This is a genomic window from Rhabdothermus arcticus, assembly GCF_055382915.1.
In genome coordinates this window covers 329,587-1,206,454 of record NZ_AP043808.1, presented here as the reverse complement: position 1 = coordinate 1,206,454, position 876,868 = coordinate 329,587, and the positions used below count along the sequence as shown (strand labels likewise).

Below are 876,868 nucleotides of genomic sequence, written 5' to 3'. Positions count from 1 at the left end.
CTTCGTGGCCGGGCACCGGGGCCTGGTGGGCTCGGCCATCCTGCGCAAACTCCAGGTTGAGGGCTTCACCAACCTGGTCACCCGCACCCGGGCCGAGCTGGACCTCAGGGACCAGGCAGCGGTGAACCGCTTTTTCGAGAAGGAACGTCCCGAGTACGTCTTCCTTGCGGCGGCCAAGGTGGGGGGCATCCTGGCGAACAGCACCTACCCAGCGGACTTCATTCGCGACAACCTACAGATCCAGACCAACGTCATCGACGCGGCGTACCGGAGCGGGGTCAAGAAGCTTCTTTTCCTGGGCTCGTCGTGCATCTACCCCAAGCTCGCCCCCCAGCCCATGAAGGAGGAGTATCTTCTTACGGGCCCCTTGGAGCCGACCAACGAGTGGTACGCGGTGGCGAAGATCGCCGGAATCAAGATGGCCCAGGCTTACCGCCGCCAATACGGCTTTAACGCTATCAGCTTGATGCCCACGAACCTCTATGGCCCTGGCGATAACTTCGATTTGGAAACCTCACACGTGATCCCCGCGCTCATACGCAAGTTTCACGAGGCTAAAGTCCAGGGGAAGTCCCACGTAGTGGTCTGGGGCACGGGCGAGCCCCGCCGGGAGTTTTTGCATGTGGACGACCTCGCTGACGCCGCACTTTTCTTGATGCAAAACTACGACGGTGAGGAGATCATCAACGTAGGCGTGGGCGAGGACGTGAGCATTCGCGAGCTGGCGGAGTTAATCCAGGACGTGGTGGGCTACGCGGGCGAGATCATTTTTGACACGACGAAGCCCGACGGCACGCCCCGAAAACTCCTCGACGTTTCGCACCTGCACGCCCTGGGCTGGCGAGCCAGGATTCCGCTGCGGGAGGGACTTGAGCGAACTTACCAGTGGTATCTGAAGCACAATGGGGAGGTTGTTCGAAAGTAGTTAAATAACGCCTGCTTCCCGGAGCAAGCTGCTTTACGATGGTTTGGACATGCCCGTAAATTCGAGAACAAAAAGCCGCATCAAGTTGTTGACAGTTTCAACCCGTCCTGGGTTCATTACTCTGTCGCTTTTGCTTTCGGATCTATTAACGATGTTAGCTTCAGGGGCGCTTGCAGTGGGTCTCCGATACCTGCTGGACAGGGGGGTGGATCCTTCTCTTTACGCCTCGCTTTGGCCGGTGGTCGGGCTCTTTGTTTTGGCGTACGCCTTGATAGGCCTGTATCCGGGTGTGGGCCTGGCACCGGCCGAGGAGCTCAGGCGGTTGACGTTGGCCACCACGCTGGTTTACCTCGTGCTTGGTGCGGCATCCTTCTTGTTCAGGGAGGAGGCTACCTATTCTCGCTTAGTTTTTTTCACGGCATGGGCGCTTTCAGTGGCGCTGGTGCCTCTTGGCCGTGCCTTTGTTCGCCATCTTTTTGCGCATCGAAAATGGTGGGGCTACCCGGTGGTGGTGCTCGGGGCAGGAAAAACCGGGCGCATGGTGGTACAGGCACTCAAGCGACAGCCGGGATTGGGTTTAAAGCCGGTAGCCGTGCTTGATGACGATCCCCAAAAGCACGGGGCCTTAGAGGGTGTGCCCGTGGTGGGAGGCGTGGAGCTTGCTCCGGTGCTGGCCAAGGAGCTCGGCGTGCGCCACGCCATCGTGGCCATGCCGGGGGTTCCGCGTGGCCGATTGCTTGAGGTGATCGAGCAATATGGTCGGGTCGTTCCTCACCTTGTTTTAATCCCCGACCTCTTTGGGTTTTCGAGCCTCTGGGTTGCGGCGAAGGACCTGGGTGGAGTGCTCGGGCTTGAGGTGCGCCAGAGGCTGCTGTTGCCAGGCCCGCGCTTAGTTAAGCGGATGATTGATGTTGTGGTCTCGTTTGTTGTGGGTGTTGCGGTGTTACCGTTGCTTGCTTTTATCGCATTGCTTATTAAGCTAGACTCCCCTGGACCTGTTCTCTTTGTGCAGAAGCGACCAGGGTTGGGAGGGCGGCTTTTCAACATTTACAAGTTCCGCACAATGTATATTGACGCGGAGAAGCGATTTGAGGCACTTCCTGAAAATCTCAAGCGAGAATTCGAGCTGCACGGGAAGATCAAGCACGATCCTCGCGTAACACGTGTTGGGTACTGGCTCCGGAAGCTGAGCCTAGATGAACTCCCGCAGCTGTGGAATGTGCTGCGTGGGGAGATGAGTTTGGTGGGACCGAGAGCCTACCTTCTGAATCAGTTGCCTCAAATGGAGGGGTACGAAGGAATCATTTTCAAAGTACCTCCTGGCGTGACTGGTCTTTGGCAGGTTAGTGGTCGGAGTGAGGTTACTTTCAGGGAACGCTTGGATATGGATGCCTACTACGTCCGCAACTGGTCTGTTTGGCTTGACCTTTACATTCTTGCTCGCACGGCCTGGGTGGTGCTCTTCGGAAAAGGCGCGTATTGATGCCGAAGATCATAACTGGTGGTTAAAAGCGTATTTTTCTTTAAGCTAGGCTTTCTAGGCCCTTTTCCTCCTTGAGCCGCTTGAGGAGGGCCTTGATCTCCTGGATGCGGCTCTTCTTGGCCACCAGGGTGATGTTTCCGTCGCGCACGATGACCACGTCTTCCAGGCCGAGGGTCACCACCACCTCGTCCTTACTGGTGGCGTAGATGATGGCCCCGTTGGTGTCGAGGCCCACGTGCTTGGCGAGCTCCACGTTCTGCCCCTCGGCGCCGAGGAGGCGTTCGAGCGCGGTCCAGTCCCCGAGGTCGTCCCAGGTGAAGGGGGCGGGGACGACGTAGGCCTTGTTCGTTTTCTCCATCACCGCGTAGTCAAGGCTGATCTTCGGCAGCTTGGGAAAGGCCTGGAGGGCTTCCTCCTCTAAAGGCTCGAGCACCTCCGGGGCGTGCGTCTTCAGCTCTTTGAGCATCACCCCCGCCCGAACGACGAAGATGCCGCTGTTCCACGAGTAGCCCCCGTCTTTCAGGTAGGCTTCGGCCGTAGCTCGGTTGGGTTTTTCAGCAAAGCGCGCTACCCGGTACACCGGAAGATCGTCCACTTCCCCGACCTTGTCCCCTTGCTGAATGTAGCCGTAGCCGGTGGCGGGATGGGTGGGGCGGATACCGAAGGTGAGGATTGCCTCGTGCGCGGCGGCGAAACGGGCGGCGGCCTCGACGCTTCGCCGCAAGGCTTCGGGCGGAGCGATGTGGTGGTCGGCAGGGAAGACGCCTAGGACCGCGTCCTTTCCGTGTGCGGCGGCGACGCGCAGGGTGGCCCAGGCCACGGCCGGGGCGGTGTCCTTGGGCTCGGGTTCCAGAATGAGGTTTTCCGCGGGCAGCTCGGCGAGTTCTTCCAGAATCTTGCCCGCGAGGGGGCGCGAGGTGGAGACGTAGAGCGTTTCCCAACCCCCGGCCAGGGGAACGAGGCGCTCGGCGGTGGCCCGGATCAGGCTCTTGCCCCCCGGGAGGAGGCGCAGAAACTGCTTGGGCCGGTCCTTCCTGGAGAGCGGCCAGAACCGCTCGCCCTTTCCGCCTGCCAGGATGAGGGGGACGAACTTCGGCATGGCACCACTTTAGCGCATCGACTGCTCTGTCGTGGGATTTTCCATCCGGCCCACGTCTTTTGTTTGTGGGGTTAAAAACCCTTGGAAGGCCGTCATCATTCCTTTATCTTGTGCTCTATGGAGACCTTAGCCGAGGATGAGCTTTCGCTGCGTGACCTGGTGGCAATTTTGAGGCGCCGGGCGTTGTATCTATGGCTCTTGCCTTTAACGTTCGTTTTGGTTGCAGGAATTTATGCGTTTTTGATTGCGAAGCCTGTTTATTCGTCGACAGCCACGCTAAGCGTGGCCCCGGTTCAGGTGCAAGCCCGGCTTGAAAGCAAGATTCAAGTGCAGCAGGCGACCCCGATCACCTTCGGGGGGTTGAAGGCACTGGCCCTCTCGGACGCTACCCTGAAACCAGTATGGGAAAAGCTTAAACAGGGGAAGCGCTTGCCCGACACGTGGGATGCGCCGGACCCGGTCGAAGGAGTGGGACGCATGCGCAAAGCCTTTTCGATTAGGGACGTTTCTCAAAGGCAGTCCCCCTTGGGCAACCAGATCCCACCGATCATCGCAGAGCTCTCTGTGCGCGCGGAGCGTCCAGAGCTCGCCGCCCTCGCCGCCAATCTTTGGGTGGAGGAGGTAAAGCGTCGCGTGAACGCCATCCCCATCGAGAGGTTGAAGGCAAGCTTGAAGGCGCTCGAAGAGCAGATCGCGCCCGCAGAACAGGCCTACCGGGAGGCGGAAGGGCACTGGCAAGCCTTTACTCGACAAACCACCTTGTCCCAGGATCAAGCAGAGCTCGCATCCAAGACCAAGGAGGCCATCGCGCTTGACGCGGAGCTTGCGAACATCGAGCGCGAGCTGGACGCCGTGCGCGGCTCGATCGCCGCCGCGGAGCAGGCATTTCGAGCGCAGCGGGACATCGTCCCGCTCGATCTGCCTTCCGACCAAGTAGCCATGGTTAACCGGAGCCTCTCTGAGGCCCGTCAAGCATTGAAGGCCCAGCTCGAACGTGCTGAAAAGGCCTACCTGGAGGCTTCGAAAGCCCTGGAGGCGTTTCAGCGGAAAAACAGAATCGAGCTTTGGCGCTCGGAGCTGGCGGAGTACCAAAAAGTTTATGCAAAGAGTCAGGCCAGGTTGCTGGCCATTGACGCGGAGCTTGGGAAAAAGCAATCGCTTTTAAAAGAGGCCACCTCCCGCCTTTCGCTTTACCGAACGGAGCTTAAGAGCGCGTCTCCTGGCGATGTGGTTGCAGGATTAAAGGTGAAGGATGCTCAAGCGGTGCTCGACCGCCTCCTTAAATGGGCCGAGGAGCGGTTGAGGAACGCGGAGGAGGCCTGGTCGGCCTTTCAAAAGCAGAGCAAGCTCGAGGCCATGAAAAAGGAACTTGGGGCCTACTTGAATCGTCTAGCGGAGATTCAGGCGGTCTTGGAGCGCGCTACCACTGACCGGGCGGTCAAAGAAGCCAAGTTGGCGCGCCTTGAAGCAGCGCTAGGCGAGGAACCCCGGCTGCTTGCCTTGGAACGGGAAATCACCGCCGATCCCGCGGTAACCGCGCTCATCGAAAAGGGGCGGGCGATTGAAGCCTTGGTGGGTTTAAAACTAAAAAACCAAACGCTAAACCCCACCTACACCCAGCTTCTTTCCAAGACCCTGACCTTGAAGAGCGAGCTTTCGGCCTTAGATCGCCGGGTTAAGGAAATGCGCGCGGAGGCTGGAAAGCTGTCTCCCAAGGTTTCCAGTTTGCAGGCTGAGGTCGCGAGTGAGGAGGCCCAGAAGGTGCGTCTTGAGGCCGCGCTTTCTACAGCACGCGATGTTTACCGAACGACCTACGCTCTCGCGGAACGGTTGCGGGGCCTGAGCGATCGGCCAGAAGCAAGGCTGCGGGAGACCAATCCTGACGTGTTGAAGTCCCGGGAGCAAGTGTTTCAACTCCAGGCGGAGATCGCTGCCTTAGAGGCAGAAAGCAGGGCCTTGAAGCAAAACCTGGGCACCCTTGATAAAAGAATTGAAGCCTTAAAAAATCAACTGGCGACCGCTGAACAAGAAAAGGACCGCCTGACGCTGGACTTTGAAACCAAGCGGGCGGTCTATCAATCGTTGCGCCAGCGCCTGGACCAGCTCGCCAACCTCGAGACCCGTGAGATCGTGTTCGATAACCCCAATCCCGCGTATCAAACGCTGAAGCAAGCGCTTATCGACTTGAGAACGAAAGAGGGGAGCCTCCAAGCGCGTTACGCCGCGATCCAAGGTCAAAAGCAAGTGGTGGAGGCTCGGGTCAACGAGCTAAAAGAGCGAGTCGCCCGGGCTCAGGTCGAAAAGAACGCCGTTGATCAAGCCCTTTCGTTGGCAAAGGAGGCCTATCTAGCCTTGGTGAAAAAACGGACGGATCTGCAAATTCAAATCGCAAGCAACCAAAAGGCCTGGGCTTCGGTGCTGGCCCCTGCTTTTCCGGTTTACGAAGAAGTCTCCCCAAAGCGCGGCTTGTTGATCGCGCTGGCGCTCTTCTTAGGGCTGATGGTGGGGGTGTTCGCCGCGTTTTTGGCTGAGGCGCTTTCGCCCGCGGCTAAGGAGGTCGAAGCAAGTCAGCCCACGGCCGGTTCAATGTAACCCTTAACACGTTGTTCACTGGAGTCCCATACCCTCGTGCCGGTGAAGGAATGGCTTTTAGCACGAGAGGAGGGCTCCAGTGAACATCCACAAGAACGCGCGGCTTACCTACTAGGGAAAGCGCATCTTTGTGTTTCGCATGATCCACGAGGGCCTGCCGGTCAGGGAAGCGGCCAAGGCCTGGGGCATTAGCCCGAAAACCGCCTGCAAGTGGCTAAAACGGTATTGCGAGGAAGGCGAGGCAGTCCTTTCAAGCGCAGCAAAACCGAGGAGACATCCGAGGGGAACGTCGGAGCAGTTGTAGCAATGGGTTATTGATCTCCGCTAGCGGGCGTAGGCCCTACCACGTCATTGCCTGAAAGCTCGGACTTTCCAGGAGCACGGTGGAGCGCATATTCGAAACCCGGGGCCCAAGCGGATTTCCATCTTGGAGCCGAACCCCCGCCCCGGCGTTCTGCGGTGGAGGCCTCAGGGATTTTATGGCGCCTGGGCTTGCACGCTTTAAGAGGCCCGGTCACCGGGTGACCCAGGACGGGAAGGGCCGGAACCACTCGTCCGGCCCAAAGTGCGTCTACGCCGCGGTGGACGGTCACAGCCAGAAAGCCTACGGAGGGACGCAGGGCAACGAGCGGAAAGGGCATGCCGTCACCTCTCTACGCTTAGCGCTGCGCTACGACCGGCGGATGAGCATCCGGGTGCGGGTGGTGCCGGTTTCCGGCACCACCCGCACAGTAGCCAGGGTAACCAGGTCCCGTCTCACCCCTGAGGCTTGGTATGAACAGCGCGATGAGACAGCACACCTGGTGCTTTTTTCGTTAAAGTAGGCGGCATGGAGCATCCTTGCGAGGATGAGATCTCGATGCGTGACCTTTACCTCATGCTGAAAAAGCGTTGGCAGCTGGTGCTGGGTTTGCCGCTGTTGCTCGCGGTGGTCGTCTTTGCGATCAGCGTGGTGTTTCCCAAGACATATACGAGCGTCGCGGTGTTTGCGGTGGAGGCGGCTGTTCCTTCTAAGGACGCGGACGGGAGCGCGAATGTTGTTTTGAAGGTCAAGCCCGCTGCGCTGGTGGAGGGGTTGAAGGCACACCTTGCGACCGCCGCGTTCGCGCGGAGGTTAGGGGAAAAGGGCGAGGTGAGCTGGGCGAAGGTGCGGTTCGATGAGAAGAAGGGTTTCCTCAGCCTGGTGGCTCGGGGCCATCTTCCTAAAGAGGCCGTGGCCCGCGCCCGACGTCTGGCGCAGACGGCGGAGGAAGACTTCGCCAGCGCGGCGCTCGAGGCCCTGCGTCGCAGGCTGCAGTCCGAGCGTGCGGAACTCAAAAGCACCCTTCCCGCGCTGATTGCCCAGCGGAAGGATCTTGAAAAGCGCCTGACCGCGCTTCCGAGTGAACCCGCCGGTGCGCTGGGGCAGGGGGCGCTTCGTCAGGCCGACGTCGATCCACTGGTGGCGGAAAGCCCCGACCCCGCCCGGGCGTATCTGCGCCTGGAGCTCGCCAAGCTCGAGGCCCAGATCGCGGAAAAGCAGGCCCGGCTCTCGCAGATCGAAACGCTCCTCGCCGACGACGCGAGCCTACGTCAACTCGCCGAGGGCGCGGTGCCGCTGCGCCTCGTCGCCGCACCCGCGACCCCGCTCAAGCCGGTGGGGCCAAGGGTGCTCTTGAACACCGCGCTGGCGCTGGTGCTGGGGCTGTTCATTGGGGTGTTTTGGGTCTTCCTGCAGGCGGCGCTCGAGCCCCCACCCGCCACCCCCGAGGTTGCCGAGGCGCGCGAGGCCGTGCCAAGCTCCTAGTGTGAAGGCGCGCGTCTTCCTCCTCGCTGGATCCGTCCTCCTCTTGTTGCTTGCGCTCTACGCCGGCCTGGTGCGCCTGGGGCTCGCTTGGCCTGGCGGGGCGCTGGCCCTTCGGCACGGCCCGCTAATGGCCGCGGCCTTCTTCGGGGCGCTGATCGCCCTGGAGCGCGCGGTGGGACTGGGCGAGGCCTGGACCTACCTGGCCCCCGGGCTGATGCTCGCCGGGGGCGCGTTGCTCCCTGTCCTTCCCGGGGCCGGGGCCTGGCTGCTCCTGATCGGGGCCTTCGTCTACGTCCTCGTCGCCGTGCACATCTACCGCCTGCAGCCCGCGGACTTCACCCTGGCGATGGGCCTGGGGGCGGGGTTGCTGCTTTTGGGCGACCTGGCCTGGGTGGCCGGGCGGATGGCCTGGGCGGCGCTTTTATGGGCCGGGTTCTTGGTGTTAATCGTCGCCGGGGAGCGGCTCGAGCTCTCCCGCTTCGTCCCCAAGCCGAGGGCGGCCTCCCAGCAGTTCTTAGCCGCTGAGGGGGGCTTGCTGCTCGGGCTTTTGGGCTATCCCCTCGCCGACGCCCTCTTTTCACGCCTCGTGAGTCTCGGGTTTTTGGCGTTGGCGCTCTGGCTCTTGCGCTACGACGTGGCCTGGGTCAACCTGCGCCGCGAGGGCGTTCACCGCTTCATGGGGCTCGCCCTCCTGACCGGCTACGCCTGGCTTTTGGTCGGCGGGGGGTTGCTTGTCGTCTTCGGCCTGCCCCCCGCAGGGTTCGTCTACGACGCGATCCTGCACGCGGTCTTCGTGGGCTTCGTCTTCGCCATGGTCTTCGGCCACGCCCCGGTGATCTTCCCCGCGGTGCTCCGGCTGCCGCTACGCTTCGATCCCCTGGCCTACGGCCCGCTTTGGCTCTTGCACCTGAGCCTCTTGGTCCGGCTGCTCGGGGACCTCGCCGCGCTCCCCGGCTTTCGCCTCTGGGGCGGGGTGGGAAACGCCGTTGCGATCCTGCTCTACTTCCTGGTCACCGCCCGGGTCAGCCTTCGCGGGCTTCGTTCGCCGAACCCGTCTCGGGGATGAGGGCGAGGACCTCCTCCGGTGTGAAGGTGTAGACCTCCCCGCACCAGCGGCAGACCACCTCAGCGCCCCCTTCCCGGGCCATCTCCTCGAGCTCTTCGGGTTTGAAAAAGCGCAGCGCGTCGCGGGCCTTCTCCCGGCTGCAGCGGCAGGCGAACTGCACCGGGAGCGCGTCCGGCAGGCCCACCGCCTCCCCTTCGAGCCGTTCGAAGCCAAGCCCCTCGAGCACCCGGCGCACCGCGCCCTCGAGCCCTTCCTTCAGGAGCAGCTCGGAAAACCCAGGGACCTGCTTCAGGTTGGCCTCGAGCCGATCGAGGACCTTTTCCTCGGTCCCGGGGAGGACCTGGACCACCATCCCCCCGGCGGCCTCGACGTGGCCGTCCGGGGCGACGCGCACCCCGAGGAGGACCGCGGAGGGGATCTGCTCGGAGGTCATCAGGTAGTAGGCGAGGTCCTCGGCGATCTCCCCGGAGACCAGGGGAACGCTGGAATCGTAGACCTCGCCGTTCGGAAGGCTGCGCATCACCCGGAGCTCTCCCTTACCGATCAGGCCGCCGACGTCGAGCTTACCCCGCGCGTTCGGGGGCAGGTCGGCTTCGGGGCGGTCGACGTAGCCCCGCACCCGGCCGTCCACCCCGGCCTCGGCGACGAGGTGGCCCAGGGGACCCTCGCCCTCGATCTTCAGGGTCACCCGCTCGCGGGGCGTCTTCGAGAGCAGGTAGGCGAGCAGCACCGCGCCGGTCAGCGCCCGCCCCAGCGCCGCGGTCGCGGTGGGGGAGAGGCCGTGGCGGCGGCGGGCTTCCTCGACGACGTCGGTGGTGTCGGCGGCGAGCACCCTAAGCTGGCCGCCGGCGGCGAGGCCCCGGATCAGGCGGCCCACCCTAGACCTCCGCTCCCCGGGCGGCGCCGAACTTCTCCCTTAGCGCCCGCGCCGCGGGCGGGGGGACGAAGCGGCTGACGTCGCCCCCGTAGCGGGCGATCTCCTTGACCATCGTCGAGGAAACGAAGGACCAGCGGGTGGCGGCGAGGATGAAGAGCGTCTCCACCTCGGGGTTGAGCTGGCGATTGAGGTGGGCCATCTGCAGCTCGTACTCGTAGTCGGAGACTGCGCGCAGGCCCTTGACGATGATCCGCGCGCCCTTCTTGCGCATGTACTCGGCGAGGAGGCCGCTGAAGGCCTCGACCTCGACGTTCGGCAGGTGGGCGGTCGAGGCCCGGATGATCTTCAGCCGCTCCTCGATGGTGAAGAGGTAGCGGTCTTTTTTCGCCGGGTTTTCCAGCACCGCCACCGTGACCCGGTCAAAGAGCCGGCTGGCGCGCTCGGCGACGTCGAGGTGGCCGTTGGTGAAGGGGTCGAAGCTGCCTGGGTAGACGGCGTGCATCTCATGCCTCCGCGGGGACCAGGGTGAGGGCGTTCTTGCCGTAGACGCGGCGTTCGCCGAAGGGCAGGGCGAGCTCCTTGGGGTGCTGCAGGATCATCAGCCCTCCGGGGACGACGATCCCGGCTTCCAGGAGGCGTTCGAAGGCCTCGACGACGTCGATCGGGTAGGGCGGGGCCATGAAGGCGACGTCGTAGCGCTCACCCTGCCGCTTGGCTCCTTCGAGGAAGCGCTCGACCGAGGTGGGCACGACCCGCGCCGGGAGCCGGGTCTTGAGGAGGTTTTGACGCAAGAGGCGCACCGCTTCCCGGTCGCGCTCGACCAAGGTGGCCTCCCAGCCCTCGCTTGCGGCCTCGAGCCCCACCGCGCCGCTGCCCGCGTAGAGGTCCAAAAACCGTCCCGGCCGGGGGTAGCGGCTTCTCAGGTGGTCGAAGAGCGCCTTCCTGAGCCGGACCGGGCTCGGCCGCGCCGAGGCCGGCACTGCAAGCGGCACCCCCTTCGCCCTGCCCCCGAGGATACGCGGCCGTCCCATCGCTCCCTAGCCTACCAGAAAGTGAAAAAGGCCCCGGAGGGCCTTTTTGGTCGGGGAGAGAGGATTCGAACCTCCGACCCCCTCGTCCCGAACGAGGTGCGCTACCAGGCTGCGCTACTCCCCGACGCAGCAACCCTAAGTTTAGCCCGGCACCCTGGGGCTGTCAATTTGCCCTAGGCTGGGGGCATGGACGCACCGCTTTGGCTCTCGCCGCGCCTGGTGCCCCGGATCTGGGGCGGGCGCGCCCTCGCCGAGCGCTTTGGGGCTTCCTCCCCGGAGCCAATCGGGGAGGCTTGGCTGGTCTACGACGACAACCTCGTCGAGCGCGGCCCCTTCGCCGGTCGGCCGCTTAAGGAGGTGATCGCTGAGCTGGGGCCGGGGTTTTTGGGCGCGCGGGGGGCGGTCCAGTTTCCCCACTTCCCCCTCCTCGTCAAGCTGATCGAGGCTCAAAGCTGGCTCAGCGTGCAGGTGCACCCGGACGACGCCTACGCCAAACGCCACGAGGCCGCGACCGGCTATACCGGCAAGAGCGAGGCCTGGGTGGTCCTTTCCGCCGAGCCGGGGGCCGAGATCGTCTACGGGGTCAAGGAGGCGGTGGACCCGCAGACCTTCGCCGAGGCCGCGCGCTCGGGGGCGGTGCTCGAGCTCTTGAACGTCGTTCCGGTGGCGCCGGGAGAGGTGATCTACGTCCCCGCCGGGGTGATCCACGCCCTGGGCCCGGGGGTGGTGGTGCTCGAGGTCCAGCAGCGCTCGGACCTCACCTACCGCATCTACGACTACGGCCGCGGCCGCCCGTTGCACCTCAAAAAGGCGCTCGAGGTGGCCCGGCTCGTCCCCACCCCGCCGAAGAGGGCCCGCCTGGCCCCGGGGGTCTTTTTGGAAACCCCCCACTTCACCCTGGCCCAGGTCGAGGCCTTTGCCGAAGCCCCCGCAGAAAGCGCGGCGGCGCTCGCGCCCCTCGCGGCCGGCATGCCTGGCGGGGTGCTCGGGGCCGGGCGGCGCGCCGAGCTGGACGCAGGCCCCTGGGTCCTGGCCTGGGTTTAAAGCCTGGCCGCCCGGCGGGCCAGGACCAGGGCCAGGCCCACGACCCCGAGCAAGCCCCCCATTGCCCCGCCGAACCCCAGGGCCAGAAAAGGCGGGTAGACCAGGCCCGCCAGCGCGCCCCCGAGGTAGTAGGCGGCGACGTAGGTCCCGCTCACCCCGGCCCCGAGGCGCCCGGCGAGCGTCGCCGCCACCGCCTGGGCGGCGAAGACGCCAAAGAGCATCAGGGCGAACCCAAGGCCCACCGCGGCCACCGGCCCGAGCATCAGGAGGACCCCTAGCCCCGCGGCCAGGAGCCCCGCCGAGAGCGCCCAGCGCTCGCCCTTGCGCTCGGCGGCGAGTCCCCCCAGGGTGGAACCGGCGATCCCCGTCGCGTAGGCGGCGAAAAAGAGGCCGATCGCCCCCTCGCCGAACCCCAGGGCCTTGAGCCGGTAGGGGAGGAGGTTCGCGGCGAAGAGGTTGGTGAGGAGCAGGCTCCCCCCCAGGGCGTAGAGGGGGAGGGCGGAGCGCGCGTAGCGGGGCGGAGAGAGCCGCACCCGGCTGCGGTCGCCGAAAAAGGCCGGGGCCAGCATCAAAGCCGGCAGGCTGAGGGCCAAAAGGGCGGTGCCGACGCCAAAGCGCTCGGCGATCAGGCCCGCGAGCACCCGCCCCAGCGTTCCCCCGACGGCGTTGCCCGCGACCATCAGCCCGCCGTAGGCGCGGTGCCGGCCGGGGAAGAGCTGGGGCAAGAGGGCGAACCCGATCCCTGGCACCGCGGCCAGCGCCGCCCCCTGGAAAAAGCGCAAGAGCGCCCAGAGCCAGAGCGCGGGGGCGAGGGCCCCCAGGACGCCAAAGAGCCCGACCCCGAACATCCCCGCCCCCAGGATCCAGCCCGCGGGGAGGCGGAGCCTGGGGTAGAGCGGGGAGAAGAGGACCAGAGCGAAAAGGGGCAGGGCCATCCCCACCCCCGCGGCGCCGGCCGGGGCCGCAAACCGGGCCTCGAGCGCGGGCAAAAGCGGCTGTGGGGCATAGAGCGCGGAAAAGAGCGCGACCCCGGAGAGGAGCAAGGCCAGGCGCATGTCCCCAGTCTGTCACCCGGGGTTTGGGGAGACCGACGGTGCGACGTGGCCGAGCTGGTGCGGCTTTTGGAGGTTTTCCCTGCCGTCGTCGAGGCCGTCCTCACCACCCAGGTGGAGATGGAGGCGCGCTAGCCCCCTTGACAGCCCTTTACTCGTTTGGTATCTTAGCTTTTGCGCCACTGAGGTGGCGGGGGACCATGAAAAGCGGGCCAAGCGAGTAGCGCGAAGTGTCTTGGGCTTTTTACACGTGGAGTGTGGAAGGTCAAGGTAGTAAGGGCGCACGGTGGATGCCTCGGCACCCGAGCCGATGAAGGACGTGGCTACCTGCGAAAAGCCAGGGGGAGCCGGTAGCGGGCGTTGATCCCTGGATGTCCGAATGGGGGAACCCGGCCGGTGGGGACACCGGTCACCGCTGTGTATGCAGCGGGGGGAACCTGGGGAACTGAAACATCTAAGTACCCAGAGGAGAGGAAAGAGAGATCGACTCCCTGAGTAGCGGCGAGCGAAAGGGGAAGAGCCTAAACCGGGGTGCTTGCACCCCGGGGTTGGTGGGGCGTGTCCTGGGCGAAGCCCGGGGAGTGAGCAATCCCTGGTCTAGCCGAATCCTGCTGGGAAGGGGAGCCAGAGAAGGTGAAAGCCCTGTAGGCGAAAGGCCAGGGACTCTCTGGGGCACGACCCCGAGTACCCTGTGGTTCGTGGAGCCATGGGGGAATCTGGGCGGACCACCGCCCAAGGCTAAGTACTCCGGGTGACCGATAGCGAACCAGTACCGTGAGGGAAAGGTGAAAAGAACCCCGGGAGGGGAGTGAAAGAGAACCTGAAACCGTGCGCTTACAAGCAATCACGGCCCCACGCCTGCGCGCGAGCGCGGGGAGGGGTTGTGGTGTGCCTATTGAAGCATGAGCCGGCGACTTGCGGTCACTGGCGAGGTTAAGCCGGGAGGCGAAGCCGAAGGGAAACCGAGTCCGAAGAGGGCGTAGAGTCAGTGGTCGCAGACCCGAAACCAGGCGAGCTAGCCCTGGCCAGGCTGAAGCTGGGGTGACACCCAGTGGAGGGCCGAACCGGTAGGGGATGAAAACCCTTCGGATGAGCTGGGGTTAGGAGTGAAAAGCTAACCGAGCCTGGAGATAGCTGGTTCTCCCCGAAATGACTTTAGGGTCAGCCTCAAGCGGCAACTCAGGCCTGTAAAGCACTGCTAGGGCTAGGGGGCCCACCAGCCTACCAAACCCTGGCAAACTCAGAAGGGTCTGAGTGGAGGCTTGGGAGTGAGGGCACGAGCGATAACGTCCGTGTCCGAGCGCGGGAACAACCGAGACCGCCAGCTAAGGTCCCGAAGCTAGGCTAAGTGGGAAAGGATGTGGGGCTGCTGAGACAGCCAGGATGTTGGCTTAGAAGCAGCCATCATTTAAAGAGTGCGTAATAGCTCACTGGTCGAGTGGCCCCGCGCCGAAAATGAACGGGGCTTAAGCCTAGCACCGAAGCTGCGGGTGCGACGGGAAGCCGTTGCGCGGTAGGGGAGCGTTCCCGAGGCCAATGAAGGCAGACCGCGAGGGCTGCTGGAGGCAAGGGAAGTGCGAATGCCGGCATGAGTAACGATAAGTGGGGTGAGAATCCCCACCGCCGAAAGCCCAAGGGTTCCTACGCAACGGTCGTCGGCGTAGGGTTAGGCGGGACCTAAGGCGTAGCCGAGAGGCGAAGCCGAAAGGGCAGCCGGTTAATATTCCGGCCCCACTCCACTGGAGCGATGGGGGGACGCCCTAGGCTAGGCGGAGCGGAGCTATGGCTAAGCCCGTTGGCCAGCGGGGGGTGCAGGGTAGGCAAATCCGCCCTGCGGGAGCCCGCCGCTGGTCGGGAAGCCCCGAGAGGGGTGACAAGCCGCTGAAGCCAGGGGGCCGAGAAAAGCCTCTAAGCGATGAAGGTGGAGTGCCCGTACCGCAAACCGACACAGGTGGGCGGGTGTAAGAGCACCAAGGCGCGCGGGAGAACCCTCGCCAAGGAACTCTGCAAAATGGCCCCGTAACTTCGGGAGAAGGGGTGCTCTCCGGGGTGATGAGCCCTGGGGAGCCGCAGTGAACAGGTCCTGGCGACTGTTTACCAAAAACACAGCTCTCTGCGAACACGTAAGTGGACGTATAGGGAGCGACGCTTGCCCGGTGCCGGAAGGTCAAGGGGAGGGGTGCGAGCCCCGAACCGAAGCCCCGGTGAACGGCGGCCGTAACTATAACGGTCCTAAGGTAGCGAAATTCCTTGTCGGGTAAGTTCCGACCTGCACGAAAAGCGTAACGACCGGGACGCTGTCTCGGCGAGGGACCCGGTGAAATTGAACTGGCCGTGAAGATGCGGCCTACCCGTGGCAGGACGAAAAGACCCCGTGGAGCTTTACTGCAGCCTGGCGTTGGTCTTTGGGCACGCCTGTGTAGGATAGGTGGGAGGCTAGGAACCACCCTCGCCAGGGGGTGGGGAGCCGCCGGTGAAATACCACCCTGGCGTGTTCGGAGATCTAACCCCTTTTAGGGGGACAGCGCTTGGTGGGCAGTTTGACTGGGGCGGTCGCCTCCTAAAGCGTAACGGAGGCGCCCAAAGGTTCCCTCAGGCGGGACGGAAATCCGCCGGAGAGCGCAAGGGTAGAAGGGAGCCTAACAGCGAGGCCTACAAGCCGAGCTGGGACGAAAGTCGGGCCTAGTGAACCGGTGGTTCTGTGTGGAAGGGCCATCGATCAACGGATAAAAGTTACCCCGGGGATAACAGGCTGATCGCCCCCGAGCGTCCACAGCGGCGGGGCGGATTGGCACCTCGATGTCGGCTCGTCACATCCTGGGGCTGAAGAAGGTCCCAAGGGTTGGGCTGTTCGCCCATTAAAGTGGCACGCGAGCTGGGTTCAGAACGTCGTGAGACAGTTCGGTCTCTATCCGCCACGGGCGCAGGAGTCTTGAGGGGGTCTGCTCCTAGTACGAGAGGACCGGAGTGGACGCACCACTGGTGTCCCTGCTGTCCCACCCGGGGCATAAGCAGGGTAGCCATGTGCGGGAGGGATAACCGCTGAAAGCATCTAAGCGGGAAGCCTGCCCCGAGATGAGGACTCCCACAGGGCAACCTGGTAAGGACCCCGGAAGAGAACCGGGTAGATAGGCCGGGGGTGGAAGCCCCGCGAGGGGTGAAGCCGACCGGTCCTAATCGTCCGAGGCCTTGACCTTGAGGAGAGATTGCGAGGCGCTTTGTGCGCGCTTGGCCCGCTGAGGTTCCCTGCCACCGGGGTGGTGGCGCGGGAAGCATGAAAGCGAAAAACATGAGATTCCCCCCGTGCCCATAGCGGCGTGGAACCACCCGATCCCATCCCGAACTCGGAAGTGAAACGCGCCAGCGCCGATGGTACTAGGCGGGCAGCCGCCTGGGAGCGTAGGTCGGTGCGGGGGGATTTTCCTTAAAACACCAACGCCGCGCATCGCGCGGCGTTTTTTTCGTTTAGTCGCGGTAGAGGATGCGGCCGCAGGAGGGACAGCGCACCACCTGGCGCCCCTGGTAGACCTTCTGGGCCACGTGGGTGGGGAGCTGCACCCGGCAGGCCTCGCAACGGAAGGTCTCCTTGACCTTGATCATGCGCGCGATCCCCACCCCGCGGCGGGCCCGGCGCACGACCTGGTACTCGCGGAGCACCGCGGCCGGGACCTGCTTGGCCCGGGCCTCGCGCTCGGCGAGCTTCGCTTCGTAGGTCGCTTTGAGGGCGGCGACGCGCTCGGCGTTCTCCGCCTCCAGGGCCTCGAGCTTGGGCTTGAGCTCGGCGAGCTCGGTCTCCAGGGCCTTGATCTCCGCCTCGAGCCGCTCGATCTCCTCGACCAGGGGAAGGGTGAGCTCGGTCAGCTCGTCGATCCGGGTGGCCAGCTGCTGGATGCGGTTTTCGTACTGGGTGGCCTCGCGGCTCGAGGTCGCGCTCATCTGTTCCTCCTGGGCCTTGCGCTTTTTCGCGGTGAGGTCCTTGAGCTCCAGATCGTTTTGCTCGTACTCCCGCTGCACCCGGTGCAGGCGCTGCTTGAGGTCCATCAGCGCCTCGATGCGGGCGTCCCAGCGGGCTTTGAGCTCGGAGAGCTCGGGCGGCACGCGGTCGATCTCTTCCTTGAGGTGGTCGAGTTCGAGGTCCTTTTCCTGAAGCTGGGCGAGTTCTTTTAAGGCGGCCGCGACGTCCACGCCCTTTATCCTAACCTACGTGAGCCTGCTGAACGATCGAGCGATCCGCGAACTGGCCCGGGCCGGGATGATCGAGCCCTTCGAGGAGCGCCTGGTGCGCGAGGGGGTAATCAGCTACGGGCTGTCCTCGTTTGGCTACGACCTGCGGGCGGCCCCGGAGTGGAAGGTCTTCACCGACGTCTTCGGGGCCGTCGTCGATCCCAAGCGGTTCGACGATCGGGCCTTCGTTTCCATCGAGGCCGACGCGGTCCTCATCCCCCCGAACTCGTTCGCCCTGACCCGGTCGGTCGAGTACCTGCGCATGCCCGAGGACGTCCTCGGGGTGGCGCTGGGGAAGTCGACCTACGCCCGCTGCGGGATCGTGGTCAACGTCACCCCCCTCGAGCCCGGCTGGGAGGGGCACGTGACCCTGGAGATCTCCAACACCACCCCGCTCCCGGCCAAGGTCTACGCCAACGAGGGGATCGTGCAGATCCTCTTTTTTAAGGGCGAGCGCCCGGAGACGACCTACAAGGACCGCCAGGGCAAGTACCAGGGGCAGCGGGGGATCACCCTGCCCAGGCTATAGTGGGCCCATGCGCGTGGCCCTGATCGCTTTGTTCGCCCTGGCCCTAGGAGGAAGCATGAAGCAGCTGCCCTACCTCAGCGAGAAGCCGATCCGCCGCTTCGAGAAACCGGAGGTGGTCACCGACCCCAAGGCCTGCGACTACTTCGCGGAGCTCGAGACCTCCAAGGGGAAGGTGATGATCGACCTCCTGGAAGAGTCCGCCCCGATCACCGTCAACTCCTTCGTCTTCTTGGCCTTGAACCGCTTCTTCGACGGGGTGCGCTGGCACCGGGTGGTGCCCGGCTTCGTCGCCCAAAGCGGCGACCCCACCGGCACCGGGACCGGCGAGGCGGGGTATTCGTTCGGCCTGGAGATCGACGAGAAGCTGGCCTACGACGCCCCGGGATGGGTGGGGATGGCCCGCACCCAGGACCCCAACTCGAACTCCTCGCAATTCTTCATCACCCTCGCCCCGGCGCCGCACCTCACCGGGAAGTACACGATCTTCGGCAAGGTGGTCGAGGGGATGGACGTGGTGCAGCGGCTCACCACCGAGGACACGATCAAGACCGTCCGAATCTACTGCAAGGAAAAGCCGTAGCCGGCTAGCGGCCGGCCTCCTCCCAGGCGCGCAGGTAGAGCGCGGCCAGCCGCCGCGCCGCGCGGTTGATCTGCACCCGGGCGGTGAGGCCGAAGGGGCTTTCCCAAAGGGTCTGGTAGTAGCGCCGGTCGAACGCCGAGTAGAGCCGCTTGACCCGCCAGAGCGCCTCGTTCAGGAAAGGGACCAGCGGGTGGTCCTCGCGGATCACGGCGAAGGCCAGGTGAAGGGCGTCGTCCCTGGCCGGAGCGGCGGTCTTCGGCCAAAAGTCGCGGGCCTCGTCCCAGTAGGCCTCGATGATCGTGGACTCGAAGAGGGCGTGGATGCCGCCGTTGAGCCAGGACTGGCCATCGAAGTCGGTGGTGGTGTGGAAGGGCTGGTGGGCGTCCCCGAGGTAGTGGGAGAGGTCGCCGGCGGCCTTGATGAAGGCCGCCTCGTCGTCCTCGCGGAGGGCTCGGACCAGGGCCTGGTAGCTCTCCTCGATGGCCCAGGGAAGGATCCCTCCCTGTTCCAGGGTGGCCTCGCCAAAGCGCGAGCGTGCCTCTTCGATCGACATTGGGAAGTGGGGGAAGGGCCAGGGCTCGTAGCGCTCGGCCTCCCAGTAGTGGCGAAAGGCCTCGCCGGGGGTGTGGCTCTTTCGCCGATCGGGGTCGTTGGCCGCGAGCTCAAGGGCCTTGAGGTGGGCGGCGAAGTAGGCCCTGGCGGGGCCCGGGGGGAGGTTTCGGATCGCGTAGGCGGTGATCAGCTCGTGGCCCTTGGGGCCCCAGGCGAGGGCCAGGCCGAGGAGGAGCAAGAGCGATGCGGCGCGTTTCACGAGAGGCATTCTACGCCGGGTGGATGCGGACCCAGGCCTCGTTGAAGCTTGAGCCCTGGCCGAGGTCGGTCGGTCGGTCCGGGGTGAGCAGGTTGTTGGGCTGGTGATCGGGGGTGGAGAGGGCGTCCCAGACCCCCTCCATCACCAGCACCCCAGGGGCGGTGCGGCGGCTGACGCGCACCCGCCGCCGCAGCTGGCCCTGGTCGTTCTCCAGGATCGCGTAGGCCCCGTCCCGAAGGCCCTCGCGGGCGGCGTCCTGGGGGTGGACGAGCACCCAGGGTTCGCCTCCCTCGGCGGCGCGCAAGGCCTCGACGCGGTTGAAGGAGGTGTTGAGGAGGTGGTGCGCGGGCGGGGTCATCAGCCGGTAGGGCCAGCGCGCAGGTGGGGTGAAGGTCCGGGGGTTGGGGGCGAAGAGCTGGATCGGCCGGCCGTCGGGCCGGCCCTCGGCGTAGGGGAGGAAGGGCGCCGGCAGGCGCAGCTTGAGGTGGCCCTGGGCCTTGAGGGCCTCGAAGGTGATCCCGTGGAAGAAGGGGTGATCGGTGTCCAAGAGCTCCTTGGCCCAGCGCTCGGCGTCGAAGTAGAGCGTCGGGGCCTCGAGGTCCAGCCGGCGCGCGAGCTCGGCGAAGACCCAGGTGTTTGGCCGGGCCTCGCCCGGGGGCGGGGCCACCGGTTCGGACCAGCTCAGGTGGTAGTGGCCGTAGGCGGTGTAGAGGTCGGGGTGCTCGAGGGGGTGGGTCGCGGGCAGGAGGAAGTCCGCGTAGCGCGCGGTGTCGGTGAGCTGGTTCTCCAGGACGATGGTGGTCAGGTCCTCGCGGGCCAGGCCCTCGCGGACCAGGCCGGCGCGGGGCACCGCGGCGGCGGGGTTGGCGTTGAAGACGAAGAGCATCCTGATTGGCGGGTCCTTGGCCTCGGTCAGGGCGCGCCCGAGCTGGATCTGGTTGACGTGGCGGGCGTAGGGGTTTGGGCGGAAATACCCCTTTGGCCGGTGGCCGCGCCAGAAGTGAAGCCCCTCCAGCCGCCGCTTGTTGAGCTGAAAGCCGCCGCTCGTCGAGAGCAGGGCCCCCCCGCCCCGGTGGCGCCAGCTGCCGAGGACCACCGGGAGCATCAGCACCGCCGCCAGGGCGTGGCCGCCGCCGGCGTGCCGGGTCATCCCGTAGCCCACCCGGAAGAGCTGGGGCGCCCCTTCGGCAAGGGCCTCGGCGAAGGCCTGAAGCTGGCCTTCGGGGACGCCGGTCACCGCCGCGGCCTGCGCCGGGGACCAGGCCCGGGCGGCCTCGAAGAGCGCCTCGTGGCCCTCAGTGTGGGCCTCGAGGTAGGCCCAGTCCACCGCGCCGAGCTCCAAGAAGCGGGCGATCAACGCCAGGGCCAAGGCCGCGTCGGTCCCCGGGCGCACCCGCAGGAAGGCGTCGGCAAAGCGCGTCGTTTTGTTCTCGTAGACGTCGACCGCGAAGACCTTTGCCCCCCGCCGGCGGGCAGCCTTCAAGAAGGGGACCAGGTGGGTGTTGGTGGACAGGACGTTGGCCCCCCAGAGGACGATCGTCTTGGCGTGGGGCAGGTCCTCGGGGTCGACCCCGAGCTTGGCGGGGCCGTAGACCGCGGCCCAGGCCGCCTCCCCGGCGGCGGAGCAGATCGTCTCGTCGAGCTCGGTGGCCCCGATCGCGCGAAAGAACCCCAGCGGCGCGCGGCCCTCGACCAGGCCCATCGTCCCGGCGTAGTTGTAGCGGAGGACCGCCTCGCCCCCGAAGGCGTCGAGGGTTCGGCGCAGCCGCCCGGCGATCTCGTCGAGGGCCGCCTCCCAGGTGACGCGCTCGAACCGTCCCTCGCCCTTGGCCCCGACCCGGCGCATCGGATGGCGGGGGCGGTCGGGGTGGGCAAGGCGCTCGGGGTAGCGGGTGGTCTTGGCGCAGGCGAAGCCCCGGGTCGTGGGGTGGTGGGGATCCCCGCCGACCCGGACCAGGCGCCCCTCGACCACCTCGGCCACCAGCCGGCAGGCGTCGGGGCAGTCCTGGGGGCAGCTGAAGGCCTTTCGCATGGCCCCAGTTTAGGCCCTCGGTAGAATGGCGGACGTGATCCGCGTCCTCTTCGCGCTCGCGGTGCTGGGCCTGGCGCTGGCCGCGGAGGGGGTCCGGCTCCGGCCGGAGGAGGCGGTCCAGGGCCGGCCGTTTTGGGTCTACCTCGACGCTTCGCTGCCCTTCGTCACCTACCTTGGAAGGCGGGCCCCGGTGATCGCCGGCCGGGCGCTGGTCCCGGTGCCCCTCGACGCGCCGGTGGGGCGCTGGCGGCTCTGGTTGGCGGACGGGCGCCACCTGACGCTGCCCTTGCGCCCCGGGCGTTACGGCGCGCGGCGCATCGCGTTGCCCCAAAAGGCGGCCTTTTTGGCCCCCAAGGTGCAGGCGGCGGCGAAGGCGGCGCTCGAGGCGGCCTGCGCGCAGAGGGGTGGCCGGCTTTTGGGTCCCTGGCGCTGGCCGCTTTCGGCGCCGGTGAGCGCGCCTTTCGGGGAGCATCGGGACTACGGGCGCCGCGAGGGGGTCCACACCGGGGTGGACCTCGCGGCGCCCGCGGGCACCCCGGTGGGGGCCGCGGCGCCGGGCATGGTGACCTTGGCCGGGCCACTCGGCCCCTGGGGAAACGCGGTCGTCCTCTCCCACGGCCGGGGGGTCTGCAGCCTGTACGGCCACCTCCGGCGGATCGCGGTGCGGCCCGGGGCGGTGCTTGGGACCGGCGACCGCGTCGGCTGGGTGGGCTCGACCGGCTACAGCAGCGGCCCCCACCTGCACTTCGAGGTCCGCGTTTTGGGCGTGCCTCAGGCGCCGGACTTCTTCTTGGGGGCGCGATGAAAGCCCTCTTGGTGGCCCTGCCTCTGCCGATCGGGCCGCTCTCCTACCTTCCCCCCTTCGGCGAGGGGGTGCGGCTTGGGGCCCGGGTCGTCGTGCCCTTTCGCCGCGGGCTGCGGGTCGGGCTGGTCGTCGGGGAGGAGGAGGCCCGGCGCGCCCACGCCCTCAAGGGGGCGATCGGCTACCTCGATGGGCAGCCGTTCCTCACCCCCGAAGGGGTGGCCCGGCTCTGGCGCGCCGCCGAGTTCCTCTTCGCCCCGCTGGGCCTGGTCGTCGCGGACTTTTTGCCCTTCATCGAAGGGCCCTTCGTGCATCAGGTGCGCCTGGTGCCGGGGGCGCGGGTGCCCGAGGGCTGGGAGGGGGCGCCCTCGGCGTGGCGGGACGCCAAACGCGTGCCGGCGGCGCTGCTCTCGGACCTCAGGGCCGGCGGGGTGCTGGAGGAGCGCGTCGTCGAGGCGACGCCCCAAAAGCGCGTCCTGCGTCCGGTGCGTCCGCCCGAGCCGGGCCTCAGCCCTCAGGCCCAGGCCGCCCTCACCACCCTGCTGGCCCTCGGCGAGGTCGAGAGCCAGGCCGAGCTGGCGCGCAAGGCGGGGGTGGGAGCGAGCGCGGTGCGCACCCTGATCCGGAAGGGCTACGTCGAGGTCACCGAGCGGCCCGCGCCTCCCGTGCCGCCGCCGCTGGAGGCGCGCCCCCTTGCCCCCCGGGTGCCCCCCTTCGCGCCGGATCGGATCAACGGCGGGCGGTTTCACGAGCGGCTCGCGGTCTTGAAGGGGATGATGCAGGAGGGGCCGCACCTGGTGCTCTTTCCCGAGGGGACGCTCCTCGAGCGGGCCGCGGCCTACCTTCCCGAAGCGGTGCGCTTTTTCGGAGGGTTTTCCCCGGAGCTCAGGCGGGCGCTCTGGCGGCCTTGGAACAAGAGCGTCCTGGGGAGCTTCCAGGCCCTCTTTTTCCCCGAGGCCTTCCACCGGGTGGTGGTCGTCGAGGAGGCCAGCGACGCCCACAAGCTGGCCTCGGGGAGCCGGGCCTTCTTGCCAGCCCTGGCCGAGGCCCTCTTCGACCGGGTCACCTACCTCTCCGCCGCGCCCACCGCGCGGGCGTGCTACGTCGCGAAGCATCCCCTGACGCTGCGGCCGGTCCCGGTCCGCGGCCGGGTGCGCCCGCACCCGAAGCGGGTCGGGTTTTCCGGGGAGGCCCTGGCGCTGATCCGTCAGGCGCTCGAGAACGGCCGCCAGGTCCTGGTGATGGCCGCGCGCAAGGGCTACGCGGCGCGGCTGGTCTGCCAGGCCTGCGGCTACGAGCCGGACTGCCCGAACTGCGCGCTGCCCTTGCGCTACCACAAGGACGGCAAGGGGGGGCGGCTGGTCTGCCATCAGTGCGGCCACGTCGCCCCCGCGCCGGCGCGCTGCCCGAACTGCGGGAGCGAGCTCTTGCTGGCCCGGGGTCCGGGGCTCGACTGGATCGCCGAGGACCTCGAGCGCCGCTTCTTTGAGGTGCCGGTGGGCAGGCTCTTTTCCGGAGGGGCCTTTGGCCTCGAGGCCCTGCGCGAAGGGACCCCGGGGATCCTGGTGGCCACGACCCGGGTGCTGCGCCACAACCCCCTGACCAACCTGGCCCTGATCTACTTCCCTTGGGTCGAGGGCTTCCTTCCGGCCTCGGACTTCCGCGCCGCCGAGGGGCTCTTTGCCCTCCTCTGGCAGCTGGCGGAGCTCGATCCGAGCAAGAACCCCTTCTTCTACCTCGAGGCCTACCACCCCGAGCATCCCGCGCTCCAGGGGTTCTTGGCACGGGACCTCGAGGGCTTTCCCAACGCCGAGCTGGCGCTCCGTCAGGCGCTCGGCTACCCGCCGGTGGTGCGCATGCTCAAGGTCGAGGTCAGCCACCCCTTGGAAGGGGTCGCCGCCGAGGCTGCGCACCGGCTCGCGGAGCAGCTTTCGCCGATCGCCGAGGCCGGCGAGCTGCTCGGTCCGGCCCCGGCGCCGGTCCCCCGGGTTCGGGGGCGCTACGTCTGGCACCTGCTCCTCAAGGGCAGGGACGAGGCGCGGCTGAAGGCCCTGGTCCAGGCCTTCGGCGACGCCCGCCCCGCGCGGATGCGCCTGGACCCGGACCCGATCGGCTTTTGGGGGCTTTTGGAATGATCGAGGCGTTCTGGCTCGGATGCTCGCTGGGGCTCGGCGCGGGGCTCAGCCCCGGACCGATGCTCGCCCTGGTGCTCAGGGAGAGCCTGACCCACGGGCCCTGGGCGGGGGCGCGGGCGGCGATGGCGCCGCTGATCTCCGATGGCCCCATCGTGCTCTTGGCCTGGCTCTTTGCCCGCCACCTGGACCCCGCGGCGTTTCGCTGGCAGGGGCGCTTTGCGTCTTTTTGGCTCGTCTACCTCGGTGCCCGGGGGCTCGCCTCCCCACCCGACGCGCCTAGGCGTCCCCCCAGCGGGTTGAAGGACGCGGTGGTCACCAACCTCCTCAACCCCCACGTCTACCTCTTCTGGCTCGTCGTCGGGGTGCCCGTCCTGGGGCGGCTGGGGGCGGCCGCGCCGGCCTTCCTCTTGGGGTTTTACCTGAGCCTGGTCGGGGCCAAGGTGGCGGTGGCCTTCGGGGCCGGCCGTTTCGCCAGCGCGCGATGGACCCGGCTCGCCGACCTCTTGCTGCTCCTGGCCGGGGCCTGGCTCTTCATTCGCTCGTGGCCTTGAGCTCTTCCCAGGGGAAGTCGTCGAGGGCGTAGAAGCGGTCCGCCTGCTGTGCCAGGCGGTAGGAGGAGAGGGCATGGAAGGTGGTGTTCTCGATCTGCATCCCCATGTCCTGGATCACCCGCACCACCTCGACGAAGTCGCCGTCGCCGGAGACCAGAATCCCCACGTCGTAGGCCCGGGCGTAGGCCAGCTTGAGCATGTCCACCGCCATCTGGATGTCCACGCCCTTCTCGACGAAGCCCTCGCCGCGGCGCTCCAGCCGGCCCAGGCGAACGGAGACGTAGGGGACCCGCTTGAGGTAGTTGAGAAAGCTCTGATGCGGCTTCGCCGCCGGGTCCTCCGGAGGCAGGGGGGCGTTGTAATAGTAGGCGCGCAAGAGCCTTCGCCCGGCGACCAGCATCTCAATGAACCGCACGAAGTTCAGGCGGTAGTCCGGTGCGACCTCGCTGACGAGGCCTTTATAAAGATTGGAACCGTCGATGAATATCGCGACCTTTTCCATCATACCCCCGCGCCTGCGGGCCCTTTCTGCCCTTCAGCCTATACCCTCTCATCAAGGCTTAGCAAGGGGTCATCAGCGTCGGGCCTGAATCACGTAGGGCGCGATCTCGGTGCCCGGGAAGTAATGGCCGAGCAGCTCGCGCCAGGTGTAGCCCCGCTCGGCAAGCCCCCGGGCCCCCCACTGGGAGAGGCCCACCCCGTGGCCGGCGCCGCGGCCGACGAACGTCGTCCCCCCCTCGACCCAGGCCAGGGTGGAGGGGAGGCCCAGGGCGCGCAAGAAGCGGGTGGCCTCGGGTCCTTCGAAGCGGGCAAGGAGGCTTGCCCCGGTCACGCTGAGGGCGGCGATCCGCCCGGAGGGGCTTCGTTGAAGGACGGCGAAGCGAAACGGGCCGGGATCCTGGGTCTTGAGCGCACGGGCGATGGCCTCGGGGCTCGGGGTCAGGCGCCAGGGCTGCTTTTTGGTGTAGGGATCGGGGCGGCTGACGAGGTAGGGGAAGGCCCGTCCCCAGACCTCGAGGGCAGCCGCGGTCTGCCCGCCGGAGTCGGCGTGATAGAGGGCCTTCGCGGGCCGCCCCTGGTAGGCCAGGAGGCGCCCTTTGGTGGCCTCGATCGCGGCCTCGTAGCGGGGGTTGACCGCCACCAGCCCGAGGTAGACCTGGCAGTTGGCGTCGGCGCAGAGGTCGTAGTCCGGGTCCTGGTTGAGGTGGGCCAGGGCATAGGTGCGCGCGAGGACCGCCTGGGCCTTGAGCGCCTCAAGAGGAAAGCTCGCGGGCATCTCTCCGGGCAGGACGCCGCGGAGGTAGGCCTCGAGGTCCACCACGTTGATCAGCCAGAGCTGCTGATCGCGCACGAGGACCCGTAAGAACCCCGGGTAGCGGCGGCCCAGGACGCGAAACGCCCCCTGCTGGGGCACCAGGGAGAGGGGGGTGGGCTGGCGCCGGCCGTCGAGGTAGAGGGCGCCGTCTTCGTAGGTCAGGCGGTAGGTCGCTTCGTGGTTCAGGGCGCCGAGCTGGCCGTAGGGGCCAAAGACGCGGTGCGGGCCCTCCAGGGTGACCGTAAAGGCCGGGCCGGTCGCGAGCTTGACCCGCACCTCGGGCCCGGCCAGAGCCAGGGTGAGGAGGAAGAGGAGGCCAACGCCCCACCTCATCGCCCCAGTCTCCGCTTCAGCTCGTTGGGCTTTTGCACCACGATGCGCCGGTAGCCGAGCTCGAGCACCTCCTCCAGGGCCAGCGCCCCGAGCAGACGGGTCACGGTCTCCCGGCTGCTGCCCACGATGCGGGCCAGGTCGTTGTGGGAAAGACGCACCTCGAGCCCGGCCGGGCCTTCCTCCATCAGCGCGTAGAGGAGCGCGTAGAGCCGCTGGGGGACGTCCTCGTAGCGCAGGGCCCGCAGCCGGGCCTGACTGCGGGAAAGCCGCTGGGCGAGCGCCTGGGCCCACCACGCCGCGGTCTTTGGATCCTCGGCTAGGGCTTGGCGCACGGCCCGGGCCGGGGCCACCCGGTAGCGCGCCGGGGTCAGGGCCTCGGCGTAGAGGCCATAGGCGGGGACGTGGCGGCGGAACTTCTTCAGCGCCAGCTCGCCGAACGGGTGGCCGGGTTCGACGATGTCCAGGGTGTGCTCGCGGTCGGCGTCGTCGAGGGCGAAGAGGCGGACCCAGCCCTCATCGAGCCAGAAGACCCGGTCCGCGGGCTCGCTGGCGCGGAAGATCAACCGCCCCCGGCGGGCCCGTTTGGCCTCGAAGAGGTCCCACGCCTCGCCCGGTGCCATCGCTCCTATTATGCGCGGGCGCCCACCCGCCAGGGGGCGTCGCTGACCGGGGCCAGGCCTGCCTTTTGCATTCGGGAAAAGAGCGCCTCGACCGCGCGCACCCCCTCGTCCCCCAAGCCCAGGGAGAAGTCGTTGACGTAGGTCTCAATGTGGGCCTGGATGACCGCGTCCTCGAGCTCTTGGGCGTGGGCCTTGATGTAGGGCCAGGCCGCCTCCGGGTGGGCCCTGGCGTAGGCCAGGCTGGCCCGTACCGCGTCGTCGAGGGTCCTGGCCCGGGCCGGATCGAGGTCCCTGCGAACCGCGATCAGGCCCAGGGGCAGGGGCAGGCCGGTCGTCTCCTCCCACCACGTGCCGAGGTCCAAGAGCCGGGTCAGCCCGTGGCGGGGATAGACGAAGCGGGACTCGTGGATGATCAGCCCGAGGTCCACCTCACCGCGGGCCACCGCGGGCATGATCTCGCTGTAGACCATGGGAACCGGGGTGAAGGACCGCTCCCCCATGAAGAGGCGGAAGAGCGTGAAGGCGGTGGTCTCCTCCCCGGGGTGGGCGACCCGGGCACCGGCGAAGGGGCGCGGCTTCTTGGCCACCACCAGCGGCCCCACCCCCCGGCCCAGGGCGCCCCCGCTCTCCAGCGCCAGGTAGCGGTCGCGGACGCGAGCGAAGGCCGCGTAGCTGAGCTTGGTCGCCGGCAGGCGGCCGGCCTTGGCCCAGGCGTTGAGGGTCTCGATGTCGGCGAGGACCGGCTGGACGGGCTCGGGGTAGGGGACCTTCCCGTGCACCAGGGCGTAGAAGATGAAGGTGTCGTTGGGGCAGGGGGAGAAGCCGAGCTGCATGCCCCCACTCTACCGGGCGGTGCCGTGGAGGAAGAGCTCGGCGATCGGCCGGGCGTCCTCGGCCCCGGTGGTCTCCGGCTCGAAGAAGTCGCGCACGGTGACCGAGAAGAGCAGGTTCAAAAAGTACTCGGCGAGCGCCTCGGGCGCGCCGGCCTTGGCCTGGCCCCGGGTCTGGCCGTGGGCGATGGCCCGGGCCACGGCCTTCACCAGGGCGCGCTTTTTCTCCCGCAGCCGCTCGTCGCGCAGCAGGCCGGGCAGGCCGGTGGCGGTGTAGAGGGCGCGGAAAAAGCCCCGGTTCTCCTTTTGGAAGGCCACCCCGGCCTCGGCTAGGGCCTCGATCGTCGTCGCGTAGTCCCCGAGGGGGACGGCCTCGAGCCGGGCCTTCAAGGCCTCGATCTTCTGCTCGATCAGCGCCTTGAGGATCGCCTCCTTGTCCTTGAAGTAGTTGTAGAGGGCGACCCGGGAGAGGAGGGCGGCCTCGGCGATCTCCTCCATCGTTGCCTTGGGGTAGCCTTTGGCCTCGAAGACCCGCATCGCGGCCTCGAGGATCTCCTCCTCGCGGCGCTGGCGGCGGGCGGCTTGGCGGGCCGTCGTCATCGGCTCCATTATAGCGAACTTTTGTCAACGCGATAAGTTTATTGACAAAGTGTAAACCCTGCTCTAGGGTAGGGCTTGGTATGGAACCGCTGAGCCGCTACGCCACGCGCCACCCCTGGCAGGTGATCCTGGTCTTCTTGGCGCTCACCCTGGGGCTGGGCGCGGGGATGCGTCACCTGGCCTTCGACAACTCGCCGGAGTCCTTCGTGCCCCCGGACCTTCCGGCGAAGCGCCTGCTGGACGAGGTACGCGAGACCTTCGGCGGGGGCGACGTGGCCTTCGCCGCGCTCGAGGGCGAGGTCTGGACCGTTCCCCACCTGAAGGCTTTGCGCGCGTTGAACGACGCCCTCAGCGAAATCGAGGGGGTCAACCGGGTCACCAGCCTGGCCAACGCCAAGCGCATGGAGGAGGTGGCCGGGGATCTGGTGATCGAGGACCTCCTCCCCGAGGACCTGACCCCCGAGGTGATTCCCGAGATTCGCGCCTACGTCGACGCCCATCCCCTTTACGGGGGGCGGCTGGTGAGCCGCGACGGGCGCTACGCGGCGGTGATCCTCGAGGTCGACCCCAAGAGCGACATGCGCGCCCTGAACCGGGCGATCCTCAAGACCCTCAAGGCCCACTGGGACGGCCCGGTCTACCTCGCCGGCACCCCGGCGCTCTCCGGCTACATCCTGGACACCCTGCAGCGGGACCTGCCCCGGCAGATGCTGCTCGCGGCGTTGATCATCGGTCTCGTTCTCTATTTCAACTTCAAAAGCGGGCGCGGGGTCTTCCTCCCGCTGTTGACCGTGAGCGTGGCCTTGATCTGGGCGCTGGGGCTCGGTGGCTGGTTGGGGTTCAAGCTGGGCACGATTAGCTCGATCCTCCCGGTGGTCGTGCTGGCGGTGGGGAGCTCGTTCACCCTGCACATCCTGAACCGCTTCTATCACGAGCTGGCCCACGGCGAGGCCCGTCAGAAGGCGATCGCCTTGGCGGTGCGGGAAACCGGCCTCGGGGTGCTGGTCAGCGCGCTCGCCGCGGGCGCGGGGCTCGCCGCGCTCTACACCTCGAGCATCCCCCAGATCAAGTTCTTCGGCGTGCTGGCGGCGTTCGGGGTGTTCGTCGCCTTCCTCGCGGCGACGCTCTTGGCCCCGGCGGTGCTGGCGCTCTTGCGAAACCCCCGGCGGGTGATGGATCCCGAGCGCCCGGATCCGATCAGCCGGGCGATGCTGGCCCTGGCCGCCTTCGTCAAGGCGCGGCGGCGGGAGGTGTTGCTCGTCGCGCTGGCCTTCTTCCTCTTGATGGTCTTCTTCGCCACCCGGGTTCAGGTCGAGACCAGCTTCATCGCCTACTTCCCAAAGGACGCCCCGCCCCGGGTGGCGACCGAGCTGATCGACCGCGTCTTCGGCGGTACCGACACGCTCAACGTGGTGGTGCGGGGCAACCTCAAGGACCCCGAGCTGATACGGGCGATCTACGCCTTCGAGGAAGCCGCGAAGGGGCTTCCCGAGGTCGGTAGCGCGATCTCGATCGCGGACATCCTGCGCGAGCTGCACAAGGCCCTGACCGGGACCTACGGGTTCCCCGACACCGAGGAGGGGATCGCCCAGGAGCTCTTGCTCTACCAGTTCTCCGGCGATCCCGAGGACCTCGCTCAGTTCATCACCGAGGACGCCAGCGCCGCCCAGATCCAGATCCAGGTCAAGAGCCTCCCCTCGACCCGGATGAAGGCCCTTACCGACCGCCTCACCGCGATGGCCAAGGAGACGATCGGCCCCCACGCGGAGGCGGTCGCGTTCACCGGGACCACGGTGCTGATGCTCGAGGTCATGCGCCTCATCCTCCACGACCAGTACGTCTCTTTGATCCTGGCCCTGATCCTGGTGGCCTTCTTCAACGCCCTGTTGCTGCGCTCGCTGCGGGTGGGGGGGATCAGCGTGCTGCCCCTCGGCCTGACGATTGCCGGCCAGTTCGGCCTGATGGGGGCGCTGGGCCTGCCCCTGGACACCGCAACCGCGCTGATCGCGGCGATCGCGATTGGCGTCGGCGACTACTCGGTGCACATCATCGTGCGCTACCTCGAGGAGCTGCGCAAGGGCGAGGCCCCGGAGGCCGCGGCCACCACCAGCCTCTTCGTCTCCGGGCGGGCGGTCTTCTTCACCGCGCTGGCGATCGGCGGCGGCTTCATGGCGCTCTTGTTGTCGGGCTTCGCCCCGATCCAGACCTTCGCCAAGCTCATGGGGTTTACGGTGAGCGCCACCGCGCTCTTTGCGCTCACCGTGCTGCCTGCGGCGCTCTTGCTCTGGGTGCGTCGCTACGGAAAGGAGGTTGGTCATGGGTAAGCAAGGTTGGTTGGGCATCGTGACGGTACTGGCGCTGGGCTTGGCCCTGGCGATCAGCGGCGACGAGGTGATGCGTCGGGTCGAGGCTCATCCCACGCCGAAGACCCTGCACGGCGTGATGGAGATGCGGCTCATCAACAAGTCGGGCAAGGTCCTGACCCGGAAGCTCGAGCTCTGGCAGAAGAAGGCCGGCGAGGAGGAGAAGATGCTGATCAAGTTCCTGGCCCCTGCGGACGTCAAGGGGACCGCCTTCCTCGTCGTTCGCAAGGGAGACCGGGAGGAGATGAAGCTCTACCTCCCCGCCCTCAAGCGCGTCCGCCGCATCTCCGCGAGCCAGAAGAAGGGCGCCTTCATGGGCTCGGACTTCACCTACGAGGACATCAGCAAGCTCGGGGCGCTCAAGACCGAGGATTACAAGAACACCCTCCTCGGCGAGGACACCCTGGACGGCAAGCCGGTCTACGTCGTCGAGGCGGTGCCCAAGCCGGGGGTGGACACGATCTACGACAAGCTCGTGATCTGGGTCTGGAAGGAGAAGTTCCACCCCTTGAAGGTGGTCTTCTATCAGCGTCAGAAGAAGCTCAAGGAGATGACCCTCTCCGACTATCAGGCCTTCGCCGGCGGCAAGTACGAGCTGCCCACCCGGCTCTTGATGGTCAACCTCAAGACCCGGCACAAGACCGAGCTCTTGCAGACCGGGCTCGAGGTCGACGTCGAGATCCCCGACACGGTCTTCACCGAGCGCTTCATGAAACGCTAGGGAGGTGACGATGAAACGCTTTGGAAGCTGGTTGCTGGTGTTGGTCCTGGGCCTCGGCCTGGCCCAGGAGCTCGCCTGGTCGGGCAAGCTGGAGAGCGGGTTCGGGCTGCGGGCGTCGGACCTCGGCCTGGACGCGGTCCACACCCGCTTCACCCTGAAGGGCCGCTACGCCCTGGACGACGCCGAGTTCAACGCGGCCCTCATCGCGGAGCCCCAGGGGGTGCGCCTGGGGGAGGCCAGCGCCACCCTCTACCTCGACGCTTTGGACCTGACGTTCGGGCGGATCGTGGTGGCCACCGGCCGCACCGACCTCTTCTCCCCGCTCGACGCCTTCAACCCCAAGGACCTCAGCGATCCCCTGGCCGATCCCGAAGCCCTGAAACAGCCGGTCTTCGGGCTCGCGCTCAGCGCCTACCCGGACGACGTCACCACCGTCACCGCGCTCTTTGCGCCGGTCTTCGTCCCCTCGACCCCTCCGTCCGGGGCCTGGGCACGGGCCACGACGCCGCCCCCGGGGGTGATCGAGCTCGCCCAGACGCAGCCCGAGCCGCGGCTTGAGAACGCGGTCGTCGGCCTGCGCGCGACGACCAGCCTGGACGTCTTGGAGGGGCTGGACCTGGGCGTTAGCGCGATCTACACCTTCGCGCCCTTCCCCCTCCCGGATCGGCTCGTCTACCTCGCGGACCGGGACGACGATGCCAACCCCCAAAACGGGCCCTACCGGTTGGTCCTCGCCCACCCCCGCGAGCTGGTCGTCGGCGGGGACTTCGCCCTGGTCTTCTCCATTCCCGACCTGGCCGAAGGGCTGATCCTGCGCGGCGAGGGGGCCTACCTGGCCCTGCCCGGGCCGGACCCGGCGGATCCCCTGACCGCGGTGCGCCCCGGGGCCTCCGCGGAAGGGGTGCTCGAGCTCGAGTACACCTTCCCCGACGGCCCCACCGCCACCCTGCTCTATGACCTGCGCGGGAAGAATGCCTGGACCCATCGCCTGGGCGGCCTTCTGCGCCACGAGCTCGACGAGCGCACCACCTTCGAGGGGGCGGCGCTCTTGAACCTCAGCGACGGCTCGGGCCTGATCCGCCCTGCCCTGCGCTACACCTTCGCCGACGGCGTCGAGGGCTGGGCCCAGGTCGCCTACTTCTTTGGCGATCCGGACAGCGAGTTCGGGGCCTGGCGGGAGAACAGCCAGCTACGGCTGGGGCTGGACGTTAGCTTCTGAGCCTCCAAGGTCCCCCTGCCGCGGCGCGCGTCGCGGCAGGGGGTCGTTCATGGCAGCCATAATCATTTTGAAAACACATAAAAACCGAGCGGTATTGACGGGATTATGCCCCGGACCTAGAATCGAAGGCGAGATGCGGCGTCTAAGCGAACTCCACGTCGGCGAGGAAGGAGCGGTGGCCCGGCTCGCCAGCCCGGGCCGCACCCTGCGGCGGCTCTTCGCGCTGGGGATCCGCCCCGGGGCTCGGGTGCGCCTGCTCCGGCGGGCGCCGCTCGGCGATCCCCTGGAGATTCAGGTGGGGGAGAGCTTCATCGCCTTGAGGCGCCGCGAGGCCGAGCAGGTGCTGATCGACCGCTGATGGGCTGCCCGCGCTGCGACACCGCCACCGTCTTGAAGATGCCGCCAAAGGAGCGGCTCGTTCGCGTCGCGCTGCTCGGTAACCCGAACACCGGGAAGACCAGCCTGATCAACGCCCTGGCGGGGAGCGCGCTCCAGGTCGGCAACTGGCCGGGGACGACGGTGGAGCGGCTCGAGGCCCAGCGCTTTTACCGCGGGCGAGAGCTGGTCTTCGTCGACCTTCCCGGCGCCTACAGCCTCCTGGCCACCACCCCGGAGGAGCGGATCACCCGGGACGAGCTCCTCGGTCGTCCCCCCGACGTCCTCCTGGTGGTGCTGGACGCGGGGAACCTCGAGCGCAGCCTGCCCCTGGCGCTCGAGGCCAGCGAGCTGGGGCTGCCGATGGTGGTGGCGCTGAACCTCCTCGACGAAGCCGAGGAGAAGGGCTACCGCCTGGACCCGGAGCGGCTTGCCGCCGCCTTGGGGGTGCCGGTCGTGCCCACCGTGGCCAGCCGCGGCGAGGGCCGGGAGGCGCTCTTGGACGCCCTCCTCGCCCCCCGCACCCCGGCCCCCGCGGTGCGCTACCCGCCGGCGCTGGAGCGGGCGATCCTCGAGGTCGCGCGCCACATCACCCACCCCGCGGCGCGCTGGATCGCGACCGCGCTCCTCGCCGGCGAGGACCTCGCCGGCTTCGAGGCCGCCAGGGCCGAGGCCGAGCGGCAGAGGAAGGCGCTTGAGGCGATCGGGCTGGACCCCTTCCTGGAGATCAGCGGGGCCCGCTTCGCCCGTGCCCGGGAGCTTTTCCAGGAGGCCCTGCTCGGACACAACCCCCGCCCCACGTTGACCGAGAAGCTCGACCGCTTCGTGCTCCACCCCCTTCTCGGGCCGGTCCTCTTCCTCTTCGGGATGCTCCTCGTCTTCCGCTTCACCTTCCTCCTCTCCGCGCCCTGGGTGGACTTCATCGGCACGGTGCAGGAGGTGCTCTCGGGCTGGATCCGGGCCCTGCCCTTGCCCGGCGTGGTCCACTCCTTCCTCGCCGACGCCCTGGTCGCCGGGGTGGGGACGGTCCTGGCCTTCACCCCGGTCCTCTTCTTCCTCTACCTGGCGATGGGCTTCATGGAGGCCAGCGGCTTTTTGGCCCGCTCGGCCTTCATTGCCGACCGCCTGATGGCCACGGCGGGCCTCCCCGGCCGGGCCTTCATCCCCATGGTGTTGGGCTTTGGCTGCAACGTGCCGGCGATCTACGCCACCCGTACCCTGGAGTCCTTCGCCGACCGCCTGCGCACCGGGCTTGCGATCCCCTTCATGGCCTGCAGCGCCCGGCTGCCGGTCTTCACCCTCTTCGCCGCGGTCTTCTTCCCCAAGAACGCGGCGATGGTGGTCTTCGGCCTCTACCTTCTGGGCCTCGTCGTCGGGGTGTTCACCGCCTGGTTGCTGGGGCGGCTGACCCGGGCCGAGGCCTCGAGCGGGGCGATGGAGCTCCCGCCCTACCGCTGGCCGCCCCTCAGGGTGCTCTGGCTGCAGGCCAAGGTGCGCACCCTGAGCTTCGTCCAGGGCGCGGGGGGGCCGATCTTGATCGCGGTGGTCTTCATCTGGATGCTCTTGCACCTGCCTCCGGGCCCGATCGAGGGAAGCCTCTACGCCCGGGTGGCCCAGGCGCTCGCGCCGCTCTTTGCCCCCCTGGGCTTCGTCGACTGGCGCGTCGTCGGGGCGCTGATCCCCGGCTTCATCGCCAAGGAGGTGGTGGTGGGGGCGCTCGGGGTGAGCTTCATCGGCGCCGAGCCGGCCAGCGCGCTGGGTCTCTTGGAAGGCTCGCGGCAGCTCCTCTTCGCCTTCTGGGGTGCGCTGGTGCAGACCTTCTCCGGTCTGGTGGCGCTCTTTGGCGCCCCTCAGCTGGTGCCCGCGAGCGAGGCCCCGACCGCGCTGCAAGGAGCGCTCGGCCGCGCGCTCGACCCCGCGGGGGCCCTCGGCTACCTGGTCTTCGTCTTGCTCTACACCCCCTGCGTGGCCACGTTGGCGGCGATCCGCCAGGAGTTCGGCCGGCGTTGGGCGGCGATCAGCGTGGCCTACCAGCTCACCGTCGCCTACGTGCTGGCCTGGCTCGCCCACCAGGTCTTCAAGGGATGACCCGAACGCTCCTCGCCCTCCTCAGGACCCCGCGGACCCTCGACGCGCTGGCACGCGAGCTCGGGGTCGCGCCGGAGACGGTGGCCTTGATGCTGCGCCAGCTCGAGGCCCGGGGCTACGTCGGCCGGGCCTACGACGAAAGCCCGACCTGCGGCACCGCCTGCGGCCGTTGCAGCTTGAAGCGCCTCTGCCCGGTGGCCGGGGAGGCCGCGCCTCCCCTCGAGGCCTGGCGGCTGACGCAACGGGGTGAGGCGGCGCTTAGACTGGGCGCGTGAAGCGGCTTTACTGGGAGGACCCCTACGCGACCGAGTTCGAGGCCGAGGTCGTGGACGTCTTCGAGAAGGACGGCGCGGTCTGGGTCGCGCTGGACGCGACCCTCTTCTACCCCACCGCCGGCGGCCAGCCCCACGACACCGGGACCCTGAACGGGGTCCGGGTGCTCGAGGTCATCGAGGAGGAAAAGCACACCGGGCGCATCCTTCACCGCCTCGAGCGCCCCCTTTCCCGCGGCGCCCGGGTGCGGGGCAAGATCGACTGGCCCCGGCGCTACCGGCACATGCAGCGCCACACCGCCCAGCACATCCTCTCCCAGGCCTTTTTGCGGGCGGGGCGCTGGAACACGGTCTCGGTGAGCCTCAAGGGGCCGACCTTCACCATCGACTTCGACCTGCCCCCGGACGAGGGGGTGATCCGCGAGGCCGAGGCGCTGGCCAACTGGGCGGTCTACGCCAACCTGCCGATCCGGGCCAGCTTCGTCGAGGAGGCCCGGGTCCCCCTGCTGCCGCTCCGGCGCATGCCCAAGGCGCGGGGGACGATCCGGGTGGTGGAGATCGAGGCCTGGGACCTGGCGCCTTGCGGCGGCACCCACCTGCGCAGCACCGCCGAGGCGGGGCCGATCAAGGTCCTGGGGTTCGAGCGCTGGAAGAAGGGGACCACCCGGGTCTACGCCGTGGCCGGCTGGGAGGCGCTCGAGGACTACGCGAAAAAGCACGCCGCCCTGAGCGAGCTGGCGGCGCGGTTCTCCTCCCGGCCGCTCGAGGTCCCGTCCCGGGTGGACAAGCTCGAGGCCGAGCGCTTCGAGGCCCGGGGGGAGGCCGAGCGGCTGCGCCGCCTGCTCGCCGACCGCCTCACCGAGGGGGTGCGGGCCCCGGCGGTCCTCGAGGTCCCCGTCGAGGTCCTCGACGAGGCCGCGCGGCGCCTGTCTGAGCGCGGGGTGCGGCCGGCGTTGCTCTTCGCTCCCACGCCCCCGAACGCCCGCTTCGTCTACCTCGGCGACGCCGCCGGGTTCGCCGAGCTCCAGGCGCTCGGGGCCCGGGGCGGGGGGAAGGGCGGGCGCTACCAGGGGGTGCTCCCGCTCGCGGCCCTGGACGCGGCGCGGGCCCGGGTTTCGGGCTAGAATGCCGGACATGGAGCGGGCCTTAAAAGACCGGGCGGTGGAGCTGCGCCCCGGGGATCGCCTGCGCGATCCCCAGTCCGGGCGCTACTACCTGGTGTACGGCGTTCGGGTCTACGACGATTACGACAACGGCATGCTGGACACCTACTACGACCTCGTCGACGAGTCGGGGAAGCGGGTCGTCCTGCAGGCGCTCGCGGTCTCCAAGTGGGAGCGGGTCTAGGCCTCTTCGCGCTTCGGCAGCAGGCCTTGGGCCTGGAAGAGGTTGATCCCGGAGGCGGCGAGGTCCACGAGCTTTTGCATCGTCGCCTCCTCCTCGATCTGCTCGTTTAGAAACCACTCGATCAGGGGCAGGGCGCGGAAGTCGCGGCCCTCGAGGGCCAGCGCCATCATCCGCTCGAACTGGGCGGTCACCGCACGCTCGGCGGCGAGGGCACCCTCCACCGCGGCCAGGGCGCTCTCGAAGTCGGGCCGTTGGGCGCGGACCTCGGGGATGCCGGGGGTGTGGCCGTTGTCCAGCAAGAACCGCAGGAGCTTCATCGCGTGGCCGTGCTCCTCCTCGGCCTGGGCGAAGAAGAAGCCGGCCCAGCCGTCCAGCGACTGCCCCTCGAAGTAGACCGCGATCGCCAGGTAGTGGTTGTGGGCGCTGAGCTCGTGACCGATCTGGGCCTCGAGGGCCTCGGCAAGCTTTTCGCTAAGCATGCCCCATGCTACCCGAAACTATGCTGGCCGTGTGCGTGGGTCGACCAGCGGAGAAGCCGCGAGACGTCTGGCCCCAACCCTTTGCTGGAAGCCCCGCCGGAGCCTTTGTTCAAAGTTTCTTTGCGTTGGTTCCAAAACCTCCTCGTCTACGTCCCGCCCCCGGCGCTTTTCTCCTGGGCCCTATCGAGGGGTTTGCCCGGCCGCCGCTCGAGGCCGGGGCGATCCCGGCCATCCTGCTCTTGAACCCCGCGCTCGGGGTGTGCCGACAAGACCGGCACCCTGACCGAGGGGCGGATGACCGTCGCGCGGCTCGTGGCCCCTTCCCCGGAGGTCGAAACGCGGGCGCTCTTGGCGCAGGCCGAGGCCTACGCCGAAGCGGGCCACCGGGTCCTGGCCTGGGGTGAGTGGGAGACGGGGCCTTGCTTTCTCGGCTTTGTGCTCCTCGACGACGACTTCGCCACCATCGTCGCCGCGAAGAGGGCCGCAACATCTTCGAGAACATCCAGAAGTTTTCGCGCTTCCCCTTTTTCACCAACCTGGCCGAGGTCCTCTGCGTCAGCTTGGCGGTGCGCTTCGGGCTCCCCAGGGCCGATGGGGGGATCCGGTCACCGCTCGGCGCGGTTCAGAGCCTCTGGCTCGACCTGGTCACCGACGGCCCCCGGCCCTCGCGCTGGGGCTCTTCTTTGGCCTCGATCCGGTCCGGGGCAGCGAGGCCGCCCGCACGCTCACCTTCCACTGCCTCGCGGTGACGCAGCCCTTTTGGGTCTACGCTGTCCGCCCGGTGCCGTGTCCGAACCCCTTCCTGCACCTCGCGGCGGTGCCCGGGGCTTCCAGGCCGGGCTCTCGGGCGCGGCGGGCTGGGGGCTGGTCTCCGGCCTGGCCCTGCTCGTCTGGGCGCTGGTCGAGGGGGGCACGCGCTGGCTTCGCGGTCGGGCCTTTACAGGGCGGGATTTCCTGTGCTAACGTGGGAGGGTATGCCCACGGGGCAGATCGCCGCGAAAACCAACGCCGCAACGCGGTAGGCCGAAGGCGGGACGACCCGCTTTCTTTTTCGCGGCGCAAGGAGGAAACAGGCGGATGGAAGACCAAAAGACCCAGCTGCCGGCCGAAACGGCCGGAACCGAAACTCCCCAAAAGCCCGAGGCGAGCGAGGCCCCCAAGATGGACATGGAGGCGGCGCTGGCCGAGGCCGAGGGGCGGATGGCAAAGGAGATCCGGAAGGGGCAGATCGTCAAGGGGCGCGTCGTCTTCGTGGGGAACGAGGGCGTGGCCGTTGACGTCGGCACCAAGGTCGAGGGGATCATCCCCTTCGCGCAGCTCACCAACGAGCCGCTGAGCGAGGAGGAGCTCAAGACCCTCCTCAAGCCCGGTGACGAGGTCGAGGTGTACGTGCTGCGCGTGGACCCCGACGAGGGCCAGATCATCCTCTCGAAGAAGCGCGCCGAGGCGGACAAGGCCTGGAAGAAGATCGCCGAGCGCTTCGAGAAGGGCGAGCCCCTCGAGGTCGTCCCCACCGAGCGCGTCAAGGGTGGCCTGGTCGCCTACATCGAGGGCCAGCGGGCGTTCCTCCCGGCGTCCCAGGTGGATCTGAAGAAGAACGTCGACCTCGACGCCTTCGTCGGCCAGCCCATCCAGGCCAAGATCATCGAGCTCAACCGCAAGAAGGGCCGGATCATCCTTTCCCGCCGCGTACTCCTGGAGGAAGAGGAGAAGGAGAAGCGGCGGCGCGTGCTGGAGTCCTTGGAGCCCGGCCAGGAGGTCGAGGGCAAGGTGGTCGAGGTCACCGACTTCGGCGCCTTCGTCAACCTCGGGCCGGTGGACGGGCTGGTCCACCGCACCGAGCTCTCCTGGGGCCGGTTCAACCATCCCCGTGAGGTCGTCCAGGTCGGCGATCAGGTCAAGGCCAAGGTGGTCTCGGTGGACGTCGACCGGGAGCGGGTCAACCTCTCGATCAAGGCCGCGACCCCGAACCCCTGGGAGGTCGTCAGCGAGAAGTACCAGGTCGGCGACAAGGTCCGGGGCAAGGTCGTGGGCCTCACGCCCTTCGGCGCGTTCGTCGAGATCGAGCCGGGGCTCGAGGGCCTGATCCACATCACCGAGATGAGCTGGACCAAGCGCCCCAAGCACCCCTCAGAGGTGGTCAAGGAGGGCGAGGAGGTCGAGGCGCAGGTCCTGAAGATCGATCCCGAGGCGCGCCGGCTCTCCCTGGGGCTGCGTCAGCTTTTGCCCGACCCCTGGAAGGCGCTTCCCGAGAAGTACCCGCCGGGCACGGTGATCAAGGGCAAGGTCACCGGGATCACCCCCTTTGGCGTCTTCGTCGAGATCGAGCCCGGGATCGAGGGCCTGATCCACATCAGCGAGCTCGACCACCAGCGGGTGGAGAACCCCGCGGTGCTCTTCAAGGAGGGCGACGAGGTGGAGGCGGTGATCCTCCAGATCGACCCCGCGGAGCAGCGCATCTCGCTCTCGCGGAAGCGTCTCCTCGAGCCCCCGGTCCCCACCGAGGAGCGGCGTTCCCACGCCCGGCCCAAGGGCCGCCCCAAGGCCAAGGGCAAGGGGAAGGGCCCCCGCGACCGCCGGCCGCGTCCCGCGGAGGTGGGGGTGGCCGCGGCCTACCAGCAGTACGACGCCTCGGTGGCCAGCCCCTCCACCGCCTCGGTCAAGCTCGGCGACCTCTACGGCGATCTCCTGAAGGAGCTGGGCCTGGAGGAGTCGGCGGAGGCCGAGGGCTAAGCTGTGACGAAGCAACGAGGCCGCCCGCGGGCGGCCTTTTTTAATCCCCGAAGAGGTTCTCGAAGGCCTCGCGGGCGCCCCTGGGGGTGGCCCTGCGGTAGAGGTCGCCCTTTTGCTCCAGCGCTCCCTCGGCGACCAGGGCGGCGAGGGCGTCCTCGAGCTCCCGCCGCGAGAGCGCCTCGCCCTCCTCGTCGAGCCAGCGCTGGATCTCCTTCTTCGTCGCCCAGCCCAGCCGTTCCACCGCCATGCGCACCCACCCCTTGGTGTCCATGGGTAGATTGTAGGCTGAAGACGTGGATTGCCGGGTGGGCACCTCCGGGTACTTCTACCGCAGCTGGCGGGGCCGGTTCTATCCCGCGGACCTCGCGCCCTCGGCGTTCTTCGATTACTACCAGCAGCACTTCGACACCGTCGAGCTCAACGCGACCTTCTACCGCTTCCCCACCCCGGCGCGGGCCCGGCGCTGGGCGAGGGCCGCGCGCGCGGGCTTTCTTTTCGCGGTCAAGGCCCATCGGGAGATCACCCATCGGCGGCCGTTCGCCGACCCCTCGCGGCTGGGCGCGTTCTACGAGGCGATCGCGCCCCTCGGCGAGAAGCTCGGGCCGGTCCTCTTCCAGCTGCCCCCGCGCTTCGACCATTCCCCCGAGCGCCTGGAGCGGCTCCTTTTCGCGCTCGACCCGGCCTTTCAAAACGCGATCGAGTTCCGCCACCCCTCCTGGTGGCGCGAGGAGGTCTACGAGGCGCTGCGCGAAAAGGGGGTGGCCTTCGTCTCGGTCAGCGCCCCCGGGCTTCCGGAGACGGTGGTGGTGACCGCGTTCTACTACCTGCGCTTTCACGGCCGGACCCGCTGGTACCGGGACGCCTACGGCAGGGAGGCCCTCGCCGGCTGGGCGGCCCGGGTCCGGGGCGACCTGCCCCGCTACGCCTACTTCAACAACACCGACGAGGGCCACGCCCCGTTCGACGCGCTGACCTTTAGGGAGCTGGTATGCCGGTGAGGGAGCATTCCGCGGGCGGCGTCGTCGTGGACGACGGCAAGGTGCTCTTGATCCGCACCGAGAACCTCAAGGGGGAGCCGGTCTGGGCCTTCCCCAAGGGGCTGGTCGAGGAGAAGGAAAGCCCCAAGGAGGCGGCCTTGCGCGAGGTCCTGGAGGAGACCGGGTACGAGGCGGAGGTGCTCGCGCCCTTGGGGCAGACCACCTACTGGTTCGTTCGCGACGGGAAGCGGGTCAAAAAGACCGTGGACTGGTTCTTGATGCGGCCGGTGAGGAAGGTCAAGGCCCCCGACTGGGAGGTGCTCGAGGCCCGCTGGGTCCCCTTCGAGGAGGCGATGCGCCTTTTGACCTATAAGAGCGACCGCGACCTCCTGGCGCGCGCGCTGGAGCGGCTCGGCCATGGCTAGCGCGGTCTTCTGTGAAGCCCCGGTGGTCCTTTCGCCCACCGGCAAAGGGCTGCTCTCCGGCCGGACTGTGGTGGTCAAGGACAACCTGGCGATCGCCGGGCGGCCCACCACCGCGGGCTCCCGGGTGCTCGCCGCGCGCCCCCCGGCCCGGCGGCACGCCGAGGTGGTGCGCCGGCTCCTGGCCGCCGGGGCGAGGATCCTGGCCCGGGCCAACATGACCGAGCTCGCCTACTCGGGGATCGGCCAGAACCCCCACTACGGCACCCCGGAAAACCCTGCCTTCCCGGACCGGGTGCCCGGGGGGTCGTCGTCGGGTTCCGCGGCGGCCCTCGCCGGGGGCCTCGCCGAGCTCGCCGTGGGCACCGACACCGGGGGCTCGGTACGCATCCCCGCCGCGTTTCAGGGGCTCTACGCGCTCAAGCCCACCAACGGCAGCCTGCCCACCGAGGGCCTGGTCTACCTCTCGCCCACGCTGGACACCGTGGGGCCGATGGCCACGCGCCTTTCCGGGCTGCTCGCGCTCTACCGTGTGATGGCCGGACGGATGCTTGCCGTGCCCCGGCCCCGCCGTCCGCTGCGGCTCTTCCTTCCCCTGGGGGTGCTCTGGGAAGGGCTCGAGGACGAGGTCGCCGAGGCCGCCCGGGCCGCGGTGGATCGCCTCGAAGCTGCCGGCCACCGGGTGGAGGCCGGCGCGCCCACGATCTTTGCCGAGATTCTTGATCTCTACCGCGCCCACGGCCCCCTGGCGGCGCACGAGGCCTACCGGCTCTGGCGCGACCTGGCCGAGGCCGAGGGCGCGCGCATGGATCCCCGGGTGGCGACGCGAATCCTCGAGGCCGGCCGCTACCGCGAGGCGGACTACCCAACGGTCTTCGCCGCCTACCGCACCTGGCCCGGGCGGTTCTGGCGCGAGCTCGGCGGGTACGATGCCCTGGTGTTCCCCACCGTCCGCGTCCTGCCCCCGCCGCGCGCGGTGCTTTCGGACGACGCGGCCTTCTTCGCGGCCAACGCCCGGGTGCTGCGGAACACGATGCTCTTCAACTTCCTGCAAGGGCCGGTGCTCCAGCGCCCCCTCGCGCCCGGGATCGGGCTCTCCCTGGCCGGGCCTCCGGGTTCGGAGGCCCGGCTCTTTGGGGTGGCGGAGGCGATCGAGGCCGCGCTGGGGCGCCAAGGGGTAGGTTAGGGGCATGCGCAAGCTCACGCGCCGGCTTTCTCCGGGAGAGACCCTCGGGAAGAAGGAACTGATCGCGATCGGCGTCGGGGGGATGATCGGGGGCGGGATCTTCTCGGTCCTGGGGCTCACCGTGACCCTCGCCGGCCACGCCGCCCCGCTTTCCTTTTTGGTGGGCATGGCGGTGGCGCTCGCGGCGGGGTACTTCTTCGTCAAGCTGGCGCTCTACTTCCGCGACGACGGTGGGGTCTTCACCTTCGTGCGCGGGGCCTGGCCGGAGCACCCCGAGCTCTCGGGACTGGTCGGCTGGCTGATGATCGCGATGTACGTGGGGACGCTCGCGCTCTACGCCTACACCTTCGCCGCCTACGGCGCCGACCTCCTGGGGGAGCCCGAGCACCCCGACCTGCGCGTCTTCCTGGCGCTCTCGGTGCTCGGGGTCTTCTTGCTGATCAACCTCGAGGGCGTCCGCGCCAGCGGCACCACCGAGGATCTCCTCGTCTACAGCAAGCTTTTGATCCTGGGGCTCTTCGGCGGGATCGGCCTCTTTCGCGCCGACTACGGGCGCTTTCAGCCGCTCTTCGACCACGGCCCGCTCGCGGTCTTCCTCGGGGCGGCGGTGATCTTCGTCGCCTATGAGGGGTTCGAGCTGGTGACCAACGCCGTCGAGGAGACCCGGGACCCCGAGCGGGACCTCCCGGTCGGGGTGTACGGCGCGATCCTCCTGACCGGAACCGTCTACACCCTGCTCGCGGTGGTCGCGGTGGGAGCGCTCGACGAAGCGCTCATCCGCCAGGCCAGCGACTACGCCCTGGCCGCGGTCGCCGAGCCCGTCCTGGGGCGGGCCGGACGCCTGTTGATCGCCCTCTCCGCGCTCCTTGCCACGAGCTCGGCGATCAACTCCACGCTTTTTGGGGCCAGCCGGATGATGGCCGAGATGGGGGAGGAGGGCTCCCTGCCTCGCCTCTTCGCCCGGCGCGACGCCAGGGGCATTCCCTGGGTGGGGCTCTTGGCGCTGGCGATCGCCGCCGGGGCCTTCGCCACCCTGAGCCGCCTTGCCCTGATCGCCGAGTTCTCCAGCCTGACCTTCCTTGGGGTGGTCCTGGCGGTGGTCCTGGCGGGGTGGCGCCTTAAGGAAAAGATCGGGGCCCAACGCGCCGTCGCGGCGCTCATCCTGGTCCTGGTGGGGCTGGTGGTGGCGAGCCTGCTCGGCTACCTGGCCCGGGAGAACCCGGGCGAGCTTTTGGCCCTGGGGCTCGTTTACGCGGCGCTCGCGGCCGGGGCATTGGCCTACGCCCGGCGCCACCTAGAGCGGGGGTAGGGAGAAGGCGACCTCGTGCAGCCCCTGCATGGGGTCGCCGAGGGCCTCGAGGCGCTGGGGCACGCGTTTGACGTCGAACGCTTTTGGGTCAACGTCGCCGCGCTCGACCTCCTCCCAGAAAAGCGGCGTGCTCACCGGGGCCCCGGGCTTGGCCCGGACGGTGTAGGGGGCGGCGGTGTTGCGGCCGTAGCCGTTTTGCGCGTAGTCGATCTGGACCCGGTCCCCGGCGTGGCTCTTGCCCCGGGGAACGCCGATCAAGGTGGTGGCGGCCTCCAGGCGCTGGGCGAAGGCCTTGGCCCAGGCGCGCACCTCGTCGTGGGTGCGCTCGGGCTTGAGGGGCACGAAGAGGTGCAGCCCCGCGCCTCCGGAGGTCTTGGGAAAGGCCCTCAAACCGAGTTCGGCGAGGGCGTCGCGCACCAGCAGGGCGGCCTCGAGCACCGCGGTAAACCCCACCTCCCCGGGGTCCAGGTCGAAGATCAGCAGGTCCGCAAGGCGCAGGTTCGGCCAGCGCGCCGCCCAGACGTGGAACTCGATCGCCGCCTGGTTGGCCAGCCAGAGCAGCTCCGCCGGGTGGTCGACGAGGATCAGCGGGACCCGGCCGCTCTTGGTCTTGGGGTTGTGGTAGACCCGGGGAAACCAGTCCGGGGCGTGGTCCGGGAGCTTCCTGCGGTAGTAGCAGGCCCCGAGCAGGCCGTCCGGGCACATGTAGAGGGTGAGCGGCCGTTCTTTGAGGTGGTTGAGCATCGTCGGGGCCACCCGCCGGTAGTAGGCGAGCAGATCCCCTTTCGTCAGCCCGGCTTCGGGGAAGAACGGTTTGTCGAGGTGCTTGACCTCGACGGTACGGCCCGCCACCTCCCAGATTTCCCGGCGTTCCATGCCGCCATCCTACCCGGGGTTGGGTAAGGTAAGGCGTGCGCGAGGCCTTCTCACAGGTCTGGCAAAACCCCTACGTGCGGGCGGGGAGCGGCCTTCTTGTGCTGGCCGGGGGCCTTTGGTTCTTCGTCGAAACCTGGGCCGTGTGGCGCGTGGCCCTGGCCGCCGCGGTCCTCGCCGCGGTGGTCTTCCCGGTGCGGGCTTGGCTCGAGCGCCGCGGCCTGCCCCGCCCGCTGGCCTTCGGCCTGGTCGTCCTCGGGCTGCTGGCCCTCGGGGCCCTCTTCTGGCTGGGGCTGATCGGCGTCCTGGCCCAGCTCGGGGGGTTCGTCGCCGCGCTGCCGGACCTCTTCGCCAGCCTCTTTTCGCGCCTCAAGGGGCTCTGGGCGGGCCTCTTGCAGGGGGTCCCGGACTGGGCCAGGGGGCTCCTCGCGGCCACCCCGGAGGGGGTGGCGAGGGCCCTGCAAAACGCTCTGGGCGAGGGCCTCGCGCGGCTCAACGCCTGGGTCGCGCACGGGTTCTGGCCCGCGCTCACCGGGCTGGTGGGCGGGGTGCTGGAGCTCGTCGTGGGCATCTTCCTGGCCCTCTACTTCCTTTGGGATGGCGACCGCATGCTCAAGAGCCTCTACCGGCTCGCGCCCTCCGGCTGGCGGCCCTTGCTTTTGGACCTCGGAGAAAAGCTCGATCGCGCGGTGATCGGCTATTTTCGCGGTCAGCTGATGGTCGCCGGCACGATGGGGCTCTTCGTGGCCGGCGGCCTGACCCTGCTGGGCCTGCCCATGCCGCTGGCGACCGGGTTCTTGGTGATGGTCTTCGAGCTCATCCCCTTTTTGGGGATCGCCCTGGGCATGGCGGTCACCGCGCTGGCCGCGGCGCCGCTGGGCTGGGTCGGGATCCTCAAGGCCCTCGGGGTCTTCGTGGTCGCCGGGGAGTTCGAGGGGCACGTCCTGGCCCCGTTGATCCTGGGACGGGCCACCGAGCTCCACCCGGTGACGGTGATGCTGGCCTTGATGTTGGGGGCGGAGCTCGGCGGCCTCTGGGGGGCGATCGCGGTGGTGCCCCTGGTGGCCTTTTTAAAGGCGGTGCTGCTCGAGCACCTCGAAGCTCAGGCGTAGCAGTCCGGGCCCGGGGGGAAGATCGCGTCGATGGCCTCGAGGGTCTCGGGATCGAGCTTTAGCTTGGCCGCTTCGAGGTTCTCCCGCATCTGCTCCGGGCGGGTGGCGCCGGTGATCGCCGAGGTCACCTCGTTCCGGCGGAGCACCCAGGCCAGCGCGAGCTGGGCCCGGGTGACGCCGAGGCGGTCGGCGATCGCCTTGAGCCGCTTGACCCGCTCGCGGTTCTCCTCGGTCAGAAGCCGTTCGCGCAGGGGCTCGTACTCGGTGAGCCGGGCGCCCTCGGGCAGGCCCTCGTCGTACTTACCGGTGAGCAGGCCCATCCCCAGCGGGCTCCAGACCACCACCCCCATGCCGAACCGGGTGGTCTCCAGGAAGATCTCCTTCTCCACCCGGTCGCGGTAGACCAGCGAGTACTGGGGTTGCTCGACCGCGGGCGGGTGCAGCCCGTTGGCCCGGGCGAAGGTCACCGCCTCCGCGATCCGCGCCGGGGGCCACTCCGAGGTCCCCCAGTAGAGGATCTTGCCCTCGTCCACCAGCTGGCTGAAGGTCCCGACGATCTCCTCCATCGGGACCTCGGGGTCGTAGCGGTGGGCGAAGTAGACGTCCAGGTAGTCGGTCTGCAGGCGCTTGAGGCTTTTGTCGATGGACTCGCGGATGTGCTTGCGCGACAGGCCGCGGTCGTTGACGTCCTCGCTCATGGGCCAGAAGACCTTGGAGGTCATCACCAGGGTGTGGCGCGGGTAGTCCTTGAGGATCCGGCCCATGATTTCCTCGGCGACCCCCCGGGCGTAGACGTCGGCGTTGTCGTAGAAGTTGACCCCGCCGTCGTAGGCGAGCTTGACGATCTCGCGAATGGTCGCTTCGTCCTTGACCTGGTTGCCGTAGGTCACCCAGGCGCCGAGCCCGATGACCGAGAGCTTGGGTCCCCACTGACCGAGTTTGCGGTATTCCATTGCAGCCCTCCGCCTCCAGTGTACCTGACCACTGGGTCAGGGAAGGCGGAGGGCGTCGCTGAGGTCCACGCCCTCGGGCTTGAGGCGCTCCAGGTAGCGGAGCAGGGCGTCGAGCTCGGCCTCGCTGAGGTCGGGGAAGGCGGGCATCCCGACGCCGGGCTTCATCGCCGGGGCGTTTTGGATCCAGGTCCGCAGGTACTCCGGGGCGTTGGGCCAGGTTCCGGAGCCGAAGGTGGTGCGCAGGGCGAAGAGGCTGAGGTCCGGGCCAACCTCGCCCCGGGCCGCCGTCCCCGCCACCCGGTGGCAGGCCGCGCAGCGCTTGAGGAAGACCGGCGGGGGCGCGGGGGGCGTGTAGGCGTTGATCGCCCGCATGAGCGCGGCGTAGTCCTCTTGTGCGAGGGCCAGGATGCGAAAGCGGGCCTTGTCCCAGGAGGGACCGACGTACTCCGCCTCGCCGCCGGCGTAGACCCCAGGGCGCCTGGCGGTGAAGGTGGTGCGCGTGGTCTGGCCCGGGATCGCGTCGATCTTGATGCCGAGGCCATCCACCCGAAGGGTGTGGAAGACGTCGCGGCTGGTGGCGAGAAGGGCCACCGGGACCCCCACCGGAACCCAGGCCTCGCCGGCGGTCAACAGCCCTCCGGGGTAACGCACCCCCCACCAGTAGCGCTGGGCGGTGACCTCGAGCTCGAGCGCCGCCTTGGGGGTTGGGCGCAGGTTGAAAAGCGCCATCCCCGCCATCAGCGCCACCACCCCGGCGACGGCCACCGGGAAGACCACCCAGAGCAGCTCCTTGCTGCCCCGCCGCTTCCCCTCGCGCCAGCCCCAGACGCCGGCGGCGAGGAAGCCCAGGAGGAAGAGCAGGGTAAAGGTCAGAAGGCGGCCCGTGTTCGCGGAGCCGCCGTCGGTGCCGTAGTTCGTCGCCTCGTGGGCCAGGGCCAAAGAGGCCAGGGCGAGCGTCGTCAGGGCGCGCTTCATGCGAAGAGGGTCTTGTCCAGCGTGAGCAGCAGGAAGACCGCGGCCAGGTAGGTGAGGGAGTAGAGGTAGAGCGACTTGGCCACGGGCCGGGCTTCCGGGGCCAGCGCCAGGCGGTAGGCGCGGGCCAGGAGGATGACGTTCAAGAGCGCGGTGCCCAGGGCGTAGGCCAGCCCGGCCTCGCCCAGGGTCAGGGGCACGAAGGTGATGAGCGCGGTGAGGATCGCGTAGAGCGCGATCTGCAGGGCGGTGATTCGCGGCCCGTAGACCACCGGGAGCATCGGCACCCCGACCTTGGCGTACTCGTCCTTGATCATCAGGGCCAGCGCCCAAAAGTGCACCGGGGTCCAGAAGAAGATGATCAAGAACAGCGTCCAGGCCAGCGGGGAGAGCTCGCCGGTGGCCGCCGCCCAGCCGACCAGCGGGGGGAAGGCGCCGGCCGCGCCGCCGATCACGATGTTGTGCCATGTGCGGCGCTTGAGCCAGAGCGTGTAGACGAAGACGTAGAAGACCAGCCCCGCCAGGGCCAGCACCGCGGCGAGGAGGTTGGCCCAGGCGGTGAGGATGACGAAGGAGGCGGTGGCCAGGGCCATCGCGAAGACGAGCGCGCGCCGCGAGGAGATGCGCGCGGTCACCGTGGGACGCTTGGCGGTGCGCGGCATCTGGGCGTCGATGTCGCGGTCAATGACCATGTTGATGGCGTTGGCCGCACCGGCGGCGAAGTAGCCGCCAAGGAGCACCGCCAGGAAGGGCCCCCACCCCGGCCAGCCCCGGGCAGCGGCGAAGAGCGCGGTGATCGCGGTGAAGAGCAGCAGGCTGATCACCCGGGGCTTGGTCAGCGCCACGTAGTCCATGAAGGTGGCGTTGCCCTTGCCCAGGTGGGGGCTCTCGCTGCCCTCGGCGGCGTCCTCGACGCGGGGGACGTCGGTGGAGAAGGCGGCCAGGGTGAGCAGGACCAGCGCGATCCAGACCCCGTCGGCGAGGGCCAGGTGCACCATCTGCATCCCCACCGGCGCCAGCAAGAAGAGGTTGATGAAGCCCGCGACGAGCTGCGTCGCGAAGAGGGCGACGAGCAACGTCGCGAAGCGCCGCACCCGGGGGTGGGGCCGCAGGAAACTGACCAGCCCCGCCACCAAGAGCAGGTAGATGCCGGTGGAGATCGCGATCAGGGGGTGGAAGATGCGCAGCTTGAGGAGGAAGTGGGCGGTGGGGGAGAAGTCCTGCTGGATGCCCTCGACCAGGCTCGAGGCCTTGAAGAGGGTGTCCCCAAGGGCGGTGATCGCTCCGCTCGCGCCGAGCAGGGCCATCGCGAAGAGGCCGAGGTAGAGGGCGTAGCCCACCGGCCCCTGGTGCCTGAGGCGGATCGGCGGCCCCCCGGAGGCCCAGTAGGCGTTCAGGGTGAGCCCGCCGAGCAGGAGGAAGGTGATCAAGAGGTGGGTCGCCATCACCACCGCCCGGGCGACCGAAGCGTTGTAGGCGACGAGCTGGAAGATGACCAGCCCGGCCCCGGCGAGGACCTCGAGGCCCATCACCCCGAGCGCGATCGCCGCGCCCAGGCGCACCCGGTGGCCGGGGGGATAGAGCCGGAAGGCCCAGATGAAGAGCCCCACCACCAGGAGCAGGTCGAGGCCGCTGGTGAGGCGGTGGCTGAACTCGATCCAGGTCTTGAGGCTGTCGGTGGGCGGGATCAGCGCCCCTTGGCAGGTCGGCCAGTGGCGGCCGCAGCCGTCGCCGGAGAAGGTGGCGCGCACGTAGGCGCCCCAGAGAATCACCGCGACGGTGTAAAAGAGCGTGCCCCAGGCCATGCGGGCATACGCCCGCGCCGCGCGCGGGTTGGGGATACGATCGGGGGACATACCGCCCATCAGTATAAAACCTAAGACGAAACTTTAGGACCGGCGTCCCGCACCGCGGGGTCCACCGCGTCCCGGTAGCGGGCGAAGTTCTCCAGGAACATCCGCGCCAGCTTTCGGGCGGCCTCGTCGTAGCCAGCGGGATCGGGCCAGGTGCCGCGGGGGTCGAGGAGCGCCTCGGGGACCCCTGGGACCCGGGTCGGCACCTTGAAGCCGAAGATCGGGTCCTCGCGGTAGGGCACGTCCTCCAGCGCGCCCTGGAGCGCGGCGTTGATCATCGCCCGGGTGTAGGGCAGGGGGATGCGCTCCCCGACCCCGTAGGGCCCGCCGGTCCAGCCTGTGTTGACCAGCCAGACCGCGGGGCGGTGACGGCGGATCCGCTCCCCCAGGAGCGTTGCGTAGACCGTGGGGGAAAGCGGCAAGAAGGGCTCGCCAAAGCAGGCCGAGAAGGTGGCGACCGGCTCGGTGATGCCGCGCTCGGTCCCGGCGACCTTGGCGGTGTAGCCGGAGAGGAAGTAGAACATCGCCTCCTCCGGGGTCAGCCGGGCCAGGGGCGGCAGCACCCCGAACGCGTCCGCGGAGAGGAAGAAGATGTGCCTGGGATGGCCGCCCCGGCCCGAGGGCTCGCGGTTTTGCACGTGGGCCAGGGGGTAGGCGCTGCGGGTGTTCTCGGTCTTGGAGTCGTCGTTCCACTCCACCCGGCGCGTCTCCGGGTTGAGGACGACGTTCTCGAGGATCGTCTCGAACTGGTTGGTGGCCTCCCAGATGATCGGTTCCTTGTCCCGCGAGAGGCGGATGACCTTGGCATAGCTCCCGCCCTCGAAGTTGAAGACCCCTTCGTCGCCCCAGCCGTGCTCGTCGTCGCCGATCAGCCGGCGCTTGGGGTCGGCGGAGAGGGTGGTCTTCCCGGTGCCGGAGAGGCCAAAAAAGAGCGCGGTGTCCCCGGCCTCGCCGACGTTCGCCGAGCAGTGCATGCTGAGGACGCCCTTCTTGGGCAGGAGGTAGTTGAGGGCGGAGAAGATCGCCTTCTTGATCTCCCCGGCGTAGGCGGTGCCCCCGATCAGCACCTCGCGCCGCTTGAAGCTGAGGATGACGAAGACCTCGCTGCGGGTGCCGTCGCGCTCGGGGACGGCCTTGAAGCTGGGGGCGTGGAGGACGGTGAAGCCGGGCACGAAGGGCTCGATCACGTCCTCGCTGTAGAACATCCGCGGCAGGATGAAGAGGTTGCGGGCGAAGAGCGCGTGCCAGGGGCTCTCGGTGATCACGCGGATGCCGTAGTGGTGGTTGGGGTCGTGTCCGGCGTAGAGGTGCTGGACGTAGAGGTCGTCCTGGCCCAGGTGCTCGAGCACCCGGCCGCGGAGGGCTTCGTAGGTCTGGGGGTCGAAGGGGCGGTTGACCTCGCCCCACCAGATCTCCTCGGAATAGGGGGGTTCCTCGACGATGAACTTGTCCTTGGGGCTGCGGCCGGTGTAGGGCGTGGTGTCCACGACCAGCGGCCCCCTGTGGGCGAGCACGCCGAGGCCCTTGGCCAGGGTCTCCTCGATCAGGACCGGGGTCACCGCGTCCACCAGGACGCGCTTTTGGGGTTGGATGCCGAGCGCGGTGAGCTCCTCCATGTCGGTGAGTTTACTCCCCTTCCCAGGTCAGCACCGCGGGAGGGGCCTCGAAGCCAATCGCGCGGTGGCTCTTGTCGCAAAAGGGCTTGCGCTTCGAGGCCCCGCAGCGGCAGAGCGCCAGGTTGGCCTTCTCCAGGACCACCGGGTGGCCGTTCAGGTAGACCACCTGGCCCTTTTTGGCCTCGATGATCAGGGGTCCGTTGGCGCGGAAGACGAGCTTCATGCCTCCTCCAGCAGATGGGCGTAGCCCTCGCGCCCCATCAGGGCGTAGGTGTAGGCCTTGGCCAGCTCCACCCCGGGCTGGTCGAAGGCGTTGACCCCGTAGAGCTCGCCGAGGATCGCGGTCTGCCACATCAGGGTCTGCAAAAGCTCGCCGAGGGCGGCCTCGGAGATTTCGGGAAGGATCATCGCGTACTGCGGGCGCCGGGCCTCGGTGAGCGCCCGCCGGGTGCCCTCGGCCTCGGCTTGCAAGAGGCCCCCGAGGGGCTTGCCGAAGAGGTAGGCGGCGGCCTCGAGCGCGGGATCCTCGGGCATCGTCAGGTCCGGCCCCAGCTCCTCGGCCAGGAGGAAGACGAAGGCCTTGTCGTTGGGCCCTTCGCGGAAGAGCTGCAAGAGGCTGTGCTGGTCGGTGGCCCCAACCGCCTTGAGCGGGGTGGGGCCGACGTGGACCCTGGCGCCCTTCTTGTCGTAGGCCTTGCCCAGGGACTCGGCGTGCAACTGGCTGAACCAGTCGGCAACGAGGGCCAGCCGGGTGCCGTAGGGCATGAAGACGTGGATCGGCTTTTGCCGGTAGCGGTCCAGGAGGTAGAGCACGAGCGCGCTCTTGCGCGCATTCTCCAGGCGGTGCCCGGCGTTGCGCGCGCCCATCAAAAGCTGCATCACGTCGACCCCGGCCAGGGCCAGGGGCAAGAGGCCCACCGCGGAGAAGACGCTAAAGCGCCCCCCGACCGCGGGCGGCACGTCGAAGGCGACCAGGCCCTCGGCGCGGGCGTGGGCCCGCAGCGGCCCCTTCTCGGGATCGGTGACGACGGCGACGTGCTCGCGCCAATCCTCCCCCAGCGCCGAGGTCAGCCAGCGGCGGAAGATCAGGTAGGCGGCGAGGGTCTCTGCGGTGGCCCCGGACTTGCTGATCGCCAGCACCAGCGTGGTCTTGGGGTTCAGCCTCGAGAGGAGGGCGCGGACGGGGGCGGGGTCGACGTTGTCCACGAAGTGGAGCGGGGCCTCGGGGGCGAGGGCCTGCCAGAGCGCCTTGGCCCCCAGCGCCGAGCCGCCGATGCCCAGCACCACGACGTCCCTGGCCCAGGCCACCCGCTCGCGGTAGCGGAGGATGTTCCGGGCGGTCTCGGTGTCCTCGGGGAGGGTGATCCAGCCGAGCATCGCCTCGGGGTTGCGGGCACGGGTCTTGAGGCTTTGCTCGGCGCGGTCGAGCACGCCCTGCCAGGCGCCGAGCTCGCGCTCGAGCTCGAGGCCGTTCTCCGGCCCGATGCGGCTTGAGTCCAAGGGTGTGAGATCGAGCCTCAGCATGCCTTCACTTTACGCGCTCCCAGCGCTAAAATGGCCTCGCCTGCCGGGATGGCGGAACCGGTAGACGCAACGGACTTAAAATCCGTTGGGGGTTCGCCCCCGTGCGGGTTCGAGTCCCGCTCCCGGCACCAGCCCCCGGGGATCTGAGGTCCCTGGGTTTTTTGCGCCCGTGTATCCGGACTCAGCGACGTATCATCCGGTGAAGAACGTTTTTAACGGAGGGGGCGCGTGGACTCTCAGGAAGAGATAACGCTCGAAGAGCTTTGGCGGCTCCTGCGCGGGGTGCTTCCCTGGGCCTTTTTGATTGCCGGTGTAGTGGCGACGCTTGCGTATCTCCTCGATATCCAAAGGCCGCCAGTTTACGAGGCCAGCGCCCGGGTCGTGGTCCTCGAGAGTGCCGCGCCGGGAGCGCTGTCCAGTGCGCGGTACCAGGTCCCTCCCTTGGACCCCGAGGCCTACCGAATGGTGGCCCTAAATCAGATCGTACGGGCGGTGGTCGGGGAGCAACCTACACGCGTGCGGGTGACCAAGGGCCGGCGCTCTTCCGTCCTCGAGCTCGCGGTGCGCTCAGAGGACCCCGTGCAGGCCGCCGACCTGGCCAACGCCTGGGCCAAGGCCGTGATCGCCTGGGAGCAGACGCGTGCAAAGGGGGACTTTGAGCGAGAGGAGGCTGCGCTAGAGGCGCGGATGCAGGTGATCGACCGCGAGCTTATGCGCGCTCAGCAGAGTGGGGATCAGGCGCGTCAAGCTGCGCTAGAGCGATTAAAGGCGGACTTGATCCGGGACTTGGATATGGTGCGTGCGCTCATGATCGCGACTCCGGGGAACCTTCAGCTGCTTGAAGCTGCGGTCCCCCCTGAGCATCCGGTGGCGCCTCGTCCGGCCCTTACTGCCGCGCTTTCAGGCGCCCTGACCTTTTTCCTGGTGGTGACGCTCGCCCTTGGGCGTCAAGCGCTGGATCCCAGGCTGCGGGACGCTGAGGAGGCCATGCGCTTGACCGGATGGCCGATCTTGGGAGGGTTTCCCGCGGTCTTTTCGGGCACGGGACGGGATCTCCCCAAGGAGGCGGCCAACTACCTCCGCACCTATGTGGATCGGGAATTGATTGGGGTCCACCCTAAGGTCTTGGTGGTGACCAGTGCCGAGGCGGGCGCCGGCAAGTCGAGCGTCGCCCTGGCTTTGGCCCGCGCCTATGCCCGGTTGCAGCGGCGAACGCTCTTGATCGATGCGGACCTGCGTAAGCCGGTGCTTGACGAGGAGCTTGGGGCCTCCTCGGAAGGCGGTCTCTTGAGCGTGTTGCAGAATCCGGTTCAGGAAATTACGACGAAAGCTGTTTCGCCGTTCCTCGATTTTCTCCCCGCCGGCGGGAGCAGCGACAATGCCTCCGAGCTTTTTGCCGAACACTGGAAGGACGTTCTCGCCCGGCTCATCAACGCGAACGTCTACCAGGTCGTGGTAATTGACAGCGCACCGATTCTTCCGGTCTCGGACACCCTGGTGCTGGTGCCCCACGCTTCGGGGACGCTCCTGGTTGCGGCGGAGGGAAAGACGCACAAGCGTCATTTGCAGGCCGTCAGAGAGCTTCTAACCCGGGTCGGCGCGAAGGTTTTGGGCCTGGTGCTGACGCATGTGCGCCAGTCAGTTTGGTTGGGAAGCGGTTATGGGGGTTACGGCGGTTACGGGTACCAGGCGCGTTCTTCTGAGCGGGAAAAAGAGCATGCCTAACGGAGGTACCCTGGAGCGATTCGTGCCCGCGTGGTAAAATCCCTCGGATGGACCGAATCGTCATCAAGGGCGCGAGGGAGCACAACCTCAAGGACGTCGACCTCGAGCTCCCGCGCGGCAAGTTCGTGGTGATCACGGGCGTTTCCGGCTCGGGCAAGAGCACGCTGGCCTTCGACACCATCTACGCTGAGGGCCAGCGTCGCTACGTCGAGAGCCTCTCCTCCTACGCCCGCCAGTTCCTGGGGGTGATGGACAAGCCCGACGTCGAGCACATCGAGGGGCTCTCCCCGGCGATCTCCATCGACCAGAAGACGACCTCCCACAACCCCCGCTCGACGGTGGGCACGGTCACCGAGATCCACGACTACCTGCGACTGCTCTTCGCCCGCGCCGGCACCGCGCACTGCCCGGTCTGCGGGCGCAAGATCGAGCGCACCTCGGCGAGCGAGATCACCGACCGCCTGATGGCCTATCCCGAGGGCACCCGGGCGATCTTGATGGCGCCTTTGGTGCGGGGGCGCAAGGGGGAGTACCAGGGCCTCTTCAAGCAGCTGATGAAGGAGGGCTACGTCCGGGTGCGGGTGGACGGGGTGATCCACCGCCTGGAGGAGGCCTTGGATCTGCGCCTTGAGCGCTACGAGAAGCACGACATCGACCTGGTCATCGACCGGGTGGTCCTGAAGCCCGAGGAGCGCCCGCGCATCGCGGAGTCGGTGGAGCTCGCGCTCCTCCGCGGGGACGGGCTTTTGCGCGTCCTCTTTCCGGACAGCGGCGAGGAGGTGCTCTTTTCCGAAAAGTTCGCCTGCCCCGAGCACGGGGCGGTGCTCGAGGAGCTCGAGCCCCGGATCTTTTCCTTCAATTCTCCCTACGGGGCCTGTAGCGCCTGCTCCGGGCTCGGCTACAAGATGGAGTTCGACCCCAACCTGGTGGTGAATCCGGAAAAATCCCTGGCCGAAGGAGCGATCATCCCCTGGTCCCGGGGGCGGGACACCGGGCGGGGCTTTCACTGGGACAAGCTCCGGGCCCTCGCCGAACACCTGGGGTTCGACCTCTACACTCCCTTCAAGCAGCTCGACGCCGCCCAGCAGCGGGCGGTCCTCTACGGGCTCGACGCCCCCTTCGAGGTCGTCTTTCACCGCGGGGGGCGGGAGACCGGGCGGATCACGGTGCGCTTTGAGGGGGTGATCCCCTGGCTGCAAAAGAAGTACGAGGAAACCGACTCCGAGGGCGTCCGCGAGATGCTCGAGGGCTACATGAGCCTCAAGGCCTGTCCGGTCTGCCAGGGCACCCGCTACAAGCCGGAGGTCCTCGCGGTCACCGTCGACGGCAAGAACATCGCCGAGGTCAGCGGCATGAGCGTGCGCGAGGCGCTGGCCTTCTTCGAGGGGCTGGAGACCCGCCTGGAGGGCTTCGCGCGCCAGGTGGCGGCGCCGATCGTCCGGGAGATCCGCGCCCGCCTGGGCTTTCTGGCCGACGTGGGGCTCGACTACCTCTCCCTGGACCGGGCCGCGAACACCCTCTCCGGCGGCGAGGCCCAGCGCATCCGCCTCGCGACCCAGGTGGGCTCGGGGCTGACCGGGGTGCTCTACGTCCTCGACGAGCCCTCGATCGGCCTGCACCCCCGGGACAACCAGCGGCTGATCGCCACCTTGAAGCGGCTCAGGGACCTGGGCAACACGTTGATCGTCGTCGAGCACGACGAGGAGACGATCCGTTCCGCGGACTGGGTCGTGGACATGGGGCCCGGCGCCGGGGTGCACGGGGGCGAGGTCGTCGCCGAGGGCACGCCGGAGGCGGTCGCGGCGCACCCCAAGAGCCTGACCGGGGCCTACCTCCGCGGGGAGAAACGCATCGAGGTGCCCCCGACCCGGCGCAAGGGCAGCGGCAAGAAGCTGATCGTGCGCGGGGCGCGCGAGCACAACCTGAAGGACATCGACGTCGAGATCCCGCTGGGGATGTTCGTGGCCATCACCGGCCCCTCGGGTTCGGGGAAGAGCACCCTGGTCCACGACATCCTCTACGCCCACCTGGCCCGCGAGCTGATGCGCGCCAAGACCGTTCCCGGCGATCACGACGGGATCGAGGGAATCCACCACCTGGACAAGGTGATCGAGATCGACCAGAGCCCGATCGGGCGCACCCCCCGCTCCAACCCCGCGACCTACACCGGGGTCTTCGACGAGATCCGCGCGATCTTCGCCAAGACGCCGGAGGCGAGGAAGCGCGGCTACACCCCGGGGCGCTTTTCCTTCAACGTCAAGGGGGGGCGTTGCGAGGCCTGCCGGGGGGACGGGACGGTCAAGATCGAGATGCTCTTTTTGCCCGACATCTACGTCCCCTGCGAGGTCTGTAAAGGCCGGCGCTACAACAAGGAGACCCTCGAGGTCAAGCTCCGCGGCAAGAACATCGCCGACGTGCTGGACATGACCGTGGAGGAAGCGCTCGCGTTCTTCAAGAGCGTGCCCGCGATCACCCGCAAGCTCAAGCTGATGGTCGACGTCGGCCTCGGCTACATGAAGCTCGGCCAGCCCTCGCCGACCCTCTCCGGGGGCGAGGCCCAGCGCATCAAGCTGGCCACCGAGCTGGGCCGCAAGGCCACCGGCAAGACCCTCTACATCCTCGACGAGCCCACCACCGGGCTGCACTTCGACGACGTGAAGAAGCTCCTCGACGTCCTGCACCGCCTGGTCGAGTCGGGGAACACGGTGGTGGTCATCGAGCACAACCTGGACGTGGTCAAGACCGCGGACTGGGTGATCGACCTCGGTCCCGAGGGTGGTGCCCGCGGTGGCCGGGTGGTCGCCGCGGGCACCCCGGAGGCGGTGGCCATGCACCCCGATAGCCCCACCGGGGCCTTCTTGCGTCGCATCCCGGAGATCGCCGCCCGCTCCCAGGTGGCCGCGGACTGACGTTAAAGCACGCGTAGACGAGGGCGATCAAGGCCTCCAGTTTGGATGGCCCCCGTCCTCCGGCTCGCCCCGGGGCATGGGCGCGTGATGCCGTCCTCGTCCCGGTGGGCCCGTTTGCGTTCGGGATCTGGGCCACGTCGGGCGCGGAGATCGGGCCCATGCTGTTGCCGTGGCGCATCGAACACCCGGAGGCGGGCGCTTGGGCAGAGCCTTTCCAAGGTTGTCTGCCAGAAGATTGCTGGCGAAGGGCGTTGTGGGGCGCGGGCACCCCGGGCGGCGAACCGGATGGGCCGCCTGATCGGGGCCTTTGGATGCGTGTGGCCGACGTCCTCAAAACGTTTAGAATTCCCCCGTGACGCCCTTGGCGAAGGCAACGCGGGTGGTGATCAAAGTTGGCTCGGCGGTCCTCGCCGAGGCGGGCGTGCTGGCAAGCGACCGCTTTCAGGCAATCGCCCGCGGGGTCCAAGCGCTCCAGGAGGCCGGGGCTCAGGTGGTGCTGGTCTCCTCCGGGGCGATCGCCGCCGGGCGCGCTCTCCTGGCCCGGGAGCGGCCCCGTTCCCTTCCCGAGCTGCAGGCGCTCGCTGCCTTGGGCCAGCCGGAGCTGATGCGGCTCTGGAAGGCAGCGTTTGCCCCGAACCCGGTGGCCCAGGTGCTCCTCGACGCCGGCGACCTCGCCGACCGAAAGCGCGTTTTGAACGCCAAGAACACCCTGGAGACCCTGCTCTCCTGGGGCGTGGTCCCGGTGGTGAACGAAAACGACACGGTGATGACCGAGGAGATTCAGTTCGGGGACAACGATCAGCTCGCGGTGCTGATCGCCGGGGTGATCGAGGCCGATTGGGTACTCGTGCTTTCCGACGTCGAGGCCCTCTACACCCGGGACCCGCGGGAGGATCCTTCAGCCACCCCGGTGCGCGAGCTAAGGGGGGTGACCCCGGAGGTCCTGGCGATGGCCGGTGACCGGCCGGGGCGGGCCGGCCGCGGGGGAATGCGCTCCAAGCTCTTCGCCGCCAAGCGGGCGCTGGACGCGGGGATCGCCTTTTGGCTGCTGCCCGGACATGACCCCGAGGCGATTCCCAAGGCCCTGGCCGGGGCGCCGATCGGGACCCGGTTTCTCCCCAGCGGGCGGCGCTATGCGGGGAAAAAGCGCTGGCTGGCGCAGCTGCCCTTGATTCAGGGGGAGCTGGTCGTGGACATGGGGGCGGCCCGGGCCCTTCGCGAGCAGGGGGCAAGCCTCTTGCCGGTCGGGGTGCGCGAGGTTCGGGGCAACTTCCCCGCCGGGGCGCCGGTGCGGGTGGTCGACGAGGCCGGCCGGCTTCTGGGCTACGGGCTGGCCGAGCTGGGTTCGGAGACGATCGCCCGCGTGCGCGGGCTGCATAGCGGCGAGATCCAGCGGCTGTTGGGGAAGGGCGTCCCCGAGGTCGTGGTGCACCGGGACCGTTTCGCGCTCGCCGCCGAGTGAGCGTGGGTCTGGTAGCCTGGGGCGCATGAGCGTTCGCCCCTTAGCGGAACGGGCCAAGGCTGCGGCCCGGCGGATGGCCTACGCCGAGCCGCGGGCCAAGAAGCAGGCCCTTTTGGTGGCCGCGGAGCTTTTGGATAACGAGCGTGCCGAGTTGCTCGAGGCCAATCGGGCGGACCTCGAGGCCGCCCGGGAGATGGGTCTTTCCGGGGCCCGCTTTGACCGCTTGCGGCTCGACGATCGCACGATCGACACCCTGATCGCGGGCCTGCGCCAGCTCGCCGAGGCACCCGAGGTCGTCGGCGAGGTGCGCGAGCTGCGCACCCTGGAAAACGGCTTGCAGGTAGGCCGGATGCGGGTGCCCCTGGGGCTCATCGGTTTTATCTACGAGTCCCGGCCCGGGGCCACGGTCGAGGCCAGCGGGCTGATCATCAAGTCCGGCAACGCCATCTTGCTGCGCGGAGGCAAGGAGGCGCTGCGCTCCAACCAGGCCCTGGTGGCCCGGCTGCGCCGGGCGCTGCTCGCCGCCGATCTGCCCGAGGACGCGGTGAGCCTGGTCCCCACCACCGATCGCGCCGCGGTGCTCGAGATGCTCTCCCTGGCTGGGGTGATCGACGTGATGATTCCCCGCGGCGGGGACGCGCTGATCCGGCTGGTCACCGAGCACGCCCGGATGCCGGTGCTCTTCCACGCCAAGGGGGTGAACCACCTCTACTTCGACGCCGGGGCCGAGGTCGAGATGGGCGTGCGGCTGGTGCTCAACGGCAAGGTGCAGCGGCCGGGGGTGTGCAACGCGTTGGAGACCCTCCTGGTGCACGCGGACGAGGCCGAGCGCTTCCTGCCCCGGGTGGCCGAGGCCCTCACCGCCGCCGGGGTCGAGCTGCGCGGCGATGACGCTGCCCGGGCCATCGTCCCCGGGATGCGCCCGGCGACCGAGGAGGACTGGGCCGCCGAGTACCTGGATCTGATCCTCGCGGTGCGGGTGGTCCCGGACATGGACGCCGCCCTGGCCCACATCGCCCGCTACGGCAGCCACCACACCGAGGTCATCGTGACCCGGGACTACGCCCGTGCCCGCCGCTTCCTCCGGGAGGTGGACGCGAGCCTGGTCCTGGTCAACGCCAGTCCCCGCTTCAACGACGGGTTCCAGCTCGGCCTCGGCGCGGAGATCGGCATCAGCACCACCAAGCTCCACGCCTACGGCCCGATGGGGGTGCGCGAGCTGACCACCGAGAAGTGGGTGGCCCTGGGCTCGGGTCAGGTCAGAGAATAGGCAGCTGGTAGAGGGCCTCGACCTTCACGTCTTCCTTCGGCTCCCCCTGCTGGAAGACCGCCAGCCGCGCTACCACCAGGCCGCCGGCCTTGACCACCAGCTTCTCCAGGGCCTTCATCGTGCCCCCGGTGCTGACCACGTCGCTGACCAGCGCGACCTTCTTGTTCAAAAGCCGCTCCGCCCAGCGCCGGTCGAGCCAGAGGGTCTCGCTCGAGCCCAGGGTGAGCGAGGCCACCTCCTGGATCAGGGGGTCGTCCATGTAGGCCCGACGCCGCTTGCGGGCGACGACGTAGCCGACCTCGCTCTCCTCGGCCAGGGTGTGCACCAGGGGGACCGGCGAGCACTCGGTGCTCACCAGGTACTCGGTCTCCTCGGGGAGCTTGGGCTTGAGCAGCCTCGCCGCCTCTCGGGTGAGCTCCACGTCGCCGAGGAACTCGATCAGGGGGATACGCATCCCCGGCAGGGTCTCGACCAGCGGGACGTGGCGGGTGATCTGCCCTACGGTGATCGGATAGGTCTCCAATGTGGTCATCCTGACCTCCTCGTCTATTCTTCCGGTTTGAAAAGGGGCAGGTGCCCCAGCGCGATCACGTCGTCGCGCGGGGTGCCCTCGGTGAAGACCGCGAGCACGCCGACCACCTCGCCCCCCACGCTCTCGATGAGCTCCTTGAGGCCCTTCAGGGTGCTCCCCGTGGAGACCACGTCGTCGACGATCACCACCTTCTTGCCGCGGATGCGGGCCACGTCGGCGCCGTCCAGGACCAGGAGCTGGGGCTTGCCGGTGGTGATCGAGACCACCTCCCGGGCCACCGGGTTGATCATGTAGGGCTTGGCGGTTTTGCGGGCGACGACGTAGGGAATGCCGCTCCTGACTGAGAGCGCGTGGGCCAGGGGGACCGCCTTGACCTCGGGGGTGACCAGCACCTCGGTGCCTTCGGGAAGGCGTTTGGCCAGCTCACGGGCCGCGGCCTCGGTGAGCTCGGTGTCCCCGAGCAGGTTCAAAAGGGCCACCGCGACCCCCTCGCCGACCTTGACGATGGGGAGCTCGCGCCGAACGCCGCCGATCTCAACGGGATAGGTCCTCACGACCCATAGCATAGCGCGGGGAAAACCTATAATGGGGACATGCTCAAGGCGACCGTAGAAAATCTGGGCGTCGACCCTAACACCGGGGGCGTGGTGGTGCTGCTCCGCGCCGAGAACGGCAAGCTGCTGCCGATCTGGATTGGCGCGCTGGAGGGGCAGAACATCGCCATCGCCCTCTCCGGGGAGAAGCCGCCCCGGCCGTTGACCCCGGACTTGCTCCTGAGCGTCCTCGAGGTCCTCGGGGGCAAGCTCGAGCGGGTGGAGATCACCGAGCTCAAGGACAACACCTTCTTCGCCCGGCTGATCATCAACGCCCGGGGCATGGAGTACGAGATCGACGCCCGGCCCTCGGACGCGATCGCGCTGGCGCTGCGTGCCGGGGCCCCGATCCTGGTCGACGAGCGGCTCTTGGAGGAGCACGCCGTCGAGGAGGCCCAGATCGAGTCCCAAAAAGGGGTGGCCGAGGCGTGAGGCTCGCTCCGGAGACCCTGGCCGAGCTCTGCGACAAGCTCAACCAGGACCCGGCCTTTTCCAAGGCCGCTGGAAACCTGGCGGCGCGCTTCGTCTTCGAGGTGGGCGAGGCCCGCTACCTCCTCGCGCTGGAGGGAGGCCGATGCACCGAGGCCCGGCCCGCGGGTGCCGACGAGCCCGCGGACTTCGTGATCGCCGTGGAACCCGACGCCTTGAGCGCCGGTCTGGACCCGGTGCAGGCCTTCGCCCGCGGCCAGCTCAAGCTGAAAAAGGGCAGCCTCTTTGCGTTGATGCCCTACGCCAAGGTGGCCAAGGCGATCTTTTCCAAGCTCACCTAGCGCCAGCCGCCGAGCACGTGCACGTGCACGTGGAAGATCTCCTGACCGCCCTTTTCCCCAACGTTGACGATGACCCGGTAGCCCTCGAGCCCCAGCACCCGGGTGGCGACCCGGTTGACGGTGCGAAAGAGGGCCCCCAGCGCCTTTTCCCCCCGTTCGTCGTCGGGGTAGTCGGAGAGCCGGTCGACGTGCTCCTTGGGGACCACCAGGACGTGGACCGGGGCCTTGGGGTGGATGTCGTGAAAGGCGATGAAGGCCTCGTCCTCGTAGACCTTCTTGGCCGGGAGCTTTCCGGCGATGATCTGACAAAAGACGCAGTCCGGCTTCATGTGCCCTAGCCTAGCAACTCCTCGAGGGGGCGTTGGGCATTGGCCCGGAGCCCTAATCGAGCGGATCGAGCGGGTGGAGGCCGACCTGCGGGAGGGCTGGGCGAAAAACCAGGGGCGCTTCTGGCATATCGCCTTACGGCCTAAGGCCCCCCAAAGTCTCCCGGGAGTCCCAGGCGGGTGTGCAATTTCGCTTGACTTCTACCTCCTCCCATGACTTAAGAGTGCTTATTGGAGGGCCTTGCGTCGCCTTCGGTCCTCTCGGGAGGTGATGGGTATGAAGCAAGGGCCTTGCGGTTTTTCCTGGTCTTCGGGCTCCTCCTCATGGGGGTGACCCCCGTCCTGGCCGCGGGGAAGCAGGTCAAAGCGGCCACCCGCACGCAGCAGGATGAGGTTGTACAGGTGGTGGTGCCGGAGGGGATGGCACTCAGTGATCCGACGCTCGATGAAACGAGTGGACAGGGTTTGGGGTCGGCTCTCCTCGGTGGGTTGGGGGAGGGCTTCATAGATGCCGTGAAGGCTGGAGGGGCTACGTATTTGGTTACTGGAGATAAGAAATTGGGACTAAAGGCTGCAGTCGCTGCATTTGTCGTGGGGTTTTTCGTTAGCGCAGTGAAAGGACTGATAGCTCCCGCACCGTAGCCTGCTTAGAGGCGGGTGAGTTGTAGTTTCCGTGCCCACCATTTTTTTCAATGAGAGCGGACTTAGTTGGGAGGTGGATCTCTTCTATGTTGAACCAGCTCATGAAGCCGCCAGCCTACTGGGTTTTAAAAGACGCATTCTTGTCACTCATTGTTCTGTGGGCGACTCACTCGCTTTATAAAGGAGATCTGCCTAAGGTTCTCCTGATCGCAGCCGTAACTTTCCTGGCATTTGTGGCAATTGACGTGCTTTGGGCTTGGGCTAAAAAGCTTTTTTAGAGCGGTCCTCAGGGCTTTTCATATAGGCCTGGTTAATGTGCCTTCCCAAGCAATCCTACTTGATATGTAAGCCACTCTCTTCTTGCCTTCAGGAGATGAGGGGTATGAAGAAGGGACTTGCGGTTCTCCTGGTCTTCGGGCTCCTCCTCATGGGGGTGACCCCCGTCCTGGCCGCGGGAGCGCGGGTCAAGGCGGCGCCGCCTGTGCAGCAGGGTGGGGTCGGGCAGGTAGTGATGCCAGAGGGGGAAGGATTGGGAGAGGGTGAATTGGCTGAAGTGCAAGGAGAAGCGGCCCCCTTGGCTTATGTTGGGTACGTTTTAGTTCGTGGTCTTATTGGGGCAGTAGGAGGTGCGGCTGCCGGAGCCGTTAAGAGCCCCGTTGAAACGGGGCATGCTAACTTAAGAGATGTGGCAATAGGTGCGGGAGTAGGTTTCATTGCTGGAATCACGGGTGGAGCTGGGTCTTTGGTTTCGAAACCGTAATAAGCGGCGGTGTCATCTATGCAAGACTGAAACCCACTGCCTACTAGGTCTTTATTCGGTCTTGCATAGATGGCACCACACTTGCATCTGAGTGAGGGGAGGGTCGATGGTTCAATTAAGGAGACCGCTGTTCGAAGCATTGATTTTCACGGCCGTTTATGCGCTCATCTCTGTGATTCTAGATTTTCTAGACGGGGTAAGGCATCATTTCGCTGCTTATGCCATTTCAGCGATTGTGGCTTTTGCTATTTACTCGATAATAATTGTTTCGATTTATGTAAAAAGGGAATTAAACAAGAAATGAGGTCTCTCTCGAATGCGGCCATGGACGTTTTAATCACGTTCTTTTTGGTTGTGGCGGTGACGGAATGGTCGCGGCGTGCCGGATTATGGGATGAAACATCCCAAGACTAGGAGTTGGAGATCGGTGCGTTGAGTTCTCGGACCGTTGTTTTCGCGCTAGCCTTGGTCGCGTTCGGTGTGTTTGCGGAGGGAGCTCCCTACCACCTCCTCCGCTACACCCACGTGGTGGGCCAGACGGACTGGTACACCTGCGGGGCGGCGGGGCGACGCTGCTGACCTACTACTACGACGATCCCGCGACGGAGGGCGAGATTCTCGAGATCGCGGTAAGGGAAACCAAGAAATCGGGCAAGGATCCTTTGAAGGGCCTCACCGCCCTTTCGTTGAAGCGCGCATTGGAGCGGCGCGGCTACGCGGTGAAGGCCTACCGGGTGAACCTGGCGCGGCTCGCCGAGCTCAAGGAAGCGAAGGCGCTCCAGGCCAAAGAACTCGCCTGGGCCCGGGCGGAGCTTTCCCGCCTGGCTGCCCTCCGGGCGCGGTTGCCTTAGCGAGAAAGGTGCGTGGTGCGTTGTGTGTGGTGCGTGGTGTTTGAAGCGGCCCATCGCCCCGGCGGGGCCCTGAGCCCGGGCCGGTTTTTGCGGGTTTTATGCGCCCGCGTTTCCGCCTCGGTTGCGCGGGTTTTATGCGGATCTCCCCGGGCAGGCCTGTACCTTCATGCACTGGCCTCGATACGATTTCGAGGCCAGGCACCGGCGAGCGTCCGGTGATGCTGGCGTAGCGCACGAGCGGATCCAGGTCCACCCCTTCAGGGGGCGGACCTCGACCACGTCCGGGATCATCGCCTCCATGCTCCTCCAGGGGCGGGATGGGCTTTAGGGGTTCGCCCCGACGGGCCCGCTCCTGGTGATTCACGCTCTACGAGTTCCTTTTGGTGTAAACGCGCCCACGCCGCGATCAGGTCCATGGCTTGAGGAGGCGTTGGGCCTCGGCCCGGGGCTTGGGCGGCAGGATGAGGTGAAAACGGCGCTTGAGATCGAGCCCGGCGACCTCGACCCAGGGCCCGTCCCAGGCGCAGCGGGGCAGGAAGGCCGGCCCCCAGCCGGCGGCGACCGCCGCACGCAGCGCAAAGAGCCCCTCCACCACTGCCGCGGGCTGCACCCGCACCCCGGCGGCGTGGAGTGCCGCCTCGACCAGAGTACGTGTGCCGGAGCCCGGCTCGCGAACGAGCAGCGGCAGACCGGTGAGCGCCTGCGGCGGCAGCGTGCCGCGACCGGCGAGGGGATGGCCGGGGGGCAGCGCCAGCACCAGGCGATCCTCGGCGAGCACGTGGCTTTCGTAGCCCGGTGGGGGTGGGGTGGGCGCCTCGATCACCGCCGCGTCGGCCCGGCCGGCGGTGAGGTCCTCGAGGACCGCCTCGCTGTTCTTCACCCTCAGCTCCAGGGCCAGGCCCTTGGCCAGGGCCGGGGCCAGGCGACGCGGGAGGTCGCAGGCGGCAGCGGTCTGGCTGGCCGCGATTACCAGTGGCGCGGGGTTGGGGAAGGCGGAGAACAGCCGCGCCGCTTCCTCGGCCAGGGGTAGGAGGCCTTGCCCCAGTGGGGTGAGCGCGAGCGTTCGGCCCCGACGCACGAAGAGCGGGCCGCCCGCGCGTGCGGCCAGGCGCTTGAGCCGCTGGCTGACGGCGGGCTGGCTGACCCCCAGCCGCTTGGCGGCTTCGCTCAGGCTGCCGGTGGCGGCGAGGGCGGCGAGGGCCTCGAGCTCGGCGAGGCGAGGCCGTTCCATAAGCTTAGTTTATAGTTTATCGAGAGTCTTTTATTTGACCTTATAGGCTTGGGTCGCTAGCCTGGGGCCATGCCGTTCTCACCGGATCGCCGCCCGGCCACCTTGAGCGGGGTGCTCTTCGTGGCGCTCTTCGCCGTGGCCGCGTTTCAGATCGCTTCCTGGCCGTTCATCCAGGCGTTGCGGCTGAGCCCTTTGGTCATCGGGATCGTGCTCGGCATGGCCTACGCCAACACCCTGAGGCAGCAGCTCCCCGAGGCTTGGGTGCCCGGGGTGGTCTTCTCGGCGAAGACCCTTTTGCGGTTGGGGGTCGCGCTCTACGGTTTTCGCCTGACCCTGCAGCAGCTCGCCGAGGTCGGACCGGTGGGGCTTCTCTTTTCCCTGTTGATGCTGAGCAGCACCTTCGTGATCGGGGCCTTCGTCGGTCAGCGGATCTTGAAGCTGGACCGCGACACCGCTTGGCTCACCGCGGTGGGCAGCGCGGTCTGCGGAGCCGCCGCGGTGCTGGCCACCGAGCCGGTCCTCAAGGCCAAGCCCCATAAGAGCGCGGTCGCGGTGGGGACGGTGGTGCTCTTCGGCACCCTGGCGATGTTCGTCTACCCGGTGCTCGAGCGCGGCGGCTGGCTGGGGCTGGACCCCGCGGCCTACGGCCTCTACGTGGGGGGGACGGTCCACGAGGTGGCCCACGTCGTGGCCGCGGGTTCGGCGGTCCCCGGAGCGGCGAAGATCGCGGTGGTGGTGAAGATGACCCGGGTGTTGTTGCTGGCGCCGCTTTTGCTCGTCCTCGGCTACCTCGCCGCCCGCGGCGAGGGGCGGACCAAGACTCAGGTGCCGGGGTTCGCGCTCGGGTTCTTGGCGGTCATCGGGTTGAACTCTTTGGGCCTTATCCCCGCCGATTGGGTGGCGCAGATCAACCGCTTCGACACCTTCCTCCTGACCATGGCGATGACCGCCCTGGGGATGGAGACCTCGGTGGAAAAGCTCAAGGTGGCGGGAACCAAGCCGCTCCTCCAGGCCTTGGCGATGGCGATCTGGCTGGCCGGTGGGGGGCTCGTCCTGGTCCGCCTGCTGGCCCCTGGCCTCTAGGCGGCTTCCCCGTAGAGGACGTAGCCGCGCGCGGCCCGCACGGTGAAGCGCACCTCGTCCCCAGGGGCGGCCTCGCCGAGCACCTGGGCCTCGTAGTAATCGGGGGTGTGGCCGAAGAGCCGGCCCCCCTCCCCGCGCTCCACCAACAGGGTGGTCGCCCGGCCCAGCTTGGGCTGGATGCGGGCCTCGGCGAGGGCGTGGGCCAGCTCGATCAGCCGGTGGGTGCGGGCCTTTTTGACCGGGGGCGCGACCTGCGGCAGCCGGGCCGCGCGGGTCCCGGGGCGCGGGGTGTAGGTGAAGACGTGGACTCGGGCCGGCTTGAGCGCTTCGAGGACCGCCACCGTCGCCTGGAAGTCCTCCTCGGTCTCGGTGGGCAGGCCGGCGATCACGTCGGTGGTGAGGGCGAAGTCGGGGATCGCCTCGTAGGCCAGGTGCACGATGCGGCGGTACTCCTCCAGGCTGTAGCGGCGGTTCATCAGCGCCAGCAGGCGCTCGGAGCCGGTCTGCAGGGAGAGGTGCAGGTGCGGCCGGGCCCGGGGCGCGTGGCGGGCGAGGACCCGGATCAGGCGCTCATCGGTGTCCTCGGGCTCGATCGAGGAGAGCCGCACCCGGGCCCCTAGCGCCAGCAGGTCCTCGACCAGCCCCGCCAGGCCTTGCGGGTGGCCGTCGTAGGAGCCCAGGCGCACCCCGGTGAGAACGATCTCCTTCACCCCTCGCGAAAGCAGCGCCTCGGCCTCCTTGAGCGCGTCCGCGGCGGGGCGGGAGCGCTCCCGGCCGCGCAGCTTGGGGATGATGCAGTAGGCGCAGCCGGCGTTGCAGCCGTCCTGGACCTTCAAGAACGCGCGCACGCCGCTGGTGAGCAGGGTCCGGTCGGGGTGGCCCCAAAAGGCGTTGACCGGGGTGGTGATCGGGTCCAGGTCGCGGCCGAGCTGGCTCAGGATGAGCTGGGGCAGGGCCCCTTTTTGTTCGTTCTTGACCACCAGGTCCGCGCCGAGCTCCCGCGCCAGGTCCTCGGTGCGGCTGACAAAGCAGCCGGTGACCACCAAGAGCGCGTGGGGATGGGCCCGGCGGGCACGGCGGATCTCCGCCCGGGCCTTGGCCTCGGCGGTGGTGGTGACCGCGCAGGTGTTGAGGAAGACCAGCTCGGCGTCCTCCTCGACCACTTCGGGGGCGAGGGGACCGAGGGCCCCGAGCAGGGCCTCGGTCTCCGCCTGGTTGACCTTGCAGCCGAGGGTCTTGACCGCGACGCGCATCCGGGACATTCTGCCACGCTCGGCGCGGTTTCGCCTAGGGTTTTGCTTACCATGGTGGCATGGTGCGTCTTTCCGACGTCTATGCGGCCGCCGTGCGTTTGGCTCCCTACCTCCGGCGCACGCCGGTGCTCACCTCCCGCCAGCTGGACCGGGCCTTCGGCCGGTCGCTTTTTTTTAAGGCCGAGGCGCTGCAAAAGACCGGCAGCTTCAAGGCCCGGGGGGCGCTCAACAAGGCGCTCTTGCTCGAGGCCCCGCGGGGGCTGGTCGCGGCCTCGTCGGGCAACCACGCCCAAGGGGTGGCCTTCGCCGCCCAGATCCTCGGGGTGCCGGCGGCGATCGTCGTCCCCGAGGACACGGTGGCGGTCAAGAAGGACGCGATCCGGGCCTACGGAGCCGAGCTGATCGACGCCGGGGTGACCGTCGAGAACCGCGAGGCGGTGGCCCGGTCCCTGGCCGAGGCGCGCGGCTGGGCCTTCATCCACCCCTTCGACGACTGGGACGTGATCGCCGGGCAGGGGACGGTGGGCCTGGAACTGACGCAGCAGGTCCTGGGGCCGGAGGCGGTGCTGGTCCCGGTCGGGGGCGGGGGGCTGATCGCCGGGGTGGCGACCGCGGTCAAGGCCCACGCGCCCGGAACCCGGGTGATCGGGGTCGAGCCCGAAGCGGGCGCGGACGCCAAGGCCAGCCTGGCCGCGGGGCGGATCGTGCGCCTCGCCGCGCCCCCCGAGACCGTCGCCGACGGGGTGCGCACGATGGCGGTGGGGGCGCGGCCGTTCGAGGTGATGCGCGCGCGGGTGGACGCGATCCTCGAGGTCCCCGAGGCGGCGATCCTGGAGGCCCAGCGCCTGGTGCTCTCGCGCCTCAAGCTGGTCGCCGAACCCACCGGGGCGCTGCCGCTGGCGGCGGTCCTGACGCACCGCGAGGCGCTGCCCGAGCGGCTGGCCCTGGTGGTTTCCGGGGGAAACTGGCTGCCGGTATGATGGGGCCGATGCGCTGGAAACTCGTGGGCCTCCTTGCCCTCTTGCTCGCCGCCTGCGCGCCGACCGCGACCGGACCCGCGCCCACGGCCGAGGCGCGGGTCGAGGGGCCGGTGGCCTTCTACCCCCATCGCACCGGGCTGACCTGGCGCTATCTGAAGGCTGGGGACCCCCTCGACGCCCCCCCTTACCGCGTCGAGGTCGAGGGATCGGCGGCGTTCTTGGGGCGCTCGAGCCTGGCCTTTCGCTTTTCGGGCCGCGGCCAGGAGCGGGTCTACTACCGCGAGGTCTCGGACACCCTCGGGCAGCGGCTCTTTGGCTATGAGGAGAAGATCACCCTCAGCCGGGTGAGCTTCGACCCACCCTTCGTCGAGTTCCCGCCCGCCGCGCTCCTCGCCCCGGGGGCCCGCTGGGGGGGGAAGACCCGTGTCAAGAGCGCCTTCACCCTTCCCGAGGGGGAGGTGCGGCAGACCGAACTGGTGCTGGATTACGGCTTCGAGGTCGTGGCCAGGCGCCAGGTCGAGGTGCCGGCGGGGCGTTTCGAGGCCTTCGTGATCCGCTTTCGCGCCAAGAGCGGTAAAGATGTGGTTGAGTCCGAGCTCTGGTTCGTGCCCCACGTCGGCGAGGTGCGCACCCGCGAGGGGCTCTTGCTGGTGGGGAAGAACTTTTAAAGGGGAACCATGCTGGAGAAGATTCAAGGTCCAGAGGACGTCAAGCGCTTGAGCGAAGCCGAGCTTTTGGCCTTGGTCGAGGAGCTGCGCAGCGAGATCATTCGCGTGGTCAGCCAGACCGGCGGCCACCTGGCGAGCAGCCTGGGGGCGGTCGAGCTGATCGTCGCCCTGCACCGGGTCTTTGACTCGCCCAAAGACCGCATCCTCTTCGACGTCGGCCATCAGGCCTACGCCCACAAGCTCCTCACCGGGCGCCGGGATCGCTTCCACACCCTGCGCCAGGCGGGGGGAATCGCCGGGTTCACCAAGGTCAGCGAGTCGCCCCACGACGCGATCACCGTCGGCCACGCCTCGACCAGCTTGGCCAACGCGCTGGGGATGGCGCTGGCTAGAGACGTGCGCGGCGAGGACCACAAGATCGTCGCGGTGATCGGCGACGGCGCCCTCACCGGGGGGATGGCGCTGGCCGCGCTGAACAAGATCGGCGAGCTGCAAAAGGACCTGCTGGTGATCCTCAACGACAACGAGATGTCGATCAGCCCCAACGTCGGCGCCCTCAACCGCTACTTCCGCAGCCTGCAGGTGCAAAGCTGGTTCCAGGACGCCGAGGAGAAGGGCAAGCGGGTGCTCGAGCGCATCTCTCCCCGGCTCTACGAGTTCGCGGACCGGGCCAAGGAGGCGACCAAGCTCTTCTTCACCCCGGAGAACCCCTTCCACGCCTGGCACATCCGCTACATCGGCCCGGTGGATGGCCACGACCTCAAGGGCCTGATCTACCTCCTCGACCACCTTAAGGACCTCAAGGGTCCCACCCTGTTGCACGTGGTGACCAAGAAGGGCTACGGCTACAAGCTCGCCGAGCAGGACCCGGTGCGCTGGCACGGGGTCGGCCCCTTCCCCCTGGACCCCGACGCCCAGCCCAAGAAGGGCAAGGGCTACAGCTGGTCGCTGGCCTTCGGCGACGCCCTGATCGAGCTCGCCGAGAACGACCCCCGGATCTTCGCGATCACCCCGGCGATGCGCGAGGGCTCCGGCCTCACCGAGTACGCCGAGCGGTTTCCCGAGCGCTACATCGACGTGGGGATCGCCGAGGACGTGGCGGTGACCACCGGCGCGGGGTTGGCCCTGGCCGGGATGCGGCCGGTGGTCGCGATCTACTCGACCTTCCTGCAGCGCGCGGTGGACCAGGTGATCCACGACGTCGCCCTGGAGAACCTCGACGTGGTCTTCGCCATCGACCGCGCCGGGGTGGTGGGGGCGGATGGCCCCACCCACCACGGGGTCTTCGACCTGGCGATCCTGCGCGCGGTCCCCAACGTCTCGATCCTGGCCCCGAAGGACGCGCTCGAGCTCAGGGGCATGCTCAAGGCCGCGCTCGCCCGCAAAGGACCGGTGGCGATCCGCTACCCCCGGGGCGCGACCCAGCCGGCGCCCCGGGGGGCCTGGCCGGAGCTTGCCTGGGGCCGCTGGGAGGTGCTCAAGGAGGGGAGTGAGGTGGCGATCCTGACCTTCGGCGCCACCCTGCCCTACGCGCTCGCCGCCGCCGGGGAGGACCCGCGGGTGATGGTGGTCAACGCCCGCTTCCTCAAGCCCCTCGACGAGGCCCTGCTCAAGGACCTGGTGGCCCGGGGGATGCGGCTTTTGACCGTCGAGGACCACCAGCTCGCCGGGGGGTTCGGCGCGGCGGTGCTGGAGGCCCTCGAGCGCCTGGGCCTGAGCGCCGAGGTGCGCCGCCTCGGCTATCCCGACCGCTTCATGCCCCAGGGGCCCCAGCCCCACCTCCACCGCCTCGCGGGGATCGACGCCGAGGGCATCAAAGCCGCCCTCGCCGAGATGGGCGTCGGCGCGGCGGTGCCGCGCGCGGACTAGCCGAAGACCGCCCTTAGGTTCTCCGAAAACGGGGGGCGGATCACGCCCTTCTCGGTGATGATCGCGGTGATCAGCTCGGCCGGGGTGACGTCAAAGGCCGGGTTGTACACCGGGCTGCCCTCGGGCACGACCCGCGCGGTTCCGCAGTAGGCGACCTCGTCGGGGCTGCGTTCCTCGATGGGGATCGCCGCGCCGTCGGGGGTGGCGAGGTCCAGCGTGCTGCTCGGCGCGGCGACGTAGAAGGGGATCCCGTGGTATTTGGCGGCGATCGCCAGGTTGTAGGTGCCGATCTTGTTCGCGGTGTCCCCGTTGGCCGCGATGCGGTCCGCTCCGACCACCACCAGGTCGATGCCGAAGGTCTTCATCACGTGGCCCGAGGCCCCGTCGACGATCACCGTGTGGGGGATGCCGAGCCGGTTCAACTCCCAGGCGGAAAGCCGCGCCCCCTGGAGCCGGGGCCGGGTCTCGTCGAGGAAGACGTGCAGCGACTTCCCGGCCTCGAAGGCCACCCGGATCACCCCCAGGGCGGTGCCGTAGTCCACGGTGGCCAGGGCCCCGGTGTTGCAGTGGTGGAGGATCTTGGCCCCGTCGGGGATGAGCGGCAGGGCGTGGCGGCCGATCGCCAGGTTGGCCTGGACGTCCTCCTCGGCGATCGCGTGGGCCTCCTCGAGAAGGCGCTCGGCGAGGGCCTCAGGGGGGAGGTCGGCCTTCTCCCAGAGGGCGCGCATCCGGTCCAGGGCCCAAAAGAGGTTGACCGCGGTGGGGCGCGACGCCCTGAGCGCGCGGTCGGCGGCCTCGAGGTCCTCTCCACCGCGCGCGGCGAGGGCGATCCCGTAGGCCGCGGCGGCGCCGATCGCGGGGGCTCCGCGCACGACCATCTCGCGGATCGCCTCGGCGACCTCCTCCGCGCGCGTCAGGCGCAGGTAGACCTCGCGTTCGGGAAGCTGGCGCTGGTCCAGCAAGATGAGCGCGCCGTCCTCGTAGGTTAGCGAGCGAAACCCACCCATCGCCTACCTCGCGGTCTCCACGGCGCGGGTCTCGCGCACCACGGTGACCTGGACCTCGCCGGGGTACTGCATGTCGCGCTCGATGCGCTTGGCGATCTCCCGGGCCAGGAGGGCGGCCTTGGTGTCGTCGACCTTCTTGGGTTCGACGATGACCCGCACCTCGCGCCCGGCCTGGACCGCGAAGGCCTGGTTCACGCCGGGGAAGCTGGTGGCGATTTTCTCCAGGGCCTCGAGCCGCTTGAGGTAGTCCTCGAGCGACTCCCGGCGCGCCCCGGGCCGGGCGGCGCTCACCGCGTCAGCGGCGGCGACCAGGACCGCGTAGGGAGTCTTGGCGTTCTCCGGGTCGTGGTGATGGGCGATGGCGTCGATCACCGCCTCCCCCTCGCCGAAGCGCTTGGCGAGCTGGATGCCGATCTCCACGTGGGACCCCTCGACCTCGCGGTCCACGCTCTTACCGATGTCGTGCAAGAGCCCGGCGCGTCGCGCGGTGGCCGGGTCGTAGCCCAGCTCGGCGGCCAGGATCCCGGCGATGTGCGCGACCTGGATCGAGTGGGCGAGGACGTTCTGGCCGTAGGAGGTGCGAAAGTGCATCCGGCCCAAGAGCTGCACCAGGCCGGGCTTCAGGCCCAGGACGCCGGCCTCGAGCGCCGCCTCCTCGCCGCGCTCGAAGAGGAAGTGCTTCATCTCCTCCTTGGCCTTCTCCACCGCTTCCTCGATCTTGGTGGGGTTGATGCGCCCGTCGGCGATCAGCATCTCCAGCGCCTTCTTGGCGATCTCCCGGCGCAGGGCGTTGAAGGAGGAGAGGATCACCGCCTCCGGGGTGTCGTCGATGATCAGGTCCACTCCGGTGAGCTGTTCGAAGGCGCGGATGTTCCGTCCCTCGCGACCGATGATCCGCCCCTTCATCGCGTCGCTGGGGATGGGGACGACGCTCACCGCGAGCTGGCTGGCGACCTCCGAGGCCTGGCGCTGGATCGCCTGGGCGAGGATCTCCGCGGCCTTCTTCTTGGCCTCCAGCCGGGCCTTTTCCGCCGCCGCCTTGACCCGGATCGCCCGTTCCTCCTCGAGCTCCGCCTCCAGCTGCTCGAAGAGCCGCCGCGCGGCCTCCTCGCGGGTCAGGCCGGCGACCTCCTCGAGCTTGAGGGCGATCATCCGCTCCTTTTCCTTGAGCGCTTCCTCAGCGGCCTTGAGCTCGGCCTCGCGGGCGTTGAGCTTGGCCTCGAGCTCATCGAGGCGGGCGGCGCGGGCGTCGAGCTGTTCGCCGCGACGGCTCAGCCGTTCGTCGAGCTTCTTCAGCTCCTCGCGCTCGCGCCGGATCTCCTCCCAGGCGGCCTCGATGCGTGCGGCCTCCTTCTCCAGGACCTCGCGCTCGCGCTTGAGCTCGGCCCGTTCGCGCTCGAGCTCTTCCAGGATGCGTTTTTGGGTGCGCTCGATCTCCTCGAGGAGGCGCTCGCGCTCGCGCTCCAGCTCCCGGGCCATGCGCGCCTCCTCGCGGGCGCGCTCCTCCTCCCAGCGCTGGCGGGCCTCCTCGATCCGGGCCTCGGCCTCCGAAAGGCGGGAGCGGGCCTCGGCTTCGGCCCGCTCCCGGATCTCCTTGGCCTCGGCCCGCGCGGCCTCGATCGCGGCGCGGGCCTCGCGGAGCGCGGTCTCCTTCTCCGCCTCCGCTTGGGTGCCCTTCGTGCGCAACAGGTAGACGGCGAGGCCGAAGGCAGCGAAGAACAGAAAAAGGAGCAGGATGAGTTCGCTCAGGGTCAGGTTCATCGCCGCCTCCCCTAGGCCTCGGCGCCGGGCTCGATCGCGCCGATCGAGATCAGGACCTTGCGGCGGATCTCCTCGGCGAGCTCGGGGGCCCCGCGCAGGTACTCGGCGGCCTTCTCCTTGCCCTGACCGAGCCGCAGGTCACCGTAGGAGAGCCAGGAGCCGGCCTTGTCGATCACCCCCTGGTCGATCGCCACCGTCACCAGGTCGTTCATCGGGTCGATGCCGCGGCCGTAGTAGAGCTCGAGCTCGACCTCCTTGAACGGCGGCGCCAGCTTGTTCTTGGTCACCTTGACCTTGACCCGGTTGCCGATCGGGGTGTCCTTCTTCTTGATCGGCTGCCCGATGCGGCGCACGTCGAGCCGCACCGAGGCGTAGAACTTCAGCGCCCGGCCCCCGGGGGTGATCTCGGGGTTGCCGTACATCACGCCGACCTTCTCCCGCAGCTGGTTGATGAAGATCGCTGCGGTGTTGGACTTGGCCAGGACCGCGGTGAGCTTCCTGAGGGCCTGGCTCATCAGCCGGGCCTGGAGCCCCACGTGGGCGTCGCCCATCTCCCCCTCGATCTCCGCCGAGGGCACCAGCGCGGCCACCGAGTCGACGACGATCACGTCGAGCGCCCCGGAGCGCACCAGGAGCTCGGCGATCTCCAGCGCCTGCTCCCCGGTGTCCGGCTGGCTGATGAGCAGGTCGTCGACGTTCACCCCCAGCGCGGCGGCGTAGTTGGGGTCGAGGGCGTGCTCGGCGTCGATGAAGGCCGCGACCCCGCCCCCTTTCTGGGCCTGGGCGATGACCTGGAGGGCCAGGGTCGTCTTCCCCCCGGACTCCGGGCCGTAGATCTCGGTGACCCGTCCCCGGGGGATGCCCCCGATGCCCAGCGCCACGTCCAGGGCCAGGCTGCCGGTGGGAATCACGTCCACCCGCTGCTGCGGGGCCTGGCCCAGGCGCATGATCGCGCCGGTGCCGAACTTCTTCTCGATCGTCTTGAGGGTGCTCTCAAGCACCTTGGATTTTTCCTGCAGTTCCTTGTCGCTCATCTCGCACTCCTTTGAGGGGAAACGTTTCAATCACGGCATAGCGCGGCCCGGTCCGGGTGAGCTCTGAGCGGACGAGGTGAAAGGCCTCAACCGGGAAGCGTTCGTTGAAGACCACCGGGGGGACCCGGGGGGCCGGGCCCTTTTTCCGCGCCAGGGTGACGTGGGCCTTGAAGGGCTTGCCGTCGTCGAACTCGGGCAGCGCCAGGCGGAGCTTCTCGGCGAGGTCGAAGAACCCTTCGCCCTCGGCCCTGGCGAACCAGACCCGCGGCGCGCCGACGGCCGGGAAGTAGCCGGTGCCCTTGATCAGAGCCTCGAAGGGAGCCACCTCCTGGGCGATGTCCCGTGCCACGCCCTGAAGGCGCCCCAGCTCCGAAGGGTCGACCTCGCCGAGAAAGAGCAGGGTGACGTGCATCTGGTCGGGGCGGGTCGGCTTCCACCGGCCTTTGAGCTGGGTTTGCGCCTCGGCGAGGCGCCGGGCGATCTCCTTGGGGACGAAGGACGCGAAGAACAGCCTCATGGGTGGCTCCAGAAGTAGGCCAGGGCGGCGAAGGCCGCGCGCAGGCGGATCTTTTCCCGTCCCTGGTCAGGGAAGCGGTAGCCCCGGGCCTCGGCGTTCTCGGCGGTGGCCAGCCCCACGTAGACCACCCCGGGAGGGTGGCCCTCCAGGGGATCGGGCCCGGCGACGCCGGTCACCGCGAGGCCAACGTCGCTTTCAAAGCGTGCCCTGGCGGCCTCGGCCATCGCCGCAGCGGTGGCGGCGCTGACCGCCCCGTGCGCCTTCAGCACCGATTCCGACACGCCAAAGCGCACCTTGGCCTCACCGCTATACGATACCACACCGCCGGGAAAGACCTTTGAAACGCCAGGCACATCGGTGAGCAGGGCCGAGAGCAGTCCGCCGGTGACCGACTCCATCACCGCCAGCGTCTTCCCCTCGGCGAGCAGCCTGCGCACGACCAGCCCGGGGAGGGTGTCCTCGTCCTCCCCCCAGAGCTTGCCCTTGAGCCGTTTGCGGACCTCTTTCGCGATCTCTGGCGCGCCTTTGACCATGACGTGCACCCCATCCGCGTGGGCGTAGGTGGTGACCTCCGCCCCTTCGTGAACGCCGAGCAGGTCGCCGAGCAGGCCGGCGATCTCGGATTCGCCGACGCCGAAGGTCTTGTAGGTTTTCTGGAAGACCGGGCGGCTGGTGAGGCCCAGCACGCGCTTGACCTCCTCCCAGATCGGCCGCCACTCCTCCGGGGGGCCGGGAAGCGCCACCACCGTCTTGCCCCCGCCCTGCCAGAGAAAGCCGGGGGCGGTGCCCCGGGGGTTTTCCAGCCAGCGGGCGCCGGCGGGTTTTTGGGCCTGCTTGCGGTTGATCTCCGGTATCGGCCGACCGAAGGCCTGGAAGAACCCGGCGATCCTCGCGTAGGCTTGGGGGTCGAACTCGAGGGGCACCCCGAGGGCCTCGGCGACCGCCTCCCGGGTCAGGTCGTCGGGGGTGGGGCCCATGCCGCCGGTGACGACGACCAGCTCGTGATGGGCCAGGGCGTGGCGGAGCTCGCGTACCAGAGGCGCCAGACGGTCGGCGACGCGAAAGGTGACCTCGACCTCGGCGCCGTGCTCGATCAGGTCCGCGGCGAGGCGGGCGGTGTTGGTGTCCAGCGTGCGTCCGGTGATGAGCTCGCTACCGGTGGCGAAAACCGTGGCCTTCACCCCTCCAACTTAACCCCCTAGACTGGGGCTTGGAGGCTAGGATGCAGGTAGAGCTGAACATTCCCTTCTTCGAGGAGCTGCTCGCCGCGGTAGGGCCCAGCGGGTTCGAGGCCGAGGCCGCCAAGGTCTGGCGCAAGGCCGCCGAGGAGTTCGCCGACGAGGTTTGGAGCGACGCGGTCGGCAACACCTACGCGCGCATCAACCCCGGAAAGCCCGGGGGGTTGATGCTCGACGGGCACATCGACGAGATCGGGCTGATCGTCACCCACATCGACGAAAAGGGGTTCGTCTACGTCGACAGCCTGGGCGGCTGGGACCCCCAGGTCCTGATCGGCCAGCGGGTGCGCTTTCTGGGCAAGAAGGGGCACGTCCTGGGGGTGGTCGGACGCAAGCCGATTCACCTTTTGAAGGAGGAGGAGCGGCAAAAGGTCAGCCCCTTGAGCGAGCTCTGGGTGGATCTCGGGACCGATTCCAGGGAGGCGACCGAGGCCTACCTCGAGGTCGGCTCGGTCGGGGTCCTCGACCAGCCCCTGCGCTACCTGCACGGGCGGCGGCTGGTCTCCAAGGCGGTGGACAACCGCATCGGCGCCTTCGTGGCCCTCGAGGCCCTGCGCCACATGCGCGACTGGGGGGCCCAGGCCGAGGTCACCGCGGTGGCCAGCGTGCAGGAAGAGGTGAGCTACGCCGGGGCCCGCGTCGCGGCCTTCGCGGTCAAGCCCAGGCAGGCCATCGTCGTCGACGTCACCCACTGCACCCGGGTCCCCGGCACCGAGAAGAAGGTCGCCGGCCAGGCCGAGCTGGGCAAGGGGCCGGACCTCTCGGTGGGCCCCTTCGTGCACCCGGCGCTGTTTTTGGCCCTGCGCCGCATCGCCGAGGAGGCGGGCATCCCCTACACGGTCAGCGCCGAGGGCGACTACACCCGCACCAATGCCGACGCGATCGCCTTCGCCCGCGGGGGGGTGCCGACGGCGATCGTCGGGGTGCCCAACCGCTACATGCACTCCCCCTCGGAGATGATCGACCTGGCCGACGTCGAGCACGCGGTGGGCCTGATCGCCCGCTACGGGCTAAGGCTCGAGGAGATCACCTCGCGATGACCCTCGACGAGGTGCAGGCCGAGGTCCACGCCTGGATCGGCGGCACCAAGACCGGCTACTTCCCGCCCCTCTTGCAGCTCGCCCGCCTGGTCGAGGAGGTGGGCGAGCTGGCCCGGGTGCTGGCCCACCGCGAGGGCAAGACGCCCAAGCCGGGCGAGGCCGAGGGCGACCTCGAGGCCGAGGTCGGCGACGTGCTCTTCGTGTTGGCCTCGCTCGCGAACCGCGAAGGCATCCGCCTCGAGGCTGCCTTTCAAAAGGCCATGGCCAAGTACCGCGCGCGCGACCGCGAACGCTGGGGGTAGCTTCAGCCTTTCTGGCGCCGGCGCTGGATTCGGGCCAGAAGGCCCACCCAGGCGTTGAGGGGAAGCGCCCTCAGGAGGCGGAGCGGCCAGGCCAGCCGCTGGGGGAAGGCGATCTCGAAGCGGTGGCCTTCGAGCCCACGGACGACCCGCGCTGCGGCCGCGTCGGGCTCGAGGATGAAGGGCATGGGGACGTCGTTTCCGGCGACCAGCGGGGTGCGGATGAACCCCGGGTTGATCAGCCGGAGGTCGATCCCCTCTCGGGCTAAGAGCAGCCGTAGGGGCACCGCGAAGTGGATCAGGGCGGCCTTGCTCGTCGCGTAGCCGGTGCCCTCGGGGAGGGGCAGGTAGCCGGCCAACGAGCCCACCAGGGCGATCGTTCCCCCGCCTGCCTCGCGCATCCTCGGGCGCAGGGCCTCGATCCCGTGGACCGCGCCCAGGGTGTTCAGGCGCAGGTTGGCCAGGAGGGCGTCCGCGAGCCCGCCCTCGGGCTTGGGGCTGCCCCCGGCGTTGAGGATCGCGAGGTCCACCCCACCGAGGGCCTCCCAGACCCGGGCCGTCGCGGCCTCGACCGCGTCCCGGTCGGTGACGTCGAGGGGTACCGGCAGGGCCCCGATGGCCTCGGCGGCGGCGTTGAGCCGGGCCTCGTTGCGCGCGCTGATCGCGACCTTCGTCCCGGCCGCGCGGTAGCGCCGCGCCAGGGCCAGCCCCAGCCCGCTCGAGCCCCCGGTGATCCAAACCTTCTGGTAGCGGGTGTTCATCCGTCCAGCACCTCGAACCCCAGCGCCTCGGCGCGTTCGACGAAGTAGGCGATGTTCTCGCTCTTGGTCTCGCCCCCCAGGCTCTTGCGCTCAAACGCGCCTTCGGCGGCGAGGATCATCGTCTCCGCCAGGCAGGCGGGAACCAGGTCAGGGCCCCCGAAGTGCAGGTCCAGCGTCGACCTGGCCTCGCCGGGAAGGCGCACCACCCCGCCGGGGATGACCCGCACCCCGGGGACCCGCTTCACCTCGGGGTGGACGTCGGGGGGCACCCCCTCGTCGTAGATCCAGGCCCCCGGCTTGACGTGCTCGGGGAGGATCACCGGCTCCGGCTGGCTGGTGGCGGTGAAGATCAGGTCCGCGGCCTTGATCGGCGCGTAGTCGGTGGTGGCCTCGACCGCGGTGTCGTGGCCCTTTCGCGCCAGGTTCTTGCGCAGGCTTTCGGCCACCTTCCGGGTGCGCTCGGGGTCCCGCCCCACGAGGATCAGCCGCCCCACCAGGGGAGCGATCTGCCGGGCGATGCCGAAGGCCACCACGCCGGTGGCCCCGACGACCGCCGCGGTCGCCTCCTTCAGGGTGCGGCCCTCCTTTTGGAAGCGCTCGAGGATCCGAGGGATCGCCGCGCGCACCGTTCCCGCGGTCAGCGCCCCGCCGTTGGTGACCTCGATCGTGGGGACCGCCTCCTGGACCTTGAGCCCCTTGTCGCCGACCACGCTCCAGTAGGCCCCGAGGCCGATCACGCTGGCCCCCAGTTCCTCCGCCAGGCGCGCCCCCTGGATGGCCTTTTTCGTCGCCAGCTCGGGCTGGCCCACGATCTGGTGGGGCAAGAGCGGCGCGGAGATCAGGTAGCAGCGGATCTCCCGGCCATCCGCGGTCTTCACCCCGCGGATCTCGCCCACCTTCATGGGGCGAAACCGCTCCGCGAGCCGCTCGACCCAGGCCTGGGGCAGGAGCCCCAGGCGCACCAGGGGCCTCAGCCAGCGAAACCGCGGCGACTGCCAGAAGTCCTCGATCGTCAGGGGATGGATCATGAAGGCGCAGACCGCGGTCTTCTCGTCCGGGAGGGGGAGGGGCTTGCCGAGCTTGGGCTCGGTGCCCTCGAGGATCCGGCCGAGGTTTTCCTTGTAGCGCCAGAGCGCGAGCAAAAAGAGCAGCCAGGCCAGGGCCTTGGTCCAGGGGTCGTAGGGCCCCTCAAGGAGCAGGATCGCCAGCGCGAGGGGCATCGAGAGCGCCGCGATCGAGGCGTAGCCGGTGGCCGCGTAGAGCGCAAGCCCCACGACCAGGGCCAAAAAGGTCGGCACGTAGCCCAGGCCAGCCACCGAGAGCCCGGCGAGCAGGCCGACGAGGACCCCCGCCCCGCGGGCGCGCAGGGGCGGCCTTCCCCCGGAGAAGGGGAGGGGGTAGAGGTGGCCGAGGTAGGCCAGGACCGCGGCCAGCATCGGCCAGGGGAGGCCGAAGCCTTTGAGCAGGTAGACCGCCAGGTAGCCTTTTAAAAGGTCGGCGAGGAAGGCCAAAACGAGCGGCCCCGCGCCGATGCGCTTCAACGCGGTCTCCAGCCCCAGGTTGTAGGCCGACGCACGGCGCACCTCGACCCCGGTCATCTGGGCGACGATCCACTGTCCAACCGGCAGCGCGCCGATCAGGTAGCTCAAGCTCAGGAGGAGAACGAGCAGCGCCTCCACGATCGCTTACCTTACCAGGAAGCCCAGGCCCGCCAGGACCCCGGTGGCGGCGAGGGTGACCAGCACCCCGGCGGCGATCACCCCGAGCGCGATCGCCGGCATCGCGTAGCGCTTTTTGATCCCCAGCACGACCGCCAGCAGGCTGCCGGACCAGGCCCCGGTGCCGGGAAGGGGGAGGGCGACGAAGAGAAAGAGGCCGAGCGCGCCAAAGCGCTGGACCGACGCCTCGCCGCGCAGGCGGACCCTGGCCTCGAGGCGGCGAAGCAGGGGGCCGATGCGCGGCCAGCGCTCTAGGTCGTCGAAAAGCCAGTTCCAAAGCCAAAGAAGGGGCCCGATCACCAGGAGGTTCCCGGCCACCGCCGCGAGGAAGGCCTCGAGCGGGCCGAGGCCCAGGGCCAGCCCCAGTGGGATCGCCCCCCTGAGCTCCACCACCGGGGCCATGCTCATCAAGAAGACGTAGACCAGGGGCATACGAGAAAAAGAATAAGGGGGCCCCGCCCCCTTGGATGGCTGCGCCCGCTTTAGGCGCGGGCCTTCTTCGCGGTCTCGACCAGGGCCTTGAAGGCCTCGGGCTCGCGCACCGCGAGGTCGGCGAGGACCTTGCGGTTCAGGGTCACCCCGGCGAGCTTCAGCCCGTGCATGAACTCTGAGTAGCGCATCCCGTTCTGCCGCGCCGCGGCGTTGATGCGGACGATCCAGAGCTTACGGTAGTCGCGCTTTTTCTTCTTGCGGTCGGCATAGGAATGCTCGGCGGCGTTGAGCAGGGTTTCCTTGGCCCGGCGGAAGGAGATCGAGCGCAGGCCCCAAAAGCCCTTGGCGCGCTTCAGGAGGCGCTTATGCCGCCGGCGGCGGACGACTCCGGTCTTGGCTCGCGGCATCCCTTACCTCCGCTTCCAGTCGTAGGGCATGAGGATGCGGAACTTCACCGCGTCGCCCTCGAAGAGCACGAACTTGCGCCGCTTTTCGCGCACCTTCTTGCCGGACATCTTGTGGTTGAGGTGGCGCTTGCCCGGTTTCATCGCCACCACCTTGCCACGACCGGTGATCTTCACCCGGTCCTTGGCGCCCTTATGGGTCTTCATCTTCGGCATGCTTCACCTCCGCCGGCCGGGCGCCCCGATCGGGGCCTTTTGGGCCCGGCGCAGCACCCGCCAGTCTAGCACAGGGCGGAGGGAATGCCTAGGACTCGGCGGCGCGAGCCTTGGCGCGCTTTTCCTGGGGGATGGGGGCCAGCACCATGTTCATATCGCGCCCGGCGAGCTGGGGCGGCATCTCCACGGTGGCGATCTCCTTGAGGTCCTCCGCGACCCGATCCAGGATCTTCTTTCCGAGCTCGGGATGGGCCATCTCGCGGCCGCGGAACATGATCGTCACCTTAACCTTGTGGCCGTCCTCGAGAAACCGCCGGACGTGCTTGAGCTTGGTCTGATAGTCGTGTTCGCTAACCTTGACGCGAAACTTGATCGCCTTGATCTCCTGGCGCTTTTGCTTCTTGCGGCGCTCCTTCTCCTGCTGCTGCTGCTCGTAGCGCCACTTGCCGTAGTCGAGGATCTTGGCGACCGGGGGCTTGGCGGCGGGGCTGACCAACACCAGGTCCAGTCCCTTTTCCCGCGCGATGCGCAGCGCCTCCCGGGTATCGACGACGCCCAGCTGTTGACCGCTCTCGTCAACGAGCCGGACCTGCCTGACGCGGATCTCCTCGTTGATTCTATGCTCCCTGATTCAGCATCACCTCCCCTGAGCGGTTTCAAGCGCTCAGAACTGCACATCAAGTCTACAACGGGGCGCTGGAACCGGGACAAGGTGTACTAGGCTGGGACGGTGTTGAACCTGGTCTTGATCGCGCCCGAGATCCCGCAGAACACGGGCAACGTCGCGCGCACCGCGGTGGCGCTGAACGCCCGCCTGCACCTGGTGCGCCCGTTTGGCTTTCGCTGGGGCGATCCCAGGATGCGCCGCGCCGGCCTCGACTACTGGAAGCACCTCGACTACCGGCTCCACGACAGCCTCGACGCCTTTCTCTTGGCCCTTCCAGAGGACGCGCGGGTCCACGCGTTCAGCGCGCGCGCGAAAACCAGCCTCTACCGGGCTCGCTTCGCTCCCGGCGACTGGCTGCTTTTCGGCTCGGAGACCCGGGGGCTGCCCCCCGAGGTGCTCGCCCGCTTTCCCGGGCTCAGGATCCCCACGCCGGGGCCGGTGCGCTCGCTGAACCTCGCGGTCGCGGTGGGGGTGGCGGCCTTCGAGGCCCACCGGCAGCTCGGGGGTTAGGATGCGGGTATGCTCAAACAAGCCTTGGCGTTTGGGGTGGGGTTCGTGATGGCTTTGGCGGCGGCCACGCCGGCGCCGGCGTCCTTGGCGCCGGTTCCCGATTTTAACGCCAGGGGCGCGGTCCCCGTGCCCGACACCGCGCTGGCCTACCGGCTCGACCTCCCCGGTCGATGGCGGCTCAGCCTCTGGCGTTACCTCGATGGCAAGCAGGTGGGCCACGCCGTGGCCAAGGGAACGGGTGCGGCGGTCGTGGTCACCGGCTACGCGACGAAGCGCGACTGCCCGGTCCTGCTGATCGGGGCGGTGTTTCATGCGCTGGGCGCGACCAGCGGCGGGGCTTGCGCAGCTGCCGGGACGGAGACCGATCTGCGCATGGTGCCGGTGCTGCCCCAAACGCTGGATCCGGGCGTGCGCTACCCCGTGGCCTGGCTTTCGTTTAGGGACGGCCAGGGCCAGTTTCACCAGGCTTGGTGGCTGCTTTTGTGGCAAGGAAGGTGAGCGCTTCCCTTAGGACCTCGACCCCCTTTTCGAACTCGGAGATGAGGACGTGCTCGAAGGGGGTGTGGTCGAGGGCCGAGTCGCCGGGTCCGTAGGCCACCATCGGCACCGGCCAGTGGGGGGCCAGGACGTTCATGTCCGAGGTGCCGGTCTTGTACTTGAAGATGGGCTTCCCCCCTTGCTTGCGGATGCCCACCCGAAAGGCACGGCTCAAGGGGGTGTCCTTGGGGCCCTTGTAGGCCGGCTCCTTGCCCCAGAAGTGGAACTCCAGGGTCGGGGGGGCGATGGCCATGAGCTTCAGGATCGCTTCGTCGGGGGAGAGCCGGGGGGGGAGGCGGAGGTCAAAAAAGAGCTCCGCGACCTGCCGCATCTCCGGGGCCTCGACCCGGAAGTCGCGCAGCGAGTACTGCACCTGGTCGAAGGGCCCCTGGCCGATGTTGTAGGCCTCGGCCCAGGTCTTCATGGCCACGAAGTAGCTGATCAGCTCCTCGGCGGCGTTGGGTTCGTGGTGCGCGGAGTGGAAGTGGTCCTTTTCCCGGCGCACCCGGACCAGGATGCGGCCCTTGTAGCCGAGGGTGATCCCTTCCCATCCGGAGGGCTCGCCGATGACCACGAAGTGGGGTTTGAGCTGTTTGGCCACGTAGCGCGCCCCCTTGGAGGAGGGAGCCTCTTCCTCGGTGGCCCCGACGAGGTGGATGCGGACCTTGGGCTTGAGCGCCTCGGGCAAGCGGCCCACGGCCAGGGTGAAGGCCGCGAAGGGTCCCTTGGCGTCCACCGCGCCCCGTCCGAAGAGCTTTTCCCCTTCGATGCGCACCGGCACCTCGCCGGGAACGGTGTCGATGTGGCCGACCAGGGCGATCTCCAGCGGTCCCTCGCCCCAGACGCCGCGGGCGTTGTCCGCTTCGTCGACCCAGGCCTCCATGCCCATGGCCTTCATCCCCCTCGCGAAGTGCTGGGCGACGAGCCGCTCGGCGCCGGAGGGGGAGGGGATCGCGAGGGCCTCCTTGAGATAGCGGATCGGTTCGGTGCGGGGGTCGTAGGCAAGGGGCGGAAGGCTCATCGGGCTCCTTTCGGGAACTTGGGCGTGGGGCGTAGGCGGTGGGGCAAACCGCTTGGCCTACTGCTCACCGAGCACCTCCTCCACTGCCTGCGCGGCGTTGAGGAGCGCTTCCTCGGTGACCACCGCCGGGGGCAGAAAGCGCATCACCGTGGGCCCGGCCTGGATGGTGAGGATCCGGTGGCGCTCCGCGAGCCGCTTGAGGTAGGGGGCGGCCTTCTCCTTGAGCTCGATTCCCACCATCAGCCCCAGGCTCCGCACCTCGCGGATCTTGGGGCTCTTGATCGCCCGGAGGGCCTCGGCGAAGACCTTCCCCAGCCGCTCGGCCCGCTCCCAGAGGCGCTCTTCGAGCACCGCGCGGATCGCCGCGGTGCCCGCGGCCATCGCCAGCGGGTTGCCGCCGAAGGTCGAGCCGTGGCCGCCTTTGGGCATCTTGTCGGCGACCGCGTCGGTGGTCACCATCGCCCCCAAGGGGAAGCCCCCGCCGAGGGGCTTGGCCAGGGTGAGGAGGTCGGGGACCACCCCGAAGTGCTCGAAGGCGTACATCCGCCCGGTGCGGCCGAGGCCGGTCTGGATCTCGTCGAGGATCAAGAGGGCGCCGTTTCGCTCGGTGACCTCACGGGCAGCCTTCAGGAACTCGGGGGTGGCCGGGCGCACGCCACCCTCGCCCTGGACGGGCTCGAGGATCAGCGCCGCGGTCGCTTCGTCCACCGCCTGCTCGAGGGCCTCGACGTCGTTGTAGGGGATGAAGGTCACCGGCTCCACCAGGGGGGCGAAGGGCTCGCGGTACTTCTTTTCCCAGGTGATCGAGAGCGACCCGAAGGTGCGCCCGTGGAACGAGCGCATCGCGGCCACGAACTTCTTCCGCCCCGTCGCGGCGCGGGCGAACTTGAGCGCGGCCTCGACCGCCTCGGTGCCCGAGTTGGTGGGAAAGACGCGGGTCAGCGAGGGGGGCAGGGTCTGGGTGAGGGTCTGGTAGAACTCGGCGCGACGGTCGGAGGCGAAGACCTGGGGCAGGATCGCAAGGCGCTCGACCTGGGCCTTCACCGCCGCCACCACCTTGGGATGGCCGTGGCCCAAAAATCCCACCCCGATCCCGTTGATCAGGTCCAGGTAGCGGTTGCCCTCGGTGTCCCAGACGTACGCCCCCTCACCCCGGGTGATGACGAAGTTCGACTTGGCGTAGACCCCGGAGTCGTGGCGCGTTTCGATGGCAAGCCAGTCCATGGCCCAATGCTACTCAATCGCCGTCCCCTGGCCGGCGAGCGCGCGGCGGATCGGCGCCTCGACACGGGCGTCGGCGAAGATCACCCGACGGACCCCGGCGCGCACCGCTTCGGCGGCGCCGAGCACCTTCTTCTTCATCCGTCCCTGGGCGAAGGTCATATAGGCCTCGACCTCGGCGGCGGGGATCCTGGGGATCAGGCTCCCCTCGTCCGGATAGTGCTTAAGGAGCCCCGGGACGTTGGAGAGGTAGACCAGCGCCTCGGCCCCAAAGGCCTCGGCGACCCTCGCGGCGGCGACGTCGCCGTCGGTGTTGATCGCCTCGCCCTCGTGGCTCGCCGCCGGGGGGGTGAGCACCGGCAGGTAGCCGTGTTCCAGGAGTAGCGAGAGCAGTTCCTTGTTCACCCGCTCCACGGTGCCCGAGTAGTCGCCGCGGTGGAGCTTGACCTTGCCGTTTTCCACGTACTTGATGGCCTTCTTGCGCTTGCCCTCGAAGATCCGGCCGTCGAGGCCAGAGAGGCCCACCGCGTTCACGCCCCGTTTCTGGAAGAGCTCGACCAGGTACTTGTTCATCTTGCCGGCGTAGACCATGTTGAAGATCTCGAGGGTCTTTCGGTCGGTGAGCCGCGAGGTCATCCCCCCGGGGTGGGTCAGGAACTTCGGCGGGTGGCCCAGGGCCTCGGCGACCTTGTTGGTCTCCGCGCTCGCGCCGTGGACCAGGATCAGCCTTCGGCCTTCCTTCCAGAGCCCGGCGGCGTCCTCGACCACCGCCGCGTAGTCGATCCCCTCGGCCCCGCCCACCTTGACGACGATCAAGCCTTCGTTCACGCCCCGTATTTTCTTGCATTCGCGGGTAAAACGCTAGCGCGCGGCGGCGATGAGCGCGCGCACTCCGGCATGGAGCTGACGGATCGCCTGGACCTCGGTGATCCCCAGCCGGCGTTTGTTGGAGACGTCGTAGACCCCGCCCTCGGCCTCGGTGTGCTCGCCGTGGGTGCCGCGCACCTGGAGCTCGTGGGCCTCGGCGATCGCCCGGACTCGGGACGGGGGAAGGCCGGGGAGGTGGATGTGGACGCTCGCCCGCAGCGCGGTGCCCAGGTTCGTGGGGCAGCTCGTGAGGTAGCCAAGACGCGGGTCGAAAGCGAAGGTAAGGCGTGCCTCAAGCGCGGCGAGGGCCCGCACCAGGCGGGTAAAGGTCTGCTTGAAGTTCGCCCCCTTGTCCATGCTGATGACGCGCAGCTGGTCCTCCTCGTTGATCCAGACGAGAAAGGTCCTGGCCGCGTTGAGGTAGACGCCGCGGGCGTCCGGCCAGTCGTGGTTGAAGCCCCCTGCTTCAAGGAAGCGGTCGCCGGGACCGAAGAGGAGGTGCGCTCGCTGCAGCCGTTCGCGCGTCTTGGCGTCCAGGCTGGCGAGGGGATGGTAGCGCCCGGAGCACTCGCCCTCGAGCTCGGAGAGGGCCCGCACGATCAATCGTTCCGCCATGCGCCGCTCGCGCCGATCGATGACCGGACCGAAGGGGAAACAACAGAGGTTTCGCGCCACGCGCATCCGGGTGGAGCGGACGAAGCGGCCTTCGGGGTCGGGGTCCTCGAGGTCGAGGTGCGCGGGGTCGAGGTCGGAGACGTGCCGGTCGTCGGGGCCGAGGCCGTGGTAGGTCGCGATGATCGGATCGAAGAGCGGGGCGAAGACCCAGTAGCTCTCCTCGTCCCCGGCGTAGACCCCGATCGCCGAGTCGGGGTGCGTGACCCCCGAGGCGATCACGTCTTCCAGCCGCACCCCGAAGGAGGTTGCCCGGTCCTTGAGGGCGGCGTAGACCTCAGGGGTGAGGAAGCGGGCGAGGAGGGAGTTGCCGGGGAGGGGGATCACGGGTGCAGGCCCGGCCACGCAAGCCCGGTCTTCTCGTCCCAGCCCATGCGGAGGTTGAGCGCCTGGATCGCGTGGCCGGCGGTCCCCTTGACCAGGTTGTCGATGGCGCTGATCACCACCAGGCGGCCGGTGTCGGGCTCGAGCTCGAACCCCACGTCGGCGTAGTTGGTGCCCTCGACGATCTTGGGGTCCGGGTAGCGGAAGAGGCCCCGTTTTTGCTTGACGATGCGCACGAAGGGGGCGTCCCGGTAGACCTCGCGGTAGGCGGAAAAGACGTCGCGCTCGGAGAGGCCGTCTTGCAAAAAGAGCTGGGCGGTCATCAGGACGCCCCGGATCCGGTCGGTGGCGATCGCGGTCATGTGGACCGCGACCTCGCCGGGTAGGTGCTCGACGACTTCCGCGGCGTGGCGGTGGCCGGTGGCCTTGTAGACCCGGTACGAGCCGGCGCGCTCGGGGTGGTGGCTCGCGGGGCTGGGTTCGGAGCCGCCCTCGGAGGTGCCCACCAGCACGGTGACGAAGACCGGCCCGGGTTTGACGATTCCGGTCTTGTAGAGCGGGTAGAGGGCGATCAGGGTGGCGGTGGCGTTGCAGCCGGCCCCGGCGAGGCGGTCTTTCGCCAGGATCTCCTCCCGGTTGACCTCGGGGTTGGCGTAGGCGAAGGTCTCGAGCAGGTCGGGCCGGGGGTGGGGCCGGCCGTAGTACTTCTCGTAAAGGTCAAGGCGTTTCAGGCGAAAGTCGGCGGAGAGGTCGATGATGAAGGGGGCGTCTTTCGCGTAGGTCTCCAGCGCCTCGGCGGCGAGGCCGTGGGGCAGGGCGAGGACGACGAGGTCGGCGTCCTCGATGTGTTCGGGGCTGGTGAACTTGAGCGAGGTCAGGCCCCGGAGGTTGGGGTGGACGAAGGGCACGGGGACCCCGGCGTGCTTGCGCGAGGTGACCTGGACGACCTCGAGGCCCGGGTGCAGCAGGGCGAGCCGCAAGAACTCCCCTCCGGCATAGCCCGAACCCCCGACGATGACGGTGCGAAGGCGCTTCATGCTTTATAGGCTACTGGTTACTTGTACCGTAAGAGAAGGTTGGGGATCGTTCGATCCTCGAAGTCAAATGGTAGGGGAGCTGCTCATGATCTGCACGCTTTGCAGCTCCTTTTCGCGTGCTTTGTTCACAAAAGTTACGGTAGCGAACGAAGGCAGTCCGCTCAGGGCATGAGCGAAGATCGCTCAAGGCGTGAGCGAATTTCAATCGGGGAGCTCGCCGCGAAACAGCGGGGCCTCTTCGGCCTGGAGCTCGGCCTCGGTTTCGACGCGCCCGTCGTGGCGCAGGTGGCGGACTTCCTCGGGGGTCACGCCCTTTTCGAGGAGGGCACGGGTGATGAGGAAGCGGCGGTGGCAGCGGCGGGGGTCCTCCTCGGCGCAAAAGAGCGCGAGGGTCCGGCCGGAGGCACGGAGCCCGAGGAGGTGCGCGATGCCCTGCCAAAACCGGGGGTCCTGCCACTTGCCGGCGAGGTCGAGCCGCCCTTTCTGACCGCGAAGGCGGCCACCGAGCCGGTCGCCCATCCAGAGGTAGCCGATGCCCGCCTCCTTGAGGGCCCGGATCAGGGTGCCCTGGTTGGCGTCCGGGTTGATACGCGAGAAGGGGACGGCGCGAACGTCCACCAGCACGTCCACGCCGTGCGCCTTGAGGTGCTCGACCAGCGCCTTGGCGTTCAGGCGGCCGTGGCCGAGGGTGTAGATGGGGCTATTCGACGCGCTTCCAGGCATAGGCGAGGATCTTCTTGGGGATGTCCACGCCGGTGGTGGTCACCGAGTTCTTGAACTCCATCGTGTGGTTGACCTCGTTGACCAAGAGCCCGCGTTCGGACTCGAAGAGGTCGATGGCCAGCACGCCGCCGCCGAGGGCGCGGGCGGCGGTGGTGCTGATCTCGGCGATGGCGTCGGTCACCGGACAGTTCTCGGCCTCCCCGCCGCGGGCGGTGTTGGTGATCCAGTGGGCGCTCTTGCGGTAGATCGCGGCGATCGCTTCGTCGCCGACCACGAAGACGCGGATGTCGCGTCCGGGTTTTTCCACGTATTCCTGGAGGTAGAAGAGCTGGTGCTGGAAGCCCATGAAGGCCTTGTGCTCGAGGAGGGCCTCCAGCGCGTCGCGGTCGTTGACCTTGGAGACCATGCGCCCCCAGGAGCCGACGACCGGCTTGAGGACCACCGGATAGCCCCAGTCCTCGGCGATGGCCAGCGCGGCTTCGGGGGAGACCGCGAGCGCGGTCCTCGGCTGGGGGACCCCGGCCTTTGTGAGCAGGGTGCTGGTGGCCCACTTGTCGCCGGCGGCCTCGATGACCGAGGCGGCGTTGATCACGGTGCGGCCCAGGGCTTCGAGGTAGCGCGCGGCGGCCAGCCCACGGGACTGGCTCACCGAACGCTCGAGCGCCACGCTGACGTCCAGAAGGTCGCCGGGCGGGACCTCGAGGTCCAGCCTCAGCTGCGGGAGGTAGACCTTCTTCCAGGGCCTGCCCAGCGCCTCGGCGGCCTCGAAGAGCATGCGCTCATCGGTGCGGATGCGGTCGTAAAGGATGGCAAGCATGGCTTTTGGAGGTAGGGGATGGGAGGTGGGAGGTGGGTGATCGGGTGGGCCTACACCCTACCCCCTACCCCCCACGTTCTCTACTCCCCCCAGTCCTCCGCTTCCTCGGGGGCGGGTTCCACGGTGAGCGGGTCCAGGCTTACCACCTCGAGCTCCGCGCCGCAGGCGTCGCAGATCACCAGCTCGCCGAGCTCGGGGTCTTCCAGTTCGATCGTCGCACCGCACTCAGGGCATTCGATGGTTACCTTCATTCCCATTCCTCCTCCTGTGCTTCCGTCGCGTCGATGGTAAAGGTGTGGCCGCAGTCCGGGCAGATGGCCACCTCCTCGTCGTAGGTCCGAAACACCAGGCCGCAGCGGGGGCACTCCACGCTCCGGCCCTCGCCCGCCTCGACCAGCATGAGCTCGAGGGGCTTCAGGCTGAGCACCTCGACCACCGCGTGGCAGGCCTCGCACTCGAGCAGCTGGCCTTCCGCCAGGTCCTCGGTCTCGATCTCCGCCTGGCACACCGGGCATTCGATGATGGTGGGCTCCACGCCGCCTCCTTTGACCCTACTTTACCCGGGAAAGCGGCCGTGCTTTTTGAAGTAGGCGAACATCGAGCCCTCCCGCAGGGCCTCGAGCAGGAACGCGGGCGGGGGCGTGAGGTGAAAGGTGGCATCCCCTCGCCGGAGCATCCCTTTTTCCAAGTCCAGCTGCACCAGGTCCTGATCGTTGAGCTCGTCGACCACCTCCTTTGCTTCGAACGGCACGATGCCCAGGTTCACCAGGTTGCGGAAGAAGATGCGCGCGTAGGACTTCGCGATCACCGCCTTGATCCCGAGCTTTTTGAGCGCCTCCGGGGCGTATTCCCGGGAGGAGCCGAGGCCCGCGTTCTTACCGAAGACCAGGATGTCCCCGGGCCGGACCTCGCGGGCGAACTCGGGCCTTAGGTGGGCGAAGGCGTAGGTGTGAAAGCGGTCCTCGCCGACCATGAAGGGGGCGTACTTACCGGGAAGGATGTCGTCGGTGTTGATGTCGTCGCCGAACTTCCAGACCCTGGACGTCGTCATGCGTCCACCTCCAGCTCGTCTTCGCCCGGGATGCGGCCCAGCACCGCGGCCAGCCCGGCGGTGCGCGGGCTCGCCAGGTAGATTTCCGACGAGGGGGCGCCCATCCGGCCCCGGAAGTTGCGGTTCGCGGTCGAGACCACCCGCTCGCCCTCGGCGGCGACCCCCAGGTGCCGGCCCATGCAGGGGCCGCAGCCGGGCGTGCCGAGGACCGCCCCGGCTTCGATCAGCGTCTCCACGATGCCTTCCTTGATCGCCTCCTTGAGGACCTGGTCCGAGGCCGGGACCACCAGCAGTCGCACCCCGGGGGCGACGCGGCGGCCCTTGAGCACCCGGGCCAGCTCGCGCAGGTCCTCGAGGCGGCCGTTGGTGCAGGTGCCGACGAAGACGTAGTCGATCTCGGTGCCGGCGTACTCCGCGACCGGGTGGACGTTGTCCACGTAGAAGGGCGCGGCCAGCCGGGGCCTGAGCGTGCTCAGGTCGAGCTCGAGGGTCTTCGCGTAGCGGGCGTCGGGGTCTGGGTAGAGCCAGTCCGGGATCTCGTAGAGGTCGAGGATCTCGCCGGAGGGGACGACGAGGCCGGCCTTGGCCCCGGCCTCCATCATCAGGTTGGCCAGCGTCATCCGCTCGCCACGGCCGAAGGCGGTCTCGGCGCCGTCCTCGAGGTGGAGCTCGACCGCCATGTAGGTGGCCCCGTCGGCGCCGAGGCGGCCGACGATCTCGAGCGCCGCGTCCTTGGCCGAGACCCCGGGTGGGGGCGTGCCCTTGAGGACGACCTTGACCGACTCGGGCACCCGCATCCAGGTCTTGCCGCTGGCGATCGCCAAGGCGATGTCGGTGGCCCCCATGCCGGTGCCGAAGGCGCCGATCGCGCCGTAGGTGGTGGAGTGGGAGTCGGAGCCCACGATCAGGGCGCCGGGCTGGGCGATCCCCTCCTCGATCAGCACCTGGTGGCAGATGCCACGGCCGATCTCAAAGAAGTTGACCCCGGTCCTCCTGGCCCATTCGCGGCCGCGCTTTTGCGCGTTGGCCACGTTGACGTTGGCCGGCGGGGCGACGTGGTCGAAGACCAGCGAGACCCGCTTGGGGTCGAAGGGCTCGGCGCCGAGCTCTTCGAGCCGGTCGATCACCGTGGGCACGATGGAGTCGATCGTCATCGCGTGGTCCACCTCGACGACGACCAGCTCGCCGGGGGTCACCGGGCGTCCAGCCTTTCTCGAGAGGATCTTTTCCGCTAGCGTCATCGCCAACCTCCGCGAGGTGCCGGGCGTTTTGCCCGTAAGGTGCATCGTACGCGGTGCGTCGTGCGTGGTGGGGCGTGGGGGCCGTGCACCTCGTACATCAAACCACCTGCCGTCATCACGCCATCACCCACTCCCGGAGGATCTGGTCGAGGACCTCGAGCGTCAGCTCGCCGCGGTCCGCCAGCGCCTTGATGTGGTGGGTCAGGCGGTAAAGCTCCTCTTCGCCGAAGTGCAGCCCGAGCTCCTCTGCCCGCTTCTTGATCGCCGCGCGGCCGGTGAGCTTGGAGGCTACGATCAGCTTGCGCTGGACCCCGAAGGCCTCCGGGGGGTAGGCCTCGTAGGCCTCGGGGTTGATGTAGATCGCCTTGAGGTGCATCCCCGCCTTGTGGCTGAAGGCGGTCTCGCCGGTGATGTAGTTGTTGAAGGGGATTTCGATCCCGGTCATGCGGGCGATCATGCGGTCGAGCTCGGGGATGAGCTCAAGGCGGTACTTCTGCCGCACGTACTCGGGGTCGAGGGTGTACATCCGGGCGATGAAGCCCCCCAAAGGGGTGATCCCGTTGCGCTCGCCGATCCCGAGGATCGAGGTGTCGACGTGGGTGGCCCCACCCTCGATGGCCTCGAAGGCGTTGGCGATCGCGCAGCCGGTGTCGTTGTGACCGTGGAACTCGATGTCCACGTCGGGGCCGATCGCGCGCCGCACCTCGCGCACCAGGGCGTAGACCTGGCGGGGGGTGGCGATGCCCACGGTGTCCGCGAGCCCCACCCGGTCCACGTAAGGGGCGACCGCGGTGTAGACCGCCAGGAGGTCGTGCTCGTCGGAGCGAAAGGTGTCCTCGGCGGAAAAGCGCACCTCGACCTCGGGGGCTTCCTCGCGGATGAACTGGATGACCTCCCGGGCCTCCTCGATGATCCGGGGGATGTCCCGGCCGTGGGCGGCCCGCAGGTACTTGGAGGTGCCAAAGAGCAGGTCGATGCCCTGGACGCCGGTCTCGATGGCCACCTTGGCGGCGTCGAGCTTGGTCTGGATGTGGGTCACCACCTTGGCCTTGAGGCCGAGCCCTGCGATGGCCTCGGCGTCTTTCCGGGACTGCGGCGAGGCCATGGGGGTGGTGACCTCGATGTACTCCACCCCGAACGCGTCCAGGGCTTTGGCGATCTCGACCTTGTCGGTGGTGGAGAAGTTCGCCCGTTCAAACTGCTCGCCCTCGCGCAGGGTGGAGTCGATGATGTTCCACCGATGCCGCGTCCAGCTGGGTTCCGTCTTCGCTCGCATGGTGCACCTCCAAAAAAAACCGGCCCGCGAAACACCGGGCCGGAGGGGAAGCCTGACAAGCGGCTAGCTTGCCCCCCCGGCGCCGGGTTTTTTCGCGAACCGCGTCATCCTGATCGCAAGTTTATGCGACCCACATGTAGCAGGTCAAGCCCTTTGTGGTCTTTTTTGCCAAGGTGCCCGTGGCGCTGAGGCGCAGCCGACAGAGCAGGCCGTTAGGAGCGGTTTTGATTGGCTACCACCCTCCGCCGCCGCCCCCGCCCACGCCGCCGCCGGAGAAGCCCCCGCCGGTGCCGCCGCTGCGTTGGGTGGCCAGCGCGGCTTGAACGGAGCGGCTGAGCTGGGTGCCGACCAGGGAGGGCAGCCGCATCAGGGTGGCCGGATCCCGCAGGGCGCCGGAGCGCCCGGCCGGGGCGTACCAGGAAAAGCTCCTTTGCACCTCGGCGTCGTCCGCGCGCTTGAGGGCCTGGACCAGGCGGCGGCCAAAGGGGCCCTCGACGTCCAGGGCCACCGCGTAGGGGAGGAGCGCGGCCAGGTGCTGGGGGGTGTCCTCGGGGGCGTGGATGCGCTCGAGCTCGGCCGCCTCGGTGATCTCCAGGTAGCGGGCGAGGCCCAGGAGGTGGTTGCGCAAGCGCACCCCTTCCTTGGTGTAGGCGGGGAGCAGGACGCCGAAGAGGGGCAGGAGCAACAGCGTGCCCGCCGCGCTCGCGGCGAGCGGCCATTCAGCCAGGGCCAAAAGCACGACGAGGACCGCGAGCGGGGGGAGGATGAGGAGCACAAAAGCCCCTCCCATGCGCAGGAGCTCCTTCACCGGCCCCACCCCGGGGATGCGCAGGTAGCGCTCCCTGGCGAGGATGGCCTGCCGTAACAGCGCCCGGCCTAAGAAGGCGTAAAGCCCCACGCCGACGGCGCCAAAGACCGCGAGGGCAAAGTCCGGCTCGGCCAAGAAGGCCAGCGCGGCGAAGAAGAGCGCCGCCGCCAGCACCCCGAGCAGCCAGGGGAGGCTGTTTTCGCGCAGGTACCGGGACGTGGCCAGGGAAAGCCCCCCTTCGAGCGCCGCCTGGGCGCGGCGAATCGCCTCGGCCTCGCGCTTTTTGAGCCTGAGCTTGGCGGGCAGGGCCCGGTAGAAGGCGCGGAGTTCGCCGGGAAGCAGGTCGGCGGTTCCCCGCGGGGTTTTGCGCAGCGTGGGGACGTGGCCGGGCTCGAGCGCGAGGAAACCGCGGCTGGCCAGATCGAGCACCGCGGCGGCGAAGGTCTTGGCGTCGGCTTGGGCGCGGACGACGCGCCGGGCCAGCGGCGCGCTGACCCCCTCGGGCGGGTTAAAGCGGGGGATCAGGGGCGGGCCCTTGGGATCCCGGCCGAGCCGCTCCCAGACCCAGGCGTAGTAGGCGAGGAGCACGAGGAAGAACAAAAGCGCGAGGCGCGCCTCGGGGCCGAGCACCGAGGGCGCGGGGAAGGCCGCTGCGGGGAATCGGGCCAGCAACGTCAGCCCCTCGCCCGGAGCCAGGCCTTCGGCCGAGACCAGGAGGCCTTCCGGCGTGCGCCGGAGGGGAAGCGTCTTCTGGCTCAGGAAGGGGCCGACGTAGGCCCGGGCCTCGATCAGCGGCACGGCCCCGGGCCAGGTCAGGCGGGCTTCGGCGCGGTCGATGGGAAAGGCCCAGTCGTTGCCGGTGACGTTCCAAAGGAGCGTCCCTTTGGCGTCGACCACGCCGATCAGCTGGTAGCCGAGGCGGTAGGTGTAGATGCCGGGGGGCAGGCGCACGTCGGGATCGCCGAGGTAGACGCGAACGCGGCCGAAACGCCGTTCCACCCGGGCCCGCACCGGTTGGCCGTTGAGCGTGGCCGACCGCAGGCGAAAGCCGCTCGTCGCCCCCAGGTGCAGGCCGGGACGACGCAGGACCAGGTCGCGGTAGATGCCGTGGCGAATGCGCACGCCCTCGGCACGAACGGTGATCGTTTCCTCGGCCACCATGCGGTTGTTCGAGGTCAAGCTGAGCTCGGCGGCGAAGCGGAGCACCCGTTCCTCGGCCTGGGCCAGGCCCAGGAGAAGGGGCAAGACGAGCCACCACCTACGCATCGAAGGCCACCCTTGGCGCGAGGCGCTCCTTGGCGGTGGGCACCTCGAAGTACTTGGCGGGCCGGAAGCCGAAGGCCCGGGCGATTAGGTGGGTGGGGAAGGCCTCAATCAAGGTGTTGTAGACCCGCACCGCGCCGTTGTAGTAGCGCCGCGCCAGGGCCAGGGCGTCCTCGACCTCCATCAGCGCCTCCTGCAGCTGGCGGAAGTTGGCGCTGGCCTTGAGCTCGGGGTAGGCCTCGGCGGTCAGGATGAGCTGCACCAGGGCCTCGGTCGCCTCGGCCTCGGCCTCGGGGTCGAACCCGCTGCGCAGGCGGGCGACCCGCTCGAAGAGGTCCCGCTCGTGGCCGGCGTAGGCGCGGGTGGCGGCGGCGAGCTGGGGGATCAGGTCGTGGCGGCGCTTGAGCTCGGCCTCGACCCCCGCCCAGGCCTCCTTCACCGCGTTCCTCGCGGCCACCAGGCGGTTGTACCCGATCCAGACGGCCACCAAAGCGGCCAGGACCAGGCCCCAGAGGAGGGCAAGGGCTGGGTTCATCCCCTTATGCTATAGGACCGATGCAGGCCTGGCCCTTTGAAGTCGAACCGCGTCCGGGTTGGGTTCCGGTCGCCGAACAGCCGCTCGTCGTTCTGGTGGGTTTGACCGGGGTGGGGAAGACCACGCTGGCCCGCGCGCTGGGCCTTCCCACCCTGCCCAACCGCCGCGCGCTGACCGACCGCTTCATCCTCAAGGCCCCGGTCGAGGACCGCGCCGAGCGCTTTCGCCGGGTGGCGGAATGGAAACGGCGCCACCCCGGGGGGGTGGCCGAGGTGCTGGCCCGGGGCTTTGCGCCCCCGGCGCCGCGACTGCTCTTCGACGGGCTGCGCGGGGCGGCGGAGCTCTCCTACGCCCTTGGCCACCTTCCCCAAGCTCGCTTCATCGTGCTCGAGGCCCCGAACGAGGTCCGCCTCTTTCGCCTTTTGACCCGCGGCGACGCCTTCGACCGGGCACGGGCCGACGAGGCCCTGCTGGCCCTGGCCGAGGGGGTGGTGGATCGTGCGGCGCTCGAGCGCGCGCTTATGATCGCGCCCTTGGAGGCGGTGCGGCGGGCGCTGAAGATCGTCGCCGAGGAGGCCAAGAACTACGACCCCGACGCTCCCCGGCGGGTGCTTGAAGCCAGCGCTCGGGCCCGCTTTCTCGATGCCACCGCGCCCTTGGAGACGCTGGTCGCCGAGGCCCGGGCCTTCCTGGAGGGAGCGTGAGGGTCACTGAGCTCTGGCTTCACGTCTTCGAGCTGCCGCTGAGGGGCGTGCTCGCCTGGGGCCGGTCCAGCCGGCTTTCGTCCCTGCGCCACGGCCTGGTCGAGGTGGTACTCGAAGACGGTACCCGAGGCTACGGGGAGGTGGCGATCCGGCCCACGATCTACGGGGAGACCGAGGCCAGCGTGGCCGGCGCACTGGCCTACCTCGCCCCCCGGATCGAGGGCCGGGTGCTCGCCCCGCCCTGGGACGACCTCTGGGACGCGCTGCCCTTCAACCACGCGGCCAAGGGGGGGCTGGACCTGGCGCTCTTTTCCGCCTGGGCCAAGGCGGCGAAGGGGGGGCTCAAGCAGGCCCTGCCGCCGGCCAGGCAGCGGGTCGAGGTCAGCTACATCCTCGGCCTCGGCGACGAGGAGGCGGTGCTCGAGGACGCCGCCTTCGCCCACGCCGCAGGGGTGCGGGTCTTCAAGGTCAAGGTGGGGCGGGACCTGGCGGCGGACACCCGGCGGATCGAGCGCCTTCGCGCGCGTTTTCCCGACGTCAAGCTCTACGCCGACGCCAACGAGACCCTGCCTCCCGAGGCCGCCGCGCGCTACCTTGCCGCCTGGCGCACGCTCGGGCTTTTGTACGTGGAGGAGCCGGTCCCGATCGAGGAGGTCGGGGTCCGGCAACAGCTCAAGGCCGCGGGCATCCTGCCGCTGATCGCCGACGACTCGGCCTTCACCTTGCGGGCGCTGCGCCGCGAGCTCATCCTGGACACCTTCGACGTTCTGAACGTCAAGCCCGCCCGCAGCGGGGTGACCCAGAGCCTGGCGATGCTCGCCGCGGCCCGGGCCGCGGGCAAGGGGGCGATGGTGGGCAGCCAGGCCTTCTCCAGCTATGGGGCCTTCCAGGCGGCCTTGATCGCGTTTCAGGAGGGGGTGGACGCGCCGAGCGAGCTGGCCTTCCACCTCAAGGCCAAAGGAGGCTTCTTCCCGTTTCCCGAGCTCAAGGCGGGCTACCTCGAGTGGGCGGCCCTCCCCGACGAGGACGCCTTCGACCGCCAGGCCTTCCAGGCCTACGTCTCGCGCAGCACGCGGATCTTGTAGTTGCCCTTGGCGGTCTGGCCGAGGATCTCGATCAGGGTGACCCGGCCGAGGGTCCTGGCCTCGAGGACGTCGCCGGGGCCGACCGGGTCCTTGGCCTTGGCCGGGCGTCCGTTGAGGAGCACGTTGTTCGCCTTGATCCCCTTTTGGAAGTAGCTGCGGGACACGCCAAGGCCCTTGGCGCCGACGGTGTCCACCCTCAGCGCGGGGACCACCAGGGTGAGTTCGCGTTTCATCCTCGCATGCTACGATCCCTGGCGTGGCCTGGCTCATCGCTTTGGTTCCGATCGTCCCCCCGATCTACCTCCTCGGGTTCTGGGGGCTCAGGTTCTTCCAAGCCCTGCCCCTCTGGGCGCGCCGGGCGCTCGTGGCCTTCGCCCTCAGCCAGGCGCTGGCCGCGCTCTTGACCGAGCGGCCGTTGCTCTCGCTGGTCCTCGCGCTCTTGCGGGCGGCCTTCATCGCCGCCCTGGTGGCCCTCGGCTTTCGCCTGGAAAAACCCCGCTGGCTCGGGTACCTGCTCTACGGCTACCTCGTCGTCTACCTGGTCGCGCTCCTGGTGAGCGGGCTCGAGCTCGGCCCCCGCCTCCTTTCCGGAGCGAGGCTCGTGCACCCCTACTACACCACGGTCTCCCTGGGGCTTTCCGGGGCGCTCGGCCTCTTGCTGGCCGTCGGCGCGCCGGGCCTGCCCCGCTGGCTGCGCGGGGTGGGCGGCGGCCTGGCCTTCGTCGTCTTGCTGCTCGCGGGGAGCCGGGGGGCGCTCTTGGCCCTCGTGGTGGGGGCGGCGGTCGGGGTCTACCTCGGTGGCCGGGCCTACCTCCGGGCGATCGCCGCCGCCGCGGGAGGGCTGGCCCTGGCCCTCTTGGTCCTGGTCGGTGGGGGGAAGGTCCACGCCCTGACCCGGCTTTTGAACCCCACCCAGCTCACGGGCCGGGACAAGATCTGGGAGGGAGCGATCGCGGCGATCGCCGCCCACCCCCTGGGCGGGTCCGGGGCCTACCAGCTCGGCCCCTACCTGACCTCCCTCTACCGCGGTGGGTGCCACCTCTGGGTGGGGGCCGAGCGGCTCGGGCTGCGCTGCCCGGACTGGCTCACCCCCTTCTACGGGGCCTGGCTGATTGCCCACAACCTGGTGCTACACGCCTTCGCGGAGACCGGGCTGATCGGGGGGGTGGGCTGGCTCTTCCTCTATGCGTTTGTCGCCTGGGCCGCCTGGCGGGCTAGAGAGCCGCTCTTGGCGGCGATCGTCTTCGGCTTTCTGGCCATGGGGCTGGTCGACAACCCCACCCTGGTGCCCAGCCTGGGCCTGGCCGAGGTCTTCTGGGTCGCGGTGGGGATGGCTATTCGCCGTAGCGTCGAAGGAACGCCTCGCGGCTGAGGTAGACGAGCCGGGGCGCGACGGGCTTTGCGGGCCGGCCGCCGTAGGCGCGGCGCAGCAGGTGCATCCAAATGCCGAGCCGGCGGGCGGCCAGGGGCGGCAGGGAAGCCTGCTCGAAGCCCAGCGGGCCGAGCAGCTCGTGGAAGAGGGTGATCGCGAAGACCACCCGCGCCGCCCTGAGGTCCTCCCGGGTGGCGAGGACCCGGGCGACGTCGTGGAGCGAGGCTTGGGCGTGGCGCAGCGCGGCCAGGGGGCCGGCTTCGCCGGCGCGGCGCAGGCGGCGCGAGTCCAGGTGCAGCTCGACGCCCGGCGTCCCCCTGGGGTAGGGGCCGGCGTCGAAGGGCAGGGGCGCGAGGCCGAGGCGCAGCACCGAGTGGGCGCCGAACACCACCGGCTCCACCCGGTAGAGCCGGGAAAAGGCGGCCTCGATCGGGGCGACGAGGGCCGGGGTCCACTCGGAAGGCGTGCCGTAGACCAAGCGCAGCTCCGAGAGGGGTTTGGGTTTGAACCCCCGGGCCCTGAGCTCGGGGAGGAGGCGGGCCAGGGCCTCCGGGCTCTTCTCCCCGCCCGGTCCGGCGTCGTGCATCACCACGATGTCCCCGGGGGTGAGGCGGAAAAGGACCTTTTCGGCGATCGCCCCGGGGGCCCTGTTGGGCACCCAGTCGCCGGCCTCGAGGGTCCACTGCACCGGGACGAGGCCCCGCCGTCGTGCTGCGAGAAAGAGGGGCTCGGTCCAGCCCCCGTGGGGCGGGCGGAAGTAGCGGGGCCGGTGACCGAAGGCGGCCTCGAACGCGCGCAAACCGGCGTCGAGGTCGGCCGCCGAGGCCCAGGGGCTCCGCAGCCAGGCGTGGCGGTGGCGGTGGCCGTGGAGCGCGACCTCGTGCCCGGCGGCGGCCACCTCACGGGCGAGCTCCGGGTGGGCCGCGATCCGGGCGCCGAGCATGAAGAAGGTGCCCTTGACGCGGTGACGTTCGAGGGCCTCGAGGACCCGGGGGGTGGTCCTGGGGTCCGGGCCGTCGTCGAAGGTCAAAGCGACCTCGCCCCGCCCGCCGCGGGCACGCACCACGATGCCGAGGCCGAGGCGCTGGTGCAACGTCCAGGGGACCAGGAAGTGGCCGGCGCCGAGGGCGAGGGCGGCCTCGACCCAGGGGCTCACGCCCCCACCTCCCCTCGGATGCGCGCCGCGATCCTCTCCGCGGCCCCTGGCCGGGCCAGGGCCCGGGCCCTAGCCTCGAAGGCCGCTTTGAGGGGCGCGTCCTTGAGCAGGCGGGCCAGGGTGGGGGCCAGCTCGCTGCGCCGCCTCACCCAGATCCCCGCTCCCTTGGCCTCGATCCAGGCGGCGTTCTCCTCCTCGTGGCCGGGGATCGGCTCGAAGATGACCAGCGCCCGCCCCACGGTCAGGGCTTCGGCGAGGGTCATCCCCCCGGCCTTGCCCACGACCAGGTCGGCGGCCCCGAGGTAGCGGGGAAAGGCCGCCCCCACCGGGCACGTCCTGAGCTCGACCGGGCCGTGACGGGTGATGCCCTTCTCGCTCTCTTTGGAAAAGGCCACCGCGACCAGCGGGAGGTCGAGGGCCTCGAGGGCCTCGAGCACCGCCCGGGTGGCGCGGTAGGCCCCGGCGGCCCCGGTGTTCAAGAGCACCAGCGGCCGCCCGTCGAGCCCTAGCTCGGCCTTCAGCGTCGCGCGATCCGGCAGGTCGCGAAACGCGCGGCGCACCGGGAGGCCGGAAAAGACGACGCGCTCCTCGGGCAGGCCGAAGCCCACCAGCGCCGCCCGCGCCTCCTCGGTGGGGGCGAAGATCAGGTCCGCCTCGGGCCTCGCCCAGTGGCGGTGGGCCTTGAAGTCGGTCATCACCAGGACGTTCTTGACCCCGTGGCCGTGGAGGCGGCGCGCCCCGTCCACCAGCGCCGCGGCCAGGGGATAGGTGCTGATCGCCACGTCGGGGGCCAGGGCCTCGAGGTCCCTGGCCAGGGCCCGGGCGCCGACCCGGGAGAACTGGGCGGTGATCACCCGGGGCTCGGGCCGGGCGTTGGACCAGCGGTAGTACCAGCGGTAGAACGCGGGCCAGTAGCGGAGGGAAAACCAGTAGCTCTGCACGATCGGCCAGCGCTCGTAGACCGGGATGTAGGCGAGGTAGTCGCGCACCGTCCGCGCCCCCCCCAGCGCCTCGTGGATCGCGTCGGCCGCCGCCTGGTGGCCGCCGCCCAGCGAGGCCGCGAGGTAGAGCGCGCGCACGCTCACTCCCTAAGCCCCCAGGCGCCGAGGGCGAGGAAGACCAGGTCCGCGCTCCAGGCGGCGAGGGCCGGGGGGAGGAGGCCCACCCCGCCGAGCGAGCGGAAGAGCAAGAAGACCAGGTAAAAGCCGATCGCGACCACCACCGAGAGCCCAAGCGAGAGCCCCGGGGTGCGGGCGTAGCGCACCGCCAGGGGAAGGCTGAGCAGGATCAGGACCAGGTTGGCGAAGGGCAGCGCCAGTTTGGCGTGGAAGATCAGCGCCGCCTCGGTGCGCTCCCGCGGGGGCAGCGTCGGGTCCTGGGCCCGCGCCCAGGCCCGGCTCAGGCTGTAGGTGTCGGCGGCGAGGGGGTCGGCGTAGCGGGCGATGGCCTCGCCGCGCTCGAGGCCGGTCTTGAGCGTCAGGGTGGCGTTTTCGTTTTGCGGCAGAAGGGCGCCCAAAAAGACCTTCTTCACCGCGCTTGCCAGCTCGTCGGGGCCCGCCCGTTGGAGCTTCGGGATCGCGCCGTAGTCGACGCGGTAGAGGGCGTAGCCCTTGAGCTCGATGCGGTTGCCGTGGTAGCTGCCTTCCCTGGCGAAGATGATCGTCGCCCGCTGGCCCTCCCATTTCTGCAGGCGGATCTGGGTCATCCGGTCGCGGGCGTAGTCGTAGCCTCCGAAGTAGAGCTCGAGCCCCCCGCCCAGCGGAATGTTTTGCCCTTTTAGGCGCACCAGGCCGCGCCCTTTGGTGTGCATCTCCTCCCACCAGAGCACGCGCACCTTCTCGTTCGTCTTCGGGGCCACGTACTCGTTGAGGTAGAGCGAGACCCCGGCCAGGAGCGCCCCGATCGTGATCACCGGGAGCGCCAGCCGCCGCAAGGGGATGCCCCCGGCGGCCACCGCGATCGTCGCCCCTTCCGCGGCCAGACGGCCAAAGGGCACGATGACCGCGGTGACCGCGGCCATCGGCATGACCTGGACCAGGACCCCGGGCACGTGATAGCCGAGCCATTTCAAGATCAGGCTCACCGGCACCCCGCCGAGCCAGGGGCTGCCCACGTAGAAGAAGCCGAAGAGGAAGACCGCGGTGTAGAACGCCGCCGCGGCCACGAGCACCGGGAGGACTTCCTTTAGGACGTAGCGGTCGAGGATCTTAAGCATCTTTGACGACGAAGGTCACGACGGCCTTGGCGGCGATCGCCTCCCCCACCCGGGCCTCGACCCGGGCCTTGGCGAGGCCCCGGCGAAAAAAGAGCAGCTCCCCCTCGATGCGCAAGACGTCGCCGGGGACCACCGGGCGCAGGAAGCGGGCCTCGTCCACCCCGGCCAAAAAGGGCAGCTTGCCCTCGTTGAGCTCGACGTGGTAGCGGAGCGAGGCCACCGCCGCCTGGGCCATCGCCTCGATGATCAGCACCCCGGGCATCACCGGCGTTTCCGGGAAGTGGCCCTGGAAGTGGGGCTCGTTGTAGGTCACGTTCTTCTGCACCACGAAGCGGGTCTCGTCGGCTTCGAGGATGCGATCGACGAGCAAGAACGGGTAGCGGTGCGGCAGCAGCTTGTGGAGCTCCACGCCTTACCTCCTGAGCACGTTGTCCGAGCTGACCAGGGTGTCGTGGAGGACGTCGAGCATCTCCAGGGCCTTTCCGGTGCCCACGGCGACCGCGTCCATCGCGTTCTCGGCGACGACCACCGGGACCTGGGTGGCCTCCTCGAGCATCGCGTCGAGGTTCTTCAAGAGCGCGCCACCGCCGGTCAGCAGGATGCCGCGGTCGATGATGTCCGAGACCAGCTCCGGGGGGGTCTGCTCCAGGGTCTTCTTGACCCCCAGCACCACCTTCTCCAGCGGCTCGGAGAGGGCGTCGACCACGTCCGAGGTGCGGATCTCCACGGTCTTGGGGAGGCCGGAGACCAGGTCGCGCCCGCGCACCTCGGCGATCAGCTCGTCCTCGTCACCGGTGAGCTTGGCGGCGCCGATCTTGATCTTGATTTCTTCAGCGGTGCGCTCCCCGATCAGGAGCTTGTGGCGGTCGCGCACGAAGCGCACGATCGCCTCGTCGAACTCGTTTCCGGCGATGCGCAGGGACTCGGAGACGACGATCCCACCGAGGGAGATGACCGCGATGTCGGTCGAGCCGCCGCCGATGTCCACCACCATGCTGCCGGTGGGCTCGGCGATCTCGATGCCGGCACCGATCGCCGCCGCCAGCGGCTCCTCGATCAGGAAGGCCCGCTTGGCCCCGGCCTCGACGATCGCCTGCACCACCGCGCGGCGCTCGACCTCGGTGACCCCGGAGGGCACCCCGACCATCACCTGGGGCTTGAAGAAGCGCGACATCGGCGAGAGCACCTTCTTCAAAAAGCGGGTCAGCATGCGCTCGGTCAGCGTGTAGTCGGCAATGACGCCGTCCTTCATCGGGCGCACCGCCACGATGTTGCCGGGCGTCCGCCCCAGCATGCGATAGGCCTCCGCGCCGACCGCCTTGACGCTCTTGGTGTCGCGCACCATGGCGATCACGCTGGGTTCCCGGAGCACGATGCCCCGCCCGCGGATGTAGATCAGCACCGACGCGGTGCCCAGGTCAATCCCGATGTCCTCGCCCCTCAACATGTCGCTTCATTCTACCCGTGCATAATGAAGCCCGTGTGGGCCATTCTCGGTTTCGTTCTGGGGCTCGTCGTGGGCTCGTTCTTGAACGTCGTCATCCACCGCCTTCCCCGGGGGGTATCGATCGTCTACCCGCCCTCGCACTGCCCGGCCTGCGGACACCGACTGGGGCCCTTGGAGCTGATCCCGGTCCTGAGCTGGCTCGTTCAAAGGGGGCGCTGTCGCCATTGCGGGGCCCCGATCTCCCCGCGGTACCCGCTGGTCGAGCTTCTGACCGGGGCGCTGTTTGCCCTCGCCGGGGTGCACCTTGAGTCCCCGCCCGCGCTCCTCTTCGCCTGGGCCTTTTTGGCCCTCCTGGTGGCCCTGGCCTTCATCGACATCGACACCTACACCCTCCCCGACGGCCTGACCTACGGCGGGCTCTTCCTCGGGCTTTTGGCCGGGGCGCTGAAGCTCTTTGTGCCTTTTGAGGAAGCGCTCAAAGGGGCGCTCCTCGCCGCCGGGCTGCTCTCCCTGATCGGGGGCTACGCCAACCTCGTCTTGCGCCGCGGCCGCGACGGCCGGCCTAGCTGGCCGATCGGCATGCACGAGGTCTACCTCGCGGCCTGGGTGGGAGCGATGTTGGGGGCGGTCCCGGGGGCCGGCCTCGCGCTTTTGCTGGCGCTTTACAACCGCCTCTCGCGGCAAAACCTGCACCTTCCCGAGCCGATCTCGCTCTTGCTCTTTCCCCTGATCCTCTTCTTGAAGGGGGTCTGGGGGCTCGAGGCCGGCCTCCTCGCCGCCGGCGCGGTGGCCCTGCTCGGGGGGCTCTACTGGGCCTTCCAGCCCGCGTCCGAGGAGGACGAGGACGACGAGCCGGTGGCGCTGGGGTTTGGCGACGTCAAGCTGCTGGCGATGATCGCCGCCTGGACCGGGTTTTGGCCGGCGATGGTGGGGCTGTTTTTGGCCGTGGTCGCGGGGGCACTGGTGGGGCTCTTGGCCCGGCGGCGCAAGCTGCCCTTCGGCCCCTACCTGGCCCTTGGCGGGGTGGTGGCGTTCTTCTACGGGGAGACGCTGTTGAGGCTCTATTTGGCCTCCCTCGGGTGGTAGGTTTTAGGCGTGGAGAAACTGCTTCAGGTCATGCGCCGCCTGCGCGCCCCGGACGGCTGCCCCTGGGATCGCAAGCAGACCCACGAGAGCCTCGTCCCCTACCTTCTGGAGGAGGCCGCGGAGGCCGCGGACGCGATCCTCTCCGGGGACTGCGAGCGGATGAAGGAAGAGCTCGGGGACGTGCTCTTGCAGGTGGCCTTTCACTCGGTGATCGGCGAGGAGACGGGCGCCTTTAGCTACCCCGAGATCGAGCAGGGGATCGTCGACAAGCTCATCCGCCGCCACCCCCACGTCTTCGGCGAGGTCGAGGTCAAGGACGCCGAGGAGGTGCTGAGGAACTGGGAAGCGCTCAAGGCCGCCGAGGGTAAGAAGAAGACCCCCTGTGACGAGGTGCCCGCGGCCCTCGGCGCGCTCAGCCGCGCGGTCAAGGTCGAGGAAAAGCTGGGCTACCCCGAGGGCAGCCCCGAGCGCGTCAAGGCCGCGCTCGAGGCCGACGACCTCCCCCGGCTCTTGCTCGAGGTCGTGGCCTACTTCCGCGCCCGCGGCGTGGACCCCGAGGCTACTTTGCGAAAGGCCCTGGAGCAGCTTTGTTCGAACCCCTCCCCGAGCGGCTAGTCCCCCCGTCGGGGCTGCGCCCCGCGGCGGTCTTGGTGCCCATCCTGGGCGGCTCCGCGCCCGGCCAGGGGACGTTGCTCTTCACCGTGCGCTCCGACCGGCTGGCCCACCACCCGGGCCAGATCAGCTTCCCCGGAGGGGCGATCGAGGCCGGGGAGTCCCCGGTCGAGGCCGCGCTCAGGGAGGCCCAGGAGGAGGTGGCCCTGGACCCCGCCCGGGTCGAGGTCCTGGGAGCGCTGAGGCCGGTGGCCTCGCCGGCGGGGTTCTGGGTGCTCCCGGTCGTGGGCCGGGTGCGAGCGGCCGGGGCGCTGGTTCCCAACCCGGCGGAGGTCGCCGAGCTGCTCTTCGTCCCCATCCCCGAGCTCTTGGCCGCCCCCGCCCACACCGAGTGGCGCCGGGGGCGGCGGGTCTGGCATTACCCCTGGCGTGGCCGGGACATCTGGGGGGTGACCGGGAACATCGTGCACGAGCTTTTGTCGCGGCTCGGGCCGGGCCGCCCCTAACCTGAACGCGCCGCGTCTATGCTGAAGGGGGAGGTGAGAAGGTGAAGGTTGCGATCCTGATCGAGAACCTGTTCGACGAGCGAGAGTTCCTCTACCCCTACTACCGCGTCCGCGAGGCCGGGTTCACCCCGCTGGTGGTGGCCCCAAAGCCCGGGCTTTACAGCGCCAAGTCCGGGTTCGGCTGGCGCGCCGAGGCCGCCGCCGAAGCGGTGGACCCCGCCGAGCTCAAGGGGCTTTTGATCCCGGGCGGCTACGCCCCGGACCGGCTCCGCCGCCACGCCGCGGTGCTGGAGCTGGTGCGCGCGGTCGATGCGGCGAATAAGCCCCTGGGGGCGATCTGCCACGCCGGCTGGGTGCTGATCAGCGCCGGGGTGGCCCGGGGCCGGCGGCTCACCGGCTACGCCTCGATCAAGGACGACCTGGTCAACGCCGGGGCGACCTACCTCGACGAGGCGCCGGTGATCGACGGAAACCTGATCACCGCCCGAGGCCCCGACGACCTGCCGGCCTGGATGCAGGCCTACGTTCTAGCCCTCATGCAGTCCGGCTAGGCCGAGCCGCTCGGGGTTGAGCGGGATCGCCCAGGCCGCCTCGCCGGCCTCCAGGTGGCGGTGTGGCGGCACGACGACCAGGGCGTCGCCGAAGGCCATCGAGCGGATCACCCCCGAGGACTGGTTGCCCACGCTCCTGGCCAAGAAGCCCGCGTCGGGGTCGTAGGCAAGGACCGCGCGGCGGAAGGCGACCTTCTCCCCGGCGCCCTTGAAGAAGTCCTGGGTGCGGACGCGGATCCGCCGGTAGGGGGCATCGTTTCGTCCCAGCATCGCAAAGAGCATCGGCCGCCCGTAGAGGAAGAAGACCACCATCGCGCTCACCGGGTTTCCCGGCAGGCCGAAGACCAGGGTGTCCCCGAGCCGGGCGAAGACCGGGGGGCCGCCAGGGCGCTGCTTGATCTTCCAGAAGTAGATTTCGCCCTCCTTCTCCAAAAGCTTGCGCACCAGGTCGTACTCGCCCATGCTCACGCCGCCCGAGGTCAGGATCAGGTCCAGCGGTCCCGCCGCGTTGAGCTTGGCCTTCAAGGCGGCCTCGGTGTCCTCGACGCGGCCCAGGTAGACCGGTTCGCCCCCGGCTTCCTCGACCAGCGCCCCCACCGCGTAGCTGTTGGCGTTGTAGACCCCGCCCGGTGGCAGGGGCTCGCCGGGCTCAACCACCTCGTCGCCGGTGGAGAGGATGCCCACCCGCGGGCGGCGCACCACCGTGACCTCAGCGTGGCCCATTGCCGCCGCCAGCCCGATCCGCCCCGGGGTGAGGACGTCCCCCCGCCTTAAGAGCACCTCGCCGCGGGAGAAGTCGTCGCCCTTCGGCCGGATGTCCTTGGCCGAGGCCGGCTTGTAGACCAAGACCGCGTCCCCCTCAGACCGGGTGTCCTCGACCGCGATGACCGCGTCCGCCCCCTCCGGGAGCGGGGCCCCGGTGTAGATCGCTACCGCTTCGCCGGGGCCGACGCGGCCGGGAAACGGGCGGCCCGCCGGGGACTCGCCGATGCGAACCAGCTGCACCGGGCGCTCCGGCGTGGCCGATCGGGTGTCCTCGGCGCGCACCGCGTAGCCGTCGACGGCGGTGTTGTCCACGTCCGGGTGGTCGCAAAGGGCGGCGAGGTCCTCGGCGAGCACCCGGCCACGGGCTCGGGTCAGGGGCAGGCGCTCGGTCGTTTCGATCGGGCGGGCCCGGGACGTGACCTCGTGTAGAGCTTCCTCGACGCTGATGCCTACGCGCATGGGTTCAGTCTAGCCGATCGCCTTGAAGGCTTTCGACGAAAGAAAGCTTATAATGGGATGTGAAGGAGGTGGCATGATGAAGGATCGTTTGGACCTGGTCGAGAGCCGGGCCCACGCGTTGATCGGGGCCATGCCCGCGTCCCTCGAGGTGCTGGCCGACGAGGTGGCGTTCATCGCCACCGCGTGTAAGGAGGACGCGCTCCTCTCCGGTCCCCTGGGGCGAATGCGCGTCGAGCGGGTGCGGCCCGAAGAGGGCGAGCCCTTTCACCTGATCGAGCTGCACCTGGCCTGGGGCTTGGTCGCGGAGTTTTTGGGGGTGCCCGCGGACGAGCGCTTCCTCGTTGAGGAGGCCTACGCCCCCTTCGCGCATCGGGTCTACACCCTGCGCGGCGATGAGCACCCCTTCCCGGTGGGCTGGCGGCGGCTTTTGAAGAACCATCGCGAGGCGATCGCACGCATCCCCCACTACGGCGGGGAAGACGCCGCGGAGCGCTTTGAGCGGGCGATCGAGATGGTCGAGGTCATCGCCCGTGGACCGGTGGTCCTGGACGTGGTCCTTCCCTTGAATCAGGTCCACGACGCCCTGGCCCGCTACTTCACCCGGGCGTAGAGCAGGCCGTCGCCGACCTCGTCGAGGTTGGGGAAGAAGAAGTAGCGGGCCAGGCGGCCTTCGCGGGTGAATCCGGCCCTTTCCAGGACCCGGTGGGAGGCGCGGTTCTTCACGTGGGCGGTCGCGCTGACCCGGGGAAGGCCGGAAGCGAAAAGGGCTTCGGTGAGCCCCGAAACCGCGCGGGTCATCAGGCCCCTTCCCTGGGCCCGGGGGCGCAGGGCATCGCCGAGCTCCGCCTCCTGCCGGTAGCGGACCAGCCCCAGGCTTCCCGCGGCCGTGCCTGCCCGTTCCAGGACGTAAGTGATCGGGTGGCAGGGCCCAAGGGCGTTGTGGATCGCCACCCAGTTCGCGATCCAGCGGGTCAGGACGGCTTCGCTTTCTCCAATGTCGCGGTGGGGTCTGAACCCCAAGAACCACGTCACCTCCGGGTCCGAAGCCCAGGAAAAGAGCGCCGACGCATCCGCCATTCGGGGCTGTCGGAGACAGAGGCCGGGCCCGAGTTCAATCCGCGCTGGTGGTCTCAAGGGGGATCACCCGTCTGAGCCAGAGGTTGACCGCGGCGAACGCCGCGAGCCCCCCGAGGCCGGTCAAGCCGACGAGAAGGGGGTTGGCGTCGTGAAAGACGACCAGGGTCAGTCCGCCGACCGCGTTCAGGCCGCCGTGAAAGAGGCTCGGGGGGATGAGGCTTTGGCCCCTCAGCCGTAGCCAGAGCAGGGTGGGGGTGGCGAGCACGGTGAAGGCCACCATCATCGGCACGCCGAGGTAGGGGGCGTTGGGGTAGTTGTGCCCCATGAGGATCAGGGGCGCGTGCCAGACCCCCCAGACCAGGCCGATGTAGAGCGAGGCCGGCCAGAAGCCCCATGCTTCGACCAGCGAGAACAAATACCCCCGCCAAAAGAGCTCCTCGCCCAGGGCAAAGACCAGGTTGATCGTGGCCGCGGCGAAGAGGACCTGGGTGGCCAGGAGCAGGACCAGGGTCGCCGCGGGGAGCTCCCTGGCCTCCGGGGGCAGCGCCGCGCGCAGGGCGCGGAGGCCCACGTAGTCCCCAAGGGGCAGGGAGAAGACCACCGCGAGGGCGGCGATGCCCAGGGGCAGCACCCAGCCGTAGAGCCAGTAGGCGTTGGGCCGGCCGAAGACGGCAAGGGATCGGCCCTCCCTGCGGGCTAGGTAGAGGGCGACGAGGCCCGGGGTCCACATGTAGGCCAGGCTGAAGAAGAGGAAGTCCCGCACCGTCTTTGGGGTGGGTGAGACGTTGGGGTGGCGGCCCCCCGAGAGGACGTAGGCCAGGGCCAGCGCCCAGGAGAGCACGATCACCAAGAGCACCGCCCGGTCTTCCCGCGTCATGCCCCACTTTAACTCGCCGTTTTTTCATCTGGCCGCGACTTATCCTGGAGGGGATGCGAAGGGCCTGGCTCCTCCTGGTGTTCCTGCTCGCCGCCTGCGGCAGCGACCAGGGCCTCCCCGGCGAGCCCTTGCGGCTGGCCACCGACGCGCTGCCCCGGGCCTATCTCGGCGAGCCCTACCGCTATGCGCTTCCGGTCGCGGGGGGGCTTCGCCCCTACGAGGTGACGCTCACCTCTGGCGCCCTTCCCAAGGGTCTGCGCTTCGTCGCCGGCCGCATCGAGGGGCGGCCGGAGGTCAAGGGGCGCTATCAGCTCACCGTGAGCGTCAAGGATGCCGGGCTTTCCGCGGTGAGCCGCACCCTGACCCTCGAGGTCACCGATCCCCCGCCGCCGCGGCTGACCCTGGTGCGGCCGAAAAGCCGGGTCGAGGCCCCCTTCATCCTCGTCGGGCGCGTCGAGCGGCGCCCGGTGCTGGGCTTCGCCGCGCGTCTTCGCCTCAAGAAGCTGAAACCGGATCTGGCCACCCTGAAGCTCCCCAAGGGGGCGCGCTACGTGGTCCGCTTCCTCGAGGACGAAGGGGCGCTGGACCTCGACGTGGTCTTCAAGGCGCCCCTGAAGGATCGGGAGGCGTTTCGCCTCTACCTGACGCCGGAGGCCCCGCTGACCCCGTCGATCGCCGTTCGGGCTTACTTCGTCGATCCCAAGGGCCAGCCCTACCCCGGCCAGCAGGCCTTGAAGCGGGCGGGGAAGGGGCGCTACACCTTTAAGGACCTCCTCGCCCTGGCCCGGGCCTGGGGGCAAAAGAAGGCCAAGGACGCGCCCCTAGCCTGGGACCTCGACGGCGACGGGGTGGTGGGGGAGGGCGACCTCGCGCGTTTGCGCGCGGCCTACGGCTGGCGGCTCGGGTTCAAAACGCCGGCTCCCCCCGGTAAAGGGTCAACACCCCCTCGCTGAGCGCGTCCTTGCCGTAGGCCTCGGCCTCGATCACCTGGGGCGGGCAGCTCTCCAGGCAGGCGTTGCAGCCGGTGCAGCGCTCGAGCTCGAGCTTGAGCAGCACCTCTTCCGCGTCGTGCTCCCGACGGATCGCCGAGGTGGGGCAGACGTTCTCGCAGACCGGGCAAAGGGTGCAGCCCTCGTTGACCTGAATCCCCGGCCAGCGCACCTCGGGGGCGCGCATCGCGGCGAGCTTGCGCAGCTTGAGCTCGGCCGGGAGGTCGTCCTCTTCCTCGGGCAACAGTTCCTGGGGCGGCTCGGGGAGTGCCTCGGCGGCGACGCGCTTGGCCGCGCTGAGCCAGGCGCTGAAGATCTCCCGGCGGGCAAGGGGCGTGCCGGGCAGCGCTTCCTGGGTGAGCCGGACCTCGATCGCGGGGTAGTAGCGCCGCGCGGTCTCGACCATCCGCTCGACCTCCGCGGGGACCGTGGGCCCGCCGATCGGGCAGGTCGCGCACGCCCCGTGGGCCAGGGTCAGCGGTCCCAGGCGGCTCGCCGCCTCCGCCAGCAGGCCGGGGGTGAGCTGGCCGAGGCAGCGCACTTCCTCGCCGTGGCCCTCGGCGCGGCTGCATTTCAGCTGGCCACGGCCCTTGGTCAGGGCCTCCTGGATCGGACCCAAGGGGTGCTCCAGGGCGGTCCCCGGACAGACCGCGACGCAGAGCCCGCACCCGGTGCAGTCCGCGGGCTCGATCGTCACCGTGTAGTCGTCCAGGGTGATCGCGTCGTGGGGACAGACGTCGGCGCAGGCCGAGCAGCCGCCGACGGTGTAGCGCTCGAGCAGGCAGCGTTCGGCGCTGAAGCTCGGGGTGGGATCGCTGAGCTTGAGGAAGACCTCGAGGAAGTTGTCAAGAAGCCCCATGCGCCCTCTAGCTTAGCGCAGTCCCCCGTCGCGTTGACAAAAGTAAGTGCTTACTTATATAATGGGGTTGAAAGGAGGTGGGCCATGAAGCGGACGCTGGAATGGATCAACGCGATCCTCGGGGCTTGGCTCTTCATCTCCCCGTGGGTGCTGGGGTTTACCGCCCACAGCGCGGCCGCTTGGAGCGCCTGGATCATCGGTGGCCTGGTCCTGATCCTGGCCCTTTGGGACCTCTCCGATCAGGCCATGTGGGAGGACTGGGTCAACCTGGCGCTTGCGGTCGTCGGGTTCTTTGCCCCCTGGCTCTTTGGCTTCGCTGGGGTAAGCGCCGCGGCCTGGAACTTCTGGATCGTCTCCTTGTTCATCGCCATCGTCGCGCTCTGGGCGGCCTACACGCCGAGCGAAGCCAAGCCCTCGGCGTGATCGGGTTCGCTTGTGGCGCGGGGGGCGATGGCTCCCCGCGCCAACGTTTTGAGGAGGTGTGAGGGTGGCACGCCAGCGCGGGGAGGTGCGCCGGAAGCAGATCCTCGAGGCCACGCTCGAGATCCTCGAAGCCGACGGCTTTTCTGGCCTGCGAACGGAGAAGATCGCCCGCAAGGTGGGCCTTTCCCCGGGCGGGATCTTTCGCCATTACCCCAGCAAAGAAGCGATCCTGAACGCGCTGGTGGAGGAGCTTGCCGGCCGCCTCCAGGCGGCGATGCCCGAACCCGGGGTCGAGGCGGCGCCGCTGGAATGGATCCGGGCTTTCGTCGAGGCGCGGGTGGCGCTCTTGCGGCGGGACCCGGGGGTGAGGCTGCTCTTTTTTCCGGAGTTTCGAAAGGCCCTCCCCGATGCCGCGAAACAAACGTTGCGCGCAGCGTTCTCCGGCACCTGGGTGGCGCTGGTCGAGGCCGTGCGCGCCGGTCAGGCTCGGGGCGAGGTGCGTGGCGACCTGGATCCGGGCGAGATTGCCGCGGCGATCGCCGCCCTGGTCCAGGCCGGGGGCAACGCCCTCCTCGATGCGGTGGCCCCGGTCGGCAACGGGGAATGGGTCTGGCGCACGATTCGCGACCTGATCGAGGTCCGGGATCAGCCGAGGAGGTCTTGAATCGCGGCGTAGAAGCGCTCGAACCCGGCAAAATCCAGCTGCTGCCGGTTGTCGGAAAGCGCCACCAGGGGGTTGGGGTGGACCTCGACGTGGACCCCGTCGACACCCGCGGCGAGGGCCGCCCGGGCCAACGGGCTCAGGAGGTCGGTGCGGCCGGCGGCATGGGTGACGTCGACGATCACCGGGAGGTGGGTCTCCTGCTTGGCCAGCACCGCTCCCGAGAGGTCCAGGGTGTTGCGGGTCCACTTCTCGAAGGTGCGAATGCCCCGCTCGGCGAGGATCACCTGGTCGTTGCCCTGAGCCAGGATGTACTCGGCGGCGTAGAACCATTCCTCGATCGTGGCGCTCATTCCCCGCTTCAAGAGGACCGGCTTCTTGGCCCGCCCGACCTCCTTGAGGAGGGCGAAGTTTTGCATGTTGCGGGCGCCGATCTGCAGGATGTCGGCGTATTCGGCCACGAGCTCGACGTCGCGGGTGTCCATGACCTCGGTGATGAAGGCCATCCCGTGGCGGTGCGCGGCCTTATGGCCGATCTCCAGCCCGGCCCGCCCCAAGCCCTGGAAGGCGTAGGGGCTGGTGCGCGGTTTGAAGGCCCCGCCGCGCAGGACCTTGACCCCCCTTTTCGCCAAGAAGGCCGCGGTTGCCTCCATCTGGGCCTCGGACTCGATCGAGCAGGGGCCGGCGATGAGAAGGGGCTTTTCCCCGAACCGCGCCGGTCCGGCAACGACCACCGTGGGCTCGGGGTGCGTCTTCTTCGAGTAGAGGAAGGTCTTTTGGTCCTCGGCCTCCTCGAGGGTCAGGCTGGCCTTGAAGATCTCCTTGAAGAGGTGCTTGATGGTCTCGGCGGGGAAGGGGCCGGGGTTGGCGCGGGTGAGGGCGTCGAGCATCTCCGCCTCGCGCACCGGGTCGTAGTGGGCAAGGCCGAGCTCGGTCTGCAGGCGACCGATCTCCCGGGCGATGCGGCCGCGTTCGGAGAGGAGCTCGAGGAGCTCGCGGTTGATCCGGTCGATCTCGGCCCTGAGTTCCTTGATCCTAGCCCTCATGGCGGGCCTCCGAAGCCTGGTGCGCGCGCTCGCCGACGCGGGCGACGATCACCGCGATCCAGTAGAGCAAGAGCAGGGGCACGCTGACCAGGGTGAGGTTGATGACGTCCACCGTCGGGGTGATGAGCGCCGCCAGCGCGACCACCGCGACCACCGCGATGCGCCAGTTCTGGGCCAAAAAGCGCGAGGACAAGAGCCCCAGCCGGGCCAGGAAGTAGGCCAGCACCGGCATCTCGAAGAGCAGCCCCATCACCGTCATGTAGGTGAGGATCTGGCCGATGTAGCGGCCGATCGAGATCTGGGGGGTGACGACCGTGCCCAAGAAACCGAGCAAGAAGGGCACCGCGAAGGGCAAAAGGACGTAGTAGGCGAAGGCCACGCCGACGGCGAAGGAGAACCCGGCGATGAGGATGAAGGGGCCGGCCAGCCGGCGCTCGTGCGGGTAGAGGCCGGGCGCGATGAAGGCCCAGAGCTGGTAGACGATGAAGGGCAGGGCGATGACCAGGCCCCCGAAGGCGGCCACGCGCAGCGCGGTGATGAAGGGCTCGGTGATGTCCAGAACGATCAGGTTGACCTGGATGCCGTTCTGCTCCGAGGCCCGATCCAGCGGCACCTTGAGCCAGGCCAATAGGGGCACGCGGTAGGTGTAGGCCACCATCGCCCCCAACAGCCAAAAGCCCAGGGCCTTGAGGATCCGCCCCCGGAGCTCTTCCAGGTGCTCGACGAGGGGGGCCTCTTTCAGGCCCCCCGGGCGTGAGGGTTCGGCCACTTAGGTCAGCCCTCCTGGGGCTTCTTCTCGTCGGGCTTGGCCGGTTCGGCGGGGGTGTCCGCCATCGCCGACTCCAGCTCCTCCTTGATCTCCGAAGCGCCCTTTTTGAACTCGCGGATCGACTGGCCTAGGCTGCGCCCCAGTTCGGGGAGCTTTTTCGGCCCAAAGAGCAAGAGGGCGATCACCAGGATCACCAGGATTTCCGGCATACCTAAGCTCATTCCTCTACCTCCTGTCCCTTAGCATAGCGCGCTTTCTTTCGAGATTTCCGCTGTGCCCAGCCCTCGAGGTTCTTCTGCCGGGCGCGGGCAATGCCCAGCGCTCCCTCGGGCACGTCGCGGTGGATCGCGCTGCCGCCGGCGACGAAGGCCTGACGGCCGATCCGCACCGGGGCGATGAGGACCGAGTTGGAGCCGATGAAGGCGCCCTCGTCGATCGTCGTGCGGTGCTTTTTCTCCCCGTCGTAGTTGGCGGTGATGACCCCGGCGCCGACGTTGGTGTTGGCCCCGACCTCGGCGTCCCCCAGGTAGGCCAGGTGGCCGGCCTTGACCCCCGGCCCGAGGCGGCTGTTCTTGACCTCGACGAAGTTGCCGACGAAGGCTCCCTGCCCGAGCTCGGCCCCCGGGCGCAGCCGGGCGAAGGGGCCGGCGACGGCCCCGGGCGCGAGCCGCGCACCCTCGAGGACCGAGTGGGGCCGGACCTCGGCGCCCGCCTCCACCTCGCTGTCGGCCACCACGCTGTAGGCGCCGATGCGCGCGCCCTGACCCACCCGGGTGCGGCCCTTGAGCATCACCCCGGGCTCGAGCACCACGTCCGGCGCCAGCTCGACCGTGGGCTCGAGGTAGATCGTCTCCGGGAGGTGCATGCGCACCCCGTCCTCCATCCAGCGCCGGCGCAGCCGCCGGAGCAGCACCTCCTCGACCTCGGCGAGCTGGGCCCGGGTGTTGACCCCAAGGAGCGCGGACGGGTCCGCGGCGACGAGGGTGCGCACCGGGAGCCCGGCTTCGAGGTAGCGCGCGACGAGGTCCGGGAGGTAGTACTCCCCAGCCCGGTTTTGGTTGTCGATGCCCTCGAGCAGCGCCCAGACGTGCCGGTCGAAGGCGTAGACGCCGCTGTTGACCTCGGTGATCGCCCGCTCCTCGGGGGTCGCGTCCTTCTCCTCGACGATGCGCGCCACCCCTCCGGCGGCGTCCCGCACCACGCGGCCGTAGCCGTGGGGGGCATCCAGGCGCAGGGTGAGGAGGACCATTCCCTGGCCCTGGTCGGCGAGGGCCCCGGCGAGGTCCCGGAGCGTGGCGGCGTCGAGGAGGGGGGTGTCGCCGCTGGTGACCACCACTGCTCCGGGGAAGGCCTCGAGGGCCGGCCGCGCCGCCCGCAGCGCGTCGGCGGTACCGAGGGGTTGGACCTGGTGGGCGAAGCGCACCGGGTAGCCCGCGAGGGCCGCCTTGACCGCCTCTGCCTGGTGCCCGACGACCACCACGACGTGCTCCGCTCCGCTCTCGAGGGCGGCTTCCACCGCGTAGGCCAGCATCGGCTTGCCGAGCAGGGGATGCAGGACCTTGGGCAGGGACGACTTCATGCGCGTGCCCTTGCCCGCCGCGAGGATCACCACCGCGTGCTTCATGGCCGCGCCTCCAGCTTACGCCGCATGACCCAGGCGATCAGCATCAGGGGGATCGAGACCAGCTGGGTGGCGGTGAAGAGGCCGATGCCCAGCTCGTCGTTGACGTAGACCCGCCACCAAAGGGGGTTGAGGCGAAAGGGCTCCTCGATGAGCGAGCGCAGCAGGCTGTACCAGAAGACGAAGCTCCAAAACACCCAGCCCGGCGGTTTTTTCAGCTTCAACCAGCGCCAGACCAGGACGAGGAGCACGGCGCCGATCAACGCGCCGTAGATCTGGGTGAGGTGGACCGGGCCCCGGACCACCTCCCCGGCGCAGTAGCCGTAGGCGAGCTCGCCGGTGGTGGTGCAGATGCCGGGGAAGGCCTTGGCCCAGTCCGGCCAGGTGAAGCCGATGGGCAGCTGGGTCAGGCGGCCCACGGTGTCCGTGCCGTTCATCAGGTTGCCGATGCGGCCGGCGATGATCCCCAGCGCCACCCCGGGCGTCGCCGCGTCCAGGTAGTCGTAGAGGGGGGCGCCGTAGCGCCGGGCGAAGTAGTAGAACGCCGCGACCCCGCCGAGCAAGGCCCCGTGGAAGGAGAGCCCCCCTTCCCAGATCTTGACGGCGCGCAGCGGGTCCGGGGCGAACTCGCCCCAGCTGGTGAGGACGTAGACCAGCCGCGCCCCCACGACCCCAAAGACGACCGCCCAGAAGGCGGCTTGGGAGAAGCGCTCGGGGTCGTGCCCCCGCTTGGTGATGAGGCGCTCGGCGATCGCGTACCCGGCGAAGATGGCGAGCGTCAGGAGCAGGCCGTACCAGCGGATGGTCAGGGGGCCGATCTGGATGAAGATGGGGTCCATGGCGCTTCCTACGGTAACCGGTCTTCGTGAGAAGGCAGCAAAAAGGCCCCCGGCTTCCCGACGGCGCCCGACCCTGACCGCTTAGGGCTGCTCCCTTCCGGGCCTGACCCGGTTCACGGCGGGTCGCCGCGTCGGACCGGAGGCAACCTCCAGTCTAGCAAACCCGGACACGTTTGCCTAGACTTCGGGTGTGCCGGTCTTGGAGGCCCGTGGTTTAGGCAAACGCTACGGTCGTCGCTGGGTGCTCGAACAGGTGGGGTTTTCCCTTAAGGCCGGGGAGGTCTACGCGCTGGCCGGACCCAACGGCTCGGGGAAGACCACCCTGATTCGCTTGGTGACCGGCCTCGCCTTTCCCAGCGCGGGGGAGGTCACGCTGCTCGGGGCCAACGTGCACGAGGCGGGCTGGCGGGCGCGGGCCCATCTGGGCGCGGTGGTCGAGGCCCCGGCGGCCTTCTACCCGCACATGACGGGACGGCAGAACCTCGAGCGCCTGGCCTGGATGAGCGGGATGAAGCGCGCCGCGGCGCGCATCCGCGAGGTGTTGATGCGGTTGGAGGTGATGGCCGTCGCCGATCAAAAGGTCGCCGCCTACTCGCTCGGTCAGCGCCAGCGGTTGGGGCTGGCCGCGGCGATCCTGGCCCGCCCCAAGCTCCTGGTCCTCGACGAGCCGACGAGCGGGTTGGACCCCGACGGCATTCAGAAGGTGCACGCCCTCCTCGCCGAGGAGGCCGAGCGGGGCACGGCGGTCTTGCTCTCCACCCACCACCTGAGGGAGGCGAGCCGCCTCGTCGACCGGGTGGGGATCCTCTCCGGCGGCCGGCTGGTCGACGAGGTCGCGCTGGCCCAAGCCCGCAACCGCCACCGCCTCAGGGTCTCCGAACCCGAGCGCGCGGCGGCCTTGCTCAAGACCCTCGAAGGGGTCAAGGCGGCCTTCCTGCGCGGTGAGTGGGTGGTCCTCGAGGGGCCGGTCGAGGCGGCGATCGCGGCCCTGGTGCGGGAGGGGTTTTCGGTCTTTGAGGCGGTCGAAGATCGTTTCGACCTCGACGAGTACTACCGGGAGCGGGTGCACGGTGCTTAGGTTTTACCTTTGGGAGTTGCAAAAGCTCTTCTACCTGAGGCCGGTGCAGATCGGCCTGCTCACGGCGTTCTTGCTGCCCATCCTCTGGTCGCTGGCCCCGGGGCTCAAGCAGGTCTACAACCTGGTCCTGGTCTCCGGCTGGCAGGTCCCGGCGCTGGCCCTGCTCGCCGGGATGGAGTTCCTCTTCCCCTTCCTGGTGGCGATGGCCGCGGCCGAGGTCCTCGGCAGCGAGGTCGCGATGGGGACCCTCAAGCCCCTGCTCCTGCGGCCGATCTCGCGCACCCGATTGATCCTGGTCAAGCTCGCGGCGGCCCTCACCTTCCCCTTCTTGCTGCTGGCCACGAGCCTGGTGGCCGGGCTGCTGGCCGGGCTGCCCCACGGGTTCTCCGGCTTTTTCGGGGGCACCGGTCTTACCGAGAGCGGCTTCGCGGGCACCGGTTTCCTCGCCGCCGGGGCGGCGTTGTACGAGGTCGTCCGGGCCTACGCGCTGGCCGCCTTCACCCTGCTCCCCATCGCCGCGCTCGCGGTCTTCTTCGCGGTGGTCTTCCTCTCCACCACCGCGAGCGCCCTGGCCACCTTGGCCAGCGTCCTCTTGATGCGCATGCTGGTGGTCTTTCCCGCGGTGGTGCCGCTCTTGCTGACCACCTACCTCTCCCTCTACCGCCAGCCGGAGCGGGCGGGGATGGGCCTCGTGTTGCTCCTGATCTATACCTTCGGATTCGGCCTTTTGGCGGTGCTCTTGTTCGAAAGGAAGGACGTCTAGGATGGGAAAGCTGACCCACTTCGAAAACGGGCGTCCCCGGATGGTGGACGTCTCGGAGAAGGACAAGACCGTGCGCGTGGCCCGTGCCGAGGCCTTCGTGCACCTGCCCGAGGAGGCCGCGAACGCGCTCGCCGAGGGCGGGGTGGGGAAAGGGGATCCCCTCGTCGTCGCCCAGATCGCCGGCATCATGGCCGCTAAGCGTACCAGCGACCTGATCCCGCTCTGCCATCCCCTGCCCATCAGCAAGGTGCAGGTCGAGCTGACCTTCGACCGCGAGGCGCGCCAGGTCAGGATCGAGGCCGAGGTCAAGACCAAGGCCGAGACCGGGGTGGAGATGGAAGCCCTGACCGCCGCGAGCGTCGCCGCGTTGACCGTCTACGACATGCTTAAGGCCGCGGCCAAGGGGATCGAGATCGGCCCGGTGCGGCTTCGTTACAAGTCCGGGGGCAAGTCCGGAACCTGGGTGCGCGAGGACGACGCCTAGCGGCGTCCGAGGGCGACCCCGGCGAGGATCAGCCCGCCGCCGAGCGGCGCCCGCGCGGAAAGCGGCCCCCCGAACAGGAAAACGGCGAAGGGCGCCTCCGCGATGGGCTCGCGCATCGCTGCCGGGGTGGCCACCCGGGGCGGGACCTGGCGCACTCCGTGCAGGAAGCGGCCGAAGGGCAGGGCGGTGCCGAACATCACAAAAACAGCACCCCTCCCAGTCCGCCGAACCGAGCGCCGCCACCTCGCCCTGGCGAAGGTGGAGCAGCGGCAGGGTGAGGAGCGTCCTCAAGAAGGCCAACGAGCGCAGGGGGATCAGCACCCGGGCGGGATCTCGGCCATGAACCGGCCCGCCAGCGCGCCACCCAGGCCCCCATCCAGGGGCTTCACTTTCACAGCGACCGCCCTAGAATGGGGCGCATGGAGCTTCGCGGGATCCTCTTCGACTGGGGCGGCGTCTTTACCCGGGGGACGTTCGACGGCCGGGTGGTCAAAAACCTCGCCCGCCGCTTCCAGCTGCCCGAGGAAGCGGTCGCCAGGGCCTATTTCGACGAGGTCGAGCAGCTCGAGCTCGGGCGCTGGCCCCTCAGCCGGTTTTGGGATTACCTGCAGGCGGCCTTGGGCATCGCGGCTCCCTACTCCGCGTTCGAGCAGCTCTTCTTGGGCAGCGTCGCCCCCTATCCGGAGATGTACGAGCTCCTCTCCGCGCTGCCCCAGGAGCTGGTGGTCGGGCTCCTTTCCAACAATTACCCGGTGATCTCCCGCTACCTTCGCGCGGGGGAGGGGTTCGACCGCTTCGACGCCCTGGTCTTTTCCAACGAGGAGGGGGTCAAGAAGCCTTCCCCCGAGGCGTATGTGCTGGCGCTCGAGCGCATGAACCTGGCCCCGAGCGAGGTCCTCTTCGTCGACGACAACCCCGCCAACATCGAGGCCGCCGCGCGGCTGGGCCTGAGGACGCACCGGTTTTCCGATCACGAGGGGTTGCGGGCGGACCTGAGGGCCCAGGGCGTGCCGCTCGCCTCCGGGGCGCGGCGCCCTTGAGGCTGGTCCGCCTCCTCCAGGGGTACCTCTGGGCCCCCCGCGAGCTCGGTTTCGACCCCCAGGTCCTGCCGCCCACCCTCGGGGACCGCGCGGACGTCTTCCTGGCCCTGGACCGCATCGACCCTCCCTTCGCCTTCTTCGACGACGGCACCCCGAGCGCGACCCAGGACGTCTACCAGCTCACGGTGCTGGTCAAGACCGACGCCGAACCCGCCAGCCTGCACGGGCTCGCGCGCTGGGCGCAGGGGGTCTTGGAACCCCTCCTTTCGGCCCTCCCTGAAGGGGTGGGCTGGTTGATCTTCGAGGACCTCCGCGAAGTCTAGGGCATTTAGCCCATGGTGGTATGCCGTAACCTTAGGTCGTAGGTGCGTTTTGGGAGGTCGTTATGGCGAAGAAAGTGGTGGTGGTAGGTGGCGGCACCGGTGGCCTGGTGGCCGCGCGGATGCTCAAGACGGAGGCCTCGCGGATGGGCCAGTCCCTCGACGTTACCCTGGTCACCGCCAGCGAGCGGCACTACATGCCCCCGCTCTGGTCCGAGGTGGCGCTGGGGACGGCGTCCATCGACGAGACCTGGGCGCCGATCAAGAACGCCGAGCGCGTCTATGGCTTTGAGGTGCTCGTCGACCCGGTCAAGCGGCTGGACCTCAAGGGAAAAACGGTCGAGACCGAGGGCGGGAAGACCCTTGCCTACGACTTCTTGGTAATCGCGCTGGGTACCGCCTACGGCTGGTCCGACTACCCGGGCCTCGACACCTACGGGGTGCACAACTACAGCCCTGAGGGCGCTTTGGAGATGCGGCAGGCGCTTTACGCCTTCAAGGGCAAGCGGATCCTCTTCCTGGTGCCCGAGCTGCCCTTCCGCTGCGGCATCTACCCGCTGGAGATGGCGCTCAACCTGCGGGCCTACTACGAAGTGCGCGGTCAGCACCCGGAGATCACCATCCTCTATCCCCAGAACGCGGTGAAGATGGCGCTGGGGGAGGGGCTCGAGGGCTTCTTCCTGCGGCGGTTCAAGCGCCACAACGTGCGCTTTGAGGCGGGCTTCGAGAAGCTGATTGAGGTCACCGAGGACAAGGTGATCACCAAGAACGGCGAGTACCCCTACGACCTCTTGATCAAAGCGCCTCCCTCGCGGCTCCCCAAGGTGCTCGCGGAGAGCGGCTTGGCCCACCCCGCCGACCCGCGTTTCTCGGTGGTCACCGGCCCAAGGTTCCAGCACCCCGAGCACCCCGAGGTCTATCTGATCGGCGAGCACGCGATGCCCCCGGTCGGGCTGCTCACCGCCGGCGTGCCGGTGCACAACGCCGCCGTGGTGGCCGCGGGGAGCATTTTGCACGACGCCTTTGGCGGCTACATGATCCCCTCCTACGCCCCGACGCTTTGTTTTGGCCACAGCTTCGAGTCAGGCTTCATGGGGAACTGCGAGTACTGGTGGATGCCCGAGGAGGGCAAGTGGGGCCATGCCTGCTACACCGTCGCCACCGGTCCCATGGTGCGCATGATGAAGGACTCGTTCTACCGCGGCTGGCTGGACGCGCTCAGGTAAGGAGGCGAGGATGTCGGAACTGAACATCACCGAAGAGGACGTGCGGGTGATCGAAGAGCTCTTGAAGCTGGCCCGCAACTTAAAGGCCGGGGGCTACCTCACCCTGATCAACGAGCTGACCACCAACGGCGACATGCTCTTGGAGCACATCGCCTCGGAGCGGGCGATCATCCGCAGCCTGGGGCTCGCCGAGGCGGTCACCGATCCCATCAAGAACATGCCGCCGCAGCAGATCCCGCCCATCCGCAAGCACCTGACCTACCTGATGGGCGCGGTCTTCGAGGCCCTGGCCAAGACCGATCCCAAGGCCGCGCCCCAAGTGGGGATGTTCGGGATGCTGCGCGCCCTCAACGACCCCGACGTGCAAAAGGGCCTGGGCTTCTTGCTGACCCTGGCCAAGAACCTCGGCCAGGCGATGAAGGAATACGAGCCGAGGTAGGCGCGCTCGCCACCGATCAAGGGGGGCCGCGGCCCCCCTTTCGTTTGGGACATCCCTCCCCCTACCCTTGATGTATACCTACGCATAGGTAAGCAGAGGGGAGGATAACGATGGCGGTTAAGGTTTTGATCCTGGGCGGTGGCTCTGGCGGTTTGGTGGCGGCGAACAAGGTGAAAAAGCTCCTGGGCCGGGAGGTCGAGGTCACCCTGGTCGACCGCTCCGAGTACCACTACTTCCTGCCCGCGCTGCCCTGGGTGGCGCTGGGGATGCGGGAGCTCGAGGAGATTCGCCGGCCGCTCAATCGCTTGGAAAAAAAGGGCGTGCGCTACCTTCAGGCCGAGGTTCAGGGCATCGATCCCGACGCCAAGGAGGTCACCACCAGCCAGGGAGTGTTGGACTACGACTACCTGATCGTCTCCCTGGGGGCGGAGCCGATGCCGAGCGCGGCCCCGGACGCGGTGGCCCCCTGGTCCCCGGAGGGGGCCTTGGCCCTGCGCGAGCGGATGAAGGCCTTTGAGGGCGGCAGGGTGGTCGTTGGGGTAAGCTCCCCGTACTACCCCTGCCCGCCGGCGCCCTACGAGGTGGCCGGCATGGTCGAGTTCGCCCTCAAGGTCAAGGGACTCCGGGAGCAATCGACGATCGAGGTCTTCCACCCCAATCCGGCGCCGCTGGCCCCGATGGGTCCGGTGATCTCCGGCACGGTGCTGAGGATCTTCGAGGAGAAGGGGGTCCGCTTCCACGGGGAGTTCGAGCTCGCCGAGGCGGGCAACGGCAAGGTCAAGGCCAAGGACGGCCGCGAGCTGGCCTATGACCTGCTCATCCTGGTGCCACCCTTTGCGCCCAACAAGGTGGTGCGCGCGTCCAAGCTGGCCGGCCCGCAGGGCTTTCCCACCGTCGACCGGCAGACCTTCCGCCACACCGCCTACCCCGAGGTCTTCGTCATCGGCGACGTGGTGACCCCCGCCTTGATGCTGCCCCCGGCCGGGGTCGTGGCCCACTTCCAGGCCGAGTACGTGGCCGGGGTGATCGTCTCCGACCTCAAGGGGGCCTACATCGGCCAGCCCTTCGACCCGGTGGCGATGTGCATCATGGACTTTGGGGACAACGCGCTCTTGCCCCAGTGCAGCTTCGAGGCGGTGCTCGCGGGTACCGGCATGCCGTCCTGCGGGGTGATGGCCACCGGACGCTGGGTGCGGATCACCAAGATGCTCTTCGAGAGCTACTGGTTCGCGACCCTGCTGGGATGAGGAGGGACCATGGCCACGGTTGAAGAACGCCTGGAACGGATTGAAAAGGTCCTCGAGGGCTCGGGGCTGGCCCTGCTCGGGGAGATGGAGGTCGGCCCCACGCTCTCCGAGAACCTGGGGCTCTTGATGGAGCCCAAGAACCTGCGCCTGCTCTCGGTGCTCTCTCGCTTCATCGAGGAAGCGGATGCGCTGGAAAAGCTTGCTGAATCCTTGAAGAAGCTCGACGAGAGCGGGGCGTTGGAGCTCGTGGGCTCGGCCTCGGAGGCCCTCGCCGAGAACCTCGGCATGCTCGCCGATCCCAAGCTGTTGCGCCTGCTCTCGCACGGGGCCAACGTCCTCGACCTGCTGTCTCGGATCGAGCCCAACGCCGTGGGGATGATGGCTGAGCTGATGACCGAGTCCTTCAGCGAGGTCTTCCCCAAGGAAAAGCTCCACAACCCGCCGAGGGTGGGGCTGGCCGGCCTCTTGCGGGCGCTCTCCGATCCGGAGATTCAAAAGGGGCTGGGGATCGTCCTCGAGCTGCTTCGGGTCGTGGCCCGGACCTTCGATAAGGCCAAGGCCAAGGAAGACGAGCTGATGGCGATGATGCAAAAGATGATGAAAAAGTGAGGGCCCCTTGACGAAGGGGGCGGGCCAGAACCCGCCCCCTTTTTAGGAGGGCATGAGGATGTAGGTCTTGCCGAGCAGGTACATCGCGCTGATGGACAGGGTGACGATCACGATCAGCGCGATCAAGAACCCGACGATGGTGAAGTCGATGTTTTCGCCTTCGGCGGTGAGGACGCGGGGGCTATAGACGAAGTAAAAGAGCAGTGCGCCGATCACGACGCCCAGGGTGAAGAGGCTGAGTAGCAAAATCCAGTTCATCGCTCCCTCCTAAAAGCCAGCATACCTAATCGGGAAAGCGCTCGCGCAAGGCCCGGAGGACCTCATCCAGCCGTACCAGGTCGCTCTTGTAAGGCAGGCTGCCGGCCTCCAGCGCTGCGCTTCCCAGCGCGGGCCCCTGGGCCTCGCTGGCTTCAAAGAGCGGTGGGCTCTTCCAGGGCGCGTATTCCCGGACCTCCTCGTAGGCCAGGCCGGTCGGGGCCGTTCTCCGGACCCGGATCGCGGGCCGGGGGTCGGAGAGGGGCACCATCACGGCCCCTTCTTCGGTCTCCACCCACTTGGCGCCTGGAGAGGCCTGGGCCAGTCCCGGGGTCGCGTCGACGAGCACCGTGGCCCGGGGGGCAAAGCGGCGAACCAGCTCGCGCAAGGGGGTGGCGTCGCCCCCCGACGCGTCCAGGCCGAGGATCACCCGGCCGGGAAAGGGCTGGCTGAGGATGGCGCGTAGCGCCCCGGCCCCGAGCGTCCAGGGAGCCCAGACCATGAGGGTGGGGCCGCCGGGGCCGCCCTCGACGATGCTGTAAAGCGTCCCGTAGGGGTCGATGCCGCTGGGAAAGTGGCGGGAGAGGACCTCGAGCTCTTCTTCCAGGGCCCAGAGCGGCGGCGTCATGTCCTTAGCTTAGGGCAGCCGCGGGCGGATGAGGATCTCCCTAAGCTCGAACCCGCCCCCCTGGCCCTGCAGCTGGGATGCGGTGGGCAGCTGATAAGGGTCCGCCGCGGCCGGGTCAACCTGGTAGCCGAGGTCCGCGAGGCTTTTGACCGTTACTATGCTCAACGGCATGGGGCCGTTTTCGGCGATGCCGGTCATCAGCTCGCTGTCGAAGACGGCCTCCTTCCAATGCCCACAGTCGGTGCCGCCTCCGCTGGCGGAGGTGTTGTAGCTGTCCTCTACGGGTACCGCGCCCGATCCACCGAGGGCCTGCCAGGCGGCGACGCCTTCGGCGCCAACGTAGGTGACCGGGCTCGCGTCCAGGCAGTCTTTGGTCGTGTCGTAGTTCAAGAGGTGAAAAAAGCTCGTGTCCCAGAGGGTCCCGATTCCCAGGACGTGCCCCATCTCGTGGAGGATGACGTCCTTTAGGGTGCCGTTTTGCTTCATCCTGTCGAGGTCCCCGGCGTCAAACTGCATGAGCCCCAAATAAGGCAGGAAGGCGTCCGTGCGCAGGTAGCAGGGCCCGGCCATCCCCAGCACCCCGCCCGCGCCGTCGATGTCCGCCACGCTTACGAAGATCGCCAGATCGTCGATCTCCAGGGTGCGGTCCTGGTCGTTGCCGCAGACGCCAGCACGTACCGTGGCCTGGACGTTCGGGAGATCGCCGATGATGACTTCCTGCCAGCGAGCGGCCGCGGCTTCGAAGGCCTGCTTCACGTCCGCGTCGCTGGGGGCATCGATGTAGATCAACTGGATTTTGAATGACGCAGATGGTGCGGGGTCCACCCTGACCGTGGCGCGCCTGCTCACTGCGTGCCCCTGCCCATCGTCGACGGTGAAGGTCGCGGTGAAGGTCCCGGCGCTTCGGTAGGTATGCTTCACCGTACCGTTGCACTGGCTTGAGGGGGCGGAGCCGTCCCCAAACTCCAGGGCGCAGCGGAGGGGATCCCCGTCGGGGTCGCTGGCGTCGACGCGGAAGGACACGGTGAGGGGGGCGGGGCCGGTCGCCGGAGCGGCGTTGAGGGTGGCGTTAGGCGGCCGGTTGATGAGGGTGCAGCCGGTCAGGACGAAAAGGAGGGCGACCAGGGCGGCGCGGGCCATGCCACCACCATAGCCTCCCCGCGCTCAAGGCGGATGAAGACCCGGGACCTGGCCACGTTGCGCAGGGTCCGGGTCGTTCCTCTGGGGATGCAGGCATGCTCCAGTCTCCACGCGGTGCCGGAGAGGCTCACGCCCTCAAGGTCGGAAAGCGGCACCAGGCTGATGCGGCTCTTCGGGGTGAGGTCCAGGGCGAGGCCCGGGGGGCGCAGGGGCCAGGCCCAGGCCCGGCCGTCGGTGAGCACGACGCGGACCCCGTGCTTTGCGAGCTCGAGGGCCATCAGCTGATGGGCGAGGGCGTGATCCGCCTCGCCGCCGAGCGCCCCCGCGAGCAGGAGCGTGGTCGCGCCCGCCTTACGCGCGGCCTCGACGGCGAGGGCGCCGTCGGTGGCGTCCTTGGCCTTGGGGTGGGCCTCCTTGGAAACGCCCTTAAGCGCGCGCTGCAGCCACGGTGGCGAGGAGTCGAAGTCGCCGATCCAGAGGTCCGGCAACCGGCCCAGCGCCAAGGCGTGCAGCGCCCCGCCATCGGCGGCGACGCAGAGCTCCGCTGCCTTTGCCCAGCGTCTGAGCGCCTCGTTGGGCCAAAGGGGGCCGCCGAGGAGAACCACCGCCTTCATGGCCGAAGCTCCCAGGCCTTTTTCAGGTCCAGTGAAAGCCGGACGGCCGCTCCGGGCGCGGGCGGGGGGTCGAGGGGGCCTTCCCAGTAGAGGCGGACCCCGCGGTAGCGCAGCCAGAGCGCGGTGCGGGGGCCGAGGAAGAGCGCCTCCTCCACCTTCGCGGCCTCCCCCTTCCCTAGGCTGAGGGCGGCGGGGGGGAGGAGCCAGTGCCCCGGCGGGAGGCCGAGGCGGGCTGCCGCTTCGGGGTCGAGGAGGTTTTTGTGCCCCAGAAAGCGGGCCGTCCAGGCGTCGTGGGGGTGGCGGTAGAGCTCGATCGGGGGTGCCTGTTGCACGATTCGCCCTAGGCGCATTACCGCGACCCGCTCGGCCAGGGCGAAGGCCTCGGTCTGGTCGTGGGTGACGTAGAGGGCGGTGGGGCGTTCCTCCTTGAGGATCGCCTTGAGCCGCCAGAGCAGCTGTTCGCGAAGCCTCAGGTCCAACGCCCCGAGGGGCTCGTCGAGCAAGAGGACCCTGGGCCTCGGCGCCAGGGCCCGGGCCAGCGCGACCCGCTGCTGCTCGCCCCCGGAGAGTTCGCTGGGGCGCTTCTTGGCGTGGGGGGCGAGCTCGGTGAGCTCGAGCAAGGCCGCGACCCGCTCGCGGATCGCCGCCTTGGGCCAGCGGGCCTCGACCAGGCCGAAGGCGATGTTCTCGTAGACGCTGAGGTGGGGGAAGAGCGCGTAATCCTGAAAGAGCATCCCCACCCCGCGGCGCTCGGGGGGGAGGCGGGTGACGTCCTGGCCGTTGATCAAAATGCGCCCGCCTTCGACGGGTAAAAGCCCGGCGATGGCCTTGAGCACGCTGGTCTTACCCGAGCCCGAGGGGCCGATCAGGGCCAGGGTCTGGCCAGTCTCGACCGCGAGGCTCGCCCTGAGGGTGAAGCCCGGGTAGCTCAGGCGAAGGTCCTCGACGACGAGCACCTAGGCCACCTCCGCCCGCGAGCCAAAGAGGAAAAAGAGGGTCCCGGAGACCCCCATCAGCAGCACCGAGAGCGCCAGGGCCTCGCCGTAGTTGTAGAGCCCGGGCTTGCCCAGTCGCTCGTAGATGGCGATCGTCAGGGTGGCCCATTCCGGGCGGACCAGCAAGAGCGTCGCGCCAAACTCCCCGATCGCGCTGGCCAGGGCCAGGGCCGCGCCGGCGAGGAGGGCCGGGCGCACCAGCGGCAGCTCGACGCGCACCAGCCGCCGCCAGGGGCCGGCGCCGAGGGTGGCCGCGGCCTCCAGCCAGCTGGGCCGCAGCGCCCTTAGGGCGGGGATCACCGCGCGGGCGAAGAGGGGAAACCCCATCGTGGCGTAGGCCAGCACCAGCAAAAAGGCCTCCGCGCGCCAGAACGGATAGGCGAGGAGGTAGCCCACCCCCAGGCTGACCGGGCTGATGAACAGCGGCACCATCCCCGCGAGGTCCAGTCCCCGAACCCCGCGGTGGACGCCGAGCGCGTAGACGAGGCCCACCGGGGCCGCCAGGGCCAGCGCCGAAAAGGCGAAGCGCAGCGTGTTACGGATCGCTAAAAAGGCGTCGGGGACGAAGTAGCTCGGCTCCCCGGCGAAGACCCGTTGATAAAAGGTAAGGCCGACCCCGTCGGGGGTCTTCAGACTGGCCAGGACGAGCGCAAGGAGCGGCGAGAGGAACAGCAACAACGTGCCCCAGGCGACCAGGCTCAGGAAAAACCGGGCCCGCGCCGGCCCCGCCGGGCGGGGGCGGCGGTCCATTGGGGTGCGCCGGGCCGCGGCGCGCAGGTAGAAAACGGTCACCGCCGCAAGGACCAGGGCCTGCCAGAGCACCAGGGCGCTGGCTGCGGGGAAGTCGAGCTGGTAGGCCAAAAGCCGGTAGATCTCCACCTCTAAAGTGGCGTAGCGCTGCCCCCCTAAGATCAGCGGCAGGCCCAGGCTGGAGAAGGTGTAGATGAAGGTGAGGCCGGCCGCGGTCCAGAGGCCGGGGGCGAGCACGGGCAGCGTGACCCTGAAGAAGGCCCGTATCGGCGAGGCGCCGAGGGTTCGGGCGGCGGCCTCCAGGGTCTCCCCGCCGGCGAGCAGGCCCTCGAGCACCCGCGCGGCGAGCCCGAGGTTGTAAAAGACCACGGCCCAAAAGAGGAGCAGCGCCTGCCCCATGAGGTTGACCCCCAAAAGCCCCCGGGGGCCGACCAGGGCCAAAAAGCCCACCGCCACGACCAGGGTGGGCATCACGAAGGGCACGGTCAGAAGCGCCAAGAAGAGGCGCCGCCCGAAGAAGTCCCGGCGCAGCAGGTAGGCGAGCGGCAACCCCAGCAACAGGACCAGCGCGCTCGAGCCCAGCGCCCAGCCGAGGCTCCAGAGAAAGCGCCCCCAGAGGTAGCCGTCGGCGAAGACCGCGAGACCCTCGGGGGAGAGCCCCCGGGCGAGGACCCGAAGCAGGGGATAGAGCGCCCCGAGGGCCAGAAAGACGAGCAGGGCGAGGAGGTAGAAGGGGCCCTCGAGGCGCCGCAACCTAGCGCACGTCCTTCCCCTTGATCACCACGTCGGTCCAGGTGCGGATCCAGCGCTCGCGGTTTTGGGCGATCCGTTCGGGATCGAGCTTCGCCGGATTCAAGGGGATCTCGGCGAACTTGAAGACCTCGGGCAGGGCGGCGTCGCGGCGGGCGGGGAAGACCCACATGTTGAGCGGAATGTCCTCCTGCACCGGCTTGGAGAGCAGCCAGTCGATGAACCGCTCGGCCGCCTTGCGGTGCTTGGTGCCCTTCAGGATCCCCACGAACTCCACCTGGAAGAAGGCGCTCTTGGGAAAGAGCAGGTTGCCGGTGGGCGGGGCGCTGAGCTTGCCCTCGGAGAAGTAGACCTCGGCTGCGGGGCTGGTGGTGTAGCTGACCACGATCGGCCGGTCGCCGCCGTAGCGGGTGAAGTCGGCGAAGTAGGCCTCGCTCCAGCCCTTGGCCACCTTGACCCCCCCGTCCCTGAGCCGGGCCCAGAAGTCCCAGGCCCCGTCCTCGCCGAAGGCGGCGATCGTGCTCAAGAGGAACGCGAGCCCGGGGGAGCTGGTCGCCGGGTGTTCGACCACCAAGCGCCGGGCGAACTCGGGCTTGGCGAGCTCGGCGAAGCGTTGGGGCAGGGGGTGGGTCTTGAAGTAGGCCTTGTCGTAGTTCAGGGCGACGTAGCCGTAGTCCACCGGGATCGCGTGGAAGGTGGGATCGAGCAGGGTCTCGCTCTTGAGGTTGCGAATCTCCCGGGAGACGTAGGGTTCGAAGATCCCCGCTTCGAGCGCCTTCGAGAGGAAGGTGTTGTCCACCCCGAAGAGGACGTCGGCGATCGGAGCGTCCTTGGTGAGGATCGCCTTGTTCAGCGTCTCCCCGGCGTCGCCCCCTTCAATGAAGCGGAGCGTGATCCCGGTCTCCTTTTCGAAGGCCTGGATCAGCGGCTTGGAGAGCGCGAAGCTCGAGTGCGTCAGCACCCGCAGCTCTTCCGCCTGTGCCAGGGAGAACGAGAGCGCCAAGAGGCCGATGAGGATGTTTTTCCACATAAAAACCCCTCCTTTCGTCAACCGGAGGGGGAAGGCTCGTCACCTTCCCTACGCCGGCATGACCCGGATCAGGTTCCAAGGGTAGGTGCGGCGCACCTTCTCAGCCCCAAAGGGGCACCCCCGGTGACGCCCCCATTATGCCACGGCCGGCCGCTTCGGGTTAGCGGTAGAGCTCCCGGGCGATGACCAGCTTTTGGATCTCGCTCGTGCCCTCGTAGATCTCGGTGACCTTGGCGTCGCGGTAGTAGCGCTCGACCCGGTAGTCCTTGTGGTAGCCGTTGGCGCCCAGGATCTGGATCGCCTCGCGGGTGGCGTCGACGGCCAGGGTCGAGGCGAAGAGCTTGGCCATCGAGGCCTCCTGGGTGAAGCGCTCGCCTTGGTCCTTCTTACGCGCCGCCCCCCAGACGAGCAACCGGGCGGCGGCGAGCCGGGTGGCGAGCTCGGCGAGCTTGAACGAGACCCCCTCGAAGGCGCGCAGCTTCTTGCCGAACTGCTCGCGGGTGTCTGCGTAGTCGCGGGCAATGTCGAACGCCGCCTGCGCGATGCCCAGGGACTGGGCGGCAATCCCCACGCGCCCGGAATCAAGCCCGGCGAGGGCGTGGGAGAGGCCCTTGTGCACCTGGCCGAGGACCTGATCGTCGGGCACGAAGACCTGGTCGAGGCGCACTTCGGCGGTGTGGGCGGCGTGCAGGCCCATCTTGGCCTCTGGGGGCCCGAAGGAGAGGCCGGGGGTGTCCTTTTCGACGAGGAAGGCGGTGATCTCGGTGCGCCCCGTTCCGGTGCGGGCCATCACCACGTAGAGCTGGGCCTGGCCCGCGGAGGTGATCCAGGCCTTGGTGCCGGAGAGCACCCAGCCCCCCTCGACGCGCTCGGCCCGGGTCTTCAGGCTGGCCGGGTCCGAGCCCGCCTGGGGCTCGGTGAGGGCGAAGGCCCCGATCCACTCGCCGCGCGCCAAGGGCACCAAGAAACGCTCCTTTTGGGCGTCGGTGCCGAACTTCGTCAGCATGTACTGGGGCAGCCCGGCGGTCACCGAGACGATGACCGCCACCGAGGGGTCGGCGTAGGCGATGGCCTCGAGGGCCAGGGCGAAGGAGACGGTGTCCATGCCCGCGCCGCCCCACTCGGCGGGGGTGGTCATGCCGAGCAGGCCCAGCTCGGCGAGCTGTTTGAGCTGGGGCCAGGGGAAGTCGCCGCGTTCGTCGTATTCCGGCGCTAGTGGCCAGAGCACCTCCTTGGCGAAGGCCCGAACCGTTTGCTGGACGAGGCGTTGGTCCTCGGTGAGGGGCAGCATCAAGGGCAGCCTAACATGTTTGCGGCTGCCGGCGATAAAGCGTCAGGAAAGCGCTGCGAGCTCCTCCTGGATGGCCCGTTCCAGGGCCTCGAGCGCCTGCCGGTTCTCCGGCGCGAAGCCGATCAGCGTTCCGATCTCGGCGGCGAGCTGGCGGAACCTGGCCTCGTCCATCTCGCCAAGCGCCCGGTAGGCCGCCTGGATCTTTTCCAGGACGTCGCGCAGGAGCCGTTCGACCTCCTTGAGCTTTTGCTCGATCAAGGCCAGCGCCTCGTCGCGCGTGACCTCCACCGCGAGCCGGCCGGTCTTGGCGAAGACCCGCCGGTCCTCGGGCAGGGACTCGAGCAGCGCCTTTTCCTTTAAGAGCGCGCGAATGCCAAGTTCCATCCCGTCCTCCAAAAAGCCCGGGGGGCCAGCGGCCCCCCGGCGTCTTTAGGCCTTCTTCGCGTCCTCTTGAACCTTGGCCAGGAGCTCTTCGGCGCGGACGTAGAGGGCGGCGATCGCCTCCTCGAGCACCCGGCGCTGCTCCCGCAGGGCGTTGACCTGCTTTTTCAGGTACTCGATCGCCTCGTCGTAGGGCAGCTCCACCGAGAGGTTGCCGCCGATGTCGATCACCACCTCTTCGACGTCCTCGACCTTGGCCTCCACCTGGACGATCGAGCCCACCGGGATCAAGAGCGCCTTGCCCTTCCCCAGCTCGCGGATCGTGGCCAGCGTCCCTTGGGTGGTGGTGAGCTCGGTGATCGACTGGTTGATCACCGCGACCTCGGCCCGGAGGGCCTCGATCTGGGTGATCAGGCTACGGAGCTGGTCCTGCACCTGCTGGAGGTCCTGCTTGGTCTCGTTCGCCATACAATCACCCCCTCAACACATATTATTGTATCACACTAAGAAAATCTTTTCAAGAAGACGTCGAGAGTGTGGCGCTCGAGGGCCTCGGGGTCCACGAACATCGCCCGCCCCCTTCCCGCGGCGACCAGCTGGCGCACGAAGGCCTTGAGCTCCGGCTGGTCGGCGAGCATGAAGACGAAGAGCCGGGCGCCCAGCCGCCGGAGTGCGCCCGCCTCGCGCAGGGTCGCGGCGACGATCTCGGGGTCCAACCCCCAGGCGTTCTTGTAGAGCGTGCCGTCGGGGAGGGTGATCGCCGAGGGCTTGCCGTCGGTGATTAGGAGCACCCGTCTGTCTTCCTGGGGGGCGCGTTTGAGAAAGCGCGCGGCCAGGCGCAGGCCCGCGGCGGTGTTGGTGTGCCAGGGGCCGACCCGCACCAGGGGGAGGAGGTCGAGGGGAACGGCTTCCGCGGTGTCGTGAAAGCAGAAGACCCCCAGCCGGTCCCCCGGAAAGCGGGTGCGGATCAGCTCTGCCAGGGCCAGCGCGGTGCGCTTGGCGGGGGTGAAGCGGTCCTTGTCGTAGAGGATCATCGAGTGCGAGCAGTCGAGCAGCAAGGCGGTGGCGCTGGCCCGGCCGGCCTCGCCGAGGTGCACGTGCAGGTGGGCCTCGGCGAGTTCGGAGAGCGGGCGGGGCAGGAGCGCTTTTAGGGTGGCCCCGGCCTCGAGGGCCAGCGGCTCCCCCGGCTGCCAGCGGCGCACCGTGTCGGCCCCCTCCGGGCCCGGGGCCAGGGCCTCGGTGGTGTGGCGCCCGGGGAGCCGCCCCCGGAGGGGCTTGAGAAAGCGGTCCAGGTAGCGGGCCCCGAGGTGGCGCAGGGCCCGGGGGCCGAGCCGGAGCTCGCCTTTGGCCTGGCCCTTTTTCCCGGCGAGGTGGAAGTAGCCTCCGTCGAGGAGGGCCTGCCAGACGGTCTCGGTCAGGGTCGGGTCGAAGCCGTGCTCGGCGAGGGCCTTCTCGATCAAGTCGCGGACCTCGTCCGCGCGCTTGGGTCCGGGCTCGGGGTGGTAGCGGCGGTGGCGGTCCTTGAACCCGGCGTCGAGGAGGTCGGCCTCGATCCAGTCGAGGACCTCGTGCAGCGCGGGGAGGAAGGGGCGCTTTTGGTAGCTAAGGCGCACGCCTCAGGCCGTCCTCCTTACGGGTCAAGAACCCTTCCCCGACCAGGGCCTCGAGCAGGCCCTCGGCGAGCACCCAGGCGGCCGCCTCGTCGTCGCTGCGTCGGCGCGCTTCCTCCAAGAGGTCGGGGACCGAGGCCAGCGCGGCCTCGACCGCGCTTTGTGGCCCCTCGGGGATGCTGACCCGGCCGCCGGCCTCGAAGAAGCTTCGCACCCCGCCGAGGCCCTCGGTGCCCAGCTCGGCGAGGAAGGCCTTGGCGATCAAGTCCTGGGCCACGGCCTCGGCGCCTGCTTCTTCACCTTCGAAGGAGAGCTCGATCTTGCCGGTGATCGCGAACCTGGCCCGGTGGAGGTCGATGGGGCGGAGGAGGGGCGGGTCCTTGTAGACCAGATGGCGCCTCAGGGCGTTGCCCGCGGCACCCTCGAGCAAGGCGATGGAGAGCCTTTGGCTCACCCCCGAGCTGGGGTCGATGCGGGGGTCCTCGCGGGCGACGAAGGCCACCCGCTCGCTGGCCCGGAGCATGAAGGGAAGGGCGCGGACCTCGGGGGGGAACCGGGCCTCTTGCAGGGTGATCCTGAGCGCGGCCTCGAGGTCTCGTGGGTCGTGGGTGCGGATCTCGGCCTCGATCCGGTCCTTGAGCGGGGTCACGATCCGGCCCCGGGCGGTGTAGTCCTCGGGGTTGGCGGTGAAGACCAGCCAGACGTCGAGGGGGAGGCGGAGGGGAAAGCCGCGGATCTGCACCTCGCCTTCCTGCAGGATGCCAAAGAGGGCCACCTGCACCTTGGGGGCCAGGTCGGGCAGCTCCTGCACCGCGAAGATGCCCCGGTTCGCCCGCGGCAGGAGTCCGTACTGGATGGCCTCGAGGTCCAACAGCTCGCGTCCGCGCCGGGCGGCCTTGATCGGGTCCAGGTCACCGATCAGGTCGGCGACGCTGACGTCGGGCGTGGCGAGCTTTTCCACGTAGCGCGCTTCGCGCGGCACCCAGACGATCGGGGCGTCGTCGCCGGCCTCGAGGACGAGCCGCTTGCCCTCTGGGGAGACAGGGTTCAAGGGATTGTCCCTTAAAGGGGTCGGAAGGGCCGGGATCTCCGGGTCCAGAAGCTGGGTCAAGAGCCGGGTCAGCCGGGTCTTGGCCTGGCCGCGGGTGCCCAAAAAGATCAGGTCGTGCCCGGCCAAAATGGCGGCGGTCAGCGCCGGGATGACCGTTTCCTCGTAGCCGTGAATTCCGGGGAAGAGCGTCTCGCCCTTGGAGAGGGCCGCGATTAGGTTGGCCCGGGCTTCTTCCTTGACCGTGCGCTTAAGGCGCTCCAGAGGATAGCTGGCCTTGAGCGCTCCGAGGGTGCGCGCCTTCACGCACCCACTCTAACCGGCGACCCGCCACGCTTTCGCCACGCCTTCGCCGCTAGCCTCCGGGCGGAAGGAGGAAAGGGTGAAACGAACATGGCTGGGCCTCTTGGTGTTGTTGGGTTTGCTCGCCGCCTGCGCGAGCAGCGGCGCACCCCCGCCCGCGTCCTGCCAGCCTGCGGCGTTCGATTCAGGCTGTCACTTCGATCGAGGCGCGACGTTCGGGTTCATTGCCAGCGCGGATCTGCGGGCTGGCTAGGAGGGAGAAACCATGAAGGGATTTGTGGAACGGACCAAGTATTTCGTTTTGGGGGCGGCGTTGGCCACGATGGGACTTTGGGGGCTGGCGGTGACCCTGCCGCACACCTTTAGTTCCGGGCAAGAGATCAAGTCGAGCGAGATGAACGCCAACTTCCAGGCGCTCAAGGAAGCGGTGGACGCGCTCGAGGCCAAGCTCCAGGCGGTGGGCGCAGGCCAGCTGGCCCTGCCCACGAAGGCGGGGAAGCTGGGCTATGCCTGGATTCAGGCCAGCGGAACTTTGGGTAGCCCCTATACCTTTAACTCCTCCGGTGGGACGATTACCGCCACGCGTATCGCCACCGGCGTGTACCAGGTGACCTTTGAGGGTCTTGGCGGAGAGTTAGGCGGTCATGTACAGGTTAGCGCATATGTCGGATTCGGCGACTTGCGCAGCTGCCACGTAGTGTCATGGGATGACGGCAGCGCGGATGTAACGATCAATGTGCGGTGCTACGACGCTTCGGGCACGCTTGCCGACGGTTACTTCACCGTGCTCTACCTGCGTTAGGCGGCGAGTTTGCGCGTGGGAGGGGCCACCCTCCCGCGCGTTTAGGCTTCCGGGCGTTCCGGCCATTCCTGGAAGAGGTGGGCCAGGAGCGCCCGCAGGTCCTTGAAGTAGCGGGCGGGCCCGTTTAGCGGCCGGAGCTCGATCCGCAGCCGTCCCTCCTTGGTGCGCTGCACCTTGAGGGTGTAGGTTCGGCTTTGCGGCTTCACGACCCCAGGCTAGCCCGATGGTCGTGGCCAAACCGTGGCGAGCTAGAGGTGGGCCCGAAAGAAGTCCCGGTAGGGGCCGCCGAGGGCCAAGCCTTCGGCGGCCAGGGCCCGCGCCCGCGCGTCTTCGCTGCGGCTTTTGAAAAAGCGCACCGCCGCGGCCAGGACGAAGCTTTGGATGATGTGGTGCTCGGTTTTCCGGGCCAGGGCCAGGGCTTCCTCGAATTGTCTCCGGGCCTCGTCGTCGCGGCCTTCCTCGGCGGCGATCTCGGCCATGACCCTGAGGGCGTTGGCCTCCCCCACCCGGTCCCCCTCGCTTCGGAAAGCCCCAAGCGCTATCTGGTTGTTGGTTTTGGCCGTGTCGAGCTCGCCCAGCCGCAGCAGGGAGATCGCCAGCGTGTTCCTGACCCAGCCGCGCATCGGCCAGTCGTCGGCGGGGTAGGCGGCAAGGGTGTCGCGGCAGGCGGCGACCGCCGCCTCGTGGCGGCCGAGTCCCTGGAGCGCCACCGCCCGGATGTAGCAGGCGTGGGCCTTGGCCTCGGGGTCGAGATCCCCCGACGCCAGCAGGGTCTCGGCCCGCTCGAGGGCCTCGGTGAGGTTCCAGCGGCGAAACGCCAGGTCTGCGCGTCCGAGCGCGGCGCGGGTCATAAGCCAGCCGAGGCCGTGCTCCCGGGCGATCTTTTCGGCCCGGGCGATCAACGCTTTGGCCCCCGCCCAGTCCCCCAGGGCCAGGTGGAGCCGGTAGCGGGGGACGAAGCTCTCCATCTCCAGTTCAAGGCGCACCGCCTCGGGCGCGACCTCAAGTGCCCTTTGGTAGAGCGCGAAAGCGGCTTCATAAGCGAAGGCCAGCTCCGCTTTGACGGCGGCGCGCATCCACCACCTGGCGGCCTTTTCCGCCTCGCCGGAGGCCAGGTGGTGTTCGGCCACCCGGGCCTCCGGTGCCCGGCCCTCGAGGGCCCTGGCCAGGACGCGGTGCCAATGGGCGGAGACCTCCGGGGGGATCCCCTCGAGGATCGCCTCCACCACCAGGTCGTGGGCCGGGCGCCCCCGCCGAAAGAGGCCGAGCCGCTCCAGCCGGTCGCCTGCCTCGGCCACCGCCAGGGGGCGCGCGTCCAAGAGCTCGACCGCGAGCGCCAGCCGGTGGTCCTCCCCGGCCACCGCGGCCAGCTCGGCGAGCCGCCGGGCCAGGGGGTCGGCGCTCTTAAGCCGGCCCTGAATGAAGGCGAACGCCCTTTCGGGAAGGCGATCCGGCAACCCGCCCTGGGTTTTGAGCTGCAGCAGGAAGAAGGGGTTCCCTCCAGTGTAGTCGGTCAGGCGGTGGGCGGTGTCGCGGTCGACCTCCAGGAGCTGGGCCACGGCCCCGGGGTCGAGGGGGCCGAGGGCCACCTCGACCGCCGCCGAGCGCTCGATTTGCTCGCGCATCCAGGCCGCGAGCGGGGGGCTTAGGGTCCCGGTGCGGTAGGCGAGGATCAGCGGCTGCTCGGGGAGCTGGCCCCAGAGGCCCAGCAGGGTGTGGCGGGTGGCGCCGTCGACGAACTGCAGGTCGTCCACCCCGATCACCCAGTCGTTTGTCAGGAAGGGGGCGATGAGTTCGGCCAAGGCTTGCAGGAAGCGAACCGGGCTGCGCGTGTTCGGGGGTTCGCCGAGCTCGGGGAGCAGGCGTGCGAGCTCTTTGATCGCCCACGTGGGGGGCGAGGCGCCGAGCGCCAGCAGCTCCCGGAGGCCCCGGACCAGGGTGGCGTAGGGCACCGTCTGGTCGCCCGGCCGTCCCCGGAGCATGAGCGGGCGCTTGCCGGTGGTGGCCACGAACTCCCGGACGAGCCGGGTCTTTCCGATGCCGGGCTCGCCGCTGACGAAGATCAGGCGCCCGGCGGCGTAGGCAGCTTGGATCGCGGCGAGCTCGCGGCGCCGTCCCACGAACCTCTGACGCCGCGGCGGCGTTTGCGGTGTTCCGGTGGTGATCCACTCGGCGAGCGCCCGGGTTTCGGGTTCGGGGGGAAGGCTGAGCTCGCGATCGAGGAAGTTCGCGTAGTCGCGGTAGACCTTTAAGGCCTCCTGACGCCGGCCTTGTTCCCAAAGCCGTTGCATCAGCGCCCGGCAGGCCGCCTCGTTGAGCGGGTCTTCTTGAAGCAGCGCCTTGTAGAGGGCGCTGGCGCGGGCAGGATCAGCGGTGGTTTCGGCCAGGTGGCTGAGGGCCAAGACCTTTTGCTCGCGAACCCGCTCGCGGCACGCGAGCAGCCACGCCTCGCTTTCCGGTGTCAAGCCGCGTTCGACGCCCTCGAGAAAGGTCCCGCGGTGGTGGTCGAGGGCCGCGGCGAACGCGCCTTTCTCGATCGCCGCTTCAAAGGCCAGGGCGTCCACCCAGACCGCGCTCAGCGAAAGCAGGTCCCCGTCCCGGAGCACCAAGCCCGGTGCGGCCCGGCTCAGACGGTAGAGCTCGGCCCGGAGGTTGGCGCGGGCGCTCGGGCTCTCCCAGAGCAGCGCCGCGAGCCGGCTGCGCGGGGTGGGCCCTTCAAGGGCGAGGTAGGCGATCAGCAGCCAGGTCTTCTGCGAGCGCGGCGATACCGGCCGCCCGCCCCAAACCAAACTGGGCCGGCCCAGGAGGTGGACCCGGTCCCGCTCCATGTGCGTCCCTTCAGTCTAACGCAAGGCGAAGCGGGGGTTGGGCCCACCTCGATGGGCTAACCTTCGGGAAACCCTTCGAGCAGCTTTTGCAGCTCCTCCTTGTGGGCGGTCTCGTCCTCGATGAGTTCGCTGAGCTTGGAGGCCAGCCCCAGATCTCCGACGGCCTCCGCCTGGCGCAGCCGCTCGGCGTAGCGCGCCAGGGTTGCCTCCTCTGCGGCCAGCGCGGCCTCGAGCATCGCCCTGGCGGTGTGCGCGTCGGGAACCTCGGCGGGTTGGGTGGTGGGGACGCCACCGAGGGCTGTGATCTTGTCCGCGAGGAACCGGGCGTGGGCGAGCTCTTCTTGGGCTTCCTCCAAGAACAGCTCCTTCAACATCAGGCGGTACGGACCGGTGATCCGGGCGGCGAACGTGGTGTAGGCGATGACCGCTTGATACTCGTGGGCCAGGTCTTCGTTGAGGCCTTGAATCAGGGTGTTCAGCATCTCCATCTCCTCCGTAAATAATCATAACGGATATGGGAATGATACGTCAAGCGGGAGTTCCCGTAGGGTTGATGTAAGAGATTTGATATCATGAGTGTGAACGTTTTTGTAAAAACTCCTTTTGCGGAGGTGCACGATGGGAAGGATCTACGGACGCGTCGACGGGCCTGAGGACATCCGCCGGATCAACTGCATCATTCGCGACGAGATGCTCGAGGTCCAGGACGAGGCCCAGCTGACCGACTTAAAAAAGCGCTCCGACTACCTTTGCACCCTGACCTACTCACCGTTTTGGAAAAAGCGCTTCGGCCCCTTGGTGACCGCGCTTCGCGAGGCGGCGTGCGAGGAGAACCGGGTCAGCGTACGGCTTGCCAACCTCGTGGCCCGCTACCACGGATGGGACAAGAGCTACGACCCCTGGGGCGAGGAGGACGCGAGCATCGAGGCGAGGCTCAAGGAACTTCCCCAAGAGGTGATCCAGGAGACCGCCGAGACCGCGGTCAGCCTCAAACTCAACCCTGAGATCCTCGACGAGCTGCGCCGCGCTTTCTGTGACATCCGCAAAGCGATGGTCCTGGCCCGGGACGAGGACGAGCTGCGGCGGCTCAAGCGCGCCAGCGACCTCCTCGTGGCCTCCACCAAACTGAGCGACTTTCGTGAACGGTTCGACGAACTCCTCGAGGCCATCGACGCCCTGGTCGAGCGGGAGCAGGCGCGGGTGGTCAGGCTCGCCAACCTGATCGCCGCGGTGCAGGGCTGGCCGGTGGCCTTCGAGGTCTGGACCGTGGACGAGGTCCCGGTCGAGGAAACGCTCGAAGCCTACGTGGCGCGGCTGATGGAGGAGGAGGAGAAGGCCGATCGCTACATTCCCTCGGAGGCCAGGTACAAGGCCGGACAGACGCTCTGGATCGTCTACACGCACACCGGCCGCGGTGGCCGGCGCTACGCCAAGCGGGTGTACGTCCCCGGCTACGCCAAGGACTTTAGGCTCGAGGGCCCCGGGGAGTTCACCACCCGGTTCGGTAAGCGGGTCTGGGGGGTCAAGCTGGTCTACAAGTCGCGCCTGGCGCCGACCGTGATCCGGGTGCGGGGGCGCACCGTGCACCTGCCGGAGCGCTGGGTGACCCGCGAGAAGGTCATTCCCTTGCCCAAGGAGGCCACGGACATCACCCTCGCCTTCGAACGTCCTCCCGAGGCCTACGACGTGGCCTAGGCGGTCATGGGCCGGCTCTGGACCTTGGACGCCCTGACCGGGCGGCGCGCGGTCTTCGAGGACCGCTGGGACGCCGGAAGGGTCCTCGCCGAGCTGCTCGCCCCCCACTACGCCGGCGCCCGGGACGCGGTCGTCCTGGCCATCTCAGCGGGGGGCGTCCCCGTGGGGATGGCCGTCGCCCGGGCGCTGGGGCTTCCCTTCGACCTGATCTTCGTGCGCAAGGTGCACTTCCCCGACAACCCGGAGGCGGGGTTCGGGGCGATTTCCGAGCACGGTGCGCTCGAGCTCAATCCCGATGACCTTCCCCTCCTCGACGCAACTGAGGTCAGCGCCCAGATCGTTCGGGAAAAGGCCGCTTTGGCCGAGCGCATCCGCCGCTTGCGCGCCCTTTGGCCGGCCCGTGACCTCAAGGGGCGGGTGGCGATCCTGGTGGACGACGGCCTGGCCTCCGGCTACACCATGCGCGTGGCGATCGAGGAGGCCTGGCGGCGCGGTGCTGAGCGGGTCGTGGTGGCGGTGCCCACGGCCTCCACCGCCGCGGTACAACGGGTGTTGCCCCTGGCCGACGCGGTCTACGTGGCCAACCTGCGCCACGGGCCGGCCTTCGCGGTCGCCGATGCCTACCGCAACTGGCGGGACCTCAGCCTGGACGAGGTCGCCGCGCTACTGTTTGCGTTTAAAGATGCCCATCAGCAAAAGGAGGAAGACCCCGACGACGATGCTGGCGTCGGCGAGGTTGAAGACCGGCCATAGCCCCGGGCCGATGTCCAGGTAGTCGATGACGTAGCCCCGGCCGATGCGGTCGATGCTGTTGCCCAGCGCGCCGGCGGCGATCAGGCTGAGCCCGAGCGTGGGCCAGGGAGGGAGCGGCCGGCGGCAGCGCAGCGCGAGGTAGACGAGGAGGACCAGCCCCACCCCCAGGCTGATCCAGCCGAGGAGGGCCTGCTGCCCCTGAAAGAGGCCGAAGGCGGCGCCGGTGTTCTTGACGTAGGTCAGGTAGAGCCCGGGCAGGAAGGGGTCCGGGACCGGGTCCAGGCTGCGCTCGGCCCAGAGCTTTAAAATCTGATCCGCTACGATCAGCATCGGGATCCAGAACACCGGCACGCCCAGAGTCTAGCACGCTGTCGAAGGTTCCTGTATACTGGCGACTTGAGCCGCGTCCCGAGGACGCGAGAGGGAGGACCCTATGTCGAGGATTTGCGAAGTCAGCGGAAAGCGCCCCGTGGTGGCCAACCGAATCGTGCGCCGCGGTAAGGCCAAGCGCGAGGGCGGCGTGGGGAAGAAGACCACCGGGATCAGCAAGCGGCGCCAGTACCCCAACCTGCGCAAGCTGCGCCTCGAGCTCGGGGGCAAGACGATCGTGATCAAGGTGGCGATGAGCCACGTGGACAAGGTCTACGAGGCAATGGGCCGGCTGCAGGGCGTGAACCTCGACGGCCTCAGCGAGGACCAGATCAAGCGCCGCCTTTTGAGCCTGATTCGCTAGCTGGGAAGAATGCCGGCGCCGGGGACATGCCCCCGGCGCTTTGGCATTCTAGGAGGCGGGCTCCGCCTTGGGGGGTTCGGGGATGAAGTGCAGCTTGGGGGCAGGGGTAAAGCGGACCTCCCCGGAGACGAGCTGCTTCTTCTTCGCCCAGCGGTAGGCCTGGTCCCAGGTCTTGCAAAACGCGCAGACCGCCCCGGTCGTGGGGTAGCCGCATCGCTCGCAGGTCTGGAGTTCGGGGGCGTCGTCCTTGAGCCCGGCCTGGAGGACGGGCTGGATCTTTTTCAAATAGCCCTCCAGGAAGGCCTGCTTGGTGCCCGGGCTCATCGTCTCGATCCGGTTCAGGGCCTCCTTGTAGACCAGGCTCTTGGCGCCGACCGCGAAGGGGCATTCCTCGTGCTGGTAGGGGAGCCTTCGCAGCAGGGTGTAGGCCAGGATCTCGCGCTCGGTCAGGAGGTAGAGCGGCTTGACGCGCTTGGCCAGCTTCTCCCCGGCGGGGAGCACCGGCCCCTGGCGGACCAGCGCGTCGGTCTGCCAGTGCAGGGCGTTACCGAGGAGGACGCTGGCCTCGTCGTCGAGGTTGTGCCCGGTAGCGACCGCGTCGAAGCCCTCCTCGACGGCCACGCGGTTCATCACGTAGCGCTTGGAGAGGCCGCAGACCGAGCAGCTCTTGCGACGGGTGAGGTCCGCGAGCTCGGGGATGGTGAGCCGGTAGGCCTCCTTGAGGTCGACGACGACGAGCGGCAGCCCGCGCTCGCTGGCGTAGTTGCGGGTGGCCTCGAGCGCGCGCTCGGAGTAGCCGCCGATGCCGAGCTGGATGTGCAGCCCGGTGGTGGCGTAGCCCAGGCGGTGCAGCACCTCCCAGAGCGCGATCGAGTCCTTGCCGCCGGAGACCGCGACCAGGACCCGGTCGTCGGGGCTGAGCATCCGGTGGCGCTTGATCGCCCGGGCGACCTGGTGCTCGAACCACGCCAAGTAGTGCTCGGGACAGAACGCCTGCCCCTGGCGGCGTACCTCGACCGCGGCCTTCTTTCCGCAGACCTTGCAGGTCACGCCCGGCCTCCCGAGACCGCGCTGATGACCTCGACGGTGTCCTCGTCGCGCACCTCGTCGTCGGGGGTAAGGAGCTCCTCGCCGCGGACCACGATGACCCCTTCGGGAACGATGTCCAGGGCCTCGAGCAGCTCCCGGACCCGAAGCGGTCCGGTCAGCGTCCGTTCCTCGCGCTCCGGCGTTCGCAGGATGACCTTCATCCCGCCCACCCTAGCACAGGGACCCTTAAGGCGCCCTGCACCAGGACTCAAAAACGGTAGCTCAGGCTAAAGGAGAGAGGGCTGAACGCGCTCCAGTCCGGTTCGCTGCTGAGCCAGGGGGAGACCACGAAGAGGGAGGCCTCGATGCCAAAAGTCAGCCGCTCGGGAGCGATGGGAACCGGGAGGTTGACGCCGAGTGCGAATCCCGGGAGCACGCCCAAGGCCGCTGGACGGTACGGTTCGTCCTGGACCTTTTCCACCACCCAATAGGCGCGCGCCCGGGGACCCGCGTAGGCCGAGCCGTATTCGACCGGCACCGGCCAAAGCCAGCTCGCGTCGAGCGCTACCCCGAAGGCGTCGTGATTCACAGCTTCATAACTGCCGCTGCGGCTTTCCCAAGTCAGGTAGCGATAGTACGCGGCCTCAGCGCGTACCGCGTAGGGAGCTTGGAGCCAAGCTCCGCGAAGTTTAGCTCCGCTGGCCGAGCCTCCGATACCAACCAGTTCCGCCTGCCAGGGGGACTGCTTCAGGCCGAGCGCCAGTCCGTCGGGTCCGGCCAGGACAAAGAGGCCATCGGCACTGGGTTCCGCCGCACGCGGGGTGGCTTCATAAGGCCCTGCCTGATAGCTGCCGTCCGTCAAAGGCGGGGGGCCCAGGGTCCCTGGGGCGCACGCTGTGAGAAGAAGGCTCAAGAGGAACACTGTTCGGGACAGCTTCATAGCTTCATGATGCAACACCCGAAAGGGGCTTTTGACAAAATCCCGCCCCCCGATTAGACTGATCGTTGCGGTGTGGGGCCGTGGCGCAGCTGGGAGCGCGCCTCAATGGCATTGAGGAGGTCGTGGGTTCAAGTCCCACCGGCTCCACCAAGAACCCCCGGGGGAACCCCGGGGGTGGCTTTTTTTGAGTGCGCGCTAGGCCTCGTCGCAGGGCGCCCGTTCCGCGAGCTCGTACTCGCCCTTGTTGTCCATCTCGGTGACCAGATCCTTGGGCTTTTTCCCGGTGAGCTCGGCGGCCTTGCGGCCAAGGGCGTTGAGCGCTTCGCGGTGGAACCCGGTGAAGGCCACCTCGACCGCGCCGTTCACGAGCAGGTAGGTTACCGGGACGAAGCGATGGCCGAAGGCCTTGAGGGCGGCGCAGCCATCCTCGACGACCGGCCAATCCTCGAGGTAGTCCTGGATGTAGATCGCGGTCTCCTCCGGGGTCGCGGTGGAGAGGAACCAGACCGGGACGTCCGGGGACAGGCTCTTCATGCGCCGCAGGTAGCCAACGACGTGGCGGCTGCCGAGCACCACGGGATGGAAGAAGGTGAGGACCAACGGGCCGGGGTGCTCGGCGGGGTTCAGCGTTTCGCCGTTGCGGGCCTTGAGCTCGATCGCCGGGACCTTGGTGTGCTTTTGCAAAACGTCCATGGTCTCACCTCAGCCGCGCCCGGTAGGCGCCGAACGCGGTCATGCCCGCGTTGATCAGATCGTCGGGGGCGAAGGGGTCGTCCTCGAGAGCGACCTCGAGGTCCCCGGCCCCGACGCTGCGGGCCAGCGCCGCGGCCTGCTCGAGGAGCAAGAGGGCCTCCTTGCTGCTCGCTCCGGGGGCCAAAAGGACGCGATCCACCCGGGCCACGGGCAGGTCGTCGAAGACCCCCTGGCGCACCCAGATCGAGAGGGCGCCGAGGATGCGGCCCGCGTCCTCGAGCACCAGGAGTGCGTTGCCCTCGCCGGAGAGGAAGTAGAGCAGGTTGCGCGCAAGCTGGGCGGCCTCCTCTTCGGTGAGCCCGCGGCCCAGCACCGACTCGAGCAGGGCGCGTAGCGCCGGGGCGTCCTTGGGGAGGGCTTCGCGGACCTGCACGGGGCGGATTATACCCCCGGCGAACGCCCTGGCGGATAGACTCGTAAGGATGCGGCTGGTCTTTTTGAGCGGGCTTTCCGGCGCGGGCAAGACCACCGCCCGGTTCGCCCTGGAGGATGCCGGTTATCACGTCGTCGAGAACCTCCCGCCGCCGCTATGGGAGGGCTTGGTCGGCGCCCTGGACGAGGGTAAGGTGACCAGGGCCGCGGTCTTTTTCGACGTGCGCGTCGCCCCTTGGTTGCCGGTGGCCCAGGCGCGTCTTTCCGCGCTCAGGGAACGGGGGCACGGCCCCTTGGTCTTCTTGGAGGCGCGGCCCGAGGTGCTTTTGGCCCGCTACAACCTCACCCGGCGCAGCCACCCCCTGGGGACCGGCCGGCTCCTCGATGAACTGAAAAAGGAGCGTGTTCTCCTCGCGTCCTTCCGCGAGGCTGCGGATTTCGTGATCGACACCTCGGGGCTCACACCGAAAACGCTCGGCGCGCGCCTGCTCTCGCTGCTCGGGGAGGCCCCAGACTTTGTGCTGCGGCTGATGTCGTTCGGCTTCAAGTGGGGGTTGCCCCAGGACGCGGACCTGATCCTGGACGCGCGGGGGTTCCCCAACCCCTACTACGCGCCGGCGCTCAAGGCCCGCTCGGGCCTCGATCCGGAGGTCGCGGCCCATGTCTTCGACCCCGCTCACGCCGACCGCTACGCGGCGATGCGCGCGCTGGTGGGCCTTTCCGCCGAGGCCGCTGCGGCCGAGGGGCGCAAGGGCTACACCGTCGCCGTCGGCTGCACTGGGGGCTACCACCGCAGCGTGGCGATCGTCGAGCGCCTGGCAGAGGAGTTGGCGACGCGGTTCAAGACGGAGACGATGCACCGTGACCTGGAAAAGTCCTAGCCTCTACTGGCTGCGCCCGGGCATGCGGGTCAAGCGCTACCTGGCGCTGGCCGCCCTCGGGCTCGTGCTCTTCGTTCTGGGCCTGGGGGCGGCCTTCGGCGGGGCCCCGTTCTTCACGCTGGCGCGCTGGCTCGACGCCCAGGGGATGGCGCCCCGGATCGTCGGCGGACTGCTCGCCTTCTTGGGCGCGGCGATCACGGTATGGGGCGTGCGGGCGATGAACCGCAGCGTGCTGGCCACCCTCACCGATCCCGATCGGGTTCCCGAGCTGGTCTACCGGCGTCGCGTCCTGGCCGCCGGGCCAAGGGTGACGGTGCTCGGGGGCGGGACTGGGCTGGGGCGACTCTTGACCGGGCTCAAGCGCATGACCGGCCGGGCCACTGCGGTCGTCGCGGCCACCGACGACGGGGGTTCGACCGGACGGTTGCGCAGGGACTTTCCGGTCCCCGCGGTGGGGGACCTCGTGGACTGCCTTGCGGCTCTTTCGGAGGCCGAGCGCATGCCCGAGCTGATGCGGCACCGCTTCCAGCGCGGCGAGGGGCTCAAGGGGCACACCTTCGGCAACCTCTTCCTGGTCACCTTGAACGAGATCACCGGAGGCTTCGACGAAGCGATGCGCGAGGCGAACCGGATCCTGGCCCTCGAGGGCCAGGTCTGGCCCAGCACCCACGCCCCGGCGTTGCTCGTCGCCGAGAAGGCCGATGGGGCGGTGGTGCGCGGGGAGAGCCGGATGCGGGAAGTTCCGGGACCGGTGGCCCGGGTCTGGCTCGAGCCCGCCGAGGTGCCGGTGATGCCCGAGGCGGAGCGGGCGATCCTCGACGCGGAGCTTTTGGTCCTCGGCCCGGGCAGCCTCTTTAGCAGCGTGATCGCCGCCACCCTGCCGCCCAGGGTGCGGGACGCCCTGGCCCGCACCCCGGCTACGCTGGTCGCGGTGGTGAACCTGATGACCGAGCCCGGCGAGACCGACGGGTTCGACGCGTTCCAGCACGTCGAGGCGCTGTACCGCCACCTCGGTCGCTGGCCGGAGGTGGTGGTGGTGCACACCGCGCCGATTCCCGAGGCGGTGCGCGCTCGCTACGCCGCCGAGGGGCGGCACCCCGTGGCCTACGACCCGCGGCCCTTTTTGGCCCGGGGCATCCGGGTGATCGAGGGGGATTTTCGGGCAGCCGGGCCCCTGGCTCAGCACGACCCTGAGCGCTTGGCCGCGGCGTTGTTAGGATGGCTGGGATGAGGTGGCTCTTCCTGGTCTGGCTGGGGCTGCTCGGCGCGCAGGCGGCGACCTACACCGATCCCGCTCAGGACGTGCCCCCGCCGGGGTACGCCTGGCCTCGGGCCGCGGTCTACCAGCAGGCGGGCTGGGCGGACCTCACCGGCTTCTCGATCGCGCGCCGCGCTTCGGGCCTGGAGCTCGGGTTTCGTCTCGACCGCACCCCGAACCCGGGGAAGGCCCCGCTCGGCTTTTCCCTGGCGCTGCTCGCGGCCTACCTGGACACCGAGGACGGGGGCACGACCGTGCTGCCCGGTGCCGGGCTCAAGGTGGACGCGCCCCACGCGGTGGACCGGGCGGTCCTGGTCAGCGGCTGGGGGGCGACCTGGATCGACCTGGAGCGCGGGACCAAGCAGACCCTCCCGGCACGGCGCGAGGGGGACTGGGTGTGGGTCCTTGTACCCCTTTCCCGCGTTCGCGCGGTCTTTCCCGTGGTGGGGGTCTACGACCCCTTCGCCCCGCTGGGGTTTCGCGAGGTCGCTCCGGACGGGGGCATCTGGCGGCTCAAGGGGCCGCCGGATGCCCCCCGGGCGGTGGACGTGTTGGGCCCGTTTTCTCCGGTGCTTTCCCCGGCAGGTGGCGGGGTGGACCTTAAGGCCCGCCTGCCCGCGGTGTTCGCGGTGCTCTCCGGGGTCCTCGTCGCCTGGGGGGTCGTGGGCTTGCGGCGATGACCCGGCTGCTCACGGTCTGCTCCCTGCTCTTCGCCTTGGCCTGGGCGGCGATCCCGCCCCAGGCCCTGGGGCTTCGCCTGGACCGGGTCGAGGGGGCCTGGGTCTACACCGGTCCCCAGGGACGCGCCGAGTACGTCCCCGGGGTCGGCTGGGCCCCGCCCCTGGCCGCCAACCTGCCCCCGCCCGAGCCGGGGGGTGCGCTGCCCTACGCGGTGCTCGAAGCGCTCGGATGGGTGCGGGTGCCGCCGGCCCGGCTGCGGCTGGCGGAGTATCCGGAAAAGGTGCGGGTGGTGCTCGACCTTCCGGGGCCCGCGTCCCTGCCCGAGCGGGCGCTCGGTGAGGCGCCGTTTCGGGTGCGCGTGCCCTACATCGTGGACAACCCCGTTTCGCGCAGCGATCTGCGCTTTAACTACGACCCCGAGGGAACGACGCTCACCTACTTCCCCCCGACGGGGCGGCTGGGGTTCTTGCACGCCTTTTCTCTGGACGCCCCGCCGCGCTACGTCCTCGACCTCTACCGCCGCGCGCCCCCCGAAGTGACCCCGCTTCGCCCCGGGTTTCGGCTGCGCACCCGCTACGTCTTCGTTCCCTACCCCCTGCGCCTCACCGTGCTCGAGGCCGACCCCGGCGCCTACCGCTTGAAGACCGTGGGGCGGCCGGGGGTGCGCGCGTCCCTGGTCGAGATGGCCCCGCTTGCGCTCGGCCTGCTCAACGGCGGCTACTTCGACCCCAAGACCGCGACCCCGATCGGACTCTGGGTGAAGGACGGGGTCACCCTGAGCCTGCCCTACGGCCGTCGCGCCCTGATGTGGGAGACGCCCCCGCCCTTCGCCGCCCGGCCCCGCTTCAAGGCCCAGGTCGTGGTCGCGGGCCGTCGCTATCCGGTGGGGTTGAACGCCACCCCGGCGCGCGTCACCGCGCACACCGTCGCCGAACGGGTGGGGCGGCCGGGGGAGACGGTGCTCTTGATCAAGGAGGGCCGGCTCTGGCGGCGCCTGCCCGCGCCGGCGACGCGACCGGCGGGGAGCTGGGCGCTTTCCTTTCCCAAGGGGATGGCGCCCTTTGCCCACCTTCCCCTGGGCACCGCGGTGCGGCTTTCGGTGATGCTCACCCCGCCGGTCTCCGAGGGGCTCGAGGCCGGTCCCCTGCTCGTGGCGCGCGGCCGGCTGGCCTACGATCCCCAAAGCGACGCCTTCGACCCCGGGGCGATCCAGCTCAGGAAGGTGACCTACCAGGCCGCGGTGGCCTGGACCCGGGAAGGGGGGCTTTGGTTCTTGGTCAGCGAGAAGACCACCGCCAGGCGCCTGGCCCAGGGGCTTGCCGCCCTGGGTGAGGTCTGGGGGGCGCTGCGCATGGACTCCGGGGGCTCGGCCCAGCTCTGGGTCGAGGGACGGCTCGTCTACCCCGCGCGGGCCCGCCGGGTGGTGAACGGCCTCGCGCTCTATCCCCGCTAGGCGTGGCCACCCCGGACGAGGGCCTCTTGAAACCAGTCCGGTGGTCCCTCGGGCCAGCGGCGCGCCGCGAAGGCCTCTGCGAAGGCCCGGTAGGTTCCGCTGAGGATCGCGTTCCTCGCCTGCTCGGTGAGGCGGTGCAGGTAGCGCAGGTTGTGCAGGGAGAGCAGGATCGGCCCGAGCATCTCCCCGGCGCGCACCAGGTGGGTCAGGTAGCCGCGGCTGTAGGTGCGGCAGGTCAGGCAGTCGCAGCCCTCCTCGATGGGCCCGGTCTCCTCGCGGTGGCGGGCGGCGTTGAGGTTGAGCCGCCCCTCGGGGACCAGGGCGTAGCCGAAGCGGCCGGTGCGGGTGGGGTAGACGCAGTCGAAGAGGTCCACCCCGAGCCCGATCGCCGCCACCAGGTCCTCGGGATGGCCGACGCCCATCAGGTAGCGGGGGCGGTCTTCGGGCAGCAGGTCGGTGGAGAGGTCGACGATAGGGATCATCGCGTCCTTGGGCTCGCCCACCGCGAGGCCGCCGATCGCGTAGCCGGGAAGGTCGAAGCGGCGCGTCTCCAGCGTGGAGCGCCGCCGGAGGTCGGGGTCCACCCCGCCCTGGGTGATGCCGAAGAGGGCCTGGTCGGGGCGCGTCTTGGCCTTGAGGGAGCGTTCCAGCCAGCGCAGGGTGCGCTCCAGCGAGGCCTCGAGGTATGCCCGGGACGCGGGGTAGGGCGGGCACTCGTCGAAGGCCATGATGAAGTCCGCGCCCAGCTTCTCCTGCACCCCGATGCTGAGCTCGGGGGTGAGCAGGACCTCCCGCCCGTCGAGGTGGCTTTTGAACCGCACCCCTTCCTCGCCGATCACCCGGCGGTGGCCCAGGCTCATCACCTGGTACCCGCCGGAGTCGGTGAGCCAGGGCCCCTTCCAGGCGGCGAACCCGTGCAGCCCGCCGAAGCGCGCGACGAGGTCCGCGCCGGGGCGGAGCATCAGGTGGTAGGTGTTGGCCAGCAAGACCTGGCTTTGGATCTCGGAAAGCTCGCGGACGTCGAGGCCCTTGACCGTGCCCTGGGTGCCCACCGGCATGAAGAGCGGGGTCTTGATGCGGCCGTGGGGGGTCTCGATCGTGCCCGCGCGGGCCTTTTGGTCGGTGGCCTCGAGGGTAAAGGCGAACACGGAGGCCAGCATATAATCGCCGCGTGCGCCTGATCGTGGATGTCGGCAACACCTCGATCACCCTGGGCCTGTTCGAGGGGACGCGGCGGCTGGCCCGCTACCGCCTGGCCACCGAGCGCAGGCGGATGGCCGCCGAGTACCGGGTGTTCCTTCGCGGCCTCTTCGAGGAGGACGGCCTGCCCCCGCCTGCCGAGGTGGCGATCGCCAGCGTCGTGCCCCCGGTCGAGCACGAGATCGCCGCGGCGGTCAGGGCCCTTTGGCGGAGCGAGGTGCAGTTGCTCACCCCCGAGAACGCGGGCCTCAAGATCGAGGTCGCGCGTCCCGAGGGGGTCGGGGCGGACCGGCTGGCCAACGCCATCGCGGTGCTCGCCGAGCCCGGAATCGAGCGGGCGATCGTCGTGGACTTCGGCACCGCCACGACCTTCGACGTCGTCGCCGCGCCCGATCGCTACCTGGGTGGAGCGATCGCGCCGGGCCCGGAGACCGCGGCCGAGGCCCTCACCGCGCGGGCCGCGAAGCTCCCCCGCTTCGACCTCGTTCCCCCGCCGCGGGGCCCGGTGGGCAAGACCACCGAGGAGGCCCTCCAGTCGGGCCTGGTCTTGGGCTACGCCTCGCTCGTCGAGGGGATGGTGCGGCGCATCCAGGACGAGGTCGGACCGGCGCGGGTCTTTGCCACCGGCGGCTTCGCCGAGACGCTCAAGGCGCTGGTGCCGGTCTTCGACGTCGTTGACCCGGACCTGACGCTGAAGGGGCTGCTGTATTGGCGCTCGGGCAGTAGGGGTTGAGCACGCAGTCCGCGCAGCGGGGGTTGCGCGCGGTGCAGACGTAGCGCCCGTGCAGCACCAGGGCGTGGTGCAGGTAGATCCATTCGCGCTTGGGGAAGAGGGCCTCGAGGTCCCTCGCGATCGCCCGCGGGGTCTTGGCCTCGCTCAAACAGAGGCGGCGGGCGACGCGGGCGACGTGGGTGTCGACCGCGATCCCGGGGACGCCGAACGCCGCCCCGGCGACGACCGTCGCGGTCTTCCAGCCCACGCCGGGAAGGCGCATCAGGGCCTTGGGGTCCTTCGGGACCTCGCCGCCGTATTCCTCGACCAGCCGGCGGGCCAGGGCGACCAGGTGTTTGGCCTTGGTGCGGTAGAGGCCCAGGGTGCGGATGACCTCGGCCACCTCCTCGGGATCCGCCTGGGCCAGGGCCTCGGGGGTGGGCCAGCGGGCAAAGAGCGCCGGGGTCACGCGGTTCACCCCCTTGTCCGTGGACTGGGCCGAGAGCACCGTGGCCACCAGGAGCTGAAAGGGGGTCTCGTGCCGAAGCTCGGTCCGGGCCTCTGGGTAGGCGGCCTTGAGCGCGGCGAGGATCGCCCGGGCCCGGGCCTTCTTGGCCCGTTTGGACTCCTTGGGGCAGCTAGTAGGCGCGCGCGAAGACGATCCGCCGGCCATAGGCGGCCTCCTTGCCGCAACGCACGCAGCGCCCCTCGCCGGTCTCCTTGAGCTCGGGCTGGTCCTGGAGCACGTCGAAGGCCGGGAACTCGAGGGGGATTACCCGGGCCGTGGCCTTGGTCTCCTCCTGGATGGCCTTCTCGCAGGCCGCGTCACCGCAGTGGTAGGCCAGGGCGAAGCCGGTCGCCACCGCGGCCTTGAAGGCCGCGTAGTCATCCGCGATCGCGGTGTGCGCCTGGCGGAACCGCTGGGCCCGTGCAAACAGGGCGTCCTGGAAGTCCGCAAGGCGCTTTGGCATCTCCGCGGCGAGGGTCTTGAGGTCCAGCGTCTCCTTGCCCCCGAGCCGGCTGGCCAGGACCGCGGTGCCGGCCGCGACGTCGCGGGGGCCGAGCTCGACCCGGAAGGGGACGCCCTTGAGCTCCCAGTCGTTGAACTTGAAGCCCGGGGTGTACTGGTCGCGCTCGTCGGTGTGCACGCGCACGCCCAGGCCGCGGAGCTCGGCCTCGAGCGCCCGCGCGGCGTCCAGCACGGCGGCCCGGGACTCGGCCTTGTAGATGGGCACGATCACCACCTGGATGGGGGCGAGCTTGGGGGGCAGGACCAGGCCGCGGTCGTCGCCGTGGGTCATGATGATCCCCCCGATGATCCGCCAGGAAAGCCCCCAGGAGGTGGTCCAGACGTGCTTTTCCTCGCCGTCCCTGTCCTGGAAGGTGATGTCGAAGGCACGGGCGAAGTTCTGCCCGAGGAAGTGCGAGGTCCCCGCCTGGAGCGCCCGCCCGTCCTTCATCATCGCCTCCATCGTGGTGGTGTAGACCGCCCCCGCGAACTTCTCGCGGTCGGTCTTCTTCCCGGGGATGACCGGAAGCGCGGCCTCGTTGCGGGCGAAGTTCACGTAGACCCCGAGCATTCGCGCGGTCTCCGCCTCGGCCTCTTCGCGGGTGGCGTGGGCGGTGTGCCCTTCCTGCCAGAGGAACTCGCTGGTGCGCAAAAAGGGCCGGGTGCGCAGCTCCCAGCGCACCACGTTGTTCCACTGGTTGAGGAGCTGGGGCAGGTCGCGCCAGGAGCGGATCCAGCGCGACCACATGTAGCCGATGATCGTCTCCGAGGTGGGGCGTACCGCGAGCGGTTCCTCGAGCTCCTCGCCCCCGGCGTGGGTGACCACCGCCAGCTCGGGGCTGAACCCCTCGACGTGCTCGGCCTCCTTTTGCAGAAAGCTCATGGGGATGAAGAGCGGGAAGTACGCGTTTTGATGGCCGGTCTCCTTGAACGCCTCGTCCAGGCTGCGCTGGATGTTCTCCCAGAGCGCGTAGCCGTAGGGCCGCACCACGATCGTGCCGCGGACCGGCGCGTAGTCCGCGAGCTCGGCCATCTGGATGACGTCGAGGTACCACGCGGAGAAGTCCTGGGATTGGGGGGTCGGGCCCTTGACCTTCGCCATGAGGCTTATCCTAACGAGTTTGCCGCCGCAGCCACAGGTAGCCCAGGGTGGTCAGCAGCGCCAGCCCCAGGCTCAGCGCGAAGACCGCACGGTCCCCCTGCTGGGCGATCAGCCAGCCCGCGACCGGAGGGCCGATTAGCCCGCCGGCGTCCCAGCTCGCGGTGAAGAGGCTGAACGCCGAGCCCCGCCGCTCTGGCGGGGTGGCCTTGGTCACCGCGACGATGTTCGCCGGCAGGTAGGTACCTGCACCGAGACCCATCAGCGTGCCGCTGACGAACGCCGGCCAGGGGAGGGGCCAGTGCCAGAGCAGGGCGAACCCCAGCGTGGCCAGGAAGAACCCGAAGCCGGCCACCCGGCCGGGCTCCACCCGGTCGACCAGGATCCCCGAGGGCAGGCGGGCCAGGACCGAGACCAGCGCGTAGTAGCCGAAGAAGGCCCCGACCAGGCTCGCGGAGTAGCCCTGGTGCACCAGGAAGATGGGGTAGAAGGCCTGCAGCGCGGCGAAGGCCGCGGCGAAGCCGGCGTTGGCCCAGGTCGCGGCGAGGACCGGGCGCAGCGCGAGCGCGTCCAGGAACCCCTCCCACCAGCGGCGGACGACCGGGTGCTTGAGGGTCTCGGGAAGCTTCGAAAGGGGAAGGGCCCAGGGAAGCTGGAGCAAGAAGACCAGGGCGAAGACCAGTCCCGGGCCGCCGAGGTCTAAAAGCGCGCCCCCCAGCGCGCTTCCCAGCATCACCCCCAGCCCCAGCAGCAGGTTGCGGGTGCCCATGATCCGGCCCAGCGCGTCGCGGGGGGCCAGGTCCGAGGTCAACGCCAGCGTGCTGGGGGCAAAGAGCGCCATCCCCGCTCCCTGGAGAAAGCGGCCGAGGAGCACCAGGGGCAGGGGGCCGAGGTAGAAGAGCCCGGCGGCGGCGCTCAAAACGAGGCCCAGGAGGGTGGGGACCTTGCGGCTTTTGGCATCCGCCATCCAGCCTCCCCAGGGGCGCAGCAGGAGCCCGGCCAGGGGCATCAGCGCGACCGCCCAGCCGATCCAGTTCGGGGCCAGGCCGAGGGCCTTGAGGTAGACCGGGAGGACGGGAACGGTGAGGCCGTAGGCCAAAAAGAAGAAGAGCGTCGCCAGGTGCAAAAGGAGGATCGCGCCCACGGGGGCAGTCTACCCCCGGACTGACCCAGCGGTCAGTCGGTAAGCTAAGGGGGCCTATGTATCAGACGATCGTTCTTGCCTACGATGGCTCCGAGCACGCGCAGAAGGCGGCGACGCTGGCCGGGGAGGAGGCCCGCGCGCACCAGGCCAAGGTGGTCGTGGTCTACGCCTACGACCCGGTGCCCGACTGGCTCGGCGAGCCCCTCTTCGAGGAGGCGCTGGCCCGCAGGGTGGCCTTCGCCAGTGAAAAGATCGCCGAGGCCAAGGCCCGGCTCGGGGAGGTGCCCAAGGGGATCGAGGAGGAGGTGCTCGAGGGCCCCGCCGCGAGCGCGATCCTGAACGTGATCAAGGTCCACCGGGCGGACCTGGTGGTGATGGGGACCCGCGGCCTCGGGGGGCTTGCGGGCACCCTGCTCGGCAGCCAGAGCCAGAAGGTCGTGGCCCTTAGCCCCTGTCCGGTCCTTTTGGTGAAGTAGCCCGTTTGGACAGGCCGAGCCAGGTCTTTTTCACCACCAGCTCGGAGCCGTCTTTGAACCGGAGCCAGACCTCGAGCGGGGGGCGGATCGCGAAGTCCTCGACCTGCTCGGCATAGAGGCCCTTTTGCCACTTGGTAAAGCCGTCCGATCGAAGGTGCAAAAGCCCTTCGGAAAAGAGCAGCTGGGCCTCGGTTTTGGGCTTGTTGAGCCGCATCCCGCGGAGCGCTCCTCGGATCACCTGGGCCTGGTTCATCGGAGCTTCAAGAACGTGGTGGTCTTGGCCGGCTTGCCGTAGGTGAAGCGGCCGAAGTAGAGCAGGGCCTCGACGCGGTCCGGGGTGGGGGCGCCGTGGGCGTTGAACGCCTCCGGGGCCTCCCAGACGGCCTTGACCTCGCCGACGAAGAGGTCGTGGTCGCCGGTCTTCAGCCGGTCCACCTGGGCCAGCTCGTAGGCAGCGTAGGCACCCTTTAAGAGCGGGACCTCGAGCGCCGTTCCCCAAAAGACCTCGAGGCCAAACGCCTCGACCTTGTTGACCTCGGCCCCGCTGGTGCTCCCCAGCTGGGCGACGAGCTCGGCATGGTCGAAGGGGAAAAAGGAGACGCTAAAGGGCTGCCCGGCCTCCAGCAGGCGGTAGGTGTGCCGCTTGGGGCTGACCGAGACGCCAAAGAGCGGGGGGTCGAAGGAGAGGCCGGTGTTCCAGACCGCGGGCATGAAGTTGGCCCCGTGCTTCTCGTCCTTGGCCCCGATCACCGCGACCGTGCCGGGGTAGTAGTGGTAAAAGCGCTTGAGCTTGTCCTTAACGATGAACGCCTTCACGGTGCCTCCTCCGGAACCAGGTCCTCGACCCGGGCCACGACCAGGCCGCCGCCCGGGGTCTTGATCTCCACCTCGCGCTTCAGGGGGAAGTGCTTGGCCACCTTGCCGCAGACCCCGTCCTTGGTGCAGACCCGGGCGTTCTTCTTGGGCATCCCCGCGAGCAGCTCCTTGTAGATGGGGTGCTCGTAGGCCAGGCAGCAGAGCAGGCGCCCGCAGGGGCCGCTGATCTTCTCCGGGGAGAGGGGCAGCTGCTGGTCGCGGGCCATGCGGATCGTGGAGGGGCCGAAGCTCTGCAGCCAGGTCGAGCAGCAGGTCTCGAGCCCACAGGCCCCAAGCGCTCCGAGCATCGCCACCTCGTCCCGGGGGCCGAGGTGGATGGCCTCGACCCGGGCCTCGGCGATCCGCGCCAGCTCGGCCATTGCCTTGCCGAAGCTCACCCGCTTTTCCGCGTTGTAGTAGAAGAACGCCACCTTCCCGTCGAGGGTGTAGGCCAAGCGGAGGGGCTTGGCCTGAGGAAAGCGCTTTTTCAAAAGCGCCTTCACCGCCCAGAACGCGGCCTCGGCCTTTTTCGTCAGGGCCTCGTGCCGGGAGAGGTCGGCCTCGTCGGCGAGGCGGAGGAGCTCGACCTCGGCGCGGCCGGGGCGGGGGGTGCCGCGCACCCGGGCCAGTCGGGGCCCCTTCTTGGTCGCCACCACCACCCGGGCGTCGATCGGCGGGGCCTCGGTGAAGGCCGCCAGGTGGTGTTTGGGCCCTTCCTCGTCAAAGCGCACCGGCACGCAGTTCTGCATGGATCCTCCTCAGTCCTTGGTGCCACCAGGCGGCGAGCAGCTCGGGGTTGACGTAGGCCGCCCGCGCCGCCTTCAGTTTAAAAAGCAGCTCGAGCACCCGCAGCTCGGCCATCGGCCCCCAGGCCCGGACCGCGCGCAGCAGGAAGGGCGAAGGGTCCAGCCCCTCGTCCATCATGTCCAAGAGCGCCCGGGCCGCGGCAAGGCCCGCTTCGCCGCCGAGGTCGTCGATCAGCCGCTGGCTCTGGCGGGCGAGGTCGCGCACCGGCTCGGGGTGCTCCATCGCCCAGATCAACCGCCCCGGGGCGCCCTGGGCGAAGGTGAGGAACTCGGGGTCGTCGCTCAGCCCCCGCAGCGCGTGATCGGGGAGGGGGGAGAGCGCAAGGTCCAGGGTGCGCGAGCGCAGCGTGGGCAGGATCGCCTCCCGGCTCCGGGCGATCAGCACCAGATGGGCGTGGCCCGGAGGCTCCTCGAGGGTCTTGAGCAGGGCGTTGGCGGCGGCTTCGGTGAGGTGTTCGGCGCCGTCGATCACCGCCACCCGTCGGCGAAACCGGGGCCGGGCCTCGATCCAGTGGAGCAGGCTCGGCTCGCCGGCCTCCCGGGGCACGATCTGATCGACGTGGATCTTGGGGTCCTTGGCCTTCTCACCGCCCTTGGTCTCCAGGCGGGGGGCGATCTCCAGATAATCCGGGTGGGGATCCCTGCGGCAGCTGGCACACGCGCCGCACGGCGGAAACCCCCGCTCGCAGTTCAGCCCCAGCGCGAACCAGCGGGCCAGGGGGCGGCGGCCCACCCCCTCGGGTCCGGTCAGGAGCAGGCTCTGGGGCCGCGTCTTGGCCAGGACCTCGCGCGCGCGCTCGTGGCCGAGCAGCTTCACCGTCCCACCTTCAGGCGCTCGTAGAGGAAGAGCGGAAAGCCTGCCTCCAAGAGGCGCTTTTTGACCGCTTCCAGGTCGAAGGGCACGCGGTAGGCCTCGACCACCCGGGCCTCGTCGTCCCAGATCGCGTAGGCCGCGAGGGGCACCCCGTCGCGGGGCTGGCCCACCGAGCCAGGGTTGAGGATGGCCCGTGCCTTTGGCCCCACGGTGACGCGGTTGGCACGGTCCTTAAAGGCCTGGTAGCGGATCCAGGGGCCGTTCGGCCCCTGGATCGCCATGAAGATCCCCGCCAGATGGGTGTGGCCGATCAGGACCCAGGGGGCCTCCGTGCACGCGAGCGCCCGCCGCGCCGGCTCCAGGTCGTCGATGTACTCGAAGGGGTCGCAGGGGCTTCCGTGGACCTGGTGAACGTTGGTCTCGACCCGTTCCCAGGGCCAGCTGGCGAGAAAGGCCAGGTTCTCCTCGGAGAGGTGCGCGGCCTGCCAGCGCAGGATTTCGGCGATGTAGCTGCTCGCCGCGAGCGTTTCCGGGTGCAGCAGCCAGTGGTCGTGGTTGCCGATCACCGCTTGGGCGTTGAGCTTCCGCAGGGCGGTAAGGGTACCCTCGCCGTCCGGGTAGTAGCCGACCGCGTCCCCCAAAAAGCGCACCCGATCGAAGCCACGGCTGAGCGCGTCCTCGAGGACCGCGCGGAACGCAGGCAGGTTGCCGTGGATGTCGGAGAGCAGGAGGGTGCGCACCCAAACAGCCTATCAAACCCAGCCCAGCAGCTTGAGCGCAGGGATCACCAAAAGGGCCCCCACCAGCCGGGCGAAGGCCTCGCCGGAGAGGCGCCGCGAGAGCCGGTCCCCGAGCCAGAGCCCGGCGAGCGTCCCGGGAAGGGCGCTGAGGGCGATCTTGATCTCCGAGGGGCCCAAAAGCCCGGTGGCCAGGTAGGTCAGCGTCCAAGCCAGGGTGCCGAGGACGAAGACCGCGGTGAAGAGCGCCCGTGCGGCGTCCTTCGGGTAGCGGAGCGGCACGTAGATCAAAAAGGGGAGCGCGCCGGCCCCGACCATTCCCACCAGGAAGCCTCCGGAAAACCCCACCAGGGCCAGGCGCGCCACTTCCAGCGCGTCCAGCCTGGGCGCGGCCTTGGGCGGGCGGGGGCGGAAGAAGATCCAGGCGGAGAACGCGAGCAGCACCGCGCCGAGGACCATCTTCAGCGTGGTCTCGGGCAGCAGCAGCAGCACCCGGGTGCCGAGGACCAGCCCGAGCGCGTAGGGTAAGGCGGCGGCGAGGTCGCGCTTTGGACGCAGGTGGCGGGCGACCAGGCCGAGCATCGGCAGGTTGGCGAGAAAGAGCAAGAAGGCGACCGCCGGGACGACCTGCTTGAGGGGAAGGACCAGCGACCAGAGGGGCACCAAAAAGAGCGCCGGGCCGAACCCGGCGACGCCCTTGACCAAGAAGGCGACGAAGGCCACGAGGTTGAGCCAGAGCGTCACGCCCCCCAAGCTACGCGCTTCACCCCCCGACCTTCAACGCGCCCTAGGATGGGGCCATGGTCGAGATCCCCCTCGCACGCCTCGTGTACCCCTTGGGGCTGGCCGCTTTGGCCGGTGGGCTCTACGTGGTCTGGACCGGCGAACGCCGTACCCCATGGGTGGCCCTGGCGCGCATGCTGGCCCAGCTCCTCCTCGTCGGCTACCTGCTCGCTTACCTCTTTCAGACCGAGCATCCCGGGGTGGTCTTCGCGGTGTTGGGGGTGATGGCCAGCGCCGCCGGCTGGATCGGCTTGAGGACCGCGCTCAAGGCGCGGCGGCGGCTGTTTCCGGCGGCCCTGTCGGCGATCCTGCTGGGGGCGGGGAGCGCCCTTTTGGTCGCGGTGCTGCTGGTCTTGCGGCCGAGCCCCTGGTATCAGCCTGAGGTCTGGATCCCGCTCGGGGGGATGGCCTTTTCCAACGCGATGAACGCGATCAGCCTGGCCGCCGAGCGGTTTTTCACGGAGGTCGGGCAGGGCGCGGCCTTGCCCGAGGCCCGGGCCGCGGCCTACAAGGCCGCGCTGATCCCCGCGACCAACGCGCTCTTCGCGGTGGGTCTGGTCTCGATCCCGGGGCTGATGACCGGCCAGATCCTGGCCGGGGTGAGCCCCTTGATCGCGGTGCGCTACCAGATCCTGGTGATGCTCATGGTCTACGCCGCCGCGGGGCTGAGCGCGGCGGCGTTTCTCGCCGCGACCGCGCGGCTCAGATCTCCAGGTCCGTCCGCCAGCGTTCCCAGGCGCTGACCTCGTCCAGGGCCTTCAGGGCCTCGGGGTCGAGCGCGAGCTCGGCCGCGGGGAGGAGCGCCTCGAGCTGCTCCGGGGTGTTGGCCCCGACGATGGGGGCGGCCACGCTGGGCCGGGAGAGCAGCCAGGCCAGGGCGACGACCGCGGGGGTGGTGGCGTGGGCCTCGGCGACGCGGGTCAGGGTCTCCAGGATCTGCCAGTTCTTCTCGGTGAAAAAGCGCCGTTTGATGGCCTCGGCGCGAACCGAGTCCGGAAGCGGCCCCTTTTTGGTGTACTTGCCGCTCAAGAACCCGCCCGCCAGGGGCGAGTAGGGGAGGACGCCGAGGCGGTAGGTCTCGGCCACCCGGCCGAGCTCCCGCTCGAAGTGGCCGCGCACCGGGTCCGCCAGGTTGTAGTGGGGCTGCAGCGCGCTCGGGGCCACGAGGCCCCGGCGGTCCGCCGCCCAGAGCGCCTGCATCGTGCGCCAGGCGGAGAAGTTGGAAAGCCCGATGTAGCGCACGAGGCCTTCTTTCACCAGCTCGGTGAAGGCCTCGAGGGTCTCCTCGATGGGGATCTCGGGGTCCACCCAGTGGGCCCAGTAGATGTCGATGTAATCGGTCTCCAGCCGCTTGAGGCTGGCCTCGACGGCGCGGCGGATCCAAGCCCGGGAGAGGCCCTCGCGCTGGTAGGGGCTTGCTCGCCCCTCACGCCCGCCTTCGCCCATCGGACCGCGCACCTTGGTGCTGATCAACACCCGCTCCCTGAGCCCGGGGCGGGACCTGAGCCAGCGCCCGACGATGCGCTCGGAGACGCCCCCGGGGTTGCCCGGCACCCAGTTCGAGTAGATGTCCGCGGTGTCGATCAGGTTGCCCCCGGCCTCGACGAAGCGATCGAGGACCTGATGGCTCGTGGCCTCGTCGGCGGTCCAGCCGAACTGCATCGTCCCCAGCGCCAGGGGGTAGGTGTAGAGCCCGCTCGCGCCGATCTGCCTATACACCGGTGGCCTCCAAGAGGGCTTCGAGGGTCTCGACCTGACGCCGCACCACCCGGAAGCCGGCCGCCCAGAAGCCGGGGTCGGCGACGTCGAAGCCCTCGGCCTCGAGCAGCGCCACCGGGTTCTCTGAGCTGCCGGCGGCCAGGATGCGTTTGAGGCGGGGCACGAAGGCCTTTCCCTCTTCGCGGTAGCGCTCGTAGAGCGCGAGGACCAGAAGCTGGCCGAAGGCGTAGGCGTAGACGTAGAAGGGATAGTTGTAAAAGTGCGGCACCATCAGCCACTCGTAGCGGAAGGCCTCGGGCAGCTCGACGGCGTCGCCGAACTGGGCGGTGAGGGTTTCGAAGTAGGCCTGGTGGGCGGCCTCCAGCGGCTCGCCGGCGCCTAGGGCGTCGTGGGCGGCAATCTCGAAGCGGGCGAAGTAGGCCTGGCGCTGGATCGTCGCGTACTGGTCGTCGAGCTGCTCGAAGAGGATCTGGGCCTTGAGCCGGGGGTCGGTCTCGCGCTCCAGGAGCAGGTCGACGAGGAGCATCTCGCCGAAGGTCGAGGCGGTCTCCGCGAGCGGCAGGGGGGCGTGGAAGGTGAAGACCGGATGGGCCTCGGCGAGCATCGCGTGGATCGCGTGCCCGAGCTCGTGGGCCAGGGTGGCGACGTCGCGGGCCTTGCCCTGGAAGTTTAAGAGGAGGTAGGGGGTGACCTTGGGCGCGGGCCCGTAGGAGAAGGCCCCGGCGCGCTTGCCCTCGCGGGGATAGACGTCGATGTGCCGCTCGGCGACGACCCGGCGCATCAGCTCGGAAAATGCCGGGTCGAACCGGGAAAAGGCCTCCTCGACCAAGGCCAGCGCCTCGGCGAAGTCAAAGGCCCTGTCTTCCTCGATGACCGGGGCGAAGAGGTCGTAGCGGCTCAGCCGTTCGAGCCCCATCGCCTTGGCCTTGAGCCGGAAGTAGTCCTGGAAGACCTGCCGGTGGGCGTGGCTGGCCTCGAGCAGGGCGTCGACGACGTCGTCGGGGAGGTGGTTGATCTTGTTGCGGGCCTGGATGGGGCGGGCAAACCCCCGGAGCTTGACGTACTCGTTCCCCCAGTCCTGCACCACCAAGCGGTAGAGCTCGCCGAGGACCAGCGCCTCATCCTCGAAGCGACCGAGCGCGGCCTGGTAGGCGGCCCGCCGCACCTCGGGGCGGGGGTCCTGGGTGTACTTGGAGAGCTCGCTGCGGCGGATCGCGACCGGCCGGCCCTCGACCTCGAAGCGGATCTCGTAGCGATCGGTGAGGGTCCCGTAGACCCGGGGCATGGCCTTGGCGGCGACGTTCTTCAACGCGATCGCCTTCTCCGCCTCTTCGGAGAGGGTGTGGGGGCGCCAGGCGCGCATCGTCTCCAGCCAGTGGCGGTAGCGGGGGCCGGCGGCGGCAAGCAGCGGCGCGGCCGCGTCGTCGGGGAGGTGCTTCCACCAGATCTCGAAGAAGAGGGTCTTGGTGGAGAGCTCGCTCAGGCGCGCGCGCACCCGGGCGAAGCGGGCCTGGGCGGCCTCGTCCAGGCTGTTTTCGTAAAAGCGCAGCGCGGCGTAGGCCATCACCCGGTGCGAGAGGTCGGTGAAGGCCTCGAGGGCCTGAAGGAGCTCGACGAAGGCCTCGGGGGTGATCCCTTCCAGGCGGTCGCGCCAGGAAGCGATGGCCTCGGCCATCTCCGCGAGGCGCTCGAGGGCGGCCTCGAACTCGGCTTCGTTGGCGAACAGGGCGGAAAAGTCCCAGCGATCTGACCCGTCAGTCATGCCATCCAATATACGCCAAGGAGTATAAAGGGGCCATGAGCGAGCGACTCGTCGTCATCGGAGGGGTGGCCGCGGGCATGAGCGCGGCGGCCAAGGCCAAGCGCACCAACCCGGACCTGGAGGTCGTGGCCTTCGAAAAGACCCACTACGTCTCCTACGGGGCCTGTGGCCTGCCCTACTTCGTCGCCGGCGAGGTGGAACGCGTGGAGCGGCTGGTGGCCCGCACCCCGGAGCAGTTCAAAAAGCAGGGGATCACCGCGCTCCCCCGCCATGAGGTCCTCGAGATCGACTACGACGACCGCGAGGTCACGGTGCGCGCCCTCGACGAGGGGCGCACCTTCAAGCAACCCTTCGACCATCTGGTCATCGCCACCGGGGCCCGGCCGGTGCGTCCCCCGATCCCCGGCCACGACCTCCCCGGGGTCTTCACCCTGCGCGTCCCCGAGGACGGCCTGGCGATCGTCGACTGGCTCCCCAAGGCCCGGCGGGCGGTGATCGTCGGCGCCGGGTACGTGGGGCTAGAGATGGCCGAGGCCTTCCGCGCCCGGGGGCTTGCGGTGGCGGTGATCGAGGCCAAGGACCGGGTCCTGCCCCAGGTGGACCCGGAGGTCAGCGCCCTGATCCAAGAGGCCCTCGAGCGCCATGGGGTGGAGGTCCACACCGGCGCCAAGGTCGAGCGCATCCTGGGCGGCGAGCGGGTCGAGGAGGTGGAGACCGACCAGGGCCGGCTGCCCGCGGACCTGGTCCTGCTCTCGGTGGGGATCCGCCCTAACGTGGAGCTCGCCCAAAGCATCGGGGTCGCCCTCGGGCCCACCGGCGCGATCCAGGTCGACGCCCAGCTAAGGACCAACCTGGAGGGGGTCTACGCCGCCGGCGACGTCGCCGAGAGCCGCCACCTGGTCACCGGCGAGCCCTACTGGCTCCCCCTCGGTGACGTGGCCAACAAGCACGGCCGCACCGCGGGGGCGGTGATCGGCGGGGAGGCGGCGGCCTTCGAGGGCGTCGTGGGCAGCGCGATCACCAAGATCTTCGACCTCGCGGTGGCCTTCACCGGGCTCACCGAGACCGCGGCCCGGGAGAAGGGCTTCGATGCGCGTTCGGTGATGATCAAGAGCCGCGATCGCGCCCACTACATGCCCGGCGGCCACCCCCTCCACGTCAAGCTGGTCTACGAGGGCCGCTCGGGGCGGCTCCTGGGCGCTCAGATCGTCGGCCACGGCCACGACGCGCTGCGCGTCGACGTGGTGGCCGCGCTCTTGCACCAAAGGGGCACGGTGGAGGACCTCCGGCGGCTGGACCTGGCCTACGCCCCGCCCTTCAGCCCGGTCTGGGATCCGCTCTTGGTGGCCGCGAACCAGGCGAGGTGAGGGCCCTCAGGCGGCCTCCGCCTTGGGCTGGCTGAAAAAGGCCACCAGCGCGACCACCTCGCCGGCCAGGACCACCAGGTAGCCGACGAGGACGATCCCCGCCACCGCACCCCAGAAGACGAGCTCTCCGGCGAGGCCAAAGAGCGGGCGCTGGCTGACCTCGGCTAGCGCCTTGAAGCTCCGCCGGATGAACCAGGCGGAGAGCACGCTGATCAACCAAAAGAGGAAAAACCCAAAGAGCAGCGCGCCGACGGCGATCGCCCCGGTCTGCTCCTGGTTCTCCGCGAGCGCGCCGATCAGCGCGAAGCCTCCGGTGATCAAGAGCACCAGGAAGCCGCCCACCCAGAAGATCAGGCGGCCCACGAGCTGGTCGGTGAAGATCTCCCGGTGCCCGGTGGCCTGGGCGAGCTGGTAGAGCCCGATCAAGAAGACGATGATCCCCACCAGGGAAAACACTCCGAGCGCGGGGACGGCCGCGCTCAGCAGGCTGCTGATGATGTAGATGGCAAACCCCCAGGCAGCGAGACTCCAACCATCGGCGTTCATGGCCGCAGTCTACCTGAAGGGGTCTTCAGCCAGCGTTCAGCCAGGCCACGGGCGGTCCGGCCTACCCTGGCCTCGGAGGTGAGAAGGATGAAACGTTGGCTGATCGGTATCGGGCTTTTGGGCGCGCTTTTGATCGCGGGTTGCGGGAACCTCAACGCCCCGCTCGCGGTCGAGGACGAGACGTTGATCGCGGAGGAGCTGGGCCTGGACGCGGCGGTGCTCGAGGAGATGCCCCCCGCGTCGCTGACCGCGAGCGCGGAGGTGGACCCCCTGAGCGCCTGGCCGGGACCCGCCCGCCGGCTCGTGCACTGGTTCTTTGAGCAGCATGGCGACCGCCTGCCCGCCGACTTCCCGAACTGCGTCGAGGTCAACCTCGGTGAGGATCAGGACGGGGACGGGGTGGTCGTTGGCTTCAGCGCGACCTTCGACTGCACGCGCACCACGCCCTCCGGCAACACCTTCACCTTTCGCGGAACGCTGAGCTTCGACGACGCGGACGACAACGATCCGACCAACACCGGCTTCACGGTCGACTTCGACCGGTTCGAGGCGGGCTTTCGCGGGGCCGGCCGCTCGGGCACCGAGGTCGAGTTCCAGCGCACCTTCGACGGGACGATCGAGGTGCAGCCGACCTACAGCGACGCGCAGCTGACCCAGCTGGAGCTTCGAAAGGACCTCGACCTCACCTTCACCAAGCGCCGTGGCGAGGCTTCGGTGACCCGGAGCACGCACATCAACCGCCAGAGCACCTACACCCCCGACGACCCCGCCGAACCCTACGCCGCGGGATCGCTCGAGGTCTCCGGACGGCTCGACCACCAGGGGGTAGCGCGCGCGGTCTCGCTGGTGCTCGAGACCCTCGCGCCCTTGCACTACGACCTCAGCTGCGAGGTCGCGCCGCGGTTCGACGCGGGCAGCTTCAAGGTCGAGCGCTACGTCGACGGGGTGCTGGACCAGGTCAAGACCTGGACCTTCGACGGCTGCGGCCACTCCACCATCGAGGTGGAACACCCCTAGCCGAACTCCCTGGGGATGGGGGCGGCGGTGGCCGCCCTCACCCCTTTTCGCACGCGGCCACCGCCCGCGCCAGCGACGGAAGGTAGCCTTTGCCAAAAAAGTGCACGTGAACCAGCAGGTAGTAGGCCTGGTAGCAGGGAAGGTCGGTCCAGAGCGCCGCCGGCACCGGGTAGACCGCCTCGTAGGCCTTCCAAAAGGCCGGGGGAAAGCCCCCAAAGAGCCGCATCATCGCCAGGTCCAGGCCGCGCTCCCCGTAGAGGAAGGCGGGGTCGATCAGCGCGGGACCCTTTTGGCTCATCAGCACGTTGCCCGACCACAGGTCGCCGTGGAGCGGCGCCGGGCCTTCCTCGACGAAGCTCCGCGCCGCGACCGCCGCTTGGAGACGGGGCCAGAGCCCCGCGGCCAGGGGGGTGGCCTCGGCGAGCCGGGAAAGCCGCCAGAGGTAGTGGCGCTTCCAGTTAGCGTCGGTTCGGGTGCCAAAGGCGAAGGGGCCGATGAAGGCGGGCCGGTCCCAGCCGTAGGCGGGCCCCCGCTGGCGGTGGAGCCGGGCCAGGTGGCGCCCGAGCCCCTCCCAGTCCGCGGGGCCCGGGGGGAGGTATTCGAGCACCAGCCCCTCCTCCCCGGCCCAGACCACCTCGGGCACCAGGACGCCGTGGGCCGCGAGGGCCTTGAGCCCGGCGGCCTCGGCGGCGAACATCCCGGGCACCGGGGGCGTCCGCGTCTTGAGCACGTAGGGCCCGGCGCGGTCGACGCGGCTCAGGTCCCCGCCGGCCAGGGGCGTGGGGGGTGGGGCCTTAAGCCCCGCCTTCGCCAGCAGGGTGCTGGGGTCCATGGGTCAGGCGATCGAGCCAGCGGCCGACCAGGTCCTCGAGCTCGAGGTAGGTCTGTTCGCAGGCCCAAAGGTCCCCCTGCCAGGGGTCGCTGATCTCGCCCTTGCCCCAGGGCTCGGTGATCAGCCGCACCTTGTCGCGATCCCGACCGGCGAGGCGCAACAGGTCCCGCTCCACCTCGCGGTCCGCAGCCAGGATGAGGTCGAAGCGCGCGAAGTCCTCCGGGGTGACCTGGCGGGCGACGTGGTCGAAGTAGGCGCCGTGCTTTTTCAAGACCTCGGCGGCCCGGGGGTCCATGCCCTCGCCCACGTGCCAGGGGCCGGTGGCCGCGGAGTCCACCTCGAAGCGCGCGGCCAGCCCGCGTTCCGCGACGAGCTTGCGGAAGATGCCCTCGGCGATCGGGCTGCGGCAGATGTTCCCGAGGCAGACGAAGAGCACGCGGGTCGTCTCCATGGGCTTCATTCTAGTCGCCGAAGGCCCTTTCGTAGGCGGCCCAAAGGGCCTCGCCCGCCAGCGCCAGAAAGCGCTCGTAGCGGCGCAAGAAGGCCTTCCCTTGAGGGGTGAGCCGGGTGTGTCCGCCCTGCTTGCCCCCGCTTTGGCTCTCGACCAAGGCCAAACCCATCGCCGCCTCGACCGCGCGCAGCCGGTCCCAGGCGGCGCGGTAGGAAAACCCCGCGGCCTTGGCCGCGGCCTTGAGGCTTTCGCTGGCCTCGAGGGCCTTGAGCAGGCGGTAGGTGCGCGGCCCCATCAGGTAGGCGCCGCCGTCGGTCTCCAGCCAGAACTTTCCCCGCGGGCGCACGCCCATATTCTCGCATAATGGAGCCATGGACATCCTTCCCGTGCTCAAGGAGATCAGCAAGCCCACCCCCAGCAAGATCCTGCTCGTGGTGCTCGACGGCGTGGGCGGGCTGCCGCGGCAGCCCGGCGGCCTGACCGAGCTGGCGGCGGCCCACACCCCGAACCTCGACGCCCTGGCGCGACAGAGCGCGCTCGGCCTCTACACCCCGGTCTATCCTGGTCTGAGCCCTGGATCCGGGCCCGGGCACCTGGCGATCTTTGGCTACGATCCCTTCATGTACACCGTTGGTCGGGGCGTCCTCTCCGCGCTGGGCCTGGACATCCCCCTCGGGCCCGACGACGTCGCGGTGCGCGGCAACCTGGCCACCCTGGACGCCGAGGGCCGGGTGGTGGACCGCCGGGCGGGCCGCCCCTCGACTGAGGAGAACCGGCGGATCCTGGAGAAGCTACGGGAAAGGATCCAGACCATCGACGGGGTGCGGATCGAGCTCTACACCGAGAGCGAGCACCGCTTCGTGGTGGTGTTGCGGGGGCCGGGCCTCTCCGACCAGGTCGCGGACACCGACCCCCAGACGACCGGCGTGCCGCCTTTGGACCCCAAGCCCCTGGCCAAGGATCCCGAGGCGCTGCGCACCGCGGAGGTGCTGCGCAAGTTCGTCGCCCTGGCCCGCGAGGTCCTCAAGGACGAGCCCCGGATCAACGGGGTGCTCCTGCGCGGGGCGTCGAAGCGGCCGAGCTTCCCCGGCCTCCCCGAGGTGGCCAAGGTGCGCCCGGCGGCGATCGCCAGCTACCCGATGTACCGCGGGGTGGCGGAGCTGGTGGGCATGGAGGCGCTGGCGCTGGAGGAAGGCGAGGAGGATCCCGACCGCCCCCGGGCCAAGCTCGCCGCCCTCAAGGCCCACTGGTCGGCCTACGACTTCTTCTACCTGCACTTCAAAAAGACCGATTCCACCGGCGAGGACGGCGACTTCGACGGCAAGGTGGCGCGGATCGAGCGCTTCGACGCCCTCCTCCCCGAGCTCTTGGCTTTGAAGCCCGATGTCCTCCTGATCACCGGGGACCACAGCACCCCCGCGGTCCACAAGGCCCATAGCTGGCACCCGGTTCCGGTCCTCCTCCACGCGCCCGACCTGCGCAACGACCGGGCGATGCGCTTCACCGAGGACGAGGCCGCCTGGGGTTCGCTGGGGCACCTGAGGGGCAACGCGCTCTTGCCCTTGATGCTGGCCCACGCGGGCAAGCTGCAAAAGTACGGCGCCTAGGGAGCGCGGGCCTCGGTCTTGGGCCCCACCAGATAGATGTCCCCCCAGGGCTTGTAGCGGCTCAAGAAGGTCTCCTTGAGGGTGCGGCCGTCGGCGTAGCGCACTTCCCGGCGCACGTAGAGCTTGGCGCCCGGGGCCGCCCAGTCCACCTGGCGCCGGGCCCCGGGGGGCAGGTCGGGGTCGGGGAGCTCCCTCGGGGGAAGGGGCGGTGAGGTCTCGAGCACTACCGGTCCCTCCCAGCGCACGCTGCGGTCCTTGGTGCCAAAGAGGCGCACGATCAGCCTGTCCCCCCGCACGTAGGTGCGCAAAAGGAGGTCCCCCGGGGTGTCGTTCTTGAACTTCAGGTCCACCCAGGGGGCGTAGACCGTGGCGTCCAAGCCGCTCGGTTGGTAGTAGCGCAGCTGGTAGGAGTGGTTGTGGCGCTCGAGGATCGGCAACCCAGCGAAGAAGGCGGCCCGAAAGACGGTGGTCGAGACCTGGCAGACCCCGCCCCCGACACCCCGCTCCGTCCGGTCCCCGAGGATGACGTAGCCTTCCAGGTAGCCTGCTTCCTCGCTGATCGGGCCCAGGGCCTCGTTGAAGGAGAAGACCGCCCCCTTGGGGATGATCCTTCCGTCGAGCCGGGCGGCGGCCAGGCGGAGGTTGTGCACCCGGGCGGCGGAGGAGCCGGCGAAGCGGCTCTCCCCCTCGGCGACGAGGGTGCGGATGCCCCGCGCGTAAAGCGCGTGCACGCCGCGTTCTGGCTCGACGTAGCGCACCGGCAGGTAGAACCGGCGCTTTCCGTAGGCCAGGGCCCGGTGATAGGCCCGGCGCACGGCCTCCCAGTCGAAGGCGTAGCCGACCTTCTCCACCGCGTACCAGCCGCGGCTGGGGTCGTAGACGAAGCGGGCGTCCTTGGCTTGGCGCCTCAGGCGGGCGATCAGCTGACGCAGCGCGGCCTCGTCGCGGATGGAGTAGGCGCGGGTGCCCACGTAGGTCTTGAGCGCCCCGGCCTCGATCAGGTGCTCCTGAGCCACGAAGAGCGCCTCGGTTTCAGCCAGGGCGAGGCCCGCCAGCGCGAGCCAAAAGACCCCCAAGAGCCACCGCACAGCCCCATCCTACCCTCGCCGGCGGCGAAGGACGGTGCGTTTGGCCCGCCGTCCGCCGAACCCGTCGAGCCAGAGGTGGGCCCACTGGGCGACGAGGTAGCCGAGGGAACCCCCTGCGATCTCTCCGGGATGGGCGGCGACGAAGCGTGCAAGGTCGACGCCGCGGACGAGACCGAAGACCGCGGCCAGGACGTAGAGGTAGGCCAGGCGGCTGAAAGGTCCGAAAAGCCAGCTGTGGGAGCGGCCGCGATGTTTGAAGAGGAGGCCATAGGGCCACCAGATCCAGCCCAGCGGCCCCCAGCGGGCCAGGGGGCGCACGCGCACCCGTTCGGCCAGGTCCAGGTCCGGGGTGATCCAGAACGTTCCCGCGACGAAGCCCGCGAGGTAGGCCAGCGCGGGCCCCTCGCCGAACCGGTTCGCGGCCTCGGGGAAGAGGCCGGCTTGCAAGAAGAGCAGGCTGAGGTTGGCCAGTTCGTGGGTCTTGCCCGAAGGCATGGGAAAAGCTTAGAGCTTTACGCGGGCTTTACCAACCGCCCTCAGCTTGGAAGTGGAGGTGAGCGGCATGATGTGGGGTTGTCCCTGGTGCGGTGGATGGTTCGGCTACGGGATGGGCGGCTGGCTCTTCCCGCTGCTCTGGTTCTTGCTCATCGTATGGCTGGTTTGGGCGCTGGTGCGCGTCTTGAACCGGACCTTTTCCGAGGAAGGAGAGAAGAAGGCGGGGGACCGGGCGCTCGAGATCCTCAAAGAGCGGTATGCTCGGGGAGAGATCGACCGGGAGACCTACGAGCAGATGAAACGCGATCTCGGAGGCTGATGGCGCGCGTCCTCGTCGTCGACGACGATCCCGCGATCCGGGAGATCCTCTCGGCCTACCTCAAGCGGGAGGGGCACCGGGTCGCGGAGGCCGCGACCGGGGCCGAGGCGCTGGCCCTGGCCCCGGAGCAGGACCTGGTCATTTTGGACTTGATGCTCCCCGAGGTGGACGGCTGGACGGTCGCCCAGCGCCTCCGGGAGGCCGGGGTGACGGTCCCCATCCTCATGCTCACCGCGCGCGGCGAGGAGGAGGAGCGGGTCAAAGGGTTCGAGCTCGGGGCCGACGACTACGTGGTCAAGCCCTTCTCCCCGCGCGAGGTGATGGCCCGGGTGCGGGCGCTCTTGCGTCGCGCCGGCCGGGCCGACCGCCTGGTGTACGGGCCCCTCGAGATCCTCCCGGAGCGCCGCGAGGTCTTCCTCGAAGGGCGGCCGGTGGCGCTCTCCAAGCTCGAGTTCGACCTCCTCCTGGTCCTGGCCCAGCACCCGGGGATGGTCTTTAGCCGCGAGCGCCTCTTGGACCGGGTCTGGGGCGGGGATTTCTTTGGCATCGACCGCGTCGTTGACGTGCACGTCGCAGGCCTTCGCAAGAAGCTCGGCGACGACCCCGAACACCCCCGCTTCATCGAGACCGTGCGCGGGGTCGGCTACCGCTTCGTGGGGGACCGCGCTTGAGGCTCTTTTGGAAGCTCTTTTTGAGCTACCTCTTGGTGGTCTTCTTCGCCGAGGTCGCGGTGGTGGTCCTGGTGGACCTCTTCGCCCCGCGCTTTTTTCAAGGGCACGTCGCGCGCATGGTGCGCATGGTGACGATGATGGGCGGGGGGGCGATGGCCGAGTTCCTGCGCGCGGACCTCGAGCGCAGCCTCAAGAGCACCCTCAACCTGGCCTTCTTGACCTCGCTGCCCTTGGCCTTCGCGATGGCCGCGAGCGTCGCTTACTTCGTCAGTCGCCGCCTGACCCGGACCGCGGAGATGCTCGCCGAGGCCAGCCGCCGGGTCGCTGCCGGCGATTACCGGGTCCGCCTTCCCGCGGTGGGCGGGGACGAGCTCGCGGAGCTCGCCGTGCACTTCAACCGGCTGACCGAGGCCCTGGAGCGGATCGAGGAGACCCGCGCGGAGCTGATCGGGAACGTCGCCCACGAGCTGCGCACGCCCCTGGCCGCCCTTCAAGGCTACGCCGAGGCGATCGCCGACGGGGTGATGCCGCCCCGGGAGGCGGCCGAGCGGATCGGTCGCGAGGTGCGCGCGATGGCCCGGCTGGTCGAGGACCTCACCCAGGTCTCCCGGGTCGAGGCCGGGGCGCTTTCGCTTTCGTTGGGGGTCTATGAGCTCGCCCCCCTCCTCAAGCAGGCCCTGGCCCGCTTCGAGGAGGCGGCGCGGGAAAAGGGGCTGACGCTGTTGCTCGAGCTTCCCGAAGGCGATCCCGTGCTCGTCCGGGCGGACCGGGAGCGGCTGCACCAGGTCCTGGCCAACCTGCTCTCCAACGCGGTGAAGTTCACCCCCCCGGGAGGGCGCATCCGCGTGCGCGTCGAACAACGCCCCGACGGCGTGTGCATCGCGGTCGAGGACAGCGGCCCCGGCATCCCCCCGGCCCTGCGCGAACGGGTCTTCGAGCGGTTCTACCGCGGCGATCAGGCCCGCCGCCGCACCGGGGGCAGCGGGGTGGGGCTGACGATCGCAAAGCGCCTGGTCGAGGCCATGGACGGCCGCATCTGGGTCGAGGACAGCCCCCTTTCCGGGGCTCGCTTTTGCGTTCTCTTGCCGGATTACACGAGCTTAACAGAACCCGCCTAGCCTCGGGGCATGGCAAACCTGACCCGACGTGCATTCCTCAGTACGAGCGGTATCGGTGTTTTGGCGAGCATAAGCGGTTGCTCGAGTGCGCAGGAAAAACCTGGAACGGCCCTCTTACCTCCTGTCCTCAAAAGCCAAGAGGGCCTGCTCCAAGTCCGCCTCGTCGCGAGCGAGGCCACGGTGCCGCTGGCAGGGGGTAGGGCACGGCTTTTCGCCTACGGCGGGCGGGTGCCCGGCCCGCGGCTGGAGCTCCGCCCCGGCGACACCCTGCAGCTGCGCCTGCAAAACGACCTCGGCGAGCCCACGAACCTGCACTTTCACGGCCTGCACGTCAGCCCCAGCGGCAACGCGGACAACGTCTTTTTGGAGCTACCTCCGGGGGAAGCGTTGGATTATGCCTTTACCCTTCCCAAGGACCACCCCGCGGGCACCTTCTGGTACCACCCCCACCGGCACGGCCTGGTGGGCAAGCAGGTCTTCCTGGGCCTCGCCGGACCCTTGGTGGTGCGCGGTGACCTCGACGAGGTGCCCGAGGTGGCCGCGGCCGACGAGGCCTTCCTGGTGCTCAAGGACTTCGCTCTGCGCCGGGGCCAGGTGCCCCCGCCGACGCGGATGGACCTGGTCCGCGGGCGCGAGGGGGGGCTGCGCACGGTCAACGGCAAAGCCATGGAGCGGGTCTTTCTCAAGAAGGGCGGGCTTTTGCGGCTGCGTTTTTTGAACGCCTCGGCGAGCCGCTTCTACCAGCTCTCGCTGGAGGACCACCCGATGTACCTGATCGCCACCGATGGCGGCGGGCTCGCCGAACCGGTGCCGCTCGAGCGCTTGCTGCTCGCCCCTGGTGAGCGCGCCGAGGTCCTGGTGCGGGGGGAGCGCGAACCCGGCCGCTACCGGCTGATCGACCACGGCTATGACCGTGGCGGTCCGGGGGGCGGCCCGTTCCTCGCGCCCGCCGTCCTCGCCGAGGTCGTCTACCGTGACGTGGCCAAGCCCGCCCTGCCCCTGCCGTCGCGGTTGGTCCCGGTCCAACCCCTGGGCCGTCCTAAGCGGGTGAGGCGTTTCTTCCTTGGCCACGCGATGCGCCCCGGCCGGGGGATGGTCTTCGTCATCAACGGTCGAACCTTCGACCCCCGGCGGGTCGACGTGCAGGCCCGGCTGGGGGACGTGGAGGACTGGGAGGTGGCCAACCTGGGGGTGATGGACCATCCCTTTCACCTGCACACCAACCCCTTCCAGATCGTTGCCGTCGATGGCCGGCCGGCCCCCTACCTGGCCTGGAAGGACGTGGTCAACCTCAGGCCCAACCAGCGCGTGCGCTTTCGCGTGCGCTACCGGGACTTCACGGGCAAGGCGGTCTTTCACTGCCACATCCTGGACCACGAGGACCTGGGGATGATGGGCGTGATCGCCTGGGAGGGGGGATCCCGTGCCTAAGCCCAATCCCAAGTATTGGGGGACGAACAAGACCGCCAACAGGCGCTGGATCTGGTGGGGCCTGACCGCGGGGCTGATCGCGCTCGCCGTTTTGGGCTACGTCCGTCTGGGCCCCCAGGCCCCGGCGGACGACTTCGACGCGCTGGTGGCTAGGGGCCAGGCCCGGCTCCCGGAGACCGCGGAACCGCTCCTCGATCGCCGCGACCACCTGCCGCTGGGACGAGAGATCAACTACCCGACCCCGACCCCGACCTCGGGTCCGCATAGCCCCCGCGACGTGGAGGCGGGGTTTTACACCTACCTGCCTTCCCGGGCCCTGCTCGTCCATAACCTCGAGCACGGCGACATCGTGATCTACTACGACCAACCCGGTCCGCAGGTGCTGGCCCGGCTAAAACGCTGGGCGGCGCGGTTTGACGCGCCCTTCCAGGGGATCGTCGTCGTGCCCTTGAAGGGGCTTGGCGAGCGGGTGGTGCTCACGGCTTGGGGGCAGCGGCTTGAGCTTGCCCCCTTCGACCCCGAATTGGCCGCGGCCTTCATCGATCGCTACCGGGGCCGCGGCCCCGAGCGCAAGGTGAGGTGAGCCGATGTCTGAGAAAAAGGATCACGGACACGAAAAGGGAAACGCGCACGCGGAGCATGGCGAAGGCCACGTTCATCCGCACGGTCATGGGGACGGGCACCACGCCCACGGCGGGTCCCCTCACCCTCATACGGGCGGGGCGTCTAAGGGTGCGCACGGCGGCCATTCCGGTCACGCCCACGCGGGCGGGCACGGAGGGCACGACAAGCACGCCGGTCACGACCCCCGGGACTTCCTCCGCCGGTTTTGGGTCAGCGTCGTCCTGACGCTCCCCGTGCTCTACTTTTCCCCCCAGATCCAGGCCTGGCTCGGGTTTCAGGCGTTCGAGGCCCCCTGGACCCGCTGGGTGGGGGCGGTCTTTGGGACCGCGCTGTACTTCTACGGAGGCTGGCCGTTCTTGGTGGGCGCGCTGCGCGAGCTCCGCCAGCGGCGGCCGGGCATGATGAGCCTGATCGCGCTCGCGATCAGCGTCGCCTACGCCTACAGCCTGGCGGTGACCTTTGGTTTTCCAGGGCGTCCCTTCTACTGGGAGCTCGCCACCCTGATCGACGTCATGTTGCTCGGCCACTGGTTGGAGATGACCAGCGTGCAACAGGCTGGCCGTGCGCTCGCCGCGCTGGTCGAGATGATGCCCCAGACCGCGCATCGCCTGGAGCACGGCGAGGTCGTCGACGTGCCGGTCAGCACGCTCCGCGAGGGGGATCTGATCCTGGTGCTTCCGGGGGAACAGGTGCCGGCCGACGGGGTGGTGGTCGAGGGCATGAGCAGCGTCAACGAGGCCTTCTTGACCGGGGAGTCGAAGCCGGTGACGAAGCGTGTGGGGGACGAGGTGTTCGCCGGCTCGATCAACCACGAGGGGGTCCTCAAGGTGCGGGTGACGCGCGCTGGCGAGGCCACCACCCTTTCCCAGATCGTGCGGTTGGTGGAGGAGGCACAGAAGGCGAGAAGCCGCTTCCAGGCCCTGGCCGATCGCGCCGCGGGCTGGCTCTTTTACGTCGCGGTGGTTGCGGGCAGCGGGGCCTTCTTGGTCTGGAACGCGTTGGGCCAACCCTTCGACTTCGCGCTGGGCGTTGCCGTGACCACGCTGGTCATCGCCTGCCCCCACGCGCTGGGGCTGGCCATCCCCCTGGTCATCGCCAACGCCACCGGGATGGCGGCCAGGCACGGCATCCTGGTGCGCAATCGGGAGGCCTTCGAGCGGGCCTGGAACGTGCGGGTCGTGGCCTTCGACAAGACCGGTACCCTGAGCGAGGGCCGGTTTGAGGTCGTGCGGGTGGTGGGGTCGGGCCTGGCCGAGGACGACCTCTTGCGCCTGGCCGCGGCGCTCGAGGCCACCAGCGCCCACCCCCTGGCGGAGGCGATCGTCGAGGCCGCCCGCGAGCGGGGGCTCGCCCTTCCAGAGGTCAAGAACGCCAAGGCCGTTCCGGGCCAGGGCGTCGTCGGCGAGATCGGGGATCGGCGGATCCACGTGGGCCGCCCCGAGTGGCTGGCCGCGTTCGGCCTTAGCCTGGAGGGACTGCGTGCCGCCTTGGACGAGGCCGCGGCGCGAGGCGAAAGCCCGATCGTGGTCTTCGAAGAAGGGCGGGTGCTGGGGCTGATCACCCTCTCGGACCGGATCCGTCCCCAGGCCCGGGAAGCCGTGGCGCAGCTCAGGGCGATGGGGGTCGAGCCGGTCATGGTGACCGGGGACGCCGAAGCGGTGGCCAAGACGGTGGCCGAGGCCCTCGGCATCCGGCGCGTGTACGCCCGGGTGCTCCCCGATCAGAAGGCCAAGATCGTGGCCGAGCTAAAGCGCGAGCAAGCGGGAAGGGGGCGCGTGGCCTTCGTCGGGGACGGGATCAACGATGCCCCGGCCCTGGTCGAGGCGGATCTCGGCATCGCCATCGGCGCCGGGGCCCACGTGGCGATCGAGTCGGCGGATCTGGTGCTCGTGGAGAACGACCCGCTCGACGTCGTCCGGGCCTTGAGGCTGGCGCGGGCCACCTACGCCAAGATGGTGCAAAACCTCTTTTGGGCGACCGGCTACAACGCCCTGGCGATCCCGCTCGCCGCGGGGGTCGCTTACCCCTTGGGTATCGTCCTCAGCCCCGCCGTTGGCGCCCTGTTGATGAGCCTTTCCACGATCATCGTCGCGGTCAACGCGGTCTCGCTGCGCCGGGTTCGCTTGGCCTGATCCCCGCACCCCCGGGGGGTTTTACAGGAGCTTAACGCGGGGATGCTTTCCTAAGGTTGGAGGTGCCGACATGGTGCACAAAAAGGTGTTCAAAGGCAAGATGGCCGAGGTTGAGGAAGCGGTGCTGAGCGCATTTCAGGCAGAGGGCTTCGGGCTCTTGAGCCGGATCGCGTTCCACGAGGTCCTGAAGGAAAAGCGCGGAATCGAGATGCCCCCTTACGTCCGTTTGGGGCTATGCAACCCCGAGCTCGCGGAGCGGGCCCTGTCGCTAACCCCGGTGGCCGGGGTCGTTCTCCCGTGCGCGGTCATCCTGCGGGAGACGCCGGCGGGGGTCGAGGTGCGTTATCTGGATCCCGAGGACGCGTTCGAAGCGCTCGGCGAGCCTTACGATGCCGCGCTCGTCGAGGAGGTCAAAGCGCGCATCGAGGACGCGCTTTCGCGGGTGGAGGTGAAGGCATGATGGGCTTTGGCGGACTTTGGATGATCGTCCTGTTGCTGCTTCCGTTGTTCGGGATCTACCTCCTGCTGGAGGGTGGTCGCAAGGGCGGCACCGGGAAGGCCTCCGAACCGCGGAGCGCGGTCGAGGCCGCGCGGGAGCGCTACGCTCGGGGTGAGATCGATCGCGAAACCTATCAGCGCTTGATCCGGGATTTGGAGGGTTAGGATGGGCTGCCACGGAAGCAAACGCATCCGCCGTCACCGGCATAGCGAACGCGAGGCGCAGGTCGCCGCGCCCGAGGATCCGGTGGACCTGAAGTACGCCAGGGGAGAGCTGGACCGCGAGGCGTACCTCGCCGCGAAGGGTAAGCTTGCCGAGCCCCCGTCGGAGGCTCCGGGCGTGGCCAGCGAGGGCGCGGTCCTGGAGCGGGAGGCGATCAACCTCAAGAACCGGCTGTCCGCGCTCAGGGAGGCCAGGGGGCGGATCGTCGCGCGCCTTGCGTCGCTGGAGGAAGAGGCCGACCGGGCGTTGAGCGAGGAAGGCCTGGAAGCGAAGGAATGGTTCGAGGAAAAGCTTGCGCTCGAGCGCAGCTTGAAGGAGACCGAAGCAGCGATTGCCCAAGCAGAGCGCGCTCTGGCCAGGATCGAAGCCGCGCTGGCGGCGCTTGCCGTGGAGCGGGTGGAGGCCCGGCTGAGCGGGCGCGTGAAGGAGGCGCCATGAGTCTCGTGGATCGTATCGGACGGTTGTTGCGGGCGAACCTCAACGACCTCCTCGCCCGCGTCGAGGATCCGGAAAAGATCCTCAACCAGGCCCTTTTGGACATGAAGGCTGCCTATCGGGAGGCGCGCCGGCAGGTGGCCGAGGCGCTCGCCGAGGAAACCAGGCTGGTCCGCGAAGCCCAGGCGTACGAAGCCATGGCGGAGCGCTGGCGGGAAAAGGCCCGTCAGGCCTTGGACGCGGGTGAGGAAGCACTGGCCAAGTCGGCCCTACGCAAGGCGTTGCGCGCGGAGGCCCTGGCCAAGGAGCTGCGGCAACAGCTTGGAGCGACGCAAGAGGTCTTGCGGCGTCTGCGCGGGCAGCTCGACGCCCTGCGCGCGAAGATCGACGAGGCCGAGGGGCGGAAAAAGCTGCTGTTGGCCAAAAAGCAGACCTATGAGGCGGCGGAGGCCGTGCGGCGCATGCACGCGCGTTTCGACGCGCACCCCGCCGTCGAAGCCTTTGATGCGATGGCGCAGAACATCGAAGCGATGGGAGACCGCTACGAGGCGTTGTCGGAGCTCGACGAGGTCGAGGCGCTGGACGCGATCGAGGAAGAGGCTCGGTTGGAAGCGGCGCTTGCGGCCCTGAAGCAGGAGGCAGAGGCATGAAGCGGGGCGTGCTCGGGTTGTTGGTCGTGGGGGTGGCCTTGCTCCTTGGGTTCTTGGTCCTTTCTGCCAAGAACCAGGCCGCGCCGGCGGTGCTCCCCACGGATTCGGGGACGATCGACGTGGCGCGTTTGAACGCGCTCTTGAAGCAAGGGGACAAATCCTTCGTGCTCATCAACGTGCACGTCCCCTACGCAGGCGAGATTCCGGGAACCGATCTGTTCATCCCCTTCGATCGGGTGAGCGCCTACCTCGACCGCTTGCCCAAGGACAAGACCACCCCCCTCGTGGTCTACTGCCGTTCGGGTGCGATGAGCCGGATCGCGGTGGCGACGCTTAGGGAGCTCGGCTTCACCCGGGTGTACGACGTGCCTGGAGGAATGAACGCCTGGCAGGCCGCGGGGTACCCGCTGCTTCGCCGCCCTTAGGCGGGTACGGATGATGAGGGCCCCCCGGTATGGGGGGCCTTTATACGTGCTTTACGTTCCTCGCCGAGGATGATCTTGGAGGTGGTAAGGATGCAGAAGAAGGCAGTTTGGTTGGTTTCCGCGGTACTGGCGTTGGGGCTCTTGGTCGTGTTGGGGCAGGGCATGATGGGCGGTGCCGGATACGGGTATCCCGGAGCTGGGTATGGCTACGACGGCATGATGGGTGGCCCCGGCATGGGGGGGATGGGTGGTCCCGGCATGTCGGGGATGATGGGCGTCTACCCCGCGAGCGCGAAGCCGATTCCCGAAGAGGTCGCCCGTCAGCGCCTGGCTGACTTTGCCGCCCGGATCGCACCGGGGGCCAAGGTGAAGGACGTCATGGCCTTTAGCCAGAACTACTACGCCCAGGTCGTTGATCAGAACGGCAACGGTCTGGCCGAGGTCTTGGTGGATCGCTACAGTGGCGTGGTCACCCCCGAGCCCGGCCCCAACATGATGTGGCGTGGCGCGAGCCGCTACTTTGGGGGCCAGCCGCGCTACGACCAGCAGTCGGCCAAGGCGCTGGCGCTCAAGTTCCTCGCCGACTACTTGCCGGGAAGCCAGATCTACGAGGCTCAGGCCTTCGACGGCTACTACACCTTCGACTTCGGACGGGGGAAGATCGAGGGCATGCTCTCGGTCAACGCCTACTCCGGCGAGGTCTGGGTGCACACCTGGCACGGGATCTTTCTGGGCGGGGGCGAGTAGCCCGTCTAGGGGAGAAAAGGAAGCGGGGCGGCCCTTGGCCGCCCCGCCGCTTGGTGGAGCCGAGGGGATTTGAACCCCTGACCTCCTGAGTGCGATTCAGGCGCGCTCCCAACTGCGCCACGGCCCCAACCGCCCACCATGCTAAATCCTCTTTCACCGTTTGTCCAGTAGGGTGGGGGTGTGCGCTGGCATCTGTGGCTGGTCGCGGCGATCCTCCTCGTGTTGGGGCTGGGCCTTTGGTCGCGCCGCGCCATCCCGGAGCTGGCCTGGCCCGCGCCTTACGGTGAGCTGCTCCGGGCGCTGGATGAGGAAGACGTCGAGGTCCTGGCCCGGATCGCCAAGGGCGAGGACTACGCGGCGGCCCTGGCCGCCTGGCGCCTTTCGGAGGCGCCCCGACTCAGCCGCTCCGATCGCCGCCGGTATCTGGAACGCTGGCGGCGCCTGACCCATGACGCGGACCCCGCGCGCCTGGCCCGCCGGCTGGAGGCGCTCGGGGCCTGGGACGAGGCCGCCCGCGTCTGGCGACGCCTTTGGCCCCGGGAGGCGGCGAAGGCCGCGATGAAGCGGCTTGCACCCAAGAGTCCGGTGGCCCGACGCGTCCTCCTCGACGCCGGGGAGGCGAACGTCGTGCTTTTCTACCTCGAGGATCCCCTCTTGAAGGCCCGGGCCTGGATCCAGCTCGGCAAGCCAAGGCGGGCCCTGGCCCTGCTCAAGGGCCGGAACGACGCCCCCGCCGAGCGGCTTCGGGCCGAGATTGAGCGGCGGATCGGGCGGCCCAAGGCCGCGCTCGCGCGCTACCTGCGGCTCGGGGACGCCTGGAACGCGGGCGAGCTGTACCTGCGTTTGGGAGATGTGCAGGCCGCGATCGCGGCCTTCCTGAAGGCCGGGCCCCGGGGACGCTTTCGCGCCGCCGGGCTCTTGGAGCCCAGCGACCCTGAACGGGCCGTCGCGCTCTACCTTGAGGTGGCCCGGCAGGCAAGCCGCCTCTCCGATGACGCGGCGCTCAGGGCCTGGGTGCTCGCCGGCCGGATGGGGGACCGGGCCGAGCAACAGGCGGCCTGGGCGCGGCTCTCCGGAGGGCTCGGTCTGCTTGCGGGCAAGCCCCTTCCCCCACTCACCCTGCCCCCCCTGCCAGGGCCTCCCGAAGGGCTCGGCCTGGTGCGCCGGCTCCTCGCTTTGGGCAAGCCAGACTGGGCCCTCGGTGAGGCCCGGGTGCGCTTCTTCGCCGCGAAGGGGGAGGCTCGGCGGGCCTGGGGCTGGGTGCTCTTTGCCCTGGGCGACCCGCACACCGCGGCCCAGGCCGGGGGGCGGTTGGCTTGGGCCACGCCCTACGCGGGGGCCGTTCTGGACGCCGCCCGGGCCTACGGCCTGGACCCCGCCCTGCTCTTTGCGCTGATGCGCGTCGAGTCTGCCTTCGACGCCCAGGCGGTAAGCCCCACCGGGGCCAGTGGGCTCTTCCAGTTCACCCCCGCGACCTGGCAGGAGGTGGCCCGCCGGCTGGGGGAAGGGGCCGCGGATCCCTTCGACCCCGCGGCCAGCGCCCGCTTTGCCGCTGACTACCTGCGCACCCTGATCGATGCCTTCGACGGAGACCTCAGGCTGGCGATCATCGCCTACAACGGCGGACCCGGCTACGTGCGCCGGGTGCTTCGCCGCCACCCGGATTTTTGGGACTTCTTACGCTTTCAGCCCCGGGACGAACCAAGGGAATACCTGGCCAAGGTCTGGGCTGCCTACGCGGTCTACCGCGCCCTGGGCGAGGCCGCCTTCACGCGGCCGGCCTTTCTAGGAGACTTTCCATCGCCGCGATGATCTCGCCGCCGCCCAGGAGCTCGTCGCCGTCGTAGAAGACTGCGGACTGTCCGGGGGTGACCGCGAAGACCGGCTCGAAAAAGCGCACGACGAGCGCGTCGCCCTGGGCCTCCAGGCGGGCGGGAACGGGGCGGGCGCGGTAGCGCACCTGGACCGTGACCCGCTCCGGCCAGCGAGGGGCGATGCGGTTCGTTTTGCCTACCCGCATCGCCCACCAGGTCGCGGCCTCCCGCGGGCCGACGTAGACCACGTTGGCCTCGGGGTCCACGCGGACCACGTAGCGCACCCGGTGGCTCTGGAACAGGCCGAGGCCGCGCTTCTGGCCGACCGTGTACAGGACCGCGCCCTGATGTTCGCCGACGACCTCCCCGCTGGTCACGTCGACGACCGGGCCCGGCCGGGGCGCCAGGTGGCGGGTGAGGAAGCCCTTGGGGTCGTTCTCCACGAAGCAGAGGTTCTGGCTCTCCGGGGTCCTGGCCACGGCCAGGTCGGCGGCCTCCGCGATCGCCCGCACCTCCGGTTTGGTCAGCGGCCCTAGGGGGAAGAGGGTTCTCGCCAGGACCTCTCGGGGCACCTGCCAGAGGAAGTAGCTCTGATCCTTTCGCGCGTCCCGGCCGCGGAAGAACCGGTCCCCCTCGCGCCTCAAGTAGTGCCCGGTGGCGATGAAGGCCGCCCCGATGCGATCCGCGAGCGCGAGCAGCCTCCCGAGCTTGACGAAGGGATTGCAGGCGACGCAGGGGTTTGGGGTCTTCCCCGCGGCGTGCCCGGCGAGGTAGGGGGCAATCACCGCGTTCTTGAAGTCGGCCTCGGCCTCGAGGACGACGAAGGGGATGCCAAGCCGCCGGGCGACCTCGGCGGCACGGGCCTGGGCCGCGGTGTTGCAGCAGGAGTTCTCGGCCTCGCCGGCCTCGAGCTTGAGCATCACCCCGAGCACCTCGTGGCCGGCCTCCTTGAGCCGCAACGCAGCCACCGCCGAGTCCACCCCGCCGGAGAGCCCGAGGACGACCTTCGCCGCCATCCTCCGCCTTGGACTACGCGACCATCGCCCGGGGTGCGGTCTCGCCGACCGCGGCCTCGGTGCTCTTGATCGCGACCTCGATCATGGCGTCGTCGGGCTCGTCGACGGTCAGGCCCTGGAACCAGAACCCGAAGGCGCGAAGCGCCCTGGAGATGGGATCCTCGTGACGGGCGGAGAAGTAGAGCAGCTCGAAGGCCACCCCGGCAACCAGCGGCAAGAGCAGGACCCGCCCGAGAAGCCGCCACCAGAGGATCTCCGCGTGGGGCAGGAAGGAATAGACGAGGATCGAGGCCAGGATCACGAAGGCGATGAAGGTGGTGCCGCAACGGGGATGGAACCGGGGCTGGGCGCGGACGTTGGCCACGGTCAGGGGGAGCCCCTTTTCGAAGGCGTGGATCGCCTTGTGCTCGGCGCCGTGGTACATGAAGAAGCGACGCGTCTCGGCAAACCGGCGCAGGAAGCTGAGGTAGCCGATCAAGAGGCCGGCCTTGAGGAGCCCGGCCACCCCGTTGTAGAGGACGGGGTTGGCCTTGGCGTCGGTAAAAAATCCGGAGATGAAGGCTGGAAGCACGATAAAAAACAGGATGGCGACCGCCGTCGAGGTGGCCAGGGTGGTGTAGAGGGCGGCCTTGGAGATCGGTGCCTCGTCCCCCTCGACCAGCTGCGCGCTGCGCATCAGCGCCTGATAGGAGACGGAAAGGGCATCCAAGAGGGCCAGGACCCCACGAATCAAGGGCCATTTGGCCCAGGGCTTGGTCTTCCAAGCGGCGCGCTCCTCGTGCCGCTCGACGTGGATCTCGCCGCTGGGCAGGCGAACCGCCAGCGCCCAGGCGCCGGGGGCCTTCATCATCACGCCTTCGAGGGCTGCGCTGCCACCGATCTGAGGAACCTTCACGCCCTCCATTCTCGCAGGCCGGCTTGCGTTTGTCGAGCCCGGCGGCTTAGCCTAGACACGTTATGAAGATTGAGATTCGCGCAGCAAGACGTCCGATCACCGAACTTAAGGCGCAAATCCAGGCGGTGGGGGTGGTCTCGGGCCAGCTCACGGAGGCCGCCGCGATGCTCGATCAGCGGCTGGATGGCGCGCTCGGCCGCTACCTCAAGCGCACCAAGTTTCGCGGCGAAGAAGGAGAGGTTCGCTACCTCGAGCTCCCCGAGGCCCCGGTGCTGCTCGTGGGCCTGGGTTCGAAGCGGCACCTCGACGCCGACCGGGTTCGCCGCCTCGGCGGCGTGGTGGCCAAAGAGGTGAAAAAGCTGGGGTTTCGCGAGGCCGCGGTGGAAACCTTCTTTTCCGAAAAGCTCGGTAAGGAGGCGGCCAGCTACGCCCTGGCCGAGGGGCTATACCTCGGCAGCTACGACTTTTCCCGCTACAAGAGCGGGGCCAAGCCGCGCAAGGTGCGGTTCTGGATCGCCCGCGGGCGGGGCCGGGCGGTGGAGGCCGCGGTGCGCATGGCGGAGGCGACCCACTACGCCCGTGACCTGGTCAACGAGCCCCCCAACGCCCTGACCCCGGAGGCGATGGCCCAGGCCGCCCGCGAGCTGGCCGAGGCCTACGGCCTCGAGCTCGAGGTCTTCGGCCCCGAAGAGATGGAGGCCCTGGGCATGGGCGCGATCCTTGCGGTGGGGCGCGGCTCGGCCAACCCCCCGCGCTTCATCCACCTGGTCTACCGGCCCGAGGAGAAGCCCCGGGCCAAGGTCGCCCTGGTGGGGAAGGGGATTTGCTTCGACACCGGCGGCTACTCCCTCAAGCCCCAGGACGCGATGCGCGGCATGAAGGCCGACATGGCCGGCGCGGCGGCGGTGCTGGGCGCGATGCGCGCGGTCGCCGAGGCCCGGCCCGGGCTCGAGGTCCACGCCTTCGTCGCCGCGGCGGAGAATAAGATCAGCGGCCAGGCCTACGTCGTCGACGAGGTCGTGCGCACGATGAGCGGCAAGACCGTCGAGGTCAAGAACACCGACGCCGAGGGGCGGCTGGTCCTCGCCGACGCGCTCTGGTACGCCGGCCGCGAGGCCCCCGACGCGGTGATCAGCGTCGCCACCCTCACCGGCGCCGCGCGGGTCGCCCTCGGCGAGCGTATTGCCGCCCTCTACGCCACCGAGGACCGGCTGGGCACGGCGCTGCGCGCGGCCGGCGCCGCCGAAGGGGAGACCCTCTGGCCGATGCCCCTGGAGAAGGCCTACCGCAAGAAGCTGGAGAGCCAGGTCGCGGACATCGCCAACGTCGGGGACCGGCTCGGGGGCTCGATCCAGGCGGCGCTCTTCCTCGCCGAGTTCGTGCGCGACCCCTTCGCCCACCTGGACATCGCCGGGCCGGCGTTTCTGGAAAGGCCCTGGGAGCTCGGGCCGGCCGGGGCGACCGGCTTCGCGGTGCGCAGCCTTGCGCGCTATTTGATCGATTACTAAGGCAAAAACCTCGCGTTGCGCCGGGAAGTTCCTGGCGCAACGCGTATGATGGGGGCGTGGGGGTACGCGTCGTCCTCGTCGGGCCGCAGCAGGCCGGGAACATCGGCATGGTGGCCCGGGCGATGAAGAACTTCGGGTTGGATGCCCTCTACCTCGTCGCGCCCGAGACCCCGCTCACCGAGGAGGCCTACAAGTTCGCGGTGGGGGCGCGCGACGTGCTCGAGCGCGCGCGCACGGTGGCGGACCTGGACGCCGCCCTCGAGGGCGTGCACTGGGTGGCGGCGACCACCGCCCGGGCCCGGGAGGAGTACCCCGGCGAGCCCACCGCCCCCCGGGCGGTGGCCCCCTTCCTCCGCGCCGCGGCCGAGGCCGGGCAGGAGGTGGCCCTGGTCTTCGGCCGCGAGCGCTCCGGCCTGACCAACGCCGAGCTCGACCGCGCCCAGTTCGTGGTGCGCATCCCCACCTCGACCTTCAAGAGCCTGAACCTGGCCCAGGCGGTGTTGCTGATGGCCTACGAGCTCTTCGTCACCGAGGCCGGGGCCGGCCCTCCCCCCACCCCCGCGGCCGCGACCCAGCGCGAGGCCTTCTTCCAGGACCTGGCGCGCCATTTGCTGGAGATCGGCTACACCGACGAACGCCGGCTCCCCCACGTGATGCGCGCGTTTCGCCGGGTGATCCACCGGGCCGCCCCCAGCGAGGGAGAGCTCTCCTTGCTCTGGGGCCTGATCCGGCAGGGCCGCTGGGCGATGCGACGGGGCGCGTATGAGGAGACCTAGCCCCAACTTCGAGGAGCTCGCCCGCCGGGTGCGGCTGGCCAAGCGCTACCTGCCCCCGTTGCTGGCGCTCTTCGTGGTTCTCTTCGAGCTCGGTTTGCGACCCCTGCGGGTGGGGGAGTTCGCCTTCTGGCTGGCGCTCGGGTTCTACGCCTTGCTCGGCCCGATCGCGGTCTACCTGGTCCTCGACTGGATCGCCGACGAGCTCAGCGAGCGGGCCGCGGTCGAGCGCGACCTGCTCATCGCCTACGAGCGGCTGGCCATCCTGCGCAACGTCGTGCACAGCGCGATCGAGGCGGAGAACCTCGATGAGGCCATGCGGGCGCTGGTCGAGGCCCTGCGCCAGGGGCTCAAGGGGGAGGCCGCGATCCAGGTCGGGGAGTACCGCTACGCCAGCGCCGGTTTTCCCTCGGGGGGCTGCTCCCAGGCCGGGGTGGTCAGCGTGCGGCTGCCCCGAACCGGGGGGCGGCTGTGCTTTCTCGGCGAGGCCGATCCCGAGTTCCTGCGGGTGGTGGCCGGGGAGGTGGACGCGATCCTGGAGGCCGCCGAGCACCGCACCCGGGACCTCCTCACCCTGGTCCAGGTCGACGAGGCCCTGCGCGCCGAGGCCAACCTCGAGCGCCTGCTCGATCGCCTCCTGAACAAGATCGTGACCTGGGCCGACGCCGACGGCGGCGTGGTCTTTTTGCTCGACGAGGGCGGGGCCCTGCGGCTTTGGGCGAGCCGCGGCGAGCGCCCCCGTCCGGAGCTCTTCGTGCCCCAGGGGGCCTGGCGGGAGGCGCTGAAAAAGCCGGTCTTCATCGCTCCAGGTCGGCTTGCGGTGCCCCTCGGCGACAGCGACCCGGTGGGGGTGCTGGTGGTCTCCGGCGAGCACGAGCGGCTGCGTCAGCGCCTGCCCTTCTTGAAGCTCTTGGCCTCGCAGGTGACGCTGGCGGTGCGCAACGCCCAGGCCTACCTGCGGGCGGAGGCCCTCGCGATCCACGAGGAGCGCACCCGGATCGCCCGGGAGATCCACGACGGCCTGGCCCAGGCGCTGGCCTTCATGGCCCTCAAGCTGGACCTGGCGCTGCGGCTCTGGGAGCGGGATCCGAAGCGCGCGAGGGAGGAGATCCAAAAGGTGCAGGCCACGCTTCGGGCGCAGATCCGCGAGGTGCGCCGCTCGATCTTCGCGCTCCGGCCGGTGGACCTCGAGCGCTATGGCTTCGTCGAGTCCCTGCGGCGTTACGCCGACGCCTTCGCCGAACAGGCCGGGTTCCGCCTGAGCTTCGAGGTCGAGGGCGCGCCCAGCTTGAGCCAGGCCAGCGAGCTCGCGCTCTTTCGGGTGCTGCAGGAAGCCCTGAACAACGTGGCCAAGCACGCCAGGGCGGCGCGGGTTCGGGTGCGCCTCTCGGCCACGGAAAGCGGTGGGGCCCGGCTCGATGTCGCCGACGACGGGGTGGGCTTCGACCCCACCCGGGTGGGAGCGGGCCACTTCGGCCTGACCCAGATGCAAGAGCGCATCGTGGCCCGTGGGGGCCGGCTCTTCATCGAAAGCGCCCCGGGAAAGGGGACGCGCGTGCGGGCCGAGGTGCCGCGGTGAGGTGGAGCGGGGCGGTCCTCGCCGGGGGGCGCTCGCGTCGCTTTGGCAAGGACAAGGCCCGGTTCGTCTGGCGCGGCAAGCCGCTCATGCAGCACGTCCTCGACAGCCTGAGGGAGGCCGACGAGCGCTTCATCGTCGCCAACCGCCCTTATCCGGAGTTCGGCCTGCCGGTCCACCCCGACCTCGTCCCCGGCGGCGACAGCCTCTCCGGCCTGCACGCGGCCCTGGTTCACGCCCGCCACCCGGTCATCGCGGTCGCGGCCTGCGATCTGCCAAACCTCACCCCGGCCTACTGGAACCGGCTGCTCGCGGACCTGGGGACCGCGCTGGGGGTCGTCGTGCGGGGGCCCGACGGCTTTTTGGAGCCGCTCGCCGCGGTCTACACCAAGGCGCTCTTGCCGGAGGTCGAGCGCCGTCTCGAGGCCGGCGACTACCGCGTAGGGGGGCTGGCCGAGCTTCCCGGGGTGCGGGTCCTGCCCTGGTCTCGGCTGGGCGGGGCGTTTGACGCGGCGCTCTTTTTGAACTTCAACGCCCCGCCTCACCAGGGGTAGGGGGTGGCGAACCGCGCCAGTGTCGCCTTTTTCCCCAAAGCCCGGAGCCTTTCGGCCAGGGCCTTTTGCGCCTGGGGCTCGCCGTGCACCAGGAGGATCTCGGTCTCGTGCTTGAGCCAGTCCAAGAGCTCGTCCTGCCCGGCGTGGCCGGAAAAGCCCCCGAGCGCGTGTACCTCGGCGCGGACCGGGATCTCGTGGCCGTGGATCGTCACCGTCTTGGCCCCCTCGATCAGCCGGTGGCCGAGCCCGCCCCGGGGCTGGTAGCCGACGAAGAGCAGCGCCGAACGGGGATCACCGAGGTGGTGGCGCAGGTGGTGCAGGATGCGGCCGCCGGTGAGCATGCCGCTGCCGGCGATGATCGTCGCTGGCCCGGCGAGGTCGTTGAGCGCCTTGGAGGCCTCGACGTCGGGGGTGAAGCGCAGCTTCTCGGGGCGGAAGGGGTCGATGCCCTCACGGTAGAGCGCCTGGACCTTTTGGGAGAAGGCCTCCTTCACCTTTTCATAGACCTCGGTGATGCGCGTCGCCAGCGGGGAGTCGACGAAGACCGGGGCCACCGGGATGCGGCCGTTGGCCTCGAACTCGCGCAGGTAGAAGAGGATCTCCTGGGTGCGTTCCATGGCAAAGGAGGGGATCAGCACCTTGCCGCCGCGAGCGAGCGTTTTCCCCACGACCTCGGCGAACTCCTTGAGGGTCGCGGGAAAGGGGCGGTGGGGGCGGTCGCCGTAGGTGGACTCGCTGACCACCAGCGTCGCCGTCGGGGGGTCGTCGGGGTCCGGGAGGACCTCCTTTTGCCGGTTGCCGAGGTCGCCGGAGAAGACCAGGCGGTGGTCACCGGCCTCGACGACGATGAAGGCCGAGCCGGGAAGGTGGCCGGCGTTTTGCAGGGTGACGGTGAAGGGCCCGAAGCGCTGGGGCAGGTCGTAGGGGATGAGGGTGAGCCGCCGGAAGACCTCCTTCATGTCCTCAAGCTCCCAGAGCGGCTCGGCCTGGGGCAGACCCTTTCGCCTCAGGCGCTTGTTCTCTTCCTTCAGCAGCTTGTGGGCGTCCTCGAGGATCGGGCGCATCAACAGCGCGGTGGGCCGGGTGGCGTAGACGCGGCCCTTGAACCCCTGGCGCATCAGTCGGGGCAGGCGGCCGATGTGGTCGAGGTGGGCGTGGGTGACGACGACCGCGTCGACCTTGGTGGGGTCGAAGCCGAAGGGGGTGTAGTTCTTGGCCTCCACCTCTCCCTGGTACGCGCCGCAGTCCAGGAGCAGGCGGTAGCCGCGAAAGGCCACCATGTGGCAGGTCCCGGTCACGGTGAGCGTGGCGCCGAAGGGGAGAAAGACGGGTGCTTTGGGCATGCTTCTTTATATGACGTTTTTCTGACCCGGGGCGCCTAAGCTAAGAGGGGCATGGCGCGGGTTTTGCTGGTGGAGGACGAGCCCGCGGTGCGGTTCGCGCTGCGTACTGGGCTCAAAAAGGCCGGGTTCGAGGTCCTCGAGGCCACGACCGCCGCCGAGGCCTGGGACCTCTGGCCGGAGGCCGACGTCGTGGTGCTCGACTGGATGCTCCCCGACGCGTCCGGACTGCGCTGGCTGGAGCAGCTGCGCGCAACGCCGGGGGGAAGCCGGCTCGGGGTCTTGATGCTCACCGCCAAGGGGACCGAGGCCGACCGGGTGGCCGGGTTGATGGGCGGGGCCGACGACTACATGCCCAAGCCCTACTCCCTCGCCGAGCTCGTCGCCCGGCTGCATGCTCTCTTGCGCCGCACCGGCCGCGCCGGGCGGCTTTTGCTCGGGGACTTGGAGATCGACCTCGAGGCCCGCAGCGTGCGCCTCGGCGGTCGGGAGCTGACCCTGACCCGGCGGGAGTTCGACCTGCTGGCGACCCTGGCCGCGGCGCCGGGGAAGGTCTTTTCCCGCGAAGCGCTGCTCGATCGCGTCTGGGGGGAGGACTACCTGGGCACCCCGCGCACCGTGGACCAGCACGTCGCCCAGCTACGCGAGAAGCTCGGGCCGGCGTGGATCGAGACCGTGCGCGGCCAGGGCTACCGCTTTCTGGAGGTCGAGCCGGGGTGATCGAGGCGGCGTTCGAGGGGATCGTGCGCTTCGAGGAGGGCCGGGTTTTGGACCTCAACCCCGCCGCGGCCAGGCTCCTTGGCGTTGAGCCGGAAAAGGTCCGGGGCCGGCCGTTGATCCACGCCCTGCGCGACCGCCGGCTCCTGCGCCTGGCCGAGGTCGGGGGCGAGGCCGACCTCGAGGTTCGCGGGCGGCGCCTTAAGGCCCGCGCGGTCCCGGGGACGCTCTTTTTGCTCGAGGTCCCCGAGGACCCGCGCCTTGAGCTCGATCAGCTGCGCCACGAGCTGCGCACCCCGGTGACCGCGATCCGCGGCCTGCTCGAGGTCTTCGACGACCTCGAGGGGGCCGAGCGGGACGAGGTCCTGGCCCTGATCAAGAGCGAGGTCGAGCGGCTCGTGCGGCTCGTCACCAGCGGTGAGCACGCCAGCCTGCTGCCGCCGTATCCCCTCGCCGAACTCCGGCCGCGACTGGTTCGCCTCGTTCCCCAGGCTCAGACGATGGCCTGGGAGGATCGCCGCGTTCGCCTGCGGGTGGACCGGGACGCGATCTTTCAGATCCTCTTGAACCTGACCGAGAACGCCTTCACCCATGGCCGGCCGCCGGTGCGGCTGGTGGCACGCGTGGAGGAGGGGGGCGTGCTCCACCTCGAGGTCCAGGACCAAGGACCGCCGCTGGCCGAGTTCGAACCCCTCTTCCTGCCCGGTGCCCGGGGTGCGGCTGCGGCCCAGCGGCGGGGGTCGGGGCTCGGGCTCGCCATCGTGCGGCGCATCGCGCGGCGCCTTGGGGGCGAGGCCTACGGACGGGCCCTCGAGCACGGCAACGCGTTCGGCGTTCGCTTGCCCGAGGCCGCCTGGCTTCCGGGATAAGGTGGGGAAGGGAGCGGTTATGCGCGAAGCGTTGGAACAAGAAATCCAAAGGATCACCGCGCGGTTTTTGGAGATGGTCGCCGCGGTCCGGGAGATGGCCGCCGAGGCCACCGAGGCCCTGGTCAAGGGGGACGCGGAGCTCGCCGAGCGGGTGATCAAGAAGGACCGCGAGGTCGATGAGCTGGAGCTGGCGATCGAGGACGAGGTGATCACGGCGATCGCTCGCCACCAGCCGGTGGCCAGCGACCTGCGCTTTTTCGTCACCATCCTGAAGGCGATCACCGACCTCGAGCGGGCCGGGGACTACGCCGCCCACGTCGCCGAGGATGCGCTGGTCCTGGCCCAGGAGCCACCGCTCAAGAAGTACGTCCTCTTGCCCCAGGTGGGCCAGCGGCTCTTGGAGATGCTCGACGAGGTGGCCAAGGCGGTCGCGGAGCGGGACCTCGAGGCCGCGCGCCGGGTGCTCAAGCTCGACGAGGACGTCGACGACATGTACGAGCAGCTCACCCGGGAGCTCTTGACCTACATGCTGGAGGACCCCCGCACCCTTTCCAAGGCCCTGACCCTGCTTCGGGTGGCCCGCAGCTACGAGCGGTTGGGGGACCACCTGGAGAACATCGCCGAGCGGGTCTTCTACTGGCTGACCGGCCGGCTCGTCTCCTGACGTTCGCCTGACACAGCCCGGCTAGGCTCGAAGCGGAGGTGATGGCATGCGCAAGTATCTGATCGTTGCGGTTCTAAGCCTGTTCGCCCTGGCCTTCGCCCGGCCGATCACCCTGACCGGCGCGGGGGCGACCTTCCCCTACCCCCTCTACGCAAAGTACTTTTCCGAGTACGAGAAGCTGACCGGGGTGCGGGTCAACTACCAGTCCATCGGCTCCGGCGGCGGCGTCCGGCAGCTCTTCGAGCAGACCGTACACTTCGGGGCCTCCGACGCGCCCCTCTCCGACGCCAAGATCGCGGAGTTCAAAAAGCGCTTCGGCACCGACCCGGTGCACGTCCCCACGGCGCTGGGCGCGGTGGCGGTGATCTACAACCTGCCCGGCGTCGAGGCCGAGCTGAAGCTGAACGGCCCCGTGCTGGCGGAGATCTTCCTCGGCCAGATCAAGACCTGGAACGACCCCAAGCTCAAGGCGCTCAACCCCGGCGTCGCCCTGCCGGCGCTTCCGATCACCGTCGTGCACCGCTCGGACGGTTCGGGGACCACCTACATCTTCACCGAGTACCTGACCAAGGTCTCCCCGGCCTGGAAGGAGAAGGTGGGCTTTGGTAAGAGCGTGGCCTGGCCGGTGGGCCTCGGGGGCAAGGGCAACGAAGGCGTCGCCGGCCTGGTGCGGCAGGTGCCCGGCTCGATCGGCTACGCCGAGCTGATCTACGCCTTGCAGAACAAGATCGCCTTCGCGGCCATCCAAAACCGCGCCGGCAAGTTCATCCGTCCCTCGCTAGCGAGCGTGAAGGCCGCCGCGGTCCTCAAGGACTTCCCGGAGGACGCTCGGGTCTCCCTCACCGACACCCCGGCCCCGGACGGCTACCCGATCTCGAGCATGACCTGGATCCTCGTCTACCGCGAGATGGCCAAGAACAAGGCGTTCAAGTCGAAGGACGAGGCCCAGGCGCTGGCCAAGCTGCTCTGGTGGGTCACCCACGACGGGCAGAAGTACAACGAGCCGCTGCACTACGCCGCCCTGCCCGAGGTCGCGGTGCGGGTCACCGAAAAAAACCTCAAGTCCCTGACCTACGAGGGCGCGCCGCTCTTGCGCTAAACTCGTAAGCGGCCGGGCGGAGGCGTCGGCCTCCGCCCCCTGCCTTGGGAGCGTGATGCCCGACTGGCTCTATCAGCGAATCGGTGACCGGCTGTTCGCCCTGGTCGTGGTGCTCTTGGCCCTGGGCGTGGTGGGGGCGGCGCTGTTGATCGCCTGGGAGCTCTACCGCGGCGGCGCGCTGGCCCTTGAGACCTTCGGCTTTTGGACCTTCGTGCGGGGGACGAGCTGGGACGCGGTCCGGGGGCAGTTTGGGGCCTGGCCGGCGATCCTCGGCACCCTGATCACCAGCGCGTTGGCCCTGGCGCTGGCCTTCTTCCCCGCGCTGGCGGCGGCGGTCTTCGTCTCCGAGCTGGCCCCGCGCTGGCTCAAGGGGCCGGTGGCCTACCTCGTGGACCTGCTCGCCGCGCTGCCCAGCGTCGTCTACGGGCTCTGGGGGCTCTTCGTCCTGGTGCCTTCGGTGCGTGCTGGCCTCGAGGCCCCGCTCTACCTCTGGGCGGCGACCCATGCCCCCCAGCTGCTGCCCCTGCTCGGGCCGCCGAGCGGCATCGGGCTCTTTTCGGCGGTGCTGGTCCTGGCCTTGATGATCGTGCCCTACGCCAGCGCCCTCGCCCGGGACGCGCTCAGCCTGGTGCCCACCGAGCAGCGGGAGGCGATGTTCGCGCTCGGGGCCACCCGCTGGGAGGTGATCCGGCTCGCGGTCATCCCCTACGCCCGCGCGGGGATCTTTTCCGGCGTGGTGCTGGCCCTGGCCCGGGCGCTGGGGGAGACGATGGCGGTGACGATGCTCATCGGCAACAGCGTGCAGCTCCCCTACACCCTCTTCGGCCCCGCGGCGACGATGGCCAGCCTGATCGCCAACGAGTTCACCGAGGCTTCCGACGACCTCCATCTCTCGGCGCTGATCGCGGTGGGCTTTTTGCTCTTCTTGATCTCGCTGGCGACCAACCTCACCGCGACCTGGGTGCTGAACCGGATGAACCGGATGGGAGGGCGGCGGTGAACCTCACCCGCCGCAGGCTCCGCGACCGGGCGATGTTTGCCCTGGTCTTTTTGGGCACGCTGCTGGTTTTGGTGCCGCTCTTTTTCATCCTCTACTACGTCTTCGTCCAGGGCATCGGGGCGCTGAACCTGGCCTTCTTCACCCAGGGGCCGAAGCCCCCGGGCGAGGTGGGCGGGGGCATGTTGCCGGCGATCGTGGGGACCTTCATCGTCGACCTGATCGCCCTGGCCCTGGCCGCGATCTTTGGGTTGGCCGGCGGGGTCCTGCTCGCCGAGTACCCCGAGCACCCCCTGAACCCGCCGCTCCGGCTGGTCGCGGACGTCATGGCCGGGCTGCCGGCGATCTTGATGGGGCTCGTGGCCTTCGTCCTGGTGGTGCGCCCCCTCGGACACTTCTCGGGCCTCTCGGGCTCGGTGGCGCTGGCTTTGTTGATGATTCCCATCGTGGTGCGCTCCACCGAAGGGGTGTTGAAGCTGATCCCCTGGGAGCTGCGGGAGGCCGGGCTGGCGCTGGGGCTGCCGCGCTGGCGGGTGATCCTCAGCCTGGTCGCCCCGGCCGCGCGGGGCGGGCTGCTCACCGGGCTGATGCTGGCCCTGGCGCGGGGCGCCGGGGAGGCCGCGCCGTTGCTCTTCACCGCTTTCGGCAACCCTTACCTGACCTTCAACCCCCTCGAGCCCATGGACACCCTACCGCTCAAGATCTTCGTCTACGCGATCAGCCCCTACGACACCTGGCACCAGCAGGCCTGGGGGGCCTCGCTCCTGCTGGCCTTTTTGATCATGCTGACGAGTTTCTTGGCCCGACGCCTGACCGGAGGTGCCCGGTGAGCCAGCCCGTGCGCATGGAGACCAAGGACTTAAGCGTTTACTACGGGGAAAAACCCGGCGTGGAACGGGTCAGCCTGCCCGTCTACGACAAGCAAATCACCGCCCTGATCGGCCCCTCGGGGTGTGGCAAGACCACCTTTTTGCGGGCCCTGAACCGCATGCACGACCTCAACCCGCTGGTGCGGGTCGAGGGGGAGGTCCTCCTCGACGGGAAGAACATCTACGCCCCGGACGTGGACCCGATCGTCGTGCGCCGGCGGGTGGGCATGGTCTTCCAGCGCCCCACCCCGTTTCCCACGATGAGCATCTTCGACAACGTGGTCGCGGGGTTGAAGCTCGTCGGGGTGCGGGACAAAAAGCGCCTGGCGCGGGTGGCCGAGGAGGCGCTGCGTGCGGCGGCGCTCTGGGACGAGGTCAAGGATCGCCTGCGCGCCCCCGCGGCGGGGCTCTCCGGAGGGCAGCAGCAGCGCCTTTCGATCGCCAGGGCGCTGGCCGTGGAGCCCGAGGTGCTCTTGATGGACGAGCCAACCAGCGCGTTGGATCCGGTCTCCACCCAGTCCATCGAGGACCTGCTGACCCAGCTCAAGGCGCGGGTGACGATCGTCATCGTCACCCACAACATGCAGCAGGCGGCGCGGGTCTCCGACTACACGGCGTTCTTCCTCGACGGCCGGCTCATCGAGTTCGACCGCACGGAAAAGCTCTTCACCAACCCCCGGGATTCCCGCACCGAGGCCTACATCACCGGCCGCTTCGGCTAGCTGGTATGCTTCTTGGCGTGGATGGACGGCGCGCTTGAGGGCATTCGTCTGCCGCGCTGGGAGGCTGCGCTCATCGCCTGGCTCAAAGGGGTCCCTTTCCCGGGGGCCGCGTTTCGCCTTGCGCTTTTTGGTCCCGCGGGGACCAAGGTCATCGGCGATCCCGATCTCGCGGGGGAGGCGTATCCGCTCGTGCTCGAGGGCGAGCCCTTCGGGTCGCTGACCTTCTCCAGGCCGCTTTCCGGGCCCGAGCGCGCGGTGTTGGCGGATGAGCTCGAGGCGCTCGCCCAGCGTTTCCTGGTTCAAGAACACCGCTTGCTCTCCAACCTGCTCGCCGCCCTGGGGGAGGCGGACTCCCCCAAGGCGTTGGCGCAGGCGTTTTCCAAGGCGCTTCGCGACTACTTGGGGGTGGACAACGTCGGGGTCTGGGTCTGGCGCCGGGGACGCTTTTACTTCCTCGCCCAGGAGGGCCGGATCAGCGAGGCCGAGGCACGCTGGGAACGTGAAGGCCTCTCCCACGGTCGGGGTTTGATCTGGCGCGTCTACGAAAGCGCCCGGCCCCTCTACGTCGAGGCCTATGCCCGGGCCCCTGGCGCGCTCGGCGGCGAGCAGGCCCGGGGTTCGCTGGCCGCGCTGCCCATCGGGCGGGAGCGGCGGCCAAGGTACATCCTCGCGGCCCGCACCCGGGACCGCCGTACCTGGACGCGCACCGACGCCCGCGCCCTGGAAAGGACGGCGCGGGCGCTTTCCAGCGAGTTCGCCCGGCTGGACCTGGCGAGCCGGCTGAGCACGTTGCTCGAGCTCGAGCGCCTGCTTCCCGGCGGGGACCCCGATCGTTTCTTCGCCCGGCTCATGGACGCGGCGGTGGACCTCGTCCCGGGCGCCGAGGCCGGCAGCTTGCTGGTCCGCGACGGGCGGGTGTTCCGCTTCCGGGCGGCGGTGGGGTTCGACCTCGAGGCCCTCTCCGAGCATGCCTTCAGCGAGGCGGACATGGCCAACTGGGGTGGACCGGCCTGGCGGGAGGGGCAGGCGCGCATCCTCAGGCGCGACATTCCCAAGCGGGCCATGGCCACCGCCGCCGAGCCCTTCGAGGCCGCCTCCCGGGTCCACGAGCTGCGCGCGAACCTGCTGGTGCCGATCGTCAAGGACGGCGAGGTCCTGGCGGCCCTGAACCTCGACAGCTTCACCGACACGGGGGCCTTCGACGCGCGTTCGATCCGCATCGCCGAGGGCTTCGCGCTGCAGGCCGCGGCGATGCTCCACGAGGCGGCGATGCACCGGGCGCTCCACTTTTCCGCGCACCACGATCCCCTGACCGGGCTCTTGAACCGGCGGGGCTTTGCCTTGGCGTTCGAGGCCCAGCGCAAGGCGGGTGGGTCCTTCGCGCTCTTGCTCTTCGACCTCGTGGGGTTCAAGACGATCAACGACCGCTACGGCCACCCCGCTGGCGACCGGGCGTTGATCGCCGTGGCCCGCAGGCTGCGCCAGGGGGTGCGGGAGGGGGAGCCGGTCGGCCGCTGGGGGGGCGACGAGTTCGCGGTCTTGGTCCGGGTCGAGGGCAGGGAGGGGGCGCGGCGGGCCCTTTCCCGGCTGCGACGGGGGATCCGCGAAGCCCGGGTCGAGGACCTCCCTCTCCGGGCCCGGGGTGGGTTCGCCCTCTACCCCGACGAGGGCCAGGACCTCGATGCGCTGGTACGGTTGGCCGACGCCCGGCTCTATGAAGAGCGATTTTAAAGTGGTAAGTTAAAACCGGAGATCAAGCCCATGCCGCAGCGCACGGAAGCCCGCACCGTGTTCATCGCCGCCTGGGCCGTGGGCGGTCTGGCCGCGGCGGTCGCGGTGCTGGGGGCCTTCTCGGGTTGGCCCCTTTGGGAGCTCTTCGCGCTGATCGCCGTCGGCACCCTCGCGGTGGGCTACGACTGGCTCTACGCGGCGCTCGTGTCCTTGGGGTTCTTGCTGCTCGACCATCGCGAGGACGGGTTTGGCGAGGTGTTTTGGTTTTTGGCGCTCGCGTTTTTCCTCGCGATCGTCGCGGGGCAGTCCCTGCGCTGGCTCTTGCGCCGGCGGCTGCGGCGGGAGCGGCGCCTGCGCCAGCATCTGGCGCTCTTTTTGGAAGCCCTGGCGAGCGGGGAGGGCACGACCCCGGAAGGGGTGCTCGCGGAGGTCGCCGCCGCGATCCGGACCCATGCCCGCCGTGAGGCGACGGTCTTCGGTTGGGAGGCGGCTTGCCTGCCCGAGGGCTGCCCTGCCGAGGCCGAGGCCCTTCTCAAGCAGGGTCGGGTCGTGCTCCTTGCCGATCGCCTTTACCTTCCCCTCTTCATTCAGGACGATCCCTACGCCATCCTCGCCGTTGGGCCCTTCGAGGCCTTGGGGGAAGAGGAGGTGCGGGTCTGGCAGCGCTTTGCGGAGCTCCTCTCGGAACGCCTGACGCTGGTCTACGAGCGGGGCATCGCGCAGGTCCTGATCGCCCTGGGGCGGGACCTGGTGCAACCGGGCGAGCGGGAGGCGGCCTTCCGCGCCGCGCTTGCGCGGGTCGTTGCCGCCTTCGGGGCCAGGTCCGCGAGCCTGTTGTACGAGCACCGGGGGCGTTACCGGCCGTTGGTCACCGCCGGCCAGCTCGACGAGGCCGAGCAACGGCGCTTGGACGGGGAGGGGCTGGCCTTCGGGGAGGGCTTGATCTGGCGCGTGTACCGGGGAAAGCGTCCGCTCTACGTCGAGGACCTCGCCGAGGCCCGGGGAGCGGTCTTTTCCAAGGGGGCCCTGGCGCTCTTGCCGCTTTGGGGGCGGCGCCGGGCGCGCGCGGTGCTGGCGATCCGCCGCGCGCAGGCCGGGCCCTGGCGGCGCCGGGAGCGCAACGTGCTCGGCTTGTTTCAGGGGATCTTCTCCCCGGCGATCGGGCGCTGGTTCATCGAGCGCCGGCTCGAGGCCCTTTTGGCGCTGCAAAAGCGCCTCTCCGAGGAGGACGAGGACGCGCTCTTTCAGGCGCTCTTGGAGACCGCGGTGGACCTGGTCCCCGGTGCCGAGGGGGGCAGCCTCTTGGTGCGCGAGGGGGAAGCCTTCGTCTACCGGGCCGCGGTGGGCTACGACCTCGAGGGGCTCAAGGCGATTCAGCACACGCCGACGTCGATGCGGGACTGGTGCGGTCCGGGCTTTGACGACGGCCAGGCCCGGATCCTCTCCCGCGAGGAGCGCTCGATCGCCGAAGTAAGCCACCGCCACTCGGACCCGGAAACGATCGACCGCGCGGGCCGGGTGCTGGAGATCGCGGCCAACCTTTGCGTGCCGATTCGCTACAAGGGGCGGGTCCTCGCGGTCTTGAACCTCGACGCCTTCAGCGAGCCCTGGGCCTTCGACGAGGAGTCGCTGGAGGTCGCCGGGGCCTTCGCCGTCGAGGTGGCCTCGCTGTTGCACGAGATCGAGCTCAGGCACCAGCTCGAGCGCGCGGCCCTCACCGACCCCCTCACCGGGCTGCCCAACCGCCGCGCCTTCGAACACTACTTTCGCGAGCTCTTCGCCTACGCCAGGCGTCACGGCCGGCCGCTGGCGCTGGTGGTCATGGACCTGCGCCGCTTCAAGGAGGTCAACGACACCCTGGGCCATGACTTCGGCGACCTCGCGCTGCGCCGGGTGGTCGAGGCCCTGGAGGCGACCCGGCGCAACGGGGACCTCTTTTTCCGCTGGGGTGGGGACGAGTTCGCCCTCCTCTTGCCCGACACCGATTGCCAAGGGGCGCGCGCGGCGGTGCTGCGCTACGCGGAGCGGGTGCGCGGGGTCTGCCTCGAGGGGATCTGCCTCGACGCCAACTTTGGCGTCGCCTGCTTCCCGGACGACGCCAAGACCATGGAGGACCTGATGCGCATCGCCGACGCCCGCATGTACCAGGCCAAGGCGCTCGGGGTGCCCCTGGTTGGCGCGTCTAAATGAACCCCCAGGGCCCCTCGTCCCTTTGGAACCGCAGGTCGTGGAAGGCCTTGACCACCTCCTCGGGCGCGTCCTTGCCGATGCGGGCCATGAGCACGTTCTCGGCGTGGGCGAAGATGTCCGGATCGTCGGTGGCGAAGGGCAAGAACCCCACCGAGCGGTAGAGGTTTTCCAGGAGCTCGCGGTAGGCGAAGGGGGAGAGCCCGGTGCGCTCGAGGTCGTAGTGCCAGTAGTAGAGCGTGGCCACGACCACCTTGTCCTCGAAGCGGCCGGTGGCGAAGCTCGTCTCCAAGAGGCGCTTGGCCAGCCCCTGGCCGCGGTAACTGGGGGCCACCTCGACGGCCCCGAGCTCGTAGATGCCCCCGGTCTCGTCCTGCCCCCAGCGCTCGAAGGCGTCGGGCCGGTGGAACGCGGCGTAGCCGACGATCGTGTCTCCGTCCACCGCCAGGCTCACGCAGCCGTCGGGGCTCTTGGCGATTTCGATCAGGGCCTCTTGCTGCCGTTTTGGAGGCCGGAAGACGTTGAGTTCGGGGTGCATCCGCCGGCGCGCGATCGCCTCCGCCGGCGCGCAAGGGATCAGGCTTACCCGCCCCCGCGCATGCAGGCCAGGCGAATCCGTTGCCACCACCGCGGCGCCTCCTCTCCCTCGACCTCGACCCCGATCCGGGCCACGGCCCAGGCCCCGACCTGCGTGGGGGCTTCCTCCCAAAAGCGCACCCGTGCTCCCTCGAGCCGCCACCAGCCGTCGGGATCCGGCGTGCCGCCCCATTTTTTGAGGTAGCGCGCGAACTGCTCGGGGCTCACCCCGCCAAAGACCATGCGCTCGCCCCCGGCGACCGGGGGGAAGAGGTCGAGGACGTCGGCGTCCTCGAGGGGGGTGTCGAGGCCTTGGAGGTAGCGGATGTCCCGGCCGTTGACGAAGATCGAGTAGCCGTCCTTCGGGGCGTCGCCTTCGAGGAGCTCCTCCCTCAGCTCGGGCCAGCGCGCAAAGAGCGCTTCGAGGACCTCGCGGACCGTCTTTCCGGGAAGCTGGACGTGCTTTTCTCCGGTGAGGTCGCGCAGGGTGGCGTACAGGTTGACCTGTGGCATCCTTTATCATCATGGCATGATTCCGCGGGATGAGGAGACCTTTCGTTGGATCGACGCCGAGGCGCGCCGCCAGGCCGAGGGGCTGGAGCTGATCGCGAGCGAGAACTTCGTCTCCGCCGGGGTGCGCGAGGCGGTGGGCAGCGTCCTGACCAACAAATATGCCGAGGGCTACCCCGGTCGCCGGTACTACGGGGGCTGCCAGTTCATCGACGAGATCGAGACGCTGGCGATCGAACGCGCCAAGAGGCTCTTCGACGCCGCGTGGGTTAACGTGCAGCCCCACTCCGGCTCCCAGGCCAACATGGCCGTGTACCTCGCCCTCCTCAAGCCCGGGGACACGATCCTGGGGATGGACCTGGCCGCGGGGGGGCACCTCACCCACGGCGCCCGGGTGAACTTCTCCGGAAAGCTCTTTCAGGTCGTCTCCTACGGGGTGGACCCGGAGACCGAGCGCATCGACTACGAGGCGGTGCGTCGGCTGGCGCTCGAGCACCGCCCGCGGATGATCGTCGCCGGGGCCAGCGCCTACCCCCGGGTGATCGACTTCGCCCGCTTCCGGGCCATCGCCGACGAGGTCGGGGCCTACCTGATGGTGGACATGGCGCACATCGCCGGGCTGGTGGCCACCGGGCTGCACCCCAGCCCCGTGCCCCACGCCCACGCGGTGACCAGCACCACCCACAAGACCCTGCGCGGACCCCGCGGCGGGTTGATCCTGGGCAACGACGAGGCGATCGGCAAGAAGATCGACAAGATGATCTTCCCCGGCATCCAAGGCGGGCCCCTGGAGCACGTCATCGCGGGCAAGGCGGTGGCCTTCTTCGAGGCCCTCACCCCGGACTTTGCGGCCTACAGCCGCACCGTGGTGGAGAACGCCAAGACCCTCGCGACCGAGCTCTCCGAGCGCGGCTACCGCATCGTCTCCGGGGGGACGGACACCCACCTCTTCCTGGTCGACCTCAGGCCCAAGGGCCTGACCGGGAAGGAGGCCGAGGCCCGGCTCGACGCGGTGGGCATCACGGTGAACAAGAACGCGATCCCCTTCGATCCCGCTCCGCCCCGGGTGACCAGCGGGATTCGCATCGGCACCCCGGCGATCACCACCCGCGGCTTCACGCCTGACGAGATGCCGCTGGTCGCCGAGCTCATCGACACCGCCCTCACCCAGGGCCCGAGCGAGGCCCTGCGCGAGCGGGTCAGGACGCTCGCCCTGGCCCACCCGATGCCCTAGGGAAGGACGTAGAGGTAGGTGCTCGCGGCGTCGTGGACGATGCGCTGGTCGATGCGCAAGAAGGCCTGCGCGGGGCGGTGCGACCCGCCGACGATGGCGAGCCGCACCCCGCCCCGGGCGGAGGCGTAGTAGGCGTAGACGCGGTGCAGCCCGGTCGGCTCGTCGGCGCGGTAGACCCGCCCCGGCGGGGGCAGGGTCTGCCAGCCGGCGGGGAGCCAGAGGTCCTCTTCCAGCGCGTAGCGGCGGCCGTCGGGGTCCTCGACCACCAGGGTGAGGTAGCCGGGCCGCTTGAGCCAGAGGAAAAAGCGCACCTCCTCCCCGACCCGGTAGGCGCCTCCGGGGCCGCGGTCGGGCGCGAAGTCGCGAAGGATCTCCCCCGAGGCGTAGCGCCAGGCGAGGTTCACCTCGCTCCCCGCGGGTTCGATCACCACCCGGCAGGCCGAGAGGACGAACAGGCCCAAAAGGAGCAGGCCGAGCCTTAGGGCGTTCATCCTCCTATTCTAGTCTTTTGAGGAAGGTTCGGCGGTGCAAGGGGCTGGGGCCGAGGGCCTGGAGGGCCCGGCGGTGGGCGGGGGTGGCGTAGCCCTTGTGGGCGTCGAAGCCGTAGCCGGAAAAGCGCGGTGCCAGGTGGACCATCACCCGGTCGCGGGCGACCTTGGCGAGGATCGAGGCGGCGGCGACCGAGGGGCTTTTCTCCTCGGCGCGCTCGGGGTGCAGGAAGGGGACCGGGCCCACCTCCAGCGAGAAGTAGTCGGCGATCACCGCGTCCGGGACCAGCCCCAGCCTGGCGAGCGCTCGGTAGGCGGCGAGCCGCGTGGCCTCGTTGATCCCCAGAAGGTCCACCTCGCGGTTCGTCGCCCAGCCGACGGCAGCGGCGCGGGCAACCTGGCGCACCTTGGCCGCAGCGGCCTCCCGCGCGGTGGGGGAGAGGGTCTTGGAGTCGACGAAGTCCCAGCGCCCCGGGGGCAGGATCACCGCGCCCACCGCGACCGGCCCTGCGAGGGCCCCGCGCCCGACCTCGTCCAGCCCGACGACGGCCTCCAGGCCGTCGTCCCAAAAGCGACCCTCAAGCCCGCGGCGTCGCGCCATAGGCCTTGATGCGCGCGACCACCGCGTCGGGGTCGTCGAGCAGCTCGAGGAGCGCCTCATCGCCCGGGCTGATCGCCCCCTCGCGGAGGAGCGTGCCCTCGATCCAGGCCTTGAGCGGCCCCCAGTAGGCCCGGTCCATGGCGACGATCGGGAAGCGGTGGACCTTCTCGGTCTGGATCAGCACCAGCACCTCGGTGAGCTCGTCGAGGGTGCCGTAGCCTCCAGGCAGGACCACGAACCCCACCGCGTAGCGGACGAACATCACCTTGCGCACGAAGAAGTAGCGAAAGGTCAGGGCGTGGGTCTGGTAGGGGTTGGGCTTTTGCTCGTGGGGCAGTTGGATGTTCAGCCCCACCGAGATCCCCCCGGCTTCATAGGCCCCCCGGTTCACCGCCTCCATCACCCCAGGGCCCCCGCCGGTGACCACCCCGAACCCGGCCTTGGCGAGCGCTTGCCCGAGCGCGTAGCCGGCTTCATAGGCCGGGTGGCCGGGGCCAAAGCGCGCCGACCCAAAGACCGAGACCAGGGGGGTTTTTGCGGCCAGCGCGGAGAGCACCTCGAACCCGTCGACGAACTCGGCGAGGATTCGAAAGAGCCGCCAGGCGTCCTCGTGGTGCAGTTGGTCGATGATGAACTTCTCGTTCATGGGCTGGACTCCCATTCCTGGTAGAGGTGGTCGCCGACGTGGAGACGAAAGGTCGCGCGCTCGCCTTGGATCGGCACCTGGCCCTCGAGCTTCCAGCCCTTTTGGGTTGGTCCTTCGTAGAGCACGCGGGTGCCCGCCGCGTCGGTCACCGTGAGACGGATGTGCTGGCCCTCGAGCTCCGGGGGGAGGCTGAGCTTGAGGGGGAGGCTTTTCGTGGCCTGATCGGCCTGAGGCAACAGGTCTTGCAGCGGGGGTTCGCCGCTTGCGGGAAGCGAGGCCGGGGCTTCCGGGGGCAGCGCAATCTCCGGGCGCTTGGCCCGAGAGACCACGACCGGGGTGCCGACCTCGACCAGGGCCCCAGCCCGGGGGGCCTGGGCGATCAGCTGGCCTTCGGGCAGGGGTGCGGGGACCGTCGCTTCGCGGCTGGCCTTCAGCCCGGCCAGGGCGAGGAGGCGCTGGGCCTCCTCGGCGCTCAGGCCCTCAAGGTCCGGGACCAAGGTCTCCTCCGGGGCCGGACCGGCGGAGGCCACCAGGTTCACCGGGGTTCCCGCGGGCCGCTCGCTTCCCGGGGGAGGGGAGGACGCGAGGACGGTGTCCTCGGGGCGATCGGCGTGGCTCCTGAGCACCCGTCCGAGCTGGAACCCGGCGGCCTCGAGCGCGGCCTTCGCGGCCGCCAGGTTCTTGCCCAGCACCGGGGGCACGGGCTTGACCTCGGGGGCGTTAACGATCACCCGCACCTGGCGCCCGGGCTTGAGCCGGGTGCCGGGCGGGGGCAGGGTCTCGAGCACCGCTCCCGCCGGGGCTTCGGGATCGCTCTTCTCCTCGAAGACGACCCAAAGCCCCTTGCCCTTGAGCGCGGCCAGGGCGGCCTTCGCCGGCTGACCGCGCAGGTCCGGCAGCACGAAGCTCGGGGGGTTGAAGTAGCGTTCCAGGCCCAGCGCCCAGAACCCGCCGCCAGTCAGGAGCAGCAAGAGGACGTAGGCCAGGCCGAGGTAGCGCCGCCCGGACGCCCGTGGCGCCCGGACGCGGGGGGCGTCCTCGGGCTTGGGGGGGAGGTCGAGGACCGTCGCCCGCCCGTCGAGGGCCCCCAAGGCCGCGTGCTTGAGCGAGTAGCCGAGGGGCGAAAGCGCGGTTTCCAGCGTTCCCAGCCGCCGCCGCTGCCAGCGACTCAGGGGGGCGGCGGGGACCTCGGGCCAGTAGACGAAGTGCCGCCCCGGGCGTTTGCTGATCTCCAGCCCCGGGGGCAGGGCCTCGAGCTTTTCCAGCTTCTTCAAGGCATTGCGGTAGCGGTAAAAGGCGTTGCGGCTCTCGGGGTCGTGGACCTCGAACCAGTAGACCTTGCCCGGGCCCGCCGGGCCCTGGACCCGGTAGACCTCCACCGGCCCTTCCTTGGCCTGGGTCTCGAGGATGGTGTAGCCGTCGCCCAGCTCGGGCACAGGGCGATTATACGCGTGCTAGCATGAGATCGATGCCGGTCTACGACGCGCTGGTCGTCGGCGGCGGCCCTGCCGGGCTCTCCGCCGCGTTCTTCCTGGCCCAGGCGGGGCTGAAGGTCGCCCTCTTGGACGCCGGGACCAGCCCCTTGAGGCGGGCGGTCGCGGTCCTGGACTTCCCCGGGCGGCCGGACGCCCCCAGCGGTGAGGCCCTCCTCGCCGACCTGCGGCGCCAGGGCGAGGCGGCGGGGGTGGCGTTTCTTGCTGGTTATGGCGAGGACGTCGCTGATCGCGGGGGCGTCTTCCTGGTCCGCACCGATCGCGGCGGGGCGCTGGAAGCGGAGCGGCTTTTGCTCGCCACCGGAACCGACCCGCGCCTGGGAGCGCTCTTGGGCCTCGAGCCCGCGGGCGCGACCCTGGAGACCGATCCCTTTGGCCGGACCCGCTACCCCAACGTCTACGCCGCCGGACGGCTGCGCCTCCCCGCGCCCAGCTACGCCGCGGTCAGCGCCGGCGACGGGGTCTGGGTGGCGGCGACCCTGGTCTCCGACCTTAGGGGCGAGGTCTACGCCCGTCACGTGCAGGAAGAAGGGGGGCCTTAGCCCCCCTTCTTGGTCAACCTAGGCTTAGGGCTGGTCTAGCTCGGTGACCGAGAGGGTGTAGTTGCCGGTGGTTGCGTTCTGAGGGTTGCCGCCGTCCCAGCTCGCCACCACCAGATAGTAGATGCCGTTGCCGGCGGGGGTGAACTCGAGCCGGGATTCCCGACCGGTGTAATCGTCGTTGAACGCCTTTAGGTCGCCTTGGTCGTCGAAGATCGCGATCATCGTGTCCGGTTGGCCCGAGGACAGGGTTTCGGTGTCAGCGACGATGGGGACGTTGGCGGAGAGTTGGAGCGCGAAGATATCCACGTCGTTTCCGGGATCGATGGAGGCGGCGAGCGCGGTACCGACCGCCATCGGCTGAGCCTGGGAGAAATCGGGATTGCTGATCGTTTGCCCGCTGACGTCGGCGCTGCCGTTGGGTTCGGTTTCCTGACCGGTCATCACCGCGATGTCCAGAGCGTAGGCGTTGAACGGGCTATTGCCGCCACGTTCGTCGCTGACCTCAAGGTAGTAGGTGCCATCGCTCGGAGGCGTGAAGATCAAGAGCGCGTCGTCGGTGAAGTCCTGGTTGCCGCTGTTGGCGTCGAGTAAGGTGCCGTTCTCGTCGTAAATGGCAAGGTAGAGGTCAGCGGTTCCGGTGCGGGTTTCGGTGTTGAAGTAGTAAGTCGTGCCCGCGCTGAGGGTGAGGCGGTAGTAGTCGGCGTCATTCCCGCCTTGCGCGTAGAGGATGCCGTTGTAGGTTTTGCCCACCGCGGCCGGAGTGGCCGAGGTCAGCTCATCGTTGGGTTCGTACGGGTCCTCGGGGAGCGTCACATCGAGAGGGACGGTGATCTGGTTGAGGCCTGGCTGCAGGTCGAGATCGAAGCTGGTCGTGTCAGGGCTCACGCCGGATTCGGGATAGGGCCCGCTCACATAGACCCGGTACCGGCCAGGATCCATGTTTAAGAAATAAGCCTTACCCATGCTGCTAAAGAGGCCCGTACCGGTGGTTTGGGTGAAGCTCAGTTCGGGGCCGCGGTCCCCATCGAGCCGCTCAAGGGTGACGCCGACCATGGGCAGGCCGACGCCCGTGTTTTGGTCGGTGACCGTGAAGACGACCTGGGCGCCGGGAAGGGGCGCGGTTGCTTCGCCGTTTTTGATGGCCAGGGCGGCGTCCACGGCCTTGGCGGCGTCGACGATGCCCCAACCGAGATCTTCGTCATAGCCGTCGCTCTGCACGTCCTGGGCGGTTTGACTGAGCAAGGCCCGAACTTGTCGGGCGTCCAGGCTGCCCCGGCCTCCAGCGGCCTCCATAACGAGCGCGGCGACGCCCGCGGTCGCGGGGCTTGCGAAGGACGTTCCGCTCACAAACGCGTAGTCCGCCGCGTTCGCTGGGCAGCTTGCCCCTGTGGGGTCGGCCTTAAGACAGGCTCGGGTGGTCGGGGTCCAGATGTTCTCACCCGGTGCAGCCACGGTCAGATGCCGCCCGCGGTTCGAAAAAGCCGTCCGCTGACCGGTGGGTTCGGTCGCGGCGACGGTGATCAAGCCAGGAAGCCAGGCAGGATCGGCAAATCCCGTCGTGGGGGTGTTTCCTGCGGAGGTCACCAAGACGATGCCGTACATCATCATCAAGTCCATTGTGTCCTTGGTGACTTGATCGTAGGCGATGCTTCCCCAGGACATGTTGACGATGTCCACGTAAGGACCCCCATCCGCCGGTGGTGTGCCCGTTTGGCAGCCTGCGGGGACGTCGTAGCCTAGGCCCTCCGGACCAAGCACTGCGAACTGCGCGGCGTTGATGATGCCCACTGTGGTCAGGTCACCGGTATCGGGATCGTCGATCGAGAGCGGAACGATCTGGGCTCCGTAAGCGACGCCCCGTCCACCGATGCCGTTGTCGGCGACCGCCGCCGCGGTGCCCGCGACCTCGGTGCCGTGCTCGCCGACCCCGTTGTAGGGAGTGTCCGGGCAGATCAGTTCGGCGGTGGTGCCGTAGAACCCAGGGAAGGCGACGTTGGCCTTGAGGTCGGGGTGGTTGAAGTCCATGAAGGTGTCGTGGATGCCGATACGGATCCCCCGCCCGGTGATCCCCTTGGCCCAGGCATCGGGGGTGTGCAGCTGCCGATGCATCCACTGCTTGGCGAGGTCGGGATCGCCGAGCGCTTGAGCCAGCGCGGTGGCTTCTGCCAGCCGTTCTTCGCGCGGCGTTGCCGGGTAAAGCTTGTTCGCTTGGGCGTAGCGGACTCCTGGGATGCGGGCCGCGATGGCCTTGGCCTTTTCCAGGGGCAGGTGCTTTGGATAGCTTAACAAGCCGATCTTAAGCAGCGAAAAGTCGTGCTCGACGGTGCCACCAAGGGCCTTGGCCACGCGCTCAAGAACCGCTGGGTCGCGGTAGGCGACGAGTAACTGACCGGGGTAATAGCGCACGCCCTCGACCCCGGGGAGAGGCTTCGTGGTTTCGGGGGTGGAACGCGCCGGGGCGCTGATCCGGCCGCATCCGCTGATGAGAAGCGTGAAGAGAATGGCGAAAACGATCCATTTGCGCATCACTTAGGCTCCTCCTTACTGGGGTCCGGCGCCGTCGCCGGTGACGAAGGTGTTCACCGGGCCGTCTTTCACGGCAAACGGGACGCCGAAGGCACGCGCCACCAGATTGAAGAAGTCGGCGGCGACGCTCACCGCGACGATGTTGCCCGCGTCATCGCGCTTGAAGGTCATCGCAATCGGCTGCCAGTCGTAGGCGTGATAGGGGAAGAGAGGCATCGAGGCTAAGCCGTAACCACTTTCGGTCTCGACCAGGCCGTGGGGGATGCCCCCAAGCCCGAAGGGATCCACCGCACCGTCCTCGCCGGGGAGGAAAAGGACCGGAGAGAGGAAGGCGGTGTTGAAGTTGTCGGTTTGCTCGCGATCCAACACGAGGACGGCGATCGCGTTCACATCGCTGCTGTTTTGCACGCTGAGGGCATAGATCGGTTCCAGGCTCACGCCGGTTTCGTGATCCGCGGGGCTGATTGCTTCGACATGGAAGGGCTTGAGCAGGGTGGCTTCGGTGGTGGCCGCCTCACTCTTGTTTTCGCCCTTCACCGCGACGACCTGGTAGGAAAGCGGCACTTCCGGCTCGAGGCCAGGGCTCGCGTCGCGAAAGAGGTAGCCGTGCTCGGTCTGCAGGACCTCTTTGGGGACGCGGGCGATGAGCTGATAATCCGCTTCATCCTCGCGTTTGCGCCAGATCTCGAACTGGTCCGGTTCCGGCGCGCCGTCGGGGTACTGGAAGCTGAGCTCCACCCAACCCACGGCCTGCGACAGGCGGGGGTCGGCGAGGGGGGCTGGCCGCTTCGCGTAACGTTCGGCGAGCGCCTTGAAGTTGCCCTGTTTAAAGAGGGCCACCACCTCGCGCATGGAGTGCCGGCCAAGCGTGCCGAATACGCTGACGTCGCCGAAGGTCACCGCGAAAGCGGAGAGCTCCTGTGGGGACGCTGGCGTTTCTTCGCTGGTGGCCTCGACGTGAACGTATCGGACGACTTCGGTCCGGTTGCGGTTCATGTCGTAGGCGACGATGTAAATGGGCACGAAGCCGGTAAGCCCGTTGAGCGCGATCTTCATTTCCCGGTGCGTGCCATCGAAGTCGAAGTAGCGAGCGTGCTGCACCGTACCGTTCAGGTAGCCCGAGCTTCCGCCAGGGGCACCCGCGCCCACGTCGAGGAAGTAAAAACCGTTCTTGTCCGGCGCTGCCACTTGGCCCTGAATGGTAAAGCGGGCTTCGCCGTCCTTGGCGTAAGCCTCGGAGACCACCAGGGTTGGGGGGGTGGTTGGCAGGTCGGGGTCGAAGGCCGGGCGCAGAATGGTGCTGTAGTACGTGGTTTCCTTAGGGCGCACCAGGAGACCGGTCACTTTTGCCCCGGCGCGTCCTGTCTTGTGAAAGGTCAGGGTCTGAATACCGGCTGGCACCTTGATCCGGTAGTGGCCGTGGTCGTCGGTGGCGACGGTGGCTCCGCTCTCTGGGTTTTTAACCTCAACCCCAGGCACGGGCTCCCCGCCCTTTTTGTCCACCACGTAGCCCTCGACCCATCCCTGGCCGCGAGGGACGAGCTCGCCACACCCCGCTAGCAGCAAGGCGGCGAGCAGGAAGAAAGCTCCGAGGCCAATACGAAGTCGCTTCATATCCTCCCAACTCCTTTCCCATAGCACGATCGCTTGGCGTGCGTCTCTCACGCTAGCTTAATTTTTGGATGGGGTCAACTGATTTTGGCCGAGATTTTTCGTTATCATGCCTAAGAGCATGGACTCGGCCGCGGGCCGGTTGGCCTTTGCCTACGATCGCACGCACTACCATCCCCCGGAGGTGTCGGGGCGGATCGCGAGCGCCATCACCCTTCCCGTGGAGCGGCGCTTTTCCGACCCGCACTTCCTCGAGATCGGGGTGGGTACCGGCCGCATCGGGGTGCCGGTCCTGGCACGGGGGTATCGCTTCACCGCGCTGGACCACGACCCGGCGATGCTCGAGGTCTTCCGCTACAAGATCGCCGGCGTGGGGCGCAAGGTGCGCGTCGTTGAGGCCGACGCCGCAGCGCTGCCCTTTGAAAAGGACAGCTTTCACGCGGTGATCAGCGTGCAGCTCTGGCACCACCTCGCGGACTGGCGCCGAGCGCTCCTCGAGGTCATCCGGGTCCTGGTCCCCGGAGGGTTTCTCTTCGAGGGCTGGGAGGTGGCCGAGGGAGAGAGCGAGGACTGCCGCATCCAGACCCAGTGGGCCGCGTTCCTGGCGGAGGAGGGCTATACGCTCGAGCGCGGCATGCAGCAGCGGGTGCTTGAGCGCGTCGAGGAGGCGCTACGGCAGCTGGGTTTGAATCCCGAGACCCGGCTGGTCGCCGAGTGGGTGGAGGAGCGCACCCCCCGGCAGAGCTTCGAGGCCTTGGCCGAGCGCACCTATTGCTTCGCCCGGGCGGTCCCCGAGGAGGTCTTTTCCCCCACGATCGAACGCCTCGCGGCCTGGCTGGTCGAGACCTACGAGGACCTCGACGCGCCCAAGCCGATCCGCTGGCGGTTTTACCTGAGGAAGACCGAGCTATGATCGAGATCGTCGTTAACACCCCCAGCCGAGAGGCCTTGGTCAACGTCACCGCCGAGATCGAGGCGGCGCTTGGTTCCCTCGGGCTTCGGGAGGGGCTTTTGCATGTCTATTCCCCCCACACCACCGCCGGGGTGCTGGTGCAGGAAGGGGCCGACCCGATGGTGGCCCACGACCTGCTCATGCGCCTGGCCGAGCTCGCGCCGAGGGACCACCCCGGCTACCGCCACCTCGAGGGCAACGCCGACGCCCACATCAAGACCGCCCTGGTGGGGAACGCGCTGGTGTTGCCGGTGCGAGGCGGCCGCCTGGCGCTCGGCACCTGGCAGCAGGTCTTCTTGGCCGAGTTCGACGGCCCCCGCCGCCGCCGCCTTTGGCTCAGCTCAGTACCTGGGCGATGAGCGCGCCGAAAAGCCCGGCCAGGGCGTTGGTCATGTCGTTGGTAAACCCCTGCACGCGCTCTTCCAGCGTCAAGCCGATTAGCGTGTCGGCGAACGCTCCGGCCACCCCGCCGAGGAAGACCGCGCAAAGGCTCGCCCCAAACAGCGGCGCGGCCAGGCTCACCGCGAAGGCGCTAACCAGCAGGGCCAGGCTGCCCCGCAGGCTGAGTGCGGCGTTGGTGCCGCTTTCGACCCGGCCCTGGTCCGGGCGCCAGGCCCAGGGGGCCCGCTGACCGACCTCCCCGGCCAGGGTGTCGGCGGCCGCGCTCGCCAGCGCTCCCAAGAACGCGTTCGGGGAGATCACAAGCCCGATCGCCGCGGGAAGCCCGTTGGCCAAGACCTGCCCCAGGCGGCGGCGGGTGGGCCGGCCGAGCAGGTTGCTGGCGGCAACGAAGGCCGCGAGCAGGGCCGCGGGGGCCAGCCCCCCTCGTGCCAGCACCCACGTGCCGAGGAGGGCAGTGGCCAGCGCGGCCGGTGCGTCGAGCCAGCCCAGCCGCCAAAAGAGGGCGGCGACGGCGAGCGCGACAAGGAGGTTCATTCGAAGAGCGGCGCCCCTTTGGTTTCGACCCCCACCAGGTAGGCGAAGAGGCCGGCAAGGAAGAGGAGGAGCGCGTGCAGGCTGAGCACCCCGCTAAAGCCCAGCGCCCCGAGGAGCAGCCCGGTAACCCAGGGAGCCAACATTCCCCCGACGCGCCCCACCGCCGCCGCCAGCCCGGCGCCGCTCGAGCGCAGCGCGGTGGGGAAGAGCTCCGGGGTGTAGGCGTAGATCGCCCCCCAGGCACCGAGGTTGAAAAACGACAGCAACGACCCGTAGGCCAGCACCTCGAAGACGCTCCCCGCGTGGGCCAAAAGCCAGGCGAAGAGGGCGGAGGCGGCGAGGTAGCCGACGAGGACCGGCCGCCGTCCTAGCCGGTCGACGAGGTAGGCCGCGGAGAGGTAGCCGGGGATCTGCCAGAGGGTCATGAAGAGGACGTAGCCCAAGGAGCGCACCAGGGTGAAGCCCTCCGCGTGCAAGAGCGAGGGGAGCCAGATGAAGGCCCCGTAGTAGCCGGCGTTGAGCGCGAACCAGGCCAGGGCGATGAGGGCCGTCCGGCGCAAGAGCGGTGGGCGGAAGAGTTCGAAGTAGCGGCGGGGCCTGGGGGCACCGGGGGGCGGGGCCGCTTCGCCGATCTCGGTGCCCTCGGCGAGCCAGTCGAGCGCGGCCTCGGCCTCGGCCTTCCGTCCCCGGGCCCAAAGCCAGCGCGGTGACTCGGGAAGGCGCCGCCGCAGATAAAGGGCATAAAGCGCGGGCAGCGCCCCCAGCGCAAAGGCCAGCCGCCAGCCCCAGCGGGGCACGAAGAGGAAGCCGACCAGGGCGGCGAAGAGCCAGCCGACCGCCCAAAACGACTCCAGCCAGACGATGAACCGCCCGCGGTAACGGTGGGAGACGCTCTCCGAAAGCAGCGTCGAGGCCACCGGGAGCTCGGCCCCAAGGCCCAGGCCGGTGAGCAGCCGAAAGGCTAAAAGGGCCCCGTAGTTCGGGGCCAGCGCGGTGAGCAGGCTCCCCAGGCCGAACGCGGCGAGGCTCACGCGGATCACCGCAGCGCGGCCGTAGAGGTCGGCGAGCCGCCCGCCGAAGAGCGCACCGAGCAGCATGCCAAACAGCCCGGCGCTGGCGAGCAGTCCCGCCGCCCCGGGGTCCAGCGCGAACTCGGTCTTGATCGCTGGCAGGGTGAAGGCGATCAACCCCACGTCCATCGCATCGAAGGCCCAGCCCAGGCCGAGCATTAAGAGCAGCAGGCGGTGCCGCGGGCCGGGTTGAAGGCGTTCGAGACGTTCGGTCAGCGCCATAGCTCTTCCGTTATAGAGGGCGCGCTGGACGCAAGCAAGGGCTCCCGCATCGGCCAGTCGCGGTACCCGGCGGCGACGAAGTAGAGGCCCTCGGGCGCGGCGGTGGGGCCAGCCTCCTCGCGGCGCCCGTGTCGCAGGAGCTGGGCGATGTCCTCGGGCTCGCGCTGGCCCAGCGCGACCTCGATGAGCGTGCCCACCATCACCCGCACCTGGCCGCGCACGAAGCCCGAGCCGACGAGCTCGATCCAGGTCTCCTGGCCTCGCAGGCGTAATTCGGCGTGGAAGATGCGCCGCCGGGTGGGGCGGGTCTCCTGGTTGGCGAAGGCGCGGAAGTCGTGCTCGCCGACGAACTGGGCGAGGCCTGCTCGGAGCGCCCCAAGGTCCGGGGTGTGTGGCAGCCAGAGCGCGTAGCGCCGCAAGAGCGCGCTGGGGGTGGCTCGCCAGAGGATGCGGTAGCGGTAGGCCCGCCAGCGGGCGCTCCTTCGCGCGTCGAAGCTCCTGGAGCGGACCTTCGCCCAGAGGACGCGGACCTCGGGGGGCAGCAGGCGGTTGAGCGCCCGGGGGATGCGGTCTTCGGGAATCCGGTCCTCGGTGTCGTAGTGGACGCTCATCTCCAAGGCGTGCACCCCGGTATCCGTGCGCCCGGCGGCGACGACGCGCGGCCGGGCGCCGGGAATCTCGCTGAGCGCGGCCTCGAGCACCCCTTGCACGGTGCGCTCGCCCTGACCCTGACGCTGGAAGCCGGAAAAGGCCGAGCCGTCGTATTCCAGCCCGAGGTGGATGCGTCGCATGCGTTGATCCTACAGAACGAAAATGGCTTTCAATCCCATAGAAAACCAATAAACTTACTTTGCTTACTCAGGATTTGGCTAGGCTGAGGCCGGAGGTGGGTATGCGACGGATATGGATGGTGGTGTTCCTCTTCGGGATGGCTGCTCTGGCCAGCGCGGAAAGCCTGGTGGTCTACTCGGGTCGGGCCAAGGTCCTGGTCGAGCCCCTGGTCAAGGCCTTCGAGGCCCAGACCGGGGTGAACGTCAAGGTGCGCTACGGGACCGACGCCCAGCTGCTGCTTCTCTTGCAAGAGGAGGGCTCACGCAGCCCGGCCGCGGTCTTCTGGGCCAACAGCCCCGGCGCCCTGGTCCAGGCCGCAGCCCGGGGGTATTTGCGTCCCCTGCCCGAGACGCTGCGTTCCCGCCCGGCGCGCTTCGTCCCCGAGGACGGGACCTGGGTGCCCCTGAGCCTGCGCCTTCGCGTGCTGGCCTACCGCGAGGGCGCGGTGGACCCCAAGGTGCTGCCCAAACGGGTGCTCGACCTGCCGAAGCTCGAGGGCTTCGACGGGCGGATCGGTTGGACACCGCGTTATTCCAGCTTCGTGGACTTCGTCAGCGCGTTGCGCAAGCTTTACGGGGACGCGGTCGCCAAGCAATGGCTCGTGGCGATGAAGGCGCGCGCGCCGAAGGCCTACGCCTCGAACTCGGCGATGCTCTTGGACCTCGCCCAGGGGGCGATCGACCTCGCCTTGACCAACCACTACTACGTGCTGCGGCTCAAGTACGGGGGCGCCGAAGGGGAGTATGAAGCGCACGAAGAGGACGAGGCGGAGGAGGAGGGAAGCGCGAACGGGGTCCCGGTGGCGATCCACCACTTCGCGCCCGGCGACGTGGGGAACCTGGCCCTGGTGACCGGGGGCGGGGTGCTGAAGACCGCCAAGCGCCCGGAGACCGCCGAGGCCTTCCTGGCCTTCTTGCTCTCCGACGCCGCTCAGGCCAAGCTCGCCGCGACCGTGCACGAGTACCCGGTGGTGCGGGGGGTGCCCGTTCCCGCCTACATGGGCCGGCTCGACGAGGTTCTGGCGCTTTCCCCCAAGCTCGACTACCGGGCGCTTTTGGACCTTCAGGGCACGCTCTCCCTCTTGCGGGAGGTGGGGCTCTACTAGATGCGCTCCTGGCTGGGCCGGGGCCTTTTGGCCGTGGGGTACGCCTACCTCACGGCCCTCGCCCTGCCCGTCCTCTACCTCGCCTGGCGGGGGCTGTTCGGCGGGGGGATGGGCTGGGACTGGGCGCGCTATCTCGGGCTCTTCGCGAACACCCTAGGCCTGGCCCTCGCGGTCGCGGTGAGCGCCTTCGTCCTGGCCCTGCCCTTGGTGGTCCTGCGGCTGGCGGCGGACGTGCCCTTCCGGCGGGCCCTCGACCTCCTTGCGGTGCTGCCGCTCGCGGTGCCCGCCTACGTCCTGGCCTTCGCCTGGATCGCCGCCGGAGGCGCGGGGGGGATCGCCGCCAGCATGCTCGGGGTCGCGCTTCCCCGGCCGGAGGGGTTTTGGGGCGCCTGGGCGGTGCTTTCCCTCTACACCTTTCCCTACTTCTACCTGGGGATGAAGCAAGCCCTGGAGGCGGTCGATGCCCGGCTCTACGAGGCCGCGCGCAGCCTGGGCGAACCCCCGCTTTGGGCCTTTTACCGGGGGGTGTGGCCGCTCTTGCTTCCCGGCCTCGCCCTCAGCGCGCTGGTCGTCGTCCTCCACGTCGTCGCCGACTTCGGGGTGGTGGCGTTGATGCGCTACCCCACGTTCAGCTACGCGGTCTACCTGGCCTACGAGACCGCCTTCGACCGGGTCGAGGCGGCGCGGCTGGCGCTCTGGCTGGTCGGGCTGGCCTTCGTTCTGGTAGCCTTCGAGGGGCGGATCCGACGCGTCCGTGCGCCTTCCCGGACCCCCGCGCCCTGGCGGGTGCGTCTTGGGGCGTGGCGGGGCGTTGCCCTGGTCTACCTGCTGGGCCTGGTCGCGGTGGCCCTCATCCTCCCTGGATGGGTCCTTCTCACCTGGGCGTTCAAGGGGGGCTGGCCGGGGGGGGCGCTCTGGGCGGCGGTGCTGCGCACTCTGGGTGCGGGGCTGCCCGCCGCGGTGCTCGGGGCCGGGGTGGCCCTCGCGGTGGCCTACGTCGCCGATCGCTCCCGCCGCCACGCCTTCTTGCTGCGCCTGCCCTTTTTGGGCTACGCCCTGCCCCCGCTGGCGCTGGCGTTGAGCCTGGTCTTTTTCGCCCTGGGCGTGGTGCCGCTGCTCTACCAGACCCTTGGGCTCTTGTTCTTGGGCTACACCTTGCACTTTTCCGCCGAGGGTCTGGGGCCGGTGCGGGCGGCCCTCCTGCGGGCAGGGCGGGGGCTTGAGGAAGCGGCCCGCACCCTGGGCGAGGGGCCCTTGGCCGTGGCCCGGCGGGTGGTCTGGCCGCTGGTGCGCTCCGGCGTCCTTTCCGGCGGGCTCCTCATCTTCCTGGGGGCGATCAAGGAGCTGCCGATGACCCTGATCCTGGCCCCGATCGGCTACGACACGCTGGCCCTCGAGATCTGGGGCCGCATTCAAGAAGGGCTTTTTGCCGAGGCCGCCCCCTACGCCCTGGCCCTGGTGGCGCTGGGCGGCGTGGTCGCGGGCGTCTTCGGTAGGATGGGGAGGGAAGCGTGAGCCTCTTACGCACCGAGGACCTGGTCAAGAAAAAGGACGGGGAGAGGGTGCTCGAGGGCATCAGCCTCGACCTCGCGCCGGGAGAGCTGCTCGCGGTGGTCGGCCCTTCGGGGAGCGGCAAGACGACGCTGCTACGGCTGATCGCGGGGCTCGAGGCCCCGGACCGCGGCGAGGTCTACCTCAAGGACCGGCGCATCACCCACCTTCCCCCCGAGGCGCGAAACATCGGGGTGGTCTTTCAGGATTACGCCCTCTTTCCCCACCTCAACGTCGCTGAGAACGTCGCCTTCGCCCGCAAGGGGCGGGACCCCGAACGGGTGCGCGCGCTCCTCTCCAAGCTGGGGTTGACCGCGTTCGCCCAGCGTCGGGTCCACGAGCTTTCCGGGGGGCAGCAGCAGCGGGTGGCGCTGGCGCGGGCGCTCTTGCCGGGGCCGGAGGTGGTCCTCTTGGACGAGCCCTTCTCCAGCCTGGACGCAGGGTTGCGCGAGCGCACCCGGAGCGAGGTGCAGGGCCTCCTGAAGGAGGCGGGCACCGCCGCGATCCTGGTCACCCACGACCAGGAGGAGGCCCTCTCGATCGCCGATCGCATCGCGGTGCTGAACGCCGGTCGCATTGAGCAGGTGGGCCGTCCCGAGGAGGTCTATCTGCGCCCCAAGACCTCCTTCGTGGCCCGCTTCTTGGGGCACACCAACCTGATCGCCGGGGAGGCTGCGGGGTCCTTCGCCAAGACCCCGCTGGGTCAGGTGCCGCTGAGCTCGCCGGCGCGGGGGCCGGTGTTGCTCTCCATTCGCCCCGAACACATCCGCCTTTTGTCTCCGAGCGCTCAGCGGGGGGTGCCGGGGCGGGTCCTGGCCCGGCACTTCAAGGGGCATGACTTGACCTTCGAGGTCGCCGCCGGGGGCGAGCGCGTCCGGGTGCAGTGCGACTACCGCGCTCCGTGGCGCCCCGGGGACGCGGTGCGGCTGGAGGTGGTCGAGCCGGCCGCGGTGCTGGGCGAAGGTCGCTATCCTGTGCTAAACTATTAGTGGTTAAGCTCCCGCTGGGGGGTGGGTCCAGGCCCACCCCCTTTTAGGTGAAGCCATGGAAGACTTGAAGAAGATCGCCGAAGACACGCTCGCGCCCCTGGGCTTCGAGGTCCTCGAGGCCCGGCTGGTCGGCGCGGGGAAGAACCGCGCCTTCCGGGTGCGCATCGAGCGCCAGGACGAGCAGCCGATCACCGTCGCCGACCTGGAGCAGGCGAGCCGGGTGCTCTCGCTGGAGCTGGACCGGCTGGACCCCATCCCCGGGCGCTACCGGCTCGAGGTCGAGTCCCCGGGCCCCGACCGGCCCCTTTTGACCCGGCGCCACTTCGAGCGCTTCTTGGGGCTGAAGGCACGGGTGCGCACCCCGAGCGGCCGCTTCACCGGTCGGATTCGGAAGGTCGACGCGGACCGCGTTACCTTCGAGCTTCCCGGAGGGGAGGCGCGGGAGCTGGAGCTGGGCCAGTTCGAGGCCCAGCTGGCCGAGTGGCCGGACGAACCGAGGTAAGAGGAGGTAAGGCATGAACAAGGAGTTCGTACACGCACTGGAAGACGTGGCCCTGCAGCGCGGGGTCAGCGTCGACGAGCTGATCACCGCCTTTGAGGAGGCGCTGGAGCGCGCCTACCTGCGGCAGCGGGGCTACCGGCCGAAGGAGGTCGAGGAGGGCCAGGGCCCGCTGGTCGAGGCCCACCTCGATCCCCGCACCGGACAGATCGAGGTCCTGGAGATCAAGAAGGTCGTCGAGAAGGTCGAGAATCCGGAACGGGAGATCGCCCTCGAGGAGGCCAGGAAGTACGACCCCGACGTCCAGCTGGGGGAGGAGATGGAGTTCCCCGTGGACCCCGAGGCCTTCTCCCGCATCGCCGTCCTGACCGCCAAGAACGTTCTCACCCAGCGCATCAAGGAGGCCGAGCGCAGCCGGGTCTACGAGGAGTTCAAGGACAAGCAGGGCGAGGTCCTCACCGGGCAGGTCTCGCGCGTCGACAACCGGCGCAACGTCTACGTGGACCTCGGCCGCGGCGAGGCGCTGATGCCGCCCCGGGAGCAGATCCCGAGCGAGCGCTACCACTCCGGCCAGCGCATCAAGGTCTACCTCAAGGAGGTCAAGAAGAGCGCCCGTGGCCCCTCGCTGATCGTCTCCCGCGCGGCGCCGGAGCTGCTCGCCTACCTGATGCGCCAGGAGGTGCCGGAGATCGCCGAGGGCACGGTGGAGATCAAGGCCATCGCCCGCGAGCCCGGCCAGCGCAGCAAGGTCGCGGTGATGAGCCACAACCCCAACGTCGATCCCATCGGCGCTTGTATCGGGCACAAGGGCCAGCGCATCCAGGCGGTGAGCGCCGAGCTCGGCCGCGAGCGGGTGGACGTCGTGCCCTGGAGTCCGGACCCCAAGGAGTTCATCCGTAACGCCCTCTCGCCGGCCACCGTGGGCCGGATCGAGCTCGACCCCGAGGCCAAGCGGGCCAAGGTCTGGGTGGGCAAGGACCAGCACTCGGTGGCGATCGGGCGCAGCGGTCAGAACGTGCGCCTGGCCTCGAAGCTCACCGGCTACGAGATCGACTTCGTGCAGGCCGAGGGGCTCGAGGACCTCGACGCGGCCCTGGCCAAGGCGGCCGAGAGCGAGGAAGCGACGCGGGTCAGCGAGGCCGCCAAGGCTAAGTTCGAGAGCCTCTTCGTCGACGCTTCGGACGAGGAGTAAGCGGTGAAACGGGGGCACGTCCCGATTCGCATGTGCGTCGCCTGCCGCAAGCGGCGGCCCAAGGGCGAGCTCTTGCGGATCGTCGTGACCCCCGAAGGCATCGTGTTGGACGAAAGCGGCAAGCTTCCCGGCCGCGGGGCCTACGTCTGTCCGGACGATCCCGCGTGCTGGGAGGAAAAGCGGCTACGCCGGGCCTTCGGGGCCCGGGCCAGGGCGCTCTCGGAGCTGCTTTGGCAACGATTGGGAGGTAGGCATGGCGAAGGTACGGATTTACCAGCTCGCTAGGGAGCTGGGGATGGACTCCAAGGACCTGCTTTCGGTCCTGGACGAGATGGGCGTCGAGTACAAATCCCACGCCTCGACGCTCGACGAGGAGACCGCGGACGCGGTCCGCGAGCTGATCTACGAGCAGCAGGAAGAGGCCCGCAAGCGGGCCGAGGAGGCCCGCCGCAAGGCCCTGCCCAAGCGCCCCCCGGTGGTGGTGGTGATGGGGCACGTGGACCACGGCAAGACCACCCTGCTCGACTACCTGCGCAAGTCCCGGGTCGCCGCCCGGGAGGCCGGGGGCATCACCCAGCACATCGGTGCGTTTGAGGTCGAGACCCCCCAGGGCAAGGTGGTCTTCATCGACACCCCGGGCCACGAGGCCTTCACCACGATCCGCGAGCGCGGGTCCCGGGTCGCCGACCTGGCGGTGATCGTGATCGCCGCCGACGACGGCATCATGCCCCAGACCCGGGAGGCGATCGCCCACGCCAAGGCCGCGGGGCTGCCGATGATCTTCGCGATCAACAAGATCGACCTGCCCAACGCCAACGTCGAGCGGGTGATGCAGCAGCTCATGCAGGAGGGCTTCGTCCCCGAGGCCTATGGCGGCGACGCGATCGTGGTGCCGATCAGCGCCAAGACCGGCCAGGGGGTGGACGAGCTCTTGGAGATGCTCTTGTTGCTCGCCGAGATGGAGGACCTGAGGGCCGACCCCAACGCCGAGCCGCGGGGGGTGGTGCTCGAGTCCAAGATGGACAAGAAGGTCGGCCCCCTGGCGACGGTGCTGGTGCAGGAGGGCACCTTCAGGGTCGGGGACTACGTCCTCGCGGACGACGTCTGGGGCAAGATCCGGGCGATGATCGACTCCTCGGGCCAGCAGGTCAAGGAGGCCGGTCCGGGCAAGCCGGTGCAGGTCCTGGGCTTTCGCGAGGTCCCGGCCGCGGGGACCCGGGTCGTCTGGGTGCCCGACGAGCAGGCGGCCAAGGAGATCGCCGAGGAGCGCAAGGAGGAAAAGCGCGAGGCCGAGCTCAAGGCCCAGCGTGAGTCCCGGGCGCGCACCATGGCCGACCTCCTGCGGCAGATGCAGGACAAGGAGCAAAAGGAGATCAACCTCATCTTGCGCGCGGACACCCAGGGCTCGCTGGAGGCGATCAAGGGCATCCTCGCCCGGGAGTCCAACGACGAGGTCAAGATCAACCTCCTGCACGCCGACCTCGGCGCGCCCACCGAGGGGGACGTCCTCCTGGCCTCGACCACCGAGGGGGCGGCGATCTTCTCCTTCGGGGTCAACCCCCCGGGTTCCTTGAAGAAGCAGGCCGAGCGAAAGGGCGTGGTGCTCAAGACCTTCAAGGTCATCTACGACCTCATCGACGAGGTGAGAAAGCTCGTCGAGATGCAGCTCGAGCCCGAGTACAAGGAGGAGGTGCTGGGCCACGCCGAGGTGCGCGCGGTCTTCAAGCTCCCCAAGGGCGGCAAGGTCGCCGGCTGCTACGTGACCGACGGCAAGATCGTGCGCAACGCCGAGGTGCGGGTGCTGCGCCGGGGCGAGGAGCTCTGGCGGGGGCGGATCGAGTCCCTCAAGCGCTTCAAGGAGGACGTGCGCGAGGTGCCGGCGGGCTACGAGTGCGGCATCAAGCTCGCGGGCTTCGACGACTTCGAGGTCGGGGACGTGCTCGAGGCCGTCCAAGTGGTCGAGGTCGCCCGCGCCTGAGGGCGGGTAGAATAGGCCACCGGATGCGGCGGGGCAGGGACAGCCTGAGGGCCGGTGCGCTCATCCTGGGCGCGCTGGCCCTCTTCTTGCTGCTCCTGCCCGCGCCGCCCTTCGTCCCCCTGGACCCCGGTCCCGGCTGGAGCGTCGGGGGGCCGGGGATGGTCGCGAAGGCCAAGCCGGGTGCCGGAGCCCTGCTCGCGTTTTGCTCGGGGCGCGGGACCGGTCGCGCGGTGCGCGGCAAGGACGCGCCGGGCCGCCGCCTTATGGCGCGTTCCGGCCACGGCCCCGGCCGGAGGGCCTACCTCTGGTACCGGCGGCTCGTCCTCGAGGGCGGCTAGGCGGCCCCGTGCTGTGCACGCCGGCCCTCGACCCTAGGTCCACGCATCGCAAGGAGGTGTTATGACTTCGAAGTACACCGGATGGTTTTTGCTCGGCGTCTTTCTCCTCGCCCTGGTCGCTATCTGGAAGCCCTGGGCGGGGCCCGACGAGCCCCGCTTCCGGCTCGGGCTCGACCTGCAAGGGGGCTTGCGCATCGTCCTCAAGACCGATGTCGACAACCCCACCAAGGAGGAGCTCGAGCAGGTCCGCACCGTCTTGGAAAACCGCATCAACGCCCTGGGCGTCGCCGAACCCCTGATCCAGATCCAGGGCAAGAACCGCATCGTCATCGAGCTTCCCGGCCTGACTCCCAAGGACCAGGAACGGGCGCTTAAGCTGATCGGTCAGCGCGCGGTCTTGGAGTTTCGCATCGTCAAGGAGGGGGCCTCGGGGCTGACCGTCTCCGAGATCAACCAGATGCTCCGGGAAAACCCCCGCTTGAAGCGCGAGGAGCTGGAAAAGCAGCTGATCCGCCCCGAGGACCTGGGTCCGGTCCTGCTCACCGGCGCCGATCTCAAGACCGCGCGGGTGGTCTTCGACCAGTTCGGCCGGCCCCAGGTGGCGATGGAGTTTAGCCCCGAGGGGTCGAAGAAGTTCGCCGAGATCACCCGCAAGAACATCGGCAAGCGGTTGGCGATCGTCCTCGACAACCGCGTCTACTCCGCGCCGGTGATCCGCAGCGCGATCACCGGCGGCCAGGCGGTGATCGAGGGCCTCTCCTCGGTCGAGGAGGCCACCGAGATCGCCCTGGTCTTGCGCTCGGGCTCGCTCCCGGTAGGGGTCGAGGTCGAGGAGGTGCGGGCGATCGGCCCCACCCTGGGTAAGGATGCGATCCAGGCCGGGATCACCGCCTCGCTGATCGGCGCCGCTTTGATCTTCGTCGCCCTCTACCTCTACTACGGCTTTTGGTTCGGCAGCGTCGCCGCGATCGGGCTGCTCTACATCGCGGTGCTGGTGCTGGGCATGCTGGCCGGGCTGGGGGCCACGCTGACCCTGCCCGGGATCGCCGGCTTCATCCTCACCCTGGGCGCGGCGGTGGACGGCAACGTCCTCTCCTTCGAGCGCATCAAGGAGGAACTTAAGCTTGGCAAGAAGCTGCGCCAGGCGATCAAGGACGGCTTCGTCCACTCCACGGTGACCATCCTCGACGCCAACATCTCCACCCTGCTCGCCGCCGCCGCGCTCTACAACTACGCCACCGGCCCGGTGCGCGGGTTCGCGGTGATGCTCGCGATCGGGATCGTCGCCGCGGTCTTCTCCAACCTGATCTTCAGCCGCTACCTGCTCGAGCGCATCGCCCAGCGCCGGGAGGTGCTCCCGCCCTACTACGTCTGGGGCACCAAGATCCCCTTCCTCAAGGAGGGGCGGGTCCTGACCCCGATCACCCTGACCTTGGCGCTCTTGATGGCCGGCGTGGTCTTCGTCAAGGGCTTCAACTACGGGATCGACTTCACCGGGGGCACCGCCTACCTGATCCGCGCTCCCTTGAAGACCACCGTCCTCGACGTGCGCAAGGCCCTGGACGCGGCGGGGCTCCCCGGGGTCAGCGGCAAGAAGGCGGTGATCACCGAGGTCCAGGCCCCGGCCGCGGACCACAAGGAGTTCTCGATCAAGGTCCCGCTCCTGGACCAGGAGAGCCGGGTGGCGCTCGCCCATCACCTGGAGGCGACGCTGGACGCCGAGGTGCTGCGCTCGGACACCGTGGGGCCGGCGATCGGCGCCGAGCTCAGGCGCAACACGATCCTCGCGGTGCTCGTGGGCCTGGGGCTGATCCTCGCCTACATGGCTTTCCGCTTCGACTGGGTCTTCGGCGTCGCCAGCGTGATCGCGGTGGCCCACGACGTGGCGATCACCGCCGGGGTCTTCAGCCTCTTGAACCTCGAGTTCACCATCCCCATCGTCGCCGCGCTCTTGACGATCATCGGCTACTCGATCAACGACTCGATCATCATCTCCGACCGCATCCGCGAGAACCAGCGCACCCTGCGCGGGATCCGCTACCGCGACCTCGTCGACCTCTCGATCAACCAGACCCTCTCGCGCACGGTGATGACCTCGCTCACCACGATGCTCCCCCTCCTGGCGCTGCTCTTTTTGGGCGGCTCGGTGCTGCGGGACTTCTCCATCGCGCTGGTGGTGGGGATCGTGGTCGGGACCTTCTCCTCGATCTACGTCGTGGGCTCGCTGGTCGCCTGGTGGAAGGAGCGCACCCAGGCCCAGCTGAAGAGGAAGGCCCGCGCCTAGGCGCCGTATACTTGGGGCATGATGCCCCTTTTCGGGTGGCTCTTCACCCTCTTCGTGCTGATCGCGCTGGTGTTCGCCGCGGGCTTCGGGATCGCCTATCCCGAGGCCCGCTTTGCGCTCTTCGGCCTCAACCTGCCGCTTTGGGGCTGGCTGCTCCTGGCCTTTGCCTGGGGCTTGGTCGCGGGGATCCTCTGGTTCTTCTACGCTGAGGCCAAGTGGCGGCTGCGCTGGCGGGAGGAGCGAAAGAAGTCCCAATCCACTCCCGAGGCGACGCCGGAGGCCTCGGTTCCGGTCATCCCTGACCGCGAGATGTAGATGACCCCGGTCTGGAAGGCGCGGCCTTGGCCCGATCCCGAGGCGCTGGCGCGGCTCGCCGAGGCGGTCCAGGTCCCGCCCCTGGTGGCCGCCGCGCTCTGGGCGCGGGGGTTTCGGGACCCCGAGGCGTTGAACCCGCCGCTCCGGCTCTGGCCCTTCCCGGGCCTGAGGCGGGCCGCGGAGGCGGTGGTGCGGGCGATCGAAGGAGGAAAGCGCATCCGTGTCCACGGCGACTACGACGCCGACGGCATCACCGGCACCGCGGTGCTGGTCAAGGGGCTCTCCGCGCTCGGGGCGCGGGTGCACCCCTACATCCCGAAGCGCGACGAGGGCTACGGGGTCTCCCCGGACAAGCTCGCCGAGCACGCCGCGGCCGCGGAGCTCTTCATCACCGTGGACTGCGGGATCACCAACCACGCGGAGCTCAAGACCCTGGTCGAGGATGGGCTCGAGGTCGTGGTCACCGATCACCACACCCCCGGCGAGGCCCCGCCCCCGGGGATCGTCGTGCACCCGGCCTTCGATCCCCGGCTCGAGGGCCAGCCCCAGCCGACCGGCGCGGGGATGGCCTTCTTCTTGCTCTGGCAGGTTCACGCCCTCCTCGGCCTCGAGGCGCCGCTAGCCTATGCCGACCTCGCCGCGGTGGGCACGATCGCCGACGTCGCCCCGCTCTTGGGCCTCAACCGCGCCTTGGTCCAGGCCGGGCTAGCGCGCATCCGCGACTCCGCCCACCTCGGCCTGAGGCTGCTCGCCGAGCGCCACCTCAGCCAGGGGACGGCGATCGAGGTGGCCTTCCGCATCGCCCCCCGAATCAACGCCGCGGGGCGGCTCGGCGAGCCCGAGACCGCGCTCCGGCTGCTGCTCACCGATGACCTCTTCGAGGCCACCGAGCTCGTCGAGCGCCTCGATTGGCTGAACCGCGAGCGCCAGCGGATCGAGGAGGCGATGCTCGCGCGCGTCGCCTCCCGCTTGAACTCCGAGGACCCGGCCCATGTCATCCACGACCCCGAGGGGCACCCCGGGGTGATGGGGATCGTGGCCAGCCGCATCGTGGAGGCCACCTACAAGCCGGTCTTCATCGCGGTCAACGGTAAGGGCTCGGTGCGCAGCGTCCCCGGGGTGAGCGCGGTGGAGGCCCTGCGCGCGGCGGCGCCCTACCTCGAGGGGTTCGGGGGACACCGCCAGGCCGCGGGCTTCAGCCTGGACATGGCCAAGTTCGAGGCGTTTAAGGCCGCGATCCACGCCCACGTTCGCGCCCAGCGCGTGCCCCCGCCCGAGCTCTGGCTCGACGGGCCGCTCTTCAAGGAGGAGCTCGCCGAGGTCTACCGCGCCCTGGCCCTGCTCGAGCCCCTGGGCGAGGGCAACCCCGAGCCGCTCTTCTACTGGAAGGGCCGGCCCGAGGGTCTGCGCCCCCTCTCCGGGGGCAAGCACGTCAAGTTCCTGGTGCGCGGGGTCCCGGTGGTCAAGTGGCGGGACGACGGCGAGGGCCTCTCCGGGGAGGTCGAGCTCGCGGTGCGGGTCACGCTCAACACCTACAACGGTGCCCGTAGCCTGGAGCTGGTGGCCGAGGCCTACCGGCGCCCGGGGCGGGTTCAAGGGACCGGCGAGGCCTGGGCGGAGAACGTGCCGTTGAAACGCGCGCTCGCCCTGGTCGAGGCGGGGAGGCCCGCCTACGCCCGCGGCGAGGGAGCGGCCTGGCTTCGCGCCCGGGGCTTCACGCTCGCCCCGCCGGAGGCCGCCGAGGTCTGGCTGGCCCTGCCCGAGCGGCCCATCAAGCGCCCGGGGGTCAAGGTGGCCCTCGGTCCGGCGGCGCTCAAGGCCCTTTTAGAAGAGGCCGCGGCCTCACCGGTGCGGCGGGCCTACGCCCGCCGCCTGGCCTGGGCCTACCGGGTCGGCGACGCCGCGCTCTTTAGCGAGGCCCTGGCCGGCTACCTGGCGACGCTCGGTTAGCCCACCCGGCGCAGGTTCTCCCGGATGCGTTCGATCTGCGCCCGGGCCTCCTCCAGGCGCTTTTGCTCGAAGGCCACGACGTGCTCCGGGGCGCGCGCCAAAAAGCCCGGGCTGGCGAGCTTTTTCTCCGCGCTTTCGGCCTTCTTCTCGAGCGCCTTGAGGCGCTTTTCCTGGCGCTGCTTCCAGGCCGCGAGGTCCACCAGCCCCTCCGGGACCAGATAGACCGTGACCTCCGGGGTGACCCAGGCCAGCGAGCGCTCGGGCGCCCCGGGCTGGGGAATGGCCCGGGCCAGGAAGGCAAAGACCTCTGCCTCCTCGAAGACCACCTCGCTGCCCGGGCCCTCGAGGTAGACCTCGACCTCCCGGGCGGGGTCCAGCCCCAGCTCGGCGCGCAGGCTACGCACCGCGCTCACCGCGTCCTTGAGGATGCCAAAGGCCCGAAGCGCCGCAGCGTCGACCTCGCCGGGCTCGGGCCAGGCTTCCAGCGCCAGCTCCCGGTCCTCGCCGACCAGGTGGACGTAGAGCTCGCTGGTCAAGAAGGGCATGAAGGGGTGCAGGAGCTTGAGCAGGGTGGCCAACCCGGCCTCCAGGGTCGCCAGCGTGGCCCGGTTTCCGGCCTTGAGGGCGGGCTTCGCGGCCTCGACGTACCAGTCGGCGAACTCGCTCCAGGCCAGCTGGTAGACCTCGCGGGCGGCCTGGGCCAGGTCGAACCGCTCCATCAGCTCGGTGATCCGCGCGACCCCTTCGGAGAGCACCGAGCGGATCCAGCGATCGGCGAGGGTGGGCTGGTCGGTGGTCTCGGAAAAGCCCTCCCGCGCCAGGAGGAAGAAGCGGGTGAGGTTCCAGAGCTTGTTCGCGAAGTGCCGCCCCATCTCGATCCAGCGCCGGTCGAAGCGGATGTCTTGACCCCCGGTCGCCAGGTGCACCAGGCCAAAGCGCAGCGCGTCTGCCCCGTAGGCCTCGACGAGCTCCAGGGGGTCGACGACGTTGCCCTTGGACTTGGACATCTTCTGCCCCTTCTCGTCGAGGACCAGGCCGTGCAGGATGACGTTCTCGAAGGGCCGCGCCCCTTTGAAGTGGTAGCCGGAGACCTCCATCCGGCTTACCCACAAGAAGAGGATGTCGTAGCCGGTGACCAGCGCCTGGGTGGGGTAGAAGGCCTTCAGGTCCTCGGTCTCCTCGGGCCAGCCGAAGACCGAGAGGGGCCAGAGCGCCGAGGAGAACCAGGTGTCGAAGACGTCCGGGTCGCGCCTAAGCTCGGTGGCGCCGCAGACCGCGCAGGCCTTGGGGTCCTCGTCGAAGCGCTCGAGCGGGGGCACGGTGACGTGCCCCTTCTCGCAGTACCAGGCGGGGATCTGGTGGCCCCACCAGAGCTGGCGGGAGATGTTCCAGTCCTTCAGCTGCTTCAGCCAGTCGATGTTCACCCGGCGCCAGCGCTCGGGGAAGAACCGGATCTCGTTGGCCTCCAGGCGGGGGATGACCTCCTCCGCCAGGGGCTTCATCCTGAGCCACCACTGGGGAAAGAGCGCGTACTCGATCGGGGTCCCGCAGCGGTCGCAGGTGGGCTGGGCGACCTCGTAGGGCTCCTCGGCGACCAGGTGCCCGGCCTCGCGCAGCGCCTCGACGACCCTTTTCCGGGCCTCGAAGCGGTCCAGCCCGCGGAAGGGCTCGGGGACCCGCTCCCCGCTCAGGCGCCCTTTGAGGTCGATGACGCTGGGGGCGGGCAGGCCGTGGCGCTGGCCGATCTCCCAGTCGGTGGGGTCGTGGGCGGGGGTGATCTTCAGCGCGCCGGTGCCGAACTCGGGGTCCACCGCGGGGTCGGCGATGATCGGGATCCAGACCTCGGTCAGCGGGATCCAGGCCTTCTTGCCCACCAGCTCGGCGTAGCGCGGATCCTCGGGGTGAACCGCGATGGCCACGTCGGCGAAGATCGTCTCCGGGCGCACGGTGGCGATCTCGATCCGCCCTCCGTCCTCCAGGGGGTAGGCGATCCTGTAGAGCCGGCCCGGGGTCGGGGTGTAGTTGACCTCGAGGTCCGAGAGCGTCGTCTCGCAGCGGGGGCACCAGTTCAAGAGCCGCTCGCCGCGGTAGGCCAGCCCCTCGTGGTAGTAGCGGACGAAGGCGTAGCGCACCGCCCGGGAGCGCGCCTCGTCCATGGTGAAGGCCTCCCGGGTCCAGTCGGCGCTGGCCCCGAGGCGCTTGAGCTGACGGATGATCTGCCCCCCCGAGGCCTCCTTCCAGGCCCAGACCCGCTCTAAAAACGCCTCCCGCCCCAGGTCGTGGCGGGTCGTGCCCTCCTGCAGCAAGAGCCGCTCCACGACTACCTGGGTGGCGATCCCCGCGTGGTCCGTGCCCGGGACCCAGAGGGCCTCATAGCCGCGCATCCGCTTGTAGCGGATGAGCGCGTCCTGGATCGCGTTGTCCAGGGCGTGGCCCATGTGCAGCACGCCGGTGACGTTGGGCGGGGGCATGACAATGACGAAGGGCCGTTTTTCGCCCCGCAAGACCTTCTTGGGGTCGGCGCGAAAGGGCGCCTTGGCCCAGCGTTCCGCCCACTTCGGTTCGACCTTCTTGGGATCGTAAGCTTTGTCCAGCATCGCGTCGGCTCCTTTGGGGCCCGAAACGGGGCCAATGTAAGCCCTATCCTAGCGGTTTGCGCGGCGCCTGGGCTAGGGTGGGGTGGTTTTATGAAGCGTCCCTTAGGACGGACCAAATCCCGCCTCCTCGAGGCCCTCGAAGCCGGTGCCCAGACCGCGGGTGAGCTTGCCGAGCGCCTGGGGCTCTCCCCGGTCGCGGTGCACCGTCACCTCAACGACCTCAAGGCCGAGGGGCTCGTCGCCTACGAGCTCAAAAAGCGGGGCCGGGGGCGGCCCGCGCGCTTTTGGCGCGCCCGGCGGGACGGGTTTTGCCGCGAGGTCCTGGCCAAGGTCCGCGCCCGGCTGGGATCCGAGGGGCTCGAGGCCCTCTTGTTTGACTGGCACCTGGAGCGGCTCCCCCAAAAGGGGCTCGACCTCCAAGCCCTCGTTCGCTGGCTCGAGGCCGAGGGCTACGCCCCCCGGGTTGAAGCGGCCAACGGCCAAACGGTCCTGGTCCAGACCCGCTGCCCCCGCCTCGAGCTGGCCCAGGGGCACGCCGAGCTCTGCCGCGCCGAGGCCCGGGCCTACGCCGAGCGGCTCGGCCGGCCGGTCCGGCTGGAGGCGACGCTGGCCGCCGGGGATCCGGCCTGTCGCTTTTGCCTGGAGGAGTGATGGCGGCCCGCCTGCTCCGGGTCCACGTTGGCGCCGAGCGCCTTGAGAGCCTGCTTTCGGCCCTGGAGGAGGAGGGGCTCAGCCCCAGGTACCTGGGGGAAAAGGCGCTGGGGTTCGAGGTCGAGGTGCTGGTCCCGGGGGACCGCGTCGACCGGGTGCTCTTCAAGGTGCGCGAGATCGCCACCGGCGACGACCTCGCGGTGCTTTTGGCGCCGCTTTGGACCTGGCCGGAGGTGGCCGAGGGCGAGGCCCGCACCGGGATGGAGGAGCTCGAGGCCACCCTGGCTGATGGGGCCCGCATCTCGTCGCGCTACCTGCTCTTGCTCGTCGGCTCCGCGGTGCTCGCCTACTTCGGCCTGTACCGCGACGACGCCGCGCTGCTCATCGCCAGCATGGTCACCGCCCCGCTCTTGATGCCCGCGGCGGCCCTCGCCTGGGCCGGGCTCAGGCGCGACGCGCGGCTCTTGCTCGGTGCCCTCCAGGCGCTCGTCGTGGGCGTCGGCGTCGGGCTCGGCCTGGGCTGGCTGCTGGGGCTGGGGTTCCCTCTGGTCCCCCAAGCGCTGCTCCTTTCCCGCACCCATCCCAATCTGGGGGACCTGGCCCTGGCCTTGGTCTCCGGGGGGATCGGCGCGGCGGCGCTGTTGGGCGGGCTCTCCACCAGTCTGGTGGGGGTGATGGTGGCGCTCGCGCTTTTGCCCCCGCTGGTGGGGGCGGGGGCGCTCTTCGCCCTGGGGATGGCCCGGGAGGCCTTCGGCGCGCTCTTGCTCTTTGGCGCCAACCTGGCCTCGATGATGCTCGCCTACAGCCTGGGCTTTACCCTGGCCTTTCGCTGGCAGATGGCGAAGGTGGCCCCGGCGTTCCTGGCCTGGCTCTTGGTCTTCTGGCTGCTCTGGCTCAGTAGGCCTTGATCGCCACCCCCGCGGCTTCGAGCGCCTCGCGCACCGCGCGGGCGATCTCCACCGCCTCGGGGTTGTCCCCGTGCACGCAGAGGGTCTCGGCTTCGACCCGGACCCGGCCGCCGTCGAGGGCCTCGACCTCGCCCTCGAGCACCATCCTCACCGCCCGCTCGGCGGCCTTCTTGGGATCCCGGATCAGCGCCCCCGCGAGGCGCCTCGGGGCGAGCCGGCCGTCTTGGAGGTAGGCCCGATCGGGAAAGGCCTCGCGCACGTAGCGCGCCCCCACGGCCTTGGCCGCCTCCTCCATCAGCGTGCCCCCGAGGAGGACCAAGGGCAGGTTCGGGTCGTAGTCCTTCACCGCCCGGGCCACCGCCTCGGCCAGGTCGCGGTCTTTGAGCATGCGCAGGTAGAGCGCGCCGTGGGGCTTGACGTGGTGCAGCTCCATGCCTTCGACGCGCAGGAAGGCGCTGAGGGCCCCGATCTGGTAGAGGACGTCGGTGTAGGCCTCCTCCGGGCGCACCGCCAGGTCGCGCCGACCGAAGCCCACCAGGTCGGGAAAGCCCGGGTGGGCGCCGACCGCGACCCCGTGGGCCTTGGCCAGCTGCACCGAACGCCGCATCACCCGGGGATCCCCGGCGTGGAAGCCGGTCGCCAGGTTGACCGAGGAGAGGAGGGGGAAGAGGGCTTCGTCCTGACCCATCCGCCAGGGTCCGAAGGACTCCCCGGCGTCCGCGTTGAGGTCGATCGTCTTCTTCATGGGTCTATGTTAAGGCCGGGCCCAGCGGCCCGGCCTTAACATCGCGAAACCCGCTTACTTCAGGTTTTGGCGGTAGGCGTGCACGTCCTTCGCGGAGAGTCCCTTCTTGCGAAGCTCCGCGACCTCCTCCGGGGTGAGGTGCTCGAAGCCCTCGGGGATCAGCTTTTCGTTCCCGAAGTTGGTGCGGATGTAGCGCACCACCGCGGCGATCTCGGCGTCCGAAAGGTAGCCGAAAGAGGGCATCAGGCCGTTGAACTTGGCGCCGTTGACCTCGATCTCGCCCTCCAGGCCGAAGAGCACGACCAGCGCGGGGTAGGCGCGGTCCTTGAACAGGTAGGGGTTTTCGCTCAGCGGGGGGAAGGCCCCGGGCACCCCCTTGCCGTCCTTGCCGTGGCAGGCCACGCAGGCCTTCTGGTAGACGTCCACCCCCTTGACGTCCGTGGAGACCATCTCCTCGGCCGCTTCGGGGGGCGGGGGCGGGTTGGGGCCCATGTAGGTGGAAAAGTAGTCGAGGAGGATCTGGAACTCCTCGGGGGTGAGCTCGAGCCCGGCCTCCATCATCGACTCGATGAGGTCCTTCCAGGCCTCGCGATCAAGGCCGGCGGAGTCCAGGACGTACCCCAGGTCGTGGCACTGCTGGCACTTGGTGAAGGCCAGGTCGCGTCCCGGCCCGGGCGGAAGCTGGTCGAGCTGGGCCAGGGCCGGGAGGCCCAGAACCAGCGCGGTAAGGACGATGTGCCGCCAGAACTTCATTCAGGAACCTCCCACTGGTATGCGGTATGACGCGGGGTCGAAGAACATGCCCCGGAGCATCCGGGGCATGCCCTCTCGCCGATCAGGAAACTTTGACCTTAATGCGGTCGACGCCGTTCCACTCGTAGCCCGAGGGGTTCCAGTGGATGCCGCCGTTCAGGGGCTGGGCGCGACCCAGCTTGTCCACCGCGCGCACCCAGATTTCGCGCTCGCCGGGGCGCAGGGCGACGTAGGTCTCAAAGTAGGTCCAGCCGAAGAGCGACTTGCCCGGCTTGAGCTTGGCGACGCTCCAGGTCTTGCCCATGTCGGTGGAGACCTCGACCTGGTCGATCGGGACCACGCCGTCGTTCCAGGCGACGCCGGTGACCTTCACCGTGCCGGCCTTGACGGTTTCCCCGTCGAGGGGCGCGAAGATCACGCTCTTGACCTTCTGGTGCCAGTTGGGGCGGGAGTTCTCGAAGGTGTAGTCGCTCTTGGAGAACTTGCCCGGCTCGACCGGGTAGATGGGGACCCGGTAGCGCGGGATCTGGTTGTAGTTGTAGGTCTCGTGCGCCTCAAAGCGCAAGGACCCGATCCACTTGACGTTCATCGTGCCGTAGTAGCCGGGCACGATCAGCCGCACCGGCCCCCCGTGGACCGCGGGAATCGGCTCCCCGTTCATCTCGATGGCCAGGATCGCGTTGTCGCGCACGTAGGGGTCGGTCCAGGGGAGGCTGTGCTCGAAGTCCGGCTTGGAGCCCGAGGGTTCGTCGCGCCCGTTGGCGGTGAGGAACTTCGCCGCAGGCTCGTAGGGCTCCACCTTGAAGTGCTCGAGCACGTCCTTGAGCTTGGGCCCCTTCCAGACGGTCTGGCCCATGCCGCCGTGCTTCCACTGGGTCCCGCCGGTCTTCTTCGCGTACTTGGCATAGAAGCTGCGCCCGTTGCCCGAGCACTGGAGGACCATCGTGACCTCGTGCTGGGGGAAGTTCTTCAGCTCCGAGGCGTCGAACTTCGCGGGCCGGTGCACCAGGCCGATGATCTCGATCGGCCAGCCTTTAAGCGGGATCGGCTCGATGGTCTTGCCGCCAGCGAGGACCTGGTTGTTGCGGATATAGAGGATCTCTTTCGGCGTGATCTCGTACTCGCGCAGGAGCTCGAGGGGCGTCTCCATGACACCGGTCGAGGTGTTGTGCACGATCAGGCGGGGATCCTTGCCTTTGACCACCTGATCCGCGCTGGGTTTGGCCTGGGCGTTCGCCCGAAGCACGCCGGGGAACGCGCCGAGCGCCACCGCGGCGGCCCCGGTGCGTTTGATGAACTCCCTACGGTCCATGCCTTGGTTTTTTTCCTTCATACCGATGCACCTCCCCACAAAGGGTCGGGACATTTATACCACGAAGCCTTCTGAGGGGCAAGGCGGGGTATTTGTACAATCCTGGACATGGCAGCGCACGTGGCCCGGTTGCTCGTCGCCGCCCCGGACCGGCCCGGGATCGTGGCCGCGGTCTCGGGCTTCCTCTACCGACACGGGGCGAACATCCTGGACCTGCAACAGCATTCGACGGACCCCGAGGGCGGGCGGTTTTTTATGCGCCTGGCGTTCGACGCCTCGCGGCTCGACCTGAGCCCCGATGCGCTGAGGGCGGCCTTCGCCGAGGAGGTCGCGGCGCCGTTTTCCATGGACTGGCGGATCACCTACGCCGATCAGGTGAAGAAGACCGCGATCCTGGTCTCGAAGGCCGACCACGCCCTGCTCGAGCTCCTCTGGCGCTGGCGCCGCAAGGAGCTGCCCACCGAGATCACGATGGTCATCGGCAACCACCCTCACCTCGCCCCTTATGCGCGGGAGTTCGGCGTGCCCTTTTATCACGTGCCGGTCGGGGCGGGGGGGATGCCCGAGGCCGAGCGGCGCATGCTCGAGCTTCTGGAAGGGAGGGCTGACCTGGTGATCCTGGCCCGCTACATGCGCATCCTCTCCGCGGCGTTCATCGCCCACTACCCGAACCGGATCATCAACATCCACCACTCCTTCCTGCCGGCCTTCGCCGGGGCCCGGCCCTACCACCAGGCCTACGACCGAGGGGTGAAGATCATCGGGGCCACCGCCCACTACGTCACACCCGAGCTCGACGCCGGACCGATCATCGAGCAGGACGTCACCCGGGTCAGCCACCGCGACACGGTGCGGGATTTGATCGAGAAGGGGCGGGACCTCGAGCGCCAGGTCTTGGCCCGCGCGGTGAAGTGGCACCTCGAGGACCGGGTCCTGGTCTACGGGAACAAGACCGTGGTCTTCGCCTAGGTGACGTAGGGCAACCGTTCGGCGAGCACCACCGCGAGGGCCAAGGAGAGGAACTTGACCTCCTCGGGGTCGGCGCGGCTGGTGAGGACGAGCGGCGCCCGGGCCCCCATGATGATCCCCGCCCCGCGCACCCGCGCGAAGTAGATCAGGCTCTTGTAAAAGACGTTGCCGACGTCGATGTTGTCGACGATGAGCACGTCCGCCCGGCCGGCGACGGGGCTCTTGATCCCCTTGATCCGGGCGGCTTCCTCGCTGACCGCGTTGTCCAGGGCCAGCGGACCGTCGACGATTGCCCCCTTGATCTGGCCGCGGTCCGCCATCTTGGCGATGATCGCGTCCTCGACCGAGGTCTCCATCTCCGGGTTGACCACCTCGACCGCGGCCAAGAGCGCCACCTTGGGGGTCTTGACGCCGAGCGCGTGGGCCAGGGTCACCGCGTTCTCCACGATCTGGATCTTCTCCTTCAGCCCAGGGTTGATGTTCATCGCCCCGTCGGACATGAAAAAGAGCCGGTCGTAGCCCTGGGCCTCGAAGACCAGGACGTGGGAGAGGAGCCTTCCGGCGCGCAGCCCCCAGTCCCGGTTGAGCGCGGCGCGAAGGAAGTCCGCGGACTGGACCAGGCCCTTCATCAAGACGTCGGCCTCACCGGAGGAGACCGCCTTGGTGGCGAGCTCGGCGGCCTCGATGGGGTCGCGGGCAGGGCGGATCTCGAGGCTCGTGGGCCGGATCCCCAGCTCGTCGGCGATGCGCCGGATGCGCTCCGGGTTGCCGAAGAGGATGGGGTGCACCAGTCCCTCGACGCGGGCCTCGTTGACCGCCTCGATCACGTGGGCCTCGTTGGCCGCGGCCACCGCGACCTTCTTTGGCCCCTTGACCTGGGCGATCAGCCGCGCCAGGTCGAGGAGCTGGTTCATCGTGCGTACGGGCTCGATCTCGCCGAACTCAATCGCCATAGCGGCGCACCTCCTCGCGGCCGTCCAGGGCGCGGCAGGCCCCCTCGGCGAGGGCCTCGGTCTCGAACTGGCCGGGAAAGCGCAGGAGCGGGGCCAGGTGTCGGGTCCGGGCCTCGACGCGGTCCACCACGTGGGCGAAGCGGGCCGCGGCGCCGGTCACGAAGAAGGCGTCGGGGCGCGCGTAGACGCTGAGGGCGGCGAGGTGCTTGGCCACCTGGAGGGCGTAGGCTTCGACCACCACCCGGACCTCCGGTTCCCCGAGCCGGGCCTCGATCGCCTTGAGGTTGTCGGTCCCGAGCAGGCCCAAGAACCCCGAGCGCCGGCTGAGGACGTGGCGGGCGGCGTCGAGCCCGCGCTCGCGCACCAGCTTGAGCACCCCGTGGATCGGCGTGGTCCCGGCCCGGTTGGCGCTAAAGGGCCCCTCGCCCAATAGGGCGTCGGTGGTGTCCGCCATGCGCCCCTTCAAAAAGAGCGCGACGCTCGTTCCCCCGCCCAGGTGGGCGCCGACGAGGACCGCGTCCTCGAGCTTCTTGCCCAGCTGCTTGGCGGCGAGCCGGGCGACGTAGCGCAGGTTGAGCGCGTGCACCCGGCTCTGGCGGCGCACTCCGGGAACGCCGGAGACCTTGGCCTCGGGGAGCATCTCGTCGATCGTCGGGGGGTCGACGACGAAGGCCGGCACCCCGAAGGTCCGGCTCAACGCCAGGGCCATCGCCGCCCCCAGGTTGGCCGGGTGATAGCCGTAGGGCGCCTTGAGGCCGAGCGCGGAAAGGCGCTCGTCGACCGCGTAGACCCCGGCGGCAAGGGGGCCAAAAAGGCCACCGCGGGCGGCGATCGCGTCGAACGGGGCCAGCGCCTCGGCCCGCGCCCGGACCCAGGGGAGGCGGGCCGAGAGGTCCGCCTCCGGCGTCTCGCCGATCCCCGCGGGGGCCTCGTCCGCCTCGAGGACCCGCACCCCTTCGGGGGTGCACTCGGCGAGGGCCAGCTTGGTGCTCGTGGAGCCGGGATTGATGACGAAGACGCGCACGCACCTAGCTTACCCCAGCGCCTTTCTCACCCGCCCCTGAGGGCGCCCGTCTAGACTGGGCACATGAAACGCGCGTTGGTACTGCTCTTGCTGTTTTGGGTAGGCACGTTCGTCTTCGCCGCGTATCACGAACAAGAAGGGCTGTTGGAAAACGAGAAGAACACGGTGGAGATCGTCCAGACCCGCGGCCCCGGAGTGGTCTACGTGAGCGTGCGCACCCACCCCCGGGTGGTGCGGCCCAACCTGCCCCCCGGGTTCGAGGACTTCGCGCCGTTCTTCCAGCCCTTCATCGAACCGCCCCGGGAGGGGACCGGCTCCGGTTTCGTGATCGACGAGGCCGGCCACGTCCTCACCAACTACCACGTGGTCAAGGGCGCGGACGAGATCGAGATCCGCTTCAAGGGGGATCCCAAGGCCTACCCGGCGAAGCTGGTAGGCGCGGTGCCACCGATGGACATCGCCCTTTTGAAGGTCGACGCGCCCAAGGAGAAGCTCGTGCCCCTGCCCCTCGGCGATTCGGACAAGGTCCTGGTGGGCCAAAAGGCGATCGCCATCGGCAATCCTTTTGGCCTCGAGTTCAGCGTCACCGAGGGGATCGTCTCCGCGATCCGCAGGAACCCCGGGGTCGAGTCCGGGTTGATCCCCTACCTGATCCAGACCGACGCCGCGATCAACCCTGGCAACTCCGGGGGGCCGCTGATCGACTCCCGGGGTGAGGTGATCGGCATCAACGCCGCGATCCTCACCCCCAGCGGGCAGGTGGGCGCGCCGCAGTTCGCGGGGATCGGCTTCGCCATTCCGATCAACCTGGCCAAGACGTACCTGGCGGAGATGAAATCGGGCAAGACGATTACCGCTGAAGAGATCATCAAGCGGCGTCCCCGCCTTGGGGTCTCGGTGCTGCCGGCCCAGGCGTATCCGGAGAAGATCCGCAAGCGCTACCGGATCCCCGACTGCGGCCTGGTGATTCAGAAGGTGGAGAAGGGAAGTCCCGCGGCCAAAGCCGGGTTGAAGGGGGCGGAGAAGTTCATCTACCTCTACACCCCCGCCGGGGACGTGGTCGAGCTCGGCGTGGGGGGCGACGTGATCGTCGGCGCCGACGGGGTCAAGGTCTGCTCGATCGAGGACTTGCGGGCGGTGCTCTTTGCCAAGAAGCCGGGTGAGGTGGTGCGGCTCAAGATCCGGCGCGGTGACAAGGTGTTGACCGTACCGGTGCGGCTGGCCATCGTCAGGTAGTGCCGCGGGACTGGGAGCGCCACTACCAGGCGGACGCCGGACCTAGCGAGCCCGCGTTCGTGGTGCGCCACTACGCCGCGTGGCTGCCCCCCGGGCCGGTCCTCGACCTGGCCGGGGGGGCGGGTCGGAACGCGTTCTTCCTGGTGCAACGGGGGCACCCGGTGGTGCTCTTGGAAAAGAGCCGGGCCGCGCTCGAGCGGGTGCGCCGGGCCGCCCGCGGGCTCGAGCTCTACGCCCTGCCGGCGGACCTCGAGGACCCCAGCGAACCCCTTCCCCCCGGGGCGTTCGCCGGGGCGGTGATCAGCTACTTCGTCCACCGACCCCTGCTCTACCGGCTGCCGCCCCACCTCGTGCCCGGGGGCCTGCTTTTGATCGAGGGCTTCGACCGCTACGAGGCCTTCCGCCGGGGGCGCCCCAACAGCCCCCACTACTGGGAGCCCTTCGAGCTGGCTCAACCGGTCGCGGGCTTCGAGCTCGTGGCCTTCGGGCAGGGCGCGCGGGGCATGGCCCACCGGACCTTCGCCGTCTGGCGCCGGATATAGTGCCGGTATGCGGGTCGCGATCGAGCTCACCGCCCCGGTGGCCCGGCTTTGGGGCTGGGCGGCGCTGCCCTTGGGGCTGGAGGTGGCCTACCTCCCCCCGGACGGGGACCTGCCCGACGCCGAGCGGCTTTTGCGGGCCGCCCCCGAGGCCTTCGCCGGGGACCCCCGGGCCTATCCCGGCCACCGGGCGGTCCAGGCCGCTGCGGACCGGCTGGTGCGCAAGCGGCTCTTGCGGGCCCTGGGGATCCCCACGCCCCCCTTCGGCCGGGTGCGGAACGCGGGAGAGCTCGAGGCCCTGGGGCTGGTGCACGGCTGGCCGGCCTGGCTCTACCCGCAGCGGGGCGCGGGGCGCCGTTGGCTCGAGGGCCCGGAGCCGCTGCCCGAGGGAACCTACGTCTACGAGCGGGCGCGCTCCTTCGAGCGCACCCTGCTGGGCTTTGCCACCTACGCCAAGGGGCGGCTGACCCGCTGGCCGCTCGCCGAGGCGGCGGGGGCGGCCTGGATGGCGCCCGCCGAGGTGGACCCCGGGCTGATCGCCTGGCTCGACGACGCCCTCACCCGGGTCTTCTTGGCCCTCGGCCACGAGGGGGTGCTGGGGTTCGAGCTCGGGCTGGACGGGGCGAGCCCCTACCTGATCGACGTCCTCCCTTATCCCGATGCTCGGGCCTGGCTCTTTCCCGAGCTCTTCGAGGCCCATTTGCGCGCGGCCCTGGGCTGGCCCCTTCCGGCGCCGGTGCCCTTCGGGGGTCGGGCGCTCTTGATGAACCTCGACCCGGACCGTGCCCGTCGTCATCCCCGGGTACGGCCCTTCGTCCTGGACCGGGCCTACGCGCGGCTGGAGGCCGAGGACCGGTCCGTGCTCGAGGCCGAGTTGGAGGCGCTTCAGGGAGCATGAACCTCGTCGAACCGTTCCAAAGGGCGCTCGAGGACCTCCTCCCCGCGGGCTACGCCGATCCCAAGGCCTGGGCCGCGCTGGGCGGCAAGGTCCTGGCGTTCGCGCTCTTTGCCGCCGTGCTCTACGGCTTCCGCCTGGGGCTGGCCCGGCTCTCCGACCTGGTCTTCAACCGCTTCGGCCCGCGGGTGCGGCGGCACGTCGCCTGGTTCTGGAACCTCGTCTACTGGACCCTGCTCGCTGCCGGGGCGATGAGCGTTTTTGGCCTGGGGCGGCCGGAGGCGGCGCTCTCGGTGGGGGCCAAACTGGTCTTCGCCTACCTGGTCTGGGTCGCCGTCGAGTACGGCATCGAGGCCTACCTCGAGCGCCGCGGGCTGGACCCCAACCTGGTCGTGCTGACCCGCTACCTTTCCCTCGCGCTGCTCCTCGCCTGGACCGCCTACATGGTTGCGGGGCGGGAGATCGCCCCTCTGATCGGGGCCCTGGGGATCGCCGGCCTGGCGGTCAGCTTGGCAGCCCAGGACACGTTTTCCAACTTCATCGCCGGGGTGGTGCTCCTGCTCGACCGGCCGTTTCGCATCGGGGACTGGGTGCGGATCGGGGGCAAGCTGGGCCGGATCGAGAGCATCACCCTGCGCACCACCCGCATCCGCACCCTGGACAACGAGCAGATCGCGATCCCCAACGCCAAGGTGGCCGGGGAGGAGATCCAAAACCTCTCCGCCGGAGGGCCGCTGCGCATCCACGTGCCGGTGGGCGTCGCCTACCGCCACCGCGCCGAGGAGGTGCGGCCGGTCCTGGAGCGGGTGGTCCGCGGGCATCCGGCGGTGCTCGCGCACCCCGCGCCCGAGGTCTGGCTCGTCGGCCTCGGCGACTCGAGCCTGGCGTTCGAGCTCATCGCCTGGATTCCCGAGCCCCAGATCCAGCGCCTGCCCAAGATCGTCGCCGAGCTGACCGAGGCCGCGAAGGCCGCGCTCGACGAGGCGGGGATCGAGATCCCCTTCCCCCAGCGCACCCTGTGGTTCGCCGAGCCCTTGCGCGTCGTTCAGGAGAGCGCGTCCCAGAGCGACGAGACCACCCGGTGAGCGAGGTCCAGGCCGCGCTCGGTGGGCCTGAGGCGCGACCCCAAGACCTCGACCAGGCCGGCCGCCTCAAGGGGGCGGGCGGCGGCGAGGAGCCGGCCCTCGAGGTCCAGCCCGGTGCGGGCGTCGAGCGCCGCCAGGTCCACCCCCTCGCGAAGGCGCATCCCCATCATCAGCGCTTCCCTGACGTGCTCGAGGGGCGGGATGGTCTCCTCCCGCGCGGCCTCCCCGGCGAGCCAGCGAACGAGGGGGGGCGCGGTGCGCCGGATCGCGTAGGCGCCGCCTTTCCGGGCGGGAAGGTGGGCGCTCGCGGCGGGACCGAGGGCGGCCCAAAACCCCATCCGCCAGTAGACCAGGTTGTGCCGGGCGGCCTCGCCGGGGCGGGCGAAGTTCGCGACCTCATAGCGGGTGAACCCGGCCCCGGTCAAAATCTCTCGGGCCAGCGCGAAGGCCTCGGCCTCGCGGTCGGGGTCCTCCTCCAGGCCCATGAGCGCGAAGGGGGTGCCCTTCTCCACCAAGAGGGTGTAGGCGGAGACGTGCCCGACCCCGAGCCGGACCGCCTCCTTGAGGTCGTGGGCCGGGTCCTGGCCGGGCAGGCCTAGAATCAGGTCGATCGAAACCCGAAACCCGGCCTCGAGCGCAAGCTCCACCGCGCGGTAGGCGCCCTTCTTGCGGTGGGCCCGGCCCAGCGTCGAAAGCACCGGGTCCTGAAAGCTCTGCACCCCGATCGAGAGCCGGTTCACCCCTAGGTCGCGGAGCAGGGCGAGGCGGGCCCGGTTGAGGGTGCCGGGGTTGGCCTCGAGCGTCACCTCCGCGCTCGGGGCCAGGGGAAGCCCTAGGTTAAGGAGGCGCACGAGCTCTCGATCGCGCAGGTAGCTCGGGGTGCCGCCGCCGAAGTAGAGGGTCTCCAAGGGGGCGAGGTCCGCGCCGAGGGCCTCGGCCTCCAAGGCGAGCCGGTCGAGGTAGGCCTCGACCGCTCCCTTGGTGCGGCGCACCACGTGGAAGTCGCAGTAGGGGCAGATCGTCGGGCAAAAGGGGACGTGGACGTAGAGCGAGGCAACGCGTGCCAAGGCTTCGTTAGTCTAAGGCCGTGCGCGTCGCCCTGACCCGCCCCGAGGAAAAGGACCGACGGCTCGCGGCCCTGCTCAGGCGGCTCGGCCTGACCCCGGTGGCCATCCCGGTGGTCGCCTACCGCCCGCTTCCCGAGGGCGAAGCGGCGTTTTCCAGGGCCCTCGCCGGGCCTTGGGACTGGTTGGTCCTCACCAGCCCGGAGGCGGCGCGGCAGGCCTTGCGGGTGGCCCGGACCCTGCCCTTCCCGGTCGCCGCCCTCGGCGAGGGCACCGCCCGGGTCCTGGCCGAGGCCGGCGTTGAGGCGGCGTTCCTCCCTCCCCGGGCCGAGGGGAAGGCGCTCGCCGAGACCCTCCCGCTCACCCCGGGAGCGCGCGTCCTCTGGCCCACCTCGGCGCTGGCCGGGTCCGAGTTCGAACGCGCCCTGGCCGCGCGGGGGGCGCGCGTGTTTCGGGTGAACCTCTACACCCTCGGCGCCCAAACGCCGAGCCTCGAGGCCAGACGGGCCGCCGAGACGGTCTTCGCGGTGATGCTCGGCTCGCCCTCGGCGGCCAGGGCCTGGGTTGCGGCCGGGCTGCCGCCAAAGCCCGCGGCCGCGATCGGGGCGCGGACCGCGGCCGCGGCCCGGTCTTTGGGCTTCGACCCGGTGCGCCATCCCGAGCACCCCGGGCTGAAGGGCTGGGTGCGGGCCCTCACCGAGCTTTGTCCCCCCGACGTTGGGTAAACTTGAAAGGATGCGGGCGCCGCCGATCCACCTCGTCGGGCTATCGCACAAGACCGCCCCCGTGGGGGTGCGGGAGTGCGTCGCGGTCAGCGGCGTGCGACTGGCCGCGCTCCTTATGGACTTAAAGCGCGAGGCCGAGGAGGTGGCGCTGGTCTCCACCTGCAACCGCTCCGAGCTCTACCTGGTCGCGCCCCGGCGCGACCCGCTGACGATCTACCAGGACCACCTGGGGCGGTTCCCCGAGCACCTCATCCAAAAGCGGGGAGAGGCCGCGCTCTCGCACCTCTTCTCGGTGGCCTCGGGGCTCGAGAGCCTGGTCGTGGGCGAGGCCCAGATCCTGGGCCAGGTGCGCCAGGCGCTCTTCGCTGCGCGCAAGGCGGGGACGACCGGGCCGCTGCTCGAGCAGGCCTTTCAGCGGGCGGTCTGGGTCGGCAAGCGAGCTCGGGCGGAGACCGGGATCGGGGCCGGGGCGGTGAGCGTCGCCTACGCCGCGGTGGACCTGGCGCGGGCGGTCTTCGGCGAGCTCGAGGGCCGCAGCGCGGTGGTGATCGGGGCGGGGGAGATGGCCGAGCTCGTCCTCACCCACTTCCGCGCCCTGGGGGTGCGCCGGGTGCTGGTGCTCAACCGCACCCTGAGCAGGGCCCAGGCGCTGGCGGACCGCTTCGGCGGCGAGGCCCGGCCCCTTTCCGACCTGCCCCGGGCGTTGCGGGAGGCCGATCTGGTCGTGGCTTCGGCCGCCGCCGAGCGGCCGCTCTTGGGCCTCGAGGACGTGCGCGCCGCGCTCCGCGGCCGCGCCCGGCCGCTCTTCATCATCGACATCGCCTTGCCGCGCAACGTCGCCCCGGAGGTGGGGCGGCTGGACCTGGCCTACCTCTACGACCTCGACGCGCTCGAGGAGGTGGTGGCGAAGAACCTTGCCGCCCGGTTGGCCGAGCGCCCCCGGGTCGAGGCCCTGATCGCCGACGGGGTGGCGGACTACCTGGAGTGGTACGCGGGACACCTGGCGCGGGAGCGGATCCAGCGCGTAGAGACCCGGATCGAGGCCCTCTTCCGCGCGGAGCTCGCCGCTGCCCTGCGCGACCGCCCGGAGGACGATGCCCGGGCGATCGAGCGGCGGCTTTGGCGGGTGGTGGCCAAGGCCAAGCACGCCCTGATCCAGCTGGCCAAGGACGAGGCGATCGGCGATCGGGTGCTCGGGCTCCTCCCCGAGCCATGAGCCTTCTCTTCGCCTTCATCGGGGTGATCCTCCTGGCGTTGGCGATCGCCGGGGGGCTGCGCCGCGCCGGCTGGGCCTCGCTCTTCTTCCTTCTGGCCTTTCTCGCCCACGTCTACGAGACCCGGGCGCCATTTTCCAGCCCCTTTCAGGTGGGGGTGCTGGTGGCGGCCTTCCTGAACGGCTTCGGCCGCTACTACGGCCGCCGTCCGCGGCTTTGGGAGTGGGTGCGGGCGATGGACGCCGCGGCGCTCTTCGTGGTCCTCTTCTCCCTCCACTACTATGACCGCGCAAGCCCCGAGGTGGTCGGGCCGGTGGTCTGGTTCCACGCAGCGGTCTTCTTAATCGCCTACGTGCTCCTGACGCTGGCCTTCCTCGCTGCCTGGCTCGCTCACCTGCAGCACCTGCGCTTAAAGCGCGTCCCCTGGCGGGCGATCCAGGCGCCGCCCCTTCTGACCCTGGCGAGGCTCGAGGCCCCCTACTTCAAGGCCGGCTACGTCTTCTTTACCCTGGGCCTCTTTTCCGGCATGGCCTGGGCCTTTCGCGTCTGGGGCCAGCCCCTGGCCTGGGACGTCAAGGAGATCACCACCCTCGTGGCCTGGGCGCTCTTTACCCTGCGCCTCCTCTTGCCCCCCACGCTGCGCCCGGGGGTGCGGCTCTTGGTGTTGACCCTGGCCTACGCGGCGATGATGGTCGCCTTCTTCGCGGCGCCGCTCTTTGGGGGCCGGCATCCGGTTTAGGGGGCGTGTTCTGGGGGCTCGGCCCGTTTCAGGGCGACGTTGAAGGTCGTGCCCTTGCCCGGCTCGCTCTCCACCCAGACCTCGCCCCCGGAGGCCTCGACGATCGCCTTGACGATAGCGAGCCCCAGCCCGGAGCCGCCGCGGGCGCGGTCCCGGGCCTTGTCCACGCGGTAAAAGCGCTCGAAGAGGTGGGGGAGGTGCTCCTTGGGGATGCCCGGGCCGTCGTCGACGACCTGGAGGATCACCCGCTCGCCGGGCTCGCGCACGCGCAGGCGGATCGTTTTGGCCCCGGCCTTGATCGCGTTGGAGACCAGGTTGGCGAGCACCTGGTGCAACCGGTCGCGGTCGGAAACGACCCAGACCGCTTCCGGAGCGTCGATCTCGATCTCGCCGGCGAAGGTGGGGCCGAACTCGACCGCGACCTCCTCGAGCAGGGAGCGCAGCTCGACGGGCCCCGGGGAAAAGCGCCAGGCGGCCTCGCTCTCGGCGAGCTCCAAGAGGTCGTTGATCAGCTTCTTCATGCGCTCCCCCTCGCGCGCGATGACCTCCAGGCTCTCGAGCTGCTGCGGGCTCGGCTGGGTGCGCCGCCTCAAAAACCCCACGTGCCCGAGGATCGCGGTGATCGGCGTGCGCAGCTCGTGGGAGGCGTCGGCGAGGAAGCGGCGCTGGCTCTTGAAGGCCGTCTCCAGGCGGTCCAGCATGCGGTTCAGGGCCCGGGCGAGCGCCGCGACCTCGTCCGCCCCCTCCGGTTCCGGCAGGGGGTGGAACGCGCGCGCCGAGATCTCCTCAGCCTGGCGCGCGATCGCCTCCAGGGGAGCCAGGGTGCGCTGCATCAGGAGGTGGGCGAGGAGGCCCGCGGCGATCAAGACCAGAAGGGCCACCAGAACGTAGATGCGTACCAGCTGGGTCAGGGTGGTCTCGATGGGCGCGGTGGACTTCCCCACCAAAACCAGAACCGGGATGCGCTGGATGGGCAGGCTGGCCCGGGCCTCGAGCAGCGCCGCCCGCACCAAGAGCCGGAGCGGGGGCTGGCCCGGGCGCTCGAGCTGCACCTCGGCCCAGATCAGCTTCTCGCGTAAAAGCCGCGCGTAGTCGGCGTCGCTCAGGGTGAGGCGGAGGCCTCCGAGGGCCGGGCTCGCGACCAGGGGCACGGCCTCCTTGAGGGCCTGGACCGAGAGCCGGGTTTCGGTGACCAGGTCCACCTCGGCGTAGACGTCCGGGGGCAGGGCCAGGTCCAAGAGGGTCTTGCCCCCGCGGTTGACCAGCCGCACCACCTGCCCCAGGGTCTCGTCGAGCTCCGTGCGCAGCCCCTCGTAGAGGTAGCGGGCCAACAGCGAATAGACCGCGACGCCGATGACCAGAAGGCTCGCGGTCAGCAGGCCCAGGGTGAGGAGGGTGATCCGGGTGCGAAGGGTCATGAGCGCTACGTGGTACGCGGTGCGTCGTGCGTGGTTTTACCACGTACCACGTCCTGCGCACCTCGCACTAGTCTTCCCTCAGAACGTACCCCACCCCGCGCACGGTGTGGATGAGCCGGCGTTCGCCCCCGGCCTCGAGCTTTTTCCGCAGGTAGCCGATGTAGACGTCGACGACGTTGGAGCCGCCCTGGTAGCCGGGCCAGACCTTCTCCTCGATCTCGAAGCGGGAGAAGACCCGGCCGGGGTTGGAGGCCAGGAGCTCGAGGAGCTCGAACTCCTTGTTGGAGAGATCGATCCGCCGCCCCCCGCGGAAGACCTCGCGGCCCTCGAGGTTCAGGATCAGGTCCGCGACCCGGATCTCGCCGGTGATCGCCGGGGTCACCCGCCGCAGGTGGGCCCGCACCCGGGCCAGGAGCTCCTCGATCGAGAAGGGCTTGACCAGGTAGTCGTCGGCCCCGGCGTCCAGCCCCTCGACCTTGTCCTCGACCCGGTCCTTGGCGGTGAGGATGATGATCGGCACGTTGGAGGTCTTGCGGATCGCCCGGGCCACCTCCAGGCCGTCCTTGGCGGGCAGCATCAGGTCCAGGATGACCAGATCCGGCTTCTTCTCCCGAAAGAGCGAGAGCCCGGTTACCCCGTCGTAGGCCGTGAGGGTGCGGTAGCCCTCGGCCTGGAGCTCGAGTTCGATGAAGCGCGCGATGTCCTTTTCGTCTTCCACGATGAGTACCAGCGGGGCATCCATGCCCTAATGGTACCACATGAGAATGAAAGTTTCTCATGATAAAGTATGAGGCACCGGGGTCAGCGGGGGCCGGCCGGAGAGGACGCGAAGGACGTTCTCCACCGCGATTTCGCCCATGCGCACCCGGGTCCTTTCCCCCGCGGAGCCGATGTGCGGGGTAAGGACGACGTTGTCGCGCTCGAGCAGGGGGTGGTCCGGGGGCAGGGGTTCGGGATCGGTGACGTCGAGTCCGGCGGCGAAGAGGGGGCCGTCCTTGAGCGCCTGGACCAGGGCCGGGGTGTCCACGATCGCCCCCCGCGCGGTGTTGACCAGGACGCTCCCCGGCTTCATCCGGGCCAGCCGCCGGGCGTCGAGGAGGCGGTGGGTCTCGGCGGTGAGGGGGAGGTGCAGGCTGACGAAGTCGGCGCGCGCGAGCCCCGCGTCGAGCTCGACGCGGCGCGCGTCCAGCGCCTCGGCCTCGGGCTTGGGCCGGCGGCTGGTGTAGAGGAGCTCGAGACCAAACCCCTTCGCCCGCCGGGCCAGGCGCTGGCCGATCTGGCCGAAGCCCACGACGAAGAGGGTAGCCCCGGAGAGCTCCTTGCCCAGCAGGTGGCCGGGGTTCCAGCAGCGCCAGCGCCCCTCTCTGACCTCGTCCATCCCCTCGCCGAGGCGACGCGCGGCGGCGAGCAAGAGCGCCATCGCCAGATCCGCGGTGGCGTCGGCGAGGACCCCCGGGGTGTGGGTGACCACGATCCCCCGGGCCCGGGCCGCGGCGAGGTCGATGTTGTCCACCCCCACCGCGTACTGGGCGATGACCTTGAGGTTGCGCCCGGCGGCGTCCATCAGCTCGGCGTCCACCCGGTCGTCGACCAGGGTGATCAGCGCGTCCTTGCCGCGCACCTTTTGCAGCAACACTTCCCGGGGCGGGGCGCACCGCCCCGTCCAGGCCTCGACCTGGTGCCCGGCCTCGGTCAGGCGATCGAGCACCCCGCCGGGCAGGACGCGGGTCGCGTAGACCTCCCCCATGCCCCTAGCTTAGGGCCTCCTCGAGGACCGCCTTGGGCCCCCGCGCTTCGAGGGCCTTCAGGCAGTCCAGGATCAGCTGCCCCTGGGCGGCGAGCTCCTCGTAGAGGGTGTTTGGCCGGCGTCGCGGCGGGCCGAGCCGGGCCAGCGCCTCGGCCCAGCGGCGCACCCGGTCCAGCCGGGGATCGCCCCAAAGGCCAGCGAGCCAAAGGCAGTGGGCGAGGCGTTCGTTCTCCAGCCAGCGCGCTCGGCGACGCCCGAGCTTCAAGGCCAGGGCGTGGCCGTACTCGTGGCCGGCGATGAGGTCGAACCCCTCCTCGAGGGCGATCGGCGGGCGGACCCCGGCCTGGCGGAACCCCTCGAGGATGCGGAAGTAGAGCCGCTCGGGAAGCCTGGCGGGGAGGTAGACCTCGCCCCGCCGGGCCGCGGGAAACCCGTAGGGGAGCCTCAGGCGCGCGTGCCAGTCGCCTTCGTCGAGGACGAAGACCTGAACGCGGGGCGGATCGAGCCCCAGCGCGGCCAGCCCCTCGGCGATCCGCGCCAGGTAGGCCTGGAGGTCGCGGGCCTTGAGGGCCGCGCCGCGGCTGGCGTAGACCGGGACCCGGGGGTGGGGGAGGTAGCTAAGGGGCATCTCAGATGACGTCCTCGAGCCCGAGCGCGCGCACCCGGGCGCGGACCTCCGCCTTCAGCCCCCGGTGCTCCGGCCGTTCCAGGGTGGGGTCCGCGTCCAGGACGCGTTTGGCGAGGGTCCTTGCGGCTTCGATGAGCTCGGTGTCCTTGGCCAGCTCGCCGAGCTTGAGCTCGGGCAGGCCGGACTGGCGGGTGCCCCGGAGCTCGCCGGGCCCCCTGAGCTTCAAGTCCATCTCCGCGACGTAGAACCCGTCGCTCGAGGCCTCGAGCACCTTGAGCCGGCGCAGCGTTGCCCTGGAGGCCTCGCCAGCGATGAAGATCGCGTAGCCCGGGTGCGCCCCGCGCCCCACCCGGCCCCGCAGCTGGTGCAGCTGGGCCAGGCCGAAGCGCTCGGCGTTCTCCACGATGATCAGGGTGGCGTTGGGCACGTCCACCCCCACCTCGATCACCGTCGTCGAGACCAGGACGTCGAAGGCGTGGGCGCGAAAGGCGGCCATCACCGCGTCCTTCTCCTTGGCCCCCATGCGTCCGTGCAGGAGCGCGACCCGGGCCTCGGGAAGCAGCCGCTCGACCTCGGTCTTGAGGGCGGTCGCGGCCTTGACCTCGGCCAGCCGCTCGGCCTCCGAGGCCTCGATCATCGGGGCCACAACGAAGACCTGGCGCCCCTCCTGAAGCTGCTTCTTGGCGAACGCGTAGGCCTGAAGCCGGTTCTTCTGGCTGAGGACCCGGGTGCGCACCGGGGTGCGTCCCGGGGGGAGCGCGTCGAGGCGGCTGACCTCGAGGTCCCCATAGAGCGTCAGCGCCAGCGAGCGGGGGATCGGGGTGGCGCTCATCACCAGCACGTCCGGCCGGCCCTGGATCAGCGCCCGTCGCTGCGCGACGCCGAAGCGGTGCTCCTCGTCGATCACCACCAGGCCCAGGCGCTTGAAGGCCACGTCCTCCTGGATCAGCGCGTGGGTGCCGACCACCACGTCCACCTCGCCGGCGCGAACCCGGGCCTTGGCCGCGGCCTTCTCCCGCTCGCTCATCGACCCCACCAGGAGCTCAAGCCGCACCCCCAGCGGGCTCAGGTAGCGGGTCAGGTTCTGAAAGTGCTGCTTGGCCAGCACCTCGGTGGGGGCCATCAGCGCCCCCTGGGCCTCGTTCTTGGCCGCGACGAAGAGGGCCAGCGCGGCGACCACCGTCTTCCCCGAGCCGACGTCGCCCAGGAGCAGCCGCCGCATCTGCCGCTCGGACCGCATGTCTGAAAAGATCTCCCTCGCGACCCGCTTTTGCGCCTCGGTGAGGTCGAAGGGGAGCTGCTCCAGGAAAGCCTCGACCCAGGCCCGCTCCACGCGGAAGGTCTGGCCCTTGAGGGCGCTCTGGCCCGAGCGCAGCATCACCCGGAGCTCGAGGAAGAAGTACTCGTCGAACTTGAGCCGGGCCCGGGCGGCCTCGAGGTTGGCCTCGTCCTCGGGGAAGTGAAAGGAGGCAAGCGCTTCGTCCAGGGGCATGAGCGCCTGCTCCGCGCGGTAGGCCTCGGGCAGGGGGTCGGGAATCGGCCGGGCCAGGCTGAGCCCCTGCCAGACCTTTCGCCTGAGCCAGGCCTGGCTGATGCCCTCCTTCGCCGGGTAGACGGGGACGATGCGGCCGGAGGAGAGGGACTCGCCCTCCTCGGGCTCGAACTCCTCGACCAACAGGCTCTTTTGCCGGCCGCGGAGCTGCACCCGGCCGGTGGCCAGGATGACCTCGCCGGTCCTGAGCTGGCGCATCACCCAGGGCTGGTTGAACCAGACCGCGGTCAGGCCGTAGCCATAGGGGTCCAAAAGCCGGGCCTGGACCAGCTTCATCCCCTTTTTGGGCGTGCGCACCAGGGTCTTTTCCACCACCTTCCCGCGCACCGTGACCTTGGCCCCGGGTTGCAAGAGGCGGAACGCGGGCAGGGCCCGCCGGTCCTCGTGGCGATGGGGGAGGTGGTAGACGAGGTCGCGCAGCGTCCTCAAGCCCAGCTCCCCAAGCCGCCGTGCCGCGGCCTTGCCGAGGGGGGTTTCGGCGAGGGGCATCTCCAGGGAGAGGCCGGCTTCCTCGGAAGGGGCGTCCTCGAGCGCTGGCGCCTCGGCCTCGACGCCGAGCAGCCGGAGCGCCTCGACGAGCCGCCTGCAGCGCTCCGCGCGCTCTGCCCTCGCGTAGCCCGAAAGCAGGCGCAGGATTTCGGGCCGGTCCCTAGCCAGCCGGGCCACCAACTGCTCCAACCCCCCGGCGACCACCCGGTCACGGCAGCCGTCGTTGAGTTCGCGGAGGAGGGGGCGGGCCAAGAGGCGGCCAAGATTCATAAGGCTGAGCTTACTAAAAGCGACAGCTAATGAAAGATGAGGCCGTGCACGGCCTCATCTTCTGCATTTGTGTCAGAGGTGTTATTAACTAGGGATTGCTGCTAGAGCCGCCAGAGCCACCGGTGCTGCCAGAGCCACCGGTGCTGCCAGAGCCACCGGTGCTGCTACCGTAGCTAAATTTGCCGGTGGAGCTATCCCAAGTGATGCTGGTTTCGGAGGCGCCTTGCAGCGTTGCTTCAACGGTGTAGTTGGATCCGTCGCCTTTGCTTTTGACTGTGCACGATTTGACGGCAACTGGTTGGTTTTCCACAAAGGTCGTGCAATTGACACCAGCTGCTGTAATTGAAGTGGGAAGCGAGCCAGTTGGATCACGCTGCGCTTCGACTTCAGTGGCGACATTGCGCACGTAAGCTTGCGCCGCCGTCGTGTTTGCCCGCTTCCGCGCGCTGAGCAGGTTCGGAATCAACACCGCGGCCAAGATGGCGATGATCGCGATGACGATCAAGAGCTCGATCAGCGTAAAGCCTTTGGTCCTGTTCTTCCTCATAGCTACTCCTCCTTCTGGGCTCCGATCAAACATCGGTTACGCGGAGCCCCGGTTAGTGCTGACCCTCATCGGGTCGGTTCGAGTTTAGCCGGAGGTCGTCCCGCGGGGCTTCCCCCAAATGGGGGGTTGCCACCAGGGAATGTTGTGAGGTCGCTCACCATGAGGTTTCGCGACGCGATCGAGCACCGCGCGGAGGCGCTGACCGCGATGGCCCCGGGCCCCGTGTCAGAATGCCCGGCGTGGGCTACCTCTACATCCTGCTCGCGGCCGCGTCCTGGGCGTTGATCGGGCCGGTCGCCAAGTACGCCTTCGCCGCCGGGGTGCGCCCGGCTGAGGTGGCGTTCTACCGCGCCGCGCTCGGGGGGCTGTTCTTCTTCCTGCACGCGGTCATGCGGCGACGCCTGGCGCTGGACCGAGCCGGGGTGGGCCTCGCCGCGGGGTTTGGCGTGGTGGGGGTGGCCGGGTTCTACCTCAGCTACCAGCTCGCGGTGGGCTACGGGGGGGCGGCGCTGGCCTCGGTCTTGCTCTACACCGCCCCGGCCTGGGTGGCGCTGTTCGGGGCCCTCTTTTTGAAGGAGCCGATGACCCGGGCCAAGGTCCTCGCGGTCGTCGTCACCGTGATCGGCGTGGCCCTTCTGGCGGCGGGGGGCGGGCCCCTTTCCGGGGACCTGCGGGGAATCGCCTTTGGCCTGCTCTCCGGGTTTGGCTACGCGCTTTACTACCTCTTTGGCAAGCTCTACTTCGAGCGCTACCCGCCGGAGGCGATCTACGCCCTGGCGCTGCCCGCGGGGGCGCTCGTCCTCGCGCCGGCCGTCCGGGGCCTTCCCCCGCCGGCGGCGTGGGCACCGCTTGTCGTCATCGGTCTGGTCTCGACCTACCTGGCCTACACCTTCTACACGCTGGGGCTCTTGCGCCTCGAGGCCACCCGGGCCAGCGTGGTCGCGACGCTGGAGCCGGTCCTGGCCGCGGTCTTCGCCTACTGGTGGTGGGGGGAGCGGTTCTCGACGCTCGGCTACCTGGGGGCGGGGCTGGTGCTCCTCGCGGTGTACCTGGTCATACGGCGATGAAGTCCCGCCAGGCCTCGGGAAGCTCCTTGGCCTCGAGGACCAGCGCCTCGTAGTAGCGCGGCGCCCGGGGGCGGGCGATCAGCCGCATCCCCGCTTCTTCCGGGGTGCGGCTGCCCTTTTTCAGGTTGCAGGCCTTGCAGGCGGTGACCAGGTTCTCCCAGCTGCTCTTGCCCCCGCGGCTTTTGGGCAGCACGTGGTCCAGGGTCAGCTCGCCCCCGCGTTGCCCGCAGTACTGGCAGGTGTAGCGGTCGCGCCGGAAGACGTTTCGCCGGGAAAGGGCGAGCCGCCCGGGTGGGCGGCGGATCATGCGTTTGAGGCGGACGATGCTCGGCACCGGATAGGGCCGGTTGGGGGTCCGTAGGACCTCGTTCGAGGCCACCACCACCTCCGCCCGGCCGGACTGCACCAGGATGACGCCGCGCTTGATCGAGGTCAGGCCCAGGGGCTCGTAGCCCGCGTTCAGCACCAGGATCCGGGGCGCGTCGAGGTTCACCGCGCTCCACTATACCGAACCCCGGTTTTTCTAGGGTAGGATTTTGGGCAATATGGCGCTGATCGTGCAAAAGTTCGGGGGGACCAGCGTCGGCGACCTGGACAAGATCAAGAAGGTCGCCCTTCGGGTGGCCCACTACCGGGAGGCGGGCCACGACCTGGTGGTGGTGGTGAGCGCGATGGGGAAGACCACCGACGAGCTCATCAATCTGGCTCGGCGGGTGAACCGTCGCCCCAGTCCCCGCGAGCTCGACCTCCTGACCACCATCGGGGAGCAGAAGTCGGCAGCGCTCTTGGCGCTCCAGCTCGAGGCCCTGGGGGTGCCCGCGCGGGCCTTCGTGCAGCACCAGATCGGCATCATTACCGACGGCCGCTACACCAACGCGCGGATCCTCGAGGTGCGGCCCGAACGCATCCAGCGGGCGCTCCGCGAGGGGAGGGTGGCGGTGGTCGGGGGCTTCATGGGTACCACCCCGGAGGGGGAGGTGACGACGCTCGGCCGCGGCGGCTCGGACACCACCGCGGTGGCCCTGGCGGCGGCCCTCGGGGCCAAGGAGGCGGAGATCTTCACCGACACTGAAGGGGTCTACACCACCGACCCGCACCTGATCCCCGAGGCGCAAAAGCTCCCCTTCATCGGCTACGACCAGATGCTCGAGATGGCCGCGCTGGGGGCCAAGGTCCTCCACCCCCGCGCGGTCTGGTACGCCAAGCGCTACGGGGTGCGCTTGCACGTGCGCTCGAGCTTTTCCTACAACCCCGGAACGATCGTGGCGGAGGAGACGACGATGCAGCTGGCAAGACCGGTGACCGGTGTGGCGTTGGATTTGGAGCAGGCGGAGATTGGCTTGATCGGCATCCCCGATCGCCCCGGGGTCGCGGCCAAGGTCTTCGAGGCCCTGGGTCAGGCGGGGATCGCGGTGGACATGATCATCCAGGGCGTGCCAGGGCACGAGGAGAGCCGCACCCAGATGGCCTTCACCGTGCCCAAGGACTACGCCGAGGACGCGCTCGGCGCGCTCGCGCCGGTGCTCGAGGCGCTCGGCGGCGAGGCGGTCTTGAACCCCGAGATCGCCAAGGTCTCGATCGTCGGCGTGGCCCTCGCCAGCACCCCGGGGATCCCCGCCCGGATGTTCGAGGCGGTCTCCCGGGTGGGGGCGAACATTCACATGATCGCCACCAGCGAGGTGCGCATCAGCGTGGTCATCGACGCCGAGCACGCCGAGGCGGCGCTCAAGAGCGTGCACCAGGCGTTCGAGCTCGACAAGCCCCTGGAGGAGACCCGTGAATAAGGTGCGCTTCACCTGGGACGACATCCTCGAGCACACCCGCACCCTGGTGAAGCAGCTCGAGGGCCAGACCTTCGACGCCCTGTTGGCCATCACCCGCGGGGGGATGATCCCCGGGGCCCTTCTCAGCGAGGCGCTGCACATCCGCAACGTGATGAGCGCGGCGGTGATGCTCTACGACGACACCGAGCGCACCCGGGAAGAGCCCCACTTCCTGCAGTTCCCGGTCGACGCCCTGATCCTCGACAAGCGGGTGCTGGTGGTCGACGACGTCTGGGACTCCGGGCGCACCGCGGTGGCGGTGCGGCGGCGGGTGGAGGAGGCCGGGGGCGTCCCTACCCTCGCGGTGCTGCACTACAAGCCCAAGCACTCCGCCTACCCTGACGACCGCCCCGATTACTACGCGCTGGAGACCGACGCCTGGATCGTCTACCCCTGGGATCCCGAGAGCTGGCTCGACTAGGGCGGGTGCTATACTTGCCCAAGTGTACGGCGTTCTGGCCTGGCCTCCCGAAGACCTCAGCGCCTTCATGGAGGCGCTGCAGGAAACCTACGGGGTCAAAGGCTACGGGCCGCCCCACCTGAACCTGCGCCAGCCCTTCAAGTGGCGCTGGAGCGAGGAGGCCTTGCGCCGCGGCGTCGAGGGGATCCTCCGCGGCCATCAGCCGTTTCGGGTGCGCCTTGGGGACTGGCGGGTGTTCGAGAACAAGGGCGCGGTCTACCTCCGCGCCTACGGGGGAAGCGCCTTCGAGCGTCTCTACAAGGCGCTCGAGCCCTTGGCCCCGCCGGAGGCTGAGATCGAGGGGCCGGCTTACATCCCCCACCTCACCCTGGCGCTTGGGCTCGACCCGGAGGCCGCCTACGACCTGGCCCGAAGGCTCCCCCCGCCGCCCCGCAAGTCGTTCTTGCTCAAGGAGGTCGCCCTGGTCAAGGACGAGGACGGCGGCCAGCTCGTGGAGATCGCCCGCTTGCCCCTCGGGCTGGAAACAAGGACGCGGGCGCACGCCGCGCCCGCGTCCTCGTCCTAGCCTTCGATCAGGCGGTCTTGAAGCGCAGGTACCAGCGCTTGAACTCGGCGTACTCGTCCTTCTTGGCCTCGTCCTTCTTGACCTCCTCGATCGTCGCCGGGGGTGGGACGATCGCCGGCTCACCGGGCCGCCAGTTCGCCGGGGTGGCGAGGCCGGTCTTGTCGGTGAACTGCAGGGCGTCGATAAAGCGCAGGATCTCGTCGATGTTGCGGCCGGTGGAGAGCGGGTAGTAGAGGACGCCGCGCACGATCTGGTCGGGGTCGATGATGAAGACCGCCCGCACCGCCGCGGTCTCGGACTGGGCGGGGTGGATCATCCCGTACTTGGTGGCGACCTTCATGTCCAAGTCGGCGATGACCGGGAAGTCGATCGTCACCCCGCTCATCTCCTCGAGGTCCTTCACCCAGGCCAGGTGGCTGTAGATCGAGTCGATCGAGAGGCCGATGAGCTGCACGTTGCGCGCTTCGAACTCCTTTTGCGCCCGGGCGAAGGCCATGAACTCGGTGGAGCAGACCGGGGTGAAGTCCGCGGGGTGGGAGAAGAGCACCACCCACTTGCCCTTGAAGTCCGAGAGCTTGACGATGCCCTTGGTGGTCTTGGCCTCGAACTGAGGCGCGGGATCGCCGATCTTGGGCAGGCTGGGTTGAGCTTGGGTCTCGATGGTTTCCATAATCATTACACCTCCAGGGGGTATTCTATGACCGCGCCCGCCGGATGTCAAGGCGTACCATGCGAAGGGTGCGGGGCTATCAAGATCCGGTCATCGCCGAAGGGGCATCGCGGCTCTTCGAACGGGCCCGGGCGGCGGCGCGCTCGGGCCAGCGGGTGCGCTGGATCACCCTGCCCTCGCTGCGCGACGACGCCCTGGTGCGCCTGGCCGCCGATGGGGCGCGGCTCGGCGTCGACGCGCTGCACTTTCAGGCCCTCTACCTCGAGGCCCTCGCGGCCAAGGACCCCCCGAGCGGGCTGATCGGGACCGGGGAGCGGGTAGCGCGGGTCGCCGAGCTCTTGTACCAGCGCGACTGGCTCCTCGCTCCGGGAATGGCCCGGCTTTACGCGCGGGCGATCGCCGAGCTCAAGCGGTTTGCGCTCTCCCCGGAAGCCCTCCCCGGCGACGACCGCGAGGTCCGCCGCCTGGCCGAGGTCTACGCCGCCTACGAGGCGGAAAAGGGGGACGGTCTGGACCCCGACGACGTCGCCTGGCTCGCGGTGCGCCGGGCCGAGGCCGGCGCGCTGCCCGTCGAGGGCGATGCGTTCTTCGTGGCCGGCTTCTTCGAGCTGGCCCCGCGGGAGCTCCGGTTTTTGCGGGCGCTGGATGGAACGAAGGAAGTGCACCTGGTCCTTCCCGAGGACCCCGGGGTGGGCCTTGTGCCGCTCACCCCGAGGCCCAACCGGCGTCGGCTCTTGCGCGCCGAGAACCCGGTGCACGAGCTGCGCTACGTCCTCGGCGAGGTCAAGGCGGACCTCCTCGCCGGGGGACGCGACCCTTCGGAGGTGGCGATCGTCGCTCCCGAGGGGAAGCTCGCTGAGCTCGAGCTCCTCGCCCGGGAATACCAGATACCCCTAACCAACGAGGCCTACCGCAGCCTGGCCGAGACCGAGGACGGTGGCCGCTTGGTGGCCAAGCTGGCCTTCGCCGAGCACCCCACGGGGGAGGGGCTTTTCCTCTTTCCCGGCTTCGAGGCCCTGGCCGGGGAAGCGCTCACCCTCGGGGTGGCGGGCTGGGAGGCCCTCGCCCGGCTCGCCGAGCAACGCGGCGAGACGGCCGCGCTGGCTTCCTTGCGCGCGCGCCTGACCCCGGACGCGGACCCCCTGGCCTGGGCGGAGGCCCTGATCGAGGAGGACCCCGAGCTCAAGGAGAGCCCTTTCAAGTCGCTCTTTTTGGAGCGCGCACAGGAGGCCCTCACCGCAAGTGGGGGCCGGGCCTTTCCCGCCTGGTGGAAGGGGTTTTTGGAGAGCGTGCGGTCGCGGCGCCGGGAGCGCGCCGGGGTGGCCCTCCTCACCCCCGACGCCGCGCTCGGCCGCCGCTACAAGAAGGCCTACCTGGTCTACGCGGTCGCCGGCCACTGGCGCGTGGGGGAGCGGGAGGACTACTTCTTTCCCGAGGAGGTGCGGCGCGCCTGGCCTGTGCTTTTTCGGGAAGACGGGGTCCTGCCCCGCCGGCTGCGCGGACGCGACCGGCGCTTTTGGGAAGGGGTCCTGGCGATCGCCGACGAGGTGGTGATCAGCTATCCGGACACCGAGGGCGGGCAGCCCTTGAGGCCCGAGACGGGCCTCGTGCGGGACCTTTCCCCCGTGCCCATGCCCCGTCCGCGGCCGGCCTCGCCGCTGCGTTTTTCCCCGCGTCGGCCGCGAGGGGAGCGCTTCCCCGCCCTTCCCGCGCCGCGGCACCTCGCCGAGGTCGAGCGCTGGGACCGCGCGGGGCGCTGCGGCTTCAAGGCCTGGGTCGCGCACCAGCGGTTGTTCGAGGGGCTGGATCCACCCTGGGCCGAGCCGGGCTGGGAGGAGGCCTGGCGGTCGCTGGTCCGGGCCCAGCGTGAGGGGACGCCGCCGCCCGACGAAGCGTTGGCGGCCTTCGCGATGACCAAGGAAGAGTGGGCAAGCATGCAGTTTTGGCGACGCGTCCCCCACCCCGAGCTCGCGGTCCCTTTGGTGGTCGAAGGGCTGATGCCAACGAAGGGGGCGGTCCGGGTCTACCTCTTCGACGGCGAGATCCCGAAGGGCCAGGAGAAGGCCCGGGAAAGGGCCAGGCGGGGGGTGAACGCGATCCTCGCCGCGGCGGCCCTCGCCGAGCGCTACCGGGCCGAGGTCTGGGTCTGGGGGCTGGGGGGGCGGCCGGTGCTGGCCTACACGATGGACATGCGCAGCCGCGCGATCCGCACCCTGGTGGAGCATCGCCTGGAGCGGGCCAAGGCCTTGCTCAAGGCCTGGGACGCGGCCGAGGCCCGGCCGGTGCCCGGGTGGCACTGCCGGCGCTGCGCGTTCGGGGACCTTTGCCGGAGGGCCTGAGATGGACGTGCTCCTTGCCTCGGCGGGAACCGGTAAGACCTATGCCCTGGTGGCGCGCTACCTCGAGGCCCTCAAGGCCGCGCCCCCCTACCGTATCGCCGCGGTGACCTTCACCCGGGCCGCGGCGGCCGAGCTCGAGGCCCGCCTGATCGCCCGCTTGTTCGAGGTGGCCGAGGACGCGGCGCACCCGCTCGCGCCCCGTGCCCGGGCGTACGCCGAGATGATCCCCGCCGCCCCGATCGGCACGATCCACGCCTTTTTCGCCGCGTTGCTCCGCCAGCACGCCCCCTTCGTCCACCTGGACCCCGAGTTCTTGCGGATCGAGGCCGAGGAGGCGGGGCTGCTCTTCGACGAGGAGGTCCGCAGCCTGCTCTTCGAAGAGGAGGGGGCGCCGGACGGGGCGCTGCTTGCGGACCTGATCGCGCTCTTCGAGCGCCGGTCCCTGGCCGAGCGGCTCGTCCCCGAGGGGCCGCAGGCGGCGGTCCGGGGAAAGCGCTTCGAGCGGGCGCTGGCCCGCTATCAGGCGCGGCTTGCGGGCCAGCTGCTGGGGCCGACCGAGCTCGAGCACCTGGCTTTGCGCCTGCTGGGGCGGGCGCAAAACGACGCGGCGCTGGCCGCGCGCATCCAAAGCCGCCTCTTTGCCGTCTTCGTCGACGAGTATCAGGACACGAGCCCCTTGCAGGGCGAGGTCTTTTCCCGTCTCGAGGCCCTTGGGGTGCGGCTCGTCGTCGTCGGGGACCCCAAGCAGTCGATCTACGCCTTTCGCAACGCCGACGTCGAGGTCTTCCGCCGCGCTTTGAGACGGGCGCGGCGGACCGAGACGCTCTCCGTCAGCTACCGCCACGCCAAGCGGCTGGTCGCCTTCTTGAACCGGCTCACCGGGGCGTTCGCGGAACAGGAATGGGGCTTTTCCAAGGCCGAGGCCCCGCCGGTCTCGCCCCGCCCGGGGGCTCCCGAGGGGCGAGTCTGGCTCTACCGCGTGGTGGGGGAGGCGCCGATCGCCGAGCTCAGGGCCAAGGAGGCCGCGGGGGTGGCCGACTGGGTCTGGCGGGAGGCGATGGCCCGGGGAGAAGGGGCTCCGGCCTGGGACCAGGTCGCGGTCCTGGTGCGCAGCCGCACCGCCTACGAGGCGCTCCGCGGGGCGCTCGAGGCCCGCGGCGTCCCCCACGTCTTCGTCGGGGCCCGGGGGTTTTTTCAGCTGCGCGAGGTGCGCGACCTGGTGCAGGCCGCCCGCGCCGCCCTCAACCCCGGGGACCGGCTGGCGCTCGGCGCCTTCTTAAGGGGCCCGTTCGGCGGGCTGGACCTGGTGGCGATGGGCCGGGTCCTTGCGGCCGAAGACCCCCTTCAGGCGCTCACCGGGTTTCCCGAGGTCAAGGACCGGCTCGATCGGATCCGCGCGCTCAGCCAGCAGGAACAGCCCGAACGCTTTTTCGAGCGGCTCGCGCGGGCGCCCCTCCTCGACGGGCAGAGCTACCTCGAGACCCTCCCGCCCCAGGCCCGGGCCAACGTGGACCGGCTCCTCTTGCTGCTCGCCAACAAGCGGGTCGCGCGGCTGGAGCTCTTGCTCCGCGAGCTCGAGGAGCTGAGAGCGCTGGACGCCGAGGCCGAGGTCGCGGAGGGGGGCCTCGACGCGGTGCGCGTCTACACCTTCCACGGTGCCAAGGGGCTGGAGTGGCCGGCGGTCGCGGTCTTCGACTTGGCCCGGGGCAGTCCGCCGCGCAAGGACCGGGTCTACGTCGAGCCGGAGCGTGGCCTCTTCGCTTTTCCCGGCGACCCCGCCTTTTTGCGCTTCGAGGCGGCCTGGAAACAGCGCGAGGAGGAGGAGGCCTTTCGCCTCCTCTACGTCGCCTGTTCCCGCCCCCGGGAGGCGCTCTTGATCAGCTACGCGGTGCCCCTCAGGAAGGGACGGCCGGCGCCCCAGGGCCTGGCCCGCTGGCTGGAGGCGATCGGGCTGGACCGCTGGGACGAGGTTGAGGCCTTCGTCCCCCAGCCCCCTCCGTCCGCCCCGGCGCAAAGGGCGCCTGCCGACCCGCCCGCGGACCCCCGGCTCAGCGCGCCGATTCCCCAAAGTCCCTGGCCGCGGGTGACCTCGCCCAGCGCGATTAAGGCCGAGCGCCTCAAGGGCCCGGTTCACGGGGAGGACGCGATCCACGCCGAGCCCGATCCTCTGGGCCGAACCCTGGCCCGGATCGCCGGCACCCTCTTCCACTACGCGGTGGCCGCGAACTGGGGCCCCGAGCGGCTGGATTGGCTCTTGGCCCAGGAGGCCGCCCAGGGCCTGGACCCCAAGAGCCGGGCGCGGCTCGCCGAGGAGCTCGTCACCCTGCTGGAGGGCTACCGGGCCCTCCTCGGGACGCAGCTGCCCGCGCTCGAGGCCCGGGACGAGGACCACGCCGAACGTCCCTTCGTCCTGCCCTACCGGGGGACGGTGATCGAGGGGGTGATCGACCGGCTCTACCGGGTGGGGTCCGTGTGGTACCTCGAGGACTACAAGACCGACCGCCCGGGTCCCGACCTCCGCGCCCAGGCCGAGGCTGCGGGCTACGACTTCCAGCTCGCGGTCTACGTCGAGGCGGTGCGGCGCACCCTAGGCGTCCGGCCCCAGGCCCGGCTCGTCTTCGTCCGCGCCAAAGAGCTCGTCGCGTATACGCCAGAGGCGCTCCAGGCCGCCCTCGACCGCCTCGACCTGCTCGAGGGCTAGCTCGCGGGCCTGCCAGCCCTCGACCTCCTTGCCCATCCGCACCAGCACCTCGGCGAGCAAAAAGCGCAGCACCGGGTCCTCGCCGAGGGCCAGGGCCTGGCGTAAGCGCTGCGCCGCCGCGGGCTCCTCGCCGCGGGCCAGGTGGGCCTTGACCTCGGCTAGGAGGCGTGCTCGTCCCAAGGCTCGACGACGACCTCGAGCGTGATCTCCGCGTTGAGGTTGGCGGAGACCGAGCAGAACTTCTCGTGGCTCAGCTCCGCCGCGTGGCGCAGAGCCTTTTCCGTGACCCCGGGCCCGGCGCCGATGTGGCGCACCAGGATCTTGGTGTAGCGCTTGGGGTGCTTGTCCGCCCGCTCTCCGACGACCTCGACGCGGTAGCGGGCCAGCGGGGTGCGCTTTTTCTTCATGATGCTGACCACGTCGTAGGCGGTGCAGGAGCCCAGCGAGGCCAGGAGCAGCTCCATCGGCCGCAGGCCCAGCGGCGGGTTCTCCCCGTCGATGACGATCCGGGTGGCCTGTTCGTTTTCGGCGAAAAAGCGGAACCCGCAGATGTGCTGGACGACGATCGTCTTCTTCATAAAGCCCCTTTATAGCAAAAAGTGGACCAGGCCGCCGTCCACCACCCAGGTCTGGCCGGTCACGTAGCTCGCCGCCGGGGAGAGAAGGAAGACCGCGACCCGGGCGACCTCCTCGGGTTCGGCGAGGCGGCCCATGGGGATCTGGGCGGCGACCCGCTGGTAGACGGCCTCGACCGGGATCCCCTCGCGCTCGGCCTGCTCGGCGAAGAGGCTGGCGACCCGCTCGGTCGCGGTGTAGCCGGGGGCGATCGCGTTGACCGCGATGCCCTGTTGGGCGACCTCCAGGCTGAGCGACTTCAGGTATCCGGTTAGCCCCGCGCGCACCGCGTTGGAGAGGGCGAGGGTGGGGATCGGTTCCTTGACCGCGACCGAGGTGATGTAGACCACCCGGCCAAAGCCGCGTTCCCGCATCCCCGGCAGCAGGCCCTGGGTGAGCTCGACGAGCGGGGTGAAGAGGGCTTTGAAGGCCTCCTCGTAGGCCGCGGGCGGAAAGGCCGTGGCGCTCCCCGGCGGCGGCCCTCCGGTGTTGCCCAAAAAGAGGCTCACCTCGCCGAAGGCCTGGGCGGCCTCGAGCAGGCGCGCGCGTGCCTCCGCCTGGTTGAGGTCCACCGCCAGGTGGTCGGCTTCGCCGCCAGCTTCGCGAATCTCCCCGACCAGCTCGCGCAAGGCGGTGTCGCTGCGCGCGGCGACGAAGACCCGGGCGCCCTCCGCGGCCAGGAGGCGGGCGACGGCCCGGCCGATGCCCTTCGAGGCCCCGGTGACCAGCGCGGTCTTGCCCTTGATGCCGAGGTCCATGGGGCCCACTATAATCGATCCATGCAGATCCAGGACCTGGCGCGGCTGGTGCGCTTTTCCAAGGAGAAGATGCAAAAGATCGAGGTCTTCCCCTCGCCCTACATGCGGGTGGACCTCTACACCCTGCTCCCCGGCCAGGCGCAGCGGCTTCACGTCCACGAGAACGCGGACAAGGTCTACCTGGTGCTCGAGGGCGAGGTCGTTTTGGTCGTCGACGACGAGGAAGCCCTCCTCGCCGACGGGTCCGCGGGCTACGCCCCGGCGGGGAGCCGCCACGGGGTCCGCAACGACGCCGGTGAGCCCGCGGTCCTCTTCGTGGTCATGGCCCCGAAAGGGGGGTGACGAACCAGGTCAGGGCCGGGCCCCCGTCCCTGGCGTAGGTAAAACCCAGCCGCTTGAAGAACGCGAAGGCCCCGGGGTTCTTTCCGTAGACCACCGCGTAGAGCTTGCGGTAGCGGGGCGCGAGGTCCTGCATCAGGTCGCGCACCGCCCGGCTGCCCAGCCCCAGGCCGCGGTAGGCCTCGGCGATCAGCACCAGGCTCAGCGCGGCGGCGTCCGGCTCCGGCTGGCCCAGCTTGTAGTCGAGGTAGCCGACCGGCAGGTCCCCGGCGTAGAGCAGCTCGTTGCGCCGCTCTGGGTCCCCTGCGGCGGCGATCAGCTCGCGGCGCACGTCCTCGAGGCCGGGGACCTCGGCGCCGATCGCCGTGAAGTAGCCCGGGCTCTGCTCGTAGAGCGCCCGCAGGAGGGGAGCGTCGAGCGGACCGATCGGGCGGCGCAAGAGGGCGGGGAAGGTTTTCGTGCCCATCGCCCCCATGCTAGCCCCTTGACAAGATGAGAAGGGGGCCAAGGCCCCCTTCGCTGGTTGGCGTCGGTGCTTACTGCGCGGGCTCGACGACGGTGACGTTGACGGCCTGCGGGCCCTTGCCGGCGCGGCCTTCCTCGACCTCGAACTCGACGACGTCGCCCTCGTTCAGGCTACGAAAGCCCTCGGCGTTGATCGCGGTGTAGTGGACGAAGACGTCGCCCTCACCCTCGCGCTCGATGAACCCGTAGCCTTTTTCCGCGTTGAACCACTTAACTCGACCTCTAGGCATTGCAACTTCCTTTCTTACCAAGCCCTCACGGGCCCGCCGGGTACGGGGGATTGGGTTTGCGCATGGCACCCCCGGCTGTCCCGGACGCCTCAGCCTAGCACGTTTCCCCCACGGTGTCTAGGCGCGCCGCTTGAAGACCCGCTTGACCTTGTCCCAAAAGCCCTCGAGCCCCGCGGGCTCGCCCATCGCCTCGGCGTAGGCCAGGAGGGCCTCCCGGGCCTTGGGGGGGAGCGTCTTCGGGACCTCGAGCTCGGTGACCACGATCAGGCTGCCCCGGGGGCCGCCGCCGGGATCGGGAAGGCCCGCCTCCTCGAGCTCGAAGACCGCCCCGGCCTCGGTTCCGGGAGGGATCTCCAAGGGGACCGGGCCCTCCAGGCTGGGGACCTCGACCCGCGTCCCGAGCGCGGCCTGGGCCAGGCCGAGCTTCAGGCGGTAGACCAGGTTCTTCCCATCGCGCACCAGGGTGGGATGGGGCTTGACCCGCACCCGCAGGTAGAGGTCCCCGGCGCCGCCGGGCTTGACGTTCCCCGCGCCGGGGATGCGCAGCCTCTGGTGCTCGTCGAGCCCCGGAGGGAGCTTGACGGTCAGGGTCTCCTCGACCTCGACCTGTCCCCGGCCTTCGCAGGCGGGGCAGCGTTCGGTCAGGATCCGCCCCTGGCCCTTGCAATGGGGGCAGGCGCTCTCCTGGACGAAGGTGCCGAGGAAGGTGCGCTGGTACTGGCGCACCCGCCCCGCGCCCTGGCAGGTGGGGCAGGTCGTGCTGCGGCCGCCGCTGCCCTGGCAGGTGGGGCAGGGGACGAGCCGGGTGTAGCGGACCTCGACCTCGCCGCCGCGGGCAATGGTCTCCAGGTCGACCTCGACGGTGACCTCGAGGTCCTCCCCGCGGCGGCCGGCGCGGCCCCCAAAGCGCACCCCGAAGAGCTCCTCGAAGAGGTCGAAGAGGTCCTCGGGGTAGACGTTCCGGTAGGCCTCGGCGCCGGGCACGAAGCCCCGCCGGTCGTACTCGGCGCGCTTTTTGGGGTCCGAGAGCACGGCGTAGGCCTCGTTGATCGCCTTGAAGCGCTCCTCGGCCTCGGGGTCGCCAGGGTGCTTGTCCGGGTGGTATCGCTTCGCGAGCTCCCGGTAGGCGCGCTTGATCTCCTCCTGGGAGGCGGTCTTCTCGACGCCGAGGACGGCGTAGTAGTCCTTCATGCTAAGGGCACAGTATAGAGGAAGCGCGGCCGCTAGAATGGGGATCGTGCGCCCCCTTCCCGAGCGCGTCCGCCCCCAGCGCCTGGACGAGGTCGTCGGCCAGGCGGAGCTCGTTTCGCGCATCCAGCGCCAGCTTGCCACGGGCCAGCTCCCCTCGATGATCCTCTGGGGCCCGCCGGGGACCGGGAAGACGACCCTGGCGAGGATCCTCGCCGAGGCGGCGGGGCTGCCCTTCGTGGCGCTCTCGGCGGTGGAGGCCGGGGTCAAGGAGATCAAGCAGGTCGCCGCGGCCGCCGAGGCGGGCCCGGTGCTGCTCTTTTTCGACGAAATCCACCGTCTGAACAAGGCCCAGCAGGACTACCTTTTGCCCCTGGTGGAGTCGGGGCAGGTGGTGCTCGTCGGGGCGACGACGGAGAACCCCAGCTTCTCGATCATCCCCGCGCTGCGCTCGCGAGCCCGGGTCGAGGTCTTGCGGCCGCTGGAGAAGGAGGCCCTCCTCGAGGTCCTGCGCCGTGCGCTGGCCCACCCCGAGGGGCTTCAGGGCACCGAGGTCGCGCCCGAGGCCCTGGAGGCGATCGCCGAGGCCGCGGCCGGAGACGCGCGGCGGGCGCTCTTGGTCCTGGAGGCCGCGGCGGCGCTGGCCTCTGGCGTGGTGGACCTCGAGGCGGTGCGCGCGGCGCTGGGGCGCGAGGCCCTGGCCTTCGACCGCGGGGGCGAGGCCTTTTATGACCTGATCAGCGCCCTGCACAAGAGCATCCGCGGCGCCCACGTGGACGCCGCCCTCTACTACCTGGCGCGGATGCTCGAGGGCGGGGCGGACCCGCGCTACCTGGCCCGCCGGCTGGTGCGCATCGCCAGTGAGGACGTGGGGCTCGCCGACCCCCTGGCGCTCCGGGTGGCCCTCGCCGCCAAGGAGGCCTACGACTTCCTGGGCAGTCCGGAAGGGGAGCTCGCGCTCGCCGAGGCCGCGATCTACCTGGCGCTGGCGCCCAAGTCGAACGCGGTCGAGGCGGCCTTCCTGCGGGCCAGGAAGGCCGCCCGCGAACACCCCGCGGCCCCGGTGCCGCTGCACCTCAGGAACGCCCCCACCGCCCTCATGAAGCGGCTCGGCTACGGCGCGGGCTACGCCTACTACCACGAGGACAAGGAGGGGAGCTTCGCCCAGGCCTACCTCCCCGAAGCCCTCGAGGACGCGCGCTTTTACGCCCCCGGCGAGGAGGGCTGGGAGAAACGGGCCAAGGCGCGGCTGGAAGACCTTCGCCGCCGTTTTCGCATGGCCAGGAAGCGGGTCCGTTCCTCCTAGCTTTTGAGCGCCTTGGCCCAGTCGAGCAGCGCTTCGAGCGGCCGGGTGTTCAGGACCTGATCGGGGCCGATCCAGGCCCGCTGGGCGGTGCCCACCGCGAGCTCCATGAAGCGCAGGTGGTCCTTGTGGTGGGCGTCGGTGGAGAGGGTGAACAAAAGCCCCAGCTCGCGGGCCCGCCGCGCCAGGACGTCGGGCAGGTCCAGCCGGTCGTAGTAGCCGTCGATCTCCACCGCCTTCCCCAGCGCCTTCATGCGGGTAAAGATCTTCTCCCAGTCGGCCTTGACCCCCTCGCGCTTGCCGATCAGCCGCGCGGTGGGGTGGGCCAGCACGTGCACGTAGGGGTGCTCGATGGCCTTGAGGATGCGCTTGGTCATCGCCGCTTCGTCCATCGAGAAGCGGGAGTGGATGGAGACCAGGACGAGCTCGAGCTCCTTCAACACCTCGTCCGGGTAGTCCAGGCTGCCGTCGGCGAGGATGTCCACCTCGGCCCCGGCGATCAGGTAGGGCCGGCCCCCGGTCTTCTCGTTGACCTCGCGGATCTCCCGCAACCGCTCGGGCATCTTCTCCGGAGGCACCCCCCCGGCGACCCGGACCGCGGGGGAGTGGTCGGTGACCGCGAGGTAGGCGTACCCCCGTTCGGCGGCGTAGCGGGCGAGCTCCTCCAGGGTGTGCTTGCCGTCCGACCACTTGGAGTGCACCTGGAGGTCCCCCTTGATCTCCTCCAGGGTGATTAGCCGGGGCAGGGCGTGCCGTTGTGCGAGCTCGATCTCCCCGAGGTCCTCGCGCATCGGCGGGGGGATCCAGTCCATGCCCAGCGCGGCGTAGACCTCCTCCTCGGTGGCTCCGGCGATGCGCTCCTCGCCGCGCCAGACGCCGTACTCGTTGAGCTTGAGCCCCATCTGTTGGGCTATCTTCCGGAGGTGGATGTCGTGGGCCTTGCTTCCGGTGAAGTACTGCAGCCCCGCCCCCCAGGACTCCGGGGGGACGATCTTCAGGTCCACCTGCACCCCGCCGCGGATGAAGACCGTGGCCCGGTTCGCCCCCAGCGCGTAGACCTCCTCAACCGGGGCGAGCTGGGTGAAGGCCTTCGCCACCTTGCTCCCCTCGCGGGTCGCGGCGAGGAAGTCGAGGTCCCCGACGGTCTCCTTGTACCGCCGCGCGGAGCCGGCGATCTCGGCGTTCTCCACCTCGGGCAGGGCCTTGAGGAGGTTCAAGAGCTCCCTGGCGGGGTAGAGGACCGCCCCCAAGAGGTGGCGCTTCGAGGCGGCCTCGACCAGGTTGAGGTTCTTGAGGATGCGCTGGCGCTTGCGCTCCCCCCAGCCGGGGAGCTCGAGGACCTCCCCGGACTCGAGCACCGCTCTGAGCTTTTCCAGCGAGTCCACCCCGAAGGTGTCGTAGAGGACCTTCGCGGTCTTGGGCCCGACCCCGGGGACGCGCATGACCTCGAGGACCCCTTGGGGGACCTTGGCCTTCAACTCCTCGTGCTTTTTGACCTTACCGGTCTCGAGGTACTCGAGGATCTTCATCGCCAGGTCGTGGCCGATCCCGGGGATCGCCTCCAGCGCCTCGGGGCCCTTTTTGGCCAGCTCCTCGATGGGGTCCTCGAGGTCGTAGAGCACCCGGGCCGCCTGGCGGTAGGCGCGAACGCGAAAGGGGTTGTCGCCGAGGAACTCGAGCATGTCGGCGATGTCCTCGAAGATCTCGGCGATCGCTTGGTTTTTCATACGGCTCATCTTAAGATGATGAGGGCCCAGCCCCCAACCTGGGACATATGTCCTAAGCAAGAGTTGTCAAACTTTGTTCAGACGTGCGGAGGGAGCTATGGAGAAAAACGACGAAAAGCCGACGGTAGCCTTGACCACGGTCGCGGTGGTGACGATCACCATCCTGGTGATGTGGTTTGGGGTCTTCTTCGTCTTCCTTTCCAGGGGGTAGCGCATGAACGAAAAGATGATCAAGGCCTACGAGCGCGGTTGGGTGATGTTCGCGCTCTTCATGATCCTGGTTTTTTTGGTGTTCATCGGCTATACCCTTTCCGGGTTCGCGTTCTACATCCCCACCTCGGCGGAGCGCATCGACCCCACCAAGGTGATGGCCGGAGGGTTTCCCGCGCCCCACGTCGAGCAGGTGGGCCCGGGGAAGTACCAGGCCTACGTGATCGCCCGGGCGTTCTCCTTCACCCCGGGGGAGATGCACTTCAAGGTGGGGGATGAGGTGACCTTCTTCGTCACCAGCCCCGACGTACAGCACGGCTTTTACGTCCACGGCACGGACATCAACGTCCAGGTCATCCCCGGCGAGGTGGCCAAGGTCAAGACCAAGTTCAAGCGACCCGGTGAGTACCTGGTGATCTGCAGCGAGTACTGCGGCATCGGGCACCAGAACATGATCGGCAAGATCGTGGTGGAGGAGTAAGCATGGCGACGCGCGTGCAGCAAGACGCCTACGCGGATTTCCCGGTCAAGAAGGTTTCCCTGTACTTCGTCGTCCTCTCCTTCCTGGCGCTGACGATCGGGACCCTGTTCGGCCCCTTCCAGGCCCTCAACTACGGCGACATCAACCTCTACCCCTGGCTGGAAAAGCTCTTGCCCTTCGTCAAGTCCTACTACCAGGGCCTGACCCTGCACGGGGTCTTGAACGCCATCGTCTTCACCCAGCTCTTCGCCCAGGGGGCGCTCTTGTACCTGCAGTCGAAGGAGATGAACCTCCTGCCCCGAATGGGGGTGGCCTGGTTTAGCTGGTGGTTGGCCCTGGTGGGGCTGGTCCTGGCCGCGATTCCCCTTTTGGCCAACGACGCCACCGTCCTCTACACCTTCTACCCGCCGCTCAAGGGGCACCCCCTCTTCTACATCGGTGCGGCGCTGATCGTCGTCTCCTCCTACGTCACGATCTACCTCGCGGTGGATCTCTGGCTGCGCTGGAAGAAGCAAAACCCCGGCAAGCCCACCCCCCTCGTCAGCTACATGAGCCTGATCACCTGGATGATGTGGGGCGTCGCCGGGCTGGGCCTGGTGATCGAGGCCCTCTTCATCCTCATTCCCTGGTCCCTGGGCTGGGCGAAGGGCGCGGACCCACTGGTCGCGCGCACCCTCTTCTGGTGGACCGGCCACCCCATCGTCTACTTCTGGCTCCTTCCGGCCTACGTGGTCTGGTACGGCATCCTGCCCAAGAAGGCGGGGGGCAAGCTGATCTCCGATCCCCTGGCGCGGCTGGTCTTCTTGATGTTCTTGGTCTTCTCCACGCCGGTCGGCTTCCACCACCAGTTCGCCGACCCGGGCATCAGCCCCGCCTGGAAGATGGTGCACACCGTCCTCACCATGATGGTCGCGGTGCCCAGCCTGATCACCGCCTTTACCATCGCCGCCAGCCTGGAGCACGCGGGGCTGATGCGCGGCGGACGCGGCTTTTGGGGCAAGATCGCCAAGCTGCCCTGGGCGGATCCCTCGGTCGCGGCCTTCATTCTCGGGGCGATCTCCTTCATCGTCGGCGGCGCCGGGGGGATCGTGAACGCCAGCTTCACCCTGGACTACGTCGTCCACAACACCACCTGGATCCCCGGCCACTTCCATCTCCCGGTGGCCACCGCGGTGACCCTGACCCACATGGGGCTGGCCTTCATGCTCCTGCCCCACCTCACCGGGAAGCCGCTGGTCAACCCTAAGGCGGCGTTGATCGGGGTCTACCTCTGGTTTACCGGGATGATGGTGATGGCCGTGGGGCTGCACGCGATGGGGCTCCAGGGGGTGCCGCGGCGGGCCTGGATCTCCAACATGGCCCCGAACCTCAAGGGCACCTACGCGGAGAGCGCGCCCTTCATGGCGTTGAACGCGGTGGCCGGGGTGATCCTCTTCGTGGCCGCGGTGCTGATCCTCTACGTGATCTACGCGACCCTGCTGCAGGGCCGGCGGCTGCCCGCCGGGGAGCGGCCGGAGCTTGAGTTCACCGAGGTCATCTCCGGGCCCCAGGGCCGGCGCAGCGTGATGGTGATGGACCGCCTCTTCTTCTGGTGGGGCTTGGCCCTGGTCCTGGTGTTGATCGTCTACCTGCCGACCCTGGTCCAGCTGGTCGGGCAGTACGTCCCGGCGCCCGGCTGGCGCCTCTGGTAGCCCGCGGGGCGATCAAGGGGGCGGGGCTTTCCGCCCCCTTTTCTTGACCTTTCCGGGAACCGTGGGTAGGATGGGCGCTGAGGGGGAGAGGGCGGCCTGCGCTCTCCTTGCTGACGGAGGAAACGATGCCCATCACCGCAGAAGAAAAGAAGAAGATCATCGAGACGTTCGCGCGCTTTCCCGGGGACACCGGCTCGACCGAGGTCCAGGTCGCGCTCTTGACCGCGCGGATCAACCGCCTTTCCGACCACCTCAAGACCCACAAGCACGACTTCCACTCCCACCGCGGGCTCTTGAAGATGGTGGGGCAGCGCAAGCGCCTGCTGCGCTACCTCGAGCGCAAGGACAAGGAACGCTACCGCGCGCTCATTGAGAAGTTGGGCCTGAGAAAGTAAACTGGGATGCAGAAAAACCTGGGGGCGGGACCGGGGAGCCGGTCCCGCTTTGCCGTAGATAAGGAGTGAACGAGATGCCCATTAGCAGTCCAAACACCCCTAGACCCCGCGTCTTCGAGACCGAGATCGGCGGCCGCCGGCTCACCCTGGAGACCGGGAAGTACGCGCGCCAGGCCTCGGGTTCGGTGCTGGTGCGCTACGGCGACACCGTGGTCCTGGCCACCGCCGAGGCCAGCAAGACCCCGATCGAGGCTAGCTTCCTTCCCCTGACCGTGGAGTTCGAGGAGCGCCACTACGCGGTGGGGAAGATTCCAGGCTCGTTCATGCGCCGCGAGGGCCGGCCCGGCGAGAAGGCGATCCTCTCGGCGCGGATGACCGACCGGCCGATCCGCCCCCTCTTCCCCAAGGGGTTCCGGCACGAGGTGCAGGTCATCCTGACCGTTCTCTCGGCGGATCAGAAGAACCCCCCGGACGTCCTCGGCCCCCTGGCCGCGAGCGCCGCGCTGACCATCTCCGACATCCCCTGGGAGGGGCCGATCGCCTCGGTCCGGGTGGGCCGGATCGATGGCCGGTTGGTCCTCAACCCCACGCTCCAGGAGCTGGAGCAAAGCGACCTCGACCTGGTGGTCGCGGGGAGCAAGGAGGCGATCATCATGGTCGAGGCCGGGGCCAAGGAGGTACCCGAGGCCCTGCTGGTTGAGGCGCTGGCCTTCGCCCACCGCGAGATGCAGCCGCTGATCGAGCTCCAGGAGAGGATGCGCGCCGAGGTGGGCAAGCCGAAGTTCGCGTGGACCCCGCCTGAAAGCCTTTCCGAGGAGGCGATCGAGGCGCTCTGGGCCCGGGTCCGAGAGAAAGGGCTCGACCAGGTGCTCACGGTGGCCTCGAAGCAGGAGCGCAGTGAGGCGCTCGAGCGCTTCGCCGAGGCCCTCGTCGCGGAGTTCGTCCCCGAGGAGGCCGAGAACGCCGAAGCGCTGCGCCAGCGCTATCTCGAAGCCTTCGACGAGGTGGTGAAGAAGGAGCTTCGGCGCCTGATCCTAGAGGAGGGGCGCCGCGCCGACGGCCGCGGCCCGGACGAGATCCGGCCGATCTGGATCGAGGTCGACGTCCTCCCCCGGGCCCACGGCTCGGCGGTCTTCACCCGCGGCGAGACCCAGGTGCTGGGCACCGTCACCCTAGGGACCGGTCGCGACGAGCAGATCATCGACGACCTGGGGATCGACGAGAGCGAGCACTTCCTGGTGCACTACAACTTCCCGCCCTACTCGACCGGCGAGGTCAAGCGCCTACGCGGCGTCTCCCGCCGCGAGGTAGGCCACGGTAACCTGGCCAAGCGCGCCCTCCGGCCGGTGCTGCCCAGCGAGGAGGAATTCCCCTACACGATCCGCATCGTCGGCGACGTGCTCGAGTCCAACGGCTCCTCCTCGATGGCCACGACCTGCGCCGGGTGCCTGGCCCTGATGGACGCCGGGGTGCCGATCAAGAAGACCGTCGCCGGGATCGCCATGGGCCTGGTCAAGGAGGGTGACCGCCACGTGGTCCTCACCGACATCCTGGGCCTCGAGGACGCGCTCGGGGACATGGACTTCAAGGTCACCGGCACCCGGGACGGGGTCACCGCGCTGCAGATGGACATCAAGGTCCAGGGCCTCTCCTCGGAGATCCTGACCGAGGCCCTGGAGCAGGCCCGGCGCGCGCGGCTCTTCATCATCGACCAGATGGAGGCGGTGATGCCGCGGCCGCGCCCGGAGCCCAAGCCCTTCGCCCCGCGCATCCTCTCGCTGCGCGTGCCGGTGGACAAGATCGGCGCGATCATCGGCCCCGGCGGCAAGCACATCCGCCAGCTGGAGGAGCTCGGGGTCCAGATCGACATCGAGCCCGACGGCACGGTGCGCATCTACTCCGCGGACGCGAAGGCCGCCGAGGAGGCCAAGCGGCGCATCGAGGAGATGACCCGCGAGGCCAAGGTCGGGGAGGAGTTCGAGGGGGTGGTGACCCGCATCGTCCCCTTTGGGGCGTTCGTCGCCCTCTTCCCCGGCGCCGAGGGGCTCTTGCACATCAGCCAGCTCGCTGAGGGTCGGGTGGAGAAGGTCGAGGACGTGCTCAAGGTCGGGGACAAGGTGCGGGTCAAGGTCGCCGAGATCGACGCCCAGGGGCGGATCAACCTGATTCGGCCGGAGCTCGAGGGCAAGGTCCCCCCGCCCCGTAGGGGCGGCCCCCGCCGCGGCGGTCCGAGGAGGCGCGACTAATGTCCGAAGGGACCCCGCGCCGCCCCCGCCGCCGCTCCCGCCGCAGCAAGCCCAGCCCCCAGGCCGGGGCCGGCTACGTGGAGATCGTCCCCCTCGGGGGCATGGGGGAGATCGGCAAGAACATCACCGCCTTCCGCTACGAGGACGAGATCCTGGTCGTCGACGGGGGGCTGGCCTTCCCCACCGAGGAGATGCCCGGGGTGGACCTGCTCATCCCGCGCATCGACTACCTGATCCAGCACAAGGAGAAGATCAAGGGCTGGATCCTGACCCACGGCCACGAGGACCACATCGGCGGCCTGCCCTTCCTCTTCCCTCAGCTCCCTAAGGTGCCGGTCTACGGGGCCAAGCTCACGCTGGGCCTTTTGCGGGGCAAGCTCGAGGAGTTTGGCCTTAACCCCGGGGCCTTCGACCTGAACCTGGTCAACCCCGACGACCGGGTGCGCGTGGGTCGCTTTTTCACCGTCGACCTCTACCGCATGACCCACTCGATCCCCGACAACTCCGGCCTGGTCATTCATACCCCGATCGGGCGCATCGTGCACACCGGGGACTTCAAGCTCGACCCCACCCCGATCGACGGCAAGACCAGCCACCTGGCGACGGTCGCCGAGGCCGGAAAGGAGGGGGTCTTGCTGTTGATCGCGGACTCGACCAACGCCGAGCGCCCGGGGCTCACCCCCAGCGAGCGCGAGGTCGCGGAGGCCCTGGACCTGGTCATCGGCAACGCCAAGGGGCGGGTCTTCGTCACCACCTTCGCCTCCCACACCCACCGGGTGCAGTCGGTGATCCGCATCGCCGAGAAGTACGGGCGTAAGGTCGCGGTCGAGGGGCGAAGCATGGTGAAGTTCGCCCGCATCGCCCAGGAGCTCGGCTACCTCGAGCTCAAGGACCGGCTCTACACCCTGGACGAGCTCAACGACCTCCCCGACGAAGAGGTGCTGATCCTGGCCACCGGCAGCCAGGGCCAGCCGATGGCGGTCCTCTCCCGCCTGGCCTTCGACCGCCACAGCAAGCTCAGCGTCAAGCCGGGGGACACGGTGATCCTCTCCTCGAGCCCGATCCCGGGCAACGAGTCCGCGGTCAACCGGGTGATCAACCGCCTCTACGAGATCGGGGCCTTCGTCTTCTACCCGCCGGCCTACCGGGTGCACACCTCGGGCCACGCCTCCCGGGAGGAGCTCAAGCTCATCCTGAACCTCACCCGGCCCAAGTTCTTCATCCCCTGGCACGGCGAGGTGCGCCACCAGACCAACTTCGCCTGGCTGGCGGAGTCCATGCCCCAGCCGCCGCAGAAGATCTTCATCCCCCAGAACGGCGACGTCTTGCACCTCTTTCCGGATGATCTGAAGAAGGTCGGCGAGGTCCCCGCCGGGGCCTACTACGTCGACGGCCTGGGGGTCGGGGACATCACCGACGAGATCCTGGAGGAGCGCCACCGCATGGCCGCGGACGGGGTGGTGGTGATCACCGCCGTGGCCTCCCCGGATCCGGTCGTCGAGGTGGTGAGCATGGGCTTCGTCAAGGCGGGGCAGAAGCTCCTCGGCGAGATCCGCCGCATGGCCGAGGAGGCGGTGCTCCAGGGGGTCAAGAAGAAAAAGCGCCTGGAGGCGATCCGGGACGAGATCTACTACCCGGTGAAGAAGTTCATCAAGAAGGCCACAGGCCGGGACCCGGTCCTCATCCCCATCGTCATCGAGGGGTAGGGGCGCCGCCGTAAACTGGGGCGGTGGCCGCGCTCGTCCCGCTTTTTTCCGTCACCCTTCCGGTCTTCATCATCGCCGCCCTCGGCTACCTCGCGCTGCGCCGCTTTCCGATGGACGTGGGCGGCTACGTCCGCATCGTCCTCTACTTCTTCGTCCCCTTTTTGGTCTTCGACCAGGTGCGGCGGGTGGCCCCCGGGGGGCGGCTTTTCGCCTTCGCGCTGGCCTTCGTCGTCACCTACGCCGGGCTGTGGCTCCTGGGGCACGCCCTCTCGCGGCTGGCCCGCCTAAGCCCGGCGCGGCGGAAGACGCTTTTGGGGGCGTTGCTCTTTCCCAACACCGGGAACATGGGGCTTTCGCTCGCGCTCTTCGCCTTTGGCGAGCCGGGGCTCGAGCGCGCGGTGATCTACTTCCTCCTGGCGACCCTGGCCCTCTTCGGCCTGGGGCCGGCCCTCTACCGCGGGGTCGGAGTGGGGCACGGGGTGCGCATGACCCTGAGGCTGCCCTTTTTCTGGGCGCTCTTGGCGGCGATCGCGGTGAGCGGTCTGAGGCTGACCCTGCCGGCGGTGCTCGAGCGGCCGGTGGCGCTGATGGGGAGCGCGGCGATCCCCATGCTCCTCTTTGGCCTGGGGATGCAGATCGCGCGCACCCCGATCGCCTTGGGCCGCTTCGAGCTTCTCCTGAGCGGGCTGCGCCTGGTGCTGGCGCCGCTCTTCGGCTATGGCGTGGCGCGGCTTGTGGGGCTGGAGGGGCTGGACCTCAAGGTCTTCACCCTGCTCTCCGGGATGCCCGCGGCGGTCAACACCTACATGCTGGCGGCGGAGTTCGGCGGGGACGCCAAGGCCGCTGCGCGGGCGGTGGCCCTCTCCACGGTGCTCTCCTTTTTCACGATCCCGGCGGTGCTGGCGGCGTTGGGGGGGTGAGCTCGCCGAGGGCCAGGGTGGCCGCGTAGATCAAGCGGTCCTCAAAGCGGACCTCGAGGCGGTAGAGGCCCGGGCCCTCGCGGGGCAGGCTGAGGGTGAGCCGCTCCGGCGCGCGCTCGACGAAGACCGAGCGGGCCCAGACCACGCCTTCGTCGCGGAACCAGACGAGCTCCAGGTAGCCGGGCCGGGGGAGGGCCTCGACGGACAGGGTGAGCCGCACCGCGTCCGAGGTGGGCTCGAGCCGGGCGCTGACCAGCGCCCCGGGGGTCGGGGTGGCGGCTTCGGGGATCAGCGGCCAGAAGGTGTAGCGGCAGCCCCCGAGGAGGAGCAGGAGCAAGAGGAGCGCGCGGGGCATGCCCTAAGCTACCGCACCAGCCCCGCGTTCACGAGGGCCAGGAGGGCGAGCGGCGCGGTCTCCGCCCGGAGCACCCGCGGCCCCAGGCTGACCGGGATGAAGCCCCGCGCCCTGAGCGCCTCGACCTCGGCCTCGGTGAACCCCCCTTCGGGGCCGGTGGCCAGCGCCAGCGGCCGGTCCGGGTCGAACGCGCCGGGGACCGGCTGACCGGCCAGGGGATGGGCGACGAGGCCCTGCGCGACCTTGGGGATCGCCGCCAGGGGGATCGGGGGGTGCACCTCGGGGACGCGGCCGCGGCCGGACTGCTTGGCGGCCTCGACCGCGACCCTTCGCAGGCGCTCGAGCTTTTGCGGTTTCAAGGCTTTGGGAATGCTGCGCTCGGTGACGACGGGGACGAAGGCAGTGGCCCCGAGCTCGGTGCCCGCGCGCACCACGTCGGCGAGCTTGTCCCCCTTCAAGAGCGCGACGTAGAGCACCACCGGGACCGGGGGCTCGGTCGTTTGCCGCGAGCGCTCGAGCACCCGGAGCTCGACCCGGTCCCGTCCGGTGGCGGTGATCTCGGCCAGGGCCTCCTCGCCCCGGCCGTCGAAGAGGCGCACCCGGTCCCCGGGCGAAAGCCGGAGCACCCGCAAGAGGTGGCGCGCCTCTGGGCCCTCGAGCACCACCCGCTCGTCCAGGTCGGGGGCGAAGGCGCGGGGGAGCCTCATCCCTCGGCGATGACCAGCGCCCACTCGCCCTCGTGCCGCCACGCGCCGGGTGCCAGCCCGTGTTCGGAGAGGGCACGCTCGACCTTGTTGGCGCGCTCCTTGAGGATGCCGGTGAGGATGAGCTTCCCGCCCGGGGTCAGATGCTCGCGGTAGGCCGGGGCGAGCGCCTCGTGCAGTTCGGCGTAGAGGTTGGCGACGATCACCTCAAAGCGCGCCCCGGTCGCGTCCAGGCTGCCCTTTTCGACCCGGACCCTCACCCGGTTTTCCCGGGCGTTGGCGCGGGCCGCGGCCACCGCGACCGGATCGATGTCCAGGGCCAGCACCTCGGCCCCGAGCTTGGCCGCGGCGATCGCCAGGATCCCCGAGCCGGTCCCCAGATCCAGCAGGCGGGTGCCCGGTCCCACGGTCTCGGCGAGGGCGGCGAGGGCCATCCGGGTGGTCTCGTGGTGGCCGGTGCCGAAGGCCATCCCGGGCTCGATCACCAGGTCGAGCCTGTCCTGGGCCTCGGGGTGCCAGGGGGCGCGCACCCAAAAGGGGCCGGCGGCCACCGGCGTGAGGTCGCGGCGCCAGGCCTCGAGCCAGTCCTGATCGGGGACCGCTTCCCAGCGGCCCTCGAGGGGGAGGGGACGGCGTTCCGGGAAGTAGGCGAGGACCTCGCCCTCGCGTTCTTCCAGCCCCCGTGCCCCGGCCTCAAAGAGCAGGGGCAGGACCGGGTCCAGGCGCTCGAAGTCCCCTTCGAGGTGAAAGACCCACATCCCCTTCAGCCTACAGCGGCGGAAAGGTCTCGGAAAGCGCCTTGGCCAGGGGGAGCTTGTCCTTGAGCGCGTTCTCGAACGCCGAGCGGGCTTTTTCCCAAAACCAATAGAGGTCGTGGAGGTAGGTCATCGGGATCCAAAAGGCCAGCCGCCGCCAGAGCCCCTCGGGGTCCGGGTAGCGGCGCACCAGGGCGCGGAGCCGGTCAAGGGCGACCTCCGGGCCGAGCAGGTCCAGGCTGCCGGTCTTGAAGATCGCCAGGTCCCGGGCCGGGTCCTCGCCCCGAGCCCGGGCCCAGTCGACGACGAAGGTGCGCCCGTCGGCGGCGATCAGGACGTTCCCTGCCCAGAGGTCGGTGTGGCAAAAGGCCCGGCGCACCCCTTCGAGGTGCCCCAGCCGGTGCCTGAGGCGCTCGGCGAGCTCGGGGACGTCGGGCAAAACGCCAAGGGCGTCGCGAAAGCGCACGAGGCGCGCCTCGATCTCCGCCAGGTCCAGCGTTCCGGGCTCGGGGAGGCGGTGCAGCCAGAGGAGGAAGCGCCCCAGGCTGGCCAGGGCCCGGCCGTCGGCGCGCTCCGGGGCAAAGGGCGCGCCGGGAAAGCGGCGCAGGATGAGGACGCCGTGGCCGGTGGAGAGGGCCTCGACGCCGAGGACCCACTCCCCGAGCCCGGCGCGGGCCAGGTTCCGGGCCTCGCGAAAGGCAAGCGCGCGCTCTTTGGGCTTGTAGACCTTGTAGACCCGGCCGTTGTCGGCGAAGACGCGGGCCTCGAGGCCCTGGCCGAGGGGTTCGAGAGGGCCGTAGCGATCGACGAGCTCGGCCCATGCGGTGGCCACCCCGGGGCCTCTCATGGGCTAAGGGTAGCATGGGGCGATGAGCGCGGTGCCCGATGCCCTGGTCCTCTACCCGGCCGCGACGCACGTCGCGCGTGGGGGCCGGGCGGCGAGCTTCGACCTCGAGGGCCGCTGGATGACCTACCTGGAGGACGGCGTGCTCTATAAGCGCGCGCTCGATGGCACGGTGCACTGGCGGCGGCGCGAGGGCGGGCGGCGCAAGCGTGGCCGGCTCGACGAGGACGCGGCCCGCAGGCTGCACGGCCGGTTGCACACGTTGGCCCTTGCCGCCTGGCCCGAGGCCCAAGGGGAGGCCCGAGCGCGGCTTCAGCGCGTGCTTGCCTGGACCCCGGAGCGGCTGGTCGGGGAACGCGCGCGGTTTCACCGGGTCTACAAGCCGATCAGCATCCTTCCCCCGGACCGCTACCTTTCGGTGGTGCTTCAGGCGACCGAGGGCTGCACCTACAACCGCTGCACGTTTTGCAGCTTCTACCAGGACCGCCCTTTTACCGCCAAGGACCGCGCGGCCTTCGCTGCCCACGCCGAGGCGGTCCGGGCCTTTCTCGGGGCGGGGGCGCGGCTCAGAAAGGACGTCTTCCTCGCCGACGGCAACGCCCTCGCGCTCAGCGAGGCCCGCCTGCTCGGGCTCCTGGAGGTCGTTCGGGAGGTGTTCCCCGGGCGGCCGGTCTATGGCTTCATCGACCTCTACACCGGCGAGCACAAGCCCCTCGTGTCCTGGCAGCGGCTCGCCGAAGCGGGGCTCGCAGGCGTCTACATCGGCATGGAGACCGGGCACGACCCCTTGCTGGCCTGGCTGAACAAGCCCGGGGGACGGGACGCGCTCGTGGATTTCGTCAGCCTGCTCAAGGCCGCGGGGCGCTTCGTGGGGCTGATCGTGATGGTCGGGGCGGGCGGCGAGCGCTTTCGGGCGGCCCACTTCGCGGACACCCTGAACGCGCTTCGGGCGATGCCCCTGGAGCGGCGGGACGTGGTCTTCCTCTCGCCCTTCGTCGAGGGGCCGGGCTCGGTCTACCAGGCGCGGCGTCTGGCCGAGGGGATCCGTCCCCTTAGCGAGGCGGAGATCGAAGCTGAGCTTTTACGCTTTGCGCGGGCGGTGCGGGGGCTTGGGCTGCGCGCGGTGCGCTACGACATCCGCGAGTTCATCTACTAGATCAGGCCCAGCCGTCGGGCGATCTCCAGCGCCTCCACGCGGCTGTGCGCGCCGAGCTTGAGGTAGAGCTTTTTCACGTAGTCGCGCACCGTCTCCGGGCTCAGGTTGAGCTCGTGGGCGATCTCCTTCGCCGAGCGCCCGCGGGCGAGGCGGCGCAGCACTTCCAGCTCGCGCTCGGTGAGGTCCGGAAGGGTGGGCGGCTTGAAACGCGGCCGGCGGCCCTCCTTGAGGTCGAAGAGGGTGCGCGCGACCTCGAGCGACGAGGCCTCCTTGGAGAGGTAGGCGTTGGCCCCGGCCTTATGGGCCTCGACCTGGAGGGCGGGTTCGGAGAAGGTGGTGAGCATGATGACGAAGCCCGTATACCCCCGGCGCCGCAGCTCCCGGGTGGCCTCGATCCCATCCATCTCGGGCATCTTGATGTCCATCAACACCGCATCGGGCCGGTGCGCGAGGGTCTTTTCCACCGCTTCCAGGCCGTTCTCCGCTTCCAGGATGTGCTGAAAGCCCTCGCGCTCGAGCATCGCCTTGAGGCCGAGGCGAAAGAGGGGATGATCGTCCGCGATCAAAAGCTTCATGGTCACCAGATCGTCTCCAGGGTCTCCAAGACCGACTGCGGGTTGTAGTCGACCTCGATCTTGACGCAGGCGCCTCCGAGGGGGCTGCGGCAGCTTTGCAGCCGGCCGTGGTGAATCTCCGCCACCCGCTGCACGATGAAGAGGCCGAGCCCAGCGCTGCCCGCGCGCAGTCCCCGCAAGGCTTGGCTTAAAAAGGGCTGGGTCAGCTTCTCCAGAGGTCCGGGCAGGCCCGGGCCATCGTCGGCGACCTCGATGACCCCGCTCCTCACCCGCACCAGGACCCGCCGTTTGGCGTGTCGGATGGCGTTCTCGACGAGGTTTTCCACCGCCCGCTCGATCATGTCCGGGTCCGCGACCGCGGTGCCTTCGCCTTGCACGCGGATGCTCACGCCCCGGTTGAGGGCCCGGGGCTGCATCCGGTCCTTGATCTTTTCCGCGAGCTCCCGCAGGTTGACCTGCTCGGGGCGGGGACGCAGGCTCTCGATGCGGCTCGCGGCCAGCAGGTTCTCCACCAGTCGGTGGGCCCGGCCGAGCTCCTCGGCGAGTTGGCGTTGCAGCCGGATGCGGTTCTCCGCGCCGATGTCCGAGGCCTCGCTCAGGTACTCCAGCGCCCGGGTGCCCGCGATCAGCGGCGTCTTCAGGTCGTGGGCCAGGGTGGCGACGAGGAGTTCCCGCTCCTCGGCGGACTGCCTGAGGTGCGCGAGCAGGTCTTCGAAGCCCTGGCGCAGGGCCAGCAGCTCCCGGGGTGGGCGCTCTTGCATCGGGGGCAGGTAGAGGTCGCCGATCGAGCGGCGGCTGATCTTCAAATAGCGCACGCCCCGCTCGAGCTCTTCGAGCGGGGCGAGCAGCCGTCGGGCCAGCCAGACGCCCCCGAGGATCGAGGCCACCAGCGCCACCAGCGTCGGGACCAGGATGCGCCAGCCCATCGCCCCCTGAACCTCGGGGACCAGCGTCCAGACCGTGACCAGGACCGCGAGGACCGGAAGGGCGGAGAGCGCCCCGATGGTGAGGACGAGCTGGGTGCGAAGCGAGGGAGCGTTACCCGCTGAGGGCGGGTTCGAATTCCTGGGCATGGCTGATGGCCTTTTCGGTCTCCACGTCGAAGGCGTGCAGGCGATCGCGGTTGACCAGGAGGTCGACCTTCTCCTCGACCTTGACCGGGACGTGGCCCTCGAGGCGGGCGGTGATCAACACCCCGTCCACGTCCACGTGGATCTCGGTGTCCGCGCCCAGCGGCTCGACGATCTCGACGACGCCGGTCAGCCGGTTCTCGTCCTCGGGAAGGGAGCTGTACCCTTTGAGCTCGATGTGCTCGGGGCGCACGCCGAGCCAGACCCGCTTGCCGACGTAGCCCTGGTCCTTGAGTTCCTTGGCCATCTTGTCGTTGGCCCGGATGTGCACCCCCTCGCGGCGGAAGTAGATCCGACCCCCTTCGTCCACGACGTCGACCTCGATGAAGTTCATCGCCGGGCTGCCGATAAAGCCGGCGACGAACTTGTTGACCGGGAAGTCGTAGAGCTCGAGCGGCGGAGCGACCTGCTGGATCTTGCCGTCCCTCATGACCACGATGCGCTGCCCCATCGTCATGGCCTCGATCTGGTCGTGGGTGACGTAGATCGTGGTCACCCCCAGGCGGCGGTGCAGCTTGCTGATCTCGGCGCGCATCTCCACCCGCAGCTTGGCGTCGAGGTTGGAGAGCGGCTCGTCCATCAGGAAGACCTGGGGTTCGCGAACGATCGCCCGCCCCAGCGCCACGCGCTGGCGCTGGCCGCCGGAGAGCTCGCGGGGCTTGCGCTTGAGGAGGTGCTCGATCTTGAGGATCCGGGCCGCCTCCTTGACCCGGCGGTCGATCTCGTCACGGGGGACCCGCCGCAGCCGGAGGCCGAAGGCCATGTTGTCGTAGACGTTCATGTGCGGGTAGAGGGCGTAGTTTTGAAAGACCATGGCGATGTCCCGGTCCTTCGGAGGAACGTCGTTGACCAGACGGTCGCCGATGTAGATGTTGCCCTCGCTGACCTCCTCGAGGCCCGCGATCATGCGCAGCGTCGTCGTCTTACCGCAACCGGAGGGGCCGACGAAGACCACGAACTCCCCGTCCTTGGTCTCGAGGTTGAAGTCCTTGACCGCCACCACCTTGCCAAAGCGTTTCCACACGTGTTCCAGCTTGACCTTTGCCATAACCACCTCCGCCTCCCGCGCTCTGAGGCCGAACGCCCCATCGGGGAGCCAAACAGGGGACCCTGCGGGTCCCCCTCAATCTAACACGGGCCGAGCGCCGCCTAGATTCGCACCGTCACCCGCGCGCCCTTGTCGAAGAGGTGGATTGAGTCGATGAAGCGCACCACCCGGGTCGCATGGCCCATTGCCAGGGAGTGGGTGCGGGCGCCCCCGCCGAAGTAGCGGATGCCCCTTAGAATGTCGCCGTCGGTGATCCCGGTGGCGGCGAAGACGATCTCCTTTCCCGGGGCCAGGTCCTCGGTGGTGTAGATCTTTTCCGCCGAGGCCCCCATCGACTCCAGCCGCGCCCGCTCTTCCTCGTCTTCGGGGTAGAAGCGGGCTTGGATCTCCCCGCCCAGGGTCTTCAGCGCCGCCGCCGCGAGCACCCCCTCCGGGGCGCCGCCGATGCCCATCACCGCGTGCACCCCGGTGCCGCGCATGGCCGCGGCCAGGGCCGCGATCACGTCGCCGTCGCCGATCAGCTTGACCCGCGCCCCGGCGGCTCGGATCTCGGCGATCAGCTGTTCGTGCCGGGGCCGGTCGAGCACCACCACGACGAGGTCCTCGACGTCGCGGTTGAGGGCCATGGCGATGGCCTTGAGGTTGGCCTCGACCGGCCAGTCGAGGCCAACCTTGCCCGCCGCGGGAGGCGGCACCACGAGCTTTTCCATGTACATGTCAGGGGCGTGGAAGAGGCCGCCCTTCTCGCTGATCGCGATCACCGTCACCGCGTTGGGCAGGCCCTTGGCGGTGATGTTGGTGCCCTCGACGGGGTCCACGGCGATGTCCACCTCCGGCCCGCCGCGCCCCAGCACCTCGCCGATGTAGAGCATCGGCGCCTCGTCCATCTCGCCCTCGCCGATCACCACCGTGCCCCGGATGGGGAGCTCGTTGAGCACCTTGCGCATGGCCTCGGTGGCGACCTCGTCGACCTTGTGCTTGTCCCCTTTGCCGGTCCAGCGGCCGGCGGCGAGGGCGGCCTGCTCGGTGACCCGAACCACTTCCAACGCAAGTTCGCGTTCGATGGCGCCGTTCATGCCCCTAGCCTAACGCGAAGGGCTGCGCGGCCGCGGTGCTCGCGCTAGAACCCGCCGAGCAGGAGAAAGAGCCCCACCAGACCAGCGACGGCCACGGCCTTTGCGGTCGGGCTCTTGGTCCGGGTGTAGGCCAGGTAGAGGCCGTAAAGCCAGAGCGCGGTCTTCAACAGGATCATGCTGCCTCCTAAAGCTCGCTCTCCGCGTAGATGCGCGCAGAAAGCCAAAGGGCCAGCAGGTAGATGAGTACCCCGGCGGCCAGGGGCCAGGCCGGCCACACCGCCGGCGGTGGGGTAAAGGTGAGGCCGGGGAACTCACCGGTGAGCCACTTGAAGTGGCCCAGCGCGACCCGCGGTCCCCAATGCCAAAGGACCGACCCGTCGAGCCGAGCAAGGACCCAGCCTATGCCGGAGGGGATACCGAGGATCACCACCGCGGCCATGAGCCCGCCAACCCGGCCGAGCCGGTAGGCGATGTGGGTGGCGGCTATCAGCTGCGCCAGCCCGAGCGCAGGAAGGCCCAGGGCAAGGAAGAGGTAGGTCCCAAGGTGCACTAGCTCCCCGGGGGCCTGGGGGTAAAACCGGCCCGCGCCCCACGCGGCCAGGAGCACCAGGCCAGCGAAGAGGAAAAGACCCAGCGCCAGGAACTCGATTGCCTGGGCCAGGGTAAGCCGCAAGGGGCCGGCGGGGAGCAGGAGGAGCAGGCCGGTCTCGCCGCGGCCGGCGGCCCGGACCTCGCGGCGGTAGAGGATGAAGAGCAGGGCGAGCCCGCCCCAGAGGGCCCCCTGGGAGAGACCCGCGAGGTAGAGAAGGGCGGTGAGCCGGTCGAGGTTAAACCCGCTATAAGCGGCCAGGAGGAGCGCCACCAGGATGAAAAGCGCGATCCCCCGGTCGCGGTGGAGCTTCCAGGCCAAGAGCCCCCTCATGCCAGTACCTCCTTGAAGGTTTCGACCACGCTTTTGCCTTCCTTGCGCAGGTCCTCGACGCCGGCGTCGAGGACGACCCGACCTTCCTTCAAAAAAACCGCCCGGTCGAAGAGTCCCTCGGCCTCGCCGACCTCGTGGGTGGAAAGGACCACCGCCGCGTCTTCCCGCCATTCGTGGACCAGCGCCTTCAGGATCCGGTCGCGGCTGATGAGGTCGATGCCGGCCAGGGGTTCGTCGAGAAGGTAGAGGGAAGCCCGTTGGGCGAGGGCCAGGGCCAGGTTGGCCCGGGCGCGCTGCCCCTTGCTCATCTGGCCGAAGGGCCGATCGGGGACCTCGAGGAACCGCACCAGCTCCTCGAAGCGTTCGCGGTCGAAGTTGGGGTTGGCCCCGGCCAGCAGCCGGGCGACCGTTTTGGGGCGGGCACGGTCGGGCCAGGGATTTAGTTCCGGCAAATAGACCGCCTTGCCCCGAACCCTCCGCGGAGGCTGGCCAAGGAGGCGCACCTCACCGCGATCGGGGAGGAGGAGTCCTGCGATCAACTTGAGGAGGGTGGTCTTCCCGGCGCCGTTGAGTCCGAGGAGACCCACCACCTGCCCGGGTTCGACTTCGAGGCTGATCCCTGATAGGGCAAAGGTTTTCAAATAACGCTTGGCCACGTCCTTCACTTCAAGAAGCATCGCTCACCTCCCTAAGGGCCTCGATTGCTTTCTCGAGGTTTAATCCCAGTGCCCTGACCTCGACGAGGTAGCGTCGGGCAGCCTTTCGAAGGAGTGCCGACCGGAGGGCGGCGACGTTCAGGTCGGTCCGGACGAAGGTGCCCCGTCCTCTATGGGTTTCGGTGATCCCCCGCGCTTCCAGGAGCTCGTAGGCCCGGATCACGGTGTTGGGGTTCACCCTGAGTTGCTCCGCCAGTGTCCGCGCCGAGGGGAGTTTTTGCCCGGGGCGGAGATCCCCGCGGGCCAGGGCGGCCTCCACGTTGTCGGCGATTTGCTCGAAGATTGGCCCGGATTCGGGGTCCACGCGCCAGCGCAATCTTTACCTCCTTAGTGCACTATAGCACTAATACACAAGGGCACGCAAGCCCAGAGGGGGTGGCGGTGCGTGCCCTTAGCCGAATAGGAGCGCGAGCAGGGCCACGACGGCCACGTAGGGGGCAAAGAGGCGGAACTTCCCCGCCTTCAAGACGCCAAAGAGCAGGAGCATCGCGGCGTAGCCGCTGGCAAAGGCGGCCGCCACCATCGCCAGGATCGGGGCGGGCGCGACCCCTTTGGGGAGGCCTTCCTTTAAGCCGAGGAGCAGCACCCCGAGGCTCGCCGCCGCGTACATCAGGAAGGAGAGCTTGGCCGCGAACTCGGGCGCCAGGCCGAGCCGCAAGAACGCGCTGATCGTGGTGCCGGAGCGGGACACCCCGGGCCAGATCGCGATCGCCTGCGCCAGCCCGCCGAAAAGGGCGTCGCCAAACCCGACCCGCTCGGGCCGGTCCTTGGGGCCGCCGGGGGGCGTGGTCCAGAGCACCCAGGCGGTGAAGAGGAGGCCCAGGGCGACGTAGAAGGGGCGGTTGACGGCCTCGAAGACGTCCTTGACCAAAAGCCCCACCAGCGCGGCGGGCAGCGAGGCGACGATGACCAGCCAAGCCAGCCGCCAGCCGGAGGAGGCCCGGGCACGGGGCTGGAACAGCCCCCTAAAAAAGCCGGTGAGGGCCTCCGCGATCTCCCGCCGCATCACCAGCAAGGCGGCGAGGAAGGTCCCGGTGTTGGAGGCGATGTCCACCCAGAGGGGGAGGCGCTGGCCGCCAAAGAGGAAGCGGTCGACGAGGACCAGGTGGCCGGAGCTCGAGACCGGCAAGAACTCGGTCAAGCCCTGCACCAAGCCAAGGACGACGGCGTGGAGAACGTCCATGCCGCCCATCCTACTCGGCATAGGTCGCCGTTGCCCGGTTCCTGGCAGCCAGGGTGTTCAGGCGGTGGCCTGGAGGGCCCGCTCGTCCATGAAAACGGGGGCCGGAAACCGGCCCCCGGACGGCGCCAACGGGGGTTAGCGCTTCGAGTACTGCGGTGCGCGACGGGCCTTGTGCTTGCCGTACTTCTTGCGCTCGACCACGCGGGCGTCGCGGGTGAGCAGCCCGGCGGGCTTGAGCTTTTTGCGGAACTCGGGGTTGTACTTCTCGAGCGCGCGGGCGATGCCCAGCTTGATCGCGTCGATCTGGCCGGTGGTGCCGCCGCCCTTGACGGTGATCACGGCGTCGAACTTGCCCACCATGTCCACCACGCGCAGCGGCTCCAGGGCGCTGACTGCCTTGATGACGCCCCGGAAGTAGTCCTGAAAGGACTTGCCGTTGACCACGATCTTCCCCTCGCCGGGGCGTAGGAAGACGCGGGCCACCGATTCTTTGCGTCGGCCGGTGCCGTAGTACTGCTCCATTACCTCACCTCCAGCTCGAGGGGTTCAGGGTTCTGCGCCGCGTGGGGATGGTTCGGGCCGGCGTAGACCTTGAGCCGTTTGAAGAGCTTGCGACCCAGGCGGTTCTTGGGAAGCATACCGCGGACCGCGTGCTCCAGCACCCGCTCCGGGTGACGCTTGAGCATCTCACCCGCGGGAATCCGCTTCAGCCCGCCCTGGTAGCCGGAGTAGCGGGTGTAGATCTTGTCCTCGAGCTTCTTCCCGGTCAGCTTCACCTGATCCGCGTTGATCACCACCACGTAGTCGCCGACCGGCATGTTGGGGGTGTATTCGGGCTTGTGCTTGCCGCGAAGGATGTGCGCGATCTGGGCCGCGAGCCGACCCAGGGTCTTGCCCTTCGCGTCGATGAGGTACCATTTGTGTTCTACGTCCTTGGGCACGAAGGTCTTCACGAGGCGCCCTCCCTTGTTCGCGTTCTCCTCGTCCGGGGTGAACGGGTGGGGGAAAGCCCCGTCCGAGGTGCCAGCGAGAAGTATAGCATAGAAAGGAAGGAGGGCCAAGATGGACGTACCGAGCGATCTTCCTGGATGGACGGTGGAGGAAGGACGCCTGACCAAGACCTTCGCCTTCGAGACCTACGCCGACGGGGCCGCGTTCGCGATGCGGGTGGCCCTGGACGCCGAGCGCCACGACCACCACCCGGACGAGCTGGCGATCCTCTGGAAGCGGGTGCGGGTGGCCTACGTGACCCACGCCGCGGGGGGGATCACCGACAAGGACCTGGCCGCCGCTCGCCGCGTCGAGGCTTATTATCATCACCGATAGCTAAGTTTGCATTTATCTGTTTTGGAAACTTTAGCCTTATATGCTAAAATACATCCTCGGAGGTGGTCGATGATGGCCAAGTTGACGTTGGCGGAGCAGTATACCCTGCGGGCCTTGACCGGGCGCGTGGTCGGGCAGGCGCTGGCCCAGGCGGCGCCGGACGCCTCGCTCGGCGTGGTGACCAACAAGAGCTTCATCTGCGCGGCGCTCACCGGGGCGCTCGAGGCCGCAGAGCTCGCCGAGAAGGGCGGCCTGATGGAGGTCAAGACCGGTCTTGCCACAACCCCGGACGAGGTCAAGGCCGCGATCGAGGCGGTCAAGGATGCGGACACCGTCTTTTTGGCCTTTGGCGGCGAGGTCGGCCCGGAGGTCAACAAGCCGCTGACCGAGGCCGCTTTGCTCGCGCTCAAGGAGGCCGGCTACCTGGGCGAGATCTTCTTCCACGTGCGCATCTGGGCGCCGGGCTTCGTCAAGGAGGTCATCGAAAAGCACCCCGAGCTGAAGGACTACCTCGAGGAGCTGCCCATGAGCACCTTTACCTTTGACCTGGACAAGGGGGTCTTCATCCTCCACGACATCTACCTCGAGGACGGCGAGCTGAAGACCGAGCCGGTGCGGGTGCTGCCGTTGACCCACGAGCACCTCGAGCTCCTCAGGCGCAGCCTCTAACGCCTGACCGCTACGCCCTCGCGGCCATCGGCCGCGGGCGTTTTTCTTGTATATTTGTGCAGATGAAGATCGTACTCGCCTACTCCGGGGGGCTGGACACCAGCGTCATCCTCAAATGGCTCAAGGAAACCTACGGCGCCGAGGTGATCGCCTTTACCGCGGACATCGGTCAGGGGGAGGAGGTCGAGGCGGCGCGCAAGAAGGCGCTCGAGACCGGGGCCGAGAAGGCCTTCGCGCTCGATCTGCAGGAGGAGTTCGTGCGCGACTTCGTCTTCCCCATGATGCGCGCCGCGCCCCTTTACGAGGGCTACTACCTACTCGGCACCGCGATCGCTCGGCCGCTCATCGCCAAGTACATGGTCAAGCTCGCCGAGGAGGAGGGGGCCGAGGCGGTGGCCCACGGCGCCACCGGCAAGGGCAACGACCAGGTGCGCTTCGAGCTCACCGCCTACGCCCTGAACCCGGACATCCGGGTGATCGCACCCTGGCGGGAGTGGGACCTGAAGGGGCGTCCCGACCTGATCGCCTACGCCGAGGCCCGGGGCATCCCGGTGCCGGTGACCAAGGAAAAGCCCTACTCGGTGGACGCGAACCTCCTGCACACCTCCTACGAGGGGGGGATCCTCGAGGACCCCTGGGCCGAGCCCCCCGCGGAGATGTTCCAGCGCACCGTCGATCCCACCCAAGCCCCCGACGCGCCGGAATACGTCGAGATCACCTTTGAACGGGGCGACCCGGTGGCGGTGAACGGCGAGGCCCTCTCCCCGGCGGCGCTGCTCGCCCGGCTCAACGAGATCGCCGGCCGCCACGGGGTGGGGCGGGTGGACATGGTGGAGAACCGCTACGTGGGGATGAAGTCCCGGGGGGTCTACGAGACGCCGGGGGGGACGCTGCTCTACCACGCGCGGCGGGCGGTCGAGTCCCTCACCCTGGACCGGGAGGCGCTTCACCTGCGCGACCAGCTCGCCCCGAAGTACGCCGAGCTCGTCTACTACGGCTACTGGTTCGCCCCCGAGCGCGAGCGGCTGCAGGCCCTCTTCGACGCGGTGGCCGCCGACGTCAGCGGCACCGCGCGCTTGAAACTTTATAAGGGAAACGTGTATATCGCGGGGCGCAAGAGCCCGGTCTCGCTCTACGACCAGCGATTGGTCTCCTTCGACGAGGCCGGCGACTACGACCAAAAGGACGCCGAGGGCTTCATCAAGATCAACGCCCTGCGGCTCAAGGTGGCCTCGAGGGTGAAACGCCGTGGCGGAGAATAAAAAACCCTGGGGCGGGCGGTTTACCGAGGAGACCGACGCCCTGGCCCAGCGCTTCAACGCCTCGCTCTCCTTCGATCGGCGGCTCTGGCGGGAAGACCTCGAGGGCTCCCGGGCCCACGTGCGGATGCTCGAGGCCGTCGGCCTGCTCACCCCTGAGGAGGCCAAGGCGATCCTCGAGGGCCTGGACCAGATCGAGGCCGAGATCCGCGAGGGGCGCTTTCCCTGGCGCGAGGCCCTGGAGGACGTGCACATGAACATCGAGGCCCGCCTGGTCGAGCTGGTCGGCGAGGTGGGCAAGAAGGTGCACACCGCCCGCAGCCGCAACGACCAGGTGGCGACCGACCTGCGGCTTTGGACCAAGCGCGCCCTGACCGAGGTCGAGGCCGCGATCCGCGAGCTGCAAAAGGCGCTCCTCGAGGCTGCCGAGGCCCACCTCGCGGCGGGGACGATCCTGCCCGGCTACACCCACCTGCAGCGGGCCCAGCCGATCCTGCTCGCGCACTGGTTTTTGGCCTACTTCTGGATGCTCGAGCGCGACCTGGGGCGGGTGCGGGACGCCCGAGGTCGCCTCGACGCCTCGCCGCTGGGGGCCGCGGCCCTGGCGGGGACCTCGTTCCCCATCGACCGCTTCATGACCGCGAAGGCCCTGGGGTTTGCCCGTCCCATGCCCAACTCCCTGGACGCGGTGGCCAGCCGGGACTTCGTCCTCGAGGCCCTCTCGGCGCTGGCCATCCTGGCCACCACCCTCTCCCGGCTCGCCGAGGAGCTGATCCTCTACTCGAGCTTCGAGTTCGGCTTCGTCGAGCTGCCCGACGCCTTCGCCACCGGGAGCTCGATCATGCCCCAGAAGAAGAACCCGGACATCCCCGAGCTCATTCGCGCCAAGGCGGGGCGGGTGCTCGGGAATCTGGTCGCGCTCTTTTCCGTGGTCAAGGGGCTCCCCCTGGCCTACAACAAGGACCTTCAGGAGGATAAGGAGCCGCTCTTCGACGCGGTGGACCAGGTGCTGCCCGCGCTTAAGCTGCTGGCGCGGATGATCCCGGAGCTCCGCTGGCGTCCCGAGGTGATGGCCCGGGCGGCGAAGGGGGGGTTCGCCCTGGCCACCGACCTCGCCGACTACCTGGCCAAGAAGGGCGTGCCCTTTCGCGAAGCGCACCGGGTCGTGGGCGGGCTGGTGCGCCGGCTGGCGGAGGCGGGCCGGGAGCTCGAGGCCCTCACTCTGGAGGAGCTCAAGGCCGCGCACCCGGCGTTCGAGGCCGACGCGCTGGCGCTCTTGGACCTCGAGGGGGCGGTCAGGAGCCGCGCCGTCTACGGCGGCACCGCACCGGAGGCGGTGAAGGCTCAGCTTGAGGAGGCGAAGCGGACGTGGACCAGCGGATGAAGCTGGAGCTCAAGCCGGTGCGGCTGCCCCCGGCCAGGAAGGGGGCGCCCTACACCCTGCGCAAGGCCCGCGTCTTCGACGTGCCGCAGATCCACGACCTGATCCGCTACTGGGCCCGGGAGTCCTTCATGCTGGTGCGTTCCAAGAGCCAGCTCTATGAGTTCCTCCGTGACTTCCACGTGCTCGAGGAGGAAGGCGGGGTCCTGGTGGGGATCGTGGCCTTGCACATCGTCTGGGAGGACCTGGCGGAGATCCGCTCCCTGGCAGTGCACCCCGAGCGCCAGGGGGAGGGCCTGGGACGGGTCTTGGTCGGTGCGGCGGAGGCCGAGGCCCGGGCGCTCGGCCTGCCCAAGGTCTTCGCCTTTACGATTCAAGAGGGGTTCTTCCTCAAGCTCGGCTACCGGGTCGAGGCCCCGGAGGCCTTTCCCCGCAAGGTCTGGTTCGAGTGCGTGGACTGCCCCTTTCAGGACCACTGCCCGGAGGTTCCGGTGATCAAGGAGCTGACGCATGCTGGATAGAGAGCGCGCGGTGCTGGTGCTCGAGGACGGCGAGGCCTACCCTGGCTTCGCCTTCGGCTACCGGGGGAAGACCCTCGGCGAGGTGGTCTTCAACACCTCGATGACCGGCTATCAGGAGATCATGACCGACCCCAGCTACCACGGTCAGATCGTGGTCATGACCTACCCGCACATTGGCAACTACGGGGTCAACGTCTACGACATGCAGTCCAACCGTCCCTGGGTCAAGGGGTTCGTGGCCCGGGAGTTCAGCCGCGTGGCCTCCGGGCCCCGGGCCCAGGAGACGCTCGCCGAGTTCATGGAGGCGCACCGGGTGGTGGCGATCGAGGGGATCGATACCCGCAAGCTGGTGCGCAAGATCCGCGAGGGCGGGGTGCTAAAGGGGGTCATCGCCCACGCCAGCGCCCTGGGGAAGGCGCCGGGGGAGGGGTTTTCCAAGGACGAGCTCGAGCTGTTGGCGCGCGAGGCGCGGGCGTGGCCGGACATCGACGGGCGCGACATGACCCCGGAGGTCACCACCCCGGTGCCCTACGCCTTTCCCACCCTTCGTGTGGGGGGCAAGCGGGTGGTGGTGATGGACTTTGGCATCAAGCACGCGATCGTCGAGCAGCTGGGAGCGCTGGGGTTGGAGGTGATCGTGGTGCCGGGCAAGACCACCGCCGGGCAGATCATGGCCCTCGAGCCCGACGGCCTCTTGGTCTCCAACGGCCCGGGCGACCCGTTCGGCCCCACCTACGCCCACGAAACCCTGCGCGAGCTCATCGGGCAGCTTCCGATCTTCGGGATCTGCCTCGGCCACCAGCTCCTGGCCATTGCCGCCGGGGGCCGTACCTACAAGATGAAGTTCGGCCACCGAGGGGCGAACCAGCCGGTGAAGAACCTGCTCGACGGCGCGATCGAGATCACCAGTCAGAACCACGGCTACGCGGTGGACCTCAACTCGCTCCAGGGCTTCATCGCCACCCACGTCAACCTAAACGACGCCACCCTTGAGGGCATGGCCCACGAGCACTACCCGGTCTTCTCGGTGCAGTACCACCCGGAGGCGAGCCCCGGTCCCCACGACTCCCGCTACCTCTTCAAGCGTTTTCTCGAAGAGGTCCAGGCGTTCGATCGAAAAGGACAAGCTCAAGGCAAGGCGTTCCCGGATCGCTTCGGGGTGTAGGTCCTTAAGGTCCCTTTAAGCCACCTCTTCTGAATCTGCAACCCCCCAAATGGGGGGTTGCATCCGGGCATTGTTTTCGTATTCTGTTTGTCGCTTCGGGGTGCGATGAACCCTGTTCGGAAGGATGGGCGCCAGCCGGGCAGGGGGAAGCAAGTGGCGCAACCGACCCGAACGCACAACTTGTAAATCGGGCCTCGGCCCGTTCGGCAGCGAGGGCGGCGATTCGCGTGCTTTCTCGGTTCCTCGCGCTGCGTTGGGAGTGACATTATGGGAGATTTGGGGTCGGTTGCGTCAAGAAGCGTTCAGCGTTTGTTTCAAACGAAGTGGGTTTCCCTTGCCGCGTTCTTTTTAATGCTTATCACGGCGTTCGCCAGTGCGACGAACCTGAGCTTCGTGAAGAACGGCGGCTCGTCGTGCTCCGGCTACACCAGCAGTTTGGTTGGCGACACCTGCACCTACTACAACGTCGCTCCTGGGATCGACGTCGAGGTCGAGCTCGTGGCGTTGAGCGGGGCCAACGAAGTTCAGGTAACCAACTTTGACGACGAGGAGAACGGCATCGGCGTAAATTCCGCCTTTCAGCCCCGCGTAGAGAAACTTTCAAGCGGCACGGGCTGGGTCTACGCGGAGTTCGAGTTTCGCTTTTATAAATCGGGGACGCGTGAGCCGGTGGCCATCGATTTTCCCGCGACCGCGGTCGACGTGGACGGGAAAAGGTATAATCTTAAGGAAGGCGTGGGTTTCCTCGGCATCGAGGGGTATTCCTTCAATGATCCCACGAACCTGGAGGCCACCGCCCTTGACGCGGAGCGCCTGTGGTATCGCTTCGCGTCGAAGACGTCTTTAACCTTGCCCAACATCGACTACACTTCATCCAATGCCCCCAGGCACATGGTGAGGGTGGATTTCCGCAAGACCCACAAGTTCCGTTACCGCGCCTACGTATACAACGCCGGGGCGAGCTCTGCGCGAATGTTCTCGCTTTACTTTCAGGACACCTATAACGGCTATTCGTTTCCTCAATGGGATACGGAAGTCCATACGCAAGTGGGCCGGTTGGTCTCCGGTCGCGTGTTAGAGGACCAAGCAGGCGACGGCGATGTCGCGGGTGACCCCGGCGTGGACGGCGCCACCGTGGACCTCTATAAGGGCAGCGGCACGAAGCTCGCGTCCACCACCTCCGCGAGCTACAACGGCGAGGCGGGCTGGTACGCCTTTCCCGTTCCGCTAAGCAGCACCCGGTACGTCGTGGTGGACTCGAAGACCGTTTCTCCGAACGCGGGCTTTAACGGGGGATCCGGCCAGGACGAGATTTGGGCCGAGCAGACCTACGGGGCTGGCGGAAACTGGGGCGGGACGCTCTGCGACACCGACGCCGACCCAAGCACCCAAGCCCAGCCGCTCACTTCCAGCGGGGCTTGTTTCGGTGGCCGAAGAGGCAACGTCTCCGACGATGCCTCGAGCTTTAATACCGCGGAACACGTGGCTGAAGTTAGCGTAAGCTCTTTGGACGTCTCGAACGTCGACTTCGGCTTCTCCTTCAACGTCGTCACCAACACCAACGATCGTGACGATGACCCTGCAAGCAATCGCACCGCCCAAGGCTCCCTGCGCCAGTTCATCCAAAACGCCAACGCGATTTCCGGCGCCAACATGATGCGCTTCGTGCCTGCGGTTCCCTTGAACAGCACGTCTTGGTGGACGGTGACGCTTCAAGATTCGAACCCGCTTCCCACCATTACCGATGATGGCACCACGCTGGATGGGACGGCCTATAGCTACCAAGACGGCGCGACGGTGCGCGACCCGAACGGCGGTTACGTGTCAGCGCCTGAACCGGTCGGCGTTTCCAGCACGACGCTGTCGTCGTATGCAAAGCCCGAGCTTGAAATCGATGTCAACGACACCGGAGACGGGTTTCGGGTGAACGCAAGCAGCACCACCCTGGAAAATCTGGCGCTTTACAACAGCCAAGCCCAAAGCGACGTGGCCCTCGTTCATGTCCTTTCGGGGACGGGCAACCTGGTGCAGGAGAGCTTCGTTGGCCCGCGGGCGGATGGCAGCGATCCTTTAGGGAACGATCGCGCGCGGGCAGGCGTCACGGTGGATTCGGATGCCGAGGCCAATGCCGTCCATAACTACATCGCCCATCTCTACAACACCGGCGTCGAAATGCATGGGTTCGGGGTGAGCGAGAAGAACTTCATCGAGCATATCGGCATGGGAGCACCTTGTGGTGACGGCATTTCGTTCGAGGGGACGCGTTCTCGGCGCGACCCCAGCAAGGTTGTAGCCAGGTACAACTACATACAAGACATCTCCGCCTACGGTGTGGAGTCCTGGGGTGCGCCCGGGGCCTACACCATTGAGGAAAACACCATCATCAATACCGGCGTGGGCGACGGCAATAGAAACTTTTGCGGTGGGAACAGTGATATCAACACCACCGAGCGCGGGGGCATCCGGATCTTCGGGTCGGGCAGCTTAGTGAAGAAGAACATCGTTCACGATGTGCCCGGACACGCGGTCGTGGTGGTGGCGGTTGACGGCAGTACGCCCTCTAAAGGGAACACCATCACCCAAAACAGCTTCTACCGCAACGGCGGCCTCTCCATCGACCTCGACCAGTCCCATTCTGATGGGACTGGAGGGAGCGTTAACCCCAACGGCGACGGGGTCACCCCCAACGACGGGCAGATTTCAGGCAACGAGCAAAACGAGGGGATGGACTACCCCGTCTTTACCGCCGCCGTCGTTTCAGGCGGCACCTTGCACGTCGAGGGGTATGTGGGCACACCCACGCAAAAGGTGACTGGAACTCACACCATCGAGGTTTACAAAGGCCACGACTATGGCAATAACGGCGGGGAAGTCGTCGCCGGCGACGGGCTTTCAAAGCCGCACGGCGAAGGTCGCTGGTACATCGGAAGCTGCACGACCAATAACGACGGCACCTTTGCTTGCGACCTCTCGTTGCCCTCCGGCATTTCGCTTGCAAGCGGAGACCCGATCACTGGAACCGCCACCAATAGCAGCGGAAGCACTTCTGAGTTTGGCGTTAATTTCACCTACCAGCCCGAGGCCGACCTAGCGATCAGCAAGACGGTCAGCCCCACCACGGCCGGCCCCGGCGACACCGTGACCTTCACCGTCACGGTGGAAAACCGCGGCCCCGACGACGCCACCGGCGTCGAGGTCAGCGACTCGCTGCCGAGCGGCTACACCTACCAGAGCAGCAGCGCCACCCAGGGCAGCTACGGCAGCGGCGTGTGGACGGTGGGCAACCTGGCGAACGGGGCCAGCGCCACCCTGACGCTCACCGCCACCGTCAACGCCAGCGGCGGCTACACCAACACCGCCACCGTGAGCGGCAACGAGACCGACCCGGACAGCAGCAACGACAGCGCCAGCGCCGGGATCACCTACCAGCCCGAGGCCGACCTAGCGATCAGCAAGACGGTCAGCCCCACCACGGCCGGCCCCGGCGACACCGTGACCTTCACCGTCACGGTGGAAAACCGCGGCCCCGACGACGCCACCGGCGTCGAGGTCAGCGACTCGCTGCCGAGCGGCTACACCTACCAGAGCAGCAGCGCCACCCAGGGCAGCTACGGCAGCGGCGTGTGGACGGTGGGCAACCTGGCGAACGGGGCCAGCGCCACCCTGACGCTCACCGCCACCGTCAACGCCAGCGGCGGCTACACCAACACCGCCACCGTGAGCGGCAACGAGACCGACCCGGACAGCAGCAACGACAGCGCCAGCGCCGGGATCACCTACCAGCCCGAGGCCGACCTAGCGATCAGCAAGACGGTCAGCCCCACCACGGCCGGCCCCGGCGACACCGTGACCTTCACCGTCACGGTGGAAAACCGCGGCCCCGACGACGCCACCGGCGTCGAGGTCAGCGACTCGCTGCCGAGCGGCTACACCTACCAGAGCAGCAGCGCCACCCAGGGCAGCTACGGCAGCGGCGTGTGGACGGTGGGCAACCTGGCGAACGGGGCCAGCGCCACCCTGACGCTCACCGCCACCGTCAACGCCAGCGGCGGCTACACCAACACCGCCACCGTGAGCGGCAACGAGACCGACCCGGACAGCAGCAACGACAGCGCCAGCGCCGGGATCACCTACCAGCCCGAGGCCGACCTAGCGATCAGCAAGACGGTCAGCCCCACCACGGCCGGCCCCGGCGACACCGTGACCTTCACCGTCACGGTGGAAAACCGCGGCCCCGACGACGCCACCGGCGTCGAGGTCAGCGACTCGCTGCCGAGCGGCTACACCTACCAGAGCAGCAGCGCCACCCAGGGCAGCTACGGCAGCGGCGTGTGGACGGTGGGCAACCTGGCGAACGGGGCCAGCGCCACCCTGACGCTCACCGCCACCGTCAACGCCAGCGGCGGCTACACCAACACCGCCACCGTGAGCGGCAACGAGACCGACCCGGACAGCAGCAACGACAGCGCCAGCGCCGGGATCACCTACCAGCCCGAGGCCGACCTAGCGATCAGCAAGACGGTCAGCCCCACCACGGCCGGCCCCGGCGACACCGTGACCTTCACCGTCACGGTGGAAAACCGCGGCCCCGACGACGCCACCGGCGTCGAGGTCAGCGACTCGCTGCCGAGCGGCTACACCTACCAGAGCAGCAGCGCCACCCAGGGCAGCTACGGCAGCGGCGTGTGGACGGTGGGCAACCTGGCGAACGGGGCCAGCGCCACCCTGACGCTCACCGCCACCGTCAACGCCAGCGGCGGCTACACCAACACCGCCACCGTGAGCGGCAACGAGACCGACCCGGACAGCAGCAACGACAGCGCCAGCGCCGGGATCACCTACCAGCCCGAGGCCGACCTAGCGATCAGCAAGACGGTCAGCCCCACCACGGCCGGCCCCGGCGACACCGTGACCTTCACCGTCACGGTGGAAAACCGCGGCCCCGACGACGCCACCGGCGTCGAGGTCAGCGACTCGCTGCCGAGCGGCTACACCTACCAGAGCAGCAGCGCCACCCAGGGCAGCTACGGCAGCGGCGTGTGGACGGTGGGCAACCTGGCGAACGGGGCCAGCGCCACCCTGACGCTCACCGCCACCGTCAACGCCAGCGGCGGCTACACCAACACCGCCACCGTGAGCGGCAACGAGACCGACCCGGACAGCAGCAACGACAGCGCCAGCGCCGGGATCACCTACCAGCCCGAGGCCGACCTAGCGATCAGCAAGACGGTCAGCCCCACCACGGCCGGCCCCGGCGACACCGTGACCTTCACCGTCACGGTGGAAAACCGCGGCCCCGACGACGCCACCGGCGTCGAGGTCAGCGACTCGCTGCCGAGCGGCTACACCTACCAGAGCAGCAGCGCCACCCAGGGCAGCTACGGCAGCGGCGTGTGGACGGTGGGCAACCTGGCGAACGGGGCCAGCGCCACCCTGACGCTCACCGCCACCGTCAACGCCAGCGGCGGCTACACCAACACCGCCACCGTGAGCGGCAACGAGACCGACCCGGACAGCAGCAACGACAGCGCCAGCGCCGGGATCACCTACCAGCCCGAGGCCGACCTAGCGATCAGCAAGACGGTCAGCCCCACCACGGCCGGCCCCGGCGACACCGTGACCTTCACCGTCACGGTGGAAAACCGCGGCCCCGACGACGCCACCGGCGTCGAGGTCAGCGACTCGCTGCCGAGCGGCTACACCTACCAGAGCAGCAGCGCCACCCAGGGCAGCTACGGCAGCGGCGTGTGGACGGTGGGCAACCTGGCGAACGGGGCCAGCGCCACCCTGACGCTCACCGCCACCGTCAACGCCAGCGGCGGCTACACCAACACCGCCACCGTGAGCGGCAACGAGACCGACCCGGACAGCAGCAACGACAGCGCCAGCGCCGGGATCACCTACCAGCCCGAGGCCGACCTAGCGATCAGCAAGACGGTCAGCCCCACCACGGCCGGCCCCGGCGACACCGTGACCTTCACCGTCACGGTGGAAAACCGCGGCCCCGACGACGCCACCGGCGTCGAGGTCAGCGACTCGCTGCCGAGCGGCTACACCTACCAGAGCAGCAGCGCCACCCAGGGCAGCTACGGCAGCGGCGTGTGGACGGTGGGCAACCTGGCGAACGGGGCCAGCGCCACCCTGACGCTCACCGCCACCGTCAACGCCAGCGGCGGCTACACCAACACCGCCACCGTGAGCGGCAACGAGACCGACCCGGACAGCAGCAACGACAGCGCCAGCGCCGGGATCACCTACCAGCCCGAGGCCGACCTAGCGATCAGCAAGACGGTCAGCCCCACCACGGCCGGCCCCGGCGACACCGTGACCTTCACCGTCACGGTGGAAAACCGCGGCCCCGACGACGCCACCGGCGTCGAGGTCAGCGACTCGCTGCCGAGCGGCTACACCTACCAGAGCAGCAGCGCCACCCAGGGCAGCTACGGCAGCGGCGTGTGGACGGTGGGCAACCTGGCGAACGGGGCCAGCGCCACCCTGACGCTCACCGCCACCGTCAACGCCAGCGGCGGCTACACCAACACCGCCACCGTGAGCGGCAACGAGACCGACCCGGACAGCAGCAACGACAGCGCCAGCGCCGGGATCACCTACCAGCCCGAGGCCGACCTAGCGATCAGCAAGACGGTCAGCCCCACCACGGCCGGCCCCGGCGACACCGTGACCTTCACCGTCACGGTGGAAAACCGCGGCCCCGACGACGCCACCGGCGTCGAGGTCAGCGACTCGCTGCCGAGCGGCTACACCTACCAGAGCAGCAGCGCCACCCAGGGCAGCTACGGCAGCGGCGTGTGGACGGTGGGCAACCTGGCGAACGGGGCCAGCGCCACCCTGACGCTCACCGCCACCGTCAACGCCAGCGGCGGCTACACCAACACCGCCACCGTGAGCGGCAACGAGACCGACCCGGACAGCAGCAACGACAGCGCCAGCGCCGGGATCGAGGTGGTCTATCCGTTGTTCTTGAAAAAACATGTGGACCGACCGACGGCGCGAATCGGGGAGGTGCTCACCTATACCCTCGAGGTCACCAACCCCTATCCGGTTGATGTGGTCTTCGACCTTCAAGACCACCCCGATCCTTCGCTCCGCTACCTGCCGGGTTCGGCGGAACCGGTGACCCCCGAGGTCGTGGACGGGGCCCTGGTCTGGCGGGGGTTGACCGCGCCTGCGAACGGCTCGCTCAAGCTGACCTACCGCATGCGCGTTTTGGCCCGTGTCGCCGGTGCCGCGTCGCCTCCGGTCGAACTGCGCAATACCGCGGCCCTCTTCGCCGCTGGAAAAGCCCAGGCGCTGGCCCAGGCCATGGCCAAGGTGCGCATCGTGGACGCCCCCTTCCTGGGCCGTCGCGCGACCCTGCTGGGCCGGGTCTACCTCGACCAGAACCAAAACGGCCGCTTCGATTCCGAGGACCTGCCGCTCCCCGGCGCGCGCGTCGTGCTCGCCGACGGGCGCCAGGTGCGCACCGACGTCGAGGGCCGCTACGCCTTCCGGGACCTTCCCGCCGGCGTCTGGTTGGTGGCCGTGGATCCGAGGAGCGTACCTGGAAGTTTCGCCCCCCATCCTGAAGCCACTGGCCAGCCCGGCACCCACCGCGTCGAGGCCATCGGCCTTACGGTCAGCGACTTTCCCCTGATTCCACCGAAGGGCCGGGTCTCGGTTTCGCGGACGACGCGGGTGCGCCTTGGGCCGCTCACTGTCGAGAAGAAGCTTCTACGGCTTGGAAACGGCCGCTACCGCGTGGTGCTCTATCTGCACGCGGCCGAGCCCATCTCCGGTGTGGTGCTGCGGGATCCCTTGCCCGACGGCGGCGCCAAGGTTTGGAAGTGGGATGCCTTTGTGGGTGAGCGAACGCTGACCTACGACGTGACGGGGAGGCCCGTCCTCACCGATCCCGAACTCGAGTGGAGGTACCGCTAATGCGGAGTCTGATGGTCGCCCTGATGATTTTCGCGGGATTCGTTCTGGGGCAGGCGGGCAACAGCCAGGCCAGCTTCAAGACCGGCATCCCGCTCATCGTTCCCGGTAGCGAACTGGGCTGGCAGGAGGCCACGCTCAAGCTGGTGCTCAAGGTCGAGACCGCGGGCGAGATGTGGCTTCAGCTCTTCTCCCCGGGCTTCGACCCCAACGATTACCGCTCACCCAAGGAGCTTGGCGACGAGCGTTACGACGGGGGCAAGGGCAAGCTTCTCGCGGTGTACGAGGTGTGGCAGGGGGATCGTTTGATCGTCCGCCGCAGCTACGGCGTCGAGCCCCATCGCTGGGCCACCCTCTATCGGGGCCGGTTGCTCCCCGGTGAGTACCTGGTGACCGCCAAGTTTTTCGGCAACGGCAAGAACGCCGTCGTCTTCCACCTCAAGGCGTTGAGCGGCAAGGGGCGGTTGTGGCTGGCGCCCGGAGCCATGCAGACCTACAACGTGGTGCGCGGAGGGTGGCAGACCCCCTTCCGGCTCAAGGTCGAGCGTCCCTCCCAGGGCTTGCGCGTTGGGATCTACGACGGAGACGGCCCCAAGGAGCTCGACCTGCGCGTGCGGTCCCCCGAGGGGGTCTTGCGGCCGCCGGTTCCGGGCAACCTCGAGTGGACCTACATACCTACCGAGAAGGTCGGGGAGTACGCGTTCCGCTTTCGCATCCCGGACACCGCTACGCAGCACACCAACACCATCGGCTTCAAGCTTTTGCTCGGGCCCATCAAAGTCGAGATCGTGGACACCGAAGGGCGGCCGGTGGCCGGGGCCCGTTACCGGATCGAGGGGGCCTACGCGCGGCGGGTGGTGCTCGAGCCCCCGCCGGGGTGGACGCTGGCGCGGACTGAGCAGAGCGGGGGCGAGGTCGTGGCTCCGGGCGTGGTGGCCTTCGGCATGGGCCAGGGGTGGGTGCGCTACGTCCTGCGCCGGGTCGTGCCACAGGCGGAGCTGACCCTGAAGGCGGAGGCGGTCTGCGGTTCCTGGCGTGCCCCCTATCCTCTCACCGTGCGCGTGGACGGCGACCTGGTGCCCCTTCCCAAAACCGGTGCGCGCACCCTTCGGCTCCCCGCCGGGGCCCACCTCCTCACCCCGGTGACCCCCGAAGGCGCGCGGGTCGAGGGGCCCGGGCGGGTGGTCCTCAAGCCCGGGGAGAAGCGCACCGTGACCTGGTCCGTCAGGCCGATCGTTGACCTGAACCTGCGCCTTTCCGCCGCGCGGGTTCGCGCGGGGGAGGCCTTCAAGGCGGCCCTCGAGGCCAGGACGGCGTTTGGCGGTGAGGTCCCGGTCACGCTCAAACTGGTGTTGCCCGAGGGGATCGAGGCCAAGGCCGCGACCGTGGTTGCGGGCACGCTGAGCAAGGCTAGGCCCCTCGTGTTCGAGACCACCCTGGTGGCCACGCGTCCGGGAACCGCTACGCTGGTCGCTCGGCTCTCCCCCTGCGGGAACGAGGCCAAGGCCCGGCTAGACGTGGTTGGCCAGCCCCGTTTTGTTCTGAGAAAGGTGGCCCTCACCCCGAAGGTTGAGGCTGGTGGGACCGCGGCGTTCGCGATCGAGATCGAGAACACCGGCGACGCCGAAGGACGCGCGCGGCTTTTGGACCCCGCGCCCCAGGGGTGGACGGGGCCCTCAGTGGACGAGACCTTGGTCCTGAAACCCGGGGAGCGGGTGCGCCGGGTGCTCGAGGGCCAGGTGGGGCTCGTGCCCCGTGTGGTGAACCGGGCAGAGCTCGTCGTCGATGGCCGCGGGGTCGCCGAGGCCGAGGCCGAGGTGCGGGTGATCCCCCCGCGCCTCCGGCTCACGCGCCGCCTGGACAAGTCGGAGGTCCTGCCCGGGGAACGGCTCGAGGTCTGCCTGACCGTCAACAACCCCGCCCGTGTTCCCGTCGAGTACACCCTCGAGGACACCCCTCCGGACTGGGTGGTGCCCGAGGCCCCGCCCCGCTTTTCGGGCCGCCTGGGCGCCGGCGAAACCGCGCGCCACTGCTACCGGGCAACGGTTCGCTACGGGCCGCCGGCGGTGGGCCGCTTCTCCGCGGTGCTCCGGGGTCCCGGAACGCCGGTGACCGCGGTGGAGGCCATCGAGCGGCGCCTCCTTGGCTTGCGCAAGGTTGCCGACCCGACCGAGGTGCGCCTGGGGCAGGCGGTGCGCTTCGTCGTCGAGGTGGAAAACCCCCTCTCCCGCCCGGTCCGGGTGGTGCTCAAGGAAGCCCCCGACGAGGGCCTGGGCTTGGAGGCGGGGGAGCGGCGCCTGCGGCTTGAATCGAGCGCGCGTGAGCGCCTCGTCCTCGAGGCCAAGCCCACCCGCGTGGGGCGGTTGAAAAACCGGGTCACCGTCCAGCTGAACGGCGAGCCAGCGGCCCCCCCCGCCGAGGCCGCGGTCGAGGTGCACCCCTTGCTCTTGCCCGAGCGCGAGTCCACGATCGAGCTGACCTTCGACGTCGAGGGGCGGGGCGAGGCCCTGTTGCTGCGCCACCGTCCCCCCGCCAAGGCCCGGTACCTGCTCGGCTCGAGCCGGCTGGACGGCCGGCCCCTGCCCGATCCTCGGGTGGACGACGCGGGCCGCTTCTACTGGAAGCTGCCCTTTGCAAAGCACGGCCGCCTGAGCTACCGCGTGGTGCACCGGGGCCCGCTCGGTGTCCTGGCGTCCCCCGAGCTGGCGCTGGTCCTGGGGAAAGAGACGATCCCGATCCAGGGGCGGGTGACGCTGGCCGACGATCAGGCCGCGCGGCCCTACCCCAGGGAACGCGCGGGCCGGCTCATCCAGGCGCCGAAGCCGGGAGCCCGGCTTGGGTCCGTGGCCCGGGTGCGGCTTGCGGCTTCGCCGGAGGTCCCCATTGAGGTGAGGGTCAACGGCCGCCCGGTGCGTCCGCTAAAGACCGAGGTCGTCGAAGGGGGCGTGGTGCTCGAGGTCCCGCTGGAGGTCGGCGAAAACCTGCTCGAGGTCCGGGCCGGCAAGGCCATTGCGCGGGAGGTCGTCTATCGGCCGGGGCCGCCGCGCGAGGTGGCCCTGGTGCCCGAGCGCGCGGTCGCCGACGGGCGCACGCCGCTTTCCTTCGTCCTGGAGTTCCGCGACGCGCACGGCCTGCCCAGCGGTTCGGGCATGGCCACGGTCGTGGCCAGCCCCGAGCCCCTCCTTCCCGATGCCGCTCCCACGCTGAGCGGGTACCAGGTGCGGGTGGAGGATGGCCGGGCCCGGCTCGAGCTCAGGCCCCTGGCGGTGCCCGGGGAAGTCCGGGTGGAGGTCGAGGGCCTCGGGCTCACGGCCCGCGCCCGCCACTTCGTCCAGGGGAGCAGGCAGCGCTTTTACCTGGCCCAGGGCAGCGTTACCCTGCGCTACCACGCCGGCGACGTCGAGCTCGGGGGGCTCGCCCGCGGCTACATCGAGGCCCCGCTGGCCGGCGGCCGCCTGCAGGCGGCGGTGGATCAGGCGTTCGGCCAGGGCGCGCGCCATCCCGGCCTGGATCGCCCCGAAACCCCCACCGGCCGTTTCCCCCTCACCGGCGCCGGGGAGGAGGCCCGGCTGCCGCTGGCCTCCGAGGACGGCGTGGCCTTTCGCTACGACCGGGCGGAGTTTGGCCTGGCCTACGGCCGGGGGACGCGCGCGATGGGGCTTTTGGCGTTGCCCGACGCCAGCGCGTTGGCCGCGAGCTACCGCGGGCCCGTCGAGGTCTACGCCTTCGGCGCGCTGGTGGCCAAGGCGACCAAGGTCGTGCGCCTCACCCCCGACGGCACCCGCGTCTATGTCCTGGGCCAGGCGGTGAAGCCCGGAAGCGAGACGGTTTGGATCGAGCGCGGTGGGATCCGTACCCGGCTCGTGCCCCTCAGGGACTACGTCCTCGACGCGGTGAGCGGAACGCTCTACCTGGCCTATCCCCTCTGGCCCACCGACCTCGCGCTGCGGCCGCAAGCCTTGGTCGTCGCCTTCAGCCCCGAGGAGGCGCCGCGGGACACCCTCACCTTCGGCGTGGGGGCGGCGCTGGAACGGGGAGGGCTCCGCATCGAGGCCGCAAGCGGCAGCCTGGACGGCGGCGCGACCTACCGCTTTGGCCTCCGGGCCGACTACCGGACCCGGGGCCTCTCGACCACCCTCGGCCTGACCTGGGCGGAAGGGGTGCTCCGGGCGAGCCTCGAAGGGGAAGGGCACGCCGGGGTCCTTGAGCTTTCGGGCCGGCTCGACTACGAAGGGGGACGGCTCGCCGGTCGGGGGCGGGTGGCCACCGCGCTCGGCGCCCACCAGCGTCTGGCTCTCGAGCACACCGCCCGCCCCGAGGCCAACGAGACCGCGCTGTTCTACGAGCAGGAGCTGGCCGAGAACCTCTTCGCCGGCGTGGGCCTCGGCTACCGCTGGGAGCGTGGGGCGGCCTCGGTGCTGGGGCGGCTCGGCTACCAGGACGCGCGCACCGACGCCCGCCTCACCCACAGCCAGCCCTTCGCCGGCCCCGCGGAAACCCGTTTCGGCCTGCGGTACGCGATCGACGCCAACCTCACCTTTGGCGGCGACCTCGCCTACACCTGGGGCCAGGGGCTGGACGGGGTCCTGGGCCTGACGCAGCAGCTCGGCGCGGCCAACCTGGCGCTCGAGTACCGGCTCCCCGGGGCCAGCGGCGAGGGCAACCGGGCCCGGTTCGGGGTCCGTGCCCCCTGGCCGCTCGACGCCCACTGGTCGCTCGACGTCTCGGCCGGGGTGGAGCGCAGCCTCGCGAACGACGAGACCCAGCTCGGCGCCGGGGTCGAGGCCCGCTACAAAAAGGACGGCTTCACCGCGAGCTTCGGCGTCGAGGGCGCCACCGGCGATACGGGTGAAAAGGTCACCCTGCGGGCCGGGGCCGCGGGGCAGCTCGACCGCCGTCAGGTGATCAGCGTCGACGCCAACTACGCCTTCCCCCTGGAGGCCGGTCGCTTCACCCTGGCCTACGCCTATCGGGGCGAGGCCGTCCAGCTCCTCACCTACCACCGGCTGGAGACCGCGGACGGCGGTGGGCTCACCGGCGAGCTCGCGAGCACCTGGCACCCCAGCCTCAGCTTCCAGCTGCGTCCGAGCCTGGCCTACCGGATGCGCTTTGCCGACGCCGGGGCCAACCTCTACCAGGGAGGGCTGGGGGCCAACTACTACCTCACCCGGGCGCTGGGTCTCGGCGCCGGGGTCTACTACCTCTACCAGCCTGCGGAGGACACCGGGCACCTGGCCTTCTCGCTCGAGGGCAGCCTCCGGCTCTTGGATCCGGTCTGGTTCAACCTCGGCTACACCTTCGGCGGCTTTGCAGGGCTCACGCCGGAGGCCCGGCCCGGGGTCTATCTGCGGCTTGACTTGGCGACCGGAGGCGCCCCTTAGGGGCGCCTCCTGAGGGGAGCTCGTCGGCTAACCGACGAGCTCTTCGTCTTTGAAGAAGAGGGCGATCTCGCGGGCCGCGTCCTCCGCCGAGGCCGAGCCGTGGATGACGTTCTCGTCGATCGTGAGGGCGAAGTCGCCGCGGATGGTGCCGGGCAGGGCGTCCTTGGGATCGGTCGCCCCCATCATCTTGCGCAGTTCCTTGATCACGCCGTCGCCCTCGAGGACCATCGCCACCACCGGGCCCGAGGTGATGTACTCGACGAGCGGTTTGAAGAAGGGTTTCTCCCGGTGCTCCGCGTAGTGCTCCTCGGCGAGGTCGAAGGAGACCCGGCAGAGCTTCATCGCCACCAGCTTGAGGCCCTTCTTCTCGAAGCGGGCGAGGATCTCGCCCACCAGGCCGCGGCGCACGCCGTCCGGTTTGATCATGCAAAAGGTGCGTTCCATAGCGGCCCCATTCTACGCCTAGCGTAGGCGGGCCAGGCGGGTGCTGGTGCAGCGGGCGTCGGCGCAGAGGAGGACGAAGACCCGCCCGGTCGCGTCGCGAACGTACTGGGCGGCGTAGGCTCCCTGCGGCAAGGGCCAGAAGGTTTCACGGGCGTAAGGGGTGTCCCGTCGCGCGAAGGAGAGGCGACCTTCCTTGGCCCAGGCCGGCGCGTGCTGGAACGCGAGGAGGCTCGGTCCCGGGTCAAGGTGGATGGCCATTGCCGCAGCTGCGCCATTGGGGTCGCCGCCGCTCGCCTCGTCCCAGGCGATCGCCTCTCCGTACTCCTTGCGCACGTAGGCGTGGTGCGCGTCGAACCCCAGGTACGCGGCCTTGAGGTAGGCGTCGCTGGCGTCGAACGCGGTCAGGCCGTAGACGTAGGCCCGGCACCCCTGCCTGCATCCTTCATCGTTCGTGACGTAGGCGAAGCGTCCGCCCGGGAACCAGTCGCCGGTGCCGGTTTCGTCGCTCGCCGTGCAGAACGCGTCCCAATCGGGCCGGGTTATCCAGTCCTGTTGGAGGCGGGTGCCGTCGAAGCGGAAGCGAGCCACGCCCAGGCAGCCCAGGCGGCCGAGGGTCGCATCGTAGACGGTGCGGTAGGCGATCGCCGCGTAGATCGCGCCGTCTTCGGGGATGAGGGCGGGGATCGAGGAGTTGTTGTGTTCGCACCAGGTCACGGTCTCCTGGACGTCCGAGCCATTGGTGATGTACGCCGCAAGCGGCGCGAGCTCGCCTCGCTGGAAGACGAAGAGGCCGTAGCGGAAGCGCTTTTTGCCGTCGCACTCGCCCCCGCTCACGGTGGTGGGGATCGCCATTCCAAGGTAAAGGTGCGCTTCGTCGGCGGCGAGGGCGGTGGGGATGCCCTGGCCCAGGGTGTGGGCCTTAGGCCCGGCCCCATCGGGGCTGAAGACGAGCACGTTCTGGGTGCTCTTCAGCCCCACGTAGAGGCTGCCGTCGGGCGCGACGGCCAGCGCCCAGGGCTTTGGGCTGTAGGCCCCGGCGGTGTCTTCGAAGGACCAGAGCAGGCTTCCGTCGTCGGCCGCGTAGCACGCCACGCCAAGGGCGCCCTGGGCTTGACCCACCGTGCAGACCCGATCCTTGCCGGCCGCGATCAATCGATCGACGGTGGCCTCGGGGGCCTCGAGCTGCCAAAGGGGAGCGTAGCGGCGGATGGTGTAGGCCTTTGAAGTGGCCAGCGCCCGGCCGTCCTTGAAAAGCCGACCCTGAACCAGGCTGCTGGCCCGATCCAGGCCTCGAGGCCAGTCCAAGCCGGCCTCGACGGCCCGGTTGCGAAAGACGCCGGCGACCTTCCAGGGCCCCCATTCCCCTCCCGGCGGCCGGTAGCGGAGCTCGAGCCTCGTCCCATCGGGAACGGGGGCGGTCAAACGAAACCGCGGTTGCCCTTTGGAGGCCGCGGTCAAGAGCGGCTGCCAGTCCACCTCCGGCGACGTCGTCGGAGGCGTGGACGTGTTGCAGGCGCCGAGCAGCAAGGCCAGCACGACCAGCAGATGCCAGGTTCGCATCAGGCCACCTCCCACCCCGACCCTAGGAGGGGCCCCCTTAAGCCAACCTTAAACCGCGTGCGGTCGCGCTAGGGCAGCTCCCAGCCCTCGCGGCGGCGCCGGGCCCGGTCCAGGCGGAAGGTGGCGTTGAGCAGGCCGAGGTGGGAAAAGCCCTGGGGGTAGTTGCCGAGGAGCTCGAAGGTCTCCGGGTGCACCTCCTCGGAGAAGAGCCTGAGGGGGTTGGCGTAGCGGAGGAGGGCCTCCAGGGCCGCCCGGGCCTCCTTGAGCTGGTCGGCCAGGGTGAGCGCGTCGACGAGCCAGAACGAAACCAAAAGGAACGCCCCTTCGGGGTCAGAAAGCCCGTCCGCGCCGCGGTAGCGGTAGAGGAGGGGGTAGGGTCCGGCGGCCAGCCTCTCGACGATCTTCTTCCGGGTGGCGACGAAACGGGGGTCGGTCGCGGGCAGAAAGCCGATCTCCGGCATCACCAGCAGGCTGGCGTCGAGCGTGTCGCTGCCGTAGAACTGCACGAACGCCCCGACGGCCTCGTTCCAGCCGTGGTTGAGGACGTCGGCGTGGATCTCCGCGGCCTCCTGAGCCCAGACTGCGACCGGGGCGTCCACCTTGAGCTTGGTGGCGAGCTGGGTGGCGCGGTCCAAGGCCACCCAGGCCCAGACCTTGGAGTAGGTGAAGGGCTTGGGGTCGGTGCGCACCTCCCAGATGCCGTAGTCCGGTTCCCGCCAGCGACGCCGCACCACCTCGACCAGCTCCGCCAGCTTTTCCCATTCGGTGATCGTGAGCACGCCGCCGTGGCGGTCGTAGCGCAGCGCGGCGTCGAGCAGGCTGCCGTAGATGTCGAGCTGGAACTGCCGGGCGGCGGCGTTGCCGATGCGCACCGGGCGGGCGTCGCGGTAGCCGCGCAGGGGCAGCTCCCGCTCGGGGATCTCCCGCTCGCCGCGAATCCCATACAGCACCTGGAGCTCGCCGCCGCCCTCGAGGACCTGCTGCAGGAGCCAGTCGAAGTAGGCGGTGCCCTCCTGCACGTAGCCGGCCTCGAAGAACGCGCGTAGGACGAAGGCCGAATCCCGCACCCAGGTGTAGCGGTAGTCCCAGTTCCGGCTGCCCCCCGGCCACTCCGGAAGGCTGGTGGTGGGGGCGGCGACGATCGCCCCGGTGGGTTCGTAGATGAGCAGCTTCAGGGTGAGCAGGCTGCGCTCCACCCATTCCCGGTAACGGCCCTGGTAGCGGAGCTTGTCGATCCAGCTGCGCCAGAACTCCCGGGTCAGCCAGAGCTGGCGCGGGGGCTGGTAGGAGTTGACCGGGTGCACGGCGCGGGCCCCCCAGTCGGCGACGAACCAGAGCTCGTCCCCGGCCTCGAGCTCGAACCGCCCCACCGCCCGGGTGCCCTCGACCTGCAGGGGCGCGCGGGTGCTAAGGGCGATCGAACCCCCCCGGGGGTTCACCGCCAGGACCCCGTAGCTCGAGGGCTCCATCACCGGGGCGTAGAGGCCGTAGCCGAAGCGGGGCTCGAAGAGAACCTGCATCGGCACCCTTCCAGAGACCCCTTCGACGACGCGGTGGATCTCCGCGGTGGGGACCTTGCGTCCGGGGACGTAGGGCATGAAGTCGCGGACCCGGACCAACCCGGAGCGGGTCTTGAACTCGGTGACCAGGACGTTGGTCCCCCGCTCGTAGTACTGGCGGGCCTCGAACGCCCCCCGGGGCTGGATCGCGAAACGGCCCGCGGCGGGGTCGAGCAGCGCGGCGAAGACCGCTTCCGAGTCAAAGTCGGGGAGGCAGGCCCAGTCGATCGCCCCGTCGGCCCCGGCGAGGATCGCGGTGCGGTTGTCGCCGATCAGGCCGTAGGCCTCAAGGGGCTTGAAGTCCGGCGGTTTCTTGGGGTTGAAGCGAAACGGGTAGCGTTCGCCGTTCATTCGAGCCTCCAGCGATCGGCCACCCGGACCTGATGGCGGGCGAACCAGCCCTGGTTGACCTCGAGCGCTTGCCGGTAGGCCACCCCGGGGTAGTAGGTCGGGCAGGGGTCGGCCTCGCAAGGGGTCATGTCCAGGATGCGTAGGATCACCCCGTTGCGGTCGGCGAAGGCGATCGAGAGGGGGATCTTGGTGTCCTTCATCCAAAACGCCGCGCCGGTGGTCTCGGGAAAGAGGAAGAGCATCCCCCGGTCCTCGGGGAGCGAGGTGCGGCCCATCAGCCCCCGCCGCCAGGCCTCCGGGGTGTCGGCGATCTCGACCTTCAGGGAGACCGGTCCGGCTTGCCCCTCCACGACGAGGGTCCTGAGCGGCGGCCGCCGCGTTTCCGGCCGGACCCTCCCCAACCAGAGCGCGTTCCCGATCACCGCCAGGGCGATCAGGACGCCAAAGAACAGCCAGCCTAGCCGGCCCATCGCCGCTCCACCGCGCGGACCACCCGCTCGAACACCACCGCCTCGGGGGCGGTGGCGTCGAGGACGACGAAGCGCTGGGGTTCGGCCTCGGCGAGGGTCAGGTAGCCCTCGCGCACCTTGCGATGGAAGGCCAGGGCCTCGGACTCCAGACGGTCCGGGGCCCCCTGCTTGCGCCTCAAGCCCAGCTCCGGGGGCAGGTCGAGCAGGAAGGTGAGGTCGGGGCGGAGCCCCTTCGTGGCCCCCTCGAAGACCGCGCGCATCCAGGGAAGCGGCAGGCCACGGCCGAACCCCTGGTAGGCGTAGGAGGAGTCCTGGTAGCGGTCGGCGATCACCACCCGTCCTTCGAGGAGGGCGGGGCGGATCCGCGTGCGCACGTGTTCCGCCCGGTCCGCCGCATAGAGCAGGTACTCGGCCTCCGCGGTCATGTGCTCGGCGAGCACGAGGTCGCGCAGCCGCTCGCCGAGCGCGGTGCCGCCGGGCTCGCGGGTGAGGAGCGGGTCCACCCCCCGGGCCTCGAACCAGCGCGCCAGGCGCTCGGCCTGGGTGCTCTTCCCGGCCCCTTCGGGGCCCTCGAAGCTGATGAAAAACCCTTTCATAACCCCGTCGGGTGGTCCAAGAAGACGAAGGGGAGGCCGAAGGTGCGCAGGAGCTTCTCCGCCAGGGCCTTGACGCCGAAGACCTCGGTGTCGTAGTGGCCAGCGTAGATCACGTTGAGGCCGTACTCGAAGGCGTCGTGGAAGGCGGCGTGCTTGGGCTCGCCGGTGATCAAGAGGTCGAGCCCCTCGGCCTTGGCCTCGGGGATCAGGTCCGCGCCGGAGCCGGAGACGATCCCTACCCTACGCACCAGGTCGGGCCCGCCTTGGTGGACCAAGGACTGCATGCCGGTGATCTGGCCGAGCTGGTCGGCGACGTCGTGCAGGCGCGTGGCCTGGGGGAAGACCCCCTTCATTCCGATCTTCTGGCCCTTGTAGGTGCCAAAGGGGGTCAGCGCCTCGAGCCCCAGCAGGTTGCCGAGCACCGCGTTGTTGCCCACCTCGGGGTGGGCGTCGAGCGGCAGGTGCGCGGCGTAGAGGTTGATCCCGTTGTCAAAGAGCAGGCCGAGCCTCCGGCGCAAAGGGCCGGTCACCGGCTTCACCTGTCCCCAGAAGAGGCCGTGGTGGACGATGAGGAAGTCCACGCCCGCCTCGGCGGCGTCGAGGAAGGTCTTGACCGAGGCGTCGACCGCCGCGCCCACCCGGCCGACCTCGGGTGCGCCTTCGACCTGCAGGCCGTTGAGGCTGGGGTCGGGGAAGGCCTCGACGTTCAAGTAGCTGTTCAGCCAGCCAACGAGCTCGTCTCGGTTCATCTCGGCTCCCTTCGATCGCTGGAAAGGGGCGTTTGGCAAGCGCGGGGCATGGGGAAAGTCTACCGCCGGATCTGGCGGATGGCCACGGCAAAGAGCAGGACCGCGAGCGCGAGCAGGCCGAGCTCGGCAAGCAGCGCCAGGAACGCGGGGTCCCCGGGGGCGGCCTTGGCCGCCCCCTCGGCGGTGATCACCAGCATGCGGCGCACGCTGGCGATGATTCCGATCACCAGGAAGGGCTCGGCCTCGATCTTGCCCTCGCGGGCGAAGCGCACCACGGTGTAGATCACCTCGGCCAGCATCAGCGCCAGCAGGACCCGGTCCAGGAGGTGCACGATCGCCGCCGGGTAATCGCCGCTGAGCACGCTGACCAGCCCTTCCCAGGCGGCAAAGCCCAGGATCAGGGCGGCGGCGGCGGCGAGGATCAGCCCCGCGGTGAGGTAGATCGCGGCCTCGAGCTGCTCCAGGGTGGTGTAGAGTCGCCCGCGCATGCCCTTAATCTACGCTGAAGGCGCGGCGGACCTCGGCCACCTCGTCCCAGGGAAGGGTTTCCCGGTCCCGCTCGAGGGTGTGCTCGTGCCCCTTCCCGGCGAAGAGGACGGTGTCCCCGGGCCGCGCCAGGCGTGCCGCGAGGCGGATCGCTTCCCGCCGGTCGGGCTCGATCCAAACCTCGGCGCGCCCCTCCCGGGCCCCGGCGGCGAGCTCGGCGAGGATCGCCTCCAGGGGCTCGCTGCGGTGGTCCTCCTCGGTGAGGATCACCGCGTCGGCGTGCCTGGCCGCGACCCGGCCGAGGGGGCGCCGCTTCATCGGGTCGCGCTCGCCGGCGGCGCCGAAGACCGCGATCAGCCGGCCCTGAGTCGTCGGGCGCAGGGCCTCTAGCGCCTTTTCGAGCGCCTCTGGGGTGTGGGCGAAGTCCACCACCGCGCGCACCGGGCCGGGGACGACGACCTGCATCCGTCCGGGCACCCCGGGGAAGGCCGCGAGCGCCTCGACGGCGGCGGCGAGGTCCAGCCCCAGGGCCTGGATCGCGGCCAGCGCGGCCAGGGCGTTTTCAACGTTGAAGCGGCCGATCATCGGCAGCCGGACCGGGTAGGCCGCGGTGCCGGCCACCAGGGTGAAGGTCAGGCCTTCCGGCCCCTCGACGATCTCCTTCGCCGAGAGCGTGCCCCCGGGACCGTAGAGGCGGTGGGGGCGGTCGGTGAGCCGGCGGGCGTAGGGGCAGCGGGCGTTCAAGACCGCAAGGCGAGCGCGGCGCACCAGCGTGGCCTTGGCGTCGAAGTAGCCCTCGAGGTCTCCGTGAAAGTCCAGGTGCTCGGGGGCCAGGTGGGTCCAGACCGCGAGGTCGTAGTCCACCTCGTCCACCCGGTGCTGGGCCAGGGCGTGGGAGCTGGTCTCGATCACCACCCGGGCGAGCCCTGATCGTTTCATCTCGGCGAGGACCGCCTGGAGCTCGGGGGCCTCGGGGGTGGTGAAGTGCCCCTCGGGCACGCGCCAGGTCTCCCCGAAGGCGTAGCCCACCGAGCCGACGAGGCCGCTGGGCCCGGCCAAGGCGTTGAGCAGGTGGTGGATGAGGTGGCTGGTCGTGGTCTTACCGTCGGTGCCGGTCACCCCGATCACGGTCATGGCCCGGCTGGGCCAGCCGTGGAAGGCGGCGGCAAGCCGGGCCAGGGCGGCGCGGGCGTTGGCCACCCGGGCATAGGGCACGGGGAGCGCCTCCTCGGCCTCGCCGACGACCGCCACCGCGCCCCGCGCCAGGGCGTCGGGCACGAAGCGGTGGCCGTCGGTCTTCTGACCGGGGAGGGCGAAGAAGATCATCCCCGGCCGCACCCGCCGCGAGTCGTGGGTGAGGCCGGTGACGGGTAGGGGCGGCGCCGGGGCGCCGAGCAGGGCGAAGAGGGCGTCGAGCCGCTTCACTTGGGTCTGCGCACGCTGAGGGTGACCTCGACCTCGAGCCGCCGGCCGTTGCGCCAGATCAGCAGCCGGGCCTTGTCTCCGGGACGGTGGCGGGCGATGGCCTGGATGACCTCGAAGCGGTTCTTCACCGGCTTGCCGTCCACCGCCAGAATCACGTCGCCGAGGCTCAACAGCTTGCCGAGCTGATCGCGCTCGGCCCCGCGCAGCCCGGCCTGTTCCGCCGGCGAGCCGGGCTCGACCCGGTCGATCATCGTCCCTTCCTGGCTGACCAGCCCGACCGCGCGCAGCAAGACCGGGTCCAGCTCGGAGAGATCGACGAGCTTGACCCCCAGCCAGCCTCGTTGGGGGTAGCCGTAGGTCTCGAGGTCCTGGATGCTCTGGCGCGCGAGGTCGGCGGGGATCGCCATGCCCACCCCGCTCGCGGCGCTGGGGCCGCCGAGCACCGCGTCGACGATGCCCAGGACCCGGCCCTGCAGGTCGATCAGCGGGCCGCCGGAGCTGCCGGGGTGGACCTCGGCGTCGGTGTAGACGACCTGATAGATCTCCACCCCGATCTCCCCGCCGAGCCCGGCGGCGTCCTCGAAGGGGCCGACGCCGGCGACGATGCCCTGGGAGACCAGGTTCAGGCGGCCGTAGGGGCTGGAGATCAAGAGCGCGGTCTGGCCCACGACCGGGGCCTCCGGGCTAAAGTTGAGGATCGCCGGGGCGCTGGCCTCGACCTCGAGCAGCGCGAGGTCCAGGCCCTTGTCGACGGCGAAGACCCAGGCCGGGTGGTTGGAGCCGTCGGCGAAGGTCACGGTGATCTTCTCCAGTCCCTCGATGACGTGGAAGTTGGTGACCAGGCGGTGGGCGGCGTAGAAGAACCCCGAACCCCAGACCGGTTCGCTCTCGGCGTAGCTGGCCTGGCCTTGGACGCGCACCACCGCGGGCCGGGCAGCCTCCACCGCCTTGATCCGCGCGACCTCGGCAGGATCGGTGACCGCCGCCAGGGCCAGGCCAAAACCCAGGACCAGCGCCAAGAGAGGCTTCATCTCGCTCAAGTATAACGGCGCGATCGGGTGGCTTTTACATCACCTCCGGGGCCGGCACCCCGAGGAGCCAGAGGCCCTGGCGGAGGGTTTCCTTGACCACCCAGACCAGCCTGAGCCGGAGCTCGCGCAGCCCTTCGGGGGCGGCGAGCACCGGGGTCGCCGGTTGCCCCTTTTCCTTGGCGTTGTAGTAGGCGTTCCAGGCCGCGGCGAGGTCGAGGAGGAAGTTGGCGAGCAGGTGCGGGCTCGTCTCCGCGGCGCTCTTTTGGACCGCCTCGGGAAACCCCAGGAGGGCCTTGGCGAGCGCGGCCTCGTATGGGGTCGCGGCGGCGAACGCCGCCTCGGGGACCGGGGCCATGGGGTCCAGGCCCTTTGCCTTTGCCTTCCTCAAGATCGAGGCGGCGCGGGCGTGGGCGTACTGCAGGTAGGGGCCGGCGTCCCCCTCGAAGGAGAGCGCCTGCTCCCAGCGGAAGTCGATCTGGCGGCGGGGTTCGGCCTTCACCATGGCAAAGCGGATCGCCCCGATCCCCACCTGCTCGGCGGCGAGCTCGGGGTCCGGGTGGTCGGGGTTCTTCTCGGCGACCACCGCCCGGGCCCGGGCCACCGCTTCCTGGATGAGCGCGTCGACGCTGACGACGTGCCCCTTTCGCCCGGAGAGGGGGCGGCCCTCCAAGAGGACCGTCTCGTAGGCCAGGTGGTGGTGGGCGGCGGCGAGGTCGTCACGGCCGAGGGCGCGGAGCGCGGCCTTGAGCACCTCCTGGGGATAGCTCTGGCGCACGTCGATGACGTTGATCGTGATCGCCGCCTGGCCGAAGGGCATCGCCTCGCCGTCGGGGGCGCTGGTGTAGAGCGGCCGTCCCGAGGGCTGGTCGGTGTAGTGGCGGAACCTGAGCCCCTCCAAGAGCCCCATCTTCCAGAACTGGAGGGCGATGTCCTTGGCGGTGTAGGTCGCGGTGCCGTCGGAGCGGACCAGGACTAGGTAGGGATCCTCGAGCCCGGGGATGAAGGCCGAGGTGTCGAAGACGAGGGCCCCCCGGTACTTGCCCTCGGTGGGCTCGAAGACGTAGGGCGTCTTCTTGAGGAGGGCCAGCGCCTGCTCCAAGAGGCCCTCGCGCACCAGGTCCGACTCCCAGATCAAGACGTCGTACTCCGCCCCCAGCCGCCACATCGTGAGCAGCTGGGCGTTCAGGATCGCCTCCACCTCGCGCCGCAGCCGGCCGGCCTCGAGGGCCTGGATCACCGCCCGGATCTCGGGCTCGAGGGCCGCCCGGGTGGCCTCGTCGGCGAGCTCCTGGTGCAGGCGCACGTAGAGGCGTCCGGCGAAGTGGTCGTACTTCTCCCCCGCCTCGGGCTGGGCCTGGTAGCGGCGGATCGCGTAGAGGCTCTCCGCGGCCTGGCGCCCGGTGTCGTCGATGTAGTTCTCGACCTCGACCGGATGACCCGCGTAGTCCAGCACCCGGGCGATCGCGTCCCCCAGGGCGACGTTGCGCAGGTGGCCGATGTGCAGCTCCTTGTTGGGATTCACCGAGGTGTGCTCGACGGCGACCTTGGGGCCTTGCTTGGGGAAGGGCTCGGGGGGCGTGCTCGCGGCCTTGGCCAGAAAGCCCGGCGCCAGGGCGAAGTTCAAGAAGCCCCCCACCGCGTGGACCGCCACGACCCCTTCGATGGGGGGGAGGGCGGCCTTGAGCCGTTCGGCGATCTTCGGGGGCGGCTCCCTCAGGACGCGGGCCAGCTGAAAGGGAAGCGGGGTGCCGTAGTCGCCGGGTTTGTCCTTGGGGGCGAGCTCCAGGGGGATCGGGCCGTCGTAGGGGATCTCGAGCGTTTGGAGCGCGGTCTTGAGCGCTTCGCGGAGGCGTGCCTTGACGTCCAGCATCGAGGCCCCATCCTACCCCGAGGTCGCGGTTTCTTCTTCAAGGGCGGCCTTCAAGGCCGCCGCCGCGCGGCGGTTGAAGCCGGGGAGGCGGGCCAGCGCCTCCACCGGGGCGGCCCGGACCTCCTCCAGGCTGGAGAAGGCCTCCAAGAGGGCCTTTTTGCGTTTTGGCCCGATGCCCGGAAGCCCGTCGAAGACGCTCTTTAAGGCGCGCTTTTTGCGCCGTTCGCGGCCAAAGCGCAGCGCCACCCGGTGGGCCTCGTCGCGGATGTGGATCAAGAGGCGGAGCCCGGGGTCGTCGAGGGGCAGGGCGAGCCGCCGTCCCGAGGGCAGGACCAGGGTCTCCTGGCGCTTTTCCAGCCCGACCAGGGGGAGCGCCAGGCCCGCGGCGCGGAGCCCAGCCTCGGCGGCGCGCAGCTGGCCCAGCCCGCCGTCGATCAGGAGCAGGTCCGGCGGGGGGCGTTCGGCGAGCTTTCCGGAAAAGCGCCGCCGCACCGCCTCCTCCATCGCGGCGTAGTCGTCGGGGTGGCCCTTGACCGTGCGAATGATCAGCCGGCGGTAGTCGGCCTTCTTGGGGCGCCCGCCTTCAAAGACGACGATCGAGGCCACGGTGTCCTCGCCGAAGAGGGTGCTGATGTCGAAGCCCTCGATGCGATAGGGGCGGGCGTCGAGACCGAGGTGGGCCTTGAGGCTCTTGAGGGCCGGGTGGTCGCCCTTGTTCTCCAGGTGGGAGAGCTCCGCCTTCAGCGCCTCGGCGGCGTTCTTGGCGGCGAGCTCAAGGAGGCGCCGCTTTTCCCCGCGGCGGGGCACCTTGAGCGCGACCTTGCGTCCGGCCCGCCGCCCAAGCGCCGCTTCCAGCGTGGTCTGTTCCGGGATGGGAAAGGGGAGGAGCACCGCCCTCGGCAGGGGGTGGGCTTCGAGGTAGTAGTCGCGCAAGAAGGCATAGAGCAGGGCCTCGTTCTCCACCTCGCCGACGTCCTCGACGAAGCGGGCCACGCGGCCGAGGACCCGGCCCTTGCGCACCTGGAAGAGCTGCACGCTGGCGTACCCCCCGCTACGGGCCAGGCCGACGAAGTCCAGGTCCGCGTGCGCCTTGAGCACCGCCTGCTGCTCGGTGGCGAAGAACGCCTTGAGGGCCTGGATCGTGTCCCTGAGCGCGGCGGCGCGCTCGAAGAGCAGGGCCCGCGCGGCCTCCCGCATCTCGGCCTCGAGCTCGGCGAGGACCGCGTCCACCTCGCCGTCGAGGACCCGGGTCACCCGCTGGACCTCGCGGGCGTAGGCCTCGGGGTCGGCGAGCCCGGCGCAGGGCGCCAGGCAGCGCCCCATCGCGTGGTTCAGGCAGGGACGGCGCCGGGGCTTCATCGGGCTGCCGGAGTTCTTTCGCAGCCGAAAGTGGCGGTCGACGAAGGCCTGGATGCGGCGCACCGCCCCGGCGTTGGGAAAGGGACCCCAGTAGCGGGCCCCGTCCTCCTTGACCTGGCGCACCAGCTTGAGCATCGGGAAGGGTTCGCGGGTGAGCTTCAAAAAGGGGTAGTGCTTGTCGTCCTTCAAAAGGACGTTGAACGGCGGGCGGTGGGCCTTGATCAGGTTGGCCTCGAGCAGGAGGGCCTCGACCTCGTCGCGGGCGACGATGAACTCCAGGGCATCGGCGGCCTCGCGGATCTCCGCGGCCTTGCCCTCCCCGGGGAAGTAGCTGCGCACCCGCGCCCGCAGGTTCTTGGCCTTGCCGACGTAGAGGACCCCCTCCCCGCGCTTGAAGAGGTAGACGCCGGGGGACTCGGGAAGCGGGGGCAGGGCGCGGGCCTCCACGGTCGTTTGTCACTTTAGCCTGGCGTAAGATGGGCGTATGAGCGACGCCGCACTTTACGAGGCCTGGGCCGAGCTGCTCGAGTGGATGCGGACCTATGCCCGGGAGAAGGGGGTCCGCTTCATCGTCGAGGCCAACTTTCCCGCGGCGATCTACCGCCTGACCAAGCCCTACCCCTGGCCGACGCGGATCATGAGCGCCTCGCTGGCCTATCCGGAGAACGAGGAGCGCTTCTTCTTCGCCTACGTCAGCGAGCCCCACGCCGAGGACCGGCACGTGGGCATCCGCCCGATGAAGGCGCTCAAGCACCTCCACCTGCACCTGGGGCCGGAGGGGCTCGAGCTCGAGGGCCGGCCGTTCACCCAGCTGCGCTTCGAGCGGCTGGCCGAGACCGCGCGCAAGGCCCTCGCCCCGGCCTAGTCCTCCCGCACCAGGCTCATCGCCGTCAGGATCAATAGGAACGCGGTGAGGGCCATCAGCGGGATGGTGATGAAGCCGAAGTAGTTGACGTATTGCAGGTTGCAGGGGATCGGCGTGGCCTTGCAGGCCGTCGGCTGGAAGCCCGGGAGCTTTTGCTCCAGGTAGTGCAGGGTGCTGATCACCGCACCAACCCCGGCCAGGGTGAGGACGTAGGGGCGGATCCGGGCCTCGGCGCGGTAGACCGCAAGGCCCAGGATCAGCACCAGCGGGTACATCATGATCCGCTGGTACCAGCAGAGCTCGCAGGGGATGAAGCCCCGCACCTGCGAGAAGTAGAGGCTGCCCGCGGTGGCCACGATCGCGACCACCCAGGCGAAGGTCAACAGGAGGAGGTTTTGGGTCTCCCGTTTCACGCGGCCTCCCCCAAAAGGGCCTCGGCGTAGGCTCCGGCGTCGAAGGGCTGCAGGTCCTCCGGCCCTTCGCCGACCCCGATGAACTTGATCGGCACCCCGAGGGTGCGCACGATCGGAATGAGGATCCCGCCCTTGGCGGTGCCGTCGAGCTTGGTGACCACGACCCCGGTCAGGCCCACCGCCTCGTGGAAGGCCCGGGCCTGGTTCAGGCCGTTTTGGCCCACGGTGGCGTCGAGGACCAGCCAGACCTCCCCGGGCTCTCCGGGATCGGCCTTGCCGATCGCCCGTTTGACCTTCTTCAGCTCCTCCATCAGGTTCTTCTTGGTGTGCAGCCGACCGGCGGTGTCCACGAAGAGGAGGTCGTACCCCCGGGCCTTGCGCGCCTGGGCGGCGTCGAAGGCCAGCGCTGCGGGATCCGCGCCGGGCGGCGCGCTGATCACCGGGATGCCGAGCCGCTCCCCCCAGACCTCGAGCTGGGTGCCGCCGGCGGCGCGGAAGGTGTCCCCGGCGGCGAAGAGGACCTTTTTCCCCGCCGCCTGGTAGTACTGGCCGAGCTTGGCGATCGTGGTGGTCTTGCCGACCCCATTCACCCCGACCATCAGGACGACGTGGCCCTTGGGCTCGACGAGCTTTTTCCGCGCGTCGGGCTTGAAGCCGAGCTTGCGCAGCTTGCGCCGGCGCTCGTCGGGCTCGAGCTGGAGCATGATCGCCTGCTTGGTGGCCTCCTTGAGGTCCCGGGCGTTCTTGGCCCGGACCTCCTCGATGATCTCCTTGGCGGCCTCCACGCCGACGTCGGCGGCGATCAAGGCGAACTCCAGCTCTTCCAGGACCTCTTCCGGGTCGCCGCCCCAGGGCACGGCCTGGGTTAGGGCGTCCTTGGTCTTCTTGAGCCCCTGCTTGAGTCGGTTGAACCAGGACATCGGCTACGATTCTACGCGCGCGAGCGCCCGGTCAATGCGCCTTAGCACGGTTTCCTTGCCCAAGACCTCGAGCATCTCGTACATTCCCGGGGTGGCCAGGCGGCCGCTGATCGCCGCGCGCAGGGGCTGCATCACCTTGCGCAGCTTGAGCCCGCGCTCCTCGGCGAACCCTTTGAGCGCGGCCTCGGTCGTGGCCTGATCGAAGTCCGGCAGGCTGGCCAGGACCTCCCGGAGCGCCCGCAGGATCTCCGCCCCCTTCTCGATCTCCTTGAGCGCCTTCTCCTCGTAGTCGAAGTCGTCGGTAAAGAAGTAGCGGGCCTTCTCCACGAACTCCTGAAGGGTCTCAAACCGCGGGCGCATCAGCTCCAGGACCCGCTTTAAATAGGCTTCGGACTTCCAGTCCAACCCCGCGGCGCGCAGGAAGGGCTTGACCCGCTCGGCGAGCGCCTCCAGGCTCAGCACCTCGCGGATGTACTTGCCGTTCATCCAGATTAGCTTCTCGTAGTCGAAGACCGGCGCGCCGACGTGGACCCGTTTCCAGTCAAAGGCCTCGATCATCTCCTCGAGGCTGAAGATCTCCCGTCCGTCGGGCATGGAAAAGCCCATCAGCGCGAGGTAGTTCAAAAGCGCTTCGGGCAGGATGCCCTGGGACCGGAACGCCTCGACGCTGGTGTGGCCGGTCCTTTTCGAGAGCTTGGCCCCGCCCGGGGCGCGCAGCAGGGGCATGTGGTAGAACTTGGGCAGCGGCCAGCCGAAGGCCCGATAGAGCAGCACGTGGATTGGGGTGGAGACCAGCCACTCCTCCCCGCGGATGACGTCGGTGACCCCCATCAGGTGGTCGTCGACGACGTTGGCCAGGTGGTAGGTGGGGTAGCCGTCGGACTTCAAGAGCACCGCGTCGGGGATCTCCTGGTTGTCGTAGACCACGGTCCCCCGAAGCTCGTCCTTGACCTCGGTGGTCCCCGGCCGGGGCACCTTGAGGCGGATTACGTGGGGCTCGCCCGCGGCCGCCCGGGCCTCGGCCTCCTCCGGTGGGATGTTCCGGGCGCGGCCGTCGTAGCCGCCCTTCTCCTTGCGGATTCGTTCGAGCTCCTCGGGGGTTTCGAAGGCCCGGTAGGCCCAGCCCAGCTGGATCAGCTTCTCCGCCTGCGCGCGGTAGATCGGGAGCCGCTCGGACTGCCGGTAGGGGGCGTGGGGCCCGCCCTTGTCCGGTCCCTCGTCGTAGTCCAGCCCGAGCCAGCGCAGCATCTCCAGGATGCGCGCCTCGGCCCCGGGGACGTAGCGGGCGCGGTCGGTGTCCTCGATGCGGACGATGAAGCGCCCCCGGTGTTTCCGCGCCCAGACGTAGTTGAAGAGCGCGATGTAGGCGGTGCCCACGTGGGGGTCGCCGGTGGGGGAGGGGGCGATGCGGGTCGTGACCATGGGGCTCATTCTAGCCGGAAGGTGGCCTGGCCCTTGAGCTCGCCGTTGAAGAGGACGTACACCGTCCAGGTTCCCGGATGGGCGCGAACCTTCTCGGGGGTGAGGTGGAGGTAGGCGTAGGTGCGGATCGCGCGCCCGATCCAGGCCGGCCGGACCTCGAGGGGGTAGGCGATCCGGACCAGGGATCCCTTGGGGGGTAAGAGGTAGAGCTCCACCGGAAGACGCCCCACGTCCGCGGCCGCAAAGCGCCAGGTGAGGACGAAGACGATCGCCGGGTCGTCGGCGGTGAAGACCCGGCGGGGGTCCTCGATGCGGTAGGTCTCGAGCCGGGCGGGGTCGAAGGCGGGGCCGGGGACGCCGAGCTCAAGCCCCGCGAGCCGGGCTCCGAGGGCGAGGGGAAGGGTCCAAAGGAGCAGGACCAGCATCCAGCGCCGTTGCATGCCTTAGGTCTGGTGCTCCTGGGGGCGGTGCCGCCGGGCCAGCTCCGCGGCCAGGTCGTCCGGGGTGAGGCCCAGCTCGGCGAGGGTCAGGAGCAGGTGAAAGTAGAGGTCGGCGGCCTCCCAGCGAAGCTCGTCCCGGTCCCGGTTCTTGGCTGCGAGGATGACCTCGCCGGCCTCCTCCGCGATCTTCTTGAGCAGGCGGTCCAGCCCGGCCCGGTGCAGCCTGGTCACGTAGGACCCCTCGGGGAGGGTCTTTAGCCGCGCTTGGAGGGTGGCGAACACCTCCTCGGTGACCGCGCCGAGGGTGGGTCGGGCTTCGCGGTGGGCCTTGATGGGGTTGTGGAAGCAGGTACGCTTCCCGGTGTGACAGGCGGGGCCGTGGGGGATCGCCTTGTAGAGCACCGCGTCGCCGTCGCAGTCGAGGATGACCTCGACGACCTCCTGGACGTTGCCGCTTTCTTCCCCCTTCTTCCAGAGGCGTTGCCGGGAGCGGGAGAAGAAGTGCGCGAAGCCGGTCTCGAGGGTCTTTTCGATCGCCTCGCGGTTGGCCCAGGCCAGGGTGAGGACCTCACCGGTCTGGGCGTTCTGCAGGATCACCGGGACCAGGCCGCGCTCGTCGAAGCGGATCCGATCGAGGTTCATGCGGCCTCCTCGGCGGGGCGGATGGGGAGGCCCGCCTCCGCCAGGTAGCGTTTGAGCTCGGGGATCGGGATCTCGCCGAAGTGGAAGACGCTGGCCGCGAGCGCGGCGTCTGCCTGACCGGTGGTGAAGGCCTCGGCGAAATGCTCGGGGCGGCCCGCGCCCCCGGAGGCGATCACCGGGATGCCCACTGCCTCGGCTACTGCCCGGGTGAGCTCGAGGTCGTAGCCCGCCTTGGTCCCGTCGCGGTCCATTGAGGTCAGAAGGATCTCCCCGGCCCCGAGCCGCTCGCCCTCGCGGGCCCAGGCCACCGCGTCCAGCCCGGTGGGCTCGCGCCCCCCCTTGACGTAGACCTCCCAGCCCCCGTCCTCGCGGCGCTTGGCGTCGATCGCCAGCACCACCGCTTGGGCGCCGAAGTGCTCGGAGAGCTCAGTGATCAGCGCCGGGCGGCGCACCGCCGCCGAGTTCACGCTCACCTTGTCGGCGCCGGCGAGGAGCAGGGCGCGGGCGTCCTCCAGGCTGCGCACCCCGCCGCCCACGGTGAAGGGAATGAAGACCGAGGCCGCCACCCGTTCGACGATCTCCAGCATGATCGCTCGGGCCTCGAAGGTAGCGGTGATGTCCAAGAAGACCAGCTCGTCGGCGCCGGCGGCGTCGTAGGCGCGGGCGGCCTCGACCGGGTCCCCGGCGTCCCTGAGGTCGACGAAGTTCACCCCTTTGACCACGCGTCCAGCGTGGACGTCGAGGCAGGGGATGATGCGTCTTGCCAGCACGGCCGAGATTCTACCGCACCAAGAGTGAGAGGACCTCGACGTGGTGGGTGTAAGGAAAGAAGTCGTAGGGCCGAACGAAGGCCGGCCGGTAGCCCCCGCGCCGGACCAGCTCGCCGAGGTCGCGGGCCCAGGTCGCCGGGTCGCAGGCGACGTAGAGCAGCTTTTTCGGCCCGTGTTCGATCAAGTGCTCGCGCAGATCGGGGCTCAGCCCGGCCCGCGGGGGGTCGAGGGCCACCAGGTCCGCAGGCAGCCGCTTTGCGAGGGCGCGCGCGTCCTCCCGGAAAAAGCGCAGGTTTTCCACCCCTTGCTTGCGCGCGTTTTTCTGCCCCAGCTGCACCGCCCGGGCGTGGATCTCGATCGCCTCCACCTCCTGGTAGCGCCTGGCCAGGTGCAGTCCCAAGACACCCACCCCGGCGAAGACCTCGACCGCCCGTTTCCCCTCGCCGGCCAGTTCGGCGGCCTCCCGAAAGAGGGCTCCGGCGGCGAGGGGGTTGACCTGGGAGAAGGTCACCGGGTCCACCGGGGCAAGAACCCCGCCGAAGTCCTCCATTAAGAGCTTTTTCCCCGCCAGATGCGCGGTGCGGCCGCGAAAGCGCCCCCTGGGGTCGGCCTCCGCCCACCAGACCCCGGCGATTCCCTCGGCCACCATGCGCTCGGCCATCTTGGCGAGGCCACGGCGGGTGGGGCTGATCAGGGCCACCAGGGCCGTGCCTTCCTTGAAGCTGCCCTTGATCGCCACCTCCTGGACGTCGATCAGCGGCCAGGTGGCCAGCTGGCGGCGGGTGGCCTCGACGCAGGGGGCGACGAGCGGGTCGGCCTCGATGGGGACCGGGGTCTGGCTTTTCGGGTGGCGGTAGCCGAGGCCGCCGGTGGGCAACCGCAGGTACTGGGCCGCGGTGCGGTAGCCGAGGGCCTTGGGCGAGGGGCGGATGGGGGCCACCTCGGCCTCGACCCGCCCGATGCGGGCGAGGGCTTCCTCGACGAAGCCCTGCTTGACCTCGAGCTGGGCCGGGTAGCGCAGGGGGAGGTCGGCGGTCGGGGGCAGGGGCAGGGTCTCCCGCTCCGGCGAGGGTTCGAGCACCCGCACCACCGTCCCTTCGAGGTGATGCTTTCTTCGCGTCACCTCGGCCTCGACCCGTTCCCCGGGAAGGCCGCCCCGGACCAGGGCCACCCCTTCCTCGGTGCGGGCCAGCCCCAGGCCGCCGATCACCAGTTTTTCGATTCGCAACGTCACGCGCACAGCTATGTATAATTCTGCTCGAGGTGACGCGTATGAGGAAATATTTAACCATTGGTCTTGCGTTCCTGCTTCTGGCTTCTCTTGGGTTCGCGGCGAAGTTCCGCACCTTCGCCGAGATCAAGCAGTCGGGCAAGGTGGTCATCGGCACTGAAGGGGAGTTCCCGCCCTTCAACTACTTTGACGAGAAGAACCAGCTGGTCGGCTTCGACATCGACATCGGCAACGCCTTGGCTGAGAAGCTCGGCCTTGTGCCAGAGTGGAAGGCCCAGCCCTTCGACACCCTGCTGATCGCGCTGAACCAGGGCCGCTTCGACTTCGTCATCGCCTCTCACACGATCACCCCGGAGCGGGCCAAGGCGGTGGACTTCTCCAAGCCCTACTACTGCACGGGCAACGTGATCGTCTCCCGTCCCGGCGGTCCCAAGACCCCCGAGGAGCTCAAGGGCAAGGTGGTCGCGGTGCAGGTAGGCACCACCTACTACGACTGGGTGGTCGAGAACGTCCCCGGGGTGAAGGCGATCAAGACCTTCCCGACCAACCCGGCGGCGCTCGAGGCCCTGCTCTCCGGGCGCGTCGACGCCTGGGTCACCGACCAGTTCACCGCCCTGGAGGCGATCCAAAAGCGTGGCGTCAAGCTGCAGGTCTCCGACCTGCTGAACAAGGAGGAGATCGGGATCGCCGTGGCCAAGGGCAACAAGGGCTTGCTGACGGCCCTCAACAACGCCCTCGACGCGATCCTCGAGGACGGCACCTACGCGAAGATCTCCAAGAAGTGGTTCGGTAAGGACATCCGCTGCAAGTAATGCGTTGACCGGCGGGCCGGAAGGGGCCCGCCGGCCCCTTTTCTTTGGAGCCCACCTTGCGACTTCGCACCCTTGGACTCGCGCTCTTGGTCCTGGCCCTCGGCGTGCTCGGCTGGTTCGGGTTCTTCGAGCTGCTCTCGCGAGCTCTTGCAGTCTACCTGCGGGCGCTGGACTTCACCCCCGCCAAGGTGGCCTTCTACGCCGACTCTTTGCGCCGGGGCGCCGAGGTCACCCTCAAGCTCACCGTGATCAGCGCCAGCGCCGGGCTGGTCCTGGGGCTGATCGCGGGCATCTCCAAGCTCTCCCAAAACCCGCTCTTCCGCCTCCCCGCGGCCTTTTACATCTGGCTGGTGCGGGGCACGCCGCTCTTGGTGCAGATTCTCTTTGCCTACAACGGCCTGCCCTACCTGCTCGCGCCGCTCTGGGGGCGTCTCGAGGCCCTCGGCGCGCCGCCCTTGCAGGAGGTCCTCACCGACTACTGGGCGGCCTTCATCGCGCTCTCCTTCAACGTCGGGGCCTACAACGCCGAGGTCATCCGCGCTGGCATCCTGGCCATTCCCCGTGGGCAGTGGGAGGCGGCGCAGTCGCTCGGCCTCTCCCAGGCCCAGGTCATGCGCCACGTCGTCGTTCCCCAGGCGGTGCGGATCGTCGTCCCCCCGCTGGTGAACAACGTCGTGGCCCTCTTGAAGGACTCCTCCTTGGCCTACACGATCGGGCTCTTCGAGCTGGTCATGGCCGGGCAGCGCATCATCTCCGCGACCTTCCGCCCGGTGCCGATCTACCTCGCGGTCGCCGGGGTTTACCTTTTGCTCACCACCCTCCTCACCTTCTTCACCGACTGGATCGAGCGCCGCCTGCGGGCCCGGGGCTAACCTCCCTTTTGCACCGCGTAGACTAAGGCCAAAAGGAGGGAAGATGCCGGCAGATCCTTTGTTTCGTGTCTTCGAGGTGCTGGGGGTGGTGGTGATAATCGCGGTCCTCGCCTGGGGGAGCTACATCATCTACGACGACTGGCGCGAGAAGAAGGCGGAGGCGGGCCGTGCCCAGGATTGACGCGTTCGCCGACCTTCCCATCGAGGAGGCGCTCCGCCGCCTCGGGACCGACCCCGAACGGGGGCTTTCGCAACGGGAGGCCGAGGCCCGGCTCAAGACCTACGGTCCCAACGAGATCCCGGAAAAGGAAGAGCCCCTTTGGCATCGCATCCTGCGCCGGTTCTGGGGGCCCATTCCCTGGATGATCGAGGCCGCCGCGTTGCTCTCGGCGATGGTCCAGAAGTGGGAGGACTTCGCGATCATCCTCATCATGCTCTTCGTCAACGCCGGGGTCGACTTCTGGCAGGAGAGCCGCGCCCTCTCCGCCCTCGCGGTCTTGAAGGAAAAGCTTGCCAAGAAGGCGATCGTCCTGCGCGACGGCACCTGGCAAGAGGTCGAGGCCCGGGCGCTGGTCCCCGGGGACATCATCAAGCTCAAGATCGGGGACATCGTCCCCGCCGACGCCAAGCTGATCGGGGGCGGGGACTTCCTCCTCGTCGACCAGTCGGCGCTCACCGGCGAGAGCCTGCCGGTGACCAAGCGCCCCGGGGACGTCGTCTACTCCAACTCCATCGTCAAGCAGGGGGAGATGCTGGCCCTGGTGGTGGCCACTGGTTTGGAGACCTACTTCGGGCGCACGGTGCGGCTGGTGGCGCGGGCCGAGCACGAGGAGCGCAGTCACTTTCAGGAGCTCGTCATCCGCGTCGGCAACTTCCTCATCGGGCTGGCGATCCTGGTGGTGTCGGTGATGGTCATCGTCGAGCTGGGGCGGGGGCGGCCCTGGGAGGAGATCCTTCGCTTCGCCCTGGTGCTCACCGTGGCCTCGATCCCGGTCGCCCTGCCGGCGGTGCTGACGGTGACGATGGCCGTGGGAGCGCTCAGTCTGGCCCGGCGGCAGGTCATCGTCAGCCGCCTGGCCTCGATCGAGGAGCTCGCCGGCATCGACGTCCTGGCCTCGGACAAGACCGGCACCCTGACCCAGAACCGGATGACCGTCGCCGACCCTTATGTGGTCGCGGGGTTTACCCCCGAGGACCTGATGTTCTACGCCGCCCTGGCCTCGAAGGAGGAGAACAAAGACCCCATCGAGGCGCCGATCTTCGCGTGGCTCAAGGAAAAGGGCCTCTACGAGCGGCTTTCGCGCTACCGGCAGCTGCGCTTCGTTCCCTTCGACCCGGTGAAAAAGCGCACCGAGGCCCTGGTCGAGGGGGAGGGACGGCGGTTTTGGGTGACCAAGGGCGCGCCCCAGGTCGTCCTCGAGCTCTCCAGCCTGGAGGACGCGGCCCGTGCCGAGGCTCAAAAGCAGGTCGAGGCCTTCGCCGAGAACGGGTTTCGCACCCTGGGGGTGGCCTACCGGCCGGAGGACGCCGAGGCCTACACCTTCGTCGGCCTGATCCCGCTCTTCGACCCGCCTCGCCCGGACTCCAAGGCGGCGATCGAGGAGGCCCGGCGCTACGGCGTCGAGGTCAAGATGGTCACCGGCGACAACCTGGCGATCGCGCGCTACATCGCCCGCCTGCTGGGGATCGGCGAACGCATCCTCTCCGCCCGCGAGCTGAAAGGGGAGACCTACGAGGAGTACGCGATCCTCGCCGAGGTGATCGCAAAGGCGATCTTCGAGGTGGAGGGCGTCTCCGAGGAGGAGGCCCGGGCCAAGGCCAGGACCATCGCCGAGCTGGTCAGGAAGGAGCTGGAGAACAAAAAGCTCCCCCGTGGCTTCGTCAAGCGCCACGAGTCGGAGATCATCCGCCTCATCGAGGAGGCCAATGGCTTCGCCGAGGTCTTCCCCGAGGACAAGTACTTCATCGTCGACAAGTTGCAAAAGGCCGGGCACTACGTGGGCATGACCGGGGACGGGGTCAACGACGCCCCGGCGCTGCGCAAGGCGGACGCGGGCATCGCCGTCTCCGGGGCCACCGACGCCGCCCGGGCGGCGGCCGCGCTGGTCCTCTTGGCCCCGGGGTTGCGGGTGATCGTGCGGGCGATCGAGATCGCCCGCCAGATCTTCGGCCGGATGGAGGCCTACACCGTCTACCGCATCGCGGAGACGATCCGGGTGATCTTTTTCATGGCCTTTTCCATCCTCTTGCTCGGGTTCTACCCGGTCACCGCGTTGATGATTATCCTTCTGGCCCTGCTCAACGACATCCCCATCCTGGCGATCGCCTACGACCGGGCCAAGATCAGCCCCAAGCCGGTGCGCTGGGACATGTACGAGATCCTGGTCATGGCCAGCGTGCTGGGGTTTGCCGGGGTCGCTTCCTCCTTCACCCTTTTCTTCCTCCTCGACGAGTACTGGCGGCTGCCCCACGACCTGATCCAGTCGATCATCTTCACCAAGCTGGTCGTCGCCGGTCACGGGACGATCTACAACACCCGGGTCAAGGACTGGTTTTTTAAACGCCCGCTGCCCTCCGCGATCCTCTACCTGGCGACCTTCGGGACCCGCTTTCTGGGGACGGTGATCGCGGTCTACGGGTTCGGGCTCATGACCCCCGTCGGCTGGGGCTGGGGGCTCTTCATCTGGGGGTACGCGGCGGCCTGGTTCCTCTTCAACGACGCGATGAAGATGTGGGTGCTGCAGATGTACTGGAAAAAGCGCTTCCTCTTTGCCCCCGGGCACTTCACGTTGCTCAAGCGCCTGGCGCGGGGCGAGGAGGGGCGGCCTTAGACCCCTTGCAACCTTCCTCCTGGGTTGCTAGCCTGGGGCCACCTCGGAGGGAGGTTTTAAATATGCGCAACCTATTCGGACTGTTGGCGATCCTGGTCTTGGCCCTGGGTACCCTGGGCATGGCGGAGAAGTCGCGCATGGACGTGGTCAAGGCGCGCGGCAAGCTGATCTGCGGGGTCAACGGCAAGGCCCCCGGCTTCGGCTACGTCGACGAGAAGACCGGGCAGTACGTGGGCTTCGACGTCGATTTTTGCCGCGCGGTGGCCGCCGCGCTCTTCGATGACCCCGGCAAGGTCGAGTACGTTCCCCTGACCGCGAAGGCGCGCTTCAACGCGATCCAGACCGGCGAGGTGGACGTGGTCTTTCGCAACACCACGATCACCACCAGCCGCGACGGAGCGGTCGGGGTGGACTTCCTCCCGGTCAACTTCTACGACGGTCAGGGGGTGATGGTGCAAAAGGACCTGGGGGTGACCTCGGTCTACGAGCTCGAGGGCGCCACCGTCTGCACCAACCAGGGGACGACAACCGAGAAGAACTGGACGGACTTCGTCCGCGCCCAGGGCTGGAAGGGCAACAAGCTCTTGACCTTCGAGTCCTTCGACAAGGTCTTCAACGCCTTCCTCTCCGGCCGCTGCGACGCGGTGACCACCGACAAGTCCGGCCTGGTGGGCTGGAAGGCCAAGGCCCCGGACCCCGAGGCGCTGGTGATCCTCCCCGAGACGCTCTCCAAGGAACCCCTCGCCGGGTTCACCTTCCAAAACGACTCCCGCTGGCGCGACGCGTTGACCTGGATCGTCTACGCCACGATCCAGGCGGAGGAGTTCGGCATCGGCCAGAAGAACCTCGACGCCGCCTTGAAGAGTGATAAGCCCGCGTTCAAGCGCTTCCTCGGCGTCGAGGGGACCCTGGGCGAGGGGCTTGGCCTGAGCAACGACTTCGTCGCCCGGGTGATTCGCCACGTGGGGAACTACGGCGAGATCTACGACCGCCACCTCGGGCCCAACTCGCCCTTCTACATCCCCCGCAAGGGCAGCCTCAACGACCTCTACACCCGCGGCGGGTTGATGTACTCGCCCCCCTTCCGCTAAGTTGCGTGATGCCTTGTGTGCCGCGGCGGCCCCATTAGGGGCCGCCTTCTAGAGGACAAAGATGCAGCGCGTTCCCTTTTACAAAGACATCCGCGTGCTCGGGGTGCTGTTGCAACTCGGGGTGAGCCTCGCCGTCCTTGGGGCCCTCTTCTTCCTCGGCTACACCGCCTACCAGGGGATGGTGGCCCGGGGCATCCCCTTTACCTTTTCCTTCCTCGGGCAGGAGGCCGGCTTCACCATCTCCGAGGGGAAGACGCTGGCGTTCGAGGGCCATCGCCTGGTCCTCCGTCCCTTCATGCCCTCCGACGCCTACTGGCAGGCCTTCTTCACCGGCGTCTACAACACCCTCCGGGTTTCGATCGCGGGCATCGTCCTGACCACGCTGCTCGGGGTCTTGGTCGGGGTGGGTCGGCTCTCCTCGAACTGGCTGGTCAACCGTCTCTCCTTCGCCTTCGTCGAGCTGGTGCGCAACACCCCACTCCTGGTGCAGATGTTCTTCTGGTACTTCGGGGCGATGTTGAAGCTGCCCCCGGTGCGTCAGGCGAGCGAGGTCTTCGGCCTGGTGATTAGCCAGCGCGGGCTCTTCGTGCCCTGGCCGGTCCCCGGCCCCGGCTGGGCAGCCTTCGCCCCCTTCTTTTGGGCCGCGCTCTTCGTCATCCTCCTCGGGCTCTTTTGGGGCCGGGGGCGGCGTTGGCTGCTGGGCCTCGGAGCCCTCGCGCTGGTCGTCGGCTTCCTGGTGGCCGGGGAGCCTCTGGTCCTCTCGGTGCCGGAAAAGCGCGGGTTCCGCGTGGTCGGCGGGGCCCAGCTCAGCCCGGAGTACTCCGCGGTGTTGCTCTCGCTCGTCGTCTACACCGCCTCCTACATCGCCGAGATCGTGCGCGGGGCGATCCTCTCCCTGCCCCGGGGGCAGTGGGAGGCGGCACGCTCCTTGGGCCTGAGCTACGGCCAGACCCTGCGCCTGGTCATCCTGCCCCAGGCGATGCGCATCATCGTCCCTCCGCTGGGCAACCAGTACCTCAACCTCACCAAGAACTCTTCGCTGGCGATTGCGGTGGGCTACCCGGACCTCTTCAACGTCTACGGCACCATCGCCAACCAGTCCGGGCGCAGTTTGGAGGGCATCCTCATCGTGATGGGCGTCTACCTCACGCTCAGCCTGACGATCAGCGCCCTGGTCAACGCCTACAACCGCCGGGTGGCGCTTAAGGGGGCGGCGCGATGATCTGGAGCTGGATCAAGGACAACCTCTTCAACGGCCCCTGGAACACCCTGCTGACCCTGGTCACCGGCTACCTGCTGGTGGTGGTAGGCCGCGCGGTCCTCGTTTGGGCGTTCACCGAGGCGCGCTGGGACGTGATCCCCAACAACTTCCGCCTCCTTATGGTCGGTCCCTACCCACCGGAGGCGATCTGGCGAGTCTGGGTCGCGCTCGCGGTCTTCCTCTTCGTGGTGGGGTTCACCGCCGGGGCGCTGGCCCGCGTGGGGCGGGGGTTCTGGCTCGGCGCGCCGGTCGCTGCGGGCCTCGTTTGGCTCCTGGCCTGGCCGGTCCTACTGCCGGCGAGCCGCGCCGGGCTCTTCGCCGCGCTCGCCGCGGGGCTTTTGGGCCTGGCCCTGGCCGCGCGCCTTCCAAGGCGGCGCTCGGCCCGGCTCGCGGTCCTGGTCTGGTTCGTCGGGCTCCTGGTCTCCCTCGAGGTCCTGGCTGGGGTGCCGACGAACCGCTGGGGCGGTCTCTTGCTCACCGTCGTGGCCACCCTCTTCGCGGTGGCGCTGGCCTTTCCCCTGGGGCTCGCGCTGGCGCTCGGGCGGACCAGCAAGATGCCGGTGATCAGCTTCCTCTCCACCCTCTACATCGAGCTCGTGCGCGGGGTGCCCCTGGTCACCGTCCTCTTTCTGGCCTGGATCATGGTCCCGCTCTTCGTCCCCGAGAACTTCCGTGTGCCCCAGCTGGTGCGGGGGATCGCGGGGTTCGTCCTCTTTGCCGCGGCCTACCTCGCCGAGTACGTCCGCGGCGGGCTGCAGGGCGTGCCCAAAGGGCAGTGGGAGGCGGCCTGGGCGCTCGGCCTCTCGGGGCTGCACACGGTGGTCTTCGTCATCCTGCCGCAGGCGATCCGGGCGGTGATCCCGGCGTTGATCGGGCAGGCGATCGCGATCTTCAAGGACACCTCGCTCTTCATCATCATCGGGATCCTGGACCTGCTCTCGATGGCCCAGGCGGTGCTTTCGAACCCCAAGTACCTGGGGCTCGAGCGCGAGGTGTACCTCTTCTTGATGCTCGTCTACTTCCTGGGGGCGGCGACGCTCTCCTACCTGTCCCGCCGGCTGGAGCGGGCGATGGGTCTGGGAAGCCGGTAGACTGGAGGTGTCGATGGAACCCATCATTCGCATGGAAAAGGTCAACAAGTGGTTTGGCGACCTGCACGTCTTGAAGGACGTGGACCTCGAGGTCGCCCCCGGGGAGGTGCTGGTGGTGATCGGCCCCTCGGGTTCGGGGAAGAGCACGCTGATCCGCACCATCAACCGGCTGGAGCCGATTCAAAAGGGGCGCATCGTCGTCGACGGGGTGGAGCTCAACGAGGACGTGCGCAACATCGAGGCGATCCGCCGCGAGGTGGGGATGGTCTTCCAGCAGTTCAACCTCTTCCCCCACATGACGATTTTGGAAAACGTCATCCTGGCCCCCACCAAGGTGCGCAAGCAGCCCCGGGAGGCCGCGGTGAAGAAGGCGATGGAGCTCCTGCAGCGGGTGGGGATCGCGGACCAGGCCCACAAGTACCCGGCCCAGCTCTCCGGCGGCCAGCAGCAGCGCGCCGCGATCGTCCGCGCCCTGGCGATGGAGCCCAAGATCATGCTCTTCGACGAGCCCACCAGCGCGCTCGACCCGGAGATGGTGGGGGAGGTCCTGGACGTGATGCGCGAGCTGGCCCGCTCGGGAATGACGATGATCGTGGTCACCCACGAGATGGGCTTCGCCCGGGACGTCGCCGACCGGGTGATCTTCATGGACGAGGGGCGGATCGTCGAGGAGGGGACCCCAGAGGCGATCTTCTCCCACCCCCAGCACGCGCGGACCAAGAACTTCCTGGCGCGGATCCTGCACCACTAGCATGCGGCCCGACCAGCGCGAGGCGGCCAAGCTCGTCTTCCTCGAGCTGCTCTTGATGCTGGTCTTCTTCCCGCCGGTCTACCTGCTGCCCTGGGGTCGGCTCGGGGAGGCCGCCCGGCTTGGGGCGTTCGTCGTGGGCCTGATCGCGCTTTTCGTCCTTGGGGCGGCGTTGCTTCAGGCCCGGCGGGGGGTCGAGACCCTCGAGGACTGGCGCGCCCTGGCCCTGCGCTTTGGCGTGGCCAGCGGTCTCTTCTTTTGGTTCGCCGGGCTCATGCAGCGTACCGGCGCCGGGGGCGGTGCGTTCCCCTGGCTCCTTGCGGTCCTCAGCCTGATGGCGTTCTTGGCGATGCCCCCGCCTCCGCAGGACGGGCGGCGTAGATCAACCAAAGCCCGAGACCGATGAGCAGGAGGGGGAGGAGGGCCTTGGCCAGGGCGAAGCCGATGACCAAGAGCACCAGGGGAAGCCCGAGGACCAGGGCCAGGGTGAGGGCCCCGAGGAGGACCGGCAGCAAGACCGCGAGCGCGATCAAGACGGCAAAGAGCGGCCCGATGAAGGGGACCAGCAGCAACAGGCCCAGGGCCAGGAGCAACCAGCCGAGTGTGCGCACCTTTTTATTCTACCCTCAGGTCTCCGTGCTAGCGTGAAGGGGATGAGCGCCGAGGCCCAGACCGCCCCCCTGCCCGCGCGGATGCGCGCGATCGGACTCAAAAAGCGCTACGGCCGCCGCGAGGTGGTGCGCGGGGTGACCCTCGAGCTTGCGCGCGGGGAGATCGTCGCGCTGTTCGGTCCGAACGGGGCGGGGAAGACCACGACCTTTTACATGATCGTGGGCTTCGTCAAGCCCAACACGGGCCGGATCGAGCTCAAGGGCCAGAACGTCACCCGCCTGCCGATGTACCGCCGGGCGCGCATGGGCCTTGGCTACCTGCCCCAGGAACCCTCGGCCTTTCGGCGCATGACCGCCCTTGAGAACCTCTTGGCGATTCTCGAGTACCGCCCCCTCTCCCGTAAGGCACGGCTCGACCTGGCCCGGAGCCTCCTCGATGAGTTCGGGATCCTGCACCTGGCGGACAAGTACGCCTACACCCTCTCCGGCGGCGAGCGGCGCCGGCTGGAGATCGCCCGGGCCCTGACCACCGAACCCGACTTCATCCTCCTCGACGAGCCATTCACCGGCGTCGATCCCAAGAGCGTGCGGGAGATCCAAAAGCTCATCGAGGAGCTGCGGGCCCGCCGCGGGGTGGGTATCTTCATCACCGACCACGCGGTGCGGGAGACCCTGGCGCTCACCGACCGGGTGTACCTGATGTACGACGGGGCGGTGGTCTTTTCCGGGGAGCCCGAGGCCTTTGCCCGGGACACCGGGGCCCGGCGCTACTACCTCGGGGAAGAGTTCGAGCTTTAGCATGAGCCTCTGGGCTGCGGTCCTCTTCCTGATGTTGCTCGGGGCGCTGATCGCCTACGCCGGCGACGTCGTGGGGCGGAAGGTGGGCCGGCGGCATCTGCGCATCCTGGGGCTCAGGCCGCGCACCACCGGGCTGCTGGTCGCGGTGCTCAGCGGAATGCTGATCGCGGTCTTGGTCTTCGCCGCGCTGATGCTTTTGGTGCAGGACGCTCGGGAGACGATCCTCGAGGCTCAGACCGTGCGTCAGGAGCGCAACGCGCTGCTCAAGGAACGGGCCGGGCTCTTGAAGGAGCAGGAGCGCTTGCGGCAGGCGGTGGCGAACCTCAAGGCCCAGGCGGCGCGGGCCTTCGCCCGGGAGGAGACGCTCAGGAACCGCGAGCGGGCGCTCAGAAAGGAGCTGGAACGCGCCGAGCGTCGGCTCTCCGAGCGCGAGGCCCGACTTGGCGAGCTCAACGCCGCGCTCGAGGTCAAGGAGGGGATGCTTCGCGAAAAGGAGGCCGAGCTTTCCCGGCTGCAGGAGGAGGCGCGCCGGGCCCAGGAGGAGCTGTCCACCCTCAAAGCGACGCTCGAGCAGCTCAAGGCCGAGGTGGTCAGCCTCAAGGCGGCGCGCAAGGAGGCCGAGGCCCGGGCCGAGGCGGCGCTCAGCACCCTGAGCGCGTTGAAGGCCGAGCAGTCGCGGCTCTCCGCCGAGGTCTACCGCCTCGAGGACGAGGCCCAAAAGCTTGAGGGCGACGTCGCCGAGCTCGCCGCGCTCAAGGCCGAGATCGAGCAACGAAATCAGGCCCTGCAAGAGGAAAACCGTCGCCTTTCGCAGGCGCTCGACGAGGCCCGCCTGGCGGCGGCGCGCCTGCGCGGCCAGCTGGGGGAGCTCTCGAAGAAAAACAAGGCCCTGGTCTCGGGGTTGAACGCCTCCCTTCGCGGTCAGGTGCTCGCGGTGGTGGAGACGTCGGGGGACGAGCCGATCTCGGTCACGATGCAGCGGGCGCTGGCCGCGGCCAAAGCGCGGGCCGCTGGCTTTGGTTTTGCCCGCCTCGTCCCCCGCCCCGCGGCGACCTCCGGGTGGCAGGGGGCGGGGCTTTTGTTCGTGCGTGCCGTAGGGGTGCGCGAGGATGGGGCGCTCGAGGTCGAGCTCGGCTTCGTCCCCAAAAAGCGCCTGTTTCCGGCGGGGGCGCTGATCGCTGCTGCGGAGCTGCCGCAAAGCCCCTCCGAGGCCCTCGCCGCTTTGCGCCGGCTGCGGCGTCAGGCCGAGGAGCGCCTGCGCGCCCTCGGGGTGCCCGACTTCATCCTGGAGCGGGATCGCCTTCCCGACACGGCGCTCTCGCGTCTGGCCGAGCGCCTAGAACGCGAGAAGACGACCGAGGTGTCGATCGTCGCCGCGGCCCCGATCGACACCACCGGGCCGATCCGCCTCAGGCTGGTGCCCAAAGCCCCCTAGCCCTGCACGAAGGCGAAGAGGGCCTCGAGGTAGCGCGCAAGGCCCTGCACCGTCTCCCGGGGGTCGTCGAGCTCCAAGCTATGGTCGGCGCCCTCCAGAACGAGAAGCGACCGGCCCGGTCCGGCGAGCGCTTTGGCTTGCTCGATCGGGCTTAAGGGGTCTTGGTCGCCGACCACCACCAGACCCTGGCGTTCGTGTTCGAGCGCCGCGCGCACCCGCGCGTCCAGGAGGAGGGGGGTCAGCCAGACCCGCGCCGCATCCCGGCGGAGCCGGTCCAGGCTGGCGGCGAGGATCAGGGTGCCGACCGACTTGCCGACCAAGAGCAGCCGGCCTCCCCGCGCTTCGGCCTGGGCCAGGCTGACCTCGGCCACCCGCTCCAGGTAGGGGCCGCGCGCCTCGGGGGGCAGTGCGTCGAGGCGGTAGGGGACCTCGAGCAGATCGTAGCTGAGGAAGCGCGCGGCCTTGGCGGTGAAGTAGAGGAAGGGGCGCTCAAGGCCGTAGCGCAGCCCGGGGTAGAGGGCGCAGACCCCTTTCCCCCCTCCCTCGGTCCAGCGCAGCGGAACCTCGTCGTGGGACATGCAGCCTCCAAAAAAGCGGGCCGGGAAGCCCCGGCCCCGTGGGTTACTCGAGGAAGTCCCGCAGCTTGCGGGTCCGCGACTCGTGGTACTTCAGCTTGCGCAGGGCCTTGTTCTCGATCTGGCGAATGCGCTCTCGGGTCACCCCGAAGTAGGCCCCGACCTCCTCCAGGGTGTGCTCGCGGCCGTCGATCAGCCCCTTGCGCAGCTTGAGCACCATCGCCTCGCGCTCCGAGAGCTTGGAGAGGGCCTTCTCCAGCTCCTCCGAGAGCATCGTCTGGGCCGCGGTGTCCACCGGGCTCGGCAGGTGCTCGTCGGGGATGAAGTCCCCGTAGAAGGAGTCCTTCTCGTCGCCGATCGGCGTCTCCAGGCTGACCGGTTCCTGGGCGATCTTGAAGGTCTCCTCGACCTTCTTCGCGTCCCAGCCCGGCCCCATCGCCTCCGCGATCTCCTCGTAGGTGGGCTCGCGCCCCAGCTCCTGCTGGAGCTGCCGCGCGGTGCGGGTGAGCTTGTTGATCGTCTCCACCATGTGCACCGGGATGCGGATCGTGCGCGCCTGGTCGGCGATCGCCCGGTTGATCGCCTGGCGGATCCACCAGGTCGCGTAGGTGGAGAACTTGAAGCGGCGGCGGTACTCGAACTTCTCGACCGCGCGGATCAAGCCCTGGTTGCCCTCCTGGATGAGGTCCAAAAAGGAGAGGCCGCGGCCGGTGTACTTCTTGGCGATCGAAACCACCAGGCGAAGGTTGGCCTCGATCAGGTGCTGGCGGGCCAGCTCGCCATCACGGGCGATGTGCAGGTAGCGCTTCTTCTCCTTGGGCAGGCTCCGGAGCTTCTGGTCGACCTCCCGGATCAGCGCCTCGTCGACCTTCTTGTCCACGCCGGGGATGTGCGGCACCCGTCCGCCGTGCCGGACCTGGGCCCGGATGACCTCGCGGATCGTGTCCACATCGATGCCCGTGGCTTCCGCGAGCTTTTCCATGGCCTTCTCGCCCTCTTCGACGCGGCGGGCCAGGTCGACCTCCTCCTCGAGGGTGAGGAGCGGCACCTGGCCGATCTCGTGCAGGTACTGCCGCACCGGGTCGGAGGTCGAGACCCGGGTGGTGAGTTCTTCTTCCTCCTCTTCCCCCTCGTCCTCTTCGACCGCGTCCTCCTCGGCGAGCAAGGGGTCGTCCGCTTCGTCGTCGGCGACGATGTCCACGCCCTCGGCGTCGAGGTAGTCCAGCACCTCTTCGTAGGACTCCTCGAAGGCCTCCTCCCCGAGCTCCGCGAGGGCGTCCTCCATCGCGGAGCGGACCTCCTCTTCGGAGAGGGAGCCCGCCTTCTTGCCCTTCTTCAAGAGCTTTTGCACCGCTTGGTTTTCCAGGACGCTGGGTTCTTTGGTCGCGGTCTTTTTCTTCATGGTCCTCCTCTGGCTAGCGCGTCGCGGACAGCACCTTGAAGCGGTCCACGGCCAAGGTCTCGAAGCGGCCAAAGCGCGCTTCGAGCAAAGGCTCGTACTTTAGAAAGGGGTTGGCCACCAGGTATAACCTTCCGCCGTCTTCAAGGTGTCGGTAGGCCGCCTCCACGAACGCCCTGCCCACGTCCAGAACGACGCTCCCCCCAAGGTGAAAGGGGGGATTCGTAACCACGATATCAAATCTTTCCCCGTCCTGCAAGGCTTCGTCGACGTCGGAATGGAACAGCGCGACCTCCAGGCCGGCGGCCTCGGCGGAGCGCCGGGCGGCGCGGACGGCGGCGAGGTCGTCCTCGAGCCCCACCACCCTGGCTCCCTCGGCGGCCAGCGGCAGGGCCAGCGCGCCGTAGCCGGCGCCCAGGTCAAGGACCCGCTGCCCCGGCCGGATTTGCGGCAGGGTGCGCAGCAGCAGCGCGCTCGCGGGGTCCACGTGGCCCTCCGAAAAGACCCCGGGGAGGGTGTAAAAGCTATAGCGGCGCCCGCGAAGCTCGGCCTCAAAGCGCTGCCATAGAGGAGGAAGCTCGGCGGCGTGCTCCTTTTCCAGCACCGCGACGCGAAGCCCGCCTTCGCGCTGCACCACCTTGCCAAAGCCCACCAGGGCCTTGGCCCGCTTGAAGTAGCGCTCGAACCCCTTGTGCTTATCGCCCGCGATCCAAAGCCGCCCCCCGGGCCTGAGGGCCCGTCCGGCGGCGATCAGCGCCGCCTCAGTGTAGCGGCTGCCCCGCTCTGCGGGCAGGACCAGCAGCGCGGTGTCGTAGCGCGCCGCCTCGGCCTCCCAGGGCAGGCCCGCCCGGGCGGCAAAGCCCCAGGCCTCGGCGTTGGCCTGGAGCGCGCGAAAGGCCGCGCGGCTGGGCTCGATCGCCTCCACCTCCAGCCCCCGGGCGCGGGCGGTGACCGCGAGGAGGCCGATCCCCGGGTTCAGGTCCAGGGTGCGGCCCTCGGGGGCCATCGTCCGGGCCAAGAGCGCATAGCGGGGGTCGGGAAAGCCGCGCGCGCCGGCCTTGACGAAGATCCGCCCGGTTTCAAAAGGAAGGGGCCGCAGCCCGTGGTAGTCCGCCAGGGTGCCCTCGGTCACGCCCTTTATCGTAGGGCTTTATTTTGCTAAAGTGTAGATTTGTGATCGTCCTTGGCATCGAGACCTCCTGCGACGACACCGGGGTGGGCCTGGTGGAGGACGGGCGGGTGTTGGTCAACCTCGTCGCCTCCCAGGTCGGCCTGCACGCCCGCTTCGGTGGGGTGGTGCCGGAGCTGGCTTCTCGCGAGCACACCCGGGTGATCGATCGCCTGGTGGAGCGGGCCCTTGGCGAGGCCGGGCTGGGGGTGGAGACGATCGACGTCGTCGCCGCGACCCGCGGGCCCGGGTTGGTGGGGCCGCTCTTGGTGGGGCTTTCCTACGCCAAGGGGCTGGCGCTGGCGCTCGATCGACCCTTTTATGGCATCCATCACCTCGAGGCCCACCTCGCTGCCGCCGAGGGCGAGGGGCTCGTCCCGCCCTACCTCGCGCTGCTGGCTTCCGGCGGGCACACCCACCTCTTCGACGTGCCCGCCGAGGGGGTCTACCGGTTGCTCGGCGCGACCCGGGACGACGCCGCCGGGGAGGCCTTCGACAAGGCGGCGCGGCGCCTTGGGCTGGGCTACCCTGGCGGCCCGGCGATCGCCGCGCTGGCCGAGCGGGGCGACCCCGGCCGGGTCGCGCTGCCCCTGCCGCTTAAAGGGCAAAAGGGCTACGACTTCAGCTTTTCCGGGCTGAAGACCGCATTCGGGCGCCTCTTGGATCAGGGCCACCGGCCCGAGGACCTCGCCGCCGCGTTCCAGGCGGTGGTCGTCGAGAGCCTGGTCGCCACCCTCGAGCGCGCCGCCAAGGACCTCGGCCGCACCCGGGTGGTGGTCGCGGGCGGGGTCGCGGCGAACCGGGCGCTTAGGGCACGCCTTGAGGCCAGCGGCCTTGAGGCCCACTTCCCGCCCTTCGAGCTGGCCACCGACAACGGCGCGATGGTGGCCCTCGCCGCCTGGCGAAAGCGGGTGCGGGGCCTGGCGCCCAGCCCCCTGGACCTCGAGGCCCGCCCCTACCTGCCGCTGGCCGAGACTTCTCACGTGCCGGGCGTAGAATAACGGGGACTTATGCTGGGAATCCTCAGGAAAATCTTCGACAACAACGAGCGCGAGGTGCAGCGCTACTACAAGACCGTGGTCGAGCCGACCAACGCCCTCGAGCCCGAGGTGGCAAAGATCGAGGACCTCGCGGCCGAGTACGAAAAGCTCAAGCGCGCGCACCTTGAGGGCGGCGAATCGCTGGAGGCGCTCATGCCCCGGGTCTTCGCCCTCACCCGGGAGTCCGCCAAGCGCTTCCTTGGAATGCGCCACTACGACGTGCAGCTGATCGGCGGCGCGGTCCTCCACGAGGGCCGGATCGCCGAGATGAAGACCGGCGAGGGGAAGACCCTGGTGGCCACCCTAGCGGTGGCCCTGAACGCCCTGACCGGGAAGGGCGTGCACCTGGTGACGGTCAACGACTACCTGGCCCGGCGCGACGCGGAGTGGATGGGGCCGGTCTACAAGGGGCTGGGCCTCGAGGTCGCGGCGATCCAGCACGACACCCCGCCCCCCGAACGGCGGAAGGCCTACCTCGCGGACGTCACCTACGTCACCAACTCCGAGCTCGGCTTCGACTACCTGCGCGACAACATGGCGCTCAGTCCGGACCAGCTGGTGCTGCGCCACGACCATCCCCTGCACTACGCGATCGTCGACGAGGTGGACTCGATCCTGATCGACGAGGCGCGCACCCCGCTGATCATCTCCGGCCCCGCGGAGAAGGCCACCGACCTCTACTACAAGCTCGCCGAGATCGCCAAGAAGCTCGAGCGCGGCGAGCAGCCGGAGCCCCACGAGAAGGACAAGGAGCCCACCGGCGACTACACGATCGACGAAAAGCAGCGGCACGTCCAGCTCACCGAGCGGGGGATCGAGCGAGCGGAGAAGCTCCTCGGCATCCAGGGCCTGTTTAGCCCGGAGAACATGGAGATCGCCCACATGCTGATCCAGGCGATCCGGGCCAAGGAGCTCTACCACCGCGACCAGGACTACATCGTCAAGGACGGCCAGGTGATCATCGTCGACGAGTTCACCGGCCGCCTGATGCCCGGCCGCCGCTTCGGCGAGGGGCTGCACCAGGCGATCGAGGCCAAGGAAGGGGTGAAGATCGAGCGCGAGAACCAGACCCTGGCCACGATCACCTACCAGAACTTCTTCCGCCTCTACGACAAGACCGCGGGGATGACCGGCACCGCGAAGACCGAGGAGAAGGAGTTCCAAGAGATCTACAACATGGACGTGATCGTCGTCCCCACCAACAAGCCGGTCATCCGCGTCGATTACCCGGACCAGGTCTACCGCACCGAGCGCGGGAAGTTCCTCGCGGTGGTCGAGGAGATCGCGGAGAAGTACGAGCTGGGCCAGCCGGTGTTGGTGGGCACGATCTCGATCGAGAAGTCCGAGCGGCTCTCGGCGATGCTCAAGGAGCCGCGGCACTACCTGCCGCGCCTGGAGCAGCGCGTCGAGGCGCTAAAGAAGGAGCTGAAGAAGAAGTCCGGTGAGGACTGGGACCGGCTGAAAAAGCTGCTCGCGCGTCCGGGCAACCTGCGGGAGAAGGACCTGGCGGCCTTCGATCCCCTCTTCGTCGAGCAAAAGGGCAACCTGGCCAACGCCTGGGCGGACCTCAAGACCGCGGTGCACACGCTGGAGGTGATCCGCAAAGGGATTCCCCACCAGGTGCTGAACGCCAAGTACCACGAGCGGGAGGCGGAGATCGTCGCCCAGGCGGGCCGCTCCAAGACGGTGACGATCGCCACCAACATGGCCGGCCGGGGGACCGACATCAAGCTCGGCGGCAACCCCGAGTACCTGGCCGCGGACCTCTTGGAAAAGCACGGCTTCGACCGCTACGAGTGGAAGGTCGAGCTCTTCATCAAGAAGCTCTTGATGGGCAAGGAGGACGAGGCCCGGGCTTTGGCCGAAGAGCTCGGTGTCGAGGAAGGCTTGATCGCGCAGATCCGCGAGATCAAGAAGCAGACCGAGGCCGACGAGGCCCTGGTCAAGGAGCTCGGCGGGCTGCACATCATCGGGACCGAACGCCACGAGTCCCGGCGCATCGACAACCAGCTGCGCGGCCGCTCCGGGCGGCAAGGGGACCCCGGGTCCAGCCGTTTTTACGTCTCCTTCGACGACGAGCTCTTGCGACTCTTCGCCTCCGACCGGGTCATCGCCATGCTCGACCGGATGGGGTTCGACGACTCCGAGCCCATCGAGCACAAGATGGTGACCAACGCCATCGAGCGCGCCCAGCGGCGCGTGGAGGACCGCAACTTCGCGATCCGCAAGCAGCTCTTGCAGTTCGACGACGTGATGGCCCGCCAGCGCGAGGTGATCTACGCCCAGCGCCGCAAGGTGCTTTTGGGCAAGGACGACGAGGTGCGGGAGGCGGCGCTGGCGATGGTCGAGGACACGATCGCCGGGGTCGCGGAGAACTTCCTCAACCCCCAGATCCACCCCGAGGAATGGGACCTGGCGGGGCTCAAGGCGGCGCTCGTCGACTACGTCCCGGCCTTCGAGACCTTCGACTTCGAAGCGCTACGCGAGCTGACGCCGGAAAAGGCCCAGGAGGCGGTCCTCGACTTCGCCCGCAAGGCCTACGAGGCCCGCGAGGCCGAGCTCGGGCCCGAGGTCATGCGCGCGGTCGAGCGCTTCGTCATCCTCTCGATCGTGGACTCGGCCTGGAAGGAGCACCTGCACAACCTCGACGTGCTGCGCCAGGGCATTGGGCTGCGCTCGTACGCTCAAAAGGACCCCTTCCAGGAGTACAAGTTCGAGGCGACGAGGCTCTTCAACGAGATGATCGGCTTCATCAAGTCCGAGGCCACCAAGTTCCTCTTCCGCCTCAAGGTCGAGGCCGAGCCGCCGAAGCCCGACGTCTACGTCCCCGTGCCCAAGCCCAAGAAGGCCCAGGCCCAGCCCGCGGGCGCGCAAAAGGCCAAGCCGAAGCCGGTCAAGAAGGAGAAAAAGCTCGGCCCCAACGACCCCTGCTGGTGCGGGAGCGGGAAGAAGTACAAGCATTGTCACGGGAAGATCGCCTGAGCGCGTGGCCACGCGCCACGGGCCATAAGCCTTTGATAAGCTCTTTCCGTGGACCTCGAGCGCCTGGTCGCCGACGCCGAGACCTGCGTCCGTTGCGGGCTCTGCACCTCGGTCTGCCCGACCTATAACCTCTTTCACGAGGAGATCCAGGGCCCCAGGGGGCGCGTCTTGCTTTATGCCGACTACGCCAAGGGCCTGGTGCCGGAAACCGAGAAGGCCCTGGTGCTGGAGGCGGCCTACGACTGCCTGGACTGCCGCGCCTGCCAGACGGTCTGCCCGAGCGGGGTCAAGCCCGGCGAGGCCGCCCTCGACGCTCGCGTCGCCTTGCAGGGCGGCCGTCCCAAGGACGCGCTGACCGCGCTGGCTTTGCGCGTTTTTTACCTGCCCTGGCTCATCGACCTCGCGAACCTGGCCCTGGTCGTCTACCAGCGCAGCGGCTTGCAGCGCCTGGTGCGGGGAACGCGCATTTTGGATCGGCTGGGGCTCAAGGCCCTGGCCTTCGCCGAGCGCCTCCTCCCCGAGCGGCCCATCCGCCCCGCGCTACGCCTCTTCGGGCCCCGGGTGCTCCGGCCCGAAGGGGCGCCAAGGGGGCGGGTGGCCTTCTTCCTCGGCTGCGTGATGAACCTGGTCTTCTCCGAGGCCTCCGAGGCCACGGTGCGGGTCATGCAGGCCGCGGGCTACGAGGTGGTCATCCCCCGCGAGACCACCTGCTGCGGCGCCCCGCACATCGAGGAGGGCGACCTGCGGGGGTTCGAGGCCTTGGCCAAGAAGAACCTCGACCACTACGCCGACCTCGAGGCCGATTACATCGTCACCGACTGCGCCGCCTGCGCCGCCGAGCTGAAAAAGTACGCCCGACACTTCAAGGACGACCCGGTCTACGGCGAGAAGGCCGCCAGGGTCTCGCGCCGGGTCCTGCTCTTTTCCGAGTTCCTGGACCGGGCGGGGCTGCCCGACTCGGTGCGCTTTCCCTTTCCCACCACCCACCAGCACGCCTGCCACGCCTGCCACGCGCAAGGGGTCAAGGAGGAGCCGGAGCGGGTCCTGAGCTTCGTCGCCGACTACCGGCCGATGCCGGGCAACACCGACTGCTGCGGCTCGGCCGGGGTCTACAACCTGACCCACACCGAGAACGCGATGCGCATTTTGGAAACCAAGATGCAGGGCGTCGCCGAGACCGACGCCGAGGTGCTCACCGTGGAGAACCCGGGCTGCCTTTTGCAGCTCGACCTGGGGGCCCGCACCTACGGTCCCAAGGTCGAGGTCCGCCACCTCTCCGAGGTGGTCTGGGCGGCGATGCGCGAGCGGGCGCAAAAGGCGCAAGACGCCTAGGCATCGACGAGCTGAGAGCGGACCCGGTTCGCGAGCCCATGCGCGAAGCGCGTCGTCGGGCCGAGCTTTTTGCGGGTCGCGAGCGAAGGCGGGCCGTCGACGATCAAAGGGGCCTGCTCTAGCGCACCAGCGGCACCAGGCGCTGGGGGTAGTCGGTGAAGATCCCCGCCGCGCCGGCTTCGAGGAGCCGCTGGGCGAAGGCGGGATCGTTCACCGTCCAGGGGCGGATCCGTTTGCCCCTGGCGGCGAGGCGTTCGACGACCTCGGGCGGGGTGAGCTCGGCGCGGGGGTTGAGCTCGTCGAAGTCCTCCGCCACCCCCCAGTCGATCGGGCGGTGGCGGTCGTCGCCGAGCACCGCCTGCACGCGAAACTCCGGGCGCAGGGCGCGGGCTTTGCGCATCAGGTCCAGGTCGAAGGAGCTGAGCACCACCGTCTTGGACGCCAGGCCGAGCCGGTCGATGACCTCGAAGACCGCTTCCAAGAGGGGAAAGGCCTGCATCGGCGGGGGTTGGTGCTTGAGCTCGAGGTTGACCCGCCAGCCGAGCGCCTGGGTTAGCTTGAGCGCCTCCTCCAGGGTGGGGACCTTGGCCTCTTGGATCGCCCGGGCTTCTCCAGGGCCCAGGGCCTTGGCCTCGCCAAAGGGGTCGTCGGCCAAGAACCAGCTCCCGGCGTCGAGCGCCTTGAGCTCATCCAGGGTGAATTCGGTGAGGGTCCAGGGGGCACGGTCGGGAAAGCGGGTTTCGGCGTCGGTGGTGCGGCGCAGCGAGGCGTCGTGCATCAGGATGGGCACGCCGTCGCGGCTGACCCCGATGTCGGTTTCCCAAAGGTCGGCGCCGAGGGCGTGGGCCTTTTGGGCCGCGATCAAGGTGTTCTCCGGGGCCAGGCTGCGGGCCCCGCGGTGGGCGATGATCTCAGGCTTCATGGGCGAGGGAAACGATCTCGCGGTAGATCGGCTCGGGGACCGGCATCACCGAGAGCCGGTTGCCGCGGCGAAGGAGGTGGAGGTCTTCGGGAGAAAAGCGCTCGCGCAGTTCAGCGAGGGTGACCATGCGCGGGAAGGTCTCGAGGTGCTCGAGCTCCACCGTGATCCAGCGAGGGCGCTCCAGGCTGGCCTTGGGATCGTAGTAGGGGGAGGCGGGGTCGAACTGCGTGGGATCGACGACCCGGGCGCGGTGGACGCGGGCCCGGCCCACGACCCCCGGGGGCTTGACGTTGGAGTGGTAAAAGAGCACCTCGTCGCCCTCTTCCATCTGCCTCAGGAAGTTTCGGGCCTGATAGTTGCGAACCCCGTCCCAGACGGCGACCCGCTCCTGCTCCAGGTCGGCGATCGCGTAGGTGCTGGGCTCGGACTTCACCAGCCAGTAGCGCATGCGTCTAGACTAAAGGAAGATGGCAAACCTGCGCCGCCTGCAAACGTCCCTGGGTCCGGACAAGGTGCGGCTCGACCTCGCCGACCGGGTGCTGCATCGCTACGACGCGATCACCGAGGGCGCGATTCCCCTCGCCGTGGTCTACGCCGAGGGGGTGGACGACGTGGTCCAGACCCTGCGCTTTGCCCGGGAGGAGGGGATCGCGGTCTTTCCCCGGGGCGGGGCCAGCGGGCTCTCCGGCGGGGCGGTGCCCACCGAGGAGGGGATCGTGCTGGCGCTGAACCGCATGACCCGGTTGACGGTTGACCTCGAACGCCGCAGGGCCTGGGCCGAGCCTGGGGTGGTGACCGCCTGGGTCTCCGAGCGCGCCCGGCCCTTCGGGCTCTACTATCCTCCGGACCCCGCGAGCCAGAAGATGAGCACGATCGGCGGAAACCTCGCGGAGAACGCCGGGGGCCCGCAGTGCTTCAAGAAGGGCGTCACCGGCGATTACGTGCTCGAGCTCGAGCTGGTCACCCCGGACGGCGAGCGCCACCGGCTGACCCGCGAGGCCTACGACCTGGCCGGGTTTTTCATCGGCAGCGAGGGTACCCTCGGGGTGGTCACCGGGGCCTGGCTGCGGCTCGAGCCCCTGCCCACCTATACCCGCACCCTGGCGGCGTCCTTTGCCCGCATCGAGGACGCCGCCGCCGCGGCCTTCGAAGCGATCCGGAGGGGCGCGGTCCCGGCGAAGCTCGAGTTCATGGATCAAGGCTGCATCCGCGCCGTCGAGGCGGCCTTCGGGTATGGCCTGGACACAGAGGCCGGCGCGCTGCTCCTGGTGGACACCGACGGCGACGAGCTCGAGGAGGTGGAGGCCGAGATGGCCGCGGTGGAGGCGGCGTTCGCCGCCCATGGCGCGCGCCTGCACCGGGCCCGGGACGCCGCCGAGGCCGAGCGGCTCTGGCAGGCCCGGCGGGCGGTGAGCCCGGCGCTCGGACGCATCAAGCCCTTCAAGCTCAACGAGGACATCGCGGTGCCCCGTTCCCGCCTGGTCGAGGTGGTGCACGAGATCCAGGCCCTGGGGGAGGCCTTCGGGTTTCCGCTGGTGCAGTTCGGGCACATCGGCGACGGGAACCTGCACCCGAACATCCTCTACGGTCCCGGGGACGACGTGGAGAAGGTCCATGCCCTGGCCCACGAGATCGCCCGGGTGGCGATCCGCGCCGGCGGCGTGATCACCGGGGAGCACGGCGTGGGGCTGATGAAGCGGGCCTTCCTCGCCGAGGCGGTGGACGCGGCGACCCTCGAGGCTTTCCGCGCCGTCAAGCGGGCGTTCGACCCCGAGGGCTACCTCAATCCGGGAAAGGTCTTGCCCTAATAGTCTCGGTAGCTGAGCGGTACAGGGATGACCTTTTGAACGCCGAAGAACCGCGCGGTGGGGAAGTTGGGGGGAATCAGCTTGCTGTCGGCGAACCTGGTGTCGTAGTCGTAGGTTTCGATGTACCCGCTGGTGAGCTGACCGTTCCAGCCGATCGTGCCGCGCAGCTTGTCGCTGCTCTGGATCAGGCCGCCAAAGAGCCGCATCTTGCCTTGGGGTCCCCGACCTCTGTAGTTTTCGACCGCGAGCCCTTTTCCAGAGGCACCCGAGAGGTAGGAGCCCCAGAGGTAGATGTTGTCCGGGGCGCCCTCGAGGATGGTGATGTCCTGGCTTTGGGACATGACCCCCAGCACCGTCTTGAGCGGCTTCCCGCTGAGGTTGCAGCGGGGGTGCTGGTTAAGGTAGCTGCTGTTTGCGAGCTGGGTCGGGTCGCACTCGTAGGTGAGGTCGCCGGTGATGCCGATCGCGCCGGTCGCGGTGATGTTGAGCTGGGTCTCCAGGCTAAGCGCGGGGGGAATGGCGTCGGGTGGGGGATGGTCGGGACAGTCGTCGGCGCTACCCGGGTAATCGGATCCGCAAGGGAGGGGCCCGGTTCGGGGTGGGCCGGAAAGGGATTCGATCTCGCCGTTGACGAAGATCTGCCCGGTCGGCCCGCCGCTCCCGATCGGCGCATGTCCGTTGGGCACGCCGCTTAGGGTTTCGTCGGAGAGGGTTTTCCAGCTCCCAGACTTCTTCATTTGATGCAGCACGCGGGTCGTGTTCGCGGTGTAGTCGACGGTGATCGTCCAGCGGTGGAGGCGGCCGTTCTTTCGTTGTTCGATGCGGTAGACCTGCTTTCCGTCACCGCTGGCTTTAAGTGTAAGACGCTTCACGTTGCCCTGGATGTAGATCCCGCCGCTGACCTGGCCGCCGTCGTTGATCACGTAGACGCCCTTGGGCACGCTGCATCCCGGGCGTTGGCCCAGCGCCTGGCAGCGTTCTCGCTGGGTGGCGGGATCGGGGACGCCGTCCCCGTCGGCATCCTGCGCCGGATCGAGGCCGAGCGCCGCCCGTTCCTGGGACACCGCGCTGGACGGCAGGGCGATCTCGGGGGCCTTGCGCACGAAGCCTTTCTTAAAGATGGGCACGGTGCACGGTGGGCGCGAGTCGCCCTGGATCCATTGGAGGTTGGGACCGCTGCAACCGTCGCCGCTAAAGTGCCAGTACCAGGCGCCGTCGTCGGCGGTGCTGGCCACGTCGTTGAAGACCGGCCGTCCCCAGAAACCCCAGTCGTGGTTCGCGTGGACCGGTCCGTCGAAGACCGTACCGGTTGAGAAAAAGCCGTTCTTCCCACCGGCGTCGTCGACCAAAAAGAGCCACTGGGAGAGCGAGGGACGTCCGAGCTGAATGGAGAGGTATCCGGTTTCCCGGACCCGGCGCCGCGCGCTGTCGATCACGCCGGTGGCGATGACCTCATAGTCCGCGACGTAGGTTTGCGCGGTGTCCGAAAGGGTGGCGCCGCGAAAATCGTGAACGCGGTAGGTGAGCTCGACCTGGGCATCGGCGATGCCGTATTCCGGGGGGAGCGCTCCAAAACTGGCGTTTAATAGGGTTTCGAGGTTGGCTTGGAACGTCGCCCAGTCCCTCTTGGGGATTACCCAGTCGGTGGAGGGGTCGTTGGCGTTCGAGAGGAAGGCGGTCGAGTAGGGCAGGATCAGGCTGCTGAACGCCGGCTGAGCGAAGTCGCTGAGCACGGCTTCGGCATAGGTGGCGCCGGCTTCGGCCGCTGCCAGCGCTTTGAGGTGCTGAACGCTGGCGCGGGTTTGGCGCAGGTCGCCCACGGTTGCTAGGCTCAGCGCCAAGATGACCGCAATCAAGACCATCATCACGCTCAGCGCGATGATCAATGCAAACCCGCTCTTATTCCGCATGGCTACCTCCTGAAGTGGATGACTTGGGTGAGCGTGTAGCGGGTGTTGGGGTTACGCCGCTCACCGGTAATCGAAATGCGCACCGCGCGCAGGATGGAACCCACGTAGGTCTTCCCTGGTGTCATGGGGACGGTGCTGTACCCGCTCCCGGGCAACGCATCCAACGCCGCTTCCAGGGTGGGGTAGAAGGCCAGCTTCGAGGCGGGGTCCTGGGGATCGAGGGGGACGCCGTACGCGACCTTGAACCCGGTGATGTCGAAGGCCACGAGCTGGCTCAACTCCGGCGATGCGGGAGCGTCCCTCAGGCCCGGGATGCGGAACAGGGCGGTTCGCCCGGGCGTCGTGGGGTCGTCGTCGAGGTAGTAGGTGAAGACTTGTGCGCCCAAGACGTAGGCGTTCGGGGACCAGGTGCCGCTGATCTTGTCCCAGCGGTGTTGGATCTTATCGGAGTTGGGGGGCGGTTGGTGGGGGCCGCTGCAGGGCTTCGTGTGGTCGCGTAGAAGCTGCCGTTGCGTGATGCGTAAGAGCTGCGCCGAGTTCCCGTTCACCAGCAGGGCGAGCGCGCCGACATCGAGTGGACGCGCGTCGCAAACCCGGGTCTCTGCGGCGTTCGTGAACGAGTTTCCCGGCGGCTCGGGGACCCGGGTGTGGAATCCGGTGAGGGTGACGGCCGCGATCTGGTAGTGGTTGCTGCAGGGGAGCGATTTCCCCGTGTAGCTGGGGGGGTTGACGTCTGGAGAACGCACTTGGTGGTCGCACTGTGCTTCGGGAAGGTTCCAAACGTGCAGGAAAGCGCTCGAGCGCAGATCCTCGGCGACGACCTTCATGGCCGCGCGCACGTTCTGCTGGATGGAGATCTTCGCGTCTTCGCTGCGCTTGGTGCGTAGCGTCGAGGTAAGCACTTGGAGGACAAGCAGGCTAAGAATGCCCAAGAGCCCCATGGCCACGAGGAGCTCAATGAGGGTGAGCCCTCTACTGCTTGATGAGGGTTTGAACCGTGAAATGGCCTTCACCTCCCGCCGGTTTGCGGTAATAGGTTTCAATGGCGACGTTCCAGAGGACGGGATCCTCGCTCACCTGCTTGGTGAGCACCGAAAACTTAAAGCCCGACCACTCGCTGTTCAAGGAAGCGGGGTTGGGATCGCCCGCCGCGACGAAGGTGGGGTCCGAAGCGTAATCGTAGCCGTAAGGGTAGGTCTTGCCACCGGTGAACTGCTGGAAGTCCAAGCTTTTGGATTGGAACCGGTCGATCCAGGAGTGCGTGGCGGTGATGGCGCGTTCGCGAACGCGTCCCTCGGCGTTCAGTCGGATGCTGGAGATAAGGCTCGTCACCACCACCCCGCCGACGATCCCCAGGATGACCAGGGCCACCAGCACCTCGATGAGCGTGAAGCCGCGTCGCCTTCTCATCGCACCACCCGTATGGCGCCCACCAGGGAGGGCACGACCGTCCTCCGCAAGGTGCCGTCGCTCAGCTTGATCTGGCCCGGGGTGCCGCCGCCAAAGTGCGCGAAGCCCCGGGTATCGAAGGCCACGCAGTCGCCGGGCGCAAGGTTTTCAAAGCGCACCGGACGGGGAAGCTGGCGGTTGCGTACCGGGTCGAAGCCTTCGCTGACGTTGCAAAACGCCCCGAGAACGCTTGGGTCGTCTTCGTCTTCAGCGTAGCGTTCGAGGACGAACCCGGTCGCGGTGACGCGCCATCGGCAGATCCGGCTCTCGCCCAGGCTTAAGCTTCGGCACGCCTGGAGCTCTTGAGCGACGAGCTGGGCCGCTTGATCCATGCGCATCTGGGCACGAAGCCGGCTCAGGTTGGGGGCCGCGATGGCCAGCAGGATGGCCAAAACCGCAATCACCGCCAATAGCTCGATCAATGTGAAGCCAATACGTGACTTGATCATCGACTCATTATGATGCCTGCGCCAAGCGCACGACACCCCCCATTTGGGGGGTGTCGGGGTGGAGCGCCTTACTTATTGAGGATGTGGATGGCGGCCTTTTCGACGTTGGCCGCGGCTTCCATCAGCGACTCGGAGAGGGTGGGATGGGGGTGGACGGTGAGCTCGAGGTCCGTGGTCAACGCCCCCATCTCCAGGGCCAGGGTGGCCTCGGCGATCAGTTCCCCGGCCTGGGGGCCGACCGCGTGCACCCCGAGCACCACCCCGTACTCGGCCTCCGCCACCACCTTGACCATGCCCTCGGCCTCCTGCAAGGTGAGCGCCCGGCCGTTCGCGGTGAAGGGAAAGCGCCCGACCTTGACCGCAAGCCCCTTGGCCTTGGCTTCCTCCTCGGTCATGCCCACCGAGGCGAACTCGGGAAAGGTGTAGACCACGCTGGGGACGAACTGGTCGAAGGCGCTGGGCTGGCCGGCGGCGACCTCGGCGGCCACCACCCCTTCCTTCATTGCCTTGTGGGCCAAGAGTGGGCCGCCCCTGAGGTCGCCGATGCTGTAGAGTCCCGGGACCTTGGTGAGCATGTGGCGGTCCGAGGGCAAAAAGCCCTTCGCGTCCGGGGTCAGGCCGACGGCCTCCAGCCCCAGCCCTTCGCTGTTCGGCCGGCGTCCCACCGCGACCAGGACCTTGTCCACGTCGAGGGTCTTCTCCGCCCCCGACTTGCGCTCCCGGTAGCGCACCCGCAGGGCGCCGTCGTGTTCCTCGTAGCCCAGGGCCTCGGCCTGGGTGATCAGCTTGATCCCCTGCTTTTTCAGCGCACGGGCGAGGAGCCCGACGACCTCGGGGTCCTGGCCGGGCAGGATCTGGTCCATGTACTCGAGGACCGTCACTTCCTTAGCGCCCAGGGCGCGGTAGATCGCCGCGAACTCCAGCCCGATCGCGCCGCCGCCGATCGCCAAGAAGCGCTCCGGGATCCCCGCCTCCACGCGCAGCGCGCCGGTGGAGGAGAGGATCCGTTCTTCGTCGAAGGCAAAGCCCGGAAGCGGGGCGGGACGGCTGCCGGTGGCGAGGATGACGCGCTTGGCGCGCACCCGCTCCCCGTCAACGTCAACCTCCCGGGGGCCGACGAGCCGCGCCGTGCCCCGTTTGAGGTCGACCCCGTTGCCCTTGAAGAGGAAGGCCACGCCGCTGGTGAGCTTCTTCACCACCTGGTCCCGCCAGCCGGCGAGCCTTTCCAGCTCGAGCGCCTTCTTCTCCAGCACCAGGCCGAACTCGGCGGCCTTCTCGCTGGCCTTCAGGGTGTGGGCGACGTGGAGCAGGGCCTTGGTGGGGATGCAGCCGACGTTGAGGCAGACCCCTCCGATCTCGGCCTTCTCCACCGCGAGCACCTTGAGCCCCAGCTGGGCGGCACGGATCGCCGCGTGGTAGCCGCCGGGGCCGGTGCCGACGACCACGACGTCGTACTCGGCCTCGCTCATCGGGCCTCCAAGAGCCAGAGCTCGGGGGCTTCGAGGTACTTGATGACCTCCTTCAAGAAGCGCGCTGCCTCCGCGCCGTCCACCAGGCGGTGGTCGAAGGAGAGCGAGAGGTACATCATTTTGCGCACCGTAATCGCCCCCTCCCGCACCACCGGCCGGTCCTGGATCGCGTGCACGCCGAGGATCGCGGCGTCGGGCACGTTGATGATCGGGAAGCTAAAGACCCCGCCGATCGAGCCGATGTTGGTGATCGAGAAGGTCGAGCCGGTCACGTCCTCGGGGGCGAGCTTGCCCGCGCGGGCCTTCTCCGCGAGGGCGTTGGCCTCGGCGGCGAGCTCGAGCAGCGACTTCCGGTCCACGTCCTTGATCACCGGCACGACCAGGCCCTGGTCGGTGGCCACCGCCATGCCCAGGTTGTAGTAGCGCTTGAGGACGATCTCGCCACGGGCCTCGTCGAGGCTACTGTTGAGCTGGGGGAACCGCTTGAGCCCCTGAACCACGGCCTTGAAGATGAAGGGCAGGTAGGAGAGCTTCACGCCGCGGGCCTCGGCTTCGGGCTTGAGCTGGGCGCGGACGCGGACCAGCTCGGTGAGGTCGGCCTCGTCCACGTGCAGGGTGCGCACCGTGTAGAGGTGGCTGGCCACCATCTGCTGGGCGATGACCCGGCGCATGCCGCGAAGCGGGACCCGTTCCTCCCGGTCCTCGTAGCCCTTCGGGGTCTTGTAGGTCGGGGGCGGGGGAAAGGCGCTGGGCGCGGCGGGGGCCGCGGCGGGCTGGGGCGCGGCCTCGGCGAAGCGACGCACGTCCTCGACCCGCACCCGGCCAGCGGGCCCCGAGCCCGGCACCTGGGCGATGTCGATGCCCAGCTCCCGGGCCAGTTTGCGCGCCGCGGGCACCGCCAGAACCCGGCCAAACTTGTTGGTCCCGGCGACCGCCGGGCCGGAGGGCGCGGGGGCCGGCTTGGTGGCGGTGGCGGCGAAGGGGTTCTTGACCTTGGCCTCGGAGGTGTCCGGCTTGAAGAGGACGCGTTCGTCTTCCTCCGCCTCCTCGCTTTGCGCCGCCGTAGGCGCGGTCCCCGCGGCCACCTCGCCGGCCTCGTCGGGCTCGGCGATCAGCGCGATCGGGGTGTGGATCGGGACCACGTCGCCTTCCTGTACCAGCTTCTTGACCAGCACCCCCTCGTAGGGCGAGGGCAGCTCGACGGTCACCTTGTCGGTCATGACCTCGACGATCGGCTGGTCCTTTTTGACGTAGTCCCCCTCCTCGACGAGCCACTTCAAGATCTCGCCCTCGACGATGGACTCGGCGAGCTCGGGGAGCAGCACTTCCTTGGGCATTGGGCCTCCTAGTAATCGAGCGCCTTCTTGGCGAAGTTGAGAATGCGGGTCACGGTGGGCATGTATTCCCGGTCGGGAACGTAGGGGTAGGGCGTGTCGAAGCCGGTCACCCGGTAGACCGGGCTCATGAGCTGGTCCAGCAGTTCCTCCATCACCGTGGCCGCGACCTCGCTGGCGAAGCTCGCGGTGCGCGGTGCCTCGGCGATGACCAGGGCCCGCCCGGTCTTGGCGACGGAGTTGAGCACCGCCTCCTTATCCCAGGGGACGAGGCTGCGCAGGTCCAGGACCTCGGCCGAAACCCCGACCTTCTCTAGCTCCTCGGCGGCCTTGAGGGCCTCGACGGTGGGCCCGCCGTAAGCGATCAGGGTGATGTCGTTGCCCTCTTTCCGCAGCCGGGCCTGACCCAGGGGAATGGTGTAGGGGGCGTCGTCGACCTCCTCCTTGATCGCTCGGTAGAGCCTCTTGGGCTCCATGAAGATCACCGGGTCGTCGTCCTGGATCGCGCTCTTGAGGAGCCCGTAGGTGTCGCTCGGGGTGCTCGGCACCACCACCTTGAGCCCGGCGGTGTGGGCGAAGTAGGCCTCGGGGGACTGGGAATGGTGGTGGCCGCCCTTGACCCCGCCGCCGGAGGGCATGCGCACCACCATCGGCGCGGAGAACTGCCCCCCGGAGCGGTAGTGCAGCTTCGCCGCCTGGCTCACCAGCTGGTCGAAACCGGGGAAGACGTAGTCGGCAAACTGGATCTCGGCGACCGGCCGCAGGCCGTGGGCGGCCATGCCCACGGCGGCGCCGATGATCGCCGCTTCGGAGAGGGGGGTGTCGATCACCCGGTCCGGTCCGTACTTCTGGTAGAGCCCTTCGGTGGCGAGGAAGACCCCGCCCCGCTTGCCCACGTCCTCGCCGAGCACGACGACGCGCTCGTCCGCGGCCATCTCTTCGTCAAGGGCGCGCTTGACCGCTTGCACGATGTTCAGCGTGGCCATCTTGCCTCCTCAAAGCTCGGCGAGCAGGATCTGCCGCTGCTCCTCGAGGAGCCAGTAGGGGGTGTGGTAGACGTCGTCGAACATCCACTCCGGGGGCACCGGACCGGCGGCCTCGGCCTCTGCCTCGGCGGCCTTCAGGGCCTCGAGGAGCTCCTCGCGCAGGGCCTCGCCCTCCGCCTGGGTCCAGAGCCCCTGCTTTTCCAGGAAGCGCTCAAAGCGCAGGATGGGGTCCTTTTGCCGCCAGAACTCGACCTCCTCGCGGCTGCGGTAGACCCGGTCGTCGTCGGCCGAGGAGTGGGGTCCGTAGCGGTAGACCAGCAGCTCGACGAGCGAGGGGCCGAGGCCGGCGCGCGCCCGCTCCACCGCTTCCTTGGTGACGTAGTAGCTGGCGAGGACGTCCATGCCGTCGACGTGGTAGCCGGGCATGCCGTAGGCGTGGGCCTTGTCGGCGATTCGCGGGGACCCGGACTGCTTTTCCAAGGGTACGCTGATCGCGTAGCGGTTGTTCTCCGCGGCGAAGACGATCGGCGCGCCCTGGGCCCCGGCGAAGTTGAGCGCGGCGTGCCAGTCGCCCTCGCTGGTGGCCCCGTCCCCGAAGGTGGTCAGCGCCACCTGGCCGGTCCCCTGGACCTTCATGCTGATCGCCGCGCCCACCGCCGGGGGCACGTGGGAGGCGATCGGGGAGGCCACGGTGTAGACGTTGAGCTCCTTCAGCCCGGGGTGTTCGGGCATCTGCCGGCCCTTGTTGGGGTCCAGCCGGGTGGCCATCATCTGGGCGTAGAGCTTTTCGAGCGGGTAGCCCAGGCTGAGCAGCAGGGTCTTGTCGCGGTAGTAGGGGAAGACCCAGTCGAACCCCGGCTTCAAGGCCTTGGCCATCCCCGCCTGGGCCGCCTCGTGTCCCGAGGAGGGGGCGACGAAGCTGGTCTTGCCCTGGCGCAGGATGATCTGATAGCGCTCGTCCATCAAACGCCCGGTGAGCATGTTGCGGTAGAGGGTCTTCAGCTCCTCGGGGCTGAGGTCGAGCTCGAAGTCGGCGACCCAGCGGCCTTCGTCGTCGATCAGACGGATCGGCTCTTCGGTGAAGGGCGAAAACCTCCAGGTGTCCTTAATCATCGCGTTCCCCTTTCTGCCCTCGGCGGGGTGGCCGCCTTCGGGCGGCCCTGGGGTGGGTGGACCCGCAGGGCGGTCCCGGCCGGAGGATGGCCCCGGACGGGCGAAAAAAAGCCACGGCCCCGGGCCGTGGCCAGGGTTGCGGCGCGAAGAATCAACGGTAAGCAAGTTTGCATGGCCGCCCCTTAACGCCGTTATTATACAACCCCCGGGGACGGCGACGAATGAAAGTGGATGTTTTCACGATCGGCAAGCCCCGCCTCGCCTACGCCCGGTTAGGGGCGGAAGAATACGCGAAGCGGCTGGGTAAATATGCACGCGTGCGGCTCGTGCCCTTGAAGGACGCCCGCGCGCTTTCGCGTGAGCTCGCCGCTTTTTCCGGCTTCAAGGTGGTGCTCGACGAGCGCGGGGAGCTGCTTTCCACCCCGGCCCTGGCCCAGCGCTACCAGGACTGGAAGCGGCGCCACAAGCGGGTGGGGTTCTTCATCGGGCCGGCGGAGGGGCATGCCCCTGAGGTGCGCGACGCGGCGGACTGGGTCTGGGCCCTGACGCCGCTGACGCTGCAGCACGAGCTGGCGCTGGTAGTCCTGCTCGAGCAGCTCTACCGCGTGGAAACCCTGATCGCCGGGCATCCCTATCACCGCGCCTAGGTTAGGCTGAGTCTTCGTGGATGCGTTTGGCGAACGCCCCGTGCCGTTGGACGCCGCCCGGGTCGCGGTGCTGCCGGTGCCCTACGACCTCTCCCTCTCCTGGCTGACCGGCGCGCGCAAAGGGCCGGCGGCGATCCTTGCCGCCAGTCAGGAGCTCGAGGCCTTCGACCTCGAGCTCGGCCTGACCCCCCTGGACGCTGGCATCTACACCGCCCCCGAGGTGCCGATCGTCGCCGGCGACGCAGCGGCGTCCCACCGCGAGATCGAAGCCGCGGCGGCGGCCCTGCTCGAAACAGGGAAGTTCCTCGTTGCGCTTGGGGGAGACCACTCGATCACCCTGCCCCTGGTTTTGGCCCACCGCGCCCGTTTTGGCACGTTCGGGGTCTTGCACATCGACGCCCACGACGACCTCTATCCCGCCTGGCAGGGCTCGGAGCGCTCCCACGCCTCGGTGATGCGGCGGGTCGCGGAGCTCGGCCATCCCCTGGTCCAGGTCGGGCAGCGCGCCTACGCCCGGGCGTCGTTGGCCTATGCCCGGGAACACGGGGTTCGGATCTTTCCCGATCACCGCCTGCGCCGCGAGGGGCTGCCCCTCGACGAGATCCTTTCCGCGTTGCCGGAGCGGGTTTACGTCAGCTTCGACTTCGACGCCTTGAACCCCGCGGAGATGCCCGCGGTGGGGACGCCGCTCCCCGGGGGCCTGAGCTATGCCCAGGCGGTGGCGCTCTTGGAGGCGGTCTTTGCCGAGAGGACCGTGATCGGGGTGGACTTCGTCGAGCTCTCCCCGATTCCCGGCCTCTTTTTCCCCGAGATGACCGCGGCCAGCCTGGTCTACCGCGCGATCGGCTTAAAGGCCCGGGCCATGGGGTGGTAGACTTCCCCTCCTGGGAGGAAACGTGAGCTGGACGACACCCCAAAAAGCGATCCTTTTGACCGCCAGCGCGGAGGGCGGCACCCCGCTCAATGCCTTTGACAACGCGCTCCTAAAGGCAGGCATCGGCAACGTGAACCTGGTCCGGCTTTCCAGCGTGATCCCCGCGCATCTGGCGTGGCTCGAGCGCCTCCCCGAGGGCATCCCCGTGGGGATGCTCCTGCCCACGGTCTACGCCGCGGCAACCGCCGAGGAGCCCGGGGAGACGGTGGCCGCGGCGCTCGGCATCGGCCTGCGCCCCGACGGCGCCGGGGGGCTGATCTATGAGTACGCCGGTCACGGCGACGAGGCCTACGCCGAGCGAATGGTGCGGTCGATGGTCGAGGAGGGGTTCGGCGAGCGCGGTTGGACGCTCGAACGCTACTTCTCCGGGGTGGTCGCGGTGCGTGCCGAGGCCCGGCCGGTCGCCGCGCTCAGCGCGGTGGTGATGTTTCCCTATTAGGAGGCGAGCGTGGCGTTCATCGAGTGGTACCCGCGGGGCTACGGGGTCGCGTTCAAGGTCAAGGGCCGGATCTTCTCCGAAAAAAGCCCCTACCAGACGATCGAGGTCTACGAGACCGAGGGGTTCGGGCGGATGCTGGTCATCGACGGCGCGGTGCAGCTCGTCGAGGAGGGCGAGGGCTCCTACCACGAGCCCCTGGTGCACCCCGCGATGCTCGCCCATCCCGCGCCCCGCCGGGTCGCGGTGATCGGGGGTGGGGACGGCGGGGCCCTGCGGGAGGTGCTGCGTCACCCCGAGGTGGCGCGGGCGACGATGGTGGAGATCGACCCGGTGGTCCTCGAGGTCGCGGTGCGCCATCTCGACGTGGGTCGGGGGGTGCTCGAGCGGGTGCTTTCCGGCGACGAGCCGCGGGCCGAGCTGCGGGTGGAGAGCGGGGTCGACTACCTGGGGCGGCATGACGCCGCCTTCGATGTGATCGTCGTCGATTCCACCGATCCCGTGGGCCCGGCCGCAGGCCTCTTTTCCGAGGCCTTCTACCGAGACGCCTACCGCGCCCTTCGCCCCGGGGGCTTCTACGTGACCCAGGCGGGGAGCGTCTACCTCTTCACCGACGAGCTCAAGGCGGCCCACCGGGCGATGCGCGCGGTCTTCGACCGGGTCTGGGCCTACAGCTTCCCGGTGATCGGGTACGCCTCGCCCTGGGCGTTTTTGGTCGGGGCCAAGGGCGAGGCGGACCTGACGCGGGTGGACCTTCTGCGGGCGCGAAGGCTCGCGCTCGCCTACTACGATCCCGAGCGGCACGAAACCCTCTTTCAGCTTCCCCGGTACGTGCGCGCCGGGCTTCAATAAGGAGGCGCCCCGGCCGCGCGGCCGGGGCGCCTCGTTGGGCCGGGTTTAGAAGTCCATCTCCGGCGCCGCGGGCGCGGGGGCCTGCTCCTTCTTCTCCGGCTTCTCGGCAACCACGGCCTCGGTGGTGAGGACCAGGGCGCCGATCGAAGCCGCGTTCTGCAGCGCGCTGCGGCTGACCTTGGCGGGGTCGATGATCCCGGCCTCGATCATGTCCACGTACTCGCCGGTGGCGGCGTTGAACCCGAAGCGCTCGTTGGCCGTCTCGGAAAGGACGCGGTTGACCACCACCGAGCCCTCGTAGCCGGCGTTCTCGGCGATCTGACGGGCGGGCTCCTCCAGGGCCCGGCGGACGATCTTGGCGCCGGTCGCCTCATCGCCCTCGAGCCCCTCGATCACCTTGTCCACCGCGGTGATCGCCCGCAGGAAGGTGGTGCCGCCGCCGGGGACGACGCCCTCCTCGACCGCCGCGCGGGTCGCGTTCAGGGCGTCCTCGAAGCGGTGCTTCTTCTCCTTGAGCTCGGTCTCGGTGGCGGCGCCGACGCGGATCACCGCGACCCCACCGGCGAGCTTGGCCAGGCGCTCCTGGAGCTTCTCCTTGGCGTACTCGCTGTCGGTGGTCTCGAGCTCCTTCTTGATCTGGGCGATGCGGGCCTCGATGTCTTCCTTCTTGCCCTTACCGCCGACGATCGTGGTCTCGTCCTTGGTGATGCGCACCCGCTCGGCCTGGCCCAGCATGGAGAGGGTGACGTTCTCCAGCTTGATGCCCAGCTCCTCGCTGATCACCTGGCCGCCGGTCACCGCGGCGATGTCCTTGAGCATCTCCTTGCGCCGGTCACCGAAGCCGGGCGCCTTCACCGCGGCGACGTTGAGGGTGCCGCGCAGCTTGTTGACCACCAGGGTGGCCAGCGCCTCGCCCTCGACGTCCTCGGCGATGATCAGCAACGGACGGCCGGTCTGGGCCACCTGCTCGAGCACCGGCAGGAGCTCGCGGACGTTGGAGATCTTCTTCTCGACGATCAGGATGTAGGGGTTCTCGAGGACCGTCTCCATGCTCTCGGGGTTGGTGACGAAGTAGGGCGAGATGTACCCCCGGTCAAACTGGTAGCCCTCGACGAACTCCAGCTCGGTCTCGAGCCCCTTGGACTCCTCGACGGTGATGATCCCCTCTTTGCCGACCTTCTCCATCGCGTCGGCGATCAGCTTGCCGATCTCGGGGTCGTTCGCGGAGATCGTCGCGACCTCCTCGATCGCCTTGCGGTCCTCGACGGGGATCGAGAGCTGGTGGATCTTCTCCACCGCGGCGTCCACGGCCTTCTCGATGCCGCGCTTCAGCGCCAGCGGGTTCGCGCCCGCGGCGACGTTCTTCAGCCCCTCGCGGACGATCGCCTGGCCGAGCACGGTCGCGGTGGTGGTGCCGTCACCGGCGATGTCGTTGGTCTTGGAGGCCACCTCCTTCAGGAGCTGCGCGCCGATGTTCTCCAGGTGGTCCTCCAGCTCGACCTCCTTGGCGACGGTCACGCCGTCCTTGGTGATCGTCGGGGCGCCGAACTTCTTCTCCAACACCACGTTGCGGCCACGGGGACCAAGGGTCACCTTCACCGCGTTGGCCACCGCGTTCACGCCGCGCTCCAGGGCCCGGCGGGCCTGCTCATCGAAGACCAGGATCTTCGCCATGCGCCATCACCTCCCTTTCTTACTTCTCGAGAACGGCCAGAAGGTCGCGCTCGGAGAGGACGATGTACTCCTCGCCCCCAAGCTCGATCTCCGTGCCGCCGTACTTGGCGAACACCACGACGTCGCCGACCTTGACCTCAAGCGGTACGCGCTCGCCGTTCTCCAGGAGCTTGCCGGAGCCAACGGCGACGACCTCGCCCTTTTGGGGCTTCTCCTTGGCCGTGTCCGGCAGCACGATGCCGCTCGGGAGCTGCTCCTCTTCCTCAACCGGCTTGACCACGACCCGGTCGCCCAGGGGTTTGATCTTGACCTTCACCTCGGTTGCCATTGCCTCCACCTCCTTTTGACACTCTAAAGCTTAGAGTGTCAACGCCTACGGCCTCATTATGGCAAGGGGGCGCGAACTTGTCAACGCCCCCCTCAGGTCTTCGCTTTTCTTGAAATCAATGTTCGTTCCGGCGCTGACGCAGCGCCTCGTAGAGCAAGAGCGCGGCGGTCACCGAGGCGTTGAGGCTGTCCGCCTCGCCGCGCATGGGGACCTTGACCCGGGCATCGCTGGCCTCGTGCCACCCTGCGGGCAGGCCGGTGGCCTCGGCCCCGACGACGAAGGCGGTGGGGCCGAGGTAGGCCTCGTCCCAGTAGGTGGCGCCGGCGTCGGGGCTCGCGGCGACGATCCGGGCCCCTCGCGCGCGCAAGAAGGTCAGGGCCCCGTCGCGGTCGCGCACGAGGAAGGGCACGGTGAAGACGGTCCCGGTGCTGGCCCGGATCACGTTGGGGTTGTAGGGCGAGGTCCTGGGCTCGGCCAGGATCACCCCGGCCCCGGTGGCGTCGGCGCTGCGAAAGGCGGCGCCGATGTTCCCCGGCTTCTCCAGCCCCGCCAGGACCAAGAAGAGGTCGCGGCTGACCAGGGCGGCCGGGTCTTCGGGGCGGGGTCGGGCCTCGAGGAGGAGCCCGCCGGGGTGCTCGCGGTAGGCGATCTTGGCCAGGACCTCGGGGGTGGTCTCGATCCGGGGGAGGTCCGGGTGGGCCTCGAGGATCGCCGCTTCGGCGGAGGAGAGGCGCTCGGGGACGACCCAGAACGCTCGCGGCTCGGTCCCCTTCAAGGCCCGGGCGATCTCTCGGGCGCCCTCGACGACGATGGCGTCGGTTTCCCGGCGGCCCTTGGCGGTCTTGAGCCGGGCCAGGGCCTTGACCCGGGGGTTTTGCCGGGAGGTGATGCGCATCTAGGGCTTGAGCGCCTCGAGAACCGGGGCCAGCGCGGGGTTCTCCTTGGCGTAGTCGTAGGGGGTCTTGCCGTAGGCATCCTTGGCCGTCTTATCGGCTCCCTTCTTCAGGAGGAGGCGCACCACCTCGGGGTTCTTCTGGTTCAAAGCGGCGGTGTGCAGGGGGGTGCGGTCCTCGAGGTCCCGGGCGTTGACCTCGGCCCCGCGGTCGATCAGCACCTCGGCGACCGCAGGGTTTTCGTTGAAGGCGGCGGCGTAGTGCAGCGGCGTGAAGCGCAGGAGGTCGGGCTTGTTGACCTCGGCGCCGAGCGCGATCAGGGTCTGGACGACCGCCGGATCCGGGCTCAGGGCCGCGGCGTAGTGCAGCGGGGCCCGGCCGAAGCGGTCGGTCTGGTTGACCAGCTCGGGCACCGCGCCCTTGGTGTTTTCCGAGAGGTCGGCGAAGAGGGCTTGGACCTCCTTGGGGCTGGCCTTTTTCCAAAAGAGCGGGTCGAAGGGGTTGATCAGGGCGTCCTTGGCCTGGGCCAAGCCGATGAGCAGGGTCAGCGCGAGAAGCAGGCGTTTCATGGGGCCATCTTACGCAGCGTGGATGAGAAGCCCGGGGCCTTAGTGGGAGGGCTCCATCTCGGCGAAGCGCTTGAGGGTTTCGATGACCCGCGCGTGCACTGCCTCGGCGTCCAGCCCGAAGGCCAGCTGGATCGCCTCGTCGGCGTGGGTGACGAAGGCGAGCTCGAGCGCCCCGGCCTTAAGCCCGGCCTCGGTCGCCTCGTCGAGGACCAGATGGGGGCGGTTGGCTTGGGGCAGCACCGCGGTGACCCGGGGCACCCCCAGCGTCCGGGCGGCGTAGAAGAGGCCCTCGACCTTCTCGCTCACCCCGCCGACGGGCAGCACCCGGCCGTGCTGGTCCAGGCTGCCGCTCAAGGCCAGGTCCTGGCGCACCGCCAGGCCGCTGAGTGCCGAGAGGAGCGCGATGAGCTCGACCAGACCGGCGGAGTCCCCGTCGATCTCCTCGCGGGTCTCCTCGAAGACCAGGGTGAGCGTCGCCGAAAGCGGGCCGGCCTCGCGGTAGCGCTGGCGCAGGTAGCCGGCCAGGGTGAGGACTGCCTTGGAAAAGAGGGGGCCTGCGAGCTGGCTTTCGCGCTCGATCGAGATCACCCCGTCCCGCCCCGGCGCGGCCCCGGCGGTGACCCGCACCGGGCGCCCGTAGGCCGGCCCCTCGCCTTCGATGACCAGGAGGCCGATCGCCTCGCCCACCCGTTGGCCGGTGAGGGTGAGCGTCCAGAGGCCCTCCTCGAGCTCTTCCAAAAACCGCGTGCGCGGCTGGGCTTGGGCTTGTTGCCAGCCCCGCCAGGCGGCTTCGAAGTCCTCGGTCTGGGCCAGGGGGCGAAGGCGCTCGATGCCGGTGGAGAGACGCTCGGCGTGCCCCGCCTGGCGCGCGAGCAGCCAGAGGAGGCGCGAACGTTTGGGCTCCGGGGGCGGGGTCTCTTCCCCCAGGAGGTAGGGCCAAAGCCAGGCCTCGGCCTCGGGGGTGCGGGCGAGGTCCAGGGGGGCGACGAGTTGCAAGAACGGCGGCGGGGCGGATCCGATCCAGACCACCAGCGCGTGGACCGGGAGCTCGGGGAAGGCTGGCGCGGGCAGGTTCCGGGGCGGGATGGGCCGGTAGCGCCGGGCCTTGAGGACGGGGATCAGGGCTTCGAGCAGGGCGGGGTCGCCGTCCTCGATGACGAGCACCCCGTGGCCGGCCTGGATCAGCGCGCCGGGGTGGTAGTCCGCGGGGGTGATCCAGGGCCCGCCCGGGCCCGGGCGGGGGGTGAAGTGGCCGAAGACCGCCTCCCGGCTCGGCGCCTTCAGGCCCCAGACCCGGGGCGTCCCTAAAGGCCGCAGGGGAAGGGCTCCGGGCGGGGGGGACTGGGCCTCGAGCGCGCTCAAGGCACCTTCCTCCCCGACCAGGAAGAGTCCGGGGGCGGGGGCCTTTAAGTAGGGCGCGAAGAACGCCCCCAGCCGGGGGAGCGCGCCCCAGCCCTCGGGGGCGCTGATCGCGACCGGGGTGCGGGTCAAGCGCGCGTAGTGCAGGGCGTCCTTAAGGTCGTCATGGCCAAAGAGCGGGTCGCGCACGCCTCCTACCTTACGATGGAGGCATGCAACGCAGGCTCGATGTCCTCGCGATGGTCCTGGCCGGGGGGAAGGGAAGCCGGCTCTACCCCCTCACCGCCAAGCGCTCCAAGCCCGCGGTCCCCTTTGGGGCCAAGTACCGCATCATCGACTTCGTGCTCAACAACCTGCTCAACTCCGGGGTCTACTCGATCTACGTCCTGATCCAGTACAAGGCCCAGTCGCTGACCGAGCACATCCAGCGCTATTGGCGGTTGGGCTCGTTCTTGGACGATCACTTCATCGTCCTGGTCCCGGCGCAGATGTACCTCTACGAGGAGCTCGGTCCGGTCTGGTACCGCGGCACCGCGGACGCGATCTACCAGAACCTGCACCTGGTGGAGAACCACGGGCCCCGGGACGTCTTCGTCTTTGGAGGGGACCACATCTACAAGATGGACGTGCGCCAGATGCTCGCCTTTCACCGGGAGCGGGCCGCGGACCTCACGATCTCCGCCTACCCGGTGCCGGTCTCCGAGGCCAGCCGGTTCGGGGTGCTCGAGGTCGCCCCCGACGGCCGCGTGGTGGGCTTTGAGGAAAAACCCAAGCGCCCCAAACCCCTTCCCGACGACCCCACCCGGGCGCTGGTCTCGATGGGCAACTACATCTTCCGCACCGAGGCCCTGACCACGCTGGTGCGCGAGGACGCCGAACGGGAGGCCTCCTCCCACGACTTCGGCAAGGACGTGATCCCCACCGCGCTCAAGGAGGGTTACCGGGTCTTCGCCTACGACTTCACCGAAAACCGTATCCCCGGCGAGGCGGAGAACACCTACTGGCGGGACGTCGGCACCCTCGACGCCTACTACGAGGCCAGCATGGACCTGGTCGCGGAGACCCCCTCCTTTGACCTCTTCAACCCCGAGTGGCCGCTGCGGACCGCGAACCTCTTCTCGCCGCCGGCCAAGTTCGTGCGCGAGGAGGCTGGCCGGGTGGGCCAGGCAATCAACTCGCTGATCGCCGGCGGGGTGGTGGTCTCCGGGGCGACCGTGCGCCAGTCGCTGCTCTTTCGCCGGGTGCGGGTCAACTCCTGGGCGCTCGTCGAAAAAAGCGTCCTCTTCGACGACGTGGTCGTGGGCCGGCACGCCCGGATCAAGAACGCGATCATCGACAAGGAAGTGGTGATCCCCGAGGGCACCACGATCGGCTACGACCTGGACGCGGATCGCGCGCGCGGCTTCGCGGTCACCCCGAATGGGGTGGTCGTGGTCCCCAAGGGCTACGTCTTCGAGGCATGACCCCGAGGGCGCTCTTCGTCTACGGCACGCTGAAGTCCGGTGAGCCCTACGCGGAATACGCGGAGCGGGCCGGGCTCTTGCGCCGGGTTCCGGGCCGGGTCGAGGGGCTCGTCCTCTACCACCTGCCCCAGGGCTACCCGGCGGCGGTGCCGGGGGAGGGGGCAGTGCGCGGAGAGGTCCTCTTCTTTCGCGACCTCGAGGCCGCGCTCCGGGCGCTCGATGCCTTCGAGGGCCCGCCCTACCGGCGGGTGCCGGTGCTCGCCGAGACCCCCGAGGGCCAGCTCCCGGCCTGGGCCTACGTCTATCCCGGCCGCGAGCGGGTCCTCGCCGAAGGGGGGTGGCCGGTCGGTGGCGAGGTCTGGACCGCCGCGCTTTTCCGAGGGGCTTAAACCCCGCCGCGCCTCGGAGTGGTTCTCCGACCGGGTGCTGCGGCCGATCGCCCACCACCTGGTGCTTTGGCTCGAGCCCACCCCGGTGCGCCCCGAGCATCTGGTGTTCGTTCAAGGGGCGATCGGCCTTTTGGCGGCCTGGCTGATCGCCGTTCATCAGGGCGCGCTGGCCGCGCCGCTCTTGCTCTTGAAGGCGCTCCTCGACAACGCCGACGGCCAGCTCGCCCGCATCCGGAACCAGACCACCCAGCTCGGGCGCTACCTGGACACCGAGGTGGACTTCTTCGTCAACGTGGTGCTCTTTTGGGCCCTGGGACGGGCCACGGGGGCCCCCGGTCTGGCGCTTGGCGCCTTCGCCGCGCTCACCCTGATCCTCTCCGCGGACTACGTCCTCAACAGCCCCAAGGGCCTGCCCCGGGCGCGGGGAGGCGAGCCCTACGCGAGCGCCCTCGAGGCCTTCTACCGCCTGGTCTTCGCCCCCCAGGACCGTCTCCTTACGCGCCTGCTCGCCGGGGCGCCCGCGGGCCTTTCCCGGCTCCTGGCCAACCTGGGCCTCTCGACCCAGCACGCCCTGCTCGCGCTCTTCCTCGTCCTGGGCCGCCCCGAGGCCTACCTCATCCTCGTCCTTTTCGTTTTTTGCGCCCTGGTTCTCGGGTATCTTTTGGGGGTATGCCTTACCCGATTCCGACCGTCGCCGCCCTCGTCCGGGCCCCCACCGGCCGGGTCCTGATCGTGCGCACCCCCAAGTGGCGGGGGCGTTGGGGGGTCCCCGGCGGCAAGATCGAGTACGGGGAGACGATGGAAGCCGCCCTGCGGCGGGAGTTCGAGGAGGAGGTGGGGCTCACCCCGAGGCGTCCGGAGCTGGCCTTGGTGATGGAGATGGTCGAGGATCCTGCCTTTCATAAGCCCGCCCACTTCCTCCTGCTCAACTACTTCGCCGAGGTGGACCGGGAGGCGGTGCGACCCAACGCGGAGATCGTCGAGTGGGCCTGGGTCCGGCCCCGGGCGGCGCTGGGCTTCCCCCTCAACCGCTACACCGAGCGCCTGGTGGCGCGCTACCTGGAGGTTAGGGGTGGCTAGGCGGGCGCTGGTCACCGGGGCGGCCAAGGGGATCGGCCGGGCGATCGCCCTGGCCCTCGCCCGGGAGGGGCTCGACGTCGCGGTGCACTATCGCCAGAGCCAGGCCGAGGCCGAGGCCCTGGTGGCGGAGCTCGCGGCGATGGGCCGGCGCGCGGTCGCGGTCCAGGGCGACGTCACCGACCCGGACGCGGTCGAGGCCATCGCGCGACGCGCGCGGGAAGGCCTCGGGGGGCTTGAGGTGCTGGTGCACAACGTCGGGGACTACTTGTACCAGCCCCTGGAGGCGGTGTCCCCTGAGGCCTGGCGGGCGATCTTGGACTCCAACCTCAACGCCGCGTTCTATCTCCTTAAGGCCGTCTGGGACGACTTGGTCGCCGCGGGACCGCGGGGCCGCGCGGTCTTCCTGGGCTACGCGGGCGCCGGGCAGCTGCTCGCCAAGCCCCACATCACCCCCTACTTCATCGCCAAGACCGGGGTGGTGCTCCTGGCCAAGGCGGCGGCGAAGCGCCTTGCCCCCCACGGTGCGACGGTCAACGTCGTCGCCCCCGGGGTGGCGGAGAACTCGGTCTCCAAGCCGCTCGCGGAGATCCCCATGGGGCGGCTTGCGCGGCTTGAGGAGGTGGCCCGGGCGGTGGCCTTCTTCGTCGACGAGGCGAGCGGCTATCTGACCGGGCAGGTGCTCGAGGTCGCTGGCGGCTGGAACCTTTAAGGAGGCAAGGATGAAGGAGAAGAAGGTGGTGGAGCTCGAGGACACCGGGTTGGCCTTCGAGACCGACCTGGACCTGGAGGCGATGGCGCCCTTGGTGCGCCGGTGGCTCGAGCTGGTCGGGGAGGATCCTGAGCGCGAAGGGCTCCTCGATACCCCGGCGCGGGTGGCCCGGGCCTGGGCCTTCCTCACCCGGGGCTACCGGCAAACTCTAAGGGAGGTCGTCAACGACGCCCTCTTCGACGCCGAGGGGTCGGAGATGGTGGTGGTCAAGGGGATCGAGTACTACTCGATGTGCGAGCACCACTTGCTCCCCTTCTTCGGCCAGGTGCACATCGGCTACATCCCGGACAAGAAGGTGCTGGGGCTTTCGAAGTTCGCCCGCATCGTCGAGATGTACGCCCGGCGGTTGCAGATACAAGAACGGCTGGCCACCGAGATTGCGGAGGCGATCGAGACCATCCTGGCTCCCAAGGGGGTGGGGGTGGTCGTCGAGGGCGTGCACCTTTGCATGATGATGCGCGGGGTGGAGAAGCAGCACTCGGCGGCGATGGCCAGCGCGATGCGGGGGAGCTTCAAGGACGACGCCCGGACACGCGAGGAGTTCTTGCATCTCTTAGGGCGTCCGGGCTGAGGGCGAGGACGGTCTTCCCCGTCCCCGGGGCGTAGCAGGCGAGGGTGAGCTTGAAGACGCCGGCCTCGGCACGGGTCATCAGGCGAAACGGGGTGCCCTCGGGGATCCGCAGCCAGAGCTCGCCGTAGGGCAGAAGGGGGCCGCTCGGAGCCTCGACCTCGGCGAAGGCCAAGCGCGTATCGCCGAGCTCGAGGCCGAGCGGCAAGGCGTCGCCGGTGACGCCGATCTCGAGGGGGTTTTCCGCGCGATGCTGGCTGTGGATGTGCCAGATCAGGGGCTCGTCCTCGGCCTCGAAGGCAAACCCCGAAGGGGCATCGAGGTGATCGCGCACCAGGTAGAGCCGGTCCGCCTCCAGGTGGGTCCCGGGTCCGAAGGGGGTGGGGACGGGGAGGAGGCGCCGCTTGCCCAGCCCGAGCGCGGTCCGGGGGCTGGGGGGTGGTGGCGTCGCCTGGCGGGCGTGGTCCAAGAGCGCCTCGGCCCAGGGGTCGAGGCGCAGGTTTGGCCAGCGGGGGGCCTGGTGGCTTTTTTGCGCGTGGTAGACCGCGCCCAGGGGTTGGGCCTCGGCGAGGTGCAAAGCGAGCTTTTGGTGGCGGCGGTGGCGGAGGCTCTCGTCCGCGGCGTGGGTCAGGATGCGCCGCGCCACCGGATCGCGAAAGCGCCAGCCCCGGGGGGTGTGGACGAGCCAGCGGCGGGTGAGCAGCTCCTCGATCTCGTCGCCGAGCCAGGCCTCGATCGCCGCTTCGGGCATGGGCCCGGGGTGGAGGGCCAGGATCTCCAGCGCCCGGCGCGCGGTCTGGTTGAGCCGGCGGGCCTCGAGCGCGTAGAGGGTGCGCAGCCGGATCGGGTGGTCGAGGCCGCTTTTGAGTGCTTCCGCGAGGTGCTGGCGGCGCCCGCCGCTGGCCAGCCAGAGCCGGGCCGCGTCATCGAAGCCGAGCTTGGCCTCGAGGGTCGGGAAGGGCGTTGGCGGCACCCGCTCGTAGCGGGTCGCTTCCGGGGAGAACGCGGCGCGCAGGCGCAAGAGAGCCGCGGGGTCCTCGCCAAAGGCCGAGCGTACGAAGACGAAGCAGCGCCCCTCGCGGCTTTCCGGGACGTCCGCGATCCGGGTGAGCGGGGTCCGGGCCGCCTGGGCGCGTTCGGCGATGTGGCCATCGACGTCGTCCCCGGGGTAGGCCTCGAGGATCAGGAGCCGGAACGCTGGGGCGTCCTCGTTCTTCTCCAGCCCCCTTTTCGCGCGGAGCCAGCCGTCCCAGGCCTCCGAGAGGCCCTCCAGATTGGCGAGGGCCTCCGGCGAGCGCCGGCGCACGCGAAGCCCCCTTGGAAGCGCGATGACCGCGTCTCCCCGCGCCCAGTCAGGGGTCTCGAGGGCGCGCCGGATCGCGCCCAGCTCGACGCGGAGGTTTTGCAGACCGCTGCGGGGGCGCCAGAGCAGGGCGGCGAGCGTCTCCCGGGGGGTGGGGCCCTCGAGCGCCAGGTAGGCGAGCACCGCGAGGGCCTTGCGCCGAAGCGCGATGCCCCGTGGTCCGCGGAGGAGGCGAACCTCGGGTCCGATTTCAAGTTGGAATATGCCCATGGATGGTCCTTTCTTGGGGAAGGGCGCGAAATGCGAGCGTAAACGACGCGTAAATCCAGCGTGAACGTCAACCGCGGGTCCATCCAGTCTACCCCAAAACCCGAGCAAACCGCATGGGGTTCGCGAATCGCGCGTGAAGCCGCGGTTTATGTGGGGCCGCTTAGAGTGCTTCTTGGAAAGGAGGTGAAGGCATGAATCGACGTGGCATCTGGGTGGCGATCTTGCTCTTGGTGGGCACGCTCGTCGTGTACGCCGCCCAGATGCAGACACAGGTCAGCGCGCGCATCGAGGTGCGCATTCCTGATCAGGCGGCGGCGCTCTACTTGGAACGGCCCGGGACCCTGAGCGAAGGCAAGATGAGCCCAGCGCTGGCTACGCGCAACGCGCCGCGACCCCCGCCCTATTGCGACGACCCAGCAGCCCCGGAGCGCTGCCTGCGTCCTCAAGACGCGCGCATCGTCTTCGACCTGCGCTGCGCCACCACCGGCGCTTTGCCCGCGCACTGCCAGGCGCTTTACCCCGAAACCGGCGGCCGGTTGCTCGACGATCGGGGGCGACCCTATCCGCCGCTCCTGGCCGATGAGCTGGGCCGGATCATCCCCGGATCCAAGCGCTTTCCGCAGTTCTTCACCCACCCTTCAATGCGGCTTCACGTCTTCTCGCAGGCCAGCCACTGGCAGCTCTCGGTGCGCCTCGACGCACCCCTCGTCGATGCCGCCAGCAACGCCACCCTGGGCCCGGAGCACTTCGCGGTGCACGCGATCATTACCGGGGACGGCAACGCCTATCCCTCGAGCCCGGCGTGGATGTGCCTTGGCTACGCAGCGGACTGGGAAGCAAACGTGGTCTGCCCGGCGCCTGCGGGGGCGGATGGTGGGGTGCTGCTGGAGGACGTCGACGGGTTTGCCGGTGGCTGGCTTTCGATCACCCTGGGCGTCAAGCTCCGGCTGGATGGTTCGGAAACCCCGGGCAGTTACGAGGGGACGCTGACCTACGTCTACACAGAGATCTAAGCGCACGATTGGCCCAAGACCCCATAGCCCCTTCACATTTGCAGGAAGAAATGGATGGAACGCATGAAAGGCAAACTGATTACCCTAGCATTGGTCGGCGCGATGGGTTTCGCGCTGGCGCAGAGTGGCGGCGAAGACTGGACGGTTGGCGACGGTCAGGGCGTGAGCGTTTCTGAGGAGATCACCGTCGAGATCCCCGTGCGCTACGCGCTGCACCTTACCGAGGACAGCTGGATGATCGACCTCGCGGCCGATCCCTTCCCGGCGGCGAGCGCCGATTGGTCGCAAGACAGCGGGCAGATGCCCGAAGAAGCCTGCTACTTGGTGCCCAAGGACGTCAAGACCCTTGACGACCTTCGCGACTACCTCGGAAACGGCGGCGTGCTGAAGCCGGCCTACAGCTACCCGGCGATCCACGACTACAACGGGGACGGCCGGATCTCGAACGACGAGAAGGGCACCGTCCTCTGCCTCAACACCAAGATCCTCCAGAAGTTCTCCAACAACCCCGATGGCTGGCAGCTGAGCGTCGAGGTGACGAGCTCGCAAACCGAAGGCTTCGGCGTGTTCGGCCTGGGCGACGTGGTGCTCCCGAGCGGCCCCGCCGACGGCTTCACCACCACCACCCTGCCCTACGGTCCGGACGTCGTGGCCCAGGGCAACGGGACCACCGGTGGCTGGCTGGATGACCTGATCGTCGAGGGCTTCTGGTTCGACGGCACCGAGGCCGCGGGGACCTACGACATCACCGTGACCTTCACCCTCTCAAGCCTCTAAGGAGCAACCGCATGAAACGATGGCTCATTGCACTCACCGCGCTGGCGCTCGGCCTCTCTCTGGCCGCGGCGCCCGCGGGGTCCAGCGAGGTCTGGACCTCGGGCGACGATGCCCAGAGCGTGAGTGAAAGCATTCAGCTCAACATTCCCGTCCGCGTGGCCCTGCACATCACCGAAACTGCCTGGAACCTGGACCTGAACGATGTGCCCAGCGCGGATCAGGGCGGCGAGGGCTGCTACCTGGTGCCCAAGGACTTCGGGGACTACAACGACGACGGCGAGGTCAACGCCAAGGATGCGTTCGACGCCTACATGGACGGCGAGTTGCGCCCGGCCCACAACTACCCGGCGATCTACGACTACAACGGGGACGGCCAGATCTCGAACGACGAGAAGGGCACGCTTTTCTGCGTGAACAAGAAGATCGTCCAGAAGTTCTGCAACAACTGGTCGACCGGCACCGGCAAGGGCTGCGAGTTCGACCTCAAGGTCAACATCACCAGCCCCTACCCCTGGGACTCGGCGACCCATAGCTTCGGGCGGATGTTCTTCAACGACGAGGCCGAGCTTCCCGACGACGGCAGCGTGGAGGACTACACGCCCTTCGTCGAGCTCACCGCAGGCGACAACCTCGAGGGCCAGGCCATCGAGATCATCCGCATCCGCGGGGCCCGCTTCCCGGGCTGGCTTGACGACTACATCACCGAGGGGTTCTGGTTCGACGGCACGGAGCTCCCCGGCACCTACGTCTTCACCGTCACCTTCCGTATCGACCCCATCTGAGTCGCACGGTTGGGCCCGCGTCTCGCGGGCCCACCTTATGAAACGAATTCATATTTCCTATCAAGAAAAGGAGCAAGGTGAAGCATGGAACGCATCAAACGCACGATAACGTTGGCGGTTCTGGGATGGGTGTTCGTCGTCGGCCTGGCCCTGGCGCAGACCGGGGTCGGGGTAAGCCCCCCGCGGGTCGAGATCGAGGCCAACCCGGGGGACGTGATTCAGCGGGTCGTCGCGGTGGACCACCCGGGGGACCGCGGGGTGCTCGAGGTCACCGCGGGGTTCAACGACTTCCTCCTCGATCCTAGCGGCAACGCGATCTACCTCCCGCCCGCGTCCCATCCCCGTTCCCTCTTGGGCTGGATCAGCGTGGGACCGATGCAGTTTTCCCTGGTGCCCAAGGAGACCCGCGAGGTGGCCTACACGATCCGGGTTCCCGACGACGCCGCTCCTGGCAGCTACTGGGGCATCGTCTTCTTCGACTCCGGACCCGCGGGGCAGGGGCCGGAGTCCAGCGGGGTGGGGGTGCGCTTTCGCGTCCGCGTGGGCCACGTGATCTACGTGCACGTCGGCAAGCTAACGCGCTCCGGCGAGATCCTCGGTTTCCGCTATCTGCCTGCGGCCGGAAAGCAGGGGGCGCAGATCCGCATCAACTTTCAAAACACCGGCAACACCGCGCTGCGCCTCAATGGCCGGGTCGAGGTGCGCGATCAAGACGGAGGGCTGGTCTCGGTCGGCAAGGTCCAGGACGTCGCCAGCCTGCCGGGGCTGACCCACGAGGTGGGGGCGGCGCTTCCCGGCGACTTGCCCCGGGGGACCTACGTGCTGCTTGCGGTCTTGGACTATGGGCAGGCGGACCTGATCGCCGGCGAGGGGAGGCTCGAGCTGCCATGATGCGCGCGATCTGGATCGCCCTGACCCTGGGGCTGGGCCTCGGCCTTGCCCAGGTCCCGATCGGGGTCGACCTGCCCGAGGGCAGCGCGATGACCCTGAGCACCGAGGCCATCGTCTTCGACCTGGCCAAGGCCGGCTTCCCCCCGCCGGGGTTTCCCGCCTACTACCCCCCGACCGACCCCGGAGGCCCGCTTACCTTGCGGCTTTTTTCCAACGTCGAGGGGGGATGGTTCTTGAGCGCCTCGCTGGATCCGTTGAGTGGCGAAGCCGGGTTCTTAATGCCCGAGCAGTTCGAGGTGCGGCTGGACGGCGGGGCCTGGGTGCCGCTCGGGCCCGAGGTGCTCCTTTTGAGCGGCCAGGGGGTCAGCGAGGGGTATGAGGCGCACGCGTTGGAGCTTCGGCTCAAGCTGACCGGCCGCGAGCCCCCGGGCCGCTATCAGGGTCGGTTGCTCTTGACCCTGGCGAGGCCCTAGCCGTGCGCTGGGCCTTCGGGATCCTGCTGCTTTTCGGGAGCGCCTTGGCCGAGATCGGCCTGCCCCCGGCGTTGGAGGTGGATTCCGGAGGCTTCCTCTCGGTCCCGGTTCGCGTGGACGAGGGTGTGGAGGCCCTTCGCGTGGACCTGCCCGAGGGGTTTCGCTTGCTTTCCCAGCTCGAACCCAAAGGGGGGCGGGTGCTGGCCAACTTCCTGGTCAGCCCGGACCAGGCCGCGGGCAGCTATACCCTGCGCTTTACCGCCTTGGCGGGGGGGCGTCCCCTGGAGCAGGCGGCGCTCGCCGTGCGCGTTCGGCCCCGGGTAGCGCTAGGCCTCCTCGTGCCGCCGGGGGAGACCGTGGTCGACGGGCAGGAGGTCGTCTACCGGATCCGGGTGCAGAACAAGGGGAACAGCCTGGACCGGGTCCGGCTCGAGGTCTCCAGCGTGCTCGAGGCTCAGCTCGATCCGACCTCGCTGGTCCTGGCCCCGGGGGAGATCGGGGAGGCGACCTTGCGCTTGAAGGCCACCGGCTACCGCTCGGACACCGCTACGATCCGCGCCTACTCCGGCATCCAGCCGGCGTACATGACCCACGCCCTGATCCGCACCAGGATCCTGCCCTTCGCCGGGGCGGACCGGCTCAAGGGGCCCTCCTTCGCCTACAAGGTGGACCTTCGCGCGCGCTACACGCCCGAAGAGGCCTTCGATTGGTCGCTGGGGCTCGGGCTCGGGGGCGGGCTTTCGGACTTCGTCAGAGGCGGCGCGGGCCTGGGGGTGAAGGACGGGGTGAGCGGACAGGTCAGCCTCTTTGGGGAGAACTGGAGCGCCGGCTATCGCTACGGTGGAACCTGGCACCGCCTGGAGGGCGAGCTCGGGCCAGTCTCCGCCTACGCTAGCGTGGGGCGGGACCTGGACTGGGCCCGGACGACGGCCGGGGTGGCCTACGACGCCGACCTCGGCACCTTCAGCGTGGCCTACCGGCCCAACCTGGTGCGCTTGCGGCTCAGCCGGGCGTTCGCGCTGGCCCAGGGCTTTACCCTGACCCCCGCCCTGGGGCTCGAGGGCAGCTGGCTCGGTGAGGGGGTGCTCCGTCCGGTGGCCGGCCTGGGCCTGGCCTACGAGCCCGCCGACTGGACGGCCAAGGCGAACCTGCGCGTGGCCCCCGGCGGCGCCAGCCTGGGCCTGGTCAGCGCCAGCCGCCGCCAGCGGCCCTTGGGCTACAAGGTCGAAGGGCAGCTGGCGAACGACCGGGTGGTGGCCAAGGCCAGCTTCCATCAGCAGGTCGACGGCGAGTGGGGGCTCTATCAACGGGTCGGCTACGAGGCCGGCTTTAGCGCCTTCGCTGGGGTGCGCTACCTGCCGATTCCCCTCCCGCTGAGCCTGGGGGCGGAAGCGGGCTGGGCCGAGGGTTGGCGGGGAAGCGTCTTTTCGGCCTACAAGCCCGGCGCGTTCCGCGCCTTCGCGCGGGTGGGGCTGGCGGCGGCCCAGTTTCCCGACTGGAGCCTGGGCGTGGGGTTGGAGGACCGGGGAACCCAGCTCAGTGGGACAGTGAGCGGTCAGCGGTCTTTGGCCTCGGTGCGCCTTGGGCTGCGCGTGCGCGACGGCGACGCCGAGCTCAAGACCAGCGCCGAGTACGGCTTTGCAAGCGGCCTTTGGCGCAGCGAGGGGGTGTTCGCCTACGCCTTCCAGAACCTGGCCGCGCTTTCCTTCAACGCCGCGTACGACGCGGGCTGGCGGTTTGGGGTCGGGGGGCGGCTGACCCTGCGTGGCGGCTTTACCACCCCGGAGCCGGTGATCGCGGCGTTCGGGGGCCGGGCCACCGGGCGACTGCAGGGCACGGTCTTTCACGACGAGAACCGCAACGGCCGGTGGGACGCCGGCGAAAAGGGCGTGCCCGGGGTCGAGGTGGTGCTCGGCGGGGTGCGGGCCAAGACCGACGTCGCCGGGCGGTTCGACCTCGAGGCCTACCCCGGAACCTACCGCGTGCGCGTCAGCGGCGCCGACGCCAGCCTGGCGTTGCTGCTGGAGGAGAAGGTTCGACTGCTTCAGGGCCAGCGGACGCCCCTCGACCTTCCCTTGGAGACCGTGGTCGGGGTGGCCGGTCAGGCCTTTTACGACGACAACGCCAACGGCACCTGGGACGAGGGGGAAGATCCGATCATCTACGGCAAGGTGCAGGTCAGCGGCCCGAGCACCGCGGTGGTCTGGACCGACGGCCGGGGGAACTTCCAAGCCGGCGGCCTCAGGCCCGGGGACTACGCGTTGCACCTGGTCGAGGAGAGCCTCAAGCAGTACCACCGGGCCGGGGCCGCGGTGCGGGTGGCGTTGCGCCCGGGTCCCCTGACGCGCATTCGTCTGGTCGCGGTCCCGGTGGTGCGCAACCTGCGCCAGAGCCTTGCGGCCGGAGACTTGACCCTGCGGGCGACGCTGGCCCTGCGCCAGGCGCCGCCCGGGGCCGAGGTCCCCATCGAGGCCGAGGTTGGGGGGGCGCCCGAGCGCGTCGAGATCGTTCTCGCAGATCGGCGCTTGCCGATGACCGAGACCGCGCCCGGGCGCTGGCTGGGCTACGTCGAGGTCCCCGAGGCCGCGAAAGCGGTCTTGAACGTCGTCGTCGAGGCCCGCCGGGGGGCGTCCAAAAAGGCCCAGCCCCTGCTCCTCGTCGTCCGCCCCGGTCCCCTGGCCCGGCTGACGCTGCAGCCGGCGTTCGTGAGCGTTGGGGAGACCATTCGGGTCGAGGCCGCCTTCCTGCGCCGGGTCGAGGGTGCGGTGCTCCGGGTGGGCGACGCGAGCTACACGTTGGACCCGACCGGCCCCTTCACCTTCGTCGGGCGGTTCGCCGGCGCGGCGGTGCCGGGGCAGTACACGGTCGAGCTCTGGGCTGAGGGCCAACGCTGGGCCAAGGGGCGCTACACGGTCGAGACCGAGACCGCGAAGGCACCCTAGAACGTCTCGTCGATGGCCCGGATCCGCTCCGCCCAGGGGGGCGTGGTGAGGGCTGCCCGGACCGCCGCGTCCTCGATCAGCGCCAGCCCGTAGCGCTCGTGGTGCTGGCGGAGCTGCACCGCTCCCAAAAGACCCGAGCGCCGCGGCCAGGGGGGAAGGCGGGGCAAAAGGGGCTCGGCGAGGGCGACGAGGATGCGCTCGAGGGCCCGGTAGGGGCGATCGAGCTTCCCCAGGTCGTGGAGCAGCGCGGCCCGCACCGCCGCCGCTGGCGCGTCGGGATAGCGCCGCTTGAGCGCTTTGGCGACCAAGATCGCGTGCTCCCGGTCCCGGGGGTCGAGCCTGAAGAACCACGCCGCCTCGGCCTCGCTCAGCCAGGCCCGGGCCCAGGCGTCGTCCGGTCGGGCGACGCCCACCAGGGCCTTGAGGCCGCGGAGGAGGCGTCTAGGTCGCAGCAAGCGCTTTGGCCCTCGCCAGGATCGCGTCGAACATCTCCGGGGTGAGCCGCCCGGTCTGGGTGTTTTGGCGCGAGACGTGGTAGCTGTCGAGGAGCACGCCGCCCCCGGGCAAGGCGTGCTCGGCGCCGTGGGCGAAGGGGTAGGCGCGCTTTTTGAGGCCAAAGTGGTCAACCAGGGCCTCGTGGGCGATGCGCCCCAGCGCCAGGTAGACGCGCAGGTTGGGCAGGAGGGCGAGCTCCTGCTGGGTCCAGTCGGCGCAGGCCCGGATCTCCTCCCGGGTGGGCCGGTTCTTGGGCGGCACGCAGCGGACCGCGGCGGTGATGTAGACGTCCTTCAAGATCAGCCCGTCCTCCCGGTGTTGGCTTTGGGGCTGGTTGGCGAGCCCGGCGCGGTAAAGGGCGGCGTAGAGGAAATCGCCCGAGGCGTCGCCGGTGAACATCCGGCCGGTGCGGTTGGAGCCGTGGGCCCCGGGGGCCAGGCCGAAGATCAGGATCCGGGCCTTGGGGTCGCCGAAGCCAGGGACCGGCTTCGCCCAGTAGTCCCAGTCCCGGTAGGCGCGGCGCTTGGTCCGGCCCACCGACGTCCGCCAGTCCACCAGCCGGGGGCAGCGGCGGCAGGCGGTGAGGGCTTCGTAGAGGGCCTCGAGCGACGTCAAAGCCATCGCACCTCGCCGGTCTCAGTATGCGAGCGGGCCGCGAGCACCGTGGGACCGTTCCCCGGGGCGTCGTCGAGCGCTTTTGGAGTGATCCGGGCATCGGCATCGGTGCAGGTCAGCGCCGCCATCCGCGGGGCGTGCCTTTGGGGCAGCTCGGGGGCGGTGGAGAGGAAGCGCGCGTTCCCCGCCGACAGCCGCTCGCGCACCTCTAGAGGGGGATGTTGCCGTGCTTTTTCCAAGGCCGTTGCTCCGCTTTCTCCCACAGGGCCTTGAGGTGCCGGATCAGCTGCCCTCGGGTGACCTCAGGGTTGATGACGTCGTCGATGTAGCCGCGGGCCGCGGCGACGTAGGGGTTGTCGAAGGCCGCCTTGTACTCGGCGATCTTCTTCTGGCGCATCTCCTCGGGGTTCTTCGCGGTCTGGATCTCCCGGCGGTAGATGATGTTCGCCGCGCCCTCCGCCCCCATCACCGCGACCGCCGCGGTGGGCCAGGCGAGCACCACGTCGGCCCCCATGTCCTTGGAGTTCATCGCCAGGTAGGCCCCGCCGTAGGCCTTGCGCACGATCAGGGTGATCTTGGGGACGGTGGCCTCGGCGTAGGCGTAGAGCATCTTGGCCCCGTGGCGGATGATGCCCCCGTGCTCCTGGGCCACGCCCGGGAGGAAGCCGGTGACGTCGACCAGGGTGAGGATGGGAACGTTGAAGGCGTCGAGGGTGCGGATGAAGCGCGCGGCCTTGTCCGCGGCGTGGATGTCGAGCGCCCCGGCCATGAAGCGGGGGTTGTTGGCCACCACCCCCACCGGCATCCCCCCGAGCCGGGCAAAGCCGACGATGATGTTCTTGGCCCAGCCGGAGTGGATCTCGAGGAACGCGTGGTCGTCGGCCAGGGTGCGGATGACCTCGTGCATGTTGTAGGGACGCCTGGGATCCGGAGAGACCAGGTCCAAGAGCTCCGGTGCGGTGCGGTCCTCGGGGTCGTCGGTGGGCTTGAGCGGCGGGCGCTCGCGGTTGTTCTGCGGCAGGTAGGAAAGGAGCTCCTTGATCAGGTCCAAGACTGCTTTGTCCCCGTCGGCCTCGAGGTGCGCGACCCCGGAGACCTTGGCGTGGACGTCGGCGCCGCCGAGCGCCTCAAAGGTTACCTCCTCGCGGGTGACCGACTTGATGACCTCGGGGCCGGTGATGAACATGTAGGAGGTTCCCCGGCTCATCAGCACGAAGTCGGTCATCGCCGGGCTGTAGACCGCGCCCCCGGCGCAGGGGCCGAGGATCGCCGAGATCTGGGGCACGACCCCGGAGTAGACCGCGTTGCGGTAGAAGACCTCGCCGTAGCCGGAGAGGCTGTCCACGCCCTCCTGGATGCGGGCCCCGGCGGAGTCGTTGAGGCCGATGATCGGGGCCCCGGTCTTGGCCGCGAGGTCCATGATCTGGGCGATCTTGCGGCCGTGCATCTTCCCCAGCGAGCCCCCGAGCACGGTGAAGTCCTGGCTGAAGACGAAGACCTTGCGCCCGTGGATCGTGCCGTGGCCGGTCACCACGCCCTCTCCCGGGGCTTCGATGCCCCGCATCAGGGGAGTTTCCAGGGGCTCGACGAAGGTCCCCAGCTCGACGAAGCTGCCCGGGTCCAGGAGGTACGCGATCCGCTCCCGCGCGGTGAGCTTGCCCTTTTCGTGTTGCTTTTCGATGCGCGCTGGCCCGCCGCCGAGCCGCACCTTCTTGCGGCGCTCTTCCATCTCGGCGATCAGCTCTTCGATCACAAGACGGCTGGGATCGGCCATGCCCAAAGCATACCGCCCCCCGGCCGCGGCCAGGGGGCGGGGAACGCGGCCGGAACGGGTCCCGACCGCGTTCGCGGCGCTAGTCCTTGAGCTTCTTGACCGCCTCGATCATCGCCGGGAGGACCTGGTGCACGTCGCCGATGATGCCGTAGTCGGTCTCCTTGAAGATCGGGGCGTCGGGGTCCTTGTTGACTGCGACGACCACCTTGGACTTGTTCATCCCCGCTTGGTGCTGGACCGCGCCGGACACCCCGAGGGCGATGTAGAGCGCGGGCTGCACGGTCTTTCCGGTCTGCCCGACCTGCTCGGCGTAGGGCCGCCAGCCAGCGTCGACCACCGCGCGGGTGGCGCCGACCGCGCCACCGAGGAGGTCGGCGAGCTCCTCCACGAGCTGGAAGGCCTCGGCGGAGCCCATGCCGCGGCCGCCGGTGACGACGATGTTGGCCTCGGTCAGGGGCACCCGTTTTTGCTCTTCCTTGATCTTCTCCAGCACCTCGACGCGGCGCTCGAGCTCGCCGAGCGGGACCTCGAGGGCCTCCACCTTCCCCTCCCCTTTGGGCTCGGCGAGGGGGGCGGTGTTGGGCTTGGTGGAGACGACCACCGGGTAGGCGGCCTTTTGCGTCTCCAGCACCCGGTTCAAGAAGGCGTACTTCTTCGCGATCACCGCGTCCGCCTCGGGGTTGAGCTCGAGGACGTCCTCCAGCAGGGCCGCGTCCAGACGCGCCGCCAGGCGGGCGGTCCAGCTGCGCCCGGTGCGGCTGGCCGGGGCGACGACCGCCTTGGCGCCGCTGGCCTGGGCCGCCGCGTGGGCCGCCGCGGTCCACTTCTCGGCGGTGTAGTCGGCAAACTCCGGCGCGTCCACCACATAGAGGGTATCGACGTAGCGCCGGGCTTCCTCCGCCAGCGGGCCGACCCCCGCGCCGACGAGCAGCCCGGCCACGGGGGCGTCGAGGGCGGCGGCGATCTCGCGGGCCCGGGTGGTGGCCTCGAGGCCACCCTTTTTCAGCTTCTCACCATCGTGTTCGAAGACGACCAGCACCATGACGACCTCCTAGATGACCTTGGCTTCCTCGTGCAGCAGCTTGACGAGCTCTTCGGCGGCCTTCTCGGGCTCCTTGGTGCCATCGAGGAGCTTCTGTTTGCGTTCGATCTTGACGATCTCCTGGTGCAGGATCTCGACCTTGCTCTTATCCACGCCGAGGTCGCTGGCCTCGATCTCCTTGATCTCCTTCTTCTTGGCCTTCATGATCCCCGGCAGCGTGGGGTAGCGGGGTTCGTTGAGCCCCTGCTGGGTGGTGAAGACCGCGGGGAGCTGCACCCGCACCCGCTCCGCGCCTTCGTCCAGGTCGTGCTGGGCGATCGCGGTCTGCTCGCCCTCGAGCTCGAAGGCGGTGGTCCAGGTCACGCTGGGCCAGCCCAGGGCCTCGGCGACCGCCGGCCCCAGGGCCTGGCTGTCCCAGTCCGCCTGCTGCCCCCCGGTGAAGACCACCGTCGGGGCCTCCTCCGCCAGGACCTTGGCCAGCGCCTTGGCCTGGGTGATGGGGTCGACGTAGCCGTCGTGCTTAACCAAGATCGCGCGATCCGCGCCCATTGCCAGGGCGGTGCGGATCGCCTCCTTGGTGCGCTCGGGGCCGAAGGCCACGACCACCGCCTCGCCACCGTGGGCCTCCTTGAGCTGGATGATCTCCTCGACCGCGTACTCGTCCATCTGGTCGAGGATCATCGTCGCTCCGGAGAGATCGATCTTGCCGCCTTCCTCGCGCAGTTTGGCCTCGCCGTCGGGAACCTGTCGAACGATCGCTACGAACTTCATCCTGCCTCCTTTCCCTGCTAGGGGATGTTCTTCTTGATGTGCCGGGCGATGATCACCCGTTGGATCTCGTTGGTACCCTCGTAGATCTGGTTGAGCTTGACGTCGCGAAGCAGCTTCTCCACCGGGAAGTCGTTGACGTAGCCGTAGCCGCCGTGAATCTGAATGGCCTCGTTGGCGGCGTCGAAGGCGATCTCCGAGGCGTAGGCCTTGGCGATCGCCGAGGCGTAGATGTGCCGGGGGTCGTCCTGGTCGGCGAGCCAGGCGGCGTAATAGGTGTACATGCGGGCGGTCTCCAGACCGATCATCATGTCCGCGAGCTTGAACTGAATGGCCTGGAAGTCGATGATCGGACGCCCGAAGGCCTCGCGCTCCTTGGCGTACTTCGCGGCCTCCTCGAGGGCCCGCCGGGCCACCCCCACCGATCCCGCGGCGACCGGGATGCGGGTCTTGTCCAGGGTGAGCATCGCGATCTTGAAGCCCTCGCCCTCCTCGCCGAGCCGGTTCTCCACCGGGACCTCGACGTCCTCGAGCACCACCTCGTAGGTCGGGGCGGCGCGCTGGCCCATCTTGCCGTGGATCTTGTTGAACGACACCCCGGGACGGTCGCGCTCCACGACCAGGGCCACCACCCCCTTGTGCCGCAGCGCGGGGTCAAAGGTCGCGAAGACCACCATCCAGTCCGCCTCGGCGGCGTTCGAGATCCACATCTTGGTGCCGTTGAGGACGTAGCCGTCGCCCCGCTTTTCGGCCTTGGTCTTGAGCGCGGCGGCGTCCGAGCCGTTGCCGGGCTCGGAGAGGGCGAAGGCGGCGAGCGCTGGCTTTTCCGTCAGCGGCCTCAAAAAGCGCTCCTTTTGCGCCTCGCTGCCCGCGAGCAGCACCGGGGTGATGCCGAGCTCGCTGGCCATGGGGATAGTGTAAAACCCCATGTCCGCCCAGCCCAGCTCCTCGCCGATCAGCACCTCCTCGATCATCCCCAGCCCGAGCCCGCCGTGGGCTTCGGGGATGGCGATGTTCAGGAGGCCGATCTCGTAGAGCTTTTCGATCAGCGGCCAGGGGGTCTCCTCCCGCTCGTCGTACTCCCGGGCGGCCGGCGCGACCTGCTCGCGGGCGAAGCGCCGGGCCAGCTTCTGCAACTCGATCTGTTCCTCGGTCAGCCTGAAGTCCAATGGCATGGCCACCTCCCGGGCCGGGCCCTTCTTTGACTCAGTATAAGTTTGCCCGCCGAGCCCGGCAACACCCCCATGTTAAACGCTTTTTTGGCGATCGGCGAAAAAGCGTAAGGGAAGGTATGAACGTCCTGTCTTCCTCTGCTAAACTCGAACCGGCGCCATGGGCGCCCAAAGCACGACCCCTCCTTCGGGGCAGGGTGGAAGTCCCGACCGGCGGTGAAAGCCCGCGAAGCCTCGAATCGAGGCCCGACCCGGTGGAACTCCGGGGCCGACGGTGAAAGTCCGGATGGGAGAAGGAGGTGAAGGGCAAGCCTGCCCGCGGTTCTTTGTTGAACGATTTCCTGCGTGACGACGACCGGCGCTACCTCGCCGAGACCTTGACCCTGGCCGAGCGGGCCAGGGGTCACACCCATCCCAATCCCCTGGTTGGGGCGCTTTTGGTCCGGGATGGCCTGGTGGTGGGAGAGGGCTACCATCCCCGCGCCGGGGCCCCCCACGCCGAGGTCTTCGCGCTGCGCGAGGCGGGGGAGGCGGCGCGCGGGGCCACGGCCTACGTCTCGCTGGAGCCTTGCAACCACCACGGCCGCACCCCGCCCTGCAGCCTGGCCCTGATCCAGGCCGGTGTCCGGCGGGTGGTGGTCGCGGCCCGGGACCCCAACCCCCAGGCCCAAGGCGGGCTCGAACGCTTGCGCGCGGCGGGGGTCGAGGTGGTCCACGCCGGCTGGGACGCCGAAGTGCGGGCGCAAAACCTGGCCTTCTTTACCGCCCTGGAGCGGAGGCGGCCCTTCGTGCGGCTCAAGGCCGGGGCCACGCTGGACGGCCGGGTGGCCGACGCGGGCGGCGAGAGCCGCTGGATCACCGGTCCCGAGGCCCGGGCCGTGGGCCACGCCTTCCGGCAGTCCTGCGGGGCGGTCGCGGTGGGGGTGGGCACGGTTCTCGCCGACGACCCCCGGCTCAACGTAAGGAACCCCGACTGGCGGCCCTTTTCCTGGATGCGGGTGCCCCCGCCGCCGATCGAGCCCTGGAAGGTGGTCTTCGACACCAAGGCCCGCACCCCGCCCACCGCCCGGCTCATCCAGCGGGGCCGGGCGATCGTCCTGGTGGGGGAGGGCGCCCCGAAGGCGCGCGTCGAGGCCCTTCAGGCCGCCGGGGCGGAGGTGATCCGTCTGCCCGAAGGCGAGGAGGGGGTGAAGATCGAGGCGGCGCTCAAGGCGCTCTACGCGCGGGGCCTTACCGCCCTCCTCGTCGAGGGTGGGCCGCGGCTCGCAGGAGCGTTTTTGAAGGCCGGGAAGGTGGACCGGCTCTCGCTCTTCTTGGCCCCCAGGTTGCTCGGCGAGGGGCGTGGGCTTTTTTCCGGGTTCCGTCCCGCCCTGGCCGCGGCGCCCAGGCTGAGGGTCCTCGGGCGCGAGCCGGTCGGCGAGGACCTTTGGATCGAGGCCGAGCCATTGGAGGAGGCGGATGTTCACCGGAATCGTTGAGGAGGTCGGCCGGGTCCGCCGGGCGTATCGCCGCGGCGGGAACCTGAGGGTGGAGATCGCGGCCGAGAAGGTGCTCGAGGGCACCCGGATCGGGGACTCGATCGCGGTCAGCGGGCCCTGCCTGACCGTCGTCGCGCTGGGGAACAGGTGGTTCGCGGTGGACCTGGCCGAGGAGACGGTGCGGCGCACCGCGCCGCGCTGGCGCGCGGGGACCCGGGTCAACCTGGAGCGGGCCCTGCGGGTCGGAGATCGGCTCGGCGGGCACTTCGTCAGCGGCCACGTCGACGGGGTGGGGCGGGTCGTGCGCTTTTCCAAGCGCCCGGGCGCGGTGGACCTCTACGTCGAGGTCCCCGAGGGCCTCGAGCGCTACGTCGCCCCCAAGGGCTCGATTGCCATCGATGGGGTATCCCTGACCGTGGTCGGCGTCGAGGGGCGGACCTTCTACGTCACCCTGATCCCCCACACCCTGGAGGTCACCACCTTGGGCGACCTGGCCCCCGGGGATCCGGTCAACCTGGAAGTGGATTTGCTCGCGCGCTACCTGGCGCGCTTGATGGAGGCGAGATGATCGCGAAGATCGAAGACATCCTGGAGGCCCTCAAGGCTGGGCGTCCGGTCATCGTCGTGGACGACGAGGACCGCGAGAACGAGGGCGACCTCATCTTTCCCGCGCAGTTCGCCACCCCGGAGCTGGTCAACTTCGCCATCAAGGAGGCCCGGGGCCTGCTCTGCGTGGCGCTCACCCCGGAGCGGGCCGAGGCCCTGAAGCTGTCCCCGATGGTGAAGAAGAACACCGATCCCCATGGCACCGCCTTCACCGTCAGCGTGGACGTCGCGGATGCTACCACCGGGATCAGCGCGTTCGAACGGGCCCGCACGATCCAGCGGCTCGCCGATCCCGAGGCCGGCCCCCAGGACTTCCGCCGGCCGGGGCACGTCTTTCCGCTCATCGCCCGCAAGGGTGGGGTGCTGCGCCGGGCCGGGCACACCGAGGCCGCGGTGGACCTGATGCGGCTGGCGGGGCTCTTTCCCGCTGGGGCGCTGATCGAGATCATGAACGACGACGGCAGCATGGCCCGGCTGCCGGACCTCGAGCGCTTCGCCGAGCGCCACGGTCTCTTGATCGCCACCATCGCCGACCTGATCCGCTACCGCCTGGAGCAGGGGGACCGCTTCGTGACCCGCGAGGCCGAGGCCCGGCTGCCCACCGCCTACGGCGAGTTCACGATCATCGGTTACCGCGACCAGACCAGCGGTGAGGAGCACGCCGCGCTGGTCATGGGTGACCTCAGCGGGGACGTGCCGGTGTTGGTGCGGATGCACTCCGAGTGCCTGACCGGGGACGCGCTGCACTCCCTGCGCTGCGATTGCGGGTTCCAGCGGGACCTGGCGATGAAGCGGATCGCCGAGGAGGGGCGGGGGGTGCTGGTCTACCTGCGCCAGGAGGGGCGGGGCATCGGCCTGGTCAACAAGATCAAGGCCTACCACCTTCAGGACGCGGGTTTGGACACGGTGGAGGCCAACCTCGCGCTGGGCTTTCCCCCGGACCTGCGCGACTACGGGGTCGGGGCCCAGATCCTCTACGACCTGGGGTTGAAAAAGATCCGGCTTTTGACCAACAACCCGCGCAAGATCCGGGCGCTCTCCGGGTACGGCCTGGAGATCGTCGAGCGGGTTCCGCTCCGCGCCGGGGACAACGCCCACAACGCGCGCTATTTGGAGACCAAGAAGGAAAAGCTGGGCCACTGGATGGACTGAAGGAGGCAGGGCATGCGCGAGATCAAGGGACACTGGAACGCCAGCGGGGTGCGGCTGGGCCTGGCCGTGGCCCGCTTCAACGAGCACGTCACCGAGGCGCTCTTAAAGGGCGCGGTGGAGGCCTACCGCCGGCTCGGCGGGGACGTCGCCGACCTGATCGTGGTCCACGTCCCCGGCGCGTTGGAGCTGCCGCTGGCCGCCAAGCGGCTCGCCGAACGGCCGGACGTGCATGCGGTGGTGGCGATCGGGGCGGTGATCCGCGGGGCGACCTACCACTTCGAGGTCGTCGCCGGGCAGTCCGCGGCGGGGCTGATGAAGGCCCAGCTGGACACGGGCACCCCGATCATCAACGCGGTCCTTACCACCGACACCCTGGAGCAGGCCCTGGAGCGCGCCGGCACCAAGGCCGGGAACAAGGCCGCGGACGCGGTGGCCGCGGCGGTGGAGATGGTGCGCGCGCTGGGCGAGCTCTAGCCTACTTCTGCCGGCAACGTACGACCAGGATCGGGGTCTCGACCTGGCGCAGCACCCCCTCGGTCACCGAGCCCAAGAGCAGCCGGTCCAGGCCCCGCCGACCGTGGGTGCCCATCACCACCAGGTCATAGTCCTTGGCCATCTCCACGATCGCCGGTACCGGGCTGACCTCCTCCTTCAGGACCGCTTCGGCCTCGATGCCCCGGGCCTTGGCCTTCTCGACCAGCTTGTCCAGGATCTCCTTGGCGCTCTTTTTGAGCTCCTCCTCGAGCTCGAAGGCGAAGGGCACCGCCTCCGGGGCCACCCAGAGCGCCTCCAAGGGGTTTTCCAGGACGAAGAGAAAGGTCACCTTGGCTCCGAGCTTCTCCGCGCACTCCAGGCCCTTTTCGATCGCCTGCTCGCTGCAGGGGCTGCCGTCGGTGGGCATCAGAATCGTTTTCATCTCTAACCTCCTGAACCCATCTTACGCCCGCGTATACTGGCCTGCGTGGGAACGATCATCGAACACCGTATGGCCAACGGCCTGACCCTCGCCATTGAGCGGCTGCCCGATCATCCCGGCGCGGCCTTTCATCTGCTCGTCCCTGCCGGGGCGACGACCGACCCCGAGGGGCACGAAGGGGCCAACGCGGTGCTCGAGCGCTGGCTCTGGAAGGGGGCCGGCGAGCGCGATGCCCGGGCGTTTGCCGAGGCGCTGGACGCGTTGGGGGTGCGCCGCAGCAGCTCGGCGGGCCTCGAGTACACGACCTTCAGCGCGGCGATGCTGACCGAGGTCTTCGAGCCGGCGCTGGGGCTCTTTGCCGACCTGGTGCGGCGCCCCCGCCTGCCCGAGGCGGGCTTCGAGGCCGCGCGGCGCGCGGTCGAGGAGGAGCTTGCGGGGCTCGAGGACAACCCCCCGAAAAAGCTCTTCGTCCGGCTGCGGGAGCGGGTCTTCGAAAGCCCCCACGGCCGCAACGTCGAGGGCAGCTTCGAAAGCCTCAAGCGGCTCACGCCGTCGCTGCTCGAGGCGGAGCACCGGCGGCGCTACGCCCCCAAAGGGGCGATCCTCGCCGTCGCCGGGGGGCTGGATCCAGAGGCGGTCGTCGCCGCCGCCGAGCGCTGGTTCGGCGACTGGGGCGGCGCAGGGCCCGCCCTGCCGGCCCCGGTGCTCAGGCCACGCGGTACCTACCGCTGGCGCGAGGACACCGCCCAGGTGCAGATCGGCCTCTACTACGAGGACGTGCCCCCGGACGACGCACGGGTCTACGCCGCCCGGCTCGCGGCCCAGGTGCTCTCCGGGGGGATGGCCAGCCGCCTCTTCACCGAGGTCCGGGAAAAGCGCGGCCTGGTCTACGCGGTCCACGCCAGCCCCGGCGCGGTGAAGGGCTGGGGCTACCTCGCGGCCTACGCCGGGACCACCCCGGAACGGGCGGAGGAGACGCGCCGGGTGTTGAAGGGGGAGCTGGCCCGCCTCGCCGAAGGTGTGAGCGAGGAGGAGCTCGAAAGGGCCAAGATCGGGGTCAAGAGCGCGCTGGTGATGCAAGGGGAATCGGCCCAGGCGCGCGCGGCCTCGCTGGCCCGGGACCTCTTTTTGCTGGGCCGGCCGCGGTCGCTGGACGAGATCCTGACCAAGGTCGAGGCGGTCAGCTTAAACGCGCTCAACGCGTTCTTGAGCGAGCGTCCCTACACCGACCCCTGGGAGGGCGTGCTGGGACCGGAGGGTGCGGCATGACGTTCAAGGAAACCATCCTAGACAACGGCCTTCGGGTCATCGCGGAGATCAACCCCAACGCCCACTCCGCGGCCATGGGATATTTCGTCAAGACCGGGGCCCGCGACGAGCGGCCCGAGGAATCCGGGGTGAGCCACTTCCTCGAGCACATGGTCTTCAAGGGCCCGCCGGACATGGACGCCTACGCGGTGAACCTGGCCTTCGACCGCATTGGCGCGCAGTACAACGCCTTTACCTCGGAGGAGAACACGGTCTTCTACGGCGCGGTGCTGCCCGAGCTGTTGCCCGAGCTGCTCACCCTCTTTTCCAAGCTGATGCGCCCCGCGCTCAGGCCGCAGGACTTCGAGACCGAAAAAAAGGTCATCCTGGAGGAGATCGCCCTCTACGAGGACAACCCCCAGTTCACCGCCTTCGACCGGGCCAGGCGCCACTACTACCGCGGTCACCCGCTCGGTAACTCGGTCCTGGGGACGCGGGAGACGATCCAGGCCCTGACCCGGGATCAGATGGCCGACTACCACCGACGCCGCTACGTCCCCGGAAATATGGTGCTGGCCTTCGCCGGCAAGGTGGACTGGGACCAGGCGGTGGCGACCGCGGCGCGTCTGACCGAGGCCTGGGAAGCGGGCGAGGCCCCCCGCGCCTACCCGTCCTTCGAACCGGTGCGGGCGGAGGTCGAGGAGCCCTATCCGCGTGCGTCCCAGGTCTACTTGCTGGTCATGGCGCCGGGGTTCGCCGCCCAGGACGAGCGGCGCTACGCGGCAAACCTCCTCGCCCAGGTGCTGGGGGCCCCGGGCAGCAGCCGGCTGCACTGGGCGCTGGTGGACAAAGGCCTGGTCGAGACCGCGGGGGCTGGGCACGAGGAAAACGACGGGCTTGGCAGCTACCACGCCCTCGCCGTGGCGCGTCCGGAGAACGCGGCCGAGGTGGCCGAGCTTCTCGAGGCCGAGCTCGAGCGGCTTGAAACCGAGCCCCCCAGCGAGGATGAGCTGGAGCGGGCCAAGACCCGGACCAAGACCGGAATCGTCTTCTCCGGGGAGACTCCGATGCGCCGCCTCTTCGGCCTGGGGTTGGAATACGTCTACACCGGGCGCTACGTCAGCCTGGAAGAGACCCTGGCGCGGGTGGAGGCCGTAGGGCGCGAGCAGGTCGCCGAGCTGGCCGCGCTCAAACCCTTCGAGCGGCGGTTGCGCTACGCGTTGAAGCCAGGGCGTTGAGGGCGATCCTCTGGCTCTTGGTGTGGGCGCTGCTCAGCGCTTCCAGCGCCCAGGGGGCGCTTGAGCGGGCGGTCTTCGACCTCGCGAACCAGGCCCGCGTGGCGCATGGACGTCGGCCCCTGGCCTGGGACGCGCGGCTCGCCGAGGCCGGAAGGCGCCACGCCGAGGACATGCTCGAAGCCCACTACTTCGGCCACCTGAGGCCGGGTGGGCTGGGGTTTTACGAACGCTTTTGGGGGGCCGGGCTCTACGCCCTGAAGGTATCGGAAAACCTCTTCGAGCTCGACGCCCCAACCCTGCCGGCGGACTTCGCCGAGCGCGCGGTCGCGGCCTGGCTCAAGAGCCCCGGCCACCGCAAGAACCTCCTCGACCCCCGCCTGACCCACATGGGGGTCTGGGTCGTGAGCCGGGGTACGCGGCACCTCGCGGTGCAGGAGTTCGCCTTCGAGCCCTTTGCCCTCGCGGTGAGCCTGAAGCCGGGCCGGGGATTGGTCGTCCGTTGGGTGCTCGAGGGCCAGAGCGCCTTTCCGGTGGCGGTGCTGGTGGCCGAGCGACGCTTGCTCGAGGCCGGCCCCGGCCGCGTGCGGCGGGTCTTCGAGCTTCCCCAAGGGGTGGAGCCGGTCCTCGTCGTCCGGCGCGGCGGTGCCTGGTATCGGGCCGGCACTGCCGACGGGGTGCGCCTTGACCGGCGGCGGGTCGTCCTTCCCGGGGTCTGGGTTCGGCTCGGCGCTCCGGCGGGCGACTACGTCCTGGGCGTCGGCGCGGAGGCGCCGCGGGCGATCTACGAGGGACCGCTGCCTCCCCGGGTGTTCGCGCCCCTGACCTGGCGGGGGGTTTGGATAGGGCAGGGGGATGCGTTCGCCTACCGCATCCCCCTGCGTCCCTAGACGGGCCGGAAGTCGCTAGGCAGGCTGCTGTTTGGGCCGGGTGGTCTCCAAGATCCAGACCAGGGCCAGGGCCAAGGCGCCCAGGATGACGTAGGTGATGAAGCCGAAGGGGTAGCCCTTGGCCGCCCCGAACGCTTTGACGAAGTAGCCCATGATGGGCGGGACCACGAAGCCGCCGAAGGCCCCGAGCCCGCCGACCCAGCCCGAGGCCCCGCCGACCGCGTCGGGCACGTAGAAGGGGACCATCTTGAAGACCGCGGCGTTGCCCACCCCCATGCCGAAGCCGATGATCGTCTCGCCGATGAAGGCGAGGACGAAGCTGTGCGCGAACATCATCACCAGCGCCCCGACCAGAACCGATCCGAAGGCCAAGAACGCGGTTCGCTCGCCGCCGATCTTGTCCGAGAGCGAGCCTCCCCAGACCCGGATCAGCGAGGCCAGGATCGAGAAGTAGGCGGTGAGGTAGGCGGCGATGCGCACCGGCTGGTCGAAGAACTCACGCCAGTAGGTGGGCAGCCACGCGGTAAGGGCTAAGAAGCCGCCGAACGAGGTGAAGTAGAGCGCGACCAGCACCCAGGTGCGCCAGTTGGCCGCCGAGCGCACCAGGGTTTCGATCAGCGAGCCGGCGGGGAAGATCTCCTGTCCCAGTTCACGGGCGATTGCCTTGGCCTCCTCGGGGGGCAGCCCCTGCTTGAGGAGCTGGAAGTAGGGGGCGCCGTAGCCGATCAGGTAGAAGATCACCGTCCCCGCCACCAGGAGTCCGGTCCACGCGGTGTAGGCCCCGAGGAGACCCCAGGCGGCCAGGGCGGCGGGCAGGAGGAAGGTGAAGATGCCCGGGGCCAGGTTGCCGACGCCGGCGTAGGTGCCGAGCGCCCAGCCCTGGCGACGCTGGGGGAACCAGTAGGAGACCATGCTGATGCCCACCGAGAAGGTGGCGATGCCGCAGCCGGCGAGGAAGCCCAAAAAGAGCAGGAGCGGATAGAGCCCGGCGCTCAGCCGGTCGGGGTAGTAGGCGACGATCATCCAGATCAGGCCCAGGAGCCCCACGATCGACATTCCGAGCAACGTGAGCATGGGCTTGCGCCCGCCGTCGGTGTCCACCCAGGCCGAGAAGGGGATCCGAAGCAGCGAGCCCGAAAGCATGGGCATGGCCACCAAGAGGCCGACCTGGATGGGGTCCAGGCCCATGGCCTCCTTGAAGTTCTTGGCGGTGACGTTGAAGAGCGCGACCGCCGCAAAGCCCACGAAGAACCCGATGGTCGCCGCAACCAGCGCTTCGTTGGGGTTGGACTTGATGCGGTACTTTTTGAAGGCTTCGGTGCTCATCATGTATCGCTCCTTTCTCAGGCTTCGCCGCCGACGAAACGGCGACGCACCCAGATCACGATCTGCCAGGGGCGGAAGAGGTAGCCGAGGGGAAGGGTGATGAGGTGCACCAGGCGAGAGAAGGGGAAGACCGCCAGGAGCAGCCAGAAGTTGAACACATGCCACTGAAAGGCGAAGGGGAAGTCCGCGACCAGCTCCGGCCGGGGTCGGAGGATGAAGATGCTTGCCAGATAGGGGCTCATCGCGCCGGCGAACCAGGCGCTGCCATAGCGGTAGGCCAAGGCGGTGTAGACCCCGGTGGCCACCGAGATCAGGAGCAAGAGCAGCACCACGTAGTCCATCGCGGTGGCCGTGGCCCGGACCTTGGCCACACTGACGCGCCGCCAAAACAGGATCAAAAGGCCCGCCAGGGTCCAAAGCCCCAGGGCCAGGCCGCTGACCTCGAGCAGGTAGAGGCGCAGCGGCTGGCCGTCCCAGGCGAGGATGGCCTCGGGGAAGAGCCAGGCCAGGAGGTGGCCGGTGAGGATCAGGGTGATCCCCCAGTGGAAGGGGATCGAGCCCCAAAAGAGGAGCCGGCGCTCGAGTAGCTGGCTGGAGAGCGCGGAGATGGTGAAGGGACGGAAGATCGAGCGATAGATCGTGACCATGATCGCCAGCGCCAGCGCCACGTAGGGGAAGATTTCAAAGAGCAGCGCGTTCCAGTTCATGCCTGCCTCCTTTCCAGTTTGGGCACCAGGCGTAGGAAGGCTTCGATGAGGTGGCGGTAAGGGTTCTCCCGATCCAAGGCCTCGAGGTCCTTTTTGATTCGGGCCAGCGCGGGCTCGAGCGTCTCGATCAGCTCGGGAAGGGGCGTCGTCGTGCGGTCCAGGTAGCGCAGGATGGGCACCAGATGGTCGGGGAGCTCGCCTTCCAGGTCAATGCCCAGCCCTTGCATCTCCCGGTTCAGCGCGGCCATGAAGTCCCCCCTGCGGTAGCTGTCCCCCCAGACCATGTAGCCGATGTAGGGGACGAGCTTGGGGTTCATGTCCATGGTCGCGGTGTAGAGCTCCTCCCACCGCGGCAGCCCCAGGGCCTCGACGGCCTTGAGAAAGCGCCCGAAGGCGTTCCTCGCCGGTCCTTGGGGGGCGCGCTCGAAACCCGCTTGGAGGCGCTCCAGGAGGCCGGGGCGCGGGTAGGTGAAGGCGTCCGCCAAGAGCGCGTACATCTACTCCCCCCTCACCGGCGGCTGAAGGAACCCAAGCCCGACCTCTCCCTTGTGTTCCAGGGGGTCCTTCCAGGCTTCGATCGCCGCCTCCCGGTGGTAGGGCGGGATGACGAAGCGTTCTTCCAGGGTGGGCTGGGTGGTGAGCTTGTAGATCGCCTCCGCGGTGGCCTCGTCGAGGCCCACCTCGGCGAGGGCCGCCTTGGCCTCGTCGGTGAGCGCGCCGTCCACGGTCTGGGCCCGCTTGTAGATGCGCACCGCGAGCATCTTTTTGAGGATCTCCTCGATGATGTCCTCGCGACCGGCGGAGAAGAGGTTGGCCAGGTACTTGACCGGCATGCGCGCCTTGGAGAGATCCTTGAAGAGCTCGAACTCCGGACCCTTGGTGTCCAGGGCGAGGTTGAGGGTCTTGTTCTCCATCACCCCCATGACCGGGGAGAGCGGGGGAATGTAGAACATCATCGCCAGGGTGCGGAACTCCGGGTGCAGGGGCAGGGCCAGCTTCCAGACCTTGACGAACTTGTAGACCGGCGATTCCTGGGCGGCCTTGATCCAATCATCGCTGATGCCGTTCTTCTTGGCGGCGGCGATGACCTCGGGGTCGAAGGGATCGAGGATGGCCTCGCGCTGGGCCTCGACCAGCTCCTCGTCGGGCACCATCGCCGCCTCCGGAATGCGGTCGGCGTCGTAGAGCAAGACCCCCATGTAGCGAATGCGGCCGACGCAGGAGTGGGCGCAGGCCGGAGCCTGGCCGGTCTCCAACCGCGGGAAGCAGAGGATGCACTTTTCGCTCTTCCCGGTCGACCAGTTGTAGTAGACCTTCTTGTAGGGGCAGGCGGCGACGCACATGCGCCAGGCCTTGCACTTGTTCTCGTTGACCAGCACCACCCCGTCCTCGCCCCGTTTGTAGATCGCGCCCTGGGGGCAGGCGGCGACGCAGGCGGGGTTGAGGCAGTGGTTGCAGATGCGGGGGAGGTAGTTGAAGACCACGCCCTCGATCTCCTCGAGCTGGGCGCGCACCGCGTCGGGAAGACCCTCGAGGTTCTTGTCGTTCCTGGCGTAGAGGTCCGAGCCCGAGAGGTCGTCGTCCCAGTTGGGGCCGGTTTCGATCTCCATCTCTTCGCCGGTGATCATCGAGATGGGCTTGGCGGTGGGTTGGTCGTCGCCCTCGGGTGCGGAGAAGAGGTCGCCGTAGCGGTAGGTGAAGGGTTCGTAGTAGTCCTTGAGGTCGGGAAGGACGGGGTTGAAAAAGAGCCGGGCCAGCCCCTGGGCCTTGCTATGCAGCCTCAGCTTGAGCTCGCCTCGGCCGTCGTAGACCCAGCCTCCCTGGTAATGCTCCTGGTCTTCCCATCCCGTCGGATAGCCGGTCCCGGGACGGGTCTCGACGTTGTTCCACCACATGTACTCGGCGCCCTTGCGGTCGGTCCAGAGGTTCTTGCAGGCCACCGAGCAGGTGTGGCAGCCGATGCACTTGTCCAGGTGGAAGAGCATGCTCATGTGGGTTCGAACGTTCATCATCGCCTCCTAGAACTCGGGCCGTTCGACCCGGCGCACGTAGACCCAGGTGTCGCGGTTGACTCCGGTGGGGCCCCAGTAGTTGAAGAAGTAGGTGAACTGGGCGTAGCCGCCGTTCATCAGCACCGGCTTCAAGCGGGTGCGGGTGATCGAGTTGTTCATCCCCGCCCGCTTCTTGCGCAAGGGGGACTTGGGGATGCCCACGGTGCGCTCGGTGGCGTGGTAGACGAAGACCGTCCCCCGGGGGATGCGCGCCGAGGTGATCACCCGCTGCACGAAGACCCCGTTGTCGTTGAACAGCTCGACCCAGTCGTTGTCCTCGATGCCCAGCTCGGCGGCGTCCTTGTCGTTCATCCAGACCGGGTAGCCGCCGCGCGAGAGGGTCATCATGCGGTTGTTCTCGGAGTAGGTGGAGTGGATCGACCACTTTCCGTGGGGGGTAATGTAGTTCATCAACCGCCCCTTGCCCTCCTTCTGGCTGACCTCGGTCTCCAGGAGCTCGGTGACGTCGGGGCGGGGCTTGTAGGTGGGAAGGTGCTCGCCCCAGGCGAGGTAGCCGGGGTGGTCCAGGTAAAAGTGCATGCGCCCGCTCAGGGTGCGCCAGGGGACGAGCCGCTCGACGTTTAGGGTGAAGGGGCTGTAGGCCCGGCCGTCGTTGATGATCGCCGACCAGGTGGGCGTGGTGAGCTGCCGGCGGGGCTGGGCCACGATCGCGTCGAAGGTGATGCGCACGCTGCGGTTCTTCTCGCCCAGGTCGCGAAGCTTCAACCCGGTCTTCTTCTCTTCTTCGAGGAAGGCCTTGTAGGCGAGCTCGCCGTTGGTCACCGGGTCCAGCCGGAGGATGGCCTCGGCGACCTGCTTGCCGTTTTCCAGGGCGGGGAAGACATCCCCGAGGAGGGCGCTGTGTCGGGGCTGGTGGGACTTGAGCGCCGCGTACTCCTCGGCGGCGGGGATCTTCAGCCCGTGGGCGGCGACCCCGTTTTGTTCGATCCCCTTGCCCAGCGAGACCATGCGTTCGTAGAGCTCGGTGTAGCGGCGTTCCACCACCCGGAACTTGGGCATCGTCTTGCCGGGGATCGCCTCGACCTCGCCCTTCCACCAGTCCTTGACCTCGGTCTGGGCCAGCTCATCGGGCGTGTCGTGCTGCAAGGGCAGCATCACCACGTCCTTGACCGGGTCGGGGAGGTGGGTCTTGGCGAGCTCGGCGATCTTTTTGGCGAAGAGGCTGAAGATCTCCCAGTCGGGCTTGGCCTCCCAGACCGGGGGGACCGCCGGCTGCATGGGGTTGACGAAGGTGTGCATGTCGGTGGTGTTGAGGTCGTGCTTTTCGTACCAGCTGGCGGCCGGCAACACCAGGTCCGAGTAGAGCGCGCTGGTGTCCATGCGGAAGTTGAGGTCGACGACGAGGTCCAGCTTGCCTTCCGGGGCGGGTTCGCGGAAGACCACCTCCTTCACCGCGTCCTTGGCCCACTCCTTGGCCACCGCGTTGGAGTGGGTGCCGAGGTAGTGGCGGAGCATGAACTCATGCCCCTTCATGCTGGTGCCGATCGCGTTGCCCCGCCAGATGAACCAGACCCGCGGCCAGTTCTCGGGGGCGTCGGGGTCCTCGACCGCGAACTTGAGCTCACCCTTTTTGAGCTTGTCCACCACGTAGGCCACGATCTCGGCGTCGCTCTTGGCCCCCTTGGCCTCGGCCTCGGCGGCGAGCTCCAGCGAGTTTTGGTTGAACTGGGGATAGAACGGGAGCCAGCCCCGTTTGACCGCCCGGACCTGGTGATCCATGGTGTGCAGGTCCACCTCGCTCGGGGCCCGGTCGTAGTCCCGGGCGCCGCGTTCGTAGCGCCACTGGTCGGTGTGCACGTAGTGGAAGCTGGGGGTGTTCTGGTGGCGCGGGGGCATGCCCCAGTCCAGCGCGAAGGCGATCGAGGCCCAGGAGGCCTGGTTGGCGACCTTCTCCTGGCCCACGTAGTGGGCCAGGCCGCCGCCGTTCTTGCCCACCGCGCCGGTGAGCATCAGCCCCACGATCCCCGCCCGGTACATCAGGTTGTTGTGGTACCAGTGGTTGACCCCGGCGCCGATGATGATCATGTTCTTGCCGCCGGTCTTGCGCCCGTTCTCGGCCCAGGCCCGGGCGAAGCGGATCACGGTCTCGCGGTTGATGCCGGTGTAGCCCTCCTGCCAGGCGGGGGTGTAGGGCTCGGGGTCGTCGTAGTCCTTGGGGTAGGCGCCGGGCAGGCCGCGGCCCACCCCGAACTGGGCCATCAGGAGGTCGAAGACCGTGGCCACCGCGACCCGGCCGCGGGTGGTTTGCACGTAGCGCACCGGCACCCCGCGCTTGAGGGTGCGTTCGCCGGCGAAGTCGTCGAAGACCAGCTCGCGCACCTCGTCGTGGGCTTCGAGGAAGCTGAGCTCGGGGTCGATCGCCTCGCCGGTCTTGCCGTCCTTGGGCTCGAGGTTCCACTTGCCCTTTTCCCGCTCTGCCCAGCGGAATCCGATCGCGCCCTGGGGCATGCGCGGGCCCTTGTCCTTGTCCCAGACCAAAAGCTTCCAGTCCTTGTGCTCGACGTCCTGGTAGGCCTCGAGCTCACCGGCTCGCAAAAAGCGTCCCGGACGGTCGCCATCGATTTCGATCAGGAAGGGGGCGTCGGTGTAGGTCTTGAGGTAGGCCTCGAACTCCGGGGTGCGACGATCGGCGTAGTACTCCTTGAGCAGGACGTGGTCCACGGCCATCCAGAAGGCCCCGTCCTGCCCGGGGTTGACCGGCACCCACCAGTCCGCGTACTTGGCGACCTGGGAGAAGTCGGGGCTGAAGACGACCAGCTTCGCCCCCGCGTGCCGTACCTCGGAGATGAAGTGGGTGTCCGGGGTGCGGGTCATGTTGAGGTTCGAGCCCATCACCGCGATGAAACGGCTGTTGTACCAGTCGGCGGACTCGTTGACGTCGGTCTGCTCGCCGAAGATCTCCGGAGAGGCGGGGGGAAGGTCGCAGTACCAGTCGTAGAAGCTGAGGATCGTGCCCCCGATGTGGGAGAGGAAGCGGCTCCCCGCGGCGTAGCTGACCTGACTCATGGCGGGGATCGGCGAGAAGCCGATCACCCGGTCTGGCCCGTAGTTCTTGATCGTGTGCACCACGCTGGCGGCGACGATCTCCAGGGCCTCGTCCCAGGTGGTGCGACGGAAGCCGCCCTTGCCCCGGGCGCGCTGGTAGCGGCGGCGTTTTTCCGGGTCGTTTTGAATGGCCTCCCAGGCCTTGACCGGATCGGCGTGGGCCTTCTTGGCCTCCCGCCAGAGGTCGAGCAGGGCCCCGCGGGCGTAGGGGTGCTTGACCCGGATGGGGCTGTAGAGGTACCAGGAGTAGCTGATGCCGCGCTGGCAGCCGCGGGGTTCGTAGGGCGGCAGGCCCTCCTCCAGCAGGGGGTAGTCGGTAGCCTGCAGCTCCCAGGTGACGATGCCGTCCTTGACGAAGACCTCCCAGCTGCAGCTTCCGGTGCAGTTGACGCCGTGGGTGGTGCGCACCCGCTTGTCGTGCTGGTGCCGGTTGCGGTAGAACTCCTCCCACTTGCGTTCGGCCGGCGACTCGATCTCCTTGATCCAGTCCTTCATCGTTTCCTCCTTTGCAAGAGATCGCGGTAGGTCAGCTTCTGCCTGGGCCAGGCGGGCAGCAGGATCAAGAACAGCACCGCGGTGCCCAAGACTCCGAGGCCGAAAAAGCGTGCACCGGTCGCACCGGCTTTCGCTTCCTCTGCGCTTTTGAGGAAGGCGGCGACGTCCCGGGCTTCATCCGGGGTCAGGGGCTTGTCCCGGTAGATGACGCGCATGATGCGGAAACCTGGCTTTTCCAAAAGGGTGGGAAGGGCGTCGCCAAACTTCTTCCCCGCGTCGGAGAGGTCCGGGCCCAGGGTGCCGCCGCCCAGCGCGCCCAGGCCCTTGGCCTGGTGACAGGCGATGCACGGGGTGCCTCCGTTCTGGAAGCGCCGGGCCCCGACGAAGAGGGCCCGGCCGCGTTCGGGGTCGCCCTGCCGCAGCGGCGCGGCGTTGGCGGGTGCTTCGTGCGTGCCCTTGAGCCCCGCGGCGACATACGTGGCCAGCGCCCGCACCTCCTCGTCCGAGAGCTGGGAGAAGGAAGGCATGCTGCCGTTGTAGGTCGTTCCGTTCACCGTTAGTGGTCCGCTCAGCCCCTCCTTGATGACCTTGATCACGTGGTTCACGTCGGTGGCGTGGGGATTGCCGGCCAGGGGCGGGAAGACGCCCGGCACCCCCTTGCCGTTCGGTCCATGGCAGGCGGCGCAGTGCTCCTGGTAGAGCGCGGCGCCGTCCGCGGCCAGGGCCGTGGTGGCGAGGAGGAGGCCTAAGATCCACACCAAGCGCATGGGGTTTCGCACCGTTCACCTCCTTCGCGGTTCAAGGTAGGCGGGCGGGGTTCCCTGGGGATTCCATTTCAGGGACATACGTCCTTATCGCGCTATAGTGGGGGGGTGCCGTTGAAGCGCTGGCGAGTGGATCCTTCAGGCCGCATCGTCCTCGTGACCCCGGGCATGGCTCGGTTCTTCGAGGCCGATCCCGACGAGCTGAAGGGGCGCTACTGTTGGGAGGTCGTCCAGGGCAGCGACGACTTTGGGCGGCCGGTCTGCGACCGTTGCCCGGTGATGGCCCAGCTGCGGCGGGGGGCGTACGAGGCCGAGGTGCCGATCCGGGTTCGCGGTCAGCGGATGCGCTGCCACGGGCTGGTCGTGGACGGGGGCTTTCAGATCGTCCTCGACGAGCGCCGCCGGCCCAAGCTGGGGGAGGTGCTGTACTCGTTGGCCTGGGCCACGCAGCGGATGGGGGAGGCGCCGGGGCGCTTCTTCCAGACGCTCGAGCGCTTCCTGGCCAAGCTGCGCCGGGCGGTGGGGATGGAAGCCGCCGAACTCTTCATCGCCGACCCCGAGCACCGACACCTGATCCTCACCGCGGTGGACGCGGAGAACCGCAGCGCCTTTTTCGAGCGGGCCTGGTTCGAGGTCGGCGAGGGGTATCCGGGCATCGTGGCCCTCGAGCGCTCCCCCTTGGTCACCCACAACCTGCACAAGGACGCCCGCTATCTCAGGGAGAAGGTCAAGGCCGCCGGGTACCGCACCTACCTGGTCTACCCGCTTGAGACCCCGCGGGGGGTCATCGGCGTCTTGAACCTTGCGAGCAAGGACCCCGAGGCCGATGAACTGGCCGCGCTCGAGCTCCTGGAGGCGGTGGCGCCGGTCCTCGCCTCGGGGATCTACGCCGCGCTCACCGCGCTCGGCGAACGCCAGCTCTTCGACCTCGTGCGGCAGGCCAAGAACCGCGATCCGCGCACGGTCATCGAGGCCCTGCTGCGATCCGCGGTGGCCTTTTCCGGTGCCTCGGCCGCGGTCTTTCGCGACAAGGCGGGAACGCGCACCGCGGTGCCCGCCAACCTGCCCTTGGCTTGCCAGCGCCTGGACTGCGGGGTTTGGAGCGGGGAGCCGCTCGCGGTGAAGAGCGGGGGCAAGCCCTGCCCCTACGTCGCGGAAGGGCGTCCCCGTTACTGCCTCCCGGTCGTCGTGGACGGGGAGGTGGTGGCGGTGGAGACGGTGTACTTCTCCCGGCTTCCCAAGCCCGCCACCCAGGCCATGGCGCCCCTGCTCTGGATGCAGCGGCTTGCCTGGCAGGCCCTGCGCGTGGTGCCGAAAACGGAGGAGGCGGCGTTGCCCGCGCCGCGGGCCGAGGTGCGGGCGCTGGGGAGGCTGCGGGTGTGGCTGGAGGGCGAGGCCCTGGCCACGGACCGGCTCAAGACCCAGCCCTGGCGCCTTTTCAAGGTCTTGTTGGCCCACCTCGAGCGCCCGCTGGGGGTCGAGGAGATCGCCGAGGCCCTGTGGCCGCATCTGCCGCCTCAGGACGCCGCCCAGCGCGTTCCTCGGGTGGTTCACGAGCTGCGCAAGCGGCTCGAAAACGTCCGGGAGGCGATTCAGGTGACGCATGTCGAGGGAGGGTACCTGATGCAGCTCTCACCCCACTGCGACTACGACGTGCGTCGCTTCGAGGCGGCGATCCGGGACGGCGACGCGGCCGCCGGGGAGGTCGCCCTGCGTCACTACCAAAAGGCGCTGGCCCTTTACGAAGGGGACTTCCTCGCCGACGAACCCTACGCGAGCTGGGCGGAGTCCGAGCGCAGCTACCTGCGGGCCCTGGCGATCCGCGCCGGCGAGCGGGTGGGGGAGCTGCTCCTGGCGATGGATCGGCCGATCGAGGCCGAGGAGGTCTATCGCAAGCTGATCAGGCTCGACGAGAACGACCCCTATCTCTGGGAGCGGCTGATCGCGACCCTGGAGGCCGCCGGTCGGGAAGGCGAGGCCGAGGCCGCGCGGCGGCGGCTCGACGCCCTGCTCGCGGCGGGCTAGGCGCTACCCGAGGGTCTCCTTGCCCATGTAGGGCCAGAGCGCCTCGGGCAGGCGGACCTTGCCGTCCTCGGTCTGGTGGTTTTCCAAGAGGGCGGCGATGACCCGGGGGAAGGCCAGCCCCGAGCCGTTGAGGGTGTGGACGTAACGGGGCTTTTGCCCCTTTTCGCGAAAGCGCAGGTTCATCCGCCGGGCCTGGAAGTCCTCCATGTTGGAGATCGAGCTGACCTCGAGCCAGCGCTGCTGTCCGGCGGAGAAGACCTCGAGGTCGTACTTCTTGGCCTGGGTGAAGCCGGTGTCCCCGGCGCACATCAATAAGCGGCGGTAGGGGAGCTCGAGCAGCTCCAAGAGGGCTTCGGCCTGTTCGGTGAGGCGCTCAAGCCAGGCGTAGGAGGCGTCGGGGTGGCTGATCACCACCATCTCCACCTTGTCGAACTGGTGCAGGCGGTTGAGGCCCCGCACGTCCTTGCCGTAGCTCCCGGCCTCGACGCGGAAGTTGGGGGTGTAGCTGGTGTACTTCTTGGGCAGCTCCTCGGCGCTTAGGATCTCCCCGGCGTGCAGGTTGGTGACCGGGACCTCGGAGGTGGGGATCAGGTAGTAGCCGCCGGCCACCTCGTACATCAGCCCTTCCTTGTCCGGGAGCTGGCCGGTGCCGAAGGCGGCCTCCGGGCGCACCAAGAGGGGCGGGCGCACCTCGGTGAAGCCCCGCGCGACGTGGAAGTCCAAGAAGAAGTTTTCGAGCGCCCGCACCAGCCGCGCCCCGTCGCCGAGGAAGACCGGGAAACCCGATCCGGCGATCTTGGCCCCGCGCTCGAAGTCGATGAGGCCGAGAGCCTCGGCGACCTCCCAGTGGGGGCGGGGGGTGAAGGCGGGCAGCCGCGCCTCGCCCCAAGTCTTGACGACGACGTTCTCCTCCGGGCTCAGCCCCTCGGGAACCGAAGGGTGGGGGAGGTTCGGCAGTTCGGCGAGGATCGCCCGGATGTCCTCGGCGAGCGCTTTCTCCCGGGCTTCGAGGGCCTCGATCTTGGCCTTGATCGCCTCGGCCTCGGCGAGGAGGTCGCTGGCGTCCTCGCCGGCGCGCTTTTTCGCTCCGATTTCCCGGGAAAGCCTTTTTTGGGCGGCGCGAAGTTCGTCGAGCTCGGCCTTGACCTGGCGGTGCGCCTCGTCCAGGGCGAGCAGGGCGTCGACCTTGGGGACCAGGTCGGTCTCGCCCTTCTTCGCGATCCCCGCCTTGACCGCCTCGGGCTGTTCGCGGATGCGCTTTAGGTCCAGCATTACTCGACGCTCCTGGGTACGCGGAAAAAGCCGTCTTCGCGGTCCGGGGCGTTCTTCAAAACGTCGTCTTGGTCAAGCGAGGGACGGGGGCGGTCCGGACGCAGCCGCCCCGCTTCCTCCACCGGCCGGGTCAGGGGCACGACCCCCTCGAGGTCGAGGGCGTTGATCTGCTCGACGTAGGCCAGGATGCGCTCGAGGTCGGCGCGCAGGGCTGCCTTTTCCTCGGGAGCTAGGGCGATCCGGGCCAGCGTCTCCAGGTGGGAGAGGAGTTCCTCGCTGAGCTTCATCCCGAGCTAGCTTACCAAGCGCGCCAGGGCCCAGAGCAACGGAGCCAGAAAGAGCGCGGGGAGGAACGCGCCCACGCGGATCTTCGCCGCCTCCAGGAGGTTGAGCCCGATGCCGATCACCATCAACCCACCGACCCCGGTGGCGAGCAACACCCGGGGGTCGTGGGCGGGGTCCGGCAGCACCGCCCCCAGCGTGCCCGCGAGGAGGGAAAGGCCGATCTGGTAGGCGAGCAGCACGACCACGCTAAACCCCACCCCGATGCCGAGGGTGGCGGTGAGGGCGATCGAGGAGATGCCGTCCAGCGTGGCCTTGATCAAGAGCAGCGAGGGATCGCCGAGGAGGCCGTTGTTCAACGCCCCGATCAGGGTCATCGGCCCCACGCAAAAGAGCAGGCTCGCGGTGAGGAAGCCTTCGGTGAAGCGCCCGCCACCCCGGACCGCGACCCGGACCCGTTCACCGACCGATTCGATCGCTTCCTCCAGCCCCAGGGCCTCGCCAAGCGCGCCTCCGAGGGCGATCGCCAAGAGGCCGAGGACCACCCCGTCGATCGCTCCCGCACCGCCCCGCGGCAGGCTCTGGGCCATGGAGACGCCGATGAAGAGCGTCGTCAGCCCCACCCCCTGGACCACCGTCCGGCGCAGCTTCAGGGAGAGGCGGCCGTGCAGGGCGAGCCCGATCAGGGTGCCGAGCACGACCGCCAGGGCGTTGATCCAGGTGCCGCTGGTCTTGGCCCAAAAGGAGAGCTCCACGCTGGCGCAATTATAATCGCCGGAGTGAGGGCGCTTTTGTCCGTTTCCGATAAGCGTGGCCTGGTTCCCTTCGCCGAAGGGCTCCTCGCGCTGGGGTTTGAGCTGATCGCCAGCGGAGGCACCGCCCGCGTGCTGCGAGAGGCGGGCCTGCCGGTGACCCCGGTCGAGGCCTTGACCGGCTTCCCCGAGGCCCTCGGGGGACGGGTCAAGACCCTGCACCCGGCGATCTTCGCCGGCATCCTGGCCCGGGGGGACCAGCTCGGTGAGCTTGCGAAGCTCGGCCTGGTTCCCTTCGACCTGGTGGCGGTCAACCTCTACCCCTTCGAGGACGCGGCCAAGGCGGAACTGCCGGAGGCCCGGGTGCTGGAGGAGATCGACATCGGCGGCCCCGCGCTGGTGCGGGCCGCGGCCAAGAACCATCCCCGGGTCTGGGTGGTCGTGGACCCCGACGACTACCCGCGGGTGCTCGAGGCCCTGCGTTCGGGCGGAGGCGCGGACGAGCGCCGGGCTCTCGCGAGGAAGGCCTTCTTGCACACCGCGACCTACGACGCGATGATCGCGCGCTGGTTCCAGCAAGGCGAGGCCTTCCCGGAGCGGGAGGTGCTCGTCCTGGAGCGAAGAAGCCCCCTACGCTACGGGGAAAACCCCCATCAGGCCGCGGCCCTTTACCGCCTGCGTGGGGAGGCGGGCGCCCTGCTCGAGGCCGAGGTGCTTCAGGGCAAGGCGATGAGCTACAACAACTACGCCGACGCCGAGGCGGCCTGGCGGCTGGTCCACGAGTTCGAGACCCCGGCGGTGGCCGCGATCAAACACCAGATGCCGAGCGGGGTGGGGCTCGGGGCCAGCGCCGCCGAGGCCTACGCGCGGGCCTACGCCGCCGACCCGGTGAGCATCTTCGGCGGCGTGGTGGCGTTCAACCGCGAGGTGGACGCCGCCGCCGCCGAGGCCATGGGCCACCTCTTTCTGGAGATCCTGATCGCCCCCGGCTACACCCCCGAGGCCCGGGCGCGGCTGGCTCGAAAGAAGAACCTGCGCCTGGTCGTCGCCAAGCCCCCGGTGCCCCCGGCGCGGGAGTTTCGCGGGCTCTGGGGCGGCCTCCTCGCTCAGACCCCGGACACCGGCCTTTGGGAGGCGCTCCGCCCGGTGACCCGGACCCCCCTACCAGAGGCGCTCCTGCCCGCGGTGCGCCTGGCCTTGGCCACGGTTAAGCACGCCCGCTCCAACGCGATCGTGGTCGCCAACGCCGAGCGCACCTTGGGGATCGGTCAGGGGCAGACCAGCCGCATCGACGCTGCGCGCATCGCCCTGGAAAAGGCGGGGGAGGAGGCCCAGGGCGCGGTGTTGGCCTCGGACGCCTTCTTTCCCTTCGACGACGTGGTGCGGCTCGCCGCCGAGCATAAGATCGCGGCGATCGTCCAGCCCGGGGGCTCAAAACGCGACGCGGACTCGATCGTCGCCGCCGAGGAGGCGGGGATCGCGATGGTCTTCACCGGAATGCGCCACTTCCGGCACTAGCGGCGGTAGACATAGGCCACGAGCCCTAGGCCGAAGAAGGCGAGCAGGTTGGGCCAGAGGCGGTAGCCGCCCCGATTCTCCCAGAGCGCGAGGCCCAAAAGGGCGATCGCGATCAAAAGCGCCACAAGGCGAAGGCGCCGGTCCATGGCTAAAAGAGCGGGTCTTGGCGCACCGCCTTGACCTCTTTCTTGGGTTTTTCCCCGAGTTCCTGCAGCTTCCGCTTGACCGCCTGGATGTCCTGCCAGGTCAGGGCTTTGGGGCTGCCCGGGGCACGGGAGGGGTTTCGCAGCAGGTAGGCGGGGTGGAACATCGGAAAGACCGGGATCCCGTTCCACGCGAACCACTGCCCGCGCACCTTGGTGATCGAGACCTTCTTGCCCAGGAAGAACTGGGTGGCCACCGATCCCAGGGGCACGATGATCTGGGGCTTGACCAGGTTGATCTCGGGGATCAACCAGAGGTTGCTGCAGGTCTTGACCTCGTCGGGGAGGGGGGTCCGGTTGCCGGGCGGGCGGCACTTCACGACGTTGGTGATGTAGACCTCGGGTCGAGGGATCCCCGCGGCCTCCAGGATGCGGTCCAAAAGCTGCCCGGCCTTGCCCACGAAGGGGCGGCCCAGCCGGTCTTCGTCTGCGCCCGGAGCCTCGCCGACGAACATCAGCCGGGCGTCGGGGTTGCCCTCGCCGAAGACGACCTGGGTGCGGGTCTCGGCGAGCCGGCAGGCGGTGCAGTGCTTGGCCTTCTCCTTGAGGTTTTCGAGGGGATGCATCATCCCAGCGGCGGGCGGGCCTTGCGGGCTTCTCGACGCACCTTGGGGTCCAGGCCGATCATCAGGAAGAAGTTTTCGAGCGCGTTCTCCTTGCCCTTGATCTCGGGATGCTCGTCCTCCGCGGTCCCGGTAACAAAGGGCAGGGAGCGGTAGAGCTCGAGGGCATAGGCCACCGCGGCGTCCGGCCCCTTGCTCTCGGCGATCTCGGAGAGCTGGGCGTAGACCTCGCGCCGGGCGCGGGCATGGCGTTCGAAGACCTCGGGGTTCGGCGTTTCCGCCGCGCGCAGGATGTCCTGTTTGGCGATCCGGCGGTAGTGCTTCAGTCCGCGCAGAATCTCTTCCGTGGAAAGCGTGATCTTGTAGTCCATACCCGCTCCTTTCCCGCCCCAGCGGGCTTACCGGATTATACGGAGGGCGGAAAATGGGTGTCAACGAAGCGGTATAATCGCGGTGTGCGCCAGCTGGGCCCCTATTGGATCAAGGAACGAATCAAGCGCGTGGCGGGCCTGGAGGTGTTCGAAGCGCTGGACCCGCTGACCGGGGGCACGGTCCTGCTCTACCGCCCCCTCACCGGCGTCCCCCCGCGGCAAGCGCTCAATGGCCTGGTGCCCTGGCGCGGTCAGGAGGAGGACGCCTGGGTCGCCGAGCCCCCCTTCGGTTCGGTGGTGGCGGCCCGCTGGCGGGGCGAGGCGGACCTCGTTCGGCTGGAGGCCTGGGCCCGTCAGCTCCTGACCACCCTCGCGGCCCTTAAGGCGGCGGGTGGGGCCCATGGCCAGCTCAGCCTGGAAGAGATCTGGGTGCGCGGCGAGGAGGCCTGGCTCGCCGGCGCCGGCGTGCCATGGCCCGAACGGAACCCCGATGAGGTGGCCCTTTATCGGGTCTTCAAGGAGCTCGGCGGGGAGACCTTCGCGGCCTGGCCCAAGGCCCGGCTCCTCGAGGCCCTGGCCGAGGGCCGGTTGAGCCTGGACGAGGCCCTTGCGCACTTGAACGAGGGAGACGAGGCGTTGGCCGCGCCCCCCGGGGACCCCCCGCCGCCCAGGGCGCCCAAGGCCCCGCCCCCTACGGTTGTCGTACGCAAGCCGGAGGTCAGCCCTCCCGAGCCCCCGCCAACGCCGGAGGCGAAGCCTTCGAGCAAGCCCCGGGTCGAGCTGGTCGAGTCCCCGAAGGAGATCATTCGCATCGAGGAGCCGGCCGAACCTCCCTTCCCCGTTCAGGAGCCGAGCCGGCCACGCCGCCAGCTGCTCAAGGGGCTGGCCTATGGCTTTGCGTTGTTGCTGCTTTTCTTTTTCGGTCTGATGGCCTGGCGCCTGGCGGGGAACGGGACCTCCCGGGGGCAGACGGTGCGGTTCCTGGTGGAGCCCGAGGGCACCACCGCGGACCTCTTCTTGCTCGAGGCCCCCAAGGGCTCCAGTCTCCCCACCGGCTTCCTCGCCAAAGTGCCCGCCGAGGTCCACCTGGACGCCGAGGGACGCTGGCGGTTTCGCGTGGAGCGGCCGGGCTACGCGCCGGCCCAGTTCGGGCTCGAGGTCCCGGTTCCCGGGGGGGTGGTCCGCATCCGGCTGAAGGGCCGGTAAACTCGGCCCATGGCGGTCGTCGTTCTTGATTTTGGCTCCCAGTACACCCGGCTCATCGCCCGGCGCCTGCGCGAGCTCCGGGCCTACTCGGTGATCCTCCCCGGGCCCACGCCCAAGGCCAAGCTCGTTCGTGAGGATCCGGAGGCGATCGTGCTCTCCGGGGGGCCGGCCTCGGTCTTCGACCCCGACGCCCCACGGCCGGATCCGGAGATCTTCGATCTGGGGGTGCCGGTCCTCGGGATCTGCTACGGGATGCAGTACATGGCCGCGCAGTTTGGCGGCGAGGTGGCCCGCGCCGGCCGCGCCGAGTACGGCAAGGCGCGGCTGACCCACTACGAGGGACCGCTGTTTGCAGGCCTCTCCGGGGAGGTCCAGGTCTGGATGAGCCACGCCGACGCGGTGACCCGGCTACCAAAGGGCTGGCGGGTGATCGCGGCCACCGAGGAGAACCCGGTCGCCGGCATCCAGGACGCCGCGAGGCGGCTGTTTGGGCTGCAGTTCCACCCCGAGGTCAGCCACACCCCGAAGGGCATGGCGATGCTCGAGAACTTCCTCGACCTTGCCGGGGTGCGCCGCGACTGGACCCCTGAGGTGGCGCTGGAGGCGATGATCGCCGAGGTGAGGGCGCGGGTGGGCGACGCGCGGGTCCTGCTCGCGGTCTCCGGCGGGGTGGACTCTTCAGCGCTGGCCCTGCTCCTGGCCCGGGCCGGGGTGGACCACCTCGCGGTCTTCGTGGACCACGGCCTGTTGCGCCTCGGGGAGCGCGGCGAGGTGGAGCGCTCGCTTCGGCCGCTCGGGGTGAACCTCAAGGTCGTCGACGCCAAGGATCGCTTCCTTTCCGCGCTCAAAGGGGTCGTTGACCCGGAGGAGAAGCGCCGTGTCATCGGCCACACCTTCATCGAGGTCTTCCGCGAGGTCGCCGCCCATGAGGGGCCCTTTCGCTTCCTCGCCCAGGGGACCCTCTACCCCGACGTGATCGAGAGCGCGGGCGGCTTTGGCGCGGCCAAGATCAAGAGCCACCACAACGTCGGCGGCCTGCCCGAGGAGCTTGGCTTCGAGCTGCTCGAGCCCTTCCGCTATCTCTTCAAGGACGAGGTGCGCGAGCTGGCGTTGCTCCTCGGGTTGCCGGACACGATCCGCCTGCGTCATCCCTTCCCCGGTCCCGGCCTGGCGATCCGGGTGCTCGGCGAGGTGACCGAAGCGCGGCTCGAGGTGCTCAGGCAGGCGGACGACCTCTTCATCTCGCTGTTGAAGGAGCACGGCCTCTACGGCGAGGTCTGGCAGGCTCTGGCGGTGCTTTTGCCGGTGCGGAGCGTCGGGGTCACCGGGGACGAGCGCCGCTACGGCGACACCCTGGTACTTCGCGCGGTGACCAGCGTCGACGGGATGACCGCGGACTGGGCCCGGCTGCCCCACGACTTCCTCGACGAGGTCGCCCGGCTCATCCCCCAGCGCATTCCCGAGATCGGCCGGGTGGTTTACGACCTCACCTCGAAGCCGCCGGGGACGATCGAGTGGGAATGACAAATGACCGGCTTTCGTTTGCCATGCCTTGATGCGTTGCTTAGAGCGTGCTCGAACTAGAACGCGTGAGCGCGGGCTATAGGCGAAGAGCTCCGGTCCTCAGCGAGCTTTCCCTTCGCGTCGTTCCCGGGAAGGTGCACGCTTTGGTTGGCGCCAACGGAGCGGGCAAGACCACGCTTTTGCGTCTGGCCTTAGGGTTGCTTGCGCCTTGGTCGGGTCGGGTGAGCTTGTTTGGGCAACGTCCTCTTCTGTCAATGGGCCGTTTTGCGCACCGGGTCGGGGTTTTGCTTGATGGTCGGAGGCGGCTGGAACCTCGCTGGACAGCCTGGGAGAACATCGAATGCCATGCCGCCTGCTTGGGCCTTGACCCGCAAGCATACCGGGACTGGGGTCTTCGCCTGCTCGAACGGTTTGGGTTGCCAGGGCATCGCGTCGTCAACCGCTACTCCAGGGGGATGCGACAGCGCCTCAGACTCGTGGTCGCCCTTTTGCCACGCCCCGAGCTTTTGTTACTCGATGAGCCGACCTTGGGGCTGGACGTAGAGGGGCAAGAGGTGTTGATGCAGCTTCTAAAGGAAGAGCGCCGAGCGGGCCGAGCTGTGCTCCTAACTTCGCAGTCCTTGACCTTTCTGGAAAGCGTCGCGGACACCTTTACTGTCTTGCGACGGGGCCGGGTGGTGGCTGAGGGAGACTTGGAGGACGTGGCCAAAGCCATGGGACAAACCCTAAGGCTACGCCTGGTGTTGGCGCATCCCGAGCGTCTGAATGGGAGCTTGCCGAAAGGTTGGACGAGGGACGCCATAGGGGGCCTCTCTGGCCCTATGGAAGCTGCTTCCTTGGCTTCGGTCCTCGCGCGCGTAGCTGCTACAAAGGCTGGACTCTTGAATGTGGAACGGATATCACCTTTAGAAAAAAGTGTTTGGGAGAGGCCATGAAACGTGCGGTGGGGCTGGTCGTCACGCTTTTAAGGTTGCAAGCCGTACAAGAGCTGCGCTACCCTCTCGCTTTTTTGTCCAATTTACTATCAACCGTCTTGTTCTTGGGCCTTCTCGCCGTGGCGGGCAACGCTTTGGGGCAAGACCAGCCGCTAGCCACCCTTTTACTAGGGTTTATGGCCATGTTGTCCTTGCAGACGCCAGCCCGGCTTCTGGGAGACCCCTTGGCTTCTCAGGAAGAAATGCTTCTGACCAGGTGGCCCCTTACAGGCCGCCTTTTGGTTGAAGCCCTGGTGCGCGGCCTTTGGATGACAGGTCAACTAAGCTTGGCGTTCATATTGCTCGCACTGCCGCTTCAGCTGAGGTTCGAGGAGCTTCTTGCCTTCTTGCGCTGGGCGCCGTTGGCTTGGTGGATCGGATTGGGTCCAGGCCTCTTCTTGGCGAGTGCAACCATACTTTTCAAGCGCACCGGATCGCTTGTGAACCTGCTCTCCTTAGCCGTGTTGGGTGGCGCGGTCGTTCCCTTTGCCGTAGGTAAGATGTCCATGATCTTTCCTTATCTGCAATTGCTGGCGTTGCTTCGGGGATTGGCCTTGCCCGTAACGGAAATATGGCTCATTGCTTCCATGTGGGTTTTGGGTGGCGCACTCTCCTTGCTGTTCGCTCTGCGTATGGCGGTTCACCGCGGTTTGTTGGGCATTCGTTAGGAAGGGGCAGGGCTCATATGAGGGAAACTTACGTACTGCAAAGCCGGGAAGAGGCGCAAGCTTTGGCGAATCCCTTGACCCTGCAAGTTCTTGCCACATTCGATCAACCCAAGACCGCGGCCGAAGTAGCAAGGGAACTCAAACTGCCCCGCAACCGGGTTGGCTACCACGTACGGAAGCTGGTGAACGCTGGTCTCTTGCAGGAAGTTCGTCGTCAGGGGCGGCGTGTCTATTTTGAGCGCGTCGCGGCACGGGTGAAGATCCCCTTCGCGCTGACGCCGTTTGTCTCACCTGATGAGGCGGCCAGGCGGCACGTCGAGCTGTTCGTTAAGGAGGCGTTGGATCACGTGTTGTCGCATGGCTTGCGCAGGGAGCGGGATGATGCCGATTTCCTGGTGGTTGGTGAGGGCAGGCCCTCAGTGCAGGACCGGGTCACGGTGTTGCTGGGGAAAGCTCCACTCTCTTCCCGAGCGATCGCTTTGCTCAAGGAATTAGAAAGGGAACTCAGTCGTGTCGCCCAAGATGTCGAGGTGGCAGATGAACAACACGAATACTTGTTCGTCGTGATCGTCACGCCTATGGACTGAAAACTCGGCCGGGACGTAGGCCCGGCCGAAGGGCTAAGCCTTGGGTTATGGCGAAAGCGCGGACTTGATGGCCCAGCTCAGGGCGGCAAGGCCGAGCAAGAGGAGGGGCAGGATCAAGGCTTCTCTTAGGCCGACTTCGCGCTTGAGATTGGATGCGGCGGTGATCAAGGCCAGGCCTACAAATACCCAGGGAAGGACCGAGAGCCAAGCGTATTTCATTTTTTGATTACGTAGATCATACTCCAAAGCACCCATACCTCTGTGTCCTCTGGCTGCGGGCTTCCCGCAAACACCTAGAGGGATGCGTTCTCCGCGCCCTTTTTAATCGTCGACGCCACGTCATCGCGCCGTCCAGTTTGCGCAGCTTAACCTCGTAGAGATCGCCCGTCCTGGCCCTACCCCCTCCGGTTGCAGGTTCATAAGGTAAGGCCGGAAGGTCCAGGGCTTGCGTCAAGCTATCGAGCACAAAGGGGTGGTTTACCCCCAACCTAAGCAGGTTTTCGAGGTTCTCTTGGCGAACGGCTTGGCTGGTGGCTTTCTGCTGCAGCTTTTGAATCTCCATGCGCTTGTTGTTCATGGCCGCCCTCCTTTTGCCTTGCGGCAAGTTATGTTTTTCTTGCAAGAAAGTGGCAAAATCTACTGGGGCTTCTGTCTTAGGCCCGCTTTTCGTGGGGCCTACAATACAAGGGTGCGTTGTGTGGTCGAGGTCTTCACCGACGGTTCCGCCGACGATCGGGGGCGTGGGGGGTGGGCGGCGCTGTTGACGTCCGAGGGTCATGAGAAGCTGATCTCCGGCGCCGAGTCGAACACCACCAACAACCGCATGGAGCTCACCGCCGCGGTCGAGGCCCTGAGGGCGATCAAGCGTCCGTGCGAGGTGCACCTCTACACCGACTCCCAGTACCTGAGGAAGGCCTTCACCGAGGGCTGGCTGGAAAGGTGGCAAAAAAACGGCTGGCGGACCGCGGCGAAGACCCCGGTCAAGAACCGGGACCTTTGGGAGGCGCTCCTCAAGGAGGTGCGGCGGCACCGGGTGCACTGGCACTGGCAGAAGGGGCATGCCGGGCACCCCGAGAACGAGCGCGTCGACCGGGAGGCCAACCGCCGCCGAAGGGCCCTAAAATAGCCCCATGGAATACGCGACCCTGGCGGTGCTTTCAGGGCTTCCCGAGGACCCCCATGGCGCGGTCGGGGTGCCGATCTACACCCCGGTCGCCTACGGTTTTCCCACCCTCGAGGCCGGGGCCGAGCGGTTCGCTCAAGGGACCGGCTACGTCTACGCGCGGGTGGGGCACCCCACCCAGGCGGCCCTCGAGGCCCGCCTCAAGGCGCTCTACGACGCCGCCGGGGTGGTGGCGCTGGCCTCCGGCCAGGCGGCGACCTTCGCCGCGATGCTCGCCCTCCTGTCCCCCGGTGACGAGCTGCTCGCGGCCAGGGGGCTCTTTGGCCAGACCGTGGGGCTCTTCGACGAGGTCCTGGCCCCCCTGGGCATCCGGGTGCGCTACCTGGACCCCGACCCGGACGCGGTGGGGGCCGCGATCGGGCCCCACACGCGGGCGGTCTTCGTCGAGGTGCTGGCGAACCCCGCGCTCGAGGTCCCGGACCTCGCGCCGCTCGCCGAGCTCGCCGAGGAACGCGGCGTGGTGCTGGTGGTGGACAACACCTTCGGCGCCGCCGGAGCCCTGGCCCGCCCCCTGGACCTGGGGGCGCACCTGACCGTGGAGAGCCTGACCAAGTGGGCCGCGGGGCACGGCCAGGCCCTGGGGGGCGCGGTCGCCGTCCGCGAGGCCGGGGTTTGGGCAAGTCTCCCCGGGCTAAGCGAGGCGGGAGGGGACGCCCAGGCCATCTTGGCCCGGGTGCGCCGGCTGGGTCTCGGGCTCGGGGGGATGGCCCTCTCGCCCTTCGCCGCCCAGCAGATCTTTTTGGGGCTGGAGACGGTGGCGCTGCGGGTGGCGCGGATGAGCCAGAGCGCGGCCCGGCTCGCCGGGGCGCTTAGAAGCCATCCGGCGGTCAAGGGGCTGCGCTACCCCGGCCTCCCCGACGACCCGGCGCATGCCCGGGCGCGGCGCTACCTGGCGAGCGGCGGGCCGATGCTCACCCTGGACCTCGGCGACCTCGAGGCCGCAAGCCGCTTCTTCAAGGCCCTCCGGCTGCTCAAGGCCCCGAACCTCGGCGATGCCCGGACGTTGGTCGTGCACCCCTGGACCACGACCCACGCAAGCCTCCCCGAGGCCGCGCGGATCGCCGCCGGGGTCACCCCCGGCCTGGTGCGGGTCTCGGTGGGGCTGGAGGCGCCCGAGGACCTCGAGGCCCTCTTCCGCGAGGCCCTGGACCGGGTCTAGCGGGCGTAGTCGGGGGCGTTATTCGGCCGCCACTTGATCGTGCAGCCGATGCTCGGGTGTTGGGGTTCTGGCGGCGGTGCGCCGCGTAGCAGGGCCTCCAGGGCCTGGATCAGGTCCTCCCCGGTGACCGGAATCGCCTTCTTCGGCCGGGAGGCGTCGAAACGACCGCGGTAGTAGAGCCGGTGATCTGCGTCGTAGACGAAGAGGTCTGGGGTGGTGACGGCCTTAAACGCCTTGGCTACCTCCTGGGTCGCGTCGAAGAGGTAGGGAAAGCGCATCCCCAGCCGCTCGGCTTGCGCGGCGAGCTTCTCCGGCGCGTCCTCGGGGTAGGCCTCGGGGTCGTTGGCGCTGATCGCCACCACCCCCACGCCCCGGTCCAGGTACGCGTTCAACACCTCGGTGAGCTTGGCCTCGACGTGGCGCACGTAGGGGCAGTGGTTGCAGATGAAGGCCACGACCAGCGGCTGTCCGGAAAACGCCGCCTTCTCCACCAGCTCCCCGGTGCGCACCTCCTTGAGCGCGAAGTCCGGGGCGGGGGTGAACAGCGGCACCTCGGCGCGGTGATTAGGCATGGGTTTCCTCCTTTCCTGCTGGAAGGTGTTGGGAAAGCCAGCGTAGGGTTTCCTCCCGGTCCAGAAAAGCCGGCTTGCGCTCCGGGGGAAACCAGGCGAGCAGGGCACGGAGCTCCTCGGCCCCGGGAGAGTCGCCACGTTGGCTCAGCACCAGCTTGTGATCCCCGTCGGCGAGCATGACCATGCCCACCACCTCGGCCTCCACCCGCTTGCCCGCGGGGACCGGGAGGCCGGTGAGGACGGCGTCCAGCTCGGAGCGGTCCGCGGGGTTTTGGGTGCCCGGGATGAAGCCGTAGTTGATCGGCGCCGGGCGATCCTCGACCCGCCTGGTAAAGCGCGCGCCGTCCCACTCCCAGCGCACCCGGGTCCCCTTGGGCCATTCGATGACCACGGTGAGCCTCATCGCTTATAGGCTACGAAAAAAACGAACCCCCCGTCGCCGTACCCCGGTCTCGGCCACTCGGGCGCGGCCAGTTTGGGTGGTGGGCCCAGCAGGGTCTGACCGGCTTCCAGGCCTTCGGGCTCGAGCGCGCGGAGCCAGCCCTCCACCTCGGCCGCTGTATAAAAGCGGGCCTGTCGGTAGAAGGGGTTCGTGTCCTTCTGAGCGAGGTCGTGGCGGCCCCAGGGGGAGGCCCGATCCACCAGCCCCACCCCCAGGCTCCCCTTCGCGCCGAGCACCCGCCAGGCCTCGGCCAGCATTCGCGCGGGATCCTCGGCAAAGCAAAGGGTGACCACGATCAGCACGCGATCGAAGCTGCGATCCGGGAAGGGGAGGGCCTCGCCCTTGGCGAGGACGGTGAGGATGCCCCGGTCCCGGGCCAGCGCGGCCATCTCGGGACTGGGCTCCACGCCCACCTCGATCCCGAGCGGTGCGGCGAAGCGGCCGGTGCCCACCCCGACCTCAAGGCCCCGCCCCCGCGTCGGGAAGAGCGCCCGCGCAAGCCGTAGCTCGCTCTCGTAGACCGCGGCGTGTTCCTCGAACCAGCGCTCGTAACGGTCCACCATCGTGCGGAAGGGGTCCATGGTTCATTGTCTAACGGAATTTCGTCTCGAGGAAGCCATCCGGTAGACTTGGAGCCAAAGGAGAGGCGATGCTAAAGACCCGCGTGACCGACGAGGAGCGAGCCTCCGCGACCTTCAACCAGAACAAGAGCGAGTGGATCCGGCGCGTGACCGAGCTCCGCGCCACCCTCGCGGAAGTGCGGGCGGGGGGAGGCGAGCAGGCCATCGAGCGGCAGCACCGGAAAGGGCGGCTCACCGCCCGCGAGCGTATCGACCGCCTGCTCGATCCCGGCGCCCGCTTTTTTGAGCTCATGACCTTGGCCGGTTACGGAATGTACGAGGAGTGGGGCGGGGCCCCCTCCGGGGGCGTGGTTACCGGGGTCGGTCGGGTCGCCGGGCGGGACTGGATGATCATCGCCAACGACGCCACGGTCAAGGCCGGGGCCTTCTTTCCGATCACCGCCAAAAAGGTGATCCGTGCTCAGACGATCGCCATGGAAAACCGCATCCCGGTGATCTACCTGGTGGACTCCGCGGGGGTGTTTCTGCCCTTGCAGGACGAGGTCTTCCCGGACCAGGACGACTTCGGCCGCATCTTTTACCTCAACGCCCGGATGAGCGCCATGGGCGTTCCCCAGATCAGCGCGATCATGGGCAACTGCGTCGCCGGGGGAGCCTACCTTCCGGTGATGACCGACGTCCTGATCATGACCGAGGGTTCCGGGCTCTACCTCGCCGGCCCCTCCCTGGTCAAGGCGGCGATCGGTCAGGAGGTGAGCTCGGACGAGCTCGGCGGGGCACGGATGCACGCCGAGGTCTCGGGGACCGTCGACTTCTACGAGCCCGACGACCTCCACGCGATCGACCGGGTGCGCGAGGTGGCGGCGCTCTATGCCCCCGGGGAGCGGGCCCCCTGGGCCCGCCAGCGCGTCGCGACCGAGCCCCCGGCCTACGACGCCGAGGACCTCTACGGCCTGGTCAGCCCTGAGGGCGACCGGCCCTACGACGTGCGCGAGGTGATCGCCCGGTTGGTGGACGGTTCCCGTTTCCTCGAGTACCGCCCTCACTGGGGCGAGACCCTGGTCACCGGCTACGCCCGCGTCGGCGGCTACCCGGTGGCGATCGTCGCCAACCAGCGGCTCGTCATCAAAAAGCGCGGTCGCATCGAGGTGGGGGGCGTGATCTACCCGGAGGCCGCGGACAAGGCGGCGCGGTTCATCCTGGAGGCCAACCAGATGTTCATCCCCCTGCTCTTCTTGCAGGACGTCAGCGGCTTCATGGTGGGCAAGGAAGCCGAGGCGGCGGGGATCATCCGCCGCGGAGCCAAGCTGGTCAACGCGGTGAGCAACTCGGTGGTGCCCAAGCTCACGGTGATCCTCGGGGGGTCGTTCGGGGCTGGCAACTATGCGCTGGCCGGGAAGGCCTACGCGCCGCGCTTCATCTACGCCTGGCCGAGCGCCAAGTACGCGGTGATGGGCGGGGCCCAGGCGGCGAAGACCCTGTTGGACCTCGAGCTCCGCGCCCTCAAGGCCAAGGGTGAGCTTCCCGACGAGGCCGGACTGGCCGAGCTCTACGAGCGCATCAAACGCCGCTACGACGAGCAGCTGGACGTGCGCTACGCCGCCGCCCGGCTCTGGGTGGACGAGGTGATCTGGCCCCACGAGACCCGGGACTGGTTGATCAAGAGTCTGGACCTCGCCGCGCAAAACCCCGACCGCCCGGAGTTCACGACCGGTGTCTTTCAGGTGTAGGGGGCGGGATGTTCGAGGGGCTTCCCATCCGCTACGTCGAGTGCCCGCGGGACGCCTGGCAGGGGCTTCCCAAGTTCATCCCCACCGAGGAGAAGGTGGCCTTCATTCGCCGCCTGCTCGCGGCCGGGTTTCGCCACCTGGACCTGGTGAGCTTCGTCTCCCCGCGCTGGGTGCCGCAGATGCGCGACGCCGCCAAGGTGCTGGACGCGCTCCCGCCTCCCGAGGGCCGGACCTACCTGGCCATCGTGGCCAACGAAAAGGGCCTCTTCCGGGCCCTCGCCGCCAAGCACCTCACCGCGATCGGCTACCCCTTTTCGATCTCCGAGACCTTTCAGAAGAAGAACACCCGCCGCAGCATCCGCGAATCCTGGCCCCTGGTCGAGCAGATGGTCCAGGCCACCCGCGGCAAGCTGGACCTCGTCGTCTACCTTTCCATGGGGTTTGGCAACCCCTACGGCGATCCCTGGGACGCGGCGATGCCGGTGAGCTTCGTCGCCCGGCTACGGGCGCTGGGGGTGCGTGAGATCGCGGTCGCGGACACCTACGGCGTCGCTACCCCCGAGCGCATCCACGCGGTGCTGCGCCGGCTGGTCGAGGCCTTCGGCCCGGAGGGGATCGGGGCCCACCTGCACAGCCGTCCGGACGCGGCCGAGGTCAAGGCTAAGGTCGATGCGGTCCTCGATGCCGGGGTGCGTTGGATCGAAGGGGCCCTGGCCGGGGTCGGCGGCTGTCCCTTCGCCGGGGACGAGCTGGTCGGCAACCTGCCCACCGAGCTGGTGCTGCCGCATCTCGTGGACCGCGGTTTCGATCCCGGGGTCGAGCTCAGCGCGTTGCCTTCCCTCGCCGAGGCGGCCCGCGAGCTCAAGCTTCGCTACGGGTGAAGACCAGATAGGCCCCTTCGACGCGCGCGAGCACCGGGACGATGCGGCTGCGATCGAACTCGGCCGCGGCCAGCACGTCGTCGAACAGGCCCACCTCCTCCAGGGCCTGGGCCGCCGTCGAGCGCGCCAGGGCCTCGGGGGCGGGGTAGGCCTCGTAGATCGCGAGCGCCGCCAGGGCCCCATCCTCCGGCGCCCCGGTCAGCTCGCTAAGCCCCGCCCCGATCGCGTAGGCGTCGTCGAGGCCAAAGCCACCCTCCTTACCCGCGGCGAGGTAGGCGATCTCGTCGCGGGCGGTGCGCCCTGCCCAGCATGCCGCGGCCTCGCGGTTCCAGAGGCAGGCCAGCCCCAGGTGGCGGGCCTGCCTCGCGGCGAGGTGCGCCGCCCGGGTGCCGTTGGTGGTGCTCATCACCACCCGTTTCCCGGCGACCGGGGCGGTGAGCGCCTCCAGGGGACTGTTGCCAAGGTCGAAGCCTGGAGGCCGCTCCCCCTTGGTTTCGCCGGCGACGAGAAACCCCCGTTCCTTGAGCGCCAGCGCCGCGGCGTGGTCCGGGGCCAGCCAGAGCTCTTCTGCCCCGGCCTCGAAAAACGCGACCGCGGTGGTGGTGGCGCGAATCACGTCCACCACCAGGACCAGGTCGGGGAAGCAAAGCCCCGCCCGGGGGACGAGCTCAGCCCTGAGGCGCAAGGGCCCTCCGAAAGGCCTCGAGGTTCTCCTTCAGGGGACGGCCGTTGAAGAGGCTCGAGGCCGCGACCAGGACGTCGGCCCCGGCGGCGGCCAGGCGCGGGGCGTTCTCCGGCCGGACCCCACCGTCGACGACGATCTCCGCCGCCGGGTGCTCCGCGTCGCGAAGCCGGCGAAGGGCCGCGAGCCGCGGGTAGCTGCGCTCGATGAAGCGCTGACCCGCGAACCCCGGGTTGACGCTCATCAAGAGGAGCTGATCGCTGAGGTAGACGAGGTCCTTGAGCGCCTCCACCGGCGTACCGGGGTTGAACGCCAGGCCTGCGCGCGCCCCGGCCTCGCGCAGGGCCGAGAGCAGGCGGTGGGGGTGGGGGGTGGCTTCGAGGTGGAAGGCCACCGTTTGGGCACCGGCCTCGACGAAGTCCAGCGCGTAGCGTTCGGGTTCGACGATCATCAGATGGGCGTCGATGGGCAGGCGGGTGTGCCGGCGGATCGCCTCCACCACCACCATCCCCATCGTCAGGTTGGGGACGAAGCGACCGTCCATCACGTCCACGTGGACGCGATCGGCGCCGAGGGCCTCGAGCTCGGCGAGCACCTCGGCGAGCCGCCCCAGGTCAGCGGCGAGGATCGAGGGAGCCAGCTGCACCTTCACAGGCCCCAGAGTATCGCTTCCAGGCCTTCAAGGTCCCGGAGGAGGACCCCTTGACCCGGTTCCTCGATCAGGCCCTCGGCCTTGAACTCCTTGAGAACCCGGGTCACCGTTTCGCGGCTGGTGCCCGCGTGGTTGGCCAGCTTGCGGTGGGTTTCGGGAACCCACCAGCCCCGATCGGTGGGCGTGCCGTGGCGCTGATGGTAGAGCTTGAGCAGCGCGTGCGCGACCTTGACGCGGGCGTTCTCGAAGGCCAGCAGCACCACCTCCTGGCTGGCGGTGCGCAGGCGTTCGGCGATGATCCGCGCCAGGTTGTGGGCCAAGAGCGGCATGCGCTGGATCAGGTGCCGGTAGTGGTCGGCGAAGAGCTGCAGCACCAGGGTGTCTACGAGGGCTTCGGCGTGGGCGCTGCGGGGGCGCTCCTCGACCAAGCTCATCTCCCCGAAGACCTCACCGGGACCGAAGTAGGCCAGGACCTTCTCCCGCCCCTCGATGCTGGTGCGGTACACCCGCACCCGTCCCTCGGCGATGAGGTAGAGCGCGACCCCTTCGTCCCCCTGACGGAAGACGAACGCCCCGGCGGGCACCTTGCGTGGAGTCATCGTGCCGATCAGGTGCTGGATCTGGTCCTCTCGCAGGCCGCGAAAGAGCTTGGCTTGATAGAGCGTCGAGTCTGGAACGATCACCGAAAGCCATCTTAGCCCGTGCGCGTGGGGAGTTCAAATCCAGCGCCGCGGCTTAGGATGGGGCCGTGGAGGTGGTGCTGCGCGTCGAGGCGCTGGGGTTTGGCTACCCGGGTCTCGCGCTCTTTTCCGGGTTGAACCTGACGTTGCCCGCCGGATCCGTGCGGGTCCTGCTCGGCCCCTCGGGCAGTGGGAAGACCACCTTGGTCCACCTCCTGGCGGGCATCCTGAGGCCCGACGCGGGCCGGGTCTACTGGGGCGAGACCGAGATCACCGCGCTGCCCGAAGCCCGTCTGGTGGCGCTGCGGCGGCGCTATCTGGGGCTCGTCTTTCAGCATCACTACCTGCTCTCCGAGCTCACCTTGCTCGAGAACGTGGCCCTGGCCGGTCTGATCCAGGGGCGGGTGGACTGGGGGCGGGCCCGCTGGCTCGTGGAGCGGGTGGGGCTCTCCGGACGGGAGGGGACGCGCATCGAGGCCCTCTCCGGTGGGGAGCGCCAGCGGGTCGCCGTGGCCCGGGCGCTCTACGCGCGCCCCCGGCTGCTCCTCGCCGACGAGCCCACCGGGGCGTTGGACCCGGAAAACGCCCGCCGCGTGCTTGCGCGCTTGGTCGCTCTCGCTCGCGAAGAGGGGGCTGCGGTGCTGCTCGCCACCCACGACGAGCGCCTGGTCGCGGGGTTCGAGGGCTGGCGCCTTTTCGGGGGGCGGCTGGTATCCTTGGGGACGTGAGCCCGATCCACATTCACGCCCAGCCCGAGGACCTCGCCCCTTACGTCCTCTTGCCCGGCGATCCTTATCGCGCCGAGTACATCGCGGAGCACTTCCTCGAGGGCGCCCGCCGCTACAACACGCACCGGGCGCTTTGGGGCTACACCGGGACCTACGCGGGGGTCCCGGTCTCGGTGCAGACGACGGGGATGGGCACCCCCTCGGCGGCGATCGTCGCCGAGGAGCTGGTCCAGCTAGGTGCGAAGACGATGATCCGGGTGGGGACGGCCGGGGCCGCGGCCCCGGGGATCCGGCCCGGCGACCTGATCGTCGCCAGCGGCGCGGTGCCCGGGGACGGCACGACCCGCCAGTACCTCGGCGGCCTGCCCTACGCGCCGGTGCCGGACTTCGCGCTGCTCAAGGCGCTCGCGGAGAGCGCCCCCGAGGCCCGGGTGGGGTTGATCCTGACCGAGGACGCCTTCTACGCAACCACCCCCGACGAGGCCCTGGCCTGGGCCAAGCGCGGCGTGCTGGCGGTGGAGATGGAGGCCGCGGCGCTCTTTTTGCTCGGCAAGCTGCGGGGCGTTCGCGCCGGCGCCGTCCTCGCCGTGTCCAACAACATCGGGGACCCCGAGCTGGTCTCCGACGACGTGCTCAAGCGCGCCGTGGATCAGGCGATCCTGACCGCGCTGCGAGCGATCCTGCGATTGGAGGGAAAGGCATGAAGTTTGAAACCGAGCACGCGCACGCCCCGGAGTTCGAGTTTTTGAGCTACGAGGTCGAGGGGCCCGTCGCGGTGGTCACGATCCGCCGACCCAAGGCCCTCAACGCGCTCTCCAGCGCGCTGTTGGAGGAGCTCGCGGAGATCCCCGAGCTGGTTGCGGAGAACACCGACCTCCGGGCGTTGATCTTTACCGGTGAAGGGGAGAAGGCCTTCGTCGCCGGCGCCGACATCGAGGAGATCGCCGCTTTGGCCGACGCCTTCGTCGCCCGGGAGTTCGCTTTGCTGGGGCAGGAGGTCTTTAGCGCCATCGCCGCCAGCCCGATCCCTACGATCGCGGCGATCAACGGCTACGCGCTCGGCGGGGGGCTCGAGCTCGCGCTGGCCTGCGACGTGCGGGTGGCTACCCCCAAGGCCAAGCTCGGCCTTCCCGAGGTGGGGCTGGGGCTGATCCCCGGGTTCGGCGGCACCCAGCGGCTTCCCCGCCTGATTGGACTGGGCCGGGCGCTGGAGCTGATCCTCTCCGGACGTCACGTCCCCGCCGATGAGGCTCACCGGATGGGCCTCGTCAACTTCCTCGCCGAGGACCCGCTGGCCAAGGCCAGGGAGCTCGCCGCCCGCTTCGCGAAGAACAGTCCGGTGGCCATGGCCCTGGCCAAGGAGGCGGTCTACCGCGGCTTCGACGTGCCGCTGCCGGAGGCCCTGGAGATCGAGGCCGACCTCTTTGGCCTGATCTCCCGCACCGCGGACTTCAAGGAGGGGACGACGGCGTTCCTGGAAAAACGCGCGCCGGTGTTCAAGGGGGAGTAGATGGGCGACCGGGTGATCCACGTCGCGAGCCCCAAGGCCAAGCTCTATCAGGAGGCCGATCAGTCGATCCGCAAGAGCCTGGCCGAGTACCCCCGGGCGCTCAGCGCCTACGAGCGGTTGGTCGCCGACCCCGAGGCCCGGGCGGGTTGGGACATGGCCAACTACATCACCGTGCACAAGCTCGGCTACAACGATCACGGACGGGTCCACGCCCTTCTCACCGGGGCCGCGGCGGTGGCGATCCTGCGCCTGTTGCTGGAGGCCGGCGTCAAGACCGACACCGAAAAGAGCGGGGCCGGGGACGCCCAGGACGCCTACACCGTCGTCCTTTTGGGTACGATGCTCCACGACATCGGCAACCAGGTCCACCGCGTGCACCACGAGGCCTTCGGGGTGAACCTCTCGGTCTCCATCCTGGACCGGGTGCTCGCGGAGGTCTACGACGACCCCGAGCAGCGGGTGCGGCTGCGCGGCTTGATGCTGCACTCGATTTTCAGCCACGACCTGGACCCCGAGCCCCTGACTGTCGAGGCCGGGATCACCGCGGTCGCGGACGGCACCGACATCACCAAGGGCCGGGGTCGCAAGGCCTTCCAGCTGGGCTCGATCGACATCCACTCGATCTCCGCCCTGGCGGTGGACGAGGTGATGATCCTCAGGGGCAAGGAGGTCCCGGTGGAGATCCGGGTCAAGATGAACAACGCCGCGGGGATCTTCCAGGTCGAGGAGACCTTGACCAAGAAGGTTATCCACAGCCCGATCCGCGACTATGTCACCGTGGTGGCCACCACCCACCCGGACGGTGACCACGATCAACGCATCATTCACCGGGTGCGGCTGCACGAACGCGAGCCCCGCTTCGTCCTCGAAGAATAGCGATGCCTGCCTTCTGGTTAAACCTGTTGGGGATCGTTCTCATCGATCTCGTGCTCTCCGGGGACAACGCGGTGGTGATCGGGATGGCCGTGCGCCGCCTGCCCCGGGCGATGCGCGCCCGGGCGGTGCTGGTGGGGACGCTGGGGGCGGTGGGGTTGCGGATCGCCTTTACCCTGATGGCCGCGCTGCTGCTTGGGGTGCCCTTTCTTTCCGCGGTCGGCGGGCTCGTGCTCTTTTGGATCGCGGCCAAGCTCCTGAAGGAAGACGGGGTGGAGGAGGGGCCAAAGCGGGAGGCCGACGACTTTTGGCAGGCGGTGCTGTTGATCATGATCGCGGACATCACCCTCTCCCTGGACAACGTCCTGGCGGTGGCCGCCGCCAGCGAGGGGCACCTCGGGCTCTTGATCTTCGGCCTGGCCCTTTCGATTCCCATCCTGATGTTCGGGGCCAATCTCGTCGCCGAGCTTTTGAACCGCCTGCCCTGGCTGAACCTTGTCGGGGCGTTGGTCATCGTCTGGGCCGGGGCCCGGCTCTTGGCCCATGACCCCAGCCTGCACGCGGCCTTCCCCTTGAGCGCGGCGCAGGCTTTCCTGCTCGGGTTGGCCGCGACGCTGGTCTTCCTGCGCGGGGACCTCAAGGGGATCCGGCGGGCGCTGGGCCTGGGGCCGGGTTAGGGCTCGGCGAGCGCTTCGAGGACCTCCGGGAGGAGCCGGTAGCGCCCCCGGGTGCCCTCGAGCACGCTCTGTTCCTTGAACAGGCTGAGGAGCTGGGTCACCGTGACCCGGCTGAGCCCGGCGTAGCCGGCGATCTCCTCGTGGGTCAGGGGCGCCTCCAGGCGCACCCAGGCCCCGTCCGCCTCGCCGAAACGCTCGGCGAGGTCCAGCAGGGCCCGGGCCAGCTTCGCCGCCGCCGGGAGCAGGACCCATTCCAGCCGGGCCTCGAGCTCGGCCAGGCGCTCGGCGAGGACCCCGGCGATCACCAGCGCCACCCCGGGGAGCTCCCGCGCTACCTGGCGCAGCTGCTCGCGGTCGATCGGGCAGACCAGCGCCGTCCCGGTGGCCACCGCGTCGCTTTCGAAGACCGCCTGCTCGGTGAGGAAGCGATCGCCAAAGAGGTCGCCGGGACCCACCAGGGCCACGACCCGCGTCCCCCTGTGGGTGGTGCGTTCGAGCTTGATCGTGCCCTCGAGCACCACGAAGAGGGCGTTCGCCGGGTCGCCCTGGCGCAAAAACCGCTCCCCCTGCTGAAGACGCTTGGGCGGGCAGAGCTCCATCAACCGCCGCTTTTCCGCGCCGCTAAGGCGCTCCAAAAATCGCGGTCGCTTGAGCCGCCAGGGCATGGTTCTTTTTACCACCTGACATAATGGGGATGTGCGGTTCAAAGATCGAAGGCACGCGGCCATGCTCCTCGCTGAGGCGCTCAAGCCGCTGGGGCTGAAGCAGCCCGTGGTCCTGGGGATTCCCCGCGGCGGCGTGGTGCTCGCTGACGTTCTGGCCGAGGCGCTGGGGGGCACCATGGACGTGGTGCTGGCGCGCAAGCTGGGCGCCCCCGGCAACCCCGAGTTCGCCATCGGGGCGGTGGCCGAGAACGGCGAGGTCGTCCTCAGGCCCTACGCCCACCAGCTCGCCGACGCGGCCTACCTCCGCGAGGAGACGCAGCGCCAGCGGGCGCTGCTCGAGGCGCGCCGGGCCCGCTACCGCGCGGTCCGGCCCAAGGTCCCCCTCACCGGGCGGGACGTGCTGATCGTCGACGACGGCGTGGCCACCGGGAGCACGATGGAGGCGGCGCTGCTCGCGGTGATGGCGGAGCAGCCCCGGCGGGTGGTGCTGGCGATCCCCGTGGGCGCGCCGGACGCGGTCGAGCGCCTGGCCAGGATGGCCGAGGTGGTCGCCCTGTCCACGCCCCCCACCTTCGGCGCGGTCGGCGCCTATTACGATGACTTTCCCCAGGTCAGCGACGAGGAGGTCGTTAGAATTCTCGCGAAGTGGAGGGAGAGGGATGAAGCTCAAGATCGTTAACGCCGACAAGGTGCGCCGCGTACCGGTGGAGAACGCCGAGGGCGCGTTCATTCAGGTGCTGATCGGTCCCGAGGAGGCGCCGCACTTCGCGATGCGCCGGTTCACCCTGCTCCCCGGGGGAACGATCAAGCGCCACCGCCACCCCACGATCGAACACGAGCAGTACGTCCTCTCCGGGCGGATGCGGCTCGAGCTCGACGGCGAGGTCCGGGAGGTGGGGCCGGGGGACGTGGTCTTCATTCCCGCCGGCGTCGCCCATCGTTACGAAAACCCCTACGATGAGCCGGTCTTCTTCCTGTGCATGGTGCCAAAGACCGCGGCCTACGAGGTCGAGTGGCTGGAGGAATAGGGGCGGCCAAAGGCCGCCCCTTTAGGCCCTGATCTCCATGCGCTGGAAGACGACGTAGGCCAGGGTGAAGAAGAGGACGCTTGCGGCGATCAGCCCCGCAAGCTGGGGCCAGACCATGAGCAGGGACTGGGACAGGGGTAGCGGGGTGCCCAGCACCATGCCCTCGAGCTGGGCCGGAAGGACCGGGCCCAGCGCCCGCACCTCGGGCTGCAAGAGCGCCAGCGTGGCCTCGGCGTAGAGGGTGTTGGGGGCGATCCGGGCGAGGGCCAGCTCGGTCTGGGCCTGGCGCAGAAGCTCGTCGGGAAAGCCGTAGCGCACCGGACTGATCACCGGGGCCAGGAGGCCCGCGATCATGCTCCAGAAGACGGTGAAGAAGAGCCAGAGCCCGATCGCCGCCATGGCGCTGGTGGTAGGGTTTTTGAAGACCACCGAGAAGAAGAGCGCGACCGCCAGCCACACCCCCCCGTAGGCCAGGGTGGCGAGGAGGTAGAGGAGGCTGCGCGCCACCTCCTCGAAGGAGGGGGCCAGGCCGGTAAGCACGATGCCCATGCCCACGATGAGCAGCCAGGTGGCGAGGAGGACCAAGCCCAAGGTGGCGAGCCCCGCCAGGAACTTCCCCATGAGCAGGGCGTCGCGGTAGATCGGCTGGGCCAGGACCCGGCTCAGGGTGCGCCGCTGGAACTCCCCGTTGACCGCGTCGAAGCCCAGCGCGATCGCGAGCAGCGGCACCAAAAACCCGGCGAAGGCCACGAACGAGGGCAGGGGACTCTTGGCGGTGGTGAAAAAGCGCAGGAACAAGAAGACGTCCTCACCGACGCTGCCCTTGATCGTCTGGATGGCGGCGTAGACTGTCCCTGCGGCGGTGAGGAGGATCAGGAGCTCGAGCAGGCGCATCCGGCTGCCGCTGAGCTGGTCCGCGAACTCCTTTTGAAAGACCACGCCGAGGCCGGAAAAGGCCGGTCCCTCACGCCGCGTCATGCTGCACCTCCCCGAAGTACGCGCGGTAGACCTCGTCCAGGCTGGGCTCCTCGACGTCGAGGGAGAAGAGCCGTCCTCCGGCGGTCAGCACCGCTTGGGCCACCTCGGGCCTGAGGTCGCGCTCGGCCTCGAGCACGAAGGCCTGCCCCTCCCGCCGCAGGCCGCGGACCCCCGGGAGGGCGTTGAGCACCGGCTCGAGCCCCTCCCCCTCGGCCTCGACGCGGATCCGGTAGGCGCCGCCGAGCACCTTCTGGGCCAGCTCGGGTACCCGGCCGACCAGGCCCATTCGTCCGTCCTTGAAGAGCCCCACCCGGTCGGTGACCCGCTGCACCTGGTGCAGCAGGTGGCTGGAGAGCACGACGGTCAGCCCGTTGGCCTTGAGGCTCGCGATCAGGGTCAAGAACTCGTGGGCCGCCTGGGGGTCGAGCCCCAGGGTGGGCTCGTCGAGGATGACCAGCTCGGGCTCCTTGATCAGCACGTCGGCCAGGCCGAGCCGCTGCTTCATCCCCCGCGAGTAGGTGCGGACCGGACGATCGGCGGCCTGAGCGAGCCCCATCTGCGCCAGGACGCGGTCGATCCTGGCCTCCACGCCGGGGCCCTTGAGCCCGTTCAGGGCCGCGGTGTAGCGCAGGTTCTCCCGTCCCGAGAGCTCGTCGTAAAAGCCCACGGTGTCCGGCAGGTAGCCGACCCGCCGCTTGACCGCGAGGGGGGCCTTGACCGGGTCCTCGCCGAGCACCCGCACCGTTCCGCCGCTGGGCTCGGTGAGGCCCAGGAGCATCAGGATCGTGGTGGTCTTCCCCGAGCCGTTGGGCCCGAGGAGGCCGAAGATCTCGCCGCGCTCGACCACCAGGTCGAGGTCGCGCACCGCGACCAAGGCACCGTAGCGCTTGGTCAGGCCGTGGGTCTCGATCGCCGCGTTCATCGCCGTCCGAAGCGCCAGGTCGCGAGCAAGAAGACCGCCAGCGCCACCGCGATCACCGCCACGCCGAAGGCCCCCCAGAGGGTGGAGGTGAGCACGGTGATGCGGAAGTCGGCGCTCTCGCTGGTGCCGTTCTTGGGCTTGGCGGTGAGGGTCAGCATGTAGTCCCCGGCGATGGCCTTGGGCGAGGGCTTGATCTTGGCGGTCACCTCGGCCTTCTCGCCCGCGGGGATGGACGCGATCGTGTCCGGTTCGAAGCTGACCTCCCAGCCGCTGGGCTCGAAGGAGGAGAGCTTGACCTCCTTGGCCTCGGCGCTGCCACGGTTCTTGATGACCAGCTTGAGCGGGGAGGTACGGCCCGCGTAGGCACGGCCCGAGAGGCGGCCGTCCGGGGTGGTGATGCTCAGCTCCGGGCGGCCGGTGATGATCGCCTTGAGCTGGAGGCTGGCCTTGGCCTCGCCGGCCCGGGCGTGGACGGTGAGGGCGTAGGTCCCGGCCTGGACCTTGGGGGGCGGGCTGACCTCGATGTCCAGGTTCTTGGTCTCCCCGGCCTTGATGGGCAGGGTGGTGACCTCCTGGCTGCTGAACTGGGGCTTGAAGACCACCTCAAAGCCCTTCGGGGCGTCGGCCTCGAGCCCCACCAAGAGGTCCTGATCGGACTCGTTCTTGAGCGTCGCGCGGTAGCGGAAGGTGGTGGTCGGGGTGCCCTTGAGGACCGGGAGCTCGACCTCGAGCTTCAACGAGGGCGGCAGGACCTTGCCCACGGTCAAGCGAAGGGGCAGCTCGGCGCGCACCCCGTTTCCCTCGGCGACGACCCGCATCGGGTAAGTGCCCTCCTTAACGCCTTTGGGCACCTCGACGCGCAGGGTCAGCGTGCGCGAGGCGTCGGGGGGAAGGTAGACCGCCTCCACCACCCGGCCGTTGCCCAGGAGCGCCGCGGTCCAGCCCTTGGGTACCCCCTCGACCCGGAGCTGGAGGTAGGCCGGGGGCAGGCCGTAGTTCTTGGCCTCAATCGAGAGGTTGACCACCTCCCCGGCCTTCACCGTCAGCGCCGGAAACGGGGTGCCGAGCACCAACCCACGGTACTCGGCGGCGAGGGTCACACCTAACAAGAGCGCGAGCAACACACCTAGCGTTCGCCGCATCCTTCACCTCCTCCTCATTGCTTAGGTTTTACGATGCAACCACGCTGAAAAGGCTTAAAAGTCGAGCGTGTCCGGATCCTTGAGCACCGCGCCGCGGGAGGCGTTGGTCACCAGGGCCCGGTAGCGCTTCAGCCAGGCGCCCTCGACCGGCTTCTTAAGCGGCTTGAAGGCCGCCCGTCGGCGGGCCAGCTCGTCCTCGGGGACGCGCAGCTCGACCCGGCCGGCCTCGAGGTCGATCTCGATCAGGTCCCCTTCCTCGACCAGACCGATCGGCCCACCCTCGGCGGCCTCGGGGGAGACGTGGCCGATCGCTGCCCCACGGGTGCCGCCGGAGAAGCGTCCGTCGGTGATCAGCGCGACCTTGTCCCCGAGGCCCATTCCCATCAGCGCCGAGGTGGGGGCCAGCATCTCGCGCATCCCGGGGCCGCCCCGGGGCCCCTCGTAGCGGATGACCACGACGTCCCCGGGCTGGATCCGTCCGGCGTTGATCGCCGCCTGGGCATCCTCCTCCGAGTCGAAGACCCGCGCCGGGCCAGTGTGCTTGAGCATCTTCGGGTCCACCCCGGCGGTCTTGACCACCGCCCCCTCCGGGGCCAGGCTGCCAAAGAGGATCCGGAGGCCGCCGGTCTTCGAATAGGGGGCTTCCAATCGTCGGATCACCCGGTCGTCCTTGATCGCGAAGTCCCCTCCCTCGAGGACCTCGCCGAGGGTCTTCCCCTGGACCGTCCTGGCCTCGAGGTGCAGGTAGCCGCCGCGGGCGAGCTCTTTGAGGATGGCGTGGATGCCCCCGGCGCGGTCCAGGTCCTCCATGTGGTAGTTCGAGGAAGGGGCGATCTTCGCGAGGTTGGGGGTGGTGCGGCCGATCTCATCGAGCCGGGAGAGGGGGAAGGGGATCCCCGCTTCCTCGGCGGCGGCCAGGGTGTGGAGCACGGTGTTGGTGCTTCCGCCCATGGCCACGTCGAGGCGGAAGGCGTTCTCGAAGGAGCGCAGGTCCACGATGTCCCGGGGCTTCAGGTCCTCGAAGGCGAGCTCGACCACCCGGTAGGCGGCCTGCCGCTTCAGCGTCTCGCGGCGGGGGTCGTCGGCGAGGACCGTGCCGTTCCCGGGGAGGGCCAGCCCCAGGGCCTCGAGCAGGCTGTTCATGCTGTTGGCGGTGAAGAGGCCGGAGCAGGAGCCGCAGCCGGGGCAGGCGTAGGTCTCGATCTCCTTCAGCGCCTCCTCGCTGATCTCGCCCTTTTTCAGCTCCCCGAGGGCCTCGAAGACGCTGATCAGGTCCACCACCCGCCCCGAGGAGGGCAGCACCCCGGCGCGCATCGGCCCGCCGGAGATGAAGATCGAGGGCAGGTTGACCCTGAGCGCGGCCATCAGCATCCCGGGGACGATCTTGTCGCAGTTGGGGATGAAGATCGCGGCGTCGAAGGCGTGGGCGCGGAGCATCGTCTCCACGCTGTCGGCGATCAGCTCCCGCGAGGGCAGGCTCCACTTCATCCCCTCGTGGCCCATGGCGATCCCGTCGTCCACCCCGATGGTGTTGAACTCGAAGGGCACCCCCCCGGCCTCGCGGATGTAGCGCTTGATGTTCTCGACGAAGTCCCGCAGGTGGGCGTGGCCGGGGACGATGTCCACGTAGGAGTTGACCACCGCGATGAAGGGCTTTTCGAAGTCTGATTCCTTCTTGATCACCCCGGTCGCGCGCAAGAGCGAGCGGTGGGGGGCGCGGTCGGCGCCTTTCTTGATGCGGTCGCTCCTCATGCGTCCCTCCAGGTCGCGATCTTGCCGTGGAAACGGCGGGGGTCGGCCTCGAGCAGCTTGACCAGGGCCTCGGCCGCCTCCTCGGGGGTGATCAGCACCCCCTGCTCCTTGTAGCCGCGGAAGATCCGGTGCAGCACCGGGGCAGCGCCGCCCTCGGCCTCCCGGGCCTCGGCCTGCATGCGGGTCTCCACCACCCCCGGGCGGTAGACGAAGCTGGTGATCTGGGGGGCCTCGGCGGCGAGCTGGCGGGCCAGGTGCTCCTCGGCGGCCTTGGCTACCGCGTAGGCTCCAATCCCGGGGACGTTGGATTCCGCGGCCCCGGAACCGAAGAAGACCGCGATTCCCTGGCCCGCGCGCAAGAGCACCGGTACCGCGTAGCGGATCAGCTGGTAGCCGGCCTTCAGGTTGGCGTCCAGGATCTCGTCCCAGTGGGCCTCGGGCAGCTCCCAGAGGAGGGGGCCGGCGTGCAGCACCCCGGCGTTGTGGATAAAGCCCTGGAGCGGGCCCATCGCGGCCGCCGCGCGGACCAGCTTCTCCGCCACCTGGGCCTCGGCGGCGGAGCCCTCGACGTAGGTGGCCTCGCCCCCGGCCTCGCGCACCTCCCGGGCCACCTCGGCGAGGGCCGCGGCGGTGCGCGCGTTGAGCGCGAGGTGCGCCCCCCGCCGGGCCAGGGCCAGGGCCAGGGCGCGGCCGATGCCCCGGGAGGCGCCGGTCAGGATCCAGCTTCCCTTTCGCAGGTTCATGGCCTTCAGTCTATCCGGTGGATAATGTAAAAATGAAACCCAACGTTCTCCTCGTTCCCCTCGGGGACCTCGAGCCCCGCGTCTTGCACCCGGTGGCGGCCAACGTCATCGAGGTCTTCGACCTCTTCGCCGAGGTCGCCCCGCCTCGCCCGCTCCCCGAGGCCGCGCTCGACCCTGGTCGCGGCCAGTACCGCGCGGCCGAGGTGCTGGGGGCGTTGAAGGCCGCCTTTCCCGACGCCTTTCGGGTGGTGGGGGTGGCGGCGGCGGACCTCTACGCGCCGGGGCTGAACTTCGTCTTCGGGCTGGCCGACACCCCGGGCCAGGCTGCGGTGGTCGCGGTGGCCAGGCTCTTGACCCGGGACGGCCGGCGGTTTTTGGAGCGCGTGATGAAGGAGGTCAACCACGAGCTCGGACATACCTTCGGCCTGGGGCACTGCACCGCCCCGCGCTGCGTGATGCGCTTTTCCAACTCGGTCGCCGAGGTCGACGCAAAGAGCCGCTTCTTCTGCCCCGACTGCCAGGCCAGGCTCGAGGCCGCCCTCAGAGCGCTTGGAGCACGGCCCGGGTGAAGGCCTCGGTCGAGGCCTGACCCCCGAGGTCCGGGGTGGGCGCGGCCTTGAGCGCGTCCGCCACCGCCCGCTCCACGCGCGCGCCCAGCTCGGGGAGGTCCAGCGCGTAGGTGAGGAGCATCGCCGCCGAGAGGATCGCCGCCGCGGGGTTGGCGAGCTCCTTCCCGGCGATGTCCGGGGCCGAGCCGTGGACCGGTTCGAAGAGCGGGGTCCCCTCGCCCAGGGAGGCCGAGGGCAAGAGCCCCAGCGAGCCCGGAAGGACCGAGGCCAGGTCGGAGAGGATGTCCCCGAAGAGGTTGCCGGTGAGGATCACGTCGAAGGCCTGGGGGCGGCGCACCAGGTGCATCGCCATTGCGTCGACGTACTGGTGGTCGAGGGTGACCTCGGGGTAGGCCGCCCCCACCTCGGCGACGCTCTTCCGCCAGAGCTCGCCGACCTCGAGGACGTTGGCCTTGTCCACGCTGGTCAGGTGCGTTCTGCGTTTCTTCGCGGCCTCGAAGGCGATCCTGGCCACCCGCTCGACCTCGGGGCGGGTGTATCGCATCGTGTTCCAGGCCGCGGCCTCGCTCATCCCCTTGGGTTCGCCGAAGTAGATCCCCCCGGTGAGCTCGCGGACGATCAGGAGGTCCACCCCGCGGGCGAGCTCCGGGCGCAGCGGGGAGAGGCGCTCGAGCCCCGGCATCACCCTGGCCGGACGCAGGTTGGCGTAGAGCCCGAGGGTCTTGCGCAGGGCCAGCAGGCCGGTCTCCGGGCGTCTCTCCCGGGGGAGGTCGTCCCACTTCGGGCCGCCGATCGCGCCCAGGAGCACCGCGTCGGCCTCGAGCACCCCCCTTTGCGTCTCCTCCGGGAAGGGCTCGCCGTAGCGGTCGGTCGCTTCGCCGCCGAAGGCGAAACGTTCAAAACGAAGGTCGAGCCCCTCGGCTTCGTCCAAGGCCTTCAGGACCCGAACTGCCGCCTCGGTGACCTCGGGCCCGATGCCGTCGCCGGGTAAGAGGGCGATCTTGGGCATGGGGCCATTCTGACCGCCGCGGCCGCTGGGTTCAAGGCGGATTCAAGCCCTGCCCCGCAAGACGCGGGGCAGGGGAAAGGGGCTACTTGATCGCGGTGCTGAAGACGTAGTCCTGGGCCTTTGCCCGGCTGTGGCAGGCGATGCAGCTGGCGATTTTGCCTTCGGCCTGGACCGCGCCGTCGGGGCCGTACTTGGCCCAGAACCAGTCCCCGGCCTCGGGGTTATAGCCCTGGACCTTCTTCATCACCGTGATCGCGGCGAGCGTCTTGCCGTCGGGGGCGTAGTTCTCCTTCACCAGGATGGCGCCGTCGGGATAGCTGCCCGCTTTGGCCTGGATCGCGTCGTAGGCGATGTTGTTGACGAAGGTCCGGAGCACCGCGCCGTGGGGCTCGGTGCCCTTGTAGAAGCCCGGAGGCTTTCCGGGGACGTAGTGCCAGTTCACCGCGTACTGGCTCTGGGTGAGCTGGCGCCAGAGCGTCTCCGCCATGCCGCCGGCGGCCAAGGCCAGCACGCCGAGGCCGATCAGGCCCAAGGTCAGATGCCATCGTTTCATCGTTTCCCTCCCGACCTCCATCCTCCGGGAGGGCAGGGGGGAGTGGTGTCGCCGTCAATACAAACCCGGCTTGCCCGGGGCCGCCCGCGCCTCGTCGAGGGCCTCGACCCGGCGCATCGCCTCGGGGTCCATCAGGACCTCGAGGGGGTCGTAGCGGCCCTCGAGGAAGGCCGCCCGTACCGCCTCGGGGAGGAAGATCGGGATCGTCCTGCCGGCGTAGCGAGCCTCCATCGCCCGAAGATCGATCTCCACCTCGGTCTCGGGCCGCTCCTCGACGGTCTGCATCAGGTGGGCGACGTCCTCCGGCTCCGCGACCACGCAGACCAGGCCGATCTGGCTGGCGTTGCCGAAGAAGATCTCGGCGAAGGACTCGCCGATGATCGCCTCGAACCCCGCGCGGCGGATCGCCTGCGGGGCGTGCTCGCGCGAGGAGCCGGAGCCGAAGCCGGCGTTGACCACGAGGATCCGCGCCCCCTTGGCCGAGGGGCGGTTCAGGGGATGGTCCTTGGGCCGACCCTCGGCGTCGAAGCGCTCGTCGTAGAAGAGAGCCTCGCCCAGGTGGTCGAAGGTCACGGTCTTCAAAAAGCGTGCGGGGACGATGCGGTCGGTGTCGATGTCCGCGCCGCGGATGGCCACGGCGCGACCCTGGATGCGTTCAATCGGCGGCATGGGCACCTCCCAGTCCGAAGACCTCGCGGGGGTCGGCGATGTGGCCGCGGATCGCGCTGGCGGCCACGGTGAGCGGGCTGGCCAGGACGGTGCGCCCGGTGGGGCTGCCCTGGCGGCCCTTGTAGTTGCGGTTGGAACTGCTGATCGCGAGCTCGTCGCCCACCAAGCGATCGGGGTTCATCGCCAGGCACATCGAGCAGCCCGCCCCCCGCCACGCGAACCCGGCGGCGCGGAAGACCTCGGCGATGCCTTCCTCCTCCGCCGCGCGGGCCACGGTCTGGCTTCCGGGCACGACGATCGCCCGCACCCCGGGGGCGACGCGGTGGCCCTGAATGTGGCGGGCGACCTCGCGCAGGTCGCTGAGGCGGGCGTTGGTGCAGCTGCCGATGAAGGCGACGTCGACCTTGACCGAATGAAGCGGCTGGCCGGGCTTGAGCTTCATGTAGGCGAGGGCGTCCTCGACCTGGCGGCGGTCGCCCTCCGGGAAGGCCTTGGGGTCCGGAACGCGGCCGTCGACCGGGGCCGACTGCCCGGGGTGCACCCCCCAGGTCACGGTGGGGGCGATCTCGCTGGCGTCGATCTCGACGACGTCGTCGTAGCGTGCGTCGGGGTCGGAAGCCAGCGCCCGCCAGGCGGCGACCGCCCGCGTCCAGTCCTCGCCCTTGGGCGCGTAGGGCCGGCCCTCCAGGTAGGCGAAGGTGGTCTCGTCGGGGTTCATGTAGCCGATGCGGGCCCCGCCCTCGATCGACATGTTGGCGATCGTCATCCGCCCTTCCATGTCCATCCGGTCGATGACCTCGCCGCCGTACTCGTAGGCGTAGCCGATCCCCCCCTTGACCCCCAGGGTGCGGATGATGTGCAGGATCACGTCCTTGGCGTAGACCCCGGGAGCGAGCCGTCCGTTGACGTTGATGCGCCGCACCTTGAGCCGGTTCATGGCCACGGTCTGGGTGGCCAGGACGTCCCGCACCTGGGTGGTGCCGATGCCAAAGGCCACCGCCCCAAAGGCGCCGTGGGTGGAGGTGTGGCTGTCGCCGCAGACGATGGTGAAGCCGGGTTGGGTCAGACCGAGCTCGGGGCCGATGACGTGGACGATCCCCTGGCGGCCGCTCTTGAGGTCGAAGAAGGTGATTCCGTACTCCTGGACGTTCTTCCGCAGGGTCTCGATCATCTCCTGGGCCAGGGGGTCAGCGAAGGGTTCGACCTGGCGGTCGGTGGGGACGATGTGGTCCACGGTGGCGAAGGTGCGGTGGGGCATCTTGACCTTCAGCCCGCGCTCCCTCAGCATCGCGAAGGCCTGCGGGCTGGTGACCTCGTGCACCAGGTGCAGGTCGATGAAGAGCTGGGTGCGGCCGTCCTCGAGCTCGCGCACGGTGTGCGCTTCCCATACCTTTTCGTAGAGCGTCTTCCCCATAACCCTCCTTGGTTGCATGAGTATACAAGGGGCGTTTGCGTTGACAAGCCTCGCTTCGTTTCGATACACTGGCGGGTGCTGCGGGGCGTAGCGCAGCCAGGAAGCGCACCTGAATGGGGTTCAGGTGGTCGGAGGTTCAAATCCTCTCGCCCCGACCAAAAAGGCCCGGCCAAGGCCGGGCCTTACGCTTTGCGCAGGCCCTCCAACAGCAGCGCCTTGACTCCGGTCAGGGACCGGGGGCGCCGTTTGGCCGGGCGGTTCGTCCAGAAGACCGCGGGGTTTCGCGTGTGGTGGGGGTGCTCGGGGGCCTCGGCGTTGCCGTGATCGCTCGCCAGCACGACCGGCAGGTCGCGCTCGACGAGGGCGGCAACGAAGCGATCGAGCCGGCCAAGAAGGGCGGGGATCTCGGCCTGGGCACGGTGGCCGGCATAGTCCAGCATGAAGACCTCGAGAGCCAGAAGGGCATGGTCCCCAAGCAGGGCCCTGGCCTTCCGGGCCTCGCGCTCGGAGTTGGCGAGGAGCGGGTCCAGCGCTCGGGGGTCGTCCCGCGATAGGAGCCGCCCGCCCGCCGCGAGGGTGGCCTGGGCGAAGGCCGAGGCGAAGCCCGGACGCCGTCGCACCCGGGCCAGGTAGGCCTCGCGGTAGCCGTTGGCGAACAGCCAGGGCAGGCCCCGCCGGCCGAGCTCGACGAAGAGGCCTTCTCGTTCGAGGCGTTCCCTGAGGGTTTTTCCGGGGAAGGGGCCGAAGTGATGCCCGAGGCAAAGCGCGGCGTTCACCCCGGTGAGGAGCGCGGTTTGGCCGGTGCCCGACTGGGGCAGGCCGGGCACGCCGAGGGTGGCGTCGAGGCCGGCCTCGAGCCCGCCCAGGGCGTGGAGCGCGGGCAGGTGCCGAGGCCCCACCGGGGAGGGGCCGCTCGGCAGGCCGAGGCCGTCGACGAAGAGGAAGAACACCGCTTCCATTATTATCGAGGGGTGCGATCCCTGCTCCTTTCCGCGATGAAGGCCGCGCTCGAGGCCACCGATCCCCGCGCGCGCACCGAGGCCGGGCTCCGCGCGCTCGGGCTGCGCGGGCCGTTGAACGTGCTCGCGGTGGGCAAGGCCGCCTGGCCCATGCTCCAGGCGGTGGAGGCGGTCGTCGAGGACGTCCGGGGGTTCGGCACGACGCGCGACGGCCACGGCGGCCCGCTGCGCAAGCTCTCCCTGCTCGAGGCCGGCCACCCCCTGCCCGACGCGCGCTCGGTGCAGGCCGCCGAACGGGCGCTGGCCTTTGCCCGCGACCTGGGCCCCGAGGACACCCTCCTCGTCTTGGTCTCCGGCGGGGGCAGCGCGCTCTGGACCGCCCCCTGGGGGGTGAGCCTGGAGGAAAAACGCGCCCTGACCGAGGCCCTCTTGAAGAGCGGGGCCACGATCCACGAGATCAACGCGGTGCGCAAGCACCTCTCCCGGATCAAGGGAGGGCGGCTGGCCGAGGCTGCCTACCCCGCCAGGGTGCTGACCCTCTTCTACTCCGACGTGCCCGGCGACGACGTCAGCGTCGTCGCCTCGGGTCCCACCGCGCCCGACCCCACGACCTTCGAGGACGCCCTGGCGGTGCTCGATCGCTACGGCATCGAGGCCCCTGCCGCCCGCGCGCACCTCGAGCGCGGCGCCGCGGGGGCCCTCCCCGAGACCCCGAAGCCCGGGAGTCCGGTCTTTTCCCGGGTGGAAAACCGGCTCCTGGCCGGCAACGCCGACCTCTTGCGCGCCGCGAGCGGGCACCTGGAGGGGGCAGGGTTTGCCACGCTGATCCTCTCCGACCGCTTCGTCGAGCTCGCGGGGCCCCTCGCCGGGGTCCACGCCGCGCTGGTGGGCGCGGCCCGGGACCAGGGCCTGCCCCGGCGTCCGCCCTTTTTCCTGGTCAGCGGGGGGGAGGCCGGGGTCCGGGTCAGCGGCGGCGGCCTGGGCGGGCGCAACCAGCAGTTCTTGCTCGAGCTCCTGGTGCGCCTGGGCGCGGACGGGGTCTGGGCGCTGGCGGTGGACTCCGACGGGGTCGACGGCCCCACCGACGCCGCCGGGGCGCTCCTTAGCCCGGACAGCCTGCACCGCGCGCTGGCGCTGGGGCTGGACCCCGAGGCTCACCGCCGGGCCAACGACGCCTACGCCTTTTTCGACGCCCTCGGCGACCTGGTCAGGACCGGCCCCACCGCGAACAACCTCAACGACCTGCGCCTGATCTACGTCGCGTAGCGCACGGGTTCCCCGGGAAGCACGCGCACCTCGCCCTGGGCCTCGAGGTAGGCCAGGTGGGCGAGGGTCTCAGCGAGGGCGAAGCGGCGCTGGGTAGGGTCCTCGAGGCCGGGAAAGACCGCCAGCGAGACCGCCCAGGCGGTCTGGGGGCCGCCCCTGAGCGCGGCCCTCACCGCCTCCAGGCGTTCGGCGTGGTGACGCTTGAGGGCCCGGGCGCGGGTTCGGAGGTCGAACCCGGCGAAGTGGCCGGGAAGGACGTGGGTGGGCGAGAGGGCTTCGAGCCGGTCCAGGGTGTCCAGGAAGCTCTTAAGGGGGTTGGCCTCGGAGTAGGGCCATTTCGCCACCATCGGCGAGATCGTCTCCAAGACGGCGTCGGCGACGAAGAGGACTTCGTCCTCGAGCCAGAGCACCGCCTGCCCCTCGGCGTGGCCGGGGGCGGGCAGGGCGCGAAAGCGCCGACCCTGCAGGGTGAACGTGCCGGCGTAGGGCCGCGGGGCGGTGGGCGGGTGCACCTTCGCCCGGGTCCTGCGCATGCTCGATACCATCTCCTCGGCGAGCGCCGGGGGCGCGCCGTGGCGGACGAGCTCCACCCGGCCCACGGCGATCCAGCGCTCGAGCGCGCTCCAAAAGACGTGCCCGGTGGAAAGCTCCGCCTGGGGCAGCCAGATCGTCTTGCCCTGGGCCTCGAGCAGCCCGGAGAGCGCGTAGTGGTCCGGGTGGTGGTGGGTGATGAGGACGTCCTGGACGTCCTGAAGCCGCACCCCGGTGGGCGCCAGCGCGGCCTCGAGCAGGGTGGGGTCCATCCCCGGGTCCACCAGGATCGGGCGGTCGGCCTCGATGAGGTAGGCGTTGATGTGCCCGATCGGGTAGGGGACCGGAAGGGCGAGCCGCCAGACCCCGTCCGCGACGATCTCGGCTAGAGGTAGCCCGCGCGTGCCAGCTCCTCCTCGACCGCTTCCAGGACCCGGGCCTTGGCCTCCTCCAGGCTGACCCCTACGAGGGTGGCCCCGGCCGCCGGGACGTGGCCCCCGCCTCCCAGCTTGAGGGCGATGCGCTGCGCGCTCACCCCCCCCTTGGAGCGGATCGAGACCTTGACCCCGTCTTCCAGGACCTTGAAAAAGAGCGCCACCACCGCGCCCTCGGCGGTCTTCAAGAGCCCCACGAAGTCGTCGGAGTCCTCCATGCTGGTGCCCGCGGCGGCGGCCATCTCCGGGGTGAGGTAGGCGCTGATCGCGAGTTTGTTGAAGTGGAACTCCAGCGTGGAGAGGACCAGCCCCAGGAGCTTGAAGTACTCCGGCGGCCGCCAGGTTAGCCGGTCCGCGAGCTCGGCGTACTTGACCCCGTAGCCGATCAGCTCGGCGACGGTCTCGAAGACCTCGGGGGTGGTGTTGGCGTTCTTGAAAAAGCCGGTGTCGGTCATGATCCCGGTGACCACCGGGGTGGCGATCGCCTCGTTCCACGCGACGCCGAGGAGGTCGATCAGGTCCTTGGCCATCATCGCCGCCGCGGGCTTGGTGGGGTCGACGACGTGGATCTGGCCAAAGCGCGAGTTCGAGCCGTGGTGGTCGAGGTTGATGACGAAGCCTTGCACCGGCGCCCCGTAGACCCGGTCCTTGTCCCCGGCGTCCATCACCACCAGGGTGGCGTTCTCCGGAAGGGCCTCGACCGGGTCGGTGTACTCCTCCTCCCGGGGGATGAAGCGCAGGAAACGGGGCGGATCCATGATCCAGTAGGCGTCCTTGCCCAGCGCCTTCAACGCCCGATAAAGGCCCAGCGTGCTGCCCAGGGCATCCCCATCGGGGTCGACGTGGGCCACGATGTAGATCGGCCCCTCGACGGTCTTCAACGTCTCGGCGACGAGGCGCATCTTCTCCCAGTAGCGTGGTTCGGGGGCGTTATCCACCATAACGTTCGAGTATAACGCGAAACCCCAGCGCCTCAAGGCGTTCGAAGTAGTCGGGGAAGGTCTTGGACACCGCCCCCGGACCCTCGATCTCCAGTCCCGGCGCCCGCAGCGCGAGCAGGGCCAGGCTCATTGCGATCCGGTGGTCGTCGTGGCTCTTCAGCCGGGCGGGGCGCAGGCTCCCGGGATGCACGGTGAGGCCGTCGGCTTCCTCGACCACCCGCGCCCCGGCGTGGGTCAGCTCTTCGGCCATGGCCCGGATGCGGTCGGTCTCGTGGTGGCGGATGTGGGCGACCTCGGTGATGCGCACCGGGGCGTCGGCCATCGCCGCGAGGGCGGCGAGGGTGGGGGTTTGGTCGCTCATGCGGTGCAGCGACTGGACGAAGCCGCCCTTGAGCCGCGCCGGTCCCCGAACCGTGATCCCCGCCTCGCCGAGGTCGACCTCGGCGCCCATGCGCGCGAGCACCTCGACGAAGTCGCGGTCCGGCTGCAGGGTGTTGGGGTCCAGGTTGGTCACCGTGACCTCGCCGCCGCTCGCCGCGGCCAGGGCGAAGAAGTAGGCGGCGGCGCTGGCGTCGGCCTCGAGGGCGTGGGTGCGTCCCCGGTACCCCCCGGGGTGGGCGGTGAAGCGCTCGAGCCCCTCGGCCTGCACGAAGCCTCCGAAGGTCCGGATCGCCTCCAGGGTCAGGCGCACGTAGTCCGGCTGCACCAGCCCCTTTTCCACCACGATCTCCACCGGCCGCTCGGCGAGGGGAGCGGCCATGAGCAGCGCGGAGACGAACTGGGAGGAGGGCACGCCGGGGACGCGGACCTCCCCCCCACGGAGCCTTCGCCCTTCGAGGACGAAGGGAAAGCGGCCCGGGGCTTCCAGGTAGGTGATGCGGACCCCGAGGGAGGCCAGCGCCTCGAGCAGCGCGTCCATCGGCCGGCGGCGCATCTGTGGGCTGGCATCCAGCGTCCAGCGGCCCGGGGTGAAGGCCAGCATCGCGGTGAGGAAGCGGGCCAGCGTGCCCGCCGACCCGACGAAGACCTCGGCCTCGTCGGTCCTTGGGCCGCCGCCGACGACCCGCGCGGTCTCCCCCTCGACCGCGACCGGGATGCCCAGCGCCTTCAGGGCCTCGACCGCCCAGTAGGCGTCGTCGCTCTTGAGGATGCCCCGGAGCGTCGAGGGGCCCTCGGCGAAGCCGGCAAGGAGCAGGGCGCGGTTGGTCGCGCTCTTAGAGCCCGGCACCCGGACCGCCGCGTGCACCGGACCGGGCGGGGGAAAGAGGCGCAGCGCCCGCACGTCGTCGAGTTGGGCCCAGGGAGATCGCATGCGCGTTTACCTACACGCGGTGGGCGTCGAGGAGGCGGTCTCCGCCTTCGGGCTCGACGGGGGTGGCGAAGGCGGGCCGGGGCCGCTCCCAGAACACGCCAAAGGGCACCCGTTCGACCTCCATGACCTTGGTGAGGAACGCCTCGGGGCTGGCGGTGGTGGGGTCGTAGCCCTCGGCCTCGAGGTCGTAGCCGGCTTCCCGGTAGTATTCCGCGGTGTAGAGGTCGTTGTAGGTGGGGCAGGGCTGGCGTACCTCGACCAGGGCCAGGCCGGGGTGGGCGATGGCGCGGCGGATCAGCTCGGCGAGGCCCTTGACGTCAAAGGCAAAGCCCCGGGCGATGAAGGGATAGCCCGCGGAGAAGGCCAAAAGGAGGGGATCGAGCGCCCCTTGCGGGTTGGGCTGGGCGAGCGCCTTGGTCTTGACGCCCTGCGGTAGGGTCGGCGCGGCCTGGCCCTTGGTCATGCCGTAGACCGCGTTGTTGAAGATGATGTAGGTCAGGTCGACGTTGCGCCGCCCGGCCGCGACCAGATGCCCGGCCCCGATCCCCAGCGCGTCCCCGTCGCCGGCCAGGGCGAAGACGGTGAGCTCCGGCCGGGCCACCTTCAGCCCCTGGGCCAGGGGCAGGGGGCGGCCGTGCAGGCTGTGCACGCCGTAGGCGGCGAGGTAGTGGATCGTCTTGGCGGAGCAGCCAATCCCCGAGACCGCCGCCACCCGGTCCGGGGGGATCTCGAGCGCCGCCAGAGCGCGGCTCATCGCCGAGAGGATGCCGAAGTCGCCGCAACCCGGGCACCAGTCGGGGGTCATCTCGCTGAGGTACGCCTTCGGTTTCATACGCCCTCCATCAGGACCGCATCCTGGCCCGCTTTCAGGGCCTCCACCAGCTCGTTTACCAGCACCGGCCGGCCGGTGTACTTGCGCACCGAGAACGCCGGGGCGCGTCCGGTCGCCTGGCGGATCAGGGTGGCCAGCTGGCCGCTTTGGTTTTGCTCGACGACCGCGAAGCCGTTTTCAAAAAAGGGCTTCGCGGCTTCGGGGAAGGGCCAGAGGAGGCGCAGGTTCAGGTAGCGCCAGCCGAGCTTGCGCGCGGCCTCGATCCCCACGCCCTTCATGCTGCCGAACCCGACCAGGGTCATCGGCCCTTCGCCGTGGACCGAGAAGGCGAGGCGCGCGGGGATCTCCCGCGCGGCGCGGGTCAGCTTGTCCCGGCGGCGGTCCATCATCTCGCGGCGCACGACGGGGTCCTCGGTGATGTGGCCGAGGGCGTCGTGCTCGTCGGAGGTGATCCAGTAGTGGGTGCCCGGGGTGCCGATGGGGAGGAAGGACCCGGAAAAGCGCGGGTAGGGGCGCGTCGCGGGGGAGGGGGTCGGCGCGCCTGGGTCGGGGGCCGGGGCCTTCAGCTCGTCGCGGGCGAGGCCGGCGAAGCCCGAGGCCAGCTCCTTGTCCAGGAGGTGGATGACCGGGGTCTCGTAGGTCTGGGCCAGGTCCAGCGCCCAGGCGGCGTCGTGGTAGGCCTCGGCGATGTCGCCGGAGGCCAGGACCAGCCGGGGGAACTCGCCGTGACCGGCGAACAGGCTAAAGAGCAGGTCCCCCTGCTCGGTGCGGGTGGGCAGCCCGGTCGAGGGCCCGCCGCGCATGTAGAGGCTGACCACCAAGGGGACCTCGGCGATCCCCGCGAACCCCAGGGCCTCGGCCATCAGGGAGAAGCCCGGGCCGCTGGTGGCGGTCGCCGCGCGCCGGCCCGCCAAGGCGGCGCCGATCGCGAAGTGGATCGCGGCGATCTCGTCCTCGAGCTGCACCACCCGGACTCCGCTCTGGGGCCGGGCCTCGAGGTAGGTGCTCTCGTCGGTGGCGGGGCTGATCGGGTAGTAGCTCTGCACCTCGAGCCCCCCTTGGACCTTGCCCAGGGCCGCGGCCTGGGCCCCGGTCAAGAAGAGCCGGTCGCCGCGTTCGGGGAGCGGGGGCTCGGGCTCGGGGTAGACCTGGCGCAACGCCTCGAGGTTGGCCTCGAGCACCCCCGGCCGCTGGCCAAAGCGGGCTTCGAGGGCGGCCTGCAGCGCACCTCCGGAGAGCCCCAGGCGTTGCGCCAAAAGGGCCAGCGCGGCGACGTTCTTGCTGCGTCCCGAGACGGAGAAGGCGTAGGGAACGGTCTCGACCCCGTTCGCCCGGTGGGCGGCGAGGGCCTCGGCGACCGTCGCGCCCCCGCCGAGCCGCTCGAGGACCCCGGCCTTGGGCCGGGGGTCGAGGAAGGGGAGGGCGGCGATCCGCTCCTTCTCCGCCCCTTCGGGGAAGAGCAGCGTGCCCCCCGGACGCACGCCGTCCAGGTGGCGCACCACGCTCTCGGCGTCGAGGGCCAGCATCAGGTCGGCCGGTCCGGGGAAGGCACGCGGGCGCTCGGGTCCGAAGGCGACGTCCAGGTAGCTGTGGCGGCCCATGATGTTCGAGTGGTACTCCCGCCGTCCCAGGACCTCGTGGCCGGCCTTGAGCAGGGCAATGGCCAGGAGCTGGGCCAGGGTGTCCACCCCGGACCCCTGGGGACCGGCGATCCGCGCGACCCTCACCGGCGCCCTCCAGGCGGGAGCGGGTAGGTGGGGACGGGGAAGAGGCCGGCGTCGTAGGGAACGACCATGAAGGTGTTGGCCGGGGACTGGCCGAGGTCCTTGATCGCCTGGATCTGGTACCACTTCAGGTAGTTCTCGGTCAGGGAGTCGGCGATCGTGCGGTTGGCCTCAGCGATCCCCCTGGCTTCGATGACCTTGCGCTCGGCTTCCTTTTGCTCCTTTTGCAGGACGAATTGCATTCGCTCAGCCTCCTGTTTGGCGATAATCTTACGCTGAATGGCCTCGACCACGGAATCCGGCAGCACCACGTTGCGGATGTTGACCTGCACGACGCGGAAGTAAGGGTTTTCCAGCTCCTCGAGCGCGGCGACGATCTTCGCGTCGACCTCGGAGCGGCGCTCGTAGTACTCGGTCGAGTTGAAGCGGGAGGCCACCTTGCGCAGCGCCGAGCGGATCTCCGGCACCACCAGCCCCTGCTCGATGTCGGTGTATTGCAAGAAGGCCTCGCAGGCCTGGCTGGGCCGGATGCGGTAGCCGACGGTGATGTCCATGTGGATCCGCAGGCCGTCCTTGGCCAGGACCTCCACCCCCTTGTAGTCGAGGATGCGGGTATAGGTGGGGACGGTGGCCAGGGACTCGATGGGGACCAGGACCCAGTGCACCCCGGGCGGGGTCTCCTGGGTCTGGATCTGCCCCAGCCGGACCTGGCAGCCGACGTGGCGGTTGTCGACGATGCGCACCCCGGACGCGGCGAGGATCAAAAGGAGCAGGAACACGATTCCCGCCCCACCCCAGGCGAGCTGTCCGTAGCGGTTCATGGCCTCACCCTATCAGCCCGTCTGGTCGGGCTGGGTCAGCTTTCCGACCGCTTTTGCCGGGCGATCTCCTCTTCCCGCAGCTTGCGGCGGAGGATCTTGCCCACCGCGGTCTTGGGCAGCGCGTCGCGGATCTCCCAGAGCTTGGGCACCTTGTAGGCGGCGAGGTGCTTTCGAGCGTGGGCCTCGAGATCCTTCTCCGTTACCTTCCCCTTGTAGGCCTCGCGCAGCACGACGAAGGCCTTCACCGTCTCGCCGCGATAGGGGTCGGGGACGCCGGTCACCGCGGCCTCCTTGACCGCCTCGTGCTGGTAGAGGACCTCCTCGATCTCGCGGGGGTAGATGTTGTAGCCGCTGGCGATGATCATGTCCTTCTTGCGGTCGACGATGTAGAAGAACCCCTCCTCGTCCATCCGGGCGATGTCCCCGGTGTAGAGCCAGCCGTCGACCAGCACCGCCTCGGTCTCCTCGGGGCGTTGCCAGTAGCCCTTCATCACGTTCGGGCCCTTGACCGCGAGCTCGCCGACCTCGCCGGGGGGCAGGTCGCCGCGCTCGGGGTCCGCGGTCTTGGCGTCGACGCTGGGCAGGGGCAGGCCGATCGAGCCCTTCTTGCGCGGGCCGTAGATGGGATTGCAGTGGGTCACCGGCGAGGCCTCGGTGAGGCCGTAGCCCTCGACCAGCTTGGCCCCGGTGAGGCGCTCGAACTCTTCTTGCACCTCCACCGGCAAGGGGGCCGCGCCCGAGATGCAGACCTTGATCGAGCGAACGTCGCGTTGTTCAATCCCCGGGAAGGTGTTGAAGGCGACGTACATCGTGGGCACCCCGGGGAAGAGGGTGACCTTGTGGCGCTCGATGGCCTCGATCACCTGCTTGATCTCAAAGCGCGGCAGGAGCACCAGCTTGGCCCCCAGCGCCAGGGCGAAGTTCATCGAGACCGTCATCCCGTAGACGTGGAAGAAGGGGAGGACGCCGAGCATGACCTCCTTGGTGGGCTCGAGCCCCGGGGCCCAGGCCAGGACCTGGTGGACGTTGGCCATCAGGTTGCGGTGGGTGAGCATCGCACCCTTGGGGGTGCCGGTGGTGCCCCCGGTGTACTGCAAGAGGGCCACCGCGTCGATCTCCGGAGGGTGGCGCTGCGGCTCCGGTGGGGCACCTAAGGCTTCGCGCCAGTCGCGGCGCTTGGGGTGCTGGGGCAGGTTGACCCACTTGCCCTCGCGCTTCATCTTGAGGGGATAGAGCAGGTTCTTGGGGAAGGGAAGGTGGTCCTGGATCCCGGTGGTGATCACTTTCTCCGTGGGGACCTCGGCCTCGATCTCCGCGAAGCGGGGCCAGAGCAGGTCCAGCATCACCAAAAAGCGCGCCCCGGAGTCCTTGAGCTGGTGGCTGAGCTCGCTGGGGGTGTAGAGGGGGTTGGTGTTCACCACCACGCCCCCCGCGAGCAGGGTGCCGAAGAAGGCGATCAGGTACTGGGGGCTGTTCGGCAGCATCACCGCCACCCGGTCGCCCTTCTTCAGGCCCTGATCCTGGAGAAACCGGGCGAACCGCCGGGTCTTCTCCCAAAGCGCTTCGTAGGTCATGCGGTAGCCGAGGAAGTCCAGGGCCTGCTGCTTGGGGTAGCGCGTCGCCGCGTCTTCCAGGAGGTGGTAGAGGGGTTCTTTGGGGTAGTCCACGGTGTGGGGAACCCCGGGATCGTAGTGGGCGTACCAAGGCTTGTCCATGTTGACCTCCCGCGGTGTGCCCCCAGGATAGCCCAGGGGATCTTTTGATCTAGTCTAAACCTTCACCCGGTTCAAGTTCCTAGCCCGTAGGCTGGGGATGTGGAGCTGGTGTACGTCATCCCCGCCGAGCTCGCGCCGCCCCCGGCGTTTCGGGTGCAGCCCCTGCCCGAGGGCTTCGACGTGCTGGTGCGCAGGCATGGGCGTTTCGTTCCCCGGGAACCGGCGGAGTCGGACCCGCGCCTGTTGCAACTCATCCCCTACGCGGTGGTGGTGCAAACGGGCCGGATCTTCCTCACCGAGCGGATCGCGGCCTCGAGCGAGAAGCGGCTCGTGGGCCGGGCTTCGATCGGCATCGGGGGCCACGTCAACCCCGAGGACCTCTGCCGTGACCCGGTGACCTTCGCGCTTTTCCGCGAGCTCTGGGAGGAGCTCGGGGTGCGCGCCAAGGCCGTAAAAAGGCTCGGCCTTTTGCGCACCGACGAGGCCCCGGTCGCGCGGGTCCACCTCGGGGTGCTGTACCTCGTCGCGCCCGAGGGTGTGCCCCGGGTGCGCGAGCCGGAGAAGCTGCGCGGTGGCTTCGTCTTCCCCAACGTGGTCGAGGCCCGCTTTGGTCGGCTCGAGGGCTGGTCCCAGGTTGCCTGGCGGCATCTCTCGGGTATAAGTTTATACTCGGTATAAGGAGGTGGGCATGCGGATTAAAAAGATCGGCGTCGTAGGCGCAGGCACCATGGGCGCGGGGATCGCCGCGCTGGCGGCGAGCGCCGGGGTGCCGGTGGTGCTGCTGGACATCCCCGCCGAGGGGGAGGACCGCAACGCCATCGTGAAGAAGGGCCTGGAGCGCGCCATGAAGGCGCGGCCTGCGGCCTTCATGGACAAGGACCGGGTCCGTTTGATCGAGATCGGAAACACCGAGGACGACCTCGACAAGTTCAAGGACGTCGACTGGGTCGTCGAGGCGATCATCGAAAAGCCCGAGCCCAAGCAACAGCTCTTCGCCAAGCTGGAAAAGGTCCTCAAGCCCAGCGCGATCGTCAGCACCAACACCTCGGGGATCCCCATGAAGGTCCTCACCGAGGGCCGCAGCGAGGACTTTAAAAAGCGCTTTTTGGGGACCCACTTCTTCAACCCTCCGCGCTACCTGCACCTTTTGGAGATCATCCCCACGCCGGAGACCGATCCCGAGGTCCTGAGCGCGATCGAGGCCTTCGGGGATCGGGTCCTGGGCAAGGGCCTGGTTCGGGCCAAGGACGTGCCCGGCTTCATCGCCAACCGCCTCGGGGTCTACGGCATGGTGCAGGCGGTGCGCCTGATGGAAAAGCACGGGCTTTCCATCGAAGCGGTGGACACCCTCTTGGGTCCCCTGACCGGCCGGCCCAAGAGCGCGATCTTCCGCACCGCGGACCTCACCGGGTTGGACGTCTTGATGCACGTGGCCGAGGAGCTCAAGGCTGCGACCGGCGAGGATTTCGAGCTCCCCGAGTGGGTCAAGCGACTGGTCGCCGAAGGGCGGCTCGGAGAGAAAACCAAGGCCGGCTTCTACAAGAAAGAGGGCAAGGAGATCTACGCGATCGATCCCCAGACCCTCACGTACCGCCCCCGGCAAAAGCCCCGGATCCCCGGCTACGGCGAGCTCAAGGACCGGCCCCTCGCCGAGCGCTTGAGGAAGGTGCTGGACCTGCCCGCGCCCTACGGGCCCTTCATGCGTGAGTTCTTCGCCGTCACCAGCCACTACACCCTGGAGAAGGCGCCGGGGATCGCCTACGACCTGGTGGCGGTGGACCGCGCGATGCGCTGGGGGTTCGGCTTCGAGATGGGCCCCTTCGAACAGATGGACGCGGTCGGCGTCGAAACCACCCGCCAGCTCATCGAGGCCCTCGGTCTTTCCCTCCCCGCGCTGTTGCAGAAAGCCAAGGAGGGCTTTTACAAGAAGGTCGACGGCCAGCGCCACTACCTGACCTTCGACGGCGCCTATGCGCCGGTCTACCCGATCCCCGGCCACATCGCCATCGCCGAGCTCAAGGAGGCCGGCCGGGTGGTCAAGGAGAACAAGGAGGCCTCCCTCGTCGACCTCGGCGACGGGGTGCTTTTGCTCGAGTTCCACAGCAAGGTCAACACCATCGGCGAGGGCATCCTCTCGCTCACCGACTGGGCCGTCCGCTACATCGAGAAGGAGGGGCTCAACGGCCTGGTGGTGACCAACGACGACCCCCGCGCGTTCTCCGCCGGCGCCAACCTGGGCATGATCGCGATGCTCATCCAGGAGGGCGACTGGGACGAGCTGGACCTCGCGGTGCGCACCTTCCAGCGGGCGACGATGGGGCTGCGCTACGCTCCCTTCCCGGTCGTCGTGGCCCCCTTCGGCCTGACCCTGGGCGGCGGGGCGGAGTACGTCCTGCACGCCGATCGAGTGGTGGCCCACGCCGAGCTCTACATGGGCCTGGTCGAGGTGGGGGTGGGGCTGATCCCCGCCGGCGGCGGCACCAAGGAGATGCTCTTCCGCTTCAGCGAGGCGCTCGCCCCCTATGAGGAGGCGGACCCCTTCGAGGCGGTGAAGCGGGCCTTCGGGCTGATCGCGATGGCCCAGACCTCGACGAGCGCCCTCGAGGCCAGGAAGCTCGGCTACCTGAGCGAGGCCGACGAGATCGTGATGAACCGCGACCGCCTCACCCAGCGGGCCAAGGAACGGGTCCTGGACCTCGCCCCCGACTACGTCCCCCCGGTGCCCGGCTACCGGCGCATCCAGGTGCTGGGCAAGGAGGCCTACGGCAACCTCAAGTACGCCGCCTGGCAATTCCGCGAGGCGGGCCAGATCACCGATCACGAGATGCGCATCGCGCTGGAGCTGGCCTACGTCCTCTCCGGCGGCGACGGCCCGCCCCGGGAGGTCGGCGAGGCGGAGATCCTGGACCTCGAGCGCGAGGCCTTCTTGAAGCTCGCGGGGACCAAGAAGACCCTCGAGCGGGTGCTGCACACGCTGAAGACCGGAAAACCGATCCGGAACTAGGGAGGAAGCATGCGAGAAGCGGTCATCGTAAGCGCGGTACGCAGCCCCGTGGCGCGGGGCAAGAAGAACGGCGCCCTGGCGACGGTCCACCCGGTGGACCTCTCCGCCGAGGTCATGAAGGCCGCCATCGAGCGGGTCTCGCTGGACCCCAAGACCCTCGACGACGTGCTCTGGGGGTGCGCGATGCCCGAGGCCAGCCAGGGGCTGAACATCGCCCGGCTCGCGCTCCTTCGGGCCGGGCTGCCGGTGGAGGTGCCCGGGGCGACGGTCAACCGGTTCTGCTCCTCCGGGCTGCAGACCATCGCCATGGCCGCCCAGGCCATCCTGAGCGGCATGGCCGACGCGGTCCTGGCCGGGGGCGTGGAGATGATGAGCCAGGTGCCGATGAGCGGCTACCACACCCGGCTGCACCCGGACCTCACCCCGGACACCTGGAGCCCGGACACCTACTCCGCCTACATCGGTATGGGCTACACCGCGGAACGGGTGGCGGAGCGCTTCGGCATCAGCCGCGAGGATCAGGACAAGTGGGCCCTCAGAAGCCACCAGCTTGCCGCCAAGGCCTGGGCCGAGGGGCGCTTCGACGCCCAGATCGTGCCCATTCCGGTAGAGAAGGTCAGCTACAAGGGAGCCAAGAAGCAGGTTGAGGTGGTGCCCTTCACCAAGGACGAGACGGTCCGCCCGGACACCTCCCTGGAGAAGCTGGCCCAGCTCAAGCCGGCCTTCAAGGTCGGGGGCACGGTGACCGCAGGCAACGCCTCGCCTTACTCCGACGGGGCGGCGGCGGTGATCGTGATGAGCCGGGAGAAGGCCGAGGCCCTGGGGCTCCCCATCCTGGCCCGCTTCGTCACCTTCCAGGTCGCCGGGGTGGCCCCCGACGTCATGGGCATCGGGCCGATGTACGCGGTGCCCAAGGCCTTCGAGAAGGCCGGGGTGACGATGGCGGACATCGACCTGATCGAGTTCAACGAGGCCTTCGCCGCCCAGGTGCTGGCAGTGATGCGCGAGCTCAAGATGCCTGAGGAGAAGACCAACGTCAACGGTGGGGCGATTGCCCTCGGCCACCCCCTGGGGGCGACCGGGGCCAAGCTCACCACCCAGCTGGTCTACGAGCTCGGCCGCCGCGGCGGGGGCCTGGGTCTGGTGACGATGTGCATCGGCGGCGGCATGGGCGCCGCGGGCATCTTTGAGGTGTATCCCGAAGGAGGTGCGAAGTGAGCGAGCAACCCCTCTGGAAGAAGGGCGGCGGCTTCCTGCTGGAGCGCGCCGAGGCGGTCTACACCCCCGAGGACTTCGACGAGACGGTGCGCATGATCGCGGAGACCACGCGCACCTTCGTCGAGCGCGAGGTCCTGCCGGTGCTGCCGGAGATGGAGACCTCGAAGGAGCGGATGCTCGAGGAAAACCCCCGGCTGATGAAGAAGGCCGGGGAGCTCGGGCTCTTGGCCCCGGACATCCCGGAGCAGTACGGGGGGCTCGAGCTCCCCAAGGTGGTGAGCTCGGTGATCGCCGAAAACCTCTCCGAGGCTGGGGGGTTCGCGGTCACCGTCGGCGCGCACACCGGGATCGGCACCCTGCCCATCGTCTACTTTGGCACCGAAGCGCAAAAGCAGAAGTACCTGCCGAAGCTGGCCTCCGGTGAGTGGATCGCGGCCTACGCCCTGACCGAGCCCGGCGCCGGGTCGGACGCGCTCGGCATCAAGACCACCGCCACCCCCACCGAGGACGGCAAGTTCTACGTCCTCAACGGCACCAAGCAGTTCATCTCCAACGCCGGTTTCGCCCAGCTCTTCATCGTCTTCGCCAAGATCAACGGCGAGCAGTTCACCGCCTTCCTGGTCGAGCGGGACACCCCGGGCCTCTCCTTCGGCCCCGAGGAGCACAAGATGGGGATCAAGGCCTCCTCGACCCGGCAGGTGATCCTCGAGGACGTCAAGGTCCCCGCGGAGAACATCGTCGGCGAGATCGGCAAGGGGCACAAGATCGCTTTCTTGGTGCTCGACGTGGGGCGCTACAAGCTTGGCGCGGGGGCCGTCGGCGGGGCCAAGGTGGCGATCCGCGACGCCGCCAGGTACGCCAAGCAGCGCAAGCAGTTCGGCCTGCCGATCGCCAAGTTCGGCGCCATCAAGGAGAAGCTGGCGCGGATGGCGATCTACACCTACGCGGCGGAGAGCGCGGTCTACCGCACCGTGGGCCTGATCGACGAGGAGATCCTTCGGCTGGGCAAGGAGGAGACGGTTCGGGCCATCGAGGAGTACGCGGTCGAGGCCTCGATCGTCAAGGTCTTTGGCTCCGAGGTGCTGGACTACGTCGTCGACGAAGGCGTCCAGATCCACGGCGGCTACGGCTACATCCAGGAGTACCCGATCGAGCGGGCCTACCGCGACAGCCGCATCAACCGCATCTTCGAGGGTACCAACGAGATCAACCGCCTGCTGATCCCGGGGATGATGCTGCGGCGGGCGCTAAAAGGGGAGCTGCCGCTCTACGAGGCGGCGATGAAGCTTCAAGAAGAGCTCCTCGAGCCGGCCTTCGGCGAGGCCCCGGAGGACGACTACGAGCGGCTCTACGGCTACGTTGATGGGCTCAAGAAGCTGGCGTTGATGACCGCCGGGATCGCGGCCCAGAAGTTCGGCGAGAAGATCGCCAAGGAGGAAGAGGTCCTGATGCGCGTTGCCGACATCGCGATCGCCGCCTACGCCGCGGAGAGCGCGCTCTTGCGGGCGCAAAAGCGCGGGGACGACCTCAGCCTCAAGGCCACCGAGTACTACCTCACCGAGGCCATGGACCGCGCCAGCACCGAGGCCCAGGCGCTCTTGCCCTACCTCGAGGAGGGCTCGGACCTGCGCATGCTGATGAGCGCCGCCCGGCGCCTGACCAAGCACGATCCGGTGGACCGGATCGCAATCCAGAAGGCGGTCGTGGACGCGGTTCTGGAAGCCGAAGCCTACCCCTTCTGAGGAACACCTGCCCGCCGGCCCGTTTTTTCCGCGGGTCGGCGGGTGCCTTATGCCAGGATGGGGTGGCGATGATCGAGGTCGAGGGCCTGACCAAGCGTTACGGCAGCGACGAAGCGCTAAAGGGCGTTTCCTTCGAGGTGAACCCCGGTGAGATCTACGCCCTGTTGGGCCCCAACGGGGCCGGGAAGACCACCACGCTGCGCATCCTGGTGGGGCTGATCCGGCGTAACGGCGGGTGGGTTCGCGTCCTCGGGGAGGACCCGGCGCGGGTCCCGCTGGTGGTGAGGCGCTTCGCGGGCTACGTCACCGGAGGCATGGGGCTCTACGAGCGCCTCACCGGGCGGGAGACGCTGGCTTTCTTCGGGCGGTTTTACGGGTTGAAGGAGGCCACGATCGAGGCCCGCATCCGCGAGCTGGACGAGGTCTTCGGGCTGGGGGAGGCGCTCACCCGCCAGGTGCAGGCGATGTCCAGCGGGATGCGCCAGAAGATCATCGTGGCCCGGGCCTTTCTGCACCGGCCGATGGTCTTCCTTCTGGACGAGCCGACCAAGGCGCTCGACGTCTTCGCCCGGCGGGCGCTCTTGGACCGGGTCCTGGCGGAACGCGACGCGGGCCGGGCGGTCCTCTACTCGACCCACGTCCTGCCCGAGGCCGAGGAGATCGCCGACCGGGTGGGGTTCCTCTACCAGGGCCGGCTGATCTACCAGGGCACGGTCGCCGAGGCCAAGGTCCGCTTCGACGCGCCCACCCTCGAGCACGCCTTCATCCGCGCCGTGGAGGGTCAGCATGCGGCCTAGCCTGAACGTCTTCATCAAGGAGGTCTTGCTCTTTTTCCGCGATCGGCGGGCGGTCTTCAGCCAGCTCGTGCTGCCGGTCGTGTTGATGCCGGTACTCACCTTCATGCCGGCGCTGGTCGTGGGCAGCCTGGGGGCCAAGGAGGTGGAAAAGGCCCAAAAGGTTGCCGTCCGGGGGCTTCCCGAGGCCCTGGCCGCGCAGCTCCAGGCGGCGAGGTTCAAGCTTCGACCGGCGCCCGATCCCCGGGCCGAGGTTCAGGCTGGCGAGGCCGACCTGGGGTTGGTCTACGAGGGCGGGCGGATCGTCGTCTACGCGCGGCTTTCCCAGGAAGGGTTGAAGGCCGAGGCGCTCTTGGGCAAGCTCAAGGCCGTGCTCGAGGCCTACAAGCGCGAGCTGGTCGCCGAGCGGCTGCGCGCTGCGGGCCTCGATCCCGCGATCCTCGAGCCCTTCCAGGTGGTTACCGAGGACGTCTCCCCGCCGCAGGCCCAGCAGGCCGGGTTGCTCGGGTTTTTGATCCCCATGTTCCTCTTGATCTTCATCGTCGGCGGCTCGATGGGGGTGGTGATTGACGCCACCGCGGGGGAGAAGGAGCGGGGGACGCTCGAGGTCCTCCTGGCCAGCCCGGTCCCGGTCTTCGAGCTCTTGCTGGGCAAGCTCGGGGCGGCGCTGGTCGTGGGCCTGCTGGCCACGGTGAGCGGCCTCGTGGGGGTGGTCCTGGGCGGGTTCCTCGTGGCCAGCAGGGCGCTGCCCCTGGACGAGGGTCTGACCCAAAGCGTCGCCTTTCAGATCGGCCTTGGTCCGCTCGGCCTGCTCTTCGTGACCGGGGTGCTGTTCGCGGTGATGGTGGTGGGGCTCGAGCTCTGGCTGGGGGTGATCGCCCGCTCCTACAAGGAGGCCCAGAGCAGCCTGGGCCTGCTCTACACCGCGCTGGTGGTGCCGGTCGCGATCCTGGCCACGGCCTCCGCCTTCATCGGGGAAAACCCCCTTTACTTCGCGATTCCCGTGGTCGGCCCGGCGATGTTCATGGACGCGGTGCTGCGGGCCAAGGCGGACCTCACCGCGGCCGGCATCACCTGGGGGTCGACGCTGGTCTACGCCCTCTTGAGCCTGGGGCTCGCCTACCGGAGCTTCACCCGCGAGGAGGCGGTGTTCCGGAACTAGCCGCGAGGGCCTCAAACAAGCCCTCGACCGGGGCCGCCGGGGCCTGGTGCAGGCCGGGTTCGTAGTCAAAGAGCACGTGGCTCGCGCCGAGCCGCCGGGCGGCTTCGAGGAAGGTCTCCTTGAGCGGGCGGCTCGCCAGCTCCAAGGGCACGAGCCCCTTCGCCGCGGGGTTCCCCAGGACGAAGGCGGCCGCCCGGGCTTCCTCGGTCCAGGCCAGGACGAACTTCATCGCCCCGGCCTGCATCACCAGGTGCTCGCCGGGGCGTTCGGGGTCCTCGAGGACGAACCAGGGAACGGAGAGCAGGTCCATCTTCGGGATCGGGGGCCCTTCGGGGCCCCCGTGCTTAGTCGGCGCGGTCGCCCTCGTCGAGGCGGAAGCCGACCTCGAGCACGACCTGGAACTCGACGACCTCGCCGTCCTCGATGCGTCCGCGGACCTCCTTGATCTCGAACCAGTCGAGGTGGCGGAGGGTCTCCGAGGCGCGCTTGATCGCGCCCTTGACCGCCGGGCCGATGCCGTCGGGGCTGGTGCCCACCAGGGTGATCTTCTTGTAGACCTTGCTCATCGTTGGCTCCTTCCGTCTTCCATCTTAGCGGGTCGGGCAGCGCCCCGCCCCCGGATCGCGCACCCGCCCCTTGACGTCGACGAAACGAAAGCGGTAGCCCCCGGGGAGGAGGGTAAGCTCGAGGACCCCGTGGGCGTCGTCGACCACGGCCTCTGACCCCGGACGCTTGTGGCGAACTTGCCGGAGCGGGGCCCCGCCGGTCCCGACCACGAACTGGGTCGGCCCCGGGGTCCGGATGCGCTCGTAGTGGTGGTCGTGCCCGGCCAGGACGAGCGCGAAGCCCGCCGTCGCCAGCCGCCGCCAGAGCGTCTCCAGCCGGGGCGCGTCGCCGTGGACGCCGGAGCTAAAGCGGGGATGGTGCATGAAGGCCAGCTTGCAAGGGGCTCGGTCCCCGGCGAGCGTGGCTTGCAACCAGCGGTCCTGGGGGCTGCCCTGGTCCGTGGGGAGGTTGGTGTTGATCGCGTAGAGCGACCAGTCCCCGAGGCGCACCCGGTAGGCGCCGAGCGGCCCCGCCGCGCGGTCGGCGAAGTAGGCGAAGTAGGCGGCGGCGCTTTTCGTGTAGTACTCGTGGTTGCCGGGAACCGGGTAGGTGCGGGGTTTGAAGCGGCCCCAGGAGGGATGGTAGCAGCGCGCGAAGTCCCGCGCGCGACCACGGGGGTAGGCCAGGTCCCCGAGCGCGAGCACCGGTGCGCTTCCTTCCGGGTCCAGGCGGGCGATCAGGCGGGCGGTGGCCTCGTCCCCGTTGCGGCCGCAGACCGCGATGTCGCCGGCGGCGAAGAGCCGACGCGCGTCCTCGCCGGCGGCGAACAGGCTCAAAAGAAGGGCGAAGAGGAGCGCCAGCGCGCGCTTCAAAGCAGCCGTTCCGCGATCTCCACCGCGTTCAGCGCCGCTCCCCTGAGGAGCTGGTCGCCGACGACGAAGAAGTCGAGGGCGTGTTCGAAGGCCAGGTTCTGGCGGATGCGGCCGACCTCGACGTCCCACTGCTCGGTCGCGGTGAGGGGCATCGGGTAGCGGTGTTCCTCCGGCGCGTCGACCACCTTGACCCCCGGGGCGGCCTCCAGCACTCGTCGGGCGGCGTCCGGAGTGACCGGACGCTTGAAGCGGACCGTCGCCGCCTCGGCGTGGGCCCGCAAGGTGGGGATGCGCACCGCGGTGACGCTGATCTTAAGTTCCGGGGCCTCGAAGATCTTTTGCGTCTCCCAGACGACCTTCATCTCCTCGCGGGTGTAGCCGTTCTCCAGGAAGCGGTCGATGTGGGGGATCACGTTGAAGGGAAGGGGGTGCTGGAAGACCCGGGCCTCGACGGGCTGGCCCTCGAGGGCGGCTCGGGTGCCCGCGAGGAGCTCGGCCATCCCCTCGGCGCCGGCCCCGGAGGCCGCCTGGTAGGTGCTGACCACCACGTGGCTGGCCTCGAAGGCCCGGTGCAGGGGCCAGAGGGCCATCGCCAGGATCGCGGTGGTGCAGTTGGGGTTGGCGATGATGCCCCGGTGGCGCTCGAGCGCCTGGGGGTTGATCTGGGGGATGACCAGGGGCACCTCGGGGTCGTAGCGCCAGGCCGAGGAGTTGTCGATGACGATCGCGCCGCCCTCGACCCAGACCGGGGCCATCCGTTTGGCGAGGCCGCCCCCGGCGCTGGCCAGGACCAGGTCCACGGGGAGCGGGCCCTCGGGCAGGGCCTCGACGGGGATCGGCTCGCCGGCGAAGGAAAGGCGCGTCCCCGCCGAGCGCGGGCTTGCGTAGAGCCTGAGCTCGCTCAGGGGAAAGCGCTTGGCCTCGAGGACCTTGAGGATCTCCCGACCCACGGCGCCGGTAGCGCCCACGACCGCGACACGCATGGGGTTAGGTTAGCACGCCCTGCATCTTTATGCGCGCCCCTCCCCGCCCAGGAGGGCGAGGTCGCCGAGGGCCTTGAGGGGCGCGACCACCCGTTCCAAGAGCGCGAGGCGGTTTTGGCGCAGGGCGGGGTCCTCGTGCATCACCAGCACCCGGTCGAGGTAGGCGTCGAGCCGGGCCTTGACCTTGAAGAGGGCTTCGAGCGCGTCCGAGAAGGCGTCGGCGTCGAGGGGCGGGGGGGGCTCGGCGGGGTCGAAGGGGGGGATCTTGGCCTCCGCGGTGGCGAGCAGGGCCTCGACCGCGCGCTCGAGTGTCGCAAGCGCCTCGAAGAGCTGGGCCTCCTCCTGGCTCTCGAACCGGGCGGGGTCCAGGGCCAGGGGGCCCTCGGCCTTCTTCAGCAGGTTGGCGGCGCGTTTGTAGAGCAGGAAGAGGTCGGTGAAGCGGGGGTCGTGCATCAGGGCCTTCAGGACCAGCGCCCGGAGCACCACGCCGCGCACGCTCTCGCTCGCGGCGCGGGCGGCGCGGAAGGCGAGGACCGGGACCCCGTGCCGTTGCAGGAGGGTCTCCAGCCGCTCCCAGGTGAAGGCCTCGGCCTCGACCAGGGCGTGGGGGCCGACCTCGAGCCCGGTCTCGCGGTAGGCCTCGCGGGCGGCCTCGAAGGCCTCGCCGAGCCGCAGCCCGTAGCCCCTGGCCCCGAGCACCCGGACCAGGGCGAAGGCGGCGCGGCGCAGCCCGAAGGGATCGGCGGAACCCTTGGGCCGCTGGCCGAGGTGGAAGAAACCGAGCAGGGTGTCGGCGCGGTCGGCGACCGAGAGGACCGCCCCGGCGTCGGTCTCCGGCAGGGGACCACTCGCCCCCTCCGGGCGCATGGCGTCCTCGAGCGCTTGGGCCACCGCCTCGGGGTGGCCCTCCTCGAGGGCGTAGTGCTTGGCCATCGTCCCCGCGAGCTCGGGGAACTCGTAGACCATCTGGGTGCCCAGGTCGGCGAAGACGAGCGGCGCGGCCGCGGCGACGATCGCCGGGTCGGCCGGGGTCTTGGGGGCGAGCCGCTTCGCCGCGGCGCCCACGCGCTCGGCCTTGTCCCACATCGTTCCCAGTCCCCGGGCGAAGGCCATGCCCCGGAGCTTTTCCCGGTGTTCGACGAGCGGGGTCTTGAGGTCCTGCCGCCAGAAGAAGACCCCGTCGTCGAGCCGGCCCTTCAAGACCCCTTCGTAGCCTTCGCGGATCTTCCCCAGGTCGCCCTCGTTGTTCGCCACCCCGACGAAGGCGTTCTCCAGCCGGCCGCCCGGACGGCGCACCGGGAAAAAGCGCTGGTGGTGGATCATGATCGTGGCCAGGACGGGATCGGGGAGGGCCAGGTAGTCGGGCGCGAAGCGCCCTAAGACCGCGACCGGCCACTCGACCAGCCCGGTCACCTCCTCGAGCAGGGCCTCGGGCACGACCGCCTCCAGCCCTTCGGAGAGGGCCAGGGTCTCGACCTCGAAGAGGACCCGCGAGCGGCGGGTCGCGGGGTCGGCGACGACCTTGGCCTCGTGGAGCACCGCCTCGTAGGTCGCGGGGTCCTCGATCTTGAAGGCCTCCGGGGCCATGAAGCGGTGCCCCCGGGTCTCGCGTCCGGCGCGCACGCCGAAGAGCTCCAGGGGCAGCACCTCGGCGTCGAGCAGGGCGACGACCCAGCGCACCGGGCGCACGAAGGGGCCGAGCCCATTGCCCCAGCGCATCTTGCGCTCCGCGGGCAGGTCGCGCGCCACCCGTGCCAGGAGCTCGGGCAACACCGCGCGGGCCGGACGGCCTTCCTCCACCACCCGGGCGAAGACGTAGGGGCCGCGTTCGGTCTCCTTGACGTAGAGCGCCTCGACCCCCACCCCCAGGCTGCGGGCGAAGCCCAGGGCGGCCGGGGTGGGCGCGCCGTCCTTGAAGGCCGCGGCGGCCGGAGGGCCGCGGCGCTCCTCCTCCTTGCGCGCCTGCTGCTCGGCGAGCCCCTCGACCCGGACCGCGAGCCGGCGCGGGGTGGCGAAGCCCTCGAGCTTCTGGTAGCTGAGCCGGGCCGCCTCGAGGGCTTGGGCGAGCTGGGTCTTGAGCGCCGCAAGGCCGCGTTCCACGTAGTCCGCGGGCAGCTCCTCGGTTCCGATCTCAAAGAGCAGCTTCACGGGTACCCTCCACGAACTTGGTCAGGTAGGCCTTGGCGGCCCGCTCCGCCAGCCGCCGCACCCGCTGCACGTAGGCCTGGCGCTCGGCGTGGGAGAGGGCGCCGCGGGCGTCGAGCAGGTTGAAGGTGTGGGAGGCCTTGAGGACGAACTCGTAGGCAGGGTAGACGAGGGGGACCTCAAGGTCCAGCAGGCGGGTCGCCTCTTCCTCGAACTCGTCGAACCAGCGGCGCAGCCTCTCGACGTTCGCGGCCTCGAAGTTGTAGTGGCAGTGCTCAACCTCGAAGTCCCGGCGCAGGTCGCCGATCGTGACCCCGGGGGCCCACTCGATCTCGAAGACGTGGGCCTTCTTTTGCAGGTACATGGCGATGCGCTCGAGCCCGTAGGTGATCTCCACGCTCACCGGGTTCACGTCCTGGCCGCCGACCTGCTGGAAGTAGGTGAACTGGGTGATCTCCATCCCGTCCAGCCAGACCTCCCAGCCCAGCCCCCAGGCCCCCAGGGTGGGGGATTCCCAGTTGTCCTCAACGAAGCGCACGTCGTGCTTTTTGGGATCGATTCCGATCGCCCTGAGGCTCTCCAGGTAGCGCTCCTGGACGTCCGCCGGCGAGGGTTTGAGGATGACCTGGTACTGCCAGTAGTACTGGAAGCGGTAGGGGTTCTCCCCGTAGCGCCCGTCCTGGGGCCGCCGCGACGGGGCCACGTAGGCGACCCGCCAGGGGGCGGGGCCGAGGGCGCCGAAGAAGGTGGCCGGGTAGAAGGTCCCGGCTCCGACCTCGATGTCGTAGGGCTCGTTGATCACGCAGCCTTCCTGGCTCCAGAAGGCGTGGAGCTTTAAAACCAGATCCTGGAATCGCATCGCCCCCCCTTTGGTGAGCCGGGGCGCAAACCGCCCCGGCTAAGGCGCGGATACTATATCATGGCGATAAGGACCTTAAGGGACGTCTTCATCATGCGAAAGGGGTTTTGGCGTTGAACAGGTACGACGATCGCGCAAGGCTCGTGTTTCACTACGCCCGGGAGGAAGGGAGCCGGCTGGGTCACTCGATGATCGGTCCCGAGCACCTGCTCCTGGGCCTGATGCGCGAAGGCGGCACCGCCGCCAAGATCCTCGCCGAGTACGGCGCCAACCTCGAGGTGATGCGGCGGATGGTTGAGGACCTCGAGGGGCGCGGCGAGGGTACCCGCGCCGGCGAGCCCCCGGCGATCACCCCCCGGGCGCGGCGGGTCATGGAGCTGGCCAGCGCCGAGGCCCGGGGTATGGGCAGCCCGGTGATCGGGACCGAGCACATCCTGCTCGGGATCATCCGCGAGGGCGAAGGGGTCGCCTACCGCATCCTCACCCACTTCGTGAAGGACCTCGACGCGATTCGCTGGCGCATCCTGGCCAACGCCGAGGGTGGCGGGGAGCCGCGCGAGAAGGAGCCGCAGACCCCCTTCCTCGACGAGTACGGGCGCGATCTCACCAAGGAGGCCCGGGAGGGCAAGCTCGACCCGGTGATCGGCCGCGCCGAGGAGATCAACCGGGTGATCCAGATCCTGGCCCGGCGCACCAAGAACAACCCGGTGCTGGTCGGGGACCCCGGCGTGGGCAAGACCGCGATCGTCGAGGGCCTGGCCCAGGCGATCATCGAGGGTCGGGTGCCCCCGGTGCTGCGGGGGGTGCGGGTGGTGCAGATCGACCTCGCCGGGGTGGTCGCGGGGACCAAGTACCGCGGCGAGTTCGAGGAGCGGCTGCGGCAGATCATTGAGGAGCTGAAGAGCGCCAAGGTCATCGCCTTCATCGACGAGCTGCACACCCTGATCGGCGCCGGTGGCGCCGAGGGCACGCTGGACGCGGCGAACATCCTCAAGCCCGCGCTGGCCCGGGGCGAGATCCAGGTCATCGGGGCCACGACCACCGGGGAGTACCACCGGCACATCGAGAAGGACCCGGCGCTCGAGCGCCGCTTCCAGCCGGTGATCGTCCTCGAGCCGAGCCCCTCCGAGACCCTGGAGATCCTCAAGGGCCTGCGGCCCCGCTACGAGGCCCACCACGGGGTGGCGATCCCCGACGAGATCCTCGAGCTCTCGGTCAAGATCGGCGAGCGCAGCCTGCCGGGGCGGAACTTCCCGGACAAGGCGATCGACCTGATCGACGAGGCCGCGAGCCGGGTGCGGCTCAACGCCTCGCTGGGCCTGCCGGTGGCCGAGGAGGAAGACGGCACCCCGGTCGTCTCTCGCGAGGACGTCGAGAGCGTGGTCGACTCCTGGGGTGGCGTCTACGTCGACGACAAGGACGACGCCCAGCTGCTGGCCTTGGAGGAGGAGCTGAAAAAGCGCGTCGTCGGTCAGGAGGCCGCGGTGCGCGCCCTGGCCAGCGCTTTGCGCCGGGCCCGGGTGGGGCTTGGCGGGCGCACCCGGGTGGCCGCTTCCTTTCTCTTCGTCGGCCCTTCGGGGGTGGGCAAGACCCAGCTGGCCAAGGCGCTGGCGGAGACCCTCTTTGGCTCCGAGCGGGCGCTGGTGCGCTTCGACATGTCGGAGTTCGCCGAGCCCCACGCGATCTCCAAGCTCATCGGGGCCCCGCCGGGCTACGTCGGCTACGAGCAGGGTGGGCGGCTGACCGAGGCCATCCGCCGCCAGCCCTTTAGCGTGGTCCTCCTCGACGAGATCGAAAAGGCCCATCCGGACATCTACAACACCTTCCTCCAGGTCCTCGACGAGGGCCGGCTCACCGACGGCCTGGGGCGTACCGTGGACTTCCGCCGGGTGATCCTGATCATGACCTCGAACACCGGCTTCAACGTCGGTCCCGGCATCGGGTTCACCGGGAACGAGGTGGACACCGAGTCGCCGCTGAAGGCGCTCTTCACCCCGGAGTTCTTGGACCGCCTCGACGAGGTGATCCGCTTCCGGCCGTTGACCGAGGCGGAGCTGGTCCAGATCGCGGGGATGATGCTCAAGGAGATCGAGGAGGAGATGGCCGCCCGCGAGGTCGAGGTCAGCTTCGCCCCCGAGGTCGCCGAGTGGGTGGTGCGGCACGCGGAGAAGACCGGCTCCGCCCGGCAGCTGCGGGCCGTGGTGCGGGAGAAGGTCGAGGACCCGCTCTCGCTGGCGGTGCTGAAGAACCCAGGCGCGCGCCTTCTGGTCACGGTCAAGGGCGACGAGCTCGGGTTTGAGGAAGCCCTGAGCCTGGCCTGATGGCGCGGCTGGGCTACGTCTGCGTGGCGTGCGGCTACAAGGCCGCCAAACCCCTGGGTCGCTGCCCGAGGTGCGGCGCCTGGGGGTCGTTTCAGGCCGAGGCCCCGCCGAGCGCGTCCAAGGGGCGGGCCCGACCGGCCGAGGCGACGCCGCTTTCCCGGGTCCCCCTGGAGGAGGGGGACCGGATCTCCTCCGGGCTTTCTGAGGTGGACCGGGTGCTCGGTGGGGGGTTCGTCCCCGGCGAGGCCGCGCTCCTGGGTGGCGAGCCGGGGGTGGGCAAGAGCACCCTCCTCCTGCAGATCGCCGATCGTTTGGTGGGTCAGGGCAGGCGGGTGGTCTACGTCGCCGGGGAGGAGTCCCCGGCGCAGATCCGGCTGCGCGCTGCGCGGCTCGGGGTGCGCGGGGAGGTCTTGGTGGTCAAGGAGACCGCGCTCGAGCCCTTGGTCGCAGCGCTCGAGGCCGAGGCCCCGGACGCGGTCTTCGTGGACTCGATCCAGAGCCTGGAGGCCGAGGGACTTCCGGGGAGTCTGGTCGCGGTGCGCAACGCCACCCAGCGCCTGACCCAGTTCGCCAAGGCCCAGGGGGCGGTGGTGGTGCTGGTGGGCCACGTGACCAAGGAGGGCACCGTCGCCGGCCCCAAGACGATCGAGCACGTCGTCGACGCCACCTTCTACCTGGAGACCGCCGGGCTCTACCGCGTGCTCCGGGCCCAGAAGAACCGCTTCGGGCCGGTGGGGGAGGTCGGGGTCTTTCGCATGCAGCGCGAGGGGCTCTCCCCGGTCGAAAACCCCTCGGAAGCCTTCCTCGCCGAACGTCCCCGGGGGGCGCCGGGCAGCGCGGTGGGGATCGCGCTCTCCGGGGAGCGGCCGCTGCTCTTGGAGGTGCAGGCCCTGGCCGCCAAAAGCCCCTATGCCGCGCCCAAGCGGGTGGTCCAGGGCCTGGATCCGCGCCGCGTCGACGTGGCCTTGGCGGTCGTCGAGCGGCGCTTGGGCCTCAGGCTGGGGCAGCTCGACGTCTACGTCAACCTCGCCGGAGGGCTGCGGGTGGCCGATCCCGGGCTGGACCTGGCGGTGGTGCTCGCGGTCTACTCTGCCGTCGTCCAGCGTCCGCTCCCCGACCGGCTGGCCCTCGTCGGCGAGGTGGGCCTGGCCGGAGAGGTGCGTAGCGTGGTGGGGCTCGAGCGCCGCATCGAGGAGGCCGGGCGCGCGGGCTTTTCGGACCTGCTCCATCCCGGCGCGGTGAAAAACGTCGAGGAGGCGGTCAGGAAAGCGTTAGGCTGAGAACGTGCGGCGACTGGTCACCGCGTGTCTGCTCCTCGCCTTCGCGGCGTTGGCCTTTTTCATAGGGCGGACCTTCCTGCAAGACGGCCTGAGCCTCGCCTACTTCACCCTGGCCGGGGCGCTCTTTGGGCTGCTCTTGGACCTGCGCTGGGGCGCGCGGCTGACGGACGCACTGATCGCGCTCTTCGATCATCCTCCCGACGTCTACCTCGCGGCCAGCCTTGGGGTTATCCTGGCCCTGCTCGCCGGGGTCTTGCTCACCAACCTGCTCTCCCAGGTACCGGGCTTTGCCTGGTATCACTCGCTCATCCTCACCTTGCTGCTGGCCTTGGCCTTCGCCTGGGTCATGGTGCGCAGCCGCCGGCTCTTCATCCGCGAGTGGCCGCAGGCCCGCCGCAAGGGTGGCACGCTGCTCGACACTTCGGTACTGATCGACGGGCGGGTGGCGGAGGTGGCCCGCCTGGGCTTTTTGGAAGGGCCGCTCTACGTGCCGGACTTCGTGTTGCGAGAGCTTCAGGGGCTCGCCGACAGCCCCGACCCCCAGAGCCGGGCCAAGGGCCGGCGGGGGCTCAAGACCCTCGCCGCTTTGAAGGCCCAGGGGCTTGGCGTGCTCGGCACCGACCTCGAGGGCGAGGTCGACGAGGCCTTGCTGGCGCTCGCCCGGCGCGAGGGCATGCGCCTTTTGAGCAACGACAGCGCGCTCTTGGACCTGGCTAAGATCTACGAGGTCCCGGGGCTGTCTATCCACGCCCTGGCCGCGGCCTTGAAGGCGCCTTACCAGCCGGGCCAGGCGATCCGGGTACGGATCGAAAAGCGCGGCAAGGAGCCCGGCCAGGGGGTGGGCTACCTCGAGGACGGCACGATGATCGTCGTGGAGAACGCCGAGGGGCGCCGCGGCGAGTGGGTCGAGGCCACGGTGACCCAGGTCATCCAAACCCACCTGGGCAAGATGATCTTCGCGCGCCTCAGAAACCGCTAAACGCCGGCATGGCGTTATAATCCGCGTCGGTTGGAGGTGCGCCTTGAAGCTGCACGAATATCAGGCAAAGGAGATTCTGGCGAAGTACGGCATCCCGGTCCCGCCGGGGAAGGTGGCCTACACGCCGGAAGAGGCCAAGAAGATCGCCGAGGAGATCGGCAAGCCCGTGGTCATCAAGGCCCAGGTGCACGTCGGCGGCCGCGGCAAGGCGGGTGGCGTCAAGATCGCCAAGGACCCCAACGAGGCCTACGAGGTGGCCAAGCAGATCCTGGGCATGGAGATCAAGGGCCTGACGGTGAAGAAGGTCCTGGTCGCCGAAGCCGTGGACATCGACAAGGAGTACTACGCGGGCTTGATCCTGGACCGGGCCTCGCAGCGGGTCACGTTGATGGTCAGCCGCGAGGGCGGCGTGGACATCGAGGAAGTGGCCCGGGAGAACCCCGAGGCGATCGTCCGCTACCGGGTGGAGCCGCACAAGGGCTTCCGCCCCTTCGAGGCGCGCCAGGTCGTCCTCGACGCGGGGCTTGAGGGCAACCTCAACAAGCTCGCCGATGTCCTGGTCAAGCTGGCCCGGGCCTACGAGGGGGTCGACGCCTTCCTCGCCGAGATCAACCCCCTGGTGGTCACCAAAGAGGGGCAGATCCTCGCCGTGGACGCGAAGATCGACCTCGACGACAACGCCCTCTTCCGCCACCCGGACCTCGCCGAGCTGCGCGAGGTGGAGGCCGAGCACCCCCTCGAGATCGAGGCCCTGAAGTATGGCTTCGCCTACGTCAAGCTCGACGGCAACGTCGGCATCCTGGGCAACGGCGCAGGGCTCGTGATGTACACCCTGGACCTGGTCAACCGCGCCGGGGGTAAGCCCGCGAACTTCCTCGACATCGGCGGCGGCGCCAAGGCCGACGTCGTGTACAACGCGCTCAAGCTGCTGGCCAAGGACCCCGACGTCAAGGGCATCTTCATCAACATCTTCGGAGGGATCACCCGCGCCGACGAGGTCGCCAAGGGGGTGATCCGGGCCCTCGAGGAGGGCATCATCAAGGTTCCCGTGGTGATGCGGGTCGCCGGCACCGCCGAAGAAGAGGCCAAGCGCCTCCTTGAGGGCAAGCCGGTCTACATGTACCCGAACTCGATCGAGGCCGCCCGGGCGATCGTCAAGATGGTGGAGGAAAAGCGATGATTCTGGTCGATCGAAACACCCGCGTTCTGGTTCAGGGCATCACCGGCCGCGAGGGCTCCTTCCACACCAAGCAGATGCTCGACTACGGCACCAAGATCGTCGCCGGGGTGACCCCGGGCAAGGGCGGTCAGGAGGTCCATGGGGTGCCGGTCTACAACTCGGTGAAGGAGGCCAAAACGCACCACGAGATCGACGCCTCGATCATCTTCGTGCCGGCCTTCGCGGCCGCCGACGCGGCGCTCGAGGCTGCGCACGCCGGGGTCCCGCTGGTGGTCTTGATCACCGAGGGGATCCCCACCTTGGACATGGTCAAGGCGGTCAAGGAGATCAAGGACCTCGGCGTGCGCCTGATCGGGGGGAACTGCCCGGGGTTGATCTCCGCCGAGGAGACCAAGATCGGCATCATGCCTGGCCACGTCTTCAAGCGCGGCAAGGTCGGCGTGATCAGCCGCTCGGGCACCCTGACCTACGAGGCCGCCGCGGCGCTCTCCGAGGCCGGGCTCGGGACGACCACCACCGTAGGCATCGGCGGCGACCCGATCATCGGCACCACCTTCAAGGACCTGCTGCCCCTTTATAACGAGGATCCCGAGACCGAAGCGGTGGTGGTGATCGGCGAGATCGGCGGCTCCGACGAGGAGGAGGCCGCGGCCTGGATCAAGGCGCACATGAAAAAGCCTGTGGTGGCCTTCATCTCCGGGCGAAGCGCCCCCAAGGGCAAGCGGATGGGCCACGCCGGGGCGATCATCATGGGCGACGTGGGTACGCCCGAGTCCAAGGTTCGCGCCTTCGAGGAGGCTGGGGTCCCGATCGCGGACACCATCGACGAGATCGTGGACCTGGTCAAACAGCAGCTCGGCTAGGCCAGCGCTTCGAGGCCCCCGCGGGGACACGTGTCCCCGCGGGGGCCTTTAGTCTTAGGATGTAGGGGGTACACATGGCGTACAAGGAACGGCTGGAGGAGATTCAGGCGCTGATGCGTCGGCTCGAGGCCGAAACCCCCGAGGCGATCCGCGCCTTCCAGGCTTTTTTGGCGGCGGTGGAGCGTCCAAGCCCGCTCGACCTCAAGCAAAAGGAGTTGATCAACGTCGCCCTGGCGGTGGCCGCCCAGTGCGAGTGGTGCATCGCCTTTCACGTCAAGGGGGCGCTGGAGGCCGGGGCCAGCCGCGCCGAGGTGCTGGACGCGGCGATGCAGGCGGTGCTCATGCACGGCGGGCCGGCGCTGATGTACCTGACCCCGGTCCTCGGGGTGCTCGACGAGCTCGGGACCTAGTTCCCCGCGGCCCGTGCCCGGGCTTCGAGGGCTTTAAGCCGCCGGGCCACCGAGGGGTGGTTGTGGAAGATGGCCTCGATCCAGGCTGGGGGCTCGGGGTCCTCGAGGTTGTCCCGGGAAAGGACCAAGAAGCTCCGCTTGAAGGCTTCGAGGTCCCCCGTGAGGTCGAAGGCGAAACGATCGGCGGCGAACTCCTGCTTGCGGATCAGGGCGTTGAGCAAGAGGCTGCCCAGGAAAAAGGCGAGTATCGTGCCCAGGTAGAAAAGGGGAAAGTGATCCAGCGCCGGGGTGCCCATCATGGCCTCGCCCACGATCAGGGACACGAAGAGGAGGGCCGTAAACTGCACCAGCCCGCGTGAGGTGTCGCGGTGCTTGATGTGGCCGAGCTCGTGGGCCACGACGAAGGCCAGCGCCTCGGGGTCCAGGGACTCGACGAGGGTGTCATAGAGCACGACCTCGTAGCCACCGGCCTTGGGGACCACCATGGCGTTGCTGCGTTTCGTCTTTTCCCCCGCCCGCGCCAGGTAGACCCCCCGAAAGGGGACCCCGGCCCGCTCGAAGATCGCCTTGATCTGGGCGACCAGCTCGGGATCCTCGACCGGCTCGGTCTTGAATTCCAGGCGGGCCATGAGGGGACCGAGCGCGTGGAGCAGCCCGGCGAAGGCGATGGCGATGATTAAAAAGCCCCAGATCGCGGTGTTTGGCCAGCGCAGGAGCACGGCGAAGACGCTGCCAAAGAGCACGGTCATCAGCACCAGGTTGACCGTGCTCTGCTTGGCCCAGTCCCAGAGCCAGCCGCCAAGCCCCTGGCGCGTCATGCCGAGCCGGAGCTCGATCCAGCGATGAAGGAAGGTGAGCGGCAGGTTGAAGAGCGTCTGGCCGAAGAAGAAGACGAGCGCGTAGAGCCAGGGGTTCTCCCCCGCGATTCGATTGGCCGCAGCGCCAAGGGGGGTCAGCATCCATAGCCCGACGTAGGCCAGGATGAGCGCCAGGTTCAAAAGGTTAAGGGTGACGCGCATCCGCTCCTGCCAGCGCGCCTGTTTCAGGCCTTCCTCACCCAGTGCGGCGTGGATCTCGGCGATCAGGTCCATGGTCTACTCCAGCACATGACGCTTCAAGAAGGCGTCGGCGCGGCGGATGAAGTCGAGCCGGTTGTCAAAGCGCACGAAGCCGTGGCCTTCGTCGGGGTACTCGACGTACTCGACCGGCTTGCCCATCTTCCGCAAGGCCTCGACGATCTGCAAGCTCTCTTGGCGCTTGACCCGGGGGTCGTTTGCTCCCTGGCCGATGAGCAACGGGGCCCGGATCTTCTCCGCGTGAAAGAGGGGCGAGGCCGCGCGCAAGAGTTCGGTGTCCGCTTCGGGGTGGCCCATGCGGGTGTAGAAGAGCGAGAGCATCGGCTTCCAGTAGGGGGGCACGCTCTCGAGCAGGGTGAAGAGGTTCGAGGGGCCGACGAGGTCCACCCCGGCGGCGTAGAGCTCGGGGGTGAAGGCGAGGCCGGCGAGGGTGGCGTAGCCGCCATAGGAGCCACCCATGATCGCGACGCGATTGGGATCGGCGATGCCCTGCTCGACGAGCCATTGCACCCCGTCGCTCAGGTCGTCCTGCATCGCCCGGCCCCACGCCTTGTTCCCGGCGTTCAGGTGATCCTTGCCGTAGCCGGTGGAGCCCCGGAAGTTGGGTTGCAAGACGGCAAACCCGCGGTTCGCAAGCCACTGCGCCCAAGGATCGAAGCCCCAGGTGTCCCGGTGCCAGGGGCCTCCGTGGGGCAGGATGACCGCCGGGAGCCTTTGGGCGTCGCGTCCTCTGGGCAGGGTGAGGTAGGCCTCGATCACCCGGCCGTCACGGGCGGGATACCGCACGACCCGGGTCTTTGCCAGAGGGTAGGCCTTGAGCGCGGGCTGGACCTCCCCGAGGAGGGTGCGCTCGCCGGTGTCCCGGCGGTAGCGCCAGTAGCGACCGGGTTCGTCGTCGTTGGTTTCGAAGAGGATCCAAACGCGGTCCGAGAGGTCGCGGCTGGTGACGTAGACGTCGCCGGTAAAGGTTTCGGCGATGCGTTCGAAGTCGGGCTTGAGGGCATCGTCCAGGACGATCCAGCCCAGCCGGTCGCGCATGATCGCGATCGCGTCGGGTTCGGATTTCCGGGGGTGGAAGAGGAGGGCTGGCCGCCCGCCGACGTGGGGGGTCAGGTCGTAGTCCGGGTCCTCGGCGAGGAGGGCCTCCTCGCCGGTCTTCAAGTCCTTGCGAACCAAAGCGGCGGTGTCGCGGCCGATCGAGGAGACCAGGTAGAGGGCGTCTCCATGGACGGCGAGGGGCTGGGTGGCAAGGCCGTCCTCGAGCCCCCAGCGCAGGAGCGGGCGCCATTCGCCTTCCTCGAGGACGAAGAGCTCCCCGCCCCCCTCGTCGGTCGGGCGGTAGGCGACCCGGGGTCTGAAGGCTTCGTCGGCGAGGACCTCGACGAAGCCCGGGTTCTCCAGCACCCGGGTGCGTTCCCCGGTGCGCGTATCGATGCGGTAGAGGTCGTGAAGCCGGGGGTCGCGGTCGTTCAGGGCCACCAGGATCTCGTCGGGGAACTCGGGGCGCAGGGCGACGGGCCGGGCCTGCACCCCTTCGCCGGGGGTGAGCAGCCGGGGCGTGCCGCCCTCGGGACCGATGGCGTAAAGGCGCCAGTTCTCGTCCCCGTCCCGGTCCTGCACGAAGACCAGGTCCCCGTTGTAAAGCCAGGTGTGGCCCAAGACGCCGCGCCCCCGGTCCTCGGTGACGCGCCGCTCCTCGCCGGTCTCGAGGTCCCGGACGAAGAGGTTCTTTGCCCCTTCCCAGGGGGCGATGTAGGCGATCTTGCGCCCGTCAGGGCTGAGCTCGACCCGGCTCATGGCTGGATCGGCAAAGAGCAGTTCCAAAGGAATCTCTTTGGGGTTCATGGGTTGACTATATCCGCTCAGTGGAGCGGGGCCGGTGAAAAATCGAACGGGTAGCGCGGCCCCAGAAAGAGGGTGAAGCCCCGGCCTCCGGACGCGCCGACGCGCAGGGTCAGCGCGCCGGAGAGCGCGTAGGCGTAGCTCCCGTAGCCGGAGAGCTCGAGCTCAAGCCCCGCTCCCGTCCCCGGAGCGTAGGTCAGCCGGGGGATCAGCGCCAGGTGGCTGAGGTAGAAGAACCCGTCCGGGCTCGCCAGGTCCAGGGGCAGCAGGGTGCGGTAGCCCAGGGTGAAGGTCGGGCGCCCGTCCTCGATCAGGCCGGCCTCGAGGCCGTCGGCCCGGGCCACCAGGCTGAGCCGGTGCCAGGCCAGGCCGTTCCAGCCGAGCATGGCCTCCCCGCGCAGGCCATCGCTCCACCCGCCCCAGACGCGGTCGCGCCCCCGGGCGTAGGCGAGCCGGTAGACCAGGTCCAGGGAGACGGCTGCCTGCGCGCCTCCCGCGCCGAGCGCGGTGCCCGCCGCAACCTCGGTGGCGAGGGTGCCCTTGGCCAGGCCGTGGGCGGCGGCGCGCGCGCCTTGGGCGATCAGGGTGCCGGGCTCGGCGAAGAGGTTGAACTCCAAGCTTCGCCGCGCCAGGCCAAAGTTCGGGGTGTGCCGGTAGGCCAGGGCTAGGAAGGGCCAGCCCGCGACCAGGCGCCAGGCGTGTTCCAGGCTGTCGTCGAGCCCCGCGACGAGCAGCCCGCCGGGCAGGGGCAAAACGCCCCGCGGTCCGAGGGAGGCAACGGGGTCGTAGGGGGTCTCGAGGGGCTGAACGGGGGGCGATTCCGGGGCTCCTGTCGCCGTCCCCGTCCAGGCCTCGGCGGGTTCCGGTTGCACGGCGGCCCGGCGGAGGTGGGGGCCCTTGGGGGTGAGGGTGCTGTAGTAGAGGGTTTGGCCGTCCGCGACCGGGAAGAAGACGCCGGTGTCGGCCGCGAGGACCCTTTCCAGCCGGTCGTCTTCGGGCTGGATGCGAAACGCGGCGAAGGGTGCTTTGTCCCCGGCGAAGACCAGGAGGTCCTTCCCCCACCGCTGCAATCCCAAGACGAGCCTTCCCGGCGCGGGAAGGGGGCGAAAGCGGCCGTCGTCGAGCTGCCCTGGAAGGACCCGCCCGCTTTCCCAGAGCAGAAGAAAGAAGGGCTTCCCCGGGGCCAGGCCCACCACCCGCTGGCCCCGGGGGGCGGTCCAGATCAGGCGTCCTTGGCAGCGGATCCGATCCTCGAGGGGGCTTCGCTCCACCCAGCAAAGGCCCCCGTCGCCGGCCGCGGGGTGGTAGGCGTTCACGGCGACGCGCCGGGTGCGCCCGCGCTCGAGATCGAGCACGAAGAGGTCGCGCCGGTAGCCGCCGCCGTCTTCGGGTGTCAGGCGGTCGAAGAAGAGGGTGGCGCGGTCCTTCCAGCCCAGGGTGCCGATCGTCCGGTTGAGGGGGTGCAAAAAGCGCTTGTTCCCCACGACGATCGCGTCGCCATCGAGGTAGGCGAGCCGCCCCGTGGGGGAGAGGGCGGGCTTTTCCCCGGGGCCGAGGTCGGTGCCGGGAGCGGGGGCGGGCGCGGTCTGCTCCGCCCAAAAGCGCTGCCAGAGCGCCTCCAAGCCGGGCAGGTCGGGGTTCGCCCCCTTCCAGGCCCGGGCGAAGCTCTTGGGATCGGCGAGGGCCAGGGGCATGGGCAGGGCCTGGTAACGCAAAAAGGCCCGCTTCAAGGACGCGAACCCGTAGCGCTCGACGAGCTTTGCGACGAAGGCCCCACCGACCAGGTAGCGGGCCTCGCCGTAGGGCCAAAACGGGGTGGCGTTGGTCCCGAGCGCCCAGAAGGGAGGCGGGTCGGGCTTCAAGGCGCGGAGCAAAGCCGGGGTCAAGGGGTGGTGGAGGCGGCCGCCTCCCTCCCGCGACTCGAAGTAGACCGCGAGCCCCTCGGTCAGCCAGCCGGGGTAGGGCTTGGCGCTGCCTTCGAGCAGGAGCCCGATCCCCAGCCGCGGCCCCCTGAGGTGCAGGAGGTGGGCGGTCTCGTGGAGGATCAGGGTGTAGAGGGGGTCGGGGTTGTTGAGAAAGCGTCCGTCGTACTCGGGAAAGGTGTCCAAGAGCGTGGCCCCGGGACGGGGATAGGGGCTCGCCAACCCGTTGTAGGGGCCGGTTTCCGAAAGCCGGTAGACGAGCCGCCCCTCCGGCGCGCCGAGCCACGGCGAAAGGTCGCGGATCGCGGCTTCGGCCCGCGCCAACACCTCCCGTGCGCGGGCGTCATCTCCCGCTCGGTAGAGGACCTCGGCGTGCGGGCCCACGGCGCGCTCGAGGGCTACGGAAACCAGGAAGAGCCAGATGACCCCGACTAGGAGACGGCGCATGCCTCTAGCTTAGGACCTGTCCGGAGGGATGGCGGTGCGAAGGGTCAGAGGGCTCAGTGCGCCTTGCCGAAGTAGTCCTCGAGCTCCTCGGGCCGGATCAGCACCTCGCGGGGCTTCGAGCCCTGGTGCGGGCCAACGATCCCCATGGCCTCGAGCATATCCATCAGCTTCCCGGCCCGGGCGTGGCCGACGGAGAGCCGCCGCTGGAGGCGGGAGACCGATCCCTGCCCTTCCTCGACCACGATTCTGGCCGCGGCCTCGAGGAGCGGGTCGGAGAAGTCCATGCCCTTGGTTCCCTTGGCCGCACCGCCCACGAGCTCGGTGACTGGGCCGTCGAAGTCGGCGCCGTAGGTCTCGACGAAGGGGTCCTCGAAGGCTTGCTGGCGCAAGAAGGCGGCGACGCGGTGGATCTCGGTGTCCGAGAGGAAGGGGCCCTGCAGCCGCACCGGCTTGGCCAGGCCGGGCTGGTAGAAGAGCATGTCCCCCTGACCGGTCAGGCGCTCGGCGCCGGTGGCGTCGAGGATGGTTCGCGAGTCGTGGCTGGAAGAGACCGCAAAGGCGATGCGCGCGGGGATGTTGACCTTGATCAGGCTGGTCAGGATGTCCACGCTGGGGCGCTGGGTGGCCAGGATCAGGTGCATGCCGGTGGCCCGGGCCATCTGCGCCAGGCGCAGGATCGCCTGCTCGACCTCCTTGGGGCTGGTGATCATCAGGTCCGCGAGCTCGTCGATCACGATCACCAGGTAGGGGAGGGTGGGCTCGCCGGCCTCGCGCATCTTCTTGTTGAACTGCTCCAGGCTGCGCACCCCGGCCTTGGACATCATCTTGTAGCGCCGCTCCATGTGGGCCACTGCTCCGAGCAGCACCCCCGCGGCGTCGCCGGGGTTGGTGACCACCCCGCGCACCAGGTGGGGGATGCCGTCGTAGGGGGTGAGCTCGACCATCTTGGGGTCGATCATCAAAAAGCGCAGCTCGCTCGGCAGGTAGCGAAAGAGCAGGCTCATGATCAGGGTGTTCACGCTCACCGACTTGCCGGAGCCGGTGGAGCCGGCGATCAGGAGGTGGGGCATCTTGGCCAGGTCCCGGACCCAGAAGGCACCCTCGATGCTCTTGCCCAGGATGAGGGGCAGCTTGGCCCGGCTCGTTTGGTAGCTCTTGTCGAGGAGCGCTTCCGAAAAACGCACCAGCTCGCGTTCGGCGTTCGGGACCTCGAGGCCGATGACGTGCTTGCCCGGGATCGGGGCCTCGATCCGCACCGAGCCCACCGCCAGCGCCCGGGCCAGGTCGTTGGCCAGCGAGGCGATGCGGGCGATCTTCTCCCCGGGGGCGGGCTGGATCTCGTAGCGGGTGACGGTGGGCCCCCGGGCCCAGTCCACCACCCGGGCCTTGAGGCCGAACTGGGCCAGGGTCTCGTTGATCGTCTCCGCGCGCGCCGCGGTCTCGGCCTCGATCGTCCGGCGGTCCCGTTTTCTTTCCTCCGGGGGTTCGAGGAGGTCGGGGGTGGGCAGGGCTGGCCCGTCCGCGGGGGAAGGGGCGGGTGCCGGCGGGGGTGGGGTTTCCGGGGCTTGCGGAACCTCGATCTCGATCTCCAGCTCGGGCTCGACCTCTTCTTCGGCCTTGGAACTGGGCTGGAGGTTCGGGGGCGGGGCCTGGAGCCCGCTGGCCATGAGGAGCTTGTATCCGGCCTCCCAGGCCTCGGCCGGGGCTTCCTCGGCCCAGCGCCGCCAGCACTGCCAGGCCGAGAGCCGCGCCAGGGCTTCGCCGAGCTTGGTCTCCAGCGCGTTCCAGGCCTTCTTGCGTTCCTCGTGGGCCTTTAGCTCGGCCTCGAGATCCCCGGGAAGCCGCTCCCTGGCCGCGGCCGCCGCCCGGGAGAGCGCCCGGGCTTGCGTGGCGAGGGCCTTGAACTCGAAGAGCAACGCCCGGCGGCGTTCCTCCAGGTGGCGAACGAGCGGGGCCTCCCCGGTCAGCGGGGTGTTGAGGTGGGCGAGGGCGTCCTCGATCGCGCCCTCCACCGGTCTGGGCTCGGCCTCGATCTGGGTCTTGAGCTCCTCCGCCCGGGCCAACCGGACGTCCTCGAGGAGCTCGGCGAGGGCGTCGAGGTGTTCCGAGGGCTGGCGCGCCGCGGCCTTGAGGGAGGTGATCAGCTCGGCGAGGCCGCTGTGCTCGGGATAACGCCGGTAGAGCGCCTCGGCCTCCCTTGCCAGGGCGCCGGCCGCCTGCCGGATGCGACGCCGGGCGGCGCGGGCGGCGCGCCAAGCGGAAAACCGGGTATAGGCACGGGCCAGCGCACGCCCGCCCCGTTTCAGGGTTTCGAAGGGAGCCCGGCCGATCAGGAGGTCGAAGGTCAACAGGGCCAGGATCAGGGGAGGGAGCGGCCAGAGGAGGCCCACCGCCTCGGAGAGCCTCTTCTGGACGTGCGCGCCCAGCGTGCCGCCGAGGGTAGGGCTTAGGGGGGCCAAAAGCGGCAGGAGCCAGACCGAAAGCAGCCCCCCCAGCGTGGTGAGTCGGAGAAAGCGGCGAAGCGGCCAGCGTTTCAGCGCCCAGACCGCGCCCAGGCCGAAGGGCAGGGGGAGCAGGTAGGCGACGAGGCCCAAAGGCCGGCGAAGCCCTTCCTGGAGCATGCGGCCGAGGTCCCCGGAGAGGGGCGTGCTCGGCCAGAGGCTCGCCGCCAGGAAGAGGAAAAACCCAGAAAGCACCAGCGCCAGGGCCTCGAGGTCCCCGTAGGCCAGGCCCTGGCGCTTGGGCGTTTTCTTGCGCTTCGCCATCGGGGGCATTCTATACGCCAGCGTGCCCCCGGAAGGGAGTTACTTCAGCTTCTTCAGCGCCTCGACCACCGCCTGGGTGAGGTCGGTCGAGGGGTCGGCGTAGACCACCAGGTTGGACTGGGCGGCGACGCGGCGGTTCATGATGACCGCAAAGCCCTGTTCCTTGGCGACCTTGGCCACCACCGCATCGACTTCCTTGACGATGGGGTCCAGCGCCGCCTGGATCTTCGGAGCCCACTTGGCCTTGGCCTTGTTGTAGGCCTCGAGCAGGACCTGGTAGTCCTGGCGCTCCTTGGCCGAGGCCTCGCCGCTCTGGAGCTTCTTCTCCAGCGCCTTGAGCTGATCCACCAGCGGCGCCAGCTCCTTGTCCGCGTCCTTTCGCACCGCCTGCACCTTGCCGTAGTCGGGGTGGGCGGCGATCACCGTCTCGGCGTCGATGAAGCCGACGCGGGTGGGGACGTCCTTCTTTTGCGCCAGGGGAAGGGTGCCGAGCCCGATCAGGGCGAGCATCATAAGGATCCATAGAGGTCGCTTCATGGGGCCAAGCCTAGCCCGAGCGGCTAAGCCCTGGGTGAGAGCGGGACGTTTTTCCGGATCGGCCTGTGTTTTACTAAAACCACGAGGAGGCTGACATGCTGGTACGCGACTGGATGACGCCGAACCCGCTCACCGTGACCCCGGATACCCCCATTCTGGAAGCGATCAAGCTCTTAAAAGAGCGTGGCTTCCGTAGGCTGCCCGTGGTCAAGGACGGCAAGCTGGTGGGGATCGTCACCGACAAGGACCTCAAGGAGGCGATGCCTTCGAAGGCCACCACCCTCTCGGTGTGGGAGCTCAACTACCTGCTCTCCAAGCTCACCGTCGAGGAGGTGATGGCCAAGCCGGTGATCACCGTGCAGGCCGATGAGCCTTTGGAGGAGGCGGCGCTCTTGATGGAGGAGTACAAGATCGGCGGTCTGCCGGTGATGGAGGGGGACCGGCTGGTGGGGATCATCACCACCACCGACGTTCTCAAGGCCTTCATCGAGGTCCTGGGGCTGCGCGAGGGCGGACTTCGCATCACCTTTGATGCCCCCGACCGGCCCGGGGTGCTGGCCGAGGCGGCGAGCGTCGTCCCCCCGGCGAACATCATCTCGATCGCCACCTCCGGCCATCACGGCGACCACCGGCGGATCGTGATGCGGGTCAGGGGGCAGGGTGCCGAGGAGGTTCCCAAGAAGCTCGAGGCCCACGGCTTCAAGGTGGTGGACGTCCGCGAGCGGTGAGGCGCTGGTTCTGGCTGGTCCTGCTCTTCCTCGCGGCCTGCGCGCCCCGGCTCCAGGGGGTGGACCCGGCCAGGCCGCCGCGACCCTCGGCTTGGGGGCCGAAGCCGGCCCCGGTCGAGTGGTGGTACGTCTCCGCCTACCTGCCCGAGGAGGGCCTGGCCTTTCACTGGGCCTTTTTTAAGTTCTGGCCACCGGAGGAGGTGCGCCTTTGGGGTCTACCCTTCCGCTGGCTCTATCCCTACCCCCTCCACGCGGCGCACCTCGCGATCACCGACCTCGGCCGGGACCGGCTTCGCTTCTTGGAAAAGAGTGACTTTCCAAACCCCAGCGCGGTCGTCCGGGGCCCGCCGCTTCTTTTAAAGCTCGAGGACTGGCGGCTTTGGCAGGACGCCGAGGGGTTTGGCCTGGAGGCTGGGCCGTTGCGGCTTCGCCTGCGGCCCTTAAAGCCCCCGGTGGTGCATCCCCCGGGGTACTCCGGGACCGCGGAGACCGGCCGGCTGTACTACGTCTCCTACACCCGCCTGGGGCTATCGGGGACGATCGCTGGCCGGCCGGTCTCGGGCGTCGCTTGGATGGACCACCAGTGGGGGGAGCAGCAGGCGGGCTACGCCGCCCGCTGGGACTGGTTTGGGCTGCACCTCTCCGACGGCGGGGAGCTGATGCTCTACCGTATCCGCGACGCCCGCGGCGCGTTGAAGGCGATCCAGGCCGACGTCGTGGACCCTGCCGGGCGGGTGCGCCGTCTCGATCGGGTGGTGATGACCCCGCTCCGCGTCTGGACCTCGCCGGACACCGGGTACCGCTACGCGGTGGCCTGGCGCGTGCGCGCGGAGGGGCTGCGCCTCGACCTCCTGCCGCGGCGTCTCGCCCAGGAGCTGAAGGCCAGGACCACCCGCGTCGCCTACTGGGAAGGCCCGGTCGAAGGCGAGGGCGTCGCCTTCGGAAACCGGGTTCGGGCCTGGGGGATGGGCGAGTTCGTCGGCGGCCCCTTTACCCCTTAGAGGCCGATCGCGGCCTTGGCTTCCTTGAGGATCCGGGCCACCGTCTCCGGGTCCGGGGCCTCGGCGTAGATGCGTAGCACCGGCTCGGTGCCGGAGGGGCGGAAGAGGACCCAGGCGTCCTCGCCGAGGTGCCACTTGACCCCGTCCAGGGTCTCGACCTCGGTCACCGCGCGTCCGGCCAGGGGACGGGGGTCCCGGGCGCGGCGCATCGCTGCGTCCTTGGTCGCGTTGTCCGCAAGGCGCAGGTCGAGCCGGTCGAAGGCGTGGGAAAAGCCGATCTCCCGCTCGATCTCGGCGAACTGTTCGCGCAGCGACTTTCCGGTCACGGCCACCGACTCTAGGAGCAAAAGCGCGTTGTAGATCCCGTCCCGCTCCGGCAGGTGGCCGGCGACGCCGATGCCCCCGGACTCCTCGCCCCCGATCAGCACATCGCCCTTGAGGAACTCGTCGGTGATGTGCTTGAACCCGACCGGGGTGGTCTTGACCTCGAGCCCCAGCTTGGCCGCGAGGAGGTCGATGACCTTGGAGACCGAGAAGGTTTTGATCACCCGGCCGCGGTAGCCCTTGCGCACCAGGTGCTTGAGCAAGACCGCGAAGATCTGGTGGCTGTTGAAGTACTCGCCCCCGGCCAGCACCACCCCGATGCGGTCGGCGTCGCCGTCGGTGACCGCGGCGAAGGTGGGGTCCTCCTCGGCCTTCATCACCGCGATCAGGGTGCCGAGGTTCTTGGGGATGGGCTCGGGGTTGACGCCGTAGAAGAGCGGATGGGGCACGGCGTGGAGCTCGCGGACCTCGACGTCGAGCTTGGCGTGGCGGACAAACCCCGCGATCCAGCCGCCGCCGGCGCCGCCCATCGCGTCGTGGTAGAGGACGCCCTGGTGGCGTTTGAGGGCGTCCATGTCCAGGAGGCCCTCGATGTGGGCGTAGTAAGGGGTTTTGACGTCGAAGGGCTCGAGGGCGTGGGCGCTGGGGTCGAAGGCCTTCGGCGAGCTCGCGTCGAGCCGCGCTTCCACCGCGCGGACGATCTCCGGCGTGGCCGAGCCGCCGTAGGGCCCCTTGAGCTTGAAGCCGTTGTACTCCGGCGGGTTATGGCTTGCGGTGATCATCACCCCGCCGTCGGCGCCGAAGTAGCGCACCGCGAACGAGGTCACCGGGGTCGGCGTGGTGCGCTTGGCCAGGCGCGCCAGGAGCCCGTTGGCGGCCAGCACCTCGGCCGCCGCCCGGGCGAAACCCTGCGAGAGAAACCGGGTGTCGTAGCCGACGACGACCTGGTCCGCGCCTTCGGCCTTCAGGTAATCGGCGTAGGCCTGGGCGACACGGCGCACGTTGGCGAAGGTGTAGTTGTCGGCGATCACGTCCCGCCAGCCGTCGGTGCCAAAGCGGATGCGGCTCATGGTTTCATACTAGGCCTATTCTGAAAGCGTGGCGCCTAACCCGCCCGTCCGCGCTGCCCTCGCGGCCTACCTGCGCCGGTTGGGGGCGCGGCCCGTGGACCTCGGTGCGATCTCGCGGGGCGTGGCCATCGCCGGGCAGCAGGCCGGGCCCCTGGGTGGCCCGGCGCTCGTCGCCTACAAGGTGCGCACGGTGCTCGATCGCGCCGCGGCCGAGGGGGTGCCGCCGGTCTTCTGGATCGCCAGCCAGGACCACGACACCGCCGAGGTGGAGACGCTCTTTCTGCTCGACTTCGCGGAGGTGCCGCGGCGGGTGAACCTGGGGCTGCCGCGGGGCCGGCCGGTGGGGCGCCTGCCCTGGGCGCCCTACCTCGACCGGATCGCGGAGGTCCTGGCCTCGGCCACGTTCCCCCGGCCGACGCGCGAGGCGCTGCTCGAGGCCACCCTGGGGGCCGAGACCTACGCCGAGGCCTTTGCCCGGGTCCTCCTCTTCTTCTTCGGCGCGCGCGGTCTTTTGCCCTTCGATCCGATGGCTCCGGAGCTCGCCCCCTGTTTTCTTCCCCTGATCGAGGCCGAGCTCGAGGCCCCGCTGGCCTCGACCGAGGCGCTCCGTGCCGGCCAGAGGGCAGCGCGGGCGTGGGGGGAGAAGGCCCCTTTGGGCAGCCACCCCGAGGCCACCCAGCTCTTTATCGAGGAGGAGGACGGCGTGCGGCGCCGGCTCTTTTATCGCGGGGGGCGGTTTTCCACCGAGACGCGCGCCTACACCCGGCGGGCGCTCTTGGAGGTCGCCACGCTGGATCCGGCGCGGCTCACCCCGGCGGCCGGGCTGCGGCCGGTCTTTCAGGAGGCGCTCCTCCCCGCCCGGGCGTTCGTCGCCGGGCCCGGCGAACTCGACTACCTCGCCGAGCTGGGCCCGGTCTACGCCCGCCACGGCCTCACCCCGCCGCGCCTCGTGCCCCGGCTGCGCGCGCTCCTCGTGGAGCCCCCGGTCGCGCGCATCCTCGCCCGCTGGGCGCTTGCCGCCTGGGCCTACGTCGAGGCCCCCGATCGAGCCCTCGCCGAGCGGCTCCGGGCCGTGCTGGCCCGCGCTCTGGAGGCCGGCGCGGCGATCCAGCGGATCAGGGACGAGGCCGAGCGGGCGATGGCCGCGGTCGCCGCGCTCGATCCCACCCTGGTCCGCAGCGTTCAGGCGGCGCAAACGCAGGTCGAGGCGCGGCTGCTTCGCCTCCTCGACAAGCTGGCCCGGGCCCGCCTAAGGCGCGACGCCACCCTCGCCCGGCAGGCCGAGCGGCTCCGGCGGCACCTCCTCCCCGAGGGGCAGGTCCAGGAGCGGGTCCTGCCCTTCGCCAACGCCTACCTGAAGTTCGGCGACGACGCTTTGAAGGCGCTTTTCTCCGCGCCCGCGGAGGGTAAGGTGGAGATCAGGTTATGAGGCTTCCCCTTCCGGTCTTCGACGTCCACGCCCATCTGCCCTATGCCGGCGGTGACCTCTGGGGCCCCTGGGGACAGCGCTTCGCCGCCCGCTTCGGGGCGGAGCGGCTGCGGCGCATGGAGGCCAGGAACGCCGCGCTGCAACGCGACTGGTGGCGGGGCTACGGGTTTCCCGAGCCGGACGCCGACCAGCCCAGCCCTAAGGAGGCGGCCCGGCGCTACGCGGCCCTCGCCGAGGCGCTGGGGCTTTTGGGGATCAACTTCGTCACCGGTGGGGGAAACGCCCGTCTCGCCGAGGCCATCGGCCCGCACCCGCGGCTTTATGGCTTTGCCCACCACGACCCCTTCGATCCCAAGGCGCCGGAGATGCTCGCCGACGCGGTGACGCGGCTGGGCCTCGTCGGCTACAAGGTCTTCGCGCCGGCCCACGACCGTCGGCTCGACGATCCTGCCCTCGATCCCCTCTGGGCCACCGCGGAGCGGCTGGGGATCCCGGTGCTGGTGCACTTCGGCCCCCTGGGAGGCGCGGGGGGCGTGGCCGCGGGGCCGAACCTCAGCCCGCTGGTGCTCCACGACGTGGCCAAGGGTTTTCCCGACCTGGCCTTCATCGTGCCCCACTTCGGCTGCGGCTACGTGCGCGAGCTGATGCACTTGATGTGGGCGGCGGAGAACGTCTTCGTGGACACCTCGGGGAACAACGAGTGGCGTCGCTACCAGTGGCCGGTACCCACCATCAAGGCGCTCTTCAAGGCCTTCCTGGAGGCCTTCGGGGCGGAGCGGGTGCTCTTTGGCAGCGATAGCTCCCACTTTCCCCGGGGCTGGGTCCGGGCGTACTTCGACGAGCAGTTCCGCGCCCTTTGGGAGCTCGGGGTCAAGGAGACGGACCTCGAGCGCATCTTTTTCCACAACGCCCTAAGGCTGCTGCGGATTTCGCTAGACTGAAAAGCCGCATGGACGACCTCTTGGCGACGCTGAACGAGGAGCAACGGGCCGCGGCCAAGCACCACACCGGCCCGGCGCTAGTTATCGCCGGCGCCGGATCGGGAAAGACCCGCACCGTGGTGCACCGGGTGGCCTACCTGATGGCCCACTACGGCGTGCATCCCGCCGAGATCCTGGCGGTGACCTTCACCAACAAGGCCGCAAACGAGATGAAGACCCGCCTGGAGGCGCTGGTCGGACCGCGGGCCCGGGAGCTTTGGGTTTCGACCTTCCACGCCGCGGCGCTGCGCATTCTTCGCGCGTACGGCGAGGCGATCGGCCTCCCCCGGGGCTTTAGCGTCTACGACGACGACGACCAGCTCGGCCTGATCAAGGAGGTGCTCAAGAACCAGGGGGTCGAGGCCCGTCCGGTCGCGGTGCGTTCGGCGATCGACCGGGTCAAGTCGCGGCTCGCCGGGGAAGGGCTGGAGGGGGCGTTTTCGGCGCTCCCGGAGTGGACCGCGGGGCTAAAAAAGGAGGTCCTCTTCGAGGTCTACCAGGTCTACGAGGCGGCCAAGGCCCAGCTCGGAGCGGTGGACTTTTCGGACCTTTTGCTCAAGACCCTCGAGCTCTTTTCCACCCACCCCGAGCTCCTCAAGAAGGTGCAGCAGCGGGCCCGCTTCATCCACGTCGACGAGTACCAGGACACGAATCCCGCCCAGTACCGCCTGACCCGCATGCTCGCCGGCGAGGAGGCGAACCTGATGGTGGTCGGGGATCCCGACCAGTCGATCTATGCCTTCCGCGCCGCCGACCTGAGGAACATCCTGCGCTTTACCGAGGACTATCCCGAGGCCAAGGTCTACCGGCTGGAGACCAACTACCGCTCGACCGGGCGCATCCTGCGGCTGGCCAACGCGGTGATCGCGAAAAATCAGGGGCGTTTGGAGAAGACCCTGCGCCCGGCCAAGGGCGAGGGGCCGCCGGTCCGGCTCTTCGCCGCGTTCGACCACCGCGAGGAGGCGGCCTTCGTCGCCCGCGAGGCCAAGAAGTACCCCCCGGGCTCGGTCGCGGTGCTCTACCGCACCAACGCCCAGTCCCGCGTCCTGGAAGAGGCCTTCCGGCGCGAGGGGGTGCCGGCGCGGGTGATCGGTGGGGTGGCCTTCTTCGCCCGGCGCGAGGTCAAGGACCTCCTGGCCTACGCCCGCGCGGCCACCCACCCGGAGGACGCGTTGGCGCTGCGCCGGGTGCTAAACGTGCCGGCGCGGGGCATCGGTACCAAGAGCGTCGAGCGCCTCCTGGCGCTTGCCGAGCGTGAGGGGCTCTCCTTCTACGCCGCCCTGCGTCGGGCGAAGACGGTGCTGCCCGAGCGCCAGGCCCGCGCCGTCGAGGGGTTCTTGGAGCTGCTCGACCGGCTCGCCGAGCTCGCCGCGCTGCTGCCGCCGAAGGCCTTCCTCGCCGAGGTCATCGCCGCGACCGGCTACCGCGAGATGCTTCGCGCCGAGCCCGGGGGTGAAGAGCGGCTGGAGAACGTCGAGGAGCTCTTGCGCGCCGCCGGCGAGTGGCAGGAGGCCAACCAAGGCGGGATCGAGGCCTTCCTTGACGACGTCGCCCTGACCGCGCGGGCGGAGGAGCCGGGCGGTCCCGAGGGCGAGGCGGTCAGCCTGATGACCCTGCACAACGCCAAGGGGCTGGAGTTTCCGGTGGTCTTCCTGGTGGGGCTGGAAGAGGGCCTCCTGCCCCATCGCTCGGCGACCCAGGCTTTCGACCTGGAGGAGGAGCGGCGGCTTTTCTACGTCGGCGTCACCCGGGCCATGGAGATCCTCTACCTGACCTACGCCGAGGAGCGGGAGACCTGGGGGCGGCGCGAGCGCAGCGAAAAAAGCCGCTTTCTGGACGAGGTCCCCGAGGAGGTCATCGAGCGGGTGGGGGCGTTCTCCACTGCCGTGACGGCTTCGGCGACGCCGCCCGCCAGGGCCGAGGCCAGCGCGGGCGAACGCTACAAGGGCGGGGAGCGGGTCCGGCACCCCCGCTTCGGCGAGGGGATGGTGGTCGCCGCCAAAGGGGAGGGCGCGCGGGCCGAGGTGACCGTGCACTTCGAGTCGGTGGGCCTAAAAAAGCTCCTCGTGAAGTACGCTGGGCTCGAGCGGATAGGGTAAAACAAGGCGATGCGACGCGCGGCGCTCCTCTTCGTGGTTCTGGCCGGGCTGAGCCTGGCCAGCGGTCTTGACTTCGCGTTTGGCGTGCGGCGGCCGGCGACCGAGGCCTTTACCTCCTTCGTCGGCGGTAGCGTCGAGCTGCCGGGCATGGACCTGCGGGCCGGGCTGCGCTTTGGCGCACCCAGCGGCACCGTGCTCGAGGCCGCCGGCTTGGTCCATTTCCCGGTTCCCCTGCTTACCCCCTACGCCGGCGCGGGGGCGGCGTTGGGGCTGACCGTGGAGGAGGCCGGTGGCTACCGCCTGGCCCTGGGCGAGGCGGCCTACCTGATGGGGGTGGTGGGGCTGGCCCTGCCCGAGCGGGGCTATCGCCCCTACCTCGAGGCCGCCTACTACTTCGGGGTGCCTTCCGACTTCGTGCGCTACAGCATGGGCTTCGTGATGGAGGTGTTCTAGCGTGGTCATCCTGGTGCACGGTGGTGCGGGGCAGCTCAAAGACGAGGACGACGCGCGGGCGATCGCCGGCGTGGAGGCCGCCCGCGATGCCGCCTGGGCGCTGCTCAGCGAGGGCAAAAGCGCGATTGAGGCGGTGATCGCCGCGGTGCGGGTGCTCGAGGACGACCCCTTCTTCAACGCGGGGACCGGCAGCGCCCTGAACCGGGACGGCTTCGTGGAGATGGACGCCGCGGTGATGGACGGCGAGGACCTCTCCTTCGGCGCGGTGGGGGCGGTGCGCGACGTGAAAAACCCCATCCTCCTCGCCGAGGAGGTGCGCCACAGCGAGCACATCTTCCTCGTCGGCGAGGGGGCGAGCCGGTTCGCCCGCGAACGCGGTCTGCCCGCCTATTCCGGGGAGCGGTTGATCACCGAGCGGGCCCTGGCCCGCTGGAAGGAGGTGCGCCGCACCAGGGCGCGCACCTCGGGCACGGTGGGGGCGGTCGCGCTCGACGCTGAGGGACGCCTTGCCGCCGCGACCTCGACCGGGGGCATCGTCGACAAGCGTGTGGGTCGGGTGGGGGACACCCCGCTGGTGGGCGCTGGGACCTACGCCGAGGCCGGCCTGGGGGCGGCCAGCGCGACCGGGGAGGGGGAGTTCTTGGCCCGGGCGCTCGTCGCCTACCGCGCGGTCGCCGGGTTGCGTGAGGTCCCGGTGGAGGCAGCGGCCCGAGCGGCCCTGGAGCGCGCCCGGCGGCTCGGGGGCGAGGGGGGGCTGATCCTGGTCAGCGCGAAGGGGGAGATCGCCCACGTCCACACCTCACCGAAGATGAGCTACGCCTATCGGGGCCCCTTCGGGGACGGGGCAGGGGTGCGTTGAAGGCGGTCGCCTACCTCTTCGAGCACCAGGGCGTGGCGCTGGACGCCATGATCGCCGGACTCGGGCCGCGCGGCGTCCACGTGCAGGCCGCGCGGCCCGGCGAGCAGCTGGCCGGGGCGCTCGCCGGGCTGTTGCCCCTGGGCTTTGCCGCCGCCTGGATCGAGGCCGAGCTCGCGGCCCAGGCCCATGCCCTGGTCGCGCGCCGCGAGCTCGAGGCGGAAGCCTCGGGCCGCGTGGACGCGGTGGTCGCCGGTCCCTCGGGGCTGGTCGGGCACTGGCTCTTGCCCCGGGCGCTGGCGCGTTTGATGCAGCGTGAGGCCCCGCGCGGGGTGCGCGTGCTCTGGGTGGGGGCCGATATCGGCGCGGCGATGGCGCTTCCCGGGGTCGCCCGCATCGACGTCCTGGCCCCCACCCAGCCCGCCGCGGAGGCTGCGCTTTCGCGCCTCCCCGCGGCTTACCGCGGGGAGGCGGTCGCGGCGCCCTACGCCGCGCGGCGGCTCGCCCTGGCCGCGGACTGGGTGGTCCACGCCGACGGCCCGCTGCCCCTCGACCTACTGTTGCCCTATCAGACCGTGGTCTCGCTGCGCGCCGAGGAGGGCGAGCTGTTGCGCCACGTCGAGCGGGCCTTCGGGCGTCGGGCGTTGCTCGCCGAGCGGCTCTCGCTCTTCGCCTGGGAGGCGCTGGGGCTGGACTTGCCCCCGGGGGCGTTTTTGGGAGAATAGGGCATGCGCGCAAGGCTCTATCGCGTTCCCGGGGTGCTGGGCAGGATTGCCCGCCGGCGCCTCGCCGAGGTCGAGGCCGGGGCCCTCGGCCGCTGGCCCTACGCCTTTCCCGAGGTGCCCTCGATGGCCGACGCGCTGCGGGCGCCGGGGCTGAGCGTCATCGCCGAGATCAAGCGTAAAAGCCCCTCGATGGGGAGGATCGCGGCGCTCGACGCCGCGGCGGCGGCCCAGGCCTACGCCCGTGGCGGGGCCCGGGCGATCAGCGTGCTCACCGAGCCTCACGACTTCGGGGGGAGGATGGCGGACCTGCTCGCCGCCCGCGGTCCCGGGCTGCCCCTGCTCTTGAAGGACTTCGTCGTTCACCCCGACCAGCTGGTGGCGGCGCGGGCCTACGGGGCCTCGGCTGCGCTCTTGATCGTTCGCGTGCTGGGGGAGGCGACCGGGGTCTTCCTCGAGCGCGCCAGAAGGCTGGGGCTCGAGGCCCTGGTCGAGGTCCACGATGCCTACGAGCTGGATCTGGCGATGGAGGCCGGTGCGGCGATCATCGGGATCAACAACCGCGATCTGGTCACGCTCAAGGTGGACCTCGAGGTCGCCCCCCGGCTGGCCCGGCGGGCCCGGCGTCTGGGCTACACCGGGGTGCTCGTCGCCGAATCCGGCTACCGCCACCCCGAGGAACTCGCGGCCATCGCGCCCTTCGTCGACGCGGTGCTGGTGGGGACCTCGCTGGCAAGGCAGGGGGATTTGACCCGCGCGCTCTTGACCCTACGGGGCCTGGCCTGAGCATCTGACGTTTTTTCTTTGGTCGTCCCGAAAGCGTATTGACGGGACGGCCGTCCCGCATGTTAGGATCCCCCCTAAAGGACGCGAAGGAGGGTTGTCTTGGCGCAGTTGCTCGTTGATGACGTCACCCTAACGTTCGGAGGTCTCGCCGTGCTCTCGGCGGTGGACCTCGAGGTCGAGAAGGGGGAGCTGGTTTCGGTCATCGGCCCCAACGGCGCGGGGAAGACCAGCCTCCTCAACTGCATCTCCGGGTTCTACCACCCCACCCGGGGGCGGATCCTCTTCGAGGGGCACGACCTCACCCACGCCTCGCCGCACCAGGCCACCCACTACGGGATCGCCCGGGCCTTTCAAAACATCGAGCTCTTTTCCGGCCTGAGCGTGCTGGAAAACCTCCTGCTGGCTCGCCACACCCACCTTCGCTACGGGATCGGGGCGGCGGCGGTCTTCTACGGACCGGCGCTCGACGCCGAGGTCCAGGCTCGCGCCAAGGTCGAGGAGGTGATCGACTTCATGGAGCTCGAGCCCTACCGCAAGGCGCCGGTGGGCAACCTGCCCTACGGGGTGCGCAAGCGCGTCGAGGTGGCGCGGGCGCTGGCCTTGGACCCCAAGCTCCTCCTCCTCGATGAGCCGATGGCGGGGATGACCCTGGAGGAGAAGGAGGACATGGTCCGCTTCATCCTGGACATCCAGGCCGAGCTGGGCCGGACGATCGTTTTGATCGAGCACGATCTGGGGGTGGTGATGGACATCTCCGACCGCGTCTACGTGCTGGACTTCGGTCAGGTGATCGCCTCCGGCAAACCCGAGGAGGTCGCGCGCGACCCGCGGGTGCTCGAGGCCTACGTCGGGGGTGCGGTGTGAGGCGGGTGCTCGCGCCCTCCTACGAGATGAAGCGGCTCACCCTGCCGCAGCTTTTGAAAAAGCGCGCCGAGCTCGAGCCCGATCGCGTCGCCTACCGGGAGAAGGACCTGGGCATCTGGAACGAGACCAGCTACAGGGACTTCTACGATCAGGTCCGCGCCTTCGGCCACGCCCTGGTGGCGTTGGGCTTCGAGCCCGGGGAGAAGCTCGCCATCATCGCCGACAACATCCCCGAATGGGTGATCGCCGAGCTCGCCGCCCAGGGCGCGCTCGGGGTCTCGGTGGGGGTCTACCCCTCCTCGGTGCCCGAGGAGATCGCCTACGTCCTCGACTACACCGACGCCGCGATCGTCCTGGTCGAGGATCAGGAGCAGGCGGACAAGCTGCTTTCGATCCGCGAGCAGATCCCCAAGGTGCGCAAGGTGATCTACGAGGATCCCCGGGGGATGCGCGCCTACCGGGACGACCCCTGGTTCATGAGCTTCGAGGAGGCCATGGAGCTGGGCCGGACGCACCAAAGGGAGGCCCCGGGGGCGTTCGAGGCCCGGCTGGAAAAGGGGCGCCCCGACGACGTGGCCCACTTTTCGCTGACCTCGGGCACCACCGGCCGCCCCAAGGCGGCGATGATCATGCACAAGAACCTGATCCACATGGGCGTGGCCTTGCAGGAGGTCGACCCGGTCGAGCCCACCGACGACTATCTCTCCTTTCTTCCCCTGGCTTGGATTGGCGAGCAGATGATGACCGTGGGCATGGGGCTCACTGGGGGCTTCGCGGTGAACTTTCCCGAAGAGGTGGAGACCGCAATGCAGGACCTCAAGGAGATCGGCCCCCACCTGATGTTCAGCCCCCCGCGCGTCTGGGAGGGGATCCAGAGCCGGATCTGGGTGGAGATGGGCGAGTCGTATCGCTTCAACCGCTGGGTCTACGAGCGGCTCTTAAAGGTCGGCTACCGCGCCGCCGAGTACCGGATGCGCGGTCAGCCGCTGCCGCCCGGCCTGCGTCTGGCGTACGCCTTCGCCCACTTCGTGCTCTTCCGGCCGCTCAAGGACCGGCTCGGCTTCTTGCGCCTGCGCAGGGCCTACACCGGCGGGGCCGCGCTCGGCCCCGACGTCTTTCGCTTCTTCCACGCGATCGGGGTCAACCTCAAGCAGATCTACGGGCAGACCGAGATCACCGGGATCGCCTACGTACACCGCGACGGGGACGTGCGCTACGACACCGTGGGGGTGCCGATCCCGGGCACCGAGGTGCGAATCAGCGAGGAGGGGGAGATCCTCTCCCGCTCGGACGCGGTCTGCGCCGGCTACTACAAGCGCCCCGACGCCACCGCCGAACTGATCGACGCCGAGGGCTGGTTGCACTCGGGGGACGCCGGCTACCTCACCGAGGACGGCCACCTGGTGGTGATCGACCGCCTTTCCGACGTGATGCGCACCGCCGGCGGGGAGCTCTTCAGCCCGCAGTTCATCGAGAACAAGCTGAAGTTCTCCCCCTACATCAAGGAGGCCGTGGTCTTCGGCCATCAAAAGCCCTTCCTGACCGCGTTGATCAACGTCGACCCGGCCACCGTGGGGCGCTGGGCGGAGGAGCGCGGGCTGGCCTACACCACCTACATGGACCTCTCCTTAAAGCCGGAGGTCGCCGAGCTCATCCAGGCAGAGCTTAAGAAGGTCAACGCCGGGCTCAAGCCCCCTTTGCGCCTTCGCCGCTTCGTCCTGCTCTACAAGCTCCTCGACGCCGATGACGAGGAGCTCACCCGGACCGGCAAGGTCCGCCGCAAGTTCGTTCACGAAAAGTACCGCGATCTGGTCGAGGCCCTCTACGGCAGCCAGGATCGGGTTCCGGTCAAGGCCGTCTTTCGCTATCAGGACGGCTCGGTGCAGGAGGTGGAGACGGTGGTTCCGATCTACGACGTCGAGGATTCGCGCGCGCTGGTGGAGGCCCCATGAGCTATTTCCTGCAGCTCATCGTTTCCGGCCTGGTGGTGGGCTCGATCTACGCCCTGGCCGCCCTGGGCTTCGTGCTCATCTACAAGTCCAGCCGGGTCATCAACTTCGCCCACGGGCAGTTCATCGCCATCGGGGCGTTCATCGTCTATGCCCTGGTCGCCTACCTCGGGGTCAACGTCTGGCTCGCGCTGGCCGTGTCCTTGGTGCTGACCGCGCTGCTTGGCTACCTCACGGAAAAGATCTTCCTCAAGCCGCTGGTCGGCCAGCCGATCATCAGCGTGATCATGGTGACCATCGGCCTGGCCTCGTTGCTCGACGGGCTGATCCACCTGACCCCCCTCGGCGGCGGCAACTTCAGCCTGCCGCCCTTCCTCCCCAGCGGCGGGCTGACCTTCCTCGGGGTGTCCGTCAGCTACCCCCAGCTCCTTGCCGTGCTCTTCACCGCGATCTTCCTCGCCGGGTTCGGCTGGTTCTTTCAGCGCTCGACCCTGGGGGCGGCGATGCGCGCGGTCGCCGACGATCAGATGGCGGCGATGAGCCTGGGGGTGAGCGTGGAGTGGATCTTCGCCCTGGCCTGGGCCGCGGCGGGGATCACCGCGGCCGCGGCGGGGTTCATCGTGGGGACGGTCTCCGGGATCAACCTGGACTCTCTGGTGGCGATCGGGCTCAAGGTCTTTCCCGCGGTCATCCTCGGGGGGCTCGACTCGATTCCCGGGGCGGTGGTCGGGGGGATCGTCGTCGGCATCCTGGAGAACCTCGCCGCGGGCTACCTCGACCCCTACGTCCCTGGTGGGGGGACCGCCGAGGTCTTCCCCTTCCTGGTGCTGGTCTTGGTTCTTTGGTTTAAGCCCCACGGGCTCTTCGGCACCGAGGAGATCGAGCGGGTCTAGGAGGCGGCATGCGGAATCCCTGGGCGCAAACCGGAAACTACAAGACGAGCTACCGCCAGGACACCACGATCTTCGCCACCTACCTCGAGGAGCTCTCGCTCATCCTCTTCCTGGGCGTGCTGCTGGTCCTGCCCCTCTGGCTCAGCCGACCCCAGATGCTGGTGGTGGACCTGATCCTGGTCTACAGCCTGGCGGTGTTGGGGTTGAACATCACCACCGGCTACGCTGGGCTGATCAACATCGGTCAGGCGGCGTTCATGGGGGTAGGGGCCTACACCACCGCGCTGCTGGCCCCAGGACTGCCGTTTTGGCTTGCGATTCCCCTGGGCGGGCTGGCCGGGGCGGTCGCTGGGGGGCTCGTCGGCATCCCTTCGTTGCGCATCAAGCACCTCTACCTGGCGATCGCCACCTTGGCCTTCCAGATCATCTTCGAGTGGACCGTGGGCCACGCCCCGTTGCTCAAGCAGGGGGGCGCGATCCCCATGCCGCGGGTGAACTTCTTGGGCTACCAGGTCGGCTACAAGAACCACTACTACTTCTGGTACTACGTCGCCCTGGTCGTTTTGGTGCTCATGGCCTTCGCTTTCCGCAACCTGCTGCGCACCCGCTACGGCCGGGCCCTGGTCGCGGTGCGGGACAACGATCGCGCCGCGGACGCGATGGGGATGCATCCCGGGGTGACCAAGATCTTCACCTTTCTCCTCGGAGGCCTCTACGCCGGCCTCGCCGGGGGCGTCTACGCCTACCTCTCGCGGGCGGTGGTCATCGAGGATTACATGCTTCCGGTCTCGATCATGTTCCTGGCGATGGCCATCGTGGGCGGGCTGGGCTCGTTGGTGGGCAGCTTTCTGGGCCCGCTCTTTTTGGTCTTGCTGGACGTCAACATGGAGGACCTCGCCAACGGCTTAAAGGCCCTGGGGTTGAGCTATGCGGGGGTGGACATCGCCTCCGCCATGCGGCCCCTGGCCTTCGGTCTGGTGATCGTCCTCTTCCTCATCTTCGAGCCCCGGGGGCTCGCCAACTGGTGGCGGCTGGTTCGCAACTACTTCAAGAACTGGCCGTTCCGCTACTAGGCAAAAACGGCCGCTGGCCGGTTTTGCGGTAAGGAGGGTAAGGATGTTGAAGAAAAGCCTACTTGCGCTGATGCTGGTGCTGGGTCTGGGACTGGCCCAGGAGGTGCACGTGATGTGGTCCGGTGCGATCACCGGGCCGACCTCGGACGCCGGGAAGTACTACGCCCAAGGGGTCGAGGACTACTGCAAGTACGCCAACGAGGAAGGACTGACCGGCGGGGTGAAGGTCATCTGCGAGACCCGCGACGACCAGTACAACAACGCCAACACCCAGCGCAACTTCGAGGAGGCGCTCGAGCGCGGCGACCCCGTCTTCCTGGGCTACTCCACCGGGGGCACGTTGCAGCTCAAGCCGCTGATCGAGGAAGTGGGCATGCCCTTCATCCCCGCGTCCTACCACATCGGCAACATCGATCCGCCGAACAACACCTACATCTTCCTGCCGATCGTCTCCTACTCCGAACAGGTGATCGGCCTGCTCGAGTACATCGCCAAGCAAAAGCCGGGCGCCAAGGTGGCCCTGGCGGTCCACCCCTCGCCCTTTGGCCGGGCCCCGGTGGAGGACGCGAAGAAGGCCGCGAAGTCCCTGGGCATCGAGATCGTCGAGGTGCAGGAGATGTCCAAGGGCCTCGACTACACCGCGACCTTGAAGCGCTTCGCCAACAAGGGTGTGGAGTTCATCGTCTACCAGAACGTCGCCGGCCCGGTGGCCAACATGATCAAGGACGCCAAGCGCTTGGGGTTGAAGATGCAGCACCTCGGCGCCCACTACGCGGGTGGGCCCGACCTCCTGCGGCTCGCGGGCGACGCCGCCGAGGGCTTCACCTGGATCACCTCCTACTACATGCCCGACGAGAGCGGGGTGGGTCCGGAGTTGGTGAAGAAGATCGGCGCACGCTACAACCGCCCCGCGGACACGTTGGAGAGCGTGCACTACCCCTCGGGGATGCTGGCCGCGGCGATCGCCATCGAGGCCATTCGCATGGCCCACGAGGCGGGCAAGCCGGTGACCGGCGACGCCGGCCGGAAGGCGGTCTACGAGGCGCTCATCGCCATGCGGTTCGACCCGCGCCTCGCGGTCGGCCCGGTCACCTACACCCGGGAGGACCACGTCGGCGTCGACATGATGCGGGTGCTCAAGGCCAAGGGCGGCAAGTTCGTTCCGGTCACCGAGCCCTTCCAGTCGGCGCTCTTCAGGAAGGTGCACTACGGCAAGTAGCTCATAGGGGCGGCCAAAGGCCGCCCCTAACCAGGAGGAACATGGCCAGAACCCGTCCCCTTCGCCCCGAAGACCTCGGACCGATCCTGCTTGAGGTCAACAACATCGAGGTCGTCTACCACGACGTCATTCAGGTCCTGCGCGGGGTCTCGCTCAAGGTCCCCGAGGGCCGGATCACCGCTTTGCTGGGCCCCAATGGCGCGGGTAAGACCACCACCTTGCGGGCGATCTCCGGCCTCTTGAAGCCGGAGTACGGCAAGGTCACCGACGGACGCATTCGCTTCGATGGCCTGGAGATCGCCAACAAGGACCCGGAGACGATCGTGCGGCTGGGCATCGTGCAGGTGCCCGAGGGCCGGCACGTTTTCAAGCACCTGACGGTGGAGGAGAACCTGCGTGTGGGGCTGATCACCCGGCGGGGGGTGCGGGCGGAGGCGGAGCTCGAGCGCATCTACCACTACTTCCCCCGGCTCAAGGAGCTGAGAAACCGGCTCGCCGGCTACACCTCGGGGGGCGAGCAGCAGATGCTCGCCATCGGGCGCGCGTTGATGGCCAAGCCCCGGCTCCTGCTCCTCGACGAGCCCTCGCTGGGGCTGGCCCCCCTCTTGGTGAAGGAGATCTTCGAGATCGTGCGGCGCATCAACGCCGAGGAGGGGGTGACCGTTCTCGTCGTCGAGCAAAACGCCGCCGTCGCCCTGGGCGCGGCCCACTATGGCTACATCATGGAGCAGGGCCGGATCGTACTGGAAGGTGCTTCCGAAGCCCTGAAGGAGAACCCCGACGTGAAGGAGTTCTACCTCGGCGTGGCCAAGGCCGGGGGGCGGAAGTCGTTCAAGGAGATCAAGGCCTACAAGCGGAGAAAGCGCTTCATGTAGCGGTCCTCGCGAGTTTTTGCTAACCTAGGCGATGGGAGTCGGACCCCTCCGGCTTCCCGCCCATCGGGGCGTAGCGCAGCCCGGAAGCGCGCCTGCTTTGGGGGCAGGATGTCGCAGGTTCAAATCCTGCCGCCCCGACCAGACTGCGGGAGTAGCTCAGTTGGTAGAGCATCGGCCTTCCAAGCCGAGGGTCGCGGGTTCGAGTCCCGTCTCCCGCTCCAATCCGGCGCCCCGTGGGGCGCCTTTATGCGCCCGTAGCTCAGCGGATAGAGCAGCCGCCTTCTAAGCGGTAGGCCGGGGGTTCGAATCCCTCCGGGCGCGCCATCAGGACGGGGTTCGTGCCCCGTCCGCTTTTTCGCTCTGACCCCGTTGACCCCGGTCGGGGTCAGCAAACAGGCCCCCCAGGGCCTTTACCGCCCGCACCAGCTCCCCGGGCTCCACGTGGAGCGCGTAGATGTCGTGCACGTCGCGGATCTGATGGCCCATGATCTGCATTCGCACCTCGTGGGGGATTCCGATCTGGTGCATCAGGTTCGTGGCGGTGTAGCGTAAGTCGTGGAGTTGGATGACCGGAACCCCGGCGGTTTTGGGCCTTGAGGAACTCCCAGCGAATGTTGGTGTGCTGCGGCATGCGTCCGGAACTGGCCGGGATGAGCCAGCCATCTTCCTGCGACTGGGCGTGTGCGCTTCGGCCTTGCAACCCTCCAGCCAGGCCGCCACCGTCCTCCCCGAGCGGCGGATGCGGCCGCGCGAGCGCTCGACCTCGAGCTCGGCGGAGATCCGCCAAGCCTCTTCTGGCGTGCGGGCGTAGCGGGAGACCCGCCGGCCGCCAACCTGGACGCGGACCTCGATGCGCCCGTCTTTCCTCAGCTTGGCGTTCGGGGGGAGGGCGGGGCGGGGCATGGTCCAAATCCTTAAAGGGGCATCTTAGATGTGAGCCCGATCCCGTATAGGATGCTACGAGTAAAAAGCAGCGCACCTTGCAAGGTGCGCTGCTTCAGTTTGTAAAGATTTAGCTGTCTTCAAAAACTTGGTGGTGGCCCCAATCCCATACTGTTGTTGCTGCAGTCTGTTCGGTGCGACGCAAACCTTGATAAAAGGAGCGCATGAGCTCATGATGCGCCTCCTGTTCCCGGCGCATGCTTTCCCTCTGCAGGCGCTCTAGATGCTCCCTTAGTTCGTTTTGACTTAGCTGCTTTGGTCTTACCATCGCCATCACTCTCCCCAAGTTTAACCTTACTTTGCTGACGTGCTGGTGCTACCAGCCACACTCGAGGTGCCGCACTGGCAGTGTTGGGCTTTTCCAAGGAAAAGCCAGAGTGGGCCAGGGCATCTAGCAAATTAAGCTCACCCTCGTTAGGCCCTCGGACCAGCTTGGTTTCTGCAAACAAGGCAACAGCTTCGTGGAGGTCAATCGCGAATGAGTGAGATGGGTACTGGTTTACGAAACGGTGGGCAACATCAGGCCGAGTTCCTAGCCGTATGGCATATTCCATGCCGATTCGATTTGCCCTAGCCAATGCGCCCAAGCGTACGGGCTCAATTTGGTTGAAAGCTGGCGAAAAAAGCCCGACAACCATGTCGGTGGCAATCTTTGAAGCTGTACGTGTGGTAATACTGCCGCCGCTCTTTGTAAGAATTTGTAGGAAAAAACGCTCGAAAGCTATAAATGAGTGTTCAATCAAGTTGTGAATTCCGTGCAGCATGTCCAAGCCCGATTGACGTGTCATGAAATCGTCCTCTTTAGTGATTTGAATGTCTAACGGACCCAATTCCCCTGTAATGGTCATGACAACTTCGCGGCTTCCCAAAGCGACGAGAGTTCCTGCGCTCTTGCAAAGGCCAGGGACGAGTATTGTGTATCCATCCGAATAAGCCTTTTGTAAATACCGCCCAAGTCTGAAAGCCCCATCGGGGTCTCCACCATAAGTGAGCAAGATAAGCAAGGCGCGTGAAGATAGGTTCTTCCCGGAAAGTTCATTAGCCACGTGCTGATAGGTAAATGCATCAAGAGTCCCATTCAGCAAGATGACATCGTTTCCAAGGGCCGAGGCAGTTTCTAAGATTTGCTCGTCTTTTTTGTCCATATGACCTCCTCTCCTCGCGCCCTTTTGGCGCCTGTGTCGCGCGGATACCCGTGCTTCCTAGTCCGTCCAGCTTGCATAGGAACAACGGCAGCCCCAGTGGCGAGGAAGCTTGGGTAACTCATCAAGCTCCTCCCAGGTGACTTCGAGCTTCCCCGAGCGGCATATCGGGCAGTCGTCTATCACGCTTATCCGGACTCCTTTTCCGAGGCGAACTCCCTTTAATTCATCGAGCCTCACCTGATTAGAGGCCTTGAATAGATACGTATGCGCATATAGTAATGCCACCTTCTTGGTGCTCTCTGGTGAAACGCTGTAAGCCAGATACGTGCTAGGTTCTGTAGCTAGCCACTCAAGCAGAGGAGGGCAGGGGAACCCATCAGGGAACAGGAGCTCCAATCTTCGCGCTGTATCATCCACGCCTTGCCCTAGCAACTCGCTTAGAGCGATTAAGGCTGAAACTTTTCGCCTTGTCTTTTCGTCGGTTTCGAGGTCCGAGTAGGGGTAGCTGAGCAGTTTCCAAGCAACTTTCAGGGAGTGTTCAGGGAACGTCTCCCCCCAATTTATTACCAATCCTCGAGGGGAAATTTGTTTGGCCTCGTACTTTCGGATAACCTCTGCTGCATCCTCCAGGTACCCGGCCTCCAACATCTCCAAAGCACGGGCTTCCATTTCCCTTCTTTCCGCTTCTTTTTGCTTCCGGTAATTCTTAACTACTTCCCAGCCCTTTTCAGTGAGGACGTAAAAGTCGCTGGAGGGTAGAATTCGCTCTACTTCGGCTTGGAGGGCATCATGCGGGACGTTGTTTAGAAGCCGCTCTATGAGCTCGTGCTTCCTGCCGCTGACTTTAAGGCCATGCTGTCTAAGAAGCGTCTTGAGTTTGGCGACGGTCAGGTATTCAAGAAAGTCTGCCAAGGCTGGCGGCCTCAGGTATCCCTCTTTGAGGAACCTGTTGAGAAGTGCTCTTGGATCTACCCCGGCAACCTCTTCCCAGTATTTGAGGCTCTTCAGAGAGCGACCAGGAGCACGGTCAAGAAACTCTAGTTCCAAAGAAGACAAGCCGTGGGCAGCGGGCTGAGCCAGCTTAGCTTCCTGGGTACGGGACGTCAGACTTTGGAACAACCGCCGGAGCATGATCTCTCTCCACCAATCATCAAAAGGAGGCCAAGCAGCATGAAAAGCGAGTCTATCTCCTACCTCCTCACCTTCCTCAGATCAAACCCCACGTGCACGACCACGCCCTGGATCTCCACCTCATCCTCCGGTCCCACCACCATCGGCGGCACCTCGGGGTTCCAGGATTTGAGCACCTGGTGGCCCCGGCGCTGCTCGATCTCCTTTAGGTACCCCACCTCCTTGCCCTTGTGCCAGGCGACGACCAGATCTCCGGGCCGGGGTTCCAGCTCCCGGGCCACCACGACGAAGGCCCCGGGCGGGATCGAGTAGGGGAGGTCCTCGCAGTACATGCTGTCGCCGTCGACCTCGAGGGCGTAGAGCCCGTAGCTCCCGTAGCGTTCGGCGACATTGGAGGGGACTTCGATCTCCCCGCGGGGCTCGGTGTCGCTCATGCCCCGACCGGCGGAGACCAAACCCAGCAGGGGCACGCGGGCCATCGAGGTGGGGCGGGCACCCATGCGCTCGAGGTTCGTGCCCGGTAGCTCGATGCCGGTGGCGCGGGTGAACTCCTCGGGAGTCCACTCCAAGGCATGGAGGAGGCGCTTTAGCTCCTCCGGGTCTTTGGCCCACATCTTGCGCACCGTTTCCTCCGGCTTCTCCAAGAGGTACATGTTCACCCAAGAGTGCGACTTTCCAATCCTCTTTCCCAGCGCGGGCTGGCTCAAACCAAGCTCTCTCATACGCCTACGCAGTGCCACACCCGGGGACCTTTCTTCCTTCGTCGCCATCATTATCCCGCGCGACCAATTGTTAACTTAGCACACTGGCGTAAACGAGAATTGTTTATTTAACCTTGACCCTTAGACGAATGCAGAGGAGAGTGAAAAAGTTAAACTTTATGTAGTTGTGCCAAACTCGTCATGATGAGGGGACTGTGTTGGGTTAATGAAGAAACAAAAATGAATTTGGAGCCTGGAAAAAGCTCTTTTGAAAGGACGAAGTTGGCAATGCATCTTGGTCTGCAAAATGAATAATGAATAATGAATAAGGAACTCGATCTCGACGCGTTCGATTACCCGCTGCCCGAGGACCGCATCGCCCAGGAAGGGGCGCGTCCCCGGGACGCGGCGCGGATGCTGGTGGTCCACCGGGACGGCCGGTCCTTCGAGCACCGGCGCGTACGCGACCTTCCCGGCTACCTGAAGGCCGGCGACGTGGTCGTGGTCAACCGCTCGCGGGTGATCCCGGCCCGGCTCTTCGGGCAAAAGCTTACCGGGGCGAGGATCGAGGCCCTCCTGGTGCGCCCGGTCGGTGAGCGGGAGTGGCTTGCGTTGTTGCGCCCGGCCAAAAAGGCCCCTCCGGGAACGCGTCTTCGCTTTGGCGAGGACGCCGCGGAGGTGGTCGCGGTCGAGGCCGAGGGGCTGCGGCGGCTCCGCTTCGAGACCGACCCCTGGCACTTGATGGAACGGCACGGGGTACCACCGCTGCCTCCCTACATTCGCAAGGCGGTTCCTTTTACGCGCTATCAAACGATCTTCGCCGAGGTTCCTGGCTCGGTCGCCGCGCCCACCGCCGGGTTGCACTTCACCCCCCGGCTGATCCGGGCAATCGAGGCGCGGGGCGCTTCGATCTATCCGCTGACCCTGCACGTCGGTCCCGGCACCTTCCGCCCGGTCAAGGGGCCGATCGAGGCCCACGTGATGCACGAGGAGGCGTTCGAGATCCCCGAGGCCACCGCGGCGGCGGTGAACCGGGCGCTCGGCGAGGGGCGGCGGGTGGTCGCGGTGGGGACGACCGTGGTGCGGGCGCTGGAATCGGCCCACGCCGCGGGAGGGGTGCGCCCTGGGCCCGGGGTCACCCGACTCTTCATCCGCCCGCCGTATGCCTTCAAGGTCGTCGGCGCCTTGCTCACCAACTTCCACCTGCCCCGGTCCACCTTGCTGATGCTGGTCGCGGCCTTTGCCGGTTATGAGCGCACCATGGCCGCCTACCACACCGCGCTGGCCGAGGGGTATCGTTTTTACTCGCTCGGGGACGCGATGTTCATCGACTAGGAGCGGGTGCGGTAGAGCCTGCGCTCGGCCTCGATCGCCTGTTGCAGCTCGTGGATCTCCTTGAGCAGGCGCGGATCTCCGCTGGTCTTTAGTTCGGTCTTCAGCCGCTCCAGGCGCAGGAGGTAGTAGCCCTCGCGGAGCCGGGCCATTGCCTTTTCCAGGGTGGGCTGGAACTTGTGCTCGGGAATCTGAGGCGCCAGGATGAGCCGCTCCACCAGGATGTCGGCCTGGCCGCGTTCGGCGAACCGGCGCTGGATCCGCCGGGGGTCGTAGTGTTCTTCGCGGGCGATGCGGGCAAAGGCCGCGAGGAAGGAGTCCTCCGGGGGCCAGGTGTGGTCCTCGACGTAGCGCATCCAGCGTGGCATGACCTCTTGCGGGAGGCTGAGCAGGAGCGCGACCACGTCGAGCTCCAAAAGCCGCACCCGTTCTTGCAGGTTCCGGGTCTCGCTCGCCGCCAGGACCTCTCCGGTCTCGAGGTCCCGCCGGCCCCGCTTGCGGCGGCGGGTCTGGAGGAGGTCTTCGAGGGCTTCCGGCTTCAGCCCCAGGCGTTCGACGATCACCGCTTTTAGGGCCTCGGCGACGGGATCGAAGGGTTCGGCCTCGACGAGACGGGGGAGCAGGGCCTCGAGCACCGCGCGCTTGCCCTCGGGGCGCGTCAGATCGTGGCCGCGGGCGGCCTCCTCGAAGCGGAACGCGACCTCGGACTGCGCCGTCTTAAGGGCCTGCTCGAAGAGCGCTGGGCCGTCGGGCCGGACCAGCAGGTCGCCGGGGTCCAGGCCCTGGGGAAGGGTGAGGGCGAAGACCAGGAAGCTGCGCGCGATCTCCAGGTCCAGGCTGGCGAGGGTGGCCTTGCGCCCGGCTTCGTCGGCGTCAAAGGCCAGGTAGAGGGTCTCGACCCCGTAGCGCTTGAGCAGGAGCCCTTGCTCGGGGGTGAACGCCGAGCCCAGCACCCCGACGGCCTCGGGGTAGCCCATCTTGTGCAGGGCGACGACGTCGAAGAGCCCCTCGACGACGATCGCGCGGCGGGTTTTGCGGATCGCATCCCGGGCCTGGGGCAGCCCGAAGAGCAGCTCGCGCTTTTTGAAGACCTCGGTCTCCGGGGTGTTCAGGTACTTGGGGCCCTGGTCCGCCTTGAGGGTCCGGCCGGAAAACCCGGCCACCCGACCGGTTGGGGTCAGGATGGGAACGATGATCCGGCCGCGGAAGCGGTCGAAGAACCGCCCCTCCTTCTCGCCCAAGACCCCGGCCGCGTGGGCCTTTTCTAAGGGGACGCCCGCGGCGGCGAGGTGACGGGTGAGGTGGTCCCAGCCCTCGGGAGCGTAGCCCAGCTGGAAGCGCTCGATCTCGGCGAGGGAGAGGCCCCGCCCCTTCAAGTAGTCCAGGGCCTCGGGGTGTCGGTCCAGCTGAGCACGGAAGAAGGCCAGCGCCAGCGCGTTGATCTCGTAAAGCCCACGGTCCTTCTTCTCCCGGGGGCGGTGCTCGAGGGGGACCCCGGCCTCGTCCGCGAGCTTCTCCAGGGCTTCGGTGAAGGTTAGCCCCTCGATGCGCTCGACGAAGCTGAACACGTCGCCGCCAGCCTTACAGCCAAAGCAGTAGAAGAGGCCCTTGTGTTCGTCCACGTAAAATGAAGGGGTCTTTTCCTTGTGAAAGGGACAAAGACCCTTCCAACGCCCGCTGCCCGCTGGCTTGAGGTCGACGTAGCGGGCGACGACCTCCTTGAGGGAGAGACGGCTGCGGATCTGCTCCCGCGCGTCCACGGCTCACACGCTCCAGACGCGGCGCATCATGCGTCCTAAGAAGCCGTAGCCTGTCAGGGCGCTGGGTGGGACCTCGGGGGCGGTCTTCCCGGAAGCGGCGAGCAGCCGGTTCCTCCAGAAGGCGAAGAGGGGGTAGGGGGTGTCGAGGCCCTCGAGGAGGTGGGTGATCGGTCGCTGACCTCGGTCCCACCTGACCTGGGCCCGGAGGAGCAGGCCCAGCTGGTGGAAGGCGGTGAACCCCTCCGAATGCCCGCGGTGGGTCAAGAAGTGCGCCGCGGCCTCGGTCTTTCTCGGGTTTTTGTGAAGGAAATAAAGGCCCAACGCGGCGGTGGCGAAGTAGACGCCGTAGGGGTTTCGATGCCGCCGGGAGAGGAAAAGGGCCTTGCGATAGTAAGCCTTTTCCTGCTCTGGCGCACCGGTACAGCAGGTCGCGACCCCAAGCGCGATGAGGGCAAAGATCTCGGTGTGGGGGCTGTCCTTTTCGCTGAGGGCGGCCTGGCCCAGAGCTCGGGCCAGCGCTCGCTTGCCCAAAAACGCCGCGGCTATCGCGGTGTTGGCCTTCAGCCAGGGATGGGCGAGGAGCTCAAGCGCCGCCTGGCCCTCTGCAAGTGCCCGCGGCATCTGGCCGCTTTCCATCAGGTAGCGTAGGCGAATCGCGTGCACCCGCACCCAGGTCTCGGGATCGACCCGCCGCGTGCCCTCGTCGGGGGCCAGGGCGTCGAGACGCTTCCTGGCCTCGTCAAGGTCGCCGAGGTCCAGGGCGAAGGAGCCAAGGAAGGCCTGCGCGACCAGGGACTGGGACGAGGTCTTGGCCAGCGCCTCCATGCGTTCGGCCCAGCGCCGCCCTTCCCGGGGGCGGTTCAGTCGCCAGAGGCTGCCCGCGATCAAGAGCGCGGCCTCGAAGCGGGCCTCTTCGGGCAGGTTGGGGAAGGCCTTCAGGGCCTCGGTGTAGGCTGCTTGAACCTGGGCTTGGGCCTCGAGGGCCTTCGCGAGCGTGAGGTGAAGCACGGGGTCATCGGGCAAGAGCGAGAGAAGCCCAAAGAGCTGTTCGGGCGTGACAAGGGGAAGGACCGTTTTCCAGACGGCGGCGTCGTTCGGGCGCTGGGCCAGATAGCGCAGCAGGGCGTCGACCCCGGCGTCGTGTCGGCCGAGCCGGATGAGCAGCTGCCCCCTGAGGCGGTGTGCCCCCGGCGCCTCGAGCCCCTTGAGGCGCCGGAGGGCCTCTTCCGGATCGGTCTCGGCGAGGGCCCTTGCGGCGTCGTAGTTAAGGGCGTCCATCTGGCCCTGAGCTTCGGCCAGGGGGATGAGCTTTTCCAAAAGGTCCGCTTCCGGGCGCTTGAGGTAGCGCTGTCGCCCCACGCGGAGCGCTGCTCCCGGGAGCCCGGCGTTAAGGTAGTGATCGAAGGCAGCCTCGAGCCGGCCTTGCGTTTCGAGCCACCGGCCGTAGGCCATGTTCAACTGACGCGCCTCCTCCCGCGAAACGAGGGCCTCGATTCCCTTGGCGTAGGCGGTGAAGGCGGGGCGAATGCGCCCGCCCTCGACCCGGACGAGGGCCGTGCGTTGGAGGCGTTTTAAAAGCGCCTTTTCCGAGATTTGCAAAAGGGCGGTCGCGGCCTCGAGCTCGAGCCCCATCGGAAGCAGCGTGGCGAGCTTGATCGCGGCCGCCGTGCGGGGCCCCGCGAGGTCTAAATAGGGCTGAACGGCGCCGGCGTAGCCCGCGGGGCTGGGGTCGTGGGCCAGGTGGCGGATGACCTCCTCGAGCCCATCCCCGGCCGCGTGCAGCGAGCGAAGGGACGGGGGCAGCGTGGATGGAGGAAGGGGGTGAAGGGGACCTTCCCCCTCCAGGCTGCGCTCGACGATCAGGAAAGCCACCGGGAGGTTCGGGGTGTTCGCGGCCCGGCGGAGGAACGCCCGCAGCACGGTCGGGGCGTCGGTGAACTCGGGAAGCACGAGGGTCAGGGGGCCGGTGGTTTTGGCGAGGGCCTCGAGCGCGGAGAGCACCGCGGAAAAAGCCTGCTCCAGGCGGACCGGCACCCGGGTTTTGAGGATGAGGTCGAGGGACAGGGGAGCAAGGGCGCGCTCCAGATCTGGCTTCAATTCGGGAATCTGCTCCAGGGCCTGGCGTAGCCAGAGTCTGAGGCCCTGCTTGGCGTCCAGACGGGGCAGGCGGATCCAGCGCCCGGGCAGGCCCCGCCGTAGGGCTTTGAGGACCCTCATGTGGCCGCTCGCCGGCGGGCCTTTGAGGCGCACCAGCGCGGGAGGCTGCATGAGCGCGCGCGCCAGCGCCTGGACCGCGGGCCGGTTCCAGGTTTCCTCGGCGTGGGCATCGAAGCCTGCGAAGACTCCCAGGGGAATCGTCCCCGCCACGCCTTTGACCTTGATCGGCGGGTGCGCGCTGAGCCGCGCCGCGGGAACGAGCGGCGCGAGCCGGGCGTCGAGGACCAGGGCCCGGGCCTCGATCTGGGCCAGGATGCGCGAGGCGCGGTTGATCGGGTCGCCGAAGAGCTGCTCGCGGCCCTGGACCTCGGCCCGGTGCACCAGGCCAGCGGTCACTGCGGCGCGGGCGGAGAGCCCAAGGCGGGCCTGGTTCAGCCGCTCCAGGGCGGCGAAGCCCCCGCGCACCGTCTGCTCGATCAGGTCGGGCCGGCTGGGGTTCAGGCCGAAGACCGCGAGGAAGCCGTCCCCGGCGATGTTCTGCACCTCGCCGTGAAAGGGCTGGATGGCCTCGGCCACGATCCCCGCGGCCTGCTTGACCACCTTGGAGGCCTCTTCGCGGCCCTTTTCGCTGGTGAAGGCGGTGAAATCCGAGAGGTCGAAAAACGCCACCCCCACCCAGCGGGCCTGCTCCGGTTCGGGCTTCAAGCGGGCGCGGCAATGCCCGCAGAACAAGGCAAAGGGGGGGACGGCTTGGCGGCAGCGGGGGCAGTTCATGGCCGAAATCCCATCAAGACCGGCGCGGTCTCCACCAGGAGGGACCCGCTCAAGGGTTCTTCGGCGTAGAGAACGAAGGGGATGCCCTCGACCGTAAAGCGATAAAACCCCGCTCCGAGCGCTGCCTCCACCTGACCGCCGAGCCGATGGCGGCCGCCCGGCAGGGCCTCGATCACCGGGGCGGTGGCTGGCCAAGAACGCTCCACCACTCCGTGCAGGACGACCTCCAGCATCCCTTGTTGGCCCAGGGGCAGGCCGCGATCGAAGACCGAAAGCGGGCCCAGCGGGGTTTCCAGCTCGAGGAGGGGATGGCCGACCGGGTTCGGCAGCGCGTAGAGCCGGGCGGCGTGGGCCGAGAACGCCTCGAAAAAGGCCTCGGGGCTTTCCTCGAGCGGCATGCCTTATTAGAACACGGGGCCGATTCGAAAGTGCAAGACCCCGCTGGGGTGCCGCGGCGAAAAGCCGTAGTCGAGCCGGATCGCGGGCAGCTGTAGGGCGCCGTAACCAAGGTTGAGCTGGACGCCCAGGCCGTAGCCGGCGTGGAACTCGGGTCGCGTCGTTGGGGTCCAGACCGCGCCGGTGTCGAGGAAGAGGATCCCGATCACGGTGCGGCTCACCGCGCTTGAAAGCTGGAAGTCGTAGCGGTACTCGATGGAGCCGGACAGGAGGCGGGTACCGCTAAACTCCCGCGGGTTGTAGCCGCGAAGCATGGCCAGCTCGGGCTCGGACCCGCCCAGGGTGAAATAGCGGCTGATCGGTGGATCCCCGGGGATGACGCCCCCGGCCACCCGCACGGCGACGACCGAGCGCGGGTCGTTCTCGTCCTGGGCGTAGGTCTTGTAGGTCGCCCAAAGGGGCCAGAACTGGGCCGGCGCCCCTGTGCTGGGAAAGACCACGCCGTAGCCGGCGTGGCCCAGCACCACCTGGCCGCGGGTGGGGAAGTCCGGGTTGTCCGCGTCGTTGTAGCTCAGGGTGGCTGCCAGGATCGCGTTGGCGTAGGGCTTCGGCAGGAGGGTGCGGGCGGTGGCCTCGTCGACGCTGGGGCTGCTCGGCGGGTTCAGGGTTTCCAAGGCAGTGCCCACCCACTCGGCATCGATCCCCGAGGTCAGGCTGAGCACCTCGGAAAGGGGCCGGCCGACGGAGAAGCTCAGTCCGGTGCGGCGCTCGGTGTACTCCCATCCGGTCGGCTGGCCACTTCCATCCTGGAGCGGGAAGTTGCCGTAGGGGATCGAGTAGACGCTGGCGTTGAGGGACGTCGGCACCTGCTTGAAGTCGTAGAGGTCGACGTAGAGCCAGGGGACGTTGTAGTGGGCGGAGAAGGAAAGGTTGTCCCCGGCGTCGTTCTCCACGAAGGAGAGGTTGAGGCCGGCGTCGTGGGCCCGTCCCCAGAGGTTCTTGTCGGAGAGCGTCACCTGCCCGCTCCAGCCCTGGGTGCTGGACCAGGCGATGGCGGGCGCGACGACCACCGTCTTGCCCTCTTTCAAGGAGAGCACCACCCGGACCCGGTCCGGGGCCGCCAGGGTTTCGGTCCGCACCTCGGGCGGGCCTTCCAGGATGCCGAGCCTGAGCACCTCGCTGATGCCCTGCCGTAGCGCGGGGATGGAGAAGAGGGCGCCGGGCTTGGGGAGGTAGCGCAGCACCACGAAGTCCTGGGTGCGGTGCGGCCCCGACCATTCCAGGCGGTAGCCGGCGATCTTCACCTCGTGCAAACGCTGGACGTAGGTGCCCTTGGAAAAGCTGAAGTCGGGCTTGGGGGCGAGGGCGTAGCCGTGTTCCCGGTAGTAGGTGTAGAGCCGTTCGAAGTCCGCCTGGGCCAGCTGGGGGTTGAAGGGGTCCCCGGGCTTGAGCACCAAGAGCGAGCGCAGCGTCTCGACGGGAAAGGCGGTCGCCCCTTCGATGACCACTTGTTTGATCGTTCCGTAGGCCGCGTCACCCAGTGAAAAGCGCACCCGGACCCCGTCGCCCTCGGGTTGAACGTCAAAGGAAACGTCGCGGCCCAGCGCCCGGGAGAGGCGAGCGACGGCCTCGACCAGGCGGTCGTAGTTGAGGGGTTCGCCGACCTGAACCGGGGCCTCGGGGAGGCCGTCGGGGTCCACCGCGACGACCTTCAGCTCCTTGACCACGACCCGGAGCAAGCCGTCCGCGAGCTGACTCTTTTTGAGGTCCACGCCGCTTCCCCGGTAGCCCTTGGCGGCGTAGAGGGCGCCGACCTGCTGGACGCCTTGGGCGTAGAGGGGGAAGCTGAACCGCTTGGCCTCGAGCAAGGGCTTGAAGGCGCGTTCCACCTCACGCAGGGGAACCAAGCTTACCCCCTGCACCTTGAGCCGCTTGATCGGAGGCGACTCCTCGACCTTCAGGACGAGGGTAACCCCGTCGGCCTCGCGCCGGGTCTCGACCTCGATCTTGGGCTCGAAGGGAAAGCCTTGCTCGCGGTAGGCCTTGGCCAGGAGCCGGACGGCCTCGTCGACCTTTTTGGGGTTGTAGATCACCCCCTCGGTCAGGGCCAGGCGGTCGGCGAGGTAGGCCTTGAGCTTCTCCGGAGGAAAGGCCTGGCTTTGGATCTCGATCGCCTTGAGCTTGGGGTTGGGGGTGACGCGGATGATGAGCGTGTCTCCCTTGAGGACCACGCGGGCCTCAGCGAAGTAGCCGGTCTCCAGCACCGCACGGCGCACCTTTTCCAGGTCCAGCGTCGTCGTCTCCTCGCCCAACGAAACCGGGAGGGCGATTTCCACCAGCGTGGCGAGGACCGGGTCCGCGCCCTCGACCTTGATCGCCTTGAGCGGCGCGGCCAGGGCAAGGGTCAGCAGGAGCCATAGGGCGAAAAGGCGTCGCATAGGCGGATGCTACCAGACCCTGCGTGAGAGTAAGCTAAAGCTGTGAAAGGCGTCTACGAGAAGCTTCAGGAAACCGTCGCGGCGATCCGCGAGCGGACCGCGTTCACCCCCGAGCTGGGCATCGTCCTCGGCTCCGGGCTGGGCCCCCTGGCTGACGAGGTGGATCGGGTCCTCGAGGTCCCCTATGCCGAGCTGCCCCACTTTCCCCGGTCCACCGCCCCGGGGCACGAAGGCAAGCTGATCCTCGGCGAGCTCATGGGCAAACGGGTGGTGGTCTTCAAGGGCCGGGTGCACCACTACGAGGGCTATTCCCTCTCCGAGGTGGTCTATCCCGTGCGGGTCGGCTACGTTCTCGGAGCCAAGACCTTCCTCCTGACCTCGGCCGCGGGCGGGCTCAACCCCGCCTTCTCCGCGGGGGAGATCATGCTCCATCAGGACTACATCAACTTCATGGGCGACAACCCCTTGCGCGGCCCCAACGACCCCCGGCTCGGACCCCGTTTCCCGGTGATGTTCGACGCCTACGACCCCGAGCTCAGGGCGCGGTTCGTCGAAGCCGCGATGGACGAGCGCGTCCGGTTGCGGGAGGGGGTCTACGTCGCGATCAGCGGGCCCAGCTTCGCCTCCCGGGCGGAACTGCGCATGCTCCGCGGGTTCGGGGCCGACGCCATCGGCATGAGCACGGTGCCCGAGGTCATCGCGTTGCGCCACCTGGGCGCGCGGGTGGTCGCGGTCTCCACGATCACCGACATGGCGATCCCGGACCGCGAGCACCACGCCACCGAAGAGGAGGTCCTGGCCACCGCCGAGCGCACCGGCCCGGTCTTCCGCCGGCTGGTCAAGGCCTTCCTGGCCCGGGTCTGATGGCCCTGGAGGAGGTCCTCGAGCGTATCGCCCGCGCCGCGCAGCGTGCGGGCCGGGACCCGAGCGAGGTGCGGCTCGTCGCGGTGACCAAGGGGCGGAGCCCGGAGGCGATCCGCCAGGTGCTGGGGGAGGTTCCAACCGTCCCCCTCGGGGAGTCCCGGGTGCAGGAGGCTTTGGAGAAGATGGCCGTGCTCCCCCGCGCCGAGATGCACTTCATCGGCCCCTTGCAGTCCAACAAGGCCAAGCACATGCCGCGTTTTGCCCTGGTGCACTCCCTGGACAGCGAGAAGGCGGCCCGCGTGATCCAGCGGCGGGCCGCGCATCCGGTTCCGGTGCTGGTCGAGGTGAACGTGGGGCGGGAGCCGCAAAAGCGCGGAGTGCTCCCGGAGGCGCTGGGGGATTTCCTGGCCCGCCTCGCCGAGCTCGACCGCTTGCAGGTCCGGGGCTTGATGACCGTGGCCCCGAGGGGGCTCAGCGAGCCTGACCTGAGGCGGGTCTTCGCCGAGCTTTCGCGGTTGGCTGACCGCTTTGGCCTCCCCGAGCGCTCGATGGGCATGAGCGAGGACTTCGAGCTCGCGATCCAGGAGGGGGCCACCTGGGTTAGGCTGGGGAGGGCGATCTTCGATGGAGTTTAACCCGCTGGACATCCGCTATCAGGAGTTCAAGCGCCGGGTCCGGGGCTACGATCCCGAAGAGGTGCGGGCCTACCTCGGGGAGGTCGCGGACTACGTGGGGCAGCTCTTGGAGGCCTTGGAGGCGAGCCGGAGGGAGATCGCGGAGCTCAAGCAGGAGCTCGACCGCCTACGTCAGGACGAGGCCGAGCTCAAGCGGGCGGTGGTCGCCGCGGAGCGGATCGCCCGCGAGGTCAAGAGTCAGGCCGAGCGCGAGGCCCAGCTCATCCGTGCGGAGGCCGAAGCGGACAAGGAAAAGATCCTGCGCGAGGCGATGGAGCACCTCCGCGCGATGCGCCGGGAGCTCGAGGAGCTCAGGCAAAAACGGGACCTTTTCAAGGAGCAGTTTAAAGGGCTCTTGGAGAGCTACCTAAAGAGCCTCGGCTAGTGGGTCCACCCTAGCTTCGCGGCGAGAAGGAGCAGGCGCTCGCGCCAGACGTAGCGCGGGGGAAAGCGCCCCTGAACCGCGAACCCGGAGGCGTTGAGCCCGAGGCGTTTGGCCAGGAGCAGGGCCCTTGCCAGGTGCGGGGCGTCGGTGACCACGACGATCGGGGCGGTTCCAAAGACCCGTTTGGCGGCCAGGAGGTTCTCCCAGGTGCTGGTGCTCTGGGTCTCGCAGATCAGGGCCGCCTCCGGCACCCCCCTTTGGGCCAGGTAGCGGCAACCGGCCTCGCCCTCGCTGAAGCGGTCGCCGGGACGGCGCCCGCCGGTGACCAGGATGCGCGTCACCGCCCCTGTCTTCCAAAGCGTCAGGGCGCGCTCCAAGCGGGCGGCGAAGATGGGCGAGGGGCGGCCGTCGTACTGGGCCGCGCCGAGGACCACCGCGCCCCGGCCGGCCAGGGCCAGCGTGCCCAAAAACAGGAGCCAGACGAGCCGTCGCATCGGCGTTTATGCTAAACTATCCTTGCCGGTAGGGTGAAAATCTGCGATTCCACGCCCGCCGGCGGGTGATCGTTGATTCAGAAGGTTTACGGCAGGACCCAAGGCCTCAAACCCAGCCTCCTCAAGCAGGTGGCGAACCTTTACCGGCGCCGTCTTCCTAAGGGGCGTCCCCTCTCCCGGGAGCTCGCGCACCGGCTCGCCGAGCTCTCCGCCGAAGCCTGGCGCCCGATCTCGCTGGTCTTCGACCGACGCGGTCGGGTGCAAAAGGTCGTCGTCGGGGACGCGAGCGAGGTGCGCTTTCCCGAGGGGCGGCAGGTGGAGACGCGGCTCTCCGGCCGCTACCTTTTGCACACCCATCTCGGTGAGGGGGGGCTTTCCCGGCCGGACCTCTCCCAGCTCTTTTTGCACCGGCTCGACGCGATCGCGGCGCTCGAGGTCCAAAACGGCGTTCCCGGCGACCTGACCCTGGCCCACCTCGTCCCCCCGCACGCGGAGGAGGAGGACTGGCGTATCCTTGCCCCCGCTCCCTGGCACGCCTGGCTTGAGTTTGACCTCGCGGGGCTGGTCGCGGCGCTCGAGGAGGAGCTCGGTCGTCAGGCGCGCCTGCAGGCGCTCGAAGACGGCGCTGGCGAACGGGTGATCCTGGTCGGCGTGGACCGCGGAGAAGGCGTGGATGCCGAGCTTGCGCTTTCCGAGCTGGCCGAGCTGGCCCGGAGCGCGGGAGGCGTGGTCGTGCACAAGGAGCTGGTCTTCCGCCCCCATCCCGATCCCCGCTACGTGGTGGGCCCGGGCAAGCTCGAGGAGCTGACCTCGCTGGCCTACCACGAGAACGCCGGGACCCTGATCTTCGGTCTGGACCTCACACCGGCCCAGACCGGAGCGATCAGCGCCCGCACCCAGCTCAAGGTCCTCGACCGCACCCAGCTGATCCTGGACCTCTTCGCGCGCCACGCCCAGACCCCGGAGGCCAAGGCCCAGGTCGAGCTCGCCCAGCTCCGCTACCTCCTGCCCCGTCTGGTGGGCCGTGGCGCGGCGATGAGCCGGCTCGGGGGCGGGATCGGGACCCGGGGTCCGGGGGAGACCAAGCTCGAGGTCGACCGGCGCCGCCTGCAGGCGCGGATCACCCAGCTCACCCACGAGATCGAGCGCATCGCCCGGCGGCGCCGTGAGGCGCGCAAGGGCCGCAAGCGCCGGGGGGTGCCGGTGATCGCGGTGGTCGGCTACACCAACGCCGGTAAGACCACCCTGATCCGGGCCCTGGCCAAAAAGGGTCAGGCCGGCGAAGACAAGTACTTCGCCACCTTGAAGCCCCTGGTGCGCAAGGGCTTCTTGCCCGGGGTGGGGGAGGTGCTGTTCGCGGACACCGTGGGCTTCATCCGGGAGATGCCTGAGGCCTTGGTGACCGCGTTTCGGGCCACGCTCGAGGAGCTCGCCGACGCCGATCTCCTCTTGCACGTGCTCGACGTCTCCGAGGATGGGTTTTCGGCCCGCAAGGAGGCGGTGGAGGGGCTGCTCTCGGAGCTCGGCCTGCCCCATCCCCAGGTCCTGGCCCTGAACAAGGTGGATCGCGCCGATCCCTACGACCTCGCCCTCGCCCAGGAGCGCCACGCCGGGGTACCGATCTCGGCGGTCACCGGTGCGGGCCTGGACACGCTCAGGGCCGCGTTGCGCGAGGCGCTCTTGGCCACTGGCGTCCAGCCCGCGGCCTGGGCCTAACCCGGGTTTCATCCCCTGAGGCTAGGCTCAGGGCGTGGAAGCGATCAAGCTCGGCCCCTTCGTCATCCCCCTGGTGCGGCTCTACGTGGCGCTGGCCCTCGCGGGCGGGTTGCTCGCCGCCGAGGTCCTGGCCCGCCGCTACGAGCCCCGGCTCTCCGCCTGGGCCTGGAACGCGGCCTTTTGGGGGTTGATTGCGGCCCGGTTGGGGTACGTCCTGACCCACCTCGGGGCCTATGCGCAGGAACCGCTCGCGGTCTTCTACCTCTGGCAGGGGGGGTTCTCCCCGGCCTTCGGGGTCTTGGGCGGGGCGCTCTATACGCTTTGGTTCTTTCGTGACCGGCTGCGGGCGCTGCGCTACGCGCTCATCGCCGCCGCTACCGGAGGCGTGGTGGCAGTCTTGCTCTTTGCCTTTTCCTTCCGCCAGGCGCAGCTTTCCGGCGAGCTCCCCGGCTTCGCGCTGCCCGCGCTCGACGGGGGGATGGTGAGCCTTTCGGCGTGGCGGGGCAAGCCGGTGGTGATCAACGTCTGGGCCAGCTGGTGCCCGCCCTGTCGACGGGAGATGCCGCTCCTACTGGAAGCCCAAAAGGCCCATCCCGGAATCGGCTTCGCCTTCGTCAACGCCCAGGAAGACGCCGAGACGGTGCGCGCCTTCCTGACCCGCGAAGGGCTTGCCCTTCCCAACGTGCTCCTTGACCGCGAGGGCCGGGTGCTGCGCCGTTTAAAGGTCATCGCGCTGCCCACCACGGTCTTCTTCGACGCCGAGGGGCGGGCCGTGGCCCGGCACATGGGTGAGCTATCGCGGGCGGCGCTTTCCGACTACCTCAAGCGGATCGCGCCCTGAGGGCCTCGGCGAAGGCCTCGAGGCCCAGCCGGTCCGCGGCCTCGAGGTGGTAGCGAAAGTTCCAAAGGTAGCGCAGCATCAGGCCCTCGGGGACCAAAAGCCGCCGCGCCTCCTCGGCGACCACCGCTCCTAGGGCCTTGAGCCCTTGTTCGCGCGCGGCTCGCAGCAGCCGCACCGCGTCGGGGTCGGGGGGACGTTGCTTGGGATAGGCCCAAAGGGCGAAGACGAAGGGCAGGCGGGTGTGCGCGAACCAGCGCGCGGCGAGGTCGGTGACGAAGAGCCCCTCCTTGGCCTCGGGCAGGTCGGCGATCGGCTCCGGCCAGGGGCCCAGGGCGTCGGCGTAGGCCTTGAGCGCCTCGTCCCCGATCAAAAGCACGCCGTCGTAGGCTTCGAGCAGCTCGAGGCCCCCATCCTCCGGCACCAGCTCGAGCTCCGGGCGCATCCAGCGCAAGAGCGCCACCGAGGTGGCCGAGGCACGGGTCACCGCGACCCGTTCGAGCGCCTCGAAGGGGGCTTTGGAGAAGACGTTGACCGAATACACCCTCCCGAGCACCGCCACCGAGAAGTCCGGCAGGTGGTCGAGCGCGTCCCGGTGGGCGAGGTAGAACGCCGACGAGACCAGGGAGAGCTCGAGCTCGCCGGCGAGCAGGGCTTGGTTCAGCTCCGAGGGCACCGCGTGCACCAGCTGGAACGTGGGCGGTAAGTGACGGGCCAGGGGGGCGACGTTGGCGTAGCGGGGAAGGCCGAGCCTCATGCGGCCTCGGTGATCACCGCGAGCTCGTGGTAGAGCGCGTCGCGCTCGACCGGGAGGTAGCCGGCCTCCTGGATGAGGCGCACCAGGGCCCGCTTGGAAAGCCCCTCGGGGGCCCGGGCCCCGGCCATGTGCACGATCTTCTCCTCGACCAGGGTGCCGTCGATGTCCGAGACCCCCCAATCCAGGGAGACCTGGGCGATCTCCGGGGTGATCGTCGCCCAGTAGCCTTTGATGTGGGGGAAGTTGTCCAGGTAGATCCGGGCCACCGCGAGGTTTTTCAGGTCGTCCACCGCGTCCGCGGCCTCGGTCTTGCCCAGCGCCTTGGCCAGCGGGTTACCGTCGGGCTGGAAGGAGAGGGGGATGAAGCTCAAAAAGCCACCGGTCTCGTCCTGAAGACGGCGCAAGCGGTCCATGTGGTCGAGCCGCTCCTCCAGGGTCTCGATGTGCCCGTAGAGCATCGTGGCGTTGGTAGCCAGGCCCAGCTCGTGGGCCTCGCGATGCACCCTGAGCCAGCCCTCGGCGTCGACCTTGTTGCGCGCGATCTGGCGGCGCACCCGCTCGGCGAAGATCTCCGCGCCCCCACCCGGGAGGGCCACCAGTCCAGCCTCCTTGAGCGCGGCGAGCACCTCACGGGTCGTGGCCTTGGCGACCTTGGCGATGTGCACGATCTCCGCCGCGGTGAAGGCCTTGACCTGAAGGTCGGGGAAGTGGCGTTTGATCTCCGAGACCAGGCTGAGGTAGTAGTCGAGGGGACGCTTGGGGTGGTGTCCGGATGCGATGTGGATCTCGGTCATGCCCAGCTGATAGCGGGCGCGGATCCACGCGATCGCCTCGTCGACGTCGTAGTCCCAGGCGCCCTCCTCGCCGAAGCGGCGGGCAAACGCGCAAAAGGTGCAGCCCACGTAGCAGATGTTGGTTTGGGAAAAGCGCAGGGAGTGGACGAAGTAGGTCTTCCTGCCGTGCTTTTGCTGGCGCACGTGGTGCGCGAGGCGCATCAGGGTGGGCAGGTCCCAGGTCTCGTAGAGGACGCGCCCCTCCTCAAAGCTCAGCCGCTCGCCGGCGTGGACCTTCTCGGCCAGCGGTCGCAGCCTTGGGTCTTGAATCCAGTTCATCGGCCCTATCTTACTTCTCACCGAGACCGTTTAAGCTTGGAGCATGCTCAAGGTCCAACAGGGCGGCTGGATTTTGCTGGTCCTCCTTTTGCTGGCGCTTTACGCCAGTTATATCTTCTTCGAGCGATTCTTGGCGCTGCGCAAGGAGCGTGCCGGCGGTGAGCGGCTGATGCGCGAGGTCGAGGCCGCGCTGCGCCGGGGTCAGCTGGCCGCGGCCCTGGAGGCGGCGCGGGCCCACGGGGGCGCGCTCGGCCGGTTTTTGATGGCCGGGTTGCCCCGGGTCCCCTACGGCGTCGCGGCGGTGGATGCGGCGCTCAAGGCCGCCCTCTTGGAGGAGGAGACCCGCCTCTCCAGGGGGTTGGGGGCGGTGGGCCTGGTGGCCCAGAGCGCGCCGCTCTTCGGCCTTTTGGGAACGGTGACCGGCATGATCCAGGCCTTCAACGTCCTGGCCGTTGCCGGGCAGACCACCCCGGCGGCGCTGGCCGGGGGGATCGGGGAGGCGCTCTTCACCACCGCCGGCGGCCTGGTGGTGGGGATCCCCGCGCTCTTTGCCCACCAGTACCTCTCCGGTCGGGTCGACGACATCCTGATGGAGCTCGAGCAACGCCGGGAGGAGCTGCTCGGCGTGCTTGCCGAGGTGGAACGTGGCGCGAAGAAGGCGGACTAGCCCGGCGCTCAACCTGGCGCCGTTCGTGGACATCGTCTTCCTCCTGGTGATCTTCTTCATGGTCACCTCGACCTTCATCACCAGCGAACGCGGCCTGCCGGTGGAGCTCCCCCGGGCGGAGACCGGCCAGGAGGCCCCTTCCGGGGTCCCAGTGGTGGTGATCGACGCCAGGGGCCAGGTCTTCCTGGGTAACCGCAAGGTCAGCGACGCCGCCCTGCTCGCGACCCTGCGCGCACGGTTAAAGGGGAAGCAGGACCGTACGGTCATCCTTCGGGCCGATAGCAAGGTCGCCCACGGCCGGGTCGTCGAGGTGATGGACGTGATTCGTGAGGCGGGGGCCAGTCGGGTGGCCATCGCCGTCGTGCCATGAGCCGTAGCGAACGCAAACGCCGCCGCCGCGCGCTGTTGCTCGCGGGCTTTTCGACCGCGCTGCTCACCCTCTTCTTTCTTATCCTGGTCTCCCCAAAAGCGCCCCAAAAGGCGCCCCCCCGGGGCTATCTGGTGGTAGCCTTCGGCGAAGGCAGCAAGCGGCCCAAGACGCCGCCCAAGCCCCCGGCCCCGGCGGCGAAGCTGCCGAAGGCCAAGGCTGCCCCGCCGCCGAAGGCCCCACCACGCCCCAAACCGAAACCCAAGCCCAGGCCGAAGGCCCTCAAGCCGACGCCGGCCGCGAAGCCCCCGCCGGTGGCCGAAGGCCCCGCCCCCAGCGCGCCCAGGCCTCCGAAGGCCGAGCCATCGGCGAAGGCCCCCGCGCCAAGCGCACCACAGCCTCCCAAGGCCGAGGCCCCGGCGAGGGTCCCCGCGCCCAAGGCACCGCCACCGGAACCCGAGCCCGCCGCGCCCCAGCCGGCCCCGGCCGCCAAGACGCCTTTGGAGCAGATCCCCCCGGCGCCGAGCGTCCCCGAGCCGGTGGAGACTGCGGTGCCTGCCCCAGCGGGACCGGAGGGGGGAGCGAGCCCGACCGCGAGCACGCCGCCGGCTCCTTTGCCGTCGGCGGAGGAGGCAGCGACGCCGACGCCCCCGGGCCCCTCGCTCCCCAAGGCCCCACCCCTCGCCGCGCCGGCCCCGGTGCCCGCGCCGGTGGCCCCGAACCCGGCGCCCGCGCCGGCTCCAGTCTCCGGGGAAACGGCGAGCGTGCCCAAGGGCCCCGGGGCCCAGGCCTACACCCTGCGCCTGCGCGCGCCCTTTCTGGTGAGCGTGGACAACGCGGCCGCGGCCTATCCTCAGACCGGGCTCGAGCTCGCCTACCGCGTCTACGAGGTGCCGGTCGAGGGCGGGGTCACCCGGCTCTTGCTCGAGACCCGGGGGGACGAGCGAGGGCGCGTGGGCCCGGTGCGCAGCGCCCGGCGCTACTTCCTCACCCTTGCCGACCGCCTCGACGCGATCCTGGTGCACGTCGGCGGCAGCCCGCTGGCGCAAAAGCGGATCGAGGAGGCGGGCTACGTGACCTTTGACGGGCTCTACGACACCCGCCACTTCCGACGCGACCCCGCCCGCCGGCCGCCCCACAACACCTATGTGGACCTGGGCGCGCTGCGCCGGGAGCTGGGCCGCTTGGGTCTGGACCGCGTGGAGGTGAAGAAGGGCGCGGCTTACGTTCCCGACCCCGGGCTCCCCAAGGGGACCGCGGTCGCGGTGCGCTTTGCCCGGGACTACCAAAGCGCCTTCCGCTACGAGGACGGCACGTACCGCTGGTACCGCAACGGCCAGACCACGCCGGTGCGCGTGGACGCCGTGGTCTTGCTCTTCGTCAAGGCCCGGGTCAAGGACGCCGAGGGCCGGCTCGACCTCGACCTGACCCAGGGGAAGGGCGGGCTCTACCTGCGCGGGTATTACCAGCCGGTGACCTGGCGCCTGGCGCGGGAGGGGTTGTTGCTCGAGGACGCTGAGGGGCGATCGCTGGACCTCGCGCCCTATCGGGTCTGGTGGCTCTTCGTGCCGCCCTGGGCCCGGCTCGAGTAGCGGAGCGCGTCCTCAAGGCGGTCGAAGTAGGCGTAGCCTTCGCCCTCGGGCAGCGCCTTGGGGTTGTGCAGGTAGTAAAAGGGCCCTTGGGCCAGGCGCACTGCGGCGAAGCCGGCCTCGAGGGCCAGGGCCTCGAGCGCGGGCGGGCCGTCGAAGGCGTAGTGGCCGGGGAGCTCGAGCGCCTTGAGCATCAAAAGCCACTCGCCAAAGGCCTCGGGATCCAGGTCTTCGGGGAGGCGAAAGCGCACCCCGCCCCGGGCCTCTTGGAGAAGCCGGTGGCGGCGCAGGAACTTTCGTAGCGTCCGACGCTCGTCCCCGCTGACCCGGTAGCTGAGGTGGCGCGGGGCCTGGAGGCTAAAGCAAAACCCCGGCGGGGCCATGCGCCGCCAGCGCCGGACGAGGTCCTTGGTGGGGATGCGCTGGTAGGTCGAGGTCAGCTCGACGGTCTCGAAACGCTCGGCGTAGCGACGAAAGCGGGCCGAGGGCGGGAGCTCGGGGAAGAGGTGGCGGTAGCCGACGGTGCCTACCTTCAAGCCCATCGCAAGAACCACCCCAAGCTCAGGTAGATCATCTCCGGCTTCGGGACGTGCCCCACGCCGGGAAGCTCGGCCAGCGCCAGCCGGCCCGGGGCAAACCGCGCCCGCACCGCCTCCACGCTGGCCCGCGCCGCCTGGAGGGGGACCACCGGGTCGTCGGTGCCGTGCACGTGCAAGAGCGGGGTCCTCCCGTAGCGTTCGGGGGTAGCGATGGCGGGGACGAAGTCCGGCGGCAGGTAGGGGCGCATCCACTCCGGAGGCCGGCCCGCGCCCATGAGGACCGCGGCCGCGGCCGCCTCCACGCCCTCGGCGAGGAGGGCGTGCACCACGTAGCCTCCCATGCTGGCCCCCAGGAGGAAGTGGGGGAGGTCGGGGTAGGCCCGCCGCATCCAGCCGAGGAGGGCCGGGGCCTCCCGGACCGAGGCCATCTGGGCCTCGGCGATGAGGGCTTTGTCCTTGAAGACGTCCGCGCCTTGCGAGCGGTCCCCGTGGTGCAGGGCATCGGGGTGCAGGCTCAACAGCCCGGCCGCGTGGAGGGGGCGGGCGAGGGCCGCGGTGCGCGACTTGTCGCCGCCGGCGCCGTGAAAGAAGAGCACCACGCCGCGGGGGCGCGCTGGCCCCACGCGGAGGACCGGGACGCCTTCGATCTGGAGGACCTCCCGGGTCATCGCGCCTCCGGCTCCCAACTCAAAAGCCAGCCCGCGGCCGCGGCGACCATGGGCGTGGTGAGCTCGTGGCCGATCCCGGCCACGATCAAGCGCCCCAGCCGCCCGGGGTGATCGGCGTAGGCGGGTCTGAGCCTGACAATCGTGCGCTCGATCAGGGCGAGCGGCACGATCGGATCGTCCTCGCCGTGGATCTGCAAGATCGGGGTCGGCGGGTAGGCCGAGGCCCGGTCGAGGGGCAGGGGGACCCCCTCGGGGGCGGCGACGTTGGGGATCGCTCCCAGGCCGAAGAGGGCGGCGGCCACCGGCCTGGCCAGCTCGCGGCTGATCAGTTCGTGCCAGACGTAGGCCCCCATGGAGAAGCCGGCCGCGTAGAGGGGCAGGCCGTGTTCGGCTTGCCAGCGTGCCAACGCCGGGGGCAGCTCCTCGATCCAGGCCGCCACCACCTCGCGGGCGTGCTGGCTGAGGGCAGCCGGATCCTCGGTCGGAAAACCCTCGGGCCGCGCCCGAACGCCGTGGTCCGGGGCCTCAGGGGTGAGGACCAGGAAGCCCGCGCGTACAAGCGGCCCCGCCACCGCCCGCACGTACTCCGGCGTGCTCGCGTAGCCGTGGAGGAAGACCAAAAGCCCCCGCGGCGGCCCGTCTGGGAGGAGCGGTTCGGTGTGCACGCCTACCGGAAGAGCTCCGAGACCGACTCGCCCTGGTGGATGCGCAGGATGGCCTCGGCGAAGAGCGGGCCCACCGGGAGGACCGAGAGCTTGGACGGGAGGGGCTGGGGCGGGGGGCAGGTGTCGGTTGCCGCGACCTCGTGGATCGGCGAGGCCTGGATGCGCTCCAGCGCCGGCCCGACGTAGACCCCGTGGGCCGCGGCGGCCCGGACCTCCCGCGCCCCGGCCTCGAGCACCGTCTCCGCGGCCTTCACCAGCGAGCCCGCGGTGGAGATCTCGTCATCGACGATCAGGGCGATCCGGTCGCGTACGTCGCCGACCAGGCTCCGGGCCCGGACCTCGCGGTCGGAGAGGCGTTCCTTTTCGATGAAGGCCAGGGGCAGGTTGAGCTGCTTGGCGACCTGACTGGCGCGCTTCAAGCCCCCGGCGTCGGTGGCCACGACCACCGCGTCCTCGAGCTCGTCGAGCCGGGTGGCGAAGTGGTTGGCGATTACCGGCATCGCCGAGAGGTGGTCCAGGGGGATCTTGAAGAAGCCGTGCACCTGGGGCGAGTGCAGGGTCATCGTCAGGACCCGGTCCGCCCCCGCGGTCTCGATCAGGTCCGCGATCAGCCGGGCGGTGATGGAGATGCGCGGCTCGTCCTTCTTGTCGCTCCGGGCATAGGAGAAGTAGGGAATGACCGCGGTGACCCGGTGGGCGCTGGCCCCCTTGGCGGCGTCGATCATCATCAGGAGTTCGAAGAGGTGGTCCTGCACCGGTGGCACCAGCGACTGCACGATGAAGACGTCGGACTCGCGCAGCGACTCCTCGTAGCGCACGAAGAGGTTGTCGTTGGCGAACCTGAGCGTCGTGCTGCGGCCCAGCGGCAGGCCCAGGGCATGGGCGATCGCTTCGGCCAGGGGGCGGTTGGAGGAGCCGGAAAAGATCTTGAGCGGTCGGTCCATTCCGGCGCTAGGATAGCACGGTGGATCCGGTCCGCCGCGCCCACCTGCGCTTTGATCGCGTGCTTTTTGGCCTGCTTGCGCGCGAAGGTTGGCGACCGAGCTGTGCTCCCGGCTGTTTCGCCTGCTGCTACGCCTGGGTCGAGGCCACGCTCGGCGAGGCCGAGGCGATTCGGAGCGCGGCCCCGCCGAACCTCTTGCGCCGCGTGGAGGCCGAAGGCCGGCGCCGCGCGCGCCTGCTCGGCCCGCACCGCGACGACCCCGCTTGGCCGACGCGGCACTTCCTCGCCCGCCGGCCCTGCCCCCTCCTTCAGGAAGGGCGCTGCGCGGTCTACGAAGCGCGTCCCCTGGCCTGCCGGGGGGTGCTGACCGACCTCGATCCCGGCTACTGCGAGCCCGGGGTGGTCCCCGCGCTCAAGGGCAAGGCGCGGGCCCGCTACCAAGCCCGATTGGACCCCGCGCGCCACGGCCCCGAGCACTACCTGCGGCGGCCCCTGGAGGCCAGCCACCGGGCCTTTTCCCGCCTGCTTCGGGACGAGGTCCGAACGCGGGGCTTTACCCTGGTCGGCGAGCTTTCGATCCTGATCTGGATCGCCGGGAATGCCGGGTTTCGGTCGGCGGCCCAACGAGGCTCGGCGGCGGTGCGCCGCTGGCTTGCCGGCAAGCCCTTCGCTGGCGGGGCCCACGGGGTGGAGCTGGTAGACTGAAGCCCCGGAGGTTTTGCGGATGCGCTACATTTTCGTTACCGGCGGGGTCGTCAGCAGCCTGGGCAAGGGGATCGTGACCAGCTCGCTGGGCGCCATCCTCCGGGGGCGGGGCTACCGGGTGACCGCGCTGAAGATCGACCCTTACGTCAACCTGGACGCGGGCACGATGCGCCCCTACGAACACGGCGAGGTCTTCGTCACCGCCGACGGCGCCGAGACCGACCTCGACATCGGCCATTACGAGCGCTTTTTGGACCGTGACCTGGCCCGGATCAACAACGTCACCACCGGTCAGGTCTACCTTTCGGTGATTCAAAAGGAGCGGCGCGGCGACTACCTTTCCCAGACCGTGCAGGTCATCCCCCACATCACCGATGAGATCAAGGCCCGCATCCGCCTCGTTGGAGAGGCGCAGGACGCGGAGATCGTGATCGTCGAGGTCGGGGGCACGGTCGGGGACATCGAGAGCCTGCCCTTCTTGGAGGCCATCCGGCAAATGCGCTTCGACGAGGGCGAGGCGAACACCCTCTACCTGCATCTGACCCTGGTGCCCTATCTAAGGACCTCGGAGGAGTTCAAGACCAAGCCCACCCAGCACTCGGTGGCGATGCTCCGCTCGGTGGGCATTCAGCCCGACGTGATCGTCTTGCGTTCCGAGCGCGAGGTGCCCGAGGAGGTCAAGAAGAAGGTCGCGCTCTTTACCAACGTCGCGCCGGAGTCGGTCTTTTCCAGCTACGACGTGGACTTCCTCTACCAGGTGCCGCTGATTCTCGAGGAGCAGGGGCTGGGCCGCCGGGTCGAGCGCTACTTCGGCTTGGACCCGGTGATTCCCAACCTCGGCGTTTGGCGCGAGGCGGTCGAGGTGCTCAAGGCCCCCGAGCACCGGGTGCGCATCGCCGTGGCCGGGAAGTACGTGAAGATGCCCGACGCCTACCTCTCGCTCTTGGAGGCGCTGCGCCACGGCGGGTTGAAGAACAAGGCCGCGGTGGAGATCGTTTGGGTGGACGTGGAGACCCTGGAGAGCGAGGCCGACCTCGATCGCGCCTTTTCGGGCGTGGATGGGATCCTGGTCCCCGGCGGGTTCGGCGTGCGGGGCATCGAGGGCAAGATCAAGGCCGCGCGGTATGCCCGGGAGCGGAAGATCCCCTACCTCGGCATCTGCCTGGGGATGCAGGTCGCGGTCATCGAGTTCGCTCGCTACGTCGCGGGGCTGGAGCGGGCCAACTCCACCGAGTTCGACCCCTACACCCCTCACCCGGTCATCGACCTGATGCCCGAGCAGCTCGAGGTCGAGGGCAAGGGCGGCACGATGCGGCTCGGTGACTGGCCGATGAAGATCAAGCCCGGCACCCTGCTCTCCCGGGTCTACGGAGGGCGGGAGCTGGTCTTCGAGCGGCACCGCCACCGCTACGAGGTCAACCCGGCCTACGTCGGGCAGTTGGAGGCTGCAGGACTCGTGATCTCCGGGGTGACCCCAGGCCTCGAGGGCCGTGGCGAGGGCCTGGTGGAGGCGATCGAGCTCCCCGATCACCCCTTCTTCTTGGCGGTGCAGTCGCACCCCGAGTTCAAGAGCCGGCCGATGCGGCCGAGCCCGCCCTTTGCCGCCTTCATCGAGGCGGCGCTGGCCCAGCGGCGAAAGACCCGGCTGCTCGCTGGCGATCAGGCGTAGGCCAGCGCGAAGTGTCGCGCGGTGCGGCCGGAAAACCCCCGGCCCTCGGCGGCAAAGCGCAGCGCCGCCTCCCGGGTGGCCTCGTCCAGGGGGCGGCCCAGGTGGGCCGCCACCGCTTCCAGGTAGCGCGCCTGGTCAAAGGGTGGAAAGGTCAGGACGAAGCCGAAGCGGTCCGCCAGGGAGCGGGCCTCCTGGGTCTGGTCGAAGGCGTCCGGCGCCTCGCGGCGGCGCCAGTCGTCGCGCAGCAGGTTGCGTTGGTTGCTGGTGGCGATCATCCAGACGTTCTCCGGCCAGCGCAACAGCGCGCCTTCGAGCAGGCTCTTGGCGGTGCGGTAGCTGGCGTCGTCCTGGTCGAAGCTGAGGTCGTCGAAAAAGAGGATCACCCGCTGGGGGGCACGCGCGAGGCGCTCGACGAGCCGGGGCAGCGCGAAGAACCCCTCCGGGCGGACCTCGACGAGGCGCAACCGGGGGCGTTCCGGGGTAAGCAGCGCCTTCACCGTGCTGGACTTGCCCGTGCCCTGGGCGCCGTAGAGCAGCGCGGGCGGGGCCGGTTTGCCCTCGTGGAAGCGGTCCGCCAGGGCGTTCAGCGTCTCGCGTTGCCGGGCATAGCCGACGAGCGGCGCGGGCGGGGGGAGGTCCTTAACGGGGATAAGGTTCGCGTCCCAGCGAAACGCCGGGTGCAGCGCCAGCGGGGCGAACCCGTGGGCCCGATAGAGCGCAAAGAGGCCTTCGGCGCTCGGGGCCTCGAGCACCTCCCGGGCAGCGAGTTCCGCCGGCAGCGGCGGCCGAGCGCCAAGGTCGTCGAGGGGGTAGGTGCGCCGGGTCTTTTGGTAGCGGGCGACGAGGCGCAAAAGCCCCTCCTCGACGAGGCGCGAAAGCCCGGCGGGCCAGGGGCCCGCCTTCTCCGCCAGCGGTGAAGCGAAGAGCGCCCGGGCAAAGGCCCAGCCCCAGGGCTCGCCGCGGGGCAGGTCGGCCTCCACGGCCAGGGCCTCGGGATCCGGAGGGTCGAGGTAGCGGGGAAGGGGAAACAGGCGGCTCACGCGCCCTATCATAAAAAAGTGGTGGGCCCTGCAGGACTCGAACCTGCAACCCACCGATTAAGAGTCGGTTGCTCTACCAAATTGAGCTAAGGGCCCACGGCCTCGCGGCCAAGACCTACTTTAGCCCCGCCGGGCGCATCCGTCAAGGCGCGACGAGGAAAAAGAGCGCGATCCCGAGGGCCAGGGCCAGGGCTTCGCCGAGGACGTATCCCCATAGGAATCGCCGGCGTTCGGCACTCCCTGCGTTCTGGAGGAAGATGCGAATCGCGATGAGGTTGGCCATCGAGGCGATCGGGGTGCCGAAGCCCCCGACGTTCACGCCCCATAGCAGCGCCCGCCAGTCTTCGGTGAACGGGGCCAGCAGGACCGCGGTGGGGACGTTGGAAAGGCCCTGGGAGAGGGCCACCGCCAGGGCGAAGATCGAGGCGCGCCTTGCGAAGGCAAGGGGTAGCAGCGCTTCGAGGTTGTCGACGAAGAGAAAGAAGGCCGCAAACGTTAGCAAAAGGCCATAGTCCACCTTTAGGAAGGCGGCCCGGTCGGCGAGAAGGAGCAGCCCCAGGGCCAAAAGGGTGGCGGGCAGCGGCAAAACCCTGAGCACGGCTCCGACCACGACGGCCAGCGCAAGCAAGCGAACGCCGAGCCCTCCCGTGGTCCGGACACGTCCGGGCGCGGGCCCCTGGGGTGGGCCGAGCCGCCAGGCGGCCAAGCCGAGGAGCACGAAGAAGACCGCCCCCAGCGGAAGGATGGCCTGCACGAACGCCCCTAGGCTGGGTTCGTAAAACCAGAAGAGGTAGAGGTTCTGCGGGTTGCCAAGGGGAGTGAGCGCGCTACCGGCGTTGGCTGCGAGCACGAGCAACACGGCAAGCTCGGCCCGCCGGACCCGGAGGGCGAGGACCAGGGGAAGGGCGGCCAGTAGGGCCACGTCGTTGGTGACGAAGGCTGCGAACCCGAAGGTGCCGAGCACGAGCTTGGGGCCCAGCGCCCGACCGCGCTCGAGCCAGGCCGCCAGCGCTCGGAGGTGTCCGCTTCGTTCGATGGCCTTTACCGAGGCGAAAAGCAGCCAAAGGAGGTAGAGGACCTCGAGCTCGTCGGCGGAAAAGTGGGGCCAGGTCCCCCTCAGGGGCGTCGTGACCAGCACGCCGACCAACGCCAGCCACAAGAACCCCTCGCGTAGAAAGGCGCGCCCCACGCGGCGAGTCTACCGCGTGGGGGTGCGGACGGTTCGCGCTAAGCCTAGCCGAGCTTGGCCAGGGCTTCTTCGTACTTCTTCCCGGCGACGTCGAAGTTGACGACGTTCCAGAAGGCCTGGATGTACTCCGGGCGGCGGTTTTGGTACTTGAGGTAGTAGGCGTGCTCCCAGACGTCAAGGCCCAGGACCGGGGTAAAGCCCTGCATCACCGGGTTGTCCTGGTTCGGGGTGGAAAAGACGTGGAGCTTACCGAAGGCGTCCAGCGCAAGCCAGGCCCAGCCGGAGCCGAAGCGGGTGGCCGCCGCCTTGGAGAAGACGTCCTTGAAGTTCTCGAAGGAGCCGAAGGTCTCGTTGATCGCCTCGGCCAGCTTCCCGCTCGGGGTCTGGCTGCCGCCGGGGGCGATCACCTCCCAGAAGAGGCTGTGGTTCAGGTGGCCGCCGCCGTTGTTGCGTACCGCGGTCTGGATGTCCTCGGGCAGGGCGGCGAGGTTCTTCAAGAGGTCCTCGGCCTCGTAGCGGTGCAGGTACGCGTACTTCTCAAGCGCGGCGTTGAGGTTGTTGACGTAGCCCCCATGGTGCTTGGTGTGGTGGATCTCCATGGTGCGGGCGTCGATGTGGGGCTCGAGCGCGTCGTAGGGATACGGCAGTTCGGGCAGTTTGAACGGATACGGCATAACTTCCTTCACCTCCGACACTCAATATAAGGGCCGGGGCACGGCGGACAATGTGCCCCGGCGCATAAACCCGGAAGGCCCGCTAGGGAATCCCGGGTTCGGTCATCTTCCACGGATCGAGGATGCGGTTGATCTCCTCCTCGGGGAGGACCTGTTCCTCGAGCAGCAGCTGGCGGATCGTCTTGTTCTCGGCCATGGCCTTCTTGGCCAGTTCGGCGGCCTTGTCGTAGCCGATCACCGGGACCAGCGCGGTGACCATGGCCAGCGACCACTCGACGTAGCTCTCGGCCTTTTCCTTGTTGGCCTTCATGCCTTTGACCGCCTTGTCGGTGAAGACCCGGGTGGCGTTGCCCAGCCAGCGGATGGACTCCAGGAGGTTCTTGGCGATCACCGGCATCATCACGTTGAGGTCCAGGTTGCCGTGGGTGTTCGAGACCTGGACCGTGGTCGCGTTGCCGATGACCTGGGCGGCGACCATCATCAGCGCCTCGTTCATCACCGGGTTGACCTTACCCGGCATGATCGAGGAGCCCGGTTGCACCGCTGGAAGCTGGATCTCCGCTAGGCCACAGCGGGGGCCGGAGTTCAACCAGCGAATGTCGTTGGCCACCTTGATCAGGCTGGTGGCAACCGTGGCCAGCTGTCCGGCGAGCTCGGTGGCGGCGTCCTTGGAGTGCTGAGCCTCGAAGTGGTTCGCCGCCTCGCGGAAGGGCAGGCCGAAACGCTTGGCGAGCTTTTCCGCGACCAGCTTGCCGAAGTCCGGGTGGGTGTTGATCCCCGTGCCCACCGCGGTGCCTCCCTGGGCGAGTTCGTAGAGCCGTGGGAGGACCGACTCCAGCCGCTCGATCGAGAGCTCGACCTGCCGCGCCCAGCCGCTGGCCTCCTGGCCCAACCGGATGGGGGTCGCGTCCATCAGGTGGGTGCGGCCGATCTTGACGATCTCGTCCCAGGCCTCGGCCTTTTCCGCCAGGGCGTCGCGCAGATGGCGGAGCGCTGGGAAGAGAACCTCGTGGAGCTCGAGCGCCGCCGAAACGTGGATCGCGGTGGGAATGGTGTCGTTGGAGGACTGGCCCTTGTTCACGTGGTCGTTGGGGTGGACCGGTTCCTTGCCGCCGCGCTTGCCGGTGAGGATCTCGTTGGCCCGCCCGGCGATGACCTCGTTGGCGTTCATGTTGGTGGAGGTGCCGGAACCGGTCTGGAAGATGTCCACGACGAACTGGTCGTCGAGCTTGCCCTCGATCACCTCCTCCGCCGCCTGCATGATCGCCTTGGCGCGGGTTTCGTCGAGGAGGCCGAGCTCGAGGTTGGTCTCCGCGGCGGCGTGCTTGATCGCCCCCAGCGCCTTGATAAAGGTTCGGGGAAAGCGCAGCCCGCTAATCGGGAAGTTCTCCACCGCCCGCTGGGTCTGCGCGCCGTAATACGCGTCGGCCGGGACCTTGAGTTCGCCCAGGGAGTCCCGTTCGATCCGGTACTTCATCCTTCCACCTCCAGGCGTATTTTAGGGCCTCGAAAAAGGCGACTTGTCCCGAGAAAAGGGGGCGGCTGCCCCCTTCCCATAGACGGCGCGCGGCTTATTCGCCTTCCTCCGGGTTGACCTTGGGTGCGGTCTTCAGGTTGTAGTCCAGGTAGTTCTCCACGGGCTGGGGCGGCAAAACGTAGCGCACGTAGGGATGCCCGGTGGCCGCGTGGCAGCCGTTGCATCCGGCGACCGCCGCCTTGAACGTGGCCTCGAAGGCGTTCCAGTCCTGGGCCTCGATGGCCTTCTCCAGCGGGTCGAGGTAGCTGTGCTCGAAGTTCTTCAACAGCCCCGCGTTGGCTGGACGGGTGATTTCCCCGACCTCCTGGATCTCGGTGGCCTCCTTCAGCATGTACTGGGCGAGGCCCCAGTTCCCCCCCTTGGCCGCGTAGTAGGTGTTGGTGAAGCGGTTGCCGTATTCAATCATGACCGTACCGAGCCCCGGCTGGATCGCGGCCAGCGCGTCCAGCCGCTCCTCCGTCGAGCCGTGATAGATGTCGCGCACCGCCTCGGCGCCCACCACCAAAAGCCCGATCGCCAACACCCCCACCAACAACGCACTCAATCGACGCTTCATCGCCCCTCCTTTCATGCTTATCATCGTGCACCATATTCGTAAATGCAAGGGGTATATGGCCCTTTTCAGGTAGACCAGTTCTCGCGCGTCGGTGGCAAAAGGATTTGGGGCGCAAACTGCGCCCCTTATGCTCGCGGGTATTCCTTACTCCCCCGGGCTCTTGTGCACGTGGACCACCTTCCAGCCGTCGGGAAATTTCACCAGCACCCGGGTCTCGTTTACCGTGCGGTGCTCGATCTCGTCTTCGTGGGCGATCGAGAGCAAGAGCGTGTAGCTGGCCACCGCCACCGTGCCGTAGACGTCGAGCCTGGGGTCCAGCAGGTCGTAGCGCCAGTCCTTGCCGGTGCCGGCCCAGTCGTGCTCGAGCATGAAGGCGTGAAAGCTCTTGCCCTCGATCCGGTGCGGGGTGACGAACCACTCGTAGACGCTGACGTCGTCGCTCGTGGTTTGGTCGTAGATCTCCCAGTCCCCGGCGTAGATCGCCGAGAGGTGTCGGTGCAGGGTTTCCCAGATCTCCTTTTCCATGCCCCTTATTCTAGGGCCGTGGAGGCCCGGGTCTATCGCGTTCTCGCCCATCCCCTGGTGCGCTACGGGATGGGGGTTTTGGTGGGGGTCTTCCTCCTCGTGTTCTTTGCGCTCTTCATCCCCGCCTTGGTGCGTCTGGCGGGGCCACCCCCAGACTTCTGGGCCTTGGGCTACGACGCCCGCCGCCTCGCCGGCTACCTGGGCGCGTTGGGGGAGGAGGGCCAAAGGCTCTACGCCCTGTTTTTGGAAGCCGACGTTCTTTTTGCCCTGCTTTATGGCCCCTGGCTCACCGGCTGGCTTTATTACCTTTACCACAGCCCGGCGTACGCCCGCTGGCCACTGATCGCGGCCCTCGCGGACATCGGGGAGGACCTGTTGGTGCTCGCGTTCATGAAGCACCCTGGGGAAGCGCTGGCCACCCTCGCGGCCTACCTGACGTTCCTCAAGTGGCTCCTTTTGGCCTATACTCTTTTTGCGCTTGTTTTCGGTTGGTTCATGAGACCGCGTCGTTTGTAGCGGTACTCCAACACAAAAAGCCCCCGAACGATGTTCGGGGGCTTTTAAGTAGATCCCAGAAGGAACGTTGGGAACCCAGACCCCCGAACCGGCAGGCCGTACCTCCGCGCCAACGTTTCAAATCCCAGAAGGAACGTTGGGAACTTTTTGAAGGCTTTGGGCGGCGCCGTGCTTCGTTGGACGTTTCAAATCCCAGAAGGAACGTTGGGAACAGCCTCGCGCAGGCGCTCGAAATAGGGCACGAACCCAGCGTTTCAAATCGCAGAAGGAACGTTGGGAACGACCGAGACCTTCTCCGCTTCTTCTGCGAGGTGCGGAGGTTTCAAATCCCAGAAGGAACGTTGGGAACGGCATCAGGTTCAAATTTGCCATCCGAAAGGGTGGGTTTCAAATCCCAGAAGGAACGTTGGGAACAGGTGCGTATGGCGTCTACAGGGCCTTTACCGGAGGCAAGTTTCAAATCCCAGAAGGAACGTTGGGAACGTAGAAAATGACCAGTAAAGAATTCTTTAAGATCAGGGAGGTTTCAAATCCCAGAAGGAACGTTGGGAACCAGGGAACCTACATCCTGTCTTCGTTCATGGACGATATTCCGTTTCAAATCCCAGAAGGAACGTTGGGAACGTGCTTAATCTATCCGCGCCTCTGGCTTTGATTCTGGCGTTTCAAATCCCAGAAGGAACGTTGGGAACGCGGAAAGAATGCCTACATCTACAACGATGGTGTCTCATTGGTTTCAAATCCCAGAAGGAACGTTGGGAACTGGACACCATGGCTTATGTCAAAGGCTGCTATCGGAGCAGTTTCAAATCCCAGAAGGAACGTTGGGAACTAGACCCGCTCATGAGCGAGGAGCCAACGGCTGAAACGCCGTTTCAAATCCCAGAAGGAACGTTGGGAACTCCGCGCGAAGGGGAAGGTTTCCGCCGAAGAGATGCGCGTTTCAAATCCCAGAAGGAACGTTGGGAACCTGATCGTGCTCGGCAAGGCTCTGGAGTACCACGAACCGGTTTCAAATCCCAGAAGGAACGTTGGGAACTGTGGCGATTCCATTTTCATTGACGACTTGTTCCCGGTGTTTCAAATCCCAGAAGGAACGTTGGGAACTAGAAAAGAAAGACTTCAGGGCAATCAACGATCGCCTCAGTTTCAAATCCCAGAAGGAACGTTGGGAACTCCTTCTGGACACGAACCCGCAGGTTCGTGTCGACGGCGTTTCAAATCCCAGAAGGAACGTTGGGAACCATTTAGGTGATGAAAGTTATAGCAAAGGCGGAGGTGAAAGTTTCAAATCCCAGAAGGAACGTTGGGAACGCGGCTCTTCATGGACCTCGGCGTCCGCCTCCGGGAAGGGTTTCAAATCCCAGAAGGAACGTTGGGAACCGGACCAGCCGAGGCCGAGGCAGCGATCCGCGCCGCGTAGTTTCAAATCCCAGAAGGAACGTTGGGAACGGCCGACGACCCCGATGCCGGGGATGACTTTCCCCGGCGTTTCAAATCCCAGAAGGAACGTTGGGAACCTGATGATGTGGTTTTGGACTTGTACGTAAAGATGGGGAAGTTTCAAATCCCAGAAGGAACGTTGGGAACACCGATAGTTGTAGGCATTGAAGTCGAAGCCCTGTTGTTTCAAATCCCAGAAGGAACGTTGGGAACGAGGCCGAGGTAGCCCCGATCGGCCCCGAGCTGGTCACGTTTCAAATCCCAGAAGGAACGTTGGGAACTGATTAGGCCTTATATAGACGAGATATCGTTTAAACCTGGTTTCAAATCCCAGAAGGAACGTTGGGAACTGATTATACATATTGGAAAATGATGAACGATTTAAATTCGTTTCAAATCCCAGAAGGAACGTTGGGAACATATAGACAAGTAGGGTTTAGCCTAGCCCCAAAAGCGAGTTTCAAATCCCAGAAGGAACGTTGGGAACGGTCTCACCGATTTACGGCCCCCGGGGCGAAACATGGTTTCAAATCCCAGAAGGAACGTTGGGAACGGGTTCATACTTTGAAGACCCTAGCCAGCTCGAAGGAGTTTCAAATCCCAGAAGGAACGTTGGGAACTGGTCACCCTGACGGTGCCGCATCTTAGGAGGCATGCCCTGTTTCAAATCCCAGAAGGAACGTTGGGAACACCCCGGAACAAGTCAGAAGTTTTATCGAGGGGTTGCAGTTTCAAATCCCAGAAGGAACGTTGGGAACGAGCCCCAGGATGTCCTGGGGCTCCACCAGGCTGAGGATGTTTCAAATCCCAGAAGGAACGTTGGGAACCCGGATGATCCGGGCCTTCCCTCGGACCTGGTTGGGTCGTTTCAAATCCCAGAAGGAACGTTGGGAACTCCGGCCCGGCCCGGGAGTTCTTCGCCTGGTTCAGCGTTTCAAATCCCAGAAGGAACGTTGGGAACCGGCCCGACCATGAGCAGGGGCCGCCCGGAGCGGGCGGCGTTTCAAATCCCAGAAGGAACGTTGGGAACCCATAAAATAGCGTAAGCATCGAGAATGTGAATGTCATCCCGAGCTGTCAAAGAGCGCGCTGGGTCACAGGTGTGCCCAGCAAGGCCCTTGGGGCCTGCGTCTACAGCTTAGCACATCTTGCGTCGACCCCCCGGGGTTTTTGACCGATTGGGGGTCGACGTAAGCGCGCTTGGGGGTTCATGTGGGTTGGTATTCCCCGAAGACCTCGCGCAGGGCCCCCGCGACCTCGCCCAGAGTGGCCCTGGCGCGGAAGGCGTCGAGAACGAAGGGAAAGAGGTTTTCACGCCCTCTTGCGGCCTCCTTCAGGGCCAAGAGGACGCGTTCGGTCGCCGCCTGGTCGCGGTTTTGCCGGTAGCGCCGGACCTCCTCGACACGGCGTCGCTCGAGGTTCGGGTCGATCTTCTGCACCGGGACCTCGGGCTCCTCATCCACGGTGAAGGCGTTGACGCCGACGATGATGCGCGTCTTCTCCTCGACCTCGCGCTGGAAGCGCCAGGCCGATTCCTCGATCTCCTTTTGAATAAAGCCCGCCTCGACCGCAGCGACGCTGCCCCCCATCTCGTCGATCTGGCGGATCAGGTTTTCGGCCTCGGCCTCCAGGGCGTCGGTCAGGTGCTCGAGGTAAAAGGAGCCCCCGGCGGGGTCGATCGCCCTGGTGACGCCGGACTCATAGGCCAGGATCTGCTGGGTCCTCAGCGCGATCAGGGCGCTTTGCTCGGTGGGCAGGCCAAGGGCCTCGTCGTAGGCGTTGGTGTGCAGGCTCTGGGTACCGCCGAGGACCGCCGCCAGCGCTTGGTAGGCGACGCGGACAATGTTGTTCAAGGGCTGCTGGGCGGTGAGGGTCGAGCCCCCGGTCTGGGTGTGGAAGCGGAGCATCCAGGCCTTCTTGTTCTTGGCGCCAAACTCCTCGCGCATGATCCGGGCCCAGAGCCGCCGGGCGGCGCGGAACTTCGCCGCCTCCTCGAAGATGTCGTTGTGGGCGGCGAAGAAGAAGGAGAGCCGGGGGGCGAAGCGGTCGAGCTCGAGCCCCCGTTCGAGCGCCGCGCGGACGTAGGCCTTGGCGTTGGCCAGGGTGAAGCCGATCTCCTGGGCGGCACTCGCCCCGGCCTCGCGGATGTGGTAGCCGGAGATCGAGATCGTGTTCCAGCGCGGGACGTGCTGGCTGGCGAACTCGAAGACGTCGGTGACCAGGCGCATCGAGGGCTTCGGCGGGTAGATGTAGGTGCCGCGGGCGATGTATTCCTTCAAGATGTCGTTTTGGATCGTGCCCCCGACCTTGTCCCAGGCCACCCCCTGTTCCTCGGCGACCAGCAGGTACATCGCCAGCAGCATCATCGCCGGAGCGTTGATCGTCATGCTGGTCGTGACCTTGTCCAGGGGGATGCCTTCAAAGAGGCGTCGCATGTCGTCGAGGGTGGCGATCGAGACCCCCACCCGGCCCACTTCGCCGACCGCCAGCGGGTGATCGGGATCCAGCCCCAGCTGGGTGGGCAGGTCGAAGGCCACGCTGAGCCCGGTCTGCCCCTGGCTCAGGAGAAAGCGAAAGCGGGCGTTGGTCTCCTCGGCGCTGCCAAAGCCGGCGTACTGGCGCATCGTCCAGAGGCGGTCCAGGTACATCCGTGGATAGATGCCGCGGGTGAAGGGGTATTCGCCGGGCCGGCCCAGCTTTTCGCGGTAGTCCTCGGGAAGGGTCTCGAAGAGGCCTTCCATCGCTAACCTCCAATCCGGCTCAAGAGCCAAAGCAGCAGCGCCGCCGCCGCGGCGATCGCTCCGACGACCGGGAGGACCAGGCTGAAGGCGGCTAGGATCAAGGCGATGAGGTCGTTGCGGTCGGGTTCCACGGGGTCATTTTACGCCCCAATGCTATCGAACCTAGCGGTTGCTTTCTTTTTTCGCCTCATGTATACTTCGCCGGTATGGCCGCGAACGACTTCAAGCGCATCTTAAAAGCCGTGGCCCGCGAAGCGGGTTGGGAGATCTTGAACGCCATCGCGGTAGGCCCGACCCGCTTCACCGAGCTCGAGCGCGCGACCAAGGTCAGCCCGCGCACCCTCTCCGAGCGCCTCAAGGAGTTCGCTGAGCTCGGTCTGATCGAGCGCAAGGCCTTTCCCGAGGTGCCGCCCCGGGTCGAGTACCGGCTCACCGAGCGCGGGGAGGTGGTCCGGGTCGCGCTCTTGGCGTTGGAGGAAAAGCTATGACGGCGTTAAAGGTGTTTATCTACGCGCTCTTGACCGCGCTCTCTACCGGGCTCGGCGCGCTCCCCTTCGCCTTCACCCGCAACCTGGGTCGGAAGTGGCTTGGGATGGCCAACGCCATCGCCGCGGGGATGATGCTCGCGGCGAGCTTCTCCCTGATCTACGAAGGCCTGCCGCTAAGCGTGCCGCGGACCCTGCTGGGCATTCTCGCGGGGCTCTTGTTCATCCACCTGGTCCACGTCTGGATCGAGCGCCGGGGCGGGGTGGACTGGACGCAGGTGCTCAAGCTCGATGCCAAGAAGGCCCTGATGATCGTCTTGGTCATGACCGCGCACTCGTTCGCCGAGGGCGTGGGGGTGGGGGTCTCCTTCGGCGGCGGTGAGGCCTTCGGGGCGTTCATCTCGCTGGCCATCGCGGTGCACAACATTCCCGAGGGGCTGGCGATCAGCCTGGTCCTGGTGCCGCGAGGGGTGCCCTGGTGGCAGGCCGCGGGTTGGAGCGTTTTCTCCAGCCTGCCCCAGCCCCTGATGGCGGTGCCCGCCTACTTCTTCGTCGAGGTCTTCAAGCCGTTTTTGCCCTTTGGCTTCGGTTTCGCGGCGGGGGCGATGATCTGGCTCGTCTTCTCGGAGATCATCTCGGACGCGTTGGAGGAGGGCTCGGGCGAGCAGGTGGCGACCGCGGTGACCCTCTCGATCGTGGCCATGCTGGCCTTCCAGGCCCTCATCGCGCCCTAAGGACCCGCGCGGTCTCCTCGGCGATCTTTAGCTCCTCGTCGGTGGGGATGACGAGGAGCTCGATCTTGCTTTCGTCGCGGGAGATGGTCGGGCCGTGGGCGCGGTTCTTCGCCGGGTCCAGCCGGATCCCCAGGGGCTCGAGCCCCGCCACCGCGCGTTCCCGCACCCAGGCGTCGTTCTCACCGACCCCGCCGGTGAAGACGATCGCGTCGGCGCCACCGAGCACCGCGAGGTAGGCGCCGATGTACTTCTTGATGCGGTAGGCGTAGACCTCGAGCGCGAGTCGGGCCCGCGCGTCGCCAGACCCGGCGGCGCGGTGCAGGTCCCGGAGGTCGTTGGAGCGCCCGGAGAGGCCGAGGAGGCCGCTGGCCTTGTTCAAGAGCCGCTCTGTTTCTTCGACGCCGAGGGACTCGGCCAGGGCCAGGACCACCCCGGGGTCCAGGTCCCCGCTGCGGGTGCCCATCACCAGGCCCTCGAGCGGGGTGTAGCCCATCGAGGTGTCCACGCTCTGGCCGTTTCGGATCGCGGTCGCGCTGGCGCCGTTCCCCAGGTGCAGGGTGATGAGGCGCAGTTCGCCGAGCGGCCTGCCCAGCGCTTTTGCGGCGCGTTCGGCGACGTAGGCGTGGGAGATGCCGTGAAAGCCGTAGCGGCGAAAGCGCCAGTGGGCCTCGGGGAGGGCGTAGCGGTAGGCGACCTCGGGCAGGGTCTGGTGGAAGGCGGTGTCGAAGACCGCGACCTGGGGCACCTCCGGGAAGAGGCGCGCGGCGGCGAGGATTCCCGCGAGGTTGGCCGGGTTGTGCAGGGGAGCGAAGGGGATCAGCTCGCGAATGCGCTCGATGAGCGCCGCGTCGACGCGCTTGGGGGCGGTGATCGTCCCCCCGTGCACCACCCGGTGGCCGATCGCGTCCACATCGGTGATCCGGGCCGCCTCGAGGGCGGCGCGCAGCGCGGCCTCGTGGTCCGGGGCGGTGACGGGGACGCGGCGCGCGCCGAGGAGCAAAAAGGCGTCTTCCTGACCGATTCGCTCCACCCGACCGCGCAAGCGGTGGCGCTGGGCGTCGGGGTCGGTGAGCGAGAACTTGAGGCTCGAGGAGCCGGCGTTGAGCACGAGGACCCGCATGTCCCTAGCCTAAGGCGTGTCGGCGGCGGTAAGATGGGGCCTCGTGACCGAGGTGCGCGGAGGCCGCTGGGTGGGGGAGATCTACGGCTGCGACGTGGATCGCCTCGAGGACAAGGCCCTCGTCGAGCGGGCGTTGCGGGACGCGGTGCGCCGGCTTGGCGCCAGCGAGGAGACGATCCAGAGCGTGGTCTACAAGTTCGAGCCCCAGGGGCTTTCGGCCGCCGCCCTGAGTCCGGTGGCGGCGGTGATGATCCACACCTGGCCCGAGGACGACGCCTCGGCGACGCTCGACCTCTATGTCTACGGGGAGGCGGACGCCGGCGAGGTGATGCGCCAGCTCGCCGAGGCGCTTGGCGCGCGCCGCGAAAACGCCTTCACCTATCGCCGAAAGGAGGCCTAGCGATGGACTACGGGATGCACTTTGTCGAGCATGTGACGCCGGAGGAGAGCCTGATCCGCCGCGTCAAGCGGGTGATCGCCGAGGGCGAGACGCCCTATCAGCGCTACGCGCTCTTCGAGACCGACGGGTTCGGCAAGGTCCTGATGCTCGACGCCGAGGTGCAGTCCACCGAGCGCGACGAGTACATCTACCACGAGGCCCTGGTGCATCCGGTGATGCTCGCCCACCCCGAGCCACGAACGGTCCTGATCGCCGGCGGCGGCGAGGGGGCGACGCTGCGGGAGGTGCTCAAGCACCCCACGGTCGAGCGGGCGGTGATGGTGGACATCGACGAGGCGCTGGTGCACCTGGCCCGCAGCCAGATGCCGGAGTGGCACCAGGGGGCGTTCGAGGACCCCCGGACCGAGCTGGTCTTCGCCGACGCCCGGCGCTGGCTGGAGGAGACGCCGAACCGCTTCGACGTGGTCGTCCTCGACCTCACCGATCCCATCGGCCGCGACAACCCCGCCAAGATGCTCTACACCCGCGAGTTCTACGCGCTTTTGCGCGAGCGCTTGAACCCCGGCGGGGTGATCGTCACTCAGGCGGGGATGCTGTTGCTCGACCGCTACCAGGTCTTCACCGTGCTCTGGAAGACGCTCTCCGAGGTCTTTCCCTACGTCAGCGGCTACCGCGACTGGGTGCCTGGGTTCTTTCTGGCCTACGGCTTCATTGCCGCGGCGGTGGGGTTCGACCCCGGGGTCTACTCGGAAGGGGTGCTCGAGGCCCGGATCCTCGAGCGCAAGCTCGCCCTAAAGCACCTCGACGCCCCCTTCATCGAGGCGATGTTCGTCCTGCCCAGGGACTTGAAGCGCTGGGTGGAGGAGGAGCGGATCGTCTCCACCGACGCCCACCCCTTCTACCTGACCCCGGACGGGCGCGCGCAGATCGGCTAGCGGGGCTCGAGCACCCTGGCCCGCAAGAGCGCGGGCACGATCGGGGCCCCGACCCGGAGCAGGGTGGTCTGGCCGTTCTTCGCAGCGCGTCTGAGCCGTTTTAGGTGCTGGGTCAGGGCCGCCCGGTAGGCCTCCCTCACTTCGGGGCCCACCTCGACGGCCTCCTTGGTCTCCACGTCGACCAGGACCGCGGCCTGGGGCGGCGGGTCCAGTTCCTCGGGGGCGAGGATCAGGATCAGGTGGAAAGGGGGAAGGCGCCCCAGATAGGCCTCCCAGTCGCCGGCCTCGAGCCCGTCGGTGATCAGGATCAGGCCCGGCGCGCGGGGCCGCTCGGTGAGGAGCGGGCCGGGTCGGGCGGGGAGGGGGCGCTTTGGGGGTCCTGGCCCCTTTTCGCCGTAGACGCGAAAGACGTCCCCGACCGCGGCCTGCCGCAGCACCTCGGCGAGGCGCTGGGCATAGTCCGCCTTCCCGTAGAGCCGCATGCTGGGGCTGCTGTCCAGCCAGAGGTGGAAGCGGGCCGGGGCGGGGTGGTGCGCCGCACGCACCCAGACCCGGCCGGTGCGCGCGGTGGCCCGCCAGTCCACCCGCCGGAGGTCATCCCCCGGGGTGTAGGGGACGAGCTCGAAGAACGCGTCCCCCGCGCCCCGCCGCCGCGTGGGCCGCTCGCCAAAGGCCCTTCCGGACTCGGGGTGGCGGATGCGAAAACGGCTGAGCCTCATGCCGGGGTCAGGGTTTTCTGGATCAGCTCCTCGAGCACCGCGGCCTCGGTCACCCCTTCGAAGCGAGCCTCCTCGGTGAGGAAGAGGCGGTGGGGGAAGGCCAGGCGCACCGCGTCGCGCAGGTCCGCCCAGTCGGTGTGCGCCCGGTCGCGCAGCCAGGCCAGGGCCTGGGCCAGCCGCCGGGCGGCCTTCAGGCCCCGGGGGGAGAGGCCAAAGCGCAGCCGGGGGTCCTCGTGGCTCAAGAAAGCGAGGTGGATCAGGGCCTCCTGGCCGGGGCTCGGCACCTTGACCGCGGCGACCGCGTCGCGGGCGTCGAGGAGGGCCTGGGCCTCGATCACCGGCTCGGGAAGCTCGGGGGCTTCGCTGAGGATCCGGTGCCAGACCTCACGCGGGGGCGGGTGGATGGTGATCTTGGCGGTAAAGCGGTCCAGCTGGGCTTCGGGGAGGGGGTAGGTTCCCTCGACCTCGATGGGGTTTTGCGTGGCCACGACCAAGAAGGGCTGGGGCAGGGGGTGGGCGGTGCCGCCGACGCTGACCTGGCCTTCCTGCATGGCCTCGAGCAGGGCGCTTTGGGTCTTCGGCGGGGCGCGGTTGATCTCGTCGGCGAGGACCACCTGGGCGAAGATCGGCCCGGGCACGAAGACGAACGCGCCGTTTTTGAGCACCTCCCCACCGGTGATGTCGCTGGGGAGCAGGTCGGGGGTGAACTGGATGCGGCGGTGGCTGAGGCCGCTGGCCCGGGCGAAGGCCTCCGCCAGGAGGGTCTTGCCGAGACCGGGGAGGCCCTCGAGGAGGGCGTGGCCTCCGGCCAGGGCCACCGCGATCAGGCCCTCGATCGCTTCGGGCTGCCCGAAGAGGGCTTGGCCGAGGGCTTTTTTCAGCGCTTCTATGCCTTGGCCTCCTGGACGATCTTCTCCGCGAGCTGCGGGGGCACCTCGGCGTAGTGGGAAAAGCGCAGGGTGTAGGCTCCCTGGCCGCCGGTCAGGCTGCGCAGCCCCCGGCTGTAGTCGAGGATCTCCGCGAGCGGGGCCTCGGCCTCCACCACCGCGATCGCGCCTTCGCTGTCCATTCCCAGGATGCGGCCGCGGCGCCCCTGGATGTCGGAGATCACGTCCCCGACCTTGTCCTGGGGGACGTAGATCTTGAGCCGGTAGATCGGCTCCAGCAGGTAGGGCGCGGCCTTTTCCATGGTGTTCTTGAAGGCCATCGAGGCCGCGACCTGGAAGGCGATGTCCGAGGAGTCGACCTCGTGGTAGCTGCCGTCGAAGACCGTGGCCTTGAAGCCCATCACCGGGTAGCCGGCGAGCACCCCGGACTTCGCCGCCTCCTTGATGCCCTTTTCCACCGACTCCTTGTACTTGGTGGGGATGACCCCGCCCTTGATCTCCCAGACGAACGCGTAGGTCTCGCTGGGCTCGAGGCGCAGCCAGACGTCGCCGTACTGCCCGCGGCCGCCGGTCTGCTTCTTGTACTTGCCCTGGGCCTCGGCCCGTTTGCGGATGCTCTCGCGGTAGGGGATGCGCGGGGGTTTGAGCTCGACCTCGACCCCGTAGTCGGAAAGGCGCTCCTTGGCCCACTCGAGGTGCATGTCCCCCATGCCCCAAAGCTGCATCTCACCGGTCTCCTCGTCGTAGCGGAAGCGCAGCGAGGGGTCCTCCTCGGCGAGCTTCCTCAGTGCCTCGCCGAGCTTGGCTTCGTCACCCTTCTCCTTCGGGGCCAGGGCGACGAAGGTGGTCGGCTCGGGGGGCTTGGTCGTCGGGACCTCGCCCTTCTCCCCGCGCCAGAGGACCATGCCCCGGTGGAGTTTGTCCGCCTTGGGGATGGCCAGGATGTAGCCGGGCTCGGCGGCCTCGACCTCGATCAGCTCGGATCCCTTGGGCACGTAGAGGTGAGGCAGGCGGACCTCCCCGGCCTCGCTCTGCAGGGCTTCGCCGGGTTTGAGGGTGCCGCGGTAGAGGCGGACGTAGGCCACCTGGCCGACGAAGGGTTCGACCTGGACCTTGAAGACCTTGGCCAGGACGTCCCCTTCCCCGAAGCGCTCCTGGGCGGAGGGGATGGCCTCGAGGATCAGGTCGAGCAGGGGTTCAACGCCGATCAAGGTCTTGCCCGAGGCGATCGCCACCGGGTAGAGCTGGCCCTGGCGCACCGCCTCGTGGAAGGCCCTGGCGAGCGCGTCCGGGGGGACGTCCCCACCCTCCAGGTAGCGGTCCAGCAGGGACTCGTCGGTCTCCACGATCGACTCCAGGACTTCCTGCTGGAACTTGCTAACCGTTTCCTTCGCCGCTTCGGGGATCTCCAGCACCTCGTAGCGCGCCCCTTCCTGGTAGCGGTAGGCCTTGTTGTGCAAAACGTCGTAGAGGCCGACCCACTGGCCGTCCTCGTACCAGGGAAGGTGGACCGGGAGGATGTGCCCGAGGGTTTGCCGGAGGTCCTCGAGGAGCGCGTAGAAGTCGCCGCCCTTGTCCAGCTTGGTGACCACCACCATCCGCGGCAGGCTCAGGCGCTCGGCGACGGTCCAAGCCCGCTCGGTGCCGATCTGGACGCCCTCGGGGGCGCCGACCGTGACCAGGGCGCCGTCGGCGGCGGTCAGGGCGCCGCGGATCGAGGTAATGAAGTCGGCATAGCCCGGGGTATCGAGGACGAAGATCCGGTGGCCCTTGTATTCCAAGGGCAGCACCGCGGTGCGGATCGAGAACTTATGGGCCTTTTCCTCCGGGGTGTAGTCGGAGGTGGTGGTGCCCTCCTCGACCGTGCCCAGGCGGTCCTTGCCCCCGGTGAGGTAGAGCATCGCCTCGCCGAGGGTGGTCTTGCCGCTCTGGCTGTGCCCGACGATCGCCACGGTGCGAATCATGTTTCACCCTCCTTTTGCGTAAAGTATACCCAGTGGGCGGAGGACTTTTGTTTACCCGGAAGGCCTGGGAGGCGGCCTGGGACCACGCGCGAAGCGCCGCGCCGCAGGAGGCGGTGGGGGCGCTGGTTGGGGTGGACGGGCGGGTGGAGCGCGCGGTGCCCCTGCCCAACGTGCACCCGCGTCCCGAGGTGGCCTACCGCGCCGACCCCCGGGCGGTGCTGGAGGTGCTGAAGTCCGCTGAGGCCGAGGGCAAGGTGCTGCTGGGGTTTTACCACTCGCATCCCGCGGGCCTCGCGCTTCCCAGCGAGACCGATCGCAAGGAGGCCTACTGGCGCGTGCCCTACGTGATCTTCGGCCTCGCCGAGGGGCGGGCCCGGGCCTGGCGACTGCCGGAAGGAGAGGAGGTGCCGATTCGTGTGGCGCCGTGAGGAGATCGAGCGTTACGCCCGCCACTTCGTCCTGCCCGGGGTGGGGGAGGAGGGCCAGCGGCGGCTCAAAGCAAGCCGGGTGCTGGTGATCGGGGCCGGGGGGCTTGGCAGCCCGGTCCTCTTGTACCTGGCCGCGGCCGGGGTGGGGCGGATCGGGATCGTGGAGTTCGACCGGGTGGACCGTTCGAACCTGAACCGGCAGATCCTCTTCACCGAGGCGGACCTCGGGCGGCCCAAGGCGGAGGTGGCCCGGGAGCGGCTCCTCGCCCTTAACCCCTTCATCGAGGTCGAGGCCTACCCGGAGCGCTTCACCCCGGCGCTGGCCAAGCGCCTGGTGCCGGCGTACGACTTGTTGATCGACGCCTCCGACAACTTTCCCACCCGCTACCTGGCCAACGACGCCGCGGTGCTCTACGACAAGCCCCTGGTGCATGGGGCAATCTACCGCTTCGAGGGGCAGCTCTCGGTGTTTCACTACCAGGGCGGACCGTGCTACCGCTGCCTGTTCCGCAAGCCCCCTGCCCAGGGGCCGGATTGCAGCGTGGCGGGGGTCTTCGGCGTGCTCCCGGGGGTGGTCGGGAGCCTGATGGCCACCGAGGCCCTCAAGGCCCTGCTCGGCCTCGGAGAGGTCCTCTCCGGGCGGCTGTTGCTCTACGACGGGCTCGAGGTCGCCTTCAAAACGCTCTCCTTCCCCCGCGATCCGGCCTGCCCGGTTTGTGGGGAAAACCCGGTGATTCGCAGCCTGGACGATGTGAACTACGCCGAAAACGTTTGTCCCGCGCCGAGGCGGTAAACTTTGGACGGAGTAAAGGAGGTTCGTGATGGCAGATACGGTGGAAATCAAACGCGGGCTCGAAGGGGTCGTCTTTACCGAGAGCGAGCTCTCCTACATCGACGGCCAGGCCGGGAAGCTCTACTACCTGGGCATCCCCATCGAGGAGCTCGCCGAGCACTCAACCTACGAAGAGGTGGCGTTCTTGCTCTTGCATCGCCGCCTCCCCAAGAAGGACGAGCTCGAGGCCTTTGACGCCAAGCTCAAGAAGAACCGCCACCTTCTGGTGGAGAAGGTCGCCTCGTTCGCCGACTACCCGCGGAACGCTCACCCGATGGCCGCGCTGCGCACGGCGATCAGCGAGCTCGGTCTCTTCGACCCCAAGGAGGAGGACACCAGCTTCGAGAACCTCTACGAGACCGGGGTTTCCCTGATCGCCAAGTTCCCCACCGTGGTCGCGGCGCTCAAGCGGCTGCGCGAGGGCCGCTTCCCCATCGAGCCGCGCGAGGACCTCTCGCACGCAGCGAACTTCTACTACATGCTGAACGGCGAGGTGCCCTCCAAGGAGCAGGAAAAGCTGCTCGACGTGGCGCTGATCCTGCACGCGGACCACGGGATGAACGCCTCGACCTTCACCGCGCTGGTCATCCACTCCACCGCCTCCGACCTCTATTCCTCGATCGTCGGCGCGATCGGGGCGCTGAAGGGGCCGCGCCACGGGGGCGCCAACGAGGCCGTGCTGAAGATGATCCAGGGGATCGGCGACGCCTCGAAGGTCCCCGAGTGGTTCCAGGAGAAGCTGACCAAAAAAGAGCGTATCATGGGCATGGGGCACCGGGTCTACAAGGCCTATGACCCGCGGGCGAAGATCCTCAAGCGCTACGCCGAGGCGGTGGCCAAGGCCCACGGCCACTCCCAAGAGTACGAGATCCTGGTCGCGATCGAAAAGGAGGCGGAAAAGCACCTCTCCCCGAAGGGCATCTACCCCAACGTCGACTTCTATTCCGGCGTCGTCTACTCGGACCTGGGCATCCCCGTCGAGTTCTTTACCCCGGTCTTCGCCGTGGCCCGGATCGCGGGCTGGGTCGGGCACATCCTCGAGTACACCGAAAAGGACAACCGTCTAATCCGCCCGCGCGCCAAGTACACCGGGCCGCTCGACGTCCCCTACGTCCCCATCGATCAGCGCGGCTAGGCCGCGCAAGATGGAGGCCGGGGCCCTTGGGCCCCGGCCTCGTCACACGGGAAGGGCGCGCAGGGCTTCGCCGGCGTCTTTGGGGCGGTCCTTTGGGTGCTTTGCGAGCAGGCTCTGCAGGTAGAACCAGAGCCGGGGATCGATCGCTTTCCCCTCGGGCGGCTCGGGCAGGGTGTAGCGGTGCGCGGCGAGGACCTCGTCCTTGTTGCCGACGAAGGGGAGCTCGCCAAAGAGCCCCCAGTAGAGCAAAACGCCCGCCGAGTAGAGGTCGGCGGCAAACCCCGCTTCCCGACCCGCGGCCATCTCCGGGGCCAGGTAGGCCAGGGTCCCTACCCGTCGCCCGAAGAGGGCCTCGTTCGGCGGGCCCGCGAGATCGAAGTCCACCAGGCGGGCCCGTCCGGAAGGGGCGACGATCACGTTTTCCGGCTTGACGTCGCGGTGCACGATCCCTTGGGCGTGGAGGTGGGCGAGGGCGGCGAGCAGTTGCTTGAAGACGTGGAGGAAGGAACGTTGCGCCTTGCGTCCGCCCCAGTCGCTGAGGCGGCGTCCGGGGGCGTAGGCCAGGAGCAGCGCGGGCGCCCCATGGATCAGGCCCCGGGCTAGGACCGGGTTGACGTTGGGATGGTCGAAGACGCGGCCGATCCGCCACTCGCGCTCCGCCCGGGGCTCGAGCGCAGGGGGGAAGACCTTGAGCGCGTAAGGAGCGCCGTGAGCGTCGAAGGCCAGGTAGACGGTCGCTGCCGCCCCCCGCCCGATGGGCCGGAGGACCCGGTAGCGATCGAGGAAGCGCGCCCCGGCGATGCTCACGTCCTCACTATAGTGAGGGCATGTGGGGGATTGCGTTGTCCGGAGGCGGGGCGCGGGGGCTGGCCCACGTCGGGGTCCTGGAGGTCCTGGAGGCCGAGGGGTTCAGCTTTTCCCCGGTCGCCGGCACCAGCATGGGGGCGATCATTGGGGCGCTCTACGCCAGCGGTCACGATGCCGACGCCCTTTTGGCGATGGTCCTGGAGAGCCCCTGGCGGCGGCTCTTTCGCTTTCGCATCTGGCGCCGTCCCATCCGGGCCGAGCGGCTCGCGGCCCTCTTGGCCGAGTACCTCCCTCCGCGCTTCGAGGACCTCTCACGGCCGCTATCGGTGGTCGCCGTGGACCTCGCCCGCGGCCGCCCGGTGTATTTGAGCCAGGGCCCCCTGCCCGAAGCGGTCGCGGCTTCAGCGGCACACCCCTTGCTCTTTCGCCCCCTCATCCTAAACGGTCGCGCCCTTTCCGACGGCGGGGTGGTGGACAACTTGCCGGTGGACGCGGTCCGTTTCCTGGGCGTCGAACGGGTGCTGGCGGTCGACGTCTCCGCCGAGCTCGACGGACCCTTGGACGGCTTGGGCGGCGGCGCGATGGCGGTTTCGCTGCGCTCGGTTGAGGTGATGCAGGCCACCCTGACCCAGGCCCGGCTGGCCCTCTTTCCTCCCGACGCCTACCTCCGGCCCGCGGTGGCGGCTTACGGGGTGGAGGACTTTCACAAGGCCGAGGCGATCGTCGAAGCCGGGCGGGAGGCGGCGCGGCGGTGGCTTAAACTGGTGCGGTGATGCGCGATTTTCTCTCCTACCTCTGGAACGAGTGGTTTCGCCAGGTCGGCGAGGCGCTGCTCTTGGCCTTCATCCTGACCACCTACGTCTTCACCACCGTCCAGGTCGTGGGCAACAGCATGTACCCCACCCTGGAGAGCGGCGAGCGCGTTTTGGTCCCCAAGTACCGCATGTGGCTGGTCCGGCTCGGCCTCGATCAGTGGCGGCGAGGGGAGATCGCGATCATCAAGCCCCCACCCGGGGCACCGTTTTCGGTCGGTGAGTACCCGGTGCTCGGCATCCGCTTTCGGCCCTTCTTCATCAAGCGCATCGTGGCCCTTCCCGGCGACCGGGTGCGCGTCGAGCGTGGCCAGCTCTTCGTCAACGACTTTCCGGTACCGGAGACCCACATCACCCAAAAGCTCACCCCCTACCCCGACTCCTTTCCGCTCGTCGAGCTCTACAAGGGTGAGATCGTGGGGATCGAGGTCGGGGGCTACTTCTATCCCAAGTCCCGTCTTCCCAAGTACCTCGCTCCACTGATCGAGATGATCGAGCCCGCCCCCAAAGCCTTGATCGAGGAGAGCATGCTGCGCCCGGTGCGCTACGTCCCGAACGTCCACCTCAAGCCCGGCTACTACTTCGTGATGGGCGACAACCGCACCCTGGGGGGCTCGGAGGACTCGCGGATCTTCGGCCCCCTCAAGGTGACCCAGATCGCTGGCAGCGCCAACTTCGTCTGGTGGCCCCCGCTGCGGAAGACCGAGGCCGGATGGCGGCTCAACCTGCGGGTCCTGGGGATCCCCGAAGGCTTCAAGCAGATCCCTCTGCCGGCGCGGTGAAGCCCTGCCAGGCGGGGTTCTCGCGGGCTGCCTGAACCAGGTTGCGGCCCGCGCGACGGGCGTCCGCCAGGGCCTCCGCGTCGTCTTCCAGGCGCGGCGCCTGACGGCTGTGGTGGTAGACCAGGCCCGCGGGGATGAGCCAGAGCCCCATGAAGTTCAGGGGCACCGCGAGCTGGGCCAGGGTCTGGGCGGCGCCGTCCTCCTCGGCGGCCGCGACCAGGGCCATGGGCTTGCCGGCGAGGACGAGGCCCTGGTTTTCCAGGGAGGTCATGCGCTCGAGGAGGGTTTTGATCCGCGCCGAGGGGCCGAACCAGTAGACCGGGGTGGCGAAGACCAGGGCGTCGGCCTCGAGCATCTTTGCGGAGACCCGGCCCCAATCGTCCCATTCGCCGCGCACGCAGTGTTCCGGGCCGCAGGTCGCGGGGTCCTCGGAGTAGTTGGCGGCGCAGTAGGGAAGGTTGAGGCGCACGAGGTCGATCCGTTCGGTGGTGGCCCCCGCTGCGCGCGCGGCCTCCAGGACCGCCTCCAGCAAGGCCGCGGTGCGACCGTGGGTGCGGGTCGAGCCGTTGATTCCGAGCACGCGGATCATGCCCGGATCGCCACCTCCTTCGCCGCCTCGGCGATGAGCCGGGCTCCGAGCACGGCCTCTTCTTCGCCGAGGATCAGGGGTGGGGTGATGCGCTGGGCGCGCTCACCAGCCCCCAGGGTGAGCACCCCGCGTTCGAAGGCCGCGTGAACGGCCGCGTCGCGGAGGGACCTCGAGGCGTATTCGATCGCGATCATCAGGCCCCGGCCGCGAACCTCGCGAACGCCGGGAACCTCGACGAGGGCTTCGCGCAACGTCTGCTGCAGGCGTTCGCCGACCCGCTTGGCGTTTGCGATCAGGTCTTTTTCCAAAAGCTCCAATGTGGCCAGGGCGGCCGCCGCGGCCACCGGGTTTCCGCCGAAGGTCGTGCCGTGGGCGCCGGGGGGCCAGCTCGAGAGCTCCTCCCTGAAGATCGCTGCGCTGATCGGGTATCCGGAGGCCAGCCCCTTGGCGAGCAGCACGATGTCCGGGGTGACCCCCTCGTGTTCCATGGCCAGAAAACGACCGGTGCGCCCGGCGCCGGTCTGGATCTCGTCGGCCACGAGCAGGATGCCGTGGCGATCGAGCAGGGCCTTGAGCGCCCGGAAGAACCCGTTTGGGGGTATGCGGTAGCCGCCCTCGCCCTGGATGGGCTCCACGAAGAACGCCGCGACGTCAGCAGGGGGGAGCTTGGTTTTGAAGAGGTGCTCGAGGTACTCGAGCACGGCCTCGCCGGCGTGCTCCGGCGCGACCCCGAAAGGAGGCTCTGAAGGGCTGGGGAAGGGCACGTGCACCACGCTGGGAAGCAGGGGGGCGAAGCCCTCGCGGTACTTGGCGCTGGAGCTGGTCAGGGAGAGGCTTCCTAGGGTGCGCCCGTGAAACGCGCCGGTAAACGCTAGAAAGTAGGGCCGGCGGGTGTGGTAGCGGGCGAGCTTCATCGCCGCCTCCACGGCCTCGGTACCGGAGTTGCCGAAGTAGACCCGCCAGCCGCCCCCGAGAAGCGCGTTCAGCCGTTCGGCCAGGCTGAGCGTGGGTTCGTGGCTGAAGTCGGAAAAACAGACGTGCTGCAACCGTTCGGCTTGGGCCCGGACCGCGGCGAGGACCCGGGGGTGCCCGTAGCCGGTCGTGTTCACCGCAATGCCGGCAAAGAAGTCCAGAAAACGGTTGCCGTCCACGTCGTAAAGCCAGACCCCCTCCCCGTGATCGGGGACAAAGGGGTAGGGGCGCACGTAGCTGGTGGAGAGGACCGCCTCGCTGCGCGCGAGCAGGTCGCGGGCGCGGGGGCCGGGGAGCGGGGTGTGGATCGCGGGTCGTTTCATACGCCCAGTTTCGGACCTCGTGGGGTATTTTGTAAATGAAAAAGGAGGCGGGCACGTGGAAGCGAAGGCCATCGTGGTGACATCGGGGAAGGGGGGCGTGGGCAAGACCACCACCACGGCCAACGTCGGCGCCGGCTTGGCACGGCTGGGGGAGCGGGTGGTGGTCGTGGACGTGGACGTGGGACTGCGCAACCTGGATGTGGTCATGGGCCTCGAGTCCAGGGTGGTCTTCGACCTCATCGACGTGCTGGAGGGGCAGACCGAGCTCAAGAAGGCCTTGGTCCGCGACAAGCGCGTCGAGGGGCTCTACCTCCTCCCGGCCTCGCAAACCCGGGACAAGGAGGCATTGGACCCCGAGGCCTTCAAGGAGATCGTTCGACGGTTGATCGAGGAGGAGGGGTTCGACCGCGTTCTGATCGACTCCCCGGCGGGGATCGAACGCGGGTTTAAGACCGCCGCCGCCCCGGCTGAAGGGGCGCTGGTGGTGGTCAACCCGGAGGTCTCCAGTGTGCGCGACGCGGACCGCATCATCGGCATGCTCGAGGCCCAGGGAACCGAGGAAAACTTCCTGGTCATCAACCGCCTGCGCCCGGCGATGGTCAAGCGCGGGGACATGCTGGCGGTCGAGGACGTGATCGAAATCCTGGGCCTCAAGCCCATCGGGATCGTCCCCGAGGACGAGGCGGTCCTGGTCTCGACCAACGTCGGCGAGCCCCTGGTGCTGCGCGAGGGCTCCGTGGCGGGGCGGGCCTTCATGGACACCGCCCGGCGGATCCACGGCGAGGCCGTGCCCTTCCCCGACCTGGACACCAAGGAGGGCGGCCTTTGGGCTTCGATCCGCCGGCTCTTCGGAGGCAACTGATGTTCTGGCGGCGGCGCAAGACGAGCAAGGACAAAGCCCGAGACCGCTTGAAGATGGTCCTGGCCTACGACCGCGCCAAGCTGCCTCCGGGTCGGATCGAATCCTTGAAAAAGGACCTCCTCGAGGTGCTCATCCGCTACTTCCCCGCCGACGAGCGCGGGGTCGAGGTCCGCGTCGAGGAGCGTGGCGAGGCCATGGTGCTGATCGCCGAGGTGCCGGTCAAGTCGTGACCCGGCGCGTTCGTTTGGACCTCGACTGGGGGCTCGTCGGCGCGGTCTTTCTGCTTTCGGCCTTCGGGCTCTTCGTCCTCGGCAGCGCCGCGCCGGGGCCCGCCTACGTCCTGCGCCAGGCGCTTTGGATGGGGCTCGGTTTTTTCCTCCTCGGCGCCCTCCAGCTGCTCTCGAAAGGCACCCTCTACCGCCTGACCTGGGGGCTTTACGCGCTCTCCCTGGTGCTGCTCTTAGCGGTGCTGGTCTTTGGGCGGGAGGTCAACGGGGCCAGGGCCTGGTTCGCGCTGGGGCCGGTGCGCTTCCAGCCCTCCGAGTTCGCCAAGCTTACCCTCATCCTGGCCCTGGCCCAGGTCCTGCCCGGCCGGGACCTCAGCCGGCTCTTCGCTTACGTGGTGCCGGTCCTCGTCGTCCTGCCCCCGGTGCTCCTGACCCTCATCGAGCCGGACCTCGGCGGCGCGATGGTGATGCTCGCCCTCGCCGCGGGGATGTTCTTCGCCCACGGCCTTCCCTGGCGGCACCTCCTCGTCGGGGCCTTGGGGCTGGTCCTGGCCTTTCCCACCTTGGTCTGGCCCCATCTGAGGCCGCACCAAAAAGAACGCATCCTGACCTTGCTCAACCCCACCCGAGATCCGCTCGGCAGCGGGTTCCAGGTCATCCAGTCGATGATCGCGATCGGCTCTGGCGGGCTGACCGGAAAGGGCTACGGCCAGGGGACGCAGTCGCAACTGGGTTTCATTCCCTTTCGCCACACCGACTTCGTCTTTGCCGTGCTGGCGGAGGAGATGGGCCTGGTCGGTGCGCTCGTGCTCTTTTTCCTCTACGGACTCTTCTTCTGGCGACTGGTCGCGGTGGCCCACGAGCTCCTCGACCCCCGGGATCGCTTGGTGGTGGCCGGGGTTTTTTCGATGGTCGCCTTTCAGGTGTTGGTGAACATCGGGGTGACCCTGGGACTGGCTCCGGTCACCGGCCTCACCCTGCCCTTCATTAGCTACGGGGGGACGAGCATGCTCACCCTCTTCGCCGCGGTGGGCCTGGTCGAGCTGGTCTACCGCGATCGCCTGATCGCGTAAACTCGGCACCATGGCGGCGTTTCTCATCGGGTTCCTCGCGGGGGGCTTTGGCGCGCTGGTCGGGCTCGGCGGTGGGGTCCTCGTGGTGCCTCTGTTGACCGGGGTGCTCCACGTGCGCCAGCACGAGGCCCATGGCACCAGCATCGTCGCGGTGGCCCTGACCGCGATCGTGGGGTCGATCTCCTACGCGCTGGGCGGCGAGGTGGACTGGGGCGCGGCGGCCTTATTGGCCCTGACCGCGATCGTCGCCGCACGCGTTGGCGCCCGGGCCACCAAGCGTTTGCGGGCGCGCCAGTTGCGGCGGATCTTCGGGGCCTTCTTGCTCCTCGTGGCCCTGGTCTTGCCCTTTAAGCAGCGCCTCCCCCACGTCGCAAGCGGCGGCGCGGGAGTCTTTAGCGCGGTGATCCTGCTCCTCGCGGGGGGGCTTGCCGGGTTTCTCTCCGGGCTCTTGGGGATCGGCGGGGGGACGGTGATGGTGCCGGCGCTGGTCCTTGGCGCGGGACTTCCCCAGCACCTGGCCCAGGGAACCAGCCTGGCCGCGATGGTGCTGCCCAGCCTGGTCGGTGCCTACACCCACTGGCAGCACCAAAACGTGCGGTTGGACCTGGTGCCCGGCTTGTTGCTGGGGGTGGCTGCGGGGGCCTTTTTGGGCGGGCAGGTGGCGCTTGGTATTCCCGAGGCCACCCTCAGAACGATCTTTGCCGTTATCCTGGTGATCATGGCGATCCGCTATCTGCGGAGCTAGGAGGGAGGTTGGCGATGCAACTGGGCATATGGGAGATTCTGGTCCTCTTGCTGCTGGTGCTCTTGCTCTTTGGGGGGAAGAAGCTCCCCGAGCTGGCGCGCGGCATCGGCAAGTCGGCGAAGGAGTTCAAAAAGGGCCTGGAGGAAGGCGAGGAGGAGGAAAAGAAGGAGGGGGCCGCCTGAGCGGCCCCCTCCTTTGTCGCTAAGCTATTTTTCCGCAAGCTTTTTCCAGAGCTCGTAGACCTGGGCGGGGGAGAGCTTTTTGGCCCGTTCCTTGGCCACCTCGGCGCTCTCGAAGGGCTTGAAGTCCTTGGGCAGGAGCTTGTCGTTGCCCCAGGCGGTGGCGACGTAGTTGAGGACCGCGGCTACCTGGTCATCCTTGAGCTGGCCGCCGAAGGGCGGCATGACCCCGTTGAAGACCGCGCCGCCCGCGGTCATCTGCCCTTGCAGGCCAAAGAGGACGACGTCCATCAGGAAGGCGCGTCCGAGGTCCCCTTTCTGAAGGTACTCGGGAACCTGCCCGGCAAGGGGCGGGAAGGCCCCGGGTAGGCCCTTACCGTTCGCCTGGTGGCAGCTCATGCAGTAGGTCTGGTACACCTGCTCGCCGTTCTGCGCGGCGAAGGCCAGGGAAAGGCCCATCACCAGCGCGAGCAAAACCAAGGCTTTCTTCATAGCGATCACCTCCACCGGAATTATACCTCAGCGCTGCGTCCCGCCAGGTCCTGGCGGGACGCAGGCTTCAGCGGCTTTTGACTTCGGTCCAGATGCGGTCGTAGAGCTTGATCGCTTCGCCGATGTCGCGGATGTACTCGAGCTTCTTGCGCACCTCGGCGGGGGGGAAGACCGCGGGGTTGTCCCTAAGTTTCGGGTCCAGGTAGGGCATCGCCGCTGCCACCGGGGTGGCGTAGGCGTTGTAGTTGGAGATCGCGGCCGCGATCTTGGGCTCCATGATGAAGTTCAAGAACGCGTAGGCCAGCTCCGGGTGCGGTGCGCGGCGGGTGATCGCCACCGCGTCGGTCCAGATCGTGCCGCCCTCCTTGGGCACCGCGTAGCGCAGGCTGGGTGCCTCCTCCAGCTGCACCTGGATGATGTCTCCGGAGTAGGCGTGGATGACCTCGGCGTCCCCGGCAAGCAGCCGGCTGCGGGCCTCGATGCCCCCGGCGAAGCCCAGGCAGCGCTTCTTGGCGCCGATCAGGAGGGTCTTGGCTTCTTCGAGGTGGGCCGGGTCGGTGTCGTTGAGGGAGTAGCCGAGGTACTTGAGCGCGGCTCCGATCGTCTCCCGCATCTCGTCCAGCAAGAAGCAAGGGCCGACGTAGTCCGCCTCGTTGAAGAAGACCCCCCAGGTGTCGAGGGGACGCTTGATGACCGCGCTGTCCCAGGCGATGCCGGTGGTGCCCCACTGGTAGGGGATCGAGTACCGGTTGCCCGGGTCGTAAGCCGGATCCTGGAACTCCGGGGCAAGGTGGTTCAGGTTCGGTAGCTTCCGATGGTCGAGCTCGCGGATGAGCCCCTGGCGGGCCATCTGCAGGACGTAGTAGTCGGGCGGCACGACGACGTCGTATTCGGCGTCGCCGCCCGCGGCGAGCTTGGCAAGCATGGCCTCCGGGGCCTCGAAGGTGTCGATGACCACCTTCGCGTCGAAGCGCCGTTCAAACGCCTGGACGACCTCTTCCGGGATGTAGTCCGCCCAGTTAAAGAGCCTGAGCTCTTGTTTGGCCAGGGAGAGTGAGGCGGCGAGCGAGAGCAGCACGACCAAGAATCCACGCGTCTTCATCCATCACCTCCGTTGCATCAGCGCCCGGCCGATCACCATCGAGGCCGTGGTCGCAGCGATCAGTATAGTTGAGAGGGCGTGAATCTCCGGCGTGACGCCGCGCTTGACGCTGGAGAAGATGTAAAGGGGCAGGGTGGTGGCCCCGGGACCGGCGGTGAAGAAGGTGATCACGAAGTCGTCGAGGGAGAGGGCGAAGGCCAGCAGCGCGCCGGCGAGGACCCCCGGCCAGATCAGGGGCAAGGTGACGTGGCGGAAGGTCGCCGCGCCCCGCGCCCCCAGGTCGGCCGCGGCCTCCTCGAGCCCCGGGTCCAGCGCCGCCAGCCGGCTTCTGACGAGCAGGGCCACGTAGGCGATCTGAAAGGTGACGTGGCCGATGATGATCGTCGTTAGCGAGAGGTGGAAGAGACCCGTGTGCTGGCGCCACCAGGAGAAAAAGAGCAAGAGCGAGACGCCCATGACGATGTCCGGGACGATGACCGGGATGTAGAGCAAGAAGCGGACCAGGCCCTTGGCGCGAAAGCGATAGCGCCAGAGTCCGAGCGCGAGCAGGGTGCCGAGTGCGGTGGCGATCAGGGTGCTGATCAGCGCGACCAAAAGGGAGTTCTCCGCGTACTCCAGGACCCGGGCGTTGTGCAGGAGCCGCGCGTACCACTTCAAGGTGAACCCGGTAAAGCGCACGCCGAAGCGGCTCTCGTTGAAGGAGAGGGCGACGATCACCGCCATCGGCAGGTACAAAAGCCCGATCAGCACCAGGGTGTAGAGTGAAAGCAAGCGCTTCATACCAGCCGGTCGAGCCCCTTCTCGCCCGCCAGACGCGCGTAGATCCAAAGGCCCAGGAGGACCAGCCCGGTGAGGACGAAGGCCGCGGCGCTGCCGAAGGCCCAGTCCCGTACCACCCCAAACTGCTGCTGGATGACGTTGCCGATCAGCACCACCCGCCCAGCGCCGAGGAGGTCGGAGATGACGAAGGTTCCGAGCGCGGGGATGAAGACCAGGAGCACCCCGGCGATCAGCCCGGGAAGGGTCTGGGGGAGCACCGCGTGGAGGAAGCCACGAACCCGGTCGGCGCCAAGGTCGTAGGCGGCTTCGAGGAGGTTCCAGTCGATTCGCTCCACCGCGGTGTAGACCGGGAGCACCAAAAACGGCAGATAGGTGTAGATCGTTCCCACGTAGACCGCGAACCAGGAAGGGTAGAGCTGCAGGGGGTCGCCCCCGAAGGCGGTGACGATCGCGTTGATCAGCCCTTTCCGCTGGAAGATCACGATCCAGGCGTAGATGCGGATGAGGAAGTTGGTCCAAAAGGGCAGGACCACCAGGAGCAAGAGCAGCTCCTTGTGCCGGCTCTGGGCGATGCCGAACGCCAGGGGGTAGCCGAACAAGGCAGTGAAGAAGGTCACCCCGACCGCGAAGACCACGCTGCGCCAGAGGATCTTGAGGTAGAGGGGATCGAACCCTTCGGGGGTGAGGCCGAAAAAGCGCAGGTAGTTCGCGAGCGTCGGCGGGCCGACCAGTTCGCCGTAGGGTCCGCGTTGTAAAAACGAAGCCCAGAGCATGAAGAGGCTGGGCAGGACCAGGAAGAAGAAGAGCCAGAGCGTCCCCGGCCAGACCGTGACCAAAAGGCGGAACAGACGCTGCCAGGGGCTCGCGGCGGACCTATCCATCGATCACCACCAGATTCTCGGGAGGTAGGTAGACGAAGACCTGCTCGTCGTAGTCGTATTCCTCGTAGCCGGGCTCGGAGAGGTCGGCGTTGAGGGTGTAGGCGGTGAGCTCCAGTTCTCCGGTCTGGAGGATGTACTGGTTCTCCGCGCCGGTGTAGACGATGTCCCGGACCACGGCACGCACCACGTTGGGGCCGGGCCGGGGCTCGCGCGAGAGGCGGAGCTTCTCCGGACGGATGCTGAGCAAAAAGGCGCGGCCCTGGGGCAGGGGGGCGCGAACCTCGAGCGCACCCAGCGGGGTCTTTGCCCGGTGGGGGGTGAGGGCGCGAGCCTCGAGCAGGTTCGAGGTCCCGAGAAAACGCGCGACGAAAGCCGTCTTCGGGCGTTCGTAGAGGGCCTCGGGCAGGCCTACCTGCTCGATCCGCCCCTGGTTCATCACCGCCATGCGGTCGGACATCACCAGCGCCTCCTCCTGATCGTGGGTGACGTAGATGAAGGTGATTCCGACCTCCCGTTGCAGGCGCATCAGCTCGATCTGGAGGCGTTTGCGGAGCTTGAGGTCGAGGGCGCCGAGGGGCTCGTCGAGGAGCAGGACCTTGGGCTCGTTGACCAAGGCCCGGGCCAGCGCCACGCGCTGCTTTTGCCCGCCGGAGAGCTCATCCGGCCGGCGCTGGGCCAAGTCCTCGATCTGGACCAGGGCCAGCACCTCCAGGACCCGGTTGCGGATCACCCTGCGCGGCAGCCCCCGCATGCGCAGCCCGAAGGCGACGTTGTCGAAGACGTTCATGTGGGGGAAGAGGGCGTAGTTTTGGAAGACGGTGTTCACAGGGCGGTCGTAGGGGGGGACGTTGCGCATGTCGCGGCCGGCGATCCGAACCGCTCCGCTGTCCGGGACCTCGAAGCCGCCGAGGATGCGCAGCAGCGTGGTCTTCCCGCAACCGGAGGGACCGAGGAGGCTGAAAAACTCCCCCTCCTGGACGGCCAGGTCCACGCCTTTGAGGGCCTGGGTGTCCGGGGGGTAGGTCTTCTTGACGGCGCTGAGTTCGACGATCGCCAATCTCGTCTCCCGCAAGAGTCTACTAGATGCGGTGCGCGGGGCGGGCCGCCTCGGGCAGGGCGAGGTGCGTCAGGGCGATGGCCGCGGCGTCGGCGACGTGGCTTGGAGAGAGCGGCGCCCTGAGGCCCAAGAGCGCCCGTACCATGAACGCGACCTGGGCCTTCTCTGCGCGGCCGTGCCCCACGAGCGCTTTTTTGACCTGCATCGGCCCGTAGGCGTAGACCGGGAGGCTTGCGCGGTGGGCGGCGATGAGCACCGCGCCAAAGCCCCAGCCCACCTGAAAGGCGCGCTCGTTCTGTCGGTAGAAGTACTGGGCCTCGATCGCCACGGCCTCCGGGGCGAAGGCCTCGAGGACGCGCTGGATGCCATCGAAGATCCTCCCCGCGCGCGCGGGGGCGGCCGCCTTGCTCGAGGTGGTGAGGACCTCGGCGTGCACCAAGCGGGCGTGTTTCGCGTCCCCTTTGAGGACCGCAAGCCCCAGGTTGCTGATCCCAGGGTCGACGCCCAGAACGATCATCTGGGGACGGCGATCGAGCTGGGGTCCAGGTTGGTGTGCACGGACTGGATGTCGTCGAGGTCCTCGAGCGCCTCCACCAGGCGCAGCACCTTGGCCGCTTCCTCGGGCGCGAGCTGCACCGTGGTCTGGGGAACCATCGTGATCTCCACGCTCTCTGGCTTGAAGCCCTTCTCCTCGAAGGCCTTGGCGGTGGCGTAGACTTCGTTGGCGGGGACGTAGACCTCGAGCACCCCGTCCTCCTCGGAGAGGTCCAGGGCACCGAGCTCGATCGCCAGCTCCTGGGCCGCTTCCGAGGCGTCGTTGAGCACGATCATCCCCATCTTCTCGAACTGCCAGGCCACCGAACCGGAGGTCCCCAGGCTACCGCCGTGCTTGGAGAAGACGTGACGCACCTCCCCCGCGGTGCGGTTGCGGTTGTCGGTGAGGGCAAAGGCCAGCACCGCGACCCCGCCGGGCGCGTAGCCCTCGTAGGTAACTTCGTCAAAACGGGTGGCTCCGGCCCCCTCTCCGCGCAACTTGGCCAGGAGTCGCTCGATGTTCTCCAGCGGCACGTCGTCGCGACGCGCCGCCTCGATCGCGTTGCGCAAGGCGACGTTGGCCGCGGGATCGGGGCTGCCCCCGCTGCGGGCGGCGGCTTGGATGGCGCGCATGTGCTTGGTGATCAGCTTGCCCCGCTTGGCGTCGTTTGCGGCCTTTTTGCGCTTGATCTGGGCCCATTTACTGTGTCCGGCCATACTTGGCTCATTATAGTTGAGAAAGGTGCCTTGGATCGAGAACCTGGTCGGACACGGCTGCCCCGTCTGTGGCGGCCCCCTGGACGCCAAGGGGGTTTGCCTGGCGTGCCAGGAGGCGCTCGTTCCCAAGCTCGGACCCCAGGGCCTCGCGCTCGGGACCTACGCCGAGCTCAGGGGCCTGGTGCGGGCGCTGAAGTACGGTGGCGACGCGGCGGCCCTGGCCTGGGCCGCGGACCGGCTGGCGGCGGCGGTGCCCGAAGCCTGGCGGGGCCGACCCTTGGCTTACGTGCCGACGCTCTTTTGGCGACGCTGGACCCGGCCTTTCTACCTTCCCGAGGCGCTGGCCAAGGCCCTCTCGAGGCGCGGTGTGGGGCCGCTACGTCCGGTGCTGGTCCGCCGGCGCTACACGCAAAGCCAGACCCGGGCCAGGGACCGCTCGCGGCTGCCGCAGGTCTTCGAGGTTCGGGCGGCGGTGTTCGGGGCATGGCTCCTGGTCGACGACGTCGCCACCTCCGGGGCGACCTTTGCCCGCGCCCGCGAAGCGCTGATCGCCGCCGGGGCCAGCGAGGTCAAGGGCATCTTTTTGGCCGTCCGCGCGCGTTCGCTGCTCGGGCTATAATGCCGCCAAATGCCGCCGAAGCTGCGTCGCCTGGAGGAGCTCGTTCCCCTGGTTCGCGAGGGGCGCTACCGCATCGGTCCCCACGTGGCCAAGCACATGCGCCAGGAGGGGTTTACCGAGCTCGACGTGGTGCGGGCGATCGAGTACGGGCGGGCGCTTGCGGTCTACCCCGAGGACGCGCGAATGCTGGTCCTCGGCTACATCGTGGTCAGCCCCCGCCTCAAGCTGCCCCTGCACGTCGTGCTCGAGTACGGGCGCCCGCGGTTTTTGGACATCGTCACCGCGTTCATTCCCCGAGAACCGCACCGGGTCTACTCCCGGGCCCGTCTGGCGGCGTTGATTCGCTATGACGGGGGACGGGAGCGGGTGGCCTGGGCGAGGCCTAGGAACCCTCGTTGAAGAAGGCCCGGGCTGCGGCGACGTCGCGCTGGATCTGGGCCTTGAGCGCGTCCAGGTCGGGAAACCGCCGCTCCTCGCGGAGGCGCTTTAGGAACGCGACCTCGAGCGGATCGCCGTAGACCGGCGCGGGGGGGGCGAGGAGGTGCACCTCGAGCCGGCGTTCGCCGTTTTTCTTGAGGGTGGGGCGGGTGCCGACGTTGGCCACGCCGGGGAGGGTCGCCGTGCCCGTCTTGACCCGCACCGCGTAGACCCCCGGCGGCAGGGCCTTTTGCCCGGGCACCGAGAGGTTCGCGGTGGGAAAGCCCAGCTTCTGCCCCAGGCGGTCGCCGGGGACCACGATCCCCTCGACGGTGTAGGGCCGTCCGAGGAGCCGGGAGGCGAGCTCGACCTCACCGGCCAGGATCGCGTCCCGAACGCGGGTGGACTTGACCGGGGCGCCTTCGATGGAGAGCAGGGGCACCGCGTGGACCGGGGCCACCCTCGCCAGGTCCTCAAGCCCGCCTGAACGCCCGCGCCCGAAGCGGAAGTCCTCCCCCACGATCAGCGCTCGCGGACGCAGCGCGGAGAGCTCCTCGAGGAACGCCTCCTTGCTGCGGGCGGCGAAGGTGGCGTCGAAGGGAACCGCGAGGACCACGTCCGCACCGGCCTCCGCGAGCAGCGCCGCCTTCTCGCTCAACGTCGAGAGGACCGGCACCCCCTGGGTGAAGGCTTTGGTCGGGGGATCGAAGGTGTAGACCAAAAGCGGTAGCCGCTCGCGGCGGGCCCGCGAACGGGCCCGCCGCAAGAGGGCTTGGTGGCCAAGGTGCACGCCGTCGAAGCTGCCGATGGCCACGATCTTCTCGCCCGGGGGCGCGTTCTTGGGGTCTTGGATGAGGATCATCGCCTGAGCCAGAGGAGCCCGGCGGCGGTGGGGCTCGAGGTCAAGAGCTCGCCGTTCAAAAACCGCTGCATCACCTCGTCGAGGTCCATCCAAACAGCCTGCACGTTTTCCCCCGGGTCCTGCGGCCGCCGGGCCGGGGTGAGGGACGTGGCCTCGAAGAGGTGGATGAACTCGTCGGTAAAGCCGGGGCTTGAGTAAAAGCCAAAGAGGGGGGTGAGGTCGGCGTCGTAGCCGGCCTCTTCCATCAGCTCCCGGCGTGCGGCCTCGGCGGGGCGTTCTCCGGGCTCGATCAGCCCCGCGGGGAGCTCGAGGGTCTCCCGCCCGATCGCTGGTCGCCACTGGCGGACCATGAGCAGTTTGCCCTCCTTGAGCGCCAGGATCGCCACCGCGTCCTTGTGCTCGCAGACCTCCCAGCGCCCGTCGAGGAGCGCGAGGTTCAGGATGCGACCGTGGTAGAGGTAGCGCTTCGCCAAAACGCCACTTAGTATAGTGCCTCCGTGCCCCGGGAACGTTTGCGCCTGAGCGCCGAAAAGCGAGGGCTCTGGGCGGCCTGGACGCGCCTTTCCCTCCCCGAGGAGACCAAAGCGCGCTTTCGCGCCTGGCTTTCGGCGGGCATGCATGGTGCGATGGCCTGGCTCGAGGCCCAGGCCGAGGTCCGGCTGAACCCCAAGGCGCGGTTTCCCTGGGCCAGGAGCGCGTTGGTTCTGGCTGCGCCCTACGCGTTTGACCTGCCCCCGGTCCCCAAGGGCGGGGTCCGCCTGGGGCGGGTGGCCCGCTACGCCTGGAGCCCCGACTACCACCGGGCCCTGGCGGCGGTGCTCGCCGAGCTCGAGGCCGAGGCCCGCAGCCTGGGCCTTCAGGCCAAGGGCTACGTGGATCACGGCCCCCTGTTCGAGGTCGGGCTGGCCCGCCAGGCGGGGCTGGGCTGGCAGGGAAGGAACACCCTTCTCCTGCGCGAGGGGTTTGGCAGCTACCAGCACCTCGCGGTGCTCCTCACCTCGCTCGAGGTCGACCCCGAGGCCGTGCCCGCGCCCGACCGCTGCGGTCGCTGCACCGCCTGCCACACGGCCTGCCCCACCGGCGCCCTGACCCCCCTGGGCCTCGACGCCCGCCGCTGCCTGAGCTACTGGACGATCGAACACCGCGGCCCCTGGCCGGTCTGGGTCTGGGATCAAAGCGGGGGCTGGCTCTTTGGCTGCGACGACTGCCAGCGGAGTTGCCCTTGGAACCGCTTCGGCCAGGGGCACTGGGCGGGCTTTCGCCCCGATCCGGAGCTTGCGCACCCCGACCTCGTCCCCTTCTTCACCCTGTCCAACCGTGCGTTCTCGAAGCGCTATCAAGAGACCGCCTTCGCCCGCACCGGCCGGGTAGGGATGGCCAGGAACGCGCTCGCGGTGATCGCCACGGAAAAGGACGAAGCGGCGCTCTTTTTGGTCGAGCAGGCCGCGGGCGACCCCCACCCGCTGGTCCGGTTGGCAGCGGCTGAAGCCGCCTTCCGCCTGGAACAGAGGCCCGCCCTCGAGCGGCTGTTCAAGGACCCCGACCCCCGCGTCGCGGCCTGGGCCCGGGCCCGCTTAGAGGGTGCCCCGCTGGACGACCTCGACGATCTTTTCCGGAAGGCCCCAGGCGCGTAGGTCGAAGGCGGTGCGGCCGTAGTCGTAGGGCAGCTTGAACACCCGGACCTTGGCGTCGTCCTCGCTGAGGGTGAGGATGGCGACGTCCACCCCCGGCTCCCCGCTGAGCGAGAGGCCCACCGATCCTGGGTCCAGGAAGACCTGTTCGCCGAAGCGCTTGAAAAACGGCACGTGCCGGCCCCCGGAGACGATCAAACGGGCGCGAAGGCGCGGGAGGAGCTCGGCGGCCTCGGAGAGGGGGAAGCGGCGCTCGGGGTCGTCGGGATGGCCGTGGAAGGCGCGAAGGCGCCCGTAAGGGGTCTCGAGCTTGATGACCGGGGGCAGGCTGCGCAAGAAGGCCATCGCCTGGGGCGTGAGCTGCGTCCGCGTCCAGGCCAGGGAGGCCTCGCGCGCCTCGCTGCCGGCGCCCCCGAGGCTGGGGTAGGCGACCTTGAGGTCGTGCCCGCCCAGGGTGGTGGGCATGCCTTCCTCGATCAGCCGTTCGATGACCTCGTTGGGATGGGGGCCGTACCCGACCACGTCGCCCAGGCAGATCACCTGGTCCACCCGGGCGTCCTTCAAGAACTCCAGGGCGGCCTCCAAGGCGGGGAGGTTGGCGTGGAGGTCGGAGAGGACCCCGATCCGCATACCGGCATTATGGCAGTTTCTCACGTAACCGATCGGTAGATTTTGGGAGGATGCGTGCCCTGGCCCACGGCGTTGCGCTGGCCCTGGCCCTGCCCCCGTTCCCCCTGGGGCTTTTGCTTCCCTGGATCCTCGCCAGGGCCTTCCTGTTGCGCGGGTTTTGGGCGGGGTTTTGGTTGGGCCTGGGCTTTTGGGGGCTGCACCTTTCCTGGTTGCCGGCGAGCTTCGGGGCGCGGTTTGGCTGGGCGGGGGTGCTGCCCTTTTTGCTCCTTTTCCCGATCCTCTCTGCGCTCTTCGGGCTGCTCTTCGCCGTCGCGCGGGGGCGGGCGGGGGTCTTGGCCGGGGGGTGGTTCTTTCTCGAACTCCTCCTCAATCAGGGCGAGCTGGCCTTTCCCTGGGGGCACCTCGGCTATGCCTGGGCGGCCGCGCCGGGGCGGCCCTTCGCCGGCATCGTCGGGGTCTTTGGCCTCTCGCTGTTCGCCCTGCTCGTGGCCTGGGGCCTCTACGCGGGGCGGCGCTGGTCGCTCCTCGTCTGGGCGGTGCTTTGGCTCTGGCCCTTCTGGCCTGCGCCTCAGGCAAGCGGGCAGGCCCTGATCGTGCAGGCTGCGATCGACCCCTTGGCCAAGGCCGCGGGGGAGGACGCCTCACGTCGCTACCTGGCCCTGACCGAGGCGGGCCTGGCACGCTACCCCGAGGCCGACCTCGTGGTCTGGCCGGAGACCGCGGTCGTCCGCTTACCCCGGGGGATCGACCGGGTGCTTGGCGGGCGCCCGTTGATCTACGGTACCTGGGGGCCCAGGGGGGAGAACCGGGTGGTCCTCTACCGAAACGGCCGCCCCCTGGCCTACCGCGACAAGGCGCGGCTGGTCCCCTTCGGCGAGTTTTTCCCCTTTCGCCGCGTCCTGGCCCCGGTGTACCGCTTTTTCTTCGAGCGGATGGGGCTCCCGCCCCTCAGGGACGTCCCCCGCCGCGACCTGGGCGGGCCCCTCGCGGCGTTCGCCACCTATATCTGCTACGAGTCCGACTTCTCCGAGCTGGTCCGGGAGCTGGTGCGAAAGGGCGGGCGGGTTCTGGTCAACCTCTCCAACGACGCCTGGTTCGGGGTGGGGTTCGGCAGGGCCCAGCACCTGGCGATGGCCCGGATGCGGGCGGCGGAGACCGGGCTCTGGCTGTTGCGGGCGGCGAACGATGGGATCAGCGCTGGGGTGGACCCGCTGGGGCGGCGCCAGAAGACCCTGGGGCCGGGGAAGCGGGGGGTGTTGCTGGCGCCCTACGCGGCGTCGGACCCCAGTCCCTACGCGCGGATGGGTCCGCTGCCGGTGGTGGGGATCGGGTTCCTCGCCCTGCTCGTCGGCCTCATCCCACCTTGGCCTCCCAAAGGCGCTGGATCAGCGCCGGATCGAGGCGGGCCTTCCGCTCGGTCGGCGGTAGGGGCTCCTCGTAGAAGAACCGGGGCAGCGGGCGCACCAGGGGCTGGCCCTGGGCACGGGTGAACGCCGCCTCCAGCCGCAGCGTGGCCTCGCCAAGGGCTTCGAAGTAGCCCTCCGGGGGGCGCACCCCGTGCAGGTCCTCGATCGCGTCGGCGACGAGCGTCTTGGCCTCGTCGCTGATCGCCGAGGACATGTAGCAAAGCCCCAGGGAGTCAAGGGCGGCGCTCTTGACTTGGTAGGCGTAGGAGAGCTCGAAGACCTCCTCCAAGGACATCTCGAAGGTCTCGACGCGGGCGGGGTTGCCTGCGGTGTGATCGGCCCCTTGCTGGCTGGTCATGTAGGTGACCCCGGTCCCCTCGACGACCCGGGGGTCGTAGGCGCTGATCGCCTGGCCGCGGACCTCGGGCACCCGGGGATGGCCGAGGGTCTTGCCCAGATGACGGGCGCCGTTCATGAAGGGGCGGCCGGCCTCGTCCCCGTGGCGCAGGTGCTCGAGGACCTCGAGCATCCACTCGAGGTCCCCCCAGTCCGCCAGCCCGGCGTCCATCCCCACCCCCAGGGTGGCGCCGAGCTCGATCGTGTCGATCCCCAGGTCGTTGGCCTCGCGGTTGACGCGGGCGATGTCGTCGAGGCGGGTTAGCCCGCAGTTCGAGCCCACCAAGCCGATCGTCTCGTACTCGAGGGGGCTCACCAGCAGGCGACCGTTCTCGTCGGGGACGCGGTTGGAGCAGCGAATCACGCATCCCGGCATGCAGGCGTGGGTCGGGGTGCCCTCCCCGTCCCGGGCCAGGATCAGCTCCCGCAGGGCTTCGCCGCCGATGGGGTTGGGTCCGTCGGTGAGCCGTCCTAGGCGGAAGTTGCGCACCGGCAGTCCGCCGGCGACGTTCTGGTAGTCGGCCATCCCCGCGGTCCCGAGCTTCGGGTAGTACGCACCGGTGACCGGGTTTGCCCGGAGCAGCTTGGCGTAGGTCTTGAGCTCCGAAAAGAACTTTTTCTTCTCCGCAGGCGGGGGCCCCGCGCCCTCGACGACGATCGCCTTGACCCGCTTTTTGCCCATCACCGCCCCGAGCCCGCCGCGCCCGGCGATCCGCCCCGGCAGCCCTTCGGTGTCGGTGATGCTGATTCCAGCGAGCAAGCCGCCCCGCTCCCCGACCGGACCGATGACCGCGACCGCGGCCTTGGGGTGGCGCCGGCGCAGTTCGGCGACCGTCTCGTAGGTGCCCCATCCCAAAAACTCATGCGCGTCCTTGATCGACACGCCCTGCGGGTGGAGGTGCAGGTAGACCCAGTTCGGGCTCTCCCCGAGCAGGGTGAGCCCGGCGAGGCCCAGCTGGCCGAGCGCGAACCCCACCGTTCCCCCGGCGTTGGACTCCTTGATGCCCCCGGTGAGCGGGCTTTTTGCCCCCACCGAGAGGCGGTTGGCGTTGGAGAAGGTGGTCCCGGCCAGGGGGCCGGCGATGAAGATCAGGGGATTGTCCGGGCCTAAGGGGTCGACGTTCGCGGCGTTGAGGGCCAGAAGGCGCTCGGCCACCCGGTAGCGGCCCGCTTGCCAGAGCGCGTCGCCATCCCAAGGGGTTTCCTCAACCCGCCCGTCGGGCAGGTGGATCGTCAACCAGCGTCTGGACATGCAGCCATTTTACGCGAGGCGCGGCGCGGAGATGTAGGTTGAATCACGTGGACCCGGTCTTGACCAAGGACGGAAGCCCCACCCTGATCCACCCGCGCTACGCTGAGGCCTATCACACCCTCAACGGCGCCTGGTCCCAGGCGGAAGCGCTCTTTTTGCGTCACTCGGGGATCCTTGCCCTTCCCGAGGCCCGGGTCTTGGAGCTGGGCTTCGGCCTCGGCTACAACTTCCTCGCCGCGCGGCGGGCCCGCTGTCCGGAGCCCGGGGGGCTGTTCTACCTGGCGTTTGAGGCCGAACCCGTGCCCGTCGAGGTGCTTTCCGACCTGCATCTTTCCTTGCCCTACCGCGAGCCCTGGCTTTTTCAGACCTGGGAGGCCCGGGAGGGTTTCGTCTTCGCCGACGCTTGCGGGGTGCTCGAGGTCCGCTTTTCGCCCTTCGAGCAGGGCCGGCTTCCCGAGCACTGGGCCGATGCCGTCTTCTACGACCCGTTTAGCCCCAAGGCCAACCCCGCGGCCTGGGATCCGGCCAACCTGGCCCGCGCCTATCGCGCGCTCCGACCGGGTGGGGTGCTGGTGACCTACTCCGTCGCCGGCACGGTGCGCCGCGCCCTGGAGCAGACCGGGTTCCTGGTCGAGCGGCTCCCCGGCGGGCTGGGAAAGCGCGCCTGGCTCAGGGCGCGTCGCCCCCGTAGCGCCTGAGCAGGGCGGCGCGGGTCATGTAGACGAGCTGCGTCTTTCCCTTATGGCGCCGCTTCAGCCGCGGATCGCGGTAGAGCCAGTCAAAAAACCGTGCCGCGGCCTCGGCGATCAGGGCCTGCGTAAAGGGGAGGGGAGCGGTTTCAAAACCGAGCCGCTGGGCTCCCTCGCTCAACGGGGTGGTGGCGAAGATCAGGGCGATTTCCGGATCGTCCCTCACCGCGTTGGCGATGGCCTGGAGGTCCTTGCGCAGCGCGAGCAAGGCCCGGGCCGGGGAGAACGCGGCCACCCGCTTGGAGTCGAAGTGCAAGAGGAGGCCCTTGGCGCCGGGGGCCAGGCCGGGAAGCGGCGGGCCCCGGTACACGGTCTTCTCGCAGCGAAAGAGGCTGTCCCAGGCCTGACGGCAGCGCCGCACCCCGTGGGCGCGGTCAAAGCGCTCTTCCATGCCCTGCAGCGCCCGCGCGATCCCGGCGCGGACGTCGAGCGGGCGGAGCTCGAGCGCCCCCATCGGCACCGCCTCGAGCCCCATCGCTCGCAGCCCCGGGGCGAGCTTGCGCACCAGGTCGGCGGCGCGGGGGGTATCGTGCAAGAGGATCACCGAGCCCCCGGAGGCGTAGGTCAGGATCCTCTGAACCAGGGCCTCGTCGTTGAGCCCGGTCCAGTCCTTGGACTCCAGGTCCCAGAGCGCGACGCGCTTTTTGAAACGGCGTGCCAGTGGTCGGGTGAAGGGCGAGTGGATTCCGTGGGGTGGGCGGTAGAGGGGCACCCCGCCGGGGTCGTAGGCGGTGTGGCGGTACTCGGTCCAGGGGGCCATGAGGATCACCGGCCGGTGGTAGAGGCCGTGGGAGGCCAGCTCGTGGCCCTCGTCGCGCATCGCCGCCAGGAGTTCGGGGTGGGCCCTGGCCTTGGCACCGGTGACGAAGAAGGTGGCCCGGATGCCGGCCTCCCGGAGGGCCGCGAGCAGCTCGGGGGTACTCTTGGGGTCCGGGCCGTCGTCGAAGGTCAGGGCGACCCTGGGGCGGTGGCGAGGCCCGTGGGCCAACGCGCCCACGCCCATCCAGCGAAAGACCAGGTCCACCCCGAGGTAGATGGCTAGAAGGAGCGCGAGCCAAAGAGCTGCCAAAGGTAATACCCTCCCACGAGCAACATCAGGGTCGCCCCCAGGGCGAAGGGACCCACCGGACCGAAGAGGTCCCAGGCCAGCCCACCGAGCGTCGGCCCCACCGCGTAGCCCAGCGATTCGACGGTCATCAGCCCGCCCCAGGCGGCGGCCCGGTCGGCGTCGGGGAGGCTCTTCACCACCAGGCCGTTCCAGCCCGGGAAGAAGAGGCCAAAACCCAGCCCCACCAGCAGGGCGGGCAGGCCCAAGCTAAGGGCGGTAAGGCCCTGGCTCAAGGGCAGGTAGCCGATCAGAAAGAAGCCCACCGCGGCGGTAAAAAGCCCGGGGATTAAGGCGTAGCGGGGGTTCTTCAGGTCGGCGATGCGGCCGCCGATCCAGAGCGCGGGCAGGGCGAAGGCCGCGCCCACCGCCACCGTGTAGGCCAGGGGCAGCGGCTCCAGGTTGATGCGGGCGATGAACAAAAAGAGCACCGGGGTCAGGATCCCGGTGGCCAGCGTCTGCACGAAGGCCGCGGGCAGGAGCATCAGCAGGCGCTGCCAGCGGAAGGGTTCCTTTTCGGGGCGCGCGGGCCGGCCTTCCAGGCCGATCAGCGAAAGCCCGAGCAGGGCCATCGCCGCGCCACCGCCGAGCAAGAGGGTGTGGGCCAGGTCCAGGTCGCTCTTCGCCAGATAGCCGATGCCCAAGAGCGCCAGCCCCAAAAGCGGCCCCACCCCGGCGGTGGCCGCGGTGATCCCCCGGGCCTCGTAGCCGGGGTGGCTGTCCCGGCTGACGTAGGTGAGGACCGCCGGCCAGATCGGGCTTAGGGCGATCCCCCAGAGCGCCGAGAGGGCCACCATGAAGACCACCCCGTCCCGGGTCAGGCCCCAGAGCGCCAGCGCCGAGAGGACCCCGGCGAAGGCCAGCACCCAGCCGAGGCGGATTCGTTCAGACAGCCAGCCGCCGGCGGACTTCACCAGGGCGTCGGAGAGGTAATGGGCGGAGGTGATCAACCCGATCGCCGAGGCCGAGAGCAAAAGCCGTTTGACCGCGTACAAGGGGAAAAATCCGGCATAGAACCCGCTGCGCAGCATCTCCGCGAGCGCCAGCATCAACACCAGCCGGATGACCACCGCCGGGCGTCGCCAGGGCCAGGTCATGCGCCACGCTCCTCGAAGTAGTCCTCGCCGTAGTCCTCGGGAAGGCCGCGCAACCGGCGCCAGACGTTCTTGGCGTGGATCGCGTACATCTTCCAGCGACCCTTCTTAAGCCGCCGTCCGGAGGTGAGCACCCGCTGGTCCGGGCGGTAGACGATGCGGCCTTGGCGTTTGAGCTTCAAGCCCAGGTGGACATCCTCCGCGTAGGGCCGGTCGTAGCCCCCGACCCGGAGCGCCGCCTCGCGCAGCACCGCGTGGTTGGCCCCGGAGAGGTTGGGCTGGCCGAGCCAGTGGGCGAGCCTTAGGAAGAGGGGGAAGCCAAAGCGCGCGAGCAGCTGGTCCGGCCAGGGAGCTTCGAAGAGCTCGAGGGGACCGTAGCTGGCCACCGTCCGGGGATCCTCGAAGGCGCTGAGGATCGCTCGGGTCCAGCCAGGCAAAGGGCGGCTGTCGGCGTCGGTCTGGGCCACGATCCTCCCCCTGGCCTCCAAAAGCCCCCGCTGCCGGGCGTGGTGCACTCCGGGCCGGGGCTCGAAGACCACCCGGGCGCCGGCCCTTTGGGCGAGCGCGGCGGTGGCGTCGGTGGAGCCGTTGTCCACGACCAGGACCTCGTCGGGGGGTGGGGTTTGGGCGAGGGCCGCGCGTACCGCGGCCTCGATGTAGGCGGCCTCGTTCCTTGCAGGAATCACCACGCTAAGCCTCATCCAGGGGCTCCCGGGGGAAGACGGGGAAGCGCAGGTAGAGCTTTTTGGGCTCGCTGCGCTGGATGGCCTCGGCCTCCTCGTAGGCGCTGACGATCTCTTCGGCTACCCTGGGCGCGCTTCGGGACGCGGCGAAGCGCCGCGCGGCCTCCGAAAAGCGCTGCCTTCGGCGTTCGTCTTTGAGCAGGGCGAGGGCGTGCGCGGCAAGCGCCGCGTCGTCCCCGGGCGGAACCAGGTAGCCGGTTTCGCCGGGCTGGACCGCTTCCAGCGTCCCCTCGGCGCCCACCGCGACCACCGGAAGGCCCATCGCCTGGGCTTCCCAGAGCACCAGCCCCTGGGTCTCGGTGTCGCTGGCAAAGAGGAAGAGCTCGGCGTGGCGGTAGTAGCCCCCCACCTGTTCGTAGGGCACGGCCCCGACGAAGGTCACGCGATCCTCGACGCCGAGGCTCCTGGCCAGCGCGGCGAGCGCCTCGTGCTCTGGTCCCTCACCGATCAGTGCCCAGTGGGCGTCGACCTGCTGCGCGATGCGCGCGAAGGCCCGTAGGGCCACGTCCAGCCGTTTCTCTTTCCCCAACCGGCTGATCGTAAGCAGGCGCCGCCTTCCGGGGGGCCAGGGGAGGTGGTGGGGGTCGGGGGCCCGTTCGAGGACCTCGGTGTCTACCCCGTTGGGGATGACCTTGGCCGGTCGTTCGATCTGATAGCGCTCGATCAACGCCAGGATGGGACGGCTGGGCGCGATGACCAGGTCGGCGCGGTTGTAAAAGGCCCGGGCCAGGCGCGGGATCAGGTGGGTGTAGCGGTCCAGGAAGGCCAGGCCGGGGACGTAGTGGGCGTACTTTTCGTAGTGGGTGTGAAAGGTCGAGACGTGGGGCACCCTCCAGCGCTCGGCGAGGCGCAAGCCCCAAAGCCCCAGGGAGAGGGGGGTGTGGGTGTGCACCACCTCGAAGGTCTTGGGCAGCTGGCGGCTGCTGGGGAGGCCGAGGCGGTAGTCCTCAAAGAAGGGGTAGGGAACGCTCTTGACCCGCACCACGCCCGGAGCTTCCTTCGCCTCCCCGGGCCAGGCGGGGGCGATGATCCAGGCGTCGTGCCCCATGCGCACCAGCTCGCGCCAGAGCAGGAAGACGCTGGTGGAGACCCCGTTTTTACTGGGGAAGTAGACGTCGGTAAACAGCCCGATGCGCAACAGCCGCACGGCGCCATTCTACTAGGGGTCTTCGCGCAGGCCATCGGCGATGGCCCGGCGCACCTCGGCTAGGGCCTCACGGCTGGGGTGCAGGGCCAAAAACCCCAGCAGGCCGAACGCCATTTGAGCGGCCAAAAAGAGCTTGCCCGCCGGGCCAAAGGCCGGGCTTCTGAGGACCCAGATGCGGTTCCTCACCCCGTAGTAGACGCGGTTTTCGCCGGTGGTCGCGGAGACGTAGGGCTTGGCCGCGGAGGCGTGGACGACCTCGCTGTCGCGGACTTGGAAGCCCCATTCGCGCTTGAGCACCCGCGCGGTGTACTCCAGGTCGTCTTCCCAGATGAAAAAGCGCTTCTTGGGTAGGCCATGGCGTTCGATGACGTCGCTGCGGATCAGCACCGAGGTGAAGAGCGCCCAGCGGATCGGGCGCAGCCGCGGCCGGTAGCGCAGCCAGGCTCCAAGCCGCCGCAGGTCGGTGGGGTTCACGAAGCCGGCGGTGGGGTGGGGGATTCCCTCGGGGGTGAGCTGGCGGCTGGCCAGGATCACTGGGCGCTCCGGGAGGTTCGTCGCGCCCAGGAGCGCCGCCAGCGCTCCGGGGCGGGGGAAGGTGTCGTCGTCCATCAACCAGAGCCAGTCGAACCCCGCGGCGTGGGCGCGCTTCATGCCTTCGTGAAAGCCCCCGGCACCGCCCTGGTTTTCGGAGAGGGAGAGAACCTCGACGTCTGGGAACTCGCTTTCGAGCATCTCCTGGGTGCCGTCGGTCGAGGCGTTGTTGACCACCAGGATCTGGTCCGCGGGGCGTGTCTGGGAGAGGAGCGCCTTCAGGTTCTGTCGCAAGAGGGCCTTACGGTTGAACGTCACCACGATCGCCGCGACCTTCATCGCAGGGCCTCCGCCAGCTTGAGCGCCCGGGCCACGGCCTGGTCCATGTTGTAGTAGCGGTAATCGGCGAGCCGGCCGATGAAATGAACGTCGGGAAGGGCCTCGGCGAGCGCCCGGTAGCGCTTGTAGAGGGCTTGGTGCGCCGCTTGGGGGATCGGGTAGTAGGGTTCGTTTTCTCCCGGCCGATGGGGCTCTGGGTACTCGTAGGAAAGCACGGTGTAGGGCGTGTCCTGACCGGTGAGCTGCTTGTATTCGGTGATCCGGGTGAACGCATGGGCGTTGGGGTGGTTGACCACCGCCGCGGGGAGCACCCGCGTGGCCTTTCGACGCTCCCACACAAAGCGGAGGCTGCGGTAGGGGAGGGGACCAAAGCGGTGGTCGAAGAAGGCGTCGATCGGCCCGGTGTAGAGGACCCGCCTGGCCTTCAGGCGGTCGCGGACTTCGAGGTAGTCGACGCCGAGCAGGAGGTGGATGCGGGGATGCGCGAGCATCCTGGTGATCATCGCGGTGTAGCCCTCGGCGGGCAGACCCTGATAGCGATCGTGGAAGTAGCGGTCGTCGCGGGCCACGACGACCGGGACCCGGGCGGTCACCGCGGGGTCCAGGGCCTCCGGGGGCACCCCCCATTGCTTTTTGGTGTAGTTGAGGAAGACCTGCTCGTAGACGAACTCGGCGAGCTCCTTGAGCAGGGGGTCTTCGCTCGCTTTGAGGTCGAGGATGGGGACGCGGGCCCCGTGGCCGAAGCGAGCGAGCAACCGCGCCTCGACCCGCTTGGCCAGGCGCTTGGGGTAGAGGGCGTGAAGGGTGTTCAGGTTGAAGGGCAAGGGAACGTGCTGCCCTTGCACCTCGGCGAGCACCCGGTGCACGTAAGGGCGCCAGCGGGTGAAGCGGGAGAGGTAGGCGAAGACCCGCTCGCTGTTGGTGTGGAAGATGTGCGGGCCGTAGGGATGGTGGAGCACCCCGTTGGCATCATGCGCGTCGTAAGCGTTGCCGCCGATGTGGCGGCGCCGTTCCACCACCAGGACCCGCTGGCCCGCGGCGGCCATGCGCTCGGCGAAGGTGGCCCCGCTCAGGCCGCTGCCGACGACGATCCAGTCGTATTCCATGCGTCCATCGCCTTTCTGAGCGCGGCGGCGAAGGCCACCGCGCTCGTGTCCAGCGTGTGGGCGGTTTGCACCTTTCTGCGGGCTTGCTTACCCCAGCTTCGCCAAACCTCCGGGCGCGCCAGGAAGTCCCGAAGGCCCGCGCGCATGGCAGCGACGCTGGGGGCGAGGAGCCGCCCCTCGACCCCGTCCTCAACGAGCTCGGCCTGGGCGGGGATGCGGCTGGTCAAGACGGGCAGGCCCGAGGCCATTGCCTCGAGCGTGGCCAGGGACTGGTTCTCGCCCAGCGTGGGAAAAAAGAAGAGGTCTGCCGCCCGGTAGAGCAAGGGCATGTCGGAGACCCGGCCAAGAAAGCGCGCGTTTTTGATGCCCAGGCTGCGGGCGAGGCTGGCGAGCGGGCCCCGGGTGGGGCCGTCGCCGGCGAAGGCCAGGGTCAGGGGCAGCCCCCGCGCCGCCAGGAGCGCGGTGAGCTGGTTCTTTTCCAGCGAGGGTGAAAAGCGGCCGACGTGCAGGGCGAGCGGGCCCTCGAGGCCAAGGGCCCGTTTCGCCGCGGCCTTTTCCGCGTCCGAGGCGGGGAAAAAGCGCTCGGTGTCCACCCCGTTGACGGTGGCGAAGACCGGGCGCACCCCATGCACCCGAGAAAGCCAGTCCGCGGCCCAGCGGGAGACGGTGATCACCGCGTCGGCGCGCCGCAGGAGCGGGGCTTGAAGGAGGCGGTAGCCAAGCCGGTAGACCCGGTTGAGGCCGAAGGGGTAGAAGAGCTCCACCTGGTCGTGGACCAAGGCGAAGCGCGGGGACGGGAGCACCGCGAGCAAACGCTTGAGGTGTTGCGGGTACCAGGTCGAGATCAGATAGGCCTCGGCCTTCGGGAGCTCGGTGGGATCGCGGTAGCGGACGACCGGGACGCCGGCCTCGCCGAGCCGGCTGACGACCGGCTGGGTCTGGGGGCTCGGCGGCAGGGCGGCGAAGGGGCGCAGCCCGAAGGCCAGGAGGCGCGGCAGCATCGTCGCCAGCCAGACCTCGCTGCCCCCAAGCTCCTTGGCGTCGCTTACAAAGCCGATCCGCACGCGTGGTATTCTAAGCGCTCCGGATGCCCCTGACGCGAACCCTGACCCACTACCCCGGCCTGCCCCAGGTGGCGCGGGCCTGGTGGTTTGCGCGAACCCCGGCCCCGGCGCTCCTCCTGGTGCCGGCCCACCGGCGGCCGCTCTACGAGGACCTCGGCGCCCTGGCCGCGCCCGCCTACGTCAACCCCGAGCCCTTCGTCCTGAGGGCCCAGGCCCACTTCGTCCTGGACTACGAAACCGCGCTTTTGCCGGTCCCCGCCGACCCCCTTGCCGAGGGGTTGACCCTCAGGGTGGGCGGCCGCTACCCCCGCGGGGCCCTGCTCGACCGGTTGATGCGCCTGGGCAAGACCCGGGAGGACGCGGTGCGGGTGCTGGGGGAGGTCGTCGAGGTCGGGGACGTGCGGCTGGAGTTCTTTGGCGACCTGCTCGAGCGCATCGAGGTGGCGGGGGCGAGCCAACCCGAGGTCACCTTTTCCCCGCCGGAAGGGCGAGCGGCCGAAACCGTCCCCCTGATCGCTCGCTTTTCCGGGCCCATCTGGGTCGAGCAGCCGGCCCTGTTGCCCGAGCCCCTCGCCGAGCGCGTCCGCCCCCAGCTGGCGGGGGCCTTCGCGCCCCTCGACGAAGGGGTGGCGGGCACGCTCCCCATCGAGCCCCTGGCGCCTTACCGGGCGGCCCTTTCCAAGGCCCGCGCGGACGTGGCCCGCTGGCTTGCCGAGGGGAAGCGGGTGGTGCTCTTCTACCGCCACGAGCGGGCGCTGCAGCACCTGCGCGCGCGGCATTTTCACAACCTTCCCACCAAGGTCGCGCACCGGGTGGTGCCCTTTTCCGGGCTGCTCTTCGTCCCCGGCGGGTTCGAGGGGGGCTTCATCGACCTCGAGGGGGGCACGGTCTACCTCTCGGAGGCGTTGCTCTACGGCTTTTCCGGGGCCAGCGCGGTGCGCCGCACCTTCCTGCGCGGGGAGGCGGTCAGCGACCCCGACCTGCTCCAGCCCGGGGACTACCTGGTCCACCCCGAGCACGGGATCGGGCGGCTCGAGGCGATCACCACCCGTGAGGTCCTCGGCGTCAAGCGCGACTACCTGGTCCTCAAGTACCGCGACGAGGGCCGGCTCTACGTCCCGGTCGAGGAGCTTCCCAGCCTGCGCCGCCATCCCGCGACCTCCGACGAGCCCCCGGCCCTTTCTTCCCTTTCCAAAAAGGACTGGAAGCGGACCAAGGCCCGGGCGCAGCGCTCGGCGGAGGCGCTGGCCCAGCGTCTGGTCGTCCTCCACGCCCAGCGGGCCGCGGCCAAGGGCCGGGCCTTCCCTCCGCTCCCCGACTGGGACCCGCTGATCGAGGCCAACTTCCCCCACCGCCTCACCCCCGACCAGCAGGCCGCGCTCGAGGCCGTCTTTCGCGACCTGGAGGCCGAGCGGCCGATGGACCGCCTGATCTCCGGCGACGTGGGCTTTGGCAAGACCGAGGTGGCCTTGCGGGCCGCCCACCGGGTCGTCGGCCACGGGGCGCAAGTCGCCTTCTTGGTGCCCACCACGATCCTCGCCGAGCAGCACGTTCGCACCTTCAAGGCGCGCTTCAAGGACCTTCCGGTCGAGGTCCGCATGCTCTCCCGCTTCACCCCCGAACGCGAGGCCAAGCAGGTCCTCGAGGGCTTGAAGGCGGGCAGCGTGGACATCGTCATCGGCACCCACCGCCTGCTCGAGCGCGGGGTGCGCTTCAAGGACCTGGGGCTTTTGATCATCGACGAGGAGCACCGCTTCGGCGTCGCGCAAAAGGAGCGGCTCAAGGCGCTCAAGGCCAACGTCGACCTGCTCACCCTCTCCGCCACCCCCATCCCCCGCACCCTCTATCAGGCGCTGATGGGGCTCAAGGACATCTCCAGCATCCAGACCCCGCCGCCGGGGCGCAAGCCGATCCGCACCGTGGTCGCCCCTTTCGACCCGCTCCTGGTGCGCGAGGCGATCCTCAACGAGCTCGAGCGCCAGGGAAAGGTCTTCTACGTGCACAACCGGGTGGCCTCGATCCTGCGCCGGGCGCGCTGGCTCGAGCGGCTGGTGCCCGAGGCCCGGATCGGGGTGGTGCACGGCCAGCTCTCCGCGGCGGAGATCGAGAACGTGATGCTCGAGTTCGAGGCCGGGGCCTTCGACGTCCTCTTGGCCACCACCATCGTCGAGTCCGGCCTCGACGTCCCCCAGGCGGACACGATCGTGATCGAGCGCGCGGACACCCTGGGGCTGGCCCAGCTCTACCAGCTGCGGGGGCGGGTGGGGCGGCGCTCCCGCGAGGCCTGGGCCTACCTCCTGCACCCGGAAAAGCTCAGCGAGACCGCAGAAAAGCGGCTGGCGGCGATCGCCGACCTCTCGGACCTGGGCACCGGCCACCTCCTGGCCGAGCGGGACATGGAGATTCGCGGCGTCGGCAACCTCCTGGGCCCGGAGCAGCACGGGCACATCCGCGCGGTCAGCCTCGAGGTCTACGCGGCGATGGTCGCCGAGGCCCTGGCACGGCTCAAGGGGGGGGCGGTAAGGCCGCCCGAGCACGTCACCTTGGACCTTAGGGTCTCCGCACGCATCCCCCCGGAATACGTCCCCGACGAGAGCGCGCGCACCAAGCTCTACGCCGAGGTGGCCCGGGCGGAGGGGCTGCCTGCGCTCTCCCGTCTGGCGCGGCGGCTGGAGAAGAGCGCAGGGCCGCTGCCCCCTGAGGCCCGGCGCTTTTTCGCGCTGGCCAAGCTGCGCCTCCTGGCCCGCCGGCGGGGGGTGCGCTCGATCACCCAGGAACGCGGCTGGGTCCAGCTGGTCCTTGCCAGCTGGCCGCTGGACTACGACGCCAAGGCCCTCGCCGAGCTTCCGTACCGCGTCGAGGTCACCCGGCATCCCCCGGGGTTCCGGCTCGAGGCCGGGGCCCTCGACGAGGATGCGCTCCTTTCGGCCCTGACCCGGCTCTTGGGAGTGCTCGCGTGAAGGTCGTCGTCGGCCACGAGAACCTGGACCTCGACGCCCTGGGCGCGATGGCCCTGGCGCGGTACCTGCACCCCGGCGCGGTGCCGGTCCTGGTCGGGGGGCTCGAGGGCCGGATACAGGAGGTGGTGCGCTTGATCACCGACCGCATGCCCCTGCTGCCGGCGACCGAGGTCCCCCTTGATCGGGTGGACACGGTGATCGTGGTGGACACCGAGCACCCCGACCGCCTGGGCCCGCTGGCCGCCCTCGTGGGGCGGGTGCCCTTCTTCGTCTACGACCACCACCCCGGCCCCCGGCTCTTCGCCGCGGGGGGCGCGGTCCGCCCTTACGGGGCCACGGTCAGCGTCCTCGCCGAGCGCCTCCGCGCGCGCGGGCTCAAGCCCCGCCCCTTCGAGGCCGAGCTGGCCTACGCGGGCTTGCTCGAGGACACCGGCGGCTTTCGCTTTCCCGGGACCGTTCCCCAGGACCTCGAGGCCGGGGCCTGGCTGCTCTCGCTGGGAGCCGATCCCGAGCGGGCCGGGCGCTGGGCCAGCGGCAAGCTCTCTCCCGAGGCCAAGGAGGTGCTCGAGGGCCTGCTCGAAAGCGCCCGGGTGATCCGCGCCGGGCCCTACCGGGTGGTCCTCGCCGAGGCCGAGAAGGCGGGCTACGTCCCCGCGCTGGCGCCTTTGGCCCACACCCTGATGGACCTCTTCGACGCGGATGCGGTCTTCATGCTCCTGGCCCTCGGCGATCAGCGCCTGGTCATCGCCCGCTCCAAGCGGGACGGGGTGGACGCCAGCGCCCTCTTGAAGAAGGCCTTGGGCGCTGGCGGAGGGCACCGCTGGGCGGCGTTCGCCCGCGTCGAGGCCCCGCTCGAAGCCGTCGAGGAGCGGATCGTTCGCGCGCTTTGGGGGCTCGTCGATCCCGGGCCGCGGCTCGGCGAGCGGATGACCCGCGGCGTGGTGGCGATCGAGGGCGACCCGACGGTGGAGGAGGCCCTCGAGCAGCTGATCGCCCACGGCTACGGGGGGATGCCGGTCAGGGCCGAAGGGCGCTACCTCGGGGTCCTTCGCCGACGCGATTTGGAGCGAGCGCGGGCCCTCGGCCTCGGGGACCGGCCGGCCAAGGGCTACCTGCGTCCGATGGTGGTGCGTCCGGCCAGCACCCCGGTGATCGAGGCAGAGAAGGCCTTAAAAGCCGGGGCCGGCCGGATCTTCGTCGAGGAGGATGGCGAGATCGTCGGGGTCTTCACCCGCACCGACCTCTACCAGCGAAGCGAAACCGAACCCGAGACCCTAAAGAGCCTCCTCGAGGCCCTTCCGGCGGGGGCGCGGGCGGTCCTCGACGTTTTGGCGGCGGCCTTTCCCGAAGCCGAGGTCTACCTCGTCGGCGGCGCGGTGCGCGACGCGTTCTTGGGGGCCGCTGGCCCGGACCTGGACCTCTTGCTCGTCGGGATGTCCCCGGAGGCCGCGGCCCGGGCCCTGGTCGAGCGCTTCGGCGGGCGCTACCGCGCCCATCCCGAGTTCCTCACCGCCGAGGTCGAGCTCCCCGGCGGGCTCTCGATCGACCTCGCCCAGCCCCGCGAGGAGGTCTACCCCTGGCCTGGGGCCCTACCCCGGGTGCGGCCCTCGAGCCTGCAGCGGGACCTGAGGCGGCGGGACTTTACGGTGAACGCGATGGCCCTTCGCGTCCATCCCCGGCCGCTTGCGCTCTTCGACCCCTACGGGGGGCGGCGGGACCTGCAGGCCAAGCGCCTGCGCCCCCTCTCCCCGGTGGCCTTCGTCGAGGACCCCAGCCGGATCCTGCGCGGGCTGAGGTTGATGACCCGGCTGGGGTTGGCCTTCCCCCCGGAGGTCGAGGCCCAGATCCAGGAGGCGCTCCAGCCCGAGGTCCTCTCCGGGGCCTCCAAGAGCCGCTTGAAGGACGAGCTCTTGCTGGCCCTAAAGGAGCCCTCCCCCCTCGAGGCGCTCAAGGCCTTCGCCCGCTACGGGGTGCTGGAAAAGGTCTTCGGCCTCAGGCCACCCGAGGCCGCCTGGGAGGCGATGGCCCGGTTGGAGGCGCGCCGCCCCGAGCGCGAGGCACCACCCGAGGCCTACCTCTACCTGTTGCTCCTGGGCGCCGAGGACCCTGGGGCCTGGGTGCGTCGCTTCGGCCTGCCCAAGCCCCTCGCCGAAGGGGCCAGGTACCTCAGGCAGCCACCGGAGGACCCGGAGGCGGTGCGCCGTTTGGGCCCGGCCTTCGAGGCCGCCTTCCTCGCGCGGTATCCGGAGAAGACCGGCTGGCTCAAGGCCCCGCCCCGGCGCTTGAAGGGGCGCGACCTGTTGGCGATGGGCCTTGAGCCCGGGCCCCGGGTGGGGGAGATCCTGCGGGCGGTCGAGGCCGCCCGCCGCCGCGGGGAGGTCCGTGGCTTCGAGGACGAGCTCCGCCTTGCCCGTAAACTGATGGAGAGCTATGGGACTGATCGCGCTTCTTCCTAACCCCCTGCTCTTTCTGGTCGTCGCCGCCGCCAGCGCGTTCGGGCTGGTGCTGCACAACGTCTTTCAAGCCTGGATGGCCGACCGTCTCGGTGATCCTACCCCGAGGCGGCTGGGGTTTATGACCCTCGAACCCCGGGTGCACTTCGACCCCCTGGGTCTGCTCTTCTTGCTGCTCCTGGGGTTTGGCTGGCCGCGTTTTGTCCCTTACCGCCTCTGGGGTAAGAAGGAGGCCTGGGCGGCGGCGATGGGCCCGGTGGGCTTCTTGACGGCGGCCCTGATCTACCTGCTCCTTTCCCGCCTGCTGCCCGATGGGCTGGGCCTGACGCCGATCCGCCAGGGGCTGGACTACGCCGCCCTGATCATGGTGCGCCACGCGGCGGTCTACCTCTTCCCGGTGCCGCCCCTGGACGGGGCGCGGATCGTGCACGCCCTGGGGGGTGCGGAGGTGCGCCGCTTTCTGGCCCAGATCGAGTCCTGGGGGCCGATCGGCTTTCTCCTGATCTTCCTGGTGCTGTCCTACACCGGCGTGCTTGGCGCCGTCGAGCGCGGCCTCTACGGCTTCCTCGACGCTTTGCTAAGGGGGATCGGGCTCTAGATGCTGATCCAGCTTCTGGCCAGGGACCCGCTGGCCTTCGCCCTGATCACCGTCGCCCTGGTCTTCGCTTTGGTCCTGCACGAGCTGGCCCACGGCCTCGCCGCCTGGTGGTTCGGCGACGACACCGCCAAGCGGGCCGGCCGCCTCAGCCTGAACCCCCTCAAACACCTCGACCCGCTTGGCACCCTGCTGCTCTTGTTGGTGGGCATCGGCTGGGCCAAGCCGGTTCCCATCAACCCCTTGCGCTTTCGCCACTATCGGCTGGGGCTCTTCGTGGTCTCGATCGCCGGGATCCTGGTCAACCTCAGCCTGGCGGTCGTCTCCGCGCTGGCCCTCAGGGCGGTCTACTTCGCCGACCCTCAAGGGGTACTGAACGCGCTGACCGGGCAGGGGCCCGCGGGCGTTTACGGCACGTTGGGGCTGATGCTCTTTTACTTCGCCTCGCTCAACCTGGTGCTTGCGATCTTTAACCTGCTGCCGATCCCGCCCCTCGATGGCTCGAAGATCCTGCAGTCGCTCTTGCCGCTGGGCTGGCAGCGCTGGCTTTGGCAGCTCGAGCGCTACAGCTGGCTCAGCTTCCTGCTTTTGGTCACCGTCCTGCGCGAACCGGTGGCGGCGGTCATCGCCTGGTCGCAGCGGGCCTTCTTCGATCTCTTTTTCTAGGTAGGATGGGGGGCGTGCAGGCGTATCGCGTGGTCGAGGCGATTCATCGTGGCGAGACGACGGCGGAGGCGGTCGTGGCCGAGGCGCTTTCCCGGATCGAGCGCCTGGACCCGGAGATCCACGCCTTCCTAACCCTCAACCCCAAGGCCTTGGAGGCGGCCCGCGCGGTCGATGCCCGGGTGCGCTCGGGCGAGCGGCCCCTGCTCGCCGGGGTCCCGGTGGCGATTAAGGACAACCTGGCCGTCGAGGGGCTGCGGACCACCGCGGGCTCGCGGATGCTCGAGCGGTTCGTTCCCCCCTACACCGCGACCGCCGTCGCCCGGCTGGCCGAGGCCGGGGCGGTGGTCGTGGGCAAGACCAACCTCGACGAGTTCGGCATGGGCTCCTCGACCGAGCACTCGGCGTTCGGCCCCACCAAGAACCCCAGGGACCCGAGCCGGGTGCCCGGAGGCTCCTCGGGGGGATCGGCGGCCGCGGTCGCAGCGGGGATGGTCCCCCTGGCCCTGGGCTCGGACACCGGGGGCAGCATCCGGCAGCCCGCGGCCTTCACCGGTATCTTCGGCTTCAAGCCCACCTACGGCCGGGTCTCCCGCTATGGGCTGATCGCCTACGCCTCCAGCCTGGACACCGTGGGGCCGATGGCGGCGAGCGCCCGGGACCTGGCGCTGGCCATGGCGGCGATCGCCGGGCAGGACCCGCTGGACGCGACCAGCCTCGAGGCCCCGGCCCGCTTTCTGGCGCCCCCCCCCGCCCCTCCAAAGGGCCTTCGCGTGGGGGTGGCCCCGGACCTCTTCGCCGAGGCCGACGCTGGGGTCCGGGCCGCGGTCGAGGGCCTGGCCCAGGCGCTCGCGGCCCGGGGCGCGGTCCTCGTGGAGGTGGACCTCTCGGCGCTCAAGCATGCCCTGCCCGCCTACTACCTGGTCGCCACCAGCGAGGCCAGCTCCAACCTGGCCCGCTACGACGGCACCCTCTACGGGGCCAGGGTGACCGGCAAGGACCTGATCGAGACCGCGATGAACACCCGCGCCGAATGCTTCGGCCGCGAGGTCAAGCGGCGCGTTCTGATGGGCACCTTCGCGCTTTCTTCGGGCTACTACGAGGCCTACTACGAACGGGCGTTGCGCGTCCGCCGGCGGGTTGCCGAGGCCTTTGCCCGGGCCTTCGAGCTGGCCGATGTGGTGCTCCTGCCCACCACGCCGGGGCCCGCGTTCCGCCTCGGGGAGCGCCTCGACGACCCGATCGCGATGTACCTCTCGGACCTCTTTACCGTCTCCGCCAACCTCGCCGGTCTGCCGGCGCTCAGCCTGCCCGCGGGCACGGCCGGTGGCCTTCCCGTAGGTGCGCAGCTGATCGGGCCAGCGCTCTCCGACGAGCGGCTTTTGGCCCTGGCGCAGTTCCTGGAGGACGACGGCCTGACGTGGAAGGCCGGATAAGGGCCAACTCCCGGCTCGCCTGGCGGCTTCGGCGGGAGCGCGCCCCGCTGGTCTGGGCCGGAGGACCCCCCGACGGGCGGTTTCGCGTCGAGGCCCGGGCGCTCCACCTGGAGGAGTGGTACCGCCCGTTCTGGGACAGCGGTCCCCCCTTCGTGGTGGTGGACGTCGAGACCACCGGGCTCTCGCCGCAGAAGGCGGGGGTGACCGAGGTGGCCTTCTTGCGCTACGAGGATGGCGCGTTGTTGCGCTTTGCTTCCTTCGTGAACCCCGGGCGGCCGATTCCTCCCTTCATCACCCGTCTCACCGGGATTCGCGACGAGGACGTGGCCGAGGCGCCGTCCCTCGTCGAGGTGCTGGAGGCCGCCCGCCCCTATTATCAGGGGGCGATCTGGGTGGCCCACAACGCGCCCTTCGACCTGGGGTTTTTGCGCCCCGCGCTCGGCCGGTTAGGGGTTAAACTACCGGATAAGGTGCTGGATACGCTCCATTGGTCTAGGGTGGCCCTTCCCGGGCTCAGGCGGCATGGTCTGGCACATCTCCGCCGTGCCCTCTTGCTCCCCGGAAACCAGGCGCACCGGGCGCTCGCCGACGTCGAGGCCACCTACTGGTTGATGCACGAGCTCTATTATCTTTCCCCCCGGTTCAAGGAGGCCCAATGAAGGAGGCCATTTACACCCTCACCTCGACCTGTTTGGAGACCGGCCGGTTGCAGTTGACGTATTCGCTGCGCCGCCTATTGGACGGTCGGGACGCGCTCGAGGTCGAAACCCCCTCCGGCGAGCGCTATCGGGTTGAGGTCGACGCCGCGGCGGGCGAGCTTCTGGGCCTCGGCCCCTGGCTGATCGCCGAGGGCCTGGCCCCCAACGATCGCATCCGCTTCGTCTTCGAGGAGGGCCGGTTGCGGGTCGAACCGGTCCCCGCGAAGGTGCGCGCCAGCGCGCGGCCGCGCGTCGAGGCCAGGCCCCCCCGGCCGGCGGCAACGCCCAAGCCGGACCTGGCCCCGCCGGCCTACGTGGAGGCCCTCAAGGCGTTGGGGTTCGACTGCGCGCCTCTGGACGCGGCCTGGCAGTGCCAGGCCCGGATGGGCCGCAAGGCCGTGGCCCTGGTCGTCGGCGATGAGCGGGTCGGGGCCTCGGCGCTCCTCGAGCTGCGCGAGCGCTACCGCCTGCCCTCGGCCCTCCTGGTCACCGCCGACGCGGCCCCGCCCGAGCCCGCGCAGCCCGGGCTGGCGGCGATGCCCCGTGACGCGTTGAACGCCCTGGTGGCCCTGCACCGGGTCTTCCCGCTCGGACCGCTCGAGCTCAAACGGCTCCTGGCCCGGGGCTGGGTGGGGCCCAAAGAGATCCAGGCCCTGCGCGACGAGGTCGAGGCCCTCCTCGGGGAGCGCGCCGCGTTCTCCACGGTGCTCAGCGCCCTGGCCCGGTTCCGCCCCCAGCAGGTCTTCTTGCTCGAGGACCTGATGCTCGAGCTCGACCGCTCCCTGGGCAGCGACGCCGCGGCCCGGGTGCTCGAGGTCCTCGCCGGACCGCCCTTTTTTGCCCTGGTGCGGCTGGGACGCGGCGAGTACCAGCTGCGCCACGCGGTCAGCGAGGTGTTGGACCAGCTCGCCGCTTACGCGCAGCGCCTCAAGGACCACCTGCCGGTTGAAGGGTAGGAAAGAGGCGGTCGAAGCTCGCCCGGGCCCGGGCCTTCAGCGCCTCGATCCGCCGGGCGTCGGGGGTCTGGCCGGAGAGCACCGCCTCCGCGATCTCGGCTCCCCCGGCCTCGGGGGGGAAGACCGGGGCCGCGACCTCCTCGGCGAACGCCGCGACCTTGGGGTCGTAGTCGATCCCCGCGAACGGGGTCCCTGCCGCCGCGGCCAGGATCATTCCGTGCAGCCTGGCGGAGACCACGTACTCGGCGGTGGCGATCAGGTAGAGGGCGCGCTGGGGGTCCGCGGTGACCTCCTTGGGCCCCTCGGCCACCTCGTCCAAGACCCCCTCGTCGAACCCCGGCTGCAGCCCCAAGAGCACGATCTCGTAGCCCATCCGTGAGAGCCGGTCGTAAAGCTGGGCGAAGGGTTTCGGGCTCACCCCGTAGCGGGGGATGAGCACCACCAGCCCGGGCTCCCGGGGGACCTCCGGCGGGGGGAGCAAGAGCGCCGGATCCGCGCCCAGCGTGGCCTCGATCCCCAGCCGCCGGGCGTAGGCCAGGCTCCTGTGGTCGCGAACCACGAGGGGGGTTCGCTGGAAGGCGCGGCGCACCCTGGCCTCGCCCCGGGGGCTCAGCGGGCCCAGCGAGAGGTTGAAGCCCACGGTCGGGGTCCCGAGCGCACGGGCCAGGTGAACCAGGCCCAGGTAGTAGTCGAGGGAGCGGCGGGAGGTGCGGTCCTGCAGCAACCCGCCCCCGCCGAGGAGGAAGAGGTCCGCGCCGAAGAGGGCGGGAACGAGCGTGAGCGGGTTGAAGCGGTGGGCAGCAAGGACCCCGTGCACGCGTCGGGTCTCCTTGGGATGCTTGGAGAGCACCCGGGGGGTCGCCCCGCGGGCCTTGAGCTCGCCGACGATCGCCCGCAAAATGGCCTCGTCGCCGGTGTTCTTAAACCCGTAGTATCCCCCTAAGACCACAACCACCGCTTCAACCCCCGCCAGACCAGGATCAGTGCTAGCCCCAGGATAACGCCAACGGCCACCCCGTTGAGGGTCCGTAAAAAGGAGATCCAAAAGGGCGTGTGGTAGTGGGCGAAGCTGTCGAGGATCGAGCCTTCTCCCACGGCGGTGAGGAGCAAGAGGCCGGTCCGCACCCAGCCGGGCAAGGGGTTGGCGAAGGCGAAGAGGGCCGACGCGTGGCCCAGCACCTCCTTGAAGCGGGGGCGGATCATGACCGCCTGCAGGTGTTCCCTGAGGGCGATCTCCAGTCCGGGGACGATGGGGGCCTCGTTGCCCCGGCGCAGGAAGACGATTCCCACCGCGGCCAGGAGCCCGAACGCGAGCGCCGCTTCCCCCAGGCGCACGGGGTGGTCGAAGAGGGCCCGGATCCGGGCTTGCCAGCCCTGGCGGGGCAGGCGGCTGAGCAGGAAGAGCGCGGGCGGGACGAGCAGCAAGAGCGCGACCCCTCGAAACGCCGAAAGGCCCAGCACGGTCTCGGGGGTGCTACCGAGCACGGTGAGAAAGACCGCGCCGATCAGGGCGAAGAGCGTCGCCAGGATCCAGGACCAGAGTCCGCGCGCCAGGAAAAAGCCGAGCACCGAAAAGACCAGGCCCGATAGGAGCGCCCCGGCCTGGGATCCGCCGACGGCGAACGCGAGCACAACGAGCCCCAGCGCCAGGGGCCCGCCCAGCCGGGCAGGGGCCTGAAGGGTCAGGAGGAAGAGCCCGGCGGCAACCCCGACCCAGGCGGCGAACCGGAACGGAGAGGGGGAAAAGCGCTTGGGTTGGGGGGCACCCTCTGGGAGATGGGCCCGGGCCAGCCCGGCTTTGAGGGCGGTCAGGAACGCCTCGGTATCGGCGTTTTTGGAAAACGGGCGGAAGTAGAGGAGCCGGTGGCCGCGTTCACGCGCGGCGAGCACGTACTTTCCCGCGGCGCGTTGGGGTCCGAGCTTGTCCATGTAGGCCGGTCGCAGGCTAAAGACGCGAAGGGCTCCGTGTCGTTCGGCGAGGGGTTTGAGGCCGAGCTGGGGGGTGCCCTCGATCAGGCCCACCGGGGCGTCGACCCAGCGGAGGAGGTCCTGAAGGCGATCCGGCCAGCCCGGGACCCGGTCGCCGACGAAGACGTAGGCCCCCACCGCCGGGGGGCGCGCGATCGGCCAGGGGCGGAGCCGGTGGGCGATCGGCCGGTAGACGATGAAAAACCCCATCGCGTGGGCCGCGGTGATCTCCGGCGGTGGGCCGAGGGGCACGTCCTTGACATCGATAGGAAAGCCGTACCAAACCTTTCCCCCCCAGCTCACGCGGTGCTGGGGCAAGGGGATGGCCCCGGCACCGGGGACGGCGGCGTAGAACCAACCGGGGAGGAACCCTGCGTTCGGGGCGAGGGCGGCGAGCAGGCGGCCTTCGAGGTAGAGCCCCCGCCCGCGGCGGACCCGGTCGGCCACGGTCTCCTCGTAAAAGGCCGCGGCGGTCACGCCCTGGGACCTGAGCGCGGCGAGTGCCTCAAGGAGCCCCTTCCCCTGTGCCGCCGCCAGTTCGCGCAGGGCGGGGACGTCGACGACCGTGGCCACCGGGGTAGGCCGGTCGTAGTCCAGCCGGGGCCGGAGTGCCGGGAGGCTGAGGAGCAGGGCGAGCGCCAGGACCAAGAGCGCCAGCCGCTGCACCTAGACCGCCTCCGTCGCCGCCTTGAGGCGGCTGGCCAGGACCTCGAGGGCGGCGGTGTTCATTCCCCCCTCGGGAAGGATTAGGTCGGCAAAGCGCTTGGTGGGTTCGATGAACGCGAGGTGCATGGGCCGCACCGTTTCCAGGTACTGGGCGACGACCGAGGCCACGCTGCGGCCGCGCTCTCTGACGTCGCGTTCCAGGCGGCGGATGAAGCGCAGGTCGGCGTCGGTGTCCACGAAGAGCTTGAGGTCCATCCGGTTCCGGATCTCGGGGTCGTAGAGGGCCAGGATGCCCTCGAGCACCACCACCGGCGCGGGCTCGACGCGCTGGGTCTCGGCCCTGCGCAGGTGTCGGGTGAAGTCGTAAAGCGGCATCTCGATCGCCTCACCGTTCAACAGCCGGGCGAGGTGGGCCTTCAAGAGCCAGAGGTCGTAGGCGTCGGGGTGGTCGTAGTTGGTCTTGGCCCGGGTTGCCAAGGGGAGGTGGCCGAGGTCCTTGTAGTAGTTGTCCATGGGAACCAGGGCCAGGTTCTCGGGGCCGACGATCTCCTTGACCCGCTCGACGACGGTCGTCTTCCCCGAACCCGAACCCCCGGCCACGCCCATGAAGAAGGGGCTGGGCACCGCGCCTCCAAGAGAGAAGGCCGCCCTAGGCGGCCTTCTCGCAGGTGGTGACGCCGAGCAGCTTGTAGAGGGGGCAGAACTTGACCCAGGCGGTGACCACCAGGATCAACCCGATGATCCCCACGATCCACGCCGCGGTTCCCTGGACCCAGCCCAGGAAGGCCGCGAGCAAGAGGATGATTCCTAACACAAAACGGACCACGCGATCGGTGTTGCCGACGTTGCACTCCATCTCCACCACCTCCTGGAGCATCAATATACCACTTGACGCGGCTGCGACGCTCCTCTAGCCTTTGGGTTAACCCCGGGGTTCGGGGGAAAACGAGACGATCTGCCCGTCTCTTATCGCGAGCGGTGGAGGGAACCGGCCCGAAGAAGCCGCGGCAACCGGTGGCCAGGCCACGTCCGGTGCCAACGCCGGCCCGCGCACGCGGGGACGATGAGGGAAGGGGGCAACCCCCTTCGCCGATTCCAAAGGGGGTGGAGGCTTTGAACACGTTCCGGACGCAATCGAGGTGCAGGCGATGAGCACCCTGCTCTACGAGGAGTGGGGCGAGCATGAGGCGTTGATCTTGCGGCCCATGCCCGAGGGCCGCGAGGTCGCGCCGCCTTTTCCGAGAACCGCGCGTTTTCCCGAGGGGATGGCGCTTGAGCTCGGGGGCCGGCTTTCACCCCTGGTCCTGCGGTATGAGACCTACGGGCCGCCTGCGCGCCGCGCGGTCTTCGTCTTCCACGCCCTGACCGGCTCCGCCCACGTCGCCGGCACCTACACCGAGGCCACGCTCGCTGCGCTCAGCCCGCTTGAGCGGGCGTTCGGCCCGCGCGGCTGGTGGAATCCGGTCGTCGGCCCGGGCAAGGCGATCGACACCGACCGGCGCTTCGTGCTCTCGGCCAACGTCCTCGGCTCCTGCTACGGTTCGAGCGGCCCCCTGACCCCGTCTCCCGAGGGCGGCCCCTACGGTCCGGACTTCCCCGAGGTCACCCTGGGGGACACGGCCCGGGCCGTTCGTCGTCTCTTGGACCTTCTCGGGGTGGAAACGATCGACGCGGTGGGCGGGAGCATGGGGGGGATGCTGGCGCTGGAGTTCGCGGTCCGCTACCCGGAGCGGGTGCGCTCGCTGGTGGTCTTCGCCGCCCCTCATCGGCACGGGGCCTGGGCCCGGGGGCTCAGCGCCCTGCAGCGCCGGGCGATCCTCGAGGACCCCGATTTCGCGGACGGGCGCTACGCGCGTCAGCCCCAGGGCCTGGCCGCGGCGCGGCGCCTGGCGATGACCAGCTACCGCCACCCCGAGGGCTTTGAGCTGCGCTTCGGTCGTGACCCTCAGGCCGCGGAGGCCTACCTCGACTACCATGGGCGGCGGTTCCTGGAGCGCTTCGATGCCAACGCCTACCTCAGGCTCTTGAACGCGATGGACCGCTTCGACCTGGGCCGGGGCCGCGGGGGGCTCGCCGCGGCGCTCAACCGCCTCAAGGGCATCCCCAGCCTGTTCGTGGGGATCGACACCGACCTGCTCTACCCCGCGCGCGAGGTGGCGCGGCTCGCCACCCTGGCCGGCGGCACGTACGCGGAGATTCAAAGCCCCTACGGGCACGATGCCTTTCTCATCGAGGTGGAGCAGGTCTCCGCCTTGCTCGAAGCCTTCTATAGCGCCATCCTCCGGCGATGAGGAGCGCGGCCACCCCACCGAGGGTCAGACCGTAGGCGGGGGTGGCTGGCCGCTCGACGCGGGCGGTAAAGGTGATCAGCGCGCCGCCGGGGAAGAGCATCGTCACCGGAACCGCCTCACCGGGGCGGTAGCGGCCGCCCACCAGGCGGATGCGGTAGGGCGTGTCGAGCCCGAAGACGGTGCGGCCGTAGGGGAGGGGAAGCTGCTTGACCGGGCGCCAGCCCCCCTTCGTCCGGGCCTCCAAGACCCCTTTCGAGCGGTCGGTCACCACCACGGTGAGCGTCAAGGGGTCGTCGCCCTTGGGGTAGGCCAGGTCCAGTTCCAGGAACGTTTCGTTTCCTTGCATCAGGATGCGCGCATGGAGGACCTCGAGATCCCCGCCGTGTCCCAGGCCGAGCGAGACCAAGGCCAGCAAGAGCGCGAGGCCGCGCCTCAAAACGTCCCTCCGTTGGCCAGGATGTACGCGAGATCCCCCCGGATCGCCTCGGTGTCCTCGATGTCCTTTTGGCCGTAATAGATGCGAATCCGGTTGGTGGCGTCGATCAGGGCGACGGTTGCGGTGTGGTTGACCAGGCCATTCGCTTCCTTTGCGACATGGATGTAGTACTTCGCCGCTACCTGGGCCACCGCCTCCGGGGGCCCGGAGAGCCCGATGAAGCTCGGGTCGAACAGCTTGGCGTAGCGGTCGGCGTCGTCCGGGCGATCGTGCTCGGGGTCGATGCTCACCATCACCACCTTGAGGTCCTCGGGGCGGCCCAGGGCGCGGTAGACCTTGGCGAGCTGAAGCAAGGTCAGGGGGCAGACGTCGGGACAGCGGGTGTAGCCGAAAAAGAGCAAGACCACCTGGCCGCGCAGCGCGTGCATCGAAAACGGCCTCCCCCCGGCGGTGTAGAGGGTGAAGTCCGGCGCCGGTTTGGGGTGTTGGAGCACCGTGCCGTGGAGGGTGACCTTGGGACCGCCCCGATCGGGGAGCAGGAGGGAGGCGCTTCCTACCAGGAGCACCAATGCGATCAAGAGCCCGCGTCGCACGCGCTCTAGCATAGCGTTTTCCGTATAATGCAACATGGCGTGAACGCCATTTGCTTGGAAGCGAAAGGAGGCAACGTATGAAGAAGGGGATTGAGTTCCTCATCGCCGCCGCCCTGGTCATGGGCATGGGCTTCGGACTGGCCAAGACCGTTCGGGTGGGCATCGCCTTCGATGCCGGCGGCAAGAACGACCGCAGCTTCAACCAGATGGCCTGGGAGGGCGCGCAGCGGGCCAAGAAAGACTTCGGAATCGAGCTCTACGACTTCGAGCCCGCGGACCCCAGCCAGGTCGGTCAGGGCATCCGGGCCTTCGCCGAGGAGGGCTTCGACCTCGTGATCGGCGTGGGCTTCGCCAACGAGCCCGCGATCACCGCCACCGCCAAGGAGTTCAAGGACGTGAAGTTCGCGGTGATCGACGCGGTCAGCCCGGAGAAGGACAACGTCGCCAGTCTGGTCTTCCGCGAGCACGAGGGCTCCTTCCTCGTCGGCTACATCGCCGGCAAGCTGACCCAGACCGGGGTCGTCGGTTTCATCGGCGGCATGGACATCCCGCTGATCCACAAGTTCGAGGCCGGCTACCGCGCGGGGGTGGCCTATGCCTGCAAGGAGGACGGGATCCAGTGCAAGGTGCTGGTCAACTACGTGGGCAACACCCCGCAGGCCTGGAACGACCCTGGCAAGGCCAAGGAGATCGCCGCCGCCCAGACCTCGCAGGGCGCGGACATCATCTACCACGCCTCCGGCGCCTCCGGCCTGGGCCTGATCGACTACGTGAAGCAGAAAAAGTGCCTCAAGGCCTCCGAGCTGCCCTCCGGGGTGACGTTCATCCGCGATCCCTTCAAGGACGTGCCCAAGTACCCGGCCTACGAGCAGGCCTGCAAGGGCGAGACCCGTCCGGTCTTCTTCATCGGCGTCGACGCCAACCAGAACTACCTCGGCGACACCGATAACAACCCCAAGACCCTGAACCACGGCCTCACCTCGATGATGAAGCGCGTGGACGTCGCCGTCTACGACGTGATCAAGTCGGTGGTGATGGACACCTTCACCGGCGGCGTGCACGAGTTTGGCTTGCAGAACAACGGCGTCGGCTACGCCCTCGACGAGTACAACGAGGCGCTGATCCCGGCCAACGTCGTGGCCAAGCTCGAGGTCATCAAGAAGAAGATCATCAACGGCGAGATCAAGGTTCCCACGGAGCGCTAAACGAAGCTTTCCCCGGCCCGGGGCACGGCCCCGGGCCTTATACTTTTGCCTGTGTCCGAGGTCGCCCTAGAACTCAAGTGCATCACCAAGCGCTATCCCCTGGTCCTGGCCAACGACTGCATCAGCCTCGACGTGCGCTGGGGCGAGGTCCTGGCCATCGTCGGCGAGAACGGCGCGGGCAAGAGCACGTTGATGAAGATCGTCTACGGCATGGTGCGGCCGGACGCGGGCGAGATCTACGTCAACGGCGAGAAGGTGGAGATCCAGTCCCCCTCTGACGCGATCGCGCTGGGGATCGGCATGGTGCACCAGCACTTCATGCTGGTCGAGGTGTTCAGCGCGTTGGAGAACATCGTGCTCGGGTCCGAGCCCAAAAAGGGCCTGGCGATCAACTTCGCCGCGGCCCGGGCCGAGGTCCAGGCGTTGATGCGCGAGGTGGGGTTCGAGGTGGACCTCGACGCCCGCATCGAAGACCTACCGGTGGGCCTGCAGCAGCGGGTGGAGATCCTAAAGGCCCTCTACCGCAAGGCCAAGATCCTCATCCTCGACGAGCCCACCGCGGTGCTCACCCCTCAGGAGGCGAAGGAGCTCTTCCGCTTCTTGCGGGCTTTCGTCGCCGAGGGCAACGCGGTGATCTTCATCAGCCACAAGCTGGAGGAGGTGATCGAGGTCTCCGACCGGGTCACCGTGATCCGCGACGGCAAGGTGGTGGGCACGGTGACCACCCGGGAGACCAGCCTCGAGGCCCTGGCGCGGATGATGGTCGGTCGCGAGGTGGTGCTCACCGTGCAAAAGCCCGAGGCCCACCCCGGCGAGGTCCTGCTCCAGGTCGAGGACCTCTGGGTCGAGGAGGCGGGGAAGAAGCCCCGGGTGGCCGGGGTCAGCCTGGCGGTGCGGGAAGGGGAGATCGTGGGCATCGCCGGGGTCGAGGGGAACGGTCAGACCGAGCTCGTCGAGGCGATCACCGGCCTCAGGCCCTATCGCGGGACGGTGCGCTACGAGGCGGCGGTCCTCTTGCGACCCGATCCCAGGAGCGTGCGTGAGCACCGGGTCTCGCACATCCCGGAAGACCGCAACGCGCGCGGCTTGGTCCTCGACTTCTCCACCCGGGACAACGTCATCCTCGGCGATCACTACCGCCCGCCCTTCGTCGACCCGCTGGGGTTTTTCCGCGACGCCGAGATCGACCGCTACGCCCAGGAGGTGGTCGAGACCTACGACGTGCGCCCGCGCAGCATCCACCTCTCGGCGCGCCACTACTCCGGGGGCAACGCGCAAAAGATCATCGTCGGTCGGGAGCTGCATCGCCGCCCCCGGATCCTGATCGCGGCCCAGCCCACCCGCGGCGTGGACATCGGAGCGATCGAGTTCATTCACCAGCAGATCGTGGACGCGGCCCGCAAGAAGGGCATGGCGGTGCTCCTGGTTTCCGCCGACCTGAACGAGGTGATGAGCCTTTCCGATCGCATCCTGGTGATGTTCGAGGGGCGCGTCGTCGGCGAGGTGCGGCCGGAGGAGGCGACCGAGGAGACCCTCGGGCTCTTGATGGCCGGGGTCACCGAGGGGATCCGCGCCTAGCCTGGCTGGAAAGGCGAACAAGGCGCAGCTGGGGCCCGGCCTCGAGCGCTAGGAGCGCGCCATCTTGGTCATAGCCGGCGTCGAGGCGCGGTGCGCGTTTGAACCCGTAGGTCAGGCGGCCGCCAAAGCCCTCCCAGGCCCAAAAGAGGTCGGTCCAGGCAAACGCCTCGACCAGCCTGGGGCTGGCGTAGTGGGGGCCGAAGGCCCCGGCGCCGAAGACCTCGGTCTCGGCCCGTTCGCCCCCAAGGAGGTCGAAGCGGACCAGGCGGTAGCGCACCAGGGGCCCCCGCCGTTCCAGGGGGGTGACCTCGAGCCGGACATCGTGGGCCCGGACGTAGGTCCGGCTGGGGTAGATCAGGCGATAGACAGCCCGCGTTCCGGCGACCTCGGGAAGGGGAAGGGCGATGTTGGGAGCGGCGTCGAGGGCCCGGGCGGCGTGCTCGCCGGGGAGCCGCTGGCGCGGGAGGGCGGCGAAAAGGGCCAGCTCGCTGCCGACGATGGTGACCAGTGCGTACCCCTCTCGGTGCCAGGCCCAGACCTCCCCTTCACCGAAGAAGGGGTCGGAGAGCACGTAGCGGACGGCCTCCCCGGGGCGGCCCAGGGGCGCGGTGCGCGTTTCGCAGGCCAGAGCGATGCGATCGAGCGGCGGAGGCAGTTCGGGCAGCGGGGCCCCAGGATCGCTGCAGACCGCTTCGCCCAGTCGCTCGGGGAGGCGCCCCGAACCCGACCAGCGGCCCCGGACCACCCGGACCCGGGGCGGTCCGGGGACCTGCACCGCCCCCGGGAGGGGGCGGTAGGGGGCCACGATCAGGTCCACCCGGGTACCGGCGGGAACCGCCGGAAAGGCCACCTCGCCGCGCGCTCCGAGGACCGCGACCCAGTCCCAGGGAGACGCTTGGGGATCTCCCTGGATCAGCGTCAGCCAGGCGGTGGCCCGGCCGGTCTCCGAGGCCGCCACCGCCACCGCCCCTAGCGCGCGGCCCCTCAAGGGGAACTCGGGCTTCACCGCCAGCGCGGGGGCGAGGAGGAGCAAAAGGACCAAGAGCCGCCTCATCGCACCAACCTAGAGATCGCCTGAACCCCCATCGGAAGGGTCATGGCCTGTTCGAGAATCAGTCCCGTCTGGGGATCGATGCGCGTGGTGACCAGGGGCACCTGCCCCATCGCCCAGACGAGCCGATCGCCGCTCGCGTAAAGGGCAAGGCCCGTGCGGGCGCTTTGAACGATCGTCCCCCGGCCGAGGAGCGCGGGGTGGACGTAGTGAGGTCCCCCGGAGGTCAGTCCGTAGGCGGTCTGTTGGAGTGGGACGCTCATCTGGGCGTACCGGATGCTGACCTGGTACCGGGCCAGGGGCTTGGCCACCTGCAGGGGGTGGACCTCGATGCTGCCGGTGGGCGTGGTCATGCTTCCCCCGTAGAGGTAGTCGGGGACTGCGGAGAGCATCTGGTAGGCGTGGGCCTCCCGGGCCGCCGGGGGGAAGTCCGGGGGGCTTTGCCAGGGGAAGGTCTCGTAGCCGACGTAGTGGTACACGTCGGCAAGCTTTTGGGGTCGTTGGTTCCCCTGCCCCGGGGTCTCCGAGAGGGCGGAGATCTCGGTGACCAGCCCGCTTTGGGGGTCAAATCGAATGAGTGTGCGCGAGCGACCGTTGGGACTCTGGGCCTCGATCGCGAGGAAGCCGGGTCCGCCCTGGACGCGGAGGTTGGGGTCGGGTTGGGCGTTGGCCGCCTGCAGGGCGTCCGCCACCGCCTGGGGATGGACGTAGAAGAACCCCGCGCCGTTTTGAATCAGCGGACCGACGCTGGGCTCGAGGAGCGGGCCGCCCTCGGTGGTGTAAAGGATGACCTTGACCCCGTAGGCGTTGGTTCCGTCGGTGTCGGTGACCAGGAGGAGCTGGGTGATGTTCCCCGCCGCGTTCTGGTAGACGAAGCCCACCCCGGGGCGGATCCAGGCCGGGAGGGCGTAGCGCTTGCCGGTGGGCAGGGGGAGCCTTGGCAGTCCGGGAGGGCCCCCACCCTGCTGCTGGGGGAGGGCCCCGCCCGCTTGCGGCGCGGGGAAGCCCCCGGCTTGCCCGGGAAGCCCCGGCGTGCCGATCTGGGCCAGCGCGAGGGTTCCGAGCAACGTTGCGAACAGGACGTGTTTGAAGGTCTTCACCACTGCACCTCCATGCGATAGGGCTCACCCATGTCCAGGCCTTCGTACCTGCGTAGGCGTCCTTCTTGGTCAAAGCGGAGCCTGGCCTTGGCCTGCCCGCCAAAGACGAGGACCAGATCGAAGCCCGTGGGCTTCGGCTCGGCGCGGAGCTCGAGCTCAGGTTGGCGGAGCTTGAGCAGGACGCCCTGGTCCTTCAGCCTTGGGCAGGCGCTGAAGGGGGAGAGGTCACTGGCGAGCAGGAAGGCGTCTCCGGTTCCGTACATTCCCCAAAGCTCCCAGTCCCCCTGGGCGAGGTAGATTCCCGGGGTGACCTGGGTGAGGGCCAGTCGTTCGTCGAGGGGCTCGCCGGCCACCGTTTCGTTGATGCGAACGGCTCCAGGAAGGTCGGGACCGGGGCAGAGCCAGGCCACCTTCCCGCTGGCCGCGGTTTCGATCTCGAACGCGCTGCCCTCCTCTCCCTTTTCCTGGTAGCGCAGGGTCTTGACCCACCCGGTGGCGGGATCGCGCTCGATTTCGAGGACGGCTGCCTCGCTCTCCCCGCGGAGACGTCCCCCCTCAACCGCGAAGCCCTGGGCCCGGGCCGCTTCGATCGCCGCCTGGCTCAGGGCATGGAGCGCCGCGAGGGTGGGAAGGAAGAGAAAGGTGCCCTCCTCCGGGTTGAGCATCAGGGTGAGTCCGGCGGCCTGCCCGCCCGCGTTCTTGGCGATGATCACCACGCCCCAGGAGGTCAGGGCGGGGCCCGTGGCTCCTCCCAGGTGGTAGGTGATGCGCTTGACCAGGTAGGTACCCGGGGTCAGGCTCGCCGGGGCCGGTGCCTCCAGGCGGCCGAGGACGTCCAGCGGATCCTCGGCCATAAGGTTGCCCGCGCTCGGGGGCTGGGTCTCGCCGTAAGGCGGGGGGGTGGCTGTCCCCTGACCGCCACCCGGGACTGGGGGCAGGGGTGGCGAGGCCGGGGGCTGGGTCTGGCCATAGGGCGGGATCCCTGCCCCCTGCCCTCCGGCAGGTGCCGGGGTCTGGCCGTAGGAGGGCGTTCCTGCTCCTTGGCCTTCTGCGGCTGCTGGGGGAAGGGGCGGCGCTGTGGGCTGGGTCTGGGCCGCGGGCGGCGGGGCCATTGGCCTCTGGCTTCCCCCGGGCGATGGGGGAAGGGCCGGGGATGGAACGCCCCCAGACGTGGGCGGAAGGGGCGCGCCGGTGCCCGCGGGGGGCAGCCCCGGTCCGGCGGGTTCCCCGAGGCGCTCGATCACCCCGCTGCCCGAGGGCGCGCGCGTCTCGACGCGGGAGAAGAGGCCGCTTTGAGGGTCCAGGAGGATGGTGATCGCGACCGGTCCCCGGCGCAGCGCGAGCGCCGCCTGTCCGCTCTGGGTGCCCTGATAGACGAGCTGGTAGCCGATCTCCGGGATGGCCTGGATCACGCTCCCGGGGGCCTTCCCTTGGAGCAGGGCGGGGTTGAGGTAGAAGGGTCCCTCGATCGGGCTTCCGGCCATGACCCCCGTGGGGAGCTCGGCCCCCTGGGTCAGGCTGCTCTTGGTGAAGACCTGGTAGACGACGACGTCGGCATCGGCGGTCATGCGCTGGTAGCGGGTTTCCCCGCTGATCTGCCCCATCGGGGTTTGCTGGGAAAAGCGATAGCGCGGGGTGGCGTTGGCCGCCTGGGGGAGGGCAAGCCGGGGCAGGGCCACGCGCGCGCTCCCCTTGTAGCGCATGACCGTTTGCAGCGTCTGCCCCATCGCCTGCATGCGGGTCTCGCTGGCCGTGACCAGCCCGGTCTGGGGATCGAAGGTGGTCCGCACCTTGGCGCTTTGCTGGTTGAGCACCAGGGTGTTGCCCTCAAGGCGGGCACCGGGGACCTGGCCCGCGGCCACCTGCTGGCGCAGCGTGGGGGCGACGAAGAACGGGCTCTGTGCCGCGCTCACCGCCAGCATCATCGTGGCCAGCTGGGGCGGGCGATCCCCGACGGTGATCATCTTCACCGCCGCCCACTGCTGTCCGACGGCCTCGACGAGGTAGGCGATCGTGGCCTCCTGGGTCCCCGTCGGCCCCTGGCCGCGGACCTCGTAGAGGTAGACCGCCCCCGGCTGCAGCCAGTCAGGCAGTCCGCCGGGTGCAACGGGCGGCGCGACCTGGGCCAAGGCCCCAAAGAGGAAGGGGATCAACCAGAGAATGCCTCTCATCCTTCACCTCCGTTTCATCCTGGTTTTAGAAAAGGGCGACTTAAGCCGATCTTAAGAGCTCGGCCAGCGCGGGGGCGGGCGCCTCCACCTCGGCCTCGAAGGCCTCCTTAAAGCGGCGATAGGCTCGCGCGAGGCTTTCACGCTGTCCGTTGGCCGCCAGGGCTTTGGCGTAGGCGGCGAAGACCTCGGGGTTCGCGGTGTCCAGGAGGAAGAGCCGCCGCGCCAACCCGAGCCGCTCGGCCGGTGGGCGGGTGGCGAGGGCCTCGAGCCCCCGGGCCACAAGCTCGGCCTTCAAGGCCCGGACCTCGGCGTCCAGACGCGGGTTGTCCACCCCGGGGAAGGCCGGTTCCCGGAAGAGGGCCAGGGCTTCCTCGAGGCGGCCTTCGGCGAGGGCGGTCTTCAGGGCCTGCCAGTCGCTTTCGCTGTGCACCAGCCCGGCCTCGTCGAGGTAGGTGGAAAGGCCCCAGGGTTCCAGCGCCTTTCTCAGGGCGTTGAGCTGGACGTAGAGGTTGTTTTTCGCCCGCTCGCGATCCAGCCCCGGCCAGACCGCCTCGGCCACCGCCTCGCGGTCGTAGCCCAGGAGCAGGAGGGCGAAGACCTCCCGGGCGCGACCGGAGAGGCGCACCGGTCCCAGGGGCCCCTGGACCTCGAACCGGCCGAGCACCCGGACCCTGAGGGGCGGGATCCGGTCGAAGACCGCCCGGATCGCCTCCGGCCAGCCGTGCGCGAGCACCTCGGTGACCGGATAGGCGCGGGCCAGCTCGGGGCGCGCGCGGGGGAGCTCGGCCAGGGGCACCAGCGCGGGCAGGACGCGTTCCTCGGCGTCGGTGGTCCGGAGCAGGGCTTCGAGCGCCGCCTCCTCCCGGGCGATGCGCCAGCGGGCGGCCAGGTAGAAAAGGCGCGCCTCGCGGGTCTTGGGTTGGGCCAGCCGGCTGGCGTCTTTGCGGAGGTAGGCCTCGGCGAGCCGGGTCCAAAACCCGTGCGCTTCGCCGAGGTGGCGTCTGGCCGCGTCGTTCTGCCCGAGGCGCCAGAGCACCAGTGCCAGAAAGCCCCGAGCCCGCTCGGCGAGGGCCGTCTCCCCGAGGCGCTCGGCCTCGGACAGGGTCGCGGCCAGGGCGGCCGGATCCTGCGTCAAAAACCCCAGCCAGATGCGGGCCAAGAGGGCCGCCGGGCGGTTTTCCCGGGCGCGCGCGGCCGCGCGCTTGAACGCCGCGATGGCTGCGTGGGCTTCACCGAGCAGGAAGCGGTCGCGCCCCAGTGCCACCTCGACCTCCGGGTCGAGCACCGCGCGGGGCACTTCGCCGCGGTCGGCGGCCTGGACCAGCGCTTCGGCGGCCCTCTTGTGCGAGAGCAGCCCTCCGCTCCGTTCAAACGCCAGCTCTGCGAGGCCGACCGCGAAGAGGGGACGGAACGGGTCGCTGGGGTCGGCGATCGCCAGCGCCTCCGTGAGCGCCGACTCGGCCTCCTCCCAGCGGTCCAGCGCCGCCAGGAGCAGCGCCTTGTCGTGGAGGTAGCGGGCGAAGAAGCCGGGATCGCTTCGCGCCGCGGCCTCGAGGGGTTCGGCCTCCTTGAGGAGCGCGGCGACCTTGGCGTGCTCCCCCTTTCGCGCCAGGCCGCTGGCCACCAGACCCAGCGCCTCCAGGGCGAGCCTTGGCGGGGTGTTGGGGTCTTGGGCCAGCGCCCGGGCGGCCTTTAGGGCGCGCGCGACCTCGCCGCTGAAGTGCAGCGCGACCACCCGGCGCATCCGCCGGCGAAGCCCCCGGGGACCGGGGGCGAGGCGGTCCCAGCGCAGGAAGGCCTCGGCGTCGGCGGAGGCCAGGCTGGGGCCGTCGGGGGCCTCGAGCAGGGCGGCGAGCTCGGGCCACTGCCCCAGCCGTTCGAGCGCGTAGCCGAGCAGGACCGGGGGCAGGCGGTCGCGCTGGCGCAACAGGGCCGCGGTCACCTGGTCGGTCGGCAGGGCGTCGGCGATCGCCGCGTGCAAGCGGTAGCCACCCTCGGCGCGCTGGATCAGGCCGCGTTCGGCCAGCTTGCGGGTGGCCGCGCGGGCGGCCGACTCCGGCAGCTCCCGCACCGCGGCCAGGAGCAGGAGTTCCTCGAAGAGCTCGGGTTCGAGGTCCGCGATCAGCCCCTGGACCAGGGTGGGCCAGTCCGGTTCGCCGCCTTGGAGCGCGGCCAGGTGCAGCGCGATCGGCCAGCCCCCGGTGCGCTCCCAAAGCCACTCGGCGCGAACGGGATCCCCGACCAGGGCCTCGGCCTCCTCCCGGGTAAAGGCGAGGGCCTCGGGGCCAAGCTGGACGAGCTCGCCCCGCGAGGCCAGCTTCAAGAGCTCCGGGCTCTTGAGCCTGCGGCGGCTGGCGAGGCCGAAGAGCGCGGGCGGGGCCTTGAGCAGCGGGGCCAGGGGAGCAGCGTCCTCGAGGTCGTCGAGGACCACCAGCGTCGGCCGCTCGACGAGGGCCTGGTGGAGCTGGTGCCAGCTGGTACCGGGACCGAGGCCGAGGGCGCCGGCCAGGCGGGACCGCACCGCCTCCCCGGGAAAGAGCGTGAGCCAGAGCACGCGGACCCCCTTGGCCTCGAGCCGTTCGGCCCATTGCCCCAAGAGCACGCTCTTGCCGTAGCCGAACGGGGCGGCGCAGACGACCACCCCCGCGTCCTCGGGCAGGCGCTCGAGCAGGCGGGGGCGGGTCAAAAAGCCCTGAGGGAGGATCGGCCGTCCGACACGCATTGGGCCTTACCCTCATTCTAACTAAGGGCGCGGTTCGCTGTTCGCTTCCTCCAGCTGGCCCTCGACCCCCTCGAGCACCCAGAGGCCGCCGTCCTCGAGGCGGTAGCGCACGAGGCGGCCGTGGACCTCCTCCTTCCCCTTTTGGCTCTTGGCCGGATCGCCCCAGAGCAGGGCCACGCCCTTGGCTTCCTCGATCAGGGCCGCGTCGGCCTCGGTGCGCCGCGCGCCCTGGCGCAGACGCACCTTGCCGACGAGCCAGAGCCGGCCGTCCCGGACCTCGTAGACCAGCCGTTCGGCGCGGCCCTCGATCGGGGGCTTCCCTTCGCGGGCGAACGCCACCGGCCCCTTGAGGAAGGCCTGCCCCCGGTCGTTGTCGTAGTCCAGCGCACGGCCATAGACCCGGGCCTTCCCCTTTTGGATCTCCACCGCCTTCTCGGCGAGCCGAAAGGCGTAGTCCGCGGCGTCCGCCTCGGGGTCGTAGCGGGCGTTTCCCGCCCCTAGGCGAACGGTGGCGGGCCCCTCGTTTGGCTGGGCCACCACCGCGAGGTGCCCGAACGCCCGGGCGTCCTTGCCGAAGCGCACCTCGACCCGGTAGGGTTCGGGGTCGAAGAAGATGAAGACCAGCCCCTTGTCGTTCTCCTCGATCCAGGCCAGGCCGAGCTCGTCGGGACTGGTCTTTTGCACCACGATCTCGGTGCCGTCCTTGGTCAGGATCGCGCTCGGAGCGTAGCGCTCCTGCCCTGCCGCCAGGGACAGGAACAACAGCAGGGGCCAGGCTCGCTTCAAGGCGCGGTCTTGGTCGAAAACTGATCCTCGGGCAGCGTGAAGGGCTTGCCATAGAGGCGCACCCGGTGCTTTTCGACGTTGTGCAAGAGGGTGCCCGAGGTGAGCTTGCGGCCGTTCGCCCGGTCCTCGCTGATCGCCGGCCGGCCGATGACGATCGCCTCTTTCTTGACGTCGTCGTAGTAGAGGGCGTCCCCCGAGGTAACCTGGTCCCCGTCGACCAGGCGCACGTGGCCCTTGGCGATCAGCTTCTTCTCGCGGACCAGCATGCGCGCCTCCTCGGCGTAGATCTCGAGGTCCCCGCCGTCGCGCCGGCGCACCAGCCGCACCTCGCCTCCCGGGGTGGAAAAGACCGCCAGCGTACGCGCCTCCTCGTAGTAGACCGATTCCGCGTAGCCCTCCTGGCGGCCGCTCTTCAAGACCACCGCCCCTTCGCTCGTCGAGGTGTCGTCGTCGACGTCGAAGGCCATCTTGGCCTGGGCGCGGACCTCGACGGGATCCTCGCCCTCCTGGGCGGGCTCCTGGCGCATCGTCGCCGGGCCAAAGAGGACGCCGACGCCGGTGGCCTCGTGGTACACCAGGCGCGGCCCTTTGGCGTGGACTCGGCCCCGGCGTACCTCGACCCCACCCTCGAACTCGGCCACTCGCTCCCCCTTGGCCTCGGCCATCGTCTTGCCCTTGGGGGCGCGGAGCACGGCCTTGGTGGCCAGGACCTCGAGGTTGCCCACGCGACCGCGGATCCCCCCCGGCGCCCGGGCCTCGTAGACCCAGGGACCGTAGCGCAGGTCGCCGCTGCGCACCCCGTTGGGGTACTCGATGACGATGACGCGACCGGCAGCCAGGGCCAGACCGGCGAGCAAGATCAGGCTAACTCGGGTTGCAACGCGTCGTAGCTTCACTGTTCCACTCCTCCCGTCCTCGCGTCCAGCGGGCCTGGTGCAGGGCGAAGTCGGCCTCGAAGCCCTCTCCTTCCACGGTCAGGCCGGGGCCTTCGAGGCGAAACCGCCCCGCGCGGTAGCCGCGGCGCTGGTCGATCTCCACCCCGCCGCTGAGGTGCATCGTCCAGCACTCCTTGGGAAGCTCGATTTGCGCCTCGGGCATCTGCAGGTTGTCCTGGGGGTCGATGACCACGGCCTCGGCGCGGAGCGAGAGGTCGAGCGTTCCCTTGACCCAGCGTCCGCCCTCGACCGAGCCGACGACCCGGGCGCGCTTGGTCTTCGGGTCGTAGGTGACCTCGCGCGCCTTCAGGGTCCAGACCGCGTCGGGATCGGCGCTGGGGTAGAGGTGAAAGGTCACCCCGTAGAGGCGCGCCGCGCGCTCGCCACCGGCCGGCTTTGGCGGGGGAAGGTTGGCGAAATAAGCGCCGAGGGCGAAGAAGGCCACGAGCAGCGCCAGGTAGCGGAGCACGGCCTTACCTTACCGTCCGACCTTGAGGAGCTCATAAGACGTCGCGCGGGGTGCCCCGGGTGCGCCAGTTCAGGTAGCTCTTGCGCAGGCGCAGCCCGGCCTTGATTGCCCGGTAGAGCCAGCCGCGGGGCAGGTCGTAGGCGGGAAAGCGCACCCGCTCGCCCCCGAACCCCTCTTTGAAGCGGTAGATGCCGTAGGCGTGGCTTTCCTTGCTGAGGACGCGGGGCACGCCCCAGAGGTCGTAGTAGGCGTAGCCCTGTTCGAGGCCGTGGCGGATCGCCGCCCAGTGCATCGCGTACGGGGCCATGACCTCCCGCCGGACGCGCGTCGAGCCGCCGTACAGGTAGTCGACGCGATCCTTGAAGGCCACGAAGAGCCCCGCCGCCAGGGGGGTGCCCTCGAGGTCGGCCAGGCTGATGAAGGCCTCGCCGCCTTGGCCGTGCATCGCTCGAAAGACCCGCTCGTAGTAGGGGCGGGCGTGCTGCAAGAGCTTGGCCCGGCGGTTGGTCTCGCTAAAGAGCGAAAAGAACGCCTCGAAGGCGGAGGCTGCGTCGGCATCGGTGGGATGGACGATCCGGGTGCGGACCCCTTTGCGCTGGGCGAGGCGAACGTTGTAGCGGGTCTTGGACTTCATCCGCGCCAGGATCGCGGCCTCGTCGTCGAGGAGGAGTTGCAGGGAGAACTCGGGCTGGATCGTCTCCGCGGGCAGGGCCCCCTCGAGCACCGGCGGCTCCGCCTCCGCCGGCAGGAGGCGGGGGGGCTCGATTTTGAGGTGGGTGCCGGGCACGTGTCGCTTGAGGGGCGCAAGCCCCCGGACAAGGGCCTCGTCGTCGTTGAAGGCGGGGCCCCGGGGCACGTAGCTCACCGCCAGCGGGCCCCATCCCTTGGTCAGCACCTGGGCCGCGAGGAGGGGGGTGCCATTCGCCTCCTCGACCAGGTAGCGGGCGACCTGCCAGCCGCTCAGCGCCTTGACCTCCCCCCAGCCCCAACTCTGCAGGCTCGAGGCGTGGCGAAAGCTGGCCACGAGGTCGTTCCAGGTCCGGGGATCGGCGATCGGCTTCACGCTCACCGGCATCAGCGAAGCTCCTTCAGGGCCAGGCGGATCAGCGTCTCTGGGTCGGCCTCGGGGTGTTCGCCGGCAAGCCGCCCCACCACCTGGCGCACCGCCTTCTCCCGAAAGCCCAAAAGCAACAGGGCCTCGATCGCCTCCCCCGCGTGGGGGCTGCTGGGCCCCGGCGCCGCGGCCAGGAGCTCGGCGGGGAGCTTGTTTTTGAGTTCCAGCACCAGGCGTTCGGCGAGCTTCTTGCCTACCCCGGGCGCGGCGGTCAGGCTCTTGACGTCCCCCTCGGCGACCGCCCGGGCGAGGAGGCCGGGACCCAGGGTGGAGATCAAGGAAAGGGCCATCTTGGGCCCGACGCCGGGGGCGGCGACGAGGCGGTCGAAGAGGGTACGCTCCTTTGCGCTCGAAAACCCAAAGAGCAAGAGCGCGTCCTCGCGCACCAGGAGCCGCAAATAAAGCTCGACGGCCTGCCCCGGGGCCAGGCGGTCCGCGGTCGAGGTGGGGACCTCGAGCCTCAGCGCCACCGGTCCCACCCAGAGCACCGCGCTTTGCGCATCCACCGTTGCCACCGTTCCCCTGACGCGCTCCAGCATCCCGGGTCAGTATAGTGTCTGGGATGCGGATCGCCTATCAGGGAATGGAGGGGGCCTTTAGCGAGGAGGCCGCCTTGCGCTTTGCGCCCGAGAGCACGCCGGTGGGGATGGCCACCTTTCACGAGGTCTTCGACGCGGTGGCCTCGGGGGCGGTGGAGCTCGGCGTGGTGCCGGTGGAGAACGCGGTCGCGGGGAGCATCAACCAGACCTACGACCTCTTGCTCGAGCGCGACCTGCACGTCATCGGGGAGGTGGTGGTGCACGTGCGCCACTGCCTTTTGGCCCCCGAGGGTGCGCGGCTTGAGGAGATCCGCGAGGTGATCAGCCACCCCCAGGCCCTGGCCCAGTGCGACGGCTTCCTCGCCGCTCACCGAATCCAGGGCATCCCGGTCTTCGACACCGCGGGGGCGGCCCGGGCGCTCGCCGAAAACCCGGTTCCTGGGCGGGCGGCGATCGCCAGCGAGCGTGCTGCCCGGCGCTACGGGCTTGCGGTCCTGAAGTGCGGCATCGAGGACTTCGCCTTCAACTACACGCGCTTTTTCGTCCTCTCCCCGTCCGAGCCGCCCCGTGACCCCGAGGCCGCCTACAAGACCAGCGTCGTCTTCGCCGTACGCCACCGCCCCGGCGGCCTCTACGAAGCGATCGGGGCCTTCGCCGAGGCCGGAGTGAACCTCACCAAGATCGAGTCCCGCCCGCGCCGCGACCGCCCCTGGAGCTACGTCTTCTACCTGGACTTCGAGGGCCACCCCGAGGACCCTGGTCCTTCCCGGGCGCTGTTGACCCTGCTGCGCCGCGCGGCCTTCGTCAAGGTCCTCGGGGCCTATCCGCGGGCGAACAACGAATAGGGGGGCGGCCGCCCCCCACTTCGAAGCGCTCCTTGGGCTAGAGGATCCCCAGCGCGTCAACCTTCTCCACCAGGGCCTTGACGTGCTCGGCGCTGGCCTTGAGCTGGGCGGTTTCCTCCTCGGTCAGCGGCACCTGCCAGATCTTCTCCACGCCGTCCTTGCCGAGGACCGCGAGGACCCCGACGAAGAGCCCCTCGATGCCGTACTCCCCGTTCAGGTAGGCGGCGACCGGAAGGATGCGCTTTTCGTCCTTGAGGATCGCTTTGACCATCTCCCAGGTGGCGGCGGAGGGCGCGTAGTAGGCGGAGCCGGTCTTCAAGAGGCTGACGATCTCCGCGCCGCCCTTACGGGTGCGCTCGACGATCGCCTCGATGCGCTCCGCGGGCAGGATCTCCGGCAGCGGCACCCCGCCGACGGTGGTCAGCCTGGGAAGCGGCACCATGCTGTCGCCGTGGCCCCCGAGCACGAAGCCCTGGACGTCCTTGACGCTGACCCCGAGCTCTTCGGCGATGAAGTAGCGGTAGCGGGCGGAGTCCAAAACCCCGGCCATGCCCATGATGCGGTGCTTCGGGGCCTGGGTGATCTCCGCGATGACGTAGGTGATCGCGTCCAGGGGGTTCGCCACCTGGATGATGATCGCGTCCGGGGCGTACGTCTTGAGGTTGGTCGCGACGTCCTTGGCGATCTTGGCGTTGATCTCGATCAGGTCGTCGCGGCTCATCCCGGGCTTGCGCGGCATCCCCGAAGTGGTGACCACGATGTCCGAGCCCTCGATCGCCGCGTAGTCGTTGGTCCCGACGATGCGCACGTCGTTGCCCACGATGGGGCGGGCTTCGGAGAGGTCCAGGGCCTTGCCCTGGGGCATGCCCTCGACGATGTCCACCATCACCACGTCGGCCAGCGCGCTCTCCGCGATGCGCATGCCGAGCGTCGCCCCCACGTTCCCCGCGCCGATGATGCTGACCTTGGGTCGTCCTGTCCGTGCCATGCTCACCTCCACCCGTTATTTTGCCCCTTTTTTCCCGGGACAGGCGTCCGGCGTCGGGGTGTAAGAATAGCCGTATGCCGGTTAGCCGCTATTACGACGTTCGCCGCGATGCCCGCGGGCAGCGCTACCTCGAGGTCTACGTCAGCGGGTTCTTGCTCACCCGCATCCCCCTCTTGAACAAGGGGACCGCGTTCACCGCCGACGAGCGCACGATGCTCGAGCTCGACGGCCTCCTCCCCCCGCACGTGGCCACCCTGGAGGAGCAAAAGGAACGCAACTACCGCCGCTACCGCCTCTTGCAGACCCCCCTCGACAAGCACATCTTCCTCCGCGACCTGCAGGACCGCAACGAGGTCCTCTTCTACGCGCTCTTGGTCGAGCACCTGGAGGAGATGCTGCCGATCATCTACACCCCCACGGTGGGCGAGGCGGTGCGGCTCTTTTCCCACATCTACCGCCTCCCCCGCGGCCTCACCGTCTCCACCGAGAACATCGGTCGGGTCGACCAGGTGATGCAAAACGTGCCCCTGGAGGACGTCCGGCTGGTCGTGGCCACCGACTCCTCGGCGATCCTAGGGATCGGCGATCAGGGCTTTGGGGGGATGGCGATCTCGATTGGCAAGCTCTCGATCTACACCGCGGCGGGCGGGGTGGGCCCGGACAAGACCTTGCCGGTCGAGCTCGACGTGGGGACCGATCGCGAGGACCTCCTCTCCGACCCCCTCTACCTCGGGGTGCGCCACAAGCGCCTGACCGGAAAGCCGTACCTGCGCTTCATGGACGCCTTCGTCGAGGCGCTCAAAGAGCGCTACCCCAAGGTGGTGCTGCAGTGGGAGGACCTCTCGAAGGGTGCGGCCTTCACCGTCCTCGAGCGCTATCGCAAGGTCCTCCCCTCGTTCAACGACGACATCCAGGGCACCGGCGCGGTGGCCCTGGCGGGGCTGATCAACGCGGTCAAGATCAAGGGGGAGACGCTCGCCGACCAGCGCTACCTGGTCTTCGGTGCCGGGGCCGGGGGGATCGGCGTGGCCCGGGCGATCCGCGACGGCCTGATCGCGGAGGGCCTCTCTCCGGAGGAGGCCTACGCGCGCATCTTCGTGCTCGACTCCAAGGGGCTCTTGTTGAAGAACCGGGCCATGGAACCCTTCAAGGCGCCTTTCGCCCACGACCCCTCCGTGGTGGCGGGCTGGAGCTTCCAGGGTAAGGCCCCCGGCCTCCTGGAGACCATCCGCGGGGCCCGGATCACCGCCCTCCTCGGCCTCTCGGGGCAGGGCGGGGCGTTTAGCGAGCCCATCGTCAAGGCGCTCTTGGAGCACACCGACCGCCCGATCGTCTTCCCCCTCTCCAACCCCACCGCCAACGCCGAGGCGGTGCCCGAGGACATCCTGGCCTGGACCGACTGCCGCGCGATCGTGGCCACGGGAAGCCCCTTCCCGCCGGTCGAGTGCAAGGGCAAGACGATCAAGATCGGACAGGGGAACAACGCCTTCGTCTTCCCCGGGATCGGCTTCGGCGCGATCCTGGCCCACGCGCGGGAGATCACCGACGGGATGATCCTCGAGGCCGCTTACGCCCTCGCTGATCAGGTCACCGACGCTCACCGCGCTCAGGGGCTGGTCTACCCCGAGGTGAGGGAGATGCGCGAGGTGAGCAAGAAGGTCGCCGCGCGGGTGCTGCGGCGGGCGATCGAGGAGGGGGTGGCGACCTACGCCCCGGTGCTCGACCTCGGGCCCGACGAGATCGAGGCCTTCGTGGCCCGCCGCTTTTGGGAGCCCAAGTACCTGCCCTTCGTGCGCGGGAACCGCCAGTGAGCCCGCGCTGCTCGGCCCCCGGGCCCGTCGGGTCCGGGGGTTATAATATTTGTATGAAGATGCTTTAGGCATCGAGAGGTGGTCTAAATGAGCAAGGAGCGCCCAGTCTATGTGATCAGCGTGGCGGCGGAGCTGGTGGACATGCACCCGCAGACGCTGCGCCTCTACGAGCGCAAGGGGTTGATCCGGCCGCAACGTTCGGCGGGGAAGACGCGGCTTTACTCGGAGCGGGACATCGAGCGCTTGCGGGAGATCCGCCGCCTGACGCAGGAGCTCGGGGTGAACCTCGCGGGGGTCGAGGAGATCATGCGCCTGCGCGAGGAGCTCGAGTCCCTCAGGGCCCGCTACCTCGAGGAGCGCGAGCGTCTGGAAAAGCGCTACGGCTCGCGCTACCAGGCCGCACTTAAGACCCCGGCGCTGCCCCGGCCCGGCACCCCCAGCGCTAAGGAGCGCCCAGTCTATGTGATCAGCGTGGCGGCGGAGCTGGTGGACATGCACCCGCAGACGCTGCGCCTCTACGAGCGCAAGGGGTTGATCCGGCCGCAACGTTCGGCGGGGAAGACGCGGCTTTACTCGGAGCGGGACATCGAGCGCTTGCGGGAGATCCGCCGCCTGACGCAGGAGCTCGGGGTGAACCTCGCGGGGGTCGAGGAGATCATGCGCCTGCGCGAGGAGCTCGAGTCCCTCAGGGCCCGCTACCAGGTCGAGGTCGTGCAGGTCCGCGCCCAGCTCGTCCGGGAGGGGGAGCTGGCCTGATAGGCTGGGGGCATGTCGCCCTACCTCGACGATCTGATCGAGTTTTTAAGGATCCCCTCGATCTCCACCGATCCCGCCCACAAAGAGGACGTCGAACGCGCCGCGCGCTGGGTGGCGGATTACCTCGAGGCCTCCGGCTTCGCCGCCGAGACCGTCCCCACCCCGGGACATCCCATCGTCTACGCCGAGCGCCGGGTGGGTAAGGACGCCCCCACGGTCCTCGTCTACGGCCATTACGACGTCCAGCCCCCGGACCCGATCGACCGCTGGGAGACCCCGCCGTTCGAGCCCGCGGTTCGCGACGGCCGGATCTACGCCCGCGGCGCCTCCGACGACAAGGGCCAGGTGATGATCCACCTAGCGGCGATGCGCGAGCTCGGCCAAGCCCTCCCGGTGAACGTGAAGTTCGTCATCGAGGGCGAGGAGGAGGTGGGCTCCAAACACCTCTTCGACTTCATCCGGGAAAACCGCGCCCGCCTTTCGGCCGACGCCGCGGTGGTCTCCGACACCGCGATGTTCGCCCGCGGCCTGCCCACCCTGACCTACGGCCTGAGAGGGCTCGTCTACCTCGAGGTGACCGTCCGCGGCGGTGATCAGGACCTGCACTCCGGCGTCCATGGCGGGCCCGCGCCCAACGCCGCCCAGGCCGCGGCGGCGATGATCGCGGCGCTCAAGGCGCCCGAGGGCTGGGTGCGCATCCCCGGCTTCTACGACCGGGTGCGCCCGATCGAGCCCGAGGAGCGGGCGATGTGGGCCGAGCTGCCCTTCGACGAGGACGCCTACCGCCGCGCGATCGGGGCCTACTTCCTCGACGGGGAGCCGGGGTACTCGGTCCTGGAGCTGCGCTGGGCCCGGCCCACCCTCGACGTCAACGGCCTGGTCTCCGGCTGGACCGGCCCCGGCAGCAAGACCGTGATCCCCGCCGAGGCCACCTTCAAGTGCTCGATGCGCCTGGTTCCCGACCAGGACCCCGACGAGATCGCCGCCCTCGCCGAGGCCTACCTGCGGCGGGTCGCGCCCGAGGGCTACCGGGTCGAGGTGCGGGTCTTCGAGGGCGCGCGTCCGGTCGTCGTCGATCGCCATTCCCCCCCGATGCAGGCGGCGGCGAAGGCGCTCGAGGCCACCTTCGACCGCCCCCCGGTCTTCATCCGCGAGGGCGGCAGCATCCCCATCGTCCCCGCTTTTATCGAGCAGATCGGCGCTCCGGTGGTGCTGATGGGCTTCGGCCTCCCCGACGACAACCTGCACGCTCCCAACGAGAAGTTCGAGCTGGAGAACTTCGAAAAGGGCATTCAGGCCGCGGTTCACTTTTACCGGCTCTACGCCAAGGAGGCGCGTGCGTGATCCTGCCGGAAGGCCGGTCGAGCGCGGGATGAGGCGCCGAGCCTGCACGATAGAGAGGAGACGCGCTAGGGTTTCCGACCACCGGTGTCGTATTACGATGGAACCGAAGGGGACATCATGAAAACGGAACGTTCAAAGTACGGCAACACGCTCATTGCGGGACACCTGATCGGCGGCGAGGAGGTCTTCGAGGGCCCGACGTTCGAGGACAGAAACCCCTCGGACCGGGAGGACCTGGTCGGGGTCTTCCCCGAGGGCGACGCGCAAACCCTCAAAAAAGCCATCGCCTCGGCCAGGGTGGCCTTTCCCGAGTGGTCGGCGACGCCGGCCCCGGTGCGCGGCGGGGTGCTCTTCAACCTGGCCAAGATCCTGGAGCGGGAGAAGGAGACCCTGGCCCGGCTGATGGTCCGGGAGGTGGGCAAGACCCTCAAGGAGGCCCGGGGCGACGTCCAGGAAGCGATCGACACCGCGATCTTCTTCGCCAGCGAGGGCCGGCGGCTCTACGGCCAGACCGTCCCTAGCGAGATGCGGGACAAGGACCTCTTCACCTTCCGCCGCCCGCTCGGCGTGGTGGGAATGATCACCGCCGGCAACTTCCCGATCGCGGTGCCCAGCTGGAAGCTGATCCCCGCGGTCCTGACCGGGAACACCGTGGTCTGGAAGCCCTCCGACGACTCCCCGGTCCTCTCCTACATCTTTGTCAAGCTCTTCGAGGAGGCCGGGCTGCCCCCGGGGGTGATCAACGTCGTCTTCGGCGGGGGCAAGGACTCGACCGGTGAAGCGCTCGTCAACCTGATCGACGAGGGGCTGCTGGACAAGTTCGCCTTCACCGGCAGCACCAAGGTGGGGCGGATCATCGGCGAGAAGGCGGGGCGGGCGCTGATCAAGGCCACCCTCGAGCTCGGCGGGAAGAACCCCCTGGTGGTGATGCGTGACGCCGACCTGGACAACGCCCTCCACGGGGCCTGGTGGAGCACCTTCGCCACCGGTGGCCAGCGCTGCACCTCGGCGGGAAACATCATCGTCGACGCCCCGATCTACGAGACCTTCAAGCGGCGCTTTTTGGAGATGGCCGCCGAGACCAAGATCGGCAACCCCTTCCTTTACGAGGACGTCACCTACGGTCCCTTTATCAACGAGCGGCTGTATACGCGCTGGCTCGAGCACTACGACTGGGGCGCGCGCGAGGGGGCGACGCTCCTTCTTGGCAAGAAGCGGATCACCTCGGACAACCCCTACCCCCACTTCCAGGGCGACCCCGACGCCGGCCTCTTCGGCTGGCCCACGGTCTGGGAGGCCCGGCGCGGCATGACCCAGACCCGGGAGGAGATCTTCGGGCCCACCGTGAACCTGATCAAGGTGGATGGGATCGAGGAGGCGATCGAGGCCGCCAACGACCACCCCTACGGGCTCTCCTCGGCGATCTACACCAACAACCGGCTCTGGGCCTACCGCTTCCGTACCCAGATCCAGGCGGGCATGGTCAACATCAACAACACCACCGTCGGGGCCGAGGCCCACATGCCCTTCGGCGGGGTGCGGGCCTCGGGCAACGGGGCCCGGGAGTCCGGGATCTGGGTGATCGAGGAGTACACCGTCTGGCAGGCGGTGAACGACGAGTACTCGGGGAAGCTGCAGCTGGCCCAGATGGACACCGGCTACATCACCCCCAAGCCGGCCACCGACTGGGAGGGGCTCCTTGGCGGCTAGCTACGACGCCCTGGTCGTCGGGGCGGGCATCGTCGGCGCGAGCGTCGCCTACCACCTCGCCGAGAAGGGGCTCCGCGTGGGGGTGCTCGAGGCCCAGAGCGCGCCCGCCAGCGGGGCCACCGCCAAGAGCGCGGCCGGGGTGCGGGTCCAGTTCGCCTTTCCCGCCAACGCCCGGCTCTCCTGGGAGAGCATCCAGGTCTACCGCGACTTCGAGCGCCTGTTCGGGGCGCCGAGCGGCTACCGGCCGATCGGCTACCTCTTCCTGCTCGACGCCGAGGGCTGGCCGGCCTGGCGGCGAGCCCTGGAGCGGGTGCGCGACGAGGTCGGGGTGCCGATCTCGTTCTTGAGCCTCGAGGAGGCCCAGGCCATCGTCCCCTTCGAGGCCGCTGGCCTGGCCGGGGCGACCTTCGGCCCCGCCGATGGGGTGATCGATCCCCACGCGGTGACCCACGCCTACTTGAAGGCCGCGCGCGCCCTGAGGGCCACGCTGCACCTCGGCACGCCCCTGCTCGCCGCTGAACGGCGCGCTGGCCGCTGGCAGGTCGAGACGCCGAAAGGGGCTTTCTCGGCGCCGATCCTGGTCAACGCCGCCGGGGCCTGGGCAGGGGAGGTCGCGGCCCGGGCGGGGCTCGAGCTGCCGGTGGTTCCGGTCCGGCGTTCGGTCTACCTGAGCGGGCCCTTCGAGGTTCCGGACTGGCCGCTGGTGGTGGACGCCCAGAGCGGGGTCTACTTCCGGCCCGAGGGGCGGCGCCTCCTCTTTGGCGCCTCCAACCCTCAGCAGACCCCGGGCTTCGTCGAGGGCGTGGATTTCGAGTGGATGCTCGAGGTCCTGACCCGGGCGGTCGCGCGCTTTCCCTGGTTCGCCGAGCTGGGCATCGATCAGAAGTCGGCCTGGTGGGGCTACTACGCCGAGACCCCGGACAAGAACCCGATCCTCGGCGAGATGCCCGGCGCCCCGGGCTGGTTCAATGCGGTCGGGTTCTCTGGCCACGGCGTGCAACAGGCCCCTGCGGTGGGCCGCTACCTCGCCGAAGAGATCACCGAAGGCCCCACCGAAGCCCTCGCCCCCTATCGCTACGCGCGCTTTGCCTCGGGGAAGGCCCTTCGGGAGAGCGGCATCGTTTGATAGAATCGATGCCCATGGAGAGGGCCTTCTACGTCACCACCCCGATCTACTATGTCAACGCCGATCCCCACATCGGCCACGCCTACACCACGATCGTCGCCGACTTCCTGGCCCGCTTCTACCGCCAGGACGGCTACGACGTCTTCTTCCTGACCGGCACCGACGAGCACGGTGAGAAGATCGCCCAGATGGCGCAGAAGGCTGGGCTCTCCCCGAAGGCGTTCGTGGACAAGATGTCCGCGCGCTTCAAGAAGGCTTGGAAAACCCTGAACATCAGCTACGATGACTTCATCCGCACCACCGAGGAGCGCCACAAAAAGGTGGTGCAGCTCGTGCTGCAAAGGGTCTACGACGCCGGCGACATCTACTACGGCGAGTACGAGGGGCTGTATTGCGTCGGCTGCGAGCGCTACCTGACGGAGAAGGAGCTCGTCGACGGCAAGTGCCCGGACCACGGGATCGAGCCCGAGCGCCGGCGCGAGGGGAACTACTTCTTCAAGATGGAGAAGTACCGCCCTTGGTTGCGGGAGACGATTGAAGCCCACCCCGACCTGATCCGACCCGAGGGCTACCGCCACGAGGTCCTGGCGATGCTCAGCGAGCCGATCGGGGACCTCTCGATCAGCCGGCCCAAGACCCGCACCACCTGGGGGATCGAGCTGCCCTGGGATCCCTCCCACGTCACCTACGTCTGGTTCGACGCCCTGGTCAACTACGTCTCTGCCCTGGGCTACCCCGACGGGCCCCGCTTCGCCCGCTACTGGCCGGCGGCCAACCACATGATCGGCAAGGACATCCTCAAGCCCCACGCGGTCTTCTGGCCGACGATGCTCAAGGCTGCGGGGATCCCGCTTTATCAGCACCTCAACGTCGGCGGCTACCTGCTCGGGCCCGACGGGCGCAAGATGTCGAAGACCCTCGGCAACGTCATCGATCCCTTCGCCCTGGTCGAGAAGTACGGGGCGGACGCGGTGCGCTACTACCTCTTGCGCGAGGTTCCCTACGGTCAGGACGGCGCGGTGAGCGAGGCCGGCCTCAAGGAGCGCTACACCTCCGAGCTCGCCGACGACCTCGGCAACCTGGTGCAGCGCCTCAGGGCGCTCATCCTCAAGCACCTCGGGGGGCGGGTCAGGAAGGTCGAGGGGGGCAAGGCCGAGGCCGAGCTGATCCGGGCAGGGACCTCCCTCGCGGCTAGGGTGCGGCCGCTCGTGGCCGAGCTCAAGTTCCACCAGGCGCTGGAGGCGGTGATCGACTACGTGCGCCTCGTCAACCGCTATCTCAACGAGACCGCCCCCTGGAAGCTGGCCAAGACCGACCCCGCGCGCTTCGAGGCGGTGCTCTACCACGCCCTCGAGGCGCTGCGCATCGCGAGCGCCTTCTTGGAGCCGGCGATGCCCGGCAAGGTGGCCGAGCTCCGCGGGGCGTTGGGGCTGCCCGGGTCGAGCCTTCGAGAAACCGAGCGTTTTGGCGTCCTCGCCGAGGTCGAGGTCCCCGCGTCGGCCCCGCTCCTCTTCCCGAAACCGGACGCGCCCCGGGAGGAGGCGCAAGCGCGGCCGACCGACGCCACCCCGCTGATCGAGTACGACGACTTTGCCAAGCTCGACCTGCGCATCGCCCGGGTCGAGGACGCAAAGAAGCACCCCAACGCGGATCGTCTCCTGGTCTTGACCCTGGACCTCGGCGGCGAGGTCCGCACCGTGGTCGCGGGCCTCGCCGAGCACTACGCGCCACAGGCGCTCGTCGGCAAGAAGGTGCTCTACCTCGCCAACCTCAAGCCGAAAAAGCTCCGTGGCGTGATGAGCCAGGGGATGGTCCTCGCTGCCGAGGGACCGGACGGCGCCCTGAGCGTCCTCGTGCCCGATCGCGAGGTCCCCGCCGGCGCCAAGGTGCGCTAAGGCTACTTGCCCACGCAGAAGTTCTTGAAGACCCGTGCCAGGGTCGCCTCTTGCACCGCGGTCCCGGTGACCTCGGCGAGCGCGGAGAGGGCGGCTTCCAGGCTCAACGCCATCAGGTCCTCGGGGGCGTCCTTGGCATCTTCGAGGTGCCCTTTGGCCCGGCGCAGCGCCTCCGCCTGGCGCGGGCTGGTGAGCCAGACCTCGCCGGCCGCGGGGGGAGAGACGAGCCGCTCGGCGATCCGGGCCTTGAGCGTCTCGAGGCCGGCGCCGGTCCTGGCGGAGACCTTCAGGTAGCCCTGGGCCGGCCAGCGAGCGGGAAGGTCCGCCTTGTTGGCCACATAGAGCGTTCGCGCCTCGGGAAGGGGGGGCGGGGTGGGGGCCGCTTCGCTGAGGTCGGCGACCCAGAGGACGAGGTCCGCTTCCTCGGCCAGGGCCAGCGCCCGTTGCACCCCGGCCTGCTCGATCGGGTCCTGGCTTTCGCGGATGCCCGCGGTGTCCACCGCGAGCAAGGGGACGCCGCCGACCTCGAGGGGGGCCTCGAGGTAGTCCCGCGTCGTTCCCGGGATGGCGGTGACGATCGCCCGTTCGTAGCCGAGGAGGGCGTTCAAGAGCGAGGACTTACCGGCGTTGGGGGGCCCGAGCAGGACCAGCCTCGCCCCCTTGGACGCGATCCGGGCCGCGCGCTCGGTGGCGAGCAGGGCGTCGATCTCCCGGATCGCGGCCTCAAGGGTCTCCAGGGCCAGGGTTTCGGGGACGCCTTCCTCGGGATAGTCGAGGAGGGCCTGGACGTGCGCGAGGAGGTCGAGGAGCCACTCCTCGATCCTTCGTATGCGCCGGCTCAGAGCCCGGTTCAACCCCTTTAGGGCCTGGCGGCGGGCCAGGTCGCTCTCGGCCTCGATCAGGGCCAGGACGCTCTCGGCCTGGGCCAGGTCGAGCTTGCCGTTGAGGTAGGCGCGGAGGGTGAACTCCCCGGGTTGGGCGGGCCGGGCCCCGGCAAAGAAGGCCGCCTCCAGCACCGCCCGCAGCACCGCCGGCGAGCCGTGGAGCTGGAACTCGACGACGTCCTCGCCGGTGTAGCTCCTGGGCGCTTTGAAGACCAGCATCAGGCCTGAGTCCAGGGCCTCGCCGCGTTCCGGATCGACCACCGTCCCGTAGGCCACGCGGTGGCTTTCCAGGCGGCGGGGGTCCGGCCCCCGCCATAGCCGCGCCGCGATCGCTAGGGCCTCCAGCCCAGAAAGGCGCACCACGCCGATCGCGCCCTTCCCGGGCGGGGTGGCGATCGCGGCGATCGTCTCGTTAGGCGAAGGCGTCGCGAACGGCCTCGAAGATGGGCTCGAACTGGGCTTCGTCATGGGCCAGGGAGAGGAAGGCGGCCTCGAAGGGGCTCGCCGGCCAGTAGACCCCGCGCTTCATGAGCGCTTGGAAGAAGCGCCGGAACAGCGCCTTGTCGGTGCGGGTCGCGCTTTCGTCGTCGCGCACCGGCCCCTCGGTGAAGAAGACGGTGAGCATCGAGCCTACGCGGTTGATCGTGTGCGGCACGCCGGCGGCGTTGAGCGCGTCCTTGAGCCCCGCTTCCAGCGCGGCCCCGAGCGCTTCGAGCCGCGCGTAGGCGTTCGGGGTTTCCTTGAGCACGCGCAGCGTCGTGGCCCCCGCGGCCATCGCCAGCGGGTTGCCGGAAAGGGTGCCCGCCTGGTAGACCGGGCCCAGCGGGGCCAGCTGCTCCATGAGCTTTGCCGGGCCGGCGTAGGCGGCGGCGGGGAGGCCGCCGCCCATGACCTTCCCCAGGGTGACCAGGTCCGGGGTCAGGCCAAAGCGCTCGCTCGCCCCGCCAAAGGCCAGGCGGAAGCCGGTCATCACCTCGTCGGCGATGAGCAGCGCTCCGTAGCGCCGGGTGAGGTCGCGAAGGGCGACGAGAAAGTCCGGGGTCGGCGGGATGACGCCGGCGTTCCCGACCACCGGCTCGAAGATCACCCCGGCGATCTCCTCCCCTCGTTCGCGAAAGAGTTCGGCCAGGCCCTCGGGGTCGTTGTACGCCGCGACCAGGGTGAGGCGAGCGTAGGCCTCGGGCACCCCCGCGGAGGAGGGCTGGCCGAAGGTCAGCGCCCCGGAGCCGGCTTCGACGAGGAGCCCGTCGGCGTGGCCGTGGTAGTTGCCGCGGAACTTGACGATGTAAGGGCGGCCGGTGACCCCCCGGGCGAGGCGCAGCGCGCTCATCGTGGCCTCGGTTCCGGAGTTCACGAAGCGCACCCGCTCGGCGAAGGGGTAGGCCTCTTGGATGCGTTCGGCGAGCTCGAGCTCCAGCGGATGCGGCGCGCCAAAGGAGAGCCCCTGCTCGGCGGCGGCCTTGACCGCCGCTACCACCTCGGGGTGGGCGTGCCCGAGGATCATCGGACCCCAGGAGAGGACCAGATCCAGGTAGCGGCGGCCCTCGACGTCGTAGATGTAGGGGCCCTGGCCGCGGACGATGAAGGGCGGCGTCCCGCCGACCGCGCCGAAGGCCCGCACTGGGCTCGACACCCCGCCCGGAAGGCGCGTTTTCGCCGTTTCGAAGAGCGCTGCGTTGGTCACGCCCCTTAGTTTAGCAACCCCGCTCGCGCATAAACTGGGGGCATGCGTTACACCCGCGCGCGCCTGATGGCGCTGGAAGATGCCGCGCTCGCCCCGTACGCGATGCGCGCCAAGGACACCCGGGGCCGGGCGTACCCCGAGGAGGAATCCGACTACCGCACCCCCTTTCAAAAGGACCGGGACCGGGTCATCCACACCACCGCCTTCCGGCGGCTCGAGTACAAGACCCAGGTCTTCGTCAACTACGAGGGCGACTACTACCGGACCCGGCTCACCCACACCCTCGAGGTCGCCCAGGTGGCACGCAGCCTGGCCCGGGCCTTGGGCCTGAACGAGGACCTGGCGGAGACCGTCGCGTTGGCCCACGACCTCGGCCATCCTCCGTTCGGCCACGCCGGGGAGCGGGTGCTCGCCGAGCTTATGGCCGATCACGGGGGCTTCGACCACAACGCCCAGTCGCTGCGCATCGTCACCTACCTGGAAAAGCGCTACCCGAACTTTCGCGGGCTGAACCTGACCTACGAGGTCCGCGAAGGGATCGCCAAGCACGAGACCGCCTACGACGTCCCCGACGCTGGGTTTGCCGAGGGGCGGCCGACCCTCGAAGCCCAGGTGGTCAACCTCGCCGACGAGATCGCCTACAACGCCCACGACCTCGACGACGGGCTGCGCAGCGGCCTCCTGGAGCCGGGAGCGCTCGAGGGGCTGGCCCTGGTGCGCCGGGTGGCCGCCGAGGCGGGGCTCGACCTGCCCACGCTGGGCGAGTTCGAGCGCCGCATCCTGATCCGCGAGCTCTTGGGGGCGATGATCACCGACGTCATCCTGGCGACCGACGCCGTGCTCGAGGCCCACGCTATCCGAAGCGTCGAGGACGTGCGCCGCTACCCGGGGACCCTGGTTCGCTACTCCGATGCGATGCGCGCCGAGGTCGCCGAGCTGCGCCAGTTCCTCTACCACAACCTCTACCGCCACTACCGCATCGTGCGCACGGTGAGCAAGGCCCGCCACGTCCTGGAGCGGCTGTTTACCGCCTACGTGGCGATGCCCGAGATGCTCCCCCCCCAGACCCAGGCCGCGATCGAAAGCGACGGCCTCTACCGGGCGGTCTGCGACTACGTCGCGGGCATGACCGACCGCTACGCCCTCGATGAGTACGCGCGGCTCTTCGACCCCTACGGGCGCTAACCGGTTTTCTGCCAGAGCGTCAAGGCGCGGATGGGCAACCCCACCCAGACCTCCTCCCGGACCTTGTCGCGGAGCCGCCAGAAGCGGCGGCTGCCCCGGCGCGCCGCGTAGATCCAGCCGTCGGGGGTCTCGAAGAGGTCGACCAGGGCCAGCGGGTCCTCGTCCTCGACCGAGGGCATCGAGAGGCTCTCCAAAAGACGCCCGTCCGGCGTGACCCGGCGGATCTTCTGTGACTGGGCGTCGAAGATCAAGAGCCGCCCCTCCTGATCCACCCCCAGCCCCAAAAGCGGCCTGGGGGTGGGATCGTCGGCGCTTTTGGCGAAGATGATGCGGTCCTTGTAACGGCCTTCGGCGTCCAGGCGTTCGACGCGGCGGTGGCCGGCATCGAGGACGTAGAGGTCGTCGGCGAAGGCCAGGGCCTTGGCCTCCCGGAAGGTGCCGCGTCCCGGACCCTTGCCCGCGAACCGGGTCTCGGGGCGACCCGAGAAGTCGAACCGGGTGATCGTCTGGGTCTCCGAGTCCAGCACGAAGACCCGCTCCTCGCCGACGGTGATCGCCGCGGGGTTCAAGAACTCGCCGAGCTTGACGCCGTACTCGCCAAAGCGCAGGAGCTCCTCGCCCTCGAGGGTGAAGCGGTGGACCATGCCGCCCGCGTCGCTGAGCTCGAACGCGACGCCCCAGATGGTGCCTGCCGGGTCGCTGGCGAGGTCCGTGAAGGCAAGTTTGGAAAAGGCGCGAACCGGGGTGCCGTCGGGTTGCATGACCCGCAGCGTGCGGCGTTGGTGCTCGATCGCCGCGAGGATGAAATAGGACGGCTGCTCGGACACGTTCCAGGTCTCGGGGTGGGCGAGAACCTCGATGACGTCTTCAAGACTGGGGCGCGCGCTGGGGTCCTTGGCCAGCATCCCGAGGACCAGGTCGTTCAAGGCCTTCGGCACCTCGGGGTTTTTCTGAATCGGCGGTACGGGCTTTTCCCTGACCTGGCGCTGCACGATCTGCTCGAAGTTGCCGGTAAAGGGCGGCTCCCCGACGAGCGCCTCGTAGAGCACCACGCCCAGGCTGTAGATGTCGCTCTTTTCGTTGAGCGGTTCGCCCTTGGCCTGTTCCGGGCTCATGTAGGTGGGGGTACCGATCCGCGCCCCGATCGTGGTCAGCCGGGCGAACTCCTTGCCCGCGGCGATGCCAAAGTCCATCAGCCGCACCCCTGCGGGGTCGATCTGCCCGTCCCGGATCGCGCTTTTGTAGATCATGATGTTGCCCGGTTTGAGATCGCGGTGCAAAAACCCCTGCCGGTGCAGGTAGGCAAGGGCCTCGGCAACGGCCTTGATGACCGAGGCCGCGGTGGTCGGGGTGAGCCTGCGTTCGGCGATCAGTTCGTCCAGGCCGGGGCCCTCGATCAACTCCATGGCGATGAAGTGGGTCTGACCGGCCTGTCCATGCTCGAAAACCTTGACGATGTTGGGATGGCTGAGCCGACGCAGCACCTCGGCTTCCCGGTGGAGCCGTTTCAAAAAGCGGGGCTCCTTCGCGAAGCGGTCCTGGGGCACCTTGAGGGCCGCCACCAGGCCGTCGGCCTTGCGCCGAGCCCGGTAGACCGCGGCCATCCCCCCGGTGCCGAGCTTGCCCAGGATGTGGTAGCGCTCTTCCAACGGCTCCTTTTCCGAGGGCGGCAACAGCCGTTTACGCCGGCGGCCGAAGCGAATCCGGGCCCGTTCTCCGGGGGTGACGAGGGCGCCGATCCCCAAGAGGGCGAGGGCCAAAAAGCCCAGGGGCTTGGTGGCGAAGGCGGTGAGGAAGGCCGCGTCGGCGACGAGCACCAAGAGGGCGAAGAGCAAGAGCAAGACGTCGCTCAGCCGAAGCAAGAGCAACGTCGTCAGCAAGAAGAAAAGCGCGGCCAGCGCCTCGGGCGAAGGCATCGAGGCCATCTTAAACCCGAGGTGCGTCCCCGGCTCGCTAGAATGCTTGCAACGCTATGCGAACCGCCTTGAGGTATCCCGCATTTCGGCGCTTCTTTATCGGATCGCTGATCACCCAGTTCGGCAACCAGATCGAGCGCCTGGCGCTCTTGGTCCTGGTCTACCAGCTCACCGAGCGAGCCAGCTCGGTGGCCTTCATCCTCAGCGCCCAGTTCATCGCCAGCGCCTTCTTGGCCCCGCTGATCGCGACCTGGGCCGAGACCCGGGAGCGCACGTCGTTGCTCATCGCCACCCAGCTGATCCAGGGGGTGATCGTGGCCTTCATCCCCTTGGTGGCGTTGCACTCGTTGCTGCTCCTTTGGGCCTTCGTCTTCGTCTTGACCCTTTTGGAGCGCGTGGAGTACCCGCTGATCGCGGCGATCACCCCGGAGCTCGTCCCCGAGGAGGCCCTGGACGCGGCCAACGGGCTGGTGGCCTCGACGCGGCGGCTCTCCGAGGTCGCGGGGCTTGGCCTGGCCGGCCTTTTGGTTGCGGCGCTGGGCCCGGCGCTGGCCTTTTATCTCGACGCGGTCAGCTTTTTCATCACCTCCGCTTTTTTCTGGGGACTGCCGCGGCTGCCTGCCGCGAGACAGCCCGAGGGCGGATACTGGCAACGGGTCTTTGAGGGCTTTCGCGTCATCTGGGAAAACCCCATCCTGCGCCGGGTCACCGGGGGACTGGTCACCGCGGCGCTCTTTGGCTCGGTGGAGATGGTCATCGGCGTGGTGCTGGCGATCGCGGTCTTGAAGGTTGGCTCCGCGGGGTACGGGGTCATGGAGATGAGCATGGCCGCGGGGGCCTTGCTCGGGGCCTTCGTTGCCGCGGCTTGGGTGCAGCGGCTGGGGCGCGCCCGGACCTTCGTCTACACCTTGATGGGGTTTGGCGCCTTCATCTTCTCGGTGGGGGCCTTTCCGATCTTCTTTTGGGTCGTCGTGGCCCTCTTCTTCGCGGGTCTTTTCAACCAGTCAATGCTGGTTCCGGTGCGCAGCCTGCTCCAGCTCTACACTCCGGCCGAGCTCCGGGTGCGGGTGTTCGGCGCGGTGGGCTCGATGACCACCACCGCATCCCTGCTGGGGACCGCGATCGGGGGGCCGATCGCGGATCGCATCGGGGTCCCGCCGAGCTACATGCTCGCCGGCCTGTTGACCGTCCTCGTCGGGGTGATCTTGTTCTTGTTCGGCATTCCCGAGGAGGAAACGGGCTAGCCCTCGCGCAGCCAGCGGGCAGCTGCCAGCGCGTGGTAGGTCAGCACGAACTGGGCTCCGGCGCGACGCAGCCCGATCAGCGACTCCAGCACCACCGCCCGCTCGTCGATCCATCCGCGCTCGGCCGCGGCACGGATCATGCTGTACTCGCCGGAGACCCAGTAGGCGGCGATGGGCTTGTCGAAGCGGGCCTTGAGGGCCTGGATCAGGTCGAGGTAGGCCATCGCCGGCTTCACCATCAGCATGTCGGCGCCCTCGAGGTCATCGATCCTGGCCTCCCGAAGGGCGTCCCAGGTTCCCGCGGCGGGGTCCATCTGGTACGACCGGCGGTCGCCGAACGCCGGGGCGCTCTCCGCCGCCTCGCGGAACGGGCCGTAGAAGGCCGAGGCGAACTTCACCGCGTAGGAGAGGATCGGGGTGTCCTTAAACCCCGCCGCGTCCAGCGCCCGTCGAATCGCTGCCACCTGGCCATCCATCATCGCGCTGGGGGCGACGACGTCGGCCCCGGCGCGGGCCTGGCTGACCGCGGTCTTGGCGAGGAGCGCGAGGGTCGCGTCGTTGTCGACCTCGTGTCCGTGGAGCACGCCGCAATGGCCGTGGGCGGTGTACTCGCAAAGGCAGGTGTCGGCGATGATCAAAAGCTCGGGATAGGCCGCCTTGAGGCGACGGATCGCTTGTTGCACCACCCCCTCGTCGTCGTAGGCGCCTTCTCCGAGCGGGTCCTTGAGCTCCGTGGGAAGCACGCCAAAGAGGATCACCCCGCCGACTCCGGCAGCCTGGGCCTCGCCTGCGGCCTCGACGAGGCTGTCCAGGGTGTGCCGCCACTGACCGGGCATCGAGGGGATGGGCTCGACCTCGCGGCCCAGGTGCACGAAAAAGGGCTGCACCAGGTGTTCGGGGGCGACGTGGACGTCGCGGACCAGGCGGCGAAGGGCCTTGCTCTTGCGCAAGCGGCGCGGACGTTCCATGCCTAAAGCCTATAATGGGCGCGGTGGAAACATGAACTTGAAGAAGCTGATGCAGGAAGCGCAAAAGGCCCAGGCCAAGGCCGCCGAGGTGCAGCGTCGGCTGGCCGAGGCCGAGGTCGTGGGTCGTGCCGGAGGCGGGCTGGTCGAGGTCGTGGCCAACGGCCACGGGCAGATCCTGCGCCTTTCGATCAAGCCTGAGGCGGTGGATCCGGAGGACGTGGAGGGGCTTGAAGACCTGCTCCTGGTGGCGATTCAGGATGCTCAGGCCAAGGCCGCCGAGCTTTCGGAACGGGAGATGAAGGGGACGCTCGGGGGGCTCGGCGGGTTGATGGGGGGGCTTTGAAGCACCCCGCATCCCTGTTGGCGCTCATCCGGGCCCTCGCCGACCTGCCCGGTGTGGGCCCGAAGACCGCAAGCCGTCTGGCCCTGCACCTGGCCTTGCATCCCGAGCAGGCGGAGCGGCTGGAGGGAGCGCTTTCCGAGGCCCGGGCCCGGCTCGGGGTTTGCCGGGTCTGCGGGAACCTCGCCGAGGGCGAGCGCTGTTCGGTCTGCGCCGACGAGGACCGGGATCGGACCTTGATCGCGGTCGTCGAATCGCCCGCCGAGGTCATGGCGATCGAAAAGAGCGGCGAGTACCGGGGCCTCTATCACGTGCTCGGGGGGGTGCTGAACCCGCTCGAGGGCGTGGGGCCGGAGGAGCTCAACATCGAGTCCCTCTTTTCCCGGCTCGAAGGGGTGCGCGAGGTCCTTTTGGCCACCGGGATGACGGTCGAGGGGGAGGCCACCGCGCGCTACCTGGCGGAACGCCTTAAGGCCCACGGGGTCCGCGTGACCCGGCCGGCCTACGGCCTTCCCGCGGGGGGCAGCCTGGAGTACGTCGACGAACTGACCCTGGCCCGGGCGCTGGCCGAGCGACGTAGCTTGGAGGAGGTGTGAGATGGCGCTCCTGACCCCGGTGCTGCGCTTTCCCATGGTGGAGCGGGCGGTGATCACCGGCCCCGAGGGGCTGGTCATCGAGGCCGGAGGGCTGGCGGGTCCGGACCCCGAGTTCCTGGCCGCCGAGCTGGCGGCGATCGTCCGCGCGCTCAGTCCCTTTGCCGGCGAGCTCGGCGAGGGGTTGCGGCGGCTGATGGTGGGGCTTGAGACCCGCGATCTGCTCGCGGTGGTCCACGGCGAGGTCTACGTCGGCGCGGTGGTCAAGAAGGGCACCGCCCGGCGCGAGGTGGGGCCGGCCCTGGTCCAGGTCGCGGAGGCCGCGGCCAAGGCCTTCGGAGGAGGTGGAGCGTGAACGCGGTGCTGGAGACCTTGAACGCGCTCGACGGGGTCCTCGCCTGGTCCTTGCTCGACGAGGACGGCCGGGTGCTCGGGACCTACAAGCCCCCGGGCGAGGTCGACGCGGGCTTTCTTGACGAGCTGGGGGCGAGCCTCCTGGCCAGCGCTAAGGGTATCGCCGAAGCGCTCGGCCGCGGCGCGGTGGAAGAGGTGTTGATCGAGTACCCCGAAGGACCGGTCCTGATGCAGCCGGTGGGCGCGAGCGCCCTTTTGGTCGTTTTGCTGAAGGAGCGCGGCGTTCTCGGTGGGGTAAGGCGCCACCTGCAAAAGGTCAAGCATGCGCTCGAGGAGGCGCGATGAGCGAGCTGAAGATCGACGTGGACCGTGAGACCGCGAAGGGGCGCTACGCGAACATGGCGGTGATCTCGCACACCGCCAACGAGTTTTTGATCGACTTCGCCCTCTTGCAGCCCCAGGGCCCGGCCCTGGTGGTGAGCCGGATCGTCACCAGCCCGGCCCACGCCAAGGCCTTTCTCCGCTCCCTGGCGGAGAACATCCGGCGTTACGAGGAGACCCACGGCCCGATCGAGGGCTTCGAGGCGTTCCCCGAGCAGGGCTGGGGTAGGGCCTAGTACCAGGCCAGCGTCCCCGCGCCCACCGCGCTAAAGGTGTCCACCTCGGCGGAGAGGGCGTAGCCGAGCGGTTGCCCCTCTCCCTGGATCAAGGATGCGGCCACCTTGGCGGGCCCCAGGGCGTCGATGTGGGTGTCGTTCGCCGCGGTCATCAAGGTGGCGAAGGCCTCGTCGAAGCGACCTTCGGCGAGGGCCTTCAGGTAGCTGGTGTCGCGGGCGCGGGCCTTTTGGGCCAGGGTGGGATCCAGTGGCGGCTGGCCGAAGCGGGCCCCGACGTGGGAGAGGTCCACCGAGAGCAACGGGAAGAAGGGCCGGTCGCGGTGGAGGAGGCGAAGCGCCTCGCCGAGCTCTACGAGTGCGGCTGCGTCGTCGCTGGCCACCGCGATGGGCAAGAGCTTCGCCTCCGGCCAGATCGCCTTCAAGAAGACCGCCGGGAACTCGAGCGAGTGCTCGTCGCGCAGCGCGAGCAGGTCGGAGAAGAGCTCGTAGCCGAGCAGCGCGTCGAGCGCGGTCAGGGCTTCGAGGTCCGTCTCGGCCACCCCGAGGGGGGTCGCGATCCCCACCGGCAGTGCGGCCGCGGGTTGCGCGATCGGGCGGTGAGCGACGCCGAGGACCAGCACCCGTTCCGGCGGTGGGGTGGCCCTCAGGGCCTCGATCGCCGCGCCGTAGAGCTCGGGCACCCGCCGGGGCTCGAGGTGGGGCATCAAGAGCGCCCGGGCCGGGGTCTCGGGCACCTTCGGGGCGACCGCCCGGAAGGTCTCCAGGTAGCGCTTGAAGGCCTCGGGCTCCTCGGGGTAGCTGAGGCCGGCGAGGCGCATCGGCTTGGGGCCCTTCTTCAGCTCGGCCTCGGCTTCGGCGATCTTGGCCTGGATCGCCGGGGTCTCCAGGAAGCCGGCCTTTTCCAAGGCATCGGCGAGCTCCTTGAGCTTCTCCAGGGGGATCGCAGAGCCCTGACGCGCGAGTGCCTCCTGGAGGGCCTCGAGCGTCACCTCGCCGGTGAAGTGCGAGGCCAGGTACATCGCCTCCGGGGAGAGGACCAGGGCCGTTTGGCTAATCCCCAGGGGGTCGCGCAGGAGGTAGCCCTCCTCGGTCGGGGTGATCTCCAGCGGACGCAGCTTCGGCTTCATGCCATGATTTTACAAAATCTTTAGCTTCCTCGTATGAGGAAACCTCACCGAGCCACTCTGCCTCCAGGAGCCGGGCCTTGAGGGTCTCGATCCAGGGGCCGGGGGGCCGTCCGGTGAGGGCGATCAGGGCCTTGCCGTCGAGGCGGGGGGCGCTGGGCAGTGCGGCCAGCAGGTCGGGAAGGGCGGCCAGCCGGGCCTCGAGGCGGTGGACTTCTTGGGGGTCGCTGAGCGGGCCCCGGCTTGCGGCGCGGTCGCTGATCTGGAGCATCAAGAGCTCCGGCAGCTGCGCGCGGTGGCGGAGGACCCAGCGGCGGAAGGCGGCCTCGCCTTCGGGTGGGGTGCGCATGTGCGCGGCGACCCAGCCCGCGACGCGGGCCGCCTTGGGCTTCGCCAGCTTGAGCCGCCGGGCGATCGCCCGGGCCACCCCGGCGCCGTCCTCGTCGTGGTAGAAAAACCGCGCGTAGCCCCGGGCCTCGTCCCACTGGTAGACGAGGGGTTTGGCGACATCGTGGATCAGCGTCGCCAGCCGGAGCTCGAAGGGGCTATCGGGAAAGCGGCGCACCAGCTCGAAGAGGGCCTCGACCTGATGGTCGAAGACGTCGAGGTGGTGGTAGCCTCCCTGGACCAGGCCGATCCCGGCCTCGAGCTCGCGCAGCACCACCGCGAGCAGCCCGCTTTGCCTGAGGGCCTGCACCCCAAACGCCGCGCGGGGGCTCATGAGGATCGCTTCCAGCTCTTCCCGCACCCGTTCAAAGGGCGGGGCGCGAAAGCGAAGCCTCTGGGCCTGGGCCCGGATCCATTGCCAGGTGCGCCCCTCCGGGCGCAGGCCGTGGGTCGTCCAAAGCCGCACCCCCCGCAGGCCCCGCAGGGGATCGGCAAAGAGGGCCTCGCGTGAGGTGGCGCGCAGGCGGCGGGCCCGAAGGTCCTGGGCACCGAGCGCCAGCCCGAAGACCGCGCCGCGGGCGTTCATCGCCAGGGCGTTGACGGTGTAGTCCCTTCGGGCCAGGTCGGCCGAGAGGCCGCCTTCCGGGAGGGGGGAAAAGTCCAGGGTGAGCCCCCGCGCGATGACCCGAACCACCCCGGCCTTCATGAAAAAGGCCTTGCCCTTGAGCCGTGCGGCGGCCTCCCGGGCCGCGGCCTCGGGGTCCGGCACCAGGTAGTCGTAGTCCCGGGGCGGGATGCGGTAGTAGAGGTCGCGGACCGCGCCCCCCACCAAGAATCCCTCTTCGGGGAAGTAGGGGAGGTTGGGGCTAAGCCGGAAAAGGGCCCGCACGTTAGGGCATTATAGTGAGGCCGTGAAGGTCATCGGCCTGACCGGTCCGATCGGCGCGGGGAAGAGCACCGTCGCCGGGCTCCTCAGGGCCAAGGGGGTCTCGGTGCTGGAGGCCGACGCCCTGGCCCACGAGGGGCTCGGGGCCCTTTCGTCCGAGGTCTGCACCCGCTTTCCCGAGGCCTGCCCCGAGGGGCGGGTGGACCGCAGGCGCCTGGCGGCGCTGGTCTTTGCCGATCCCGAGAAGCGGCGTGCGCTCGAGGCCCTGATCCACCCCTACGTGCGGCGGCGGCTTTCAGCCCTGATCGCAGAGCACCGCGCCCGGGGCACGCCCTTGCTGGTGATCGAGATCCCCTTGCTCTTCGAGACCGGCTGGGACAGAGAGCTCGACGGCGTGCTGGTGGTCGACGCCCCCCGGGAGCTGCGGCTCGCCCGCCTCGGGGCCCGCGGCCTCTCCGAGGCCGACGCCCGCGCGCGCGAGGCCGCGCAGCTTCCCCCGGAAGAAAAGCGCCGGCGGGCCGACTGGGTGATCGAGAACGCCGGGGACCTCGAGGCCCTGCGCCTCCAGGTGGCCCGCTGGCTTGAGGAGGTGCGATGAAGCTCGTTCACGACTGCTTGGGGGAGATGGAGGTAAGGCTCCCGCCCGACCGCGTGGTTTCGCTCGCCCCGAGCGTCACCGACGCGCTCTTTTTCCTCGGTCTGGGGGACCGGGTCGTGGGCCGCAGCGCGTTTTGCTGGCGTCCGGAGGCGGCGAGCGCCCTCCCCGTCGTCTCCAGCTACACCAAGGTGCGCTGGGCGCTGCTCGAACGCCTCGGCCCTGACCTGATCTTCACCACCACCGCCGTGCAGCGCGACGCGAACCGGGCCCTGCGCGAACGCGGCTACGCGGTCTGGCCGGTGCCTCTGCCCAACTCCCCCTGGGGGATCATCGAGAACCTGGGGACGGTCGCGGCCTTCTTCGCGATCGACGCCGCCCCCCTCCAGGCCCGCCTGGCCGAGCGCTACCTCGCGCTCAAGGGCCGGCTTTCGGGGGTGCGCGTCTACTTCGAGTTCGACCTCGGCGGTCCGATCAGCATCGGGCGCGCCAGCTACGTCGAGGCCGCGCTGCGCCACCTGGGCATGCGCAACGCGCTGGACCGGCCGGAGGCCTACTTCGCCCCGACCGAGCTCCCCGATCCAAAGGAGGTGGACCTCTTCGTCTACGAGCCCAAGCGCATCAAGAACCAAGCCGCCCGGGAAGCGGCGGCAGAGGCGCGGGCCAGGGCCCTGGCCCTCGAGGACCATCCCCGGGTGGTCACCGGGGGCGACGAGCTCGCCCATTTCGGACCGGCGTTTTTCGATTACCTCGAGGCCTTCGTCGAGGCCGCGGCCGCGGCGCTTGGGAAAAAATAAGGGGGCCTTTGGCCCCGTGCTGGCGGAGAGGGCGGGATTCGAACCCGCGGTACCCCGGAGGGGGTACACACGCTCTCCAGGCGTGCCCCTTCAGCCACTCGGGCACCTCTCCCTGCCAAGAGCCATCCTAGCAAAGCCGGGAAAGCGCGTCAAATCCCGATAAAATCAGGCGCATGCGGCTGGGGGGCTTCTACCTCTACTTCGGCGAAGGGCTGGACCCGAAGGCCAACGCCGCTGCCCGGGCGCGGCTGGCCGCGCTGCTTTCGGACCCCCTTCCCGGGGTGACCGACCTCATCCTCGGCTACGCCTCCCTCTACGTGGAGTTCGACGCGGCGCGGCTTCCGCTGTCCCGGGTCCGGCGCTGGGCCACCGCGGCGCGAGCGGCAACGACGGCGACCTCCCAAAGGCATACGATCCCCGTCGTCTACGATGGCCCGGACCTGGACGCCGTCGGCGCGTGGGCGGGCCTCTCCCCGAAGGAGGTCGTCCAGCGGCACGCCGGGCGCGACTACCTGGTCTTCGCCCTCGGGTTCACCCCCGGCTTTCCCTTCTTGGGCCTGGTGGACCCGGCGCTTCGAAAGCCCCGGCTGCCCGCGCCCCGGGATCGGGTGCCCGCCCACGCGGTGGGCATCGCCGGGGCGCAGACCGGGATCTACCCCTTGGAGAGTCCGGGGGGCTGGAACCTCATCGGGCGCGCGCTGGTCCGGGTCTACGATCCCCACCGCGACCCGGTCTTCCTGCTCTCGCCGGGGGACGTGGTGCGCTTTCGGCCGGCGAGTGGGCCCGTGCCGCCGCCACCGGAGGGGCTCGAGCTCTTGCCTCCCGAGCCCCGTCATCCCCTTTTGCAGGTCGAGCGGCCGGGGCTTTTGGACCTCGTCGTCGACCGAGGCCGCTTCATGGCCGGGCGCTACGGCCTCGCCCGCTCGGGGCCGCTCGACGCCTATTCGGCGGCGCTGGCCAACCGGCTGTTGGGGAACCCCGAGGACGCCGCGGTCCTCGAGGTCAGCCTACAGGGGCCCGAGCTCGTCGCGCTCCAGGCGGGCGTGCTGGGGTTTGCCGGGTACGGCCTGGTCCTCGAGGTCGACGGCGAGCGGTTTGCCCCGGGGAGCGCGGTCCCCCTCCGGCGGGGGGCCCGTCTTCGCTTCCTTCCTCACGGGCGGGGGGCCCGGGCCTACCTGGCCCTGCCCGGGGGCATCGAGCACGGCGCCTTCATGGGCAGCCGGAGCGTGGACCTCAAGGGGCGGATCGGGCGGCCCTTGCGGGCCGGGGACCGGCTCGGGGCGCGCATCACCCCGACCCGCGCCCGGCGCTTTCGGTTCGATCCCTGGCCCCTGACCTGGCCGCTCACCCTTCGCCTGCGGCCCGGCCCCCAGGCCCGCCCCGAGGCCCTGGCGGCCCTCACGCAGCGGCCCTGGACCGTGGCCAAGGCCGACCGCATGGGGGTGCGCTTCCTCGAGGGCGGCGTCCCCGGCGGGGAGGTGACCAGCGAGGCCGTGCCCCTTGGGGCGGTCCAGGTACCCCCGGGAGGGCAGCCGATGCTCTTGCTCGCCGACCGCGGTACCCTCGGCGGCTACCAAAAGCCGGCGGTCGTGCACCCCGCGGACCTCTGGAAGGCCGGGCAGCTCCGCCCCGGTGACCGGGTGCGCTTCGTGCTAGACTTCGGCCCATGAGGCTCGTCATCGTCGGCCTCGGTCGGATGGGGCAGAGCATCCTGCGCGGCGTTTTGGACGCGGGGTTTTTGACCCCCCGGGAGGTCGGGATCATGGAGCGCAGCCCCGAGCTGACCCGGGAGCGCGCGGAGGCGTTCGGGGTGCAACCGGTCGCCCCGGAGGACCTGCGCGAGGCCGAGCGCATCCTGATCGCCACCAAGCCCCAGGACTTCAAGAAAGTGGCCTCGATCCTCGCCCACCCCGGGGTCGGCTACCTCTCGATCATGGCCGGGGTCTCCACCCGGCGCATCGCCGATCAGCTGGGGACCCGCCGTGTGGTGCGGGCGATGCCCAACATGGCGGCGACGATCAAGAAGAGCACCACGGCGATCACCGCGCTCCCCGAGGCCCAGGAGGCCGAAGACCTGGCATTCGCCCGCGGGCTCTTTGGCACCGTGGGCAGCGTCTACGCCCTCGATGAGGGGCTCTTCGACGCCTTCACCGCGATGAGCGCCTCGGCCCCAGCCTACCTGGCCCTGGTCGCGGAGGCGCTCGCCGACGGGGGGGTGCGGATGGGCATCCCCCGGAAGGAGGCGCTGCGCTTCGCGGCGGAGGTGCTCGAGGCCACCGGGGCCCTACTCTTGGACAAGCATCCCGCCCTCTTGAAGGACGAGGTGGCGAGCCCCGCGGGCACCACCATCTACGGCCTCAAGGAGGTCGAGGAAGCGGGGGTGCGCGGGGCCTTCGTGCGCGCGGTCGAGGCCGCGACCGCACGCGGCCGGGCACTGGGGGAGGAGGAATGAGGCGGCTCTTTTTCTTTCTCTTTCTTTTCGGATTGGGGCTCGCGGCGGAGCTCTTCCCCCACCGGCCGGGGACGACCTGGCGCTACGCCTCCGGCGAGGTCCAGACCATCGCGGCGAAAAAGGTCCTCGGCGGGGTCGAGGTCTACGAGCTCGTCCACCGCTATCCCGGGGGCGGGGAGATGGTCGAGGTCCTCGGCGTTCAGGACGGGGTACGGATCCTCGCGGTGCGCACCGAAGGCCGCACGCTCGTTTACGACCCCCCGCTCTTGCTCTACCCCCCGCTTCCCTGGCGGGCCGGCCAGACCTGGTCCCAGACCACCGCGCTGGACGGGAAGCCGATCCGGGTGAGCTTTACCGTCGTCGGCGTCGCGGGGGTGCGGGTGCCCTTCGGGGCCTTCAACGCGTTCCTGGTCCGCTCCACGATGAGCGCCGCGGGCGGGGGGGAGAACCAGGTGGACCTCTACTTCGTTCCCGGGCTGGGCGTCGTGCGCTACGCCACCCCCGAGGGCGGGGTCATCGACCTCGTGGCCTTCGAGGCCCCCTGAAGGCGTGGCGGAGGACCTCCAGGTACATCCGCAAGCGGTGCAGCAGACCCCGTACGACGCCCCGCTTTTCCTCCTTCATCACCTGGGAGAGCCCTTCTAGGGGCAGGTAGCGCACCCGCCAGCCCTGCGCCTTCGCGGTGTGGGTCAAAAGGAGCTCGACGTCGTAGCGGGCCGTCTCCAAGCCGGGGACGGCCCGAAGCCGCTCGGTGGCCAGCGCGCGCTGGCCCGAGAGGAAGGGGGTCAGGCGGTTGCCGAGGTCGGTGAGGAGCCGCCCCCCGCGAAAGACCCCGACCGTCATCTCCGCCTCCCCGGCGACGACCGGCGCCAGGAGGGCCTCGAGGTGCGCCCCTTTGAGCCCCACCAGGTCGGCGTCGAGGAGGATGACGTAAGGGGTGCGGACCGCCTTCAGGCCGGCCGCGTAGGCTCCGCCCTTGCCGCGGTTTTGGGGCAGCCGCACCACCTCCGCCCCGGCCGCGGCGGCGACCTCGGCGGTGGCGTCGCTCGAGCCGTCGTCGGCGACGACCACCGGAAACCCCGCCTTGCGCACGGCCTCGACCACCGCGCCGATCGTGGCCGCTTCGTTGTAGGCGGGGATGAGGACTGTGGCCTCCACCCTAGGGCCCTCCCGTGCCTCCTCCGAAGATCCGCAGGAGGTCTTGGAAGGTGACCATGATCAGGAGCAGGAAGACGAAGAAGAGTCCGGCGGCGTTGATCCAAGCCTCCTTCTCGGGGGTCAGCCGGGAGCCCAGGAGCCGCCGCAGGTAGAGCAAGAGCAGCCGGCCCCCGTCCAGGCCGGGGATGGGCAGGAGGTTGAAGATGGCCAGCGAAAGGTTGATCATCGCGGTGAGCTGGGCCAGGGCGACCCAGCCCTGGGCGGCGGCCTTGGCGGTGAGGCCGACGAGGCCCACGGGTCCGACCAGGTCCGCCGGCGGCCGGCCCAGGAGCACGCCGACGATGCCCACGACGAAGCTTTCGACCATCCGGGGCAGGATCTGGACGGTGAAGCGGACCGCGTAAACGAACGCGGCGACGAAGCTCACCCGTTTCAACGCGATCCGGGGGCCGTAGCGCACCCCGATCTGCTTGGCCTCGGGCGTCCAGACCAGGCGTACCTCGAGGGTGCGGCCGTTCCTGCGCACGGTGAGGACGTGTTCCCCGGGCGCCTCCTTGATGCGGGCGATCTCGGTGTAGTGGGTGAGGGGGCGGCCGTCGATGGCCACGATGACGTCCCCGGGGGCCAGGCCCGCGGCCTCGGCCAGCGAGCCGGGAAGGACCTCGATGATCTGTGCCTCGTTCGGCACCGGGGTGGGGATTCCCCGGGCGCTGAAGACCGCGGCCATCAGGAGCCAGGCCAGGATCAGGTTCATCAGCACCCCGCCGATCAGGACCAGGGTCTGGCCCAGGAGCGAGAGCCGGGCAAAGCCCACCGGTGCCTCGGTCTCGCCCTCGGCCAGCCCCTCGATCAGGGCGAAGCCGCCGAGGGGGATGAGGGCCACGCGCCACTCGGTCCCCGCCCAGTGCACGCGAAAGAGCGGTGGCCCGAAGCCGATCGAGAAGACCGGAACCCGGACCCCCTGGAGCCGGGCCGCGAGGTAGTGCCCGAGCTCGTGCACGAAGATGCTCAAGCCGATGACAACGAGAAACCAAAGCCAGCTCACAAAACCTCCCGTGCGCGACGCCGGGCCCAGGCGTCGACCTCGAACAGCCGCTCCCAGCTTAAGGCGTCCTCGGGCGCTTCAGCCACCACCCGAAAGAGCACCTCGGGGATGCGGGTGAAGGGGAGCTTCCCGGCCAGGAAGGCCTCGACCGCGACCTCATCGGCGGCGTTCACCGCGACCTGGGCCAACGGCCCCTTTTCACCCGCGAGGTAGGCCGCGGCCAGCGCCGGGAAGCGCTCGGTGTCCGGGGGCGAGAAGTGGAGCGCGGCGGGGAAAGGGGCATCGGTGAGCGGGGTGGGTGGACGGGTGGGGTAGGTCAGCGCGTACTGGATAAAGAGCCGCATGTCGGTGGGGCCCATCTGGGCCTTGATCGCGCCGTCGGTGAACTGCACCAGGCCGTGGACGTAGGCCTCGGGGTGCACCAGGACCCGGATCTTTTCCAGCGGCAGCCGGAAGTACTCCTTGGCTTCGAGGACCTCGAGCCCCTTGTTGAAGAGGGTCGCGGAGTCCACCGTCACCTTCTTGCCCATGCGCCAGCGGGGGTGCTTGAGGGCCATCTCCGGCGTCACCTGGCTCAGGTCCTCGGGGCCGTTTAGGAAGGGCCCCCCGGAAGCGGTGAGGTAGAGCGCGTGGATCGCCTCCCTGGGCTCGCCGAGGAGGGCCTGGAAGAGGGCCGAGTGCTCGGAGTCCACCGGCAGCAGCTTGGCCCCATGGGCCTCGGCCAGCGCCCAGAGGAGGGGGCCGGCGGCGACCATCGCCTCCTTGTTCGCGAGCCCGACGCGCTTGTTGCTCTCGATCGCGGCGCGCACCGGCCCCAGCCCGGCGAGGCCGGGGATCGCGGCGATCGCCGCGTCCGCGGGGTGGGCGGCGACGGCCTCGGGGCTGGCCACCAAACGGGTTCCCGGGGGAAGGGAGAGGTGCCCGCTGACCTCGGGATGGGCGTAGACCACCTCCGGTTGGTGGGCCTCGATCTGGGCCTGGAGGCGTTCGACGTGTTTCCCCGCGGCCAGCCCCACCACCCGGTAGCCCCGCCAGCGGGCGACCTCCAGCGCCTGGGTGCCGATCGAGCCGGTCGAGCCCAGCACCACCAGCCTCAAGGGAGCATCACCACCAGGTAATAGGTCAGGGGCAGGGTCAGAAGGACCGAGTCCAGCCGGTCGAGAAAGCCCCCGTGACCCGGGAGCAGCCTTCCCGAGTCCTTGACCCCGGCGTAGCGCTTGAGCATCGATTCCGCGAGGTCCCCGACCTGCGCCGCCAGGGCGATCAACAGGGAGAGCCCGAGCACGTCGAGGACCGAGAGCTGCACCCGGGCGTGCACGATCCCCGAGAGCGCGAACAGGGCCAAGAACGCCGCCACCACCCCGCCGAGGCTACCCTCCAGCGTCTTGTTGGGGCTGATCTCGGGGGCGATGCGCACGCGCCCAAAGCGCTTGCCCACGAAGAACGCCCCGATGTCGTTGGCGAACGCCGCGACCAGGGGGAGGCTCAGCGACCAGACGCCCCAAAAGGGGTCTGGGGTGTAGCGCAGCAAGAGGGCGTAGCCCAGCGACCAGGGCAGGTAGACGAAGGCGAAGATGCTGGCGATCAAACGGGGGACGTTGGCCCCGCGGACGAGCTCGTAAAGGAAGGCCAGCAGCAGCCCCGTGCCCAGCGCGGCCTCTCGCCAGGGCCCCGGCCCCAGCTGGGGGAGGGAGGCGAGGAGCATCACCAGCCCCCAGCCCTTGAGCAGCCAGGTGTTCAGCGGGATCCCGCGCTGGGCCAGCATCGCCTCGAGCTCGTCGCTGGCCAGCCAGACCAGGAGGTAGGCGAGCGGAAGCAGCAGCGGGGTGCCCGCGACGATGACCACCCCCAGGACGGCGAGGCCGACGACGGCGGTCAAAATCCTAGCTTTGAGGGACGCCGCCAAACCGCCGCTCCCTTAGCCGATAGGCCCGCAGGGCCGCGTCGAAGTCTGCCTCGTCAAAGTCCGGCCAGTATTTCTCGGTGACCCAGAGCTCTGCGTAGGCGGTCTGCCAAAGGAGGAAGTTGGAGACCCGGAGCTCCCCCCCGGTGCGGATCACCAGGTCCGGGTCCGGCATCTCCGGAAGGTAGAACCCACCCCTGAGGTTCTCCTCGGTGGGGGGCAGACCGCGGGCGATCAGGCGTTCGACGGCGCGCAGGATCTCCCGGCGGCCGCCGTAGTTGAGCGCCGCGACCAGGTTCAGCGCGGTGTTCTTCGCGGTCGCTTCCTCGGCGAAGGCAATCGCCGCCTGCAGGCGTTCGGGGAGGCCGGCGCGCTCGCCGATGACGCGGATCCGCACTCCCTCCTCGGCGAGCTTCGGGGTCTCGGTCAGGAGGACCTCCTCGAAGAGCTGCATCAAGAGCGCCACCTCCTCCTTCGGGCGGCGCCAGTTCTCGGTCGAGAAGGCGTAGAGGGTCAGCCAGGGCACCCCGGCCTTGCGGGCCGCGCGCAGGGTGCGCCGGATCGCTTCCCGGCCGGCGGCGTGCCCCGCCCCTCGCGGGAGGCCGCGGGCGCGGGCCCAGCGGCCGTTCCCGTCCATGATGATCGCGACGTGACGGGGAAGGTCGCTCATTCGCCGAGGATGTCTTCTTCCTTGCGCTTTAAGAGGGCGTTGACCGCCTCGATGAACTCGTCGGTGAGCTTTTGCACCTCGGCCTCGGCCCGCTTGAGCTCATCCTCGGAGGCGTGGAGCTCCTTGGCCCGCTTGCGCAGGTCCTCGAGCGCGTGCCGGCGCACGTTGCGAATCGCGATACGGGCCTCCTCGGCGAGCTGGTGCGCGGTCTTGACCAGCGCCTTGCGCCGCTCCTCGGTGAGCGGGGGGACGTTGATGTAGAGCGCGTCCCCCTTGTTGTTGGGGTTGAGGCCCAGGTCGGACTCGCGGATCGCCTTCTCGATCGAGGCCAGGGCGTTCTGGTCCCAGGCCTGGACCATCAGGGTGCGGGCGTCGGGGGCGCTGACCGTCGCCACCTGGCTGAGCGGGACCTCGGTGCCGTAGTAGTCGACCTTGAGGTGCAAGAGGAGCTCGGGGTTGGCGCGGCCGGTGCGCAGGCCGGCCAGGTGCTCCTTGAAGACCTCGACGGCCTTTTGCATGTGGTCGCGGGTTTCCTTAAAGACCTCCTTGAACACGGCTAGACCCCCTTTCCACTGTGGATCAGTGTACCAACCGGCTGTCCTTCGAGGACCCGCACCAGGTTGCCCGGGGCGAAGATGTCGAAGACCACGATCGGCAGGTCGGCCTCCATGCACAGGGTCACCGCGGTGGCGTCCATGACCTCGAGGTTCTTGGCCAGGAGGTCCATGTAGGTGAGGCGGGAAAAACGCCGGGCGTCGGGGTGCTGGCGGGGGTCCTTGTCGTAGACCCCGTCGACCTTGTTCTTGGCCATCAGGACCACGTCGGCGCCGATCTCCAGCGCCCTAAGCGCGGCCGCGGTGTCGGTGGAGAAGAAGGGGTTGCCGGTGCCCCCTCCGAAGATCACCACCCGCCCCTTCTCCAGGTGCCGCAGTGCCCGGCGGCGGATGTAGGGCTCGGCGACCTCGGTGATGGTGAGCGCGGTCTGCACCCGGGTCTCCAGGCCCAGGCCCTCGAGCGCGTCCTGCAGGGCCAGGGCGTTCATGATCGTGCCCAGCATCCCGATGTAGTCGGCGGTGGCCCGGTCCATGCCGCTGCCCTGGCGGGCGCCACGCCAGAGGTTGCCGGCCCCGACGACGATCGCCAGCTCGACCCCGGTCTCCGCCTTGGCCCGGGCGATCTCCTCGGCGAGGGCCCGGCTGGCCTCGGGCTTGATGCCAAAGCCCCCGCCGGAGAGGAACTCGCCGGACAGCTTAAGGAGCACGCGTTTATAACTCATGACCGAAAAAAAGGGGCCCCGAAGGGCCCCGTCTCACTCGCCGCCCAGCTCAAAGCGGCAAAAGCGTCGGACCTGGATGTTCTCGCCGAGCTTGGCGATCGCCTGCTGGATCAGCTCGCCAACGGTGAGTTTGTCGTCCTTGACGAAGGGCTGCTCGAGCAGGACGACCTCCTGGATGTACTTCTTGAGCCGGCCCTCGGCGATCTTCTCGGCGATCGCTTCCGGCTTGCCTTCGGCCATCGCCGCCTTCTTGTAGATCTCCCGCTCCTTTTCCAGCTCCTCGGCGGGGATCTCCTCCTTGCTCACGTACTTGGGGGCGGCCATCGCGATGTGCATCGCGAGGTCCTTGGCCAGCTTCTGGAACTCCTCGTTGCGGGCGACGAAGTCGGTCTCGCAGTTGAGCTCCAGGAGGACGCCGAGGCGCTGGTTGTGGTGGATGTAAGCGGTGACGAGGCCTTCCTTGGCCTCGCGGCCGGCTTTCTTGGCGGCCTTCATCGCGCCCCGCTCGCGGAGCAGCTGGATCGCCTTCTCCTCGTCCCAGCCAGCGTCCTCGAGCGCTTTCTTGACGTCCATCATGCCCGCGCCGGTCTGGCTGCGCAGTTTCTTGATCAGTTCGATCTGGCTCATGCTTCAGCTCCTTCCTCGGTGGCCTCGGCCTCGCTGGGCGCGGTCTCGCCGCCCCCCTTGGCCTCGATGATCGCGTCGGTGAATCGGCTGGTGACCAGCTGGATCGAGCGGATCGCGTCGTCGTTCCCGGGGATGATGTGGTCGATCAGGTCGGGATCGGCGTCGGTGTCCGCGTAGGCGATGACCGGGATGCCCAGCTTGTTCGCCTCGCGCACCGCGATCTCCTCCTTGACCGGGTCGATGACGTAGAGCGCGTCGGGGAGCCGTTTCAGCTTGCGAAAGCCGCCGAGGTACTTCTGCAGGCGCTCGAGCTCGCGCTTGAGGCGCACCTGCTCCTTCTTCGGCCGGTCGTGGATCTCCTCGGATTCGAAGAGGGCCTCGAGCTCCTCCAGGCGCTTGACCCGGGAGGAGATCGTCTTGAAGTTGGTCAGCATCCCGCCCAACCAGCGCTGGTTGACGTAGGGCATCCCCGCCCGGTCGGCCTCGATCTGGATGATCTCCTGGGCCTGCTTCTTGGTCCCCACATAGAGGATCACCCCGCCACGGGCGGCGAGATCGGCGGCGAACGCGCAGGCCCGCTGCATCAGGGGCAGGGTCTTTTGCAGGTCGATGATGAAGATGCCGCCCCGCTCCGCGTAGATGTAGGGCTTCATCTTGGGGTTCCAGCGCTTGGTCTCGTGACCGAAGTGGACCCCGGCCTCCAGGAGCTCCTTCATCGTGATGTTACAAGCCATACGTTCTCCTCTTCCGGGGGGCGTTGAGGCGAGCGTTCGCCGGCGCGCCCGGCCATCTCCCAGGGGACACCCCCCTGCCCCCGGGGGCCTCGGCGCACCAAGGGGCCATTATAGGGGGTCGCGATGGGTTTGACCAGCCAGGGGCCCGCCTCTAGAATGCGTTTGGCCTACGGGGCCGTAGCTCAGCGGGAGAGCACCCGCCTTGCAAGCGGGAGGTCGGGGGTTCGAATCCCCCCGGCTCCACCAAAGCGGCGCCGAACGGCGCCGTCTTCCTTTATAAGTTGAGCCCCTCGACCCTGTAGAGGAGGTGGCCGCCGCAGGTCCCTTCCCCGAAAAAGAGGCGCACCTCGACGGCGCGAAGCGGCCCGCGCTGGGTCAGGAAGATCCAGAGGGTGCGCGTCTTCGGGTCCCAGTGGGTCGTCCATGCCCGCTTTTGGGCTTCCTCGCAGCGCCAGTCGCGGCCGTCGAAGGTGCAGACCCGGATGAGGGCGATCTGGGTCTTGGGGAAGGGGCGCGGGGTCTTGAGCACCTCGCGGACGAGCTCGCCTCCGCGAAAGCTATAGCGAACCTTGAGGGTCCAGTCCGGCCGGCGGTAGGGGAGGGCGAGCTTGAGGGTGGCCTTCTTCTTGAAGGCCTTAAGCGGCAGGGGGCCGGGCATCGTGTAGATCCCGTCCGGGCAGTAGAGCACCGCCCCCGGGGTGCCCTGGGTGGGGAGGGCGAGCGCCAGCAGGACGACGAGCGCCAGCATCTTGGGGGCATTGTATCCAAGGCGTGTTGAAGCCCGGCCGCGGGCCTTTTAGCATAGGGCCATGCGGGTGCGTACCCCAAGGAGCTACAAGGTGCGGCTGCACCCTCTCTAGGGGCGCCCCGCGGGCCCTTTGGCGCTTAAACCCTATGCCACGCAACAAGGAGGCTGTGCTTGAACTGGACCTTTCTCGACTACCCCTGGCCGGATCGCCAGGGACGCTTTGGAGCGTTTGGCGGACGCTACGTGCCGGAGACCCTGATCCCCGCCCTCGAGGCCCTCGAGGTGGCCTGGCGCGAAGCGCGGCGTGACCCCGCCTTCCTCGCCGAGTTCTCCCGCTACCTGCGGGACTACGCCGGGCGCCCCACCCCGCTGTATTACGCGGAAAACCTGAGCCGCGCGCTCGGGGTGAAGACCTACCTCAAGCGCGAGGACCTGGCCCACACCGGCGCCCACAAGATCAACAACACCTTGGGGCAGGCGCTCCTGGCCAAGCGCATGGGCAAGACCCGGGTGATCGCCGAGACCGGGGCTGGGCAGCACGGGGTCAGCGTGGCCACCGCCGCGGCCCTGTTTGGGCTCCAGGCGGTGGTCTACATGGGCGAGGAGGACGTGCGCCGCCAGGCGCTGAACGTGTTCCGCATGCGCCTTTTGGGGGCCGAGGTGATCCCCGTCAAGAGCGGCACCCGGACCCTCAAGGACGCCACCAACGAGGCCATCCGCGACTGGGTGACGAACGTCCGCGACACCTTCTACATCCTCGGCTCGGTCGTCGGCCCCCACCCTTATCCGGCGATCGTGCGCGACTTTCAGAGCGTGATCGGGGAGGAGATCCAAGCCCAGCTCGAGGCCGCCGAGGGCCGCTCGATCCCGGACGCGATCGTGGCCGCGGTCGGCGGTGGCTCCAACGCGATCGGGGCCTTCGCGCCCTTCCTCTACACCGAGCCCCGCCCCCGCCTGGTGGGGGTGGAGGCCGCCGGGGAGGGCCTTGGCACCGGGCGGCACGCGGCGAGCATCGGTGGCGGCCGGGTGGGCGTGCTGCACGGCAGCCGGATGTACCTCTTGCAGGACGAGGACGGGCAGATCGCCCCGGCGCACTCGGTCTCCGCCGGGCTCGACTACCCCGGGGTCGGCCCCGAGCACAGTCACCTCGCCGAGACCGGAGTGGTCGAGTACCGCGCGGTCACCGACGCCGAAGCGCTGGAGGCCTTTGAATGGCTTTCGCGGCTAGAAGGCATCATCCCCGCGCTCGAGTCCGCCCACGCCGTCGCCTACGCCCGCAAGCTGGCTGGTGAACTTCCCAAGGACGCGATCCTGGTGATCAACGTCTCCGGTCGCGGCGACAAGGACGTGCAGGAGGTCGCGCGCTTGAAGGAGGCGGCGAGATGAGCCGGGTGCAAGCGGCCTTCTTGCGGGCCCGGGACGCCGGCCGTCGGGCGGTGATCCCCTACCTGACCGCGGGTTTTCCGGACCCCGAGGGCTTCCTCGCGCTGGCCACGCGACTGGCCAACGCCGCGGACCTGATGGAGATCGGCCTGCCGTACTCCGATCCCTTGGGCGACGGGCCGGTCATCCAGCAGGCGAGCGAGGTCGCGCTTCGCCAGGGGGTGCGCACCGAGACGACCCTCGAGCTCATCCGGGCCCTCAAGCGTGCAACGGACACCCCGCTCCTCTTGATGACCTACGTCAACCCGGTGTTGGCCTGGGGCCCGGCGCGGTTCTTCTCCGCCTTCGCCGAGGCCGGGGTGGAGGGGGTGATCTTCCCCGACCTCCCGGCAGGGGAGGACCCGGCCATCGCCGAGGCCGCGCGCCAGGCCGGGCTCGATCCGGTCTTTCTGGTCGCCCCGACCACCACCGAGGTGCGGCTTGAGGCGGTCGCCGCGGCCAGCCGGGGCTTCATCTACGCGGTCAGCGTCACCGGGGTCACCGGGGCCCGGGAGCGCCTCCCCGAAGAGGTGGCGGCCTTGGTCGAGCGGGTTCGCGCGGTGAGCTCGCTCCCGGTGGCGATCGGGTTCGGCATCTCCGGCGAGGCCACCGCCCGCCAGGCCGCCGAGGCCGGCGCCGACGGTGTGGTCGTGGGCTCGGCGTTGATCCGGGCGATCCAGCAAGGGCAGGACCCCTTAGAGGTCCTGGCCGCGGTGCGAAAAGGGGTGAGGGATGCAGCGTCTTGAGCTCGGGCCCTTCGAGGTCTACCTCTTCGTCGACGGCCGCTTCTGGCTCGACGGGGGAGCGATGTTCGGCGTCGTTCCCAAGGCGATCTGGTCGAAGAAGACCGAATCCGACGAGCAAAACCGCATTCCCCTGGTGATCCGGCCGATGCTCGTGCGCGCGGGGGAGCGTTGGATCCTGGTGGAGACCGGGCTCGACGTCAAGCCCGGGGAAAAGCACCGAACGATCTACCGCATCGAGCAGAGCCACGGGGTCTTCGCCGCGTTGAAGGCGCTGGGGATCGGGGTGGAAGAGATCGACCTGGTGATCAACACCCACCTGCACTTCGACCACGCGGGCTGGAACACCCGGCTCGAGGACGGGCGCCTGGTGCCGACCTTTCCCAACGCGCGCTACCTGGTGCAGCGCCAGGAGCTTCACGACGCGCTCCATCCCCACGAGCGCAACCGCGGCAGCTACCTTCCGGAGAACGTCGAGCCCCTTTTCGAGGCCGGTCGCTTCGAGCCGGTCGAGGGCGAGGTCGAGCCGGTCAAGGGGCTGCGGCTCGTTCCCTTCCCCGGCCACACCCTGGGGCAGCAGGGGGTGGTGCTCGAGGCCGAGGGGCGCCGGCTGGTCTACACCGCGGACCTGCTGCCCACCTTCCAGCACGTCGGCCTGCCCTACATCATGGGCTACGACCTCTACCCGGTGACCACCTTGGAGACGCGAAAGCGCCTCTACCCGGACTGGGCTGAGGGGGACACCTTGCTCGTCACCCCCCACGACCCGCGCCGCCCCTACGCCCGGCTGCGCCAGGGGCCTCGGGGATGGGAGGCGGTGGACTAGGCCGCGTTGGCCCAGGCGCGGAAGGTCTTGAGGTTCTTGGCGTCGTCGGGCTTCGGGGTCTCCATGACAAAGGGCAGGTCCCGCACCCTGGGGTCTTTCAGGAAGGCCTTCAGCGCCTCGCCCATCGTCCCCTCGCCAAGGGAGGCGTGGACGTCGCGCCGGCTACCTTTGAGGTGGGCGGCGTCGTTGAAGTGGATGAGCGCCAGGCGCTCGCGCAGCCCCCGGGCTTCGAGGGCGTCGAGGAAGGCGATCGGATCGTAGCCCGCGAGCCAGGCGTGGGCGGTGTCCAGGGCCAGGCCGAAGGGCGTATCGGCGAGGAGCGCGGCGAGCTCCTCGGGGTCGGCGCCGCGCTTTTGCCCGCCTCCGGCGGTGTTCTCGATGAGCAGGCGGGCCGGGCTGGGGGCCAGGGCCTGGGCCTGGTAGAGTCCCTCGCGGATCCGTTCGATCGGGCCCGATCCGGGGTGCACCACCACCGCCTCCGCGCCGAGCAGCCGGGCCTTTTCCAGGTCGTCGGCGAGGGAGAAGACGCTCTTTTCGAAGAGCTCGCCGGTGGCCCCGAGGTTGACCAGGTAGCTGGCGTGGATCGCGAGGTGGGCGATGCCTAAAAGCTCGCGCTTGATGCGGAAGGCCTCGGCCAGCGCCGGAGGTAAGGGCTTTCTTCGCCAGGCCCGGGGGCTCTTGGCGAAGATCTGCACGGCGTTGACGCCGAGCGCTTCGGCCTCGTGGAGCGCGGTAAGGAAGCTCTCCTTGCCGGCGATCGAGAAGTGGAACCCAACCTTCATGGCAGGTAGAGCCAGACCTCGGTGAGGCCGGCGCGGTCGAGGTCGATCGCCCGGGCGGCGGCCGCCGAGAGATCGATGATCCGGCCGGCCTTAAAGGGGCCGCGGTCGTTGACCCGCACCCAGACCGCTTCCCCGGTGTCCAGCCGCACGACCAGGACCTTGGTGCCAAAGGGCAGGCTGCGGTGGGCGGCGGTCAGCGCCTCAGGGTCGAAGCGCTCGCCGGAGGCCGTGCGCCGGCCGGCGAATCCCGGTCCGTACCAGCTCGCAAGGCCCCGCTGGGCGCGCCTCAAGGGGCGCGTCTCGAGGTGCCGGAGCACCTGGCCGGGGTAGATCGTCGTTCCCCTCAGGCGGTTTTCCCGGGCCAGGTGCGCCGGCGTGGTGTCCAGGTAGCGGGCGTTGGTGTAGAGGGTCTCGCCTTTGCGCACGATTTGCTTGAGCCAGCGCCCGCCGCTTGGGCGGGCCGTGCTCGGCGCCGGAGCACAGGCCGCGAGGAAGATAGAGAAAAAAATCACGAACGGGTAGGCGTGCCTCATTCCACAAGCTCCCACCAGGCGGGGGCCGAATCCAACCGCGCGTAGCCGTCCTCGGTGATCAGGACGAGGTGTTCCTCGCGGGCCCCGCCGAGGCCGGGGATGTAGACCCCGGGCTCCAGGGTGACCACCATCCCCGGTTCCAGCACGTCGTCCGAGTTCGCGGCGAGCCTCGGGGCCTCGTGGACCTCGAGCCCCACCCCGTGCCCCAGGCTGTGCACGAAGTACCGGGCGAGGCCATCCCGCTCCAGTTCGCTGCGGGCGATGCGGTCGAGCTCCTTGGCCGCGACCCCGGGACCGGCGGCCTCGAGCGCGGCCTTGAGCGCCCGCCGAACCGCGTCGTGCAGGCGCACCAGCTCGCGGCTGGGGGTTCCCAGTCGCCAGGTGCGGGTGGCGTCCGAGTGGTAGCCCCCGTAGCGTGCCCCCCAGTCCACGGTGACCAGGGTGTCCGGCGTCAGCAGGGCGTCGGTGGGCCGGGCGTGGGGCAGCGCCCCCCGCGCCGCGCTGGCGACGATGGGGTCGAAGGCCTTCTCCTCGGCGCCGAGCGTCTTCATCTCGCATTCCAACGCCAGCGCGATGGCCCGTTCGCTCACCCCCGGTCGCAGCTGGGAGCGGACCTTCTCAAAGGCGGCGTCGGCGAGCTTCGCGGCCTGCCGGATTCGCTCGACCTCCTCGGGTCGCTTGATACGCCTCAGCGCCTCCACCCGTCCGCGGGTGGGGACGAGCTCGCCCCGGTAAGCCTCCGCGAGCCTTTCGTACTGGCTCAGGCTCAGGGCACTGGCCTCGAACCCCAGCCGGCCTTTGGCGTGGGCGGCCACCAGCTGCACCCAGTCCCGCCCGATGAGGTAGGGGAGGTCCCCATCCCTGAGCGCGTTCTCGTAAAGGGGCGAGGTGATCAAGCGCGGGCCGGAGGCCTCCAGCAGGACCCAGGCGTCCCCCTCGTGGGCGAACCCGGTGAGGTAGCGGACGTTCTTGGGGTGGGTGACGAGGAGGGCGTCGAGGCCTTCAAGAAGGTTAGGGAAATCATTCACGAGCATTTAGGCCTTCTTCTTTTCACAAAGCTGCTGATAGAGCCGAGCGAAATGCTCAACCTCCAAACTCGCGCCGCCAACCAGTCCACCATCCACATTGGGCCCTTCAAGGATCTCCGGGAAGTTCGCCGGCTTAATCGAACCCCCGTAGAGGACGCGGACCCCCTCGGAAAACCCCGGGCCAAAGCGCTCGGCCAGCGCCCCGCGGATCACCCTGGCCATGGCCTCGGCGTCCTCGGGCGCGGCGCTCTTCCCGGTCCCGATGGCCCAGATCGGTTCGTAGGCGATGACCAACCGCTCGGGCGCCTCGGGCCGGACCCCCTCCAGGCTCTCCATGAGCTGACGCCGGACGAAGAGGACCGCTTCGCCCGCCTCGCGCACCGCGAGCGGCTCCCCGACGCAGAGGATCGGGGTCAGCCCGGCCTCGAGGGCCCGCGCGGCCTTCTTTGCCACCAGCGCCGAGGCCTCGTTCCAGTGCTGGCGGCGCTCGGAGTGGCCGACGATCGCGTAGCGTGCCCCGGTGTCCGCGACCTGGTATGCGGAGACCTCGCCGGTGTAGGCGCCCCAGTCGTGGGCGCTCACGTCCTGGGCGCCGAAGGCCACGCCGCTGCCAGCGAGTTCTTCGGCGGCGACGGGCAGGATGGGGAAGGACGGAAGGATCGCGACCTCCACCGCGGGGTCCGGCCGGATCAGCTCGTCGAGGAACGCCGCGAACCAGGTCCGGGCCTCGCTCGGGGTCTTGTGCATCTTCCAGTTTCCGGCAAGAAGTGGCGTCCTCATCCCCACGCCTCCAGCACTTCCAGGCCGGGAAGGTGGCCTTCGTTCTCCAAAAAGGCCAGGCTCGCCCCGCCCCCGGTCGAGACGTGGCTGAACGCCTCGATCAGGCCCAGGCGGTGCACCGCGGCGACCGAGTCCCCGCCGCCGACCACGGTGTAGGCGCCCTCGAGGGCGGCGATCGCCTGGGCGACGGCGAGCGTCCCCTGGTCGAAGGGAGGCTGCTCGTAGACCCCCATCGGGCCGTTCCAGAAGACGGTCTTAGCGTCCTTCAGGACCTCGGCAAAACGCTTACGGGTCTCGGGGCCGATGTCCAGGCCCATCCAGTCCCCGGGGATGGCGTCCGCGGGGAAGACTCGGGTCTCGACCCCGGGGGCGATCTCCCTCGCCGCGACCACGTCCACCGGCAGCTCGATCGGCGTTCCCAGCCGCTCGGCCTCGGCCAGCAGCTCTCTCGCCAACGCCAGCCGGTCCTCCTCCACCAAGCTGCGGCCGACCTCCCCACCCCGGGCCTTGATGAAGGTAAAGGCCATCGCCCCGCCGACCAGGAGGCCGTCGATCTTGGGCAGCAGGTTTTCGATCAGCCCGATCTTGTCCGAGACCTTGGCCCCGCCGAGGACGACGCGGTAGGGCCGCGCGTACCCCTGGAGGAGACGGCCGAGGGCCTGGACCTCCTTGTCCACCAGGTAGCCGGCGTAGCTCGGCAGGTGCCGGGCTACCCCGACCACCGAAGCATGGGCCCGGTGGGCCACGGAAAAGGCGTCGAGGACGAAGGCCTCACCGAGCCGGGCGTACCTTTTGGCGAGCTCGGGGTCGTTCTTGGTCTCGCCGGGCTCGAAGCGCACGTTCTCGAGCAGGGCCACGACCGCCGGACCGAGTCCCCGCACCACCTGGTAGGTCTCCTCTGAGGCGGGCGGGAAGGGGATGTAGTGCACCGGCTGGCCCAACAGCGTCTCCAGGTGCTGGGCCACCGGACGCAGCCGGAAGGCGGGATCGAGGCCCTTGGGACGGCCGAGGTGGCTCATCAGCACCACCGTGGCCTGGCGCGCGAGGAGGTCTTGGATCGTGGGCAGGTGGGCCCGGATCCGGGTGTCGTCGGCCACCGCCCCGTTCTTGAGCGGGACGTTGAAGTCCACCCGGACCAGGACCCGTTTGCCGCTGGCCTCGAGCTCAGGAAGGCGTCGCACCCGGGCCCCCTAGAGCGTTCGCAGGAGCTCGACGAGGTCCACGACCCGGGTCGCGTACCCCCACTCGTTGTCGTACCAGGCGAAGACCTTCACCAGCCGGCCGATGGCCTTGGTCATCTTGGCGTCGACGATCGAGGAATGGGGGTTGCCGACGATGTCCGTGCGCACCAGCTCCTCCTCGCTGTACTCGAGGATCCCCTTGAGCGGTCCCTCGGCGGCGGCCTTGAGGGCGGCGTTGACCTCCTCGGCGCTGACCTCGCGCTTGAGCAGGGCGACGATGTCCGAGATCGAGCCGGTCGGGGTGGGCACCCGCAGCGAGACCCCGTCGAACTTCCCTTTGAGCTGGGGCAGGGTCAGGGTGGTCGCGATCGCCGCGCCGGTGGTGGTGGGAATGATGTTCACCGCCGCCGCCCTTGCCCGGCGCAGGTCCTTGTGCGGCAGGTCGAGGATGCGCTGGTCGTTGGTGTAGGAGTGGACAGTGGTCATCAACGCCTCCTCCACCCCGAAGGCCTCCTCGAGGACCTTCATCACCGGGGCCAGGGAGTTGGTGGTGCAGGAGGCGTTGGAGATGATGCGGTGCTCGGGCTTGAGCGCGTGGTGGTTGACCCCGATCACCACCGTGATGTCCGGGTCCTTGGCGGGGGCGGTGATGATCACCCGCTCGGCCCCTGCCTTGAGGTGCTTCTCCGCGCCGGCGCGGTCGCGGAAGTGACCGGTGGCCTCGATCACCACATCCACGCCGAGGTCCTTCCAGGGCAGCCTCTCGGGGTCGGGGATCGCGGTGGCCTTGACCTTTTGACCGTCAACGATGATGTGCTCGTCGTCGTGGCCGACCTCACCGGGGAAGCGGCCGTAGTTCGAGTCGTACTTCAAGAGATGCGCGAGGGTCTTGTTGTCGGTCAGGTCGTTGACCAGCGCGACCTCCATCCCTCGCGCGTGCATGATGCGAAACACCTGTCGCCCGATCCGTCCGAACCCGTTGATGCCTACCTTCATCGGTTCACACCTCCATGCCCAATCTTAAAGGCCCCGGCGGCGGCGCCGGGGCCTTTAAAGGGCGGCCTAGCGGATCTGTCCGGAGAGCAGCTTCTCCACCAGCGCCTGTGCCCGGTCCAGGGCCTCGTCGACGCTGGCCTTGCCGAGGACGGCCTCGGTGATCGCCTGGCCCAGGATGTCGAAGCGGATCTGCTCCCATTGGGGGATCTGGGGCTCGTACTTGACGTAGCGGGCCTGCTTGAGGACCGCCAGGAAGTTGGGGTCGTCCTCGACCTTGGCCTGGAGCTCGGGCTCCTCGGCGGCCTTGGGGTTGACCGGGACGTAGCCGGTGGCCGCAGAGAAGATCGCCTGCACCTTGGGGCTGACGACGAAGTTCAAAAAGCTCGCCGCGAGCTTCTTCTGCGCGTCGCTGGCGCTGCGGAAGACGATGAGGTCGGTGCCCTGGACGAGGCCGTAGCCCGGCTGCGAGGCGCTCAGGCCGGGCAGGGTGGCCAGGCCAAGGTCGAACTTGGCCGCGCGCAGGTAGTAGCTGTAGCCCGCCGAGGTGTCGGTGGAGAAGCCAAAGGTGCCCTTGCCGAAGTTCTGGTTGATGTAACCGGAGGTGATCGCCTTGCCCCAACCCTCGCGCACGCTCTGGACCAGCATCGAGAGGGCCCGCTTGGCCTCCGGGGAGTTGACGACGAGCTTGCCGTCCTTCATGTATTCCCCGCCAAGGGTGAAGAACCAGTAGCCAAAGGTCGAGGTGTTGGGCTGGAACCAGTAGACCGGCTGGCCCTCGGCCCGGCTCAGCTGCTTGGCGGTGGCGACGAAGGCGTCGATCGTCTTCGGCACCTCGAGGCCATGCCGTTTCAAGAGGTCACGGTTGTAGTAGAGGACCTGGACCGACTTGTTGAAGGGTACGCCGTAGACCAGACCGTTAAAGCGCGCAGCGTTGAGGAAAATGGGGTTCAACCCCTCGAGGTTCACCCCCAGGGCTTGGACCGGGACGACCGCGTTGGCCTCGAGGTAGAGCGCGATCTGGTTCTCGTAAGCCTGGGCCAAGGTCGGCAGCTTCCCGGCGGCGAAGGCGGCCTTGATCTTGGTCGAGAGGTCGCGGTAGCCGCCCTGGTTGATCGGGCGGATGCAGCCCTCCCCGGCGTGCTGGCGGTTGAACTCGATCACCAGGTTCTCCAGTGCCTGGCGCGGGGCCCCGCCCCGGAACGCGTGCCAGAGCTCGGCGACCACCGGCGCCTTGGTGCACTGGGCCTTGATGACCGCCTCGGGGTTCTGCGCCCCGAGCGCAAGACCAAAGAACAGCATTCCCAGAACCAACCAGCGTTTCATACGCTCCACCTCCTCCTTACTTGATACCACTTCGCGCAATCCCCTGGATGAACTGCCGCTGCGCGAAGAAGTACCCCACGATGATCGGCAGGATGGCCATCGTCGAGGCGGCCATGAGCTGGCCGTAGTCGCTCCCGGCCTCGCCGATGAAGGCCTGAAGCCCGACCTGGATCGTGCGCATCTCCGGGCTCTGGGTCACGATCAAGGGCCAGAGCAAGGCGTTGTAGGCCCCGAGGAAGCTGAAGATGCCGTAGGTGACGAGGCCCGGAATCGCCAGCGGCAGGGCGATGCGAAAGAGCATGACGAAGTAGCTGGCCCCGTCGATCCGGGCCGCGTCGAAGAGGTCGCGGGGAAGCGAGAGGTAGAACTGCCGGAGCAAAAAGATGCCGAAGACCGAGGCCAGCCAGGGCACGATCAGCGCGTAGAAGGTGTCCAGCCAGCCCAGCCGGGAGAGCAGGATGTAGTTGGGGATCAAGAGGACCTCTCCGGGGACCATCATGGTGGCGATGAAGATCACGAAGACCGCTTCCTTTCCGGGGAAGGGCACCTGTGCGAAGGCGAAGGCGGCCATCGCGGCGATGAAGAGGCCCAAGGCCACTTGGGTGCCGGCGCTGACAAAGGAGACGTAGAAGTAGCGGGCGAAGGGCGCGGCGCGCCAGGCGGCGCGGTAGTTGTGGAAGACGTAGCCGAGCACGCCCGGGCTCAAGTTGACCCACTCCAGCTTCCAGAACGCCCCGCTGGAGCGGATCGCGTCGGGCTCGAGCTCGGGCCGGACGCGGCGGTAGGTCTTCTCGACGTAGATCACCGCCGGCAGCTCGGCGAACGCCCTGTCCCCGACGTTGGTCAGGCGCACCTCGACGCCGCCCTCGACGGGGACCACCTCGATCCGCGTCGCGGCCTTCAAGGGATCGAAGAAGACCCCCGGGGGGCTGGGGATGCGCACCCGGATGCGCCCCCGCCCCTCGAGGGCCAGGCGAAAGCGCACCGTGTGCCCGGGGGCGAAGCCGCCCCACCAGGGGCTCTGGCCCTCCTGGCCGAGGCGGTAGGCGGCCTTCCAGTTCGCCGGCTTGAGCCGCGCCGGCACCCAGATCGGCACCGCCTGCTGCGCTTCCTGGGGGCTTTTGACGCTGGTCACCAGCATCCAGTAGAAGGGAAAGGCCATGACCAGGGCACCCGCGCCGAGGACCAGATAGATCAGCGTGCGTCCCAAAAGCTGCCCGAGTCTACTCGCCATAGGTCACCCGCTTTTCCAGGACCTGCTTTTGCAAGAGCGTGAGCAGCAGGATGATAAAGAAGACGATCACCGCGATCGCCGAGGCGTAGGAGAAGTCGGAGTCGCGAAAGCCCTTGTTGTAGAGGTACATCGCTACGGTCAGGGTGTCGTTGAGCACGCCTCCGGTGGGGGTCATCACGTAGACCTGGGTGAAGACCTGAAAGGCCCCGATCAGGCCGATGATGGCCAGGAAGAAGGTGGTCGGCGAGAGCAGCGGCCAGGTGATGTAGCGCTGCTGCTGCCACCAGGTGGCGCCGTCGATCATCGCCGCCTCGTAGTAGACCCGGGGGATCGACTGCAGCCCGGCGAGGAGGATGACCACGTTGTAGCCGAGGAGGTGCCAGACGCTCATCACCATGATCGCCACAAAGGCCACGCTGGGGCCGGCGAGGAACCCGGTGAGCTCGAGGCCAAAGAGACGCTTGAACAAGAGCGCGAAGACCCCGTCCGGGGTGTGCAGCCAGTCGAACCCCGGGGTGTGCAGGAGGTAGTTGAGCACCCCGAACTCGGGGTGGTAGATCCAAAGCCAGACCGCTGCCGCGGCGGTGAGGGCGGTGATGTAGGGCAAGAAGTAGAGGGTGCGAAAGAGCCCCAAAAAGCGTATCCGCTGGTTCAGCAAGATGGCCACCAGCGTGCCCAGGAGGATCCCCGTGGGCACGGTAAAGAGGACGTACCAGAAGGTGTTTTGCAGGGCCCGCCAAAAGAGCGGATCCTGCATCAGGATGCGGTAGTTCTCAAGGCCCACGAAGCGGGCCTTGACGATGAAGTTAAAGCGGTCGAACAGGCTGATGTAGAAGGCGAAGAACGCGGGAAAGACGTTCCAGACGAGGACCAGCGCCAGGGCCGGCCAGACGAAGGCCCAGCCCCAAAACGCCGCGGCGGCTTTTTCCGGGAGCCGGTGACGTAGCGCGGCGTAAGCCCAAAAGGCCGCCAGCACCGGGGCCAGCCCCAGGTAGGGGGAGAGCCTCCAAAAGAACCCCAGGAACGCCAGCAAAAACCCCGGCCAGGCGGCCGGGGTGCGAAACCGCAAGAGGCCATAGAGCGACGCTGCCCCGGCCATGAAGGACAGGACGTCCGCAGAGCGACCGGTGAGCGTGGGGGAGAGCGCGATGTGGTGCGCGAAGGCGGTAAGAAAAAGAAGCACCCCAGAGCCCAGGAGCCCGGGGAGCAAGAAAGGGCGCGCGTCCTTCACCGCTTTCAAAGTATAGCGCGTAAAATGGCCCCCGTGGCGATGGAAAACCGCCGGGCCCGGCGGGACTACGAGATCCTGGAGACCTACGAGGCCGGCCTCGCGCTCAAGGGCACCGAGGTCAAGGCCCTGCGCGAGGGGAAGGTGGACTTCACCGGGGCCTTCGCCCGCTTCATCGGCGACGAGCTTTGGCTGGAAAACCTCTACATCGCCCCCTACGAAAAGGGGTCGTATACCAACCACGACCCGCGGCGGCGGCGAAAGCTCCTCTTGCACCGCCACGAGCTCAACAAGCTGCGCGGCAAGATCGAGCAACGGGGCCTGACCCTGGTCCCCCTCAAGCTCTACTTCAACGAACGCGGTTACGCCAAGGTCCTCCTGGGCCTGGCCCGGGGCCGGAAGGCCTACGAGAAGAAGGAAGTGGACAAGAAGAAGGCAATCGAGCGGGAGATGAAGGCTTGGTACGGGTAGCGCTGGCCCTGACGCTCGCGCTGGGACTGGCCCTCGCCCAGGGGGAAAAGCCCCTCCTGGCCGGGAGCGCGCTCTTGAGCGCGACCTACCCCTACGGTCGGGGCATCTCCTACGCTCCGGGGAAGGCGCTCGCAAGGGGCCTGGGCCTGGGGTACTTGAGGACGCCCTCCGGGGTCTACCTGACGCTGGGCACCCAGGGCATCCGGTTGCAGGTCCTGCCCAGCGACCGGGAGGCGGTCAAGGCCAACCCTCCGGAGGCGTTCGAGCGCGACGGCGCCGTCTACGTCCCCCTCAAGCGCGTGGCCAGCGCCCTCGGCGTGCGCTACATCGGGAGCGAGGCGGCGCTCCGGCTGGACCTGCCTCCCGCGCGCCTCGTCGGTGAGACGCTGGCCAACCCCCGCGGGCAGGACTGGCTCTACCTGGCGTTCTCCCGCGAGGTCAACGCGCTGCCGCTGGGGGATGCGACCTTCCTGGTCCTCGGGGGCAAGGACCCCGGGGGGTTCCGGCCGCTCTTCGGTCGCTACCTCTTTGGCCTGACCACCGAGGCGCATCCTCAGGGGCTGGTGGTCCGGCTCGAAGGCGCGAGCGGGCTAGCGCTTACCTGGGGCGCGGCGCCGAAGGGGCTTTGGTTCCGGATAGGCCCGCAGCCGCCGGAGGCCAGCACGCCCTGGGTAGCGGTGGGCTACGACCAACGCAACGATCGCCGCCTCGCCGAGGCCCTGGTCGGGGCCCTCGAGCGCGCCGATCTGCGGGCCGAGCTGGTCGAGGGGGCACCGGGGTTCGCGGACGTCTTTTTGCTGGTGGGCCGGGAGCGGGTCCCGGCGGTCTACGTCTACCGCCCCCGGGGCGCGCGCGGCTGGCCGCGCTTTCTCGCTGAAGCCCGGCAGGTGCTGGCCTTGCGTTCGGATCCGGTTTTGGCGCGTCAGGTGGCGCTCGAGCGCGAGAGCCAGCGGCTGGCCAGCCGCCTCGCCGCGGTGCTCGGGACCGGGGTAGGGAAGGCCGAGGTGCACCGCCTCGCCGCCGCGCCCAAGGCCGGGGTCTACCTGGGGCTGGTGCCCGGCGACGACCTGGCGGCCAGGCTCGATGCCATCGCCGCCGCGGTGCGCACCTATTTGGAGGAAACGCGATGAGGCTCTTGCAGGTCCTGGCCGGTGCGTTCGCCCTCCTGGGGTTGGGGTTCTTCCTCTGGACCCTGAAACCCCCTGCGGACCGGATCGAGAACCCGCCCGCCCTCGAGGTCGTCGCCACCCGGGAGGCCAAACCCCAGGTCCTGGTGCTCTACTTCGCCCGCGAGGACGGGCTGGGGCTGGTCGCCGAAAAGCGCACCGTCCAGCTCTCCGACGGTGAGGTCGGGCTGACCCGGGCCTTTTTCGAGCTCGCCAAGGGGCCGGAGATCGCCGGGGCGGCGCCGCTTTGGCCGGAAGGGTTGCCGGTGCCCGAGGTCTACGTCGGCCGGGGAGCGGTCTACATCAACCTGGATCCGGCCTTTGCCCGCCTCCCCATGGGGGTGCGCGAGGAGAGCCTTTTGCTCTACGGGCTGGCCAACACCGCCCTGGCCAACGCCGAGGCCGACGAGGTGCGCTTTCTCGTGGGCGGGGAGCCGCGGCCGGTGCTGGTGCACCTCGCGCTCCTGGACCCGTTTAGGAGGGCCAGCCGATGACGCTTCGCGCGTGGCAGGCCTGGGTGCGGGCCTTCGATGAGGCCCGGGGCTGGGAGCGGGTGGCCGACGAGCACGTCGCGCTGCACATCCTCGAGGAGCTCGGCGAGGTGGCGCGGGAGCTCTTGCGCGAGGCTGGCTACAAGGACGGCGAGAGCCGGTTGAGCGACGAGCTCGCGGACCTGGTGCTCTTGATCCTCAAGCTGGCCAATGCCCGGGGCGTGGACCTCGAGGGCGCGCTTTCCGCCAAAGCCCGGGAGCTCGAGGCCCGCTTTCCCGTCGAGGCGGCGCGGGCGGCGATGCGCCGCTACGAGGCCCGGCGCGGTCAGGACCCGGACTAGAGGTATTTGTTCGATAAGGGGTATTATCGAACATTTACAAGACGCGAAAAAGCGGGCGGGTTGACCCCGCCCGGAACCGCTCAGCGCACGACCAGGTTCAGGAGACGTCCCGGGACGTAGACCTCCTTGATCAACGTCTTGCCCTCGAGGTAGCGGCGCACGTTGGGGTGAGCCTTGGCCGTCGCCTTGATCTCGGCCTCGCTGGCGTCGGCCGGGACCTCGATGCGTGCCCGCACCTTGCCGTTGACCTGAACCACCAGGGTAAAGGTTTCGGCCTTGAGGGCGGCCTCGTCGTAGGCGGGCCAGCCGGAGAGAAACACCGAGCCGGTGCCGAAGCGCTGCCAGAGCTCCTCCGCGAGGTGCGGGGCAAAGGGCGCGAGCAGCTGGATGTAGGTCTTGAGCGCGGTCTTGTAGACCGGGGTCACCGGACGGGCGCGGCGGTAGTCGTAGAGCGCGTTCAAAAGCTCCATCAGGGCCGCGATCGCGGTGTTGAAGCGAAAGCCCTCCATGTCCTCGGTGACCTTCTTGATCGTTTGGTGCAGCTTCTGGTAGAGGGCCTTGTCCTCGCCCTCGAGCGCCCCGGGCTGAACGGTGGCCTCGGTCGTGGCCAGGGCCTCGCGGTCCTCCTCGAAGCGCCGCCAGACGCGGTTCAGAAAGCGCCAGGCCCCGGAGACCCCTTCCTCGGTCCAGACCATCTCCTTTTCCGGTGGCCCCGCGAAGAGGATCGTGATCCGCGCGATGTCCGCGCCCTGCTCCTTGACGAACGGGCCGACCATCACCCCATTCCCCAGGGACTTGGACATCACCGCGGGCTTCCAAAGGTGCAGCTTGCCGTCCTCGCCCTCGCGGAGCTCGGCGCCCATCTTCTTGAGGTCCTCGAGGGTCAGCTCGTTCGTGGCCAGCTCGAGCCGGATTCGCGTGGCCTCGGGGAGGATGACCTTCTCCCCTACCCGTTCCACCGGACCGAAGTCGGTCCAGCCAAGCACCATCCCCTGGGTGAAGAGCCCCTCGAAGGGCTCGTCGACCTTGACCATCCCCCAGTCGTAGAAGACCTTGGTGAAAAAGCGCGAGTACAGGAGGTGCAGGATCGCGTGCTCGATGCCCCCGATGTACTGGTCGACCGGCATCCAGAAGTCCGCCTTTTCACGGGCGAAAGGGGCGCGGTCGTTCTTGGGATCGGTGTAGCGCAGGTAGTACCAGGAGGAGTCGACGAAGGTGTCCATCGTGTCCGGGTCCCGCTTCGCCGGACCCCCGCAGCGGGGGCAGGTGGTGTGGATGAACTCCGGGTGGGCCTCGAGGGGGCTCTTGCCCTTGGGCCGGATCTGCTCGATGTCCTTGATCTCCGGGAGCTTGACCGGAAGGTCTTCCTCCGGCACTGGCACGATCCCGCACGTGGGGCAGTGGATCATCGGGATCGGGGTGCCCCAGTAGCGCTGGCGGCTGATCAGCCAGTCGCGCAAGCGGTAGGTGACGGTGGCCTTGCCCAGGCCCTGGGCTTCCAGCCAGGCGGCGATCTTGGCCTTGGCCTCCTCGTTCTTGAGTCCGTCGAAGGGGCCGGAGTTGATGAGCACTCCGGGGCCCTCGTAGGCGGCCTCGAGCGCCTCCGGTGCCGCCTGGCCTTCGGGGACGATGACCGGCTTGATCTCGAGGCCGTGGGCCTTTGCGAACTCGAAGTCGCGCTGGTCATGGGCGGGCACCGCCATGATCGCGCCGGTGCCGTAGTCCATGAGCACGTAGTCGGCGACGTAGACTGGAAGCGGCTCGCCGGTCGCGGGGTTCTTGGCGAAGGCCCCGGTAAAGACGCCGGTCTTCTCCCGTCCCTCGGCTTGACGCTCGATCGTGCTCTTTTGCTTGGCGGCCTTGACGTAGGCGCGGACCTCGGGGGCCCGCTCGGGAGGGGTGATCGCCTCGACCAGGGGGTGCTCCGGGGCGAGGACCATGAAGGTGGCCCCGAAGAGCGTGTCGGGGCGGGTGGTGAAGGCGCGGATCACCTCCCCCGGGTGGCCCTCGATTGGGAAGTGGATCTCCGCGCCTTCGGAGCGGCCGATCCAGGTTCGCTGCATGGCCTTGACCTTCTCCGGCCAGCGCTCGAGCTTATCCAGGTCTTTGAGCAACCGCTCGGCGTAGGCGGTGATCTTGAAGTACCACTGCTCGAGCTCCTTTTTCTCGACCAGGGTGTCCTCGTGGCGCCAGCAGCGACCGTCGATGACCTGCTCGTTGGCGAGCACGGTCTGGCACTTCGGGCACCAGTTCACCTCGGCCTTGGCCCGGTAGGCCAGGCCCTTCTCGAACATCTTGATGAAGAACCACTGGTTCCACTTGTAGTAGTCGGGTTCGCAGGTCGTGACCTCGCGGTCCCAGTCGTAGAGAATCCCCATGAGGTTCAGGGACTCCTTGGCCTTGGCGATGTTCTGATAGGTCCAGTCGCGGGGGTGCAGCCCGAATTTGAGGGCCGCGTTCTCCGCGGGGAGGCCAAACGCGTCCCAGCCCATGGGGTGTAGGACCGAAAAGCCCTGCATCTTCTTGAAGCGCGCGAGCGCGTCCCCCATGGTGTAGTTCTTCAAGTGCCCCATGTGCAGGTCGCCGGAGGGGTAAGGAAACATCTCCAGGACGTAGTACTTCTCCCCTTCCTCCTTGGCCTGCATGAGGCGGATCTCGTTCCAGTAGCGCTGCCACTTGGGCTCGATGGCGTGGGGGTTGTACCGCTCCATGTCGCCCTCCATCCTAGCGCACGCGCGGCTTGTTTTTTGGGGGGTGTTCCTTGTGATTTGGTCTAGGACTACTCGTTCGTGAAATATATCACTTAACTGACCAAAAAAGGGGGGCTAGCCCCCGTAGCTCCAGCCGGTGTCCCGCAGGCAGAGCGCGGGCTGGGGTTCCCGCGCCCCGGCCTCGACCACCCGCACCAGAAAGAGGGTGTGGTCGCCCTCGCCGAGCGCGCCGACCACCTCGCCCTCCAGCCAGTACGGGGCCTCCAGAAGGACCGGGATCCCGAAGTTCGGCGAGGGCTCGGTGGGACGGCCGTTGAGCTGGCCGTTCTCGAAGCGGCTGGCTTTGAAGAAGGCCGCCGCGAGGTCCTTTTGCCCCTCTGCGAGCACGTGCAGCACGAGCCGGCGGCTTGAGGTGACCAAGGCGTGGCTCTTGGAGTCCTTGCGCACCGCCACGCTAAAGAGCGGCGGCTCGAAGGACGCCTGAGCCACCCAAGTCACCGTCGCCGCGCTGACCTCTTCCCCGTTCGCGGCGGTGAGCACGTAGACGCCGTAGTGAAACTGTTTGAAGGCCTGTTTCTTTGCGTCCAGGTTCATCAAGGATGATCTTGACCCATGCGCTGTGGATTTGTGAAGGGGTGGACGCCTAAGAGTTCGTGAAATGCTTCACGCGTCCGGTTTGCCAGCCCACCGTCCCAGGTTGTAGGCTCGGGAGCGTGATTAAGGCCGTTCGCGGGACCCGCGACCTCATGGGCGAGGTGCTTCGCTACCATCGCTGGATCGTCGAGAAGGGACGGGCCCACCTGGCGTCCGCCGGGGCCGAGGAGATCGAAACTCCGATCTTCGAGGAGGCCGCGGTCTTCGAAAAGGGGGTCGGGGCCGCCACCGACATCGTGCAAAAGGAGATGTACGCCTTCGAGGACCGCGGGGGGCGCCGGCTGGTGCTGCGGCCCGAGGGGACCGCGGGGGTCATGCGTGCCTTCCTGGAACACGGCATGCGGGTCCGCCCGAGCCCGGTCAAGCTCTACTACGCCGGTCCGATGTTCCGCGCCGAGCGGCCGCAAAAGGGCCGCCACCGCCAGTTCTACCAGCTGGGCTACGAGGCGGTGGGGCTGGCCGAGCCCGCGGTCGACGCGGAGGCAATCGCGTTGATGATGGCGATCCTCGAGGACCTGGGCCTCAGGCGCCTGGCTTTGAAGCTCGGCTCGGTCGGCGACCCTGAGGACCGCGCCCGCTACAACGCCTACCTCAAGGACCTCCTCGCCCCCCACGCCGAGCGGCTGAGCCTTGAGTCCCAGGAGCGGCTTTCGCGAAACCCTTTGCGCATCCTCGATTCCAAGGCCGAGGAGGACCAGGCCCTCCTCCGCGAGCTCGACCCGAAGCCGTTGCTGGCGTTCTTGAGCCCCGAGGCCCGGGCGCACTTCGAGGCGGTCCAAGCCATGCTCGACGCGCTCGGCGTGGCGTACGAGGTGGACACCCGGCTGGTGCGGGGGCTCGATTACTACGTGCGCACCGCGTTCGAGGTGCACCACGAGGGGCTCGGCGCCCAGTCCGCCCTCGGCGGCGGCGGGCGCTACGACGGGCTCACCGAGCTCCTCGGCGGCCCCCGCCTCCCCGGGGTAGGCTGGGCCCTCGGGGTGGACCGGGTGGCCCTGGCCCTGGAGGCCGAGGGCCTGCCGCCACCGGCCCCGCGGCCCCTCGACCTCTACCTCCTGCCGCTCGACGCCGCCGCGGTCGCCGAGGCCCTGGCCCTGGCCCACGCGCTCCGGCCGCGCCACCGGGTGGAGCTCGCCTACCTCCCCAGACGGCCGGGCAAGGGAATCCGCGAGGCGGAGAAACGCGGCGCCCGGTTCGTGGGTTTTCTCGGGGAAGGCGAGCGCCAAGCGGGTACGATCACCCTGAAGGACCTGTTGCGAGGCACGCAGGTCGAGATCGAGCGCGACCGCCTCGCGTCGTGGCTGGAGGCGAACGAAGCGTGAAACGAACCCACTACTGCGGCAACGTGAGCAAGGCGGACATCGGCAAGACCGTGGTCCTCGAGGGCTGGGTCAACCGCCGCCGGGACCTCGGGGGCCTGATCTTTTTGGACCTCAGGGACCGCGAGGGGTTGGTGCAGGCGGTGGTGGACCCCGAAAGCCCGGCCTTTTCCACCGCCGAGGCGGTCCGCCCGGAGTACGTGGTCCGCCTCGAGGGCACCGTGCGCGCCCGCCCCGAGGAGCAGGTCAACCCCCGGCTCAAGACCGGGGAGGTCGAGGTCGCGGTCACCGCGCTCGAGGTCCTCTCCGAGGCCAAGACCCCGCCCTTTCCGGTCGACGCTGGCTGGCGTGGGGAGCCCGACCCCGAGGTCAACGAGGAGCTGCGGCTCAAGTACCGCTACCTGGACCTGCGGCGCAAGCCGATGCTCGAGCGCTTGCGGCTGCGCCACCGGGTAGAACGGGCGATCTGGGACTTTTTGGACCGGGAGGGGTTCTTCTACGTCGAAACCCCCCACCTCACCAAGAGCACCCCGGAAGGGGCACGGGACTTCCTCGTCCCCTCGCGGCTCGAGCCCGGGAAGTTCTTCGCCCTCCCCCAGTCACCCCAGCTCTTCAAGCAGATGCTGATGGTCGCCGGGGTGGACCGCTACTTCCAGCTGGCGCGCTGCTTTCGCGACGAGGACCTGCGCAAGGACCGCCAGCCGGAGTTCACCCAGCTCGACCTCGAGCTCAGCTTCGTCGAGCCCGAGGACATCTACGACTTGAACGAGCGGCTTTTGGCCCACGTCTTCGAGGTGGCCCTTGGGGTCGAGATCCCCCGCCCCTTTCCCCGCCTCCCCTACCGCGAGGCGATGGAGCGCTTTGGGTCGGATAAGCCCGACGTGCGCTTTGGCCTCGAGATCCAGCCCGCGGACGCGCTCTTTGCCGGCGGCGCCTTTCGGGCCTTCGCGGGGGTCCTTGAAGCCGGGGGCACGGTGCGCGCGCTCGTCGCCCCGGCCCTCCTTTCCCGTAAACAGCTCCAGGCCCTGGAGGAGACCGCCAAGCGCCACGGGGCCAAGGGGCTGGCCTGGGCGCGGGTCGAGGAGGGGGGGCTAGCCGGGGGGATCGCCAAGTTCCTCCCCGAGAACGCGGCGAAGCAGCTCGGGGCCAGCCCGGGGAGCACGCTGCTCTTCGTCGCCGACCGTTGGGAGGTGGCCCTCTCCGCGCTCGGCGCGGTGCGCCTTTCGCTCGCCGACGTCCTGGCGATCCCCCGCGAGGGCTGGGCCTTCCTCTGGGTGGTGGACTTCCCGCTCCTTGAGTGGGACGACGAGGCCGAGGGCTGGACCTACATGCACCACCCCTTCACCATGCCCCACCCCGACGACCTCCCCCTCCTCGATCGGGATCCCGGAAAGGTCCGGGCCCTGGCCTACGACCTGGTGCTGAACGGGGTCGAGATCGGCGGGGGCTCGATCCGCATCCACCGCACGGACCTGCAACGGAAGATGTTCGAGGTGCTTGGAATCGCGCCCGAAGAGGCCGAGGCGAAGTTCGGCTTCTTCCTCGAGGCCCTGACCTACGGCGCCCCGCCCCACGGCGGCATCGCCTGGGGGCTGGACCGGCTGCTCGCGCTGATGACCGAGAGCCCCTCGATCCGCGAGGTCATTCCCTTCCCCAAGAACAAGGCCGGACGCGACCCCCTAACCGGCGCCCCGAGCCCGGTCTCCGAGGCCCAGCTCGCCGAGCTGGGGCTGAAGGTGGTGAAAGAATGAAGGTGCCCTACCTGCTCGTCGACGCCTTCACCGAGGTCCCCGGGACCGGGAACCGGGTCGGACTGGTCCTCGACGCCCGGGGGCTCGGCAGCGAGGACCTGGCACGCGTCGCGCGCAAGCTGGGCACGAAGGAGACCGCCTTCGTGGTCAACGAGGCCCAGGACCACTTCGAGGTGCGCTTTTTTACGCCGGAAAAGGAGATCGAGTTCGCCGGCGCGGCGGCGATCGCGTTGGGCCTGACCCTGGTGCGCGAGGGGCGGGCAAAGATGAGCGAGCGGCTGTTCTTGCGCACCCCCGCGGACACCCTGCCCCTCAAGGTGCGCTACGAGGACGGGGTCCCCCGGGAGGTCGAGCTGCGCGAACCCGCGCCGCGCTTTCGCGAACCCCCCACCTACGACCGGCTCAGGGCTTTCCTCAACGCGCTCGGCGGGGACGAGCGCTATTTGCACCGGGGCCTTCCGGTGGGCGTCGCCTACACCGGGCTCTGGTCGCTCTTCGTTCCCCTGGTGGCGCCGGGGATGGTGGACACGCTGGAGCCCGACATGGCGACGCTCACCGAGCTGATGCGGGCCGAAGGGCTGCACACCCTCCACCCCTACACGCCGATGGGCCCCCGCACCTACTACGCCCGCGACTTCGCCCCCACCCTGGGCATCCCCGAGGACCCGGTGACCGGCAGCGCCAACGGGGCGCTCGGCGCCCTCTTGGCCCGGGCCGGGGTCGTGCCCAAGCGCCAGGGCGAGGTGGTGATCACCGTGCTGCAGGGGCACCACCTCGGCGTCCCCGGCGAGGTCAAGGTGCGGGTGGAGTACGCGGCGACCGGGGACCCCTACGCGGTCTTCGTCGCAGGCCGGGCGGTGGAGGCCGACCGGGGGGTCGTCACCCTTTGATCCGAGTGGTCTTCATCGACGCCGACGGCACCCTGGTGGGCAAGGACGGGGTGCCGGAGTGCGTCTGGCCGGCCATCGAGGCGGCCCGCAGGAAGGGGCTTCGGCTGGTGCTGATCACCGGCCGCTTGGGTGAGGGCGAGACCCTGGCCCTGGCCCACCGCCTTGACCCCGAGGGCTGCCACGTCTTCCAGTCGGGAGCCGTCATCCACTGCGCGGGGAGGACCGCCCAGGCCTTCCTCCTGCCCCAGACCCCCTACCACCGGGCGGTGGACCTCTCCCGCCAGGCGGCGGTGGCGCTCGAAGCCTACGCCGCCGGGGGCGGCTTCTTCGTCGAGCGGGACGCCGGGGTCCTGCAGGCCCACGAGGCGCTGCTCGGCCTTAGGGCGAACCATCGCGACCTTCAGGCGGTCTTCTTCGAAGCGCCGATCGTGCGCGCGCAGTTCGTCGTTGAGGCAGAGCGCTGGGAGGCCCTTAGGCACGAGGTGGCGGCGCTCGGCCTGGCGCTGCACGAGGCGACGAGCCCGCGCACCCCGGGCGTGGTCTACGCCTCGCTGACCGCCCCGGGGGTGGGCAAGAAGGCCGCCGCCGCCTGGGTGCTCCGGCGCTTTGGCATGGACTTCGAGGACGCGGCCGCGATCGGGGACGGCAAGAACGACCTGGCGCTGATTCGCGCGGCGGGCCTGGGGGTGGCGATGGCGAACGCCCCCGAGGAGGTCCGCCGGGCCGCGGACCGCGTCGCCCCGCCTCCGGAGGCCTGCGGACTGGCCGAAGCGTTGCGTTGGATCATGGAGCAAGCATGAGGCCCAAGGCACTGGTCGCGCTGGATCTGGACGGGACCCTCCTCGAGGAGGGCCGCTTTCACCCCGAGGCCCTGGCCGCGATCCGGGCGCTGAAGGAAGCGGGCTACGCCCTCGCGGTGAACACCGGAAGGCTAGGGGCGGGGTTTGCCCTCGAAGCCGCCCGGCGGCTCGACGAAACGGGCCCCCACGCCTTTTCCGACGGCGGCCTGATCGCCGACGCCACGGGGCAACCGCTCGCCGTCCACCCCTTCCCCAAAGCCGCGACCGAGCGCATCTACCGGATCCTCCGGATCCACCGCCCCCCGGCGGACATCCTCACCGCGAGCCGGGTCCGGCTGCACCTGCCCGAGGCCCCGCCCCCGGCGCTGGAGGAGCACGTGGCCCGGACCGGGACCCCCTCCTTCCCGGCGCCCCCGGAGGCGCTCCTTCGCCACCCGCCGCTCACCGTCTGGCTCGCGGGGATCCCCGAGGCCCTCTGGGCAAGCATCCAAAACGAGCTCGACGGCGACCTCGCCGCCGAGGTGCACGGCCCCGTGGAGGGGCGGCTCTACGTGGGGCTTCGCCCCGCTGACCGGGACAAGGGCACCGCGCTGCTCGCGCTTGCAGACCGCCTCGGCCTTCCCCGGGAACGGACCGCGATGGTGGGCGACGGCCTGAACGATGTGGCCGCGCTCGCCGTCGCCGGGCTTGGCATCGCGGTGCCCAACGCCGTCCCCGAGGCCAAGGCCGCGGCCGACGTGGTGGCGGAAGAAGGGCTCCGCGCCGCCGTGGAGGCCATCCGGACGCGGTTTGGCTAGAGCGAGGCACCGCGGCAGCCGAGTAAACTGGCCCCATGCGCCGAGCCTTCATCGAGGAGATCGACCGCTACGAAGGGGAAGACGTCACGCTTTTGGGCTGGCTCTTTAACCGTCGCTCGAAAGGTAAGATCCATTTTCTGATCCTCCGCGACGGAACCGGGTTCTTGCAGGCCACGGTCTTCAAGGGGAACGTCGACGAGGCGACCTTCAAGCTGGCCGATCACCTGCCCCAGGAGACCGCCCTCGAGGTCCGAGGCCGGGTCAAGGCGGACCCCCGGGCCCCGGGCGGGTACGAGCTGGAGGTCACCGGCCTGCAGGTGATCTCCACCCCGCTGGAGGAGTACCCGATCACCAAGAAGGACCACGGGATCGACTTCCTCCTCGACCACCGCCACCTCTGGCTGCGTCACCGCCGGCCCTGGGCGACGATGCGCATCCGCGACGAGCTCGAGCGCGCGACCCACGACTTCTTCGCCGAGCGGCACTTCCTGCGCTTCGACGCCCCGATCCTCACCCCCAGCGCGGTCGAGGGCACGACCGAGCTCTTCGAGGTCGAGCTCTTCGACGGCGAAAAGGCCTACCTCTCCCAGTCCGGCCAGCTCTACGCCGAGGCCGGCGCCCTGGCCTACGGCCGGGTCTACACCTTCGGCCCCACCTTCCGGGCCGAGCGCAGCAAGACCCGGCGCCACCTGCTCGAGTTCTGGATGATCGAGCCCGAGGCGGCCTTCATGACCCACGAGGAGAACATCGCCCTGCAGGAGGCCTACGTCAGCACCCTGGTGGCCCGGGTGCTGGAGCATCGCTCGCGGGAGCTCGAGGTGCTGGGTCGCGATCCCAAAGCCCTGGAACCCGCGGCCGAGGGCAACTACCCGCGCCTGACCTACAAGGAAGCGATCGCGCTCTTGAAACGAATCGCCGACAAGGAGGGGATCGAACCCATCCCTTACGGCGAGGACTTCGGCGCCCCCCACGAGGCCGCGCTAAGCCGCCAGTTCGACCGCCCGGTCTTCATCGAGCGCTACCCAGCCGCGATCAAGGCCTTTTACATGCAGCCGGATCCGGAAGATCCCGAGCTGGTCCTCAACGACGACCTCTTGGCCCCGGAGGGCTACGGCGAGATCATCGGGGGGTCCGAGCGCATCTGGGACCATGAGCTCTTGCGCCGGCGCATCCAAGAGCGTGGCCTGCCCGAGGCGGTCTACGACTGGTACCTGGACCTGAGGAAGTTCGGCAGCGTGCCCCACGCGGGGTTCGGGCTGGGGCTCGAGCGCACCGTGGCCTGGATCGCCGGCCTCGCCCACGTCCGCGAGGCCATCCCCTTCCCCCGCACCTACACCCGGCTCCGGCCCTAGGGCCGGAGCCGCCCCTGTGACCCGAGGAACGGCTAGCTGCTCGTGAAGGTTTTCACCCTAGCCAGGCGTTCGGCGAAGAAGCGGTGGACCCGGGGATCCTCGGTCAGTTCGGGGTGGAAGGTCGTCGCCATCATCCGCTCCTCGAGGACGAAGACCGGGTCCGCGCCGTAGCGCGCGAGCACCCGCACCCCCTCCCCGACGCGTACGATCCGCGGCGCGCGGATGAACACGGCGTGAAAGGGCTGCGAAAAGCCCTCGATGGCCAGGTCGGTCTCGAACGAGGCCACCTGCCGGCCGTAGGCGTTGCGCTCGATCGCCACGTCCATCAAGCCCAGCCGCGGCTGGTCGGGGTAGCCGACGACCTCCCGCGCCAGCCAGATCGCCCCCGCGCAGGTGCCCCAAAGCGCCAGGCGCCCTTGCGCATAGAGGTCCCGAACCGCAGCCTCGATCCCGTACTCCCGGGCCAGCTTGCCGATCGTGGTGGACTCGCCTCCGGGAATCACCAGGCCCGAGATGCCCTCGAGGGCCTCCGGCCGACGCACCCGCCGGGTGGGGATCCCGAGGCGGGCGAACATCTTCTCGTGCTCGCGCACGTCGCCTTGCAAGGCCAACACGCCAATCACGGGCTCATCTTAAAGCGCAGCAGACGCAGGCTGTTCAAGGTCACCAGCACCGTCGCCCCGGTGTCCGAAAGCACCGCGGGCCAAAGTCCCGTCAGGCCCAACAACGTGGTGACCAAAAAGACGGCCTTCAACCCGAGGGCAAAGGCGATGTTCTCGATCATCGTGCGCCGCCCGCGCAGCGCAAGCACGTGCATCTCGGCCAACCCCCGCAAGTCGTCGCGCAAGATGACCGCCTCAGCACTGTCCAGCGCCGCCTGCGCCCCCTCACCCATGGCCACGCCGACGTCCGCCGCGGCCAGTGCCGGGGCGTCGTTGACCCCGTCCCCGACCATCGCCACCGGGCCCGAGGCCCGCAGTTCGCGGATGCGCCGCAGCTTGTCCTGGGGAAGGAGCTCGGCCTCAACCTCGGAGGCATCCAGCCCGACCGCTCGCGCCAGGCGCAGGGCCGCGCCCCGCCGGTCCCCGGTGAGCAACCGCAGGCCGAGCCCCCGGGAACGCAACAAGGCGATGACGTGGGGCGCCTCGGGTCGCGGCGCGTCCTCGAACAGAAAGCGCGCAAGGACCCGTTCGCCCTCGACCAGCAACGCGACGGTGGCCTCCTCCGAAGCCGCCTCGCCGAGCGCGCTGGGGTTCACCAAGCCAAAGCGTCGTCCTTCGATCGTGGCGAAGACGCCGACGCCCGGTTGGACCTCATGCGCTTCGGCGGGCTTGGGCGTCACCCCGCGCGCCTCGGCCGCGCGCCGCACCGCCTGGGCCAGGGGGTGCTCGCTCGCTGCCTCGACGCCGGCGGCAATGGCCAGCGCCGCTTCCTCGTCCACGACCACGGGGACCACCTGCACCAGGCGGGGCCGGCCCCGGGTCAGGGTTCCGGTCTTGTCAAAGACCACGGTGCGCACTCGGCTCAGCACTTCCAGGGCGGCGGCGCTTTTGAAGAGCAGCCCCGAACGGGCGCCACGCGCAATCGCCGAAGCCGAGGCCGCCGGAACGGAGAGCACCAGCGCGCAGGGGCAGCCGATCAACAAGAGCGCCAGCGCCTTGTAGAGCCAAGGCAGCAAGGGCGCGCCGAAGAGCGGGGGAAGGGTGGCGGTCGTCAACGCCACGACCAAGACGCCGGGCGTGTAGTAGCGGCTGAAGCGATCGATGAAGCGCTCGGTGGGGCCGCGCTCCATGAGCGCCGCTTCGGCCAGCCGGGTGATCTCGGCCAAAAGGCCCGCTTCCACGCCAGCGGTGACCTCGACGAGGAGCCCTCCCGAGACCACGCGGCTGCCGCCGAAGACGCGATCCCCTGGACGCTTCAACACCGGAACCGACTCCCCGCTCAAGAACGCCTCGTCCACCTCCGCCTGGCCTTCGATCACCCGGCCGTCCGCGGGCACCCTGGCCCCGTGGGCCACCTTGACCCGGTCCCCGGGTCGCAAGGCCGTGACCGGAACCTCCTCGACCTGACCGCTTGGCACGACGCGCAAAGCCTTTCCCGGAAGAAGGCTGCCGAGGGATTGAATCCCGCTGCGCGCGCGCCTTGCGCTTAGCGATTCCAGGCCCTCGCCGACGAGGAAGAGCAGCACCACCAACGCGGCCTCGGCCCCCGCCCCGATGACGATGGCCCCGACGGTGGCCAGCGTCACCAGGGTGTTGATCCCAAAGGGGTTCGCGCGCCACGAGGCAAGGGCCTTGCGGGCGAGGGGATAGACCCCGACCAGCGCGGGAAGGGCAAACGCCGTCTGACCCCACCCCAGGGGTTGAGCCAGCACGGCCAGGAGCAACAGCCCCCCGGTGACACCGGCCCAGCGAAACGCCTCGGGCCAGCCCTCGTCCTCGCCTTGCTTCACCCGGTAGCCGAGGGGCGTGAGGGCCCGGTTAAGGGCGGTCTCTGGGAGCCGATCCCGGGCCACGACGCGCACCTTTCCGGTGGCGAAGCTGGCTTGAACCGCCTCAACCTCGGGGAGCTTGCGGAGAGCCTCTTCGACCTTGCGCACGCAATCGGCGCAGTCCATGTTGTCGACTTCGTAGGTCAGGACGAACCTAGGCGCCTCATCCATGCCCCCATGGTAGCTTCATTTGAATATATGTTCAAGCCTTCAGGTTTCCTCCGCGTGGGCCAACGCTTGATCCAGCATCTCCGCGACGTGCGCGTCGGCCAGCGCGTAGAACACCTGCCGTCCTTCCCGCCGTGGACGCACCAGGTTGAGATCGCGCAAGACCCGCAGCTGGTGGCTCACCGCCGAAACCGAGCCCCCTACCACGTGCGCGAGGTCACAGACGCAAAGCTCGCCCGCGGCCTCGAGCGCCTTGAGGATGGCGAAGCGCCGCGGCTCTCCCATGGCCTTCAACAGGGCCGCGGCGCGCGCCAGGACCACCGAGGATGGAAGGGCCTGGCGCGCCGCCGCCACGCGCTCGGGGTGCAGCTCGTAGACGCTGCACGTCTCCGCCCGGGCCATCACCAGCCCCGTTTGGCGAGGCGCGCTTCCTCGGGCAGCTCCTCCAGGTTGATGCCCACCATCGGCTCGCCGAGGTCCTCGCTGACCTCGGCCAGGACCTCGGGGTCGTCGTAGTGGGTGACCGCGCGCACGATCGCCCGGGCGCGCTTCTTGGGATCGCCGGACTTGAAGATCCCCGACCCCACGAAGACCCCCTCCATGCCCAGCTGCATCATCAAGGCCGCGTCCGCCGGCGTGGCCACCCCGCCCGCCGCGAAGTTGACCACGGGAAGCTTGCCGTGATCGTGCACCCAGCGCACCAGCTCCAGCGGCGCCTGAAGCTCCTTCGCCGCCGCCGGGAGCTCGTCCTCGCGCAAAGAAACCAGCCAGCGGATCTGCTTCCACATCTGCCGGGCGTGGCGCACCGCCTCGACGACGTTCCCGGTCCCCGCCTCGCCCTTGGTTCGGATCATCGCCGCGCCCTCGGCGATCCGCCTGAGGGCCTCGCCGAGGTCACGGGCGCCGTTGACGAAGGGTACCTTGAAGCGCCACTTGTCGATGTGGTGCTCCTCGTCCGCGGGGGTGAGGACCTCGGACTCGTCGATGAAGTCCACCCCCAGGGCCTCGAGGATCTGGGCCTCGACGAAGTGACCGATGCGCACCTTGGCCATGACCGGGATGCTGACCGCGGCCATGATCTCCTTGATCTTCTTGGGGTCCGCCATCCGGGCCACGCCGCCCTGGGCGCGGATGTCCGCGGGTACCCGCTCGAGGGCCATCACCGCGACTGCCCCCGCCTCCTCGGCGATCGCGGCCTGCTCGGCGGTGGTCACGTCCATGATGACCCCGCCCTTGAACATCTCCGCGAACCCTGTCTTGACGCGTACCGTTCCGGTGGTCTCCATGCAGGCCTCCTTTGGGCTTATTTCGGTAGGTAGCTCATGGGGTTGACCGAACGTCCCCCCACCCGGACCTCGAAGTGCAGGTGCACGCCGAAGGCCCCCTTGCCGGAAGCCCCGACGTAACCGATCACCTGGCCGCGCTTGACGTACTGCCCCGAACGCACCGCAAGGCGCAGCATGTGGGCGTAGCGGGTCTCCACGCCGTTGCCGTGGTCGATGCGCACGTAGCGCCCGTAGTAGTAGCCCCACCCAGCGAAGATGACCCGGCCTTCCTTGGCCGCGTAGACCGGGGTACCGGCGGGGGCCGCGAGGTCGATGCCGTGATGGAAGTTGGACCCCGCCACCCAGATGCGCCGGTAGCCGTAGTAGCTGGTAATGCGAAACCGCTTTAGGGGCCACTGGAACCCCTTCAAGGACGCCCCCGCCCGGTAGGCGACGCGCCGCAGCTGGGCCCGCCGCCGAGCCGCCGCCTCCCGCAAGCGGCGCGCCCGCTCGGCGGCCCTGCGCCGCTCCTCGACGCGCTTTTGCTCAAGCTCGGCGTAAACGTCCTTGGCCAGGGCGCCGGGAAGGAGGACGAAGTCCCCAGCCTTGAGGGCCAACGGTCCCTCGACGCGGTTGATGCGAACCAGCTCGCCGAGGTCGTAGCCGTAGCGCCGGGCGACGTCGAAGAGGGTCTCGCCGGGGCCGAGCGCGACCACCCGCCCCCTGACCGCGGTTGGGATCAACAACGTGTCGCCCACCCGCACGTGATCCAGGCTGGTCAGGGTGGGGTTCGCCGAGACCAGCTCCAGGAGGCTCAAGCCGAACTTCTTGGCCACGGTCTCGAGCGTCTCGCCAGGGCGCAGCCGGTAGGCGAAGACCCCGGGTGGAAGCCTGGGGGCGTCCTCCTTCGCGTGGGCGAAGGGGATGACCAACGGCTGACCCGGCTGAAGGCGCGTAGTGCGCAGCTTTGAAGCCTTCTTGATCGCCTCCACGCTGGTGCCGTAGGCCTCGGCCAAAAAGGCCAGGGACTCCCCCGGGCGCACGGTATGCAAGACCGCCCCCGAGCGGAGATCGGGGACGACGGCGCCAGCAGTGGCGGTGAGCACGACTTCCGGGGCGCTTTGCTCAACGGCGGCCTGCTGGAAGATCGCTTCCGGTGAGAAGGGTACCACGAAGCCCGCCGCCATGAGCCAGAGCGCCCCAATCCGTCTCATCCTCGCATCTCCCCCCGGGAGTATACCTAGCGCGCCGCCAAGGTCGCAAGAAACTCCTTGTTGGACTTGGTTTTCGCCAGCCGACCGAGGAGCATCTCCATCGCCTCGGCGGGGTCCATGTCGGCGAGCACCTTGCGCAGCAGCCACATCTTGTGGATGACCTCCTCACCGAGGAGGAGCTCCTCGCGGCGGGTGCCGGACTTCAAGATGTCGATCGCGGGGAAGATCCGGCGCTCCTCCAACCGCCGGGAGAGGTGCAGCTCCATGTTCCCGGTGCCCTTGAACTCCTCGAAGATCACGTCGTCCATGCGGCTGCCGGTCTCCACCAGGGCGGTAGCCAGGATCGTCAGGGAGCCGCCCCCGCGGATGTTGCGGGCGGCGCCGAGGAACTTCTTCGGGAAGTGCAGCGCCGCGGAGTCGAGGCCCCCGGAGAGGGTGCGCCCGGTCGGGGGGGTGACCAGGTTGTTGGCCCGCGCCAGGCGGGTGATCGAGTCCAGCAGGATCATCACGTGGTCGCCCTCTTCCACAATTCGCTTGGCCCGCTCGTGGACGAACTCGGCGACGCGGATGTGGTTTTGCGGCGGCTCGTCGAAGGTGCTGGCGATGACCTCGACCCCCTCGACCTCCTCGCGGAAGTCGGTAACCTCCTCGGGGCGCTCGTCGATCAAGAGAACGATGACCTTGATGTCCGGCTCGTTCTTGACCACCGCCTTGGCGATCTTCTTGAGGAGGGTGGTCTTACCGGCCTTCGGCGGGGCCACGATCAACCCGCGCTGCCCCCGCCCGATCGGCGCCAGGAGGTCGATGACCCGGGTGGCCAGCTCGTCGGGGGTGGTTTCCAGCTGGATGCGCTGGTCGGGGAACTGGGGGACCAGCTCATCGAACTTGGGGCGCTTCTTGGCGGTCTCCGGATCCATCCCGTTGACCGCCTCCACCCGGATCAGGGTGCCGTAGCGCTCGTTCTCGCGGGGTGGGCGAGCGCGGCCCACGACGTAGTCACCGCTGCGCAGCTGGAACTGCTTGATCAACCCCGCGGAGACGATGACGCTGCGCGAGTCCAGGTTGTAGATGTTGTCCTGCAAGAAGCCGTAGCCGTCGGGGCTGATCTCGAGGTACCCCCGGGCGAGCTGGGTGCCCTCGTCGGCCGCGCCCTTCTCCAGGAGGGCCATCACCAGCTCGTCCTTTTTCATCTTGCGGTAGTTGGGGATCTCGAGCTTGGAGGCCAAAAGGTGGAGTTCGGGAAGGATCTTCTTGGACAGCTCAGGGAAGGAGAGCTCGGACTTGGCCGGGCTGCTCGTTTGGGGTTGCCGTTTTGCCATCTTCATCGCTCCATAGCGCTGCGCCAGTCGGCGAGGAAACGCTCGATGCCGATATCGGTCAACGGGTGCTTGACGAGCTGCTTCATGACCTTATAGGGAACGGTGGCGATGTCTGCGCCGGCCTTCGCCGCCGCAACCACGTGGCGGGGATGGCGGATGCTGGCGGCGATGATCCGGGTGTCGAGGTCGTGCAGGGCGAAGATTTCGGCGATCTCGCGGACCAGGGCCACCCCGTCCCAGCCGATGTCATCGATCCTGCCGAGAAAGGGGCTGACGTAAGCGGCGCCGGCCCTTGCGGCGAGCAGGGCCTGAGGGACGGAGAAGACCAGGGTGACGTTGACCGGGATGCCCTCGCTGGAGAGGGCGCGCGTGGCCTTGAGCCCTTCCTCGGTCATCGGCACCTTGATCACCACGTGCCCGGAGATGCGCGCGAGGTCGTGGCCCTCGGCGATCATCCCCTCGGCGTCGGTGGCGATGACCTCCGCAGAAACCGGTCCCTTGACGATCTCCACGATCTCCGCCACGGTGGCCTTGAAGTCCCGGCCCTCCTTGGCGATCAAGCTGGGGTTGGTGGTGACGCCGCTCAGGACGCCCCAACCGGCTACCTCCCGGATCTGATCGATGTTTGCGGTGTCTAGATAGAGTTCCATAATGCCTCTCTTGTTCCTGGGGGATTCGGCCCGACCGGTTTGACGCCATTTTCCGCGTTTTGCTAGGATTTGGGCAACCGTCGGACGGCCGGGATTCATTATAGCCCGGATACCCCGGCGGTGTAAAGGCGAGGATGGGGAGAGTAGCCCTCGCGATGGGCCCAGAGCGAGCCCGGGACGGTGGAAGCCGGGCGGCCCGGCGGGGGTGAAGATCACCCCGGAGCCGCGGGAGGAAAGGGCAAGGCCCGAGTAATGCCCGCCGGGTGCGCCCGTCATAGCGCGCAACGAGGGCGGAAGGGACAGCCCTTCCGAAGCGCGGTGGTACCGCGGAGCACGAGGCTTCGTCCGCGCGTGGCGCGGACGCGTTTTTGTTGTTGGGAGGTGACGCCGTTGTTTGACCCGGTACCGAAGCCAGACTTTCCACGACTCGAGGAAGCGGTGCTGCGCTTTTGGGAAAAGGCCCGGATTTTCCAAAAGAGCCTGGAGAAGACCAAGGGGAACCCCCAGTTCACCTTCTACGAGGGGCCGCCGACCGCAAACGGGCGGCCCGGGGTGCACCACGCCCAGGCGCGGAGCTACAAGGACCTCTTCCCCCGTTTTAAGACGATGCAGGGCTATCACGTCCCGCGCAAGGCGGGGTGGGACACCCACGGCCTGCCGGTGGAGCTCGAGGTCGAAAAGCGGCTCGGCCTGAAGAACAAACGGGACATCGAACGCTACGGGATCGAGGCCTTCAACAGGGCCTGCAAGGCCTCGGTGCTGGAGTACGAAAAGGAGTGGGAGCGCTTCACCGAGCGCATCGCCTACTGGGTGGACCTCGAGGACGCCTACTACACCTTCGACCCCAAGTACATCGAGTCCATTTGGTGGTCGCTCTCGGAGCTCTGGAAGAAGGGCCTGCTCTACCAGGACTACAAGGTCGTGCCCTACTGCCCCCGCTGCGGCACCCCGCTCTCGTCCCACGAGGTCGCCGAGGGGTACAAGGAGATCACCGACCCCTCGATCTACGTCCGCTTTCCCCTCAAGGCGCCGGAGAAGCTGGGGCTTTCCCAGCCCGCTCACCTTTTGGTCTGGACGACCACCCCCTGGACGCTGACCGGGAACGTCGCCGCCGCGGTCAACCCTGGCTTCACCTACGCCGCCTTCGTCCACGGGGAGGAGGTGCTGATCCTCGAGGAGGGGCTGGGGAGACGGCTCTTTGGCGAGGACGCCGAGGTGCAGAAGACCTTTTCCGGAAAGGCGCTCGAGGGCCTGGCCTACGACCCCCCCTACCGCTTCGTGGTCCCGGAGAAGCCCGCGCACTTCGTCGTCCTCGCGGACTACGTGACCCGGGAGGACGGCACCGGGATCGTCCACCAGGCCCCGGCCTTCGGCGCCGAGGACATGGAGGTGGCCCGGGCCTACGACCTGCCGGTGCTGATCACCGTCGACGACGAGGGCAAGGTGACCGTGGGCCCCTTCAAGGGGCTTTTCTTCCGCGACGCCAACCGCCCGATCATCGAGGACCTCAAGGCCCGGGGGCTGCTCTTCAAGCGCCAGGACTTCGTCCACAACTACCCGCACTGCTGGCGCTGCAAGACGCCCTTGATGTACTACGCGACCGAGACCTGGTTCATCGAGAACACCCGCTACAAGCCCCGGCTGATCGAAAAGAACGAGGAGATCAACTGGATTCCCCCGCACATCAAGCACGGCCGCTACGGGGAGTGGTTGCGAAACCTCACCGACTGGGCCCTCTCGCGCAACCGCTACTGGGGCACCCCGCTGCCGGTCTGGGTCTGCGAGGACTGCGGGGAGAAGACCCTGGTCGGCTCCTTTGCCGAGCTTCGGGCCAAGGCCAAGACCGACCTCCCCGAGGCCTTCGACCCCCACCGCCCCTACGTGGACCGGGTCGAGCTCAACTGCCCGTCCTGCGGGGGGACGATGAAGCGCGTCCCCTACGTGATCGACGTCTGGTACGACTCCGGGGCGATGCCCTTCGCCCAGTTCCACTACCCCTTCGAGAACCAGGCGGTCTTCAAACAAAGCTTCCCCGCGGACTTCATCTCCGAGGCCATCGACCAGACCCGAGGGTGGTTCAACTCCCTGCACCAGCTCGGGGTGATGCTCTTCGACTCGGTGGCCTACCGCAACGTGATCTGCCACGGCCACATCCTCGACGAAAAGGGCGAGAAGATGTCCAAGTCCAAGGGGAACATCGTCGACCCCTGGGAAATCATCGAGGCCTACGGGGCGGACGCGCTGCGCTGGTACATCTACTACTCGGCGCCACCCGAGGTCTCCCGGCGCTTCGGGCCCAACCTGGTCAAGGAGGCGCTCAAGGACTACTTCCTGACCCTCTGGAACGTCTACGGGTTCTTCGTCACCTACGCCAACCTGGACCGCCCCAACCTCAAGGCCCGCCCGCCCTACGCGGCGCGGCCGGAGATGGACCGCTGGCTGGTGGCCCGCACCCAGCAGCTGATCGCCGAGGTCACCGCGGACCTCGAGGCCTTCGACCCCACCACCCCGGCGCGGCGGCTCCGGGACTTCGTCGTCCGCGACCTCTCCCAGTGGTACGTGCGGCGCAACCGCCGCCGCTTTTGGAAGAACGCCGACGCCGCCGACCGCGAGGCCGCCTACGCCACCCTCTGGGAGGCGCTGCGCGCGGTGACCCTGCTCACCGCGCCCTTCACCCCGTTCCTCGCGGAGATGCTCTGGCAGAACCTGGTGCGCAAGGTCGAGGAGACCGCTCCGGAGAGCGTGCACCTCGCCGACTGGCCCGAAGCCGACCGCGCCGCGATCGACGAAGCGCTTTTGGCGGACATGGCCGCGGCCTTGAAGGCGGTGGAGCTGGCCCGCGCCGCCCGGGCCAAGACCGGGGTCAAGACCCGCACCCCCCTGCCCGAGCTGGTCGTCGTCGTTCCCGGCGAGGCCGAGGCCCGGGGCGTCGAGCGCTTCGCCGAGGAGATCAAGGACGAACTCAACGTCAAGGCGCTGCGCGTCAAGCGGGCCCAGGAGGCGGGGCTGAGCTACCGCGTCAAGCCCAACTTCCCGGTCCTCGGGCCCAAGCTGGGTAAGCGCATGCGTGCCCTGCAGCGCGCCCTCGCCGAGGCCGACGCGGACGCCTTGGCCGCGCGCCTCTTGGCCGGGGAGCCGGTGACCCTCGAGGTCGAGGGCGAACCCCTTACCCTGGACCCGGAGGCGCTGATCGTCGAGGCCACCGCGCCCGAAGGCCACGTCGCCGAGGCCGCCGGGGGCTACGTCGCCCTCTTCGACACCCGCGTGCCCGAACCGCTACGGATCGAGGGCCTGGCGCGGGACCTGATCCGGCTCCTGCAAAACGCCCGCAAGGAGATGGACCTGCACGTCGCCGACCGCATCGAGGTCGGCTACGAGGCCGAGGGAGACTACCTAAAGGCCCTCGAGCGCTTCGGCCCGCGCATCCAGGAGGAGGTCCTGGCCACCCGCCTTTCCCCGGGGCGCTTCGAGGGGCACCGCGTTGGTCAGGCGGACGAGGCCGGGCGGGTGACCTTCACGATTCGGCGGCAAGAGGCCTAGGCCTCTTGCCGCTTCATCTCGATCGCCGCCTGGGCCGCGGCGAGCCTGGCGGTCAGCACCCGGTAGGGCGAGGCCGAGACGTAGTCGAAGCCCAGCCTGGCGACGAACTTCACCGAGTGCGCCTCGCCCCCGTGCTCCCCGCAAATCCCGAGCTTGAGGTCGGGCCGCTCGGCTCGGCCCTCTTCTGCGGCCAGGCGCAACAGCCGCCCCACCCCGGCCTCGTCGAGGCGCTCGGTGGGGTCGAAGTCGAAGATCCGGGCCTCGAGGTAGGCGGGGAGGAACTTCCCCGCGTCGTCGCGGGAGATGCCGTAGGTGAGCTGGGTCAGGTCGTTTGTGCCGAAGCTGAAGAAGTCCGCCCGGGCGGCGAGCGCCGGGGCGGTGAGCGCCGCGCGCGGGGTCTCGATCATCGTCCCCACCGGGAAGCGGCGGCCGTGACGGGCAAAGGCCGCCTCGATGCGCTCCAGCGCCGACGCCAGCTCCCGGCCTTCGGCGATCAGGGGCAGCATCAGCTCGGGGCGGGGATCGTAGCCCTCCTCCTCCAGGGCTTTGGTGGCCAGGATCAGGGCCTCGACCTGCATCTCCAAAATCTCCGGGCGGATCAGCAAGAGCCGGATCCCCCGGAAGCCGAGCATCGGGTTTTGCTCGTCGAGCTGGCGCACCTGCTTGAGGACCTTGGCCTCGCCGGGCTCCAGGGTGCCCGCCGCCTCCTTGCGCTCGAGCTCGATGCGCGAGGGCAAAAACTCGTGCAAGGGGGGATCCAAGAGGCGCACGGTCACCGGCAGGCCGTCCATCGCCCGCAGGATGCCCTTGAAGTCCTCGATCTGATAGGCGCGGAGGCGGTCCAACGCAGTACGCGCCTCGTCCTCGTCCTCGGCCAGGATCAAGGCCCGCATCCAGCGCAGCTTGGCCTCGTCGAAGAACATGTGCTCGGTGCGGGTCAGCCCGATCCCCTCGGCCCCCAGCTCGCGGGCTTTTTTGGCGTCGCGAGGGGTGTCCGCGTTGGCCCGGACCCCGATGGTGCGCACCTCGTCGGCCCAGGCCAGCAGGGTGTCGAGCTCCTTGCCCGCGCCCCCCTCGACGAGCTGCACCTCGCCCAGGTAGACCGCCCCGGTGCTGCCGTCGATGCTGATCACCGCCCCCTCCTCGAGCACCCGCCCGCCGAGGGTAAAGCGGCGGTTCGCCTCGTCGATGCTCAGGGCCTTGACCCCGACCACCGCCGGGACCCCCATCCCCCGGGCGACGACCGCGGCGTGGCTGGTCATGCCTCCACGCGCGGTGAGGATGCCCGCGGCAAGGAACATCCCGGTGATGTCCTCGGGGCTGGTCTCCGGCCGCACCAGGATCACCGGTAGGCCCCGCCCCGACCAGGCCTCGACCGCCTCGCTGGAGAGGACCGCGTGACCCACCGCGGCCCCGGGGCTCGCGGGAAGGCCCTTGGCCACCGGCTCCGGGGCACGCGTTTTGTCGACCCGGGCGCGCAGCAACGCGGGGAGGGTGTTGGCGTCCACCCGCAAGAGCGCCTCCTCGCGATCGATCAGCCCCTCCCCGACCATGTCCACGGCGATGCGCACCGCCGCCTCGGGGGTGCGCTTGCCGGAGCGGGACTGGAGCAGGTAGAGCGCACCCCGCTCGACAGTAAACTCGAAGTCCTGCATGTCGCGAAAATGCGTCTCCAGTCGCTCGGCGACGGCCTCGAGCTCGGCGTAGAGCGCGGGGGCCGCCTCCTTGAGGCGGGCAAGGGGCTCGGGGGTGCGGATCCCGGCGACGACGTCCTCGCCCTGGGCGTTCTTCAGGTACTCGCCGTAGAGGACCTTTTCCCCGGTCGCGGGGTTTCGGGTAAAGCCGACCCCGGTCCCCGAGTCCTCGCCGAGGTTGCCGAAGACCATGGCCTGCACGTTGACCGCGGTGCCCAGGTCGTCGGGGATCTGGTAGTGGCGGCGGTAGGCGATCGCCCGGGGGTTGTTCCAGCTCTCGAAGACCGCCAGGACCGCGGCCTCGAGCTGGGCCCAGGGATCCTCGGGAAAGATCTTCCCCGCACCCTCGATCGCAGCCTTGAAGCGCCGCGCCACGCGCGCGAGGTCCTCGGCGCCGAGGTCCAGGTCCCGCTCGACGCCAAGGTGCACCTTCTCTGCTTCCAGGATCCGCTCGAAGGTCTCCGCGGGCAGGCCGAGGACGACCTCGCCGAACATCTGCACCAGCCGGCGGTAGCTGTCCCAGGCAAAGCGCGGGTTTTGCGTGGCCTCCGCGAGCCGGGGCACGCTGGCCTCGCTGAGGCCGAGGTTCAAGATCGTGTCCATCATCCCCGGCATCGAGACCGGGGCCCCCGAACGCACCGAGACCAGCAGGGGCAGGCCCTCCTCGGCGCCGAAGCGGCGCCCGGTCGCGGCCTCGATCGCTTCCATGCCGCGCTTGACCTCGGTCCAGAGCCCCTCGGGAGCCGCGCCGTGCTGCAGGTAGTGGCGTGCGGCCTCGGTGGTGATGGTGAAGCCCGGGGGCACCGGCAGCCCCGCCGCGGTCATCTCCGCGAGCGCGTAGCCCTTGCCCCCAAGCAGGTCCTTCCCGAGCCCCTTGGCCTCTTCAAAGGTGTACACGTACGGCATTACAGCCTCCATTATTGCCTAAAAAACCGGGGCCTAAGCCCCGGTTTTGGCGTGGCGCTCGGGGCGCATGCTTAACAGCCGTTGCTTTTCGATCAGGTCCTTGAGGGTGGTCTGGCCCAGCACCTGCCGCACGGCGAAGTCCACCTGGCGCCAGAGGTCCTCGGTCGCGCAGGCTCCCTCCTGCCAGCAGGAGCCCGGGTCCTCCAGGCAGCCCACCGGGGCGACGCTGCCCTCGAGCGCCTCGACGACCTCGAGGGCGGAGATCGCTTCCGGAGGGCGCGCGAGCCGGTAACCGCCCTTGGCCCCCCGGACGCTACGGATAAAGCCCGCCCGGCGCAGGACCGAGGCGATCTGCTCCAGGTAGTGCTGGCTGATCTTCTGCGCTTCGGCGACCTCCTTCAAGGGGACCGGCCGCCCCTCCCGGGAGCCAATCTCGACGAGGGCGCGCAGGCCGTACTGGGCGCGGGTGGAGATCCACATGCCCCCATTTTAAACCCTCAATCTCGCAAGAACATTAAGGCTTTCCAGTCTTTGGCCAGAAGGACCAGGAGAAAGACCAGGCCCTCGACCAGGATGATCGCCGAGCCGCTGGGAAGGTCGTAGACGTAGGAAAGGAAGAGTCCGGCCACCACCCCGAGCGCGCCAAACCCCATGGCCAAGAGGGTCATCCCGGCGAAGGTTCGGGCCAAAAGCCGGGCGGTCGCCGCGGGCAGGACCAGGAAGGCCGCGATGAGCAGGATGCCCACGACCTTGAGCCCCACCGCCACCACCGCGGCGATGAGCGCCGTCAAGAGGTAGTCGTCCCGGCGCACCGGCAGGCGGTCGGCGGCGGCGAGGTCGCGGTCGAAGGTGGCGTAGGCCCAGCGCCCCCAGAGGGGCGCGAACAGCAAGACCAGCACGGCGACCAGGCCCGCGGCGATGAGATCCGCCTGGCCTACCGCGAGGATCGAGCCAAAGAGGTAGGCCAGCGCCTCCGCGCCGTAGGCGTTCTTGAGCGCCAGCAGGAGGATGCCCAGGGCCACCGAAAGGGCGAAGAAGATGCCCACCGCGGTGTCCCCCCCGAGCGCCCCCTTCTCCTTGACCCAGGTGATCAAGAGCGCCACCAAGATGGTGAAGGGCAGGGCCACGTAGGCCGGCTCCAGGCCCCAGTAGATACCGATCGCCACCCCGCCCAAGGCGGCATGCCCCAGGCCCGCGCCGAGAAAGCTCATCTGCCGCTGCACCACGAAGACCCCGAGGTAGCTGGTCATCGTCCCCACGAGCAGCCCGGCGATCAACGCCCGCTGCATGAAGGGCAGGCTCAAAACGTCAAGCATCGCCACCTCCCTTGAAGCTAAAGGTGAGCGGGTGGCGGTGCCCTTCGTGCCCGAAGGCGCGGCGCAAGCACTCCTCGCTCAGGGCTCGCTCCGGAGGGCCGAAGCCGATCACCCGGCGGTTCAGGACCAGGACGTGGGTGGCGTGGTGGTAGGCGGCCTCCCAGTCGTGGGTGATCATCATCACCGTGGCCTGGGTCTCCCTCCGGTAGTCCTCGATCATCGCGTACATGTCGGCCTCGCCCAAGACGTCCATCCCGGTCGCCGGCTCGTCGAGGAGCAGAAGCCGAGGGCGGCGGATGAAGGCCCGGGCCAGGTAGACGCGCTGCAGCTCACCGCCCGAGAGCCCCGCGAGGGGCTTGTCCGCAAGGTGGCCGCCCCGCACCCGCTCGAGGGCCCCTTGCGCCTCGGCGCGGAGCCCTTGGGAGACGCGCCAGGGCCAGCTGCGCAGGCGTCCATTCACCACGAGCTCGATGGCCAAGGCGGGAAAGGTCCGGTCCAGGGTCTTGAACTGGGGCACGTAGCCGATCCAAAGCGGGGGGACCTTCTGTGGCGGGACCCCGAAGAGCCGCACCTCCCCCTTCAACGGCCGAACGAGCCCCAGGAGGACCTTGAGCAGGGTGCTCTTCCCCGCCCCGTTGGGGCCCACGATGGCCACGAACGCGCCCTCGGGGACGCTGAAGGTGACGTCCTCGAGGGCGTCGTAGCTACCGAAGCGAACGGTGACGTGGCGAAACGCGACGGCGGGCGGCATCCCGCCCTATTCTAGAGCCCTTCGCTTTGCTTCAAGCGGTCCACCACCGAGCGGTCCTCGAGCGTCGAAGTGTCCCCTTTAAGCTCGCTTTCTCCCTTGGCGATCTGCCGCAGCAGGCGGCGCATGATCTTACCCGAGCGGGTCTTGGGCAGCGCCTCCGCGAAGCGAATCTCATCCGGACGCGCGATCGCGCCGATCAGCTTGACCACGTGCTCCTTCAACTGGGCGGCGAGGGCCTCGGACGGCGCCTCATCCCCCTTGAGCACCACGAAGGCCACGATTGCTTCCCCCTTGACCGGGTGCGGCCGGCCCACGACCGCCGCCTCGGCCACCGCTGGGTGGCTGACCAGGGCGCTCTCCACCTCCATCGTGCCCAGGCGATGCCCGGAGACGTTGAGGACGTCGTCGACCCGCCCCAGGATCAAGTAGTAGCCGTCCTCGTCACGACGCGCCCCATCCCCGGTGAAGTAACGCCCGGGGAAGCGGCTGAAGTACTGGCGTTCGAAGCGCTCGGGATCCCCCCAAACGGTGCGCAGCATGCTCGGCCAGGGCCGCTCGATCACCAGGTAGCCGCCCTGATCCGGCCCCTCGATGGGCTTCCCTTCGGCGTCGAGGATGTTCGGCGCAATCCCAAAAAAGGGCTTTCCGGCGTAGCCTGGCTTCATCTTGTGGGCCCCGGGAAGGGTGGTGATCATGATCCCCCCGGTCTCGGTCTGCCACCAGGTGTCGACGATCGGGCAGCGTTCCTTCCCAATCACCTTGTAGTACCAAAGCCAGGCCTCGGGGTTGATCGGCTCGCCCACCGTGCCCAGCAGGCGCAGGCTGTCCAGGCGATGCTTGAGCGGCCACTGCTCGCCCCATTTCATGAAGGCCCGAATCGCGGTGGGCGCGGTGTAGAAGACCGTGACCCCGTAGCGGTCGACGATCTCCCAAAAGCGATCCGGCTCCGGGTGATTGGGGGCCCCCTCGTACATCACCACCGTGGCCCCGTTGACCAGGGGGCCATAGACGATGTAGGAGTGGCCGGTGATCCAGCCCACGTCCGCTGTGCACCAGTAGACGTCCTCGTCCTTGAGGTCGAAGACCAGCTTGGTGGTCAGATAGGTGTAGACCATGTAGCCGCCGGTGGTGTGCAGGACCCCCTTGGGCTTGCCCGTCGAACCCGAGGTGTAGAGGATGAAGAGCGGATCCTCGGCATCCATCCACTCGGCGGGGGCGCGGTCGTCGGCGGCAGCCATCAGCTCGTGGTACCAGTGGTCCCGGCCGGGGACCATCGAGACCGCCTGGCCGGTGCGCTTCACCACCACCACGTGCTCGATGCTGGGGGTGTCCTCGAGGGCCTCGTCGGCGTTGGCCTTGAGCGGGACGATCTGCCCCCGCCGCCAGCCCCCGTCGGCGGTGATCAGGACCTTGGCGTTGGCGTCCTTGATGCGCTCGGCCAGCGCACTCGCGGAGAACCCGCCGAAGACCACCGAGTGGATCGCCCCGATCCGGGCCACGGCGAGCATCGCGATCGCCGCCTCGGGGATCATCGGCAGGTAGATCGTCACCCGATCGCCCTTTTGCACGCCAAGCCCCTTGAGCACGTTGGCGAACTTCTGCACCTCGCGCCAGAGGTCCAGGTAGGTCAGCACCCGCCGGTCCCCGGGCTCGCCCTCCCAGACGATCGCCGCCTTGTTCTTGCGCCAGGTCTTAAGGTGGCGGTCGAGGGCGTTGTGGCTGATGTTGGTCTTGCCCCCCACGAACCACTTGGCGTGGGGGAGGTCCCCCTCGAGGACCCGCTCCCAGGGGGCGAACCACTCGAGCTCCGACGCCACCCGGCCCCAGAACCCCTCGGGGTCGTCCAGGCTTTCCCGATAGAGCGCCTCGTACTCCGCCTCGCTTTTGATATGCGCGCGCTCGCGAAACTCGGGGGGCGGCTCGAAGACGCGGGTTTCTTTTAATACGACCTCGATGCGCTCTTGATCCATTCCTATCGCTCCCTCCTTTTTGTTTTTGTCAAGCCCAGCATACCAGGGGCCGCGCTTGACGCCAAGTGAGCAGACCATTAGAGTTCGAATAACCCACCCGGAGGCGTATGGTTATGCAACCACTGGAGCCGGTTTCCCCTTTGATCCGCCGCTGGCGCAACGCGGCTGCGCGAGACATCGAGGCTCACTGGGCGAACGCCGCCCAGGCCCTGCGCTGGCACAAGACCCCGGAGACGGTCTTCCGCTGGGACGACGACGGCTTTCGCTGGTTCGTCGGCGGGCGGACCAACCTCAGCGAAAACGCCCTCGACCGCCACGTCGAGGCGGGGCGCGGCGGGCACGCCGCCCTGGTCTACCTCAACGAGCGCGGCGAGCGCGTCACGCTAAGCTACGCCCAGCTCTTGAGGCTGGTCGAAGAGGTGGCCTCGGCGCTGCGGCAGCTCGGCGTCGAGCGGGGGGACCGCATCACCCTCTACCTGCCACCGAACGTCGAGGCGATCACGCTCATGCTCGCGGCCACCCGCATCGGCGCGATCCACTCGGTGGTCTTCGCCGGGTTCGGGGTCGGGGCCCTACAAAGCAGGATCGAGGCCAGCGGCTCGCGCTTCGTCTTCACCGCCGACGTCGCCTACCGCAAGGGCGGGGTGGTGCCCTTACAACCGGTGGCCATGGAGGCCGTCGCCGAGCTCGACTTCGTCGAGCGGGTGGTGGTGTTGAACCGCGAGGGGAGCTACGCGCCGGGCCCCAGGACGATGGACTGGGAGGCCTTCCTGGCGCAGGCCCGGGGAACCCCGCCGGTAGCCTCGATGGAGGCCAACGACCCGGCCTTCATCCTCGCCACCTCCGGAACCACCGGCCGGCCCAAACTGGTGGTGCACAGCCACGGCGGCTACGCCACCGGCGTCCTCGCCGCGGCGCGCTGGGTCTACGGCCTTTCGCCCGAGGACCTTTGGTGGGCGACCTCGGACATCGGCTGGATCGTCGGCCACTCCTACATCGTCTATGGCCCCCTGCTTGCGGGGACGACGACGTTTGCCTTCGAAGGGGCGTTCGACGCCGAGACCTTCTGGAAGACGCTGGAGAAGGAGCGGATCAGTGGGGTCTTCACCTCGCCCACCCTGATCCGCCTATTGATGAAGGAGGGGGTCGAACAGGCTCGCGATCGCGATCTCCAAAGCCTCACCCGGGTCTTCTCCGCCGGCGAGGTCCTGAACCCGCCGGCCTGGCGCTGGTTGCAAAAGGAGGTCTTCGGCGACGAGGTGCCGGTCCTCGATCACTGGTGGCAGACCGAGACCGGGGGACCGGTCATCGCCAATCCCTACGGCGTCGACCTGCTGCCCATCAAGCCCGGGGCCGCGGGGCTGCCCCTCGCGGGCATCGAGGTCGCGGTCGTCGACGAACTGGGACGCGAGCTGCCCCCAGGGGAACAGGGCTACCTGGTCATTAAGACCCCCTTCCCGCACCTCACCCGGACGCTTTGGAACGAGCACGGCCGCTACATGGAGACCTATTGGAACCGGTTTCCCGGATCCCGCGTCTACTTCGCCGGGGACGCGGCGACGATCGACGAGGACGGCTACGTGCACTTCTCCGGACGGGCCGACGAAGTCCTCAAGATCGCCGCCCACCGCATCGGCACCATCGAGGTGGAGAGCGCGTTCTTGAAGCACCCCGCGGTCGCCGAGGCGGCGGTGATCGGCAAGCCGCACCCGGAAAAGGGCGAGGTGATCGCCGCCTTCGTCGTCGTGAAGCCCGGTCATACACCGGACCAGGCGCTGGAGGCGGCGCTCCGGGAGCAGGTCCGAAAGGAGCTGGGTCCGGTCGCGGTGATCGGCGATGTGGTCTTCGTGCCCTACCTGCCCAAGACCCGCTCGGGGAAGATCATGCGCCGGGTGCTGCGGGCGATCGTCCAGGAGCGGCCCACCGGCGACGTCTCGACGATCGAGGAACCGGACGCGGTCAGGGCCGCTCGCGAGGCGTGGCGCGCGCATCTGAAGGAGGGTTCAACGGGCGACTAGCCCGAGGACCAAGGAGGGAGGCGGTATGAAGGAGCTCAAGGCGTATTGGCAGAAAAACGTCCAGGTCATCACCATTCTGCTCATCATCTGGGCAGCGGTCTCTTATGGCCTCGCGATCCTCTTGGCGAAGCCGCTGTCCTCGCTTTACGTCGGCAAGCTGCCCTTCCCCTTCTGGGACGCGCAGCAGGGATCGATCGTCGTCTTCGTGATCATGATCTTCGTCTACGCCTGGTACATGGACCGGCTGGATCGCGCGCACGGGGTGGAGGAGTAGCCATGAGCGTGGAGGCCTGGACCTGGATCTTCGTCGGCCTGACCTTCGCCCTCTACCTCTACATCGGTTGGTGGGCGCGGGTACGCGAGACCGCGGGGTTTTACGTCGCCGGACGCGGGGTCCCCGCGATCGCCAACGGCGCGGCCACCGCCGCCGACTGGATGAGCGGCGCGTCGTTCATCTCGATGGCCGGTCTGATCGCCTTTTTGGGCTACGACGGGGCGGTCTACCTGATGGGCTGGACCGGCGGGTACGTGCTGCTGGCGCTCCTGCTCGCCCCCTACCTGCGCAAGTTCGGAAAGTACACCGTTCCCGACTTTATCGGCGACCGCTACTACTCGAATGCCGCCCGCGCGGTGGCGGCGATCGCCACCATCTTCATCTCGATCACCTACGTCGCCGGGCAGATGCGCGCGGTGGGGATCGTCTTCAGCCGCTTTTTGCAAACCGACATCGTCGTCGGGGTCATCGTGGGGATGGCCATCGTGGCCTTCTTCGCCATCCTGGGAGGCATGAAGGGCATCACCTGGACCCAGGTGGTGCAGTACACGGTACTGATCATCGCCTACCTGATCCCGGCCTTCGCCCTGGCCAAGATCCTGACCGGCATCAGCATCCCCCAGATCGCCTTCACCTTCACCGACTTCGCGGTGAAGCTGGACCAGATCCAGCGCGACATCGGGATGGGGTCCTACCTCGAGCCCTTCCAGCGCTTTACCCTCTGGCAGTTCTTCACCATCACCCTGGCCCTGATGGTGGGGACCGCCGGGCTTCCCCACGTGATCATCCGCTTCTACACCGTGCCCAAGGTCCGGGACGCCCGGTGGTCGGCGGGCTGGGCCCTGCTCTTCATCGCCCTCCTCTACACCACCGCCCCGGCCCTCGCGGTGTTCGCCAAGTACAACCTGATCGACACCCTGCACGACAAGCCGATCGCCGAGGTGCGCGAGATCGACTGGGTGAAGAAGTGGGAGGAAACCGGGCTCTTGAAGCTCGCGGACAAGAACAACGACGGCCGGCTGGACTTCAAGAGCGAGGTGACGATCGATCGTGACATCATCGTTCTTTCCACGCCCGAGGTGGCCCGCCTCGCCCCCTGGGTGGTGGGGCTGGTCGCCGCCGGCGGTCTGGCCGCGGCCCTCTCCACCGCCGCCGGGTTGCTCTTGGCGATGTCCAGCGCGGTCGCCCACGACCTCTACTACCGCATCTTCAAGCCCCAGGCCACCGAGAGCGAACGCCTGCGCGCAGGCCGGGCGACGATCTTCGTGGCGATCGTGATCGCCGGGATCTTCGGCATCAAGCCCCCGGGGTTCGTCGCCGAGGTGGTGGCCTTCGCCTTCGGCCTGGCCGCGGCCAGCCTCTTCCCGGCGATCTTCCTGGGCATCTTCGACAAGCGCATGAACCGCGAAGGGGCGATCGCGGGGATCCTGACCGGCCTCTTCTTCACCTTGATCATGATCATCCTCATGCGCTCCACCCGCCTCCTCGGCACGCCGGAACCGATCGTTTCCAGCTTTCTGGGCATGAACGCGCAGGGCATCGGGGTCGCCGGGATGGTGCTGAACTTCATCGTCGCCTACCTGGTCAGCCGGGCCACCCCGCCCCCGCCCAAGGAGGTCCAGGAGATGGTCGAGCGCATTCGGATACCGAAGGGCGCCGGGGAGGCGCATGCCCACTAAGATCAGGGGCCCCGTGCTGGGGCCCCTTCGCTTGCGGGCGCTGCGCCACGCGCTGGGGATGAGCCTGGTGCTGTTCCTCTTCTACATCGCCGCGCACCGGCTCTGGTCCCTGCCCTTCCCCACGCCGCTCGAGCTCTTTCGCATCCTGCTCACCGTGCTGATCGGCACCGCGATCGGCCTGGCCTTCGCCCGGGTCTGGCCGCTCCCCCAGCGGATGGGGTTCGAGCGGGTCCTGCGCACGCTGTTGCTGGTCGTTCCGGTGCTGGGGCTAGGGTTCTTCTGGCAGGCGCTGGTCGACCCCGGCGGAGCACGCGCCTACCACCTGATGCTGGCCCTGAGCGCCTGGCTGGCGTCGGGCCTGATCGTGCGGGAAACGACGTGATCGAGCCCGAGGCCCTGCGCAGCCTGCGCGCCCATCCCCCCTTCGACCAGCTCTCCCAGGCCGGTTGGGAGAAGGTCAAGCGCCACGTGGAGGTCGCCTACCTTCCCCGCGGAACCCGGGTGCTGCACCGGGGCGCGCCGGCGAGCCCCTACCTGTACGTGGTGCGCAGCGGCGCGGTGCGGCTTGAGGAGGCCGGGGAAGCGCTGGCCCACCTCGAGCCCGGGGAGGCGTTCGGCTACCCCTCGATCCTCAGCGGCGAGGTCCGGTTCGACGTCATCGCCGAGGAAGACACCCTGGTCTGGCGCCTCCCGGCGGAGGTGTTTCGCGAGCTCTTGCAAACCGAGCCGGCGTTCGCCGAATACTTCACGCTGGGCCTCGCCGAGCGGCTGCGCCGCCTGCGCGGGGTAAGCGAGGAGGCTGGCTTTTTTGCCCTTCCGGTGCGCGAGCTGATCCGCCGCCCCCCGGTCTTTATCCCCCTCTCGGCGAACGTCGAGGCGGCGGCGCGGCGCATGCGCGAGGAAGGGATCTCCTCGTTGCTCGTCGAGGGCGCGCCGCTGGGGATCCTCACCGACCGGGACCTCAGGAACCGGGTCCTGGCCGAGGGCCGCGGTCCCGACACCCCGATCTCGCAGATCGCGACGCGCCCGGTCAAGACGGTCTCCGCCGAGGCCAGCCTGATGGAGGCCTTGAGCGAGATGATCGCCCTCGGCGTCCACCACCTGCCGGTCGTCGAGGGGGAGCGGGTGATCGGGGTCATCACCGACACCGACCTGCTCGAGACCCAAAGCCGCCACCCGCTCTTCTTGGCCAAGCGGCTGGAACGCGCAACGTCCCTCGACGACCTAAAGGGCTACGCCCGGGAGATCGCGCGCCTGGTGCGGCAGCTCTTTTCCGCGGGCATCGACACGCCGGCGATCGGGCGGATCGTGGCTCAGACCCACGACGCCTTGATCCGCAAGATCCTCGCCCTCGGGGAGAGCACGCTTGGCCCCGCCCCGGCGGCCTACGCGTTCATCGTCTTTGGCTCCGAGGGGCGGCGGGAGCAGACCCTGCCCACCGACCAGGACAACGCCCTGATCTACGCCGACGGCGGCGACCCCGCCTACTTCGAGGCCCTCGCCGAGCACGCGGTCAAGGGCCTCCTCGCCGCGGGGTTTCCCGAGTGCCCCGGGGGCTACATGGCCACCCGCTGGCGGGGCCCGCTCAGCGTGTGGGAAGCGCGCTTTAGGGGCTGGATCGAAACGCCCGAGCCCGAGGCCCTGCTCAAGGCGGCGATCTTCTTCGACCATCGCCGGGCCACGGGCGGGCTGGACCTCTCGACCCTGGAGACCATCCTGACGGAAAGCCAGCACCACACGCTGTTTCTCGCCCACCTGGCTCGGGAGGCGCTGCGCTTTCGCCCACCGCTGGGCGCGTTTGCCCGCCTGGTGGAACGGGAGGGAGGCATCGACCTCAAGGAAGGGGGCATCGCCCCGATCGTCGGCCTGGCCCGGGTCCGGGCCCTGGCCGCGGGCGTGCGCGAGCGGCCGACGCTCGAACGGCTCAAGGGCACCGCCGGGAAGACCCTCTCCGAGGAGAGCGCCGAGGTCCTCGCCGAGGCGTTTCGCTTCTTACTGGACCTGCGCCTCAAGCACCAGCTCGAGGACCTGGCCGCCGGTCGCCCGACGACCCACCGCGTGCGGCTCAAGGCCCTGTCAAGCCTCGAGCGCAAGCACCTCAAGGAGGCCTTCGTGGCCATCCGCGAGGCGCAGCGTGCCCTCGCCGCCGACTACCCCCTGCCATGAGGCCCAACCCGCCGCTCGACCGCCTCAGCGCGGTGGCCCTGGACCTCGAGACCTCCGGGCTCAACCCCAAGAAGAACGAGATCCTCTCGGTCGGGCTGGTACCCCTGGAGGGAAGGGCGATCCGCCTCGGCGAGGCCTTCTACACCCCGGTCCGCCCCGCGCGCATGCCCGACGAGGCCAGCTTGAGGATCCACCAGCTGGTCCCCGAACAGCTCGAGGCCGCCCCGAGCCTCGAAGCCATCCTCCCGGAGATCGAGGCCCGCTTGAAGGGCCGCGCCTTGATCGTGCACCACGCCCCGCTGGACCTGGCCTTCCTGCGGCGGGCGCTGGGCCGGCGGCGCCTGCGCGCGCCGGTCATCGACACCCTCAAGCTGACCCTGAGGCTGAACGCGCGGCAGGCCTTCTACGCCCCCAACGCCGCCCTGCCGACGGAGCTCGAGGCCCTGCGCGCGGCGCTCGGCCTGCCCCCGCACAAGGCCCACCACGCGCTCGAGGACGCGATCGCCACCGCCGAGGTCTACCTGGCCCTCTGCGAACGGCTGGGCGCCGCCCGCCTACGCCAGGTGCTCTAGGAAGTGGAGGGCGAACCAGGACCGCAACCCGGGCCAGGCCGCCTCCCCCATGCGCATCAGGTAGACGACCTCCCCGGGCTCGCGGCGGAACCAGGTGTACTGGCGCTTGGCGTAGCGCCAGACCGCGCGCCAGTCGGCCTCGATCGCGGCCTCGAGGTCGTACTCGCCGCGGAGGTAGCGCACCACCTCCTTGTAGCCGATCGCCTGCAACGCGGTCGGCATCGTCGGGTAGCGGTCGAGGAGGCCCTTGACCTCCTCGACCAGACCGGCCTCGAACTGGGCGCGCGCCCGGCGCTGGATGCGGGGCAGGAGCTGTTGGCGCTCGGGCCAGAGGACGAGCTTCTTGTAGCGAAACCGCGGCGGCTTCTTGGGCAGCGCCTTGGACGGGCGGCCGGTGGCCCGCAGGATGAAGAGGGCGCGCAAAAGGCGCCGGGGGTTTCGGCCCACCCTTTGCGCGTCCTCCGGGCTTGCGCGTGCGAGCTCGGCGAGGAGCGCGTCCATGCCCCGCGCGTGGAGCTCGCGTTGCAGCGCGGCTTCGAGCTCGGGGTCGGGCGGTGGGAGCAGGTGGTGCCCCTCGGAAAGCGCCCGCACGTAGTAGCCGGTCCCCCCGACGACGAGGGGCAAGCGGCCGCGGGCGAGGACCCCGGCGATCGCGGCCTCGGCGAGCGCGACGTAGCGCACCACGCTCATCGCCTCGTCGGGCTCGAGGACGTCGACCAGGTGATGAGGGACCTCGGCACGCTCTTCGGGGCTGGGCTTGGCGGTGCCGATGTCCAGCCCGCGATAGACCAGGGTCGCGTCGGCGTTGACGAGCTCGAGCCCGTGCTCCTGGGCCAGGCGAAGCGCCAGGGCGCTCTTTCCGGTCGCGGTGGGACCGGTAAGCACGGGGATGACCGGGGTCATGCTAGGCGGGCCGGACGACGTGGCAACGCCGGCAGCGGGGCTCGTAGGTCTCCGCCGCCCCCACCAGGACCACCGGGTCGCCATAGCGGGCGGGCTCACCGTCGATCAGCCGCTGGGTGCGCGTTGCCGGGGCCCCGCAACGCACGCAGACCGCGGTCAGCTTCTCGACGAACTCCGCCCGGGCAAGGAGCGCGGGCATGGGGCCGAAGGGCTCCCCGCGAAAGTCCATGTCCAGCCCGGCGACGATGACCCGCACGCCGGCGTCGGCGAGCTTCTCGACGAGCGCGACCAGATCAGGGTCAAAAAACTGGGCCTCGTCGATCGCCACCACGTGAGGGTAGGGGCGATCGAGCGCCTCAAAGAGGGCGGCGCTGTCCCCGATGGGCAGGGCCTCGGCACGGCGGCCGTCGTGGCTGACCACGTCGGTCTTGTGGTAGCGATCGTCCAAAGCGGGCTTGAAGACCTGCACCCGCTGCCCGGCGATGAGCGCGCGCTTGACCCGGCGGATCAGCTCCTCGGACTTGCCCGAGAACATCGGTCCGGCGATGACCTCGATCCAGCCGGTGTTGGGAAAGAGGGGGGCAATCGGCATACGAAAACGCCCGCACAAGGCGGGCGAGCGGAACCTCAGGCCTTCTTCCGCCGCTTGAGGTTTTGCTTGTAGGCGTCGCCGAACCGGCGCTGGAAGCGCTCGACGCGCCCTTCGGTGTCCACGAAGCGTTGCTGGCCGGTAAAGAACGGGTGGCAGGCCGAGCAGACCTCGACGTGAATCTCCGGCTTCACCGAGTAGGTCTCGATCACGTTGCCACAGCCGCAGATGATGCGTGCGGGAACCAGTTTGGGATGGATCTCTGCCTTCATCACGCCTCCTTTGCGCACGGTCTTGGTCGTGCGCCAAGCCGTCTTAGCTTATCAGCGGGCGGCGACGGCTGCAAGCGTCGTAAACTAAGAAGCGATGCGACGCCTACGCCTTGCCCCGCTCTTTGGCCTGGCCGCGCTCCTTGCGGCCTGCACCCTGCCTCCGGTCTCGGTGAAGCTCGATGACCTCGACCTGCCCCTGGCCAACACCGGCGGCCAGGTCGTGCTCAAGGCCGTCCAGCACGACCCCTTGCCCGCAGGCCAGATCGCAAGCATCAAGGTCACCGGCGAGGCCAGCTTCGATCAACCGGTGAGCGCGACGTTGACCTTCTACGCGACCACCGAGCTCGGCGGCCTCTGCACCGACTTCGGCGGCTACGCGCTCTGTCCGGAGGACGCGGTCACCCAGGTGAGCGATCCCGTCGCGTTTAACGGCGAGGCCGGGCCCAAGCCCTTCGCGATCGACAAGAACACCCAGGTCCTGGCCGAGGGCCTGAACCAGGGCTCGGTCTACCTGGGGGTGAAGGTGGAGGGGGCGGTCAGCCAAACCCTCCACCTCAAGAACATGGTCGCCCAGGTTCAGGTGCGCCTGCCCTAGCTACTCCAGCCAGCGTCGCCAGGCGCTGAGCGGCTGCACCCCGACCCGTTTCTCCCCGTCGACGAAGAAGGTCGGGGTGCCGTCGACGCCGAGCGCCGCGGCCAGCTTCTGGTCGAAGCGCACGCGGTCCGCGACCTTGGGGTCGTCGAGGCAGGCCGAGAGCGCCTGGGTATCCAAGCTCAGCTGACGGGCATAGTCCAAGAGCAAGCGGTCGAGCACCGCCCCGGAACGTCCCCGCCAGGCCTCGTTGGCCCGGAAGAGCAGGGTGTGGAAGGGCAGAAAGCGTGCCCGGTCCTGATCGTAGACGCAGGCCGCGGCCACGCTCGCGCGAAAGACGTCGGGCTGGTTTTGAAAGGGCAGGGCGCGGAAGACGTAGCGCGCCTTGCCGGTCTCCACGTAGTCCCGGACCAGCACGGGGAGGATGTTCAGGGCATGGTTCTTGCAGTGCGGGCAGAGGTAGTTGGAGAACTCGACGACGGTGTGCGGCGCGTTCTGATCGCCAATGACGATGTGGGCCTTCAAGAGGGGATCGGGGTTCTCGATCTCCGTGGTCGGGGATGAAGCGGCCCGACGCTGACCCAGAAGGTAGACGCCGCCGATGGCCAGGATCGCGATCACGCCAATGACGAGGAAGAGGGTTCGCTGCATGGCCCCCATGCTACTTCCACTGCAGGTGATAAAGCTCAACCACCTCGTCGGAGGTCGTGGCCTCCTCGGGGCCCTTGTCGTCGCGGTAGCGGAGGAAACGCGGGAAGCGCAGCGCCAAGCCCCGGCCGGGCTTGACCTTGCCGTAGGCGCAGGTGTGGTTGGGGCTGAGGGTGATCTCCTGGGCCTCGACCTCGATCACCTGGGCGGGTTCGAACCAGACATCGGGCTCGAGGAAGGACCAGACCCGGGACGGCCGTGCTTCGCGGCGCAGCGCGTCGAGGCGCTCGGGGAGGATCCGCTGCAGGTCCTCGTCGGTAAAGCCCGAGCCCAGCTTGGAGATCGTCTCGAAGCGGTCCTCCTCGGGGTTGTAGGTGGCCACGAGGAGCGAGCCGTAGGTCCCGCTGCGCCGGCCCCGCCCCCACCAGGCCCCGACGATCACCACGTCCAGGGTATCGGCCAGCCGGCCCCCGGCGGCGCGCTTGAACTTCACCCACTTGAAGCCTCGCTTCCCGGCCTCGTAGTTGGCGTCGGGTTTTTTGCACATCAACCCCTCGGTCCCGGCCTCGAGCGCCTCGTCGAAGAAGGTCTCGAGGGCCTCGGTGGTCTCGATCCAGCGCCGGGTCGAGGGCTCGAAGCGCTCGGCCACTGGAACGAAGGCCTCGAGCCGTTCGCGCCGCTCGCTGTAGGGCAGGTCGATCAACGCCTCGCCGTCGAGGTAGAGGAGCTCGAAGACGAAGGCCTTGACCGGGTACTTCTCGGCGAGCTCCGGGGTGAAGTGCTTGACCTTGCGGTTCAGGACGAACTGGAAGGGCAGCATCTCCCCGGAGTCGGGGTCGAAGACCACCGCCTCGGCCTCGAGGATGTAGCGTCCTTTGAGGGAAGCCTTGAAGGCCTCGAGGAGGTCCGGGTACTGATGGGTGATGTTCTCGATGCGCCGGGAGAAGACCCAAAAGCGCTCGCCGTCGTGGTGGACCTGGACCCGCTCCCCGTCGTACTTGTACTCGGCGTAGTGAGGGCCGAGCTTCTTGACGATGGCCTCGGCGTTGGGCAGGCGCTCGGCGAGCATCATCCGGATCGGCTTACCGATCTGCACCCCGACGTTCTCCAGCGCTTCGATGCCCTTGAGGGCCAGCTCGGCGACGTAGGCCAGGTCCGAGGTCAGGTTGTAGGCGCGCTCGAGCAGCGGCCGGTGCTTGCGGTCCCCAAGCACCGCCTGGGCCAGGGCCTCGAGGATCGTCGCCTCGCCGACGCCGAGCCTGAGCCGGCCGGTGACGATGCGCAGGATGTAGGCCGCCTCCAGCGGGGTGCCGCGGCCGATCAGTCGGGCCAGCCGCTCGCGTTTTCGCAGCTGGGAGCCGGGCCCGCTGTCCTGGGCTAAGGCCAAAAGCTCCTGGTAGACCTCGAGCAGGGGCAGCCCGCCCTCTTCCTTGGAAGGAAGGAGCTCGAGCGCCGCCCGTCCCACGTCGCCGAGCTCACGGACCTTCTGCCAGACGGCATCCTCCGGCGCGCCGAGCGCCAGGGCCAAGGCCTTTGCGGCCTCCTTCTCCGCCACCCCGAACTCCAGCCCCTCGAACTCCGGGGCCACGCTACCGGTCAAGAGCAGCACCGCCTTCGGCAGCTCCTCGGCCTCGAGCTCGGCGAAGAGCTCGGAGAGCAAGCGGATGATCTCCAGACGGCTGCTTTCTTGCTCGATGCGGGCCAGGTACTCGGCAAAACGCTTGAAGGTCATGCCTTACTTTAATATCTGCCTTGTGCGGGTTCTGGCGATCGACACCGCGACCCCTTACCTGGTCTTGGGCCTCGAGACGGCGGAGCTCGCGGTGCGCCTGGAGCGGCGCCACGGCGAGCGCCTGCCCGAGGTCTTGAGGAGCTTTTTGAAAGCCGAAGGCCTGGCGCTCGAGGCCATCGAGGGCATCGCGGTGGGCCAGGGGCCCGGCTCTTACACCGGCCTCCGGGTGGGGGTGGCCTTCGCGCTGGGGCTGGCCCGGGGGCTTGGCCTCCCCGTCGTCGGCATCGACACCCTGCTGGCGGTCGCTGCCCGGCGCACCGGCCAGGTCGCGGCCGGCCTCCTGGCCCGAAACCAGCAGGTCTACGCCGGAGTGTACCGGGTCGAACCGGAGCGAGTCGAGGTCGAACGGGCCCCCTTCAAAACGGACCTCGCGGGGTTTGCCACGCTCCCCGGCTGCCACCTCCTCGATGCCCCGCCCTCGGGCCGCGCGCTCTCCCGCCTGGGCGCAAGGGCCCTTAGGGCAGGCCGGTCAGGCATCACCCCCCGCTACCTCTGATGCTGCTATGGTGGGGGGCATGAAACGCGGATGGCTACTCTTCCTGGGACTCTTCCTGACGCTTTCAGCAGCTGCCAAGAGCCTGCCGGCCATGGCCCCGGCGGGAGCGGTCTTCGGGCTGTATACCCGTCAGCTGAGCGTCAAGAAAGCCTATTTGGTGGACGTGCAGGCCGAGCTGTTGCGCCAGCGCCTGACCCTTTCGGACCTGGTCGCGGAGCTGGCCGGCAATGCGGACAAGGCCACGATCGAAAAGGAGATCGGCCCCTTCCTCAGCCTCTTTTCCCTGGATCTGGTGGGTGAGGAAGGCCTGGTCGCGGTCTACCCGGACGGCAGCCTGCTCGCCCTGGCCCGGCCCTCGGCGGCCAAGCGCGAGGAGATCCTGAGCCAGGTGAAGGCGCTGCTGCCGGAGGCGAAGGCCCAGGCGGGTTGGATGGTGGCGCCTTTGAAGCTTGACGCGCTCAAGGACTACCCCCTCCTCGCCGGCTACCGGGACCGCACCCTGCTCCTGGCCTCCCCCACGGCCTTTCAGCGTATGACCGCGGGAGGGGACGGCCTCTCGCTTCCCCTCAAGGGGGATCTGCTCGTCTTCTTCGATGCCCGGCCCCTGCACCCACTGCTCCAAAGCCTCTCCAGGAACCTCCCCCCGGAGATGCTGACCCTCTTGGCCACCCCGAGGCTCTATGCGAGCAGTGTCACCCTCGAAAAGAACGGTGTCTCCAGCAAGACCCGCTTCGACCTCGACCCGAATGGCGACCTGGACCTGATCGCGCTCTTCCGCGACGCCCCGGAGGCCTGGGACCCCGGCGGGCTGCCGCAGGGGCTCAGCGTGGCCAGCTACAGCCTCTCGATGCCCGCCCTGCAACGGCTGCTCCTACGCCTGGGGTTCCAGCAGCTGGATCTCAGCGCCTTCGGGGATCGCCTGGCGCTGGTGACGGTGGACATCGAAACCGACCCGGTCAAGGCGCAGACCAACCCCTTGGGCGACCTGATCCTGCTCTTGGAGGCCAAGGACGGGGTGACCGCGGAGACCACCGTCCTCTCCTGGCTGCAACTGGCTGCGGCCATGGCCACCCCCGAGGGCCAGGGCGGGTTCCGCGTCGAAAAGGTTGAGGTCCGGGGCCACACGGGGAAGCGGGTTTACTGGGGCCTGGGCCAGCCGCTCTACGTCTTCGAGCTCGGCGACCGGGTCGCGATCGCGACCAGCGATCGCGCGGCGAACGCGCTCTTCGGCACGAAGCTCAGTGCGCACCCGGACTACCAGCGCTACCGCGACGCCTGGCCCAAGGGGGCGACGATGAAGAGCTTTTCCGACAACCGGAAGACGCTGTTGAAGTCCATCGCCTCCATCCTCCGCACCCTGCCGACGACCCTCAACGACGCGGGGAGCGCCAAAGCCGTCGAGGACATCACCCAGCGCTTCGAGCGCTTCGTCCGCTATTTGGCTGAAAAGAGCGGGGTCGGCGTCGGCTACCTCCGGCCCGCCGACGGCGGCCTGATCGGAGCGGGCTGGAGCGAGGTGCGTTGGTAAGCCTGAGCCGACCTGAGCTGCTCTGGCTCTTGCCCCTGCTCTGGGGCCTGCTCTACTGGCTCGAACGGCGCCGGCGGCCCGGGATGACACCGGCCACCGGCGTCTTCCTCTGGAAGGCCGCGATTGGCCGGCGACGGCGACCCCGTCTCAACCTGAGCTTCGTCCTGCTCGCGACCGCGGTGGGGCTGGCCGTTCTGGCCCTGGCGCGCCCCACCCGCCCCTCAAGGGGGCCCTTGATCCTGGTGCTCGACGCCTCGGCCTCGATGGCTGCGGGTCACCGCTGGCAGGACGCCCTCGCCGCGGCCCGCACCCGGCTGACCGGCCGCAGGACCGCGGTGGCGGTGCGCGCCGGCCTGACCCCGACGACCGTTGGTCCTGCGGCGGGAACCGCGTTGATCGCGACCATCACCCGCTGGCGGCCGGGGGACCGCGAAGCGGACCTCGACGCGGCGATCGCCGCAGGCCTGGCCCGGCTCCCGAACGCCAGGGTCCTGGTAATCGGAGATGACGAAGACGCCGAGGTCAACGTCGCCGCCGACGAACCCAACGTCGGCCTCACCGCTTTGCGCCCGGGCCTGGTCGCGGTGGGCAACGCCGGCCCCGACCCGGTGACGGCACGGATACGGGTGGCCGGTGAGACGCGCTCGCTGCGGCTCCCGCCCCGGGCGTTCGTGGCCCTGGACGTGCCCCGGCTGCGACGCTTCCTTGCCGAGCTCCAAGGCGAGGACGCCCTGGCCCTCGATGACCGCTCCTGGTATCGCGAGCGACCCCTCGTTGCCCGGGTGACCGTCGAGGACCCCGGTCTGGCGCGTGCCCTGGCCCTGCTCGGCGTGCGCCAGGCGGGTAAGGCCGAGCTCAGCATCCGGGAAGGCACCCCGGAGGCCACCCCGAAGACGCCCACCCTCTACTTCGCCAAAAGGGCCTTGGGCCGGGCGCGGGTCGTGGACCGCGACCCGGCCAACCCCTTCCTTTACGGCGCGGCGCTCTTGGGAAGCCGCCTTCCCATCCCCCCCAAAGCCCCCCCGCCCTGGCGGCCGATCGTGCTCGGGGACGACGGCGTGGGGCTGATCTACGCCGATCGCGAGAGCCTCTACCTGCCACCGCTGCCCGAGCTGCGCGAAGCGCCCTTTTTCCCGGTCTTGCTCTACAACTTCCTTGCCCCCCATCGCCGCGACGCGCGCCCCCTGGGCGCCGACGGGGTGCGCGTCCCCGACGAGCGCCACGTGCTCGAGGCCCCCTTCGAGACCCTCCTGCCCAGGCCCAGCCCCAACCGAGCGGCCCCCTCCGACGACCGGGAACCGCTGCTAACCTGGCCCCTCCTCCTTGCAGCGGCCCTCCTGGTCGCCGAAGCCCTACACTCAAGGCATGTGGGTACGACCGCTCTCCGAAGAAGACGCCCCCGCCCTTCGTGACCTCGAGGCCCGGCTCCGCCCCGGAGACGCCAAGCCCCGCGCCAACCTCGCGGCGCTGCGTTTTTTCGCCCGCACCGGACACAGCTTCGTCGCCGAGGAGGCGGGCCGCGTCCTGGGCTTCGTCCTCGCCCAGGCCCTCTGGCAGGGGGACCGGGCCACGGTCCTCGCCACCCGCCTGCTCGCCGAGGAGGCAGCCCTGGCGCCGATCCTAAACGCGCTCGTCAAGTCCGCTTACGACGCCGCGGCCTACGAGGTGGCCCTCTTGAGCCCGGAGGAGACCCCCCTGGCCCGGGCCGCGCTGGACGCCGGCTTCTACCCCGGACCCCGGCTCTATGCCCGCCGACTGGGCTCGGCCTCGGGCCAGCGCGGGGTCTTAGAATGACCGGCATGAACCGGGTGTTGCTGGGCGTTCGCGGGGTCGAGCAGGCCGAGCAGATGGAGCGCATCGTGCGCACGCTCTCCCACCTCGAGGGGGTGAAGAAGGTAGAGGCCGGTCAGCTCGGGCAGGTCCTCGTCGAGTACGACCCCCACCAGCTCACGGTGATGGACCTGATCCGGGCGATTCGTGAGGAGGGCTTCCTGGCCGGGATGCTGTAGATGCTAAACTGAACGGGACGCGCGGGGCGCTCCCCGCGAGATCACAACGCCACCCCTAAAACCCTTCCCGTCCCGCCCCGTTTGGGGGCAGAAAGGAGCACGCAGTGTACAAGGACGCCTTTGGCACGCTAAAGACGCTAGACACCAAGGCCGGCAAGGTGCGCTACTTCGACGTCATGGAGCTCGAGCGCCAGGGGATCGCTGAGGTCTCGAAGCTCCCCTTCTCCATCCGGGTGATGCTGGAGAGCCTGCTGCGCAACGTCGACGGCTACCAGGTCACCGAGGAGGACGTGGTCAACCTGGCCAACTGGAAGCCGGAGCCGGGCACGATCAACGTCCCCCTGAAGCTCGCCCGGGTGGTGCTGCAAGACTTCACCGGGGTCCCCGCGGTCGTGGACCTGGCGGCGATGCGCAGCGCGATGGCCCGCTTCGGGCGCGACCCCGAGCGGATCAACCCGATCGTGCGCTCCGATTTGGTGATCGACCACTCGGTCCAGGTGGACTTCTTCGGGACCGTCTACGCCTTCAAAAAGAACGCCGAGCTGGAGTACAAGCGCAACCGCGAGCGCTACAGCCTGCTCAAGTGGGGCCAGAAGGCGCTCGACAACTTCTCCGTCGTCCCACCGGACCAGGGGATCATCCACCAGGTGAACCTCGAGTACCTGGCCAAGGTGGTGATGACCGCAAAGGACGGCGACGTCACCTACGCCTTCCCGGACTCGCTGGTGGGCACCGATAGCCACACGGTGATGATCAACGGCCTCGGCGTGCTCGGCTGGGGCGTGGGGGGCATCGAGGCCGAGGCGGTGATGCTCGGCCAGCCCTACTACATGCTCGCCCCCAAGGTCGTGGGCTTCAAGCTCACCGGCGAGCTCCCCGAAGGAGCCACCGCCACCGACCTGGTGCTGACCGTCACCGAGCTTTTGCGCAAGCACGGGGTGGTCGGGAAGTTCGTCGAGTTCTACGGCCCCGGGGTGGCCAAGCTCCCCCTCGCGGACCGGGCGACGATTGCCAACATGGCCCCGGAATACGGCGCGACGATGGGCTTCTTCCCAGTCGACGAGGAGACCCTCGCCTACCTGCGGCTCACCGCCCGGCCCGAGGCGCTCATCGACCTCGTCGAGCGCTACACCAAGGCCACCGGCCTCTTCCGCACCGGCGAGGAAGCGACCCGCTACTCGGAGCACGTCGAGCTCGACATGAGCACCGTCGAGCCCAGCCTGGCCGGGCCCAAGCGGCCCCAGGACCGGGTGCCGATGGCCCAGGTCAAGACCAGCTTCAAGGAGCACCTGACCAAGCCGATCACCGAGCGCGGGTTCGGCCTGAGCCCCGAGGCGCTGGACAAGAAGGCGCTGGTCAAGCGCCCCCACGAGGAGTTCGAGCTCTCCCACGGCTCGGTGGTGATCGCGGCGATCACCTCCTGCACCAACACCTCGAACCCCTCGGTGATGATCGGGGCCGGTCTGCTGGCGAAGAAGGCGGTGGAGGCGGGGCTCGACGTCCCCCCCTGGGTCAAGACCAGCCTGGCCCCGGGCTCCAAGGTGGTCACCGACTACCTCGAGCGCTCCGGACTCCTGCCCTTCCTGGAAGCGCTTCGCTTCCACCTCGTCGGCTACGGCTGCACCACCTGCATCGGCAACTCCGGCCCGCTCCCCGACGACATCCGCGAGGCGATCGAAAAGGAAGACCTGGTCGCCGCAGCGGTCCTCTCCGGCAACCGCAACTTCGAGGGCCGGGTGAACCCCCACGTCAAGGCCAACTACCTGGCCAGCCCGATGCTGGTCGTGGCCTACGCCTTGGCCGGGCGCATCGACGTCAACCTCGCCGAGGAGCCCCTCGGCCACGACCCCAACGGCGAACCGGTCTACCTCAAGGACATCTGGCCCAGCCAGGCGGAGATCCAGGAGGCGATCCGCGAGAGCCTGGACCCCGAGATGTTCAAGGAGGAGTACGCCCGGGTCTTCGAGGGCGACGAGGCCTGGCAGGCGCTTGCCGCGCCCACCGGCAAGCTCTACGAGTGGGACCCCAACTCCACCTACATTCAGGAGCCGCCCTTCTTCAAGGACATGCCGCTCGAGCCCGAACCCCCCAGGAACATCGAGGGGGCACGGATTCTGGCGCTCTTCGGCGACTCCATCACCACCGACCACATCTCCCCCGCCGGGGCGATCCCGCCCGAGTCCCCTGCCGGCCGCTACCTGCTCGAGCGCGGGGTGCCGGTGCACGAGTTCAACACCTACGGCTCCCGCCGCGGCAACCACGAGGTGATGATGCGCGGCACCTTCGCCAACATCCGCATCAAGAACCTGATGCTCGGGGGCAAGGAGGGGGGCTTCACGATCAAGTACCCGGAAGGCGAGGAGATGTGGATCTTCGACGCGGCCATGCGCTACAAGGAGGAGGGGCGGCCGCTGGTGGTCCTCGCCGGCAAGGAGTACGGGACCGGCTCCTCGCGCGACTGGGCCGCGAAGGGCCCGGCCCTGCTCGGGGTCAAGGCGGTCATCGCCGAGAGCTTCGAACGCATCCACCGCTCCAACCTGGTGGGGATGGGGGTGCTGCCCCTCGAGTTCATGCCCGGGGATTCCTGGCAGGGCCTCGGCCTCAAGGGCGACGAGGTGCTCGACGTCCTCGGGATCGACGAGGGCCTTTCGCCGCGCAAGACGCTCACCGTCCGCGCCACCCGCCCCGACGGGACCCAGCTCGAGTTCCCGGTCATCGCCCGCCTCGACACCCCGGTCGAGGTCGACTACTACACCAACGGGGGTATCCTGCAAACGGTGCTGCGAAAGCTCCTGCGGGAAGCGACCAAGACCCAGGCCTAACGCCAGAGGCCTTACCTTGGGCGGCCGGTGCTATCCGGCCGCCCTTTTGGATCGCTAAGCTAAGGGCGTGCGCGCCTACGTGGGGCTCTACACCGCCCGCCTGGAGATGCCCTGGGTTCGCAGCCTGAAGGAAAAGCGGGCATTGGTGCGGCCTGCGATCGAGCGGATCCGCGCCCGCTTCCCGGTCTCCGCGGCCCGTCTCGAAGGCCAAGACGCCCACACCTGGGAGGTGGTGGGCCTCACCCTGATCGGCCAGGACGCCGCCTGGGTCGAGGAGACGCTCAAAAAGGCGGCGGCCTTCCTCGCCGCCCAGGGGGAGTACCGGGTCGTCGAGGAAGGCCTCGAGGTCCTGCTCTGGGAGCTATAGCCGCTCGACCGCGAGCGCGGTCGCGCCCCCGGTGCCGTGGCAGATCGCGGCCAGGCCGCGGGTCTTTGCCTCGGTTTCGAGGGCGTTGAGCAAGGTCACCACGATCCGCGCCCCGGAGGCGCCGATGGGGTGGCCGAGGGCGATCGCGCCGCCGTAGACGTTGAGCTTGTCGTAGGGCACGCCAAGGACGCGGTTGAAGAGGACGCTGTTGAGCGCGAAGGCCTCGTTGTTCTCGATCAGGTCGAAGTCCTCAAGCCCCATCCCCAGGCGGTCCAAGAGCGCCTTGACCGCCGGGATCGGTGCCTCGGGAAAGCGCCAGGTCTCCCCCGCGCGCATCGAGCCGCCGAGGAGCCGCGCGATCGGGGTCAGGCCATGGGCCTCGAGCGCCTCGGCGCTGGCCAAAAGCAGCGCCGCCGCGCCGTCCGAGATCTGGCTGGAGTTGCCGGCGGTGAAGCGGCCGTCGGGTTTGAACGCCGGGCGCAGCTTGGCCAGGGTCTCCATCGTGGTGTCGGGACGGATCCCCTCATCCCGGTCGAGCACTACCGGCCCCTTCTTCGTCCTGACCTCGATGGGGGCGATCTCCTTGGCGAAGATGCCCTTCTCGGTGGCCGCGTGGGCGCGCTTATGGGAGAGGTAGGCGACCTCGTCCAACGCCTCGCGCTCCACCCCGTAGGCCTCGGCGAGGCGCTCGGTCTCCACCCCCATCGGCTCGCCGGTCATGGGGTCGGTCAGGCCGTCGTAGAGCAAGAGGTCCTTGACCTCCTCGGGGGCCCCGAGGAGGAACTTGTACCCCCAGCGGGCCCGGTGGGAGAGCAGGAAGCCGGCCTGGCTCATCGACTCCACGCCCCCGGCGAGGACCAAGTCCGCGTCGCCGGCGCGGATCGCCTGGGCACCCGAGAGCAGCGCCATCATCCCCGAGGAGCAGACCATGTCCACCGCGTAGCCATCCTTCTCCTTGGGAATGCCGGCCTTGAACGCCGCCTGGCGCGGGATCAGCTGCCCGTGGCCGCCGCGCAGGACGTTGCCGAAGACGTAGAAGTCGAGCGCCTCGCCGCTAACGCCCGCGCGCTCCAGCGCGGCCTTCATGGCGTGGGCTGCGAGGTCCGAGGGGGCCTTGTCCTTCAGCGAACCCCCAAACCGCCCGATGGGGGTTCGCGCCGCGGAAACGATGAAGACATCACGCATGGCCCTATCCTACCCCTTGCCCGGGGTCGGGAAGGCGTGCTAGACTAGATTTGATAAAGGATATATTAGGTTTTTTGAAAGGAGGTAGCGATGCGGACCTACGTGCGGAAGGTGTTGGCAGCGGCGAACGTGCGGGGCAACCTCGAGCACCTCAACCGGCTCGAGGAGGTCATCCCGAACCTCGACGTCGACGCGATCGCCCTGGTCGGGGACCTCGCAGGCAAGGAAAAGAAGGCCGAAACCTACCGGGAAGTCTTCAAGACCCTGGCCAAGCTCCACAAGCCGGCCTTCTACGTTCCCGGACCCAACGACGCCCCGATCCACGAGTACCTGCGCGAAGCCTACAACATCGAGGTGGTCTTCCCCTTCCTGCACGGGGTTCACGGTACCTTCGGCTTCGCCCCCGGCTACGTGGTCTTCGCCGGTATGGGCGGGGAGATCGTCGACGACCCCGACGAGATCCGAGAAGAGATCACCCGCCTGCGCTACCCCGGCTGGGAGGCGGAGTACCGGCTGAAGGTGCTGCGCGAGCTCAAGGACTACCAAAAGGTCTTCCTCTTCGCCACCAAGCCCGAGCACAAGGGCCTCGGCGAGGCTGGAAGCGAGGAGGTGGCGGAGCTGATCAAGACCTTCAAGCCGCGGGTCGCGATCGTCGCCGGACCCAACCTGCCTGGCGCGGACATCAAACACGAGATGCTCGGGCGCACCTTGGTGGTGATGCCCGGCTCGCTCGACGAGGGCGACTTCTCGGTGGTCGACGTCATCGATCAGACCTTCGAGACCGGCAACGTCCGCTAGCAAAAGGGCCTTCCGGGGCGGGACCTTTCCCGCCCCGGCACGTTTTTACTGGGTCGAGAGGGTGTTGATGATCTGGAAGAGCGGCAAGAACATGCCGGCCACGATCATCCCCACGATCGCCCCGAGGAAGATGATCATCAAGGGCTCGATCGCCGCGGTCAGGGCGGAGACGGTCTCGTCGACCTCGCGCTCGTAGAAGTCCGCGACCTTCTGCAGCATCGCGTCCAGCGCACCAGTCTCCTCGCCGATCCGGATCATCGAGGAGACCATCGGGGGGAAGATCTCCGGATAGGCGGCGAGCGTCGCGGAGAGCGGCTCGCCGACCTGAACCGAGCTCTTGGCCTCGTCCAGGATGTCCTCTACCACCGCGTTGCCGGCGGTGCCCTTGGTGATGTCCACGGCCTCGATGATGTTCACGCCGCTGTGCAAGAGGAGGCCCAGCGTGCGGGAAAAGCGCGCCAAGGCGCTCTTTTTGTTGAGCGTCCCAAAGACCGGTAGGCGCAGCTTGATGCGGTCGACCACCCGCCGCCCCCGGGGCGTGCGGTAGAAGCGGTTGTAGGCAAAGCCGAGGAGGATCGCCGCGATCACGATGTACAGGGTGCTCGAGCGCAAGAAGTCCGAGACCGCGATCAAAAAGCGGGTGAGCAGCGGCAGCTCGGAGCCGAGGTCGGTGAGGATCTGAGCGAACTGGGGCACGATCCCCGTCAGCAGGAAGTAGGTCACCAGGATGGCGAAGACGAAGACGATCGCCGGATAGGTCATCGCCGACTTGATCTTGCCCCTGAGCTCCAGATCCTTTTCCAAAAAGGTCGCCAGCCGGTCCAGGATCGCGTCGAGGTTGCCCGAGGCCTCCCCCGCCCGGACCAGGTTGACGTAGAGCCGGTTAAAGATCGGGTGCTTTTCCAGGGCGTCGGAGAAGGACATCCCCGCCTCGACGTCGTCGCGAATCGCCTTCAAGATCTTCTTGAACTTCTTGTTCTCGGTTTGCTTTTCCAAAATCGAGAGGGCCTGGACGATCGGCAAGCCGGCACCCATCATCGTCGCCAGCTGTCGGCTGAAGATCGCGAGGTCCTTGAGCGAGGGCCCGGGCTCGAGAAAGCCCAGGCTGATCTCGGCCTGCAGCCCCTTTCCCGGCTCCTTGATCTCGGTGATCAGGTAGCCCTTGTCCCGCAAGGCGCGGACCGCCGCGCGCACGTCGCTGGCCTCGATCGTGGCGGCCACGGCCCGGCCCTGCCGGTCCTTGGCGCGGTAGCGGTAAACGGGCATATGCCCATAGTATATGCGAGCGAATGCGCGACCCGTGGAAAACCGCGCGCGCGGTGATCACCCGGGGTGGGGTGGTCGCCCTGCCCACCGATACCGTCTGGGGACTGGTCGCCGACCCCAGGCACCCCGAGGCGGTCGAACGGATCTTTACGATCAAGGGCCGCTCGGCGAACAAGCCCTTGCAGGTCCTGGTCGCCGACCTGGACACCGCAGTGCGACTCGCCGCCCCCGCCCAACGGAAAGCGCTCAAGCGGCTGGGGCGCGCGTTCTGGCCCGGCCCCCTGACGGTGGTGGCCGAGGCCCACGTGGACCTCGGCCCGAGGCTCACCCCGAAGGGGAAGATCGGCCTCCGGGTGCCCGCGGATCCCCGGCTCCGCGCCCTGATCGCGGACCTCGGCGGAGCGCTGGCCGCGACCAGCGCCAACCCCAGCGGGCGGCCCCCGGTCCAAAACGTGGCCCAGGCCCGGGCGTTGGGGGCGGATTTCGTCGTTCCCGGAACGGCAGGGGCGGTGGCCTCGACGGTCTTCGACCTGACCCGTAAAAAGGTGCTGCGCCCCGGGCGGATCCCGCCCGAGGCGCTCCTTTCCGCGCTGGACTAGCGCCCGCCGAGGTGCATCTTGATCTGGTGCAAGAGCTCGGCCGGGCTCTGGATCGGGTACTCCAGCGCCTCAGCGATCGCCACCGCGTCGTGACCGGAAAGGCGCAGGCCCTCAAAGCGCGCCTTGAGGGCGGCGGGGTCGGTGACCGGGAAGTCCAGGCCTTTGATCGCCTTCAGCACCAGGTAGGCCCAGGGGATGTCGAAGAGCTCGACGAAGCGCTCGAGGAAGTCGCGCAACACCCGCGGCTCCTCCTGACCCAGCCGGACCAGGCGGTAGGCGGCCTTGGCCAGTCCGCCCGCAAGGTGAACGCGGATGTTCTCTCCCTCGCCGAGCTCGCGGACCTTCTTCAGCGCAAGGTCCGGATCGGCGCGAAGGATGTTGTGCACCGTGGCCCGGGAGATACCGAGCTCCGCCGCGATCTCATCCGCGCTCTTCAAGGCCTCTTCGTGCAACACCACGACGTAGGAGGCGCTCATCAAGGAGTTGGCCCAGGTCAGGTGGCGCTTTTCCGCCAGCGCCTTGGGACCGCCAACCAGGTCGATCGTCTTCAGGAAGACCCGCAGGACCAAGGCTTCGAGCGCTTCCTCACTGGCCTTTGGCGTCACCTCGATCATGCCTCACCTCCAATCGGGGGGCCCACCCGCAAGAGCCCCTCCCGGGTGATCTCGAGGAAGTGGGTGCGGGTGTCATGGCCGGAGAGCCGGGAGCCGTCGATGCGCAGAAAGCGCACCAGCTCCCCGATCGGGGCCCGCCAGATACGGGCCTGGGCAGAGGACAACACGAGCTTTTTGGCCAGGACCAGGGTGACGTCGAGGATGTGGCTGACCGCGAAGCCCCCGGCGGCCTCGGCGGAGAGCTCCTCGTGGCCGGAGCGCTTTTGCGAGGTCAGGACCGCGGTCAGGTCGTGGACCTTGACGAACTGGTAGACCTTGCGCACCACGCTGCGGGCCTGGATCTCCCGGGCCTCGTAGAGCCCGGTCAGCGAGTCCACCACCAGGTGCTGGGCGTCGACCGCCTCGACCGCCGCGCCCACGGTGGCGAAGAATGTGGGCAGGTCCTCGCGGACCGCGTCGTGCATCGCGGCGTCGACCATGGCGATCCGGTCCATCGCCGCCTTGTCGATGCCCATCGCCATGCGCCGCTGCTCCAGGCCCACGCTGACGAAGCCCGCCGGGCTCTCCACGGTGACGAAGACCACCCCCTCACCGCGCGCCGCCTGGCTCAGGGCGAACTGCTCGGCAAGGAGGCTCTTCCCGGTGTCCGAGACCCCGGTGACGTGGACCGCCGCGTAGCGGGGAAAACCGCCGAGGGGAACCGCCCGAGGGCGGCCCTTTTCGAAGGTGACGGTGAAGAAGAGCTCGTCCAGCCCCTCGACCCCGGTGGGCACCCCCTCGACCTTGGGGGCCTTGGCCACCAGGTTCGAGGCGGTGGCGATCGCCTCGGTTAGTGCCTGCCCAGCCTCCGCCATGCCCACCTCCGAAGCCCGGGATACCGGCCGGCGAGCAGGCCAAGGCCGAGCCCCAAGGCAAGGAGCGCCCAAACCGGCATCCGCACTTCCCGGTCCGCGGCCCGGGCGGCCTCGAGCAACCGCTCGCGGGCGCGCTTCACTTCAAGCTCGTCTTCGCGTACCATACCAGACCTCCGGTCAGGATCAGCGTCAGCCCCGCAGTCACGAAGGCCGCGCCGGGCGCGCCGAGGGGCTCGAGCAAGGCCAGGTAGACCCCGGCGAGAAAAAAGGCCAACCCCAAGAAAAGCACCGCGGCCGCCACCAGCAAGACCAAGAGCGCCCAGGCGACCTGGCCGAGCCCGCGTTTTAAGGCCGTGGTCTCGGCCCTTAGGTAGTCGAAGAGCGCGGTTAAGAACTCGGCCAGCTTGGTCAAGCGCTACCTCCGATCAAAGAGCTTGCCGAGCACGAGCCCCACGACGAAGGCCGCGGCCACGCTGACCAGCGGCTTTTCCTCGATCTGGCGCTCAACCTCCTCGATCCGCCCCTTTAGCGTCGAGGTCAGCTCCTCGGCCTTTCGGTTGAGCTCTTCGGTGATCCGCCGGGCCTCGGCCTCGAGCCGGGCCTTCGCCTCATCGACCTCGCTCTTGCCCAACGCGGCGATGGCCTCGCGCACCCGGTTCAAGTCCTCCTTGAGCCGGGCCAAGTCCTCCCGCAAGGCGTCGAGGTCCTTCCTCAGGTCCTGTTCCATATCGCCACCCCCTTTCAAGGAATATGATAATTGTTTGCTTAAGTTTTAGCAACGCTCAGGGGCGCCACTCGAGGCCCAGCGCGAAGCGGTCCCGGCCCAGCTGCAAGAGCCCGGAGAGGTCCGGCGCAAAGGCATAGCGCAGCGAGAACTCGGGCGAGGGCTCGGGCGAAACGTCGGTCGTGAACTCGAGGGTCACCCCGTCCCGGCGCACCCGGGCGTAGAGCTTGGAGCCGCCCTCCGGAGACCAGTCGTAGGCCAGGTAGAGGTCCGGGCGCACGAACTTCCCCAGGGTAAAGCGGGTGGAGGCGATCCCCTCGCCGCTGAAGACCCGGCTCTCCACCCGCACCACGTCGAGCCCCAGGGCCTTAGCCAGGGCGTTTTCCAGCTGGTTGACGAGGAGGTTCTCGACCGCACTCCCGGCCACCCCCTCGACGCTCGCCTCCTCGAGGCCCAAAAGCCGCGCCGCGGCTTGCTCCTGGGGGCTGGCGCGGCAGGAAAGGAGGTCGGTGGCGGGCGCCAGGCTCAAGCAGGGATCGAGCTCGAAGGCCAGCTGGCCCTCACGCGCCACCACCCGCCCCTCGGCGACCAGGTAGACCGGCCCGGACGGGGTCTCCGCCTTGGCCCTCAGGAAGACCTCGGGCAAGAGGCGATGGTCCGGGGCGAAACGCGCCCAGCCCTCGATCAGGGTAAAGCGGCGGCTGAAGAGCAAGAAGCTCCCCTCGAGCGCGCGCGCCGCTCCGCTCAGGTAAGGGGCAGCCGCCGTCCCTCCGAGGTAGAGGTCGGCGCCGAGCTCGGCCTCGACCAGGGGGGCCCGAACGAAGACCCCACGCTCGGCCACCAGGTGCAGCCCGTCGAACTTGAGCGGGAGGGCCCGGTCCCCTTCGCGAACTGGGATCGGGGTCTCCGGCAGGGCGAGCAAGGCCTGCTGGACGCGCACCTCGCCGCCGAGGACGTAGCCGCCCTCGGGCGCCTGCCTCAGGCGCAGCGCGAGCTCAGCCTCGGCCTTCGCCAGGTAGTAATCGGGCGCGGCCAGGCGGACCGGCCCCGAGAAGGTCAGGGCCAGAGGCTGAAGCCGGCCCTCGCCCCGCAGCCCCTCCCAGGAGAGGGTGAGCGCGGTGCTCGGCCAGGCCAGGCGGAAGGCAAGCCCCTCCAGGGGCGAGACCCCCTCCGGAGCCAAGCGGCCCCGTCCCTCGAGGACGAAGGCCTTGAGATCCCCATGTCCCCGAAGGTCGAAGGCAAAGGCCAGGGGCGGATCCCCCTCCACCCGGCCCTCGAGCACCGCCCTGCCCTTCGGCACGTAGCTCCCCAAGAGGTCCAGGCCGCCACGGAGGGTGCCCAGTCCCCAGCGGCCCTTCGCGCGGGCCTCAAGACGCCGCCCCTTGGCGGTGAGGGAGAGGTCACCGACGAACCCCGGGGAAAGCTTCGACCAGCGCGGGACGAGCGCCAAGACCGGGCTGAGGTCGGTGCGCTCGAGCCGAATCCATAGGTCGCCGCCCTCGCCCATGACCCAGCGTCCCCCGCCGCGCCAGCGGCCGTCCCCGTCGAACGCGAGCGTCCGCAACGTCCAGGTCCCGGCGGTGTAATCGAGCGCGAGCCGTCCCAGCAGGGTCTGGTGCTCACTGGCGACGCGGACGCGCTCTAGCGCGAGCCGCAGCGCGCCCTCCTGCGGCCGCTCCCGGGGCAACTCGGCGGAAAACGCGCCGCTTGCCCGCACCTCTCCGGCCACCGAGGGGGCCCACCAGGCCACCAGGCTCGAGAGGTCGAGCCCTTCCAGCCGCCCGACCAAGCGGAGCCGTTTTGCGCCCAGCCCGAAGCGCAACGAGAGGCCATCCCAGAGCACCTGCCCGTCGCCGTTGCTCCAGGTGAGCGCGAAGGGGTGCGCCCGGCCCTCGGCCCCCAGCGCCGCCGAGCCCAGCTGCACCGTCGTCTCCCCGGGCCGCCAGACGAGGGCGCCGGCGAGCCGGCCCGCGAGGCCGGGTAGGATGCGCCGCACCTCCGGCACCTTCTCCAGCACGAGCCCCGTGGTGTAGACCCTGGCCGCGGTGGGGCGGTAGCCGGAGAAGATGGCCTCCCCGATGAGCTCGCCCTCGGCACCCCGCAAGCGAAATCCGGCGGCCCCCGGCACGAGGCTCAGGTCAAGCGCCCGCCCGAACACCGGCACCCCGGCAAGCCGCCAGCTCCCCTGCCAGCCACCCGCGTCGAGGACGAGCGTGCCACCACCCCAGGGACTCTGCAGGCGAAGCTTACCGGCAAGGGCCCGTCCATCCCCCTTGACCGTCAGCGGACCGCTCCGGTAGACGAGGCGCCAGCTCAGGTCGCGCGCCAACACGAGCTCCAACCGGCCCACGTCCAAAGGGGTGCCGGGAACCGGCGGGTGACGGAGGCTGCCGAGGAGACGGGGACCCGCCCCCTCCAAACGCAAGGGCCCGTAGTCCAGACGGCCGGAAAAGGTGCCGCTCCGCCAGAGGAGCGCCCCCGTGGCCTTGGCGTGGCGCAGGGCGAGGGTCGCCGTGGCCGCGTCGAACTCAAGCGTCAGCCCGTCGTAACGGGCGACGAGGCGCGGACCCGCGCCGACCAGCGAGAGGGACCCGAGCCGGGCCTCGCCGGCGAAGGTGCGCGCCCGGGGATCGAAGGTCAGCCCGTCCCAGACCACGCGCTCGGGGGTGGCCAAAAAGGGCCGGTCCAAGACCACGCCCGCGGCCCGAAGGCCGGGGCCGAGACGCAGCCGGCCGCCGGAAAAAGCCACCTGCCCTGAAAGGCCCCCCGCTCCCGCGGTGAAGCGGCCCTCGACGCGCCCGGAGAGCGTGACGGCGACGCCAACGGGAACGCGCTTCAGGGCGATCCGGGTGTCGTAGCCAACGAGCGCCCCCCGAAACCCGTCCCAAGGCCCCTCGATCGTCCCCCGAAAGCCGTAGAAGTCGGCGAGCGAAAGGAGCACTCCTCCGGGCGTCAGCCGCCCCGAGAGGTGGGGGCCTTGGAGCTCGAGCAGGGCGCCCTCTCCGCGCAGCACGACCGCCTCCTGGCCCAGCCAGAGCCGCCCTTCGGCCCAGGGACCGGGCCACCGCCCCCGCACCTCGGCCCGCCCCACGCCTCCGGGGAGCGGTCCGCGATAGCCCCATTCCAGCGTCAGCGCTGCCAGGTCGAGGTGCCCCGAGAGACCGGAAAGCGCCCCGTCCCCGGCGAGCAAGACCGTCTTCCCTTCGCCGTCCAAGAGCAGCGGACCGAGGCGCAGCGCCCCGCTGGCGCGCCGCGTCCTGAGATCGACGACGAGGGCGCCGTCGCCGCGGACCGCCAGGGTGTTCCGGGCGAGCTCGATCCCCAGGCGCTGGCCGAGGGCCTCGGCCTCCAGGTGCCCGAAAAGCCCCCAGCCCGCGCGCCAGCCCGCGCGTCCCCTCACCCGGTCGAGGTCGGCCTCGACCCAGGCCTCCTCGGGGGTGGCCGAGAGCCGCACCGGCCCGCCCGGGCCGGTCCCCGAGAGCTCAAGCCGGCGTCGGGGCAGGTCAAGCGCCCCGCTGAGGTCCAGCCCGACGCCGGTAAGACGCAGGGGAAGCCTGAAGCGATCGAGGTCGTCCACCGCCCGGCCTTGAAGGCGCAGCGCAACCCCGATCCAGGGCTCGAGGTCCAGATCCAGCGCCGCGCTCGCCAGGCGCCCGTCGAGCTGCAAGCGAATCCCCTTGCCTTGGGCCACAAGCCAGGGGCCCGGTCCGTAGCCAAAGGCGAAGGGCAGGCGCTGGCGCTGCCCCGAAAGCGTCCCCTCGCCGAACAGGCGGGGGGCGAAGGCCGAACCGGCCAGCTTGGCCTGGGCCGCAAGCGCGAGGGGACCGAGGTCGCTGCGATAAGAGAGCTGTCCAAAGAGGCCGCCGTCGGGCAAAAGCCCGCCCTCGCCGTGGAGGCCGGGACCCCAAAGCCGCCAGCTCAGTGCCCCGTCCTCGGCCTGTGCTCGAAGGTGTAATCCGGCCAGGTCGGCTGAGAGCGTTCCCAAAAAGCCCGCCGCGCGCCAGCCGAGGTCGGCCACAAGCCGTCCCCCATCGCCCAGGGGAGCCTGCCCGTTGAGGCGGAGCCCCACGCCCTTGCCCCAGGTCAGGGCGACGCCGAGCGGCGCGTCCCAGGAGAGCCGGTCCGCTTCGAGACGGATCGCCCCCGACTGGCGCAGACCACAGCGCCAGTCCAGCCAGCCGCGCCCAGCGGGGGCGTCGGGGGGCCCGCGAAAGCGCAACGTCCCCTCCCCGCAGGGGCCGAGGTAGCGCACCGCTCCGCTCAGCGCCCCCGCCTCCAGGCGCGCCATCGCCAGCAGTCCCCCACCCTTGAAGCTGAACTGCACCCGGGAAGGACCGGCCTCGAGGCCAGCCTCGAAGCCATCGCGGTAGACGAGCCTACCCGCCAAGGGCCGGACCTGGAGCCGGCCGGAAAGGCGGCCGAAGCCCTCGAGCGTGCCCCCAAAGCGGCGCAGCCGCAGCCCGGCCTGAAGGTCCGAAGCCCAGAGGATCCCCCCGCTCTCCCGCAGGGAGAACGCCACGCGCTGTCCGGCGAGGACGATCGCTCCGCGAAGCCGGCCGCCGGCCCCCAGCCGCCCCTCGATCCGCCCCGAGCCGGGCAGGCCCAGCGCCTCGAAGAGCGGAGCGAGCTCGAGCCCGGGGACCTCGAGCACCCCATCCTCGATCTTCAACGTCCCGCCGGGAAGCCGGGCGACGAGGCGGAGGTCAGGATCCCCCTCGAACCGCACCGCGCCGAGCGCCCGCCCCAGGCGGAGGTCGAGCGCGCCGCGATAGCGCGCCCCCTCGCCAGAGAAGGCGCCCGCCAACCCAAACCGCTCGGTCTGCAAGGCAACCTTGCCCCGATACGTCAGCCCCTCTCCCTGGACCTCCAGGGGACCGGTCAGCTGCCAGCGCGCTCCCGAGAGGCGCCACGTCCATGGCCGCGCGCCGAGGCCCCAGAGCCTGTAGGCTCCGCTGCCCTCGCCGAAGAGCCGCCCGTCCCGGTAGCGGATGAAGAGGGCCCCGGGGAGCGCCTCCAGCCGGGAGGTCATCCAAAGGGCGAGCGCCCCCGCTTCGTAGGTTCCCCAGCCTTCGGCCAAGGGGCTGTCCAGGCGCAGGACCAGCCGGCCCTCGCCGAGGACCCGAACCGACCCGAGCGGCCCCGCCAAGGTGAGGTTGGCGCTGGGCCCGGCGCTTTCAAAGCGGCCGGAGAGCCGGGCGTCCAGGCCGAACGGGGCGAGGTCGAAATTCCGTGCGGTAAGGCTGAGCCCCCGCCGGTCCCCGCGGAGCTCCAACACGCCTCCCTGGACGAAACGGCCCGCATAGCGCACCTCCGTGCCCACGCCGGCGAGGGACAGCGCGCCCTCGACCCCTTCAAGCCCCAGGCTGGCCTGGTAGCGCCGCGCGAACAGGTCCACGCGCCCACTCGCCCAGGGGCGGAGCGGGCCAAACGCTCCGCTGGCGCGGACCTCGAGCGCGTTCCAGGGCCCCGTGGCCACCACGTGCCACCGCGCTCCCAAGAGCGCCACCTGCCCCCGCTCGCGGTCCCCGCGAAAGCGAAGCTCGGCGGAATCGCCCAGCACCGAGAGCCCCAGGCGCCCCTCGAAGCGCCCCGAGGCAAGGTCCACTTCCCCCCGCGGGAAGGTGATCCGGGTCCCTTGAACCCGGACCGGCGTCCGTTCCAAGCGGAACCCAGAACGCGCGTAGGGCCCGATCGTTCCCGAGAGCCGGACCTCGGGGAAAAGCGTGCCCTCCAAGGCGATCGGGCCCTCGCTGACGAGCTCGAGTACCTTACCCCGGCCGCGGAGGCGGGCCCGGATCCCCTCCGGACCGGTAAGGGAGAGTTCGCCGAGGAAACGCCGCTTAGCGTAGACGAGCTGCCCTGCGAGCAAAACCCCCCGGTACCCCAGCCGCCCCCGGTAGGTCCACCGCCCCTCGCGGTAGCGCAGCTCGGCGGCGTCGGCGAAGAGCACCAGCCCGTCCGCCCCAGCCCTGCCGCGAAAGGGCAGGTCCAGCACCGTCCCCTCAAAGGCGGTCTCTTGGCCGGAAAGGCGTCCCGCCGCGGAGAGCCAGGCCCCCTCCAGACGCCAGCGGCCGGCCCAAACGCCGTCGCGGAAGCGGGCCTCGCCCTTCAACGTGAGCGGACCAAAGAGTTCGATCGGTAGAGCCTCGACGCGAAGGGAAAAGCCAGCGGGCCCGTAGCGCGCCTCGACCCCCGCTCCGCTGAACGCCACGCCCTGTGCATCCTGGGACAGCGCGAGGTCGAGCCGCGCGTAGGGCGAGCGGTAGCGCAGCGTCCCGGCAAGGCGACCGGTGTAGCGGCCCTCCCCGGAAAGGGTTCCCACCACCATCGGCACCGGTTCGAGACGCCAGGCGAGGTCGGAAAGCCTTCCCGAGAGCGCCAGCGGCCCGAGCGCGCCCCTGACCGCCTCCCCCTTCCCTTCGGTGCGGCCGGAGAGGTCGAGGGGCTGGAAGAGAGGAAGCCGGACCTCCGGACTTTCGCTCGTCACCCACCAACGGTCGCCGGAAAACGCGTAGGCCAGCCGCGCCGTGCCCACGAAGGGCTGCGGCCAGACCAGGCGGCCCCCGCCCTCGCCTTTAGGCCCCCGGCCCGTAAGCGAGAGCACGCTGCCCCGGTCGTCGGTGTAGTCGAGCCGGTAGCGGTCGTCCTTGACGCGAACCGCGAGCCGGGCCTGACGGTCCAAGAAGCGGCCGTGCACGCTGCCCTCGAGCCAGAATCCGGCGTCGTAGCCGAGCCGCCCCTCGAGCGTGAGGGACTGTCCCAAAAGCACCGGGGCCCCGGTAAACCGCCCCTCGACCCGCGGGGCCTCCCAGCCGGTGACCCTCAGCGAAAGCGTCCCCCGCCCCTCGACGGGAAGGGGCCAGCCAAAGTGCGCCCCTAGCGCCCGCAGCGTAGGCTTGGCCTGCACGGTAAACGCGTAGCGCTCGCGGTCGATCTCCACCCGTCCCTTCGCGGTGACCGGCCCCTCAAGGCTCCGTCCCGCGAGCTCCGCCTGCACGACCTTGCCGTCCCAGGTCACCTGACCGGAGACGCCGGCGATGGGGAAGCCCACCAGGCTGAGCACGGCGTCCTCGATCCGGGCCGAGAGCCGCGGAACGCCGGCGAAGGTCAGCTGCCCGAAAAGCCGACCCCGCTCGATCTCCGGATACCAGTAGCGGGCCGCCCTGAGGTCCGCGTCGAAGACGAAGCGCTGGCGCTTGAGGTCCAACCTGCCCGTTCCCCCGCCGTCGGGAAGCGAGAAGGCCACCCGATAGGGACCGCTCCCGTCCAACCGGGCTTCGAGCGGGGGCAGAGCTTGGCCCGTCCGGGCCGCGACCTTGATTCGCACCCCGGAGAGCTCGAGCCCCAGGAGGACCGGGCGGACCGCCGGCGGTGCCGCGGGCGCCGCCGGCGACAGCAAGGCGTCCCAGTCGGTCGAGAGCTCGGCCTGCTCCAAGGAAAGACGCAAGGGAAGGGTCTTGGTGAAGAGGCCAAGCAACTGGTAGGCGACGCGAACGCGCTTGGCCCGAAGCTGCCCCTGGGGGAGGTGGAGCTCGACGTCCTCCAGGGTCAGCCCCAAGAGGGCGTAGCCCGAGACCGCCCCCACCCGGCCATCGATCCCCAACCGGGAAAGGACGAGGTCGAGCGCCGGCTTGAGCAAAAACGGCAAGCCGGGCAGCAAGAGCAAGAGGACCAAGGCGAGAAGAAGAAGGCGCCGCACCCGGCGTCGAGCTTACTCCTGGAGCGCGTGTAATAGGTTAGGAGGCATGAAACGCCGGATCGTGGCCCTGGTCAGCGGACGGGTGCAGGGGGTAGGGTTTCGCGCGTTCGCCAAGCAAAAGGCCGAAGCGCTCCACCTCGCGGGCTACGCGGAGAACCTTCCCGACGGCCGGGTGGAGGTCGTGGCCGAGGGCGAGGAGGAGGACCTCAAGCTCTTCTTGACGTTCTTAAAACGCGGCCCCCGGCTCGCCAAGGTGGAGCAGCTCGAGGTGGTCTGGAGCGAACCCACGGGCCTGAGGGGGTTCCATGTCTACTGAGATCCCGGTCCTCGATCAGGGCTTCGTCCGCCTGGTCGAGGTGATGGGCTCGGACGCCGCGATCGTCCAGGCCGCCCGGGTCTCATACGGCCCGGGGACCAAGACCAAGCGCGAGGACGCGGCGCTGATCGACTACCTGATGCGCCACCGGCACACCAGCCCCTTCGAGATGGTGGAGTTCAAGTTCCACGTCCGGGCCCCGATCTTCGTCGCCCGGCAGTGGTTCCGCCACCGCACCGCGAGCGTCAACGAGATCAGCGCCCGCTACTCGGTCCTCGAGGACCGCTTCTACCACCCCGAGGCCTGGCGCTTCCAGGCCAAGGACAACAAACAGGGCTCCGAGGGCCGCTTCGAGAGCAAGGAGGCCGACCGAATCCTGGAGGACGCCTACCGGGACGCCTACGCCGCCTACCAAAAGCTCCTGGCGCTCGGGGTGGCCCGGGAGGAAGCCCGGGTGCTGCTCCCGGTGGGCATCTACACCGAGTTCTACTGGAAGCAGGACCTGCACAACCTCCTGCACTTCCTCAAGCTCAGGCTCGACCCCCACGCCCAGGAGGAGATCCGGGCCTACGCCAGGGCGATCGCCGAGATCGTCAAGGCCCGGGTCCCCCTGACCTGGGCCGCGTTCGAGGAGCATGTCCTCCACGCCGCCACGCTCTCCAGGACGGAGCGGGAGGCCCTCGCCGAGCTCGTGGACCCCAGCACCTACCAGGCGGCGCTCGAGGCCAGGGGGCTCAAGAAACGCCGCGTTCGCGAAGCGCTGAAGAAGCTCTTTTCCGAGGCCTAGCTCACTCGGTGCTCACTGCCTGGTCCTCCTGCCCCTTGAGGGGGACCAGCATGAAGAAGTGCGCCCGCGGCCGCGCCGCCAGAAGGGCGATGCGGTCGGCCCGCTCGTTGCGCTCCTCGGCGCGCAGGAGGGCCTCGTAACGCCCCAAGAGCTCGCGCACGTCGGCCTCGCCCTCGGCGTCCAGCGGCAGGAGCTCGACCTTGGCCCCCTTGGCCAGGCGGCGCCGGTAAGCGGCCTCGGTGAGGCCCATCTCCGGCCAGTGCCGCAGGTAGACCCGCCCGCCGGTCATCCCGCTCGCCATCCAGGGGCCGGGGTCCCCGAGGACCACCGCCCGCCCCCGGGTCATGTACTCGAAGGCGAACCCCTTGAGGTTGGCCCGGGCCGCCAGGTTGCCAAGCTCATCGGCGAGCGGCCGCTCGGGCTCGCCCGCGAGCACCACGTCGGCCCCGGACAGGCGCACGCAGCAGCGGCTGTCGGCGTTTCCCTCGACCACCAAAAAGCCCTCGATCGCCCCATAGGCGAAGGATTTGCCCACCGAGCCATCGACGTAAAGGCCGTAGGGGTTCTTCCCCTTCAAAACGTAGACCTCGCCGCCATAGGCTCCCTTGGCCACCCCGTCCTGGGCGCCGCCCTCGACGACGATGCGGATCGGGGCCGTGGTGAAGGCCCCCAGCCCGTTTCCGGCGACGCTGCCGGCGTCGAAGCGGAGCTCGATCTCGGCCTCGACCGGCTTCCCGGAGAGTGCCCGCCGGGCCAGCTCCCCGGCGAGGTGGGTGCCGAGCGCGCGGTCCGCGGAGCCCACCGGCCCCTCCTGGAAGACCAGGGTGCGCTCGCCGCGACGCCAGGCCTCGAGGACCACCTCGGTGATGGTGCGGGTGAGGGTGTTCAAGGGCCGCCTCAGGATCTTCGCGCCGCGATCGGAAAGCCACTCCGGCGTCTCGGGTCGGACGAAGAGCGGCTCGAGGTCCAGGGGCAGGGGCCGGGCGAGGTAGAGCAGGTCGGAGCGGCCGACCAGGTCCTCGAGGCGCTCCGCCCCCAGCGCCGCGACGTGACGACGCAGCTGGGCCCCCATCCCCGAGAAGAAGTTCACCAGGTGCTCGACCGCGAGGTCAAAGGCGCGGGGGACGAAGCGCTTGAGCCCGCGGGCCTTGGCCTCTTCCTCGGTCTCGATCTGGGTGGCGATGCCCACGTGGCAGGTGTTGTACTGGCAGCCGCGGCAGATCGTGCAACCGATCGCGACCATGCTCATCGTGCCAAAGCCCACCCGGTTGGCCCCCAACAGGACCATGCGCACCACGTCGTAGGCGGTCTTCAAGCCACCATCGGCCCAGAGCTCCACGCGGTCCCGCAGACCGCTCTCGACGAGGGCCCGGTGCGCCTCCTTGACCCCGAACTCGACGGGCAGGCCGGCGTACTTGAGCGCGTGCTCCCGGGCCGCGCCGGTGCCTCCCTCGAAACCGGAGAGGGTGATCACGTCCGCCCCGGCCTTGGCGATCCCCACCGCGATGGTGCCAATCCCGGGGATCACCGGGACCTTGACCGCGACCTTGGCCTCGGGGTTGACGGTCTTGAGCTCCTCGACGAGCTGGGCCAGGTCCTCGATCGAGTAGAGGTCGTGGTTGTTCGAGGGGCTGATCAGGTCCACGCCGGGGACCGCGTTGCGCGCCGCGGCCACCTTGGCGGTGACCTTCTTTCCGGGAAGGTGCCCGCCTTCGCCGGGCTTGGCCCCCTGGCCGATCTTGATCTCGATCACCGCGGCGGAGTTGAGCATCTTGGCGTGGACGCCGAAGCGGCCGGAGGCCACCTGCTGCCCCCGCCAGCGGTTGTAGCGGCCGAGCAGGTCGGGAATCTCGCCTCCCTCCCCGTTCATCGCCAGCATGTTGAGCCGCCGCGCGGCCTCCACGTAGGCGCGGAAGGCGACCTCCCCCTGGGAGCCGAAGCTCATCGCGCTGATCACGAAGGGCAGGGAGTGCCCACCCACCGAGAGGTCCACGGTGTCCGGGTCCACCGGTGGGGGATCCTCGGCGGCGAACTCCAAGAGCTGGCGCACCGCAACCGGGGCTTCGCGCTCCAGGGCGCGCACCTTCTCCTCGTAGTCCTCGAAGCGGGCCTGCCCCATCGCCACCTGCTGCGCGGCCTTGTAGATGCGGGGGTTGAAGCGCAGCTCCCGCGGGGGGCGGGGCTTTTCCTCCGCGGCCTTGGCCAGGCGCTCGATCAGGGTGCGCTCGAGCTCCAAAAAGCCATAGCCCTTCTCCTCGGAACCCCAAAGGTTGGGAACGGAAAAGACCTCGGCAAGGGGCGCCTTGAGGCCGATGCTGGAAAAGATCCGACCGTAGCCCCGAAGCTCGTGGATGCCCATCGTGCTCATGACCTTCTCGACGCCCTTGGTCAACGCATTAAGCACCGACATCAAGGCCGCCTCCCCGCCCCGGGCCAGGGCCTCGGTCTGCATCATCCAGGGCGCGACCCCGTCCGCCCCCAGGCCCAGCGCGAGCATGAGGTCGTGGAGGTTGCGCAACCCTCCGGAGTGCAGGAGCAACGAGGTCCGCCGCCTCAAGGAGATGCCCGCCTCGTCCCGGGCCTCGGTCAGGGCCCGCTCGACCCAGGCCAGGGCCAGGTGGGCGTCGATCCAGGGCTCCTTGGCGAAGGCGTCGCGGTCGCTGAGGATCAAAAGCTCGGCGCCTTGGCGCACCGCTTCGACCGCGGCCTCCCCGAGGCGCTTCAACCCGGCCATCAACCCTTCCTCGACCGCGAAGGTCAGGGGCAGCTCGACGGTGCGAAACCGCGCCTTCAGGCGCTCGAGCGTCTCGGTCCCCCGGCCCAGGGCGACGTCGCGGGCCGCGGGGAAGGTCTCCTCGAGGACCAGCGGCACCAAGAGCTCCAGCGTCTCGCCCCCACCCTGCCCGTTGGGCAAGGGGCGCCGGCCCAGCACCACCCGGGTGGAGAAGTGCTCGACCTCCCGCTCCCGGTCCAGGGCAGGATTGGTGACCACCGCCACGGTTTCCTTGAAGAACTCGGCGAGGTTGGGCGCCTCCTCGGCCAGGGGCGCGAGCGGGGCGTCCCAGCCCAGGCTCCCCACCGGCTCCCGCCCCTCCTTGATCAGCGCGTCGAGGTAGCGGTCGTCCCAGCGATCCCAGCCGAAGGCCCGCTTGAGGCCCAACGAGGGGGGCGCGGCGGGGGTACCCGCGGCCGGGCCGCCGCCCCCGGAGACCGAGGCCTGCCCCCCGGGACCGGCGAGGTGACGGCCCGCCCCCTCGAAGTAGGTTCCCTTCCTGAGCGCGATCTCCAGCACCCGCCGCTGGTGCCGGCTGTAAGGGTAGAGCCGGGTGCCCTCCGGGGTCATGCGGGCGAAGACCCGCTCGCCCGGAGCCAGCGGCCGGGGCTCGGCGACGAACTCGTCGGCGGTGAAGACCCCGCGCTCGGAGGAAAAGATGTACTCGCCGCCGGTCTCCACCAGCCAGAGCGGACGCAGCCCCATCGCGTCGGTCAGAAAGGCCGCCTCCTCGCCGAGGCGCATGACCAGGGCCGCGGGCCCTTGGGCCAAGGGTCCGAGCATCTGGCGAAAGCCCATGTAGAGGTCCTTGAGGGTGTCCGAGTAGTGGTGGATCTCCCCCAGGATCGGGGGGAACAAAAGGTCGATGGCCTCGGCCAAAGAGCGGCCGAAGCGAAAGACCAGGGTGCCGAGCAGGCGGTTGAGGTCCTCGGAGTCCGACCCCCCGGAGAGGGGCACGCCGAGTTGCAAGAGCTCCCGGCGCAGCCGTTCGATCGTGTTGATCTCGCCGTTGTGGGCGAGGAAGCTAAAGGGCTGGACCTGGAAGAAGGTGGAGGCGGTGTTGGTCGAGTAGCGGTTGTGGCCGAGCACCACCCGGGTCTTGAACTCCGGCCGGGCCAGCTCGGGGTAGTAGCGCTTCAGGATCTCCGCCGAGCCCCGGACCTTGTAGACCACGCTGTGCGTGGAGAGGGAGACGACATGGGCCTGGGTGGTGGCCTCAAGCCGCAGCCCCAGTTCGAACAACGCGCCGTCGCCGCCCTCGGCGAGCCCCGCGACCTGCACGAAGAGTGGCTCGGTGCGCCGCCCCACCGGTCCGAGGACCCGCGAGTGGGTCTCTCCGAGCCCCTCGTAGAGCAGCTGGACCCCCAGCCGCGCGCCCTCGAGGCGCATGCGATCCATAATCTCCGAGCGGTGCGCGGCCGCTTCTTTGGGAATGAAGAGGTGGCCGACGAAAAAGCGGGGGTTCTCGGGAAGGTCAGGGTCCAGCCCCGCGGCCTCCAGGCGCTGCGCCCAGAGCTCGCGCGGGATGTCGGTCATCACCCCGGTGCCGTCCCCTTCCCCGAGCACCGCCCCGGCGCGGTGCGCCATGCGGTAGAGGGCCTCGAGCCCGCGCTGCAGGGTTCGGTGACGGGGCTCGGCGTCCTTTTCCAAGATCGCCACGATGCCACATGCATCGTGCTCGAAGAACCTCGGTTCGATGGCTTCGCTCTGCCGCGCTCGCATTCCCCTCCCCCACCCGCAAGGCTATGCGGGTATGTGCGTAGATTATACGTTTCTATCGCTTTTTCGTCTACCGTCCACCGACCGACGTCGGGGCATCTTTACTTGACACCTGGGAAAACGCTTCCATAAGCTAAGGCTGTATCAGCTTTCTCACGTAGGAGGTCATCGTGGAAACGTTACGCGTATCCGGTAAATCGCGACCCAACTCCGTCGCCGGGGCGATCGCCGCCTTGCTGCGCACCGCGGGCGAGGTGGAGGTGCAGGCCATCGGCCCCGCCGCGGTCAACCAAGCCGTCAAGGCCATCGCCATTGCCAGGGGATACATCGCACCAGACAACCTCGATCTCTACGTCAAACCGGCGTTCGTCAAGCTGGAGCTGGACAACGAGGAGCGGACCGCGCTGCGCTTCAGCATCAAGGCGCAGCCCCTGAACTCCTAGCCGACGGGATTGCCGCCCGGCTTTCAGTGTTGCTGAGGGCCGGGTGGTAGCTTTTTGCAAGGGAGGGTATCGCATGTTCATCTTCGGACCGTACACCTGGCTGATCTTCCTGATCTTCCTGGCCACGCTGGCCATCCAAGGCTGGCTGCAGAACACCTACCGGCGCTACAGCCAGATCCCCAACCGGCGCGGGCTGACCGGTGCGGAAACCGCCCGCCTGATCCTGGATAGCGAGCAGCTGACCGGGGTCCGGGTGGAACCGGTGCCTGGGGTCTTGACCGACCACTACGACCCCTTGAAGAAGGCGGTGCGCCTCTCCGAGCCCAACTACCAGAGCCAGAGCCTGGCCGCGCTCGCGGTGGCCGCCCACGAGACCGGCCACGCCATTCAGGACGCCCGCCGCTACCTCTGGCTGGTGGTGCGCCACCAGCTGCTGCCCGCCGCCCAGATCGGCTCCAACCTCGGCCCCTGGCTCTTCATCATCGGCCTGATGATCGGCGCCCTGGGCCTGGCCAAGCTCGGCCTCTACCTCTTTGGGGCGGCCGCGCTCTTCCAACTCGTAACCCTTCCGGTCGAGCTCGACGCCAGCCGCAGGGCCCTGATCAAGCTCCGCGCGCTCAACCTGCTGACGCCGGAAGAGATGCCCGCCGCCCGCAAGGTGCTGACCGCAGCGGCGTTCACCTACGTCGCTGCGCTGGCGATGAGCGTGGCCTACCTGCTGCAGTACGCGGCGCTCCTCGGCGGACGCGAGGAATGAGCCAAACGGCCCGCGGCCTGGCGCTCAACGTGCTCGAGGCCGTGGGCCGCGGCCGCTACCTCACCCCAACGCTGGACTGGGCCCTGTCCCGAAGCTCGCTCGACGCCGCCGATCGAGCTCTGGCCACGCGCCTGGCCTACGGCACCCTGCAGCGGCTGGCCTACCTGGACTGGGTCCTTTCGCCCCGGCTCAAGGCGCCAAAGCGGCTTCCAGAACGGGTGCGCTGGGTGCTACGCCTCGGCGCGTACGAGCGCCTCTTCCTGCGCACCCCGGACTACGCAGCGGTACACGCCTGGGTCGAGGAGGCCAAGCGCACCCATCCCCGCCTGGCCCCGCTGGTCAACGCGGTCCTGCGCCGGGTTGGCCACGACGAACAGGCCCCGCCTTGGGTCCGCGCGGGAATCCCCCGCTTCCTCTGGGAGCACTGGCGGCGCTTTTTCGGTGAGACCGCCTTCGTCGAAGCCTTCAACGCCCCGCCCCCGGTCTGGGTCACCGCGTTTCCGGGCGCGGAGGAGGCCCTGGCCCGTGAGGGGGTGGCCTTCGAGGCCGGGCCCGTTCCAGGCAGCCTGCGGCTGTCGCACCCCGGCCTCAAGGGCCTCGCGGCTTACCGCCGGGGGCTCATCCAACCGCAAAATCCCGCCTCCCTCTTCGCCGCCCAGCTCCTCGAGGTCCAGCCCGGCGAACGGGTCCTCGACCTCGCCGGGGGCGCGGGCATCAAAGCCGCCTGGCTGGCCGCCAAAGGCGCCGAGGTCACCAGCGTGGACCTTGACCCAAGACGCCAGGAAGCGGGCAGGAAGAACCTCGAGCGCCTCGGCCTGCGGGTGCGCTTTCGCACCCATGACCTCACCCGTCCTCTGGGCGAGACCGCGCCCAAGGTGCTCCTCGACGCGCCATGCGCGGGCACGGGGACGCTCCGGCGCCACCCCGAGCTGCGCCAGCGGCTGACCCCGGAGGCCATCGAAGCGGCCGCGAAACGCCAGGCCGTGCTCCTCGAGGTCGCCGCGCGGGCGGTCGCGCCAGGGGGGCTTTTGGTCTACAGCCTGTGCAGCCTCACCGAGATCGAGGGGGACGCGATCGTGGGCGCCTTCCTCAAGGCCCACCCGGCGTTTTCCCCGGAGCCGGTGGAGGGGCCCCTGCCCTGGCTCAAAAACACGCTCGGGGCCTACGTCCGCCCCGAGAACGGCCTCGACGGGTTTTACTACGCAAAGCTCAGGCGGGTTCCTCAATCGCCTGGTTGAAGAAGTCCAAAACCACGCCCATGAAGAAGCTCACCAGCAGCCCGATGATGAGCTGGGGACCGGTGAGCGTGAACTGGCCGAAGAAGAGGCCGTTCACCACGAAGGCCAGGATCACGAAGAGCACGAAGAGCGCGCCCCAGTAAACGAACGTCCGTGCGGTCATCTTGCCACCTCCACGCCCTATTCTACCAGCTTCCAACGCGTGCCCTGGGGCGTGTCCTCGAGCACCACGCCGAGCGCACGCAAGCGCTCCCGAATCGCGTCGGCGGTGGCGAAGTCGCGGCGTTCGCGGGCGGCCTGCCGGAGCTCGATCAAGAGCCCGATCAAGCCTTCAAGCAGCGGGCCCTCGAGGCGCTCGGCCAGGGCCCGCTCGGGGAAGAGCCCAAGGACCCCTTCGCCGAGGGTCGCGAACGCCGCCTCCACGCGGGCCAGGGTGTCCCGCCCGACCTCCCCCGCCAGCGCCCGGTTGAGCTCGGGCAAAAAGGTGAAGAAGGCAGCCAGCGCCTCTGGCGTCGCGAGGTCGTCGTTCATCGCCTCGGTGACCTCACGCTCGAGCCGCGTGAGCGCGGCCTCGAGGCCGGGATGCCGTCCCTCGGGGGCGCGGGCCTTCCGCCTCCTCACCTCCCGGTAGGCGTTCAAAAGCCGCAGATAGCCGCGCTCCGCGGCCTCCAGCCCCGCGGGCGTGAAGTCGGTCACCGAGCGGTAATGGCTTTGCAGCAAATAAAAGCGCACCACCAGCGGATCCACCTTGGCAAAGAGCTCGCGCAGGGTGATGAAGTTGCCGGTGGACTTGGCCATCTTTTCCCCGCCAAGCAGGATGTGGTTGTTGTGCATCCAGTAGCGGGCGAAGGCGTGGCCGGCGGCCTCCGCCTGGGCGATCTCGGCCTCGTGGTGGGGGAACTGCAAATCGATCCCCCCGCCGTGGATGTCGAAGCCCTCACCGAGGTACTTGAGGCTCATCACCGTGCACTCGATGTGCCAGCCGGGAAAGCCTTCGCCCCAGGGACTGGGCCAGCGCATCAGGTGATCGGGCTCGGCCCGCTTCCAAAGGGCCCAGTCCCGGGGATCCTCCTTTTCCTCCCGAACCTCGACCCGGGCCCCGGCGGCCTGTTCCTCGAGCCGCCGTCCGGAGAGCCTGCCGTAGTCCGGCCACTTCCTGGCGCGGAAGTAGACCGACCCCCCGCGCTCGTAGGCGAACCCGCGCTTGATCAGCTCCTTGGTGATCTCGATCTGCTCGACGATGTGCCCGGTGGCCCGGGGGGTGATGTCGGGCTTGAGGACGTTGAGCGCGGTCATGTCCTCGAAGTAGCGCCAGAAGTACTTGTCCGCCACCTGCATCGGCTCCAGCCGCTCGAGCTTGGCCCGCTTTTGAACCTTGTCCTCGCCCTCGTCGGCGTCGTCGGTGAGGTGCCCGACGTCGGTGACGTTGGAGACGTAGCGCACCTTGTATCCGAGGTGCAAGAGCCAGCGCCGGAGCGTGTCGAAGCTCACCGCGCTCTTGGCGTGGCCGAGGTGGGCGTCCGAGTACACGGTGGGACCGCAAACGTAGATGCCCACGTGCCCCTCGACCCGGGGCTGGAAGCGCTCTTTTTTCCTGGTCATGGTGTTGTAGATGTAAAGCGCCACCCGCGACCTCCTTTGCACGCGACCAGTGTCGTTCAAGGGGTTCCAGCCAGCCTCGACCTCGCCGAGCGGCGCGCGCTTAGGCGGCCAGCGCCCGGTCCTTGAGCCCCTTTAAGAACATCTCCGCGTTTTCCCGCATCAGCTTGTGCACGAGCTTCTTCAACAGCCCCCCGAAGATCGGCAGGTTCAGCTCGTAGTCGATGACCAGCCGCACCCGGGTACCCCCCTCCTCCGGCTCAAAGCGCCAGCTGCCCTCGTACTTGTCGAAGTCGCCTTCCGGGGAGTAAAAGCGGTTTTTGAACGCGGCGTCGTCCCACTCCTCGACCTCCACCCAGCGCACCCGCTTGCCCATCGCCACCGCGACCCACTCGCTCTTGGTGACGCCCTCGCCGGTCTCGACGACCTTCAAGGTCTCCACGTCCTTGAGGTAGGGCTTGAGGCCCTCGAGGTCACGGGCCAGGCGGTAGACCTCTTCCGGAGGCTTGGGGACGAAGACTTCGGCTTCGACGCGCGGCATACCCTGGTTCTACCCCTCCTCCCCTGCTTCCTGCAAGCGATCGTAGGCCCAGAGCGCGGCCTCGAGGGAATACCCGCGCCCCAGCAAAAAGCGGATCGCGCGCTCCTTCTTCCCCAAAAACCGCGCCCGCCGCTTGAGGAGCAACGCCAAGGCGGCCTCGCGCGCCTCCTCGGGGAGAACGGCCTCGATGTCCTCGTCCCGGACCCCACGCTGCTTGAGCCGCCAGCGTAGCTTCCTCGGCCCCCAGCGCCCGCGACGTACCCGCACGAAGGTCTCGGCCAGGGCGCGATCGTCGAGGTAGCCCCAGGCCCTCAGCCGGGAGAGCGCGGCCTCCACCTCGGCCTCGGGGTAGCCTTCGAGCTTCCTCCTCAGCTCGGCCTCGGTGTAGGCCCGCCGGGAAAGCAGGTCCAGGGCCTTCTTCAGCGCGCCGTCCATCGATTGATAGACTACCCTCTGTGCGCGTCTTCGCCCTCGCCGATCCCCACCTCGGAAGCCAGGTCAACAAGCCGATGACCGTCTTCGGGTCGCGCTGGGCCGGCCATCCGGAGGTGCTGTTCGAGCGCTGGCGCGAAACGGTGGGCGAGGAAGATCTGGTGATCCTGCCCGGAGACATCTCCTGGGCGATGCGGCTGGAGGAGGCGCTCCCCGACCTCCGGGCACTGGCCGCGCTGCCCGGCGAGAAGGTGCTCGTGCGCGGCAACCACGACTACTGGTGGCCCTCGATCTCTAGGCTCCGCGCCGCGCTGCCCCCGCGCATGCACGCGATCCAAAACGACGCCTTCGTCGACCAGGGGGTGGCGGTCGCCGGCACCCGGGGCTGGATCACCCCCTTCGACAAGGAGTTCACCGAGCAGGACGAAAAAATCTACCGCCGGGAGGCGGAGCGGCTCCGGCTCTCCCTGGAGGATGCCGAGCGACGCCCCCACGACCACCTGATCGTGGCCCTGCACTACCCGCCCTTCGGGCCCGGCGGCGAGGCGACGCGCTTCACCGAGCTGATCGAGGCGGCGCAGCCTGACGCGGTGGTCTACGGCCACCTGCACAACGCCGACCCCGAGAAGCTTCCCAAGGAGTGGAAGGGGATCCCCCTCCACCTGGTGGCCGCGGACGTCATCGGCTTTCGCCCCAAGCTCATCTTGGAAGTGTGAGCACCACGATCAACCGGGGAGGCACTGGCCTCCCCGGGGACTGGCGGAGGGGGCGGGATTCGAACCCGCGGTGCCCTTGCGGGCACACCGGTTTTCGAGACCGGCCCGTTCAACCGCTCCGGCACCCCTCCCCGCGTAGACGGGCAAAAAACCCGCTCAGCAGTTTAGCAGCTTCCGGCGCGAGGTGTCCAGGGTCCACCTCCAGCCCGTTGCGCGACAGACGGTGGACGGTAAAGGCCCCGGCCTTCAGGTTCTCGGTTCCCCAGACGAGGCGGGTGACCCCCGCCTCGCGGATCGCTCCGTAGCACATCGGGCAGGGCTCGAGGTTCACCACCAGCGTCGCCCCGATGAGCCGTTTTTCCCCGGTCCTCGAGAACGCCGATTGGAGGGCCAAGAGCTCGGCGTGGGCGGTCGGGTCCCGCCTGGCCTCCACCGCGTTCGCGGCCAAACTCAGGACCTCGTCGCCGCGCGCCACCAGCGCCGCGATCGGCACCTCGCCCCGGCGCCCGGCCCGCCGCGCCTCGGCGAGGAGCGTCCGCATCCAGCGCGCCGCTTTCGGCTCCGGATAGAGCCCGTGGACGAAGACCACCCGCTCTCCCTCGCAGGCCAGCGGCCAGTGCCGCCGCAGCCGGGGCGGAACGCCATGGGCCCGGAAGAAGGCATCCAGCCTGCGACCGTCCAAAAGGCGCAGGGCCTTTTGGTAGCGACAGGGCCTTCGGCCCTGGGGAAGGGGCGGGGGACTGGGCTCAGGCGGGAGGAGAAAGAGCGTCCCCTGGTAGGCAAAGGCCAGATGGCCGCCGGAAAGGCTCACCGTCTGCCCCCCCAAGGCCTCCTCCAGCGCCTCGATCACGCGGGCCTCGGGGCGCAAGCCGGCCGAGGTCAGCCAGCGCCGCAAGGCCCGGCGGCGGAGCGAAAGGGGAGCCGCGACCAACGGGGCCGCCCGCAGCGCGGGCACGAAAAAGCGCGCGTCGGGAATCAACACCCCTGCTGCCTCGGCCTCCAGCTGGTCGTCCTCCAGCTGACGCGCCTCGGCGAAGCGGCCGATCGCAGGGACCGCCCCCGGAAAGCGGGCCTCGACCAGCGGCATCACCCGGTGACGCAGGTAGGCGCGGTCGCGTTCCAGACAGGCGTTGGTCGCATCCTCCCGCCAGGAAATGCCCCTGGCGCGGAGGAAGGCGCGCAGCTCCTGGCGCCGGAAACCGAGCAAGGGGCGCGCGATCTGGCCCCGTTTTCTGCGGATGCCCAGGGCCCGCGCGGTGCCGGAAAAGAGCTGAAAGAGCACGGTCTCCGCCTGGTCGTCGGCGGTGTGCGCGGTGAGCACGCAGGCCGCGCCGACCCGCTTGGCGACCCGAGTGAGGAAGGCGTAGCGCAGCTCACGGGCCACGGCCTCGAGGTTCTCCCCCCGCGCCCGCGCGATCTCTGCCACCGGAACGCGCTCGACGACGACGGGAACCCCCAGCCGGGCCCCGAGCTCGACGACGAAGGCCGCGTCCTCCCCGGACTCCGGGCGAAGCCCGTGATCGAGGTGGGCGATCACCGCGTCCCGCCCCACGGCCTTGGTCAGGACCGCCAGCGCCACCGAGTCCCCGCCCCCGGAGACCGCAAGCAAGAGCCGTCCCTTGGGACAGAGATCGGAAAGCGCCTTACGAAAACGCTCGATCACCAGGGGTTATCCTAAGCCGGTGCGCCCCGACTTCGACGCCCTCCCCTACCTCACCGAGGACCTCCCGGGCACTGGCGTCCGGATCCGTGCCCGCCTCGACGACTTCGTGGTCGAGGAGGTGCCCGCCTACCTCCCCTCGGGGGAAGGGGAGCACCTCTACCTCTGGGTGGAAAAGCGTGGCCTGACCACCCGGGAGCTGGTCGAGCGCCTGGTGGCCCGGGGCATTCCGGAAAAGGCCATCGGCGTCGCCGGGCTCAAGGACAAGCACGCGGTGACCCGGCAGTGGGTCAGCGTGCCCGCGACCCTGGCGGATCGGCTCTCGGGGATCGAGGACGCCTCGCTCACCATCCTGAAGGCCGCGCGCCACCGCAACAAGCTGAAGACCGGTCACCTCCGCGGCAACCGCTTTGCGGTCCTGATCGAGGGGGCCGATCCCGAGCGGGTGCGCCGGACCATGAACCGGCTGGCGACCACCGGGCTGCCGAACTACTACGGGCCGCAGCGCTTCGGTCTGGAGGGGAAAAACCCCGAACGCGGCCTGGCCTTGATGCAAAAGGGGAAGGGCCGGGGCGGTCCCTGGCTGAAGCGCTTTCTTTTGGGCAGCGTTCAGAGCCTCCTTTTCAACGCCTACCTCGCCGAGCGCCTCAAGCGGGGGACGTTCGTGCGCCTCCTGCAAGGGGACGTCGCCAAGAAACACGACACCGGCGGCGAGTTCCTGGTCGAGGACCCGGCGCGGGAGACCGCGCGTGCGGAGCGCTTCGAGATCAGCGCCACCGGCCCCCTCTTTGGGCGCAAGTACTACGAGGCCCAAGGGGAGGCGAGGGCGCTCGAGGACGAGGTCCTCGAGCGCTTGGGCCTAAGCCGGGCGGACTTTCGCCAGCGCAAGGGGGCACGCCGCCTGATCCGCGTCCCGGTCGGCGAGATCACGGTCGAAGAGGCTCCCCGCGGCACCTGGGTGCGGTTTTTCCTGCCCAAGGGAAGCTACGCGACCGCCCTCTTGCGCGAGATCATGAAGAAGAACCCCGAGGCGACTCGCCCCGGGGAGATCGGTGAAGGCAACGGCTAAAAGCGCGCTCCCAACTTGAGGGAGAAGAACGCCCCTTCGGCCGAAGCCGCGCCGAAGGCATACCCCCCGTCGAGGCCAGCGAAGACCGGCACCGGCAGGTCCTCGAAGGGGAGATCGAACTCGACATCCGCGCGCAAGAGCCCAAAGAGCCCGCCGCTGCGGCCGGTCTCGCTGCCCGCGTAGCCGAGGCCCGCGCCGCCACCGAGGCGCAACCCCTTCACCGACGCAAGGGGCAACAGGTAGCGCATGGCGAAGCTGGCCTGAAAGCTATCGGCCACGAACAGGTCCAGCGTCGGCCGCAGCGCCCCGACCGGGGGCTGGTAAAGCAGGCAGTCCCAGGAGGCCTCGATGCCAAAGCTTCCCGCATCCCCGGCGAACCCCCCACGCAGCGCCGCAGAGGGGTTAAAGGCCATGGCCATCGAAAGCAAGCCCAGCATCGTCGCGATCAGCAACCCTTTTCTCATAGTGCTTCACCTCCGAACTCAAGTTTAGTCTGCCCAACATTATCAATCAAGGACCGGGGACATCCCGCCGGGCGAAAGCGATTAAGCTAAGGGGCGTGCGCTGGCTTCGAGGTTGGCCCCGACTCCTCCTCTTTAGCTTCCTGATCGGCATCGTCGCCGGGCTCGGCGCAGTGTTCTTTAACCTGCTGGTGCACTGGGGTACCGAGCTCTTCCTTTACCGCCTGGGGCAGCACCTGCCTCCGACGGAGAACAACCCACAGGCCTACTACGGGCCCTACTTTCGGATCCTGCTGCCCCTGGTCGCGGCGCTCGGCGGGCTGCTCGCGGGGCTTTTGGTCTTCCTCTTCGCCCCCGAGGCCGAGGGGCACGGCACCGACGCGGTGATCCGCGCCTATCACGAGCTGGGCGGACGGATCCGGGCCCGGGTACCGGTGGTCAAGACCCTGGCCTCGGCGATCACCCTGGGCTCCGGCGGCTCGGGCGGCCGGGAGGGGCCGATCGCCCAGATCGGCGCCGGCCTGGCCTCGGTGGTCTCCGACTTGTTGCGTTTCCCGGACAGCGAACGGCGGATCCTGGTCATGGCCGGGGCCGCCGGGGGCATCGGAGCGGTCTTCCACGCCCCCCTCGGCGGCGCTCTCTTCGCCGCCGAGGTCCTTTATTCCAAGCTGGACATCGAACAGGACGTCCTCGTCCCTTCGATCATCTCCGCGGTCACCGCCTACTCGATCGCCGGCTACTTCACCGGCTTCGGAGCGATCTTCGAGATCGCCGCCAGCCGCTACCACCAGCCCGCGGCCCTGCCCCTCTTCCTGGCCCTGTCCCTGGTCGCCGCGGCCGGGGCCTACCTCTTCGTCCGACTCTTCGACCAGGTGCACGACGCCTTCCACGCCTGGCGCGTGCCGAACTACCTCAAGCCGGTGGTCGGTGGCCTTCTGACCGGCCTCCTGGGGGCCTTCTTGCCCCAGGTGCTCTCCGGCGGCTACGGCTGGATGGCGATGATCTTCGAGAACAAGCTCCCCCTCATGCTCCTCGTCGCGATGGCCCTAGGGAAGATGTTCGCGACCTCACTCACCATCGGCTCCGGTGGTTCGGGCGGTGTCTTCGGCCCCAGCGTCTTCATCGGCGCCGCGATCGGCGGGGCCTTTGGCCAGGTGGCCGCGGCGGCCTTCCCCCGCCTCGGGTTGAACCCGGTGGACTTCGCCCTGGTGGGCATGGCGAGCTTCTTCGCCGCCGCCGCCAAGACGCCGCTCTCCTCGATCGTGATGGTCACCGAGATGACCGGGGGCTACGGCCTGTTGCCCCCGCTCATGCTCTCGACCTTCACCGCCTACCTGATGGTGCCGGCGCGGCTCACCCTCTACCGTTCCCAGGTCCCCGAACGGGCCGACAGCCCGGTCCACGCCCACGAGTACATCCGGGCCGCGCTCAAGCACCTTTCGGAGCGGGGCCTGCCGATTCCCGGCGACGTCCCCCTGCCCCAGATCGCCAAGCTCCTGGAGACCGGCCAGCCGGTCCCCCTGGACCCGGAGGGCCGCGAGGTGGCGTTCACCCTGCGAATCGACGAGGGCCACCCCTGGGTGGGCAAGCGGATCGTCGAGCTCGGGCTGCCCCGGGACGTGTTGGTGATCTCGGTGATCCGGGAACGGGAGAACGAGACCCTGATTCCTCGCGGGCACACCCGCCTCAAGGCCGGGGACCTCTTGATCCTCGTGGGCCCCCCCGAAGCCCCCGGCGACATCGCCCGCATGCTCGGGGAAAACGGCCGCGCGGAGAGCGAGTAAGCCGCGCCTAGCCGTTTTGCAGGCAGGCTTCGAAGGCCAGCCCATCCTCGGCGATGCAGACCGCCTCTAGCCCCATGCGCGCCTTAAGGATTTCGGCGATGGCCTTCCCGTGGCCCCGGGCGAGCACCCGGTAGCCCTCGAGGTTCAGCATCATGATCAACCCCACGACGAACTCCGCCTCCTCCTCGGGGCTGAGCGGCGTCCCCGCGGTGCGCCCGCGACCGGGAAAGTCCGGGACGATGTAGCGGTGGCCCGCCGGCCAGGGCCTCGGCCAGTCCGCAGCGCTCTCGCCGATGAGGAGGACCGGCGGACCCTCGCCCTCGTCGTCGTAGACCAGGTGGGTGCCGTAGAGGTAGAGGTAGGGCATTACTTGGGCGCGTCCAGGTCGAAGTGCAAGGGCGCCTTGGCCTCCTCCTCGGGCCAGGATAGGAAGGCCTCGCGGCGCTCGATGAAGCCCCGGGCCAGGGCCACCGCCTCGGCAGGGTTCTCCCAGGGGGCGAAGTGGCCCGCGGCCTCGACGGTGACCAGCATCCCCTTGAGCTCCGGCACCCACTCGGCGACCTCGTGGCCGTAGCGCATCGGAGTAAAGGCGTCCTCGGCGCCGACCACGACGAGCACCGGGAGCGCGAGACGGCGAAGCGCTTTACGCTCGTCGACCAGCGCAAAGAGGCCCTCGAGCCAGGCGGCGAGGTCCCGCTCGGCGAGGCCCGCCTTCCAGGCCTCGAGCTGGGCCCGGCCCCGGGCGAGGAGCATCGCTCCCATGAACCAGGGGGCGGCGACGCGGTAAAACCCCTCCAATCCACCCGCCTCAAGGCCAAAGCGCATCGCCTCCAACCGCCAGGTGAGCGCCTCGTCGCGGCGCACGATCGGGGAGAAGAGGACCAGGGTCTGGGCTTGTTTCTCGTGGGCAAGCTGAATCGCGGGGATCGCCGCCTCGGAAAAGGCCACCAGATGGGCCCCCTCAGGCAGCCGCGCGCCCCAGTCGGCGAGGGCCGCACCGGGCGTCGGCTGGGGCCGGGCCTCGAGAAGCCGGTACCCGGAAAACGCCTCCTTAAAGGGCGCAAAGCCCGCGGGCGGGCTGAGGTAGCCGGGGAGAAAGACGACCGTTTCCACGCCCCTATCCTGGCACAGGCAAAAGGTGCAGGTAGCGACGCTTGAAGGCCACGGTCACCGGCTGTCCCTCGACAAGGGGCAGGCGGTCGAAGACGTGGCGGGGAAGCGCGACCTCGATCGGGGCCGCGGCCTCGAGCAGGAGCCGCACCCCAAGCCCCTCCCGCAGGATGGTGCGGATGCGGGCCTGGACCGGGTTTTCGATGCGATCCCGGGGGCGGTCCTCGCGCACCACGATCACCTCCTCGCTCCGCACCGCGAGCACCGCCCGCCGGCCCGGCCGGGCCCAGGCCGGGCAGTCCGCGAGCAATACCCCAAAGGGCGAGGCGACCCGGCAGGGGGATCGGGAGAGGACCTCTCCTTCGTAGAGGTTTTGAAACCCCACCAGGCGCGCGGCCTCGAGCGTCGCCGGGTGAGCGAAGACCTCCTCGGAAGGGCCTTCCTGCACCACCCGGCCGGCCTCCAGGATGACCACCCAGTCAGCGAGCTGGGCCAACGCCGGGTCGTGGGTGGCGACCAGGGCGGGGACCGAAAGCCCGCGGACGAAGGCCACCAGCTCGGCGACGACCTGCCGCTTGCGCACGACGTCGAGGGCGCTGGTTGGCTCGTCGAGGAGCAAGAGCTCGGGGGCGCGGGCGAGCGCCCGGGCCAGGGCCACGCGCTGCTTTTGGCCGCCGGAGAGCTGATGGGGGTAGCGGTCGGCGAGCGCGGCCAGGCCCACCCGCTCCAGCAACGCCCGGGCGGTGGCCAGCCGCAACGCCTTGGGTCCGGGGATGGGAAAGGCCACGTTCCAGAGGGCGGTCATGTGGGGGAAGAGGGCGTAGTGCTGGGGCAGATACCCCACCGGCCGGCGCTCCGGGGGAAGGCCAGAGAACGGCTTTCCCCGGGCGGGGACGAGCCCGGCGAGGGCCCGGAGCAACGTGGTCTTCCCGGCCCCGCTCGCGCCGAGGAGCGCGGTCAGGCCGCGGGCTTCGAAGCGCGCAAGGAGCGGCGTCGGACCTAGGACCTCGAGGTCGACTTCCACCGTGCCTCCAAGCGCCGCACCCAGACCAGGAGCAAAAAGCTCAGCGCCAAGAGCCCGCCCGCCACCACGTGGGCCTTCTCGTAGGCTAGCGCCTCGACCAGGTCGTAAAGGTAGATGCTCACCACCCGGGTCTCGCCGGGAATCGCCCCGCCGACCATCAACACCACCCCGAACTCCCCGAGGGTGTGCGCGAAGGCCATGATCAACCCGCTCAGAACTCCGGGCCAGATCAGGGGAAGGATGACCGCGGCCCACACCTTCCACCAGCGGGCGCCGAGGGTGCGGGCGGTCTCGATCAGGTCCTCCGGGACCGCGGCGATCGCCTCGCGAAAGGCGCTAAGCGCGAAGGGCAGGCTGAAGACCACCCCGGCGACCACAAGCCCCTCGAAGCGAAAGGCCAGCGAGCGTCCCAAAAGTCGCGCAAGCGGCCCGCTCGGCCCAAGGAACAAGAGGAGGTAGAAACCAAGCACGGTCGGGGGCAGGACCAGCGGCAGAAAAAAGACGCTTTCCAAGAAGCTGCGGCAGCAAAAACGCTTTTTGACGAAGACCCAGGACAGGGGCAAGCCCAACGCGAGGATGAGCACGCTCACCGTGCTGGCGAGCTTGACGCTCAGCCACAGCGCAGGCCAGGCCTCGGCGAACGCGGCGATCATGGCGGCAAAAGCCCGTAGCGGGCAAGGATGGCCTGCCCCTCCGGGCCCAGCAGGAAGCGATAAAACCGCTCCACCTCGGGCCGTAGCCGGCCTTTCAGCACCGCCACCTTCTGCCAGAGGGGAGCGTAGGTGGCAAGCGGCGGCGTCCAGTAGCGGCCCCGACCGGCGGCGGTCAGGGGGATCGCCAGGGAGCGCGCGATCAACCCAGCATCGGCCCCGCTGGTTACGAGCTGGGCCGCGTGGGAGACGCTCTGACCCACGACCAGGCGCAGCGGCCGCTGCGGCGCCAGGTAGCGCAGCAGCCCACCGGTCATGGCCTCAAACGGGACCGGTCCTTTACGCCAACGCAGCAAGCCGGCATGAAGCAGGTACTGCACCGCCGCCCGGCCGTAGGGTGCGTGCAGGGGGTTGGCCAGGGCCAGGCGCTGGACCCGAGGGTCCCACAGGGCGTCCTTGGGGTCCAGATCGGCAAGCCGCGCCGGCACGAACAGCGCCAGCTGGCCCCGGGCGTAGACCGCCGCGGTCCCCGGCGCGACCCGTCCCTCCGCGGCGAGTCGGTCGACGTAGCGGGCGTCGGCGGAGAAAAAGAGGTCGGCGACGAGGCCCTGACGCAGCTGCTGGAAAAACCGTCCCGAGGCCCCATAGATGACCTCGACCCGGACCGAAGGGGCACGGGTCTGGAAGACCCGCACCGCCTCGTCGAGGGCATAGCGGAGGTCGGAGGCGGCGACCACCCGCACCTGGCTGGCCCAGGCTAGACCGAAGAGGACGAGGGCCAGGACGAGCACGCGCACGGGCGGTATTATACGCGGCTAGGATGAGCGCATGGGACTCGCAGACACCCTCGACATCGAGATCCTGCGCGCCGACGAGAACGGCCTTTTGGCTAGGATGCCGGTGACCGAGGCCCACCTCCAGCCCTTCGGCTACCTCCACGGCGGGGCCAGCGCCGCGCTCGCGGAACACGCGGCCAGCGTCGGGGCCCAGGGATTTTGCCCGCCGGGCCACGTGGCGTTTGGGCTCGAGCTCAACATCAACCACATCCGGCGCAAGCAGCCGGGCGAAACCCTCTTCGCCCACGCCCGCCCCCGCCACGTCGGCCGCCGCACCCAGGTGTGGGAGATCGAGATCCTCGATCAGGACCAGCGCCTGGTCGCCCTGGCCCGCTGCACGATGGCGGTGGTCGAGGTATAAAATCTCAAACATCATGCTGATCGTTCTCAAAGACAGCGCCACCCCGGAGACCCTCGAGGCGATCCAGGCCGAGCTCAAGCGGCTGGGCTTCACCCCGCACGTCTCCGAGGGGGAGGAGACCACCCTGGTCGGGGCGGTGGGCAAGGGCCCGACCCCGGAGATCATGGAGCACTTCCGGGCGATGCCTGGCGTCGCCGAGGTGATTCGCATCTCCAAGCCCTACAAGCTGGCGAGCCGCGAGGTTCACCCCAAGCCCACGGTCATCGACTTTCCCACCGGTCGCACCGGGGGCGGGCACTTCTTGGTCGCCGCCGGCCCCTGCGGCGTCGAGTCCGAGGAGCAGACGCTGACCGCCGCCCGCTACGTCAAACAGCACGGGGCCCAGATGCTTCGCGGCGGTGCGTTCAAGCCCCGCACCAGCCCCTACTCCTTCCAGGGTCTGGGCGAAAAGGGCCTCGAGATCCTCGCCGAGGCCCGCCGGATCACCGGCCTTCCGGTGGTCACCGAGGTGGTCAGCCCGGACAAGGTCGAGCTCGTGGCCCGCTACGCCGACGTGCTCCAGGTTGGGGCACGCAACGCGCAAAACTTCGCACTCCTCAAGGAAGTCGGCCAGTCCGGGAAGCCGGTCCTCTTGAAGCGCGGAATGAGCATGACCCTCGAGGAGTTCTTGATGAGCGCGGAATACGTGCTCTCCGAGGGCAACGAGCGGGTGATCCTGGTGGAACGGGGTATCCGCACCTTCGAGAAGGCCACGCGCTTCACCCTCGACGTCTCCGCGGTGCCGGTGCTGCAGTCCTGGACCCATCTGCCGGTCTGGGTCGACCCCAGCCACCCCGCGGGCAAGCGCGACTACGTGCTGCCCCTGGCCCTGGCGGGCATCGCCGCCGGCGCCGATGGGTTGATCGTGGAGACCCACCCCTGGCCGGAAAAGGCGCTCTCCGACGCCGCGCAGCAGCTGACCGAGGCGGAGTTCGCGGCGTTCATGCAGCAGGTGAGGACGCTGGTCCAGGCGGTGGGCAAGGCGTTGGATGCGGCCCCGCTTCCCTAAGGCCGGGGTCTTCGGGGTGGGCCTGCTGGGCGGCTCGGTGGGCCTGGCCCTGCGCGAGCGCTTCCTGGTCGAGGAGGTCCACGCCTTCGACCCCGACCCCGAGGCGCTGCACACCGCGCTCGCGGTCGGCGCCGCGACCCACGCCCACACCGAGCTCGGGCCCTGGATCCAGGAGCTGGACCTGGGCATCCTGGCCGCCCCGGTGGGAGCGATCCCGGAGCTCGTCGAGGCCATCACCCCCCATGCCCGGCCTGAAACCCTCTTCACCGACGTGGCCAGCGTCAAGGGGCCGGTCGTGCGCACGGCCAAGGGCCGGCTGCCGCGGTTCGTGGGCGGCCACCCGATGGCCGGGAGCGAGCGCTCGGGGGTGGCCCACGCCCACGCTGGGCTCTTGGAGAACGCGGTCTGGGTCATCACCCCCGCCCCCGGCCAAGCGGAGGAGGTCAAAAGCCTCGAGGCCCTGGTCAAGGAGCTCGGGGCCTACCCGTTGGTCATGGACCCCCTGCTCCACGACCGCCTGGTCGCCCGCGTTAGCCACCTTCCCTACCTGCTCGCGGTGGCCGCTAACCTCCTGGTCAAGGAGGATCCCGAACGGGACCTCTTGATGTTCCTCGCCGCCGGAGGGTTTCGCGACCTCACCCGGGTGGCCTCCGGCTCGGTGGTCATGAGCCGGGACATGGTCCTCGCCAACAAGGCCGAGGTCAAGCGCGCGCTGGCCGACTTCCGCAAGGTGCTGGACCTCCTGGAGGCGGCGCTCGAGGACCCCAAGCAGCTACAGGCCCTCGGCGAGGCCGCAAAGCGCACCCGCGACGCCCTGCCCATCGTCAAGCGCAGCCTCCTGCCGGTGCGCCACGAGCTCGTCGTGCAGCTCCCCGACCGCCCCGGCGAGCTCGCCCGCATCACCACCGCGCTGGGCGAGGCGGGGGTGAACATCAAGGACATCGAGGTCCTGACCATTCGCGACGCCGGCGGGGCGCTCCGGCTGGGTTTCGCCGAGCGCGAGGAGCAGCAGGCGGCCCGACGGCTGCTCAGCGAGATCGGCTACCGGGTCATATAATCGCGCCGTGAACGACGTCTTTCTGCGCGCGCTCAGGGGGGAGCCGACCCCCTACACCCCGGTCTGGTTCATGCGCCAGGCGGGCCGCTACCAGGCCGCCTACCGCAAGCTCCGGGAGCGCCATACCCTGCCGGAGATCGTTCGCGATCCCGAGCTCACCGCCTACGTCACCCGGCTTCCGGTCGAACAACTCGGGGTGGACGCCGCGATCCTCTTCGCCGACATCACCACCCCCCTCTACGGCATGGGGGTAGACCTGGAGATCGTCGAGGGGCGGGGGCCGGTGATCGCCCGACCGATCCAGAACCTCGAGGACGTCGAGGCCCTCAAGCCGTTCGTTCCCGAAGCCCACACCCCGTTCGTCCTGGAGGCCATCCGGAGGCTCAAGGAGACCCTCGAGGTCCCGCTGATCGGCTTTTCCGGCGCGCCCTTCACCCTGGCCTCCTACCTGGTCGAGGGCGGGCCCTCCAAGCAGTTCGCCAAGGTCAAGCGCATGATGCTCACCGATCCCGAGGCCTGGTCGGCGCTGATGACCACCCTCACCGAGGCGATGGCCCGCTACCTCCTGGCCCAGGCCGAGGCCGGGGCCGACGCGCTGATGGTCTTCGACTCCTGGGTCGGCCGGCTCACCCAGCGGCAGTACGTGGCCCACGTCCTCCCCCATCAAAAGCGGCTCTTTTCCCTGCTCCGGGCCGCGAAGCGGCCGACGATCCACTTTGGCACCGGGACGATGCACCTTTTGGAGCTGATGCGCGAGGCGGGCGGGGACGCGATCGGCATCGACACCACCACCCCCTTCGCCGAGGCCCGGGAGCGGCTCGGCGCCCTCCCGGTCCAGGGCAACCTGGACCCCGCGGTCCTGCTCGCCGACCGGGCCACGATCGAGCGCGAGGTGCGGGCGGTGCTCGAGGAAAACGCCGGCCGGCCGGGGCACGTCTTCAACCTGGGGCACGGCATGCTGCCCATGACCCCCGAGGCCAACGCCGCCTTTGCCGTCGAGGCCGTGCACCGCTTGAGCGGAGGTTCGCGTGATGTTTGACGTGTTGCTGATGTATTACGGCACCCCGTATGAGGAATCGGAGATCGCGCCCTACTACACCGACATCCGGCACGGCCACCCCCCTTCTTCCGAGCTCCTCAACGAGCTCGTCGGGCGCTACCGCCAGATCGGCAAGAGCCCCCTGAACGAGATCACCTTTGCCCTGGCCGGGCGCGTCGAGGCCTTCTTGCGCCTCTGGGCGCCGCGGTTCACGCGGGGGCTAAAGGCGCCACCCCCACCGCGCAGCGAGCAGGGGCTGCCCCGGGTCTTCGTCGGCGCAAAGCACGGCCAGCCCTCGATCCGGGAGGCGGTCTTCGCCATGAGTAAGGCCCGGGTCGAGCGGGCAGTGGGGCTGGTGGCGGCGCCCCACTACTCGGCCCGCTCGGTGGCCGAGTACGAGGAAAGGGTGCGCGCGGCGCTGGCCGAGCTGGGCAAGCCCTTCGCCTTCAAGATGGTCCCCTCCTACGCCGAGCACCCGGCCTACGTCCGCGCCCAGGCGGAGCGGGTGCTCGAGGCCCTGTGGCGGCTCAAGGACCCCGACCGCGCGGTGGTCCTCTTCACCGCCCACTCCGTCCCCCTGCGCTCGGTGGAGGCCGACGGCGGGGTCTACCCCAAGCAGCTCGAGGCCACCGCCCGGAGCATCGCCCGCCGCCTGGGGCTTTCCCGCTGGCAGCTCGCCTACCAATCGGCGGGCCGCACCGAGGAGGCCTGGCTCGGTCCCGACGTCAACGAGGTAATCGAAGCGCTGGCAAAGAGCGGGGTTCGGGAAGTGCTGGTGGCGGCGATCGGGTTCCCCGCCGACCACCTCGAGGTCTTCTACGACCTCGACCTCGAGGCCAGCCAAACCGCGCGCCAAGTGGGGGTGCGGCTGGTGCGGGCCCCCTCCCTGAACGCCGGGCTGGACTACGCCGAGGCCCTGGCCCGGATCGCAGAAGAGGCCGCGCTCACATGGTAGACCTGGCGGTCGTCGGGGGCGGGATGGCCGGCCTGGCCGCGGGCCACGCGGCGATGGACCGGGGGCGCTCGGTGGTCGTGCTCGAGGCCGCGCGTCCCGGGGGCAAGGTAGCCACGGTGCGCGAGGCGGGGTTCGTGGTCGAGACCGGCCCCGACGCGGTGGTGCGCTACAAACCCTGGGCGCTGCGCCTCGCCGAGGCGCTGGGCCTCGCCTCCGAGGCCGTCGGCACCCTGCCCGCTCGTCCGGCAGCCTACATCTTCGTGCGAGGGCGGGCCCATCCCCTGCCCGAGGGGCTGAACGTGGTCATCCCCTCGCGCCTCGGCCCCTTGGCGCGCACGCCCCTCCTCTCCCCAGCGGGCAAGCTGCGCGCGGCGCTGGACCTGGTCCTTCCCCGCGGTCCCGAGGAGGACGAGGCCTTCGGCCGTTTCATCCGGCGCCGCCTGGGGAAGGAGGTCTGGGATCGCCTGGCCGCGCCCCTGACCGGAGGGATCTACGGCGGCGACCCGGAAGAGCTCTCCTTGCTCGCCGCCTTCCCCCAGCTCAAGGCCCTGGAAACCAAGCACAAAAGCCTCATCCTGGGCTCGCTCCGGACGATGCGCGCGCGTAAGGCGAGCCGGGAGCAGGGCTCGCTTTTTGCTTCCTTTAAAGGGGGCCTGGGCGCCCTCAGCGAGGCCCTCGCCACGCGCCTCGGCGAGGGGCTCCATCGCGGGGTCCGGGTCGAGGCCCTGCGGCAAACGGCCGAGGGCTGGAAGATCGAGACCAGCGCGGGCACGCTCCTGGCCAGGAAGGTCCTCCTCGCGGTGCCCGCCCACGAGGCCGCGAGGCTGCTCGAGCCCTTGGGCTTTCCAGCCCTCGACGCCCTCGACGCGATCCCCTATCACACCGCGGCCACCGTCACCCTGGCCTTTCCCAGGAAGGCCCTGCCCGAGCGCCAGGGGCACGGCATCCTCTTTGCCCGTGGCGAAGGGTTTGCCGCTCGCGGCTTCACCTGGCTGGATCAGAAGTGGCCGGGCCGAGCTCCCGAAGGATACGCGCTGGTCCGGGCCTACTTTTCCGGCCCCGAGGCAGAGGAAGCCCCCGCCGCCCTCCTCGACCTCGCCCTCGGCGACCTCAGGCGCCTCTTGGGGCGGGTCCCGGCTCCGGGAAAGCACTGGGTGGGGCGCTTTTTCAAGGGGATGCCGGCCTACACCGTCGGCCACCTCGAGCGCGTCCGGGCGATCGAGGCCGCGGAGGCCGCCTTGCCCGGCCTGGCCCTGGCCGGCGCCGCCTACCGCGGGGTGGGCATCCCCGAGGTCGTGCGCGACGGGATCGCCGCCGCCGAACGGCTGCTTTCAGAGTCGGCCTCGGGGTAGGATGACCGGGAGATGCCGCAGACGTTCGCCGATCTGGCCCGCGTCGAGGGCCCGGCTTCGGAGGCCGTGCTCGAGGCGGAGCTCGAAGAGACCGGGCTCGCCCGGGACTTCGTCCTCGGGGTCATGCGGGACCGGCTCGTGATCATGCGCGAGGCGATCGCGCGCGGCCTCGAAAGCGACGCCCCCAGCGTGGCGGGAATGGTGGGCTGGAACGCCAAGACCCTTTGGGAGGCCGAGGATCCCCTCAAGGCACCGCTTTTAAAGCGAGTCCAGGCCTACGCCATGGCGGTCAACGAAGAGAACGCCCGCATGGGCAAGATCGTCGCCGCCCCCACCGCGGGCAGCGCCGGAACCGTGCCCGGGGCCCTGTTCGGCGTCGCCGACCACCTGGGGATCCCCGACGAAGCCCTGGTCATGCCCTTGGTCCTCGCGGGGGGCGTGGCCAAGATCATCAGCCGCCAGATCTACATCGCCGGGGCCTCCGGCGGCTGCCAGGCGGAGATCGGCTCCAGCGCGGCGATGGCCGCGGCCGCGGTGACCGAACTCCTCGGGGGCAGCGCCGAGGCCAGCGTCCACGCCGCAGCCCTGGCGCTGCAGAACACCCTGGGCCTGGTCTGCGACCCGGTCGGCGGCTACGTCGAGGTCCCCTGCGTGATGCGCAACGGGTTTTTCAGCGTGCACGCGGTGAGCGCCGCCCAGCAGGCCCTGGCCGGGATCCGTAGCTTCATCCCGCCCGACGAGGTGGTGCTGGCGATGGCCAAGATCGGCCGCCTGCTGCCCAGCGAGCTCAAGGAGACCGGGCGCGGCGGGCTGGCCTGCACCCCCACGGCCAGGAAGGTCGTGGCCGGCCTCGGCGGGACGCCTCCAGCCTGCAGCGATGACGCCTCTGGGTAGGGCCCTCCTCTCGCTGGTCCTGGCCCTCGTCGTGGGTGGCTGCAGCCCGGGCGCGAAGAGCACCGACGTGCGCTGGTTGCGGCCCGCGCCGCTCCCCGCGCTCGCGCCCCTGCCCAACCCGGAGCGAGGGCTTTACCGCACCAACCTCGATCCCTTTCACCCCGATGCGAACGCCCTCGAAGCCGACGCCCGAGAAGGGGTGCGGCTGATCTACGCCGAGGGCGCCTGGCTGCCCCGGGCACGGCCACTCAGCAGCGAGGAACTCAACGGCCTGCGGCAGACCTTTGCCTTGCTTCGCGAAAGCGGGCTCAAGCTCATCCTGCGGTTTCGTTATGGCGACGACGGCGACGCCCCCTGGTCGGTCATCGACACCCACCTCGGCCAGCTCCTGCCCATCGTGCGCGAAAACGCCGACCTGGTCTACGTCTTTCAGGCGGGATTCTTAGGGCGCTGGGGGGAGTGGCATTGCTGGCGCGCCACGGCGGTGTGCCACGACGATTGGGCGAGCAAGGCGAGGCTCCTCGACGAACTCCTCGCTGCCCTCCCCGACGAGCTTCCGATCGCGCTTCGCTACCCCGCAGATCGGGTCCGCTACCTTGAGGCAAGCCCCTTTGCCGCTCGGCGCCGGCTCAAGCAGCGGCTCGCCTTGCACAACGACTGCCTGTTTTCCTCCGCAACCGACGTCGGCACCTACCCGGACACCAACCCTGAAACCTGGCGCGAGCGCGTCTACCGGGAGAACGACCGCCTTCCCTACGGAGGCGAGACCTGCGCGGCGACCGACCCCGACGACCCGGACCGCGTTCACGCCCCGCGCATTTTAGATGAGCTTGCACGCGCTCATCTGGATTACCTCAACGCTGAATACCATCCTGGGATGCTCGCCCATTGGAAGGCCGAAGGCATCTTTGAGGAGATCGCCGCCCGTCTCGGCTACCGAATCGCCTTGGCCGAGGCCGCTTGGCCGGAAGAAATAGAAGATGGTCGCTTTTGGCTCCGCCTCAGCTTGGACAACGCCGGGTTTGCACGACTGAAGCGGCCCCGGCCCGCGTTCTTGATCGTCCGCCAAGACGAGGTTCAAAGGCGCATTCCCCTGCCCATTGACCTGCGAGAGATCGCACCGGGGACACGGCGCAGCGTCGAATTAGAACTGCGGCTCGATCTTTCCCCAGGTCGGGCGAAGATCGGCCTCGCCTTTCCCGACCCCTCACCGAGACTTCAAGGAAACCCGCGGTTTTCCCTGCACCTGGCCAGCCAGCTGCCCTACGAAGCCGGCATCCACTGGCTTGGCGAGGTCTCCATCCGCTAGGTCTACTCGACGTCGGGTTCGGCGAACTCCGGGCCGAGCAACGCGTCCTTAGCCAACGCGGCGAACCACTGGGCAGCCTCCGCGGCCTCGAACCGCACGCAGATGAGCGCGTGGCGTTCCCCGTAGAGGCTGGCCTCGACCCGGTAAGGAAGGTCGGATTCCAGCACCCGATCGGCAAGCGCCTGGACCGGTTCCCTTGGTCCGCGGACCTCCACGGACCTTCCCTCGATGCGCACCTCGGGCTTCATCCCACCAGTCTACCCCTGCTCCCCGGGACGATGGCCCCGGGCCGGGCGGATCCCGCGATGCCGGGCCTCGCCTTCGGGCTCGACGTGGACGGTGACCTCGGTCCCGGGCCGCACCCTGTCCACCGCGGCCTCGATCCGGTCCGCGATCCGGTGCGCCTCCTCCACCGGCATCTTCCCAGGAACGACGAGATGCAGCTCGACGAAGGCCCGGCGCCCGGCGCGGCGGGTTCGGAGATCGTGGACCTCGATCGCGCCCTCCATCGCGCCGGCGACCGCGGCCTCGATCGCCGCCTGGTCCTCCGGCGCGAGCGCCTCGTCGAGCAAGCCGCCGACCGAGCGCTTCAGGAGGCGCCCGCCGACCCAGACCACCATCCCCCCGATCAAGAGCCCCATCAGCGGGTCCAGCCACCAGATCGACAAGGATCGGGCCAGCCAGAGCCCGAGGAGGACCCCGACGGTGGTCGCCAGGTCGGTGAGCAGGTGCCAGGCCTCGGCCTCCAGCGCCGCGGAGCGACTGGCCCGGCCCACCCTGAAGAGATAGAGCCCCCAAAGGCCGTTGATCAGCGTGGCCGCGACCAAGAGCAGGCTGGTCAGGCCCAGCGCCTCGACCGGCGCCGGGGTCAAGAGCCGCTGCCCTGCCCGCCAGAGAATCGCCAGCGCGGCAAGGACGATCAAGACCCCTTCGAGCACCGCGGCCAGGTACTCAGCCTTGGAGTGGCCGAAGGGGTGCTCGGCATCCGCGGGCCGATCCGCGTAGTGGACCGCCCAGGCGGCCACCAGCGCGGTGGCCAGGTTAACGACCGTCTCCAGGGCGTCGGAAAAGACCGCGACCGAGCCGCTCAGGGCCGTGGCAGCAAGCTTGAGGCCAAGCACAAACGCCCCGATCAGGACGCCAAGGCGGGCGGCGCGGGCGGGGGTCATGACGCCCCTTCGGATACCTCCTCGGCGACCTCGCGGGGCTTCATCAGGGGGAAGAGGATGACGTCGCGGATCGTCGGCTGATCAGTGAAGATCATCGTCAGGCGGTCGATGCCAAGGCCCAGCCCGCCCGCGGGTGGCATCCCGTATTCGAGCGCGGTGAGGAAGTCCTCGTCGATCTCCGCGGCCTCCTCGTCACCGGCGGCGCGGCGCCGGGCCTGCTCCTCGAAGCGCTCGCGCTGGTCGAGGGGGTCGTTGAGCTCGGAGTAGGCGGGGGCCAGCTCCATCCCGGCGACGTAGAGGTCCCAGCGCTCGGTCAGGCGCGGGTCCTGACGATGCTTCTTGGCCAAGGGGCTGATCACCAGCGGGAAGTCGTAGACGAAGGTGGGGTTTTTGAGCTCGGGCTCGACGTAGAGGCCAAAGAGCTTGTCGAGGAGCTTGTAGGAGGGGACGTCGATCAGCTCGGGGTGCTTGGCGTCGGCCCAGATGCGCAGGCGCTCGAGGTCCAGAGGGTCGAAGTCCAGCCCCGCCTTCTCCTTGAGCGCCTCGACGAAGCGGATGCGGCGAAAGGGCGGGGTGAAGTCCAGCCGCTCCCCCTGATAGGGCACCTCGTAGCCGCCGTAGAGGGCCTTGGCCAGCCCCGAGAGCAGGCGCTCGACCATACGGGCGACGTCGTTGTAGTCGGCGTAAGCCCAGTAGGCCTCGAGCATGGTGAACTCCGGGTTGTGCTGGGCATCGATGCCCTCGTTGCGAAACACCCGGCCGATCTCGAAGACCTTCTCGTACCCGCCGACGAGGAGCTTTTTCAAGGGCAGCTCGAGCGCGATCCGGAGGTAGAACTCCCGCCCCAGCGCGTTGTGGTAGGTCACGAACGGCCTAGCCTCGGCCCCCGCCGCGGTGGGCTGGATCACCGGGGTCTCGACCTCCAAAAACCCCTCTTCTTCGAAAAAGCTCCGCACGTAGCGGAGGATCTTCGCGCGCTTTTTGAAGACCTCCCGCACCTCGGGGTTGACGATCAGGTCGAGGTAGCGCTGGCGGTAGCGGACCTCCTTGTCGCGGATCCCGTGCCACTTGTCGGGGAGCGGGTGCAGGGCCTTGACCAGCGGCTGCCAGGTCTCGACCTTGACCGTGACCTCGCCGGTACGGGTGGTGAAGACCGTGCCCTCGACGCCAAGGATGTCGCCGACGTCCAGCTTTTTGAGGAGCGGGTAGTGGGCGGTTTCGTCGCGGGAAAAGAAGAGCTGGATGCGCCCGGTCTCGTCCAGAAGGTGGGCGAAGGTGGCCTTGCCCATGCGCCGCAGGGCGACGATCCGCCCCGCGAGCCGCACCCGCTCTTCAGGCCAAGCCTCTCCCGGCGCGGCCCCCGCGTGGCGGGAGGTGATCTCCGCTGCGCTGGCGGTCTTCTCGAAGCGGTAGGGAAAGGGCTCGAACCCGGCCTCGACGAGCGCCTCGAGGTTCTTCAGCCGGGCCAGCGTCTGCTCGTTGTGCTCGGCCACGGCCTACCCCAGGATGCTGAGGACGATGTAGGTCTTCTCCCCCTCCGGGGTCTCGACCTTGAACGACTCCCCGACGCGCCGGCCGAACGCCGCCCGCCCCACCGGGGACTCGTCGGAGATGCGCATGGGCTCGTCGAGCACGTCGACCTCGGCCGGGGAGACGACCCGCACGTCGTAGCTCTCGCCGCTCTCGGCCTCTTGCAGGACGACGTGCACCCCGAACTCCACCTTGTCCCGGGTCTCCGCGCCCTCGACCAGCTTGGCCCGGGAGAGCACGTCCTCGAGCTGGGCGATCATCATCTCGATGCGCAGCTTCTCCCGGCGGGCGTCCTCGAGGCTGGAGTCGTCGTAGAAGTCGTCCGTTGACTCCATCAGCTCCCCGAGGATTTCGTTGATCTCTTCAAGCCGGGCGCGCCACTTCTCGAGCTCACCCTTCAGCCGTTCGTAACCTTCCTTGGTCAAGCGAATCTCACGCGCCATAAGGCCTCCAACTAAGGAAGTATACCCTTTAGCAAAATCCGCCTCAAAGCCTCCGGGCGGGCGCGCTCACGGCAGGCCTCGGTGTCCTCGCAAAGCGCCACGTAGCGGTAGACCTCGTTCTTGGCACGGGCCACCCGCACCCGAAAAAAGCGCGCGTCGTGCCCGCGCAAGGACCGCTTGCAGGCCTCGCAGATCAGGGGCCGCGGCGAGCGCACCTTCTCCACCGGAGCGAAGATCGCCTTGAAGGGAGGCTCCTCGATGACCACCCGATCCTCAACGTCGCGGTAGTAGAGAACCTCGCCCGGGGGATAGAGTTTGGGGTCGGTGCCGGGAAAGAGCCTCGCGATGAGCTCTCGCTCGTCGATTGCCACCTTGCACCATCATACAAACCGAGCTGCGGGGCTTGGGCTATGCTGAGGGCATGTTGAGCGAAGCCGCCGTCCTCGAGGCCCTGAAATCGGTGATCGACCCCGATTTCAAGAAGGACATCGTCACCCTGGGGTTCGTCCGCGACCTCGAGGTCCACGACGACACGGTGCGCTTCACCCTGAAGCTCACCACCCCCGCCTGCCCCCTCAAGGACCAGCTCCAGCGCGAGGCCGAGGCCGCGGTCAAGGCCCTCGGCGCCCGAAACGTCGAGGTCACCATGGACGCCGAGAGCCCGATCCAGGCCCAGCCCCTGCCCGGGGTGGACCACGTCATCGCCGTGGTCGCCGGCAAGGGTGGGGTGGGGAAAAGCACCACCTCGGTGAACCTCGCGGTGGCCCTCTCCCTGCTCGGGGCCAAGGTGGGGCTGTTCGACGCCGATGCCTTCGGGCCCAACGCGCCCCGGATGCTGGGAGCGGTGGGCAAGCCCCTGATGACCCGCAAGGGCAAGATCATCCCCATCGAAGCCCACGGGATCAAGCTGGTCAGCCTGGGGCTGGTCGTCCCCGACGGCCAGCCGGTGGTCTGGCGCGGCTCGCTGCAGCACTCCTTCGTGCGTGACTTCGCCACCAAGACCGAGTGGGGGGCGCTCGACTACGTGATCGTGGACATGCCGCCGGGGACCGGCGACATCCCGCTCTCGGTGATGCAGCTCATCCCGCTGACCGGGGCGGTGGTCGTCGGCACCCCGCAGGAGGTCGCCCTCGAGGACGTGCGCCGCGCGGTAAACATGCTGGAAAAGCTCGAGGTCGAGGTCCTGGGCTTCGTCGAGAACATGAGCTACTTCGTCTGCCCTTCCTGCGGCGAGAAGCACGACATCTTCGGCAGCGGCGGGCTCCAGGCCTACGCCGAAAAGCTGGGCAAGCCGCTGCTGGGCCAGATCCCCATCGAGCCCAAGATTCGCAAGGGCTCCGACGTGGGCTTCCCCGCCGCCCTCGACGAGGGCCCGCTGGGCGCGGCCTACCGCGAGCTCGCGGAGAACGTCGCCCGCCGGGTAGCGGTGGCCGCAAGCGAGCAGCGGCCTAAGGACACGCCGCACCAAAAACCCTTCTTGAACATTCCGCTGAAGAAGTAGCTTGGAACTCCCCCCCGCGGTCGCCCCCTACGGCAGCTACGCCGCGTGGCTGAAGGACCAGGAAGGCTACGCCGGTCAGGTCACCTACGCGCGCGTCCTGCCCGGCGCGCCCTATCCCGTCGCGACCTACGAGGGGGCCTTCGCCGGGGTGCTCCGCGCCCTGGGTCTTGTCCCCTACGCCCACCAGGCGGCGGCCCTCTCGGCCCTCGAGGCCGGCCACAACGTCGTCCTCGCCACCCCCACCGCGAGCGGCAAGAGCCTGGTCTTTCAGGTCCCGGCGCTGAAGGCTGCGCTGGAGGGGGGCACCGCCCTCTTCCTCTTTCCCACCAAGGCCCTGGCCCGCGACCAGGCGGCGCGGCTCAAGGCCCTGGCCGCGCCCTTCGACCTCCCGGGCCGCGTCTTAACCTACGACGGCGACACGCCGGAATCCAGCCGAAGACAAGCCCGCGCCGAGGGGCGGCTCCTTTTGAGCAACCCGGACATGCTGCACTACGGGATCCTGCCCCACCACGGGCAGTGGGGGCCGTTCCTGGCCCGGCTGCGCTACCTGATCGTCGACGAACTGCACTACTACCGCGGGGTCTTCGGGAGCCACGCGGGCCTGATCTTCCGCCGCCTCCTACGGATCGCCGCGCACTACGGCGCCCGCCCCCAGGTCATCGCCGCCTCGGCCACGATCCAAAACCCCGCAGCCCACGCCGAGACGCTCTTTGGCGAGGCCTTCTTCGAGATCAAGGAGACCCGCTCGCGCGCCGAGCGCGAGGTGGTGATCTACCTTCCCAAGGCCCTCGACGCCACCGGAGAGCAGCGGCGCAGCCCCCACATCGAGGCCGCCCAGCTCGCCGAGCACGCCGCCCTTTCCGGCGTCAAGACGCTGATCTTCACCAACAGCCGCAAGAGCGCCGAGCTGATTGGCCGCTACACCCGCAGCAGCCTGGTGCCCGAACGGATCAAGGTCTACCGCGGCGGCTACACCGCGCGCGAGCGCCGGGCCCTGGAGACCGCCTTCAAGCGCGGCGAGGTCAGCGTCCTCATCAGCACCAACGCCCTGGAGCTGGGCATCGACGTCGGCGACCTCGACGCCGTCGTCCTGGTCGGGTATCCCGGGTCGATGATGAGCTTTTGGCAGCGCGCGGGACGGGCCGGGCGGGGGCAAAGGCGGGCCCTCGTGGTCTGGATCCCCCGCGAGGACCCGCTCGACGCCTACTTCCTGAACCACCCCGACCTCCTGGTCTACGGCGAAGCCGAAGCCGCGGTCGCCGATCCCTTCAACCCCTACCTCTACCCCGTGCACCTCCACGCCGCCGCCTGGGAGCTCCCCCTCACCCCCGACGAGGCGCTCTGGCGCCCGGAGCTCGCCGGCGAGGGCTTCGTCGAGAAGAACGGGAGGATCTACACCACCTTGCGCTTTCCCCACCGCCAGCTGGTGCTGCGCGGGAGCGGGCCCAGCTTCACCCTAAAAGACGCCTTCGGCACCGTCCTCGGCCACCTCGACGAACGCCAGGCCTACACCGAGGCCCACCCAGGCGCGGTCTTCCTGCACCAGGGCGAAGCCTACCTGGTCCGGGACTTCGACCTCGCCTCGCGCACCATCACCCTCCTCCCCAGCCTCGAGGACCACTACACCCAGCCCCTCAGCGAGACCGACGTGCGGGTGCTGCGCGGCGAGGAGGTACGCCCGGGGATCTGGGTGGGACGGGTGGAGATCTCCGAGCGGGTCACCGGCTACGTGAAAAAGCGCTACATCACCGAGGCCGTGCTCGACGAAGTCCCGTTGGACCTGCCCGAGCTGCGCTACGAGACCGAGGCCACCTGGTTCCACGTCGACCCCCGCTGGCTCGGGGAGGGCGCCGAGGGGCTGCTTCCCTCCGCCATCCACGCGCTTGAGCACGCGATGATCGGGCTCTTGCCGCTCTTCGTCCTCGCCGAACGGGCGGACATCGGCGGCGTCTCCTACCCCTTCTACCCCCACCCCCTGCCCTCCGGGGCGGGACCGACGATCTTCATCTACGACGGGCACCCCGGCGGGGTGGGCTACGCCCGCGCCGGAGCGGCGAGGTTTCCGGAATGGCTCCAGGCCACCCACGCGCTGCTCACCGACTGCCCCTGCGAAGACGGCTGCCCGCGCTGCGTCCTCTCCCCCAAGTGCGGCAACCAGAACCGCTTCCTCGACAAAGCCGGGGCCCGTGCCCTGGCCGCCGCCCTGGCCGCGCGCTACCCCGTGCTCAGCCGTCCCACCTAGCGACGCACCAGCGGCCAGAAGCCTACGCCGGGAACGTGCCCCCCCATCGCCCGCTGCACGTTCTCGAAGGTGACGAAGGCCTGCGGGTCGTGGGCCTTCAACAGCTTGAGCAACGCCTTCACCCGACGCCGGGCGACGACCAGAAAGAGGATAGCCACCTCTCCCTGCTGCCCCTCGCCGCGGACCAGGGTAAGGCCGAACCCGGCCTCGCGCAGGGTCCGGATGAGCGCTTCCGGCGCGCGCCGGGTGATCACCCGCACCAAAAGGTGCCCGGGGGCAAGCCAGGCCTCGAGCAGCATCCCCACCCCGGTCCCGGCGGAAAAACCGGCGGCGAAGGCCAGCATCGCCAGCGGCGAATCCAGGCGCTGAAAGACCTGGGAGACCGCCGTGATCCAGATCAACGCCTCGAAGAAGGCCAACGCCACCGCCGCCCGGCGGTCCCCGCGAACCATCATCACCACCCTCAGGGTGGAAAGGGGAACGTCCAAAAGGCGCAGCGCAAAGATCGTGAGCGCGCCCAGGAAGGCCGACATGCGCTAGATTCTAACGGTCGAGGTCCTTGAGGTGGCGGAGCGCGACGGGAAGCGCGAGCAACCCGGCAAAGCCCACCCAGGCCAGGCGATGGCCGTAGGCGAAGGCCACGACCGGCAGCAACAGGGCCGCGGAGAAGGCGGCGCGGTAAGGGTGCCTGAGGGCCGCCCAGAAGACCAGGTAGACCGCGGCGGTGATCAACGCCAGCTGGGGGGCGACGGCGAAGAGCGCCCCGAGCGCCGGGGCCACCCCCTTCCCCCCACGGAAGGCCAAAAAGGGCGAGAACGCGTGTCCCCAGACCGCGGCCGCGCCGGCGACGAGCGCCCCGGGATAGCCCCCGAGGGCCTCGCCAAAGGCCACCGCGAAGACCCCCTTGGCCAGGTCCAGGACGAGCACCATCAGCCCCGGCACCCATCCGAGGACCCGGATCGCGTTGATCGCGCCGGGGTTCTTCGACCCCTCGCGCAAGAGGTTCTTCCGTTGCAGCGCGCCAAAGAAGACGGCAAAGGGCACCGCGCCCAGCAGGTAGCCCGCGGCGAGCGCGGCTAGTAGCCCGCCTTGGCCCACTTCTTCGGCACCTCGCGCTTCAAGAAATCCACGATCTCCTGCGTCAGGGTGCCGGGGCCGAAGACCTCGGCGACGCCTAAAGCCTTGAGCTTGGGAACGTCCTCGTCAGGGATGATGCCCCCGCCGAAGAGCAGGATGTCCGAGGCGCCCTGCTCGTCGAGCAGGCGCTTGACCTCCCGGAAGTAGTGCATGTGCGCTCCGGAAAGGATCGAAAGTCCGATCGCGTCCACGTCCTCCTGAATCGCGGCGGAGACGATCATCTCCGGGGTCTGCCGCAACCCGGTGTAGATGACCTCCATCCCGGCGTCGCGGAGGGCGCGGGCCACGACCTTGGCCCCGCGGTCGTGCCCGTCAAGCCCTGGCTTGGCGATGAGTACGCGAATCTTACGGTCCATTTGCCCACCATTCTAGGGGGAAGACCCCGCCTCACACCATGACCGGCTCCTCGTAGACCCCGTAGACCGCGCGCAGGACATCCATCATCTCGCCCAGGGTGGCGTAGGCAAGCGCCGCCTCGACGAAGTGCGGCATCGTGTTCTGCCCGGTGACCGCGGCCCGGCGCAGGTTCTCGAGCGCCACCTTGACCCGGGCCTCGTCGCGCTCCCGGCGCACCCGCGCCAGCCGCTCGGCCTGGACCCGCTCGACCTCAGGGTCCACGAGGAGGATCGGGACCTCGGGCTCGGCCTCGTCCCTGAACGCGTTCACCCCGACGATCAGGCGCTCCCCGGACTCCACCTCCTGCTGGAAGCGGTAGGAGGCATCCCCGATCTCGCGCTGGAAGTAGCCGTTCTCGATGCCGCGAATCGCGCCGTAGTAGGTCGGGTAGGGCGTTCCCTCCCCCATCTTGCGAATCGCCTCGATGTAGGCTCGGGCCTCCTCCTCGATCTTGTCGGTGAGCCACTCCAGGTAGTAGCTGCCGGCCAGGGGGTCGATCGTATGCGTGACCCCGGACTCGTAGGCGATGATCTGCTGCGTGCGCAGCGCGATCTTCGCCGACTCCTCGGTGGGCAGTGCGAGGGCCTCGTCGTAGGCGTCGGTGTGCAGGCTGTTGGTGCCACCGAGGACCGCCGCCAGTGCCTGGATCGCGACGCGAACGATGTTGTTCAGGGGCTGCTGGGCGGTCAGGCTGACCCCCGCGGTCTGGGCGTGGGTGCGTAGCATCCAGGAGCGGGGGTTCTTGGCCCCGTAGCGCTCTCTCATCTCCGTGGCCCAGATGCGCCGCGCAGCGCGGAACTTGGCGATCTCCTCGAAGAAGTCGTTGTGCACGTCAAAGAAGAAGCTGATCCGGGGGGCGAAGGCGTCGATCTCCAACCCCCGTTCGAGCGCTGCCTCGACGTAGGCAAAGCCATCGGCCAGGGTAAAGGCCAGCTCCTGGACGGCGGTCGCCCCGGCCTCGCGGATGTGGTAGCCGGAGACCGAGATGAAGTTCCACTTGGGCACGTGCTTGGGCCCCCACTCGAAGGTGTCGATGACCAGCTTGACGCTGGGCTCGGGGGGGAAGATGAACTCCTTTTGCGCGATGAACTCCTTGAGGATGTCGTTTTGGATGGTGCCCCCGAGCTTTTGCCAGTCGTAGCCCTTCTTCTTGGCCAGCGCCAGGTACATCGCCCAGATCGCGTTGGCCGGGGAGTTGATGGTCATCGAGGTGGTGACCTTTTCCAGGTCGATCCCGTCGAAGAGGACCTCCATGTCGGCGAGGCTGGCCACCGCGACCCCGCACTTGCCGACCTCCCCCTTGGCCAGCGGGTGGTCGGAGTCGTAGCCCATCAGGGTGGGCAGGTCGAAGGCCACGGAGAGGCCGGTCTGGCCGGCCTCGAGGAGCTTCTTGAAGCGCTCGTTGGTCTGCTCGGCGGTCCCGAACCCGGCGAACATGCGCATCGTCCAGAGCTTCGAGCGGTACATCGAGCCGTAGACGCCGCGGGTGTAGGGGTACTCGCCGGGGTAGCCGAGCTTCTTCTCGTAGTCGAGGGGCTCGACGTCATCGGGGGTGTAGAGCGGTTCGGGAGCGATGTTGGAGAGCGTGCGGTGAGCGACCGGGCGCTCGGGCATGCGCTCCAGGCTCTTTTGATAGGTCTCGCGCATCCAGTCGTGTTTCTTGCGCATGGGGCCTCCTTATGACGCTATTTTACACAACCGCGAAAAAACCGTTATGTCTCCCGGGGCAGGAGGCGGGCGGCCTTCAGGGGCCCGAGCTGGGCCTCGGCGTAGCGCAAGAGCCCCACCAACAGCCGATCCAAGGGGGCGTGCTCGAGCGCGGCCAGGGCCTCGCGACCGGGGCGATTGAGGATCGCGGCCAGGGCCCTGGTGCCCGCCTCTCCGAGGTACACCGCTCCCGGGCCCGGGCTTGCAGCGAGCCCGCCCTCGGGCAGGAGGTAGGCGCCCTGCCCGGAGGGCGCCTGCCCGGCGAGCTTGAAGAGGCGAAACCCCGCCCAGACCAAGACCGCGCGCCAGCCCGCCCCCCGCGCCAACCCACGCAGGGCGGAAACCACGAGCGGGTAGCCGGCGGGGGCGATCTCCGGGCTCAAAAGCCGCCAGGCGAGCTCGGCGAGGACGCCCGCGGCAGCGAAGGCCGCGGGCGCGGTGACGCGGAGGCCCTCGAGGAGCTCGACCTGGGTCAGGGTGGGGAGGTCGTCCTCGGCCGACCTTCGGTAGACCTGAAAGCGCACCCGGTAATAGAGCGAAAGGCGGCCGCTGCGCGCGGTGGGCCGCTCCCCCCCACGGGCCACCGCGCTCAGCGGGCCCTCCGGGGTCAACAGACGCAACACCACCGCCCCCGAGGGCAGCGGCTTGCGGCCCACGACCACCCCTTCCAGGGTGCGATAACGCGCGTCCACCTCCACATTATCGCTTGCGAAGCGGCCGCGGTCTCGCTTAGGCTTGTCCCATGGAGCGCTTCGCGGGGCTGGACTGGGAAGAAATCCTGGAGTGGGCGGTGCTCGCCCTGGTCATCGCGGTCCTGGCGCTCGCCGCGTTTTGGGTGCTGGGCTGGGTGATGGTGATCCTGGGCCGGCTCTTTCTCGGCCTTTCGGGGCTGATCGTCTCCCTCTTGCAGCTTCTGATCCCGGTCCTGATCGTCGTCGGGCTGGTCTACCTCGCGGTGCGCTACCTGCAGCAAAGGGGCTAGGACCTCACCCCAGGTTTTTGCTAGACTAAGGGTCTAGTGAGCGCGCTCCAATCCCTGGTCAAACGACGCCTCGCCGCCGAGCGGGGCACGATCCAAAAGGACGCCCCGTTTCGGGTGGCCCTCGCCTACCCCAACACCTACGGCGTGGGGATGGCCTCGCTGGGCTTTCAGGTGGCCTACCAGCGGTTCAACGCCGAACCCGACTTCGTCGCCGAACGCCTCTTTTTGGAGGAACTCCCTGGACCGCTCTTCACCTACGAGGGTGGTCGTCCCCCCTACGAGGCGGACCTCTTCGCGATCTCCATCGCCTACGAGCTGGACCTCACCAACGTCGTCCGCCTGCTCACCAGAAGCGGTCTCGCCCCATTGCGCGAGGAGCGCGCGGAGGCGGATCCTCCGGTGATCATCGGCGGTCCCTTGACCTCGTCCAACCCCTGGCCGCTGACCCCCTTCGCCGACGCGATCGTGATCGGCGACGGGGAGGAGCTGATCCCCCAGCTCGCCGAGGCCTGGCGTCAGGCCGAGGACAAGGCCGACTTCCTGGACCTGATCGAGGGGCTGCCCGGGGTCTTCCTCCCCGACCGCATGACGCGGGAACCGCACTGGGCGACCGCTCCCCTCGAGGCCCTGCCCGCTGCGGCCCAGATCGTCACCCCCTTTGCCGAGTTCGCGAACACCTTCCTCGTTGAGGTGGAGCGCGGCTGCCCCCGCCCCTGCACGTTCTGCCTGGCGCGGGTGATGTACGGGCCCACCCGGAACGTCCCCCTCGACCGGGTGCTGGCGGCGATCCCCGAGGACGTGCCCAAGGTGGGGTTGATCGGGGCCGCCCTCACCGACTACCCCTGGGTCAAGGCCCTCTCCCGGGCCCTGGTCGAGCGCGGGCAGACCTTCTCCTACTCCTCGATCCGGGCGGACCGAGTGGACCTCGAGCTCGCCGAGCTGATGCGCGCGGGAGGGATGAAGAGCTTCACCTTCGCCGCCGACGGCCCCAGCCAGCGCCTTCGCGACTTCCTCAAGAAGCAGATCACCACCGAGCACCTCCTGAACGCCGCGAAGGTGGCCAGGGAGGCCGGGTTCAAGAAGTTCAAGCTCTACCAGATGATCGGTCTGCCCACCGAGACCGAGACCGACCTCGAGGAGATGATCGCGCTCACCCTCGAGCTCTCCACCTACGCCCAGGTCGCGCTGACCGTGAGCCCCTTCGTTCCCAAGCGCCACACCCCCCACCACGCCGACCGCTTCGCCGGGGTGAAGGTCATCGAGCGTCGCCTGAAGCGGTTGGAGAAGGCCTTCCGCAAGCACCGTCCGCGGATCGAGATGCGCGCGGTCTCCGCCCGCTGGGCCTGGGTGGAGGCGGTGATCGCCCGCGGCGGACCGGAGGTCGGGCTCGCGGCGATGCAGCTGGCGGATCGGGAGAACTTCGCGGGGTGGAAGCAGGCCTTGAAGGCCGTGGGCTGGCAGGACCCCCTGAACGATCCCAACCCGCGCTATGAGGAGCCTGCCCTCCCCTTTCTCACCGTGGGCGCCTAGAATACGCGCGTGCGCGTCCTCTTCATCGGCGACGTGATGGCCGAACCGGGCCTGCGCGCCGTCGCCCTCCACCTGCCGGACATCCGCGACCGCTACGAGTTGGTCATCGCCAACGGCGAGAACGCCGCCGGGGGCAAGGGCCTCTCCAAACGGGCCTACCGCCGCCTGCGGGACGCCGGGATCGACGTGATCACCCTGGGCAACCACGCCTTCGATCACCGGGACGTCTACGACCTGATCGAGACCGAGCCGATCCTGCGCGCGGCCAACTATCCCCCGGGGACCCCGGGGCGGGATTACCTGGTGACCTCGGGGCTTTTGATCTTCCAGCTGATGGGGCGGGTCTTCGTCGAGCCCAACCTGGACTCGCCCTTTCAGAGCGCCGAACGGGTCCTGGCCAGGGCCGAGGGCTATCGGTATAGCCTCGTGGACGTTCACGCCGAGACGACCAGCGAAAAGTACGCCCTCGGCCATTTCCTCGACGGACGGGTCGGCGCGATCGTCGGCACCCACACCCACGTCCCCACCGCGGACGCCGGGAACTTCAAGCGGGGCACGGCCTTCATCGCCGACGTGGGCATGACCGGGACCTACGACTCGATCATCGGCGGCGAGGTCGAGACCTTCTTGAACCGTTTCCTCACCGCCCGTCCCCAGCCCTTCCGGCCGGCCAAGGGGCCGGCCCGCCTCTGTGCGGTCGAGATCGACTTCGAAGCGGGGAAGCCGGCGGCGATCCGACCCTATCGCTGGGACGAGCCCTGAGCCGGTAGAATGGCCCCTGCATGCCGAGGATCTACCACGCCTCCGACATCCACGTGGGCTCCAGCCACTTCCTCCCGGAGCTGCTCGAGCGCCTGATCGCCGAGATCAACGCCGAGCGACCGGACCTGGTAGTGCTCGCGGGGGACCTCACCGACAAAGGGCTCGCCTACCAGTACCAGGAGGCCAAGCGCTGGGTGGACCGGATCGAGGTCCCGGTCCTGCTCACCCCCGGCAACCATGATTCCCGGAACGTCGGCTACGTCCACTTCGAGGAGCTCTTCGGGCCGCGCTACGGGACCTACCGCCTGCCCGGGGTCTACGTCGTCGCCGCGGACTCCTCGGAGCCAGACCTCGACGAGGGGCGGATCGGCCGCACGATCTACCCCTGGCTCGAGGAGGCGCTGGGCCACGCTCCAAACGACGCGCTCAAGGTCTTCGTCACCCACCACCACCTGCTCCCGGTCCCCGGCGCGGGGCGGGAACGGAACATCCTTCAAGACGCCGGCGACCTCCTGAGGCTCCTCACCGAACACGGCGTGGACCTGGTCCTCACCGGCCACAAGCACGTCCCCTGGGTGTGGCGTTTCGAGTCGATGCTCATCGTCAACGCCGGCACCGCCTCGACCAACCGGGTGCGCGGCAAGGGCAAGCCGAGCTACGCGGTGCTCGAGCTCAACGAACGCGAGATCACCGTCGAGCAACGCTACTACGGGCAACAGCCCGCGGAGCGTTACCGCTTCATCCCCACCCGCGAGGTGCCCCGATGACGCCCCGCTGCACGCCCCGCGTCGGCCTCTTCGTCGACACCCAAAACCTCTACCACTCGGCCCGGGAGAACTACGAGCGCAACATCAACTTCGAAAGCCTGCTGCGCTTTGCCGCCCAGGGGCGCGACCTGGTGCACGCGATCGCCTACGTGGTCGAGCGCGAGGGGGACACCTCGGCCTGGCCCTTCATCTACAAGCTCTCCACGATCGGCTACCGGGTCAAGCGCATGAAGCTCCAGCTGCACCACACCACCGACACCGGCAAGCCGATTTACGAGGGCAACTGGGACATGGGGATCGTCGCCGACATGGTGCGGCTGATGGACCACCTGGACGTCGTCGTGCTGGGCAGCGGCGATGGGGACTTCGTCGACGTCCTCGAGGTCTTGATGGACCGGGGTATCCGCGTCGAGGTCGTGGCCTTTCGCGAGACCACCGCGCAGAAGCTGATCGACGCCGTGGACCGCTTCACCCCCCTCCCCGAGATCCCCGACCCCTTCATGCCGCAAAAGGAAAAGAACGGCGCCTAAAAACCACACCACCCCCGAATGGGGGTTTACCTCGCGTTGACCTTCGCGCCGATACTGAAGGTGAGGTGACGCGCATGAAAAAGCTTTGGCCGCTCCTACTCTCGGTGTTCTTCCTGGCAGCGTGCGGGCCCCTACCCCTCACCATCGATCTGATGCCCGCGCTGCAGCAACACGGCTACGAACGCGGGAGCGTTACCCGGACGGTACCCGTGCCACCCGGTACGCAGCTCAGCGACCAGAAGTTACAGATACCGGACGCCAGCGGATACCGTTTCACCTTCGACGTCCCCAACCTGCCCGCTTCGCCCGCCAGCCTGGTGCTCGATTACCAGGCCACCCTCGAGGACCGAATCGCGTGCGTCGACGACCTTGGCGGCACGCTCCATGCCCAGGTCTACCTGGCGGGGGACGCCGCCCAGCTCTGGCAAAGCCCGCTGGAGGGCGCGCAGGTGAGCGCCCCGATCAACCCCCGGGACACCCTCACCCTCAAGGGCTCGGCCCGGCTCAGCGAGGCCCAGCTCAACGCGGTGCTGAGCGGATCGCTGGTGCTCGGCGTGGAACTCAAAACCGAAGGGCTCACCGGCCGGGCCAGCAGCGACCCCGCCTGCCTGCAAAACGGCCAGACCCAGGTCACGTTCTCGGGGCAATACCGAATCGAGCAAGCGGTGGTCGAGGTCCGCTTCCTCTAGGCCCCTCCTCTCTCCTGGGCCCGGGCTTTGCCCGGGCCCCTTTAGCGCCGATCCTCAAGGAGCCCCTCGACCTCGGCCACCGGCTCGACGCGGTCGGGCCTGAGGCCGGTCGCGGCCTTGACCGCCTCGGCCAGGCCCTCGGGCACCGCGTCCGCGACCACCTCGAGGACGAAGGCGTCGGTCCCCGAGGGCTTTCTTTCCACCACCACCCGGTAGGCGGTGACGCCATACCCCTTGAGCAGCCCGGAAAGCTCCGAGGGATAGAGCTTCACCCCCTTGACCTTGACCATCTGGTCCACCCGGCCGATCACCCCGCGGGGGAGCACCACCCGCCCCTCGCGGTAGCGGACCTCGGCCAGGTCCCCGGTCCGAAAGCGCACCATGGGCATCAGGGTACGGGTCAGGGCGGTGACCACCAGCTCGCCGCGCCCGCCGTCGGGGACCGGGGCCAGGGTCTCGGGGTCCAAAACCTCGAGGACCGCCATCCGGGGCAGCTCGGCGAGCCCGTCCTGCGCGGGACTTTCGCCGGCGACCAGGCCGAGCTCGGAGGTGCCGAAGACATCGTAGGCCTTGGCCCCCAGCGCGGCCTCGACCCGCGCGCGAAACCCGGGTACCGAGGTGAAGGGCTCGCCGGCGGCGATCAGGTGCGCCGCGCGCAGGCCGGCCTCGGCGAGGCGCAGGGCGAAGGAGGGGTTGGTGACCAGGGTCTTGACCCCGGTGCGTCGGGCGATCTTCGCCGCCCGCTCGGCCTCGCCGGGGCCGTGGGGGATGACCGCGAGCCCGGCGGCGACGAGGCCCTCGTGAAAGAGCCAGCCCCCGGCGAAGACGTGGTAGGCGAACGTCGAGAGCACCGGACCTCTCAGCCCCAGCACGGCAAAGTAGGGGGCCAAGCCGCTGGCCTGGAGGGCGAGGTCCTCGGCGGAGAGGTATTCGGGCATCCAGCCGAGCCGCGGGCTGGGGGTGAAGTGGGCGATCGCCGTGCCCGCGGGGGGCTCGGGATGGGCTTCGAGGTAATCCAGCCAGGCTTCGCGGGAGGTGGGCTCGATCTCCGACAGATCGGCCTCGGTGGCACGCTCGGGATCGAGCCCCCGCAGGCGGTCGGCGTAGACCGGGTGCCGCTTGGCGGCCGCGAGCACCCGGCGCAAGCGGGTGAGGCGTTCCATGGACGCAGTCTACCCGGTGTAGAGGTCGGCCCTCGACGGAGGCAGGGACACGCGACCCGAAGCGTCGGGCTTGGCCAGGAGCACCTGGTGCACGCTGAGGTGGCCGGCGGCGAACTGGTAGGCGGAGACGCTCATGTAGAGCTTCCAGACCCGCGCCCGGCCCTCGCCGACCGCGGCCACCGCGTCCTCCCAGCGCGTTTGAAGGCGCGCGACCCAGTGGCGCAGCGTCTTCGCATAGTGCTCGCGCCAGTCCTCGACGTCGCGGACCTCGAAGCCAGCGTCCTCGGCGGCCTTCAGATGCTCCCAAAGGGGGAGGATCTCCCCATCGGGAAAGACGTAGCGGCGCAAGAACTCCCCGCTCGCGAGGCCTGCGTCGAAGCGGCTCTTGACCGGGCCCCGGGTGATCACGTGGTGCAGGAACAGCCCATCCGGACGCAGCAGGGAGTAGGCCTTGGCGAAGTAGCGGGCAAGCATCGCCCGCCCCACGTGCTCGGCCATCCCCACGCTGACCAGCTTGTCGAACTCGCCCTCGAGGTCGCGGTAGTCCAGGACCTCAAACCGCGCCCGGTCGGCAAGGCCGAGGCGGCGGGCCCAGGCGTTCGCGTGGGCGACCTGGGCCTTGGCCAGGCTCACGCCCCGGACGCTGACCCCGAAGTTCTGAGCCGCGAAGAGCCCCAGGCCGCCCCAGCCCGCGCCGATGTCCAACAGGCGCTCGCCGGGCTTGAGGCGGAGCTTTTTCAGGGTGTGACGAAGCTTTTTCTCCTGAGCGGTGTCCAGGTCCTCGTCGCCTTCCGGGAAGTAGGCGCAGGAGTAGATCCTCCAGCGGTCCAGCCACAGGGCAAAGAAGTCGTTGCCCACGTCGTAATGGTGACGGATCGCCTGCAGGTCGCGGGCCTTCGAGTGTACCCGCCCTTTAAGCCGGGCGGCGAGGCCCGGGCGCGGGAGCGCCCGCCTCAGGGCCACCGCGTCTTTGAGGGTGCGCGCCAGCCGCGCCGGGTCGAGGCGGGGGGCGGCGGCCTCCAGCTCGGCGAGCAGGACCTCGATGTCCCCCTCGACCTCGAGCTCCCCGGCCACGTAGGCTTCCCCGAGCGCCAGGTCCAAGGGGTCCGAGCGCAACCTTAAGAGCGCCAGCGGATCCCGTATCCAGACCGTCGCCGGGGGTGGTTCCCTGTTTGAGGGCAGCGCCTCCCCGTTCCAGAGCCGCAGCGCGAAGGGCGGCCCCCCGGGAAAGAGATCCAGGACCAGGCGACGCACTGCCTCGGCGAGGCGTTCGCCGGATTCGACCTCGGGCATCCTGACCTCCTTTCTTTAGGAGATCAGTCTACCACCTAGTCCTCCTGCCCCGCCTTGAGTACGGCCAGGAAGGCCTCCTGCGGCACCTCGACCTGGCCGATCGCCTTGAGCCGCTTCTTGCCCTCCTTTTGCTTTTCCAAGAGCTTCTTCTTGCGGGTCACGTCCCCGCCGTAGCACTTGGAGAGGACGTCCTTCCTGAGCGCCTTGACCGTGGCCCGGGCGATGATCTTGCCACCGATCGCGGCCTGCACCGCGACCGGGAACTGCTGCCGGGGGATGACCTCGGCGAGCTTGTCCACCACCTGCCGGCCCATGCGGTAGGCCTTCTCGCGGTGGGCGATGAAGGCCAGGGCGTCGACCTTCTCCCCGTGGACCAGGATGTCGACCTTGACCAGGTCGCCGGGGCGGTAGCCGATCTGCTCGTAGTCCATGCTCGCGTAGCCGCGGGAGATCGACTTCAGGCGGTCGTGGAAGTCAAAGAGGATCTCGGCGAAGGGCACCTCGTAGACCAGCTCCACCCGTTTGCCGTGGTAGAGCATGTTGAGCATCTTGCCGCGCTTTTCCTGCAAGAGCTGCATGATCGGCCCGACGTAGGCCTCCGGGGTGAAGACCGAGAGCCGCACGTAGGGCTCGAGCACCGCCTCGATACGGGTGGGGTCGGGCAGGTCCGAGGGGTTATGCACCTCGACCTCCTCGCCATCCTTGAGCTGGACCCTGTAGACCACGCTGGGGGCGGTGGCGATCAGCTCCAGGCCGAACTCCCGCTCCAGCCGCTCCTGAACGATCTCCGCGTGCAGCAATCCCAAAAAGCCCACGCGGAACCCAAAGCCCAGCGCGTCCGAGCTCTCGGGCTCGAAGACCAGCGCCGCGTCGTTGAGGCGGAGCTTCTCGAGCGCGTCGCGAAGGCGGTTGTAGGCCTGGGAGTCGGTGGGAAAGAGTCCGGCGAAGACCACTGGCTTGGCCGGCTTGAACCCAGGATAGGGGGCGTCGGTGGGGCGGCCGGCGTGGGTGATCGTGTCCCCGACCTGGGCGTCGTGGATCTCCCGGATCCCGGCCATAATCCAGCCCACCTCCCCCACCGAGAGGACCTCGGTGTCCTCGATGCCGCCGGGCCTGAAGACCCCGACCCGGTCCACCTCGTAGTCCTTGCCCGTGGACCAGACGCGGATCGTGTCCCCGGGGCGGACCGTCCCCTCGAAGACGCGCACGTAGGGCACGACCCCCTGGTACTTATCGAAGACCGAGTCGAAGATCAGCGCCTTCAAGGGGGCCTTGGGGTCGCCCTTGGGCGGGGGGATGCGCTGGACGATGGCCTCGAGGATCGCGTCCACCCCCTCTCCGGTCTTTCCCGAGGCGAAGATCGCCTCGTCGGCGGGAATCCCGAAGGTCTCCTCGATCTCCAGCGCGACCTCCTCGGGACGGGCGTTGGGGAGGTCGATCTTGTTGATCACCGGGATGATCGCGTGCTCGTGCTCCATCGCCAGGAAGAAGTTGGCGATGGTCTGGGCCTCGATGCCCTGGGAGGCGTCGACGACGAGCAGCACCCCCTCGACCGCGGCCAGGGCCCGGCTGACCTCGTAATGGAAGTCCACGTGGCCCGGGGTGTCGATGAGGTTGAAGACGTAGGTGATCCCGTCCTCAGCGCGGTAGTTGAGGCGCACCGCGGCGGCCTTGATGGTGATGCCCCGCTCGCGCTCGAGGTCCAGCTGATCCAGGTACTGCGCCCGCATCTCCCGCTCGCTCACTGCGCGCGTCCGCTCCAGGATGCGGTCGGCCAGGGTGGATTTTCCGTGGTCGACGTGCGCGATGATGGAGAAGTTGCGGATGCGCGAGGGGTCGGTCACGCCCCCCAGTTTAGCTTGTAGAATCACGCTGATGAAGGCCCCGACCCGCCTCACCTACGACCTAACCTACGCCGGGCGACCCGCCGGGGAGGAGGAGCTGACCTTCGAGCCGATCCCCGGGGGCTACCGCATGAAGCTGCGTGCCGAGGTCGCCCTGCCCCTGCCCAAGACCCGCCAGGAGTGGACCAGCGTCATGGACCAAAAGGGGCTTCCCCTGCGCTACACCGAGCGGGTCGAGGGCCGCGGCGCGCGGGTCTTCGACCTCGAGTTCCTGCGCGACGAAGGGGTCGTCGTGGGGCCGGACCTGGTGCTGCCCTACGTCACCGACTACCACGATCCCCTCTCCTTGATCCTGGCCCTCTCCCGCTTCGAGGGCGAGGTCCTTACCCTGCCGATGGTCGGCGGGCGGGTCCACGCCAAGCGCCTTCCCGATCAGGCGCTGACCTTTCCCTGGGGCACGATCGAGACCCGCGTCTTCCGCCTGCGCCCGGGAGTGAGCGTGGTGCACTTCGACGCCGAGGGCCGGCCGGTGCGCTTCGCCCAGCGGGTCGGACAGTACGTCTTCGAGGCCCGGTTGAAGGAGGCCTTCGAGCTCACCCAGCCCGCCCGCAAGCCGCGGCGGCGACGGAGGAAACGATGAGGATCTACACCGCCGACGAGGTCAAGTCCCGCTTTGCGTCGCGCAAGCTGCGCTATCAGGCCACCCCGGAGCTCATGCAAGGCATCGAGGAACGCTTCGGCGCACCGCTCTCCCCGGAGGAGGCGGTGCGGCGCGTGGTGCGCGACGTCGAGGCCCGGGGGGACGAGGCCCTCGACCTTTGGAGCGAGCGCCTCGACCACAGCCCCGCCTACGAGGTGCCAAAGCGGCTCTGGCGCGAGGCCTACGATGGGCTCGAGTTCGAGCTCAGGGAAGCGCTGGAGACCGCCCGCGAGCGCGTCGCGGCCTTTCATAAGAAAGAGCCCAAGGGCGGCTTTCTGGCCACCGAGGGCGGCCTCCTCGCCCAGCTCGTGCGCCCGCTGGGACGGGTCGGGGTCTACGTCCCCGGCGGCAGCGCTCCCTTGCTCTCCACGGTGCTGATGACCGTGATCCCGGCGCGGGTGGCCGGCGTGGGAGAGATCGTCGTCGCCACCCCGCCCAAGCCCCATCCCGCGATCCTCGCCGCGGCCTGGGCGGCCGGGGCCGACCGCCTCTTCGCGATGGGCGGGGCCCAGGCGATCGCCGCGCTGGCCTACGGCACCGCGCGCGTGCCCCGGGTGGACAAGATCGTCGGCCCCGGAAACCTCTTCGTCACCCTGGCCAAGAAGGAGGTCTATGGGGACGTGGGGATCGACGGCCTGGCCGGCCCCACCGAGACCCTGATCGTCGCCGACGCGAAGGCGAACCCCACCCTCCTCGCCGCCGACCTGCTGGCCCAGGCGGAGCACGATCGCTTCGCCGAGCCCTGGCTGATCTCCCCGGACCGCGAGGTGTTGGAGGCCACCGCGCGCGAGGTCGAGGCCCAACTCGCCACCCTCCCCAGGCGGCGGGTGATCGAGCGGGCGCTGGAGAACGGAGGCCTGGTCGAGAGCCGCGACCTGGAGGAGGCCATCGGGCTCGCCAACCTCTACGCCCCGGAGCACCTCTGCCTTTCGGTCGAGGACCCCTCTACCTGGCTGGAGATGGTCCAAAACGCCGGCGGGGTCTTCCTCGGTGAACACTCGGGAGAGGCGCTCGGCGACTACATCGCCGGTCCCAGCCACGTCATGCCCACCTCCGGGACCGCCCGCTTCAGCGCCGCGTTGCGGGTCGGGGACTTCCTCAAGGTGATCCCGGTGGTGGGGCTGAACGCCAAGACCGCCGCCGCCCTGGCCGAGCCCGCCGCCCGGCTGGCCCGGGCCGAGGGGCTCGAGGCCCACGCCCGGGCCCTCCTCGCCCGGACCGAGGACGACCTATAGCTTGTAGCCGAACTGGCGCAAGAGGGCCTTGCGCTCGGCGACGTCGGCCTCCCCCTCCTCGCCGAGCGGGGTCAGCCCGTCGAGCACCCCGAGCACCCCGCGCTGGTCGCCATCCTCGAGCACCACGACCTTCAGCGGGTTGGCGGTGGCTGCGAACAAGCGCACCACCTCGGGCACCTGCCTGAGGTGCGGCAGGACGTTGATGGGGTAGACCCCCTCCCCCAACACCACGATGAAGACGTGCCCGGCCCCCACCGCGCGGGCGTGCTTCACCGCCATTGCGACCAGCTCGGGGTCGGTCCCGGAGCGGCGCACCAGGCGCTTTTGGCTGGCCTCGTTGAAGGCCAGGCCAAAGCGGATCCCGGGCACCGCGTTGACCAGGGCCTCGTGCAGATCCTCGACGGTCTTGATGAAGTGGGCCTGCCCCAGGATCACGTTGACCGTCTCGGGGGTTTCGATGGGCACCAGCTTGAGCTCCATGCCCCCATTCTGACAGAGACCGCCGGGGGAAATATGGCAACATGGGGGCATGGACCTTTTGGAACGCGCGGTGGAGGGGAGGCGGCTCTCGCTCGAAGAGGTGGAAACCCTCTTCTCGCTCCCCCTGCCCGAGCTGGCCGCGGCGGCCCACGCCCGGCGCCTGGCGGTCGCGCCCCCCAAGATCGTCACCTACCTGATCGACCGCAACATCAACTACGCCAACGTCTGCACGATCGGCTGCCCGTATTGCGCCTTTTGGCGCGCCCAAAAGCACCCCGAGGCCTACGTCCTGAGCTACGAGGAGATCGCCGAGAAGGTCACCGAGCTCAAGGCCGTGGGCGGGCGGCGGATCCTGATGCAGGGGGGCGTGCACCCCGAGCTCCCCTTGAGCTGGTACGAAGAGCTGCTCCGCTACCTCAAGCGCGTCCACCCTGACGTGCGCATCGACGCCTTCAGCCCGGAGGAGATCCTGGGGCTCGAGCGCTTGACCGGGCTCGACGCCCGCGAGATCCTGGCCCGCCTCAAGGACGCGGGGCTGGACGGCATGCCCGGAGCCGGTGCCGAGATCCTGGTCGACGAGGTCCGCCACAAGGCCGCCCCCCGGCGCATCCCCACCGCGGACTGGCTGCGTATCGTGGACACCGCCCAGGCGCTTGGCCTCTACACCCTGGCAAGCATGGTCATCGGGTTTGGCGAGGGGCCCCGCGAGCGGGCGATCCACCTCGACCTGATTCGCCAGCAGCAAGACCGGGCCCGTTCCCGGGGCGACCGGGGCTTTGCCGCGTTCGCGCTCTGGACCCTGCAAACCGAGGCGACCGCCTACAAGGGCAAGGCCCCGGGCGCCGGCGCCCACGAATACCTGAAGAACCTGGCGATCGCCCGGCTGGCGCTGGACAACATCCCCTACCTCCAGGCCTCCTGGCCCACGATGGGCTTTCGGGTGGCCCAGGCAGCGCTCTTTTACGGGGCCAACGACTTCGGCTCGACGATGCTCGAGGAGAACGTCGTCTCCGCCGCCGGTGGCTACGACCGCACCCACGCCACGCTGGACCAGATTCACCATCACATTCGCGCCGCGGGCTTCATCCCCGCCGAGCGGGACGTCTACTACAACCTCATCAAGGTGCACGACCCGGCACCTGCGCGATGATCCTCACCGCGCCCTGGGTCTTCCTCGACGAGGCCACGGCGATCCCGGACGGGGCGCTCCTGGTCGAGGGCGGCCGGGTGCGTGCGCTCGGTTCGAGGACCGAGCTCATCCATCGGCATCCCCGGGCCCCGATCAAGGCCTTTCGCACCTACCTCGGTCCCCAGGCCGCGAACGCCCACACCCACCTGGACCTGGGGTTGGGCCCGGTCTTTAAGGGGCCGTTCGTCGACTTCGTGGAAAAGGCGGTGCTGCCCAAAAACGCCACGCGGGGGCAGTCCCAGGCCAAACAGGCGGCGAAGGCCAGCGTCCAGCGCACCCTGGGGGACATCGCCGCGAAGGACCCCGACACCGTGCGCTGGTGGCTCGCGGAGGCGCCCTTTGAGGGCATCGTGTTCTGGGAGGTGCTGGGGCTGGGAAGCGCGCAGGAGGCACGGGCCCTGGCCGAGGCCCGGAAGATTATCGCCCAGGCCAAGCGATGGCGGCGCCCGGGCGGGCCCCGGCTCGGCCTCTCCCCCCACGCGCCTTATTCGCTCTCCCCGCGCCTGATGCGCGCCATCGTCGAGCTGGCAAAGGAAGAGGGCCTGCCGTTGATGATCCACCTCGCGGAGAGCCCCGCCGAGCGGGCCTACTTCGAGCACCGCAGCGGACCCCTCGCCGCGTTCTACCGCCGGCTGGGGGTGCCGCTCGACCTGCACCCGGTGGGGCTCAGCCCGGTGGCCTACCTGGCCGAGCTTGGGGTGCTCGAGGCCCGCCCCCTGGTGGTCCACGGCGTCCAGGTCGACGCGGCGGACCTCCGCCTCCTGGCCGAGCACCGCGTCACCCTGGTCAGCTGCCCCCGCTCCAACCTCAACCTCGAAGCCGGTCTCCCTCCCTACGGGGCCTATCAGGAGTTGGGGATCCCGATCGCGCTGGGCACCGACTCGGCCCTCTCCGGCGGCTCCCTCGACGTATGGGACGAGGTCCGCACCCTGATCGCCCACGGCCTTCCCGCGCGGGAGGCGATCGGCTGGGCGCTCACCGGCCACCGCGCGTTAGGCCACCCGGTCCCGAGGATCCGACCCGGAACCCCGCTCGACCGGGTTGTAGGCTGGTAAACGATGCGAAGCGCCCTCTTCGCCTACGCCGCGGTGGGCGCGCTGGTGGGCCTCCTTACCGCCGGAGTGGCCAGCCTGATCGGGCTTTTGGCGCAACTCCTCCTCGGAGAGCTGATCGGCTACCTTCCCCCCGGCCCCTCGGGGGAGCGAGGCCTGCACCAGGTCTTCACCCATCCCATGCCCGCCCTCAGCCTCGCGCTCTTTCCCCCGATCTTCCTCCTGGCCTCACTCCTCGGCAGCAATCAGGGCCTGCCCCGCCTCCTGCTCGAGCGAAGGGGGATGCGCCTCGACCAGGTGGCCCAGTGGCGCTACGTGCTGGGCAGCCTCCTCGAGCTCGGGGCGGGCAGCGTTCTCGGCCGAGAAGGACCGATGGCGGTCCTCGGCCACGGCCTGGGACGGGGGCTCGTACGGCCCGAGAACCGGGCGCTGGCCCACGCCGGGCTGGCGGCCGGCTTCGCCGCCGCCCTTCACGCCCCCTTGGCGGGGGCGCTCTTTTCCATCGAGCTCTTACATCGACGGTTGGGGCTCGAGGCCCGCCAGCTCACCCCCGCCCTGATCGGGGCCTTCTCCGGGTTCGCGGTCTACGGTGGCCTGCTCGGCTACGGGCCCCTGATCGCCCTCAAGCCGGGAAGGATCGAGGTCCCCGAGGTCCTCGCCGCCGTCGCCCTGGGGTTCGCCGTCGCCGCGCTGATCCGGGCCTGGCGGGGCCTGATGCGCTGGATCGAACGCGAAGCCAAGCCGGTCCCCTTCTGGGGACGGCACGCCTTCTTCGGCCTGGTGCTCGGCACGCTGGCCCTGGCGCTGCCGGAGATCCTGGGGGATGGCCTGGGCTGGCTGGAGCTCCTCACCGCGCCGATCGTCCCGGCAGGGGCGCTCTTGCTCATCTTCACCGCGCGTTTTTTCCTCAGCGCGCTGGGGCTCGGCCTCGGCGCCTACGGAGGCCCCTTCACGCCCAGCCTGGTGCTCGGGGGGCTGGCCGGCCTGGCGTTGGCCCGAAGCCTCCCCCACCCGCTGGATCCCGGGGTCCTGGCCATCGCCGGCGGCACGGCCTGGATCGCCGCCGCGCTGGAAACCCCGCTGGGGGCGGTGGCCCTGGCCGGGGAGCTCGCCGGCTACCGCGTCCTCCCCGCCGTCCTCAGTGCCGTCGCGGTGGCCTTTACCTTCGCTCCCAGGGGCGTGTGGCCGCGCCCCGATAGCAGGTAGAATCGGCGCCATGGTCCGGGGCATTCGCGGAGCGATCACCGTCGAGGAAGACACGCCGGAGGCCATCCTCTCGGCCACCGAGGAGCTCCTCAAGGCCATCTTCGCGGCCAACGGCATCGAGGATCCCTCGACCCTGGCCGCGATCATCTTCACCGTGACCGAGGACCTGCGCGCGGCCTTTCCCGCCGAGGCGGCACGTCGGCTGGGGATGAACCTCGTCCCCCTCCTCTCCGCGCGCGAGGTGCCGGTGCCCGGGTCGCTTCCCCGGGTGATCCGCATCCTCGCCCTGTGGAACACCGACAAAGCCCAGGACGAGATCCGCCACGTCTACCTGCGCGAGGCCACCCGGCTCAGGCCGGACCTGAAGAGCGCCCAGTAAGCTCGTCGAAGGCCTCGGCGACGGCGGCGAAGACCGCTTCGTGCTCCGCTTCGGGAAAATGGCCCATCATCGAGACCCGGAGGATCCGCCCCCTCAACGGCCCCTGCCCGCCCGCGATGCGAAAACCCCGGCGGGCAAACGCCTCGACCGCCCGGTCGTAGCCGGCGTCCGGGGGCAGCCAGAACGCGGCGACCGCGGGACTCTCGAACCCCGGCTCTGGCACGGCGCGGAGCCCCGCGGAGCGGCCAAGCGCATAAAGCCGTGCGTTTTGCGCCCGCTTTTCGGCGAGGTGGGCCTCAAGGCGGGGCAGGAGCACCTCGAGCACCGCCCGGGCGGCGTAGACCAGCTGGATCGCCGGGGTGAAGGCGGCCTGGCCCCGGGCCTGCTGCCGGAGCTCCCGGGTCAAGTCCTGGTAGTAGCCGTAGGGCCTGAGCCGCGCAAGCGCCCTGGGACCGAGGGCGACGAAGGCCAAGCCCGGGGGCAGCATCAGCCCCTTTTGACTGCCCGCGACCGCGGCGTCCACGCCCATCGCGTCCAGCGCCATCGGGGCCAAAAAGAGCGCGGTCACCGCGTCCACCACCACCAGGGCCTCGGGGTTCTTGGCCCGAACCGCGGCGGCGAGCTCGGCGAGGGGGTTCAGCACCCCGGTCGAGGTCTCGGAGTAGGTCAAGAGCACCCCGGCGGTGCGCGCGTCGACGCGCTCGGCGAGCGCCTCGGGGCGGACCGCCCGGCCCCAGTCGAGCGAGAAGGCCTCGACCTCGAGCCCCAAGGCCCTTGCGATCTCCGCCCAACGCTCGGAGAACTTGCCGGAAACCGGCACGACGACCCGCTCCCCGGGGCGAAAGAGCCCCCCGACCAGGGCCTCCATGCCCAGGGTGCCGCTGCCGGTGAGGACCAGGGCCTCGCCGGCGGTGCCGAAGGCCGCCTTCAGCTGGGCGCGGAGGCTATGGAGGGCCTCGGCGGCCTCGGGGCTGCGGTGATGGGGCTGGGGGCCGGAGAGGACCTCCCTGGCTCGGGGGTGCAGCTCGACCGGGCCCGGGGTCAAGAGCCGTAGCCTCAAAGCGTGGCCACCTCCACCCGCTCGATCTCGGGAAGGGCGGCGAGGCGGGAGAGGATCCCCTCGCTGGGACGCTCGTCGACCTCAAGGATGAACAGCGCCCGTCCCCCGGGGCGGTCCCGGCCAAGCTGCATCCCGGCGATGTTCACGTTTTCTTCTCCCAGCAAGGTGCCGACCTGACCGACGACCCCCGGCCGGTCCTGGTTTTCGCAGACCAAGAGCGTCCCCTCGAGCACCGACTCGATCGCGTACCCGTCGAGCCCCACCAGGCGGGGGCGGCCGGCGATGACCGCGCCGCGCGCGACCCGGGCTTCGCGGTCGGTGGTGAGCTTGACCTCGACGAGCTGGGCGTAGCCCGCGGCCTCCTCCCCGGTCCGGGTGGAGAGCGCGATCCCCCGCTCCCGCAACAGCGGCCGCGCCGCGACCAGGTTGATCCCCTCCGAGAGCACCGGCTCGAGCAGGCCCTTGGCCACCGCGGCGACGACCGGCGCGGGGTCCGCCTCGAAGCGCCCTAGGAACCCCACCTCGACCGCCTGCACCCGCCCCCGGGTGACCTGGGCGAGGAAGCGGCCGAGGGCCTCGCCGAGGGGAACGAAGCCCTTGAGGGCACGGTAGGCCTCGGGGTCAAACCCGGCGTTGATCGCGTAGGCGATCTCCCCCTCCAAAGCAGCGATCACCCGCTCGAGCACCGCCTGCCCCACCCGGGACTGGGCTTCCTCGGTGTTCGCCCCAAGGTGCGCGGTGTGCACCACCCGCTCGTGCTGGACCAGGGGATGCGTCTGCTCCGGCGGCTCCTTGGCGAAGACGTCGAGCCCGGCGGCGAAGAGGTGGCCTTCCTCGAGGACCTCAAGCAGCGCCGCCTCATCGATGATCCCCCCGCGCGCGGCGTTGACCACCACCGCACCCCGGGGTAGGAGGTAGAGCTCGCGACGCCCGATCATTCCCCGGGTCTCCTCGGTGAGCGGGGTGTGCACGGTCAAGAACTGGCTCTGGCGCAAGAGGTCCTCGATCGCGTCCACGAGCTCGGCTCCGATCGCCTCCGCCCGGGACTTCGGGATGTAAGGGTCGTAAGCCAGGACGCGCATGTCAAACGCCCGGGCAAAGCGCGCCACCTGCCCCCCGATGCGCCCCAGGCCCACGATGCCCAGGGTCTTGCCCATCAGCTCCTTGCCGAGAAAGGCCCGGTCCCAGACCCCCTCCCGGATCTGGCGGTCGGCGCGGGCAAGGCCCCGGGCGGCAGCGATCAAGAGACCAAAGGCCAGCTCCGCCGCCGAGCGGGTGTTGGCCTCGGGAACGTTGACCACCAGCACCCCGCGGCGCGAGGCGGCCTCGAGGTCGATGTTGTCCACCCCTACCCCGGCGCGTCCGATCACCTTCAAGCGGGTGGCCCGGGACAAAAGCTCGGCGTCGACCTTGGTGCGGCTCCGGGTGATCAGGGCGTCGTAGGCCGCGATCTTCTCCAAGACCTCCTCCCGGGAAAGCCCCGGCCGGTAGTCCAAGACCACCCCAGGCCGCTGAGGGTCCTCGATGCGCATCTGATCGGTGACCAACACCCGAAACATGCGCATAAAATAGCACCTGGCCTTCTAAGTTTCCATGGGCTATCTTGCTAGGGATGAAGCTCGCACTGGTCACCGACTCCACCTCCGACCTCCCCCCGGGCTGGGCCGAGGCCCACGGCGTGCGCGTGGTTCCGCTCTACGTCTTCCTCGACGGCCGCTCCTATAGGGATGGCGCGGAGATCACCGCCGACGACCTGATCGAGGCGGTGAAGCGGGGCAAACCGATTCCCAGCACCAGCCAGCCCACGCCGGAGGACTTCCGCAAGGTCTACGCGGAGGCCCTCGGGGAGGCCGACCACGTCCTCTCCATTCACATCTCCTCCAAGCTCTCGGGGACGGTGCGCTCGGCGCAGATGGCGGCGGAAGCCTTCTCCGGCAAGGTCAGCGTCTTCGACACCCTCGCCGCCTCGGCGGGGATCGGGCTGATGGTCATGCGGGCCCAGGAGCTGATCGAGGCCGGGGCCACCCTGCCCCAGATCCTCAAGGAGCTCGAGCGCGTCCGCGAGGACCAGATCCTGCGGTTCTCGGTCGCCAGCCTCGAGTACCTGCAAAAGAACGGGCGCATCGGCCGCGCCGCCGCGCTGCTCGGCGGCATGCTGCGGATCAAGCCGATCCTTACCCTCAACCAGGGGATGGTCGAGGCCGCGGGCCGGGCTCGGGGCGAGAAGAAGGCCCTGATCGAGATGATCAAGGCCTTCCGAGCCTGGGCCGAGGGCAAGCCCCGGATCCGCACCGCCTTCCTGTACGCCGGCGAAGCCGAGGCGGTCGAGCCTTTAAAGCACGAGATCCTGAGCTCCGGTCTGCCCGTCGAGGTCGTCTACACCGGCAAGCTCGGCGCGGTGATCACCAGCCACGTCGGCCCCGGTACCTACGGATTCTACGCCTACGGATTCGAGGCATAGATGCGGGCGGTCTTGCAACGGGCCCGCTGGGGCCGGGTGCGCGTCGAGGGTGAGGTCGTCGGCGAGATCGGCCCGGGCCTCGTGATCCTCCTTGGAATACGCCGCGGGGACACCCCGGAGGACGCCGCCTACCTGGCCAAGAAGACCGTACAGCTGCGCATCTTTGCCGATGAAACGGGCAAGATGAACCGCTCCCTGCTCGAGGTCGGCGGCGAAGCGTTGGTCATCAGCCAGTTCACCCTCTACGCGGACACCCGCAAGGGAAACCGCCCCTCCTTTGCCCAGGCCGCGGACCCGGACCTCGCCAAACGGCTCTACGCCGACTACATCGACCGGTTGGTCGAGGCCGGGGTGCACGTCGAGACCGGGGTCTTCGGGGCGATGATGGAGGTCGAGCTCTTGAACGACGGACCGGTGACGATCCTCCTCGACGCCGCCGAGCGCACCCGGCCACGGAGGGCCAAGGGATGACGCTGCGGGAGAAGCTCGCCGCAGGGCGGTTCGTCATCACCGCCGAGGTGGACCCGCCCCGGGGGACGGCGATCGCGCGCACCCTCTCCGAGGTGCGCGAGGTCGCCCCCTTCGTCGACGCGGTGAACCTCTCCGACGCCCCGATGGCCAACCTGCGCATGAGCCCCTTCGTGATCGCCAGACTGGTCGAGGACGCGACCGGGGTCGAGGCCATCCCCCACCTCACCGCCCGGGACCGCAACTCCCTGGCCCTGCAGGCAGAGCTGCTCGGGGCCAGCGCGGTCGGGGTCAAGAACGTGCTCCTGCTCGGCGGGGATCCCCCGACGCGGGGGGACCACCCCTTCGCCAAACCGGTCTACGAGGTGGGGGTGGTCGAGCTGATCGCGCTGGCCCGGCGGCTCAACGCGGGGCAGAACTGGGCCGGGGGGGCGCTCGAGGGCGCGACCGACCTCTTCTTGGGGGCCGCGGCCAACCCCACGGCCGCAGACCTCGCCGCCGAGGTGGAAAAGACCCAGGCCAAGATCGAGGCCGGGGCGCGGTTCTTCCAGACCCAGCCAGTCTTCGCCGCGGAAGAGGCCCTTAGGTTCCTCGACGCGCTGGGTCCCCTGCCGGAAGGCGTCCACTTCCTTTGGGGGGTGCTCCCCCTGGTGAGCGCGCGCATGGCCGAGCGGGTCCGCGCCTGGGCGCGCGTGCCCGAGGCACTGATCGCGTCCTTGCGGGCCGAGGGGGCCCCGGCCGGCTACGCCTGGGCCCGGCGCACCCTCGAAGCGCTCAAGGCGGCCGGTGCCCACGGCGTCCACCTCTTCCCCCTGGGAAAACCGGGGCGGGTCAAGAAGACGCTGGGCGGGGAGGCCTCCCCGCCCAGCGCAACGCCCGCCCCTTAGGCGGTCTTCTTCTTCTTGTCCAGGATCCCGGCGAGCTCCTGCAACCGGCGCCAGTTCTTGAGCCGGTCCTCGTTCGCCGCCAGGAGGACCTCGTCGGGGTTGCCGTCCTTGTCGAAGTGCTTGGCGAACCGCCCCTCGGTGCGCGCGAAGTCGATGAAGGTCACCGGCTTCTTGGTCTTGGGGTCGACATACCAGTCGTCGTAGATCGAGGGGTTGCCCTTGAGGTCCAACCGCTCGGAGATCCGGTCCCCCTTCCGGGGGTCGTAGACGAAGACCGGGAAGGTGCGGGAGAGCACCGCCAGGCGGGCCTGGTGGGAAGCCATGTCGTCGGCCACCCCGTGCTCCGGCTGGCAGGTGGTGTAGACGATCACCACCGAGGGCCCCTCGTACTCGTTGGCCTCGAAGATCGCCTTGTAGAAGTGGTTGTAATGGGCGGCGGTGGTCTGGGCCACGAAGACGTCGGGGTGCATCATCAGGATCTCCCCGATCTCCTTACGGCGCTCGGTCTTTCCCTTGAGGACCTTACCGAAGGCCGACATCTTGGTCTCCTGGCCCAGGTAGGTCGCGGTCGAAGCCTGGCCGCCGGTGTTGGAGTAGACCTGGGTGTCGAGGACCAGGACGTTGATGTTCATCCCCGAGGCCAGCATGCGCGAGAGGGACTGGAAGCCGATGTCGAACATCGCCCCGTCGCCGCCGACGACCCAGAGCTTTTTGTGCTCCCAGCCCATCTGGTCCCAGCGCATGCGGATGCCCATCGCGTCGGTGGCCGCGTTCTCGAAGAGGGAGTTGGTCCAGGGCACCAGGAAGGGGTTGTAGGGGTAGGTCGAGGAGTAGACGGTGTTGCACCCGGTGGCGGCGACGATGCCCCAGTCCTTGCCGTAGTAGAAGGCGTTGGCCGCGGCCATCATGCGCAGCGCGGTGGCCTCGCCACAGCCCGCGCAGCTCCCCGCGCCCCCGACGTAGAGGTGGGTGTTGAAGTCCAGCATGATGTCGATCGGGGTGCGCTCGTTGATGTAGTCGCGGGGGGTGTTGGGGAGCGACTCGAAGAAGGCGAAGGCCTCCTTGTACGCGGGAACCGTGCCCTCGACCTTCTCGATCATCGCCAGGGCGTCGTCGTCGCAGACCTCGACGCACTCCCCGCAGCCCTTGCACTTGGTGGGATCGATGAAGATCGAGAAGTAGCCGGGCTCCTTGCCCTTTTTCTCGGGCAGGTCGTAGTACTTGCGGGTCTTCGCGAAGTGCGCCCGCATGCGCTCGCGGGTCTCGGGGTCGTCGATCTTGTTGAGCTCGGCCTCGAGCTGGCTCGCCGGCACCACCTTGGCCAGGATCGCGGTGTCCGGGCACTCGGTGACGCACTCCATGCAGCCGGTGCACTTGTCGTTGTAGTACTCGGGGATCTCCGGCGCGATGTAGGAGAAGTCGCGGTAGGCGCCGGTGCCCGGGGCGATCAGGCTGCGGGCGACCCCGAGGTCCGCGGGCAGTTCCTCGTCGGCGATGCCTTTGTTGTAGGCCTCGACGACCTCGGTGAAGGTCTCGTTGTAATGGTCGATGTCGATCGGTTCGGGCTCGGGGAGCACCTCGAGCTCGAGCTCGAGCTCCCCGACCTCGATGTGCTTGGGTTCTGGCTTCATGCCACGACCTCCTCAGGCTCCTTGGCCTTGACCTCTTCCGGGATCTCGATGAGCTCCTTGAAGCCGCGCTGGATCGCGGTCATGTTGTCCTTGACCACCTGCTCCCCGCGCTTGCCGAAGTACTTGCGGATGACCCTCTCCACCCGCTCCCAGAGCTCGCCCTCACTGATGTGGGCGCGCTCCATGAAGGGAGCGATGCGCAGGTAGCCACCGAGCAGCACGATGCCCTGCATGCGCATCACCAGATCCGGCCGGGTGGCCACCTCCTGAGCGATGCGCACTGCGTCGATCGCGTAGACCCGAAGCCGCTTTTCGCGCACGATCTCCCGAGCGTACTTGGGCATCGAGGCCCAGATCGCCTCGGGATCGGTGTGCCGGGACTGCAGCCAGACCGCCCCGCCCTCGGCGATCCCGGTGAAGGGGTTGGTGTAGTTGAGCGCGTGGGGGTCGTTGATCGCGACCATCTCCACGTACTTCAGCTCCATGCGGGCGCGCACCGGCTCCTCGGCGACGACCAGGTAGTAGTTCGTGGGCAGGCCCTTCTTCTCCGACCCGTACTTGGGAAAAGCCTGCACGAAGAGGCCGAAGAGGTCCGCGGTGACGCTGGCGATCACCTTGTTGGTGGTCACCGAGCCATAGCCGCCGACCGAGTAGCCGCGCAGGCGGAAGGTCCCGCGCTCGATGACGTCGGGGTCCTCCTTGCGCTCCAGGGCCAGGGGGTGCTTGATGTTCAAGACGAAGTAGCGCCGGTCGGCCCCGGACATCATGTGCTCGAAGGCGGCGACCAGGTCACCGGGGCGGATGTCGCGGCTGCCCAGGCCCGCGGCGCCGTGGTAAAAGCGCGGCATGGTCTCGATCTTGGGGTAGCCGGGGTACCCGTCGAAGGCGTCGGCGAAGGCGGCCTTGATCTCCCGGGCCAGGGGGTTGGCCTCGGCCAGCGGTTCATCGGTGCGCTCGAGCACCGCGAAGGCCTTGAGGTGCTTCAAAGCCTCGACGATGCGCGCTCCGGGGAAGGGCCTGAAGACCCGGACGTGCAGCGCCCCGACCTTCTGACCGCGCTCGCGCAGGTAATCGACGACCGCCTTGATGTTGCCGATCATCGAGCCCATGCCCACCAGGGCGTACTCCGCGTCCTCCAGGCGGTAGGGCTCGACGAAATCGTAGACCCGGCCGGTGAGCTGGCCGTAGGCCTCGAAGGCCTCCTCGAGCGCCGGCGGGATCATCGCGTAGAAGGCGCGCTGGGCGATCCGCCCCTTCATGTAGGCGTCCTGGTTCTCCACCACCCCGCTCATCACCGGATGGTCAGGGTCGAAGAGGCTCCTCACGCGCTCCTTCGGATCACCGACGAAACGCTTCATCAGCTCCGGCTCGGGGAGGTTGAAGTTCTCCACCGTATGCGTTACCAGGAAGCCGTCCTGCACCACCATGAAGGGGGTCTGCGCGGTCTCGGCGACGCGGCGCGCGATCAGCGCCATGTCCGCGACCTCCTGGGCGTTGGCCGCGAAGAGGATCCCCCAGCCGGTGTCGGCGACCGCGTAGACGTCGTCGTGTCCGGCGTGGATGTTCAGCGCCTGGCTGGTCAGCGCCCGGGCCCCGATGTGGAAGACCGCGGGGATGCGCTTGCCGGAGATCGTGTAGAGGACCTCCTTTTGCAAGACCAGCCCCTGGCTGGCGGTGAAGGAGGCCACCCGGCCCCCGGCCACCCCAAAGCCCTCCGCCGCCGAGCCCGCGGAGTGCTCGCTCTCGGGCTCGAGGAACTTGAGGGGATCCCCCCAGAGGTTGGTGCGCCCGTTGGCGACCGCCACCTGGTAGCCGTACCCCATGTTCGTCGCCGGGGTGATGGGGTAGGCGATGCCCGCCTGGGAGACGTGGGTCTCAACCCATACCGCAGCTTCCGATCCGTCCCCGGTGGTGGGGATGCCTGGGAACTTGGGCTTGGTCATCTATCCCTCCTTTTGAGCACGTGCGGCCGTGCGTCACCCTAGCCTAGCACCCGCTCAACGTAAAAAATCCCTTCCCTTCCACGTTTATTCTCCCCTCGCGGCGAGGGAGGGATGTCCTGGCTAGCGGCGTTTCTTCTTCTCCTTCTCGCCTTCCCACTCGCCGAAGTACATCCGGTGAACGGTCAGCCGCACCGGCCGCTCGGGCCGATCCTTGCCTTGCGGCGGCCCGACCACGCGCCGCCGCGGTTTCTTGCCCTGTTTCTTCTCGCTCATCTCCACCTCCTTATGTGTTGCCGGGGCCAAGTCAATCTGCCGCAGCACCGGATTGGCCCCGGTGATCACCACCTCGATGGGGTCGCCGAGCCGGAGCTTTGCGCCGCTGTTGACCCCGACCAGCGCCAGGAGCTCGGGCACGTAAGCGTAGGGCTCGTCCCCCAGCTCCCCGACACGAATCAGCCCCTCGACGCCGTTTTCCAGGGCCACGAAAGCCCCGAAGTTCTGTACCCCGCTGACCACACCCGAAAAGCGCTCGCCGAGGTGCGCGCGTGCCCACCTGGCCTGATGGTACTTCGTGAGGTCGCGCTCCGCGGCCTCGGCCTTGCGCTCCTGGATCGAGGCGTGTTCGGCGATCTCCCCGAAGCGCGCGGTCCAGCGCGCTTTTTGCCGGGGGTCCAGCCGGTCCTCGATCATCGCCTTGACCACGCGGTGCACGACCAGGTCCGGGTAGCGCCGGATGGGGCTGGTGAAGTGCAGGTAGTCACGGAAGGCCAGACCGAAATGGCCGAGGTTCTCCTCCGCGTAGCGGGCGAGTTTGAGCGTGCGCAAAAGCAGGGTGGCCACCGCCGGCGCCTCGGGGCGGCCACTGGCCGCGGCGAGCACCTGCTGGAACGCCTTGGGGCTGGGCGCGCGGGCGTCGATCTCGTAGCCCAGCCGGCTCAGCGCCGCCACCAGTTCGGCGTAGCGGTCCTCGGCAGGGTCCTCGTGCACCCGGTAGATCGCGGGCAGGCCACGGCGGCCGAGCTCCGCGGCGACCAGCTGGTTTGCCAGGAGCATCATCTCCTCAATCAGGCTGCGCGCCCGAACCTCGGCCTGGGGAATGAGGATCACGCCCCCGTCCTCGGCCAGCTCGACCTTGACCTCGGGGAAGTGAAACTCCAGCGCCCCCGCCTCCAGGCGCCGTCGCTTCAAGGCCTGAGCGAGCCGGTCCAAGATAGCGAGGTCCCCGGCCAAAAACGGGGCCTCCTCCAGCGCCTCGCCGCCCAGAAAGCGCTCGACCTCGCCGTAGGTCAGGCGCGCCTTGGAGCGGATCACGCCCTTGACGAAGCGCACATCGTGGACCTCGCCGGCATCGTCGAGCTCGGCGATCACCGAGAGGGTCAGGCGGTCCTCGTCGGGGACCAGCGAAGCCACCCCGTTGGAGATCGCCTCGGGAAGCATCGGCAGCACCCGGCCCGGAAGGTAGACCGAGGTCCCCCGCAAGTAGGCCTCCTCGTCCAGCGCCGAGCCCTCGGGTACGTAGTGGCTGACGTCGGCGATGTGCACCCCGACCTCGAAGCGGCCGTTTTCGAGGGGACGGACGTGCAACGCGTCGTCGAAGTCCTTGGCGTCGGCGCCGTCGATGGTGAAGACGTTCAGTGGGCGAAAGTCCTCGCGCCCCTCGAGCTCGGCGCCGGCGGGCGGCCGGGCCACCCGGCGGGCTTCGGCGAGCACGTCCTCGGGGAAGGCGTCACGCAGGTCGTGCTTGAGGATGACCGCGCGAAGCTCGGCGCTCACCTCGTCGCCCTCGGCGAGGACCTCGCGCACCCGCGCCAGGACCTCTTTTTGGCCCGTCTCTTCGGGATAGAGGAGCGTGACCGCGATGCGGCTCCCCTCCTTGGCCTCGGACAGCCCCTCGGGGAGCAGCTTGACCTCCGGGGTGCGCCCGTCCTCCGGAGCCACCCAGGCGTAGCCGCGGCGGAAGAAGAGCCGACCCACGGTGTGCTTGTGGGCGCGCTCGAGGACCTCCAGGACCTCGCCGCTCACGCGCCCGTCACGCCCCTTGCCACGGATTCGGGCGCGGACCACGTCCCCGTGCCAGGCGCCCCTGAGCCGCTCCTTGGGGACGAAGAGGTCGGCACCCCCCGCTTCGGGGATGACGAAGCCGTACCCGTCCCGGGCCAGGGAGAGGCGGCCACGGATCCCCGAGGGTTCAGGGAGCCGGTAGTGGTTTTTCTCCTTCACCAGGCGACCCTCGGCGACCAGCGCGCGGAGCGCCTCCTTGACCTCGGCGCGGGGAAGCCCCAGCACCCTGGCCAGCTCCTTAGGGTGGTAGGGCTTGGGGGTGGCTCGAATGTGTTCGTAGATGCGTTCCTTCATTTCATAACCTAGAGGACGCCCTCGAGCATGGCGTCGGTCTGCTTGAGCGCGTCGGCCAGGGCCTCGAGGGCCTGGTCGACCTGCGCCCTTTCGACGATCAAGGGGGGCTCGAGGCGCATGACCTTGGGGTTGTTCAGGCCAAATGCGGTGAGCACCCCACGCGCGGCCAGCTCGCTGATCACCACCGCCCCGATGTCGGGGTCGGTGAACTCGACCCCCAGCAGGAGCCCCTTGCCGCGCACCGCCTCGATCAGGTGGGGCCAGTCCCCAGCGAGCTGCTCGAGCTGCGAGAGGAGGTAGGCCCCGAGAGCCTCGGCCCGCTCGGGCAGGCCCTCCTCGAGGGTGACCTCGATCGCCGCCAGCGCCGCCGCCGCCGCGAGCGGGTTGCCCCCGAAGGTCGAGGAGTGGAAGAGGGGGTTTTCCTTGAAGACCTCGAAGACCTCGGGCGTCCCCATCGCCGCCCCGATGGGCATCACCCCCCCGCCCAGGGCCTTGGCGCTGGTCATCAGGTCGGGCTCGACCCCCGACCACGCCGCGGCCCAGAGCCGGCCGGTGCGGCCCATCCCGGTCTGCACCTCGTCGAGGATCAACAGCGCCCTCTTGGCCCGGGTCAGCGCACGCAGGCCCTGGAGGTAGCCCTCCGGCGGCAGGCGCACGCCCCCCTCCCCCTGAACCGGCTCGACGATGAAGGCCGCGGTGTGCTCGTCGATCGCCGCCTCGGCGGCTTCAAGGTCGCCGAAGGGCACCACCTCGACCTCGGGAACGAGCGGCCGCACCGGGTCCTGGTAAGGCGCCCTCGGGGTCAGCGAGAGGGCTCCCATCGTCTTGCCGTGGAAGCCTCCTTCGGTGGTCACGAGCTTTGGCCTTCCGGTCGCGGCCCGGGCCAGCTTGAAGGCGGCCTCGACCGCCTCGGTCCCGGAGTTGCCGAAGAAGGTCATCGAGATCCCCCCCGGGGTGATCTCGGCCAGCTTTTCCGCCAGCCGGGCGGTGGGCTCGGAGACCATCAGACGGGTGCTCATCGGCATGCGGTCGAGCTGACGCTTGACCGCCTCCACCACCCGCGGGTGCCGGTGCCCGAGGTTCAGGGCCCCGTAGAGCCCGAGGAAGTCGAGGTAGCGACGGCCCTCGCTGTCCCAGACCCAGACCCCTTCGGCGCGGGCCTCGACGCGGTCCAGCCCGGTAAAGCGCAAGAGCGCCGCCAAGCCAGGGTTCACGTGGCGTTCAAAAAGCGAAAATGCGTTGTTCATGCGTCCTCCGACCGGGCCTTGGCCCTCGGGTCTTTAGTATACCACACTCAAGTCACGGCGGCCTCGCGGAGACGGGACAAGAGCGGCTCGGGCAGGCGCTGGACCCGGCCGTCCCGCCCCTGGGGGACGTGCACGGTGCGCGCGGTGGCGAGCAGCCGCCCCTCGCGCTCGACGCGATAGGCGAAGGCCACGCGGCGGCTCGCCACCTGATCGAGCCAGGTCACGACCTCGACGATCTCGCCGTAGCGCGCCGGAGCGCGGTAGGCGAGCGCAAGGTCCACCACCGGAAAAAAGAGCCCCTCGGCCTCGAGCGCGTGGTAGGGGAAGCCAAGCCGCTCCAGCCAGACGCTCCTCGCCTCCTCCAGCCAGACGACGTAGGCGGCGTGATGGACGACCCCCATCTGATCGGTCTCCGCGTAGCGCACGCGGATGGGATGAACCAGCCTCAAAGCACCTCCTCGGGGCGGGTGAAGAAGGAGAGTCGAGGCACGCGCCGCATCTCCACCTCGTGCGCCAGGGCCTCCTGGATGTAGCCGTGGGCGCGGTTGAGGATCATCGCCGCCTCCTCGCCGCGCTCGAGCGCGCTGATCAGGACCCGCCCCTGGGTCAGGTCCGGGCTCAACCGCACCCGCTCGACGCTGACGATGAGCGGCAGTCGGGGATCCTGCATCTCGTGGATGATCTCGGCGAGCGCCCGGGCCACCCGGGCCTCGAGCCGCATGCGCGCCCGGCTCATCGCTCACCTCCTCACCCTTAGTCTATGCCCTCGATCGCCTCCCGCAAGCCTTCGGCCAACGCCCGCACCCGCGCTTCCTCGGGCCCCTCGACCATGACCCGAATCAACGGCTCGGTGCCGGAGGGGCGAACGTTGATCCGGCCCTCCGGCAGGACCCGCTCGGCCTCCTCGACCAGCGCCTGCAGCCGGGGATCGGCCATCACCCGGGCCTTGTCCCGGACCCGGGCGTTGGCGATCACCTGGGGGTAGAGATTAAGCCGATCCACCCACTCGGCGAGGTCGGTGCCGCTTTGCTTAAGCGCGTGCAAGGTCAGCAGCGCAGTGATCAGCCCGTCCCCGGTCGGCGCGTGCTCGCGAAAGATGACGTGACCGCTTTGCTCGCCGCCGAGGGGGAGGTCCTGCTCCTCCATCAGCTGGGCGACGTAGCGATCGCCGACCGGTGCCCGATGAAGGGGGATGCCTGCCTCGGCCAGGGCGTGCTCCAGGCCGAGGTTGGTCATCAGCGTGCCCACGACGCCCGCCGGCCGGCGCAACAGGGCGTGAAGGTAGAGGACGTGGTCCCCGTGGGCGATGCGACCGTAACGGTCGGCGAAGATCGCCCGGTCCGCGTCCCCGTCGAAGGCCACGCCGGCGTCGAACCCCAGTTCCCGCACCATGCGCGCCATCAGCGCCGGGGCGGTCGCGCCGGAGCCGGCGTTGATGTTCTTCCCATCGGGGCTTGCGGCCAGGACGAAGACCTCCGCCCCGGCCCGGCGCAGCGCCTCGGGACCGACGCGAAAGGCCGCGCCGTTGGCCGCGTCGACGACGACGCGCAGGCCCGAGAGGTCCACCCCAAGCCCTTCGAGGAACGCCAGGTAGCGGGCCTCAGCCTCCTCCCCCGGCGCCAGGCACCCCCCCTCGCGATGGGGCAACCTTCCCTCAAGGCGGGCTTCGATCACCGCCTCCAGCGCGTCGGGGATCTTCTTTCCCTCGGGGGAGAAGAACTTTACGCCGTTGTCCGTGTAGGGGTTGTGGCTCGCCGAGATTACCGCCCCCGCGGCGGCGCCGTAGGCCCGCACCAGGCTGGCCAACGCCGCGGTGGGCAAGATCCCGAGCCGGCGCACCACCCGGCCCTGGTCGAGCAGGCCGCTGACCAGCGCGGCCTCGAGCATCGGCCCCGAGGCCCGGGTGTCCCGGGCAACGAGCACCTCGCCCCGGGGCAGCGCGGCCGCCGCGGCCTGGCCCAGCCGCAGCACGAAGTCCGGGGTCATCGGGGGTTCGCCCACCCGTCCGCGAATGCCGTCGGTGCCAAAGTAGCGTCGCATCCGCGGCCGAGTGTACCACCCATTTGGGGGATGGCTGGGACAAGCCTCGCCGCTAGAATCCCAACCAGGGCGGCAACGAAGCCACGTCCCGAGACGGGCGCCAGGGGACGCGGTGGAGCCAGTGGCGCGACCGGCCCGACCTGGAGGGCCGATGGCGTTCGAAGGCAGCTTGGACAACACGGGGCTCTTGGAGCTGCTCCCAGTGGTCGCCCACCGCGACGGCGAACTCAAGATCGAAGGCCCGGGCCCGGCGCTGAGGCTCTTCATCCAAAAGGGCCACCTGATCTGCGCGCACCACGAGGGCCGGTCGCTGCACGAGCCCGAGCTCGAGGACCTGCTCTTCGCGCTGGTGAACGCCGCCAAGGGAACGTTCCGCTTCGAACCGCAACGGCGGGCGCTGCGCTGTACGGCCCCCCTGAACCTTCCCCTGGAGGCGCTCTTCCTTCAGGTGGCCACGCTCACGGACGAGGTCGCCCGGATGGGTACCCCCCTTCCCGACGCCCGGGCCCGCGCCTGGTTGAGGCGCCCACCGGCGACGGCCGACCCCGAGCTCAGGCTCTTCCTGCAGCACGCCGCGCCCTATCTCAAGAAGGGGGCCGAGGTCGGGGTCCTCGCCCACGCCCTCTCGCTCTCGCTCGTTCGCACCCGCTACATGCTGGCCAAGGCCGCAGCCGATGGCCTGGTCGTCCTCTCCAAGGACGCCCCCAGGCGGGGACCGACCCTTTGGCGCCGGCTCTGGCCCTTCTCCAAGCCCTAGGCCTTGGCCGCGTACCAGTTCTCCCCCACCCCGACCTCGGCGACGAGGGGCACCTTAAGCGGCCAGACCTGCTCCATGACCTCCTTGGTCATCCGGGCCGCGTCTTCCGCCACCCGCGCCGGGGCCTCGATGACCAGCTCGTCGTGCACCTGCAGCAAGAGCCCGGCCTCGAGCGTTTCGAGGCGCGGGTCGAGCTGGAGCATCGCCCGCTTGATCAGGTCCGCGGCGGTACCCTGGATCGGCATGTTGATCGCCACCCGCTCGGCGGCCTCGCGCACCCGACGGTTCGAGGAGTTGAGGTCCGGCACGTAGCGGCGGCGCCCGAAGAGGGTCTCGACGTAGCCCTTCTTGCGCGCCTCGTCGAGGAGGCGTTCGAAGAAGACGCGGACCTTGGGGAAGGACGCGAAGTAGCGCTCGATGAAGGCCTCGGCCTCCTGGTAATCGATGCCCAGGGTGGCCGCCAGGCTGTGCGCCCCCATCCCGTAGAGCACCCCGAAGTTCACCGTCTTCGCCGCCCGGCGCATCTCCGGCGCGACGTTTTCGGTGCCGAAGATCCAGGCCGCGGTCGCGGCGTGCACGTCGCGGCCTTCTTGAAAGATGCGGATGAGGTGTTCGTCTCCCGAGAGGTGCGCGAGCACCCGCAGCTCGATCTGGGAGTAGTCGGCGACGATGAGCTTCTTGTCCCGGTCGGCGACGAAGGCACGGCGGATCTTGGCCCCCCACGCGCCGCGAACCGGGATGTTTTGCAGGTTGGGGTCGGAGGAGGAGAGCCGGCCGGTCGCGGTTCCGGTCTGGTGAAAGCGGGTGTGCACCCGCCCGGTCTTGGGGTGCACCAGCTTGGGCAAGGGATCGACGTAGGTGCCCTTGAGCTTGGTCAGCTCACGGTACTTGAGGATTAGCTCGACCACCGGGTGCTGGGTGCGCAGGGCCTCGAGGGTGGCCGCGGAGGTCGAGCGCTTTCCAGTCTTGGCGGTCTTCTTGATCGGCGGGAGCCCCAGCTCGTCGTAGAGGACCGTTTCCAGCTGGTCCCGGGAGTTCAGGTTGAACGCGTGCCCCACCAGCCGGAAGACCTCCGCCTGGACCTCAGCGATCTCGAAGGCCAGCTGCTCGGAAAGCGCCTTCAGGTAGTCGGTGTCGAGGCGGATGCCACGGCGCTCCATCTTGGCCAGGACCTCGGCCAGCGGCCGCTCGAGCGCCTCGTAGAGCTCAAGCAGTTTGGGCTCGCCTTCGAGGCGCGGACGCAGGATCCGCCAGAGCTCATGGGCGCCGACCGCGCGATCCTTGGGGTCCTCAGTCCAGTCCCCGGCACCGTAGCGCCGCACCGTCCCCGCGGGGTCGTTGTTCGTGGGATCGAGCAGGTAGGCCACGAGGAGGGGGTCGTCCCCGGGCGGGCGGGTGTGCCCCTCGCGCCGGGCCAAGACCGACAGGTCCTTGGCCAGGATGGCGTTGAGCTGGGGGAAGTCGGCGAGCACCCGCACCTCGGCCGGCCCCTCGGCGACGTGGCCGTCCCAGGCCGCGGCCAGGCCCAAGAGCTGCCCCCACATCGGGCGGGGATCGTCGAGCCGGTAGCCGAGGAAGGCGGTCTTGGGGGGCGGCCAGTCGGCGGCCTCGACCTTGGGCGTGGTAAGAAGCCCCAGCTCGCGCAGGATGGAGCCGAACTCCAGCGCCTCCAGAAAGCGGCGCAGGCCTTCGCGGTCCATCTCCCGGCGGTGGCAGCTGGCGAGGTCCACGTCGAGGTCCAGGTTGGTTTCGATCTTCGAGAGCTGGCGGGAGAGCTCGAGCGCCTCCCGGTCCGCCTCGATCTTCTTGCGTACCGCCGGGGGCACCTCGTCGAGGTGTTCGAGGAGCCGGTCCAAGGAGCCCCAGGTCTGGATCAGCTTCGCCGCGGTCTTGGGCCCGATCCCCTTGACCCCGGGGATGTTGTCCGAGGGGTCCCCGACCAGGGCCCGGTAGTCTACCCAGGCCGAGGGGGGCACGCCGTACTTCTTCTCGACCTTCTCCGCGGTCATCGTCTCCCCGGTGGGCAGCCAGACCTTGACCCGGTCGGAGAGGAGCTGGAAGAGGTCGCGGTCGGAGGAGACGATCACCACCTCGTAGCCCTGGGCCTCGGCCTCCTTCGCCAGGGTGCCGATCACGTCGTCGGCCTCGTAGCCCGGGACCTCGAGCCGGGTCAGCCCAAGGAGGTCGACCGCCTCCTTGATCTTTTCCACCTGGGGCTTGAAGTCCGCCGGAGTGGGCGCGCGCTGGGCCTTGTAGGCGGCGAAGGCGTCGTGGCGGAAGGACGGCCCCGGGGCGTCGAAGACGACGATCACGCAGTCCCCGTCCTCCCGCAGGAGCTTGAGCAGGGTGCGCAAGAACCCGTAGATCGCGTGAACCGGCTCGCCGCGGCTGGTGGTCATCTCGGGCAACGCGAAGTAGCTGCGATAGGCGAGGTGATGCCCGTCGACGAGCACGATGCGCTTCGGCCTTGGCTGAAACAGGGGCAGCTCCACGGGGCTATGCTACCGGTTCCACCTCCGCGCGGCCGCGACTCGCGTCGCCGAGCGCGCGCTGGAACCCCTCAACCTGGTCTTCCGGGAGACGGACCAGGTAGCTTGCGACCTCCCCGTAGCGCTCGGCGAGCTTCTCCCCGGAGAACGCGGGCAGCACCCGGTAGAGGGCCTCCATCGCGTCGAAGGGGAGGCGCACCCGGAGCTCGACGTAGCGCACGATCGGACGCCTGGGGGCCCGGCGCAAGCACTCGGCGGCGACGCCCCCGTAGGCCCGCACGAGCCCCCCGGCCCCGAGCTTGATGCCGCCGAAGTAGCGGGTGACGACCACCATCACCCGGTCCAACCCCTGACCCTCGATCGCGGCCAGGATCGGCCGTCCCGCGGTGCCCCCGGGCTCGCCGTCGTCGGAGAACCGGTAGGCCTGGCCGATGCGGTAGGCCCAGCAGTTGTGGGTTGCCTGGGGATCGCGCACCGTTTCGAGGAAGGCCATCGCCGCCTCGGGGTCCTCGACCGGCGCGGCGTGGCAGACGAACCGGCTCTTCTTGATGACCTCCTCGTGGGAGGTCGGCGCGCTCAGGGTCTCCACCCTCCTAGCCTAGCGCTTCCATAAAGCGCTCATCGACCCACCGTTGTTTCAACCCTTGGTACCACCCACCTCTTCCCCATCGAGGAGGCGCCGGGTGCGACGGTTCAAAACACAGCCATAGAGGAAGGGCAGCGTGAGCACGAGCAGCCAAAGCGGCCAGGAAGGCGAAAGAACAAAGGCGACGAGCGCGAGGGCAATGATCATGAACGCCTCCAACCGCGCATCGAAGCCGCCGCGCACCAGCCAGAACCGCCCCCAGCGCTCGAGGTCCCCGCGGACCACAAGGCCCTCGGCCTTCAACGCCCGGGCCAAACCCCATGGATCGTCGATCCCGCCGTCGAGCCGCACCCGCCGCCCGTCGGAAAGCACAAGCTCAGCCCTGGGGGCGGCGCAGGGGAGGCTGGGCGCCTCCTCCACCACGACCTCGCGAACCGCGCGCAAAGGGTAGCGGCAGTCCGAAAGCCAAAGCGCCCCATCCCGCAACGCCCAGGCCGGTCGCATGGCGAGCAGCGACAGGAACCCCCAAAGCCCTATCAAAAAGAGCGGCAAGGCGACCCGCGGATCGGCGAGCAAGGCCACCGCGAGCGCCACCATCCACACCAGCCAGGCCCCCAGGACGAGGCGCGCCCTCCGATCGCAAACACCCATGGCTCTAGCCTAGCCCCCGGCGCAAAGCGGCGCGCATGATTTCGACCGGAGCCCTTCTCCCGGTCCAGCGCTCGAAGGCCAGCACCCCCTGCCAGAGCAGCATCCCCAACCCATCGACGGTCCTCAAACCGGCGGCCTCGGCCTCCTTGAGGAACCGGGTCCTTAAAGGGCGGTAGACCAGGTCCACGGCGGCCCCCTGGCGGGGAAAGAACGCCGCCGGGAGCGGGGTGGCCGCAGGGTCGTCGAGCCCCACCGAGGTGGCGTTGACGATGAGGTCCGCCGCTTTGGCCGCGCTTGGCGGCCGCACCTCGACCCCGAAGGCCTTGGCCAGCGCCGCGGCGCGCGATGGGGTGCGGTTATGCACCCAGACCGTCCAACCGGTCCGGGTCAGCGCGTCGACCACCGCTCGCGCCGCGCCCCCGGCGCCAAGCACGAGGGCCGTCCGGCCCTCGACGCCGGCCTCCTCCAGGCTCTTTAAGAACCCCGGCGCGTCGGTGTTCAGACCGACGAGCCGCCCGGCCTCGTTGACCACCGTGTTCACCGCGCCGATCCGCCGCGCCCCCGCCTCCACGTCGTCCAAAAGGGAGAGGATCCGCGTCTTCAAGGGGACGGTGACGTTGACCCCCGAAAACCCCGCGCGAACCGCCTCGAGCCGCGTCGCCAAGGCCTCAGGCGGGGTGTCGAGGAGCAGGTAGTCGCCCTCGATCCCAAGCGCTGCGAGCGCTGCCCGATGCATGACCCGGGAGAGCGAGTGACCGACGGGATGCCCCAAAAGCCCCAGCCGCATATCCTGTATCCTAGTGGCAGTGCGCCTTTTTCTTCTCATCTTGCTCCTTGTCACCGGTCTGGGTCAGGCCCGGACCTTCCTGATCCCCGTCGAGGGCGAGATCGACCCGGCGCTCGCGGTCTTCATCGACCAGGCCCTGAACCGCGCCGAGGCCGAGGGGGCCAGCGGCGTGGCCCTTTACATCGACACCCCCGGCGGCCGGGTGGATGCGGCGATCCGCATCTCCGACCGGATCCTGGAGACCAACCTCCCCACCCTGGCGGTGGTCAAGAACGCCTTCTCCGCGGGTGCCCTGATCGCGCTCTCCGCGGAGCAGATCGCGATGCTGCCGGGGTCGGAGATCGGCGCCGCGCTCCCCGTCCAGGTCATCCCCGGCGTCAAGTACGAAGCCGCAGACCGCAAGATCATCAGCGCCCTCAAGGGAAAGTTCCGGTCCGTTGCCGAGGCCCGGGGACGACCGGTGCGGCTGGCTGAGGCGATGGTGGACCCGGAGATCGAGGTCGAGGGGCTCTCCGCCAAGGGCGAGCCCCTTACTCTTTCCGCGGAGAAGGCGGTCGAGCTGGGCCTTGCTGACTTCACCGCCGCGAGCCTGAGCGAGGCCCTGCAGAAGGCCGGGTTCTCCACCGAGCTGGTGCGCGTCACCCCCGGGGCCCGGGTGCGCGCGGCGCGGTTTTTGACCTCGACCACCGTCGCCGCGATCCTCCTCGCGGTGGGGGTCTTGGGCCTGTTGATCGAGGCCCTCACCCCGGGGTTCGGCCTGCCCGGGGCGGTGGGCATCGCCGCGCTCGGGCTCTACTTCCTCGGGGGCTACCTGGCGGGGATGAGCGGGGCGCTCGAGGTCCTCCTCTTCTTCGCCGGGGTGCTCCTCCTGCTCGCCGAGGTCTTCCTCATCCCCGGCTTCGGCGTTGCTGGGATCGGCGGCCTGGCCCTGGTCCTGGCCTCGATCTACTTCACCTTCGGCGACCGCGCGCTCTACGTCGGCTCGCTCGCCGTCATCATGATCGCGCTCGGCCTGGTCGCCGCCGCCCGTTTCCTGCCCCGCTCCCGAGCGGCGCGGGCGCTGGTGCTGGAGTCCGCGATCCAGGGCGAGGCCCCGCCCAAAGCGCGCCTCAAAGCACTGGAGGGAGCGATCGGCGTGGCCCTCACCCCCCTGCGCCCGGCGGGCACCGCCCAGTTTGGGGAACGCAAGGTGGACGTGGTCACCGAAGGCGAGTTCATCGAACGTGGCAGCACCGTTCGCGTCGTGCGCGTGGAGGGCGCGCGCGTGGTGGTTCGAAAGGAGGCGTAAATGGACATCACCGTTTTGATCATCGCAGGCCTCATCCTCATCGCGCTCTTCGTTCTATTTAGCATCGTTCCCATCGGGCTATGGATCTCGGCCTGGGCGGCCGGGGTGCGGGTGCCGCTGATCACCCTGATCGCGATGCGCCTGCGCCGCGTTCCCCCGGCCCGGATCATCTACCCCTTGATCAAGGCCACCAAGGCCGGGATCGAGGTCCCGCTGGAAAAGCTCGAGGCCCACTACCTCGCCGGGGGCAACGTGGACCGCGTCGTCGACGCCCTGATCGCCGCCCAGAAGGCGGGGATCGACCTCACCTTCGACCGCGCCGCGGCGATCGACCTCGCCGGGCGGGACGTGCTGGAGGCGGTCCAGGTCTCGGTCAACCCCAAGGTGATCGAGACCCCGCGCATCGCCGCAGTGGCCAAGGACGGCATCCAGCTCATCGCCGTCGCGCGCATTACCGTCCGCGCCAACATCGACCGCCTGGTCGGCGGCGCCGGTGAGGAGACGATCATCGCCCGCGTCGGCGAGGGCATCGTCACCACCATCGGCTCCGCCCAGTCGCACAAGGACGTCCTGGAAAACCCCGACCTCATCAGCAAGGTGGTGCTGGAAAAGGGGTTGGACTCGGGGACCGCGTTCGAGATCCTCTCGGTGGACATCGCCGACGTGGACGTGGGCAAGAACATCGGCGCCCAGCTGCAGATCGACCAGGCCGAGGCGGACAAGAAGATCGCCCAGGCCCAGGCGGAAAAGCGCCGCGCGATGGCGGTGGCCGCGGAGCAGGAGATGCGGGCCAAGGTCGAGGAGATGCGGGCCAAGCTGGTCGAGGCCCAGGCCGCGGTGCCGCTGGCGATGGCCGAGGCCCTGAAGGCCGGCCGCATGGGGGTCATGGACTACTACCAGATGAAGAACATCGAGGCCGACACCGACATGCGGGAGTCGATCAGCCGCGCGGCCAAGGAAGGTGAGGAGGAGACTTGAGCCTCGACGACCTCCTCGGCCTGCTCTTTCTCCTGCTCTTCGTGGTGGCTCCGGTGGTGCGCGGGCTGTTCACCCGGGGCGAGCCGGAGCTTCCCCCAGCGGAACCCCCACCCCCGCCCCCGCCACGGAAACAGGCAACACCGCGCCGCTCAAGCCCTCCCGAGCCGAGAGCGCAGCCAGCCCCGGCGGCCGTCGCCCCTAAAAAGCCGGAACCGCCGGCCAAGAAGCGTCGGCTTCGCCTGCGAAGGGACCGGGATGGTATCCTGGAAGGGATTGTATGGCACGAGATCCTCTCCGAGCCGAGGGGCCGACGTCCGTGGAAGCCGAAGCGCTGATTCGTGTTAAGAGCCCCGAGGAGGGGTTCCGCCTCCTGGGCGAGGCCGACCGCTGGCTGAAGTACCTGCGCGAACGCCTGACCGCGCGCATCGTGGCGCGGGGCAACGAGATCCGCATCAGCGGGGACCTCGACGCGGTGGCCGCCGCCGAACAGGCGATCAAGGACCTCCTGGCCCTGGTGCGGCAGGGAGCGGAGCTGGACGAGCCCACCGTGGAGCAGGCGATCCAGCTGGCCCTCGAGGGCAAGAGCCTCTTCGCCGAGACCGAGGCCCGGCCCCGGGGGTTCGCCTTGCCCAAGCGGCTGAGGCCCAAGACCCCTGGGCAAAAGCGCTACGTCGAGGCCATCGCCGCCAACGACATCACCTTCGGCATCGGCCCCGCGGGCACCGGCAAGACCTACCTGGCGGTGGCCATGGCGGTGGCCGCGCTGAAGGCCAAGCACGTCAAGCGCATCATCCTCACCCGCCCCGCGGTCGAGGCCGGGGAGCGGCTCGGCTTTCTCCCCGGGGACATCCAGGCCAAGGTCGACCCCTACCTGCGCCCGCTCTACGACGCGCTCTTTGACATGATCGACCCCGAGCGCTTCGAGAACTACTTGCAGTCCGGGGTGATCGAGGTCGCGCCGCTGGCCTTCATGCGCGGCCGCACCCTCAACGACGCCTTCATCATCCTCGACGAGGCCCAGAACACCACCCCCGAGCAGATGAAGATGTTCTTGACCCGCATGGGCTTCAACTCCAAGGTGGTGATCACCGGCGACGTCACCCAGATCGACCTGCCCAAGGCGGCCAAGAGCGGGCTGGTCGAGGCCGAGCGGGTGCTCAAGGGGATCGAGGGCATCGCCTTCGTGTACTTCACCGAGGCCGACGTGGTGCGCCATCCCCTGGTGGCGCGGATCATCCGGGCCTATGAGAAGGCGGAGGCCGCCCGTGGTTGACGTCGTCGCCGAGGCCGAGGCCCCCCCAGACCTCATCCCCCTGATCGAGGAAAAGCTCGCCAGACTGATGGACGAGCTGGGGGTGGGGGACAAGGCGGTGACCGTGGTCTTGACCGACGACCCCCGAATCCGCGAGCTCAAGCGGGTCCACTGGGGGGAGGACGCGCCGACCGACGTCCTCTCCTTCCCCACCTTCGAGCCCGGCGACCCCTTCGTCCCCCCGCACCTCGGGGACATCGTGATCAGCCTGGACACCGCCCGCCGCCAGGCCGAGGCGAAGGGGCACGGGCTCGCGGACGAGGTGCTGATCCTCGCCGCCCACGCGCTCTGGCACCTCATGGGGCACGACCACACCACGGAGGACGCATGGACAGGGTTCCGCAAGGTCCAAGATCGCATTCTCGAGCTCTGACCCCGAAGGGCCTCCTGACCGCCTTCGGCTACGCCTGGCAGGGCCTGGCCTACGCGTGGCGGGCGCAGCCCAACTTCCGGCTGGAGGTCGCGATCGGGTCCCTGGCCCTGACCCTGGCCCTGATTCTCAAGGTCACCCTCTGGCCGGTGCTGATGCTGATCATGACGGTGCTGACCCTCGAGCTCTTGAACACCGCCTTGGAGGCCCTGGTGGACCTGGTGCAGCCCGCCTACCACCCGATGGCCAAGGCGGTCAAGGACACCGCCGCAGCGGCGGTCTTGGTGGCCAGCCTGTTCGCCGCCGGCATCGGCCTCTTGCTGTTCCTCCCCGCGCTGATCGAACGATGGCCATGAACGAACGCGACCATCCCCCAAGTCCCGCCCGCCTTTTGGCGACGGTCCTCTTCCTCTTGCCCCTGGCCGCCGCCCAGGGGACCACGGGAGCGATCCACCCCAGCGAGATCCTGGCGCTGGCCCTCTTGCTCCTCCTCTCCGGATTCTTCTCCGCGTCGGAGACCGCGCTGACCACGCTCTGGCCCTGGAAGATCAAGGAACTGGCACGCCGCGAAGGGGAAAGGAGCCCCTTTCACCTGGTCGAGGCGGACATCACCCGCTTTCTGACCACGATCCTGGTGGGCAACAACCTGGTCAACGTCGCCGCCACCGCGCTGGTCACCGACATCGCCACCAAGCTCTACGGCTCCGCCGGGGTCGGCATCGCCACCGGGGTGATGACCGCGCTGGTCCTCTTCTTCGGCGAGATCACCCCCAAGTCCCTGGCCGTGCACCACGCCGACCGGCTCGCGCGGCTGGTAATCCTGCCGATCTACTGGCTCTCGATCCTGCTCTACCCGGTGGGCCGCTTCTTCAGCTGGAGCGCGAGCCTGATCTTGCGCGTGTTGGGCCTGGAGTCGAAGAACGAACCCCTGGTCACCGAGGAGGAGCTCAAGCTGATCCTCGCCGGCGCGGAGCGCTCGGGCGCGATCGAGGAGGAAGAGGAGGACATGATCAAGGGGGTCCTCGAGCTCGAGGACACCCAGGTGAAGGAGATCATGGTCCCCCGCGTCGAGATCGTGGCCATCGAGGCCGAGGCCACGCTCAAGACCTTTTTGGACCTCATCCGCGAACACCGCTACTCCCGCTACCCGGTCTACAAGGAGACGATCGACCAGATCGTGGGGGTGGCGATCGTCAAGGACCTCCTCGACTACATCGAGGACGGACACCTGGAGCGGGTCCGGGTCGAGGCCATCGCCCACGAGCCCTACTTCGTCCCCGAGAGCATGAGCGTCTGGGACCTGCTGGTCGAACTCAGGCGACGCAAGTTCCACATGGCGATCGTGGTCGACGAGTTCGGCGGCACCGCCGGCCTGGTGACCCTCGAGGACATCATCGAGGAGATCGTCGGCGACATCTACGACGAGACCGATGAGCTCGAGGAAAGCATTCAAACCCTCCCCGACGGCAGGCTGCTGGTCGAAGGCCAGTACCCCCTGGACAAGCTCGCCGAGCGGCTCGAGATCACCTTCCCGGAAGGCGACTACGAAACCCTCTCCGGGTTCCTCTACGAGCGCTTCGGGCGCATCCCCGAGGTCGGGGAACGCATCGACTGGGAGGGCTATCGCTTCACCGTTGCCGAGGCCGACCGCCGCCGCATCGAGTGGGTCAAGGTTGCCCGGACCGAAGAGGAGGTAACCGATGAAACGCCTGAAGGTTGAGGCAATGGCGGTGCAAGCGCGGGCCTACGCCCCCTACTCCGGTTTCCCGGTGGGTGCCGCGCTCCTCGCCGAAGACGGCCGGATCTACGTGGGGGCCAACGTCGAGAACGGCGCCTTTCCGCTCTCCCGCTGCGCCGAGCAGATCGCCGTCGGGGCCATGGTCAGCGCTGGGGCGCGGCGCATCCAGGCGGTCTGGGTGCACTCGACGAGCTCACCGCCAGCCACCCCCTGCGGGGCCTGCCGCCAGGTGATCGCCGAGTTCGCCGGACCCGAGACCCTGATCTACGTGAGCAACGACCACGGCGAGGAGCACCGCTACACCCTCGGCGAGCTCCTGCCCGAGGTCTTTCGCCTGAAGCCTTAGGGCAGGCGGGTTTCGACCGCAAGGGCGAACGCCCTTCGCCAAACACCGGCGACGCTGGCCTCAAACCGCCCCGAAAGGCGCAGCGGCGCTCCCGAGCGCAACCGACCGAGCAGGCCCGGCCACCTCACCAGCGGCAGCGAGAGCGCAGCCTCGGCCGTCCCCTCCCCCGCGGGGGGGAGGTCGAGGTCCAAAGGCACTTCTCCGATCGGAAGCCCGGCGAAGTCGAGCGCGAAGGCCCCAGCAAGGTGAACGCCCACCGGGTTGGGGTTCCCAACCCCGAACGTCAGCGCCAGGCGCAGCGCCCCGCCCTCGATCCCCACCTGCGCCGCTCGGATCCTGACCTCCGGGGGCCGCCAGCGCCAGGCCACCTGGACGCGGTCCTCGAGCAGGGTGTAAGGGCCGAGCCAGACCCGAACCCCGAGCGCCTCCACCCGCACCCGGCCGGTGAGGGATAAGGGCAGCGCCTCCCCGCGCAAGAGCGCGCCCGCGCGCTCCAACGAGGGCCCCAGGGGAAAGCGCACGACGATGCGCGCCTCACGCCTGCCGGACGCGGGAAGCCGGACCTCGGGCAGCGCAGCGCGGGCCCGCAAGGCGCCGAGACGCGCCGTGAGCTCGCTTTCAACGAGTGGCAGCGCGTAGGGATTGGGATTTTCCAAGGACAGCCTGAGGGCCAGGGTGAGCGAATCGGCAAAGGGGTCGAGGGCCACGAGCTCAGCCCCGAGCAGGCGCGCGCTGGGCGGCGCGGGAGCGGTGATCCGGGGCGCGCAGGCGGCCAGCACGAACAAGAGCAACATCCAAGCGGGCCTCACGGCGTCCACCCCGCTTCGACGGCGGATTCCAAAAGCGGCTTGAACCTCGGCCAGAGCGGGCTCTCCTGGGGCAAGGGGGGCCGGGGATACCCCGCGGGGAGGCCCAGATGGCGCATCGCTTGCTTGAGCAAGACCGGGCCTCCCTGCCCGAGCAGGCGACCCAGCGGGTAGAGGGCCAGCTGAAGGCTTCTGGCCGTCTCGAGCGCCCCTGAGCGGGCCGCGTCGAAGAGGCGCCGCACCAGCCGCGGCACCAGGTTGGCCACCGCCAGGATGCCCCCCTCGGCCCCGTACATCAACGCATCGAGAACGATCAGCGCGCTGCCGCTAAACCGGCGCAAGGGGAGGTCCCGGGCCGCGTAGTCTAGAAAACGCCTGGCGTCGCCGCTCGAGTCCTTGATCCCCTCCACCCCATCGAGCTCGGCGAGGCGGGCGACCAGGTCCAGGGGCAGGTCCACCCGGGTCAGCTGGGGCACGTGATAGAGCCAGACTGGAAGCCCTACCCGGGTCAGCCCGGCGAAGTAGGCGAGGTGCCCCGCCTCGTCCAACAGGGCGTTGAAGAACCGCGGGGGAAAGGCCAAAACCGCGTCAGCCCCGGCGGCCCGGGCGGCCTCGGCGTGGTCCACGGCCTGGGGCAGGCTCTCGTCGCCCACGCCGGCGAGGAAAAACCCTGGCACCCTTACCCGCATCAGCCCGCGTCGCCGCTCCTCGGCGGTGAGCAGCGGGGCTTCACCGTTGGAACCGAAGATCAGCGCCCCGTCGACGTGGGGCGCCAGCCGATCCAAGATCGCCTGCAGGGCGTCCCAGTCGGGACGGCCCTCGGCGTCGAAAGGGGTGGGGACCGGGGGCAGGATCATGCGCCCCTCCTCGCGTAGAGCCAGCCCCAGTGCACGAGGTAGGCCAGACCCAAGACCCAGACCCCATCAGGATGCCCGTCGATCGCCCGCCAGGCGCCGAAGGCCGCGAGGAAGAAGAGCAAAAGCCCCACCCCCTCGCGGAACGCCTCGACCCCCGGCAGGAGGGCCCGCACGAGAAGGGAGAGGCGCGGGGGCGGGCCCTTCGGACGGGGCCACACGAGCCCCAAGAGGGTGTAGAGCGCGGCCAGCAGGAAGAGGACCAAGACCACGTAGGCCAGCCCCGGGCTGGGAAAGACCGCAAGGCCGGCGTAGGTGGCCAGCGGCCGCGCTGCGAGCTCGCGAAGGAGCGCGCGCCAGTAGAGGGCCCGAGCTTCCTTGGCCGAGGGGTAGGCTCCGCGTGCCACCCCGAGCCGCAAGAAGGCCTGGGTGAAGGCATCCCCGCCGAGGCCGAGCGCCTCGCGCACACGGGGGTGGGCGGGGTAGCGGGCCAGGACCTCAGCGTAACGCCCCTGGGCCAGGAGCGCGGCAGGGATCGAAAGCGGGGGCACCTCCCCCCGGGCGAAGGCACGGAGCGCGTCGGTCTCCGGGGTCTGCGGCGCGGAGGAAAGCCAGGCCGCGAACCGGGCGGTCTTCAGGCTTCCGTGGTCGAGGGGGAGGCGCCCGGCCTCGAGGGCCGTCCCCCAACCCAAGAACGCCGCCCCCGCCACGAGCAGGAGAACCAACGCCAGGACGCGCTCGATCGCCCCCAGCGAGGCAAAGGCCAGCCAGGAGCGGCCCGGGCTGACCACCCCCTTGATCAAGAGGGCCAGCCAGGCGAGCGCAACCAGCCCGAAGAGGGTCCGGCTGACCTCGGGGTAGGGCCAGCCCAGCGCGCGCTCGAGGTAAGGGCCGAGCGCCGCGAGCCGTGCGCCGAGCGCTCCGGAAAAGCGCTCTGCCAGGTCAGCCCGGATGGGGGCGTCGAGGACCGCCGGGAGCGCCTCGGCGAGGACGCGGGCAGCGGCTTCGCTCCCGCCCTTGGCCAGGTCCAGGAGGCGGTCCGAGATCGGATCCGGCTTCCAGCCCAGGTCGGGGCGGTGGCCGCGGGCGAAGACGTCGCGCTCTGCGGCCTCGAGGTCCCGTGGGGTCGGCTCGGCCTTGCCCACCAGGCTCCAAAAAGGGCGCGGCCCGTCGTAGGGGCCGAGCTGGGCCTCGATCGCCCAAAGCGCCTTGAGGGCTTCGGGGTCGGCTTCGTAGGGAAGATCGACGAGCGCCGCGAGCGAAAGGACCCGCCCGTCCACCAGCCGGACCCGGCCGCCCTCCAGGAGCGCGGCCACCCTCCGGGGCGGGTAGTGCCGCACCACGGCTCCGGTGACGCGGTTGACCTCGAGCACCAAAAGCCCGCGGGCCAGATAGACCCGCCCGCCCTCGACCCGGGGCCCGAGCCAGCGCCCCGCTTCGGGCAGGGGCAATACCCGCCAGCCGAGGTCCAGCCCCTCCGGGGTCAGGCGGGGTTCAGGGAGCACCGCCTCCAGGACGCCCTCCAGCGGCCCCTCGGGCAGCATGACGCGAACGACGTAGCGACCAGGGCGTTCAGGGACGAAGCGCAGGCGCAGGTTCCCGTCGAGGGTCTCGACGCTCTCCACCCGGGTCCCCTCGGGGCTTTCCACCTCGAGCGCGTAGGTCCCCGGGGCGAATCCCTCGCCAAGAACCTCGACCGGCTGCCCCACCACCCCCGTCGGGGGCACGCTCAGGCTGGCAGCCGCGGCGATGGCGAATAGAAAAACGCTCCATACGATACGCATGGTGCTATTCTAGCCTCATATGAGCCTTTTGGAGATGATCGGGCCGGTGATGATCGGCCCTTCCTCGAGCCACACCGCCGGGGCGGCGCGGATCGCCTGGCTGGCGCGCCAGATCCTCCCCGCACCGCCCACCCGAGCGGAGTTCCACCTCCACGGCTCCTTTGCGGAGACCGGAAAGGGCCACGGCACCCACCTGGCGCTGATCGGAGGGGTCCTGGGACTGGCCCCGGACGATGCGCGCATCAAGAAGGCCGAGGCCCTTGCCGAGGCCGCGGGACTGGAATACGCCTTCAAGGCGGTCGAGCTCGGCGACGTGCACCCCAACACCGTGCGCATCATCCTGGAAAACCCCGAGGAGCGCGTCGCGGTCTACGGCTCCAGCCTCGGCGGAGGGCTGGTCAAGCTCTGGCGGCTCGACGCCTTCGAGGCCCGGATTACCGGAGCCGCGCCCACCCTCCTGGTGAAGCACGTGGACACCCCGGGGGTCATCGCCCGGGTCGCCCGGGTGCTGGCCGACGACGAGGTCAACATCGCTTACCTGACCTCGAGCCGGGCCAAAAAAGGCGGTGAGGCGCTGATGTCCATCGAGGTGGACCGGCCGATCTCCGAGCTGCCGCTCAAGTACCTCAACCACCTCTCCTACATCCTCTGGGCCCGGCTGATCCCGCCCCTTCCCGAAGCCGGGCAGGGATAACCCGGGCCCTTAGGCACCCGGCTCGTGGCGCTGGTCGCAGCCCACGCGGTCCCCGCGGCGCTGCGCCGCCTGGGCCAACGGATGCCTACGCCGAGCGCATCCGCCGCGCCTAGGCCCGGTCATCTGGTCCCCGGTGGCGGTGACCGGGATCCCCCGGAAAACGTCCTTTTGGCCGCGGACCTGCCCGCGCGCTCACGGGCCCTTAAGGAGCGGGCCCACGCCGAACGGCTGGTCGTTCCCGCCCTGACCAAGCCCCCCTCGGCTACGCCGCAAAAGAGGTTTGGAAGCCGGTGGGGCCGGTCAAGGCCGACGTCGAGCGGGGCGCCGTCTTCGCCCGCTACCCGGTCTAGGGCCGCGCTCCCGGCCTGACCCGGCTATGCCCTGGACCTCGGCGGAGAATAACCTAAACGGGATGCGACCGCTCTTCGTCTACGACGCCGGCCCTATGGAGGCCAGCGCCGCGCTCAGGCGGGTGAGGGCCGCGCACGCGACCTGGCCGCCAGGAGCTTTGGTCTTCTTCTCCGGGTTCCTGCTCGACCTCCTCCCGGAGGACCTTGCGGAAGCGATCGGCGAGCGGGTGGCCAAGGACGGCCTGGAGCTCCTCGGGGGAGGTCTTTACTCCCCCTACCTGCCGCTCCTTCCCGAACGCGACGCGGCTTGGCAGCTCGCCGACATGGCCGAGCGACTTGAGGCGCTCTTTGGCGTCGAGGCCTCGGGCGCCTACCTCGCCGATGGTGCCTTCGACCTCCCCCTGATCGAAGTCCTGGCCGACGAGGGCTACCGCTATGCGCTCCTTCCCCGAAGGGAGCTCGAGGCCCCGGCCCACGTCGAGCTCAAAGGCCAGGGCCTGACCCTCTATCCCTACGACGCCGCGGGGGTTGACTGGCGCCCGCCGGAACCCAACGCGCCCTTCCCCGCGGCGACCTTCGCCCTCCCCGACTGCGCCCATCCCCGCCTCCTACCCCGGCGGGTGCCGGAAGCCAAGGACCTCCTGGCCAAGATGCGCTGGGTCTCGGACAAGCTCGAGGAGGCCCACCGCCCTCCGGAGGCCGCCTACCAGGACCTCTACCGCGGGCAGTGGGGCCGGGCCTACGGGGACGACCCCCAGGCCCGGCGCTGGGCCCACCGCCAGCTGATGGCCGCGGAGAACCGCTCCGATCCGCGCAAGTACGCCTGGGTCGAAACCAGCCTTGAGGACATCGACGGCGACGGCCACCTCGAGGCCGTCCTGGAAAGCCACGTCCTCAGCGCCTTCTTGCGCCCCGCCGAGGGCGGACGGCTCTTCGCGCTGGACCTCCGCGACCACAGCGAGCCACTGATCGCCTCGCGCAGCCTGGGCCTTTACTTCGCAAAGACCGCCTCGGACCTGCCCGCGCACCCGAGCCCCCTCAACGAGGCCCGGTTCGAGGCCAGCCGCTACCGCGAGCGGGTCCACCTCGTCGCCGAGGGTGCACTGGGGCCGCACGCGGTGGCGGTGAAAAAGAGCTTCAAGCTCAAGGCCAAACGCCGCCGTCTGGAGGTCGAGCTCAGGGTGCAAAACCGGGATGAGGAGGCCCTTTCCGGCTGGTTGGGGCTTGACCTTTGGACCTATCGGCCGCTCGCCGAGATCCCCGGGCTGGCGCTCGAGCTCGGCCCCGAAGGCACCGCGATCGAACGGGCGGGAGGCCTGCTCCTGGCCTTTCCCCTCGAGCTCGCCCCCGGTCGTTCCCGCAAACTCGCCCTAGCCTTCGAGGTTCCAGCATGACCCGGTTCTTCCTCTTCCTGTTGGGGCTGGAAGCCCTGGCCCTCGCGCTCGGCGCCCTCGGCATGCGGGCGCTCGGCGCGCCGGTCACCGGCGGGTTCCACCCAGCCCGCGACCTTGGCGCCTTTGTGCTCCTCTACTGGGCCCTGGTTGGCCTGGAGGCGGTGATCGAACGCCTCTTCCCCGACGCGAGCGCCGCCGCCGAGGCCCTGATCCGCGGGGTGGGCCGCGCCCTCTCCCTCGCCCCCCACCCGGGGGCGCTGGCCCTCGCGCTCTCCGCGGCCAGCGCCCTCGGCGAGGAAGTCTTGTTTCGCGGGTGCTTGCAAACCCTACTCGCGCGCTGGCTTGGCCCCCTTTTCGGGGTCGTGCTCGCCGCGCTGATCTTCGCCCTCTTCCATCCCGTGCCTAACGCGCGCGCTTGGATCTACCCGGTTTATGTCTTCGTCGCGGGCCTGCTCTTCGGCGCCAGCTACCTTCTCACCGGTTCGCTCGTCCCCGGCCTCCTCGCCCACTTCCTCTTCAACCTCAAGGGCTTTCTCGAGGCCCTCGAGGAGGGCGAAATGCCCCGGCCCCACGGGTATGCTTAGGGGCGGAGGTGCACGATGCCCAACTTCGAGAAGATCAAGGTGCCGGAATGGGGCGAGAAGATCCGCATTGAAAACGGCCACCTGGTGGTGCCGGACCATCCCATCATCGCCTTCATCGAGGGCGACGGCACCGGCCCGGACATCTGGAACGCGGCCCAGCCTGTCTTCGACGCCGCGGTGGAAAAGGCCTACCAGGGCCAGCGCAAGATCGCCTGGATGGAGGTCTACGCTGGGGAGAAAGCGAACCGCGTCTACGGCGAGGAGGTCTGGCTCCCCGAGGAGACGATCGAGGCCATCCGCGAGTACCTGGTCGCGATCAAGGGGCCGCTGACCACCCCCATCGGCGGGGGCATCCGCTCGATCAACGTGGCCATCCGCCAGCGTCTCGACCTCTACGCCTGCGTGCGCCCGGTGCGCTACTTCGAGGGCGTGCCCAGCCCGGTGAAGCACCCCGAGCTGGTGAACATGGTCGTCTTCCGCGAGAACACCGAGGACATCTACACGGGCATCGAGTGGCCGGCGGGGTCCGAAGGCCAAAGAACGCTGCTTGCCTTCCTCAAGGAGACCTTCCCCGAGGCGTACCAAAAGATCCGCTTCCCGGAGAGCTCCGGGTTGGGGCTCAAGCCAATCAGCGAGGAGGGGACCAAGCGCCTGGTCGAGGCGGCGATCAACTACGCCCTCAAGGAAGGGCGTAAGAGCGTCACCCTGGTGCACAAGGGCAACATCATGAAGTACACCGAGGGGGCCTTCCGCAACTGGGGCTACGAGGTGGCGCGGGAGAAGTTCGGCGCCGAGCCCCTGGAAGGCGGCCCCTGGCACGTGCTGAAAAACCCCCAGACCGGCGAGGACCTGGTGATCAAGGACGTGATCGCCGACAACTTCCTGCAGCAGATCCTCACCCGGCCGGCGGAGTACGACGTCATCGCCACCCCGAACCTCAACGGCGACTACATCTCCGACGCCCTCGCCGCCCAGGTCGGGGGGATCGGGATCGCCCCCGGCGCGAACATCAACTACCGGACCGGCCACGCGGTCTTCGAGGCCACCCACGGCACCGCCCCCAAGTACGCCGGCCAGGACAAGGTCAACCCCAGCTCGGTGATCCTCTCCGGGGAGATGATGTTCCGCTACCTGGGCTGGACCGAGGCCGCGGACCTGATCATCAAGGCCATGGAAGCCACGATCAAGGAGGGCCTCGTCACCTACGACTTCCACCGCCTGATGGTCGCCGAGGGCAAGGAAGCGAAGCTTTTGAAGACCAGCGAGTTCGGCCGGGCGCTGATCGAGCACATGTAGCTCCGGCGCCGAACGGGGCGGGTGGTCGAAAGCCACCCGCTCTGTTTGTTTTGCGATGCGCCACCTTCGAATCACCGGCCTTCAAGGCGTTCTCCGTGATACGGCGAGCGTCGCCGCCTTTGGCGCGGTGATGCCGCCGTCGGCCCAGAACGGGCTCAACGCCGAGGCCACGCCTTCCCAACGACAAAGCAGGGTCAATCGGCGCCCCGCTCGAGCACGAAGTAGCCGGGGTAGAGCCCCCCGATCTCCACGACCCGGCGGTGCACAAGGGAAAACCCTCCGACCCGCCGCACGATCCGGTCCACCCAGCCCCGCTTCAACACGAGAAAGCCGAGCCGCCCCCCGGGCCGCAGCACCCGGCGGGCTTCCATGAAGAAGTCGCGGTAGAGCAAGTAGAGGTTCTCCGAGCGGCCGAGACGCATGCCGTAGGGGGGATTGGCCACCACGTAATCGAAGGCCCCCTCCCCGAAGGCCTCACCGAGGCGACGGGCGTCCCCCACCTCGAACGTGACGTGGGCGTCGACCCCGGCGGCGCGGGCGTTTTCCCGGGCGCCGGCCACCGCGCGGGGATTCTTGTCGATGCCCAGAATCTCCAGCCCCGAAAACGCCTCCGCGGCCTCGATGGCGATCGTGCCGGATCCGGTGAACGCGTCGAGCAAGCGCCCGGACCGGACGCCGAGGAGGCGCAACAGGCCGTAGGCGACGCTGGTCTTCAGCGCCGCGGGGGGCGCGTAGACCTTTGGGTAGCGGAGCGACAGCGCCCGGTCGGTGAGCTGCAAGCCGAGGAAGATCGCGTCCTCGAAGAGGTCCACCCGGACCCGGACGTCGGGGTGCTCGAGGTCCACCGGCGCCCGGTAGCGCGTCACCAGCAAGGCCCCGTAGGCGCGCTCGAGCTCGGGGCTTCGAAACGCGTGCTGCCCCCGCCGGTGCACCCGCACGGCGAACGATCGCTCCGGGCCGAGCCCGGGGATGGCGAAGCCCGAGAGCGCCCCGAGGGCCGCCTCCAGCGTCGGGGCAGCAAGCCGCGCGTGGCCCAAAAACCGCACCACGTGGTGGACCGAGCGCAGGGAGAAGAGCGGCGCGACCTCGGACACCTCGGCGATGACCAACCCGCGGTAGCCGAAGGGGCGGGCCTCGCCAACCGAACCGCGCTCGCGGAGCTCGGCCAGGGTCACGTCCTCGAGGCCGGGGTCCAGGGTGAGTAAAACCCGCACCGGTTCATTATGCTAAGGGGGCATGAAACCCTGGAAGCGCCTGGCGCTCGAGCCGCTGGTCGAACACCCCGTCAAGATCGTCAAGGAACGCCTGCTCACGCACACCGGTCAGGAGATCACCTACATCTACCGGCCGGGCCCGGTGGAGGCGGTCTTCGTCCTCCCCGTCACCCCCACCAAGACCGCCCTCTTGGTGCGCCAATACCGGCACCCCACGGGAAAGTTCCTTTTGGAGGTCCCCGCGGGCAAGGTCGACGACGGAGAGACCCCGGAGGCAGCCGCGCGGCGCGAGCTCTTGGAAGAGGTCGGCGCCCAGGTCGACGAGCTCATCGCCCTGCCCCCCTTCCACCCCCAGCCCTCCTTCAACGCCGTGGTCTTCCGCCCCTTCCTCGCGCTTGGGGCCCGGCAGGTGCAGCCGCCCGAGCTCGAGCCCGCGGAGCTCTTGACCCCCGTCGAGCTTCCCCTCGCCGAGGCCTACCGGCGGCTGGAGGCCGGGGAGATCGAGGACGCCTCCACCGCGCTCACCCTGTTCTACGCCCGACCCTTGCTCAAGGCCCAGGGCCTGATCGAGTAAGCCAGAGCAGGAAGCGCACCATCCAGGGTGCGAAAAGCAAGATCGTCACCACGCGGACGAAGTGCATCGCGGCCACCACCGCCCCCTGGCCCCCGACCTGCTCGGCCAAGAGCCCCATGACCGAGATGCCTCCGGGAACGAAGCCGAAGAGGGCGCTCGCCAGGTCCAGCCAGCCCAGCCGAGCCGCGAAGAACGCCAGCAGGCTGCCGATGACCAGAAAGGCCAAGACCCCGACTAGGGCCAGCGGGAGCACCCGGATCAGGACCGGAAGCAGATCCCGCCGGGCGGAAAACCCGATCATCGCCCCCACCGCGAGCTGGATGAGCAGCCCGGCGACGGGCGGGAGCTCTGCCCGCGGGGCCCCGGAAAAGTTGTAGAGCGCCGCCCCCACCATCGCCCCCACCACCGCGCCACCGGGGACGCGGGCGACGTGGGCCAAAATGCCCAGGAAAAAGGCCAGGCCCAAACCGTAGCACAAGGCCGGCATGGTCCCATGCTCGCGTCCCCGGCGGTGACATTTGCCCCCCTATGAGCTAAAATGAGTGGTTGGAAGGGGGCACGGTCGCGCCCTCCTCCATGGAGGGTGAGGAAAGTCCGGGCACCGTAGGGCAGGGTGCCAGGTAACGCCTGGGCGCCGCAAGGCGACGGAAAGTGCCACAGAGAACAGACCGCCGATCCGCCCTCCGCACGGAGGGGTCATGGAGGCAAGGGTGAAACGGTGGGGTAAGAGCCCACCAGCACTCCGGGAAACCGGGGTGGCTCGGCAAACCCCACCCGGTGCAAGGCAGCGTTCGGGGAGGGCTTGCCCGGCCCGCTCGAACCCGACGGGAACGCCGCTCGAGGCCGCGGGCGACCGCGGTCCCAGATAGATGACCGTGCGCGACAGAACCCGGCTTACACCCCTTCCCCCCGGGCCATCTGGCCCGGGGTTTTGCGTTTCCCCGAACCTGGCTGGGCCAATTCGTGGGGAAAGGTGGGAAAACGTGTTAAAATTTCCCAAGCCTGTGAGCGAGGCATGGGAGGCGGAGGGTGCCCTACGGCGAGTACAGCTACAACCTCGACGCCAAAGGCCGCGTGGTGATTCCTCCGGCGTTTCGGGACTTCGTCGCCGAGGGCCTGGTGCTCACCCGGGGGTTTGAGGGCAACCTTTACGTCTTCCCCGTTTCGATCTGGAGCGGGATCGAGCGCGTTCTGGAAAAGCTTCCGCTCACCGACGACGCCGGACGGCGCTTCGTGCGCGCCTTTTACCAAGGCGCGCACAAGACCCAGCTGGACCGCGGCGGGCGCGTTCTCATCCCCCCAACCTTGCGCAAGTTCGCCGGCATCGAGGACGCGGTCATCGTCGCCGGGGCTCCGCGACGGCTGGAGATCTGGGACGAGGACCGCTACTGGCAGGAGATCCGCCGCACCCTGGCCAATCCACCGATCCCCGAAGGCTTGAGGGAGCTTGGGCTATGACCGACGTGACCCACAAACCGGTGCTGCTCGAAGAAGCAATGGCCCTGCTCGACGTCCAACCAGGCCGCACCTACGTCGACGCCACCTTCGGCGGGGGCGGCCACGCCCGGGCCATCCTCGAGCGCGGGGGCCGGGTGATCGCCCTGGACCAGGACCCCGAGGCCATCGCCAGGGCCCAGGCCCTGGCCACCCGCGAGCCAGGACTGACCGCGGTCCAGGCCAACTTCCGCGAGCTCCGGAAGGTGCTCGATGACCTGGGGGTCTCCGAGGTCCACGGCGTGCTCGCCGACCTGGGGGTTTCGAGCTACCACCTCGACGATCCCCAACGGGGCTTCTCCTACCGCCACGAGGGGCCGCTGGACATGCGCATGGGCAGCCAGGGACCGACCGCGGCCGAGGTCGTCAACACCCTCGACGAGCGAGCCCTGGCCCGGATCCTCTTCGAGCTCGGCGAGGAGCCCCAGGCCCGGCGCATCGCCCGGGCCATCGTGCAAAAGCGACCCTTTTCGACCACCGCCGAGCTGGCCCGCGTGGTTCAGGAGGCGGTGGGGTTTCGCCGCGCCGGCCATCCCGCGCGCAAGACCTTCCAGGCCCTGCGCCTCTACGTCAACGACGAGCTAGGAGCGCTCGAGGCCTTGCTAAACCAGCTGCCCGAGGTCCTCGCGCCGGGCGGGCGGGCGGCGATCATCAGCTTCCACTCCCTTGAGGACCGGCGGGTCAAGCGCTTTTTCCGGGATCATCCCGCCTTCACCCCGCTGACCAAGAAGCCGATTCAGGCCAGCGAGGCAGAGCGCGCGACCAACCCCAGGGCGCGCAGCGCCAAGCTTCGGGGAGGCGAGCGGCGGTGAGGTCCGCGCTGACCTGGGGCCTGCTCCTGGTAGGCTTGCTCTTTTTGCTCGCCGTCCTCGGCTGGAAGGTGCAGCGTGCCCGCGCCCAGGAAACGCGGCTGTTGGCGGCCGTCCGGGCCCTGGAGTCCGAACGCGCCCGGCTGGAAGCGGAAAAGGCGCGCCTCACCTCCCCCGAACGCCTGCTGCGCTGGGCCGAACGAGAAGGTTTCGTGCCCCTGCCGGATGGGAGGTGGCGATGAGGGCCCTCGGCGTGTATAAGGGCTGGGCGATCGGGCTCTTTGGCCTGGTCTGGCTCTTGATCTTCGGCTACGGGGTCTGGGTCCTCTTCACCTTTGCGCCGAGCCCCTGGCCGGCGCCAGGGATCGGACACAGGGTCACGCTCCCCAGGGGCCGGATCCTGGCCCGGGACGGCACCCCCCTCGCCCTCTCCCCCACCGCCGGGGCACGGGTCTACCCGCTGGGGGCGCTGGCGGGTCAGCTCGTCGGCTACACCGAGCGCTTCCCTAAAGGGTTCGGTCGTGGTTTGGCGGGGATCGAGGCCCGTTACGACGCCCGGCTCAGGCAGGGGCAGGACGTCCGCCTGACCCTCGATCCCACGATCCAGGCCCTGGCCGAGACCGCCCTCCTCGAGGGGGTCCAGGCCGCCCGCGCGCGCTGGGGCGCGATCGTCGTGCTCAGCCGGACGGGCGAGGTGCTGGCCAGCGCCAACGCCCCGCGGCTGGACCCGGCGAGCCGCCGCGGCGCCCCGGGCAAGGATCCCCGCCTCACCAACTACGCCTGGCGCTATCTGATCGAGCCCGGTTCCACGGTCAAACCCTTGATCGCGGCCTGGCTTTTGGACCAGGGCGCGGTGCGGCCCGACGAACGCCTCGAGGTGCCCTACCGGATCAAGATCGGTGATCGCTGGGTTCGCGACTGGCGCTGGCACCCCAGGGAACGCTGGGGCCTTGCGCAAATCCTCGCCCACTCCTCGAACGTGGGCATGGCCCTCCTCAGCGAGCGGGTGAGCAGAGCCAAACTGCACGCCTTCCTGCAAGCCGCCGGACTAGACGCCCGGGTTCACCCCCTCGCCGAGCGCCCCATCCTGCCCCCGCTCTCCGCCTGGGGACCGGTGGAGGCGGCGAACGCCGCCTTCGGCCAGGGGATTGCGCTGCCCCCAGTGCAGCTAGCGGCCGTCCTCAACGCCCTGGTGGACGGGGTGTACCGGACACCGGTGGTCGAGCTTGGTCAAACGGTGCGGGCCCGCCGTCTCCTTAGCGCCACGAGCGCGCGCTGGGTGCGCGAGACCCTTTCCACCTACCTCACCAAGAACGCCCGAATCCCCGGCTACGCGGTCGCGGGCAAGACCGGCACCGCCCAGATCCCGGTTCCCGGCGGCTACGACCCGAACCGGGTGGTCGCGCTCTTCGCCGGATTCCTGCCCGCAGACGCCCCGCGGGCCACGGCGGTCGTCGTCCTCTACGACCCCGAGGTCCCGGCGGAGAGACGCTACGGCTCGGAGCTCGCGGCCCCGGTCTTCGCCAAGCTGGCGAAGGGGCTCTTCAGCTATTGGGGCATGCCGCCCGAGCGGTTAAGATGACCTACGGTGAGCATATTGTGCAACTTGCTCAAGATGCGATATTGACGCCTGAATTCGTCGCCCGGGCCACCGGCGGGGTAGCCGGACCGCGCGCCCGCACCGCGCGGGACCTCGTCTGGGACAGCCGTATGGTGCAACCCGGGGCGCTCTTCGTGGCCCTGCCCGGGGCGCGGACCCATGGCAATGCCTACCTCGACGCGGCCCTCACGAAAGGGGCAGCGCTGCTCTTAACCGATCGTCCGCGCCCCGAAGCGGTGCGGGTGGCCGACCCCGAAAAGGCCCTGATTCGGCTGGGTGGCGCGCTCCGAGCGCGCTACGCCGGCCCCGTGGTCGGCGTCACCGGCAGCGTGGGCAAGACCACCACCAAGGAGGCGATCCGCCAGGGCCTGGGGCTGATGGGGACGCCGGGCAACCTCAACACCCCGCCGGCGCTGGCGCGGTTTTTCCTCCATCTTCCGGCAAGCGCGCCGGGGGCGGTGGTCGAGCTGGGCATCGACCGGCCTGGGGAGATGGCCGCGCTCCTAAGCCTCGCCGCCCCGACGGTCGGGGTCCTCACCGGCGTCGGTCCGGCCCACCTCGAAGCCCTCAAAACCGAGGCCAACGTCGCCAGGGAAAAGGGCCAGCTCCTGGAAGCGGTCGCGCTCCGCCTGGTCGAGCACCGCACCGCCCACCGCTGGGGCTTGAGGGGGCGGACCTACGGGTTTGACCCGGCGGCGGACTTCCCCGGCGAGGGCTTTACGCAAAGCCCCAAGGGCGTGCGGTTTCGCTACCGGGGCCGGGCGGTCTTCGTTCCCTATCCCGGCGTCGGGGCGGCCCTCGCGGCCCTGGCCACACTGGCCCTGGCCGAGCTCTGGGGAAAGCCCCTGGCCGAGGTCATCGAGCGCCTGGCCCACCTCGAGCTCCCCCCAGGGCGGATGGCCTACCGCGAGCTCGGGCCCTACCGGGTGATCGACGACGCCTACAACGCCAACCCCGCCTCGGTGCGGGCTGGGCTCGAGGCCCTCGCCACCTTCCCCGGCCCGAGGCTCGTCGTCCTGGGCACGATGCTCGAGCTGGGGCCGCGGGCCGAGGCCGAGCACGAGGCCGTCGCCCGCCTCGCCGCCAGGGTCGCGGAGAAGCTGCTCTTCGTCGGCCCCTACGCCGAGGCGATGCGCCGGGCCGCAGGCCGCGGGCGCGTCGCCGAGGACCTGCAAGCGGCACGGGAAGAGCTGGCAAAGACCCTCTCCCCCGGGGACCTGGTCTACCTCAAGGCCTCCCGGGGGGTGGGGCTGGAGGCCCTGATGGAGGTCTTCGATGCCTAGATGGGCGCTTTTCCTCGCGCTCTTGTCCCTGGCCGGTTGCGCGCCCAGGGCCACCCCGGCCACGACCGAGCGCGTCCTCCTCCTGCCGGGGGGCCTGATTCAGGGCCGCTGGGTGCGCTACCGGGGGCTGGACTTTGCGCTGCCCGCAGCCCCGCTGTTCGCCGACGCCGAGGGAAATCGGGTCTACGCCGCCTACCCCTTCGAACTCCTGGTCTACGAGGACGGCCGCCTCGTGGCCAGCCATCCCCTGCCGGGACGGCCGCGCTTTTTCCACGCCCGCCCCCGTCCCGTCGCGGGCACCGACGCCGGGGTCTGGGTCGGAGGCGGTCCGCCCTGGGACGTGGACGCCGACGACGCCCGCTACCGGTCCACCCTCTACTGGGTGCGCGGCGGCGAGGCCTACGCGGGTACCACCGCGCTGGGCCTCACGGGCATGCGTCGGGTGGTCGCGGACCCGCGCCACGTGGCCTTCCTGGGCAAGGAGGCCGTGGTGCTCGAGGGCGCGCGCTTTGCCATTCCCCCGTTCCGCGACGCCGCGCTCTTTGGTGATCTCTACCTCCTCGGCGAGGACGCGCTTTGGCGCTACAGCCTCGACGGCCTCCTGCTCGACGCCCGCGAGGGGCGCTACGACGCGCTCGCGGTGAACGCGGACGGGGTCTGGCTGCGCCGCGAGGCGACAGTCATCCACCTCTCCCACGCGCTGGAGGCCCTGCCGTGAGCCTGGCGACGGGGTTCCTCCTCTCCTGGCTCTTGGTCGGCCTCTGGGCCCGGGCGCTACGACGCCGGGGGCTCGGTAAGACGGTTCGCGCCGACGGGCCTGCCTCGCACCAGCAAAAACAGGGCACCCCCAGCCTCGGGGGGCTGCCCATGGCCGCGGCCCTGCTGCTCGCCTGGCTGGCCTTCGGCGGCGGCCGGGCGGAGGTCGTCCTCGCGGGCGCGGCCTTCCTGGCGATCGGGGCCCTCGACGACCTCCTGGGGCTGCGCGGCCGTCCCTTGCGTGCCCGGGAAAAGCTCGCGCTGCAGCTCGCCGCGGGTCTCCTCCTGGCCCTCCTGGCCCTACCCGAGGTTCGCTACACCCCCTGGGCCGGGCTGGACGGGCTGCTCTTCGTCCTGGCCCTGGTCGGCGCGGCCAACGCGATGAACTTCACAGACGGCCTGGACGGCCTCGCCGGGAGCGTCGCGGCGATCCTCTTGCTGCCCTTCTACCCGCTCGTCCTGGTGCAGGCCGCCCTGGGCGCGATCCTCGGCTTTCTCTGGCACAACGCCCCGCCGGCACGGGTGTTCATGGGCGACGCCGGGTCGGAGGCGCTCGGGGCCTTCTGGGCGATGCTCTATCTGACGACGGGAAAGCTCTGGTTTTTGCCCCTCGCCGGTGTGGTTCCGGTGCTCGAGGTCTTGAGCGTGATCGCGCAGGTGGTCTACTTTAGGCGAACGGGAGGACGACGCCTCCTGAAGATGGCACCCTTGCACCACCACCTCGAGCTCTCCGGCTGGCCGGAGGCCAGGATCGTCTTTCGCCTTACCGCGATCACCGCGGTCACCACCGCCCTGGCAGTGGCGCTCTGGGGGGGCGGATGAAGCTCGTCTTTGGCCTCGGCGAAAGCGGCCTCGCCGTTCTCCGCTTCCTCGCTCGGCGAGGCGAGGCGGCGGAGTGGTACGACGACGCCCCCCGCCCCGAAGCCCAAAACGCCGCCCGGGCGCTGGGGTTCGCCTTCGCCCGCCCGACGCCGGGGCGGCACACCGAGGTCATCGCGGCCCCCGGCGTCCCCCTCGATCACCCCCTTCTGGCGGCGCTCGACGCACCGGTGATCGGCGAGGCGGAGCTGGCCTGGCGCGAGGGCCGGGCGGCGATCATCGGGGTCACCGGCACCGCGGGAAAGAGCACCACCACCAGCTGGATCGCCCACGCCCTGCGCGGCCTCGGGCTCCCGGCCCTGGCCGGGGGCAACCTGGGTCCCCCTCTGGTGGAGATCGTCGACCGGGCGGCGGTGGCGGTGGCCGAGCTCTCCAGCTTCCAGCTCGAGCGCATCCATGCCTTCCGACCCCGGGTCGCGGTCCTCTTGAACCTGGGCCGGGACCACCTCGACCGCCATGGCAGCGTCGAGGCCTACCACCGGGCCAAGCTCAACCTGCTCGGCAACCTGACCTGGACCGACGCCGTCGTCTACAACGCCGCCGACCCCAAGCTCGCGGCCGCCGCGGCCAGGACCCCGGCACGGCCCTACCCCTTCGAGCCCGCCGACGATCCCCGGGAGACCAACCGCCGCGCCGCCGCCGCCGCCGTGCGCGCCTACCTCGAGGGCGAGGGCCGGACCTTCGACGCCGCCCGCGTCGCACGCCTCCTAAAGAGCGCCCCTGCGCTCCCAGGACGCTTCGAGGTGGTCGGGAAAAAGGACGGCCTGGTCTTCATCGACGACTCGATCGCGACCCGAACCCTGGCGGTGGAGGCGGCGCTCAAGGCCGCACCCGCCCCCATCGCCTGGATCCTCGGAGGCGTGGACAAGGGCGCCGACCTCGCGCGCCTGCGACCGCTGGTCCAGGCGAAGGTGGCGATGATCCTGGCCATCGGTCAGGACGGCGGGCGCATGGCCGAGGCCTTTGCCGACCTGGTTCCAGTCCACCGCTTTCCTGGACCAGGTGGGCTGCGCCAGGCGGTGCGCCATGCGGCCCGCTCCCTTGACCGGGGCAGCGTGCTGCTCGCGCCGATGGCCGCTTCCTTCGACCAGTTCGCCAACTACAAGGCCCGCTCCGAGGCCTTTCGCGACGCGGTAAAGGAGGTGCTGTGGACCCCGTCCTCCTCCTAGCCCAGCTCCTGCTCTTCGCCCTGGGTCTAAACGCGATCGCCGCGGCCGAACCCGGGCTCTTCACCCAGCACCTCTTGCGCATCGGGCTGGCCTTTCTAGCCACCCTCGCGGCGGCCCGCCTCCCCCTTTCCTGGCCCCTGCGCTACGGCCGGGGAGCGGTGCTCGTTGCCCTCCTGCTCGCCGCGCTGACCCTGGTGATCGGCGAGGACGTCCGGCCAGGGCACGATTACGCGCGCCGCTGGCTCGTTTTCGGGGGCCTGTCCTTCCAGCCCTCGGACCTCTTAAAGCTGGCCCTCGTCGTCTATCTGGCGCGGTTTTTCGAAGACAAGGGCCAGGACACCCTCATCATGGGCCCGGTGGGGATCATCGGCCTGGGGGCGGCGCTGGTGGCGATGGAGCCCGACCTGGCGACCGCCGCCTACCTGCTGCTGCTGGCCACCGTCCTGATGCTGATCATCGGCGTGCCCTTGCGACGCCTGTTCGCGGTCGCAATGTTTTCCGCGCTGATCGCGCTCGCGCTCTACGGGGTCTACCAGGCCCGCTTCCAGCATGTGGAACAGCGGATCGAGGCCTACCAGCCGGCCACGCTCACGCAGGCCCTGGAAGCCCCCGGCCGGGACCTCACCCAAACCCAGCTGGCGATCCGGGCGCTGGTCCGGGGCGGCTTTTTTGGCCAGGGCCCGGGGGGGGCGATGCCCCGGGTGCCCTACGCCTACAACGACATGGCCTTCGCCGCGGTCGGCTACACCCTCGGCGTCCTCGGCGTCACCCTGCTCTTTTTCGCCTACACGCTGGTCTTCCTCCGGGCCTTGCAGAGCGCGGCCCACCTGGACGGGGCGAAGAGCATCCTGGTCGCCGGGCTGGCCTTGATGGTCCTGCTGCAGGCGGCGCTGCACATCGGGGTGGTGCTCGGGCTCCTGCCCCCCACCGGGATCCCCCTTCCCTTGATCAGCTACGGGGGGAGCGCGATGCTCACCTTCGGTCTGGCGTTTGGCTGGCTGCACCGCGCGGCCTTCGAAGCCGGGCTGACCCGCACCAAGGAGGCGGCGTGAGGGTGGTGCTCACCGGCGGCGGCACCGGCGGCCACGTCTACCCCGCCCTCGCGGTCGGCGAGGTCCTCAAAGGCCGGGGACACGTGGTGGACTACGTGGGGGGCGACGGGCTCGAGGCCCGCATCGTCCCCGAACGCCTTCCCTTTCACCGCCTTACCACCGGCAAGCTCGACCGCGGCCGGCCCCGCCCCCGGGAGCTCCTTCGGGCTGGTTGGGGGGTGCTCGAGGCCCTCCGCCTGGTGCGGCGGCTCAAACCCGACGCGGTCTTCGCCACCGGGGGCTATGCCGCCTTCCCCTTCGCCCTCGCCGCCGAGCTTTTGGGGGTGCCGGTCTTCCTCCACGAGCAAAACGCCCGGCTAGGGCTTACCAACCGCCTCCTCGCGGGACGCGCGCGAAGGCTCTTCCTCGCCGTTCCCGCGAACCTCCCTCCCGCACTCAGCACGAAGGCCGAGCTGGTGGGCATGCCGGTGCGGGAGGCCCGCCTCGACCCCAAGGCCGCCAAGCGCGCCCTCGGCCTCTCCCCGGAGCGCCCCCTGCTGCTCGTCCTCGGCGGCAGTCAGGGCGCCAGGGTCTTCAACGAGCGGCTCCCCGAGCTCCTCGCGCCGTTTTTGGATCGCTTCCAGGTGCTTCACCAGACCGGCCACCGCTGGCTCGAGGCCACCCGGCAGCGGGTCGCCGACCCCCGCTACCGGCTGGTCGACTTCGTGGACACCACCCTGGCCTGGTCCGCGGCGGACCTCGCGATCACCCGCGCCGGGGCGATGACCCTGGCCGAGGCCGCCTTCCACCGCGTCCCGCCGATCCTGGTCCCGCTGCCCAGCGCCGCCGAGGACCACCAGCGCAAGAATGCGCGGCTCTACGCCGAGGCCGGGGCCGCGATCCACCTGGAAGAGGCCGACCTTTTCCGGCTTCCCGGGGTGCTCGACGGCTTGGACGACGCAGCGCTCGAGCGGATGCGCGCTGCCCTCGGGCGCTTCGACCCGGTTGGCAGCGCCCAGCGGATCGCCCGTCGCATCGAGGAGTTGACGTGAAGCACGTGCACCTAATCGGCATCGAAGGGGTAGGGATGAGCGCCCTCGCCGAGGCCCTCCTCGGCCAGGGCCAGACGGTGAGCGGCTGTGACCTGAGCCCGGGGAAGAACGCGCGCCGCCTGGCGGCGCTGGGGGCCAGGATCCTTGCCGGCCACGACCCCGGCCACCTCGAAGGCGCGGCCCGCCTGGTGGTCAGCAACGCGGTTCCCGAGGCCCACCCCGAGGTTCAGGCGGCGAGGCGGGCGGGGATCCCGGTGCAACGGCGCATCGAGGCCCTGGCCGAGCTGCTGGCTGCCCGCCCCAGCCTGGGGGTGAGCGGAACCCACGGAAAGACCACCACCACCGCGATGCTCGGCCTCATCCTCGAGGCCGCGGGCCAGGACCCCACGGTCCTGGTGGGGGCACGGGTGCCCCAGTTCGGGGGCGGCGCGCGGGTCGGGCGCGGCCCCATGGTGGCCGAGATCGACGAATCCGACCGAGGGTTTCCCTTGGCCCGGGTGGACCTCGCGGTGGTCACCAACCTCGAGGACGACCACGTCGGCGACCCCGAGCGCCCCACCTACCACGCCGACGAGGCCGCGCTCAGACGCGCGGTCCGCCGCTGGCTCGCGGGGGCCAAGACGCTGGTCTACAACGCCGACTGGCCGGGCCTCGCCGCCCTGGTCCCGGAGGATCGACCGGCGATCGGGTTCGGTCTGGACGGGGGCGAGGTGCGGGCCGAAGGGCTGCGGGTGGAACCCCGGGGCAGCCGGTTTGCCCTCCGCTACCTGGACGGCGTCCTCGGCGAGGTCAGGCTTCGGGTGCCCGGGCAGCACAACGTGCAAAACGCCCTCGCTGCCGCCGCCGCGGCCCTGGCCTGGGGCCTGCCCTTTGCGGCGATCCAGCGGGGGCTTTCCGCTTTCCGCGGCACCGGGCGGCGGCTGGAGTTCCTGGGCCGCTACCGGGGCGCGCTGATCTTCGACGACTACGCCCACCACCCGACCGAGCTCCGTGCCACCCTGGCCGCCGCACGGGGGTTCGGACGCCGGCTGCGGGTGGTCTTCCAGCCCCACCGCTACCTGCGCACGCAACGCTTTTTCGAAGCCTTCGCCCGGACCCTCGGGGACGCCGACGAGGCGATCGTCCTCGAGGTCTATGCCGCCGGCGAACCCCCGATCCCCGGTGTCGACCACGAGGCGCTCGCGGCCAGCGCCCGCCGCCTTGGGGCCAACGCGCGCGCGCTCAAGGGCGAGGAAGCGCTCGCCTACCTCCGACGCAGTGCGGCCCCCGACGAGGTCCTCCTCTTCGCGGGGGCCGGGGACGTCTGGAAGCTGGCCCACGCCCTGGCCGAGGAGGCGACCGATGCGGGTTGAGCGGGTCGCCCTCAAGGACTTCACCACCCTGGGGGTGGGCGGCCCCGCTGAACTCTGGCGGGTGGAAAACCTCAACGAGCTGCTCCTCGCCACCGAGGCCCCGTTCCGGGTTCTGGGGAACGGATCGAACCTCTTGGTCTCCGACGCGGGGGTGAGGGAGCGGGTGATCAAGCTCGAGGGCCGTTTCTTCGAGGGCGAGCTCACCGGCTGGGTGGGCGCGGGCAGCCTGCTGCCGCTCTGGGTGCAGGAGGCGGCGCGATCCGGCCTCTCCGGGCTCGAGCCCCTCCTGGGCATCCCCGCCAGCGTCGGGGGCGCGGTGCGCATGAACGCGGGCACCCGTCAGGGGGCGATCGCCGACGCGCTGGCCGAGGTCGAGGTCTTCTACCAAGGGCGCCTCGAGGTCTGGCCCAAGGAACGGCTTGGGTTCGGCTACCGCAAGAGCGCCCTGCCCGAGGACGCGATCGTGACCCGGGTGCGCTTCGATCTGAAAAAACGGCCCCGAGCGGAGATCGCCGCCAGGATGGCGCGCACCGACCGCGCCCGAAAGGGCCAGCCCAAGCGCAAGAGCGCCGGCTGCGCCTTTAAAAACCCCGCTGACGACGCCGCCGGGCGGCTGATCGACGCCGCCGGGCTCAAGGGCCTGCGCGTCGGTGGCGCGATGGTCAGCCCCGAACACGGAAACTTCATCGTAAACTTAGGGAACGCGACCGCGATGGACGTATGGCGGCTCGTACGGCGGATCCGGGAGCGGATCCCGCAGCTCGAGCTGGAATGGGAGATCTGGGGGGAGTTTCCCGATGATTAGAGCCCTCGCCCTGATCCTGTTGCTCCTCAGCGGCCTGGTCGCCAGCTGGATCGGCTGGCCGGTCAAGCGCGTCGAGGTGGTCGCCCCCTACCCCGCGGCGGAGGCGCTCGCGTACGCCGCCGGGATCTACCCCGGCGCCCCCTGGCTCTACGCCCCGCTCTGGGCCGAGCGCCGCCTGATGCGCCTGCCCTGGGTGGCCGAGGTCCGGGTGCGACGCCTTTCGGAAGGGACGCTCCGGCTGGAGGTGCGGCCAAAGGCACCGCGCGTCTGGCTCACCGACGCGCTGGGCCTGCCCTCCGGCCCCCGCCGTGGCCTCGTCCTCTCCGACCGCGGGGTGCCCCTCCCTTACCCCGGGGGCATTCCCGTGCGCGGCTTCGGCCAACCCCTCTCCCGCGTGCTCGCGATCGCGGCGCGCTATCCCGAGGCGAAGGAGATTCGCTATTCTCCGAGTGGATTTAGCATAGACTTACCTAAGGGGCGCATCTGGACGCCAAGACCGGAGGACCCGGTCGAGGCCTTCCCCGACCATCAAGCGGCCTATCGGTACGCCTGGGGGGTGAGCGTCAAGCGATGAGCGAGCGGGTATACATGGGCCTGGACATTGGCACCGACAAGGTCACCGCGGTGATCGGCGAGCGCGCGGCGGACCGGGTGCTGGACATTATCGGCGAGGGCAGCGTCCCCTCGGAGGGCATGAAGCGCGGCGCGGTGATTAACCTCGAAAAAACCAGCGAAGCGATCCGCGCCGCGGTGCGCGCGGCCGAGCGGGTCGCCGGGGTGAACGTGAACCGCGCCTGGGTGCAGATCAGCGGACCGGAGCTTGAGAGCAAGAAAAGCCATGGCCTGGCGGCGATTCGCCGCGGCCACACGATCACCCCCGAGGACGCGGAACGCGCCGTCGAGCAGGCCAAAACCTACCCCCTGGACGACAACGAAGCCCTCTTGCACGTGGTGCCGCTCGAGTACCGGGTCGACGGCCAGTCGGGGATCCACGACCCGGTGGGGATGACCGGGGTGCGGCTCGAGGTCGACGTCCTCCTGGTCACCGCCCCCGCCGGCCCGCTCACCAACCTGCGTCGCGCGGTCGAGGGCGCCGGGGTGGAGATCGCTGGCTTGGTCGCCGGACCGCTGGCCAGCGGGCTCGGGGTCCTGACCCCGGAAGAGCGCGAGATGGACGTGCTCGTCCTCGACCTCGGGGCCGGTACCACCGGGGTCGGGCTCTTCAAGCAGGGGCGGCTGGCCTTTGCCAAGACCCTCCCCGTGGGCCAGGCCCTGGTCAGCTCGGACATCGCCAAGCTGCTCAAGATCCCCTTCGAGGAGGCCGAGCGGTTCAAGAAGAAGTACGGGGCGGCGCTGCCCGACTTCGCCGATCCCGAGCTGGTCCTGGAGGTGACCCACGAGGGACGGGCGGAGGCCGCGGTGGCGGCGACCGAACTCGCTCGCATCATCCGCCCCCGCTTGCGAGAGATCCTGAGCCTGGCCCGCAAGGCCCTTGAGGACAGCGTGGGGTCGCTGCAGGTCGCCGCGGACAAGGTCGTCCTCACCGGGGGCGGTGCGCTTTTGAAAGGGGCGGACGAGCTGGCCCGCCGCGAATACGACCTCCCGGTGCGCCTGGGTCGGCCCCAAGGCGTCGACGGCCTCGCGGACATCGTCGCCTCCCCGACCCACGCGGCGGCGGTGGGGCTGCTGCACTACGCGGAGGCGGTTGTCCCGGAGAGCACCCTGCTCCCCCGACGGCCGATGCGCCGCGCGCGCCCACAGCGCCCCGACCCGGGGCTGGGCACCCCGCTTTGGGAACGCATCAAGAGCGTTTTGAAAGATCTTTTTTAGACTGAGGACAAGAAGATGAGTGGAGCGATTATCAAAGTCATCGGTCTCGGCGGCGCCGGGAACAACGCCGTCAACCGCATGATCGAGGCCGGCCTGGATGGCGTCGAGTTCATCGCCGCCAACACCGACGCCCAGGTACTGGCCAAGTCCTACGCGGACATCCGCATCCAGCTCGGGGACAAGCTGACCCGCGGGCTGGGCGCCGGCGCCGACCCTACGATCGGCGAGAAGGCCGCGCTTGAGAGCCAGGACCTGATCGCCGAGCGCCTCGAGGGCGCGGACCTGGTCTTCATCACCGCCGGCATGGGCGGTGGCACGGGCACCGGCGCGGCCCCGGTGGTGGCGGAGATCGCGCGCAATCAGGGGGCCCTCACCCTGGCGGTGGTCACCCGCCCCTTCAAGTTCGAGGGCCCCAGGCGCATGCGGGTCGCGGAGGAGGGCATCGGCAGGCTCCGCGAGCGGGTGGACGCGCTGGTCGTCGTCGACAACGAGCGCCTCTTGCAGGCGGTGGACAAAAAGGTCACCCTCAAGGAGGCCTTCTTGATGGCCGACCGGGTGCTCTACCACGGGGTCAAGGGGATCAGCGACGTGATCAACCGCCCGGGTTTGATCAACGTGGACTTCGCGGACATCAAGAACATGCTCGCCGGGGCCGGCCAGGTCCTGATGGGGATCGGCGCCGGCAAGGGCGAGGACCGGGTGCAGAAGGCGGCCAAGACCGCGATCACCAGCCCCCTCCTGGACCGCAGCATCGAGGGCGCGCGGCAGCTCTTGATCAACGTCGTGGGCACCGAGGAGATCACCCTCGCCGAAGCCTCGGAGGTCGCCGAGCAGATCAGCGCCGCCACCGGCCTCGCCGACCCCGACGTGCTCTACGGCATCACCTACGACCCCAAGGCCGGGGACGAGCTGCGGGTCATCCTGATCGCCTCGGACTTCAAGGACGCCTCGGCCTACGCGCCGAGCCTCGGCGGGGCCGCACGGCTCAACTACGACGACCTCGAGATCCCGGCCTTCATCCGCTACGGCGACGACGCGTAGGGCGGCACGCTGAGGTACTTGTAGCCAAAATCCGGAGCCACCGTGACCACCCGGTGGCCCCGCCCCAGGGTCTGGGCCACCCGGATCGCGGCGTCGACGTTGGCCATCGCGCTGGGGCCGAGGAAGATGCCTTCTTCCCGAACGACCCTCAGCCCCAGGGGAAAGGCCGAGGCCTCCTCGACCAGCAACACCTCGTCCACCACGTCGAGGTCCAGGTTCTTGGGCACGAAGCCCGGAGCCATGCCCTGAAAGCCGTGGGGTTCCTTGGGCCCGGGGAGGACCGCGGGACGGCGGGCAGGCTCGACGAGGACCACCCGCACCTTGGGGTTCTGCGCCTTGAGGTAGCGCCCCACCCCGGTCAGCGTGCCCCCGGTGCCGCTGCCGTAGACGAAGGCGTCGACCCGACCCCCGAGCGCGGCCACGATCTCCGGGCCGGTGGTGCGCTCGTGGGCCAGGGGGTTCGCCGGGTTCTCGAACTGGTTGGGCATGAACGCGCCGGTCCGCTCGGCGACCAGCTGGGCCTCGGCGATCGCGCCACGGATCCCCTTTTGGGGGTCGGTCAGGACCAGCTCGGCCCCGTAGGCGCTGAGGATGCGCTTCCGCTCTTCGCTCATCGAGGCCGGCATGGTCAGGATGACACGGTAGCCGCGCGCTGCCCCGAGCATCGCCAGCGCGATCCCGGTGTTGCCGCTGGTGGGCTCGACGATCGTCCCCCCCGGGCGCAACCGGCCCTCGGCCTCCGCCACGTCGACCATGAAGCGGGCCGCCCGATCCTTCACCGAGCCCCCGGGGTTCTGGCCCTCGAGCTTGACCCAGACCTCGGCCGCCCCCTCGGGAACCACCCGCGACAGGCGCACCAGGGCCGTCTCACCAATCACCGCGTCGACTCGCATGCCCCTACTCTAGAGTCCTCATCCCGTCCGCGCTATACTGAGGCGCTTCCCAAAGGGAAGGAAGGGATTTTTGCATGAAGGTAGAAAAAGACAAGGCAGTCACCATCCGCTACACGCTCCGCGTGGACGGCGAGGTCGTGGATCAGGGCGAGCTTCCTTACCTGCACGGCCACCAGCAGATCATCCCCGGCCTCGAGGAGGCCCTCGAGGGCCGCGAGGTGGGCGAAACGCTCACCGTCAAGGTGCCCCCGGAAAAGGCCTACGGCCACCAGAACCCCGAGGCGGTCCAGGTGGTGCCCAAGTCGGCCTTCCCCGAAGGCAGCGAGGTCGCGGTCGGCGAGCAGTTCTACGCCCAGGACCAAAGCGGCCAGCCGATGCCCTTCACCATCACCAAGGTTGAGGGGGAGGACGTCACCATCGACTTCAACCACCCCCTGGCGGGGAAGGAGCTGGAGTTCGAGGTGGAGATCGTCGACGTGCGCGACGCCACCCCCGAGGAGCTGGCCCACGGCCACGTGCACGGCCCGGGCGGCCACCACTAGCTGCCCGCTTGTCCTTAAGGCGCGCCCCAAAAGGGCGCGCCTTACAATGGCGGCATGCTGCCCGTTCACACCTTTTCGATCGTCGCCCGGGACCCCGAAACGGGGGACCTCGGCGTCGCCGTGGCCAGCAAGTTCTTGGCGGTGGGCGCGGTCGTCCCCTGGGCCAGGGCCGGGGTCGGGGCGATCGCCACCCAGTCCTACGCCAACCCCACCTACGGCCCCCGGGGGCTCTTGATGCTCGAGGCCGGCGCCCATCCCCGCCACGTCCACGAGGCGTTCCAGCGCACCGACCCGGAGCACGCCAAGCGGCAGTACGGGATCGTCGACGCCAGCGGGGAGGCGCATACCTTCACCGGCGGGGAATGCCACGCCTACGCCGGGGGCAAGGCGGGTTCGGGGGTCGCGGTGCAGGGCAACCTGCTCACCGGCCCCGAGGTGGTGGAGGCGCTTTGGGAGACCTTCTTCCGCGAGGCCAGCCTCCCCTTTCCGGAGCGCCTCTTGGCCGCCCTCCTGGCCGGGGACCGCGCCGGGGGGGACCGCCGCGGGCGGCAGTCGGCGGCGCTCTTGGTGGTTGGGGAAAAGAAGGGCTACGCCGGGCTCAACGACCGCTGGATCGACCTGCGCGTCGACGACCACCCCGACCCGGTGCCCGAGCTGGAAAGGCTGCTGGGGATTCACCGCGAGCTCTTTCGTCCCCCGGAACGCCTCAGGACCCTGAACCCCGAGGAGTTCGCCTGGCTGGAGAAGGTCCTGCTCCAAAAGGGCTTCCTCCCCGCCCCCACCGGCGGCTGGAACGCGGCCTTCGAGGCCGCGCTCAAGGCCTTGCTGGGGGAAGCCAACCTGGAAGCGCGCTACAGCGGAGGTTCCGAGCTCGACGAGGACCTGATTCGGATCTTGAAGGAGCGCTACCGGTGACGCCGGTTCCCGGCGCCGGTGGGGTGGTGATCAACCCCCGCGGCGAGGTCCTCCTGATCCGCGACCGCAACGGCTACTGGGTCTTCCCCAAAGGCCACCTCGAGCCCGGGGAAACCCCCCAAGACGCGGCGGTCCGCGAGGTGGCGGAGGAGGCCGGGGTCCGCGCCGAGCCCCTCTTCGAGCTCGGCAAGACGCGTTACAAAAACGACCGCGGCGAGGTGCGGGAGATCACTTGGTTTTTGATGCGCGGCGAGGGCCCGGTCAAGCTCGAACCCCGCCTGACGGGGGGCGGGTTCTTTGCCCGGGAGGAGGCCGAGGAACGGCTGAGCTTTCCCGAGGACCTCGCGCTTTTGGAGGCCGCCTATGCCCAGCTTGGCCTTTGAGGACGCGCTCCCCTTCGTGCACCCCAGCGCCTTCGTCGCGGAGGACGCGGTCCTGGTGGGCCGGGTCTGGGTGCGCGCTAAGGCCTCGATCTGGTTTGGCGCGGTCTTGCGGGGGGACCTCGAGGCGATCGAGGTCGGCGAGGCGACCAACGTCCAAGATCGGGCCGTGCTGCACGCCGACCCCGGCTACCCGGTGCGGCTGGGCCGCGAGGTCACCGTCGGCCACGCCGCGGTGGTCCACGGCGCCCGCATCGAGGACGGGGCCCTGATCGGGATCGGAGCGATCGTGCTCAACGGCGCGGTCATCGAGGCCGGCGCGGTGGTCGGGGCGGGGGCGGTGGTCCCCGCCAACGCCCGCATCCCCGCCGGCCAGCTCGCCCTGGGGGTACCCGCCCGGGTACGAGGACCGGCGCCGAAGATGGAGAACGCCCGCCGCTACGTGGCCCTTGCCGAGCGCTACCGGCGCGCGAAGTGGTCGTAGCCCCGGCGCGCGAGCCGCGCGTTTTGAAACCAAACCCCCGGGGGCTCGACCACCTCCCCCACCCGCTCGAACGGAACCCCAAGCTCCGTGAGCGTGGCTTCGAAAAACGGCACCCCCTCGGGCCGGACCGCGAAGACCGCCTCGAACTCCTCGCCGCCGTAGAGGACGAGGGTGCTTGGGTCGGCGCCGAACGCGTTTGCGTAGGCCAGGACGTCGGGGTAGAACGGCAAGTGGGAAAGCGCGATCCCCAGGCCGGCCGCCTCGCTGAGCTGGTACAAGGTCTCGGCGAGCCCGTCGGAACTGTCGGCGCTGCCGCTGAGCCAGGGCCTGAGCGGGGTCAGCGCCAAGAGCGCGAGCCGCGCCCGAGGCCAAAAGCCGGCGCGACGGATCTCGGGGTAGGCCTCGAGCGAAACCCCGCGGTAGTGGGCGTCGATCGCCGCGCCGCTCCGCCCCCAGCGATCCCCCACCAGGTAGACCCGGTCCCCGATCTCGCCGCCCCGAGGCAGTGGGTCCTCGGCCACCCCGAAGCCGGCGGCGAGGATCGCGGCCTCCCCGCGGTTGGTGTCGCCACCGAGCAGGGCGGCCCCGTAGGTCGCGGCGGCCCGGGCCGCGCCCTCGCCCCAGCGCAACACCGCCTCCGGGGTCTCGTGGAAGGCTCCCAGGACAAAGCCCACCGGACGGGCCAGCTTGGCCAGGAGGTCGGAGGCCACCGCGGTCACCGCGCGCCAGCCCACGGCCGCCTCGGGCATCCCCGAGAGACGCACGTCACGGGCGCGGAACCCATCGACCTTGAGCAGCCAGGCGAGGCCCCGAAGGGCCACCCCGCCCGCGTCGTCCCCGGGAGGCAAGGGGGCCCCCTCGGGGTAGCCGAGGGAGGCCAAGAGACGGGTCAGCGCGCGCTCGTTCACCCCCTCATCTTGCCTTAGAATGGCGCCGATGCGCGTCCGCGTGGACCTTCTCCCCCAGCAACCCGCGCCCGGTCCGGTGGTGATCGTCGACGTCCTGCGGGCGAGCTCGGCGATCGGCCTGCTCCTCGCGAGGGGGGCGGCCGAGGTCTGGGTCACCGCATCGCTGCGCGTGGCGCGGACGCTCGAGGGCCTGCGCCTGGGGGACCGGGAGGGCCTGCCCCCGGAGGGCTTTGACGCAGGCACCGACCTCCACACCCTGAGCGGACTCGAGGTCGAAGGTCGGCGCATCGTCTACACCAGCGAAAACCTCCCCCGGGCCCTGGGCCAGGTCTGGGGGAGCCCATCGATCTACCTGGGGACGTTTCGCAACGCTCGGGCGCTGCTCGCCCACCTCACGAGTCGGCGTCCCGATCGGGTTCGCCTCGTCGCCGCCGGGCACCGCGGCCGGCCGAGCCTCGACGACGCGCTGGCCGCCGGCTTCTTGGCCAAGCGCCTAGCCCGCGCCGGGGCACACCCGGAAGGGGACGGCTACGCCATCACCAGCGCCCTGTTAAAGGCCTACCCCGACCCCCAGGAAGCGCTTTGGCAGTCCGAAGTGGGGCACTGGCTCGCCGGGCTCGGCTACGCCGAGGACCTGGCGCTGGCCACGCTGATCAGCCGCGACCCCGCGGTGCCGCGCCTGGCCCGCAAGGAGGAGGCCCTTGGCCGACCCGTCTACGTCTTCGAGCGCGCGGGTTGAGGTCCTCGGCCTGCCCCTGGACCTGGTGGACATGGACCGCGCCCTGGCGCGGTTAACGGCCTTTTTGGAAACCCCCAGGCTGGACGCGGTGGTCACCCTGAACCCGGAGATCACGGTCCGCGCCCAGCGCGACCCGGAGCTGCGCGCCGCGATCCGCGCCGCGAGCCTGGTGACCCCCGACGGGGTGGGGATGCTCTGGGCGGTGCGCCGGCTCCACGGCCTCTCGCTGCCCGAACGGGTGACCGGAATCGAGCTCGCTGAAGCCTTCTTGGCCCGACACGGCCCCCGCCTGCGGGTCTTCTTCCTGGGTGGCCGGCCCGGGGTGGCCGAACGCGCCGCCGCCCACGCCCGGGCCCGCTGGGGGGTGAGGATCGCCGGCCACGCCCACGGCTACCTGCCGGAGGAAGCGGCGCTGCGCGCGGTGCGCAGCGCCGGCGCGGACCTCCTCCTGGTGGCCCTCGGCGAGCGCCAGGAGACCTTCATTCACCGCCACCGCGAGGTCCTGGGGAGCCGTATCGCGATCGGCGTTGGGGGCACGCTCGACGTCTGGGCCAAGACCGCCAGACGGGCCCCGGCCTGGACCCGAAGGCTGGGCCTGGAATGGGCCTGGCGGGTGGGCACCGATCCCCGACGCTGGCGTCGCGGGCTCAGGCTGGTGCGCTTCGTCTGGCTCGTGGAGCGCGCGCGGAAGGTAAACTAAGACCGCCGATGCGGGCCCTACAAGTGAACCTGCTGGGGCCGCCCGAGCTTTCGGTCCTGGGCGAGCCGGTGGCCGGCCTCTCGAAGAAGGGACGGGCGCTCGTCTATTACCTGGCATCCGCCGGTCCCGCCTCGCGGGAGACGCTCGCGGCCTTGCTCTTCGATGCCCCGGAGTCCCGGGCCCGCCGAAACCTGCGTCAGACGCTCTACCGCCTCAGGCAAACTCCCCTGGCCGCGCACGTGCTGGAGACCGGTGGCGAGCTCCGGCTCGAAGGAGCGCAGGTTGACGAACGCCTCTTTTGGGAACGGCTCGAGCAGGGGCGGCTGGAGGCCGCGCTGGCCCTGGTGCGGGGCCCCTTCTTAAGGGGGTTTGCCCTGCCCGTTTCGGGTTTTTCCGACTGGCAGTACGTGCACGGAGAAACCCTCAAGGAAGCGATCCTCTCGGCCCTGCTGCGCCTGGCCAAGCGCCTGGCCCTCACCCAGCCCGAAAAGGCCGCCAGTACCCTGAAGACCGCGCTGGCCTGGGACCCCCTCTTCGAGCCCGGCTACCGGCAGCTCTTTCCCCTCCTGGTCCGGCTTGGCCAGCGCGAGGAAGCGGAGGCCCGCTTCCACCAGCTGGCCCGAGCCCTCGAGCGCGAGTACGGGCTGCCCCCCAGCGCGGAGACCCGCCGCGCCTTCCAGGCCGCGCTCGAGGGCTCGGAGGCACCAGAGCCAGCCCCGCTGTCCTCCGCCTCACTGCGCGCGCCCCCGCTCCTCGAGCGCGAAGCGGCCCTTGCGGACATCGAACGCGCAAAGGCCCCCTTGATCTGGATTCACGGCCCCGATGGGGTGGGCAAGACCGCCCTCGCCGAGGCCACGCACCCGCAGCTTGCGGTGCGCTTTTCCCCCAGCCTCAAGACCCTCCCCTACGGGGGCTTGTTTGAAGCCCTGCGTCAGGCCCGCCCGCGGCTGAACGACCTCCACCCCGAGGTCCGGCGAACCCTGGCACGGTTTTTCCCCGAGCTCACCCCCGCCACCGGTCCGCCGCCGGAGGGCCTGGATCTGCCGCGCTTTTTCGAGGCCCTGGCCCGCGCCCTCGGCCATCTTGCAACACGCATCCTGCTCGACGCGGTCGAGCACGCGGACGCCGCTTCCACGGCCTTTCTCCCCTACCTGGCGCGGCGCGCCCCCTCCCTGGGCCTCCAGCTCATCGCCACCGCGCGGACCCCGCCGCCGTCGCACCTGGTCGCCGAAGGCCTGGTGCACCCGCTGCGCCTCTCCCCGCTCAGCCCGACGGGGGTGGCCCGGCTCGCCGAGGAAGCGATCGGGGCCGGGGCACGGCCCGCGCTGGTGCGCCGGCTTTACCAGATCACCCGGGGAAATCCACGTTTTGTGCTCGAAACCCTGCGGACGCTCGTCGAAAGCGGCGAGCCCACGCCGCCGCGCGTGCTTCCCGGCACCGTGCTCGCCGCCCTCAACCAACGCCTCTTGACCCTCTCCCCCAAGGCCCAGCGGGTGGTCAAGCTGCTGCTTTTCGCGCGCGCCCCGGCAGACGTCGAGGTCGTCGCCTTGGCCCTTCAACTGAGCGAGGAAGAGGTCGCCTTTGCGTTCCAGGAAGCCCTGGAAGCGGGGCTGAGCCACCCCAGCACCCGCGGCTTCCTCCCCCGCTATCCGGACCTGGCGGCGACGGTTCCGCCGGCGCTGGCGCGAACCCTGCACCGCCGCTGGGCCAGGGCCCTCTCCGCGACCTCGGGCAGCCCCTTGCTGATCGCCGAGCACCTGGCCGCCGGTGGCCGCGAAGAAGCGGCCGCGGCCCTCCAGCTCGCGGCCGCCCGGGAGGCCCGGTCGGGGCCCGATCCCACGCTGGCCCTGGTGGCCTATCGCCGCGCCGAACGTCTGGCCCGGCTGGGCCCCAGCGCGCGCTGGGGCCTCGCTCTGGAACGCCTGGAGCTCGAGGTTGAGCTGGGCCGCGACGTCCTCGGGGAGATCGAGGCCCTGGGCCCGCCACCGCGTCCGGACGCCCGACTCGAAGCCCGGCGCAGGCTGGCCGCCGCCGAGGCCGCACTGCAAAAGGGCGCGTTCCACCGCGCCGCCGACCACGCCGAAGCAGTGCGCCGGCTGACCCGGGATCCCGGGATGGTGGCCCGCGCCGGCTACATCCTGGCCTGGGTGGCCTACCGGGCGGGCGACCCCTGGGGGCAGCGCAGCCACCTGCTCGCCGCCCTCAGCGCGTTCAAGCGCAGCCGCGACTGGCGCATGGTCAACCGGGTGCGGCGCAACCTCGCCGCCCTGGCCTTTCGCCTGGGGGATCACCGGGAGGGGACCGCCCTTCAGGCTGAGATCCTGGCCGACCTCGAACGCCACCCCGACCCGATCCTGGAACGGCGGGTCTGGGCCGACCGCTTGACCGGCCTCTGGCTGCATCGCGACGACGTGGCCGCCCTGCGCGGGGCGACCCAGCTGCTCGAGGCCGCCCGTCAGGCGGCGGACCTCCCGGGTCAGATCGACGCGCTCGAGCTGATCGGCCTCGCCGAGTGGAAGCTGGGGCGTCCCAGCCAGGCCTTCTTGGCCTTCGAACAGGGGCGTCAGCTGGCCCAGGCCACCGAGCGGATGCGTGACCTGGCCCTGATGCGCTCCGAGCGGGCGCTGCCGGCAATCGAGCTGGGCCAGGACACGGCCGCCGAAGCCGACCTGATGGCCGCCTTGCGCATGATGCAGGCGATCGGCGAGCAGGCCAAGCTGGGCCACGTCTACACCGGCCTCGGCTACCTTGAACTCCGCCGAGGAAGGCCCGAAGCGGCCGCAGCCTGGCTCGCCAAGGCGATCGCCCACTGGGAAGGCCGGGGCGAGCTGGGCCACGCGGCCTACGCCCACGCGCTCTTCTCGCTGACCCGGGGCGAGGAGCCCGAGGCTCGGGAGCACGCCAAAACCGCGTTCCTGCAGGCGGCGCGCTGGCAGACCGGGGTGCCCCACCGCCTCTTGATCACCGCCGTCTACGCGCGCCACGTCCCCGAGGCCAGGAAACGCCTCAAAGCCATCTTGGACGAAGAGGCCGGGCGCCTTCCCGCGGAGCTACGGCCGCTCTTTTGGCGCACCTACGCCGCGCGGCTGGCGGAAGCGTCCCTGGCCGGAGCCGACGCGATCTAAGGGGTCTCCACGAGCTCGCGGCTGCCCACCCCCGAAACCAGCTTGTTCAAGGCGTCGAGGTAGGCCCGCGCCGAGGCCTCGACGATGTCCGGGGCCAAGCCGCGCCCGCCGACGGTTACCGACCCCATGCGCAACCGCACCACCACCTCGCCCAAAGACTCCGTCCCCCCGGACGTGGCCTCGATGCGGTAGCGCTCGAGCACCGGCTGCATCTTCACCGCCCGCGCGATCGCCCGGTACACCGCGTCGACCGGCCCGTCCCCGGTCGCGGCCTCGGTGACCTCGCCCTCCGGGGTCTGGATCCGCACCGTGGCCACCGGGGTGAGCTGGGTGCCCGAGTGCACCTGCAGGTCGAGGAGCTTGAAGTGCTCGGGGGCTCGGGTGCGCTCGTCCTCGACCAAGGCCATCAGGTCCTCGGCGGTGACCGTCTTCTTACGCTCGGCGATCTCCTTGAAGCGGCCGAAGAGCTTCTTGAGCGTTTCGTCGTCAAAGGCGTAGCCGAGCTCCTCGAGGGCTTTCTTGAAGGCGTGGCGCCCGGAGTGCTTGCCGAGCACCAGCACCGCGGCCTCGCGCCCCACGAGCTCGGCGTTCATGATCTCGTAGGTCTCCCGTGCCTTCAGCACGCCGTCTTGATGAATGCCGGACTCGTGGGCGAAGGCATTGGCCCCCACCACCGCCTTGTTCGGGGGCACGGGCATCCCCGTCAGGTGGCTGACCAGGCGCGAGGTACGGGCGATCTCCCGGGTGTTGATCCCGGTTTCGACGTCGAAGAAGTCCCGCCGGGTGTGCAGGGCCATCACGATCTCCTCCATCGCCGCGTTCCCGGCGCGCTCGCCAATGCCGTTGATCGTGCACTCGACCTGGGTCGCCCCGACGCGCACCGCGGCCAGGGAGTTGGCCACCGCGAGCCCCAGGTCGTCGTGGCAGTGGACGCTCCACTCCACCTTCTCGGCCCCAGGCGTGTGCTCGATCACGTAGGCGACCAGCTCGGCGAACTCCCAGGGGACCTGGTAGCCGACGGTGTCGGGGATGTTGATCACCGTGGCCCCGGCCTCGATCACCCGCCCGAAGATCTCCACCAGAAAGTCGCGCTCGCTGCGCCCGGCGTCCTCCGCGGAGAACTCCACGTCGTCGACGAAGGACTTGGCGAAGGTCACCGCCCAGACCGCGCGCTCGACGACCTCCTCGGGCGTGAGCCGGAGCTTTTTCTCCATGTGCACCGGGCTGGTGGCGATGAAGGTGTGGATGCGCTTTTTCTCCGCGGGGGCGATCGCCTCCGCGGCGCGTTCGATGTCCGGCTTCGCGGCCCGGGCGAGGGCCGCGATCGTGGGCCCCTTGACCCGCTCCGCGATCCGCCGCACGGCCTCGAAGTCCCCCGGGCTGGCGATGGGGAACCCAGCCTCGATCACGTCCACCCCGAGCCGCGCCAGCTGCTCGGCGATCGCCAGCTTCTCCTCGGGGGTCAGGGCCACCCCGGGGGACTGCTCCCCGTCCCGCAGGGTGGTGTCGAAGATCTTAATCCGCCGCATGCTCTTCCTCCTCCAAACGGGAATGGATAAAGGGCATCATCGCCCGCAACGCCTTGCCCACCTGCTCGATGGGGTGCTCGGCCCAACGCCGCCGCTCGGCGGTGAGGACCGGCTGCTTGGCCTGGTTCTCCAGAATGAACTCCCGAGCGAACTCACCTGACTGCACCTGTCGCAGCACCTCGCGCATCCGCGCCTTGACCCCGGGGTCCACGACCTGGTGACCGCGGGTGTAATCGCCGTACTCGGCGGTGTTGGAGATCGAGTAGCGCATTCCCTGGAGGCCGGCCTCGTAGATCAGGTCCACGATCAGCTTGACCTCGTGCAGGGTCTCGAAGTAGGCCACCTCAGGCTTGTAGCCGGCCTCGACCAGGGTCTCGAACCCGGCGGTGATGAGCCGCGTGAGGCCGCCGCAGAGCACCGCCTGCTCGCCGAAGAGGTCGGTCTCGGTCTCCTCGGCGAAGGTCGTGGGGATCACCCCGGCCCGGGTGGCCCCGATCCCCTTGGCGTAGGCCAGCGCGGTGGGAAGCGCGGCCCCGGAGACGTCCTGATGCACGGCGACCAGGGCGGGCACGCCGCGGCCGGCGACGTACTCGCTGCGCACCAGGTGGCCGGGCCCTTTCGGGGCCACCATCCAGACGTCGAGGTCGGCTCGCGGTCGGATCTGGCCGAAGTGGATGTTGAAGCCGTGGGCAAAGGCCAGGGCCGCCCCCTCCTTGAGGTTGGGGGCGATCTCCCGTTCGTAGACCGCCCCCTGCACCTCGTCCGGCAAGAGCACCATGACCACGTCGGCCTCGGCCACCGCGCCGGGCACGTCCCGGACCGGCAGGCCGGCGCCCTCGGCCACCTTCCAGCGCCGGGAGCCAGGGCGGAGGCCCACCACCACCCGGATGCCTGCCTCCTTGAGGTTCAGCGCGTGGGCATGCCCCTGGGAGCCGAACCCCAAAATGGCCACCGTCTTGTCCTTGAGAAAGCCTAGGTCCGCGTCGTGATCATGATAGAACTTCATACCGCCTCCTTACGTGCCTTCAGTCTAATCGCGCGTTCGCCGCGGTCCATCGCCAGCGCCCCGGAGCGCATCGTCTCGATGATGCCGTAGGGCGCCATCTCCGCGAGAAAGCGGTCCACCTTCGCCGGATGCCCGGTCACCTCGAAGGTGAGCGCGCCCCGGGCGACGTCGACGATGCGGGCGCGGAACGCCTCGGCGATCTCCTTGACCTCGAGGCGGGCGTCGAGGCCGTCGACGCGCACCTTGATCAGGGCGATCTCACGCTCCAGGTGGGGGCCGTCGTGGTCCACCACCTTGAGGACCTCGACCAGCCGGTTGAGCTGCTTTTCCACCTGCTCGATGGTGCGATCGTCCCCGCGAACCACGAAGGAGATCCGGGAGACGCCGGGGACGTGGGTGTTGCCCACGGCCAGGGACTCGATGTTAAACCCCCGGCGGGCGAACATCGAGGTGATCCGGGTGAGCACCCGGGGATGGTCTTCGACCAACACGCTCACGAGATGCTTCATTCCTTGACCTCCGAAGCGTCGATGATCATCTCCTCGGCGCTACCGCCGGCGGGGATCATGGGGAAGACGGCCTCCTCGGGTACCACCCTGAATTCGGCGAGGATCGGGCCCTCGTGGGCGAGCACCCGCTCGACCGCGGCCTCGAGCCCGCCCCTGTCCTCCACGACCAGGCCCTCGATGCCATAGGCCTCGGCGAGCTTGGCGAAATCGGGGTTCGAGTCCGCGAGGTAGACCTCGCTGTAGCGGTCGGCGTAAAAGAGGTCCTGCCACTGGCGCACCATGCCCAGGTAGCCGTTGTTGAGCACGATCATCTTGAGCGGGAGACGGTACTTCTTGACCGTGGCCAGCTCCTGCAACGTCATCTGAAAGGAGCCGTCGCCGTCGAAGAGCAGGACCCGTGCCTCGGGGTTCGCCACCTGCACCCCGATCGCCGCGGGCAGGCCGAAGCCCATCGTGCCCAACCCTCCGGAGGTCAGAAAGCGCCTCGGCGCGTGAATGGGGAAAAACTGCGCCGCGAACATCTGATGCTGACCGACGCCGGTGACCACGATCGCCTCGCCCTCGCTGGCCTCGTAAAACGCGCGGATCACCCTCTGCGAGGAAAGCTCTTCGCCCTCGGGCAGCTTGAAGGGATAGGCGAGCATCCAACCGCGCAGCGTCTCCCACCAATCGCCGATCTCGAGCCGGCGGGCACCGGCGGCCAGGCGCTCCGCCACCCAGGCCGAGTCTCCGACCACCGGGATCGCCGTCGGCACCACCTTCCCGATCTCCGCCGCCTCGATGTTGACGTGGATGATCGTGTGCGCGTGGGGGGCGAAGCGGCGGAAATCGCCGGTGACCCGGTCGTCGAACCGCTGCCCGATGGCCAGGATCACGTCCGCGTGGTGCAGGGCGCGATTGGCGGCGACGCTGCCGTGCATCCCGGGCATGCCCACGAAGCGCGGGTCCCGGGCGTCGACCACGCCGAGGCCAAGGAGCGTGGCGACCACCGGAATCCCGGTCGCCGCCACGAAGCGGCGGATCGGCTCGGCCGCGTGCTGGGCCCCACCGCCGACCATCAGCACCGGGCGTTTGGCCTCGGCCAGCGCGTCCAGGGCCTTTTTGATCTGCCGCGGGTGCCCTTTATGAGCCGGCTTGTACCCGGGCAGGTCCACCGCCTCGGGGAAGGTGCCGGTGAACTCCGCGTTTTGCACGTCCTTGGGAAGGTCAATCAAGACCGGGCCCGGCCGCCCGGTCTTGGCGATGTGAAAGGCCTCCTTGACCACCCGAGGGATGTCGTTGACCTCGGTCACCAGATAGTTGTGCTTGGTCACCGGCATCGTCACCCCGGTCACGTCCGCCTCCTGAAAGGCATCGGTGCCCACCGCGGTGGTGGGCACCTGCCCGGTGATCGCCACCAGCGGGGTGGAGTCCATCATCGCGTCGGCAAGCGGGGTCACCAGGTTGAGCGCCCCCGGACCGCTGGTGGCCAGAACCACCCCGACCCTACCCGTGTGCCGGGCGTAGCCGGTGGCGGCGTGCCCCGCCGCCTGCTCGTGCCGTACCAGGATGTGGCGTAGATCCGGACGTCGATACAGCGCGTCGTACACCGGCATGATCGCGCCCCCGGGGTGACCGAAGAGGACCTCCACCCCTTCCCGCGCCAACGCTTCCAACAAGACTTCTGCTCCCGTCATCGCCGCCTCCCTAAACACCGAGGCCCCCGGGTCTCCGGGGGCCTGGGGTCCAAAACGCGTTGAAGACGCTAACGTCGGAAACCCCCCGCCCCCGGCCCTACTAGGAGTAGGCCGAGCACGGGGCGAATAATGATCCGACGCTGCATCTTGCGGGGCATTCTAGCACGAAGCCGCGGCCTGGGGTCAAGGGGGCCAGAAAGAAAAAGCGGACGGGGCGAAAACCCCGTCCGGATGGTGGGCGGTAGAGGACTTGAACCTCTGACCCCCCGCTTGTAAGGCGGGTGCTCTGGCCAGCTGAGCTAACCGCCCCGACCGCTTCAGCCTACAAAAAAACGCCCCGCCGGGAAAGCGGGGCGTTTTAGCTCAGCGGAAGGTGTCGATGAGTTCGGTGACGTCCTTGTAGACCTTCTTGGCCCGGGCCGCGGCCTGGACCTCGGCGATCTCGTCGCCGAGCGTGCGCCGGCCGCGGACGTGGTAGATCACACCCAAGGGGAGCTTGTCCCGCCACTGGGTGACCTCGTGGGCCTTGTTCCAGTCGCCGGGGTCGTAGCCCTCGACGTCTTCCAGGTAGACCCCGTGCTGGCGCACGTAGTCGTACTCCTGCTTGCCCCGGAAGGTCACGCAGGGGGACAGCACGTTGATCAACGCAAAGCCCTTGTGCTCGATGCCTTTCTTGATGAGCTCCTTGAGATGCTTGACGTTGCCGGAAAAGCCCTGGGCGATGTAGGTCGCGCCGAGCTCGAGGGCCAGCGCCAGGGGGTTCAAGGGCCGCTCCGGGTTGCCGGAAGGGGTGGTCTTGGTGACGTCCCCCTCGGGGGTGGTCGGCGAGACCTGGCCCTTGGTCAACCCGTAGATGCGGTTGTCCATCACGATGTAGGTGAGGTCCGGGTTGCGGCGGATCGCGTGCACGAAGTGCCCCATGCCGATCGAGTAGCCGTCGCCGTCACCGCCGGCGACGAGCATGGTCAGCTCGGGGTTCGCGACCTTGGCCCCGGTGGCGATCGGCAGCGGCCGGCCGTGAATGGAGTTAAAGCCGTAAGCATTGATGTAGCCGGCGATGCGGCTGGAGCAGCCGATGCCGCTGACCACCCCGAGCATCTCGGGGGGAATCTGCAGGTCCGCCACCGCCTGGTGGATCGCCGCGAGCACGCCGAAGTCGCCGCACCCCGGGCACCAGACGTTGGGGATCTTGGTCTTGTAGTCCTTTGCAGTGAGCTTCACCTTCTCCATGCCTTACGCCTCCACCTTCGCGCCGTAATGGGCCTCGATGGCCTCGAGGACCTCCTTGACCTGCAAGGGGTTGCCCCCGGCGCGGCTGTAGGAACGGGTTTCCTTGGGCAGCCCGTCGTAGAACGCCCTGAGGTAGCGGTAGAACTGGGCGCTGAAGGAGAGCTCGACGACGAGCGCCCGCTCCACGCCCTGCATCGCCTCGTTCAGTGCCTTTTCGGGCAGCGGGTAGATGAGCTGGGGCACGATCGCCTTCACCTTCAGCCCCTTGGCCCGGGCGGCCTCGATCGCCTCGCGGACCGCCCCCTTCGAGGAGCCCCAAGCGAGCACCGCAAAGGGCGCATCGGGGTCGCCGTAGACGCGGACGAACCCGGCCTCCTCGGCGATCAGGGCCAGCTTCCTGGCCCGCTTTTCGCTCATCACCTGATGCATCGTCCCCGACGACGAGGGCCAGCCCTTCTCGTTGTGCTCGAGCCCCGAGATGTAGTGCTGGCCGCCCTTCATGCCCGGGATCGCCATCGGGCTCACCCCGTCCTCGGTGAGCTTGTAGCGGGCGTAGTCCTCGCCAAGCTCTTCGGGGCTCGGGAGCTTGCGGGCGATCTTCCGTTCCCGGGCAAAGAGCATCGCCTCGTCCACCGTCTCCGAGCGTTCACCGACGAACTGGTCGGAGAGGATGTAGACCGGGAGCTGGTACTTCTCCGCCAGGTAGAAGGCCTCGACCGCGACCTGGAAGTTGTCCTCGACGTCGGCCGGGGCCAGGATCACCCGCGGGGCGTCGCCGTGGGTGCCCCCGATCGCCTGGAAGAGGTCCGCCTGCTCGGTCTTCGAGGGGATACCGGTCGAAGGGCCAGCGCGCTGCACGTTGACCACGACCAGCGGGATCTCGGCCATCGCCGCCAGGCCCACCCCCTCCTGCTTGAGGGAGATACCGGGCCCGGAGCTCGCGGTCATCGCCCGGGCCCCCGCCCAGGACGCACCGATCGCCGAGGTCACCGCGGCCAGCTCGTCCTCGGTCTGCAAGACCGCGCCGCCGAAGCGCGGGAGCTCCCGGGCCAGGAACTCGAGGATCGGGCTCGCCGGGGTGATCGGGTACCCGGCGTAGAAGTTCAGCCCGGCCTTGATCGCGCCGAAGGCCAGGGCGTCGTTCCCGGTCATCACCAGCTTGGGGGCGCCGCCTTCGGCCTCCAGGCGGTAGGGGATGCCCTCGGGGAGGTTCTCCCGGACCCAGGCGCCGCCGAGCTCGATGGCCTTGATGTTGATCTCCGCGGCCTCCGGACGCTTCTTGCCGAACTTCTGCATGACCGCGTCCTTGAGCGCGTCCGCGGGCAGGTTCAAGAGCTCGGCGAGCACCCCCAAAAGGACCATGTTCTTGGCCAGGGGGACCTTGAGCTCGTCGCTGGCCAGCTGCTTGAAGGGCACCGGGATGAAGGTGACCTTCTTCTCCTTGGGGATGGGGACGGCCTCGAGCGGGGTGGGGTCGGACGCGTCGTAGAGCGCGACCGCGCCCTCGCGGAGCTCGATCTCGTCGGTGAAGCGGTTGAAGTCCTTCCAGGCGAAGACCGCGAGCACGTCGACGAAGTCCCCCTGGGAGTAGACCGGCTTCGCTGCGACCCGGATCCGAGCCGAGGACTCACCGCCGCGAATCTGCGGGCCGTAGGACTTGAGCATGAAGGCGTGCAAGCCCTTCCGCGCCGCGGACTTGGTGATGAAATCTCCGGCGGTGATCACCCCGTCGCCACCGGATCCGGCAATCGCCAAAACGACCTCTTCCATGCCTTATCGCCTCCTCGCGTGGGGGCAAGCCCCCCGCGTTTTTCCGCCCGGTATTGTAGCACCTTCGTCGCGACGAACGTCCTATCTAGATCGCATTTTCGCTAACATAAGTCGATGACCGACACCCACACCCACCTCGACCTGCACCCGGACCCCGCGCTGGCCCTGGCCCGGGCCCGGGACCTCGCCGCGGTCCTTACGGTGGGCACCGACGCCGACCGCAGCCTGCGGGCGATCCGCTACGCCGAGCAGAACGATAACGTCTACGCCGCGGTGGGACTGCATCCCACCGCTGCCGAACAGTTCTCGCCCGAGGTCGAGGCCGCCCTCACCGAGCTTGCCCGCCATCCCCGGGTGCGGGCCGTCGGCGAGACCGGGCTGGACTTCTACTGGGACAAGGCCAGTCCCAAGGCGCAGTTCCGGGCGCTCGAGTTCCAGCACGACCTGGCCAAGCACCTGGACCTGGCCCTGATCCTCCACGTGCGCTCCAAAGACGGCCGGGACGACGCCGAACGGGCCCTCGCCGACTGGCTCCGCGCGGCCCGACCGCGCCGCTTCGTGCTCCACGCCTTCGCGGGCCACGAGGGGCTCCTGGAGACCGCGCTCACGCTTGGGGGCTACGTCTCGTTCGCGGGCAACCTGACCCATAAAAAGAAAAAGCGCCTGCGCGAGCTGGCCCGAGAGATTCCCAAGGAACGAATCGTGGTCGAAACCGACGCCCCCTACCTCACCCCGGAGCCCAAACGCGGACGGGACAACCAGCCGGCCTACGTGATCTACACCCTGGCCGAGCTCGCCGATCTCCTCGGCCTACCCTTCCGCGAGATCGAGGCCGCAACCGACGCCAACGCCCGGAGGCTCTTCCAGTGGACGCGCTAGAAGTCGTTCTGTTGCACTACCACGAGATCAGCCTCAAGGGGAAGAACCGGCACCGCTTCGAGCAGATCCTGCTCTCCCGGGTCCAGGAGGCGCTGGTCGGACTCCCGGTCAAGGTCTCCAAGCTGCCCGGGCGGCTCGTGGTCCGGGGCGTCGAGGGGCTGGACCAAGAGGCGCTTGCCGCGCGCCTGGCCACGGTGTTCGGCCTGGCCAACTTCGCCTTCGCTTATGAGGCGCCGCCGGACCTCGAGACCCTCGCCGTGCTCGCCTTAAAGCGCTTTCCCAAGGACGCCCGCTCCTTTCGCGTCTCCGCCAAGCGGGGCAACAAGCGCCTGCCCTTCACCTCGATCGAGGCCGAGCGCTTGGTCGGGTCCCGCATCCACCAGGCCACCGGGGTCCCGGTGGACCTCAAGACGCCGGACGTCACCGTCTACCTCGAGTTCGCCCTGGACCGCGCCTGGGTCTACACCAGCCGCGACCGCCACCCCGGTCCCGGCGGCCTCCCGGTGGGCGCCAGCGGCAAGGTCCTCACCCTGCTCTCCGGGGGCATCGACTCCCCGGTCGCCGCCTGGCGCATGATGAAGCGGGGAGCGAAGAGCAGCTTCGTGCACTTCCACTCCTACCCGCACACCGACTTCGCCTCCGCGGTCAAGGCCAAGCGCGAGGCCGAGGTCCTCGCCCGCTGGCAGGGCGGGGCCCGGCTCTACCTGGTCCCCCTCGCCGGGGTGCAGGCGGAGATCTTCGCCAAGAGCCCGGAAAAGTACCGCACCCTCCTCTACCGCCGCTTCATGCTGCGCATCGCCGAGCGCATCGCCGAGCGCGAGCACGCCGGGGCGCTGATCACCGGGGACGCGCTGGGGCAGGTGGCCAGCCAGACGCTTGAAAACCTCCACGCGGTCTCAAAAGCGGTGAGCGCCCTGGTGCTCCGCCCCCTGATCGGGATGGACAAGACCGAGGTCATTGCCGAGGCCAAGCGCATCCGGACCTACGAGATCAGCGTCCTCCCCCAGGAGGACTGCTGCAGCTTCCTCGAGCCCCGCCGCCCCGCGACCCGCGCCACCCCCGAGGCCCTGGACGCTGCCGAGGCCGGGCTCGACGTTCCCGGCCTGGTCGAGGCGGCGTTCCAGGCCGCGACCCTGATCAAGCTCCCGAACCCTTACCTGGGCCAGACCGTGCCCGATCCCGCGCCCCCGGAGGAGGCATGAGGCGCGTCCTTGGGCTTTTCCTTCTCTTCGGGTTAGCGCTCGCCGCACCCCGCCTCTACGTCGAACCCGACGACGGGGTGGGCTACCTCAAGGCGCTGATCCATTCGGCCCAAGAACGCATCGAGATCAAGATGTACCTCTGGACCCGCGGACGGATGGACCTGGTCGAGGCCCTCGGCGACGCGGTGCGCCGAGGGGTACGGGTCCGCGTCCTCCTGGACCACGACCCCGGCTACGGACAGGACCCTAAGGTGCTCAAGGCGCTCAAGGCCGCTGGGATCGAGGTCCGGCTAAGCTCCCCTCTGCGCTTTTTGAACCTGCATGAAAAGAGCCTGCGGATCGACGACCGCTGGCTTTGGTTCTCAACTGGCAACTTCACCAAGAGCAGCTTTAAGACCAACCGGGAGTACGCGGTGCTGAGCGACGACCCCGCCTGGATCGAGGAAGCCAAGCGGGTCTTTGCCGCGGACTGGGACGAGGCCCCCCTCGGCCTCCGAAACGCCCGGTTGATCTGGAGCCCGGAGCGGGTCTTGGGGATCCTGAACCCGGTCTTCGAGGGCAACGCGCGGAGCCGCCTGACGGCGATGATCGACGACGCAAAGCGGGAGATCTTCATCGAACAGAACGGCTTCACCGACGAGGGCATCTATCGGGCGCTGAAACGGGCGCTGGCACGGGGGGTGCGGGTGCGCCTTCTGGGCAGCCGGCCACGGCCCGGGGACACCTACTTCCGCCCCCTCGCCGAGCGCCTTAGGCGGGCCGGGGCCGAGCTACGCTACCTGGATCGGCTCAAGGTCCACGCCAAGGCCATGCTGGTGGACGGACGCCGGGCCTTCGTCGGCTCGCAGAACTTCACCCCCACCGCGCTCGAGGCCAACCGCGAGCTCGGCGGGGAGCTCACCCCGGGTCCGGCCCTGGACCGCCTCGCCCAGACGATGGCACGGGACTGGGCCGCGGCCCGGCCCGGCGCTCTGGCTTCTGCTCCGGCGCAGCCCGTGCCGCCCTCGGTGGCCGGCCGCTACCTGGGGCAGATCGTGATCGTCGAAGGGCGGGTCCTCGGGGTGAATGCAACCCGGCGCTTCTTCCGCCTCTTCTTCGCGCCCGAGCAGCGCTTCGTGATCCTCTTGCCAAGACCCACGCCCCTCGACCCCCAGGCCCTGATCGGCCACACGATCCGGGTCACCGGCCGGGTCGAGGCCTACCGGGGCCGCCCGGAGATCCGGGTACGGTCCCCCTACCAGATCGAGGTGGTGCGGTGAACGCGCTGATCGAACTCCTGGAGGCCCTTGGCTACGAGGTGGAGACGACCCCCCGCTACGTCGTCGGCCGACGCCACGAGGACGGGACCCAGCTCGCGGTCTACCTCTCGGAGCAGGGCGAGGTGCGTCTGGAAAAGCGGCGGATCGTCGCCGAGGCGGTCGCCGAGAAGACCCTCGCCGGCGTGCCCGGGCAGTACGTGCGGCGCGAGGAGACCTTCGAGGTCTTCTTTGCCCGCGAGGTGGAGAACCCGGCTCGATTGATCATGGCCTGGGAGCGCCTTGACCCCTGAGGCGCCCCCGCATAAACTTGCAGACGTGCGCGCGCTGAACGCCAATCGCTAGCGCGGGGGCAAGCCCAGGACCCCCGGCCGCCCACCTTGGCCGGGGGTCCTTCGATAGGGGGAACGAGATGCGGGTACTGGCGAGCGAGGTCAAAGAGCACGAGGGCGAGGTCGTCGAGGTCTGGGGCTGGCTGCACTGGCGCCGCGACCTCGGCGGGATCCAGTTCGCCCTGGTTCGGGACAAGAGCGGTGTGGTGCAGGCGGTGCTCAACCGCCGCGAGCGGCTGCCGATGCCCGAGTCCGCGATCAAGGTGCGCGGGCGGGTCGCGAAGAGCGAGAAGGCCCCAGGGGGTTATGAACTGCAGGCCGAGCAGATCGAGGTCCTCGCCCCGGCGGAACGACCCACCCCGGTCGAGATCCCCAAGGAGGAATGGCGGGCCCATCCGGAGACCCTCCTCACCTACCGCTACGTCTCGCTGCGCGGGGAGAAGGCCCGCGCGCCCCTGAAGGTCCAGGCCGCGCTGGTGCGGGGGTTCCGCAACTTCCTCGACGCCGAGGGGTTCACCGAGATCTTCACCCCCAAGATCGTCTCCGCCGGCGCGGAAGGGGGGTCGAACCTCTTCGAGGTTGATTACTTCGGTCGCCCGGCCTTCCTGGCGCAAAGCCCGCAGCTCTACAAGCAGATCATGGTCGGGGTCTTCGAGCGCGTCTACGAGGTCGCCCCGGTTTGGCGGGCCGAGGAACACGCGACCAGCCGCCACCTCAACGAGTACCTCTCCCTCGACGTGGAGATGGGCTTCATCGAGAGCGAAGAGGACGTCATGCGCCTGGAGGAAGCGCTGATCCAGGCGATGCTCGAGGAGGTCAAGGCGCGCGCGGCCAACGAGCTGGCGCTGCTCGACGCCCCTTGGCCCAAGGTACCGAAGCACTTCCCTCGGGTGCCCTACGCCGAGGCCAAGAAGATCGTGAAGGCCCTCGGGGTGGGAACGGGTGAGGACCTGAACGATGCCGCCGAGCGCGCGCTCGGCGCGTACTTCTCCGAGAAATATGCCACCGACTTCGTCTTCGTCGTCGATTACCCGGAGGAGGTCCGCCCGTTCTACACGATGCCCAAGGACGGCGGCCTCACTCGGGGCTTCGACCTGCTCTTTCGCGGGCTCGAGGTCACCTCGGGGGGGCAGCGCATCCACCAACCCGAGCTGATCGTTCGTCAGCTGGAGAAGAAAGGGATGAACGTCGAGGCCTTCAAGGACTACCTCGAGGTCTTCCGCTACGGCATGCCACCCCACGGCGGCTTCGCCATCGGCGCCGAGCGCTTCACGCAAAAGCTGCTCGGCCTGCCCAACGTGCGCTACGCCCGGGCCTTCCCCCGCGACCGCACCCGGCTAACGCCTTAGGACCCGGGTCAGGCCCAGCCCCTCGGCGAGGCCGAGGTAGACCAGCCCCCCCACCAGCCCCCCGGAGGCCAGCGGCCAGAGGCTTTCCCAGGCCACGCCCGGGGGGCCCGCGACGGCGGCGGTGAGCCGAGCCGCGGCCGCGGCCAACCCGGCCGCACCGAGCGCCTTGGCCCAGCCGGACCAGATGCGCATAAGCCCTTCCTCCCGCAGGGCGACGAAGAGGAGCGACACCCCCACCCAGCCGGCGGCCACCGTCGCCAGGTTGAGCGCGAACATCCCCCGGGGCGCGAGAAGATAGTAGAGCGCGGCGTTCAGCAAGAAGACCGCGACCGAGATCCGAACCGCGACCCAGATCGCCTTCCTGGCGTAGAGCCCGCGCACCAAAAGGGCATAGACCCCCCAGGGGAAGACGGCCAAGGCCAGGGCCATCAGGGCCTCGCTGGAAAAGCGAAAGTTCGCGGCGCTAAACGCTGGGCTCCAGGCGAAGAGCACCCCGACGACCCAGGGGGCGAGCGCGAAGAGCAATCCGGAAAGGCCGGCGAGGACCACCCCGACCCGCTCCAGGGCCTCCCCGAGCAAGCGCCCGAATCCCGAGCCCGCCGCCGCCAGGCGGGGGAAGAGCGCCATGGCCGGGCTCACCGAAAAGAGCCCGAGCACCATCAGGTAGACCATCTCCGCGTTGTAGAACCCGGTGACCGCCGCGCGCGGGTAGGCGGTGAGCAGCGCGGTGAGCACCAGGTTGACCAGCTGCCGGGTGGAGGTGGTGAAGACGAAGGGCAGCATCAGCCCCAGCGCCGCCAGCACCCGGGCATCGAGCCCCCAGGCGAGGCCCAGTCCCTTGAGCCCCACCGCCGAGGCCGCCGCCTGGGCGAACCCCCCAAGGACGAAGGCCAGCGCCAGCGCCGTGGCCTGTCCGGGAAAGGCCAGCATGAGGGCGATCGCCACCAGGTTGAAGGCCACCGGGGCGAACGCGGGCCAGAAAAACCGCTCCTTTTCTTGATGCAAGGCGGAAAAGAAGGCCGCCAGGCTCACCGCGAGCAGGAACGGGGCCAGCACGCGGATCAAGTGGACGACCAGACGGCGATCCAAGGGGGCGTCCCGGGCGATGAGCAGCTCAGCGAAGATCGGGGCGAAGAGCACGATCAACCCCACGACCAAGAGGTCCGCGCCGAGCAACAGGCCAAAGAAGCGGCGGGCAAAGCCGGTCCGCTGCTCGGGGTCCAGCCCCTTCAGGCTGGGGATCAGGGCGTTGGTCACCGCCCCTTCGGCGAGCACCTCGCGAAAGAGGTTCGGCACCCGGAAGGCGACGTTGAAGGCGTCCTTGACGCCATCGGGGAAGAGGTTGTTGAAGACCGCCTGACGCACCAGGCCGAAGGCCCGGCTCACCAGCGTCCCCGCCATCATCAAGGCGGTGTTCTTGAGCAGGCGGCCGCCCACGGCTTGAACCTAATCGGCGCTTGCTGCGCTGGCAAGCGCGTCCATGAAGGCCTCGACCAGCCCAGCGCGGTTGACCACCCGCACCCGGTGCAGCGCGGTGAGCTCCTTGGTGCGTTGCTCGCTCTCGTCGAGCAGGACCAAGAAGGCCTGCTCCGGGGGCACCCCGAGGACCTCCTGCAGCTCGACGTAGCGCGAGAGATCGCTGGTGAACTCCCCGGTCTTGGTCTCGAACCAGAAAAGGCGCTCCTTGACCCAGAGCAGCAGGTCGAGCTCGGCCTTCTGCTCACCGGGGAGCATGACCACCGCCCGGGCCAGGGCCTCGAAGGGCAGGTTCTTGGCGCGTAGCGCCTTGGTCAGCTTTTGTTCCACGTAGCGTTCAAACCATCCTCCGGTCAGGAACTGGGCCTCCCAACCCGAGCCCCGGGCCTTGCCGACGATCCTCCGGTCCTCGCTCTTGTAGTAGTAGCTGGTAAGGAGCGCGTACTTCTTGAGGTCGGTGGCCAGCTGGGTGGAGTCGCGGATCTCGGCCTCGGAAGCGGACTTCAAGGAGAGCTCGAAGCGCCGCTTGTTGGCCACGCTCCACTTCACCCGGTCGTAGAGCCGGGCCACGTTGGGGTAGCGCTCGCCCATGAAGAAGGCTAGGCGGTTGAGGAGCTTTTCCCGTTCCTCGTCCTCGGGGAGGATGGGAAGGACCTCGACCCCGCGCTGAGCGAGGTAGCCCTTCAGATCCGTCCGCGTGCGTCGCACCGGCTCCGGCTGCACGAGCTTCAGGATGCCCTCGGCCATACGCCGGATCTGCTCCATCCGGTCCACCGGCGGGGCCAGGGTCACCCCGCCAAAGCTCGGCAGCTCCAGTCCGACGCGCAGGGCCTCGACGACGCGGGCCTCAAGCGCCTCCCTCAACGCGCGCCGCGCGGCCTCGAGGTTCTCCCCCTCGGCTTCCGCCGAGAGGGCCTTGATCCGACCGCGGACGCGTCCTCGTTTCAAGTCGTACTCCGCGGCCTCCATCGCCTTGTCCAGATAACGGGTGATCACGCCCATGCTATTCCCCCTCCACCCAGCGCACCCGGCTGCCCGCGGGGGACTTCTCCACCACCAGCCGCGCCGGCATGCGCTCGGCCAGTTCCGCCACGTGGGTCACGATCCCCACCATACGCCCCCCGCGCGGGAGCTCGGCGAGGGTTTCGGCCACGACCTCGAGCGCGTCCCGGTCCAGCGCGCCAAACCCCTCGTCCAAAAAGAGCGCCGCCGGGGCCTCGGCCGCGAGCTGCTCGGAGAGGGCCAGCGCGAGCGCCAGCGAGGCCAAGAAGGACTCCCCGCCGGAGAGCGTGCGCACCGAGCGCACCCCCTGGGTCCAGGTGTCCTGGACGAAGTACTCGCCCCCGTCGCTCACCAGCCGGTAGCGCCCGTGGTAGAGGCCCTCGAGGATCTCCGAGGCCCGGGCCAAGAGGCCCTGCTGGTAGTGCTTGAGGAGGAACTCGGGAAAGCGGTCGCCCCGCAAATCGAGGCTGAGCCGCTCCCAGATCGAAAGCTTGGCCGAGATCCCGGCAATCTCTTTTTCCAAGGTGCGCCTGCGGGCCTCGACCGCGCGGGCGTGCTGCAGGGCCTGATCCAAGCGGCCGATCTCGTGGGCCAGGCCCTGCAACTCAGCCTCCAATGCCTGCAACGCGCGCGCTTTCTCGGCGAGCGCACCTTCCTCTGGCGGGGCCTTACCCGCCAAGGTCGCCCTCAAGGCCTTGATCTCCGCCTCCACCTCGACCACGGCCCGGTCGTGGGTTTCGACGCGCGCCTTCAGGGCCGCGAGCTCCTCGTCGGTCAGGCGAAGCGCACCGAGGGCCTCCGGCGAGGGTAGGCCGAGCGCCTCGATTCCAGTAGCGAGTTCCTCTTCCAGGCGCGCCAGGTGGCGCGAGAGCTCCTCGTCCTTGGCGACGAGCGCCGCCACCTGCCGCCGCGCTTCTTCCAGGGCTCGTTGTAGGCGCTCGCGCGCCTGTTGTGCCCGATGCAGCCGGGCCAACGCCGCCTCGACGCGCTTCAAGGCCTCGGCGGGGTCCGGGCCGGCAAGCTCGGCCTCCAAAGCCCCTCTCAAGGCCCCGAGGGCGACCTCGAGCGCGCCCGGGTCCTCGCCTTCGAGCAACTCGGAGAGCTGCGCGCGCAGGGTGGCCACGCGCTCCCGCCGCTCCTCGAGCACCGCGCGGCGCGAGGTGAGCTGCCCCTCATCCCTACCGAGCTCGTTGAGCAGCTGCTGGTAGCGTTCGCCCAGGTCCTCGAGCTGCCGGGACTTGGCCTCGCGTTCGGCCTCCAAGGGCGCGAGGGCCGCGACCTCGGCCCGGGGCAACGCGCGCACCGGCTGGCCGCAAAGCGGGCAAGGCGCCCCAATCTGCAAGAGGTGGCGGTGCGCGGCGAGGCCCAGCGCCTGGATGCGCTCTTCCAAGCTTTTCAGGGTCGCCTTGAGCGCCTGGCCCTCGGTCTTGATCGCGGCGAGCCGCGCGCGCTTTTCCTTGACCGCCGCCTCCAGGCGGGTGCTGGCCTCGGCCTCGGCGGCGAGCCGTTCGGTCTCGCGCAAAAGCGCGCTCCTGACCTCCCAGGCGCGAAGCAGACGCGCCGCCCGCTCGGGATCGAAGGCCACCCCCTGCTGGCGAGGGGCAAAGGACGCCAGCCGGGCACGCCAGGGCTTGAGCCGCCGCGCCGCCTCGACCCGCTGCTTGATCGCCTCGCGCTCGGCGTAGCGGTCGGCGAGCGCGGCCTCGTCTACCTGGGGCAGGGCGGCGAGCTCGCCCTCAAGGCGTTCGAGCTCCGTCCTGCGGGCCTTGAGCTCGGCCTCGAGCGCGGCCTTTCGCGCCCGTTCCCGCTTGACCTCCGCCTCCCGGGCCAAGAGCGGCCGGGCCCGCTCGGCGTCCGCGACCCGGCGTCGCAAGCGCGCCACCTCCTCGGCCTCCAGCCGCAGCCCCTCGAGGCGGCGCTCGGCACGGGAAAGCGCGGCGAAGGCCTCGGCCAGCCGGCGCAGCGTCTCGAGCTCCTTGTCCAACCGTGCCCTGGCCGCGGTCTTGGCCTCGAGCTTGCGGCGCAGGTCGAGGAGCTCGGCCTCCAGCTCCTCGGGAGCACGTTCCAGGCGCAGGCCCTCGCGCTCACCCTCAAGCCGTTCCAGGGCCTCGCGGAGCGCGCCGCGGCGTTTTTGCGCGACCTCCTGCATCGCGTCCAGCTGGGAGAGACCGAAGAGGGTCTTCAAAAGGTCCTTGCGCTCCTTGGGATCGCCCCGCAAAAAACGGTCGAAGGCTCCTTGCGGGAGGAGGACGGCCCGGGTGAAGGCCTCGAAGTCCATGCCCAGCAGGGCCTCGATCTTGCGGTTGAGGGTCTTGACCTTCTCGCTCTCCGGAAGGACCTTCCATGCCGCTCCGGTATAGCGCTCAAGGCGGTGCTCGCTGCGCTTGGCCAGGCGCCGGGTGACCCGGTAAACCTCGTTTTGAATGGCAAAGTCCAGCTGCACCCAGGTCACCTCGGCGCCGGGATGGCGAAGCCCCTCGTGATACCGCCCCAGGCGCGGGGTCTTGGCGAAGAGGGCGAAGACCAACGCGTCGAGGATCGTGGACTTCCCGGCCCCGGTGGGCCCGGTGATGGCGAAGAGCGTGCGCGACGCGAAGTCCAGCTCCACCGGCTCGAGGTAGGGGCCAAACCCCGCGAGCCTAAGCGCGATCGGCCTCATGGACCTCCTCCAGGGCTTCTCTGAACGCGTCCTCGAGCGCGGCCTCCGGGGGCTCGCCGTAAGCCTCCCGGTGATACGCCCCGTAGGCCTCCATGAGCGAGAGCGTGCGCGGCGTCTCCAACGGCGCGAGCGCCTCGCCCTCGGCCTCGAAGACGACCTCCAGAAGGTGCGGGTGGTCGCGCAGGATGCGCGCCCTCAAGGCGGCGTCCCCGCGCCCTTTCAAGATCAGCCGGGCGTAGCCGGGAAAGCGGGCCACCTCCTCGATCCGCCGGTCGAGGGTTTCGAGGTCGAAGCGGAACGTGCGCAGGGGCCGCCCGAACCCCGGGACCGGGTGGACCCGCGGCGGCCTTCTGGGCTCGAGCTCGACGAGCAGCGCCCCCCGGGAAGCATCCTCGGCCTCCCCGAAGTCCAACTGGATCAGCGAGCCCGCGTACCAGGCCACGTCCCCCACCTGCTGCTGCCGGTGGATGTGGCCGAGCGCGATGTAGCTTGCGCCCTCGGGAAAGGCGGTCGGAGGGATCGCGTAGCTCTGCCCCACGTAGAGGCGAAACTCTCCGCCACCGAGCGCGGCGCCGTCCACGGTGAGGTGCCCGACCAGGAGGTTGATTCGGTCCTGGGTAAAGCCCTGCGCGAGGTTGGCCATCAGGCGCCGCATTAGCTCGGCGTAGCGCTGCATCTCCCTCCCGGCGTCGGCGGCCAGCAGCTCGCGGCCGCGGATCAGCCGCCGCTCGGAGACGAAGGGCAGCGCCGCCACCCGCATCCCCGCGAAGTCGCTGACCCCGCCCTCCTCGAAGAACCGCAACCGGCCCCGGAGCTCGGCCCCGAGGTGCCGGGCCATCGGGGCCAGGGCCTCGAAGCGGCTGTAGGCGTCGTGGTTCCCGGCGACCGCGAAGAGCGGCACCCCGAGCCCCTTCAGCCCGGCGAGGAAGTCGTAGAACGCGGCCTCGGCCTCGGCGCTGGGGTTGGGGTGGTCGAAGAGGTCGCCGGCGGCGATCACCGCGTCCACCCGCTCGGCTTCAACCAGGGCCAAGAGCTCCTTCAACGCAGCGGCGACCTCCGGGGTGCGATCGATGCCCTTGAGGGTCTTGCCCAGGTGCCAGTCGGCGGTGTGCAGGAGCCTCATAGCCCGAACTCGTCCCTGAGGGCGTCGGCGGAGAAGTCCTCTTCGACCTCGCTCTGCTTCGTCGCCCAGGCGGGGTAGGGAAAGCGCACCATCAAGGGGACCGGGACCTCCGGCTGGTGCAGAACCATCGCCCCTTGCGGCAAGAGGATGGCCCGCTCGCGAAAGGAGCCCGGCAGGTAGCGGTACTCGGGCCGCTCGGCCTCGGCCGCGTCCAACCGACCCACGACGCGAAGGGCAGCGTTGGCCACCACCCGCCGCTCGACCTCGCTCGCGGTCTGCTCGGCCCCGATCAGGATCACCCCCAGCGAGCGGCCACGCTCGGCGATGTCCAAAAGGATGTCCTTGATCGGGCTCTCCCCCTCCCTGGGCGCGTACTTGTTGAGCTCGTCGAGGACGATGAAGACCTGGCCCTGGTAGCGGTTTTCCTCCTTCGCGGTGAAGACCTCCTTCAAAAGCGCCCCGACCACGAACATCTGGGCCTGGGCGGGCAGGCGATGGATGTCCACGACGTGGAGCTGGGCCTCGCCGGCGAGGGGGTTCGGGGGACGGCCGGGCTTGTCCCCGCGCACCAGCGGCCCCACCGCCTTGCCCGCGGCCCGCAACCGGCGCACGAAGGCCTCCAGCGTCCCCCGGTGCTGGCGCGCCACCCAGGCCGGGTCGCCCTGGCCCTCATGGTCATCGAGCAGCTTGAACTCGATGTAGCTGACGAGGTCCTGGAAGCTCACCAGGGGGGTCTTCCCCAGATGGTCGAAGTCCGAGACCCCAAGCTCGTCCTCCGACGGGAGGGCCCAGTCCTCGACCAAGAGCGCCGGCCCGCGCTGGGTCCGGGCGAGGCGAAACAAGCGTTCGGTGACGTGCTCGGCGAGGAAGGCCAGGTTGGTCATACCGCCGCGGTCGGCGAAGAGGTAGGGCAGGAGACGGCGCTGGGCGAACTGCACCAGGTCCCAGTAGTAGGGGGCCACGCCCTCCATGCGGTGCACGGTGAAGGGGACGATCTCCCCTTCTCCGGGGGCGTGCCGGGGCGGGGCGAAGAAGGCCACCCGCTCAAAGGGCCGCGCGGGAAGCCCGAGCTTTTGGTAGGCCGCCGCGTCCTCGGGCTTCAGGAAGCGATTCTTCTTGTCGAGGTAGAAGAGGTCCTGCCCCTTGACGTTAAAGAGCAGGGTGCGGGCGCTGTGGGCGCTTTTTAGGACCCCGCTCTGATAGAGGCTGTAGAGGAGGAACAGCGCGTAGCTGGTCTTGGCCGCGACCCCGGAGATTCCGGAGATGTTGGCGTGCCCACCGCGGCGGCCGTCGAAGAACTCGAGGTTGACGTAGGCCGGCTCCCCATTGGGCAACAGACCGACCGGCAGGCGCGCCGTCATCGCGTCGTAGTAGAGCGCCTTGGCCAAGGCCTCGCCCCGGGCCAAGTGGACCGGTGCCCCGGGCTCCGGGGGTCGGAAGTCCTCGGGATCGAGCCGGGTCACGCTGACGTGGGCCACGTAGGCGGTGTTCACCGGAATCAGGTTCTCCTTCGCCAGAAAGGCGTCGGAGTCGAACTGGCTGCCCTCGTGAAGCTTGAACACCTGATCGACCATGCCGTAGTAGCGCACCCCGTCGCTCTCGACGAAGACCAGGTCGTCGAGGCGGAGCCGCTGACCCGAGGCCACCCCCACCCAGAACCCCAGCGGGGTGGCCTCGCGCCTGCCCAGGACCACACCGATCGCGTCCATCTCCCTGGGTATCCTACCCGCTCACGGCAAGGGCCTCGGCGATCCTCCGACGAACCAGATCGCGGTGGCCCAGACGGCGCTTGAGCTCGGCCTCGAGCCGGGCCACGGGCAGGAGGTTGGCCGGTGCCCGGGGGTCCTGGTGGGGCTTGGAGGCGAGCCGAAAAAAGAGCCCCAGGGTCTCCCGCGCCAGCCGGATCGCCGCTCCCTCGTCGGCGGCGTCGGTTTCGAGCCGCACCAGCCCGGCCCGATCGGCGAAGGGGCCGCGGGGCTCGAGGGGCAGCCGTAAATACCAGGCGAAAAAGGGAACTGGGGTGCCCCGCGCGGCCTCGGGAACGAGGAAGACCGGGGAGCGCTGGCCCGGTTCGAGGCGGGCCAAAAGCGCCGCGTGCTCGGGGCTTAAGTAGGCCTGATGCAGGCTCTTGATGTAGCCGACCCTGGCCGCGGGCGGCGGCGCGGCTTCGAAGTAGAGCGGGCCGTCGTGGACGACCTGGACCTCTGGAAGCGCCTCAAGGAGCCTCCGGGCAAAGGCCACCTCGGCCCGTCGGCGCAGCTTGCGGGCGGCCTTGAGCAAGGCTTCGCGGTCCGCCTCGGGAGCGACGCGCCCCGCGTAGGTCAGGCCACCGGCCTCCAACCCCACGCCAAGCGGCGAGAGGAAGACGCGCCCGACCTCAACCCGCTCCCAGAAGGCGGCCGCGCCCGGCGAGAGCAGCGCCGCGCCGACCGCGTAGCTAAAGAGCAATCCAGGAGCGTCCTCGACCTGGACGAAGGCATCCACCCGCTCGACGCCGTCAACGAAGGCCCAGCGTCCGCCCCCGTCGAGGGGGTCGGCCCTGACCTCCCAGGGGGCCTCGCGGGGCGTGCCCGGGACCTTCGGGGCCTGTTCAGGCTCGATCAGATCATACTCGGGAAGCCAGGCGGAGAGCTTGACCCGCAAGGCCTACTCCCCCACGCGGGCGAGGCCCTCCCTGGCAGGCTGGTACTTGGGATCGAGGTTCAAGGCCTCCTGATACTGGGCCCGCGCGCCCTCGAGGTCCCCGAGCTTTTCGTTGGCGAGCCCCAGGTAGTAGTGGTAGTCCGGGCTCTCCGGGGCCAGGACCACCGCCTTGGTGAGGTTGAAGCGGGCCTTTTCGTGGTCCCCCTTCTTCAGGTAGGCCCGGCCGAGGTAATAGTAGGCCTCGGGGTGGGAGAGCGGGGCCAGCGCCACCGCCTTTTCAAGCGCCTCGATGGCCTCGTCCACCCGGCCCCGCTGCAGCAGGACCTGGCCCAGGTAGCTCCACGCGGTGGGGTTCTTGGGGCTGAGCTCGACCGCCTTTCGAAGCGCCGCCTCGGCCGCGGCGGCGTCCCCCTTCACCGCCAACAAGGCCCCGTAGCGCGCCCAGAGAAAGCCGTCATACGGGGCCGCGTCCACCGCCCGCTTGAGCGCGGCCAAGGCCGCGTCCAGCTTGCCCTGCGAGAGGTAGGCGATCGAGAGGTTGTAGAGGACGAGGGGGTCTTCGCCCTTGGCCTCGATCGCCTTGCGGAAGGCCTCGATCGCGCGGTCCGGCTGGCCCATCCGCTGGTAGACGACGCCCATCTGGTTGTAGACCGCCCCCAGGGTCTCGCCCTCGGCCAGCTTCTCCGCGTCCTTGAGCACGCTCAGCGCCCGGTCCAGGTAGAGACGGGCGGTGGCCGGGTCCTCGGCGCGGCGGGCCAGCGCCAGGTAGGCCCGGCTCAACGCCAGGTAGCTCGGAAGGTGGCGGGCGTCCAGCGAGACCGCCCGTTTGAGGGTCTCGACCGCGGCGTTCACCAGCCCCAGCTTGAGCTGCGCCTCGCCCAGCCCGTAAAGGGCGTCGACGCGATCGGGGTCGGCGTTGAGCGCGTTCTTGAAGGCCACGAGCGCGGCGTCGTAGGCCGAGCTCGCGAGGTACTCGTTGCCCAAGAGCACCCAGGCGTCTGGGGAAAGCGGCTTCTTCTCGGCCTGGGCAAAGGCCAGGACCATCAGGAAGGCGAGGGGAAGGATCAACAAACGTCGCATAGGTTCTCCTAAAGAATGTACTTGGAAAGATCCTGGCTCTGCATCACCGGCGCCAGGCGCTCCTCCACGTAGGCCTCGGTCACCGTGACCTTGCCAAGGTCGGTCTGGAAGCTGATCTCCTCGAGCACCCGCTCCAGGACCGTGTGCAGCCGGCGAGCACCGATGTCCTCGAGCAGCTGGTTGGCCTTGTGGGCGTACTGGGCGATCGCCCGGATCGCCTCCGGCGTAAACTCCACCTCGGTTCCGTCGGCGGCGAGCAAGGCGGTGTACTGCCGCAAGAGCGAGGACTCGGTCTGGGTGAGGATCTTGACGAAGTCCTCCGCGCTCAGCGAGGAGAGCTCCACCCGGATGGGAAAGCGCCCCTGCAGCTCGGGAATCAGGTCCGAGGGCTTGGCCACGTGAAAGGCCCCGGCCCCGATGAAGAGGACGTGCTCGGTGGAGATGGGGCCGAGCCGGGTGTTCACCACCGTGCCCTCGACGATGGGAAGCAGGTCCCGCTGCACCCCTTCCCCGGAGACGTCGGGGCCGTGCGAGCCCTCCTTGGTCGCGATCTTGTCGATCTCGTCGAGGAAGACGATCCCATCCTCCTGGGCCCGGCGGGCGGCCTCCTGGCTGACCTCCTCGCGGTCCACCATCATCTCCGCTTCCTGGGCCTTCAAGACCTCCCGGGCCTCCTTCACGCGCATGCGGCGGCGCACCCGCTTCTTGGGCAAGAGCCCGGAGAGCATGTCGGTGAGGCCCTGCATCTGCTCCGCGCCGAACATGCCCAGCATCGGGATCTGCGGCTCCTCGGCGACCTCGATCTCGACCAGACGATCCTCATGTTGCCCGGCGGCGACCTCGAAGGGCGAGACGCCGAGGAGGGAGGCCAGCTGCTCGTTGGCCCGGCGCGTCGCCTCCTCGGCGACCTCCTCGGTCTTCTCCCGCATCACCAGCTGATAGGCAACCTCGGCCAGGTCGCGGACGATCGAGTCCACGTCGCGGCCAACGTAGCCGACCTCGGTGAACTTGGTGGCCTCGACCTTCAAAAACGGCGCGCCGGCGAGCCGCGCCAGGCGGCGGGCGATCTCGGTCTTCCCCACCCCGGTGGGCCCCATCATCAGGATGTTCTTGGGAATGATCTCCCGGGCCAGCTCCGGGGGGAGCCGCTTGCGCCGGTAGCGGTTGCGCAGGGCCACCGCCACCGCCTTCTTGGCCTCGTCCTGGCCGATCACGTACTTGTCGAGCTCGGCGACGATGGCCTTTGGGGTAAGCTCGGTCATCTTGCCTCCACGGTGAGCACGGTGATCCGGCCCCCGGAATAGATGTCGATCTCCGCAGCGATCTTCAGCGCCTCCTCGGCGATCGCCGCGGCGGGAAGGGCGCTATGGCGCAAGAGGGCCTTGGCCGCGGCGATCGCGTAGGACGACCCGCTGCCCACGCCGAGCACCGGCTCGTCGGGGCTGATCACCTCGCCGGAGCCGGAGAGCAGGAGCAGATCCTGGGCGTCAGCGACGATCATCATTGCCTCCAGCCGGCGCAGCACGCGGTCGGTGCGCCAGAGCTTGACGGTTTCCACCGCCGCGCGCTGCAGCTGCCCCTTGGCCGCCTTGAGCTGGGCCTCGAACTTCTCGAAGAGGGTGAAGGCGTCGGCGACGCTTCCGGCGAAGCCCGCGAGGACCCCGCCCTCGAGCCGGCGCACCTTGACCGCCCCCTTCTTCATCACCGTCTGCCCCAGGGTGACCTGGCCGTCGCCGGCGAGGGCGGTGACGCCGTCCCGCTGAACGGCGAGGATCGTCGTGCCGTGCATGCCTTGCATCAAGCCGAGGTTATGGCCTCGGCGTTAGGTCGGCGTGAGAAAGGGCGCCGGCGAGCCAGGCCTCGAAGGCCTCTAGGCCCCGGGCGAACATCGCCTTGCGGCGCTCGCGCTTGGGGCCACGGACCGGGGCCGGAGGCACCAGGCCCCAGTTCGCGCTCATCGGCTGGAAGTTCTCCGGGTTGGCGGTGGCCAAAAAGCGCACCAGGCCTCCGAGCATGCTGACCTCGGGGGGAACGACCGGGGCCGCACCAAAAAGCTTGCGCGCGGCGTTCACCCCGGCCAGCCAGCCGGTGGCCGCGGACTCCAAATACCCCTCGACGCCGGCGAGGACCCCGGCGGCCAGGATCCGCGACGCGGCCTTGAAGGAGAGGTCCGCTTGGAGGAGGCGCGGCGCGTTAAGGTAGGTGTTGCGGTGCATCACCCCGTAGCGCACGATCTCCGCCTTCTCCAGCCCGGGGATGAGCCGGATCAGCGTCTTCTGGTCCCCCCACTTGAGGCCGGTCTGGAAGCCCACCAGGCTCCACATCCGCCCCGCCCGATCCTCCCGACGCAGCTGGACCACCGCGAAGGGCAGCGTTCCGGTCTTGGGATCGGGCAGGCCGACGGGCTTCATCGGACCAAAGAGCAGGGTCTGGTAGCCGCGGCGGCCGAGCTCCTCGATGGGCACGCAGGCCTCGAAGAACGCGAGCTGCTCCCAGTCGTGGGGCTGGTGCCGGCGGGCTTGCTGCAGCGCCTCGTAGAACCGCCGGTACGCAGCCTCGTCGAGGGGGCAGTTGATGTAATCGGGGCTCTGATCGTAACGACCGGCGAAGTAGCAGGTCTCCATGTCGATGCTCTCAAAGAGCACGACCGGCGCGGCGGCGTCGTAGTAGCTGAGGAAGTGATCGCCAAAGCGCGCCTTGAGATGCTCGGCCAAAGGGTCGGAGGTGAGCGGGCCGGTGGCCAGGACCACCACCCCGTCCCCGGGGATCGCGGTGACCTCCGTTCGCACCACCTCGATCCGGGGATGCGCGCTGACCGCCTCGGTCACCGCCTGGGAAAAGAGCTCCCGGTCCACCGCAAGCGCCCCGCCCGCGGGCACCCGCGCGGCGTCGGCAGCGGCCATGACCACGCTGTTCGCGGCCCGCATCTCGGCCTGCAAGAGCCCCTTGGCGTTGGTCTCGGCCTCGCCTCCAAGGGAGTTCGAACACACCAACTCGGCGAAGCGATCGCTGCGGTGCGCGGGGGTCATCTTCCCCGGGCGCATCTCGTAAAGGCGCACCCGCGCTCCCAGGCGGGCAGCGGCGAGGGCCGCCTCGCTCCCCGCAAGCCCCCCACCGACGACGTGCACGACCTCGCTCATAAAGGGGCAGTATAGCACGCGCGGCAGAAAAGGCTAACGCCGGGAACGCACCACCACGCCCCCCGTGCCGGGAACCGGAACCTCGGGAATGTCGCCATTCGCGATGGCCTGGCTCTTATAGACGCCGCTCCCATTGGCGGTGATGCCGTTGAGGCTCACGATCCCACCCACCATGCGCACGCTTCCGTTGAGCATCACCCGGTCCCCGGACCAGACGATGGCGGGCACCGGGGTGCTGATGGAGCCGTTCATGATGATGTAGCCCTCGCTGGCGATCAACGGCCCGCGCCCATCTTTCAAGCGCGTCCGCCCGTTGAAGATGAGCGGCTCCTTGGAAGCCAGCGTCGCGTCCCCGATGACCTCGATTTCCCCGTTGAAGGTCAACCGGCTCGCCGTGTACAGGCGGGAATCCTCGAGGGTGGCGCGGCCGTTGAGGATGATGGCATCGCTGCTGGCCACCCGGACACCCTCCAAATGACCCGATCCATTCAGGGTAAAGGAGCCCTGCACATAGAAGTCCAGGTCTTTGAGGTTCAGACCGCTTTGGTTGAAGACCACCGGCCCGCCCACGCAGATGCGCTTGCCGGTGCCGTTGACCGCGCGGATGAACTTGTCCACGAGGTCGCCGGTGATCTCGTAGCGTCCGTAAGGCACGCCGAGACGGTCCAGCGCGGCCCGAAGCTCGTCGCGGACCCCGGGGTTCAAACGGGAAAAGGAAAAATCGCACTTACCTGCGTCACGAGCGTCGTAGTAGGGCGTCGCCACGCTGGCGCCCATGGCCTTCCGGCTCAAGTCGTCGATATTCGGCCCGGTGATCCTCGTGGCCTGATCCCAGCGCACGCGTTTTCCAGTGATGAGGTCGGTGCAGACCAGGTTGGGATCGTCGGGGACCACGTAGATGGGGCAGACCCGGGTAGCGGGTTCGAACCGATACGTCTGCTCGTTCCAAGGGCACACCGCCTTGGCAGACCTAGAGTTGGCAACGCAGTAGGTTTGGATCCCGTCTGCGGCGGAGACATCACTCGGGAGCAGGCTCTCGCACCCTCCCTCCTCGGAACAGCGCTCGAGCCCCCCATTCAGGAAAAAACCAGGATCCGCATGCAGGTGCGTACCGTAGAGGTCAAAGCTGCCGTTCACGTCGAGCTGCCCGCCGGTCAGCCATCCTTTGCTAAAACGCGGATCGGGCTGGGTATCGCCCTCACGCTTCGAGAGGCGCAGGATCGCCACCGCGGTGTGCTTGGCCGGCCCGTAGACGCCCGTGCTCGTCACCCGCCAGGTGTCTGCGCCGGCCGGCCGTTCGACCTCAACACGATAAGTCCCCTCGCCGAGGACCCCTTCAAACCTGGAAGGCAAGTCACCCTCGTCTCCGAGACGCACGATCGCGTGCTCGATCCCTGCCTCGGCCAGCTCGCGGGCCGCTGCCTTGCGCAAGAGATCCCCACCCGAACGCAAGGTGCTCACCGCGGAGACCGACATGGCGACGGCCAAGAGCATCAAGATCACCATCGCCGAGAGCGCCGCCACCAGCGCAAAACCGCTCTTTCGCCGCATTCCTACTCACCCCCCAGGTTGGGCGTTTCGACGACCCATAGCCCCTCGACGCGGAGCTTGCCGTCGGCATAGCGCGTTGGGGTAAGCCCCAGATCCGACGGCGAAAACCCTTCGGGCAGCGAGGCCCCAACCTCGAAGACAGGCGCGCGTACGCCGCTGACCTCCCTGGCCAGGCGGGCGTAGACGGCCACCGCGGAAACCCCGCTTTCGAACGCTCGATGGCCCTCGGGAAGGGGCTGCCACCCGCTTCCCGTGCGGTAGCTGAGCCTCACGTCCTCGACGTCCTTGAGGAAGGGGGCGTCGGCGACGGGCGTGCATCCCTCGCCGCGGCAAAGCCCCCAGGAGAGGACGCCCTTAAGCGCATCGAAGCGATAGCCCACGCGGAGCGCTCGCCCGGGCGCGCAGTCTCGCGGGTAGAGGGCCCCCATGTCACCGTCGCAGACGAACCCGAGGTCCAGCCCCACAGCCCCTTCGTCCCGTTGAAGGCGGAGCGGCGCGGGGACGCGCCGGTCGGGGTCCGGGGTATAACCCGCAAGGCGCAGCTCGCGTTGCATGACGTGCGCGGCCAGGGCCAGCTCATTTTGCATGCGGTTTTTCAGCTGGAGCAGCCGGCTTTGGCGGCTCGAGGAGGCAAGCGCCATGATCACCAGCCCGAGGAGCAGGGTAAGGATGCTCGCCGCGACCAGGAGCTCCACGAGGGTGAACCCGCGGGGGCCGGTCCTCACGGTTTTCCCTCCGCGCGTATGTAGGTGGAGAGCTGCAAACGCGGCCGGTCCACGCTGACCTCCACGCGGTAGAGCGCAGCCGTCTGACCCGGGCCGCAGAGCAGCGCGTCGGGGTCCGCTTCGCTAATCGCACAAGGCTGGAGGACGCACCGCGCCGACACACCGGCCACCTCCATCTCTTCGTTGCACGCCCCCTCGAGACGGCCGGGGTCCGCTCTCCAGGCATCGAACCGGCTCTCGATCGCGTTGACCAGGCGCTCGAGCTGCCGGGCCTTCTGGCTGGCGCGCATGCTGGAAACCTGCAGCGCCACGACCGCCGCGCCCACCACCGCGAGCACCAAGAGGGCGATCAGCACCTCTAGGAGCGTCAACCCCTTATTCCTCACAGGCATCCTCCCCGATCATCCCCGCGCGGTTGATGCAAACCCGCGTGCTTCGGCCGCCGCGCTCGAAGACAAACGCTTGCCCCGTATCCGGGCGACCCAGCGCACTGATCGTGATTGAAGTGCCATCCGGCGGCTCCAGCCAGCGAACGCCCGCCGGCCTCAGCGTCGCCAGGCGGGACGTGCACGCCGCATCCTGACAGAGCTCGAGCGCCGTGCCCTCGCGCCGAAGGTACAGCACCGTCTCCTTCCTGATCGCCTCCGTACGGGCGCGCAGCAAGCGTGCCTCGACCTCGGCCCGGGCCTTTTGCAGGTAAAAGCCCGTCGCCCATACGCGATAGCCAAGGGCCAAGAGTATCCCCAGGACGGCGAGGACGACCAGCATCTCCAGCAAGGTCAAGCCTTTTCGGCGCGTGCTCCTCATCCCTTACCAAAGGAAGTTAACCACGCGAGAGGCGCGCCGCATCCCCCAACTTGGGGGTTTTTGGAAGCATTTTTGTGAGGCAATCAAGGTTGCGCTTTAGACCAATCCAAAGGAGGCCAGGCCGTCAGGGCGTCCTTCCTCAACCGGTGTTGCGCAAACCCGCTGCCACCCCCAAGAGGGTCATCAACAGCGGCCGCTCGATTGCCTGCTTCTCAGGCCCCTCGGGCAGGCCCCGGTAGCGGGCGAGGAGCTCGACCTGGAGGTGATTCAGGGGATCGACGTAGGGGTTCCTCAAGCGGATCGCGCGCTCGAGGGTGGGCTGATCGTGCAGCAGGGGAGCCTCGAAGATCGCCTCGAGCATCGCCTTGGTGCGCTCGAACTCGGCCTCGATCAAGGGAAACACGCGCGCCGCGAGGCCCGGCTCCACCAGCCGCAGATAGGCCCGGGCCACCCCCAGGTCGGCCTTGGCCAGGCTCATCGCCGCCGCCGAGAGCACGCTCTTAAAAAATGGCCACGCCCGGTACATCTCGCGCAACCGGTCGAGCTCGACCGCCGCCAAACCGCTGCCCAGGCCGTACCAGCCGGGGACGTTGGCCCGCACCTGGGTCCAGGCCATCACCCAGGGAATGGCGCGGATGTCCTTGAGGTCGTGGACCCGGCCATGCCGCCACACCGGGCGGGAAGCGATGTTGAGGCTTGCGATCTCGCGAATCGGGGTGAACTGCTCGAAGAAGGTCAAAAACCCCTCGGCCTCGACCAGGGCACGGTAGACCTCGACGCTGGCCGCGCTCGCCCGCGCCATCGCTGCGGTCCAGTCCGGGTCCAGGGGTTGGGCCTCGCCGACCACCGCCAGGGCGAGGTGGTAAAGGAGCTGCTCGAGGTTGCGAAAGGCGAGCTCGGGATGGGCGTAGCGGTCGGCCAGGGCCTCGCCCTGCTCGGTGAGGCGGATGCGATGGTCGACGCTTCCCTGGGGCAGGCCCTGGATCGCCCGCCCGGCGGGCCCACCACCGCGGGCGGTCGAGGTGCCACGGCCGTGAAAGAAGAAGACCCGCACCCCGGCCGCGCGCGCGGTCTCGTAGATCGCTTGCTGTGCCGAGAAAAGGGCCCAGTTGGCGGCGAGGAACCCGGCGTCCTTGTTGGAGTCCGAGTAGCCGATCATTACCTCCAGGCCCGCCCGTGCTTCGAGGTGGGCGCGAAAGATCGGGTTCTCGATGAGTTTGGCAACGACCGCCGCGCTTCGGTTGAGGTCCCCTAGGGTCTCGAAGAGCGGCACCACGTCGTAGGGCAGCCCCCGGCCCACCCGGTAATGCCCGACCTCGCGGGCGAGGAGGAAGACCTCGAGCAGATCCGCCGGGTGGCGGGTCATGCTCACGATGTAGGCGCCCTTTCCCTCCCAGACCCGGAGGGCCCCCAGGGCGCGGCGCAGAGGCTCGCCCTGGGGCGCGTAGCCCACGGGGAGGAGCGGCCTGGGGCGCTTGAGCTCCTCGGTGAGCAACGCGGCTCGACGATCCGGGTCCAGCGCCAGGTAGTCGACGCCATGCTCGGCGGCGAGAAAGAGCTCGGCCACCGCCTCGGCGTGGGCCGCGGACTCCTCCCTGAGGTCGAGGGGAGCGGCCCGGGTCCCCAGGACCTCGACGCGCATCGCGAAGGGGTCCAAGAACGTCGCCCGCACCCCTTCGAGACCGGTTTCGTCGAGCACCCCCGAGAGCGCACCGAGGTCAGCGGCGAGCTCCGGATCGTCGTAGGCGCGTTGGCGGAGCCTCTGCCCCATCGCCCGCAGGTAGCGGCGGAGCGGCTCGCCGGCAAAGCGCGCATCCTCCACGGTCTCGAGCCGGGAAAGGAACCATTCGGGAAAGCGCACCCGCTCCTCGGCCACCGAGAGGTCCTCGATCAAGGCGTCGGCGAGCCGGGCATAACCCGAAAAGACCCGGTCCCGGGCGTAATCCTGAGCCCAGGCGGTCACCTCGGGGGTGACGTTGGGGTTGCCGTCCCGGTCCCCGCCGATCCAGCTGCGAAAGCGGATCGGCGGGGCAAGGCGCGGGTCCCGGCCGTAAATCGCCCGAAAGGCCCGGTTGAGCGCCTCGCCAAGCCGTGGAATCGCCTCCCAGAGGCTGGAAAAGAGGTAGTAAAGCCCGCCCTTCGCCTCGTCCTGGACCGTGGGACGGGTGCGTCTGAGCTCCAGCGTGGTCCAGAGGAGGTCGATGCGCGCGCTGAGCGCGGCCTCGTCGAGCGGGGTCCGGTCGAGAAGGTCAAAGATCGCCTCCAGGTGGTGGCGCACGGTGCGCCGCCGGGCCTCGGTGGGGTGGGCGGTGAAGGTGAGGTAAAGCCGCAGGGAGGCGAGCAGTCGTTCGGCCTCCTCGGCGGAAAGCCCGCGCAGTTTGAGCGCCCGGACCAGCGCGGCCAGCGACTCCGGACGCGGCCGCTCCGGGGTGGCCTGGGCCTCGCGCAGACGGTTGACCCGCACCCGGTGATGCTCTTCGGCCAGGTTCACCAGGTGAAAGTAGTGGCTGAACGCCCGGACCAAGGTCTCCGCCTGGGCCAGGTCCAGCCCCCGGATGAGGGCCAGAAAGCGGCGCGCGGCCTCGGCATCCCCGGGGTGCTGCCGCAGGTGCTTGGCCTGGAGGCGGACCTCCTCCTCCAGGGCGAACATCGCCTCCCCCTCGAAGCGGCGGATCGCCGACCCCAGAAGGCGGCCGAGGAGGTCCACCTCCCGCTGCAACTGGGCAAAGGCCGCGCGCTCGTCCAAGGCTAGATGCGACGCCCCTTCGCGTCGTACTTGTAAAAGCCCTCGCCGCTCTTTCTGCCGAGCAGCCCAGCCTGGACCATCTTCTTTAGGAGCGGGCTGGGCCGGTACTTGTCGTCGTTGAAGCCTTCGTAGAGGACCTCCATGATCGCCAAGACGGTGTCCAGGCCGATGAAGTCGGCGAGCTCCAGGGGGCCCATGGGGTGGTTCATGCCCAGCCGCATCACCGCGTCCACCGCCTCCGGGGTGGCGACGCCCTCAAAGACCGCCTGGATGGCCTCGTTGAGCATCGGGATCAGGACCCGGTTGGAGACGAAGCCGGGGTAGTCGTTGACCTCGACCGGGGTCTTCTTCATCCTGCGCGCCACCTCGACCACCGTCCGGGCGGTCTCATCCGCGGTCTTGTGCCCGCGGATGACCTCGACCAGGACCATCAGCGGCACCGGGTTCATGAAGTGCATGCCGATGACCTTTTCCGGCCGTTGGGTGTGGCTGGCGAGCTTGGTGATGGGGATCGACGAGGTGTTCGAGGCCAGGATGCCCTCGGGCTTGACCACCCGGTCCAGGGCGCGAAAGACCTCGGCCTTCACCGCCTCGTTCTCGACCACCGCCTCGACGACCAGATCGCAGTCCGCGAACTCCGCGTAGTTCAGCGTGGGCTTGATCCGGCTCAGGGTCGCGTCGTGGGCCTCCTGCGTGAGCTTGCCCTTTTCCAGAAACTTGCCCAGCGAGCGCCGGATCGCGACCAGCCCGCGCTCCAAAAAGCGCTCTTCGGTGTCCAAAAGGACGACCTCGAACCCCGCTTGGGCCGCCACCTGGGCGATCCCCGAACCCATCTGCCCGGCACCGACGACACCGATCTTCCTGACGTCCATCGCTCCAAACCCCCTCTCAAAGCGCCACGCCGAGGGCTTCGGCCTCGGTGTAAAGCGCGTACTCCACACCGTCCAAAAGGGCCTTCCAGACCGCCTGGATCAGGTCCGCGGAGATCCCGATGGTGGTGAACTGGCGCTCGGCCAGCGCGAAGGTCACCGTCACCCTCGCCCGCAGCTCGCGGCGGCCGCGGGGGTAGAAGGTGCGCACCCGCACCGCGCGCAGATCCAGCGCCCCCACCCGGTCGGCGAGCGGGCCGAGGCGGGGTTGCATCTGTTTGAGCGCCGACTGCAAGACCAAAAAGAGCGTCGTCACCGGCCCGGAGCCCTCCGCGGCCACGTACTCCTCGTCCTGGCCCAGCCGTGCCCGCAATGAGGCCTCGACGACCGGGCGCACCCGGCCCCGCAAGACCTCGAAGAGCCGCAAGCGCTCGACCTCGATCCAGGGTCGGAAACGCCCGGTCAGCTTGCCCAGGGTCAGCTCGAAGCTGGCCTCGGCGTCCTCGAAGGTGTAACCCGCCTCCTCCAGGCGAACCAGCTCCTCGCGAATGCGGCGGTTGGCGGCGGTGTCCTCGGAGAGGTCCACCCCGTAGCGGGCAGCGAGGGCCTCGAGGTAGGAGGCACGGACGATCCCCGGCAGCAAGAGCCGTCGCTCGTTCCCCACCGCCTCGGGTGGAATCGGCTCGTAGGACTCGGGGGCCGAGAGGACCGCGGCGATGTGCGCGTGGGTGCGGTGGGCGAAGACCTTGTAGCCGACGAAGGGATGGTAGTCGAGGTCGCCGACCCCGATCCGGTTGACGATCTTGCGGGTGATCGGGGTGAGGCGCCTCAGCGCCGCGTCGGAAACCACCTCAAGCCCCATGCGCAGCTTCAAGATGGGCAAGAGCGTGGCCAAGTCGGTAATCCCGCAGCGCGCGCCGTAGCCCCCCACCGATCCCTGGACGTGGCGGGCGCCGGCCTCGAGGGCAGCGATCGCGTTGGCCACCGCAAGCCCGGCGTCGTTGTGCCCGTGAAACCCCACCGGAACGTCCCCAAAGGCCTCGATCACCGCCCGCGTCCCTGCCTCGACTTCCCGGGGAAGCGCCGCCCCGTTGGAGTCGCCGAGGTCGAGCAGATCCGCCCCCGCGGCGTGGGCGGCCTCCACCACCGCCATCGGGTACTCCGGGCCGCGGCGGTAGGCGTCGAAGAAGTGCTCGGCGGTGAAGAGCACCTCCTTGCCCTGGTCCTTGAAGAAGGCCACGGTGTCCCGGACCATCGCCAGGTTCTCCTCGAGCGTGGTCCGGATCACCTTCTCCACGTGCAGCTCCCAGGCCTTGCCGTAGACGTGCACCACCGGGGTCTCGGCGCGGAGCATGGCCTTGATGTTGGGGTCGCGGCTGGGCGCGGTCTCCGGGCGCCGAGTCGAGCCGAACACGGTGAGCTTTCCCTTGAGCCCCAGGTCCGCCGCGCGGGCGAAGACCTCGAGGTCCTCGGGAAACTGGTAGGGCCAGCCCGCCTCCAGGTAGTCGATCTCCAGCTGATCGAGCAGGGAGAGGAGCTCGAGCTTGTCCTCGGGGGTAAAGGAAACCCCCTCCGCCAGCGCGCCGTCGCGGAGGGTGGTGTCCAGGAGGGTCACGGGCTTCATGGCCCTACGATACCGCTACAAAAGCCGCCGCGCCTTGAGCTCCGCCTCCCAGTGCTCGGGGGAAAACCCCACCAGGTAGTGGCCGTCCTCGAAGACCAGAATGGGGCGGACCAAGAGGTTGGGGTCCGCCTTGATCGCCTCCAGCCACGCGTCCGGGCTGCGGTCCTTGAGCTCCTTGTAGCGCTTATGCCGCTTGCGCAGCGCGTCCGGGCCGTACTCGCGGAGGATAGCCTGAATCAGGTCCTCGGGCGGGAGGGTCTTGGTGTAGTCGATGAAGGTGTAGGGAACCCCGCGCTCGTCAAGCCAGCTGCGGGCCTTCTGGCAGGTGCGGCAGGTCTTCTTGCAGTAAAAGCGCAGCATCAGTCCACCGCCCCGACCTCGTGGTCGTAGACGATGTAGGCGGCCTCCAGGGTGCGCAGCAAGACCTCGGGGTCCTCGAGGTCCTCCTCCGCGAGCACCACCCCGGGGACCGGGTCCAGGCTGCCGTTGATGTGGATCGCGTAGTAGCGGTGCCCGGCGACCGGGCGCAGCTCGAGCTCCTTGACCACCGGGTGGCCGGCCATCCACTCGCGCACCTTGGCGGCGACCACCTCGGGGCAGCCTTCCATCTTGCTCAACGTGATCCGGCAAGCCTTCATGCCTACACCTCCTTACTCACGAAGGTTAAGCTCCTCGTAATAAATATTAAGCGCCTGCTCGAGGGTCTCCAAGAGCTGCTCGGGGTCCGAAAGCGCGTCCTCGGGGAGGTAGACCCCGGGGCTGGGCAAGAAGAGGTTAAAGCGGATCCCGTAGCCCGCGGCCACCGGCTCCAACCAGACCTCGCCCACCCCCTTCTCCTGCATCCAAGAGCGCACCCGGGAGAAGACCGACTCGGGAATCGCCTCAGGAGGAGGACCGGTGAGGCTGAGCTTGATCTTTTTTACCGGCATCGCACCTCGATCCCCTTTGGCCCGGCGAGGTAGGCGAGATCGGCCATCCCCACGAAGAGCCCAGAGGTCACCACCCCGGGGATCGCCGAGAGCAAGGCCTCGAGCCCCGCGGGATCTCCGATCGGGCCAAAGTCCACGTCGGCAACGAAGTGGCCGTGGTCGGTCTCGAAGGGCTGGCCCGCCGCTTTTCGCAGCTCGGGCCGGCCCCCGAGGGCCTCGATCTCGGCGAGGGTGCGCGCGGCGCCGAAAGGCACCACCTCCACGGGCAACCGCACGCGCTCCCCGAGGACCTCCACCGCCTTGGTGTGGTCGGCGATCACCACGAAGCGGGCGGCCGCCGCCTCAACGATCTTCTCCCCCAAGAGCGCCCCGCCCCCGCCCTTGATCAGGGTGAGGTCGGGGGCCACCTCGTCGGCCCCGTCGACCGCGAGGTCCACGCCCTCGGGTCCCAGCGCCTCGAGCGGGATGCCCGCCTTGCACGCCAGGGCCTCGGTCGCCTTGGAGGTGGGTACGCCGACGACGTCCTCGAGCCGCCCTTCGCGCAAGGCGGCCCCTAGTGCCTCGATGAAGTAGCGCGCGGTGCTTCCGGTGCCCAGCCCCACCCGCATCCCGCTCCTGACATGGCGCAGGGCCGCGCGCGCGGCCTGGGCCTTATAGGCCTCAAGCGACACCCTTGGCCTCCCGGATCACGGCCAAGGCCTTTTGCACGTGCTCCTCCGGCTTGGCCCGCTTGATCACCTTCAGGACCCGGCCGTCGGGCCCGATCACGAAGGTGTGGCGCTGGGTGCCCTCGACCTTTTTGCCGTAGAGGTTCTTCACCCCCCAGGCGCCGTAGGCCCGGATGACCTTCTTCTCCGGGTCCGCGAGCAGGGGAAAGCGCACCCCCAAAGACTCGGCGAAGCGGCGGTGGGTCGCCGCGTCGTCGGCGCTGATGCCGAGCACCACCGCGCCCTCGGCATCGAGGGCGGCCAGAGCCTCGTTGAAGGCCTTGGCCTCGCGGGTGCAGCCGGGGGTGAAGTCCTTGGGGTAGAAGTAGAGCACCACGTATCGGCCACGGTAATCGGAAAGGCGATGAGGCCGCCCTTCCTGATCCACCAGCTCGAAGTCCGGCGCGAGATCGCCCACGGAAACGCTCATGTCGCCACTATACCCGCGGAACCTTCGCCCCCACCGGACGCAACAAGCCGATCTTCTCCCGGACCTCCTCCATCACCGGTTCGGCGACCTTCGCGGCGGTCTTGCGTCCGTCCTCGAGCGCGTCCATCACCACCTCGGGATGGGCCCTGAGGTAGGCCCCGCGCTCCTGGATCGGACCCAGCTCCTTCATCATCGCGTCGAAGAGCAGCCGCTTGCACGCCACGCAACCGATCCCGGCGCGACGGCACTCGGGCTCCACCACCTCCTTGACCAGCGAGGGCGGCGAGAAATAGGTGTGGTAGCGCCAGATCAAGCAGCGCGTCGGCTCCCCAGGGTCGGAACGCCGCACCCGGGCCGGATCGGTGGGGGCGGTGCGCAGCTTCTCCCAGATCGAGTCCGGGGGTTCCAGGATCCCGATCGTGTTGCCCACCGACTTGGACATCTTGGCCTTGCCATCGATCCCCGGAACCCGGGGCGCGTTCTTGTTTAAAAGCGCCTGGGGCTCGGGGAAGGTGGGGCCGAACCGGGCGTTGAAGCGACGGGCGATCTCCCGCGTCAGCTCGATGTGCTGGAGCTGGTCCTCCCCCACCGGCACGGTGTCCGCCTTGTAGAGCAGGATGTCCGCGGCCTGCAACACCGGGTACATCAGGAGGCCGGCCCCCACGAAGGTCTGGCGCTTGGCCTTGTCCTTGAACTGGGTCATCCGGGTCAGGTCCCCCACCGGGGTCTGGGTGGTGAAGACCCAGGCCAGCTCGGTGTGCTCGGGCACGTGGGACTGCACGAAGAGGGTGACCCGCTCGGGATCCAGCCCGGCGGCGATGTTGGCCAGCGCGGCCTCGAAGGTGCGCTTGGCCAAAAGGGCGGGGTCGTAGGCCTGGGTGATCGCGTGGTAGTCGACGATGGAAAAGATCGCGTCCTTGCCCAGGCGCTCCCCCAGGCGGATCCAGTTCTTGATCGCCCCCAGGTAGTTGCCGATGTGGATCTCCCCGGAGGGTTGAATGCCGGAGAACACGCGCTTCATGGCCGCCATTTTAAGCAAAACAAAAAGCCCCCGCGCTGGGGGCGTTTGGTGCCGGGAGTGGGACTCGAACCCACACGCCCTTGCGGGCACATGACCCTGAATCATGCGCGTCTACCAATTCCGCCATCCCGGCAGACGCAAGACATAGCCTAGCCGGCAAAAGCCCGTTTGTCAAGGAATAAAGCGGCATGCTAAGCTTTGGAGGCTGGCGGGTGCAGCCACCCGCACCGAGGAGGGAACCATGAAGCGAACCTGGCAACCCAACCGCCGCAAACGGCAGAAGACCCACGGATTTCGCGTGCGCATGAAGACCCGGAGCGGCCGCAAGGTCCTCGCCCGCCGCCGTCGCAAAGGGCGCAAGCGCCTGGCGGTTTGACCCGCTTCGCCTCGCTGAAGGGCGACGCCGCGTTTCGCCGGGCCAAGAAGGGCCGCGCGGCGCGGGGGCGCCTGGTCAGCGTGCGCTGGCGGCCCTTGAAGCAGGGCCCGCCGCGGGTGGGGATCGTGGTCTCCAAAAAGGTCGGCAAAGCGGTGGTGCGCAACAAGGTCAAGCGCCGCCTGCGCGAGGTCCTGCGCCAAAGCCACCTCCCCCCCGGGGAGCTGATGGTCATCGCCCAGCCTCAGGCGGCCGAGGCCAGCTTCGCCGAGCTCGCAAAGGACCTGCGCCAGGCGCTGGTCAAGGCCGGCATGCTCTCCGGGTAGGGGGTTAAAATGTTCGCCGTTATGCGCGCCGTTCTGCTCGGCCTCATCCGCCTCTACCAGCGCTGGATCTCGCCGATCAAGCCGCGGACCTGCCGGTTTTACCCAAGCTGCTCGAGCTACGCCTACGAGGCGGTGTCGCGCCACGGTGCCCTCAAAGGTGGCTATCTTGCCACCCGGCGCATCCTCCGCTGCCACCCCTTCCACCCCGGAGGGTACGACCCCGTCCCCATGGAGTTCACGATCGGAAAGAGGAAGCCCCAATGAAGCGCTGGATCATCGCCCTGTTCTTGCTCCTAAGCCCCGTCCTGGCCCTCAAGGCCGAATGGCGGACCGCCGACGTCAACGGCGACGGCACCCCCGAGCACGTCGCGATCACCAACCTCATGGACCTGGCCTTCGACGGAACGGGCCAGATCGTTGGCTGGTACGTCAAACGGGTCAAGGGGCGGGTGATCAAGGACTACGCCCGGGCCCTTAACCTGATCAAACCCGCGCTGGGGCTTCCCGGCCTCGTCGGCTTCGAGCCGAAGAACGCGCGCTTTTTCGAGGAGGGGGGGCAGCTGGTCGCGCGCTTTCAAAGCCCCGAGGGCACGCTCCTCTACCGCATCAGCCCCAGCCACTACACGATCCGGGTCGAGACCGAGCTCAACGCCCCCGCACGCTTTCGCTTGAGCGGCATCGGGGGGACCGAGCGCCCCACCACCAAACTCCTCCTGGCTGGCGAAACCGCTCCCCGCGAAAGCGGCGAGGGCCCTGCGCGCTACGCGGCGATCCAAAGCCAGCCGACCCGGGGCTACGCCTTCGTCGCCTGGTCCGACGCCCCCCTCCCGATGGCCCTGACCAAGCGAAACGGGGGCGCGGTGATCACCGTCTCCCTCGCCTCGGGGCGTTCCGCGCTCAAGCTCTACGGCGGTCAGAACGAGCTCGTCCGTTACCACGTCGAGGGGCTCTTGGACCTTCCCGGCCTCTTCACCCCCAACCTCTGGGGTAAGCTCGCGCTTTGGATCCTGGCCCTGCTCGAGTTCTTCCACGGCCTCACCGGGAACTGGGGGCTGGCCATTTTGCTCCTCACCCTGGCGGTGCGGCTCGCGATCTGGCCGCTGATGCACCAGCAGTTCAAGTCGATGACCGCGATGCAGCGGCTAAAACCGCTGGTCGACGAGCTGAACAAGAAGTACAAGGACGACCCGGAAAAGAAGAACAAGGCCTTGATGGAGCTCTACGCGGAGCACAAGGTCAACCCGGCGGCGGGCTGCCTGCCGATGATCATCCAGCTGCCGATCCTCTTCATTCTCTGGCGGGTCATCGCCAACTACGAGTTCAACGAGGGCTTCCTCTGGCTCCCCGACCTCTCCCTACCCGATCCCTACTACATCCTTCCCGTGCTCTACGTTCTGGTGATGATCGCCCAGACGCTGCTGATGTCCCAGGGCAACAAGGACCAGCTGCGCCAGGCGCTCTTCATGAACCTGATCTTCGTCTACCTGATCCTGCAGTTCCCCTCCGGGGTGACGCTCTACTGGGTCTTCTCCACCCTGATCGGCCTGGTGCAGCAGTGGCTGATCAACAAACAGCTCGGCGCCGCCCCCGCGGGGGGATAATAGAAGCATGGCGGAGAAGAAGAAAAACCTGGACGACCTCCTCGAGGGCCTGGGGCTCGAGGGCGAGGACGCCGAGGCCCTCGAAGCCCCGGCGCTGGAGCGGGCCGAACCCGAGGAGGCCGCGACCGAGGCCGGGAACCCGGTGGAGGTCGTCGAGCACTTTCTGGTCGGGCTCTTCCTCTACCTGGACCCGGCCTACACCCTGGAGGTCCGCCAGGAGGACGACTACCTCTACGTCGAGGTCTTCGGCGGCGACCTGGGCCGCCTGATCGGCAAGGAAGGCCGCACCTTGAGGGCGCTAGAGACGCTGACCAACGCGGTGCTCTCGCGACGCTTCGGCCACCGCTACCGGGTCCTGATCGACGCCGCGGGCTACAAGAAGCGCCGGGCAGACAAGGCAGTGGCCCGGGCGATGGAGGCCGCCAGGCTGGCCCGGGAAACCGGCGAGGCGGTTCCCCTGCCGCCGATGACCCCCGCCGAACGCCGCGCGATTCACGTCGCCCTCAAGGACCACCCCGAGGTCTACACCGAATCCCAGGGCCAGGGCGAGGACCGCCACGTCGTCGTCTTCCCCCGCCGCGAAGAGGCTTGACCCGGGCCGAAGCGCTTGCCCGACTCCGCGAGACCCTCCCCCGCCACGAGGCGGAGGCGCTCTTGCTGCACGTGCTCGGGGAGGCCCGGCCCGCGTTCTACGCAAGCCTCCGGGCGCCCCTGCCCCCACCCGCCTGGGAGCGGGTGCAGGCCCTTGCCCGGGCCCGCAAATCGGGCGTCCCGCTCCAGCGCTTGATCGGCGTGACCGAGTTCTTCGGCCTGCCCCTTGAGGTCCGCCAAGGGGCCCTGATCCCCCGTCCGGAGACCGAGGGTCTGGTCGAGCTTGCCCTTCACGCCCTCGCGGGCACCTCCCGCCCCCGGGTCCTCGACGTGGGCACCGGGAGCGGGGCGATCGCGCTGGCGATCAAGCACCATCGCCCCGACGCCGAGGTCTTCGCCACCGAGACCGACGCCCGGGCGCTCGAGCTGGCCCGAGCCAACGCGCGGCGTCTGGGCCTTGAGGTAGGGTTCCTCCACGCCCCCTTCACCGGGGGGCTCGGCGATCTGGACGTGATCCTGGCCAACCCCCCCTACCTCCCCGAGAGCGACCAAGCGCAGGCCCCGCCCGAGCTCGCCCACGAACCGCCCCACGCCCTCTACGCCGGCGAGGACGGGCTCGCCGTGGCCCGCCCGCTGGCCCGTGCGGCGGCCACAGCCCTCAAGCCGGGGGGACGACTCCTCCTCGAGCTCGATCCCCGCAACGTCCACTTACTTGCGGCGGAGCTTACCGCGTTGGGGTTCGCCGACGTCGGGATCCGCTTCGACCTCGCCGGCCGGGCCCGCTACCTCCTTGGCCGTCGCCCGTGGCCCGCGGCGACCGAAGCGCCGGGCCAGCTCGACCTCGCTTAGGCGGAGCGCGGTGGGCCGGCCGTGGGGACAGACCCAGGGGGTCTCGCAGGCGCGGAGCGCCTCGAGCAGGGCGTCGGCCTGGGCCCGGGCCAGGCGGTGCCCGGCCTTGATCGCCGGCCGACAGGCGAGCCGCCCCGCCACCCGGCGCATCGCCGCCTCCAGGCTGTCTTCCGCGAGAAAGACACGGAGCGCCTCGAGCACCCCCTCCTGCTCCAGGGCCAGCACCGCGGGCACCGCCCGCACCAGGTAGCGACCGGGCCCGAAGGCCTCGACCTCGAACCCCGCCGCTTTCAGCTCGGCGCGCCTGGCCTCGAGCCTGGAGGCCTCCTCAGCGGAGAGGGCGACCACCTCCGGGGTCTTGAGCAAGAGGGGTGGTTCGCGCTCGAGCCGCCGCAGCAGCTCCTCGTAGAGGACCCGTTCGTGGGCGGCGTGCTGGTCCACGATCCAGAGCTCGTCTCCGGCTTCGGCGAGCAAATAGAGGTCGCGGAAGCGGCCGATCACCCTCAGGCGGGGGAAGGCGTGGCGGGGCTCGGGACCTTCCAGGAGCACCGGCCGGAAACCGGGGGCGGCCGGCGCCAGGCGCAACCCGGAAAAGAGCGCCTGGACCGCGGCGGTCAAGAGGGCGGCGACCGGAGCGGGGTTTAGAAAGCGCACCCGGTCCTTCTTCGGACCGAGGTTGACCAGCACCTCCTCCGCCGGCCAGGTCAGGTTGACGACCCCCACCGGAAACTGCCCCCGGGGCAGGAGCTCCCCGTAGCCCTTGAGGAGCCCCTGGAGCAGGGCCTCCGGCCAGGCCACCGGTCGGCCGTTGACCGCAAGCCAGAGCCGGTCCCGTCCGGGCCGGGCGAGTTCGGGCCGGGAGAGGAGGCCGACCACCTCGCGCCCGGCCTCCCCGTGGGCGAAGGTCACCAGGCGGTTGGCCACGACCGTCCCCCAGACCGCGCGCGCCGCGTCCAGCTGGCCGCCGCCAGGGAAGAGGAGGCGCTCCTCGCCGTCGGCGACCACCCGTAAGGCAACCCCGGGGTGGTGCAAGAGGTAGCGCTGAATCAGCGCGAGCACCCGGCGTTCTTCGGCCCTGTCCTCCAAGAGACCGGCCCGCCGTGCTGGAAGCCGGGCGAAGAGCCGGGTCACCTCGACCTCGGTCCCCGCGGGGGCGGGGTGGGAAAATCGCTCGACGCTCTCCCCTTCGGCGATCACCGTGGCCCCACCGAGCTGCCGTCGGGGGCGGCTCGTCAACCGCAGCCGGGCCGCCTGGCGGATCGCGAAGAGCCCCTCGCCGCGAAACCCCAGCGTGGTAATCCGGTCCAGCCGCTCGAGCTTGGAGGTCGCGTGCCGCTCCACCGCAAGTTCCAGCTCGTCTTCGGGGATGCCCGCTCCGTCGTCCCGCACCAGGACGCGCCGTTTCCCCCCGGCCGAGAGCTCGACCTCGATCCGCCCCGCGCCGGCGTCGAGGGCGTTCTCCAAGAGCTCCTTGACCACGTCCCGGGGACCCTCGATGACCTCCCCGGCGGCGATCTCGCGGATCAGGGCCTCGGGAAGCCGGCGGATCACGGGCTCGGTACCATCCCCAACCGCTCCTTGAGGCGCTTCAAGACGAGCAGCGCCTCCAGCGGACTCATCCGGTCGAGATCGAGGGCCAAAAGCTCCTCGATCAAAGCCTGATCGCTAGCCGACCTGCGCGCTTCCAACGCCTTTAGCACCACTTCCGCGCGGCCCACCACCTCTTTGGGGACCCCCGCGAGCCGGGCGACCTCGAGGCCGTAGGACTTGGAGGCCGGCCCGGGCAGAACCTGGTGGTAGAAGACCAACCCCCCGGCCTCCTCCCGCGCCGCGACGTGCAGGTTGGCCGCGTGCGGCAGGCGCTCGGCGAGTTCGGTGAGTTCGAAGTAGTGGGTCGCAAACAGGGTCAGCGCGCCCCGATCGTGGAGCTGCTCGAACGCCGCCCAGGCGATCGAGAGCCCGTCGAAGGTCGAGGTCCCGCGGCCCACCTCGTCCAGGAGCACCAGGCTGCGCGCATCCGCCTCGCGCAGGATCGCGGCCAGCTCCTCCATCTCGACCATGAAGGTCGAACGCCCGGAGGCGATGTCGTCAGCGGCGCCGATCCGGGTGAAGATCCGGGTGAAGATGGGAAGCTCCGCCCGCGTCGCGGGCACGAAGGACCCGATCTGGGCCATCAGGGCGATCAGCGCGGTCTGCCGCAGGAAGGTGGACTTCCCACTCATGTTCGGTCCGGTGATGAGGAGCGCCCGCCGCGAGGCGTCCATCTCCAGGTCGTTGGCGATGAACCTGGTCTGCCGCTCGACGACCGGATGGCGCCCGCCCTCGATCAAAAGCCGCTCGCCAAAGCGGGGACGGACGTAACCATGGCGGGCGGCGTTCTCGGCGAGGGCCGCGAGCACGTCGAGCTCAGCGAGGGCGCCGGCGAGGTCGAAGATCCGATCCACGTGCACCGCGAGCGCCTCCCTGAGCTCGGTGAAGACCGCCTGTTCCCGGGCCTTGGCGGCCTCTTCGGCACGCAGGATGGCGCGTTCGCGCTCCTTCAAGTCCGGCCGGGAATAGCGCTGGCGGTCCTTTAAGGTCTGCACCGGACGCCAATCCGCGGGCACCCGATCCAGGTAGGGCCGGGTGACCTCGAGGTAGTAGCCGAAGACCGCGTTGTACCCAACCTTCAAGGTGGGGATCCCGGTGGCCTCCTTGAGGTGGGCTTCGAGCCCGGCGATCCAGGCCCGGCCCGCCTCGGCCTCTCCGCGTAGGCGGTCGAGCTCGGCGTCGTAGCCGTCCCGGATCAGCCCCCCTTCGCTGACCTTGAGGGGCGGCGCCTCGACCAGGGCCGCCCGAATCTGGGCGACGAGCTCGGGCAGACCGTCCAGCCGCTGGCCCAACGCGGCGAGCGCGGCCTCACCGCGAACCGCCTCGGCGAGCTCGGGGACCAGCGCCAGACTGCGCGCGAGGGCGACCAGATCTCGGGGGCTGGCCCGGTGGGCGGCGAGACGGGAAGCCAGGCGCTCGAGGTCGTGCACCCGGTGCAGCGCGGCGCGCACCGACTGGCGCAGGCTGCCCGCCCGGACCAGGGCTTCGACCGCGTCCAACCGGGCCTCGATCGGCCCCCGATCCACCAAAGGCCGCTCCAGCCAACGGCGCAGCAACCGCCTTCCGGGGGCGGTCCGGGTGGCGTTGAGGACCCCGAAGAGGGTACGTCCGGCGCCCTCCCCCAGGGTCGGGGCAAAGACCTCGAGGGTGCGCAGCGCGACGCCATCGAGCCGCAACGCCGCGCTCGGGTCGTAGCGTTGAAAGCGGCGGATCTGCCGCACCCGGCCGCGCTGGGTCTCGCTAGCGTAGGCCAGCGCCGCGGCCACCGCCCGCCTGAGCCCCAGGGAGAGCGCGTCGGGATCGACGACCTCTTCCCAGCCGTCAAGGTCGCCGTCGAAGGCGGAGGCCGCGACCGCCGCCGGAAAACGCCGCCCGAGCTCCTCCAGGAGCGCCTGGTTGGCCATCAGCTCGGGGGCGAGCAAGAGCTCGCGGGGGCGCGCCCGCCAGAGCTCGTCGAAGAGCGCCGCGCGGGACTGGAGTTCGGTCCCCCGAAACTCACCGGTGGAAAGGTCCAAAAGCGCCAACGCGTAGCCGTCGCCGGTGGCCAGCGCGGCGAGGTAGTTGGCGTCCGGGGCGAGGAGGTTCTCCTCGGTCACCGTGCCCGGGGTGATGAGCTGCACCACCTCCCGGGGCACCAAACCGTCGGGACCCGGCTGGCTGCCCTTTTGATCGGCCACGGCGACGCGAAAGCCCTGCTCGAGGAGCTTTTCGATGTAGGCGTCGGCGCTGCGCACGGGGATGCCGGCCATCGGGGTGGTGAAGTCCTTGGAGGTCTTATGAGTTAGGGCCAGCCCCAGGGCGCGGGCGAGCCGCTCCGCGTCCTCCCCGAAGGCCTCGTAGAAGTCCCCGACCTGGAAAAGGAGCAGGTAATCGGGGTAGGCGTCGCGCAGGGCCACGTACTGCGCCAGCAGCGGCGGTAGCGGTCCCTTCCCCTCACCTTTAAGCCCCAACCCCACGGGCCCTATTTTATGCGTATATTTGGGGCATGAGCGCGATCGACGCCGCCATACACGCGGCCCGGCTGGCCCAGGGCATCCACCGCTATTACCAGGCCAAGGGGTTCGTCACCGAGAGCAAGACGGTGATCAGCGACCTGGTGACCGAAGCCGATCGCGAGGCCGAGGCGGCGATCCGCGATTACTTGCTCAAGCGCTTCCCCGACCACGGCTTCCTCGGCGAGGAGGAGGGCGAGAAGGCGGCCTCCGGTGACCGCCCGCGCTGGATCGTGGATCCCCTGGATGGAACCGTGAACTTCGCCCATCGCTTTCCCGTCTACGCGGTGAGCATTGCCCTCGAGGTCTCCGGCCGCATCGAGCTCGGGGTGGTCCTGGACACCGCCCGGGACGAGCTTTTTACCGCGGTTCGCGGCCAGGGGGCCTACCTCAACGGCCAGCGCATCCAGGTCTCCGAGGTTCGCGCGTTTCGCCGTGGTCTCTACGCCACCGGCTTCCCCTACGACGTCGAGCGGGTGCCCGAGGCCGTGGAATACTTCCGGCGGGTCATCGCCCACGGGGTGCCGGTCCGCCGTCCCGGCGCCGCCGCGCTCGACCTTGCCTACGTCGCGGCGGGAAGGCTGGAGGGGTTCTGGGAGATGAAGCTCAACCCCTGGGACGTCGCCGCGGGCTGGCTGCTGGTGGAGGAAGCGGGAGGACAGGTGAGCGATCTCCAGGGACAGCCTTACCGCTTAGGCACGCCTTACATCGTGGCCACCAACGGTCATCTCCACGCTCAACTCCTCGAGGTGCTCACTCAAACCCAGGGCTAACGACTTCGCCTTTTGGGTCAAATCACCCCTGCGTTTCCTTGAAGCAGGGGTACATTGCGATTGGGATGTAAAGCATCCGAAAGGAGGCGCTGTATGCAGCGTAAGAGCGGCATTGCCCTGGTGGTCACCCTGCTGGCCGCGCTCGCCCTCCTCCTCGCCGTCGTCGTCGTGGTGGGAACGCTTTCGATCTCCAATCGCAGCCTTTCCAGCAACAAGTCCGTCGAGCTCACCGCCCAGTACGCCGCCGAATCGGGCGCGGAGCAGGCGATGGCCGTGCTCGGGGAGCTCGAGTGGTTGATGCGGCGGACGCGGGTCGATCTGGGCGCGGGACGCCCGGCGGTCGAGGCCTTCGCCAGGGACCTGGCCGCCTTCTGCTACGGCACCCGATCCCCGACGGATCCAAAGGTCCTAAGGAAGATCACCGCCGGCTTGGATCCCAACAAGGCCTTCACGTTCGAATGTCTGGTGGACGCCCCGACCCTCGAACGTGAGCTCGAGGACCCAACCCTGAGCGACGCGGACCTCGGGGCGCGCTGGTACGCGGTCTTCGTTCACCACATCGACCCCTCGGTCTACGCGCTGAAGGGCATTGCCAGCCCCGCGCGCTTTTGGGGCCAGGTCCTCAGGGGAACAACCGCCGCCCTCACCCGCACCCTCAAGCGGGATGCCAAAACGGAAGTCGTCTACACGGTCTCTACCGGCGCACGCGCCGGCATCACCCCCGCCAAGCTGGTCATCGCGGACGGGCGGGTGCGCCTTCTCTTCGGCGACCCCGGCGGAAAGGCGGGCATCTACGCGGTGGGAGAGGTGCGTGACCTCGGCGGCAAGGTGCTCGCCCGACGGGTGGTGCAGGTCGGAAACCAAGGTGAAAACCGCCTCGAGCTGGACATCACCGCGCCCAACTTCGCCTGGTTCGCGTTCTTTAACCACATGCACATCGTCAATCCCGACAACCCCTATGCCAAGCCCGATACCAAGCGCATGATCGTCTTCCGTGACAGCACGGTGATCGACGGCCCGGTGCACACCAACGGGTACTTCGCCTTTGAAAAAGGCGCCGAGCCTTGGTTCGGGGGCCCGGTGACCAGTGCCTCCGGCGGGCGGGACCCGAGGATCTACTGGCGGGGCGATGGGATGGTGGGTTACGAAACCCCGCCGCCCGGGGTCGACCCGCGGTTCTGGTGGGACTTCAGGAACTTCTCAGCGGACTTTCCCATCCGCACGGACGTGCTCGGTCAACCCCTTTGCTACAACCCGCTTAGCAAAGAAACCAAGCTCTGCACGCTGGTCGATGGTGACAAGAACGGTCAACCGGATCCCCCCTGGGTGTTCCAGCGCGCGGTGAACTTCAAGCACGACAAGATCCCCATGCCCGGCAAGCAGGCGGTGGACCACCTGCGCGACCTCGCGCAGACCGGGGGCATCTACATCGCCGACGCATTCTGCTACGCAGGCTCCATCACCGTTCGCGAAGGGGATCCCAAACCAACGAAGTGCGTGGGCAAGTATGCGGCCCGGCCTGGCACTTACCGCATCGAGCTCCGGGCAGAGGATGGCGCGCAGATCATCCGAATCAGCGCCAAGCGCGTGGTGGGCTGGAAAAAGACCCGACGCTACCCAGCCAGGTGGGTAAGAAGGCAAAAATGCCCCCCTGGTGGCGGCGGCGGCGGGGGCGGCGGCGGGGGTGGAGGCGGCAGCGGGGGTGGCGGTGGAGGCGGGGGCGGTGGCGGCAGCAGCGGCGGGGGCGGCGTCTGGCGACCCCTTCCCCTGCCCGCTGGCCTGCTGGCCAGGACCTCCGATCTGGTCGACGAAACCGGGAACGCCTGCAAAGGCTTGAAGAAGCCCGGTTGCAAGAAGGGGTGCACCTGCAGGTGGATCTGTTACTTCCCAAGGGATAAATACGAACCCGTCCTAAAGGACGAGTCCATCGAGTTCGCCTACAGCAAGGCCGATCCCACCCTCCGCGTGGTGAAGCAAAAGGGCGCGATGACCTTGGTCACCTTCACCCCCGGGGCCTTCAATGGCGTGATCTTCGCGGAGCGGGACGACTTCTTCGTGCAGGGTCCCTGGGAAGACGCAACACCCCCCAAGCCCGCCGTCGCCGCCTTCGCCCAGCTCACCGTTGCCTCGCCCTACGACCTGCACATCGCCAACGACCTTACGTACGAAAAGCCCGCCTGTGACAAAACGCCCCACCGCGACCTCGAGGACCGCGACGGGGACGGCGACACTCGGGAGATCGTCGATCGCTGCCCCGACGAAAACTTCAAAAAGGCCGCCGATAACCTGCTCGGCCTCTACGCCAGGAACATCTGGCTCGACCCGAAAGGCCCATGGAACCAAGCGGGTCGAGGCCTGACCGTGCACGCGGTCCTCATGGCCGCAAGCGGCAAGATCGAGACCCGACGCGTCCAAAGCTGCACAAGAAAGGACCTCGGCACGTTCAAGCTCCTCGGAGGCATGATTCAAAACCGGCTGGGCGCGCTGAACTGGAAGCGAAGGTGCTCAAAAAAGGATGCCTTCCTCGGCTACCGCTCGGCCCTCACCTATGACCGCCGCATGCTGGAGGGGCTGGCACCGCCCGGTTTCCCGCGCTTTGGGAGCGGGGTCTGGTCAGCGTCGCCCCCGAAGGTTGAGAGCGGTGCGCCGGGGTTCTGGCGGCAGGTTCCAGGGGAATAGGATGCGAGCTTTGGGCTACACCCTCCTCGAACTGCTGGTCGTGCTCGCGGTGCTCGGCGTCCTGCTGGGCCTGTCGTTCTCGACCTATCGCAACGCCCGCCTCCGGGCCGAGACGCGCCAGGCCGCAATCGACCTCGCGGCCGCCCTGCGGGACGCCCGCAGCCTGGCCCAGCGCTACAGCGTGAACGCCGAGGTGCGTTTTCCAGACCCTTCGAGCTACGAACTGCGAGCCGAGAATCGCGACGGCAAGCCCTTCCGGGCGTACGCGCGCCGGATTGAGGCGAACCTCGAGCTCGCCTTCAGTCGCGACGGGACCCGCTGGCGATCGCCGGCAAAACTCAAACGCATCGTCTACAGCGCCCCTTTTGGTGAGGTCACCGATGCCAGGGCCGTCCTCTTTCGGATTCAGCAACGGCGCCACCCCGCGATCGCCGCCTGCGTGCGGGTCATCGGGGTGACGGGAAAGGTGGTCATCGCCCATGCCTGCCCGTGAGCACGGCCTTACCCTCATCGAGGTGCTGATCGCGATCAGCATCTTTTCCATCCTCATGCTGGCGGTGACGCAGGGATTGCTTCCGCTCTTCGGCCTCACCCGGGAGACCACGCTACAGACCCAGGCCACCGCAGAGGCCCAGGAGACGATCGAGGCCATCCGCGCGGCCTGGCGCGATCCCTCGTCCTACGACACGACCTGCGCCCCACTCACCCTCTCCCCTCATACGACGATCGAGGTCAACGCGCTCTCCGCCGACGCCAAGCCCGAAGCCCCCCTGACCTTCAGCACCCGCTGCCCCGGTGCCCTCAGCGAGCCGGCCCCGATCAAGCGGGTCACGGTGCGCGTCACCGATCCCCGCGGCCGCGTTCGGGCGGAGCTCATCCTGGACATTCCGGAGCCGAAATGATGCGAAGAGGCTTCACCCTGCTCGAACTCCTCGCCGCGCTCGCGGTAATGAGCATCCTGCTGGCCGCCTTCACCACCTTCTTCACGCGCACCCTCTACGCCACCCAAACCCTAAAGCTCAAAAATGAACTCCTGGCCGAGGGGCAGCTCGCCACCCACCTCATCGCCAGCCGGGTCAAGGAGGCCTGGTACGTCTGGCCCCCTGGCACCACGCTACGCCTGACGCGCTCCGGGTGGACCACCAAGAACACGCTCGAAGGAGGATGGCGCTGGACGGTAGGCCCCACCTTCTTGGCGATGATCCTCCCTCCCCTCGCCGACGGCGTGAACTGCAGCGAGGACGAGCACGGGTGCTTTCGCTTTTTCGCCTACTATCCGATGCGCCGGAAGGCCTACGTCAAAAACGCCAGCCCCGTCGAGGCGCTGAACCCCGACCCCGAAAACGACGCCAAGGTCTGGGTGCTCATGGAATACCGCGCGTCCTACGACGCGGGTCGCTGCCCGGTGGATGCGTCCGGCCAGCCCCGGCCCAAGAACACCGCGTATCGCGGCCGGCGAGGGCGCCTGCTCGTCGACGACGTGCAGCCGAGCTCGGACCCCGTCGACCCCCGCTTCGACTATGCCGGGCCCTTCGACATGGAAACCAAGGCCGGGGAGGTGGTCTCGGTGACGCTTCGCACGCGGTTTTTACGCCTGCACCGAGGCCCCGCGTACCGATTCCCGGCCGGCCCGCGGCCCTTCGTCCTCCACGCCACGCCCCAAAACCGCGGCGTAAAGGCCGACCGAACGGCGTCCTACTGCAAGTAGGATGGGTCCATGAAGCTCGTCATCGCCATCGTCCACGAAGACGACGCAGGAGAGGTTTTGCGCGCGCTCGCCACCCGGGGGTTGCAGTCCACGCGCCTGGCCTCCGAGGGAGGGTTCCTTGCCAAACCCAACGCAACCCTGCTCATCGGGGTCGAGGAAGCGCGGATCGAGGAGGTCAAGCAGGTGCTCGCCACCTACGCCCGGGCCCGTCAGGTGGAGACGGCTGGGGGACGCATCGAGATCGGCGGGGCGGTGGTGTTCGTCGTCGAGGTCCTCGACTTTCTTAGACTCTAGCCCTCTATAGTGGAGGCCATGCACCGCATCCTCGTGTTGATCGTGCTCTTTGGTCTGGCGCTGGCCGAAATCGGCAACGCGCCGGAGCGCTTTTACGCCATGCTCAACCTGGCCCCCGCCGACAAGCCGGTGGCCCTCGAGCAAGGCGTGCTGGCCACTGAAGTGCTCGGCGGCCAGCTCTACAAGGTCCGCTACGTGGGGCCCGAAGACGACGTCGCGACCCAGGGCAGGGTCATCGCCGCCGCACTCGGTGCCCCCAAGCTCAAGGACGCCTACGTCAAATGGTTCCGCGAAAACCGCGACGCCCTGGCCAAGGAGCCGCGCCCGGTCAAGGTGCAGCTTGGCGAGGCCCACGTCCTCACCCTCGCGATCCAAAAAGGCAAGGTCCTGATCGAGGTGACGCCCTTCGAAGTCCCGGAGTCGGCGTTCGGTAAACCCCGCCACGTCCTCGGTCACACGGGGCCGTTGATCCGGGAATATTCGGACTTTTACTGCCCCTACTGCCAACGCCTGGCGCGGACCGTGCTCCCCAAGCTCAAACGCACGCTCATCGACGCGGGGGTGGCCCGTTTCGAGTACCGCCACTTCCCCCTGGTCGAGATCCATCCCGACGCCTTTGAGGCCGCGCGGGCCTCGGAATGCGCCGCCGAACAGGGCAAGTTCTGGCCCTTCCACGATCGGCTCTTCGAACGCCTCTCCAAGAAGGAGGGGGCCAACTACCTGAAGATCGCCAAAGAGCTTCGCCTGGATGAGAAGCGCTTCGGGGCCTGCCTGACCTCGGACGCCTATCGGGAAGTGGTGCAAGCGATGCGCGACGAGGCCGAGCGCCTGGGCCTCCGCGGGACCCCCACGGTCTTCGTGGGGCCCTTCAAGCTCCCCAATCCCTTCGACCCCGAGGCCTACGTTCGCTACGCCGCGATGGCCGCGGCCAAGGCCCCGTGACCTACGGCGACCTCGCGCTCCTGGAGGACCAAAAGGGCCGCCGCTACCTGGTCGCCCTGCGTCCAGGGGGCCGCTTTTCCCATCACCGAGGTGCCGTGGATCACGACGCGATCATCGCCGCTGGTCCCGGAGGGGTGGTGCACACCCATCAGGGGGAGCCCCTCTACGTGTATCAGCCCACCTTGGAAGACTACGTCCTCCTGATGAAACGCGGCGCCACCGTCACTTATCCCAAGGACGCCGCGGCGATGGTGATGATGCTCGACCTCGCGCCGGGCATGCGGGTGCTCGAGGCCGGGAGTGGTTCCGGCGGGCTGGCCCTCTTCCTCTCCCGCGCGGTCGGGGAGCACGGTGAGGTGCACAGCTACGAGACCCGCCCCGCGTTCAAGGCCCGCGCGGAGGCCAACGTCGCGGCCTGGGGGGCGAAGAACGTGCGCTTTTTCCTCGGGGATCTGGCCGAGGTCGAGCTGCCCGAGGCGGCCTACGACGCCGTGGCCCTGGACATGATGGAACCCTGGAAGGTCCTCCCCAACGTGGCCCCCGCGCTTAAACCCGGGCGACCGCTGGTCCTCTACCTCCCCAACATTACCCAGGTCATCGAGGTCCTCAACGCCGTGCGCAACGAGGCCCTGCCCTTTCGCCAGACCCGCACCCTCGAGGTCCAGCACCGCACCTGGGACGTGCGCCCGCCGGTCGCCCACCCCGCCTTCCGCCAGATCGGGCACACCGCGTTTCTGCTCGAACTCCGAAAAACGCGCGACCCGTCCCGAGACGATGCCGCGGTAACTTGAAGGCGTGGAAGGCCTCCTCCTCCATCACGCCCTCGCCGAACTCCCTCCCCTGCCGGCCGCGACCAAGGGCTGGGGCTTTCCCGACGAGGGGACCGCGGTGCTCCGGCTGGAAAAGGGCCCGGACCTGGTGCTCCACTACCGGCCCCCGGACCCCTACCTGCGGCTGGAGCAAAGGAGGCCCGGGGGACCGCCGCAAACCCCTTTGCAGCGGTTTCTGGCCGCGCGGGTGCGGGGGCCCTTGCACGCCGCCGAGCAGCGGGACCTGGACCGGGTGGTGGTGCTGCGCTTTGGCGGCGCGTCGGGGTTCGTCGAGACGCCGCCGGTCAACCTGATCCTCGAGGCCACCGGCCGCAACGCCAACCTCATCGTCACCGATCTCGAGGGCCGCATCCTGGCCCTCGACCGCCCGGTGGACCGCAGCCAAAACCGCTTCCGCCAGCTCAAGGTGGGGCTGCCCTACACCCCGCCCCCGCCCTACACCAAGGCCGACCCGAGGCGCCTGGCCCTCGAGGACCTCGCACCCCTCCTCGGCCGTCCACCCACCGAGCTTCCCCGCGTCGTGGACGGCTTTGGCAAGAAGCTCACCGCCAAGGCCATCGCCCTCGCCGGGCTGGACCCGAACGCGCCCCTCGACGAGGCCGGCGCCCGGGCCTTGCTGCAAGCGATCCAGCGCCTGGTCCAAGAACCCGAGCTCGCCCGGGACCTCGAGGCAGACCTTTTGGCCCAAGCCGAAGCGCGCGCGCTCGAGGCCCTGCGCCGGCCGCTGCTGGAGGCGCTGGAAAAGGAGCGGCGGGCCCTGGAAAAACGTCGCGAGGACCACCTCAACAACATCGCCCGGGGCAAGGAGGCCGAACGCTACCGGCGCTTCGGGGAGCTGATCCTGGCCTTCGCCCACGAGATCCCGAAGGGGGCGGAGAAGGCCCGCCTCCTCGACTACCACACCGGCATAACCATCGAGGTCCCGCTCGACCCGCGCCTCTCCACGCAGAAGAACGCCGAGCGCTACTTTGAAAAGGCGAAGAAGCTCGCCGAGGGCGCGCGTCGAGCCGAGGCCCTCCTGGCCACCACCGAGGCCAACCTGCGCCGGGTCGAGAGCGAGCTCAACGCCCTGGCCAACGCCGACGCGAAAACGCTCAAGGCACGGCTCAAGGCGGCCCGCAAGGAAGGCCCCAGGATCGGCCAGCGGTTCGTCGCCCCCGGCGGGTTCGAGGTCTGGCTCGGCCGCAACGCCAAGGAGAACGCCGCGCTCTTGCGCCTGGCCCGGGCCGAGGACCTCTGGTTCCACGCCCAGGGTGCCCCGGGATCCCACGTCATCCTGCGCACCCAAGGAAAGCCCCCACCGCTCGAGGCCCTCCTCTTCGCGGCCCGCCTTGCCGCCTTTCACTCCCGCATGCGCGGGGAAAAGCACGCCCCCGTCGACTACACCAAGAAGAAGTTCGTGCGCCCCATCAAGAAGGGCCCGCCGGGGGCAGTCACCTACACCCAGGCCAAGACCCTCTTCGTCGATGCCGAACGGCCCGAATGACCCTATGGCATTGGCCCGCGCCCCGGCTAGAATAAGGGGCTGTGAAACGGACGATGTTCCACGCCAAAATCCACCGCGCGACGGTCACCCAGGCCGACCTCAACTACGTCGGTTCGATCACCGTCGACGCCGACCTGCTCGACGCCGCGGGTATCCTTCCCTTCGAACAGGTGGACGTCTACGACATCACCAACGGCGCCCGGCTCACGACCTACGCCCTGGCCGGAGAGCGCGGTTCGGGGGTGATCGGGATGAACGGCGCCGCGGCGCGCCTCGTTCAGCCCGGGGATCTGGTGATCATCGTCGCTTACGGCCTCTTCGACGAGGACGAGGCCCGCGCCCTCAAGCCGAAGGTGGTCCTCGTCGACGCGCACAACCGCATCCAAAAGGTCCAGGAAGGGTGAGCGCGCGGCTTCGCGACTACCTCGAACTGGTCCGTTTCGAGCACACCCTCTTCGCCCTTCCCTTTGCCTACGCGGGGATGCTGCTCGGCGCCCGGGGCTGGCCGGGGTTCGGGGTCTTTTTTTGGGTCACGGTGGCGATGGTCGGGGCGCGCACTGCGGCGATGGCCCTCAACCGGGTCATCGACGCCCAAATCGACGCCCTCAACCCGCGCACCCGAAACCGCCACCTCCCCCAGGGCAAGATCACGCCCCTCGAGGCGATCTTGCTGGCCGCGGTGGGCTTTCTCTTGCTGGCCCTGGCCGCCTTCAACCTCAATCCCCTGACCGCCGCGTTGCTGCCGGTGGCGGTCTTCTTCCTCACCGTCTACTCCTACACCAAGCGCTTCACCTGGACCTGCCATTACTGGCTGGGGCTGACCATCGGGGCCGCTGCCGCCGGGGGCTGGATCGCGGTCACCGGCCGCTTCGAGCCCGCCACCTACGCGCTCTGGGCCGCGGTGGGGCTTTGGATCGCCGGCTTCGACATCCTCTACGCCACTCAGGACGCCGCCTTCGACCGCAGCCACGGGGTGCAGGCGATCCCCGCCCGCTTCGGCCTCGAGGCCGCGCTGAAGATCGCCCGCGCGACCCACTTCCTGGCCTGGGTGATGTTCTTTTTGGTTGGCCGGCTGCTCGGCCTGGGGCTGGCCTACCACCTCGGGGTCCTCTTCGTGGGGCTGGTGCTCTTGTTCGAGCACCGGCTGGTGCGCCCCGATGACCTCTCCAAGGTGGACGTCGCCTTCTTTCAGGCCAACGTCGCGGTCAGCCTAGGGATGTTCTTCTTCATCCTCCTCGAGGTACTGCTTTAGGTAGGCGACGACCGCGTCGACGTCCGGTAGACGGTAGCGGGCGGCGGTCGGCCCCGGGCCCACCTTGATCGTCACCGCCCGCTCCAGCGCGCGGAACATCTCCTCGTCGGTGGCGTCGTCGCCGATCACGACGGGCGTGCGTTCGGGGTTCCGGGCAACGATCTCGCGGGCGATGCGCCCCTTGCCGAACCCCTTGGGCCGGATCTCGAGCACCTTCTTGCCCCAAAGGGCCTCGAGCCCCTCGGGCAGGGTGCTTGCCCAGCGACGCAGCGCGGCCTCGATCGCGGCTTCGTCCGGGGCCCCGCGGTAGTGCAGGGCGATCGCCAGGTCCTTGTCCTCGACGCGAAGGCCGGGGAAGCGGGGCAGGCCCTCGCGAACCAGTTCCAGGAGAAGGCGCTGATGCTCGGGGACCCGGGAGGTGCTCTGCCCCATCAGGGTGCCGGCCTCCATCCCGTGCACGCCAAAGGCCGGGAGGCCGGAAACCGGCAAGAGGCGCTCGAGGTCCCAAAGCCGCCGGCCGGTGACCAGGTAGACCGGGTACCGCCGGCTCAGCGCGATGAGCAGGGTGGGCACCTCGGGGTGCGGTCGCGCCGCCTCCGGTCGGGGCGCGATCGGGGCCAGGGTGCCGTCGTAGTCGAGGATGAAGAGGGGATCCTTGACCTTAGGAGGTTGCATCCAGGGCCTCCAAAAACCGCCGCGCCCAGTGGCGCACGTCGAGGGCCTTCACCCGGTGGATGAGGGCCGCTTTGCGCGCCTTGAGCGCGTCCTCGGGAAGCACCAGTGCCTCGGCGTAGGCCTCGGCCAGACCTTCCTCGTCGTAGGGGTTGACGAGCAGGGCCTCGGGTAGGTAGTCCGCGGCCCCGGCGAAGCGGCTCAACAGGGGAATCCCTCCGCCGACCAGGGCGAACTCCTGGGCCACGAGGTTCATGCCGTCGCGCAAGGGGGTCACCGCCGCGAAACGGGCGGCGCGGTAGTGGGCGACGAGCTCGACCCGGGAAAGGGCGGCGATGCGCAGCTCGAGCGCCCCCGGGAAGCGCCCTTTGAGCTCCCGGGCCAAGCGCCGCACCTCCTGCCGCAGCGCGCGGTACGCGGGGAGCCGCTCCCGGCTCGGGGAGAGCAAAAGCCGCATCCTCATCCGCGAGCGCAGACGGGGATGGCGCGCGAGGAACCTGCGAAAGGCCCGAAGCCGCTCGGGAATGCCCTTGGTGTAGTCGAGCCGGTCGGCGCCGACGAAGACCACCCGCCCACGATCGCCGGCCCGGATCCGCTCCGCCAAGGGCGCGGCGGCCTCGGCCTCGGCGAAGAGGCCCTCGGTGTCCAGGCCGATGGGAAAGACCCCGGTCTGCACCCGACGCGGGCCCACGCGGACTCCCGTCCCCTCGACGGCGAATCCCAAAGAGGCCGCGGTCTCCAGGAAAGCGCGGCGGTAGCCCTCGGTGTGAAAGCCAACGAGATCCGCCCCCAAGAGCCCCTCGAAGAGGGCGCGGGCCTCGGGCAGGGCGGCGTAGATCGCCCCGGGCGGCCAGGGCACGTGCCAGAAGACGCCGATCCGGGCCCCGGGGCGCAGGGCCCGGAGCCGCGCGGGCACCAGGGCCAGGTGGTAGTCGTGCACCCAGTAGCGCTCGGCGCCAAGGCCCGCGGCGCGCTCGGCGAAGCGCTGGTTCACCGCCTGGTAGTGGCGCCACCAGCGGCGCCGGTGCTCGAACTTGTCGAGCATCGCGTGCATCAGCGGCCAGAGCGCGCGGTTCGCAAAGCCCGCGTAGTAGCCCTGAACCTCGGCGGGGCTGAGCCCCACCCGCAAGACGCGCACCCCCTGGACCTCGAGCGCCACGTCGCCGCCGCCCGGGTTCCAGGCCACCCAGGTCCCCCCGATCGCCTTGAGCGCCGGGAAGAGGGCCGCCGCGAGCCCCCCTACGGAGACCTCGTAGCGGTCCCCGACGCGGCGCACCGGCTCACGGTTGGCAAGGACGACGAGGCCCATGCCCCAAGCCTAAACGAAAACGCGGCCCGCAGGCCGCCTTAGTCTCCGTCCGCCTTGGATGCTGTCTCGCCGCTCTTTTGCGCTTCCCCACCCTTTTGGCGGTAGTCGGTGACGTGCCAGCCCGAGCCCTTGAAGACGATCGCCGGCGGGGTGATGATCCGCTTCAAGGGCTCCCCGGTCTCGGGGTGCACCTCCAGCGGCGCGTCGTGAAAGCCCTGCTCGAACTCGTAGAGGTTTCCGCTCTTCAAGCCCTTGTAGACGTAGACCGGCATATCTCCTGCATTTTGACACTTAAGTTTTGAGAGTGTCAAGAGGCTATACTCGAGGGCGTGGACAAGCGCGCCCTGCGCCGGCAGGCCAAGGCCCTGCGAAGGACGCTGGACCTTTCGCGCCTGGCCGCGGCGGTCCGACCCCGCCTCGCGGCGGCGCTCGCCGGACGCCGCCACGTCCTCCTCTACGCCCCCCTCCCCCACGAGCTCGACCTGCTGGGCCTGATCGAGCTGATGCCCAAGACCCGCTTCTATCTCCCCAAGGTCCACGGCAAGGCGCTCGGCGTGCATCCGCTGGGTCCGCTGCGGCCCGGGGCGTTTGGGGTGCTCGAACCCGAGACCCCCGCGGTCGCCCCGGGCCTCCTGGACGCGGTCGTCGTCCCCGGCCTGGCCTTCGACGAGGCGGGGTACCGCCTGGGGCACGGCAAGGGGTTCTACGACCGCTTCCTCGCGGGCCTTGGCCCCGAGGTCCTGACCGTCGGGGCGGTCCCCGAAGCCCTCCTCTACCCCAGGCTGCCCCGGGATCTCTGGGACCGGCCCGTCAACCTGATCGTGACCGAAGCCCGGACCCTAGAGCCGGGCGTGCCGGGGGCGTAGCACCCCACCCTTGAGCAGTCCCCAGCCTAGGGGAAAGCGCTCAACGGTGACCAGGTACCAGCCGTCCTCTCCCGAAAACGGCACCGGCTCGCCCTGGACGAAGCGCATCGGTTCGGGGGCGTCGGCCGAAAAACGCGCGATTGGCCCGGCGTCCCCGGTCTCCAACGCATGGGCCAGGGCCTTGGCCGGCACGAAGCGCCGCTTCTTGGCCTGGCCAAGGTAAAGCCCAGGGGCGGGCGCGCGTACCCCGGCCAGGTCCGGCAGGTCCGGGGGCAGCAGGTAGATGTGGCCGTCGCGTTCCCAAAGCGGCCCCGGCAGGGGCCGGCGGACGTGGGCCTCCCAGAACGCGCGCAGCGCGGCGAGCGCCTCCTGCTTGGGCCTTGGCGGCGTCAGCCTGGGGGGCGAACCGGCAACGCCCTCCACGCGGGTGAGCTTGGCGATGAAATGACCCTCGCCGCGCAGCCGGTGGGGCCAGAGTCGGGCGGTCTTCTCGAGCCTGGGATCACCACCCCCCCAATCCGGCACCCCGGGGGCAAAGCTCGGATGGATCCGCGCATCCAGCACGTCGAACTCCGGATGCCGCGCCAGGAAGGCCCCCACGACCCCTTCGTTCTCCTCCGGGGAAAAGGTGCAGGTCGAGTAGACCAACACCCCGCCCGGGGCCACCAGCCGCGCCGCGGCATCGATCAGGCCGGCCTGCACCCCGGCCATGCGCGCGGGCGCGCCGGGCCCCCAGTGGGCGGCGACCGCAGGGTCCTTCCGGAACATCCCCTCCCCCGAACAGGGGGCGTCGAGCAGGACCCGATCGAAGCTCGCTCCCCAGCGCGCCGCCAGCCGCTCGACCGGGGCGCCGACGACCGCGAGCCTCGCCCCCCAGCGCTCGACGTTCTCCAAGAGCCCCCGGGCGCGCTTTTTGTCCACCTCGTTGGCGATCAAGAGCCCCTCGCCCCGCATGCGCGCGGCGAGGTGGGTGGTCTTTCCTCCAGGGGCGGCGGCGAGGTCCAACACCCGCTCCCCGGGTTGCGGGTCGAGCGCCACCCCGACGGCCATCGCCGAGGGTTCCTGGATGTAGTAGAGCCCGGCGTAGAAGTAGGGGTGGGGACCGGGGCGGGCGTCCTCGGGGTAGTAGAACCCCTCCGGGCACCAGGGGACGGGCTCGAGCGGCCAGGGGCTTTTCGCGCGAAAGGCCTCGGGGTTGAGCTTCAGGGTGTTCACCCTGAGTCCCCGGGCGGGAGGCTGGCCGGTCAGGCTCTTGAGAAAACGCGCGAACTCCTCCTTCCCCAGACGTTCGGCCATGCGCTTTAGAAAGGGCTCGGGAAGGGGCACGGGGCCATGGTATATCATGGCGCCGATGAAGCTGCGCCTGCACCGGGATCCGCTCTATCTGGCCCGCGTCGACGCCCTGCCCGAGGCCGCGCTGGGAAGCCCCTTCTTTGCCTACCTCGAGGCCAACGGGTCCCGTAGCGCGGTCCTCCCCGAGGCCCTGGTGGACCAGGCCCGCGAGGCCGAGGGGCCGTTCGTCCTCTTTGAGCTCGAGGGCCCGGTTCCCCTGGAGGCGATCGGCATCCTCGGCCGCATCGGAAGCGCCCTGGCCGAGGTCGGGGTGAGCATCTTCGCCTACTCGGGCTTCGACACCGACTACATCCTGGTGCGCCAGGCCAACGCCGCGCTGGCCAAACGCGCCCTTAGGGAAGCGGGGTTCGAGGTCCTGGAATGATCGTGGGCGTGGGCGTGGACCTGGTGGAGATCGCGCGCATCCGGGCAGCGCACGCCCGGCTCGGTGACCGCTTCTTGCGCCGCGTCTTCTTCGCCGAGGAGCTCGACGACGCGCTACGCCACGCCGACCCCTACCCCTCCCTCGCCGCCCGCTTCGCCGCCAAGGAGGCCTTCGTCAAGGCCTGGCCCGGCGCCGTGCGGATCACCGAGGTGGGGGCCGCGGGCCGACCGCCGCGCCTCCTCTTGGCTCCGAGGCTTAAGAAGGACCTCGAGGGCCGGGGGCTTTCGGCCCACGTCTCCCTCAGCCACGAGCACACCCACGCGGTGGCGGTGGTGGTCCTGGAGCGAGCCTAGCGGCTACTCGGCCCAGCTACGGGCCAAGATCCAGCGCAGCATCGCCTCGAGCCGGTCCTCGGGAAGACGGGCACGGTCAAAGGCAGGCATCGCCATGGGAATTCCGCGCGCGGTCGTCGCCCCCTTTTCCACCCACTTCCCCTGGCTGCCCTTGCGCACGCTGGCTTTGAGCTCCGAAAGCGCGTCGGGGCGGCCGGCGTAGCGCGCGGCGATCGCCTCGAAGCTGGGCCCCAAAAGGGGGTTGCTGATGTCGTGACAGTTGGTGCAACCGTAGGTGTGGAAGAACCCCTTGACCTCCTCCGGGGTGTACGCGGTCGCGGGGGCGGGGGGCTTGCGCAAGAGAAGGTAGGCCACGGCAGCCAGAACGAGCACTGCCGCGGCGAGGACGAGGAGCTTGGGGTTGGCCGGTCTCAGCATCCTAGAAGTCCTTTCGCTCGAAGGTGCGCCGGGCAAAGAACGCCGGCAGCGTGGCCCAGACGAACAGGGCCACCACCGCCACCGCGCTGCCCAGCGCGGTGCCCAAAAACTTCTTGAAGAGCGCCCCGGTGTAGCCCATCAACGCCGCGGTGTCGAGGTGCAAAAGGACCAGCACCCGCCCCAGGTCCACCGGGTTCAGCATCGAAAACCCGATCACCCAGGGATCGATCGGGTAGGCCTGGGCGAGAATGATGAAAAAGAGCAGCAGGCCATCGTAAACGAAGGTCAGGAGGAACCACAGGCTGATCGCGTACCCCAGCGCGCGAACCCGCTCTTCCTCGCGCACCCCGAACCAAAGCGCGAGGCTCAAAAAGACCAGGGTGATCGCCACCCCCACCCCGAGCATGACCAGCAAGGTGGGCCAGTCCACCGCTCCGAAGAAGCTGTAGATCAAAAAGGGCAGCCCCGCACCGAGCAAAAAGGCCCCGCTCAACGCCACGCCAAGGCCAAAGAGCTGACCGCGGAAGACCGCCGCCCGGGGGACCGGCTGGGTGAGGACGAGCAGCGCAAAGTCCCGGTTGGCGTAGTGGTACATCAGCCCGAGGATCAGGCTCACCAGGGGCACGACCAAAATCACCAGGTTCAGGACGCTGACCACGGCCTGGGTGGGGTCGCTGCCAAAGAGCAGGAGCCCCCCCACCATCAACGCGGTGAGCAGGGCGTAGCCAAGCACCCAGCGGCTGCGGATCAAATCGAAGAGGGTGTACTTGAAAATCTTGTAGGCCGCGCCCCTCATGCCTCCTCCATCATCCGCGCCACCGCACGCTCGAGCCGCGCCTCCCCGGTCCGCTCGCGGAGGGCCTCGACGGGGCCGGCGAAGATCACCCGACCTTCGAGCAGGAAGACGATCCGCTCCGCCAGCTCCTCGAGCTCGCTCATCACGTGCGAGGTGAGGATCACCGCCTTGCCCCGCTCTCGTTCCTCCTTCACCAGGTCCTTGAACCGGCTCGAGGCCAGGGGGTCGAGCCCTGCGGTGGGCTCGTCGAGGATCAGGACCTCGGGGTCGAACAAGAACGCGATCACCGCGGAGAGCTTTTGCCGGGTGCCCCCCGAGAGGTAGCGGGTGGGCCGGTCGAGGTGAGGGGCCAGGCCGAAGCGCTCGATCAGCTGCGCCAGGCGCTGTTCAGGCTTGGCCCGCAGCTCTTCGATCCAGCGCAGGACCTCGCGTGCGGTGACGTTCTCCGGGAAACGGGGGTCCTGGGGCATGTAGCCGATCCGCTCCCGCACCCGGGGGTTGTTCGTGGCCGGCTGGCCCAGGACCTCGATGCGCCCGGCGTCGGGGAGGACCAGGCCGAGGATGCTCTTCATCAACGTCGTCTTGCCCGAGGCGTTGGGGCCGACGACCGCGGTCACCGCGCCGGGCGGGAACTCGGCGCTCACCCCCTTCAGGACCTCTAGGGGGCCGAATCGTTTGGTGAGGGCTTCAACGCGGACCATTGGATCTTGAACATCAAAGGTTGATCGTCCTCGATGGCCTTGGGCGAAA

General features: G+C 69.1%; 873 protein-coding genes, 14 tRNA genes, 2 rRNA genes, 2 other RNA genes, 2 pseudogenes, 1 CRISPR repeat array and 3 riboswitches (2 of these 897 running past the window's edge). Of the genes and pseudogenes, 431 read left to right on the top strand and 462 right to left on the bottom strand.

Features of this window, described 5'->3' with window-relative positions; genetic code table 11:
* Both fcl and wbaP read left to right on the top strand, forming a co-directional pair.
* A protein-coding gene (gene fcl, locus ACZ48Y_RS06285) for a GDP-L-fucose synthase (RefSeq protein WP_464739636.1) crosses the window boundary here: on the top strand, positions 1-925 show its 3' portion. It extends 20 nt beyond the left edge of the window; the window shows 925 of its 945 coding nt (coding positions 21-945); its start codon lies beyond the left edge, outside the window; it ends in the stop codon at positions 923-925.
* Positions 926-974: 49 nt separating this feature from the next.
* Entirely contained in the window at positions 975-2,408 is a 1,434-nt protein-coding gene (wbaP, locus tag ACZ48Y_RS06280; RefSeq protein ID WP_464739635.1) for an undecaprenyl-phosphate galactose phosphotransferase WbaP, read from the top strand.
* 40 nt (positions 2,409-2,448) lie between these two features.
* On the opposite strand, the gene ACZ48Y_RS06275 is transcribed toward wbaP, so the two are convergent.
* Positions 2,449-3,507, bottom strand: a complete 1,059-nt coding sequence (locus ACZ48Y_RS06275; RefSeq protein ID WP_464739634.1) for a mannose-1-phosphate guanylyltransferase — start codon at positions 3,505-3,507, stop codon at positions 2,449-2,451.
* Between the two features lie 117 nt (positions 3,508-3,624).
* Between ACZ48Y_RS06275 and ACZ48Y_RS06270 the strand changes: the two genes are divergently transcribed.
* The 4 genes from ACZ48Y_RS06270 to ACZ48Y_RS06255 all read left to right on the top strand — a co-directional run bounded on the left by ACZ48Y_RS06270 (position 3,625) and on the right by ACZ48Y_RS06255 (position 8,951).
* The gene (locus ACZ48Y_RS06270; RefSeq protein WP_464739633.1) at positions 3,625-6,099 is read left to right on the top strand and encodes a Wzz/FepE/Etk N-terminal domain-containing protein; all 2,475 of its coding nucleotides are present in this window, start codon (positions 3,625-3,627) and stop codon (positions 6,097-6,099) included.
* Positions 6,100-6,238: 139 nt separating this feature from the next.
* Positions 6,239-6,403, top strand: coding sequence for a helix-turn-helix domain-containing protein (locus ACZ48Y_RS06265; RefSeq protein WP_464739632.1), 165 nt, complete (start codon positions 6,239-6,241; stop codon positions 6,401-6,403).
* A 555-nt stretch (positions 6,404-6,958) separates the two neighbouring features.
* Positions 6,959-7,885 carry a hypothetical protein gene (locus tag ACZ48Y_RS06260; RefSeq protein ID WP_464739631.1) on the top strand — a complete coding sequence of 309 codons (927 nt, stop codon included), beginning with the start codon at positions 6,959-6,961 and terminating at the stop codon, positions 7,883-7,885.
* Position 7,886: 1 nt separating this feature from the next.
* Complete coding sequence (locus ACZ48Y_RS06255) at positions 7,887-8,951, top strand: hypothetical protein (RefSeq protein ID WP_464739630.1); 1,065 nt, start codon at positions 7,887-7,889, stop codon at positions 8,949-8,951.
* Here ACZ48Y_RS06255 and hslO read toward each other — a convergent pair.
* From hslO to ACZ48Y_RS06235, 4 genes are all read right to left on the bottom strand, one after another.
* Positions 8,908-9,828, bottom strand: a complete 921-nt coding sequence (gene hslO, locus ACZ48Y_RS06250) for an Hsp33 family molecular chaperone HslO (protein ID WP_464739629.1) — start codon at positions 9,826-9,828, stop codon at positions 8,908-8,910. The genes ACZ48Y_RS06255 and hslO overlap by 44 nt on opposite strands.
* Before the next feature lies 1 nt (position 9,829).
* On the bottom strand, positions 9,830-10,330 hold the full coding sequence (gene coaD / locus ACZ48Y_RS06245) for a pantetheine-phosphate adenylyltransferase (protein WP_464739628.1): 501 nt from the start codon (positions 10,328-10,330) through the stop codon (positions 9,830-9,832).
* Position 10,331: 1 nt separating this feature from the next.
* A complete protein-coding gene (locus ACZ48Y_RS06240; RefSeq protein ID WP_464739627.1) occupies positions 10,332-10,859 on the bottom strand; it encodes an RsmD family RNA methyltransferase in 528 nt (175 codons plus the stop codon).
* Positions 10,860-10,906: 47 nt separating this feature from the next.
* Positions 10,907-10,983: transfer RNA gene (locus ACZ48Y_RS06235), tRNA-Pro, on the bottom strand.
* 62 nt (positions 10,984-11,045) lie between these two features.
* On the opposite strand from ACZ48Y_RS06235, the gene ACZ48Y_RS06230 reads away from it, so the two are divergent.
* Positions 11,046-11,903: a type I phosphomannose isomerase catalytic subunit gene (locus ACZ48Y_RS06230; protein ID WP_464739626.1), complete on the top strand. Its 858-nt coding sequence runs from the start codon at positions 11,046-11,048 to the stop codon at positions 11,901-11,903.
* On the opposite strand, the gene ACZ48Y_RS06225 is transcribed toward ACZ48Y_RS06230, so the two are convergent.
* On the bottom strand, positions 11,900-12,958 hold the full coding sequence (locus ACZ48Y_RS06225) for an MFS transporter (RefSeq protein ID WP_464739625.1): 1,059 nt from the start codon (positions 12,956-12,958) through the stop codon (positions 11,900-11,902). The genes ACZ48Y_RS06230 and ACZ48Y_RS06225 overlap by 4 nt on opposite strands.
* Positions 12,959-13,218: 260 nt before the next feature.
* Between ACZ48Y_RS06225 and ACZ48Y_RS06220 the strand changes: the two genes are divergently transcribed.
* Both ACZ48Y_RS06220 and rrf read left to right on the top strand, forming a co-directional pair.
* Positions 13,219-16,152 (top strand): 23S ribosomal RNA (locus ACZ48Y_RS06220).
* Positions 16,153-16,254: 102 nt separating this feature from the next.
* Positions 16,255-16,371 (top strand): 5S ribosomal RNA (gene rrf, locus ACZ48Y_RS06215).
* 49 nt (positions 16,372-16,420) lie between these two features.
* Here rrf and ACZ48Y_RS06210 read toward each other — a convergent pair.
* Positions 16,421-17,140, bottom strand: a complete 720-nt coding sequence (locus ACZ48Y_RS06210; RefSeq protein ID WP_464739624.1) for a zinc ribbon domain-containing protein — start codon at positions 17,138-17,140, stop codon at positions 16,421-16,423.
* A 67-nt stretch (positions 17,141-17,207) separates the two neighbouring features.
* On the opposite strand from ACZ48Y_RS06210, the gene dcd reads away from it, so the two are divergent.
* Entirely contained in the window at positions 17,208-17,708 is a 501-nt protein-coding gene (gene dcd, locus ACZ48Y_RS06205) for a dCTP deaminase (protein ID WP_464742852.1), read from the top strand.
* Positions 17,709-17,715: 7 nt separating this feature from the next.
* Positions 17,716-18,288, top strand: a complete 573-nt coding sequence (locus tag ACZ48Y_RS06200) for a peptidylprolyl isomerase (protein ID WP_464739623.1) — start codon at positions 17,716-17,718, stop codon at positions 18,286-18,288.
* A 4-nt stretch (positions 18,289-18,292) separates the two neighbouring features.
* Here ACZ48Y_RS06200 and ACZ48Y_RS06195 read toward each other — a convergent pair whose 3' ends face one another.
* Positions 18,293-19,099, bottom strand: coding sequence for a S1/P1 nuclease (locus tag ACZ48Y_RS06195; RefSeq protein WP_464739622.1), 807 nt, complete (start codon positions 19,097-19,099; stop codon positions 18,293-18,295).
* A 10-nt stretch (positions 19,100-19,109) separates the two neighbouring features.
* The gene (locus ACZ48Y_RS06190; protein ID WP_464739621.1) at positions 19,110-21,131 is read right to left on the bottom strand and encodes a molybdopterin-containing oxidoreductase family protein; all 2,022 of its coding nucleotides are present in this window, start codon (positions 21,129-21,131) and stop codon (positions 19,110-19,112) included.
* A gap of 34 nt (positions 21,132-21,165) precedes the next feature.
* Between ACZ48Y_RS06190 and ACZ48Y_RS06185 the strand changes: the two genes are divergently transcribed.
* Genes ACZ48Y_RS06185 through ACZ48Y_RS06175 form a run of 3 tightly spaced genes read left to right on the top strand, consistent with a single transcriptional unit; the run spans position 21,166 to position 24,619 of the window.
* Entirely contained in the window at positions 21,166-21,936 is a 771-nt protein-coding gene (locus tag ACZ48Y_RS06185; RefSeq protein ID WP_464739620.1) for a M23 family metallopeptidase, read from the top strand.
* Positions 21,933-24,068, top strand: coding sequence for a primosomal protein N' family DNA-binding protein (locus ACZ48Y_RS06180; RefSeq protein ID WP_464739619.1), 2,136 nt, complete (start codon positions 21,933-21,935; stop codon positions 24,066-24,068). Before ACZ48Y_RS06185 ends, ACZ48Y_RS06180 begins: the two co-directional genes overlap by 4 nt.
* The gene (locus ACZ48Y_RS06175; RefSeq protein ID WP_464739618.1) at positions 24,065-24,619 is read left to right on the top strand and encodes a LysE family translocator; all 555 of its coding nucleotides are present in this window, start codon (positions 24,065-24,067) and stop codon (positions 24,617-24,619) included. Before ACZ48Y_RS06180 ends, ACZ48Y_RS06175 begins: the two co-directional genes overlap by 4 nt.
* Here the strand turns inward: ACZ48Y_RS06175 and ACZ48Y_RS06170 are convergent.
* The 5 genes from ACZ48Y_RS06170 to ACZ48Y_RS06150 all read right to left on the bottom strand — a co-directional run bounded on the left by ACZ48Y_RS06170 (position 24,600) and on the right by ACZ48Y_RS06150 (position 28,317).
* A complete protein-coding gene (locus ACZ48Y_RS06170; RefSeq protein WP_464742850.1) occupies positions 24,600-25,121 on the bottom strand; it encodes a LabA-like NYN domain-containing protein in 522 nt (173 codons plus the stop codon). The genes ACZ48Y_RS06175 and ACZ48Y_RS06170 overlap by 20 nt on opposite strands.
* Positions 25,122-25,193: 72 nt before the next feature.
* Positions 25,194-26,267, bottom strand: a complete 1,074-nt coding sequence (locus tag ACZ48Y_RS06165; RefSeq protein ID WP_464739617.1) for a SpoIID/LytB domain-containing protein — start codon at positions 26,265-26,267, stop codon at positions 25,194-25,196.
* Positions 26,264-26,887, bottom strand: a complete 624-nt coding sequence (locus ACZ48Y_RS06160) for a Crp/Fnr family transcriptional regulator (protein WP_464739616.1) — start codon at positions 26,885-26,887, stop codon at positions 26,264-26,266. Before ACZ48Y_RS06160 ends, ACZ48Y_RS06165 begins: the two co-directional genes overlap by 4 nt.
* An 8-nt stretch (positions 26,888-26,895) precedes the next feature.
* Positions 26,896-27,720 carry a 1,4-dihydroxy-6-naphthoate synthase gene (locus ACZ48Y_RS06155; RefSeq protein WP_464739615.1) on the bottom strand — a complete coding sequence of 275 codons (825 nt, stop codon included), beginning with the start codon at positions 27,718-27,720 and terminating at the stop codon, positions 26,896-26,898.
* 9 nt (positions 27,721-27,729) lie between these two features.
* On the bottom strand, positions 27,730-28,317 hold the full coding sequence (locus ACZ48Y_RS06150; RefSeq protein WP_464739614.1) for a TetR/AcrR family transcriptional regulator: 588 nt from the start codon (positions 28,315-28,317) through the stop codon (positions 27,730-27,732).
* A gap of 80 nt (positions 28,318-28,397) precedes the next feature.
* On the opposite strand from ACZ48Y_RS06150, the gene ACZ48Y_RS06145 reads away from it, so the two are divergent.
* The 8 genes from ACZ48Y_RS06145 (at position 28,398) to ACZ48Y_RS06110 (ending at position 36,702) form a co-directional block, all read left to right on the top strand.
* Complete coding sequence (locus ACZ48Y_RS06145; protein WP_464739613.1) at positions 28,398-30,641, top strand: efflux RND transporter permease subunit; 2,244 nt, start codon at positions 28,398-28,400, stop codon at positions 30,639-30,641.
* The gene (locus ACZ48Y_RS06140) at positions 30,634-31,401 is read left to right on the top strand and encodes an outer membrane lipoprotein-sorting protein (protein WP_464739612.1); all 768 of its coding nucleotides are present in this window, start codon (positions 30,634-30,636) and stop codon (positions 31,399-31,401) included. The genes ACZ48Y_RS06145 and ACZ48Y_RS06140 overlap by 8 nt, the downstream gene beginning before the upstream one ends.
* A 10-nt stretch (positions 31,402-31,411) precedes the next feature.
* The gene (locus ACZ48Y_RS06135; RefSeq protein WP_464739611.1) at positions 31,412-32,620 is read left to right on the top strand and encodes a hypothetical protein; all 1,209 of its coding nucleotides are present in this window, start codon (positions 31,412-31,414) and stop codon (positions 32,618-32,620) included.
* Between the two features lie 133 nt (positions 32,621-32,753).
* Positions 32,754-32,978, top strand: coding sequence for a FeoA family protein (locus tag ACZ48Y_RS06130; protein WP_464739610.1), 225 nt, complete (start codon positions 32,754-32,756; stop codon positions 32,976-32,978).
* Positions 32,979-33,016: 38 nt separating this feature from the next.
* Positions 33,017-35,083 carry a ferrous iron transport protein B gene (gene feoB / locus ACZ48Y_RS06125; RefSeq protein WP_464739609.1) on the top strand — a complete coding sequence of 689 codons (2,067 nt, stop codon included), beginning with the start codon at positions 33,017-33,019 and terminating at the stop codon, positions 35,081-35,083.
* Positions 35,080-35,358 (top strand): DprA-like winged helix domain-containing protein, encoded by a 279-nt coding sequence (locus tag ACZ48Y_RS06120; protein ID WP_464739608.1) that lies wholly within the window; start codon positions 35,080-35,082, stop codon positions 35,356-35,358. Before feoB ends, ACZ48Y_RS06120 begins: the two co-directional genes overlap by 4 nt.
* Positions 35,355-36,479 carry an alanyl-tRNA editing protein gene (locus tag ACZ48Y_RS06115; RefSeq protein WP_464739607.1) on the top strand — a complete coding sequence of 375 codons (1,125 nt, stop codon included), beginning with the start codon at positions 35,355-35,357 and terminating at the stop codon, positions 36,477-36,479. Before ACZ48Y_RS06120 ends, ACZ48Y_RS06115 begins: the two co-directional genes overlap by 4 nt.
* A gap of 10 nt (positions 36,480-36,489) precedes the next feature.
* Positions 36,490-36,702: a hypothetical protein gene (locus tag ACZ48Y_RS06110; protein ID WP_464739606.1), complete on the top strand. Its 213-nt coding sequence runs from the start codon at positions 36,490-36,492 to the stop codon at positions 36,700-36,702.
* Here ACZ48Y_RS06110 and ACZ48Y_RS06105 read toward each other — a convergent pair.
* Complete coding sequence (locus ACZ48Y_RS06105) at positions 36,699-37,181, bottom strand: ferritin (protein ID WP_464739605.1); 483 nt, start codon at positions 37,179-37,181, stop codon at positions 36,699-36,701. The genes ACZ48Y_RS06110 and ACZ48Y_RS06105 overlap by 4 nt on opposite strands.
* 786 nt (positions 37,182-37,967) lie before the next feature.
* Between ACZ48Y_RS06105 and ACZ48Y_RS06100 the strand changes: the two genes are divergently transcribed.
* Positions 37,968-38,144, top strand: a complete 177-nt coding sequence (locus tag ACZ48Y_RS06100) for a hypothetical protein (RefSeq protein ID WP_464739604.1) — start codon at positions 37,968-37,970, stop codon at positions 38,142-38,144.
* A 114-nt stretch (positions 38,145-38,258) separates the two neighbouring features.
* Positions 38,259-39,914: a 30S ribosomal protein S1 gene (locus tag ACZ48Y_RS06095; RefSeq protein WP_464739603.1), complete on the top strand. Its 1,656-nt coding sequence runs from the start codon at positions 38,259-38,261 to the stop codon at positions 39,912-39,914.
* Positions 39,915-39,954: 40 nt separating this feature from the next.
* On the opposite strand, the gene ACZ48Y_RS06090 is transcribed toward ACZ48Y_RS06095, so the two are convergent.
* Positions 39,955-40,185: a hypothetical protein gene (locus ACZ48Y_RS06090; protein WP_464739602.1), complete on the bottom strand. Its 231-nt coding sequence runs from the start codon at positions 40,183-40,185 to the stop codon at positions 39,955-39,957.
* Positions 40,186-40,207: 22 nt separating this feature from the next.
* Here ACZ48Y_RS06090 and ACZ48Y_RS06085 point away from each other — a divergent pair, with 22 nt between their 5' ends.
* From ACZ48Y_RS06085 to ACZ48Y_RS06070, 4 genes are read left to right on the top strand one after another with little or no spacing between them, the layout of a single operon-like run.
* Positions 40,208-40,912: a DUF72 domain-containing protein gene (locus ACZ48Y_RS06085; RefSeq protein ID WP_464739601.1), complete on the top strand. Its 705-nt coding sequence runs from the start codon at positions 40,208-40,210 to the stop codon at positions 40,910-40,912.
* Complete coding sequence (locus ACZ48Y_RS06080) at positions 40,909-41,316, top strand: NUDIX hydrolase (protein ID WP_464739600.1); 408 nt, start codon at positions 40,909-40,911, stop codon at positions 41,314-41,316. Before ACZ48Y_RS06085 ends, ACZ48Y_RS06080 begins: the two co-directional genes overlap by 4 nt.
* The gene (locus ACZ48Y_RS06075; protein WP_464739599.1) at positions 41,309-42,499 is read left to right on the top strand and encodes an amidase family protein; all 1,191 of its coding nucleotides are present in this window, start codon (positions 41,309-41,311) and stop codon (positions 42,497-42,499) included. The genes ACZ48Y_RS06080 and ACZ48Y_RS06075 overlap by 8 nt, the downstream gene beginning before the upstream one ends.
* Positions 42,500-42,503: 4 nt before the next feature.
* A complete protein-coding gene (locus ACZ48Y_RS06070; protein WP_464739598.1) occupies positions 42,504-43,808 on the top strand; it encodes an APC family permease in 1,305 nt (434 codons plus the stop codon).
* Here ACZ48Y_RS06070 and ligD read toward each other — a convergent pair.
* Positions 43,794-44,684: a non-homologous end-joining DNA ligase gene (gene ligD / locus ACZ48Y_RS06065; RefSeq protein ID WP_464739597.1), complete on the bottom strand. Its 891-nt coding sequence runs from the start codon at positions 44,682-44,684 to the stop codon at positions 43,794-43,796. The genes ACZ48Y_RS06070 and ligD overlap by 15 nt on opposite strands.
* Positions 44,685-44,719: 35 nt before the next feature.
* Between ligD and ACZ48Y_RS06060 the strand changes: the two genes are divergently transcribed.
* The gene (locus ACZ48Y_RS06060; RefSeq protein ID WP_464739596.1) at positions 44,720-45,793 is read left to right on the top strand and encodes an AI-2E family transporter; all 1,074 of its coding nucleotides are present in this window, start codon (positions 44,720-44,722) and stop codon (positions 45,791-45,793) included.
* Here ACZ48Y_RS06060 and ACZ48Y_RS06055 read toward each other — a convergent pair.
* The 6 genes from ACZ48Y_RS06055 to ACZ48Y_RS06030 are packed head-to-tail and all read right to left on the bottom strand — an operon-like array spanning position 45,784 to position 52,711.
* The gene (locus tag ACZ48Y_RS06055) at positions 45,784-46,746 is read right to left on the bottom strand and encodes an aldo/keto reductase family protein (protein ID WP_464739595.1); all 963 of its coding nucleotides are present in this window, start codon (positions 46,744-46,746) and stop codon (positions 45,784-45,786) included. The two genes, ACZ48Y_RS06060 and ACZ48Y_RS06055, sit on opposite strands and share 10 nt — an antisense overlap.
* Before the next feature lie 36 nt (positions 46,747-46,782).
* The gene (locus ACZ48Y_RS06050) at positions 46,783-47,721 is read right to left on the bottom strand and encodes a c-type cytochrome (RefSeq protein ID WP_464739594.1); all 939 of its coding nucleotides are present in this window, start codon (positions 47,719-47,721) and stop codon (positions 46,783-46,785) included.
* Complete coding sequence (locus ACZ48Y_RS06045) at positions 47,718-49,574, bottom strand: heme o synthase (protein WP_464739593.1); 1,857 nt, start codon at positions 49,572-49,574, stop codon at positions 47,718-47,720. The genes ACZ48Y_RS06050 and ACZ48Y_RS06045 overlap by 4 nt, the downstream gene beginning before the upstream one ends.
* Before the next feature lie 20 nt (positions 49,575-49,594).
* On the bottom strand, positions 49,595-51,187 hold the full coding sequence (gene pckA, locus ACZ48Y_RS06040) for a phosphoenolpyruvate carboxykinase (ATP) (RefSeq protein WP_464739592.1): 1,593 nt from the start codon (positions 51,185-51,187) through the stop codon (positions 49,595-49,597).
* Between the two features lie 10 nt (positions 51,188-51,197).
* On the bottom strand, positions 51,198-51,410 hold the full coding sequence (locus ACZ48Y_RS06035) for a CDGSH iron-sulfur domain-containing protein (RefSeq protein WP_464739591.1): 213 nt from the start codon (positions 51,408-51,410) through the stop codon (positions 51,198-51,200).
* The gene (locus tag ACZ48Y_RS06030) at positions 51,407-52,711 is read right to left on the bottom strand and encodes a glucose-6-phosphate isomerase (protein ID WP_464739590.1); all 1,305 of its coding nucleotides are present in this window, start codon (positions 52,709-52,711) and stop codon (positions 51,407-51,409) included. Before ACZ48Y_RS06030 ends, ACZ48Y_RS06035 begins: the two co-directional genes overlap by 4 nt.
* A 42-nt stretch (positions 52,712-52,753) precedes the next feature.
* Here ACZ48Y_RS06030 and ACZ48Y_RS06025 point away from each other — a divergent pair.
* The 5 genes from ACZ48Y_RS06025 to ACZ48Y_RS06005 all read left to right on the top strand — a co-directional run bounded on the left by ACZ48Y_RS06025 (position 52,754) and on the right by ACZ48Y_RS06005 (position 60,077).
* Positions 52,754-52,842 (top strand) — tRNA-Leu (locus ACZ48Y_RS06025).
* A 97-nt stretch (positions 52,843-52,939) separates the two neighbouring features.
* On the top strand, positions 52,940-54,436 hold the full coding sequence (locus tag ACZ48Y_RS06020; RefSeq protein ID WP_464739589.1) for a tyrosine-protein kinase domain-containing protein: 1,497 nt from the start codon (positions 52,940-52,942) through the stop codon (positions 54,434-54,436).
* Between the two features lie 47 nt (positions 54,437-54,483).
* Complete coding sequence (gene uvrA, locus ACZ48Y_RS06015) at positions 54,484-57,345, top strand: excinuclease ABC subunit UvrA (protein WP_464739588.1); 2,862 nt, start codon at positions 54,484-54,486, stop codon at positions 57,343-57,345.
* A 352-nt stretch (positions 57,346-57,697) separates the two neighbouring features.
* A complete protein-coding gene (gene proB / locus ACZ48Y_RS06010; RefSeq protein ID WP_464739587.1) occupies positions 57,698-58,807 on the top strand; it encodes a glutamate 5-kinase in 1,110 nt (369 codons plus the stop codon).
* Positions 58,808-58,832: 25 nt separating this feature from the next.
* Positions 58,833-60,077 (top strand): glutamate-5-semialdehyde dehydrogenase, encoded by a 1,245-nt coding sequence (locus tag ACZ48Y_RS06005; protein ID WP_464739586.1) that lies wholly within the window; start codon positions 58,833-58,835, stop codon positions 60,075-60,077.
* On the opposite strand, the gene ACZ48Y_RS06000 is transcribed toward ACZ48Y_RS06005, so the two are convergent.
* Positions 60,067-60,600: a type I phosphoribosyltransferase gene (locus ACZ48Y_RS06000; RefSeq protein ID WP_464742848.1), complete on the bottom strand. Its 534-nt coding sequence runs from the start codon at positions 60,598-60,600 to the stop codon at positions 60,067-60,069. The genes ACZ48Y_RS06005 and ACZ48Y_RS06000 overlap by 11 nt on opposite strands.
* Before the next feature lie 23 nt (positions 60,601-60,623).
* A complete protein-coding gene (locus tag ACZ48Y_RS05995; RefSeq protein ID WP_464739585.1) occupies positions 60,624-61,175 on the bottom strand; it encodes a phosphoribosyltransferase family protein in 552 nt (183 codons plus the stop codon).
* A gap of 27 nt (positions 61,176-61,202) precedes the next feature.
* Here ACZ48Y_RS05995 and ACZ48Y_RS05990 point away from each other — a divergent pair, with 27 nt between their 5' ends.
* Positions 61,203-61,634, top strand: coding sequence for a bifunctional nuclease family protein (locus ACZ48Y_RS05990; protein ID WP_464739584.1), 432 nt, complete (start codon positions 61,203-61,205; stop codon positions 61,632-61,634).
* Positions 61,631-61,972, top strand: a complete 342-nt coding sequence (locus ACZ48Y_RS05985; RefSeq protein WP_464739583.1) for an SCP2 sterol-binding domain-containing protein — start codon at positions 61,631-61,633, stop codon at positions 61,970-61,972. Before ACZ48Y_RS05990 ends, ACZ48Y_RS05985 begins: the two co-directional genes overlap by 4 nt.
* On the opposite strand, the gene ACZ48Y_RS05980 is transcribed toward ACZ48Y_RS05985, so the two are convergent.
* Positions 61,969-62,301, bottom strand: coding sequence for a histidine triad nucleotide-binding protein (locus ACZ48Y_RS05980; RefSeq protein WP_464739582.1), 333 nt, complete (start codon positions 62,299-62,301; stop codon positions 61,969-61,971). The genes ACZ48Y_RS05985 and ACZ48Y_RS05980 overlap by 4 nt on opposite strands.
* A 288-nt stretch (positions 62,302-62,589) precedes the next feature.
* Between ACZ48Y_RS05980 and ACZ48Y_RS05975 the strand changes: the two genes are divergently transcribed.
* Both ACZ48Y_RS05975 and ACZ48Y_RS05970 read left to right on the top strand, forming a co-directional pair.
* Positions 62,590-62,940, top strand: coding sequence for a hypothetical protein (locus ACZ48Y_RS05975; RefSeq protein WP_464739581.1), 351 nt, complete (start codon positions 62,590-62,592; stop codon positions 62,938-62,940).
* Between the two features lie 1,446 nt (positions 62,941-64,386).
* Entirely contained in the window at positions 64,387-64,551 is a 165-nt protein-coding gene (locus ACZ48Y_RS05970) for a hypothetical protein (RefSeq protein ID WP_464739580.1), read from the top strand.
* 406 nt (positions 64,552-64,957) lie between these two features.
* On the opposite strand, the gene ACZ48Y_RS05965 is transcribed toward ACZ48Y_RS05970, so the two are convergent.
* Positions 64,958-65,782, bottom strand: coding sequence for a LysR family transcriptional regulator (locus tag ACZ48Y_RS05965; RefSeq protein ID WP_464739579.1), 825 nt, complete (start codon positions 65,780-65,782; stop codon positions 64,958-64,960).
* A gap of 69 nt (positions 65,783-65,851) precedes the next feature.
* On the opposite strand from ACZ48Y_RS05965, the gene ACZ48Y_RS05960 reads away from it, so the two are divergent.
* Positions 65,852-66,865: a YeiH family protein gene (locus ACZ48Y_RS05960; protein ID WP_464739578.1), complete on the top strand. Its 1,014-nt coding sequence runs from the start codon at positions 65,852-65,854 to the stop codon at positions 66,863-66,865.
* Here the strand turns inward: ACZ48Y_RS05960 and ACZ48Y_RS05955 are convergent.
* The gene (locus ACZ48Y_RS05955; protein ID WP_464739577.1) at positions 66,862-68,118 is read right to left on the bottom strand and encodes a MiaB/RimO family radical SAM methylthiotransferase; all 1,257 of its coding nucleotides are present in this window, start codon (positions 68,116-68,118) and stop codon (positions 66,862-66,864) included. The genes ACZ48Y_RS05960 and ACZ48Y_RS05955 overlap by 4 nt on opposite strands.
* Positions 68,119-68,177: 59 nt before the next feature.
* Here ACZ48Y_RS05955 and ACZ48Y_RS05950 point away from each other — a divergent pair, with 59 nt between their 5' ends.
* From ACZ48Y_RS05950 to dxs, 3 genes are read left to right on the top strand one after another with little or no spacing between them, the layout of a single operon-like run.
* Positions 68,178-69,098 (top strand): threonine ammonia-lyase, encoded by a 921-nt coding sequence (locus ACZ48Y_RS05950; protein ID WP_464739576.1) that lies wholly within the window; start codon positions 68,178-68,180, stop codon positions 69,096-69,098.
* 8 nt (positions 69,099-69,106) lie between these two features.
* Entirely contained in the window at positions 69,107-69,766 is a 660-nt protein-coding gene (locus tag ACZ48Y_RS05945) for a hypothetical protein (protein WP_464739575.1), read from the top strand.
* 9 nt (positions 69,767-69,775) lie between these two features.
* Entirely contained in the window at positions 69,776-71,635 is a 1,860-nt protein-coding gene (gene dxs, locus ACZ48Y_RS05940) for a 1-deoxy-D-xylulose-5-phosphate synthase (protein ID WP_464739574.1), read from the top strand.
* Here the strand turns inward: dxs and mtnA are convergent.
* From mtnA to ACZ48Y_RS05915, 5 genes are read right to left on the bottom strand one after another with little or no spacing between them, the layout of a single operon-like run.
* Positions 71,632-72,642: an S-methyl-5-thioribose-1-phosphate isomerase gene (gene mtnA / locus ACZ48Y_RS05935; protein ID WP_464739573.1), complete on the bottom strand. Its 1,011-nt coding sequence runs from the start codon at positions 72,640-72,642 to the stop codon at positions 71,632-71,634. The two genes, dxs and mtnA, sit on opposite strands and share 4 nt — an antisense overlap.
* 3 nt (positions 72,643-72,645) lie before the next feature.
* A complete protein-coding gene (rny, locus tag ACZ48Y_RS05930) occupies positions 72,646-74,403 on the bottom strand; it encodes a ribonuclease Y (RefSeq protein WP_464739572.1) in 1,758 nt (585 codons plus the stop codon).
* An 11-nt stretch (positions 74,404-74,414) separates the two neighbouring features.
* The gene (recA, locus tag ACZ48Y_RS05925) at positions 74,415-75,437 is read right to left on the bottom strand and encodes a recombinase RecA (RefSeq protein WP_464739571.1); all 1,023 of its coding nucleotides are present in this window, start codon (positions 75,435-75,437) and stop codon (positions 74,415-74,417) included.
* Positions 75,397-75,954: an RNA 2',3'-cyclic phosphodiesterase gene (thpR, locus tag ACZ48Y_RS05920; protein WP_464739570.1), complete on the bottom strand. Its 558-nt coding sequence runs from the start codon at positions 75,952-75,954 to the stop codon at positions 75,397-75,399. The genes recA and thpR overlap by 41 nt, the downstream gene beginning before the upstream one ends.
* Positions 75,951-77,135, bottom strand: a complete 1,185-nt coding sequence (locus ACZ48Y_RS05915) for a CinA family nicotinamide mononucleotide deamidase-related protein (protein WP_464739569.1) — start codon at positions 77,133-77,135, stop codon at positions 75,951-75,953. Before ACZ48Y_RS05915 ends, thpR begins: the two co-directional genes overlap by 4 nt.
* 41 nt (positions 77,136-77,176) lie before the next feature.
* On the opposite strand from ACZ48Y_RS05915, the gene ACZ48Y_RS05910 reads away from it, so the two are divergent.
* Positions 77,177-78,232, top strand: a complete 1,056-nt coding sequence (locus tag ACZ48Y_RS05910) for a M42 family metallopeptidase (RefSeq protein WP_464739568.1) — start codon at positions 77,177-77,179, stop codon at positions 78,230-78,232.
* Positions 78,229-78,534: a nucleotide pyrophosphohydrolase gene (locus ACZ48Y_RS05905; protein ID WP_464739567.1), complete on the top strand. Its 306-nt coding sequence runs from the start codon at positions 78,229-78,231 to the stop codon at positions 78,532-78,534. The genes ACZ48Y_RS05910 and ACZ48Y_RS05905 overlap by 4 nt, the downstream gene beginning before the upstream one ends.
* A gap of 2 nt (positions 78,535-78,536) precedes the next feature.
* Here ACZ48Y_RS05905 and ACZ48Y_RS05900 read toward each other — a convergent pair whose 3' ends face one another.
* The 6 genes from ACZ48Y_RS05900 to infC form a co-directional block, all read right to left on the bottom strand.
* On the bottom strand, positions 78,537-79,292 hold the full coding sequence (locus tag ACZ48Y_RS05900; protein ID WP_464739566.1) for an SDR family NAD(P)-dependent oxidoreductase: 756 nt from the start codon (positions 79,290-79,292) through the stop codon (positions 78,537-78,539).
* Positions 79,289-80,962, bottom strand: a complete 1,674-nt coding sequence (locus ACZ48Y_RS05895; RefSeq protein ID WP_464742846.1) for a glycerol-3-phosphate acyltransferase — start codon at positions 80,960-80,962, stop codon at positions 79,289-79,291. The genes ACZ48Y_RS05900 and ACZ48Y_RS05895 overlap by 4 nt, the downstream gene beginning before the upstream one ends.
* Before the next feature lie 15 nt (positions 80,963-80,977).
* Positions 80,978-81,442: a COG2426 family protein gene (locus tag ACZ48Y_RS05890; RefSeq protein ID WP_464739565.1), complete on the bottom strand. Its 465-nt coding sequence runs from the start codon at positions 81,440-81,442 to the stop codon at positions 80,978-80,980.
* Positions 81,443-81,492: 50 nt separating this feature from the next.
* Positions 81,493-81,849 carry a 50S ribosomal protein L20 gene (rplT, locus tag ACZ48Y_RS05885; RefSeq protein WP_464739564.1) on the bottom strand — a complete coding sequence of 119 codons (357 nt, stop codon included), beginning with the start codon at positions 81,847-81,849 and terminating at the stop codon, positions 81,493-81,495.
* Positions 81,850-81,852: 3 nt separating this feature from the next.
* Positions 81,853-82,062, bottom strand: a complete 210-nt coding sequence (gene rpmI / locus ACZ48Y_RS05880; protein ID WP_464739563.1) for a 50S ribosomal protein L35 — start codon at positions 82,060-82,062, stop codon at positions 81,853-81,855.
* 88 nt (positions 82,063-82,150) lie between these two features.
* Positions 82,151-82,693: a translation initiation factor IF-3 gene (gene infC / locus ACZ48Y_RS05875; RefSeq protein WP_464742844.1), complete on the bottom strand. Its 543-nt coding sequence runs from the start codon at positions 82,691-82,693 to the stop codon at positions 82,151-82,153.
* A gap of 99 nt (positions 82,694-82,792) precedes the next feature.
* On the opposite strand from infC, the gene ACZ48Y_RS05870 reads away from it, so the two are divergent.
* Together ACZ48Y_RS05870 and ACZ48Y_RS05865 are read left to right on the top strand one after the other, a co-directional pair.
* The gene (locus tag ACZ48Y_RS05870; RefSeq protein WP_464739562.1) at positions 82,793-83,239 is read left to right on the top strand and encodes a tRNA (cytidine(34)-2'-O)-methyltransferase; all 447 of its coding nucleotides are present in this window, start codon (positions 82,793-82,795) and stop codon (positions 83,237-83,239) included.
* Positions 83,240-83,248: 9 nt separating this feature from the next.
* Entirely contained in the window at positions 83,249-83,737 is a 489-nt protein-coding gene (locus ACZ48Y_RS05865) for a hypothetical protein (protein ID WP_464739561.1), read from the top strand.
* On the opposite strand, the gene ACZ48Y_RS05860 is transcribed toward ACZ48Y_RS05865, so the two are convergent.
* From ACZ48Y_RS05860 to ACZ48Y_RS05795, 14 genes are all read right to left on the bottom strand, one after another.
* Positions 83,676-84,797 carry a [LysW]-lysine hydrolase gene (locus ACZ48Y_RS05860; protein ID WP_464739560.1) on the bottom strand — a complete coding sequence of 374 codons (1,122 nt, stop codon included), beginning with the start codon at positions 84,795-84,797 and terminating at the stop codon, positions 83,676-83,678. The two genes, ACZ48Y_RS05865 and ACZ48Y_RS05860, sit on opposite strands and share 62 nt — an antisense overlap.
* Positions 84,798-84,854: 57 nt before the next feature.
* On the bottom strand, positions 84,855-86,021 hold the full coding sequence (locus ACZ48Y_RS05855; protein WP_464739559.1) for an aspartate aminotransferase family protein: 1,167 nt from the start codon (positions 86,019-86,021) through the stop codon (positions 84,855-84,857).
* Between the two features lie 9 nt (positions 86,022-86,030).
* Positions 86,031-86,834, bottom strand: coding sequence for a [LysW]-aminoadipate kinase (locus ACZ48Y_RS05850; RefSeq protein ID WP_464742842.1), 804 nt, complete (start codon positions 86,832-86,834; stop codon positions 86,031-86,033).
* A 45-nt stretch (positions 86,835-86,879) separates the two neighbouring features.
* The gene (locus tag ACZ48Y_RS05845; RefSeq protein WP_464739558.1) at positions 86,880-87,884 is read right to left on the bottom strand and encodes a phosphagen kinase; all 1,005 of its coding nucleotides are present in this window, start codon (positions 87,882-87,884) and stop codon (positions 86,880-86,882) included.
* A complete protein-coding gene (gene argC, locus ACZ48Y_RS05840; protein ID WP_464739557.1) occupies positions 87,881-88,918 on the bottom strand; it encodes an N-acetyl-gamma-glutamyl-phosphate reductase in 1,038 nt (345 codons plus the stop codon). The genes ACZ48Y_RS05845 and argC overlap by 4 nt, the downstream gene beginning before the upstream one ends.
* Before the next feature lie 201 nt (positions 88,919-89,119).
* The gene (locus tag ACZ48Y_RS05835; RefSeq protein WP_464739556.1) at positions 89,120-89,641 is read right to left on the bottom strand and encodes a DUF488 domain-containing protein; all 522 of its coding nucleotides are present in this window, start codon (positions 89,639-89,641) and stop codon (positions 89,120-89,122) included.
* Entirely contained in the window at positions 89,619-90,458 is an 840-nt protein-coding gene (gene lysX, locus ACZ48Y_RS05830) for a lysine biosynthesis protein LysX (protein WP_464739555.1), read from the bottom strand. Before lysX ends, ACZ48Y_RS05835 begins: the two co-directional genes overlap by 23 nt.
* A gap of 80 nt (positions 90,459-90,538) precedes the next feature.
* A complete protein-coding gene (lysW, locus tag ACZ48Y_RS05825) occupies positions 90,539-90,709 on the bottom strand; it encodes a lysine biosynthesis protein LysW (protein WP_464739554.1) in 171 nt (56 codons plus the stop codon).
* Positions 90,706-90,993 carry a paraquat-inducible protein A gene (locus tag ACZ48Y_RS05820; RefSeq protein WP_464739553.1) on the bottom strand — a complete coding sequence of 96 codons (288 nt, stop codon included), beginning with the start codon at positions 90,991-90,993 and terminating at the stop codon, positions 90,706-90,708. The genes lysW and ACZ48Y_RS05820 overlap by 4 nt, the downstream gene beginning before the upstream one ends.
* A 21-nt stretch (positions 90,994-91,014) precedes the next feature.
* Positions 91,015-91,509, bottom strand: coding sequence for a LeuD/DmdB family oxidoreductase small subunit (locus ACZ48Y_RS05815; protein WP_464739552.1), 495 nt, complete (start codon positions 91,507-91,509; stop codon positions 91,015-91,017).
* Complete coding sequence (locus ACZ48Y_RS05810) at positions 91,506-92,756, bottom strand: 3-isopropylmalate dehydratase large subunit (protein WP_464739551.1); 1,251 nt, start codon at positions 92,754-92,756, stop codon at positions 91,506-91,508. Before ACZ48Y_RS05810 ends, ACZ48Y_RS05815 begins: the two co-directional genes overlap by 4 nt.
* A gap of 109 nt (positions 92,757-92,865) precedes the next feature.
* Positions 92,866-94,026, bottom strand: coding sequence for a homocitrate synthase (gene lysS, locus ACZ48Y_RS05805; protein WP_464739550.1), 1,161 nt, complete (start codon positions 94,024-94,026; stop codon positions 92,866-92,868).
* Positions 94,027-94,258: 232 nt separating this feature from the next.
* On the bottom strand, positions 94,259-96,100 hold the full coding sequence (locus ACZ48Y_RS05800) for a DUF2207 domain-containing protein (protein WP_464739549.1): 1,842 nt from the start codon (positions 96,098-96,100) through the stop codon (positions 94,259-94,261).
* On the bottom strand, positions 96,093-96,632 hold the full coding sequence (locus ACZ48Y_RS05795; protein ID WP_464739548.1) for a LemA family protein: 540 nt from the start codon (positions 96,630-96,632) through the stop codon (positions 96,093-96,095). Before ACZ48Y_RS05795 ends, ACZ48Y_RS05800 begins: the two co-directional genes overlap by 8 nt.
* 20 nt (positions 96,633-96,652) lie before the next feature.
* On the opposite strand from ACZ48Y_RS05795, the gene ACZ48Y_RS05790 reads away from it, so the two are divergent.
* Both ACZ48Y_RS05790 and ACZ48Y_RS05785 read left to right on the top strand, forming a co-directional pair.
* Positions 96,653-97,336: a DEAD/DEAH box helicase family protein gene (locus ACZ48Y_RS05790; protein ID WP_464739547.1), complete on the top strand. Its 684-nt coding sequence runs from the start codon at positions 96,653-96,655 to the stop codon at positions 97,334-97,336.
* Entirely contained in the window at positions 97,333-98,421 is a 1,089-nt protein-coding gene (locus ACZ48Y_RS05785) for an enolase C-terminal domain-like protein (RefSeq protein WP_464739546.1), read from the top strand. Before ACZ48Y_RS05790 ends, ACZ48Y_RS05785 begins: the two co-directional genes overlap by 4 nt.
* Here the strand turns inward: ACZ48Y_RS05785 and ACZ48Y_RS05780 are convergent.
* Positions 98,391-98,654 carry a S4 domain-containing protein gene (locus ACZ48Y_RS05780; protein ID WP_464739545.1) on the bottom strand — a complete coding sequence of 88 codons (264 nt, stop codon included), beginning with the start codon at positions 98,652-98,654 and terminating at the stop codon, positions 98,391-98,393. The genes ACZ48Y_RS05785 and ACZ48Y_RS05780 overlap by 31 nt on opposite strands.
* Positions 98,655-98,677: 23 nt before the next feature.
* Here ACZ48Y_RS05780 and ACZ48Y_RS05775 point away from each other — a divergent pair, with 23 nt between their 5' ends.
* Positions 98,678-99,793, top strand: coding sequence for an O-antigen ligase family protein (locus tag ACZ48Y_RS05775; protein WP_464739544.1), 1,116 nt, complete (start codon positions 98,678-98,680; stop codon positions 99,791-99,793).
* Here the strand turns inward: ACZ48Y_RS05775 and ACZ48Y_RS05770 are convergent.
* Genes ACZ48Y_RS05770 through mreB form a run of 5 tightly spaced genes read right to left on the bottom strand, consistent with a single transcriptional unit; the run spans position 99,756 to position 104,611 of the window.
* Positions 99,756-100,949 (bottom strand): polysaccharide deacetylase family protein, encoded by a 1,194-nt coding sequence (locus ACZ48Y_RS05770; protein WP_464739543.1) that lies wholly within the window; start codon positions 100,947-100,949, stop codon positions 99,756-99,758. The genes ACZ48Y_RS05775 and ACZ48Y_RS05770 overlap by 38 nt on opposite strands.
* Positions 100,946-102,028 carry an MGDG synthase family glycosyltransferase gene (locus ACZ48Y_RS05765; protein ID WP_464739542.1) on the bottom strand — a complete coding sequence of 361 codons (1,083 nt, stop codon included), beginning with the start codon at positions 102,026-102,028 and terminating at the stop codon, positions 100,946-100,948. The genes ACZ48Y_RS05770 and ACZ48Y_RS05765 overlap by 4 nt, the downstream gene beginning before the upstream one ends.
* A gap of 2 nt (positions 102,029-102,030) precedes the next feature.
* Complete coding sequence (locus ACZ48Y_RS05760; protein WP_464739541.1) at positions 102,031-103,164, bottom strand: LptF/LptG family permease; 1,134 nt, start codon at positions 103,162-103,164, stop codon at positions 102,031-102,033.
* A complete protein-coding gene (gene fabZ / locus ACZ48Y_RS05755) occupies positions 103,157-103,573 on the bottom strand; it encodes a 3-hydroxyacyl-ACP dehydratase FabZ (RefSeq protein ID WP_464739540.1) in 417 nt (138 codons plus the stop codon). Before fabZ ends, ACZ48Y_RS05760 begins: the two co-directional genes overlap by 8 nt.
* 3 nt (positions 103,574-103,576) lie before the next feature.
* Positions 103,577-104,611: a rod shape-determining protein MreB gene (gene mreB, locus ACZ48Y_RS05750; protein WP_464739539.1), complete on the bottom strand. Its 1,035-nt coding sequence runs from the start codon at positions 104,609-104,611 to the stop codon at positions 103,577-103,579.
* Between the two features lie 33 nt (positions 104,612-104,644).
* On the opposite strand from mreB, the gene ACZ48Y_RS05745 reads away from it, so the two are divergent.
* The 4 genes from ACZ48Y_RS05745 to ACZ48Y_RS05730 are packed head-to-tail and all read left to right on the top strand — an operon-like array spanning position 104,645 to position 107,366.
* Entirely contained in the window at positions 104,645-105,697 is a 1,053-nt protein-coding gene (locus ACZ48Y_RS05745) for a prepilin peptidase (protein WP_464739538.1), read from the top strand.
* Between the two features lie 9 nt (positions 105,698-105,706).
* Positions 105,707-106,312 carry a MazG family protein gene (locus ACZ48Y_RS05740; RefSeq protein WP_464739537.1) on the top strand — a complete coding sequence of 202 codons (606 nt, stop codon included), beginning with the start codon at positions 105,707-105,709 and terminating at the stop codon, positions 106,310-106,312.
* A 35-nt stretch (positions 106,313-106,347) separates the two neighbouring features.
* On the top strand, positions 106,348-106,815 hold the full coding sequence (locus ACZ48Y_RS05735) for an NUDIX hydrolase (protein ID WP_464742840.1): 468 nt from the start codon (positions 106,348-106,350) through the stop codon (positions 106,813-106,815).
* A gap of 41 nt (positions 106,816-106,856) precedes the next feature.
* Positions 106,857-107,366 (top strand): type 1 glutamine amidotransferase domain-containing protein, encoded by a 510-nt coding sequence (locus ACZ48Y_RS05730; protein WP_464739536.1) that lies wholly within the window; start codon positions 106,857-106,859, stop codon positions 107,364-107,366.
* On the opposite strand, the gene ACZ48Y_RS05725 is transcribed toward ACZ48Y_RS05730, so the two are convergent.
* On the bottom strand, positions 107,343-108,590 hold the full coding sequence (locus tag ACZ48Y_RS05725; RefSeq protein ID WP_464739535.1) for a molybdopterin molybdotransferase MoeA: 1,248 nt from the start codon (positions 108,588-108,590) through the stop codon (positions 107,343-107,345). The genes ACZ48Y_RS05730 and ACZ48Y_RS05725 overlap by 24 nt on opposite strands.
* A gap of 73 nt (positions 108,591-108,663) precedes the next feature.
* On the opposite strand from ACZ48Y_RS05725, the gene ACZ48Y_RS05720 reads away from it, so the two are divergent.
* Positions 108,664-109,200 carry a hypothetical protein gene (locus ACZ48Y_RS05720; protein ID WP_464739534.1) on the top strand — a complete coding sequence of 179 codons (537 nt, stop codon included), beginning with the start codon at positions 108,664-108,666 and terminating at the stop codon, positions 109,198-109,200.
* On the opposite strand, the gene ACZ48Y_RS05715 is transcribed toward ACZ48Y_RS05720, so the two are convergent.
* The gene (locus ACZ48Y_RS05715) at positions 109,182-109,667 is read right to left on the bottom strand and encodes a GNAT family N-acetyltransferase (protein ID WP_464739533.1); all 486 of its coding nucleotides are present in this window, start codon (positions 109,665-109,667) and stop codon (positions 109,182-109,184) included. The genes ACZ48Y_RS05720 and ACZ48Y_RS05715 overlap by 19 nt on opposite strands.
* A 34-nt stretch (positions 109,668-109,701) precedes the next feature.
* Positions 109,702-110,544 (bottom strand): CPBP family intramembrane glutamic endopeptidase, encoded by an 843-nt coding sequence (locus tag ACZ48Y_RS05710; protein ID WP_464739532.1) that lies wholly within the window; start codon positions 110,542-110,544, stop codon positions 109,702-109,704.
* A gap of 53 nt (positions 110,545-110,597) precedes the next feature.
* Between ACZ48Y_RS05710 and ACZ48Y_RS05705 the strand changes: the two genes are divergently transcribed.
* Positions 110,598-111,497, top strand: coding sequence for an Ig domain-containing protein (locus ACZ48Y_RS05705; protein ID WP_464739531.1), 900 nt, complete (start codon positions 110,598-110,600; stop codon positions 111,495-111,497).
* Here the strand turns inward: ACZ48Y_RS05705 and ACZ48Y_RS05700 are convergent.
* Positions 111,451-112,392 (bottom strand): 4Fe-4S binding protein, encoded by a 942-nt coding sequence (locus ACZ48Y_RS05700; RefSeq protein ID WP_464739530.1) that lies wholly within the window; start codon positions 112,390-112,392, stop codon positions 111,451-111,453. The two genes, ACZ48Y_RS05705 and ACZ48Y_RS05700, sit on opposite strands and share 47 nt — an antisense overlap.
* Positions 112,393-112,476: 84 nt before the next feature.
* Here ACZ48Y_RS05700 and ACZ48Y_RS05695 point away from each other — a divergent pair, with 84 nt between their 5' ends.
* Both ACZ48Y_RS05695 and ACZ48Y_RS05690 read left to right on the top strand, forming a co-directional pair.
* On the top strand, positions 112,477-112,815 hold the full coding sequence (locus tag ACZ48Y_RS05695; protein WP_464739529.1) for an SPW repeat protein: 339 nt from the start codon (positions 112,477-112,479) through the stop codon (positions 112,813-112,815).
* 64 nt (positions 112,816-112,879) lie between these two features.
* The gene (locus ACZ48Y_RS05690) at positions 112,880-113,479 is read left to right on the top strand and encodes a TetR/AcrR family transcriptional regulator (protein WP_464739528.1); all 600 of its coding nucleotides are present in this window, start codon (positions 112,880-112,882) and stop codon (positions 113,477-113,479) included.
* Here ACZ48Y_RS05690 and ACZ48Y_RS05685 read toward each other — a convergent pair.
* The 6 genes from ACZ48Y_RS05685 to ffs all read right to left on the bottom strand — a co-directional run bounded on the left by ACZ48Y_RS05685 (position 113,461) and on the right by ffs (position 117,894).
* Positions 113,461-114,522 carry a bifunctional 3-deoxy-7-phosphoheptulonate synthase/chorismate mutase gene (locus ACZ48Y_RS05685; RefSeq protein WP_464739527.1) on the bottom strand — a complete coding sequence of 354 codons (1,062 nt, stop codon included), beginning with the start codon at positions 114,520-114,522 and terminating at the stop codon, positions 113,461-113,463. The genes ACZ48Y_RS05690 and ACZ48Y_RS05685 overlap by 19 nt on opposite strands.
* On the bottom strand, positions 114,512-115,264 hold the full coding sequence (gene tatC / locus ACZ48Y_RS05680; RefSeq protein ID WP_464742838.1) for a twin-arginine translocase subunit TatC: 753 nt from the start codon (positions 115,262-115,264) through the stop codon (positions 114,512-114,514). The genes ACZ48Y_RS05685 and tatC overlap by 11 nt, the downstream gene beginning before the upstream one ends.
* Positions 115,265-115,296: 32 nt before the next feature.
* Positions 115,297-115,512 carry a Sec-independent protein translocase subunit TatA/TatB gene (locus ACZ48Y_RS05675; RefSeq protein ID WP_464739526.1) on the bottom strand — a complete coding sequence of 72 codons (216 nt, stop codon included), beginning with the start codon at positions 115,510-115,512 and terminating at the stop codon, positions 115,297-115,299.
* Positions 115,509-116,915 (bottom strand): bifunctional UDP-N-acetylglucosamine diphosphorylase/glucosamine-1-phosphate N-acetyltransferase GlmU, encoded by a 1,407-nt coding sequence (gene glmU / locus ACZ48Y_RS05670; protein WP_464739525.1) that lies wholly within the window; start codon positions 116,913-116,915, stop codon positions 115,509-115,511. The genes ACZ48Y_RS05675 and glmU overlap by 4 nt, the downstream gene beginning before the upstream one ends.
* On the bottom strand, positions 116,912-117,751 hold the full coding sequence (gene lgt / locus ACZ48Y_RS05665; RefSeq protein WP_464739524.1) for a prolipoprotein diacylglyceryl transferase: 840 nt from the start codon (positions 117,749-117,751) through the stop codon (positions 116,912-116,914). Before lgt ends, glmU begins: the two co-directional genes overlap by 4 nt.
* A 43-nt stretch (positions 117,752-117,794) precedes the next feature.
* An RNA gene (gene ffs / locus ACZ48Y_RS05660) (signal recognition particle sRNA small type) lies at positions 117,795-117,894 on the bottom strand.
* A 47-nt stretch (positions 117,895-117,941) separates the two neighbouring features.
* Here ffs and ACZ48Y_RS05655 point away from each other — a divergent pair.
* From ACZ48Y_RS05655 to moaC, 3 genes are read left to right on the top strand one after another with little or no spacing between them, the layout of a single operon-like run.
* A complete protein-coding gene (locus tag ACZ48Y_RS05655) occupies positions 117,942-118,829 on the top strand; it encodes an ABC transporter ATP-binding protein (RefSeq protein WP_464739523.1) in 888 nt (295 codons plus the stop codon).
* Positions 118,822-119,592, top strand: a complete 771-nt coding sequence (locus ACZ48Y_RS05650; RefSeq protein ID WP_464739522.1) for an ABC transporter permease — start codon at positions 118,822-118,824, stop codon at positions 119,590-119,592. Before ACZ48Y_RS05655 ends, ACZ48Y_RS05650 begins: the two co-directional genes overlap by 8 nt.
* A 1-nt stretch (position 119,593) precedes the next feature.
* Positions 119,594-120,076, top strand: coding sequence for a cyclic pyranopterin monophosphate synthase MoaC (gene moaC / locus ACZ48Y_RS05645; protein ID WP_464739521.1), 483 nt, complete (start codon positions 119,594-119,596; stop codon positions 120,074-120,076).
* On the opposite strand, the gene ACZ48Y_RS05640 is transcribed toward moaC, so the two are convergent.
* The gene (locus ACZ48Y_RS05640; protein WP_464742836.1) at positions 120,073-120,273 is read right to left on the bottom strand and encodes an EamA family transporter; all 201 of its coding nucleotides are present in this window, start codon (positions 120,271-120,273) and stop codon (positions 120,073-120,075) included. The two genes, moaC and ACZ48Y_RS05640, sit on opposite strands and share 4 nt — an antisense overlap.
* Positions 120,274-120,495: 222 nt before the next feature.
* On the opposite strand from ACZ48Y_RS05640, the gene ACZ48Y_RS05635 reads away from it, so the two are divergent.
* The 6 genes from ACZ48Y_RS05635 to ACZ48Y_RS05610 all read left to right on the top strand — a co-directional run bounded on the left by ACZ48Y_RS05635 (position 120,496) and on the right by ACZ48Y_RS05610 (position 124,957).
* The gene (locus tag ACZ48Y_RS05635; protein ID WP_464739520.1) at positions 120,496-121,116 is read left to right on the top strand and encodes an HAD family hydrolase; all 621 of its coding nucleotides are present in this window, start codon (positions 120,496-120,498) and stop codon (positions 121,114-121,116) included.
* The gene (locus tag ACZ48Y_RS05630) at positions 121,113-121,439 is read left to right on the top strand and encodes a DUF3208 family protein (RefSeq protein ID WP_464739519.1); all 327 of its coding nucleotides are present in this window, start codon (positions 121,113-121,115) and stop codon (positions 121,437-121,439) included. The genes ACZ48Y_RS05635 and ACZ48Y_RS05630 overlap by 4 nt, the downstream gene beginning before the upstream one ends.
* Before the next feature lie 62 nt (positions 121,440-121,501).
* Positions 121,502-122,662 carry an NAD(P)/FAD-dependent oxidoreductase gene (locus tag ACZ48Y_RS05625; RefSeq protein WP_464739518.1) on the top strand — a complete coding sequence of 387 codons (1,161 nt, stop codon included), beginning with the start codon at positions 121,502-121,504 and terminating at the stop codon, positions 122,660-122,662.
* Between the two features lie 10 nt (positions 122,663-122,672).
* Complete coding sequence (locus ACZ48Y_RS05620) at positions 122,673-123,101, top strand: helical membrane plugin domain-containing protein (protein ID WP_464739517.1); 429 nt, start codon at positions 122,673-122,675, stop codon at positions 123,099-123,101.
* Positions 123,102-123,211: 110 nt separating this feature from the next.
* The gene (locus tag ACZ48Y_RS05615) at positions 123,212-124,348 is read left to right on the top strand and encodes an NAD(P)/FAD-dependent oxidoreductase (RefSeq protein ID WP_464739516.1); all 1,137 of its coding nucleotides are present in this window, start codon (positions 123,212-123,214) and stop codon (positions 124,346-124,348) included.
* Between the two features lie 9 nt (positions 124,349-124,357).
* On the top strand, positions 124,358-124,957 hold the full coding sequence (locus tag ACZ48Y_RS05610; RefSeq protein WP_464739515.1) for a helical membrane plugin domain-containing protein: 600 nt from the start codon (positions 124,358-124,360) through the stop codon (positions 124,955-124,957).
* 42 nt (positions 124,958-124,999) lie between these two features.
* Here the strand turns inward: ACZ48Y_RS05610 and ACZ48Y_RS05605 are convergent, their stop codons facing one another.
* The 12 genes from ACZ48Y_RS05605 to ACZ48Y_RS05550 all read right to left on the bottom strand — a co-directional run bounded on the left by ACZ48Y_RS05605 (position 125,000) and on the right by ACZ48Y_RS05550 (position 135,755).
* Positions 125,000-125,215, bottom strand: a complete 216-nt coding sequence (locus ACZ48Y_RS05605; protein ID WP_464739514.1) for a hypothetical protein — start codon at positions 125,213-125,215, stop codon at positions 125,000-125,002.
* 25 nt (positions 125,216-125,240) lie between these two features.
* A complete protein-coding gene (locus ACZ48Y_RS05600; protein WP_464739513.1) occupies positions 125,241-125,840 on the bottom strand; it encodes a hypothetical protein in 600 nt (199 codons plus the stop codon).
* 9 nt (positions 125,841-125,849) lie between these two features.
* Positions 125,850-126,980, bottom strand: a complete 1,131-nt coding sequence (locus ACZ48Y_RS05595; protein ID WP_464739512.1) for a PKD domain-containing protein — start codon at positions 126,978-126,980, stop codon at positions 125,850-125,852.
* The gene (locus ACZ48Y_RS05590; RefSeq protein ID WP_464739511.1) at positions 126,941-127,594 is read right to left on the bottom strand and encodes a thiamine diphosphokinase; all 654 of its coding nucleotides are present in this window, start codon (positions 127,592-127,594) and stop codon (positions 126,941-126,943) included. Before ACZ48Y_RS05590 ends, ACZ48Y_RS05595 begins: the two co-directional genes overlap by 40 nt.
* Positions 127,591-128,550, bottom strand: a complete 960-nt coding sequence (locus ACZ48Y_RS05585; RefSeq protein WP_464739510.1) for an ABC transporter ATP-binding protein — start codon at positions 128,548-128,550, stop codon at positions 127,591-127,593. Before ACZ48Y_RS05585 ends, ACZ48Y_RS05590 begins: the two co-directional genes overlap by 4 nt.
* Entirely contained in the window at positions 128,551-130,092 is a 1,542-nt protein-coding gene (locus ACZ48Y_RS05580; RefSeq protein ID WP_464739509.1) for an ABC transporter permease, read from the bottom strand.
* Between the two features lies 1 nt (position 130,093).
* Entirely contained in the window at positions 130,094-131,119 is a 1,026-nt protein-coding gene (locus ACZ48Y_RS05575) for a thiamine ABC transporter substrate-binding protein (RefSeq protein WP_464739508.1), read from the bottom strand.
* Positions 131,120-131,146: 27 nt separating this feature from the next.
* Positions 131,147-131,251: riboswitch (TPP riboswitch) on the bottom strand.
* A 28-nt stretch (positions 131,252-131,279) separates the two neighbouring features.
* The gene (locus ACZ48Y_RS05570) at positions 131,280-132,407 is read right to left on the bottom strand and encodes an acyl-CoA dehydrogenase family protein (protein ID WP_464742834.1); all 1,128 of its coding nucleotides are present in this window, start codon (positions 132,405-132,407) and stop codon (positions 131,280-131,282) included.
* A 45-nt stretch (positions 132,408-132,452) separates the two neighbouring features.
* Entirely contained in the window at positions 132,453-132,794 is a 342-nt protein-coding gene (locus tag ACZ48Y_RS05565; protein ID WP_464739507.1) for a hypothetical protein, read from the bottom strand.
* 45 nt (positions 132,795-132,839) lie between these two features.
* Positions 132,840-133,259, bottom strand: a complete 420-nt coding sequence (pfdA, locus tag ACZ48Y_RS05560) for a prefoldin subunit alpha (RefSeq protein WP_464739506.1) — start codon at positions 133,257-133,259, stop codon at positions 132,840-132,842.
* Between the two features lie 35 nt (positions 133,260-133,294).
* Positions 133,295-134,404, bottom strand: coding sequence for a VWA domain-containing protein (locus tag ACZ48Y_RS05555; protein WP_464739505.1), 1,110 nt, complete (start codon positions 134,402-134,404; stop codon positions 133,295-133,297).
* Positions 134,394-135,755, bottom strand: a complete 1,362-nt coding sequence (locus tag ACZ48Y_RS05550; RefSeq protein ID WP_464739504.1) for a magnesium chelatase — start codon at positions 135,753-135,755, stop codon at positions 134,394-134,396. Before ACZ48Y_RS05550 ends, ACZ48Y_RS05555 begins: the two co-directional genes overlap by 11 nt.
* Before the next feature lie 262 nt (positions 135,756-136,017).
* On the opposite strand from ACZ48Y_RS05550, the gene ACZ48Y_RS05545 reads away from it, so the two are divergent.
* Positions 136,018-136,554 carry a hypothetical protein gene (locus ACZ48Y_RS05545; protein WP_464739503.1) on the top strand — a complete coding sequence of 179 codons (537 nt, stop codon included), beginning with the start codon at positions 136,018-136,020 and terminating at the stop codon, positions 136,552-136,554.
* A 41-nt stretch (positions 136,555-136,595) separates the two neighbouring features.
* Here ACZ48Y_RS05545 and ACZ48Y_RS05540 read toward each other — a convergent pair whose 3' ends face one another.
* From ACZ48Y_RS05540 to ACZ48Y_RS05530, 3 genes are read right to left on the bottom strand one after another with little or no spacing between them, the layout of a single operon-like run.
* Complete coding sequence (locus tag ACZ48Y_RS05540) at positions 136,596-136,760, bottom strand: hypothetical protein (RefSeq protein WP_464739502.1); 165 nt, start codon at positions 136,758-136,760, stop codon at positions 136,596-136,598.
* Between the two features lie 42 nt (positions 136,761-136,802).
* Positions 136,803-139,382 carry a BTAD domain-containing putative transcriptional regulator gene (locus ACZ48Y_RS05535; RefSeq protein WP_464739501.1) on the bottom strand — a complete coding sequence of 860 codons (2,580 nt, stop codon included), beginning with the start codon at positions 139,380-139,382 and terminating at the stop codon, positions 136,803-136,805.
* Between the two features lie 56 nt (positions 139,383-139,438).
* Positions 139,439-139,870 (bottom strand): ferritin-like domain-containing protein, encoded by a 432-nt coding sequence (locus ACZ48Y_RS05530; protein ID WP_464739500.1) that lies wholly within the window; start codon positions 139,868-139,870, stop codon positions 139,439-139,441.
* Positions 139,871-140,000: 130 nt separating this feature from the next.
* Here ACZ48Y_RS05530 and ACZ48Y_RS05525 point away from each other — a divergent pair, with 130 nt between their 5' ends.
* Together ACZ48Y_RS05525 and ACZ48Y_RS05520 are read left to right on the top strand one after the other, a co-directional pair.
* On the top strand, positions 140,001-141,077 hold the full coding sequence (locus ACZ48Y_RS05525) for a hypothetical protein (protein ID WP_464739499.1): 1,077 nt from the start codon (positions 140,001-140,003) through the stop codon (positions 141,075-141,077).
* A gap of 6 nt (positions 141,078-141,083) precedes the next feature.
* Positions 141,084-141,830, top strand: a complete 747-nt coding sequence (locus ACZ48Y_RS05520; protein WP_464739498.1) for a phosphoribosyltransferase — start codon at positions 141,084-141,086, stop codon at positions 141,828-141,830.
* Here the strand turns inward: ACZ48Y_RS05520 and lspA are convergent.
* Positions 141,741-142,181 carry a signal peptidase II gene (gene lspA / locus ACZ48Y_RS05515; protein ID WP_464739497.1) on the bottom strand — a complete coding sequence of 147 codons (441 nt, stop codon included), beginning with the start codon at positions 142,179-142,181 and terminating at the stop codon, positions 141,741-141,743. The two genes, ACZ48Y_RS05520 and lspA, sit on opposite strands and share 90 nt — an antisense overlap.
* A gap of 82 nt (positions 142,182-142,263) precedes the next feature.
* On the opposite strand from lspA, the gene ACZ48Y_RS05510 reads away from it, so the two are divergent.
* Positions 142,264-142,563 (top strand): large ribosomal subunit protein bL28, encoded by a 300-nt coding sequence (locus ACZ48Y_RS05510; protein ID WP_464739496.1) that lies wholly within the window; start codon positions 142,264-142,266, stop codon positions 142,561-142,563.
* 48 nt (positions 142,564-142,611) lie between these two features.
* On the opposite strand, the gene ACZ48Y_RS05505 is transcribed toward ACZ48Y_RS05510, so the two are convergent.
* Genes ACZ48Y_RS05505 through ACZ48Y_RS05495 form a run of 3 tightly spaced genes read right to left on the bottom strand, consistent with a single transcriptional unit; the run spans position 142,612 to position 144,181 of the window.
* On the bottom strand, positions 142,612-143,613 hold the full coding sequence (locus ACZ48Y_RS05505) for a TIGR00269 family protein (RefSeq protein WP_464739495.1): 1,002 nt from the start codon (positions 143,611-143,613) through the stop codon (positions 142,612-142,614).
* Positions 143,610-143,813 carry a MoaD/ThiS family protein gene (locus tag ACZ48Y_RS05500; RefSeq protein WP_464739494.1) on the bottom strand — a complete coding sequence of 68 codons (204 nt, stop codon included), beginning with the start codon at positions 143,811-143,813 and terminating at the stop codon, positions 143,610-143,612. The genes ACZ48Y_RS05505 and ACZ48Y_RS05500 overlap by 4 nt, the downstream gene beginning before the upstream one ends.
* Positions 143,814-143,860: 47 nt before the next feature.
* Complete coding sequence (locus tag ACZ48Y_RS05495; protein ID WP_464739493.1) at positions 143,861-144,181, bottom strand: hypothetical protein; 321 nt, start codon at positions 144,179-144,181, stop codon at positions 143,861-143,863.
* A 425-nt stretch (positions 144,182-144,606) separates the two neighbouring features.
* Here ACZ48Y_RS05495 and ACZ48Y_RS05490 point away from each other — a divergent pair.
* Positions 144,607-144,682: transfer RNA gene (locus ACZ48Y_RS05490), tRNA-Ala, on the top strand.
* Positions 144,683-144,727: 45 nt separating this feature from the next.
* Here the strand turns inward: ACZ48Y_RS05490 and ACZ48Y_RS05485 are convergent.
* A complete protein-coding gene (locus tag ACZ48Y_RS05485) occupies positions 144,728-145,225 on the bottom strand; it encodes a TlpA family protein disulfide reductase (RefSeq protein ID WP_464739492.1) in 498 nt (165 codons plus the stop codon).
* 4 nt (positions 145,226-145,229) lie between these two features.
* On the bottom strand, positions 145,230-145,658 hold the full coding sequence (locus tag ACZ48Y_RS05480) for a GNAT family N-acetyltransferase (RefSeq protein WP_464739491.1): 429 nt from the start codon (positions 145,656-145,658) through the stop codon (positions 145,230-145,232).
* Positions 145,659-145,707: 49 nt separating this feature from the next.
* Here ACZ48Y_RS05480 and rapZ point away from each other — a divergent pair, with 49 nt between their 5' ends.
* The 4 genes from rapZ to ACZ48Y_RS05460 are packed head-to-tail and all read left to right on the top strand — an operon-like array spanning position 145,708 to position 149,930.
* A complete protein-coding gene (rapZ, locus tag ACZ48Y_RS05475) occupies positions 145,708-146,538 on the top strand; it encodes an RNase adapter RapZ (protein WP_464739490.1) in 831 nt (276 codons plus the stop codon).
* Positions 146,539-146,560: 22 nt separating this feature from the next.
* Positions 146,561-147,769, top strand: coding sequence for a gluconeogenesis factor YvcK family protein (locus ACZ48Y_RS05470; protein WP_464742832.1), 1,209 nt, complete (start codon positions 146,561-146,563; stop codon positions 147,767-147,769).
* Entirely contained in the window at positions 147,766-148,476 is a 711-nt protein-coding gene (locus tag ACZ48Y_RS05465; RefSeq protein WP_464739489.1) for a glucodextranase DOMON-like domain-containing protein, read from the top strand. Before ACZ48Y_RS05470 ends, ACZ48Y_RS05465 begins: the two co-directional genes overlap by 4 nt.
* A complete protein-coding gene (locus ACZ48Y_RS05460; RefSeq protein WP_464739488.1) occupies positions 148,473-149,930 on the top strand; it encodes a phosphodiester glycosidase family protein in 1,458 nt (485 codons plus the stop codon). Before ACZ48Y_RS05465 ends, ACZ48Y_RS05460 begins: the two co-directional genes overlap by 4 nt.
* Here ACZ48Y_RS05460 and tgt read toward each other — a convergent pair.
* Positions 149,927-151,078: a tRNA guanosine(34) transglycosylase Tgt gene (gene tgt / locus ACZ48Y_RS05455; protein WP_464739487.1), complete on the bottom strand. Its 1,152-nt coding sequence runs from the start codon at positions 151,076-151,078 to the stop codon at positions 149,927-149,929. The genes ACZ48Y_RS05460 and tgt overlap by 4 nt on opposite strands.
* 23 nt (positions 151,079-151,101) lie before the next feature.
* On the opposite strand from tgt, the gene ACZ48Y_RS05450 reads away from it, so the two are divergent.
* On the top strand, positions 151,102-151,863 hold the full coding sequence (locus ACZ48Y_RS05450) for a type III pantothenate kinase (RefSeq protein ID WP_464739486.1): 762 nt from the start codon (positions 151,102-151,104) through the stop codon (positions 151,861-151,863).
* Here ACZ48Y_RS05450 and nth read toward each other — a convergent pair.
* The 3 genes from nth to ACZ48Y_RS05435 are packed head-to-tail and all read right to left on the bottom strand — an operon-like array spanning position 151,775 to position 155,094.
* Positions 151,775-152,515, bottom strand: a complete 741-nt coding sequence (gene nth, locus ACZ48Y_RS05445; protein WP_464739485.1) for an endonuclease III — start codon at positions 152,513-152,515, stop codon at positions 151,775-151,777. The genes ACZ48Y_RS05450 and nth overlap by 89 nt on opposite strands.
* On the bottom strand, positions 152,481-153,953 hold the full coding sequence (proS, locus tag ACZ48Y_RS05440) for a proline--tRNA ligase (protein WP_464739484.1): 1,473 nt from the start codon (positions 153,951-153,953) through the stop codon (positions 152,481-152,483). The genes nth and proS overlap by 35 nt, the downstream gene beginning before the upstream one ends.
* A 10-nt stretch (positions 153,954-153,963) precedes the next feature.
* Positions 153,964-155,094, bottom strand: coding sequence for an MFS transporter (locus ACZ48Y_RS05435; protein ID WP_464739483.1), 1,131 nt, complete (start codon positions 155,092-155,094; stop codon positions 153,964-153,966).
* 56 nt (positions 155,095-155,150) lie between these two features.
* On the opposite strand from ACZ48Y_RS05435, the gene ACZ48Y_RS05430 reads away from it, so the two are divergent.
* Positions 155,151-155,570, top strand: a complete 420-nt coding sequence (locus ACZ48Y_RS05430; protein ID WP_464739481.1) for a universal stress protein — start codon at positions 155,151-155,153, stop codon at positions 155,568-155,570.
* Here the strand turns inward: ACZ48Y_RS05430 and ACZ48Y_RS05425 are convergent.
* The 6 genes from ACZ48Y_RS05425 to ACZ48Y_RS05400 are packed head-to-tail and all read right to left on the bottom strand — an operon-like array spanning position 155,539 to position 159,526.
* Positions 155,539-155,823 (bottom strand): hypothetical protein, encoded by a 285-nt coding sequence (locus ACZ48Y_RS05425; RefSeq protein WP_464739479.1) that lies wholly within the window; start codon positions 155,821-155,823, stop codon positions 155,539-155,541. The two genes, ACZ48Y_RS05430 and ACZ48Y_RS05425, sit on opposite strands and share 32 nt — an antisense overlap.
* On the bottom strand, positions 155,820-156,386 hold the full coding sequence (locus ACZ48Y_RS05420; protein WP_464739478.1) for a flavin reductase family protein: 567 nt from the start codon (positions 156,384-156,386) through the stop codon (positions 155,820-155,822). Before ACZ48Y_RS05420 ends, ACZ48Y_RS05425 begins: the two co-directional genes overlap by 4 nt.
* The gene (locus ACZ48Y_RS05415) at positions 156,383-157,174 is read right to left on the bottom strand and encodes a PSP1 domain-containing protein (RefSeq protein WP_464739477.1); all 792 of its coding nucleotides are present in this window, start codon (positions 157,172-157,174) and stop codon (positions 156,383-156,385) included. The genes ACZ48Y_RS05420 and ACZ48Y_RS05415 overlap by 4 nt, the downstream gene beginning before the upstream one ends.
* Entirely contained in the window at positions 157,146-158,048 is a 903-nt protein-coding gene (locus tag ACZ48Y_RS05410; protein ID WP_464739476.1) for a hypothetical protein, read from the bottom strand. Before ACZ48Y_RS05410 ends, ACZ48Y_RS05415 begins: the two co-directional genes overlap by 29 nt.
* Positions 158,045-158,785 carry a metallophosphoesterase family protein gene (locus ACZ48Y_RS05405; protein WP_464739474.1) on the bottom strand — a complete coding sequence of 247 codons (741 nt, stop codon included), beginning with the start codon at positions 158,783-158,785 and terminating at the stop codon, positions 158,045-158,047. Before ACZ48Y_RS05405 ends, ACZ48Y_RS05410 begins: the two co-directional genes overlap by 4 nt.
* Before the next feature lie 12 nt (positions 158,786-158,797).
* Positions 158,798-159,526, bottom strand: a complete 729-nt coding sequence (locus ACZ48Y_RS05400; RefSeq protein ID WP_464739473.1) for a sulfite exporter TauE/SafE family protein — start codon at positions 159,524-159,526, stop codon at positions 158,798-158,800.
* 56 nt (positions 159,527-159,582) lie between these two features.
* Here ACZ48Y_RS05400 and ACZ48Y_RS05395 point away from each other — a divergent pair, with 56 nt between their 5' ends.
* Positions 159,583-160,308 carry an ABC transporter permease gene (locus ACZ48Y_RS05395; RefSeq protein WP_464739471.1) on the top strand — a complete coding sequence of 242 codons (726 nt, stop codon included), beginning with the start codon at positions 159,583-159,585 and terminating at the stop codon, positions 160,306-160,308.
* On the opposite strand, the gene ACZ48Y_RS05390 is transcribed toward ACZ48Y_RS05395, so the two are convergent.
* A complete protein-coding gene (locus ACZ48Y_RS05390) occupies positions 160,268-161,284 on the bottom strand; it encodes an aldo/keto reductase (protein ID WP_464739470.1) in 1,017 nt (338 codons plus the stop codon). The genes ACZ48Y_RS05395 and ACZ48Y_RS05390 overlap by 41 nt on opposite strands.
* Positions 161,277-163,046, bottom strand: coding sequence for a M3 family oligoendopeptidase (locus ACZ48Y_RS05385; protein ID WP_464739468.1), 1,770 nt, complete (start codon positions 163,044-163,046; stop codon positions 161,277-161,279). Before ACZ48Y_RS05385 ends, ACZ48Y_RS05390 begins: the two co-directional genes overlap by 8 nt.
* 35 nt (positions 163,047-163,081) lie before the next feature.
* Between ACZ48Y_RS05385 and ACZ48Y_RS05380 the strand changes: the two genes are divergently transcribed.
* Complete coding sequence (locus ACZ48Y_RS05380; protein WP_464739467.1) at positions 163,082-164,413, top strand: FAD-dependent oxidoreductase; 1,332 nt, start codon at positions 163,082-163,084, stop codon at positions 164,411-164,413.
* A gap of 6 nt (positions 164,414-164,419) precedes the next feature.
* Here ACZ48Y_RS05380 and ACZ48Y_RS05375 read toward each other — a convergent pair whose 3' ends face one another.
* Positions 164,420-164,959 carry a DUF996 domain-containing protein gene (locus tag ACZ48Y_RS05375; RefSeq protein WP_464739466.1) on the bottom strand — a complete coding sequence of 180 codons (540 nt, stop codon included), beginning with the start codon at positions 164,957-164,959 and terminating at the stop codon, positions 164,420-164,422.
* 87 nt (positions 164,960-165,046) lie between these two features.
* On the opposite strand from ACZ48Y_RS05375, the gene ACZ48Y_RS05370 reads away from it, so the two are divergent.
* Positions 165,047-165,976 (top strand): hypothetical protein, encoded by a 930-nt coding sequence (locus tag ACZ48Y_RS05370; protein WP_464739464.1) that lies wholly within the window; start codon positions 165,047-165,049, stop codon positions 165,974-165,976.
* Positions 165,977-166,013: 37 nt separating this feature from the next.
* Here the strand turns inward: ACZ48Y_RS05370 and ACZ48Y_RS05365 are convergent, their stop codons facing one another.
* The 3 genes from ACZ48Y_RS05365 to ACZ48Y_RS05355 are packed head-to-tail and all read right to left on the bottom strand — an operon-like array spanning position 166,014 to position 167,605.
* Complete coding sequence (locus ACZ48Y_RS05365; protein WP_464739462.1) at positions 166,014-166,808, bottom strand: fructosamine kinase family protein; 795 nt, start codon at positions 166,806-166,808, stop codon at positions 166,014-166,016.
* Positions 166,771-167,259 (bottom strand): low molecular weight protein-tyrosine-phosphatase, encoded by a 489-nt coding sequence (locus ACZ48Y_RS05360; protein ID WP_464739461.1) that lies wholly within the window; start codon positions 167,257-167,259, stop codon positions 166,771-166,773. The genes ACZ48Y_RS05365 and ACZ48Y_RS05360 overlap by 38 nt, the downstream gene beginning before the upstream one ends.
* A gap of 10 nt (positions 167,260-167,269) precedes the next feature.
* Positions 167,270-167,605 carry a winged helix-turn-helix domain-containing protein gene (locus ACZ48Y_RS05355; RefSeq protein ID WP_464739460.1) on the bottom strand — a complete coding sequence of 112 codons (336 nt, stop codon included), beginning with the start codon at positions 167,603-167,605 and terminating at the stop codon, positions 167,270-167,272.
* Between the two features lie 25 nt (positions 167,606-167,630).
* Here ACZ48Y_RS05355 and ACZ48Y_RS05350 point away from each other — a divergent pair, with 25 nt between their 5' ends.
* Positions 167,631-168,866 (top strand): 2,3-bisphosphoglycerate-independent phosphoglycerate mutase, encoded by a 1,236-nt coding sequence (locus ACZ48Y_RS05350; RefSeq protein ID WP_464739458.1) that lies wholly within the window; start codon positions 167,631-167,633, stop codon positions 168,864-168,866.
* On the opposite strand, the gene ACZ48Y_RS05345 is transcribed toward ACZ48Y_RS05350, so the two are convergent.
* The gene (locus ACZ48Y_RS05345) at positions 168,863-169,954 is read right to left on the bottom strand and encodes a VanW family protein (RefSeq protein ID WP_464739457.1); all 1,092 of its coding nucleotides are present in this window, start codon (positions 169,952-169,954) and stop codon (positions 168,863-168,865) included. The two genes, ACZ48Y_RS05350 and ACZ48Y_RS05345, sit on opposite strands and share 4 nt — an antisense overlap.
* 9 nt (positions 169,955-169,963) lie before the next feature.
* Positions 169,964-170,449 carry a DUF2227 family putative metal-binding protein gene (locus tag ACZ48Y_RS05340; RefSeq protein WP_464739455.1) on the bottom strand — a complete coding sequence of 162 codons (486 nt, stop codon included), beginning with the start codon at positions 170,447-170,449 and terminating at the stop codon, positions 169,964-169,966.
* A 70-nt stretch (positions 170,450-170,519) separates the two neighbouring features.
* Between ACZ48Y_RS05340 and ACZ48Y_RS05335 the strand changes: the two genes are divergently transcribed.
* From ACZ48Y_RS05335 to ACZ48Y_RS05280, 12 genes are all read left to right on the top strand, one after another.
* Positions 170,520-170,768 carry an SHOCT domain-containing protein gene (locus tag ACZ48Y_RS05335; RefSeq protein WP_464742830.1) on the top strand — a complete coding sequence of 83 codons (249 nt, stop codon included), beginning with the start codon at positions 170,520-170,522 and terminating at the stop codon, positions 170,766-170,768.
* A complete protein-coding gene (locus ACZ48Y_RS05330) occupies positions 170,768-171,439 on the top strand; it encodes a response regulator transcription factor (RefSeq protein ID WP_464739453.1) in 672 nt (223 codons plus the stop codon). Before ACZ48Y_RS05335 ends, ACZ48Y_RS05330 begins: the two co-directional genes overlap by 1 nt.
* Positions 171,436-172,557, top strand: coding sequence for a sensor histidine kinase (locus ACZ48Y_RS05325; protein WP_464739452.1), 1,122 nt, complete (start codon positions 171,436-171,438; stop codon positions 172,555-172,557). Before ACZ48Y_RS05330 ends, ACZ48Y_RS05325 begins: the two co-directional genes overlap by 4 nt.
* A gap of 180 nt (positions 172,558-172,737) precedes the next feature.
* Complete coding sequence (locus ACZ48Y_RS05320) at positions 172,738-173,988, top strand: multicopper oxidase family protein (RefSeq protein WP_464739450.1); 1,251 nt, start codon at positions 172,738-172,740, stop codon at positions 173,986-173,988.
* A complete protein-coding gene (locus tag ACZ48Y_RS05315; protein ID WP_464739449.1) occupies positions 173,981-174,571 on the top strand; it encodes a DUF3105 domain-containing protein in 591 nt (196 codons plus the stop codon). The genes ACZ48Y_RS05320 and ACZ48Y_RS05315 overlap by 8 nt, the downstream gene beginning before the upstream one ends.
* A gap of 4 nt (positions 174,572-174,575) precedes the next feature.
* Positions 174,576-176,744, top strand: a complete 2,169-nt coding sequence (locus tag ACZ48Y_RS05310) for a heavy metal translocating P-type ATPase (RefSeq protein ID WP_464739447.1) — start codon at positions 174,576-174,578, stop codon at positions 176,742-176,744.
* A 70-nt stretch (positions 176,745-176,814) separates the two neighbouring features.
* Positions 176,815-177,204 (top strand): DUF302 domain-containing protein, encoded by a 390-nt coding sequence (locus ACZ48Y_RS05305; protein ID WP_464739445.1) that lies wholly within the window; start codon positions 176,815-176,817, stop codon positions 177,202-177,204.
* Positions 177,201-177,407 (top strand): SHOCT domain-containing protein, encoded by a 207-nt coding sequence (locus ACZ48Y_RS05300; RefSeq protein WP_464739444.1) that lies wholly within the window; start codon positions 177,201-177,203, stop codon positions 177,405-177,407. The genes ACZ48Y_RS05305 and ACZ48Y_RS05300 overlap by 4 nt, the downstream gene beginning before the upstream one ends.
* Before the next feature lies 1 nt (position 177,408).
* Positions 177,409-177,903 carry a hypothetical protein gene (locus tag ACZ48Y_RS05295; RefSeq protein WP_464739443.1) on the top strand — a complete coding sequence of 165 codons (495 nt, stop codon included), beginning with the start codon at positions 177,409-177,411 and terminating at the stop codon, positions 177,901-177,903.
* Positions 177,900-178,550 carry a PspA/IM30 family protein gene (locus tag ACZ48Y_RS05290; protein ID WP_464739442.1) on the top strand — a complete coding sequence of 217 codons (651 nt, stop codon included), beginning with the start codon at positions 177,900-177,902 and terminating at the stop codon, positions 178,548-178,550. Before ACZ48Y_RS05295 ends, ACZ48Y_RS05290 begins: the two co-directional genes overlap by 4 nt.
* Entirely contained in the window at positions 178,547-178,975 is a 429-nt protein-coding gene (locus tag ACZ48Y_RS05285; protein WP_464739441.1) for a rhodanese-like domain-containing protein, read from the top strand. Before ACZ48Y_RS05290 ends, ACZ48Y_RS05285 begins: the two co-directional genes overlap by 4 nt.
* A gap of 90 nt (positions 178,976-179,065) precedes the next feature.
* Positions 179,066-179,722, top strand: coding sequence for a peptidase M4 (locus ACZ48Y_RS05280; protein WP_464739439.1), 657 nt, complete (start codon positions 179,066-179,068; stop codon positions 179,720-179,722).
* Positions 179,723-179,773: 51 nt separating this feature from the next.
* Here ACZ48Y_RS05280 and ACZ48Y_RS05275 read toward each other — a convergent pair.
* Positions 179,774-179,849, bottom strand: a tRNA-Ala gene (locus tag ACZ48Y_RS05275).
* Between the two features lie 53 nt (positions 179,850-179,902).
* Here ACZ48Y_RS05275 and ACZ48Y_RS05270 point away from each other — a divergent pair.
* Entirely contained in the window at positions 179,903-181,534 is a 1,632-nt protein-coding gene (locus tag ACZ48Y_RS05270) for a lytic transglycosylase domain-containing protein (protein WP_464739438.1), read from the top strand.
* On the opposite strand, the gene mnmA is transcribed toward ACZ48Y_RS05270, so the two are convergent.
* Both mnmA and ACZ48Y_RS05260 read right to left on the bottom strand, forming a co-directional pair.
* Entirely contained in the window at positions 181,491-182,552 is a 1,062-nt protein-coding gene (gene mnmA, locus ACZ48Y_RS05265) for a tRNA 2-thiouridine(34) synthase MnmA (protein ID WP_464739437.1), read from the bottom strand. The genes ACZ48Y_RS05270 and mnmA overlap by 44 nt on opposite strands.
* A gap of 13 nt (positions 182,553-182,565) precedes the next feature.
* Positions 182,566-183,402 (bottom strand): DUF1385 domain-containing protein, encoded by an 837-nt coding sequence (locus ACZ48Y_RS05260; protein WP_464742828.1) that lies wholly within the window; start codon positions 183,400-183,402, stop codon positions 182,566-182,568.
* Between the two features lie 107 nt (positions 183,403-183,509).
* Between ACZ48Y_RS05260 and ACZ48Y_RS05255 the strand changes: the two genes are divergently transcribed.
* From ACZ48Y_RS05255 to mobA, 4 genes are read left to right on the top strand one after another with little or no spacing between them, the layout of a single operon-like run.
* Entirely contained in the window at positions 183,510-184,955 is a 1,446-nt protein-coding gene (locus tag ACZ48Y_RS05255) for a leucyl aminopeptidase (RefSeq protein WP_464739435.1), read from the top strand.
* A gap of 56 nt (positions 184,956-185,011) precedes the next feature.
* Positions 185,012-185,731, top strand: a complete 720-nt coding sequence (locus tag ACZ48Y_RS05250; protein ID WP_464739433.1) for an RNA methyltransferase — start codon at positions 185,012-185,014, stop codon at positions 185,729-185,731.
* Positions 185,718-187,307, top strand: a complete 1,590-nt coding sequence (locus tag ACZ48Y_RS05245) for a sensor histidine kinase (RefSeq protein ID WP_464739432.1) — start codon at positions 185,718-185,720, stop codon at positions 187,305-187,307. Before ACZ48Y_RS05250 ends, ACZ48Y_RS05245 begins: the two co-directional genes overlap by 14 nt.
* Positions 187,304-187,858 (top strand): molybdenum cofactor guanylyltransferase, encoded by a 555-nt coding sequence (gene mobA / locus ACZ48Y_RS05240; protein ID WP_464739430.1) that lies wholly within the window; start codon positions 187,304-187,306, stop codon positions 187,856-187,858. The genes ACZ48Y_RS05245 and mobA overlap by 4 nt, the downstream gene beginning before the upstream one ends.
* Here mobA and ACZ48Y_RS05235 read toward each other — a convergent pair.
* The gene (locus ACZ48Y_RS05235) at positions 187,846-189,201 is read right to left on the bottom strand and encodes an MBL fold metallo-hydrolase (protein WP_464739429.1); all 1,356 of its coding nucleotides are present in this window, start codon (positions 189,199-189,201) and stop codon (positions 187,846-187,848) included. The genes mobA and ACZ48Y_RS05235 overlap by 13 nt on opposite strands.
* A gap of 51 nt (positions 189,202-189,252) precedes the next feature.
* On the opposite strand from ACZ48Y_RS05235, the gene ACZ48Y_RS05230 reads away from it, so the two are divergent.
* From ACZ48Y_RS05230 to ACZ48Y_RS05190, 9 genes are read left to right on the top strand one after another with little or no spacing between them, the layout of a single operon-like run.
* Positions 189,253-189,918: a response regulator transcription factor gene (locus tag ACZ48Y_RS05230; protein ID WP_464739427.1), complete on the top strand. Its 666-nt coding sequence runs from the start codon at positions 189,253-189,255 to the stop codon at positions 189,916-189,918.
* The gene (locus tag ACZ48Y_RS05225; RefSeq protein ID WP_464739425.1) at positions 189,915-190,784 is read left to right on the top strand and encodes a sensor histidine kinase; all 870 of its coding nucleotides are present in this window, start codon (positions 189,915-189,917) and stop codon (positions 190,782-190,784) included. Before ACZ48Y_RS05230 ends, ACZ48Y_RS05225 begins: the two co-directional genes overlap by 4 nt.
* A 19-nt stretch (positions 190,785-190,803) precedes the next feature.
* Positions 190,804-191,448, top strand: a complete 645-nt coding sequence (phoU, locus tag ACZ48Y_RS05220; protein ID WP_464739424.1) for a phosphate signaling complex protein PhoU — start codon at positions 190,804-190,806, stop codon at positions 191,446-191,448.
* A 46-nt stretch (positions 191,449-191,494) separates the two neighbouring features.
* The gene (gene pstS / locus ACZ48Y_RS05215; protein ID WP_464739423.1) at positions 191,495-192,547 is read left to right on the top strand and encodes a phosphate ABC transporter substrate-binding protein PstS; all 1,053 of its coding nucleotides are present in this window, start codon (positions 191,495-191,497) and stop codon (positions 192,545-192,547) included.
* A 55-nt stretch (positions 192,548-192,602) separates the two neighbouring features.
* Complete coding sequence (gene pstC / locus ACZ48Y_RS05210) at positions 192,603-193,547, top strand: phosphate ABC transporter permease subunit PstC (protein ID WP_464739421.1); 945 nt, start codon at positions 192,603-192,605, stop codon at positions 193,545-193,547.
* Positions 193,544-194,374 (top strand): phosphate ABC transporter permease PstA, encoded by an 831-nt coding sequence (gene pstA / locus ACZ48Y_RS05205; RefSeq protein WP_464739419.1) that lies wholly within the window; start codon positions 193,544-193,546, stop codon positions 194,372-194,374. The genes pstC and pstA overlap by 4 nt, the downstream gene beginning before the upstream one ends.
* Positions 194,375-194,388: 14 nt before the next feature.
* Positions 194,389-195,135 carry a phosphate ABC transporter ATP-binding protein PstB gene (gene pstB / locus ACZ48Y_RS05200; RefSeq protein ID WP_464742826.1) on the top strand — a complete coding sequence of 249 codons (747 nt, stop codon included), beginning with the start codon at positions 194,389-194,391 and terminating at the stop codon, positions 195,133-195,135.
* Between the two features lie 21 nt (positions 195,136-195,156).
* Positions 195,157-196,866, top strand: a complete 1,710-nt coding sequence (locus ACZ48Y_RS05195; RefSeq protein WP_464739418.1) for a diguanylate cyclase domain-containing protein — start codon at positions 195,157-195,159, stop codon at positions 196,864-196,866.
* A 30-nt stretch (positions 196,867-196,896) separates the two neighbouring features.
* Entirely contained in the window at positions 196,897-199,056 is a 2,160-nt protein-coding gene (locus tag ACZ48Y_RS05190) for a GGDEF domain-containing protein (RefSeq protein ID WP_464739417.1), read from the top strand.
* Here ACZ48Y_RS05190 and ACZ48Y_RS05185 read toward each other — a convergent pair.
* Both ACZ48Y_RS05185 and ACZ48Y_RS05180 read right to left on the bottom strand, forming a co-directional pair.
* Positions 199,049-199,678: a GNAT family N-acetyltransferase gene (locus tag ACZ48Y_RS05185; protein ID WP_464739415.1), complete on the bottom strand. Its 630-nt coding sequence runs from the start codon at positions 199,676-199,678 to the stop codon at positions 199,049-199,051. The genes ACZ48Y_RS05190 and ACZ48Y_RS05185 overlap by 8 nt on opposite strands.
* Positions 199,636-200,142, bottom strand: coding sequence for a ubiquitin-like small modifier protein 1 (locus tag ACZ48Y_RS05180; protein WP_464739413.1), 507 nt, complete (start codon positions 200,140-200,142; stop codon positions 199,636-199,638). Before ACZ48Y_RS05180 ends, ACZ48Y_RS05185 begins: the two co-directional genes overlap by 43 nt.
* Positions 200,143-200,158: 16 nt before the next feature.
* Here ACZ48Y_RS05180 and glyA point away from each other — a divergent pair, with 16 nt between their 5' ends.
* Positions 200,159-201,373 (top strand): serine hydroxymethyltransferase, encoded by a 1,215-nt coding sequence (gene glyA, locus ACZ48Y_RS05175; RefSeq protein WP_464739411.1) that lies wholly within the window; start codon positions 200,159-200,161, stop codon positions 201,371-201,373.
* Here the strand turns inward: glyA and ACZ48Y_RS05170 are convergent.
* Genes ACZ48Y_RS05170 through ACZ48Y_RS05155 form a run of 4 tightly spaced genes read right to left on the bottom strand, consistent with a single transcriptional unit; the run spans position 201,370 to position 204,544 of the window.
* A complete protein-coding gene (locus tag ACZ48Y_RS05170; protein ID WP_464739410.1) occupies positions 201,370-201,864 on the bottom strand; it encodes a DUF4384 domain-containing protein in 495 nt (164 codons plus the stop codon). The two genes, glyA and ACZ48Y_RS05170, sit on opposite strands and share 4 nt — an antisense overlap.
* A gap of 4 nt (positions 201,865-201,868) precedes the next feature.
* Positions 201,869-202,462: a ribonuclease HII gene (locus ACZ48Y_RS05165; RefSeq protein WP_464739408.1), complete on the bottom strand. Its 594-nt coding sequence runs from the start codon at positions 202,460-202,462 to the stop codon at positions 201,869-201,871.
* Complete coding sequence (locus ACZ48Y_RS05160) at positions 202,440-203,108, bottom strand: LOG family protein (RefSeq protein ID WP_464739407.1); 669 nt, start codon at positions 203,106-203,108, stop codon at positions 202,440-202,442. The genes ACZ48Y_RS05165 and ACZ48Y_RS05160 overlap by 23 nt, the downstream gene beginning before the upstream one ends.
* Positions 203,105-204,544: a PASTA domain-containing protein gene (locus tag ACZ48Y_RS05155; protein WP_464739405.1), complete on the bottom strand. Its 1,440-nt coding sequence runs from the start codon at positions 204,542-204,544 to the stop codon at positions 203,105-203,107. Before ACZ48Y_RS05155 ends, ACZ48Y_RS05160 begins: the two co-directional genes overlap by 4 nt.
* Before the next feature lie 32 nt (positions 204,545-204,576).
* Here ACZ48Y_RS05155 and ACZ48Y_RS05150 point away from each other — a divergent pair, with 32 nt between their 5' ends.
* The gene (locus ACZ48Y_RS05150) at positions 204,577-205,143 is read left to right on the top strand and encodes an NAD(P)/FAD-dependent oxidoreductase (RefSeq protein WP_464739403.1); all 567 of its coding nucleotides are present in this window, start codon (positions 204,577-204,579) and stop codon (positions 205,141-205,143) included.
* A gap of 24 nt (positions 205,144-205,167) precedes the next feature.
* On the opposite strand, the gene ACZ48Y_RS05145 is transcribed toward ACZ48Y_RS05150, so the two are convergent.
* On the bottom strand, positions 205,168-207,669 hold the full coding sequence (locus ACZ48Y_RS05145) for a S8 family serine peptidase (RefSeq protein WP_464739401.1): 2,502 nt from the start codon (positions 207,667-207,669) through the stop codon (positions 205,168-205,170).
* 15 nt (positions 207,670-207,684) lie between these two features.
* Positions 207,685-209,283 (bottom strand): carboxypeptidase-like regulatory domain-containing protein, encoded by a 1,599-nt coding sequence (locus ACZ48Y_RS05140; RefSeq protein ID WP_464739399.1) that lies wholly within the window; start codon positions 209,281-209,283, stop codon positions 207,685-207,687.
* Between the two features lie 118 nt (positions 209,284-209,401).
* Here ACZ48Y_RS05140 and ACZ48Y_RS05135 point away from each other — a divergent pair, with 118 nt between their 5' ends.
* Together ACZ48Y_RS05135 and ACZ48Y_RS05130 are read left to right on the top strand one after the other, a co-directional pair.
* Positions 209,402-210,193, top strand: coding sequence for a class I SAM-dependent methyltransferase (locus tag ACZ48Y_RS05135; protein ID WP_464739398.1), 792 nt, complete (start codon positions 209,402-209,404; stop codon positions 210,191-210,193).
* A complete protein-coding gene (locus ACZ48Y_RS05130) occupies positions 210,190-210,591 on the top strand; it encodes a secondary thiamine-phosphate synthase enzyme YjbQ (RefSeq protein ID WP_464739396.1) in 402 nt (133 codons plus the stop codon). Before ACZ48Y_RS05135 ends, ACZ48Y_RS05130 begins: the two co-directional genes overlap by 4 nt.
* Here ACZ48Y_RS05130 and ACZ48Y_RS05125 read toward each other — a convergent pair.
* The 3 genes from ACZ48Y_RS05125 to truA are packed head-to-tail and all read right to left on the bottom strand — an operon-like array spanning position 210,569 to position 213,251.
* The gene (locus ACZ48Y_RS05125; RefSeq protein ID WP_464739394.1) at positions 210,569-211,168 is read right to left on the bottom strand and encodes a DUF92 domain-containing protein; all 600 of its coding nucleotides are present in this window, start codon (positions 211,166-211,168) and stop codon (positions 210,569-210,571) included. The two genes, ACZ48Y_RS05130 and ACZ48Y_RS05125, sit on opposite strands and share 23 nt — an antisense overlap.
* A complete protein-coding gene (locus tag ACZ48Y_RS05120) occupies positions 211,165-212,460 on the bottom strand; it encodes an MFS transporter (protein ID WP_464739392.1) in 1,296 nt (431 codons plus the stop codon). The genes ACZ48Y_RS05125 and ACZ48Y_RS05120 overlap by 4 nt, the downstream gene beginning before the upstream one ends.
* A complete protein-coding gene (gene truA / locus ACZ48Y_RS05115) occupies positions 212,451-213,251 on the bottom strand; it encodes a tRNA pseudouridine(38-40) synthase TruA (protein WP_464739391.1) in 801 nt (266 codons plus the stop codon). Before truA ends, ACZ48Y_RS05120 begins: the two co-directional genes overlap by 10 nt.
* A 101-nt stretch (positions 213,252-213,352) precedes the next feature.
* On the opposite strand from truA, the gene ACZ48Y_RS05110 reads away from it, so the two are divergent.
* From ACZ48Y_RS05110 to ACZ48Y_RS05060, 11 genes are all read left to right on the top strand, one after another.
* The gene (locus tag ACZ48Y_RS05110; RefSeq protein ID WP_464739389.1) at positions 213,353-214,396 is read left to right on the top strand and encodes an extracellular solute-binding protein; all 1,044 of its coding nucleotides are present in this window, start codon (positions 213,353-213,355) and stop codon (positions 214,394-214,396) included.
* Entirely contained in the window at positions 214,397-215,911 is a 1,515-nt protein-coding gene (locus tag ACZ48Y_RS05105) for an ABC transporter permease (RefSeq protein WP_464739387.1), read from the top strand.
* Complete coding sequence (gene ccmA / locus ACZ48Y_RS05100; protein ID WP_464739385.1) at positions 215,908-216,936, top strand: heme ABC exporter ATP-binding protein CcmA; 1,029 nt, start codon at positions 215,908-215,910, stop codon at positions 216,934-216,936. Before ACZ48Y_RS05105 ends, ccmA begins: the two co-directional genes overlap by 4 nt.
* A gap of 55 nt (positions 216,937-216,991) precedes the next feature.
* The gene (rimP, locus tag ACZ48Y_RS05095) at positions 216,992-217,438 is read left to right on the top strand and encodes a ribosome maturation factor RimP (RefSeq protein WP_464739383.1); all 447 of its coding nucleotides are present in this window, start codon (positions 216,992-216,994) and stop codon (positions 217,436-217,438) included.
* A gap of 13 nt (positions 217,439-217,451) precedes the next feature.
* A complete protein-coding gene (gene nusA / locus ACZ48Y_RS05090) occupies positions 217,452-218,627 on the top strand; it encodes a transcription termination factor NusA (RefSeq protein WP_464739381.1) in 1,176 nt (391 codons plus the stop codon).
* A 30-nt stretch (positions 218,628-218,657) separates the two neighbouring features.
* Positions 218,658-218,912: a YlxR family protein gene (locus ACZ48Y_RS05085; RefSeq protein WP_464742824.1), complete on the top strand. Its 255-nt coding sequence runs from the start codon at positions 218,658-218,660 to the stop codon at positions 218,910-218,912.
* Positions 218,881-220,605, top strand: coding sequence for a translation initiation factor IF-2 (gene infB, locus ACZ48Y_RS05080; protein ID WP_464739379.1), 1,725 nt, complete (start codon positions 218,881-218,883; stop codon positions 220,603-220,605). Before ACZ48Y_RS05085 ends, infB begins: the two co-directional genes overlap by 32 nt.
* A gap of 23 nt (positions 220,606-220,628) precedes the next feature.
* Positions 220,629-220,943 carry a hypothetical protein gene (locus tag ACZ48Y_RS05075; protein ID WP_464739377.1) on the top strand — a complete coding sequence of 105 codons (315 nt, stop codon included), beginning with the start codon at positions 220,629-220,631 and terminating at the stop codon, positions 220,941-220,943.
* A gap of 61 nt (positions 220,944-221,004) precedes the next feature.
* Positions 221,005-223,227 (top strand): protein translocase subunit SecD, encoded by a 2,223-nt coding sequence (gene secD / locus ACZ48Y_RS05070; RefSeq protein ID WP_464739375.1) that lies wholly within the window; start codon positions 221,005-221,007, stop codon positions 223,225-223,227.
* A gap of 18 nt (positions 223,228-223,245) precedes the next feature.
* Complete coding sequence (locus tag ACZ48Y_RS05065; RefSeq protein ID WP_464739373.1) at positions 223,246-223,542, top strand: hypothetical protein; 297 nt, start codon at positions 223,246-223,248, stop codon at positions 223,540-223,542.
* Positions 223,543-225,492, top strand: coding sequence for a single-stranded-DNA-specific exonuclease RecJ (locus ACZ48Y_RS05060; RefSeq protein ID WP_464739372.1), 1,950 nt, complete (start codon positions 223,543-223,545; stop codon positions 225,490-225,492).
* Here the strand turns inward: ACZ48Y_RS05060 and ACZ48Y_RS05055 are convergent.
* Positions 225,489-228,089 (bottom strand): valine--tRNA ligase, encoded by a 2,601-nt coding sequence (locus ACZ48Y_RS05055; RefSeq protein ID WP_464739370.1) that lies wholly within the window; start codon positions 228,087-228,089, stop codon positions 225,489-225,491. The genes ACZ48Y_RS05060 and ACZ48Y_RS05055 overlap by 4 nt on opposite strands.
* A 90-nt stretch (positions 228,090-228,179) precedes the next feature.
* On the opposite strand from ACZ48Y_RS05055, the gene ACZ48Y_RS05050 reads away from it, so the two are divergent.
* Positions 228,180-228,740, top strand: a complete 561-nt coding sequence (locus ACZ48Y_RS05050) for a helix-turn-helix transcriptional regulator (protein WP_464739368.1) — start codon at positions 228,180-228,182, stop codon at positions 228,738-228,740.
* Entirely contained in the window at positions 228,740-229,648 is a 909-nt protein-coding gene (locus ACZ48Y_RS05045) for a DUF389 domain-containing protein (protein ID WP_464739366.1), read from the top strand. Before ACZ48Y_RS05050 ends, ACZ48Y_RS05045 begins: the two co-directional genes overlap by 1 nt.
* On the opposite strand, the gene ACZ48Y_RS05040 is transcribed toward ACZ48Y_RS05045, so the two are convergent.
* The 3 genes from ACZ48Y_RS05040 to ACZ48Y_RS05030 form a co-directional block, all read right to left on the bottom strand.
* Positions 229,635-230,393 (bottom strand): LamB/YcsF family protein, encoded by a 759-nt coding sequence (locus ACZ48Y_RS05040; RefSeq protein ID WP_464739364.1) that lies wholly within the window; start codon positions 230,391-230,393, stop codon positions 229,635-229,637. The genes ACZ48Y_RS05045 and ACZ48Y_RS05040 overlap by 14 nt on opposite strands.
* A gap of 54 nt (positions 230,394-230,447) precedes the next feature.
* A complete protein-coding gene (locus ACZ48Y_RS05035; RefSeq protein WP_464739362.1) occupies positions 230,448-231,146 on the bottom strand; it encodes a c-type cytochrome in 699 nt (232 codons plus the stop codon).
* Positions 231,147-231,228: 82 nt separating this feature from the next.
* A complete protein-coding gene (locus tag ACZ48Y_RS05030) occupies positions 231,229-232,458 on the bottom strand; it encodes a sulfite oxidase (RefSeq protein ID WP_464739360.1) in 1,230 nt (409 codons plus the stop codon).
* Positions 232,459-232,566: 108 nt separating this feature from the next.
* Between ACZ48Y_RS05030 and purU the strand changes: the two genes are divergently transcribed.
* Positions 232,567-233,427 (top strand): formyltetrahydrofolate deformylase, encoded by an 861-nt coding sequence (gene purU / locus ACZ48Y_RS05025; protein ID WP_464739358.1) that lies wholly within the window; start codon positions 232,567-232,569, stop codon positions 233,425-233,427.
* Here the strand turns inward: purU and ACZ48Y_RS05020 are convergent.
* On the bottom strand, positions 233,424-234,380 hold the full coding sequence (locus ACZ48Y_RS05020) for a bifunctional enoyl-CoA hydratase/phosphate acetyltransferase (protein WP_464739356.1): 957 nt from the start codon (positions 234,378-234,380) through the stop codon (positions 233,424-233,426). The genes purU and ACZ48Y_RS05020 overlap by 4 nt on opposite strands.
* Complete coding sequence (locus ACZ48Y_RS05015) at positions 234,370-235,404, bottom strand: butyrate kinase (protein WP_464739354.1); 1,035 nt, start codon at positions 235,402-235,404, stop codon at positions 234,370-234,372. Before ACZ48Y_RS05015 ends, ACZ48Y_RS05020 begins: the two co-directional genes overlap by 11 nt.
* Positions 235,405-235,467: 63 nt before the next feature.
* Between ACZ48Y_RS05015 and ACZ48Y_RS05010 the strand changes: the two genes are divergently transcribed.
* From ACZ48Y_RS05010 to ACZ48Y_RS04995, 4 genes are read left to right on the top strand one after another with little or no spacing between them, the layout of a single operon-like run.
* Complete coding sequence (locus ACZ48Y_RS05010) at positions 235,468-236,640, top strand: S1C family serine protease (protein WP_464739352.1); 1,173 nt, start codon at positions 235,468-235,470, stop codon at positions 236,638-236,640.
* Positions 236,640-237,182 carry a class I SAM-dependent methyltransferase gene (locus tag ACZ48Y_RS05005; protein ID WP_464739350.1) on the top strand — a complete coding sequence of 181 codons (543 nt, stop codon included), beginning with the start codon at positions 236,640-236,642 and terminating at the stop codon, positions 237,180-237,182. The genes ACZ48Y_RS05010 and ACZ48Y_RS05005 overlap by 1 nt, the downstream gene beginning before the upstream one ends.
* A 7-nt stretch (positions 237,183-237,189) precedes the next feature.
* Entirely contained in the window at positions 237,190-238,077 is an 888-nt protein-coding gene (locus tag ACZ48Y_RS05000; protein ID WP_464739348.1) for a hypothetical protein, read from the top strand.
* A complete protein-coding gene (locus tag ACZ48Y_RS04995; RefSeq protein WP_464739346.1) occupies positions 238,074-239,159 on the top strand; it encodes a mechanosensitive ion channel family protein in 1,086 nt (361 codons plus the stop codon). The genes ACZ48Y_RS05000 and ACZ48Y_RS04995 overlap by 4 nt, the downstream gene beginning before the upstream one ends.
* On the opposite strand, the gene hemW is transcribed toward ACZ48Y_RS04995, so the two are convergent.
* A complete protein-coding gene (hemW, locus tag ACZ48Y_RS04990; RefSeq protein WP_464739344.1) occupies positions 239,120-240,226 on the bottom strand; it encodes a radical SAM family heme chaperone HemW in 1,107 nt (368 codons plus the stop codon). The genes ACZ48Y_RS04995 and hemW overlap by 40 nt on opposite strands.
* Before the next feature lie 20 nt (positions 240,227-240,246).
* On the opposite strand from hemW, the gene ACZ48Y_RS04985 reads away from it, so the two are divergent.
* The 3 genes from ACZ48Y_RS04985 to ccsA are packed head-to-tail and all read left to right on the top strand — an operon-like array spanning position 240,247 to position 242,901.
* Positions 240,247-240,948, top strand: coding sequence for a uroporphyrinogen-III synthase (locus tag ACZ48Y_RS04985; RefSeq protein ID WP_464739343.1), 702 nt, complete (start codon positions 240,247-240,249; stop codon positions 240,946-240,948).
* A gap of 10 nt (positions 240,949-240,958) precedes the next feature.
* The gene (gene hemA, locus ACZ48Y_RS04980; protein WP_464739341.1) at positions 240,959-242,164 is read left to right on the top strand and encodes a glutamyl-tRNA reductase; all 1,206 of its coding nucleotides are present in this window, start codon (positions 240,959-240,961) and stop codon (positions 242,162-242,164) included.
* Entirely contained in the window at positions 242,161-242,901 is a 741-nt protein-coding gene (gene ccsA, locus ACZ48Y_RS04975) for a cytochrome c biogenesis protein CcsA (RefSeq protein WP_464739339.1), read from the top strand. The genes hemA and ccsA overlap by 4 nt, the downstream gene beginning before the upstream one ends.
* Here ccsA and ACZ48Y_RS04970 read toward each other — a convergent pair.
* From ACZ48Y_RS04970 to ACZ48Y_RS04945, 6 genes are all read right to left on the bottom strand, one after another.
* Positions 242,898-244,319, bottom strand: a complete 1,422-nt coding sequence (locus ACZ48Y_RS04970) for a sensor histidine kinase (protein WP_464739337.1) — start codon at positions 244,317-244,319, stop codon at positions 242,898-242,900. The genes ccsA and ACZ48Y_RS04970 overlap by 4 nt on opposite strands.
* A gap of 67 nt (positions 244,320-244,386) precedes the next feature.
* Positions 244,387-245,061 (bottom strand): response regulator transcription factor, encoded by a 675-nt coding sequence (locus ACZ48Y_RS04965; protein WP_464739335.1) that lies wholly within the window; start codon positions 245,059-245,061, stop codon positions 244,387-244,389.
* 33 nt (positions 245,062-245,094) lie between these two features.
* Entirely contained in the window at positions 245,095-246,066 is a 972-nt protein-coding gene (locus ACZ48Y_RS04960; protein WP_464739333.1) for a 2-hydroxyacid dehydrogenase, read from the bottom strand.
* Between the two features lie 4 nt (positions 246,067-246,070).
* Positions 246,071-246,694 (bottom strand): hypothetical protein, encoded by a 624-nt coding sequence (locus tag ACZ48Y_RS04955; protein WP_464739332.1) that lies wholly within the window; start codon positions 246,692-246,694, stop codon positions 246,071-246,073.
* Position 246,695: 1 nt separating this feature from the next.
* Positions 246,696-249,005, bottom strand: coding sequence for an ATP-dependent DNA helicase RecG (recG, locus tag ACZ48Y_RS04950; RefSeq protein ID WP_464739331.1), 2,310 nt, complete (start codon positions 249,003-249,005; stop codon positions 246,696-246,698).
* Between the two features lie 88 nt (positions 249,006-249,093).
* Positions 249,094-249,552, bottom strand: coding sequence for a prepilin-type N-terminal cleavage/methylation domain-containing protein (locus ACZ48Y_RS04945; RefSeq protein WP_464739329.1), 459 nt, complete (start codon positions 249,550-249,552; stop codon positions 249,094-249,096).
* Positions 249,553-249,791: 239 nt separating this feature from the next.
* On the opposite strand from ACZ48Y_RS04945, the gene ACZ48Y_RS04940 reads away from it, so the two are divergent.
* Positions 249,792-250,619: a DMT family transporter gene (locus tag ACZ48Y_RS04940; protein WP_464739328.1), complete on the top strand. Its 828-nt coding sequence runs from the start codon at positions 249,792-249,794 to the stop codon at positions 250,617-250,619.
* Here ACZ48Y_RS04940 and ACZ48Y_RS04935 read toward each other — a convergent pair.
* A complete protein-coding gene (locus tag ACZ48Y_RS04935) occupies positions 250,606-251,112 on the bottom strand; it encodes an HNH endonuclease (RefSeq protein ID WP_464739326.1) in 507 nt (168 codons plus the stop codon). The genes ACZ48Y_RS04940 and ACZ48Y_RS04935 overlap by 14 nt on opposite strands.
* Before the next feature lie 52 nt (positions 251,113-251,164).
* Here ACZ48Y_RS04935 and ACZ48Y_RS04930 point away from each other — a divergent pair, with 52 nt between their 5' ends.
* Genes ACZ48Y_RS04930 through ACZ48Y_RS04920 form a run of 3 tightly spaced genes read left to right on the top strand, consistent with a single transcriptional unit; the run spans position 251,165 to position 253,428 of the window.
* Positions 251,165-252,403 carry an aspartate kinase gene (locus ACZ48Y_RS04930; RefSeq protein ID WP_464742750.1) on the top strand — a complete coding sequence of 413 codons (1,239 nt, stop codon included), beginning with the start codon at positions 251,165-251,167 and terminating at the stop codon, positions 252,401-252,403.
* Positions 252,396-252,863, top strand: a complete 468-nt coding sequence (locus ACZ48Y_RS04925) for a phosphoribosyltransferase (RefSeq protein ID WP_464742748.1) — start codon at positions 252,396-252,398, stop codon at positions 252,861-252,863. Before ACZ48Y_RS04930 ends, ACZ48Y_RS04925 begins: the two co-directional genes overlap by 8 nt.
* Before the next feature lie 22 nt (positions 252,864-252,885).
* The gene (locus ACZ48Y_RS04920) at positions 252,886-253,428 is read left to right on the top strand and encodes a 2'-5' RNA ligase family protein (protein ID WP_464742746.1); all 543 of its coding nucleotides are present in this window, start codon (positions 252,886-252,888) and stop codon (positions 253,426-253,428) included.
* Positions 253,429-253,435: 7 nt separating this feature from the next.
* Here the strand turns inward: ACZ48Y_RS04920 and ACZ48Y_RS04915 are convergent, their stop codons facing one another.
* Positions 253,436-254,104 (bottom strand): peroxiredoxin, encoded by a 669-nt coding sequence (locus tag ACZ48Y_RS04915; RefSeq protein ID WP_464742744.1) that lies wholly within the window; start codon positions 254,102-254,104, stop codon positions 253,436-253,438.
* Between the two features lie 62 nt (positions 254,105-254,166).
* Here ACZ48Y_RS04915 and ACZ48Y_RS04910 point away from each other — a divergent pair, with 62 nt between their 5' ends.
* Both ACZ48Y_RS04910 and ACZ48Y_RS04905 read left to right on the top strand, forming a co-directional pair.
* Positions 254,167-256,437 (top strand): PD-(D/E)XK nuclease family protein, encoded by a 2,271-nt coding sequence (locus ACZ48Y_RS04910; RefSeq protein ID WP_464742742.1) that lies wholly within the window; start codon positions 254,167-254,169, stop codon positions 256,435-256,437.
* 1 nt (position 256,438) lies between these two features.
* A complete protein-coding gene (locus tag ACZ48Y_RS04905; RefSeq protein WP_464742740.1) occupies positions 256,439-259,138 on the top strand; it encodes a UvrD-helicase domain-containing protein in 2,700 nt (899 codons plus the stop codon).
* On the opposite strand, the gene ACZ48Y_RS04900 is transcribed toward ACZ48Y_RS04905, so the two are convergent.
* From ACZ48Y_RS04900 to ACZ48Y_RS04890, 3 genes are read right to left on the bottom strand one after another with little or no spacing between them, the layout of a single operon-like run.
* Positions 259,025-259,318: a hypothetical protein gene (locus ACZ48Y_RS04900; protein WP_464742738.1), complete on the bottom strand. Its 294-nt coding sequence runs from the start codon at positions 259,316-259,318 to the stop codon at positions 259,025-259,027. The two genes, ACZ48Y_RS04905 and ACZ48Y_RS04900, sit on opposite strands and share 114 nt — an antisense overlap.
* Positions 259,297-259,716, bottom strand: a complete 420-nt coding sequence (locus tag ACZ48Y_RS04895) for an OsmC family protein (protein ID WP_464742736.1) — start codon at positions 259,714-259,716, stop codon at positions 259,297-259,299. The genes ACZ48Y_RS04900 and ACZ48Y_RS04895 overlap by 22 nt, the downstream gene beginning before the upstream one ends.
* Positions 259,717-259,725: 9 nt before the next feature.
* Positions 259,726-260,511, bottom strand: coding sequence for an SDR family oxidoreductase (locus ACZ48Y_RS04890; protein WP_464742734.1), 786 nt, complete (start codon positions 260,509-260,511; stop codon positions 259,726-259,728).
* A 21-nt stretch (positions 260,512-260,532) separates the two neighbouring features.
* On the opposite strand from ACZ48Y_RS04890, the gene ACZ48Y_RS04885 reads away from it, so the two are divergent.
* A complete protein-coding gene (locus ACZ48Y_RS04885) occupies positions 260,533-260,853 on the top strand; it encodes a cupin domain-containing protein (RefSeq protein ID WP_464742732.1) in 321 nt (106 codons plus the stop codon).
* On the opposite strand, the gene ACZ48Y_RS04880 is transcribed toward ACZ48Y_RS04885, so the two are convergent.
* The 3 genes from ACZ48Y_RS04880 to ACZ48Y_RS04870 all read right to left on the bottom strand — a co-directional run bounded on the left by ACZ48Y_RS04880 (position 260,831) and on the right by ACZ48Y_RS04870 (position 262,796).
* Complete coding sequence (locus ACZ48Y_RS04880; RefSeq protein ID WP_464742730.1) at positions 260,831-261,316, bottom strand: N-acetyltransferase family protein; 486 nt, start codon at positions 261,314-261,316, stop codon at positions 260,831-260,833. The genes ACZ48Y_RS04885 and ACZ48Y_RS04880 overlap by 23 nt on opposite strands.
* 70 nt (positions 261,317-261,386) lie before the next feature.
* Positions 261,387-261,605 (bottom strand): cold-shock protein, encoded by a 219-nt coding sequence (locus ACZ48Y_RS04875; RefSeq protein WP_464742728.1) that lies wholly within the window; start codon positions 261,603-261,605, stop codon positions 261,387-261,389.
* Positions 261,606-261,722: 117 nt separating this feature from the next.
* The gene (locus ACZ48Y_RS04870; protein WP_464742726.1) at positions 261,723-262,796 is read right to left on the bottom strand and encodes a DnaJ C-terminal domain-containing protein; all 1,074 of its coding nucleotides are present in this window, start codon (positions 262,794-262,796) and stop codon (positions 261,723-261,725) included.
* A 37-nt stretch (positions 262,797-262,833) separates the two neighbouring features.
* Between ACZ48Y_RS04870 and ACZ48Y_RS04865 the strand changes: the two genes are divergently transcribed.
* On the top strand, positions 262,834-264,099 hold the full coding sequence (locus ACZ48Y_RS04865) for a replication-associated recombination protein A (RefSeq protein ID WP_464742724.1): 1,266 nt from the start codon (positions 262,834-262,836) through the stop codon (positions 264,097-264,099).
* Here ACZ48Y_RS04865 and polX read toward each other — a convergent pair.
* Positions 264,096-265,823: a DNA polymerase/3'-5' exonuclease PolX gene (gene polX / locus ACZ48Y_RS04860; protein WP_464742722.1), complete on the bottom strand. Its 1,728-nt coding sequence runs from the start codon at positions 265,821-265,823 to the stop codon at positions 264,096-264,098. The genes ACZ48Y_RS04865 and polX overlap by 4 nt on opposite strands.
* 97 nt (positions 265,824-265,920) lie before the next feature.
* Here polX and ACZ48Y_RS04855 point away from each other — a divergent pair, with 97 nt between their 5' ends.
* The 7 genes from ACZ48Y_RS04855 to ACZ48Y_RS04825 all read left to right on the top strand — a co-directional run bounded on the left by ACZ48Y_RS04855 (position 265,921) and on the right by ACZ48Y_RS04825 (position 273,472).
* Positions 265,921-266,034, top strand: a complete 114-nt coding sequence (locus tag ACZ48Y_RS04855) for a cytochrome c oxidase subunit 2A (protein ID WP_464742720.1) — start codon at positions 265,921-265,923, stop codon at positions 266,032-266,034.
* Positions 266,035-266,037: 3 nt separating this feature from the next.
* Entirely contained in the window at positions 266,038-266,514 is a 477-nt protein-coding gene (locus ACZ48Y_RS04850) for a cytochrome c oxidase subunit II (protein WP_464742718.1), read from the top strand.
* Positions 266,515-266,516: 2 nt separating this feature from the next.
* Positions 266,517-268,205, top strand: a complete 1,689-nt coding sequence (locus tag ACZ48Y_RS04845) for a cbb3-type cytochrome c oxidase subunit I (protein WP_464742716.1) — start codon at positions 266,517-266,519, stop codon at positions 268,203-268,205.
* Between the two features lie 125 nt (positions 268,206-268,330).
* On the top strand, positions 268,331-268,600 hold the full coding sequence (gene rpsO / locus ACZ48Y_RS04840) for a 30S ribosomal protein S15 (RefSeq protein WP_464742714.1): 270 nt from the start codon (positions 268,331-268,333) through the stop codon (positions 268,598-268,600).
* 74 nt (positions 268,601-268,674) lie between these two features.
* A complete protein-coding gene (gene pnp, locus ACZ48Y_RS04835) occupies positions 268,675-270,846 on the top strand; it encodes a polyribonucleotide nucleotidyltransferase (protein ID WP_464742712.1) in 2,172 nt (723 codons plus the stop codon).
* Positions 270,846-272,552 (top strand): ribonuclease J, encoded by a 1,707-nt coding sequence (locus ACZ48Y_RS04830; RefSeq protein WP_464742710.1) that lies wholly within the window; start codon positions 270,846-270,848, stop codon positions 272,550-272,552. Before pnp ends, ACZ48Y_RS04830 begins: the two co-directional genes overlap by 1 nt.
* 23 nt (positions 272,553-272,575) lie before the next feature.
* Entirely contained in the window at positions 272,576-273,472 is an 897-nt protein-coding gene (locus tag ACZ48Y_RS04825; RefSeq protein WP_464742708.1) for an AEC family transporter, read from the top strand.
* Here ACZ48Y_RS04825 and ACZ48Y_RS04820 read toward each other — a convergent pair.
* The 4 genes from ACZ48Y_RS04820 to ACZ48Y_RS04805 are packed head-to-tail and all read right to left on the bottom strand — an operon-like array spanning position 273,435 to position 276,118.
* A complete protein-coding gene (locus ACZ48Y_RS04820; RefSeq protein WP_464742706.1) occupies positions 273,435-273,827 on the bottom strand; it encodes a hypothetical protein in 393 nt (130 codons plus the stop codon). The two genes, ACZ48Y_RS04825 and ACZ48Y_RS04820, sit on opposite strands and share 38 nt — an antisense overlap.
* Positions 273,828-273,835: 8 nt before the next feature.
* On the bottom strand, positions 273,836-274,534 hold the full coding sequence (locus ACZ48Y_RS04815) for a 16S rRNA (uracil(1498)-N(3))-methyltransferase (protein ID WP_464742704.1): 699 nt from the start codon (positions 274,532-274,534) through the stop codon (positions 273,836-273,838).
* On the bottom strand, positions 274,531-275,289 hold the full coding sequence (locus ACZ48Y_RS04810; RefSeq protein WP_464742702.1) for a 50S ribosomal protein L11 methyltransferase: 759 nt from the start codon (positions 275,287-275,289) through the stop codon (positions 274,531-274,533). Before ACZ48Y_RS04810 ends, ACZ48Y_RS04815 begins: the two co-directional genes overlap by 4 nt.
* Before the next feature lie 10 nt (positions 275,290-275,299).
* Complete coding sequence (locus ACZ48Y_RS04805) at positions 275,300-276,118, bottom strand: phosphotransferase family protein (RefSeq protein WP_464742700.1); 819 nt, start codon at positions 276,116-276,118, stop codon at positions 275,300-275,302.
* A 37-nt stretch (positions 276,119-276,155) separates the two neighbouring features.
* On the opposite strand from ACZ48Y_RS04805, the gene ACZ48Y_RS04800 reads away from it, so the two are divergent.
* Positions 276,156-277,286, top strand: coding sequence for a radical SAM protein (locus tag ACZ48Y_RS04800; RefSeq protein WP_464742698.1), 1,131 nt, complete (start codon positions 276,156-276,158; stop codon positions 277,284-277,286).
* Here the strand turns inward: ACZ48Y_RS04800 and ACZ48Y_RS04795 are convergent.
* From ACZ48Y_RS04795 to rplM, 11 genes are all read right to left on the bottom strand, one after another.
* Complete coding sequence (locus tag ACZ48Y_RS04795; RefSeq protein ID WP_464742696.1) at positions 277,283-277,861, bottom strand: response regulator transcription factor; 579 nt, start codon at positions 277,859-277,861, stop codon at positions 277,283-277,285. The genes ACZ48Y_RS04800 and ACZ48Y_RS04795 overlap by 4 nt on opposite strands.
* A gap of 2 nt (positions 277,862-277,863) precedes the next feature.
* Positions 277,864-278,934 carry a sensor histidine kinase gene (locus ACZ48Y_RS04790; RefSeq protein WP_464742694.1) on the bottom strand — a complete coding sequence of 357 codons (1,071 nt, stop codon included), beginning with the start codon at positions 278,932-278,934 and terminating at the stop codon, positions 277,864-277,866.
* Positions 278,900-280,039 carry an ABC transporter ATP-binding protein gene (locus ACZ48Y_RS04785; RefSeq protein WP_464742692.1) on the bottom strand — a complete coding sequence of 380 codons (1,140 nt, stop codon included), beginning with the start codon at positions 280,037-280,039 and terminating at the stop codon, positions 278,900-278,902. The genes ACZ48Y_RS04790 and ACZ48Y_RS04785 overlap by 35 nt, the downstream gene beginning before the upstream one ends.
* Positions 280,040-280,140: 101 nt before the next feature.
* On the bottom strand, positions 280,141-281,115 hold the full coding sequence (gene glpX, locus ACZ48Y_RS04780) for a class II fructose-bisphosphatase (protein WP_464742690.1): 975 nt from the start codon (positions 281,113-281,115) through the stop codon (positions 280,141-280,143).
* A 44-nt stretch (positions 281,116-281,159) separates the two neighbouring features.
* Positions 281,160-281,291 carry a hypothetical protein gene (locus ACZ48Y_RS04775; protein ID WP_464742688.1) on the bottom strand — a complete coding sequence of 44 codons (132 nt, stop codon included), beginning with the start codon at positions 281,289-281,291 and terminating at the stop codon, positions 281,160-281,162.
* 8 nt (positions 281,292-281,299) lie between these two features.
* Positions 281,300-282,037, bottom strand: a complete 738-nt coding sequence (locus tag ACZ48Y_RS04770; protein WP_464742686.1) for a hypothetical protein — start codon at positions 282,035-282,037, stop codon at positions 281,300-281,302.
* On the bottom strand, positions 282,034-282,714 hold the full coding sequence (locus ACZ48Y_RS04765) for an ATP-binding cassette domain-containing protein (protein WP_464742684.1): 681 nt from the start codon (positions 282,712-282,714) through the stop codon (positions 282,034-282,036). Before ACZ48Y_RS04765 ends, ACZ48Y_RS04770 begins: the two co-directional genes overlap by 4 nt.
* Positions 282,704-283,069 (bottom strand): GntR family transcriptional regulator, encoded by a 366-nt coding sequence (locus ACZ48Y_RS04760; RefSeq protein ID WP_464742682.1) that lies wholly within the window; start codon positions 283,067-283,069, stop codon positions 282,704-282,706. Before ACZ48Y_RS04760 ends, ACZ48Y_RS04765 begins: the two co-directional genes overlap by 11 nt.
* Positions 283,070-283,144: 75 nt before the next feature.
* A complete protein-coding gene (locus ACZ48Y_RS04755; RefSeq protein ID WP_464742680.1) occupies positions 283,145-283,936 on the bottom strand; it encodes an undecaprenyl-diphosphate phosphatase in 792 nt (263 codons plus the stop codon).
* Between the two features lie 135 nt (positions 283,937-284,071).
* A complete protein-coding gene (rpsI, locus tag ACZ48Y_RS04750; protein ID WP_464742678.1) occupies positions 284,072-284,458 on the bottom strand; it encodes a 30S ribosomal protein S9 in 387 nt (128 codons plus the stop codon).
* Complete coding sequence (rplM, locus tag ACZ48Y_RS04745) at positions 284,458-284,889, bottom strand: 50S ribosomal protein L13 (protein WP_464742676.1); 432 nt, start codon at positions 284,887-284,889, stop codon at positions 284,458-284,460. The genes rpsI and rplM overlap by 1 nt, the downstream gene beginning before the upstream one ends.
* A 109-nt stretch (positions 284,890-284,998) precedes the next feature.
* Between rplM and ACZ48Y_RS04740 the strand changes: the two genes are divergently transcribed.
* From ACZ48Y_RS04740 to ACZ48Y_RS04705, 8 genes are all read left to right on the top strand, one after another.
* Positions 284,999-285,262 carry a 4a-hydroxytetrahydrobiopterin dehydratase gene (locus ACZ48Y_RS04740; protein WP_464742674.1) on the top strand — a complete coding sequence of 88 codons (264 nt, stop codon included), beginning with the start codon at positions 284,999-285,001 and terminating at the stop codon, positions 285,260-285,262.
* Between the two features lie 72 nt (positions 285,263-285,334).
* Positions 285,335-285,931 carry a hypothetical protein gene (locus ACZ48Y_RS04735; protein ID WP_464742672.1) on the top strand — a complete coding sequence of 199 codons (597 nt, stop codon included), beginning with the start codon at positions 285,335-285,337 and terminating at the stop codon, positions 285,929-285,931.
* 62 nt (positions 285,932-285,993) lie between these two features.
* Positions 285,994-287,193 (top strand): argininosuccinate synthase, encoded by a 1,200-nt coding sequence (locus tag ACZ48Y_RS04730; protein ID WP_464742670.1) that lies wholly within the window; start codon positions 285,994-285,996, stop codon positions 287,191-287,193.
* A complete protein-coding gene (gene argH / locus ACZ48Y_RS04725; protein WP_464742668.1) occupies positions 287,180-288,574 on the top strand; it encodes an argininosuccinate lyase in 1,395 nt (464 codons plus the stop codon). The genes ACZ48Y_RS04730 and argH overlap by 14 nt, the downstream gene beginning before the upstream one ends.
* Positions 288,571-289,092, top strand: coding sequence for an N-acetyltransferase (locus ACZ48Y_RS04720; protein ID WP_464742822.1), 522 nt, complete (start codon positions 288,571-288,573; stop codon positions 289,090-289,092). The genes argH and ACZ48Y_RS04720 overlap by 4 nt, the downstream gene beginning before the upstream one ends.
* The gene (gene carA, locus ACZ48Y_RS04715) at positions 289,082-290,257 is read left to right on the top strand and encodes a glutamine-hydrolyzing carbamoyl-phosphate synthase small subunit (RefSeq protein WP_464742666.1); all 1,176 of its coding nucleotides are present in this window, start codon (positions 289,082-289,084) and stop codon (positions 290,255-290,257) included. The genes ACZ48Y_RS04720 and carA overlap by 11 nt, the downstream gene beginning before the upstream one ends.
* A gap of 1,506 nt (positions 290,258-291,763) precedes the next feature.
* Positions 291,764-298,195: a CARDB domain-containing protein gene (locus ACZ48Y_RS04710; RefSeq protein ID WP_464742664.1), complete on the top strand. Its 6,432-nt coding sequence runs from the start codon at positions 291,764-291,766 to the stop codon at positions 298,193-298,195.
* Between the two features lie 11 nt (positions 298,196-298,206).
* Positions 298,207-303,573, top strand: coding sequence for a hypothetical protein (locus ACZ48Y_RS04705; protein WP_464742662.1), 5,367 nt, complete (start codon positions 298,207-298,209; stop codon positions 303,571-303,573).
* 27 nt (positions 303,574-303,600) lie between these two features.
* Here the strand turns inward: ACZ48Y_RS04705 and ndk are convergent, their stop codons facing one another.
* From ndk to uvrC, 11 genes are all read right to left on the bottom strand, one after another.
* Positions 303,601-304,017, bottom strand: coding sequence for a nucleoside-diphosphate kinase (gene ndk / locus ACZ48Y_RS04700; protein WP_464742660.1), 417 nt, complete (start codon positions 304,015-304,017; stop codon positions 303,601-303,603).
* Positions 304,018-304,035: 18 nt separating this feature from the next.
* On the bottom strand, positions 304,036-305,577 hold the full coding sequence (locus ACZ48Y_RS04695) for a hypothetical protein (RefSeq protein ID WP_464742658.1): 1,542 nt from the start codon (positions 305,575-305,577) through the stop codon (positions 304,036-304,038).
* A gap of 68 nt (positions 305,578-305,645) precedes the next feature.
* Positions 305,646-307,487, bottom strand: a complete 1,842-nt coding sequence (locus ACZ48Y_RS04690; protein WP_464742656.1) for a glycoside hydrolase family 15 protein — start codon at positions 307,485-307,487, stop codon at positions 305,646-305,648.
* Positions 307,484-307,957 (bottom strand): DUF192 domain-containing protein, encoded by a 474-nt coding sequence (locus ACZ48Y_RS04685; RefSeq protein WP_464742654.1) that lies wholly within the window; start codon positions 307,955-307,957, stop codon positions 307,484-307,486. Before ACZ48Y_RS04685 ends, ACZ48Y_RS04690 begins: the two co-directional genes overlap by 4 nt.
* On the bottom strand, positions 307,945-308,553 hold the full coding sequence (gene tmk / locus ACZ48Y_RS04680; protein ID WP_464742652.1) for a dTMP kinase: 609 nt from the start codon (positions 308,551-308,553) through the stop codon (positions 307,945-307,947). The genes ACZ48Y_RS04685 and tmk overlap by 13 nt, the downstream gene beginning before the upstream one ends.
* Positions 308,550-309,302 carry a Nif3-like dinuclear metal center hexameric protein gene (locus ACZ48Y_RS04675; protein WP_464742650.1) on the bottom strand — a complete coding sequence of 251 codons (753 nt, stop codon included), beginning with the start codon at positions 309,300-309,302 and terminating at the stop codon, positions 308,550-308,552. Before ACZ48Y_RS04675 ends, tmk begins: the two co-directional genes overlap by 4 nt.
* Positions 309,303-309,361: 59 nt before the next feature.
* On the bottom strand, positions 309,362-309,790 hold the full coding sequence (locus ACZ48Y_RS04670) for a phosphate-starvation-inducible PsiE family protein (RefSeq protein WP_464742648.1): 429 nt from the start codon (positions 309,788-309,790) through the stop codon (positions 309,362-309,364).
* Between the two features lie 4 nt (positions 309,791-309,794).
* Positions 309,795-311,213: a UDP-N-acetylmuramoyl-L-alanyl-D-glutamate--2,6-diaminopimelate ligase gene (locus tag ACZ48Y_RS04665; RefSeq protein ID WP_464742646.1), complete on the bottom strand. Its 1,419-nt coding sequence runs from the start codon at positions 311,211-311,213 to the stop codon at positions 309,795-309,797.
* Positions 311,210-312,244 (bottom strand): S1C family serine protease, encoded by a 1,035-nt coding sequence (locus ACZ48Y_RS04660; protein WP_464742644.1) that lies wholly within the window; start codon positions 312,242-312,244, stop codon positions 311,210-311,212. The genes ACZ48Y_RS04665 and ACZ48Y_RS04660 overlap by 4 nt, the downstream gene beginning before the upstream one ends.
* A 34-nt stretch (positions 312,245-312,278) precedes the next feature.
* Entirely contained in the window at positions 312,279-314,114 is a 1,836-nt protein-coding gene (locus tag ACZ48Y_RS04655; protein WP_464742642.1) for an arginine--tRNA ligase, read from the bottom strand.
* Positions 314,115-314,126: 12 nt separating this feature from the next.
* Positions 314,127-315,920 carry an excinuclease ABC subunit UvrC gene (gene uvrC, locus ACZ48Y_RS04650; protein ID WP_464742640.1) on the bottom strand — a complete coding sequence of 598 codons (1,794 nt, stop codon included), beginning with the start codon at positions 315,918-315,920 and terminating at the stop codon, positions 314,127-314,129.
* A 37-nt stretch (positions 315,921-315,957) separates the two neighbouring features.
* Here uvrC and ACZ48Y_RS04645 point away from each other — a divergent pair, with 37 nt between their 5' ends.
* Complete coding sequence (locus ACZ48Y_RS04645) at positions 315,958-316,338, top strand: NADH-quinone oxidoreductase subunit 15 (RefSeq protein WP_464742638.1); 381 nt, start codon at positions 315,958-315,960, stop codon at positions 316,336-316,338.
* On the opposite strand, the gene ACZ48Y_RS04640 is transcribed toward ACZ48Y_RS04645, so the two are convergent.
* Genes ACZ48Y_RS04640 through ACZ48Y_RS04610 form a run of 7 tightly spaced genes read right to left on the bottom strand, consistent with a single transcriptional unit; the run spans position 316,335 to position 322,185 of the window.
* The gene (locus ACZ48Y_RS04640; RefSeq protein WP_464742636.1) at positions 316,335-316,751 is read right to left on the bottom strand and encodes a disulfide oxidoreductase; all 417 of its coding nucleotides are present in this window, start codon (positions 316,749-316,751) and stop codon (positions 316,335-316,337) included. The two genes, ACZ48Y_RS04645 and ACZ48Y_RS04640, sit on opposite strands and share 4 nt — an antisense overlap.
* Complete coding sequence (gene ftsY / locus ACZ48Y_RS04635; protein ID WP_464742634.1) at positions 316,748-317,671, bottom strand: signal recognition particle-docking protein FtsY; 924 nt, start codon at positions 317,669-317,671, stop codon at positions 316,748-316,750. Before ftsY ends, ACZ48Y_RS04640 begins: the two co-directional genes overlap by 4 nt.
* Before the next feature lie 3 nt (positions 317,672-317,674).
* Positions 317,675-319,093 carry a glutamate--tRNA ligase gene (gltX, locus tag ACZ48Y_RS04630; protein WP_464742632.1) on the bottom strand — a complete coding sequence of 473 codons (1,419 nt, stop codon included), beginning with the start codon at positions 319,091-319,093 and terminating at the stop codon, positions 317,675-317,677.
* 5 nt (positions 319,094-319,098) lie between these two features.
* A complete protein-coding gene (locus ACZ48Y_RS04625) occupies positions 319,099-319,533 on the bottom strand; it encodes a hypothetical protein (RefSeq protein WP_464742630.1) in 435 nt (144 codons plus the stop codon).
* Between the two features lie 3 nt (positions 319,534-319,536).
* On the bottom strand, positions 319,537-320,175 hold the full coding sequence (hisIE, locus tag ACZ48Y_RS04620; RefSeq protein ID WP_464742628.1) for a bifunctional phosphoribosyl-AMP cyclohydrolase/phosphoribosyl-ATP diphosphatase HisIE: 639 nt from the start codon (positions 320,173-320,175) through the stop codon (positions 319,537-319,539).
* Complete coding sequence (gene hisF, locus ACZ48Y_RS04615; RefSeq protein WP_464742626.1) at positions 320,172-320,945, bottom strand: imidazole glycerol phosphate synthase subunit HisF; 774 nt, start codon at positions 320,943-320,945, stop codon at positions 320,172-320,174. The genes hisIE and hisF overlap by 4 nt, the downstream gene beginning before the upstream one ends.
* A 10-nt stretch (positions 320,946-320,955) precedes the next feature.
* Positions 320,956-322,185, bottom strand: coding sequence for a class I SAM-dependent RNA methyltransferase (locus tag ACZ48Y_RS04610; protein WP_464742624.1), 1,230 nt, complete (start codon positions 322,183-322,185; stop codon positions 320,956-320,958).
* A gap of 32 nt (positions 322,186-322,217) precedes the next feature.
* On the opposite strand from ACZ48Y_RS04610, the gene ACZ48Y_RS04605 reads away from it, so the two are divergent.
* The 9 genes from ACZ48Y_RS04605 to ACZ48Y_RS04565 all read left to right on the top strand — a co-directional run bounded on the left by ACZ48Y_RS04605 (position 322,218) and on the right by ACZ48Y_RS04565 (position 331,288).
* Positions 322,218-322,988 carry an ABC transporter substrate-binding protein gene (locus ACZ48Y_RS04605; RefSeq protein WP_464742622.1) on the top strand — a complete coding sequence of 257 codons (771 nt, stop codon included), beginning with the start codon at positions 322,218-322,220 and terminating at the stop codon, positions 322,986-322,988.
* 56 nt (positions 322,989-323,044) lie between these two features.
* The gene (locus tag ACZ48Y_RS04600; protein ID WP_464742620.1) at positions 323,045-323,860 is read left to right on the top strand and encodes an amino acid ABC transporter permease; all 816 of its coding nucleotides are present in this window, start codon (positions 323,045-323,047) and stop codon (positions 323,858-323,860) included.
* Between the two features lie 43 nt (positions 323,861-323,903).
* Positions 323,904-324,041 (top strand): hypothetical protein, encoded by a 138-nt coding sequence (locus tag ACZ48Y_RS04595; protein WP_464742618.1) that lies wholly within the window; start codon positions 323,904-323,906, stop codon positions 324,039-324,041.
* Positions 324,028-326,691 (top strand): plasma-membrane proton-efflux P-type ATPase, encoded by a 2,664-nt coding sequence (locus ACZ48Y_RS04590; RefSeq protein WP_464742616.1) that lies wholly within the window; start codon positions 324,028-324,030, stop codon positions 326,689-326,691. Before ACZ48Y_RS04595 ends, ACZ48Y_RS04590 begins: the two co-directional genes overlap by 14 nt.
* Positions 326,692-326,753: 62 nt before the next feature.
* Positions 326,754-327,782 carry an amino acid ABC transporter substrate-binding protein gene (locus tag ACZ48Y_RS04585; RefSeq protein WP_464742614.1) on the top strand — a complete coding sequence of 343 codons (1,029 nt, stop codon included), beginning with the start codon at positions 326,754-326,756 and terminating at the stop codon, positions 327,780-327,782.
* A 61-nt stretch (positions 327,783-327,843) separates the two neighbouring features.
* The gene (locus ACZ48Y_RS04580) at positions 327,844-329,004 is read left to right on the top strand and encodes an amino acid ABC transporter permease (protein ID WP_464742612.1); all 1,161 of its coding nucleotides are present in this window, start codon (positions 327,844-327,846) and stop codon (positions 329,002-329,004) included.
* Positions 329,001-330,134, top strand: coding sequence for an amino acid ABC transporter permease (locus tag ACZ48Y_RS04575; RefSeq protein ID WP_464742610.1), 1,134 nt, complete (start codon positions 329,001-329,003; stop codon positions 330,132-330,134). Before ACZ48Y_RS04580 ends, ACZ48Y_RS04575 begins: the two co-directional genes overlap by 4 nt.
* Before the next feature lie 13 nt (positions 330,135-330,147).
* Positions 330,148-330,885, top strand: a complete 738-nt coding sequence (locus tag ACZ48Y_RS04570; protein WP_464742608.1) for an amino acid ABC transporter ATP-binding protein — start codon at positions 330,148-330,150, stop codon at positions 330,883-330,885.
* 1 nt (position 330,886) lies between these two features.
* Positions 330,887-331,288: a hypothetical protein gene (locus ACZ48Y_RS04565; RefSeq protein ID WP_464742606.1), complete on the top strand. Its 402-nt coding sequence runs from the start codon at positions 330,887-330,889 to the stop codon at positions 331,286-331,288.
* Here the strand turns inward: ACZ48Y_RS04565 and ACZ48Y_RS04560 are convergent.
* On the bottom strand, positions 331,209-331,493 hold the full coding sequence (locus ACZ48Y_RS04560; protein WP_464742604.1) for a hypothetical protein: 285 nt from the start codon (positions 331,491-331,493) through the stop codon (positions 331,209-331,211). The genes ACZ48Y_RS04565 and ACZ48Y_RS04560 overlap by 80 nt on opposite strands.
* A 42-nt stretch (positions 331,494-331,535) precedes the next feature.
* Between ACZ48Y_RS04560 and lptB the strand changes: the two genes are divergently transcribed.
* The gene (lptB, locus tag ACZ48Y_RS04555) at positions 331,536-332,291 is read left to right on the top strand and encodes an LPS export ABC transporter ATP-binding protein (RefSeq protein ID WP_464742602.1); all 756 of its coding nucleotides are present in this window, start codon (positions 331,536-331,538) and stop codon (positions 332,289-332,291) included.
* Position 332,292: 1 nt separating this feature from the next.
* A complete protein-coding gene (locus ACZ48Y_RS04550) occupies positions 332,293-333,726 on the top strand; it encodes a DUF3084 domain-containing protein (protein ID WP_464742600.1) in 1,434 nt (477 codons plus the stop codon).
* On the opposite strand, the gene ACZ48Y_RS04545 is transcribed toward ACZ48Y_RS04550, so the two are convergent.
* The 3 genes from ACZ48Y_RS04545 to ACZ48Y_RS04535 are packed head-to-tail and all read right to left on the bottom strand — an operon-like array spanning position 333,723 to position 336,832.
* Complete coding sequence (locus tag ACZ48Y_RS04545; RefSeq protein WP_464742598.1) at positions 333,723-334,304, bottom strand: alpha/beta fold hydrolase; 582 nt, start codon at positions 334,302-334,304, stop codon at positions 333,723-333,725. The genes ACZ48Y_RS04550 and ACZ48Y_RS04545 overlap by 4 nt on opposite strands.
* 43 nt (positions 334,305-334,347) lie before the next feature.
* On the bottom strand, positions 334,348-335,703 hold the full coding sequence (gene rpoD / locus ACZ48Y_RS04540; protein ID WP_464742596.1) for an RNA polymerase sigma factor RpoD: 1,356 nt from the start codon (positions 335,701-335,703) through the stop codon (positions 334,348-334,350).
* Positions 335,704-335,716: 13 nt separating this feature from the next.
* Positions 335,717-336,832 (bottom strand): methyltransferase, encoded by a 1,116-nt coding sequence (locus ACZ48Y_RS04535; RefSeq protein WP_464742594.1) that lies wholly within the window; start codon positions 336,830-336,832, stop codon positions 335,717-335,719.
* 41 nt (positions 336,833-336,873) lie between these two features.
* Here ACZ48Y_RS04535 and tsaD point away from each other — a divergent pair, with 41 nt between their 5' ends.
* The 3 genes from tsaD to ACZ48Y_RS04520 are packed head-to-tail and all read left to right on the top strand — an operon-like array spanning position 336,874 to position 342,222.
* A complete protein-coding gene (gene tsaD, locus ACZ48Y_RS04530; protein WP_464742592.1) occupies positions 336,874-337,869 on the top strand; it encodes a tRNA (adenosine(37)-N6)-threonylcarbamoyltransferase complex transferase subunit TsaD in 996 nt (331 codons plus the stop codon).
* Between the two features lie 9 nt (positions 337,870-337,878).
* Entirely contained in the window at positions 337,879-340,890 is a 3,012-nt protein-coding gene (secA, locus tag ACZ48Y_RS04525; protein ID WP_464742590.1) for a preprotein translocase subunit SecA, read from the top strand.
* Between the two features lie 48 nt (positions 340,891-340,938).
* A complete protein-coding gene (locus ACZ48Y_RS04520; RefSeq protein WP_464742588.1) occupies positions 340,939-342,222 on the top strand; it encodes a (Fe-S)-binding protein in 1,284 nt (427 codons plus the stop codon).
* A 118-nt stretch (positions 342,223-342,340) separates the two neighbouring features.
* Here the strand turns inward: ACZ48Y_RS04520 and ACZ48Y_RS04515 are convergent, their stop codons facing one another.
* Both ACZ48Y_RS04515 and ACZ48Y_RS04510 read right to left on the bottom strand, forming a co-directional pair.
* Complete coding sequence (locus ACZ48Y_RS04515) at positions 342,341-343,144, bottom strand: glycerophosphodiester phosphodiesterase (protein ID WP_464742586.1); 804 nt, start codon at positions 343,142-343,144, stop codon at positions 342,341-342,343.
* Positions 343,134-343,592, bottom strand: coding sequence for an EVE domain-containing protein (locus ACZ48Y_RS04510; RefSeq protein ID WP_464742584.1), 459 nt, complete (start codon positions 343,590-343,592; stop codon positions 343,134-343,136). Before ACZ48Y_RS04510 ends, ACZ48Y_RS04515 begins: the two co-directional genes overlap by 11 nt.
* A 19-nt stretch (positions 343,593-343,611) precedes the next feature.
* Here ACZ48Y_RS04510 and ACZ48Y_RS04505 point away from each other — a divergent pair, with 19 nt between their 5' ends.
* A complete protein-coding gene (locus ACZ48Y_RS04505) occupies positions 343,612-344,952 on the top strand; it encodes an FAD-binding oxidoreductase (RefSeq protein ID WP_464742582.1) in 1,341 nt (446 codons plus the stop codon).
* Here ACZ48Y_RS04505 and ACZ48Y_RS04500 read toward each other — a convergent pair.
* The 8 genes from ACZ48Y_RS04500 to ACZ48Y_RS04465 all read right to left on the bottom strand — a co-directional run bounded on the left by ACZ48Y_RS04500 (position 344,949) and on the right by ACZ48Y_RS04465 (position 353,662).
* Entirely contained in the window at positions 344,949-346,862 is a 1,914-nt protein-coding gene (locus tag ACZ48Y_RS04500; RefSeq protein ID WP_464742580.1) for a DUF4900 domain-containing protein, read from the bottom strand. The genes ACZ48Y_RS04505 and ACZ48Y_RS04500 overlap by 4 nt on opposite strands.
* 2 nt (positions 346,863-346,864) lie before the next feature.
* Positions 346,865-347,875, bottom strand: a complete 1,011-nt coding sequence (locus ACZ48Y_RS04495; protein ID WP_464742578.1) for a PilW family protein — start codon at positions 347,873-347,875, stop codon at positions 346,865-346,867.
* Positions 347,835-348,272 carry a type IV pilus modification PilV family protein gene (locus ACZ48Y_RS04490; protein ID WP_464742576.1) on the bottom strand — a complete coding sequence of 146 codons (438 nt, stop codon included), beginning with the start codon at positions 348,270-348,272 and terminating at the stop codon, positions 347,835-347,837. The genes ACZ48Y_RS04495 and ACZ48Y_RS04490 overlap by 41 nt, the downstream gene beginning before the upstream one ends.
* The gene (locus ACZ48Y_RS04485) at positions 348,269-348,760 is read right to left on the bottom strand and encodes a pilus assembly FimT family protein (protein WP_464742574.1); all 492 of its coding nucleotides are present in this window, start codon (positions 348,758-348,760) and stop codon (positions 348,269-348,271) included. The genes ACZ48Y_RS04490 and ACZ48Y_RS04485 overlap by 4 nt, the downstream gene beginning before the upstream one ends.
* Before the next feature lie 68 nt (positions 348,761-348,828).
* On the bottom strand, positions 348,829-350,229 hold the full coding sequence (gene lpdA, locus ACZ48Y_RS04480) for a dihydrolipoyl dehydrogenase (protein ID WP_464742571.1): 1,401 nt from the start codon (positions 350,227-350,229) through the stop codon (positions 348,829-348,831).
* Complete coding sequence (locus tag ACZ48Y_RS04475) at positions 350,226-351,566, bottom strand: dihydrolipoamide acetyltransferase family protein (protein ID WP_464742569.1); 1,341 nt, start codon at positions 351,564-351,566, stop codon at positions 350,226-350,228. The genes lpdA and ACZ48Y_RS04475 overlap by 4 nt, the downstream gene beginning before the upstream one ends.
* A gap of 8 nt (positions 351,567-351,574) precedes the next feature.
* Positions 351,575-352,549 carry an alpha-ketoacid dehydrogenase subunit beta gene (locus ACZ48Y_RS04470; RefSeq protein WP_464742567.1) on the bottom strand — a complete coding sequence of 325 codons (975 nt, stop codon included), beginning with the start codon at positions 352,547-352,549 and terminating at the stop codon, positions 351,575-351,577.
* Between the two features lie 9 nt (positions 352,550-352,558).
* Positions 352,559-353,662, bottom strand: a complete 1,104-nt coding sequence (locus tag ACZ48Y_RS04465) for a thiamine pyrophosphate-dependent dehydrogenase E1 component subunit alpha (protein WP_464742565.1) — start codon at positions 353,660-353,662, stop codon at positions 352,559-352,561.
* Positions 353,663-353,883: 221 nt separating this feature from the next.
* Between ACZ48Y_RS04465 and ACZ48Y_RS04460 the strand changes: the two genes are divergently transcribed.
* From ACZ48Y_RS04460 to speE, 4 genes are read left to right on the top strand one after another with little or no spacing between them, the layout of a single operon-like run.
* Positions 353,884-354,309 carry a 23S rRNA (pseudouridine(1915)-N(3))-methyltransferase RlmH gene (locus ACZ48Y_RS04460; protein ID WP_464742563.1) on the top strand — a complete coding sequence of 142 codons (426 nt, stop codon included), beginning with the start codon at positions 353,884-353,886 and terminating at the stop codon, positions 354,307-354,309.
* Positions 354,310-354,325: 16 nt separating this feature from the next.
* Complete coding sequence (gene speB, locus ACZ48Y_RS04455) at positions 354,326-355,183, top strand: agmatinase (RefSeq protein ID WP_464742561.1); 858 nt, start codon at positions 354,326-354,328, stop codon at positions 355,181-355,183.
* Positions 355,184-355,205: 22 nt separating this feature from the next.
* Positions 355,206-355,682 carry a pyruvoyl-dependent arginine decarboxylase gene (locus ACZ48Y_RS04450; RefSeq protein WP_464742559.1) on the top strand — a complete coding sequence of 159 codons (477 nt, stop codon included), beginning with the start codon at positions 355,206-355,208 and terminating at the stop codon, positions 355,680-355,682.
* A gap of 9 nt (positions 355,683-355,691) precedes the next feature.
* The gene (gene speE / locus ACZ48Y_RS04445; protein WP_464742557.1) at positions 355,692-356,531 is read left to right on the top strand and encodes a polyamine aminopropyltransferase; all 840 of its coding nucleotides are present in this window, start codon (positions 355,692-355,694) and stop codon (positions 356,529-356,531) included.
* Positions 356,532-356,576: 45 nt separating this feature from the next.
* On the opposite strand, the gene groL is transcribed toward speE, so the two are convergent.
* The 5 genes from groL to ACZ48Y_RS04420 all read right to left on the bottom strand — a co-directional run bounded on the left by groL (position 356,577) and on the right by ACZ48Y_RS04420 (position 361,543).
* Complete coding sequence (groL, locus tag ACZ48Y_RS04440; protein ID WP_464742555.1) at positions 356,577-358,205, bottom strand: chaperonin GroEL; 1,629 nt, start codon at positions 358,203-358,205, stop codon at positions 356,577-356,579.
* A 19-nt stretch (positions 358,206-358,224) separates the two neighbouring features.
* Positions 358,225-358,533 carry a co-chaperone GroES gene (groES, locus tag ACZ48Y_RS04435; RefSeq protein WP_464742553.1) on the bottom strand — a complete coding sequence of 103 codons (309 nt, stop codon included), beginning with the start codon at positions 358,531-358,533 and terminating at the stop codon, positions 358,225-358,227.
* A gap of 115 nt (positions 358,534-358,648) precedes the next feature.
* A complete protein-coding gene (locus tag ACZ48Y_RS04430) occupies positions 358,649-359,428 on the bottom strand; it encodes a TrmH family RNA methyltransferase (RefSeq protein ID WP_464742551.1) in 780 nt (259 codons plus the stop codon).
* Positions 359,429-359,995 carry an ankyrin repeat domain-containing protein gene (locus tag ACZ48Y_RS04425; RefSeq protein WP_464742549.1) on the bottom strand — a complete coding sequence of 189 codons (567 nt, stop codon included), beginning with the start codon at positions 359,993-359,995 and terminating at the stop codon, positions 359,429-359,431. It lies immediately after the preceding gene.
* Between the two features lie 39 nt (positions 359,996-360,034).
* Positions 360,035-361,543 (bottom strand): S16 family serine protease, encoded by a 1,509-nt coding sequence (locus ACZ48Y_RS04420; protein WP_464742547.1) that lies wholly within the window; start codon positions 361,541-361,543, stop codon positions 360,035-360,037.
* A 23-nt stretch (positions 361,544-361,566) separates the two neighbouring features.
* On the opposite strand from ACZ48Y_RS04420, the gene glgC reads away from it, so the two are divergent.
* Genes glgC through folE form a run of 6 tightly spaced genes read left to right on the top strand, consistent with a single transcriptional unit; the run spans position 361,567 to position 365,626 of the window.
* On the top strand, positions 361,567-362,817 hold the full coding sequence (glgC, locus tag ACZ48Y_RS04415; RefSeq protein WP_464742545.1) for a glucose-1-phosphate adenylyltransferase: 1,251 nt from the start codon (positions 361,567-361,569) through the stop codon (positions 362,815-362,817).
* The gene (locus ACZ48Y_RS04410) at positions 362,814-363,206 is read left to right on the top strand and encodes a gamma-glutamylcyclotransferase family protein (RefSeq protein WP_464742543.1); all 393 of its coding nucleotides are present in this window, start codon (positions 362,814-362,816) and stop codon (positions 363,204-363,206) included. Before glgC ends, ACZ48Y_RS04410 begins: the two co-directional genes overlap by 4 nt.
* A complete protein-coding gene (locus ACZ48Y_RS04405; RefSeq protein WP_464742541.1) occupies positions 363,166-363,936 on the top strand; it encodes a CDP-alcohol phosphatidyltransferase family protein in 771 nt (256 codons plus the stop codon). Before ACZ48Y_RS04410 ends, ACZ48Y_RS04405 begins: the two co-directional genes overlap by 41 nt.
* Positions 363,876-364,286: an NUDIX domain-containing protein gene (locus tag ACZ48Y_RS04400; protein ID WP_464742539.1), complete on the top strand. Its 411-nt coding sequence runs from the start codon at positions 363,876-363,878 to the stop codon at positions 364,284-364,286. The genes ACZ48Y_RS04405 and ACZ48Y_RS04400 overlap by 61 nt, the downstream gene beginning before the upstream one ends.
* On the top strand, positions 364,279-364,995 hold the full coding sequence (locus ACZ48Y_RS04395; RefSeq protein WP_464742537.1) for an SDR family oxidoreductase: 717 nt from the start codon (positions 364,279-364,281) through the stop codon (positions 364,993-364,995). The genes ACZ48Y_RS04400 and ACZ48Y_RS04395 overlap by 8 nt, the downstream gene beginning before the upstream one ends.
* A gap of 10 nt (positions 364,996-365,005) precedes the next feature.
* Positions 365,006-365,626, top strand: coding sequence for a GTP cyclohydrolase I FolE (folE, locus tag ACZ48Y_RS04390; protein WP_464742535.1), 621 nt, complete (start codon positions 365,006-365,008; stop codon positions 365,624-365,626).
* Here folE and ACZ48Y_RS04385 read toward each other — a convergent pair.
* A complete protein-coding gene (locus tag ACZ48Y_RS04385) occupies positions 365,568-367,196 on the bottom strand; it encodes a hypothetical protein (protein ID WP_464742533.1) in 1,629 nt (542 codons plus the stop codon). The two genes, folE and ACZ48Y_RS04385, sit on opposite strands and share 59 nt — an antisense overlap.
* 191 nt (positions 367,197-367,387) lie before the next feature.
* Between ACZ48Y_RS04385 and ACZ48Y_RS04380 the strand changes: the two genes are divergently transcribed.
* From ACZ48Y_RS04380 to ACZ48Y_RS04355, 6 genes are all read left to right on the top strand, one after another.
* On the top strand, positions 367,388-368,209 hold the full coding sequence (locus ACZ48Y_RS04380) for a hypothetical protein (RefSeq protein WP_464742531.1): 822 nt from the start codon (positions 367,388-367,390) through the stop codon (positions 368,207-368,209).
* 63 nt (positions 368,210-368,272) lie between these two features.
* Complete coding sequence (locus ACZ48Y_RS04375; RefSeq protein ID WP_464742529.1) at positions 368,273-368,986, top strand: hypothetical protein; 714 nt, start codon at positions 368,273-368,275, stop codon at positions 368,984-368,986.
* A gap of 11 nt (positions 368,987-368,997) precedes the next feature.
* Positions 368,998-369,768: a hypothetical protein gene (locus tag ACZ48Y_RS04370; protein ID WP_464742527.1), complete on the top strand. Its 771-nt coding sequence runs from the start codon at positions 368,998-369,000 to the stop codon at positions 369,766-369,768.
* 84 nt (positions 369,769-369,852) lie between these two features.
* Complete coding sequence (locus ACZ48Y_RS04365) at positions 369,853-370,659, top strand: fimbrial biogenesis chaperone (RefSeq protein WP_464742525.1); 807 nt, start codon at positions 369,853-369,855, stop codon at positions 370,657-370,659.
* Positions 370,659-371,132 (top strand): hypothetical protein, encoded by a 474-nt coding sequence (locus tag ACZ48Y_RS04360; protein ID WP_464742523.1) that lies wholly within the window; start codon positions 370,659-370,661, stop codon positions 371,130-371,132. The genes ACZ48Y_RS04365 and ACZ48Y_RS04360 overlap by 1 nt, the downstream gene beginning before the upstream one ends.
* 2 nt (positions 371,133-371,134) lie before the next feature.
* Complete coding sequence (locus ACZ48Y_RS04355; RefSeq protein WP_464742521.1) at positions 371,135-374,074, top strand: hypothetical protein; 2,940 nt, start codon at positions 371,135-371,137, stop codon at positions 374,072-374,074.
* Here the strand turns inward: ACZ48Y_RS04355 and ACZ48Y_RS04350 are convergent.
* From ACZ48Y_RS04350 to ACZ48Y_RS04320, 7 genes are all read right to left on the bottom strand, one after another.
* Positions 374,071-374,529 (bottom strand): phosphohydrolase, encoded by a 459-nt coding sequence (locus ACZ48Y_RS04350; RefSeq protein ID WP_464742519.1) that lies wholly within the window; start codon positions 374,527-374,529, stop codon positions 374,071-374,073. The two genes, ACZ48Y_RS04355 and ACZ48Y_RS04350, sit on opposite strands and share 4 nt — an antisense overlap.
* Positions 374,516-375,190 carry a uracil-DNA glycosylase gene (locus tag ACZ48Y_RS04345; RefSeq protein WP_464742517.1) on the bottom strand — a complete coding sequence of 225 codons (675 nt, stop codon included), beginning with the start codon at positions 375,188-375,190 and terminating at the stop codon, positions 374,516-374,518. Before ACZ48Y_RS04345 ends, ACZ48Y_RS04350 begins: the two co-directional genes overlap by 14 nt.
* Positions 375,181-375,390: a hypothetical protein gene (locus ACZ48Y_RS04340; protein ID WP_464742515.1), complete on the bottom strand. Its 210-nt coding sequence runs from the start codon at positions 375,388-375,390 to the stop codon at positions 375,181-375,183. Before ACZ48Y_RS04340 ends, ACZ48Y_RS04345 begins: the two co-directional genes overlap by 10 nt.
* A gap of 2 nt (positions 375,391-375,392) precedes the next feature.
* A complete protein-coding gene (locus tag ACZ48Y_RS04335) occupies positions 375,393-376,958 on the bottom strand; it encodes an acyl-CoA carboxylase subunit beta (RefSeq protein WP_464742513.1) in 1,566 nt (521 codons plus the stop codon).
* Between the two features lie 79 nt (positions 376,959-377,037).
* Positions 377,038-378,000: an electron transfer flavoprotein subunit alpha/FixB family protein gene (locus ACZ48Y_RS04330; RefSeq protein WP_464742511.1), complete on the bottom strand. Its 963-nt coding sequence runs from the start codon at positions 377,998-378,000 to the stop codon at positions 377,038-377,040.
* 9 nt (positions 378,001-378,009) lie between these two features.
* Positions 378,010-378,771, bottom strand: a complete 762-nt coding sequence (locus ACZ48Y_RS04325) for an electron transfer flavoprotein subunit beta/FixA family protein (protein ID WP_464742509.1) — start codon at positions 378,769-378,771, stop codon at positions 378,010-378,012.
* Positions 378,772-378,788: 17 nt separating this feature from the next.
* Positions 378,789-379,943 carry an acyl-CoA dehydrogenase family protein gene (locus ACZ48Y_RS04320; RefSeq protein WP_464742820.1) on the bottom strand — a complete coding sequence of 385 codons (1,155 nt, stop codon included), beginning with the start codon at positions 379,941-379,943 and terminating at the stop codon, positions 378,789-378,791.
* Positions 379,944-380,119: 176 nt separating this feature from the next.
* Positions 380,120-380,242: riboswitch (FMN riboswitch) on the top strand.
* A gap of 39 nt (positions 380,243-380,281) precedes the next feature.
* Here ACZ48Y_RS04320 and ribD point away from each other — a divergent pair.
* Genes ribD through ribH form a run of 4 tightly spaced genes read left to right on the top strand, consistent with a single transcriptional unit; the run spans position 380,282 to position 383,650 of the window.
* Entirely contained in the window at positions 380,282-381,418 is a 1,137-nt protein-coding gene (ribD, locus tag ACZ48Y_RS04315) for a bifunctional diaminohydroxyphosphoribosylaminopyrimidine deaminase/5-amino-6-(5-phosphoribosylamino)uracil reductase RibD (RefSeq protein WP_464742818.1), read from the top strand.
* The gene (locus ACZ48Y_RS04310; protein ID WP_464742507.1) at positions 381,399-381,986 is read left to right on the top strand and encodes a riboflavin synthase; all 588 of its coding nucleotides are present in this window, start codon (positions 381,399-381,401) and stop codon (positions 381,984-381,986) included. The genes ribD and ACZ48Y_RS04310 overlap by 20 nt, the downstream gene beginning before the upstream one ends.
* Positions 381,983-383,176: a bifunctional 3,4-dihydroxy-2-butanone-4-phosphate synthase/GTP cyclohydrolase II gene (locus ACZ48Y_RS04305; RefSeq protein WP_464742505.1), complete on the top strand. Its 1,194-nt coding sequence runs from the start codon at positions 381,983-381,985 to the stop codon at positions 383,174-383,176. The genes ACZ48Y_RS04310 and ACZ48Y_RS04305 overlap by 4 nt, the downstream gene beginning before the upstream one ends.
* 12 nt (positions 383,177-383,188) lie before the next feature.
* A complete protein-coding gene (gene ribH, locus ACZ48Y_RS04300) occupies positions 383,189-383,650 on the top strand; it encodes a 6,7-dimethyl-8-ribityllumazine synthase (protein ID WP_464742503.1) in 462 nt (153 codons plus the stop codon).
* Between the two features lies 1 nt (position 383,651).
* On the opposite strand, the gene ACZ48Y_RS04295 is transcribed toward ribH, so the two are convergent.
* Complete coding sequence (locus ACZ48Y_RS04295) at positions 383,652-384,092, bottom strand: universal stress protein (protein WP_464742501.1); 441 nt, start codon at positions 384,090-384,092, stop codon at positions 383,652-383,654.
* Between the two features lie 69 nt (positions 384,093-384,161).
* Here ACZ48Y_RS04295 and ACZ48Y_RS04290 point away from each other — a divergent pair, with 69 nt between their 5' ends.
* Genes ACZ48Y_RS04290 through ACZ48Y_RS04280 form a run of 3 tightly spaced genes read left to right on the top strand, consistent with a single transcriptional unit; the run spans position 384,162 to position 387,465 of the window.
* Complete coding sequence (locus tag ACZ48Y_RS04290) at positions 384,162-385,361, top strand: M16 family metallopeptidase (RefSeq protein ID WP_464742816.1); 1,200 nt, start codon at positions 384,162-384,164, stop codon at positions 385,359-385,361.
* A complete protein-coding gene (locus ACZ48Y_RS04285) occupies positions 385,358-386,578 on the top strand; it encodes a M16 family metallopeptidase (protein WP_464742499.1) in 1,221 nt (406 codons plus the stop codon). The genes ACZ48Y_RS04290 and ACZ48Y_RS04285 overlap by 4 nt, the downstream gene beginning before the upstream one ends.
* Positions 386,575-387,465 (top strand): CAP domain-containing protein, encoded by an 891-nt coding sequence (locus ACZ48Y_RS04280; RefSeq protein ID WP_464742497.1) that lies wholly within the window; start codon positions 386,575-386,577, stop codon positions 387,463-387,465. Before ACZ48Y_RS04285 ends, ACZ48Y_RS04280 begins: the two co-directional genes overlap by 4 nt.
* 15 nt (positions 387,466-387,480) lie before the next feature.
* On the opposite strand, the gene ACZ48Y_RS04275 is transcribed toward ACZ48Y_RS04280, so the two are convergent.
* From ACZ48Y_RS04275 to ACZ48Y_RS04250, 6 genes are read right to left on the bottom strand one after another with little or no spacing between them, the layout of a single operon-like run.
* A complete protein-coding gene (locus tag ACZ48Y_RS04275) occupies positions 387,481-388,794 on the bottom strand; it encodes an MFS transporter (RefSeq protein WP_464742495.1) in 1,314 nt (437 codons plus the stop codon).
* Positions 388,795-388,808: 14 nt separating this feature from the next.
* Complete coding sequence (gene narI, locus ACZ48Y_RS04270; protein WP_464742493.1) at positions 388,809-389,498, bottom strand: respiratory nitrate reductase subunit gamma; 690 nt, start codon at positions 389,496-389,498, stop codon at positions 388,809-388,811.
* The gene (locus tag ACZ48Y_RS04265) at positions 389,495-389,995 is read right to left on the bottom strand and encodes a nitrate reductase molybdenum cofactor assembly chaperone (protein ID WP_464742491.1); all 501 of its coding nucleotides are present in this window, start codon (positions 389,993-389,995) and stop codon (positions 389,495-389,497) included. Before ACZ48Y_RS04265 ends, narI begins: the two co-directional genes overlap by 4 nt.
* Positions 389,996-391,507 carry a nitrate reductase subunit beta gene (gene narH / locus ACZ48Y_RS04260; protein ID WP_464742489.1) on the bottom strand — a complete coding sequence of 504 codons (1,512 nt, stop codon included), beginning with the start codon at positions 391,505-391,507 and terminating at the stop codon, positions 389,996-389,998.
* A 9-nt stretch (positions 391,508-391,516) separates the two neighbouring features.
* Positions 391,517-395,110, bottom strand: coding sequence for a nitrate reductase subunit alpha (locus ACZ48Y_RS04255; protein WP_464742487.1), 3,594 nt, complete (start codon positions 395,108-395,110; stop codon positions 391,517-391,519).
* Complete coding sequence (locus ACZ48Y_RS04250) at positions 395,107-395,889, bottom strand: c-type cytochrome (protein WP_464742485.1); 783 nt, start codon at positions 395,887-395,889, stop codon at positions 395,107-395,109. Before ACZ48Y_RS04250 ends, ACZ48Y_RS04255 begins: the two co-directional genes overlap by 4 nt.
* Positions 395,890-395,988: 99 nt before the next feature.
* Here ACZ48Y_RS04250 and ACZ48Y_RS04245 point away from each other — a divergent pair, with 99 nt between their 5' ends.
* Complete coding sequence (locus ACZ48Y_RS04245) at positions 395,989-397,899, top strand: GAF domain-containing protein (RefSeq protein ID WP_464742483.1); 1,911 nt, start codon at positions 395,989-395,991, stop codon at positions 397,897-397,899.
* 3 nt (positions 397,900-397,902) lie between these two features.
* Here ACZ48Y_RS04245 and serS read toward each other — a convergent pair whose 3' ends face one another.
* Genes serS through ACZ48Y_RS04230 form a run of 3 tightly spaced genes read right to left on the bottom strand, consistent with a single transcriptional unit; the run spans position 397,903 to position 400,208 of the window.
* The gene (gene serS, locus ACZ48Y_RS04240) at positions 397,903-399,171 is read right to left on the bottom strand and encodes a serine--tRNA ligase (RefSeq protein WP_464742481.1); all 1,269 of its coding nucleotides are present in this window, start codon (positions 399,169-399,171) and stop codon (positions 397,903-397,905) included.
* Positions 399,171-399,458, bottom strand: a complete 288-nt coding sequence (gatC, locus tag ACZ48Y_RS04235) for an Asp-tRNA(Asn)/Glu-tRNA(Gln) amidotransferase subunit GatC (protein WP_464742479.1) — start codon at positions 399,456-399,458, stop codon at positions 399,171-399,173. Before gatC ends, serS begins: the two co-directional genes overlap by 1 nt.
* Before the next feature lie 6 nt (positions 399,459-399,464).
* Positions 399,465-400,208, bottom strand: coding sequence for a DUF554 domain-containing protein (locus ACZ48Y_RS04230; protein ID WP_464742477.1), 744 nt, complete (start codon positions 400,206-400,208; stop codon positions 399,465-399,467).
* A 24-nt stretch (positions 400,209-400,232) separates the two neighbouring features.
* Here ACZ48Y_RS04230 and purH point away from each other — a divergent pair, with 24 nt between their 5' ends.
* Positions 400,233-401,723, top strand: a complete 1,491-nt coding sequence (gene purH / locus ACZ48Y_RS04225) for a bifunctional phosphoribosylaminoimidazolecarboxamide formyltransferase/IMP cyclohydrolase (protein ID WP_464742475.1) — start codon at positions 400,233-400,235, stop codon at positions 401,721-401,723.
* On the opposite strand, the gene ACZ48Y_RS04220 is transcribed toward purH, so the two are convergent.
* Genes ACZ48Y_RS04220 through ACZ48Y_RS04210 form a run of 3 tightly spaced genes read right to left on the bottom strand, consistent with a single transcriptional unit; the run spans position 401,720 to position 402,860 of the window.
* Positions 401,720-401,869: a hypothetical protein gene (locus ACZ48Y_RS04220; RefSeq protein WP_464742473.1), complete on the bottom strand. Its 150-nt coding sequence runs from the start codon at positions 401,867-401,869 to the stop codon at positions 401,720-401,722. The genes purH and ACZ48Y_RS04220 overlap by 4 nt on opposite strands.
* A gap of 2 nt (positions 401,870-401,871) precedes the next feature.
* Positions 401,872-402,495, bottom strand: coding sequence for a uracil-DNA glycosylase (locus tag ACZ48Y_RS04215; RefSeq protein ID WP_464742471.1), 624 nt, complete (start codon positions 402,493-402,495; stop codon positions 401,872-401,874).
* Entirely contained in the window at positions 402,492-402,860 is a 369-nt protein-coding gene (locus ACZ48Y_RS04210) for a hypothetical protein (protein WP_464742469.1), read from the bottom strand. The genes ACZ48Y_RS04215 and ACZ48Y_RS04210 overlap by 4 nt, the downstream gene beginning before the upstream one ends.
* Before the next feature lie 84 nt (positions 402,861-402,944).
* On the opposite strand from ACZ48Y_RS04210, the gene ACZ48Y_RS04205 reads away from it, so the two are divergent.
* From ACZ48Y_RS04205 to ACZ48Y_RS04185, 5 genes are read left to right on the top strand one after another with little or no spacing between them, the layout of a single operon-like run.
* Positions 402,945-404,066 carry a hypothetical protein gene (locus ACZ48Y_RS04205; protein WP_464742467.1) on the top strand — a complete coding sequence of 374 codons (1,122 nt, stop codon included), beginning with the start codon at positions 402,945-402,947 and terminating at the stop codon, positions 404,064-404,066.
* A 9-nt stretch (positions 404,067-404,075) separates the two neighbouring features.
* Positions 404,076-405,590 (top strand): glutamine-hydrolyzing GMP synthase, encoded by a 1,515-nt coding sequence (gene guaA, locus ACZ48Y_RS04200; RefSeq protein WP_464742465.1) that lies wholly within the window; start codon positions 404,076-404,078, stop codon positions 405,588-405,590.
* 47 nt (positions 405,591-405,637) lie between these two features.
* Entirely contained in the window at positions 405,638-406,525 is an 888-nt protein-coding gene (locus ACZ48Y_RS04195) for an ATP-binding cassette domain-containing protein (protein WP_464742463.1), read from the top strand.
* Entirely contained in the window at positions 406,522-407,232 is a 711-nt protein-coding gene (locus tag ACZ48Y_RS04190; RefSeq protein ID WP_464742461.1) for a hypothetical protein, read from the top strand. The genes ACZ48Y_RS04195 and ACZ48Y_RS04190 overlap by 4 nt, the downstream gene beginning before the upstream one ends.
* 17 nt (positions 407,233-407,249) lie before the next feature.
* On the top strand, positions 407,250-407,819 hold the full coding sequence (locus ACZ48Y_RS04185) for a helix-turn-helix domain-containing protein (protein WP_464742459.1): 570 nt from the start codon (positions 407,250-407,252) through the stop codon (positions 407,817-407,819).
* Between the two features lie 45 nt (positions 407,820-407,864).
* On the opposite strand, the gene ACZ48Y_RS04180 is transcribed toward ACZ48Y_RS04185, so the two are convergent.
* Positions 407,865-408,074 (bottom strand): hypothetical protein, encoded by a 210-nt coding sequence (locus tag ACZ48Y_RS04180; RefSeq protein WP_464742457.1) that lies wholly within the window; start codon positions 408,072-408,074, stop codon positions 407,865-407,867.
* 433 nt (positions 408,075-408,507) lie between these two features.
* Between ACZ48Y_RS04180 and rnhA the strand changes: the two genes are divergently transcribed.
* Positions 408,508-408,945 (top strand): ribonuclease HI, encoded by a 438-nt coding sequence (gene rnhA / locus ACZ48Y_RS04175; protein WP_464742455.1) that lies wholly within the window; start codon positions 408,508-408,510, stop codon positions 408,943-408,945.
* A 4-nt stretch (positions 408,946-408,949) separates the two neighbouring features.
* A complete protein-coding gene (locus ACZ48Y_RS04170) occupies positions 408,950-410,161 on the top strand; it encodes an aminotransferase class I/II-fold pyridoxal phosphate-dependent enzyme (RefSeq protein ID WP_464742453.1) in 1,212 nt (403 codons plus the stop codon).
* Here ACZ48Y_RS04170 and ACZ48Y_RS04165 read toward each other — a convergent pair.
* The 3 genes from ACZ48Y_RS04165 to ACZ48Y_RS04155 are packed head-to-tail and all read right to left on the bottom strand — an operon-like array spanning position 410,158 to position 411,756.
* Entirely contained in the window at positions 410,158-410,733 is a 576-nt protein-coding gene (locus ACZ48Y_RS04165; protein WP_464742451.1) for a thioredoxin family protein, read from the bottom strand. The genes ACZ48Y_RS04170 and ACZ48Y_RS04165 overlap by 4 nt on opposite strands.
* On the bottom strand, positions 410,726-411,136 hold the full coding sequence (locus ACZ48Y_RS04160) for an inorganic diphosphatase (protein WP_464742449.1): 411 nt from the start codon (positions 411,134-411,136) through the stop codon (positions 410,726-410,728). The genes ACZ48Y_RS04165 and ACZ48Y_RS04160 overlap by 8 nt, the downstream gene beginning before the upstream one ends.
* Positions 411,133-411,756 carry a class I SAM-dependent methyltransferase gene (locus ACZ48Y_RS04155; protein ID WP_464742447.1) on the bottom strand — a complete coding sequence of 208 codons (624 nt, stop codon included), beginning with the start codon at positions 411,754-411,756 and terminating at the stop codon, positions 411,133-411,135. The genes ACZ48Y_RS04160 and ACZ48Y_RS04155 overlap by 4 nt, the downstream gene beginning before the upstream one ends.
* Before the next feature lie 68 nt (positions 411,757-411,824).
* Between ACZ48Y_RS04155 and ACZ48Y_RS04150 the strand changes: the two genes are divergently transcribed.
* Together ACZ48Y_RS04150 and ACZ48Y_RS04145 are read left to right on the top strand one after the other, a co-directional pair.
* The gene (locus tag ACZ48Y_RS04150; protein ID WP_464742445.1) at positions 411,825-413,486 is read left to right on the top strand and encodes an acyl-CoA carboxylase subunit beta; all 1,662 of its coding nucleotides are present in this window, start codon (positions 411,825-411,827) and stop codon (positions 413,484-413,486) included.
* A gap of 8 nt (positions 413,487-413,494) precedes the next feature.
* Positions 413,495-414,367 carry a hydroxymethylglutaryl-CoA lyase gene (locus ACZ48Y_RS04145; RefSeq protein ID WP_464742443.1) on the top strand — a complete coding sequence of 291 codons (873 nt, stop codon included), beginning with the start codon at positions 413,495-413,497 and terminating at the stop codon, positions 414,365-414,367.
* Here ACZ48Y_RS04145 and ACZ48Y_RS04140 read toward each other — a convergent pair.
* From ACZ48Y_RS04140 to ACZ48Y_RS04130, 3 genes are read right to left on the bottom strand one after another with little or no spacing between them, the layout of a single operon-like run.
* Positions 414,348-415,052: a 2-phosphosulfolactate phosphatase gene (locus ACZ48Y_RS04140; protein WP_464742441.1), complete on the bottom strand. Its 705-nt coding sequence runs from the start codon at positions 415,050-415,052 to the stop codon at positions 414,348-414,350. The genes ACZ48Y_RS04145 and ACZ48Y_RS04140 overlap by 20 nt on opposite strands.
* Positions 415,036-415,710, bottom strand: coding sequence for a ribulose-phosphate 3-epimerase (gene rpe / locus ACZ48Y_RS04135; protein WP_464742814.1), 675 nt, complete (start codon positions 415,708-415,710; stop codon positions 415,036-415,038). Before rpe ends, ACZ48Y_RS04140 begins: the two co-directional genes overlap by 17 nt.
* The gene (locus ACZ48Y_RS04130; protein ID WP_464742439.1) at positions 415,698-416,384 is read right to left on the bottom strand and encodes a Crp/Fnr family transcriptional regulator; all 687 of its coding nucleotides are present in this window, start codon (positions 416,382-416,384) and stop codon (positions 415,698-415,700) included. Before ACZ48Y_RS04130 ends, rpe begins: the two co-directional genes overlap by 13 nt.
* Before the next feature lie 65 nt (positions 416,385-416,449).
* Here ACZ48Y_RS04130 and ACZ48Y_RS04125 point away from each other — a divergent pair, with 65 nt between their 5' ends.
* From ACZ48Y_RS04125 to ACZ48Y_RS04105, 5 genes are read left to right on the top strand one after another with little or no spacing between them, the layout of a single operon-like run.
* A complete protein-coding gene (locus ACZ48Y_RS04125; RefSeq protein WP_464742437.1) occupies positions 416,450-417,109 on the top strand; it encodes an ABC transporter ATP-binding protein in 660 nt (219 codons plus the stop codon).
* Entirely contained in the window at positions 417,106-417,813 is a 708-nt protein-coding gene (locus ACZ48Y_RS04120) for a phosphorylase family protein (RefSeq protein ID WP_464742435.1), read from the top strand. The genes ACZ48Y_RS04125 and ACZ48Y_RS04120 overlap by 4 nt, the downstream gene beginning before the upstream one ends.
* Entirely contained in the window at positions 417,810-418,619 is an 810-nt protein-coding gene (locus ACZ48Y_RS04115) for an enoyl-CoA hydratase/isomerase family protein (RefSeq protein ID WP_464742433.1), read from the top strand. The genes ACZ48Y_RS04120 and ACZ48Y_RS04115 overlap by 4 nt, the downstream gene beginning before the upstream one ends.
* Positions 418,620-419,495, top strand: a complete 876-nt coding sequence (locus ACZ48Y_RS04110) for a phosphohydrolase (RefSeq protein ID WP_464742431.1) — start codon at positions 418,620-418,622, stop codon at positions 419,493-419,495.
* Between the two features lie 2 nt (positions 419,496-419,497).
* Positions 419,498-420,169, top strand: a complete 672-nt coding sequence (locus ACZ48Y_RS04105; protein ID WP_464742429.1) for a TerC family protein — start codon at positions 419,498-419,500, stop codon at positions 420,167-420,169.
* Here the strand turns inward: ACZ48Y_RS04105 and ACZ48Y_RS04100 are convergent.
* The gene (locus ACZ48Y_RS04100) at positions 420,166-420,834 is read right to left on the bottom strand and encodes a Crp/Fnr family transcriptional regulator (protein ID WP_464742427.1); all 669 of its coding nucleotides are present in this window, start codon (positions 420,832-420,834) and stop codon (positions 420,166-420,168) included. The genes ACZ48Y_RS04105 and ACZ48Y_RS04100 overlap by 4 nt on opposite strands.
* A gap of 31 nt (positions 420,835-420,865) precedes the next feature.
* On the opposite strand from ACZ48Y_RS04100, the gene ACZ48Y_RS04095 reads away from it, so the two are divergent.
* Both ACZ48Y_RS04095 and ACZ48Y_RS04090 read left to right on the top strand, forming a co-directional pair.
* Positions 420,866-421,513 carry a phosphoribosyltransferase gene (locus ACZ48Y_RS04095; RefSeq protein ID WP_464742425.1) on the top strand — a complete coding sequence of 216 codons (648 nt, stop codon included), beginning with the start codon at positions 420,866-420,868 and terminating at the stop codon, positions 421,511-421,513.
* Entirely contained in the window at positions 421,494-421,862 is a 369-nt protein-coding gene (locus tag ACZ48Y_RS04090) for a cupin domain-containing protein (RefSeq protein WP_464742423.1), read from the top strand. The genes ACZ48Y_RS04095 and ACZ48Y_RS04090 overlap by 20 nt, the downstream gene beginning before the upstream one ends.
* 21 nt (positions 421,863-421,883) lie before the next feature.
* Here the strand turns inward: ACZ48Y_RS04090 and ACZ48Y_RS04085 are convergent, their stop codons facing one another.
* The 5 genes from ACZ48Y_RS04085 to ACZ48Y_RS04065 are packed head-to-tail and all read right to left on the bottom strand — an operon-like array spanning position 421,884 to position 427,399.
* Positions 421,884-422,840, bottom strand: coding sequence for an ABC transporter permease (locus ACZ48Y_RS04085; protein WP_464742421.1), 957 nt, complete (start codon positions 422,838-422,840; stop codon positions 421,884-421,886).
* Positions 422,827-423,762, bottom strand: a complete 936-nt coding sequence (locus ACZ48Y_RS04080) for an ABC transporter ATP-binding protein (protein WP_464742419.1) — start codon at positions 423,760-423,762, stop codon at positions 422,827-422,829. Before ACZ48Y_RS04080 ends, ACZ48Y_RS04085 begins: the two co-directional genes overlap by 14 nt.
* The gene (locus ACZ48Y_RS04075; RefSeq protein WP_464742417.1) at positions 423,759-424,904 is read right to left on the bottom strand and encodes an NEW3 domain-containing protein; all 1,146 of its coding nucleotides are present in this window, start codon (positions 424,902-424,904) and stop codon (positions 423,759-423,761) included. The genes ACZ48Y_RS04080 and ACZ48Y_RS04075 overlap by 4 nt, the downstream gene beginning before the upstream one ends.
* Before the next feature lie 54 nt (positions 424,905-424,958).
* Positions 424,959-426,656, bottom strand: coding sequence for a dihydroxy-acid dehydratase (gene ilvD / locus ACZ48Y_RS04070; protein ID WP_464742415.1), 1,698 nt, complete (start codon positions 426,654-426,656; stop codon positions 424,959-424,961).
* The gene (locus tag ACZ48Y_RS04065; RefSeq protein ID WP_464742413.1) at positions 426,653-427,399 is read right to left on the bottom strand and encodes an SDR family NAD(P)-dependent oxidoreductase; all 747 of its coding nucleotides are present in this window, start codon (positions 427,397-427,399) and stop codon (positions 426,653-426,655) included. Before ACZ48Y_RS04065 ends, ilvD begins: the two co-directional genes overlap by 4 nt.
* A 32-nt stretch (positions 427,400-427,431) precedes the next feature.
* Between ACZ48Y_RS04065 and ACZ48Y_RS04060 the strand changes: the two genes are divergently transcribed.
* Complete coding sequence (locus tag ACZ48Y_RS04060) at positions 427,432-427,968, top strand: archaemetzincin family Zn-dependent metalloprotease (protein ID WP_464742411.1); 537 nt, start codon at positions 427,432-427,434, stop codon at positions 427,966-427,968.
* Here ACZ48Y_RS04060 and leuB read toward each other — a convergent pair.
* The 4 genes from leuB to leuC form a co-directional block, all read right to left on the bottom strand.
* The gene (gene leuB, locus ACZ48Y_RS04055) at positions 427,940-428,977 is read right to left on the bottom strand and encodes a 3-isopropylmalate dehydrogenase (RefSeq protein WP_464742409.1); all 1,038 of its coding nucleotides are present in this window, start codon (positions 428,975-428,977) and stop codon (positions 427,940-427,942) included. The genes ACZ48Y_RS04060 and leuB overlap by 29 nt on opposite strands.
* A gap of 82 nt (positions 428,978-429,059) precedes the next feature.
* On the bottom strand, positions 429,060-429,530 hold the full coding sequence (locus ACZ48Y_RS04050) for a cytochrome P460 family protein (protein ID WP_464742407.1): 471 nt from the start codon (positions 429,528-429,530) through the stop codon (positions 429,060-429,062).
* A gap of 54 nt (positions 429,531-429,584) precedes the next feature.
* Positions 429,585-430,199 (bottom strand): 3-isopropylmalate dehydratase small subunit, encoded by a 615-nt coding sequence (locus ACZ48Y_RS04045; protein WP_464742405.1) that lies wholly within the window; start codon positions 430,197-430,199, stop codon positions 429,585-429,587.
* Positions 430,186-431,613, bottom strand: coding sequence for a 3-isopropylmalate dehydratase large subunit (gene leuC / locus ACZ48Y_RS04040; protein WP_464742403.1), 1,428 nt, complete (start codon positions 431,611-431,613; stop codon positions 430,186-430,188). Before leuC ends, ACZ48Y_RS04045 begins: the two co-directional genes overlap by 14 nt.
* Before the next feature lie 81 nt (positions 431,614-431,694).
* Between leuC and ACZ48Y_RS04035 the strand changes: the two genes are divergently transcribed.
* Positions 431,695-431,771, top strand: a tRNA-Pro gene (locus ACZ48Y_RS04035).
* Between the two features lie 24 nt (positions 431,772-431,795).
* Here the strand turns inward: ACZ48Y_RS04035 and ACZ48Y_RS04030 are convergent.
* The gene (locus tag ACZ48Y_RS04030; protein WP_464742401.1) at positions 431,796-432,563 is read right to left on the bottom strand and encodes a metalloenzyme; all 768 of its coding nucleotides are present in this window, start codon (positions 432,561-432,563) and stop codon (positions 431,796-431,798) included.
* Between the two features lie 21 nt (positions 432,564-432,584).
* On the opposite strand from ACZ48Y_RS04030, the gene ACZ48Y_RS04025 reads away from it, so the two are divergent.
* Positions 432,585-433,838, top strand: a complete 1,254-nt coding sequence (locus ACZ48Y_RS04025) for a glycerate kinase type-2 family protein (protein ID WP_464742399.1) — start codon at positions 432,585-432,587, stop codon at positions 433,836-433,838.
* Here the strand turns inward: ACZ48Y_RS04025 and ACZ48Y_RS04020 are convergent.
* The 7 genes from ACZ48Y_RS04020 to ACZ48Y_RS03990 form a co-directional block, all read right to left on the bottom strand.
* The gene (locus ACZ48Y_RS04020; protein ID WP_464742398.1) at positions 433,826-434,641 is read right to left on the bottom strand and encodes an MBL fold metallo-hydrolase; all 816 of its coding nucleotides are present in this window, start codon (positions 434,639-434,641) and stop codon (positions 433,826-433,828) included. The genes ACZ48Y_RS04025 and ACZ48Y_RS04020 overlap by 13 nt on opposite strands.
* A 113-nt stretch (positions 434,642-434,754) precedes the next feature.
* Positions 434,755-435,744, bottom strand: coding sequence for a DHH family phosphoesterase (locus ACZ48Y_RS04015; RefSeq protein ID WP_464742396.1), 990 nt, complete (start codon positions 435,742-435,744; stop codon positions 434,755-434,757).
* The gene (aroA, locus tag ACZ48Y_RS04010) at positions 435,734-437,056 is read right to left on the bottom strand and encodes a 3-phosphoshikimate 1-carboxyvinyltransferase (RefSeq protein WP_464742394.1); all 1,323 of its coding nucleotides are present in this window, start codon (positions 437,054-437,056) and stop codon (positions 435,734-435,736) included. Before aroA ends, ACZ48Y_RS04015 begins: the two co-directional genes overlap by 11 nt.
* 10 nt (positions 437,057-437,066) lie before the next feature.
* On the bottom strand, positions 437,067-437,888 hold the full coding sequence (locus ACZ48Y_RS04005; RefSeq protein ID WP_464742392.1) for a thiamine pyrophosphate-dependent enzyme: 822 nt from the start codon (positions 437,886-437,888) through the stop codon (positions 437,067-437,069).
* On the bottom strand, positions 437,885-439,615 hold the full coding sequence (locus ACZ48Y_RS04000) for a 2-oxoacid:acceptor oxidoreductase subunit alpha (RefSeq protein WP_464742390.1): 1,731 nt from the start codon (positions 439,613-439,615) through the stop codon (positions 437,885-437,887). Before ACZ48Y_RS04000 ends, ACZ48Y_RS04005 begins: the two co-directional genes overlap by 4 nt.
* Positions 439,612-440,433 carry a prohibitin family protein gene (locus ACZ48Y_RS03995; RefSeq protein WP_464742388.1) on the bottom strand — a complete coding sequence of 274 codons (822 nt, stop codon included), beginning with the start codon at positions 440,431-440,433 and terminating at the stop codon, positions 439,612-439,614. The genes ACZ48Y_RS04000 and ACZ48Y_RS03995 overlap by 4 nt, the downstream gene beginning before the upstream one ends.
* 35 nt (positions 440,434-440,468) lie before the next feature.
* Positions 440,469-442,148: a long-chain-fatty-acid--CoA ligase gene (locus ACZ48Y_RS03990; RefSeq protein WP_464742386.1), complete on the bottom strand. Its 1,680-nt coding sequence runs from the start codon at positions 442,146-442,148 to the stop codon at positions 440,469-440,471.
* Between the two features lie 99 nt (positions 442,149-442,247).
* Here ACZ48Y_RS03990 and ACZ48Y_RS03985 point away from each other — a divergent pair, with 99 nt between their 5' ends.
* The 6 genes from ACZ48Y_RS03985 to ACZ48Y_RS03960 all read left to right on the top strand — a co-directional run bounded on the left by ACZ48Y_RS03985 (position 442,248) and on the right by ACZ48Y_RS03960 (position 450,068).
* On the top strand, positions 442,248-442,826 hold the full coding sequence (locus ACZ48Y_RS03985; protein WP_464742384.1) for an NUDIX domain-containing protein: 579 nt from the start codon (positions 442,248-442,250) through the stop codon (positions 442,824-442,826).
* A gap of 10 nt (positions 442,827-442,836) precedes the next feature.
* Positions 442,837-445,152: a 3-hydroxyacyl-CoA dehydrogenase/enoyl-CoA hydratase family protein gene (locus ACZ48Y_RS03980; protein ID WP_464742382.1), complete on the top strand. Its 2,316-nt coding sequence runs from the start codon at positions 442,837-442,839 to the stop codon at positions 445,150-445,152.
* Between the two features lie 9 nt (positions 445,153-445,161).
* Positions 445,162-446,370 carry a thiolase family protein gene (locus ACZ48Y_RS03975; RefSeq protein WP_464742380.1) on the top strand — a complete coding sequence of 403 codons (1,209 nt, stop codon included), beginning with the start codon at positions 445,162-445,164 and terminating at the stop codon, positions 446,368-446,370.
* Complete coding sequence (locus tag ACZ48Y_RS03970; protein WP_464742377.1) at positions 446,367-448,112, top strand: acyl-CoA dehydrogenase family protein; 1,746 nt, start codon at positions 446,367-446,369, stop codon at positions 448,110-448,112. The genes ACZ48Y_RS03975 and ACZ48Y_RS03970 overlap by 4 nt, the downstream gene beginning before the upstream one ends.
* A 68-nt stretch (positions 448,113-448,180) precedes the next feature.
* Positions 448,181-448,909 carry an ABC transporter ATP-binding protein gene (locus ACZ48Y_RS03965; protein WP_464742375.1) on the top strand — a complete coding sequence of 243 codons (729 nt, stop codon included), beginning with the start codon at positions 448,181-448,183 and terminating at the stop codon, positions 448,907-448,909.
* Positions 448,899-450,068 carry an ABC transporter permease subunit gene (locus ACZ48Y_RS03960; RefSeq protein ID WP_464742373.1) on the top strand — a complete coding sequence of 390 codons (1,170 nt, stop codon included), beginning with the start codon at positions 448,899-448,901 and terminating at the stop codon, positions 450,066-450,068. The genes ACZ48Y_RS03965 and ACZ48Y_RS03960 overlap by 11 nt, the downstream gene beginning before the upstream one ends.
* Here the strand turns inward: ACZ48Y_RS03960 and ACZ48Y_RS03955 are convergent.
* From ACZ48Y_RS03955 to ACZ48Y_RS03930, 6 genes are read right to left on the bottom strand one after another with little or no spacing between them, the layout of a single operon-like run.
* The gene (locus tag ACZ48Y_RS03955; RefSeq protein ID WP_464742371.1) at positions 450,037-450,378 is read right to left on the bottom strand and encodes a DUF3234 domain-containing protein; all 342 of its coding nucleotides are present in this window, start codon (positions 450,376-450,378) and stop codon (positions 450,037-450,039) included. The two genes, ACZ48Y_RS03960 and ACZ48Y_RS03955, sit on opposite strands and share 32 nt — an antisense overlap.
* 34 nt (positions 450,379-450,412) lie before the next feature.
* The gene (locus ACZ48Y_RS03950; protein WP_464742369.1) at positions 450,413-450,634 is read right to left on the bottom strand and encodes a dodecin; all 222 of its coding nucleotides are present in this window, start codon (positions 450,632-450,634) and stop codon (positions 450,413-450,415) included.
* Between the two features lie 24 nt (positions 450,635-450,658).
* Complete coding sequence (locus ACZ48Y_RS03945; RefSeq protein ID WP_464742367.1) at positions 450,659-451,486, bottom strand: metallophosphoesterase family protein; 828 nt, start codon at positions 451,484-451,486, stop codon at positions 450,659-450,661.
* The gene (locus ACZ48Y_RS03940) at positions 451,483-452,469 is read right to left on the bottom strand and encodes an aspartate-semialdehyde dehydrogenase (RefSeq protein WP_464742365.1); all 987 of its coding nucleotides are present in this window, start codon (positions 452,467-452,469) and stop codon (positions 451,483-451,485) included. Before ACZ48Y_RS03940 ends, ACZ48Y_RS03945 begins: the two co-directional genes overlap by 4 nt.
* Before the next feature lie 27 nt (positions 452,470-452,496).
* Positions 452,497-454,617: a glycine--tRNA ligase subunit beta gene (glyS, locus tag ACZ48Y_RS03935; protein WP_464742363.1), complete on the bottom strand. Its 2,121-nt coding sequence runs from the start codon at positions 454,615-454,617 to the stop codon at positions 452,497-452,499.
* The gene (locus ACZ48Y_RS03930; RefSeq protein ID WP_464742361.1) at positions 454,601-455,473 is read right to left on the bottom strand and encodes a glycine--tRNA ligase subunit alpha; all 873 of its coding nucleotides are present in this window, start codon (positions 455,471-455,473) and stop codon (positions 454,601-454,603) included. The genes glyS and ACZ48Y_RS03930 overlap by 17 nt, the downstream gene beginning before the upstream one ends.
* 113 nt (positions 455,474-455,586) lie before the next feature.
* On the opposite strand from ACZ48Y_RS03930, the gene ACZ48Y_RS03925 reads away from it, so the two are divergent.
* From ACZ48Y_RS03925 to ACZ48Y_RS03900, 6 genes are all read left to right on the top strand, one after another.
* A complete protein-coding gene (locus ACZ48Y_RS03925) occupies positions 455,587-457,794 on the top strand; it encodes an ATP-dependent Clp protease ATP-binding subunit (protein ID WP_464742359.1) in 2,208 nt (735 codons plus the stop codon).
* On the top strand, positions 457,794-459,074 hold the full coding sequence (radA, locus tag ACZ48Y_RS03920) for a DNA repair protein RadA (protein ID WP_464742357.1): 1,281 nt from the start codon (positions 457,794-457,796) through the stop codon (positions 459,072-459,074). The genes ACZ48Y_RS03925 and radA overlap by 1 nt, the downstream gene beginning before the upstream one ends.
* A 4-nt stretch (positions 459,075-459,078) precedes the next feature.
* The gene (locus ACZ48Y_RS03915; protein WP_464742355.1) at positions 459,079-460,053 is read left to right on the top strand and encodes a PIN/TRAM domain-containing protein; all 975 of its coding nucleotides are present in this window, start codon (positions 459,079-459,081) and stop codon (positions 460,051-460,053) included.
* A gap of 43 nt (positions 460,054-460,096) precedes the next feature.
* The gene (sucC, locus tag ACZ48Y_RS03910) at positions 460,097-461,233 is read left to right on the top strand and encodes an ADP-forming succinate--CoA ligase subunit beta (protein WP_464742353.1); all 1,137 of its coding nucleotides are present in this window, start codon (positions 460,097-460,099) and stop codon (positions 461,231-461,233) included.
* Positions 461,230-462,096 carry a succinate--CoA ligase subunit alpha gene (sucD, locus tag ACZ48Y_RS03905; protein WP_464742351.1) on the top strand — a complete coding sequence of 289 codons (867 nt, stop codon included), beginning with the start codon at positions 461,230-461,232 and terminating at the stop codon, positions 462,094-462,096. The genes sucC and sucD overlap by 4 nt, the downstream gene beginning before the upstream one ends.
* A 74-nt stretch (positions 462,097-462,170) precedes the next feature.
* On the top strand, positions 462,171-462,506 hold the full coding sequence (locus ACZ48Y_RS03900; RefSeq protein ID WP_464742349.1) for a carboxymuconolactone decarboxylase family protein: 336 nt from the start codon (positions 462,171-462,173) through the stop codon (positions 462,504-462,506).
* Here ACZ48Y_RS03900 and ACZ48Y_RS03895 read toward each other — a convergent pair.
* Genes ACZ48Y_RS03895 through ACZ48Y_RS03875 form a run of 5 tightly spaced genes read right to left on the bottom strand, consistent with a single transcriptional unit; the run spans position 462,503 to position 471,095 of the window.
* A complete protein-coding gene (locus tag ACZ48Y_RS03895; protein WP_464742347.1) occupies positions 462,503-463,597 on the bottom strand; it encodes a M48 family metalloprotease in 1,095 nt (364 codons plus the stop codon). The two genes, ACZ48Y_RS03900 and ACZ48Y_RS03895, sit on opposite strands and share 4 nt — an antisense overlap.
* Before the next feature lie 3 nt (positions 463,598-463,600).
* Positions 463,601-465,427, bottom strand: a complete 1,827-nt coding sequence (locus ACZ48Y_RS03890; protein ID WP_464742345.1) for a S9 family peptidase — start codon at positions 465,425-465,427, stop codon at positions 463,601-463,603.
* Between the two features lie 17 nt (positions 465,428-465,444).
* The gene (locus tag ACZ48Y_RS03885; RefSeq protein ID WP_464742343.1) at positions 465,445-467,793 is read right to left on the bottom strand and encodes a hypothetical protein; all 2,349 of its coding nucleotides are present in this window, start codon (positions 467,791-467,793) and stop codon (positions 465,445-465,447) included.
* 53 nt (positions 467,794-467,846) lie between these two features.
* Positions 467,847-470,558 (bottom strand): DNA translocase FtsK, encoded by a 2,712-nt coding sequence (locus tag ACZ48Y_RS03880; protein WP_464742341.1) that lies wholly within the window; start codon positions 470,556-470,558, stop codon positions 467,847-467,849.
* Between the two features lie 39 nt (positions 470,559-470,597).
* Complete coding sequence (locus ACZ48Y_RS03875) at positions 470,598-471,095, bottom strand: OmpH/Skp family outer membrane protein (protein ID WP_464742339.1); 498 nt, start codon at positions 471,093-471,095, stop codon at positions 470,598-470,600.
* A 95-nt stretch (positions 471,096-471,190) separates the two neighbouring features.
* Here ACZ48Y_RS03875 and ACZ48Y_RS03870 point away from each other — a divergent pair, with 95 nt between their 5' ends.
* Together ACZ48Y_RS03870 and ACZ48Y_RS03865 are read left to right on the top strand one after the other, a co-directional pair.
* Complete coding sequence (locus tag ACZ48Y_RS03870) at positions 471,191-471,823, top strand: CBS and ACT domain-containing protein (protein ID WP_464742337.1); 633 nt, start codon at positions 471,191-471,193, stop codon at positions 471,821-471,823.
* Complete coding sequence (locus ACZ48Y_RS03865; RefSeq protein ID WP_464742335.1) at positions 471,820-472,824, top strand: lipocalin family protein; 1,005 nt, start codon at positions 471,820-471,822, stop codon at positions 472,822-472,824. Before ACZ48Y_RS03870 ends, ACZ48Y_RS03865 begins: the two co-directional genes overlap by 4 nt.
* Here the strand turns inward: ACZ48Y_RS03865 and ACZ48Y_RS03860 are convergent.
* Positions 472,821-474,218 carry a phosphohexomutase domain-containing protein gene (locus tag ACZ48Y_RS03860; RefSeq protein ID WP_464742333.1) on the bottom strand — a complete coding sequence of 466 codons (1,398 nt, stop codon included), beginning with the start codon at positions 474,216-474,218 and terminating at the stop codon, positions 472,821-472,823. The two genes, ACZ48Y_RS03865 and ACZ48Y_RS03860, sit on opposite strands and share 4 nt — an antisense overlap.
* Before the next feature lie 28 nt (positions 474,219-474,246).
* Here ACZ48Y_RS03860 and bshC point away from each other — a divergent pair, with 28 nt between their 5' ends.
* From bshC to ACZ48Y_RS03780, 16 genes are all read left to right on the top strand, one after another.
* Positions 474,247-475,647: a bacillithiol biosynthesis cysteine-adding enzyme BshC gene (gene bshC / locus ACZ48Y_RS03855; RefSeq protein ID WP_464742331.1), complete on the top strand. Its 1,401-nt coding sequence runs from the start codon at positions 474,247-474,249 to the stop codon at positions 475,645-475,647.
* Entirely contained in the window at positions 475,644-476,588 is a 945-nt protein-coding gene (locus ACZ48Y_RS03850; protein ID WP_464742329.1) for an amidohydrolase family protein, read from the top strand. The genes bshC and ACZ48Y_RS03850 overlap by 4 nt, the downstream gene beginning before the upstream one ends.
* Positions 476,589-476,596: 8 nt before the next feature.
* Complete coding sequence (locus ACZ48Y_RS03845; protein ID WP_464742327.1) at positions 476,597-478,726, top strand: ATP-dependent helicase; 2,130 nt, start codon at positions 476,597-476,599, stop codon at positions 478,724-478,726.
* Between the two features lie 9 nt (positions 478,727-478,735).
* Entirely contained in the window at positions 478,736-479,179 is a 444-nt protein-coding gene (locus tag ACZ48Y_RS03840) for a hypothetical protein (protein WP_464742325.1), read from the top strand.
* Between the two features lies 1 nt (position 479,180).
* The gene (locus ACZ48Y_RS03835) at positions 479,181-480,038 is read left to right on the top strand and encodes an isoaspartyl peptidase/L-asparaginase family protein (protein ID WP_464742323.1); all 858 of its coding nucleotides are present in this window, start codon (positions 479,181-479,183) and stop codon (positions 480,036-480,038) included.
* Entirely contained in the window at positions 480,035-480,760 is a 726-nt protein-coding gene (locus tag ACZ48Y_RS03830; protein ID WP_464742321.1) for a hypothetical protein, read from the top strand. The genes ACZ48Y_RS03835 and ACZ48Y_RS03830 overlap by 4 nt, the downstream gene beginning before the upstream one ends.
* A 3-nt stretch (positions 480,761-480,763) precedes the next feature.
* Positions 480,764-481,543 (top strand): indole-3-glycerol phosphate synthase TrpC, encoded by a 780-nt coding sequence (trpC, locus tag ACZ48Y_RS03825; protein WP_464742319.1) that lies wholly within the window; start codon positions 480,764-480,766, stop codon positions 481,541-481,543.
* Between the two features lie 99 nt (positions 481,544-481,642).
* Complete coding sequence (locus tag ACZ48Y_RS03820) at positions 481,643-482,407, top strand: ABC transporter ATP-binding protein (RefSeq protein WP_464742317.1); 765 nt, start codon at positions 481,643-481,645, stop codon at positions 482,405-482,407.
* A 26-nt stretch (positions 482,408-482,433) separates the two neighbouring features.
* Positions 482,434-484,359: an AMP-binding protein gene (locus tag ACZ48Y_RS03815; RefSeq protein WP_464742812.1), complete on the top strand. Its 1,926-nt coding sequence runs from the start codon at positions 482,434-482,436 to the stop codon at positions 484,357-484,359.
* Positions 484,356-485,249: a branched-chain amino acid ABC transporter permease gene (locus ACZ48Y_RS03810; RefSeq protein WP_464742315.1), complete on the top strand. Its 894-nt coding sequence runs from the start codon at positions 484,356-484,358 to the stop codon at positions 485,247-485,249. Before ACZ48Y_RS03815 ends, ACZ48Y_RS03810 begins: the two co-directional genes overlap by 4 nt.
* 8 nt (positions 485,250-485,257) lie before the next feature.
* Positions 485,258-486,322 (top strand): branched-chain amino acid ABC transporter permease, encoded by a 1,065-nt coding sequence (locus tag ACZ48Y_RS03805; RefSeq protein WP_464742313.1) that lies wholly within the window; start codon positions 485,258-485,260, stop codon positions 486,320-486,322.
* A 46-nt stretch (positions 486,323-486,368) separates the two neighbouring features.
* Positions 486,369-487,541 carry an ABC transporter substrate-binding protein gene (locus tag ACZ48Y_RS03800; protein ID WP_464742810.1) on the top strand — a complete coding sequence of 391 codons (1,173 nt, stop codon included), beginning with the start codon at positions 486,369-486,371 and terminating at the stop codon, positions 487,539-487,541.
* 41 nt (positions 487,542-487,582) lie between these two features.
* Positions 487,583-488,416, top strand: coding sequence for an ABC transporter ATP-binding protein (locus tag ACZ48Y_RS03795; protein WP_464742311.1), 834 nt, complete (start codon positions 487,583-487,585; stop codon positions 488,414-488,416).
* 64 nt (positions 488,417-488,480) lie between these two features.
* A tRNA-Pro gene (locus ACZ48Y_RS03790) sits at positions 488,481-488,557 on the top strand.
* A gap of 4 nt (positions 488,558-488,561) precedes the next feature.
* Positions 488,562-488,637: transfer RNA gene (locus tag ACZ48Y_RS03785), tRNA-Gly, on the top strand.
* A 27-nt stretch (positions 488,638-488,664) separates the two neighbouring features.
* Positions 488,665-488,740: transfer RNA gene (locus tag ACZ48Y_RS03780), tRNA-Arg, on the top strand.
* Here the strand turns inward: ACZ48Y_RS03780 and ACZ48Y_RS03775 are convergent.
* The 4 genes from ACZ48Y_RS03775 to ACZ48Y_RS03760 form a co-directional block, all read right to left on the bottom strand.
* The gene (locus tag ACZ48Y_RS03775; protein WP_464742309.1) at positions 488,741-489,319 is read right to left on the bottom strand and encodes a hypothetical protein; all 579 of its coding nucleotides are present in this window, start codon (positions 489,317-489,319) and stop codon (positions 488,741-488,743) included.
* A gap of 209 nt (positions 489,320-489,528) precedes the next feature.
* On the bottom strand, positions 489,529-490,503 hold the full coding sequence (locus ACZ48Y_RS03770; RefSeq protein ID WP_464742307.1) for a hypothetical protein: 975 nt from the start codon (positions 490,501-490,503) through the stop codon (positions 489,529-489,531).
* Positions 490,504-490,560: 57 nt separating this feature from the next.
* Entirely contained in the window at positions 490,561-491,550 is a 990-nt protein-coding gene (locus tag ACZ48Y_RS03765; protein WP_464742305.1) for an SAP domain-containing protein, read from the bottom strand.
* Between the two features lie 143 nt (positions 491,551-491,693).
* A complete protein-coding gene (locus tag ACZ48Y_RS03760; RefSeq protein ID WP_464742303.1) occupies positions 491,694-492,287 on the bottom strand; it encodes a LexA family protein in 594 nt (197 codons plus the stop codon).
* 369 nt (positions 492,288-492,656) lie between these two features.
* Between ACZ48Y_RS03760 and queA the strand changes: the two genes are divergently transcribed.
* Positions 492,657-493,670 carry a tRNA preQ1(34) S-adenosylmethionine ribosyltransferase-isomerase QueA gene (gene queA, locus ACZ48Y_RS03755; RefSeq protein WP_464742301.1) on the top strand — a complete coding sequence of 338 codons (1,014 nt, stop codon included), beginning with the start codon at positions 492,657-492,659 and terminating at the stop codon, positions 493,668-493,670.
* On the opposite strand, the gene dnaG is transcribed toward queA, so the two are convergent.
* The 4 genes from dnaG to ACZ48Y_RS03735 form a co-directional block, all read right to left on the bottom strand.
* Positions 493,667-495,427: a DNA primase gene (gene dnaG, locus ACZ48Y_RS03750; RefSeq protein ID WP_464742299.1), complete on the bottom strand. Its 1,761-nt coding sequence runs from the start codon at positions 495,425-495,427 to the stop codon at positions 493,667-493,669. The genes queA and dnaG overlap by 4 nt on opposite strands.
* A gap of 3 nt (positions 495,428-495,430) precedes the next feature.
* The gene (locus ACZ48Y_RS03745) at positions 495,431-498,289 is read right to left on the bottom strand and encodes an adenylate/guanylate cyclase domain-containing protein (RefSeq protein WP_464742297.1); all 2,859 of its coding nucleotides are present in this window, start codon (positions 498,287-498,289) and stop codon (positions 495,431-495,433) included.
* Positions 498,290-498,354: 65 nt separating this feature from the next.
* On the bottom strand, positions 498,355-498,756 hold the full coding sequence (locus ACZ48Y_RS03740) for a hypothetical protein (RefSeq protein ID WP_464742295.1): 402 nt from the start codon (positions 498,754-498,756) through the stop codon (positions 498,355-498,357).
* A gap of 6 nt (positions 498,757-498,762) precedes the next feature.
* Positions 498,763-501,192, bottom strand: coding sequence for a BamA/OMP85 family outer membrane protein (locus ACZ48Y_RS03735; protein WP_464742293.1), 2,430 nt, complete (start codon positions 501,190-501,192; stop codon positions 498,763-498,765).
* A gap of 42 nt (positions 501,193-501,234) precedes the next feature.
* Here ACZ48Y_RS03735 and ACZ48Y_RS03730 point away from each other — a divergent pair, with 42 nt between their 5' ends.
* Genes ACZ48Y_RS03730 through ACZ48Y_RS03720 form a run of 3 tightly spaced genes read left to right on the top strand, consistent with a single transcriptional unit; the run spans position 501,235 to position 503,115 of the window.
* Positions 501,235-502,056 (top strand): purine-nucleoside phosphorylase, encoded by an 822-nt coding sequence (locus ACZ48Y_RS03730; RefSeq protein ID WP_464742291.1) that lies wholly within the window; start codon positions 501,235-501,237, stop codon positions 502,054-502,056.
* A complete protein-coding gene (locus ACZ48Y_RS03725; RefSeq protein WP_464742289.1) occupies positions 502,056-502,691 on the top strand; it encodes a YggS family pyridoxal phosphate-dependent enzyme in 636 nt (211 codons plus the stop codon). The genes ACZ48Y_RS03730 and ACZ48Y_RS03725 overlap by 1 nt, the downstream gene beginning before the upstream one ends.
* Positions 502,681-503,115 carry a DivIVA domain-containing protein gene (locus ACZ48Y_RS03720; protein WP_464742287.1) on the top strand — a complete coding sequence of 145 codons (435 nt, stop codon included), beginning with the start codon at positions 502,681-502,683 and terminating at the stop codon, positions 503,113-503,115. The genes ACZ48Y_RS03725 and ACZ48Y_RS03720 overlap by 11 nt, the downstream gene beginning before the upstream one ends.
* On the opposite strand, the gene ACZ48Y_RS03715 is transcribed toward ACZ48Y_RS03720, so the two are convergent.
* Positions 503,112-503,609, bottom strand: a complete 498-nt coding sequence (locus ACZ48Y_RS03715) for a YdcF family protein (RefSeq protein ID WP_464742285.1) — start codon at positions 503,607-503,609, stop codon at positions 503,112-503,114. The two genes, ACZ48Y_RS03720 and ACZ48Y_RS03715, sit on opposite strands and share 4 nt — an antisense overlap.
* A gap of 75 nt (positions 503,610-503,684) precedes the next feature.
* Here ACZ48Y_RS03715 and hflX point away from each other — a divergent pair, with 75 nt between their 5' ends.
* Positions 503,685-505,325, top strand: coding sequence for a GTPase HflX (hflX, locus tag ACZ48Y_RS03710; RefSeq protein ID WP_464742808.1), 1,641 nt, complete (start codon positions 503,685-503,687; stop codon positions 505,323-505,325).
* A 34-nt stretch (positions 505,326-505,359) separates the two neighbouring features.
* Positions 505,360-506,166 carry a TlpA family protein disulfide reductase gene (locus ACZ48Y_RS03705; RefSeq protein WP_464742283.1) on the top strand — a complete coding sequence of 269 codons (807 nt, stop codon included), beginning with the start codon at positions 505,360-505,362 and terminating at the stop codon, positions 506,164-506,166.
* Here the strand turns inward: ACZ48Y_RS03705 and ACZ48Y_RS03700 are convergent.
* On the bottom strand, positions 506,147-506,920 hold the full coding sequence (locus ACZ48Y_RS03700; RefSeq protein WP_464742281.1) for a menaquinone biosynthetic enzyme MqnA/MqnD family protein: 774 nt from the start codon (positions 506,918-506,920) through the stop codon (positions 506,147-506,149). The two genes, ACZ48Y_RS03705 and ACZ48Y_RS03700, sit on opposite strands and share 20 nt — an antisense overlap.
* Complete coding sequence (gene mqnE, locus ACZ48Y_RS03695; protein ID WP_464742279.1) at positions 506,917-508,032, bottom strand: aminofutalosine synthase MqnE; 1,116 nt, start codon at positions 508,030-508,032, stop codon at positions 506,917-506,919. Before mqnE ends, ACZ48Y_RS03700 begins: the two co-directional genes overlap by 4 nt.
* A gap of 43 nt (positions 508,033-508,075) precedes the next feature.
* Here mqnE and ACZ48Y_RS03690 point away from each other — a divergent pair, with 43 nt between their 5' ends.
* The 3 genes from ACZ48Y_RS03690 to ACZ48Y_RS03680 are packed head-to-tail and all read left to right on the top strand — an operon-like array spanning position 508,076 to position 510,658.
* Complete coding sequence (locus ACZ48Y_RS03690; protein WP_464742277.1) at positions 508,076-508,699, top strand: MotA/TolQ/ExbB proton channel family protein; 624 nt, start codon at positions 508,076-508,078, stop codon at positions 508,697-508,699.
* Positions 508,700-508,724: 25 nt separating this feature from the next.
* Positions 508,725-509,069, top strand: a complete 345-nt coding sequence (locus ACZ48Y_RS03685; protein WP_464742275.1) for an ExbD/TolR family protein — start codon at positions 508,725-508,727, stop codon at positions 509,067-509,069.
* Complete coding sequence (locus tag ACZ48Y_RS03680; RefSeq protein ID WP_464742273.1) at positions 509,066-510,658, top strand: DUF3048 domain-containing protein; 1,593 nt, start codon at positions 509,066-509,068, stop codon at positions 510,656-510,658. Before ACZ48Y_RS03685 ends, ACZ48Y_RS03680 begins: the two co-directional genes overlap by 4 nt.
* On the opposite strand, the gene ACZ48Y_RS03675 is transcribed toward ACZ48Y_RS03680, so the two are convergent.
* From ACZ48Y_RS03675 to ACZ48Y_RS03660, 4 genes are read right to left on the bottom strand one after another with little or no spacing between them, the layout of a single operon-like run.
* Positions 510,610-511,191: a DUF72 domain-containing protein gene (locus tag ACZ48Y_RS03675; protein WP_464742271.1), complete on the bottom strand. Its 582-nt coding sequence runs from the start codon at positions 511,189-511,191 to the stop codon at positions 510,610-510,612. The genes ACZ48Y_RS03680 and ACZ48Y_RS03675 overlap by 49 nt on opposite strands.
* On the bottom strand, positions 511,188-511,862 hold the full coding sequence (locus ACZ48Y_RS03670) for an alpha/beta hydrolase (RefSeq protein ID WP_464742269.1): 675 nt from the start codon (positions 511,860-511,862) through the stop codon (positions 511,188-511,190). The genes ACZ48Y_RS03675 and ACZ48Y_RS03670 overlap by 4 nt, the downstream gene beginning before the upstream one ends.
* Positions 511,859-512,527 carry an alpha/beta hydrolase gene (locus ACZ48Y_RS03665; protein ID WP_464742267.1) on the bottom strand — a complete coding sequence of 223 codons (669 nt, stop codon included), beginning with the start codon at positions 512,525-512,527 and terminating at the stop codon, positions 511,859-511,861. Before ACZ48Y_RS03665 ends, ACZ48Y_RS03670 begins: the two co-directional genes overlap by 4 nt.
* A 2-nt stretch (positions 512,528-512,529) precedes the next feature.
* A complete protein-coding gene (locus ACZ48Y_RS03660) occupies positions 512,530-513,471 on the bottom strand; it encodes a ribose-phosphate diphosphokinase (RefSeq protein ID WP_464742265.1) in 942 nt (313 codons plus the stop codon).
* A 20-nt stretch (positions 513,472-513,491) separates the two neighbouring features.
* Between ACZ48Y_RS03660 and ACZ48Y_RS03655 the strand changes: the two genes are divergently transcribed.
* Entirely contained in the window at positions 513,492-514,175 is a 684-nt protein-coding gene (locus ACZ48Y_RS03655) for a YkgJ family cysteine cluster protein (protein ID WP_464742263.1), read from the top strand.
* Positions 514,176-514,194: 19 nt separating this feature from the next.
* Positions 514,195-515,844 carry a CTP synthase gene (locus ACZ48Y_RS03650; RefSeq protein ID WP_464742261.1) on the top strand — a complete coding sequence of 550 codons (1,650 nt, stop codon included), beginning with the start codon at positions 514,195-514,197 and terminating at the stop codon, positions 515,842-515,844.
* On the opposite strand, the gene ACZ48Y_RS03645 is transcribed toward ACZ48Y_RS03650, so the two are convergent.
* The 7 genes from ACZ48Y_RS03645 to ACZ48Y_RS03615 all read right to left on the bottom strand — a co-directional run bounded on the left by ACZ48Y_RS03645 (position 515,835) and on the right by ACZ48Y_RS03615 (position 521,365).
* A complete protein-coding gene (locus ACZ48Y_RS03645) occupies positions 515,835-516,884 on the bottom strand; it encodes a DUF815 domain-containing protein (protein WP_464742259.1) in 1,050 nt (349 codons plus the stop codon). The two genes, ACZ48Y_RS03650 and ACZ48Y_RS03645, sit on opposite strands and share 10 nt — an antisense overlap.
* Positions 516,885-516,903: 19 nt before the next feature.
* Positions 516,904-516,980: transfer RNA gene (locus ACZ48Y_RS03640), tRNA-Lys, on the bottom strand.
* Between the two features lie 46 nt (positions 516,981-517,026).
* Complete coding sequence (locus ACZ48Y_RS03635) at positions 517,027-518,073, bottom strand: SLC13 family permease (protein ID WP_464742257.1); 1,047 nt, start codon at positions 518,071-518,073, stop codon at positions 517,027-517,029.
* Between the two features lie 44 nt (positions 518,074-518,117).
* Positions 518,118-518,747: a superoxide dismutase gene (locus ACZ48Y_RS03630; protein WP_464742255.1), complete on the bottom strand. Its 630-nt coding sequence runs from the start codon at positions 518,745-518,747 to the stop codon at positions 518,118-518,120.
* An 82-nt stretch (positions 518,748-518,829) separates the two neighbouring features.
* Positions 518,830-520,224, bottom strand: a complete 1,395-nt coding sequence (locus ACZ48Y_RS03625) for a class II fumarate hydratase (protein ID WP_464742253.1) — start codon at positions 520,222-520,224, stop codon at positions 518,830-518,832.
* A 94-nt stretch (positions 520,225-520,318) separates the two neighbouring features.
* Positions 520,319-520,840: a hypothetical protein gene (locus ACZ48Y_RS03620; protein ID WP_464742251.1), complete on the bottom strand. Its 522-nt coding sequence runs from the start codon at positions 520,838-520,840 to the stop codon at positions 520,319-520,321.
* Positions 520,841-520,984: 144 nt separating this feature from the next.
* Positions 520,985-521,365 carry a nuclear transport factor 2 family protein gene (locus ACZ48Y_RS03615; protein ID WP_464742249.1) on the bottom strand — a complete coding sequence of 127 codons (381 nt, stop codon included), beginning with the start codon at positions 521,363-521,365 and terminating at the stop codon, positions 520,985-520,987.
* Positions 521,366-521,383: 18 nt separating this feature from the next.
* On the opposite strand from ACZ48Y_RS03615, the gene ACZ48Y_RS03610 reads away from it, so the two are divergent.
* Positions 521,384-521,881: a hypothetical protein gene (locus ACZ48Y_RS03610; protein WP_464742247.1), complete on the top strand. Its 498-nt coding sequence runs from the start codon at positions 521,384-521,386 to the stop codon at positions 521,879-521,881.
* A 45-nt stretch (positions 521,882-521,926) separates the two neighbouring features.
* Positions 521,927-524,354: direct repeats of the CRISPR family, unit length 30 nt; unit sequence GTTTCAAATCCCAGAAGGAACGTTGGGAAC.
* 178 nt (positions 524,355-524,532) lie between these two features.
* Here ACZ48Y_RS03610 and ACZ48Y_RS03605 read toward each other — a convergent pair.
* Positions 524,533-526,065: an acyl-CoA mutase large subunit family protein gene (locus tag ACZ48Y_RS03605; protein ID WP_464742245.1), complete on the bottom strand. Its 1,533-nt coding sequence runs from the start codon at positions 526,063-526,065 to the stop codon at positions 524,533-524,535.
* A gap of 2 nt (positions 526,066-526,067) precedes the next feature.
* Positions 526,068-526,196, bottom strand: coding sequence for a hypothetical protein (locus ACZ48Y_RS03600; RefSeq protein WP_464742243.1), 129 nt, complete (start codon positions 526,194-526,196; stop codon positions 526,068-526,070).
* 75 nt (positions 526,197-526,271) lie between these two features.
* Between ACZ48Y_RS03600 and ACZ48Y_RS03595 the strand changes: the two genes are divergently transcribed.
* Together ACZ48Y_RS03595 and ACZ48Y_RS03590 are read left to right on the top strand one after the other, a co-directional pair.
* Entirely contained in the window at positions 526,272-526,553 is a 282-nt protein-coding gene (locus ACZ48Y_RS03595) for a winged helix-turn-helix transcriptional regulator (RefSeq protein WP_464742241.1), read from the top strand.
* Complete coding sequence (locus ACZ48Y_RS03590) at positions 526,550-527,284, top strand: ZIP family metal transporter (RefSeq protein ID WP_464742239.1); 735 nt, start codon at positions 526,550-526,552, stop codon at positions 527,282-527,284. The genes ACZ48Y_RS03595 and ACZ48Y_RS03590 overlap by 4 nt, the downstream gene beginning before the upstream one ends.
* Here ACZ48Y_RS03590 and ACZ48Y_RS03585 read toward each other — a convergent pair.
* Positions 527,271-528,404 (bottom strand): acetate/propionate family kinase, encoded by a 1,134-nt coding sequence (locus tag ACZ48Y_RS03585; RefSeq protein ID WP_464742237.1) that lies wholly within the window; start codon positions 528,402-528,404, stop codon positions 527,271-527,273. The two genes, ACZ48Y_RS03590 and ACZ48Y_RS03585, sit on opposite strands and share 14 nt — an antisense overlap.
* A gap of 43 nt (positions 528,405-528,447) precedes the next feature.
* Between ACZ48Y_RS03585 and speD the strand changes: the two genes are divergently transcribed.
* Both speD and ACZ48Y_RS03575 read left to right on the top strand, forming a co-directional pair.
* Positions 528,448-528,804 (top strand): S-adenosylmethionine decarboxylase, encoded by a 357-nt coding sequence (gene speD, locus ACZ48Y_RS03580; protein ID WP_464742235.1) that lies wholly within the window; start codon positions 528,448-528,450, stop codon positions 528,802-528,804.
* Positions 528,805-528,806: 2 nt separating this feature from the next.
* Positions 528,807-529,739 (top strand): fused MFS/spermidine synthase, encoded by a 933-nt coding sequence (locus ACZ48Y_RS03575; RefSeq protein WP_464742233.1) that lies wholly within the window; start codon positions 528,807-528,809, stop codon positions 529,737-529,739.
* On the opposite strand, the gene ACZ48Y_RS03570 is transcribed toward ACZ48Y_RS03575, so the two are convergent.
* Genes ACZ48Y_RS03570 through ACZ48Y_RS03560 form a run of 3 tightly spaced genes read right to left on the bottom strand, consistent with a single transcriptional unit; the run spans position 529,736 to position 533,309 of the window.
* Entirely contained in the window at positions 529,736-530,458 is a 723-nt protein-coding gene (locus tag ACZ48Y_RS03570; protein ID WP_464742231.1) for a DUF58 domain-containing protein, read from the bottom strand. The genes ACZ48Y_RS03575 and ACZ48Y_RS03570 overlap by 4 nt on opposite strands.
* Positions 530,455-531,348 carry an AAA family ATPase gene (locus tag ACZ48Y_RS03565; protein ID WP_464742806.1) on the bottom strand — a complete coding sequence of 298 codons (894 nt, stop codon included), beginning with the start codon at positions 531,346-531,348 and terminating at the stop codon, positions 530,455-530,457. Before ACZ48Y_RS03565 ends, ACZ48Y_RS03570 begins: the two co-directional genes overlap by 4 nt.
* A complete protein-coding gene (locus tag ACZ48Y_RS03560) occupies positions 531,345-533,309 on the bottom strand; it encodes an elongation factor G (RefSeq protein WP_464742229.1) in 1,965 nt (654 codons plus the stop codon). The genes ACZ48Y_RS03565 and ACZ48Y_RS03560 overlap by 4 nt, the downstream gene beginning before the upstream one ends.
* Positions 533,310-533,341: 32 nt before the next feature.
* Here ACZ48Y_RS03560 and ACZ48Y_RS03555 point away from each other — a divergent pair, with 32 nt between their 5' ends.
* From ACZ48Y_RS03555 to ACZ48Y_RS03545, 3 genes are read left to right on the top strand one after another with little or no spacing between them, the layout of a single operon-like run.
* Complete coding sequence (locus ACZ48Y_RS03555) at positions 533,342-533,737, top strand: M67 family metallopeptidase (RefSeq protein WP_464742227.1); 396 nt, start codon at positions 533,342-533,344, stop codon at positions 533,735-533,737.
* Positions 533,724-534,530: a HesA/MoeB/ThiF family protein gene (locus tag ACZ48Y_RS03550; RefSeq protein ID WP_464742225.1), complete on the top strand. Its 807-nt coding sequence runs from the start codon at positions 533,724-533,726 to the stop codon at positions 534,528-534,530. Before ACZ48Y_RS03555 ends, ACZ48Y_RS03550 begins: the two co-directional genes overlap by 14 nt.
* Before the next feature lie 40 nt (positions 534,531-534,570).
* Entirely contained in the window at positions 534,571-535,704 is a 1,134-nt protein-coding gene (locus tag ACZ48Y_RS03545; RefSeq protein WP_464742804.1) for a citrate/2-methylcitrate synthase, read from the top strand.
* A 42-nt stretch (positions 535,705-535,746) separates the two neighbouring features.
* Here the strand turns inward: ACZ48Y_RS03545 and ACZ48Y_RS03540 are convergent, their stop codons facing one another.
* Positions 535,747-536,511: a serine/threonine-protein kinase gene (locus tag ACZ48Y_RS03540; protein ID WP_464742223.1), complete on the bottom strand. Its 765-nt coding sequence runs from the start codon at positions 536,509-536,511 to the stop codon at positions 535,747-535,749.
* 20 nt (positions 536,512-536,531) lie between these two features.
* On the opposite strand from ACZ48Y_RS03540, the gene ACZ48Y_RS03535 reads away from it, so the two are divergent.
* Both ACZ48Y_RS03535 and lepB read left to right on the top strand, forming a co-directional pair.
* Entirely contained in the window at positions 536,532-537,284 is a 753-nt protein-coding gene (locus tag ACZ48Y_RS03535; protein ID WP_464742221.1) for a patatin-like phospholipase family protein, read from the top strand.
* Positions 537,284-538,105: a signal peptidase I gene (lepB, locus tag ACZ48Y_RS03530; RefSeq protein ID WP_464742219.1), complete on the top strand. Its 822-nt coding sequence runs from the start codon at positions 537,284-537,286 to the stop codon at positions 538,103-538,105. The genes ACZ48Y_RS03535 and lepB overlap by 1 nt, the downstream gene beginning before the upstream one ends.
* On the opposite strand, the gene ACZ48Y_RS03525 is transcribed toward lepB, so the two are convergent.
* Both ACZ48Y_RS03525 and ACZ48Y_RS03520 read right to left on the bottom strand, forming a co-directional pair.
* Positions 538,077-538,694 (bottom strand): flavodoxin family protein, encoded by a 618-nt coding sequence (locus tag ACZ48Y_RS03525; protein WP_464742217.1) that lies wholly within the window; start codon positions 538,692-538,694, stop codon positions 538,077-538,079. The genes lepB and ACZ48Y_RS03525 overlap by 29 nt on opposite strands.
* Positions 538,691-539,989 carry an acetyl ornithine aminotransferase family protein gene (locus tag ACZ48Y_RS03520; protein WP_464742215.1) on the bottom strand — a complete coding sequence of 433 codons (1,299 nt, stop codon included), beginning with the start codon at positions 539,987-539,989 and terminating at the stop codon, positions 538,691-538,693. The genes ACZ48Y_RS03525 and ACZ48Y_RS03520 overlap by 4 nt, the downstream gene beginning before the upstream one ends.
* A gap of 55 nt (positions 539,990-540,044) precedes the next feature.
* Between ACZ48Y_RS03520 and minD the strand changes: the two genes are divergently transcribed.
* Genes minD through tatA form a run of 5 tightly spaced genes read left to right on the top strand, consistent with a single transcriptional unit; the run spans position 540,045 to position 543,078 of the window.
* Entirely contained in the window at positions 540,045-540,851 is an 807-nt protein-coding gene (gene minD, locus ACZ48Y_RS03515) for a septum site-determining protein MinD (protein ID WP_464742213.1), read from the top strand.
* Positions 540,851-541,081 carry a cell division topological specificity factor MinE gene (gene minE, locus ACZ48Y_RS03510; RefSeq protein ID WP_464742211.1) on the top strand — a complete coding sequence of 77 codons (231 nt, stop codon included), beginning with the start codon at positions 540,851-540,853 and terminating at the stop codon, positions 541,079-541,081. The genes minD and minE overlap by 1 nt, the downstream gene beginning before the upstream one ends.
* Positions 541,078-542,151, top strand: coding sequence for a rod shape-determining protein RodA (gene rodA / locus ACZ48Y_RS03505; RefSeq protein WP_464742209.1), 1,074 nt, complete (start codon positions 541,078-541,080; stop codon positions 542,149-542,151). The genes minE and rodA overlap by 4 nt, the downstream gene beginning before the upstream one ends.
* 10 nt (positions 542,152-542,161) lie before the next feature.
* Positions 542,162-542,896 carry a sulfite exporter TauE/SafE family protein gene (locus ACZ48Y_RS03500; RefSeq protein ID WP_464742207.1) on the top strand — a complete coding sequence of 245 codons (735 nt, stop codon included), beginning with the start codon at positions 542,162-542,164 and terminating at the stop codon, positions 542,894-542,896.
* A 14-nt stretch (positions 542,897-542,910) separates the two neighbouring features.
* The gene (gene tatA, locus ACZ48Y_RS03495) at positions 542,911-543,078 is read left to right on the top strand and encodes a twin-arginine translocase TatA/TatE family subunit (protein WP_464742205.1); all 168 of its coding nucleotides are present in this window, start codon (positions 542,911-542,913) and stop codon (positions 543,076-543,078) included.
* Positions 543,079-543,102: 24 nt separating this feature from the next.
* Here tatA and ACZ48Y_RS03490 read toward each other — a convergent pair whose 3' ends face one another.
* The 7 genes from ACZ48Y_RS03490 to ACZ48Y_RS03460 form a co-directional block, all read right to left on the bottom strand.
* The gene (locus tag ACZ48Y_RS03490) at positions 543,103-543,567 is read right to left on the bottom strand and encodes a c-type cytochrome (RefSeq protein ID WP_464742203.1); all 465 of its coding nucleotides are present in this window, start codon (positions 543,565-543,567) and stop codon (positions 543,103-543,105) included.
* Positions 543,568-543,634: 67 nt separating this feature from the next.
* Positions 543,635-544,669 (bottom strand): polyamine ABC transporter substrate-binding protein, encoded by a 1,035-nt coding sequence (locus ACZ48Y_RS03485; RefSeq protein WP_464742201.1) that lies wholly within the window; start codon positions 544,667-544,669, stop codon positions 543,635-543,637.
* A 3-nt stretch (positions 544,670-544,672) separates the two neighbouring features.
* A complete protein-coding gene (locus tag ACZ48Y_RS03480) occupies positions 544,673-545,449 on the bottom strand; it encodes an ABC transporter permease (protein WP_464742199.1) in 777 nt (258 codons plus the stop codon).
* Positions 545,446-546,330, bottom strand: a complete 885-nt coding sequence (locus tag ACZ48Y_RS03475; RefSeq protein WP_464742197.1) for an ABC transporter permease — start codon at positions 546,328-546,330, stop codon at positions 545,446-545,448. The genes ACZ48Y_RS03480 and ACZ48Y_RS03475 overlap by 4 nt, the downstream gene beginning before the upstream one ends.
* Positions 546,323-547,402, bottom strand: a complete 1,080-nt coding sequence (locus ACZ48Y_RS03470; RefSeq protein WP_464742195.1) for an ABC transporter ATP-binding protein — start codon at positions 547,400-547,402, stop codon at positions 546,323-546,325. The genes ACZ48Y_RS03475 and ACZ48Y_RS03470 overlap by 8 nt, the downstream gene beginning before the upstream one ends.
* Before the next feature lie 7 nt (positions 547,403-547,409).
* Entirely contained in the window at positions 547,410-547,904 is a 495-nt protein-coding gene (gene ruvC, locus ACZ48Y_RS03465; RefSeq protein WP_464742193.1) for a crossover junction endodeoxyribonuclease RuvC, read from the bottom strand.
* The gene (locus tag ACZ48Y_RS03460) at positions 547,901-548,638 is read right to left on the bottom strand and encodes a YebC/PmpR family DNA-binding transcriptional regulator (RefSeq protein ID WP_464742191.1); all 738 of its coding nucleotides are present in this window, start codon (positions 548,636-548,638) and stop codon (positions 547,901-547,903) included. Before ACZ48Y_RS03460 ends, ruvC begins: the two co-directional genes overlap by 4 nt.
* Before the next feature lie 25 nt (positions 548,639-548,663).
* Here ACZ48Y_RS03460 and ACZ48Y_RS03455 point away from each other — a divergent pair, with 25 nt between their 5' ends.
* Complete coding sequence (locus tag ACZ48Y_RS03455; protein ID WP_464742189.1) at positions 548,664-549,257, top strand: ComF family protein; 594 nt, start codon at positions 548,664-548,666, stop codon at positions 549,255-549,257.
* Positions 549,258-549,266: 9 nt separating this feature from the next.
* Positions 549,267-549,656, top strand: coding sequence for a DUF4258 domain-containing protein (locus ACZ48Y_RS03450; protein WP_464742187.1), 390 nt, complete (start codon positions 549,267-549,269; stop codon positions 549,654-549,656).
* Here ACZ48Y_RS03450 and ribF read toward each other — a convergent pair.
* Together ribF and ACZ48Y_RS03440 are read right to left on the bottom strand one after the other, a co-directional pair.
* Positions 549,640-550,533 carry a riboflavin biosynthesis protein RibF gene (gene ribF / locus ACZ48Y_RS03445; RefSeq protein ID WP_464742802.1) on the bottom strand — a complete coding sequence of 298 codons (894 nt, stop codon included), beginning with the start codon at positions 550,531-550,533 and terminating at the stop codon, positions 549,640-549,642. The genes ACZ48Y_RS03450 and ribF overlap by 17 nt on opposite strands.
* Positions 550,533-551,009: an NUDIX domain-containing protein gene (locus ACZ48Y_RS03440; protein WP_464742185.1), complete on the bottom strand. Its 477-nt coding sequence runs from the start codon at positions 551,007-551,009 to the stop codon at positions 550,533-550,535. Before ACZ48Y_RS03440 ends, ribF begins: the two co-directional genes overlap by 1 nt.
* Positions 551,010-551,033: 24 nt before the next feature.
* Here ACZ48Y_RS03440 and queG point away from each other — a divergent pair, with 24 nt between their 5' ends.
* Positions 551,034-552,170 carry a tRNA epoxyqueuosine(34) reductase QueG gene (gene queG / locus ACZ48Y_RS03435; protein WP_464742183.1) on the top strand — a complete coding sequence of 379 codons (1,137 nt, stop codon included), beginning with the start codon at positions 551,034-551,036 and terminating at the stop codon, positions 552,168-552,170.
* Here queG and ACZ48Y_RS03430 read toward each other — a convergent pair.
* Positions 552,111-552,797, bottom strand: coding sequence for a metallophosphoesterase family protein (locus ACZ48Y_RS03430; protein ID WP_464742181.1), 687 nt, complete (start codon positions 552,795-552,797; stop codon positions 552,111-552,113). The genes queG and ACZ48Y_RS03430 overlap by 60 nt on opposite strands.
* 50 nt (positions 552,798-552,847) lie before the next feature.
* On the opposite strand from ACZ48Y_RS03430, the gene lnt reads away from it, so the two are divergent.
* Positions 552,848-554,287, top strand: coding sequence for an apolipoprotein N-acyltransferase (gene lnt, locus ACZ48Y_RS03425; RefSeq protein WP_464742179.1), 1,440 nt, complete (start codon positions 552,848-552,850; stop codon positions 554,285-554,287).
* Here lnt and ACZ48Y_RS03420 read toward each other — a convergent pair.
* A pseudogene (locus ACZ48Y_RS03420) lies at positions 554,262-555,851 on the bottom strand (aldehyde ferredoxin oxidoreductase N-terminal domain-containing protein); the annotation flags it as partial. The gene lnt and the pseudogene ACZ48Y_RS03420 overlap by 26 nt on opposite strands.
* Positions 555,852-555,898: 47 nt before the next feature.
* Here ACZ48Y_RS03420 and mnmC2 point away from each other — a divergent pair.
* Positions 555,899-556,549: a tRNA (5-methylaminomethyl-2-thiouridine)(34)-methyltransferase MnmC2 gene (gene mnmC2, locus ACZ48Y_RS03415; protein WP_464742177.1), complete on the top strand. Its 651-nt coding sequence runs from the start codon at positions 555,899-555,901 to the stop codon at positions 556,547-556,549.
* Here the strand turns inward: mnmC2 and ACZ48Y_RS03410 are convergent.
* The 7 genes from ACZ48Y_RS03410 to ACZ48Y_RS03380 are packed head-to-tail and all read right to left on the bottom strand — an operon-like array spanning position 556,521 to position 563,729.
* Entirely contained in the window at positions 556,521-557,669 is a 1,149-nt protein-coding gene (locus tag ACZ48Y_RS03410; protein WP_464742175.1) for a polysaccharide deacetylase family protein, read from the bottom strand. The two genes, mnmC2 and ACZ48Y_RS03410, sit on opposite strands and share 29 nt — an antisense overlap.
* Positions 557,639-558,802 (bottom strand): MFS transporter, encoded by a 1,164-nt coding sequence (locus tag ACZ48Y_RS03405; RefSeq protein WP_464742173.1) that lies wholly within the window; start codon positions 558,800-558,802, stop codon positions 557,639-557,641. Before ACZ48Y_RS03405 ends, ACZ48Y_RS03410 begins: the two co-directional genes overlap by 31 nt.
* Complete coding sequence (locus tag ACZ48Y_RS03400; RefSeq protein ID WP_464742171.1) at positions 558,799-559,500, bottom strand: glycosyltransferase family 2 protein; 702 nt, start codon at positions 559,498-559,500, stop codon at positions 558,799-558,801. Before ACZ48Y_RS03400 ends, ACZ48Y_RS03405 begins: the two co-directional genes overlap by 4 nt.
* The gene (locus ACZ48Y_RS03395; RefSeq protein ID WP_464742169.1) at positions 559,490-560,689 is read right to left on the bottom strand and encodes a glycosyltransferase family 4 protein; all 1,200 of its coding nucleotides are present in this window, start codon (positions 560,687-560,689) and stop codon (positions 559,490-559,492) included. The genes ACZ48Y_RS03400 and ACZ48Y_RS03395 overlap by 11 nt, the downstream gene beginning before the upstream one ends.
* Before the next feature lie 12 nt (positions 560,690-560,701).
* Entirely contained in the window at positions 560,702-561,559 is an 858-nt protein-coding gene (locus ACZ48Y_RS03390) for a glycosyltransferase family 2 protein (RefSeq protein WP_464742167.1), read from the bottom strand.
* Positions 561,556-562,665, bottom strand: coding sequence for a UDP-galactopyranose mutase (gene glf / locus ACZ48Y_RS03385; RefSeq protein WP_464742165.1), 1,110 nt, complete (start codon positions 562,663-562,665; stop codon positions 561,556-561,558). The genes ACZ48Y_RS03390 and glf overlap by 4 nt, the downstream gene beginning before the upstream one ends.
* Positions 562,629-563,729, bottom strand: coding sequence for a glycosyltransferase family 4 protein (locus tag ACZ48Y_RS03380; protein WP_464742163.1), 1,101 nt, complete (start codon positions 563,727-563,729; stop codon positions 562,629-562,631). Before ACZ48Y_RS03380 ends, glf begins: the two co-directional genes overlap by 37 nt.
* Before the next feature lie 23 nt (positions 563,730-563,752).
* Between ACZ48Y_RS03380 and mfd the strand changes: the two genes are divergently transcribed.
* From mfd to ACZ48Y_RS03345, 7 genes are read left to right on the top strand one after another with little or no spacing between them, the layout of a single operon-like run.
* Positions 563,753-566,689, top strand: coding sequence for a transcription-repair coupling factor (gene mfd / locus ACZ48Y_RS03375; protein ID WP_464742161.1), 2,937 nt, complete (start codon positions 563,753-563,755; stop codon positions 566,687-566,689).
* Complete coding sequence (locus ACZ48Y_RS03370) at positions 566,686-569,145, top strand: CBS domain-containing protein (RefSeq protein ID WP_464742159.1); 2,460 nt, start codon at positions 566,686-566,688, stop codon at positions 569,143-569,145. Before mfd ends, ACZ48Y_RS03370 begins: the two co-directional genes overlap by 4 nt.
* On the top strand, positions 569,120-569,740 hold the full coding sequence (locus ACZ48Y_RS03365; RefSeq protein WP_464742157.1) for a zinc metalloprotease: 621 nt from the start codon (positions 569,120-569,122) through the stop codon (positions 569,738-569,740). Before ACZ48Y_RS03370 ends, ACZ48Y_RS03365 begins: the two co-directional genes overlap by 26 nt.
* A gap of 3 nt (positions 569,741-569,743) precedes the next feature.
* Positions 569,744-570,403, top strand: a complete 660-nt coding sequence (locus tag ACZ48Y_RS03360; protein WP_464742800.1) for a site-2 protease family protein — start codon at positions 569,744-569,746, stop codon at positions 570,401-570,403.
* Between the two features lie 14 nt (positions 570,404-570,417).
* Positions 570,418-571,836 (top strand): Asp-tRNA(Asn)/Glu-tRNA(Gln) amidotransferase subunit GatA, encoded by a 1,419-nt coding sequence (gene gatA, locus ACZ48Y_RS03355; protein WP_464742155.1) that lies wholly within the window; start codon positions 570,418-570,420, stop codon positions 571,834-571,836.
* The gene (locus tag ACZ48Y_RS03350) at positions 571,821-572,495 is read left to right on the top strand and encodes a 3'-5' exonuclease (protein WP_464742153.1); all 675 of its coding nucleotides are present in this window, start codon (positions 571,821-571,823) and stop codon (positions 572,493-572,495) included. The genes gatA and ACZ48Y_RS03350 overlap by 16 nt, the downstream gene beginning before the upstream one ends.
* Complete coding sequence (locus ACZ48Y_RS03345; protein ID WP_464742151.1) at positions 572,492-573,490, top strand: hypothetical protein; 999 nt, start codon at positions 572,492-572,494, stop codon at positions 573,488-573,490. The genes ACZ48Y_RS03350 and ACZ48Y_RS03345 overlap by 4 nt, the downstream gene beginning before the upstream one ends.
* Here the strand turns inward: ACZ48Y_RS03345 and csaB are convergent.
* From csaB to ACZ48Y_RS03325, 4 genes are read right to left on the bottom strand one after another with little or no spacing between them, the layout of a single operon-like run.
* Complete coding sequence (csaB, locus tag ACZ48Y_RS03340) at positions 573,462-574,445, bottom strand: polysaccharide pyruvyl transferase CsaB (protein ID WP_464742149.1); 984 nt, start codon at positions 574,443-574,445, stop codon at positions 573,462-573,464. The two genes, ACZ48Y_RS03345 and csaB, sit on opposite strands and share 29 nt — an antisense overlap.
* On the bottom strand, positions 574,430-576,124 hold the full coding sequence (locus tag ACZ48Y_RS03335; protein ID WP_464742147.1) for a DUF5693 family protein: 1,695 nt from the start codon (positions 576,122-576,124) through the stop codon (positions 574,430-574,432). Before ACZ48Y_RS03335 ends, csaB begins: the two co-directional genes overlap by 16 nt.
* The gene (udk, locus tag ACZ48Y_RS03330; protein WP_464742798.1) at positions 576,125-576,730 is read right to left on the bottom strand and encodes a uridine kinase; all 606 of its coding nucleotides are present in this window, start codon (positions 576,728-576,730) and stop codon (positions 576,125-576,127) included.
* 43 nt (positions 576,731-576,773) lie between these two features.
* Positions 576,774-577,001, bottom strand: coding sequence for a YgaP family membrane protein (locus tag ACZ48Y_RS03325; protein WP_464742145.1), 228 nt, complete (start codon positions 576,999-577,001; stop codon positions 576,774-576,776).
* A gap of 86 nt (positions 577,002-577,087) precedes the next feature.
* Positions 577,088-577,194: riboswitch (SAM riboswitch) on the top strand.
* 78 nt (positions 577,195-577,272) lie between these two features.
* Between ACZ48Y_RS03325 and ACZ48Y_RS03320 the strand changes: the two genes are divergently transcribed.
* Positions 577,273-578,415: a homoserine O-acetyltransferase family protein gene (locus ACZ48Y_RS03320; protein WP_464742143.1), complete on the top strand. Its 1,143-nt coding sequence runs from the start codon at positions 577,273-577,275 to the stop codon at positions 578,413-578,415.
* Here ACZ48Y_RS03320 and ACZ48Y_RS03315 read toward each other — a convergent pair.
* Both ACZ48Y_RS03315 and ACZ48Y_RS03310 read right to left on the bottom strand, forming a co-directional pair.
* On the bottom strand, positions 578,351-578,851 hold the full coding sequence (locus tag ACZ48Y_RS03315) for a hypothetical protein (protein ID WP_464742141.1): 501 nt from the start codon (positions 578,849-578,851) through the stop codon (positions 578,351-578,353). The genes ACZ48Y_RS03320 and ACZ48Y_RS03315 overlap by 65 nt on opposite strands.
* Positions 578,848-579,444: an SCO family protein gene (locus tag ACZ48Y_RS03310; protein WP_464742139.1), complete on the bottom strand. Its 597-nt coding sequence runs from the start codon at positions 579,442-579,444 to the stop codon at positions 578,848-578,850. The genes ACZ48Y_RS03315 and ACZ48Y_RS03310 overlap by 4 nt, the downstream gene beginning before the upstream one ends.
* Positions 579,445-579,563: 119 nt before the next feature.
* On the opposite strand from ACZ48Y_RS03310, the gene ACZ48Y_RS03305 reads away from it, so the two are divergent.
* Entirely contained in the window at positions 579,564-580,649 is a 1,086-nt protein-coding gene (locus ACZ48Y_RS03305; RefSeq protein ID WP_464742796.1) for a BMP family lipoprotein, read from the top strand.
* 51 nt (positions 580,650-580,700) lie between these two features.
* Positions 580,701-582,227: an ABC transporter ATP-binding protein gene (locus tag ACZ48Y_RS03300; RefSeq protein ID WP_464742137.1), complete on the top strand. Its 1,527-nt coding sequence runs from the start codon at positions 580,701-580,703 to the stop codon at positions 582,225-582,227.
* Here ACZ48Y_RS03300 and ACZ48Y_RS03295 read toward each other — a convergent pair.
* The 9 genes from ACZ48Y_RS03295 to ruvA are packed head-to-tail and all read right to left on the bottom strand — an operon-like array spanning position 582,205 to position 593,114.
* Positions 582,205-583,281, bottom strand: a complete 1,077-nt coding sequence (locus ACZ48Y_RS03295; protein WP_464742135.1) for a hypothetical protein — start codon at positions 583,279-583,281, stop codon at positions 582,205-582,207. The two genes, ACZ48Y_RS03300 and ACZ48Y_RS03295, sit on opposite strands and share 23 nt — an antisense overlap.
* Positions 583,278-584,378: a hypothetical protein gene (locus tag ACZ48Y_RS03290; RefSeq protein WP_464742133.1), complete on the bottom strand. Its 1,101-nt coding sequence runs from the start codon at positions 584,376-584,378 to the stop codon at positions 583,278-583,280. The genes ACZ48Y_RS03295 and ACZ48Y_RS03290 overlap by 4 nt, the downstream gene beginning before the upstream one ends.
* Positions 584,375-586,549 carry a hypothetical protein gene (locus ACZ48Y_RS03285; RefSeq protein ID WP_464742131.1) on the bottom strand — a complete coding sequence of 725 codons (2,175 nt, stop codon included), beginning with the start codon at positions 586,547-586,549 and terminating at the stop codon, positions 584,375-584,377. Before ACZ48Y_RS03285 ends, ACZ48Y_RS03290 begins: the two co-directional genes overlap by 4 nt.
* Before the next feature lie 40 nt (positions 586,550-586,589).
* Positions 586,590-589,271, bottom strand: a complete 2,682-nt coding sequence (locus ACZ48Y_RS03280; RefSeq protein WP_464742129.1) for a transcriptional regulator — start codon at positions 589,269-589,271, stop codon at positions 586,590-586,592.
* A 21-nt stretch (positions 589,272-589,292) separates the two neighbouring features.
* Positions 589,293-590,057, bottom strand: coding sequence for a hypothetical protein (locus ACZ48Y_RS03275; protein ID WP_464742127.1), 765 nt, complete (start codon positions 590,055-590,057; stop codon positions 589,293-589,295).
* Complete coding sequence (locus tag ACZ48Y_RS03270) at positions 590,054-590,953, bottom strand: LptA/OstA family protein (protein ID WP_464742125.1); 900 nt, start codon at positions 590,951-590,953, stop codon at positions 590,054-590,056. Before ACZ48Y_RS03270 ends, ACZ48Y_RS03275 begins: the two co-directional genes overlap by 4 nt.
* Positions 590,922-591,461 carry a hypothetical protein gene (locus ACZ48Y_RS03265; protein WP_464742123.1) on the bottom strand — a complete coding sequence of 180 codons (540 nt, stop codon included), beginning with the start codon at positions 591,459-591,461 and terminating at the stop codon, positions 590,922-590,924. Before ACZ48Y_RS03265 ends, ACZ48Y_RS03270 begins: the two co-directional genes overlap by 32 nt.
* A gap of 31 nt (positions 591,462-591,492) precedes the next feature.
* Entirely contained in the window at positions 591,493-592,536 is a 1,044-nt protein-coding gene (locus ACZ48Y_RS03260; protein ID WP_464742121.1) for a lipid II:glycine glycyltransferase FemX, read from the bottom strand.
* Positions 592,536-593,114, bottom strand: coding sequence for a Holliday junction branch migration protein RuvA (gene ruvA / locus ACZ48Y_RS03255; RefSeq protein ID WP_464742119.1), 579 nt, complete (start codon positions 593,112-593,114; stop codon positions 592,536-592,538). Before ruvA ends, ACZ48Y_RS03260 begins: the two co-directional genes overlap by 1 nt.
* 23 nt (positions 593,115-593,137) lie before the next feature.
* Between ruvA and pheA the strand changes: the two genes are divergently transcribed.
* Positions 593,138-593,959 carry a prephenate dehydratase gene (pheA, locus tag ACZ48Y_RS03250; protein ID WP_464742117.1) on the top strand — a complete coding sequence of 274 codons (822 nt, stop codon included), beginning with the start codon at positions 593,138-593,140 and terminating at the stop codon, positions 593,957-593,959.
* Positions 593,960-593,996: 37 nt separating this feature from the next.
* Here the strand turns inward: pheA and mdh are convergent, their stop codons facing one another.
* The gene (mdh, locus tag ACZ48Y_RS03245; protein WP_464742115.1) at positions 593,997-594,947 is read right to left on the bottom strand and encodes a malate dehydrogenase; all 951 of its coding nucleotides are present in this window, start codon (positions 594,945-594,947) and stop codon (positions 593,997-593,999) included.
* Positions 594,948-595,021: 74 nt separating this feature from the next.
* On the opposite strand from mdh, the gene ACZ48Y_RS03240 reads away from it, so the two are divergent.
* From ACZ48Y_RS03240 to metG, 6 genes are all read left to right on the top strand, one after another.
* Positions 595,022-596,758 (top strand): NAD-dependent malic enzyme, encoded by a 1,737-nt coding sequence (locus tag ACZ48Y_RS03240; protein ID WP_464742113.1) that lies wholly within the window; start codon positions 595,022-595,024, stop codon positions 596,756-596,758.
* 87 nt (positions 596,759-596,845) lie between these two features.
* Complete coding sequence (gene hspR / locus ACZ48Y_RS03235) at positions 596,846-597,514, top strand: heat shock protein transcriptional repressor HspR, fused homodimer type (protein WP_464742111.1); 669 nt, start codon at positions 596,846-596,848, stop codon at positions 597,512-597,514.
* A gap of 12 nt (positions 597,515-597,526) precedes the next feature.
* Positions 597,527-598,858, top strand: coding sequence for a dipeptidase (locus ACZ48Y_RS03230; RefSeq protein WP_464742109.1), 1,332 nt, complete (start codon positions 597,527-597,529; stop codon positions 598,856-598,858).
* 117 nt (positions 598,859-598,975) lie between these two features.
* A complete protein-coding gene (locus ACZ48Y_RS03225; RefSeq protein WP_464742107.1) occupies positions 598,976-600,568 on the top strand; it encodes an aldehyde dehydrogenase family protein in 1,593 nt (530 codons plus the stop codon).
* Positions 600,558-601,694, top strand: coding sequence for an NAD(P)/FAD-dependent oxidoreductase (locus tag ACZ48Y_RS03220; RefSeq protein ID WP_464742105.1), 1,137 nt, complete (start codon positions 600,558-600,560; stop codon positions 601,692-601,694). The genes ACZ48Y_RS03225 and ACZ48Y_RS03220 overlap by 11 nt, the downstream gene beginning before the upstream one ends.
* Positions 601,695-601,708: 14 nt before the next feature.
* Positions 601,709-603,589, top strand: a complete 1,881-nt coding sequence (gene metG, locus ACZ48Y_RS03215) for a methionine--tRNA ligase (protein WP_464742103.1) — start codon at positions 601,709-601,711, stop codon at positions 603,587-603,589.
* Between the two features lie 2 nt (positions 603,590-603,591).
* On the opposite strand, the gene mnmE is transcribed toward metG, so the two are convergent.
* On the bottom strand, positions 603,592-604,941 hold the full coding sequence (gene mnmE / locus ACZ48Y_RS03210) for a tRNA uridine-5-carboxymethylaminomethyl(34) synthesis GTPase MnmE (protein ID WP_464742101.1): 1,350 nt from the start codon (positions 604,939-604,941) through the stop codon (positions 603,592-603,594).
* Complete coding sequence (hemL, locus tag ACZ48Y_RS03205) at positions 604,886-606,157, bottom strand: glutamate-1-semialdehyde 2,1-aminomutase (RefSeq protein WP_464742099.1); 1,272 nt, start codon at positions 606,155-606,157, stop codon at positions 604,886-604,888. The genes mnmE and hemL overlap by 56 nt, the downstream gene beginning before the upstream one ends.
* 42 nt (positions 606,158-606,199) lie before the next feature.
* Between hemL and ACZ48Y_RS03200 the strand changes: the two genes are divergently transcribed.
* Positions 606,200-607,342: a deoxyguanosinetriphosphate triphosphohydrolase gene (locus tag ACZ48Y_RS03200; protein WP_464742097.1), complete on the top strand. Its 1,143-nt coding sequence runs from the start codon at positions 606,200-606,202 to the stop codon at positions 607,340-607,342.
* Here ACZ48Y_RS03200 and ACZ48Y_RS03195 read toward each other — a convergent pair.
* Positions 607,339-609,258: a protein kinase domain-containing protein gene (locus tag ACZ48Y_RS03195; RefSeq protein WP_464742095.1), complete on the bottom strand. Its 1,920-nt coding sequence runs from the start codon at positions 609,256-609,258 to the stop codon at positions 607,339-607,341. The genes ACZ48Y_RS03200 and ACZ48Y_RS03195 overlap by 4 nt on opposite strands.
* A gap of 56 nt (positions 609,259-609,314) precedes the next feature.
* Between ACZ48Y_RS03195 and ACZ48Y_RS03190 the strand changes: the two genes are divergently transcribed.
* On the top strand, positions 609,315-610,502 hold the full coding sequence (locus ACZ48Y_RS03190) for an MFS transporter (RefSeq protein WP_464742093.1): 1,188 nt from the start codon (positions 609,315-609,317) through the stop codon (positions 610,500-610,502).
* Here the strand turns inward: ACZ48Y_RS03190 and hemB are convergent.
* Positions 610,499-611,470 (bottom strand): porphobilinogen synthase, encoded by a 972-nt coding sequence (gene hemB, locus ACZ48Y_RS03185; protein WP_464742091.1) that lies wholly within the window; start codon positions 611,468-611,470, stop codon positions 610,499-610,501. The two genes, ACZ48Y_RS03190 and hemB, sit on opposite strands and share 4 nt — an antisense overlap.
* Positions 611,471-611,501: 31 nt before the next feature.
* Between hemB and ACZ48Y_RS03180 the strand changes: the two genes are divergently transcribed.
* Genes ACZ48Y_RS03180 through ACZ48Y_RS03160 form a run of 5 tightly spaced genes read left to right on the top strand, consistent with a single transcriptional unit; the run spans position 611,502 to position 613,374 of the window.
* Complete coding sequence (locus ACZ48Y_RS03180) at positions 611,502-611,813, top strand: YbaB/EbfC family nucleoid-associated protein (RefSeq protein ID WP_464742089.1); 312 nt, start codon at positions 611,502-611,504, stop codon at positions 611,811-611,813.
* Complete coding sequence (recR, locus tag ACZ48Y_RS03175; protein ID WP_464742087.1) at positions 611,810-612,406, top strand: recombination mediator RecR; 597 nt, start codon at positions 611,810-611,812, stop codon at positions 612,404-612,406. The genes ACZ48Y_RS03180 and recR overlap by 4 nt, the downstream gene beginning before the upstream one ends.
* Position 612,407: 1 nt before the next feature.
* The gene (locus ACZ48Y_RS03170) at positions 612,408-612,758 is read left to right on the top strand and encodes a roadblock/LC7 domain-containing protein (protein ID WP_464742085.1); all 351 of its coding nucleotides are present in this window, start codon (positions 612,408-612,410) and stop codon (positions 612,756-612,758) included.
* Positions 612,755-613,102, top strand: coding sequence for a roadblock/LC7 domain-containing protein (locus tag ACZ48Y_RS03165; RefSeq protein WP_464742083.1), 348 nt, complete (start codon positions 612,755-612,757; stop codon positions 613,100-613,102). The genes ACZ48Y_RS03170 and ACZ48Y_RS03165 overlap by 4 nt, the downstream gene beginning before the upstream one ends.
* Positions 613,099-613,374 (top strand): DUF3467 domain-containing protein, encoded by a 276-nt coding sequence (locus ACZ48Y_RS03160; RefSeq protein WP_464742081.1) that lies wholly within the window; start codon positions 613,099-613,101, stop codon positions 613,372-613,374. The genes ACZ48Y_RS03165 and ACZ48Y_RS03160 overlap by 4 nt, the downstream gene beginning before the upstream one ends.
* Here ACZ48Y_RS03160 and amrB read toward each other — a convergent pair.
* Both amrB and ACZ48Y_RS03150 read right to left on the bottom strand, forming a co-directional pair.
* Positions 613,371-614,501, bottom strand: a complete 1,131-nt coding sequence (amrB, locus tag ACZ48Y_RS03155) for an AmmeMemoRadiSam system protein B (RefSeq protein WP_464742079.1) — start codon at positions 614,499-614,501, stop codon at positions 613,371-613,373. The genes ACZ48Y_RS03160 and amrB overlap by 4 nt on opposite strands.
* Positions 614,425-615,774, bottom strand: a complete 1,350-nt coding sequence (locus tag ACZ48Y_RS03150) for an HD domain-containing protein (RefSeq protein ID WP_464742077.1) — start codon at positions 615,772-615,774, stop codon at positions 614,425-614,427. Before ACZ48Y_RS03150 ends, amrB begins: the two co-directional genes overlap by 77 nt.
* Positions 615,775-615,796: 22 nt before the next feature.
* On the opposite strand from ACZ48Y_RS03150, the gene coaE reads away from it, so the two are divergent.
* Together coaE and ACZ48Y_RS03140 are read left to right on the top strand one after the other, a co-directional pair.
* Entirely contained in the window at positions 615,797-616,369 is a 573-nt protein-coding gene (gene coaE, locus ACZ48Y_RS03145) for a dephospho-CoA kinase (protein ID WP_464742075.1), read from the top strand.
* Positions 616,366-617,163 (top strand): ABC transporter substrate-binding protein, encoded by a 798-nt coding sequence (locus ACZ48Y_RS03140; RefSeq protein ID WP_464742073.1) that lies wholly within the window; start codon positions 616,366-616,368, stop codon positions 617,161-617,163. The genes coaE and ACZ48Y_RS03140 overlap by 4 nt, the downstream gene beginning before the upstream one ends.
* A 20-nt stretch (positions 617,164-617,183) precedes the next feature.
* Here ACZ48Y_RS03140 and ACZ48Y_RS03135 read toward each other — a convergent pair.
* Positions 617,184-617,275: transfer RNA gene (locus ACZ48Y_RS03135), tRNA-Ser, on the bottom strand.
* Positions 617,276-617,336: 61 nt separating this feature from the next.
* On the opposite strand from ACZ48Y_RS03135, the gene ACZ48Y_RS03130 reads away from it, so the two are divergent.
* From ACZ48Y_RS03130 to ACZ48Y_RS03120, 3 genes are read left to right on the top strand one after another with little or no spacing between them, the layout of a single operon-like run.
* Positions 617,337-618,833: a 5-oxoprolinase subunit B/C family protein gene (locus ACZ48Y_RS03130; RefSeq protein WP_464742071.1), complete on the top strand. Its 1,497-nt coding sequence runs from the start codon at positions 617,337-617,339 to the stop codon at positions 618,831-618,833.
* Positions 618,830-619,615 (top strand): pyrroline-5-carboxylate reductase, encoded by a 786-nt coding sequence (gene proC, locus ACZ48Y_RS03125; protein ID WP_464742069.1) that lies wholly within the window; start codon positions 618,830-618,832, stop codon positions 619,613-619,615. The genes ACZ48Y_RS03130 and proC overlap by 4 nt, the downstream gene beginning before the upstream one ends.
* A complete protein-coding gene (locus tag ACZ48Y_RS03120; protein ID WP_464742067.1) occupies positions 619,612-620,160 on the top strand; it encodes a hypothetical protein in 549 nt (182 codons plus the stop codon). Before proC ends, ACZ48Y_RS03120 begins: the two co-directional genes overlap by 4 nt.
* On the opposite strand, the gene ACZ48Y_RS03115 is transcribed toward ACZ48Y_RS03120, so the two are convergent.
* The 9 genes from ACZ48Y_RS03115 to rpsB are packed head-to-tail and all read right to left on the bottom strand — an operon-like array spanning position 620,129 to position 627,028.
* Positions 620,129-620,773, bottom strand: coding sequence for a glycosyltransferase family 2 protein (locus tag ACZ48Y_RS03115; protein WP_464742065.1), 645 nt, complete (start codon positions 620,771-620,773; stop codon positions 620,129-620,131). The genes ACZ48Y_RS03120 and ACZ48Y_RS03115 overlap by 32 nt on opposite strands.
* Position 620,774: 1 nt before the next feature.
* The gene (locus ACZ48Y_RS03110; RefSeq protein WP_464742063.1) at positions 620,775-621,818 is read right to left on the bottom strand and encodes a M50 family metallopeptidase; all 1,044 of its coding nucleotides are present in this window, start codon (positions 621,816-621,818) and stop codon (positions 620,775-620,777) included.
* A complete protein-coding gene (dxr, locus tag ACZ48Y_RS03105) occupies positions 621,815-622,915 on the bottom strand; it encodes a 1-deoxy-D-xylulose-5-phosphate reductoisomerase (protein ID WP_464742061.1) in 1,101 nt (366 codons plus the stop codon). Before dxr ends, ACZ48Y_RS03110 begins: the two co-directional genes overlap by 4 nt.
* Positions 622,912-623,724 carry a phosphatidate cytidylyltransferase gene (locus tag ACZ48Y_RS03100; RefSeq protein WP_464742059.1) on the bottom strand — a complete coding sequence of 271 codons (813 nt, stop codon included), beginning with the start codon at positions 623,722-623,724 and terminating at the stop codon, positions 622,912-622,914. The genes dxr and ACZ48Y_RS03100 overlap by 4 nt, the downstream gene beginning before the upstream one ends.
* Positions 623,702-624,391, bottom strand: coding sequence for a polyprenyl diphosphate synthase (gene uppS / locus ACZ48Y_RS03095; RefSeq protein WP_464742057.1), 690 nt, complete (start codon positions 624,389-624,391; stop codon positions 623,702-623,704). Before uppS ends, ACZ48Y_RS03100 begins: the two co-directional genes overlap by 23 nt.
* On the bottom strand, positions 624,388-624,909 hold the full coding sequence (gene frr, locus ACZ48Y_RS03090) for a ribosome recycling factor (RefSeq protein ID WP_464742794.1): 522 nt from the start codon (positions 624,907-624,909) through the stop codon (positions 624,388-624,390). The genes uppS and frr overlap by 4 nt, the downstream gene beginning before the upstream one ends.
* Positions 624,910-624,947: 38 nt before the next feature.
* Positions 624,948-625,667, bottom strand: a complete 720-nt coding sequence (gene pyrH / locus ACZ48Y_RS03085) for a UMP kinase (RefSeq protein ID WP_464742055.1) — start codon at positions 625,665-625,667, stop codon at positions 624,948-624,950.
* A gap of 33 nt (positions 625,668-625,700) precedes the next feature.
* Complete coding sequence (gene tsf, locus ACZ48Y_RS03080) at positions 625,701-626,294, bottom strand: translation elongation factor Ts (RefSeq protein WP_464742053.1); 594 nt, start codon at positions 626,292-626,294, stop codon at positions 625,701-625,703.
* Positions 626,291-627,028 carry a 30S ribosomal protein S2 gene (gene rpsB, locus ACZ48Y_RS03075; RefSeq protein WP_464742051.1) on the bottom strand — a complete coding sequence of 246 codons (738 nt, stop codon included), beginning with the start codon at positions 627,026-627,028 and terminating at the stop codon, positions 626,291-626,293. The genes tsf and rpsB overlap by 4 nt, the downstream gene beginning before the upstream one ends.
* Before the next feature lie 171 nt (positions 627,029-627,199).
* Between rpsB and ACZ48Y_RS03070 the strand changes: the two genes are divergently transcribed.
* Positions 627,200-627,274 (top strand) — tRNA-Ala (locus tag ACZ48Y_RS03070).
* A 28-nt stretch (positions 627,275-627,302) separates the two neighbouring features.
* Here ACZ48Y_RS03070 and ACZ48Y_RS03065 read toward each other — a convergent pair.
* Complete coding sequence (locus ACZ48Y_RS03065) at positions 627,303-627,776, bottom strand: hypothetical protein (RefSeq protein WP_464742049.1); 474 nt, start codon at positions 627,774-627,776, stop codon at positions 627,303-627,305.
* A gap of 171 nt (positions 627,777-627,947) precedes the next feature.
* Here ACZ48Y_RS03065 and trpB point away from each other — a divergent pair, with 171 nt between their 5' ends.
* Genes trpB through ACZ48Y_RS03050 form a run of 3 tightly spaced genes read left to right on the top strand, consistent with a single transcriptional unit; the run spans position 627,948 to position 630,767 of the window.
* On the top strand, positions 627,948-629,162 hold the full coding sequence (trpB, locus tag ACZ48Y_RS03060; RefSeq protein WP_464742047.1) for a tryptophan synthase subunit beta: 1,215 nt from the start codon (positions 627,948-627,950) through the stop codon (positions 629,160-629,162).
* Positions 629,159-629,944, top strand: coding sequence for a tryptophan synthase subunit alpha (gene trpA, locus ACZ48Y_RS03055; RefSeq protein ID WP_464742045.1), 786 nt, complete (start codon positions 629,159-629,161; stop codon positions 629,942-629,944). The genes trpB and trpA overlap by 4 nt, the downstream gene beginning before the upstream one ends.
* A complete protein-coding gene (locus ACZ48Y_RS03050; protein WP_464742043.1) occupies positions 629,931-630,767 on the top strand; it encodes an MBL fold metallo-hydrolase in 837 nt (278 codons plus the stop codon). Before trpA ends, ACZ48Y_RS03050 begins: the two co-directional genes overlap by 14 nt.
* Here the strand turns inward: ACZ48Y_RS03050 and ACZ48Y_RS03045 are convergent.
* The 9 genes from ACZ48Y_RS03045 to ACZ48Y_RS03005 all read right to left on the bottom strand — a co-directional run bounded on the left by ACZ48Y_RS03045 (position 630,764) and on the right by ACZ48Y_RS03005 (position 639,855).
* A complete protein-coding gene (locus tag ACZ48Y_RS03045; RefSeq protein WP_464742041.1) occupies positions 630,764-631,549 on the bottom strand; it encodes a deoxyribonuclease IV in 786 nt (261 codons plus the stop codon). The two genes, ACZ48Y_RS03050 and ACZ48Y_RS03045, sit on opposite strands and share 4 nt — an antisense overlap.
* Positions 631,546-631,974 carry a septal ring lytic transglycosylase RlpA family protein gene (locus ACZ48Y_RS03040; RefSeq protein ID WP_464742039.1) on the bottom strand — a complete coding sequence of 143 codons (429 nt, stop codon included), beginning with the start codon at positions 631,972-631,974 and terminating at the stop codon, positions 631,546-631,548. The genes ACZ48Y_RS03045 and ACZ48Y_RS03040 overlap by 4 nt, the downstream gene beginning before the upstream one ends.
* Before the next feature lie 104 nt (positions 631,975-632,078).
* A complete protein-coding gene (locus ACZ48Y_RS03035) occupies positions 632,079-633,116 on the bottom strand; it encodes a M24 family metallopeptidase (RefSeq protein WP_464742037.1) in 1,038 nt (345 codons plus the stop codon).
* Positions 633,117-633,890: a triose-phosphate isomerase gene (tpiA, locus tag ACZ48Y_RS03030; RefSeq protein ID WP_464742035.1), complete on the bottom strand. Its 774-nt coding sequence runs from the start codon at positions 633,888-633,890 to the stop codon at positions 633,117-633,119. It abuts the gene before it with no gap.
* On the bottom strand, positions 633,887-635,071 hold the full coding sequence (locus ACZ48Y_RS03025) for a phosphoglycerate kinase (protein WP_464742033.1): 1,185 nt from the start codon (positions 635,069-635,071) through the stop codon (positions 633,887-633,889). Before ACZ48Y_RS03025 ends, tpiA begins: the two co-directional genes overlap by 4 nt.
* Positions 635,072-635,080: 9 nt before the next feature.
* Positions 635,081-636,067, bottom strand: a complete 987-nt coding sequence (gene gap, locus ACZ48Y_RS03020; protein WP_464742031.1) for a type I glyceraldehyde-3-phosphate dehydrogenase — start codon at positions 636,065-636,067, stop codon at positions 635,081-635,083.
* Positions 636,068-636,133: 66 nt separating this feature from the next.
* Positions 636,134-637,390, bottom strand: a complete 1,257-nt coding sequence (locus tag ACZ48Y_RS03015; protein WP_464742029.1) for an ABC transporter substrate-binding protein — start codon at positions 637,388-637,390, stop codon at positions 636,134-636,136.
* 16 nt (positions 637,391-637,406) lie between these two features.
* Positions 637,407-638,552 carry a carbohydrate ABC transporter permease gene (locus ACZ48Y_RS03010; protein WP_464742792.1) on the bottom strand — a complete coding sequence of 382 codons (1,146 nt, stop codon included), beginning with the start codon at positions 638,550-638,552 and terminating at the stop codon, positions 637,407-637,409.
* A 61-nt stretch (positions 638,553-638,613) separates the two neighbouring features.
* Positions 638,614-639,855 (bottom strand): carbohydrate ABC transporter permease, encoded by a 1,242-nt coding sequence (locus tag ACZ48Y_RS03005; protein WP_464742027.1) that lies wholly within the window; start codon positions 639,853-639,855, stop codon positions 638,614-638,616.
* Positions 639,856-639,879: 24 nt separating this feature from the next.
* On the opposite strand from ACZ48Y_RS03005, the gene smpB reads away from it, so the two are divergent.
* The 4 genes from smpB to ACZ48Y_RS02985 are packed head-to-tail and all read left to right on the top strand — an operon-like array spanning position 639,880 to position 642,321.
* On the top strand, positions 639,880-640,323 hold the full coding sequence (smpB, locus tag ACZ48Y_RS03000) for an SsrA-binding protein SmpB (RefSeq protein WP_464742025.1): 444 nt from the start codon (positions 639,880-639,882) through the stop codon (positions 640,321-640,323).
* The gene (locus ACZ48Y_RS02995; RefSeq protein ID WP_464742023.1) at positions 640,311-641,453 is read left to right on the top strand and encodes a hypothetical protein; all 1,143 of its coding nucleotides are present in this window, start codon (positions 640,311-640,313) and stop codon (positions 641,451-641,453) included. The genes smpB and ACZ48Y_RS02995 overlap by 13 nt, the downstream gene beginning before the upstream one ends.
* Entirely contained in the window at positions 641,450-641,983 is a 534-nt protein-coding gene (locus tag ACZ48Y_RS02990) for a GerMN domain-containing protein (RefSeq protein ID WP_464742021.1), read from the top strand. The genes ACZ48Y_RS02995 and ACZ48Y_RS02990 overlap by 4 nt, the downstream gene beginning before the upstream one ends.
* Positions 641,980-642,321: a MazG nucleotide pyrophosphohydrolase domain-containing protein gene (locus ACZ48Y_RS02985; RefSeq protein ID WP_464742019.1), complete on the top strand. Its 342-nt coding sequence runs from the start codon at positions 641,980-641,982 to the stop codon at positions 642,319-642,321. Before ACZ48Y_RS02990 ends, ACZ48Y_RS02985 begins: the two co-directional genes overlap by 4 nt.
* 80 nt (positions 642,322-642,401) lie before the next feature.
* Here ACZ48Y_RS02985 and leuS read toward each other — a convergent pair whose 3' ends face one another.
* Positions 642,402-645,032 carry a leucine--tRNA ligase gene (gene leuS, locus ACZ48Y_RS02980; RefSeq protein ID WP_464742017.1) on the bottom strand — a complete coding sequence of 877 codons (2,631 nt, stop codon included), beginning with the start codon at positions 645,030-645,032 and terminating at the stop codon, positions 642,402-642,404.
* A gap of 114 nt (positions 645,033-645,146) precedes the next feature.
* The gene (locus tag ACZ48Y_RS02975; protein ID WP_464742015.1) at positions 645,147-645,626 is read right to left on the bottom strand and encodes a flavin reductase family protein; all 480 of its coding nucleotides are present in this window, start codon (positions 645,624-645,626) and stop codon (positions 645,147-645,149) included.
* Positions 645,627-645,778: 152 nt separating this feature from the next.
* Here ACZ48Y_RS02975 and hisS point away from each other — a divergent pair, with 152 nt between their 5' ends.
* The 6 genes from hisS to asnS are packed head-to-tail and all read left to right on the top strand — an operon-like array spanning position 645,779 to position 652,595.
* On the top strand, positions 645,779-647,008 hold the full coding sequence (gene hisS, locus ACZ48Y_RS02970) for a histidine--tRNA ligase (protein ID WP_464742790.1): 1,230 nt from the start codon (positions 645,779-645,781) through the stop codon (positions 647,006-647,008).
* Positions 647,005-648,756, top strand: coding sequence for an aspartate--tRNA ligase (aspS, locus tag ACZ48Y_RS02965; RefSeq protein ID WP_464742013.1), 1,752 nt, complete (start codon positions 647,005-647,007; stop codon positions 648,754-648,756). The genes hisS and aspS (ACZ48Y_RS02965) overlap by 4 nt, the downstream gene beginning before the upstream one ends.
* Positions 648,753-649,646 (top strand): PhzF family phenazine biosynthesis protein, encoded by an 894-nt coding sequence (locus ACZ48Y_RS02960; protein ID WP_464742011.1) that lies wholly within the window; start codon positions 648,753-648,755, stop codon positions 649,644-649,646. Before aspS (ACZ48Y_RS02965) ends, ACZ48Y_RS02960 begins: the two co-directional genes overlap by 4 nt.
* A gap of 5 nt (positions 649,647-649,651) precedes the next feature.
* Positions 649,652-650,446: an HAD family hydrolase gene (locus ACZ48Y_RS02955; protein ID WP_464742788.1), complete on the top strand. Its 795-nt coding sequence runs from the start codon at positions 649,652-649,654 to the stop codon at positions 650,444-650,446.
* Positions 650,443-651,243 (top strand): HAD hydrolase family protein, encoded by an 801-nt coding sequence (locus tag ACZ48Y_RS02950; protein ID WP_464742009.1) that lies wholly within the window; start codon positions 650,443-650,445, stop codon positions 651,241-651,243. Before ACZ48Y_RS02955 ends, ACZ48Y_RS02950 begins: the two co-directional genes overlap by 4 nt.
* 35 nt (positions 651,244-651,278) lie before the next feature.
* Positions 651,279-652,595 (top strand): asparagine--tRNA ligase, encoded by a 1,317-nt coding sequence (asnS, locus tag ACZ48Y_RS02945; RefSeq protein ID WP_464742007.1) that lies wholly within the window; start codon positions 651,279-651,281, stop codon positions 652,593-652,595.
* A gap of 32 nt (positions 652,596-652,627) precedes the next feature.
* On the opposite strand, the gene pdxT is transcribed toward asnS, so the two are convergent.
* From pdxT to fsa, 7 genes are read right to left on the bottom strand one after another with little or no spacing between them, the layout of a single operon-like run.
* Complete coding sequence (pdxT, locus tag ACZ48Y_RS02940; RefSeq protein WP_464742786.1) at positions 652,628-653,170, bottom strand: pyridoxal 5'-phosphate synthase glutaminase subunit PdxT; 543 nt, start codon at positions 653,168-653,170, stop codon at positions 652,628-652,630.
* Between the two features lie 44 nt (positions 653,171-653,214).
* Entirely contained in the window at positions 653,215-655,257 is a 2,043-nt protein-coding gene (locus tag ACZ48Y_RS02935; protein ID WP_464742005.1) for a heavy metal translocating P-type ATPase, read from the bottom strand.
* Positions 655,258-655,296: 39 nt separating this feature from the next.
* Positions 655,297-655,656, bottom strand: a complete 360-nt coding sequence (locus tag ACZ48Y_RS02930; RefSeq protein ID WP_464742784.1) for an ArsR/SmtB family transcription factor — start codon at positions 655,654-655,656, stop codon at positions 655,297-655,299.
* Positions 655,656-656,540 (bottom strand): pyridoxal 5'-phosphate synthase lyase subunit PdxS, encoded by an 885-nt coding sequence (pdxS, locus tag ACZ48Y_RS02925; protein WP_464742003.1) that lies wholly within the window; start codon positions 656,538-656,540, stop codon positions 655,656-655,658. The genes ACZ48Y_RS02930 and pdxS overlap by 1 nt, the downstream gene beginning before the upstream one ends.
* Before the next feature lie 17 nt (positions 656,541-656,557).
* Positions 656,558-657,733 (bottom strand): peptidoglycan DD-metalloendopeptidase family protein, encoded by a 1,176-nt coding sequence (locus ACZ48Y_RS02920; protein ID WP_464742001.1) that lies wholly within the window; start codon positions 657,731-657,733, stop codon positions 656,558-656,560.
* A 26-nt stretch (positions 657,734-657,759) separates the two neighbouring features.
* Positions 657,760-659,052: a transcription termination factor Rho gene (rho, locus tag ACZ48Y_RS02915; protein ID WP_464741999.1), complete on the bottom strand. Its 1,293-nt coding sequence runs from the start codon at positions 659,050-659,052 to the stop codon at positions 657,760-657,762.
* A gap of 2 nt (positions 659,053-659,054) precedes the next feature.
* Entirely contained in the window at positions 659,055-659,702 is a 648-nt protein-coding gene (gene fsa / locus ACZ48Y_RS02910) for a fructose-6-phosphate aldolase (RefSeq protein WP_464741997.1), read from the bottom strand.
* A gap of 390 nt (positions 659,703-660,092) precedes the next feature.
* On the opposite strand from fsa, the gene ileS reads away from it, so the two are divergent.
* Positions 660,093-663,242, top strand: a complete 3,150-nt coding sequence (gene ileS, locus ACZ48Y_RS02905; RefSeq protein ID WP_464742782.1) for an isoleucine--tRNA ligase — start codon at positions 660,093-660,095, stop codon at positions 663,240-663,242.
* Here ileS and ppdK read toward each other — a convergent pair.
* Genes ppdK through acs form a run of 5 tightly spaced genes read right to left on the bottom strand, consistent with a single transcriptional unit; the run spans position 663,239 to position 669,879 of the window.
* Entirely contained in the window at positions 663,239-665,842 is a 2,604-nt protein-coding gene (ppdK, locus tag ACZ48Y_RS02900) for a pyruvate, phosphate dikinase (protein WP_464741995.1), read from the bottom strand. The genes ileS and ppdK overlap by 4 nt on opposite strands.
* Positions 665,843-665,875: 33 nt before the next feature.
* Complete coding sequence (locus tag ACZ48Y_RS02895) at positions 665,876-666,322, bottom strand: RrF2 family transcriptional regulator (RefSeq protein ID WP_464741993.1); 447 nt, start codon at positions 666,320-666,322, stop codon at positions 665,876-665,878.
* Positions 666,323-666,339: 17 nt separating this feature from the next.
* The gene (locus tag ACZ48Y_RS02890; protein WP_464741990.1) at positions 666,340-667,158 is read right to left on the bottom strand and encodes a metal ABC transporter permease; all 819 of its coding nucleotides are present in this window, start codon (positions 667,156-667,158) and stop codon (positions 666,340-666,342) included.
* Positions 667,151-667,909 carry a metal ABC transporter ATP-binding protein gene (locus ACZ48Y_RS02885; protein ID WP_464741988.1) on the bottom strand — a complete coding sequence of 253 codons (759 nt, stop codon included), beginning with the start codon at positions 667,907-667,909 and terminating at the stop codon, positions 667,151-667,153. Before ACZ48Y_RS02885 ends, ACZ48Y_RS02890 begins: the two co-directional genes overlap by 8 nt.
* A gap of 11 nt (positions 667,910-667,920) precedes the next feature.
* A complete protein-coding gene (acs, locus tag ACZ48Y_RS02880; protein ID WP_464741986.1) occupies positions 667,921-669,879 on the bottom strand; it encodes an acetate--CoA ligase in 1,959 nt (652 codons plus the stop codon).
* Between the two features lie 113 nt (positions 669,880-669,992).
* On the opposite strand from acs, the gene ACZ48Y_RS02875 reads away from it, so the two are divergent.
* Genes ACZ48Y_RS02875 through ACZ48Y_RS02850 form a run of 6 tightly spaced genes read left to right on the top strand, consistent with a single transcriptional unit; the run spans position 669,993 to position 676,588 of the window.
* The gene (locus ACZ48Y_RS02875) at positions 669,993-671,897 is read left to right on the top strand and encodes an acetate--CoA ligase (protein WP_464741984.1); all 1,905 of its coding nucleotides are present in this window, start codon (positions 669,993-669,995) and stop codon (positions 671,895-671,897) included.
* 25 nt (positions 671,898-671,922) lie between these two features.
* On the top strand, positions 671,923-672,171 hold the full coding sequence (locus tag ACZ48Y_RS02870; protein WP_464741982.1) for a DUF4212 domain-containing protein: 249 nt from the start codon (positions 671,923-671,925) through the stop codon (positions 672,169-672,171).
* A 2-nt stretch (positions 672,172-672,173) separates the two neighbouring features.
* Positions 672,174-673,850: a sodium:solute symporter family protein gene (locus ACZ48Y_RS02865; protein WP_464741980.1), complete on the top strand. Its 1,677-nt coding sequence runs from the start codon at positions 672,174-672,176 to the stop codon at positions 673,848-673,850.
* 13 nt (positions 673,851-673,863) lie between these two features.
* Complete coding sequence (locus ACZ48Y_RS02860) at positions 673,864-674,232, top strand: hypothetical protein (RefSeq protein ID WP_464741978.1); 369 nt, start codon at positions 673,864-673,866, stop codon at positions 674,230-674,232.
* Entirely contained in the window at positions 674,229-676,016 is a 1,788-nt protein-coding gene (locus ACZ48Y_RS02855; RefSeq protein WP_464741976.1) for a DUF294 nucleotidyltransferase-like domain-containing protein, read from the top strand. Before ACZ48Y_RS02860 ends, ACZ48Y_RS02855 begins: the two co-directional genes overlap by 4 nt.
* Entirely contained in the window at positions 676,013-676,588 is a 576-nt protein-coding gene (locus ACZ48Y_RS02850) for a 3'-5' exonuclease (protein WP_464741974.1), read from the top strand. Before ACZ48Y_RS02855 ends, ACZ48Y_RS02850 begins: the two co-directional genes overlap by 4 nt.
* On the opposite strand, the gene miaA is transcribed toward ACZ48Y_RS02850, so the two are convergent.
* From miaA to rpmE, 3 genes are read right to left on the bottom strand one after another with little or no spacing between them, the layout of a single operon-like run.
* Positions 676,571-677,491: a tRNA (adenosine(37)-N6)-dimethylallyltransferase MiaA gene (miaA, locus tag ACZ48Y_RS02845; RefSeq protein WP_464741972.1), complete on the bottom strand. Its 921-nt coding sequence runs from the start codon at positions 677,489-677,491 to the stop codon at positions 676,571-676,573. The two genes, ACZ48Y_RS02850 and miaA, sit on opposite strands and share 18 nt — an antisense overlap.
* 1 nt (position 677,492) lies before the next feature.
* Positions 677,493-678,083 (bottom strand): thymidine kinase, encoded by a 591-nt coding sequence (locus tag ACZ48Y_RS02840; RefSeq protein WP_464741970.1) that lies wholly within the window; start codon positions 678,081-678,083, stop codon positions 677,493-677,495.
* 35 nt (positions 678,084-678,118) lie between these two features.
* Complete coding sequence (gene rpmE / locus ACZ48Y_RS02835; protein WP_464741968.1) at positions 678,119-678,352, bottom strand: 50S ribosomal protein L31; 234 nt, start codon at positions 678,350-678,352, stop codon at positions 678,119-678,121.
* A gap of 94 nt (positions 678,353-678,446) precedes the next feature.
* Here rpmE and ACZ48Y_RS02830 point away from each other — a divergent pair, with 94 nt between their 5' ends.
* Positions 678,447-678,947, top strand: coding sequence for a hypothetical protein (locus tag ACZ48Y_RS02830; RefSeq protein ID WP_464741966.1), 501 nt, complete (start codon positions 678,447-678,449; stop codon positions 678,945-678,947).
* On the opposite strand, the gene ACZ48Y_RS02825 is transcribed toward ACZ48Y_RS02830, so the two are convergent.
* On the bottom strand, positions 678,948-679,595 hold the full coding sequence (locus ACZ48Y_RS02825) for a DsbA family protein (protein WP_464741964.1): 648 nt from the start codon (positions 679,593-679,595) through the stop codon (positions 678,948-678,950).
* Positions 679,596-679,605: 10 nt separating this feature from the next.
* A complete protein-coding gene (locus ACZ48Y_RS02820) occupies positions 679,606-681,324 on the bottom strand; it encodes an ATP-dependent DNA ligase (protein WP_464741962.1) in 1,719 nt (572 codons plus the stop codon).
* Positions 681,325-681,346: 22 nt separating this feature from the next.
* Here ACZ48Y_RS02820 and tsaB point away from each other — a divergent pair, with 22 nt between their 5' ends.
* The 7 genes from tsaB (at position 681,347) to ACZ48Y_RS02785 (ending at position 688,606) form a co-directional block, all read left to right on the top strand.
* Positions 681,347-681,880 carry a tRNA (adenosine(37)-N6)-threonylcarbamoyltransferase complex dimerization subunit type 1 TsaB gene (gene tsaB / locus ACZ48Y_RS02815; protein WP_464741960.1) on the top strand — a complete coding sequence of 178 codons (534 nt, stop codon included), beginning with the start codon at positions 681,347-681,349 and terminating at the stop codon, positions 681,878-681,880.
* A gap of 19 nt (positions 681,881-681,899) precedes the next feature.
* A complete protein-coding gene (locus tag ACZ48Y_RS02810) occupies positions 681,900-683,408 on the top strand; it encodes a hypothetical protein (protein WP_464741958.1) in 1,509 nt (502 codons plus the stop codon).
* Positions 683,402-684,820 (top strand): vWA domain-containing protein, encoded by a 1,419-nt coding sequence (locus ACZ48Y_RS02805; protein ID WP_464741956.1) that lies wholly within the window; start codon positions 683,402-683,404, stop codon positions 684,818-684,820. Before ACZ48Y_RS02810 ends, ACZ48Y_RS02805 begins: the two co-directional genes overlap by 7 nt.
* A complete protein-coding gene (locus tag ACZ48Y_RS02800) occupies positions 684,774-685,202 on the top strand; it encodes a DUF1999 family protein (protein WP_464741954.1) in 429 nt (142 codons plus the stop codon). Before ACZ48Y_RS02805 ends, ACZ48Y_RS02800 begins: the two co-directional genes overlap by 47 nt.
* A 5-nt stretch (positions 685,203-685,207) precedes the next feature.
* Positions 685,208-685,417 carry a heavy-metal-associated domain-containing protein gene (locus ACZ48Y_RS02795; protein WP_464741952.1) on the top strand — a complete coding sequence of 70 codons (210 nt, stop codon included), beginning with the start codon at positions 685,208-685,210 and terminating at the stop codon, positions 685,415-685,417.
* 104 nt (positions 685,418-685,521) lie between these two features.
* A complete protein-coding gene (acnA, locus tag ACZ48Y_RS02790) occupies positions 685,522-688,239 on the top strand; it encodes an aconitate hydratase AcnA (protein WP_464741950.1) in 2,718 nt (905 codons plus the stop codon).
* A gap of 67 nt (positions 688,240-688,306) precedes the next feature.
* Complete coding sequence (locus ACZ48Y_RS02785; RefSeq protein WP_464741948.1) at positions 688,307-688,606, top strand: DUF503 domain-containing protein; 300 nt, start codon at positions 688,307-688,309, stop codon at positions 688,604-688,606.
* On the opposite strand, the gene ACZ48Y_RS02780 is transcribed toward ACZ48Y_RS02785, so the two are convergent.
* Positions 688,601-689,791, bottom strand: coding sequence for a thiolase family protein (locus ACZ48Y_RS02780; protein WP_464741946.1), 1,191 nt, complete (start codon positions 689,789-689,791; stop codon positions 688,601-688,603). The genes ACZ48Y_RS02785 and ACZ48Y_RS02780 overlap by 6 nt on opposite strands.
* 90 nt (positions 689,792-689,881) lie before the next feature.
* Here ACZ48Y_RS02780 and ACZ48Y_RS02775 point away from each other — a divergent pair, with 90 nt between their 5' ends.
* The gene (locus ACZ48Y_RS02775) at positions 689,882-690,589 is read left to right on the top strand and encodes a metallophosphoesterase (RefSeq protein WP_464741944.1); all 708 of its coding nucleotides are present in this window, start codon (positions 689,882-689,884) and stop codon (positions 690,587-690,589) included.
* Positions 690,590-690,634: 45 nt separating this feature from the next.
* Here ACZ48Y_RS02775 and ACZ48Y_RS02770 read toward each other — a convergent pair whose 3' ends face one another.
* Positions 690,635-691,855 (bottom strand): type II secretion system F family protein, encoded by a 1,221-nt coding sequence (locus tag ACZ48Y_RS02770; protein ID WP_464741942.1) that lies wholly within the window; start codon positions 691,853-691,855, stop codon positions 690,635-690,637.
* A gap of 23 nt (positions 691,856-691,878) precedes the next feature.
* On the opposite strand from ACZ48Y_RS02770, the gene ACZ48Y_RS02765 reads away from it, so the two are divergent.
* A complete protein-coding gene (locus tag ACZ48Y_RS02765; protein ID WP_464741940.1) occupies positions 691,879-692,454 on the top strand; it encodes an L-threonylcarbamoyladenylate synthase in 576 nt (191 codons plus the stop codon).
* Here ACZ48Y_RS02765 and ACZ48Y_RS02760 read toward each other — a convergent pair.
* From ACZ48Y_RS02760 to ACZ48Y_RS02735, 6 genes are read right to left on the bottom strand one after another with little or no spacing between them, the layout of a single operon-like run.
* Complete coding sequence (locus tag ACZ48Y_RS02760; RefSeq protein ID WP_464741938.1) at positions 692,451-693,068, bottom strand: KaiC associated regulatory domain protein; 618 nt, start codon at positions 693,066-693,068, stop codon at positions 692,451-692,453. The two genes, ACZ48Y_RS02765 and ACZ48Y_RS02760, sit on opposite strands and share 4 nt — an antisense overlap.
* Positions 693,065-693,922, bottom strand: coding sequence for a KaiC domain-containing protein (locus tag ACZ48Y_RS02755; RefSeq protein WP_464741936.1), 858 nt, complete (start codon positions 693,920-693,922; stop codon positions 693,065-693,067). Before ACZ48Y_RS02755 ends, ACZ48Y_RS02760 begins: the two co-directional genes overlap by 4 nt.
* Positions 693,898-694,086: a hypothetical protein gene (locus ACZ48Y_RS02750; protein ID WP_464741934.1), complete on the bottom strand. Its 189-nt coding sequence runs from the start codon at positions 694,084-694,086 to the stop codon at positions 693,898-693,900. The genes ACZ48Y_RS02755 and ACZ48Y_RS02750 overlap by 25 nt, the downstream gene beginning before the upstream one ends.
* A complete protein-coding gene (locus ACZ48Y_RS02745; protein ID WP_464741932.1) occupies positions 694,059-694,334 on the bottom strand; it encodes a hypothetical protein in 276 nt (91 codons plus the stop codon). Before ACZ48Y_RS02745 ends, ACZ48Y_RS02750 begins: the two co-directional genes overlap by 28 nt.
* A 3-nt stretch (positions 694,335-694,337) precedes the next feature.
* Positions 694,338-694,649 (bottom strand): ElaB/YgaM/YqjD family protein, encoded by a 312-nt coding sequence (locus tag ACZ48Y_RS02740; protein ID WP_464741930.1) that lies wholly within the window; start codon positions 694,647-694,649, stop codon positions 694,338-694,340.
* Positions 694,650-694,704: 55 nt separating this feature from the next.
* Positions 694,705-702,345, bottom strand: a complete 7,641-nt coding sequence (locus tag ACZ48Y_RS02735) for a translocation/assembly module TamB domain-containing protein (protein ID WP_464741928.1) — start codon at positions 702,343-702,345, stop codon at positions 694,705-694,707.
* Positions 702,346-702,391: 46 nt separating this feature from the next.
* On the opposite strand from ACZ48Y_RS02735, the gene ACZ48Y_RS02730 reads away from it, so the two are divergent.
* Positions 702,392-702,661 carry an acylphosphatase gene (locus ACZ48Y_RS02730; RefSeq protein WP_464741926.1) on the top strand — a complete coding sequence of 90 codons (270 nt, stop codon included), beginning with the start codon at positions 702,392-702,394 and terminating at the stop codon, positions 702,659-702,661.
* Positions 702,651-703,448, top strand: a complete 798-nt coding sequence (gene thyX / locus ACZ48Y_RS02725) for an FAD-dependent thymidylate synthase (protein ID WP_464741924.1) — start codon at positions 702,651-702,653, stop codon at positions 703,446-703,448. Before ACZ48Y_RS02730 ends, thyX begins: the two co-directional genes overlap by 11 nt.
* Position 703,449: 1 nt before the next feature.
* Here thyX and ACZ48Y_RS02720 read toward each other — a convergent pair whose 3' ends face one another.
* Positions 703,450-707,943: a glutamate synthase-related protein gene (locus tag ACZ48Y_RS02720; RefSeq protein ID WP_464741922.1), complete on the bottom strand. Its 4,494-nt coding sequence runs from the start codon at positions 707,941-707,943 to the stop codon at positions 703,450-703,452.
* 167 nt (positions 707,944-708,110) lie between these two features.
* On the opposite strand from ACZ48Y_RS02720, the gene ACZ48Y_RS02715 reads away from it, so the two are divergent.
* From ACZ48Y_RS02715 to ACZ48Y_RS02705, 3 genes are all read left to right on the top strand, one after another.
* A complete protein-coding gene (locus ACZ48Y_RS02715; protein WP_464741920.1) occupies positions 708,111-708,383 on the top strand; it encodes a stage V sporulation protein S in 273 nt (90 codons plus the stop codon).
* A gap of 73 nt (positions 708,384-708,456) precedes the next feature.
* Positions 708,457-709,140 (top strand): zinc metallopeptidase, encoded by a 684-nt coding sequence (locus ACZ48Y_RS02710; protein ID WP_464741918.1) that lies wholly within the window; start codon positions 708,457-708,459, stop codon positions 709,138-709,140.
* Complete coding sequence (locus ACZ48Y_RS02705; protein ID WP_464741916.1) at positions 709,137-710,378, top strand: transcription antitermination factor NusB; 1,242 nt, start codon at positions 709,137-709,139, stop codon at positions 710,376-710,378. The genes ACZ48Y_RS02710 and ACZ48Y_RS02705 overlap by 4 nt, the downstream gene beginning before the upstream one ends.
* Here ACZ48Y_RS02705 and ACZ48Y_RS02700 read toward each other — a convergent pair.
* The 4 genes from ACZ48Y_RS02700 to ACZ48Y_RS02685 all read right to left on the bottom strand — a co-directional run bounded on the left by ACZ48Y_RS02700 (position 710,350) and on the right by ACZ48Y_RS02685 (position 712,953).
* Entirely contained in the window at positions 710,350-710,541 is a 192-nt protein-coding gene (locus tag ACZ48Y_RS02700) for a hypothetical protein (RefSeq protein ID WP_464741914.1), read from the bottom strand. The two genes, ACZ48Y_RS02705 and ACZ48Y_RS02700, sit on opposite strands and share 29 nt — an antisense overlap.
* A gap of 17 nt (positions 710,542-710,558) precedes the next feature.
* Positions 710,559-712,004: a cysteine--tRNA ligase gene (gene cysS / locus ACZ48Y_RS02695; protein ID WP_464741912.1), complete on the bottom strand. Its 1,446-nt coding sequence runs from the start codon at positions 712,002-712,004 to the stop codon at positions 710,559-710,561.
* A gap of 76 nt (positions 712,005-712,080) precedes the next feature.
* Entirely contained in the window at positions 712,081-712,518 is a 438-nt protein-coding gene (locus ACZ48Y_RS02690; RefSeq protein ID WP_464741910.1) for a type II toxin-antitoxin system RatA family toxin, read from the bottom strand.
* Between the two features lie 9 nt (positions 712,519-712,527).
* Positions 712,528-712,953, bottom strand: a complete 426-nt coding sequence (locus ACZ48Y_RS02685) for a regulatory protein RecX (protein WP_464741908.1) — start codon at positions 712,951-712,953, stop codon at positions 712,528-712,530.
* Positions 712,954-712,973: 20 nt separating this feature from the next.
* Here ACZ48Y_RS02685 and ACZ48Y_RS02680 point away from each other — a divergent pair, with 20 nt between their 5' ends.
* Positions 712,974-713,666, top strand: coding sequence for a metallophosphoesterase (locus ACZ48Y_RS02680; RefSeq protein ID WP_464741906.1), 693 nt, complete (start codon positions 712,974-712,976; stop codon positions 713,664-713,666).
* A 41-nt stretch (positions 713,667-713,707) separates the two neighbouring features.
* On the opposite strand, the gene ACZ48Y_RS02675 is transcribed toward ACZ48Y_RS02680, so the two are convergent.
* Positions 713,708-713,797: transfer RNA gene (locus tag ACZ48Y_RS02675), tRNA-Ser, on the bottom strand.
* A complete protein-coding gene (gene tilS, locus ACZ48Y_RS02670) occupies positions 713,776-715,332 on the bottom strand; it encodes a tRNA lysidine(34) synthetase TilS (protein WP_464742780.1) in 1,557 nt (518 codons plus the stop codon). Before tilS ends, ACZ48Y_RS02675 begins: the two co-directional genes overlap by 22 nt.
* A 16-nt stretch (positions 715,333-715,348) precedes the next feature.
* Between tilS and truD the strand changes: the two genes are divergently transcribed.
* Positions 715,349-716,395: a tRNA pseudouridine(13) synthase TruD gene (gene truD / locus ACZ48Y_RS02665; RefSeq protein WP_464741904.1), complete on the top strand. Its 1,047-nt coding sequence runs from the start codon at positions 715,349-715,351 to the stop codon at positions 716,393-716,395.
* On the opposite strand, the gene ACZ48Y_RS02660 is transcribed toward truD, so the two are convergent.
* On the bottom strand, positions 716,392-716,859 hold the full coding sequence (locus ACZ48Y_RS02660; RefSeq protein WP_464741902.1) for a hypothetical protein: 468 nt from the start codon (positions 716,857-716,859) through the stop codon (positions 716,392-716,394). The genes truD and ACZ48Y_RS02660 overlap by 4 nt on opposite strands.
* 95 nt (positions 716,860-716,954) lie before the next feature.
* Between ACZ48Y_RS02660 and ACZ48Y_RS02655 the strand changes: the two genes are divergently transcribed.
* Positions 716,955-718,640, top strand: a complete 1,686-nt coding sequence (locus ACZ48Y_RS02655) for a chloride channel protein (RefSeq protein WP_464741900.1) — start codon at positions 716,955-716,957, stop codon at positions 718,638-718,640.
* 7 nt (positions 718,641-718,647) lie between these two features.
* On the opposite strand, the gene ACZ48Y_RS02650 is transcribed toward ACZ48Y_RS02655, so the two are convergent.
* The 5 genes from ACZ48Y_RS02650 to modA are packed head-to-tail and all read right to left on the bottom strand — an operon-like array spanning position 718,648 to position 722,221.
* Entirely contained in the window at positions 718,648-719,007 is a 360-nt protein-coding gene (locus ACZ48Y_RS02650; protein WP_464741898.1) for an alpha/beta fold hydrolase, read from the bottom strand.
* Positions 719,007-719,753, bottom strand: a complete 747-nt coding sequence (locus tag ACZ48Y_RS02645; RefSeq protein WP_464741896.1) for an alpha/beta fold hydrolase — start codon at positions 719,751-719,753, stop codon at positions 719,007-719,009. Before ACZ48Y_RS02645 ends, ACZ48Y_RS02650 begins: the two co-directional genes overlap by 1 nt.
* A 4-nt stretch (positions 719,754-719,757) precedes the next feature.
* The gene (locus ACZ48Y_RS02640) at positions 719,758-720,774 is read right to left on the bottom strand and encodes an ABC transporter ATP-binding protein (RefSeq protein ID WP_464741894.1); all 1,017 of its coding nucleotides are present in this window, start codon (positions 720,772-720,774) and stop codon (positions 719,758-719,760) included.
* Positions 720,750-721,427, bottom strand: coding sequence for a molybdate ABC transporter permease subunit (gene modB / locus ACZ48Y_RS02635; RefSeq protein ID WP_464741892.1), 678 nt, complete (start codon positions 721,425-721,427; stop codon positions 720,750-720,752). Before modB ends, ACZ48Y_RS02640 begins: the two co-directional genes overlap by 25 nt.
* A complete protein-coding gene (gene modA / locus ACZ48Y_RS02630; protein ID WP_464741890.1) occupies positions 721,424-722,221 on the bottom strand; it encodes a molybdate ABC transporter substrate-binding protein in 798 nt (265 codons plus the stop codon). The genes modB and modA overlap by 4 nt, the downstream gene beginning before the upstream one ends.
* Positions 722,222-722,252: 31 nt before the next feature.
* Here modA and ACZ48Y_RS02625 point away from each other — a divergent pair, with 31 nt between their 5' ends.
* From ACZ48Y_RS02625 to ACZ48Y_RS02590, 8 genes are read left to right on the top strand one after another with little or no spacing between them, the layout of a single operon-like run.
* Positions 722,253-722,621: a PaaI family thioesterase gene (locus ACZ48Y_RS02625; protein WP_464741888.1), complete on the top strand. Its 369-nt coding sequence runs from the start codon at positions 722,253-722,255 to the stop codon at positions 722,619-722,621.
* Positions 722,622-722,634: 13 nt separating this feature from the next.
* Positions 722,635-723,669 (top strand): 3-deoxy-7-phosphoheptulonate synthase, encoded by a 1,035-nt coding sequence (gene aroF, locus ACZ48Y_RS02620; RefSeq protein WP_464741886.1) that lies wholly within the window; start codon positions 722,635-722,637, stop codon positions 723,667-723,669.
* Entirely contained in the window at positions 723,650-724,726 is a 1,077-nt protein-coding gene (locus tag ACZ48Y_RS02615) for a prephenate dehydrogenase/arogenate dehydrogenase family protein (RefSeq protein WP_464741884.1), read from the top strand. Before aroF ends, ACZ48Y_RS02615 begins: the two co-directional genes overlap by 20 nt.
* Positions 724,727-724,733: 7 nt before the next feature.
* Positions 724,734-725,765: a uroporphyrinogen decarboxylase gene (hemE, locus tag ACZ48Y_RS02610; RefSeq protein ID WP_464741882.1), complete on the top strand. Its 1,032-nt coding sequence runs from the start codon at positions 724,734-724,736 to the stop codon at positions 725,763-725,765.
* Positions 725,758-726,720, top strand: coding sequence for a ferrochelatase (gene hemH / locus ACZ48Y_RS02605; RefSeq protein ID WP_464741880.1), 963 nt, complete (start codon positions 725,758-725,760; stop codon positions 726,718-726,720). Before hemE ends, hemH begins: the two co-directional genes overlap by 8 nt.
* Positions 726,714-728,072 (top strand): protoporphyrinogen oxidase, encoded by a 1,359-nt coding sequence (hemG, locus tag ACZ48Y_RS02600; RefSeq protein WP_464741878.1) that lies wholly within the window; start codon positions 726,714-726,716, stop codon positions 728,070-728,072. The genes hemH and hemG overlap by 7 nt, the downstream gene beginning before the upstream one ends.
* 12 nt (positions 728,073-728,084) lie before the next feature.
* Positions 728,085-728,966, top strand: coding sequence for an L-serine ammonia-lyase, iron-sulfur-dependent, subunit alpha (gene sdaAA, locus ACZ48Y_RS02595; protein ID WP_464741876.1), 882 nt, complete (start codon positions 728,085-728,087; stop codon positions 728,964-728,966).
* A complete protein-coding gene (locus tag ACZ48Y_RS02590) occupies positions 728,950-730,275 on the top strand; it encodes a DUF4832 domain-containing protein (RefSeq protein ID WP_464741874.1) in 1,326 nt (441 codons plus the stop codon). Before sdaAA ends, ACZ48Y_RS02590 begins: the two co-directional genes overlap by 17 nt.
* A 2-nt stretch (positions 730,276-730,277) precedes the next feature.
* Here ACZ48Y_RS02590 and ACZ48Y_RS02585 read toward each other — a convergent pair whose 3' ends face one another.
* From ACZ48Y_RS02585 to ACZ48Y_RS02565, 5 genes are read right to left on the bottom strand one after another with little or no spacing between them, the layout of a single operon-like run.
* Complete coding sequence (locus ACZ48Y_RS02585) at positions 730,278-730,523, bottom strand: hypothetical protein (protein ID WP_464741872.1); 246 nt, start codon at positions 730,521-730,523, stop codon at positions 730,278-730,280.
* Between the two features lie 9 nt (positions 730,524-730,532).
* Positions 730,533-731,444: a cation diffusion facilitator family transporter gene (locus ACZ48Y_RS02580; protein WP_464741870.1), complete on the bottom strand. Its 912-nt coding sequence runs from the start codon at positions 731,442-731,444 to the stop codon at positions 730,533-730,535.
* On the bottom strand, positions 731,441-732,937 hold the full coding sequence (gene lysS, locus ACZ48Y_RS02575) for a lysine--tRNA ligase (RefSeq protein WP_464741868.1): 1,497 nt from the start codon (positions 732,935-732,937) through the stop codon (positions 731,441-731,443). Before lysS (ACZ48Y_RS02575) ends, ACZ48Y_RS02580 begins: the two co-directional genes overlap by 4 nt.
* Positions 732,938-732,940: 3 nt before the next feature.
* Complete coding sequence (locus tag ACZ48Y_RS02570; RefSeq protein WP_464741866.1) at positions 732,941-733,417, bottom strand: GreA/GreB family elongation factor; 477 nt, start codon at positions 733,415-733,417, stop codon at positions 732,941-732,943.
* A gap of 11 nt (positions 733,418-733,428) precedes the next feature.
* On the bottom strand, positions 733,429-733,788 hold the full coding sequence (locus ACZ48Y_RS02565) for a hypothetical protein (RefSeq protein WP_464741864.1): 360 nt from the start codon (positions 733,786-733,788) through the stop codon (positions 733,429-733,431).
* A gap of 50 nt (positions 733,789-733,838) precedes the next feature.
* Between ACZ48Y_RS02565 and ACZ48Y_RS02560 the strand changes: the two genes are divergently transcribed.
* Positions 733,839-734,918 (top strand): Mrp/NBP35 family ATP-binding protein, encoded by a 1,080-nt coding sequence (locus ACZ48Y_RS02560; RefSeq protein WP_464741862.1) that lies wholly within the window; start codon positions 733,839-733,841, stop codon positions 734,916-734,918.
* 1 nt (position 734,919) lies between these two features.
* Positions 734,920-737,160, top strand: coding sequence for a DEAD/DEAH box helicase (locus tag ACZ48Y_RS02555; RefSeq protein WP_464741860.1), 2,241 nt, complete (start codon positions 734,920-734,922; stop codon positions 737,158-737,160).
* On the opposite strand, the gene ACZ48Y_RS02550 is transcribed toward ACZ48Y_RS02555, so the two are convergent.
* Genes ACZ48Y_RS02550 through recO form a run of 5 tightly spaced genes read right to left on the bottom strand, consistent with a single transcriptional unit; the run spans position 737,157 to position 741,092 of the window.
* Positions 737,157-737,693: a DUF2179 domain-containing protein gene (locus ACZ48Y_RS02550; protein ID WP_464741858.1), complete on the bottom strand. Its 537-nt coding sequence runs from the start codon at positions 737,691-737,693 to the stop codon at positions 737,157-737,159. The two genes, ACZ48Y_RS02555 and ACZ48Y_RS02550, sit on opposite strands and share 4 nt — an antisense overlap.
* Before the next feature lie 10 nt (positions 737,694-737,703).
* Positions 737,704-738,258 (bottom strand): glycerol-3-phosphate acyltransferase, encoded by a 555-nt coding sequence (locus ACZ48Y_RS02545; protein ID WP_464741856.1) that lies wholly within the window; start codon positions 738,256-738,258, stop codon positions 737,704-737,706.
* Complete coding sequence (locus ACZ48Y_RS02540; RefSeq protein ID WP_464741854.1) at positions 738,237-738,653, bottom strand: cobalamin B12-binding domain-containing protein; 417 nt, start codon at positions 738,651-738,653, stop codon at positions 738,237-738,239. The genes ACZ48Y_RS02545 and ACZ48Y_RS02540 overlap by 22 nt, the downstream gene beginning before the upstream one ends.
* Before the next feature lie 31 nt (positions 738,654-738,684).
* Complete coding sequence (locus ACZ48Y_RS02535) at positions 738,685-740,361, bottom strand: acyl-CoA mutase large subunit family protein (protein ID WP_464741852.1); 1,677 nt, start codon at positions 740,359-740,361, stop codon at positions 738,685-738,687.
* Positions 740,362-740,405: 44 nt separating this feature from the next.
* Entirely contained in the window at positions 740,406-741,092 is a 687-nt protein-coding gene (gene recO, locus ACZ48Y_RS02530) for a DNA repair protein RecO (RefSeq protein WP_464741850.1), read from the bottom strand.
* 50 nt (positions 741,093-741,142) lie between these two features.
* Here recO and ACZ48Y_RS02525 point away from each other — a divergent pair, with 50 nt between their 5' ends.
* From ACZ48Y_RS02525 to ACZ48Y_RS02500, 6 genes are all read left to right on the top strand, one after another.
* A complete protein-coding gene (locus ACZ48Y_RS02525) occupies positions 741,143-741,382 on the top strand; it encodes a hypothetical protein (protein ID WP_464741848.1) in 240 nt (79 codons plus the stop codon).
* A gap of 36 nt (positions 741,383-741,418) precedes the next feature.
* A complete protein-coding gene (locus tag ACZ48Y_RS02520) occupies positions 741,419-742,912 on the top strand; it encodes a B12-binding domain-containing radical SAM protein (protein WP_464741846.1) in 1,494 nt (497 codons plus the stop codon).
* Between the two features lie 9 nt (positions 742,913-742,921).
* Positions 742,922-743,674 (top strand): TIGR00282 family metallophosphoesterase, encoded by a 753-nt coding sequence (locus tag ACZ48Y_RS02515; RefSeq protein WP_464741844.1) that lies wholly within the window; start codon positions 742,922-742,924, stop codon positions 743,672-743,674.
* A 20-nt stretch (positions 743,675-743,694) separates the two neighbouring features.
* Positions 743,695-744,441, top strand: coding sequence for a metallophosphoesterase family protein (locus ACZ48Y_RS02510; RefSeq protein WP_464741842.1), 747 nt, complete (start codon positions 743,695-743,697; stop codon positions 744,439-744,441).
* A complete protein-coding gene (locus tag ACZ48Y_RS02505) occupies positions 744,438-744,971 on the top strand; it encodes a LabA-like NYN domain-containing protein (RefSeq protein ID WP_464741840.1) in 534 nt (177 codons plus the stop codon). The genes ACZ48Y_RS02510 and ACZ48Y_RS02505 overlap by 4 nt, the downstream gene beginning before the upstream one ends.
* Positions 744,972-745,045: 74 nt before the next feature.
* Positions 745,046-745,660 (top strand): hypothetical protein, encoded by a 615-nt coding sequence (locus ACZ48Y_RS02500; protein ID WP_464741838.1) that lies wholly within the window; start codon positions 745,046-745,048, stop codon positions 745,658-745,660.
* A 41-nt stretch (positions 745,661-745,701) separates the two neighbouring features.
* Here the strand turns inward: ACZ48Y_RS02500 and ACZ48Y_RS02495 are convergent, their stop codons facing one another.
* Genes ACZ48Y_RS02495 through lepA form a run of 3 tightly spaced genes read right to left on the bottom strand, consistent with a single transcriptional unit; the run spans position 745,702 to position 749,960 of the window.
* Positions 745,702-746,823: a phenylacetate--CoA ligase family protein gene (locus ACZ48Y_RS02495; RefSeq protein WP_464741836.1), complete on the bottom strand. Its 1,122-nt coding sequence runs from the start codon at positions 746,821-746,823 to the stop codon at positions 745,702-745,704.
* A gap of 9 nt (positions 746,824-746,832) precedes the next feature.
* On the bottom strand, positions 746,833-748,116 hold the full coding sequence (locus tag ACZ48Y_RS02490; RefSeq protein WP_464741835.1) for a class I SAM-dependent methyltransferase: 1,284 nt from the start codon (positions 748,114-748,116) through the stop codon (positions 746,833-746,835).
* A gap of 35 nt (positions 748,117-748,151) precedes the next feature.
* On the bottom strand, positions 748,152-749,960 hold the full coding sequence (gene lepA / locus ACZ48Y_RS02485) for a translation elongation factor 4 (RefSeq protein ID WP_464741833.1): 1,809 nt from the start codon (positions 749,958-749,960) through the stop codon (positions 748,152-748,154).
* A gap of 31 nt (positions 749,961-749,991) precedes the next feature.
* Between lepA and ACZ48Y_RS02480 the strand changes: the two genes are divergently transcribed.
* Together ACZ48Y_RS02480 and hisD are read left to right on the top strand one after the other, a co-directional pair.
* Positions 749,992-750,600 carry a DUF3108 domain-containing protein gene (locus ACZ48Y_RS02480; protein ID WP_464741831.1) on the top strand — a complete coding sequence of 203 codons (609 nt, stop codon included), beginning with the start codon at positions 749,992-749,994 and terminating at the stop codon, positions 750,598-750,600.
* Complete coding sequence (gene hisD, locus ACZ48Y_RS02475; RefSeq protein WP_464741829.1) at positions 750,597-751,895, top strand: histidinol dehydrogenase; 1,299 nt, start codon at positions 750,597-750,599, stop codon at positions 751,893-751,895. The genes ACZ48Y_RS02480 and hisD overlap by 4 nt, the downstream gene beginning before the upstream one ends.
* Here the strand turns inward: hisD and ACZ48Y_RS02470 are convergent.
* Positions 751,890-752,375: an adenosine diphosphatase gene (locus ACZ48Y_RS02470; RefSeq protein ID WP_464741827.1), complete on the bottom strand. Its 486-nt coding sequence runs from the start codon at positions 752,373-752,375 to the stop codon at positions 751,890-751,892. The two genes, hisD and ACZ48Y_RS02470, sit on opposite strands and share 6 nt — an antisense overlap.
* A gap of 49 nt (positions 752,376-752,424) precedes the next feature.
* Between ACZ48Y_RS02470 and ACZ48Y_RS02465 the strand changes: the two genes are divergently transcribed.
* From ACZ48Y_RS02465 to aroH, 4 genes are read left to right on the top strand one after another with little or no spacing between them, the layout of a single operon-like run.
* Positions 752,425-753,525 carry a CofH family radical SAM protein gene (locus ACZ48Y_RS02465; RefSeq protein ID WP_464741825.1) on the top strand — a complete coding sequence of 367 codons (1,101 nt, stop codon included), beginning with the start codon at positions 752,425-752,427 and terminating at the stop codon, positions 753,523-753,525.
* Positions 753,522-754,619, top strand: coding sequence for an amidohydrolase family protein (locus tag ACZ48Y_RS02460; protein ID WP_464741823.1), 1,098 nt, complete (start codon positions 753,522-753,524; stop codon positions 754,617-754,619). The genes ACZ48Y_RS02465 and ACZ48Y_RS02460 overlap by 4 nt, the downstream gene beginning before the upstream one ends.
* Positions 754,620-754,622: 3 nt before the next feature.
* Positions 754,623-755,822: a chloride channel protein gene (locus ACZ48Y_RS02455; RefSeq protein ID WP_464741821.1), complete on the top strand. Its 1,200-nt coding sequence runs from the start codon at positions 754,623-754,625 to the stop codon at positions 755,820-755,822.
* 10 nt (positions 755,823-755,832) lie between these two features.
* The gene (aroH, locus tag ACZ48Y_RS02450; RefSeq protein WP_464741819.1) at positions 755,833-756,201 is read left to right on the top strand and encodes a chorismate mutase; all 369 of its coding nucleotides are present in this window, start codon (positions 755,833-755,835) and stop codon (positions 756,199-756,201) included.
* Here aroH and ACZ48Y_RS02445 read toward each other — a convergent pair.
* Both ACZ48Y_RS02445 and serA read right to left on the bottom strand, forming a co-directional pair.
* A complete protein-coding gene (locus ACZ48Y_RS02445) occupies positions 756,173-757,261 on the bottom strand; it encodes a pyridoxal-phosphate-dependent aminotransferase family protein (RefSeq protein ID WP_464741818.1) in 1,089 nt (362 codons plus the stop codon). The two genes, aroH and ACZ48Y_RS02445, sit on opposite strands and share 29 nt — an antisense overlap.
* A complete protein-coding gene (serA, locus tag ACZ48Y_RS02440; RefSeq protein WP_464741816.1) occupies positions 757,258-758,820 on the bottom strand; it encodes a phosphoglycerate dehydrogenase in 1,563 nt (520 codons plus the stop codon). The genes ACZ48Y_RS02445 and serA overlap by 4 nt, the downstream gene beginning before the upstream one ends.
* A 53-nt stretch (positions 758,821-758,873) precedes the next feature.
* Here serA and ACZ48Y_RS02435 point away from each other — a divergent pair, with 53 nt between their 5' ends.
* Genes ACZ48Y_RS02435 through ACZ48Y_RS02425 form a run of 3 tightly spaced genes read left to right on the top strand, consistent with a single transcriptional unit; the run spans position 758,874 to position 761,077 of the window.
* Positions 758,874-759,722, top strand: a complete 849-nt coding sequence (locus ACZ48Y_RS02435; RefSeq protein WP_464741814.1) for a DegV family protein — start codon at positions 758,874-758,876, stop codon at positions 759,720-759,722.
* On the top strand, positions 759,723-760,193 hold the full coding sequence (dtd, locus tag ACZ48Y_RS02430) for a D-aminoacyl-tRNA deacylase (RefSeq protein ID WP_464741812.1): 471 nt from the start codon (positions 759,723-759,725) through the stop codon (positions 760,191-760,193).
* A complete protein-coding gene (locus tag ACZ48Y_RS02425) occupies positions 760,190-761,077 on the top strand; it encodes a methylenetetrahydrofolate reductase (RefSeq protein ID WP_464741810.1) in 888 nt (295 codons plus the stop codon). Before dtd ends, ACZ48Y_RS02425 begins: the two co-directional genes overlap by 4 nt.
* Here ACZ48Y_RS02425 and ACZ48Y_RS02420 read toward each other — a convergent pair.
* From ACZ48Y_RS02420 to glmM, 7 genes are all read right to left on the bottom strand, one after another.
* Positions 761,074-762,708, bottom strand: a complete 1,635-nt coding sequence (locus ACZ48Y_RS02420; RefSeq protein WP_464741808.1) for a thiamine pyrophosphate-dependent enzyme — start codon at positions 762,706-762,708, stop codon at positions 761,074-761,076. The two genes, ACZ48Y_RS02425 and ACZ48Y_RS02420, sit on opposite strands and share 4 nt — an antisense overlap.
* Positions 762,705-764,651 (bottom strand): 2-oxoacid:acceptor oxidoreductase family protein, encoded by a 1,947-nt coding sequence (locus ACZ48Y_RS02415; protein ID WP_464741806.1) that lies wholly within the window; start codon positions 764,649-764,651, stop codon positions 762,705-762,707. Before ACZ48Y_RS02415 ends, ACZ48Y_RS02420 begins: the two co-directional genes overlap by 4 nt.
* Positions 764,652-764,771: 120 nt before the next feature.
* Positions 764,772-767,006 carry a ribonuclease R gene (gene rnr, locus ACZ48Y_RS02410; RefSeq protein ID WP_464741804.1) on the bottom strand — a complete coding sequence of 745 codons (2,235 nt, stop codon included), beginning with the start codon at positions 767,004-767,006 and terminating at the stop codon, positions 764,772-764,774.
* Between the two features lie 8 nt (positions 767,007-767,014).
* Complete coding sequence (locus ACZ48Y_RS02405; RefSeq protein WP_464741802.1) at positions 767,015-768,253, bottom strand: aspartate aminotransferase family protein; 1,239 nt, start codon at positions 768,251-768,253, stop codon at positions 767,015-767,017.
* A gap of 47 nt (positions 768,254-768,300) precedes the next feature.
* On the bottom strand, positions 768,301-768,702 hold the full coding sequence (locus ACZ48Y_RS02400; RefSeq protein ID WP_464741800.1) for an acyl-CoA thioesterase: 402 nt from the start codon (positions 768,700-768,702) through the stop codon (positions 768,301-768,303).
* Positions 768,699-768,989 carry a ribosome-binding factor A gene (locus ACZ48Y_RS02395; RefSeq protein ID WP_464741798.1) on the bottom strand — a complete coding sequence of 97 codons (291 nt, stop codon included), beginning with the start codon at positions 768,987-768,989 and terminating at the stop codon, positions 768,699-768,701. Before ACZ48Y_RS02395 ends, ACZ48Y_RS02400 begins: the two co-directional genes overlap by 4 nt.
* Before the next feature lie 17 nt (positions 768,990-769,006).
* Complete coding sequence (gene glmM / locus ACZ48Y_RS02390; RefSeq protein WP_464741796.1) at positions 769,007-770,293, bottom strand: phosphoglucosamine mutase; 1,287 nt, start codon at positions 770,291-770,293, stop codon at positions 769,007-769,009.
* Between the two features lie 151 nt (positions 770,294-770,444).
* Here glmM and ACZ48Y_RS02385 point away from each other — a divergent pair, with 151 nt between their 5' ends.
* Entirely contained in the window at positions 770,445-771,050 is a 606-nt protein-coding gene (locus ACZ48Y_RS02385; RefSeq protein WP_464741794.1) for a DUF4388 domain-containing protein, read from the top strand.
* Here ACZ48Y_RS02385 and polA read toward each other — a convergent pair.
* The 4 genes from polA to aroE are packed head-to-tail and all read right to left on the bottom strand — an operon-like array spanning position 771,047 to position 775,563.
* Positions 771,047-773,542, bottom strand: coding sequence for a DNA polymerase I (gene polA / locus ACZ48Y_RS02380; protein WP_464741792.1), 2,496 nt, complete (start codon positions 773,540-773,542; stop codon positions 771,047-771,049). The two genes, ACZ48Y_RS02385 and polA, sit on opposite strands and share 4 nt — an antisense overlap.
* A gap of 4 nt (positions 773,543-773,546) precedes the next feature.
* Entirely contained in the window at positions 773,547-774,128 is a 582-nt protein-coding gene (locus ACZ48Y_RS02375; RefSeq protein ID WP_464741790.1) for an IMPACT family protein, read from the bottom strand.
* 48 nt (positions 774,129-774,176) lie between these two features.
* Entirely contained in the window at positions 774,177-774,776 is a 600-nt protein-coding gene (locus ACZ48Y_RS02370; RefSeq protein ID WP_464741788.1) for a hypothetical protein, read from the bottom strand.
* Between the two features lie 4 nt (positions 774,777-774,780).
* Positions 774,781-775,563: a shikimate dehydrogenase gene (gene aroE, locus ACZ48Y_RS02365; protein WP_464741786.1), complete on the bottom strand. Its 783-nt coding sequence runs from the start codon at positions 775,561-775,563 to the stop codon at positions 774,781-774,783.
* 19 nt (positions 775,564-775,582) lie between these two features.
* Between aroE and ACZ48Y_RS02360 the strand changes: the two genes are divergently transcribed.
* The 7 genes from ACZ48Y_RS02360 to cdd all read left to right on the top strand — a co-directional run bounded on the left by ACZ48Y_RS02360 (position 775,583) and on the right by cdd (position 781,595).
* Positions 775,583-776,851: an NfeD family protein gene (locus ACZ48Y_RS02360; RefSeq protein WP_464741784.1), complete on the top strand. Its 1,269-nt coding sequence runs from the start codon at positions 775,583-775,585 to the stop codon at positions 776,849-776,851.
* Complete coding sequence (floA, locus tag ACZ48Y_RS02355; RefSeq protein ID WP_464741782.1) at positions 776,852-777,829, top strand: flotillin-like protein FloA; 978 nt, start codon at positions 776,852-776,854, stop codon at positions 777,827-777,829. It abuts the gene before it with no gap.
* A 277-nt stretch (positions 777,830-778,106) separates the two neighbouring features.
* Positions 778,107-779,102, top strand: coding sequence for a PhoH family protein (locus ACZ48Y_RS02350; RefSeq protein WP_464741779.1), 996 nt, complete (start codon positions 778,107-778,109; stop codon positions 779,100-779,102).
* Positions 779,095-779,514, top strand: coding sequence for an rRNA maturation RNase YbeY (gene ybeY / locus ACZ48Y_RS02345; protein WP_464741777.1), 420 nt, complete (start codon positions 779,095-779,097; stop codon positions 779,512-779,514). Before ACZ48Y_RS02350 ends, ybeY begins: the two co-directional genes overlap by 8 nt.
* Positions 779,469-779,867, top strand: a complete 399-nt coding sequence (locus ACZ48Y_RS02340) for a diacylglycerol kinase (RefSeq protein WP_464741775.1) — start codon at positions 779,469-779,471, stop codon at positions 779,865-779,867. Before ybeY ends, ACZ48Y_RS02340 begins: the two co-directional genes overlap by 46 nt.
* The gene (locus ACZ48Y_RS02335; protein WP_464741773.1) at positions 779,864-781,231 is read left to right on the top strand and encodes a hemolysin family protein; all 1,368 of its coding nucleotides are present in this window, start codon (positions 779,864-779,866) and stop codon (positions 781,229-781,231) included. The genes ACZ48Y_RS02340 and ACZ48Y_RS02335 overlap by 4 nt, the downstream gene beginning before the upstream one ends.
* Positions 781,212-781,595: a cytidine deaminase gene (gene cdd, locus ACZ48Y_RS02330; RefSeq protein WP_464741771.1), complete on the top strand. Its 384-nt coding sequence runs from the start codon at positions 781,212-781,214 to the stop codon at positions 781,593-781,595. Before ACZ48Y_RS02335 ends, cdd begins: the two co-directional genes overlap by 20 nt.
* Here the strand turns inward: cdd and ACZ48Y_RS02325 are convergent.
* The 3 genes from ACZ48Y_RS02325 to ACZ48Y_RS02315 are packed head-to-tail and all read right to left on the bottom strand — an operon-like array spanning position 781,592 to position 785,039.
* Entirely contained in the window at positions 781,592-782,389 is a 798-nt protein-coding gene (locus ACZ48Y_RS02325) for a hypothetical protein (RefSeq protein WP_464741769.1), read from the bottom strand. The genes cdd and ACZ48Y_RS02325 overlap by 4 nt on opposite strands.
* A gap of 11 nt (positions 782,390-782,400) precedes the next feature.
* Positions 782,401-783,258 (bottom strand): dihydrodipicolinate synthase family protein, encoded by an 858-nt coding sequence (locus ACZ48Y_RS02320; protein WP_464741767.1) that lies wholly within the window; start codon positions 783,256-783,258, stop codon positions 782,401-782,403.
* Positions 783,255-785,039: a hypothetical protein gene (locus ACZ48Y_RS02315; protein WP_464741765.1), complete on the bottom strand. Its 1,785-nt coding sequence runs from the start codon at positions 785,037-785,039 to the stop codon at positions 783,255-783,257. The genes ACZ48Y_RS02320 and ACZ48Y_RS02315 overlap by 4 nt, the downstream gene beginning before the upstream one ends.
* Positions 785,040-785,058: 19 nt before the next feature.
* Between ACZ48Y_RS02315 and sdaAB the strand changes: the two genes are divergently transcribed.
* The 4 genes from sdaAB (at position 785,059) to icd (ending at position 789,357) form a co-directional block, all read left to right on the top strand.
* Complete coding sequence (gene sdaAB, locus ACZ48Y_RS02310) at positions 785,059-785,733, top strand: L-serine ammonia-lyase, iron-sulfur-dependent subunit beta (RefSeq protein ID WP_464741763.1); 675 nt, start codon at positions 785,059-785,061, stop codon at positions 785,731-785,733.
* Between the two features lie 412 nt (positions 785,734-786,145).
* Entirely contained in the window at positions 786,146-787,477 is a 1,332-nt protein-coding gene (locus tag ACZ48Y_RS02305; protein ID WP_464741761.1) for a hypothetical protein, read from the top strand.
* Positions 787,474-788,061 (top strand): lysostaphin resistance A-like protein, encoded by a 588-nt coding sequence (locus ACZ48Y_RS02300; RefSeq protein ID WP_464741759.1) that lies wholly within the window; start codon positions 787,474-787,476, stop codon positions 788,059-788,061. The genes ACZ48Y_RS02305 and ACZ48Y_RS02300 overlap by 4 nt, the downstream gene beginning before the upstream one ends.
* Positions 788,062-788,076: 15 nt before the next feature.
* Positions 788,077-789,357: an NADP-dependent isocitrate dehydrogenase gene (icd, locus tag ACZ48Y_RS02295; protein ID WP_464741757.1), complete on the top strand. Its 1,281-nt coding sequence runs from the start codon at positions 788,077-788,079 to the stop codon at positions 789,355-789,357.
* Between the two features lie 194 nt (positions 789,358-789,551).
* Here icd and ACZ48Y_RS02290 read toward each other — a convergent pair whose 3' ends face one another.
* On the bottom strand, positions 789,552-790,571 hold the full coding sequence (locus ACZ48Y_RS02290) for a methyltransferase domain-containing protein (protein ID WP_464741755.1): 1,020 nt from the start codon (positions 790,569-790,571) through the stop codon (positions 789,552-789,554).
* Between the two features lie 22 nt (positions 790,572-790,593).
* Here ACZ48Y_RS02290 and ACZ48Y_RS02285 point away from each other — a divergent pair, with 22 nt between their 5' ends.
* The gene (locus ACZ48Y_RS02285; RefSeq protein ID WP_464741753.1) at positions 790,594-791,145 is read left to right on the top strand and encodes an NUDIX hydrolase; all 552 of its coding nucleotides are present in this window, start codon (positions 790,594-790,596) and stop codon (positions 791,143-791,145) included.
* On the opposite strand, the gene ACZ48Y_RS02280 is transcribed toward ACZ48Y_RS02285, so the two are convergent.
* Complete coding sequence (locus tag ACZ48Y_RS02280; protein WP_464741751.1) at positions 791,120-791,632, bottom strand: AbrB family transcriptional regulator; 513 nt, start codon at positions 791,630-791,632, stop codon at positions 791,120-791,122. The genes ACZ48Y_RS02285 and ACZ48Y_RS02280 overlap by 26 nt on opposite strands.
* A 59-nt stretch (positions 791,633-791,691) precedes the next feature.
* Here ACZ48Y_RS02280 and rnpB point away from each other — a divergent pair.
* From rnpB to ftsZ, 16 genes are all read left to right on the top strand, one after another.
* An RNA gene (rnpB, locus tag ACZ48Y_RS02275) (RNase P RNA component class A) lies at positions 791,692-792,058 on the top strand.
* 116 nt (positions 792,059-792,174) lie between these two features.
* Entirely contained in the window at positions 792,175-792,603 is a 429-nt protein-coding gene (mraZ, locus tag ACZ48Y_RS02270) for a division/cell wall cluster transcriptional repressor MraZ (RefSeq protein WP_464741749.1), read from the top strand.
* Positions 792,600-793,451, top strand: coding sequence for a 16S rRNA (cytosine(1402)-N(4))-methyltransferase RsmH (gene rsmH, locus ACZ48Y_RS02265; protein ID WP_464741747.1), 852 nt, complete (start codon positions 792,600-792,602; stop codon positions 793,449-793,451). The genes mraZ and rsmH overlap by 4 nt, the downstream gene beginning before the upstream one ends.
* A complete protein-coding gene (locus ACZ48Y_RS02260; RefSeq protein ID WP_464741745.1) occupies positions 793,448-793,690 on the top strand; it encodes a hypothetical protein in 243 nt (80 codons plus the stop codon). Before rsmH ends, ACZ48Y_RS02260 begins: the two co-directional genes overlap by 4 nt.
* A complete protein-coding gene (locus ACZ48Y_RS02255; RefSeq protein ID WP_464741743.1) occupies positions 793,687-795,030 on the top strand; it encodes a peptidoglycan D,D-transpeptidase FtsI family protein in 1,344 nt (447 codons plus the stop codon). Before ACZ48Y_RS02260 ends, ACZ48Y_RS02255 begins: the two co-directional genes overlap by 4 nt.
* Positions 795,031-795,071: 41 nt before the next feature.
* Complete coding sequence (locus ACZ48Y_RS02250; RefSeq protein ID WP_464741741.1) at positions 795,072-796,331, top strand: UDP-N-acetylmuramoyl-tripeptide--D-alanyl-D-alanine ligase; 1,260 nt, start codon at positions 795,072-795,074, stop codon at positions 796,329-796,331.
* A complete protein-coding gene (locus tag ACZ48Y_RS02245; protein WP_464741739.1) occupies positions 796,324-797,049 on the top strand; it encodes a hypothetical protein in 726 nt (241 codons plus the stop codon). Before ACZ48Y_RS02250 ends, ACZ48Y_RS02245 begins: the two co-directional genes overlap by 8 nt.
* A 2-nt stretch (positions 797,050-797,051) precedes the next feature.
* Positions 797,052-797,909, top strand: a complete 858-nt coding sequence (locus ACZ48Y_RS02240) for a phospho-N-acetylmuramoyl-pentapeptide-transferase (RefSeq protein WP_464742778.1) — start codon at positions 797,052-797,054, stop codon at positions 797,907-797,909.
* On the top strand, positions 797,906-799,135 hold the full coding sequence (locus tag ACZ48Y_RS02235; protein ID WP_464741737.1) for a Mur ligase family protein: 1,230 nt from the start codon (positions 797,906-797,908) through the stop codon (positions 799,133-799,135). Before ACZ48Y_RS02240 ends, ACZ48Y_RS02235 begins: the two co-directional genes overlap by 4 nt.
* Complete coding sequence (locus ACZ48Y_RS02230) at positions 799,114-800,187, top strand: FtsW/RodA/SpoVE family cell cycle protein (protein ID WP_464741735.1); 1,074 nt, start codon at positions 799,114-799,116, stop codon at positions 800,185-800,187. Before ACZ48Y_RS02235 ends, ACZ48Y_RS02230 begins: the two co-directional genes overlap by 22 nt.
* Positions 800,184-801,218 (top strand): undecaprenyldiphospho-muramoylpentapeptide beta-N-acetylglucosaminyltransferase, encoded by a 1,035-nt coding sequence (murG, locus tag ACZ48Y_RS02225; RefSeq protein ID WP_464741733.1) that lies wholly within the window; start codon positions 800,184-800,186, stop codon positions 801,216-801,218. Before ACZ48Y_RS02230 ends, murG begins: the two co-directional genes overlap by 4 nt.
* A complete protein-coding gene (gene murC / locus ACZ48Y_RS02220) occupies positions 801,215-802,570 on the top strand; it encodes a UDP-N-acetylmuramate--L-alanine ligase (RefSeq protein ID WP_464741731.1) in 1,356 nt (451 codons plus the stop codon). The genes murG and murC overlap by 4 nt, the downstream gene beginning before the upstream one ends.
* Positions 802,560-803,375: a UDP-N-acetylmuramate dehydrogenase gene (locus tag ACZ48Y_RS02215; RefSeq protein ID WP_464741729.1), complete on the top strand. Its 816-nt coding sequence runs from the start codon at positions 802,560-802,562 to the stop codon at positions 803,373-803,375. Before murC ends, ACZ48Y_RS02215 begins: the two co-directional genes overlap by 11 nt.
* Positions 803,368-803,949, top strand: a complete 582-nt coding sequence (locus ACZ48Y_RS02210) for a cell division protein FtsQ/DivIB (protein ID WP_464741727.1) — start codon at positions 803,368-803,370, stop codon at positions 803,947-803,949. The genes ACZ48Y_RS02215 and ACZ48Y_RS02210 overlap by 8 nt, the downstream gene beginning before the upstream one ends.
* On the top strand, positions 803,946-805,205 hold the full coding sequence (ftsA, locus tag ACZ48Y_RS02205) for a cell division protein FtsA (protein WP_464741725.1): 1,260 nt from the start codon (positions 803,946-803,948) through the stop codon (positions 805,203-805,205). The genes ACZ48Y_RS02210 and ftsA overlap by 4 nt, the downstream gene beginning before the upstream one ends.
* 15 nt (positions 805,206-805,220) lie before the next feature.
* Complete coding sequence (gene ftsZ, locus ACZ48Y_RS02200) at positions 805,221-806,246, top strand: cell division protein FtsZ (RefSeq protein ID WP_464741723.1); 1,026 nt, start codon at positions 805,221-805,223, stop codon at positions 806,244-806,246.
* Here ftsZ and cysK read toward each other — a convergent pair.
* Entirely contained in the window at positions 806,228-807,139 is a 912-nt protein-coding gene (gene cysK, locus ACZ48Y_RS02195) for a cysteine synthase A (protein ID WP_464741721.1), read from the bottom strand. The two genes, ftsZ and cysK, sit on opposite strands and share 19 nt — an antisense overlap.
* A gap of 74 nt (positions 807,140-807,213) precedes the next feature.
* On the opposite strand from cysK, the gene ACZ48Y_RS02190 reads away from it, so the two are divergent.
* From ACZ48Y_RS02190 to ACZ48Y_RS02175, 4 genes are read left to right on the top strand one after another with little or no spacing between them, the layout of a single operon-like run.
* On the top strand, positions 807,214-807,681 hold the full coding sequence (locus ACZ48Y_RS02190) for an FKBP-type peptidyl-prolyl cis-trans isomerase (protein WP_464741719.1): 468 nt from the start codon (positions 807,214-807,216) through the stop codon (positions 807,679-807,681).
* 57 nt (positions 807,682-807,738) lie between these two features.
* Positions 807,739-808,596: a DUF1028 domain-containing protein gene (locus ACZ48Y_RS02185; RefSeq protein WP_464742776.1), complete on the top strand. Its 858-nt coding sequence runs from the start codon at positions 807,739-807,741 to the stop codon at positions 808,594-808,596.
* Positions 808,593-808,979: an NUDIX hydrolase gene (locus ACZ48Y_RS02180; RefSeq protein WP_464741717.1), complete on the top strand. Its 387-nt coding sequence runs from the start codon at positions 808,593-808,595 to the stop codon at positions 808,977-808,979. Before ACZ48Y_RS02185 ends, ACZ48Y_RS02180 begins: the two co-directional genes overlap by 4 nt.
* On the top strand, positions 808,960-809,460 hold the full coding sequence (locus ACZ48Y_RS02175; RefSeq protein ID WP_464741715.1) for a gamma carbonic anhydrase family protein: 501 nt from the start codon (positions 808,960-808,962) through the stop codon (positions 809,458-809,460). Before ACZ48Y_RS02180 ends, ACZ48Y_RS02175 begins: the two co-directional genes overlap by 20 nt.
* Here ACZ48Y_RS02175 and ACZ48Y_RS02170 read toward each other — a convergent pair.
* Complete coding sequence (locus tag ACZ48Y_RS02170) at positions 809,436-810,368, bottom strand: thiamine-phosphate kinase (protein ID WP_464741713.1); 933 nt, start codon at positions 810,366-810,368, stop codon at positions 809,436-809,438. The two genes, ACZ48Y_RS02175 and ACZ48Y_RS02170, sit on opposite strands and share 25 nt — an antisense overlap.
* Positions 810,369-810,396: 28 nt before the next feature.
* Between ACZ48Y_RS02170 and ACZ48Y_RS02165 the strand changes: the two genes are divergently transcribed.
* From ACZ48Y_RS02165 to ACZ48Y_RS02155, 3 genes are read left to right on the top strand one after another with little or no spacing between them, the layout of a single operon-like run.
* Complete coding sequence (locus ACZ48Y_RS02165; protein ID WP_464741711.1) at positions 810,397-811,107, top strand: 2-phosphosulfolactate phosphatase; 711 nt, start codon at positions 810,397-810,399, stop codon at positions 811,105-811,107.
* A gap of 31 nt (positions 811,108-811,138) precedes the next feature.
* Positions 811,139-811,807, top strand: coding sequence for a WecB/TagA/CpsF family glycosyltransferase (locus tag ACZ48Y_RS02160; protein ID WP_464742774.1), 669 nt, complete (start codon positions 811,139-811,141; stop codon positions 811,805-811,807).
* Between the two features lie 8 nt (positions 811,808-811,815).
* Positions 811,816-814,932 carry a BTAD domain-containing putative transcriptional regulator gene (locus tag ACZ48Y_RS02155; protein ID WP_464741709.1) on the top strand — a complete coding sequence of 1,039 codons (3,117 nt, stop codon included), beginning with the start codon at positions 811,816-811,818 and terminating at the stop codon, positions 814,930-814,932.
* Here ACZ48Y_RS02155 and ACZ48Y_RS02150 read toward each other — a convergent pair.
* The 7 genes from ACZ48Y_RS02150 to ACZ48Y_RS02120 all read right to left on the bottom strand — a co-directional run bounded on the left by ACZ48Y_RS02150 (position 814,929) and on the right by ACZ48Y_RS02120 (position 822,652).
* Positions 814,929-816,461 (bottom strand): 2-isopropylmalate synthase, encoded by a 1,533-nt coding sequence (locus tag ACZ48Y_RS02150; RefSeq protein ID WP_464741707.1) that lies wholly within the window; start codon positions 816,459-816,461, stop codon positions 814,929-814,931. The two genes, ACZ48Y_RS02155 and ACZ48Y_RS02150, sit on opposite strands and share 4 nt — an antisense overlap.
* The gene (gene ilvC / locus ACZ48Y_RS02145; RefSeq protein WP_464741705.1) at positions 816,448-817,467 is read right to left on the bottom strand and encodes a ketol-acid reductoisomerase; all 1,020 of its coding nucleotides are present in this window, start codon (positions 817,465-817,467) and stop codon (positions 816,448-816,450) included. The genes ACZ48Y_RS02150 and ilvC overlap by 14 nt, the downstream gene beginning before the upstream one ends.
* On the bottom strand, positions 817,464-817,976 hold the full coding sequence (gene ilvN / locus ACZ48Y_RS02140; protein ID WP_464741703.1) for an acetolactate synthase small subunit: 513 nt from the start codon (positions 817,974-817,976) through the stop codon (positions 817,464-817,466). The genes ilvC and ilvN overlap by 4 nt, the downstream gene beginning before the upstream one ends.
* Entirely contained in the window at positions 817,973-819,652 is a 1,680-nt protein-coding gene (gene ilvB, locus ACZ48Y_RS02135; RefSeq protein WP_464741701.1) for a biosynthetic-type acetolactate synthase large subunit, read from the bottom strand. Before ilvB ends, ilvN begins: the two co-directional genes overlap by 4 nt.
* A gap of 232 nt (positions 819,653-819,884) precedes the next feature.
* Positions 819,885-819,961: transfer RNA gene (locus tag ACZ48Y_RS02130), tRNA-Val, on the bottom strand.
* Positions 819,962-820,015: 54 nt separating this feature from the next.
* Entirely contained in the window at positions 820,016-820,882 is an 867-nt protein-coding gene (locus tag ACZ48Y_RS02125; RefSeq protein ID WP_464741699.1) for a 2-oxoacid:ferredoxin oxidoreductase subunit beta, read from the bottom strand.
* A gap of 3 nt (positions 820,883-820,885) precedes the next feature.
* Positions 820,886-822,652, bottom strand: a complete 1,767-nt coding sequence (locus tag ACZ48Y_RS02120) for a 2-oxoacid:acceptor oxidoreductase subunit alpha (RefSeq protein ID WP_464741697.1) — start codon at positions 822,650-822,652, stop codon at positions 820,886-820,888.
* Positions 822,653-822,766: 114 nt separating this feature from the next.
* Between ACZ48Y_RS02120 and ACZ48Y_RS02115 the strand changes: the two genes are divergently transcribed.
* The 5 genes from ACZ48Y_RS02115 to aspS (ACZ48Y_RS02095) all read left to right on the top strand — a co-directional run bounded on the left by ACZ48Y_RS02115 (position 822,767) and on the right by aspS (ACZ48Y_RS02095) (position 827,670).
* Complete coding sequence (locus ACZ48Y_RS02115; protein ID WP_464741695.1) at positions 822,767-823,531, top strand: TatD family hydrolase; 765 nt, start codon at positions 822,767-822,769, stop codon at positions 823,529-823,531.
* Positions 823,519-824,733 (top strand): tRNA uracil 4-sulfurtransferase ThiI, encoded by a 1,215-nt coding sequence (gene thiI / locus ACZ48Y_RS02110; protein WP_464741693.1) that lies wholly within the window; start codon positions 823,519-823,521, stop codon positions 824,731-824,733. Before ACZ48Y_RS02115 ends, thiI begins: the two co-directional genes overlap by 13 nt.
* Complete coding sequence (locus tag ACZ48Y_RS02105) at positions 824,730-825,992, top strand: phospholipase D-like domain-containing protein (RefSeq protein WP_464741691.1); 1,263 nt, start codon at positions 824,730-824,732, stop codon at positions 825,990-825,992. The genes thiI and ACZ48Y_RS02105 overlap by 4 nt, the downstream gene beginning before the upstream one ends.
* On the top strand, positions 825,989-826,282 hold the full coding sequence (locus ACZ48Y_RS02100; protein WP_464741689.1) for a hypothetical protein: 294 nt from the start codon (positions 825,989-825,991) through the stop codon (positions 826,280-826,282). The genes ACZ48Y_RS02105 and ACZ48Y_RS02100 overlap by 4 nt, the downstream gene beginning before the upstream one ends.
* Positions 826,283-826,401: 119 nt before the next feature.
* Complete coding sequence (aspS, locus tag ACZ48Y_RS02095; RefSeq protein ID WP_464741687.1) at positions 826,402-827,670, top strand: aspartate--tRNA(Asn) ligase; 1,269 nt, start codon at positions 826,402-826,404, stop codon at positions 827,668-827,670.
* Here the strand turns inward: aspS (ACZ48Y_RS02095) and murJ are convergent.
* From murJ to ACZ48Y_RS01975, 24 genes are all read right to left on the bottom strand, one after another.
* Positions 827,659-829,095, bottom strand: coding sequence for a murein biosynthesis integral membrane protein MurJ (murJ, locus tag ACZ48Y_RS02090; protein WP_464742772.1), 1,437 nt, complete (start codon positions 829,093-829,095; stop codon positions 827,659-827,661). The genes aspS (ACZ48Y_RS02095) and murJ overlap by 12 nt on opposite strands.
* 21 nt (positions 829,096-829,116) lie before the next feature.
* Entirely contained in the window at positions 829,117-830,148 is a 1,032-nt protein-coding gene (locus ACZ48Y_RS02085) for a hypothetical protein (RefSeq protein ID WP_464741685.1), read from the bottom strand.
* A 1-nt stretch (position 830,149) separates the two neighbouring features.
* Entirely contained in the window at positions 830,150-832,807 is a 2,658-nt protein-coding gene (locus ACZ48Y_RS02080; RefSeq protein ID WP_464741683.1) for an AAA family ATPase, read from the bottom strand.
* Positions 832,788-833,930 (bottom strand): metallophosphoesterase family protein, encoded by a 1,143-nt coding sequence (locus tag ACZ48Y_RS02075; protein WP_464741681.1) that lies wholly within the window; start codon positions 833,928-833,930, stop codon positions 832,788-832,790. The genes ACZ48Y_RS02080 and ACZ48Y_RS02075 overlap by 20 nt, the downstream gene beginning before the upstream one ends.
* A complete protein-coding gene (locus ACZ48Y_RS02070) occupies positions 833,927-835,639 on the bottom strand; it encodes an ATP-binding protein (RefSeq protein WP_464741679.1) in 1,713 nt (570 codons plus the stop codon). The genes ACZ48Y_RS02075 and ACZ48Y_RS02070 overlap by 4 nt, the downstream gene beginning before the upstream one ends.
* 13 nt (positions 835,640-835,652) lie before the next feature.
* Positions 835,653-836,573, bottom strand: a complete 921-nt coding sequence (locus ACZ48Y_RS02065) for a hypothetical protein (RefSeq protein ID WP_464741677.1) — start codon at positions 836,571-836,573, stop codon at positions 835,653-835,655.
* A gap of 3 nt (positions 836,574-836,576) precedes the next feature.
* Positions 836,577-837,653: a tetratricopeptide repeat protein gene (locus ACZ48Y_RS02060; protein ID WP_464741675.1), complete on the bottom strand. Its 1,077-nt coding sequence runs from the start codon at positions 837,651-837,653 to the stop codon at positions 836,577-836,579.
* Between the two features lie 8 nt (positions 837,654-837,661).
* Positions 837,662-838,915, bottom strand: coding sequence for an AAA family ATPase (locus ACZ48Y_RS02055; RefSeq protein ID WP_464741673.1), 1,254 nt, complete (start codon positions 838,913-838,915; stop codon positions 837,662-837,664).
* Positions 838,912-839,451, bottom strand: coding sequence for an ATP-dependent protease subunit HslV (gene hslV, locus ACZ48Y_RS02050; protein WP_464741671.1), 540 nt, complete (start codon positions 839,449-839,451; stop codon positions 838,912-838,914). The genes ACZ48Y_RS02055 and hslV overlap by 4 nt, the downstream gene beginning before the upstream one ends.
* A gap of 10 nt (positions 839,452-839,461) precedes the next feature.
* Positions 839,462-840,793, bottom strand: a complete 1,332-nt coding sequence (gene trmFO / locus ACZ48Y_RS02045) for a methylenetetrahydrofolate--tRNA-(uracil(54)-C(5))-methyltransferase (FADH(2)-oxidizing) TrmFO (protein WP_464741669.1) — start codon at positions 840,791-840,793, stop codon at positions 839,462-839,464.
* Positions 840,794-840,826: 33 nt separating this feature from the next.
* A complete protein-coding gene (locus ACZ48Y_RS02040; protein WP_464741667.1) occupies positions 840,827-842,344 on the bottom strand; it encodes a type II secretion system protein in 1,518 nt (505 codons plus the stop codon).
* Between the two features lie 2 nt (positions 842,345-842,346).
* On the bottom strand, positions 842,347-843,069 hold the full coding sequence (locus tag ACZ48Y_RS02035) for a PilW family protein (RefSeq protein WP_464741665.1): 723 nt from the start codon (positions 843,067-843,069) through the stop codon (positions 842,347-842,349).
* The gene (locus ACZ48Y_RS02030; RefSeq protein ID WP_464741663.1) at positions 843,066-843,455 is read right to left on the bottom strand and encodes a prepilin-type N-terminal cleavage/methylation domain-containing protein; all 390 of its coding nucleotides are present in this window, start codon (positions 843,453-843,455) and stop codon (positions 843,066-843,068) included. The genes ACZ48Y_RS02035 and ACZ48Y_RS02030 overlap by 4 nt, the downstream gene beginning before the upstream one ends.
* Positions 843,445-843,837: a GspH/FimT family pseudopilin gene (locus ACZ48Y_RS02025; RefSeq protein ID WP_464742770.1), complete on the bottom strand. Its 393-nt coding sequence runs from the start codon at positions 843,835-843,837 to the stop codon at positions 843,445-843,447. Before ACZ48Y_RS02025 ends, ACZ48Y_RS02030 begins: the two co-directional genes overlap by 11 nt.
* 178 nt (positions 843,838-844,015) lie before the next feature.
* Positions 844,016-846,622, bottom strand: coding sequence for a phosphoenolpyruvate carboxylase (locus ACZ48Y_RS02020; RefSeq protein ID WP_464741661.1), 2,607 nt, complete (start codon positions 846,620-846,622; stop codon positions 844,016-844,018).
* A 2-nt stretch (positions 846,623-846,624) separates the two neighbouring features.
* A complete protein-coding gene (locus ACZ48Y_RS02015; RefSeq protein WP_464741659.1) occupies positions 846,625-847,494 on the bottom strand; it encodes a 3-hydroxyacyl-CoA dehydrogenase family protein in 870 nt (289 codons plus the stop codon).
* 16 nt (positions 847,495-847,510) lie between these two features.
* On the bottom strand, positions 847,511-849,115 hold the full coding sequence (gene cimA / locus ACZ48Y_RS02010) for a citramalate synthase (protein WP_464741657.1): 1,605 nt from the start codon (positions 849,113-849,115) through the stop codon (positions 847,511-847,513).
* Positions 849,116-849,130: 15 nt separating this feature from the next.
* Positions 849,131-849,475, bottom strand: coding sequence for an arsenate reductase family protein (locus tag ACZ48Y_RS02005; RefSeq protein WP_464741655.1), 345 nt, complete (start codon positions 849,473-849,475; stop codon positions 849,131-849,133).
* Entirely contained in the window at positions 849,475-849,753 is a 279-nt protein-coding gene (locus tag ACZ48Y_RS02000; RefSeq protein WP_464741653.1) for a hypothetical protein, read from the bottom strand. Before ACZ48Y_RS02000 ends, ACZ48Y_RS02005 begins: the two co-directional genes overlap by 1 nt.
* A 12-nt stretch (positions 849,754-849,765) precedes the next feature.
* Complete coding sequence (locus ACZ48Y_RS01995) at positions 849,766-850,044, bottom strand: hypothetical protein (protein WP_464741651.1); 279 nt, start codon at positions 850,042-850,044, stop codon at positions 849,766-849,768.
* On the bottom strand, positions 850,035-850,652 hold the full coding sequence (gene rpiA / locus ACZ48Y_RS01990; RefSeq protein ID WP_464742768.1) for a ribose-5-phosphate isomerase RpiA: 618 nt from the start codon (positions 850,650-850,652) through the stop codon (positions 850,035-850,037). Before rpiA ends, ACZ48Y_RS01995 begins: the two co-directional genes overlap by 10 nt.
* A 52-nt stretch (positions 850,653-850,704) precedes the next feature.
* Entirely contained in the window at positions 850,705-851,181 is a 477-nt protein-coding gene (locus tag ACZ48Y_RS01985; protein WP_464741649.1) for a peroxiredoxin, read from the bottom strand.
* A 7-nt stretch (positions 851,182-851,188) separates the two neighbouring features.
* Positions 851,189-852,202, bottom strand: a complete 1,014-nt coding sequence (gene trpS, locus ACZ48Y_RS01980) for a tryptophan--tRNA ligase (RefSeq protein WP_464741647.1) — start codon at positions 852,200-852,202, stop codon at positions 851,189-851,191.
* Between the two features lie 46 nt (positions 852,203-852,248).
* Positions 852,249-852,335, bottom strand: a tRNA-Leu gene (locus tag ACZ48Y_RS01975).
* A gap of 108 nt (positions 852,336-852,443) precedes the next feature.
* On the opposite strand from ACZ48Y_RS01975, the gene rpmH reads away from it, so the two are divergent.
* The 6 genes and pseudogenes from rpmH to prmC form a co-directional block, all read left to right on the top strand.
* Positions 852,444-852,578 (top strand): 50S ribosomal protein L34, encoded by a 135-nt coding sequence (gene rpmH / locus ACZ48Y_RS01970; RefSeq protein WP_464741645.1) that lies wholly within the window; start codon positions 852,444-852,446, stop codon positions 852,576-852,578.
* The gene (gene rnpA / locus ACZ48Y_RS01965; RefSeq protein ID WP_464741643.1) at positions 852,575-852,901 is read left to right on the top strand and encodes a ribonuclease P protein component; all 327 of its coding nucleotides are present in this window, start codon (positions 852,575-852,577) and stop codon (positions 852,899-852,901) included. The genes rpmH and rnpA overlap by 4 nt, the downstream gene beginning before the upstream one ends.
* A 21-nt stretch (positions 852,902-852,922) precedes the next feature.
* A complete protein-coding gene (gene yidD / locus ACZ48Y_RS01960; protein ID WP_464741641.1) occupies positions 852,923-853,165 on the top strand; it encodes a membrane protein insertion efficiency factor YidD in 243 nt (80 codons plus the stop codon).
* On the top strand, positions 853,162-854,502 hold the full coding sequence (locus tag ACZ48Y_RS01955; protein ID WP_464741639.1) for a YidC/Oxa1 family membrane protein insertase: 1,341 nt from the start codon (positions 853,162-853,164) through the stop codon (positions 854,500-854,502). Before yidD ends, ACZ48Y_RS01955 begins: the two co-directional genes overlap by 4 nt.
* Positions 854,503-854,509: 7 nt before the next feature.
* The gene (locus tag ACZ48Y_RS01950) at positions 854,510-855,094 is read left to right on the top strand and encodes a Jag family protein (protein WP_464741637.1); all 585 of its coding nucleotides are present in this window, start codon (positions 854,510-854,512) and stop codon (positions 855,092-855,094) included.
* Positions 855,091-855,831 (top strand): annotated as a pseudogene (gene prmC, locus ACZ48Y_RS01945) (peptide chain release factor N(5)-glutamine methyltransferase); the annotation flags it as partial. The gene ACZ48Y_RS01950 and the pseudogene prmC, both read left to right, overlap by 4 nt.
* Here the strand turns inward: prmC and mutL are convergent.
* Both mutL and mutS read right to left on the bottom strand, forming a co-directional pair.
* Positions 855,802-857,493, bottom strand: coding sequence for a DNA mismatch repair endonuclease MutL (mutL, locus tag ACZ48Y_RS01940; protein WP_464741635.1), 1,692 nt, complete (start codon positions 857,491-857,493; stop codon positions 855,802-855,804). The pseudogene prmC and the gene mutL sit on opposite strands and share 30 nt — an antisense overlap.
* Complete coding sequence (gene mutS, locus ACZ48Y_RS01935) at positions 857,490-859,988, bottom strand: DNA mismatch repair protein MutS (protein WP_464741633.1); 2,499 nt, start codon at positions 859,986-859,988, stop codon at positions 857,490-857,492. The genes mutL and mutS overlap by 4 nt, the downstream gene beginning before the upstream one ends.
* A gap of 29 nt (positions 859,989-860,017) precedes the next feature.
* Here mutS and ACZ48Y_RS01930 point away from each other — a divergent pair, with 29 nt between their 5' ends.
* The 11 genes from ACZ48Y_RS01930 to mqnP all read left to right on the top strand — a co-directional run bounded on the left by ACZ48Y_RS01930 (position 860,018) and on the right by mqnP (position 869,988).
* Positions 860,018-860,797 (top strand): inositol monophosphatase family protein, encoded by a 780-nt coding sequence (locus ACZ48Y_RS01930; protein ID WP_464741631.1) that lies wholly within the window; start codon positions 860,018-860,020, stop codon positions 860,795-860,797.
* 93 nt (positions 860,798-860,890) lie between these two features.
* A complete protein-coding gene (locus ACZ48Y_RS01925) occupies positions 860,891-863,476 on the top strand; it encodes a hypothetical protein (RefSeq protein ID WP_464741629.1) in 2,586 nt (861 codons plus the stop codon).
* Between the two features lie 10 nt (positions 863,477-863,486).
* Entirely contained in the window at positions 863,487-863,969 is a 483-nt protein-coding gene (locus ACZ48Y_RS01920) for a prepilin-type N-terminal cleavage/methylation domain-containing protein (RefSeq protein ID WP_464741627.1), read from the top strand.
* The gene (locus tag ACZ48Y_RS01915; protein ID WP_464741625.1) at positions 863,956-864,378 is read left to right on the top strand and encodes a type IV pilus modification PilV family protein; all 423 of its coding nucleotides are present in this window, start codon (positions 863,956-863,958) and stop codon (positions 864,376-864,378) included. The genes ACZ48Y_RS01920 and ACZ48Y_RS01915 overlap by 14 nt, the downstream gene beginning before the upstream one ends.
* Positions 864,378-865,184: a prepilin-type N-terminal cleavage/methylation domain-containing protein gene (locus ACZ48Y_RS01910; protein WP_464741623.1), complete on the top strand. Its 807-nt coding sequence runs from the start codon at positions 864,378-864,380 to the stop codon at positions 865,182-865,184. Before ACZ48Y_RS01915 ends, ACZ48Y_RS01910 begins: the two co-directional genes overlap by 1 nt.
* A gap of 9 nt (positions 865,185-865,193) precedes the next feature.
* Positions 865,194-865,478: a cyclic-di-AMP receptor gene (locus tag ACZ48Y_RS01905; RefSeq protein ID WP_464741621.1), complete on the top strand. Its 285-nt coding sequence runs from the start codon at positions 865,194-865,196 to the stop codon at positions 865,476-865,478.
* Positions 865,479-865,496: 18 nt separating this feature from the next.
* Entirely contained in the window at positions 865,497-866,420 is a 924-nt protein-coding gene (locus ACZ48Y_RS01900) for a DsbA family protein (RefSeq protein ID WP_464741619.1), read from the top strand.
* Positions 866,417-867,211, top strand: coding sequence for a tRNA (adenine-N1)-methyltransferase (locus ACZ48Y_RS01895; RefSeq protein WP_464741617.1), 795 nt, complete (start codon positions 866,417-866,419; stop codon positions 867,209-867,211). The genes ACZ48Y_RS01900 and ACZ48Y_RS01895 overlap by 4 nt, the downstream gene beginning before the upstream one ends.
* Before the next feature lie 4 nt (positions 867,212-867,215).
* Positions 867,216-868,736, top strand: a complete 1,521-nt coding sequence (locus tag ACZ48Y_RS01890; protein ID WP_464741615.1) for an Rqc2 family fibronectin-binding protein — start codon at positions 867,216-867,218, stop codon at positions 868,734-868,736.
* A 53-nt stretch (positions 868,737-868,789) separates the two neighbouring features.
* Positions 868,790-869,140, top strand: coding sequence for an aspartate 1-decarboxylase (gene panD, locus ACZ48Y_RS01885; RefSeq protein WP_464742766.1), 351 nt, complete (start codon positions 868,790-868,792; stop codon positions 869,138-869,140).
* Positions 869,137-869,988: a menaquinone biosynthesis prenyltransferase MqnP gene (gene mqnP, locus ACZ48Y_RS01880; protein ID WP_464741613.1), complete on the top strand. Its 852-nt coding sequence runs from the start codon at positions 869,137-869,139 to the stop codon at positions 869,986-869,988. Before panD ends, mqnP begins: the two co-directional genes overlap by 4 nt.
* On the opposite strand, the gene otsB is transcribed toward mqnP, so the two are convergent.
* From otsB to ACZ48Y_RS01865, 3 genes are read right to left on the bottom strand one after another with little or no spacing between them, the layout of a single operon-like run.
* Positions 869,947-870,663, bottom strand: a complete 717-nt coding sequence (gene otsB / locus ACZ48Y_RS01875) for a trehalose-phosphatase (protein ID WP_464741611.1) — start codon at positions 870,661-870,663, stop codon at positions 869,947-869,949. The genes mqnP and otsB overlap by 42 nt on opposite strands.
* Positions 870,650-871,969, bottom strand: coding sequence for an alpha,alpha-trehalose-phosphate synthase (UDP-forming) (locus tag ACZ48Y_RS01870; RefSeq protein WP_464741609.1), 1,320 nt, complete (start codon positions 871,967-871,969; stop codon positions 870,650-870,652). Before ACZ48Y_RS01870 ends, otsB begins: the two co-directional genes overlap by 14 nt.
* A 38-nt stretch (positions 871,970-872,007) precedes the next feature.
* Positions 872,008-872,241: an FmdB family zinc ribbon protein gene (locus tag ACZ48Y_RS01865; protein ID WP_464741607.1), complete on the bottom strand. Its 234-nt coding sequence runs from the start codon at positions 872,239-872,241 to the stop codon at positions 872,008-872,010.
* A gap of 57 nt (positions 872,242-872,298) precedes the next feature.
* Here ACZ48Y_RS01865 and ACZ48Y_RS01860 point away from each other — a divergent pair, with 57 nt between their 5' ends.
* Complete coding sequence (locus ACZ48Y_RS01860; protein WP_464741605.1) at positions 872,299-872,835, top strand: 5-formyltetrahydrofolate cyclo-ligase; 537 nt, start codon at positions 872,299-872,301, stop codon at positions 872,833-872,835.
* Here the strand turns inward: ACZ48Y_RS01860 and rsmF are convergent.
* Positions 872,809-874,179, bottom strand: coding sequence for a 16S rRNA (cytosine(1407)-C(5))-methyltransferase RsmF (rsmF, locus tag ACZ48Y_RS01855; protein ID WP_464741603.1), 1,371 nt, complete (start codon positions 874,177-874,179; stop codon positions 872,809-872,811). The genes ACZ48Y_RS01860 and rsmF overlap by 27 nt on opposite strands.
* A 7-nt stretch (positions 874,180-874,186) precedes the next feature.
* Between rsmF and ACZ48Y_RS01850 the strand changes: the two genes are divergently transcribed.
* A complete protein-coding gene (locus tag ACZ48Y_RS01850; RefSeq protein WP_464741601.1) occupies positions 874,187-874,552 on the top strand; it encodes an ACT domain-containing protein in 366 nt (121 codons plus the stop codon).
* Positions 874,549-874,905: a holo-ACP synthase gene (gene acpS, locus ACZ48Y_RS01845; RefSeq protein ID WP_464741599.1), complete on the top strand. Its 357-nt coding sequence runs from the start codon at positions 874,549-874,551 to the stop codon at positions 874,903-874,905. The genes ACZ48Y_RS01850 and acpS overlap by 4 nt, the downstream gene beginning before the upstream one ends.
* Positions 874,906-874,908: 3 nt before the next feature.
* Here acpS and ACZ48Y_RS01840 read toward each other — a convergent pair whose 3' ends face one another.
* The 4 genes in view from ACZ48Y_RS01840 to ACZ48Y_RS01825 are tightly spaced (at most 1 nt apart) and all read right to left on the bottom strand, a layout consistent with a single transcriptional unit that may run on beyond the window.
* Positions 874,909-875,322 carry a c-type cytochrome gene (locus ACZ48Y_RS01840; RefSeq protein WP_464741597.1) on the bottom strand — a complete coding sequence of 138 codons (414 nt, stop codon included), beginning with the start codon at positions 875,320-875,322 and terminating at the stop codon, positions 874,909-874,911.
* A gap of 1 nt (position 875,323) precedes the next feature.
* On the bottom strand, positions 875,324-876,118 hold the full coding sequence (locus tag ACZ48Y_RS01835) for an ABC transporter permease (protein ID WP_464741595.1): 795 nt from the start codon (positions 876,116-876,118) through the stop codon (positions 875,324-875,326).
* Positions 876,115-876,819, bottom strand: coding sequence for an ABC transporter ATP-binding protein (locus ACZ48Y_RS01830; RefSeq protein ID WP_464741593.1), 705 nt, complete (start codon positions 876,817-876,819; stop codon positions 876,115-876,117). Before ACZ48Y_RS01830 ends, ACZ48Y_RS01835 begins: the two co-directional genes overlap by 4 nt.
* Positions 876,777-876,868: the end of a nitrous oxide reductase family maturation protein NosD gene (locus tag ACZ48Y_RS01825; RefSeq protein ID WP_464741591.1), read on the bottom strand. It continues 1,177 nt past the right edge of the window; the window shows 92 of its 1,269 coding nt (coding positions 1,178-1,269); the start codon falls outside the window, past its right edge; it ends in the stop codon at positions 876,777-876,779. The genes ACZ48Y_RS01830 and ACZ48Y_RS01825 overlap by 43 nt, the downstream gene beginning before the upstream one ends.

Bases quoted from the DNA above. Each gene is read 5' to 3' on its own strand.
- wbaP (WP_464739635.1), top strand. From the start codon at position 975: ATGCCCGTAAATTCGAGAACAAAAAGCCGCATCAAGTTGTTGACAGTT.
- ACZ48Y_RS06275 (WP_464739634.1), bottom strand. From the start codon at position 3,507: ATGCCGAAGTTCGTCCCCCTCATCCTGGCAGGCGGAAAGGGCGAGCGG.
- ACZ48Y_RS06270 (WP_464739633.1), top strand. From the start codon at position 3,625: ATGGAGACCTTAGCCGAGGATGAGCTTTCGCTGCGTGACCTGGTGGCA.
- ACZ48Y_RS06265 (WP_464739632.1), top strand. From the start codon at position 6,239: ATGATCCACGAGGGCCTGCCGGTCAGGGAAGCGGCCAAGGCCTGGGGC.
- ACZ48Y_RS06260 (WP_464739631.1), top strand. From the start codon at position 6,959: ATGCGTGACCTTTACCTCATGCTGAAAAAGCGTTGGCAGCTGGTGCTG.
- coaD (WP_464739628.1), bottom strand. From the start codon at position 10,330: ATGCACGCCGTCTACCCAGGCAGCTTCGACCCCTTCACCAACGGCCAC.
- ACZ48Y_RS06240 (WP_464739627.1), bottom strand. From the start codon at position 10,859: ATGGGACGGCCGCGTATCCTCGGGGGCAGGGCGAAGGGGGTGCCGCTT.
- ACZ48Y_RS06230 (WP_464739626.1), top strand. From the start codon at position 11,046: ATGGACGCACCGCTTTGGCTCTCGCCGCGCCTGGTGCCCCGGATCTGG.
- ACZ48Y_RS06225 (WP_464739625.1), bottom strand. From the start codon at position 12,958: ATGCGCCTGGCCTTGCTCCTCTCCGGGGTCGCGCTCTTTTCCGCGCTC.
- dcd (WP_464742852.1), top strand. From the start codon at position 17,208: ATGATCGAGCCCTTCGAGGAGCGCCTGGTGCGCGAGGGGGTAATCAGC.
- ACZ48Y_RS06200 (WP_464739623.1), top strand. From the start codon at position 17,716: ATGCGCGTGGCCCTGATCGCTTTGTTCGCCCTGGCCCTAGGAGGAAGC.
- ACZ48Y_RS06190 (WP_464739621.1), bottom strand. From the start codon at position 21,131: ATGCGAAAGGCCTTCAGCTGCCCCCAGGACTGCCCCGACGCCTGCCGG.
- ACZ48Y_RS06180 (WP_464739619.1), top strand. From the start codon at position 21,933: ATGAAAGCCCTCTTGGTGGCCCTGCCTCTGCCGATCGGGCCGCTCTCC.
- ACZ48Y_RS06175 (WP_464739618.1), top strand. From the start codon at position 24,065: ATGATCGAGGCGTTCTGGCTCGGATGCTCGCTGGGGCTCGGCGCGGGG.
- ACZ48Y_RS06170 (WP_464742850.1), bottom strand. From the start codon at position 25,121: ATGGAAAAGGTCGCGATATTCATCGACGGTTCCAATCTTTATAAAGGC.
- ACZ48Y_RS06165 (WP_464739617.1), bottom strand. From the start codon at position 26,267: ATGAGGTGGGGCGTTGGCCTCCTCTTCCTCCTCACCCTGGCTCTGGCC.
- ACZ48Y_RS06160 (WP_464739616.1), bottom strand. From the start codon at position 26,887: ATGGCACCGGGCGAGGCGTGGGACCTCTTCGAGGCCAAACGGGCCCGC.
- ACZ48Y_RS06155 (WP_464739615.1), bottom strand. From the start codon at position 27,720: ATGCAGCTCGGCTTCTCCCCCTGCCCCAACGACACCTTCATCTTCTAC.
- ACZ48Y_RS06150 (WP_464739614.1), bottom strand. From the start codon at position 28,317: ATGACGACGGCCCGCCAAGCCGCCCGCCGCCAGCGCCGCGAGGAGGAG.
- ACZ48Y_RS06145 (WP_464739613.1), top strand. From the start codon at position 28,398: ATGGAACCGCTGAGCCGCTACGCCACGCGCCACCCCTGGCAGGTGATC.
- ACZ48Y_RS06140 (WP_464739612.1), top strand. From the start codon at position 30,634: ATGGGTAAGCAAGGTTGGTTGGGCATCGTGACGGTACTGGCGCTGGGC.
- ACZ48Y_RS06135 (WP_464739611.1), top strand. From the start codon at position 31,412: ATGAAACGCTTTGGAAGCTGGTTGCTGGTGTTGGTCCTGGGCCTCGGC.
- ACZ48Y_RS06130 (WP_464739610.1), top strand. From the start codon at position 32,754: ATGCGGCGTCTAAGCGAACTCCACGTCGGCGAGGAAGGAGCGGTGGCC.
- feoB (WP_464739609.1), top strand. From the start codon at position 33,017: ATGCCGCCAAAGGAGCGGCTCGTTCGCGTCGCGCTGCTCGGTAACCCG.
- ACZ48Y_RS06120 (WP_464739608.1), top strand. From the start codon at position 35,080: ATGACCCGAACGCTCCTCGCCCTCCTCAGGACCCCGCGGACCCTCGAC.
- ACZ48Y_RS06110 (WP_464739606.1), top strand. From the start codon at position 36,490: ATGGAGCGGGCCTTAAAAGACCGGGCGGTGGAGCTGCGCCCCGGGGAT.
- ACZ48Y_RS06105 (WP_464739605.1), bottom strand. From the start codon at position 37,181: ATGCTTAGCGAAAAGCTTGCCGAGGCCCTCGAGGCCCAGATCGGTCAC.
- ACZ48Y_RS06095 (WP_464739603.1), top strand. From the start codon at position 38,259: ATGGAAGACCAAAAGACCCAGCTGCCGGCCGAAACGGCCGGAACCGAA.
- ACZ48Y_RS06090 (WP_464739602.1), bottom strand. From the start codon at position 40,185: ATGGACACCAAGGGGTGGGTGCGCATGGCGGTGGAACGGCTGGGCTGG.
- ACZ48Y_RS06075 (WP_464739599.1), top strand. From the start codon at position 41,309: ATGGCTAGCGCGGTCTTCTGTGAAGCCCCGGTGGTCCTTTCGCCCACC.
- ACZ48Y_RS06070 (WP_464739598.1), top strand. From the start codon at position 42,504: ATGCGCAAGCTCACGCGCCGGCTTTCTCCGGGAGAGACCCTCGGGAAG.
- ligD (WP_464739597.1), bottom strand. From the start codon at position 44,684: ATGGAACGCCGGGAAATCTGGGAGGTGGCGGGCCGTACCGTCGAGGTC.
- ACZ48Y_RS06055 (WP_464739595.1), bottom strand. From the start codon at position 46,746: ATGGAATACCGCAAACTCGGTCAGTGGGGACCCAAGCTCTCGGTCATC.
- ACZ48Y_RS06050 (WP_464739594.1), bottom strand. From the start codon at position 47,721: ATGAAGCGCGCCCTGACGACGCTCGCCCTGGCCTCTTTGGCCCTGGCC.
- ACZ48Y_RS06045 (WP_464739593.1), bottom strand. From the start codon at position 49,574: ATGTCCCCCGATCGTATCCCCAACCCGCGCGCGGCGCGGGCGTATGCC.
- pckA (WP_464739592.1), bottom strand. From the start codon at position 51,187: ATGGAGGAGCTCACCGCGCTCGGCATCCAACCCCAAAAGCGCGTCCTG.
- ACZ48Y_RS06035 (WP_464739591.1), bottom strand. From the start codon at position 51,410: ATGAAGCTCGTCTTCCGCGCCAACGGACCCCTGATCATCGAGGCCAAA.
- ACZ48Y_RS06030 (WP_464739590.1), bottom strand. From the start codon at position 52,711: ATGCTGAGGCTCGATCTCACACCCTTGGACTCAAGCCGCATCGGGCCG.
- uvrA (WP_464739588.1), top strand. From the start codon at position 54,484: ATGGACCGAATCGTCATCAAGGGCGCGAGGGAGCACAACCTCAAGGAC.
- ACZ48Y_RS06005 (WP_464739586.1), top strand. From the start codon at position 58,833: ATGAGCGTTCGCCCCTTAGCGGAACGGGCCAAGGCTGCGGCCCGGCGG.
- ACZ48Y_RS05995 (WP_464739585.1), bottom strand. From the start codon at position 61,175: ATGCTATGGGTCGTGAGGACCTATCCCGTTGAGATCGGCGGCGTTCGG.
- ACZ48Y_RS05990 (WP_464739584.1), top strand. From the start codon at position 61,203: ATGCTCAAGGCGACCGTAGAAAATCTGGGCGTCGACCCTAACACCGGG.
- ACZ48Y_RS05980 (WP_464739582.1), bottom strand. From the start codon at position 62,301: ATGAAGCCGGACTGCGTCTTTTGTCAGATCATCGCCGGAAAGCTCCCG.
- ACZ48Y_RS05965 (WP_464739579.1), bottom strand. From the start codon at position 65,782: ATGGAACGGCCTCGCCTCGCCGAGCTCGAGGCCCTCGCCGCCCTCGCC.
- ACZ48Y_RS05960 (WP_464739578.1), top strand. From the start codon at position 65,852: ATGCCGTTCTCACCGGATCGCCGCCCGGCCACCTTGAGCGGGGTGCTC.
- ACZ48Y_RS05955 (WP_464739577.1), bottom strand. From the start codon at position 68,118: ATGCGCGTCGCGGTCAAGACCCTCGGCTGCAAGGTCAACCAGGCGGAG.
- ACZ48Y_RS05950 (WP_464739576.1), top strand. From the start codon at position 68,178: ATGGTGCGTCTTTCCGACGTCTATGCGGCCGCCGTGCGTTTGGCTCCC.
- ACZ48Y_RS05945 (WP_464739575.1), top strand. From the start codon at position 69,107: ATGCGCTGGAAACTCGTGGGCCTCCTTGCCCTCTTGCTCGCCGCCTGC.
- dxs (WP_464739574.1), top strand. From the start codon at position 69,776: ATGCTGGAGAAGATTCAAGGTCCAGAGGACGTCAAGCGCTTGAGCGAA.
- mtnA (WP_464739573.1), bottom strand. From the start codon at position 72,642: ATGGGTGGGTTTCGCTCGCTAACCTACGAGGACGGCGCGCTCATCTTG.
- rny (WP_464739572.1), bottom strand. From the start codon at position 74,403: ATGAACCTGACCCTGAGCGAACTCATCCTGCTCCTTTTTCTGTTCTTC.
- recA (WP_464739571.1), bottom strand. From the start codon at position 75,437: ATGAGCGACAAGGAACTGCAGGAAAAATCCAAGGTGCTTGAGAGCACC.
- thpR (WP_464739570.1), bottom strand. From the start codon at position 75,954: ATGAGGCTGTTCTTCGCGTCCTTCGTCCCCAAGGAGATCGCCCGGCGC.
- ACZ48Y_RS05910 (WP_464739568.1), top strand. From the start codon at position 77,177: ATGCAGGTAGAGCTGAACATTCCCTTCTTCGAGGAGCTGCTCGCCGCG.
- ACZ48Y_RS05905 (WP_464739567.1), top strand. From the start codon at position 78,229: ATGACCCTCGACGAGGTGCAGGCCGAGGTCCACGCCTGGATCGGCGGC.
- ACZ48Y_RS05900 (WP_464739566.1), bottom strand. From the start codon at position 79,292: ATGAACACCCGCTACCAGAAGGTTTGGATCACCGGGGGCTCGAGCGGG.
- ACZ48Y_RS05890 (WP_464739565.1), bottom strand. From the start codon at position 81,442: ATGCCCCTGGTCTACGTCTTCTTGATGAGCATGGCCCCGGTGGTGGAG.
- rplT (WP_464739564.1), bottom strand. From the start codon at position 81,849: ATGCCGCGAGCCAAGACCGGAGTCGTCCGCCGCCGGCGGCATAAGCGC.
- rpmI (WP_464739563.1), bottom strand. From the start codon at position 82,062: ATGCCGAAGATGAAGACCCATAAGGGCGCCAAGGACCGGGTGAAGATC.
- ACZ48Y_RS05865 (WP_464739561.1), top strand. From the start codon at position 83,249: ATGCTCAAACAAGCCTTGGCGTTTGGGGTGGGGTTCGTGATGGCTTTG.
- ACZ48Y_RS05860 (WP_464739560.1), bottom strand. From the start codon at position 84,797: ATGAGCCTTCCGCCCCTTGCCTACGACCCCCGCACCGAACCGATCCGC.
- ACZ48Y_RS05855 (WP_464739559.1), bottom strand. From the start codon at position 86,021: ATGGACTGGCTTGCCATCGAAACGCGCCACGACTCCGGGGTCTACGCC.
- argC (WP_464739557.1), bottom strand. From the start codon at position 88,918: ATGAAGCGCCTTCGCACCGTCATCGTCGGGGGTTCGGGCTATGCCGGA.
- ACZ48Y_RS05835 (WP_464739556.1), bottom strand. From the start codon at position 89,641: ATGCCTGGAAGCGCGTCGAATAGCCCCATCTACACCCTCGGCCACGGC.
- lysX (WP_464739555.1), bottom strand. From the start codon at position 90,458: ATGCTTGCCATCCTTTACGACCGCATCCGCACCGATGAGCGCATGCTC.
- lysW (WP_464739554.1), bottom strand. From the start codon at position 90,709: ATGAAGGTAACCATCGAATGCCCTGAGTGCGGTGCGACGATCGAACTG.
- ACZ48Y_RS05815 (WP_464739552.1), bottom strand. From the start codon at position 91,509: ATGACGACGTCCAGGGTCTGGAAGTTCGGCGACGACATCAACACCGAC.
- lysS (WP_464739550.1), bottom strand. From the start codon at position 94,026: ATGCGAGCGAAGACGGAACCCAGCTGGACGCGGCATCGGTGGAACATC.
- ACZ48Y_RS05800 (WP_464739549.1), bottom strand. From the start codon at position 96,100: ATGCGTAGGTGGTGGCTCGTCTTGCCCCTTCTCCTGGGCCTGGCCCAG.
- ACZ48Y_RS05795 (WP_464739548.1), bottom strand. From the start codon at position 96,632: ATGAACCCAGCCCTTGCCCTCCTCTGGGGCCTGGTCCTGGCCGCTTTG.
- ACZ48Y_RS05790 (WP_464739547.1), top strand. From the start codon at position 96,653: ATGCAGGCCTGGCCCTTTGAAGTCGAACCGCGTCCGGGTTGGGTTCCG.
- ACZ48Y_RS05780 (WP_464739545.1), bottom strand. From the start codon at position 98,654: ATGAAACGCGAACTCACCCTGGTGGTCCCCGCGCTGAGGGTGGACACC.
- ACZ48Y_RS05760 (WP_464739541.1), bottom strand. From the start codon at position 103,164: ATGCTTAAGATCCTCGACCGCTACGTCCTAAAGGAAGTCCTCCCGGTG.
- mreB (WP_464739539.1), bottom strand. From the start codon at position 104,611: ATGTTGAGGGGCGAGGACATCGGGATTGACCTGGGCACCGCGTCGGTG.
- ACZ48Y_RS05725 (WP_464739535.1), bottom strand. From the start codon at position 108,590: ATGCGCGTAGGCATCAGCGTCGAGGAAGCTCTACACGAGGTCACGTCC.
- ACZ48Y_RS05720 (WP_464739534.1), top strand. From the start codon at position 108,664: ATGATGAAGGATCGTTTGGACCTGGTCGAGAGCCGGGCCCACGCGTTG.
- ACZ48Y_RS05715 (WP_464739533.1), bottom strand. From the start codon at position 109,667: ATGGCGGATGCGTCGGCGCTCTTTTCCTGGGCTTCGGACCCGGAGGTG.
- ACZ48Y_RS05710 (WP_464739532.1), bottom strand. From the start codon at position 110,544: ATGACGCGGGAAGACCGGGCGGTGCTCTTGGTGATCGTGCTCTCCTGG.
- ACZ48Y_RS05705 (WP_464739531.1), top strand. From the start codon at position 110,598: ATGCGAAGGGCCTGGCTCCTCCTGGTGTTCCTGCTCGCCGCCTGCGGC.
- ACZ48Y_RS05700 (WP_464739530.1), bottom strand. From the start codon at position 112,392: ATGGGGCTTCTTGACAACTTCCTCGAGGTCTTCCTCAAGCTCAGCGAT.
- ACZ48Y_RS05695 (WP_464739529.1), top strand. From the start codon at position 112,477: ATGAAGCGGACGCTGGAATGGATCAACGCGATCCTCGGGGCTTGGCTC.
- ACZ48Y_RS05685 (WP_464739527.1), bottom strand. From the start codon at position 114,522: ATGAGGGCTAGGATCAAGGAACTCAGGGCCGAGATCGACCGGATCAAC.
- ACZ48Y_RS05675 (WP_464739526.1), bottom strand. From the start codon at position 115,512: ATGAGCTTAGGTATGCCGGAAATCCTGGTGATCCTGGTGATCGCCCTC.
- glmU (WP_464739525.1), bottom strand. From the start codon at position 116,915: ATGAAGCACGCGGTGGTGATCCTCGCGGCGGGCAAGGGCACGCGCATG.
- lgt (WP_464739524.1), bottom strand. From the start codon at position 117,751: ATGGACCCCATCTTCATCCAGATCGGCCCCCTGACCATCCGCTGGTAC.
- moaC (WP_464739521.1), top strand. From the start codon at position 119,594: ATGGGAAAGCTGACCCACTTCGAAAACGGGCGTCCCCGGATGGTGGAC.
- ACZ48Y_RS05640 (WP_464742836.1), bottom strand. From the start codon at position 120,273: ATGTTCGGCACCGCCCTGCCCTTCGGCCGCTTCCTGCACGGAGTGCGC.
- ACZ48Y_RS05635 (WP_464739520.1), top strand. From the start codon at position 120,496: ATGGAGCTTCGCGGGATCCTCTTCGACTGGGGCGGCGTCTTTACCCGG.
- ACZ48Y_RS05625 (WP_464739518.1), top strand. From the start codon at position 121,502: ATGGCGAAGAAAGTGGTGGTGGTAGGTGGCGGCACCGGTGGCCTGGTG.
- ACZ48Y_RS05620 (WP_464739517.1), top strand. From the start codon at position 122,673: ATGTCGGAACTGAACATCACCGAAGAGGACGTGCGGGTGATCGAAGAG.
- ACZ48Y_RS05615 (WP_464739516.1), top strand. From the start codon at position 123,212: ATGGCGGTTAAGGTTTTGATCCTGGGCGGTGGCTCTGGCGGTTTGGTG.
- ACZ48Y_RS05610 (WP_464739515.1), top strand. From the start codon at position 124,358: ATGGCCACGGTTGAAGAACGCCTGGAACGGATTGAAAAGGTCCTCGAG.
- ACZ48Y_RS05605 (WP_464739514.1), bottom strand. From the start codon at position 125,215: ATGAACTGGATTTTGCTACTCAGCCTCTTCACCCTGGGCGTCGTGATC.
- ACZ48Y_RS05600 (WP_464739513.1), bottom strand. From the start codon at position 125,840: ATGACGCCGCCGCTCTGGGCCCTGGAAGAAGAGCTCGAGGTCCTCTCC.
- ACZ48Y_RS05595 (WP_464739512.1), bottom strand. From the start codon at position 126,980: ATGGCCCGCGCCGCCCTGGTCGCCCTCCTTTTCGTCCTGACCGGCTGC.
- ACZ48Y_RS05590 (WP_464739511.1), bottom strand. From the start codon at position 127,594: ATGAAGGCGGTGGTTCTCCTCGGCGGCCCCCTTTGGCCCAACGAGGCG.
- ACZ48Y_RS05575 (WP_464739508.1), bottom strand. From the start codon at position 131,119: ATGTGGAAAAACATCCTCATCGGCCTCTTGGCGCTCTCGTTCTCCCTG.
- ACZ48Y_RS05565 (WP_464739507.1), bottom strand. From the start codon at position 132,794: ATGGAACTTGGCATTCGCGCGCTCTTAAAGGAAAAGGCGCTGCTCGAG.
- pfdA (WP_464739506.1), bottom strand. From the start codon at position 133,259: ATGGCGAACGAGACCAAGCAGGACCTCCAGCAGGTGCAGGACCAGCTC.
- ACZ48Y_RS05545 (WP_464739503.1), top strand. From the start codon at position 136,018: ATGAAGGGATTTGTGGAACGGACCAAGTATTTCGTTTTGGGGGCGGCG.
- ACZ48Y_RS05535 (WP_464739501.1), bottom strand. From the start codon at position 139,382: ATGGAGCGGGACCGGGTCCACCTCCTGGGCCGGCCCAGTTTGGTTTGG.
- ACZ48Y_RS05530 (WP_464739500.1), bottom strand. From the start codon at position 139,870: ATGGAGATGCTGAACACCCTGATTCAAGGCCTCAACGAAGACCTGGCC.
- ACZ48Y_RS05525 (WP_464739499.1), top strand. From the start codon at position 140,001: ATGGGAAGGATCTACGGACGCGTCGACGGGCCTGAGGACATCCGCCGG.
- ACZ48Y_RS05520 (WP_464739498.1), top strand. From the start codon at position 141,084: ATGGGCCGGCTCTGGACCTTGGACGCCCTGACCGGGCGGCGCGCGGTC.
- ACZ48Y_RS05510 (WP_464739496.1), top strand. From the start codon at position 142,264: ATGTCGAGGATTTGCGAAGTCAGCGGAAAGCGCCCCGTGGTGGCCAAC.
- ACZ48Y_RS05500 (WP_464739494.1), bottom strand. From the start codon at position 143,813: ATGAAGGTCATCCTGCGAACGCCGGAGCGCGAGGAACGGACGCTGACC.
- ACZ48Y_RS05485 (WP_464739492.1), bottom strand. From the start codon at position 145,225: ATGGACGTTTTGCAAAAGCACACCAAGGTCCCGGCGATCGAGCTCAAG.
- rapZ (WP_464739490.1), top strand. From the start codon at position 145,708: ATGCGGCTGGTCTTTTTGAGCGGGCTTTCCGGCGCGGGCAAGACCACC.
- ACZ48Y_RS05470 (WP_464742832.1), top strand. From the start codon at position 146,561: ATGCGGGTCAAGCGCTACCTGGCGCTGGCCGCCCTCGGGCTCGTGCTC.
- ACZ48Y_RS05465 (WP_464739489.1), top strand. From the start codon at position 147,766: ATGAGGTGGCTCTTCCTGGTCTGGCTGGGGCTGCTCGGCGCGCAGGCG.
- ACZ48Y_RS05460 (WP_464739488.1), top strand. From the start codon at position 148,473: ATGACCCGGCTGCTCACGGTCTGCTCCCTGCTCTTCGCCTTGGCCTGG.
- nth (WP_464739485.1), bottom strand. From the start codon at position 152,515: ATGGCCGGCGGATCGTCTTCGCGCGCGCCTACTAGCTGCCCCAAGGAG.
- proS (WP_464739484.1), bottom strand. From the start codon at position 153,953: ATGGCGAAGGTCAAGGGCCCGACCCCCCAATCCCAGGACTTCTCCGCG.
- ACZ48Y_RS05430 (WP_464739481.1), top strand. From the start codon at position 155,151: ATGTATCAGACGATCGTTCTTGCCTACGATGGCTCCGAGCACGCGCAG.
- ACZ48Y_RS05425 (WP_464739479.1), bottom strand. From the start codon at position 155,823: ATGAACCAGGCCCAGGTGATCCGAGGAGCGCTCCGCGGGATGCGGCTC.
- ACZ48Y_RS05415 (WP_464739477.1), bottom strand. From the start codon at position 157,174: ATGCAGAACTGCGTGCCGGTGCGCTTTGACGAGGAAGGGCCCAAACAC.
- ACZ48Y_RS05395 (WP_464739471.1), top strand. From the start codon at position 159,583: ATGGTCGAGATCCCCCTCGCACGCCTCGTGTACCCCTTGGGGCTGGCC.
- ACZ48Y_RS05385 (WP_464739468.1), bottom strand. From the start codon at position 163,046: ATGACTGACGGGTCAGATCGCTGGGACTTTTCCGCCCTGTTCGCCAAC.
- ACZ48Y_RS05380 (WP_464739467.1), top strand. From the start codon at position 163,082: ATGAGCGAGCGACTCGTCGTCATCGGAGGGGTGGCCGCGGGCATGAGC.
- ACZ48Y_RS05375 (WP_464739466.1), bottom strand. From the start codon at position 164,959: ATGAACGCCGATGGTTGGAGTCTCGCTGCCTGGGGGTTTGCCATCTAC.
- ACZ48Y_RS05370 (WP_464739464.1), top strand. From the start codon at position 165,047: ATGAAACGTTGGCTGATCGGTATCGGGCTTTTGGGCGCGCTTTTGATC.
- ACZ48Y_RS05365 (WP_464739462.1), bottom strand. From the start codon at position 166,808: ATGGACCCCAGCACCCTGCTGGCGAAGGCGGGGCTTAAGGCCCCACCC.
- ACZ48Y_RS05360 (WP_464739461.1), bottom strand. From the start codon at position 167,259: ATGGAGACGACCCGCGTGCTCTTCGTCTGCCTCGGGAACATCTGCCGC.
- ACZ48Y_RS05350 (WP_464739458.1), top strand. From the start codon at position 167,631: ATGGACATCCTTCCCGTGCTCAAGGAGATCAGCAAGCCCACCCCCAGC.
- ACZ48Y_RS05340 (WP_464739455.1), bottom strand. From the start codon at position 170,449: ATGCCTTCGGGCAAGACCCACGAACTGGCCAACCTCAGCCTGCTCTTC.
- ACZ48Y_RS05335 (WP_464742830.1), top strand. From the start codon at position 170,520: ATGTGGGGTTGTCCCTGGTGCGGTGGATGGTTCGGCTACGGGATGGGC.
- ACZ48Y_RS05330 (WP_464739453.1), top strand. From the start codon at position 170,768: ATGGCGCGCGTCCTCGTCGTCGACGACGATCCCGCGATCCGGGAGATC.
- ACZ48Y_RS05310 (WP_464739447.1), top strand. From the start codon at position 174,576: ATGTCTGAGAAAAAGGATCACGGACACGAAAAGGGAAACGCGCACGCG.
- ACZ48Y_RS05305 (WP_464739445.1), top strand. From the start codon at position 176,815: ATGGTGCACAAAAAGGTGTTCAAAGGCAAGATGGCCGAGGTTGAGGAA.
- ACZ48Y_RS05300 (WP_464739444.1), top strand. From the start codon at position 177,201: ATGATGGGCTTTGGCGGACTTTGGATGATCGTCCTGTTGCTGCTTCCG.
- ACZ48Y_RS05295 (WP_464739443.1), top strand. From the start codon at position 177,409: ATGGGCTGCCACGGAAGCAAACGCATCCGCCGTCACCGGCATAGCGAA.
- ACZ48Y_RS05290 (WP_464739442.1), top strand. From the start codon at position 177,900: ATGAGTCTCGTGGATCGTATCGGACGGTTGTTGCGGGCGAACCTCAAC.
- ACZ48Y_RS05285 (WP_464739441.1), top strand. From the start codon at position 178,547: ATGAAGCGGGGCGTGCTCGGGTTGTTGGTCGTGGGGGTGGCCTTGCTC.
- ACZ48Y_RS05280 (WP_464739439.1), top strand. From the start codon at position 179,066: ATGCAGAAGAAGGCAGTTTGGTTGGTTTCCGCGGTACTGGCGTTGGGG.
- mnmA (WP_464739437.1), bottom strand. From the start codon at position 182,552: ATGGCGGCGAAGGTCGTCCTCGGGCTCTCCGGCGGGGTGGACTCGGCG.
- ACZ48Y_RS05260 (WP_464742828.1), bottom strand. From the start codon at position 183,402: ATGATGAAGGCCCCCGGCGCCTGGGCGCTGGCGGTTCGCCTGCCCAGC.
- ACZ48Y_RS05255 (WP_464739435.1), top strand. From the start codon at position 183,510: ATGAAGATTGAGATTCGCGCAGCAAGACGTCCGATCACCGAACTTAAG.
- ACZ48Y_RS05245 (WP_464739432.1), top strand. From the start codon at position 185,718: ATGAGGAGACCTAGCCCCAACTTCGAGGAGCTCGCCCGCCGGGTGCGG.
- ACZ48Y_RS05235 (WP_464739429.1), bottom strand. From the start codon at position 189,201: ATGCCCAAAGCACCCGTCTTTCTCCCCTTCGGCGCCACGCTCACCGTG.
- ACZ48Y_RS05230 (WP_464739427.1), top strand. From the start codon at position 189,253: ATGGCGCGGGTTTTGCTGGTGGAGGACGAGCCCGCGGTGCGGTTCGCG.
- phoU (WP_464739424.1), top strand. From the start codon at position 190,804: ATGCGCGAAGCGTTGGAACAAGAAATCCAAAGGATCACCGCGCGGTTT.
- pstS (WP_464739423.1), top strand. From the start codon at position 191,495: ATGCGCAAGTATCTGATCGTTGCGGTTCTAAGCCTGTTCGCCCTGGCC.
- pstC (WP_464739421.1), top strand. From the start codon at position 192,603: ATGCCCGACTGGCTCTATCAGCGAATCGGTGACCGGCTGTTCGCCCTG.
- pstB (WP_464742826.1), top strand. From the start codon at position 194,389: ATGGAGACCAAGGACTTAAGCGTTTACTACGGGGAAAAACCCGGCGTG.
- ACZ48Y_RS05195 (WP_464739418.1), top strand. From the start codon at position 195,157: ATGGACGGCGCGCTTGAGGGCATTCGTCTGCCGCGCTGGGAGGCTGCG.
- ACZ48Y_RS05190 (WP_464739417.1), top strand. From the start codon at position 196,897: ATGCCGCAGCGCACGGAAGCCCGCACCGTGTTCATCGCCGCCTGGGCC.
- ACZ48Y_RS05180 (WP_464739413.1), bottom strand. From the start codon at position 200,142: ATGCCACAGGTCAACCTGTACGCCACCCTGCGCGACCTCACCGGAGAA.
- glyA (WP_464739411.1), top strand. From the start codon at position 200,159: ATGATTCCGCGGGATGAGGAGACCTTTCGTTGGATCGACGCCGAGGCG.
- ACZ48Y_RS05170 (WP_464739410.1), bottom strand. From the start codon at position 201,864: ATGAACGCCCTAAGGCTCGGCCTGCTCCTTTTGGGCCTGTTCGTCCTC.
- ACZ48Y_RS05165 (WP_464739408.1), bottom strand. From the start codon at position 202,462: ATGGCGCGACGCCGCGGGCTTGAGGGTCGCTTTTGGGACGACGGCCTG.
- ACZ48Y_RS05160 (WP_464739407.1), bottom strand. From the start codon at position 203,108: ATGAACGAGAAGTTCATCATCGACCAACTGCACCACGAGGACGCCTGG.
- ACZ48Y_RS05150 (WP_464739403.1), top strand. From the start codon at position 204,577: ATGCCGGTCTACGACGCGCTGGTCGTCGGCGGCGGCCCTGCCGGGCTC.
- ACZ48Y_RS05145 (WP_464739401.1), bottom strand. From the start codon at position 207,669: ATGCGCAAATGGATCGTTTTCGCCATTCTCTTCACGCTTCTCATCAGC.
- ACZ48Y_RS05140 (WP_464739399.1), bottom strand. From the start codon at position 209,283: ATGAAGCGACTTCGTATTGGCCTCGGAGCTTTCTTCCTGCTCGCCGCC.
- ACZ48Y_RS05135 (WP_464739398.1), top strand. From the start codon at position 209,402: ATGGACTCGGCCGCGGGCCGGTTGGCCTTTGCCTACGATCGCACGCAC.
- ACZ48Y_RS05130 (WP_464739396.1), top strand. From the start codon at position 210,190: ATGATCGAGATCGTCGTTAACACCCCCAGCCGAGAGGCCTTGGTCAAC.
- ACZ48Y_RS05125 (WP_464739394.1), bottom strand. From the start codon at position 211,168: ATGAACCTCCTTGTCGCGCTCGCCGTCGCCGCCCTCTTTTGGCGGCTG.
- ACZ48Y_RS05120 (WP_464739392.1), bottom strand. From the start codon at position 212,460: ATGGCGCTGACCGAACGTCTCGAACGCCTTCAACCCGGCCCGCGGCAC.
- truA (WP_464739391.1), bottom strand. From the start codon at position 213,251: ATGCGACGCATCCACCTCGGGCTGGAATACGACGGCTCGGCCTTTTCC.
- ACZ48Y_RS05110 (WP_464739389.1), top strand. From the start codon at position 213,353: ATGCGACGGATATGGATGGTGGTGTTCCTCTTCGGGATGGCTGCTCTG.
- ACZ48Y_RS05105 (WP_464739387.1), top strand. From the start codon at position 214,397: ATGCGCTCCTGGCTGGGCCGGGGCCTTTTGGCCGTGGGGTACGCCTAC.
- rimP (WP_464739383.1), top strand. From the start codon at position 216,992: ATGGAAGACTTGAAGAAGATCGCCGAAGACACGCTCGCGCCCCTGGGC.
- nusA (WP_464739381.1), top strand. From the start codon at position 217,452: ATGAACAAGGAGTTCGTACACGCACTGGAAGACGTGGCCCTGCAGCGC.
- ACZ48Y_RS05085 (WP_464742824.1), top strand. From the start codon at position 218,658: ATGTGCGTCGCCTGCCGCAAGCGGCGGCCCAAGGGCGAGCTCTTGCGG.
- infB (WP_464739379.1), top strand. From the start codon at position 218,881: ATGGCGAAGGTACGGATTTACCAGCTCGCTAGGGAGCTGGGGATGGAC.
- ACZ48Y_RS05075 (WP_464739377.1), top strand. From the start codon at position 220,629: ATGCGGCGGGGCAGGGACAGCCTGAGGGCCGGTGCGCTCATCCTGGGC.
- secD (WP_464739375.1), top strand. From the start codon at position 221,005: ATGACTTCGAAGTACACCGGATGGTTTTTGCTCGGCGTCTTTCTCCTC.
- ACZ48Y_RS05065 (WP_464739373.1), top strand. From the start codon at position 223,246: ATGATGCCCCTTTTCGGGTGGCTCTTCACCCTCTTCGTGCTGATCGCG.
- ACZ48Y_RS05060 (WP_464739372.1), top strand. From the start codon at position 223,543: ATGACCCCGGTCTGGAAGGCGCGGCCTTGGCCCGATCCCGAGGCGCTG.
- ACZ48Y_RS05055 (WP_464739370.1), bottom strand. From the start codon at position 228,089: ATGCTGGACAAAGCTTACGATCCCAAGAAGGTCGAACCGAAGTGGGCG.
- ACZ48Y_RS05050 (WP_464739368.1), top strand. From the start codon at position 228,180: ATGAAGCGTCCCTTAGGACGGACCAAATCCCGCCTCCTCGAGGCCCTC.
- ACZ48Y_RS05045 (WP_464739366.1), top strand. From the start codon at position 228,740: ATGGCGGCCCGCCTGCTCCGGGTCCACGTTGGCGCCGAGCGCCTTGAG.
- ACZ48Y_RS05040 (WP_464739364.1), bottom strand. From the start codon at position 230,393: ATGAAGAAGACGATCGACCTCAACGCGGACGCCGGGGAGTCCTTCGGA.
- ACZ48Y_RS05035 (WP_464739362.1), bottom strand. From the start codon at position 231,146: ATGAAGTTCTGGCGGCACATCGTCCTTACCGCGCTGGTTCTGGGCCTC.
- ACZ48Y_RS05030 (WP_464739360.1), bottom strand. From the start codon at position 232,458: ATGGACCGTAGGGAGTTCATCAAACGCACCGGGGCCGCCGCGGTGGCG.
- purU (WP_464739358.1), top strand. From the start codon at position 232,567: ATGGCAGCGCACGTGGCCCGGTTGCTCGTCGCCGCCCCGGACCGGCCC.
- ACZ48Y_RS05020 (WP_464739356.1), bottom strand. From the start codon at position 234,380: ATGGCGATTGAGTTCGGCGAGATCGAGCCCGTACGCACGATGAACCAG.
- ACZ48Y_RS05010 (WP_464739352.1), top strand. From the start codon at position 235,468: ATGAAACGCGCGTTGGTACTGCTCTTGCTGTTTTGGGTAGGCACGTTC.
- ACZ48Y_RS05000 (WP_464739348.1), top strand. From the start codon at position 237,190: ATGCGGGTCGCGATCGAGCTCACCGCCCCGGTGGCCCGGCTTTGGGGC.
- ACZ48Y_RS04995 (WP_464739346.1), top strand. From the start codon at position 238,074: ATGAACCTCGTCGAACCGTTCCAAAGGGCGCTCGAGGACCTCCTCCCC.
- hemA (WP_464739341.1), top strand. From the start codon at position 240,959: ATGCGGGCGCCGCCGATCCACCTCGTCGGGCTATCGCACAAGACCGCC.
- ccsA (WP_464739339.1), top strand. From the start codon at position 242,161: ATGAGCCTTCTCTTCGCCTTCATCGGGGTGATCCTCCTGGCGTTGGCG.
- ACZ48Y_RS04970 (WP_464739337.1), bottom strand. From the start codon at position 244,319: ATGACCCTTCGCACCCGGATCACCCTCCTCACCCTGGGCCTGCTGACC.
- ACZ48Y_RS04965 (WP_464739335.1), bottom strand. From the start codon at position 245,061: ATGGATGCCCCGCTGGTACTCATCGTGGAAGACGAAAAGGACATCGCG.
- ACZ48Y_RS04960 (WP_464739333.1), bottom strand. From the start codon at position 246,066: ATGGGGGAGGTCTACGCGACCCGCGTCCTGCCCGGCGGGGTGCTCGAT.
- ACZ48Y_RS04955 (WP_464739332.1), bottom strand. From the start codon at position 246,694: ATGCCCCTTAGCTACCTCCCCCACCCCCGGGTCCCGGTCTACGCCAGC.
- recG (WP_464739331.1), bottom strand. From the start codon at position 249,005: ATGAATCTTGGCCGCCTCTTGGCCCGCCCCCTCCTCCGCGAACTCAAC.
- ACZ48Y_RS04945 (WP_464739329.1), bottom strand. From the start codon at position 249,552: ATGAGGAAGAACAGGACCAAAGGCTTTACGCTGATCGAGCTCTTGATC.
- ACZ48Y_RS04930 (WP_464742750.1), top strand. From the start codon at position 251,165: ATGGCGCTGATCGTGCAAAAGTTCGGGGGGACCAGCGTCGGCGACCTG.
- ACZ48Y_RS04915 (WP_464742744.1), bottom strand. From the start codon at position 254,104: ATGATTATGGAAACCATCGAGACCCAAGCTCAACCCAGCCTGCCCAAG.
- ACZ48Y_RS04905 (WP_464742740.1), top strand. From the start codon at position 256,439: ATGGACGTGCTCCTTGCCTCGGCGGGAACCGGTAAGACCTATGCCCTG.
- ACZ48Y_RS04895 (WP_464742736.1), bottom strand. From the start codon at position 259,716: ATGAAGAAGACGATCGTCGTCCAGCACATCTGCGGGTTCCGCTTTTTC.
- ACZ48Y_RS04890 (WP_464742734.1), bottom strand. From the start codon at position 260,511: ATGGACCTCGGCATCAAGGGCAAGACCGCGCTGGTCACCGGGGCCTCG.
- ACZ48Y_RS04885 (WP_464742732.1), top strand. From the start codon at position 260,533: ATGCAGATCCAGGACCTGGCGCGGCTGGTGCGCTTTTCCAAGGAGAAG.
- ACZ48Y_RS04880 (WP_464742730.1), bottom strand. From the start codon at position 261,316: ATGGGCACGAAAACCTTCCCCGCCCTCTTGCGCCGCCCGATCGGTCCG.
- ACZ48Y_RS04875 (WP_464742728.1), bottom strand. From the start codon at position 261,605: ATGCCTAGAGGTCGAGTTAAGTGGTTCAACGCGGAAAAAGGCTACGGG.
- ACZ48Y_RS04870 (WP_464742726.1), bottom strand. From the start codon at position 262,796: ATGAAGGACTACTACGCCGTCCTCGGCGTCGAGAAGACCGCCTCCCAG.
- ACZ48Y_RS04865 (WP_464742724.1), top strand. From the start codon at position 262,834: ATGGGGATCGTGCGCCCCCTTCCCGAGCGCGTCCGCCCCCAGCGCCTG.
- polX (WP_464742722.1), bottom strand. From the start codon at position 265,823: ATGAAAAACCAAGCGATCGCCGAGATCTTCGAGGACATCGCCGACATG.
- ACZ48Y_RS04855 (WP_464742720.1), top strand. From the start codon at position 265,921: ATGGAGAAAAACGACGAAAAGCCGACGGTAGCCTTGACCACGGTCGCG.
- ACZ48Y_RS04850 (WP_464742718.1), top strand. From the start codon at position 266,038: ATGAACGAAAAGATGATCAAGGCCTACGAGCGCGGTTGGGTGATGTTC.
- ACZ48Y_RS04845 (WP_464742716.1), top strand. From the start codon at position 266,517: ATGGCGACGCGCGTGCAGCAAGACGCCTACGCGGATTTCCCGGTCAAG.
- rpsO (WP_464742714.1), top strand. From the start codon at position 268,331: ATGCCCATCACCGCAGAAGAAAAGAAGAAGATCATCGAGACGTTCGCG.
- pnp (WP_464742712.1), top strand. From the start codon at position 268,675: ATGCCCATTAGCAGTCCAAACACCCCTAGACCCCGCGTCTTCGAGACC.
- ACZ48Y_RS04830 (WP_464742710.1), top strand. From the start codon at position 270,846: ATGTCCGAAGGGACCCCGCGCCGCCCCCGCCGCCGCTCCCGCCGCAGC.
- ACZ48Y_RS04820 (WP_464742706.1), bottom strand. From the start codon at position 273,827: ATGCCCCGCGCGCTCCTCTTGCTCCTGCTCCTCCTCGGGGGCTGCCGC.
- ACZ48Y_RS04815 (WP_464742704.1), bottom strand. From the start codon at position 274,534: ATGAGGCTCCCCCGCGCCTTCGCCCCCGACCTGGACGAGCGGGTGGTG.
- ACZ48Y_RS04810 (WP_464742702.1), bottom strand. From the start codon at position 275,289: ATGTGGGTCTTTCACCTCGAAGGGGACTTCGAGCGCCTGGACCCGGTC.
- ACZ48Y_RS04800 (WP_464742698.1), top strand. From the start codon at position 276,156: ATGAGCGCGGTGCCCGATGCCCTGGTCCTCTACCCGGCCGCGACGCAC.
- ACZ48Y_RS04795 (WP_464742696.1), bottom strand. From the start codon at position 277,861: ATGAAGCTTTTGATCGCGGACGATCATCCCCTCTTTCGCCTCGGCCTC.
- ACZ48Y_RS04790 (WP_464742694.1), bottom strand. From the start codon at position 278,934: ATGCCCAGGAATTCGAACCCGCCCTCAGCGGGTAACGCTCCCTCGCTT.
- ACZ48Y_RS04785 (WP_464742692.1), bottom strand. From the start codon at position 280,039: ATGGCAAAGGTCAAGCTGGAACACGTGTGGAAACGCTTTGGCAAGGTG.
- glpX (WP_464742690.1), bottom strand. From the start codon at position 281,115: ATGAACGGCGCCATCGAACGCGAACTTGCGTTGGAAGTGGTTCGGGTC.
- ACZ48Y_RS04775 (WP_464742688.1), bottom strand. From the start codon at position 281,291: ATGATCCTGTTGAAGACCGCGCTCTGGCTTTACGGCCTCTACCTGGCC.
- ACZ48Y_RS04770 (WP_464742686.1), bottom strand. From the start codon at position 282,037: ATGAGGGGGCTCTTGGCCTGGAAGCTCCACCGCGACCGGGGGATCGCG.
- ACZ48Y_RS04765 (WP_464742684.1), bottom strand. From the start codon at position 282,714: ATGCTTCTTGAAGTGAAGGACGTGGCCAAGCGTTATTTGAAAACCTTT.
- ACZ48Y_RS04755 (WP_464742680.1), bottom strand. From the start codon at position 283,936: ATGGACGTTCTCCACGCCGTCGTCCTTGGCTTGGTGCAGGGCTTGACC.
- rpsI (WP_464742678.1), bottom strand. From the start codon at position 284,458: ATGGAGCAGTACTACGGCACCGGCCGACGCAAAGAATCGGTGGCCCGC.
- ACZ48Y_RS04740 (WP_464742674.1), top strand. From the start codon at position 284,999: ATGGACGTACCGAGCGATCTTCCTGGATGGACGGTGGAGGAAGGACGC.
- ACZ48Y_RS04735 (WP_464742672.1), top strand. From the start codon at position 285,335: ATGGCCAAGTTGACGTTGGCGGAGCAGTATACCCTGCGGGCCTTGACC.
- ACZ48Y_RS04730 (WP_464742670.1), top strand. From the start codon at position 285,994: ATGAAGATCGTACTCGCCTACTCCGGGGGGCTGGACACCAGCGTCATC.
- ACZ48Y_RS04720 (WP_464742822.1), top strand. From the start codon at position 288,571: ATGAAGCTGGAGCTCAAGCCGGTGCGGCTGCCCCCGGCCAGGAAGGGG.
- carA (WP_464742666.1), top strand. From the start codon at position 289,082: ATGCTGGATAGAGAGCGCGCGGTGCTGGTGCTCGAGGACGGCGAGGCC.
- ACZ48Y_RS04705 (WP_464742662.1), top strand. From the start codon at position 298,207: ATGGTCGCCCTGATGATTTTCGCGGGATTCGTTCTGGGGCAGGCGGGC.
- ndk (WP_464742660.1), bottom strand. From the start codon at position 304,017: ATGGAACGCACCTTTTGCATGATCAAACCGGACGGCGTGCGCCGCGGC.
- ACZ48Y_RS04695 (WP_464742658.1), bottom strand. From the start codon at position 305,577: ATGCGAACCTGGCATCTGCTGGTCGTGCTGGCCTTGCTGCTCGGCGCC.
- ACZ48Y_RS04690 (WP_464742656.1), bottom strand. From the start codon at position 307,487: ATGAACGGCGAACGCTACCCGTTTCGCTTCAACCCCAAGAAACCGCCG.
- ACZ48Y_RS04685 (WP_464742654.1), bottom strand. From the start codon at position 307,957: ATGGGCCGGCTAGGCTGGCTGTTCTTTGGCGTCCTGATCGCCCTGGCG.
- tmk (WP_464742652.1), bottom strand. From the start codon at position 308,553: ATGAAAGGGTTTTTCATCAGCTTCGAGGGCCCCGAAGGGGCCGGGAAG.
- ACZ48Y_RS04675 (WP_464742650.1), bottom strand. From the start codon at position 309,302: ATGAACCGAGACGAGCTCGTTGGCTGGCTGAACAGCTACTTGAACGTC.
- ACZ48Y_RS04670 (WP_464742648.1), bottom strand. From the start codon at position 309,790: ATGCGCGGGCGACTCTACACCACCCTGGAGCAGCTCGAGGCCGCGATC.
- ACZ48Y_RS04660 (WP_464742644.1), bottom strand. From the start codon at position 312,244: ATGAAGCCTCTCTTGGCGCTGGTCCTGGGTTTTGGCCTGGCCCTGGCG.
- ACZ48Y_RS04655 (WP_464742642.1), bottom strand. From the start codon at position 314,114: ATGCTGGACGTCAAGGCACGCCTCCGCGAAGCGCTCAAGACCGCGCTC.
- ACZ48Y_RS04645 (WP_464742638.1), top strand. From the start codon at position 315,958: ATGAGCGACGCCGCACTTTACGAGGCCTGGGCCGAGCTGCTCGAGTGG.
- ftsY (WP_464742634.1), bottom strand. From the start codon at position 317,671: ATGTCCTGGTTCAACCGACTCAAGCAGGGGCTCAAGAAGACCAAGGAC.
- gltX (WP_464742632.1), bottom strand. From the start codon at position 319,093: ATGGTCACGACCCGCATCGCCCCCTCCCCCACCGGCGACCCCCACGTG.
- ACZ48Y_RS04625 (WP_464742630.1), bottom strand. From the start codon at position 319,533: ATGCAACGGCGCTGGATGCTGGTCCTGCTCCTTTGGACCCTTCCCCTC.
- hisIE (WP_464742628.1), bottom strand. From the start codon at position 320,175: ATGAACCTCGATCGGATCCGCTTCGACGAGCGCGGCCTGGTCCCGGTG.
- ACZ48Y_RS04605 (WP_464742622.1), top strand. From the start codon at position 322,218: ATGAGGAAATATTTAACCATTGGTCTTGCGTTCCTGCTTCTGGCTTCT.
- ACZ48Y_RS04595 (WP_464742618.1), top strand. From the start codon at position 323,904: ATGCCGGCAGATCCTTTGTTTCGTGTCTTCGAGGTGCTGGGGGTGGTG.
- ACZ48Y_RS04585 (WP_464742614.1), top strand. From the start codon at position 326,754: ATGCGCAACCTATTCGGACTGTTGGCGATCCTGGTCTTGGCCCTGGGT.
- ACZ48Y_RS04580 (WP_464742612.1), top strand. From the start codon at position 327,844: ATGCAGCGCGTTCCCTTTTACAAAGACATCCGCGTGCTCGGGGTGCTG.
- ACZ48Y_RS04575 (WP_464742610.1), top strand. From the start codon at position 329,001: ATGATCTGGAGCTGGATCAAGGACAACCTCTTCAACGGCCCCTGGAAC.
- ACZ48Y_RS04570 (WP_464742608.1), top strand. From the start codon at position 330,148: ATGGAACCCATCATTCGCATGGAAAAGGTCAACAAGTGGTTTGGCGAC.
- ACZ48Y_RS04565 (WP_464742606.1), top strand. From the start codon at position 330,887: ATGCGGCCCGACCAGCGCGAGGCGGCCAAGCTCGTCTTCCTCGAGCTG.
- lptB (WP_464742602.1), top strand. From the start codon at position 331,536: ATGAGCGCCGAGGCCCAGACCGCCCCCCTGCCCGCGCGGATGCGCGCG.
- ACZ48Y_RS04550 (WP_464742600.1), top strand. From the start codon at position 332,293: ATGAGCCTCTGGGCTGCGGTCCTCTTCCTGATGTTGCTCGGGGCGCTG.
- ACZ48Y_RS04545 (WP_464742598.1), bottom strand. From the start codon at position 334,304: ATGTCCCACGACGAGGTTCCGCTGCGCTGGACCGAGGGAGGGGGGAAA.
- rpoD (WP_464742596.1), bottom strand. From the start codon at position 335,703: ATGAAGAAAAAGACCGCGACCAAAGAACCCAGCGTCCTGGAAAACCAA.
- secA (WP_464742590.1), top strand. From the start codon at position 337,879: ATGCTGGGAATCCTCAGGAAAATCTTCGACAACAACGAGCGCGAGGTG.
- ACZ48Y_RS04515 (WP_464742586.1), bottom strand. From the start codon at position 343,144: ATGAAGCCTGAGATCATCGCCCACCGCGGGGCCCGCAGCCTGGCCCCG.
- ACZ48Y_RS04510 (WP_464742584.1), bottom strand. From the start codon at position 343,592: ATGCGCTACTGGCTGGTGAAGTCCGAGCCCAGCACCTACGCGATCGCC.
- ACZ48Y_RS04505 (WP_464742582.1), top strand. From the start codon at position 343,612: ATGGCAAACCTGCGCCGCCTGCAAACGTCCCTGGGTCCGGACAAGGTG.
- ACZ48Y_RS04500 (WP_464742580.1), bottom strand. From the start codon at position 346,862: ATGCGGAATAAGAGCGGGTTTGCATTGATCATCGCGCTGAGCGTGATG.
- ACZ48Y_RS04490 (WP_464742576.1), bottom strand. From the start codon at position 348,272: ATGAGAAGGCGACGCGGCTTCACGCTCATCGAGGTGCTGGTGGCCCTG.
- ACZ48Y_RS04485 (WP_464742574.1), bottom strand. From the start codon at position 348,760: ATGATCAAGTCACGTATTGGCTTCACATTGATCGAGCTATTGGCGGTG.
- lpdA (WP_464742571.1), bottom strand. From the start codon at position 350,229: ATGAGCGAGGCCGAGTACGACGTCGTGGTCGTCGGCACCGGCCCCGGC.
- ACZ48Y_RS04475 (WP_464742569.1), bottom strand. From the start codon at position 351,566: ATGCCCAAGGAAGTGCTGCTCCCCGAGCTCGCCGAGTCCATCGTCGAG.
- ACZ48Y_RS04470 (WP_464742567.1), bottom strand. From the start codon at position 352,549: ATGGCCACGCTGAACATCGTGCAAGCGGTCAAGCGCGCCCTTGACGAA.
- ACZ48Y_RS04465 (WP_464742565.1), bottom strand. From the start codon at position 353,662: ATGATTAAGGACACCTGGAGGTTTTCGCCCTTCACCGAAGAGCCGATC.
- ACZ48Y_RS04460 (WP_464742563.1), top strand. From the start codon at position 353,884: ATGAAAGTGGATGTTTTCACGATCGGCAAGCCCCGCCTCGCCTACGCC.
- groL (WP_464742555.1), bottom strand. From the start codon at position 358,205: ATGGCGAAGATCCTGGTCTTCGATGAGCAGGCCCGCCGGGCCCTGGAG.
- groES (WP_464742553.1), bottom strand. From the start codon at position 358,533: ATGGCAACCGAGGTGAAGGTCAAGATCAAACCCCTGGGCGACCGGGTC.
- ACZ48Y_RS04430 (WP_464742551.1), bottom strand. From the start codon at position 359,428: ATGCGCATCACCTCCCGGCAAAACCCCCGGGTCAAGGCCCTGGCCCGG.
- ACZ48Y_RS04425 (WP_464742549.1), bottom strand. From the start codon at position 359,995: ATGAAACGCCTGCTTCTCGCGCTGACCCTGCTCATCGGCTTGGCCCAG.
- glgC (WP_464742545.1), top strand. From the start codon at position 361,567: ATGCAACGCAGGCTCGATGTCCTCGCGATGGTCCTGGCCGGGGGGAAG.
- ACZ48Y_RS04410 (WP_464742543.1), top strand. From the start codon at position 362,814: ATGACCCCGAGGGCGCTCTTCGTCTACGGCACGCTGAAGTCCGGTGAG.
- ACZ48Y_RS04400 (WP_464742539.1), top strand. From the start codon at position 363,876: ATGCCTTACCCGATTCCGACCGTCGCCGCCCTCGTCCGGGCCCCCACC.
- folE (WP_464742535.1), top strand. From the start codon at position 365,006: ATGAAGGAGAAGAAGGTGGTGGAGCTCGAGGACACCGGGTTGGCCTTC.
- ACZ48Y_RS04385 (WP_464742533.1), bottom strand. From the start codon at position 367,196: ATGGGCATATTCCAACTTGAAATCGGACCCGAGGTTCGCCTCCTCCGC.
- ACZ48Y_RS04380 (WP_464742531.1), top strand. From the start codon at position 367,388: ATGAATCGACGTGGCATCTGGGTGGCGATCTTGCTCTTGGTGGGCACG.
- ACZ48Y_RS04375 (WP_464742529.1), top strand. From the start codon at position 368,273: ATGAAAGGCAAACTGATTACCCTAGCATTGGTCGGCGCGATGGGTTTC.
- ACZ48Y_RS04370 (WP_464742527.1), top strand. From the start codon at position 368,998: ATGAAACGATGGCTCATTGCACTCACCGCGCTGGCGCTCGGCCTCTCT.
- ACZ48Y_RS04365 (WP_464742525.1), top strand. From the start codon at position 369,853: ATGGAACGCATCAAACGCACGATAACGTTGGCGGTTCTGGGATGGGTG.
- ACZ48Y_RS04360 (WP_464742523.1), top strand. From the start codon at position 370,659: ATGCGCGCGATCTGGATCGCCCTGACCCTGGGGCTGGGCCTCGGCCTT.
- ACZ48Y_RS04345 (WP_464742517.1), bottom strand. From the start codon at position 375,190: ATGGCTTTGACGTCGCTCGAGGCCCTCTACGAAGCCCTCACCGCCTGC.
- ACZ48Y_RS04335 (WP_464742513.1), bottom strand. From the start codon at position 376,958: ATGGCCGATCCCAGCCGTCTTGTGATCGAAGAGCTGATCGCCGAGATG.
- ACZ48Y_RS04330 (WP_464742511.1), bottom strand. From the start codon at position 378,000: ATGGTGCTGGTCGTCTTCGAACACGATGGTGAGAAGCTGAAAAAGGGT.
- ACZ48Y_RS04325 (WP_464742509.1), bottom strand. From the start codon at position 378,771: ATGAAGTTCGTAGCGATCGTTCGACAGGTTCCCGACGGCGAGGCCAAA.
- ACZ48Y_RS04320 (WP_464742820.1), bottom strand. From the start codon at position 379,943: ATGCCATTGGACTTCAGGCTGACCGAGGAACAGATCGAGTTGCAGAAG.
- ACZ48Y_RS04310 (WP_464742507.1), top strand. From the start codon at position 381,399: ATGTTCACCGGAATCGTTGAGGAGGTCGGCCGGGTCCGCCGGGCGTAT.
- ACZ48Y_RS04305 (WP_464742505.1), top strand. From the start codon at position 381,983: ATGATCGCGAAGATCGAAGACATCCTGGAGGCCCTCAAGGCTGGGCGT.
- ribH (WP_464742503.1), top strand. From the start codon at position 383,189: ATGCGCGAGATCAAGGGACACTGGAACGCCAGCGGGGTGCGGCTGGGC.
- ACZ48Y_RS04295 (WP_464742501.1), bottom strand. From the start codon at position 384,092: ATGAAAACGATTCTGATGCCCACCGACGGCAGCCCCTGCAGCGAGCAG.
- ACZ48Y_RS04290 (WP_464742816.1), top strand. From the start codon at position 384,162: ATGGCCAACGGCCTGACCCTCGCCATTGAGCGGCTGCCCGATCATCCC.
- ACZ48Y_RS04285 (WP_464742499.1), top strand. From the start codon at position 385,358: ATGACGTTCAAGGAAACCATCCTAGACAACGGCCTTCGGGTCATCGCG.
- ACZ48Y_RS04275 (WP_464742495.1), bottom strand. From the start codon at position 388,794: ATGATGAGCACCGAAGCCTTCAAAAAGTACCGCATCAAGTCCAACCCC.
- narI (WP_464742493.1), bottom strand. From the start codon at position 389,498: ATGAACTGGAACGCGCTGCTCTTTGAAATCTTCCCCTACGTGGCGCTG.
- ACZ48Y_RS04265 (WP_464742491.1), bottom strand. From the start codon at position 389,995: ATGTACGCGCTCTTGGCGGACGCCTTCACCTACCCGCGCCCCGGCCTC.
- narH (WP_464742489.1), bottom strand. From the start codon at position 391,507: ATGAACGTTCGAACCCACATGAGCATGCTCTTCCACCTGGACAAGTGC.
- ACZ48Y_RS04255 (WP_464742487.1), bottom strand. From the start codon at position 395,110: ATGAAGGACTGGATCAAGGAGATCGAGTCGCCGGCCGAACGCAAGTGG.
- serS (WP_464742481.1), bottom strand. From the start codon at position 399,171: ATGCTGGACCTAAAGCGCATCCGCGAACAGCCCGAGGCGGTCAAGGCG.
- gatC (WP_464742479.1), bottom strand. From the start codon at position 399,458: ATGAAGCTCAGCGAGGAACTCCTCTCCCACCTGGAGACGCTGGCCCGG.
- ACZ48Y_RS04220 (WP_464742473.1), bottom strand. From the start codon at position 401,869: ATGGACCGGCGCCTTCGCCTTGTGGCGCTTTTGATCGCGATCGCCCTT.
- ACZ48Y_RS04215 (WP_464742471.1), bottom strand. From the start codon at position 402,495: ATGATGCATCCCCTCGAAAACCTCAAGGAGAAGGCCAAGCACTGCACC.
- ACZ48Y_RS04210 (WP_464742469.1), bottom strand. From the start codon at position 402,860: ATGGACTACAAGATCACGCTTTCCACGGAAGAGATTCTGCGCGGACTG.
- guaA (WP_464742465.1), top strand. From the start codon at position 404,076: ATGGCGGTCGTCGTTCTTGATTTTGGCTCCCAGTACACCCGGCTCATC.
- ACZ48Y_RS04190 (WP_464742461.1), top strand. From the start codon at position 406,522: ATGAAACGTGCGGTGGGGCTGGTCGTCACGCTTTTAAGGTTGCAAGCC.
- ACZ48Y_RS04185 (WP_464742459.1), top strand. From the start codon at position 407,250: ATGAGGGAAACTTACGTACTGCAAAGCCGGGAAGAGGCGCAAGCTTTG.
- ACZ48Y_RS04180 (WP_464742457.1), bottom strand. From the start codon at position 408,074: ATGGGTGCTTTGGAGTATGATCTACGTAATCAAAAAATGAAATACGCT.
- ACZ48Y_RS04170 (WP_464742453.1), top strand. From the start codon at position 408,950: ATGGAATACGCGACCCTGGCGGTGCTTTCAGGGCTTCCCGAGGACCCC.
- ACZ48Y_RS04165 (WP_464742451.1), bottom strand. From the start codon at position 410,733: ATGCCTAATCACCGCGCCGAGGTGCCGCTGTTCACCCCCGCCCCGGAC.
- ACZ48Y_RS04160 (WP_464742449.1), bottom strand. From the start codon at position 411,136: ATGAGGCTCACCGTGGTCATCGAATGGCCCAAGGGGACCCGGGTGCGC.
- ACZ48Y_RS04155 (WP_464742447.1), bottom strand. From the start codon at position 411,756: ATGGACCCCTTCCGCACGATGGTGGACCGTTACGAGCGCTGGTTCGAG.
- ACZ48Y_RS04150 (WP_464742445.1), top strand. From the start codon at position 411,825: ATGCTAAAGACCCGCGTGACCGACGAGGAGCGAGCCTCCGCGACCTTC.
- ACZ48Y_RS04145 (WP_464742443.1), top strand. From the start codon at position 413,495: ATGTTCGAGGGGCTTCCCATCCGCTACGTCGAGTGCCCGCGGGACGCC.
- ACZ48Y_RS04115 (WP_464742433.1), top strand. From the start codon at position 417,810: ATGAAGTTTGAAACCGAGCACGCGCACGCCCCGGAGTTCGAGTTTTTG.
- ACZ48Y_RS04110 (WP_464742431.1), top strand. From the start codon at position 418,620: ATGGGCGACCGGGTGATCCACGTCGCGAGCCCCAAGGCCAAGCTCTAT.
- ACZ48Y_RS04105 (WP_464742429.1), top strand. From the start codon at position 419,498: ATGCCTGCCTTCTGGTTAAACCTGTTGGGGATCGTTCTCATCGATCTC.
- ACZ48Y_RS04100 (WP_464742427.1), bottom strand. From the start codon at position 420,834: ATGCCCTGGCGGCTCAAGCGACCGCGATTTTTGGAGCGCCTTAGCGGC.
- ACZ48Y_RS04090 (WP_464742423.1), top strand. From the start codon at position 421,494: ATGAAGCTCAAGATCGTTAACGCCGACAAGGTGCGCCGCGTACCGGTG.
- ACZ48Y_RS04085 (WP_464742421.1), bottom strand. From the start codon at position 422,840: ATGACGCGGCGTGAGGGACCGGCCTTTTCCGGCCTCGGCGTGGTCTTT.
- ACZ48Y_RS04080 (WP_464742419.1), bottom strand. From the start codon at position 423,762: ATGAACGCGGCGATCGAGACCCACGGCCTGACCAAGCGCTACGGTGCC.
- ACZ48Y_RS04075 (WP_464742417.1), bottom strand. From the start codon at position 424,904: ATGCGGCGAACGCTAGGTGTGTTGCTCGCGCTCTTGTTAGGTGTGACC.
- ilvD (WP_464742415.1), bottom strand. From the start codon at position 426,656: ATGAGGAGCGACCGCATCAAGAAAGGCGCCGACCGCGCCCCCCACCGC.
- ACZ48Y_RS04065 (WP_464742413.1), bottom strand. From the start codon at position 427,399: ATGAACCTGCGAAAGGGAAGCTGGATCCTGACCGGCGCCTCCCGGGGC.
- ACZ48Y_RS04060 (WP_464742411.1), top strand. From the start codon at position 427,432: ATGAAACCCAACGTTCTCCTCGTTCCCCTCGGGGACCTCGAGCCCCGC.
- leuB (WP_464742409.1), bottom strand. From the start codon at position 428,977: ATGCCCAAGATCGCCCTCTTACCCGGCGACGGCATCGGGCCCGAGGTC.
- ACZ48Y_RS04050 (WP_464742407.1), bottom strand. From the start codon at position 429,530: ATGAAACGATGGCATCTGACCTTGGGCCTGATCGGCCTCGGCGTGCTG.
- ACZ48Y_RS04045 (WP_464742405.1), bottom strand. From the start codon at position 430,199: ATGCCGCCGATTGAACGCATCCAGGGTCGCGCCGTGGCCATCCGCGGC.
- leuC (WP_464742403.1), bottom strand. From the start codon at position 431,613: ATGGGGAAGACGCTCTACGAAAAGGTATGGGAAGCGCACACCGTGCGC.
- ACZ48Y_RS04020 (WP_464742398.1), bottom strand. From the start codon at position 434,641: ATGGACCCCACCCTGCTCGAGGCCGCGCTGGCGCCCACCGGGGTGCGG.
- ACZ48Y_RS04015 (WP_464742396.1), bottom strand. From the start codon at position 435,744: ATGGTGGATAACGCCCCCGAACCACGCTACTGGGAGAAGATGCGCCTC.
- aroA (WP_464742394.1), bottom strand. From the start codon at position 437,056: ATGCGATCTCCCTGGGCCCAACTCGACGACGTGCGGGCGCTGCGCCTC.
- ACZ48Y_RS04005 (WP_464742392.1), bottom strand. From the start codon at position 437,888: ATGAAACCGAAGGCGTACCTCAGCGAGATGACCCCCGACTGGTGCCCG.
- ACZ48Y_RS03995 (WP_464742388.1), bottom strand. From the start codon at position 440,433: ATGAACCGCTACGGACAGCTCGCCTGGGGTGGGGCGGGAATCGTGTTC.
- ACZ48Y_RS03990 (WP_464742386.1), bottom strand. From the start codon at position 442,148: ATGGACAAGCCTTGGTACGCCCACTACGATCCCGGGGTTCCCCACACC.
- ACZ48Y_RS03980 (WP_464742382.1), top strand. From the start codon at position 442,837: ATGCGGATTAAAAAGATCGGCGTCGTAGGCGCAGGCACCATGGGCGCG.
- ACZ48Y_RS03975 (WP_464742380.1), top strand. From the start codon at position 445,162: ATGCGAGAAGCGGTCATCGTAAGCGCGGTACGCAGCCCCGTGGCGCGG.
- ACZ48Y_RS03965 (WP_464742375.1), top strand. From the start codon at position 448,181: ATGATCGAGGTCGAGGGCCTGACCAAGCGTTACGGCAGCGACGAAGCG.
- ACZ48Y_RS03960 (WP_464742373.1), top strand. From the start codon at position 448,899: ATGCGGCCTAGCCTGAACGTCTTCATCAAGGAGGTCTTGCTCTTTTTC.
- ACZ48Y_RS03955 (WP_464742371.1), bottom strand. From the start codon at position 450,378: ATGGACCTGCTCTCCGTTCCCTGGTTCGTCCTCGAGGACCCCGAACGC.
- ACZ48Y_RS03950 (WP_464742369.1), bottom strand. From the start codon at position 450,634: ATGAGCAAGGTCTACAAGAAGATCACCCTGGTGGGCACCAGCCCCGAC.
- ACZ48Y_RS03940 (WP_464742365.1), bottom strand. From the start codon at position 452,469: ATGCGTGTCGCGGTCGTGGGCGCTACCGGCGCCGTGGGTCGGGAGATC.
- ACZ48Y_RS03930 (WP_464742361.1), bottom strand. From the start codon at position 455,473: ATGCGATTCCAGGATCTGGTTTTAAAGCTCCACGCCTTCTGGAGCCAG.
- radA (WP_464742357.1), top strand. From the start codon at position 457,794: ATGGCGCGGCTGGGCTACGTCTGCGTGGCGTGCGGCTACAAGGCCGCC.
- sucD (WP_464742351.1), top strand. From the start codon at position 461,230: ATGATTCTGGTCGATCGAAACACCCGCGTTCTGGTTCAGGGCATCACC.
- ACZ48Y_RS03900 (WP_464742349.1), top strand. From the start codon at position 462,171: ATGGCGTACAAGGAACGGCTGGAGGAGATTCAGGCGCTGATGCGTCGG.
- ACZ48Y_RS03895 (WP_464742347.1), bottom strand. From the start codon at position 463,597: ATGGACCTGATCGCCGAGATCCACGCCGCACTGGGTGAGGAAGGCCTG.
- ACZ48Y_RS03890 (WP_464742345.1), bottom strand. From the start codon at position 465,427: ATGAACCCCAAAGAGATTCCTTTGGAACTGCTCTTTGCCGATCCAGCC.
- ACZ48Y_RS03885 (WP_464742343.1), bottom strand. From the start codon at position 467,793: ATGCGCCGTCTCCTAGTCGGGGTCATCTGGCTCTTCCTGGTTTCCGTA.
- ACZ48Y_RS03880 (WP_464742341.1), bottom strand. From the start codon at position 470,558: ATGGCGAAGCGCAAGAAAACGCCCAAGCGCCAGGGCCTGGCCTACGGG.
- ACZ48Y_RS03875 (WP_464742339.1), bottom strand. From the start codon at position 471,095: ATGAAGCGACCTCTATGGATCCTTATGATGCTCGCCCTGATCGGGCTC.
- ACZ48Y_RS03870 (WP_464742337.1), top strand. From the start codon at position 471,191: ATGCTGGTACGCGACTGGATGACGCCGAACCCGCTCACCGTGACCCCG.
- ACZ48Y_RS03860 (WP_464742333.1), bottom strand. From the start codon at position 474,218: ATGAGCCGCATCCGCTTTGGCACCGACGGCTGGCGGGACGTGATCGCC.
- ACZ48Y_RS03850 (WP_464742329.1), top strand. From the start codon at position 475,644: ATGAGGCTTCCCCTTCCGGTCTTCGACGTCCACGCCCATCTGCCCTAT.
- ACZ48Y_RS03845 (WP_464742327.1), top strand. From the start codon at position 476,597: ATGGACGACCTCTTGGCGACGCTGAACGAGGAGCAACGGGCCGCGGCC.
- ACZ48Y_RS03840 (WP_464742325.1), top strand. From the start codon at position 478,736: ATGCGACGCGCGGCGCTCCTCTTCGTGGTTCTGGCCGGGCTGAGCCTG.
- trpC (WP_464742319.1), top strand. From the start codon at position 480,764: ATGCGCGCAAGGCTCTATCGCGTTCCCGGGGTGCTGGGCAGGATTGCC.
- ACZ48Y_RS03815 (WP_464742812.1), top strand. From the start codon at position 482,434: ATGAAGCGGCTCACCCTGCCGCAGCTTTTGAAAAAGCGCGCCGAGCTC.
- ACZ48Y_RS03810 (WP_464742315.1), top strand. From the start codon at position 484,356: ATGAGCTATTTCCTGCAGCTCATCGTTTCCGGCCTGGTGGTGGGCTCG.
- ACZ48Y_RS03805 (WP_464742313.1), top strand. From the start codon at position 485,258: ATGCGGAATCCCTGGGCGCAAACCGGAAACTACAAGACGAGCTACCGC.
- ACZ48Y_RS03795 (WP_464742311.1), top strand. From the start codon at position 487,583: ATGGCCAGAACCCGTCCCCTTCGCCCCGAAGACCTCGGACCGATCCTG.
- ACZ48Y_RS03775 (WP_464742309.1), bottom strand. From the start codon at position 489,319: ATGCCCCGCCCCGCCCTCCCCCCGAACGCCAAGCTGAGGAAAGACGGG.
- ACZ48Y_RS03770 (WP_464742307.1), bottom strand. From the start codon at position 490,503: ATGGACAAAAAAGACGAGCAAATCTTAGAAACTGCCTCGGCCCTTGGA.
- ACZ48Y_RS03760 (WP_464742303.1), bottom strand. From the start codon at position 492,287: ATGTACCTCTTGGAGAAGCCGGAGGAAACGGTGCGCAAGATGTGGGCC.
- queA (WP_464742301.1), top strand. From the start codon at position 492,657: ATGAATAAGGAACTCGATCTCGACGCGTTCGATTACCCGCTGCCCGAG.
- ACZ48Y_RS03740 (WP_464742295.1), bottom strand. From the start codon at position 498,756: ATGCCGCTCGAGGAAAGCCCCGAGGCCTTTTTCGAGGCGTTCTCGGCC.
- ACZ48Y_RS03735 (WP_464742293.1), bottom strand. From the start codon at position 501,192: ATGCGACGCCTTTTCGCCCTATGGCTCCTGCTGACCCTTGCCCTGGCC.
- ACZ48Y_RS03725 (WP_464742289.1), top strand. From the start codon at position 502,056: ATGGCCCTGGAGGAGGTCCTCGAGCGTATCGCCCGCGCCGCGCAGCGT.
- ACZ48Y_RS03720 (WP_464742287.1), top strand. From the start codon at position 502,681: ATGGAGTTTAACCCGCTGGACATCCGCTATCAGGAGTTCAAGCGCCGG.
- ACZ48Y_RS03715 (WP_464742285.1), bottom strand. From the start codon at position 503,609: ATGCGACGGCTCGTCTGGCTCCTGTTTTTGGGCACGCTGGCCCTGGCC.
- ACZ48Y_RS03700 (WP_464742281.1), bottom strand. From the start codon at position 506,920: ATGAGGCTCGGCCTTCCCCGCTACGCCAACGTCGCCCCCCTGGCCCGT.
- mqnE (WP_464742279.1), bottom strand. From the start codon at position 508,032: ATGAACTGGATTCAAGACCCAAGGCTGCGACCGCTGGCCGAGAAGGTC.
- ACZ48Y_RS03690 (WP_464742277.1), top strand. From the start codon at position 508,076: ATGCTCAAGGTCCAACAGGGCGGCTGGATTTTGCTGGTCCTCCTTTTG.
- ACZ48Y_RS03680 (WP_464742273.1), top strand. From the start codon at position 509,066: ATGAGCCGTAGCGAACGCAAACGCCGCCGCCGCGCGCTGTTGCTCGCG.
- ACZ48Y_RS03670 (WP_464742269.1), bottom strand. From the start codon at position 511,862: ATGACCCGGGAGGTCCTCCAGATCGAAGGCGTCCCGGTCCTCCGCGTG.
- ACZ48Y_RS03660 (WP_464742265.1), bottom strand. From the start codon at position 513,471: ATGGACCGACCGCTCAAGATCTTTTCCGGCTCCTCCAACCGCCCCCTG.
- ACZ48Y_RS03650 (WP_464742261.1), top strand. From the start codon at position 514,195: ATGCGCTACATTTTCGTTACCGGCGGGGTCGTCAGCAGCCTGGGCAAG.
- ACZ48Y_RS03630 (WP_464742255.1), bottom strand. From the start codon at position 518,747: ATGCCGTATCCGTTCAAACTGCCCGAACTGCCGTATCCCTACGACGCG.
- ACZ48Y_RS03625 (WP_464742253.1), bottom strand. From the start codon at position 520,224: ATGAAGTACCGGATCGAACGGGACTCCCTGGGCGAACTCAAGGTCCCG.
- ACZ48Y_RS03620 (WP_464742251.1), bottom strand. From the start codon at position 520,840: ATGAAGCGTCGATTGAGTGCGTTGTTGGTGGGGGTGTTGGCGATCGGG.
- ACZ48Y_RS03615 (WP_464742249.1), bottom strand. From the start codon at position 521,365: ATGGAAAAGGAGATCTGGGAAACCCTGCACCGACACCTCTCGGCGATC.
- ACZ48Y_RS03605 (WP_464742245.1), bottom strand. From the start codon at position 526,065: ATGGAAGGCCTCTTCGAGACCCTTCCCGAGGACTACCGCGAAAAGCTG.
- ACZ48Y_RS03595 (WP_464742241.1), top strand. From the start codon at position 526,272: ATGGCCGCGAACGACTTCAAGCGCATCTTAAAAGCCGTGGCCCGCGAA.
- ACZ48Y_RS03590 (WP_464742239.1), top strand. From the start codon at position 526,550: ATGACGGCGTTAAAGGTGTTTATCTACGCGCTCTTGACCGCGCTCTCT.
- ACZ48Y_RS03585 (WP_464742237.1), bottom strand. From the start codon at position 528,404: ATGCGGGTCCTCGTGCTCAACGCCGGCTCCTCGAGCCTCAAGTTCTCG.
- ACZ48Y_RS03575 (WP_464742233.1), top strand. From the start codon at position 528,807: ATGGACTACGGGATGCACTTTGTCGAGCATGTGACGCCGGAGGAGAGC.
- ACZ48Y_RS03570 (WP_464742231.1), bottom strand. From the start codon at position 530,458: ATGAGGCTCAGCCGTTTTCGCATCCGCCACCCCGAGTCCGGAAGGGCC.
- ACZ48Y_RS03560 (WP_464742229.1), bottom strand. From the start codon at position 533,309: ATGATTCGCACCGTGGCGATCGTCGGGCACAGCCAGAGCGGCAAGACC.
- ACZ48Y_RS03535 (WP_464742221.1), top strand. From the start codon at position 536,532: ATGTGGGGGATTGCGTTGTCCGGAGGCGGGGCGCGGGGGCTGGCCCAC.
- lepB (WP_464742219.1), top strand. From the start codon at position 537,284: ATGCGCGATTTTCTCTCCTACCTCTGGAACGAGTGGTTTCGCCAGGTC.
- ACZ48Y_RS03525 (WP_464742217.1), bottom strand. From the start codon at position 538,694: ATGATCCGCGTGCTCGGAATCAACGGCTCGACCCGCACCCACGGTCGC.
- ACZ48Y_RS03520 (WP_464742215.1), bottom strand. From the start codon at position 539,989: ATGAAACGACCCGCGATCCACACCCCGCTCCCCGGCCCCCGCGCCCGC.
- minE (WP_464742211.1), top strand. From the start codon at position 540,851: ATGTTCTGGCGGCGGCGCAAGACGAGCAAGGACAAAGCCCGAGACCGC.
- ACZ48Y_RS03500 (WP_464742207.1), top strand. From the start codon at position 542,162: ATGGCGGCGTTTCTCATCGGGTTCCTCGCGGGGGGCTTTGGCGCGCTG.
- tatA (WP_464742205.1), top strand. From the start codon at position 542,911: ATGCAACTGGGCATATGGGAGATTCTGGTCCTCTTGCTGCTGGTGCTC.
- ACZ48Y_RS03490 (WP_464742203.1), bottom strand. From the start codon at position 543,567: ATGAAGAAAGCCTTGGTTTTGCTCGCGCTGGTGATGGGCCTTTCCCTG.
- ACZ48Y_RS03485 (WP_464742201.1), bottom strand. From the start codon at position 544,669: ATGAAGACGCGTGGATTCTTGGTCGTGCTGCTCTCGCTCGCCGCCTCA.
- ACZ48Y_RS03480 (WP_464742199.1), bottom strand. From the start codon at position 545,449: ATGAAGCGCTTGCTTTCACTCTACACCCTGGTGCTGATCGGGCTTTTG.
- ACZ48Y_RS03475 (WP_464742197.1), bottom strand. From the start codon at position 546,330: ATGGATAGGTCCGCCGCGAGCCCCTGGCAGCGTCTGTTCCGCCTTTTG.
- ruvC (WP_464742193.1), bottom strand. From the start codon at position 547,904: ATGATCGTTCTGGGCGTCGACCCTGGGATCAGCAACCTGGGGCTTGCG.
- ACZ48Y_RS03460 (WP_464742191.1), bottom strand. From the start codon at position 548,638: ATGGCCGGACACAGTAAATGGGCCCAGATCAAGCGCAAAAAGGCCGCA.
- ACZ48Y_RS03450 (WP_464742187.1), top strand. From the start codon at position 549,267: ATGCCGCCGAAGCTGCGTCGCCTGGAGGAGCTCGTTCCCCTGGTTCGC.
- ACZ48Y_RS03430 (WP_464742181.1), bottom strand. From the start codon at position 552,797: ATGCGGATCGGGGTCCTCTCCGACCTCCACGCCAACCTCCCCGCCTTG.
- lnt (WP_464742179.1), top strand. From the start codon at position 552,848: ATGCGTGCCCTGGCCCACGGCGTTGCGCTGGCCCTGGCCCTGCCCCCG.
- ACZ48Y_RS03405 (WP_464742173.1), bottom strand. From the start codon at position 558,802: ATGACCTGGCCCTGGCGACGCCCGGCGGTGGTCATCCGGCTGGTGTTG.
- ACZ48Y_RS03400 (WP_464742171.1), bottom strand. From the start codon at position 559,500: ATGAGGCTTAGCGTGGTGATTCCTGCAAGGAACGAGGCCGCCTACATC.
- ACZ48Y_RS03390 (WP_464742167.1), bottom strand. From the start codon at position 561,559: ATGAAGGTCGCGGCGATCGTGGTGACGTTCAACCGTAAGGCCCTCTTG.
- glf (WP_464742165.1), bottom strand. From the start codon at position 562,665: ATGGAATACGACTGGATCGTCGTCGGCAGCGGCCTGAGCGGGGCCACC.
- mfd (WP_464742161.1), top strand. From the start codon at position 563,753: ATGCCCCTGACGCGAACCCTGACCCACTACCCCGGCCTGCCCCAGGTG.
- ACZ48Y_RS03365 (WP_464742157.1), top strand. From the start codon at position 569,120: ATGGGACTGATCGCGCTTCTTCCTAACCCCCTGCTCTTTCTGGTCGTC.
- ACZ48Y_RS03345 (WP_464742151.1), top strand. From the start codon at position 572,492: ATGAAGGAGGCCATTTACACCCTCACCTCGACCTGTTTGGAGACCGGC.
- udk (WP_464742798.1), bottom strand. From the start codon at position 576,730: ATGGGCGTGGCCGGGGGTTCGGGTTCGGGGAAGACGACCGTCGTCGAG.
- ACZ48Y_RS03325 (WP_464742145.1), bottom strand. From the start codon at position 577,001: ATGCTCCAGGAGGTGGTGGAGATGGAGTGCAACGTCGGCAACACCGAT.
- ACZ48Y_RS03320 (WP_464742143.1), top strand. From the start codon at position 577,273: ATGAGCACCCTGCTCTACGAGGAGTGGGGCGAGCATGAGGCGTTGATC.
- ACZ48Y_RS03305 (WP_464742796.1), top strand. From the start codon at position 579,564: ATGGGCATGGGCTTCGGACTGGCCAAGACCGTTCGGGTGGGCATCGCC.
- ACZ48Y_RS03295 (WP_464742135.1), bottom strand. From the start codon at position 583,281: ATGAGGCGGCTCTTGGTCCTTTTGCTCCTCCTCGCCCCCGCGCTGGCG.
- ACZ48Y_RS03285 (WP_464742131.1), bottom strand. From the start codon at position 586,549: ATGAGAGGCATTCTCTGGTTGATCCCCTTCCTCTTTGGGGCCTTGGCC.
- ACZ48Y_RS03280 (WP_464742129.1), bottom strand. From the start codon at position 589,271: ATGCGTGTCGGACGGCCGATCCTCCCTCAGGGCTTTTTGACCCGCCCC.
- ACZ48Y_RS03260 (WP_464742121.1), bottom strand. From the start codon at position 592,536: ATGCCGGTGAGCGTGAAGCCGATCGCCGATCCCCGGACCTGGAACGAC.
- ruvA (WP_464742119.1), bottom strand. From the start codon at position 593,114: ATGCTGGAGCGCGTCAGGGGAACGGTGGCAACGGTGGATGCGCAAAGC.
- pheA (WP_464742117.1), top strand. From the start codon at position 593,138: ATGCGGATCGCCTATCAGGGAATGGAGGGGGCCTTTAGCGAGGAGGCC.
- mdh (WP_464742115.1), bottom strand. From the start codon at position 594,947: ATGGCACGGACAGGACGACCCAAGGTCAGCATCATCGGCGCGGGGAAC.
- ACZ48Y_RS03240 (WP_464742113.1), top strand. From the start codon at position 595,022: ATGCCGGTTAGCCGCTATTACGACGTTCGCCGCGATGCCCGCGGGCAG.
- hspR (WP_464742111.1), top strand. From the start codon at position 596,846: ATGAGCAAGGAGCGCCCAGTCTATGTGATCAGCGTGGCGGCGGAGCTG.
- ACZ48Y_RS03230 (WP_464742109.1), top strand. From the start codon at position 597,527: ATGTCGCCCTACCTCGACGATCTGATCGAGTTTTTAAGGATCCCCTCG.
- ACZ48Y_RS03225 (WP_464742107.1), top strand. From the start codon at position 598,976: ATGAAAACGGAACGTTCAAAGTACGGCAACACGCTCATTGCGGGACAC.
- metG (WP_464742103.1), top strand. From the start codon at position 601,709: ATGGAGAGGGCCTTCTACGTCACCACCCCGATCTACTATGTCAACGCC.
- mnmE (WP_464742101.1), bottom strand. From the start codon at position 604,941: ATGACGAAGCCCAGTTCGAGCCCATCTTCGAGGCCGTTCGCGACGCCT.
- ACZ48Y_RS03200 (WP_464742097.1), top strand. From the start codon at position 606,200: ATGCGTTACACCCGCGCGCGCCTGATGGCGCTGGAAGATGCCGCGCTC.
- ACZ48Y_RS03195 (WP_464742095.1), bottom strand. From the start codon at position 609,258: ATGCCTTCGCCCGAGGCGCTGGCCGCGCTTTTCTTCTTGCTGACGACG.
- ACZ48Y_RS03190 (WP_464742093.1), top strand. From the start codon at position 609,315: ATGCGAACCGCCTTGAGGTATCCCGCATTTCGGCGCTTCTTTATCGGA.
- hemB (WP_464742091.1), bottom strand. From the start codon at position 611,470: ATGGAACGTCCGCGCCGCTTGCGCAAGAGCAAGGCCCTTCGCCGCCTG.
- ACZ48Y_RS03180 (WP_464742089.1), top strand. From the start codon at position 611,502: ATGAACTTGAAGAAGCTGATGCAGGAAGCGCAAAAGGCCCAGGCCAAG.
- ACZ48Y_RS03170 (WP_464742085.1), top strand. From the start codon at position 612,408: ATGGCGCTCCTGACCCCGGTGCTGCGCTTTCCCATGGTGGAGCGGGCG.
- ACZ48Y_RS03160 (WP_464742081.1), top strand. From the start codon at position 613,099: ATGAGCGAGCTGAAGATCGACGTGGACCGTGAGACCGCGAAGGGGCGC.
- amrB (WP_464742079.1), bottom strand. From the start codon at position 614,501: ATGAAGCCGAAGCTGCGTCCGCTGGAGATCACCCCGACCGAGGAGGGC.
- ACZ48Y_RS03140 (WP_464742073.1), top strand. From the start codon at position 616,366: ATGAAGCTCGTTCACGACTGCTTGGGGGAGATGGAGGTAAGGCTCCCG.
- ACZ48Y_RS03130 (WP_464742071.1), top strand. From the start codon at position 617,337: ATGCGGCTGGGGGGCTTCTACCTCTACTTCGGCGAAGGGCTGGACCCG.
- proC (WP_464742069.1), top strand. From the start codon at position 618,830: ATGAGGCTCGTCATCGTCGGCCTCGGTCGGATGGGGCAGAGCATCCTG.
- ACZ48Y_RS03120 (WP_464742067.1), top strand. From the start codon at position 619,612: ATGAGGCGGCTCTTTTTCTTTCTCTTTCTTTTCGGATTGGGGCTCGCG.
- uppS (WP_464742057.1), bottom strand. From the start codon at position 624,391: ATGAGCGACCTTCCCCGTCACGTCGCGATCATCATGGACGGGAACGGC.
- frr (WP_464742794.1), bottom strand. From the start codon at position 624,909: ATGCAAAAGGCCGTCGAGGTCTTCAAGGAGCACCTGGCCGGCCTGCGC.
- pyrH (WP_464742055.1), bottom strand. From the start codon at position 625,667: ATGAGTTATAAACGCGTGCTCCTTAAGCTGTCCGGCGAGTTCCTCTCC.
- tsf (WP_464742053.1), bottom strand. From the start codon at position 626,294: ATGAGCCAGATCGAACTGATCAAGAAACTGCGCAGCCAGACCGGCGCG.
- rpsB (WP_464742051.1), bottom strand. From the start codon at position 627,028: ATGGCTTGTAACATCACGATGAAGGAGCTCCTGGAGGCCGGGGTCCAC.
- ACZ48Y_RS03065 (WP_464742049.1), bottom strand. From the start codon at position 627,776: ATGCTGGCGCTCGTCGTCCTGCTGGCGCTCGCCCTCCCCACCCAGGGC.
- trpA (WP_464742045.1), top strand. From the start codon at position 629,159: ATGAGCCGGGTGCAAGCGGCCTTCTTGCGGGCCCGGGACGCCGGCCGT.
- ACZ48Y_RS03050 (WP_464742043.1), top strand. From the start codon at position 629,931: ATGCAGCGTCTTGAGCTCGGGCCCTTCGAGGTCTACCTCTTCGTCGAC.
- ACZ48Y_RS03045 (WP_464742041.1), bottom strand. From the start codon at position 631,549: ATGAAGGTTGGGTTCCACTTCTCGATCGCCGGCAAGGAGAGCTTCCTT.
- ACZ48Y_RS03035 (WP_464742037.1), bottom strand. From the start codon at position 633,116: ATGCTCGTGAATGATTTCCCTAACCTTCTTGAAGGCCTCGACGCCCTC.
- tpiA (WP_464742035.1), bottom strand. From the start codon at position 633,890: ATGAGGACGCCACTTCTTGCCGGAAACTGGAAGATGCACAAGACCCCG.
- gap (WP_464742031.1), bottom strand. From the start codon at position 636,067: ATGAAGGTAGGCATCAACGGGTTCGGACGGATCGGGCGACAGGTGTTT.
- ACZ48Y_RS03015 (WP_464742029.1), bottom strand. From the start codon at position 637,390: ATGAAACGCTGGTTGGTTCTGGGAATGCTGTTCTTTGGTCTTGCGCTC.
- ACZ48Y_RS03010 (WP_464742792.1), bottom strand. From the start codon at position 638,552: ATGGCCTTTCCCTTCTACTGGATGCTGGTGACCAGCGTCAAAAGCCCC.
- smpB (WP_464742025.1), top strand. From the start codon at position 639,880: ATGGCCCCCGTGGCGATGGAAAACCGCCGGGCCCGGCGGGACTACGAG.
- ACZ48Y_RS02990 (WP_464742021.1), top strand. From the start codon at position 641,450: ATGAGGCTCTTGCAGGTCCTGGCCGGTGCGTTCGCCCTCCTGGGGTTG.
- ACZ48Y_RS02985 (WP_464742019.1), top strand. From the start codon at position 641,980: ATGACGCTTCGCGCGTGGCAGGCCTGGGTGCGGGCCTTCGATGAGGCC.
- leuS (WP_464742017.1), bottom strand. From the start codon at position 645,032: ATGGAGCGGTACAACCCCCACGCCATCGAGCCCAAGTGGCAGCGCTAC.
- ACZ48Y_RS02975 (WP_464742015.1), bottom strand. From the start codon at position 645,626: ATGAACCTGGACGCAAAGAAACAGGCCTTCAAACAGTTTCACTACGGC.
- hisS (WP_464742790.1), top strand. From the start codon at position 645,779: ATGGGCGAGGTGCTTCGCTACCATCGCTGGATCGTCGAGAAGGGACGG.
- ACZ48Y_RS02960 (WP_464742011.1), top strand. From the start codon at position 648,753: ATGAAGGTGCCCTACCTGCTCGTCGACGCCTTCACCGAGGTCCCCGGG.
- ACZ48Y_RS02950 (WP_464742009.1), top strand. From the start codon at position 650,443: ATGAGGCCCAAGGCACTGGTCGCGCTGGATCTGGACGGGACCCTCCTC.
- asnS (WP_464742007.1), top strand. From the start codon at position 651,279: ATGCGCCGAGCCTTCATCGAGGAGATCGACCGCTACGAAGGGGAAGAC.
- pdxT (WP_464742786.1), bottom strand. From the start codon at position 653,170: ATGTTCGCCCGCCTCGGGATCCCCACCCGGCGGGTGCGTCGGCCGGAG.
- ACZ48Y_RS02935 (WP_464742005.1), bottom strand. From the start codon at position 655,257: ATGGATGAGGCGCCTAGGTTCGTCCTGACCTACGAAGTCGACAACATG.
- ACZ48Y_RS02930 (WP_464742784.1), bottom strand. From the start codon at position 655,656: ATGGCCCGGGCGGAGACGTGCAGCGTCTACGAGCTGCACCCCGAGCGC.
- pdxS (WP_464742003.1), bottom strand. From the start codon at position 656,540: ATGGAGACCACCGGAACGGTACGCGTCAAGACAGGGTTCGCGGAGATG.
- ACZ48Y_RS02920 (WP_464742001.1), bottom strand. From the start codon at position 657,733: ATGAGACGGATTGGGGCGCTCTGGCTCATGGCGGCGGGCTTCGTGGTA.
- rho (WP_464741999.1), bottom strand. From the start codon at position 659,052: ATGGCAAAACGGCAACCCCAAACGAGCAGCCCGGCCAAGTCCGAGCTC.
- fsa (WP_464741997.1), bottom strand. From the start codon at position 659,702: ATGGAACTCTATCTAGACACCGCAAACATCGATCAGATCCGGGAGGTA.
- ppdK (WP_464741995.1), bottom strand. From the start codon at position 665,842: ATGCCGTACGTGTACACCTTTGAAGAGGCCAAGGGGCTCGGGAAGGAC.
- ACZ48Y_RS02895 (WP_464741993.1), bottom strand. From the start codon at position 666,322: ATGTGGATCTCCACCCGCGCCCAGTACGGCCTGCGCGCCCTCGTCGAG.
- ACZ48Y_RS02890 (WP_464741990.1), bottom strand. From the start codon at position 667,158: ATGCTTGACGTTTTGAGCCTGCCCTTCATGCAGCGGGCGTTGATCGCC.
- ACZ48Y_RS02885 (WP_464741988.1), bottom strand. From the start codon at position 667,909: ATGCCGCCCGCCGTCGCGTTTCGCCACGTCACCGTTCGCTTCGGTAGC.
- acs (WP_464741986.1), bottom strand. From the start codon at position 669,879: ATGGATCAAGAGCGCATCGAGGTCGTATTAAAAGAAACCCGCGTCTTC.
- ACZ48Y_RS02875 (WP_464741984.1), top strand. From the start codon at position 669,993: ATGCAACCACTGGAGCCGGTTTCCCCTTTGATCCGCCGCTGGCGCAAC.
- ACZ48Y_RS02870 (WP_464741982.1), top strand. From the start codon at position 671,923: ATGAAGGAGCTCAAGGCGTATTGGCAGAAAAACGTCCAGGTCATCACC.
- ACZ48Y_RS02865 (WP_464741980.1), top strand. From the start codon at position 672,174: ATGAGCGTGGAGGCCTGGACCTGGATCTTCGTCGGCCTGACCTTCGCC.
- ACZ48Y_RS02850 (WP_464741974.1), top strand. From the start codon at position 676,013: ATGAGGCCCAACCCGCCGCTCGACCGCCTCAGCGCGGTGGCCCTGGAC.
- miaA (WP_464741972.1), bottom strand. From the start codon at position 677,491: ATGACCCCGGTCATCCCCGTGCTTACCGGTCCCACCGCGACCGGAAAG.
- ACZ48Y_RS02840 (WP_464741970.1), bottom strand. From the start codon at position 678,083: ATGCCGATTGCCCCCCTCTTTCCCAACACCGGCTGGATCGAGGTCATC.
- rpmE (WP_464741968.1), bottom strand. From the start codon at position 678,352: ATGAAGGCAGAGATCCATCCCAAACTGGTTCCCGCACGCATCATCTGC.
- ACZ48Y_RS02830 (WP_464741966.1), top strand. From the start codon at position 678,447: ATGCGACGCCTACGCCTTGCCCCGCTCTTTGGCCTGGCCGCGCTCCTT.
- ACZ48Y_RS02825 (WP_464741964.1), bottom strand. From the start codon at position 679,595: ATGCAGCGAACCCTCTTCCTCGTCATTGGCGTGATCGCGATCCTGGCC.
- ACZ48Y_RS02820 (WP_464741962.1), bottom strand. From the start codon at position 681,324: ATGACCTTCAAGCGTTTTGCCGAGTACCTGGCCCGCATCGAGCAAGAA.
- ACZ48Y_RS02810 (WP_464741958.1), top strand. From the start codon at position 681,900: ATGAAACGCGGATGGCTACTCTTCCTGGGACTCTTCCTGACGCTTTCA.
- ACZ48Y_RS02800 (WP_464741954.1), top strand. From the start codon at position 684,774: ATGTGGGTACGACCGCTCTCCGAAGAAGACGCCCCCGCCCTTCGTGAC.
- ACZ48Y_RS02795 (WP_464741952.1), top strand. From the start codon at position 685,208: ATGAACCGGGTGTTGCTGGGCGTTCGCGGGGTCGAGCAGGCCGAGCAG.
- ACZ48Y_RS02780 (WP_464741946.1), bottom strand. From the start codon at position 689,791: ATGCGTGATGTCTTCATCGTTTCCGCGGCGCGAACCCCCATCGGGCGG.
- ACZ48Y_RS02775 (WP_464741944.1), top strand. From the start codon at position 689,882: ATGCGGACCTACGTGCGGAAGGTGTTGGCAGCGGCGAACGTGCGGGGC.
- ACZ48Y_RS02770 (WP_464741942.1), bottom strand. From the start codon at position 691,855: ATGCCCGTTTACCGCTACCGCGCCAAGGACCGGCAGGGCCGGGCCGTG.
- ACZ48Y_RS02765 (WP_464741940.1), top strand. From the start codon at position 691,879: ATGCGCGACCCGTGGAAAACCGCGCGCGCGGTGATCACCCGGGGTGGG.
- ACZ48Y_RS02760 (WP_464741938.1), bottom strand. From the start codon at position 693,068: ATGATCGAGGTGACGCCAAAGGCCAGTGAGGAAGCGCTCGAAGCCTTG.
- ACZ48Y_RS02755 (WP_464741936.1), bottom strand. From the start codon at position 693,922: ATGGCGGAGGCTGGGCAGGCACTAACCGAGGCGATCGCCACCGCCTCG.
- ACZ48Y_RS02750 (WP_464741934.1), bottom strand. From the start codon at position 694,086: ATGGTACGCGAAGACGAGCTTGAAGTGAAGCGCGCCCGCGAGCGGTTG.
- ACZ48Y_RS02740 (WP_464741930.1), bottom strand. From the start codon at position 694,649: ATGGAACAGGACCTGAGGAAGGACCTCGACGCCTTGCGGGAGGACTTG.
- ACZ48Y_RS02730 (WP_464741926.1), top strand. From the start codon at position 702,392: ATGAAACGCCGGATCGTGGCCCTGGTCAGCGGACGGGTGCAGGGGGTA.
- thyX (WP_464741924.1), top strand. From the start codon at position 702,651: ATGTCTACTGAGATCCCGGTCCTCGATCAGGGCTTCGTCCGCCTGGTC.
- ACZ48Y_RS02720 (WP_464741922.1), bottom strand. From the start codon at position 707,943: ATGCGAGCGCGGCAGAGCGAAGCCATCGAACCGAGGTTCTTCGAGCAC.
- ACZ48Y_RS02710 (WP_464741918.1), top strand. From the start codon at position 708,457: ATGTTCATCTTCGGACCGTACACCTGGCTGATCTTCCTGATCTTCCTG.
- ACZ48Y_RS02705 (WP_464741916.1), top strand. From the start codon at position 709,137: ATGAGCCAAACGGCCCGCGGCCTGGCGCTCAACGTGCTCGAGGCCGTG.
- ACZ48Y_RS02700 (WP_464741914.1), bottom strand. From the start codon at position 710,541: ATGACCGCACGGACGTTCGTTTACTGGGGCGCGCTCTTCGTGCTCTTC.
- ACZ48Y_RS02690 (WP_464741910.1), bottom strand. From the start codon at position 712,518: ATGCCGCGCGTCGAAGCCGAAGTCTTCGTCCCCAAGCCTCCGGAAGAG.
- ACZ48Y_RS02685 (WP_464741908.1), bottom strand. From the start codon at position 712,953: ATGGACGGCGCGCTGAAGAAGGCCCTGGACCTGCTTTCCCGGCGGGCC.
- ACZ48Y_RS02660 (WP_464741902.1), bottom strand. From the start codon at position 716,859: ATGAGAAAAGGGTTGCTGATCGCGACGATGCTGGGCTTGCTTTCGATG.
- ACZ48Y_RS02650 (WP_464741898.1), bottom strand. From the start codon at position 719,007: ATGCCCTACCTCTACCTCTACGGCACCCACCTGGTCTACGACGACGAG.
- modB (WP_464741892.1), bottom strand. From the start codon at position 721,427: ATGATCGCCGCGTTCGCCGAGGCCTGGCCTGCGCTGTGGCTGAGCGTC.
- ACZ48Y_RS02625 (WP_464741888.1), top strand. From the start codon at position 722,253: ATGGGACTCGCAGACACCCTCGACATCGAGATCCTGCGCGCCGACGAG.
- aroF (WP_464741886.1), top strand. From the start codon at position 722,635: ATGCTGATCGTTCTCAAAGACAGCGCCACCCCGGAGACCCTCGAGGCG.
- ACZ48Y_RS02615 (WP_464741884.1), top strand. From the start codon at position 723,650: ATGCGGCCCCGCTTCCCTAAGGCCGGGGTCTTCGGGGTGGGCCTGCTG.
- hemH (WP_464741880.1), top strand. From the start codon at position 725,758: ATGTTTGACGTGTTGCTGATGTATTACGGCACCCCGTATGAGGAATCG.
- hemG (WP_464741878.1), top strand. From the start codon at position 726,714: ATGGTAGACCTGGCGGTCGTCGGGGGCGGGATGGCCGGCCTGGCCGCG.
- sdaAA (WP_464741876.1), top strand. From the start codon at position 728,085: ATGCCGCAGACGTTCGCCGATCTGGCCCGCGTCGAGGGCCCGGCTTCG.
- ACZ48Y_RS02590 (WP_464741874.1), top strand. From the start codon at position 728,950: ATGACGCCTCTGGGTAGGGCCCTCCTCTCGCTGGTCCTGGCCCTCGTC.
- ACZ48Y_RS02585 (WP_464741872.1), bottom strand. From the start codon at position 730,523: ATGAAGCCCGAGGTGCGCATCGAGGGAAGGTCCGTGGAGGTCCGCGGA.
- ACZ48Y_RS02580 (WP_464741870.1), bottom strand. From the start codon at position 731,444: ATGACCCCCGCCCGCGCCGCCCGCCTTGGCGTCCTGATCGGGGCGTTT.
- ACZ48Y_RS02570 (WP_464741866.1), bottom strand. From the start codon at position 733,417: ATGGCGCGTGAGATTCGCTTGACCAAGGAAGGTTACGAACGGCTGAAG.
- ACZ48Y_RS02560 (WP_464741862.1), top strand. From the start codon at position 733,839: ATGTTGAGCGAAGCCGCCGTCCTCGAGGCCCTGAAATCGGTGATCGAC.
- ACZ48Y_RS02550 (WP_464741858.1), bottom strand. From the start codon at position 737,693: ATGTCGGCCTTCCTGGGCGCGCTCACGATCTTTGCGCTGCGCCTTTTG.
- ACZ48Y_RS02540 (WP_464741854.1), bottom strand. From the start codon at position 738,653: ATGGACCGTAAGATTCGCGTACTCATCGCCAAGCCAGGGCTTGACGGG.
- ACZ48Y_RS02535 (WP_464741852.1), bottom strand. From the start codon at position 740,361: ATGCGCAAGAAACACGACTGGATGCGCGAGACCTATCAAAAGAGCCTG.
- ACZ48Y_RS02525 (WP_464741848.1), top strand. From the start codon at position 741,143: ATGGAGCGCTTCGCGGGGCTGGACTGGGAAGAAATCCTGGAGTGGGCG.
- ACZ48Y_RS02510 (WP_464741842.1), top strand. From the start codon at position 743,695: ATGCCGAGGATCTACCACGCCTCCGACATCCACGTGGGCTCCAGCCAC.
- ACZ48Y_RS02505 (WP_464741840.1), top strand. From the start codon at position 744,438: ATGACGCCCCGCTGCACGCCCCGCGTCGGCCTCTTCGTCGACACCCAA.
- ACZ48Y_RS02500 (WP_464741838.1), top strand. From the start codon at position 745,046: ATGAAAAAGCTTTGGCCGCTCCTACTCTCGGTGTTCTTCCTGGCAGCG.
- ACZ48Y_RS02495 (WP_464741836.1), bottom strand. From the start codon at position 746,823: ATGGAACGCCTCACCCGCTTGCGCCGGGTGCTCGCGGCCGCCAAGCGG.
- ACZ48Y_RS02490 (WP_464741835.1), bottom strand. From the start codon at position 748,116: ATGCCCGAGGTCGAATCCGGCGAACGCCTCGCCGAGGCAGTGCGTCGC.
- ACZ48Y_RS02480 (WP_464741831.1), top strand. From the start codon at position 749,992: ATGAAGGCCCCGACCCGCCTCACCTACGACCTAACCTACGCCGGGCGA.
- hisD (WP_464741829.1), top strand. From the start codon at position 750,597: ATGAGGATCTACACCGCCGACGAGGTCAAGTCCCGCTTTGCGTCGCGC.
- ACZ48Y_RS02470 (WP_464741827.1), bottom strand. From the start codon at position 752,375: ATGGAGCTCAAGCTGGTGCCCATCGAAACCCCCGAGACGGTCAACGTG.
- ACZ48Y_RS02465 (WP_464741825.1), top strand. From the start codon at position 752,425: ATGGACCTTTTGGAACGCGCGGTGGAGGGGAGGCGGCTCTCGCTCGAA.
- ACZ48Y_RS02460 (WP_464741823.1), top strand. From the start codon at position 753,522: ATGATCCTCACCGCGCCCTGGGTCTTCCTCGACGAGGCCACGGCGATC.
- ACZ48Y_RS02455 (WP_464741821.1), top strand. From the start codon at position 754,623: ATGCGAAGCGCCCTCTTCGCCTACGCCGCGGTGGGCGCGCTGGTGGGC.
- aroH (WP_464741819.1), top strand. From the start codon at position 755,833: ATGGTCCGGGGCATTCGCGGAGCGATCACCGTCGAGGAAGACACGCCG.
- serA (WP_464741816.1), bottom strand. From the start codon at position 758,820: ATGTTTCGGGTGTTGGTCACCGATCAGATGCGCATCGAGGACCCTCAG.
- ACZ48Y_RS02435 (WP_464741814.1), top strand. From the start codon at position 758,874: ATGAAGCTCGCACTGGTCACCGACTCCACCTCCGACCTCCCCCCGGGC.
- dtd (WP_464741812.1), top strand. From the start codon at position 759,723: ATGCGGGCGGTCTTGCAACGGGCCCGCTGGGGCCGGGTGCGCGTCGAG.
- ACZ48Y_RS02425 (WP_464741810.1), top strand. From the start codon at position 760,190: ATGACGCTGCGGGAGAAGCTCGCCGCAGGGCGGTTCGTCATCACCGCC.
- ACZ48Y_RS02420 (WP_464741808.1), bottom strand. From the start codon at position 762,708: ATGAAGCCAGAACCCAAGCACATCGAGGTCGGGGAGCTCGAGCTCGAG.
- ACZ48Y_RS02415 (WP_464741806.1), bottom strand. From the start codon at position 764,651: ATGACCAAGCCCAAGTTCCCAGGCATCCCCACCACCGGGGACGGATCG.
- rnr (WP_464741804.1), bottom strand. From the start codon at position 767,006: ATGAAGGAACGCATCTACGAACACATTCGAGCCACCCCCAAGCCCTAC.
- ACZ48Y_RS02405 (WP_464741802.1), bottom strand. From the start codon at position 768,253: ATGAACAACGCATTTTCGCTTTTTGAACGCCACGTGAACCCTGGCTTG.
- ACZ48Y_RS02395 (WP_464741798.1), bottom strand. From the start codon at position 768,989: ATGAGCCGGGCGCGCATGCGGCTCGAGGCCCGGGTGGCCCGGGCGCTC.
- glmM (WP_464741796.1), bottom strand. From the start codon at position 770,293: ATGCGACGCTACTTTGGCACCGACGGCATTCGCGGACGGGTGGGCGAA.
- ACZ48Y_RS02385 (WP_464741794.1), top strand. From the start codon at position 770,445: ATGGCGTTCGAAGGCAGCTTGGACAACACGGGGCTCTTGGAGCTGCTC.
- ACZ48Y_RS02370 (WP_464741788.1), bottom strand. From the start codon at position 774,776: ATGGGTGTTTGCGATCGGAGGGCGCGCCTCGTCCTGGGGGCCTGGCTG.
- aroE (WP_464741786.1), bottom strand. From the start codon at position 775,563: ATGCGGCTGGGGCTTTTGGGGCATCCCGTCGGTCACTCGCTCTCCCGG.
- floA (WP_464741782.1), top strand. From the start codon at position 776,852: ATGGACATCACCGTTTTGATCATCGCAGGCCTCATCCTCATCGCGCTC.
- ACZ48Y_RS02350 (WP_464741779.1), top strand. From the start codon at position 778,107: ATGGCACGAGATCCTCTCCGAGCCGAGGGGCCGACGTCCGTGGAAGCC.
- ACZ48Y_RS02340 (WP_464741775.1), top strand. From the start codon at position 779,469: ATGGACAGGGTTCCGCAAGGTCCAAGATCGCATTCTCGAGCTCTGACC.
- ACZ48Y_RS02335 (WP_464741773.1), top strand. From the start codon at position 779,864: ATGAACGAACGCGACCATCCCCCAAGTCCCGCCCGCCTTTTGGCGACG.
- cdd (WP_464741771.1), top strand. From the start codon at position 781,212: ATGAAACGCCTGAAGGTTGAGGCAATGGCGGTGCAAGCGCGGGCCTAC.
- ACZ48Y_RS02325 (WP_464741769.1), bottom strand. From the start codon at position 782,389: ATGTTGCTCTTGTTCGTGCTGGCCGCCTGCGCGCCCCGGATCACCGCT.
- ACZ48Y_RS02320 (WP_464741767.1), bottom strand. From the start codon at position 783,258: ATGATCCTGCCCCCGGTCCCCACCCCTTTCGACGCCGAGGGCCGTCCC.
- ACZ48Y_RS02315 (WP_464741765.1), bottom strand. From the start codon at position 785,039: ATGCGTATCGTATGGAGCGTTTTTCTATTCGCCATCGCCGCGGCTGCC.
- sdaAB (WP_464741763.1), top strand. From the start codon at position 785,059: ATGAGCCTTTTGGAGATGATCGGGCCGGTGATGATCGGCCCTTCCTCG.
- ACZ48Y_RS02305 (WP_464741761.1), top strand. From the start codon at position 786,146: ATGCGACCGCTCTTCGTCTACGACGCCGGCCCTATGGAGGCCAGCGCC.
- ACZ48Y_RS02300 (WP_464741759.1), top strand. From the start codon at position 787,474: ATGACCCGGTTCTTCCTCTTCCTGTTGGGGCTGGAAGCCCTGGCCCTC.
- icd (WP_464741757.1), top strand. From the start codon at position 788,077: ATGCCCAACTTCGAGAAGATCAAGGTGCCGGAATGGGGCGAGAAGATC.
- ACZ48Y_RS02285 (WP_464741753.1), top strand. From the start codon at position 790,594: ATGAAACCCTGGAAGCGCCTGGCGCTCGAGCCGCTGGTCGAACACCCC.
- ACZ48Y_RS02280 (WP_464741751.1), bottom strand. From the start codon at position 791,632: ATGCCGGCCTTGTGCTACGGTTTGGGCCTGGCCTTTTTCCTGGGCATT.
- rsmH (WP_464741747.1), top strand. From the start codon at position 792,600: ATGACCGACGTGACCCACAAACCGGTGCTGCTCGAAGAAGCAATGGCC.
- ACZ48Y_RS02255 (WP_464741743.1), top strand. From the start codon at position 793,687: ATGAGGGCCCTCGGCGTGTATAAGGGCTGGGCGATCGGGCTCTTTGGC.
- ACZ48Y_RS02245 (WP_464741739.1), top strand. From the start codon at position 796,324: ATGCCTAGATGGGCGCTTTTCCTCGCGCTCTTGTCCCTGGCCGGTTGC.
- ACZ48Y_RS02235 (WP_464741737.1), top strand. From the start codon at position 797,906: ATGAAGCTCGTCTTTGGCCTCGGCGAAAGCGGCCTCGCCGTTCTCCGC.
- ACZ48Y_RS02215 (WP_464741729.1), top strand. From the start codon at position 802,560: ATGCGGGTTGAGCGGGTCGCCCTCAAGGACTTCACCACCCTGGGGGTG.
- ACZ48Y_RS02210 (WP_464741727.1), top strand. From the start codon at position 803,368: ATGATTAGAGCCCTCGCCCTGATCCTGTTGCTCCTCAGCGGCCTGGTC.
- ftsA (WP_464741725.1), top strand. From the start codon at position 803,946: ATGAGCGAGCGGGTATACATGGGCCTGGACATTGGCACCGACAAGGTC.
- ftsZ (WP_464741723.1), top strand. From the start codon at position 805,221: ATGAGTGGAGCGATTATCAAAGTCATCGGTCTCGGCGGCGCCGGGAAC.
- cysK (WP_464741721.1), bottom strand. From the start codon at position 807,139: ATGCGAGTCGACGCGGTGATTGGTGAGACGGCCCTGGTGCGCCTGTCG.
- ACZ48Y_RS02190 (WP_464741719.1), top strand. From the start codon at position 807,214: ATGAAGGTAGAAAAAGACAAGGCAGTCACCATCCGCTACACGCTCCGC.
- ACZ48Y_RS02175 (WP_464741715.1), top strand. From the start codon at position 808,960: ATGCCCAGCTTGGCCTTTGAGGACGCGCTCCCCTTCGTGCACCCCAGC.
- ACZ48Y_RS02165 (WP_464741711.1), top strand. From the start codon at position 810,397: ATGCGCGTCCGCGTGGACCTTCTCCCCCAGCAACCCGCGCCCGGTCCG.
- ACZ48Y_RS02160 (WP_464742774.1), top strand. From the start codon at position 811,139: ATGGACCGCGCCCTGGCGCGGTTAACGGCCTTTTTGGAAACCCCCAGG.
- ACZ48Y_RS02155 (WP_464741709.1), top strand. From the start codon at position 811,816: ATGCGGGCCCTACAAGTGAACCTGCTGGGGCCGCCCGAGCTTTCGGTC.
- ACZ48Y_RS02150 (WP_464741707.1), bottom strand. From the start codon at position 816,461: ATGCGGCGGATTAAGATCTTCGACACCACCCTGCGGGACGGGGAGCAG.
- ilvC (WP_464741705.1), bottom strand. From the start codon at position 817,467: ATGAAGTTCTATCATGATCACGACGCGGACCTAGGCTTTCTCAAGGAC.
- ilvN (WP_464741703.1), bottom strand. From the start codon at position 817,976: ATGAAGCATCTCGTGAGCGTGTTGGTCGAAGACCATCCCCGGGTGCTC.
- ilvB (WP_464741701.1), bottom strand. From the start codon at position 819,652: ATGACGGGAGCAGAAGTCTTGTTGGAAGCGTTGGCGCGGGAAGGGGTG.
- ACZ48Y_RS02125 (WP_464741699.1), bottom strand. From the start codon at position 820,882: ATGGAGAAGGTGAAGCTCACTGCAAAGGACTACAAGACCAAGATCCCC.
- ACZ48Y_RS02120 (WP_464741697.1), bottom strand. From the start codon at position 822,652: ATGGAAGAGGTCGTTTTGGCGATTGCCGGATCCGGTGGCGACGGGGTG.
- ACZ48Y_RS02115 (WP_464741695.1), top strand. From the start codon at position 822,767: ATGACCGACACCCACACCCACCTCGACCTGCACCCGGACCCCGCGCTG.
- ACZ48Y_RS02105 (WP_464741691.1), top strand. From the start codon at position 824,730: ATGAGGCGCGTCCTTGGGCTTTTCCTTCTCTTCGGGTTAGCGCTCGCC.
- aspS (WP_464741687.1), top strand. From the start codon at position 826,402: ATGCGGGTACTGGCGAGCGAGGTCAAAGAGCACGAGGGCGAGGTCGTC.
- ACZ48Y_RS02085 (WP_464741685.1), bottom strand. From the start codon at position 830,148: ATGGGCGTGATCACCCGTTATCTGGACAAGGCGATGGAGGCCGCGGAG.
- ACZ48Y_RS02080 (WP_464741683.1), bottom strand. From the start codon at position 832,807: ATGAGGCCGATCGCGCTTAGGCTCGCGGGGTTTGGCCCCTACCTCGAG.
- ACZ48Y_RS02075 (WP_464741681.1), bottom strand. From the start codon at position 833,930: ATGAGGCTCCTGCACACCGCCGACTGGCACCTGGGCAAGACCCTCAAG.
- ACZ48Y_RS02070 (WP_464741679.1), bottom strand. From the start codon at position 835,639: ATGGACGCGATCGGTGTGGTCCTGGGCAGGCGCGAGGCCACCCCGCTG.
- ACZ48Y_RS02060 (WP_464741675.1), bottom strand. From the start codon at position 837,653: ATGCGACGTTTGTTGATCCTTCCCCTCGCCTTCCTGATGGTCCTGGCC.
- ACZ48Y_RS02055 (WP_464741673.1), bottom strand. From the start codon at position 838,915: ATGACCGAGCTTACCCCAAAGGCCATCGTCGCCGAGCTCGACAAGTAC.
- hslV (WP_464741671.1), bottom strand. From the start codon at position 839,451: ATGCAAGGCATGCACGGCACGACGATCCTCGCCGTTCAGCGGGACGGC.
- trmFO (WP_464741669.1), bottom strand. From the start codon at position 840,793: ATGAGCGAGGTCGTGCACGTCGTCGGTGGGGGGCTTGCGGGGAGCGAG.
- ACZ48Y_RS02040 (WP_464741667.1), bottom strand. From the start codon at position 842,344: ATGCGGCGAAAGAGCGGTTTTGCGCTGGTGGCGGCGCTCTCGGCGATG.
- ACZ48Y_RS02025 (WP_464742770.1), bottom strand. From the start codon at position 843,837: ATGCTGGTCGTCCTCGCCGTCCTGGGGATACTCTTGGCCCTTGGCTAT.
- ACZ48Y_RS02015 (WP_464741659.1), bottom strand. From the start codon at position 847,494: ATGGACGTCAGGAAGATCGGTGTCGTCGGTGCCGGGCAGATGGGTTCG.
- cimA (WP_464741657.1), bottom strand. From the start codon at position 849,115: ATGAAGCCCGTGACCCTCCTGGACACCACCCTCCGCGACGGCGCGCTG.
- ACZ48Y_RS02005 (WP_464741655.1), bottom strand. From the start codon at position 849,475: ATGCTGCGCTTTTACTGCAAGAAGACCTGCCGCACCTGCCAGAAGGCC.
- ACZ48Y_RS02000 (WP_464741653.1), bottom strand. From the start codon at position 849,753: ATGAAGGCTTGCCGGATCACGTTGAGCAAGATGGAAGGCTGCCCCGAG.
- ACZ48Y_RS01995 (WP_464741651.1), bottom strand. From the start codon at position 850,044: ATGCCGGTAAAAAAGATCAAGCTCAGCCTCACCGGTCCTCCTCCTGAG.
- rpiA (WP_464742768.1), bottom strand. From the start codon at position 850,652: ATGCGGGTGGGGCTGGGCACCGGAAGCACCGCGCGCTACTTCATCGAG.
- ACZ48Y_RS01985 (WP_464741649.1), bottom strand. From the start codon at position 851,181: ATGAGCGTTTCCGTGGGCGATCTCGCGCCGGACTTCGAGCTGGTGGAT.
- trpS (WP_464741647.1), bottom strand. From the start codon at position 852,202: ATGAAGCGCGTGTTCTCCGGCATTCAACCCTCCGGGGAGATCCACATC.
- rpmH (WP_464741645.1), top strand. From the start codon at position 852,444: ATGAAGCGAACCTGGCAACCCAACCGCCGCAAACGGCAGAAGACCCAC.
- yidD (WP_464741641.1), top strand. From the start codon at position 852,923: ATGCGCGCCGTTCTGCTCGGCCTCATCCGCCTCTACCAGCGCTGGATC.
- ACZ48Y_RS01955 (WP_464741639.1), top strand. From the start codon at position 853,162: ATGAAGCGCTGGATCATCGCCCTGTTCTTGCTCCTAAGCCCCGTCCTG.
- ACZ48Y_RS01950 (WP_464741637.1), top strand. From the start codon at position 854,510: ATGGCGGAGAAGAAGAAAAACCTGGACGACCTCCTCGAGGGCCTGGGG.
- ACZ48Y_RS01930 (WP_464741631.1), top strand. From the start codon at position 860,018: ATGAGCGCGATCGACGCCGCCATACACGCGGCCCGGCTGGCCCAGGGC.
- ACZ48Y_RS01925 (WP_464741629.1), top strand. From the start codon at position 860,891: ATGCAGCGTAAGAGCGGCATTGCCCTGGTGGTCACCCTGCTGGCCGCG.
- ACZ48Y_RS01915 (WP_464741625.1), top strand. From the start codon at position 863,956: ATGCCTGCCCGTGAGCACGGCCTTACCCTCATCGAGGTGCTGATCGCG.
- ACZ48Y_RS01910 (WP_464741623.1), top strand. From the start codon at position 864,378: ATGCGAAGAGGCTTCACCCTGCTCGAACTCCTCGCCGCGCTCGCGGTA.
- ACZ48Y_RS01905 (WP_464741621.1), top strand. From the start codon at position 865,194: ATGAAGCTCGTCATCGCCATCGTCCACGAAGACGACGCAGGAGAGGTT.
- ACZ48Y_RS01900 (WP_464741619.1), top strand. From the start codon at position 865,497: ATGCACCGCATCCTCGTGTTGATCGTGCTCTTTGGTCTGGCGCTGGCC.
- panD (WP_464742766.1), top strand. From the start codon at position 868,790: ATGTTCCACGCCAAAATCCACCGCGCGACGGTCACCCAGGCCGACCTC.
- otsB (WP_464741611.1), bottom strand. From the start codon at position 870,663: ATGCAACCTCCTAAGGTCAAGGATCCCCTCTTCATCCTCGACTACGAC.
- ACZ48Y_RS01870 (WP_464741609.1), bottom strand. From the start codon at position 871,969: ATGGGCCTCGTCGTCCTTGCCAACCGTGAGCCGGTGCGCCGCGTCGGG.
- ACZ48Y_RS01865 (WP_464741607.1), bottom strand. From the start codon at position 872,241: ATGCCGGTCTACGTCTACAAGGGCTTGAAGAGCGGAAACCTCTACGAG.
- rsmF (WP_464741603.1), bottom strand. From the start codon at position 874,179: ATGATATACCATGGCCCCGTGCCCCTTCCCGAGCCCTTTCTAAAGCGC.
- ACZ48Y_RS01850 (WP_464741601.1), top strand. From the start codon at position 874,187: ATGAAGCTGCGCCTGCACCGGGATCCGCTCTATCTGGCCCGCGTCGAC.
- acpS (WP_464741599.1), top strand. From the start codon at position 874,549: ATGATCGTGGGCGTGGGCGTGGACCTGGTGGAGATCGCGCGCATCCGG.
- ACZ48Y_RS01840 (WP_464741597.1), bottom strand. From the start codon at position 875,322: ATGCTGAGACCGGCCAACCCCAAGCTCCTCGTCCTCGCCGCGGCAGTG.
- ACZ48Y_RS01835 (WP_464741595.1), bottom strand. From the start codon at position 876,118: ATGAGGGGCGCGGCCTACAAGATTTTCAAGTACACCCTCTTCGATTTG.
- ACZ48Y_RS01830 (WP_464741593.1), bottom strand. From the start codon at position 876,819: ATGGTCCGCGTTGAAGCCCTCACCAAACGATTCGGCCCCCTAGAGGTC.